This is a genomic window from Paenibacillus sp. FSL R5-0749 (assembly GCF_038595085.1).
Lineage (GTDB): Bacteria > Bacillota > Bacilli > Paenibacillales > Paenibacillaceae > Paenibacillus.
Map to the genome: position 1 here is coordinate 2072884 of NZ_CP152005.1, position 922746 is coordinate 2995629.

The following is a 922746-nucleotide window of genomic DNA, read 5'->3' on the forward strand; positions in this document are numbered from 1 at the left end:
ATTCGTTTTACTCTCATCCCTATACCGCTTTTATCCCAGCCACTTACCCCGCTTCTTACAATCGTTGTTGTCAATTGTTCGCCAGTCGTTGTGATTCCTGATACTGCCAACGTACATTCATTGGGATTGGTCACATAAAATTTCATATAAATGTCTTGATTTGAACGATAGCGAGTAGTACTGGGAACCATCGCTCCATTTGCTAGCGTCGTGGGGGACCAATTATCAAAGGCTGTGCTGTATTGTAAACCTGCATCGATCCCATTTCCGTTAGATCCCCAACCTCCCAGATATACATAAGGAACATCCGTTGAAACATTTCCTTTTACGTATGGGGCACCTGGGATGGTAACATAAGTACTTAACCAGTTGTATCCATTATTTGAGAAAACTCTTCGATAAGGACCGGAACCTCCGCTTGGATTAGGTACTTCGGCAGCGGGCGAAATTTGGGTATCATCTTTAATAGCAGATGCTGAAAAATCATTCGTGGACACTCCGGGACCAACAAGTTCTTTTCCGGATGCACTTTGATAGACATTGTTCTCAACCAGATCATATACTTCTGTCGTTTCTTTGAGTTCCATCTTGTTAGAGTAAATAGCACCATCTTCTGCGACATAGATGACATTTTCTCGATCTTCTTCGTCGAGCCGGGCCATCACGTCAGCAATCACTTCTCGCTCATTTCCTGTGATTGCTGAATCGATGTTGACTTCGATCCTTTTTTTAAGCTCGTTGTTCATGGTGATCGTGTCCATATTACCATCTGCGAATACAAGATTGAATGGAGTTAATAACAAAGCTAAGGATAATAATGAAGTTAGCGATTTTCTTAACTTCAAACTCAAAACTCCCTCTCTCAAATGGAATGTGTGTAGAATAATTACCAATGAATTTTGACTATGTTTAATGCAGCAACTCAGGATAATGGTAGATATAGATCGTGCTTGAACATAAACATCTCCTTTTATGGATTTTAATTACTTCTATATGATAGTTTTTATGTAATAATATGTAAGTGACTATTTTCACAGTAAAAGGTAATAAATCTCAAATGAACGTTATAGGTAAGAAAATGGAGAAACAAAAAAACCATCTCTAGTAGTGGTACCAGAGATGGTTTTATTAAATTTTGAAGTGTATACCTAGTATTCAACCACCATGGCAACATTTTGCCACCCGGCTCCAACGGTCCAGAACAACACTTTGTCACCACGCTGAATCTGCCCGGTTGTAACCGCTCGATGCAATGCAATGAACGGACTGCTGGTTGATGTATATCCGAACTCATCTCCGATATAGACAGCAATATCATCACCGATGCCAACGTTCTCGGATACAGCGCGAATGTTGCTAATGGATAGCTGGGAGAAGCAGGCGGCTCTGATCTCGTCAGGTCCAATCTCGTTGCGTGCCAGCAAGGTACGAATGGACTCTGAAGCGGCATCCACACAGATGGAATCATCAAAAGGGATAAATTTCACATGAAAGGCACCCGCATCTACACCTGTTTTGCCCAGCTTCGCCAAGCCCTCTGCAGGAAAAAGAGAATTGCCATACACACAGGTATCCGTCTGATAGATGGAATCAATGAAACCGACAGCATGTTCATCCCGCTCTATAATTACCGCTGCTGCTGCATCACCGAAATTGGCAAAGTACACGGGATCATCGGGACTGGCGTGAGGAGCTACGTAATCCGAGCCAATGATTAAAGCCCGGCGAATCCGAGGATTGCCCAGCATCTGCCGGCTAACCTGTTCGAAAGCAGCAGTCATGCCTGCACAGTTCGCGTTACTGTCGATACAGATCGTGTGAGAAGCTCCGTTAATCAGGCGATGAATCATCAGGGAATTCGTAGGAAAGATGTATTCTGGCGTTTGGCTTGCATAAGCAATCAGATCAATATCTGCACCGGTTAGTCCGGTTTTTTCCAGTAGATTACTGGCTGCCTCGAAGGCCATGCTTAGCGAATTTTCGTCATCGTTGTCAATTTTATAACGTGTATCACGACCAAGTGCCTTTAACAATCCACGAATATCTACACCTCTTGCATCAAAATGTTCAATATAAAAGTCATTGTGCACCTTGGTTGTTGGGTGATAGATATCGATATCTACAATACGAATTCCGGCCATCTTCATTCTCCTCTTGAGCGGAAGGGTGAATTCACAGCTTGTCCGCCTGGTTTATTAAGTGGTAACGGTAGATATGATTTCGAGATTGTCCAGGCCAACAGACCGACCAAGTCGGGACAATTGCATTTTTAGAATCGCGTTGTTCTCGAGGGTCAACACGACTTTTTTATATCCATCTTTTTTGAACATTTGAAGGCAGCCTTCCAAAAGAGGAACAATCTCCGGAGCAGTAACATTCAACTTTTTGCAATCGATGTTCAGGTCGAACTCCTTGGTGTTAATAGGAGCGATCGTATCCTGATAGGCCGAGATGGAACGCAAACCGTCTTCTTGAGAGAAAGAACCCTCCAGTTCAATGTTTAACACCTTGTTCGGAACGTCAGTCTTAAGAATGAAATTTCCCATGCTTGATCTCTCTCCTTTAAATGAGTTAAGGCTATCCTGCCAATGGATATACAGCTCCAATTGGACCCTGCTGAAAGCTTCTAAGATGAGAGCTGATTTGAAGGATAATTTAACCATATTATAAAGGTAGGAATGTAAAAAGATCAATAAAAAAGTCGAATCATGTATAAAAATGTAGAAAAGTGAATTACTGTATTTCGTCCAAGGTAGCAAGCAAAATATTAAATGCGCTAATAATGCGCGGGGCCCCCACACATGGTGCCAGATGTAGCAATATTCCTTTGATCTGATCTACCGTCATTCCCACACTAAGAGCCATCGTGTAGTGTACTCCCAATTGCTCATACTGCCCTTGGGTAATCAATGAAGAGATAATAGCAACTTCCTTCCATTGATCCGTAATCGTGGTGCGCTGAAAAATATCTCCGTATGCCGTCCCCATAATAAATTCAGACAACTCGGGAAAATGTTCTTTGATGGGGGCAAGGGCTTTTGCACCGTACTCCCCAGAAAGTTTAGCAAAACGGTCGAGTCCCTGAGCCACATGTTCACTCATGATATGCTCCTCCTAATTCAAAGTTACGGTGCGGTGAGCCGTGGGTGGAATTTCATCCCGATCGGTCAAAAGTTCTATAACAGTTACACGATTCAACGTCTGGGCTGTGTTTAATGCAGATGAGAACTCAGCAAGGGTCTCTGCTCGAAACGCAACCGCACCTAGAGATTCGGCAAATTTGGCTGCATCCATAGGAACTTCATATACTGTGCCATCAATTCTGCCCGTTGTTTTTTCCATTCCTTTGAGTGCCATGTCCAGTTGTTTGTTATTAACAACAATGAAAATGACATTCAGATTGTTGCATACCGCGGTATTGATCTCCGTCCCCAGCATCATGAAACATCCATCTCCGGTGATACATACGATAGTCTCTTCAGGGGAGGCGGCCTTTGCGCCTATCGCCATACCAATGGCGTTACCCATGCATGCAAAGTATGCGTCAAACACAAAGCTGCCTGGTTTCTTGACTTTATATCGCTGGACCGCATGAAATCCATGGCTGCCATCATCGACAAACAGTGTATGATCGTACGGCAGCAGATCGCTCATCCCGTCCAGCACAGAAGCCAGAGACAGTTGGGGGAGGTCTGGTAAAGGGATAGTGTAATCCATGGGTGGCGTAGTTCTCACAGGAGTAGGGAGGTCTTCTAGTGTACCCAGTAAATATTGCAGATTGTCCTTCAAATCACCGGTGATATGTAAGGTTTGAGCGCTCAGAATCTTGCCTACAAATGTAGGATCAGCGTCAAATTGTAAGAGGTGTGCCGGGTGGTTATCAGGCTTCAGATTGCAGATGGTCATGTCACTCAGACGTGAACCAAGTACGATATAAAGGTCACTTTGGTTCAGCATGTCGTCTGCATGTGGGAAACCACCGACACCACAAGGTCCATGGTACAGGGGATGGTCCCACGCAATCGCTCCTTTTCCACCAGGAGTAGTAATAACGGGAATGTTGAACGATTCTGCCAGATGAAGCAATTCATCATGGGCTCTGGCGCGATTTACACCTTTACCAGCAATAATTAAGGGACGGTCAGATTGTTGAATGAGAGGAAGAATACGATTCAGATTAGATACACTAAGCAGAGGTTCCGGTTCGGGAATGACAATCCGGCATTGAGGTAACAGCTCGGTCTGTACGTCAAAAGGAAGGCAGAGATGAACAGGGCCTTTATTAGGGCCGAGTGCAATGGAAAGGGCATGATTCAGCAGTGTGCCGAAGTGATCACCACGCTCAACCAGTTTGCTGAAAAGTGTAGCAGGTTTGAACATCTCGGCCAGATCAGCTAAATAGGAAGAGGAGTCCTGACACTGGGGGAGTCCCAGTTCCTGAATGGATTGATGACCCGTAATAAACAGTACGGGCAAATTGTTGGCCTTTGCATGGGCTGCAGCAGTAATCAGATTGGTTCCGCCTGGACCGGATGTGGCAAAGGCAACCCCGAGTTTACCCGTCTGTAATGCATAACCGGATGCGGCAAAACCTGAGCTGGATTCATGACGGCCTGGAATGAATTCTAATCCGTAATCCACCATCTTCAGGACAGCAGGACAGATGGACTTACCAATAATACCAAAGACATGAGTAACGCCTAGATTACGCAGAGTTTCTGCCAAATAGTCCGCAACTGTTCTCACGCGGGACACCTCGCTTCATGAAATAGGTTAATAGAACCATACGCATATTCCATTTGTTGAATGCAAGTCAATGTCTAAGGTTGTAAGAGGAAATATTCATTGTTATTAGGAAGAGTATCTTTTTTTGTGGTTTTTTGTCAACTTGTTTTTATGAGTCTAAATTCCTGATTCTTAAGTTGGTAACGCTTTAAGTGTTGCTGGATAAAGTAAAATTAACTGGTTATATATCCCTGCAACGAATTACCCAATCTATGTATAGTTACAAATAATGTAAAAAGGTGACTAACCATGATGAATTTCAGGTACAACCAGCGACTTGTAAGCTAGCGTTTTATTTCTTTTTCGTATCAACGCATCGCATTCGCAATTCTTTGCTTTCTGCTATACTGGAAAGGAATTTGGAGGGGATAAAATGGCAGTCATCAAGATGGCTCTGATTGGTCTGGGTAAAATGGGATTACATATGGTTCATCTAATCGAGAATACGAAGATGGATACCACGATTGAAATTGTTGCGGTATGTGATGCGAATGAGGAAGGTCTGGCGTCTTTTGCAGCTTCTCATCCCGAGGTTCGAACGTATACGGATTACAAGCAATTGATAAATGAACATCAGATTGACCTGTTGTATATTGCAGTTCCACCGAAATTTCATTATCCGGTTGTCATGGAAGCACTGGAGCGAAAAATTCATGTGTTCTGTGAGAAACCGCTTGCCAATAGTGTGGAAGAAGCCAAAGTGATGTTAGATGCAGCGGAGCAGGCGGGCGTTATTCATGCCATCCATTTCTCAATGCCGCATGAACCTTCCGTGCTGAAGTTGCAAGAGATGATCGAGCAGCGTACGGTAGGGGCGATTCGCAAAATAGATCTCATTCTGCAATTCCCGCAGTGGCCACGATCATGGCAACAGAATGCATGGATTACGAGCCGGGAACAGGGTGGATTTATTCTTGAAGTGGGGATTCACTGGATTCATATGATTCAAAAGGTGTTCGGAGCCATCCGGGTAGTGAGTACTCAGGTTCAATATCCTGAGAATGGAGAATGTGAACTTGAAGTGCAGGCTGCACTGGAACTGGAAGACGGGACTCGAATTCAGCTAAACGGCATGTCTCAATTTGCGGGAGAAGAACGAGTATCCATGGTGGTGTATGGTACGAAGGGCACGATTGCCTTGGAAAATTGGGAAGATTTGAAGACGGGCATAGTGGGCCAGCCACTTTCTCCAGTGGAAGTGCTTGAATCCGCGAGTGAATTGCCTGTACTTAAACATGTCATTGCCCGTATACAAGGACAACCAGCCAAGATATATGATTTTAACGATGGGTATCAGGCGCAGTTGGTACTTGAGGCGTTACGGAACACGGAAATAAAGTGACAAAATTTAATATTATTTGGAATTAAGTCTAATTCAAATGTTTAATTTTTCTTCGTTTGTGGTAATCAAGATATACTACAAAGGAGGTATATTATGGTAAAAGGTAAAAAACTAATAATATCTTTATGTTTATTTTTATGTGCCCCCACTCAGATTTTTGCAGATCAAGACAATCGGAGTGAAAAGGAAAAACATATTGTGCAAAGTTACGGGATTTCAACTGAATTTGCTAGTGATTTAACTGACAATGATTTGGAAAAACTTCTGGCAAAGGAACCAAGAATGAAATCTAATAAAGACGAATATTTTAAACTAGTACACCTGATAAATGAAGATAATCAAATGATGAGGTCTTTTAGCGAGGACAATACTAATACAGTAGTCACCAAAGTGACTAGAGAAGAAGCTTTAAATGAAATAGCTAAAGAAATGCAAAATGAAATTTCAATACAGAGTGTTGGGGACAGTAAAACTACAACAACATCGTGGCTAAGACTTGAAACAAATATGACTTATTACAATACTAATGGTCAGGTTTCGGTTAGATTCCAATGGCTTAAAAATGCTTATTACAATAAAGAGGATATTTTGGCCATTGGCCTTAGTAACAATGTAGCACCTCTAAATAATACAGCTAGTTTCGTTCATAAAACCGATACTTATAATCCACTGAATATGGATTGGCGTGAGTATACAGAGAATAATGCAACATTACGTTACCATCCTGGCGGCGTCACTGCTCAGTTTAATTTGTTTTCACCTGCAATGAATTACAGGGATGAAAGAGGGTATCTTAGTTTTACTGTAAAACCTAGGGAAAGTGGTAAATGGACCTTAAACTCATTTTATGATACTTTAGGATACTATAGGCACCAAGAGAAAGTTTTCTCAATTTCGCCTAGTGTCTCTATTCCAATAGGAGGTTCTTTGTCTTTAAATCAACAAGATAAGTTTTCAGAAGTGGATAGTTTCGCTCAACTACAATATAAATAATATACTTTCAAGGGAGTGAAGCAGATGGGGGCAAAAAAATGGCCTTTCTATATCATCATCCTACTCATTCTCTCAAATTTGGCTGTAGCCTATATGCTCTGGAATTCGAACACTCAGTATGATCGACTTCAGGACAAAATGAATCAATCTTTCACAACGTATGCGGAGAATATTCAGGATCAATTGCGAAAAAATGCTGAACGGGGTTTGGAGGAGGAGATCTACCAGTATCAAGCGGCAGCTTCCAAATTAAATGCAGTAGCTACAGGAACAACTTATTACCATGAGCAGCCATTAATAAGTAATGTTTCTATGAATCTTGAACGATTTTTTAGAGATTACCCACGCTACCAACATAAGTTGACTGTGTCAGAGGTAGAAACTTTACAGGCATTGTTGGCGGAGTGGATTACGAAGCCGGCAGATACAGGCACGAATAACAAGCTTAATGATTTTCTTGTTCTGCAAAAATAAAAAATAACCAGTAGTCTCGTACAAATACACCCTTAGAGTTGAGTAACGTTCACTCTGAGGGTGTTTCTATGTACATCTGAGATAGAATGGAAAAGATGATTTCTGTAAATACAGAAATCATCTTTTCTTTCGACTTAACCTTACTAGAAGAGCTTACGCAAGCTTGAATCGCTTAACCAGCTGATCAAGTGCATCAGACATTTCATTCAACTGCTTGGACGTGTCAGACATCTCCTGCAGAGAAGCAAGTTGTTCCTCCGTCATTGCAGATACTTCTTCCGTGGCTGAAGCCGTGTCTTCCACAACGGCCGATACTTCATTAATGGACTTCATTACGTCCTCACTTCCGGAAGTTAACTCCTCGACAACCGCAGATACCTCCAGAACTTCACCACTGAGGTTATGAATATGCTGAGTAATCGTTGAAAAGGCATTACCTGCATCCTCAATGGTTCGCAACCCTTCATTCACATGTAGAGTACTCTCATCAACGACCTGAGCCGTACTTTGAACACCTGCTACCACGGTTTCCAATATACTTGTAATCTCTTTCGCGGATGTTGCACTTTGATCTGCAAGATTACGGATTTCCGAGGCAACGACAGCGAAGCCACGTCCATTCTCCCCAGCACGGGCTGCTTCAATTCCGGCGTTAAGTGCAAGCAGATTCGTTTGTCTCGCAATACCCGACATGGAGTCTGCAATGTTGATCACCTGATCAGACATCATCGAAATTTCATTAATGGCTTCCTGTACAGAGAGGAAGGATTGTTCAATGGAACTCATTTTGCCTACTGCATTATCAATGCGCTGTTGCCCATCCATGGCAATGGATTCGGTACGCACAGCACGTTCTGCAACGTCACTTGCCGAGGAGGCGACACGATTAAGCCCGGTGAGGGATTGCTGCATCGCGGCTACCATGGTTTGCGTAAGAGCAACCTGTTCATCAGCCCCTTCCGCGACACGTTCCATCGCAGTGGCAACCTCTTTTCCAGCAAGATGGCTATCGGCAACCCCTTTATCCAATCGATCCGAAGCTGTACTCAGAATCATGGCATTGCTCTGAACATCCAACATCATTTGCTGCAAACCAGCGAGCATTGTATTAGCTGCCTCTGCAAGTTCACGAGTTTCGTCTTTCATTGGCGTAGCGATTCTCAGTGTGAGGTCACCATTGGAAGAACCGATGTCATTCAATGCCTGCTTCACCGTACGGATGTTCTTAACAATGGCGCGTGAGAGGACCAATGCAGTGATGAACGAGATGATGGCCACAATGACAAGTGCCCCATATAGTTCCAGGTTCAGGAGTGCATTTTTTTGCTTCAGCGCTTCTGTACGGTTTTCGGTTAACGTATGTTCATTGGTTCGAAACGTATCGAGGGCAGTGCGAATCTGGTCCATGTCTCTTTTACCTGGATCATCTGCGAAGAAATCTCGAATGGCTTGCGTATTATTGGCTTGGCGAAGGGCAATCACGGGTTCTCCAGCGACTTGGACCCAGTTCTCCATATTGGTATGTATGTCTTCCAAAAGTGCAAGTTGATCCGGATTGTCCGAAATCAAAGCAGCAAGTTCGTCTCGGAGTGTAATGAGCTCACCTTTTCCTTGCACGTAGGGATCGAGGTAATTGTCCTGCCCGGTGATGATGTAACCACGTTGACCTGTTTCCATATCCACCATGTTTCTTTCGAGCTCATAGGTCAGGGCGTGTACTCTCATATCGTGATCGACCAGAAAATCCAGTTCCCGTTGAAGCTGACTTGTGCTGTTCTGAATCAGCAGGATGCAACCAGCCAGTACAGCAAGCACGAGTAAATATCCTAATCCAATCTTATAAAAAATCTTGAAGGTCTTACGCTTTTTCATGTTTGTTATTCCTCTCTATGGGGTATATGTAGTTGTCGAAAAAACTGGAAATGTGATGATTATGGGTCTTTAGATTAGGTGTCTAAAGCACTATTTTTTAGTATTATACGTAAAGAAAGTTCTTTTGTATATAGTTTGTTTAACTGTAATATAAGGTTTGGTTATTTGTGTATAAGGTTTGAGGGTGACGATGTTTTACAATCGTTGGTTTACACGTGCAAACGTTATGTTTATCATGGGAAGGGAACGATTCCAATTACATATACATATCCCAATCCGAAAGGAACATTGGACATGACTAAAGAGAAGGTATTGCTCAAACCGGAAGCGATGATTTTTGACATGGATGGTACGCTATTCCAGACGGAGACCCTGTTGTTGCCGGCTTACCAGCAACTATTTGATACATTGCGTGCCGAAGGGCATTTTGAAGGAGAAACTCCACCAGAGGAACGCATGCTGGGAAGCTTGGGCATGTTGCTCGAAGATATATGGAAAGTGGTTATGCCTGAGGCATCGGAAGCGGCACATCGCCGTGCAGACGAACTGCTGCTCCAACTGGAAATTGAGGGGCTTGATCAAGGAAGTTCCCAATTGTATCCGGGTGTAAAAGAAACGCTGCAAGCACTGAAACAACAAGGAGTACGTCTTTTTGTCGCAAGTAATGGGCTAGAGGACTATGTGAAGGGTGTGGCATTTGCACACGAGATTATGCCTTTATTTGAAGGGGTATATAGTGCTGGCCAGTACAAGACTCCCTCCAAAATTAATCTGGTGCAGATCCTGCTTGAGAAACATCGTATTCAGGACGCCTGGATGGTAGGGGATCGTTCTTCTGATGTGGAGGCTGGTAAAATGAACGGTCAGGCGGTCATCGGTTGTGCCTACGCCGGTTTCGGCCGTGATGAGGAGCTTGCGGGCTCAGATGTTCTCATCTCTGATTTTACAGAATTGTTGCGCCTGTATGATGAAGCAGAATAAGCTAATCCTCAATTGAAAATGTCAGTCATCATATGAGAGCGCCCAACCCGAGCTGAATTACGGGTTGGGCGCTCTTGTATTTTTGCTACGGATCATCTCTTTTTGCGTGCTTTCTTCAATGCAGATGGTCTGTTGCTTGCAAGCCGGGTGGTTCTTATCGGTTTGGCTGGGCGACTGGGCTGATTGCGATACACCCACAAGGCGTACTCCAGCGGTTGAGTGATGGCTTTATAATAGATATCCCGCTCACCGATTCGAGCGAATACTTCACGTGCCGGTTTGGGATTCACTTCAAGCAAGTAGATGCGTCCACTCCTGTCGATCGCCAAATCCAATGCCAACTCACAGAGGTCCCCATACGTATCTTCCAGAAATGAAGCAACTTCAATGCCAAACTTCTCTGCAGTTGTGTTAATCTCTGCTCGGAGGTCGTCATCATCGATCCATTGCTTCATGAGTCGGTTCATCGCGATTGCCTGACCGCCGCCATGCAGATTGGAGGTTACACTTTTTTCTGCACCCATGCGTCCGGCACATCCCGTAAGCTCCCATTGCCCTTCACCGTTCTTCTGAACGAGCATGCGGTAATCATGCACACGTCCATTCGGAAGCTGAAGCTGAATGCCTTTTTGTACAAGATACTTGTCTTTCATATTCCAGTGCTGGAGCAACGAGCCTAATCGTGATAAATGAACTTTACGTGGAGTGATGATACGACGTTTCTGATCCCGCCCCTGAACAAGCACTGTATTGGCCTCGCTACTGCCGCGTTCAATGCGCAGAATACCACGTCCGCCTGTTCCATTAATAGGTTTGAGGTAGACCAGAGAAGAAACTTTGAGCATCCGATTTACATCGGACATATCCTGAAATAGAGCGGTTTCCGGCAGGTGCTCTCGAAAGTTGGACTTTTGCAACAGGGTCTGGTGGATGGTCCATTTATTGCGTAGAGGTCTGTTGAGAAAGAGCAGATGGCCATACTTTTCGCGAAAAGCAAGCAGTTGCTGAAACCTGCGGTTACGCTGTATCCGGCATCGATCGAAGATCAGGTCCGGGAATGATCGCCATTCCCTGGACCAGCCTTTTCCCTCATGATAAACCATGGCTTCAATTTGTTTGCCGCCAGGGTGCACGTCGGCTGGTGTGAACACATAGATATCGAGTCCCCGCTTGCGCCCTTCAAGAATCATTCTGCGATAGATGCTTCGTTCTTCAAGAGCGCGATGTTCATTTAAGTACAACGTCATAATGCCCAGAACAGGTGAGGACACAAGCAATCACCTTCTTTTTGCAGTATTCCTGTCGATCATCGTGTGGACTGACGGGCAAGATAAGCGCTGTAGTGAAATATACGTTCCAATGACCTCCGTCTGATCTGTGGTTCATCGAACTTCATGGGTTTGGCATTGGCTTCAAAGAACCAGAGTTCCCCCAGGTCATCAATGCCCAGATCCATGGACATTTCTCCGAGTGTGTAACCCGATCCCCGTTCTACCTGCCTTGCGATCATTAATGAAGTGGATTTCACACGTTTCATCAGGGTTGTTGTCAGTTCTTCCCCAAAAAGCTCGGTCAGCAGCTTCTCAGGGTCTTCTACGGTCCCGCCGCGTGGCACATGCGTTGTAATACTGCGGGAGCCAGCAAGTCTCGCACCTACACCGGTCACACTCCACTGCCCCTTGCTGTTCTTTTGTACCAGAACACGCAGATCGAAGGGGCGTTTACGAGAGGAGGCCAGTTCTATGCCTTGTTGCATGATATAAGGCGTATGTCCGGTTTCTTTGCGAATCCGTGCCCACAACTTGGCGAGTGTAGCTGCTTTATAGGTCATGCTTTTACGTGTGGTTTGTATTTTGAGTCGATAGGGAAGCCGTTCTTTTTCCTGAAATTTAAGCATCATAATCCCTTTGCCCGCTTTGCCGCTCTCAGGCTTAAGGTACAGATAGGGATAGCTCCGTAGAACGGCACCCAGAGAAGAAGCACTTCGCATCCGACGGGTATAAGGGATCAGTTGCTGAGTTGATTTGGACTTCTTAAGCCATTCGAACAGATCCCATTTGTTGAAAAAGAACGGGTTATACAGTTCGATTCCTGATTGCATGCATTCGTCAATTTTGCGCTGAACGGAAGGTTTTCCTTCGTCTTCCCGGTTGGGAATACGATTGTACAGAACATGGGGAAGGGGGAAGGGTTGTGACACCCACTTTCCGCTTCCCTTGTTGTACGTATATCCTTTCACGGTGGGACCACCCACGTTCAGATCCCGCACAGTCACAATGTACACCACGTATCCCATGCTCTCGCCTGTCTGCAGGATATCCTGAAAATTTTGATGGTTCCCCCTGAACATACGCTGATTATCATGCATGGTCAAAACAGCAATGACAGGTTTGAAATCATCATGAAGGCTCATCAAATTTCTTCCTTCTTCCGGAACTTGCTCAAATACAGGCAGTGTTCCAGAATGTGCTCCACCGATGATTTTCCCTCCACTCGGAGTGAAGGGTGACGGAAAATGGAGCGCCCGGGTTTGGCGTTCGCTTCGAACATCCATACATGTTCCTCCTGATCAATGCCCAGATCAAAGCCAATCTCACCAATCAGATGCTGGTGCTGGGTTTCAATCGCCTGGGCCAGTGTAATAGCGACGGATTTGGCATGCTGAAGAACTTCTCCCGCACGATCGCCGAAGTTGCGACTGAGCGCCTGCTCAGGAGTCATTAGGGAGCCGCCATTCTTGATGTGTGTTGTAACACTGCCACGTCCTGCCTTTTTGGCTCCAATCCCGACAACGACCCATTGATTGTTACCGTTTTTGTGCATGTGAAAACGGAAATCAATTGGACATTCATCAATCTCAATTAGACGTATTCCCTGCTGAACAACATATCCGCGAAGCTGTTTACCATGTCTTCCCTGAAGCATGCGCATCAGGCTGTTGAAGGACCCAAACCGAAGGAGTGCATTACCGCCTTTTTTGCGATAACGAGCGAAGTAACCACGTTTGGGCGAATAAGTCAGGCGATAGATCCCGTTCCCCAGACTTCCCGCGGTGGGCTTATAATAGACGAACTGATGGCGTTCCAACATTTCCTTCATCTGTTCAACGGACGGATTCGTAATGGATTCGGGAATATAACGACCTGCCACCGGTTCATTCTCGAGCAATGTATAGATATCCGACTTGTTGAAAAAGCTCCAGTTGAAGAACGGGATTTTCCGACGAACAAATCGTTCTCGTAGTTGGTTAATGGCAGGTGAAAAATCGGAACGACGGCTTGGTAACCGATTGTAGACAACATCGGGCAGAGGTACCGTTTTACGGGTAAAGCTTCCGTTTTCATTCAGAAAAAAACCGGATACCGTCTCATTCTGCCAATTGATATCCCGGGGAGTAAAGGCATAAATATAGGATTTTCGGCTGCCTTCACGGAGTAATTGTTTGATGAAACCCGTACGGGAACCGAATGGATTAGTGCTCGTCGCAGGCCCATCAGAGAGTACGCCGATCAGCGGACCTAACTGAACCTCATCATTTTGCAAATTCCGGAGATAAATACTGCCCCGTTTGGGAACGTTCATCATATTACGGATACCTGAAGCGAGATACAGATGTTTACCTGCTTTTTTGATTGGTTTGATCGTTGCAGGTACCCGGTCACGCCCGAAGCGAAGGTTCACCGTTTTTTTGCCGGACAGATTGAGGCTCTTCATTAAAGCGTTGGATACATAAACCACTTTATCCGGTTGCTTGGTGAAATGCAGATTGCAAAAGGTCAAACTCATGATTTATCCTCCTATCCTGAAAAGATCCTTGGGCTCCATGGCAAGCAGGCACTGCGGGCCTCAGCCGCCGTGAATCGGGATGGGTTTCAGGCCAGCTTTGCTGGATGTATTCGACAATTTCATTGGACGAATGACGTCCGTGAGAACATGTTGTTGCAACAGATAACGGGCATAGGCAAGCGGCCGGGTATAAGTCAGGATATGCATGCGTCGGTCGCCCGCGTCTGCGAATGAGGTGCGGCCTGGTTTGGAGTTGACTTCAATTAGCCAGAGTTGGCCCTCTGCATCTGCTCCGAAATCAAGCCCCAATTCGGCTAACCTGCCGAAACGGCTCTCCAGCAGGGTGGGGATTAGCGTAGCAGTCTGCCGGATGTTCTTTAGCAGAGTTTCTGTACGGGTCGTTCCATATCGCTGGAGCAGATATGCATGGGCCGGATAGGCTCTGCCCCCACCGTGAAGATTGGATGTGAGTGAACCTTCGGGTCCTTCTCGTACCATACATCCGGTAAGCGTCCAGCGACCGTGCCCATTCTTTTGCATTAGTGCCCGTATGTCGAATGCTCTTCCTTGATGGCTAAGCTCCAGATAGGGCTGCACGATCATCTTGCGCTCAGCCTGTTGTAATGCCAGCCAGGAAGATACAGCCTGAGTATGGTTGAATGTAAGGAAAAAGGGTTCATTGTGTTCGTTACGCCCCTCCGCGATCCATGTGGATGGAGTTAATCCCCGAGACAGGCGAAAGGTATTTTTGCCATGAGTCCCGGATATCGGTTTGAAGAATAATCCTTTGGGCCAACGGTCCAGCCACGATTCCCAAGGAATATGCGATCCGATCCGGGTGGTGGGGGCAAGTTGTGACCGCAACTCAGGATTTCGGGACAACAGACGATGTACCTCCCATTTTCCTGGAAGAGAAGCCGACCAATAACGATATTGACCTGAGTCCTTCGTTCGTATCTGTTCCTTAAGCTGTTGTCTGACGTTCCTTGGGAGAGGGCGAAGGCAACGATCCATAATAAGATCAACCGCAGGGGCAGGTACCGAATTCCACTTCCCTTGATGATAGACATATCCCCATTGAAGAGGGGGATGGGCTGCATCAACCGATATTGGAATCACAATAATCTGAAGGGCGTATCGCACACTCCCCAAGCTGAGACGACGGCAGAAAAGTTCATCCGTGAAGGGAGGTGAGCCTTCAGTTGCACGCACCAGAATGGCCATTGTTTTGATCTCAGATGATGGAAACATTTCGCTGCACCTCTCCTTTGTAGAATGACTTTTCAAAAACCCGCCAGATACGTGGAATATTCGAGCATGGCTTTGACGGATGGGCGGATCTTGCTCTCACTCAGTGGTGTATTATCATTCTTGGATGGTTTGGAGTTGACTTCGAGCAGCCATACGCGTCCAGTGGTATCAAGGGCCAGATCAATACCGAGTTCACCAAAATGAGCAGGGATGGCACTCTCAATCCCTTTGGCGATATCCAGTGCTGCGGTGTGCAATCCTGCATATGCGGAAGCTTTGGCTGATCCGGACAACTGCGTTTTGGCAACAGCATCCTTGACGGTGCTGAGGCTTCCACCTCTTGCCAGATTGGATACATAGTGACTCCCGCCCGCAATTCGTGCAACGATGGAGGTTACACTCCATTTACCTGTACGGTTCTTTTGCACGAGTGCACGGAAATCCACGGGCCTGCCACTGTGGTCAATGAGAGTCAGCCCTTGTTGGATCTGATATCGTGTTGTTTTCATTTTCCCAGCCATACTGGCATACAGTTTATCCAGAGAAGCATACGTTTGTTTCCGGGTACCCCCAACGCCAGTCGCCAGAGTCAGGAAACTTCCGTCCGTCTGACGTGAGACCCGAATGATGCCTTTGCCCAAAGAACCGCGTACGGGCTTCAGAAATACAACCGGATGCCGATTGCACATCGTCTTGAGCATGGTGGATGTTTTGAGCAAATGGGACTCGGGAAGAACTCGTTTAAGCGTTGAAATGGACTTGAGTGCGTCAAATACTTCGTTTTTGTCCAGAAACTTTTCATTGAAGGTTTGCGTGCCGTAGAGCGATTTTACTTCTTTCATAAAATGCTGTACGCTAGGTTTGTTCTCAAGCTTGCGGGACGTTAGCCGGTTATTGACGACGTCTGCTACAGGCAGAACAGTCTTTTTCCAGCCGTCATCATACACCCAGCCTTTCATATAACCCGTTACCGCTCCAATATCCTCCGGTGTGAAAAAGGATACATAGGCGCCTTGCTTACGGCAGGCGTTCACCAGTTCTTGACAGAACATCGTGATGGAGCCAAAGGGCCGATCGGGCTGATCGGGATAATCCTGGCTAACCAGTACACTGATGTAGGGCCCAAGGCGAAGGGTACGGCTGGCTGAACGATAGGATACCCTCAGGACCGAACGTGGAACGAGACCGGTCTTGCTGGCAACTGTCTGATTGATGCGCAGTCCATCATACCTTGGAACCGGAATGACAGTGACTTCGCGACGGAAAGAGCCAAATTGCAGCTGAAGCGGCCTTCCTGAAGGGATTTTAAGCGCCTTGAGCACCCCTTCGCCCAGCATGATGACGTCGTCCTGCAGGATGCCCGAGCCGGTAACCTGAATCGTTACTTTTTTAGTGGACATCACGGATCTCCTTCCGGGCGGCAACTTGATGTCTGATCTCGAAGTTGAACGGCATCTGAACATGGCATGTGCTTCATCATATGAGGACATATAACCCTTGGTGATTGACCCATATGGATTAAATGTATTTGATTTCGAGGCAGGATATCGAAGGCCTGTTTCAGACCGCCTTTGTTTGACCGCGGAGAAAAGCGTGTATTAACACGGAAGAACAAACCAATCTGAGGAGGAATAATAGTGAACATTTATGACAAAGCCAATGATTTGGCCAAAGCACTGAGAGAAAGCAGCGAGGTGGAAGAGATTACTTCCGCGATGAAGCTGATTGAAGCTGATCCGGATGCAAAAGCAATGCTGGATAACTTTCGTGATCAACAAATGGAATTGCAACAACGTATGATGAGCGGGGATATGCCAGCTCCGGATGAGATGGAGAAAATGGAGAAACTGTTTGAAGTACTGAGTCTGAATCTGAACATCCGTCGTTTGTTTGATGCGGAGCGTCGTCTCAGTGTCATTATTGAAGACGTGAACAAAATTATTGCAGACAGCCTGGGTCATCTGTACGGTGGCGCTGAAGCGTAAAAAGGTAGTTCAAAAAGTCCACTTTTGATTACGAAGGATGAACACGTACCTAAAGGTTGTCTTGTTTTTTTACCTGAACCTTTCATATTAGCCCCTTACCGTTCATAGACTAGAATATAGAGTCGATCACGAACGAAGGAGCTGTGAATGGTGAAGAGGTTGAAAAAAGCAAAACATGTAATCTATCTGCTTATCGCGTTGTCGATGCTGGTCATTGCACTGCCGCGGATTTCCTTTGCTGGAGGAATGGACTGGGTTAATATTTTTGGCATCGTATGGGTGCTATTCTCCTTATTAATCGTTGGTGCACACCTACATTTTATTCTCGGTGTAGATGAAGAGAAGAAACGTGCACTGGAAGCCGTTCGCCGGGCGAAGCTGCGGCAGTGGGAGATGAAACTGCTGGACAAGCAGGAGCGGAGCGAGTCTGTATAAGGTACAGTAGTAGATACAACATGAGAGACCGGAATCCCTTGACTCAAGGGGTCCGGTCTTTTTTGCTACATACAGGATTAGAGGATAATTAATCGATTAAACTCAGAGGGGGAACCTTGCCTATGAGAATGAGATGGGAGTGGGGTTATTTTCCTGAAGGCGTGTTATAATAGGTACAGAATAGTACAGATGCATCTTCGGGGGTGGTACAGTTGGACGGACAGGAAGAGAACGTCACGAAGCATGAACAGTTACTTCAACATATTGAACAACTGAAGGTTGGCAGCAAAATATCAGTGCGTGGACTTGCACGGGAACTCGGTGTAAGTGAAGGGACAGCTTACCGTGCCGTAAAAGAGGCGGAGAACTTCGGACTGGTCGTGACCAAGGAACGAATTGGAACCGTTCGGATTGAGAAGAGACCTCGGGGCATGTCGGAACAGTTGACCTTTGCTGATGTTGTGACCATTGTAGAGGGCCATGTGCTGGGTGGTAACGAAGGTCTAGCCAAACCACTGCACAAGTATGTGATAGGTGCGATGAAAGAACAGGCGATGGCGCGTTATATTGACGCTGGGAGTCTGTTAATTGTGGGTAACCGTGAGGATGCTCACTCGCTTGCCCTCGAACAGGGAGCGGGCGTGTTGATTACGGGTGGTTTTGGGACAAGCCGTGAAGTAAGAATTATGGCTGACGAGCTTGGGCTACCGATTATTTCATCCCGGCATGATACATTCACGGTGGCTTCCATGATTAACCGCGCGATCTTTGACCGGCTGATTAAGAAAAAAATCATGCTTGTTGAGGATATCATTGGTCAGAAACCTCGCTTGCAGGTATTGAAAGTCACGAGCTCAGCCGCAGATTTTCATATGCTGGTCTCGGAGACGGGTGAACATCGCTTTCCAGTCGTGGATGAATGGAACCGGGTCATTGGCATTGTCAGTCTGAAGGATGTCAGTGAGCTGACGGCGGATCAAAGTATTGAGAAATGTGTCGTTCGCCGCCCGATTACGGCGTCGCTGCAAACCTCTCTTGCTTCCGCTGCGCAAATTATGACCTGGGAGGGCATCGATTTTCTGCCAATCGTGGATCGCAACCGCAAACTGATTGCATCCGTCACACGCAAGGAAGTGCTTCAGGCCATGCGGGATGCACAGAAGCAGCCACAACTGGGAGAGACGTTTGATCATCTGATCTGGAACGGGTTTGCCGAGGAACGCGGTGATCAGAATGAACTGTTATTTCACGGATTCATCATTCCTCAGATGGCAACCGATCTGGGTACGATCTCCGAAGGCGTTCTGTTGAATGTGATGACACAGGCTGGCCGGCGGGCAGCGTGGGATGTTACAGGGAACGACCATGTGGTGGATAATGTCACGACTTATTTTGTTCGACCGGTACAGATTGAGGATCAGATTCTGGTTCGACCTGTAATTCTGGAAACCAGTCGTCGAACGTGCAAAATGGACATTGTGGTTACACGTGAAGGCAGTGTGGTATGCAAAGCTGTAATGACATTGCAGTCCATTGACCACGCCTAGCACGTTGTATTGCCTCAGGTATAGACAAAGAGAGTACTCCCTCATGGAGAAGCTTTGCCGGGTTGCGTTGTAGCGCATTCTGGCTTCGCTTAATGAAGGGAAGTACTCTCTTTTTTACAGACACAATCATAGCACTTCAACAAATCATGCAGATTGTCCGGAAGTTGTACCTGATCCGTTACTGGACCGTTGTTGAATCCGCGCATAATAACTGCGGTTACGTATTCCGGCAAATACATTATACGCACCCATAATTAGAAATAGCGCTTCCACAACCACAGATAAGGTGGAACCCGTGAAGACAAACATCAGGATCAGCGCAAGAACAACAAGCATACCACCCATCCAGATATTCATCCACGAACGGTACAGACCAGCGCTGGTAGCATCCGAGCTTCTGTGTGAACGAATGCTGTTCAACGCTGCCAAAACCATGGCAACAGTAAAGATAGCGATTAGTACATATTTGAGTACATCAATGAACACAAAGACGCAGCTCCTTTTCTGGAAAGCATTTACTGCCCTTATTGTACCATGGAGAGATGCAGACAAGGGCAGTTTTTTGCTGTTACGCAGGAACATGCATGCGAATCTGTACCCAAACTTGCAGTACGCCTTCCATGACCAGCATCGTTTTGACCTGAACGGTGTATTCCTTTTCCCTGACGGAGTACACTTTCTGATTCAGCATGATTCGCGTCATTTTGCTATACTCGTCGATGTTGAATACATCTCTTCCGCGGAGCACCTCAAGTTCGTCTCCGAGCTTCTGTAACATCACTTTCAGAGAAGCCTCGTCTGGCCCCTTATCGGACTCTTCTGCACGGACCTTGATTTCCTTGATCACGGTTTGGCGTTTACTGTATTTTTTCAGCGTTTTGATATCCTCCTCATTCTGATGCAGCTGAAGCTGCAGCTCCTGATTGTTCAGCCACAACGCATTGTAACTCAGGTGAAATACCCCATTGTAGACGACGCATCCAGCGATCATTCCCAGAACAAATACAGCAGTCATTCGCATCAGCGGGCGGTAACGGGAGAATGGCGGAACTCTCATGAACGCTGTTCCTGTCTCATATTAGCTCCGGCCTCCGCCGCACACCCACTTTACCAGTTCTGTTCCCATATGTGCGCCCATAAAAGCAGAGATCAGATACAGAATTTGTTTGACCGCTGGAGACAGGTTACCATCCAGGAAATTGCTCTCGATGACCCGCATGGGATCAATGGTGCCACCCACAGCAGCTGCGAGTGCCCATATCTTTATTTTCCCGGAAATATCGAGCATCGTCTGTGTTGGAGGCTGGAGAGAAATCACCGCTCCAATACCTCCGATCATCGCGCCACCCAGCACGATTCCAAACGCAATAAAGAAATCAAGAATGGCTTTGGACAAAAATGTGCTCACTGGCAACACCCCTTTCAGACCTAGCAGCACACCTCCTGTCTTCGGTCTGTCACAGGGGGAGCGGCTTGTACTTCTATTGTATGGGCGTGCCCCCGAACGTTATGATAAAATAGAATAATAAAGTCTCCTTTTAAGAGGTAGTCACGATTTTTTAAGGTGATTCCGTTTTTTTATTTATTTAATTCATATATAAGAGAAAGATAGAGCGGCAAACGGATCAGAAGATCCGATGCTGTGACTATCTGCGGCGAAAGGAAGAAAAAAACATGAGTTCTTTTGTGCATTTGCACGTTCACAGCGAATACAGTTTGCTGGACGGCGCTGCGCGTATTCCGGATCTCGTGAATAAGGCTGCAGATCTCGGAATGACAACACTGGCGCTAACCGACCATGGCGTAATGTATGGTGCAATTCCTTTTTATAAAGCATGTATAGAACGGGGTATCAAGCCGATTATCGGTTGCGAGGCATACATGACAGCTGGGTCCCGCAAAGAGCGGGGAAGCCGTAAGGATCAGCCGATTCATCATTTGATTTTGCTGGCCAAAAACATGACGGGATACCGTAATCTCATGAAATTGTGCTCGATTGGACATCTCGAAGGTTTTCATTACAAACCACGTATCGATATGGAAAGTCTGGCTGCCCATCATGAGGGAATTATCTGTCTTAGCGCTTGTCTGGGGGGCGAGGTTCCTCAGCACTTATTGCATGGACGAGAGGAAGAAGCGCGGCGTGCGGCGTTGCGTTATAAAAATATCTTTGGTGAAGACTTCTATCTGGAGCTTCAGGATCATGGGCTTTCCGAGCAAAAAAGGGTGAATCCCCAGTTGATCAAACTGGCGGCTGAACTTGAGATTCCGCTTGTAGCGACGAATGATGCCCACTATCTTTCGGAAGAAGATGCGGAGCTTCAGGATGTGCTGATCTGTATCGGAACGGGCAAGACCGTGGATGATGAGAATCGGCTCCGCATTGGAACGAATCAGCTCTATCTGAAAAGTGAAGAAGAGATGGCTCGTTTGTTTCCTCATGTACCGGAAGCTCTGGCGAATACCGTCCGCATTGCGGAATCCTGTGAGTTGAAGCTGGAGTTCGGCAAATCGATTTTGCCGGAATACAGACCCCTTCCAGATGGGCTCAGCCCTTCGGCGTATCTGCGTCAACTGTGCGAAGAAGGCATGGAGGAGCGTTACACGCAGACCACACGCTGGACTGATGCGAAGCTTCGATCCGAACTCGAACAACGCTTGTCGTATGAACTGGGTGTAATCGACAGCATGGGCTTCTCCGATTATTTCCTGATTGTCTGGGATTTTATCGCCTATGCGCATAAACAAGGCATTGTTACTGGCCCAGGCCGGGGCTCCTCGGCAGGAAGTCTGGTAGCCTACACGTTGCACATCACGGATGTTGATCCGATGAAATACAACCTGCTCTTCGAACGTTTTTTGAATCCCGAGCGGATCTCCATGCCGGATATTGATATTGACTTCAGCGATGAACGGCGGGATGAGGTCATTGATTATGTCGCGCATAAATATGGCAAAGCCCATGTCGCCCAGATTATTACCTTTGGAACGATGGCAGCCCGTGCTGCTGTACGTGATGTGGGACGAGCACTGAATGTGCCTTATGGCGAAGTAGACAAGGCTGCGAAGTTGATTCCGGCGCAACTCGGCATTAACATCGAGCGGGCCATGGAAGCGACACCTGAGCTGAAGGCGCTGTATGAAACCAAGCCGAAAACCCGTGAACTGCTGGATATGGCGGTGAAGGTCGAAGGTATGCCACGTCATGCTTCCACGCATGCAGCGGGGGTGGTCATCTCCCGTGATCCGCTGACCGATGCGGTGCCGCTTCAGGAGGGCAGTGAAGGGACGGCGTTGACCCAGTATTCCATGGAAAACCTGGAGTCAATTGGGTTGCTTAAGATGGACTTTCTCGGTCTGCGTACCCTCTCAATCATTGAGCGGTGTGTACGCTGGATTGGGGAACATGGAGAAATTCCGGACTTCCGTCTTATTCCCGATGATGATGCTTTGACTTACGAGATGCTCGGCCGTGGTGACACGATGGGCATATTCCAACTGGAATCTGCCGGTGTACGCCGTGTGCTGAAAGATTTGAAGCCAAGTAGTTTTGAAGATGTGATCTCGGTACTTGCCTTGTATCGTCCGGGTCCGATGGAGTTCATATCCAAATACATTCAGGGTAAGCATGGACAGATCGAAGTGGATTACCCGCACGTGGATCTGGAGCCTATTCTGAAAGATACGTACGGCATCATCGTGTATCAAGAGCAGATCATGCAGATTGCCTCCCGGATGGCGGGTTTCTCGCTGGGTGAAGCAGATTTGCTTCGCAGAGCGGTCTCCAAGAAGAAACGGGAAGTGCTGGATCTGGAGCGTGGTCACTTTGTACAAGGCAGTCTGAAGCAAGGGTATAGCGAAGAAGAAGCTGACCTTGTTTATGACATGATCGTTAAGTTTGCGAACTATGGCTTCCCGCGTGCTCACGCCGCGGCTTATGGTGTGCTTGCATTCCAGACGGCTTATCTAAAGGCGCATTATCCTGTGCACTTTATGGCATCCATGCTGACAGCCGTGATGGGCAGTCATCGGAAAGTGGCAGAGTACGTGGTGGAATGTCGGCGTATGGATATGGAGGTGCTTCCGCCGGATGTGAATGAGAGCGGTATTTTGTTTACGCCTGTATTTATACCATCCGGTAGCGCAGGCACCGGGGATCAGAGCATTGTATCGCAGCAGACTGCGGGAGCCGATGCAGAGAGTGACACCGGAAGCGTGGCCGAAGAACATACCGCGAACGGTAACGGAAGTTCCTTCAGAGAAGAACACGTTCATGAGCATGAGGAGCATTCGGGACAAGCTGAATATGGTGAAGCACCTTTGCCGGATGATCCGGGTCTTGGCTCCGAAGAGGACAGTGGTGGATATGAGTGGCAGGCATCGACAGCCATGCCTGAAGCAACCGACAACCAGAAGGAACCGGAATTGGTAAAGGCTACCTCAAAGGGTGCAATTCGCTTCGGTCTGGCTGCTGTGAAAAATGTCGGTACCCAGGCCATGGAAAGCATTATGATCGTAAGGCAGGAGAGACCGTTCGACAGTCTGCTCGATTTTTGTCGTCGTGTGGATCTGCGTGTATGTAACAAACGTGTGATTGAATCGCTGATCCAGGCCGGAGCTTTTGACACATTACCCGGACACCGGGCCCAATTGCTGGCGATGCTGGATGAGACCGTTGAAGCCGCGTTGAAATGGCGCAAAGAACGTGAGGATCTGCAGATTCAATTGTTCGACTTTGTGGAGACGCCAAACTGGGAGATTGAATACCCGGAAATTCCTCCTTATTCCTCTGGGCAGCAACTGGAGCTAGAGCGTGAGTTGTTAGGCTTGTATCTCTCCGGGCATCCGCTGGATGACTATGAAGATGTGCTTGAATCGAGTGGGGCTGACCGGATCATGGAGCTGACCGAGGCGGCAGACGACACAATGGCCGTCGCCGCGGGTATGGTAGTGTCTGTGAAGTCAATTACGACGAAACAGGGCAAGGCCATGGCGTTCATGGAGCTGGAAGACCAGATCGAACGCTGCGAAGTGGTTCTCTTTCCCGAGGTATGGCGGCGTAGCCAGCAGCATGTCGGGAAAGGTGAATTGCTCGTCGTGCGTGCCAAAGTGCAGCAGCAGGACGAAGGGTTCAAGCTGCTGGCTGAGGAAGTGGTGCCGTTGTCACAGGCGGCACTGGAGCAGCAGCTGCGTAGCCGTGACCGGCGCGGCAAGCCCGGCAGCGGCAGCTCTTCGCGCCCGGCGCCGTCGGCTTCGCCGCGGCGGCCAGCGGGCGCAGGAGCCGAAGCGCAGCGCAGCAGCGCAGGCGGGGATGCTTCCGCTGCGCGTAGCAGCGGGAGCCAAGGCTCGGCAGCGACGCGCAGCGATGCGGCGGGTATGGGCGCAGCCACGGCTGCGGCTTCCCGGCCTGGCGGTGCCGCTGAAGCGGCTGGCAGCCAGGCGCAGAGCCGAGAACCGCGGGCGGTGGAGCAGCGGGTGTTCGTGAAGATTGCCCCGCATGCGGAGAAGCCTGAGCTTCTGGCACGTCTGAAGCAGCTGCTTCAGGAGCACCCTGGACCTGTTGCGACGGTGCTCTTCTATGAGCAGCAACAGAAGCTGCTTGCACTGAGTGATGCCTACCGAATTAAACCATCACCAGCCCTGTTCTCCGACATGGAGAAGATGCTGGGTGAAGGGACGGTCAAAATTAAATAAGCGGTTATCTCGTTAGTGATCGTCTTTATTCCAACAATATGAAACCTGTTTAGCTAAATGCTGAACAGGTTTTTTGTGATCGATGTATCGCGGTCCTGATTTCACCATCCGCACATTTTATGAACATTTTAACAGGTTACTGCATACACTTGAGAACACCGAAGGACCGAGTGGTCCTCGGGGTATTGATGCGGGAGGTCGAGATATGTCATATGAAATCGTAGAAGCCATGCTGGCCCGGCGCGGGGTACAGATTGATGCAATCGCCGCAATTGTATACCGTCTGCAAAAAGGGTACCACCCCGAACTGACCTTGGACGACTGTGTTACCAGCGTGAAATCCGTTCTGCAGAAACGAGAGGTGCAATATACACTTTATACAGGTATTGCTCTCGACGAACTTGCGGAGAAGCGACTCTTGCCCCAACCGTTACAAGCTATTATGGAAGCGGATGAATCCCTGTATGGAGTGGACGAGACTCTGGCCCTCGGCATTACTCATGTGTATGGTATGATTGGTTTAACCAGCTTTGGTTATCTGGATAAAGAAAAAATAGGTGTCATTCATGATTTGAATGAACATGCAACAGCCATTCATGTCTTTTTGGATGACCTGGTTGCAGGGGTGGCCGCTGCAGCTTCTGCCCGGATTGCACACAAAAATATTAAAGCCAAAAAATACCCCTCAGACCTTTAACCCCCTGTATTTCCATGCCTGCATGCCGTGATCAATCTTATGACTTATATGAAGGTCTCCAAGGGCGGCTGACGCTGCCCTGATACGTTTAGGACTGCTTATGGAAGAAGTATCAATAAGAAGATTTCGTCAACCATATGAGTTATTTGTGGGGGACTAATGTCCCTCATGATCCCAAATTCTCCCCCAAGGTCCCGAACCCTTTCTTGCAGAAAAAAAGTGAGGTATGTTATCATTAGTCCAATATACGGGCTCTGAACATTAGCTTAGGGGGCGGACAAGGCATGTGGACGGTGATTTACATTGCGCCGACAGCAAAGGTTGCGGACAAGATTAAGACCAGGCTTTCGGAAGAAGGTTTTCTGGTACAGACCCGTCCCATCAGTTTATCCAAGCAGCAATTTGAGATTCGCGTCCCTTCTGGGGAATTGGAAGAGGTCCAGGAAGTGTTGAATTCCATTCTGCATTCCTGATTCGTTCGACATCGACGTGCCTTGGCAGAGGAAGAAGTACCATCGGTACATAAGGGACTAACCGCGTAAGCGGAGAGAGGAATCGACTTGCATGTATTGTATGCTGCTGTCCTTCCTTCTTTTTTTGTTAGGACTAGGACCGACCTGGTTGCTCCCGGAGACCCTACCTAGATAGATTCAAAACATCGGCGCAACAATCTTTCGGTTATTGCAGGTAATATCAATCGTGCTGACAGAAGCCGCTGATCCTTGCCCTGTACCGGCGGATTTTTTTGTTGTGAATGCTGGACAAGGCCCATGGCAGCGTGTGGGTCGTAAGCGGTTTACCGTAGCACGCGGATGAAGCTGTCACAAGCAGCGCACTGCAGGTTGCGGCCATCAAATCAACGGCTGGAGAGGTGTAGTTGTGTTCAAAGATATATTCCAGAAGAAACGGAAGTACGCTACCATACCTTCCGAGCGTGCACTTCCCGGCGAAGGCCAGGAAGTCCTAGAACGCCCAAAACGTGAAATACCTGAAGGGCTTATGAACAAGTGCAGCAAATGCGGCACCATTCAATATAGCAAGGAATTGGAGAAAAATCTGAAAGTATGTCCTGCCTGTGGTTACCATATGCGTCTTAACGCTATGGAGCGCATTGCTATGGTACTTGATGATCAAGGGTTTGTTGAGTTTGACGCTGATATGATATCAGTTGATCCGCTTGGCTTTCCTGGATATAGCAACAAATTGGAACAACAACGTCTGAAATCGGGCCTGAAGGAAGCGGTAATTACAGGGGAAGGTACCATTGAGGGCCTGCCTGTAGTTGTGGCTGTCATGAGCTTTGATTTCTTCACAGGCAGCATGGGTTCGGTTGTAGGGGAGAAAATTACCCGTGCCATTGAGCATGCAACAGAGAAGCGCTTGCCAATGATCATTTTCTCCACATCAGGTGGTGCCCGGATGCAGGAGAGTATTCTCAGCCTCATGCAAATGGCCAAAACAAGCGCAGCTTTATCCCGTTTGGATGAACAGGGTGGGCTGTACATTTCGGTCATCACGGACCCGACGACAGGTGGAGTCTCGGCAAGTTTTGCGAGTCTGGGCGATATTAATATTGCCGAACCTGGCGCTGTGTTTGGTTTTGCCGGCAGAATCGTTATTGAACAGACCATCCGTCAGAAGTTACCTGATGATTTCCAGACGGCTGAATTTAATATGCAGCACGGTCAGCTGGACATGGTTGTGCACCGGAAAGAACTTCGGGCCACTCTTGGCAAGCTTCTGGATATGCATAGTGAAAAAGGAGGGGTCTAAATGGCGGGTGAGTTGCCATATGAAGCGCCTCTGGTTGAGATGCGCAAAAAGATTGATGAACTCGTACAGTTTGGACAGGAAAAAGGGATCGACTTCACGGACGAGATTGCCCGCCTGGAAGAACGTTACCATAGACTTGAAGAAGAGATTTACACTGGCATAACGGCAGCACAGAAAATGCATCTGGCCCGGCACCAGCAACGCCCAACGGCGCTAGATCTGATTCAATTGATATTTACGGACTTCATTGAGCTGCACGGTGATCGCATGTTCGGAGACGATCTTGCGGTTGTTGGCGGGCTTGCCAAGTTGAATGGAAAGACAGTAACGGTAATCGGACAACAGCGGGGGAAAGATACGAAGGATAACATCGCCCGCTTTTTCGGCAGCGCTCATCCGGAAGGTTTCCGAAAAGGACTTCGTCTGATGAAACAAGCGAACAAATTTGGCCGTCCTATTATTACGTTTATTGATACTAAAGGGGCGTATCCGGGTAATACTGCAGAAGAGAGAGGTCAATCGGAAGCTATTGCTCGCAACCTGATGGAAATGGCGAAGCTTTCGGTTCCTGTTATAGTTGTGGTCATCGGCGAAGGTGGAAGCGGCGGTGCTCTCGCTATGGCTGTGGGTAATCGTGTGTTGATGCTGGAACATGCAATCTATTCTGCGATCTCTCCGAACGGGGCTGCTTCGATTCTCTGGAAGGATGCATCCAAGGCAGATCAAGCGGCTGAAGCGATGAAAATAACAGCCAAGGACCTTCTGGAGATGGAAGTTATTGAAGAGATCGTGCCTGAGCCACGCGGCGGTGCTCATCGGGATTATGAAGCGTCTGCTGCTTTCATCAGTGAAGCTTTGATCCGTCATCTCGACGAGATGAAGGGTTGGAGCGGGGATCAGCTGAAACAGGATCGGTATGAGAAATTCCGTAAAATTGGATCGGTCACGTTTGAACCTCAAGCATCCATTGAAGCTCCTCAAGAGCTTGTAGAAGTAGATGCCGCGAGTAATTTGTCGGGAAATGTTGAATAGTGTGACGAATTTCCTATACAAATGAGCAAAAGTATAGTAAATTTAATAGTTGGAAAAAGAAAAATAGATAAAGAGTAATACCTTTAAAATCGGAGGAAACCCAAAATGCGTAAAACGAAAATTGTATGTACCATTGGTCCATCCAGTGAATCTCTGGAGAACACCAAAAAATTGATTATGGCCGGTATGAATGTGGCCCGTCTGAACTTCTCCCACGGTGATTTCGATGAGCACGGCGGACGGATCATTGCGATTCGCCAAGCATGCGAAGAGTTGAACAAAACAGTAGCGATCTTGCTGGACACCAAAGGACCGGAAATTCGGACAGGTAAACTCGAAGTAGAACCGATCGAATTGGTTCAAGACGAGTACATCACTTTGACAACAGAAGAAATTCTTGGAACCAAAGAACGTCTTTCCATTACGTATACAGATCTTCCGAATGATGTTGAACCGGGATCTACAATTCTGATCGACGACGGTCTGATCGGACTGACTGTGGTGGAAGTGCAAGGCACCGAGATCAAATGCCGTATCGTTAACGGCGGATCGATCAAAAGCAAAAAAGGTGTTAACGTTCCGGGCGTTGCCATTTCTCTGCCGGGTATCACCGAAAAAGACGCTAACGATATCGTATTTGGTATTGAGCAAGGTGTTGATTTCATCGCGGCTTCTTTTGTACGTAAAGCGAGTGACGTACTTGAGATTCGTGAATTGCTTGAAAAACACAATGCTGGACATATCCAAATCATCTCCAAAATTGAAAACCAACAAGGTGTCGATAACCTCGATGAGATCCTTGAAGTATCTGACGGCCTGATGGTTGCTCGTGGAGACCTGGGTGTTGAGATTCCTGCGGAAGAAGTACCATTGGTACAAAAACGCATGATCGAAAAATGTAATGTTGCAGGTAAACCGGTAATCACAGCTACACAAATGTTGGATTCCATGCAGCGTAACCCACGTCCAACACGTGCTGAAGCGAGTGACGTGGCGAATGCGATCTTCGATGGCACGGACGCAATCATGTTGTCCGGTGAGACAGCTGCGGGTAAATACCCGGTTGAATCCGTTCTGACCATGTCCCGTATTGCTGAAAAAGCAGAATCTGCTCTGCCTTACCAAGAGCTGTATCTGAAGCAACGTGTTGCTCAACAAACAACTGTTACGGAAGCAATCAGTCAATCAGTTGCCCTTTCAGCTCAAGATTTGAACGCAAAAGCGATCATCACTTCAACTGAATCAGGACACACTGCACGCATGATTTCCAAGTATCGTCCAGAATCTCCAATCATCGCTGTAACTACGGAAGACAGAACTTCCCGTCGTTTGGCTCTGGCTTGGGGTGTAACTCCTGTCAAAGGAAGACTGGTTGATTCCACGGATGCTTTGTTCGAAAATGCAATTGAAGGCGGCGTAAAATCCGGACTGGTTAAAGAAGGAGACCTGGTTGTGATTACAGCAGGTGTACCTTTGGGTCGTTCCGGTTCTACCAACCTGATTAAAGTAAGCCAAATTCCAAACAACGCTTAATAGCGTATTGGATGGAGAAGCAACAGGAAAGAAGCAATGGGGCGTTATTGTCCCGTTGCTTTTTTTTCCATCTTATTGACACTTTGCAGCGAGGTAACACGTATGAATGTTAGAACGAAGGAGGCCGATCACGTGCGAGAACAGATCAATGGTAGCTGGTATGCGGCACGTCTTCGTGTACGCTATCAAGAAAGTGACCAGATGGGCGTGGTCTACCACGCGAACTATTTAAATTGGTTTGAAATCGGTCGAACTGAGATGATTCGCCAAATGGGGTATACATATCGTAAAATGGAGGAACAGGGGTTACTGCTTCCCGTAACCGGACTGGATGTGAAGTATCACAAGCCTGCCCGATATGATGATGAGATTATCATTTTCACCCGTATTGCTGCATTTAGTGGTCTGCGACTGAACTATGAGTACGACATAAGACGCATGTCTGAAGAACCTGATGAGCATATGGCGATTGGAGAACGGGTATGGTCAGCTGATGAATCACTCCCCGGAGAACGGCTGGTTACAGGTTCTACCCAGCATGTGTGGGTAAATGGAGACTGGAAGCCAGTTCGGCTGGATAAGGCAGCCTCTGAGCTATACAGCGCGCTTGAAAAGGTGTGGCTTTCGGGAAAGGGGTAATACGTCAATGCGAAAATGGATGTGGGCTTTACTCTTAATCATTCCGGTGATTGAATTATTTGGTTTTATTCTGATGAGTGACTGGATCGGAGCCGGAAAGACATTGCTTCTCATGATTCTCACGTCCTTGATTGGTATAGCAATGTTGCAGTTTGAAGGGCGAAAAGTACTTGTAGACGCCAAATCCGAGATGGAGCGTGGCAAGGTACCTGGAAGAAAAATGGTCGATGGACTTTTTATTTTTGTCGGTGGTTTCTTGCTCTTGATTCCAGGTTTTGTAACGGATCTGATCGGGTTTACACTGATATTTCCATTAACACGTCCGGTTTATCGTCTGTTCTTCCTGGGATGGCTGGAGAAAAAAATGAAAAGTGGCAAAATTACGTTTTATCGTCGTCCGAAATGAAACACCAGTTGTTTTGCATAATGGAAAAGGCTCCGCTCAGCAGATGATTTCTGTTGAACGAAGCCTTTTCCGCTTTTCCTGTGTACTCATCGCATAGGATGATGCCTCATCGGACACGTCCGTTGATGATATACGTTCGGAGGTCGCGTAATACGTTAGCCCGATTGAACGCATCGAGAATCACGAGACTGACAGGGCCAATAATTAAGCCCAGAACACCGAACAACTTCAAACCCACGAACATGCCAACCAATGTGGCGAGTGGGTCGAGCCCTACACTACTTGCAAGTACCTTCGGCTCAATAATCTGACGGGCAATCAGTAAAATCAGATAGATAATACTAATGCCAATGCCCAGATACAGATCCCCGTTCATAAACAGGTATGCAGCCCAAGGTACCATGACCAGACCAACACCCAGGTAAGGAAGCAGATCGACCAGACCAATAAACAGAGCGATGGTAAATGCTGACTTCACTTGCAATATAAGCAGTCCAATCATGACAAATAGTGCTGTAATTGAGATCATGATCAATTGTGCTCTTACATACCCAAACAAGGCCTTTTTCAGGTCAGTCCATATATCTGATATGGGCTTGCGAATGGAAGAGGGCACCCAGCCCGAGACGGTGATACTATGCCGGGTCCAACTTTTGCTGATGAAGAATGTAGACAGCAGAACAACAATTAACACCGCGCCCATGTTGGGCAGGGAAGTCAGGAGACTCAGAACCATATTGAAAAATCCGGTGACCAGATCCGTCACGGCTGTACCTACCGTTTCGGTCGTTTTGCTGATATTGCTGTTAATGGTTTCCTGGTAGTTGGGATTCTCTTTGTAAAATTCATTGATCTGCCCAATCAAACTCTGAATGGTGTCATTCTGGGTCCAGCGCACAAATGTGTCCTTGATTTCATCCACATGAAGATCAAAGCTTGTCGTAAGTGAAATGACTTCTTTTACCATGCGGGTAATCGCCGCTGATAGCACCACCGCAATGGCACCAAAATAAACGATCAATGAAAGAGTCACAGCCAGCCAGCGGGGGAACCGTGCTCGATGCTGAAGCAGTTTCACTAATGGATTCATGGCATAAGCGATAATCCAGGCAATCGCAAAAGGATACAGAAGCGGGAACAGCAAGTATATGGCAACAGCGATCAGAATGGTCGCAATGATAACCCATAAGCCGCGGAGCAGACGTTTCAGTATAATTTTATCCAAGCATCAACTCTCCTTATTTCAATTAAGCCGACCTATGTATGATCTATAAAACAGTATTAAGAATAGATGGCTATCTTAATTAATATAGAGCATTTACCACGTTTTGAAACGCCGGAAGGTTACCAGAGCTTGTTTAAGAGCTAACATTTTGAGCAAGCTCCGCCTGGATTCTTTCTTTTGCCTAGAGTATGCCTTAGTATTACAGAATATAGCAATATAAAGTTCTTCATACGACAGAATTGTTTAAAAAACATTAAATGTCAACCTTGTTTTTGTAAAGGCTTTCAAAAATGCTTTATCGGTCCGATAAAGAAGTTTGATGTGCGAATGAACTCTCATCATGTTCACATAAACGACAAAATCCAGTATGATGTTATAAGTAAATACCGATTGACAGATAGGAAAACCGCATTTTGAAATATTTGTTAATTTTAAAATGAAAATGTTTACAAAAAGAGGATAGGTGCACTTTGGCACTTATATGCACTCTGGAATGGTTCCTGATTTCGCTTATTAAAGGAGAGATGTAATATGACAGCTACCAAAGGTCTGGAAGGCATCGTTGCAACAACCTCTTCGATCAGTTCTATTGTAGACGGTGTGCTCACATACCGTGGTTACGATATCGACGATTTGGCTGAACATGCCAGCTTTGAAGAAGTTGCCTATTTGTTGTGGTTTGGTAAATTGCCAACAACGGATGAACTGAAATCCCTTCGTAAAAGCCTGAGCGATTACGCGCCGATTCCGAGCGAGTTGATTGCACAAATCCAATTGTATCCGAAAAACGTCAGTACCATGGCAGCACTTCGTTCCGCTGTCTCTGCACTTGCACTGTACGACGAGCAAGCTGATGAGATGACAACAGAAGCGAATGAGAACAAAGCGGTTAAGTTGCAAGCACAGTTGCCAACGATTGTGGCAGCCATCGCCCGTATCCGTCAGGGAAAAGAACCTGTGGCTCCAAAAGAAGGCGCTTCCATCGCAGAGAACTTTTTATATATGATGACTGGTGAAGAACCATCCGAGATCGCAGTGAAAGCATTGGACCAAGCCCTTGTCCTGCATGCGGATCACGAGTTGAATGCTTCGACATTTGCAGCTCGTGTAACGGTTGCTACGCTGTCGGATATCTATTCCGGTGTAACTTCCGCCATTGGCGCACTGAAGGGACCACTGCATGGTGGTGCTAACGAAGCCGTTATGAAAATGTTGAATGAGATCGGTACGCCTGATCGTCTTGAAGCGGCAATTCAGGAAAAATTGAATAATCGTGAAAAGATCATGGGCTTTGGACATCGGGTGTACAAAAACGGTGATCCACGTGCCAAGCATCTACAGAAGATGTCCAGAGAACTTGGCGAGATGAACAATGATACGCGCCTGTATGATATGTCAGTGAAGATCGAGGAACTGGTTACAGGACAAAAAGGACTGAAGCCTAACGTAGACTTCTATTCTGCTTCTGTATATACCCAACTGGAGATCGAACAGGAATTGTTCACTCCGATCTTTGCCATCAGCCGGGTGTCTGGATGGACTGCGCATATTTTGGAACAGCTTGCGGACAATCGCATCATTCGTCCACGTGCGGAGTACACTGGCCCTACAGAACAGAAATACGTTTCTATTGAACTTCGCTAATAGCCACAAAAACAGTATAATAATATGGACGAGGTGAAGGGTTGGAAAGTAGAGGCGTTACTAGCTTAAGCTCTCAGGACCCTTCTCTCCACAAGACTAGTGGTATGATGAATACTGCATATATGAAACCTAGGAGGAATTTTAACTATGAAATTAGAAAAATTTGCTCACCCAACTGAAGGCGAAAAAATTCAAATTGATAACGGTACACTTCAAGTACCTAGCAACCCAATCATTCCATTTATCGAAGGTGACGGTACAGGCCGTGATATCTGGAAAGCTTCCAAACGTGTATTGGATGCAGCTGTTGAAAAAGCCTATGATGGCAACAAAAAAATCGCATGGTATGAAGTGTTTGCTGGACAAAAAGCATTCGATACATACGGTGAGTGGTTGCCGAATGATACATTGGAAGCCATTCGTGAGTATATCGTAGCGATCAAAGGACCATTGACTACACCAATCGGTGGCGGTATCCGTTCCCTGAACGTAGCCCTGCGTCAAGAGCTTGACCTCTATACTTGCTTGCGTCCTGTTCGTTATTTCGACGGTGTACCTTCTCCGGTTAAACGTCCTGAGCTGGTAGACATGGTTATTTTCCGTGAGAATACGGAAGATATCTATGCAGGAATCGAGTATGCTGAAGGTTCTGAAGAAGTGAAAAAAGTGATCCAGTTCCTGCAACAGGAGATGGGTGCTAACAAAATTCGTTTCCCTGAAACTTCCGGTATTGGTATCAAGCCAGTTTCTTCCGAAGGTTCAAAACGTTTGGTACGTGCAGCAATTCAATACGCAATTGATCATAACCGTAAGAGTGTTACCTTGGTACACAAAGGTAATATCATGAAATTTACCGAAGGTGCCTTCAAAAACTGGGGATACGAAGTGGCTGAAGAAGAGTTCGCTGACAAAGTATTCACTTGGGCACAATATGACATCATCAAAGATAACGAAGGTACAGATGCAGCGAATGCAGCACAAAAAGCCGCTGAAGATGCTGGTAAAATCATCGTAAAAGATGCGATTGCCGATATCGCTCTGCAACAAGTATTGACTCGTCCAGGCGAATTTGATGTTATCGCAACCTTGAACCTGAACGGTGACTATCTGTCCGATGCACTTGCAGCGCAAGTTGGCGGAATTGGTATCGCTCCTGGAGCGAACATCAACTACGTGACAGGACATGCTATCTTCGAAGCAACTCACGGTACTGCACCTAAATACGCGGACAAAGATGTCGTGAACCCTGGTTCCGTTATTCTGTCCGGAGTAATGTTGCTTGAGCACTTGGGATGGCAAGAAGCAGCTAACCTGATCTACAAAGGTATGGAAACATCCATTAACAATAAAACAGTAACGTATGACTTTGCACGTCTGATGGATGGCGCTACTGAAGTGAAATGTTCTGAATTCGCGGATCAAATCATTAAAAACCTGTAAGGGGAGATGTGAATCTTGACTATTCAGCGCAAAAAAATCACAGTAGTCGGCGCCGGTTTTACCGGCGCCACGACCGCATTAATGCTTGCCCAAAAAGAACTCGGGGATGTTGTGCTGGTTGATATTCCTCAGCTGGAGAACCCGACGAAGGGGAAAGCACTCGATATGATGGAGGCAAGTCCTGTTCAAGGATTTGACAGTCATATCGTCGGTACTTCCAACTACGAAGATACTGCAGGTTCTGAGATTGTAATCATCACCGCTGGTATCGCCCGTAAACCGGGTATGAGCCGTGACGATCTGGTCAATACGAATGCGGGTATTGTGAAGTCCGTTTGTGAAAATGTGAAAAAATATTGCCCTGATTCCATCGTCATTATTCTAAGTAACCCGGTAGATGCGATGACTTATGCAGCTTATCAGACCCTTGGTTTTCCTAAAAACCGTGTTATTGGTCAGTCAGGTGTTCTGGATACAGCACGTTATTGTACCTTCATTGCGCAAGAGCTGAACGTATCTGTTGAAGATGTTCGTGGATTCGTTCTTGGTGGTCACGGAGACGATATGGTGCCTCTCGTTCGTTATTCGAGCGTGGGAGGCATTCCAATCGATACCCTGATTCCGGCTGACCGGATCGAATCCATCGTGCAGCGCACCCGTGTTGGCGGTGGTGAGATTGTGAATCTGCTTGGTAACGGCAGTGCGTATTACGCACCGGCGGCTTCACTTGTTCAGATGACCGAAGCGATTTTGAAGGACAAGAAACGTATCATTCCAGTCATCGCTTATCTTGAAGGTGAATATGGCTATCATGATCTGTTCCTCGGTGTACCAACCATTCTGGGTGGTAACGGCATTGAGAAAATATTCGAGCTTGACCTGACAACGGAAGAAAAAGCAGGCTTGGATAAATCTGCTGATTCGGTTCGTAACGTCATTTCAGTAGTAAACCTGTAAGTTTGAGAACTTTTTGAACAGAAGCTAAAAGAAAACCTCCGGTAACCCGGAGGTTTTCTTTTCTTTGGATAAGATCCCCAGTATAATGGGATGTGATGTATAGCACACCGAAAATGTTGAGGAGGATGAAAATTTTGACAATGATTATGTATCTGCTCCATATTATTGGAGCACTGGCGATGGGATTTTATTTGATTCTGCCATTTGTGGTCGGTAAAATCCGTACTTTGAATGCTGCAGCACAAGAGGGAGCATTTGCATCGCTACGTTCTTTGAACAAAGTCGCGCAGTATGGACTTGTAATCCAACTTCTAACAGGCGGTTACCTGATGACAAAAGGTGAGTATTCTCATGTCTGGATGGCTGTTGTTGTTGTCCTTCTCTTGGCCATTGCCGCTATTGGAGGAATTATGGGCAAACCGCTACGACTCGCTGCAGAAGGTGTGAAAAACAAGCGTGATGTAGGTCCTGAGCAAAGCAAGATCCGTATGTTCAGTACACTTCTGGCTGTATTCTTGCTTATCATGGTGTATCTGATGGTGAATAATCAGGTCATCTAAGTGCGTAGCGGACGGTTAATCCATCCTACAACGATGTATTAGTCTCCATTGCTTAAGCGTTTGCAAACGTAATTAGGACAAGCTGAATGGGATGTAAGATAGCGTTACGGGAAACAAATGGAAAATAGACAGCCACATCGGCTGTCTATTTTTGTTATTACCAAGTTGAATCAGCATTCCTTGTTTTATTTGAGTTGGTACTACAGCAGTCTTTACCATACATATCATCGTCCATGCTCCATCAGGTAAGGTCTACATGGGTTAGGTTGCACTCATAGCATATGCACACACAGCATTTCGACCATTCCGCTTGGACTCATAGAGCGCAGTATCAGCATCACGTAACAAGGATTCCAGCGAATCAATGCCTCCATTGTATTGGGAGATACCAAAGCTTGAGGTCAGCGTAATAGGATTTCCCTTAACATCTAAGGGGGAATTCAACAAGGCAACTCTCAGTTGCTCTGCAAGTTCTTTGGCTTCTTGAAGAGAGGTATCCGGAAGGGAGATAACGAATTCTTCTCCTCCATAACGGGCGAACAACATCTCAGGGCTCAAATATCGATTACATACAGAGACTACATGGATAATGGCCTGATCACCTACATCATGTCCATAGGTATCATTGATGCGTTTAAAATAATCGATATCAAATAATATAAATGAAACAGGCTGCTGATTAAGACGAGCCTCGCTTAACATCTCCCGTCCTTTATGCAAAAAATGAGTGCGATTATAGATTTTGGTCAGACCATCGAAATAAGCCAGTTGTTTTAGCTGTTCTTGCAAGAAACGTTGTTCTGTTATATCAATGAGCATAATGAGGCTACCCACGATCTGTGCATCCTTGTTATACACATAAGATGTTCTGACCTGATAACAGACGGTTTCACCTGCTAACTGCCAGTACAGATCCGTTTGCAATCCTTCCTTCTCGTATTGAACGGGAAAAGTCTCACCGGCAAGAGTAAGCCATATCTCATCCAAGGGTTGTCCAATCATGGTGAGGTTAAGCTCTGGCAACATGTCACGAAGTGATCGATTATAATCTACCAGACGATTGGAACTATCCAGTACAATAACTCCTTCGCGCATGCTCTCGAAAATACTGTCTTTAGCAATCGGCACGATGGTCAGGAGACGAGAGGATAGAATGGCCCAGATATACATCGCAGATGTAATACACATGAGAACCGGCACGGGGTCCATCCCACCAGGTGTCAAGCCAAGCAAATACAGAAAAGCTGCGACCATAGGAATAATCTGTGAAGTAATCAGTGTAAGTAATTGTCGACGGTACATCTTCTTGGTGTGTTTCCATTGACCGATCAGAATGAGGCAGGCACACAACAGACATGAGAACGTGAATGCGCCGTGTACAACATACCATTGACCTACTGCGATATCCATCAGAGGTACGGGACTATCTTCTCTCAGCCATACTTTCTTATAAAAAAGATGATGAAAATCATTGGTTGCTACCATACATAGTGTAATGGAAGGGATTACAAACAATGCGGCAGTGGCCTTTTTGGATAACGTTTTTCCTGTATATTTTATCATCAACATGAGGCCAAGAGATGCGGAGAAGGGCATGCCTATATACTCCACGGTGGTCCAAAACTTCATCTGCTCGAGCGTGTTGCTGGCCAGCTCAATTGCATATCCAAACGTGTATATGGAGAGTGCTGCTGTGTAGAGGATGAATATTTTGGAGCTGGGGATCTCGGATCTTCTGAAATAGGTATATAAACACAAAAAGACATTCAGCACGGCTGAAGTGGCTACGAGTGTTATATATGAATTAATATGCGATTCCATTGTCAGGTCTCCATGTTAGATTAGGATGATTAAACCAGTAAAAATGATAGCTAAAGCATATCTGTATACTGTACATTGTACCTCAGCCCAAGGAGCATAGGAATACACTTTGTATCATGAAACAGTCTAATTTCGAATAAATTTCGAATTCTGGCAATACAGGCTTTGAAGCAAATCGATTGTTTGATATCCAAAGAGCGTGGTAAATAACGAATAGAAGGTAGGACGCTGATAGAGACAGCACGCCGAGCCTTGAGTTGCTTTTCATCACAGAAGAATAATCTGGACTGTTCATGCCATCCTACAGAATGAGACTTTTTCAGAGAACGAAAGACAAGGAAGGTTACAGCTAAAGTCCGTGTCTTCTGTAATCCAAACATGTTCACATTTTGAGAGGAGAATGTTAGATGTCAACCACACCACAAAACGAAAAAACAATGCCAGCACAGCATCAGGATCAACGACCTGGAATCGAGTCGGAGATGCATCCTAGACCCGAATTTGAAAAGCCTGAATATAAGGCAGCAGGTAAACTGACGGGAAAGGTAGCGCTCATTACAGGGGGTGACAGTGGGATCGGACGGGCTGTAGCTGTTACATACGCCAAGGAAGGCGCAGATGTCGCCATTGTATATCTGAGCGAGCACGAAGATGCCAAGGAAACGAAGCGCCAAGTGGAACAAGAAGGACGCAAGTGTATCTTGATAGCTGGAGATATTGGTGATGATGCCTTTGCGAAGAAGTCGATTCAGCAGACGGTGGATGAATTGGGCAAACTGGACATTGTCGTGAATAACGCTGCGGAACAGCACCCACAGCAGAATCTGGAGGATATTACACCAGAGCAACTGGAGCGAACATTCCGTACCAATATCTTCGGCATGTTCTATGTGACGCAGGCAGCTCTGCCACATCTGAAGAAAGGCAGTACGATTATTAACACCACATCCATCACAGCTTATCGCGGCAGCCCGACCTTGCTTGATTATTCATCTACCAAAGGAGCAATCACTTCGTTCACTCGTTCTCTGTCGATGAATGTGATTGAGAAGGGAATTCGTGTTAATGCCGTTGCACCAGGGCCGATCTGGACACCGCTCATTCCATCCACCTTTGACGAGAAAAAAGTAAGTGAGTTTGGCGCAACCCAGCCGATGAAACGTCCAGGGCAACCGGATGAACTGGCTCCCGCATATGTGTATCTGGCTTCGGATGATTCATCGTATGTGAGTGGACAGGTAATGCATGTAAATGGCGGTGAAGTGGTAAACGGGTAATGCTTTAAGATGATTCGGAATCCGTATAGGATTGATTATATAGAGAGACGTATCGCATTCAGCATGGCTGAGCGGTGCGTCTTTTTTATATCAGGGAATTGTGCAAGTCTAAGATGCGGTTTAGCAGCTGTTTACAAAAGTCTGCATCTGCGTTGATACATATATGATATGGTACGAATAGCTTTGCTGACTGGAATCTCTCTAATCTGTGATATGATAGATCGAGCAATTATACTTGGAGGGATAAGTCATATGAAAATGAGCAAACAGAATGCAGCGCATTATATATGGGGTGCACAGTGCGATGGCTGGCACCTTGTTCAAAACGATAAATTGAGCATCATTCATGAGCGAATGCCTGCAGGAACGACTGAAACACGACATGTTCATTCGGTAAGCCGTCAGTTTTTTTTCATCCTTAGTGGTGAAGCATATATGGAACTAAACGGAGAAATGTTCGTGCTGGAAACCCATGAAGGAATTGAGATTGCACCCGGAATGCCGCATCAGATGATGAATCGTAGCAACGAAGAAGTGGAGTTTCTCGTTATTTCCAATCCCGGCACCCGTGGTGACCGAATTGAACTGGATTCAATATAGAGCCAATTATTAGATGTTAATCTGATCATAAAGGAAGAGATAGATGAGACCGTTCCGAATTCGCCTTGCCATCATTATGATGGTGCTGATCGGTGTATCCGTCATTGTAGCTGGATATACAATGGGCAGAGTGTTTAAAACTACGCACATAACCGCATTGGAGCAAACCATGGTGCGGGAGATTAATTTGCTCAAAGCCACGTTTCCCTTCCATGATGCAAGTGATCCAACCTCGGAAGCCACACGAAAGTACTATTCAGATCGGGCGCTGGAACTGGATCGCCTCACGGATTCCCGGGTGACCTTCATCAATAAAGACGGCACCGTCATTGGAGATTCCGAGAGTAATCCGGCAGCGATGGATAATCACTTGAACCGGGAAGAAATTCTGGGTGCGGTTGGGGATGGATACGGGCAGTCCATACGGTACAGTGAAACACTGGGACAGGACATGCTGTATGTAGCACTACCTGTCAATTCGGATCAAAGTGACATGATTGAAATGCCCAGCGGCAAATTTGATGGCTACATCCGTCTTTCAATGAGTCTGCATGCGGTTGATCAGGGTCTTCAGCGTGGTTGGATGATTATGTTTGCTGCACTTGGACTGCTGTTCTTAATTGTCGCATTTGTCAGTTATCGGGTTGCACGCGGACTAACCTCCCCGATTGAGCATATTACAAAAGTGGCTCATCGAATCACCAAGCTGGAATACGATGCGAGAGTTGATGTAACGCGTAGAGATGAGATCGGACAGTTGGGGCTTGCGATCAACGGAATGGCAGACAGCTTGCAGTCCCAGCTGAAGACGATTCGTGACAATGAAGCCTTGCTACAGAGCGTCCTCGCGAACATGACCGGAGGCATTGTCATGATCGATGCAGGGCAATCCATTGCATTGGTTAATCGGGAAGCAGAGCGTATGCTTGGTATTCAGGCAGGAAAAGTTACGGGTAAGCCTTATACTGAATTGAAAAGACACTACGAATTAACACGTACCATTGAAGAGAGTGTTGCACTGAAAGATCGGATGCACGAAGAAGTGAGTGTGTTCAACCCGGAGGAAAAACTGATCCGTATTGATGGCGTACCCATGTCGGAAGATGATGGCGGGTATCGAGGCATGTTGTTCCTGTTGCAGGACGTGACGGCGATTCGCCGATTGGAGTCGATGCGCAGTGAGTTTGTCGCGAATGTCTCACATGAGCTTAAAACACCTGTTGCTGCGGTCAAGGGCTTTGCCGAAACGTTGCTCAGTGGCGGGGTACAGGATAAGGAGACGGAGCGTTCATTCCTGAAAATCATCTATGATGAAGGAGATCGACTTAACCGATTGATTGGGGATATTCTGGAGTTATCCAAAATCGAATCCAAACGCGCGCCTTTGCAATGTTCACCGGTTCATGTACACTCTTTCTTCGAAATGGTGCTGGGCACCCTGTCCAAGGTGGCGGAGAAAAAGCAGATTCGTCTGGAAATGCATGTTCCGGAGGAACTGTACATTGAAGCGGATGAGGACAAGATGAAGCAGATCTTCATCAATCTGTTATCCAATGGAATCAACTATACCCCGGATGGCGGACGAGTGAAGTTACAGGTGACAATGGATAACGACGATGAAGTGGTCTTTGCGGTGTCGGATACTGGCATTGGCATACCGAAAAAAGATCTGCCGCGGATCTTCGAACGATTCTATCGCGTTGATAAAGGCAGATCCCGTAATTCAGGGGGCACGGGCCTTGGACTTTCCATCGTGAAACATCTGGTGGAATTGCATCATGGCAAATTGTCTGTTGAGAGTGAGCTGGGCATGGGGACAACGTTCCGTGTGATCCTTCCATTCATTCAGGATGAAGAGATCTAGACATAAAGTAGGAAAATGTAAAAAGGTTGTTTTGTTTTACACCGCGTTAACAATTTAGTGCTATGATAGAAAAAGTGTTGTGGCAACAGACAACCTATGAAGAGAGAAGGGGTATCATGGCACAGCGTTTGCTAGTTATTGAGGATGAACCTACATTATCGAGATTACTCACGTATAACCTGACACAGGAAGGTTATGACGTTACGGCAGAGGATCACGGATCTGCAGGATATGATCGGGCCTTGTCTCAGGAATTTGATCTCATTTTGCTTGATCTGATGCTTCCGGGCATGAATGGTCTGGACATTCTGAATAAGTTAAGAATACAGGGGGTAAGTACACCTGTTATCATTCTAACCGCCAAGAACGGTGAAGCCGAGGTAGTACAGGGACTGAAATCGGGTGCCGATGATTATATTACCAAACCATTTGGTGTATCTGAGTTATTAGCCCGAGTGGATGCCGTATTAAGACGTTATTCCAATGGTGAAGACTTACCACAGCCTGATGACAAGGATGGTTCACGAATTATTCTGGGAGAGCTTGAGATTTATCCTCTGAAATATGAAGTGACACTGGGTGGACAATCCATCAGTCTGCGTCCGAAAGAATTCGAAGTTCTTTTATATTTGGCCAAAAAGCCGGGTGTGGTACTGACAAGGGATGATCTGATGAACGCGGTGTGGGGCTTCGATTATATCGGAGGTCAACGAACAGTGGACGTACACGTCAGCTCATTACGCAAAAAGCTGGAGCTGGACCCAGAATCGGTTCACATTGATTCCATTCGTGGTGTAGGTTATAAATTGGTTGTGAAAAGAAAAACTCCCCATCATTCAAGTTAGCAATGATCGGGGAGTTTTATTTTACATTCGTTTAACATAAAGGAGGATGTTCCTTTACGTAGAGGGAGTAGCATGGACTTATCTGGGTGATACTTTATACCTACATAATCTATCTCAAGACGGAGCTAATACGTAAAGGAGATTGCGCATTTATGCCCATGTTGCTCGAAGTGAAACCTGACCAGCCTCATGTTGTTTTACATAACGAAGAATTAACGACGCCTGAACAACAGTATCATGGAGTAACGGTGGTTGCTGAAGAACCTGTAATCCATCTGCAAGACTATTACCGCCAGGTTCCTGTCGCCGGAGTCCACACAACCTGTGGAGAAGCAGCGACGATGATGAATCAGGGTCAGGAGTACCCTTGCATTGTATTATGTGATGAGCAGATGAAACCTACTGGATTGTTAATGAGAGAGACGTTATATCGGATGTTAAACGGCCGTTTTGCCGCAGATCTATTCTACCGTAAGCCGGTCATACAAGTCGTGAACACATCACCGGTTATTGCAGATATTCATATGGAAGCGACCACAATTATCGATATCGCACTTGGACGGAATGAACAACATTTCTACGATTGTCTACTCGTTACGGATCAGGATCGACTGCTCGGTGTGCTGACGATGCGTGATGTGATGTCGCTCTCCCGCAGATTGCAACAAGCGTCTTCCGAAGAACGTGTTCGTACGGTATCGGAGAGCAGGCAGGAGATAACGAGAATTAATGAAGCAGTTACCAAGCTGGTGCATGCAGCGAATCAGACCGTTCATGAGGCCCGGGAGATCATGGCATTGTCCAAGCGGGGCGAAGAGAGTTTGAAGCATGTCGATGCTTCCTATAACCAGGTACATCAGCACATGGAGAGTCAAGGACAACATGCGGATCACATGCTGAATTCGATCAAAACAGGCTCAGGCATGGCACATTCCATTCGATCCCTGGCAGATCAGAGTGGGCTCCTTGCCCTGAATGCTTCCATCGAAGCAGCACATGCCGGTGAATATGGACGAGGTTTTCAGATTGTTGCAGGCGAGATTCGAGCGCTGGCGAAACAGACCCGTGAAGTTGCAGGCAACATGTCTTCATTGCTGGAGAATATTGGTGGACTGACCCTTCAGACCGTAGAACTGGTTAAGGCAAGCGGAGCGGAGATTGATGACAGTTCGGTACATGTCACTGCAGGGGGAGCCACGTTCCGGCAACTGAACAGTGCGGTGAGAGATCTGTCCCGTATAGCAGAGGAAATTGCCATGGAAGGCGGAAAAGCTGGAGAAGTCGCAGAGCATATTCGTACAAAGCTGGATGAGATGGTTTTGAATAGTGAGTAAAATATAAGGCAATCCATAAGGCTAAGGCAGACATCAGGAATCAGATTGATCCATTACGCAGATCATGAAGGTTAAGGATGTCTTTTTACATTCCGTTAACATGAAAGTGATACGGTTTTTACAATGAGAGGGTAGGATATTAAAGATGGCCGAGTAGCGATGAACGATTATCAGCATCGGTCTCAACGTAAAGGGAGTTTTCGTGTCCCTGCAGCGAAGGAGAAGTGAACATCCATGAAGGACCTCATTCACATTGATAAACTTAATTTATACTATGATACGCATCACGCGCTTAAAAATATATCGATGGATCTGCCGGAAAAAACGGTTACTGCGTTCATCGGGCCGTCAGGTTGTGGTAAATCGACATTGCTTCGCACATTGAACCGGATGAATGACATGATTCCGGGTGTTCGTGTGGAAGGACAGGTTATGTTGAATGGCTCCGATATCTACAGTAATGAGATTGAAGTGGAGACACTGCGCAAACGGGTCGGCATGGTGTTTCAACAACCGAATCCGTTCCCTAAATCTATTTATGATAACGTCGCTTATGGACCACGCTTGCATGGGGTAACCCAGAAGGCTGAACTGGATCGGTTGGTGGAACAGAGTCTTGTCCATGCGGCACTGTGGGATGAAGTGAAGGATGTATTGAAAAAGTCGGCACTGAGTCTGTCTGGCGGACAACAGCAGCGTCTCTGTATTGCACGGGCGCTGGCTGTACAGCCTGACGTTCTGCTGATGGATGAAGCAACGTCGGCACTCGACCCGATCTCCACGTTGAAAATTGAGGAGCTGGTGAAGGAATTGCATCACAAGTACACCATCGTTATGGTTACCCACAATATGCACCAGGCGGCACGGGTATCTGGACGCACGGTATTTTTCCTGAATGGTGAAGTGGTGGAGGCAGCTGATACGGAGACGTTATTCTCCACACCGCAAGATTCCCGAACCGAGGATTATATCTCTGGAAGGTTCGGTTAAGCGAGCTGAGTTGGAATGATCCCGGCATAACCGGAGACGATGGATAAGGAGGACATGAAATCTATGATTCGCAGAAAAGAATTTGATCAGGAGCTTGAAGAGCTGCGTACCTTGCTCAAGCAAATGGGTGAACATGTAGGAGCAGCACTGGATGGGGCTATTGAGAGTTTACAAACGATGAACGCGGAGAAAGCTCAGGTCATCATCAAGAATGATGCGAATCTGAATGCCCTTGAAGACAAAATTATGGAGCTTGGCTCCAAACTGATCATTACACAACAGCCGGTGGCGAAGGACCTCAGACGTATTATCGTGGCTTTCAAAATCTCCAGTGATCTGGAGCGTATGGGAGATCTTGCTCTCGACGTGGCGAAGGTGACACTCCGGATGGATGGACAGAAGCTGATTAAACCTCTGGTGGATATCCCGCAGATGGCAGAAATCGTGAAATCCATGATTGATGAATCCATCGAATCTTTCCTGAAAGAAAACACAGATCTGGCCTACAAAATGGCTCAGACGGATGATCAGGTCGATCAACTGTACAGCCACATGATCAGTGATCTCTACACGTTAATGACAGAGCATCCGAATCAGGCTTCTCAGGCTATGCTGCTGATGATGGTCGGACGTTACATTGAACGTATTGGCGACCATGCAACCAACATTGGTGAGAGCACGGTATACCTGGTCACAGGTAAACGTCCGGATCTGAATCAATAGAAGAGTATTGCTTTGGCTTTGGAATTGGGGAATCAGTGCTGATTAAGTAATGCAATCATATGAATGGAAAAGGACTTTCTCTCAGGTAGGCTGTGTACAGCTGTCTGTGGAGGAGGTTCTTTTTTGCGATTAAATGAAGTGAAAAGAGGCTATTCTTTTTGATGTGACAGGTGGGTATGGTATCATGAGAATAGATGTAATTTGAAGAGGTTGACCATATAATACGCGAGGTGCTGGAATGGACAAGTTTATTCTCATAGATGGAAATAGCATTATTTACAGGGCGTTTTTTGCAATGCCGCCTCTGACCAACTCGAAAGGTCTGCATACCAATGCCGTATATGGCTTCACCACGATGCTGCTGAGACTGCTTGAAGAGCATAAACCTACACATGTGATGGTCGCATTTGATGCAGGCAAAGTTACGTTCCGACACGAAGGATATCAGGAATACAAGGGTGGTCGGGAGAAAACACCACCAGAGTTGTCAGAGCAATTCCCATTGCTCAAAGAACTGCTGAAAGGACTTGGCATTGCCCAGTTTGAGCTGGCAGGATTTGAAGCGGATGACATTATCGGGACGTTGACCAAACGCGCAGATGAAGCGGGCAGACAGGTGCTTGTTGTATCGGGTGACAAAGATATGCTGCAGCTTGCCTCTGAACATGTACATATCGGACTGACACGTAAAGGGGTAACCGATATTGAACTGTATGATCCTGCTCAGATTAAGGAGCGTTATGGTCTGACGCCGCTGCAAATCATTGATCTCAAAGGTCTGATGGGCGATGCGTCTGATAATATTCCGGGTATTCCCGGAGTCGGAGAGAAAACAGCGTTGAAGCTGCTGCACCAGTTCGGATCGGTGGAGGATGTGCTGAATGGTACAAGTGAACTGAAAGGCAAGATGAAGGAAAAGATCGAGGCCCATGCCGAAGATGCCCGGATGAGCAAGCAACTCGCGACAATTCACCGGGAAGTTCCGCTTGAGCAGACGTGGGAGGATATGCAATTCGGCGGTTTAAAAGAAGAACAGGCTGGCCCTGCACTGGCCAAGCTGGAATTCAAATCCTTGCTCGAACGTCTGTCGTTCAGCGGCAGCCTGGCTTCTGAACAGGAAGCGGTCCCTGCTGCCGAGGTAGAGTCCTCCATTGCAACAGAGGACAACATAGGCGAGCTGTTCAGTTCCCTGGGTTCCATTGATGTCCTCCACGTGGAGACACATGGGGATAACCCGCACCAAGCAAAATTGATTGGACTTGCTGTAGGTTCCGCTGGAACCTACACGTTCATATCTCCCGAATTGCTTCATTCCGATGCTGCTGCTTCAGTGCGGGAATGGCTTGGTAATTCAGAACAACCAAAGCGCGGGTATGATCTTCATCGTGTAGACCTGGCTCTACATGCACATGGAATTGAATTCGCTGGCGCATCATTCGATGTACAGCTGGCTGCTTATTTGCTTGATCCAACGGAATCCAACCAGACAATTAGTGGACTCACAACCAAGTATGGTCTGCCATCACTCGTGGAGGATGACACGGTTATGGGCAAAGGGGCCAAGTATAAGGTGCCGGAAGCAGAGATCCTGGGCGATTTCCTTTGCCGGAAAGCTGCTGCTGTGGCAGCGATTATTCCTCTCCAGGAACAGGCGCTGGAGGGCGATGAGATGAACTCACTTTTCCATGAGCTGGAGATGCCGTTGTCGCGTATTCTGGCAGATATGGAGAAGCAGGGTATTAAGGCTAATACAGCCGATTTGCAGGCGCTGGGAAGCGAGTTCGAAGAGCATATCAGCAGACTTATGGCTGAGATTTACAAGTTGTCAGGGACAGAATTCAATCTGAATTCGCCGAAGCAACTGGGGGAGATTTTGTTCGACAGACTGGGCTTGCCGGTCGTGAAGAAAACAAAAACAGGCTACTCCACAGATGCTGAAGTATTGGAGAAATTAGCGCCTTATAATGATGTGGTTAAGCATATCCTGCAATATCGTCAGCTTGCCAAGCTGCAATCTACTTATGTGGAAGGACTGCTCAAAGAGATCTCCGATCGAGATGGCAAGGTGCATACGTATTATCGTCAGACCATTGCTGCAACGGGACGACTTAGCAGTCAATTCCCGAACTTGCAGAACATTCCGATTCGGATGGAAGAAGGTCGCAAAATCCGGAAGGTATTTGTTCCTTCCGAACCCGGTTGGTCCATTTTGGCAGCAGACTATTCCCAGATTGAACTGCGTGTTCTGGCACATATTTCGGACGATGAGCGCTTGAAGGAAGCATTTGTCAATGATATGGATATTCATACGAAGACTGCTTCGGATGTATTTGGCGTGAAGCCTGAGGATGTGGATGGGGATATGCGTCGTTCCGCCAAGGCAGTTAACTTTGGTATCGTATATGGAATAAGTGATTATGGCTTATCACAGAATCTGCACATTACTCGTAAAGAGGCAGCGCAGTTTATTGATCAGTATTTTGAAGTATTCCAGGGTGTGCGCCGATATATGGATGACATTGTGAAAGAAGCTCGCCAGGATGGTTACGTTAAAACGCTGCTTGAGCGACGTCGTTACCTGCCAGAGATTAATGCCAGCAACTTCAATCTGCGCTCCTTCGCAGAGCGTACGGCGATGAACACACCTATTCAGGGAACTGCGGCAGATATCATCAAGCTGGCCATGGTACAGATGGATGAAGCACTGCGGGAACGCAAGTTGAAGAGCCGTATGTTGCTTCAGGTGCACGATGAACTTGTGTTCGAAGTGCCTGCCGATGAATTGGAGCTGATGAAAGAACTCGTGCCTTCGGTCATGGAAAAAGCATTGGAACTGTCAGTTCCGCTGAAAGCTGAAGTCAGCTTTGGGGATAACTGGTACGAAGCGAAATAATCAAGCAGCGCGCGGTTTTTCCGGTATTTTACAATCGGACCTTCCATGTTAGAGATATAAGAAAAGGGTCCCGCTGAGCGCCATCTTCCGTTATAATATAGGGGAGGTGAGAACATCATGCCGGAATTACCGGAAGTCGAAACAGTCAGAAGAACATTGAATCAACTTATTGTGGGCAAAACGATTGATCATGTGACCGTTAGCTTGCCGCGAATTATTCAGCGGCCGGACGACATAGATGCATTTGCAATGGAACTCGCGGGACATACCGTAATTGGCGTGGAGAGACGAGGCAAGTTTTTGCGTATTTTGCTGGACGGGCTGGTGCTTGTCTCCCATCTGCGGATGGAAGGAAGGTACGGCGTGTACGAGCAGCATGAAGATGTGGAGAAGCATACACATGTAATCTTCCATTTTAATGATGGTACGGAATTGCGTTATAAGGATGTACGCCAGTTCGGTACGATGCATCTGTTTAATACAGGTGAGGAACTGATATCGAAACCTTTGCTGAAGCTGGGATTGGAGCCGCTTGATCCGGCCTTTACGGTAACCGCATTCCGTGAGGCGGTGGGCAAGCGAACAACCAAAATTAAAGCTGTGTTGTTAAATCAGGCATATGTGGTGGGTATCGGGAATATTTATGTGGACGAGGCTCTATTTCGCGCCGGCATCCATCCTGAGACCATCGCCAAAACTCTGACCGAGGCGCAGTTAACGGTGCTTCATGAAGCGATTGTGGCTACGTTGCAAGATGCAGTGAATGCAGGGGGTTCATCCATCAAATCCTATGTGAACGGACAGGGTGAGATGGGCATGTTCCAGCATCAACTGAAAATCTATGGACGCAAATCGGAGCCTTGTGCAACATGTGGTACGTTAATTGAAAAAACGGTGGTTGGTGGTCGTGGTACGCATTTTTGTCCGAACTGTCAGCCGCTGAACTTGAACTGAATGAACGAAATGATGAAATCATAGCACCCTTGGATTCCTCCCTCCATATACTGATATGGCAGAAATAAGCGGGCGTATACCCATACTGGCATCTTCAGTTGGCACGAGTACCGCACAGAGGAGGAGTCCGGGGTGCTGCATCATTTTATTTCATTGCTGGCGCTTGCTTTGGCGCTTAGTTTAGATGGTTTTGGAGTCGGGATTACATATGGGTTACGGAGGACGAAGATTCCCCTGTTATCTATCGCTGTTATTTCGATCTGTTCGGGATTGGTTATTGCCTTGTCGATGCAAGTTGGTGTGCTGTTGTCCCATGTCGTGTCACCGGATATCGCTTCCATTGTGGGCGCCGTTATATTGATAGGTATTGGTGCATGGTCACTGTTGCAACTTATTCGAAAGCAAGGAAAAGAACAGCTGGAAACAGGCAACGGAACGGATGAGGGAACAGAAGAAACAAAGGTTAACGCGATGGGAAACGTACAAGCGACGCTGCCGGATTCCAAGGGCAGGAATCAGGTGCTTGCACTGGATCTGGAGCAATCGGCTACGGGTGGTTCTCTCGAACGAATGGTATTTACACTGGAGCTCCGTAAGCTGGGGGTCGTCATTCAGATCCTTCGCAGCCCTTCCAAGGCGGATATGGATAACTCGGGAAGTATATCTGCTCAGGAAGCGATGTGGCTGGGGATTGCCCTGTCTCTGGATGCGTTTGGAGCAGGCCTGGGAGCGGCTCTTTTGGGATTCCCCACGCTCTGGACGGCACTCATTATTGCCCTGTTTAGTGGGGCGTTTCTGTCACTTGGCATGAAGGTTGGACTACGATTCTCAGCCCTGCGCTGGATGCGAAGACTCTCTGTATTGCCGGCACTATTGTTAATGATTATGGGAATAATGAAGCTGTTATGAGGTGAAACGATGAATATAGGCTTAACCGGCGGGATCGCGACAGGCAAAAGCAGTGTTTCCGCCTATCTCGCCAGTAAGGGAGCGTTGCTCATCGATGCAGACGTTATTGCCCGGGAAGTTATGATGCCCGGGCATCCCGTGTTGGCCGCCGCTGTTAAGCGGTTTGGACAAGCCATACTGAACGAAGATGGAACACTGGATCGGAAAAAGCTTGGAAGTCTTGTTTTCCAACAACCAGAGGAACGAAAGGCATTGGAGGCTATCACACATCCGGCGATCCGTAAAGAGATGCGTGAACGGGCTGCTGCATATGCGTTGCAACATCCGGATAAACTTGTGGTATCTGATATTCCATTGCTCTACGAATCGGGTCTGGAAGACGGCTTTGAGGAAGTCATGGTTGTCTATGTACCGAGAGCGGTTCAACGAGATCGCTTGATGAGTCGGGATGGAATGACTGCAGCGCACGCTGAGGCACGGATGGATGTACAGATGGATATTGAGCGCAAAAAGCAGTTGGCTGACATTGTCATCGATAACAGCGGTTTATGGACTGAGACGGAGCAGCAAATTGACTCATATCTACAGCGTAAGGGTTTGTTATGAGAATATTGCGCAAGAAACGAGTACTGCTGTTGATGTTTGTGTCCTTTGTATTGGTGTTATTTCTGAATACAAACTGGATGGCATGGTTCTATCCGATTCATTATAAGGAAGAGATTCGTGCCCAATCTCAGAGCTATGAGGTTGATCCGTTTCTGATTGCTTCCATTATCAAAGTGGAGACCAATTTCAAGACAAGCAAGGAATCCAAACGAGGTGCCATTGGACTCATGCAGCTGATGCCGGACACGGCCAACTGGATATTGGAACAAGCCAAAATTCCCGACACTTCACTGGAGGAATTGAAGCACGAGCCTGAACGAAATATTCAGTTAGGCACATGGTATCTGCGCAATCTGTCCGATCAATTTGGTGGCAATGAAGCGGTTATGATCGCTGCTTATAATGCGGGTCCAGGAAAAGTGAATAGTTGGCTCAGAGATGGTGTATGGGATGGCTCGTTCGATACGGTAAAGGATATTCCGTTTGGTGAGACGCGTCACTATGTACAAAGGGTCATTTATTATTATAATCAGTATGTAAAGATCTATAATACGTTCTAAGTATATAAGTAGAAGCACAGAGCAGGCCGGTTGTTCACCGGCCGCTCCATGCTCCTCTGTGTAGCGTATTACGATGCAGATATTATTGGTATTGACCTGCCAATTGCTGTTCTGCAATTGTTACCAGACGCTTCGTGATGTATCCACCGATCGAACCGTTCTCGTAAGAAGTCATGTTACCTTGGTATCCGTCTTGTGGGATGCTGATTCCGAGTTCTTGAGCAACTTCATATTTCATTTGCTCGAGTGCTGCGGAAGCTTTAGTTACCACCAGGTTGTTGGAGTTACCGTTGCTTTGTGCCATTGCTGTTCACCTCCTCGTGAGTTGGTAAAAGTATTATGTCTCGGCAATGCATTTTTCATTACAAAATCAAGACAGGGAATATGTGGTAAAAAGTAAAACGTGGGAAGTGATCTGATTTGAAGTGTCCTTATTGCGGTTATATGGGTACCAAAGTGCTTGATTCGCGTCCGGCCAACGAAGCGAAATCCATTCGCCGTCGCCGGGAGTGTGAACAGTGTGCCCGAAGATTCACAACGTTTGAGATGATTGAAGAAACTCCATTGATTGTTATCAAGAAAGATGGCAGCCGGGAAGAGTTTAGCCGGGACAAGATTCTTCGCGGGCTTATTCGTGCCTGTGAGAAACGTCCAGTCTCCGTTGAGACGTTGGAGATGATGGTATCTGAAGTCGAGAAATCCCTGCGTAATACAGCTGATGCTGAAGTGGAGAGTCGTCAGATTGGTGAGCTATTGATGGAACAGTTGTTTCCAGTCGATGAAGTGGCGTATGTCCGTTTCGCGTCGGTATATCGTCAGTTCAAAGATATCAATATGTTCATGAAAGAACTGAAATCCCTGTTGTCCAAAGACGATCTGGAGGATTAGTGAAGTGGGAAAGGGAGAAGAGCAGTCTGGAGTTCCAGTCCATGTGTACCAGTGAAATCGGTTGTTCTTCTCCAATCATTTTGGATCTTGAAAAATTGATTGACAGCGAAAGCTGGATTTTATATGATATAGGAGTCGCCTGTGGAACGTTAGCAGTGTTGGACAAGTTATCTATTTCATATCCTGGGGCCTTAGCTCAGCTGGGAGAGCGCATCGCTGGCAGCGATGAGGTCAGGGGTTCGATCCCCCTAGGCTCCATAACGAAGAACGCCATCACATTAGTGTGATGGCGTTTTTTATGTGGTGAAATAAATCAGAACATGATTAATGAAGTAGAAGGAATTGGGGACGTATATTCTAAATACCAAAAATCGAGGGTTTAAAGTCCTGACCGGGGAGTTGTCAAAAAAAGTGCATTTTGAAAACAGGAGACCCATCCGGCTTGATATTGTCCAACCGGGAGGGGTCTCCTTAATTCTGTATACGCTTTCACTTAGCCAGATATTCAACAAACCTTACAAAGATCGTGGCTACTTCGGCGCGGGTGGCGGTGGCTTTGGGAACAAAAAAGTTGCCCGGTTTGCCTAATACAATGCCGTTGCCTTGAAGCGTCTGAACGGCCTCCAACGCCCAGGAGCTGATCTCACTCTGATCCGTGAAGGGTTTAGAGTAGCTTTCAGGTATCTCATAGCCCTTGTAGTTCATGTAGTTGTAAAGTATCACCAGCAGCTGCTCGCGCGTTAACGGCGAATTGGGGTCAAACAGGTCTGCGTTTGTACCGTTGACTATGCCTTTTTCGGCCGCCCACTCGGCTGCCGCGGTGTACCATTGTCCGTCCGTCACGTCATTAAAGCGGGAACTCGTGTAGCTGGAGAGGTTTACGTTCTCAAGATTGGCCAGTACCTGCACGAACATTGCACGCGTCATTGCGCTGCCCGGTGAGAACATTGTGGACGTCGTGCCGTTGAAAAGATCGTATGTGTAGGCGAAATTTATATCGTTGTAGAACCAGTCTTCCATGTTGGCATCCCTGAAAGGGTTGCCCGTTATCACGAGGAAGCCCAGTGGGGTGGCATCATCGAACACCAGCTCCGTACCCTCACGGATGTTCAGTGACATGCCGTTGTTTAAACCGACTCTTGCTCCGTCCGGTCCTACCACAACCGCTCCGCTGCTCCGTATCTTCGATCCACCGTGGAGATGCACCTGGTTGCCGTTTGACAGGTTCACATGCGCGTCTTTACCGCCTACTATGACTGTACCGTCGCTCGCGATCGTTGAGCCACCCGAAATGATCACTGTGCTGATGCCTCCAGGTAGTGTCACTTCGGCGCTTTTGTCTTTCGGAATGGTTACCTCACCGTTTGCGTCTATCGATGTGCCTTCGGGTACCTTAATCTTCGTCCCGCCTTTGGTCGCAATCTCGCCGCCACCGGGGAGGGTGGTGTTGCCATTTTTGTTTGTGACCGCGGGTTTATCCTTCGGTGTATTCACTGTGTAGGTCGACTTCGAGGTTCCGGTTCCAGGGTCTGTCCCGATGCCTGTATTGTCGGTGTTGCTTGAATTATCAACGTTGCTTGTATTACCGGTGTTGCCCGTATTGCCGCCAGAATCAGGTACAGTGGGAGTCGTCGTCTTCATCGGTGTCGCCGTAGCACTGATCTCCGCGCCGTCTCCCTTCGCGTTCACCGCGATGATGGTGAAGTTGTAGCCTTGGCCGTTTGTCAGATTGTTGAAGGTATATTTGGTCTCCGCCGCTTCCAATGCAACCGGTGTTACATTTCCATACCATACCTTGTAGCCCAATATCGCGCTGCCACCATCGTCAGCAGGAGCATTCCAGCTCAATGTGACCTGTCCGTCACCCGCTGTCGCTTTGAAGCCACTCGGTGCATCAGGCACGGACGGTTTTCTCTGCACGAACATCCAATCAAAGACGTCTGTGTAATCGTTGTTCCAAGCCGGCAAGTTAGAGGACTGCGCCGTGGGAGCTATGCTCCAATTCCCCATAGTGATCTGGTTATAAAGCACCGCCGCTTCAACTTCATGTGCTATATAATCAGCCAGAACAGGTGTGTTGGCCGGATTCGGCCTCAGATTCGGCTGATCAAATTGATTGTAGGGCCACGTAAGAGCCTCATTACTCTCAAAGCGCGAAGCCCTCGCGTTGACCATTTTTGGCATATTGTTATTGATGAAGTTATTGAGGTTCGTCTGGTAGCTACCAACATTATGAGCATTTAAAAACATCCAATAGGCCAGGGTGTTGTGAGCGTCATTGTCTTTAGCGTTCGGGGAACCGCTTACCGGGGCCATAGGTGCGGCGGCAGCGAAGAAGCCGGGATAGCTATTAACTAAGTTATTCGTATACTGGCCACCCCATGAGAAGCCTGCAGCGTAAATACGGTTAGGATCTACTTCACCGCTGGCAATCAGGGCGTCTATGACCTTCTTAACATTTTCTGTGGAGGGAACAGATACGCCATTATAGGAAAGATTCAGTATATGGCTGGCGTACTTATCGGGATTTTGCTCCATCTTTTTCATTAAAGCGACGGAGCCGTTGGCGGATTTCATGGCCGCTTTTTGGTCTGTCGCAGCGTTTGTGCCGCCGCGTGACATGCCGTGGGTATATACATACAGCGGCAATCCTTTCATCACGTTACCGTCTTCATCCTTGTGAAGGTAGAGCGAACGATTGACCGAATTGTCCGTGAATGTTGTAAATTTATCGAGGATTGGATTCACCACTTTTTCCTGTTCAAAAACCACATTGTGAAGCGAATTCCCTTCTGTCAGTACGATTTCGCCCTTTTGAACAAGGGTGTAGACCTGCCTAGTCGAGTTACTGCTGCCATCCAGCGTTGTACTGCCGCCGCTCTCTGAATAAAACTCAGACTCAACAACGATGTAACGACCGCTCGTCAGTCCGTCCTGATAATCTGGTGAATGGCTAATCGGCCCGACATAGCCGCGTACCTTTGGCTCGTCATTAGCGTATACCCTTGTGATTTTGCGTGGTCCTTCAAAGGTCACTGCTTCGCCGTTCAGGGTCGTGTTCCTAGCCGATAAGGCAAATAAATCCGGATTAAGCGCGGAGCCTAACGCCGACTTCCCCTCGCCTAAATCAATGATAACAGCCGTTGTGTACTCGCCACTGGCGAAGTTGTCATTCCATACGATAAAGGGAAGTATCCCCGCGTCCGGATCGTTTTTGAATGTCACATGAATGGCATGATCAGCCTCAATATTCGTAAAGGTATAAGTGCCAGCAGATAGAGTCACGGTCTGGCCGTCTACTGTTACGGTATCCACAATTTTGCCGTAATCGGGGGCAAACGTAATTTCTTTGTTAGAGCCCCGATCTACTCTCAGAACATCCCCGGGTGGGTTCGACATGATTGAGCCGCCCGGTCCCGCAGTGGCGGTAATTGATAATCTGGTGTCTAATTCATTGGCTGGGATGAGCTGCAGGCTGTCTGTAAATGAATCAGAGCTGGTGTAAGCTGCGTCTGGAACTCCAAAAGAGGAAACGACTTCATAGCGGTCACCGCCGTTTTCTGTCGAGTTATTAATATAGACCTCAAAGGTAAGCTGTCCCTCCTCAAAGGTCAAATTTCTTTTGGGTATTCTCATTTCCACGATGTATCCGGTTTCCGTAATCTGGGTCCATGCAGCCCTGCCTGGAGCGGCCTGCCCTGAAAACACACCCGTCGAGCTGACTCGCCATTGATTTGAGCCGCTGGTTCCGGTACCAACATAAAACTCCAGGCTGTCATACCGATGATCTGCGCCAGCTCCCTGATATAGATTACTGTCATTCACAACTACGCGGGCATACAGGTAGTCATGATCCCAAAGGATTCTTGCTGTGCCCGTGGCATGGGGTCTCGGGTCGGTGGGTACCGTGCTTTTGTTGATGTGATGCTCCATGGTTTGGTCCCAGAGGGGATCATTTGACCCGAGTTCGGGAGTTCCAAAAATGGCGGTGGGTGTTTCATTCGCTTCTGCGTTCTCGATGTTGTCAGTGGCGGCAGCATAGCTGGTAGGCATTAGCGACGCTACCATGACCAAGCAACAGAGGAATGCGAGCATTCTGCTAAATCGTTTTGGCATAAATGAAAATCCTCCTTATTTTTTTGATCCGGTTCGCCCACGGCTTACCGACATCTTATTCGGACACGTTGTCAATATGACAAGCGTCCAACTATATATATTAAGTCTATCAGGAGTTAAATCCTTTAATTTACACATAAACCATACGTATACATCCAGAACGGCAGAGATGCCGTTTTATTGCTTTGATAATCTTGTACGCATCTGTACATGTAGATTGCTTCATATGAATGGTGTCGCAGTTTGCATTCATTTCAAATTGCAATAAAAAAATCCACCTTATGAACAAGAAACTACATTGAATTGGAAGGGTGGAAGACGTAATATGAGGAGAAATGTAAGCGCATTCATATCAGGGTGTTTCTTTAGCTCCTTGAGCGAGGTGGTCTTGTTTTAAAGGTGAAATAAGGATTGTGTGCTTTTGAATATTAAACGAGGGGAAGAATGCTATGCGAAAGCGGATTTCAATCATAACGTTAGTTTTATTTTTGACCTTCAATAACTGTTTGAGTTTTGTTCTGCCATTTAACAATCAAGCTTCAGCGGACCCCATAACACCAATGATGTTGGCGCATTATCCACTGCTTGAGGATGTACAGGATACATCCGGTAATGGCAAACATGGAACGGCTGTAGGCAACATTACGTATGCCGATGGTCTTACTTTACCTGGAGGAACAGATAGTACTACGAACTACGTGCAGCTTCCTACTGGATTGTTTGATCATCAAGAAAATACAACGATTTCTGTATGGATCAAAAATAACACGGGGAGCGGAAACTACTCCGCATTATTCTACGGTACCCCAGCAGCTGAAAATAAATTACCAACGAACTATTGGCTGTTTAATCCATCGAACCCAAGTGGTGATTTCAAGTCTGTATTTACGGATCGCAATAATGTGGACCAGCCTTGGACAACTGAGATTGGAGTATCAGGCGCTTCTACCTCACAATATCAAGGTCAATGGGTTCACTATACGACGGTCATCACAGAACGCTCTATTACAGGTTACATTAACGGTGTAAGTATAGGCACGGCCGCCAAAGAGAAAACAACAGCCAGCTTTGGTACGGATTTGCAAGCATACATCGGTCGCTCCAATTATTCAGGGGATGCTACTTTTGCGGGCAGCTTTCAAGATTTGAGAATTTACGGAGAGGCACTAAATAATGAAGATATCGCGGCAGTATATGAACAATCATTTAATGAAAAGCAAGTACAACAAGGAAAAATAGAGCTAACGTTAGGTGATATATCTGCCGTGACAGAATCTCTTGAACTTCCTTCTACCAATAAGTATGGCGCATGGATATCGTGGACTTCCAGTGATGAGAGTGCGGTTAGTACAATTGGGGAAGTGACCTTACGAGAAATGGAGCAACAAGTGACGTTAACTGCAACCATTTCTTTAGGTGGAAGCCAGGCAACGAAGGAGTTCGTGGTTACCTTACTACCTAAAGGTGCTACTGTGGAGCAGATTGCCGTTAAGGAGGTTTCGCTTAATGAAGCTGCACTTCGTTTATCCATGGGGGACAGCGAGACATTAGTGGCTACAATCTCACCTTCAAATGCAACCAATAAAAGAGTCGTCTGGACATCTAGTGACTCCAGTGTAGCGCTTGTCAATTCAACGGGTAATGTTACAGCGGTTAGTGAGGGTAATGCCACAATTACGGTACAGACTGAAGATGGAGAGTTTACAGCTACATCAGCCGTTACCGTTAAGGGAAAATCACTTAAAGATGATCTTATTCTTCATTACAACATGAAAATGACCGAAGAAGTAGACGGTCAACTTGTATTAAAGGATGTTGCCAACAAGGCAGTTACGTTTGATGGAATATTTAAAAATCCAAACAATGGACAGTTCATTTCAAATAGTGAAGTTGGTTTTATTTCATTTAATGGTGGAAGCTCTACATCGAACAGTGGATATGTTGAGATTCCGAAGGGCTCTAATCGACAGGATCTATTACAAGGTCTGAATGAGATTACCGTATCTTCCATCGTAAACTGGACGAATGACGGTACGAATCGCTGGATTTTCGGTTTGGGTACGGTGTTAACGCCGGAAACGAACAAATATTTTTTCGTAACCCCGCGTCACGGTAGTGGATCAGGCAATATGATTGCTACAGGCATCTCCAAAAATGGCTGGCCGAACGAAGCCTTAGTTACAGGTGGCGCAAACTCCAACCTGATCGGTGGACAGTGGAAGCATGTAACGGTGTCCTTCTCTGAAGCTAGCAACAAGATCACATTATTCGTTGATGGAGTTAAGGTTGCTTCAGGTAATACGAAGGGACTAAAGTTGTCAGACATTATTAATCCGGATGCTACGTTTTCTGGCTTTATCGGTAAGTCCATCTTCGCGAACGATCCATACCTTCAAGGTAGCGTGGCTGATTTCCAAGTATATGATCGTGCGTTGACAGAGCAGGAAATGGGCGAGTTATATCAACAAGAAGCAGCAACTCACATCTCCAAAATACGTCAGCTTACTGTTGATGATGCAGCGAATCAACTTGACATCGGTCATTACTTAGACGGGGCAGATCAGAGTGCTGACAAGATAACGAAAGACCTTACCTTACCGACGAGTGGTAAAAACGGCGTAAACATCACGTGGAGTTCCAGTCATCCTACGGTCATTTCTAACAGTGGTACTGTACAACGTCCTGCTGTTGAAGCAGGTAATGTTCAAGCAGAGCTTACCGCTACTTTAACGTATCAAGGCGTATCTAGAGCGGCTGTATTCCCGGTTACGATCTTGAAGCAATTCGATGATCAGCAGAAGGTTGATCTGGACGCTGAACAATTAGAGATCTACAACGCGGACAATGTTAAAGGGAACTTACGTCTTGTCACTACAGGTGAACAAGGCTCCGCCATTACATGGACATCCAGCAGGCCGGCGGTCGTTAAAGGAACGGCTGAAGCGGCTGGTAACGCTACACAATTAGGCTGGGTGAGCCGTCAAACTACGGATATACCCGTTACGCTAATCGCTACGATTACGAATGGTACAGCTTCGAAAGAGCTAACGTTTAACGTTACAATTAAAAAAGCAGCTGCGCCAGTAAAGCCTGATGCGTACTTCTTTGCGTACTTTACAGGTGAATATGAGGGTGGTGAAGAGATCTCCTTCGCTACAGCGGAAGATCCATTGTTCTGGAAAGCGCTGAATAATGGAAAGTCGATCCTGCAATCGAATATGGGGGAAAAGGGACTTCGTGATCCATTCGTTATTCGGTCAGCAGAAGGCGATAAGTTCTATATGCTGGCAACGGATTTGAAAATGGGTGAAAGTACAAATTTTGATCAAGCTCAAATGACAGGCAGTCATTACATGATGGTTTGGGAGTCAGAGGATCTCGTGAACTGGAGCGAGCAGCGAATGATCAAGGTTGCTCCCAAGACGGGAGGAAATACGTGGGCGCCAGAAGCGATCTATGATCCGGTAACTGGTGAGTATATCGTATTTTGGGCATCATCAATGAAAAACACAGAGACATATGGTGATTATAACGGAAGACCTGAAGGTCAGTACAATGTGATGTACTACGCAACAACAAGAGACTTTTACACTTTTTCAGAGCCAAAGGTCATGATTGATGAGTCACTTCCGACCATTGATACGACGTTTATTGAGCATAATGATATGTTGTACCGATTCACCAAATCAGAAGTAAATACGAAAGTGTATGTGGAGAAGGCCCCAACGTTCTATTATGACAAAGACGGTATTGCAGCAAATGGCCTTCAATACGACGCAGTTCCGGGTACACGTGATAACAAACTTGGCTTGATCGGAAAAAATGGCAATAACGAAGGACAAACGATTTTTAAAGATATTCATAAAGACAAATGGTATCTGTTCCTTGATTCATGGCCATATCATGTACGATATACAACAGACTTGGACAGTAGCACGCAATATATAAACAATGTGTTAAGTAGTGATCAATATGCACTTCCGCCAGGACCACGACACGGGACGGTAATTCCAATCTCACGTGCAGAGTATAATGCTTTGCAAGAGAAATATGCATGGAAAGGTCCAGCGCCATCAACAGATCCGGTTGTACATTACTCATTCGATGCAGATACAGTGAATGGTACAACGTTGAATGACATTTCTGGTAATGGCTATCACGCAACACTCGTAGGTGGAGCAACGATTAATGAAGAAGATCGGATCGGTAAAACGGGTGGTGCATTAGAGCTTAATGGATCAACAGGATATGTGAAGCTGCCAGATCACTTGATTCAATCCTTGAATCTGGAGAAGGCAACGTTCTCTACATGGGTTCAAATGGATCGAAATCAGACCAATCAAAGAATATTTGATTTTGCTTCCGAAACAGGCAGACAGGTGAACCGCAATACGATGTACTTGAGTACACAAGGGGATACAGGAAGTGTAGAGTTCGCTGTCGTAACCCCTTTTACAGAGAAATTTAGCAATGACAGCACGAAACTCGGATCAGATTATAAATATGCAGTGAGAAATGCTGGACTATTACCAACGAAGACTTGGCAGCATGTTGCCATTACAATGGATGAATTTGATGCCGTATTGTACGTGAATGGTCAAGAGGTTAAACGCAGCTCGACATTTAACGTGGAGCCGAGAATGTTACTGGAAACAACGATGAATTATATTGGTAAATCGAGAAACAGCTCTCATAGTCTATTTGATGGTAAATTGGATGATTTCCGTATCTATAATCGTGCGTTATCCGGTGAAGAGATTGCAACTTTAGCTAATGAAGACGTTACTCCTCCAGTAGAGCAGCCATCTGGGGCAGAACTCATTCTCCACTACAATATGAATGATATCGATCATGAGACGGTTATTGACCAAACAGGAAACTTCAACGGTAAATGGATCAATCCGTCTAAGGCAGAATGGATTCGTACAGAAGATGCGGGTGTGCTGAGCTTTACTGGGGGCACCACAAACTCCTATGTAGAGCTGCCACCAGGAGTTCTCGATGGATTAACGGATATGACCGTTTCATCCATTGTGAACTGGAGCGGTAAAAACGCTGCGGAGTGGTTATATGCTTTAGGAAGACCGAACAATAATACGCACTATACGTATTTCACACCACGTTATAACGCTAACGGTCTGGCCCGTTTAGGTATCGCGACCAATGCCTGGAATAATGAGTCTTCAACTTCGACCACGGGCTTGAAGAACAATGAATGGAAAGTGGTTACGACGGTTGTTTCAGGCACGGATGGTACACTAACGCTTTATATTGATGGAGTTGCTGTTGCATCAGGCTCAACAAATGGTATGACGTTAGAACAAATAAAAAATATCTCAGGCAGTAGTGGAACCATTGGGAAGTCATTTTATCCGGCTGATCCATACTTCGGCGGGTTGATTGCAGACTTCCAAATCTTTGATGGTGCGATGACAGCAGCAGATATTGCATCACTGATGGCTCGTGCAGATCAGAAGATTGCTTCGATGAAGGGCATGTTTGTATCGGCTGCGAAAGAGAAATTAACCATTCATGATCTTCTTGGCTCGAATACATCCAAAGATGCGATCATGAGCAATGTAACCTTGCCAACATCAGGCGCTTATGGCACAACAATAAGCTGGACTTCAGATAAGGGCAATGTGATTTCAACTACAGGTGCTGTAACCAGACCAACTAACGCAACGGGCGATCAAGTTGTAACGTTAACAGCGGTATTTACAGATGGCACAGAGACAGTTAACAAAACCTTTACGTTGATGGTTAAGGCATTGCCAAGCGATGCCGCTTCTGTAAATGAAGCAAAAGCAGCGCTAGTCGTTCATAACATTAGTGATGTAAGAGGTCATCTCTCTTTACCGAAATCTGGACTATATGGAACAACCATTACTTGGGCTTCTGCTCAACCAAACGTCATTTCAGTGACTGGTGAAGTACAACGTCCGGCGCATGGTAGTGGAGATGTAGACGTGAAGCTCACAGCTACGATTACATTAAATTCAGCATCCACTACAAAGGAATTTATGGCGAAGGTGAAGGAACGGCCTGCTGATGAAAAATATGCGGGATACTTCTTCACATATTTCACTGGAGAAGGTACTTCAACAGGTGAGCAAGTTCACTTTGCACTAAGTAACGGTAATGATCCGTTGAACTGGCGAGAATTGAATGAGGGTAAACCTGTATTGACCTCTAGCTTAGGGGAGAAGGGAGTACGTGATCCATTCATTATTCGTTCGCCTGAAGGTGACAAGTTCTACATGATTGCTACTGATCTGAAAATTAACGGCAATGGTGACTGGGGCAAAGCGCAGACATGGGGCAGTCGTTCCATTATGGTGTGGGAATCGAATGATCTGGTCAACTGGACAGATCAACGAATGGTAGAGGTTGCACCGGAGGAAGCGGGTAATACCTGGGCACCAGAAATAATGTACGACAAGACTACAGGTGAATATATCGTATTCTGGGCATCAAGAATGTTTGATGATGCATCCCATACAGGCAGTGCATATCAAAAAATGATGTATAGCAAGACAAGAGATTTCTATACGTTTACTGAACCGCAAGTATATTTGGATTATGGATATTCCATCATTGACACAACGATGATTGAGCATGATGGAAAAGTGTATCGTTTTACGAAGGATGAGCAGGACAACGGAGCTTCTGCTCCATTTGGCAAGATGATCTTCCAAGAGGTTGGTGACTCGATCTTGGATCCAGCCTTCAAGATGATTAATCAAGGTGTGGGTAACATGAAATGGGTTGAGGGTCCAACGATCTTCAAATCAAATACAGATGAAAAATGGTATTTATTCGTAGATGAGTTTGGTGGAAGAGGTTATGTTCCATTCGAGACAACCAATCTTGCATCAGGAGTCTGGACATTATCTTCCAACTACAATTTACCTGCGAGTCCGCGTCACGGAACGGTTATTCCGATTAAACAAAGCGAATATGATGCACTAAGTGGGAAGAACGTACCTGTTAGCGGAATTAGTTTGGACAAAACGACATTGTCCATCGTAGAAGGTCAATCAGGGCAATTGACAGCTACCGTATTACCAGCTAATGCAACGAAAAAAGCAGTAACATGGCGCTCCAGTAATCCAGCTGTAGCCACTGTAACTGCGACAGGTCAAGTAAACGCTGTGGCACCAGGAACAGCAAGCATTACAGTCACCACAGTAGATGGTGGTTTATCATCCAGCGCTACGGTAACGGTAACACCATTGGTTGATGGAACACCACAAGCACCAGGCAGTGGTAATGGAAGTGGTGGCAGTGATATTCCTGCACCTACAGCACCACCAACTCCAGGTGGAAGTGAGCCAGTGGTGATGGACAACGGACAAATAACCTTTAAGCCAGTCGTAAATGAGAGCGGTACTTCTAACGTGAATGTAAGTGCAGATACGGTGAGGCGTGCGCTTGATCAAACGACAGGCGGTAAGCTACGGGTGCGAGTCGAAGATGATCAAAGCTTGAACGGGCTAACGATTGAGCTAGCCGTAGATGCACGCTTAACAAGTGGAACGTCTACCGTAGATCGCATCGAGATCAACACAGGCTCGGCAGTCGTAACCGTGGCAACCGAACTGCTTGGAACAGGAACAAGTGCGGGGAAAACGTTAGGATTGTCGATTAAGAAAATAACAGCTAATCAATTGTCAACTAGTGCACAAGCTCAGCTGAACGGTGAATTCGTATACGATATCGAGTTAACGATTGATGGTAAGAAGCTTACAGCGTTTGATGGCAGAGATGATCTCGTGATTGCATTGCCATACAACCTAACAGCTGCCGAAAATCCAAACAACGTCATCGTATACGATGTGAAGGACAACGGAGAGCTACGCGTGGTGACGAATGGTAAATACAATGCAGTGACAGGAAAAGTAGAGTTCAAGCCAACGTATGCAAGCAAGTATACGGTAGCGTATGTTGCAACGAGCTTTCAGGATGTGACTCAAGCCTGGGCAAAGGATGCGATCTCGGGATTGGGAGCAAGAGGCATAGTGAAGGGTGTAGACGACGGCGAGTTTAATCCGAAGGGTCAAGTGACAAGAGCAGAATTCATCACCATGCTGATGAATATGTTGGCGTTATCGGATGAGCGCGCATCGACAAGTTTTAGTGATGTGAAGCAAGGCGAATGGTACCACGGTAATATCGCAACCGCGCATAAGCTGGGGATTGTGAACGGGAAACCAGGTGGAACATTCGGAGTTCATGAGAACATTACGCGAGAAGATATGGCGGTTATGGTATACAAGGCGATCCAAATAAAGCAACTAGCGTTAGCAAGTGGTGAAGCTACTGCCTTCAAGGATGAAGCAAACATCGCAAACTACGCGAAGCAAGCGGTAGAGGCAATACAGGCAGCAGGCATAATTAGCGGTGTAGGTAACGATGAGTTTGCACCAAAGAAGAATGCCAGCCGTGCAGAAGCAGCAGTAATGATCTATAATGTGTTGGGTTTGATGTAGGCAACGTACTCCGTGCATTAAGGAATAACAAAGCTAAAAACGTTACCACTTCTTGTGGTAGCGTTTTTTTGCATATCTTTACCTAGTGTCAACAATCTCATCACTCTACCCGGATATCGGATGGATTCTTCCCTTAAGATTGTCGGTGTAGGCCAGGTCACCCTCTATTGTAATGACGGCAGCTTCGATATGCTTCATTTGATTTACTTTATGAATAATGGAGATCGCATCTAACCCAAACAATTCTGTCGTATAGATATCGCAGTCCAACGATCTGTCCGCAATAATCGTTAACGAAGCAATATTACTTTCGATGGGATATCCTGTTTTACTACTGAATATATGATGGTAATGCGTTCCTGCCTTCTCTAAAACTCGCTCATATATGCCGGAGGTAACGACGGATTGTTCCCTGATGCTAACGAGTGCGGCTGCATTGCCTCTGGGTAAAAAAGGATTCTGTATTCCCACGTTCCAGTGACTGGAACCGGAGGGGGAATCGCCATGAACAAGCACATTTCCGCCCATATCAACCATAGCGGAGACAGCTCCATTTTTCTTGAAAAATGCCATGACTTGATCGGCAAAATAACCTTTGGCAATAGCTCCAAGGTCGATCTCCATGCCTTTTCTTAATAAATGTACGGTCTGCTGCTCATCATCGAGCTGTATATGTTCAGGGTTCAAGAGCTCCAGAACCTTCTTGATATCCGAATCCTCTGGCACATGTGCCTCTCTGAAACCAATTCTCCATAATTTAATTAAGGGGCCTATCGCAATATTCAGAAAAGAATTTTCGTTCATACTGTGTTCTTTGCCTATTTTGATGAGATCATACAGTTCCTTGTCTACGTTGAGCGGATATGTTGCGGCTTCTCTTTTAAGCACAGCAAGTTGTGAGTGATCACTGTTGGCACTAAAGACTTTCTCATAATGGAACAGCATGTCCGCTGCTTCCTGAACGAGTTTTTCAGCATGTGCACCTTCGATATAGAGGGATATTTTAGTTCCCATGAGAGGGATCGTTTTCGTAAAAGTGTTCATGACAGCCTCCTACACTGCACATTGTTGTCCATGATTCAGAAAAGTATGGATAAGGTCATGATCAACGCTAGTCAGCTTTCTTTCTCCATGATGTGCTATAAAATAATCCAAACTGATCTTATCGATCGGAAGGGGATAGATATTGTATTCCGAGGCATGCTCCTCGATATGCACACTTTCAGGTACAATGGTCACGCCCATATTATGTTGTGCAAGGTTTAGTACCGTGCGGATCTCGTTACTTTCCATGACAATTTGGGGTTGTATCTTGTACACACTAAGTAATTGATCAATCTGTTTTCGGATTGCAGAGCCTTTGGACGTCAGAATGAGTCTTTGATTCAAAATGGTACTGATATCAAAAGTTTCCTCCGGAATCACTGCAACATGCTTCTGATACAATTCACAGCAACGAGGAATAACAGCTCGATACCTGTGCCTACCCCAGCTAACGGCGTTCAAGTTTGGGGATATACTGCTCGAATTTTGACCAATCCAGAAATCCAACTCATTATTTTGGAGGCGCTTCTCGTTTTTCTCCGGCAGATCCTCAACAAGGTTTATTGTACAAGCAGGATGAAGATCCACAAAAGCAGGTAAAAAAAGGGGTGTTAAATAAGAACCAAGGCTGGGAAGAATCCCAATCCGTAACACCTTATTGCCGACATCCGATACATATGAGATTTCCCTAATAAGCTTGGCGTAGCTGTTTTCGAGTGAAGTTAAATACTGATAATATATTTTTCCCTGCTCGGTTAATCGATAGGGAAGCTTATTGCGAGTGATTAGCTCACAGCCCAACTCAATTTCGATTTTCTTGATAACCTTTGTGAGGTAGGGCTGAGATATGTAGAGGGATTGGGCAGCCCGGCTATAGTTACTGTATTTCAAGAGGCTGTCGATGTAACATAAGATATCCTGAGATTCTAATTTAGACATGTTCATCACCCTTTGTGAAAAAAATAACAAACTTTAAATTTGAGCTGATTATAACAAATTGGTTATCAAACTGCAATGAATAACTATTAGATCATTTCATCTTTGATATGTTAGAGTTATGCCGAAAGAACGAGTCTGACATGTACGAATATCATTTCGAATGACAGAAGGGGGATTACGATGAATTATTTAGCTATTGTGGGCACCAATTCGGATGTATCAACGAACCGTATGCTGCTTCAATTTATGCAAAAGCATTTCTCGAGCGAGGCCAAGATTGATTTATATGAAATCAAGGATTTGCCTGCTTTTATTGAAAAAGATGACATAGAGGATGCTGAGGTTGATATCCCTGAAAAGGTAAAAGACCTATCCGATCGAATTGCCGAAGCCCATGGCGTGATTATCGCCACCCCGGAATATGATCATGCCATCCCTGCCGTTCTGAAAAGTGCGTTGGAATGGATCAGTTACACGACGCAATCCTTAATTGATAAACCCGTTCTAATCGTGGGTGCTTCACACGGTTCACTTGGTTCTTCCAGAGCGCAAGCGCATCTTAAACAAATTCTGGATTCGCCTGAGCTGGGTGCGAGAATGATGCCTAGCAGCGAGTTTCTTCTGGGAAAATCCCAGAGTGCATTTGATACCGGCGGTAAACTTATTGATGCTGCGAAAGTTGCGGAGCTGGAAGAAATCTTCAGAGAGTTCGTTTTGTTCACGGAGATCACTACGGAACTGTTGTCCAAAAGGACCTTGAAGAAAAAAACGAAAAAATTTTCCTGGCAAGAGTAGGGGGCTAATTATAATGAAAATCATAGCGATCGTGGGTACAAATGCTAAGAAATCGTACAATCGCAAGCTGCTCCAGTTCATGAAAGGACATTTTGAATCCAGAGCAGCCATTGAAATCCTTGAAATTACAGATGTTCCGATGTTTAATCAATCCGATAACCAAACGAACAGTGAAATCATACAAACGTTTAATGAAAAAATTAGTGCAAGTGATGGTGTCATTATTGCGACTCCCGAATATAACCATTCCATCCCTTCATCGCTTAAAAGCATTCTTGAATGGTTGAGCTTTGAAATTCATCCGCTTGCAGGCAAACCCGTAATGATCATTGGTGCGTCACAGGGAACACAAGGCTCTTCGCGTGCACAGCTACACCTTCGTCAAATCCTGGATGCACCAGGTGTTGAAGCTAATGTGATGCCAGGATATGAGTTTTTACTTGGAAGTGCACATCAAGCATTTGACGAATCAGGTAATCTGAACAGTGAAGGAACGATTGATTTCCTGGAGGTATGTTTCCTGCGGTTCCTGCGCTTCGCCAGAATCTCTAATCAGCTTAATGAAGAAGAGGAGTTCACCTATAAACCGGGTGTATATGAGGTTAATGCCATAGGTCATAGTGGAAATCTTCCGATGAAAGTATCCTTTAGTGAAAATCGAATCGAGAGTATTGATATTGATGCCAAGGGGGAAACCGAAGGGATCGCCGATGTTGTTTTTGTAAGAATTCCGAATAAAATTATCGAGGGACAGACGCTCAATGTGGATGCCCTGTCAGGTGCTTCCGAAACCAGTAACGCTGTCATTAACGGTGTAGCCAAGGCGGTTAAGCTGGCCGGAGTTAACCCGGACATTCTGAAAAGACGTGCAAAACCTGCCAGCAGCCAGATGAAGGACGATGAAGAGTACACTTGCGATGTGGTCGTTGTAGGTGGAGGTGGTGCCGGACTAAGTGCTGCTGCTACCGCTTTACAACATGGAGCAAGTGCAATTGTTCTTGAAAAATACCCTGCCGTTGGAGGGAACACGATCCGTTCAGGTGGTCCTGTCAATGCAGCAGATCCAATATGGCAACAACAGTTTAGTGAGAATCCAGGGGAAAGACAGACGATTGAGAATTTATTACGTACCGATGAGAGCTTGATTCATCCGGAATATATCGAAGATTTCCATGCACTACAAGAAGAGTTCGCAGCGTATCAGGACAAGTTCGGGGCAGACAAAGCGTATCTATTCGACTCCCCACTGCTGCACAGAATGCAAACGTATTTCGGGGGGAAACGTACGGATCTGAATGGCGACATGATCTATGGACAATACGATCTGGTGAAAGTACTTACAGACCGTGCCTTGGAAAGTGTGACGTGGCTGGAGGAGATCGGTGTTGAATACGATAAGAGCATCGTATTTGCTCCGGTTGGTGCCCTATGGCGCCGTGGACATAAGCCTGTCAAAAGTTATGGATCTGCCTTTATCATTGCACTGAGCAAATATGTAGAAGAGAATGGCGGACAAATCATTACAGACACCCCGGTCAAACAACTGATCATCGAAGATGGCAAAATTGCAGGTGTGATTGCAACGGGTGTCAATGGCCAGAAAATCACGGTTCATGCCAGAGCGGTTGTGCTTGCCAGCGGCGGTTTTGGTGCAAATACACAGATGCTCAAAGAATATAACACCTACTGGAGCCATATTGACGATGATATCAAAACAACGAATTCTTACGCGATGACAGGTGATGGAATATCGCTTGGTAAGAGTGCCGGAGCGGCACTGACTGGCATGGGTTTCACTCAAATGATGCCTGTAGCTGATCCGGAAACGGGCGAACTCTTCAGTGGACTGCAAGTCCCTCCTGAAAACTTTGTCATTGTTAACAAAAAGGGAGAACGGTTCGTTAACGAATTCTCTGGTCGAGATGTCTTAACCAAAGCGGCTATTGAGCAAGGAAGTTTATTTTACCTCATCGCTGATGATGAGATTAAGAAAACCGCAGCGAACACCAGCCAGGAAAAGATAGATCGCCAAGTCGAAGCAGGTACCCTGTTTAGAGCAGATACGATCGAAGAACTGGCAGTGAAAATCAAGATGGACCCTGAGACTCTTAGAACAACGATCGATAAGTATAATTCTTATGTGGATGCGGGCTTTGATCCGGAGTTCCATAAGGATACGTTTAGCTTAAAAGTCGAGAAGGCTCCATTCTACGCTACACCTAGAAAACCTGCCGTTCACCATACGATGGGCGGGATTAAGATCGATACCCAAACCCGTGTATTGGATGAAAATGGTCAGCCGATTGCACATCTGTATGCCGCCGGGGAAGTAGCAGGAGGTATTCATGCAGGTAACCGTTTGGGTGGTAATGCTCTGACAGACATCTTTACGTTTGGACGCATCGCTGGTAAAACGGCTGTTGATGAGATGAATGATGTAGAGAATGTAAAATAAGAAATGTAGATGACTCTATGTTTCATATGCAAAGAACCCGCTTAACACAAGGATTTTCGAGTGTTTTGCGGGTTTCTTTCTATGTGAAAATGATCGGCTTATTTGTGGCCCCGCTTCATTCTTAACATACCCAAAACCAAGCCCGGTGTAGGGCATATACTCCTTCTGTAATATCCTTAATACTCAATCCACCAAAACCAATCTGAACCATGCATTGCTCCGCTTGAGCTGGTTGTGCCCAAAAGGAGGATACGGGGTAGACCCGAACTCCTTCCTTCTCAGCAGTACCAATCAGCTTGTGTTCATCCATCCCGTTATGTACACGCAATAAAATATGAAGTCCTGCATCCTGACCAATGATTGTAACCTTAGAGCCCATCAATTTTTGAATTGTTGAGATCAGTATGGATTGCTTTTGTCGGTAAACTTTTCGCATCTTGCGAATGTGAGCTTCCCAATGTCCATTACTCATAAACAACTCTAAGGTGTTCTGCTGAAAATGAGAGACCGTTTGATCATATAATCTGTAGTCTTGTTTACGGTGTAACTCTAACATGGTCTGTGGTAGAACCATATACGCAATACGTAATGAAGGAAGAAGGCACTTTGAAAATGTCCCCAAGTACACGGTTCGCTGTTGGGCATCCAGACTCTGCAGGGAAGGGATCGGTTTGCCGACATATCTGAACTCACTATCGTAATCATCCTCAATAATGATCCCATCCTGGTCTGTTGCCCATTTCAGTAATTGCATTCTCTTGGCGAGCGGCATGACCATGCCATAGGGGAACTGATGTGACGGCGTAATGTAAACGATGCGGGCATTGCTTTCGTATAACTTATGGATATGAAGTCCATCTGCTTCCAACGGGATAGGATGAATGTTTAGACCTTTATGTTGAAAAACCGTCCGAACACCATCATATCCCGGGTCTTCCATCGCGATACCCTGACTAACGTGACCTACTAATCCGGATAACACACCTAGCAGGAACTGAACACCAGCTCCAATTATAATTTGATCGGGTGAACAATTTACTCCTCTGGAGCTGTGCAGGTAATTTGCAATTTCCGATCGAAGTCCCGGTTCTCCAAGAGGATCGCCATAAGAAAATAACTTCCTTTGGTTCTGGAGCAAGCTCTGATTGGATAACTTGCGCCAAGTGGCAAATGGAAAATGTTCAGCATCTACGTCACCATAACGAAAATCGTATCGAATCTCTGGACTAACCTGAATACTTTTATCCAACCACTTCTTACTCACTAGATTGGATAGGGGCAATGCTTCCAGCTTCAAATCCATTATGTATAAGCCACTTCTAGGCCTACTCTGGACATAGCCTTCAGCTAATAACTGTTGATACGCCATATCCACTGTATTACGGCTTATGTGGAGGTGGCTAGATAGAGAGCGAATAGAGGGAAGTCGGGTATCGGCAGGTAATTTTCCGTTCAGAATATTTTTCTTAATATAGAGATAAAGCTGAGAGTATAACGGACCTCCAGACTCTCTGTTCAACAATAATGTCAATTCAATCATACTAATCCTCCTCGTTGCCAAAACTGACCCTATTATTTTATTGAGAGTTGTCACTATTTATGGGGTCAATCGATTGTTACAATTATATCAGTTCAGGTCGAATTAAAAAGATATCCGTATAATGGATTACCATTGTTTCAGGAGGAGAAGAGATGAACAAACTTAGAGATGCTATGGAACGAACCGAAAATCGGTCAACACACGGGGGAGAAAACTTCAATCAACACCCTGGTTTCCGTCGTATGTTTGCCCCAGACCAATTGACGATTGGGCTGTTTTTACCACTTCAATTTTATAAAGGAAACATGGATGTTCTAAAAGGTCAAGCTAACCTTGTGGAAAGCATTGATCAACGAAATTTTGCAGCCGTTTGGGTGCGAGATGTCCCTTTATTTGATCCTGGATTTGGAGACGCCGGACAGGTATTCGATCCATTTGTTTATCTGGCCTACCTTGCTGCAAGAACCCAAAACGTCTCCCTAGTAACAGGAAGTGCGATCTTCACGCTTCGTCATCCGATTGATTTAGCCAAGGCAGCCGCATCCATTGATGTACTTTCGGGCGGACGACTTGTACTAGGCATTGCATCAGGTGATCGTCCTGCTGAGTTTCCGGCGTATGGGATAGATGGAGAGCATCGCGATGTACGATTCCGAGAGACGGTGGAGTTTTTCCGCGAGCTTACACAGGATAGAACTGGCGCTATTCAATCTTCGCTTGGTTATATGAGCGGACTTGAATTGCTCCCGAAGCCCGCAGCAGGTGGCATTCCGCTCGTGGTGACGGGTTCAAGCAGGCAGTCTTTAGATTGGATAGCAGAGCACAGTGATGGCTGGCTTACCTATCCCGAAGCGACGGCTAATGACTCCGGTCCTCGGATGCTAGGACGTAAGATTAATGCCTGGCGTGAGAAAATACCTAATGGCATGTTCAAACCGCATATGACGAACGAATGGATTGATCTGGTGGAAGATGTTAATTATCCACGAACACCGCTTCGAGGCGGATACATATTGCGTACAGGACGGGCAGGTCTGATTCAGCTTTTGGAGGAATGGAGAGCGGTGGGCGTTAATCACGCTGCACTTGGTATTCAATTTTCGAGTCGGCCACCCGTGGAGGTGATTCAGGAATTGGCTGAGGAAGTTCTGCCACTCTTTCCTGCGCATGTGGGTCCTAAGTCGTTGTTTACAGGGTGGTAGAGCATGAGATCATCACCTGATGATACAGCTGACTTTTCTACGCATTTCTACCGCAGTTCTATTAACGAACAGAAGAGAATTGATCCGCTGGCAGCGATAGGTCAGGGGGCTGAATCTCTAGGTAACATAACAAAGAAACGTCATCACATTACGAAATGTGATGGTGTTTTTTTGTATGGAATGTTCATGTAGCGAATGCCTGGCGAAATCCGCGCGTATGGAGCTGTAAATCAATTTGATACAGTAGATCAGGGATGTTTCCAAAGGTAGAAGACACTCTTTTTGTAAGCGCTATAATTATATATAGACAAGGGGGAACGACGGTGTTAATATTGTTTCTATAAGAAACGATATTGTTCTTATTAAACATAATATGTTTATTTTATTCTATTGTGTATTACCAGTACTTCATTCTTAAGTACACTAAATAACGCCCTGTGCTAAAGAATTGCCTGGTGCTTGAGCGTAGAGAGAGGGATGGAAAATAATATGACTAAAATTGAAACAACAATTCAATCCTTTGACGGTACACAGCTTTATTTCAGCAAGGATACAGTGGAAAATGCCAAAGCCGCTGTCGTTATTGTGCACGGATTAGCGGAACATACCGGTCGCTATGATTATGTGACAGAGAAGCTGAGTCAGCGCGGGTTTAACGTATATCGATTCGATCATCGCGGTCATGCCAGATCCGAAGGACAACGTACGTTCTACAGTGATTTCCACCAGATTATAGATGATGTCAACGTTGTAGTGGAACATGCATTGCAGGAGAGCGGCGACCTACCGCTATTTGTTATCGGACATAGTATGGGCGGCTTCGCATCCTCGTCTTTTGGAACGAAATATCCAGGCAAGGTTAAAGGTATCGTGTTATCGGGAGCGCTCACTCGTTACAATACAAAAGTTGCCGGAGAATTGCCCATGGATCTGCCTACAGGCACGTATTTCCCGAATGAGCTGGGTAGCGGCGTATGTAGTGATCCCGCAGTTGTATCCGCTTACGCGAATGACCCGCTGGTTGAAAAACAAATCTCTGTAGATTTGTTTAACAGCCTGGGAAATGGCATAACATGGCTGAAGGAGAACGCCGAGCAGTTTATAGATCCCGTACTTGTTCTGCATGGGGCGAATGACGGGCTGGTCAGCGAAAAGGATTCTCGTGATTTTTACGGTGATATTGCTTCAACCGATAAAACACTCAAAATTTATGCTCATCTGATGCATGAGATATTTAATGAACCAACCCGTGATGACGTTATTGAAGAAGCAATCACATGGATTGAAAAACGAATCTGATTTCAGTAGAGTAAGAGAGAGAATCTGAATGATGAAAGGGATTATCCATGAAATTAGATTGGATGGGCGACCATCGGGAACTGATTGAGAAAATTATCAAATACGGCAACGCGTACTCGAACACCTATAAATTGCAGCGAAGTTATGGTACAGACATGATGTTCTCGGCTTCACAGATTCAGACGCTGGAATACATTCTGGAAGCCGAGGACAAGGAAGAGAAGATGACGGAAATGGCCGCACGCCTGGGCGTAAGCCGCAGTACATTTTCCAAGAATGTGAAGAATCTGACCGAAAAAGGTCTGCTCGAAAAATTTCATTTAAGCGGCAACCGCAAAGATATTTACGTCAAACCTTCGGCAAAAGGGCGCGAGGTATATGCCGAGTATACCGAATTTGTGCGGGAGCTTTGCTTTGATGAAATTTTCAAATATGCAGATCAGATTTCGGATGCGGACAAGCAGAATTTTATTCGCATCATGGATTTGTTTGCCGACGTGCTGGTCTGGTATGGGGAAAAGGAACAGGAAGCCCGTAAATTAATCAAAATTGATTCCGATTTAAGCAGAGACTAGTTCAACAACATTAAAGGGATTTTCCTCAAGGCTGTTCTGTGGCCTGAAAGGGAAATTCCTTTTTGATTTCTCTGAAACACGAATTTTGAAATTAAGGCGTTAGCCCATTCCCTCCGCGAATGCCCTTCATACAGTATAAAGTGCTTGATGCACCAGAGGCTGTAGGACAATTATTCAGCAGGGAGTGGGATGTGTGAAATCATCAACAAAGCTTACCGGACGGGTTATTTACAAAGGTGATCCAGGATATGAAGCGGCGCGCAAGAACTGGGACCCGCATACGGACAGATTTCCTAAAGTATTTGTTTTTGCTCAGAAAACAAAAGATGTCTCCAATGCCATCCGATGGGCTCGTGAGAATGATGTGCCAATCCGGCCGCGGAGCGGTAGACACGCGCTTGAAGTGAACCTTTCACAGGTGAATGGCGGTATCGTGATTGACGTGAGTGATCTGAATTCCATCAAGCTCGATAAAAAAAATGGAACCGTCGTTGTCGGAACAGGCAACCGGGTAGGAAGAATTGCGAATACCCTCGCCAAGCAAGGATTCATCGCTCCTTTTGGTGACAGCCCTACTGTAGGGATTGGTGGAATTACATTAGGTGGGGGTATCGGGCCTCTCCAACGTACCATTGGTCTCATCAGTGATAACCTGCTTGAGGTAGAGATGGTGGACGCCAAGGGAAAAGTGATTCGGGCGAATAAACATCGTAATGCAGATCTTTTTTGGGCCTCCCGGGGAGGGGGCGGTGGTAACTTCGGAGTGTACACCCGCTACAAGTTCAAAGTGCGCCGGGCTCCAGCGAAAGCAACAGTATTTAAAATCACCTGGCCATGGGCTCAATTCGAAAAGGTGCTCAAAGTATGGCAGCGGTGGGCTCCCTCTGTTGATACGAGATTGGGCAGCGAGTTGTCCATCGGACCGAAAAAGGGTGGTAACGTAATGATGGAGGGACTGTTCTTAGGCTCTAAAACAGAGGCCCTCCGATTATTACAGCCGATTACAAGTGTCGGCACACCGACAAGTTCCATCGTTCGTTTGTTGCCTTACACGGAAGTTGTGAAGTTCTTATTGCAGCCTGACCCGATTCAAACGCAAAGGTTCAGTAACCAGTTCTCCTCCGGTTTCGGAAGAAAACCATTTCCTGATAAGGCCATCAAAACGATGCGTGCATTTTTGGAGAACTTGGAAGAGGGACCAGGCGGGTTTTATTTCCTCAACTGGGGTGGAGCAGTAAGTCGCAAATCGCCTAGATCAACCGCGTTTTTCTGGCGGAAAGAGAAGTTCTATGTGGAATGGACCAGTACGTGGATCAAACCATCCCATGCCGCTAAAAATATCGCACTCGCTCGTAATACTCGCACGAAATTGCAACCATACATTGTCGGTTCCTATATCAACGTTCCAGACCAAGGAATCAAAAATTCCGGTCCAGTGTACTATGGAGCCAACTATGCCAGACTGCGGAGAGTCAAAGCCAAGTATGATCCGAAAAATGTGTTTAACAATCCGCAAAGTATCACGCCTGCTCGGAGAGCGTAATCCATATTCACTTCTTCAATGTCTAATTAATGAGTGAAGAAACACGCCTTAATTGGCGTGTTTTTTGTTATGTATGTTCGTATAAATGCCAAGGAAAAGAACAACATATCCACAATGCAATAAATGTCCACTTCAAATTGGACACCTGATAATTGTGGATCTGAAGTGAACACATTTTCAAAAGGAAACTAAAAAACCGCCCTTGGTCATATGACCAAGAACGGTTTCCTTCACATGCTAGATACGCATGGCAGTTAATGAGCTATTAAGCTTTAACTTGTTCTCCAGCAAATACCTCAACGTTCATTGGAGCGGCCATGAATGCTGCTGCTTGTTGAACAAAAGCTTGGAAATGTGAGCTTGTGTTGTGGGAAGCTGTAGCAGCTTCATCTTTCCACAGTTCAATCATGGTGTATTGTTGTTCTTTTTCTGTGCTTTTTGCCAGGTCGTAGCTGATGTTACCTTCTTCTTGACGTGTTGCAGCAATCAGTTCTTTTGCAGCTGCGAGGAATGCTTGCTCTTGGTCCGGTTTAACTTGCAAATGAGCGTGAATGATAATCATAATGTATAACCTCCATATTGTGTTTGTTTGGAATGTGTTAGGAATGTATGCTTATTGACCAGTATAATCGTGACTTACAGGGAAACCGTTCCTGATATTATGCCCAAGTTGTGATTGTTTCTACTGGCAGACGGTAGGAAGGATGACCTTCTTTGGCTGATTTACCGATCGAGATCAACATAACCGGTTGATAACGCTCTTTGTCCATGCCGAATGTTTCTGCAATTTGATCTTTCTCATATCCACCGATTGGGTTGGTGTCATAACCATGAGCACGTGCAGCAAGCATCAATTGCATGGAAGCAAGGCCAGCATCGATCAGGTTAACGTCCCGAAGATCGGAAGCAGGCATATTCTCATAATAAGGTTTAACAAATTGCACTTGTTGATCCTTCACTTCTTGTGGCATATAGCCATGCTCTACAGCTTTGCTGAAGATTTCTTCCAGATGCTCAACATTATTCATATCGATAAATACACCAACGACAGCTGCGGAAGTCAACACTTGGTTTTGATTGAATTTCGCGAGAGGGGCAAGTTTTTCTTTACCTTCAGCTGTATCTACAACTAGGAAACGCCAAGGCTGCATGTTAACAGATGATGGTGCACGAGAAGCTTCTGCAAGAATTTCAGTCATTTCTTCACGGCTGATTTTCACCTCAGGATCGTAAAGCTTAACAGAACGGCGACCGTAGGTAATTTCGTTAAAATCATTTGTTTTTTGGAATTTGCTTTGAATTGTACTCATGGTTAAATCTCTCCTCTATATATGGGTTTAAAAGTTGTTTTGCATACGTTCCAGAAAATCGGCGAGAGCCTGAACTTCATCTTCACTGAAATCCTGCAAAATCTGGTTGATGAAATTGGTCTTCTCTGCTTTGTAACCTTCAATCTGCTTTCGACCGTGGTCCGTGAGACGAACAAAAGTTACCCGATTATCTTCGGGGTTTTTGCGTCTTGTGACCATCAGGTCTGCCTCAAGCTGTTTCAAGTGGCGTGTAATCGCAGCACTATCAATGTTAATGATTTTCTGCAGCATGGACTGGTTGATCTCATCGACCTGATCCAGTTCATGGAGAATTTCAAAGCGTGAGGAACTGATACCTGTGCAGCGTTCGAACTTGGGACTGATTTTGTTGCCCAGCACGTTCAGCAGGTTGATGATCTGTTCTTCTTTGGAAACAATACGTGTCATGACTAGACCTCCCGGGTGAATCTGAATCATGAACAACGGCGTATGTTAACCAATAAATGATGTTCCAGTATACAATGCCATTGCCTAATGATTATTTGGATGCTCTCGATCATTGATGTATCAATAGTTGATGCCTCAATCATTGATGGCTCAATTAATATATCATGCCTTTTATGATTTTGCAACAGGTTCTGAAGAAAAGATAATTATACCTATTTGTCCCGGTGCAGAAGCATTGTAGTCTGTATAGAATGTCCATCTGCATGAGTTTCTATCGATGGGTTGAGTTATTGAGAATTATTATCAATTGATCTATAATAAGAGGAAATGGCAATCGGAGGGTAAGTGCAGAAGATATGAATTTGAATGATCACATCAAGCTGTGGAATCATGTTTTTGTCAAAATACTGGATGTACGCCAAAATGCTTTGCATCCCGGCGAGAAGCTGAAGACTTATCAACTGCCAGCGAGTGCCTATCTATACATCATCGACGGAAGTGCACGGATACGTATGGATCAACACAATTATATCGTAGATGGATTCCACGTTATTCATGGCGGAAAGCAAGCATACTTAAACATGGAGACGGATTCGGGCGTGGCGTATTATATGATTTTGTACAAAGCCATTCTTGCATTGCCCTGTGGTATGGAAATTCATCATCTGATGGATCATGAACGTCCGTTCCATGACCAATACGCACTTGTGCCCACCCATCCGCTGGACATGCATCAATGTATGGAAAAATTGAAACGGGAGTGGGAACAGTCCACCAAACTCGCTAAGCTGCATGCCAAAACTCTATTTCATCAATGGGTATATACTTTGTTGGAAGACTTACATAGACAATCCATTCAACCATGGAAACCGGACACGGTCACACAAGCTATTGATTATATGAATGCTCATCTGCACGAACCCATAGCTCTTGATGTAATGGCAGAAGCATTGGAGTGCAGCGTGGGGCACTTGTCCAGATTGTTCAAACAAAAGTTGAACATCAGTCCCATCCAATATCTTGGACAGATCCGAATGGAGAGGGTTGCACACCTTCTGGTGCATACGAGTGCTACGTTGCAACAGATTGCAGAGCAAGTCGGTTATCCAGATGCACATTCACTAAGTCGCAGTTTCAAAAAAATTAAAGGACTATCACCAATTCGTTACAAAAAAGGTCTAAGCCAACGGTTAAATAACTCGAAAAAGGCATTGGCAATGAAACAAAAGCAAGATTTGCCCAGTGTGATGCAAGAAAATGCCCTTCATCCGCTACATACCTCACTATATAATGATATTGATTATCAATATCAAAAGAATATTGGAGGGGAATTACTGATGCAAGGAAAATTCAGAATGACAGCTGTAAGCATGTTGCTGTGTCTTACTCTATTACTCGCGGCCTGTTCCAGTCCCGCACCGTCTGCAAGTGGTACGCAAACAGAGACTAACGCGGCTACTACACAATCGGGTAACCAGGCAACGGACCTCGGGAAATCGACTGCACAGTTGGAGACGCGGACCGTCTCTACAATGAGGGGAGATGTGGTAATTCCGGCCAATCCGCAGCGTGTTGCTTCAGATCAATATATGGGGTACCTGCTGAAACTGGGCATTGTACCGGTTGGTGTGAGAACGTTCATGCTGAACGAAGGATGGATTGAAAAGTCTGGCATTGCTGCTGATGTTATAGCGGGTATTGAGGATTTGGGAGGAGAGTTCCCAATGAATCTGGAGAAGTTAGTGTCACTTGAGCCGGATCTCATTATCGGTTCCATTGATAAAAATATTGAGGATTACGAAAAAATTGCAACGACTGTCTTTTTACCTTATTGGGAAGGAGATAAAACGTCTGGCCCACTGGAAAAGCTGCGCCGGATTGCTGGTGTTTTTGGAAAAGAGAAGGAAGCAGAGCAATGGATCACGACATATGAAGAGAATATCGAAGAGACTAAGAAGCAGATTGGTGGTGTGATTAAAGAAGGCGAGACCGTATCCATCATACAAATAGGATACAAAGCGTTGTATGTACTTGGTGCAGAAGGCGGGAACTATGGTAGTTCCACGATCTATGAGATGCTGAAACTGCCTCCAACTCAGCAAGCACTCGAAATGAAGGATGGATTCGAGACGATCTCCCTTGAAGTACTGCCCGAGTATATGGGAGATCATATCTTCTTATATGGTTCGGGTAGTGAGGACGCCACAGAGATCCTGAACAGTGAGGTTTGGAAACGTCTGCCTGCTGTGCAGAAAGGACAAGTCTACGCCTATGGTTCCTTGGATGGTACAGAGGATGAGTTCGTCATGGAAGATCCCTATTCACTGGAGTTGCAGTTGGATAGTATAAAGAATTTACTATTGGGAGCTGAAAAATAGAGTGTAATCAGTTCACATAGAATTGGATCAGAACAGGGAGGGGACGTGAGCATGGAGGAAAATGATTGGAACAAACAACTGGAGCAACTACATTTCTCTGCTGTCCACGTCTGCCAGTACTCTAGCAATCCGGGGACTCTCAGCCGCAGGGTCTGGAAGAGATACGCCATTTGCAGGGTTATCGCTGGCAAGGGATCTTTGATTATGGATAACGTTATACATATAGTGTCCCAAGACGATTGGTTTTTGTTGAAACCAGGAATGCATGTGGAGTTTCACACAGATATGGAAGCCCCAGTCCGATATCAGATCATTTTATTTTCCTGTGTGACACTTACCCGGAGCAGGAATACTTGGCATAGCGATGCAGTTGATTTTCCTGTGACGGGCAAACTTAATGTTCCTTCCAATACACGTGATATTCAAGAGATGATGGATAACCTGATGAGTGGAAAACACTCGTTTACGAGTTTGGAAAAGACGCGCAGGAAACATCTTTTGCATCAGTTGTTGATCCAGCTAATGATGCATGTGAATGAAGCAGCTCCCCCTGTAGCGGGGATGGATCGGGCACTTGAATACATGACGCATCAGTATATGAAAGACATTCGAGTCGATCAGATGGCCCGCTTGGCAGGGCTAAGTGTGAATCATTTTATAAGAACGTTCAAACGGCAATTAAATATGACTCCGATCGAATACATCCTGAAACAACGTATGGCGAAGGCCAAGCAGCTGTTGTTTTCTTCAGACAAAATCAAGGAAATTGCGGAGCAGGTGGGCTATAGGGATGAGCACTATTTCAGCAGAGTCTTCAAGAAAAACGAAGGTGTCGCCCCGACATTGTATATGAAAAATAAAGTGAGTCGCATTGCCACATTGTATTACGGGTTGGATGACTACGTAATAACGCTTGGTATGACGCCAGTGTCCGCACTATCTTATGGTCAGAGAGTGGCTCGCCATGTTGCTGTTCCTGAGCTTCAAGCACACAGTCATCAGGGACTTATCCTGGACAGCTTCAACCAGAACTATGACGGGTTGAGGCGAGTCCAACCGGATCTGATCATTACAAGTGATCGTTTGGAGCCGAATGTATCCCTGCATCATATCGCACCCACCGCTATGCTGGAGCATACCAACCATTGTGGTGAAAGACTTCTGTATATGGCGGACATTATGGGACGTACCGAACAGGCTGTACAGTGGATTGAACAGCATGCGAATCTGAGTCAGTTGCTTCGAAGACGAATTCAATCGAGATGGGGGAAACAGCGTGCCATGTTCATCCGGGTGACTTCTCATTTCTACCGAATGTATGGATTGAATAACCAGACAGGAGCCCTGTTGTATGATGATTTAGGTTTCCATTTGCCTAGCCATTTTCCGGAACAACAGTGGGCTGTGGAGACGAAAGTTAGCGATTTGCAGTTATATGACGCGGATCATGTGTTTGTAATGGTCGATCCTACAGAAGAGGCAGGCGCTCAACTGAGGCAATTACAGCAGTCTAGTGAATGGTTGGCATTAAAGGCTGTTCAAGAAGGCCATGTCTATAATGCAGGAGATATTTTCTTCAAGACGCTAGGTCCAACCGGACGCCTGTGGGCTATGCGATATGTAGCAGAGCAGCTTGGTGCTACTGTACGGTGATTTTGTGCAAGTGAAGAGCGTGGAATAATCCATGGCAAGCTTATGCGCTTTTCCCTACTATAATGATAATGATTATTATTATTAAATAGTAGAGGGGATTTACTACAAATGGTAAGACAGAGAGCAGCAACGATGATACTGTTGGCCTTGCTTGTGTTCGTACTGGCGGCATGTGGCAAGACATCGGAAGTAAATGAAGCAATGCCTGAGCAACAGGATACATCTGTGGAAGAGAGTGGTACACAAACGATCGAGCATCTTAAAGGAACCGCGGTTGTACCGCAAAAGATAGAGCGTATGGTTGTGTTGTCCGCCGCTTACATCGATCACATGTTAACGATCGGTGAGAAACCAGCAGGCGTTAATGTAGAAGTTCGTTACGGTGGAGATTATCTGCCTTATCTTGCAGATCAGCTTGCTGGTGTTCCAACGGTAGGGTCGGCAGATAGTCCTAATCTGGAGGCTATTCTTCAGATCAATCCCGATGTCATCGTTGTTGAGAGTCGGACTGCTGAGAGTACATATGAGCAGTTGGAGAAAATCGCTCCGACGATTGTACTTGGTAACGAATGGCTGGATTATGAAGATGACACAACGTATTGGACACAGGATCTGTTGACCATAGCCGGGTTGTTCAACAAGGTAGATCTGGCCAAGGAGAAAATCGCAGAGGTGGAGCAACAGGCGGAACAACTCAAAGCGAAGATCGAACAATTGGATCAGAAAAAGCTGGCTTACTTGCGTGTCAGAGAGAAGACTTTGCAAATTTATGCGGAAAAAGGGCATCCAACCAACATACTGTTGTATCATGATCTTGGATTTGTACCCACTGCTGTGACGCCTGTCGAACAGCGTGAGGACCTGTCTATAGAGAAAATCGCAGATATTGATGCCAATTTCGTCGTTCTTGAGGTTGATCCGAATGCCGAGGATTATTTAGACAACATCAATGCAAGCTCACTCTGGAAGAGAGTGCCGGCTGTTGATGCAGATCAGGTCTATACGACAGACTCGTTCTGGTTGTTTAAGGGCTGGGGAGCGATTGGGCGAAGCGAGATCATTAACGAAGTTGAAGATATGATTCAGTAGATGGGACATTATCCAGGGTATGATTATTCCGAGATGGCGGAAGTATTACAGCAATTTTTTGTGACGACGATCCGAGTGGACTGCGATGATTCCAAGTATCCTTTCCGTGTGAAGGATCTGCTGGATGAAGAGAAACGAGACTTAATATTGCGTGAACAGGCTATGCAACAAGGCCTTCAATTGGATGGAAAAGGGAGTGTAGCTGTCGGTACACTTTTTGCCAAGCGCTATTCGGTGTTGGTAATGGCCGTAATCTCTGCATTCAGTCTATACGACACGACACTTCGCATTGCGGACGATGATGTGTGGTTTGAATTGAATGGAACAGGCGGCATGCGATATAAGACTCTGCTGGAGAGAACCTCTCTGGAGGGTAAAGATCCTGTTCAGCGCAGGTCAGAGAGTCGCTTGCTCAAGAAGAGAATGTTGTTACATCTAGAGCCTGTCCTGCGAGCGGTAGCCATTAGTACAGGGGCGAGTGATAAGGTCATGTGGTCTCTGGTTGCGCATAATGTGCAACAATTGTATGCACGCATGATTAATGATCAAAGAATATGGAAGACGGATCAACGGCTTGCACAGATCAAGGAAGATCAAAGCTTATGGTTGGATCAGCATAACGATAATGGATATACGTTTGCCATTGAGCTACAACAATTCGAACATCCCATATGGCAAGGACCGCCGTTCTTCATACGCCGATATTGTTGTCTGGCTTATCAGGTTAGGAACGGAAGCCATACACACGGTTATTGCAACAGTTGTCCGAAGCTGGATTCGGAATCCCGATTACACAACCTTCTACAGCAATGAATCTGCTGGAAAAACGCGTGAACGAATGGAGAGTGAGCATGTTGGTATGCCAGGGGCAGCATGAGCTTTTACTTTCTTTGCGTTGATTACAGGAATCAGATATACTTCAAGTTATTGATCAATTCATAACTGTATGTTGGAAGGGGAAAATGATGGTTAAAGATTCAGCAGCATCGGTTAACCGGCGAAATGATATTATCTCTGCAGCGATTGACGTCTTCGCGGAGATTGGCTATTATCGTGCGACTACAGCTCAAGTGGCTGAACGTGCACAGATCTCACAGCCGTATATCTTTCGTTTTTTCAAAACAAAAGAAGCTTTATTATTAACTGCAATTGAAGTCTCATGGACACGAGTGATTGAATCGTTCCGAATCGTTGTGGAGACGGCGACGCCGGATCAGTTGGAAAATGACCTGATTGAAGCTTACGATAAGATTCTGGAATCTCACAAGAGCGAAATCTTGCTTCAAATGCAAGCGCAAACGATCCGGGAAGAAGTCATTCGTCAGGCCATGCAAAAGGGCATTAGTGATGTACGAAGCATGGTACTGGAAGCTTTCACAGTTGCCGGAATTGCGGAACCACTCAAAAGAACCATGATTTTCCTGGCGATCGGCATGTTGTGTAATGTATCTACAGCACTGGATATGCCGGAGCTGAAGGAGAGATAGAGAGGGAGGAAAATTCCCTTTTTGAATTTTAGTTATTGATCAATCACTAATTATGGTTTATATTGTTCTCAGGAAGTAATTGATCAATCACTAAATTAATGAAAGAGGTCGGTATATGATGAAAAGAGCTATTGTTATTGGAGCTACGGGTGGAACAGGTGCAGCGATTACGGAGGAATTAATTAGACGGGGCATTTCTACGATTGCATTTGGGCGCTCCCGTCAAAAACTGGAGCAACTTGCGGCAAAGTTGGGATCTCCGGATCACTTGCACATCGCAGTGGGAGATGCATTTCGGTCCGATGATATCATTGCCGCTTCTCAGGAAACGGATGTCATGTTTCATTGTGCGAACGTCCCGTATAACGAGATGGAGAGCAGGCTGATTCCGCTGGGTGAATCCGTCATGACGGCGGCAGAACACTTGGGTCTGAACGTGGTTGTAATAGACGGAATCTATCCTTATGGCAAAAGACAGATGAAAGAGGTAACGGAAGAACATCCAAAACAGCCACATACCCGCAAAGGCAAGACACGACTTGCCTATGAACAGATGTTATTCAGCACAAGATGGAGCAGAGCTCAGGTGATGATCGTTCGCTTGCCAGACTATTATGGCCCAACGGCCAATCAGGCTTCCTATCTGGGTTCGACGCTTGAAGCAATAGCGAAAGGCAAGATGGCTTTTTTTATCGGGAATATGAAGGTAGCCAGAGAATACATCTATTTACCGGATGCTGCGGTCATGGTGGTGGAGTTGGCGAGCAGAGAGACGACGTATGGACAGAACTGGAATATCCCTGGATCGGGGATTATCTCAGGTCATGAGATTGTGCATATGGCACAGAAGGCTTCGGGGAGTAGAAAACCTGTGATCGCGTTAGGAAAAGTGGGACTGTCATTGATTGGACTGGGTGTACCCGTTATGAAAGAAATTGTAGAGATGTTATATCTGACGGTGGACCCGCTGATCTTAAGTAGACAAAAGTATGAGGAACGGATTGGCCCAGTTGTGGCAACGTCTTTTGAAGAAGGAATTACGTTAACGATTAAGGAGTTGCGGGGAGAGTAGAGGGGAATATATTTTTTTGAGAAAAGTAATTGATTGATCACTAACTACGGAGAATTTCATAGGTATATTGAATAGGGGCGCACAAAGCTAGTCCTGGGCATAGAGTGTACTATTGTAAAAAGCGGAGATTTGACGTGGTGTACAAGGAGGTGGGATTTTCTTGTGAGCGATATGTCCAAAAAGAAACGCAAAATCTCCTCAACCAGTACAGTTAGACGGAAAGCCAAAAAATCAAAAAAGCACTCTGGCCTTAAGAAGAATAAGTCTTGTAAGAAAAGCAGACGTAAATGCAAAAAAAAGAAAAGCCACAGAAGCCCTTTCCTTCGAGGCCCACGGGGGTATCGGGGAATGAGAGGATACACTGGAGCAACTGGAGCTACAGGGTTAATCGGAGATCCTGGGTCTCCAGGCAAAAGGGGAGCAATCGGTCTAACAGGACGAACTGGAGTAACTGGAATCACGGGAAGTACCGGAGTAACTGGAACTACAGGAAGCACAGGTACGACCGGTCCAACGGGTGAGGCGGGAACAACAGGATCTACAGGCGCAACTGGCATCGGATCGACTGGAGTCACAGGAACAACCGGCGCAACTGGAATAACTGGATTTGGTATTACAGGCGTGACCGGTGCTACAGGAAATACTGGTATAACTGGCTTTACGGGCAGCAGCGGATTTACAGGAGCAACTGGTCCAACTGGATTTGGTGTGATGGGACTAACTGGACTAACTGGACCAACTGGTGAAACAGGACTAACTGGATTGACCGGTATAACTGGTGTTACGGGTGAAACGGGAGTTACTGGCATAACTGGAGCAACAGGAAGCACCGGTATCACAGGAGCTATTGGTCTAACAGGTGTTACAGGCACCACCGGTGTGCCGGGAGTAACTGGTTTTACGGGCTCAACCGGTCCGACTGGCCCTACTGGGGCATCGGGAAGTACGGGTACCACAGGAGTTACTGGAGCAACTGGAACGACAGGTATTATGGGGGCGACCGGGGCCACTGGAGAGACAGGGGTGACCGGGGTTGCAGGTACGGATGGTGCCACGGGACCCACGGGTGTAACTGGAGCTACTGGAAGTACTGGTGCTTCAGGAATTACAGGCTTTACAGGGACTACTGGCATAACGGGTACAACTGGTATTACGGGTGCGACTGGAGTAACAGGTATCACTGGAGAAACGGGGTTAACTGGGGTCACCGGTCCGACTGGTGTTACAGGTTCAACTGGCATTACCGGAACCACGGGCATCACAGGTGTAACCGGAACTACAGGAATCACGGGCCCGACGGGTGCATCTGGAATAAATGGTGCAACCGGAACGACAGGAGTTACAGGTGTAGCAGGAGTAACGGGTCCCACTGGTGCTATTGGGGTAACTGGATCTACGGGAGATACAGGAACCATAGGAATGACAGGTGCAACTGGACTTACTGGGATCACGGGGATTACCGGAGTAACGGGGGAAACGGGTCTAACGGGAGTCACAGGTGCGACTGGCTTAACTGGCGTTACGGGTACAACTGGTTTGACCGGGGTCACCGGCCAAACAGGCGAGACAGGCGCGACGGGTCCAACAGGAGCAACAGGGATAACCGGTGTCACTGGAGAGATGGGTTTTACAGGAGTCACAGGTACGACGGGTGTGACTGGGCCAACAGGTGCAACTGGAGAAACAGGATCGACTGGGGCTACCGGATCTATAGGCATCACGGGTGCGACAGGTGTAACGGGATTGACTGGAGCAACAGGTACGACGGGTGTGACGGGACCAACAGGTGCGACCGGCCAAACAGGAATTACTGGATTTACGGGTGTCACAGGCTTAACGGGAATCACAGGAGCAACGGGTGTTACAGGGAATACAGGTATCACAGGTGAGACTGGGGTAACTGGTGTTACAGGACCAACAGGTACCACGGGAGTTACTGGCGAGATAGGACCTACAGGCATAACTGGCGTTACGGGAACTACAGGAGTTACAGGTGCGACAGGAACCACTGGAGAAACTGGAATTACTGGAGCAACAGGTAGCACCGGCATCACGGGTACAACGGGTGTGACTGGGTCAATCGGTGCAACTGGCGCCACGGGTATCACAGGGGCGACTGGGGTAACTGGTATCACTGGAGAGACGGGATTTACGGGAGTCACGGGGGGAACTGGCAATACGGGAGCAACAGGTGCTACTGGCACGACTGGCGAACAGGGCACGACAGGCATAACCGGTGTCACAGGTACGACGGGTGTTACCGGGTCAACAGGTGTAACTGGCGAAACAGGAATTACTGGATTTACGGGTGTCACTGGCGTAACGGGAGCAACAGGTAGCACGGGAGTTACTGGCGAGACAGGAACTACAGGCATAACTGGCGTTACGGGAACTACAGGAGTTACAGGTGCGACAGGAACCACTGGAGAAACAGGAATTACTGGAGCAACAGGTAGTGACGGCATCACGGGTACGACGGGTGTGACTGGGTCAACCGGTGCAACTGGTGCCACGGGTATCACAGGTTCGACTGGGGTAACTGGTATCACTGGAGAGACGGGATTTACGGGAGCAACAGGGGGAACTGGGAATACGGGAGCAACAGGTATCACGGGATTTACTGGCGAGACAGGAACTACAGGAGTTACAGGTGCGACAGGAACCGCTGGAGAAACTGGAATTACTGGAGCAACAGGTAGCACCGGCATCACGGGTACGACGGGTGTGACTGGGCCAACAGGTGCAACTGGCGTCACAGGAATCACAGGAGTTACCGGCATAACTGGCGTCACAGGTCCAACTGGTGTTACTGGACCCACTGGTACTACTGGAGAAACGGGATCGACTGGGGCTACCGGATCTACCGGCATCACAGGTGCGACAGGTGTGACTGGGTCAACCGGTGCAACTGGTGCCACGGGTATTACTGGAGAGACGGGGCTTACGGGAGTCACAGGTACAACAGGAGTTACCGGTATAACCGGCGTCACAGGTCCAACTGGTGTTACCGGCCCCACTGGTTCTACTGGCGAAACAGGAATTACTGGATTTACGGGTGTCACAGGCGTAACGGGAATCACAGGAGCTACGGGTGTAACAGGGAATACAGGTATCACAGGTGTGACGGGACTGACTGGGGCAACAGGTGCCACTGGCACGACTGGCGAACAGGGCACGACAGGCATAACCGGTGTCACAGGCTTAACGGGAATCACAGGAGCAACGGGAGCAACAGGTAGCACGGGAGTTACTGGCGAGACAGGAGCTACAGGTGCGACAGGTACTACTGGAGAAACTGGAATTACTGGAGAAACAGGTAGCACGGGCATCACCGGCATCACGGGTGCGACGGGTGTGACTGGGTCAACCGGTGCAACTGGTACCACAGGTATCACAGGGGCGACTGGGGTAACTGGTACCACAGGTATCACAGGGGCGACTGGGGTAACTGGTATCACTGGAGAGACGGGATTTACGGGAGTCACGGGGGAAACTGGCAATACGGGAGCAACAGGTGCCACTGGCACGACTGGCGAACAGGGCACGACAGGGATAACCGGTGTCACAGGTACGACGGGTATTACAGGGCCAACTGGCGAGACAGGAACTACAGGAGTTACAGGTGCGACAGGAACTACTGGAGAAACTGGAATTACTGGAGAAACAGGTAGCACGGGCATCACCGGCATCACGGGTGCGACGGGTGTGACTGGGTCAACCGGTGCAACTGGTGCCACAGGTATCACAGGGGCGACTGGGGTAACTGGTATCACTGGAGAGACGGGATTTACGGGAGCCACGGGGGAAACTGGCAATACGGGAGCAACAGGTGCCACTGGCACGACTGGCGAACAGGGCACGACAGGCATAACCGGTGTCACAGGTCCAACAGGTGCAACTGGCGAAACTGGAATTACTGGATTAACAGGTGTCACAGGAGCAACGGGAGCAACAGGTAGCACGGGAGTTACTGGCGAGACAGGAACTACAGGCATAACTGGTGCCACGGGTATTACAGGAGAGACAGGGATAACTGGTGTCACAGGTACGACGGGTGTGACAGGGCCAACAGGTGCGACCGGCGAAACAGGAATTACTGGATTTACGGGTGCAACTGGCGTAACGGGAATCACAGGAATTACTGGGGCTACCGGCATTACCGGCATCACGGGTGTGACTGGGTCAACCGGTGCAACAGGTGCCACAGGTATCACAGGGGCGACTGGGGTAACTGGTATCACTGGAGAGACGGGATTTACGGGAGTCACGGGGGAAACTGGCAATACGGGAGCAACAGGTGCCACTGGCACGACTGGCGAACAGGGCACGACAGGGATAACCGGTGTCACAGGTACGACGGGTGTGACAGGGCCAACAGGTGCGACCGGCGAAACAGGAATTACTGGATTTACGGGTGTCACAGGCGTAACGGGAATCACAGGAGCAACGGGAGCAACAGGTAGCACGGGAGTTACTGGCGAGACAGGAACTACAGGCATAACTGGTGCCACGGGTATTACAGGAGAGATAGGGGTAACCGGAGTCACAGGTCCAACTGGTGTTACCGGACCCACAGGATCTACTGGAGAAACGGGCTCGACTGGGTCAACCGGATCTACCGGTACGATCGGTATCACGGGTGCGACAGGTGCGACGGGACTGACTGGGTCAACCGGTGCAACTGGTGCCACAGGAGTTACCGGCATAACTGGCGTTACAGGACCCACTGGTACTACTGGAGAAACGGGATCGACTGGGGCTACCGGCATTACCGGCATCACGGGTGCGACAGGTGTGACTGGGTCAACAGGTGCAACAGGGAATACAGGTATCACAGGTGAGACTGGAGTAACTGGTATTACTGGAGCGACGGGGCTTACGGGAGTCACAGGTACGACGGGTGTGACAGGGCCAACAGGTGCCACTGGCGAAACAGGAATTACTGGATTTACGGGAGTCACAGGTACCACAGGAGTTACCGGCATAACTGGCGTCACAGGTCCAACTGGTGTTACCGGACCCACTGGTACTACTGGAGAAACGGGATCGACTGGGGCTACCGGCATTACCGGCATAACCGGAGTCACAGGTACGACGGGTGCGACAGGGCCAACAGGTGCCACTGGCGAAACAGGAATTACTGGATTTACAGGTGTAACTGGATTCACAGGGGTTACCGGAGCAACAGGTATAACGGGAGCCACTGGGGCCACTGGCACAACCGGAGCAACAGGTGTTACTGGAACTACGGGGGTCACCGGCATAACCGGAACGACAGGAAATACGGGAGCCACCGGGGCTACTGGAGAAACAGGGCCAACGGGAGGAACTGGTACTACAGGTGCAACGGGCACCACGGGAATAACGGGAGTTGCAGGGGCCACAGGAAGCACGGGTGCAACCGGAGTTACAGGAGTAACCGGAACAGCAGGTACTACGGGTGCGACTGGTTCTACGGGGGGAACTGGAGCAACCGGCCCGACAGGACCAACTGGGGCTAACGGAATTACGGGTGCAACCGGCGTGACGAGTGCAACAGGAGCAACGGGAGCTACGGGAATAACTGGCACTACAGGAGCAACAGGTATCACAGGGGCTACAGGAGCCACAGGAGCCACAGGAGCCACCGGGCCAACCGGGCCAACCGGGCCTAACTTTGCTACAGAAGGGTTTTCGGCCTTCTTAGCTACACTTTCTACAGCAACGAGCACACAATTAACCAACTGGACGACAACAAGTCCTTATTATGGTAATGCCAACTTCAACGCAACGACAGGAAATTATACGGTGCCAGTGACAGGAAGATATTCCATTGTGGCCACGATCAATTATGCAACGACCGCAGCGATCGCCTTATCACTGGGCGCTGGGGTTAACCCAGCCTTTCTTGTCCAGAGAACATCACCTACGGTAACTACGCTTGTTAGTGGTTTGTTGCCCATCTTGAACGTAGCCGTTACATTGCTTACACTACGGGCAGTCTTGGGGAGCAGTTCTGTTACTTTGGCGGTAGAAGTGGCATTGAATGCTGGAGATGTAATTGGATTGTTCTATGCCGCAAACGGGCTAACGATTACGTTGAACCTGGGCAGCGGCGCTACAAATGGTATTTTTTGGTCTGTGCATGAGATCACCTAATAAGCTGTTTAACGTATTGCGCCTATGGACAAATTCGTAAACTTGTAATAAGTTAGTTTGAAGATATTCGAAATATCTTTTGAAAAGTGGACTAACAAGCGAGGTGGATTTCATGATTCCTATTCTGGGACGCATTAACGAATTAAGTCGAAAACAACGCAGCAGCGTTGGTTTGACCAAAGCAGAACAAAGCGAGCAACACGAGCTTAGAAAACAATATTTGCAGGCTATTCGAGGTCAGGTACTGACAACCATGCTGGCAGTATCCGTTGTAGACCCACTTGGTCATGATGTGACCCCCGAGAAATTAACCAATGAGAAATTGCAGCGCCGTGAACAGGCCGGCCAATAGCATTCCTTTAATAAGACAGACCAAGATTACATCTTGGTCTGTCTTTTTTTTATATTCTGCAAATTTTCCGTCTAAAAGCAAGCCCATCAAAAGAGGAAGGTACCATCCATTAAGAATTTCGTGCAGATTAACAAGCATGTCAGTTATTTTTAGTTTTGATGACAATAAATCTACCACCAACTTCAATTCATCTCCGATAACCCATATAATAACGCTAATATAGTTCAACAACACAAGGTAATAGCACAATTATTCTTATATTAACTAACAACAAACTTACATCAAAAATAATTAAAAAAGACTAGATTATATATGTATCTCGAAAGGGTTGATGAATCATGAGCCTGGAAGCTTTGAATGAACGTGTGAAGAATGATCTGGATTATTTGTCATTTGGTGGCGCGAACTGGGTACGTCCAAGAGAACATGCAGAGGGTCATGTCTATGATGTTGTCATTGTGGGCGGGGGTCAGAGTGGATTAGGGGCGGCCTTTGGACTTCTTCGGGAACGGATCTCCAATATTGTCGTCATTGACGAGAATCCATCAGGGCTTGAAGGGCCTTGGGAAACTTATGCGCGTATGGTAACTTTGCGTACTCCCAAGCATCTGACTTCCATCGATCTGGGTATCCCCTCGTTAACCTTTCGTTCATGGTGGGAAGCACAGGTCGGACGGGAAGGTTGGGAAGAGGTAGACAAGATCCCGCGTGGAGAATGGATGAATTATTTGCGCTGGTATCGGGAAGTGCTGAATCTGCCTGTGCTTAATGAGGTGAAATTGACACTTGTTGAGCCCGTAGAGAACGGAATGCATCGACTTCATGTGAACAAGGCAGAAACTCAGATGGATGTCATACTAGCTCGCAAAGTCGTCTTTGCTACTGGAATACAGGGTGGTGGAGAGTGGCATGTGCCATCCATGATTGCGGATAGATTACCTCGGGAGCTGTATGCCCATACGTCTGAAGCGATTAATTTTGATCGGTTAAAAGGTAAAAGGGTTGCTGTGCTTGGCGGCGGTGCTTCTGCATTTGATAATGCAAGCTATGCTCTTGCCACGGGTGTGGCGGAAGCTCATGTATTTGTACGACGGGAACAACTGCCTAGTGTGAATCCCATTCGTCAGATGGAGCAATCCGGTATGATTGAGCGATTTCACGCTCTTCCGGTTGCCGATAAATATGAAGTGATCTCTCATTTCTTCAAATTCAATCAACCGCCAACCAACGATACGTTTAATCGAGCGGCGGCCTGGCCTGGATTCGAACTGCATCTGAACTCGCCTTGGCTGAGTGTAGAAGCGACGGACCAAGGCGCAATTGTGCATACGGCACAGGGAGAATATACGTTTGATTTTTTAATTATTAGCACAGGTCTGCTCAGTGATCCGGCACTCCGTCCTGAACTGAGACTCGTGGAGCCATACATCGCGCGTTGGGAGGACTGTTACCAGGCTCCGCCAGAGCACCGCAATGTATTGCTGGATGCACATCCATACCTGAGTTCCGGGTTTGCCATGACTAGCAGGAGTGAACAAGGTGAGAAGCAGTTGCATGGACTGTTTGTATTTAATTACTCTGCACTCGCCAGCTGTGGTCTGTCCGCATCTGCCATATCCGGGACCAAGAGTGCGGTGCCCAAACTGGTCACTGCCATCGCGGATCAATTGTTCCTCGATGATCGGGAGGTTATTTTACAACAATTCTATGCGTACGAAGAACGGGAATTTACGGCTACGTGGGTGAAAACGGGTGCCCTTGCTGAGTAAATGCATCCCCATAAGATAGAGAACGTGTGGCACTTGATGCTGCACGTTTTTTTGTTTTTCACATGATCAAGGTTACACTTGCCTTCGATTTGTTGTAAAATGTCGGTTGGAACATGTTAAAGGCAGGGATAATAGATGAATGAAATAAAAATGAATTATGAACAGTTTAGAGCCCATTTGAAAAAAGCGTCGCGCAAACGGAATGTACCTTTGATTAAAATCGTTGCATTTCAAGAGAAATACATGAAGATCGAAGAAGTGCAATATTTTGATGTGGAACAAAATCATATGAGTGTTCAGGCCTGCAATACGTTGTGGTTGCACCTGGAGAATAAATCTTTTCGTAATATGGTGTCCCAACATTTGCAGTTTTATAGAGATATGGAGAACTTGGGTCGGCATTCCTTTGAAAATCTGATCAAAGAACTATATGATACGTCTGTTCCTGTGCTGCTCAATTACAATCCCGCTCATTATTATACCTCGGGGCAGCTCGCTGAGATTCTCGTCATGGACGAGGAGAGGCTGATTGAACAATTGGAGATGGGCCGCTTCAAGGGGGCATTTATTAATGAGGAAGGTAAATGGCTTAAACCCAAACCGGATGCAAGGCTTGTAGAGTCATAAATGTCATGAGATTCCCATGAAAAGAAAAATCCTGCAACGCCGCGCGTATAGCGCTGGAGCTGCAGGATTTTTAATGGAGATACGAAAGGTTAGAGACCCCAACTTTAAAAAGATGAAGTATTAAACATCTTTCGATCATTAAATACTCAAGTGTTGCGGCGAACCGTAAATCCATCTTTACATCGATTAGGGGTGCCGGGGATGGAGACAATACCCCGCCCTTGGATCATGATTCCCTTTTGGCAGGCACGAAAAGCAGGAGATTGTCCGTTCAGGCGACATTTGTTGAAGGTTACAGGGGTAAGCCGCGCCATTGAGCCGATGGATCTTCCAACAGTGGGGGCTTCAACAATCCATTCCGCAGAGGATTGCGGACCCGAATAACACTGAATGGTGCGGAAGGTCCAGCCTAACGTTAGATTAGAGAGCGTAATGCACCAGGTTTTGCGCGTTAATTTGGCGATGACTGCTCGAATGCGATGACCAGGGGAAACGGGCTGTGGAATAATGGTCTCCGCGTCAGGCAGGATCTCCCACCAAGCATAATAGCTGGGCTTGCCTTGAATCCAGTCGTGACCTGTTCCGGTCTGAATCAGACTGCTGTTCTTGAAGCCATCAATCCCAATCCATGCGGATGAATATGAGGAGCGTGTGCTAGGTAGAACATAAGGGACAGTCCATTCCGCTGAGATGCGACGGTATTGGTTCCGTGTTCCTGAACGAGCGTAGCCGCTCCAGTTGGAGGAGATCCACCCAAAGTGAGAAGGGGAATCTTTCTTTTTCTTTTGCAGGGCACAGGGTTTTCGCCGTTTGTAAGGACGGTCTGTCATCAGGTCACCACCTTTGGTAACATAGGGTCTAGATTATCAGATGCGTGTTCAGGAGCTGGGGAAAGGGACAACTGGACAAGAAAATAAGTCGAAAGATGCAACTTTTTGAAGGTTTTTAAATTATTTTGAATGAAAATGGTTGTTTTTTGAGGAGATTATGATACTATAGAAGCAGTTGGAGGAATGAAGATGCTGACTGAAGAACGATATGCTGCAATTATAGAGCGCTTACATGTACAGGGAATTGTGAAATTGCAAGAGCTTGTTGATGTGTTAGGTGCTTCTGAATCAACGATTAGGCGCGACTTGATCGATCTGGAGAGTCGTCAGATGCTCAAACGCATCCACGGCGGTGCCGCACTGGTGAACGAAAAAACGCTGGAACCGGGCATGGAAGAAAAAACGTTCAAAAACATTCAACAAAAAACAACGATTGCCCGTTTGGCTGCACAGGAGATCGAAAATGGCGAATGCATCTATCTGGATGCGGGAACAACAACGTTAGCCATGATCCCATTTATTGAAGCGAAGGACGTAACGGTGGTTACCAATGGGCTTTCACATGTTGAAGCTTTGGTAAGCAAGCGTATTCGCAGTTATTTGCTTGGAGGTATGATGAAAATTCATACAAAAGCAGTCATTGGCAGTATCGCATTACAGAACATGGATAATTTCCGTTTTGATAAATGTTTTCTTGGAAGCAACGGAGTAGACCCTGAGATGGGGTATACAACACCGGATCCGGAGGAAGCCTTGATTAAAAGGCGTGCACATCAATTGTCGGGAAAATCTTATGTGCTGGCTGATTCCAGCAAAATAGGGGAAATTACTTTTGCCAAATTGTTTGATTTGGAGGAGGCTGATTTGATTACCGAGCAGATGCCAGAACACTGGCGGCCTGGAATCGCCCAGAAAACTAAAATAATTGAGGGATAACGATGATATATACAATAACACTTAATCCGTCCATTGATTACATCGTGGAAGTCGATGAGCTGAAGCTTGGTGGATTGAATCGAATGAATCGGGATTTGAAGCTGCCTGGAGGCAAAGGTATTAATGTCTCTCGTATACTGAATCAACTTGGCGCAGATAACACGGCCATTGGTTTCCTTGGTGGATTCACAGGACGTTTCATTAATGACAAGTTGCAAGAAGACAACATCCGGACAGATTTTGTCACAATTGCAGACGATACTCGTATTAACATCAAGCTGAAGCATGGGGAAGAGACAGAGATTAATGGTCTTGGACCTGCGATAAGCGCAGAAGAGGCAGAGAAGTTGCTTCACAAATTGTCTTCATTGCAAAAAGGAGATATCGTCATTCTCTCCGGAAGCGTACCACCTTCTCTTGGAACAGATTTCTATGATCGTCTCATTAAAGTCTGCAAGCAAACGGGTGCGGAATTCGTGATTGATACAACTGGCCCTGCGTTAATGGAAGCTCTTGAACATGCACCATTGCTGGTGAAGCCGAATCATCATGAACTGGCCGAACTGTTCGGTGTAACCATTGAGACTCGCGAGGAACTGATTTTATACGGGCGTAAGTTGCTTGAAGCCGGAGCCAAACATGTACTGATCTCCATGGCAGGCGAGGGTGCACTGTTCATTACTCAAGCGGAAGTTCATCATGCGAGTGTGCCAAAAGGTACTGTGAAAAACTCCGTTGGTGCCGGTGACTCCATGATTGGCGGATTCGTAGGTACCTATGTACAGAGCGGCGATCTGCTGGAAGCTTTCCGTACAGGGGTTGCATCTGGAAGTGCGACGGCTTTCTCGGATGATCTGGCAACACGTGAATTGATTGATGAATTACGCAATCAAGTAACCATTACGACGATCTAGTCTAACGGTCATATAAAGGTTTTCATTGTAAATGTAATTGTAATGTAGTGAGGCCTGCCTATGCAGGCCGACTGAACTTAAGGGAGTGTACCAAGATGAGAATAACAGACTTAATGATCCAGGAAACGATGATCATGGACCTGCAAGCCACAACCAAAGATGAGGCTATTGATGAACTAATTGCAAGCCTGAACCGAAGCGGACGTATTAATGATCCGGTCCTGTTCAAGGAAATGATCTATAAAAGAGAAGCTGAATCCAGCACGGGTATCGGTGGCGGAATTGCGATGCCGCATGCCAAAACAACAGCAGTGAATGAACCAACGGTTGTATTCGCCAAGAGCAAGAATGGACTTGATTTTGAAGCGTTGGATGACCAACCAGCTCACGTGTTCTTCATGATTGCCGCTCCAGAAGGCGCAGGAAATACCCATCTGCGTACGCTTGCAGCTCTTTCCAGGTTGTTGATTGATAGCGATTTCATCTCACAGTTGATGAGTACAGATACACCCGCCGAAGTCAGTGCATTGTTTGATGCCAAACAGGTGGAAGCAGCAGAAAAAGAAGCAGCCAAAGAGAAAGCAAAAGCGGAAAAAGCAGCAAATGCCACATCCGGCTCTGCAAGTGGTCAGCAACAGAATACCTCTGGTGTCATTGTGGGTAATGAAAATTCGGAAGATTTTGTTGTTGCGGTTACAGCTTGTCCGACAGGTATAGCGCATACCTACATGGCTGAAGATGCACTTAAAAAGAAAGCTCAGGAAATGGGCATTAACATTCGCGTTGAGACAAACGGTTCCGAAGGAGCACAGAATGTGTTGACGGCTGATGAGATTGCCCGCGCCAAAGGGGTTATCGTTGCCGCAGACAAAAATGTGGAGATGGCACGTTTCGATGGCAAACCGGTACTACAAAGACCGGTGAGCGATGGAATTCGCAAATCCGAAGAGTTGATTCGCAAGGCTGTTAACGGTGATGCACCGATCTATCACAGTCAAGGCGGAGGTACCAAGGAAGAGGGAGCAAGCACTGGCAAGATCAGTGTAGGTAGCAAAATCTATAAAGATCTGATGAATGGTATTTCTCATATGCTGCCATTTGTTGTTGGTGGCGGTATCCTTCTCGCAATCTCCTTCTTGTTCGAGCAGATTGCTAGTCCTGATAATCCGATTGTGCAACTGCTTCAAACGATCGGTGGCGGAACAGGTGCATTCCACTTCCTGATTCCGGTCCTTGCCGGATTTATCGCGATGAGTATTGGTGATCGTCCAGCCCTGATGCCTGGTATGGTCGGTGGATTGATGGCGGTTAACTCGAACGCTGGTTTCCTTGGTGGTCTGGCTGCCGGTTTCCTGGCGGGTTATGTAGTCATTGGTCTTCGTAAGGCATTGAAAGGTTTGCCAAAAGCAATTGATGGCTTGAAACCAATCTTGCTGTATCCAGTATTCGGTTTGCTGATCGTAGGTGCAATCAGCTTCTACGTCTTCGATCCAATCTTTGGTTCCCTGAACACATGGCTTGTAGATGCACTTGGTAATCTGGGAACAGGAAATAAAGTATTGCTTGGTTTGTTACTTGGTGGCATGATGGCCATCGATATGGGCGGACCGTTCAACAAAGCGGCATATACGTTCGCGATTGGGGTATTCACATCCAGTGGTAACACAGACGGTGCCTGGATGGCAGCAGTTATGGCAGGTGGTATGGCGCCTCCTCTGGCAATTGCCCTGGCAACGACGTTCTTCAAATCCAAATTTACGGAGCAAGAACGCAAATCGGGCTTGACCAACTATGTTCTTGGATTGTCTTTCATTACGGAAGGTGCAATTCCATTTGCAGCAGCTGATCCACTTCGTGTATTGACATCGTGCATCATTGGTTCTGCTGTTGCGGGCGGACTGACACAATTGTGGAGCATTAATGTACCAGCTCCGCACGGCGGCATCTTTGTTGCTGCACTGGCGAACCACGCAATATTGTTCCTGCTTGCCGTTGCCATTGGTGCAGTGATCTCCGGTCTGATTCTGGGCTTGTGGAAGAAATCACCAACGCTTGTGAAGTAAGGAATATTAGAAACATCTCCTGGGTGGATTTCACCTGGGGGATGTTTTTTTTTTGTTTCAACTTTTTCATCAGACAACGGAAAGTTGCCTCTGAATTTGTGTTTGTGTAAAATGCTTATTTAGCATTCATATGAATATATGGTAAAATAAAAATATATAATGAAACAGTGTTTCAACTAATGAAACTTATGCAGGAGGAATTCGAATGTCTGATGTAATCAAGAGTCAGGTGCAGAAACAGTTTGCGAAAAATGCAGGAAAATACGTGACGAGTGCGGGACATGCCAAAGGTGAAGATCTCGAGTTGCTCGTGGCTTCATCTCAAGCTACTCCAGATATGAACGTGTTGGATATCGCCACTGGAGGAGGACATGTCGCCAATGCTTTGGCTCCTCTTGTTCAGCGGGTGACTGCCCTGGATTTAACGAAGGAGATGCTGCAGGCAGCTGAACAGTTTATCCTGGGGAATGGACACGATAATGTAGATTTTGTAGCCGGGGATGCGGAGAAGCTACCATTCGATGATGATGTCTTTGACCTTGTGACCTGCCGAATTGCGGCTCACCATTTCCCGGACGTTTCTTCGTTTGTTCACGAGGCGTTGCGAGTCATGAAGCCTGGTGGAAGGTTGTTATTGATTGACAACGTGGCACCTGAACGTGATGAGAATGACCAGTTTTACAATGAAGTAGAGAAGTGCCGAGATGCAAGCCATGTTCGAGCATGGCGCAAGACGGAATGGATTCATATGCTGGAGTATGCGGGCTTCCGAATGGAAGCGATGGTTTCTTTCCAGAAGCGCTTTAAGTTTGAAGAGTGGTGTGATCGTGCAGCACTGCCGGAACAGGAGAGGGGTGTACTTGAAGCAAGCATGTTAAGCGCACCGTCCATCATCAGGAAATTTTTTGATTTTGAAGTGACAACGAACGGGAAGCTCGACAGCTTCCAAGGAGAAAGTGTATATATTCAAGCGACTAAGCCGACTCATGTCTGATTCGATAGAGCAGACCATTAAGTTAGCAGGTTATGAACGACTAAAAGGGCGGATATTAATCAACAAAAACAAGCAGAGTACCTTGAGGAGGTAGATCTGCTTGTTTTTTTGGCATATTTATAATCATCAAAGCGACAGTTCAGGGTTTTAGTATAACCTTGGTACATTCGTCTTCATGATCGTTGAAAATACGATACGCATCACTTGCATTCTCCAGTGGAATTCGATGGGAGATGATCTCGGTTGGATCAAATTCACCAGCTGTGATTTTACGGAATAACTCAGGCATGTAATGTATAACAGGAGCTTGTCCCATTTTGAGATTGATATTACGTTCAAACAGATTGCCTAATGGAAACATGTTGTAGGAAGAACCATATACACCTGTAAGTTGAAGTGTACCGAATTTGCGAATGGCCTTCATGCCAATCTCGATGGCACTCAGGGAACCGCCATGCAATTTCAGCTTCTGTCCAATTTCCTCCAGCGTGCTTTTTTTGCCATCCATACCTACACAGTCGATGACAACGTCGGTTCCACCTTGTGTAATCTCGCGAATGTGTTCACCCATATCATCGTAATCTTCAAAATTAAAAATCTCTGCATCGTTCAAACGTTTGGCTTTCTCCAGTCGATAGGGCAGGCGATCTACAGCAATAACGCGTTTGGCACCTTTCATCCAGGCGAACTTTTGCGTCATCAGTCCAATGGGGCCACTACCGAGTACGGTAACTGTATCTCCCGGTTTAACTCCCGCATTCTCGACACTCCAGTAAGCGGTTGGAAGAACATCGGACAGGAACAATAAAGCCTCATCTTCCAATTCACAGGATTCCGGGATCACAAACGGTGTGAAGTTCCCATAGGGAACACGCAATAACTCTGCCTGACCTCCAGGGTGGTTGCCGTAGCGCTCAGTAAATCCAAAATAACCGCCTGTATGAATATCCGGATTGCCATTGGAATTATCGCACTGACTCTCCATGTCATGATTGCAATAGAAACATTCGCCACAAGCGATATTAAAAGGCAGGACCACACGGTCCCCCTTCTTCACACGTGTTACTTCCGGACCGACTTCTTCTACAATGCCCATCGGTTCATGACCGATAACATAATCTTTGGCAGCGGGCAGGGCTCCCTGATAAATGTGCAGATCGGATCCACATATGGCTGTGGAAGTAATACGAACGATAATGTCATCCTTCTGTTGCAGTGTGGGATCTTCAACCTCTTTGACTTGAATGTCCTTCATTCCCTGAAACGTAACGGCTCTCATCTTCATATTCCTCCTTGTATAGTGGGATTCTCTGACAATTACCCCTTTTCAGCTCAAATGATAGAGAAGATACTAAATTAAACTACAGGCCACTTTATTTTTCGCAGCGCATCGAGCAACTCAGGGGGCGCATTCAGATTGTCGCGGACCAGATCCCGCGGGGTTAACGCCATCCATTGATTCAGGGACACATCCTCAAATCGATCACTTCGGAATATTTCCAAAAACCATAAAGTGTCTGTACCGGTATTCTGTATATAGTGTCCCATTGCGACAGGAACATATCCGACATCTCCAGCCCGATAATCAAATGTTCGAGCAATGCCATTGCCTCCAAAGACGGTCATTCTTCCTTGTCCTGTCAGATAATATTGCCATTCATCTGCATTAGGATGCCAGTGCAGTTCACGCATGGCGCCAGGACGGATCTCAACAAGTGCAGCTGCAACAGTAGTAGAGATGGGAAAGTTGGTGGAGTCTACAATACGGACGCTTCCGCCAGGTGTAATGAGTGGTTCCTGCGCCAGCAATCGATGTTTGAAAGTGAGCGGAACGGTACCGTATGGCGACTGAACTTCCTGGCTCTCGATGGAGCCCGGGACAGTATCTTGGAAAATGTACACCTGTTCCTTCGGCATCGACTGAAAAGCAGATTCGGGCACGCCGAAATTGACAGACAATACTTCCGGTGGTGTATGGGCAAACCAGTCGGATACGGATAACGTATTCAGATCGGAGAAGGACCCGTCATCAAACACGAGTAGAAATTCACAACCATCCTCCAGTCCTTGAATGGAATGGGGGAGACCCTTTGGGAAAAACCAGAGATCGCCCGGCCCAACATCTGCAATAAAATTACGTCCGTTCTGATCCACCGAGGTGATTCTCGCTGTTCCCCAGATCATATAGGCCCATTCGGATTGCTGGTGCCAATGGAGTTCTCGTACACCGCCGGGTGTCAGGCTCATGTTCACACCAGCCAGTGTCGTGGCAACAGGAAGATCCCGTACGGTAATTTCACGTGACCACCCCCCATGGTTCAATTGCATATGGGTATCGGAAAAAGACATTCTCAGATTGGGCAATAACCCGTTATCGGTAGCTGGAGGTACCAGCATATCGGGGTTTTGTATATCTCTCATGACATCTCTGGGTCCCAGATCAGGTCCTCCAGCGCCATCACTGCGAATGGGTTGCGGGATGATAAGAGGTTTATCATTTGGTTGCTGTCCTTTGGTCATTGAGTGATCCCTCCAGATTCAGTGGCATGTCACACGCGACATGGTATCGTTATGTCTACACCTATGAATCAGGGCCTGGATAATATGAGGGACAAACGACAAAAAAGACGTGACCGCATGCAGTCACATCTTCTGGTTATCGAATCAGATGAAGGCAGAATTCCAGATCGGATTGAAGATGCCCGTTCATTAGGCGCTCAGCGTGTTTTTGTTATATTTCGTCCTCCTGGTACATCACGATTAGGATGGGGTGGAGGCAGGTTTTTCACGCTGCGTTGTACGAAAACGCTGCTCGTAGATTTCGTGTACACGATGGAGAACGGCAGGACCTTGCTCGGTAAAACGAAGCGCTGTCGCTTTATTTTTCACCAAGAAAGTACCGGATTCATGTCTGGTGGGTGATAAAGCCGCACGGTAGAGCAATGAAGCGCCATGACTCGGATGGGGAAAGAACCATTTCATAATGGGTTTGATATAGAAGGGCAGACCGGATGTTTTGTTGCCCCGTAGCGTATTATTTCCACCGGGATCTACGCTTAGCAGTTGTATGCCATCTCCCTTGGCAGATTTGGCAACCTCGCGTGTCCACAGAGATAAGCCGAGCTTAGAAATGGCGTAGGGACCAAACAGCTTTTTGAATTCAGCTGGACGTTCCAGGATGTTTAGATCAAATTGTTTGACCATTTTGAACGCGGTGGTGGAAGTATTAATGACTGTCTTCATCTGTCCTTTGAGCAATAGCTCAGCCAATTCCATGTAAATGATATAAGGGATTACCGTCTGAAGTTCGAAGTGTAGTTCATGCCCCTGATCAGAGAAACGAAGCTCGGAGGCGCTCCCCCCGGCATTGTTAAACAAGACATCAATCGAATCGGTATCAGATTTGATCTGATCCAGTGCAGTTCTCAGGCTATCGTAGTTGGTCAGATTGGCCTGAACCCAACGCAGCTTGCCTGAACGTAAGGCGTTCTGAATATCGGTATCCTCGGCTGGGAAAGCCGACCGGTTGAGACCGATTACCTGCCATCCTTCATCCAATAACTTGCGTGTCAGTTCAAGACCAATTCCTGACGTTGAGCCTGTGATGAGAGCGGTGTGAAGCTGATTTTGGTTATTCATATATACCTCCAGAAGAATGGGATTACAGAGCGAATCTGTATGCTGCGCTCATTCTATAACTTGGAGTCGACTCCAAGTCAAGAGGGGGCTCGAATGGATCATGCTTGACTTGGAGTCAACTCCAAGTTGTAATATGGAGAGAAATGAATGTGGAGGAGGCCCATATGTTGAGCGACCATGTCATGTTCTCCATCAAAGAAACGTCAGAGCAGGCCGGATTATCGGAAGATACCATTCGTTATTATGAGAAGATCGGGCTGATTCCCCGGGCTGAACGCAAGCCTAATCGCCATCGGGTGTACCGCTCGGAGGACATCCATACGATGAAGTTGATCACTTGCCTCAAAAAAACAGGAATGTCTCTGGAGGAAATGAAGCCCTATTTGCATATGTCCATAGACTCGGATCTCGCAGATTTCCCGGAGGAGCGGGAAAGGCTGGTGAATTATCGAAGCAAAGTTGAAGCACAGATTGCTTCGCTACAGCAGGTCGTTGATTTTATCGATGAGAAGTTGGATAAACGAAGTATGTTTCCTGATGAGTGCCCTATTACCGGGGAAAACCAGATGCCTGTTTTTGAGAAAAAGAACATATTCGTTTGACGGACAATTGATATTGAAAAGAGGAAATCTGCCTTGACTCTACAACAATTAAAATATGTAATTGAAGTGGCCACACGCGGCTCGATGAATGAAGCAGCCAAACGCCTGTTTATCTCGCAACCCAGCCTGTCGAATGCCATTCGGGATCTGGAGCAGGAGTTACGAATCACCATTTTTGAACGTACCAATAAGGGGATATCTCTGTCCAAAGAGGGCGTTGAATTTCTAAGTTACGCACGTCAGGTGGTAGAACAGGCTGAACTGTTGGAGAATCGGTATCTGAACGCCAAGCCATCTCCGCAGCATTTCTCCGTATCGACACAACATTATGCTTTTGCGGTGAATGCCTTTGTTCGTCTGGTACAGCAATATGGTCAGGATGAATATGAGTTGGCGCTTCGGGAGACAAAGACCTACGAGATTATTCAGGATGTGAAAAGCCTGCGTAGTGAGATTGGCATCCTGTATTTGAATGAATTCAATGCCAAAGTGATTAACAAATTGTTAAAAGATGCAGGTCTGGTCTTCACAAGCTTGTTCACAGCTAAGCCCCATATCTTTATCAGTGTGAAGAACCCGCTTGCGAAGCAGGATTCGGTTGCGATTGAGCAGCTGCAAGATTATCCGTATCTGTCATTTGACCAGGGAGAGTACAATTCCTTTCATTTTTCCGAAGAAATCCTGAGTACGTTATCTCACCCCAAGAGCATACAGGTCAACGACCGCGCAACATTATTTAACCTGTTGATTGGTTTGAATGGTTATACGATCTCTACCGGTGTGCTTAGCGCTGATCTGAACGGAAACGAGATTATTCCTGTACCGCTGGAATGTGAGGAAACCATTAATGTGGGCTGGATAAGTCATAAGAGTACTTCTCTCTCTAATCTGGGCGTGGAATATGTCCGAGCTTTGCATGAGGCTATAGGGTCTTAATGATGTTGGGAGGTTCGTCAAAAATCCGTTTCCGTACAATCGGGAGCGGTTTTTTTTGTTCTGCTGCGATCACTCAAGTAGAGGGTGGTATGTTGTCATCCCGTGTAATAGAATGAAGGTATATGTCGAATAGGTGTGAGAGCACGAAGGGAGAACGGTTAGTGAGAGTTCTGTATCGAAATAAAAGTGAACAGCATGAGCTGACGGTATATGATACCAAAAAGCTATATGGAGAGAAGGGGCGATTTCGTGTATTGGAGTTCTCCAATGCAGCTGTGCAGGGCGCAATGGATCTGGATGAGCCTGCCCGGATGGTCTTGGAGTATCCAAGAGCGATGGTACATCTTATGGAACTGAATCATCCTGAATTTGAGAAGGTATTTGTGGTCGGACATGGTATTGGCACATTGCCAACCTACTTGTCTGATTGTCAGGTAAAGGTGGCTGAGCTGGACGCAGAGGTCGCTGAGCTGAGCCGAACTTTTTTTGGATATGAAGGAAGTCCTGTACTCATTGGGGATGGTCGTGAATTATTAGGGCAGGAGCCTTCAGGGATATATGATTATATTATTGTTGATGCGTTTACGGCAACGGGTACACCCGAGCATTTGATATCCAGTGATTTTTTTGCCTTGGTCAAGGACAAGCTGGACAAGAAAGGGGCTGTGCTCCTTAATGTGTTCGGTCATGTTGGCAATGACCGGCTTGTGAGTGCGATCTATACGACACTTCAGGCACACTTTGCTTATACACATGCATTTGCATTGCCCACAGAAACAGCGGATGAAGTTCAAAATCGTATTTTAATGGGCAGTCATCATGCGATCGAATTTCAGATTCCCCACATGGCGGGGTTTGTTGAGCAGGAGCCGGAAGAAGGATATATCATCGTTGATCCAGACTGAACCTGAACAGTGATTCTTCCAGGGAAAGTAAATGTCATTAAATCGTCAATCTTACGATGTAATTGTTAAGATTTCTCAAACTCTTTATTTGATCTTAACAACTTTCGTATAAGATAGAGGGAATATGCTTTTTCATGAAAATCCGGGGGAAGTAAATAATGATTGCACAGATCAAAAGATCCAAATTACGAAGAAAAATAAAAAACATCAAGAAAATCAGTCTTACAGCTTTACTCGGTGGGCTGGTCACCATATCCGTCTTAATGACATTGACCCTCATGGTCATCTCATCTTATACATCTCAGAAACAGTCACTCATTGATAACACCCTAACGCTAAACTATGCAAGCGCTGTGCAAATGAGCCAAACCCTGGATTCGCTTTTTAATTCCATGCAGGAGAGCTTGAAATTTGCAGCCCAATATTTCCCTGATATGGATCAAACCAATGCTAAAGAATTGAATTCCACATTGGATTTGGTTCGCAATAGCAGTAATTTTTTTAATTCCGTTGCTTTGGTAGATAAAGCAGGAGTAGTCAGGTCTACCTCACCTTACTCGCAGGCTAGCGTAGGTAACCATGTTAGTTCAGATGCAGCAAAAGAAGCGATTAAATCGAGAGCTTCCTATATCTCCGAAGCGTACCAGACACCCCGAACCAAACGCAGAATTGTATTTGTCAGTGAACCGATCTTTGATTCGGCAGGTGCGTACCAAGGAACGATTGGTGGAAATATCTTTTTGCAGGAAGATAATATTTTGAGTCTGTCTTTTGGCAGTCAGCTCAAGACAAGCAATGGTTCCTACTTTTTTATTGTGGATAAGAAGGGCACGTTGTTATTTCACCCAAACACCAACCGCATTGGGGAAAATGTCAGTAAAAATGAAGTGGTACAGAAGCTGCTCATAAATGAGAACGGTAAAGAACAATACAAGAACCTTGCAGGTGTGGATTCACTTGCCGGTTATTACAAAGTTCCGTCAACAGACTGGGGCGTCGTCATCGTGTCTCCAACCCAAACGGTGTACGATCAATTGAATCATCATATCCGTATGTTGTTACTGTACACTTCTGTGCCTTTCCTGATTCTGACTCTAATTGTACTTCGGGTGGCACGTAAGCTGGCCAGTCCGTTTGTGTTGCTCGCTGATTTGGTGAATCAGGTCGATAAGGGACAAGTGGATCTGCCGGTGATGAAGCCTCATTGGAACAGGGAGGCGGACCTTCTCACACGTACCGTTGTTGGCGCGTTGGCGAACTTTAGGAAGCAGAAGAACCAGCTTGTCTATGATGCCAGAACAGATGTTTTAACAGGTATGAACAATCGCAGAACCTTCGAAGAAGTCATTCAGGAATGGATTCAGGATGAAGCACCATTCTCCATAATTGTTCTGGATATTGACCGCTTCAAGTCCATTAATGATACATTCGGGCATCATGCTGGGGATGAAGTACTGAAACACATTGCCAACATCATTCAATTGTCTGTTCGCACGGAAGATGTCTGTGCTCGTTTTGGTGGAGAGGAATTTGTAGTCTTGTTAAGGAATTCCGAGTCTAACGTGGCTTTTGAGATTGCTGAACGTATCCGAATAACGGTCGAAGAAAGCATATTGCCTATTGATCGTTTCGTAACCATCTCGGCTGGTATTGCTGAATATCCGAAGCACTCCACAACATCCACAGAACTGTTTCACTTGGCCGATAATGCATTGTATCAAGCGAAGGAAGAGGGGCGTAATCGTACGGTTACGATCCAGACGGTTATCAAATAAATAAAGAAGCTGTTCCCTAAGAACAAGGGACAGCTTCTTTTGTTTTCTATACCTCTTGTGAGGATCTGGCCAGCACCTCATTGGTATACGTTTCTCCCCAATCTCGCATGCTGAAGATAATTGGTCGTAGCGTTTCACCAAATGCTGTGAGCGAGTACTCCACTTTTGGTGGGATTTGGGGGTAGATTTCACGATGAACAATTCCGCTGCTTTCCAACTCTCGAAGTTGTAGGGTGAGCATACGCTGGGTGATGTCAGGAAACAATTTGCGAAGCTCATTGAATCTCAGAGGACCAGAGAATAAGTGATACAAAATGGCACCTTTCCATTTGCCTCCAATCACACTAAGAGTAACTTCCACGGAACAGCCGTATGGCGTTGGACATGGCTTGGTTGCATCTTTTTTCATTATTAGTGCACCTCCACTTTACGGTGATAATCTATGGTATCCATTTGGGTGATTACATTACATATCGTACGTATAGTTCATGAAAGAGCATATCACTTATTATGCAGATTATAAACCCTAATCCTAGGCGCAGGCAGATGTGATGATGTCTGTAAGAAAAAAAGAGCCCCCGTTTCGTCTTGCGAAACATGGAGGCTCAATAAATGGGATGAATTTTGTACACTATATCAGGGCATCGAGGGAATATGCACCAGCTCCAGCGAGAGCAACACCAAGTAATGATCCAATCATCACCAGGTTATATTCGAATCCTCCGTTCAGATTCCATAGACCTTTATCTGCGTGAACCTTGGCTATGGCTACAACCATCGGAAGCATGAGTAGAATGGCTCCAACGATAATCCATAGACCGACTCCAAACAGGAATCCACCAATTAATTCAGCAAGTCCTGCGCACACGGCCAACGCTCTAGCGGGTTTCAGGCCAATCGCTCCGAAAAATTCAGCCGTCCCTGATACACCCTCACCCCCAAACCAGCCAAACAGTTTCTTGCAGGCATGTCCGATCATAATAAAACCGATAACGAGACGAATAATGAGTAGACCCGTGTCCAACATGAGATGATTTCCTCTTCTCTGAATGTGTTAAAGTATGATAATGAGTGTGTATATGCTACTTCAGTGATGATAGAATGGAGTCACATAGAGCCATCGTTGCAATATTATCCTTGGCGCTAGAATGTGGGACTGTCTGGTTCTGGCAGCACGTGATGAAGTGCGCCATCTCACCAACGAAACCGCGTAGATAAAGGTCGCGATAAGCTCCTGACATGGGAGATCCGGAAGGGGTATATACGGTATCTTGCTCCTCGAGAGATTTCCAGGGAAGGCTTGTCGAGCTTCGGGATTGATGGACAGTAAGAGTGTTGATCTCTTCAGCTGACGCAAATCCGTGATCAAAGGTGACGAGTACACTTTCACTCTCCCGTGACCAGGCACTCATGCCGGTAAAATAAGCACTGCCTACCACGTTATTTTCGAATACAAGGGAAATGCTTTGATTAATGTGCTCCCCATCCTTCACGGTTGTGCCTGTAACACGTATAGCTTCTCCGAATAAGTAGCGCATCAGATCGATCATATGAATGGCAGCGAGTTTGATGAACTGCTCCTCATTCTTGCAAAACGGGGTGCTGTCTACAGCGAATTTCATCTGAAACGAACGCACTTTACCTAGCGATCCACCATTAATGAGTTCTTTTAACTTCAAGTAGACCGGAGCATAACGCTTCATAAAACCAACCATGACAACGACGCCAGCCTGCTCGGCAGCTTCGGCTAGAGTGGAGGCTTCCGCAGCGTTCCATCCAAGCGGCTTGTCCACGTATACATTTTTGCCAGCCTGAATGCATTCAAGGACAAGAGCAGTCTGATCCATAGGCTGGGCGACCACAACGACTCCATGACAAGTTTCCTGCTGTAACATAAGCTGAGCGTTATCATACGCTTTGCCATTGCTGCCAAATCTCAGCAGAGCTGCTTCAGATCGTTCCATACTGCGAGTGGCAATGGCCTGGATCTGCGCTCCGCATTCAACGACAGAAGGATATATATTCGTGGATGCATGAAACCCGGCACCGATAAAGCACAGATGGGTTGTTTTCAAAATGAGATCTCTCCTTCAATGTATCATTCGTATTGGTGGTTTGTTTGCTTGATAATACGATAGGGTGTTTGACGTTGATAAAAAAGGACATATGTCCTTTTTCTGAATGGATAAAAAGAAGTTGCATTATTATTTTGGAGCATGTATACTCTGAATTACGGTAAAACAAGGAATTGCTTCACCGGAACGCTTTTCATCCATGGATGAGGAGATACATAATATGCGGTCGTGGCGGAATTGGCAGACGCGCACGGTTCAGGTCCGTGTGGGCTAACCCCCCGTGGAGGTTCGAGTCCTCTCGACCGCATCAAACCAAAGAAAGGTTCGCGAGTTGCTTTAGAGCAATTCACGAACCTTTCTTTTATTTTTACAATAACATTGTGAATTCGGTATTTCGCTGTTGGCACTCTAATGCTGACGTTGCCGCAGAATGACTGCCATAATGAGTCCGGTGATAGCTCCAGCTATTCCAAACAGTGTAACACTGGCAATAACCTCAACGGACTGGAGACGAAACAAAAAAGCGATACCGCTGCCAAAGGTGGTTCCAGCGAGAAATCCGAGCGAAATTCCTAATTCGTTGGTTAATTTCATAATTCACCTACTTGGACATGTGAGATATGGATTTGCAAATATGGGGAACAGGAAGTAAAGTGTGATCAGGAAAATCATCACATTTTATTTCCTTTTTTATCTTGCGGTTTTAACCCGTTAATTATGCATGATATCTCATATGGGAGGGTAAGAGCGAATGAATATGAACGAACGAATTGCAGCGTGGAATGAAGAAGCACAGCAGTGCGCTTGTGGTCATCAACACCGAGTGGTAGATATGCTCATTCATCTGGAAGCCGGGGCCATTCAGAGGTTACCTCGTTATTTGTCTGAACAAGGGTACCGCCATGTGACGGTTGTTTATGATCGACATACGTTTCGTGCTGCCGGATCTGATGTGCTGAACAGTATTCGGGAAGCGGGAATGCATGTGGATGAGATCGCTCTGCAGGAGAATCGTACGGGTGATGTTATTGCGGATGAAGCAGCTATTGTGCAGGTCATGTTGGGTGTGAAATTGGAAAGCCAGGCTGTCATTGCGGTGGGCTCAGGTACCATTCATGATCTGGTGCGATTTGTATGTTCCAAAATGAACAAGCCCTTTCTGTCGATACCGACAGCGGCTTCAGTGGATGGGTTTACCTCTGCAGGTGCGCCCTTAATTGTAAGCGGCATCAAACAGACATTTCAGGCTGTTCCGCCCGAGGCCATCTTTGCGGATATGAATATTTTGGAGCAAGCTCCCCAAGAGATGACGGCTGCTGGATTCGGAGATATGCTGGGCAAATATACTTCCCTTGCAGACTGGATTGTTTCTCGTGATCTGGGAGGAGAACCGTTCTGTCCGGTCGCTTATCGGATGACAGAAGAAGCGCTGAATTCCTGCATTAATCAGGTACAAGCTATTGCGGAGGGGCGAGCAGAGGGAGTAGCTGCATTAATGGATGCATTAATTATTTCTGGCATCTCCATGCTGATCATTGACCATTCCCGCCCGGCATCCGGGGGTGAGCATCACCTGTCTCACATCTTGGAGATGGAGCTGATGCAGGCTGGAGAAAGACCGGTTCTGCATGGTGCCAAAGTTGGGGTGGCCTGTGCATTGCTTACGGTGAGATATAAAGAACTTGCACAAACTTCGGGTGAAGCAGTATTTGCGATATATAACCAATTACCAGAGGCTGCTCAGCTCATCGCATGGTTGGAGCAAGTAGGTGGACCTGTGACTACTGAACAACTTGGTGTAACCCCGGAGATGGTGGAACATGCGTTTACCACAGCGCATACGCTTCGTCCTCGATATACCGGATTGAAATATATCAATGAAGTGTTAAAAATGAGGTAAGGGTTATTTCTAAGGAAGTATGGTCTCCGAGATTGCATAGCATTGGCTTCTAGTGCGCTGAAATGGCCTTGGTTTGGATTAGAAAGCCGTGAAGTGGATCACCTGACGGTGTTGGCGTAAGTGCCAGCAAGGCTGCTTCAAGGTCGGGAGAGAAGAGGGGGATGTTTCATTTAAAAAGGCTCTGGCCTCCTGGGAGGAGATCAGAGCCTTTTGGTTGTTCGCTTATTTAGTTGTTGCGACGATCTTTCAAGATGACATCTGCGAACAAAATAGTTTTCGGGATGCGGAAAAATTGCTCCGCTTGTTCCTGAAACGCAGCGGAAGGCAGTGTTCCCTGATGCAGCCATTTGCGGAAAGTGCCGGGATGAACCCCGATCCAGTGGCTGACATCTGTCACCGACAAATCATGGACCATACACAAGCCTGTCAAGATACGGTTACTAACCGGAGAACGGGTCACTGTACGCTTCATGAAGCGAGATGACTCGGGTTGACATATGACAGGGCTATTACGCACAACTTCCTCATTAAAAAGAATGTGGCGGGGATAGCCGAGCAATTGGCAGGTCTTGTCCAAATTGGTACTGCCGGGTATCCGTCCTTCATATACCCACGCACTGACACTGCGTGAAGAGATGGAAAGGTCTTCTGCGAGCTGGGACAATTTGATATCATTGGCCATCAGCACGGCGAGAAGAACACGATTACGGATTTGACAGCGTGTCGGTTTTCGGAATCGTTTAACACGGACGCCTTTTCCCAAGTATTTACGGTTGATCAGAGACCACGCCTGGATGGAATGTTGTTCTGGTTGATTAGGCATATTTCCTCCGATTTTTTTTAACCAAATACTACAATAAACAACGGGGTACTTTCAAGTGCCGGGTTTACCTGTTTCAAATGCGTCAATGCGTCAATTCCTGATAAAGAGGGAACTACGAACTAGACCATACGCAATTCACATCCTAGTATATTCCTAGATTACAATGTTTCACTAAAAATGAAGGGACAAAATGAGCAGGATTAAAGATAATATAGTTCTAATTACTTATTATTAGGTCTGAAGAACTTTTATCTATTTTTTGTTGATATGATGCGGTTTATTTCCCTGAATTCCCCAAAAATTATTGGATGTGCTTCAACGCATCCGGTAGAAGGTGTGCACAAATCTGAAAGATAAATCCGCAAGTTCAGCATGACATGTGACCTGTCAAATCTCTTACTTTTACATATATTGTAGGGTACTCAAGTAAAGGGAGAGGTGAGGAACGTGAATCTGTCTGTGAATACCTTTGCTGCCATCTCGGGAGCGATAGTTACGTTTGCTTTTGGTGGATGGGATCAATTGTTGAGCCTGCTCGCGGTCGCGATGGCTGTGGATTATGTCACAGGTTTGGCAGCTGCGGTGAGAAGTGGTACGGGGTTGAATAGCAACATTGGCTTCTGGGGGCTTGCTCGCAAAGGGCTCATGCTGACCGTTGTCTTGCTTGCTCACCGAATTGACCTGATCATGGGAACCGATATTATCAAGGGAGGAGCTATTTATTTCTACCTCGTCAATGAACTGATCTCGATAACTGAAAACTATGCGAGAATCGGCCTTCCATTGCCCGGAAAGCTCAGACAGGCTATAGCAGTGTTGAAGAAACAGGAAGATCAGGAGTATTTGCCGGATCGGGAATGGTCAATTCCACAAAGCGAGGATAGTCTCCAACAGCAGGCTGAAACAGGACAAACTTCGCAGGATGAATCCGCGAAACAGGTGGAAGATGGTTCCCGAGAAAAATCCGAACCGAAAAGAGATGGTTCGGGTTAGTTTTTCTTTTCAAGAGAACGTTTCCAAGTATCCTTTCGTAATAGAGAACGTTATGATATATTTTGGATACATGAAAATTCATTCATTTCTACTATTATTATATTAAACGAGGTGCTTGCTCAGATGATCAAACATATTGTCCTGTTCAAAATGAAAGATCGCTCAACAGAAAGTATTGAAGCTGCTGCCCAGGTACTCCGTAATCTGGAGGGTAAGATTGATGTTCTGGTTTCACTTGAAATCGGGATTGATGTGCTTCGCTCGGAGAGATCGTTCGACATTTCACTCACGGCGGAGTTTGCGTCACTGGAGGATCTTCAGGCGTATCAGGTACATCCGCTTCATCAGGAAGTTATCAAGTACATGAATGAAGTCAGAGAACAGTCGATTGCAGTGGACTACGAGATCTGATCTGGTATTCAAACTACGTTGAGATAAAGGGGACTCTGCATGAGCGATTTAAGAGACGTTATGGAATTTCTATATATTTTTGTTGTGTTTCTAATCGCTTGTCCTGTGATGATATTCTGGCTTAAGCGAAGAGGGAAACGGAACCGATAACTCACTGAACGGGAAGTGAACGAATGTATTATGTGAACAGAGAACAGATTGCCCGCCGGCTTGCTGCTGTACCGGAAATAGCTGAAGGGCTTCGCCGCGCAGCGCAGGCTTGGGATGGCAGTCTCATGCTGGGGATGGTTCAGGAGCGGTGTCTTCATCTGGCGATCGAGATTGTTACCGATGTGGGAAGTTATCTGATTGATGGCTTCATCATGAGAGATGCGAGCAGCTATGATGATATTATTCAGATTAATTATGAAGAAAAGGTTTTTGACAATTCGACCTATGAGATCTTGCGTCAACTTGTGACGTTACGTAAACCACTGGTGCAGGACTATTACAGTTGGGAGCGATCTGAGCTCCATCCGCTTAGCATAGAGTTGCCGAACATACTTGAACATTTTACTACACAGGTTAGCGCATACGTGGAAACAGAACTTGGTCCTTTCAATGCGGCACAAGCCGAGGGACAGCGCAAGGAATGAGGGAAATCGCATGACAAATGAATCAAAAGAATTCAATGAAGTAAATACTGAAAGTAAAGAACCGAATGAAACGCCTTCCGGATTCCATCCGGTGTATATGGTTGAACTCCTGTTCCGGGAACGTCCGGAGGTAGACCGCCTGCGTTTGCAGGAAGCGATGATTCGTCATACAGGACAAGTTCGACTGGATGTTAAACAAGGAACTGGAGAGCAAGAGCATGAGATGTTAGTCTTCTACCATCTGGACCATAAGGTATCTTTTCAGGAAGGGGCTATCCCTGCTCAGACCTGCATGCTTCCAGTGAATGAAATCGCAGATCGTGCACGTTTTGGCGGAGCTGTGCAACAAGCATGGCATTGGCCGGAAGTGGGACAAGTTGTCAAAGCTTCGCGTTATTCCATCCGGATACATGATATGTTCACGGCTGCCATGCCTCGTAAACAGCGTTTGGAGCTGTTCCAGAAAACTGTACTGGCAATTATGGAGAGTTTGACTTGTGATGCGCTGTATTGGTATGGCAGTGATAAGCTGGTTGAACCGGAAGCTTATACGCAAGCTCAGGAACGTGAGGAACATCTGTATGCAGCTATGAACGTTCGGATGTATCAGGCTGGAGGTACGGAGGAACAGCGCGGGTTGGTCATGGATACCGTAGGATTGTCTGCGCTGGGTGTACCTGATGTACAGTGTCACTTCGTTGGTCTTGATCCAGATACGGTGGCACAGACCTTACTGGGTGCAGCGTATTACATATTTGATCAGGGAGATGTCCTGCAAGATGGACAGACGCTGGGTTCTTCAGGTGGACGTCGCTGGCGTTGTGAACATCAGGCGGCATTAATTGCACCAGGACGATATGTCATTGATTTGGACCCGGGTGATGAGCATGCGGCGGCTGATCTCGAGTCGGCTCGTCAGAATTGAGTTTAAATCCAAGACATTCTGCAGCCATTCAAAAAGGGCGTTCAGATTATTTTTAACATCTGGAGTGTCAAGTCAAGCCTGTGCTGCTTATAATGCATCAACAGAGTAGGCATTCGCCCGGATGGCTGAGCGACAGATCGTTGCTTCTGATCCGGTACTTAAACCATAGTAAAGGGAGAGATGTGACGTGAAGGATTCTAACAAAAGTTTGTTGTGGGGAGCTCTTATTGGCTCCGTGGTAGGTTCTGTAACAGCGTTATTGCTGGCGCCGAAATCGGGTCGTGAACTTCGTCAGGATATTACAGAAGGTGCTCGTCAGGTATCAGAGAAAGGTCAGGAACTGGCTGGAATCGTGGGGGAACAAAGTTCACAGATCGTATCCAAGGTTAAAGAGACCGCAGATGTCGTGATTCAGGATATTCAATCCTGGCGCAATTGCGGCGAAGGAAAAGAAATTCGTATATCGGCAGCCATTGTAGATACCGCCGATATCGATAAAACAGTTGATGAATCTGGCAATGACATCTTAGCGAAGCTTCCTGCGGATGAGTCAAAGGACGACAACTAAGCAAGCTTGAGATAAGCAGGCTTTCCTCTATTTAGAGGAGAGCCTGCTTTGTTGCGTGTCCACACATAGAAGACGTGGCGCGGATTTAATTTGAACGCCGCGATGAAATCGGGTAAGATGTAGGTACCTTTTTGCCGGAATGTTCATACGGTAGGAAGAAAGCTCTGGAAAACAAATGTAATGAGAACCAATTCAATGAAGAAGGAAGCGGTGTGTTCGTGCAGCAAGCAATCGCTATATTAGACTCCGGTGTGGGGGGATTGACCGTCGCCAAGGAAGTGATGCGTCAGCTCCCGCGGGAAAAGATCATTTATTTTGGGGATACTGCCCGGACACCGTACGGACCCCGTTCGTCCGAACAAGTAAAACAATTTACGGAACAAATCGTTGATTTCTTGATCCAGTTCGATCCGAAGGTTATCGTTATCGCCTGTAACACAGCAACAGCGGCCGCGTTGGAGTATATCCGTTCCAAGGTGAATATGCCCGTCATTGGTGTTATACATCCGGGTGCGCGGGCAGCAATCACAGCGACACGTACAGGACGTATTGGTGTGATTGGTACCACGGGTACCATAGGTAGTGGGGCTTATACATCGGCACTTAAACAGTTGTCCCCCTATATTGATGTGGTCAGTCAGGCTTGTCCGGCGCTGGTGCCGTTGGTGGAACAAGGTGAATTTCGTTCCGAGCACACGACACATACGGTGGAGCAATCATTAGGCGAGATCAAACAGCAGCCAATAGATTGTCTTATTCTGGGTTGTACGCATTATCCCTTTCTCATGGACACCATTCAGGAAGTTATGGGACAGGAAGTGAAGTTAATCAGTTCGGCAGATGAAACGGCACGTGAAATCAGTACGATTTTATATGATAAACGAAAGTTGGCCAGTGGGGATGAGACTCCGGTGCATCAGTTTTTCTGCACTGGCGACCCTCGCATGTTCCAGAATATCACCCGTCGATGGTTGGGAGAGCAGATCTCCAAGACTCCTGTTGTTTGGCAGGTTACGCAATTATCCTAGTTATACTCAAAATATGCATGAATCAGGCTTTAAATTAATGTATTTAATAATGAATGATCCCGGAACTGTGAAGTTTCGGGATTTTTTGTCATGATTATGCATCAACAGGTGATGAACATGATTCATGTCACATGACGGACAAACTGACCTGCATACATATGTTACATACACGAAGTTGGTGAGATACCGGACAGGAGACCTGTCTTTTCCTGTGGAAAGGAGAGCAACATGGAACTGCAATGGATTATCGTTCAGCGGGGAGATACACTGCCGCGAATTGCGTCAGCATACCATATGACCAGGGAGTTACTTGCTGCACTGAACCCGGAAGCTGCCTCCCAGCCTTACCTTTTGGCAGGTCAGATGCTGCGTATTGTGCCTGGGACAGGTCGCAGATATGCTGTGCCGCCTGGAGAACGTGTAGGGGAGATTGCAGGGAGATTTGGTCTGGACGAAGAGGACTTGCGCCAGGCCAATCCTGAAATTACCAGCGTAACCGACTGGGTTGGTCGCTGTATTCATATTCCGGCTACGAATGGAAAAACTATTGTGAAGATTCAGGGAGAGTATGGATATCGAGAATTAATCAAGGATATAGACAAACTGGAGCATCAATACCCGTTTATCGAAACGGGGTCCATTGGAACAAGTGTTATGGGGAAGTCGCTGCCTTATTTACGTATCGGGCATGGGTCGAGACATATCCATGTTAACGCTTCTGTTCATGCCAATGAGTGGCTGACATCAGCGGTTCTGATGAAGTTTATCGAAGAGTATGCCGAAGCGTATAGTACACATGGGACATGGCATCAATACCAGACGGAACGCTGGATGCAAGAGACGACACTCTGGGCAGTGCCGATGGTTAATCCGGACGGGGTCGAATTGGTTCAGGAAGGTGTGGTCAATCAGCACCCACATGCACAGCAGTTGTTAGGCTGGAATGCGGGCAGAGCAAATTTCACCCATTGGAAGGCGAACATCAGAGGAGTTGATCTGAATGATCAATTTCCCGCCCATTGGGATGAAGAGGCAGCGAGAAGAGGTGTGACCTCACCTGGGCCTAGAGATTATGCAGGAACGGCTCCATTGACAGAACCGGAGGCACAGGCGCTTGCGCGGTGGACGCAGCAACACACATTCGATGCGGTTGTGTCCCTGCATAGTCAGGGACAGGAAATCTATTGGAACTACCGTGATCTGGAACCCAGAGAGAGTGCTCCGCTGTCGCGTAGACTCGCCAAAGCTTCGGGTTACAAAGCGGTGAAGCTCGGTGGCAGTGATGCCGGATACAAAGACTGGTTTATCCAAGCTTTTGGTAAGCCGGGCTTCACGGTGGAAGTTGGGTTGGGTGTTAATCCGCTTCCCGTTGAACAGTTTGATGATATCTGTATCGAAGTGGGAATGTTGCTGGCTGAACTGTTATCTAATGGACAGTGAGGCAAGACCCTGAATGATGATGGTGTGAAACTTAACGGTAGATCATTCGTATAACAGGAACGGACGCTATGAGCGACGTTCCGTTTTTATTATTTTTTTATTGTGGCTTATTATGACATACGTTCTGGATGGTTTTCGAACGGGTAATGATGGATGTGCCGTTTGGCGATATATATTATTATACGGAGGGATTCGCATGAAGTGGAGAAGACTGCTGTCATTCAAACGATGGACACAAGTTTTCAAAAGGCTCCCCCGGCTGCTCCGGGCTCCGCAGATTCCTTTGGGAGAAAAGCTGTTATTTATTATTCCGGCCCTGTTGTACTGGGTGCTTCCTGACGTAATGCCGTTTATGCCCATCGATGATATCGGGGTTACTTTGATTCTGATGAATTGGTTTGTAAGCCGGGCAGAACGTAAATATCCTGTGCTTCAGGAGGGTGCACCTTCTTAATATGCAGCTCATGAATCATTTTAACATTGAATTCGCATCAATGTTATTGCGAAGAGCGGTAACTTTCTTTACAATAGATGCTGTAGTTTAAGAATGCTGAAATTGTTGAAACCTGCAATTACAATATAGGAGATGAAGAGAATGAACTGCAAAATTACGCGTAATGCTGCTAAAGTATTGAAGCTTGAATTGGACAAGGCGGAGAACGAAGGAAAAAAACTGCGCGTTGTCATCACACATGCACATGGTGACCATGCTCACTACGGGCTTGATCTCGACACACCAAAAGAAAATGATACAGTTGTATCTACCGATAAAGAGATTGATGTTATTCTTGCGAATGACCAGCCTCTGTTGAACGGTGTTAAAATCGACTATCTCTACTTCCCTGAAGAGGGATTCGTTATTACGAATCCGTCCCAAGGCAATCACGGCGACCACTAAGGGCGCGAAGAAGGGGAACTCATGGCTAACGATATCCGCGTATGCGAAAAGTGTAATCATGTTCGATTGAAATCGATTGTGCCCAAGCTGCAAAAAATGGCTCCAGACACGGAGATCAAGATTGGGTGCAAATCCTATTGCGGTCCTTGCGCGAAACGTGCATTTGTTTTTATCAACGGTCGGTATATCAGTGCGCCGACTGAAGAAGAAGTGCTCGTCAAAGTTGCAAAGTTCGTCAAGTAATAGGATGAGATATAACAAGGTGAGTGAATGAAAAGTTCACATATCAGAAAGGAGGGGCTACGAGCCTCTCCTTTTTTTGCGTTTGGGTAGTAGTGAAAGGATAAGTTACTCTATAGCGCCCTTGTTCGTTTCAGTGATTTCGAAGGAATCTTCTCTAATTTCAATGGCGATGACGGTATCATCTTTTTTCAAAAAATGTACATGCCCCAGTCGTTCTTCCTCTAATTCCACCCAGCCTGTATCTGCTAACTTCTGAAAATAATCCATTGGCGGGTATAGTCCTTGCTCACCCCCAATATGCTTTAGTTCATATTTAACACCCTCTTTAAGGGTGGGATGATCGGAATAAGCTTTGCCTTCAATAAGCTTCGCATTGCTTGGAACCGGGATATCGGGGTTAATGGATGATTCTGTATATCCTTCTATCTCGTATGTTGCTGGAGCACAGCCTTGTACCCAGATGAGCAGGGGCAACATACAGAGTGTCAGTACTATTTTCTTCAAATGAATTCCTCCCGACTCAGCATGTTTACCTAATAAACGTAGTGAAAGCAATTAAAGTTACGATAAAATCATAAAAGAAGAATAAGGAAGGCTTGTGCTATCCATCCTAAAGGGGTAACAGGAACATGATAATCCCAAGGAGGAATACTCATGCCGAAGCGTTATGATTCCAGTTTGCAAGCCGATACCACCGTATCTCAGGCGCAAAATGCGGTGAACAAGCTTCATTATGCTGTATCTCAGGCCCTGTCACACCCGACAGCACAAACCATAGTACAGGCGGAACGTCGTCTGGCACATACGGAGCAGGCAATGCGTCAAGCAGAGCTTTCGCTCGGAGGACAAGGCGTTGAGTTAGCAGAAGAGATGTTCATCGAGGAGAAGAGAAGATTGAATTCAATCCAGAGTCAGCACGGTCAAGGGAATTTATAACGTTCCTGTCACATCAGAACCCGCAGGGCAGCAATGCTTTGCGGGTTTTTTATATCTTTTGCAACGACTCTCGATTCATGAGTTTACTCCGACAGTATGTCGAATGGTCGCTTAAAATTCTGTGAGAAGGTTAATAGAACGAGAGCAGGCAAAATTCCATACGGGAGGTACAGAATGACAAAACATATTACAGATTGTACGATTCTGAACAACGGAGTAACGATGCCATGGCTAGGATTTGGAACATATAAAGCAAAAGGTAAGGAAGTACAACAGGCGGTTGAGACCGCTTTGGAGGTTGGATATCGGAGCATTGATACCGCGTCTATCTATGGTAATGAAGAAGAAGTGGGACAAGCTATTGCAAGCAGTGGTGTTGCCCGTAACGAACTGTTTGTGACAACCAAGCTCTGGAACGAGGATCAGGGATTTGATTCGACGTTGAGGGCATTTGAAGCCAGTCAGAAGGCACTTGGACTGAATGTGATTGATCTTTACTTAATTCACTGGCCTGGCAGAGACCAGTATAAGGAGACATGGAGAGCATTCGAACGTCTATATAGCGAAGGAAGCATTCGTGCGATTGGTGTGAGTAATTTCCAAGTACATCATTTGCAAGATATCATAGATGAAGGCGGCACGGTGCCAGCAGTGAATCAGGTGGAGTTGCATCCGGGTCTGATTCAACAGGAATTGCAGGATTTCTGCGGGGCGCAGGGGATTCAACTGGAGGCATGGAGCCCGATCATGAAAGGCAAGCTGAATCAAGAGTCCACCCTCAAAGCACTGGCCCAGAAATATGGGAAAACGCCAGCACAGATCATTCTGCGCTGGGACATTCAGAATCAGATTGTAACGATTCCGAAGTCGGTTACCCCGGAACGTATTCGTGAGAATGCGGACATCTTTGACTTTGAATTGACACCCGATGAGTTGAAACAGATTGATGCGCTGGACTCGGATAAGCGGACGGGTCCACATCCGGATCAACTGTTTTGGGATTGAGTGGGTAGTCGCTAACTGAATATACATGTTTGATGATCTGTTAGTGGAGGTTCCGGTTACGGGATCGTTCTTCGTGAGTTTAAGATGTAAGCATAATCGGTCACGCTAAGACACTACGTGTGCAGAACAATCTTTCGATCGCCGTTATCCCCGGATTTTTTTGAAAGTCCCTTTATCATGGGAGAAATCCGGTGATAAATGCGAGCGCTCCGCTTCTCCAGCTTTGTTCTGCCCACTTCGTTATCGTGAAAATTATAAATCCATCTTTAGTGGATAGGTATATAGTAAGAAATATACAAAAGCAGCAGGATCGGGGAGTGTTCCTTGATCCTGCTGCTTTTTTCGTGTGAATTGGTTTAATTTTTTTTCGGAACTGCGCAGCCGTCATCTGTGCAGACACCGCTGCCGTCGGCTTCGGTTGTGTTGGACTCAACCATGGTGAATGGAGAACGTTCGTCCCATGCTTTCTGAATGGCGTCCAGGAACACCTCATCCGGCTGAGCGCCTGACACGGCGAACTTGCGGTCAAATACGAAGAACGGTACGCCTCGGATGCCCAGTTGCTCGCCTTCCGCTTGGTCAGCGCGGACATTGTCGGTGAATTGATCACCGGACAGCACTGCTGTAGCTGCATCTCGATCCAAGCCAACTTCCTCTGCCAACTGAGCCAACACTTCAGGGTCGCCAGAGTGTTTACCTTCAATAAACACAGCTTGGAATATGCGCTCACTCAGTTCAAGCGCTTTGCCTTGTGTATCCGCCCAGTGTGTCAACCGGTGTGCGGAGAAGGAGTTCGTAGGGATCATGGCATCAATATTGTATTCCAGTCCTGCTGTGCGAGCATTGGCATTCATTTGAGCATTCATGCCTTTGGCCTGTTCCACGCTCATATTATATTTGGAAGCAAGATATTCCGTGTTGGTTTTGCCGGGGTTCAATTCAGCATTTGGATCAAGCTCGAAGCTTTTGAATTGCAGCTTCACTTCATCACGATGTGGAAACTGTTGCAATACATTCTCCAGGCGGCGTTTGCCGATATAACAGAAAGGGCACAGGAAATCTGACCATATCTCAATATTCATGATGTTAAAACCTCCATTATCCTTTTAGTTGAAACTAATATAGTTACAATTATAAAGCCACTTTCTATAATTCGCAAGAAGATTACGATTTATCCCGAAATGCCTTGGTCCAATGATAAGGCTGGATCTCATCCAGTCTTTTGAAGATCAGTTGACCTTCAGGGTCGTATACAGCAGCTTTAACTTCTTCACCCCAATAAAACAATCGTTCCTGACAGACGCCGCAAGGTGTGAGGACCTTGAATTCTGAATGCTCGTCATTACGAGCGATACAGAGGGAGTGGGTGACGCGTTCGTTCAATTTGTGGGCCTCCAGATAAGCTCCTGTTTCCATACACAGATGCGTGGCATCGTTGATGACCTCTGGAGCTACACTAATTAGCAGGGAACCTGCTTCGGTATAGACAGCGCCCGCACCACCCCATCCCTGAGGATAACGTTGCTTCACAAAGTTGGCGGCTGCATCGAATAATTGCTGTTCAATATGGAGTGGTTCAGTATGTGATGTCATGTAATTAGAATTCCCCTTTTTGCAATCCAATTCACTTCATTTTGTGTATTTGTTTAGCTTAACTTGTCATTACGATAAGGCTTATTGCGATGTTACTGCTGAACTGTCTTCCTCTCGAAAGCGCTGAATCAGATCATAGGTAATTACGGTATCAGAGACATGCAATCGCTTGACTGCTTCATCATGAGCGGGACGGCAAGCGTTGATATCTGTTTTGTCACGTGTGGACAGGTCATAACAAGCGCCGTTCTCGTAGATATAATCATCCGATGGAATATAGAATACAGAACCATCCGAGACTGCGCCATTACGCAGCACAACCGTACGTGCAGACCCGTCATATACGTCGTTACCCATATGATAATAGGACTGGTCAGGCACGCCGAGCAGATGCAGCACGGATGGCGTGATGTCCAGTTGTCCCGAAGGTTCGTCGATGGTTCCAACGGCTGCCCCATCCGGTAAATGCACCAGCAGGGGGACCTCGTTCATGATCTGTGCCATATCCAGGTCGTTCAACGAGCGTCCGAGAAACTGCTCGTATTGCGATTGCTCTTTGATTGAGTTGTCATGGTCCCCGTAAAACATAAAAATGGTATTTTCCCATAGTCCTCGACTTTTCAGATCCTCCACCATCTTGCCCAGTGCCGAATCCACGTAATGTACGGATTGCAGATAATCACCAAACATGGTTCCCTGAAACTCGCCTACATCCAGTTGTTGTTTCTCTTTCGACAATGCATACGGATGGTGACTGCTGAGTGTAATGAGGAACGAATAGAACGGTTCGGTAACCTCACTGCTCATTTTCTCAACGGATTGACGGAAAAAGGATTCATCAGACAGGGACCAGCCAAGCGGGTCATCCTGTGCAAAATCATTTTTACTATAAAACTTGTCATACTTCATGTTCTGATACATCGTATACCGATTCCAGAAGCCGCTCTCATAAGCGTGAAATACGTTGGTACTATACCCGTTATCCTTCAGAATAGAAGGGAGGGAATCATACGTATGGTCTGCATATCGTACAAAGGCTGAACCGACCGGAAGTGGATGTAGGGAAATATTTGCCCCAAAATCGGCATCTGATGTTCTGCCCTGACCGGTCTGGTGGTAAAAGTGACTGTAATACTGACTTTCTTTCATCAGTTCATTAAAATGGGGCGTGATCTCCTGTCCGCCAATGCTCTGGCCAATCATGAAGTTCATAAAAGCCTCACCCTGTACAATGATGACATTGCTGTCCTTGTATTTACCGAACAAAGCATCATTTTGCGGAGCGTTTTGCTGCCTTTCAGCGAAGAACGCCTTTGCCTGTTCAACATCAGCGGGTTCAGCCTCTGGCCCGGAACCGATATGGTCTTTGGCATAGTTGTACAGATCATAACCGTGAAAAGCGAGAAGACCGGTCACATTGTACATGGATACATTCCACCAGTTGTTATCGAACAGGCCCTTGGCCCATGTTTTGCTGTAAAAATAAATCGGACCAACGGCAAGTCCCAGCCCTAGCACAAGGGCAATGCTGCCAGCAGTGAGTCGGCGGCGCATCTGCCCCTTGCGATCGTTGAACGAATAACTCCCATAACCTTGAACCGATGCACTGGAGTGCTTTGAACGGTAATGTCTGCTGAACAGAACAATCGCTGCGAAAGGTATGACGACAAGCCAATCGGCAAAAAACCAGAAATCACTTGGGAAGATCAATGTAGCGATGCTGTCCCCCAATGCGTCAACCTGTCTGGCTTGCAACAATACCGGGATGGTCAAGAAATCCTGGAAATAGCGATAATACACCATATCGGCGTAGATTAGTGCGGTAAGCAGCAGGTTAAGCACGACCAGAGATACGATCATGCCTCTGCGAGGCAGCCACCAGGTCCAGAAGGACAGGAGGAGCAATGATCCAATGGCAATAACTTTATCCAGAAGTCCCATCGTAATGTTATAGGCGTGCAGATTGTGATGAAGCCACATGAGTTTGAGCAGCATAAACACAAGAAAAATAAGATATAACGTTAGTGGATGATTCAGAAGCCCGCGTGGCATGGAGCTGCGCGTAGGCCGAGTGACAACCATAATCTATGTCCCCTTTGTTTTTGTTGTTTTGTAATCGGAATGTAAAATAGGGCTCCATTCATTATAGCGTGACCTCATGGGTTTTCAACTACGCCTCTGGTAGAATCCATTCGTGGTCGATTAAAGGTGGATGAAGGAGAATTCATATGACTAGAAAAGCGCACAAAAAAGCGCCCCGGCCATGAGTGGCTAGAGCACTTTATAGTTGGAACAATTATGAAGATTGTGGTGTTTTATTTCTTGGAGGTAGTGGGCCCAAATACTGATAGTACTGGGTTTCAATGCGTCCGTTGAACAATTTGCGACGCTTGTCTGCCTTATGACCGAAATATTCTTCAAAGGCTTTAGTTGACGTAATTGCAAAGAAGGACCATGTTGGCATGTCGAGATAACTGCGCCCTAAAGAGCGGAGTAACTTCTGAACTTCTTTTTCTTCACTTAAACGTTCACCATAAGGAGGGTTGGTGATGATAACACCATATTCGCCTTGTGGTCTTGCGCGATGAGCGGGCAGAACACTGACTTCAATGTCTTTGGCGAAACCTGCGCTTTTGATAGCAGCCTGAGCTACTTCAATCGCTTCCGGATCGATGTCACTACCTGAAATCTGTAACGGGACATCGTCTCGCACAGCATCGAATGCTTCTTCGCGCGCCTGTTCCCACAATTCTTCAGGAATGACAGCCCAGTCCTCAGAGTTGAAGGTCCGACGGAGTCCTGGTGCAATGTTCCAGCCAATCATGGCGGCTTCGATCAGCATTGTGCCTGATCCGCAGCATGGATCATAGAAGGGACGGGATACATTCCAGCGACTGAGCTGAATCAGAGCTGCTGCAAGTGTTTCTTTGAGTGGCGCTTCGGTGACGAGTTTACGATAACCCCGTTTGTGCAAGCCTGGTCCGGTCGTATCCAATGTAAGCAAGGCGCGATCGTTCAGCAAAATAACTTCAATCACATAGCGAGACCCATCTTCGGGGAACCACTCTGTATCATAGGTTAACTTCAGTTTCTCTACGATTGCTTTCTTCACGATCCCTTGTGATGCAGGCACACTGCTTAACTGGGATTTTTGAGAGCGACCTTCTACAGGGAATTCGCCGTCGGCTGGAATCCACTCTTCCCAAGGAAGTGCTTTGGTGCCTTCAAACAATTCGTCAAATGTCGTGGCAGGGAATTCACCCATTTTCACCAATACGCGGTCCGAACTTCTCAGCCACAGATTACAACGGCAAATATCAATATAATCTCCTGTGAAGAAAACCCGGCCGTTGTCGATCGTAACATCTTCATACCCCAGTTGCTTCAGTTCCCGGGCGACAACGGCCTCGAGTCCCATCGCCGAGGTTGCAATCAATTGCAATTGAGCCATGTGATTCATTTCAACTCCATTTCAAGCTGGAGAAGGATATCCTTCTCTCTGCTGTATAGTGACGGTGCGGCCTTGCCGCTTTCCGTGAAAAAACTTACAATGAGAAATGCGGTGAACGTATGCATTCCTCTTTCGAAGTGATGCACCAGTCAACCGCCTGTGTTGATAACAAACATTTATTATAGAACATTGGCATCCATATGGAAAGCAGTCCAAGTGTCCAAGGAGGATTTTAGTGGTGAATCTGACCCCTGATGAATATGTAAATCAATTATTTCAAGAGGATGACCTTTTGCTAAAAGTGAAAGAAGCTATCCGTTCGAACGGTATGCCCGAAGTTTCGGTGGCTGCTGCATATGGACGATTGCTCACGTTTCTAGCCAAGACATCCAAAGCAGAAGCTGCGCTCGAAATCGGTGTGCTGGGCGGTTACAGTGGGATCTGTATTGCACGCGGTTTGCGTGAGAATGGAACCCTGACTTCGCTGGAACTGAAAGAGGAATATGCGGCAATGGCGCGTGGACATCTGGAAGAAGGCGGCTTTGGCGAAAAGGTGGAGTACCGCATTGGACCGGCGGCAGGCAGCCTGGAGCAATTGGAACAGGAGGGTCGCACATTCGATTTCTTCTTTATTGACGCAGATAAGGAGAATTATCCGGTATATCTTGATTATGCCATTAAGCTGGCCCGGCCAGGTGCTGTTATTGTAGGCGATAATTGTTTCCTGCGTGGTCGTACGCTGAATCCGGACAAGCAGGGTCCAGCAGTGCTTGCTGTTCGTCGCTTCAATGAACAGATGGCAAGTGATCCGCGCCTGGTGACGACGATGTTACCGGATTACGATGGGCTGGTACTTGCCTGGGTGAAGTAAAAGTGGATATTTCCTAAAGATAAAACTCCGATGGAACACGATCTCGCGCTTTTATGTTGTGAGGGGGATCGTGATCGGAGTTTTTTAGCCGTTTTTAATATTGGCCGTGTATATTCTGCTCATTGCAATCCTGGTTTTCTTGATTTTTTTGAGCATACACAAAGAAGAGACGACACACCTTGAATCACAGGGAGTATCGTCTCTTTCTTTGCATTTACAGATATTGTTGTAGTAATTCTTTCTTATACTTCAGGTGTTCCGTACGTTTCGAACCATTTTTTGATGGTGTCAAAATCATCACTGAAGGACAAGCCCAGCATCAATAATACACGAGCTTGTTGTGGACTCAGGTTGTCGCCTGCAATAATGCCTTTGCCGCCGCCGTATACACTTCCCGAACCCGTCCGAGTGGTGGTCACGAAAATGACACCTTCTTCGATGGCTTTGGTACGCGCTTGTCCCATCGCTCTGGAGATGCCGCCAGCTCCGGTACCGGAAGTCACGATTCCTTTGGCGCCGCTATTCACGAAACCTTCGATCGCCCCGCCTCCAGCTTCTTGATACGAGATCGCAATTTCAACTTTGGCCAGATCTGCCTTTGTGATTTTACTTAGATCAAATACGGGCTTCGCTGTGCCTTCAGGTTTCAAGGCACGTGCAGGAGCGCGGTAGATTCGAATGTTTTCTTCATCAATATATCCTACAGCGCCGAGCATTGGGGTTTCAAACGTATCTGTCCGATAATCATTGGTCTTGGTTACACCACGAGCAAGCTGGATCGTGTCATTCAACATGAGTACAGTGCCGAATGAAGTGGTACGACCACTGCCTGCAAGCTTGATTGCGTTGTACAGATTGGCTTGAGCGTCAGAACCGATGACAGTCCATGGACGCATGGAGCCTGTGATCACGACCGGTTTGTCACTCTGAACCGTCATATCAAGGAAATAGGCGATTTCCTCCATGGTGTCTGTACCTGTAGTAACGACAACACTGTCATACATTGCAAGAGCTTTATCTACCGTCTGCGACAAGTCATAGAGGTCGGCCATACTATAGGAACCCGAACCTGAGTTTCCAAATTGGAGTGTGCTAACATCAGCAATCTTCTGTTTATCCGGTAAGGCGTCTACCATCTCTCCAATGGGAAGTGTACCTGCCTTATAATTCTGGAAGCTGGTGGCATCTTCGGATTGTCCGGCAATCGTTCCGCCCGTTCCGATTACCAGTACATTCGGAAGTGCAGATTGTTTGGAAGAGTCCGGTATTGCAGGGATGGATGTATTGCGAGCCGGCGTAGTGGTTGCTGTTTGAACAGCGCCTGTTGTGCCTTTCACCTCTACCGTAGCTGCGTGTGCAGCGTAGGTACCAATGGGTGACAACGAGATGGTTAGTGCTGTTAAAGCTGCGGTACTCCATACGGCCCAGGGACGAAGATTGGATGTTTTACTCATGAATAGCACTCTCCTTCAAGTTAGTGTGATGTTAAGTTTGTTAAGAAGAATATGTATACCATTTCAAATCGATTGTATTCCATGTTAAGTAATATGACAAACATAGATATAGGCAGAGTAATCGGTTACATTCATAGATAATGAGAGTAAAGTGATTGTTTATAAGCAATTATGAAATATTATTCATTTTGGTTGAGAGAGAAAATAGCCGATTTTGGTAGTTTTGAAGAAGTTAAACCCCTTTTTATGTTAATTAACATTACATAATGAGTCTTTTGTCCTGATAAAACGGAATATTGCGATAAAAGAATGTCGAATCGGGACGCATATCAGTAGTGGGTAACAGAAGGAGAGGGTGATAGCAGCACATATTAGGTAATGGGGCTCAATTACGGTCTAAAGATTGGTTTCGTTATAGAGTTATGTTTATAATAGGGATGATCAACATATGTAAATAAATATATAATATTGATTGGAGGAGAAACGATGAAACAGGCACCGAGAAAGTATGCGAATTACATTCCGATTCGGGAACTGGAGACTTTGGAAGAGAGGTTATCTCCCTTCAAGGTGTATGCAGAACTTCGTGATAACACTCCAGTCCGATATGATGAGCATCGAGAATGTTGGGATGTTTTCGGTTATGAAGATGTGAAGTACGTATTGAAAAACCCGAAACTGTTCTCTTCTGCTCGTGATCGTGCCAATACGAGCATGTTGACGACAGACCCTCCCAAACACAAACAGCTGCGTGATCTGGTGAACCAGGCGTTTACACCCAAGGCGATTGAAGCGTTGGCTCCGCGTATTCAGGAAATCACGAATGAGTTACTTGCTCCGCACCTGTCAGAAGGATACATGGAACTTATTGATGACCTTGCAACGCCATTACCCGTCATTGTGATTGCAGAATTAATCGGAGTCCCTGCGGCGGATCGTCAAAAGTTCAAAGATTGGTCTGATGTATTGGTGAAAGGTGCACGTGATGATAGTGAACAGGCCTTTCAGGAGTTACTGGAGGAGAAGAAAAGAAATATGCAGGAGCTGCATATCTATTTTACTGGCATTATGGAAGAGCGTCGGTTGCAGCCAGAGGATGATCTGATCTCGTTATTGCTTGCTGCGGAGATTGAGGGTCAGAAGTTGACTGCAGATGAGGTGGTGGGCTTCTGCATTCTCTTGCTTGCGGCCGGTAATGAAACAACCACCAACCTGATTACCAATGCGGTTCGTATATTGTCTGAACAACCCGAGCTACAACAGGAGTTGCGCGAACATCCTGAACGGATTATTTCTGCAATTGAAGAGACACTGCGATATTATCCGCCAATTGTTGCTATTGGGCGGGTCGCGAAGGAAACTGTAGAGTTGAATGGTCAGACGATTCAAGCTGGAGAGCAGGTGATTTCCTGGGTAGGAGCAGCCAATCGGGATGGTGCCCAATTCGAACAACCGGAAGATTTCATCTCTGATCGCAAGCCGAACAGACATATGGGATTTGGATTTGGCATTCATTTTTGTCTGGGTGCACCACTCGCTCGTTTGGAGGCAAGGGTCGTTCTTCATACATTGCTTCATCACATGGAGCACATCCAGCTTGTGCCAGGGACAGCTCTGCAACCGATACAAAGTGCTTTTGTGTTTGGGGTGAAGCATTATCCGATACAATTCAATCTAATAAATAAGAAAATAATGAAAAACACATGAATGAAAAAAAGCCGCTTTCAGGCCAACTAGGCGCTGGAAGCGGCTTTTTTTAGATGGAACGGTGATATGGACTAGTTAAGAAATAGATGGGTAATCAGGATTTCTGAATAGAAGCAGGTTTATTATACAATTTGAATCTGACCCAAACCATATTAAGCAGCAGCAGTCCGCCGGAGACGATAAACAGACCTTCGATTCCGATGAATCCTGCCATGAAACCTCCAATGATCGCTCCAAGCATGTTGCCTAACGCAAGGGTGCTCGTATTAAAACTGAATGCACGGCTAATCATGCTATCTGCTGTATAGGAACGGATCAAGGCATTGACGCTCGGAAGCAGGCCACCCATGAACACACCCATCATGAATCGGACAAGAATGAGCTGCCACACGGTCTGAACAAATGCCTGCGGAATAAGCATGAGTCCTGTTCCGATGAGGGAGAACGTCAGCACCTTGTGAGGACCTATCCGGTCACTCAGCTTCCCGAGAACAGGAGACATGGCCATATTGGATAGTCCCGTAACTGCACCGACAAGTCCCGCCCAGAAGGCCACATTTACATCCGAAGCATGCAATTTTTGCACATACAGCGGCAAGAGTGACATGGGGCTAATCATCGCAAACTGCAGCAGGAACGTCACAGCAAACAGTGCCGGAAGTTGGGGTGACTTGTTTAATTCCTTCAGACCGGACAATACGGATTGTGCCGGCAGTTTGGCTGCTTCTTGACGGTCGAATTTCTCTCTCACCAGGAACATGGCGAGCATGGAAGCAACAAAGATTAGTCCACCTGTAATGTAGAAAATAGGGCGGAAGCCTACTGCATCAGCCAGCAAGCCGCCAATGAGTGGACCCAGGATTGTACCGGCAACTTGCCCGGACTGACTGATTCCCATGGCGAAACCCATGCGGTCTTTCGGAGTGGTACCCGATATCAGCGCAACAGCTGCTGGGTTAAAACCGGAGATTGTACCGTTAAGCAAACGCAATAAGAGAAGCTGCCAGGGGTTCTGTGCCAGACCCATAAGGGCAATTACGATGGCCATCCCGAATCCCGAACGAAGCAGCATAACTTTACGACCATACTTGTCCGACAACTTGCCCCACAGCGGTTGAAACAAAAATGAGGTGAGGAAATTGGCTGCAAAAATAAATCCCGCCCAAATGCCAATTTCATGTTCGCCAACAACGCCAAGATCTCTCGCGAGATACAGGGACAAAAATGGGGTAATCATGGTCATGCCCGAATTGACCAAAAATTGTCCGAACCAAAGCACAATGAGGTTTACTTTCCACGTTTTCAAAGTGCTTTCACTTCCTTTCAAAGATATTTCTGTAATTCTCTAAAAAAATCGATTCTTTCATTATAACACAATTGGCATATGGGGGATGAGTGTAAGGAATGTCATAGTATTGTCACGTAGAACGCATCCGCATGTGGTTGTTACAGCTGTTTAAAAAGGGCATAATGGTAATTATGAGTCCAAAAACTATTGGAGGCTTCTTACATGAGCTATAATGATCGACTGATTCGGGCAAGTTTCAAACAACAGGTAGACCGCGTCCCGGTATGGTACATGCGTCAAGCCGGACGTTACGATCCTGAATATCGCAAGATTAAAGAAAAGTACTCCTTGTTAGAAATCTGCAAACAACCCGAGCTGGCGGCTGAAGTTACACTCATGCCGGTACGCAAACTGGGTGTAGATGCGGCTATTTTGTATTCCGATATTATGAATCCGGTTGCCTCATTGGGCATTGATTTTGACATTGTTAAAAATATTGGACCGGTAATCGATAATCCTATTCGTTCAGCTGCAGATGTGGATCGACTACGTCCCATCGACGTAGAAGGAGATCTCTCACATATTCTGGAGACTATTCGAATTCTGGATAAGGAGCTTGACGTGCCTCTGATTACGTTTGCGGGTGCGCCTTTCACGATTGCGAGTTATCTGATCGAAGGCCGACCTTCGAAAGGTTATATCCGTACCAAAACGATGATGTACAGCGAGCCTGAGGTGTGGCACAAACTGATGCAGAAGCTTGGTGATATGGTTATTACATATGTCCGTGCGCATATTGCGAATGGCGGCAAGGCATTCCAGTTGTTTGACAGTTGGGTTGGAGCACTTTCTCCCAAAGACTTCAGAACATATGTGTTGCCTACGATTACCCGTATCTTTACCGAATTATCGGATTTGAATGTACCGAAGATTTATTTCCCTGGTGTCGCTTCGGGCGAATTGTTGCCAGCGCTGCATAATCTGCAAGCCAATGTAATTGGATTGGACTGGAGAGTATCGATTTCGGAAGGGCGTAAACGACTTGGCGGCAAATTTGCCGTACAAGGCAATCTGGACCCTTATTTGCTGACTGCACCGATGGAATTGATTAAGGAACAAGCCAAATTGATTATCGACGAAGGGATCAAGGAGCCGGGGTATATTTTCAATCTGGGGCACGGACTATTTCCTGAAGCCTCCCTTGATAAGCTCAGAGAATTAACGGCTTATATTCATGAGTATTCTGCCGAAGCATTAAAGACAGGGGTGACGATTACTAATGACTAATACTGTAGGTGTACTGGTGATGTCGTATGGCACACCAGAAAATATGGAAAGTGTTGAAGCGTATTACACACATATCCGCAGGGGGCGTCCGCCTGAACCGGAGCAACTGAAAGAACTGACGGATCGATATGAAGCCATTGTTGGCGGTGTATTCCCGCTTCGGGAGAACACGGACAATCAGGTCAAGGCTCTTCAGGAGACTTTAAACCGCGATGAGCGTGGCGCTGATGTGGAATTCCGTTGTTATCAAGGACTGAAGCATGCCTATCCGTTTATTGAGGACGGCGTGGAACAGATGGCGAAGGATGGAATTCAGACTGCAATTGGTATTGTACTGGCTCCTCATTTCTCCACAATGAGTGTGGGCAGTTATATCAAACGTGCGCGTGAAAAGGCAGAAGAACTGGGCATCCATATGTCCTTTATTGAGAGTTATCATCTGCATCCGAAATTAATTCAGGCGCTGTCCACGCGTGTCAGTGCCAAGTTGGATGCGTTTGAGGAAGCTGGAGCAAAACGTGGGGACGTGAAGGTTTTGTTCAGTGCTCACAGCCTGCCGGCACGTATTGTGGAGATGGGTGATCCGTACCCGCAACAACTGCTGGAGACTTCGGAAGTGATTGCCTCACGTGTAGGAATAACCAATTGGCAATTTACGTGGCAAAGTGCCGGACGAACAGCTGAGCCTTGGCTCGGACCGGACATTCTGGATACGTTACAGGAACTTTCGCGTGAACAGGTAGAGGATGTACTTGTGGCACCAATCGGGTTTGTCTCGGATCATCTCGAAGTACTCTATGATCTCGATATTGAGGCCAAATCGATTGCCAAAGAGATCGATATGCGCCTGATGCGTATTGATTCTCTTAATAGCGATCCTCTATACATGGAGACGTTAAGCGACGTTATTATAAGCCAATGGCAGCAAGGGTCGGATGAGTAATGGGTGATAAGAAACGCCGTGTTGTTGTCGTCGGCGGTGGCCTCACCGGCCTCAGCGCGGCATTTTATATCCGCAAGCATTACCGGGAAGCGGGCGTTGAACCTGTGATTACTCTGGTCGAGAAAAGCTCGTCCATGGGGGGCATGATTGAGACACTGCACCGGGATGGATTTGTGATTGAAAAAGGGCCGGATTCCTTCCTCGCTCGCAAAACAGCAATGATTGATTTGGCTAAAGAATTGGAGATTGATCATGAGCTGGTCAGTCAGAATCCGGAGTCGAAGAAAACGTATATCATGCAGCGTGGCAAGCTTCATCCTATGCCAGCAGGACTCGTTCTCGGTATTCCTACAGAATTAAGACCGTTCCTGAGAAGCGGGCTTGTCTCTCCGGCAGGCAAACTGCGGGCGTTGATGGATTTTGTCATCCCGCCTCGTCGTACAACAGAGGATGAATCGCTCGGTTATATGATTGAACGCCGTCTTGGAGCTGAAGTGCTGGAGAACTTGACCGAACCACTGCTCGCGGGAATCTATGCAGGTGATATGCGGAGATTAAGCCTTCAGGCTACATTCCCGCAGTTCGGCGAAGTAGAGCGGGATTACGGCAGCTTGATCCGGGGCATGATGACAGGTCGCAAACCGGCTGAGACGCATACCGGAACCAAAAGGAGCGCTTTTCTGAACTTTCGTCAGGGACTGCAGAGCCTTGTTCATGCACTTGTCCATGAGTTGCAGGATGTGGATCAACGTCTGAACACCGCGGTGAAGTCATTGCAACGTCTTGATGGAACGCAGACCAGATACCATGTTGAGCTGGAAAATGGTGAAATGCTTGAAGCTGATGATGTAGTGGTTACTGTGCCGACATATGTCGCGTCAGATCTGTTGAAGCCTCACGTGGACACAGCGGCACTGGATGCGATTAATTATGTATCTGTGGCCAATGTAGTGCTCGCTTTTGAGAAAAAAGAGGTGGAGCATGTATTCGACGGATCGGGTTTCCTTGTTCCGCGGAAAGAGGGTCGCAATATTACGGCTTGCACGTGGACATCGACGAAATGGCTGCATACCAGCCCGGACGATAAAGTACTGCTCCGCTGTTATGTCGGTCGCTCGGGTGACGAACAGAACGTAGAGCTTCCAGACGAAGCGTTGACGGATCTGGTTCTCAAAGATTTGAGAGAGACGATGGGTATCGAAGCGGTGCCGATCTTCTCCGAAATTACAAGGCTTCGAAAATCCATGCCTCAGTATCCGGTGGGACACCTCCAACATATTGCCTCCCTGCGTGAGGAACTTGGTAGCAAGTTACCGGGTGTGTACATTGCAGGTGCAGGTTATGAGGGCGTAGGCTTGCCGGATTGCATCAAACAAGCGAAGGAAATGTCTATTTTGGCAACACAGGCGCTTGTAGCAGATTAAGTACAGCAAGAGAGCTGTCTCACCGTAGGATTATCTACTGGAGAGATGGCTTTTTTCATATGAAGATCTGGAAGCTAAGCGAGTTTATCCCCTTTCAATCGATGCAGTTCCAAGGAAAGATGGAAATCCAGAATATGCCTGATATAATGGTATGTATGGCTGTGAAGAAGAGGAGTTGCTTATGTATCCCCCAAGATCAGATCGAAGTGTAGAGAGAAAAAAAAGAAAGCGCACCCGTGATAGAATCATCTGGACAATTAATCTTTTATTGATCATGACAATTGGTCTGGTGGGCATTTTTTATGTGATTAACACACGTCAGCAACAGGCAGACCAGCCGGTGAAGCAGCAAATTGTTGATCAGGATCAGCCTTCCATTGGAGACGATGCCAAAGGTGGGGATCAAGTAAGTTCTCCAGACTCGGAGGAGACTGATGAGGCTCCGGAAGAAGACGCCGAAGCAACGAATGAAGAAACAACAGCAGATGCAGGTGATTCATCCGGCGTAGCGAAACCTGATACTTCAGGCAATACCAATAATGGGAAAGCCGAATCCGGAACGAAAAAACCTGCTACAGATTCGACGCCGTCCGGCACCAAGGGAAATGCAGGTGCGGATACCGAGTCAGGGACATCGCAACCTTCCAATTCAGCGAAGGATGTCACCATTAATTTTGTCGGGGATATTCAATTTTCGGGCAAAGTTGCTGAACTGCTGGATAAGAACGGTTATGATTATCCCTTTGCTAAACTCGGCAGATTATTCAAGGATGATGATCTTACCATCGGCAACTTGGAGACACCGATAACCCTGGGAGGTACGGGGGCAGCAGACAAAACATATGTATACAAATCTTCGCCCAAAGCATTGGCGGCAATGGCCTCTGCGGGTTTTGATGCTGTCAATTTGGCTAACAATCATATTCTGGATCAGGGTGTTGAGGGTTTGGTAGATACGTTAACCTATCTCAAGGAATATGGTATTGCTCACACCGGGGCTGGCATGAACAGGGATGAAGCGTATGCACCAGCGTATCTGGAACGCAAAGGTATGAAGATTGCATTGCTTGGGTTCTCCCGTGTTGTACCGGAAACGAGTTGGAAGGCTGAGGGCAATCGGGCTGGCGTGGCTGAAGCCTATGATTCCACAGGAGCGGTCAAAGCGATCCAGGAGGCCCGTAAGAAGGCTGATCTGGTAATCGTGGTTGCGCACTGGGGCGAGGAACGTGTAAGTACTCCGAACAGTGACCAGACCCGATTGGCTCATGAGTTTGTGGATGCTGGCGCAGATCTGGTCATAGGTGGTCATCCTCATGTGTTGCAAGGGTTGGAGTATTATAAGGGGAAATGGATTGCATACAGTACCGGAAATTTTATTTTCTCCAGATCAACCACCGAAGAGACATGGAAAACAGCGGTATTTCAGGCACGTTGTACTCCTGATGCAGCTTGCAGCATGAAAGTCATCCCTTATGAAGCGGCGCTTGGTCAGGCCATTCCGATGATTGATGAGGCAAACAAACTGCTGCTGCAACAGATGGCAAAGCTTTCGCCAGGCATTCGATATGATGGAAATGGAGTCGCTTCGCCTAATTAATAATCTTTTTGAGGAGGGAATCGAATGAACAACCTTTGTGTAGCGCACCGTGGATTTTCTTCTATTGCACCAGAGAATACGATGGCTGCGTTTCTAATGGCCATGGAACGGCCTGAAGTTCAGTGGATGGAGCTGGATGTGCAGTTGTCGCGTGATGGTGTGCCAGTGATCATTCATGATTTTACAGTGGATCGTACGACGAATGGCAAGGGTCTGGTTCGGGAAACCGATTGGGCTGATCTGCAACGTTTGGATGCTGGAGCATGGAAAAACAAGTCTTACAAGGGCGAACGGATTCCGGCGCTAAGTGAATTGTTAGATCGCTCGTGCGGCAGAGTACGTCTTAACATTGAACTGAAAACGCAGGGAGACATGTACCCGGGTCTGCCTGCGGCTGTTATACATGAAGTGAGAAAAAGACATATGCAAAATGATGTGGTGATCACCTCATTTGAACCAGCCGCTCTGATCGAAGTGAAGAAACTTGCACCGGAGATCCAGACGGGGCTGATTATCGATGCACGACCAGGTGATCTGTTAACTGCCCTGCAGCAGATGAATTGTACATTTCTCTCCATTGGATACACCAATGTAGACAAATCCTTAATGAACGAGATGCGGAGTGCAGGTATTCGGGTGATGGCCTGGACAGTAGATGACAAGACCATTATGAAGAAACTGGCCGCAGTTGATCCAGAGCTCATGTTATGTACGAACCGTCCTGACGTATGGGAGCTGGCATTTCAGGAGACGAGCAGCCGATTCTTCAGACCGTAATTACTCTAAATGCACTATTGAATCCAATAAAGGTGGTAATATACCCATGTTGACTAATATTCGCAATGTATACTGTGTAGGACGCAATTATAAACTTCACGCGGAAGAATTGGGTAACGCGGTTCCGGATGAACCAATGATCTTTATGAAACCTTCTCATGCAGTCGTGCCCCTGAGTGGTGAAACGCTTGAATTGCCTGCTACCAAGGGTGAAGTTCACTATGAAGCTGAGCTGGTCGTGCAGATCGGCCGGGCTTATGAGCCAGGTATGGCGGTAGATGAGCTGGTGGATGCGTATGCGTTTGGTATTGATTTTACGTTACGTGACGTACAGTCCGTGATTAAGAAAAAGGGCCACCCGTGGACAGCGGCCAAAGGATTCAAAAATTCGGCTCCGGTTACTGCATTTCAGGCGTTCCCGGGGGTGGCAACACTGCTGGAGAAAGACTTTACGTTGACTAAAAACGGTGAGGAAGTTCAACGTGGTAACATTCGTAACATGATCTTCAGTTTACAGGATATTGTGGATTATGTAGGTCACCATTACGGCCTGGGGCAGGGAGATGTCATTTTCACAGGAACACCGGAAGGTGTTGGACCAACACAAGCAGGAGATGTGCTCGAACTGGCATGGGACGGCAAATCCTTGGGTGCATGCACGATTGGGGCAGGGCAATAAGGATTACACAGTACAGATCATACCTGCTTGAGAAGTAGAAATGTTATAGGGTACAGGAAAGGGGCGTGCATACGCTCCTTTTTGTTATGTTATTCATGGCATTTTCACATTTTCATCGTACAGGTAGGTTTTTAATTACGTCAGATTATAAGCTGTATTTGCGCTCTGCGTGACCAACTCTTCCAGTTCGGCTTGGTATGCAGCGTGTTGCTTCGAGCTGATACTTCCACTTGCGAGTCGCTCATCAAATTGCTCTCTGAGCTGTCTTACTTGTATAGCAATCACCTCATCCAAATTCCCCCTGTTTTCTTCCGTAATCGTTCTCAGCGACTTACCGTTGTAGAGCTTCTGATACAGATCCTCTTCTGAAGACTGATTAAGAGCGCTGAGCAGTTCGTCACTACTTCCCTCACCAGGATCCAGGTCAACGATGGACCATTTGGCAGTAGGTATGGGGGAGACGGCAGATTGGCCCCATGCTGTTCCGGCGAAGGACATGGTGACAAACATGGTGCCTATAATAATGACTCGTTTCATATTCATATGCATATTCCTCATTTCTGTAGTAGAGTACGAACGAACTGATTCGTAGCTTGTAGTAGATGTATTTGTTGATGTATCGATCTGTGAATAGTGTAAACGGAGAACCTGAAGTGAAACTTAAAACGGAATAAATAATTTAGCCCGACAGAGAACGACCTTAAAAGAAGCATACTAACATAATTCACACTTGACAGGTTGGGTTAGTTGGTTATATGATGATCTCAATTATTTTAATACTCATTAAATGAACAGTGAAATAATTTGAACTGAAAATAAATCGAGCTGATTGGACCACCAAAGGCTCCCGGGACTCCTCCACAATGGAATGTCTACGGGGGCCTTTTTTCGTGTGCTATTGAGGTTTCAGACGATCAAGGAGGTAATGAGATGAGTGATAGAGACTGGGAAGCGTTGGAGCGGACGGATTGGTTATTTCGCAAAATGGTCAGACGATTCGTCAAGGAGCGGGATCGCATATCTGTAGAAGGCATCAGCCTGCCGGGCATGCTTATCCTGCACAAGATCATTCGTGAGGGAGAACAGCGTCTTGGAGATCTGGCAGAACAGTTGGACTTCACATCGGGTGCCATTACAGCTCTGACCGATAAGTTGGAGAAAAAGGGACTCACCATCCGCAGACGAAAGGAAGACGATCGCCGGACGGTTTTACTGGACATCACATCCAGCGGGCGGGAGATGTATGCGAGAAACAGCAACATCGGTGCCCGATGTATCACGCTTCTGTTTGAGGGTTTTACGGCGGAGGAACTGGAGCAGCAAAGTCAATTCTACGAGCGGGTAGTAGCGAATCTGGAGGGATTCTCGGACACAGTGCTGGAATTGGCGGAGAGCAACGGGATACAAGAACATGATAGCTCCTCCACAAGTAACTTTGAGCAGAAGCAACGGAACAATACCGGGAAGAGTAACTATCTCAGTTATTGAGGTTGGATCACAGTAATGACATTTGATATACCACAAACATTCTAGGGGAGAGATGATCAATGGGACACTCAACAATATATCCAACTGGCGCGACGTTATACAAACCGGACAAGGCTTGGGGCGGTTATACCGTGTATCAGGCAGGTGAAGAAGGCGTAGTATTGATTGATATGAATGGCAAGGAGGTTCACCTGTGGAAAGGGTTGTTAGGATTCCCGGCCAAAATATTGCCTGGAGGTTACGTGCTGGGCAGCACAGGTCGTAGAGATCCAAAGTTCGGCATTCAGGATAATGTTGATCTGGTTCAGGTAGATTGGGACGGTAACATTGTATGGAAATACAATAGCTACGAACATATTGAAGATCCGGGGTATGAGCCACTATGGTATGCCCGCCAGCATCATGATTATCAGCGTGAGGGTAATCCGGTAGGGTACTATGCACCTGGGCTTGCACCGAAGACGAAGAGTGGCAACACACTTATCCTGGCTCACAAAAATGTGAGTAACCCGCAAATTTCAGATAAGCCATTGCTTGATGACGCCATTATTGAAGTGGATTGGGAAGGGAAGGTACTTTGGGAATGGCTGCCTAACGAGCACTTTGAAGAATTAGGTTTTGATGAAGCTGCTCGAAATGTTCTGTTCCGTGATCCGAATACACGTTCTTTTGGTCATTTGGGTGGTGGTGTCGGTGATTGGTTACATATTAATTCTGCTTCTTATGTCGGACCCAACCGCTTCTATGAAGACGGAGACGAACGGTTCCACCCTGACAATATTATCTGGGATGCCAGAGAGGCCAATATAATCGCAATTACAGACAGGCAGAGCGGAAAAATCGTATGGAGACTGGGCCCCGACTATACTTCAACTGAAGCGAAGCACATTGGCACAATTATCGGGCAGCATCATGCACATATCATTCCTCAGGGCCTTCCTGGAGAAGGGAACTTGCTTGTATTCGACAATGGCGGCTGGGCAGGTTACGGCCTTCCGAATCCGGCTTCCCCATTTGGATTAAAACATGCGATTCGGGATCACTCTCGTGTGCTGGAGATTAACCCGGTCAGCCTAGAGATTGTCTGGCAGTATACATCGGCAGAAGCTGGATTTTCTGTTCCAACGGATTCCTATAAATTTTATAGTCCATACATCAGTTCCGCTCAGCGTTTACCTAACGGCAACACCCTGATAACCGAAGGTTCCAATGGCAGGTTGTTCGAAGTGACAGCCGAGCATGAGCTGGTCTGGGAATATGTCTCCCCTTACACGGATCGGCGAAATACCAATATGGTCTATCGCTCGTATCGAGTTCCTTATCAGTGGGTTCCACAGTTGGAGAAGCCGCAGGAAGTTCCCATTGAAACCATTGATGTCTCCACCTATAGGGTGCCGGGAGCAGCACCCAAAGGTTCTGCATCCATCGTGAGTGTGGAGACAACTCTTCCATTTGTGGAGGGAGCAGCCTGTGTGGCAACGTCGGATGAAGGCAAGACGGGCGATTAGGCGTCAAGATCATGACTAGATTGAATGGGGTGTATATTGTGAGAAAACCATCCATAATTACCGGCGTGTTAATAGCATTCCTGGCTACGGCACTGCTATTATCCGGATGCAGTTCAAGCGCAGCAGGGTCCGGAACCAAAGACGCTTCGGGTAAACATGCCGAGAATGTAAAAATTCGAATCGCAGATACCAGTACCAACCCAACGTTCAGGGTAGCCATTGCCAAAGGTTTCTTTGAAAAAAGGGGCATTGACGCAGAGAGTATTACGTTTGGCTCACCGGCTGAAGGTGTAAATGCACTATTTATCAAACAGGTGGATATTGCGTATGGGGCAGATTTTCCCGTATTGAATGCATTGGCTAAAGGAGAATATTCAGTCATCGCTTCGGCTGGTCAGGCTACGGATGAAGCGGCAGCCGCCTGGAAGCTGTATGCAAGGAAGGATATTCAGAGCGGAGCGGATTTGAAGGGCAAGAAAGTAAGTTTCATTCGAGGCACATTTATTCCGTATCTATGGGATGAATATCTGAAAGATCAGGGATTAGCGCTGGGTGATGTGACGCAAATTGGTCAGGGGGCTTTTGATGAGTCCTACATCGCACTGAAACAGGGAGACCTTGATGCCGCCTGGGTGATAGGCTCTGCGTTAACTGATAAATTCGATGCACTCGAAGGGGTCCATCAACTGACGGATATGTCCCAGACCCCTATACGCCTTGGTATGGGGCTCGTATCCAGTAATGAATTCATCCAGGCAAACCCCGAAAAGATAAGTGACTTTCTCGCGGCACTTGATGAGGCATCCGCGTATGCCCAAGCGCATCCTGAAGAAGTTGCGGATCTGATGTATCAAGAGACCAAACAGCCTAAAGATGCCACGTTGAAAGACCTTCCGATCAATCCATGGGAAGTTGGATTTACGCAGGCCGCTTATGACAGTTTGGCAGGTCAGAAGCAATATATGGTGGATACCGGAATCATTGAACAAGATTTTGATCTCGACACCAAACTAAATCTGACCTCTCTCCAGCAGGCTCTGCCGAAAAAAGTGACATATAGCAAATAATTCATTCAAATGGGAGGTGTTCGTGATGTCCTTACCTGCAACTCAGCATACCATTCATATCGAACAACTTCGGAAAACGTATCATGCCCCGACTAATGGGGATGTGCATTATATCATCAAGGATGTCGATCTGGTTATTAGGGGAGGAGAGTTTTTCGTCCTGCTTGGTCCCAGTGGGTGTGGGAAGTCAACGTTGCTGAACATGATCGCGGGTTTTATCTCCAAGTCGGGTGGCCAGCTCAAGGTGGATAACAAGGAGATTGACAGACCGGGCAGGGATCGGGCGATGGTATTCCAGCAGGCGGATTCCTCTCTTTTTCCATGGCTAACCGTGAGAGAGAATGTGGAATTTGGGCTCCGAATGTCCAAGGTATCTAAGGCACAACGACGTGAGATCTCTGATCGATACATCCAGCTTGTTGGACTAAGTGCTCATGAGGGGAAATTTCCAAAAGAACTCTCGGGGGGCATGAAGCAGCGGGTTCAATTGGCCCGTGTACTTGCGAATGACTCGGCGATCTTGCTGATGGATGAGCCATTCGGTGCGCTGGACGCGATGACGCGGCGTACGATGCAGAAGGAACTGGTGAATATCTGGAAAGAAACTCATAAGACCGTTATCTTTGTCACCCACGATATTCAGGAAGCGTTATTGCTTGGTGAGCGCATAGGCATTATGTCTGTAGGTCCGTCTTCGAATATTACGGATATTTACCACAACACATTACCTTACCCGAGGAACATCGCCTCATCTGAGTTCAACACCCTGTATGACCAAATTCAAGGCCACTTTGAAGAATAACTGAGGTGATATGTGAGATGAAATGGTTGGAAAAAAAATCGGTGTCTATCCCGCTCCTGTGGGTAACAGTCATCCTGATCTGGCAGCTTGGTGCCCTCATCTATGGGCCTGACGTAATCCCTGGCCCTTGGGATACGATTCTGGGAGCGCGTGAACTGATTGCTGATGGTACGCTGATGCAGTATATCGGAATCAGCTTCACGCGTGTACTTGCAGGCTGGGTACTCGGAAGCATCATTGCTATTCCAGTAGGGCTGATTATTGGCAAAGTTCATCTCATCCGGCTGTTCGCGGAACCCTTCCTTAACTTTATACGCTTTATCCCGCCGATCGCCTTTATTACCTTATTCTTGGTGTGGTTCGGTATTGGTGAGCAATCCAAGATTGCACTCATCATGTACGCAACCTTCTTCATTGTTGTGCTAAACACCTTAACGGGTGTGCTCTCCGTTGAAGAAGACAAAATCCGGTCGGCACGCAGTATGGGAGCCAATGAACGGCAGATTCTGCTGCATGTGATTGTTCCGGCGACAACCCCGTATATTTTCACAGGTGTGCGCCTGGCAATGGGAACTTCCTATATGGCTATCATTGGTGCGGAGATGATTGCTGCAAATGAGGGAGTGGGTTACCTGATCTGGAATTCCAGACTCTTTTTCCGTACGGATTGGATCTTTGTCGGACTGATTTCCCTGGGTTTTATGGGATTCCTGACGGATCGATTGTTCAACTGGTTTGGTCGCAGGATCCTCTACCGATATGGGGTCATTGGCGGAGCAAAACGAGTCTGAATGAGAACATAAGAATACGCAATTCCAGACGTTACTTGAGAAGGGGATTCATCTTGTTGTAACGTTTGGTCAATAACCTGTTTTGGCACTTCTACACGAGGCCGAAACAGGTTTTTTGTGTGCTGGCCTTAGGAGTTTCGGCATTGGCATCAAACCGTGGTATAATTGAATTTCAAAAATACAATTAACGTCATGTGGGCTGTACATATGCTGCATGCAGGAGACATTATGGATTGGATTATTGGCGCCGTATGCGCTTCTATGGTGGCAGGTGCTGCCTATGCGAAAAAGTCGCTAACTCTGTCTGGCTGCTTGGCAGCAATCATGATGGGAACGATATATTACGGAGCGGGTAACCTGTTCTGGTTTGGCACGTTATTGTTATTTTTTATTACTTCAACGTTGCTCTCCAGGTTTCGTAAAGATCGGAAGCAGGAGCTGGAGAAATCCTATGCCAAGTCAGGAAATCGGGACGCCGGGCAAGTAATGGCTAATGGTGGAATGGGCATGTTCCTATGTCTGGGATACTGGATATTTCCACATCCGGCATGGATATATGCGTTCATTGGTGTAATGGCTACCGTGACATCGGACACATGGGCAACTGAACTCGGGAGTCTCAGTCGCAAGCCGCCACGCTCTGTTCTCACATGGAAGGTACTTACACCAGGTGCTTCAGGAGGTGTCTCATTTCTCGGCACCGCGGCTGCAGCCGCAGGCGGGGCTCTGATTGGTGCGGGAGCCTTCATGTTTTCGTGGATCGCCGGGATCGGAGGCCTTGGTCTGTTTAGTTGGACTTTTGTCGGTCTTGTAGGCGGGTTGGCAGGTGCTTTTGCCGATTCCTATCTGGGCGCAACGGTGCAGAAGATGTATCGTTGCACTGTGTGTGGCCGAGAAGTTGAGGTGCATGAACATTGCGGGCATCCAACGGTTCGGGCTCGTGGCTGGGCATGGATGAGCAACGACCTGGTGAACGTACTTAGTTCGGTTATCGGAGGATGCGTGGCGATAGGTTTAGGTAACATTTTGGCGTTGTAAGGGGGAGTACATTTGAGTACGGTACAGGGAGACAAATCGGAGGCTATTTTGGATGCGGCCTATGGTATTTTTGGCTCGAAAGGTTTTTATGAGACCAAAATGTCTGATATAGCAGACGAAGCCGGCATTGCAAAAGGCACCATTTATTTATATTTCAAAAGCAAGGAACAACTATTCATCGCAGTATCCAAGCGGGACTGTAACAGTTTTATCAGTCGTCTTGAATATGCTTTGAACTCACATGACAACACAGGTGATAAACTTGGAGCAATAGCCAAGACCCACCTTACGTATTATTATGAGCGCCGCAATCATACCAAACTCTTTTTTATGGCACCCAATAATGATCCGGATCTAATGAAATTCATGAAGGCATTCATGAACCAATACATGAGCATGGTGCGTGAAGTACTGGAGAGTGCAAGTGTACCTGAGCCTGTATTGCTTGCTGAAGCTTATATTGGAATTCTGGACCGGCTGAAGATGGATATCATGTTGAATCCGGAGTTCAATGAGGAACATCTGAACAAACGAATTGCCTTTGCAGCAGCATTGTTTCTGGACGGATGCCGTTCTTTTTTACAAGTTTAAAGTGAGTGCGTGGATGTGCGTAATATGAATTTTATTTTACAGAGAAGTGGGTACGAGCAATGAACATAATGACGGTAGAGCAGATTGCAAAAAGTTATGGTGAAAAAATATTGTTCAAGGATGCTTCATTTGGCATGGCTGATCAGGATAAGATTGGTGTCGTTGGGGTAAATGGCACCGGTAAATCCACATTTTTGCGTGTGATATCCGGTATGGAACCGGCAGACGCGGGACAGATCTCCATCGGTAATGACGTACGTATTCAATTCCTTGCACAAAATCCGGACTTCAATCCAGACAATACGGTACTGCAACAAGTATTCGAAGGTGACAGCATGGAAATGAAAACCGTGCGTGAATATACGGAAACGATGGAATTATTGGAGCTGAATTCCTCCGTTCCAGCGTTGCAAGAGCGATTATTACGTTTGAATCAGCAAATGGAGCAGCTTCAGCTCTGGCAGATGGAGAGTGAAGCGAAGAGTATCTTGTCCAAACTGGGTATTCGTCAATTCGATGCACTGATGGGCACGTTGTCTGGTGGACAACGCAAAAGGGTAGCACTCGCTGCTGCTCTGATTCACCCGTGCGAACTGCTCATTCTGGATGAGCCGACGAACCATATTGATAATGATTCGGTCGTATGGCTCGAGCAGTACTTGCAGAAGCGTCGCGGCGCACTGCTTATGATTACGCATGATCGGTATTTCCTGGATCGTGTGGCCAATGTCATGCTGGAATTGGATCATGGCCGTTTGTTCCGGTATGAAGCCAACTATACACGCTTTCTGGAACTGAAGGCAGAGCGTGAAGAGCGGGAAGCTTCTTCCGAACAGAAGCGTAAAAACTTGCTTCGGACGGAGCTCGCATGGATTCGTCGTGGTGCCAAGGCACGGACGACGAAACAAAAAGCGAGAATTGATCGTTTCGAACAACTCAAAGACCAACAAGGAGTCCAGCGCACCGGTTCATTGGAAGTATCGGTTGGCTCCACTCGTCTAGGTAAAAAGATTCTGGAGATCGAGCATCTTTCCAAATCCGTCGGTGGCCGCACACTGATTGAAGATCTGAGTTATATTGCCGTACCTGGAGATCGGGTAGGGATTGTCGGACCGAATGGTAGTGGTAAGTCTACGCTGTTACAGATGATATCTGGCAAATTGGAACCCGATGCAGGCGTGGTTGACGTCGGTCCTACGGTCAATCTGGGCTATTTCACCCAGGAGCATCAGGAGATGGATGAATCTCTTCGTGTCATTGAGTACATCAAGGAAGTGGCCGAGAATGTGAAAACAGCCGATGGCTCTCTGATCACAGCATCCCAGATGCTGGAGCGGTTCCTGTTTACCCCGGCATCCCAGTGGACGCCAATCTCCCGCCTGTCTGGTGGAGAGAAACGTCGTCTGTATCTGCTGCGTGTTCTGATGGCTGCGCCGAATGTATTGCTGCTGGATGAGCCGACGAATGACCTGGACATCCAGACACTTGCTGTACTGGAAGACTATCTGGACGATTTTCCAGGTGTTGTCTTTGTGGTATCCCATGATCGCTATTTCCTTGATCGTACGGTGGATAAAGTGCTGTCTTTTGAGGGCAACGGTGCTGTACGTGTACACGTCGGCGACTACAGTGAGTATGCGGAATGGATGCTGAAAAATGCCCCTGGAGCTACGCAAGAGAGTGACACAGGAGCAACGAAGGTGAAGCAGTCATCGGAGAAAACAACTCCCGCTGTGTCAGCAGCTAAACCCAAGTTGAAATTCAGCTTCAAGGAGCAACGTGAATACGATCAGATTGATGAAAATATTGAGAAGGCTGAAGCCAATCTTGTCCGGATTAATAAAGAGATGGAAGAGTCATTTAGTGATTCTGCCCGTCTGCAGGAGTTGATGGCGGAGCAGGTTGAGGCTGAACGTCATCTGGACGAATTGATGGAACGCTGGACCATTCTGAATGAACTTGCAGAGCAGATTGAACAGAGCAAGTCTTAATTTATAGTTAAACATCGCCCTTTCTTCTAGAGTGACTTGATGTCGCTTTGGAGGAGAGGGCTATTTTTTGTTTGTGAATTTCGCATGAAAGTGAAACGTTCAGTATATTCATTACGTTGTATAAGTAAAGAATTCCATAGAAGGGAGAGAACACCATACTTATGTATAAAGAAATCAATGAACAGTTGGCGGTACTCAAGGAAAAGGGGAGAATTTACGAGAAATGGACCAAGCGTTTGGAGAAGCTTCAAACGGAAGAAACTGAATGGGAAGCAAAGGTAAAACGTCGTCAGGAGCACCTCCAGAAGGAGCAGAAAGATGTTGATCGACTGAACAGTATGACATTGGCAGCATTTTTCTATCAGCTGATTGGCAAGAAAACGGAGCGGCTGGAGAAGGAAGAACTCGAACTGATGGAAAGCAAGGCTGCATACGATACCGCTTGTCGCATGTTACAAGACGTACAGGAGCAACGAATTCATGTGGAGCAGGAGTTGGAGGGCGGGCGGCAGTATCAATACTGGCAAAGCGATTACAACGCTCTGTGGGGGAAGAAGGAAGGTCGTCTGCTGGACCAGGATGCTGAGTTGCAACACATGGCTGAAAATCGGGAACATCTGGCGAGTGAACTTCAGGAACTGGACGAAGCTTTCCGGGAAGGGGAATACCTGGTCTATGCCCTTGAACGTGCCGAGAAGGCTTTGGCTTCGGCAGGTAATTGGGGCATATATGACATGATGGGTGGTGGGGTAATCTCCACACATATCAAGCGGGGACGTATGGATGACGCTCAGGTCGCCATTATGGATGCAGGAAAGCGTCTACGACGTTTTCAAAAGGAATTGGAGGATGTAGAGATGGCAGTACATGCGGATCTGCATCTGGGAGGCCTGCTTTCTTTCGCAGACTATTTCTTTGATAACCTCTTTGTAGACTGGATGGTTCAGGACAAAATTCGTAAAGCCGAACGTCAGGTGAAAGATGGACTGAGTGCGGTTCGACAGACCATGCATGTGTTAAGCAATGAAATGCGTAACCATAGGGCAGAGTTAGAGCGTTTGGAGCATAAATATCATGCCTATGTGGAACAGGCAGATTAAGAGATAGGACAGCAAAGGACACTTCTCATCGCACCGAATGGCTGTGCTTGGAAGTGTCCTTTTGCTTAGACGTACATATGGATGTTATTCACGATTTTTTCGTAGATGGATGATTCTGTTTTACTTCGTTGTAATGTAGGCAGCGAGCAAGCGTGCCGTATTCAAGACAGCATCCTTATGTGTGCGCTCCATGGAATGAGATGCGTGAACGCCCGGTCCGATCAGTGCTGCTCGGATATTGTTTCCTCCGCGTAGTGCTGCACTTCCATCTGAGCCATAGTGGGGGTAGATGTCCACAACGTAATCCAACCCATCTTGTTTGGCCAGTTCAATGAGACGACTGGTCATATCGTAGTCATACGGTCCAGAAGAATCTTTGGCACATATGGATACATCGGTTTCTTTACAACTCAGATCATCGCCCATGGCTCCCATGTCTACAGCGATCATTTCACTGATTTCTGCAGGGATATACGAGGCGCCATGTCCGACTTCTTCGTAGTTAGAGATGAGCAGAGAAACATTATGTATTGGTTTCCAGCTTTCGCGATGGGCAGACTCAAGGATGCCGAACAATGCAGCTACACTGGCTTTGTCGTCCAGATGACGTGATTTAATATAACCGCTTGGGGTAATAACTGCACGAGCATCAAAGGAGATAAAGTCACCAACAGCGATCCCGAGTTTTAACACATCATCCTTGGAGGAGACAACTTCATCAATTCGCACTTCCATATGGCTCTCGGTCCGTTCAAAGGTACGTGCATCTGGATATACATGTACAGACGGGTGAAGGGAGAGAATGGTGCCTGTGTATGTCTTTCCGTCCCGAGTATGGATGCTGCAATATTCGTTTTCGATACTTTGCATGGTAAATCCACCGACAGAAGTCAATTTCAAGGTGCCGTGGGATGTAATGGAGCGTACCATGGCACCTAGCGTATCCACATGGGCACTCAGAGCAATCGTCTTGGATGAATCCTGCCCTGGCAAAGTAAGCACGGCACCACCCTTATTATTGAGCTCACAAGTGATGCCCAGTGATTGAGCTTCTTGGCTAATCATCTCGATAATATGATGGGTGTAGCCGCTTGGACTTGGTGTATCCAGCAATTTTTTCAGAAAAGACAGAACGTAAGATTCATCAATGGTATAACTCATTGTGTAATTTCCTCCTTGAAACGTGGGTATGGTATGAAACAAATACAGCCTGTCTGGGGGAGTGAATGTGATACTACCATTCCTGACTCGCCAGCAGGCTGATTCTGTTGGTTACAATGTCCCGGTAGGATTTCCTTTGCGCTGACTTTGGATCGAATCATTCTCCAATAGGCTGTCCGGTTCAGTTGAGTCAAGCGAATCCATCGATTTGAATGAATCGAACGAAGAGTTGCTTGTAGCCGAACTTTCCAATTCAGATACACGCAATTTCAATTGCTTGTTCTCGCGTTGCAGTCGGTATTGGCGATAGATGCCATATGAACCTACAATAATCCCACCGATCAGGGTGCAGCCGAGGATCAGTAAAATCAGCGGGATTTGAACCGTGCTAAATAACAGGTTAACCTGAACAGAATCAACGTTAATAACCGCAAAGATTCCTGTGAGCAGTGCAAAAACAAGACCTGCTATGAGTGCCCATTGCATTTTCATGGTGTTGCCTCCTTGTTGAACAATTGAGAACTAGTATGCATTACCCATATTCGAGTATGTTGCATCTTTCAATGATTGTAAAATCCCTTGCCCAACGGGCAAGGGATGCAGGTCACATGGAACGTTAACCTTACTTGGTTAGTTCCTCCATCTGTTCAATCAATTCCTTGAACACACTCATGGCTTCACGAATTGGCTGTGGTGTAGACATATCCACGCCTGCTTTTTTCAGAATGTTAATGGAGTAGTCACTGCCCCCGCTCTTCAGGAAACCGAGATACCGGTCAACAGCCGGCTGGCCCTCTTCCAGGATTTGCTTGGAGAAGCTGGTCGCTGCGGAGAAGCCAGTAGCATATTTATATACGTAAAAGCTGTTATAGAAGTGGGGAATACGAGCCCATTCCATCTCAATATCTTTGTCAACAACCATGTCCTTACCATGATATTTAACGTTCAGATCATAATAGATCTCGGATAACAATTGTGGTGTTAATGCTTCACCTTGTTCCGCGCGTTCGTGAATGATTTTCTCAAATTCAGCAAACATGGTCTGACGGAATACCGTTGTACGGAATTGGTCTGCGTAATAAGTTAACAGATACAATTTTTCCTTTGGATCTGTTGATTTGTTAAGCAGATAATCCATCAATAACGCTTCGTTGGTTGTGGATGCAACCTCAGCTAGGAAGATGGTGTACTGGGCATCACGATACGGAAGTGCTGTATCCGAGTAATGTGAATGCAGAGCGTGACCCATTTCATGAGCAAGGGTGAACATGCTGTTCAGGTTATCTTTGTGATTCAACAAGACATACGGGTGAGTGCCGTACGCGCCCCAGGCATATGCGCCTGAGCGTTTATTTTCATTCTCGTATATATCGATCCAGCGGTTATCATATCCAGTCTGCAATGCATCTGCATAGTCCTTGCCGAGTGGTTTCAGACCGTCTTTAACGGTTTGTTTCGCTTCGTCATAGGTGATATCCATTTTGTATTCGTCTACGAGTGGAGCGAACAGGTCATACATGTGCAATTGATCCACGCCCAGCAACTTTTTGCGCAGATTCATATAACGATGCAATAACGGAAGGCTTTCGTGAATCGTGTCTACCAGATTCGTATACACATCCGTTGGGATGTTATCTCCATATAAGGACATTTCCATTACGGAAGGGTACTTCCGAACATTAGCATAGAACATATTTTTGGTTACATTTGCATTCAAGGCAGCCGCAATCGTGTTCTTCTGTTTGGCATAGGTTTCATATACCGCCTTGAAGGCACGTTCACGAACTTCACGATTAGGATTCTCAAGGAACTGAATGTAGCTGCCGTGTGTCAGCTCGACTTCTTTACCATGTTCATCCTTGATTCTTGGAAACTTGAGATCGGCGTTATTCAGCATGCTGAAGATGGTCTGTGGTGCTTGCGAAAGGTTGCCTACCTGTGCAAGCAAAGCCTCTTCCGCTTGGCTAAGAACATGCGCTTTTTCCCGTTTCATCTCTTCAAGAGTAAACGTATAAGCAGAGAGTTTTTCGTTGGCGATAAACGCGTCCAACTGATCATCCGGAAGGGAGAGAATCTCTGGAGTGACAAAAGAGAGTGCTTCACCAACCCGTACGCCTAATTTCTGGGCTTTTTGGGACAGGTTTTGATATGTAGGATTAGCTGTGTCTTCATCTTGATGCATACGTGCATATACAAAAAGGCGTTCTATTTTGAGGCTGATCTCATCTTCGAACTCGAAGCAAGATTTGAGTACATCAGGTTGACCCAGTTTACCTTGAAATTCGGAGGCCTTCTTGGTCAAAGACGATACTTCTTCATATTCCTGATCCCAGGCTTTCTGATCGGCAAATAAATCTTCCAGTTTCCAGCTATGCTCAGCCGGCACCTCGGAACGTTTCAATAATTGACTCATGGAAATCCTCCTTTGATAATCTGATGAATGTTTGGACGAAGCTGCCTTCGTCTCGCTTGCCTGTGCGGAGAGAGACGAAGGAATCAGACTAAGTACCAGTATAACAGATAGCGATTTCTGGTATTTCAACGGCCTTCCTCCTTACAATACGAATAATCTCGTATAGTATGACCTTAGGCACGCTGAAATATTTGAGTATCACGGTTCTTTGTGATTAGGTTCCCATGTTATACAGAAAATAAACGATCAGGAAAAAGGCGAAACAAATGAGCAGGGTAGCAATAAGCGCCATTCCACGTCTCAGTCGATCCGGGATAGAATTGCGTCCCAGAATAAGCACAATACCAAGGGAGAAGGCAAGGATAATAAAAATGACGACATTGCTTGAGTCAAGCTGCATGGGTTAGACCCCTTTGAAGGCAGCCATCAATTGACGCCATTCATCCTCACGGTTCTCAAAATCTGCTTTTGGAAAACGGCGTTCAGCCCAGTGCATTAAGGCAGGACGACTGAGGAAAGTGTGGCATTCTTCGCCCCACTCTTCCGAAATTTCTCGCAGTACGAGATATTTGCCTTGAACTTCAACGGTCATCATATTCCACTTGTCTGTTTTGTATATTTCATGTTTTTTTATCATAGGTAGTCTCCAAACTAACGGTTTTGGTAAAATGATACCGTACCCTACGATTCAAAGCAAATTTTTTCGACATTTATGGAAAGTTAAATTGCAAAATGGAAGCCCATACAGTATAATGAGGGTATTCGCCATAGATGGCGATATTTTTAGGAGGTTTTTCATTTGAAAGGTACAGTTAAATGGTTTAACGCAGAAAAAGGCTATGGCTTTATTTCAGTTGAAGGCGGCGAGGACGTATTCGTACATTTCTCCGCAATCCAAGGAGACGGCTTCAAAACATTGGAAGAAGGTCAAGCGGTAGAATTCGAAATTACTGATGGAAACCGTGGTCCTCAAGCAGCTAACGTAAACAAACTGTAAGAATTTATCCGGTCAACGGACTTCTTATACATGATAAATTTGTAGCTGAATATTAAGAACCCAAGCACAGTCCCCCAAGGGAGGCTGTGCTTTTTTTGATTCTCAATTTACGATGTAAATCACGGTTGAAGATGGTGCAGGTGTCTTGTGTGTTCAAGACACACGATTGGTCATGCTGGACCATAACTTTAATCCGAAACCGATCAGTGCAGCCAGAGAGAACGCCATAGCGGTGAGATAGAAGGTTTGTCTGCCCGCGTGTTCCAGCAACAGTCCACCCAACGTTCCACTAAGCAGTCCCGAAGCACTGGACCAGACAATAGTGAACAAAGCCATACCCGTAGCCCTGTAACCGTCCGGAACCAGACGAATGATATAACGGACTGCCGTAACGTAGAAAATACCGAAGGTCACACTGTGCATCGTCTGAATGGCAACGACAGCTGCCGGTGTATCGGATATGGACATCAGAAGCAAACGAACCGTGTACATCAGCGCAGCAAAAGCAATGAGCGGCAGTTCCTTATAACGGTTTCCATACTTGCTGAGCAGCAGAAATATGGGAATCTCACTTACAGAAGAGATCAGCAAAGACCAACCGATCAGCCCTTCACTGGCACCCAGCTCTTTCAGCGTGATGGTAAGAAAAGCTTCGTTCATCCGATGTCCCATGGCAAGCAAAAATACACAGCCAAAAAAGGTGAGTACCTCTCTGCGTTTCAAAATAGCCCATAGCCCCGATAGATCCATTTTGCTACTACTTCCCGAAGGTTGATCCTTCAATTGAAAACTGATTAACAGTGTAGTGGCCGCAAGACCAACGCAAACCCAGATCGTCCAGGCTGGACCAAAAGATCCAAGGAAATACCCGATACTTAATGCAAAGAAGGCATATCCGATCGATCCGAAGACTCGAATGGAAGTGAAATTTCGACCGTACTTGCTGGCCGTTGTAATCGCCATCGTATCAGAGAGTGGATAGACCGGATAATAGAAAAAGTAAAACAGGGTGACAAGTACAAATACCTGACCGAAGGTTGTTGCATTGGCGAGCATGACTCCTGTAATCAATTGACCACCAAGCAGAATGATCATCACTTTGCGTACTGTTTGGTAACGGTCGCTGGCCATGCTCCAGAACATATTGGAGAACACGGAGATGAGAGGACCAATGCCGTAGAGATAACCAATCTCAGCCCGACTGAAGCCAAGATGACTGAAGTAAAGCTGGAAGTAGGAAACCACTAGAACGGTGGAACCGAAAATGGTGAACATGAGAGCCCGCAGCCAGTTCTGATCCGGGCGGGCGTTGTGACCTAATTTCATGATGAGAGACTCCAATCCTGATAACAGTTCAATAATTTTATTACCCTTTTAGGGAGGGTGATTTACCAGTAGGTGGTGTGGACATTGTAGGTTCTTTCTGCGTGCGTCGGATGACAAGCCAAACAATAGTAAGTTCGGCGAGCAGGCCAAGGGATTGCGCTACAGCGCCAATCATGCCGTTCCACGCAGGGAAAATACTAACCAGTATAAGCAGCACGATTACCGTGCAGATTGCATTCGCCGTTTGCGAACGAAACATCGTTTTTGTCTGACCGCGAAGCAGAATGATGCCATTGCTGAAATCCAGAAAAGGGAAGATCAGCGGAAATAACACGAACGCACGCAGTGTCCACAGACTTTGTTTCAACAGTTCGCCCTGAACGCTCATGACATTTTCGAGTACCCATGGTCCCAAGGGGGTATAGGCAATCGACACCATCATGGCAAACGGAATAAATCCGGTGACCAGTGCAAATTTTCGTACCAGTTTGGCGTCCACAAGGTAGAAATTGAGCACGATCTGATGAATGTATGTAAAGAAGCTTAGCATCAACTGCATCAGACTGCTTGCTATGGCAAACGATGAAATGGCCAGTGCAATCCCGGTCGTTTTGCCAAGTACGATGTTAATGACGGGGCCTATAAACAGGGCTACAAAGCTGGATAGCAGCAGCGGTTTATAAAAGCGAAATACGTCTCCCCTGCTCTCAACGGGATGATCCTCAAGTTTGGCTGGCATCTTGCGCTTAATGCTGTTTCCCTCCAAAAAGCTGACCAGCGCTTCAATCATCATGCCCGCAGCAAAAATGATAGCGCCTACACGTCCACTGTCAATGCTGTCTGTGTAGATGAAATACAGGGATAGGCCGTACATGCCGGCTAAACGGAATATCATGCCGATGGTTAACCACTTGGTTCGGTTATTCGTAATGATGATCCCCTGATAGATATTGCGGATCACTGAGAAGATACTCACATACATGAGAATTTCATATACGTCGATGACTTTGTTCAGCAGATCAGGACTTACACCAAACAGATATTTGAACACCCCGGTACCCACGGGAGAATATACGATCAGAAAACCAATAAGAAGTACACAGGCAAGAAATATTTTGGTCACAAACGTGAGGGCCTGAAAGGATAGGCGATCGCGAACCAGTGCGGAACAGGTTTGCCGCAGCAGGGTGGAGGGGCGTTCCGTGAGGGTTAACAAGCTACCGGCGATGGCATAGCTGGCAATCACCGTCTCGGGATGAGCGGAACGTGCTAATGTACTGTTTATAATGACGTGAGAAATGGTGACGAGAGAGGCGGAAATGCCAAGTGGCACAAAAAAAGAAAATAACCGTCTCCACGAAAGTGATTCACTTGACGACATGTCAACGACTCCTTTGATGGATGAAATATGCCTAGTATATCACAAAGCTTTGAGCGCGGATGCGATTTTTTGCGCGGAATATGCGGCAGATCATTTGTACAATTAAGGGGATCATATTATAATAGGAATGGTTAAAAATCGCTCTAATACGTATTCAACCAAGTGGAGGCACATTTATTTTGAGCCAATCAAATCGAAAACGTCATCAATATCCGCGTGGACCGCTGGCATTGATGAGAGGGGTGTACAAATACACCATTCCGGAAACACGGAAGGCATTGAATGGATGGCGTGCTCAGGCTGAGGCAATTCCGAATGAGGAATTGCGTACGCAGGCACTTGCCAGTCTAAAGGATAAACAGTTTCACTGTGAAGGCGGAACCGTCTACGCGTTAGCTGATTTGCCCAACAGACACATTCTGATTCCGCTGATCGTTTCATATCAGACTATTAGTGATTATTTGGACAATCTGTGCGACCGCAGCACATCGATGGACCCGGATGACTTTCGTCTTCTCCATCAATCTATGCTTGATGCGGTAGATCCCGAAGCAATTCCCGTCAATTATTATGCCCTCCGTGAGGAGCAGGATGACGGTGGATATCTGCGGAATCTGGTGACCACATGTCAGGAACTGACCCTTCAGTTACCAGGCTATGCGTCCGCCAAGCCCCAAATTCAGGATCTGGCAGGCCTATACACGGACCTGCAGGTATATAAGCATATCAAGCCGGAACTGAGAGAAACGGCACTGCTCGAATGGTGGTCGAAGCATCGTCATCGTACACCTCAGTTTCGTTGGAACGAATTTGCTGCTGCGACTGGCTCTACACTGGGCGTTTTCATGCTGTTTCTGGCTGCGAGTGACGATCAGTTGACTGAAGAGCAAGCGGCCTCGATCCACACGGCCTATTTCCCACATGTATGCGCATTGCACATTATGCTCGATTATTTAATTGATCAGGATGAGGACCGCATCGGGGGAGATCTCAACTTCTGCAACTATTATGAGAATGTAGAGACCATGCTGGACAGAATTGCTTTTATTGTGGAGATGGCACGCAGCGATGTGCAGAAGATCCCGGGAAGCTCCTTTCACCGGATGATCATCGAAGGACTGATTGCCATTTACCTGTCTGATCCCAAAGTCAGCGAACAGCAGGAAGTTCGCGTCGTATCCAAACGTCTGATGAAGAATAGTCCGATGACGAGAATATTTTTCTTCATTTTCAGTCGCTGGATACGGAAAAATATGTAAGTCAGGTGTAATTGCGGAGCCTGAAGTGAAACTAGAGGAGGAAGAAACATCATGACAGCAGTAAAGAAAATCGCAGTGTTAACGAGCGGTGGTGATTCACAGGGGATGAACGCGGCCGTTCGTGCGGTTGTTCGCAGCGGACTGTTTCACGGTCTCGAAGTATATGGAGTTCAACGTGGATACCAAGGTCTCTTGAATAATGACATTTTCCCAATGGATTTGCGGAGTGTAGGGGATATCATCCAACGTGGGGGAACGGTTCTTCAATCGGCACGTTGCAAGGAGTTCTACACAGCTGAAGGCCAGCAAAAAGGTGCGGACATTCTGCGTGCACGTGGCATTGACGGTCTGGTTGTTATCGGTGGAGACGGTTCCTACAACGGAGCAAACAAACTGAGCAAACTGGGCATTAACACAATGGGTCTGCCAGGAACAATTGATAATGATATTTCATTCACCGACTATACGATCGGATTTGATACAGCTGTAAGCATAGTAGTTGACGCAGTAAACAAATTGCGTGATACGATGTCTTCACACGAACGTTCTTCCATCGTTGAAGTTATGGGTCGTCACTGTGGGGATATTGCTCTGCATGCCGGACTTGCTTCGGGTGCTGAAACCATTCTTGTGCCGGAAGTTCCGTTTGACATGGACGAAGTGGCAGATCGGATGAAAGCTAACTTTGCACATGGTAAACGTCACAGTATTATCATCGTTGCAGAAGGCGTGGGCAAGGGTGAGGATGTGGCGAAAGAACTGATGGAACGTTGCCCGACATATGAGCCGCGTGTAACCGTTCTGGGTCATATTCAGCGTGGGGGTACGCCAACACCTTTCGACCGTAACTTGGCGAGCCGTCTGGGCGACTTCGCTGTTCGTAGTCTGATCGCAGGCGAGACAGACAAAGGTTGTGGCATTATCAAGGGTGAACTTACCCTGACGGATATTGATAAAGTCGTTAACACGAAAAAAGATTTTGATATGGAGACTTACGAGCTTGCACAACGTTTGTCCCAATAATTCGATTCAAAAACAAAGAGCACAATCCCGCATGAACGGATTGTGCTCTTTTTGTTGTTTTACGTTTTTACGGAAGTGAATATTAATGTTACGCCTTGCGCAGTGCAGCATGTTTTTGTATCCGAAAGAGTCTCCAGAGAAGCGCTGTTGCTCCTACAGCAAGGCCGGCAATGAGTCCGATCCAGTATCCAAAGGCACCGAGAGAAGTATATGTAGCCGTTAGATAACCAACAGGCAAGCCAATAATCCAATAAGCTATGAACGTAATGATTAGTGCCGGATTCACATCTTTGTAGCCACGCAATGCTCCCTGGGTCGGTGTAGCAATGGCATCCGAGATCTGAAAGAAAATGGCGTAAATGAGGAAATGCTGCGTAAGTGCAATGACCTCTCGATCGTTTGAGTACACACCTGCAATCTGTTCACCGAACACAATCAACACGATGGCTGTCAGCAGGGAGAGTCCGATGGCTCCACCAATGCCAAGCAGACTGTACTGTTTGGCATCTTTCAGACGCCCTGCACCTGCCTCAAAACCTACAAGGATCGTAAGAGCCATACATATGCTCACAGGCAGCATGTAGAGCGTAGAAGCGAAGTTCAGAGCCGCCTGATGGGCAGCGATCGTTGTGGTATCAAATCGGCTCATCATTAAAGTCACCGCAGCGAAGATGGACGTTTCGAAAAAAGTCGCGAATCCAATCGGAACCCCGATCTTGAGTAACTCTTTCCATTTGGCCAGGGATACGCGGGTCCACTGACGGAAAATACCGTATTGGGCGAAAGGCTCCATCCGATGGACAAAAAAGAGACTAATGAGAAAGATGAGCCAGTACGTACAAGCTGTAGCAACTCCAGCACCAACGCCGCCCAATTGGGGAAAGCCCCAGCGGCCGAATATCAGCAGATAATTCAGCAAGATATTAACGGGCAGCGAGACCAGTGTAATGAACATTGTCGTTCGCGTCTGACCAAGTGCATCCATGAAGCTGCGTAGCACGGTATACCCGAAGAGTGGGATAATGCCAAAAGCGAGTGCACACAGAAAATAAAAGGCCACTTGGGCAACGTGAGGTTCCAAAGGCATTCCGTTTAGTATAGGGCCAAGTAACAAGGCCCCGGCTCCGATAACGACTAGACTGACAGCAATGCCAAGATACAACGCCTGTATGACGTTATATCCGATCTGATCATTACGTTTGGAACCTAACAGATGAGATACAACGGGGGTTATGCCAATTAGAATGCCGCTTAGTCCAGTTTGAACTGGCATCCACAGACTTGTGCCAATCGCAACACCTGCAAGGTCGGCCGGGGAAAACTTGCCTGACATATTCGTATCGAAGAACGACATGGCAGAGAGGGCGATTTGAGTGGTGAAGATGGGCAAAAATATAATCAGGAATTGCTTCACTTTTTGTGAAAAACTTGTTGTGTTCATGTTCACTGGCAGTGCCTCGCTATTCTAAAGTGATGTCATCCAAGTGTCATATCTGGACAGCTATTCATTGTAGTGGATTTTGTCCGATTTGAATAGGGACAGAAGCAGAAGAGAGGCACAATCGAGAAAGGCAAGCATAAAAAAACTCGTTCCGCCTGAAGCGGAGCGAGGTTGGATGAATACAAAGATATGCAAAAGTGCGGATTACTCATATTGTACACCGGATGTATAACGATTGGACGCATTCCAGAGCAGATATTCATGCACATCCATGTCTTTCATCGCTCTAATCTGGTCTTCCACTTGTTTCTTGCCATACTTGATATAATGCCCACTTCCAAGCCAACTTGCCGTGAAGTCCTGAATCCACGGACGAATGACGGGTTTGAGCTCTTTGGTAGGGTCCAGTTTCTTGTGTGTGTCTTCCATGGAGCCCTTGATGGTCGTGTAAGGATCTTTGTCAGGGTCCTTCACTCCATACCATCCCGTTGAATAGTGACTAGGGTATACCATCGGTGAGATGACGTCCACATTTTCGGATATTTTCACAAAATCTTGTCCAATGCCTTCAGCTGCAGGTACAGAAGCGGCATAACCGAAAATATCCACTGAGACACGAACACCTAACGGCGCGAGCTCCTTGCGTGCATATTGCACGAATTCAGCCACAACATCGACCCGTGACTTGTCGGACTTGGTATATTTCAGTACATCGGCCCGAGTTTCGAAACCTTCCGGGAAACGAACGTAGTCGAATTGAATTTCTTTGAATCCAAGTTTGGCTGCTTCCTTTGCAATCTCGATATTATAGTCCCACACTTCCTTGCTGTACGGATTCACGAAGCTGTCGCCTTTGCCATTGGCCCAGACGGATCCATCCTTATTTCGGAAGGAAAGCTCTGGATTCTTCTTGGCAAGAATCGTATCTTTGAATACAACGACACGTGCGATCGGGTAGACATCGTGTTTTTGCAGCCGTTCCATCAAGGCATCGATATCCCGAATAAAGGGTTGGGATTTGCCCATTTTCTGTAGCGCTTTGTTTTCTGTGGGATAAGTTATGTATCCGAGATCGTCTTTGATATCAATGACCATGGCATTTAGTTCGGTACTGTCTGTCAGTTCCAGCAATTCTTTCATACGTGCGCCGCCAGCGCTGTAGGCTGTGACGTAAATACCTTTGACCACAGGTGCGTCAGGTTGAGGATCCATTTTGGCAGGTGGGTTATCAGCATCAATAACGACCTGATCTTTTTGAGATTGGATGATTGCGGTGTTAAAACTGTTGGTTAACGATTGGAACTGGGGGTTTCCCTGATCCGCTGCTGCGGGGGTACTACCAAAGCTTCCAAAGGCCATAGCCAATAAAGCCAAAAACATGTTCATTCATTTCCACTCCCTTATGTGCATTCCATATATGAATTATACATTAAAGCCTCCGGGCTTTTAACCATATTAAGCAAGTAATGAAACACATGGAAAAAATGAAAACCGCTTCCTGCAGAGGAAATCCCCTGCAAAAAGCGGCGTGATCAATCTGAAAAAAATTATTGAATGTAAATCTCATTTTGATGCTCACAAATACTGTACTGAATGATTTCCATTGCGTCTCCCTGTTCCAGGATGCCCAGCCCATCCCGGAGGACAATCAGTGAGTCGAGTTCATTCGGTTTCAAGAAAGGGAGCATTTCCGGGCACCATCTGTTGACAATTTCAAACAGTTTTACCGTTTCCATATCCACATTAATCACCCTTTCCTACTCGAATTCCAAAATGGTAAGTCATTCGGTGCATTCGGGAAAGCATATGGCCTGTGAAATTGAAGGGTTGAACCTGCTATACAACATATTTAGGAGCCGTACACCGTTATTATACCACAATGTTGTGAATTGTTAACCGTACAGGTGTCTTAACTTCTGCGAAATGAGCCCATAACACCAACCGTTTCCACTATGTTAACAAAAGCATTTGGATCGGTATCCTTGATTATACGTTTAATTTCAACCAGCTCGTAGCGGGTGGTAACGGTCATGAGCATGTCCTTTTCAATATCCGTGTATGCTCCCTGAGTCTTAATTTTGGTAACTCCACGAGGCCGAACAAGTAATTTTTTTAACATGGCTTCGGTTTCGTTTGTGATAATATACAGGGTTACCTTGACATGACTGATATGGATCAGATCAAGCACCTTGCCCGTGATGTAAATGGATACCATGGAGGCCAACGCTGTATTCCAATTGTCACTCAGGTATCCTGCAAGCATAATAATCGAACCGTTCATGCCGGCCATCACTGTACCAATCGGAAAGTCTCGTTTACGTGTGAAAATGGACCCAACAATGTCGAGTCCTCCTGTGGAGCCGCCGACGCGGAAGGAAACGCCAGTGCCCATTCCAATGAGTACACCGCCAAATACAGAACTAAGCAAAGGGTCTGTAGCCACAGCAAAAACAGGCAGAAGCGCAATGAACCAAGAAGTGGCTGCTACCGAGAGAATACTTAATGTAATGAAACGACGTCCAAGAATAAACCAACCTGCAATGAGCAGGGGAATGTTAAGAACAAAATACATTATACTAAGATTCAACGTTGTAAAATAACCCAGAAGCATTGAAATACCGGACACCCCGCCGCTTAAAAGCTGATGGGGGACCAAGAACCAGTTAAAGCCGCAAGCAATAGCTGCGGCACCCAAAATGATCACTAAAGAGTGCCAAATTATTTTGGGCAATTTAATCACCTCATTTATATTTAAAACCAGATTGCTGGTAATCTTGAATTGTTTTGTGATATAATGATTTGTGGATATTCTTGAGTAGGAAACTTTTCCCAAATGGAACGATAAAATTTGAAATGTTTCAAACACATGTATGTAGTTTTAGTCTTATGTTGGGGACCCATTCATGGAATTATAATCGTTCGTGAAAATAATTTGCCCAGTTGGGATACCCTATAAATATTAACGCTACTTAAGAATACAGACAACAAAGTGGATTGTCCACCATGTCCACCATATAAAAGGAGTATGAATAATTTTGACAAATTTAAATTTCACAGATTTCAATCTTGAACCGCTGGTGCTGCAAGCCATCACTGAGCTCGGGTTTGAAGAAGCAACACCAATCCAATCCAAATCAATTCCTTTGGCGCTTGAAGGAAGAGACTTGATTGGTCAAGCACAAACGGGTACTGGTAAAACAGCTGCATTCGGTATTCCATTGATCAGCAAAATCACTAAAAGTGACGAAAAAATCCGCGCCCTCATTATGGCACCTACACGTGAACTTGCAATCCAAGTTGCTGAAGAGATCGAAAAACTCACTCGCTTCAAAGGTCTGCGCTCCCTGCCAATCTATGGCGGACAAGATATCGTTCGTCAGATTCGCGCACTGAAAAGAAAACCACAAATTATCATTGGTACACCTGGACGTCTCCTTGACCACATCAACCGCAAAACAATCAAACTTGATGATGTACAAACTGTTGTATTGGATGAAGCAGATGAAATGCTCGATATGGGTTTCATGGAGGATATTCAGTCTATCCTGAAACAAGTACCAGACGAGCGTCAAACGATGCTGTTCTCAGCAACAATGCCTCCTAACATTCAAAAATTGGCTCAACAATTCTTGAACAACCCTGAACACGTATCTGTAATTCCTAAACAAGTAAGTGCACCATTGATCGACCAAGCTTACATTGAAGTTCCTGAGCGTCAAAAATTCGAAGCACTTAGCCGTTTGCTGGATATGGAATCTCCTGAACTGGCGATCGTATTCGGACGTACCAAACGTCGTGTTGATGAATTGGCTGAAGCTCTGCAAAAACGTGGATATTCTGCTGATGGTCTCCATGGTGACCTTTCCCAGAATCAACGTGATACAGTAATGCGTAAGTTCCGTGACGGCAGCATTGATGTACTCGTTGCAACAGACGTAGCTGCACGTGGTCTCGATGTATCCGGCGTAACTCACGTTGTGAACTTTGACCTTCCGCAAGATCCGGAGAGCTATGTTCACCGTATCGGTCGTACAGGTCGTGCGGGTAAAGAGGGTGCTGCTTGGTCCTTCGTTACACCGCGTGAGATTGATCACTTGCACTTCATTGAGCGTGTAACACGTCACCGTATTCCACGTAAACCACTGCCAACAATGGCAGAAGCTGTTGAAGGAAAACAACGTTTGACAGCAGAACGCTTGCTGGAAATCGTACAATCGGGCGAATTGAACGAATACAAAGGTATCGCGATTCAAATGCTTGAGCAATATGATTCTGTTCAACTGTTGTCGGCTGCTCTGAAGCTCCTGACAGGTGACAAAAAAGATGCTCAAGTTGACCTGACTCCTGAAGATCCAATCCGTGCGAAGCGTCGCAAACCGGATGTTCGCTCTGGCGGACGTAAACCATCTGGCTATAGCGGTAACCGCAGCAGCGGTAGTGGTGGTGGCTACAACCGTGATCGCAACAGCAGTGGCGGCGGACGTGGTGGCTACAACCGTGATCGTAACAGCGGCAGCAGCACTGGTGGCGGAAGCAGAGAAGGTGGTTACAACCGTGACCGCAAACCTCGTCCAAGCTCCAACGAAGGACGTCGTCCAGCAAAAGATTCCTCTTTCGAGTAATATAAATGTGTGAACTTGAAATGGAGCAGGCAACTGCTCCATTTTTTTATTTTTAGATGGCTATTTTCTTTTTTGCTGATTATGCAAAGCGCTGGTCAAAGGCGGAGCTGATCTCTTTTCGGGAAGTACTGGCTTTTCCTATCTATAATAAGGTATATTAATATTAGACTTCAGGTAATACGCAAGGCTGCGGAGGAGGAGAAATGTTTGGAATTTAAAGGAGCTATGGGTGGGATCTACCGGCTTACAGAGTGGATTACGAGACTTGCCGCAACCAATCTGTTGTGGGCTATTTGTTCGTCTCCGTTCTTGTTTTTCTTGATTATGAAACTGCTCGTTATGCAGCAGAACCTCGCCAACGAATCATTGCAAATGAACTGGGCTATAGCCATTGTGGCACCGCTTACACTATTCCCGGCGACGTCGGCGCTGTTTACGGTTGTTCGTAAATGGAATATGGGAGATACGGATGTGCCGATCTTCCGTACGTTCTTTGTAGGTTACAAAGAAAACTACAAGCAAAGTTTAATCGGGGGCATTTTTTACACATTGTTGTTCGCGATCATGTATCTGGATTATACGGTGTACATGACCCAGTTCCGCAACATGCAGCTCGTGGGAATCATCATGCTTGTGCTGCTTCTCTTGTTATTTGTATCACTCTTTAACTTTTTCTCAATGGTTGTGCATTATCACATGTCCATTGGACTCATTATCAAAAATGCAGTACTGTTAACGCTGATCAGACCATTCCGTGTATTTTCCACATTGCTGGGAAGCGGACTACTGTTCTACATTGGTTTCCGTTATCCGGTATTGTTCGTCTTCTTCATTATCAGCATCATTGCCTGGTTCGCGTTCTTTAACTTCTACGCAACCTTCAACAAAATGCAGGAGCAGATGGAAAAGATGCAGTTGAAGAAGGAAGAAGAGGAAGCTGCTGCGCTGGCTGAACAATCAGCAGAGAATGGTGAAACATCTGAGCCATCAGACGACAAAAACATTACATTGCAAAAATAAAACATGATGAATCGCCATTTACTTTTTACACAGTTAGGGATATAATAATTGTACATCCTGCGATGTACGTTTCGGTTATTCGTTGTTTTGAACCAATGATGATGTCTTCGGGAGATCAACACAGAATGTTGCTGAAAAGCCCTGTCTATACGACATGGGGACTTCAAAAAGCATTTTTGCGGTCACCCACCTGCCAAGCAGGTTCATAAGACAATGTAGCCGGACGGCATAGGCGGGTTCCTAAATTTTCATGTACAGCACCCTGACTTTCCCTCTTCTGAAGGAATCTCAGGGTGCTTTTAAGTTGTGATGATTGTTTTTGATTGGTTTTGTGATAAATATGATGCTTACCCTTTTGTTACTACTTGAACAATGTTACACTTAGATACATAAATGGAACGGTTACAATCAAAGGAGGAAGGGTCTTGACCTTAAAGAGAACGCTCGTCGGTATCATCCGCAGCATGGAGGGGACCAGCGATCGAGCCAAGGATCCCAAATTAAAAACACGGTATTATAACTTATCTAAAGACAGAGCTTGGGAAGAGGTTTCTTCAACACTCAAAAAAATTCCGGGTTATAAAGTGCTGCACGAAGTGCCTTCTGTTGGAGAAGTTATACTGGAGAAGCGGACTACCTTTGGACGGACGATGGATATTACAGTTTCCATTATCTCGGTAAGTCCTGTTCGTAGTGCGGTGGATATGTATTCAGCTTCACGTGGTTCGCTTGGAGATTTGGGTTCGAATTATCGCACGATTATGAACTTATTCTCCGTACTGGACAAGAAGCTAAGCAAGTATAAAGCGAATGATTGAAATAGATGATAAATAACAAAAAGCGAGTGAAGGTTAACCTTCCTCGCTTTTGTTCTGAACGTGTGGTAACTTCTACAGCAAAGCTTTTACAGCAGCAATGGCTTGTTCGAAGTTAGGGGAGTCTGTCATTTCAGGCAAATACTCCACATATGTAATCCGGTCTTCGGCATCCAAAACAAAAATGGAGCGCATGTCGAGTTGGAATTCTTTGATCAGAACGCCGTAGTCTTCACCGAAAGAACGTGTTTTGTAGTCTGACAATGTAACTACGCGGTCGACACCAGCTGCCCCGCACCAACGGGCTTGAGCGAACGGGAGGTCAACGCTTACTGTCAAGACAACAACATTGTCTCCCAGTTCTCCAGCTTCAACGTTGAAACGACGAGTTTGCGCATCGCATACGCCAGTATCCAGGGAAGGAACAACGCTGATTAATTTGATTTTGCCTGCGTAGTCTTTCAGGGAAGCATCTTCAACCAGGTTTTTGCTCAGTGTAAAATCAGGTGCTTGATCGCCCACTTTCAGTTCGGGTCCGATCAATGTAATAGGGTTGCCTTTGAATGTGGCTGCGCCTGTACGTTCTTGTGTCATAATAATGTTCCTCCTTATAAATTGGTGATCCGTGCCAAAATCCATTATAATCTTTTATGAAAGGCATTGTCCAATTCGGACATGTACCATTACGATGGATCAGAGATTAAGTCCGATCTGAACAGGGTGGAGTGAAAGAAGAAATTTATGATATTTATTCGCTATGAGAACTGGAAAGGTTATCTGAAGTATTTCCCTTTGACGTCGATTTTTTTAATTGCCAATGTTGTGATGTTTATTGTGTTAACGGTGAACGGTGGCTCAACGAACAATATGGTGCTGCTGAAATTCGGGGCACTTACGAATCATGAACTGTTCGCACAGGAGTGGTGGCGTTACATTACATCGATCTTCCTGCATGCGGGCTTCAGTCATTTATTGTTTAACAGCTTTGCGTTAATTGTATTTGCACCACCAATGGAACGTCTGCTCGGGTCGGTAAGGTATGGTGTATTGTATCTGGGTGGTGGTGTATTGGGTAATATCCTTGCTGTTGCATGGTACAACTCGATTGGAAGTATCACCATCTCCGTTGGTGCTTCTGGAGCGATCTATGCCGTCTATGGTGCATTCCTGTATGTAGCGCTGTTCCAACGAACGATGATGGACGAGGCTTCGCGCAAAACGATGTACACGCTGCTTTTGTTCGGGATCGTATTCTCTTTCGCGATGTCGGGCATCAATTGGATGGCGCACCTCGGAGGATTGTTGGGTGGATTCTTTATTTACGGACTGTTGATCAGGTTGTGGAAACCTCGCAGCTTAAAGCGGTAGTCAGAACGTTCTCAAGATGGAATGCAGTCAAGGATAAGTAGGGTATAACAGATTGGAGCGATCAGGACGAGTGGAATTAAGACAGTTGCATTACTTTTTGAAAGTGGCACAGAAGGAACATGTAACACAGGCTGCTGAAGAGCTGCATGTGGCACAGTCGGCGGTGAGTCGTCAGATTCATCAGCTGGAAGAAGAACTGGGCGTGGACCTTTTTATGCAAAAGGGGCGAAACCTGCAGTTGACTGCAGTAGGACAGCTTTTTTGCAAACGAATTGAAGGTATATTAAAAGATTTGGACAAAGCAGTCGGGGAAGTTCATGAGTTTCTTGACCCGGAGCATGGGGAGATCCGCATTGGATTCCCGCATAGCCTGGGGATTCATCTCATTCCTTCCGTTGTAGCTGCTTTTCGTCAGCGCTACCCTAACGTGAAATTCAGATTCAAGCAGGGGATGTTCCCTACATTGATTCGTGACGTGTTATCGGGAGAGGTAGACTTGGCATTCATTTCTCCTTTTCCAGAGAAGCATGATCAAGTGGCTGGTGATATTGTACTCACGGAAGAATTACATGCCATCCTTCCTCCGAATCACCCGTTAGCTGGTGAAGAGACCATTGCGCTTGAACAACTCAAGGATGATAAATTTGTATTGTTTAGCAAAGGTTATTCTCTTCGTCCTATTGTGTGGCATGCCTGTCTGGAAGCTGGTTTTACACCCAAAATTGCTTTTGAAGGGGAAGAGACCGACACGATCCGCGGATTGGTCGCTGCGGGCATGGGGGTCAGCCTCCTGCCTGAGATGGCGCTATTCCAGACAAACCCGTTGCAACCGGCACATGTCGCCATCTCCCATCCAAAAGTAACACGGACCATTGGGTTAATTCACCGTGCAGATGACAAGTTGCCGCTGGTTGCCCAGTCCTTTCGTTCATTTTTGCTTCATTATTTTGGTTTACAACAGAACAATACCCCATCCGATTAACGGTGGGGTATTGTTTTTGTTGTATGAGCTATGCAATTAATCGCGGCTATTGAAGATTCCGATGTAACGAATCAACTCAAGCAGTGAGATCAACGCTGCAGCGACGTAAGTCAAGGCTGCGGCGTTCAGGACTTTTGCAACACCTTTTTCTTCTTCATTACGGATGTACCCTTCAGATACCATAATTTCTCTAGCGCGGTTACTCGCATTGAACTCAACCGGTAACGTGATGAGTTGGAATGCTACAGTTACAGAGAAGAAGATGATACCGATCCCTACAAGGTTCATGGCATTGAAGAGGAATCCTGCAATCAGCAGGAATGGAGCTAATCCGGATGCAAAATTCACAATGGGGAAGATCCGGTGACGCAGTGCCAGCATTGGATAACTTTCTTTATGCTGAATGGCATGACCAACTTCATGGCAGGCTACCGAAACAGCTGAGATTGAGTTTTCATAATATACTGGTTCTGATAACCGTACAACCCGATTGATCGGATCGTAGTGATCTGAGAGCGTGCCGCGTACAGGTTCAATGGGAACATCATGCAGGCCGTTAGCATCCAGCATCTGGCGAGCAGCATCGTAACCCGTCATTCCGTTTTGGTTCGGGACCTCCGACCAACGTCTAAATGTACCTTTAACGCGAAATTGCGCCCATAAAGAGAGCAAAAAGGCGATAATGATCAATACGAACATACCGTTATTAAAACTCATATTCATTCCTCCGCTTTCTGAAATAAGCTACATCATGGTGTTCTCAAGCAAGATTTTAAGTGCCTCCATTGTACCGGCGCTTTTGGTGAGAAGTCCTGCCATCATTTTGCGTGCTTGTACAGGTTTCATCTCTCCAAGTAGCGGTTTGAGTTCATTAACCTCTCGCTCAAGTTGTTGTACGTGAAGTTCCAATGTTGTCAATTTGCTGGCAACTTGTTCTTCTGTACTAACCAGACGCCACTTCTCAAGAGATTGCTTAATCTCGTCGAGACTATACTTCTCTTGTTTCATCTGTACAATACGTTCAAGCCTCGTTAAAGTTTCATTACTATAGAGACGATAATTTTTTTGTGTACGTTCTTCGGGAGCGATCAACCCAAGCTTTGTGTAATAATCAATCGTCCGTTCACTCACACCAGCGGTCTTGGCGAGTTCGCCAATCCGAAAAAGTTTCATATCCCCAATGATATTCACCTCGCTTGCAAGTTCAAATGTAGGGAATTGTAGTTTCCAGTTGCGAATTTCTATACTACGCCCAATTTTTCTTACTAATAAGTATGATACATGATCTTTAACCGTACAGTCAAACGTTATGCTTTGGTGATCAGGATACCGCATTTCTATATCTATGTACTCATAGAATGTGATTATGTACTTAAGTGCAAGAAAAAGACGTATGACTTTATTCCCAGAAATAATTTTCAGTTTTGATGAAAATACTCTTGTCAACTTTCCTCTCTTCTGCTTATAATGACATTAAGAGTTTCACGTTATGTGAAGAAACTTAACATAAGAGGGAGTGGGGTATATGAGAAAGAAATGGTTGGTTTCCATGTTAGTAATGCTTACTTTGTTCGCTTTTCCGGTCAGCGCATTTGCGGCTGCGGAGGGTCCAACTAACATTGAACTTCAAAGCGGTTTGAACTCAGCCTTTACGTTTCTGGCTGTGGTACTCGTATTCTTGATGCAAGGGGGATTTGCTTTACTCGAAGCGGGTTCAACACGGATGAAGAATGCAGGACACATTGCAGGTAAGACCATCCTGACATTGGGAATTTCAGTTATTGCCTTCTGGGGGCTGGGTTTTGGTCTAGGCTTCGGTAATGGTAATGGATTTTTTGGAACTACCGGATTCTTCCTAAGTGGAGACAGTATGGCTGCTTCCTTCGAATCACTGGCTTTCTCCGATGTTCCACTGACTATCAAATTTGTATTCCACCTCGCCTTTGCGGCGGTATCTCTGGCCATTGCCTGCGGTGGTATGGCTGAACGTGCAAAGATGAGCGTATATATCGTGTTTGGTACATTGTATACCATTATTATGTATCCGGTTGTTGCTCACTGGGTATGGGGCGGCGGCTGGTTGGCTGAGCTGGGTATGCAAGACTTTGCAGGATCGACGGTAGTTCACTTAACTGGTGCGACTGCAGCATTGGTAGCTACCATCTTGTTGAAACCACGTATCGGTAAATATAACAAAGACGGCAAACCTAACATCATTCCAGGTCACAACCAAGTGTATTCGGTACTCGGGGTTATTATCCTCTGGATCGGTTGGTTTGGATTCAACCCAGGTAGTACGTTATCTGCCATGGGAGATGGATTCTTCGGTTATGTTGCATTGACTACTAACGTAGCTGCAGCAGCAGGTGGTGTTGCTGCGCTGTTAATCTCGTGGGCAGTACTTGGTAAGTCAGATATTCCTAGCATGTTAAACGGTGTGCTTGCGGCACTCGTTGCGATTACAGGGGCATGTGCATTCGTTGAGCCTTGGGCAGCGCTGGTTATCGGTGCTTTGGCGGGTATCATCACATTCTTCACAGCACAGTACTTCGATCGTAAAGGAATTGACGATCCAATCTACGCTTTCTCCGTACATGGTATTGCGGGTATGTGGGGTGCGATTTCCACAGGTTTGTTCGCTACTCCTGAACTTGCCGAGAATGCTGGTGTAGGTCAAGCGGGTCTGTTCTATGGCGGTGGCTTCCACCAATTGGGCGTACAACTTCTAGGTCTGGCGGGTGCTTTTGCCTTCGTACTGGTGATGTCCTTCATTATTCTGGGCGGAATGAAAGCGATCATGGGCATCCGTGTTACTGAAGAAGAAGAAACAATGGGTCTGGATATCAGTGAGCACGGTACTTACGGATACCCTGAACAAATGAAAAGCGTAGATTCAAAATCCAATGGTGGTACGTTCAGCTCCTGAGTTGGATAATGCTGAAACATGCATCAAGGAGGCTGGACATGATGGAACCCATCTCGTTTACAAACTACTCCTGGTCTTATCAGGGAATCGATGGTGCGGTGTCTGTTCCAGAACTGCGCCAGGCACGTGTGATATTACAGAATGAGCTCCAGGATTTGTTGTCCGCTTCCTTGTCGCCAATCGAGTGGTACCAAACGGTAAATGAACTGCATGACCGGATTGCACGGAAAGCAGTAGAGTTATGCATTCAGGGGATGGTTGAGGAAGGCTTAGGCCAACCTCCCGTCCCCTATGCCTTTATCGTATTTGGCAGTTCTGGCAGGGAAGAAGCAACGTTATGGAGTGATCAGGACAATGGCATGATTATTAGCGATATCCCACATGAGGGTAAAGGGGCATACTTTGCCGAGCTTGGACAGCGAATCACGGATATGTTGGAAGGGCTTGGTTACGCCAAGTGCGAAGGAAAAGTTATGTGCTCAGAGTCACTGTGGAGAAAAACGCTGGCATCATGGAAGCAACAATTGGCAGAGTGGAGTTCAGATCTGAATTGGGAGCCTGTTCGTAATCTGATCATCGCTTCAGACATGCGTTTTGTTGCGGGGCAGCAAAGTTTGGCAGAGGAGTGGATCACAAGTTTTTATGAACAATTCAGACTTGTTCCTGAACTTTCGGATGCCGTTCTTCGCAATACGGTTAAACATAAAGCTACATTAAATGTACTTGGACGTGTGGTCACAGAACGATTTGGTGAACATGCAGGTGGATTTGATGTCAAGTATGGTTTGTACATCCCACTTGTGAACAGTGCCCGTTATTTGGCTTTGCAGCATGGGATCAAGGAGTCATCTACGTTAAAAAGAATGGAGAGACTGACTTCACTTGAAGCTGTTCCGTTTACACTACTGGACGCATGTCAGCGGGCCTTCATAGCCGCTTTGAAGTTTCGCCGAAGTACGCCGGTTATCATCCAAGGGGATTTGCAACATAGCAGCGGGTTCCTGGATGAGAAACAGATGAAACAAAAACAGATTCATTATGAGCTCAGGGATACGCTCGGGTTGGTACGACGAGTGCATCGTGCTTTGCAAAGACAGTTGCGTTTTGCAGAAAGGAGACGTCCATGAGAGAGCCGGCAAGGGGCAATACAGGATTCTGGAATTCGCTGCGTCAGGGAGGGGTTCCTTCCGCCATCGCTTCCATTATGGGAGCCCCTACGGCGCAACACATGGCGTTTATCCGCTCGATGATGAGAGAACAGCGCAGACCTGAGGTTCTGCATACGCCTCTAAACGAGTTAGACGCAGTTGTATTTGATCTGGAAACGACGGGTTTTTCACCCCAGCATGGGGATGAGATTATCTCATTTGGTGCGGTCCGTATACATGGTGGTGTGGTGCTGGAAGGAGAACAGTTCTATACGGTGGTGCAGTCCAAAACTGCGGTCCCGGAACATATTACTGAACTTACAGGTATTACACAGGAGATGACACTGAACGCGCCAACTTTGTTGGAGGGATTGCATGATTTCATGTCTTTTGTAGGCGGAAATGTTCTGATCGCACACGCAAGTGCGCATGATCGCGCCTTTCTCAATGCTGCGCTGTGGCGGACTTCAAAAGTAAGACTGACGCATCGTTTAATTGATACGATGATGTTGGCTCGCTGGCTTGAACCAAGCAGGCCGGGGTATGGTCTGGATGAATTACTGGAATCCAGAGGCATTCCGATCTATGGTCGTCACCATGCACTGGAAGATTCGAAAATGACTGCACAGTTATGGTCCTGTTATCTGGAGGACATGATGCGTAAAAATGTGGAGACCCTGGGTGATTTGTATACCCAGCTAAGTCACGCATAACGGAACGGGAAGCAGATGGTAAGAAGGCGCAACGTGGTGTGCTTGATCCTGGTGTGCTTTATCCGGCAATTTCTTCGAAGATTCAATCTGATAACCGTTCAGATGCATACGCGATCGCAACCCGCTTGTTAGGTCAGGTGAGCCGATGAGGTACATCTGAAGCAAACCGGCGAAGGCGGGAAGAGCTTGCATGTCCTCTAGGGAAGGTACAGGACTAGTCTGCGGATGAGAATGGAAGATGCCGATGAGTTTGGGTTCGGAGAAAACGCACCGAATCCATTCGGCATCGTCCAGAGCAAAATGGTGCAGCGGGTCAGGTGCTACGTTACGAATGGGCTGAAACCGACTGATTCGTATACCGCCCGCTGCGGTTTCACCCAGCATAACCCCGCAGGCTTCTTGCGGCAGCGAAAGGAACATGTGCTTACACATCTCTTGTTCTACGGAAGAAGGGATGTAGAAGGTGTTCTGCTGTCCGTGAAGTGCTGCCATTTGTATTCACCCCTCTCTCTTTGGCTCCTGCTTAGGCAGGAGTCCTTTTTCATTTTATTTTCTGTGATGTGGATTGTAAAATTTTAAAGGAAAAGGGTACAATATTAAAGAGGACATTGGTGGATCATGTTCTGGTGATCTGTAATAGATTGTCGTAAACATTTAACATGCACGAAATAAGGTTTCAGTTTCAATAGGTTAATTATATAAAAGGGTGGCGGGTTATGAAACGAAACATATACATACTCCTCGGTGTTGTCTTGCTAGTTGGTATTGCACTGGCCCAGAATGCGGGTGATGGTATTGCCGCCGTATTTAAGCAGGAGGAACCCATGCCTACTGAGACGGGTCCGCGTGCGGGTCTTCTGGCACCTCCTTTTTCTCTGACAGCAATGGATGGGAAACCGTACAGTGTGGGCGGCGCCAAAGACAAGGCGACTTTCGTCAGTTTCTGGGCATCGTGGTGTGATCCGTGTAAACAGGAAGCTCCCGAGCTGAACAAAATGGCTGAGAAATATAAGGATAAGCTTGATCTCTATGGCGTTAATGTAACATCCTACGATAAACTGAAAGATGCCAAAGCTTTTGTGGATGAATACCAACTGAAGTTCCCCATTCCCTTGGACGAGAAGGGAACCGTGTATGCTCAATACAATGGGGTCGCCTTTCCAACGAATGTTCTAATTGACTCCAGAGGCGTTATACAGGAGATCATTCTGGGCATATTGCCCGAAAAAGAGTTGGAACGTAAGATTAAAGAATTAATTGCAAATTAATTACTGCAAAGAAAGAAGCCTTTGCATCCATGAATCATGGGTACAGAGGCTTCTTTTTATTTTCCGGGAAATACACTTTAATGATTACTCAGCCCGTGAGCAGGAATAGGGAGTGTGCCCGGCTCATCCTGCAATTTTTCTTGAAGAAGCGCATAGCGGAAACTATGCACGAGAGCTTCCCAACTGGCTTCAATTACGTTCTCGGATACACCAACCGTGTTCCACGTGTTTTCCGTATTTTTGGATTCGATCAAAACACGAACTTTGGCAGCAGTGGCATCCTTCTCATCCAGTACACGTACTTTGTAGTCCGAGAGATGCATGTTGGCAAGTGAAGGGAAGTATTGCACCAGTGCTTTCCGAAGCGCATTATCGAGTGCGTTAACCGGACCATTACCTTCAGCAGCGGTATAGACACTTGTCCCAGCTACATTAAGTTTGACAAAAGCTTCAGAGACTACGGATTTGCCCGCCGTTTTCTCCACAAGCATTTTGAATGATTCGAAAGTGAACAATTCTTTCATGTCACCGTTCGCTTCACGAATTAACAATTCGAGCGAGGCGTCAGCGCCTTCGAACTGATAACCCTGATGCTCCAGGTCTTTGATTTTCTCAATAATCTGACGTGAATTGGCACTGCTTGGATCGAATTCAAGCCCCAGTTCCTGCGCTTTGGATACAATATTACTCTGTCCGGCAAGTTCCGATACCAACACACGTTGCTTGTTACCGACAAGTTCAGGCACGATGTGTTCATACGTACGCGAATCCCGCAGGATGGCAGAGACGTGGATCCCACCTTTGTGAGCAAAAGCAGCATTGCCGACATAAGGCTGATTAATCGGCATGTTTACATTGGCAATCTCGCTAACATAACGAGCCACGTTGGTAAGTTGTCGCATGGACTCCTCAGTAACACATTCATAGCCAAGCTTCAGTTGCAGGTTCGGGATAATGGATGCGAGATTGGCGTTACCGCAACGCTCTCCATAACCGTTCATTGTTCCTTGAACCTGACGGGCTCCGGCTTGTACAGCGCTTAGTGTGTTGGCCACAGCCAGTTCACAGTCATTATGTGTATGGATGCCGAGATGTGCATGAGGCAGGCTTCTATGCAGTGTTGATACGATCTCGTGCACCTCGTTTGGCATGGTCCCGCCGTTGGTATCACACATGACGAGCCAGTCCGCTCCAGCCTCGTGAGCCTTGGTCAAGACAGCTTGAGCATACTCTGGGTTATGTTTGAATCCGTCAAAGAAGTGTTCTGCATCAAAGATGACTTCCATACCATTCTGTTTCAGATAGGCGATGGAATCATAGATCATGGACAAGTTCTCTTCCAGGGTGGTTTGCAAAGCAGTATGCACGTGGAAGTCCCATGATTTACCGACTAAGGTTGCAGCTTGGGCACCGGATTCGATCATGCGCTTCAGGTTAGCGTCTTCACTAGCAACGCTGCCTTTACGGCGTGTACTGCCAAAAGCAACGACCTTGGCGTTCAGGTTCAATTCCTTGACTCTTTTGAAAAACTCAATGTCCTTGGTATTGCTGCCTGGAATTCCGCCTTCAATATAATGGACACCCAGGTCATCAAGCTTCTTGGCAATTTTGAGTTTGTCGTCTGCCGATAAGCTGACACCCTCCCCTTGTGTGCCGTCACGTAAAGTCGTATCGAAGATGGAAATGGCCTTTGACATGAAGATCCTCCTTTGAGATAAAGCGCTCTTTAAAAGTTTGGATTATTAGTTGGGAAAATCGGTTAAGGACGTTAGTGGACAAATCCTTCGATTCGGCAACGCTACACTGTGTTAAACTGGAAGCGTTGATTTGTCCTAAAGTCGTCAATTTGTATAATTAATTATTATAGCACCATTATAACCAAATGCTACATAGAATTCGCAGTTTCATGTAACAATTAACGGATTTTAGAGCTAAAAGAAGGATGTTAATCATAATCCGGATGTATGTTATAATTTATTATTGAGTTTTAATTGGAATATATGGAAGAAAAGGAGGGTTGAATTTGAGTTTTGTATGGGAAAATACAGTTATTGCCCTGATCACTTTGATATTTTTTGTGAGTGTAGGCTGGTTGGTTATTCGATCTCTGATCAGATCTCGGAGAAAATAAAAGCCCGCGACTGAATTTACATAACGGGTTTGATATACTATAGAAGAAAGTAATTTAGTTTTCATTAATTAGTGTACATGAAAGGGCGGGGGTCATGATGTCTTCAGACGGCAATCCTCCAGCGAATGTGGATCAATATTACCCTACAGCCGGACGGGTGATTCTGCATGTGGATATGAATGCTTTCTACTGCTCTGTACATGAAGCGGAAGAACCGGATCTATATAGAGGAAAAGCAACGGCAGTTGCGGGTAGTAGTGAACTGCGCAAGGGTGTAATTGTAACCTGCTCATATACCGCTCGTAACCGAGGGATCTCAACAGGTATGGTTGTACACCAAGCCATGAAAAAGTGCCCTGACCTCATTGTAATTCGTCCCGATTTTCATCTATACCGTCAATATTCAAGAGCGTTCATGCAGATTGCGTATAGTTATACGCCTCAACTTGAGGCAACATCCATTGATGAGTGTTATCTTGATATTACAGGCTCAAGGCAATTCGGGAATCCAATGGAGATTGCGGAGAGCATTCAGCGTAGAATCAAGGATGAATTGGGACTGCCTTGTTCCATTGGCATTGCACCCAACAAATTATTGGCGAAAATGGCTTCGGATCTGAAAAAACCGAACGGTATCTCCATTTTGCGCATGAGGGACGTACCCCGGATTCTTTGGCACAGGCCATGTAACGAAATGTTTGGCATTGGCAAAAAAACGGCTGAAAAGTTGAAAAAAATAGGCATTGAAACCATTGGTCAATTGGCCAAGTCGGATGAGAACATGTTGACCGAACTATTTGGAGTCAATGGAGCCTGGCTCAAAAACTCTGCAAATGGCATTAACCATTCCGCGGTTCACGCAGAACGGGAAGCCAATAAGTCCATTGGGCATACGACAACTCTGCCGGCGGATGTATCGGATATGAATGAGATTCATCGGGTATTCCTCAATATAAGTGACCAGGTCGCCAGAAGATTGCGCAAGCACGAAATGTTCAGCCAGGGTATTCAGATTACGATCCGGACACCCGATATGAAGACGATCACCCGATCACGTCTAATGGAAGTTCCTACGGAGGATGCAGCGGTCATTTACCGCGAGGCATGTCAATTATTTGAGAAGCATTGGGGAAGTGGCAAGCCTGTACGTATGCTGGGTGTGACACTTCAAAACCTGATTCCAAGAGAGGAATCCGCTGTGCAGATGGACTTGTTCGAATATGAGCAGAAGCCCAAAAAGGACAATCTGATTCGGATTATGGATCAGTTACGTGATAAATTTGGTGAGAATGCTGTTGTGACTGCAGGCATGCTTGGAGACGATCCTTCCGTACTGCTTCGTAATCATAAAGTGCGGGGGACTTCACTGCAAAAAGATAACTTGCAAAGTCTTGATTAAATAGGGGATAATAGAGACTTATGGTTGCAAAATGATTTGTAATTATTCTTACTTTGGTTTAATATGTTTCTAGATAAAAACACTGTACGTTTCGAATTATAGGAGGAGAGAATGTAAATGAGTAAATATACTTGGGTTGAAAAAGACACATGCATCGCTTGTGGCGCTTGCGGAGCAACGGCTCCAGACATCTACGATTACGATGATGAAGGTTTGGCAGAAGTTATCTTTGACGGCGACGCTAACAAAGGGATCAAAGCGATTCCAGACGACTTGTTTGACGATATGCAGGATGCATGCGACGGCTGCCCTACAGATTCAATCAAAGTAGCGGACGAGCCTTTCAATAAAGAGGGCTAATTTCTTACTTGCTCACAGAGCACTTTCTGTTGTCTTACGACAAGGGAAGGTGCTTTTTTGTTTTCGTCTATCTGTATTTATCTGATCCGTGGATCAAGGACGAACATTGTCGAAATGCCTTTTTCCCACCGGGTACTCAAGTCCTATGGATTCAACGACTGTTTATGCCGATATATAAGGATATACGGAAAAAGGCGAAATAGTGGAGGATCGGATGCAAAATACTCATCTAAGAACATATGTCAAGAAACATCCAGACAATAAAATGGCCTGGTATTTGCTTGGAAAGGAGTACTTGGGCGAAGGACAGGAGGCCAAAGCCAACTATTGCTTTCAGCAAGCGGGCGAGGTCTACGAGGCATTTGAGCGCAGTAAAGCTCCTGCCGACATCTGGGTAGACTATCAGGAGAAACTGGTGGAGATGTCCGAGCAAAAGGAGAAAAAACAACGTAGACGCAAAATGTGGCTTACGTTATTCATGCTGCTTGTGTTGGCTGGTCTGCCACCTGCGGACGCTCCAGGTTTCAGTCGTGAAGCGGCAGACGCACTATCGGCGGCACTGGAATCCACAGATGACATCGCAGAGCCTGTAGAGGCGGATAAACAGGCTGTAAGTACAGCCACGCCACCAAGTAATGTGTTCACCGCTGCGGCGTTTGGCGGGGGCAATCATGGTGAGGCTGCGCTCGCAGCTGCATGGTCCGGATCTGGACCAAAAGTAGAGACTTCGGCTGTATTGGGAATGCAAACCTCGGAGGATTGGTCTTTGTGGAAGCGAAATATGCCTGTGAAATACATTGTGCAGACGAATACAAGCGGGAAACTAACTGCACAGAGTTATGATGCCAAGCAGTGTAACTGTGAACCTCCAGAAGTCACGCCGAAGATCAAAAAGATGGCTACGGCGTGGACCGCGAAGCAGGAAGCCGCTGCATCATTATCAAGTGCAATTGTTGCTTATCGCAAAAAAAATGACGCTTGGCCCAAGAGTGTAACGCAAATGGCTCAGCCATTTCCAAATAATATCCTCGGAGAGACCGCGCCAGGCATGACCGAGATGTTTCCGAAGCTGCTTGCCTTGCATCAAGGAAAGGCACAGCAAGGAAAGAGTGAAGCCGGTGGAGCAGATAACAGTTCGACGACTTCGAATTCGTCTCAAGGACAGAATGCCGCTTTTGCGGATACGCTGGGAGGACAACCTTTTTTGCAGGAACCGCTTGAGATTGTCATTGATAAGGATATACATAAACTTGCATTAATCAGTGGGGATACGATTGTTCGGATGTATGATGTGGGACTTGGGGGTGATCGAACACCGGAAGGTTCATATGTCATTACGGATAAAGTGGTGAATCCGAATGGACGTTCGAATGGTGAGTTTGGTAGCAGGGGGATGCAGCTCTCCAACACGAATTATGCTATCCATGGGACCAACGAGCCAGACAGTATCGGACTGGATGAGTCCCTTGGATGTGTGAGAATGCGTACAGGAGATGTAGAAGAGTTGTTTGCTCTTGCTCCGCAAGGTACTCCGGTACGCATTGGAGAAGATTTACTGCCAGATCTGACACTTGTTCCAGAAGCAAAGCAGCGTTATCAGCATACGCTTGTTCCAAAGCAGGATAACCCGAACAAAACGTATCATTGGCTGAATTGATCTGTTGGATATGTAGAATCAGACGGGTTTAGCCTGAATCATCTACATATTGGCAATAATGATAAGAGCACCAATAATGATGATCAAGCCGCCTACACATGCTGCAGTCCATGCAATGGCTTTGCGATTCACTTCTTCTTTCTTTTGCTGTAATGCAGGTGGTTTACGTTTGGGAGCCATGAGTTATTCCTCCTTATTGGAATAGAACTGGTGTAGAGTAACCATGCTCTCATTGTAAAGAATTCAACTCGTCATTACCAGTGGACGGGTGGATTTCTTGTGAGCATTTTGCATGATTCGATTTGTGGTGTCTATGCGTAAACTACTTTCCTTTTTAATAAGAAACAGATAGACTTGTGTGTAGAGTGTTTTTTTACATATGAAAAGGCGGAAAACGACTTATTGGCGTACCGGACCAGAACGGAGTGAGTGATTTGTTATACAGAAGTCTTGCTAAACCTTTGTTGTTCAAAATGGACCCTGAACAGGCCCATCATCTGATTATTGGCGGCCTTAGTGGCGTGGGTAGTATCCGTCCGGTTCCTTCCGGACTGCGAGTGATGTACGGCGTTCGTGAAACGTCTGATCTGGCTGTTGACATGTTTGGGTGTCATTTCCCTACACCTGTTGGTCTGGCGGCGGGTCTTGACAAAAACGGACAGGCCGTAACGGGCTTTTCTTCCATCGGATTTGGATTCATGGAAGTGGGAACCGTGACACCACTTGCACAACCAGGTAACGACCAACCACGGCTGTTCCGTTTGCCGCCAGATGAGGCTTTGGTGAACCGAATGGGCTTCAACAATCTTGGTGCGGAAGCCATGGCAGGTGAGTTGGCACGTCTACAGGATCGGCGTATTCCAGTGGCTGTTAACATCGGCAAAAATAAGGCAACGTCTAATGAGGAAGCTCACCTGGACTATTCCAAGTGCATACAGGCACTATACGATTATGCTGATCTGTTCGTGGTGAATATCAGTTCACCAAATACACCGGATTTGCGTAATCTGCAACATGGGAATGAATTGAAGGAACTGCTCGCTGCGGTTATGAACGAGATGAATGCGCAGCATGCGCGAGCAGGCGGAGCGACCAAATCCGTTCTGGTGAAGATCGCACCGGATGTGAATGATCAGGAACTTGAATACATGGTTCGCACGATTGCAGACAGTGGTGTTGCTGGCATTATTGCAACGAACACAACCATCAGTCGTACAGGACTTTCTCACCAACATGCGAAGGAAACGGGTGGTCTGAGCGGTAAACCTCTGCGTGAACGTTCAACGGAGATTATTCGCCAGATCTATCGTCAGACCGAAGGCAAACTTCCTATCATCGGTTCAGGTGGCATTTTCACAAGTGAGGATGCATACGAGAAGATTAAAGCCGGAGCAAGCCTGGTCGAAATATATACCGCATTGATCTATGAAGGACCTGAGGTGAATCGGCGCATTCATGCCGGACTGCGTGAGTTACTGCGCAAGGATGGTTATCGTCATATCTCTGAAGCGGTTGGTGCAGAGCATCGTTAAGAAGGATTGTGATTCCCCGGTATGAAAATATAGAAGCATGGAAGAGCGTAATATGGTTCGGGACTCTTCCCCCCACCAAACATCATGTATAATGGAATAGAACAGGGGACGCTATAGAGACAGGAGGCATAAGCATGGACGGTAGAGACTGGGGTACATTTTTACTTCCTTATGAACAAGCGGTAGAGGAATTAAAAGTCAAGTTTAAGACAATGCGGGCGGAGCTGAAAAAACGGGAAGAGTATGCCCCGATTGAATTCGTTACCGGTCGTGTCAAAAAAATATCCAGTATTCTGGAGAAATCCAGACGACTGAATGTGTCGCTTGATGACGTGGAGACAGGCATTGAGGATATTGCAGGTATCCGTATCATGTGCCAATTCGTAGATGATATCCGTCGGGTTGCCGAATACATTCGAGGCCGCAAGGATCTCACGGTGCTCATTGAGAAAGATTATATTACGAATTTCAAAGAGAGTGGCTATCGCAGCTTCCATATGATTATTGAGTATCCCGTTCAGACGGCTCTGGGACAAAAGATCGTATTGGCTGAGATTCAGATCCGTACACTTGCCATGAATTTCTGGGCTACCATTGAACATTCTCTGAGTTACAAATTTCGGGAAAGTTTACCGGATGATATGCGAGCCAGGTTGAAAAAAACAGCGGAGGCCGCTTTTGTACTGGATAATGAGATGTCTGCCATTCGTCTACAGATTTTGGAGGCACAGAAGGCATTTGAGGATGATTCCAATATTGTGTCAAGAACATTGAATATCATTCATCAATTATACTTCTACCACCTTGTCAGTGAAGCGATTGAAGCACAGAAGCGTTTTAACGATTACTGGGAACGACATGATATGGAAGGGCTCAAAGACTTGCTGGATGACGTGAAAACACTTCTGAACAACGCCAGAAAGGGCGAAAACCCGGATGAGCATCTATGAGCCACTGTACATTGATTACTTAATCTACTTCAATCGGGATCAGGATTATTTCGAGTGCCATGAAGTGCTGGAAGAATTGTGGCTTGAACGGAACCGGGATTCTCTCTATAAAGGTTTGTTGCAGATTGCGGTTGGTTTATACCACTTCAGGAATGGCAATCTCCGCGGAGGAACGATGATGTTACAGAGTTCACTTGACCTTCTGGAACCTTATCCTGATACGATTCTGGGCATTGACCTTGGGGCTTTGGTACGGGATGTACAGGAAATCGTGAAGGAACTGTCCCAATCAGATGATCAGTCTGTGTCCTACAGGGATTTGTCCATACGAATTGTTGATGAGGTCTTGGAACAAGAGATATCTAGAAGATCACTTGAGCTAAAACCTAATATTCCGCAACGCCGGAGTCCTACCAGAGGGCGTATATACGAAGAGAAGATGAAGGCGATGAAGCAGGGTGAAAGTTGAGTTGTAATCAGCGTTAGCATTCATACGAGCATCTCATGGATATGAAATTCCATGGTTATGAAACACCCCGATTATTCCTGTGAAGGGAACAATCGGGGTGTTTTTGAATGTTGCATCATATTCAGATAATTGCAGGTGGCACAGCCTGTCCTCTATTAGAACAGTGTATGATGATCGAAGTGCCTGCTCGGCGATACTGTGGAAACGTATCTATCCGTTAGCTTGCCGAAGGAGTGGCATTGCCTTTATATTTTTCGAAAAATTGTTTGTAATCGTCTAACGTGTAGCCTTGATCACTGCCATTCTCTTGCAGTCCGCCAACCATACGGTCTTTCTCGACACCAGCTTCATAATAGACGAGTGTAGGCGTGAACTCGATGTTGTAATCGGTCCATCCTGCTTCGAATTCGCGCAGATTGAACTGCGGAAGCTCAATACCTTCACTGTCAACCAGTGGCATCAACTGAGGTGTTGTGGCACGGCAGTGCGAGCAGTCGGAAGCGAAGAAATAAACAAAGAAGCTGTCTTTGTTATCAATCTTGGCTTTGAGGTCCGCGGGAAGAATGATTTGTTGGTAATTGGGATCGCTAAGTAGCTCCCGTGTCGCTGGATTAAGCTTGGAAGCAGCGATGCCATAAGCATTTTCCACTGAATCCATCTGTTTCTTGGATTGTTGGTCTACAACAACCAATGCAGCAATCATAACGACTAAAATACCCAGGAAAATAAGGATCGCAGCACTTTTCTTTTTCTTCTTGGATTTCATCGGACATCCCCCATCGATCATATCGAAATATAGTTTGGGCAAAAATATAGGTTGGGATAATATGCATAAACACCCGGATTTTTGCTCAGGAATCAATCTACTTGCCATTATACTACATTACACGCTGTAGTGGAATAGATACGATATGATAGGAAAGCAAAGCTTGGATATGATAAAATAAAACGATATTGCAATCTTACCAAGACAGGATGAGTGGGAATATGGGTGTAAAGTTACCTTTGATATTTGCTGAGCGAATGAAAAGTTTGCTGGGTGATGAGTTTGAACAATTTATGAAATCTTATGAACAGTCTCCTCATGCGGGACTGAGAGTCAATACGCTGAAAATATCGATGGAACAGTTCGATGAGATTGCTCCGTTTGATCTAAGACCTATTCCTTGGTGTGAGACAGGATTCTATGTACCTCATGGTGTTAAACCGGGGCTGCACCCTTATTATCATGCTGGTCTGTATTATATACAGGAACCAAGTGCAATGGCTCCAGTTGAATTATTGCAGGTGAAGCCTGGTGATCGTGTGCTTGATCTGTGTGCTGCCCCAGGAGGGAAAACAACACAGATTGCTGCGAAGCTGCAAGGCAAGGGTGTGCTTGTCACGAACGATATCCATGCTGAACGCACCAAAGCGCTGGCCAAGAACGTGGAATTGTACGGGGTGCGGAACGCCGTTGTTTTGAATGAGTCGCCCGAGCGGATCGCGAATGCATTTCCTCATTATTTTGACAAAGTATTAATTGATGCGCCTTGTTCAGGTGAAGGTATGTTCCGCAAGGATGAAGACATGGTGAAATCGTGGGAACATCATTCGGTGGATAAATGTGTACTCATGCAGCGGGATATTTTGGAGACTGCCGCACGATTGCTGGCTCCAGGAGGGACAATTGTATATTCGACATGTACCTTTGCGCCGGAGGAAAATGAAGCAATGATTGCGGAGTTTCTGAATGTGAACCGTGATTTCGTTGTAAAGGACATTCCTGAAGAGACAGGATTCGCTCCAGGGCGTCCGGAATGGGTGCGTCAGATGATGCCTGAGAAGGCTGATGATGCAAAAGAAGTGCTGGATCAAACGCGTGGTACCGCAAGATTGTGGCCTCACCTTTTGGAAGGGGAAGGACATTATGTCGCTGTATTACAGCATCGTGCAGAGCAAGGACTCGAAACAGATCAACCAGGAGTAGTTCAAGAAGGAGCAATGGAGTATGGACAGGTCGAGGATGTGTCCAGGATTGAAGTAGAGGGGAACCAGGATCACTCTATTGCTGCTTCTTCAATTGCTATGACCAAGGCTGATCGTAAAAAGGAACGTTTGCTGCGAATCGAATCCAGAGAGTCCCATGACAGACAAGCTGGTGGAGGCAAGAATACGAGTAGATCGAGCAAAAAAGGTAAAGATTACAGTGGACGTAAATCGGAACGGGGTCAGGGACGCGGAGCTGATCCGGCAAGTATGGACCCGATTGCGATCTATACTTCGTTTATGAAAGAACAATTGGAGATGGATCTAACTGGAGAAACGGTATGTTACGGAGATCGTGTGTATCAATCATCGGTAGGTGCAGCAAGGTTGGAGGGACTGAAAGTCATTCGCCCAGGCTGGTTTATGGGCACAATCAAGAATGGCCGATTTGTTCCTTCCCACCCGCTTGCGTGTGCTCTGAATGCATCTGAGGCACGGCGAAGCGTGAATCTGTCATCGGCTAATGGCGAAGCCGTGAGGTATCTCAAGGGTGAAACGTTGAATATCGAAGAAGAACGAGTGGTGCTCAAGGCGGATACAGTCGCCAAAGGGTATGTTCTTGTGTGTGTAGATGGTTATGCCGCTGGCTGGGGAAAATGGCTGGATGGTGTATTGAAGAATGAATATCCGGCAGGCTGGAGGTGGACATCGGTATGAGTGGAAAAGGCAAACAAACGCTGCGTCTGGACAAAGTGTTAAGTCATATGGGTGTGGGAACACGAAGTGAACTCAAAAAGATGGTGAAGCAAGGCAGAATCCATGTGGACGGCAAGGCGGTGAAAGATAGTGGTGTACAGGTAAATCCCGAGGTCAACGTCATTGAAGCTGACGGAGAGCGGATTGTGTACCGGGAGATGATCTATCTGATGCTGCATAAACCTCCGGGTGTTGTGTCTGCTACGGAAGACAACAGAGATAAGACGGTGCTGGATCTGCTGCGCAAAGAGGATCGGGTGTTCAATCCCTTTCCTGTGGGACGATTGGATAAGGATACGGAGGGACTGCTCATTCTCACGAATGATGGTCCACTTGCCCATGATCTGTTATCTCCACGCAAGCATGTGCCCAAAACCTACGAAGCCCGTGTATTGGGAAATGTGGATGATGCGGATGTGCAACGTTTCAAAGCGGGCATTCAATTGGATGACGGATACGAGACGTTGCCTGCTGAGTTGACTATACTTGGCTGGGAAGAGACCGAAGAAGGCACGATCTCGTCGATCTCGCTTATTATTCACGAGGGGAAATTTCATCAGGTGAAACGTATGTTTCAGGCGGTAGGCAAGCGAGTGATCTATCTGAAACGCGTTGCCATGGGTGAGCTTGAATTAGCTTCCGATCTAGCCATCGGAAGCTATCGTGAACTAACCGCAGACGAGTTAAACCTTCTGCGGAAGTAAAGCTCCCGTCCTGCGCGAAGCGGAGCAGGGAGCCGGGCAGAAAGCGAAGCCCTGCCCGAAATGGTCCCGGTTAAGCTTGGGTGGGATCGCCGCTGAAAAGCGGTGTTCCCGGCAACAAGCGTTCCTACGCCAACCGTTACATAGCAAGACCCGACCTACCACCGATGAGCAAGACGGGAGTCCAGAGGGCAGAGCTCTCTGGGGCCCTCCCTCGGAAGGGAGGGTTTGGGTGGGTGCGACTACTTAATAGATGAGGAATGAAGCCAGAATGACGTATAAACTAATTGCACTAGATGTAGATGGAACACTGCTGAATGACCATCATGAACTAACCGAATGGACTCAGGAGACCTTGATCCAAGCTTCCCGTCAGGGAGCAGAGATCGTTCTGTGTTCAGGTAGAGGTCCTGCCAATACGATTCCTTTCATGGAGCAGATGGGACTGGATGGATATGTGATTACACATAATGGCGCTGTAACGGCGCAAGTGGATACTCGTGAGGTGGTTCATCATTTTGCATTGGATGGACAAGGACTGGAGCCGATCATATCCTACTGTCGAACCAATGAAGTACATTTTGACATCAATACGGCATTTGGTCTGTATGTGGATCAACCAGAAGGTCTGGGATTGCAGGTGCGTGAGATGTATTACAACTTTATGGCAGAGCCACTGAAGTTACCCAAGTGGGTTGACATGACAGAACCGCTGGCCAAGTTCACTGCATTTGGACCGATTGAACAGATGGACGCCGTACTTCAGGAGTGGTCTACCTGGAATCTGCCTTATTATATGACACGGAGTGGTGATTTTTTTATTGACCTGATGCATCCCGAAGCGTCCAAAGGTGCTGCGCTTAAAAGGCTTGCCGAATCCAAAGGAATCATGCCTTCGGAGATCATGGCGATTGGCAACTACTTCAACGATATTACGATGCTGACTTTTGCGGGCAAAGGCATTGCCATGGATAACTCACCTGACGAGGTGAAAGCTGCCGCGGACGAGGTGACCCTCTCTAATAACGAGCAGGGAGTAGCACACGCAATCCAAAAATATGTCTTATCGGTTTAATCCTGCATCTTATACGTAAAATGCACGCTTTCCTCATAATCTACCGCCCTCAGGGGCATCCTAAGAGAATAACGTTAGGAATTGAGGAGGACACGTGATGAAATATGATGTGGAATTGGTTGCAGACCTGCGGACATCAGGTGGAGAAGTGCAGGACGTGATGATCAATGGTCAATATGCAGGCTCACTTTTTCTCGTGTACAGAGAAGGAGACCGTTTATCAGGCAGTCTTCAGATCGAGCAGGAGTCTCTGCCAGATGACACAGAGCAACTTATTGTGGATAAAGTGCATACCTATGTCCGATCTCTTGCAGATGCGTTGGAAGCTGCATATTATGAAGTGCTGGTTAGTTGCGGCTCATTGCACTCAGTTCTGCATAAGCCTGAGTCAGATACGATGTGGCCGTCTGAGGATATGAATCATCACGATGGCAGCTATGACGATATAGACAGCAGTGAAAGTAAGGTAATTCCTGTTTCACAAGCCGAATCGTTTACATATGAAGATCGGGATCAGGTTCTGGAGATGGAAATGGTCAGCGCAGGACGCAGCATATCCACCTATATATTCAATGATGTCGAAGGACAGGAGCTTGCAGAAGCTTCTCTAAAACAATATGGCGCTGATGTCCAAGGTGAAATACACTGGTATGACGAGCCGGAAGAGAACCAATTGGAAGCCGCAGCAGAGTTGCTGGTCAGAGAGCTGGATGAGGACATCATCGATACGATTACGATCCGCATGTGGCATCAGGGGAATGAACTCGAGACGTTAGAGTGGATACATCGCGATTTCTCCGAGGAATTTGAGGATCTGGATGAATCCGATCAGGATGAGCTGGAAGCTGCTGAAGAAGCATGTTATGTCATGCTGAAACGTAAGGACCGGGAGTTCCGGGTGTATGAGCTATTTCTTCAGGAACGAGGTGGGTTGCCTGTCGGAACAGCAACAATAGACACCTCTCAATCCGATCTGACGGGATACATTGATTACGAGGTTCCTGGAACCAGTGTGCAGCGAAAGAGCCTTGTCGAAGTGTTGATGCAGGAGTTGGACAAGGAGATGGAGTTTGATACCCTTCATCTTACGATGTTGTATCGAAATCAGATTATTGATGAAGCCAGAATAGATGGGTAAAAGGCAACTGCCTTTTACCTTTTTTTGTTCTCATTTTGACGAAAAATTCATTTCCCGGTATAGTACCATTAGTTTAATAGAGCTCAGGAAGCGGAGGAGAACAATATGCACTCATTCAGGATCAGTAGCGAATATATTAACGATGGTTTTCAAGCGGTTCAGGCGAAGCCCGAAGATACGGAGGATGTGATGTCGCTGTTGGTGGAGACAGCCGAATGGTTACAGGGCCAAGGTTCTACCCAATGGAACGCTTTGCTTCAAGGTGAAGATTCACATGATACGGCAGCGGCAATTCGGCGCGGGGATGTGTTTGTATTTAAAAAAGGAGCTGACGTAGCGGGAATGGTCATCCTTATGGTTCAGCCAAGCCCGTGGGATATTCATCTCTGGGGTTCAAAAGCTTACGCCGAGGATGGCGCAATCTATCTGCATCGGCTGGCGATCCGAAGAAAATATGCCCAAAGCGGTCTGGGACGAGCAATATTGGAATGGTCCAGCAGCGGCATACACTTTGAAGGCAAACATACGGTTCGTTTGGACTGCGGAGCCGACAACGCAACGTTAAACGCCTTTTACGCGCGGAACGGGTATACTTTTCTGGGAGAGACTGATGGTTACAGTACATATGAGAAGCCGGTGGAGCTCCTGAGCTGAGCATGATGACTGTCCTCTGATTTTAATTATAATTATTATCAAATATATATTGATGACAACAGCAAGTGGTTGATTGCTGGTTTGGTTTAAAGCTTTTGCTTCTGAGCGTCATGTTTCATGAATATGTTGTATATACGAGTGATAACAAAAGCTTATCAAGTGCTGCTTAAATCGCGTGGTTTGAATAGCAAGATTTTGCTGTGTCTATCGTAATATAGATGTTCCGGCTGTCCTATGTCATAATGGATAACAGAGCCGTATCAGAGAAAACAAATGAATGAATATGCATGCAATATAGGATGGGCAATTGAGAGGGATTCTCATTTTGTATCTTTACTGAACATATGTTCTGGTATATCATGAATGAAGATGTATGGAAAGAACGTAATTAGAAAGGGGGAAACTAACAGTGAGATTGCTGCAGGCGCTTTTCTTTCCTCCGGAGCAGCCCGGAGGTGTATCCTCTATGATTCCGTATATGCAAGAGAGATTTACAACCCCAAGGTGGGAAATGGATCTGTTCTCGTTGCCGAAGCGGATTCGCAACAAGGGCAGGGAGGAAGTTCATTTCGAAACGTTTGACTGGACTGAATATCAGGATAGTCCTGTTGTCCAAAAATATATTCAAACCTATCGTGATTATCTATGGTGGACCAAGTTGCGTATTCAGAAGCCCTATGATCTGATTCATGCTCACCATCCCATTGCCGGACTTGCGATGAAAACGGTCTTCCCGGATACACCTCTCATTCAGACGATTCACTCCAGTTATGAACGAGAATTAATCCTTAATGGACGCATTGAAACGGACGGACCGGAGCATCAATTCCTGCTTGCGATATATGGTGAACTGGAACATCAGGCAGAGCGTCTCTTGACGGTGTCAGACTCGTTCCGTCGTTATCTGGCTCCCTACGTGAAGGAACCTGATGTCATCGGTGTGATTCCCAATGGATTTGATGAGAAGCGCTTTAAGCCGATTCCTCATGATAATGCGATACCACAGCTAGTGACGGTATGTCGGCTTGTTCCGGCGAAAGGATTGGATATTCTTTTCAAAGCCTGTGCGGAACTCAAGGGCCGAGGTCATGATTATGTGTTACATATTATTGGAGATGGACCGATTCGTCCTGATCTGGAAGAATTGGCGCAGCGATTAGGGATCTATAATGAGACCATTTTCTATGGTTACACACTGCACCCTGAGGAATTCATGCCATTCTTTGATATTTTTGTACTTCCTTCACGAGCAGAGGCATTTGGTTCCGTTTTCGCTGAAGCGGCGCTGAGTTGTCTTGCCCTTGTGGGTACGGATGTAGGTGGAATACCCGAACAGATCGAGAATGGTAGCAATGGGTTGCTTGTACCGGCCGAAGATCCTTCTGCACTGGCTGAAGCGCTTGAAAAGGTGATGCTTGATCCGGCATATCGTTATGAACTTGCCCGTTCAGCATGTGAAAAAGCCAAAACACATTACTCGCTCGGCAGATCAGTCAATGAGCTGAAGAAGATGTATCTACAGTTTCCCAGCAAGACCTAAAAGAGAGAACAAAAAGTGCGAGCCGCTGTGCTAAACAGCGGCTTTTGCCCATTCAAAAGGTGTGCGCATGAGTGATGAATTGTGGTTATGAAGCAAACGTATGCACATATTCATGAAGTACATAAGCATGTTTATATATTTTTGCGTCCACGAAAAGCGCCCCAGCGGTTTAATACCAATTTGGCTGCCCAGAATAGTGCCATACTTCCGAAGATAGGGTAAAGGATAGATAGCAGAGAACTGAATCCAAACTGACTGAGTGAGTAACAGAGCAGCATAATGGTTAATGTAATGAAACGGGGATGAACGCGTATATGTTGTCTGAGTTGCAAGGTCATGCCATAGATATCGGCAACAAACGTACTGAATATTTCCATAAAAATAAGGGATACATATACAGATTGTACTGCCCATCCAAGTTGAAAGGCGATGCTGCCCATCGGAATTTCGAATTGGATGATGCCGGGCATCTGTGCCGACATGGCAAAATGGGCTGCCATTAGCATGAAACCTACGCCAATTCCACCCAATACTCCGCCCCACTTCAGCACATTCCGACTACGAATCTGGTTCCCTACAGGCACCAGAACAGCTTGAGCTAAAGCCAGATTAAATGAAGTGTACAACAGTGGAGACAGCCATACTTGAATAGGATTTGAGTCTGTCGTCAGTGTGATGAATCGGGAAGCTCCCGGATGATGGATGGTACTTGTGATCATGAGCAGAGATAACAGGAGCATCATAGGCACGACAATGCTATTCATTTGAAGGATAGCTTGGATGCCCCGACCGAGAAGCAGATATGTCCCTACAAGTGTGACGATTAGACCGGTCTGATAATGCAAACCGAGATGTTCGACAAAAACGGAACCTGCTCCGGCAAGCATGACACTGTTCACGCCAATGAGAATGAGAAGGGTCACCCAAGTGATCCATTTGCCCGCCTTGTGGCCGAATAAATGTTTGTTCAGATCCTCATAAGAGCGGGATCCGGTATCGTGGGCGATCAGCATCATTTTGGTACCTAACCAGACAAAGAGCATGGTGGATAAGCCTATGGTGACGGTGGCCCATTTGCCATACTGGGTAAAAAACTGCAAAATTTCCTGCCCTGTAGCGAAGCCGGCTCCGACAACCGTTCCGATGTATGTAAATGCGATCTGCAGCACCCGAAATGCCTGTTTCATGTGTTTCCCCTCTCAGGACCCTGTATAGTTTGGACATGCGGGTACCATGGTACAAGGTATGCTTGACCCACGAAAGTCATGACAATCGATCATGAGCTTTGGCTTGAATCGCGTCTGAAGGACAGCGTCCAGGCAATTTCGCTTGAACTTATAGATAGATATATGATACTTTTACCTCATAGGATAGGCTTGGGAGGTCAAATCATGGAATTATTGAAACAACGAATTTTACAAGAGGGTGTTGTCATCTCGGATCAAGTATTGAAGCTGGATGGTCTGTTGAACCACCAGATTGATCCTGCATTAACGATGGAGATGGGGCGTGAGTTCGCTGCCCGTTTTCGTGAAAGTGGAGTGACCCGTGTAATCACGGTAGAATCCTCGGGGATTCCGGTTGCGTTTGCCGCGGCCTATGAACTTGGGGTGCCACTTGTATTCGCCCGTCGCAAAAAAACACTTCTAGCTGATCCTGATGCTTACTGTGAACGCGTACCGTCCTTTACCAAAGGAATTGTAACTGACATTATGGTATCTCGCGAGTTTATTCATGAGAATGACCGTATTTTGTTCATTGATGATATTATTGCCAATGGAGATGCCGCTCGTGGCGTCATCAAAATCATTGAGCGTTCCGGTGCGGAACTCGTCGGATTCGGTGTTGTGGTAGAGAAATGTTTCCAGGCAGGGGCACGAACGATTCGTGAACAGGGGATTCCGGTGGAAGCCTTGGTACGCATTCGTTCCCTGAACGATGGGACGGTACAATTTGACGATAACGAAATGTGACATTCTAAAGGAATAGGGCCTATTTTTTGAACTATGCCTTTGCATGGCCGCTAATTTCATTTATAATGGGGTTATGTTAGGGAGAGGAGGCAACACCATGGGGAACCAACCGGCAACAGAACAATTCTTTAATGATAAGCTGGCGGAATCGAAAGTTCATTTTGAACGTGCCCTGGATTGTAAACATACGGAATTCGATGACCTTTATCCCTATATGATTGAACATCCTCAATTTTTCTGGTACAAACGCTATGTTGCCTGGTCAGAATTACTGACGATTGTAGGCTTATGCGAAGAGTTGTCCTTCTCTTGGAAAGAACAATTTACACCGCATCAAGTGGAGTACCTTGAAGAACGTGTGATGTCCGCCAAAGTGCTTGATTTTTGGTTCGAGAAGAACGACAGCAAAGAGCACGCGCAGCGGTAACTTTCAGTCGGGACATAATTTCGAATGACATGACAGTCCAATACAGTCACGTGAGACCTAAATGACTTTTCATTTAGGTCTCTTTTTGTAAATAAATTTGGAATATAGGAGCCATGAACATGATTAGTGATACAGAATTGGACGCCCTGCGTCTGTCAGGTGAGAAAGTCAGAGTAGTACGGGACGAGCTGGAATCGAACGATGTAACCGGGATTGTCGTTGCCTGGGATGGCGAGCAGGTACTTATCCGTCGTCAAAATCGACGTGTCGTCAAGTTGGATCGTGGTTACCGCTATCAGTTGTTCAGCGAACCCCGGCAAAGTCCACTTGGTGAGTAACAACGATCATTATGTCAGAAGTATGAGCGTACAAATGTTTGGAATTACCATGATTTCTTGGCATAATTGACTCACTCGGGAGAGAAGATAGGTACAGTGAAGAAATTCTGTAACTATAGCCGAGAGGGTGTGCTGCAAGACATGACATTGATGAATGATAAAGTTCATGCCTACAAGGATCAGATTGGAGCATTAAGTGATGTGCTGCCAGGTGTGGTGAAGTCGTATCATGAGTTTACCGGAGAATGCTTCCAACCTGGGGCGATTGATGCGAAGACCAAACAGCTCATCGCGCTTGGTATTGGCTTGTTCGCCAACAATGAGGTATGTACCTTCTATCATGTAGAAGAAGCACGTGCCAAGGGCGCTACAGATCAGGAGATTATGGAGACCGTTGCTGTGGCCGGAGCTGTAGGAGGCGGACATGCCCTGTCCCAGGGCGCGATGCGAGTGCAGAAGGCGCTGCATTAAGTGTAAGATGGAGGTAGTCCAAGGACTGTCCTCCTAAAGAGGAAATCAAACAAAAGAGGAGGTTCCGGTTGATCCGGAGCCTCCTCTTTGATATTATCCCTACATTTTCCCTAACATTTTATCGTACATAAACTGTCCAGTTACCCGACGTGCTGTTACGTAACGATCATTGAAATAAGGATTGCTCATTTTGGTGATGCTTACCCCTTTGCTGCTGGATGCATGTGCAAATTGTCCGCCGCCGATATAAACACCTGTATGTGAAATGCCTTTGCCTGTTGTGTTAAAGAACACCAGATCACCTGTCCGAACATTGCTCTTGGCTACTGGAGTACCTGCTTTGGCTTGCTGTTGCGAAGTACGTGGCAATTCAATGCTGTATTTATTGAAAATATATCTCATAAACCCGGAACAGTCGAACCCGGCCAGAGTCGTGCCACCCCACTTGTAAGGAATACCTGTCATGTTGTTCACTACGGAGTTAATACTGCTTGCCTCTGTGCTTGTTGCCCCGGATGTAAATAGTACAGCCGCTCCAAAAATGGAGATAATCAGTTTTTTCAAAATCAATGTTCTCCCTTCGATGCCTACGGAGTTAGCTAAGGGTTCGGTAGAAGGTTCCCTATATTTCCTATGTATAAGAATAATTCACCCAAAATGGTTCCCCCGTTTTCAAACCTGAAACTCGGCAATGAATAATTAAGTTTTTGTAACTATTTGAAACTATATTGCATAAATGCGTAATTGTCAAACCCTTTTAAACCCCTTCGTAATACCTCAATGTTAGCGGAATTAACGATTTTATATGAAAGAAGGCGTCAAGTTTGGGTATCATTGATGACAAAAACGTCATTATTGATTCGTTTGAGACGAAATTGGATAAATAAATAAGTTTGTCATGAGTTAAAAGGACTATCCGTTATGTAGAATTTAAGAGATTATATTCATTAAGTTGCATATATTGACAAAAATTGATTTTTTGCATATCATCTGATTATCCAATCCACATATTGGATAAAAATGGATTTTATTATGTTATATATTTAAATTAAGGAGGTTTAAGGACGGGCGTTATAGGTAAGGTAGAATTGTGGATGTTATTACAATGAACATGGGAGAGTGTTACATTTGAAAGCAAAGAAAATAGTTACTTTTGTCCTGGCATGCGCCATGGTGTTCTCAACAGTTGGAATTGCAGTTCTCCCTGTAGGGACGGTATCTGCTGCTGATGCATCGGGTACTACAGCGAGTATTTCAGATATTTTGAAGAACCAACTGCCGGATGGAGGTTGGAGAAAAGATTATAAACAAACAAGTGGAGAGTGGGCGAAGTCCACGATTGACAACAAGGCTACATATTCAGAAATTAGAAGATTGGCGAAGGAATTTAAAAAGACGAATGATCCACGCTACTCCACAGCTGCAATCAAAGGAATCAACTTTTTGATCAATATGCAGTATTCAAACGGCGGATGGCCACAAGTCTACCAAAGCTCTGGATATCACAAGCATATTACCTACAATGATGATGCAATGATTAATGTAATGATCATGCTCGATGAAGTAGCAACACGCAAAGGTGATTTCTCATTTATCGACAGTACACTTGCTAATCGCAGTAAAAATTCAGTTGCCAAAGGTGTGGGGGCGATTCTGAATACTCAGGTCGTCTCAGGCGAGAAGCTTACAGCATGGGGACAACAACATGATTCCAGTTCCCTTAAACCAGCGAGCGCAAGAATCTACGAAGTACCATCGCTGACAGCTGGAGAGAGTGTAACGATTGTTAAATTTCTGAAAACAAGGCCTGCTACCGCTAAAATTACCGCATCCATTAAAGGAGCAGAGGACTGGTTTAACAAGGTGAAAATTACGGGTTACAAGTATGAAAGGGCAAATGGTGATAGCAAGATTATCGCTGATTCCAAAGCAGCACCGATCTGGGCACGCTTCTATGAAATAGGAACGGATAGACCCATTTTCATTGGACGAGACGGGGTAGTTAAATACAAATTGAGTGACATTGATAAAGAAAGAAGAGGCGGTTATGCCTGGTATGGCAATTGGCCTTCCAAGCTGTAGTATGACTCCTTTTTGATGAACCAAATGATTAGTTGAAGGTAAAGCCCGAATGGACAAGCATGTCTGGTTCGGGCTTTCATGTTATTATTTTCAGTGTTGACATGATAGATTGGGCATGATATATTATTTCTTGTCGCCGAGATTAATCACGGAGATACAATATGCGGTCGTGGCGGAATTGGCAGACGCGCACGGTTCAGGTCCGTGTGGGCTAACCCCCCGTGGAGGTTCGAGTCCTCTCGACCGCATCGAATAAAAAGACTCCTCAAGCTAACGCATGAGGAGTCTTTTTTTTGTTTGCATTTTTTGATATTATCCTAACATCAACCATACGGAATGTTTTATTGTGCTGCGGTAACATTAATGCTGTCAATATTCGGTCCTTCCGTTCCCGTTGTAACCACTTTCAGGGTATTGGTCCCGGTGTTCATGGGAACTTGTATTGTTTTTTCAACCCAAGTGGACCAGCTTCCCGTTGCTGGAAAGGGCTCATTGCTGATAACTTTGGTTCCGTTAACAAAAATGTCGAGGTTACGTGTTCCACTTTCCAGCGCATAACGAAACTTTACATTTTTGGTGCCAGTAATCGTATTGTTAATAGCGTTCCATTGAATGGCTGAACCAGTCATTGCATTGAAGTTGACATACCCGGAGCCTGTGTAACCGGGGTAGATCGTTTCAATGGCAGCTTCCGTAAGTGTTGTTCCGGTCTCTGCTTCATAAGTAGTGCCGCTGCCTGTATTTCCGCCGTTATTCCCACCAGTAATGTTGGCAACAAATGTTGTTACGCTCTGAGCGGGAAGTTGTGCCGTGAAGGCTCCATTGGATACGGTAAGCGAGGCCCCGCTTGCCAGGTTGCGACTGCTGTCCGTAACCCATGAAGACACCGTGGAGGCATTACCATTCTGCAGAACGAATTTTTGGCTTGTGGCCGAAGTTCCACGGTTAATTGCCACGACGACTACTTTGTTATCCCCTTTATAGGCTGAGACAAATGTGTTCGTATCCGGATTTTTCGTTGCATCGACTCGCAGGTAGCCAGGACGTACAAATTTGGAGAAATGGGCCATATTATATCCGCGTTTGCTTATGGTACCATCTTCTTTCATCGGACCATACTGTCTGCGGATGTACCACCACACATAGGCCTGGAAATCACCTTCCACCAGGGCATTGTGCATGTGATAGGAAACCTCCAGTGCTTCAGGCCAGCGGTCTGCTGAGTTGTTGTCACTGTTCGGAACATATACCTCAGTCATCCACAGTTCTTTACCGGCTCCTTTTTGCTTAAAGAGAGGATAGGCAAAGTTCGAAATCTGGGTTCCATACGTATGTGCTCCCAGAATGTCCATGTTGGCAAGTGCCTGCGGATCATTCAGGATTGGATCGGATATGTTCTTTAAGTACTGGAAGGATTCAGGTGCCATGACTTTGGTACCTTGAATGGACCCGGCATTTTCTTTCATGAAACGAAGAATTTCTTGTGGAGTCCACCAGGTCCAGTCATGCGCGTAATCCGGTTCATTTTGCACAGAAATGGCATACAGATCTACGCCGTTATTTTTCATATAGGTTACAAAGTCATTCAGATGTTGCGCATATGCGGCATATTTGTCGTATTTCAAACGTTTGGCATTGGTATCTCCATTACGGTTGAACGTTTCCACCATGCTGCTCGGAGGATTCCACGGGGAGGCGAATACGATAGCACCCTTCTCAATAGCCCGTTTCGCTGTGGCAACTTCACGATACCAGTTATTGGAATCTGGATCGACGTAGATCCTCAGAATTGAAAAGCCTAACTGATTCTGGTCATTACCAAAAGCAGTTTCACGTTGAGCGGGAGTCAGATCACCAATCCAGGCGGGAAGGTTAATACCCCCAAAGCCCTTGATCAGTTGTTTTTCCGAGGATAAATTAATGTTGGCATCACTTGCCGCCGAAACTTGTGTCGGGGTTAACATCAGGGGTAGTGCTGTTAAACAGGCCAATAAAACATTGATCGTTTTTTTGAATTTGAATTTCACTACTTTCATCCTCCTCGATAATGGTAAATGGTTACATAGAGAAACCGTGACCAGGGAAATAAAAAGAGCTGATAGTCTGGCATTTATTTTATGTAAACCCTTTCAAAACCCCCTTCCAAAAAGTATAGGAAAGAAATGAAACATATTAACTTCTTTCATTTGTTGATTCTACTAAATAATTGCCAAACTGAAAACCTGACAAATTACAGTATTTTTTCTAATTAATCTCTTTTTTTTAGCACTTCAATGACATTTCTTGTCTGATTGTAAAGGTGAAAACGGGGAGATGGCGTGGTTCCCTGAAGATACAGGTCTCCAGTGGTGGGGATATTGTGATTAAGGAAGGCATTGGCTTACATATTCCTCCCTTCATTATCAAACAATGAAATCACAGAAACTTACGGGGAGGGAGTCATGATGATGGAAAATAGAAAGCATTTTCGATTCATTGCAGGTTGCATGGTATTGTTGATAGTAATTTGCGCAGGGATATCGGCAGGAGGGCCAACAGCGGCAGCTTCAGAGTCCACATCAAATCATAAACGATTAGCGATTATCATCGATGATGTTGGTAACGACATGAAAGGTACCGCAGAGATCTTGGCAATGCCAATTAAACTTACGGTAGCAGTCATGCCTTTTTTGCCAACAACGAAGAAAGATGCGATAGCTGCACATGAAAAGGGGATGGATGTGATTGTGCACATGCCCATGGAACCCAAGAAAGGAAGACCTGAATGGCTGGGCCCGGGTGCAATCACATCCAATCTGACAGACGCGGAAGTCCGCTCACGCGTGGAAAAAGCGATTGATGATGTGCCCTACGCAATTGGCATGAACAATCATATGGGTTCCAAAATTACTTCGGACAAACGCATCATGTCCATTGTGCTCGATGTATGCAAGGAGCGGGGCCTATTCTTTGTAGACAGCCGTACGAACTTTCGCTCCGTGGTGGGGGAACTGGCCATATCCAAAAACATGCCACCTGTAGGTAATGACATTTTCCTGGATGATCAGAACTCCAAGCAACACATTCGCAAGCAAATGGATCTGGCAGCTCGTCGTGCAATCGACAAGGAGACCTGTGTTGTTATTGGTCATGTCGGACATAGCGGGATGAACACATCAGCTGTAGTTCGTGAATCCGTTTCCCGTCTGCAGGGTCAGGTTGAGTTTGTAGGTATTGGCGATCTTGTGCGCGAAGTGTGGAACTGGCACGCTACCCCTACACTACCGACAGATAATAAATAATGCCGCTCGCAATAGACTCTGCGATTCGTTTTTGCTCTGCGGGGTCACTCATTCTGGCCCGGTCTTCGGCGTTGCTCAAAAATCCGGTTTCGACGATGACGGCTGGCTGCTTCACGTAATTCAATAAATAAAAGGGCTTGCCCCACACGACTCCGTGCTCCGTTTTGAATAATTGGTTCATGGCGTCCTGGATGGATTGGGCTAACAGATAGCTTCTGCCTTCCTTCTGGTGCAATACCACGGGGCCGTGTGCAGACGATCGGGGACTCCAGTTCGCATGGATGCTGACCACGATATCCGTACTTACTTCTTCGCTAAGGCTCTTACGTTGGGCAAGATCTCTGGTATGACGCGAGCGGCTGTTCAGCCAGCGGTTGTCGTCACTAAGGGCGTAATCACCAAGTCGATTGATGATAACGGCATAACCTTTGCTGCGAAGCAGGAGATAGACTTTTTGGCTAATGGCGAGGTTGATATCTTTTTCCAGAACACCCTGGGCTGACGTACCGCCGTCAATACCGCCATGGCCTACATCGAGCAGGATAACCGGTGCTGCAAAGGCATGATGACTTGAGCGATAAGCATCTCCATCGGTCACAGGCAGCATGGATGGACTGTTCTGGGACGGGGCTGCTTTTCCATAAGCGACATGGGGCAGCATGGTAAGGCAATAGAAGCTGATTAACAAGGCCACCGAAGCGGTCAGCAGCTTATACATGGGATACACACTCCTTCATGAAATAGGTATCGGATGCAGATTCATGGCTGTCTGGATACCTTTGGCATTAGACTGTGCATTCTGAGGTTTTTCATACCCTTTTCAATAAAAAAATGTTTAACCAGTACACATCTTGCACACAATAGAACTATCGTAAGCTCCGCGAATGTGCAGGAGCGAAGGAGGCAGATGTTATGGCCAAAAGTGATGAATTGGTAAAATACATTACGCAGCGGGTTGTTCATTATATCGATACGCCGAAGGATGAGCGGAAAGACCGTGCCAAAAGGAAAGAGCCGTGGGCGATGAAATGGTTTGGTATGATTCCCTTCGCTGTATCCCTGTGGGTGGGGAAAAAGGAAAAGGAATTGGATACACCGTCTCATAAACGAAGTTCTTCAGGCAAAGGATAACTGTAGCACACCTATTTCACTCAGTGAGCTTAAAGACACGCCTTGTTGAGAAACCAAAAGACGCAATCCCTTTATTACATGGGAAGGCGTCTTATTTGTTGTAGATATTTAATTGTTCTAACGTTATTTGAATGCTCTGTAGAGTTAGCTGACAGTTAAGGCTTCAAGATGTAAAACTGACCGTCTTGTTGTAATGTGCTCAAAGGCACAAAGCGTTGAATGGATGTTTTTCCACCAAGCGCTACATATAGAATGGACTCTGCTTCATGATCTGCATGCCACAGCTGATAACCGCTGACGGGTAGAGGACCACCGTATACGACGTTGCGATCATCTGCTGAGAAAACAATTTCTTGATCCTCCCCGTGTTGTATCACCTCTCGTGCCCGATTGGCAGCAATAGGCTTGGATGTCATCCACAACAGATTGTCAGCCGGATTGAAGACGGGACGCAAATGAATTGGATCGACTGTGCCCGATGGAGCTATGGATAACTTAGTTATGATCGCAGAAACCTGTTTGGAATCAGCCTCCAACAGCTTCAGTAACTCGGAGGGTAATACATCACCATTCGTAGCATCAATATAAAGTGCAGGATGGTTGGGTTGTTCCACTTTCCAATAAGCCAGCAGGGGAAGAGCATAACCACGATGAAGCTCTCCTCCGCCAGCAAGTAACGCCTCAAGATTCACATGTTGTCGATCCAAGGCTTGTCCGAGAAGTTCATTGTTATATGGTGACTGCTCTCCTTGACCATATTCACTAAGCATCAGATGTCCCTGTTCTGTGGCGGTAATAATCATATATCCCATTGGTTTCCCATCCAATGCAGCTTGCACCAGCCAGCTATGTGTACCAGGGCCCAGAGGATAGAAGTCCAGGTCGGCGTTCTTCCAATCAGCTTCCGCGTTAGCCGTACCAAGTGCAGCAGCTTGTTGCTCTGCAAATCGTTGCACAGCAGCGGGAGCTAGTTTGTCATTCTGGGAAGCATGATGTTCGGGACCATATGCTGTAGATGAAGCGAGATATGGTGAAGACGTTTTTTGTTCTTCAGCATTGGCTATCGACCAAAAGGAGAATAGGGCAAGACAACTGAGCAAGCCCAAGGAGATACAGACTGTTTTCCGAGCGTTGTTCCAACACATATGGAAGAATTGTTTCAAATTCACACCTACTTTTCATTTATCCGTTACCTGAGCCGGTCCTAATTTCATTCTAGGGGACGGGCTATGCAAAGGTTGCCGCAACCTGTCGGGCAGCTGATCATGAATAAACACTACTTTTGCCAGCATTTGCAGGAAAAGTAGTGTCTTCGTCTATCTTAAGTGAAACATGCCGCTGCTAATCGCAGTCACTTTCACTTTGGGTTCGTATTGCCAGATCATCTCGGTCCGGCGTGTCTCGTATTGCAGTTTCATGGCTTCGCGATCGATAACCGCCTGTTTGGCTTTCTCTTCTTCAGCGTCTGTCTCGGTTTCGATCGGCACAACGGCCTCTGCGGCCAGTTCCATATCTGTTCCAATGGGTTTAGCGTTAGTGATATCCAGAACTTTTTTCAGAGCTACAGGTGATGTGCGGTTAGAATGGACACTCTCCATGCCTGAGGCTGTGTTACTCGGGGGTTCTACTTCAGGTGTATCTTCCCGGAGTACTGCTTCGTAATAGGTATCCAACACGTCCAGCTCCAGATCAAGTCGCTCTTGGGCTTTCTCAGCCCAGCTATAATCGAGTTCCAGCAAGCGGTTCGTCAAATGAGATTCGAGAGCAGCTCCGGCATCGGATAACGATACTTTGGCTGTCTGTACATGCATGTTCTCCGCGAGCCTTGGACTGAGATCACGTCGATTCAGCTTGGTTCCGAACTTCTCTATAATTTCACCCGATCTAAGGGAGATGCCGAGAAAATGCAATTCTTCCCGTTTCAAATCACAGGCGAACTCTACCTTAAAACAGACACCGAGCCAAGGTTCATATACGGCTGGCGCTGTAGCGCGCAATTGCCGTTTGGCAGCTTGTTCGAACAGATTCACGAAGGCACCCCCTTCACGTGCTGCACCAAAAATCTGTTGGAGTCTGCGACTGCCGTACACCACTTCTTCACGCAATATCCTTCCTGGTCCCAGTAGTGGCATGGATGGAGTAATGCCGAAATAACGGCCCAGAATGGTTTCTTTCGGTGGCTCGCCTTGAGGACTGCCGTTGGTTGCGCCATTCGTTTGAGCAGTGTCAGGTGATGCTTGCGCTGTTTTGGCTTCGGCTGCTTCAATGGCCTGCTGATAACTGTCAGGATCGAATATAAATGTAAAGGACATTGTCTCAGCGGGTGCTCCGGTTCGCTCCACGAACCCCCAATAATAGGGGCGATTGGTCAACGCTTTGTCTGCCTCAGGCGAAAGTTTAACAGTAACATGGGCAGGCGAACGCTCCATAATCTGACAATCGAGTGCTTCCAGATAGGTGAGAACATATGCCTGCACTTCATGGGGAGTCATGGTCATGGGTCAGCTACCTCCTTTGCGAAGATCTAACAGCCCGGAGACGGCAGGGCCTTCATCGGCAACCTCGCGTTGAATGGAGTTCAGTGATTGCCCAAGTGAATCCATTTTACGGCGAATATCTTCATCATTTTGTGATTCCAACATGATTTTGTACAGGCTTTTCTCAATGGACTCCTTCTTCTCCAGCCGTTCCAGAATGACATCCAGCCCGCCAATCACCATCTCAAACATATTGATCTTCTCATGCAGCAGGTTCAGGATATGTTCCTCAATGGTTCCGGACGTGGATAGGTTGAAAATGTTCACATCATTTTGCTGTCCCAGCCGGTGTACCCGACCGATCCGCTGCTCTACCCGCATAGGATTCCAAGGCAGATCAAAGTTGATCATATGGTGGCAAAATTGCAGATTAATGCCCTCGCCACCCGCTTCGGTTGCAATCATGGCCTGCACACGTCCGCGGAAGAGATCCATCATCCAGTCTTTTTTGCCTCGATTCATACCACCCCGATAGGGTACAGCCGTAAGCCCATTGTTACGGAAATAGTTTAGCAGATACTCCTGCGTGGCCCGGTATTCGGTGAAGATAATTACTTTTTCATTCATGTTGCGAATCAGTTCCATCGTTTTCTCCGCTTTGGTATTTTCCTTGATCGCTTTAATATGGGCAACGAGTTCCCAAATCTTGTCCCGAAGGGGAGAGTCCAGCGGAAGTTTCTTCGACAGATTAACCAGTGTTACGAATACCGCATCTCGACTACTACACACTTCACGCTGCAATGTAACAAGGGAGAGCATGCTGCTCAGGTTGCCGCCAGCTTCCTGGTATTGATCCTTAACAAAGGACGTCACCCCATCATAGAGCGCTTGTTCTTCGGGCGATAGTTGCAGATTCACGTTGGAGACGTTCCGTTTGGTAAATTGAACGGGGCCTTCGCCGCGGCGGTTACGAATCATCACTTTGGATAACTCGTTCTTAAGTTGTTCCTGATTTTTCGGAACCCGTTTGTCTACGACAAAGTTGGCCGCAAAGTCACCCTGACGCCCCAACTGACCGGGCTTCAGCAGGTTAATCAGATTAAACAGCTCACTCATATCGTTCTGCACAGGTGTAGCTGTGAGTAGCAAACAGTACTTTTTGCGCAATTTCAGCATGAATTGATAGTTGGTTGTTTTCTTGTTTTTGAGCTTATGTGCTTCATCAATAATGATCATGTCGTAATCAGTGTTCAGCAGCATATCTTTATGGGGGTCACGTTTGGCTGTATCCATGGAAGCAACGACTACTTCATTCTGCCAGGAATAGGCCTTTTTCTGGGCAATGGCAGGAATACCGAATTTCGAATTCAACTCCCGTACCCATTGCAACACAAGAGAAGCCGGTACGAGAATGAGTACCTTGGATACGAGACCCCGAACCATATATTCTTTCAGAATGAGACCGGCTTCAATGGTTTTGCCAAGCCCCACCTCATCGGCGAGAATGGCCCGGCCTGACATTTCAAATAATACTCTGCGTGCAGTGTCCATCTGGTGAGGAAGTGGAGTAAGGCCTTGTAAATGCTTCAAACACTGAATTTCGTCAAAATTGGGAATCAGATTGGTCTCTTCGGCTTGAATGCCCAGTTGAAAGAGTCGGTAATCTCCCCAAGGGCCCCCTTTATCCAGTCGTGATTCCAACTGATTGATCCAGCTTCGATCGAATTCCAGTGGAACGGGCAGCTCGGCTACAGGTTGATTCGTGTGGTGCGGGTTTTTCCGGTTCATGATGCTTCCTCCCCTGCCATACGTGATGACGTTTTATTCGTAGGTAATAGTATGGACGAATGAGAGTGAGTTCATAACTATACAAGTTGAACTACATTTTATTTGCACGAACACTACGATGACAGAACAACCTTCCAATCGCTGTTGTCCCCAGATTTCTTTGATTCCCTTTTCTGAAGGGGAAATCCGGGGATAGCGTATGCTTTCGATGCAGCTTTCTTTCAGAAAGCTATTAGGCGAACGCTTCGCTTTTTCAGGTTTTTTCTGTCCCAAAAAATTCACAGGTTTTGTATGCGTGAGTCTGAGGGTGTGTGAAGAAGCTTGTCCGAGCAGGAGAGTCCAAAAAATAAGGTCTGTGATAAAAGTCATATAGAAAATCAATATATGGTGTAATATACTGGTTTTATATCACTATATGTGGTGTTTCATCATAATTTACTTTTATAGTGAAAATGGAGCGTTAATCGGGGAGGTTGAACGTAGCGATGAAATCAAACCAACGATCGTACCAATTAGAAGGACTTAGCGAAAAAATATTTCTGGACCGATACGCCTGGAAGGATGCTGACTCGAATCATGCCAAGGTCGGAGATGTGGTACTGGTATTAACAAAGGATGATCCCAAGTTCCCAACCAAGGAAGTGGGCGAAATTATAGAACGCCAGGGTCAGCTCGTACAAGTAAGGACTCGAAGCGGAGAGATCATCGAGACCAGCGTGGAGAAACTGACACTCAACATCGAAAAAACACCGGAAGAGCTGTGGAGCCGGCTTGCCAAAGCCATGGCCTCTGTTGAATCTACAGTAGATCAGCGGGCAACGTGGGAGTCCAAGTTCCGCTCCGTGTTGGAGGATTGGAAGTTAGTACCCGGAGGGCGTATTGCTGCAGGAGCGGGGGCAAGCGATGAGCTCACACTCTTTAATTGTTATGTTATTCCGTCTCCGCAGGACAGTCGGGGTGGCATCATGAAGACCTTGACCGAGATGACGGAGATTATGGCACGTGGGGGAGGTGTGGGCATTAATTTGTCTTCTTTGCGTCCTCGCCGAGCGGTGGTGAAAGGTGTCAATGGATCATCCAGCGGTTCCGTATCGTGGGGCGGATTGTTCAGTTATACGACAGGACTGATTGAACAGGGCGGAAGCCGACGGGGTGCGCTCATGCTGATGATGAATGACTGGCATCCAGATGTGCTTGATTTTATTACCGTGAAACAAACGATGGGGCAGGTGACCAATGCTAATCTGTCTGTATGTGTGAGCAACGCCTTTATGGAGGCTGTCAAGCAGGACGGAGATTGGGATTTGGTTTTCCCCGATACGAACGATCCAGACTACGACACCAATTGGAACGGGGATATGCAGCAGTGGAAAGCCGCAGGTCATTCGGTGGTACACTATCGTACGCTGAAGGCGCGCGAAATCTGGCATACCATTATTGAATCAGCCTGGAAATCGGCAGAGCCTGGTGTGGTATTCATGGAGTACTATAACCAGATGTCCAACAGCTGGTACTTTAATCCGATCATCTGTACTAATCCATGCGGGGAACAAGGCCTGCCTGGCTGGGGTGTATGTAATCTGTCAGCGATCAATCTGTCCAAATTCTATGATGAAACGAATCATGATGTGGCATGGGATGAACTGGCGGAAACCACTCGCATCTCGGCTCGATTTTTGGACAATGTCATTGATGCAACACCATATCATTTTGAGGAAAACAGACTGAATCAGCAGCGTGAACGCCGGGTGGGGCTTGGCACGATGGGACTGGCAGAGCTGATGATTAAGCTGCGTATAAGGTACGGCAGTCCTGAATCCCTTGAATTTCTGGATAAACTGTATGGATTCATGGCGAAGGAGGCCTATCTGGCATCGGCAGAGATTGCAGCAGAGAAGGGAGCTTTCCCGGCTTTCGAAGCTGAACCGTATTTACAGAGTGGATTCATGAAAAATATGGTTGCGAGGTACCCTGAAGTGGGAGAGGCTATTCGCAAACAGGGCATTCGAAATGTCACGCTGATCACCCAGGCGCCAACGGGAAGTACCGGTACGATGGTAGGCACATCAACAGGGATTGAGCCGTATTTCGCCTTCAAGTATTTCCGTCAAAGCCGTCTGGGTTATGATGAACAGTTCGTACCGATTGCGCAAGAGTGGCTGGATGAACATCCGGGTGAAGCTTTACCAGACTATTATGTGACGGCGATGGATCTGTCGGCTGAGAATCACATCCGGGTGCAGGCTGCGATTCAGCAATGGGTGGATAGTTCCATCTCGAAGACGGCCAACTGTCCGGCTGATTTTACGGTGGAGGATACGGCTGAACTGTATGAACTGGCCTTCGACCTTGGCTGTAAGGGAGTAACGATATATCGAGACGGCAGTAGGGATGTGCAGGTGTTGTCCACTTCGAAGAAGGAAGAGACCCAGGAGACCGAAGATCAGAACACGGCGGAAGCAAAAGAGAAGACGGACGTATCTACAATAGATAACCCGAATAATGTAGGAGGGCAGGCAGGTGTTGAGCCGGTCAGTAGTAAGGTTGATGATGAAATCCATTCTTCCGATCAAACCTCTTCCTCTGCCACAGTGCTGGATAAACAATATAGAAGCCGCCCTCAGGTACTTCGCGGTGCAACATACAAAATTAATACGCCATTCGGAATGGCTTACATTACAATTAATGATCTGGAGGGAACGCCGGGTGAAATCTTCCTGAACGTGGGCAAAGCGGGATCGGATGTGTTCGCCATGGCTGAGGCCCTCGGTCGGGTATGCTCACTGTTTCTTCGATACGGAGATCACGGGCACAAGGTGGAACTGTTGATCAAACATCTCAAGGGAATTGGTGGTTCGGGTGCGATTGGCTTTGGAGCCAACCGGGTGGAATCGATTGCAGATGCCGTCGCCAAAGCATTGGAAAGTCATGTACAGAGCAATGTGCAGGCGAATGAAACGGGAGCTTCACAAGAACAGAACCAAGTGAAGAGCGCATATCCACAAGTGGAGAATCAAAAAAACTTTATCGAATCAAGAGATTTATGCCCTTCTTGTGGTTCTGCATCCCTGATGAATGTGGAAGGATGCAAAACATGCAGTCAATGTGGGTATAGCAAGTGCAATTAAATAGCATTTGAAAAAAAAGAGAAAAAGAAAAGGCGTTCCATGACTCCACCAAGAGTCAGGAATGCCTTTTCTTCATTTAGCTAACTAACACCATTTATGACTACGATCTGCCAATGACTGCAATTCGTTGAATAGAACCCCAGCGTGATAGCCGTCGCACACGGCATGGTGTAACTGAATAGATAAGGGGAGATAAACTTTATCGTTGGTTTGAACATATTTTCCCATCGTGAAGATAGGCAACAAGAAGGTTCCCTCATTGTAAATATTCAGATTAAATCCCGTAAAGTTCACCCAGGGAATACTGGAAACGGGAAATGTATTTGGTGGTTCATTGGGTTTGGCAACCAATTGTTTATGATCTTTGTAATTCTTCATATCGTCCAGATAACGATTGTGGAACGTCTCAAAATCTTCATGGAATGTCGTCCAGATCGTCGAGAAACGTTTGTCGTCCTCATGAAAAATCGTATAGCTCGGAGACATCTCGTCCCAGTAGCCTAATCTCCCCTCGGCGTCGAAACTAGTTCGAAATTCTTGATGTGTATTGACGACCGTAGAGATCATATGAATAAGAGCTGGGTAGAACTTCATGCCTTTAAGTTTTATTTGAGCAATCAATAGCGTGATATCCAGATTAGCAGTCATGCTGTAGGTACATCTGACCTGATTCAAGTAGTGGTCAAAGTAAGGCTTTCGATCCCACTGATCTAACACGATTGGATTAAACATAAGTTATAACCTCCTAAATTTGAATAATGCCTTCATTTAGGAGGTATATTTGACTGATTTGACCATATTCTATCACATTCCCGGTATCGTATTTTTAGACATTGATCCCTCTCAGTATAACATAATAATGAATGTGTGCTTATAGCGTAATACTCCGCAAAGCGCTTTTTCAACCTGCTGCATTACTTTATAATGAAAGTGTATGTATAACGAAGAAGAGAGGGGATTAGATGCGTCAGCCGATAGAAGAACCCAAATTTTATTCTTATCCTGGAATGGTAGCGGTGGTGACTTCACGTCATGAGGGAGTCCAGAATGTGATGGCGTCCGGATGGCATACATACATCGGATCATATCCAGGCGTATATGGCATCTCCCTTCGTAAGGAAACATACTCCTATGAACTCATTGAGAAGAGTGGTGTATTCGGAGTTCATTTCCTACCAGGTCATCGATCAGAGTGGATTCAAGCTGCAGGAACGTTCAGTGGAAGAGATACAGATAAATTTACAAGATTCGGCATTCCATATGAGGAAGGAATGAAGGTAAGTGTACCTATTTTGACGGACGCTTATTTTGCTTATGAATGCAAAGTTATGGATATTACAACATATGGTGACCATGAATGGATTGCAGGCGAGGTGTTGCAGCGATATCAGGATCCGAAGTACTTTCTGGAGAATGGAATGGTTGATCTGGAGAAGTTGCAAATCCCAATGTACACAGGGCGCTCAACATACCGAATCCTGGATGCAAGGACAGAAGAAAAGAATCACCCGTTCTACCTCTAGGGTCCTAGGCAAGAAGAAGCAATTATGAGCAAAACTTTCAATCCGGTCTGACATAGGTTTATAATGGATAGTGGCTGCTGAGCAAGTCGGCAGCCTTTTGTTATGAATTTAATTGTTTCAATGAACGGTTGCGTGGGTATGCTGGTTTGCGCAAGCGGACAGGTAATTTTAGCCACTCGATGAAAAGTACTATATTTAACGACAAAATTAGAGTATGATTTTACAGCTATATGAGCTGGCAGGAAAGGTTACATCGGTTTAAACGTTTGTAAATATTCTTGTAAAGTATGAGGCTTATTTCGGGCGTATAATGCTAAACGTGAACTTACGAATCCATATAAAGAATATTGTAATGATTAAAACTTAATGGACCGGCAACACGTCTACCTTAAGACTGTAGAATTCACCAAGAATGTAGCATCATCGGAACGTGCTTCAAACAGAGGCTTTTCTTATGTTGTAAATGAAAGATGGAAGGTGCAATACGTATGTTAATGACAACCAGAACGATCAGGAGTTCCATTATGCCCCCAACACCGATGTTGTTGACTCACAGTAACAAGGAGGGGCATGCATGTCACAATTGCCTAATAACAAGCGACATATGAACGGACTGGATGGCTTGCGAGCCATCGCTGTACTTGCGGTAATCGCGTATCATCTCAATTTGGATTTTATTCCGGGTGGATTGCTCGGTGTAGGTATATTCTTTGTTCTCTCTGGATATTTAATTACAGATATCCTCGTGTCACAGTGGCAGGAACATGGACGCATTTCACTCGGTGATTTTTGGGTAAGACGGGTAAGGCGCTTGCTTCCAGGCATGCTGACCATGACAGCTGTGGTAATGATCTGGTTGGCCTGTACAGACCCATCCCGGCTCGCTGCGCTTCGTGGTGATATCGTTTCGGGTGTATTATACATAAGCAATTGGTGGTATATCTTTCACAACGTTTCCTATTTCGAAAGTTTTGGCCCTCCATCACCGTTTGGACATTTCTGGTCACTGGCTGTGGAAGAGCAATTTTATCTCATATGGCCTCTTCTGCTGATCGCAGCAATCGTGGTGTTCAAAAGAAAGGGATGGCTGGTCGTCTTCATTGTCGTCGCAGCTGAGTTGTCTGCTGGCGCAATGGCCATCATGTATAATCCGGATCTGGACCCAAGCCGTGTATATTATGGAACAGACACGCGGGCATTCGCACTGCTTGCTGGTGCTGCTCTTGCCGTGGTGTGGCCTAGTCGCAAGCTCTCGAACTCTCTGCCTGGCATGAATCGGCTTGTGCTCGATGTGTCGGGACTAGCTGCACTCGCTTTATTAATCTACATGATGTTGAACAGCAGTGAATATGATGCGTTTCTGTATCAAGGAGGAATGGTGCTTCAGGCTGTGGCAACAACGTTGCTGGTAGCGGTATTGGCTCACCCATCGTCATTCCTGGCACGGTTCATTGGAGCAAAGCCATTACGCTGGATTGGAGAGCGATCCTACGGATTATATCTATGGCATTATCCAGTTATTATTTTAACCAATCCCGCGGTGGATACGGGAGGAGCGCATCCTGTACGAATCATTTTACAAGTTGCTGTAACGGTTGTACTGGCTTCATTATCTCTTAAATATATTGAAAATCCGATTCGCTACAACGGATTCCGTGATTCCTGGTCCCGATTATGGGGAAGAGGGCGGTCATCGATCGGTATACGTAATGTGTGGTGGAAGCGGACAGGTCTGTTGATGACGATTCTGCTGTTGTCCTATACGGTATCCCAGATGATGGTCTCACATGCAGCGAATTCCGACTCCCATTCCGTATCGATGTCGACCACATTGAATGGAGAGAATTCTGTAGCGGAGGAACAGGGACAGGATGTTTTGCCAGCGAATACAGCGACATCGGGCTCAGGTCAAAAGAACGATGCGCATAGCCATAAACCGGAAGCAGGAACGAAAGATAATCCGGAGAACAATGAAAAACCGACAGGAGAGACGGCGCCAGACTCGAGACCTGGGGACCAGGACAATTCAACGAGTGGTGGCAAAGACGGTCAGTCTGAAGATAAGCCGGCTGATGAATCCGTGGCTAACGAGAATGATGCTCCGGACGGAGCTGAAGCGAACCCATCCGATGGAACGGATGATGTACCTGATTCATCTGAGGAACATGAAGAAACGGCTCCTCCTGCCCAGGATGGCAAGATTCATTATACCGTCATTGGAGATTCCGTGATTTTGGATGCAAAACCATATCTGGAGCAAAGTATAGCGGGAGTGTACGTGGATGGACATGTTGGCCGTCAAATGTGGCAGGCAGGCGATGTATTGGAAGGGCTGAAGCGAAACAACCAAATGGGCGGCAAGGTGGTGCTGGAGCTCGGGACGAATGGTTCCTTTAACTCCAAAAACCTGAATGCGGTGCTTGATTATCTGAAGGATGAGGATCAGGTGTATCTGGTTACTGTGCGTGTACCTCGTCCGTGGGAACGAACGGTAAACAGGGCGTTGAATGAAGCAGCATCCAACTACAGTAATGTCTCACTGATTGACTGGAACAGTGCAAGTGAAGGACACGACGAATATTTTGAAAAAGACGGTGTACATCTCACTACGCAAGGGTCAGAAGCTTTTGCAGAACTGGTGAAGAACAGTATTCAATAATACGCAATCCATATTCAATACGATTTAGCACTTATTCATTACTATAACCTAGGTTTAAGCTGCCGATGGCTGCAACAAGAAAGAGCTCTCATTGTGAGGGCTCTTTCTTGTTGTTATGAGCAATAAGTCAGCAATGTAAGTTCCAAACAGGGGAACCGATATTTTTCACCCCTGCATCCGTGGATCGTCACCTTACGGTATGATAACGTTACCATTTACAATAAGTGTAATCAAATCGCCGAGGGGGAATATAGAGATGTTGAAAAAATGGCTTTCGGGTGTTCTGGCAATAACGTTGTTCTCCATTATTCTAGCTGGCTGTGCTGGCGGAGATACTTCAGAAGGAGGCAGCGGTAATGACAAAGTAACCGTAACACTCTGGCACAACTGGACCGGACAGGATGCGAAGGCGGTGGCAATGCGTCAGATTATTGAAGATTTTCGCACGGCACATCCAGATATTGAAGTCGTGGATGAAGGACTGCCTACAGATGGTCTCAAAACCCGGCTTCGCACGGTGGCAGCTGCCAACGAGATGCCAGACCTGTTCGTAATGTGGCCAGATGCCATGACTAAGGAATTTGTAAAAGGGGATCTGTTACAACCCATTAATACCGAGCTGGATGCGAAGCCGGAGTGGAAAGATAATTTTATCCCGAACGCATTGGACGGATACACCGTGGACGGGAATATCTACTCCGTGCCCATGAATCTGGCGCCGAGTTCCTTCATCTATTACAATGAAGCTCTTTTCAAACAGTACAACGTGAAAGTGCCTGAGACTTGGGCGGAACTGGAACAAGCGATTGCTACGTTTAATCAAAATAAAGTCATTCCCATGGCGCTTGGCAACAAGGCGAACTGGGTAGCACAATCGACCATATTCAGTACCCTGGCTGACCGGATCACCGGCACAGACTGGTTCCTGAAAGCGACAGCACAAGATGGTGCAAGCTTTACCGATCCACCATTTATTGAAGCCCTGAACAAAATGCAGGAGCTCGGCAACAGCAAAGCGTTCCAGGATGGATTCAACAGTATCGATGAGACACAGATGATGCAACTTTATTTCCAAGGTAAGGCAGCGATGGTCATGAACGGCGGATGGGCCTTGGCCAATCTGGTGAACAATGCACCTGAAGAGGTATTGAACAACACGCATATTACGATTCTCCCTCCAGTGGACGGAGGTAAGGGTGAACCAAGAACCACATCCGGTGTTGTAGGAACCGGGTTGGGTGTAAGCAAAAAGCTGAGCGGTGCACAAAAAGAGGCGGCGATGGAGCTGTTCTACGCACTGGCAGGACCAGATGGTCAGAAGGCTACATTGGATAGCAGCACATTGGTGAGTTACAAGATTGATCTGGACAAAACCAAGGCGCATCCTTTGTTCGTTGAATTATATGATCTGATGCAGGAAGTGAAGATTACGCCTGTATACGATTCCAAGTTGGGATCGGCAACGGTTGAAGTTATTAACAATGCTTTGCAAGAGTTGCTCATGGGAGGTAAAGCCGAAGACATTGCGGCTAAAATCCAGGCGGCTCAAGCCAATGCAGTTAGTCAGTAATTATGGGTCAAACTAGATAGCGATTACGATGGTACAGCCAGACGATAAAGATTCAATGAACTCATCACATCGCGTATTAGCTGGTTATTCGACAAAACCCCTTCCCGGCAGGGGAGGGGTCTTTAAGTATGGAAGGGAAGTGAACAGATGAACGCACTGCGCAGTCGGCGTTTTATTATGCTGGGGCTGGCCCCGGCAGTCATCATTTATGCATTGTTTGTATTTGTACCGGTCGTATGGTCGGCGTACTACGGTTTCTTCAACTGGTCCGGCATCGGCGCATCCAAATATATTGGTATGGATAATTACGTAGAGATCTGGCATGATCCTGTATTTTGGCGGGCACTGAAAAATAACGTTATTTTTGTGTTGGCATCCGTATTTGGACAAATTCCGTTAGCACTGATGCTCGCGGTCATATTACACAAAAGCAATCCGTTACAGCGGTTCCTGCGCTCAGCCGTATTTCTGCCGATGGTACTATCGACTGTAGTGATCGGTATGATCTGGCAGTATATCTACCATCCGCAGATCGGGATATTGAACTTTCTGCTGGACGCACTGGGTCTGGAGAGTTGGAAGCTGCAATGGCTTTCCGATGACAAGATTGCGATCTTTTCCTTAGTGCCGCCGCTGCTCTGGAGTTTTGTGGGGTTGTATCTGATTATCTTCATCTCCGCATTGCAGAATATTCCAGGCGAGATTCATGATGCTGCCAAAATAGACGGTGCTTCAGGCATCCGTAAGCTGGTATCCGTCTCTTTGCCCATGATCTGGGGGACGGTTCAGGTTGCGATCATTCTATGTATCTCGGGAAGTCTGAAATCCTTCGATCTGGTCTACATCATGACCAAGGGTGGTCCGGCACATGCAACAGAACTACTTGCAACGTATATGTACAATTCGACCTTTACAACATACCGTTATGGTTTTGGTAGTGCGATCTCAACAACCATCGTACTGATCTCCCTGCTGCTGATCGGAACAAGCCAGTGGGTGACCAGTCGCAAACGAAAAGAGAATCAATAGAGAGGAGGGCTATCATGCGTGCGACACCTGTATCCATGCCATCACCACGAAGCGGCTCGGGCCATCCGATTCGCCGCCTCCGCAGCGGAATTGTTTGGACGCTGCTAACGGTCTATGGTATTTTAACATTGTATCCGTTCTACTGGCTCGTGATTAGTGCGTTCAAAACGAATGAAGATTTCTATAGCAGGCCCTTTGGTCTGCCGGAAAACTGGAATGTTGCCAATTTCAGCAATGCATGGGAAAGCTCCAGGCTGGGGACTGCTTTTGGCAATTCACTCATTGTATCCGTCGGATCACTTATTCTAACGCTGTTTATTGCAGCGCTATCTTCATTCATTCTGGCCCGTTTCCAGTTTCGCTGGAAAGGGTTAATCATGACCTTCTTTGTTGTAGGTATGCTCATACCGATCCATAGTACACTTGTCCCTTTATTTATTTTAATGAAACAGATGTCCTTGCTAAATACGTACTGGGCATTAATATTACCTTATACGGCTTTTGCATTACCTACAGCTATTTTCGTGCTTACTGCTTATCTGACAAGTGTTCCACGTGATATTGAAGAGGCAGCTTTTATTGATGGAACGGGGCTTTGGGGGCTATTTACCCGAATCATGCTGCCCATGTCCGTACCTGCGTTGTCTACGGTTACGATCCTGAGTTTCCTGCATGCGTGGAATGACTTTTCATTTGCGCTTGTATTCATCAACAAGACCGGATTGAAAACGTTACCGCTGGCCATTGCGAACTTTGCGGACGGGTATCAAACCGATTACGGGTTAACACTTGCTGCCATGACCCTATCGGTCATTCCAACCATTATCTTGTATCTCGTATTCCAGGAACAGGTTATGAAAGGCATGACAGCCGGAGCTGTTAAAGGATAAGCGAAAGCGCATCCAGAGGAGGAGAAACGTTTGGCACGCTGGCTCACATCTTCGTTACAAAGGAAGCTATCCGTTGTTGTGACAGCTTCAATGATTGTGCCATTGCTGGCTTTGGGTCTGTTCGCCTTTCTAATCTCTTCCCGCATCACGGAGCAAAAAACAAAACTGTCCGGCATGGATACGCTGAAACAGGTGGAAGCCAATCTTCGTTATATGCTGCAGGATGCCGAGAACCTGTCCATTTTCCTGATTGGAGAAAGGGATATTCAGCATTATCTTAGCCAAAATGAGGATCACGAGATGGACAGAGTGGATATCTTGGGCAGGATGACCAATCTGGCTGCTTCCAAGAAATATATCGCCAACATCGCCATATATCCGGGGCGTTTTGATGCCACATTGTCGACCGCTACCTGGTATGAATCCAGTGAATTCAACTTATCCTATCCCTCTGTTCCTAGTGGTGAAACAGTTAAACAATGGACGGGGGTATACCCGGTCCAGAATTATGCGGGTATTCAAAATGTGATCACTTTGGTTCGGCCGATTCGCAGTATCCATGATTATCGGCCCATCGGCTGGTTAGCCATTAGTCTAGATGAGAAGGCCATATCCAAGGGATGGGCCGCTCTGGGATTAGGCAGAGGGCAAGGCAGATTGGAACTTATCGGCAGTTCTGGAGAGATTCTGTCTTCGATGGACAAATCCCGGCTTGGACTTAAGCTGGATGGTGTCGAGCCTGGGATCACAACGTTAATTCAGGCTGGTGGTAGCGGAACCACTACGTATGGCAGTGGTGAGGATAAACGGACGCTGCTCTATTATCCGGAAGAATTGACGGGGTGGACGTTGGTCGGAACAGTCCCATATGACCAGTACAAGTCCGAGAATCGGTATATCCTTATTCTGACCGGGTGCGCCGTTGCCATGTCTGCTGCGATCAGTGCAGGTTTGGTCTGGTTTACGGTGAGGCGTGTGACGCGGCCGCTTCGCGTGCTTACCAGACATCTGTCCAGAATTGATCCGGAACGTCCTCTTCCACTGTTTCGGTCTGAAAGTGATGACGAGATCGGCAGGCTTGGGGAGAGTTACAATCTGCTCGGTTCACACATTCAGTTATTGAAGGAAGAGGTTATTCGCGGTGAAGCTCGCAAAAAGGAAGCGGATCTTCGGGTGCTCCAGGCGCAGATTAATCCGCACTTCCTATATAACACGCTCTCTTCAATTCACTGGATTGCCTTGATGTCAGAAGAGAAGCGGATCGCGGACATGGTTGAGGGCTTGAGTGATTTTCTGCGCATCAGTTTAAACAATGGTCAGGATTATTATCCTGTGGAACAAGAGATTGCTCATATCCGACATTATGTGCGGGTGCAGTCCATTCGTTTCCCTGATCAATTCGTATTGCATTACATCGTTGATCCAGCGCTTGAGAAGCGAATGATGCTGAAACTGTTGCTGCAACCGCTCGTTGAGAATGCCATGATTCATGGCATTCAGCCCAAAGCAGGCGTGGGTACCATCACTATAATGATTCGCAAGGACCCGGATAATGAACAGATGAATGTACTGGTACTGGATGATGGTGTCGGCATGGAGCCGAACAGGCTGGAGCAATTAAGGATAAGTATAAGGGAATGGAAGGGAAAACAGCCGGAAAAACAGCTAAACCAAGGCGGTTATGGACTCTGCAATGTGAATGAGAGACTGCTTCTCCATTATGGAGCGGATGCACAACTAGAAGTCGACAGCAGGGTTGGGGGAGGTACCCGGATTTCGTTTTCCATTCCAATCTTGGAGGGTTCGCCATGAGACTATTAATTGTGGATGATGAAGTAATTATCCGTACAGGGCTTGCCAGCGTTATCGCTTGGCATGAACTCGGAATTGAACTTCTTCAACCGGCTGCCTCGGCAGAGGAGGCGTTAGCACGCATGGCTGAGGAACGTCCGCATATCCTGATGACGGATATTCGGATGACAGGCAGATCAGGGCTGGAACTGGCAGAAGAGGGACTGCGATTGTTACCTGAGCTGGAGGTCATTATTTTGTCCGGATACGATGACTTTTCTTATGCGCAGCAGGCGATACGCCAAGGGGTTACAGATTATCTGCTCAAAACAAGCAAGCCGGAAGAGATCATCAAGACCGTATTACAGGCCAAACAACGGATCACGGAACGTTGGGCAGAGAAGTCCAGAGAGGGACAGCTTATGCGGGAGAATCGGGAGCGGTTATTTGCTGGTTGGATCATTGACGGTGACACCGCTTCGGGCCAATTTCCTTCGTTTTTGCGTTCTGATGCTGGAATAGAGGCAGCGAATGATGGTCTTGATGATGAACAGATTCGCAGACAAGTCATTGTACTTCGAGCAGAGGGTTGGGATCGATCCTCGGATGCACTATTACGATTCGCGGTGCAGAATACCCTGGAGGATATGCTACCGGGTGCCATTGCGCATATAGAGAAACAGCAAATTATATGTGTAGTTTCATGGCCGCCTGTGGAACAGGAATATCCGTTCAAGCTGGAGAGTGCATTACGTCGGGTGGAGCAATTACTGAAGTGTACTCTGCGTGCAGCAGTAGGTCTGCCTGTGCATGGATATGCAGATCTGCACGAAAGCTACCGAACGGCTTCAACTGCTTTCCGATATCGAGGTTTGATGGATGATAAAGTATGGCATTATGAGCACGTTCAGGAGCGCCAAGGTGGTAAAACTGTACTTACGCATGAAGAAGAGACCACACTTGGTTCAATATTGTTAGATAATGATTCAGTGAGGTTAACGACATGGACGCGTGAACTGGTGGCTAATCTGACTACGGAACCGGAGGTCACGCCAGAATCGTTCAGTGCTTGTCTGCACTCTGCGGTCATTGCAGGTCATCGCTGGCTTACCCGTACAATGCGAGCGACAGGGCGTGAAGAAACCGCAAGGCTTGAACCCTGGTTGCCGGAACTGGATGCCGAAGCTGTAGATCTTGGGGATATGTTGTTCCACCATCTGTATGGTCTGATGCATGTCTATCACAGCCGAATGGGTCAGGGACAGGCTGCCCATGTGCAAAAGGCTATTGGTTATATTGAATCATCACTGGCACAGGACATTAATCTGCAGCAGGTAGCTGGACATGTCCATTTGCATCCGGGTCACCTGAGTGAACTTTTTAAAAAAGAAATGGGTGTGACCTTTGGAGATTTTGTCACCGATATGCGTATCCGAAGAGCGATGGATATGCTCGCCGTGTCTCCAGCGAAGGTCAGTGAAGTCGCTGCCATTAGCGGCTACGAAGACGTGAAATATTTTAGCAGGCTGTTCAAAAAACATACCGGCAAGACCCCGAGTGAATATCGAGAAGAGGCGCTGTCGTTCAAACCTTCGGGAAGTTAGAAATGAGCAGACCAGGCAGCATGTCTTGCATTTCTGCAAACGTTTTCGATAGAGTATTACTCAGGGTTATTGGAGAGTGAGGGTGTATTAATGAAGATCCATAGTTCAAGTCAGGATTTATCGGGACAATGGAAAATACAGCATTTTGAAGTTGGAGAGAAACGGGCAATGGATGTGGCAGCTGCTGCGCTGGATGACCGTTTCTGGATCGGGGCAGAAGTGCCTGGGGATGTACATGCTGCACTGATTGAGCGCAGTATCATTGATCCGCCCTATTACGGTCATAATGATGCCAAAAGTCGCTGGATTGAGCAAAAGGAATGGTGGTACCGTACAACCTTCAATCTGGTGAGAGATGCGGAGACGGAAGAGCACTTTGAACTGGTGTTTGAAGGATTGGATACGTTTGCAACGGTATATGTGAATGGCCATGAAGTTGGAAAAACGGCAAATATGCTTATGTCACATACATTTAATGTAACGTCTCTGGTACGCAGTGGCTGGAATGCGATTGCTGTCAAGTTCGATCCGCTTCACCTGCATCACCGGGACAAAGAAACCTTCGACTGGTCCTCGTATACGAAGGAACGGCCATGGCTGCGCAAAGCAGCGATGAACTTTGGCTGGGACTGGGGACCACGCATGGTGACGGTGGGAATCTGGGGTGCCGTACGGCTGGAAAAAAGAACAATAGCCAAGTTGGAAAGTGTGTATGCTCGAACGGAATCAGTCAGTACAGATCATGCTGTGTTACACGTCACGGCAGATGTGAAGTCCGTCTTGTCTTTCCGCAGCAGACAGAAGCGTGAGCAGGCTGTGGTTGCGTCCTGTAATGTTCGCCTGCTGGACCGCAACGGACACGAGGTAGCAGGTGCCAATGAACTGCCTGTAGAAGGTGGTAAGGCAGATACCACGTTGAACGTCACGTCACCTCAGTTATGGTGGACTCATGATCTGGGTGAGCCGTATCTGTATACGTTAGAGGTTACATTGTGTGCTGACGGCATCGAGGTGGATCGTTACAGCGAACCTTATGGGTTACGAACGATTGAGCTGGCTCTTCACAATGAACAGGGTGAAGATGCATTTACGTTTATTCTGAACGGAGTCAAAGTATATGCCAAGGGTGCCAACTGGATTCCGGCGGATCATCTGATTGGTGCCATCCCGAGCTCCCGGTATCGTGAGCTTATCGAGCTGTCGGTAGAAGGACATATGAACATGCTGCGCGTCTGGGCCGGTGGCATCTATGAGAAGGATGTCTTCTACGATGAGTGTGACCGGCAAGGGGTGTTGGTGTGGCAGGATTTTGCATTTGCGAATGCGTTGTTCCCGGATTTCAATCGTGATTTCATGGATAATGTCCGGCAAGAGGTAGAAAACAATGTCATCCGTCTGCGTAACCGTGCCTCGCTTGCCATCTGGTGTGGCAATAACGAGATTGACTGGCTTTATGACATGAAGTCTGCAAGTGGGGATATTACCAGTCCGTTCTACGGCGAACTTATCTATCATGAACTGATCCCTGAAGTGCTGGATCGCTTGGATCTGTCCCGTCCGTACTGGCCTTCTTCGCCGTTTGGGGATAGCAATGGTCAGGATGCGAATGATCCCGATGTCGGGGATCGTCACAACTGGCAGGTATGGCATGGATCGGTCTATCCAAGGAAGCATGGAGAGCCGCCCCTGCTGGACTATAGTATTGAAGGTGTGACGTTCAAAAATTATAAAAAGGATCATGCGCTTTTCAGCAGTGAATTTGGTATGCATGCCTCGGCCAATCGTTACACGCTGGAGAAAAATATGCCCGCAGGGCAGTTTTATTGGGGCAGTCCGGAGATGGCCTACCGTAACAAGGATACCAACCATCAAAAAGGCATTCTGCTGATGGAAGGTTACACAGGCATTCCGCAAAATATAGAAGAATACATGAACTATTCTATGCTGACTCAAGCAGAAGGATTGCGCTACGGAATTGAACATTTCCGACGGATTAATCACCGTAACAGCGGTGCACTCGTGTGGCAATTAAATGATAGTTGGCCAGGTACAAGCTGGTCCATGATTGATTATGAACTGCTGCCGAAGGCATCTTTTTATTACGGGAAAATATTCTTTCATCCTGTCTTGTTGTCATTGGAGCATGAGCCGAGGGAGCCGCTTGCGTTGTGGGTCGTGAACGATACACGGGACGTGCTGAAAGGCGAGCTTCGGTTCAATGTCTATGAATTGCAAGGAGAGAAGATCTATTCCAGCACACATGCTGTTGAAGTAACATCTCAATCCGCATTGTGTATTGCCGAATTAACTGAAGTAGAGGTGTTACAGGGCAGACGTGCGGAGGAAGTCATGGTTGAGTTGGTATCCGAAGGATTTACGGCGCCGATCAATCGGTACTTCTTGCGTGATCCTAAGGATGTGTCATTGCCGGAATCTCAATTGAGTGTACATGTGAATGAAGAGGAACAGTCTGTAACGGTTACGGCGAGTGGAGCAATTGCACGATTGGTGAAGTTGGAGCTCCCTCTTGGGCGTGTGCGATTCAGTGATAATTATTTTGATCTGCTCCCGGGCGAGAGCCGGACGGTAAGACTTCGTCATCCAGAGCGATCGTCTTTGCCACTGACGGAACTTCGAGTCAGTGCCATGAACGGCAGAGAAGGATAAAATAATAATAATAGACTTCGACTTCGACTTCGACTTCGATTCTAGTTCGAGGTTTTAAGGTGGTAATCCTGATCAGGGATGCCACCTTTTTTGCTTTTGCAGCAAGTGACTTCATGTATTCGTGTCAGGTGATCTTATCGGGTTTTGAAGAAAAGATTCATAGCGCTGCTGAAAAGAAGACTCCATCTCCACTTGTCGTGCAAGTTGCTGTTGAACCTTCGCTCCGCGAATCGTCTGAAGTTCCTGAAGTTGTGCAGTGGAATTGAATTGGTCTGTGGCCATCTGAACAAGTAATTCGGAGAGCACATCCGCATCTTCGAGCGCAGCATTAAGTCCGAACGCACCGGTTGGGGTCATGGTATGAGCAGCATCACCGATGAGTACAACATTGTCTTGTGCCCACGACTGGCAATAGCTGCTTTCGACAGATAACAGAACAAAATCACTCCAGCTCTGAATGTTGGCAGCTACAGAATCAGACAGGCAAGGAAATGCGGAGACAAGTTTGTCTACAAAAGGAGCAATCGGCTGCTCTCGCAGCTTGGAGTATGCTCCTTCGGGGATGTTCCAGCCAATCTGAACATAACCGCCAAACTGTGAGAACAGTGCGAGCTGTTGACCATCCATGCTGGCCATCCGAACAGCCGGTTCCCAACCTATCGGTGCCGGAATACGCGCCCACAGTAGATCATACCCATGCTTGCGAATTTCGGGGGTCAAACCGGAATGTTTGCGTACAGCAGAGTATCTGCCATCAGCACCGACAATAACAGATGCTTCGATGGAGGCGGGCACGCCGTTCTGTCGAATGTTAATACCAACGATATGGCCGTTTTTGTCTCGTAACATACCCGTCATTATCGTATTGAATCGTACTGGTTCGTTTGAACTGTGCTGCTGAGCGTGCGACGTGATGGCTTCCAGGAGATGATCTTGCGGAACATGAATACCCACATGCGATTCTCCGTTACCCGGGGATATTGTATGAACAATCTGACCATTTTCCCAATATTGAATCTGCTCCAAGAGCAGTGCTCCACGTTCCTTGACGAGGGAATAGAGGCCGTGTTTATTTAAAATTGTTTCGCCGTCCACATTGAGCAACTCTCCGCGGAACGATTTGTGCAGGTGGGGTTGCCGCTCTATGAGCATCGTGGATATTCCTTTTTGATTCAGTAAATATGAAAGTAAGGCACCACCTGGCCCAGCGCCGACGATGCAAACATCCGTTTTTAATGGTGATTGTAAGTTCTGATTCATGTGCATAAGTCCCTTGCAGTATAATGGTGACTCTTGTTTACTTTATAACAACAAATTTATTAAAATCATTAAGTAACTAAAAGTAACTTTGAAGATATAGGTTATTATAAACAAACCCGTTGCCATAATGCAATAGGTGCAACCCAAAATAGAACACAAGTCTTACGGTAGAGTATAAGGTGTCCAATACAAGCGTATTTTTCACAAACATCATAGTGTAAATATGTTACAATATAAGGTAGGTTATGATGAAAGGCAGGAGGAACGTTTATGAGCCCGGATACGGAGCGAAACTCTCAATTGGCAAATGTAGATCAATTGTTGGAGGCCTTCTTCAGATATAAAAATAAAGTATTGGATCAGCAGCAGAAGACCGAAACCAACTGTAAACTGAATCCGACAAAAAGTCATATATTGGGCATGATTTTACGTGAACAACGCTGTATGGCGGTTGATGTGGCGAGACAACTCAGCTTGTCTTCCGGTGCAACCACGATTGTACTGAATCAATTGGAAACGGAAGGCTTGATCCAGAGGGTGCGCAGTGAAGAAGATCGTAGAATTGTTTGGCTGTCCTTAACGGATGAAGGGGCGCAGCTTGCGAAGACACTTAATGCGAATCGTGGCCGAATGACGTGGGAATTGTTGCAAGCACTTTCCGAAGAGGAGCAGCAGCAGATGTTCGGCATGTTGAAGAAAATTGAACTGAAACTGCTGGAGAACATGAAGTCGTTTGAGCAGATCCATCGATAATGCATATATGACTTGTTCTTTTGAAGACGTCAGTCCTCATGAGTTCGTCCCTTTTTGCGGGGGGATGAGCCTTGAAGACTGGCGTTTTTGAGTTTGTTCACAAATGAAAGCGAACCACATGATCCGTCAATCCTTCCTGAATCAACACTTCTTTTTGTTTCCTGCCCATCAGGTCAAAGTGGGGAAATGGCTGCCGCTGATGAATATATCGGGGGTCCAACCCGTGATCGTTACACCAACACTCGAGACGTTCCAGATCTGCACAGCCAACTTTGGTGACACTGGTGATGCCGGGGAATCGGTTGTCAATCCAGAAATGAGTGAGGTACGCAATCTCACCACGAGCAACTTGTTCCTTCCACGCAGCCAACTCTTGTCGTTTAATTCCAAATGCCATAGATACAAGTTCCTTTCCAAACGGGTATTGTCCTGAGCATATTGTAACATCTTATATACAGAATCCATCAGAATTCTTCAAAATAGACTAGTCTGAGACGAGTTGGTTGGGTATATGAATATGACAACATTTTTATAACAAAGTCTGGATTATGTTAAAATAAACCTATACAACAAAGGTTTCACACTTCTATAGCGGAAAGGGATTGTCATCATGGAAATATTTATAGCCGTACTTGTTTTACTGGTACTGATCGGTTTATCGAACATTCTCAACCGGTTTGTACCTTTTATTCCCGTTCCGCTCATTCAAATCGTGCTCGGTGTAGCCATAGCTCTGCTTCCTGCCGGGGTACACTTGCAGTTGAATCCGGAATTGTTCTTTGTACTTTTTATCGCACCTTTGTTATACAACGATGGGAAGCGAACACCAAGGAATGAATTATGGAATCTGCGTGCACCTATCCTTCTGCTTGCGTTGGGACTTGTGTTCGTGACGGTGGTTGTGGCGGGATATGCCATTCATTGGCTGATTCCTACGATTCCGTTACCCGCGGCTTTTGCTCTTGCAGCCATATTGTCCCCGACAGATGCAGTGGCCGTTGGTGCTATGGCAGGACGAGTACATTTGCCTAAAAGCATACATAGGCTTCTTGAAGGTGAAGCATTAATGAATGATGCATCCGGCTTGGTCGCCTTCAAATTCGCCATTGCAGCCACGGTCACAGGTGTGTTTTCCCTGGCACAGGCAACCTTCAGTTTTATTCTGATTGCCATTGGCGGACTTCTCGTCGGTGCATTGTTATCTTTTCTGTTAATCCGGCTCGGGATGTGGATTCGCAGACTGGGCATGGAAGATGTAACAATTCACATGCTGTTGCAAATACTGACGCCATTTATCATCTATCTGGTGAGTGAAGAAATTGGGGTATCAGGTATTCTTGCGGTAGTGGCAGGCGGTATTATCCACGCCATTGAGCGTGACCGCGCTGAATCGGTTCAGCTGAAAATGCAGGTGGTATCTGCCAGCACATGGTCAGTCATTTTATTTATACTAAATGGTCTGGTGTTTGTAATTCTGGGTGTACAGGTCCCGGATGTTTTAAGTACCATTTTCGAAAATGTTTCGTTTAATAATCTGCAAGTGCTGGGCTATGTGGGCTTGATCTCGGTGCTACTGCTGGTTCTGCGCTTTCTCTGGATCTATCTGTTCTGGCAAGGGAATGAATGGCTGCGTACCAAATCCTCTATAGGCAGGCCCAAATTCAAGGATATCACGATTATTTCCCTATCTGGGGTACGTGGGGCTGTCACATTGGCGGGTGCCTTCTCCATTCCTTATGTGCTTCAGGATGGTTCACCTTTCCCTGAACGGGATCTCATTATTTTCCTGGCGGCAGGGGTTATCCTTTTCTCCCTGATTGCGGCGAGTGTGTTTCTTCCGGTTTTGGCTAAGAACGCTGGGGGATCCAGCGAAGAAACACCACAGAAGTCCGAGCGAAAAGCACATGACATTATGCTGAATGCCGCAATACGGGCTGTCAAATCCGAAATGAATGATGAAAACAAAGCTGCAGCACTCGCGGTCGTCTCCGATCTGTCCAAATATATCAGGCAGGCCGCAGGTCAGCTTACCGCGGATAAACGCAAATATATCCAGAAACAGGAAACGGCTATTAACCTGATTGCCACCCGAGCGGAGCGAAAAGAAATTGAAGAGATGCTGGATGAAAATGCAATTGCTTCCGATGCTGCTTTCAAATGTGACAGTTGGCTGGATCGCAAGGAAATGATGTTGGCCAATCGCGCAAACACTCAGATGATGACCTCAATCAATGAGATCGGGCGTATGCTGGGTCATCTATTCACCAATCGATCCCAGAAGCCGAGTCAACCCTTCATGCTAGAAAATGCAGAACTTTTCCGTCAGGTGAAGTTACGCACCTCTGAAGCGGCAATTAAGGCCATTCGTGCCCATATGAACGATGGGAATCGAATCGTAGCTTTGTCAGTCATCGCCAAATATGAACGTGTCATTGCCAAACTGCGAACCTGGAACCAAGGGAAAACGGAAGATCCGTTTAATCAGGAGAAGCTTGAGTTGCAGATGGTGGCGATTCAGGAACAGCGCAATACAGTGCAACAATTGTATGAGAACGGTGAGATTAATCGTGATGTGGCTGCCAAGCTGCGCCGGTTTATTAATGATGTGGAAGCAACTGCGTTGAAAAATACCTAATCCGATAAATCCGATATTTTAAATAAGTTAAACGGTCTGATATACTATGGAACAAGAAAATGAATCACTATCCATTATATATCGATCAGTAAGGGAGAGATGACACATGGCAAAACAACAAATACGGTTGGGCAAGACCGATCTGGTCGTAAATCCCATTGGACTGGGTGCAAATGCTGTAGGAGGGCATAATATCTATCCGGATATGCTGAATGATGAGACGGGTAAGGAAGTAGTTCGTACAGCTTTGAAACAAGGGATTAACTTTCTGGATACGGCATATATTTACGGACCTGAGCATTCAGAGCGATTGATCGGCGAAGTATTGAAGGAAACCGGTCAGCGTCAGAATACCATCATTGCGACCAAGGCAGCTCATAAATTGGTGGATGGCAAGATTGTCATGGATAACTCACCTGCTTTTCTGAAGACATCCGTGGATGAGGCGTTGAAACGTCTGCAAACGGATTACATTGATCTGTTCTACATTCACTTTCCGGATGAACATACGCCTAAGGATGAAGCGGTAGATGTGTTAAAACAATTAAAAGACGCTGGTAAAATTCGTGCGATTGGCGTATCTAATTTCTCCATGAATCAGTTACGTGAAGCCAACAAAGACGGGCATGTAGACGTATTACAGTCAGAATATAATCTGTTCAAAAGAGAAGCGGAGAAAGAGCTGTTGCCGTATACGGCTGAGCATAATATTTCTTTTGTGCCTTACTTCCCACTGGCAGCTGGACTGCTCGGTGGTAAATATAATCGTAATACAACCTTTCAGGATGGACGGGCGAAGAATCCGCTGTTCACGGGTGAAGCCTTCATCGAAAATTTGGATAAAGTTGAGCAACTGCGCAGCATAGCACAATCTAAGGATGTTGAGGTTGCTCATCTGGTTCTGGCCTGGTACCTGACGCAGCCATCGATTGATGCACTGATTCCAGGTGCCAAGAGACCAGAGCAGGTCATTAACAATCTGCAAACATTAAATGTGGAATTAACTGCTGAAGAAATTGCCGTCGTGGATCAGATCTTTCGTTCATGAGTTCGGGTGAATCGGGAAATGCTAACAGGGAGTTTACGTTTGAAGACAAAGTGAGGACACAACATGAACCTGAAGGCAGCCCGAGTCATCGGAATGTTCACGCTAATTATTTTGCTGGGTAGCAGTTCTGCTTATGCGAAGCCTGTACAGAAGAACCGTCAGTATTATGAGGAACGAGGAGAGATCGTGTGGGAAGTTCCCACACAGGATAAACTCATCGCTCTGACCTTTGATGATGGACCAGATCCGGTTCAGACTCCGCAGATTCTGGCATTGCTTCAGCAATATCAAGCCAAAGGAACCTTTTTTGTACTAGGCAAATGGGCAGAGAAATTTCCTGAACTGATTAAGCAGGAACAGCTCGAAGGGCATGAGATCGCCAATCATACGTATGCGCACACGTATGCAGTCCGATCAACACGTGCGGACAAGTACATGAAGGATATGAACGCAGCGGAGAGTTCCATCATTGAAGCGGGTGCGGAGCGGCCCTTGTTGTTCAGACCGCCTGGCGGTTATTACAATGATATGGTCATTCAGGCTGCCAAACAAAAAGGGTATACCATCGTACTCTGGTCCTGGCATCAGGATACACGAGACTGGGCTTCCCCAGGTGTGTCGGCTATCGTTAAAAAAGTACTGAATAACGCCCGTAATGGGGATATTGTACTCTTCCATGATAAGGTGGAAGGCAAATCCCATACGGTAGCTGCACTCAAAACGATTTTGCCAAAGTTACAGCAGCAGGGATATCGATTCGTGACGGTGTCTGAGCTGCTTGCTGTGAAGGCACGTGAAGCTGCGAAGGATGGGGCTGCACCTTCTTCTTCGTTGAAGCATGTGAAGCCCTAGATATTGCAATTCAATTAGAAACCGCAGGCCTCGGGATATAGAGACCTGCGGTTTCTTTATATTTGATCTCCATATGAAACATGAATCCAGGAGTGGGAAGTGTTGTCTGTCTCCCTTTTGTTTTGAAACCAAAACGTCTACAATAGATGGAGCTTTGTATGAAGAGCTACTTGAACCATGATATGAATGATGACATAGAGGAGAGTGAACATGATGAATGGACAGCAACGAATAAATATTAAACCGGGTCTTGAAGTGGACATTGTATTGAAGCAGGACCAAGCTACAGGTAAGCTGACACGTGGCATTGTAAAGGATCTGTTAACCAAGTCCCCTACCCATCCACACGGAATCAAAGTACGACTGACGAGTGGCCAAGTTGGACGTGTGAAACAGGTCATTACAGGATCGAACTAACTGTGGCTCAAGGCGTTGAAATGAGCACGACCGCAGAAGTAATGGCACATCTGGCTTCGGGTAATGCACGTCAGCAGGACGCATATCGCGTAATACAGAGCAGTGGTTTGCTCGAACTATTAGCTGCCTACCACCCCTATCCGGCGGGCACAGTACCGATTGATGTTGATGTTCCGGGCAGTGATCTTGATCTGCTGTGTTATGCGGAGGATCTGGATGCCTTTGAAGCTGAGATGTATGAACAGATCGGAGCGATTGGTGAGTTTCAATGTGTTCGTGGTGGGGATCTTCCAGACCAACGTCCTTATGTGACTTGTCATTTGCAAGTGGGACATTGGCCTGTGGAGATTTTTGCCCAATCCGTGCCAGTTAACAGGCAGAATGCATACCTACATATGATTGTGGAGTGGAGATTGTTACAACTGTGGGGAGACGCAGGACATCGTGAGATCCGCAGACTAAAACAAGCAGGGTGGAAGACGGAGCCTGCATTTGCTTCTGTACTTGGATTACAGGGAGATCCATATGTGGAGATGCTGCATCTGGCCGAGATGAAGCGTGAAGAGCTCTGGAGATGGGCGCGTTCACGCACGTTTTTTTAAAATGTCTATTTGAGATGAACTAATCATTTACACGATAACGGAGAGGACAGAAAAAACCTGAAAAAGCGAAGCGTTCGCCTAAAAGCTTTCTGAAAGAAAGCTACATCGGAAGCATATGCTTATTACCGGATTTTCCCTTTATCAAGGGAATCAAAAAATCTGGGAATAACAGCGATTGGAAGGTGCTTCTGTCATCGTAGTGTCAGTGTAAATAACCTTTGCTCAGATCAGAAAGATAGCTACAATCGTCGTTACCGTAAGTCCCAGCAATACAGGCTTCAGGTTGCGTCTTGCAAGTTCAAAAGGACTGACTCCGCAGATTGCAGCAGCAGGAATTAACGCCCATGGAATCAAGGTTCCGCCACCTACCCATATGGCTGCAACCTGACCCAGCGCGGTCAGCACAGGTGCAGAACCTGCCGAACCTGCGAACATGGACGCAATCGAGCCAACCAGGGAAATACCCGAGAACCCCGAACCATCCATTCCGGTCACTGCTCCGGTCACCGTCATTGTAATTGCGCCCACGGTTCCATTCAGTGGTACCAGTCCAGCAAGTGCGACCCCGAGATCATTTACGATCCCGTGAGAACCTTCAGGAAGAGGGTTGCTGAACAACTCCGTAATTGCAGCATCTCCCAGATAAAAAAACGCAGCTATGGGAATAACCGGTCCAAATACCTTGAAACCAAACTGAAATCCTTCTATTAAATAATGGGTCGTTTCCTCAGGTCCGGCATGACGATGTGCGGCAAGGGTGACAGCGATCAGTATGACCACAGCGGTTCCACCAATCAGAGCGGTTGCATCGCCGCCTTGCAACTTCAATACAAACATCAGAATCACATCAACTGCGAATAACAGAGGGATAAGCAGTGCAAAAGCTTTTTGCAGACGGGGTGACATCACTTGACCTTGAACAGGCTGATTAGCAGGTAGGGTGGTGGGCACAGTCTCTGATGAGGAAGAGGGTTCCGTGCTCACGGTACCTGATATGGCATCTGGGGAATGAACAGGTGAGCCTGATCTCATCTCTTTGCGCAGCATCCAGAAGGCTGTAAGGGTAGATACGGTTCCCATGACAATAACCAAAGGGATGCTGGCCGTCATGACGGAAGTAACGGGTAGACCGGCTGCATCAGCCGTGAGTTTGGGAGCCCCCTGAATAATGTAATCTCCTGACAGTGCAATCCCGTGTCCAAACAGGTTCATGGCAATGGCAGCTCCAATGGGAGGAAGACCTACACGCACCGCTACAGGAAGCAGTACTGCACCGACGAGTGCTACGGCCGGCGATGGCCAGAAAAATAGCGATACGACCATCATAATCAATCCGATACCCCAATATGCGACCTGAGGAGAACGGATAAACCGGGTGACGGGTGTCACCATGACCTCATTAATACCGGTTCTGATCAGAACACGGCTCATCGCTACAATAATCGAGATGATAAAGATCGTACTTATCAATTCTTTTGTTGCATAGATAAAACTGCTGAAGATCCCGGCAACTGAGCCGCTTAAGGTTTCGGTTGCCAGAAGTCCAATGGTCATAATACCCGCGACACAGATGATCGTGGTGTCCCTGCGCCGGATCATTACGGCGATGATCAAGACGATAAATGCCAGATAGACATAATGTAATGCAGTGAGTTGAATATTCATTGAACAGGCCTCCCTACATCCTGGTGAATAACCCAAGGAGTGATATATCGTATGCATGTCAAGACCGGGCGTTCGTGGAGTCCGGGGCTTGCTACATCATTTATTTTTAGGGAGAAGCTTCAGAGTAATAATGAAGGATTTTTTTTACAACTGGAGAATTTATTACAACATGAAGCTGATTACTATCGAAATTGGAGCGGATGAAAGTCACCAGAATTGACATATGAAGGTCACGGGAACCCATAGACAATGGCAAGCAGGGGTGATTACAATAAACATGCCATCATAAGGAAGAAAATAGAAAAATGATGTTGAATCAAAAAAAGTGTGTGTTCAAAAGCAGACTTCTTGAACTACCTCCAAAAGGGCGGGAATCCATGAACTTGATCCGTTCACTTCGTTTTAAATTTATCGTGGGTCTTACATTGATCATGCTGCCACTATTCATGCTGCTTTATTACAACAACGTCTACGCCATGAAAGTCGTCCGTGACAAAGTATCCCTCACCAATATGAGTCATCTCGCCAAGAGTGTGGAGCAGAATGAACGTGTATTACAGGAGACGAATCGGTATTTATATAGTCTGGGCGAGAGGGACCCGGATATTATCTCTCTGTTTTTTCTGAAATATGGCAGCGGCGATTATATTATTGCCAAGCAACGAATTATGAACAAATTCATGACAGATATCGGTTTTTATAATCTAATCGATTCTTTTTTTCTATATGATGCCGTGAATGATGATCTGCTGCTCGCCACTTCAGGCAATTATGATGTCAAAAAGTCGGTTGTGCAGGAGAGTATGCCTGTCCAGATGCAGCAATTGGAAGGGGATATCCAGAAGCCGGAATGGAGCATCGTGCGTGGCGGGACGTGGAATGCACTGGTCAAAACGGTGCGAATCAACCAGCAGTTCTATGCAGGTGCACTTGTCGATATGAATGCATTGAATCACACACAACCATTCACTGAATCCGGGGATCGGAGTGGCGCAGTTATTGTTGGAACAGACGGTGGCGCATTATCTGATTCCACTTTGACTACTGCACAGATTCAGCTTGCTGCAGCGCATCTTCCTGGCCTGAAAGATCCGTATCAGGTGATCTCCGAAGTTGTGAACAAGGGAGAAGCACGTCAATATCTGATGTTGGGTATTGCCTCGGCGATGTCCCAGATGAATTATATCGTGCTGCTGCCTGAGGAAGACATGATGCGTAACCTCCCGTTTTTCCAGCAGATCATTCGTCTGCTCCCCATCGGTGCGGCAGTAATTCTGGTTACTGCACTGATCTTTTTGCGGCATCTGTTATTCCGCCCAATGAATGCGTTGATTCGAGGTATGAGAAGGGTGAGCCGTGGAGATCTCGATGTGAAGCTGGACCCGCCATCTTCTTCGGAACTTGAATTTATGACACGAAGTTTCAATCAGATGACGAGTGAGATCAGGCATCTGAAGATTGATGTGTATGAGGAACAACTGCGAACGCGGGAGGCAGAGTTCAAACAATTACAGATGCAAATTAATCCTCACTTTTACCTGAATTCACTTAATATTATTCATAGTCTGGCTTCCTTGCAAAAGCATGAGTTGGTGCAGCAGATGGCGGGTCATCTTGCCGATTATTTTCGATTCAGTCTGCGCGCAGGCAAACGTGTCATTCGTCTGGATGAAGAGCTGGAGCACATTCGTCATTACTTAGAAATTCAAAAGCTGAGGTTTCCAAGCAGATTCGAATTTGAACTGGATGTCGAACCGAATCTGGAGCATTATGTGATTCCTCCATTAACCATTCAGCCCTTTGTGGAGAATGCCATTATTCATGGATTTCAGCGCCGGACGCAAGCCTTCGTCATTCGGATCGTGGCACGTTTCGGTACGAACTCATCCGGTCAGGTCGATGGCACGGTGCTTCAATTGATGATTGCAGATAATGGCGTCGGATTTGATAAGGAGTTATTGGAGCGTCTGCAACATGGACAATACACTGAAGACCCGAGTGGACAGCATATCGGTATATGGAACGTGGCTCATCGGCTTTTAGTGAAGTATGGTGATCAAGCCAGTTTGCAGTTTGGAAATGGGGCGGATCATGGCGCCAAAGTCATCATTGATTTGCCCGCACAGACCGAAGAGGAAGAAGGGGGAGCCCATGCGGAACCTGTTGATCGTGGATGATGAAGTGTATGCATTACAAGCGATGGTGGAAGGCGTTAACTGGCAAGCAGCAGGCGTCGAGCAGGTATTCAGTGCTTGTGATGCCGAAGAGGCAAGAGAAATCTTAAGAGCAAATGCTATTGATATTATGATCTGTGATATCGAGATGCCTGGTGAAACAGGACTTGACCTGCAAAGCTGGGTGTTAAAACATGATCCAGGCATACTGACCATTTTCCTAACAGGGCATGCTTTATTCGATTATGCTCAGACAGCCATCAAGCTAAATAGCTTTGATTATGTGTTGAAGCCGGCTCCAGCGGATCAATTGATTAAGGTAGTAACCCAGGCGGTGGAGAAGATCAAGGATGGAGAGCAGCGTACCCGTACCAACGAAGTTTATGAGACCGTATACAAACGCTGGAAGACCCATAAACCGCTACTAACAGAACGCTTCTGGAAAGATGCCATCTCTCAGCGCATCACGTTAACCAAACAACGGTTGCAAGAGCTCGCAGAATTGTATGGTGCCGAGATTGATCCGCAGGCTCGTGTGTTACCCATTGTGATCTCGGTAGAGGAGTGGCTGCGTGAGTTTGACCTGCGCGACGAGGAGGTGCTGGAATATGCGCTTCGTAATGCAGCCAGGGAGATCCTGCTTGGCAACAAGCCGGGTGAGGTGTTTCAGGATCAAAGTGGATTGAATATTGTACTCGCTTACGAGCAAGACGGCATCATCCCGAGTGCGAGCGAAGTGGCACAACGTTGTCAGGGGTATATCAAGGATTGTGGTACGTATTTCTACTGCCGCTTGTCCTGTTATGTTGGTGTCCCGGTTGCTGTAACTGAACTGCAAGGCATGTTAAATGAACTGATGGATATGGAACGCCGCAATATTAAGGAGCTTGAAGAAGTTTTTGTCTATGATGAGCGGGGAAGAGATCAGGAAGATCGCTTTTTGCCTATTCCATGGTTTTCGGAATTATCCATTCTTTTTGAGACAGGGAAAGTAGGGGATTTGCGAGAACGTGTGGATGAAATTTTTGAATTGCTTGCTGCCCAGGAGGGATTGTCTCCTGAAATGCTGCATCTCTACTACCATGCCATGCTGCATGTGGTCTATCCACTGCTTCATCAGAAGAACGTGTCAATACGCAGTCTGTATCCGGGTGAACGGGAGCCGGAAGAGAGTGTGGTGACAAGATCGCTGCCGCAGTTGAAGCAGTGGACGTCGGATCTAATTGATCGTGTTATCCCGGTGTTGTACCCGGACGATCATAGTCCTATGACCATTGTGGATCAGTTGTGCGTTTATATTGAAACCCATATTGGTGAAGAACTTATGCGAGAGGAACTTGCAGCTTTTGCCGGATTCAATCCCGCTTATCTATCCCGTCTGTTTCGGAAAGAGAAGGGCATGTCCCTATCTGAGTTTATCCTGCAGGGCAGAGTGGCTAAAGCGAAAACGTTGTTGTCCCAGTCCACCGTCAAGGTAACGGACATCGCTGGCAAGGTGGGGTATTATAATTACTCGCATTTCACCAAAATGTTCAAAAAGTGCACGGGGATCACACCACAGGAGTTTCGTAAACAGTCACGTACCGTATAGTCCAGGGCGCAGCATGCTGCGTCTTTTGTTTTTTTTGGTACTAAAGTCATAATTTGATAAGTCAACAGGTCACCACAGCAGATAGAGGTCTTACTTTCCCCGCCGTATACTTGAACCACAGGAGCCGCAACGGAGCTTCATCCTGAGGAAGAATTCAAGAGGAGTGAGGGAGAACAAGTTATGAAGACACAACCCCAGGCGGGTAAGGGAGTACGGATATCGGAAATACCGGGAGAAACAGTCCGAAAGCGCAAGTCTGTGTGGCACAATCTTGGCAAATTCAAGGTGCTGTATCTCATGTTCTTGCCAGGTGTCCTGTTTCTGCTGGTGAACAACTATATGCCGATGTTCGGCGTTCTGATCGCATTCAAAAATGTAAACTATGCTGATGGTATTTGGGGAAGCCCGTGGAGTGGATGGGACAATTTCAAATATTTGTTCTCAACCAGTGATGCATGGGAAATTACCCGAAATACACTCGCGTATAACACCGTGTTTATTGCACTGAATCTTTTTGTAGGTGTCGGGCTTGCTATTCTGCTCAATGAAGTGAAAAACAAGGCAATGTCCAAGTTATATCAATCACTTATGCTATTGCCGTATTTCCTGTCCATGATTGTGGTCAGTTATCTGGTACTGGCTTTCCTGGGCAAGGATTCAGGGTTCATGAACTCCACAATTCTGCAGATGTTCGGCGGTCAGCCGATCGACTGGTATTCCGAGCCGAAGTATTGGCCGTATATTTTGCCACTGGTGAATACTTGGAAGAACATTGGATATTATGCCGTCATCTATCTGGCAGCTGTCGTGGGTATCGATGAAGAATACTATGAAGCAGCTGTGCTCGATGGAGCAACCAAATGGCATCAGATCCGCTTCATCACCATTCCGTTCCTCATACCATTAATCGTCATTATGACGTTATTGCAGATTGGCCGTATATTCTATGCGGACTTCAGCCTGTTTTACCAGGTTCCATTGGAGTCAGGAGCACTGTTCCCTGTAACAAATGTACTGGATACTTATGTATATCGTACGTTCCTTATCGGTGGAGATATCGGAATGTCATCAGCAGCAGGTCTATATCAAGCCATCGTCGGATTTGTGCTGGTTCTTGTATCCAATACCATTGTAAGACGAATAGATAAAGATAATGCATTATTTTGAGAGGAGGCAAGTCAGCTGTGAAATCACATGATCCACTAGCCGTATCGAAGCGTTCCGCATCCGTTATTCATGCGATGTTTCTATTCTATGCCGTTGCCTGTATTGTGCCGATCCTGCTTGTCTTCGCCATCTCATTTTCGGACGAGACAACCGTAATTGCCAATGGATATAAGCTTATTCCAGAGAAGTTCAGCCTGACGGCTTATGAGTTTCTGTTCAGAGATATGGATCAGATCCTTCACTCGTATGGTATATCCTTTATTGTTACCGTTGTAGGTACCATAACAAGTGTTGCGCTGACCGCATTGTATGCGTATCCGCTCTCGCGAAGAGATCTGCCTTACCGGGGCTGGTTCGCCTTTTTCATCTTTTTCACAATGTTGTTCAATGGAGGTCTGGTACCTTGGTATCTGGTCTATGTCAATGTATTGGATCTGAAAAACTCCATATTGGCACTCATACTGCCGCTACTGCTATCCCCATTCTTTGTACTGGTTATGCGTACATTCTTCGCGAACTCCATTCCGGTGTCCATTCTGGAATCCGCTCGGATTGATGGTGCAGGAGAATTGAGAACGTTTGCACGTATCGTACTACCGCTCTCTCTTCCCGTTATGGCAACCGTCGCGTTGTTCAGTACACTGAATTACTGGAATGACTGGTACCTTAGCATGATTTTTATATCAGATAACCGGACGATCAGCCTTCAGTACCTTATGTATCGAACGCTGCTCGATATTCAATATTTAACAACCAACTCCAACGTCTCTTCACAGATTTCGTCGCAGGGTGGCTTGCTGAATCTGCCTAACAAAACGCTGCAAATGGCGATGGCTGTGGTCGGTATTGGTCCAATTGTACTGGCATATCCGTTCTTCCAGCGTTATTTCATCAAAGGTCTTACGGTTGGCGCTGTGAAGGGATAACTCTGAACCGGTTAGCGGAGAGGGCAAGGTAAATGAAGATGGACTGAAAGGGCATATACAGAAGTAGTTACAGGTTTATTTGTGAATTGGGGAAATCGGTTGTATGGTTCAACACATGACAGGAGGGGTTCAATTGGTTAGATCATTAAAGGTATGGTCACGCATGATGGCAACAGTTATGGCGCTGAGCCTGGTGCTGGCTGCTTGCTCAACAGACAAGGGGGGAACAACAACACCTGGCGCAGAAGGCGGAGGAGCAAGTGAAGGTGGGGGCAAACCCTACGAAGTGACACTGTTTTATCCAGGGACACCACAGAAGGATGTCGCTCTGGTGGAAGCCGAGATTAACAAAAAGATGGAGCCGAAGATTGGAGCCACGCTTAAGATCAATGCGATTGACTGGGGGCAATGGGATAACAAGCTGAATCTCATGATCTCCTCGGGTGAAAAATCAGACATTATCTTCACTGCAGCTTGGCAGAACTACACGGTGAATGTAGCGAAAGGTGCATTCTTGCCATTGAATGATCTGCTGGATACCTATGGTCAGGATATCAAGAAAAACCTGGACCCTGCCTTTCTGGAAGGTTCCCAGGTGGACGGCGTGAATTACGGGGTTCCTACGAATAAGGAACTCGCTGCCACACGGGGTGTGTTGGTACGTAAAGATCTGGCTGACAAGTATAAGCTGGACCTGACGGCTGTAAAGACTTGGGCTGATCTGGAGCCACTGCTCAAAACAATCAAGGAAAACGAGCCAGGCATTACACCATTCTATATGTCCAACACCAATGGTAACGGGCTGTTGGAGAATCTAGATTGGGATTATCTCGGTGATGCTTCCGTACCTGGAGTGATCTCCAAAACAGCAGGTGGAACAACGGTTTTGAATGAAGTGGAGACCCCTGAATTCAAAGAAGCGGCTGAACTCGCCCGCAAGTGGTATCAAGCAGGATATATCAACAGTGATGCTGCTACGTCCAATGTGTTCCCGAAAGACCAGGCGAAGGCTGGAAAAGCGTTTCTCTGGACAGACGGCATGAAGCCAGGCAAGGATAAAGAAGAAGAAGGGTATGTAGGTTTCCCACTGACTCAGATTGAGATGACACAGCCGACAATCACGACAGGTGATGCATCTGGAGCAATGCTTGCAATCTCCCGTTCTTCCGAGCAACCGGAGAAAGCGATGCAGGTCATTAACCTGCTGCATTCCGACAAGGAAATTAACAACTTGCTGAACTTCGGAATTGAAGGCACCCACTATGTGAAAAAAGACGGACAGGATAATATCATTACTCTCCCTGAAGGCGTAGATGCCAACAGTCGTACCTACAATCCAGGTGCCCAGTGGCAGCTTGGTAACCAGTTCCTGAACTTCCTCTGGGATAATGAAGACCCGCAAAAGTGGGAAAAGTTCAAAGAATTTAACGCCAAAGGTGTGAAGTCCCCAGCACTGGGCTTTACATTCAACAGTCAATCGGTCAAAAATGAAATTGCTGCAGTCAACAACGTGAACAAACAGTTCAAGCCGGGCATGACATCGGGCGCCGTTGATCCAAATGAAATGATTCCGAAATATCTGGAAAAATTGAAAGCAGCGGGAATTGATAAAATTATTGCAGCCAAACAGGAACAACTCGATGCATTCCTTGCCAAAAGTAAATAAAATGATCATCAGTTATGATAAGAGACTTGTATTCTACAAGCTCTTGTCGGTGACAAATCAAAAGGACGTTTTCGGTGAACAACCGAAGACGTTCTTTTATTGTTATTTTTTGATTTGGATTGTTAATCATAATTAGGAAAAATATGATATAATCAGGTGGTTGATTAGGGGGTGTTTGTGTGTCGAGGACCAGACTTGTGTTCTCTGGGGCTTTATTGCTATTTGCGATCATCTTTACATTTAACCATCATCTTGGTTTTTCTGTTGGAGATACAATACTGTCAGCAATAGGTATATCACCGTATACTACATCTTATTTAAGTGGTGTACATATCACACTTTTCCTCGGATTGGGGATCTTCGCCTGTGGCTTTTATCTTACTCGCAAAGAGATTGGTCGGTCGTTTCCGGGACTTGCGAAAGGGTTGTGGATTGTTGTTCTCGCTCTTGTTCTCAGTTACTCGTATATGACGGATAAATTCATGTATATAGCCAAGTGGGAGGCTAAAGGCATAGATTCGGTATCCTATCTACAGAATGCAAGCTCATGTACCTTTAACGTACTGAAAACGGGGGAGACCCGAGCAACCTGTGACCTGACACTCAAAAATTACGGTAGAGATCCCGTATCCGCTGTGTTATTGCCTGATCTCGCACGCAGTTATAAGTTTAAGGATGATCCACTATTGGAAGCCTTGCGGTCTGTCCAATTGAGGCCAGTACATATTGAGATTGAACCCCATGGAACGTTTACAGGGGAATTGGAGTTTTATGGGAAAGCGGAATCCCCACTGTACGTCAGCGGGAAACTCATGGATATTGTGCTCGATGTAGGCGTGGATGGAGCGAATACGGTGTTTGATTACGATATGCCATAGTTGATATTTTTATAGAAAATAAGAATAATTACATAAACAGATGTGGAATAAGGTCAATCTAGATAGAACGTTCAAAGAGATATACTAAAATCAGATTAAGAGCTGGCTCATGGCTGGCTCTTTTTGTGCGTGGAAGTTGCAATTAGTGCTGAAATATTGGTTTTATCTCCTTCCCCCTTCAATTGGTAACGCTTACGCTAGATAATGAATTGGTTTGTCTCAAAAAAATAGTTTGTCTTTACCGCTTACATCATTACAATTAATGTCACGACAAATTAAGACAAGGTGAGATGAAAAGATGTCATATCGGACAAACCTGTTTTCCAAAATGGTCATTCTTATTCTGATTATGCTGATTCCTGTAGTGCTTCTGTACTGGTACTCCAATCACAAAACCACAGCTGTTCTCAGAGATGAGTTGAATCGATCGAATAGTAACCAGCTTGAATTTTTCCAAAATCAAGTGAACACGCACATCGAGCTGTTATCCTCCTGGCCGAATCTGCTCATACATGATCCTGACATTGCCAGCTTCCGGCGAATCTACGCGGATAGTAACTACTTTGACCTAGATGCGATCAATCTGGTCAAACGTATTCAGAATAAGCTAAGTATTCAGGAAAGCTCGTCCAATTGGGCGACAAAGTTATATCTGTACTCTCCTTCGCTGGGCAGGGTGGTTTCGGAAAGGGATGCACGTTCTTACGATAAACAAGCGCTAAGGGAGAATATCAGTTCCGGCTGGGATGTACGCAAAATTCAGGATGGGGAAGACGATCGGTTTATGTTTAGCTGGATTACCGTATCTCCATACGGTATTAAAGACCCGGCTAATAATGCGGAAACGATTATTAAACTGGAGTTTGATAGTGACAACATTCGGGATATGCTCGATAAATTCAAGGACGATGGCAGGCATGACCCCTTCTATTTCCGTGAAGAATCGGGAGTTATCTATAATCGGACTTCGGATCGTTCGTTAACGAACCAATTGATGAAAGAACTGTCCATCCATGAACTTCAGGATGTGGATAATCGGACTGTGGTGATAGATGGCGAGCCCTACATGGTTAACACCGTGAAATCAAGCACGACAGGCTGGTATCTGGTGGACTATATGCCTTTATCCGATATTCTGAAGCCGATTCATCAATCGAATATGCTCTTCTATTCTTCGATGATTTGTTTGTTGTTGATGAGTTTTGGCGTGGCCTACTTGTTATATGTCCAGGTGCAGGTACCAGTGAAACAACTTATTCGCGGTTTCCAACGGTTGAAGCAGGAAGATTATTCGGTGAGGATTAAGCCGAAGGGTCGCAATGAATTCAGTTTTCTGTCTGAACGGTTCAACTTGATGGTGGAGCAGATCCAGCAGTTATTTGAACACGTTTACCTGGAACAGATTCATGTGCGTGAAGCCCGCTTGAAGCAGCTGCAATCGCAGATTAACCCGCACTTCTTCTATAATTGTTTCTCCTTCATTACGAGTATGGCGAAGCTGAAGCGTATGGATGCGGTTGTCGCGATGTCGCATAACCTCTCCCGATATTATCGTTATACGACAAGGCAGGAGCGGGATGTAGTGCCGTTGACAGAGGAAATTGAATTTGTCAGCTGTTATCTGGAGATCCAACGAATGCGTATGGACCGAATTCATTACAAGCTTGATCTGTCTGATGAGATGTTAAGAGAGGAAGTACCGCCCCTGATTGTACAACCACTGGTGGAGAATGCGGTAATCCACGGTATCGAAGCGGATGCGGAAGCCGGAGAAATAAGGGTTTCTGGGGAAAAACAGGGCGGTGTCATGGTTCTTGTCGTAGAAGATGACGGGCAAGGCATGACTCAGGAGGCACGTGAGGCGCTTCTGAATAAGCTCAGGGGAACGATGGATCAGGAGATGGGCTGTGGCCTATGGAATGTGAATCAGAGACTCCAGCTTCGATATGGGGAGCAGGCAGGGCTTGATATAACGGAATCGGAACTTGGTGGATTACGGGTTACACTATCGTGGCCTGCCGAGAGGGAGCTTCTCCCAGATAGCCAAGATAGTATCGAGAACATGTGAGAGCCTGGTTAGAAATTGAACTTAGTGCATAACGAACGAGATAGGGAGTGACTTGCTTGATAGATATACTGCTAGTAGATGACGAAACGTATGTAACAGAAAGTCTGGAACTTACAATCCCCTGGGGAGAGCTTGGAGTAACGACTGTGTTTCGTGCCGCTTCCGGTAAAGAAGCGCTGGAGATTATGGAGGAAAATGCAGTAGATATTGTGGTAACCGATATTCGCATGCCGGGCATGTCCGGACTGGATCTAATTGCAGAGGTAAGCAAGCGTTGGTCCCATATTCGCTGTATCTTGCTGACTGGTCACAGTGATTTTACTTATGCGAAGAAAGCGATTCAATTGCAGGCAGCGGATTATATTTTGAAACCTGTGAACGATGATGAATTTATGAGTTCCGTGTCGGCAGCCATCACATCTCTTCGTGATGAGTGGGATGAATTCGACAAATATCACCGGCTTTTATACAGTCGGAAGTCTGACTATAAAATTTTACGGGAAAATCTGATGCATGATCTGCTGCTGGGACGTGAGATCACGGGGCGGGCACTTCGGGAACAACTGCAACAATATGAGATTCATATTGACCCGGAACAATCGGCTGTGATGATGCTGATTCGTCTCACAGGACGCTTCTCATCAATGGATCAGCAATCTCTGGATCTGATGGATTTTGCGGTAGGGAATATTGCAGAGGAAGTGCTCGGAGAGCAATTCAACGTGTGGTTTGGTCGCGGACCTCATGAGTGTCTGGTTATGTTTTTGCAGAATCAGGGACAGATCGAAGCTCCGCAGATGGACTTGGAGACGTTGAGAACCTCAGCTGAAACTTTCCGTGAGCATGTCATTCGATATCTACAGGGGGATCTGTCCATGGTCGTTACACCATCATTTCCTTTTAATGAATTGACAGCAGCTTATCGAAAAAGCCTGGGTTCCCTTGTCCTTTCAGGACCGGAAGAACACAAGATTATATATATGGACATGGATCAGGCACTCGGCAAAAGATCGGAGAATGATGCGACCCAGGCGCTCGAAGAGTTGTACAAACCGCCTGTACTTCCGCAATTGCTTGAGACCAAGCAATGGGAAGCGGCAGCGCGTAAGCTGAACACGGTCTTTGACGCGGCAGAACAGGTACGATTGTCCCGAGAACATGTGTATGAGATGTATCTGTCTGTAACCAATGCATTCATGTATATTGCCCATAAACAGGGGCATCTGGTACATGAAATTGATCATGCGGGATTCGATCTGCTCCTTGCTCATCAGTTGATCCAATCCCCCGAGAAGCTGCGGCGCTGGGCAACCGAGATGCTGGCGAAGCTTCAGGAAGAGTTGTCCGATCAAGAAGGTGTGCAGAGCCGCAGACATGTGATCAAGCAGGTTCAGGAGCTGGTGACAAGTGATACGGGACAGGATCTGTCGGTGAAGATGATTGCGGACAAGGTATATTTGCACCCCGTATACCTATCAAAAATCTACAAGGCAGAGACTGGGGAAGGTCTCGGGGATTACATGATTCGGATGCGCATGGAACGCGCGCTATATCTGCTTAAAAATAGCAACAAAAAAATATACGAGATTACGAGTGAACTTGGCTATCAGAATCCGCAATATTTCAGCAAAATGTTCAAAAAGCATTATGGGATGACACCCAATGAATTTCGGGATCAGGCATAATTACAACAACATTCCAGAATATAGGTTGGCAAAGGTGCAGAAATCTTGATTTCGTATCATAGGATCAAAGTCCTGGTCAGCCTATAATGAAAGGGTAACCAAAACGATTTAAGGGGGAACAACATGAGAGCGCAATCAACGAAAAAGAGATTCTTGACGCTTCTCGCTACAACGCTGAGTCTAACTGTCGTTCTTGCAGGATGTTCAGGAGGCAGTGGGGGCGGAGATAGTGCAACACCAAGTACGTCTGGAACCCAAAACGAATACAAAGAAAAGTATGATCCGGAAGTAACCATTACAACAGCATGGGGAATCGATCCTGAGCTGAAGTTTAAAAATGGCGAATCCATGGAAAATAACGTGGCAACCAAGTGGGCCAAGGAAAAATTCGGGATTAATGTCAGCGCGCTCTGGTCAGTAACAGACACAAACAGTGCGTTTGCAACTAAACTTCGTCTGGCTATGTCCTCTGGACAGGAAATGCCAGATATCGTGACGATTGGTAGTGCGGACAATCTCGTTGCTCAAGACTTGATCGACTCTGGCATGTACGAAGAGGTCGGTCCACTGTTCGACAAATATGCTTCTGACACATGGAAAAAAGCGATGGAGCAAGATCCTAACGTCTGGAACCAATATAGTCGTGATGGCAAAAGAATGGGTATCCCTGTTCTGGACTATGCCTACAACAATGATTATTTGTTGTGGATTCGTCAGGATTGGCTGGACAAGTTGAATCTGAAAGCACCAAAAACAATCGATGAGCTGGAAACCGTTATGGAAGCATTCAAAAACAATAACCCGGACGGCTTGGCTCCGGATAAAGTCACTCCGCTCAGCGTTGGTTTCAAAACTTCCATGAATACATGGATGGGAGATGTATCTTGGATATTTGGTGCATATGGCACCTTACCTCAACAATGGAATCTTGCTGCGGATGGCAAGTTGGAGTATGGCTCCATCAATCCGGGTATGAAACAAGGTCTGACCAAATTGAGCGAATGGCTCAAAAAAGGATATATCCCGCAGGAAGCAGCGCTATGGGATGAGAACAAAACAGCAGAGCCAGCCGTTGCAGGAACTGCCGGCATTATTCCAGGACCTTACTGGATGAGTGGGTGGCCACTTCTCGATACAGTGAAAAATGTACCGAGTGCGGTATGGAAACCGATTGAAATTCCTACCGGTCCTGATGGAAAAGCGATGCGTCACGGAACACAGTTCGTGAATGGTGTTACGTTGATCAAAAAGGATATGGCACATCCAGAAGCATTCTTTACGTATCAGAATTACCTCTTCGACAATTATGCAGACCCAGCACCGGGCAGCCCTTATGATAATGGTCTGTTTGCAGGTTATGACTATCAATTGGATGCAAACGGAAAACAATTGCCGATTGACCAGATCGAAGGCGGATACGTGAACGTAGTACGTTATTTGCTTGTTCGTGATGGTGCACGTATTCCAGATGCACAGATGAAAGCTCTGATGAATCTGGCTAATGGCAAAGAGCCTGAAACGAAGCTTGAGAAAGACGTTGCTGTCAATTACGGTAAAGAAACTCCTGCCGCAGCAAAAGTGTTATTGAGCCAGGAAGAAATCTCCTTCAAAAACATGTTCACAGGTCCAACAACACAGACGATGAAATCCAAGCTGGACTATCTGAACAAAATCGAGAACCAGGCATTTAACGAAATTATCTATGGCAAAAATCCGGCTGATGCGTTTGATACCTTTGTACAAACGTGGAAATCGGGTGGCGGTGACCAAATCACGCAAGAGGTTAACGAATGGTATGACAGTGTGAAAAAATAGTTACAAGCAGCGCTCAGACGACTAACGTCTGGGCGCTTTTTTTGGTTTATTCAGCTGCGGCAAAGTGGTTGAATTTGTGCCATTTATATTGCTTTTATGTGCTGTTTGGACCCCGTAAAAGGTTGATATAATCGCATTATAAGCCACTCAGGGAGTACTTGAGTAGGAAGAAATACAGGGGGAGCAATCATGAGAACTTTGAAACGCACTTGGCCATTCCACGTTATGCTGTTGCCAGCCATTATCTTTCTGATTATCTTCAGTTATGTGCCTATGGGCGGGATTATTATGGCATTCCAGAACTACAAGCCATGGCTTGGAATTAGCGGTTCTGAATGGGTCGGGCTGGACAACTTTAGATATTTGTTTGAACGTGAAGACAGCTTACAGGTCATCTGGAACACATTGATTATTGCTGTACTTAAACTGATTTTCAATTTATTTGTTCCATTTGTTTTTGCCATTCTTTTGAATGAGGTTCGTAAGATGGCTATACAGCGTACGATTCAAACGCTTGTCTATTTACCTCACTTCTTGTCCTGGGTCATCCTGGGCGGGATTTTGATAGATCTGTTGTCAACAGGCGGCTTGGTTAACCGGGTTCTGGGAACCTTCGGACTCGGGCCATATTTCTTCCTGGGAGACAACAGCTGGTTCCGATCTACGGTCATTCTGACAGATGTGTGGAAAGAATTTGGCTATAACATGATTGTTTTTCTGGCTGCCCTTGCCGGAATTAATCCAGCATTGTACGAAGCAGCGGAAATTGACGGAGCGGGACGCTGGAAACAGACACTACACATTACAATTCCTTCACTTGTGCCGATGCTGATGGTTGTGGGAACACTGGCACTTGGTAACGTACTGAATGCCGGGTTTGACCAGATTTTCAACTTGTATAACCCGCTCGTATATCAAACGGGTGACATCATTGATACATTCGTATATCGTTCCGCAATGCAAAATGGTGAGATGGGCTTTGCAACGGCGATCGGATTATTCAAATCGGTTATTAGCATGATCTTGATTCTTGTATCGTACAGCTTAGCCAAAAAATACGCCGGATACCGCATATTCTAAACGAATGAACAGAGAAAGAAGGGACCACGATGTATCATAAATCATTGCCTTATCGCGTGTTTAATATAGTCAATACCTGCTTTCTGATTTTGGTCGCCATCATGTGTATTGTACCGATGATTCATGTACTGGCAGTATCCTTTAGTACAAAGGCTGCTGCTGATGCAAATCTGGTCAATCTCTGGCCTGTAGGCTTCTCACTTGAGGCATACAAAAAAACGATGAACAATCCAATTTTCTTGAACTCGCTCTGGATCTCGCTCCTGCGTACAGTGATCGGTACAGCCATTACGTTGCTGATTACGTTCCTGGCGGCGTATCCATTGTCCAAAGAAAATAGTGAGTTCAAAGGCAGAACGATCTACTCCTGGATATTTGTATTCAGCATGATTTTCAACGGGGGACTCGTGCCATTCTATATGGTTATTCAGAAGATTGGGTTGATGGATTCCTTCTGGGTACTGGTGCTCCCGGGGGCAGTTAACACATTCCTGGTCATTCTGATGCTGAACTTCTTCCGCGGTATTCCAAAAGAGCTGGAGGAAGCAGCACTGATGGATGGAGCTAACCATTTCAGAACATTGTTCAGTATCTTCCTTCCCATTTCGATGCCGTCCATTGCAACCATTGCATTGTTCAGTATGGTGTTCCACTGGAATTCCTGGTTTGATGGATTGCTCTATATGAATAACGCCAAGGATTACCCACTTGCTACATTTATGCAAACGGTCATTATTGGACGTGACATGAGTAGCATGAGCATGAATCCAAAAGAAATGGAAGCTCTCTCTCAAACTACGGTAAGGGCAGCTCAGATCTTCATCGGAAGTGCACCGATCTTGATTGTGTATCCTTTCCTGCAACGTTTCTTTGTCAAAGGTATGACGTTGGGCTCAGTTAAAGGCTGAGCCTGTACCCCAAATTAATGGAGGTTGATACAGTGAGCAACTTGACGGAAAAGACATTCGTTCTGGGAATGGATGTGTCTTTTATGGATGAAATCGAACAGCATGGCGGGAGCTACAGTGATGTGGATGGCAAGGAACAAGACTTGCTGTCCATCCTGAAGTTCAATGACACTAACGCGATTCGACTTCGAATCTGGAATGATCCTGTTGGTGGATTCTGCAATCTGGAGCGCACGGTGGAGATAGCCAAACGGATCAAGAAACAGGGATTGAAATTTTTGCTTGATTTCCATTACTCTGATCGTTGGGCTGATCCAGCTAATCAATGGAAGCCGAAAGCATGGGAGAATCTGTCCTATGAAGAGCTTCAACGTGCAGTATGCATGTATACGGCTGATGTTCTGAGAACGTTGAAGGAAAACGATGCGCTTCCGGACATGGTGCAGGTCGGCAACGAGATTACGCCAGGCATGTTATGGAATGAGGGACGTGTTGGTGGAGAAGAGCATGATACGGATGAACAGTGGGAGCGTTTTGCAGGCCTTGTGAAGTACGGAATTGCTGCGGTCAAATCCGTTGACCCGGATATCCAGATTATGATACATATTGATCGTGGTGGAGATAACGCCGAGAGCCGCAAGTTTTACGATCGCTTTGAAGCACTCGGTGTGGAGTTCGATATCATTGGTCTATCGTATTATCCTTGGTGGCACGGCACACTTGATGCGTTACGCGACAATCTTCATGATCTGGCTGAGCGTTATGGCAAACCTGTCAATGTGGTTGAAACGGCTTATCCATGGACACTGGAGCAGCCAGAAGGCATCGAATGGATTTTGAATCAGGAAGAATTGTTGTTGCCAGGATACCCTGCAAGTGTAGAGGGGCAGACCCGATATCTGAAGGATCTGTTGCAGATTATTCGCGAAGTTCCTGGTGGTTTGGGGCACGGATTCTATTATTGGGAACCTGCATGGATACCAAGTAAAGAAGAATGGTCCGTTGGACATCCGAATAACTGGGGCAACCTCACCATGTTTGATTTTAAAGGTCGGAAGTTGGAATCGTTTACAGCACTAGCTACTACGGAAGAATCTGATGTTGTGACATACGTGTAATATCATACAGGTTCACAAGTGGTATCTGATGAAAAGATGAAGTCATGCCAGAAGATAAGCTTGGTAATTTGAGTCGTGAATATCGTTGTATTCAATAAAAATTGTAATTCAAAAGCAAGGGAGTTGTCCTTATGACATACAAATATGCACCTGTAAGTTCCAAAGCCCCGCACATGTTGCATGGCGCAGACTATAACCCGGAGCAATGGCTCCGCTACCCTGAAGTTCTGGAAGAAGATATTCGCTTGATGAAGCTTGCCAAGTGTAACGTGATGTCCATTGGTATCTTCTCATGGGTATCCCTTGAGCCGGAAGAGGGTGTATACACGTTTGAATGGCTGGATCAGGTGTTGGATCGTTTTGCAGCAAACGGCATCTATGCATTCCTAGCTACACCAAGTGGTGCCAGACCTGCCTGGATGTCCGCCAAGTACCCGGAAGTGCTCCGCGTATCCGAGAATCGTGTCCGCAATCTGCATGGTTTCCGTCACAACCATTGTTATACTTCCCCGGTATACCGTGAGAAGGTTACTGCAATCAATACAAGACTGGCAGAACGTTATTCAGATCATCCGGCTGTTATCGGCTGGCACATCTCGAATGAGTTTGGCGGAGACTGTCATTGTGATTATTGTCAGGAAGCATTCCGTGGTTGGGTTCAGAAGAAGTATCAAACACTTGATGAACTGAACCATTCGTGGTGGACTACATTCTGGAGCCATACGGTTACAGACTGGAGTCAAGTGGAATCTCCGGCTCCACACGGTGAGACACAGGTCCATGCAATGAATCTGGATTGGCGCCGTTTCGTTACGGATCAGACAGCTGATTTTATCGTGCATGAAACGAAACCATTGAAAGCTCAGAATCCCGATCTGCCAGTCACAACCAACCTGATGGAATTCTATGGCGGCCTGAACTATTGGAAGTTCGCTGATATTCTGGACTTCCTCTCTTGGGACAGTTATCCCACTTGGCATGATGCAGATGACGACGCGAAACAGGCGTCCCGGATCGCAATGATGCATGACATCGTTCGTTCCATCAAAGGCGGTCAGCCGTTCTTGCTGATGGAGAGTACGCCAAGTTCGACGAATTGGCAAGATGTCAGCAAGCTGAAAAAACCGGGCATGCATCTGCTCTCTTCTCTCCAGGCTGTAGCACACGGTTCCGATAGTGTTCAGTATTTCCAGTGGAGAAAGAGCCGGGGTTCCAGCGAAAAACTTCATGGTGCGGTGGTAGACCACGTAGGAACGGAACATACACGTGTGTTCCAAGATGTCACCGACGTAGGAACGGCGCTTGAAGGCATGGAAGCCATTGTAGGAACAGCGGTTCCATCAGAAGTTGCAATCATATTCGATTGGGAAAACCGCTGGGCTGTTAATGATTCACAGGGTCCGCGCAATATCGGTGTGAAGTATGAGCAGACCGTGGAGGAGCATTACGAAGCGTTTTGGAAAAAAGGAGTCGCTGTAGACGTTATTGATATGGATGCAGACCTGTCCAAGTACAAGTTGTTGATTGCTCCAATGCTCTATCTGGTACGTGAAGGTGTTGGCGAACGCATTGAGAAGTTTGTAGAACAAGGCGGTACGTTTGTAGCCACTTACTGGTCTGGTATTGTAAACGAAAACGATCTGTGTTTCCTGGGTGGATTCCCAGGCCCACTGCGTAAGACACTTGGCATCTGGTCCGAGGAAATTGACGGATTGCATGATCGTGATCTGAACGGAATTATCCCCGAGCAGGGTAACGAGCTTCAGCTCAATACAGCGTACGATGCGATTGAACTGTGTGATCTGATCCATCTGGAAGGCGCGAAGTCTCTGGCTACGTACCGTTCTGACTTCTATGCCGGACGCCCGGCATTGACAGTTAACCAATTGGGCTCAGGGAAAGCGTATTATGTAGCGACACGTCTGAAAGCACCATTCTATGATGATTTCTACGCAAAACTAATCGCTGACCTGAACATTGAGCGTGGACTTCAAACAGAACTGCCTGCCGGAACAACGGCACATACGCGTACAGATGGTACAGCAGATTATGTATTTGTACAGAACTATACACCAGATGAGAAACGGATTGAATTAGATGCACAGTCCTACACGGATCTGCTCAGTGGTGATGCTGTGGAATCCAGTCTTAGCTTGAATCCATATGACATTCGTGTCCTGCGCAGACCGGCTGCCCGGAAATAATAGGTTCATCCTTACTTTATAAAGATTTAAGATACTAAAAATGTGCCCTGAACGCCTGACATTGGTGTTTAGGGCATCTTTTTATTTTAAGTATATGGCTGTTGAACCACTTTTTCTGGACAAGATAAAGGATAAACGTGTCCGCGCAGCGAAGACAAACAGGTAACTTGTAACTCAAGACTTTCAGTCTGGGAGGAATGGAAATGAATCAAAGAAATCTGGATGGTAACAGCATTATTATTCGACTGGAAATGACAACAAAGGATATCAAGTTTGGCGAAGTGGCTTCGGCCATCTCGGAAGCTGGGGGAGACATCATTGCCATCGACGTGATTTCTACCAATCAGGATGTAAGCGTTCGCGACTTGACAGTCGCCGTTACAGATGCACAAGATAACAGTAAAATTATAGAAGGGGTGCGCCAGCTTAAAGGTGTGTCCATTATTAATGTATCAGATCGGACGTTCCTGCTTCATCTGGGCGGTAAGATCGAAGTAACACCAAAGACACCGATTCACAACCGGGAAGATCTGTCACGTGTATACACTCCGGATGTGGCTCGTGTATGTTCAGCCATTTCAGAAGAGCCTGGCAAAGCCTTCTCTTTAACAATTAAACGGAATACCGTGGCCGTTATATCGGATGGCAGTGCCGTGCTTGGACTTGGTAATATTGGTCCTCGTGCAGCGATGCCTGTCATGGAAGGTAAAGCAATGTTATTCAAACAATTTGCAGGTGTGGATGCCTTCCCAATCTGCCTGGACACACAGGACACCGAGGAAATCATACGTACTGTGAAAGCGATATCACCTGGTTTTGGCGGTATTAATCTGGAGGATATCTCATCACCTCGCTGTTTCGAGATTGAACGTCGTCTGAATGAAGAATTGGATATTCCGGTATTTCATGATGACCAGCATGGCACAGCAGTTGTGTTATATGCCGGTCTGATCAATGCGCTCAAACTGGTTGGCAAGTCCATTGAAGATGTGAAAATCGTGGTCTGTGGTATTGGTGCAGCAGGTGTAGCATGCAGTAACATATTATTGTCTGCGGGAGCCAGCCGGCTTATAGGTGTCGATCGTGAGGGGGCAATTGTACGGACACAAACTTATGAGAATGAAGTCTGGAGTGATTATGCAGCTCGTACTAACCCCGAACTGGAGACTGGCTCTTTGCGTGATGTTATTCGCGGAGCCGATGTGTTCATCGGCCTGTCCCGCGGCAATCTGTTGACTCGCGAAGATGTGCAGACCATGGCAGAAGATCCAATCGTGTTTGCAATGGCAAATCCGGTACCTGAGATTATGCCTGCCTTGGTGGAAGACATTGTAGCGGTAATGGCAACGGGACGATCCGATTATCCGAATCAGATCAACAACGTGTTATGTTTCCCGGGCATCTTCAGGGCAGTTCTGGACTGCCGAGCCACCGAAATTAATGAAGAAATGAAGCTGGCAGCCGCTCAAGCGATTGCTTCGGCCATTACGGATGAAGAGCGTACACGTTATTACATTATTCCGAGTGTGTTCAATGATAAAGTGGTCAAATCGATGCGCAGTCGCGTCATTGAAGCAGCTGTTAAGACGGGTGTAGCTCGACGTATTCCACGTGAACAGTCCCGTGAAGGCGGGGAATAATAAGATGTCAGAGTTAGATGAAATAACGGCAGGAGAGTCTGTTCTGCGAGCCGCCCGATCTTTTGTTCAAGGTGATTCATCCAAGCATAGTGATGGTCATGACTGGCCGCACATTGAACGAGTGACTGCACTTGCGGTCGAACTCGCTCACCGCATGGGTGCAGATCCATTTGTCTGCGAACTGGCGGCATTATTACATGATGTACCGGATGAAAAGCTGAATGAGAGCTTGGAAGCTGGAATGGCGAAACTGAATGAATGGCTGGATACCCAGCCTCTTGACCCGGATATACGTAATAAGGTTGTGGGTATTATTAGCACCATCTCATATGCGGGAGGCCAGCGTCCTGCGGTCAATTCGCTTGAAGCACAGGTTGTGCAGGATGCGGATCGTCTGGATGCATTGGGTGCGATTGGGATCGCACGCACCTTTGCCTTTTCAGGAGCGAGAGGACGCGAGATGTACGATCCGTCCCTTCCCCCACGGGAGCAGATGACCCGTGAGGAATATCGCAACGGGCGCAGCACAACGATTAATCATTTTTACGAAAAGCTGTTCAAGCTCAAGGATCTGATGAATACCACTTATGGCAAGGAGCTGGCCAAGCAGCGTCATGATTATATGGTGCAGTTCGTGGACCAGTTCAAAAGAGAGTGGGCGGGTACAGACCGTTAGGCAGGCATCGTAAGCATGAGTATTCCTTAGAGATAATATAAACTTAGGCGAATCTTCGAATTGGTGAAAATCCATTTTGAGGATTTGCTTCTTTTTAGGTTAATAATGTGTATTAACATACATAAATGAATCCATTTCATAGTACCTCTGACTTATGACATGGCAACGGAAGGTCTTCCATGGTACAATAAATCGTTCTCCTGAATGTATTCAGGCAAAAAAAGAAATATGGGGTAATAATGAACATGATTATCAAATGTAAAATTTCAGGTTCGGTAAAGAGGAGGGGTCACCACCATGTCATTTGGTGCTCGTGTACTTAAGACGGGAATTGCGGTCACGCTTGCCTTGTACCTTAGTAGCCTGTTTTTGAACCCGCAATCTCCCGTGCCTGCCGCAATCGCAGCTATATTCGCGATGCAGCCTTCCATCTATCGCTCCTGGAAATACTTTCTGGATCAGCTGCAAACGACCACACTTGGAGCTATTGTGGCCCTGGTTGGCGGCATGGTATTGTCCAATGAGCCAATCGCTGTTGGATTAATTATTGTACTTGTCATCATGATTTGTCTTAAATTGAATATGGGTGAGACGGTTGGATTGACACTGGTCACGGTTGTATCCATTATGGAAGCTTCGGGTGATTGGCATTTTGCACTCAATCGTTTTCTGTTGACACTGGTTGGTATTGTATCGGCGTTTCTCATCAACATTACGGTATTTCCTCCGAAACCGAAGATTCAGTTCGTGAAGCAGATCCAGAGTGTGTTCAGCGGCATGTCGTTGCTTCTGCGAACCTCAATCTCGGATGAAATCAAGGAAGTTGTATTCCGGGAGGAGAAAAGCAACCTGGGCGGTTCCATTAAGTCTTTGTCTGACAAGTATAACTTGTTCGAAGAGGAACAGAAAAAGATGAAACGTTCGAAATTCAGCGAAACTCGGCAGATGGTAGTCTACAAGCAAATGCTGCTGAGTCTGCAAAAAGGCTATGAGGTGCTGGATTCGGTTGAACGTCACTATTTCCAGGCACCACGGTCAACAGCGATGGATCAGTTTTTTGATTCTCATCTGGAACTTGTAATTAAATTCCATGAGCATGCATTGCTCAAGTTCGAGGATAAGCTGAAACCGAATGGAGAAGAGGCCGCACAGTTTGTATTGGACAATGACCGTTTCATGGAGCAGGCGATCACCCAGTTTGATATCGACAAGGAAGGCATGTTACGACTGTCGATCGTGGCTGCTGCGATTTATGATTACGGATATCAGTTGGAACGTCTGAATCGACTTGCCGAGCATGTGCATAGCTCCAGTGAAGACAAAGAATCACAGGACAAAATTTTGAATTGGCTTAAGTGGCCTTAGATGCGAATTGCGTACCTGCTTCATGATCATATACAATGGAATTACAACATTGCCCGGACAATCGTGTCCGGGTTGTTTTGTCGTACATACAGCTGAATGGCATGAATGAATTTTAACGAACTGAGGGATAGACATGATTATAGAGGAATTGGACTCTGAACTAATGAAATGGTTGAGTGGGACAAATCTGGAGCATAAACAACATGAAGCGATGCAACTGCTGACCGTATCCGAGGATCAGTGGCCGCATCAGGCGATGATTAGTATGGGGGAAGTGATTGCGATAAGTCCCCGTCAGCTTAGACTTGCTCTGTGGCAAGGTACACAGACCAGTATGAACATGAGCAAAACAGGCAAGGCTACCTTGATTGCGGTTCAAGGGCAACGTTTGCTGCATATTCGTATGGAAGTAGAGTTGCTGCCTGAGATTAAGGGGGCTGTTCATCCGAGAGATCGTTTTGAAGCACAGGTGCTCCAAGTACGTATGGATCATGCGCCATATGCGGAGATTACTTCAGGAATAACCTTTCAACTAAAAGATGAACTTGGAGCAATTACACGTTGGCAAGAGACGATTGAAGAATTACAAAAGTAGGCATAAACAGTTTGATCAGTTGAGGACCCAGTGATTGGGTAATAATGAAGATGAAAACAACAAAAAACGCCTCCGCTTGCATCGGGACGTTGTCACTGGTACAATAAAAAATGGTTTTCAGAAAATTAGAACTAATTAACATATAATTAAAATGTTTACTTTCTAATAATTATACCATTGCCTTTTCGGGCTTGTCAAATGGGATTTTGAGGACACAATCCGGGGAAAGAGGGGCTATTAACATATGAGTACAGAGCAGCAATGGAGCGAAGAGCAGCAACGGGTCAACATGGTGACCGATCAGATTGAACGCAAGATCACAACGTTAGAAGATGAAGTCGGTTCCTTCCGTGATGAAGTGGTTGGCATGAGAAAAGACTTCTGGGACGAAGTGACAATGAACTTTAGCGAAGCGGACGATGTGGGGGAAACTTCAACCAGCATGCGGCAGCAGTCTCAGGTATTGTCCGATCGGGAGCGCAGTCATCTCAATACAGCGGCGGCGTTGGATAAAATGAAACGACTGCATCATTCACCGTATTTTGGCCGGATCGATTTCAAGGAAGATGGATACCCGAATGCGGAACGCATCTATCTAGGGATTGCATCGTTATTAGACGAGAAAGAGGAATCCTTTCTCGTCTACGACTGGCGTGCACCGATCTCCAACCTCTATTATGACGGAGCACCGGGCCCGATCACATATCGTACACCAAGCGGGGAGATCAGCGGTGATATAGAGATGAAGCGGCAGTTTGTCATTCGGGACGGACGGATTCGTTTTATGTTTGATACAGGCGTAACCATTGGCGATGAATTGTTGCAGGCCGTGCTCAGTCGAACTTCGGATGCACAGATGAAGAGTATTGTTGCGACCATTCAGAAGGAGCAGAACCGGATTATCCGTAATGACCGGACACGCATGCTTATTGTGCAAGGCGCAGCCGGGAGTGGCAAAACATCCGCCGCGCTCCAGCGTGTGGCCTATCTTCTCTATAAATATCGCGAGCATCTGCAAGCGGATCAGATGGTTCTTTTTTCACCAAACCCGATGTTCAACAGTTATGTCTCCACGGTACTGCCTGAGCTTGGGGAGGAAAATATGTTGCAAACGACCTTCCAGGAGTATCTGGAGCGCCGTTTGGGTCGTGAATATCAATTGGAAGATCCGTTTATTCAGCTCGAATATGTACTTACGGGAACAGAAGATCCCGATTATGATGTTCGCATGTCCAGCATTCGGTTCAAATCCTCGGAATCTTTCCTGAAAGTCATTACGCGTTATAAGGAGAGCATGCTGTCAGGTGGCATGAAATTCAAGCCGGTTCGCTTCCAGGGCCGAGCAATTGTTACGTCAGAGGCTATGGCTGAGAAATTCTACAGTTTCGAGTCATCCGTTAAGCTGGTGAGCCGACTGGAGATGTTGCGGGACTGGATGCTGAAAGAACTGTCTGCCTTTGGTAAAGGTGAACTGGATGCGCCTTGGGTCGATCAGCAGCTTGATCTGATGGAGCCGGAGGATCTGCAACGTGCATACCAACGGTTAAAGCGTAAGCAAAAAGGAAAGACCCATACGTTTAATGACTTCGAGCAAGAAAGAGAAATTCTGGCACGTATGGTAGTCAGTGACCGACTCAAACCGTTACGGAAATGGATCAAGTCCTTGCGGTTCGTCGATATAAGACAATTATATGCACATCTGTTCAACGATGAGGGTCAGATGGTGCGATTGCTGGGTGACGAAGCGTTGCCTGCCCAATGGGATGAAATCTGTAGGATGACTTTACGCAGATTGAAGCTCCAGGAGTTGGCATATGAAGATATTACGCCATACTTGTACCTGCGTGAGCTCATGCTTGGTTTCCATATTAACTCCAATATTCGTCATGTCATTATTGATGAAGCCCAGGATTATTCTGCGTTTCAATTGGCATTTATGAAGAGATTGTTCCCTCGGGCGAAAATAACAGCACTCGGTGACTTCAATCAGGCGATCTATGCCCACTCTTCAGTCCTTAGTGGAACAGGACCTTTGACTAATCTGTACGGTCCAGACAATACAGAGGTAATTGAGCTGACCAGGAGCTATCGTTCTACCCGGGAGATCGTGGAGTTTACCCGTGGCATGGTGCCTGGCGGGGAAGAGATCATTCCATTTAACCGTAGCGGCGAGAAGCCTAAAGTTATCGTTTCTTCTGATTCCGATCGTCATATGAACGTCATCACGACAGACCTCAAGCACTTAATTGAGGAAGGGTATGAATCAGTTGCCGTAATTTGCAAGACCGCCGAAGAGAGCAGAGAGGTACATGCTGCATTAAGCAAGATACTGCCCTCAGCACCGAAGTTAATTAAGAAAACGACGCTGGCTTTTGAACAGGGTGTTCATGTCATTCCTGCGTATCTGGCCAAAGGTGTGGAATTTGATGCTGTCCTGATCTATGACGGCTCTGCGGAGCAGTATGCCCATGAGCATGAACGCAAATTGTTCTACACGGCTTGTACGCGAGCGATGCATCTGCTGCACGTTTACTGCATGGGCACACCGAGTCCTTTCATTACCTCGCAGTCGGAAGAATGGTATGATTTTGGCAAGGTGTCTGCTGCGCAAGTGGACTGACATATCACATTCATGTGCATGAAGAAGGCTTCCGTTCAGTGGAACGGGAGTCTTTCTGTATATGATACATATATCGGGAAAAAGCTAACTTCACGAGGGACGTATACATGATGAGATTCCAGCCATATAGGTGATCGTATGGAATGAAAATACCTAACGTGAATTCGTAAGGATTGGGTTCTGTGGATAAATATGACTCCATAATTTGTATTGAGGCACAATGGATGTTATTTTTCTTTACACATGAGGTCTGGACTCATATAATCGTAACAATATATTTTTTTTGGATCGTTTATTAAAGGAGGCAACAATATGAACAAATCATCTTTTGAACGGCCGCTTATGGCCGATTGTGTACCGGATCTGGTCGCTACAGCCCGGGGAGATATGCCAGCGACTTTGGTCATTCGGGGAGGCACGCTCGTAAACGTGATATCAGGTGAGATTTTGCCTGAGATGTCCATAGCTGTACAAGGAGCTCGAATTGCTTATGTTGGTAAAGATGTAAGCCACACGATCGGAGAACATACCCGGATTATTGAAGCGAACGGCAAATATATCGCTCCTGGATTGCTGGATGGACACTGCCATATTGAAAGTACTCAGATGAAAGTAACCGAGTTTGCGAGAGCGGTATTGCCTTCAGGCACAACGGGAGGTTTCTTTGACCCGCATGAGATCTCCAACGTGCTTGGTCTCAAAGGTCTGAGGCTGATGCTGGATGAAGCGCGGACCACACCGATGGCTGCTTATATGCAGGTGGCTTCCTGTGTGCCTTCCACCCATCCGGGACTGGAGACAACAGGTGCTTATATCGGGCCAGAAGAGGTGGCTGAGGCTCTTTCCTGGGGGCCGGACATGATTGGTCTTGGGGAAGTGATGAACTTCCCTGGTGTCGTTTACGGGGACGAGACGATGATTGGTGAGATCCAGGCGACCCTCCGGGCTGGCAAAGTGGCAGATGGTCACTTCACCTGGGCAGCAGATGACTGGCGTTTGCCGGCGTACGCAGCGAGTGGAGTTACGGGGGATCATGAATGTGTAACCAAGGAAGATGTGGTCGAACGTCTGCGACTCGGGATGTATGCGAAGATGCGTCAAGGTTCGGCATGGCATGATGTGGCGGAGACGATCAAAGCCTGTACGGAGCTTGGACTGGATACACGCCGGATGATGCTGGTAACCGATGACCGAAGCTCTGAATCCCTGCTCAAAGAAGGGCATATGGACTTTGTTGTTCGTCTCGCAATCTCCCAAGGTGTGAAGCCGGTTACGGCTTTCCAGATGGCAACCATTAACACAGCTGAGCGCTTCGGCGTTGCGCGCGACATTGGTGCGGTTATTCCGGGCAATATAGCCGATATTATTCTGCTGGACGGCCGGCTGGCGGATGTACGTGTGGGCATGACGATTGCTGCCGGGCAAGTGGTGGCCGAGAACGGGAAAATGACGGCGGTCTGGGACAGCTTCACGTATCCGGAGGAAGCGCTGAACACGGTGAAGTTGGAAGCGAATATTCAGCCAGAAGATCTGGAACTGGCTGCACCGATTCCAGATGGCACGATTGGTGCCAAAATCATTCATGTGACAGAGAACCATGTGGATACAAAGGAGAAACACCTGCCAGTCACCGTAGAGAACGGCAAGGTTGTGGTTTCAACTTCCGGGGAAGTATGCAAAATCGCGGTATTGGAGCGTCACAAACAAACCGGGAATCGGGCGGTTGCTCTTGTTGGAGGCATTGGCTTCACATCACCTGCAGCAATTGCGATGACGGTGGCTCATGATAGTCACAACCTGTTGATTATCGGTAATGATGATGCCCTGATGGCCGAAGCCGGTAACCGGGTCATTCGCATGCAAGGTGGGGTAGCCGTGGTAACGGCAGCAGGGGTGACCGAATTCCCGCTGCGGATTGCAGGTTTAATGTCAACCGAGTCTTTCGAAGTCGTTGCAGCCCAATCGGCAGCAATCAGTGAAGCTTTACAGTCCGCAGGATGTACGTTGAATAATGCGTTCATGACGCTTTCGTTGCTTGCGCTGGTAGTGATTCCGGAATTACGGTTGTCCGACAAGGGGCTTGTGCGGATCTCGGCAGAAGGTATTGAACTGGTCTCCCTTTTCGATGAAGTGGTTGACAGTACACCGGCAGTTCAATCGGGTAATGAATGAATAGATTTATCGACTAGAGCTCAATAAATGGATATACATGAAAAGCCGCCTTAGGGCGGTTTTTTTGTGCGTTTTGGGAGAAAACGCTTTCTAGGTCTTCTGGTTCTTGGTGTACATATGGCAATAATGACTGAAGTCATGCTGAAATAAGGGTGAATTTAGAAAAAAGAGAATATTCGTGACTTTTGAACTATAAATACAGAACTACGAATTCCCGAAATATAATTATATGATTCTTTCGTCGTAAGTCTTAAAGATGATATTGCATATAGAAGCAATTCGATTTCGTCGTACCTAATAAGGCTCCATTAAATGTATATGAAACGACACAATTTCATCCAGATTTGCACGTCAGAGCTGATAACTTCAGAGGGAGTGTACAAATATGAAAAGCAAAAAGGGGTACCGTTTTATCTTGTTACTGTGTTGTTTGATACTGTGCGCGAGTACAGCCTGTTCTTCCAAAGCCATTGCAGATGGTTCAGTCGACAGTTATGCAACGATTCATGGGAAACTTGATGCACCCGTGAGAGCGACATGGGTGTGGGATACTACCCAGATCCGAAGTAATCCTCAAGAGGTGTTAACTTACGCTACAGCCAATAAGATCAATACGATCTATCTACAGATGAACCGGGATATAAAAATTCCTGAGTATAAAAGCTTTATCCGCCAGGCGAGAGCCAAGAATATTGCGGTTGACGTGATGGATGGAAGATCGGCCTGGGGATTGACGGAGAGTCGGGAGCAGATTGCATCTTTCCTGGACTGGATTGAGGCTTATCAAGCGCAGGCATTACCCAATGAGAAATTTGCGGGTATTCATCTGGATATCGAGCCACATGTGCACCCGCAATGGAAAATCAATCAGGCCAGTGTGATTACCCAGTGGCAAGGAAATGTGGAGTACATTGTTGAGCGAGCATCACGGATGAAGATGCCCGTAGCGGCTGATCTGCCATTCTGGCTCGATAACTACAAAATTCCGGGTTCAACGATGGCGGTTAGCAGCTGGATGATTCGAAAGTTTGATTCCATTACGATTATGGCTTACCGTGATACAGCTGCTGCAATCTATAGTGTAGCGAAGGATGAACTTGCAGAAGCGGCTCTGCTTGGCAAAACGATCTCCATAGCTGTGGAAACAAAGCAAAGTAAGGAAGGCGACTTCATTACTTTTTATGAAGAGGGATCTGCTTATATGGAAGCACAATTGAAGTTGGTCGAAAAAATGGCTTCAGTACATGCGTCCTTTAACGGTTTCTCCGTACATGAATACACTTCATGGAAGACATTGAAAAAGTGAGACACCAATGAATAAAGAAGGTGCTTGCAGCCAGAGAGCTGTGAGCACCTTCTTCTATTATACCTGAACCAAGGCAGATTCCATGGCCACATTCTCATAGAACATTTTGCGATACTGTGAAGGCGTTGTGGCTTTATGCCTTTTAAATGTGGTGATAAAGTAGCTTAGATGATCAAAACCGACATCCATGGCGATATCAACAATTTTGTGATCCGTATTCTCAAGCTGGACGCAGGCTTGTTGAACGCGGTAATAATTAATGTAATCAACCGGAGTTTTCTGCACCATCTGTTTGAAAAAACGGCAGAAGTGTCCTTCGCTCATATTGGCTTCATCGGCCAGTTCTTTCAGCTTCAATGGTTCAGGATAACGCTTGTGGATATACCCGAGCACGGATTTCAGGCGCTCTACCTTGTCATGGCTCCCTGTAGCTACGGTGCCTTTGAGCGGAACAGGTTTCATATGTTCGAACATTCGGGCAAATATGAGATACAGGTATGCTTTCGTTGACATTTCACACGTTTCTGTTCGGGCAGCATGGTCGGCAAATATGCGCTTCAGGTGATCCAGAATTTCTTGTCCCCAATCCTCATCTGCTTTGATATGAAAAGGGGGAACTACGGTTTTGCGCACCAGTGGACCGATGAATTTCTCCTGTACCGTATCGAAGGTACGACTGCCGAGCAGCTCGGGATTAAATACAATGGAAGAGAATACACAGGGAACATCACCCTTCAGATAACCTGCATGAATCTCACCTCGATTGATAAAAATGGCTTCTCCAGCTTGAACCTCAATGGTGTTCATATCAATCTGAAAGACCGCACAGCCCTGAGTAACCATGGTGAACTCCATTTCATCATGCCAGTGGCAATCCAGAATGCTATCGCCGTTCAGTTGTTGTATATCCGGGTATACACTGACTGGATACATGGCATTCCCGTGTATTCGGTCTTCCCGTAATCGTTCACGTTCCATATCAGATTCTCCTTTTTGTATCATTATTAATGTAATCGTTTCCATAGATTGGTGCTGATGTTCAAGAATCGGATGGTTATTATCAAAATCGTGATATATTTGGTCAAAATAAGAGAAGAAATTCATCATTAATATCAATATTATTATAGTATAACCAAAGGGGGAAAGAAAACATGAAATTTACTGATGGATTCTGGATGACTCGTGAAGGGTATCAGATTCAAAACCCGACTGACATTCGTGATATTGTACAAAAAGAAAATTCCTTGACCGTATATGCGGCAACTAAATATATTCGTAGCAAAGGCGACACGTTGAATGGTACATTGCTGAAAGCAACGTACAGCTCACCTATGCCTAACGTTATTCGAGTAACGTTGAATCACCATAAAGGCGGAGTGAAAAAAGGCCCTGTATTTGAGCTGAATACGCAAGATGCAAACGTTGACATCTCCAAAAATGAACGAGGGGCTGTTCTGAAAAGCGGCAATCTGGAAGTTCAAATCGATAAAACAAACGGTTGGGACGTCAGCTTCCTGTATGGAGGAAAACGCATTACTGGTAGCGGTCAACGAGCGGCTGGTTATATTACAGGTCCGAGCAAGGAAGCGTACTTCCGCGAGCAGCTTGATCTTGGCATTGGTGAATACGTTTACGGACTCGGTGAGCGCTTCACACCGTTTGTTAAAAACGGTCAAATCGTAGATACCTGGAATGAAGATGGCGGTACAAGCAGTGAACAGTCCTATAAAAACATTCCTTTCTATCTGTCCAATAAAGGATATGGTGTATTTGTAAACCATCCGGAGCGCGTATCGTATGAGATTGCATCTGAGAACGTATCTAAAGTACAGTTCAGTGTAGAAGGGGAGACGTTGGAGTACTTCATTATCGGCGGCGACAATCCGAAGGATGTACTGGATAATTATACGAAATTAACAGGTAAACCAGCGCTTCCACCCGCATGGACATTTGGTCTTTGGCTGACCACATCATTTACAACAGATTATGATGAAGCAACCGTTAACCATTTCGTAGATGGCATGGCTGAACGTGATCTTCCACTGTCTGTATTCCATTTTGACTGCTTCTGGATGAAGGAATACCAATGGTCTGATTTTGTATGGGATGAAGCAATGTTCCCGGATCCGGAAGGCATGCTTGCACGTCTGAAAGAGAAGGGTCTCAAAATCTGTGCTTGGATCAATCCATATATTGCAGAGAAATCCTACTTGTTCGATGAAGGTATGGAGAACGGTTATCTGGTCAAAACAGCCGATGGCAGCGTATGGCAATGGGATATGTGGCAAGCAGGTATGGCTCTAGTTGATTTCACGAATCCGGATGCTGTGAATTGGTATAAGAGCAAGCTGGAAGTTCTGCTGGATCAAGGTGTAGATTCCTTCAAGACAGATTTCGGTGAAAGAATTCCGACAGATGTTGTGTACTTCGATGGTTCTGATCCGGTTAAAATGCACAACTATTACACACAGCTCTATAACAAAGCTGTATTTGAATTGCTCGAAGAGAAGATTGGCAAAAACGAAGCTGCCCTGTTTGCACGCTCTGCAACAGCCGGTGGTCAACAGTTCCCGGTTCACTGGGGCGGTGACTGCTCTTCCACGTATGAATCCATGGCTGAATCGCTTCGCGGTGGTCTCTCACTTGGGCTTTCCGGTTTCGGATTCTGGAGTCATGATATCAGCGGCTTCGAAAGCACAGCGAGCCCTGACGTATACAAACGTTGGGTACAATTCGGACTTTTATCTTCACACAGCCGCCTGCATGGCAGCACTTCGTATCGTGTGCCTTGGTTGTTTGACGAGGAATCCGTGGACGTTGTTCGTGACTTTACCAAACTCAAAATCAGCCTGATGCCGTACCTGTACAATTCTGCGGTGGAGTCAACGGTAAAAGGTATTCCGATGATGCGTGCAATGCTGCTCGATTTCCCGGAGGACCCAACAACATATAACCTGGATACGCAATACATGTTCGGTGATTCAATTCTCGTGGCGCCAATCTTCAACAAGGAAGGCGATGTGCGTTATTACCTGCCTGAAGGAAATTGGACGAACTATCTGACAGGAGCGAAGGTACAAGGTGGACGCTGGATCAGTGAAAACCATGACTTCAAAACACTGCCTATGATGGTTAAACCAAACAGCCTGATCGCTGTTGGTGCTGTAGATCATAAACCGGATTATGACTTTGCGAATGATGTGTCCCTGCATTTGTTCGAACTGGCTGATGGTCAAACGGCTCAAGCGGTTGTTGTGAACCAGGCTGCTGAACAGGAACTGACAGTTAACGTTACACGTAATGGATCAGTGCTGGACGTTCGTGCTGAAGGCGCGGGCAAACCATGGAACTTGGTGCTTCGCGGTATCGAGAGTGTATCCAGCGTTGAAGGTGGTTCCCAAGTGTCAGGTTCAACTGGTGTTGTTATTACAGCAGCAGCAGGCGCAACCTCGCTTACAATTCAACTGTAAAGTGATATAGTAGATAGATGAAAGGACGGTGCCGCAAGGTGCCGTCTGTTTGTCTACAATGATAGGAGATTGAATGAAATGAGTATGATGAATTCAGGTTTACACTGTACGATATCGGCTGAGATGCTGCATCAATTGGTAGAGAATACTTTTGGAAGCGATACCAAAGTGAAGGGGTTTGCACTCCTGCAAGGAGGGCTTTTCAATACAACCTATCGGATTCAACTTGATCATGCATCCCATACGGATGTGATTTTACGTTTGGCTCCAGTGCGGGGAGAGATGGCAGCTGGTTCAGCGAGTGATCCCCTCTTTTCGTTCGAACGTACGATGATGGCAGCTGAACCGATTGTGTATGAATACTACCGTAAGACAGGCATTCCTGCTCCAAACATTATCGCCTGTGATGATAGCGGGTCCATCATTCCAAGAACGTACATGTTTATGACGTTTATTCCCAGTAAGCAATTAGATCACGCATCGATTTCAGGCATGGACAAAGAGCGATTGTATCATCAGCTTGGCGCGTATACCGCCATCATGCATCAGATCGAGGGTGCATCGTTTGGCTGGCCACAAGGAGATGGGACGATTAAAGGTTCGAATCAATGGTCCGAGGTGCTGCACTCTTATGCTGAAGAAACGGCACTTAAAGCGGCACAAGTCGATTATATGCCAGGTGTGGGGGAAGAGATCGCAGCTATATTCATGAAAAATAAAGACTTATTTGATCAGGTAACCCGTCCGGTACTGGTTCATAATGACCTGTGGGAAGCGAATGTGCTTGTTCATGAGGAAAAGGGTGAGCTACACATTGCGGCCATCATTGATGGAGATCGTTCCATGTTTGCCGACAGGGAGTATGAAGCCATATTGTCGACAGAATCGGTGGCTTTTCATGAAGGATATGATCATCCACTGGACCCGTCCCCAGAAGGACAGGCACGGAGACTCGCGTACCGAATACTGTCTTCATATTTTAATGCTTACGTTCATGAACATCAGGTCAATCAACCTGAAGATGGTCAGAAGTATCGCCAGCGTACGCTGGATTTACTTGAGCAATGGAAGCAACTTGCACATCACTAATTCGCAGGGGGAATGAAGGATGAAGGAGTATCATCAATACCCGATGTGGGATGCATCACGTTCACTTGAGGAACGGTTGGATGACCTGATTGCACGATTAACAACGGAAGAGAAGATCAGACTAATACCTACTCGCGAAGCGGCTGTACCAAGACTGGGCATTCCAGCCTACAACGTTGGGGGCGAAGCTGCCCATGGGGTTGCATGGAAAGGAGAGGCAACGGTATTTCCGCAACCGCTCGGTCTATCAAGTACCTGGAATACGAGACTCATGCGAGAGATTGGTTCAGTCATTGGCGATGAGGCGAGGGCATACCATCACCGTAATCCAGAAGTTCACGGGTTAACCTTGTGGGCACCGACGGTTGACCTTGAACGTGACCCACGCTGGGGCAGAACGGAAGAGGGATATGGCGAAGATCCGGTTCTTACGGGTGAAATGTCGGCAGCTCTCGTCAAAGGTATGCAGGGAAATGATCCTTTTTATCTGAAAATGGTCGCGACATTGAAACACTTTTTTGCCAATAATAATGAGAAAGATCGGCTGAATTGTTCATCGAGCATCGATCCGCGGAATCTGCGGGAATATTATTTAAAAGCCTTTGAGACACCATTTGTGGAAGGCGGTGCCTTGTCCATGATGACAGCTTACAATTCCATCAACGGTACACCTGCCATTGAGAGTCCATATGTGAATGATGTGGTTAAGGGTGAGTGGGCGATGCCAGGTTTTATTGTATGTGATGGAGGGGATCTGTCTCAGACAGTTAACTATCATGGTTATCACACCAGTCATGCCGAATCCGCAGCAGGTGCGTTGAAGGCAGGAGTGGATTGTCTTACGGATGAGGTTGATCTAGTCGTATCTGCTCTGGAAGATGCTCTTGAGCAGGAGCTGTTGGAGATAGCTGATTTGGACCGAGCGATTCGTAACATCTTCAGTGTACGGATGCGTCTCGGACAACTGGATCAATCCGGACGCAACCCCTATGCGTCTATACCTGAGTCGGTACTATGTGCACCGGAGCACGCCAAACTCAGTTATCGTGCTGCTGCCGAATCCATTGTTTTACTGCAAAATGATGGATTACTTCCCTTGAAGCCGGAAGCATTACAGAAGATCAGTGTCATTGGACCACTTGCCGATGTGGTCTATACTGATTGGTACAGTGGCACGCTGCCTTATCGTGTATCCGTCCTCGATGGGCTGCGTAATCGATTACCCCAAACAGACGTAACGTATACAGACGGAAATGACCATATTCAGTTGAAGACAGCAGACGGACAGGTTATTTCCTTGGGAGCGGAAGGTATTCTCGTCGCCGTACCGGAGGACAGTGCACCTACAGCCGCCGAGTTTGTACATCAGGATTGGGGATCGGGAAGTCATACGCTGAGAAGTGTGAACAATCATCGATACGTTAGTTTGACCGAGCAAGGCGTCTATCAGGCTAACGAACCAGAGATTGGCGGCTGGTTTGTGAAGGAAGTTGTTCAATTCGAAACCCAGTCGGACGGCAGCAACATCTTGCGGACGTGGAACAGTATTCCCGTTGGAATGAGCGAACATCAGGGACATTCTGCTTTATCGCCAGTGTCACCACAGGCAGAACCAGCGGTTTTTGAGATCGACATTGTGGCACGCGGAATAGAACAAGCCGTAGAAGCAGCACGTGACAGTCAGGCTTCGGTCGTTGTTGTTGGCAACAGCCCGTACATCAATGGCAAAGAAGAAATCGACCGCCCGAGTCTGCTGCTTCCGCCGAATCAGGTCGAACTTGTCAAAGCCGTGTGTGAAACGAATCCCAATACGGTGGTTGTCATTATGGGCAGTTATCCATTTGCCTTGCAGGAGTTGAAAGGTATTGCCCGGGCAATTGTATATATGACACATGCAGGTCAGGAATTGGGTAATGCGCTTGCGGATGTGCTGTTAGGTCATTATGCCCCGGCAGGCAGACTGAACATGACATGGTATGCAGATGAATCCCAGCTTCCTGACATCATGGATTATGACATTATTCAGAGTGGCATGACCTATATGTATCATCAAGGACCGATCCAATATGCATTTGGTCATGGCCTGACCTATTCGGAGTTTGAATACGGGGCGATTCGTGTAAGTCGTAGTGCCCTGGTGGAAGATACCAACACAGATCATTTGAAGATTGAAGTGGAGATACACAATACAGGTGAACGTGACAGTGATGAAGTCGTGCAAATCTATGGATCTTCATATACCTCGCGAGTGAAGCGTGCTCAGAAGCAACTGCTTGCTTTTCGTCGTATCCATGTGAAGGCAGGGACGCGTGTTACAATAGGTTTCGAGGTTCCTGTTCAGAAGCTGGCGCTATGGGATGTTACCCGAGATCGATACTGCCTGGAGACAGCGACCTGGGCCATCCTGGCAGGGCGTTCTTCCGCCGATATACGCCAGTCGGCAGATATTCAGATTGAAGGTGAGACGATTCCTGATCGTCCGCTGCACATGCTTACCTTTGCCGAGAATTACGATGCTTGTAGAGGTGTTCTGTTGGATGAATGTCTGGAGGGACGTTCGGCAGTTCGGGCAATCACTCGGGAAGAACCTTTGTATCGCGATGGTCAGTCATCCTGGATCACTTTCAACCATAACGCTGTTCAGGACATACAAGGATTTGAAGCCAGAGTGGCAGCTTATGGGGAAGAGGGCAGACTGGAGATTCGTTCTGGAGGATTGGAGGGCGAACTGCTCGGTGTGTGTGTGGTTTCTGGACCCGGAGGCAGTGTGAATGGGAAAGATATCAAGTGGACAACGGTCCAGTGTTCGCTTGAGGCGTCACATCAGGTGAATGAGCTGTATATTATTTTCAAAGGTGGAGCAGCGTTACGCCACTTTAGATTGGTGTAGTTCTAGACATTATGAGCCAAATAAGCTGTCATGCACTAATATGTGCAGGCAGCTTATTTGTGTGAACAAGCGGTAACATCCAGCATGTCCTGAATAATCAACCTCCGAAACAAGCACAATAATGCTGTTGTGTGTAGAATCTGTAAAGGTGGTTGTGGTATGAACGATAAAAAGTGGGACCTCGTCGCACTTGCTTCCATCCCTTTAATTATGACCTTGGGTAACTCCATGCTTATACCGATCCTGCCACAGATTGAACGTGAGTTGAAGGTATCTGCATTTAAGGTCAGTATGCTCATTACAGTCTACGCTGTAGTTGCCATCCTGCTTATTCCTCTTGCAGGGTATTTGTCTGATCGTTTTGGCAGAAAAGCAGTCATAATTCCGAGTCTCATCATTGCAGCCGTTGGGGGAGCTGTAGCTGGTGTGGCTGCATGGATGTTAAGCGGAAATATAGCCTACTGGACCATATTAGGTGGCAGGTTATTGCAGGGGGTCGGAGCAGCGGGGGCATTCCCGATTGTGATTCCTTTGGTTGGGGACATGTTCAATGATGAAGATCAGGTATCTAAAAGCCTGGGAATCATTGAAACTTCGAATACATTTGGTAAAGTGTTAAGTCCAATTCTGGGAGCAGCACTGGCTGTTTGGTTATGGTACCTACCTTTTATGGCTATTCCCGTACTCTGTGTTCTGTCGCTGATCCTGGTTATATTCTTGGTGAAAACACCAAAGAAAAAAGAAAAACCGCCCACCTTTACAGAATTTGTGGCTTCCATTAAGGATGTACTAAAAGAAAAAGGACGCTGGTTGTACGCCTTGTTTGCGATCGGTGGAATTTGTATGTTTATTCTTTTTGGTGTGCTTTATTATCTATCCGAGACATTGGAGAGCGAGTTCGCCATGAAGGGCATTGTTAAAGGTCTCGTACTTGCCATTCCGCTAGCGGCACTGTGTCTTTTTTCCTTTTGCGCAGGGAAATGGATTGGAAAGAGCAAACCTCGGATGAAGTGGCTTGGTTTCGCAGGACTTATTCTTGTAACCGTTTCGCTGGGTGTTATTGGTGTTTTCGATAATATCTACGTAGTCGTGGGTCTATTCACATTGGGAAGTGCGGGAATAGGGGCAACCTTACCATGTCTGGATGCTCTAATTACAGAAGGTGTGGACAAGAAGCAGAGAGGTACGATTACGGCTTTGTTCAGTAGTATGCGATTCATCGGTGTATCACTCGGCCCACCTGTTGTTTCTTTGCTCATTGGCAAACAACATTTTTTGCTTTTTGGTGTGCTTGCTGCTTCTGCAGCTGTAGGAGGACTACTTACATTATTCGCAGTTAAGCCGGATAAAGGAGACCAACCTACTTCAGGAAGCGGACAGAAACAGGAACGGCACATCGATCGAATGGAGACAAGTAGTGGTTATGCCCCGATAAGGCGCAAGAAAAGTCCACTTTAAATTGAAGGTCCTGTATGCTACGTTCATTTCCGGGCTGTCTTAAGTCGATTTAATATTCAGATCTGTTCCAATAAAAAAACGCGTTTACGTCTAAGAAAGCGGATGATTTGCTTTCTCGGTGTAAACGCGTTTTTATGTTCAGAATGATTGTAACCAATCAGTCGTGTTTGCTTTTATCTGACTGACTAGTTTCGGTGGGGATGGCTCCAGATGAATCCTTTTGATCTTGAGGTGAATCCGTTGCAGGGATATGAGTATGAGTGAGCAGAGCATGAGCTTCTATGGAGAAGCTGCCGCTTCGTTTTCCCTGAATCAGATATATAAGCAAGAACAGAATCATAAACATCACGGAATATCGGTACATATCGGTATAACTCGTTATGGCCGCAATGGCGCCAAGAAGAAGCGCACCTGTCGCAATACCCAGATCCAGCGAGTTCAAAAACATGCCATTAGCCATGCCACGTTGAGAAGGAGATACGACTTGAATCATCCAGGTCTGCAGAGACGACTGCATGGAACCATAGCCTATCCCGTATAAAAAGGCAGCAATGAACAGGACTGACATGGAGGATGCATATGAGAGTAGAATGAGTCCGGCAGCAATGAAGATTGCTCCTGGAATCAGCAGTGCTTTTGGACCCTTATTGTCATAGATTCGTCCTGCAAAGGGTCTAACCAATAACACGGCGAGTGCATTAAACAAAAAGAACAGCGCAGGATTGGCCAGATTGGCTTCCTTGCCATACAAGACGATGAATCCGACGAGCCCACCATAGGTGATGGATAACAGGCAATTCAGCACACTGGGCAGAATCAGCTTGCGGTTGAACGGTGTCTTTTGTTTTGGGTTGGATCCTGAATCACTTGTAGTAGCTTGTGGAATGATACGTTCACTGTTATTGTTTCTGGCGGCTTTTTTACGGGTCAGCGTGTAACTAAGTGGATAGATTACAGCGAGAACACCAGCAGTACATAACATCAGGGTTACAAATCCGGCACCCTGGAGCAGAGTCACCCCTATGATGGGTCCCATGGACATGGCCAGGCTAGTTGATAGCCCGAAGTAACCCATGCCTTCACCCATTCGTTTGACGGGCACAATGTCCGAGGCCATTGTTGGAAAAGCGGTACTGCTCATACCGAACCCGATACCAAATAACATTCTTAGCAATAAAAGCACGGCTATGCCCGCAGCAAAATAATAGCCGAGCGTTGCCAGCAGGGCTACGGAGAGGCCGATATAGATCATGGCGTTACGAAGACCCTTCTCCAGTGCTTTCGCGGAGTAGAGACGGGCTGCAATGGCACTTAGTGCAAACAGACAGGTGAAGAGGCTGACCTCAAATGCATTAGCGTGAAATCGCTCCTGAACGTAAGACGGAAGTGGTGAGACGATCATGTGCAGTTGTAGAAATAACAAAAAGTTGCATAGCATTAGCAAAATAAAATCGGTGGTCCATAGCCTAACTTGTGTAGATTGTTCTTTCATGATGACGTATTCCCCCTGAGTTGTGATTCTTACAAGTTGCGGTTAATGAGGGAAAGAGTATGTTTAAATGCTTCCATCTGGTCTTCGGATATACCTTCAGCAAGTTCTTTATTCATTTCTCTTTCGATCGGAACGAGGACATCAATTAACGCTTTGCCTTCCTTGGTGAGGTATAACAGATAGGCTCTGCGATCGTGTTCACTGGTCCGGCGTTCTACCAAACCCTTTTTCTCAAGCAGATCAATAATCCGGGCTGTGGTGGGCTGGTCTTTGAAGACACGTGAAGCGAGTTCTTTCTGATTCACACCTTCCCCACGGTCAACATTAAACAGCACAGAAAATTGCTCTGTTGTAATATCATAAGGTTTGAATCGCATTGCGAGTAGGGCTACCGCTTTACGATGCGTGAAACCCAACATGAATCCGACAGACTGTTCAAGTGTGTAGTCCATATAATTAACGAGACCTCGCTTTCCATCATAAAAAGTTCTGAACCAATTAGTTGTTATAACAACTATATGTGAAACAAGTATTTTTGTCAAAATGAAATATTCCATATCAGTCAAGCCGGAGCACTATGCATGGATTAAAAAATACTGTTAGAATGGTAATGAAACCGCTTCGATTCAATGCAAGTTCATCGTGCTTTTGAAGAATGAGAAAACCAATTTCCTCTAACCGCTGTTGGAGAAGACCAAGGAGAGCTGTGTGTGCTGAAGAATATCCCTGCAATAATTCCTCCAGAATTGCTCAAAATTATGTCTGAAATGGGGCATGGGGACGAGCTGGTGCTGGCTGACGGCAATTTCCCGGCAGCGAGTCATGCCAAGCGACTGGTGCGCTGTGATGCACTGGGAGTTGTCGAACTATTGGAAGCCATCCTGCAATTATACCCACTGGATACCTATGCTGAGCGTCCCGCTGCTGTCATGCAGGTTGTAAAGGGGGATCAGGTGGTACCGATCATATGGGAAGACTACCGCCGTTTAATTGAAGAATATGAAGGCATCACGGATGCATTGGATCATGAAGAGCGATTTGATTTTTATAAACGTGCTTCGAATGCCTATGTGATTGTTGCAACGGGTGAGCGTGCACAATATGCCAATCTGATTCTGAAGAAAGGCGTCATTTTTCCTGATGCTGATCCTGGTCAGCAACAACAGAACGCTGAATCGAACTGAATATTTACGGCGACGGAGCACCCGATGCTTTGGTCGCCTTTTTATTTTTGCCAATAACAAGGCAGTATAACAAAATGTTCAGAATTGGCATGGACGAACGAATATTCAGCTTAATGCCCAAGATACTACAAACTTTGATACAGATGATGAATGGGGAAAGAGAAGAGATTATTTTAAAATATAAAGATCACAAAGGATGAGACGTTGGTCTCCAATTAAAGGAGTTGAGTGAAGTGCAGCAACGAATCAGACAAGCGGGTCTTCCAGAATGCAATGAGGTGGGTCGATTGTTCAATGAGTACAGGATGTTCTACAACCAGAATGCTGACATTGATGCAGCACGTCAGTATATTAAAGAACGAATGGAACGCCATGACTCGGTGATTTTGGTAGCAGAAACCGATGTGGAAAGTGATCAAGGGACAGATGTTTGTAATGGTGTGCCAAGTTCGCATGGCTTGAGTTGTACCGGATTCGTTCAGCTGTATCCCGGTTTCAGTTCGGTATCGATGGGGCCGATCTGGGTGCTTAATGATCTATATGTGCATCCTGATTATCGTCAGAAAGGCATTGCAAGGAAACTGTTGCAAGCAGCCAAGCAATTGGCATCTGAGCGTGGAGTTCTTCGTATATCACTTTCTACTGAGTTAACTAACACGCAAGCACAAGCTTTATATGAATCCGAAGGATATGCACAGGATACCAAATTCATGTATTATGAACTTAATGTATAAGAGGGTGCTCAAAAAAGACGCATGATATAAATGAATGGCAGACCCGTAATAGGGAACGAGGGAGGGGAGTCGCAACATGATGCAGTGGATTGCCATGATCACGATGTTAATTGATCATATAGGGGCTGTCTTTTTTCCACATATTATAGAGTTGAGAATTATAGGTCGTATCGCTTTTCCAATCTATGCTTTTGCAGTGTATATCGGTTATAAACATACACGAGATGTACAAAAATACATATGGCGTCTGTTCTGGATTGCGATAATATCACAGGTGCCGTTCATGGCTGCGTTTAATCATTATTCTCTGAACGTGGTATGGACATTGTGGTCTGCCCTGTTGGTTCTATTCGTTATCGATAAACTGCCATCCCGTCTACTGGGTATTCCAATCGTCATTGGGGCAGGTTGGTTCATGGAAATTAGCCAAATGGATTACGGAATGTACGGGTTGTTATTGGTTCTGTTATTCCGTTATTTCCAAGGTCCTGTGCTTGTTATGGCACATGTTGTGTTAAATGCACTATATCTTCTGCTGCATCATAGCTCTGTGCAAATGTATAGCGTGTTGGCCACCGCTGGTATTGCTGTTGCTCAGTATTACCAAGCAGGATTCCGGATGAAGGGGCCACGATGGGTCTGGCGCTATTTCTATCCAGCTCACCTCGCCGTCATTGCAATCATTCGCTGGACATAAAGTAATGCCCAAAATGCGAAGTGAAGAAGCCATCTTACCGTCAGTGAATGACGATAAGATGGCTTTTCTCTGTGTGGCTATATATATTAATCAGGTTGATGCTAGAGTGGACTTACTCCATTGCTGTTGAAGTGCCATACTGGCGCCGAATTGCGGCGGGGAAATACCCAATCTGAACAGCGTAGTCTAACATGACGGAGATGAATCGATCATCTGTTTTCGCACATGAGATTCCGGCAGGTTCCACATAAGCCGTTGTGACAGGGCAAGCATAGACATAAGCTGAATCCTTCGCTCCGTCGCCTTCAAGCTGTGCAATAGCCAACTGAAGAGCTTCCGGCTCCTTGCTGACGCTGGCATCGAACAGCCAACGGGTGTACTCGGCAAAAGGAAGTGTCTCGACATTGTAACCAGCCCGATTCACAGAACGGATCAGCTCATCATAGCGGATCGGCTCCGGATTACAGATGTGGAATACACGGCCGGCTGTATCCTGACGTAAGGCCAGATGAACAATGGCTTCACTTGCATAGTTGATCGGTGTGAAATCAACCATCCAGTCTGCCGCAGGCGCTTTGCCAAGCAATAACATGGCTTTGATCATGCGATAGAAGGCATTACTATCAATATTGGACTGGAAGCGTCCCGTTTCCGAGTGGCAAGTTAGATTACCTGCACGATAAATGCTGACAGGTACACCTTCCTCGGCCGCCATCATGAGTACTTTCTCGGCTTCAAGCTTGCTGTCCGAATACAGGTTGTCCACATGCAAGTCAGCCGGGAACCGATCATATTGCAGGGAGGATTCCCATTGTCCGCTGAGTGCGAGATCTTCCGGAATGCCCATCGTGGATACATGGTGGAAGGAGGCCCCAGGTTTGCTACGAATCAGATCCAGCAAGGCGACCGTTCCTTCCACGTTTGTTTTGGCGAACTGATCGGCATCTCCAAAATGACGTACGTCTGCTGCGCAGTGGATGACACGATCAATTCGTTCATGGACATAAGCCGTTTGTTCAGCTGAAAGACCGAGATTAGGTTGTTCGAGATCCCCTTCAATAATCTCCACGCGGGAAGATAGTTGATCAGTCAGTTGTTTGCCGAAATATCCTTCCAGCACGTTAGTCAAACGTTCCATTGCAGTTATTCCATTGGATGGTCGACGGACCAGCGTGTAGATTCGTGTACTGGAATTCAGAATTAACTGTTGAAGCACATGAGAACCCAGATAACCGGTGGCTCCGGTCAGTAACACATGCTCAGGTTCACGAATGAGCGGATACCCCAACTGGGACGCCAGTTCCACAGGGTGTTCGGATAATTGTGTGATCATGTCATCCGTCACCGTCGAATGCGTTACTTCTGCTGTACTTTGTGACAGTACTTCCACGCGACGAGCAAGAGCACGGACTGTTTTCTCGGCAAAGAAGTCGGCAATTTTCAGCTGCGGGTAATGTGGCTTCAGAATGACGAGTACATGAATGACCCGGAGTGAATCACCACCGATATTGAAGAAGCTATCTTCGACACCGAAGTCGTCGTGTTGAAGAATTTCTTTCCATGCATCCAGGATAATGGATTCCGTCTCTGTCTCCGGCAGAACCCGGTCAGGGCGGTCTTCATGTCGTTCCACATGAGGCAGGGAGACCATCGCTTTGCGATTGATTTTTCCAGTCGGTGCAATCGGCATTTCATCCAACTGACAGATCCACTTCGGTACAAAATAAGAAGGAAGTTTCGCGGTCAGTGCTGCCTTGATGTCGGAAACAGAAAGGGTACTGCCATCTTTTGATGTAAAATACCCAACCAGCATATTCTGTCCATCCGATTCTTTCTTTGGAATGACCGCAACGTTCTGAATCTGATCAAGCCGTGCAAAGTGATCTTCAATCTCGCCGATCTCAATGCGGTGTCCCCGAATTTTTAGCTGTGAGTCACTGCGACCAACATATTCCAGTAACCCGGTATCCAGCAATTTGGCAATATCGCCAGACTTGTAGATTTTTTCACCTATTGCAAAAGGGTTCTCAATGAATGCTTGCTTTGTACGTTCTGGCTGATTCAGATAACCTTTGGCCAGTGCAGGGGTAGCGATATATACTTCACCAGGTACACCAGCAGGACAGAGCTGTTGTTCTTCATTCACAATGTAGACTTTGTAGTTATGAATCGGTTTACCAATGGGGATGTTCACCACATGTTCTGGAACCTGCTCACTGATGCGGTGAGTGGCTGTGGCTACTGTACATTCGGTAGGTCCGTACACATTAACAATATCAATCTGGTTTCCAAATTTACGCTGGAAGGCACGAACCTGTTCACCATAGAGCGCTTCTCCGGCTACAGTAATGATTCTGACTTTGGCCAGCTTGTGGAAACCTTCATCGGATAAATAGGAAGCAAGCTGATTGAAGAAAATCGTAGGCAGGATCGTAATGATCGTTGTTCCTGTCCGTTCAATTGCACTTGCGAATTCTTCAACAGATACACGTTCTTCCGCAGACAACAGATATAATTCTGCTCCATAGAACAAGGCGCCAACGGTATCCCACACGGATGCATCGAAGCTGTATGTAGCAAACTGGGTTAATACATCACCTGGTTGAATGTCACAATCACGTTGAACCACACTGCCAAGGTTGGTTACACCCCGGTGGGCAATCAGTGCCCCTTTAGGCTTACCGGTCGACCCTGACGTGTAGATAATATACGCAAGATCATCTGGCTGAATATCCAGATTGGGGTTGCTTGCTGCAAATCCGGCTAGACGACCATCCACAGAGAGAATCTGACGGACGGTAGCTATACTGGAGAACAAGCTGGTAGCTTGTGCAAAAGAGGTTTCCGTTGTCAGCACGAATGAAGACGCCGTATCTTCCACAATATAACTGTTACGTTCTTTTGGATGCTCAGGGTCAATTGGAACATATGCACCCCCTGCCTTCAGAATACCCAGCAGGGAGATGATGGTCTCCAGACTTCGATCCATAAAGATACTGACGAATTCACCTTTCTGCAATCCATTGGATAACAGAACGCGTGCAACCTGATTCGCTCGTTCATTCAATTCTCTGTACGTATAGCTTTGGGATGGTGATGTTATCGCGGGCGAATCCGGATATGCTGCTGCTGTTGCTTCGAACCATCCATGGACCGTCTGATTCTCTGGTTCAAGCACGGAAGTATCATTCATCTCCCGGTATAACAATCGATCTGAGGCGGAAAGAATATCCACCGTACCGATCGCTTTCTCACCGTCACGAACGAGGGCGAGTAGAAGAGTCTGATAATATTCTGCATATCTCAGCACGGTAGACTCTTTTAACAGTGAACTATCATAGAACAGATCAAGGATGAGCATGTTCCGATCATCATCTCGAACATTCCAATTTAATATTTGTGGTGCTTGAGGCAACTGTACGCTATTCAGCATGAACAACGTTTCAGGGTATCCACCGTTTTGCAACGTGTATTCAATCTTGAGCTGCTCTGAAACCTGATGACATAGTTGGTTGAAGGTCAATTTACCCTGAATCTGTAAAGAAAGATAGGAAGCTGCCTGATCGGGGGCAAGTATACCTATGGCAAGTTCCTGTTCAGCTGACAATCGGTATAACAAGGCTGCATAAGCTGAGAGGAGTACCGGGTACACCATCTGTTCTCCAAACTTCTGTTTAAGATCACGGCTCAGAGAATCATGTAATGTGATTTGAGCAGACTGATAAGAGAATGATTGTTGACGTCGCCCAAAATCCAGTGGAATCTGCAGAACGGGCAAGCTAGATTCCATGGAATGGCTAGAAGATGGTTGGTTTTCAATCACTTCAGTTATTCCTCCTTGGTTCAAACCGAATGTTTGTGGATTTGAATTATTGTTTGCTTACATTGAAATGAGAGATTAGTTCTTGGAGTTCCTCGGACATGCTGTTAAGGCGTGTGGAGGAGTCTACCAGTGTGATCAAAGATGCTTTTTGCTCATCAACAGATGAGGAAATTTGTTCACTGCTGTTTGCAGTCTTGCTTACGCTTGAAGACAAGTCCTCTGCTGTAGCGGTCATTTCTTCAGTACCCGCAGAGATTTCTTCCGTCGCGCTTGATACTTCCTGAATCTGATTAGATACTTTTTTCGCTGCTTCTAAAATGTCTTCGAACAGTTGACCTGTTTGATCGGCTACGCTGAGCCCTGTATCTACTTCTGACGTACCTTGTTCCATAGCACGTACAGCTTGTTTGATTCCAGCTTGAATCTCCTGGATCAATACGCCAACCTGGCTGGTCGCTTGTTCAGACTGCTCGGCAAGTTTGCGTACTTCACCTGCAACAACTGCAAATCCTCTTCCTTCTTCACCAACACGTGCTGCTTCAATGGAGGCATTCAGGGCAAGCAAGTTTGTTTGGCTGGAGATTCCCGAGATAATATTGAGAATATCGCCAATTTCCTGTGAACGACTCTCCAGAACCTCAATGGCAGAAGCAGTATTCTTAACCGATTCGGTAATCAGGTTCATCTGTTCGGATACTTGACGGACAACGCTGTTACCTTGTTGTGAACGACGTTCCATTTCATAGGCTTCATCCGCTACACTAGCGGAGCTGGTGGCAATTGTCTGGATTACAGTAGCCATCTCGGACATGGCACGTGCACTATCTCGGGTTGCCTGTTCCTGTGAACGAATGTTGGAAGTGATTTGAGTTACGTTGTTATTGATAGAATCTGCATTGTCACTGTTGCGTTCGGAAACTTCATATAGCTCTTTGGCAGACTGATTAACTTCTTGTGATGTGATTTGCACTTTAACGATCGTATCGTTGATTTTGCGAACCATGGTGTTGAACTTCTCATTAACGAGTCCCAGATCGTCTTTGCCTGTCGGAATGTTGACATTCAAATTACCCCGACTGACGTCATCAATTCCTTTGATCAAATGACGGATAGGGGAAAGGGTGTTTTTAACCACAAGGTATTGGATAATCAGGAATAACAGCAAGAAAGCCACAAGGATGATAATTCCGTTTTTTAGCAAGGAGTTAAGTCCTGCGGGTACGGCTGATGCATCTGCATCAATGGCAAAATATGAGAAAATCTTACCGTTACTGTCTTTGATCGGATATGCAATGGTTGTCCAAGTTCCGAAATCATCGGAATAGAATGTGGTGAATGTAGGGCGGTCCGTATTAAGCATTTCTTTCAGTGCGTTGGCTACAACGACCGGCTGCTCATACATGTCACCTATATTTACGTTCTCACTTTGAAAAGCCTCTCTTAGGTTGGTCGGCATCGCTACAAGGGAAGTTAATCTCTTGTTATCGCCACCGAGCTCAACACCGAAGATGTAGGCTTGTGCAATGTTAGGATAATATTCTTGCATTTCATCAAAATACGCTCGTAATTTCGTTTGTGCTGCTCCATCATAGCTGCCTTCCGCAATAGCAGCTTGTACCTCGGCGGGATTGATATCTTCAGCCCATTTTTTGGTGATTTGTTCCACCTGTCCATGCAGTTGATCAACAAGAACTGTTTTTTGAAAATAGTAACTGCTTGCGATAAGTGCTACCCCGATGATAATGATATTGGTAAATGAGAGTAACAAATTTTTGGAGAAAAACGACATGCTTTTCCAACTTAATGATTTCACTAAATTCCACTCCTGATCTTCTTTAAATTAAGAAACTTTAGGTTGCTTTGGTACAGTGAACTAGATCATTCCGGGATCCCCTCCAAAGGAAATTTATGCGACCATGGTCTTGGTTTATCAGTCGCTTTCGTAGAGACTTATGTACCGTATGAACCATAGGTGTCTAATTATTAAAACACATCTATAATTAATATGTCGTATAAAATGTCGTTAAATTGAATAGTATCGTTAAATTTTTTTTAATATTTTACGTATTTATGGACATATCAGACGGTTTATAGGTATTTAGAACTGTTTATTTTAAAATTTCCCATTTTTTAGCTTCATTCTGTATTCTATAACATGGTGGGTAAAAAAACATCCTTCAACAAAACAAAAATAAGATGGCAAAGATGCAACAGAAGGCACGGATATACATCGGAAGCGGTTTTATCTATAATAACTACATATGCATTTCTCAAATTATGAGCAGCGGGGGTTTATAGATGAATCTTAAACAGATAGCAGCAGAGCGTGCGGCGGAATATGTTGAAGATGGAATGAAGGTTGGATTGGGTACAGGTTCAACAGCTTATTATGCCATCTGCCGAATCGGTGAGCGTGTACGTGATGGATTGAACATTCAAGCGGTTGCCACTTCAGAGGCTTCGGACAAGCTTGCCCGTGAATGGGGGATTCCTATCATTCCATTTGACCAGATTGGACGTCTGGATCTGACCATTGATGGCGCTGATGAAGTAGATCCCGAATTTAACCTGATCAAAGGGGGAGGAGGGGCTCTTTTGCGTGAGAAAATCGTGGCGGCCAATAGTGACAAATTGATTATTGTGGCGGATGGCAGCAAAGCCGTGCAAAAGTTGGGTAAATTCCCGCTTCCGGTTGAAGTTGTTCCATTTGCTTCGGAGTGGACCTTCCAGGCCCTCGAAAAATTGGGGTGTCAACCACAGTGGCGGATGGATGGACAGCAACGTTATCTGACAGACAACGGAAACCTGATAGCGGATTGTCATATGGAAGCGATTGATCACGCCGCGAGCCTTAATGTTCAATTGAACATGTTACCAGGTGTTGTTGATAACGGACTTTTTGTGGATATGGCGAGCACAGTCATTCTTGCCCAAGCGGACGGCAGTATCGAAGAGCTCCATCGTTCTTAATATGGAAGAGGGTGCGTTACATCTCATGAAAGAACTACCCATCGTGGATGGTGAACTTGTTCTCCGGTGTGTGGAGAAAAAGGATCTGAAAGAACTCTATGAATTGAACTACTGTGATGACGTACCTGAATGGAAGCAATGGGATGCACCTTATTACCCACTTAAACACGAAAGTTATGAAAGTTTCGAACAAGGTATGCTCAAACGATTGGACCTTGATGCAAGTGATTCCAAACCGGTATCGATCCGTATCATTGAATCCGACAGACAAATTGTGGGCACGATCAGCTATTATATAGAAGATGAGTTATCCATGTGGCTGGAAATGGGGATTGTAATATACAGATCTGCCCAGTGGGGACGCGGGGTTGGTACACGTTCACTTGTCATGTGGTCAAGTCATTTGTTCGAACATCTTCCTTTGGTTCGCGTTGGACTGACTACTTGGTCTGGTAATGAACGAATGATGCGTGCGGCTGTAAAAGCCGGATTACAGGTGGAAGGGCGAATGCGGAAGTGTCGTATCGTTCGTGGGGAGTACTATGATTCAATTCGTATGGGAATGCTCCGTGAGGAGTGGGAGCAGAAGCTGGCTCCTCATACGAGCCGAAATGTAAACAACTGATGGAGGATTATTGAAATGCTGAACACGGAGGACAACCGGGAACTGTCTTTACAATTATTCGTGGTTCTTGTTCGGGCCTATAATTCTGTGACCTTACGTTCCAATCGGGACATCCAGAGTCACGGACTGAATACGACAGAATTTGGTGTGCTTGATTTGTTATATCATAAGGGACCGCAGGCATTGCAAAAGATTGGTGAAAAAGTGCTAATGTCCAGTGGTAATATTACGTATGTTGTAGATAAGTTGCAAAATAAAAATCTGCTGTTTCGTCGACCATCCAAGGAAGATCGGCGTGTCATTTACGCTGAGTTAACCGATGAAGGAAGAGAATTGTTCACACAGATATTTCCTCAACACCATCAGGTCATCATCGATGCTTTGGAAGGACTTGATCCTTCCGAGAAAGTGGATGCGATTCGGATGTTGAAGAAGCTGGGACTGGCGGCAGAAGGGAAAACTGACTTGCGTTCATAACGCAGGTCAGTTTTTTTGTGGAACCAAAAGTAAAGGCTTATACTGGCTGACTGGCTTGCAAGGCCCTCCATAATATAGGAAGATTGTTCTATACATGCATGGCGTAAAATACATGATCATCAAAAATTCATGTATAATGGAACAGAACTTTTTAGAGCGGAATGGATGGATTGGTTGGATCAAATAGAAGAACCTATCCCGATTGCAAGTTAGCTAACATTGATCTCATTCTGGATAAGTCACGAATGATGATGGAGATGTGATGCGGGTAGAGGAGGGGTGCATCTATGAGTTATCAAGAAGCAGGAGAACGTTTACTCCAGGAATCGGGAAACTTAGCGGATAAAATAACGGAGAAACAGTATCTTAGACAGCCCGATTTACTTGAGCGATTTGGTGAGAACGGAAAAATGCGAACCAAACAGGATTCTCAGTATAGCTTGAACTATTTGGCAGAAAGTGCGCTCTTACAGAGTCCGGGCCTGTTTACTCATTATATTGCCTGGCTGAAAGTTCTACTTGAAGGTTACAAGGTATCACAAGAAGACCTGGCGATTAATCTCAACCTGATTAAAGAGGCATTGGAAGAAGAATTTGACCATCCGTCAAAGGCACTTCTACTCGATTATCTGGAGATGGGAATATATAGAACAACACAAATGGAGTCACAGGCGGGTTATATTAACGAATCCATGCCATATGGAGATGCTGCGCAATCGTACTTGCAGTGTTTACTTGAGAATAAACGGAAAGAAGCCTTCGAGATCATTGAAGCTCAGTTAGAAGCTGGGGTGACGATTCGTGATATTTATCGATATATTTTTCAGCCTACCCAATATGAAGTCGGACGATTGTGGCAGAATCATCAGATCAGTGTGGGGCAAGAGCACTTTTGTACGGCAGCGACCCAATCATTCATCTCACGTCTCTATTCTCGCTGGTTGACTCATGCGGGTGAGGGTAAAAGGCTGGTTGCCACCTGTGTAGGCAGTGAACAACATGAGATCGGACTGCGTATGCTCACAGATGTGTTCGAGATGGAAGGCTGGGATACGCACTATCTGGGAGCCAATGTTCCTAATGGAAGTGTAGTCGAGGCTATAGAGCGCCATCAGGGTGATGTTGTTGCGATTTCAGTTACGATGACGTATCACCTTCATCTGGCCAAAGAATTGATTCAACTGATTCGTCATCATCCGGCAACGGCACATGTGAAGATTATGGTCGGGGGATATCCTTTTAACATTGATCATGATTTGTGGAAAACGATAGGAGCCGACGGTTATGCTCCGGGAGCCGATGAAGCAGTTGCGGTTGCAGAACAATTATTGGCTCAGCCAGCTACATGCAATCATCTGGATCTGGATATGGTTAGGGATTAGGAGAGGGATGATGTGATGTCTACTGAGAACGGAGAGATACAGAGGCTGCGCAGAACGATTGAGCAGTTATCGGATCAGATGATTCGGAGCAAAGAGCAAGAGGAACGGATACTCGCGGAGTTCTCGGATATGAATAATGAACTGGTAACACTCCAGCGTCTGCTTGCGAAGAACAATAATAGTCTTGAAGCTGCACGTCAGCAAGCAGTAGATGCAGGGGAATCCAAAAACGCATTTATTGCAGGCATCAGTCATGATTTTCGCACGCCATTAAATGGCATATTGGGGATGGCTGAGATGCTTAAGCTGTCCCCCTTGTCTGAAGAACAGGAGACTTCGGTTTCCGTTATACAGGATGCTGCCAAACTGCTACTTAAGTTGATTCAGGATCTTCTGGATCTATCCAAACTTGAGGCGGGTCAGATGCGGCTTGAACGGGGAGAAGTGGATCTGCAAGAGACGATAAATTATATTGTTCGTTTGCTTGAACCCCAAGTCAGAAAGAACGGCAATCGGTTATCAGTAGACTGTGACCCTGGCATCTCCAATCTTCTTGAAGGGGATTCAACGAGGATTACGCAGATATTGATCAATCTCATTCAAAATGCGAACAAATTCACATCAGAAGGCTCTGTACAGATACGAGTCACTCTTAGTAAGGATGATGTGAACAAGCAAATCATTCGATTTGAAGTTGAAGATACAGGGATTGGTATTTCGGAAGAAGATCAGACCCAGTTATTTCAACCCTATGTGCAGACAGAACGAGGACGCTCGAGAGAGTATGAAGGGACAGGACTCGGATTATCCATTTGCAGATCACTCGTTATTCTAATGGAAGGTGAGATTGGAGTAGAGAGTCAGGAGGGTGAAGGATCAACATTCTGGTTCGAACTTGCACTTGGCAAAAAACACGTTAATCAGGCCGTGAATGAGTCTGCTACTTCCACTCCAGAGTATCAGAGGGAGGCTATGCATGATGAAACTGCTTCTGTATCCGTATTACTGGCCGATGATAATGTCATCAACCGGCAGCTTGTTATGCTGCAGCTCAAAAAGCTGGGAATAACCCAAGTGGATTCTGTAGTGAATGGGGAAGAGGCCGTTGCAGCTTTTCACAGCAAAACATACAGTTTGATTCTCATGGATTATATGATGCCATTAATGGATGGTTTGGAAGCAACACGCCAAATCCGCTCCATAGAAATGGATGAAATGCGCCATCCCACACCCATCATTGCAATGACAGGTAATGTTATGCAGGGAGAGAAAGACAAGTGTATGGAAGCCGGGATGAACGACTTTATTGGCAAACCCTTCACGCTGGAAGTGCTGAGTAAGATGATCCAGAAGTGGCAGCAATCCTCCGAAGCGACAGAGGTACTGAATATGAGCATCGTGCATGAGATTGCGGAATTAAACACCGATGGCGATCGCACACTCCTTGGCATGTTGTTGGATATGTATCGTACCGAAACACCTGGCAAAATTGAGGTGCTGCGCAGAAATATTGTGTCTGGCGACCATGTTGCTGCTACTGAAATAGCCCATGATCTGAAATCAGGGAGTCTGAGTCTGGGGATTCGTTATTTATCAACTTTGTTTGCCCAGATAGAGCAGTTCGCGAAGGAAGGTCAATCACGAAAAGCAGAACCTTTGCTGGATGCTTTGTTACCTGCCTACCAAGCTGCCTGTGCGTCACTGCAACGAGTAAGTAAAGATTGATGATATCTCAATAAGGAAAGAGGGTAGGACCCGTTCATGATATTCTACGTACTTGCAGTAATGGTACTGATCCTTCTTGCTCTTCTGTGGACAGGTGGACTTTATTTTTTCAAAACCGCCATTCGTCGTACGCCAAAAACTTTTTTGGTGGATAATCCGAATCTGATGCCTGAGCCGGATAATGAAATCATCAGCAGTGCTTCTGACCTGAAGTGGCTGGATGCTCAGCCTACAGAAGAGGTAATTCTTCAATCGTATGATGGACTACAACTGCATGGTACATGGCTTAGTTCCAATAAGGGGTCAAATCAGACCGTGATTCTGGCACATGGTTATTCGGGGAAAGGCAGAGAAATGGCTGGTTTTGCCCGATTTTATGCGGAAAAGCATGGGTATAATGTGTTAATGCCGGATGATCGGGGTCATGGCCGGAGCGAAGGTGACATCATCGGTTTTGGGTGGTTAGATCGTAAGGATTATGTACAGTGGAGCAACTGGGTGCTTGAAAAATTGGGTACAAAAGGGGAAATCATATTGCACGGTATTTCCATGGGAGGAGCAACCGTACTGATGACAGGTGGTGAAACCCTGCCGGCTCAGGTTAAAGCGATTGTGTCTGATTGTGCATATACATCTGTGGAAGAAGAACTGACGTTCCAGTTAAAGCAACTATACAAGCTGCCTGCATTTCCGTTCATACCTGTCACAAGTCTGATCTCCCGGTGGAAAGCAGGGTATTCCTTCAAAGAGGCTTCTGCGCTCAAGCAACTTGCCAAAGTTAACGTTCCCGTGTTGTTCATTCATGGGGAGGCGGATACGTTTGTACCAACGGAAATGGTGTACAGGTTGTACGAAGCTTGCCCAACCGAAAAGGAATTGCTGACCGTCCCCCGTGCGGGTCATGGCACAGCGTTTCAAGTTGATCGCACCGGATATGAGGCGGCACTGGAATCCTTTATGAAGAACCATCTGTCGCATCCAGCATCGGTAATCCATTGATTTCTTATATTGTATTATGGGTATTCATGGATAGGACAGATGTGGAAGGGGGCGGAAGATGGCACGCACACAAAGGAAATGTTCTTACTGCCATGAAGGAATGGCAGAAGATGAGTTTAAGTGCAAATCTTGCGGTAATCTGGTTGCCACAAAAACGGCAATGCCTGAACAACCTTATATGACTGAATATGAAGAATCGGTATTGGATCGTTATTCCATCGTTTTGCTTGTACTGATTACACTTTTTCTCGCTCCGGTGGCTATTTCCATAGGTGGAGTCATGTTGTTTAACGACAGTTCATACAAGAGAGATACGGGTAAATTACTTGTAACGGCTGGATTGGTCATCATGTTCATTTTTTCAATCCTTTTATTCGCTGGTACCGGGACATTGACGTTTAATTTCTAAACTATGGGGGTGTCTTAATGGGAAATGAACAATTTGAGGCTGCACGAAAAGCAGAGGCAGGTTATCATTCTAACTTCTATGAGAATAATGAATTATTCGCCTCGGGTACTTGGATGTCCAGGCCAATGCCTATGGTTATGGATATGCTGGAACGTATCCTCGCTCACAAGGAGGAACTGCGTGTCCTTGATCTGGGATGCGGAGTAGGAAGGCATACGATACCCATTGCACAGCGTCTTGCACAGACGAACAGTGAAGTCATCGGTGTGGATTTGCTGGACGAGGCTATAGATGGACTTCGCAAGTATGCGAAAGAATATAAGGTGGATCATCTCGTGCAAGCTGTAAAAGCAGACGTTGAGCATTATGCCATCGAGAAGGATCATTTTGACTTTATAGCTGCTTGTTCTTGTCTGGAACATGTATCGAATAAACTAGCATTCAAAGAAGCGCTAGAGCGGTTACAAGCAGGAACTCGAACAGGTGGCATTCATTGTATTACGATGAGTACCAATGTGGAGGAGAAAGAAATGAACTCAGGCCGTGATGTCGAGCCGTTAATTGAATTGAACCTGCCCACAGCCGAGGCTATTGCTATACTTGAGGAGGCTTATAAAGGCTGGAATATTCTGCTTAAAGAACATGTCACACAGACGATTGAAGAGGATAAGTATGATGAACCGACACAATTTCGTTGTGAACTGCTACGTTTCGCTGTGCAAAAGCAATAAATTCTCTGCCGGGACCTGATTAAAGCCCCGGCACTCTTATTGTTCTGTTGGGAGGGAGAAGTTAGGGATGAATACATACGTAATTGGGATGGATGGAGGAGGGAGCCACACCCGTGTGGCTGTCGCCGATCAGAACGGAAGGTTGTTATCCTATGTGCAAAAGGGAGGTTGCAATCGTTATCACGATATCCATGCCGAGCAACATGTGTTGGAAGGTATCGCGAGTATGTGATCCGCTGCCGATAAGGCTGTTGGAGGCGCACTGTTGGATGCATATCATTTGGCGCAGATCAACGTTTCGGATAACATCTCGACTGTGCTTCAATCGGAACTGAATCATTATACGACTTGAACTTTGCGAGGCTAACGACTACAATACGATAACGGAAACAAGCAAGGTATAGGAGGAATAAGGGTGTTAATTAATTTGAAATCACGCATAGAAGAACCGGTAGTACAGGAGCTGTTATCTTACTCAGTCTTTCCTGATCCGGATCATCTGAAACGTGCGTTGAAACAATATGTAGAGAATGACGAACTGTATCTGGCCGGATATGAAGCAGAGGAGCAATTGATCGGTCTGATCGGTTATGAGCATACAGGCTCCAGCGAGATTACCATCCACCATATTGCCGTTCTGCCGGAGAACCGCCTCAAAAATTATGGTCGCGGCATGATTTCACAGCTGCTGGAGAAATACAATCCTGACACTTTGATTGCAGAGACGGATCTGGAGGCCCTGGAGTTTTACCGGAATACGGGATTCATCGTATATAGTCTGGGCGAGCTTTATCCAGGTGTGGAGCGGTTCCGTTGTGTACTTGAAAAAGAGGAAGATACAGACGAAGAATAACGCAGAAGTGTTCTACTACTTTATAAAATAAATAGAGCATACGCATTATAGGATGTTGGATTTGGCAATTAGCTGAGTCGGACGTCCTGTTTTTTTATTGTTCTCATCAAAAAAAGCAGGAGTAAAGTATTGCTTTTCAATATAGTTTCATTATAGAATAGTTTCACAGGAGAATAGTTCGTTAAGTGAACTATATTGCGAAAGGAGAATGATGAATGAACAGACCGGATGCTGGAAGTTTGGTTAATCGCTATTTGGATGCTTCTTTCTTGGTAACCAAACGGTTTGATACCCAGATACGTGAACGTGTAGGGCAGATTTTGACGATGGATCAGTTCTGTTCCCTTCGACTTATTAATGAGAAGCAGACTTGTACGCCCTCTGATCTGGCAGAACTATTATGCATAGGCAAGAGCAGTATTACTGCTCTGGTCAACAAGCTGGTGGATCGTGATCTGGTCGATCGTGCAGGGGATGAACGTGACCGCAGGGTCGTATATTTAACTCTGACGGACAACGGGCGACAGGTGTACAGGGAGACAGAACAGGAAATACAGCAGATTCTGGAGCCGTATCTGGTTCATTTTACACCGGAAGAGGTTCGGATTTTCATTGAATCTTTTGAGAAGCTGGCAGCTTTGCTAACGCATGAAGGAGGACAGGAGAACGAATGAGAGCGATACTGAAAGCAAGATGGTGGTTAATGGGGCTATGGGTGGTTGTAGCTGCCGTATTGATGTTTACCGCCCCTAACATGAGTGAGTTAATCCGGGAGAAGGGACAGTTTTCGGTTCCTGAAGGGTATTCTTCCACCCAGGCTGCAAAGATTCTGAATGAAGCTGCGGCACAAAAAGGAGAACAGCAGGGCAGCCAAATTGCTCTTGTATTTTATAATCCCGATGGTCTGGGTACCACGGGGAAACAAAAGGCAGAGAAGGCTGTTAAACAATTGGAGGCCGACAAAGAGAAGCTGGGCATTCTGTCCATTCTGGAACCTTTCTCTCAGCCTGAATTGTCCGAGAAGATGATCTCGGCTGATGGCAAAACGATATTAACGTCGCTATCTATTGATCAGGGAGATCGTACAGTCAAGGAAATGCGGGAAGACCTGAATGAAACATTGAAGTCCGTCAATGTGGAGCACTACATAACCGGTAAAGGTCTGATTGACGAGGATACCATTGAAAGTTCCCAAGAGGGGCTCAAGAAGTCGGAATATATTACCGTTGTCTTTATTTTACTCATTCTGTTCCTGGTGTTCCGTTCGTTTGTAGCTCCGTTTGTACCGCTGCTGACGGTGGGGATCAGTTACATTGTATCGCAACAGATTGTTGCATTCCTCGTGGATGGGGTCGACTTCCCGATATCAACGTTTACACAGATCTTTATGGTCGCCGTTATGTTCGGGATTGGTACGGATTATTGCATCCTGTTAATCAGTCGGTTCAAGGAAGAACTGGCTCATCATGAAAATACGTGGGACGCCATCATTGCTACCTATCGTACTGCGGGTAAAACGGTACTCTTCTCAGCACTGGCCGTGCTGGTTGGATTCATTGCGATCGGCTTTGCCCAGTTTATGTTGTATCGTTCTGCAGTTGCCGTAGCTGTGGGTATTGCCGTAATGATGCTCGCCTTGGTGACGATCGTTCCCTTCTTCATGGCGGTATTAGGCAAGAAGTTATTCTGGCCGTCGAAGGGTTCGCTTGAACATGCGGAGAGCAAGATCTATGGTGTAGCTGGCCGCTTCTCACTGAAACGTCCATGGGCTGCGCTGCTCATCGTTGCGGCTGTCTGTGTGCCTTTATTGGCAACCTACGATGGCAAACTGTCGTTCAACAGTCTCGATGAGATTGGGGAGAAATATGATTCCGTAAAAGCATTCAACATTATCTCCGACAGCTTCGGTCCGGGTGAATCGCTGCCGGGTCAGATCGTCATTCAGAACGATGAAGCGATGGATAATGCGAAGTATATGGCTGTAGCCGAGAAAATTAGCCGTGAAGTAGAGAAAGTGGCCGGAGTCTCTGGTGTCCGCAGTATGACACGACCTACGGGTGATGAGATCAAAGATTTTGAAGTTACACAGCAAGTGGGAACATTATCGGATGGACTGGGAGAAGGCAAGACGGGTCTGGACAAAATCCGTGATGGTCTGAGTGAAGCCAGCAGTCAGCTAAGTAAAAATGAACCCCAATTAAAAGAAGCTGCTGATGGGGCAGGAAAACTTACCCAAGGGACCTCGCAGTTGCAATCGGGTATCACGCAACTCAGTGAGGGACTTGGGCAGATTGAAAAAGGTATTCGAGATGGTTCCGCAGGTGCCGGTGAATTAAAAGCCGGGCTTCAGCAAGCCAAAACGAGTGCAGATCAACTTGCGCAGGCGAATAATCAGTTACTTGAAGCCTATCGTCAGGCGGGAGCTGGTGTCGCTGCACTGGGGAAAGGAACTCGTGAACTGGAGCAACAACTAAGCGGGGTTTCAACAGCTTTGACCAGTCTCTCCGAATCCTTCACAGCACTTGAAGAGCGATATCCTGAATTACAGCAAGATGCTGATTACCAGCGTATCAAAGGCACGATTGGTGAAACCGGTTCTGGTACAGCTCAGCTCGCTCAAGGTTTGGGTCAGATTCAGACCAAGCTGGGAGAAGCCGCTGCTGGAATTAATCAGGCCAATGAAGGTTTTGCCTCCGCAGCAGCCGGACAGAAGGCTCTTGCTGATGGTCTGGGCCAAATTGTAACGGGAATCAGTCAGTTACAATCCGGTCTTAAACAGGCTGCTGATGGTCAGGGGAAAGTCATTAGTGAGATTCCTTCCATCCAGGATGGACTTGGCCAGCTTCGGGGTGGTCAGGAGAAAATGCAGCAAGGTTTCACGGATCTGAGTGGTCAGCTGACACAACTGACAGATGGACTGAACCAAAGTGTCGATGGCATCAAACAGGTTTCAGGAGGATTGGATTCGGCACAGGATTATCTGACGCAATTGCAAAATTCACCGGATTCGGATCTGGCAGGCTGGTACGTTCCTGAAGAAGCTCTGAACAGCAAAGACTTCAAACAGGTATTTGATACGTATCTTTCCGAAGATCGAAAAACGATGACGATTGATGTTATTTTTGCAGAGAATCCATACGGCACAGAAGCTATTGACCGTGTTCCTGACATTGAAGCGGCAGTACATCGTGCGGTACAAGGCAGTACGCTTGAAAAAGCAGACATAGCTATAGGTGGCGTGACGAGTACATTTGCAGATTTGCAGGAGATCTCGAATAATGACTATACACGTACTGTCATGTTGATGCTGGCGGGTACATTCATTATTCTGGTCGTGCTGCTTCGCTCGGTCATTATGCCATTGTATCTAATCGTTTCCTTATTACTGGCTTATTTCACATCAATGGCGTTAACCGAAGTGGTCTTTGTTAATATCCTTGGATTCGCAGGCATCAGCTGGGTTACTCCGTTCTTCGGATTTGTCATGCTGATTGCACTCGGTGTGGATTATAGCATCTTCCTGATGGATCGTTTCAATGAGAACAAAGGCATGAAAGTACAGGATGCCATATTGTACGCGATGAAAAACATGGGAACCGTTATTCTATCTGCAGCGGTCATTCTGAGCGGAACTTTTGCTGCGATGTATCCATCCGGTGTTCTCTCAATGATGCAGATTGCTACAGTAGTTCTTAGCGGGCTGATCCTGTACTCTCTGCTCTTCCTGCCATTCTTCGTGCCAGTGATGGTGAAGATGTTTGGCCGGGCGAACTGGTGGCCGTTCCCTAACAAGAAACAGGCGAATTCCGTTGAGTCGGATCGGACCATAGGCATGTAATATAATGCATTACAACGAATGGATTAGGCTCTGCCGTGTTATGCGGCAGGGCTTTTTCTTTTTTTACCTCTACAGAAGAACAAGGGTCTTGTACAGCAAAAGAAAGGTGCTTGCCTAAGGACACCATCCCGCGCCTTGTCTTGCCACTCATCATAAGATATAGAGCAGTTCATTATTGTTCAGGAATTCACAGCAGAGAGGGGCGACGGGATGGTATATCGATATGTGGCTATAGGAGATTCATTAACGGTCGGTACAGGAGCGTTGCTGGGCACCGGCTTTGTTCCTTTATATCGGCGAATGGCAGAAATGAATGTTCGTACATTTGTATCCATGGAAAATATGGGCGTAAATGGACTGACGTCTGGGGGGATGTTGCAGATGATCTCTTCGCATCCCCGCGTACGGCAATCGCTGAGTGAGGCGGATATCATTACATTATCCATTGGCGGGAATGATCTGATTCGTACCTTTAAATCAAGTGGCGGCATACCCAATGCCAGTAAAATGACACAGGTGCTTGGAGAAACCCGCAGTAATGTATCCCAGATCATGAGGCACATTCGGCAGTTAAAGGGCAATAGTGAGTATATGGTCCGATCTATCGGATTGTACAACCCGTATCCACAAGCGACGGAAGCAGCCTACTGGGTGCGCCAATATAATTCATTTTTGAATGGAGCGGGATCGGGCAACTATGCGTGTGCTCAGGTTTATGACAAGTTCGAAGGTCGTGAGCGTGAGCTGTTGTTCTGGGACAGAGTGCATCCCAATGCGAGAGGCTATCGTGTTATTGCAGAGCAGCTTAATCGAACTGGATATTATCCGTTCTCATGATCACATTGGAACAGAACTAGACCGAGCGATGGACTTCCTTTAAGATAAATAAAAGACCGTTCCATTTTGAGAGATAAAGGGGTTAATTTTTGGTGCAAAATATCGAATCCGGTTCCCTCCATCATTCAGAGCAGCAACGTATATCCGAAGTGTTGGCCTCCTATGGTTTCACATCGGACTGGATAGGTGAGCGTGGAAAAGGTGGGATGAATAATTCTACCTACATGCTCCATATAGACGGAACGAGTTACGTAATGAGACAATATGAAACACATAATGATCCGATGAAAATCACCTTTGAACACGAGGTGCTGGAAGCCCTCCAACGTTCGAACTTTAAGCTTCATACACCTTCACCTGTAAGGCGGTTATCTGGCGAGGGGGATACCTTTCTTCCTGTAAAAGATACCCTCACAGGTCATACCAAAATTGCGACGCTGTTTCATTATCGGGAAGGTGTCAATCCCATCTGGCATAAGCCAGACCAATTATTTGGACTCGGTAAAGCGGCGGGGGCCCTGTCTTCTGTTATGGCAACGCTGGATATACCACTTGAACCTGTGTATCCACCGTACTATCGAATTCAGGACGCATATCCGCTCTGTTCACCAGAACGATTATTACAACTATGCGCATCGCCGCCAGAGGCATTAATCGCATGTGCGCATGAGCTGAAGCAACTGGGAGATGCGCTGCCAGATCTGTTTGATGCCCTGCGGGGAATGGAACAGTTGCCGCATCAATTGGTCCATGGGGACGTCAATGCCTCGAATGTTTTGTCAGATCAGCAAGATGGTGAAATCTGTGCCATTTTGGATTTTGAATTTGCGACATGGGATTTGCGGGTCATGGAGTTAGCTGTTCCGATGTCTGACCTTCTTACCATGGACAAGAGTGAAGATTGGATGTGGCAGGCACAAGAGGGACTGATCAGGGGATTTCGGGAACAGGTCAGCCTTGAACCGGAAGAGTTGTTAGCCATTCCTCGATTAATTCTGCTGCGCAGTCTGGATGTGGTCATGCATTTCATCAGTCGGATGTTCGAGGGCACAGATGAGCCGGAAGTGGCTGTGGATCAGATTAAGAAGCTCAAACAGCGGATGGACTGGATGCGTCTGAATGAAGAACGCCTGCGTGAGATTTTGGTATATTAATATCATTGTTATGAAAAAAGTGCACTGTTTCTGCTCATACGAGGGCAGAGATCAGTGCACTTTTATTAGTTAGAAGAGTGATATCTGAAGATTACATCGGATAACGGATGACACTACAATCCACGTTTGCGGAACCAACTGCGGACAGCCCAGCGGCGCTCCTGACGTTTCTTGTATTTGGGCAACGAACGATATACGTTCAACGATTGCTCGTAAGCCTGCTTCGCATCTGCATTACGTCCAAGGGAACGATGGACCGTGCCGAGCAGATAATACGCTTCACTGGAAGAGGAATGAATCTCCTGAAATTGATGTACATAATCCAGCGCTTTATCCTCATGTGTATCTTTGAAGGCACCGGCAAGGGTTAAGTACGGGCGTCCGTACTTGACTCTTGGGTTGATCTCAAGGGCTTTTAAAATGTGACGTTCTCCCGTTTCGATGTTGCCCAGGTGAAGCTCAGTGGTTCCCAGTGCCTCCCAATATTCGGCGGATTGTTCGTATGGGCGCTCCAGTTCAAGCAATAAGGCATGTGCCTCAGTGTAACGTTTGCGCTCAATTAACAGGCGAGCCAGTTCCAGCTTGGAAGACACTTCATTGGGACTCATGGCAAGCTGTTGGCGAAGCCGGGAGATGTTACGCAAACGCTTGAGAGGTCTGGTGAAGCTTGGGAACACCCCAACGTATCGACGATCCAGGAAATACAGGATAACGAGTAAAATGAGGATGGCAATGAACGGATTACCTACAATCCGCCATAGAAGGCCAAAGATAAGAAATTTAATAAGCACAGGTTCAACTCCAATTATGATGTAATCGCATTTCGTACACTTAAAATATATTTCGATTGGTCCAACGGATTAACTCCTCTGCGTTTGCGAGCAGTGTTCACATCCGCAGGACAATCCTGGTATCCGGCAAATGAAGTGGTAAGCACTCCGCGGCCGCCAGTCTCGGAACGCAGCTTCACCGGATAATCCATTGACGTTGCAAGAGGCATAAGTCCTTCAATAATACAGCGTCCACTACCGATGACAGGGGCTTCGAAGGTTGCCCGCATATGTACCAGATCGCTGAGGGCCTTACCGCCATATTCCTCCGGGACCGTTAGTCGGAACTGAAGAAGGGGTTCCAGCAACGTGGTACCTGTTCTCGCTAATCCATCCATGATTCCCATAGGCGTGGCTACGACAAAATCCAGCGGATGGGTATGCCAGACATGATGTTCTCCCTCCACCAGCGTGATACGCAGGTCAGTTACTTCCCAACCGAGCATACCTTGAGACAAGGCTTCGGGAATCCGCCGTTCAACTTCATTCTGATAACGTAACAGCAGATCATCGGTCCTTACGGTTGAGGCATAGATCAGACCGCTTCCGCGAGGCAAAGGTTCAATCCTGAAGCGCAGGATGGCCCAGCAGGGCTTGGGCATCGTATAAGCGATGTAACCTTCCCCGGCTGCACGAGGCGTTTCCTTATAGATAACGGATGGTGGATCGAACACAACATCCAAACCGAAACGGCTCCGTAACAGGCTGGATAAAATCTCAAGCTGAATGGTTCCCATGACCTTGAGATGCAGCTCTCGTTCCTCCGGCAACCATTGCAGGTCAAGTAAGGGGTCTTCATCCGTCAACTCTTGCAATGCTGCGACAAGATCGGGGTAACGTGCCGGGTCCTTGCCATGCACTTGTACGGTCAACAAAGGCACAGCCATCTGTGGCAAAGGAGGCACACCCTCGGGACTGCCAATAATGTCCCCCACATGTGTATCACTCAGTCCGAACAGTGCTGCAATCTGCCCTGCGTGAACGCTACCTGTATCGGCCCATTTCCGTCCATCCATACGGCGAATCTGCGTCACTTTCTCTTCAAGTTCCCGCGTCGAATTATGAATGGTATCCCGGTTGTGGAGACTGCCACCATACATGCGAACGTAGGCCGTGCGTCCCATCGTGCGGTCACGTTCAATCTTGAACACAACACCCGATACGGGGGAATCCACAGGTTGTGCAGGTGGAGGCAGAAATGCAAGGACCGTGTCCAGCAATGCCGTGACACCGATTCCTTTGCCGGAGGCACCATAACACACAGGGAACATCTCACCCTGATGCACATACCGCAAGAAGGCTTCATTCAGATCCCTTTGGGATAATGGAGTCTCATGAATGTAGGCTTCCATGACCTCTGGGTCCAGTTCAGCGAGTATCTCGACCAGACCTGGGATGGATGGTGTGAGATCTGACAGCGTATCCTGATTATCATTCCATAGGGAGCTGATGCCATGAAATGTATCTTCATGGAATTGATACGTTTGGATTTCGCATGCGAAAGGGGACAGGGTGGAACGAATCTGTTCCATGACTGCTGGGGCAGATGCGCCAATCCGATCCATTTTATTAATATAAATGATGGTTGGGATGCGGAGTGAACGAAGGGCATGCCAGATGGCCTCACTCTGGGCTTGAATTCCCTCTACTGCGGACAGAATGAGTATAGCGCCGTCCATCACCCGAAGTGCTCGCTCGACTTCCGAGCTGAAATCAATATGTCCAGGTGTATCAATGAGGTCAATGATGGTGTTCTTCCAGATTAGAGAGGTCATGGCTGCCTGAACGGATATGCCACGTTCCTTTTCAATGTCCAGTGAGTCTGTGGCGGTTGTTCCTTCATCTACACGTCCCGGACTGCGGACGACACCACTCTCATATAACATATGCTCAGTGGTTGTTGTTTTCCCCGCATCCACATGGGCGAAGATGCCAATATTCCTGCGATTCAATTCGTTTAACATGGACTGCCAAGCTCCTCTGACAACGGAATGCAATATTTCCGACAAGTAATAATCCAGATTATCATACCACATCTACCATATGGAAGAATATGTGGATATATATGATTAAAGCGGGAGAACTACGTTCAGGACGGTTTTAGTTTAACGTGAGCTGTTCATGGCTCTGCGGTAAGCTGCGGGAGTTGTACCAGTCAATTTTTTGAATTGACGATAAAAGTGGGGCAGACTGTCGAACCCGCAAGCATCAGCAACGGCTGCCATCGTCTCATCGCCCTGCACCAGATGTTCTTTCGCCATAATAACTCTTCGGGCTAATGCGTAATCCGTTAGAGTCATGCCCGTGTATCGTTTGAAGGCACGACTGAAGTGGGCTGGTGATACCGCAGCATACTGAGCCAGTTCATTCAGGGATAGGCCATTTCGAAGGTTATCGTCAATATGAGAGATCGTAGAAGAGAGCCATGAGGGTCCCGCAGCGGATTTCCCCGGGTTCGCAGGTCCCGCAGCTTCTAGACGTTCCAGAAAAATGAGCAACAGTTGTAGCCTCAACAGGGCCGCATGTGCGCTTAGATGATGACCGAGCTGAAGTTCGGTCTGTATATCATCAATAAGGGCTGCTACCTGTGATTGCTCTTGTGTACTCAGATGTCTCTTATACACTCGTTGTCTGCGACAACGTTCAAACAGGCTTAACATAGAAGAAGCAGCGCCTCCAGCGGTCGAGGCCAGCAATCCCGGGCTGAAGAACAATGCGGAAGATGTAACAGGATTTCCAGCATCCGGCAAGGCTCGATGAACTGTGCTGCCCGGAATAATGAACAGATCTCCTTCCTGCATATTTTCAAGTCCTGTATCAATAAAGATGCTTCCCTGACCCCGATATACATAGATAATTTCATGCCAGTCATGAAGATGATCCGGCAATTCATTCTGGGGAGATTTGGTGTCGCTGTACACCAGGCGGAACGGGATACCGGATTCTGCCTGAATAGTTGTACGAACAGGTGAACGTTCCATAAAGACTCCTTTCCAGACGATCGTCTTCAACGAGATGTTATACCTGGTCATGAGAGAGTATATTTACCGCAATATAAGCAATTTAATTTCCTTTTATTGATGATACAATGAATTTAAAGCGTTTACAATAAAAGGGTGCAGAGCCTTCGAACTGCATTCCGACAGTACAAATAATCGATGAGGTGAGTGTCCATGTCGGCAAGCACGAAACGGCCAAGGTTGAAGCTGAGTTTACTGGGGAGCGACGGTCAGCGCAAGTGCAAGGAGATTATGGAGCGCCCCGTGAAGGTTTTGCAGATCGGAGAAGGTAATTTCTTGCGGGGATTTGCGGACTGGATGCTTCATGAGAGTGCCAGACAAGGCAAATTCCATGGAAGTGTAGCTGTTACCCAACCACGACCGGGAGGCAAGGCCAAGCTGGAACAGATTCGCGATCAGGATGGATTATATACGATGATTACGAGAGGTCTGTCTCAAGGGAAGCCGGTTGAGCGGACAGAGTTGATCTCCATTTTTTCACAGTGTATCAATCCGTATGAGGAATGGGATGCCTTTCTGAACTTGGCAGAACTGCCTTCACTTGAGTTCGTTATTTCCAATACAACTGAATCAGGATTGAAATATTCGTATGCGGACTATATCGAGGGTGAACCGGTTCAATCCTTTCCGGGGAAATTAACGGTGTTTCTGCATCGGCGATATTTGAAATTTGATGGTGACCCATCCAGAGGTTTGATTCATCTGCCATGTGAGCTGCTTGAAGGCAATGGGAATGTGCTGCGCAGTTGTGTCCTCCAGCATAGTGAGGATTATGGGTATTCAGATGGTTTTCGTTCATGGATCGAGAATCATAATCATTTCCTGAACAATCTGGTAGATCGAATTGTGACAGGTGCGCCGACCCGGGAGGAAGCTGATTCCTTGACGAATCGCTGGGGGTATGAGGATCAGTTGATTAATACGGCAGAGCCATATCATTTCTGGGCTATTCAGGGAGATGAATCATTGGACAAAAAACTTCCTCTTAAGCAGGCAGGTCTCAATGTACATTGGGTGAAAGATCTGAAGCCTTTCCAGATACGCAAGGTTCGTATTTTGAATGGGGCACATACCTTAATGTCATCCCTCGGCATTCTGCAAGGCAAGCAGCATGTGAGAGAAACGATGGAAGATCCGCATTTTGGCTCATGGATCAGGGAAGCTGTGCATCAGGAGATCGTTCCTGCCCTGGATATGCCCGATCATCAGCTGGACCAGTATGCGGAAGAAGTCTTCGAACGCTTCCTTAACCCGTACATTGATCACAAATTGCAAGATATTGCATTGAATACGATCGGAAAATTCAAGGTTCGTGTGCTGCCTACACTGTTGTCTTACGAGCAAAATCAGGGAAGTTGGCCAGTACGTTTAATTGAAGGATTTGCTGGATTATTATGTCTCTATCGTCCTGTGAATACGCCAGAGGGTTACAAGGCACAACGACTGAATGGGGATGACATTCTGTTGCGGGATGACCCCGATGTGCTGGGTGCTTTGGCCGCACACTGGGACGGTTATGACACGCTCAACAGGGATCAGAAGCAACTGGATCACCGGGTAGCGGCTGTGTTGTCGGATACTCTGATCTGGGGCGAAAATCTAGATGCAAGAGAAGGGCTGCGTGCAGCACTTGTTCGTGAAATCGGTTTGTTGGAAGGTGAAGGGAAATGAACACAACAAGTACAATCAATGATTGGATTGCCATTCAACCACAGGATGACGTCATTATAGCGCTTCGGGATTATGCCAAAGGAGAACAGATTACACTGCCAGACGGAGTTTCTTTTAATTTGCTGGATGACGTACCCAAAGGGCATAAGATTGCTGTTCATACGCTGGCACCGGGTGATGATGTGATGAAGTATGGTTTCTCCATCGGGATTGCGAAAGAGCAGATTAGGCAGGGAAGCTGGATTCATAGTCACAACCTGAAGACGGGTCTGCACGGATTACTTGAATATGAGTACCAACCGGGAGTCCAGATTCAGACGGACATGCCTCCGGAACATCTGTGCTCATTCGATGGATATTTGCGTCCCAATGGTGAAGCAGGTATCCGTAATGAAATCTGGATTGTGAACACGGTTGGATGTATCAATAAAGTGTGTGAAGCTTTGGCACGTATGGGTCAGTCCCAGTTTGGAAGCCGGGTAGATGGTGTATTTCACTTTCCACATCCATTCGGGTGCTCACAGCTTGGCGATGATCTGAAGTATACACAACAGTTGCTGGCCTCTTTGGTGGAGCATCCGAATGCTGGAGGTGTGCTGGTCATCGGGCTGGGCTGTGAGAACAATCAGGTCGATGAATTCCGTGAGTGTATCGCTCCGGAATACAGAGGCAAAGTACGGTTTCTCAAAGCGCAGGAAACGGATGACGAGCTTGAGGAAGGACTTCGACTGATGGAAGAACTTGTGGAGATCGCCGAACATGAACAACGGCAACCGCTTCCGCTCAGTAAACTCAAAATTGGTTTGAAGTGTGGTGGTTCGGATGGTTTATCCGGCATTACAGCCAATCCGCTGGTCGGTGCGGTTGCTGATATGTTGGTTGCAGCCGGTGGGACGGCTATTCTAACGGAAGTTCCGGAGATGTTTGGTGCGGAGACGATCTTGATGAATCGTGCTGCCAATGAGCAGGTATTTCACGATTTGGTGGACCTCGTGAACGGCTTCAAGCAATATTTTGTGAACCATGGCCAGAATATCTATGAGAATCCTTCACCTGGTAATAAGGCAGGTGGCATTACCACACTCGAGGAAAAGTCACTTGGATGTACACAAAAGGGAGGGCGTTCTTCAGTCGTTGACGTTCTGCGCTATGGCAAACGTGTAACTCAAACCGGTCTGAATATTGTAGAAGCACCGGGTAATGATCTGGTGTCTGTCACGGCACTGTCTGCGGCAGGTGCACATATCGTGCTCTTCACAACAGGACGGGGCACTCCATTCGGAGGCCCGGTACCTACCGTCAAGATTGCGACTCAATCCGATCTTGCGAATCGAAAAAAACACTGGATCGACTTCAACGCAGGCCAACTGTTGGAGGGGCAGACGATGGATAAGGTCAAAGTACAGCTGTTCAGCCAACTGATTGACATTGCTTCAGGACGGTCTCATACACTCAGTGAGCAGCATGGATTCCGAGAGATTGCCATATTCAAGGATGGCGTGATTCTCTAAATCCATGCTGGATGGAGAGGACTATCGTCTGAGATGCATTATAAGGTAAACCACACAGCCAATTCCGGTTGAAATTTGCACGACAACCGGGATTGGCTTCATTTAGATTCCACGGATGCCCATTGCTTTGGTAATGCTTGATAATGCGGCGGAAGATGCGTGTTTCTGTAATTGCGCAATCAACAGTTCACGGGCCTCTTCTACGCTGCCTTCAAATGGTTGAATGCCGTGACGTTGCATCCAATGATCCGCAGTCTCATATGCAGAGCTGTTCCATGCGACTTTGCCTTCTGCGAGCCCCTCTTTTTCTTTGGTTCCACTGATCACAATGGCAGCACAGCCCTGAAGGTCCAGTAGCCCGCGGTCAAATGCTTTCTTATCCTCTTTTGCCCCGAAACCGGCTTGTGATCGCAAGGCACGTCCATCGATGCCTTCCTGATCTGCAATTAACGCATGGAGTTTGTACGCTTCACGGGAGAGCAACCCTGCTTCATACTGCTCCTGGGCGGTTCTGGAGTCGGAAAGCAGTCGGTGGACCCAAGGGAAGTATTCACGCGAGATAAGAAGCGCTTTCTTTTTGACGAATTTTCCATATGAAGCGATGCCTTCTTCAGCCAGGCGTGAACGCCATAACCAGGGATCGCGTTCATCATCCTTGTGCCAATGTTCTTTGGGAGTTAGCGACGATAGAGAAGGGTATTCGGCGAATAGTGGTGCCAAAGGCAGCATCCCTATAGACTGGATGCGTTGTACTGCTTCTTCGTATGTTATAACGGGTTCATATGTCATGATATCAGCAGGCTCCTTTGAAAAGTATGATGAAGCGATTATTGGGTTGAAGCAATATATCTTCGGCTCACTTCCTCGGCATGCTGACGAATCTCGCTCCGGAGTTTGAGGGGCTCGATCACTTCAGCCTCACGTCCCAATCGGTAAAAAAACCGTACGGCCCAGTCCCATTCTCCTGGTGGACAGAGAAATGACAATTCCCAGAGATCTGGGGCAATTTCAATCATTTTTTCACCGATATGCTCGTCCTGTTCGGCTTCAACCATACCCCGATAACTCAGTCGTACTCTAACCAGAGTTGGCGGTTGTTCGGGAGGGATCGGCTTGTTGCGCTGTTGCTCTGCCTGTTCGCTTAACGTCTGTTCATCCTGTGGCTCGATCGCCTTGACATCCATTATTCGATCGACCCGGAACAGACGCTGTTCACCATGTTCGATCGAATATGCTTCACAATACCAGAAGCCGGAGGAAGCATATACCCGTGTGGGACAGATATGCAGCCATCGCATACGTGATACGGAGCGGTACAGCACACTTAACCATCCTTGTTCAGGTATACAGGCCAGCAATGGATCGAGGTGATGAAGGATGTAATTGCGATCTGGAATGTGATGATGCAGTTGTTTGAGCATGGGATCAATTCGGGCCATGATATCATCTGGAATAATGGCTTTAACTTTGTTCATCAGAGTCCAGCGTTTCTCATGAAAGGGCGTGTCAGCGTAGCGACTCAGACCCTCAAGAGCGAATATGAGCGTCGCTGCCTCTACCGGGTCCAGTTGTAATGGGGGCAATACATAACCTTCCATTAAACTAAAACCACCTCCCGGACCCGAAATGGCAATAATGGGCACATTCATCTCGGAGAGGGACTGAATATCCCGGAGGATTGTACGACGGGAAACTTCGAATTTCTCACCTAATGAGTGTGCCGTTTCGTGACCATGCTGTAGTGCCATTACGATGGCAGCAAGCCGATTTGTTCTGTTCATGTCAGCCACTCCGTTTCGATCTTTGCGCCGCCGGAAAGTGATGTCGTAGTTATACTTACTATTGTAACAACGAATAAGTGACATCATGAGTGTCACCAATATTTCAGCTGTTCATCATTTTATGATAGATCAGCAACAGGGTTCACAAGCAAGTTCCGGCAGGCATTGTTAAAATGTATGTCTCGTCCAATTCGCTTTGCAATGTGATATTTCCTTCTATTAATTAAACCACAGATCATGCCAAAAACCCGTATCCGGTGTGAACGGATACGGGAAGTAGCAGCTTATAGATTGCAGAAGAGGATAAAGGTATAAAAATTATACCACTATCCTTGCTGAACACAATAACAAGCACAAAAGGAATAAATATGTGACACTTTGTATCACGGGTATTTCTGCCACATGATGTGCTTCCAATGATTCGAATGAAGCGAAATTACTTATTTCATTTCGAGCAATTGCACCCCGCGGGCCTCAATCTCAACATTTCCCGACAGTTCGCGTTGGGTGAGCAGATCATGAGCCTGGGCTGTACCGAGATCATAGGATTGCGTGGTTGCGTTATGGTTCATGACAAACAGGTAAGGTTTGCCGTCTTTGGTACGTGCACTGACTTCAACACCTTCCGGTGTCTCAAGCAAGGACTCTACATTCTTGACTGCTGCAAGCTGCCCCAACAAACTATCCAGGAAGTGTTCATCCGGGTCGGATGCAACGTACCAGGCTTCACCTTGGCCAAAGGTATTCCGTGTCACCACAGGCATGCCCTTATAAAAGTCGTCTCCATACTCCGCGATGACTTCGGCTCCTTCACTGTGCAGCAGGTCACACAGCATGCCGCAGCCATATTCTCCTTTGAGATCGCCGTAGGCTTCTTTGAGAACAATGCGATTCTTTTGCTCCGGCAGCAGGGCATCAATCTCCTCCACCCAGATACCGAGAAGTTTACGGAGTTCTCCCGGATATCCACCTGTGGTTACGAGATCGTTCTCATTCACAATGCCACTGAAGAAGGTCGTCAGGAACGTTCCACCTGCTTCAACATACTTCTCCAGTTTGGCGGCAAATCCTGGTTTAACCATGTAAAGGACAGGGGCAAGGACAATGTCGTATTTGCTAATATCCGTATCCACACTGATGATATCTACTTGTATGTTGCGGCGGAAGAAGGCTGCATAATATTTATGGATCTGATCCACATAGTTCAGGGCAACTGTAGGTCCGCTTGATTTTTCAATGGCCCACCAGTTATCCCAGTCGAACACAATCGCTACTTTGGATTCAACAGATGCATCCAACGTGGTGTCACCAAGGATCTGCAATTCCTTGCCGAGCTCAGCGACTTCGCGGAATACACGTGTATTCTCGTGTCCAGCATGTTCGATAACTGCACCATGATACTTCTCACAGGCACCGATGGAGCGGCGAAGCTGGAAGAACATGATGGTATCGGCCCCGTGCGCAACAGATTGATAACTCCACAGACGCATGACACCTGGACGTTTCAGCGAATTATACGGCTGCCAGTTCTGCTGACTTGGTGTTTGTTCCATAAGCATGAACGGTTGACCATCCTTCAATCCGCGCATAAGGTCATGAGCCATGGCCGTGAAGCTGACAGGTGTTGCGAGACCGGGATAGCTGTCCCACGAGACGATATCCATATGTTTTGCCCATTTGAAATAGTCCAATTGCTTGAAGAAGCCCATCAGATTGGTCGTCACAACGGAGTCCGGAATGTGTTTTTTGATCGCATCGTACTCTAACAGATAACAATCCAGCATGCTGTCGGAGTTAAAGCGAGAGTAGTCCAGCGAGATTCCCTGGAATGTTGAATTGTTGTTCCCCCAATGTTCGCTCAGGTTGCTTGGAAGTACAATCTCGTCCCAATCGTAGAAGGTATGCCCCCAGAAATTCGTGTTCCATGCTTGGTTGACCCGTTCCAGAGTCTGATAACGTTCCTTCAGATACACGCGGAATGCTTTCTCACAGTTATCACAGTAACAATCACCGCCATATTCATTGGAGATGTGCCATACGAGAACTGCGGGGTGATCCTTGTATCGTTCGGCCAGTTTATCTGCAATCTTCTCAGCGTATTTGCGATAGGTTGGGCTGTTGGGACAGGAATTATGTCGCCCGCCGAATTTGCGTTTGCGTCCGTCAGCATCTACACGAAGCACGTCTGGATATTTCTTCGCCATCCAGGCCGGATGGGCAGCCGTACTCGTTGCAAGGCATATATAGACACCATTCTCATAAAGACGATTAATCAGTTGGTCGAGTTCTTCAAAACGGTAAGTAACTTCATCAGGCTGAATCAATGCCCATGAGAATACGTTGATCGTGGCAATATCAATGCCTGCCAATTGGAACATGCGCAGGTCTTCAAGGTGGGTTTCGTGATCCCACTGTTCCGGGTTATAATCGCCGCCGTAGAACATTTTGGGTAGTTTGCTGCTAATCAATGTGTTCACCTCTTGTATAAGAATAATCCTATACTATATGATACATATGACTTTTAAAATATAATAAAAGTAATGACTCATATAAGAATACGGAAGTCTAATTCAGCCTATACCCAAGGAGGCATCCCATGTTTATCTCACCCAGACATCAACGATATTTCATGACATCACGTGATCAGCCGCTGCCTCTTTATATTGAGAGCCTGGGTTATAACGGCAATCAGGAGAAGGTGTCCAGACCTGCGGGGTATCCCTGTTATCACTGGCTTCAGACCGTGAAGGGAGCCGGAGAATTCAAGTTTGCCGGGTCCACGGTCATACTGGGGGAAGCATCCGGTATTTTGCTGCCTCCGAATGAACCGCATGAATATGTGCGCGCTCAGGGGGAGTGGGAGACACTATACATTACATTTGGCGGTTCGCAGTGTCCGGCAATCATGGAGTCACTTGGTCTGGGTGAAGCGGCATTCCATCAGTGGGAGAAGGGCAGCCCATTTAACAATTACGGCCAGGAGGTACTGGAGTCAATCAGCAGTGATCAAGATTTGTCGGGACTCGAAGCGTCAGCGGATATATACCGATTTCTGATTATGCTCAAAAAACATGGTATGACGGGCAATCGTCATTCCATCTCACATGCCGTGGAGAGATTGGCCCCGCTCATTGCATTCATGGAGCAGCATTATGGGAATCCCGAGATTGGGCTTGAACATATGGCTGCCGTTACGGGGATCTCATCCAGGCATTTGAACACCTTGTTCAAACAGTCTTTTGGCATGACAGCCTATAGTTATTTCATTCTGCTGCGTATTCGCAAAGCCAAGGAAATCATGACAGGTGATACAGCCCTGACGATTAAGGAAACTGCAGTTCGGGTGGGCTTTCGGGATTCAAGCCATTTTGTTGCTACTTTTCGCAGGATTGAGGGAGTGACTCCCGAACAGTTCCGTAATTTGTACTAACTTGTACTCTAATGATTAAAAAGTGATGCCAGGAAGGTATTGATGCATGAGGGTCATTGCCGTTATGATGGTATCGATTCCTGAGATTCGAAAACGTTTAAACGGACACTTAGTATCCGTTCTACTTGGAGAGGATGATTGAAGATGACAACCACGATACCCTTATGGGATCATGCTGCACCTTATGCAGCGCAGGGTCATGAAGACGACATGCCACATTTGATTCCATTTATTCAGCCCGGTTCCGAGAGCGCTGTCATTGTATGCCCTGGTGGTGGCTATGGATTTTTGGCTGATCATGAAGGTGCTCCAATAGCCGAATTGCTGAACCGTGCAGGTATCAGTGCATTTGTCCTGAAATATCGGGTGGCACCTCACCAGCATCCAGCACCGATAACAGATGGTCAGCGTGCCATCCGTTATGTTCGTGCGCATGCCGAGCAGTACGGCATCAATCCTGCCAAGATTGCAGTACTTGGTTTCTCCGCAGGAGGACATCTTGCAGCAACACTGGGAACGCTGTATGACGAGGGACAACACGATCATGAGGATCGCATTGAACGCCAGAGTTCACGCCCGGACCGGGTTATTCTCTGTTATCCGGTCATTACGATGGAGTCCTATGGACATGCCGGTTCCCGTGAAAATCTGCTTGGATCTGACGCGTCTGCCGAGCAGATTAAAGCTTTCAGCGCGGAGCAGCAGGTGAGAGCGGATGCTCCTGAAGCGTTCATCTGGCACACCAGTGATGATCAGGCAGTACCTGTAGAGAATAGCTTGCGTTATGCACTGGCATTGGGTGCGCATGGCATTCCTTATGACTTGCATGTTTTTGAAAAGGGCTCACATGGACTTGGATTGGCTGAGGACAACCCCGCCGTTCGGGTATGGTCGGATCTATGCTTGACGTGGCTTAAGAACCAAGGCTGGTAATTATATTAGCGCTTTAGAGCGAAGGAGTAAATGACAATGAAATTGCAGAAAAATGATAAGCTTCTGTTTATCGGAGATTCGATCACGGACTGTAGTCGGGAACATCCTGTAGGCGAAGGAAGTTCAGGTCTGGGCCATGGTTATGTAGCACAAGTCTATGCCCTGTTGCGATCCATCTATCCGGAATTGATGTTGCGTATCCAGAATGTGGGTAATAGTGGGAATACGATTCGTGATCTGAAACAGCGCTGGGATCGTGATGTGCTAGACCTTAAACCGGATTGGCTCACAATCATGATCGGTATTAACGATGTATGGCGTCAGTTTGATAACCCACTCTCAACAGACTCCCATGTGTTTCTTGAAGAATACGAATCCACATTGCGTGAACTGGTGGCTTCGGTTCGTCCCAACCTAAAAGGACTGGTATTGATGACGCCTTATTACCTTGAGGCCAATCCGGAAGATCCGATGCGGGCCACGATGGATATCTACGGAGAAGCGGTACGCAGGGTTGCCAGTGAGTATGATGCGGTGTATGTGGATACACAGGCTGCATTTGCCCCATTTTGGGATCATTTCTATACGTCTGTGCTGACTTATGACCGGGTACATCCGGATGCAACGGGCCATATGGTACTGTCCAAAGCATTTTTGGATGCCATCGGATTCGAATGGTCGGGCGGCGTCAAATCTTAAAAAGGACGTGATGGCATGAGCAATGTAACTATTGCAGTACAAACCCCCGCATTGCTGGGGGAAGGGCCGAGCTGGGATGCGGAGAACAATCGATTATTGTGGGTCGATATTGAAAGTTTCAAGGTGCATGTGTATGATCCGGCTACAGGTCAGGATCAAGCTTATGATGTGGGTGAACATGTCGGCGCGGTTGTTCCGTATCGGGGTGACGAGGTTGTGGTTGCATTACGCAGTGGGTTTCATACGTTTCACCTGATTACGGGTGAGCTGCATGCCATTGAGGACCCCGAACAAGATAAGGATACCAATCGGTTTAATGATGGCAAGTGTGATGCGAAGGGCCGTTTCTGGGCAGGCACGATGAGCATGAATAATGAAAGCAAAGCCGGATCATTGTATTGTTTGGAGGAAGGACAACCTGTTCGCACGATGGTACAAGGTGTATCTACATCCAACGGTCTGGGTTGGAGTCCGGATCGGAAGACCATGTATTATATTGATACTCCTACACGTTCGATTGACCGGTTTGATTTTGATCTGACAGCAGGTACGATACAGAATCGGACAAGTGTCATTCATATACCGGAGGAATTCGGTTTTCCGGATGGCATGACGGTTGATGGTGAGGGCATGCTGTGGGTTGCACATTGGGGCGGAGGAAGAATCACTCGCTGGAACCCGGATACATCAGAACTGTTGCAACAGATTGATATACCGGCAGATCAGGTAACCTCCTGCTGTTTTGGCGGACCCGATCTCGAAGAACTGTACATTACAACAGCACGTATAGGGATTAAGGAAGAACGTCTGAAAGCGACGCCGGATGCGGGTTCACTGTTTGTCGTCAGACCGGGAGTTAAAGGTCAGGAGACTCATGCCTATGGTAGCTCGAAATAAACAGGTGCCAATCATGTAGTGAACTTCTGTCTGATTGGCCAGGTAAGAAATAATTCATTTTGTACTTTTATTATAAAATATAACATGTCGAAAGGTGCTGTTCTAACAGCATCTTTTTTTATTGTATAGACAAGTTTAAACACCAAAAATATTTTACAAAAAACGATTTCGACAGAGGGGTTTTTAAATTTCCATCGAATGTTATTTATTGAAATTATTATCCATATAACCGTGAATTAAGAATAATTATGTAAGCGCTTAACAATAAGACTGGAGGGAGGTGAGGCTTCTTGTATCAAGGGATGCATTGATTCGTCTGGCACGCCATCATCAGCACGATGAGACAGCGGGGATAGACCAAAATGCAGTAACAAAGTTAAAGAGGAGGATAAGTTGATATGAGAACGTTTATGGGGAAATTACGAATCATGAGCCTGACAGTTGCTGTAGTAACTGCTTCGCTGGGAGGACTTGCTGGAACTACATCGGCGGCGCCGAGTGAAGCCTATGAGTGGAAAAATGTGGTGACAGGTGCAGGAGGCGGGTTTGTACCGGGTATTATTTTCAACGAATCTGAAAAGGATCTGATCTATGCCCGTACGGATATCGGGGGAGCCTATCGCTGGAATGCGGCTGACGAGAGCTGGATACCCTTAACGGATTTTGTTGGCTGGGATGACTGGAACAAGAATGGTGTGGACGCACTGGCTACGGACCCGGTTGATCCTGATCGCGTGTATATGGCAGTTGGGACGTATACGAACTCGTGGGACCAAAATAATGGTTCCATCTTGCGTTCTACGGATCGGGGAGATACATGGCAGACTACAACACTTCCGTTCAAAGTGGGCGGTAACATGCCAGGACGTTCGATGGGCGAACGCTTGAGCGTGGATCCGAATGATAACCGTGTCCTGTATTTCGGTGCACGAAGTGGTCATGGATTATGGAAAAGTACTGATTACGGTGTGACCTGGAACGAAGTCACAAGCTTCCCGAATCCGGGGAATTATGTGCAAGACCCTTCGAATGAGTATACCAGTGACATCGTAGGCCTGGCATGGATTACGTTTGACAAAACAACAGGTTCGGCAGGGCAGGCAACCCAGACTATCTATGTGGGTGTTGCGGATAAAGCTCAGAGTGTATATAGAAGCACGAATGGCGGCCTGACCTGGTCAGCTGTTGCGGGTCAACCAACAGGTTATATCCCGCACCATGGTGTGTTTGATTCAGATGGAAGCCTCTATATTACGTACAGCGATGGTGTTGGACCCTATGATGGGACAAAAGGTGACGTTTGGAAACTGAACACGTCAACAGGTGTCTGGACCAACATCAGCCCTGTTCCAAGCAGCAGCACGGATAATTATTTTGGATATGGCGGATTGGCTGTCGATGCCCAGAATCCCGGTACATTGATGGTTGCGACATTGAATTCCTGGTGGCCTGATGCCACGTTGTTCCGCAGTACAGATGGGGGAGCGTCATGGACACGCATATGGGAATTTGATGGATATCCGAACCGGAAGTTACGGTATACACAGGATATTTCGGCAGCGCCATGGCTCACATTTGGCACGAATCCTGCCCCACCCGAAACTACTCCAAAACTGGGCTGGATGATCGGTGATCTGGAGATTGATCCGTTTGATTCGGATCGCATGATGTATGGAACGGGTGCTACGATCTATGGAACAAAGAACCTGACAGACTGGGATGATGACGAAAAAATCAATATTTCAGTGATGGCTAAAGGTGTTGAAGAGATTGCCGTACTGGATCTGATCAGCCCGCCAAGGGGTGCACATTTGGTAAGCGGATTGGGGGATGTCTCCGGATTCCGTCATAACAATCTGGACCAGGCGCCAGCGACCATATTTACGAGTCCGAACTATCCTTCCACAGAAAGTCTGGATTTTGCAGAGTTAAGTCCGAATACGATGGTTCGCGTAGGGAAAGCAGATTATGCTGCCGATCCAAATGCAAGATCCATTGGTTTGTCCAGTGATGGAGGCACGACATGGTATAAAGCAAGTGCAGAACCTGCCGGCACAACCGGAGGGGGGACTGTAGCCATCTCTGCAGATGGTAACCGACTGGTATGGAGCACGTCAGACAAAGGTGTACATTACTCGACTGGTGGCAATTCCTGGACGGCAAGTACGGGGATACCTGCCCAGGCGAAAGTGGTTTCAGATCGTGTCAACCCTAACAAATTCTATGGATTCGCAGCGGGCAAAATCTATGTGAGTGTGAATGGTGGCGCTACCTTCACGGCATCATCTGCGACCGGACTTCCAGTGGAAGGAAATGCCGATCTGGATGCCGTTCCAGGTGTTGAAGGTGAACTATGGTTTGCAGGTGGTAGTGAGGAAGCAGGTCCTTACGGATTGTGGCATTCCACGGATTCAGGAGCGACATTCACGAAGCTTGCCAATGTAGAGGAAGCAGACAGTATCGGATTTGGTAAAGCGGCCCCTGGGCAGAACGTTGTTGCGTTATATACGGTTGCACAGATCGATGGAACACGTGGATTCTTCCGCTCCGATGACGGTGGGGCCAATTGGGTTCGTATCAACGATGATCAGCATCAGTATGCTCGTGTAACCACAATTACAGGTGATCCACGTTTGTATGGCAGAGTATATCTCGGAACGAATGGCCGTGGAATTTTGTATGCTGACCGTGTTGGAGGTAACAATGGCGGAGGAGACGGCGGGGGTACAACACCAGTAACAAACTCTGCGATTACACCAGTTACAGCCGAATTTGATCGCAAAGCCGATAATCAGGTTGATATTCCAGTCACGTTAACGCTGAACGGCAATACACTTGTATCCATTCGTAATGGGAATGCAACGCTGGTTTCGGGTACAGATTACACGTTAACAGGCAATGAGGTCGTATTGAGTAAAAATTATCTGGCTTCCCTGCCAAATGGCGCAGCGGCACTAACCTTTCAATTCAGCGCAGGCGCTCATGCTACCTTGAATCTGCTCATCAAAGACACGACAGCTGCACCAGCTGGAACCATCCGCATTGAAATGTTTAATAGCAACACATCGGCAACGGGCAACTCCATCAGCCCCAAATTCAAACTGACGAATACGGGCACTACAGCATTGGATCTGTCTGATGTGAAAATCAGATACTATTACACGATAAACGGTGAACAGCCTCAGAACTTCTTCGCTGACTGGGCGACAGCCGGCAGTTCGAATGTAACAGGTACATTCAGTGCACTCAATCCAGTACGGACGGGTGCCGATCACGTGCTTGAGATCGGCTTCACAGCTTCAGCTGGAATATTAAATGCAGGACAAAGCACGGAAATCCATACTCGCATCTCCAAGAGCAATTGGACCAACTATACGCAAACGGATGATTATTCTTTTGCAGGCAGTCAGACCGCCTATACGGAGTGGTCCAAAGTCACGGGTTATATCTCGGGAAGTCTCCAGTGGGGAATTGAACCATAAGGGATAGATTTAACATAATATAAGATTGAAAATAGGGGTCCTGATTCGCCAAATGATCGAAAGGCGATTCAGGACTTCTTATTTTGTCGAAATATAGTGTAAACTATAGATAGTTACCATTGAATATACGATCGTTTTAGGATATAAAAAGATGTACAATCAATTTAATTTTAATGTAACCGCTAACACTGGAAAGTGTTTATAACCGATATATAATAAGTTGGTATAGCCTGTACAGATATAGAGGAAAGATTAGACAAGGGGGTCGCGATCATGAACCGGTTGTGCAAGGTGCTGATTGTTGACGATGAGTTTCTGGTAAGGCAGGGCATAAAGCATCATATGAACTGGGAAGCAGAAGGATTTATCATTGTGGGTGAAGCTTCCAACGGTGAAGAAGGTTTACAGCAGGTGAGCCTGTTAAAACCGGATATTGTGATTACCGACATTGTCATGCCTGTCATGGATGGTGAAACGTTTGTCCGTACACTAAAAGCCAATAATCCGCAGATTGAAGTTATTGTACTTAGCAGTTTCAGTGAGTTCGAATATGTACGATCTACGCTTCAGCACGGAGCAGCAGATTATATACTGAAACCGAAGCTGGACACGAATGAATTATTGCAGGTCCTTCAACGCACAGCGGGTAAAATTCCGGAGCTGCAGTTTGAGCCGTCGCACGATGGCTGGAGACTTGGACAGCTGATGGAGAAGATGTTATCCGGATTTACATTGGATGAAGATAGTGAAATGGCGATGATACGAGATACCTTTCCCCACAAATCCTTTCGTTTACTTGTGTATGAACCGATGGATGCTGGAGGGAATCGACTAAAGCTGGATCAGGAACAGATGGAATCCAGGCTCCGCAGTGATCTGCCTGAAGTGGAATGTGCTATGGTTCCGGCAGAGGGTACATTACCTGTGATGCTTCTTAATGTCGATCCCGCGAGAGATGGCTGGTTGGTTGAACGGATTAGACAGTTGGCGAGTGAAAAAGCTACAGGAGAAGGCGGTCCTGGTTGGGTACTTAGTGAAAGCTTTACTTCATTTGAACAGATGGGTGTTGTCTATCGCGAACGCCTGATTAAACTGATGGAATATCGCTTCTATTATAAGGATCGACCCATTCTGGTGTATGGTGAACTGCCTCCACTGCATCCCGCTGGTTATCAGTTTAATGTGAATATGTTCTTACAGCATGTGAAGCGTAACCGGGTCGAAACGGCAAGAGAGTATCTACAGGAACATGCGACAACCCTTGGACGGGATTATATTGCCGATGTGTTTGAGATCAAATCATTTCTCGGTAACTTGATCTTCAATGTGACCATTACCCTCGCGGATATGGATGTTCAGTCTTCCGGGTTGGAAGAGAGCAAATATACGTATTTCAAAAATGTGGACGGGGCTTCGAGTCTGGACGAAGTCATGACTGTACTTGATCAGTTTATGACGGAAGTTCAGGAGTGCACCGCTGGTGCAGGTGGAAAACGAAGTGACCCGAATATGAAGATGCTGCTGGACTATATGCATGAGCATTTTGACCAGCCACTCGGACTTGCTGAAGTAGCCAAGCACTTTCATTTCAATCCATCGTATTTATCCAGTTATTTTTCATCTCACAAAAAAGAAGGATTTAATGAATATCTGAATAAAATTCGGATTGAAAAAGCCGAGGAACTGCTGCGATCCGATGATGTAACGATCTCTGAAATTAGCAGTATGGTAGGCTATTCCGATCATAGTTATTTTTGCAAAGTGTTCAAAAAATTCACCGGACTATCACCAAGCCGATACCGGCGCAAATTCTGGGCATAAAGTCAGAAGGATAAGATCATGAAGAAATGGATGAACAGATTATCTCGTCTCGGTTTATTTCCCAAGTTGTTTCTGGTTATGGTCATCAGTATTGTTCTCGTCTCTGTACTCATCTTATGGACGACCATTCATATGTCTACCAATCTGTTTACCGAGACGTTCAGTATCACAAACTCCAAAGTGCTTAATCAGATCAAGACCAATTTTGAGTCTTTTAATGAATCGATTGCTGCGGTTACCAATAATGTAACTCAAAGTGGTGCCATTCGGGGATTTCTGTCTGAGGGGGATGCAGACTCAGTCTCAACGGCCAAATCTTTCTATAATATGCGTGAAACCATGAACCGGGTTCAAACCATTATCGAGTCATATGAAGTTGGGATTACCATTGTGGGTGTGAACGGACGAAGTTTTTCCACCAATCCGGCTTACATTAAGAAGACAGGAGATGAATTGAAGCAGGAGCCTATTACTAAAGAAGCGCTCGAGTCGCCGAGTCGGCTAATCTTTGACTATTACCGTGGTGATACCAGTGAAGGCGAACTGCAGATGATTTCTGCAACAAAGGCATTGACGGATCGAACAAGAAGTCATATATACGGGACACTTTATGTCACCATGAGAGAAGTGGAGTTCCAACAGTTCTATTCCAGTTTCACGAGTCGGGGTAATGATGTGGTCATTATGAACGAAAAGGGCGAAATCATATCTTCAAACCGTATGGACTGGATCGGAACAATTCAGCCGGAGCTACTCACATATGCTAAGGATTTGAGTGGGGACGCTTCGAAAAGTATTAATGCTCGTGTCATGGGGCAGGAGAGCATTGTTCTATCCGAGTATTTACCCTTTTATCGGTTTTACCTGATTAATGTGGTGGATAAAGATATGGCGATGGGGCAGCTCATTGACATGAAGACGGTTGCGTTGATCTGTACAGCGATCGTTATCGGTGCGCTTGTTCTGGTGTTTCTGATTACCAGCCAAATCACCAAATCACTGCGCAGACTGGTGAAGCAGATGTCTAATATCACGAAAAGTGATCTGGATAACTACATACCGGTTAGTGGCAGTTACGAGAGTCGGCAACTGGGCCATGCGTACAACTACATGCTTGATGAATTGCATGATTATGTGGATCAATTAGTACAGACACAGCATGAACAACGAAACGCAGAGCTTGCGGCATTACAGAGTCAGATTAATCCTCATTTCTTGTACAATACACTTGCATCTGTCAAAGTGCTGGTGCAACAAGGCAACAAGGACAGGGCTGCGGATACCATTAATGCCTTGATTGGATTGCTGCAAAATACGATCAGTGATGTGAGTCAGACGGTTACAGTGGAGCAAGAAGTTGAGAATTTGAAAAATTATGTCTTCATTAATCACGTCAGATACGGTGGCCGAATTAAAGCAGCTTTTTACGTTGCTCCGGATTGCACACACTATCATATACCCAAACTGGTGATCCAGCCGTTTATCGAGAACGCATTTTTCCATGGATTTATCAAGAAAGAGACGGGTACGATTCATGTCATGGTGTCCAGAGCAGGAGAATCACTTATCTGTGAAATTATGGATAATGGCGATGGTATTGAAGGATTTGTCATGGGAGAAACGTTGCCCAATCCGAAAAATAATCGTCAACTTTTCAGCGGAATCGGTATTCGCAATGTACATGACCGTATTGAGTTATTATATGGTTCGCCTTATGGTGTTACCATTATGAGTAAAGTCGGGGAAGGGACGAGAGTCACCGTTACACTGCCTTTAATCACGGGTTGAATTCTAGCCTGTTTCAATTGAATACGATTAAAATCATGATCCCTCGTGGCTGTATTTCTGCAGAAACGGGGGATTTTGGTGTGTCAGAGTTGCAATGAAAACACATATTTGTACGATTTCAAGATCAAGATAATACAAAATCAAAAGAAATTACAAAAAACCAAAATTAATGCAAACGGTTTCTGTAAAGGTTTTCATTGTGGCAATAAGATGACAAATCCGCACAAAATTATTACTAACGAATGGAGATATGGGAATGATAAGATGAATACATCGAAAGCAACCGCTTTCAGAAAACGCAAACAAATTACACACAAAGAGGTCGAAGGGGAGTTGAACGTTTTGAAAAAAATGTGGGTATTGATGCTCGTTACAGTACTGCTGTTGTCCGCATGTTCATCCGGTGGTGGAGGTAATTCTGCCAGTGGTGGAGATGAAAAAACAAACGAAATTACGATCTGGGCTTGGGACAAAGCATTTAATGTCGCTGCTCTTGAACAAGCAAAAGAAATTTATCAAAAAGAAAATCCTGATTTGAAGATCAACATCATTGAGAATGCTCAAGATGCGATTATCCAGAAGCTGAACACAGGATTGAACTCTGGAACAAGCAGCGGTCTTCCAAACATTGTATTGATTGAAGACTATCGTGCACAAAGCTTCCTGAGTGCGTATCCGGATGCGTTTAAAGATTTGTCTTCTACAATTAAAGCTTCCGATTTTGCAGATTACAAAATTGGACCAACTTCTTATGAGGGCAAACAATATGGAGTTCCATTTGACTCCGGCGTAGCAGGTTTGTACTACAGAACGGATTTGTTGGAACAAGCGGGCTACAAGTCTGCTGACCTGCAAGACATCACTTGGGATGATTACATCCAAATCGGTAAAGATGTAAAAGCAAAAACAGGTAAAGAGCTGCTGTCTCTTGACCCGAATGATCTTGGTATCATTCGCATGATGATCCAAACAGCAGGCAAATGGTACACTGCAGAAGATGGCAAGACACCTGACATCAGCAGTAACCCTGCATTGAAAGAAGCTTTCGAAACGTACAAAAAAATGATGGATGCCAACATTGTTAAATTGCACTCTGACTGGAGTCAATTCGTTGCCAACGCCAATAATGGTAGCGTAGCAACAATTCCTACAGGTAACTGGTTCTCACCATCTGTACGTCAAGAAGCATCCCAATCCGGTAAATGGGCTGTAGCTCCAATGCCGAAAATGGCTGGTCAATCTAACTCTGTACATGCATCCAACTTGGGCGGTAGCTCATGGTATGTTATGAACAATGTACCTGGTGCAGATCAAGCAGCTGACTTCATGGCTAAAACATTTGGTTCTGACAAACAATTGTACCAAGACTTGTTGACAAACATTGGTGCGATCGGTACCTACAAACCAGCTACTGATGGTGATGCGTACAACAAGCCAGATGAGTTCTTCAGCGGTCAAAAAATCTTCAGTGATTTCGCAAATTGGACCAAAGAAATTCCAAATGTAAACTATGGTAGCAACACATATGCAATTGAAGACATTCTGGTTGTTGAAATGCAAGCGTACCTGAATGGTAAATCAATTGATGAAGTTTTGGCTGAAGCACAAAAACAAGCTGAAGCACAATTAAACTAGGATACCCAAGGTAACTTATAGAACCCAAGGTAACTCGGAGCCGTCTCCCTTGTCTGGCGCAAGTCGAACCGGATAAGGCGAGAGGCTCTGTGGGTTCTATCCATGTTCCGTGGAGAGAGAGGAGCCATACTGTGAAAGCCATAAATACAGGAGACAGTCTCCAAAAGAAAAGTAATTTGACTGGATGGGCTTTTGTTTTGCTGGCTGTTATCGGAATTGTAGCATTTTACTTCTATCCGATGATTCAAGCGCTGCTCTTATCATTCAAGTCTGGCAAAGGGGCCAATCTTGAATTTTCGGGCCTTGCGAACTACAAAAGATTGTTAGTTGATACCACGTTCCGCACAGCATTATCGAACACATTCATCTACTTGATCATTCAAGTGCCAGTAATGATTATTCTCGGTTTGTTTATTTCCGTATTGCTGAATGACAGCACACTGCGCTTCCGGAGTTTCTTCCGCACAGCCATTTTCTTGCCTTGTGTAACTTCATTGGTAGCCTATTCTGTTGTATTCAAATATTTGTTTGCACCGGATGGAATGGTCAATCAATTCTTGATGGGCTTGCACATTATTGGTGATCCAATTCAATGGATCACAGACCCGTTCTGGGCTAAAATTACGATCATAATCGCCGTTACTTGGCGTTGGACCGGATATAACATGATTTTCTATCTGTCATCTCTGCAGAATATCGATCAATCGATCTATGAAGCAGCCAAAATAGACGGAGCCAATGCATTCACCCAATTTTTCAAAATTACAGTTCCTTTGCTCAAACCCATTATCCTCTTCACGTCGATCACATCAACGATTGGTACTTTGCAAATCTTCGATGAGATTATGAATATTACGAAGGGTGGTCCAGGTAATGCGACCATGTCGATCTCACAGTATATCTACAACCTTTCGTTCAAATATTCACCGGACTTTGGATATGCAGCAACGGTTTCATATTCCATCGTAATTTTGATCATTGTATTGTCCATTATCCAGTTTAAAGTGGCAGGTGATAATAAAAATGGCTAAATTTAAAGCAAAACGAATTTTCACTTATGTGTTCCTGTCCATCGTCGCTTTTGTATCCATTTTTCCATTCTTCTGGATGTTGGTCAGTTCAACGAATGCGTCTGTTGATGTAACCAAAGGAAGATTGTTACCGGGTTCGGCTTTCATTGATAACTTCAACAAACTGCTTGATTCGACAAATCTCGTGCAGGCTCTAGGGAACTCGGCTATTATCTCGATCGTCTCGACTGCTCTGGCGCTATTGATTGGTTCCATGGCAGGTTATGGATTCGAGGTATTCCGTACGAAGTCCCGTGATATCGTGTTTAATATCCTGTTGTTATCCATGATGATCCCGTTTGCAGCAATCATGGTACCCCTGTACCGCATGTTCGCAACAATCTCCGGTGTTGCACCAGTGATCGGTATTAATACAATGGCAGCAGTTATCCTGCCAACCATTGCAACAGCGTTCCTGATCTTCTTCTTCCGTCAGAACACCAAAATGTTCCCGAAAGATTTGCTGGAAGCTGGACGTATTGATGGTTTGAGTGAACTCGGGATCTTCCTGAAGATCTATATGCCAACAATGAAAACAACTTATGCAGCGGCAGCAATTATTACATTCATGAGTAGCTGGAACAACTATCTGTGGCCACTCATTGTATTGCAAACGCCTGACCAACAAACGATTCCGCTATTGATCTCAAATCTTGGTGCTGGTTATGCTCCGGATTACGGAGTAATCATGACAGCGATCGTTATTGCAACACTACCTACAGCAATCGTATTCTTCATCATGCAGAAACATTTTGTTGCAGGTATGGTAGGTTCCGTGAAATAAGCATAACCGCATAATGCGTCCGTATCGGACGAGTGCAGGAAAGAGAAGAGGACGCCTGTCAGGCGTACCTCTGTCTTTTTTGTATTTTGTATGAATGCAAATGGAAATCCACATGAACCTATAAGCCAAACTATACCGTTTTAAAGGGAGAGAGAGCCGATGAAAGCAACAAAGGCAGATATCAACTGGTTGGGAGACGTAAGTGTATTTGAGGTGAACCGTCTTCATGCCTATTCCGATCACCGTTATTACCAAACAATGGACGAGGCAGTGGGTTCAGGCGCCATGTCCATGCGTTATGATCTGAATGGAACGTGGAAATTCAACTATGCGATTCGTCCAGACAGCCGTCCTGAGTTTTTCTATACATCCGATTTTCCCAGTGAGGGCTGGGATGACATTGAAGTTCCGGGACATATCCAGTTACAGGGATACGGACAGATTCAATACGTAAACACACAATACCCTTGGGATGGCCTGAATGAAATTCGTCCACCGGCATTGCCACAGGATAAAAACCCTGTTGGAAGTTATATTCGTACGTTCCACCTGCCAACAGGTTGGGAGTCAAATCCGGTTTATATTTCTTTCCAAGGCGTAGAGTCTGCATTCTATGTATGGCTTAACGGACAATTCGTAGGATACGGGGAGGACAGCTTTACGCCGTCTGACTTTGACCTGACGCCATTCCTTCAGGATGGTGAGAACAAACTGGCAGTCGAAGTGTATCAACGCAGCACAGGCAGCTGGCTGGAAGATCAGGATTTCTGGCGTTTCTCTGGTATTTTCAGAGATGTGTATCTGTATACGGTCCCTGCTGCACACGTACGTGATGTTCATGTTCGCACAGATCTGGACAAGTCCTATACGAACGGTACATTGCAACTCGATTTGAAACTGGAAGGAAAAGCGGTTGCTGGAGCACGTGTAGAGGCTGAACTTCGTGATCGTGAAGGCAATACTGTAAAAACGTTTGAATCCAAGGTTAAGGATGGTCAAGTAAGTCTTCGTGAAGACATTGGTACAGTGAACCTGTGGAGCGCAGAGATTCCATACTTGTATCGCCTCTATATTCGTGTATATGATGCTGCGGGTACACTGGTTGAGGTTGTTCCTCAAGCCGTTGGTTTCCGTACATTTGAAATGATTGACAAAGTCATGCACATTAATGGTAAACGTATTGTATTCAAAGGTGTGAATCGTCATGAGTTCAACCCGCGTCGTGGACGTGCGGTTACGAAGGAAGACATGCTGTGGGATGTTCGTACCATCAAGCAAAACAATATGAATGCCGTACGTACGTCACACTATCCAAACCAAAGTCTGTGGTATGAGCTATGTGATGAATATGGACTCTATGTTATTGACGAGATGAATCTGGAGACACACGGATCTTGGCAGAAGCTTGGCGCCGTTGAGCCTTCTTGGGTTATTCCAGGTGACAAACCGGAATGGCATGATATCGTTATGGATCGCGCTGTATCCATGGTGGAGCGTGACAAAAACCATCCGTCCATTCTGATCTGGTCTTGTGGTAATGAATCCCATGGCGGTGAAGTCATCTATAAAGTATCCCAGTACTTCAAATCAGCTGATCCAACCCGTCTGGTACATTACGAAGGTGTATTCCATGATCGCCGTTTCGATGAGACAAGTGATATGGAGAGCCGCATGTATGCCAAACCGGCGGACATTGAAGAATTCCTGAATGCCAACCCGATCAAACCTTATATCAGCTGTGAGTACATGCACGCTATGGGTAACTCTATTGGTGGCATGCACAAATATACGGAATTGGAAGACAAATACCCGATGTATCAAGGTGGATTCATCTGGGATTACATCGACCAATCCATTTATAAAAAAGATCGTTATGGCAAAGAGTTCCTCGCCTATGGCGGAGATTTCGGTGATCGTCCATCAGACTATTCGTTCTGTGGCAACGGTATCGTTCATGCTGATCGTAAAGTAACTGCGAAAATGCAGGAGGTCAAATTCCTGTATCAGAACATTAAGCTGTTCCCGGATCGTGAAGGCGTTAAGATCGTGAACGGAAACCTGTTCGCAGATACATCTTCGCTGGAACTGGTATACAGCCTGGAACGCGAGGGGCATGAAGTGCTGCGTGGAACAATGGAAGTGAACGTGGATGCGCAAAGCGAGACGGTAGTGAAACTTCCGCTGGGTGCAGAAGCCTTGGTGGGTGGCGAGTACGCTGTGAACACTGCTTTTGTGTTAAAAGAAGCTACACTCTGGGCCGACAAAGGCGAAGAAGTGGCATTTGGTCAGTTTATTTTCACTCAGGATCAGGTAAATGATGCAGCACAGACGGACCTGAACCTTGTAAGTGATGTACAAGTGGTTGAAGGTGACGTTAACATCGGTGTTCGTGCTGGCAAGACGCACGCGCTGTTCTCCAAGCAGTTCGGGACACTGGTTTCCCTGAAATTGTCCGGCCGTGAGACGATTGCTGTACCACCTGCACCGCTCTTCTGGCGTGCAATGACGGATAATGACAAAGGTATGGCCATGGGCTTCGAACTGGGTGCCTGGTATGCAGCGAGCCTGATGCCACGTTCTGTGGAGTGGAAAGCGGAACAGAAACCGGATCAATACCGGATCGAGTTCACGTACAAGCTTAACATTTCGGATGATGTACAAGTGAAAGTGGTGTATACCGTTCATGCAGATGGAAGTGTACGTGTGCATAATACGTATAAAGGTACAGCTGGATTGCCGAACCTGCCCATTCATGCATTGTCCTTCAGAACATCACCTGACTTCGAAAATGTGGAATGGCTCGCGATGGGGCCCGAAGAAAACTATGCAGACCGCGCATTTGGCGCACGTCTAGGCATCCATGGCAGCAAGGTTGCTGATACTGTAGCTCCTTATCTGGTACCACAGGAGTCGGGCAACCGTACTGGCGTACGTTGGGCCAAACTGACAGACAACGCGGGACGTGGCTTCAAAATTGAGGCATCCGGTACACCGGTTGAACTGAATGTTTCACCATATACGGCATTTGAGCTGGAGAACGCACAACATGCGTATGAATTGCCACCGGTGCACTATACGGTCGTGACTGTGGCCGGTAAACAAATGGGTGTCGGCGGTGATGATAGCTGGGGTGCTCCGGTTCATCCGGAATACCTGATCCCTTCGGACGGCGAACTGACATTTGAATTCGTCATTCGTGCACTGTAAGCTCCAGAATCGTACAGAAAAATAATGTATTAAATAAGAACAGAGGTCTTCGTTTGTCGAAGGCCTCTGTTTTGTTATGTCAATGTGCAGCTTGAGAGGCGTATGAAACCGTTCTCGTTCCGATCTCGTAATGTACAAGACAAGAAACATAAGAGGGGGTTCAAGATGAGTAGAAAAGCAAAGACAGGTATATGGGTGACGGTGTTGGTCTTTCTGGGCATCATTGTTGGATGTTTAATATGGTATTTCAATACGGCTTCGGGTGAACGTGCACTCAAAACGATGAGGTCCAACAACTCGGGCGGTCTGGAGAGAGTCGTTAAAGTATACAGCAATAATGGTGAATTGATTCAGACCTATGATGGCAAAATCGACGTGGAAGATACGGAATATGGCAACAAAGTATTATTCGATCTCAATGGGAAACGTGTTGTGATCTACAACGCAACGATTGTTGTAGAAGAGAAGTAAGGCAAAATTAAGGTGATGACTTAGAGGTGTGGTGATTTTTATGATGGATATGTACCTGATAATTCTTGTTGCCCTATTGGGCATGATCTTGTTCTATGGTTTAATCGCTTATTTCTTGATTCGCTTCATTACGAAAAAAGCATTCAAGATTACGTTAACCAAATATGAAATGATGGAGATTATGACCTGGCTTGCGGTGCTGTTTCTAACCTTTATGATGATTAAGACAAGTTCCATGAATCTTCTCTTGCCGGTTGTAGTACTTATCATTCCATTGATTAATTTACGGCGATCCAATCGGAAACAAAGAGAGATGAATTAGTATAGCTTGCTAAGTTAGCTAATGCACAAGAAGGATGAATATGAGCGAAGGGGAGCTTGATCATGATCTTGAGCAAATCAACGGACACGTCAGGATTAACGCAAGTTGCCAATCTTTCGGATGAGTTACAGTCTGTATTTGATAAAGCAGAAAGCAAATATCAAGTCGTTGATATAGAACTCTTCTTTGTTTTCAGGTGCCTTCCTGAAGAATACGACAGAAGATCAACGGTTAGGCATGTGAAGAAGGATAATGTCATCTATTTTGATCTGGTGGTCAGCGAAGATCGTTATAAGACATTAAGTAAGAGCAAGCAACGGTATGTGTTAAGCCATGAGTTCTATGCTTTTTTGAGCGAAAAAATACAGAAGTATAAGATTGAACATCTAAACACAAATGAATTTATCGCAGATATGGGCATGTGGCTAAGGGAGATCGGATGGCTGCAGACCGAAGAGGAAGCAGAAATAAGTGAATTTGAAGAAAAGGTTAACTAACATAACAAATTAAAATAAAAACAACAAAAAGAAGCCCTCTTTCGAGAGCTTCTTTTTCATGGGAGAGGAGAAACCGGACGAAGAGCTTATGGGGAAACGTAAGTCTTCTCCGCGGTTGTCTACGACACTTGTGATGTCGATAATTATAGAATCGCCCGATTGTTTCCTTTTTATACATATGCGTCAGCAATTCGGCAACAATTTTCCAAGGGGAATGAAGACCGCGCATTTTTCAAACGGAACCCGAATGTGGTACGATAGCCTTATCAATAAACTTACATAGAGAAAAGGTGACTCGTCAGTGAGAGTTGTATCTGGGAGTGCGAAAGGCAGGCCGCTGAAGGCTGTTCCTGGCACGGGTACGCGACCGACCACCGACAAGGTGAAGGAAGCGTTATTTAGCATGGTTGGTCCTTATTTTGAGGGCGGCACAGCATTGGATCTGTTTGCAGGCAGTGGGGGTCTCGGTATTGAGGCGCTGAGCCGCGGCATGGACAAGGCTGTTTTTGTTGATTTGGAATCAAAAAGTATTGAAGTCATCCGCATGAACCTGAAGGCGACCAAGCTTGAAGACCAGGCGGCGGTATACCGTAATGATGCAGGTCGTGCATTGAAGGCACTCGCCAAGCGAGGCACAACGTTCGATCTGGTATTTCTCGACCCGCCATATCGCATGAAGAACGGACACGAGTTGATGCTGACCATGCACGAACTGGAACTTCTGGAACCGGAAGCAACCATTGTGCTTGAATATGAATCCAAACATGATTACCCTGAGCAATTCGGCCCGTTTGAACAAACGCGCAAGGCTTTGTATGGGGAGACGGCAGTATCCATCTATTATTATGCGCCTGAAGCATTGGAAGATGGGGAATCCATTACACCGAAAGAGGAGGCTCCTCATGACTGAAATGATACATCGACAGGAACGGATCGCCGTATATCCTGGAAGTTTTGATCCCGTAACGATGGGGCATCTGGATATTATCGCCAGAGCGTCGAAGCAATTTGATCGCGTCATTGTGGCTGTGTTGAACAATATGAGCAAAAATCCGCTGTTTACGGTGGAGGAACGCAAAGAACTAATCACGGAAGTAACCCGCCATCTACCCAATGTGGAGGTGGACAGTTTCCGTGATCTGACAGCCAATTACGTCCGGCAAAAGGAAGCGCAGGTCATCGTTCGTGGTATACGCTCGGTAACTGATTTTGAATATGAATTGCAATTGGCATCGACCAACAGCAAGTTGAATCCGGATGCGGAAACGATATTTATGATGACCAATCCGAAATATTCCTATTTAAGTTCCAGCATCGTCAAAGAAATCGCTCATTATCATGGAGATGTTACAGATCTTGTATCACCTGAGGTGGAAGCAGCGCTCCGTCAGAAAATCAGCGAGAAAACCGGCGGTTAAACCAGAAGGTAAGCCCTGATAGACTAATCATGACTGCAAGAAGTAACGCAAGACCTATGCATGCAGCAGGGAAGACGCTCCAAATGGTGTTGATCGTGTATGTGTTACCTGGACTATGTATGAATAGCCAACCGAATGGTGTCGAGAGGTCCTGCTCCGCATTCGTCTGTAATGTGGTCCAGACTTCTGTGCTGTGACGGCTGAACGGCATCCACAGGAACAGACTGATGAAAAAGGCGATTAATCCATGAGTCAGACGAACTCCAGCAAAGTACAGCATCGCTTTGCTGCTTGGACCCGTTATTTTCAGGACGGCAGAGACTTGCAGGTGGGAGCATAAACCACCCCATCCCAGAACGGCTGCAAGCAGAGACATGAGCAGCGCGGGTGTAAGTGAAGTCTGACTCAAATGATAGGTGCCCAGGTGAAGCTCAAAGAAGGCTGGCCACAGCGCAGCAGAGGACCCGGGAGTCAGATACAGGGAGACCAACCGGATAAACACGGCAAAACCGATCATGTATCCTCCAGTCATCATCAAGGTCTGCACAGCTTGGGATACAGTGTCACCGAGCAGTTTGCCAAACCCTCTTCCATCACGACTATGGGCTTCCCTGGCTGCAATCATCAGTTCAGACCATATACGGCGTCGTTTGTATATAGAGTGGTGGGGTGCAGATGAGCGACTTATGGAATTTGCAGGACTTGCAGGCTGAGAATCAAGAGAGCTGTTATCTGCTTGCGCAGCTGTCAAGCCAGCCCGGTTTGTTTGGTTAGCCGGTGCAGGCAGGAGACGCGTGGCAAGAATAGCAGCGATCCAGCCGCTGATCCAGTGGACTACGAGTAGAAAATATCCGGCCGCTGGCTGGTGAAGAAACGCAGCACCAACGACCAGTATGATCATCATCGGATTGGCAAAATGAGACGCCGCCGCAAGGACAACCGCCTGCTTGGCGGTAATTTGTCTATCCTGAAATAAACGGGACACCGCATCTGCTCCTGCGGGGAATCCGCCGCACATGCCAACGGCAATAGCCAGACCTGCGTTGCCCGGAAGTCTGAACCATCGTTGCATTAACGGTCCGAGCAAGGCGCCGATTGCATGGGTGAAGCCAAACGCAGTAAGCATTTGAGATAACATGAGGAATGGGAGCATGGCAGGGAAGATGATTTTCCACCATATATCCAGACCTTGAATAGAGGCGTCAAACGCTTCTTTGGGTGAGGCAACTACCGCAATGACCAACATTAAAGCGCCGGTACTTAGGATTATCGTTCGTAATGGGCCAGAATCTCTAACCTCGCTCTGTAATGTCATCGTTTCACCTCATATCAGATAACGCTGCTTCGGCATCTGAATCGTTATGGACGGCCGAATGACGCCCAAAGGGCGATTCGGCCTTGACCGGACAGGCTATTGTATACAGCGGCCTATCCGGCCTGTACCATTGTATGCACAGGGACCAGAGTGTTAGACTTGAAAAAAAATGATGAAACAAGATGAGCTGAATATCTGCATTACACAGAGCGAGTATCTACCGGAGAATGGCAGTATTCACAAGGTGGAATTACGATCGCTGATTAGTGTAAAGTTTAGCTTATATAGAGATACAAAGAACGGAGGCTCATGCGATGAATCGGATTCGGAAATCTGGCGGATTCAGAGCTTCGATCTTTGTGATCGTGGTGGCTCTGGTCGTCTATGTTGCCGTGTACATGCCAACGCCGTATATCATATATATGCCTGGCAGTGCAGATGAAGTAAAACCAATGGTAACGGTTAAAGGTGGGGACCAGGAAGAACGCGGTGTGTTCATGATGACGACCGTGTCGGCAACATATGCCAATGTGTTTTTGCTAGGAACCTCTCTGTTCAATCAAAATGCTCAAGTGGATAAAAAGGAGGACCGACTGCGCGGCAAAAGCGAAGCGGAATACTCTGCCGAACAGGTGTGGTTCATGAGTGACTCACAATCCTCTGCAATGGAGGCTGCATACGAACAGGCTGGTGTGGCTTACTCTATTGTACCTGAACATATCTTTGTATTTGGACTGTCGGAAGATCCAAAACCCGATGGAGACATTGCTCCGGGCGATATTATTCTGGGCGTGAACGGAACAGCTACGCCGGATAATACGGTGCTTTCTGCCCAGTTAAAAGATAAAAAGGTTGGAGATACCGTCGAAATGCAACTGGAACGTGGCGGAGAGACCATTAGCCGGGACGTGAAACTGATTCAGGTAAAAGACAATAAAACGGGAGAGACCCGCCCGGGACTCGGCGTAATGATTGGTGCGGTTCAGAAGGTGAAACCTGAAGATCCGGACAAACAGATTTCCTTTACAGATACTCAGGTTGGTGGTCCGTCTGCTGGCTTGATGTTTACGTTGGAGATCTATAACCAGTTAACACCTGGAGATCTGACCAAGGGGCATCGAATTGCGGGTACAGGTACCATTACCAAGGACGGTGTGGTGGGTGCCATTGGTGGTGTAGTGCACAAGATTGTAGCCGCTGACCGGAAAGAAGCGGAGATCTTCTTTGTGCCGAAGGATAACTATAAGGAAGCAGCAGCCAAGGCTGAACAGATCGGCACCAAAATGAAACTTGTGCCTGTGAGCACGGTGGATGATGCGCTGGCGTATCTGAGAACCTTATCCGTGAAATCCTAGAATTATGATCGGGCGTGAATAGATAGAGTCCAGTTGAAACGAATGGGTAAAGTTCGGACGAAATCGGACTGAATGGATTACAGGGAATGAAGTGTGATCATAAGAAATGAGAGTATTAGCAGATTCAAAAGGTTAAATGGGAGAATCCCCTTGTTGCGATGTGCCTGAGCGGCGCGCAGCAAGGGGGTTTTCTAGTTGTATAGTTTAGTTTTCAGTAGTCGACATGAATGATCTGTTTGATGATGGAATGAAAAGGATTAAAACTTATGGTCAAAAGCGGATTACACTCTCACAGGTGACTCATAGTAGTCACTGAACATCCTGCGTGTGTCCTTATGCTCGCAAGCTAGCCCATACGCGACCTGAGCCTGGATGTCCAGTTCCAGTTGATGGTGCGTGAACGTCGAAGGTTTCAGCACTACAGGCAGCAACGCAGTCTTCTTCATTTGTTTAAGCAGGCTCTGCCCTTGAGTATTGAATCCGAGGACTCGGAGATATCCGGGTCCGGCAGCCAATTGCTCTGGTGAACACTCGGCTTTGGTGTGGTTCAGGAGCAGGTGGGCGAGCATACGCTGGAGCTTTGTGCGTGTGTATCGTTTGGTCTTCAGTGCATTCAGGAGTGCTTCGACTGAAGGCTCCGGTAGCTGAGCAAGTGTACGGATCAGCCGATGCTCCAAGCCTTCCGTGACTTCGGCGATGCGTTCCAGCTCGGAGGCACGGCGTGTGGCCGCGAGGTGAAACAGCGGCTGTGCAAAGCGCTCCCAGTGCATGGGAGCGCGGTTTTCCTGCCATTCGCGATGCAGAATGGCAAGAGTGGCCGCCGGCACGTATGGCGCGGCGGCGCTGGGCCCGTCCGCCATCAGCAGGCGGCGGACGGCTGTGGCACTGGCGATCGCCCCCGGGCCGGGCGTCGCCTCATGATACGCGGCACCGGTACGCGCCGCCGTAAAGGGCTGGATCGCGCTGCCGAGTCGTTGCAGCGCGATCAGGTAGTGCATCCCAAGCGAATTGTTGGGCTGCTCCAGCAGTGCAGCGGCGTCGCGAACATCGACGCCGCCGGGCGCCAGTGCCGCCGCCGCGCCTGCGTACGCGGCGGGGTAGCTGGCGCCTTCCCGCAGGCGGCGCGCGATGTCCTCGCGCATCCCTGCGGGCTCCACAGCCAGCACGCGCGCAATGCGCTGCAGGCTGTCCAAGTCGCCGGACTCGCTGCCAAAGCAGAGCGAGTCCACAACGCCGGTGCGGTCCAGCAAGGACACCGCACCGAAGGCAAACCACTCCGCCGGCTGAACAGCATAAGCCACCGGCAGTTCAAGTACCAGATCGGCGCCTGCGTGCAGCGCCATCTCGGTGCGCGCCCTTTTACCCACGATGGCGGGTTCGCCACGCTGGAGGAAAGGGCCGCTCATGACCGCAACAACGGCGTCTGCGCCGCTTAGCCGCCGAGCTTCCTGCAAATGATAGACATGCCCATTGTGCAAGGGGTTATATTCAACAATGACGCCTACGGCTCTCATGATTAGACGTACTCCTTTCGATTGGATAACCGAGTATGTATAACATCCATTCCATCATAGGGGATGTCATGTATTAGATCAAATCATGCACCCATTCAGACAAGAAAAAGCACAAATCCGACATCAATGGATGTCAGACTGTGCCAATCACATCTTCACAATCTCAGAACAGTTAGACATTTTCCGGCGCGGGAATAAGACTTGCTTTCGGCCCAAAAAATTCATAATGAATGTGGTCTGCTGGAACACCAAGCGCCTGCAGCTCCGTATACACTGAACGCATGAACGAAACGGGTCCGCACAGATAATAGGTGGCATCCAGTTCATCAATCACTTGGCGAAGCCAGACTGCATCCATATAACCTTCCTTATGAAAAAACTCATTTTCACGATCAGAAGCAGCGGGTTGAGTGTAACAATAATAGGCTTTAACGCTTTGATAACGTTCGGCCAGACTGTTCACATGATCACGGAACGCATGAGATTGACCATTCGGACTTGCATGCAAAAATGTAATTTTGCGGTTTTTGTCCAAGTTAACCAGTGTATTTAACATGCTGATCATGGGGGTTAGACCAACGCCACCGCTCAAGAGAACAATATGGCGTTTATCGTCTCTATCCAGCGTAAAGTCACCAGCAGGAGCGGATAGCTCCACCAGACTACCTTCTTCAATATGATCGTGGAGATACGTGGATATGACTCCATCAGGACGTTCTAATCCACTCAGCTCGCGTTTAACGGAAATGCGGTAGTAGGGTTTACCCGGTATATCTGAAAGGCTATACTGACGAATCTGGGTAAATGACTGTGCCTCCGGTTTGATCTTGATGCTGATGTATTGTCCTGGTTCATAGCTGGCAATTGGTTTACCATCATCTGGGACGAGGTAAAAGGATGTGATGACTCCACTTTCCTGCACTTTCTTGGCAACCTTGAAGGTACGAAATCCTTCCCAGCCACCTGTCTGGTTCTCTGCTTCCGCATACATGTCCTGTTCGATCCCGATAAAGGCATCTGCAATGACATTGTAGGCTTCGCCCCACGCCGTAATGATCTCATCGGTAGCCGCGTCTCCAAGCACATCTTTGATCGCTTGTAACAGATAGGTGCCCACAATCGCATATTGCTCTGGAACGATACCCAGACTGCGATGTTTATGGGCAACTTGCCGGACGGCAGGCAGGATGGAGGACAGATTATCGATATGCAGGGCGGCGGTGTATACCATATTGGCGAGGGCGGCTTGCTGTCGTCCCTGTTTCTGATTTGCGTGATTGAAAATATTCAGTAGTTCCGGATGAGCTGCGAACATCGTTTCGTAAAAATGGCGTGTGATCGCTTCACCGTGAACTTCAAGTACGGGTACTGTAGATTTAATGACTCTAATAGTGTGTTCACTTAACATACATTATCCCTCCCGATATAATATGAGATAGTTGAATAATAAATTGTTATGGAGCTGATTGTGCTTCGGTTTATAGCAAGTATAGGTAGGTGCCGAGAGGGACTGTGTGACATAGATCACACTAAACGTTAACGAAATGTGACCGCGGTTTGCAAGAAACTACAACTAAAATGACGACTTGTAGTTTATCTTGAAGTGAGTCTATAATAGACCAGATGGAGTAAACGGTTCTGAGCCATTGGTTTTAAAATAGGGTGTAAAGTTAAAAGTGTTGACAAACGTCTTGAAAAATCGGTATAATGATTTTTGTTTGTTAAGTCAATTTCATAATACTTTTAACGATGAATCGTCAGAATACATACAGTCAGGATTTATTGCTTTACAAGAGCAGGCTTGACCTGTATAACTGTCGTGATACGTTTGACATGAATTATGAAATTGGTTTCGTTTGGAGTGATGGAAATGTTAATGCCATTTCGCAAAGTGGCTACCAGTGATGGCCCCCTGAAGTTTAACGAACAGTGGGATATCAAGGAACTGGTTTCTAACCGACAAGATATCACAGCCGTTACCCCCCTGACTGCGGATTTATCTGCAGAATTCAGAGAAGGTGACGTTGTGGATGTTCATGGCAAGCTGACCGTAGGAGTGGACATGTTGTGCTCCCGTTGTCTTAAGCCGATCAATGAACATTTTCATATTGATTTTCATGAGCAATTCAAGCAGGGAAAACAGCCAGAGGAATTACATGAAGACGACGATACGCTCTATGTGGATGGGGATAGCGTTGATCTGAAAGGTTATGCCGAGGAAGCTTTTCTGCTGGATCTTCCGTTTATACCGCTATGCAGCGATACATGCAAAGGGTTATGCCCCAAGTGTGGCCATGAGCTGAACGAAGGTGACTGCGGTTGTGATAACCAGGTTATCGATCCGCGGCTTGCAGGGCTCAAGGATTTTTTTAAATGAGCATGATTGAAAATCGAACGTAACAACTACCTGCAAAGGTTGATTTTGATAAGGAGGTGGGAATAATGGCAGTACCTCAACGGAGAACGTCCAAGACGCGTCGCGACAAACGTCGCACTCACTTTAAATTGGCTGTACCGGGCATGGTGAAATGTGAACAATGTGGCGAACTTAAACTTAGTCACCACGTGTGCAAAGTGTGCGGAACGTACAAAGCAAGAGAGATCATCTCTCAATAATAGTTGGACATTAAGTAGCACTTCATTTCGATGAGGTGCTACTTTTTTTCGATTAGATAGTGTAGGTAGAGGGAGTTAACAAGCATGAAATCTTTGCTCCACAGGGGTGAATTGTTTTTGTTCAGCCAGCCTTTCTTTTTGACACGGGATGAGATATACTATAGTTTAGTACCAGGTTCTAAGATTTGACGTTACATATATGATGAACCATAATCCGTTTGAGAACGACCCTGGTGACCAGGGATGCATCTATAGAAGCAACACGAAAGAATGGTTGAACTGGCCGGATGGGACGGTTCCGTAAACGATACAGCGGGGGGTGTCAGGCATCGAACGTGTACCGAAGAGACAGAGGCAACAGCAGTTAACCAAAATGATAGAAGAGAACCCGTTTGTGACGGATCAGGAACTTACGCGCCAATTGAAGGTGAGTATTCAGACGATTCGTCTTGACAGACTGGAACTTGGAATACCCGAACTTCGGGAGCGGATGAAACTGATGGCAGAGCTCTCGTATGATCAGGTGCGCTCGCTGCCCCTGCATGAGATTATCGGTGATATTGTGGATCTGCAGCTGGACAAAAGCGGGATTTCCCTGTTTGAGATTAAGGAAGAGCATGTGTTTTCCAGAACAGGGATTGCACGTGGGCACTACGTCTTTGCACAGGCCAACTCCTTGGCTGTAGCCATTATTAATGACGAGATCGCGTTGACTGCATCAGCAGACATTCGCTTTGTCCGTTCGGTTCATTTGGGAGAGAAATGTATTGCAAAGGCTTATGTGAGATCGATTCCGGGTCAAAAGGGCAAAGCCAAAGTGGAAGTATTCACTTATGTAGGTGAAGAAATGGTGTTTCAAGGCAACTTTGTAATCTACCATTCAGGTGGAGAAGACAGCGGAGAAGGAGGTCATTTGGAATGAAAATCGTCATTGATGCCATGGGAGGCGACAATGCACCTGCATCAACGGTAGAAGGTGCGATCGCCGCAGCCACGGAATGGGCGGATACACAGATCGTCCTGATCGGCGATGAAGCCAAGCTGGAGCCTCTTTTGAGTCAGTCAGGTGTGAGACCTGCCAATCTTACGGTCCGGCATGCTTCCGAAGTTATTGGTTCGGATGATGAACCCGTAAAAGCAGTACGTCGCAAGAAGGATGCCTCCATGGTAGTTGCAGGCCGTATGCTGAAAGAGGGCGAAGCGGACGCGATGATCTCGGCAGGCAATACCGGAGCGCTGATGACAGCAGGTTTGCTTGTTGTAGGTCGAATGGAAGGCATTGAACGTCCGGCGCTTGCGCCCATGATTCCAACGATTGATGATGTAGGTGTACTTGCGCTGGATCTCGGAGCGAATATGGATGCCAAACCGGAGCATCTTGCGCAATATGGCCTGATGGGCAGCTTGTATCGGCAAAAAGTACAGGGCATAGCGTCCCCACGAGTGGGTTTGCTCAATGTAGGAACAGAGCCAGGCAAGGGAAATGAGTTAACCAAACATGCATATCCTTTACTGGAACAACTCCCCATTCGTTTTGTCGGTAATGTTGAGGCGCGTGATGTGCTGACTGGTGCTTGTGATGTGCTTGTATGCGACGGTTTTGCAGGAAATATACTGCTGAAGTCGCTGGAAGGCACAGCAGGTGCCATTTTCGCCTTGCTTAAGGAGCAATTCTCATCTTCTCTTAAAAGTAAACTGGCTGCAGCTGTATTGATGCCTGAGTTGCGTGGGCTGAAACGAAAGCTGGATTATACGGAGCATGGCGGAGCGCCGCTCCTCGGTTTGAGCAGACTGGTTGTAAAAAGTCATGGATCTGCTGATGGCAATGCCATCAAAAATGCTGTGCGCCAAGCTCGGATTGCAGTGCAGAATCAGCTGGTAGAGAGCATATCTAAGGAAATTAGCGGGAAGTGAGTGACGACATGAATAATTTGCGCCCAGTAGGGGTTATTGGTACAGGGAAATATGTGCCTGAGAAAATTTTGACGAATAGCGATCTGGAGAAAATGGTCGATACCAATGACGAATGGATCGTCAGTCGTACAGGAATCAAAGAGCGTCACATTGCTGCACCCGAGCAGGCAACTTCTGATCTGGCATATGAAGCAGCTCTTAAAGCACTTGAATCTGCTGGCATGACAGGCAGTGATCTGGATCTGATTATTGTTGCAACCATTACCCCGGATTCTTCGTTCCCATCAACAGCCTGCATCTTGCAGGACAAATTGGGTGCAAAAGGTGCGGCGGCATTTGATCTGTCGGCAGCTTGTTCCGGATTTGTATATGGGTTGGCAAGTGCTACCAGCTTCATCCAAAGCGGCATGTACAACAACGCACTTGTTATTGGAGCTGACTGTTTGTCTCGTATTACGGATTATACAGACCGTAACACATGTGTCCTCTTTGGGGACGGGGCAGGCGCGGTAGTCGTTGGTGAAGTTCCAGAAGGTCGCGGATTCAAAGCATTTGATCTCGGTGCCGAAGGTGCTGGCGGTAGTCTTCTTCAGATGGAAGGCGGCGGTTCCCGTCTGCCTGCTTCCGCAGAGACCGTTGAAAATAAAAAGCATTATATCTACATGAATGGTCGTGAAGTGTTCAAGTTTGCAGTCCGTGTCATGGGTACGGCTACCATTGAGGTATTACGCAAGGCTGGTATGGAGCGTACGGATGTGGATCTGTTTGTTCCGCATCAAGCGAATATTCGGATTATCCAATCTGCGATGCAACGACTGGAACTTCCTGAAGAGAAGGTTGTAGTCAACGTGGATAAGTATGCCAATACATCGGCTGCTTCCATTCCGCTTGCTTTGGTAGAAGCCGCAGAGGAAGGTCGCATGAAAGCCGGAGATACCGTTCTGATGGTTGGATTCGGTGGCGGTTTGACATGGGGAGCATCGGTACTCGTTTGGTAAATAGACATCTGGGAGATGAATGAGATGGGTAAAATAGCATTTGTATTTCCCGGACAGGGATCACAGGCTGTAGGCATGGCTAAGGACGCGTATGAGTCCGTGCCTGCGGCAACTGAAATTTTTCGCACAGCAGATGAAACATTGGGTTTCTCGCTGAGCAACCTTGTATTTGAAGGACCAGAGACTGAGTTGAAACAGACATCAAATACACAACCGGCTCTGTTGACAGCAAGTATTGCCTTGCTTGAAGCTTTCAAAGAAAAAGGAATTCAGCCAGACTATATGGCTGGACACAGTCTGGGAGAATACAGTGCACTGGTGGCAGCGGGCGTTCTTTCGTTTGCTGACGCTGTGAGCACTGTGCGGGCGCGTGGTCAGTATATGGAACAGGCAGTACCGGGTGGACAAGGAGCGATGGCTGCTGTGCTTGGTGCGGATCGGGAAGCGCTGGGGGTGCTTTGCCGTGACGTATCTGAAACTGGTCATGCGGTTGAACTTGCCAACATGAATTGTCCGGGACAAATCGTCATCTCTGGTGTGAAGGAAGGCGTAGCTGCTGTCGCGGAACGAGTGAAAGAAGCAGGCGGTAAACGCGCCATTGCTTTGGAAGTAAGCGGACCGTTCCACTCTTCACTGATGAAGGGTGCGGCTGAGAAGCTGGAAGAGAAACTGAAAACCGTTACGTTCTCACCGGCAGCGGTTCCTGTAGTCGCTAATGTGACTGCAAGACCTGCAGAGGATGGACAGGTTCGGGAATTGTTGACAGCTCAGGTCTATTCTCCTGTATTATGGGAAGACAGTGTGACATGGCTGATTGAGCAGGGTGTGGATACGTTCATCGAGATTGGATCTGGCAGTGTATTGACCGGTTTGATTAAAAAAACAGATAAAACCGTAAAACTGTACAATGTGAACAGTCTTGAAACGCTCGAAGCAACGGCAAGTGCGTTGAAGTGATTAGCAGGGATTAGATTTGGGGAAAGGAGGAATGATTATGTCTAAACCATTAGAAGGTAAAAATGCACTCGTTACCGGGGCATCCCGGGGCATTGGACGCAGTATTGCATTGGCACTGGCTGAAGCTGGAGCGAACGTAGCCGTGAATTATGCGGGTAGCCAAGCGGCAGCTGAGGAAGTGGCGGAAGCGATTCGTGCCAAAGGAGTCAAGGCGATTACACTTCAAGCCAATGTGGGCCTGATGGATGAAGCTGAACAAATGGTCAAAGCTACACTTGAAGCTTGGGGCAACGTTGATATTCTGGTGAACAATGCCGGTATTACCCGTGATAATCTGATCATGCGTATGAAAGAGGAAGAATTCGATCAGGTTATTGAAACCAATCTCAAAGGTGTGTTTAACTGCCTTAAGGCGGTTACACGTCCAATGATGAAACAACGGTCGGGAAGAATTATCAATATCTCCTCGGTTGTAGGTGTGCTCGGTAATGCTGGACAAGCGAACTATGTTGCTGCGAAGGCAGGAGTTATTGGCCTGACGAAAGCATCTGCTCGTGAACTGGCTTCTCGTGGAATCACAGTCAACTGTGTTGCACCAGGTTTCATTGAGACGGATATGACAAAAGAGTTGTCCCAGGAGCTGGTGGACGGTATGCTAAGTGGTATTCCGTTGTCCCGTTTGGGTCAGCCGGATGAAATTGCCGGTGTAGTCACTTTCCTGGCTTCACAGGCTTCATCTTATATGACAGGGCAGACGCTGCATGTCGATGGTGGCATGTACATGTAATTCTTCCCGGACTTGAACAATAGTCGGGGAACAGGCGCTGGACGATCCGAAATGCCGGAAAAAGGCCGGGTTCCCCGGCCGGGAGCCGCATATGTCTTCTATGGCATTTTGCCTGCGATTCTCGTATAATACCAAAGAAGGAGGTGAACCGGATGTCCGATGTATTGGAGCGTGTAAAACGCATCGTCGTCGACCGCTTGGGCGCAGACGAAGCTGAAGTTACACTTGAAGCATCTTTCAAAGAAGATTTGGGTGCTGATTCTTTGGATGTAGTGGAATTGGTCATGGAATTGGAAGATGAATTTGATTTGGAAATCTCTGATGAAGATGCAGAAAAAATCACGACCGTAGGTGAAGTTGTAAACTACATACAATCTCATACCTAAAGTCATTTTAGTCCCGCACATGTTTTCGAACAGGCGGGACTTCTCATCATTCATTGGTTTTTCTCATTCCGCAAGCAACTCTACTCAAGCAGGCTTATCTTGGTTGAATAGATGTCTGTTTGCGGATATTCCCACAAAATACTTGCGTAATGCAGTCGATATAGAGGTGACTCGGTTTGAAACAAAGAGTAGTAATTACCGGAATGGGCGTAATGACATCGCTCGGAAAAGATTTGGAAACGTTCTGGGGCAGTTTAATGGCAGGAAAGTCCGGAATCTCTCAGATTGAGGCGTTTGATGTTAGTGAATACACGACACAGATTGCAGCTGAGATCAAGGATTTCAACCCGGAAGAATATATGGATCGCAAGGATGCTCGCAAAATGGACCGTTTTGTACAGTTCGCTGTGGCAGCCGGCTTCAAAGCCGTTGAAGACAGTGGTCTGAAAATTAACGAGAATATTGATGCAGAGCGTTTCGGTGTATCCATCGGATCAGGTATTGGTGGATTGGGTACGTGGGAGGACCAACATAATGCATTGTTGCAAAAAGGTCCAAAACGGGTAAGCCCATTCTTTATTCCCATGATGATCTCCAACATGGCTTCAGGCCAAATGTCCATCTCTCTTGGTGCCAAAGGTCCCAACATTAACGTGGTTACCGCTTGTGCAACAGGTACACACTCCATCGGAGATTCCTTCAAGTTGATTGCCAATGGTGATGCAGATGCCATGATCTGTGGTGGTGCGGAAGCAACAATCAGACCAACGGGTCTTGCAGGGTTCTGTGCTATGCGCGCAATGTCTACACGTAATGATGATCCTGCGAAGTCAAGCCGTCCTTTTGATACAGAACGTGATGGTTTTGTTATGGGCGAAGGCGCTGGTGTTCTGATTCTGGAATCCCTGGAGCATGCTCAAAAACGTGGTGCACGCATCTATGGTGAAGTGATCGGTTACGGTCTGACAGGCGATGCACATCACATGACAGAACCAGATCCGGATGGAGCAGCACGTTGCATGAAGATGGCACTTCGCAATGCGGGTATTGAACCTGAAGAAGTGGATTACATTAATGCACACGGAACCTCAACTCCTGTAGGTGACAGATCTGAAACGCTTGCGATCAAAAAGGCGTTTGGTGATCATGCGTACAAGCTCGCAGTGAGTTCCACGAAATCCATGACGGGCCACATGCTTGGCGCTGCTGGTGGTGTAGAAGCGGTTATCTGCGGATTGTCACTGACACATCAGACATTGGCACCAACGATCAACCTGGAAAATCAGGACCCGGAATGTGATCTGGATTATGTTCCAAATGTTCCACGTCAAACTAAAGTCAATATTGCCATGTCCAATTCATTTGGATTCGGCGGTCACAATGCCACCATTATTCTCAAAAAATTTGAAGCATAAGGGGCTAGTTCGTTTGAGTGAAGATCTGAAGCAGTTACAACATAAACTTCAAATCAAATTTGACAACAGGCAGCTTTTAAAACAAGCGTTTACCCATGCTTCTTATGTAAACGAACACCGGTTCAGTCAGCATCAGGACAACGAGCGTCTGGAGTTTCTGGGCGATGCCGTGCTGGAACTGACTGTATCGGAATACTTGTATCATTTGTATCCTAACCGTCCGGAAGGCGAATTAACTAAGCTGCGGGCATCCATTGTCTGTGAGCCTTCCCTCGTCAAATTTGCTGAAGCGTTGGGTTTTGGTCAGTATGTACTTCTTGGTAAAGGTGAGGAACTAACGGGAGGACGGACACGGCCGGCTCTGCTGGCGGATGTGTTTGAATCTTTCATTGGTGCATTGTATCTGGATCAGGGGCTTGCGCCTGTCCGGGCATTTCTCGACCAGCATGTCTTTCCATTAATCGTGTTGGGCAGCAAGCTGCAAATGAGTGATTACAAAACGGAACTGCAGGAACTGACTCAGCATCACAATATGGGAGCTTTGGAATACCGTATCGTTGAGGAACGGGGACCTGCCCATGAACGTGAGTTTGTCTCGGAGGTCCATATGGGTCAAGAACGGCTTGGCAGAGGTACAGGGCGTTCCAAAAAGGAAGCGGAACAACAGGCTGCATCTGCAGCACTTGATCGACTGAAGCTTCCGGAAGCCGGAGCTTAACCGATAGCGCATAGACAAACGAAGAGCAAAGAGCAGCCCGCGGGTCCGCCCCGGCGGAAGTAATCGGCCGGACTGCTTTTTGCTCTTTTTTTTGTAAAGAGGTTCAGGGGGAGTTAGCCTGATCGTTAACTAATAAGTTAAACCTTATTTTACACAAAACGAAGAGTGCAGAACCAATCTGAAGAAGCGAAGCGTGCGCATTTATCAACGGATTTTTCCCTTGGATAAGGGGATCAAGAAAATCTGGGGATAAGGGCGATCGGAGGATGGTACTGCAATCGAAGTAGTCATGTGTAATAACAATGGTCAATTTATTTTGGCGCTGGAATGCAATACTTGAAATTTGCAAGAGGAGGTGACGAGAAACCCTATGTTTTTAAAACGGATTGAATTGGGTGGATTCAAGTCATTCGCCGACAAAACGGAGATGGAATTCGTTCGTGGCATTACGGCTGTTGTAGGTCCGAACGGAAGTGGCAAGAGTAATATATCGGACGGAATCCGTTGGGTTCTGGGGGAACAAAGTGCCAAATCGCTGCGTGGTGGCAAGATGGAAGATATCATCTTTGCAGGTAGTGATGCACGGAAGGCTGTTAATTTTGGTGAAGTGTCGCTAACACTCGATAACGAGGATCATGCACTTGCACTGGATTTCGGTGAAGTGACGGTGACTCGTCGTGTACATCGCAGCGGAGATAGTGAATATTTTATTAATAAACAATCTTGTCGCTTGAAGGATATTACGGAGTTGTTTATGGATACCGGTATCGGTAAGGAAGCCTACTCGATCATTGGACAGGGACGAATTGAAGAGATTCTGAGTACCCGTTCAGAGGATCGCAGGGGCATCTTTGAAGAGGCATCAGGTATCGTTAAATATAAATCCCGTAAGCGGGATGCTACGCGCAAACTGGATGAGACAGAGCAGAATTTACTGCGTATTCATGATCTGGTGACCGAACTGGAGGATCAGATTGGACCCTTGAAGGAACAATCGGAGAAAGCGATCCATTATAAAGAACTTCGTTCGCAGCTCAAATCACAGGAAATTTCCATGTATGTGTACCAGATCGAACAGATTCATGCATCTTGGAGTAAGGCCAACGAAAGGCTGCAATCGCTAAAACAGGAAGAGGTTGGACTGGCGGCGATTGTCTCTACGCATGATGCCAAGCTGGAAAATGATCGGAATGTGCTGCGTATCCTGGAAACAGAGACAGAGCAACTGCAATCCGCCTTATTGCAATTCAGTGAAGCGACGGAGAAAAGTGAAGGCCTTGGAGAACTGCTCAGGGAGCGCTCGCACCATCTGCAAACGAATCAGGAGCAACTCAAAGTAACGCTTGCCGCCAGTGAAGAGAGACATCGCGAACGGGAAACCGAGCTGATTGCACTGCGTGAGAAGTTTGGCAAGCTTGAGCATGAACTGAATGATGTGAGAAATCAGTTGTCGCAGGAAGAAGCCAAACTCATCGGTGTCACAGGGGGTATTAGCCAGCAGCAAGAGGAAAGCCTCAAAGGCAACTTGCTGGAACTGATGAATCAGATGGCTCAGACACGAAATGAAATTCGTTATGTGGATCAGCAGAAAGAAACGCTGGAGCGCAGAATGAATCGCGCGGCTGAGGAATCAGGCAAGTGGGAAGAACAGAAAGAGACACTGGAAAGTCGCAAAGCGGACATTGAGAAAAAAGTTGTTCGTTTGGGCAAAGAAATCAGTGATCTACGTGGTGGTTATATTACGGAAAGTGAACGACTCCAGTCACTGCAGAAGCTGCTCGAAGAAAGTCGGGGCACGGTCCGTAAATGGGAACAAAAGCGTGAAGCTCAAGTTTCCCGCCGCGATACAATGAAAGAGATGCAGGATGATTTTGACGGATTCATGCTGGGTGTCAAGGAGGTCCTCAAGGCTTCGCGTAAAGGTACGCTGAGCGGTGTTCATGGAGCTGTGGCTGAACTCGTTAAAGTTCCCGAGAAGATCGAACTTGCGGTAGAAACAGCAATGGGAGCGTCCTTGCAGCATGTGGTCATGGAAAATGAATCAGTTTCCAGACAGGCGATTGCTTTCCTGAAGCAGCGCCAGTTGGGACGTGCAACGTTCCTGCCTCTCGATGTCATTCGTCCTCGTGCCATTGGAGCGGCTGAACGTTCCATGATCGAAGGTATGGAAGGTTTTGTGGGGATTGGTGCTGATCTTGTACAATTCGAATCCAAGTATGCTTCGATCATTGGCAGCCTACTGGGTAATGTTATTATTGCCGAAACGCTGGAGGTGGCCAATAAAATTGCGGCTCGCTGCCAGTATCGTTTCCGGGTCGTGACGCTTGAAGGCGACGTGGTTAATGCGGGTGGTTCCATGACAGGTGGTAGCCAGCACAAAAAAAATGTGAGTCTGCTCAGTCGTAAACGGCAGTTAGACCAGCTCGATCAGGATATTTTGGATACCGAAAATCAAATTGTGAAACTGCATCGCAGTGTGGATGATGTAAAAGTTCAACTGGAGCAGTGTCAGGACAAACTGGATGAACTTCGCCAGTCTGGTGACGATACTCGAAATGCAGAACAGCAGGCTTCGATGGAAATGAAGCAAGTAGAGCATGAGCTTCGCCACGTGCTTGAACAGGTTGCCGTTGCCGGGCAGGAGAAGAGCGGGTTCACCGAAGAGATCAAAGAGCTGGATACGGCTCGCATCGTCGCTGTGAAGAAGCTGGAGCAGCTTGAAGAAGAAGAAAAAGCGACTCATCGTGCCATTCATGCAGCCGAGTTTGCTCGGAAAGCCAATGAATCCGCGAAGGAAGAATTGCAGAGCCAACTCACCGAGTTGAAAGTACGGGAAGGCAAGCTCGATCAGGAGCGATTCTCCAATGGGGAACAATTGCGACGTCTGGAGCGGGAAGTGGAGTCGCTGGTCAAAGATCTTCGTCAGAATCGCACCTTGTTAGCTTCGATGGAAGCAGATCTCAAGAAAACACAGACCGAGAGTGTTAAGCAGATTGAAGATCTGAACCAGTACAAGCTGAAAAAAGCGGAAGCTTCTCAAGAACTGGACTTCAAACGTGCTGCCCGAAGTGAGTTGTCGAAAAAGCTTGAGCTTGCCGAGAGTGAAACGAAGGAACAGCGCACGCAGTTGAAAGCTGTGGAAGAGCAGATGCGACAGACCGAAATTTCCGTGAACCGGTTGGATGTTGAGCTGGAAAATATACTTCGAAAGCTGACGGACGAATACGAACTGGGTTATGAACTGGCCAAAGAGCGTTATCCGGTGCCGGAAGATGTAGAGCATACACAGGCAGAGGTACAGAAGCTGAAGCGCAGTATATCCGCCCTGGGTGATGTTAACCTGGGAGCGATTGAAGAGTTCCAGCGCGTCAATGAGCGATACGAGTTCCTGAGTGAACAGAAGAATGACCTGGTGGAAGCCAAAACAACGTTGTATCAGGTTATTCGGGAAATGGAAGACGAGATGGCGAAGCGATTCAAGATCACGTTCGATGCAATCCGCCGTGAGTTCGGTACCGTCTTTACCAAGCTGTTTGGCGGGGGACGAGCTGACCTTGTTCTGATGGACCCGGAGCGCTTGCTTGAAACGGGAATAGATATTGTGGCTCAGCCACCAGGCAAGAAACTGCAAAACCTGCAACTGTTATCCGGTGGGGAGCGGGCTTTGACGGCAATGGCTTTGTTATTCGCCATTCTGCACGTCAAACCTGTACCATTCTGCGTACTGGATGAAGTAGAGGCAGCGCTAGACGAAGCTAACGTGGTCCGTTTTGCCCAGTACTTGCGTGAATTCTCCGAACAGACACAGTTCATCGTTGTTACCCATCGTAAGGGTACGATGGAAGAGGCTGATGTGCTGTATGGTGTCACAATGGAAGAGGGCGGAGTATCCAAGCTCGTTTCGGTTAAACTGGAAGATGAGGAAGCGGTCATTGCCTGATCGATCCAAGGCTGTAGGACCTATGAACTCATTATCATCATTAAATATTAAAATTCATTTAGATTGAGCATTATTGCATAGCGCTAGATTATGTACACGATGGAGGGGCTTTATGAGTTTTTTTAAAAAGCTGAGAGACAGCATTGCAAACAAAACAGAGTCAGTTACCAAACAGTTCAAGGATGGATTGGAAAAGACACGTAAAGGGCTAGTGGAGAAAGTCTCGGATCTCGTGATCCGCCGCAAAAAAATCGATGAAGAGTTCTATGAAGAACTGGAAGAGATTTTGATTGGAGCAGACGTTGGCGTGAATACGGTCATGAATCTGATCGAAGACCTGCGCGCTGAGGTGAAAAAACGCAAAATTGAGGATGCGGCTGAGCTGCAGCCTGTATTGTCTGAGAAACTGACGGATCTTCTTCGTGGTGAACAGAATAACGAGCTGAAAATGAACCCGGACGGCATTACTGTCATTTTGTTTGTTGGTGTTAACGGTGTTGGTAAAACAACGACAATTGGCAAGCTGGCGCATCGATTTAAACAGCAAGGTAAAAAAGTGATCATGGCCGCTGGAGATACGTTCCGTGCCGGAGCCATCGAACAGCTGGAAGTATGGGGACAACGTGCCGGTGTCGATGTGATCAAACAGCAATCCGGTTCTGACCCGGCAGCGGTTATGTATGATGCGGTGCAGGCAGCAAAACAACGGGGTGCCGATGTTCTCCTCTGTGATACAGCAGGTCGTCTGCAGAACAAATCTAACCTGATGGACGAGCTTAACAAAATCTATCGTGTCATCCAACGTGAAATTCCGGATGCTCCGCATGAAGTGCTGATGGTTTTGGATGCGACCACAGGTCAAAATGCTTTGAATCAGGCTAAACTTTTCGGTGAGAAAAGCGGCGTAACCGGCCTCGTACTAACGAAACTGGATGGAACAGCCAAAGGCGGGATCGTTGTAGCAATTCGTCAGGAGCTGGATTTGCCAGTGAAGCTTGTGGGACTGGGTGAAAAGATCGATGATCTGCAACAATTTGATTCAGAGCAGTTCGTTCATGCCTTGTTCGCCGGATTGATCCAAGAGCAACCAGCTGAAAGTGCTGAAGAAGAGGAAACGAACTCGTAGAACCATGTTAATTAAGATAAATTCATAGCGTTAAGCGTAATTGCCAGTGATAGACGTGATAAGTGTCACGTGTAATGTCACTGGCAATACGTGTATAATGGGAATAAAGCAGGCAATGCTAAAGGGCTGGAAAGGACGGTTGAAATGGCCAATACTCATACCTATTCTCGCCGTGAAGAAGTCGCCAATGCGGTGACACATGGAATCGGCGCTGCACTCAGTGTGGCTGCACTGGTGATATTGATTGTATTTTCTAGTATAAAAGGAACGGCTTGGCATGTGGTCAGTTTCACGATCTATGGGATCACCATGTTGCTGCTCTATACAAGTTCTACTCTCGTACATGCATGGAAAGATGGAAAAGTGAAAGATTTATTTGAGATTTTCGACCATTCTTCCATTTATTTGTTTATTGCGGGATCATACACTCCGCTGTTGTTTATTGCTGTTCGCGGTACACTTGGGTGGACCCTGTTCGGCATAATCTGGGGAATCGCATTATTCGGCGTGATCTTTAAGGCGTTTTTCACGAAAAGGTTTCTGTTCATGTCCACGATTTTCTATGTTGCGATGGGCTGGCTCATCGTAATTGCCTGGCAACCGCTGATGGCTGCCATACCTACAGGCGGAATTGTGTTGCTGGTTGCTGGAGGCCTGATGTATACACTGGGTACACTCTTTTATGTGTGGCGTGGATTCCCTTACCATCATGCGATATGGCATCTCTTTGTACTGGCAGGCAGCATTCTTCATTTCTTTATGGTACTGTTGTACCTGACACCACTTCGCTAGAACGCCATAAACGGATGCATCTCCACGGACTGAGACGCGTTCGTTTTTCTTTTACATAGAGGTGATCTCGTACAGGTAAAGATAGGATCTGCTTGTTGTGAAATAAGGTATATATCACCTGTCAAACATCGAAATAACATATCATCAAAGCTGTTTTTATTGTGACAAGTATTTTTGCTTGACAACCTGATTTGTTTTAGGTATTATTAGGAACGTTGCAAGAGTGTAAAGTGTTTTTCCTTGACGAAGGGAGTGCCCCGATGTGAGTCAAGAAAACCGGCTTGAGAAGACAAACCGGATTAACTTGCTGTTTGCTTTTTATGAATTGTTACTTACCGAGAAACAGCAGACTTTTCTAAAGTATTACTTTCATGACGATTTTTCACTTGGTGAAATAGCAGCCGAGTTTGAGATCAGCCGCCAGGCGGTATACGAGCATATCAAGCGTGCCGAACAAGTGCTGGAGAATTACGAAAGCAAGCTGGGCTTGTTGGAAAAGCATGAACGGCGTAATCGCAATCTTGAAGATTTGCAAAATGCATTGGAACGCGCAGGCGTCTCCATTGATGACAACAAACAAATACACGATATCGTTGCTCAGCTCAGCGAATGAGAAGATTATAACGGCTCAGTGGAACGTATCGGTCTTAAAAACAGTAATAAAGCTTAAGGAGGTGGGATCATGGCATTTGAAGGATTAACGACCCGATTACAGAATGTGTTCAGCAAGCTGCGCGGCAAAGGCAAGGTGTCTGATGAAGATGTAGCCGAGGCTATGCGCGAGGTACGTCTGGCATTGCTCGAAGCGGATGTAAACTTCAAAGTGGTCAAGGAATTCATCGCCAAGGTGAAAGAGAAGGCTGTTGGCAAAGAAGTGATGGAGAGCTTCACGCCAGGAATGGTCATCATCGACATCGTTAACAAGGAACTGACGGATTTGATGGGTGGAAGCCAGGCCAAACTGGCTAAAGCGAACAAACCGCCTACGGTGCTGATGATGGTTGGTTTGCAGGGTGCTGGTAAAACAACCACCTCGGGTAAACTGGCTAAAATGCTGCAAAAGCAAAACAGCAGACCATTGCTTGTTGCAGGAGATATTTATCGTCCGGCAGCGATCAAACAGTTGCAAGTACTTGGCGAGCAGATCAAAGCGCCGGTATTCACACTGGGTGATCAGACAAGCCCTGTGGAGATCGCACGTCAAGGTCTTCAACATGCCAAAGATAACGGTAATGACTATGTTATTATCGATACAGCAGGACGTCTGCATGTTGATGAAGAGCTGATGGAAGAACTTCGCCAGATTCACAGCGTAGTGAATCCGGATGAAGTACTGCTTGTGGTGGACAGCATGACAGGTCAGGATGCGGTTAACGTAGCAGAACACTTTAACCAGCAGCTTAATCTGACCGGGGTTGTCCTGACGAAGCTGGATGGCGATACTCGTGGTGGTGCTGCACTTTCTGTCAAAGCCGTTACGGGGTGCCCAATCAAGTTTGCTTCCCTTGGAGAGAAACTTGACGCTTTGGAGCCGTTCCACCCGGAACGTATGGCTTCGCGGATTCTCGGTATGGGAGATATGTTATCTCTGATAGAGAAAGCACAATTAAACATTGATACCGATAAGGCCAAGGAAATGGAACGGAAGATGCGTAATGCAGAATTCACGTTTGAAGATTTCCTGGAGCAGATGGATCAAGTGAAAAAGCTGGGACCAATCGATCAGATCATGGATATGATTCCCGGCATGGGCAAGATGAAACAAGCCAAGGACCTGAAGGTTGATGATAAACAGATGGGCCGGATCGAAGCGATCGTATACTCAATGACGACCGAAGAGAAACGCAACCCGGACTTGATCAACCATAGCCGTCGGAAGCGTATTGCTACCGGAAGCGGAACATCTCTGGCTGAAGTAAATCGTCTGATCAAGCAGTTTGATGAGATGCGCCGCATGATGAAACAGTTCTCGGATATGATGGGACCTAAAGGCGGTAAAAATAAAGCGATGAAGCAGCTTAAAGGTATGGGCAAAGGAATGAAGTTTCCTTTCCGTTGATTTAAGCGAAGCTGGATCATATACAGATTTCATTGAAGGAGGTGAATTTTCAAATGGCAGTTCGTATTCGTCTGAAACGTATGGGTGCTCACAAAGCTCCTTTCTACCGCGTAGTGGTATCGGATTCCCGTTCCCCACGTGACGGTCGTTTTATCGAGGAGATCGGTTACTACAACCCGGTTGAACAACCGGCTGTTGTTAAGATCGATGAAGATAAAGCATTGGCATGGCTTCAAAACGGTGCACAAGCATCTGACACTGTCCGCAACTTGCTTAGCAAAGCGGGCGTGATGAAGAAGTTCCACGAGTCTAAATTATCTAAATAAAGTGCTGATTCGGAGGGTCATCTATGGAAGAATTAGTAAGCATAATTGCTAAGGCTTTAGTCGATCATCCGGAAGATGTGGCGGTTCGGACGGTTGAGAAAGACCGGCTTGTCGTTTATGAGTTAACCGTTCATCCTGACGATGTCGGGAAGGTAATTGGTAAACAGGGACGAATCGCAAAATCACTTCGTACGGTCGTCACATCAGCAGCAGTTAAGATGGATAAACGGGTTACCGTTGATATCATATCTTAAAGATATACGAAAGGGGGTTAGGATGCATGTCCTAGCCCCTTTTCGTGCATGCTGAAACTTAAATAATATGATTGAAGTAGTTCGTCAAGTATGATTATTTGCGGAAGTAGTGAAGGGGACGGAATCGATTCTGAAGAAGCGTCAGCGTTCGCCTTAAAGCTTTCTGAAAGAAAGCTACATCGGAAGCATACGCTATCACCGGATTTTAACATTTAAAAATAATTAAAAAAATCAGGGGATAACAGCGATCCGAGGAACGATCCGCCACCGGAACGGTCGCAGGAAGATCATCAAATATGAGTACCATATGAATGGATTGTAGGAGGAAATATGGCAGAGTTTATGAATGTAGGTAAAATCGTTAATACGCATGGAATTCGCGGTGAGGTGAAAATCATGCCTTTAACCGATTTCCCGGAAGTACGTTTCGCGAAAAATGCGGAGTTGTTTTTCTTTACACCAGATAACCATCCAGTGATGGTTAATGTGGAATCTGCACGTTTGCATAAAAATATGTATATTCTTCGTCTGAAAGAATATGGCAATATTAATGAAGTAGAGAAGTTTAAAGGCGGTATGGCCAAAGTATTAAAAGAGAACCTGGCTGAGTTGGAGGAAGGCGAATATTACTTCCATCAAATCGTTGGCTGTTCTGTCATCACCGAAGAGGGTGAAACGCTCGGAACCATCTCTGAAATCCTGACTCCTGGTGCGAATGATGTATGGGTTGTCAAAACGCCGGCTGGCAAAGAAGTGCTGATTCCTGTTATTGATGATGTCGTGCTTGATGTGGACATCGAACAGAAGCAAGTGAAGATTCACCTGATGGAAGGGCTGCTGTAACATGAAAGTGGATGTATTAACGCTATTCCCTGAGATGTTTGACGGTGTGTTCGGTGCAAGCATTCTGGGCAAAGCTCAAACGAAGGGACTGGTATCCCTCGGTGCAACCAACTTCCGTAATTATGCGACCAATAAACACAATACAGTAGATGATGCTCCTTATGGCGGGGGTGGAGGCATGGTGCTCAAACCAGATCCCATCTTTGCTGCTGTGGAAGATGTTCTGGAGCAACGCGGAGAAGCTGCGGCAACGATGAAACCTCCACGTATCATTCTAATGTGTCCGCAAGGTGAGACGTTTACACAAAAAAAAGCAGAAGAACTTGTTCAGGAAGATCATCTGATTTTTATATGCGGACACTATGAAGGTTACGATGAGCGAATTCGCGAATTTCTCGTGACGGATGAACTATCCATTGGGGATTACGTACTCACGGGTGGGGAGCTACCTGCCATGGTTGCGATTGACAGCATCGTACGTCTGATCCCAGGTGTGCTTGGAAATGAGACAAGCGCCGTAACGGATTCATTCAGTACTGGACTCCTGGAATATCCGCACTACACACGTCCACCCGAGTTCAGGGGCATGAAAGTACCGGATATGTTATTGTCTGGGCACCATCTGAATATTGAGGCGTGGCGCAGGGAACAGTCGTTGCTTCGTACGTTAGAGCGCAGACCGGAAATGTTGGAAACGGCTGATTTGACGGATAAAGAGCGAATTTGGTTGAAAAAGATACGCTCAAACCGTAAAAATAATACAGAGTAAATAGACGTATCATAATCTATATGCACATTAATATAATTTTCGCCATTCCAAAAGGTCGACCTTGATACCAAAGGTTGGCTTTTTTTGTATATAGAAAAGAAGCTGGATTTTGATTGGTTTATTCTATAAAATGGAAGTACACTTATTGAAACTAGGTTTCATTAAGTGAAACTAAAGGTGGTGTATGAATGACGTATAGAATTATTGGTCTAGATCATATTCAGCTCGCAGCACCGGAAAGTTGTGAATCGGAAGCACGTCATTTTTTCAATGAAGTATTGGGATGGACAGAGATTCCTAAACCTGAAATTCTAAGAAAACGGGGTGGTGTATGGTTCGAGTGTGGCAGACATCAAGTACATGTTGGAATACAAAAAGATTTCGTTCCAGCAACAAAAGCTCATCCAGCATTTCAAGTACAGCATTTGGATCAGCTGCGTAATCATTTGATTGATAATCATATTCATATTGTCGATGACGAAGCAAGAGAAGAGGAGGGGGTAAGGCGTTTTTATATCAATGACCCTTTTGGCAATCGTCTTGAGTTCTTGGAATGGGTTTAAATCATTCGTTAAAAAATCGTTCATGTTGACATGTACAGTTTTGCAACTTTGAACTTTTTTGCATAAGCACTAGACAGGGTTGTAAAAGAAAGGAATTTTCTATATGGTGAACTCAGTTGGAGCTGAATCACAACTGAGGAGGAAGGTTATGAATCATCAACCCTATGAAATTGCCAAAATAGATATTAGCCAAGCCGGAGAACGCTGCAAAATGCTCTTGGGAGATCTGAATGGAGATGGCAGACTCGAGATGTTGTTGGTACAGGCAGATGGGGACATAGATGATCGATATGTTCCGCATCAGGTATGCTGTTTGACTGCATTTGATCTGGAAGGAACTTTAATATGGCAGGTAGGAACTGCTGATCCCCATGCAGGTGGGCCGGGCTCAGACTACCCTGCACAGATCGCAGATTGGGATGGTGATGGGCATAATGAAGTACTATGTGTTATGAACAAACAATTTCTCGTGTTAGATGGCCGGACCGGAGAGATCAAAGAAACACGTGATCTGCCAGGTGATGAAGCGCATGACTGCATTATTCTTGCCAACCTGACTGGTAACCAATCCAAAATGGACATTATACTGAAAGACCGCTATAAGACGTTATGGGCACTTGACCATGATTTTAATTTGTTATGGAAGCATGAGGGGAATCCGGGACATTTTCCGTGGGTGTTTGATATTGATGGAGATGGAAAGGATGAAGTGATGGCCGGATATGACATGCTGGACCATGATGGGACGGTATTATGGTCTTGTGAGAACTTGGATGATCATGCCGACTGTATATGGTTTGGAGACGTTGATGGTGATGGGGAAGTTGAGGTTGTTATCGGTGGCAGTGTCACGGTTATGATGGACCGTTATGGCAATGAGAAATGGCGTTATGAAGATTCGATTGAATCACAGCATATTGCGCTGGGCCATTTTATTGCTGAAATGGAAGGTTTACAGATTGCAGGTCTGGACCGGATCGTCCGGGGCGATGAGCGTGGTAAGGATGGAATGTTCATGCTGAACAATGATGGGCAAGAAATATGGAAAGAAAATCGCACAACTCGTGGCTGGTTAACTATTATAGAGCCTGTAAGTAACTGGGATGAGGGTGGACTCGATTATATTTTGGCTTATCGTCGAGGTGGTGATGTCTTGCCTTCTTTGGTCGATGGAAACATGAAAACGGTTACCGAATTTCCGAAAGAGGGATATGCGGTACATGCAGATCTGGTTCAGAGTGGACTGGAACAGATCATCATCTATGACGCACAAGAAGCGTTGGTTTACGCCAGCTCTCCGATGACATTATCACTAACCGATGCCAAAAGAGCCAAGCCACAGCTCAAAAGGCTGTATAGCTCGACTCTGTATCCGGGCGGTGAAGTTAAACTCTAGGTTTTATCGGTCATTCTCCGATGGGGGTAATTCATTCTGCGGACTGGATTCGGGTTGAAGCAAGGTTGCCAAATCAGTACCTGTCGTGACCGTCAAGCGAGGTAGCTTCATGAGATCATCTCCTGGATGCACAAATCCAGACTTTACAGTAAAGGCCATGCGATATCCGTGCTGCTGTAACTTGTAAATCATCTGTGTACTGGTATACCCAAAAGGATAGGCCAGATAAGGTGTGTCTATTCCGGTTTGCTTCATTTGCTGAATATCATCATCCAGAAGACTGGTGTCTAGACCGACAGGTACACTGTTTCCACAGCGCATAAATCCCTTGTGATGCAGGTTATAGGTATGGCTGTTAAATTCAAATACGTCAGTTGCCGCCTGCATTTCTGGCTTGGAGATGAAACTGTCAATTGCGGGGGCAGATTCTGAAGGCTGATCTTGAATTTTACTACCAATGACAAACAGTGAGGCATGAAAATTATATTTTTGAAGCACAGGGTAAGCTAACGTATAATTGTTCTGATATCCATCATCAAAGGTAATTACAATGGACTTCTTTGGCAGGGAGAGCTTCCCGTTTACATACTGTTCAAGCTGATCCAATGTAATCGTGTGGTAGCCTTCGTCGTGCAGGTATTTCATGTTTTGCTTGAAATCTTCCAGACTAATGATGGATTTGTTATCTATCTGGTGATCGTTCAGTTCGGGCTCTATGTAATGATACATGAGTACAGGAACTTCTGTAGCCGTACCTGTTTCTATCTTGAAGGTGGAACGATCCAGTGCATTTTGACGGGTGTAGTCAGTGTGTGACAGCTGGAACGCTTTGCGTTTAACGATGTCCCAGGAGGTACAGGCTTTGTGTGACATGGCATTTGTAGGATGGGTTACGGCATAGGCATACAGTGTAATGGAGCATACGAGCATAGCGAGTAGGGCAAGTGTGATCTTTTTCCAATATTTCATGAGTCTGTGGGTTCTCCTTTTAAAGTGATCAATAAGTTATATCATAGACGATATTTCAATAGGGGAAGTTACAGTATTTTTTCCTATATCAGGTTGACTTGCAGATGAGAGCGTGGAGAAAGAGGAGACGGCATATCTGAACCCCTAGCTAGTTGTAAAAATTAAAATAGTTCAACGTTCTGCTGTCCATGAATATGCTTTAGGGGAATGATAGGGAGTTCCAGTGTTGCTGATGGCTCCATAGACATTTTGTTTAATTTCTCTTGTGTTTTGATATGCTGCGTGATACAATAAGTCTGTTATGTGGAATACGGCGGTCCTCTATGGATAATGAAGGAGACAAGGTGATCTCTGGAAGAAGTATGAACGCCTGTACGGAAGGAGGGAGTCATAGATGAATATCGTTCAAGCGATTACACAAGAACAACTTCGTAAGGATATTCCGAGTTTTCGTCCTGGTGACACTTTGAAAGTGCACGTTAAGGTAATCGAGGGAACTCGTGAGCGTATCCAATTGTTCGAAGGTGTTGTGATTAAACGCCGTGGTGGTGGAATCAGTGAGACTTTTACAGTTCGTAAAATTTCTTACGGTGTAGGTGTGGAAAGAGCTTTCCCGCTTCATTCCCCAAAAATCGATAGAATCGAAGTGGCTCGCCGTGGTAAAGTGCGTCGTGCGAAGCTTTATTATCTTCGTGAACTACGCGGTAAAGCAGCGAGAATTAAAGAAATTCGTTAATATAACGGATACCGGGAAGGGCTTGGAGACAAGCCCTTTTCGTTTTTGTCCGGGAAAAGTTGAACCGGAGGTACACTTCCGAGTAAAATGGTATGGCAACACATGCGTGGGATAGTCCGGGAGGCTTGTAAAATCAGTTATCGAAGTGCGTGTTCGAAAAGACCGGTTTTCAGTACCGACTTTTTGAACAACCTCTGAAGACATTTGAATTGTGGATTAAATGTATTGTAATGCTTGGTGTAAGATTACATAACTGATGTGAATGTTTTGTATCCATCCCTAGAGTTATTGGAACGATACAAAATGCTGGATGTGTGTACTGCTATAATCATGTACTGTGAAGAGAGGAAGATCTTGAATGGAACAAGAAGTTCAACAGGACCAGGGCAATCCTGCCGAAGAGAAAAACAGTCGATCCAAAAAAGCCAAAAATGAAATTGTTGAATGGCTCAAAGCCATTGTTATTGCATTAGTTCTCGTCATTCTGATTCGGTGGTTGCTCTTCAAACCGTTTGTTGTGGATGGACCGTCCATGCAGCCGAACTTCGAAACGGGCGAACGTGTAATCGTCAACGAAATCTTATATGATATCCGAGAACCGAAGCGCGGTGAAGTTATCGTCTTCCACGTACCTTCCGAAGGTCGGGATTTCATCAAACGTGTTATTGCTGTTGAAGGTGATACGGTTGAGGTTCAGGACGATACGGTGATGGTTAACGGCAAAAAGGTTGATGAAACCTATATTCAAGGTGCCATTGATGCAGCTGAAGCGAATGGTGGAACATATAACGTGAAGGATTTCCCGAATGAGCAGTTCCCTGATGGCAAAGTGCCTGCAGGTCATGTGTTTGTCATGGGAGACAACCGTCCAAATAGTACAGACAGCCGTATGATCGGTTACGTTTCGTTAGAAGATATTATTGGTCGTGCAGATGTTATTTTCTGGCCGATCGGGCAGATTAAGTGGATTAACCACTGAAATTGAAGTAAACAATGAGGTGAAGACAAGTTGACGATACAATGGTTTCCAGGTCATATGACTCGAGCCAGACGCCAGATTCAGGATAAGTTAAAGCTCATCGACGTGGTCATCGAACTATTGGATGCCCGTCTGCCTGTCTCCAGCCGTAATCCGATGATTGACGAAATATTGCTGGATAAACCCCGGATGATTTTGTTAAACAAAGCGGATTTGGCAGATGCCAAAGTGACGCAAGAGTGGATTGAATATTTCAAAAAAGAAGGAATTACCGCCTTTCCCGTGGATGCCTCAACAGGCACCAATGTGAAAGACATTCCGGTACAGGCTAAGCTTCTTCTGAAAGAAAAAATTGATCGTCAACTGGCCAAAGGAATTAACCCTCGTGCGGTTCGCGGATTGATTGTGGGTATTCCAAATGTGGGGAAATCAACATTGATTAACCGACTGGCTGGACGGAGTATTGCGTTGACAGGAGATCGTCCTGGTGTGACGAAGGGGCAACAGTGGATTAAGGTAGGCAAAGAAATGGAGTTATTGGATACTCCGGGTATTCTTTGGCCCAAGTTCGAAGATCAGAATGTAGGTTATCGTCTTGCCGTAACGGGTGCAATCAAAGAGGAAATTCTGAATGCAGAGGATATCGCCTTTTTTGGAATCAGTTACCTGATGCGTTATTACTGGGACGCTCTGGAAGAGAGATACGGACTTCAGGAGTTCTCCAAGGATGCAGATGATTCAGACAGTGTTATTGCGATTATGGAACAAGTCGGCCGTATACGTGGTTGTGTTGTAAGCGGTGGACGTATTGACTTGGAAAAGGCATCGCGAGCATTTCTGCGTGAATTGCGAGCGGGTAAAATGGGACGGTTCTCTATGGAAGCCCCCTATTAAAAAAATGGACTCTACACGATGAAGAACATTATCTTGATCTGTTCATTTCATATATCCAAGTGCCGAAAGAAGCGGCCGTGACCGGATTACCGGGAACGGTCTTTTTTTTGTGTATAAAACGCGAAATTGGAGCTGGACTTACGTCCAAAACGATAAAAATGGAAGAGGATTGAAGAAAAGTGCGCTTTCTGGAATTGGCTGACCCATATATCAGGTGCATCTAAATCGTGCTATGATGAATGGTGGTGCAATTTAGATTAGACGAGGTCTGATATATTCAATTTAAACCATCAAATACCGATAAATGAAGACATCACTATCTTTATTATTGTAAACCTCAAGGAAAAGTTTTGCTGAGATGATAGGTTGTACAGAACAAAGACAGAGGATCTACGTCTATATTATAAAAAAGTTGTAAGTGATACGCATGCTGAAGAAGCGTGGGTAGAGGAGATGAGTATTATGGTTGAAAAGAATGAAGAGAGCGGGTTCAATTTACTGGATCCCCCGATTGGAACAAAGAAGAAAAAAGAAGCCAGTGAACCGCGGGATCTGTTGCTCTACGAACGAGAGTATTGGGACAGTGGATTTGAACGGATTGCTGGTATTGATGAGGTAGGTCGGGGATGTTTGTTTGGGGATGTTGTCGCAGCGGCGGTTATTTTACCCAAGGACCTCATTCTGGAAGGTGTGAATGACTCCAAGAAATTGACGGAGAAAAAACGTGATGCACTATATGACGTTATTATGGAAAAGGCACTGGCGGTAGGTATCGGGTACGCGGATGCAGAGACGATTGATCGGCTAAACATCAAGCAGGCTGCGAGACTTGCGATGAAACGGGCTGTTGAAGCGTTGGGAGAAACGCCTGATTATATGCTGGTTGATGCCGAGAAGGTGGATGTGAATGTACCTCAACTGTCCATTATTAAAGGGGATGCCAATAGTCAATCGATTGCAGCGGCATCTATCATCGCCAAGGTAACGCGAGATCGACTCTGTAAGGAAGAATGGGATACGTTATATCCGGAATATGGTCTGTCGATACATAAAGGATACGCAACAAAAGTTCATCGGGAGCAAATTATGGCTTTAGGGGCAACCCCGATGCATCGCCGCAGTTTTCTGGGCAATCTGCTTGGTGAGCAGCAATCGTTGTTTTAATACAGGCTTGAAGGAAGGAGGGGGAGAGATTTGAATATCGGTTCCGTGATCAAGGGATTATTGGGAGACAGCAAGCCAGGGAATGCCAAGCCGCTTGAATTAAAGGAGGGTCAGGTGGTTCGTGGCTCCGTGGTAAGTGTATCCGATGATGGAGGGGATGCGGTTCTACAGATTCAAGGTGTGCAGGTGCGCGCCAAATTGGAGACTCCACTCCGTCCGGGTGAGACCACATTGCTCCAAGTACAGCCTCCAGGTGAAAACGGCATTACGGTCATGAAGCCAATGTCGGGTACACTTGCTGAGCTGCCACAAGCTTCGTTGAACAACCTGCTACAGGATGTAGGGCTACCGGATACAAAAGGGAACCGGGAACTGTTGCTTGCCATGCAGCGTAGCGGTTTGCCGCTCACGAAGGATAATGTGGCTATGGTTCAGAATATGATGAATGCCAAACCCGCACAGGTCCCAGTGGAAGAATGGGTGCAGGCGACGGGAATTGCTTTTCAGCGTGGTCTTCCGGTTACGGCCGAAACGGTAAAAGGATTACACCAGACGGTGTTTGGTCCCCCTCTTCACCAGTTATTAAGCGGGTTGGCTGATCAGTTGGAAACGATGCTGACTCAAGCTACAGGTAAACCGGTACTGACTGGGGAACAATCTGCTACGCTGAAGCCAGCAGCCATGGCTGGTGCACCTGTAATGCCAAATGCAGCGCAGTTGGAAGAAGGGTTGGCTTCATCAGGCAATGGTCGTCAGGTAACAGGGACTGGAACTGGAGCACCTGTTTTGTCGACGAAGCAAGGACAAGCGGCATTGGCAGGAGCAACACCCATGACGGCTGATGGGTCAGAGGTTGCAGGGGCTGCTGTGAAAGGAAACATACAGATGGCTGGAGGCGCAGGAAGTGCTGAAGCTGCGGCGAAGCCAGTTGCCAGCAACGTTGAATTGGCTGGCAAAGGTGGTGCGAGTATTCCGTCTGGAACCGGAATACCTGGAGAGAGCCCGCGCGGGACTGACGCGGGTGAAATGGGTGGTAGCCGCCCGGGTACACCAGGGGCGGCAGCTGAATCTATGGCTGGCCGTGCAAGTGCAGGCCAGCCTGAAGCAGGCGCGGCCGGCCGGACTGATGGCCGCGCTGAAACGCCTGCTGCTGCGGGGACGCCGTCCGCAGCAGGCCAGGCGGCGCCAGCAGCGCCTACGGCAGCGCAGCTGGCGCCCAAGCTGCTGGCGCTGCTGGACGCCTTGCGCAGCGCGTCCACTGCCGCACCGGCACAGCCTGGTGCGGCAGCACAGGCCGCCCCTGCATCGCAGGGCGGCCAGGCGGCTGCGGCTGCCGGAGGCGTGCCGCAGCCAACGCCAGCCGGCGCTGATGCGCCGCCGGCTGGCGGAAGTGCCGCAGCACCTGCGGGAGCTGCGGCAGTGCACGCGCCTGTCACCCACGAGGGGGACCCGTGGGTGGGGCGCGTGCTGAAGCTGCTCGGTGCGGAGCACGAGCAGCAGGCCGTTCACGGCGCGGCAGCGCAGCCGCGCGTGGGGGAAGCGGCGAGTCCGGCGAATGCGGACACGCTGAAGGGTTTGCTGCTGCAGCTTGCCAGCAGCGAAGGTGCACCGGCGGCGCTTAAGGATGCCGCCGGACAGGCCGTGCAATATCTGACAGGTCAGCAGTTATTGCTGACGACAGATCGCAGTGCTACATTTGCACAGATGCACTGGTTTATTCCGATCACTGGACCGGACGGGGAAGAAACGGCATCTGTTCAGATTCAATCACGTCGTGGACCACGTGGAGAGCTGGATGCGTCCAACTGCCGTCTATGGTTCGATCTGGACATGAAAAGTCTTGGGCCAACGCTGGTAGATGTGCATGTGGTTAACAACATTGTCAGTCTACGTGTATTAAATGATCGCGAAGGAATGGGACCGCTTCTGGAGAGCGGACGAGAGGTAATCCATCAGGCGTTGGATAAGCTGGGTTATCAACTGCTGACTTTCAAGTCAGAACCGTGGCCTGTGGGCCAGGAACCGGGTGCAGAACGAAAAATGAAGGCCTCGGACTATAGTCCTGAACGATACAAAGGGGTGGACTTGAAAGTATGAAAGACGAGTCGTCACAACCGGACCTGCTCTCCAAAAAGGCGGTTGCCCTAAAATATGTCCCTGGAGAGAGCGAAGCGCCTGTTGTTGTGGCCAAGGGGCGCGGGAAAGTGGCAGAAGCCATATTAGATAAAGCCAGAGAAAATGGCGTCGCTGTTCAGGAGGATGCAGCACTTGTGGAGGTGCTCTCCAAGTTGGATCTGGATGAACAGATTCCAGCTGAACTGTATCAACTGGTCGCGGAAGTACTAACGTATGTCTACCGTGCAGATCGAATAGCCTCAGGACGTGAGGAAAATGAGTCATGGTAGAACGTAAATTGGGACAGGGGCTGGGTCTGAAGCTCACACGACAGCAGAAGGGCCGATTAGGTGAAGAGGCCGCCCGTCAATGGTTGCGAGAGAATGATTATCGGATCATTAGACAGAACTGGCGTTGCCGTAGCGGTGAGATTGACATCATTGCTTCTTACGAGGGACTGATTGTTTTTGTAGAAGTAAGGAGCAGAAGTGGAGCCGCTCAATATGGTACACCTCAGGAATCGGTTGATATGCGTAAAATGCAGCAGGTGCGCTCAACTGCATCCGTTTATTTGCAAATGACGGGAGAGACGGAACATCAGATTCGTTTCGATGTAATTGCCGTAATGCTTGATCAAGCAGGAGAGACGATATCTGTGAATCATATTGTTAATGCTTTTTAAGCATGACACGTAAATCAATGCTGTAACTTAAGATACGAAATGTATCATTTCGATATGGAAGTTCGTTTATTTCAAAATCCAAGTTTAATTATGTCTTATTATTGCATTCCTTGAAGTCTTGAAATTAGTTATTATACTTAAGCCGCAGTTCCTCATCATGCAGGAACTGTGGCTTTTTTTAATTTTACGATGAAATGATAAAACAGAGGAGACAAACACTGATAATAAAATCAGTGTATTTCCTAAAAATATAGATACAAAATGTATCATTTGTTATAAACTAAAAAAGTTGAAATTTAAAGAGAGGTTGGTGGGATGTATGAAAGAGCTTCAGAATACGTCGAACAACACAGGAAAACGAGTATGGGAGTGTCCTCGGATGGAAGTGCTGGATATCAGCGAGACCATGAACGGTGGGCAAGGCATTTGGCAATATGTTTGGGACGGGGAGTTCTGGAAGCTTGAGCTTTTAGAAAGTTAAAAGAGGTTAGAGGGAAACGTTAGATTCATAAATATATCGTGAGGTGTAGTGAGAAGATGAAGACAAGTATCAAATGGATAATTCGACTAAGTACACTATCTTTATGTTTCATTATGTTTGGAATCATGTATTCTGGCGTTTCTTATGCAGCTGATCCGTCTACACAGGCAAAGGTATCAGGTAAAGTTACGGATCCTGAAGGATTTCCTATCCAGGATGCAACAATTAAGTATTCTCTTAGATACCAAGGGGAAAATACTGAAAAAAGCGTGAAGACAGATGCCACTGGAAGTTATTCCATCCTGGAGTCTGTTCAGGATTATACGGAAATCAGTTTTATAATTGAAGCAGAAGGATATGTGACAGACAGGCATCGTAATACCTACTATTTGTCAGAAGGGGAACAGATTTTGGTTAATTTTGAGCTTTACGAACCTTCTACGATTGTAGGATCTGTAACCGATCAAACAGGCAAGCCGATTCCAGATGCCCTGGTCAAAGTAACAGGGGCGTCGGATCGCCCGGTTAAAACGAATGAGCAAGGCCGGTATGCCGTTACTGGGCTTGATTTCGACTATAATCCGAACATTGCAATCTGGGTAGATTCTGCGGATTATATGCTTTATGAACAGGATCGTTTGAATGTTCAAGCTGGAAAAACCTTAATCGTAGATGTTGTTTTGACAGAAGCAGCACACGTCCGCGGAAAAGTAGTAGATGAGGAGGGCAACCCAGTCACTGGAGCTAAAGTGAATGCTGGAGTCTCGGCAACAACGGATGCTCAAGGCAACTATTTTATAAAACGCGTGCCAACAGGCGCCAGAACAATAACGGGGGAAGCAACAGGATACTTAAAAACTAGCCTTAACGTTACCCTTGTACAAGGGGATCATAATACGTTTAATATCGTACTTAAGAAAGATGCAGATGTTACTCCCCCAGTAACCAAGTACAGATTAGTTCCAATCACAGACACCGTAAATGGGAAGACATACATTAAAGGATTTACCTTTAGACTCCAGGCTACCGACGAAGTCAAAGGATCAGGTGTAAAAACAACGCAATATCGAATCAATGGAGGAGCATGGAAGAACTATGAAGGGCCTGTCCAATTTTTTGCTCCCGAGGTCAAGGTGGTAGAGTATTACAGTACTGATGTTGCTGGTAACCAGGAGAAGTACAACAAAATGGATTTTGTTAAAGGTACTTTTGAAGGAGCAGGTCCATACTGATTCGAGCGTTGACGTGATCGTAATTTCCTGACGATGCAAATTGGCTGGTTCAAATAGACGGCTCTGACTTGATGATCGCCATTAGTGGATCAGGATTCGGAGTCGTCTTTTTCATTCTTGCGCCTGTAGTCATAGTTTTCGGAGCCATCCCTTTGAATCTCCTGAACAGAAGGGTGTATAATCAAGGATGTAATCTGGAGTTATAATCTTTTGATTAGTCATAAACGAGTTATACAAGACCGTAAGTCTTTGTTACGGTTACAAGTGATATTATAATCAGGGAGGTACGGCCGATGAGTAAAGTTACAAAAACAAGTAATGTAGTCAGAGAAGCGATTCAAAATCGTCGCACGGTGAAAAAATTTAAAAAAGAAGCTGTTCCTACACAGCAAATTATAGAATTGCTGGACACTGCAGTCTGGGCCCCTAACCATAAACTGCGTGAACCTTGGAGGTTCCTGTTATTTACCGGGAATGGGCGGAAGAAACTGGCTGAGGCCATTGACGCAGAAATGGGAGAAGACAATAAATTTTCAGCGAATATTATGCAAGTTCCATCCGTTATGCTTGTTGTTCTGGAGGAAGATCCAAGACAGAATATCTGGGACGAAGACTTCGCTGCGGTAAGTGCATTGGTTCAGAACTTTATGCTTGCAGCCTGGAGTGAAGATATTGGTACATTCTGGGTGACCAAGCCATTCCTTTACGCTCCCAAATTCCGCAAACCTCTTGGCATAGAGGCGGGTGAGAAGATTATAGGCATGGTTTACATGGGATACCCCGATGTTATTCCTTCTGCCAAAGAACGTACACCTGCGAAGGACAAACTGACTCTTTTTGAATAATGAAAATTTGACGTACAAGTACCTCTCCTCACATGAGAGACACTTGTACGTTTTTTTGTTGTGAGGACATATTCCTATATTAAAACCTGCATGAAATATTTGTCTTGACCATGCTATTCAGTCTACAGGTTGATGATATCGCGTTGTGATTTTTGGTGAACTTGTTCTTCCTTCGTATACTTCTCAAAATAAATTAAGATCCAATTGACGATACTGTATGGCTTCAGCCACATGAGCTGTCACAATTTCACCATCATGGTCCAGGTCGGCAATGGTCTGTGCCATCTTGATAATCCGATCATGTGCACGCATGCTCAGGTTCAAGGTTTGCAGTGTTTGCTCTAACAGTTGCTCTGCCTCATGGGGGAGATGGATCGTTCGTCGCAAAAGTGTGCCCGAAAGCTGGCTATTCCAGCGAACCAAACTTTGGGCATAACGGGTCGCCTGAATGTGATGAGCATGGATGACTTTTGACTGCATTTCTTCAGAGGAAGGGGAAGCAGCAGACTTGCGCCACTCGCCTGGTGGAGGAACCTCAACCTGAAGATCAATACGGTCCAGCAATGGCCCTGAAATTTTGGCCCGATACGCCGCAACACGAGCGGGACTGCATATACAGCGCTGCTCCTCCGAATGAGCGGACAAATATCCGCAGGGGCAGGGATTCATGGAACATGCGAGCATGAACTGGGCTGGGAAGGTGAATGCTGCCCGCGCCCGGCTAATCGTCACTGTGCGATCCTCTAACGGCTGCCTTAATACCTCCAGCACTTGACGCTGGAACTCAGGTAATTCATCCAGAAAAAGTATGCCCCGGTGGGCAAGGCTAACTTCACCCGGTTTTGGTATACCACCGCCTCCAATCAGACCAGAGGTGGATATCGTGTGGTGAGGGGAGCGAAAAGGTCTGTCTGCAATCAGGCCTTGAGGCGCTTCTTTTAACTTGCCTGCGGCACTTAATACTTTGGTTACTTCTAACGCTTCATCTTCTGACAGTGGTGGAAGGATGGTAGGCAAACGTTTGATTAACATCGTTTTGCCCGTGCCTGGTGGTCCAACGAGCAGTATATTATGCATGCCGGCTGCAGCAATCATAAGCGCGCGTTTGACATGATGCTGTCCCAGAACATCACTATAGTCATCTGCAAATGATGGTATTTGACTCGCATTTCCATCCGCCTTCTTGTAAGTTTTATCTGTTATAGGAGCAACGAGGTGAGCATAGTTTTTCAACACAATGGGTCCTGAATTTGAATGATGTGGTGTTCCCACTGAACTAGTTGATTGATCTGGGTTTACCGGAGCTATATCCTGCAAATGCCGAATGCCATACACCTGGATACCTCGAATCAGTGACGCTTCCTCCACGTTATCATAAGGGAGGAGCATGGACGTAAAGCCTTGTCTTTTGGCCAGATCCACCATGGATAAAATGCCGGGTACGGATCTGATCGAACCGTCCAATGCCAGTTCGCCAACCACGAGTGTCCGTTCCTGGGGAGGAAGTACAAGCTGGCCGCTTGTCATAAGTAAACCAATAGCAATGGCTAGATCAAAGGAAGATCCTTCCTTGCGCAGATCGGCAGGGGCCAGATTGATTGTGATCCGCTGTAAAGGATACTGATATCCGCAGTTTTTAATCGCTGCACGAACACGTTCAACAGCCTCACGAATGGCTGAATCCGGTAAGCCGATGATGGAGGTCTGTGGCAGACCATTGGATAAATCGGTTTCCACCTCAATCAGAACGCCATCGATTCCGTACAAACACGCACTGTGTAATTTTCCGTACATGACAAAGAAACACCTCACTCGATTCTTGACTCCGCATAACACGGGCCAGTCTACGAATTAAGGTGCTTCCTCAGCTTCTATTAAGCATTTTATATAAAAGGAATCATGGAGTCAACCTGTCATTATCATAGCTGTAAACATCATTCCTGATCCCTGAATTTTATTTTTGGAAGGAAATCATTCAATAGCTTTGGCGAAAATGGCCTACGTATAAAATGTCATTAATGGTTATCAAATTGAGCCGGAGAAAGCGTGGATTTATTCCATGGACTTATCTTTTATTTTTATTGAATCATGATGATGTATATTTATTTCTATTTATATTTTACACAATCTAATTTAACATAATTAAATTGAATAGTAAAATCATTTGTGCTCAATTATTCTGTTTTTTTTCTAATTTGTGATAAGATAGATTTATAGTTCCTTTCTATAAGGAATAGAATGCACAATAGGCAGGTGAGAAAGACATATGCAGACTGACAGTTTGAAGCTGGATAACCAATTATGCTTTGCCATATATGCTTGTTCACGTGAGATTACGAAGATGTACCAACCTTATTTGGAGGTACTTGGCGTAACATACTCCCAGTATCTGGTCTTGATGGTATTGTGGGAACGTGAAGAATGTACGGTTAAGGAGATCGGGGAGGCGCTCTATCTCGATTCGGGAACATTGACACCACTTCTCAAACGGTTGCAGTCAGCAGGACTTATTAATCGCGAACGCTCGGCTCAGGATGAACGAAAAGTATTGATTACACTAACAGACTCCGGCCGTGAGTTGCGGAACAAGGCATTGTCCATACCTGCAGCCATTCAGGGAGACGCGTGTTTGAACAGTACAGAGTTTGAAGCTTTATTGGGTCAGTTCAAAGGGTTGCTGGAAAAAGTTCACGAAACCAACACGAACGCAGCCAAAAAATAAAATGTAGTTTTACATCAAGGAAACCTTAGCTTATAGCTGAGGTTTTTTCCATATATACCCAAGCATTCACAATATGGGATCATACTCATATCAAAATACTGTCTATTAACCATTAATTTTTTAAGGAAAGCGTTTTAAAAACGTGTTACAATGAATTGGGTTTAAGTGAAAATAGTCAACATTTGTCTTTTGTTAGTCTACCAACCCGCCTTGTTGCAGTCATGTTGATAGGAGGATTCGAGAATGAATATCCATGAATATCAAGGAAAAGAAGTACTGAAACAGTATGGAGTTACCGTTCCAAACGGAAAGGTTGCTTATACAGTCGATGAAGCGGTTGCGGCCGCAGAGGCACTGGGCAGTCCGGTGACTGTTGTTAAAGCGCAAATTCACGCAGGTGGCCGGGGTAAAGCCGGCGGCGTAAAAGTGGCGAAGAGTACGGATGAAGTTCGTGCCTATGCTTCCGAAATTCTGGGTAAAGTATTGGTAACACACCAAACTGGACCAGAAGGCAAAGAAGTGAAACGTCTTCTGATTGAAGAAGGATGCGATATCCGCAAAGAGTATTATGTGGGTGTTGTTGTGGACCGTGCCACAGGCCGTGTAGTTATGATGGCTTCCGAAGAAGGCGGTACTGAGATTGAAGAAGTAGCTGAAGCTACACCTGAGAAAATTTTCAAAGAAATTATTGACCCTGCCATTGGATTGCAAGTGTTCCAGGCGCGTAAACTGGCTTACAGCATTAAGATTCCGAATGAATTGGTGAACAAAGCCGTTAAGTTCATGCTTGCGCTGTACACTGCATTTGTCGAAAAAGATTGCTCTATTGCTGAGATCAATCCTCTCGTTGTTACCGGAGATGGAAACGTTATCGCTCTAGATGCGAAATTAAACTTTGACTCCAACGCCTTGTTCCGTCACAAAGACATTATGGAACTGCGTGATCTGGATGAAGAGGATGAAAAAGAAATCGAAGCTTCCAAATACGACCTCAGCTACATAGCACTTGATGGCAACATCGGCTGTATGGTCAATGGTGCGGGACTTGCGATGGCAACGATGGACATTATCAAATACTACGGTGGAGACCCGGCCAACTTCCTTGACGTTGGGGGCGGTGCTACAACGGAGAAGGTGACAGAAGCATTCAAAATCATCTTGTCCGATGCCAAAGTAGCTGGGATCTTTGTTAACATTTTCGGTGGTATCATGCGCTGTGATGTTATCGCCAATGGTGTTGTTGAAGCCGCGAAGCAGCTTGGCCTAACCAAACCGCTGGTTGTTCGTCTTGAAGGAACTAACGTGGAGCTTGGCAAACGTATTTTGGGTGAATCTGGCCTGAATATCGTTCCTGCTGATTCCATGGCCGATGGTGCACAGAAAATTGTTGCCCTCGTAAAATAAGTTCATTCCTTAGTACCGGAGCTGTCCGGGAATTGAAAAATAACCGTAAGGATGTGAAGCAACGTGAGTATTTTGATCGATAAAAATACAAAAGTCATTACGCAAGGCATTACGGGTTCAACGGGAATGTTCCACACGAAGGGCGCATTGGACTACGGAACCCAGATGGTAGGCGGAGTTACACCGGGTAAAGGCGGAACTAATGTTGATATCACGCTGGAAGACGGTACAGTAGCCAGTCTGCCGGTGTTCAACACTGTGCAGGAAGCGAAGGAAGCTACAGGCGCAACAGCGAGCGTCATTTACGTTCCTCCTGCATTTGCAGCAGATTCTATTATGGAAGCTGTTGACGCAGAGCTGGACCTCGTAATCTGTATTACAGAAGGTATTCCGGTTCTTGACATGATCAAGGTTGACCGCTTCATGGAAGGTAAAAATACCGTCCTGATCGGACCGAACTGTCCAGGTGTCATTACACCAGGCGAATGTAAAATCGGTATCATGCCTGGTTATATCCATATGGCAGGGCACGTTGGCGTTGTTTCCCGTAGTGGAACACTTACCTATGAAGCCGTTCATCAACTGACGACGCGTGGCATTGGACAATCTTCTGCTGTAGGAATCGGGGGAGACCCTGTAAAAGGCTCCGAGTTCATTGATATCCTCAAACGGTTCAATGAAGATCCACAGACTCATGCAGTCATCATGATTGGTGAGATTGGTGGTACAGCTGAAGAAGATGCTGCTGATTGGGTTCGCGAAAACATGACCAAACCGGTTGTGGGCTTTATTGGTGGCGTAACAGCGCCTCCAGGCAAACGTATGGGCCATGCTGGCGCTATTATCTCTGGCGGTAAAGGTACAGCCAAAGAGAAGATTGCCAAGCTGGAATCGTGCGGTATCAAGGTAGCCCCAACACCTGCTGAGATGGGCTCGACTTTGGTGAGTGTACTTGAAGAGCGCGGTATTTTGAATTTGTGCACGACACATTAATTCCTTTTCGTTATAATAGAAGAAACGGCTCAAAAATGATGTATTTTTGGTAAGCCGACTATTATGGATACGGAAAAGGTAAGCAACCTTTTGTCCTTAAACAGGGCGAAGGGTTGCTTTTTTGCGTTTTTTTACGGGAAAAAGGAAGTGAAGTTACTTCTTATCTGCGTAAACGCTTGCAATCCGTGACCACATCACACACAATATGAGGGAAGATTCTCTTCCCGATCTGGGAGGTTTATGGTATGGAAGAACGATGGATCTTGTTTGGTTTGCATGAGATGGAAGGGATCGGCAAGAAAACAATCTCGAAACTAGTTCAGGGACAACATGAATTGTCCGATCTCTTGAATTATAAAGAAGGGGATTGGGCTGCGGCTGGCTTGCGTAAAGATCAGGCTGCCCGTTTGGCTAGTCAATTTAACCAGAACTGGATTGAGTGTAGAAGAGAACACGTTTACAATCAGGGAATAGAGGTTATTACTTATCTGGATCAGAATTATCCCATATTAATGAAGGAAACCGTTCAGCCTCCTTGGGTAATGTATGGTCGAGGAGATGTTAGTTTGTTACATACCCCTTCGATGGCAATGGTGGGAACTCGTATGCCGACTGTGTATGGGCGCAAAGTTGGTGAGAAGCTGGCAGAACAATTATGCAATGCAGGACTGACGATCGTAAGCGGACTTGCCCGTGGTATTGATAGCGCATGTCATGATGCAGTATTACGTGCTAAGGGCAAAACGATTGCAGTATTCGGAACAGGGATTGATAATATATACCCGCCTGAAAATACAAGCCTTGCCGAGCGAATTGCGGAGACGGGTCTGCTTTTGTCAGAATATCCACCAGGTACTAGAGCACGTCAGGGACTATTTCCGGAACGGAATCGCATCATAGCCGGACTGACCTTGGGAACATTGGTTGTTGAGGCTGACATTCGCAGTGGTTCACTTATCACAGCAGATGCTGCGCTTGAAGCAGGAAGGGATGTATTTGCAGTGCCTGGACCCATCACCTCACCGAAGAGTAGAGGAGCTCATAATCTAATCCGTCAAGGGGCCAAATTGGTTACTTGTGCAGCAGATATATTGGAAGAGTATCGTTTGGGCTTGCCAAATGCAGATCAACTTCCTTACAATAGAGGACGTTCGACTGAAACAACGGAGCCTTCCGGGCAAGGGATATTCACTGAGGTTAAGGTCTCTCCCGATGAACAACGTGTGATTTATCTGTTGGAACAGGAGGAGCAATCCCTTGATCAATTGGTTGAACAGCTAGGTTGGGATTTTGGACATTTGCATTCAGTTCTGTTATCTTTAATCATAAAAAAGCAGATTAGCCAATTACCAGGCACTAAATATGCGAGGGTATGATGATGCTGCAACCTAAGCAGCGTGTGGAAATATATAATTAGCTGAAGTTATTACCTATGCATAAGCATACAGAAACAGTTACATGACAGTTTCATGACTGAGAGGAGGATGAACCTATGGCGGATGCACTCGTAATCGTGGAGTCGCCCTCAAAGGCGAAGACGATAGGCAAATATTTAGGCAGCAAGTTCATCGTGAAAGCTTCGATGGGACATGTTCGCGATTTGCCAAAGAGTCAGATCGGCGTTGAGGTGGAGAATGATTTTAATCCGAAATATATTACGATCCGCGGCAAAGGTTCAATTTTGAAAGAACTGAAGGATGCACGAAAGAAAGTGAAAAAAGTGTATCTCGCAGCTGACCCGGATCGCGAAGGTGAAGCTATTGCATGGCACTTGGCCCATGCTCTCGAATTGGACGATACGGCAGATTGCCGTGTAGTATTTAATGAAATTACTAAACAGGCTGTCAAGGATGCGTTCAAAACGCCGCGGAAAATCAATATGGATTTGGTGAACGCGCAGCAGGCAAGACGTATTCTGGATCGGCTTGTTGGATATAAAATTAGTCCATTGTTATGGAAAAAAGTTAAAAAAGGCTTATCTGCAGGCCGAGTTCAGTCCGTAGCTGTCAAAATCATTTTAGATCGTGAAAATGAAATTGATGATTTTGAACCGGAAGAATACTGGAGCATTACCGCTAAACTGACAGCAGACGGCAATCCGTTTGAAGCTAAGTTTCATAAGCTGAACGGGGCCAAAACAGAACTGGGTAGTGAAGCGGAAGTGCAAGCGATCTTGAAACAGATCGAAGGTGCAGACTTTACGATCAAGGAAGTGAAAGAGAAAGAACGCAGCCGTAACCCTTCCGCTCCGTTTACGACGAGTTCTTTGCAACAGGAAGCAGCTCGTAAATTGAATTTCAGAGCTTCCAAGACGATGTCGGTCGCCCAACAACTATATGAAGGTGTAGACCTTGGAAAAGAAGGCACAGTAGGTCTCATCACTTATATGCGTACCGACTCCACACGAATTGCGGCATCTGCACAAGAAGAAGCCAAAGAATATATCGTTGGGAAGTACGGGGAGTCATTTGCGCCTGAGACACCACGGAATTATTCCAAAAAAGCTACTAATGCTCAAGATGCGCATGAAGCAATACGTCCAACTTCAATTTTGCGTGATCCCGATTCAATCAAGTCATTCATGAGTCGCGATCAGTTCAGACTTTATAAACTAGTTTGGGAACGTTTTGTGGCGAGCCAGATGTCTTCAGCCATTTTGGATACACTTTCTGTAGATATTGCTGCGGGAGACACGATTTTCCGTGCAGCAGGTTCGAAGGTGCGGTTCCAGGGTTTCATGAAGGTATATGTTGAAGGAAACGATGATGGTACAACTGATGAAGATCGTCTGCTGCCACCGCTGAAAAGTGGAGATGTGCTGGAGAAGCAGGAAATTGAGCCAAAACAGCATTTTACACAACCGCCACCCCGATATACGGAGGCAAGGTTGGTTAAAACGCTTGAGGAATTGGGTATAGGGCGTCCGAGTACATATGCGCCAACACTGGAGACCATTCAGAAGCGCGGATATGTTGCGATAGAGGAAAAGAAATTCATGCCGACCGAGCTGGGTGAACTGGTCATTGAGCAGATGGAAGAGTTCTTCCCGGAAATTCTGAATGTTGAATTTACCGCAAACATGGAAGGTGACCTTGACCATGTGGAAGAAGGTTCGGAGGATTGGGTTAAAGTACTCGCAGAATTCTACGAATCTTTTGAGAAACGGCTTGAGTTTGCGGAAGAAGAAATGAAAGAAATCGAGATTGAAGATGAAGTATCGGATGAGATCTGTGAGAAGTGCGGAAAACCGCTCGTTTACAAGCTTGGACGATTTGGCAAGTTTCTCGCGTGCTCTGGGTTCCCTGATTGTCGGAATACCAAACCGATTATTAAGGACATCGGTGTAACTTGTCCGAAATGTAAGGAAGGTCATGTTGTTGAGCGTCGTAGTAAAAAGGGACGTATTTTCTACGGATGTGACAAGTATCCTGAATGTGATTTTGTCTCATGGGACAGACCTTCAGCCAAACCATGTCCAAGTTGTGGATCGTTAATGATTGAAAAGCGGAACAAAAAGGGAGCACGATTGCAGTGTACTTCATGTGATCATCAGGAGCCGGTGGATGAACCGGATGACGAATCAGCGGATTAACATATATGTGAATCAAATCAATTATAGTGAAATATGAAATTGCTTTATGGGGGTAAATGATTTTGACGAATGAACAACAAGTAACCGTTATTGGTGCCGGGCTGGCAGGAACAGAAGCGGCCTGGCAGATTGCAAGTCGCGGCGTACGCGTAAAATTATACGAGATGAGACCTGTTGTGAAAACGCCAGCTCATCATACGGATAAATTTGCAGAACTGGTATGCAGCAATTCGCTGCGTGCGAATGGATTGACCAATGCAGTGGGTGTGTTAAAAGAAGAAATGAGAATGCTCAATTCTCTTGTATTGTCAGCAGCAGACAAACATGCGGTTCCCGCAGGTGGAGCACTTGCTGTGGACCGGGATGGATTTTCAGGCGAGATTACATCCAAGTTGCATCAGCATCCGCTCATCGAAGTGGTGAATGAGGAACTAACATCTCTGCCGGAAGATGGCATCGTTGTTGTTGCAACAGGGCCGCTGACTTCACCTGCATTGTCTGAGCAAATTAAGGCACTAATGGGGGAAGAGTATTTCTACTTCTATGACGCAGCTGCACCGATTATCGAAAAAGATTCAATTGATATGAACAAGGTGTATCTGGCTTCCCGTTATGATAAGGGTGAAGCGGCATATCTGAACTGTCCGATGACAGAAGAAGAGTTTGATGTCTTCTATGAAGCTCTCATCACTGCTGAAGTCGCTCAATTAAAAGAGTTTGAGAAAGAAATCTACTTTGAAGGCTGTATGCCAATCGAAGTGATGATGAAACGCGGAAAACAGACGGCTCTGTTTGGTCCTATGAAACCGGTAGGTCTGGTTAACCCGCATACAGGAGAGTTACCACATGCGGTTGTTCAGCTTAGACAGGACAACGCAGCTGGAACCCTGTATAACCTGGTGGGCTTCCAGACGCATCTGAAATGGGGAGAACAAAAACGTGTCTTCTCGCTTATTCCGGGACTTGAAAATGCAGAGTTTGTCCGTTATGGTGTAATGCACCGTAATACATTTATTAATTCTCCTAAACTTCTTCTTCCGACATACCAGTTTAAAGAGCGTCCAAACCTGTTCTTTGCAGGTCAGATGACCGGTGTAGAAGGATATGTGGAATCTGCTGCATCAGGGCTTATTGCCGGTATGAACGCAGCCAAAGCAGCGCTTGGGCAGGAACTGGTGGTACTGCCGGTAGAAACAACACTTGGCAGTATGGCTCAGTATATTACAACTGCTGACTTCAAGCACTTCCAACCCATGAATGCAAACTTTGGTTTATTGCCGAAGCTTGAAACGAAAATCCGTAACAAAAAGGAAAAAAATGAAGCTCTTGCACAGCGTGCACTGGATGGTATCACTAGTTTTGCTGCGGCAGAAGGTCTAACTGTTCCGGAACGCGTATAAATTATTCGTGGGAGGAGGCTGATATCATGGATATGTCATTTCATGCTACAACGATCTGTGCTGTTCGTCATAATGGTAAGGCAGCAATCGCCGGAGATGGTCAGGTGACCATGGGCCAAAGTGTTGTGATGAAAAATACAGCCAAGAAGGTAAGACGTTTATACCGCGGACAGGTTGTTGCTGGCTTTGCTGGTTCTGTGGCGGATGCGATCACCTTGTTTGAGAAATTCGAAGGTAAGCTGGAGGAGCATCATGGTAACTTGCAGCGTGCTGCTGTGGAGCTTGCCAAGGATTGGCGTCAGGATCGGATCTTGCGTAAGCTTGAGGCATTGTTGATTGTAATGGACAAATCAGGTATGTTGCTCATTTCAGGCGGTGGAGAGATTATTGAACCTGATGATGACGTTATTGCGATCGGATCAGGTGGGAATTTTGCTTTATCTGCTGCACGAGCGTTGAAACGTCACGCTGTGAACCTGGAAGCAAAAGACATTGCGCGTGAATCGCTTCAGATTGCCTCGGAGCTATGTGTATATACTAACAGTAATATTATTGTAGAAGAGTTATAAGCCAAAGAAATCTCCCGTAGTGGAGCATGATTACATAATCTGCTCCAGGACGTCTAGGGGATTCTTTGTCCTTGTTAGGTAAAATTAATTCAACATACTGGTAGGAGGGAAGCAATATGAATACTCAAGCGCTAACACCGAGACAGATTGTTGCAGAGCTTGACAAGTATATTGTAGGTCAAAAGAAAGCTAAAAAATCGGTAGCTGTAGCTCTTCGTAATCGTTATCGGCGGAGCCTTTTGCCTGAGCATACTCAGGACGATATTGTACCTAAAAATATCCTGATGATTGGACCTACCGGTGTGGGTAAAACGGAAATCGCCCGTCGCCTTGCTAAACTGGTAGGTGCACCATTTGTGAAAGTGGAAGCTACCAAGTTCACGGAAGTAGGTTATGTTGGTCGTGACGTTGAGTCCATGGTGCGTGATCTAATTGAGACATCCCTGCGCATGGTGAAACTGGAGCGGACTGAAAAAGTGAAGGACAAAGCTGAAGAAGCTGCAAATGAACGAATTGTACATATTTTGGCTCCTTCACAGTCCAAGTCCAAGAATCAGCGCAATCCTTTTGAGATGATCTTTGGTAATAATGGGAACAACGCTCAGGAACAGGATGATCCAGCACCCGATACTGGGATTGCGGAGCGTCGGCGTAAGATCAAGTTTGATCTGTTATCTGGCAAGTTGGAGGATGACATCATTGAAATTGATGTCGAAGACACTGCACCTAACATGATGGACATGTTTGCTGGTCAAGGTAATGATCAGATGGGCATGAACATGCAGGAAATGTTTGGTAGTTTGTTACCTCGTCGTACAAAAAAACGTAAACTCGCTATTAAAGAAGCACGCAAAGTGTTGACTCAGGAAGAAGCAGGAAAATTGATTGACATGGACGATGTTACCCAGGAATCCATTCGCCGGGCCGAGCAGACAGGCATCATATTCATTGATGAAATTGACAAGGTTGCCAGTCAAGGACGCGGTAGCGGACCTGATGTATCCCGGGAGGGGGTTCAACGGGACATTCTGCCTATTGTGGAAGGTTCTACAGTGATGACGAAATATGGCCCTGTTAAAACGGACTATATTCTGTTTATGGCAGCTGGCGCATTCCATGTGGCCAAACCCTCTGATCTGATTCCCGAGCTTCAGGGACGCTTCCCGATTCGTGTAGAATTGAGCAGTCTTACATTGGAGGAGTTTGTATCCATTCTGACTGAGCCTCAAAATGCACTGACCAAGCAGTATGTTGATCTGCTGCGCACCGAAAATATTGAGATTGAATTCTCGGATGAAGCGATTCGCGAGATTGCCAAATTGGCTGAATCCGTGAATCAAAATACAGAAAATATAGGTGCTCGTCGATTGCATACGATTCTTGAAAAGCTTTTGGAGGATCTGTCCTTTGAGGCACCCGAGCTTACACTGGAACGTATGGTGATCACTCCAGAGTATGTCCGGGAGAAATTGAATGATATTGCGCTTGATCGTGATTTAAGTCAGTATATCCTGTGACAAGGGTTTAACAATGAAATGTTAAAATGATGCTATATATGAACGGTATGCACGAGAGTAGAGTACATTTGCGAGATCGACAAAGGGTAGCAATCCTTTTACGAATCACAAGAGTCTCTTACTGTATGCATATCGTTTATTTTTATTTCCATCTAAAGGATTTGAGTGTTACAACCGATAAAAGAGGTGGGGTTGTTAACGGATCGACAAAACCTAGGACTTGTGCCGCATGTATACGGAATTAAAACCTATCGGAGTGGTCGTTATTCGTCGTATCTGTATCCAATGATTACCATTAAAAGAATTCTACTTATTCCAAGTCTGGTTATCGGTTTAGTCGATAGATTGGTAAATGTTGCGTAAATGCGCAAAATGATGAATTATAGAAAACTGTGAAGTTACAATTTATTTTCTTGAGATTAAAATATATAGACTCTGCTTAATTGTTAAGAAAGTGTTGTGTGGGAAAGTCGAGTTTTCTTAATTGTTGAAACATAACTTGTCAATTGATTAAGATACAGCTTTATATGCATACCTATGATAATGCACGTAAACCCTTAGTATAACGGCAAAAAATTCTAACATTAACAACGATGAAATATTCGGAAATATACATAATAACGAGCGCTATACGCTCTTGTAGGGACTTGAAAGTATTTTTTTATTTTAAGAATGTTTAAGGACAATAAGGAAGAGTATTAACAGACTTTTGTTTTGGGACTGAACATTTACGAAAAAATTCATAATTTGCAGAAAATACACAAAAAGCCCTGTCTTTCAGAAAAGATAGGGCTTTTTTCTTATTGTAATAAATCCCAAACTCGAAGAAACTTATGTTATACGACAACATCAGAGTTAATTCTACTTAAGTCCTAGAAAACCGTGTAAAGACGAATGTTTTTGTCGAAAAAACATAAGAATTTTCAAGGGGAAATATTCAATGTTTTTCCATAACTTCTAAAGAGAGGAGGGGGATTGTGAATCTTTTAAATGATATCAGCTTTAAAAGATTGCAGGGTGCACTCGATGCGTCCAATATCAGACAACGAACGATTGCTGACAACATCGCGAATGCTGATACCCCGTATTTCAAGCGCTCAGACGTTTCTTTTGAAGAAATGTTGCAAGGGCAAATGAATGGAGATATGCCTGTTCTTAAAGGTAAAGTAACTGATGCAAGGCATTTTGTCATAGGTCCTTCCTCTTCCGTACCAACGCCAGTAGTTAATATGGACCAGTCAACATCCATGAATAACAACCAGAATAATGTCGATATCGACAGAGAAATGAGTCTTCTGGCGGAGAATCAGTTGCGTTATAACGCTTATATTCAGCAAGTGAGTGAACAAATCAAAATCATGCGTGTTGGCGTGGAAGGGAGATAACCTAAATTGAACATTAGTAACAGCTTTAGTATTAGCAGCTCAGCATTGACGGCCCAACGGTTGCGAATGGACGTTATATCTTCTAACATTGCCAACGCAGAGACGACGCGCGCGAGCGTATCCAATGGTGAAGCGGTTCCTTACAAACGCAAAATGGTCGTACTTGAGCCGAATAAAACGTCATTCGGTGCGATGCTGCAAAATCAGATGAGAGGTAGCGGCTCAGGAGATGGTGTTAGAGTAACCGAGATTCGTGAGGATCAGTCACCATTGAAGCCTGTGTATGACCCTACTCATCCAGATGCCAACGCTGAAGGATATGTATTTATGCCTAATGTGGATATTGCAAAAGAAATGGTCGACATGATCTCTGCTTCGCGTTCCTATGAAGCAAACGTGACAGCACTGAACTCAACCAAAGCGATGATCTCCAAAGCTTTGGAGATTGGAAGATAATTTACTTCGAAATAAAAATAAGAAAGATACAAACCAGGGATGAAGGGGAGGGACATTAATGATTCAGAACAACATGTTTAGCACACAAGGTATACAACCGCTACAGATGAAGAATGCAACCGAAAGTAAGCCTTCTACACCAGCCGAAACCATTCAGAGCTTCGGTACATACTTACAGAATGCATTAGGGTCCGTCGCCGCACAAGAGACTCAATCGCATGAAATGTCGAATCAATTTTTGGTCGGCAAAGCGAATGTGGATCAGGTGATGATTGCTTCAGAGCAGGCCTTGTTAAGTCTACAACTCACAACTCAAGTCCGAAACAAAGTGGTCGAAGCATACCAGGAAGTTATGCGAACGCAATTATAAGATAACCTACTTGCGCTTCGATAATAGCGCTGATCATTACAACAAAGCAGCTGCGATGCTGCTCCTGATCCTCAACCTGTGGAACGGCTAAGGTTGAGTAAGGACAGACTAAGCAAAGTTTCGGATGGGGTGACAGAGTGAATGAGAGAATTGCCCAGTACAGGGATAAGGCATCCCAGTATTGGAATAGTTTTAGCAAAAAGCAAAAAGTATTATTTATATCCACCTTCCTGTTTCTGATTTTGGCTGCAGTTGTACTCACGATGCAATTGTCCAAGACCGAATATGAAGTTGCTTTTACAGACTTGAATGCAAGTGATTCAGCGGGCGTTATCAGTTATCTCGATTCATCCAGCATTCCATACAAATTAAGTTCAGATGGCAAGACCATATCCGTACCCAGTACAAGTGTTGCAATTGCAAAGGTGAATGTCGGATCTCAAGGGATTATTCAGAATGGTTCATTGGGGTATAAGTCATTCGAGGAGTCATCATCCCCCATTGGGATGACGGATAAAGAGTTTGATGTAAAATACAACAACGCTATAAACGGAGAAGTTGAACAGTTACTTCAGCGGATGCAAGGCATACAGGATGCTAAAGTACTGGTGAATATGCCGAAAGATAACATTTTTGCCGGTTTAGAAGAACAGGACAAAGCATCAGCATCGGTAGCTCTCCAATTTAAACCGGGGTATCACCCAAATCAGGCAGCAGTAGATGGCTACTTTAACTTGGTTAAGACTGCAATTCCTAATCTGCCTATTGAGAACATCACCATTACAAACACAGATGAAGCGGAATTGATTCCAACTGCCCGTGGTGGCAGTGGCGGGTTGTCTTCCGAAGTTCAAGAGAACATGGCTTTACAGAAAAAGTTTGAAAACGATGTCCGCAATAACGTAAAGCAATTTCTTTCCCAGATTGTAGGCGAAGATAAAGTTAATGTTTTGGTAGCCTCCAAGCTTAATTTTGATAAAGAAACACGCAAAGAAAATCTGGTCACACCTGTTGATGTAGAGAATATGAAAGGCATCGAGATCAGTGTGCAGGAGATTCAAAAGAGCTATACCGGGGCAAGCAACCCAACAGGTGGTGTTGCTGGCACAGGACAAGAGGAAGTTCCTGGTTATCCATCATCTGATGCAACAGGTAACTCCACCTCAGAAGAATCATCAAGTACTATTAACTACGATGTTAATCGAATCGCCAAGGATATTATTTCCAGTCCATATACTGTAAAAGATTTAACCATTAACGTTGCAGTTGAACCACCGGATGGAGAAACAGAATTACAGGGACCTGTTCAAGACGCGATTGAGAACATTCTGGTTAACATTGTGCGCGCTTCATTGGCAGACTCAGGCACTGTAATAAGTGACGCTGATCTGACAAAGAAAGTTTCAGTCATGTCACAAGGGTTCCAGGCTGCATCAACAGCAAATACAGGCTTCCAGTTGTCCCCAGCCATGATGTGGGGCGGAGGCGCACTCATAGCGGCATTGATCGCAGCGGTTGTTATTTTGTTAGTACGCCGTCGCCGCAAACAAAACGAAGTCGAAGAAGAAGAGATTCCTCTTCCAATAGCAACAGAGTTCCCGTCCATTACGCTGGACAGTGTAACGAACGAAAGTCAGGTGCGCAAACAATTGGAGAGTTTGGCCAAGAAAAAGCCAGACGAATTCGTCAATCTGCTGCGTACATGGCTGGCTGACGAATAGAGGTGAACGCATTGGCGAAGGCAAGCAGTCAAGGTTTGACTGGAAGACAAAAAGCAGCAATTTTGTTGATTACATTAGGTCCGGAAGTGTCGGCTCAGATCTTCAAACATCTGCGTGACGAGGAGATTGAGCAATTAACGTTGGAGATTGCCAACGTTCGCAAGGTTGATTCTTCCGAAAAGGACATGATTATGGCCGAGTTTCACCAGATCTGTCTGGCGCAGGAATATATCTCTCAGGGCGGTATCAACTATGCGAGAGAAATCTTGGAGAAAGCTCTGGGTTCATCAAAAGCACTTGAAGTCATTAACCGTTTGACAGCTACACTGCAAGTCAGACCGTTTGACTTTGCACGCAAAGCGGATCCGAATCAAATTTTGAACTTTATTCAGAATGAAAGTCCGCAAACGATCGCGCTGGTTCTCTCTTATCTTCAGTTCGAACAGGCTGCAGCGATTCTATCATCTTTGCCACAAGAGAAGCAGGCAGATGTTGCTCGCAGAGTGGCGGTTATGGATAGTACTTCGCCAGAAGTCATCTCTCAAGTGGAGCGAGTTCTGGAACAGAAGTTATCTTCTACCGTAACGCAGGATTACACCAATGCGGGTGGTATTGAATCGATTGTACAGATTCTGAACGGAGTCGATCGTGGTACAGAGCGTACCATTTTGGACTCGCTTGAAATTCAGGATCCGGAGCTTGCTGAGGAAATCAAAAAACGCATGTTTGTATTCGAAGATATCGTCAATGTGGATGATCGTTCTATCCAGCGTATTATTCGGGATATCGACAACGCTGATCTGCAACTCGCACTCAAGGTGGCAAGCGAAGAAGTTCGGGATGCGGTGTTCCGGAACATGTCGAAGCGGATGTCCGAAACATTCAAAGAAGAGATGGAGTTCATGGGTCCTGTGCGATTGCGTGATGTTGAGGAAGCTCAGACACGCATTGTAGGCACGATACGCAGATTGGAAGAAGCCGGTGAGATCATTATCGCACGCGGTGGAGGAGATGATATCATTGTCTAATTTGATTAAATCTTTCCAGTATGTACCCGTTGATGACCACAAAAAACTAGAAAATCATCATCATTATGGTGGTGACGAAGAGTCTGAGACGGAATTATCCGGTGATCGTGCTGAAGGTTCTGAAGCAGAGACGCTTCAAGCACGCGTGGACGAAGAAACACAACGTCTTACCGCAGAAATGCTGGAAGATGCCAAGGAGTTTGCAGAAAAGCAAGTACGTGAAGCTTCAGAAGAGGCAGAGCGCATGCTTCAAGAAGCCCGTGAACAGATCGACAGCTGGTGGCAGGAACAACGACAACAGGATGAACATCTGACCGAAGCGCTTCGTTCACAAGGTTTCCAACAGGGTTTTGAAGAAGGAAAAGTACAAGCTGAAGTAGATCTCCAGGTGCAGATCGATAAGATGATGATTGAAGCTCAGGAAGTACTCAAGGAAGCTTATGTAGCTAAAGATCAGATCATTCAGGAAGCCGAACCGTTCCTTGTGGATCTCGCTTGCGGGATTGCTGAGAAAGTCATTGATAAGCAACTTACCATTGAACCTGATCATACACTGGAATTGATTCGTCAGAGTTTGTCACGTAAACGGGAGCAGGGGTTAATCACACTTTGTGTGGCACCCGATCAGTTTACATTTGTACAGGCAGCTCGTGAAGAATTGTCTCTGTCTATTGACTCTCAGGCAGAACTGCAGATTTTGCCTGATTCAACCGTCAAAGATAAGGGATGTGTCATTCGTTCTTCGTTCGGAAGTGTAGATGCGAGAATTGATACACAGCTTGCTGAGATTAAAAAAGAACTGGTCCGCATAGCACTTGAGGATGAGGAGCGAAGAAATCAACATGAAGGTTCTTAGTTCACAGCGATATATGGAACATTTGAAGCAATTCGATCCTGTTCGTATTAACGGTAAAGTTACTCAGGTTATTGGTCTTATGGTGGAGTCAGAAGGGCCAGATGCAAGTATCGGTGACGTATGTTATATCTATCCAGGTAAATCGGCCAAGCCTCTTCAAGCCGAAGTCGTTGGGTTTCGGGATAACAAAGTGTTGCTTATGCCGCTGGGTGAACTTCAATCCATTGGTCCTGGTTGCGATGTAGTAGGTACGGGCAAGCCACTGGGTGTTCAGGTGGGCTCCGAATTGCTCGGTAAAGTATTGGACGGACTTGGACAACCGCTGGACGGCTCACTCCTTCCATCAAGAATGCCAATGTACTCCACCTCCAATACTCCGGTAAATCCAATGGATCGTCCACGTGTACTTGAAACGATGGGTGTTGGTGTAAGAGCTATCGATGGATTGCTGACTGTAGGTAAGGGACAGCGTGTGGGCATTTTTGCTGGTTCCGGTGTTGGTAAGAGTACATTGATGGGCATGATTGCTCGTAATACAGCAGCGGATGTTAACGTCATCGCGCTTGTGGGTGAGCGTGGACGTGAGGTGCGCGACTTTATTGAACGGGATCTGGGTCCGGAAGGACTGGAACGCTCCGTAGTCATTGTTGCAACTTCAGATCAGCCTGCTCTGATTCGGATCAAGGGAGCAGTGATTGCGACCACGATTGCAGAGTATTTCCGAGATCGTGGAATGAACGTGATGCTCATGATGGATTCGGTCACTCGATATGCGATGGCACAGAGGGAAGTTGGTCTGGCCGTAGGTGAACCTCCGGCAATGAGAGGATATACGCCATCGGTTTTTGCTAGTTTGCCCAAACTGCTTGAACGAGCAGGTACAGGACCTTCAGGCTCGATTACAGCCTTTTATACGGTGCTGGTTGATGGTGATGACATGAATGAACCGATCGCGGATGCGGTAAGGGGTATTCTGGATGGCCACATTGTGTTAAATCGATCCATTGCGAACAAAGGACATTTTCCAGCGATTGATGTGCTAGCCAGCATAAGTCGTGTTATGAAGGATATTGCTCCGGAAGAGCAGTTGGAAGCTGTTAATAATATGAAACGTTTGATGGCTGTGTACAAAGAATCGGAAGATTTGATCAATATTGGGGCTTACCAGCGGGGATCAAATGCAGCCATAGATGAATCGATAGACCAGATTGATAGTATATGGAACTTTACCAAGCAGAAAGTCGACGAGAAAGTCACCTTAAGTGAAGTGCAGGAACGTTTGATTCTTGAATTTGCAAGGAGATGAATGGGTAAACGATGAAATTTCGATATCATTTCCAGAAAGTTGTTGACCTGAAGAGTAATGAAAAAACACAGGCAGAATGGATGTTGTCCACAGCGATCGGTAAACTTCAGACGGAGGAAGAACATCTGATACAACTTCTTAATGACAGAAGTAATCTGGTCGCTATTATCCAATCTGCTACGGAAAATAAAGCGTCTGTAAACAGTCTGCAGGAGATGCAGCGTTATGTTCATCACCTTGACGAGTGCATTTCACGCAAAAACAGTGATGTTAAACATGCTCAGGTCAACGTGCAGCGGAATCAGACATTTCTCAACGGTAAGATGATTGACGAAAAAGTATGGCTTGGAGCGAGAGACAAGGCCAAAATCAAATTTCAGCAGGAGATGCTCCTCCGGGAACAGAACGATCTGGACGAGATGGCTACTGTACGCTTCGCTGCCAAAGCCGGACGCGCGAATTGATGTGAGCCGGACGCGAAGTTGTCTCGTGAAGGAGGAATGAACGATGGCTGTTAAAGATGATAGCGACATGGAAAAAGAGTCGGGAGGCGGTTGGGAAAAGTTTCTCATGATTTCAATCCCGATTGTATTCACCGTAGTATTGCTAGGTGTATTACTTACCCTATTTAATGTAGATATTCGTAATAACTTGTTTGAATTCGCCAACAAAATACCGGTAGTCAAGGAATGGGTACCTGATCCTGTACTGGATCCAGAGAAAGAAAAGCTGGAGAAGAGTGAGCAGCAGGTTGAAAGTGCTGAAGCCACAATCGAAAAGCTGAAGTCCCAGGTGACGGCTAAAGAAACAGAGCTCAAAGCAGCACAGGCAGCGACAACCACCGAAGCGAAGAAAGCAACGGAGCTTCAGAAAAAGTTGGATGATGCGGAAAAAGCGGCTGAAACCGCAACAGCGGCAACGCCTGAAACGGAATCCGATTATCAAAAGCAAATCAAAGATTTGGCAAAGATGTATGCTGATATGAGCCCGAGCAAAGCTGCACCGATCCTGCAAAATATGACGAATGAAGAAATGGTTTTGTTATTGAATGCCATGCAATCATCTGCTCGGACCAAGGTGCTTGAAAAGATGGATCCGAAAACAGCAGCCGATGTGACCATGATGATGAAGGATGCCAAACCGTCCGGCGATCTGGCACTGGATGCACTGCAATCCCGATTGAAGAAGGAAACCGCAGCAACTTCAACTGCATCCACAACGACAAGCAAAAACCTGGATAAAAATCAGCTTAGTCAAACATTTGCTTCGATGTCTGCTTCAAGTGGTGCCAAGTTATTATTGGAAACATACAAGTTAAGTCCTGATAAAACATTGACCATCCTGAATTCGGTAGATGATGCAACACGCTCTCAATTGCTTGAGAACATGTCTTCGGAGGACTCGGTTGAAACTGCAAAAATTTTGAACAGATTAATGGGCAACAAATAGATCTCATTACATTGAACTAACCGAGAGGAGGTGAAAATAAATGTCGATTGTATATCAAATGGCATCCACAGCATCTGCAAAAACAACGGGAACAGGTCAGGCGACTGGAGCACAATCGAAAGGTTCAGCTGCAGGGACTAGCGGTGAATTTCTCCAAACTCTTGCACAATCGTTATCTGGAGGAAACACAGGAGGTGATAGTTCAAGCGCTGCTGGAAGTTTAACTGCTAATCCGCTGATGTTTTCCTTTGCTGCGAGTGAAGAAGGGGAAGCGACATCAATCACGGATATACTGAATTCGTTGTTCACGGACTTGGATTCCCTTGACGAAGCTTTGGAAAATGATCCAGCTCTACTTGCAGGTTTACAAACTCTGATTCAACAGATGTATACACAATTAAGTAGTCCTTCAGGTTCTAATGCGGAAGGCTCCGACGAGTCTTCGAACGGAGCGGAAAGCATAAATACAGTACCTGCAATTGAACTGTCCCAACATCCGGCAGCAGTACGTTTTGTTCTGCAGGATATGCTTACACAATTAGTAGCCGGAATGAATGATCCTGAGAGTAACGTTGCGAAGAACGCTCCGGAATTCAAGCAACTACTACAATCTCTGCAGGGTCAGCTTCAAGAGGCTGGAGTGGATACTAGCCATAACAAAGGATGGACTCAACTGAAATCCATACTGGAAACATTGACTGCAGTTAAGGATCAGACTGCACAAGTCGCTCCAAATACTTCACTTCAAGCACCCAAACAGGATTCGGTCGTACCTCAGGTTCTTGTTGCGGCAGTGGCAAACACTGGAAGCCAGGTGAAAGATGAGACGGAGACGACATCTGCTTCGAATGCAGGTGGAGAAGTCGAACACTCAACGATCATTACTGCGGGAGAACTGTCCTTGCGTTCATCAGGTACAACAGCAGGGAAACCGGCTGAACCTGTAATGCAAACATCACAGTTTGCCAAAGAAATGACACAATTTGTAGTCAACAAGCTGGATATTGTGCAGCAAAAAGGATTTTCTGAGGCGACCATCTCACTGCGGCCTGAGCACCTAGGGAAGTTGGATGTTCAAATCACCTTGCAGAATGGGCAGTTGGTTGCACGGTTTATGACTGAACATACGATGGCCAAAGACATGCTTGAACAGCAAATGACACAGCTGCGTTCTTCACTTCAAGCCCAGGGAATTCAAGTGGAACGACTTGAGGTTACCCAGAACAGTTCAATCGGATCACAGATGTATCAGGACGGAGGCCGTCAGCCGGGAAGTAATTCTCAGCAACAACGCCGTTCGCGTGAGCGTGAAGAACAATCGGATGATGCTATAGCTACAGCAGGAATTCAGGAAGAATTGCGTAACTGGCGTAGCGAACAAGTCGATGGAAATGAATTACAGAGAGATACGTTTAGTGCAGAGGCTTAAACAGAAATGAGGTGAGCAAATGGCTAACGAAATTGTTTCAATGAATAATACCTGGCCGAATTATTCGGCAGCCAATAAAGCAACCACAAGTGCTGCAACAAAAGAATTGGGTAAAGATCAGTTTCTAAAAATCCTGATTACCCAGCTGCAAAATCAAGATCCTATGCAGCCGATGGAGGATAAGGAATTTATCGCTCAAATGGCACAGTTCAGCTCCGTGGAGCAACTGGTCAATATTTCTACACAGCTTAAAACATTGAACCAGTCACTTGGTGCTGTATCTGGCATGATTGGCATGGAGGTAAGTTGGCTTTCTTCTAATAAAGATGACAACGGAACTCTTCGTCAGGGTATTGTGGATTCCATCATTGTAAGAGATGGTGTTCAATACGCAAAAGTGGGCAACGACGAGATTAAGCTGGATGAGATCATTCAGGTGAATTATCCAAAACAGGCAGAAGAGAGTCAAACTCCGGTACAGAACGTTCAAGGCGTAGCCCCTGAAACGATTGAGAGCCAGGAAGTTGAATCATCCGCTGAACCGGGTGATACGGAAGATAGCGGGAAAACGATATGAGTGATCGCATAACGGTTGGACAATTATATGCAGGCCCGATTACACCGAATATGCTTCAAAGACCCAAAACGGGAGAATCTTCGGCTGTCCCGGAAAAACCCTTTGCCAAGGTGCTGGAAGACAATCTTCTGAAATTGAGCAATCATGCTGCCAAACGATTGGAACAGCGAGGTATTGAGCTCAAGACCGAGCAAATGGAACAGATTGGTTCTGCTTTGGACAAAGCTGCTGCCAAAGGAGCCAAAGAGTCATTGATTTTAATGCAGGATATGGCTTTTATCGTAAATGTCAAAAATCGTACTGTGGTTACAGCTATGGATAGTGAAAGCATGAAGGATAATGTGTTCACTCAGATTGATAGTGCTGTAATCATTTCTTGACCGGCTGGCCCTTCTCGGGAGCCGGAATGCCGCTGACCGACTGATGCGGTAACCAAATGAAGACTGGGAGGATTTTTAAAAATGTTGAAATCAATGTACTCAGGCGTTTCCGGGATGCGGGGTTTTCAAACAAAACTCGACGTAATTGGTAACAATATTGCGAACGTAAACACGGTTGGCTTCAAAGGCAGTCGGGTTATGTTCAAAGATATTATGAGCCAAACGACCGCAGGGGTAACTGCCCCGACTGATGCTCCCTCTGGTGGTGTCAATGCAAAACAAATCGGTTTAGGTGTATCCGTAGGATCTATAGATACACTGCATCTCGCAGGAAGCCCAATGACTACAAACAATCCGACAGACTTGCGTATTAACGGAGATGGCTTTTTCCTTGTCTCCTTGGGTGGAGATCAGGAAATTCCTTACTTGACACGTGCAGGGGATTTCCATGTTGATGCTGCTCGAAATCTTGTAACTTCAGATGGTTTGTTCGTCTTAAGTAGTGAGGGAGAGCCTATTACAATTGGGGATGATGTTGTTTCATTCACCATCGGTCAGAACGGTATGATTAACCAGACTATGGCTGATGGAACAATTGAAGGTGATACTCAGATTGGAATAGGGAAGGTAGTTAACCCAGAAGGATTGGAAAAAATAGGCGGAAACCTATATCGTATGACAGCTAACGCTAATCCTGACGGTACTCTTGATCCTTTGACAGCAAACAGTGCTGAGGACGGAACAGGAGCGATCATTGCTGGACAGCTCGAAATGTCAAACGTGGACCTGACTGGTGAATTTACTGAGATGATCGTAGCTCAGCGTGGATTCCAGGCCAACTCCCGGATCATTACAACGTCGGATGAAATACTTCAGGAAGTTGTTAACCTGAAACGTTAATAGCTGATTAATGAATTTTTAAAATGTGGGGGAGCTTGCTCCTCCCACTCTGATCAAGGGGGCTTAGCATGATTTCGGTTACGCGGTTAAATGGTTCTCCCATGTGGTTAAATGCGCTGATGGTTGAAATTGTGGAAGAGACGCCGGATACGTATATTACTCTGGTAACTGGAAAGAGACTGATTGTGCTTGAAAAAGCCGATGACGTTATTTCCAAGATTAAAGATTACAACCGTGAAATCGGGGTTCAGGCAGCCACTATTAAAGTGCAGCAAACGGAGGAATCCTGATGAAAAAAATGATGCCCTGGCTTGCAACCATGTTGCTTGCAATAACACTCATTGTGGTGGTTGTGTTTGTATTTATGCAAGGACAGAACGGGACTAAGGACGACACACATACGGCGGCAGCTGCTGAAGAAAAAAAAATGACTGCGGATGAAATTGTAGAGGTATCGTCAGAGCTTGCACAGATAAAAACGAATCTGGCCGATCCAGATCGTATTATTATGGTTAGTTTCTCTTTCAGATTATCTGACAAAACAGCCAAAGAAGATTTTGAAAAAATTAAAAGCATTACGGTGAAGCCCATTATTATTCAGGCACTTGCAGACACCAAGGCTGAGGAACTGAGTTCGGCCAAGGGTATGAAACAATTCAATGAGAAACTGACAGGTCTAATTAATGAGGCATTACCTGAGCCAAAATTGAAAAGCACTAGTTTTTCAGACATTGTTATAGCACCAATGTAATGAACAGAACACGCTGTAGACCTGTAAGGGGGTGAGAACATGGTGGATGTATTATCACAAAATGAGATTGACGCCCTATTAGCAGCCCTTTCTTCTGGTGAGATGGATGCGGAAGAATTGAAGAAGGAAGAAACTCAGAAGAAAATCAGATCGTACGATTTTAAGCGGGCAGTGCGTTTTTCCAAAGACCATATCAGAAGCTTGACTCGTATTCATGAAAACTTTGCACGCTTTCTCACCACTTATTTTTCAGCCCAACTGCGGACGTTCGTTCAAATCAATGTCGTTCAGGTCGAACAGTTGCCTTATGATGAGTTTATCCGTTCTATTCCTAAGATGACGATATTGAACATTTTTGAAGCGGAGCCACTACAGGGACGAATGGTGATGGAAGTCCATCCGAACGTGGGATATGCGATGTTGGATCGCCTGCTTGGTGGAACCGGGAGCGCTCCGACAAAGATTGCATCGATGACGGAGATTGAAACGACCATCATGGAGCGAATATTCAGCCGTGCATTTGAAAGTTTGCAGGAAGCATGGAAGACCGTGTTGGATATTTCTCCAAGGATGGAAGCGCTCGAGACGAATCCGCAATTTATGCAGATTGTATCTCCCAATGAAACGATTGCTCTGATCTCGCTCAGCACGAAAATTGGTGACACGACAGGCATGATCAATCTATGTATACCGCATGTCGTTCTTGAACCTATTATGTCACGGTTGTCCACTCATCAGTGGTTTGTTTCGGAGAAGAAAACCAGAGCTCCGGAAGAATATGATGCTTTAAGAGAGCGTGTGAACAAAGCCAAATTACCCATCGTTGCGGAATTGGGAGAATCCAGAATTTCAATTGCAGAATTTCTGGGTCTGTCCGTTGGTGATGTCATTACGTTGAACAAACCAGTGGATGAGGGACTTTCCATTAAAGTGGGTGACAAACTGAAATACATGGGCAGTCCGGGGACAATCAAGGACCGTGTGGCTGTGCAAATAGACGAGATTGTCACCGAAGGAGTTGAAGAATTTGACGAGTAAGGATTATTTATCCCAAGAAGAAATCGATGCTTTGCTCAGGCAATCGGAGTCGATAAACAGCTCGGAGCCCGCTGAAAAGACAGTTGATGATTTTTTGACCGAGCTGGAGCAGGATGCCTTGGGGGAGATTGGTAACATTACATTTGGTAGCGCGGCAACAGCCTTATCCACGCTATTGGGCCTCAAAGTAGATATTACAACACCTAAAGTTTCTATTATTAGTCGAACGCAGTTTGAAGAAGCCTTTCCCAAGCCGCATGTTGCCGTTCATGTGAATTACGTGGATGGATTTGAAGGCATTAACTCGCTTGTTATCAAGAAGAGAGATGCTCAAGTCATCGCTGATTTGATGCTGGGTGGCGAAGGAAATCCGGTCGATGAAGAACTGAACGAAATCCATATTAGTGCAGTACAGGAAGCAATGAACCAGATGATGGGTTCATCTGCAACTTCAATGTCCACGATTTTTAATCGTTTTGTGAATATTTCTCCTCCGGGAATCGATATTCTCAATCTGGAGAGTGGAGAAGGTGTAAGTAATCTCCCGGCAGATGAGACTCTTATCCAAGTTTCATTTCGTTTGTTAATCGGGGATCTGATTGATTCCAATCTGATGCAGTTGCTTCCAGTGCATTTTGCCAAAAACATGGTAGATATGTTGATTGGAGGTGCTCAGGAGTCAACTGCCAGCGCACCAGTGGCATCAACCCCTGAACCTGCACCAGCACCCGTACCCGCAACGCCACCACCAGTGGCTGAGCAGCCGCCCGTTCAACACCAGCAGCCCCCACAGGCTCCTCAGCAGCCTGTTCAGGACTATAACGGATATGGACAGACTCCGATGGGGATGCCGCAAGGAATGCCGCCACAGCAGCCGTATGGCATGCCACCGCAGCAACCTTATGGTGCACCTCAACATTATGGTGGAATGCCAAATAGGAATGTTAACGTACAGCCAGTTCAATTCGCCAATTTACAAAATGGGGCGTACGGTCAGGTAGACGAAAACAATTTGAATTTATTGATGGACATTCCCCTTAAAGTCACCGTAGAATTAGGAAGGACCCAGAAGCAAATTAAAGATATTTTGGAACTGTCACAGGGTTCGATTGTCGAACTGGATAAGTTAGCCGGGGAACCTGTCGATATTTTGGTGAATAACAAACTGATCGCCAAGGGAGAAGTTGTCGTTATAGACGAAAACTTTGGTGTTCGTGTTATAGATATCGTTAGCCAATGGGACCGAATTCAGAAATTACAATAAGCACAATTTAGGGAGGACTTGAATCAAGATGGCAAACCGAATTTTAGTCGTAGACGACGCTGCATTTATGAGAATGATGATCCGGGACATTTTGTCCAAAAATGGATATGAGGTTGTTGGTGAGGCACAGGATGGTTCACAAGCCATTGAGAAATTTAAAGAGCTTCGTCCGGATCTGATCACAATGGATATTACGATGCCTGAGATGGATGGCATTGCAGCTTTGAAAGAAATCAAGAAGATTGATGCTAACGCTAAAGTGATTATGTGCTCGGCCATGGGTCAACAAGCAATGGTAATCGATGCTATTCAAGCAGGTGCCAAAGACTTTATCGTTAAACCGTTCCAATCTGATCGGGTTATCGAAGCGATTAGCAAGACACTGGGCGTTTAAGAGACATGATGATGGCTCAGGGTGATATACCAGGAGGAGCTGGCGCGGGAACCAATTATTATTTACAGCTTGTATGGGTGATTGTTGTCCTGGCCGTCATCCTGGCCCTTATTGTCTATCTGATCCGGTTCTTAAACAAACGGAATCAGCAGTGGTTACGTCATGGCACGATTCGTACCCTGGGCGGGGTTGGACTGGGGCAAAACAAGTCGCTGCAAATTATGGAAATTGGTGGAGTTGTATATCTGCTTGGTGTAGGTGAAGACATCCAGTTGATAGATAAGGTTTCGGACCTGGAAGAGGCGCAAAGAATCATTGATTCCTTCGAACGGGATGCTGCTTCACAACAAGGGAATCTCTCACCTCTCATTGCCAAGCTCACAAAACGTTTCCGTAGAGAAGAACCGCCGAGGGAAATGGAACTAGAGGACACAACTTCTTTTCACGAAATGTTTGAATCCAAACTTCGGCAGATGCCTAACCGTAAAGAGAAGATGGAAAAGCTCCTGGATAAAGACAATACTACAGATCGGTCGAGGGATTCATGAAGAAAAAGATTTGGTTAGCGTGTTGTTTATTAGGACTTATCAGTCTGGCATCTGTAACGGTTGCCTTTGCCGAACCTATTCCGAATATTGATATTCAGATTGGGAACGGAGATGGAGGGACACCAAGCACGAGTTCACTGTCCATTATACTGTTAATTACGGTGCTTAGTATTGCTCCGGCCATGCTTGTGCTGATGACCAGTTTTACTCGGATTGTGATTGTACTAGGTTTTGTACGTACATCTTTGGGGACACAACAAATGCCACCCAATCAGGTGCTGGTCGGTTTGGCGCTATTTCTGACACTTTTCATTATGTCGCCAACGTTGTCTTCCATAAATCAGGTAGCGCTTCAGCCCTATCTCCAGGGAGATCTTACGCAAACCGAGGCACTTGAAAAAGCAGCGGATCCGATAAAGAAATTTATGTTTAGTCACACCAGAGAAAAAGATCTTCTGCTGTTTATGAAGTACAATCAGACTGAACAACCCAAGACTTATCAGGATATCCCAATTACTGTTATGGTGCCGGCATATGTAATCAGTGAGTTGAAGACAGCATTCCAGATGGGATTTATGATTTTTATTCCGTTTCTGGTTATAGACATTGTTGTTGCGAGTACACTCATGGCAATGGGCATGATGATGCTTCCGCCGGTCATGATCTCATTACCTTTCAAAATACTGCTCTTTGTCCTTGTGGACGGATGGTATCTGGTTGTCAAGTCACTGTTACTGAGTTTTAACACTTGATCCGGAAAGTTAAAGGAGGACGGTCATGACTTCGGAATTTATTATCGGTCTGGCCGGGAAAGCGGTATACACGTCATTGCTGGCCAGTGCACCCATGCTTATACTAGCTCTGGTTGTAGGACTTGCAATCAGTATTTTTCAAGCGACAACCCAAATTCAGGAACAAACATTAGCTTTCGTCCCAAAGATTGTTGCCGTACTTTTGGCGGTACTTTTGTTTGGACCTTGGATTTTGAATATCTTGGTCGATTTTACGTTTAACATTCTCGATAATCTATACAGATACATAGGGTAGGCTTTAGCAGATGGAGACATTATTGCAAAGTTTCCCTGTCGCTCTGCTTATGTTTTGTCGAATCACATCATTTTTTGTAACTGCGCCGGTTTTTTCGGCTCGAAATGTACCAGCTTCAGTTAAAATTGGTATCTCTGCATTTGTCACTTTGTCTGTCTATCTGATTTACGGCGTAGACCAGACAGTACCTACAGACCTGAGCTATATTTTGCTCATCATCAGAGAGATTCTAATAGGCCTGCTTTTAGGTTTTGTGGCTTATCTGTTAATGACGGCTGTTCAGACTGCAGGGACCTTTATCGATCTACAGATCGGTTTTGGTATGGCAAATGTATACGATCCAATGACAGGTGCTTCTGCGCCACTTACGGGAAACTTGAAGTATGCATTTGCTATGCTTCTGTTTCTGACGATGAATGGACACCATTATTTGCTGGATGCGATCGTTTACAGTTACCGGTGGGTACCATTATCGAATTTGTTTTTCCTGCGGTTGGCAGATGGAAGTATTGCTGAATTTTTGATTCAAACTCTAAGTCAATCATTTATGCTGGCTTTTCAGATGTCGGCTCCGATTGTAGTTGCGTTGTTTTTGACGGATGTTGGATTAGGTTTTTTGGCCAAAACGGCTCCTCAATTTAATGTATTTGCAGTCGGATTGCCGCTTAAGTTACTCGTTGGTCTTGCTATTTTGCTTTTGCTGGTTCCCAGTTTCTCCTTTGTATTTAGTCAATTGTTCGAAGCGATATTCAGATCGATGGAAATATTGCTTGGAACCATTGGACAAAGGCCCAGCTGAGTGAAACGGAGGAAAAGACACGGATGAAACTTCAACTCGACCTCCAGTTGTTTTCAGGGGAGAAGACGGAGAAAGCTACCCCGAAAAAGAGACAGGATACACGAAAAAAAGGACAGGTTGTCAAAAGCGCTGAACTATCTGGCGCATCCATTCTTCTGTTCGCGTTTTTGATCATGATGATATTCAGCAATTTCTATAAAGAACGTATAGTTCGTCTGTTCACAGATATCTTCATTAATCGATTGAGTATGGATATCACCGGAGGGAATGTGATGGCGCTTATGATGCGCTATGGCATTGAAGTTTTGTTATTGATCGCTCCCGTTTTGCTGGGTGCGGTATTGGTTGCTTTGATCGTTAACTACATGCAAGTTGGTTTTCTTCTTGTAGGGGAAGGTTTGAAGCCAAAACTTGAGAAACTGGACCCGATTAAAGGATTCAAAAATATTTTCTCTCTTCGCTCATTAGTGGAATTTGCTAAATCCATTTTAAAAATGTCGATTATCGGTTATCTCGTTTACAGTACAATTAAGGGCTACCAGTCAGATATTGCTTCACTTTCTCATTTTTCATTGGATGCTATTTTGCATTTCGCAGCATCGATCACTTTAAGTCTTGGTATCAAGATTGCAGTGGCATTGATGATACTTGCGATATTTGACTACATGTATCAGAAGTATGATCATGAGAAGAAGATCCGTATGTCCAAGCAGGACATTAAGGATGAGTACAAAAAAATGGAGGGTGACCCGCTGATCAAAGGTAAAATCCGGGAACGTCAGCGTCGTATGGCTATGCAGCGTATGATGCAGGAAGTACCTAATGCGGATGTAATCATTACGAACCCAACTCACTTTGCAGTTGCATTAAAGTATGAAGGTTCCGAGATGGAGGCACCACAGATTATTGCCAAAGGTCAGGATTATGTCGCCTTGCGAATCAAGGAAATTGCCAAAGAAAACGGTGTTATTACGATGGAAAACAAGCCGTTAGCACGGGCGTTGTTCCAGAGAGCCGAGATTGGTGACGCCATACCGGCCGATTTGTTCCAAGCGGTAGCCGAAGTGCTAGCTTATGTATATAAACTAAAGGGCAGAACGAAATAAAAGGGGATCGGAGGCCGTACATTCATTGAAAATTAAAGATATAGCTGTCCTTGCGGGTATCATTGGCATTGTGTTAATGATGATTCTCCCGATCCCGACCTGGCTGTTGGACTTGTTACTGGTCGTCAATATTTCCATTGCTCTGATGATACTCCTTGTTGCCATGAACAGCAAAGAAGCATTGCAGTTTTCTATTTTTCCGGCTTTGCTGCTGATCACTACACTATTCCGACTGGCACTGAACATTTCCACAACCAAGTTGATTCTTGGTAATGGTGATGCCGGAGCCGTAGTTGCTACCTTTGGTAGCTGGATTGCTGGAGGGCAAATTGCAATTGGATTTATCGTGTTTTTGATCCTCGTTGTTGTTCAGTTTATCGTTATTACCAAGGGGTCTGAGCGTGTAGCTGAAGTTGCTGCCCGATTCACTCTCGATGCGATGCCTGGTAAACAAATGAGTATTGATGCGGATCTGAATGCGGGTCTGATCAACGAGCAACAAGCTCGTGAGCGTCGTTCCAAAATTGAACGTGAAGCCGATTTCTATGGAGCGATGGATGGAGCAAGTAAATTTGTAAAAGGTGACGCAATTGCAAGTATTATCATCCTCCTGATCAATCTTATCGGTGGATTTATTATCGGTATGACTGTACATGGGATGGCTTTCGCAGATGCAATGTCAACGTATTCTGTATTGACTATTGGAGATGGATTGGTAAGCCAAATCCCTGCTCTGCTTATTTCCACAGCGGCAGGACTTATTGTCACCAGAGCGTCATCAGAAGGAAACTTGGCAGATGATATTACGGGGCAACTGTTTACATATCCAATACTTATTTATATCGTAGCTTTCGTTATTGCCATGCTCGGTTTCTTTACGCCAATTCATGTTATTACTACGCTTCCGTTGGCAGGTGTGTTGGCATATGCCGCGTGGCGCATGCAGAATAATTTGAACTTGAAACAGGAAGCGGAAGAACAGTTGGAAGAAGAACAGCAGATTGAAGAGGTCAGAAGTCCTGAAAGTGTAATTAACCTGCTACAGGTGGACCCTATTGAGTTTGAATTTGGTTATGGTTTAATCCCACTTGCTGATAATCAGCAGGGTGGGGACTTATTGGATCGAATCATTATGATTCGGAGGCAGTGTGCTCTTGAACTGGGTTTGGTTGTTCCGGTTATACGGATTCGAGATAATATCCAGCTCAGACCCAATGAGTATGTGATCAAAATCAAGGGTAATGTGGTAGGTGGGGGAGAACTATTGTTGAATCACTACCTTGCCATGAGTCCTGGCTATGATGAGGAGTCCGTGACAGGTATCGAAACGACAGAGCCTGCTTTTGGACTTCCGGCACTATGGATTGATGAAGTAACCAAAGACAGAGCGGAACTTGCAGGATATACGGTCGTAGACCCGCCTTCCGTTGTGGCCACACATCTGACGGAATTGATCAAAAAGCATGCGCATGAGTTACTTGGAAGACAAGAGACAAAAGCACTTGTGGATAATCTCAGAGAGAACTATTCTGCACTGGTGGATGAACTGATCCCTTCACTACTTTCCATTGGTGATGTGCAGAAAGTACTTGCCAAGTTATTACGGGAGAAAATATCCATTCGTGATATGGTTACCATCTTCGAGACACTAGCTGACTATGGTACATATACGAAGGACCCTGATGTGTTAACCGAGTACGTCAGACAATCCCTCTCACGTCAGATTACTCAGCAATTCTCACAGAAAGGTGAGACACTTCGGGTGATCACCGTTGGACCTGGTCTTGAGAAGAAAATTGCTGAAAGTGTGCAACAATCGGATCAAGGAAGCTATCTTGCGCTAGACCCTGTTTCTACACAAAGTGTGTATCAGAAGCTGAGTGAACAAGTGAACCGTTTGATTCAATCAGGTCAACAACCTGTTGTATTAACTTCTCCAACCATTCGGATGTATCTGCGTCAGGTTATTGAACGTACCATGCAGGACATTCCTGTACTTTCCTACAGCGAGTTGGAGCCGAATGTTGAAATTCAAAGTATCGGGGTGGTGAACTTATGAGAGTAAAACAATACGTTGTTGAGACCATGCCCGAAGCTATGCTTCAAATTCGCAAAGACCTGGGAAGTGATGCCGTCATTCTGTCCACCAAAGAGATCAAGGTGGGCGGTGTGATGGGAATGTTTCGCAAAAAACGGATCGAAGTTGTAGCTGCAGTGGATAAGGAAGAAAACAAGCAAACGACAAAGCCCGTACAAAATCAATTCACACCTGTACCTCGTGCATTTGTACCTGAAGCTTATCGGCAAACAGCACGTTCGTTTGTTGCGGCTTCTGATGAGTCGGCGACAACGAATACAGCTGATCAAAGTGTACAGGAAAAATCTGCGGCCGCGCCGTCTGTGTTTGAATCGCGTAATATCAGCTCAGACATAGACAGCGGCTCAGGTTCTTCGAGCACGGAGCATAAACCGCGACCGCAAGGGGCGGATTTTTCGGGTTCAACAACTGCCACGAAGCCAATAGGTTCAGATTTGCAGCAGGATAAGTTGATGACTGAATTGCAGGATCTTAAACAGATGGTTACCAGGCTTTCAAAGCAAGGTACTTCCGTGGACCCTCTGACAGAGGAACTGCAACCGATCCGAGAACGTCTGACAGAACAAGATGTTTGGCCTGAAGTTTGGGAAGCCTGGTTCGATTCAATCCAAACAAGATTGTCTGAGGATGAATTGAAGGAACAGAATGTAGAGCAAGTTGTGAAGCTTGAGGTCATGCACTTTTTGGAACAACGTATTGAAGAAGGCATCCTTCCTACCACTCGCATCGTCTATGTTGCTGGACCAACAGGGGTAGGAAAAACAACGACAATCGCAAAATTGGCTGCTGAGCAAATGTTCAAAAAACATCGTAAAGTTGGATTCATTACATCAGATACGTATCGGATCTCGGCGGTAGAACAGCTTAGAACATATGCGTCTATACTGAATGTCCCACTTGAGGTGGTGCAATCTCCCGGGGATACACAACGTGCCATTTCTCGATTAGAGAATTGTGACTTGATCTTTATGGATACTGCGGGTAGAAACTACAGAAATGAATTGCTTGTTTCGGAACTGCAAAGTTTGCTTGCTCCAGTAGAGAATAGCGAAACCTTTCTGGTCATGAGTATGACTTCCAAAAGCGCTGATATGGTTCAGATCATGGAACATTTCAGTAAATATGGCCTGGATAAGGTGATTTTCACCAAAATGGATGAGACTGGGAGCTGCGGTCCGCTGTTTAACTTGTTACATCGTTTTCCACTCAAGCTTGCATATGTGGCTAATGGGCAAAATGTTCCGGACGATTTGTTGAAGCCGGATGCAGATTCATTGTCTAAAGAGTTGCTGGGAGAATGGCCACAATGAAGGATCAGGCAGCTGCACTTCGAAATATGGTCTCCACGCCATTGGAATTGGAAGGTATTGAGCGAGATATTCGATCCTCGAAAATCATTACTGTGGCCAGTGGTAAGGGAGGTGTTGGTAAATCCAATTTCACACTGAACTTTGCATTGGCACTGCAGGCTTTGGGGAAAAAGGTACTTGTGTTTGATGCCGATATTGGAATGGCTAATATTGATGTTCTTATGGGTACGTCTTCTTCCTATAATCTTTATCACCTATTATACCGACAAAAAAACATAAGGGAAATCATACAACTGGGTGCAAATGGCTTGCCTTACATTGCTGGAGGATCAGGCATGAAAGAGTTATTCTCATTGTCTGATCGTGATCTGGAGTTCTTCGCCAGTCAAGTGGAGGATATTGCCCAGGAAATGGATTATGTCATTTTCGACACGGGGGCAGGACTCTCCAGAGAGAATATGAAGTTCATCGGTGCTGCAGATGAATGCCTGATTATAACCACACCTGAACCAACTTCAATAACCGATGCTTATGCTTTAGTCAAAGTTATGCACGGCCAGGAAAATGCTACGCCCTTTCGGATGATCGTTAACCGGGTGGAGGACGAACGAGAAGCGGAACGGGTGGCAGATAAAATAACTGGAGTGGCAAGGCGGTTTTTGCAAACGGATATTCCGCTGCTTGGGTATATTTCGGAAGACGCCCAGGTAGTCAAGGCGGTTAAAAGGCAAATGCCCTATAGTCTGGCTTATCCCAATGCCAAAGCCTCCAAAGATATAGAGAAACTTGCTCTTCGTTATCTGGCTGTACCTGCAACTCCGGGATCCGGAACCTTGACAGGAATCAGGGGATTTATGAATAAGTGGCTTAAACGGACAACATGATTTCTGAAAAAAGGAAACAGGGGTGACACAACATGGCGGTCTATCAAGTATTGGTTGTCGATGATTCCGCTTTTATGCGTAAGATTGTTACGGATCTGATCCAAGCGGATCCGGAATTCAAGGTCACGGCAACGGCATCAAACGGTAGAGAAGCGATTCAAAAATCACTAGAATTGAAACCCGATATTATTACAATGGACGTTGAGATGCCCGAAATGAATGGGTTGGATGCATTAAAATCAATTATGAAGGAATCCTTCGTTCCTGTGATTATGCTCTCAGGTATCAATGAACAAGGCATGAAAGAAACCATTATGGCGCTTGAAGCCGGAGCATTCGACTTCATTCGGAAACCATCTATTTCACATGACCAGGATATTGCTCAAGTCGGTAAGGCCTTGGTTGAGCGCATGCGTGCTGCGATGAATGAGATCAAGCGAAAAGCTGATCGTGAGTTATCGTTGAAAAATAGAGAGATTTCGCGAGCAACAGTTGTCCCTTCAGCTCAGCAGCTACACAAAGAAATGCCAGGCAAGGATCGAGTAGAGTCTGCGAAAAAAATGATTGAACCTGCGAAGACGAGTCAACGCTCTCTTCAAGAGCGGACTGACGTCTTTCAGGCCAAATCCAAGAAACCTATTGAGCCATTATCACCTTCGAAACCAGGCCGCTTGGAGAAAAAAACGGAACCTTTGCCGAAAGCAGAGCGGACTTTGGAGACGAATGTAGAGAGAGTAGTGAAGTCAGCTAATCCAGTGCAGACTCCGAAGGAAGTTCGGCTACCTAATGCAGCTAGACTGGCAGCTGACCAAATAGCAGCAGCCTCTGCAAAAGCCAAGGAAGTAATCAAGCCTAATCCTGTCCCTAAAGGCGCAGGGGGAGTGGAAGGAACATTCAACAAGCTTGTGGCAATAGGTTGTTCTACGGGTGGACCGAGGGCTCTCAAGACATTACTCGAGCAGTTGCCTGCTGATTTGCCTGCACCGGTCATTATTGTGCAGCATATGCCGCCCAATTTCACACGTTCTTTGGCTCAACGATTGAATACATTCAGTCCATTGCATGTGGTTGAAGCTGAAGAAGGCATGGTCCTGAAAAAAGGTACCGCCTATATAGCACCCGGCGGATTCCATGTGAAAGTTAACAAAACAGCAGACGGGAAGTTTATCGTGAAGTTGACTGAAGATCAACCAGTGAATGGACATAGACCTTCAGTGGATACGATGTTTGAGTCACTTCTGCCGTTTACATCTTTACAAAGGCATCTTGTTTTGCTGACAGGAATGGGAAGTGATGGAGCACGTATGATGAAGAGATTATACGAAGCTGGAGTTACATCAACCTTTGCCGAGAATGAAGAAACATGTGTTGTATATGGTATGCCGCGTTCTGCTGTAGAGCTGCAATGCGTTCGTCATCTTTTGCCACTGCAGGAGATTGCGTCTAAACTTGTTCAAGCAGTGAAATAACGGAGTGTAACTCACGGAGGAGGTGCCTCACAATGGACATGAACCAATATTTATCCATGTTTATTGATGAGTCTAATGATCATCTGCAATCGCTTAACGAAAACATGCTTCAACTTGAAGGCAATCCAGAAGATCTGGGTATAGTTCAGGTGATATTCCGCTCTGCTCATACTTTGAAGGGTATGGCAGCAACAATGGGCTTTGAAGATTTGGCATCACTGACACATAAAATGGAAAATGTGTTGGATCTGGTTCGTAATGAGAAGTTAAAAATGCAGGATTACATTTTTGACACCATGTTTAAGAGTCTCGACGCCTTGGAAACGATGGTTCAGGATATTACCGAAGGTGGACAAGGTAAAGCTGATGTTTCGTCAATCGTTGCTTCGCTTCAGGCCATTGAAAACGGTGAAATGACAAACGGAGATACATCTGCTACGGAAACAAAAAAGCCAGCTAACGCTTCAATTGCTTCGGCTGTGGAACTGGATGAATTCCAATATTCGGTGCTGGATCAGTCGATTGCCGAAGGTCATCGTGTGTTCTATGTGGATGTACTCGTTAGCGATCATAGCCAGTTAAAAGGTGTACGGGCTTACATGGTTTTTGATATGCTGGAACGTTCAGGTGAAGTCGTAAAGGCTTACCCTTCCGTTCAGGATATTGAGCAAGAGAAGTTTGAGCGCAGTTTCTCGTTGTATTACATAACAACTAAAGAGGCGCACGAACTGGAAGAAGGCATCATGAGTATCTCTGAGATTGAAAGTGCAAAGCTGATTCAACTGGATCAGGAGACTCTTCAGCAGATGGCTAATCAGGTAGCAGCTACAGTTGAAGCGCCACCCGCATCAACAGCTGTAGCTGAAGTTGCTTCGCCGGATAACAATTCTGCACCTGCAGAAGAATCCAAAACGGCACCAGCCAAAACTGCTGCGCCGAAACAAGCTGCTGCACCTTCACGTACCATTCGTGTGGATATTGAACGTCTCGACGTATTGATGAACCTGTTCAGTGAATTGTTGATTGACCGTTCACGTCTGGAGCAATTGGCCAGTGAGACAGGCAACAATGATTTATCCGATACAGTTGCACATTTAAGTCGAGTTAGCACAGATTTGCAAAATATTGTACTGAAATTGCGGATGGTACCGGTAGATACCGTATTTAACCGATTCCCGCGTATGATCCGTGATCTGGCCAAGACACTAGATAAAAAAATCGATTTGGTTATTACGGGTGCTGAGACGGAATTGGACCGTACGGTAATTGATGAGATTGGTGATCCGCTTGTGCATTTACTGCGTAACGCGGTTGACCATGGTGTGGAATCCATTGCAGAGCGTGTAGCTGCAGGTAAACCAGAGATGGGTACAGTAAACCTGCGTGCCTTCCACAGTGGAAATCACGTGTTTATTGAAATCGAAGATGATGGTAAAGGTATCTATCGCGACAAGCTTTTGAAAACCGCGATCAAACGTGGTGTTGTAACCGAAGAACAAGGTGCCAAGATGAGTGATGATGAAGTGAATCAACTGTTGTTCGCACCTGGTTTCAGTACTGCAGATATTATCTCGGATATCTCTGGCCGGGGCGTTGGCTTGGATGTAGTAAAATCGAAGATCACTTCGCTTGGTGGTAATGTAACGATTCATTCAACTCCAGGCAAAGGTACTAACTTCTCTGTTCAGCTTCCGTTGACTCTATCCATTATCGCGGCGATGCTGGTACGACTTGGTTCAGAGAAATACGCTGTTCCGTTATCCTCCATTGTAGAGACGGCCATTGTACAACGGGAACAAGTTCGTAATATTCACGGCAATAAAATGATTACGTTCCGTGAGTCACTGATTCCGTACTTGTCCTTGAGCGAAGTTTTCTCCGTACCGGACTTCAATGACGCTGATGAGCAGGAAACAGAAATTGTCGTGATTCGCAAAGGTGACCGTCTTGCAGCCGTAGCTGTTGAAGAATTCATTGGACAAAGTGAGATTGTTCTCAAATCAATGGGAACCTATCTTCCTGCTATTGAAGGAATCTCTGGAGCAACTATACTCGGAGATGGACAAGTAGCCCTGATTCTTGATCCTAATGCATTTATTAAATAAGCATAGAGCGAAGTCTTACATTTAATAGGGAGGTTTTTTACATGGAAGAAGAGTTGAAAGTCATCGTCTTTAAATTGGGTTCCGAAGAGTATGGTATTGAGGTAGACAAAGTTCAGACGATTGAGCGCATGATGCCAATTACCCGTGTTCCCAAGACACTTTCCTTTGTAAAAGGAGTTATCAATTTACGCGGCGTTGTTATTCCGGTCATTGATCTGCGCGGTCGTTTCTCCCTTCCGGAATCAGAATACACGGATCAGACTCGTATTGTTATCGTAGGTGTTGACGACATGCAAGTTGGCTTCATCGTAGATTCTGCTAATGATGTTATCGATATCAAGAGCAGTGCGATCGATAGTCCACCAGAAGTGGTTGGCGGCGTTAAAGCGAGATACCTACGAGGTGTTGCTAAATTGGAAGATTCACGCCTGTTGATTATGCTTAACTTGAACGAAGTATTAAATAAAAGCGAGATTGTACAGCTGGAAAGTGTTGAGGGCTAGTACCGTGGAGATGTTCAACCGATTTGAGGTATTCCAGATGGATGTGCTCAAAGAGGTCGGTAACATTGGAGCAGGCAACGCCGCAACGGCGTTGTCTCAACTCCTCAACAGACCGATTGACATGGGTGTACCTAAAGTACAAATGCTCCCTTTTGAAGAAGTTGCCGAAAAAGTGGGCGGAGATGAACGCATCGTTGTTACCGTTTTTCTTCGTGTGGAAGGGGAAGCACCGGGAAATCTTTTCTTTATGATGACACCTGAGGCTGCTAAAATGTTGTTGAATAGACTCGCCGGGTTTGATTTGAAAGAAGGACTTGCTTTTACAGATATGGAGCAATCAGCGCTTTCCGAGATTGGAAATATTTTGGCTGGATCCTATCTTTCTTCTTTGGCAGATTTCACGAAATTGTCCATGTATCCAACCGTTCCTGGACTTGCCATCGACATGGCGGGTGCCATTCTAAGCTATGGTTTGTTGCAGTTTGGCGAGATGGGTGACGCTGCATTGTTGATTGACACATCTTTCTTTGAAGGTGAAGATCAGGTTGAGGGTCAGTTTTTCCTCATTCCGGACCCACCATCCTTTGCAAAGATATTTGAATCGCTAGGGGTGCCACTGAGCCATGATTGAGGACAAAAGCGTCGTTAAAGTCGGTATGGCGGATCTAAACATCGCTCATCTTCCCGGTGTAATCCGCACGACTGGCTTGGGTTCGTGTGTGGGATTAACAATGTATGACCCACATTTGAAGCTGGCTGGAATGGCGCATGTCATGCTTCCTACTTCAGAGATCGCACGCGAAGGGAAACTGAACACTGCGAAATATGCGGATACGGCGTTGCCTGAGCTTTTGGATAAGATGATAAAACTAGGTGCTTCTCACTCACGTATTGTGTCTAAAATGGCCGGAGGCTCTCAGATGTTTGCCTTTGCCGGGGCTGGAGATACCATGCGCATTGGACCACGTAATGCAGATTCTTGTCGAGAGTGGCTTCAAAAACTCAATATCCCTCTTCTTGCAGAAGATACCGGTGGAAATTATGGACGAACAATTGAAATGGATTGTGAAACTGGACTTTTGACTATTCGAAGTGTACAAATGGGTGTAAAGGAATTATAAGACTATGATAGGAAACTACCGCATTAATCTTGGAGCAGGCATCGTTGGGTTTATTATTACTTTTTTTGTAGCATACAGCAGCAATGTGTTGATGACCAGTTTAATTCGCGGATTGATCGGATTCGTAGCCTGGTTTATCCTTGCATACGGTTTACGCTGGGGATTGGGATTGCTGCTGAACCCTCAGGTCGAGGGAAATGGATATGGTTATGATTCACCAAATGCTCAAGATCAAAGAGGTTCACAGGTGGACATTAAAATCGAAGACGATGGACAAGAGCTGAATGATTTGCTCAAGAGTGGACAGAACGCTTCATCTGGGGACGATCTTCCGCCATCTGAGACGAAAGCTCCAACGGGATTCGCTCCTTTGGATCCGCCTAAACTTGTCCGGACCAAGGATCCGGAGGAATTGGCGCAGGCCGTTCGTCACCTGACAGACAAATAAGGAGGGTGAAAGCAATTGAACGAGCGTAAAGCTTCACATTTGAACCATTCTGATCTGTGGGAAAAGTGGAAAGAACATGGAGATCTTGAAGCCAAGAAAGCTTTGATTGAAAAGTATCTTCACATTGTAAATTATGTATCCGGTCGACTGGCTGTTGGTTTGCCCAAAAATGTTCCCAAGGATGACTTGGAGAGTAACGGCGTTATGGGGTTAATTGATGCTTTGGAGAAATTCGACTATGAACGTGGTTTGCAATTTGAGACGTATGCATCATGGAGAGTCCGCGGAGCCATTCTTGACGGTCTCCGTCAAGGTGATTGGGTTCCGCGTTCTGTTCGAGAGAAGGCCAAGCGTATTGAAGACGCCTACCAACAGCTGGAACAAAGCTATCTGAGGTCCGTTAGTGATGAGGAAATGAGTCAGTATCTGGACGTGTCTACCAAAGATTTTCAACATATGCTTCAGGAAGTGGCAGTCATGTCACTTTGCTCGCTGGAAGACCCCATTCGTGAAGAAGAGTCTGAGACTCGTCTGTCTTTGATGGTGGATGAAAAAGCTAAAAATCCGGATTATAAAGTGAATGAATTTTATTTGAAGGAAGCTTTGGTGCAAGGGCTTGACAAATTGACGGTAAAAGAGAGAACGGTTGTATCACTCTTGTATTACGAAGATCTTTCTCTTAGTGAAATTGCGGAAGTCATGTCTCTTTCTCCGTCTCGTATATCTCAGTTACATTCCAAGGCAATATTACGACTACGCGGCACATTGGACAAACAGAAAGATTTGTTGATGCGTAAAGATTAATAGAGATAAGTAATTTAATTGGAGTTTGGGGAGTGGAAAGTCAAAAAGGGGGAAGAACTGCAGTGACACAGCGGACTGCTTTGGAACAATGTTTAGACATTGTTTTATCGGACGACAAATGCATAGCCTACCTTGAATTTTCCAAAGAGGAAGAGGGCTTTGCCTGTACGATTGATGAACTCGAACAATTTGTGGCGAACAAGGGCATCAAACAAGGTGTATTGCGAGAGGCATTACTACTTTTTGTGAGTAACCCTGAAACCTATTTAAAAGATAAATATAAGATTGCCGAAGGGATCGCTCCTATCCAGGGAACAGATGGATTCATCAAAATTCTGGTTGGGATGGACGATACAAACGAACGACGACCGCTTGAATCGGAAGATGGAACCGTTGATTACAAAGAAGTGACCCGGTTAAACAATGTCCGTAGTGGTCAGATCATTGCAGAGCGAATCGCTCCTTGCGAGGGCATACCAGGCAGGGCAGTAACGGGTGAGGAAATTCCTTATCGTCCGGGAAAAGAAGCTCGGTTTAAAGTTGGAAAAAACGTTGTGATTAACCCGGATGGTTCTGCAATGTATGCTGCACTGGATGGGCTGGTTACCAAAACGGACGGTAACAAACTGAATGTGTTTCCGGTCTATGAAGTCAATGGCGACGTTGACTACAATAACGGTAATATCGACTTTGTAGGCACGGTTGTCATACGCGGCAATGTACTTACCGGATTTAAAGTAAAAGCAGCAGGTGATATTCGTGTCGTCGGAGGTGTCGAAGGAGCGGAACTGGAAGCAGGCGGCTCAATCGAAATAACCGGTGGTATTATTGGGTATAACAAAGGACTTGTACAAGCAGGCCATAATGTTAAATGTACGTTTATTCAAGAAGGCAACGTGGATGCTGGTGAAGATGTTCTGGTTTCCCAAAGCATAATGCATTCCAATATTCGTGCTGGCCATGGTGTCATCTGTGCAGGAACTAAAGGTCTAATCGTTGGTGGTTCAATTCAGGCAGGTCAGAATGTATCAGCTCGTGTTGTAGGTAACAGTATGTCGACGGTCACTTCCATTGAAGTGGGTGTTCTGCCAAGGCTGCGTAACGAACTGAATGATCTGCGCAAGGAAGCCAGAGAACAGATGGACTCCTTGGACAAAACGAAGAAAGCTCTGACTTTGTTAGACCAGTTAGCTGCCGCTGGACAATTAAGTCCGGATAAGATGTCGATGCGAATCAAGCTGAATGCTACGCAGAAATCTGCTCTTCGGATTAGCGAAGAAACGAAAATGCGTATCTTTGAAATTGAAAAGGCACTTGAAGATACAAGTAAGGCTCGTGTTGATATTCTGAAGGTGATTTATGGAGGCTCTAAAATAGTTATCGGCAGATACACGAAATTTATTAAAGATCCAGTGAGTCGAATTTCATTTTTTTATCATGATGGCGATATTACGATGGTTCCATACGTTTAAGTACAGCATTCAGGCACAGGAAGAAATCCATTCGAAACCGTGAGGTGAGCGTATGAGTTTCAAAGCAGTGGAGTTGCAGATTGCGGTACCACGAACAAGCGAAGCGGGACGTTATCAAAGTGAAGCCCAGCAGCGACCGATTACGGATCAGAATCTTCTGGCAGAGCAAACGACGAAGGAAGCCAATGAAGCAAGGCAACGAAGTGAAGCAATGGACGAAACTTCACAGACTTCGGTGCGTGATGGTCATACCAATGATGGGAATCAGCAGAGTGGTTCCGATGGACAGCAGTCTGCTGAGGCTCAAGAAACTGTCAAACCTGCAGAGCACCCGTACAAAGGAAAACATATAGATCTGTCTTTATAATAAATGGTTGTTATAGACAATGCAGTCTTGCGCACCGATGGTTGAATCAGAAGGAGAGAACCCAATTTGTCACCATGGATCATTATTGTCATATTAGGGGCCTGCGCCATCGCCTACGCTTATATTATGCCTCGGAAAAATAAGGCGCAAGAGCCAGGGCATCAACTGGTGCAGGAGATGGAATCTACGCTTGAACACTACATGACCGAGATTGAAAATGATAATGATGCCCTTATTCAACGTGTGGCTGAAATGAAGGGAGAAGCGACAGCAGCCGATCAACGTATGCAATTGCAACTTCAGGAATTACAGCAGCGGTTGGATCAGCTGGAACAGAGAAAAAAGAACGAACCTGTCGCATCACCTGTTCTACACTCAGGTAATGTACCCGTACAAGCTTCCGAAGGTTTGCAAGCACAAGCGCTCGTGAAAAGTGTACAAGCAGAGGCGGCCCAGCAGGCGTTAGATTTAGACCCACAGAACGGCAAGGTCGAAACTTTGCCTGGGCGTGAATCAATTAAAGATCGATATGCAGAACTCTTTAATTTACATGCTGAGGGCAAGTCGATGGATGCCATATCCAAGCAGACAGGTATTCAGCGTGGTGAGGTACAGTTAATACTGCAATTGGCAGAACGGGAGGACAGCTAAGTCATGGACAAGCGATCCTTATGGATTGGTCTGGGGAGCGGCATGATTATTGGGGCAGTTTTGCTTCAACTGGCCACAGTTGGACAAAATGCATTAGCAGATAGTAATCTGGCCCCCGAGCAGACTACCAATATGACCAAAGAACAGCTTGAAACAGCGGCAAAAAGCCTGGATATGAAGTTGGTCGGTTCTGAAGAGGAGCTATACACAGAAGCAGAGTGGGTGGCGAAGAAAAAGAAGGAGAGCAGTGAGTTGCAGGGGAATACAGCAACACCGCCTGAGACAGTAACTTCTACGGATACACCTACAGAGCCTGAGAAGCCACAAGAGCCTGCGGCAAATGAAGTTGAAGGACAGAAAGAGATAACTGAGCCGAAGAGATCAGAACCTGTAACGCCGAGCAATCCGAAAGGCGCAACAGTCTCATTTAAGGTACATTCAGGCAATAGTCTGGCGATCGTTGCAGCAAATCTAAAAAACGCGGGAATCGTAGATGATGCTCAAGCGTTTATAAAAGCTGGCAAAGCTGAGCGAATCAACACCAAAATTCAAGTGGGTACTTATGCGCTTGAAAAAGGCGAAAGTTTTAAATCCATTATCGCAAAAATTACGAAAGAACCGTCAAACTGAGCATGCTCGGACAGGACGGTTTTTGCTTATTGAACGGTGCAATTTCAAAACTGAACAATAATTTAGTGTTGAGTTACATATCAAGGTTAAAATGATTCGATACTAGCAAAAAGTAAAAATAGAATTAGCTTCAAATACTGTTGCGTCAGACCTCCAGTTGTGCTATATTAAATAACGGTGTTAAAACACACGCATGTGCTAATTTTGTTGAGGGTGCTTTCCTTATGGAGAGTCTTGGCGAAAAATGATGCCGGCGGAGGACACAATAAAACCATATTAGGAGGTGTGTGAAGATGGCAGTAATCTCCATGAAGCAGCTTCTCGAAGCTGGGGTACACTTCGGTCACCAAACTCGTCGTTGGAACCCAAAAATGGATCGTTATATCTTCACTGAAAGAAACGGAATTTATATCATCGACTTGCAAAAGACGGTGAAAAAAGTCGAAGAGGCTTACAACTTCGTTAAAGGAATCGCAGGAGAGAATGGTACAATTCTTTTCGTGGGTACTAAGAAACAAGCTCAAGATTCTGTTAAAGAAGAAGCTGAACGCGCTGGTCAATTTTACATCAACCAACGTTGGTTGGGCGGTACCCTGACTAACTTCTCAACTATTCAAAAACGTATTGATCGTTTGAAACAGTTGGAAGCTTGGGAAGAAGACGGTACATTCGCTGTATTGCCTAAAAAAGAAGTTATCTTGCTTCGCAAAGAAAAAGATCGTCTGGAGAAATTCTTGGGCGGTATTAAAAATATGAAAGGCCTGCCAAGCGCCCTGTTCATCATCGATCCACGCAAAGAGCGTATCGCTGTTGCGGAAGCTCGCAAATTGGGTATCCCAATTGTAGGTATCGTTGATACTAACTGCGATCCGGATGAGATCGATTATGTTATCCCAGGTAATGACGACGCGATCCGCGCTGTTAAATTGCTGACAGGTAAAATGGCTGATGCTGTAATCGAAGCTAACCAAGGCGAAGAAACTTCCGCTTAATAGATTCGAACATATGTTATAAACTAAATGAAAAGGGTGGTTGGCAGGTGGATAACCTCTCACTGCCCTTTTTTTAGAGTGTACGTACAATACTTAATTTTGGAGGGAATTTATAATGGCAGTTAATGCGAGTGCAGTAAAAGAACTTCGCGAAAGAACGGGCGCAGGTATGCTCGATTGTAAAAAAGCACTGGAAGAAGCAAACGGTGATGTAACGAAAGCAGCTGAATTGTTGCGTGAGAAAGGTCTTTCCGCAGCAGCGAGCAAAGCTGGCCGTGCAGCAACTGAAGGTGTTGTTGAATCTTACATCCACGCTGGTGGACGTATTGGTGTATTGGTTGAAGTTAACTGTGAAACAGACTTCGTTGGTAAAACGGATCAATTTAAGGATTTCGTTAAAGATGTAGCTATGCAAATTGCTGCAGCTAATCCTAAATTTGTTACACGTGAAGAAGTTCCTGCAGATGAGCTGGAAAAAGAAAAAGAAATTCTGAAAGCTCAAGCTCTTAACGAAGGCAAACCAGAGAAAATCATTGAAAAAATGGTTGAAGGTCGTATTGGTAAATACTACGAGGAGTACTGCCTGATGGAACAAACTTTCGTTAAAGATCCAGACAAAACGATCTCCCAATTGTTGAATGAAAAAATCAGCCAAATTGGTGAAAATATCTCCATCCGTCGTTTCGTTCGTTACGAACTGGGTGAAGGTCTTGAGAAAAAAGTAGACAACTTCGTAGAAGAAGTAATGTCCCAAGTAAACAAATAAGACGGTTTTTAAACCGGCGAGCAGGATTGATTTTCGAAGATATAAGAATGAACATACTTCGAAGCGTAAACTCCCTTATATCTCAGGAAAACAGTGCCTTACCGGTTAAACGTTTTTCCTAAAAGAGCGGAACACAACTGTGTTCCTTTCTTTTTAAGCAGGAGGCCATGCGCGAGAAGTTTTGTTGGTTGAACACCAAGCGTGTTCGATTCAAAGTGGAGGGTGAATAATTGGAACAGCCAGTATTTAAACGTGTTGTCTTAAAAGTCAGCGGAGAGTCTCTTTCCGGTCAAAACGGCTACGGTATTGATGCAGATACGATCTCGTCGATTGCCCAACAGGTAAAAGAGGTTGTTGCACTTGGTGTACAGGTTGCTATTGTATGTGGCGGCGGAAACATCTGGCGCGGAATTGCAGGTAGCGAAAATGGCATCGATCGTGCAACTGCCGATTATATGGGAATGCTGGCGACAGTAATGAACTCGCTGGCACTGCAGGATGCTTTGGAACAGATTGAAGTACCTACGCGTGTACAAACATCTATTGCAATGCAACAAATTGCAGAGCCTTATATTCGTCGTAGAGCTATTCGCCATCTGGAGAAAGGCCGGGTCGTTATTTTTGCAGCAGGTACAGGTAACCCGTTCTTTTCCACGGATACAACAGCAGCACTGCGCGCAGCGGAGATTGAAGCAGAAGTTATCTTGATGGCCAAAAATAAAGTTGATGGTGTATACTCAGCAGATCCGTTTAAAGATAGTACAGCTGTGAAGTTTGATCAGTTGACTTACATGGATATTCTTAACAAAGACCTTGGTGTAATGGATTCAACGGCATCCTCGCTTTGTAAGGACAACAACATCCCGTTGATCGTATTTGCCATTACGGAACAAGGTAACATCAAACGTGTTGTTCTGGGCGAACGTATCGGAACAATCGTTAAAGGGAGTGTAGATTAATGCCACAAGCGGTTAAACAACATGCCGAAGAGCGTATGGAAAAAGCAATTCAAGCATTGCGTCGTGACCTGGCTACTTTGCGTGCAGGCCGCGCAACTCCAGCTCTTCTGGACCGAATTCAGGTAGAGTATTATGGAGCGATGACACCACTGAATCAACTCGCTAATATCAGTACTCCGGATTCCCGTACACTGATGATTCAGCCTTGGGACAAATCTTCCATGGGTGAAATCGAGCGTGCCATCATGAAATCCGATCTGGGTCTTACTCCAGCCAACGATGGTAACATGATCCGTTTGTCTATTCCGGCATTGACGGAAGAACGTAGAGCGGAACTTGTGAAGCTGACGAAGAAGTTCGGTGAAGAAGGTAAAGTAGCGATTCGTAACATTCGCCGTGATGCGAATGATGATATCAAGAAAATGGAAAAGTCCGATATTTCCGAGGATGAATCACGGAGACATCAGGAAGATATCCAAAAATCGACCGACAAGTTTATTGCTGAAGTCGATAAGGTACTCGCTGCCAAAGAAAAAGAAATCATGGAAGTGTAAGACAAGCGCAGCCCCTCCATTACGGTGGGGTTTTGTCTCTTTTTCCAAGCTTCAGATGAAGAAACTTCAGGGATTTTGGAGGAACAGGAATGATCAAACGGGTTCGGTCGTGGTGGAATGGGGCTGACAAGCAGGAAACGCTGACTATATCCGAGGACAATATCCCGCAGCACGTCGCCATCATCATGGACGGCAATGGACGATGGGCCAAACGTTTGGGACTCCCGCGTATAGCCGGGCACCAAAATGGCATGAAGGCGGTCAAACGTGCGACCATCGCGGCGGATGAACTGGGCATCAAATATCTGACGATGTACGCTTTTTCGACAGAAAACTGGACGCGTCCAAAAGAAGAAGTGGATTTTCTGATGCGACTTCCGCAAGAATTTCTGGCCATAGAGCTGGATGAACTTATAGAAAAAAATGTGCGCATTCGCATGATGGGCCAAGAGGAACATTTACCTTCTCATACCATCAATGCCTTGCGGGAAGCCATTCGTCTTACGGAACATAATACAGGTCTCGTTTTGAACTTTGCAATGAACTATGGAAGTCGTCGTGAAATGACGGACTGTGTTAAACAGATTGCTCTGCAAGTAAAATCGGGGGAACTATCTGCAGAGGACATAACACCCGAACTCATTGACAGGCATATGCTGACGGTTGATATGCCTGATCCGGATCTGCTGATCCGGACGAGCGGAGAGCTTAGATTAAGCAACTTTATGCTTTGGCAACTTGCATATAGTGAATTATGGTTTACGGATATATACTGGCCCGAATTTGGCAAAAAGCATTTGCTTGAAGCAGTAGCCGAATATCAGCGCAGAACAAGGCGTTACGGCGGTTTGAAATAGATGGAGGATGAAGCCGTTGAAACAGCGATTAACGACAGGAATCATAGCAGGTGTGTTGTTTTTAGGTTTTTGCATGCTGGGCGGACCCTGGTACCATGGTTTGGTATTGCTTATGGCTCTCATCGGTTATTATGAATTTGTTAAAATGACCGGGGTGAAGCCTTTTTCAGGTGTGGCCCTGATTGGATACGCTGGTGTTTTTGCCATTGTGTTTCCTTGGGAAATGCTTTGGGAGGCCAGACCGCTATCCTTATTTCAGGTCATCTGGATTGTAATGCTTGTACTGATGACCGCTTCGGTTGTTACCAAAAATAAGGTGCCCGTAAATACAGTGGCCATGCTTTTCCTTGGCGTGTTGTATATAGGAATCGGTTTCTATTACATTGCAGAATCCAGACATCTGCATCATGGGTTGTTCTGGACGTTTCTGTTGCTGGGCTCCATATGGGCCAGTGATGCAGGAGCTTACTTTGTAGGGAAACTCATTGGTAGAAATAAGCTGTGGCCTTCCATCAGTCCAAACAAAACCGTGGAGGGTGCATTGGGTGGCATCGTAATTGCAATTGTTACGTCTATTATTTTTGCATTAGTGTCAGATGGTTTGCTTTCCTGGCAGAGAGCAATTGTGATTGGGATTGCCTGTGCAGTTGTAGGTCAGATGGGTGACTTGATCCAGTCTGCTTACAAACGTGTATATAATATCAAGGATTCAGGTAATCTTCTCCCAGGGCATGGAGGCATTCTTGATCGGTGCGACAGCTGGATTGTTGTTTTTCCATTCGTACATATACTAATGCTACTGCCCTATTAAAGAAGAACATAAGTCTGAGATAACAGCATTGTTCGCCGTAGGCATTGGATAATTAAAGATGAGGTGCAGCATGAAAAAAATTGCGATTCTCGGCTCGACCGGTTCCATTGGAACCCAGACACTGGATGTAGTTGACATGCATCCTGAACTCTTTCAAGTGGAGGGACTGGCTGCCGGAGGCAATACAGACCTGCTGATTGAACAAGCCAAACGTTACCGACCGAAGAAGATATCGGTTGGGTCCAAGGAATTGGCGGATAAGGTTGCTCCACATTTGCCTGCAGGAACGCAACTGTTTTATGGCACAGAAGGACTTGTAGAAGTGGCGGCAGGAACTGATGCGCATATGGTTGTAACAGCAGTGGTGGGAAGTGTTGGATTGGAGTCGACGCTTGCAGCCATAGATGCGGGTAAACAGATCGGACTGGCCAACAAGGAGACATTGGTTACGGCAGGGCATATTGTTACTACAAGAGCGACTGCCAAAGGAGTCTCTTTACTACCCATCGATAGCGAGCACTCTGCGATTTTCCAATGCTTGAATGGTGAAAACAGAGAACGCTTGACAGGTATCACGCTCACTGCTTCAGGCGGATCATTCCGTGATCTTACCCGTGAACAGTTGAAGAGTGTGACTATAGAGGATGCGCTTAAACATCCGAATTGGTCAATGGGTTCCAAAATTACGATAGACTCGGCAACCATGGTAAACAAGGGACTTGAAGTGATTGAAGCACATTGGTTATTTGGTCTTCAATATGATCAGATTAATGTATTGCTTCATCCAGAGAGTGTGATTCATTCTTATGTGGAATTGGATGACACCAGCATCATCGCCCAACTGGGGAATCCGGATATGCGAGTTCCAATTCAATATGCATTGACTTACCCTGACCGTCTGCCATCGCCAGCACAGCGTCTGTCTCTTGCTCAAGTTGGGAAATTACATTTCCGCGAGATGGATATGGAGCGGTTCCCATGTTTAAGAATGGCATATGAGTGTGGTAAAATGGGAGGAACCGCAACAACGGCGTTTAATGCAGCCAACGAGGTTGCCGTAGCCCGTTTCTTGCGTAAAGAGATATCATTCCTTAAAATAGAAGATATTATTGCTTCTGTGCTGGAAGCACACCACAATGTGGACGGGCCTGATCTGCAGGAAATCGCCCGTTGTGATCAAGAGAGCCGTAAGCTTGCGTCCAGTCTGTAATCTCTTTTTTCATAACAAATTGGAAGAAGTGATTCTCTTGTGCGGCATCAGAGAATAATGATAATCTAGAGGGACAGACTGCGGTATGTGCCGTGAAGGAGGATGGATAGGGATTGGAAACCATACAAGTGGTATTTCTAACGGTGCTCATGTTCTTTGTCATCGTGACGGTTCATGAATGGGGGCATTACTATTTTGCCAAACGCGCCGGTATTCTTGTACGGGAATTTGCGATCGGTTTTGGTCCCAAATTGTTCTCATATAAAAGAAACGAGACCCAGTTTACATTGCGTTTGTTGCCTTTTGGTGGATATGCACGGATGGCAGGGGAAGATCCGGAACTGGTAGAGATCCAAGAAGGACAGACCATTGCGGTAAGATCAGCGGATGACCAGGTGAAGATGATCTATCTGGACCAGCTGGATAACCGTAAAAATGTAATACGTGGTGAAGTCATCTCTATTGACATGGAGAATGCCCTGAAGCTTCAACTTGATGTAGATGGTGAAATTCAGGAATACCGAATACATCCCCAAGCGATGTTGGTAAGTCGGGGTAAACAAACGCAGATTGCACCGAAAGATCGTCAATTCGGAAGCAAAACGGTTGGACAGCGTGCGTTGGCTATTTTTGCTGGCCCGCTGATGAACTTTATTTTGGCCTTTGTGCTGTTCGCTGTATATGCGCAAATGGCAGGAGTTCCGGTGGAGAACCCTAAAAATCTCCAAATTGGCGAAGTGCTTGAAGGTGGGGCAGCTGATCAGGCGAACCTGCAAAAGGGCGATATTATCGAGACGATTAATGGTACTGCTATTGGTACAGATTCACAAAAAATGGTGTCGATGATTGCCGATTCCAAAGACAAGCCAATGGAATGGACGCTGCGCCGGGGGTCGGATACGTTTAATATAACGATTACTCCACGTGCTGTAGAGGGACAAGAAGGCGGTAAAGTGGGGATCGTACCTACGCTACCAACCCGATCTGTTGGATTTGCAGAGACATTTAAAGTCTCAGGTGTGGCCATGGTTGATACAACCAAAGTGATATTTGAAGGTTTTAAACATCTGATCAATCAATTCAACATGGATGATATTGGTGGTCCGGTTCGTACATTTGAAGTAACAGGGCAAATTGCCAAGCAAGGGATTGAGCAGTTAACGAGATGGGCAGCGATTTTGAGTCTGTATCTTGGGATATTCAACCTGCTACCAATACCTGCGCTGGACGGCAGCCGCCTGGTATTTTTGGGAATTGAAGCGCTGCGCGGCAGACCAGTTGATCCCAATCGTGAAGGTATGGTACATTTCATCGGATTTGCGATGTTGTTCGTCTTGATGCTGGCAGTAACGTATAATGATATATTACGTTTAATTAACGGATAATTACGTTTGGACTATGCTCTGAACTTTTCTTTCAGAGTGTAGTCGTTATGGGAGGACGCTGGAGTCTTATGTCAAAGGAAAATGATAAACAGTTCGTGACCGAAATCACACCACAGGGTGAGGATTTCTCACGCTGGTATATTGATGTTATCAAAAAAGCTGATCTCATGGACTATGCACCCGTACGCGGTTGTATTGTGTTCAAACCAGACGGATTTGAAATCTGGGAACATATTAAGGATGAGTTGGATCGTCGTTTCCGGGAAACGGGTCATCGCAATGCGTATTTCCCAATGTTCATTCCTGAGAGCTTCTTTCAAAAGGAAAAAGAACACGTGGAAGGGTTTAACCCTGAATTACCATGGGTTACGGAAGCTGGGGGAGAGAAGCTGGAAGAACGTCTGGCAATCCGCCCTACCTCCGAAACGATTATTGGTCACATGTATTCCAAGTGGATTCAGTCGTATCGGGATCTTCCGGTACTGATCAACCAATGGGCTAACGTAGTTCGTTGGGAAAAAAGAACATTGCCTTTCCTTCGTACAAGTGAGTTCCTGTGGCAGGAAGGTCATACTGCGCATGAGACCGAAGAAGAAGCACGTGAAGAAACGATGAAAATGCTTGAGATTTATCGTGAAGTCGTTGAGGAGTATTTGGCTATTCCTGTAATTGTCGGTCAAAAAACCAAATCCGAGAAGTTTGCGGGTGCGGTAGATACCTACTCAATCGAAGCCATGATGAAGGATGGACGGGCTGTTCAAGCAGGTACATCTCACTACATGGGTACGAACTTTGCAAAAGCATTTGAAATTCAGTATCTTAGCCGGAACAATGTGCTGGAGCTGGCTTACACTACTTCATGGGGAGTAAGCACACGTTTGATCGGTGCTTTAATTATGGTTCACGGAGATGACCGTGGTCTCGTACTTCCTCCTAAAGTTGCACCGACTCAAGTGGTCATGATCCCAATTGGACCTCCGAAAACGCGTGATGCTGTGGTTGGGCGTGCAGATGAGCTGTTCAGTGAGTTGAAAAAAGCTGGAGTCCGTGTGAAAATGGATGATCGCAGCGACGTTCGCCCAGGCTGGAAGTTCAACGAATACGAGATGCGTGGTGTTCCGATTCGTCTGGAGATTGGTCCACGTGATATGGAAAATGGCGTTTGTGTACTCGTATCACGGATTACAGGTGAGAAAAAAGTGGTAGAACAAGCGAACTTGGTAGAAGAAATCCAGTCTATGCTGACACAGATCCAGGTAGATATGTTAGAGCGTGCTCGCACATTTATGTCGGATAACTTCTACTCCGTGTATACACTCGATGAGATGAAAGAACTGATGGAAAATAAACGCGGGTTTACTCTGGCTGGATGGTGCGGTTCAGAATCTTGCGAAGATAAAGTAAGAGAAGTCACTGGTGCAACAAGCCGGAACATTCCGTTCCAGCCTGCGGAAGAAAAGCATACGTGCCTGGCTTGTGGTGAAAAGGCAGAACACACGGTTGTGTTTGCAAGAGCGTATTAAGTCAGGATAACCTGACGAAGAGCACTTTTTCACCAGTTGAGTAATGAATGGGAGCTTCTGTCGGATAAAATGAGTCGGTGCGAGTTCGGATCGGTGACATTTTTGAATGCAGGGGCTTTTCATGCTTTAAGGGGGTACAAGGAGGAACACGATGAGCGGATTTGATGAGAAGAGAAAACGGTTTGAGTTGTTGATGAAACAGGCAGAGCTTCCGTCTGGTCTGTTAGATCCCTATTTTTTGGATGGATGGATTGAACAAGTAGAGACCAATCGAACTAATCGGGAATGGAATATTCTGATTGCGAAGGATACATTGGTACCGGCTCCAATCTATCGCACATTTTGTCTGCATATTCAAGAGAAGATGAATCATATCGCCAAAATTTCATTTGGCTTTAAATATACGGACAAGGTACAGAATGGCGATATCGTTAGTGAATATTGGAATTTGTTTCGGGAGTGGGTTACACGTGAGATTCCATCCGTGAATGGTTGGATGAACCGGACTACGTTTGAATGTGAAGCAGATCTTCTGCAACTGACGATGAGTGATGCAACGTCAATGGAATTGGCTCGTAAGAAACAGATTGATCAGGCCATTAAGACGTTCTATGAAAAATACTTTAATCTACCGCTCCGCATCAAGATGCAAGTAGGCGAAGTGGGAAGCAATAAAGAGGCCATGGAACAGTTCCAGGCCCAAAAGCGTGTTGAGGAACTTGAGGTCATCGAAAAGATGATGAGTGAAGTGGATACAGAAATCCCGGTGGATGAGGAGCAGGGCGATCTGCGTTTGCAGATGGGTTACGATATCAAGGAGCCAGCAGTGCCTATGCAGGAAATCCAGGATGAAGAGAAAAAGGTTACGCTTCAAGGTACGGTGTTTGGTCTGGATCGCAAAGAACTGCGAAACGGCAATACGTTGTTTACCTTCTATCTGACCGACTTCACGGACTCCATGCAAATGAAGATGTTTGCCAAAACAAAAGAGGATGTTAAAATTCTCAGTTTGCTTGCTAATGGTAAATGGGTAAAAGTGCGTGGTCGTGTAGAGTATGACCGGTTTATGCAAATTCCTGAACTCGCAATGATTCCATCGGATCTGATTGAAGTCAAAGCACCTCCGTCTCGCAAAGACAATGCACCAGAGAAGCGGGTGGAGTTCCATCTGCACTCTACGATGAGTACCATGGATGCTGTAACTTCAATTGACAAATACGTGAAAATGGCAGCAGAGTGGGGTCATAAGGCCATTGCTGTCAGTGATCATGGCGGGGTGCAGGTATATCCCGAGGCTTCCAAGGCTGCTAAGAAAAATGGAATTAAAATGATCTACGGTCTTGAGGCTAATGTCGTGAATGACTCTGTCGCAGTTGTAATGGCTCCGCAGCCTTTGGATCTGCAAACCGCGACATACATCGTATTTGATATCGAGACCACAGGTCTTTCGGTTACGCAGAACAAAATTATTGAGATTGCTGCCGTGAAGATGCAAGATGGCAAAGAAATCGACCGGTTTGCGACCTTTGTCAATCCGCATGAGCGTATTCCCTACAACATTCAGCAATTGACGAATATTAATGATGACATGGTAAAAGACGCACCTGAACTTGAGCCTGTTATTCGTGATTTTGTGCAGTTTGCGGGAGATGGTGTACTTGTTGCCCATAATGCACGTTTTGATATGGGCTTTATCCAAGCTTCCCTGAAGCAAATTGGACTGCCGGAGCTCCCTAACCCGGTTCTTGATACGTTGGAACTGGCGCGATTGTTATTTCCGAAAAATAAAAACCACCGTCTGAATACGATGGCGGATAAATATAAGGTTGGACTCGAAAGCCATCACCGTGCCATTGATGATACGGTTGCACTCGCGGGTATCCTGATTGGACTGCTAAATGATGCTGCACAGATGAAAGGTTTGACGAGGCTCGATCGTTTGAATGATTATGTGGGTGTCGATTTGTCGAATACAAGACCTTTTCATTGTGGAATCTATGCACTGAATGATATCGGTAAGAAAAATCTATATAAGCTGGTATCTCTCTCTCATACGGAACATTTCAAGCGTGTACCTTGCATTCCCAAATCAAAACTGATTAATTTGCGTGAAGGCCTTGTTGTGATATCGGGCTGTGAAAAAGGGGAGTTTTTCGAAGCGGTACTTAACAAATCGCTCGAAGAAGCGGAAGAGATCGCCGAGTTCTACGACATACTGGAGATCCAACCACTTACCATGTATATGCATTTGGTGGATAAAGGTCTGGTGGCTACACCCGAAGAGATCAAAACAGCGATCCGTAAAGTCATTGATATAGGTGCAAAGCTTAACAAACCGGTCATAGCCACAGGTAACGTGCACTATCTGGAGCCGCGTGACAAGTTATATCGGGATATCACCATTCACGGAATTACAGGATTTAGTCCACTGAAAGATCAACGTAAACCGGATGCACATTTTAGAACGACAGAGGAAATGCTGGAAGAGTTCCAGTTCCTCGGTCAGGACAAAGCATACGAGGTTGTTGTTACTAATACGGTGGAGTTGTCTGACCGATTTGAGGAAATTAAGTTATTCCCGGACAAACTGTTTACTCCGATTCTGGAGGGTGCGGACGAAGAAATTCGTAATACCTGCTATAACACTGCCAAGTCCATCTATGGCGAAGAATTACCAGAAGTAATCGTGGCACGACTGGAGAAAGAACTCATTCCAATTATTAAATATGGTTTTTCTGCCAACTATCTGATCTCGGAACGCTTGGTTAAAAAATCGAATCAGGATGGTTATCTCGTAGGTTCGCGGGGATCAGTAGGCTCCTCTGTCGTTGCTACATTCCTGGGTATATCCGAGGTTAATCCGCTGCCAGCTCATTATATTTGTGTGAATTCAGATTGCAAATACAGCGAGTGGTTCCTGGACGGCAGTGTTCGTAGTGGATTTGACCTTCCAGAGAAAGAATGTCCGAATTGTGGTGGTACGCTTAAAGGAGAAGGCCAGGATATTCCGTTTGAGACTTTCCTTGGCTTTAAAGGAGATAAAGTTCCCGATATTGACTTGAACTTCTCTGGTGATTATCAGCCTCATGCTCATAACTATACGAAAGTACTGTTTAGTGAGAAGAGTGTTTTCCGTGCCGGGACCATTGGTACGGTGGCTGAGAAAACAGCATTTGGTTTTGCCAAGAAATATGAGGAAGAACATCACAAGAAATGGCGCGGAGCTGAATTGAATCGATTGGCTTCGGGATGTACAGGGGTAAAACGGAGCACTGGACAACACCCCGGCGGTATTGTGGTGGTTCCTGATTACATCGAGGTCGAAGACGTTACACCTGTTCAATTTCCGGCTGATGACGTTAATGCAGAGTGGAAAACGACACACTTTGATTATCATGCTTTTGAAGAAAACTTGCTGAAACTCGATATTCTGGGACACGATGATCCGACGATGATGCGGATGTTGCAGGATTTGACAGGGGTCGATCCAACGACCATTCCGATGAATGATCCCAAAGTCATGAGCATGTTTAACTCCACCGAAGCGCTGGGAGTTACACCGGAACAGCTTCGGTCGCCAGTTGCGACATTTGGTGTGCCGGAGATGGGAACGAAGTTTGTACGTCAGATGCTTGTTGAATCCCAGCCGACATCTTTTGCCGATTTACTGCAAATCTCCGGATTGTCACATGGTACAGGGGTATGGCTTGGAAACGCTCAGGATCTGATTAAGAACGGAACGTGCAACATTAAGACTGTAATCGGTTGTCGGGATGACATCATGTTATTCCTGATCTATAAAACGGGAATGGACGCTAGTCTGGCCTTTAAAATCACGGAGAGCGTTCGTAAGGGACGTGGTTTGCCACAGGAATGGATTGACGAGATGAAGAATTGTAAAGTGCCTCAATGGTACATTGATTCGTGTCTCAAAATCCAGTACATGTTCCCGAAGGCTCATGCGGCCGCTTATGTTATTTCAGCAGTACGTACGGCGTTCTTCAAGCTATATCATCCGATTGAATATTACGCAACCTACTTTACCGTGCGGGCGGATGAGATTGACATCGAACTGATGTGTCAGGGATATGATGCTATCTATCGAAAAATAACGGAAATTGAGCAATTGGGTTTCCAGGCACCTCCAAAAGAGAAAAACATGTTGCCTGTCCTGGAAATGGGTCTGGAAATGACAGCACGCGGATTCTCGCTGAAATCCATTGACTTATACCGTTCGGAAGCAACGAAGTTCATCGTTGACGGAAATTCATTAATCCCTCCATTTTCGGCGCTGGCAGGAATCGGTGATAATGCCGCTCGTAATATTGCTGCAGCTAGAGATCATGGTGAGTTTCTGTCGGTTGAGGACTTCCAGCAGAAGTCGAAAGCAAGTAAGACCATTGTTGAACTGCTGTCGAATATGGGATGTTTCCGGGGCTTGCCAGAGAGCAATCAGCTTTCTCTTTTCTAGGCCTGAATTTGGATCTTAAAATGGTGATTGATGGGGGCAACGTAATTTTTCCTTCATTAGTAAGTAAACCGCCTGAATCATCGCTTACTTGTCACTATTACCAGACTATGTTATAATTTTTGAAGTGAACGAGATAGTACGAATTTCTAAAGAGTGGGGAAACCCACTCTTTAGTCTTTGGTATACAAGAATCTTGGGTATTGAATAATCTGCCAGTGCTTTTTTGCTGGTGTAACCTAAGTTGGAGGTTATTGGTTTTGAGCACAACGAACATTAAATCTACCGTGGAAGAAATGATCCAACCCTACTTGAACGAACAAGGCTTCGAGCTGGTTGACATCGAATACGTCAAAGAAGGCAGCAACTGGTTTTTACGGGTGTATGTCGACAAAGAGGGTGGCATCGACATCGACGATTGCGTCTTGATCAGCGAAAAGCTGAGCGCCAAGCTGGATGAGAACGATCCGATTCCAACCATCTATTTCCTTGAAGTGTCTTCTCCCGGTGCGGAACGTCCACTGAAAAAACCTGAGGACGTTACCAAAGCTGTAGGCAAAAATGTTTTTGTTACAACCTACGAGCCGGTGAACGGATTGAAGGAATTTGAAGGCAAGCTGCTTTCCTTTGATGACGGGGAACTCGTGATTGAAGCAGGCAAAAAACAGCATGCCATTTCTTATGATAAGGTTGCCAGTGCGCGCCTAGCTATTTTGTTTTAAGTGCCTTGTTCACTTTATTAATGAAAAAGACACATCTCACGATAACGGCAAGGTGCTCATGAGTTCAGAGCCTTTCGCCGTTTTACGTATGAGATGCCATGTTTGAAAGGGGGATCAACATTCATGAGTATGGATTTTATTGAAGCAATGAATGAATTGGAACGGGAAAAAGGGATCAGCAAGGATGTGCTGTTTGAAGCGATCGAGGCTGCACTAATTTCCAGCTACAAGCGGAATTTCAACACGGCCCAGAATGTGCGTGTTGACATGAACCGTAATACGGGAGTTATACGGGTGTATGCCCGCAAATTGATCGTGGAAGAAGTCCTGGATTCACGTACCGAAATTTCATTGCCTGCTGCACGAGAAATCAACCCACACTTCCAGCTGGAAGATATTGCGGAGATTGAAGTTACGCCGCGTGATTTCGGACGTATCGCCGCACAGACTGCCAAACAGGTAGTGACCCAGCGGATTCGTGAAGCCGAACGCGGCCTGATCTACAACGCTTTCGTAGATAAGGAAGAAGATATCGTTACGGGAGTGGTGCAGCGTCAGGATTTGCGCAATATCTACATCGATCTGGGCAAAATCGAAGCGGCTTTACCGCTAACCGAATTGATGCCGAACGAGAAGTTTGTTCATGGTGACCGTATTAAGGCGTATATCACCAAGGTCGAGAATACGACCAAAGGGCCGCAAATCATCTTGTCCCGTACCCATCCGGGTCTCTTGAAACGTCTCTTTGAACTGGAAGTGCCTGAGATCTTTGACGGTGTAGTTGAAATTCGCTCCGTCGCTCGCGAAGCAGGGTTCCGCTCCAAGATTGCCGTACATTCCCGCAACGAGGAAGTTGATCCAGTTGGATCTTGTGTAGGTCCTAAGGGAATGCGCGTGCAGACCATTGTGGGTGAGCTGCGCGGTGAAAAAATCGACATCGTTCGTTTCTCCGATCAGGTAGACGAATATGTTGCCAATGCACTGAGTCCTTCCAAAGTGTTGGAAGTTCATGTATTTGAGGAAGAAAAGATGGCTCGGGTTATCGTTCCGGACTATCAACTGTCGCTCGCAATTGGTATCAAAGGCCAAAATGCCAGATTGGCAGCCAAATTAACTGGCTGGAAAATCGACATTAAGAGCGAGAGCCAGGCGGAACAGGAATTCGGCAGAGAAAAAGATTCTTCTTCTGAAATGCATCAGGATTCCGTCTCCGTCGACTAAAGTAAAGTACGGGGGGCGCTGACGTATGAAACCAAAAAAAGTGCCGCTGCGCAAATGTGTGGCATGCCAGGAAATGATGCCCAAAAAGCAGCTGATTCGCATCGTTAAAACGCCAGAGGATGAAGTGCTGATCGATTTGACTGGCAAAAAATCCGGACGTGGTGCCTATTTATGCGGCAAAGAGTCCTGTTTTAAGCTCGCACTCAAAAACCGGGCTTTGGATCGGGCGTTAAAAGGCAAAGTCTCACCTGAAATTTACGAGCAACTAGCAGCTGACTTCATCGCGGTTGAGGATGAATTCATAGCAGCACAGGAGCGTGAAAATGACTAATATTAAAACGCTGTCTTATCTGGGACTCTCTATGCGTGCAGGTAAACTTGTAACAGGTGAAGAAATTGTACTTAAAGCGATCCGTTCTTCCGAAGCTAAAATGGTTATTGTTGCGGGTGACGCCTCAGCCAATACACAAAAGAAATTTCGCGATAAATGCGGAACTTATAAGGTTCCTCTGTTGATCGGATTTGACCGGGATAGTCTGGGTTCAAGTATCGGTAAAGACACGCGTGTTGTTCTTGCAGTAACGGATCGAGGGTTTGCAAAAATGATCTCCAAGCAAGTCGGTATAATGTCGGAGGTGGAGTATATTGAGTAAACAGGAAAACAAGGATAAATTGCGAGTTTATGAATATGCGAAGTCCCTTAATATGAGTAGTAAAGAAATTATAACCATTCTTAAAAAGCTGGAAATTCCCGTAAACAATCATATGAGTGTCATGGAGAATGGTTCAGTCGGTAAGGTGGAACAATTTTTTAAAGATATAAAATCCACTGCTGCTTCCAAAAAAGGCAACGAAGCAAAACCAGTTGCTACTTCGGCAGTACGCAGTGACAAACCAGTGGACAGCAACAAGCCGGCCGGCGGAGTGAACACGCCGAATAGCAGTAACACATCCGGTAGTCCCGTACAAACAAAAATACAACAGGAAAAGCAGGTAGGTATGAACAATAGACCAAATTCCAACAATAACAATGGCACCCAAAGACCCAGCGGCCAAGACAGCCGCAACAGAACGAACTCTTCCCAAGGCTCAAGCCAAGGAGGACAATCAACTAACCGTCCAAGACCGGCTCAAGGTGGACAAAGCAGTACTGCATCCCGTCCGCAAGGAACGGGTCAACGTCCAAATAACAGCGGTGGCGGTCAAGTAAGAACTTCAGGACCTAACAGCGGCGGTAATACAGGTACTGGCGGCAACCGTAGCGGTGGCCAAGGTCAGAGCCAAGGACAAGGCCAACGCAGAAGTGGCCCAGGTGGTACTACTGGCAACAATAACAATAGTGGCAACCGTTCAAACAGCGGTGGCGGTGGACGTCGTTATGATGACAATCGTGGTGGCAACTATCGTGGTAACCGTGGTGGCAAGAACAATCGCAACAGAAATCAACAACAGTACCAGCAACGTGAGAAAATTGATAACACACCTAAGAAAATCATCGTTCGTGGTGATATGACCGTTGGTGAAACAGCGAAGTTGCTCCATAAGGATGCTTCCGAAGTTATCAAAAAACTCATCGCGATGGGTGTTATGGCAACAATCAACCAAGAACTTGATATCGAAACAATTCTGCTGCTTTCTGGAGAGTTCGGTGTCGAAGTTGAAGTGAAGATTGTGCTCGAAGATGACCGTTTCGAAACACTGGAAGAGAATGATGATCCTGCAGATTTGCAGTCTCGTCCTCCAGTAGTAACCATCATGGGACACGTTGACCATGGTAAAACGACATTGCTTGACGCGATTCGTTCTACGAATGTAACAGGCGGCGAAGCAGGCGGAATCACGCAACACATCGGTGCGTATCAAGTTGAAATCAACAACAAGAAAATTACGTTCCTGGATACTCCGGGTCACGAAGCGTTTACAGCGATGCGTGCGCGTGGAGCACAGGTTACGGATATTACAATTATTGTTGTTGCTGCGGATGACGGTGTTATGCCACAAACGGTTGAGGCCATTAACCATGCCAAAGCTGCTGGGCTTCCAATTATCGTAGCTGTCAATAAAATCGATAAACCGGGTGCTGATCCGGATAAAGTAAAACAAGAATTGACTAACTATGAACTCGTTCCGGAAGAATGGGGCGGAGATACCATCTTTGTTAACGTGTCTGCGAAACAAAGAATGGGTCTGGAAGGTCTGCTTGAAATGATTCTGCTCGTTGCAGAAGTGAACGAATACAAAGCTAACCCGGACAAACGTGCCCGTGGTACAGTGATTGAAGCCGAGCTGGATAAAGGACGTGGCCCAGTTGCCCGTATCCTCGTACAGCACGGTACATTGAAAGTCGGAGATGCTTTCGTAGCAGGTAACTGCTTCGGTCGTGTCCGTGCGATGGTCAATGATAAAGGTCGTCGTCTGAAAGAAGCTGGACCTTCAACACCTGTCGAAATCACAGGTCTGACAGAAGTTCCAGGTGCTGGAGATCCATTCATGGTGTTTGAAGATGAGCGCAAGGCGCGTTCCATCGCTGACAAACGTGCGATTACGCAACGTGAATCCGATCTGGGGACACATACTCGCGTAACGTTGGATGATCTGTTCCAACACATTAAAGATGGCGAGATCAAAGATCTGAACGTTATCATCAAAGGTGACGTACAAGGTTCGGTTGAAGCATTGAAAGGTTCCCTTGCGAAGATCGAAGTTGAAGGTGTTCGCGTGAAAATCATTCATAGCGGCGCTGGTGCAATCACTGAGTCCGACATCATTTTGGCTGCAGCATCCAATGCCATCGTGATTGGTTTCAACGTTCGTCCTGATAACCAGGCGAAAGCAACTGCAGATCAAGAGCAAGTAGACATCCGTCTGCATCGCGTAATCTACAGTGTTATCGAAGAAATTGAACAAGCGATGAAAGGAATGCTTGATCCGATCTACAAAGAAAAAGTTATCGGTCATGCTGAGGTTCGTAGCACGTTCTCCATCAGTAAAGTGGGTACCATCGCTGGTTGTATGGTTACCTCAGGTAAAATTACGCGTTCTGCGGAAGCACGCCTGATTCGTGACGGCATCGTCCTTTACGAAGGTAAGCTGGATTCCCTGAAACGTTATAAAGATGATGCCAAAGAAGTAGCCCAAGGCTATGAGTGCGGTATCACACTGGATAAATATAATGATCTCAAAGAGGGCGACGTTATCGAAGCCTTCATTATGGAGACAGTACAACGATAAGCAAGGAAGCATGAGGTGAACAACAATGGCTAAGATTCGTACAGGTAGAGTGGGCGAGCAAATCAAGAAAGAATTGAGTTTGCTCATCCAGTCTGAACTGAAGGACCCACGTATCGGCTTTATTACCGTAACGGGAGTCGAAGTGACAGGAGACTTGTCGCAAGCCAAAGTTTATCTGAGTGTCTTCGGTGAACAGGAACAAAAAGATAACTCGCTCAAAGCACTGGCAAAAGCAAATGGATTTTTGCGTTCCGAGCTGGGCAAACGTATCCGGTTTCGTCATGTTCCCGAGTTGATATTCAAGATTGACGAATCCATCGCTTATGGTAGCCGAATTGAGAAGCTGCTTGGCGATATTGGTTCCGACAAGAACGAATCCCAGTAACAGAATAGAGGAGACGGCAATGCACACTTATGAACAGGCGCTCCAGGCCGGAAAGCAATTTCTGTTGGAGCATGATGATTACCTGGTCGTGTCGCATGTACAGCCGGACGGTGACGCAGTCAGCTCGACGGTAACGGTGGGCTGGCTGCTGTCATGTCTGGGTAAGACATTCACGATGATTAACGAAGGCGATATCCCGCATCGCATGCAATTTTTGTGGGGAGCAGGCAACATTGTGAACATGACCGAACAACCACCGCAGCGAAAATATAAAGCTGTTATCTGTGTGGATTGTGCAGACTTTGCCAGAGTAGGTTTGACGCGTCATTATTTCGAAGAAGATGCTGTTATTTTGAATATCGATCATCACCCTACGAATGACGGTTATGGTACAGTCAACATCATTAAGTCAGATGCTGCTGCAACGGCTGAAATTTTATTCGATTTTCTGAACCTTTTCCAAGTAATATGGGATAAAGATGTTGCGACAGCAGTTTATACAGGATTGCTTACGGATACAGGTGGTTTCCGCTATGCCAATACCAGTCCAAATGTAATGACAACGGCCTCCAGACTGCTTGAACATGGTGTGGATGGACCTTATCTTGCCCAGACCTTGCTGGAGCAGGTGACTCTTCCACAAGTTCGAATTTTGAATCAGGCACTAACAAGCCTACAGATGACAGATGATGGAAAGATAGCCTGGGTTGTTATTACACCTGATGATATGGTAGCTTGCGGAGCGGCTAATGAAGATCTTGAAGGGGTAGTAAACTATCCGCGCAACATTCAAGGCGTGGAAGTGGGTATCTTTTTCAAAGTCATCAACGAGAACGCCGTCAAGGTTTCTCTGCGTTCGGCTGGCAAGATTGATGTTGCTGCATTAGCACAGACCTTTGGCGGAGGCGGGCATGTGCTCGCAGCCGGATGTCGTCTCGAAGGCAGTCTTGATGAAATTGTCGCAAAAGTACTGAAGCAGGTGAATTCACAATGGTAAAGCCATTTGAAGGTGTACTTCCGGTATATAAACCGGCGGGATTTACTTCTCATGATGTTGTAGCCAAGATGCGTCGCATTCTCAAGATGAAGCGCATTGGTCATACGGGCACACTGGACCCACAAGTTACAGGCGTCCTGCCGCTCTGTCTTGGACGGGCGACACGCGTCGTAGAATACATGCAGGAGCTTCCGAAGGAATATCTGGCTACGCTTAGATTGGGACTGTCTACTGACACAGAGGACATGACAGGGGAAGTCATTGAGCGTGCTGAAACACCGGTGGAAGTCACACAGGATCAGGTTCAACAGACGCTTGAGCAGTTTCTGGGCACGATCTCTCAGGTTCCTCCCATGTATTCTGCGGTAAAGGTAGATGGCAAACGTCTTTATGAGCTTGCTCGTGAAGGAAAGACGGTAGAGCGTAAGAGCCGTGAGGTCACAATCTATGAGCTTGAGCTTACAGGGATTGAAACTCAAGGCGATACGACCGATATATCTTTCCGCGCCTTGTGTTCAAAAGGTACCTACATACGTACATTGTGTGTAGACATCGGTCGACAACTCGGATATCCATCGACCATGGTTCGACTGGAGCGTACGATATCGGCAGGTATCACTGCAGATCATTGTCTTCGTATTGAAGAAGTGGAACAACTTATGGCTGAGGGAACTTTGGCGGAGGCGCTGATTCCTGTTGATGAGGCTATTGCTTCGATTCCGGCCCACAAGGTTGGAGATGAACAGGCCAAAGGAGCACTTCAAGGTCAGAAGCTGTCTGCACGTCTTTTGGAACCGCCAGTAGAGCAACCAGGTTTATTACGGTTGTATGCTCAGGATGGTACGTTTCTGGGGATATTTGAACGGGATGAACTAAAACCAACGGTGAGGGCAGTTAAAGTCTTTTTGCCGGAATAAAGAGGTATCGGGCTTGGAGTTGTAGTGGTAATGCTCAAGCCTGGCCTATCTAGTGAAATGCAGGTGAATGATTGTGAAAACCGTAATGCTAACCTATCCGCAGACGTTACATTCGACTGAGCTGGGCGCACTTCCCCAAGTGCTTGCAATTGGTCAATTCGACGGACTGCATCTCGGACATGCAAGTGTCATTTTATCAGCTGTCCGCATTGCGCGGGAAACGGGCATGCAGGCAGCGGTCATGACCTTTCATCCACATCCGAAGGAAGTTATGCGCAAAGGAGATTACGAGGGTTATCTAACTCCCTTGAGAGATAAAGAAGACATCCTGGCAGGAATGGGCGTTGATGTACTTTATGTGGTGGAGTTCAATGAAGAGTTCTCACGGTTGACTCCACAGCAATTTGTACACGACCTGTTGATTCCTCTTCAAACACGAACAGCGGTTGTGGGTTTTGACTTCCGTTTTGGTCATAAGGGGGCAGGGGACGAACAGCTTCTTCGTACGTTGGGAGAAGGAGAGATGACGGTGGAAACCGTTCCTCCTTTCTTGTTAAATGGTGAAAAAGTGAGCAGTTCTCTCATTCGTGGCCTGTTGAAGCGTGGGGAGATGGATGAGGCCAGTCAGTGGCTTGGCAGACCTTACAGCATCAGAGGAACCGTCATTCACGGGGAGAAGCGGGGACGAACGATTGGGTTTCCCACAGCCAACCTTGAACTCACGGATCATTACGTTACTCCATCGAAGGGTGTTTACGCTGTTCGTGTGCAGTATGGCGAACAGGAACTGCATGGCGTAATGAATCTCGGTGTGAAACCTACGTTTCACGAAAGCGGGATGAAACCTACGTTTGAAGTGCACCTGCTTGATTTTGACGGACACTTGTATGACCAGGAACTAAAGGTTGAGCTCGTTCACTATATTCGTGCAGAACGAAAGTTCGACTCTATTGATGCATTGATTAGTCAGATTCGTGAAGATGCATTAACCGCCGGTCGCCTGTTATCTTAAAGGTTCTGGATTAAATGCATGTTTACATTTACTTTGACTAGGCAATTATGATATACTGTACTACGTTGTCGATTGAGACAACATTAACCTTGGCTTGGTTGCTTGCTCTCACCGGCGGTGACGAGGCTAATGGCGATTATATTGAAGGAGGTGAACAGGATGGCATTGACTCAAGAACGTAAACAACAACTGATCGACGAGCACAAAACTCACGAGTCCGATACAGGATCTCCAGAGGTGCAAGTTGCTATCCTTACGGAAAACATCAGAAGTTTGACAGACCACTTGCGTACGCATAAGAAAGACCACCACTCACGTCGTGGACTTTTGAAAATGGTAGGTCAACGTCGTAAGCTTTTGGCTTACGTGAAAAACAAAGATGTTAAACGTTACAGCGCACTGATCGAAAAACTCGGATTGCGTCGTTAATTATCGTACATGTTTTCAAAACCAACCTGGCTGTTATCCGTCATTCTTTTGTCTAAAAGGACAAGCGGAACTTACAGCCGGGTTGTTTTGTAGATGAACATGTTGCCATATATTTGTAGATGGGGCTCCGTGAGGAGCTTTTGTTGTGCAGGTTAGCATGTTGAAAGATCCATACATAGCTAATGAATGCAGGACAAGCAGGAAATACTGTGAATATGCAGAATCCATTGAATTAGGAACGAATAAAAGGAGGGGTTTCATGGAACAGCGTGTTGAAATGCAGCTTGGTGGAAGAAAGCTTACGCTTGAGACTGGGCGTTTGGCCAAGCAGGCTAATGCTGCCGTTAAGGTAACATACGGGGATACCGTTGTATTGTGTACCGTGACAGCATCAAGTGAGCCGAAAGATCTGGACTTTTTCCCATTAACGGTGAACTATGAAGAAAGATTGTACGCCGTAGGTAAAATCCCGGGTGGATTTATTAAACGTGAAGGCAGACCGAGTGAGAAAGCAATTCTTTCAAGCCGTCTGACAGACCGTCCAATTCGTCCATTGTTCCCGGAAGGCTTCCGGAATGATGTACAAGTTCTGAATATTGTTATGAGTGTGGATCAGGATTGCGAACCGCAAATCGCTGCAATGATTGGTACATCAGCAGCATTGAGCATTTCGGATGTTCCATTCAGCGGACCGATTGGTGGCGTAAAAGTTGGACGCATTGATGGCCAGTTCATCATTAACCCAACGATTGCACAGCTTGAAATCAGTGAACTTGAACTGGTGGTTGCAGGAACTAAGGATGCCATCATGATGGTTGAGGCTGAAGCAAACGAATTACCTGAAGAAGTGATGCTCGAAGCAATCATGTTCGGACATGACGAGATCAAAAACATTGTTGCGGTAATCGAACAACTCGTGCAAGTTGCCGGTAAGGAAAAAATGGCTGTTAAGTTGCATGCCGTTAATGCTGAAGTCAACAGCAGTGTGCGGGATTTCGCAAGTGCTCGTCTGGTTGAAGCTGTTAAAATTGCTGAGAAGCATGCTCGTCAAGATGCAATCGATGTAGTGAATGACGAAACGGTTGCTCACTTTGAAGAGAAATATATTGAAAGTCCTGAATTGCTTAAAGACGTGAAGGAAGTTCTGCACGATATCGTTAAAGAAGAAGTGCGCCGTCTGATTACGCATGATAAAGTTCGTCCAGATGGACGTGGACTTGCTGAGATTCGTCCAATCGAATGTGATACTTCCCTGCTGCCACGTACGCATGGTTCAGGTTTGTTCACACGTGGTCAAACGCAAGCACTTAGCATCTGTACACTTGGTGCACTTGGTGATGTTCAGATTTTGGACGGAATTAGCCTTGAAGAAACGAAACGTTTCATGCATCATTATAACTTCCCACCATTCAGCGTAGGTGAAGCTCGTCCATTGCGTGCTCCAGGCCGTCGCGAAATCGGACATGGTGCTCTGGGTGAGCGTGCGCTTTCCAAAGTAATCCCTTCCGAAACAGACTTCCCATACACGATTCGTCTGGTATCAGAAGTTCTGGAATCCAACGGTTCAACTTCCCAGGCAAGTATCTGTGCCAGCACACTAGCTATGATGGATGCAGGTGTACCTATCAAAGCTCCAGTTGCGGGTGTAGCTATGGGTCTGATCAAAGACGGAGATCATGTATCCATTCTGAGTGATATTCAAGGTATGGAAGATCACCTCGGCGACATGGACTTCAAAGTAGCCGGAACACCTGAAGGTGTAACTGCGATTCAAATGGACATCAAAATTGATGGAATTGATCGTCAAATTTTGTCTGAAGCATTGGCTCAAGCCAAAGAAGGTCGTTTGCACATCTTGAGCAAAATGACTGAAGTGATGAATACACCACGTGAGCAGTTATCACAATATGCGCCTAAAATTACAACGATGCATATCAATCCGGACAAAATCCGTGATGTTATTGGTGCAGGTGGTAAAATTATCAATAAAATCATCGAAGAAACCGGTGTTAAAATTGATATTGAACAGGATGGACGTGTCTTTATCGCTTCTTCCAACCAGGAGATGAATGATAAAGCCAAAGCGATTATCGAAGGTATTGTACGCGAAGTATTGGTCGGCGAGATTTATGTCGGTAAAGTAAAACGCGTTGAGAAATTCGGTGCATTCGTTGAAGTACTTCCAAACAAAGAAGGTCTGGTGCACATCTCACAACTGTCAACAGAACGTGTTGCCAAAGTGGAAGATGTTGTAGCCATCGGTGATTCTATTACGGTAAAAGTAACGGAAATTGACCCACAAGGTCGAATCAACTTGTCCCGTAAAGCGGTTTTGACTGCTGAAGCTCCGGCTCAATCCTAGGATACCGAAGCAACAGGTTATAATTGGATAGATTGAATGAAGAGACAGAATGTGAATTTCTGGCTCTTTTTTTAACGTTTAAATACGAAAAACAAGGATGAAACCATGGCTTAGTATTCATATTCCTGCCCTTGTCCTCATATGATGGGGACAAAGACGGCGGGAGGATGGAGCTGTGGGAAACCAATCCAAAAAGCTGGCGGCTGTTCTGGCAGGTGTGACTGCGGTCATGTTGATCGGACAAGTTGGCAGTGTACGTACATACATTACGGAGATCCGTGATGGGCCAGGTACGCAAAATGCTTTTGACATGTTCAAGGAAGCAACGGGAGAAGATGCGCTGTTGTCGGCGATTCGGGATAAAGCGGCTGAGACAAAAATTGCTCCGGTAAATGCCAGGGTAGATCGGGTATGGAAAGCGATTCCTGGCTATAATGGCATGGAGATTGATGTGGAAGCGACATACCGTAAGGCACTGAGTGGAACGTTGAATACCAAAATTGCTTATATTTACCGTCAGATTGAACCGGCGATTCAGCTTAAAGATTTGGGTGCACATCCGATCTATCGGGGAAATGCGAACAAACCGATGGTTTCTTTTATGATTAATGTCGCGTGGGGGAACGAATATATCATACCGATGCTGGATACGCTCGATGCAGAGAAAGTGAAAGCCACTTTTTTTCTGGATGGAAGTTGGTTAAGCAAAAACGTTGAACTGGCCAAGGAAATTCAGAAACGAGGGCATGAGCTGTCCAATCATGCGTATTCTCACCCGAATATGAGTCGATTGAGCGCAGAACGAGCCAAGCTGGAAATTAGTAAAACGCAGGATCTGCTCCATAAAACACTGGGGGTAGAGAATCGCTGGTTTGCTCCGCCTTCAGGTGACTTTAATCAGAAGACCGTTGATATTGCTTCTTCCATGGGATTGCAGACCGTGTTATGGACAGTAGATACTGTAGATTGGCGTAAACCAAGCCCGGATGCCGTTGTTGCCAAAATTGCGAAAAATACCGAGGCAGGCACGTTAATTCTAATGCACCCTACAGCTGCTTCTTCGGGAGCTTTAAAGGGTATGATTCAATCCATTCGGGCCAAAGGTCTCGTGCTCGGAACGGTAAGTGAGACGTTGTCTTCGGAACGTGTAAACACGTCTGCGGTTGAGTGAACGTTGTTTTTTTGTTAATATCAAAAAGTTGGAACCAAATGTCGATTTCAATTTTAAGGTTGAGATCAAGGCAATTATAGAGATGTAGGAGGGCCAACCATGAAAAAAATTCAGCTGGGCAATGGCCTCAGAGTTGTCATGGAACAGATACCGACCTGCCGTTCTGTGTCTTTCGGAATATGGGTCAAGACAGGTTCGCGTAATGAGCAACCTGCAAGTAACGGAGTATCACATTTTATTGAACACATGTTATTTAAGGGAACAGATCGTTATGATGCCAAGGCGATTGCGGAACAGTTCGATGCGATTGGTGGTAACGTGAATGCGTTCACTTCCAAAGAATACACGTGTTATTATGCAAAAGTGTTGGATGAACATTTACCGATTGCCGTTGATGTGTTATCTGATATGTTTTTCCGTTCCAAAATGGATGATGGTGAATTGATCAAGGAGAAAAACGTCATCCTGGAAGAAATCTCAATGTATGAAGATACGCCTGATGATATGGTTCATGATCTGATGGCCTTGGCCGCTTATGGTGAGCATCCGCTCGCATACCCTATCCTGGGTACGGAAGAACGTCTCAAAGCGATGGATTCCAGCCATCTGCGTGCATATATGAAGGAGCACTACACAATTGAGAACACGGTCATTAGTATTGCGGGTAATATTGACGACAGTGTAATTGATCTGATGGAGAAGCATTTTGGTGCTTTTGATGTTAATGGAGTAACAGAAGCAGTGACGATGCCGGCGTTCCAAAGCGGACAGCTCTTCCACAAAAAGAAAACGGAGCAGAATCATATCTGTATCTCGTTCCCAGGCTGTAAAATTGGAGATCCGCTTCAATTCGCTATGGTTGTTCTGAATAACGCTATTGGTGGAGGCATGAGCTCCAGACTGTTCCAGGAAATTCGTGAGAAACGTGGGCTTGCATACTCCGTGTATTCCTATCATAGTTCTCATGCAGACAGTGGACTGTTCACGATATACGCGGGTACAGCACCGAAACAGACAAAAGAAGTGCTCGACCTCACCAAAGAGGTTTTGGGCGACCTGGCTGTAAACGGCTTGTCCGAAGATGAACTCCGCAAAGGAAAAGAACAGCTGAAGGGAAGCCTGATTCTCAGCTTGGAAAGCACAGGCAGTCGCATGAACCGTCTGGGTAAAAACGAGCTAATGCTAGGCAGACACCATACGCTGGATGAGATGATCACCAAAATTGAGCAAGTAACCATGGACGATATTAACGCGGTGCTTGATCTGATGTTTGCTGAGCCTTTTGCACTTGCCATGGTTGGCGCTTCAGATAAGACGATCGCTGGATTGAGAAGGGATGATTTTGTTGCATTACGTTCAAATACAGAAACTGCCGGGCAATGAAGATATTAAACTGCCTCAAAAAATGTCGGAGCTGGCATCCGGCTTTGATGTCGTAGCTGCACTTCAGGAAGATGTTGTATTGCAGCCGGGTCAGCGTACGCTGATTCCAACCGGACTTGCGATGGCAATGCCAGCTGGATTGGAAGCACAGATTCGTCCTCGGAGCGGACTGGCTTTCAAACATGGAATTACCTGCCTCAACACACCGGGTACCATTGATGCGGACTATCGCGGAGAAGTCAAAGTACTGTTGATCAATCTGGGTCAGGAACCCTTCACGATTGTACGGGGAGAGCGCATCGCACAGATCGTCTTCCAGACGGTGCCTGCGGTTGAATTGACGGAAGTGACGGAACTTTCAGAAACGGTACGCGGTGAAGGTGGATTTGGTCATACCGGGAAATAAACAGCGTATATATACCCATTCTTTAGAGTCGTCCCTGACAGGGGCGGCTCTTTTTTACATTTGAGAAACGGACGGTTGAATGCAATTATTGTTTTCACCCCGCTGTGGGCCCCTGCATACGATAAGGCATACATGTGGTGAAAGGAGTGACGTCCCGATGCTGACCGGAGTCCGGATTGTAGTCCTGGGCGGAGATGCGCGGCAGCTTGAAGTCATTCAAAAGTGCGCAGAGCTGGATGCAACGGTAAGTGTGGTGGGTTTCGATAAAATAGAGCGTTCCATTCCGGGGATTGAGCATCAGGAACTGGAGGACGAAGTATTTGCTTCCGCAGATGTACTGGTACTGCCTGTTGTCGGTTGCGATGACCAGGGAAAAGTGAGTACTTCATTTAGTGACACGCCGATCTATTTGAAAAAGGAACATATTGCAGCATTACCGGAGCATTGTATTGTGTTCACAGGTATGGCTAAGCCATTTTTGCGCGAACTTTGTCTTGAAAATGGGCTGCGACTTGTTGAAGTACTTGATCGTGATGATATTGCACTATACAACTCCATTCCAACAGCTGAGGGAGCCATCGCCATAGCAATTCGGGAGACGGACTTCACAATCCATGGTTCGGAATGTATTGTGCTTGGCCTTGGTCGAACAGGATTCACAATGGCCAAAACACTGCAGGGACTTGGAGCAAATGTACGGGTGGGAATCAGGCGGGAAGAGGATGCTGCCCGCGCTACAATAATGGGCTGGAAGCCTTTCATGACAACGGATTTGGCCGCTCAAACCGGGGAAGTTGACTTGCTTTTTAATACGATACCGACTATGATAATCACAGCACAAATCCTGTCCAGAATGCCGCAAAAGGCTGTTATTATCGACCTTGCATCCGCTCCTGGCGGCTGTGATTTCAGGTATGCAGACAAACGCGGTATCAAAGCGCTACTTGCGCCTGGCCTCCCCGGCATTGTTGCTCCCAAAACGGCTGGCGGCATTATTGCCGACGCGTTGATCCGTTTGCTTTTGGAAGAACAGAACGCACGGGAGGTTAAATCATGAACTGGCAGGGAAAAACGGTAGGTTATGCAATTACGGGTTCTCATTGTACGTTTGAAGAGGTTATGCCGGTTATTAGCCGCTTCGTGGCTGAAGGTGCCAACGTCATTCCGATTATTTCGAATTCGGTGCTGACGACCGATACACGCTTCGGTACGGCGCAAAATTGGCAAAAACAGTTGAAAGATATAACAGGTAATGATATCATTTCTACAATTGTTGAAGCGGAGCCATTAGGGCCTTCCAAGCTGCTTGATGTGCTGGTGATTGCTCCATGCACAGGGAATACAACAAGCAAGCTGGCTAATGCGATGACCGACAGTCCCGTGCTGATGGCAGCCAAAGCGCAGATGCGCAATCAGCGTCCACTTGTACTTGCCATTTCCACGAATGACGGTCTGGGCTTGAATGCTGCGAATATCGCCAAATTGCTCGTGGCCAAATACTTGTATTTTGTGCCATTTGGGCAGGACGATCCAGTGAAGAAACCAAACTCGTTAGTCGCCAAAATGGAATTGATTCCAGAGGCTTGCTGGAGTGCCCTTGAGGGCAAACAGTTGCAGCCGATGATTGTGGAGCGTTCTTCACAAGCTTAAGAAATCAATGATTCGGTGACAACGTTTATGCGCTTGGAGAAATGAAGGGTTTGAGAGACAAAGAAAATCATGGGGGACGATATGCTGGATTGAACAGCTACTTGTGTCCACGTTCCTGTCTATAAGGCATTCCTGCTTGCGGGCAGTAAAGGTTAAGCAAGCGGGAGAGGTCTACTGTGAATGTATGCGTCATGATCTCGATAACAACCGCCACCTTTGAGTTGTGATTGTCTAAGACAATTACAAAAAAACAAAGAGTGGCATGGAATGCCGTATAAAATGCTGAAATTATCGCATCAGAACGCTCCCTAGAGTGATCCATTTGTTGATTTGACCCGTGTCCAGTCTTCTTGCGTACACAAATGGAGGAATAAAGATGCGTATCATGGTACAGAAATTCGGAGGCACGTCTCTCTCCACTGTTCAGGCGAGAGAGCATGTGCTCCGTCACGTTAAACGTGAACTTGAGGCAGGATTGAGTCTAGTCATTGTTGTGTCTGCGATGGGACGCCGAGGCGAGCCATATGCGACCGATACGTTGCTGGACTGGGCTGCACAGAACGGAAACGCACTATCCGCACGCGAAAAGGATTTACTGCTGTGCTGTGGTGAAATCATATCGGCGACAACTTTGAGCAGTTTACTCGAACATGAAGGCATTCCAACTACAGTGCTGACCGGTGCACAAGCAGGTTTTGTGACGGACGACAATTTCGGGAATGCCCGGATATTGGATGTCCGTCCTGTTCGTGTGTTGGAGCAGCTGCAGCTCGGGCGTGTCGTTATTGTAACCGGATTCCAGGGGCAGACGGAGAATGGAGACTTCACGACATTGGGTCGTGGGGGAAGTGATACATCTGCGACAGCGCTTGGTGCAGCGTTACGTGCTGAAATGGTGGATATCTACACCGATGTGAACGGGATACTCACAGCCGATCCGCGAATTGTTGAAGATGCGCGTCCGCTGACTGTTGTGAGTTATGCCGAGATCTGTAATATGGCCCACCACGGGGCCAAGGTAATCCATCCACGTGCGGTCGAGATTGCCATGCAATCCCAGATTCCAGTGCGGGTAAGATCTACTTTTGCAGACACGGAAGGAACGCTGGTCACGCATCCGGAAGGATTTCGGGATGTGCAGACAGGCATTGTTGACCGTTATGTAACAGGTATCGCCTACGTGAGCAATGTCACGCAAATTACGGTGGATGTACCTGGTGGTGCAGATCGGCTGCAACTAAAAGTGTTCAAAACCATGGCTGAGAATTCGATCAGCGTTGATTTTATTAATGTTACCCCCTCGGGAGTTGTCTATACGGTTTTTGACAGTGATTCCGAGAAAGCCATACAAGTATTGCAGGAGATAGGTCTCAAGCCACAAAGCCTGTCCGGTTGTGCCAAAGTGTCCGTCATCGGCGGAGGCATTAATGGTGTACCCGGAATTATGGCTCGAATCGTTGAGTCCTTGACACTGGCTGACATTCAGATCCTGCAATCGGCAGATTCGAATACAACGATCTGGGTACTCGTAAAAAAAGAAGATATGGTTCAGGCCCTGAGGGCACTTCACGCCTCATTCGAACTTCATTTGTAAATAACTGAAGTTAGAGGAGCCAAACCTGTTTTGAAGGAGGAATCGAATTGGACTTTGGAAGATTGATTACAGCAATGGTCACTCCGTTCAATGAACAAGGAGAGATTCATTGGGAGGAAACGGCACGTCTAATCGACTATCTGATTGTAGATCAAAAGTCGGAGACGCTCGTAGTTTCCGGAACAACAGGGGAGTCTCCAACACTTAGTGATACTGAGAAAGTTCAATTATTCGAATTTGCAGTGAAACATGCAGCCGGCCGGTGCAAAATTATAGCCGGAACGGGAAGCAATAACACGGCACATTCCATCCATTTGACACAGGAAGCTGAACGTGCCGGAGTGGATGGCATATTGTTGGTTGTTCCGTATTACAACAAACCAAGCCAAGAAGGGTTGTTCAGACATTTTGAAGCGATTGCTGGCTCTACCAAGCTGCCGATTATGCTGTACAACGTGCCTGGGCGTACAGTAACCAGCCTGTCAGCAGCAACAACGCTTCGTCTTGCAGAAATCCCGAATATCGTCGCTACGAAGGAATGTGCCTCTACAGAGCAGGTTACGCTGATTGCAGCAAGTGCTCCAGAACATTTCAGAGTCTATTCCGGTGACGATGCTTCAGGCTTGCCGGCGATTGCGGTTGGAGCACATGGAATTGTCAGCGTGGCGAGTCATGTCGTAGGGGCAGAAATGAAGAAAATGATTGACGCCTTCTATGGCGGTGCACCTCTTCAGGCCGCTCAGATTCATCAACAGCTGTTCCCTGTGTTTAAAGGCCTGTTCGAGTGTCCACAGCCTCTACCGAACCCGGTAGCGGTAAAATATGCACTGACATTGCGTGGTTTGAACGTTGGCTCTGTACGTTTGCCTCTTATTCCGCCAACGGAAGAGGAGCAGGTGTATATCAAAGGTCTGCTTAATTTGTAATCATTTTGGTTGTATATGGAACTATTTTATTAATCATGGGAATATCTTCAGATTAGGAAAAGAACCGCTCCTCTTCATAGAGGCAGCGGTTCTTTTTTTACGAGTAATGTGAGGTTTCTTTTCCATTGCTAAGGGGAAACCTACAGGTTAACGAGAGAGTGACTTGTTTTTTTTGTTTTTAATCATGTATAATGATGTCAAGTGACTGGGTGCGGTATTTTTTTGAAATTGAAAGCGACATCGTTTCGTGGTGTGGCTTTGCGGTGAAAAAGGAAGGAACGGCTAAGAGGGAATTTTCAACTCCAACTTGTTGGTAAAAGGGAATAACTTCGAAGAACTTCTTCCAAATATCGTGAATAAAGGTGTTCTTTTGCATTCATCCCGATAGGTGGGTATGTGATGTATGGACTACTTTTCTTAACTTACAATAAATAATAAGGTACGACGTCCAACTACCATAGGAGGTTTAGATTCATTTGTCTAAGAAAAATAATAACGATAAACTGATGATTTTTGCTTTGGGCGGCGTAGGCGAGATTGGTAAAAACATGTACGTCATCCAATACGCCAACGACATTGTAGTCGTAGATGCTGGTCTGAAATTCCCTGAAGAAGATATGCTTGGTATTGATATTGTCATCCCTGACATTTCTTACCTGACTGAGAACCGTGACAAAGTAAGAGGAATTATCCTTACACACGGACATGAGGATCACATTGGTGGTCTGCCATATGTTCTCAAACATCTGAATGTTCCTGTATACGGAACAAGACTTACGCTTGGACTTGTAGAGAACAAGTTGAAAGAAGCGAATTTGCTAGGTGAAACAAAACGTATTCTGATTGATGCGGATTCCGAGATTCAACTTGGAACTGCATTGAAAGCTTCGTTCTTCGCTACTAATCATAGTATTCCGGATTCTGTTGGTGTATGTGTCGAAACACCGGAAGGTGCAGTTGTTCACACAGGTGACTTCAAATTCGACCACACGCCAGTCAATGGTCAATATGCAGATCTTCAGCGTATGGCACAGATCGGAACAAATGGCGTGCTTGCGCTGTTGTCTGACAGTACGAACGCTGAGAAACCTGGATTCACACCATCGGAGAAAAATGTGGGTATCGTTCTGGAAGATATCTTCCGTAAAGCAAGTCAACGTGTTGTCGTAGCGACATTTGCTTCCAACGTACACCGTATCCAACAGGTGATCAATGCAGCAGAAGTGACTGGACGTAAAGTTGCAGTTATTGGACGCAGCATGGTGAATGTGGTGGGTATTGCTTCTGAACTGGGTTACCTTGAGATTCCGGATGGCATGATCATTGAACCTGAAGAAGTAGGCAAGATGGCTGCAGATCGTGTCGTGATTCTCTGCACAGGAAGTCAAGGAGAGCCAATGTCAGCACTGACACGTATGGCTCGTTCCACGCACCGTAAAGTGGACATCCTGCCAGGCGACACTGTCATTATCGCAGCAACACCGGTTCCAGGTAACGAAAAATATGTAGGCCGTACGATTGATGAACTGTTCCGTCTGGGCGCTAACGTGCATTACAGCGGTGCTAACAGTGGTGTTCACGTATCTGGTCACGGTAGCCAGGAAGAGTTGAAACTGATGCTCAACCTGATGAAACCGAAATTCTTCTTGCCAATTCACGGTGAATTCCGTATGCAGCGTCGCCACGCGGTTCTTGCTGAATCTGTAGGCGTTGAACCGGAAAACATTTTCATCACGGACATCGGTGAAGTGATTGAAATTCAAGGTGGAGCAGCACGTAGAGCAGGTAAAGTCACTGCAGGTAACGTATTGATCGACGGCTTGGGTGTAGGCGATGTGGGTAACATTGTACTGCGTGACCGCAAATTGTTGTCACAAGATGGTATCCTTGTTGTCGTGGTAACACTGAGCAAACAGGATGGAAAAATTGTTTCCGGTCCTGACATCATCTCTCGCGGATTTGTGTATGTACGTGAATCGGAAGGACTTCTTGATGAGGCCAACCGGATCGTTAGCAGCACATTGCAGAAGTTGATGAGTGAGAACGTTAACGAGTGGGCTTCACTCAAAACAAATGTTAAAGATGCTTTGGGACGCTTCCTGTATGAACAAACTCGTCGTAGACCGATGATTTTGCCAATCATTATGGAAGTTTAAAATAGGCTAAACAAAAACATATATTCAGGCACACAGTCGCCCCTTCTCTACGAGTAATATTGGACGGTTCCTCGTAGAGAAGGGGCTTTTTTTGCGTTTTTCAGGAAGATCAGCAATATGGTCAATATGTAAGCAATTTGGATGTAGCGGGTATAAGGCGGCTGGAAAAATCCCCATACTAAGGAATACATTAAATGTTTCTGGAGAAGGGGATTAATGAAATGAATGAACGTATGAATGGCAAGCAGGCGTCAAAATCCAATCAACCGGAAATTGAAGCGCCAGAGATTCCGATTCAAGAGGACAAGAACATCTCGCCCGTGACAGAGACGATTCAGCAATTTGGGCAGACACAGTCGCCGGCAGGTGAATCAAATATTTTCTGTATGACAATTATTGGACAGGTCGAAGGGCATCTGATTTTGCCGCCACAAAATAAAACAACAAAGTATGAGCATATCATTCCACAGCTGGTGGCTGCAGAGCAGAATCAGCGTATTGAAGGTATACTGATCATTTTGAACACGGTAGGTGGAGATGTAGAGGCCGGTCTGGCCATTGCAGAGATGATTGCTTCTCTAAGCAAACCTACGGTCACTGTGGTCATTGGAGGCGGACATAGCATTGGAGTGCCGATTGCTGTAGCTTCAACGTATTCCCTGATTGCCGGAAGTGCAACGATGACAATCCATCCCATACGGATGAACGGCCTTGTCATTGGTGTACCTCAGACGTTTGAGTATATGGAGAAAATGCAGGAGCGGGTTGTACGGTTCGTGACGTCTCATTCGAATATCTCGGAAGAGATGTTCAAAGAACTGATGTTTAAGACCGGTGAGTTGAACCGGGACATCGGCACAGCTGTAGGAAGCGCGGATGCAGTGAAATATGGATTGATGGATGCGGTAGGCGGAATAGGACAAGCTATTGCTCAGCTAAATCAGCTTATAGGAGACAAGAGACAGACGCTGCAAGCGGGAGGTTATACCCAATGACGTTATATACAGTGATGCCCCCTGAACAACTCTGGTCAGGAATGTGGAAAGAGGGCGAAGATACAAGAGAAATCAAGATGAATGGTTTATTAATGCAGGTGAGGCCTGTAAATGACAATGAAGCCGTTATTGTACGTTTGCTGGATTGTCCACTCGAAGCCTATCTTAATCCTGCCAATATGCCCGGTTCGACCATTCCGCTTTCGGGTAACTTGGGATCAGCATAACGCGACGAATTCAGACAAATTGAGCAGAAAAAGAACATATGTACGGATTATATTTGTATGGTATAATATTCTTCTGGGGGTGACCTGATTTTGGCCAGAAGAAAAAAGAGGAAAAAAAAGGGCGCTGGTTTTAGTGGCGTTTTAAAATATGAAATTTACGGAATTGTGCTTATTACCCTTGCTGTCATAGCATTATCGGGTGAAGCCACCGTTGGACGTTCGCTTTCCAAGATGTTCGGACTGATGCTTGGTAAGTTTTATTTTGCGATTCCGCTTGTTGGTATTTATTATGGTCTCATGGTGATGATTCACCGGAAATGGCCGAGTGGCTGGACCACACGCAAAACAGGACTGGTATTGCTGGTCTTTGCCTTAACCCTGATGAGTACCGTCTCCGCAATGCACCAGAAGCTCATTCCGGTTGGTGCGCTTGAGCCTGGTGCTGTGATTACACAGGTACATAATGATATGCAAACCGAGTTGTTAACCCCTGTTGTACCAGGGGAGAGGGACTCCATGCTTAACAAGGATATCAGCGGTGGTTATCTCGGAGCTGGGCAATTCGCTCTTTTCCTGTGGCTGTTCGGCAGTCTGGGTGCGAGACTCATCATGATTGTCATGTTTGTCATCAGTTTTATGTTGATTACGAGTCTATCTTATGTGGATCTGATTCGAATATTCCGAACAAAGGTTTGGGATGCCGGGAGTTCGATGTACAAGAAGATGGAATCGCGGTCTTCTGCACGATCAGCTGTAACTTCTGATGGAAGGAAAAAAGGTAACGCTCGTAAAGTGGTGCCTGTCCCTGTTGAAGATGATGAAGACGAGTACGAGGATGAATTAGAGGAACAGCATTTGCCAAAACGAAAAGCCCCAATATTCTTTCAGCTTTTTGGAAAATGGGGAGCTAATCGAGAGCAAGAGACATCAGGACGTGAAATGGATGAGGTCGATTCAGTTGAAACAGAACAGATTGTATACCGCGCCGAGCAAGATCACAATGTAGAGACGTGGCAGGATGCAACCGAAGACGTAGCGAACAAATCAGCTTCATCACATGTTCCGGTTCAGGCCAAACCTAACTCAGCGCCGATCATTCGAGACTTTTTTGAGCATGTCAGAGCCGAAGATGCAAGCATTGAAGATGATTTGGACGATGCTTATCCTTTCCCTGATGATCTCGCTGATCCAAACGTAGTTCAACAGGGCGAACATGACATTAAAATAACGGATGAACTGGTAGAGACAGAGTGGTCAGCATCCGGTGCAGGTATGGACGAGCTGAATGCTGAGGATGGGCATCAGAGTGGAGAAGAAGTGCCTAATGATGCAATGTTGGGAGCAGATACTCCAACTCCTGAAGGGGAGGACACACAACCAGTGAAACCACCGCCCCCTCCTCCTAAGCCGTACAAGCTGCCATCCTTCCGTCTTCTTGCCAAGCCTAACAATGCGGGTAAGGCAGGCGACCAGAAGGATTATATGCAGACAGCGCGTAAGCTGGAAGCTACACTGGAAAGCTTCGGTGTTCGTGCCAAAGTACTTGAAGTGGTTCGGGGTCCTGCTGTTACAAGATATGAAATTCAGCCTGATATCGGTGTCAAGGTCAGCAGAATTGTCAGTCTGACTGATGACATTGCGTTGGCTCTGGCTGCAAAAGATATTCGGATGGAAGCGCCGATTCCCGGGAAGTCCGCTATAGGTATCGAGGTTCCTAATGGCGAGGTGTCGGTTGTAACGATGCGTGAAGTAATGGAGACGGCAACATTCCAGGATGCAGAATCCAAAGTGACCATTGCATTTGGCCGGGACATCTCCGGACAGACAATCATTGGTAACTTGGCTCGCATGCCCCATTTGCTGGTCGCGGGTGCGACAGGTTCCGGTAAGTCTGTGTGTATTAACGGAATTATTACCAGCATATTGTACAAAGCAAAGCCGGATGAAGTGAAGTTCCTGATGGTCGATCCCAAGATGGTTGAGTTGAACGTATATAACGGCATTCCTCATCTGATGGCGCCAGTTGTAACTGATCCCAAACGAGCGTCACTTGCTCTCAAAAAGATTGTGGTCGAGATGGAGAAACGATATGAACTGTTCTCCAAATCAGGTACACGTAACGTCGAGGGTTACAACAATCTGATGAAAGACAATCCTGCGGCTGTTCTGCCTTATATTGTTGTCATTGTGGATGAGCTTGCAGATCTCATGATGGTTGCAGCCGGAGATGTTGAGGATGCCATTGCGCGACTCGCTCAGATGGCTCGTGCAGCCGGAATCCATCTGATTATTGCCACCCAACGTCCGTCTGTTGACGTTATTACCGGGGTAATCAAGGCTAACATTCCATCTCGAATTGCCTTCGGCGTATCTTCACAAGTGGATTCCCGAACGATTCTGGATATGGGTGGGGCTGAGAAGCTGTTGGGTCGTGGAGACATGTTGTTCATGCCTATGGGTGCATCCAAACCGGTTCGTGTACAAGGTGCCTTTATGAGCGATGAAGAAGTCGAAAATATTGTAAACTACGTACGGGGTCAAGGTGAAGCGCAGTATGATGAGTCCATTGTACCTGAAGTGGATGATTCCATTCAGGCAGCAGATGAAGTACAGGATGAGTTATATGAGCAAGCGGTACAGATTATTTTGGAGGCAAAACAAGCGTCAGTCTCCCTATTGCAACGTCGTATGCGGGTTGGTTACACACGTGCAGCGCGTTTAATTGACTCCATGGAAGCCCGGGGGGTCATCGGTCCATACGAGGGTAGCAAACCACGGGAAGTGCTGGTATCACTTGAACAGTATCAACAGAATAAAATAAGCTCATAGTGACTTGGAGCATCGGTCGTTTAAGCCCTCAACCTATTGGTTGGGGGCTTTTTGTATGCTCTGCAGACTGAAGTTTTGCCATCTACTCCAAAGATCGGATGATTTGGTGCATAGGAAACAAGCAGGCTTGTCATAATAACCTTAGCGATTCTGTTAATCCCACAAGAGAAAGGTAGAGCACAGTCGATGCGAAAAATGAACCTATGGCTTTTCACTGCTATTTTGCTGATATCCGCATTGGGAATCCGTTATTTGCTTCCTGGGAATACAGCAACGGAAAGTTCAGCCGAGCGTACACCGCAGGTAGAAGAAAAGGCCTTGCCTACGTTTAGCAGCAATACAGTGAAATATGGAAGTTACGGTCAGGATGTATATGAGCTTCAGGGACGTCTGAAGTATCTGGGATTTTACAATGGTAAAATCGACAGTAATTTTGGCAGCAGCACATTGAAATCCGTCAAATGGTTTCAATCCGAGTTTGGAATGAAGGCAGATGGTGTGGTTGGAGCTGAAACCAAGCTCAAGCTGTACAATGCGTCAACCAAATGGTCGCCAACAGAACCGCCGCTACACAAGGAATCCTCTGGTGGGGGTGGAGGAAGCAACTACAATACGGCAGATAAAGAGCAAGACAATATGGGATCTGCCAATGCACTCGGTCTCTCCGAGAATGAACTCAAGATTATGGCTAACGCCGTATATGGTGAAGCCCGGGGTGAACCGTTTGAAGGTCAAGTCGCAGTAGCGGCAGTTATTCTGAATCGCGTAAAATCCCCAAGCTTTCCGAGTACACCCTCAGGGGTAATTTTTCAACCCGGTGCATTTACAGCTGTAGCGGACGGACAGATCTATCTAGAACCAAACGCACAAGCCAAGAAGGCAGTTGAGCAGGCCCTGAATGGCTGGGACCCATCCGGTGGTTGTCTCTATTATTTTAATCCCAAGACAGCAACATCCAAATGGATCTGGACCCGTCCACAGGTGAAAACAATCGGGCAGCATATTTTTTGTATGTGATGATGTTGGAAGCAACCAGAAGGCGTGACTTCGGTTGCTTCTTGCCTTTTGAATGGGTTAAAATGGTTGTTACATTTAGCGTAATACGATTGCATGACAAATGACGCCGTAAAGGGGTTTTGACATTTGAATACATCAGGATTCGAACGAGGCAGCAAGAGAGAGTTTCGTATACATGTGCTTCCGACTAAACGTTTCAAAACGTTTGCTATATCGCTATATGCAGGCGTTCCCTTACGAGAAGATACAGTAACCAAAGTAGCGCTGACACCTTTTGTACTACGACGGGGGACGGAGTCCTATCCGGAAACAACGCAATTTCGTGAACAGCTGGAGCATCTGTATGGAGCCGGTTTTGGTTTTGACGTCTATAAACGCGGGGATTATCAGATAGTACAGTTTCGGATGGATACCATTAATGACTCCTTTGTTGGAGGCGATGAGCAGCTGCTGGATCGGTCATTTGCCTTCCTGGGAGAGGTTCTTACCCGACCTGCACAGGAGAATGGACATTTCAGGACGTCGTATGTACAAGCAGAGCGAGAGACGGTTCGGAAAAAGCTGGAGTCCATCGTTAATGATAAAATGCGGTATGCCGCTGAACGCAGTATCGAGGAAATGTGCAAGAACGAGCCGTACCGTCTTCACCCCCTGGGTGAGCGAAAGGATCTGCCCGGGATTGAGCCTGACATACTGACTGCGTCTTATCAGGAGTGGCTGCAACAGGCGAGTATGGATCTGTATGTGGTAGGGGATACGACACTGGAGGAGGTGGAGAACCTTGTTCAGCGTCATTTCAATGTAGATCGAACGTCCTCCTCCGATTACCAGACACAGGCCGCGGTTCGAGGAGATAAGGAAGTAGAGACCGTTGTTGAGCGACTGAATGTGAGTCAGGGAAAACTCAATATGGGACTCCGTACATCGATTACTTATGGAGATCCTCAGTATGCAGCGGCACTCATGTACAACGGGATTCTCGGTGGGTATCCTCATTCCAAACTGTTTGTTAATGTTCGTGAAAAAGAAAGCCTGGCGTATTACGCTTCTTCGCGATATGACGGACATAAGGGCATTGCCACGATTCAATCCGGAATTGAAATCCCTAATTATGAGAAGGCTGTCACCATCATCAAGCAGCAGCTGGAGGAAATGAAAAGCGGTACAATCAGTGATCTGGAAATGTCCCAGACCAAAGCAATGATTCGTAACCTGCTTAAGGAGATGCAGGATTCTGCTTTTGAGATGATCGCTTATGATTTCAATCGACAGTTGTCTGGCAAAGAGAGAACGGCTGAAGAACTGCTAGCTCAGGTAGAACATATTAGCAAGGAAGATGTTCGTGAGGCGGCAGAACAGTTCCGTCTGGATACGATTTATTTCTTGCGGGACGAGAAGGAGGAATAGTCGGTGGAGAGCATTCGGTATGAACATTTGCAGGAGACACTATATTACGAAGTAATGGATAACGGACTGCATGTCTATATTTTGCCTAAACCGGGATTCCAGAAAACGTATGCTACGTTTGCAACCAAGTATGGATCGGTGGATAATCATTTTCAGGTTGAGGGACAGGAAGCAGTCAAGGTTCCGGATGGAATTGCCCATTTTCTGGAACACAAAATGTTTGAAGAACCCACAGGCGATATTTTTGCAACATTTGCGTCTCACGGTGCCTCAGCTAACGCATTTACGAGCTTCGATCAGACGGTTTATTTGTTTTCAGCGACCGAATATGTGAATGAAAATATACAAACATTAGTTGACTTTGTGCAAAATCCTTACTTTACGGATCAAAATGTGGAAAAGGAAAAAGGCATTATTGGGCAGGAAATTGATATGTATGCTGACAATCCGGATTGGCGAGTTTATTTTGGATTGATCGAAGCCATGTATCAGAAACATCCGGTGCATATCGATATTGCAGGAACGGTGGAATCCATTCGTACGATTACCAAAGAGATGTTGTATGAGTGCTATAACACCTTCTATCACCCGAGTAATATGCTCTTAATCGTGGTAGGTGGTGTAGATCCACAGGAAGTGATTGATATGGTTCGTTCGAACCAAGAACAGAAGGATTATAAGCCACAGGGGAGTATCGAACGTTTCTTCGAACCGGAGCCAGAGCAAGTAGGAGAAGCCAGACGGGAAGCCAAACTGGCTGTTTCACTGCCAAAATGTCTCTTTGGATTCAAGGAGACGGACATTGGACTTACTGGAGAAAAATTGTTGCGGCGGGATATGACAACGCAGCTGATGATGGATCTTTTGTTTGGTTCAAGCACACGATTATTTCAGAAGCTCTATGATGAAGATCTGATCTCGGACAGCTTTGGACATGAGTATAACAGTTCGCCGCAATATGCGTTTTCAGCTATTGGTGGTGACACGAAAGATCCGGATCAACTGCTGGCACGTATACGTGAAGAAGTGGATGCCATTGTAGAAAAGGGGTTCGAATCCACGGATTTTGAACGTGCACGCAAAAAGAAAATAGGCGGATATTTGCGTATGCTCAATTCTCCGGAGAACATTGCGCATGAATTTACACGTCAGCAATTCCGTGGCGGTGATTTCTTCAATATGCTTCCGCTCTATGAATCGATTACACTGGAAGATGTAAATTTCAGACTGAGAGAGCATATTCGCTGGGATCAACTGGCTGTATCGCTAGTCGTGAGTCCTTGATATGGAGAGGGGAACAGGACAATTGAAGGCAATTGGGGAAATGACTGTACTGGTGACTGGAGCAAGCGGTGGCATCGGAGCCGCTATCGCAGAACGTTTCGCCAGAGTGGGAATGAATGTTGTTATACACTATATGAAATCGCATGAGGCAGCGAATGAAGCTGCCAGACGGTGCATGGAACAGGGCAGTGGGAGAATCATGACGGTGTCTGCGGATCTTCGCAGCCGGGAACAGATTGAACGTATGCGTGAGAAGCTGGAGTCACACAATCTCATGCCAGATATCCTCGTGAACAATGCAGGAATCTCGCACTATGGGATGTTGTCTGATGTTACAGAGGAGATCTGGGATGAAGTGATGGCCATTAATCTCAAAGGCACCTTTATGTGTACACAGGAAATGATGCCTCACATGATCTCCCAAAGGTATGGTCGAATCATTAATATATCGTCGATCTGGGGGCTGTCTGGTGCCTCTTGCGAGGTGCTGTATTCCACAACCAAGGGCGGGGTGAATGCATTCACCAAGGCACTTGCAAAAGAACTCGCACCTTCCGGAGTAACCGTAAATGCTGTGGCTCCTGGCGCCGTTCAGACATCCATGTTGAACCATCTGGATCAGAGTGAACTGAAGATGCTGGAAGAGGAAATTCCGGCAGGAAGACTTGCTCAACCTGATGAAATCTCATCACTGGTTTATTTTCTGGCCCTCCCTGAATCGGGGTATATCAATGGGCAGATTATCAGTCCAAATGGCGGTTGGTTAACGTAAGCAGCAAGTAAACTTGAGTGGCTATGAACGAAACAAGTGAAGGTTGGCCGAGAAGCATCCGTCTTCCGGATTATTTTCAAAATGCTCGTATATAAAATGCTTCGAAAGCACATATTACAACTGTTGATTTTAAATCTCATGCGTCATCTAAGGAGGATTTATCATGTCAACAGAAAAAACAGTGCTCTCCAGCTTTGACACATGGAAGAAGTTCCTGGGTGACCGCGTACTGCAAGCAGAGAAGATGGGGATGAGTGAAGAAACCATCAACAAACTTGCGTATGAAATCGGCGATTTCCTTGATGAGAAAGTCGATCCGGCGAACCATTCCAACCGGGCATTGAAAGAGTTATGGGATGTCGGCGATGCAGATGAGCGTCGTACGATCGCGTGCCTGATGGTCAAATTGGCCAAACAAAACGCATAAGATTACAGATGAAGAGCTCCCGCAAGGGGGCTTTTCTCTAATGATTACAAACGGATTACAGAGCTGTTCTTGTAATTCATTTTCATTTTATATATCATTAACGTGACCCATTTTTAGAAGATGTCTCAGTTTGCTGTCCAGTGGACACGTTCTGTTGCTGTCGAATAATGTGGAATAATGCATTACGGGGTGTTGAAATGGAATCTAAACAATGGTACATGGAATATAAAATACATAAGAACAGACCCGGTTTGTTAGGCGATATTGCCTCGATGCTGGGGATGCTTGAAGTGAATATATTGACCATTAACGGTGTGGAAGGCAAAACGCGAGGTATGCTGCTTGAATCGGATGATGATGAGAAAATCCGTTTGCTTGGTGAAATGCTTGGCAAAGTCAACAGCATCACCGTATCGGCTTTGCGTCAACCTAAATTGGTGGATATTTTGGCTGTGCGTCATGGCAGATATATTGACCGTGACTCGGATGATCGCAAGACATTTCGTTTCACACGAGATGAACTTGGGTTACTTGTGGACTTTTTGGGTGAAGTATTTAAGAGGGAAGGCAATCAGGTCATCGGTTTGCGCGGAATGCCTCGTGTTGGTAAAACGGAGTCCATTATTGCGGGCAGCGTATGTGCGATGAAGCGATGGACTTTTGTTTCCTCCACACTTCTTCGTCAGACGATAAGAAGTCAAATGTCCGAAGACGAATTGAACCCGAACAATGTTTTCATCATTGATGGAATTGTAAGTACGATTCGTTCCAGTGAGCGGCATTACAATTTGTTGCAGGATATTATGTCGATGCCAAGTACAAAGGTTATCGAACATCCGGATATTTTTGTGCAGGAATCCGAATATGATTTTAATGATTTTGATATTATTATTGAATTGCGCAATATTCCAAATGAAGAAATTATTTATGATACGTTTACGGCAAGCTATACCGACGAACTATAAGGCTCCGTACGGAATCATGGAATAGATTAGCAACAACTCATGAGATAAACATAAGGAGGAGATGGCATGTCTGAACTGGGTCAGCAGTTAAGAGAGGCCCGGCTGCAAAAAGGGATGAGTCTTGACGATGTACAGGAAATGACAAAAATTCGCAAGAGGTATCTGGAGGCCATAGAAGCAGGAGACTATAAAGTGCTGCCGGGTAGCTTCTATGTGCGTGCTTTCATTAAAACCTATGCGGAGACCGTTGGACTGAACCCTGATGAGCTGCTGGAGGGACACAAAAAAGACGTACCGGCAGAAGAGGCGGAAGCAACGATGGAACCGGTAATACAGAAGCGTTCCAGCCGTCCGGTTGAGCGTAGTAATCGATGGATGTCTGTCGCACTGATGTGGACATTCCCTGTTTTGATCGTAGTACTGTTGTATGTATACGTGGTGTATAACAATGGTGATGAAACGGATAATCAAGGACTTGATTCGGTCAAAATTACAGACAGTCAACAACAGCCTGAAGATAAACCGGATCAGCCTGCCGATAACGGACAGGCATCTAATCCGCCTGCAACAGACTCAGGCACTGATGGTAAGGGTGAAGGCGACGCTGGCGGTAACGGTGGCGGAACAGACACGGAAGGACAGACGGATGGTCAAACTGATGGTCAAACTGATGGCCAAACAGACGGTCAGACGGGAGAAAATCAGGAAGAACCGACAGATAATTCATCGTCTGCTGTAACGGTTGCAGAAGATGGGAAGTCAGGCAATATTACGAACTTCAAAGTTAACGGAAGTGCAGGCAAACCTGTAACGGTTACGATCAAAGCCACAGGTCATAGCTGGCTGGAAGTATACAAGGGCGAGAACTCCAGCGGAGAGAAGTTGGAGTATGGTAACACAGCCGAAGGCGACAGCTATACTTTTGAGCTGGATAGTGCAGGCATGTACATTAAGTCCGGTTACGCTGCAGCGACCACGATTGAGGTTGGCGGGCAAGTTGTAACGGATGGTAAGGCAACCAATCGGATCCGTTTGAAGCTTGGTGAAGACACTGGCAATACTGCTACTTCCAAAGGTGCTGAAAATGGTTCAACGGACAGTACAGAGGGTACCACTGGTAGCGAATAACCCGGTCAACTGCAGGAGACAATAACTGTGTCTTAACTTGCAGTTAACTTTTGGTGAAGTGAGGTGGATGGCTGTGACAGTCAGCTGGATCGTAACGGGTTTAGGGATCATTGTCAGCCTCCTGGGTTATTATCTGACTCCAAGTGCTTGGGGTTACGGAATATTGGGGTTTGGACTTGCACATGTGCTTTTGGGTGTGCTCGATATGTTCAGACAGCCCAACCGCAGCCGCTATTAGTTGGAAGCTGGACCAGCAAGCATTTTTGGCAGCCACTTCAGGTGGAAGCCAAAAATGCTTTTTTCTTTGTATAGAACAGCTTGAAATTAGACTTTTGCTTGGGGTATCCTCTATAATGTTACAGAACATATGATTAACTGAAAGGGTGACTGTTTTGAGTTCAGAAAATTCATTTGATATCGTGTCCAAAATGGACTTGCAGGAACTGACAAATGCCGTTACACAAACCGAGAAGGAAATTGGCACTCGTTATGACTTCAAGGGCAGCAAGAGCAGCCTGAAACTGGATAAGGATGCGTTAACAATCGTATCTGATGATGAGACCAAACTTAAGGCTGTCATTGACGTACTTCAATCCAAAATGGCGAAGCGTGGTCTACCATTGAAAAACATTGATTACGCAAAGGTAGAGCCAGCATCTTCTGGTACTGTCCGCCAGCGCTTGAATTTTAAACAGGGGATTGATCAGGACATCGCCAAAAAAATCAATATTCTGATTCGGGATTCCAAGTTGAAAGTGAAGAGTCAGATTCAGGGAGACCAGCTACGGGTAACGGGTAAGAGTAAAAATGATTTGCAAGCAGTCATGCAGCTGTTAAATGGTGCCAACCTGCCTCTGGATTTGCAATATACAAATTTCAAGTAATAAGACCTTCTTGTAGCAGAAGTGTTTTTTGACATGGTATTAGGCGTATATTATACTAAGTGTGCATTGCTGGCAGTCATGCATCAAGTCCAGTCCTCATCGTTTGCTGACTTTGTGAAAAGCAGTACATCTTCTGGAAGTCACCGGAACGTTTAAAGCGGTTTTGCTTTTGAGCGGTTGACTTTATTTTTTGCGTTTCTACATAGTGGGATCATGTTAATATGGATTGACATTGAAACTGTACATTTCATGTTCCGGATGATGATAACGGGATTATGATGATTGTTTGGAGTAATGGAGGATATGAGGGAGGGCGTCTTGTGAATTTACCCAACCGGATTACGCTTGCACGAATTTGCTTAATCCCTTTTTTGATGGTGTTCCTGCTCGTGGATTTTCCATTTTATCCAGAGCCGTTGCAGCTTGGAAGCTTTTCGCTTCCGTATAATCAACTGATTGCTGCTGTTATTTTTATCATCGCCGCAAGCACAGATGGAATCGACGGATACCTTGCGCGGAAAAATAACATGGTTACCAATCTGGGAAAACTGCTTGATCCGCTCGCAGACAAGCTGTTGGTTACTGCAGTTTTGATCTCGCTCGTGGAGATGGGCAAGCTGGATTCTTGGATTGCAGTGGTTATTATTAGTCGTGAATTTGCAGTTACCGGCTTGCGCCAAATCGCATTGCTGGATGGTTCGGTTGTTGCTGCGAGTGCCTGGGGCAAGCTGAAGACGGTAGTGCAGATTGTGGCAATTGTGTTGTTGCTGTTGAACAATTTCCCGTTCTCATACACGGGTATTCACGTCGATATTATCGCAGTATGGGCAGCAGCGCTTATTACCATCTGGTCGGGTATCGATTACTTTATCAAAAACAAAAACCTGCTTCATTTAACAAAAGCATAATAGTTGGTTCTAAAAATGGGTAATCATGAAGGAAGCATTGGGTCAGGGGCAATAGGAAATTATCCTATTGCCCTTTGATCACTCACCACATGTACAGGAGGATGCTCAATGAAGGCAGAAATCATTGCAGTTGGCACAGAGCTACTGCTTGGACAAATCGTCAATACCAATGCCAGATACCTATCCCGTGAATTGGCTGCGATGGGGATCGATGTATATTTCCAAACAGTGGTTGGGGATAACCTGAACCGACTTAGTGAAGCTATTCGCATTGCACAGGGCCGTGCTGACGTTATTTTATTTTCCGGTGGCATCGGACCCACTCAAGATGATCTGACCAAGGATGCGCTCGCAGCTGTTCTTAACCGAAAACTGCATACGGATCGAATGGCGATGGATAAAATTGAGAGCTTTTTCAGAGATCGTAATGTGGACATGACAGAGAATAACCGACGTCAGGCTATTGTTATTGAGGGTGGGACACCTCTGGCCAATGAAACGGGTCTTGCGGCAGGAAATGCGATTTCTGATAATGATAAACATTATGTTGTGATGCCTGGACCACCCAAAGAGCTAATTCCAATGTTTGAACAGGAAGTCAAGCCTTGGCTGTTCCAGCATGTGCTTACAGAAGAAATGCCGATCTATTCCCGAATGCTCAAATTCGCAGGTATCGGTGAATCTGCTCTGGAGGATCGACTGCTGGATCTGATTGACGCGCAGACAGACCCTACAATTGCTCCTTACGCGAGCGAAGGCGAAGTTACGGTACGTGTCTCCACTAAGGCTACGAGTGAAGGAGAGGCGAAGCTGAAGCTGGATGCGATGGAGGTTCAGATTCGGGAGCGTTTGACAGAACATCTCTACGCGAACGAGGATGTGCCTATAGAGTACACAATTGTAACCATGATGTCTGACATGGGGCTGACGCTTAGCGCTGCTGAGAGCTGCACAGGAGGTCTTGTCATGCAAAGTCTGACTTCTGTACCGGGAAGTGCTTCAATGCTCAAAGGTGGAATTGTTTGTTACTCCAATGAGATTAAGGAAAAGCTGCTGAATGTGCCTCATGATTATCTGGAAGGTGAAGATGCACCTGGAGCGGTAAGTCCTGAGGTTGCAAAAGTACTTGCTGAGCAGATCCGCATGATTGGCGATGCTGATTTTGGCTTGGCTGTTACCGGTGTAGCTGGACCGGGATATTCGGAACGCAAGCCACCCGGACTTGTCTTCATCGCTCTGGCTGAACGTGGAAAAGAGACGGAAATTCATGAGCTGCGTATTAATGGTAATCGCGAGACTGTCCGCATTCGTTCAGCCAAAGCGATTCTCTATCGCCTATGGCAAAAACTTGTGGCGATGGATTGATTAGTTAATAGCTTCGATTGCATTTGAAGTTCTAAGGAAGTATAATTAAGGAAGACGGAAGAACCGCAGAATTAGGCTTTACAGCCTTGTTTACGGTTCTTTTTTCTGTTTAATGGAAAGTTTCTTTGAGGAAGAGGCGCCTCGGCCTTTACAAAAAAAACGAATGTATGTTCGAAAAAAAGCTTGGCAAACGTGTTAAAACAAGGTATCATTATCTTATAAACAGTAAAGGGTGTGAGCTTATTGTCAGACCGTCGTGCCGCGCTTGATATGGCGCTCCGTCAAATAGAGAAGCAATTTGGTAAAGGATCCATCATGAAACTGGGTGAGTCCACTCATATGAATGTGGAAATTATTCCCAGCGGTTCCTTGGCTTTGGATATTGCATTAGGAACAGGCGGCTTGCCTAAAGGCCGTATTGTTGAAATATATGGACCTGAATCTTCAGGTAAAACAACTGTCGCATTGCATGCGATTGCTGAAGTACAACGTGTTGGTGGACAAGCAGCCTTTATCGATGCTGAGCATGCTCTTGATCCTCAATATGCAAGTAAATTGGGCGTTAACATTGACGAATTGCTTCTATCTCAGCCAGATACGGGTGAGCAAGGGCTGGAAATTGCAGAAGCTCTTGTACGCAGTGGTGCAGTAGATATCGTCGTTATTGACTCTGTAGCTGCATTGGTTCCAAAAGCAGAGATTGAAGGCGAAATGGGTGATTCACACGTTGGTTTGCAAGCGCGTTTGATGTCTCAGGCGTTGCGTAAATTGTCTGGTGCAATCAGCAAATCCAAAACAATCGCAATCTTCATCAACCAGCTTCGTGAGAAAGTCGGCGTTATGTTTGGTAACCCGGAAACAACACCTGGTGGTCGTGCTCTGAAGTTTTATTCTACGGTACGTCTGGATGTACGTCGTATTGAGAGTATCAAATCAGGCAATGACATGATTGGTAACCGTACTCGTATTAAAGTTGTGAAAAACAAAGTGGCACCTCCGTTTAAACAAGCGGAAGTGGATATCATGTATGGCGAGGGTATTTCGAGAGAAGGCAGTATCATTGATATTGGTACTGAGCTGGACATCGTTAATAAAAGTGGTGCTTGGTACTCTTACGAAGGTGAGCGTTTAGGACAAGGCCGTGAGAACGCGAAGCAGTTCATGAAAGAGCATAAAGATATTGCTGAAATCATTGAACAAAAAATTCGGGTAGCTAGTAACTTGACTACCGCAGTTCCTGCGCCAACGAGTGAAGAGCAACAAAAAGAAGCAGAAGAAGAACAAGAATTGTTTGAAATCAACGAGTAATCTCTCAAAGCCTCCCTTGCTTGGGAGGCCCTGAGGGTGTTTCCCACTGGGCTCCATAAACTTATCTGATTGAGCTTGGATCAATCTGGATAAGTGGATTGTAGTGGGACTGCTCTTGCTGTCCAACAGCCCCTGTCCCAGTGGACAGGGGCTGTTGGCACGCTACTGTGTAGATAAAGGCCGGGCTGAGTTCCCGGCCTTTTGTATTAGCATTCTTTATGTGAAGATGTGCTTGACGTAGTCAGAATGAACATGATGTGAAAGGGGAGACCTGAATGGATCAACATGACGAGGATTTATATGAAGAAGCAGAACAGGATGGCCTATCCCAATTTCCGGACAACGAAGAACTTATAATTACGCGTGTAGAACGGACAAAGCACAGGCAAGCTCGTTATCGAATCTCTTTTGGCATCCACTCCATAACGGTTCTTGAAGATGTAATGATTAAATACAGGATGACTCAAGGCAATACGTTTATGAAGAAGGATCTGGAAGAAATCATTGTAGCTGACGAGCGACAGCGGACGTATACACAGTCTCTACGTTTTTTGGAGCATAAGCCGCGTACACGACATGAATTAAGTCAGAAACTTCGTCAAAAAGAGTTTGCTGCACCTTTAATTGAAGAGACGCTGGATCGACTTGAGCGCGAGAATTTGGTGGATGATGACCTATTTGCGAAGGAATGGACAAGACAGCGTATGGAGGGCAAGCGGAAGGGAAAACTGTGGATAAGGCAAGAGCTCCGTCAAAAGGGCATTGCCAATGATCTTATTGTTGAAGCGCTGGAAGGTGTCAGTGCGGATGCAGAATTTGAGACTGCATTGAGTGCCGGACGAAAAAAATGGAATCAGGTCAAAGGGGACGTCAAAGAGAAGAAAAATAAAACGCTTCCCTTCTTAATGAGACGTGGTTTTTCAATGGATATGGTGCGCCGGGTCGTGAATTGTTTAATTGAAGAAGATGAGACTGAAGACGCCGAAGATGACGAAGCGTTGTTATGGGATTAGCAGACTAGAGTCTCTATACTGCATTCTCTTGACAATTTCTTTCGTCAAATACTAAAATGGACATGAGTCTGTAAGAAATGGACAACCCTTTTTCCTTCCAAAAAAGCGGTTTCGGTTTCTTAAGATTTATACCATTCTTAATTATGGGTTCGCTGGAAACAGTGAATAGTACGTGGAAACATGTACATGTGAAATGAAAATCGGCGGGGGATCGCCGTGAGTATTCGTTATTCCCAAAAATATGTAAGGTTTGAAAACTGCAAATTGACCCAAGGAATGCCTTGGAGGAACCAACGAGGAGGTGAACAGTATGGAAATTGCAATCACGATCGCTCTCGTTGCAGCCGCGCTATTCATTGGGTTCGGAGTAGGATATTTTATTCGCAAATCTCTTGCAGAGGCTAAAATCTCTAGTGCGGAACAAGCTGCCGTACAAATCGTGGAGAACGCGAAGAAAGAGGCAGAAGCACTGAAGAAAGAAACAGTGCTGGAAGCGAAGGATGAAATCCATCGCATTCGCGCTGAAGCTGAAAAAGACACTCGTGAACGTCGGAATGAAATTCAACGACAAGAAAGACGATTGTTGCAAAAAGAAGAGTCGCTGGATAAAAAATTGGAATCACTCGAACGTAAAGAAGAGCAAGTGGCTAACAAAGAGAAACGAATTGATGAGACTCAGCAGCAGATCGAAATGATCTACAAAAACCAGGTGACAGAGTTGGAACGTATATCCAACCTCACCATGGAAGACGCACGCAGTATCATACTGTCCAACGTAGAACAGGAAGTTCGTCATGAGACGGCTCAAATGATCAAGGACATTGAACAACAAGCGAAGGAAGAAGCGGACAAAAAGTCCCGCGAGATTATTACACTCGCCATCCAACGTTGTGCGGCTGACCACGTAGCGGAAACAACGGTATCTGTTGTTACCCTGCCGAATGAAGAAATGAAAGGCCGGATTATCGGTCGTGAAGGACGTAACATCCGTGCGCTTGAAACCCTTACAGGGATTGACCTCATTATCGATGATACGCCAGAAGCTGTTATTCTGTCGGGCTTTGACCCGATTCGCCGTGAGATTGCCCGTACTGCCCTGGAGAAACTGGTGGCTGACGGACGTATTCACCCGGCACGGATTGAAGAAATGGTTGAGAAATCCCGCAAAGAAGTGGATGAGCGCATCCGTGAATACGGTGAGCAAGCTACCTTTGAAGTTGGCGTGCATGGTCTGCATCCGGATCTGATCAAAATTTTGGGCCGGTTGAAGTTCCGTACAAGTTATGGTCAGAACGTCTTGAAACATTCGATGGAAGTCGCTTATCTGGCTGGATTGATGGCTGGCGAACTCGGAGAAGACGTAACTCTGGCAAGACGTGCAGGTCTATTGCATGACATCGGTAAAGCGCTGGATCACGAAGTGGAAGGATCACACGTCGAAATTGGCGTGGAACTGGCGAAGAAATACAAAGAACATCCGGTTGTAATCAACAGTATCGCGTCCCATCACGGAGATTGCGAAGCGACTTCGGTCATTGCCATGTTGGTTGGTGCAGCAGATGCACTCTCCGCAGCAAGACCAGGCGCACGCCGCGAAACGCTGGAAACGTATATCAAACGACTGGAGAAGCTGGAAGAGATTTCGGAATCCTTCGAAGGTGTCGAGAAATCGTACGCCATTCAGGCCGGACGCGAAGTTCGTGTTATGGTACAGCCTGAGAAGATCGATGATGCTGAAGCCTTCCGTCTCGCCCGTGACATCACGAAGATGATTGAGAATGAACTCGACTATCCGGGTCACATCAAAGTCACCGTCATCCGGGAAACCCGTGCGGTTGAATACGCAAAATAGAGCAATACGGAAAAGTGGCCGCGGTAATGGGCCACTTTTCCTTTTGATAGCCTCTTAAAGTGTGTTTTCAAAAAGAGGCTAGGCTTTTTCGACTGAATTCCATATTCAATCAAAGGCTTTTTGTATAAATACAGATCATGGAACAAGAGATAGAGTCCTGCAAAGGTTCAACATTCGAAAAAGAGAACTTTGCAGGAATTGAGGAGGCAGTAATCAGTGAAAGTTTTGTTTATTGGTGACATTGTAGGCAACGTGGGACGTAAGGCATTAAAGGAAAATTTACCGTACCTGAAATCGAAGTATAAGCCACATGTGGTGATTGTGAATGGTGAAAATGCGGCAGCAGGTCGCGGCATTACCGGGGCAATTGCAAATGAGTTTTTCAACTGGGGTGTACATGGTATTACACTTGGTAATCATACTTGGGACAATAAGGATATTTTTGATTTTATAGATGATGAGCCTCGCATGATTCGTCCAGCGAACTTTCCACCAGGCACACCAGGACGAGGATACACGGTTGTCAAAGGCGAAGGGAAAGAGCTGGCGATTGTCAATCTGCAAGGAAGAACGTTCCTGCCTGCTCTGGATTGCCCGTTCCGTGTAGCTGATGAGATTGTTGATGAGCTGCGTCAGGACTATAAATGTATTCTGGTCGATATGCATGCTGAAGCGACGTCAGAGAAAATTGCCATGGGATGGCATCTGGATGGACGTGCGTCTCTCGTTGTAGGTACACATACACATGTACAGAGTAACGATGATCGGATTTTGCCTGGAGGAACGGCATACTTGACGGATGCGGGCATGGTAGGGCCGCGTGACGGCATATTGGGCATGGAGCGTGAGGCCGTGCTGCGCAAGTTCTACACCCAGCTCCCGGTACGTTTCGTTGTGGATGATGGCAAATGGCATTTCCATGGTGTGTTTGTTGAAATTGATGAAGCTACAGGTGCGGCAACACGCATCGAAAAAATTCGTCTGATGGAGGACGAGTGGCGCATGGAATAGGGGTATTGTCCCATTTTGCAGGGAAACCCGTCTAAAAAGAAGGAATTTTTTTGCCTCCCGCGAATAACATCTAGTAAGTGGAAACAAACTTTCAACATTCCCAGGGAGGTACTTACCATGGATGTATTAAAAGTTTCAGCAAAGTCCAATCCTAATTCTGTAGCCGGCGCTCTTGCAGGGGTTCTTCGTGAACGTGGAAATGCTGAACTGCAGGCAATTGGAGCGGGAGCACTGAACCAAGCCATTAAAGCGGTAGCGATAGCCCGGGGATTTGTAGCACCAAGCGGAGTTGACCTGATTTGTATTCCAGCTTTTACAGACATTGTGATCGACGGCGAGGACCGAACGGCCATTAAGCTGATTGTGGAGCCCAGATAATACATGCAGTATGCATTGAACCTGTTTACGATGGATGTAGACAGGTTTTTTTGCGTTTTCTTCGCAATAAAATATTGAGGAGGGTTTGTCCATGTCTGATTGGCGTGTAGCTGATTTTCACTGTGATGCACTGAGCAAAATTTTGATGCAGCCTGCTCTTTCTTTTGAAGATGCTCCAGAACTGGATGTGAATTTGCAACGCTTGAAAGAAGGGAAGGTAGGGTTGCAGGCGTTCGCCATCTATTTACCCGAAGTACTTGGCAGAGGCAAGTTTGAACATGTGATGGGGCAGTTGGAGATTTATCGTAGTCGTGTAGAGAGAAGTCAGGGGCGGCCCAGCGGCACACAGACGTTGTTATGGCGTGAGCAGGTGGCTCAGGTGGAGCAAACAGAGGGTCCGTGGGGATTAATCACACTGGAGGGTGTGGATGGTCTGGAGGGCAACCTGTTCTATCTGGAGTTATGTTATCAGATGGGCGTTCGAATCATTGGACTAACGTGGAATTATGCCAATTGGGCGGCTGACGGAGTCATGGAGAAGCGGGGGGCGGGTCTGACCGAGAAAGGGAAAGAACTGGTGCGCCAGTGTAATGAAATCGGAATGCTGTTGGATGTGTCGCATCTGACGGAGAAAGGGTTCTGGGAACTAGCTGACTTGAGTAAGCGTCCTTTTATCGCCTCCCACTCCAACAGCTATAGCGTATGCCCCCATGTGCGCAATCTGAAAGATGATCAGATCCAGGCCATCATTGCCCGCGAAGGGCGGATCGGACTGACGTTTGTACCCTGGTTTGTTAAACAGGAGGGGGAAGTGCTTATCGAAGACTTGCTGCCTCATATCGAGCAGATCTGTTCTCAGGGCGGACAGAACCATCTGATGATGGGGTCTGATTTTGACGGAATCTCAACGTATATTCAGAGACTTGAACACTCGGGGCATTATCCAAGACTGACGGAACTCCTGCTCAAACATTATGATGAACATTTAGTGCGCGGCTGGTTGTGGGGGAATGCGATGAGTTATCTGAGGGAACACTTGCCAGAGGGAAATCCTAAAATAAAGGGGGCTTCCGTGAAATAGTAAAGTGTTCTGTGGGACAGAATGGGTTGAATAAAGCTTGTTTTCCAAATAAAGGAGGGGAATGATGGTGAAATAAGTGTATTTCATGAATTTTCACCAGTTCGTTTTCATTTCACTCCAAAAAGGGGTATAATACCATTGGATTGTTAAGAGCCTGAGTTCAGGCCATAGATAAACAAGGAGTGAAATTTACAATGAGTAAAACAGTACCTGTGGGCGTATCTGCCCGTCACATTCATGTATCCCAAGAGCACGTTGAAATTTTGTTTGGCAAAGGTTATGAACTGACTGAATTTAAACCTCTGTCCCAGCCTGGCCAATACGCTGCTAACGAAACTGTAGCGGTCATTGGTTCGAAAGGACAGTTTGATAAAGTGCGTATCCTTGGACCTGTTCGCCCTGAAACGCAACTGGAGATCTCCATGACAGATTCATTTGCGATTGGTGTTAAAGCACCTGTTCGTGAATCTGGAAGCATTGAAGGTACACCAGGAATCACGATTAAAGGTCCTGCTGGCGAAGTAACGATCGATAAAGGTGTCATCGTAGCTGCTCGTCACATTCACTTCCATACTTCGGATGCTGCTAAATGGGGTATCGAGGACAAACAAATGCTGAAAGTTCGCCTCGGCGGAGATCGCGGTCTGGTACTGGAAAATGTACTGGCTCGTGTATCTGATTCTTTCGCACTGGACATGCATATTGATACGGATGAGGCTAACGCTGCTGGCGCTCGTAATGGCGACACTGCTGAAATCATCGATTAATACCATGGAATAGCTTCAGCAGCCTACTAGGGCAGTCTGAATAACGTATAAACCTGAGCACAGCCATTAAGGGCCGGTTAATTCCAGCCCTGTTGGCAAAGCTCAGGTTTTTCTGTTTTCTAAGTGTTCATTAGAGCATGGCATGTCTCGGATTATGCGAAGGGACGTGCGGTTTGCATGTGGAACTACAGCCCAATTCATGCTATAATTTGCTGTAATGCTCTTTTAATGTTCCCGGCAAGAAATTCACGTGGAACAGGGATGAATGAACGATTTTTTATTAATTGAGGCTGTAAGGAGTGACCGAAGGAAATGGCTAAAGACTCAAAAAAGGATTACTCCCAATATTTTGATTTCTCCGATGCCAAAGTAATTTCGCAAGATGAATTCAGCAAAAAGATAAGAATCCGGGGTCGTGAGATTAACATCAAATCGGAACCTAATCATCGTCAGGAGAAACAGCGGGGCAAGGAAGACGTCCAGGTGTTATACGAAAATGCCGTTCCCGATGAACTGAAAAACATAGGGAAAGGCAAACACTATATTGTATATACGTATGGATGTCAGATGAACGAGCATGACTCAGAGACCATCAAAGGACTTCTTGAATCAATGGGATATCAGGCTACAGAGGATCGCAAAGAAGCTGATATTATCCTGCTCAATACATGTGCCATACGAGAAAATGCGGAAGATAAAGTATTTGGTGAGCTTGGTCACCTGAAAACGCTAAAACTTGAACGTCCGGGATTGTTACTTGGCGTATGCGGGTGTATGTCCCAAGAAGAAGGCGTCGTCAACCGAATCATGCAGAAGCATGGCTTTGTGGATATGATCTTTGGTACACATAATGTGCATCGACTGCCACATCTAATCCAGGAAGCGCTGTTCAGTAAAGAAATGGTTGTTGAGGTGTGGTCTAAGGAAGGCGACATTATTGAGAACCTGCCGAAGAAACGTGAGGGTATGCGCGGCTGGGTGAACATTATGTATGGTTGCGACAAGTTCTGTACATATTGCATCGTTCCGTTTACGAGGGGCAAAGAACGCAGCCGTCGTCCTGAAGATGTCATTGCCGAAGTTAGGGATTTGGCACGACAAGGCTTTAAGGAGATCACTCTGCTTGGTCAAAATGTGAATGCGTACGGCAAGGACTTCACCGACCTGAAGTACAGCTTTGGGGACTTGATGGATGCCATTCGTCAAATTGATATTCCGCGAGTGCGGTTTACAACCAGTCACCCACGTGACTTCGATGACCATTTAATTGAAGTGCTGGCCAAGGGCGGAAATCTCGTAGAGCACATTCATCTACCAGTGCAATCTGGCAGTTCGGAAGTACTTAAACGCATGAGCCGCAAGTATAGCCGGGAACACTATCTGAAACTGGCTGACAAAATTAAGAAAGCCATCCCGAATGTTGTGTTGACAACGGATATTATTGTTGGTTTTCCGGGGGAAACGGAAGAACAGTTTGAAGATACACTTTCCCTTGTCCGTGAAGTAGGGTATGATTTTGCCTATACCTTTATTTATTCCCCACGGGAAGGTACACCGGCTGCGGTGATGGAAGACAACGTACCGATGGAAGTGAAGAAGGAACGTTTGAAGCGCTTGAACGAAACGATCAACGTATATAGCCATCGAAGCAATGAAGAACAACGTGGCAAAGTTGTTGAAGTGCTCGTTGAAGGTGAGAGCAAGCGGAATTCCGAAGTTCTGGCAGGACGTACGCGCAGCAACAAGCTGGTGCATTTTGAAGGACCCAAAGAGTTGATCGGTACTTTCGTACAAGTGGAAATCACCGATCCGATGACTTTTTATATTCGGGGCAACCTGCTCTCTGAGCCGGTAGCTGCCAATCAGTAATACACACACCAATAAGATGAATGATTTTTGCACTTAGTGGGGTTGCAGCCGAGCGTAGCGAAGGTGACGGAATCGATTCTGTAGAAGCGAAGCTAAAGGCTTTCTGAAGAAAGCCACATCGGAAGCTTATGCTACGCCTTTGTCTCCGGATTTTAACCTTGAATATGTTCAATCGAAAAATTCGGAGACAACAGCGATCAAAAGAACGATCCGACACCGCAGCGGTCACTCAGCAGTCAACTTAGCTTAGTGCAACATCCATTATTCATCTTATATCATCTCATAGAATGGAGCGATTTCAGTGGCGCAGGAAGAAGTGCAGTACAACCATTACGGAATGCCTACCTACGATACGCGCAATCTGGTCATACGCGACGACATTATGGGAAAAGCCAAAGAATTGGCTGATATGCTCGGAACGAGTGAGGAAGTTAGACAGTTCCAACAGGCTGAAACCAAAATTCGTGATCATGAGCGCATCCAGCAGTTGATCGCAACGATCAAGAAGAAACAAAAAGAGATCGTTGCTTTTGAGAGCTTCAAAAATGTGGAGATGGTCAGCAAAATTGAACAGGAAATTGAAGATCTGCAAAGCGAACTGGACAGTATTCCATTGGTTACGGAATTCCAGCAGAGCCAGAGCGACATCAACTACTTGCTTCAGTTAGTGATCTCTGTAATCCGGGATACGGTTTCCGAAAAAGTAAACGTGGAGGCTGGAACGGATTCACCTCCGACAAGTTGCGGTTAAATGACGGAAGGGTGCGGACGCTGTCCGCGCCTTTTTTGACGATTATAGAATTATAAGTTTTCAGCGGAGCTGAAGGATTCGATAATCGCAAGAAAAGCAACTGCCAAACCACGAATGTGGCATCATCGATAAGGCTTCAATCAGAAGCTTTTCTTACATTGCATAACTCTTAACGTGGAGTGGCTGTCGCCAAGTACTCGGAATATCATTCCAAGCAAAGCTCCACGTTGTGGGGTTATTTTGTGTGGCGCGCTGATTTTTTAATGTTAAAGGCACATGACATCAAGAGAGCATGATACGTACAGTGAAAAAGGAGAAATGAATAATGAGCATTTTGGACAAAATGGTAGAAGACGGGGCCGAACGATTCTGGGGATTTCTCGGATGTCGATATATTAAAGGAGATGGCAAAGAAGTACAGATCGCGTTGACAGCAGGGGAACATCATACCAACTCCATGGGGATTGTTCATGGGGGTGTATTAACTTCACTGATGGATCAGGCGATGGGGATGGTTGCAACAGCAGCAATGGAAGTAGATGGCTGTGTGACAACCAATCTGAATGTACATTTTCTCGCACCCATGAAACAAGGGGAATTAACGGTGACGGCTACAGTGTTACATCAGGCTGGACGCAGTGTTACGACTCAATCAGAGGTTCGTGATGCATCAGGCACCTTGGGATGCATGGCTACGGCTACTTTCCGTATAGCACGTCCGAGAACGTAAAGTATGAATCCCGCTGTTGACAAAAGATATTATTATGTCATAATGAAATTATCAAAATGAAAATAGTCGGTGGTGCCCATGAACGAAAACTACGAACACTTCAATTCAGAGAGCGACGAACAAGCAGCACGTGCCTATAGTTCCAAGAAATATCGTACCCCCGATGGAGTTCCTGCGGATATCGTTATGTTCACCTTGACCAAGCGGGAGCGCAAGACGGTGACCAAGACACTTCCCATTCGGGAATTGAAAGTGATGCTGATTAAGCGCAAAGGCTGGCCTTTTGCAGGTAGATGGGCATTACCCGGTGGTTTTTGTCAGGAGAATGAATCCATCTACGGTGCAGCAAAACGTGAGTTGATGGAAGAGACAGGTGTAGACGGTGGACATCTGGAGTACTTGAATGTATACAGTCAGCCGGGTCGTGACCCGAGGGGCTGGATTATATCTCACGCATTTTTCGCGCTTGTGGAGGAATGGATGCTGGATCAACGTCAAGCAGCAGATGATGCTGAGGACGTTGGATTGTTCACGATTCAGGAGGCGTTGCAAGAATTGGAACTCGCCTTTGATCACAGAACAATCATTGAAGATGCATATCGACGCATTCAACAACAGATGCTGGAGACGACGATTGCTCGTCAGTTCCTGCCACGTGATTTTACATTAAGTGAATTATATCAGGTTATTCAAAGTGTAGTACCGGATTTTGAAGAACCAAACTTCATTCGCAAGATTACGTCTACCCGCAGTCGCAAAGGTATTGTGGAAGAAGTACGGGATGAAGAGGGGAACTTGGTGAGTTCCAACCAGTACTCGCAACGTCCGGCGCAGCTATATCGTTTTACAGAACTCGTGCCACGCCTTTCCATCTACACGTAAAAAGGTGCAGATGTGTCAATTGGATTGAATCAGGATCAACCATTTCTGGGCTAAGGGAGTGTTGACGATGAAAGCACTGATTGTGATTGATTTTACGAATGATTTTGTGACAGGTTCTTTACCTGTAGGGCAGCCGGCGGTAGAGATCGAAGAGACGATTGCAGCTGTAACCGAGGCTTATTGTAATAACAAACATGAGGTAATCATGGCCGTGGACCTGCACGAAGAAAATGATCCGTATCACCCGGAGACGGTACTTTTCCCACCTCACAACATCAGAGATACAGCGGGGAGACAGTTATATGGACGTCTTGCCCAAGTGATGGAAGTACGGAAAAACGATATTCGGTGGATGGATAAGACGAGATATAGTGCATTCTGTGGAACCGATCTGGAACTCAGACTGCGTGCACGTGGAATTACGGATATTGCACTCATAGGGGTATGCACGGATATTTGCATATTGCATACCGCAGTGGACGCTTACAGTAAAGGATTTCATATTACGGTGTATGAAGATGCTGTTGCCAGCTTTAATCCGGCAGGACATGAATGGGCGCTAGGACATTTTCGTTCCAGCCTGGGTGCTTCGGTGGTTAAGGCGAGTGAGACAGTCCTTGCGTAATTTAATCGATAATTCTGTTTGGTTCTGCCTGTTAAGAACCGGATGAATGTGGTGAATGGTGTATAGAGTTTTACGGGAGACTTGTTTGTTTAATGCGGATGAACAGAATCATGAAGAATGAGTCTCCATATGTTAACCCGTGTCCTCAATTGAAATCTGGGGGCACGAGCGGAAGTCAGAGAGGATGAGACAAATGCAGACAACTAGCCTGGCTTTACATACGGATAAATATCAGATCAATATGATGTACGCCCATTGGGTGAATGGTACTCACAAGCGGAAGGCGGTATTTGAAGCCTATTTCCGTAAGCTTCCTTTTGGCAACGGATATGCGGTATTTGCCGGATTGGAACGGATTGTGAACTACATCAGCCAGCTTCGGTTTACAATGGACGACATCAAATTTTTATCCAAACAAGAGGAAAATTACGATCCGGTCTTTCTGGAAGAGTTGCTCCAGTTTTCATTTCAGGGCACGATTCATTCCATGAAGGAGGGAGCAATTGTTTTCCCTGACGAACCGCTCATTCGGGTAGAAGGCTCCATTATGGAGACACAATTGGTGGAGACGGCAATACTTAACTTCATGAATTATCAGACGTTGATTGCAACCAAGGCTTCGCGGATCAAACAGGTAGCCCAACAGGATACGTTGCTCGAATTCGGTACACGGCGTGCACAGGAAGCGGATGCGGCCATCTGGGGCGCACGTGCTTCGTATGTAGCAGGCTTCCATGCAACCTCCAACATGCTGGCCGGAGAGCGCTTCGGAATCCCAACAGCAGGTACACACGCCCATTCCTGGGTACAGAGCTTTATGAGTGAACAGGAGGCGTTTGACGTGTATGCCAAGGTCTTGCCTGATCAGGTTACGTTATTGGTTGATACCTTTGACACATTGAACAGTGGAGTACCTCACGCCATCAAGACAGCCAAGAAGCTAGAGAGCCAAGGCAAAAAGATGAATGCGATTCGTCTGGACAGCGGTGACCTTGCGTACTTGTCCATTCAGGCACGTCAGATGCTGGATGAGGCTGGCCTGGATTATGTGAAAATTGTAGCATCCAATGATTTGGATGAAAACACGATTTTCAACCTGAAGGCACAAGGAGCACGGATTGATACATGGGGTGTCGGGACACAGTTGATTACCGCTTCTGACCAGCCATCTTTGGGTGGAGTGTACAAATTGGTAGAACGTGAAGTGGACGGTGCCATGTTGCCTACGATCAAAATTTCTGCCAATCCTGAAAAGGTGTCCACTCCAGGTAAAAAGGAAGTGTTCCGGATCATTGATCCGAAACATGGCAAAGCGATTGCGGATTATATCTGCTATCCAGATGAAGAGCAGCCGCTCCAAGGCGGACCGCTCAAGCTGTTCAACCCGCTACACCCTTACCTGAAAAAAACCGTTACCCGCTACGAAGCGGTCAATATGCTGGAGCCGATCTTTGTGAACGGACGCAAAGTGTATGAGCTGCCTAATCTGGATGAGATTCGGGCGTATCACCGGGAACAGATGAATCTGTTCTGGCCTGAATATCAACGGAAGCTCAACCCGGAGATCTACCGTGTAAACATTAGCCCTGCGGCATGGAATATGAAGCAGAAGCTTATTGCGGAACATGTGAAATCCACAGAGGAATGATCTAAACTTAAGAATGACAATGAGGCATAACCAGGTAAGAATACTGGCTATGCCTTTTTGATGGTCATGGAATGTATACATGTTTAGCGAAGCTTGAACGATTCGATGATCGCAAGCAAAATTTCGGCTAAACGCGGTCTGTCTTCAGAAAGTATGTCGATAGACGTTTTTTATATGATCCGATTAACTCGGACCCGTATGTAAGAAATCTCATGGACAGACTGCCAAGGTAGCAGGCTATACTGGAAATGGTCATGCGCAATTCAATAAGTTATTCTGGAGAACGCAGTAATTATTTCTCGGGAAAGCGCAGGAGACGCCAAATTCTGCATCTATTGATTCAATCCCGCAGCTGTAGGGGATGAAAGTAAGAGGAGGTGCAGACATGAGATGGATATTAGGACTGGTCTGGATCGCTTTTATTGCCTATGCATTGATGTTGGCACCGGGGCAGTCACCTGGAAGTGATCCAATATTCAAAGAACTGATCACCATGCAAAGCAAAGAGCCTTGGTTGCTTACTGTGTTTTCGTGGTTAGGTATTTTCCCGGCAGTTTATGCCTGTATGCTGTTAAGAACATCGGTGAAAGAACGAAGTGGCCGTGTACCGGCTTGGCCTTTTGTTCTGCTTTCTTTTGGGCTAGGCGCTTTTGCCCTGCTTCCCTACTATGTGTGGTCATCATCCGCAAATAGAGCTTCGGGTTATACAAGCTTGCATTTTGGTCGTCAGCGGGAGTCGGGAATTGGAAGAGTGGCAGCTCACAAGTTGACGCATGTAGTCCTTCTGCTGTTGACGCTGGGGACCGCATTCTACGCCTTGACGCAAGGTCATCCGGATGTATATGTGGAGGCGTTCAAGCAATCATCCTTTGTACATATTATGACGATTGATTTTGTACTGTTGACCTTGCTTTCCGTAATTGCAATATACAGGGACGCCAAAGGCAGTCGACGTTCACCAGCTTGGTCCGCGGCAGGCATCATCCCTATTGTGGGTCCGCTAATTTATCTGTTGACGCTCAGGAGAGATAGAGCTTGATGATTACGTTAAGCCTGAATGCGAACAATTCATGTGCTTAATGGAAAAATATATAAAATCCGAAAAAGGAGTGGCTATCGATGAAAAACCATTTTAACGCATATGTTGTTCGTAAAGAAGAGCAGGGCGGAGTGAAAGCGGGTATAGAGCAACTGAAGAAGGAAGATCTTCCGAATGGAGATGTAACGGTACAGGTGCAATATTCCAGTGTCAATTATAAAGACGGACTTGCGACTCTTGAGAAGGGTGGCGTCGTTCGTGAATACCCGATGGTACCGGGAATCGATCTGGCCGGAACGGTAGAAGAGTCCGTGAGTGGACGTTTTGCACCAGGAGATCGGGTAATCAGTACAGGATTCGAACCTGGCGTATCTCATTACGGAGGGTACAGCGAATATGCTCGTCTGCGCAGTGAATGGCTGGTGCCTCTTCCACCGGGTCTCAGTGAGAAAGAAGCCATGGCGATTGGAACCGCAGGATTTACGGCTGCACTTTCGGTAGATGCGCTGTTACAGGCTGGAGTAACCCCGGCGATGGGCAAGATTCTGGTTACGGGTGCAACGGGGGGCGTTGGAAGTATGGCCGTGGCGATTCTGGCGAAACTTGGCTTCCAAGTAACAGCCAGCACAGGCAAGAAGGATCAGGAGGAGTCATTGCTCCGAAACTTGGGAGCTTCGGAGGTTATAACTCGTGAAGAGGCTGATGCTCCAGCTAAAGGAGCCATGGGGAAACAGCTATGGGCGGGAGTTGTTGATCCAACAGGAGGACCTGCACTCGCGGAGCGATTAAAACAGATTCAATACGGAGGAGCGGCAGCGGTCTCCGGGTTAACGGGAGGCACAGCTTTTGAGTCCACGGTACTTCCGTTTATATTGCGTGGTATCCAGCTTATTGGTATAGACTCTGTATATTGTCCGATGGAACGTCGGGAACGGCTGTGGGAACTGCTCGGCGGAGAATGGAAACCGGAGCGTGCGCTGGAACTGGGAATCTGCGAAATTTCTCTAGACCAGTTGCCGCATACACTTGAGACGATACTCCAAGGTGGTGCAGTAGGTCGGACTGTGGTCAATACAATATCAGATATGCCATCCGCATAAGTTTCCAAGTCCTAAGACATGCTAATTCTACCTGATTGGGTCACAGTACATGTGGCTGGAAAGGAAGGATTGGCATGTGTTTTGATAGAAAAAAACGAAGTCTGGTTCGAAGAACAATGAAGTCGATACTTATAAGTGGAGTGTTGATCACAAGTGTCTGGACCCTGGTGGCATGTTCGGCATCAACCATTGAGCAGGAGCGGAAGGTCTACACCCGTGAAGCGACAGATGAAGGGAATGTGCGGGCACAGAGTCAAGGACACGGATTAAACGGTGAATTGGTAAGTGAGATCAGTAAGAGTTTTGAAGCAAAAAGCATTCAGCTGATGAATAATATGTTTGAAGATGATGGCCATGGTGGGATCTCTTATATGTACTTGTTGAATGGAAGTAGTAGACATATCGTGAAAGTCCACATTTTCAGTGATGCAGCAACCCGTGCTGCCGGCATGAAACAAATGTATAGTGAGAATCGTGATGAGGCTGTCTTGGAGAATGTACTTGGCCGGACAACGATTCGCAGCAAAGGATACGTCTCACTGGTTTATACAGCTTCGGGTGGGGAAAAGGACAAGTATGAACAGGATGTTATGCAGGTGTTCCAACATGTGCTGGGGCAACTAAGGTAAGTAGAGTGAGATACCCGTCGTACTATAACGTACAGCTGAAAATAAACCCGAAAACCCGTCTGATCTTTCAGACGGGTTTATATATTTCACGCATGACATGCCGTAGTTCAGGCAAAATGAGTTTTTCCATGGCCAATTTGACGGCACCTCTGGAACCTGGCATGGAGAATACCGCAGTGCGTCCAATCGTACCAGCAACGGCTCTGCTTAGGATGGCAGCTGAACCGATATCTTCGGTGTAACTGAGAAATCGGAAGATCTCACCGAAACCTGGAAGTTCCTTGTCGAGCAATGAGGATACCGCTTCGTATGTCGTATCTCGGGGAGCAATTCCTGTTCCGCCGCTAAGCAGCACGGCTTCAATATCATCACGAACAGCTGCATCCTGCAGGATGCTTCGAATGTTCTCCGTTTCGTCTGGTGTAATGATGTATTCAACAATCTGATACCCTGCTTCATTCAGAAGCTGATGCATGAGCTGGCCACTGGTGTCCGTGTCTTTGGTGCGCGTGTCTGACACTGTAACAATCATGCACGATACCGTGGTCGGAGCTTCCTGGCGATGTTGTTCCACTGAACTAGTCATGAAACTTCCTCCTTCAATCAACATGTCCTCATAGCATAGACCATCCGTTAGCATCAGGCAATGTACTGGGGAAGAATTGAACATGATTGCATAACGAATGCGGGATGGTGTACACTCGCTAGATACAGATAGATCAGGTTACAAGAAGGACAATCAGAGAGGTGTATACGCATGAATGAAACAATTTTAAAAGAACAATCCATACCTGTATATATACTGTCAGGTTTTTTGGGAAGTGGCAAAACAACACTGCTTGTTCAGTTGATCGAACATTGGCAACAGCAGGGTTTGCGTCCCGCAGTGGTTATGAATGAGTTAGGCGAAGTCAATCTGGATGGTCAGATTGTGGATTCCACCGTTCCCATGACAGAGATGTTAGGTGGATGCATCTGTTGTACCGTTCGTGGTGACTTGGGATTGCAACTTGCTGATCTCGTTCAGGAGGAATCACCTGATGTGATCGTTATTGAAGCAACCGGTGCGGCGAATCCAATGGAGATTCTGGATGCGGTAACGGAGACCTCACTCTACATGCGACTGGAACTGAAAAGTCTCATCACGGTTGTGGATGCAGCACATCTATCTGGTCTGTATCAGGAGCAGAAGGGGCAGACCTTTAAACTGATGCAGGAGCAGATTCGCTGCGCGTCTGTGCTTCTTTTGAACAAAACGGATCGGGTGAGTGCGCAGGAGCTGAAGGACCTGGAACAGCTTTTGGCAAAATGGAATGGCTTCGCACCTGTAATTCCTACAGTCAAATGTGAGGTGGAGATGGATCTGTTGCTTCGCAGTGGGGCAGACGTGCATGTGCATGATTCAGCTTCTGAAGCAGATAAGCCGGCTCACCATGAGCATACGGAAACCTGTGGTACACATGGATGCAATCATGGACATGAACATCAGTCGGTTCAAGGCGATGCTACGAATAATGACGCATCCTATAGCCATGTTCATGACCACAGTCACGAGCATTCCGCTCCTCATGCCTCACACGAACATGTCATGGTTTATACGCACTATTTCAGTCATCCGGTGAACAGCGAGGCGTTTGAACGATTTGTATCCGCACTGCCACGGGATGTGTATCGAGCAAAAGGTATTTTATCATTTAGTGACACGGCGAGCCGCTTTTGGTTCCAGTATGCCTACCGTGAATCGGACTACATGAAGATCACACCTCAGGGAAATGTCCCTAATGTTGCTGTGTTTATAGGTGAACATTTTGACCAAACTGTCATTCGTGACCAATTACTGGAATTGGAAGCGATAAAGTAAGTTGGATGATTCAATATTCCTCTCAACTGGGTATTAAGAAGCATAGCAAACTTTGCCTGGGAGGTAACTTTAAATGACACAACAACAATATCAACAATGTATCGATGCTTGCCTGGAGTGCATGAATGCTTGCAACGTATGTTACATATCGAGTCTGAAAGAATATGATCTGGCGATGCTGCGTGATTGTATCCGTTTGAATCGGGAATGTGCGGAGATCTGCAGTTTTGCTGCACAAGCGATGACACGTGGAAGTGATTTCATTGCTGAAATATGCGAATTGTGTGTGAAAGCTTGTGAAGCTTGCGCCGCAGAGTGTGGCAAACACAACCACGATCACTGCCAAGCATGTGCAGAGGCTTGCCGCAGATGTGCAGAAGCTTGCCGGTTGATGGCAGCAGTAGCATAATTACTATTTCACTGGAACATATAATAAAAACCGATAATGACCTTGGTCCCCTAAGGGAAGGTAGTGAAACACAGGCATCTGAGACGATGTGCCTATGTGTATTGCCTTTCTGTAGGGGATTTTTAATGCAGGTTGCCAAGTCTAAACGTGGTATGTATAATGATGGGAATGAATTGAAACGAAGAATATCAATGATCGGGAGAGTAGCCAGATCCATACATGACAGCGAGCCGGGATAGGTGGAAGCCGGTATGACATGACCTGTGTGAACCGCACCCGTGAGATGGTTATCCGAAAAGATGTACGTATCCCCATTGGGGATAGGCCAGATCTGTCTGAGGGTAACTCGGCTTGCGACCGTTATACGCATCGAGCGGAACAGGTTCTGCGGGTATGCATGTTGATGCATATGAAGAGCAACCTGTTCACTTAGAGTGGTACCGCGGGAACTGTTAAGTCAGCTCTCGTCTCTTATGTAGAGACGGGAGCTTTTTTGTGTTTATTTTCAGCCACTAATGAATGGATAAGGAGTGTTTGACATGTTGATGAAGCAGGCTGCGGCCGATATTGCGCCTTTAACGGGATTGACTGAAGAAGAAGTTATGAGATTACTGGAGGTTCCACCACAAGCGGAGATGGGGGATGCAGCATTCCCTTGTTTTGCATTAGCGAAGTCATTAAAAAAAGCACCGGCAGTCATTGCAACTGAGCTCGCAACGGGATTACAGGCATCTGGAATTGAAGCGACTCCGGCCGGGCCGTATGTAAATATCCGCTTTAATCGGGAGGCGCTCGCGCCGAATCTGCTAAAAGAACTGGGAGATGCCGCATTCGGTAAGCTTCAGCTTAGTCAGGGTTCGCGTGTCGTGATTGATATGTCTTCTCCTAACATCGCGAAACCCTTTGGTATCGGACATTTGCGTTCTACTGTCATTGGTGCAGCACTGTATCGGTTGTATAACGAAGCGGGTTATACCTCTGTAAGTGTGAATCATCTGGGGGACTGGGGAACCCAGTTTGGCAAGCAGATTGCAGCATACAAAAGATGGGGCAATGATGAAGCATTGCAGGCAGATCCGATCCGTACGTCCCTGGAACTGTATGTGCGCTTCCACGATGAGGCAGAGAACGATCCTTCCCTGGAGATGGAGGCACGGGAGTGGTTCCGCAAGCTGGAGCAAGGGGATGAAGAAGCACAGCGGTTATGGGCGTTCTTTGTGGAAGTCAGCATGAAGGAATTCAACCGGATGTATGAACGTCTGAATGTACAGTTCGACCATACGTTGGGGGAGAGCTTTTACAATGACAAGATGGGCGCGGTGGTTGAAGAACTCAAGGCGAAAGGTTTACTTGAAGAGAGTGATGGAGCACTCGTGGTACGTCTGGAGGACGAGAACATGCCCCCGTGCCTGATTATCAAAAAAGACGGAACCACCATCTATCCTACACGGGATTTGGCTACGGCGGTGTATCGTCATGAGGTGATGAAGGCAGATCGCTTGTTATACGTGGTCGGAGGCGAGCAGAAGCTGCATTTCCGGCAGGTATTTGCGGTCCTTTCCCGGATGGGGCATGAATGGTCTGCGAAATGTGAACATATCCCGTTTGGATTAATGCGTTTTGAGGGACGGAAAATGTCTACACGTCGCGGTAAAGTCGTCTTCTTGCAGGAAGTGTTGGATGAGGCAGTCGCTCGTGCTTTGCAGATTATTCAAGAGAAAAACCCGAATCTGGAGAACCCTCAGAAGGTAGCTGAGGCTGTTGGTGTAGGTGCTATTATCTTCGGTGATCTGCGCAATAATCGGTTAAACGATGTGGACTTCTCACTGGAAGATGCGGTGAGTTTTGAAGGAGAGACCGGACCTTATGTGCAATATACCCATGCTCGGATTCAAAGTGTGCTTGCCAAGGCAGAAGAGGCGATACGTGTAGAAAATGAAAACCATCTGACTAACGCCAGCCTTGCGGATGGTGAGAATGAAAAAGTGACCACTTCATCCGGTATCGGAGATACCGCTTGGGCGTTGCTGAAACTGCTCGGTGAATATCCCGAGTATCTGGCAAAAGCAATTCATCGGAATGAACCTTCGGTTATTGCCAAATACACAATAGATGTCGCTCAGGCGTTCAACCGCTTCTATCACGCCGAACGGATTGCGGATGCGTCATCTGATGTAAGACCTTTCAGGGTTGCATTAGCTGAACGTACTGCTGAACGACTTGCGTACAGTCTTTATTTACTTGGTGTGCAAGCTCCAGAACGGATGTGATCCCAGTGACATGGAGTACACGTGGTCTTTTCAGGAAGTCGGATCAAGCTTCACCAGACTCATCAGTCCGAGGTATATTGCTTCAACAAGTGAGCAAACGATTAGGTCATGCTCAGGTACTGGATCAAATTAATCTGGAAGTAAAACAGGGCGAATGCGCTGTGATTGTTGGCAGAAATGGCTCGGGCAAAAGCACATTGCTTCGTATATTGGCGGGGATCTTATTGGCTGATACAGGATCGATTCAGCGTACAATAAAAGGTTCTGAGAAATATGCAGTAGATGGCCTGCCACGTGTACCCTTTACATCTAGGGAGTACTTGTGGGAGATGGGACGGATTCGGGGCATTCGCCCCGAAGAACTACGTGGGCGGATAAGAGAACTTAGCGAACTTTTATATCTTGATACCGCGATCGATCAGAAGTTACTCCTATTGTCCAAGGGCACATTGCAAAAAGTAAATTTGATTCAGGCCCTGTTAGCTGGACCGGGTGGTCTTTTGTTGCTGGATGAACCGTTATCAGGCTTGGATATTCCAGCGCAAGAGGCAGTCGTATCCCTATTGGGGGAATGGAAGGATGAAGGGACATGCATTGTTACAGCTTGTCATGAACCCTTGCTTATTGAACTTTTGGCAGACCAGGTGATTGTGTTGAAGAAAGGCAGTGTGCTCCGCTACTGGAATCGTGAGGATATACTGCAAGCTGGCGAACCGGTTGTATGTATTCAAAGTCTGGCTCCTGCTGGAGAGGATCTGGCTAATGATCCATCCATTTCACATCAACCGGGAGTGTTGTCTTTAGATCGTGATACGAGCTTGGGGAACGCAAAATCTTGGTTGTGGGATTGGAAAGTGGTTCAACAATCCACAGATGATGTCCTCCGAATGATTCTGGCTTCCGGAGGTTCGGTAGTGTCTGTACAACAGGAGGAAAGTCAATTACATATGGAAAGTCTGCTTGGAGGACAACATCCAGCTGTACATGCGAGTCGTGGAGGTGTCACAGAATCTGTGGACTTAAGCTCTTCCATGGATGGTGCGGGGGGAGAAGCCGAATGATCTATCTGACCCGATATTTGTTAAGGCATCACATTCGCTCACAAAAATATTTTGCACCGGTTATCTTTTATATCATTGCCATGTTACTGATCTATTCTTACAAGCCCAACCCAATTGCGGACAGTTACAGTGTCACGGCTATGTTGTTATTTCTGGCAGCAGCTTGGCATGGAGTCATGGTGATGAATACCGAACCTGCGAAGCAGTTTCAATTACTGGTCCTTCATGCAGGAAGCAGGCGTAAGGTTGTAACAAGTCAACTCATCTGTGCCTGGATTATGCAATTCATGCTTACCGCAATTACTGTGCTATATCCCGTTTTCGCTGGAATGTTCGAAAGACAACCCACAGGTGAGGAGTGGATGATGACCTGGTTAGGACATCTGGGATTATCGCTGCTGGGATTAGGCATCAGTGTATTCTTTCAAAAATCGTACATTCCCTTGCTTAGTCGCAGTATGCCTGCCCTCATTATTGTATTATTACTATCGTTTATCCAAGGCTCATTGAGTGAACGTTTGCCTGAATCGTTAGAATGGCTTGGTCGCATACTTCCACCAGCCTTTTATCTGGTTCGTGAGATGATGTTATTTGATGAATCAAAGATGGACTCGTTTGTTTCGGTTATGCTTTGGACTGTGCTCTACGCAATGGGGTTACTGATTATCCATGTGTGGCTGTCCGGAAGAAGAGATCTGCGGGGTTAGAAGACGCGCTTCCCGATAACTTGAATGTTGCTCTTGGTTTGGTTAGGATAGAGGGACATGGAATGGATAACATCGTACGGTTGAAGGAGGCGCTCGCATATGCAAAATACAGATATCCAGAATGGTGACATGCTGGACAGCGAACACTCCAGGGAATTGTTTGCCTATTACGGATTGGCCGTGTACTACGGGCAGGCGCTTGAACAGCAGCTGGTCAATCTAATTTTATTAATGAAAATGTCTCAGGGCAAGGCTGTGTCTGAAGAAGACCTGGAAGATCTGTACGAACGAAAGATGAGCAGTTCACTGGGGCAGCTCATTCACGAAGTACGTCATCATTTTACATTCTCTGAGGAAGAGACTTGCCAATTGAATGAATTATGGCAGCAACGTAACCGTATCGTACATCATTATTTCAAGGAACGCATTCATGAGACATTCAGTCCGGAAGGACGATCACGCATGATTAAGGAATTGGAGGATTTCAAAGACCGCGCACAGGAGTTGGAGATCCGTCTTCAGCAATATACGGGTGCCTGGATTGCAGAGCTTGGTCTGGATGCCGAATCTGCAGCAGCTCTGCAAACGCTGGAGCGTATGCATACCGAGAGTATGCAAGCAAGGGCTTTGGAAGAGGATGAATGACAAGCAGACGGATAACGAAACGCTGGATATTAATTATGGCTCTGACTGTAGTATTCGTTGGAATCCTATGGACCGTGGTTACGGCAGTACGAATATTTGCTTATACGGATGAGGATTCATCGAGGGTATCGGATGCAGCAATCATTCTGGGTGCAGCAGTGGAGGGAGATAATCCTTCACCTGTATTTCGTGAACGCATCGAACACGGAATTGAATTATACCATCAGGGTACAGTTCGTAATCTGCTTTTCACAGGCGGGTCGGCTGATGATGGAGAACATACGGAAGCTGAAGTGGGTCAGAAGTATGCCATCGCACATGGAGTAGATCCTGCGGACATTCGTATAGAGACCAAATCCAGAATTACCGAGGAGAATCTGGTCAACTCAATTCCAATTGGTGAACAGGCCGGTTATCACACCTATACAATTGTGAGTGATCCGCTGCATATGAAACGGGCCATGAAGCTGTCTGTCGGGCTGGGCATGGATGCCGTACCCTCTCCGACACGAACAACGGCTTATCGAACCTGGCGCAGCAAGTTTCCTTTTCTCGCAAGGGAGACCGTAATGTACATGGGATATACGATCAAAGGATGGATAGACAATCCGAAGCAGCCGTGAGGTTGCGCGCGGATTGTTTTTTGTCTGGGGAAAATAAGCAGTAGAGGAACATGGCTCCAGATGAAAATACAAAAAAACGATCTACACCGCAAACCCTGAGGTAGCTGTGTAGATCGTTTTTTGTTTTGCTGTCGAGTACATCATTTTTGGTTGGTTACTTAAAGAGCTATCTGTCTTACACTGTTATGCATTTCCTCCTGCAAAGGAGGCTGATGTTCGAACGGTGTCGTCCGATGGATTCTCGAGTGTCGCGAACGCTGCTGCTTGCGCACCTTGCTGAAGCTGGTACATCTTATAATAGCGGCCTTTAAGCTCCATTAGTTCATCATGTGCACCCTGCTCAACGATTCGCCCACGATGCAGAACCAGAATCTGATCTGCGGAACGAATGGTGGAGAGACGGTGAGCAATGATGAATGTGGTACGTCCTCTTTTGAGGACTTCAAGTGCGTTCTGAATGAGTGCTTCCGTTTCCGTATCGATATTGGCAGTCGCTTCATCCAGAATGAGGATGGCCGGATCAAATGCCAGCGCACGAGCGAAGGAGATTAACTGACGCTGACCAGCAGACAATGTGCTTCCTTTCTCGATGACAGGTTCGTCAAAGCCTTGAGGCAAATGAGCCAGTATACGCTCAGCGCCTACGTCACGCAGCGCCTGTTCAATGCGTTCACGGGAGATCTTCTCATCGCCTAGACTGACGTTGGAAGCAATGGTGCCGGTGAACAGATACGGGTCCTGAAGTACAATCCCCATATGCTCACGAATCCACTGTTTAGGCAGATCCTTAACGTTCTGACCATCGATCGTGATCTTGCCTTTTTGCGGATCATAGAACCGGAACAGCAAGTTGATGATGGAGCTTTTACCCGAACCGGTGTGGCCGACCAGAGCCACCGTCTGACCTTGTGATGCTTTGAACGAGATATTGTTGAGCACGAAGTCCTTTTTATAGGCAAAGGATACATCGTCGAAGACAACATTCCCTTTATATCTTGGCATGGAGCCATCGGTTACGGGTTCTCCTTTTTCATCCATCAGCTCAAAGACGCGACCAGCAGATACGAGGGAGGAGTCCAGGTTGGCGAGCTGATTCACCATACCGGTGATCGGCTGGAACAAACGGCCCAGGACATCGACGAAGGCATACAGAACACCCAGGGAAATAATACTTGTGCCATCCAGCACACTGGAACCGAAGTACCACAGGACCACTGCAAAGGCGATATTCCGTAATACGTTAACCAGGTTGTGTGAGGTGAAGGCATTCAGGTTGAGCATTTTGTTCTGGTGTTTCATATAGTCATCATTCAGATCTTCGAATTCCTGCTTGGTTTGTTTCTGATGGCGGAATACGCGGATAATGGACATCCCCTGAATGGACTCGTTAATGATCGCATTGATCTCACTCAGCCTTGACCGAATGATCGTGTTGTAGCGAGTGGCGAATTTACGATAGAGCACAATCCATGTAATGAGCATCGGCACCACGAATAACGAGATCAGACCCAGGCGAACATCGAGCAGGAAGAGTGCGACATACACACCTGTAATCGTGATGATTCCTGAGAAAAAGTTCGAAAGAACGGCAACGAACAGATCCTTGACGGCTTCTGTATCGTTTGTGACCCGAGATACAACTTTACCTGCGGGCAGGTTATCAAAAAAGTGCACCGGCAATCGCTGAATGTGGGCATACACATCGTTGCGCAGTCTTTGAATGACCTTGTTGGCCGAGGACTGCAGCCAGAATGTTTTACCAAACTCCATAATGACCGAGATCACGAGGAAGATCATGTAGTACACAATTAATTGATAGATGCTGGGCATCTCCGGTTTGTAAAAAGCAAATAGTTCACCGGCGGACAGGGGGGCTGCCGCATATTGGCCTGTTACTTCACCTGCGCGTGTAACCGTGAGGATTCCATCCGCATATGTGCGGTCTCCGTCAGGGGCATTGACCGGTTCGTTTACAAAATAAAAACTTTTGCCGGCTTGTAGTACCCGCACTTCGGAACCTTTGTTTTCATTCGGTTCGAACAAGCCTTCGCGTTTGTAGTTCTTACCGTTGTAGACTGCGGCTTCATCTGAAGCTGTGGTCTCATAGAAAGGCTGCTCAATCGCGAGCAAGTGATTGTCGATCATGGATTTGGCGATGAACGGACCGGCAAGCTCGGCCGCAACACCAATGGTAAGCATAATTAATGCAGCGATAAATGTTCCTTTGGCTTTCAAGGCGTAATCAAGCAGCCTTTTGCCTGTATTAGACTTCAATGTATTGACCTCCTACGTGGACAGATTGGACTCGACCTGTTGCCGTTCATACTGTTCACGGTACCAGCCGTTCATGGCTAACAGTTCCTGGTGAGTGCCTTCTTCCGTAATTTTCCCGTGCTCCAGTACGATGATTCGGTCAGCATGTTCAATAGCAGACAGGCGATGAGTCGAGATCAGCGTGGTTTTGCCCGAGCGTTTGTTGCGTATATTTTCAATGATTTTAGCTTCAGTACGTGCATCGACAGCAGATAAAGCATCATCGAGGATCAGAATATCAGGATTAGCAATAAAGGCACGTGCCAGCGATACCCGCTGTTTCTGTCCACCGGACAGAGAGATTCCTTTTTCACCAACGAGTGTATCCAGTCCTTCCGATAAGGTTCCCAGATCCCCGTCAAAAGCGGCGGTACGGATGGCTTCCATGATGACTTCATCACTGGCCCCAGGTTTACCAAATTGAATGTTCTGACGAACGGACTTGGAGAACAGCACTTGTTCCTGTGGTACATAGCCGATCCAGCTATGCAAGTCATCTTTGGCGATATCCTGAATCGGATGACCCGAGATGCTTAATGTACCCGAACCAGCAGGGTATTCATGAAGCAGTTGTTTGAGCAAAGTAGACTTACCGCTACCCGTACGACCCACAACACCCAAGGTTTGACCCCTTCGCAGCGAAAAGCTGATATGACTGAGATTGTCGACAGTGGAGCTAGGATAACGGAATGTAACATCTTGCATCGCAATTTCTTCCGGATTCGTCACGTGAGCAGGTTGCTCCACATCCTGTACAGCAGGTTCTACCGATAATGTCTCGTTGACCCGATCAAGTGAAGCGCTACCGCGCTGCATCAGGTTAATCAATTCGCCGATGGCGAACATAGGCCAGATCATCATCCCCAGGTACATATTGAATGATACGAGATCACCCAGAGTAATTTCATTATGGAATACAAGATATATGCCGTAGGCCAGTGCAATCACATAACTGAGTCCAACGAAGAGCCGGATGGTGGGTTCGAATAGGGCATCCATTCTGGCAACAGCGAGGTTTTTGCGATACACATCTTCGGTCACATCGGCGAACCGTTTTTCGTCCAGACGTTCCTGCACATAGGCACGCACGACACGGATACCGGCAATGGATTCCAGCACCTGGTCATTCATATCTCCGAATGCATCCTGTGCGAGGGTGTAACGTTGATGTACAGCTTTACCATAGATCATCATGGCAATGGCGATAAAAGGTAATGGCAGGATTGCCGCCAGGGTCAGTTTCCAACTAACCAGAAAACCCATAGCGAACAGTACGGTGGCCAGAAAGGCTGTAGAGTCTGTTAAAGTCAGCATGCCGAAGCCTGCTGTAGTGGCAATGGAACGAAGATCATTGGTGGCCCGAGCCATCAGATCGCCAGTTCTGTTTTTCTCAAAAAAGGGAGGAGTCATCCGCAGCAAGTGGTCCATAAAGCGCGAACGAAGAAGCCGTTCCACCAGATTGGCACCACCAAACAGTTTGTGCATCCAAACGTATGTAACCAGATAGATAATGATGACCGTTCCTAGAATAAGCAAGATATAACGCGTAAGTGAGGTGCCGGTAATGGAACCGCGCACAATCTCGTCGATGGCATTGCCAAGAAGACGAGGAGGCAGCAGTTCGGCAATGCCCACCAGAATAAGCAAGATGACACCGGTTAGGTATCGTTTGCGTTCCAGCCGGAAGAACCAGGCCAGGTTTTTAAGTACAGAGAACAAGTGTTATCCCTTCCTTTCGATGTCCGAAAAATGCAGATTCCGTTCATGTATGCCGAAATGTACCCACAAAAAAAGACATACCGCACGCAGGCGGTATGTCTTCATATCATCATACGGCAGCATGGCTCAGAGAACAGAGCCGCCACCATATATAAGTTCGATTGTGAGTAAACATCACAGAGGTTCTAATGAAAGACCGCCTGTAATGCCGACTTATGAACGGAATAATGATTTCGGGTGTGCTCCGGTATTTAATTGTGTGTTGAATTGAACAATCATATGTTTGTTAAACACCGTAATCACCCTTTCTTTTTTGGAAATAAATACAATGTAGACCTCGTATGTTTGCATCTTAACACCGGCTTTTACAATCTGTCAAACATTTTTCACAATTTATTTTGTCTTTATAGGAGCACTCGGGTTTGTATTCAAGTCCCTGTAGAGATATGATGGAACATATATATACAGAAGGAGCTGACACCAAATGAGTACCATACATGTATCCGATCAAGCTGCTCGCTGGTACAAGGAAGAACTGAATTTGAGCGAGGGAGACAGCATTCGATTTTTTGCCCGTTATAGCTCAGGCGGAGGTCTTCACCCTGGATTTTCGCTAGGTATTGCTGTGGAAAAACCAAGACATCCTGCCGATCAAACCGAAGTATCGGGAATTCAATTCTTTATGGAAGATCACGATTATTGGTATCTGAAAGGGCACCAACTGCATGTGGATATCGTTGATGAAGGTCAGGATATCGAATATCGTTACACTGAAATATCTAATCCTTGAAGTATTCTGCTAGGCAATAAATGAATCACAGGTCGCCACCGGCTTCCGAATAGGAGGAGGGGATAAGCAGTGAATCTGCCAGCACGAGATTTGGCCCAGTATATCGCAAAACGCTCTCATATTGTTGTAAAAGCGGCGGTGCGGGCTGAGAACGAACAAGGTGAATTACTGCTGATTCAGCATGCGGAACACGGTCAATGGCGGTTGCCAGCTGGTGAGATGCGCCCTGGGGAAGCCATAGAAGATGCTGCGCATCGGGAGTTATGGGAAGAGACAGGTTGGACCGTTGATACCATGACACTGGAAGGTCTGTATTCAGGGCCTGATCTTCGGTCTCTGCATTCGAGCGGAGATGAAGAGTATTATGTCATTGCCCTGTTCCGGACAGTGATCATTCAGGATGATCTTGTGGAGTCACGTGTCAATAGTGATGCGGGTCTTAAGTTTTACGCACAGGAGTCGTTACCACCTCTGAATGAAATTAGCCGAATTCTGTTAGCTCGGGATAATGTAGAATAAAATAAGTTGACGCAAAAATGACCTTGGCATCCACGTAAAATGGGTGACAAGGTCATTTTTTTGAAAATCGGATTCACGTGCTCTAATCATGAATTACACCTGATCCAGTGATTCATCATCCATCGCAAAATCAAAATCATCGATATCGAATACCTGTACAGGTGATTCAGACTCAATGATGCGTGCGATCAATTCAACCTGATCGGTGAGAATCGGGATACTCAGGCGCTGAGATGTCAGCAGCAATTCTGTCTCAATGGGATCGAAATACTCCCCGTACTGTGCCGTATCTATTGCATTGATAATGGCAATGGATACTTGGTCACCAAATAAAATGGAGGGGCTTTTGGCCCATGGAACAAGTAACGCACGCTCTATTTTTTTCTTATTCAGTGGTTCCTCGAAATAAGAAATCATTTCATTGATTTTGGATTTTACATGCTGATCATCTGCCGGGTTATCCATCATGGGATCAGGACTGGTCTGGAATTCATATAGCTCAAGGATGGTGGTATAAGGAAAAATATATTCAACAGGCGCGGGCGGCGCTAGCAATTGACCGTAAATAGCCACCATCACGGCTTCTGTAATAAACTGACGTGACATGGTTCCTTATTCCTCCTGGGCCATTAATAGTTGCAAAGTGAATCTATATCTTATGCAACAGCATAACCATAATATGGGTTATTCTGCTGTAGACTCGTGTACATAATTTGCATGAATAGAAGTATATCACACAACGGTGGGAAATACAGCCAATCTGCAGAGCATGTCAGGTCACAACGATCACAACCGAATCAGGATTTGCCCAGTAGCAGTGACAGTATTCCTGCAGCAATCAATGGACCCACAGGTACACCCTTGAATAGGGCAACCCCAAGTACCGTTCCGATTAACAGCCCTGCAACGACAGTTGGCTGTGTACTCATCAGCGTAGCGCCACGTCCTCCGAGATATGCCACCAGTAATCCTACACCAATGGCGAGCAGTGATTTCCAGTGCAGGAAAGACTCACCGATCGTCTGCAGACTCATCTTGCCACTGGCAAGAGGTGCCATCACGCCAATGGTCAGAATGATGATGCCCAGTGTAAGTCCGTATTTTTCAAGCCATGGAAATGCCTGATTCAGGTTCAGGACTCGTAGCAACAACAGAAATACCATCGCTACGGTCACAGGTGTGTTGCTGCTGATAATCCCGAGAGCCGCAAAAACAAGTAGCAGCAGGGAAGTCATATCCATGGTTTTCATTTCCCTTCAGTCTGTCCACGTTGTTTGCTAACGATATGTTCCGCAATGTACCGTCCATGCCAGCGCCCGGATTCAATAAAGACTTCATTGGCATTACGCCCCGAAGCGATGACTCCGCCCACATATACACCAGGTACGCTGCTTTCCATCGTTTGTTCATCATATAGAGGTTTATCCATATCATCAGACATCTCCACACCTACCGACGTGAGTAGTTGACGATCTGGACGGAAACCGGTCATTGCCAGTACGAAGTCATTATCCAGTTCCCGAGTGGAACCATCCGTGTGTATCAGACGAATTGAATCATCGAGTATTTCATTCACGCGTGATTCCAGGTGCAGTGTGATATGACCTTTTGTCACCATGCTCTCGAATAGCGGGCGTACCCATGGTTTAATATGCTGGGACAAACCACTGCCGCGATACACCATATCAATATGTGCTCCGACCCGAACCAGTTCCATGGCCGCGTCCACGGCTGAGTTGCTTCCGCCAATAATGGCGACACGTGTACGGGTATAAGGGTGGGCTTCCCGGAAGTAGTGGGTTACCTTATCTTTATCTTCTCCAGGGATGCCCAGATAGTTAGGATGGTCAAAATAACCGGTAGCTACAACGACATTGCGTCCAACATGAACGATGGCTTCCCCGCGGCGATTGAGCGTATGTACCTCAAACGTACCATCATCCTTGCGTTTGATTTCACGGGCTTCTTCATAGTTATGAACACGCAGACCAAAATGTTCGGCTACCCTGCGATAATAGGCAAGTGCTTCATAACGAAACGGCTTATCATTAGGTGTGCTGAACGGAACGTTTCCGATCTCAAGCAGCGGTGCTGTGCTGAAAAACTGCATATGGGTTGGATACAGATAAATAGATTGAACGATATTGTATTTCTCAACGATCACAGCGGACAGTCCCAGCCGTTCACATTCAATGGCAGCAGACAGACCGCATGGGCCTCCGCCGATAATAATGACATCTTCCATGTTCTTAATCCTCCTTATTTCAAGCAATATAATCCTACCGTAAAAAGCGAGCTAATGCCAGTTCAAGAGAGAGTTAAACCCAGACAAGCTTACTTGAATCCAAAGGAGTTGACGTGGAGAGAGGAAAAGACTAATATCAAATTAGATATTTATCTAAATGAAAGTGAGATGAACGATGATGCAGCTGGAGAAAATTGTGGCTTATCATAAAGCGTTGGCTGACCCGACCCGGCTTCGCATGCTGCTGTTGTTGGCACAGGGTGAACTGCACGGACAGGCACTTGCCGAGCGGCTGAATCTGTCACAGCCAACCGTGACACATCATGCATCCAAGCTGAGAGAGGCGGCGCTGATTAAGGAACGACGGGAGAAAAATACAGTGTACTTCACACTGAATCCTTCGTTTATCCGCGAGAATGCGCAGGCTTCGGTTGACTTTATCTTTAAGCGAGAGGAGGTTACGGATATGAGTAATGTGAACGAAACACTGAAAGCGTCGGTCATGAGAAATTTTTTCTCCAAAGATGGACGACTGCGGCAGATTCCCGCTCAATACAAGAAAAAGCTGATTGTACTTGGTCATCTGGTCGAGCAGCTTGAGTTCGGTCGGAAGTATACCGAGAAAGAAATGAATACATTTATACAGAAGTATCATGAAGATTTCGCTACCATTCGGCGGGAATTTATCATGCATCAGTTCATGTATCGGGAAGAGGGGATCTATGAACTGAATCCGAAGGAAATGTGGACGCGCTGGGATCAGGTCAAATAGAGTAGGTTGGAAAAAGTTTGGGCTTGACAAATGCAAAGCCCAGTGTGTAACATAATGGATAATTCTACAAGGGAGGCGATTGTTTATGACAAAGTTAAATGCAGTATACGTTAATTTGAATATGAACAGCGTCTCCGGAACGGATCAAAGCATGTAATTTTGCGTTAGTTGGATAGCAGTATCCATTGTAACGTAAAGTATGTCATGCTCAGATGAAGCCACGGGTGACGCACCCGTGGCTTTTTGGTTTGCCGATAAAAGGGTGTTCCTGAATTGAATATAGCGGATGGTTAAGTAGGATATCCGGTATATCTACGAGAAGGGATGATCTTTAATTCGTCTAACTACTTATTGCCGCGGGTGTATTTCTACTCGTGGTTTTTTGTTTTGATCTGAACCGGAGATAATTGTTCACTGGTCTTGAACAAAAGCAAACAAACTTATTTTGGGAGGAATTTATATTTTAGATAACCATATTGAAAAGTACGGCTGGTCTGCAAAGTGGCAGGAACTGTGGCAAGTGACAGGAATGGAAGAGCAGGATAGAAAGCCAGCCAGAATTATCGCAGATCATGGACACCTGCAACGTTTGATTACAGAAGAGGGCGAACGCTGGGGGAGAATTTCGGGCCGAATGCGTCATGATAGTCTGGAAACGAGTTTGGTACCAGCGGTTGGAGATTGGGTGGCGATTACAGGCCAGGCAGGTGAAGAAGCAATTATTCATCATCTGGTGCCACGTCAGAGCAGGGTATCGAGACAGGCGGCAGGTCCAGTGACCAAAGAACAATTAATCGCCGCAAACGTGGATACACTGTTAATCGTGGCTGCACTTAATCATGATTTCAACCTTAGACGACTCGAAAGATACGTGATGATGGCTTGGAATGGTGGCGTAAGGCCAGTCATTGTCTTGAGCAAAAGTGATCTGTGCAACAATGTGGAAGAACAGATCCGAAATGTAGAAGGAATCGCACCAGGTGTTGAAGTGCTTGCGATATCTGCAGTGGAGGACCAAGGAAAATCTTTACTGGAACGATATTTGCAGCCAGGGTTGACTGTTGCGCTCACAGGATCTTCGGGCAGTGGCAAGTCTACGCTGGTGAACTGGATGATGGGTGAGGATGTGCAACTTACACAGTCTGTTCGTGAGGGCGACAGCCGAGGGAGACATACCACAACACACCGGGAGATGTTTGTACTTCCACAGGGAGCCGTATTGATCGATACTCCAGGAATGCGTGAGCTTAACCTATGGGATGAGGGGAATGATGGGCTGTCGCATGCGTTTGGAGAAATTGAAGAACTTGCGGCAACGTGCAGATTCCTGGACTGCAGTCATACACGGGAAGCAGGATGTGCAGTGAAAGAGGCCATACAGGATGGTTCATTAGATGAAAAAAGACTGAATAATTATCTGAAAATGCAGAAGGAATTGCAATATCAGCAACGTAAGGAAGAAGTGGCATCCAGAAAGCGTACCGCTTCCAGCAAACCGGCCACTAGTCGCAAACCCAAGCACTCCCGCAGTGTGAAAGAGTGGGAGGAAGTCTGAAATCAGGCGGGCATCATCTGTTACCTTGCATAAGATAGGTCAGGAGGGATGTCATTATGCCAGATTACAGGATTATTGTAGATCTGTCTGACCACATGTTATATCTTCTTGATGGCAATCAAGTGATTAAGGGCTATCCCGTAGCCACAGGCAAGATGCTCACGCAGACGCCAAACGGGGAGTTCACGATTATTAACAAGCAATCCAATCCAGGTGGGCCATTTGGCGTGTTGTGGATGGGGCTGTCTGCTCCCCATTATGGGATACACGGAACCAATGAGCCTTGGTCTATTGGCAAATCCGTCTCCCATGGTTGTATACGCATGTACAACTCGGATGTACTGGATCTGTCGTCCAAGGTTTCTGTAGGCACTAGAGTAACGATCCGGCCCTAGGGCCGGATTTCACTTTATGGGAGGTAGTTCAAAAAGTCCGCTTTTGATTACGAATCATGCCTAGCGGCATGATCAGCATCGAATATGAAACTCAACCGAAATAAGCGGGTGGCTTTCGAAGTATGTTTCCTGAGGAAACATTGTGGTTGCTCACGTAGCTCTATCTACGCTCCGCTACTCCATTTCTAGCTTCATTCCATCTTCTTGGTACTTAAAACCAGACTTTTTGAACACGTATTATAAGGTTAAGATAGCCAGTTACCAAATAAGTTCTTACAACCAGAACTGAAGTGGATGAATTTGGAATTGTAGAAAGATGAACATATAATATGGTAAAGCTATGGCAGTTATGAGAGAAAGCGAGTGATAGCGATGTTAATCCGGCCGGCGCGCGAAGGGGATGCGCAAGGAATAGCCCATGTACATACAGAGAGTTGGAAAACAACGTATCGAGGAATTGTGCCCGACGATTTTTTGGATCATTTGACTATAGAATCAAGATTGTCGCAGTGGGAGAGGACCATTCGTTCTGGCGAAAAAGATCAGATCTTGGTGGTAGCTGAACAGGATCATGGGAACATTGTCGGATTTGCTTGTGGGGGTAAGGAGCGTGAAGGCAAATTACCTTATGATGGAGAGTTGTACGCTATATATTTGCTGAAGGAAGTGCAACAACTGGGGATAGGTGGGCAACTGGCAACACATGTCGTTAATCATCTGCAGACCTTCAATATGAAACGTTTGATCATATGGGCTTTGGAACGTAATTCAGCTTGTCGCTTCTATGAGAAGATGGGAGGCACTCCCGTCCACACACAGTCTATCCGTATTGGTGGTCAAGATCTGATTGAGGTTGGCTACGGATGGGAAGAATTGAGCCTCTTTGGAGAGAAGGGCCTGCCCGATTGAGGAAAGAGGTACAGATGGGGACAGAATACTCGGGTTGTATTGTTTCCTTAAACTTAAAGAATGGAATAGCTAATTCAGGTCTGCACGTTTGCGTAATTCTGAACAAGGTTAATGATGTATTACACCGTTGTGCAGGTGTGACATTCAATTTTGATCAGGAGGCGTATTCATATGACTTTAATGGAAACCGAACATACAACATGGACGAAACAATATATTAATGGCAGATGGGTAGATGGCTCCGGTGAGAAAACAATGGAGAATATCAACCCTTATACGGGAGAAGTTATTGCCACATGGCGCTCTTCCAATAAAGAAGACATAGATAAGGCGTATGAGTCTGCTCATAAAAATTCGATTGAGTGGGCGAAGTCATTACCTGCTGTGAAAGAAGAGGTACTACGGAAAGTTTCATCTCTGATGGCAGAGCGAAAAGAGGAGATCATTCAACTGTTGATCACAGAATCCGGGAGTACCCGAATCAAATCGGAGGCGGAGTTTGCAGCGGCTAAACGCATTGTGGATGAGTCAGCATCTTTTCCTTATCGTATGAAGGGTGAGATTATTCCGTCCAATACTCCTGGTAAAGAGAACCGTGTAATTCGGGAGCCGAAGGGTGTGGTCGGTGTGATCGGGCCGTGGAATTTCCCTTTGCATCTATGTCTTCGATCCGTAGCTCCGGCGATTGCTCTCGGCAATGGGGTGGTGATTAAACCGGCATCAGACACTCCGATTACGGCAGGTTGGCTCATTGCTGATTTGTTCGAACAAGCCGGTCTGCCTGGGGGCGTGCTAAATGTCGTTGCCGGAAGTGGCAGTGAGATCGGGGATTACTTTGTGGCTCATCCGATTCCCAAAGTAATTTCATTCACGGGTTCCACAGAAGTTGGGCAGGGAATCGGTAAACTGGCGGGTGAACATTTAAAAGAAACGGCACTGGAGCTAGGCGGCAACAACGCCATGGTTGTGCTGGAAGATGCGGACATTGAACGTGCTGCCGAAGCCGCAGTCTTTGGCAAGTTTCTGCATCAGGGACAGATCTGCATGGCTCTGAATCGTATCATTGTGCATGCTGATATTTACGACAGATTCGTTGATTCATTTGTTGCCAAAACGAAGAATGTGCAGGCAGGTGACCCGGCTAATGCCAAAACACTCGTAGGTCCTCTCATTCGGGAAAAAGAGGTAACACGATTGCAGGATCTTGTGAACAAAGCCAAGGACGAAGGCGCACGTCTATTGCTTGGTGGGACCAACAAAGGCAGTGTGCTGTCTCCTACTGTACTTGCTGATGTTAAACCTGAACAAGATATTGTGCAGCAGGAATTGTTTGGCCCGGTGGCAGTGATCATGAAGGCTCATGATGAGCATGAAGCTGTGCGTTTGGCGAATGATACTCCTTATGGACTTAGTGGTTCCGTATTCACCAAAGATCTGAATCGAGGATATCTGGTTGCCCAGCGCATTGAATCTGGTATGGTGCATGTAAATGATCAGTCCGTGAACGATGAAGCGCATGTGATGTTTGGCGGTGAAAAGGCTTCAGGGATTGGACGTTTCGGTGGTGATTGGGCCATTGAGAAGTTTACACGTACTCGTTGGATCAGCATTCAGCACCAATATCGGGAATATCCAGGAGTGAAATAAGTCGAAAAAGGATGAACTAGCAGGGTCGTTTATGAACGATTAGAGTGAGTTGCAAAAAGATCGACAAATCATGCGAAAGCCCGTCCCAGCTTGGTGAGACGGGCTTTTTGCACAATTTTACACCACAGCAAAATACGACTTAATATAAGAGTGGAAAAGCTGTTTGGCTCTGACGCTATCTGGTTATTTATGGATACACGGAAGAATCGATCCGTAAATCCAATGGCAAAGGGGCTTTAAATTCATGTCCATTGACCGCTTTATTCTGAGGAAACTGAATACCTGTCAGGAAGAACATACACGTGCCAATTTGGTTCGGCTGTTTGTCATTCGTATTCGTAAAGCCGAGATTGCGGAAGAGCATGATGCCGCCTATGTCCTTAGCAAAGTGCACTGAGTGATGGCTGATCATAACTGCAATCCGCTGTTAACGTGTATACACCTCAAAAAGGAAGCTTGTCTATAACGACAGCTTCCTTTTTCATGTCTTGTCATAAATGTGGCTTGGTAGACTCCTTTTAATATAATGATAAAGCAAGGGAGTCGTTTTCACTTCGACTGTGGAGAATCGCTTCTCCATTAACAATCTCAATACTAATTAAAGAATGCAGACATTTTTGAATGGCACGTTTACCGTTGCTAATTTTATGCTCAAGAGCACTGCTAAGCAATCTTAATGTCTTCTGCATAGGCTGTTTGTTTTCTTGATTAAAGTATACAGGGATTGATTTGTTTTGAAAGGTTATTAGGGTTCTCACTTGAAATCACCTCACGGTTGTTATTTCATACAGGTAATATTAAATTCCAATGCTTAAAATTACCTTAAAATCAGCTTATGAAAACATAAAGGTGGGTAATGTTTGAAAAGTGTTCACAATTCAATTGTGAGCGAAGGAATAAAAGTCCCGAAAAACAAAACCTAATTACCATTTAAATGGAATAGAAAATGAAAATTTTCGTATCCTCGCAATATTCAAAAGCATAACTGCCACGAAAGTTCTGAGTCAAATGTACGATATTTTAATATATACGTGGGTCATATGTAACAAAATTACAGGTGGCACATTGCAAACAGGGTGTTTATGTAAGAAAATAGGGTTGATATAACGATTCATTCTCTTTTTTTTGATTTAATCTGACATTAGGACAATTTACATATGAGACCATGGGAGGGATTCGGATGATTCTAACCGTGTATTCCGGCCGCGAGGAAGGAGAATGGTTCGACATCGATGTTCCGGATGAATGCACCATTGAACATTTGAAGACATTACTTGGCGTTCGCATTTTCGGACAGGCACCGGGAGACGGCATTCAGTACATCCTTGAAGCCAAGTTTCCGGAGGGGCTGTGGTTCTCTCCGCAGAACGCACAGCAGTTAATGGAAACAGGGCTGCGGCAAGGCAGTTGCGTACGTGTCCAGCGGGCTTTTTCAACGACTTCGGAAGAAGCGCCTGTATATGGGAGACGTTCATTATTTCAAAAGGACAGCAACGAATAGGGCTTTTGAACGTATACATTCTATTGAACGAACTAAAGGAGGTCTTCTCTTCGTGAATGTGTTATATCAGCGTTCTCCAAGAATGACACCGGTTCTCAAGGAAGAAGGACTCGAAATACTCAGGCCTCCAACAGAACCGAGCAAACCCACGTTTTCCATGATATCCATTATTGTGCCGATCATGATGACCATGGTCAGCATTGGTTTCTACGTATATATCAATATGACCGGCAAAATGGGCAACAGCAATTATATGATGTTTCAGATGATGACGGTCATGATGATGCTTACTTCTTACACCATTCCATTCTTCGTGTATCTGAGCAACAAGAAATCATATCGCAAAAAATTGGAAGAACGAAAAACAATGTATCTTGCCCAACTGGACAAACACCGGGAAGAACTGAAAGAAGCTCAGGCGGAGCAAGTGAAGAGCCTGTATGAAATTCATGGGGATCCGGGTGTGTGCCTTCAAGTGGTGAAGAACCGGAACAGTTCCTTGTGGGAGCGTTCACCAGAGGATGATGATTTCCTTCAGGTGCGCATTGGTACGGGAGAGATTCCATTCCGTATCAAACTTCAGGTTCCACGGATTGATGGTTATGAGAAGGATGAGCTAATTGAAGCCGCCCATGAACTTGCGGGTGAATTCCAGACGGTACCGGATGCTTCCATTACATTGCCTTTGTTCCAATCGAAGGTTATGGGACTGGTCGGTGATCGGGAGGAAGTGCTTGCTTCTCTGCGAGTCATCATCTCACAACTGACGGTACGTCACTCCCCGGATGAACTGAAGCTTGCTGCTTTCTATGAAGAAAAGGACAGCAAGGAATGGGATTGGCTTCGCTGGATGCCCCATATCTGGGATGAAGACCAGGGACAACGCTATATGGCCGACAGGCACAGCGGTGCGCATCAATTGGCGGACAGCTTGTTTTCCGTGTTGAACCGGCGCCGCAACAATAAGGAAGACCGCTACAAGAAAAGCATACAAACGCCGTGTTACGTTGTGATTCTCTCCGATACGCAATTAATTGAAGAGGAACCGTTGCTTCCATTGCTACTGGAATCGGCTCAGGACATCGATGTATGCACCATCATACTGGCTAATCGCAAGGAGTCTCTACCAATGCATTGTCAGTTGATTATGGATGCCTCCGAAGGCAAAGGGGTGTATATCAAAAAAACGGAAGATGCGGATGTTATTCAACAAACGTATAAACCTGATGTGATCTCGAAGGAAATGGCAGAGGCGCTTTCCCGTTATATGTCACCGATCCGGTTAAAACGGTCATCTGCATCAGATATCCCGCAAGTGCTGCCGTTATTCGATATGCTGAGCACATCACGCGTGGAAGATCTGGATGTGGTATCCAGATGGGGGCAGACGAGATATCCGGACACGCTGCCCGTACCAATGGGTGTACGAGCTGGCGGCAAAAAAATAGCGATAAACCTGCATGACAAAATTGAACGTCAGGGTCATGGTCCCCATGGTCTGATTGCAGGTACAACCGGTTCAGGTAAAAGTGAAGTCATCCAGTCCATCGTAGCTTCACTGGCTGCTGAATTCCATCCGCATGATCTGGCCTTCATGCTGATTGACTACAAAGGTGGCGGTATGTCCAATACATTTGTTGATCTACCTCATGTGGTAGGGACAATCACCAATCTGGATGGAAATCTAATCGAGCGGGCGAATATCTCACTTCGTGCCGAACTGGTCAGAAGGCAAAAAATATTAAATGATGCGGGAAATCTCCAGCACATTGATGAATACTATAAAATTCTGCGTTCCAGACATGAGCAGCCGCTCCCGCATCTCGTCATTATCATTGATGAGTTTGCTCAATTGAAACGGGACCAGCCGGAGTTCATGGATGAACTGATTAGTATCGCGGCCATTGGCCGAACACTTGGGGTTCATCTAATTCTGGCAACCCAGAAGCCAGCCGGTGTTGTGGACGATAAAATATGGAGTAATTCGCGCTTTCGGATCTGCCTTCGCGTACAGAGTGAGGGAGATAGCAGGGACATGATCAAGATTCCAAATGCTGCCTGGATTACGAAGCCTGGTCGTGGATATTTTCAGGTGGGTAGTGATGAAGTATTTGAAGAAATGCAATTCGCCTGGAGTGGTGCACCGTATAACCAACAGGAGGATTCAACGACGGTATTGCCTGTCATGGAAGTACGCCTAAACGGTAAGCGGGAGCCCCTGTTAACGGGAGAGCGCAGAGCCGTTCTCAAAGGTGAAGATGTTCCGAAACAGCTTCAAGTATTTATTGATTATGTTGCTCAGTCTGCAGCGGATGCGGGCATCCGTCGGTTGCCAGGACCATGGTTGCCACCTTTACCAGAAACACTGGAATGGGAAGGTCTTCAGGAATGGCAGGAAGAAGAGAATCGGGATCTGCTGCTTGATGGTGGGGCAAGTGGTCTGAAACCCCTGGTTGGTTTGCTGGATGATCTCCCCAATCAGCGCCAACAACCGCTCGCATTGCCTGTGGATCAAGGCCACCTGGTCGTTTACGGCATGCCGGGACTGGGAAAAACAACATTTGTTCAGACCTTGCTTATGTCTCTGGCCCGTTCTCACAGAACTGAGCCTTGGCATGGTTACATTATCGATATGGGCCGCATGATGAAGGACTTTGCAGGACTACCACAGATCGGTGGCGTGATGATGGCGGAGGAGGAAGACCGGATCAAACGGTTATTCCGTTATATCCTCAAGCTGTCAGCACAACGCAAAGATATCATCTCGGAGGCGGGTGTTAAAACGATCTCGGCCTACCGACGGACAGCTCATGCGGCTGTCCCGCAGGTTGTGGTGGTTATCGATGGTTATCTTTCATTCCGCAATGCCTATCCGGAAGAAAATGAACTTCTGGAGACGATCCTGCGTGAAGGCGGAAGTCTGGGGATTACCTTTGTACTTACTGCGAATCGGGTAACAGATGTATTTGAGAAATTCAGAAGCAATATTCCCAATGCGGTTTCATTTGAGTTATCTGATCCAAGTGATTATTATTATGCCGTGGGAAGACCTTCCAAAGCACCAAGCCAACTTCCGCCAGGAAGAGGTCTGGTCAAAGGGCAAGTGCCTCCGTTGATGTTCCAGGCGGCATTACCTTCTTCCGGGGCAGATGAAGGCAAACGTTCATCGGCATTGCGCCGCACGATCGCTGAGATTCGCCAAGGCTGGACAGGGGAAGAAGCACCTCAGATTGCTCCGCTTCCGGAAGAGATCAAACTCAAGGATCTGCTCATTCAGATAGGATCATATGGCCAGGCATGGGATACATCATCTGTAACTGTCCCTGTAGGACTGCTTACGGATGATCTTGAACCATTCCAGCTTAATCTGCGTGAAGGTCCACATTTCATGGTGACGAGTCCGATGGAAGGCGGAAAAACGACATTTTTGTTGACATGGATGTTATCACTGGCTTATCATGCTTCTCCGGAAGATGTACAAATATACACAGTAGATATGCGTTATGGCGCAGGTGGGCTGGGGGAAATCAGCAGTTTGCCCCATGTCCGTGGACATGTATCGCGAGAAGAACAGCTTGCACCTGTGATTCAACAGTTGTACGATGAAGTTCTGAAAAGAGGCGAGATTTCCGGTGGACCGGAACTTGTGCTTGTTATCGATGATGCGGACACCTTGTCCAAACAGCTAAACGATTTTAATGTAAAAGATCAATTGGGAGCGATTGTTCGTCAAGGAAGGGATCGTGGTGTACACGTGATTCTGTCCGGGGTTCCGGCAGACTTCCCGACCTTCGGTTCGGATTGGGTAACGGATGTGAAGGCTTCCCAGAGCGGAATGCTGTTCGGGACTTTAGACCCTAACGATCTCTCGTTCTTCCGTATACCTTATTCGGAATCCGGAGGTAGTTCAGGTGGGCTGAAGGTACTGCCTCCAGGTCAAGGTTATTATGTAAAACGTAAATATTCCAGGGTTAAAGGTGCAGTTCCATGTGATGACAGCTGGAAAATGACCGATTGGATTTCTGAAATTCGTGACCGATGGCATGTTGTAGTTTGAGGGGAGGTGGCTCATAATGTTGACGGTTCATGATTCTAAGCAAAAGGTAGTCACGTTGCAAACAAAAGAACTTTTTTTCCTGGCGGGTATTCTCGGTTCAGACCGACTGCTTGGTGTGGAAGATCCGTTTCGCGGCTATATGGCGGAGGATATCGCGATGGAGTGGGAGCGTGTGAAAACCTCCCTGCTTGACAAAGGATATCTGATTCGGGATCAGGATACCGATGAGCTGATCATGACACCGACCGTTTTCTCCAGGGTAGCCATTGCCGGATTGTCCGACAGAGCTTGTTGGATTCGATACACGATCAACGGCAAGTCGTATGAAAGTTATATACATTGCACGGATGAGCGGGTCGTTGAAGTTTCCCGTGTTGACGACGTACCGGACTCGTTCCGGCTTAGCGATCTGGGAAGTGTTCGTGAAGCCATTGATGTTCTGATAGAGCGGATGAAATGGAGCGGCCATTCTCCTGCGGAGAAACCGGCACTAATGTGCTCCAAGAAAAAATTTTATGATGTCATGAATGAGCTTGAGAACAGCGGGGTACAGACCGTAGCAGATGAACTCGCACAGGAGACAAGTGATCCTGAGGGCTCGCTTGCGCTGGCACGCTGTCTGGTGGGTAAGGAGTCAGATGGGGAGCTTCGTTTGCTTGTATGGAATGAAGACGGGTGGAAGTCGCAGTCTGCAGCATTTGCTGCAAGTGCGGTATCCAATTGGTTGTTCCGGATGAGCACTGCGGCTTCAGATGATTGGCTAGTTGCAGCACTGACGACTAGAGAACAGTTTCACGAGATGCTGCTGGACTGGCTTAAACAGCCTGCAGGGGAAGAGGAAAGGTGATGGTAAATGCGCATTCGTGTGGAACCGGATGTGCTTCGGGCACTGAGCAAGCAGATTCAGTATGCAGCGGAGCAAATACAGCAAAAGATGACAGTGTTGGATCAGGCGATTCATTCGCTGGAGTGGGAGGTTGAATCCCGCGCAGCGGTGATGAGTGAATGGAATCACAGTAAACGACTGGGCGAGGATGCGCTTCGTCGATTAATGGACTTAAGCGTACAGCTGGGACGCAAAGCATTGTTATTCCAGCAGGCAGACATGGAGTATCGTTCCGTGCTGAGTCATGTGAACACAGCCTATGGTAATGCGGTCAATATGCTGAATGTTCTTCAGAACAATCGTACAGGAGAAATCATGCCTGCACATTCTGCAACTGTAGCTGTAGTATCCGATCCCCTTTCCGCAATGGCGGCCGTATATCGTGTACAGGATGCCGCACCGCCTGATGGCTCCCCTGCTACATTGGTTCAGGCCATGCAGCCTGAGCCGGTAGCATGGAGATTCACAGATCCTTCCTTTCGGGGAAGAAGAGGGACCGAACCTGTGGTTTCCTGAATAGGGTAGATAAAAGTAACAGCAGGAAGTGAATTTTTTTGTAAATAGGCTGTTAGGAGAAGTTTCAAGGACTGAAAATGGGGTAAATAGGATTAGGTCCTTCGACTTTTGTTCGATCGATCCTGGTATAGTACAATTTGAACAAGTCAAAATTTAATTGCACAAACCAAGGAGGAATTTACCAATGGCAGGACGTATTTTAGTTACCCCAGAGCAGCTTGATCAGGTTTCCAACCAATTTAAACAAAGCGGTGAGCAAAGTCAGCAAATCGTATCCACATTGACTCAATCTATCACAAGCATGGAAGGACAATGGGAAGGTATGACAAAGCAACGCTTCTTCCAGGAGTTCCAAGAAGCTAGCAAACAAATGCAATCATTCGTTCAAACGCTGAACAGCATCAGCGCTGAACTTACAGCTATTGCTAACAAATTCCGTACAGCTGACCAAGCTCGTTAATCTGCTTTACATAGATCAGGCCGAGTTGAAGTCTGAATTCGCCCTGAATCATTGGCGGGTAGCAAGCTGAAGATGTACAACTACAGCAAAAACCGGGCGTTGTCACAACACCCGGTTTTTGCTGCAACTATGACACTAGGACAGAGAGAGGGATAAGCATGTCTTTTCAACCGAATCCCGGGGATGAAGTGGTGATTAACGACATTGCCTATACGATTGGGCAACATCCGGCTGCGCCGGGTCTAGCTTATGCCCAAGCTGGAAGGCAGGGGATTGTTTATCAGTTGTTACCCCGAAACGGTTCCCTTCATGGGGCCAAAGCACTAAAAGTATTTTTTCCTAAATTCCGTATTCCAGCTATGGTATATCAGTCTGAGCATATGGAGTCTTATAGTGAACTGCCAGGTTTGCAAGTATGCAAGCGTGATGTGCTCACTCCGGAAAGAAACGGAGCGCTCATTGGAAAACATCCCGATCTGTTATATGCGGTGTTGATGCCATGGGTGCAAGGTCAGACCTGGTTCGATGTGATCAGTGATCAGAGACAGTTGACGGCTGAGGAGAGCCTGAAGCTGGCCAGAGCGCTTGCTGGGACGGGTTCGGCCATGGAACAACGTGGACTAGCTCATTGCGATATGTCCGCTCCCAATGTAATGATTCCGTTTTTTTCCGAAGTGGAGAACCTGGGGAAGACGTCTGCGGTAGAACTTGTGGATGTCGAGCAGATGTACGGTTCAAAGATGGATCGTCCGGATGCCCTGCTTGCCGGGTCACCCGGTTATGCAGCCCATCGCACAGTGCACAGCGGTTTGTGGAGTTCATATGCTGACCGATTTGCCGGAGCTGTTATCATTGCTGAAATGTTAAGCTGGTCGGACCCTGTTATTGTAGAGAAAGCGTGGGGCGAAAGTTATTTTGACCAGCATGAAATGCAGACGGTGAGTGAACGGTATTATGCGATGCGGGAGTCCCTTGAGAAGCGTTGGGGCTCAAGACTGTCCGATCTGTTTATTCGAGCTTGGGAAAGTCACGATCTGAGCAGTTGTCCAACGTTTGGTGAGTGGTATGTTGCATTGGCTGCGGTAGACGTGGATCAGGCCAAAGCGGCGGCTGCTGCATCGTCGGAAGAAGAAGCTGGCAATCCGTCCGAAGCGGATGGGAATCTGAAGGAGAGCTCAGAACCGGTAAGTGAACCTGTGAATACCCAAGAGGGGGACATTCCCCAAACGCCGCACTCTCCCGATCAGGAAGCGATTGTGAACCGTCTGTTCTTACAGGCAAGATCCTTGGAGGATGAAGATAAACCAGCTGCTGCGCTGGAAGTGTATCGTTCGCTGTATCATTTCATTCCTCATAACAGCGCGATGCAGATGGAAGTGGAGGCTGCAATCAAGGAACTGGACGCCAAGCTTAATCCAAAAGAAGACACAGATAAGCCTGTACCTGTGCCTTTCTACCGATCCAAGAAGTTCATGATTTCTTCCGCTGTGCTTATTGTATTGCTGGCAGGTGGTGTTCCAACGGTCAAGATACTGGCCGATCAGGCAGAAGTGAAGCAGAAAGAACAGCAGGAAGCTACACGACTGGCAGAGGTCAAGGCTGCGGAAGAGGCTGAAGCTGCAAAGGCAGCTGCGATCAAGCAGCAGGAAGAGCAAGAGAAGCAAAAGGCCGCAGAAGCTGCAAAACTGGATGCTGAGGAAAAGAAAAAGCTTGCTGAAGCCAAACAGAAGGAAGCAGAAGCGAAGAAAAAAGAAGAAGAACGCAAGGCATTACAGGCCAAGTACGACAAACAGGCGAAATATGAGGCCTATCTGGTGAAGCAGGAACAGCAGAAGAAAGAAGCTGCCAAGAGAGCTCAGCAGGAGAAGTACGATAAACAGGCAAAATATGAAGCTTATCTCGTCTGGAAAAAAGAGAATGATGCCAAGCTTGCAAGACAGGAAGCGGAGCGTAAAGCGGCAGCTGAAGCTAAACGTCAACAGGAGATTGCTCAGAAAGCCGCGCTCAAGAAAAAGCGTGCCGAGAATGTGGTCACGTTGATTGCTCATTACAATAAAACGTATAACGCACAAAAAGGCAGAAAAATTGAAAATGCGGAAGCGTATGCCCGTGATTTTAAAAATCTATACAATACCGATGCTGCTTATTTCAAAGGAGTCGGCAAAGTGGCCGCTCGAATGAGTGCCATTAACAAATTCCTGAGCAACACCAGTTATACGTTGCCTAACTTATAAAGTAATTGACGGAGGTGACTCATCCTAGATGAACTACACAATTCAAGCATCACAGCGTACACCTGCACTCATTATCTATTTAATTGATATTAGCGCCTCCATGAACATGGTTCTGGAAAATCGTCGGCGGATTGACGTCGTCTATGATGCCTTATCTCTCGCGATACGCCAAATGGTATTTCGGTCCACCAAGGGAAATCGTCTGACACCTCGCTATCGCATAGCCATATTGGCTTACAGCGATGATGTTTATGACCTGTTGAACGGCATCAAAGGAATCGACGAGATCGCTGCAGTTGGATCTTTGCCTGATCTGACCCCGAAACGGTTCTCGGACTCGGCAAAGGCTTTTCTGCAGGCGGAAAAGATTCTCCAGGCCGAAATTCCGAATATGCAGGATTGTCCTGCTCCACTTGTGTGCCACATGACCGACGGGGTAGCCACAGGTGAAGATCCCGAGCCTATTGCGAAAAGAATCATGGGCATGAGTGTACCAGATGGCAATGTGCTGGTGGAGAATATTTTTATATCCGATCATCTGCTGGAAGGGCCGATTGCTGAACCTAGAAGATGGAAGGGAATCTCTTCTGAAACAAATCTACAGGATGAGCATGGAGAGAAGCTGCGGAATATGTCTTCCGTTCTGCCCGAAAGTTATCGGGAAATGCTTGTTGAAGCTGATTATTTGCTTGCACCCGGTGCACTCATGATGCTGCCAGGTACATGTGCAGAATTGGTATCGATTGGATTCCAGATGTCCGCTGCTACGCCTGTGAGATAGGAGGGGAATCATGAGAGCAATGCGTTTGGCAACATTGTCTGCTGGAGATAAGGGGGGCCATGCCGAGCAGCGGCATGGCAACTTTCGCTATGTGAGTGTACAGACGGGAGAACAGCCACTAACCCGCTATCAGGGCACATTTAAGTGCAGATATGGTTATGGCAGAGCGGCTGAGACGGTACATCAGGGAGATACCGGACAGGACTTTGCTGCGGTGCGTATGAAAGGGAATATATGTAATTTCGTACTGTGTGATGGGGTAGGCATGAGTTATCTGGGAGACTTTGCAGCGCGTTTTCTGGGGAATGCTTTACTGGATTGGTTGGAAGCGACGCAACACCCGACAGAAGAGGGCGTTGAGCGACTGCTTCGGGATCTGACCCTTCCTGCATCTGAGCAGCTGGAGAAATTACAGCCGCTGGAAAGCTCTCCTTTGTTGCTGCGTGAAGTGTTGATGGAAAAGCGAAGTCGAGGCAGCCAGGCCATGTATGTGTGTGGACGGATTGAGCTTACGGGAGGCGGTCGCAAAAGTCGGGTGTGGCTTGCTTGGCAAGGAGATTCCCGTATTCGCCTGTGGCGGAACGGCCAGGAAGATTCTGAATTATTTCAGACTCACTGCAGGACCAATGAGCGCTGGTCTACACTTGAAGGCCCTGTTGGTGGTAAGCCGCACATCTACGAGACCAAAGGGTCCGCCAACGATTCACTGCGTCTTCAATTATATACAGATGGATTAAACGACTTGGATGCGATCCAGGCCTATGTCCCCGATGAACACATTCAGGTACTGCTGGATGCTGCACATACCGGCGGTCTTGAAGATGATGCCGCTTTCATTGAGCTGGAATGGTGAGCGCCGGATATCAAATTGTGCATTGATCCGAGTGATGCTGTGACTTTGTTGAAGTCCAAACGTGAAAAAACTTGTTGGTGTTGATTTAAAAGACACTCTTTTTGGGTAATCTTGTGAAGAATTGGCTAATGATAGCTTCAATGTACATTCTTACATAATTGCTAAAATGAAGGAGTGGAATGGATAATGACACAACATAACGGCAAGTCACGGTTTCAAGGCAAGGTTGCGATTATTACCGGAGCAGGCTCAGGTATTGGGAAGGCGACTGCGGTCAAGCTGGCAAAAGAGGGTGCACATGTTGCATTGTTTGATCTGGTGAATGATCGGATCTCGGAAACGGAAGCAGAGATTAATGCGCAGCACCCGGGTGCGGCAAGAGCATTTGATGTTGACATCTCCGACCCGGCACGTGTGGAAAAGGCTGTGCTGGAAACCGTTGAGTTATTCGGCGGTTTGGATATTGTTTTTGCCAATGCGGGCATTAATGGTGTATCAGCACCTATTGAGGAAATTTCGGTTGAAGATTGGCAGCAAATTATCACAACCAACTTGAACGGCACATTTTTCACCGTAAAATATGCTTTGCCTCACGTGAAGAAACGGGGTGGCGGCAGCATTATCATTACAAGTTCGATTAACGGCAATCAACGCTTCTCAAGCTTTGGCATGTCGGCGTACAGCACATCCAAGGCAGGACAGGTTGCTTTTGCAAAGATGGCTGCGCTTGAGCTGGCGAAGTTCAAGATACGTGTGAACGTGATCTGCCCAGGAGCGATTGCGACGAATATTGATCAAAGTACGGTCAAAACGGATGATCTGCAACAGATCATTATCCCGATGGAGTTCCCGGAAGGACAGCAGCCGCTTGCGGACGGACCGGGTCAGCCGGAACATGTTGCCGATCTGGTAAGTTTCCTCGCATCGTCCGAATCCAGACATATTACCGGAGCAGAGATCGTCATTGATGGTGCAGAGTCATTGCTCAGCTAAGTGAGCATACGGGATAAATTTCATTTATACTAAGGCGTGTCTTATGGTGTGTCTGCGATAGTCGTTCCTCTGGAACGGCTTTTTTTGTTATAATGCTAACATTCGAATAGAGATACTGAAAAGCAGTAGGGTACATTCATTAGGAGCGATTATATGCATATAGAGTTACCGATACAAGAGGTTATTCCGGAGTTAAGACAATTATTTCGGGATCAAGATACAGGGGTGTTAATTGCAGAGCCCGGAGCGGGAAAAACAACTGTTGTACCGCTGGCTTTGCTGGAGGAGCCATGGGTCGCGGGACGGAAAATCATCATGCTGGAACCCCGAAGACTCGCCGCGCGTTCGGCTGCATCGAGACTGGCAGCTACGCTTGGGGAAAAAGCGGGGCAGACCGTAGGATATCGTGTGCGTATGGATACCCGGGTGAGTCAAGGGACACGTATCGAAGTTGTGACGGAAGGGGTATTGACCCGAATGTTGCAGCAGGACCAGGGTCTGGAGGATACGGCCATGATTATATTCGATGAATTCCATGAGCGTCACTTACATGGAGATTTGGGTTTGGCTCTGGCACTGGAATCCCGAGCGATGTTACGTCCGGATCTGAAATTGCTGGTCATGTCGGCTACTTTAGATCCAGATCCTGTCTGTGCATTACTGGGCGAAGGTACAAGATCGATTCATTGTCCGGGACGTACGTTTCCGGTGGATACACGATATGTGCCAAGACCGGTATCTATGCCACTGGAACAGTTCACAGCTCAGACGGTCAAGAGGGCATTAGCCGAACAGGAGGGGGATGTGCTTGTTTTCCTTCCTGGCGCAAAAGAGATACATCGTACAGAACGGGAGCTATCGAATGCTTCTCTGCCTGCACATGTGAACGTCTATTCTCTTTACGGCAGTATGCCCGTGGAACAACAGGATGAGGCCATACGTCCTGCGGCTGAGGGCACGCGCAAAGTTGTACTGTCCACCTCCATTGCGGAATCCAGCCTCACTCTCGCTGGAGTGAAGATTGTGGTGGATGCAGGGCTGAGCAGAGCATCGGCATTCTCGCCGCGCACGGGTATGAGCCGGCTTGTCACCCTGCCGGTGTCCAAGGCGTCAGCCGATCAACGGCGGGGTCGTGCGGGGCGAATTGCCCCGGGGGTGTGTTACCGGCTATGGAGCGAAGAGGTACATGGGGGGCTGCCTGAGGCAGCTCGCCCGGAGATCACCTCCGCGGATCTTGCGCCGCTGGCGCTGGAGCTTGCCGTCTGGGGTGTCCAGTCCCCAGCAGAGCTGCAATGGCTGGACACCCCGCCTGACGCCGCCTACGGCCAGGCACAGGCGCTGCTGCGCCAGCTGGGCGGCCTGGATGACGCAGGCCGCATCACGCCCTTCGGGCGGCGGATGAACACGCTCGGCGTGCATCCGCGACTGGCCAGCATGTTGCTCCGCGCGGCGGAGCTTGGGCTGGCCAGCTACGCCAGCATGCTGGCGGCACTGCTGCAGGAGCCTGCCGGCCTCCGCAGCAGTGGCAGTGCAGGCGCGGGCACGGACCTGCGCCCGCGCGTAGAGGCGCTGCTGACTGCGGACAGCAGCGGCAAGCCGCAAGCGGCAGCGGCTGCCCTAGACGGCGCGGCCGTGCGGCGCATGCTCCAGGAGAGCCGCCAGCTGCGCTCGGCGCTCGGCCCGGCGGCCGATCCGGTACGGCCGGATGAAGACAGCTGCGGATTGCTGCTGTCCTTCGCCTATCCGGACCGGATCGGGCAACGCCGGGAAGACGGCCGATATCTGCTGAGCAGCGGCCGCGGCGTACGGCTCGCAGCGACAGAATCGCTGAGCCGTTCAGCGTATCTGGTCGCAGCCGAGGCAGACGACCAGGGCGCAGATGCGCGCATCCTGCTGGCTGCGCCGTTGCAGGAGCAGAAATTGTTACAGGCAGCTCAGCACCTGCTGCACGATGAAGTGCAAGTGGCCTGGGATTCCAATACCCGCAGCGTGCGAGCCCATAAGAGACTTCGTATTGGAGCCCTTGTAATGAAAGAGAGCAGTATTGCACAGCCACCTGAAGATCAGGTGCTGGAAGCATTGTTGGCCGGAATACGGATGGAAGGGCTGGATTGTCTGCCATGGACTAAAACGTCCAGACAACTTGCGGACAGGCTGCGGTTCCTGCATCTCCATCTACCTCAGTGGCCCGACCTGATCGAAGATGATCTGACCGAAGAGCTGGCTGAGCATCTTACACCTTATCTGACAGGCATGCGATCGGCAGCCGACCTCAAGAGATTGTCGATGCAAGATGTATTGCTTGGTGGTCTGAGCTGGGGGCAACGACAACAACTGGACGATGAAGCTCCGACGCATATACAGGTGCCCAGTGGATCGCGTATTCCCGTGGACTACAGCCGTCCCGAGGCTCCTGCTCTGGCGGTGAGATTACAGGAGATGTTTGGACAACAGGAGACACCGCGTATAGCTGGTGGGCGAGTCCCAGTGACCATTCATTTGTTATCGCCGGCTCAGCGACCTGTACAGGTCACACGAGATTTGGCCAATTTCTGGCGTGAGACCTACTTTGACGTCAAAAAAGATCTGAAAGGACGTTATCCGAAGCATTATTGGCCGGATAATCCACTTGAAGCCGTGGCCACTAATCGGGCCAAACCACGGGGGAAATAGATGAATGATTTCGTTTTTTTAGATATCAACACCGGGTTCCCCGAAGGGTGCATTACATCAGGCTTAGATTCGGATGAACCACAACAATCCGTATTGTAACTCATCGAATCATACTCTACCTTAGCTAAGTAATCACCTTCTAATCAGGATGTGTCTCCAAACTCGCTGAGTGCATATTGTACTGTCTTTGTGCCCAATGCTACGTCACTTTGCCTTTTGTCCTATATTACGTCGCTTTTCCTTTTTGCTACATGCTGCGTTACTTTGCCTTTTAAGCCCATGTTGCGTCACACTCGCTTCGCGTGCCCTCGGTTCGCTTGTGGCAAACTTCCGGCATAGAACGATATTCGGGCAAAATCTGCTTTTTTAGAGGTTAAGGGCACGTCCCAGAGCGTGTCTTCAATCCTAGGGAAAGTCGGAGGGGCACTGGATGGATAGATGTTTTGGAACCGCCATCCTTCAACCTATGATCGATCGACCATGAATCGGAGGCTAACGAACCTGTGACGTCTTATTCAGTGATTTGAAGCGCCCGCAACATTCTAAGGAATCTGAAACACGTTATAGTTGAACAACAAGCCATTTAGAGCGTCTTTTCCAGGTGATTTTGATAAATAACGTGTCTCAAGTTCGTTACAAAATAGAATGTGGACCAAAAGGCCAAATAAGACGCCCTCAGTTCCTTAGAAAATTTCCGTAGAACATCTCTTGGAACATCCCTTTGGAGATCTTCTTAGAAAATCTCCAGAAAAATTGTCTTTAGATTCACCAGAGTTACACAGCCTCTACTTCAATATGATTTGGCCCCGGTCATATTCTGCAATGTATCACCAGAACATGGAGCTGAGCGCTAACGAACCTGTGACGTCTTATTCAGTGATTTGAAATGCCCGCAACATTTTAAGGAATCTGAAACTCGCTATCGTTGACACTCTATAGTTGGTTGAATAACGAGCCGTTCATTGCTATTAACACATACTATATTGCCTTGCAAGCGTTTGAAAGAAAATAAGGCGGGTAATAACATAGCGAACCACTCAATCAGATGAGGAGGGATTCATTATGCAAAAGAAAATCGTAGGTGTGTTTAATACAGAACGTGAAGCATCGCAGGCTATCGAGGGTCTGAAAGCACAAGGATTTACTTCAGACGAAATCTCCGTTGTTACCCAGGATCGGGATGAACTGAAGGCGATTCGGGAAGAGACAGGTACAAAAGCCCCTGAAGGCGTGGCTGCGGGTGCAGCAACAGGTGGTGTACTTGGTGGCGTAGCCGGTCTGCTCGCAGGTATCGGTGCACTGGCTATACCCGGCATAGGACCCATTCTGGCCGCAGGCCCTATCGCAGCAGCATTTACCGGTGCAGCTGTGGGTGCAGGAGCTGGAGGACTGGTTGGTGGCCTGGTAGGTCTTGGTATCCCGGAAGAGGACGCTAAACAGTATGAGGAGTATGTACAGAACGGCAAAATTCTGCTTCTCGTAGACTCCACGGATCGGGACACCGATGTGTACGATGTGTTTAGTAGCAACAGCCAACTTAATCGGGACAGAGCTCAAGTTCATGGTACAGAAGTACCTGCTGAACGTCCAGATCTGGATATGGAAGAACGCAGATTGGATGCCCAGAGCAAGGCCGCTCGATTGGGTAACAATACATTCTTGTAATCTTCCGGCTGAGCTGGTTGATATGAGATCGAACCTAATGACTTAATACCTGCAAAATGGAATGAAATAGATGATCCACAAGATGGTCATTAGCCGGTTTCCTTAAGGGAAGCCGGCTTTTGTCCCTGTGTTGCATGTTTGAGTCAATAATGGCGGTTGGTGTTTTTACCCATTCAAGCAGGGAATAACAATACATATAACAGTACAGCCAAAGCGAGTCCTATGACCAGTAGCATCAATGTGAGAAACCGAATTAAGCCGGTCGAAGCCTCAAACGTCTGCTCATTAATTTGAGTACGCTTCCGATGGTAGGCTGCTGCCGAATAGAGAATGATGGATATACCACCAATCAGAGATGTGATACCTGTAATAATCGCGGCAATATGTGCTAGTCGATCATACGCCGAGGAATTGAAGCCGAATCCAGCTGCAAGAAAGCCGATACCTGCCATGGCAATACCCGTGCGTACCCAGGCCAGAAAAGTTCGCTCGTTAGCCAGGTGCTGTTGGACATATTTGGAATCGATGGTGGTTATGGTTACGTCTGTGTCTGTTCTAGAAATGTGAATCACCCCGCTCATTAAGATATACGGCTTCATTGTACTTTGTTTTTATTGTAAAACCAAGCAAGAAAGGACGGCTGAATGTATGCCTCGCAAAGAACGAATTACAGAAATAGAGAGCTTGCGGGGAATCGCCTTTGGAGCGGTGGTTCTCCAGCACTCCATTGCACATTACTCTTTGGTCCCGGAAACGAGACTGGAGGATGGCGTGTTGCTGGCCATACTGCTGATGCTCTCCAAATTTGCAGTTCCTTTATTCATATTCATAACAGGTATGGTGCTGTTTTATAACACAGGAGACAAGCTGCATTATGGCAAGTTTATGAGAAAAAGAGTAAATGACGTTATCGTGCCTTACCTGATCTGGTCACTCATTTACTTTACACTTGCACCACGAGGCTGGACCGGTTTCGGATGGAATGATATCCCGGATCTAGGGTTGAAGCTGATTACGGGCAAAACGACTTCACACTTCTGGTACATCATTATGCTGATCCAGTTTTATCTGTTATTTCCGCTCTTCTTGCGTGCAATTCGTTATGTATATAACCGATATGAGGCCAAGGGACGCATGATCGCATTATTGATTTCGGGTGTGGTGTATCTTGTGCTTGCGGATCAATTAAGAAACATCGCCAAGTTCATGGAACGACTGAATATCCCGGTACTGACAGATGCTTTTACAACGTATGCAGATCGCAATTTCCTCTATTTCTTTATTTATTTTGTGCTCGGTGCAGCAGCGGGGTTATCCGTTCAGCACTGGAATGAATGGATTTATCGATTGCGCTGGATATACTGGACTGTGTTTATTGTTCTGGGTCTTCGGTTTACTTATTTATTAATGCTGGAGTTTCAAAAGCCGGAGGGCATCAAAATTACGTTTTACACGGTCAGCCTGATCCGCCCTGATATGGCACTCTTTCTGATTGCGTCCATTATGGTCATGTACCAGCTAGCCGGGAAACTGCACAACCTTAGGGCTACACGATTGCTAGGGTGGATTGGTGGTGTATCGTATGGCGGTTATCTGATGCATATGTTGATGCTGCGGTATAGCTATATTCCAGATGAATTGTTCTATGTTGCCATGGGCTGGAACCCTGTCGTTCGCATGATCATTACTTGGTTGCTCGCTCTTGCATTATCCTGTGTACTGACATGGCTCATCTCTCGCGTAAGCTGGGGGAAATGGATTGTGGGAACTGTGCCAAAATCTGTCCACAATAAATGAATCTATCAACATATGAAAAATTCTCAACAGATTCGCACTCAACAGATTTGCAGCAGTACAGGATTGTACAGGGTATATGCCGGTACAGAAATACAGAACTCAGTAATATAGGCAACAGAGAACCCATCAATGCAGGTTACACAGGATTCAATAATAAAGACAACAGAGAAACTCAGTAATACAGGCCACTCAGGATTCATGTATGCAGGATAAAGGATTCAGGAGTAACAATGTAACAGCCTCCGCACAGTCGTATGATTAGGATTCAATCGAACGACTCGCTGAGTTCCTGAAGAAAACAAACTTTTGAGTATAGATTAAAATTTCAATACATGAAAAATTCACAATAGAAAACCTTTTTGCGTGCTCCCACAAGTCATTCCGTATTCACACGATTTCTTGCTCGCCCTCTATGAAGATGGATAAAGGGGAGACCAAGCGGAGAAAGATGGCAGAACCCGAACATAAGTTTTATAATACTAGATATATAGGTTCTGACAGGAGGGGAAATGAACGTGGCTTTTATGATTGCACAGCGGGCATTTATCAAGCTGTATCTGATTACGATGGTTGAACAGCACAGGGGATATGGTTACGAGATGCTGGAGGCGATGAAGCAGGAGTTCAAAGACTACGGTTATGTTCCACCCCAGAGCGAGGTATATCGGGCACTGCATGAATTGGTACAGCAGGGGGTATTTTATCGCACGAAGAAGCTGAAGGGCAATGATCCGAAGGTCGATTTTCAGGAAATCGTTCTATATCATTTCACGGATGATGGTGCGGAGAAAGCTGAGTTATACAAGAAACAGGTCAAAACGGATCTGGATCGTTGTCTCGGCATGTTACACAAGGCAGAAGAGGACAATTACGGTACGAAAGGAAGATGAGCATGAACAGACAGTTACAGTGGGGGGTACTCGGTACGTCAACCATTGCCAAAAATGCAGTCATTCCGGCGATCCAGCAGTCCGAACGCGGTGAGGTGTTAGCGATTGCCAGCCGCAGCAAAGAAAAGGCGGAGTCCCTTGCCGAAGAACTTGACATTGCCAGATCGTATGGCAGTTATGAAGAGCTCATCGCTGATCCGGACATTGAAGCCGTCTACATTCCTTTGCCTAACCATATGCACAAAGAATGGACCATCAAAGCGGCACAGGCTGGCAAACACGTGTTGTGTGAGAAACCAGCTGCCCTGAATGCAGATGAATCGGCAGAAATGATTGAGGCGTGTGAGCAGCATGGCGTTCTTTTTGCAGAAGCCATTATGTATCGATATCATCCCAAGCACAGACGTGTGCAAGAGATTATAGCCAGTGGAGAGATTGGTATCGTCAGAGCCATCCATGGCAACTTTACCTGCAATACCGCTGATGACAAGGAAAATGTAAGGTTCAAAAGAGAGATGGGCGGCGGATCCTTATTCGATCTAGGTGTATATCCGATCTCTGCAGCCCGGATGTATCTGGGACAGGAACCCGAAGCGGTGACGGTGCACGCTCTATTCTCGGACGAACATGATGGCGTCGATATGATGGCGTCGGGACTGGTAGAATTTCCGAATTCGGTCGCTTTAACTTTTGACTGTGGCATGTGGGCTTCAGGACGAGCGGAGATGGAGATTCTCGGGACGGAGGGGCGGATTGAACTGCCCAAAGTATTTGGCTGGGAGAACAGTGATATTCCACCTCAGATTATCATTCATACCGATTCAGTCAGTCGTGAGGAGCGTGTGTCGGTATCGAATTCCTATGTGCTTCAGGTGGAGACGTTTGCAACGGCTGTGCTTGAAGGAGCGGCCCTACCTTTCAGTCCGGAAAATACCATTCAAAACATGCGGGTAATTGATGCGTGCCTGGAATCGGCTCGGACTCGTCAACGTGTTCAACTGATCGATTAGGTCAGGTCCGTTTAAATATATCAGAACGTGCAGACTCCATCTTCAGGGATGAGAGTCTTTTTTATGTCACAAAATGTTATAATTATATTATTTTACAATTTAAACGTTCGAATTTGATATTTCTACCAAATTGATGTGATATAAATAGTCATGAGATGACTTGTTTACTATAATCTAGCAGAACGTGCAACTAGACAGTTACAGTTTGTAGTACGCATATCGAGACAATGTTCATCTACTTTGAAGGATTGGGAGGCCGGATTAATGAAAAAGTTGTTATCGACCGCTTTACTGGCATTCTTGTTAACGTTTGTTTTCTTCACAGGTTCACAGTTCACCCCAGCCCCACAGCAGAAAGCATCTGCTGCAACATGTACCATCATTAATACGTTTACCGGTGTGGCCAACTATTTAAGTGCAAATGGAACGTTGCCATGTAACTTTATTACCAAATCACAGGCCACAGGACTCGGCTGGGTAGCGTCACAAGGGAACTTGGCTGTAGTGGCTCCTGGGAAAAGCATCGGCGGAGACATATTTGGCAATCGGGAGGGGCTTCTGCCTTCGGCCAGCGGACGTACATGGCGCGAAGCGGATATTAACTATACATCCGGCTTCCGTAATTCCGATCGGATTGTGTACTCCAATGATGGACTCATCTACAAAACGACAGATCACTATGTATCATTCACACGCATGAAATAGCGGAAGGAGCAGTCGTGAACACCGTGATTCTGAATTGAGGATGGACCAACTACCGAATCAGCGAGGAACGCATGGAGTATGAAGCAGGACAGGTGCGTGATCTGATGATGGAGGTACAGGCGGAACAGTCTGGATTTATATTGCGTGTTGAGAAGTAGCAGCAAATAAAGGAGTTTCAGATACATTCATTCCAGCAGGCAGACCACATGTGGTCTGTTTTTTTGTGTTGTAGCAGATTGTTCAAAAAGGTTGTTCAAAAAGCCTTTGTGTTGATTACGATTGATCTGAAAGCAGAGTGAGATTTTACTTTGCTCACCTAACGTTAAAATTATTTTCACGGAGGTATTGATTTCTGCATAACTTACGTTAAAATAAAATTAACATGAAAAATATTTTAACGTTGGGGAGTGGAATTCATGAACGATAACACAGCAGTTGGCAAACAAGGTATGGGTGAGCTAATACGAATCAGACCGTATATGCAGTTTATGCTTAGTAAAGTAGTATCCAGATTTGGTGATTCCATTGATTCGATTGCATACAGCTGGATGGTGTATATTCTGACCGGTTCAAAAGTGCTGATGGGGACATTGCTGGCGGTGAATTTTTTGCCGAGTATCTTTCTGGGTCTGTTCGCCGGGGCTTTGGTAGATCGCATGTCTCTCAAAAGAGTAATCGTGATTACGAATAGCGGTCGCGGGTTGTTCGTAGGGATTACAGCGCTGTTGTTTGGATTGGGCCAACTTGAAGTCTGGCATCTGTTTGTAATAACCATTCTTAATTCTTTGCTGGAATGCTTCACTGTTCCTGCAGAAGTGTCCAGTGTCCCCAGATTGCTTCCCAAATCGATGTTGCTCTCGGGTAATGCCATGTCCTCTTCCGCAACCAGAGTGGCTGAACTTGCAGGACTTGCATTGGCTGGTGCGTTAATTGCCACAATAGGTATTGCTTGGACGATCCTGATTGATGCGGGGTTGTTTGCGCTAAGTGCGTTAATAATGAGCCGAGTGGGCTATCCTCAAGGTTCATCATCCGCTAACAATGAAGATAAATTATTATCTGAAAAGGATTCTGTTCCATCCAATAAACGTAGTATATTCTCCGAAATGGCGGAAGCTTTTCATTTTCTCCGTAAACATACCTTATTGTTAATCGTTTCCTTCCTGTTTGCATTCGTTAATTTCTGTCTGATGCCATTCAATGTTCTCCGTACACCCTATGTAATTGAAACGTTGCACGCTGGCGCTTGGGGATTAAGTCTGCTTAGTGGGCTGATGGTGGGAGGCATGCTGTTAAGTGGTGTGTGGTTGACCCAAAAAGGGGCACATTATCGTAAAAGTGTGCTTGTGATCAGCGGTATTGTCATGCTGGGTCTCAGTTATGCCATGACGGCACTACCCGCCTATATGACGTCCTTCCAATTGCCCGTTGCGGCTGCCTTTTGTCTTCTGATGGGGATGGGGATTCCACTGGCTACGACCCCTCTAGGTACCTATCTAATGGAAGTTACTCCTTCGGAGATGCTAGGCAGAGTGTATGCTCTTCAGAGTATGCTCGTCGTGAGTGTCGCACCACTTGGGAGTCTGGTTTCGGGAGCACTTGCAGATTGGATGAGCATGCCTGTTCTGTTTATCGTCTTTGGGATTATGCTTGCCATGTCCGCAGGTATGCTGTTATTTAGCAAAAGCTTTCGGAGTGTGATGTGAAGGATATTTAGAAAGAACCTGATCTGATTATGTGATAACATGTCATCGCCGGCTTGCTTTGACCGAAGTCCTGACGCAGCGGTATAATAGAGATATCGATGGACAATAGGTACCCCGGAAATGAGGATACAGGAATGGAGCACAAGGTTCTTTCAACCATTGAAGAAATTAAGATCTACTCCGATCCGTATCGGATACAGATTATGAATATGTTTAACAGGCAGGGTAGACCATCCACTGTCAAAGAAATTGCCGACCAGATGGGTGAGGTTCCAGCCAAAGTTCATTATCATGTAAAAAAGCTGGAGAAAATTGGTCTGCTGACGATCGTTTCCACGCGTGAGATTAATGGCATTATCGCAAAATACTACGAACCATTCTCCGGAGAAATCCATCTTCGTCATGAAGATGAAGACAATGAGAGCTCACCACTGAAACAGGTGTTTCGGTCTGAAACACTCAAATTATTAAATGAGATGTTCGAACAGAGTCGTCAGCGATTCATGCATCAGGCGGAAAACGAAGATCGGATGTTTCTCTCGGACATGACGCTGTATGCAACTCGTGAGGAAGTAGAGGAGTTATATAACAACATCATAAAACTCTGTCAACCCTATACAACGAAAGAGAATCAACAAGGGGAGCAAGAGGTCTTTCAATTATTTTCTGCCCTCTCTAAACCTATAATGCAGACACCTGCTTCCAAGACAGATACGAAACAGAATAAGAAATCTGCGTCGGGTAAGGGCAAATCAACTTCGAAAACGTCTCGCTCTGTTGCTAAGGGGCAGAAATCTGCATCATCTGATCGTGAGTCAGAAGAATAAACAGACGGTATGCATGAGTTCAGTGTTAGTTATACCTTGAAGACAAGTAAGGCTTATGTGTCAGACATGTTGGAGATAACAAGAAAAAGCCGCCATAGGCGGCTTTTTATCGCATGATACGAGGGAGAAACGGTCGTATGTTGTGTATTGTATTGAATTCATTACAACATTAATTTCATGAAGACGCATAACCGTTTCAGTTCGCTATCATGTTACATGTTCTCATCATAGTCTTTTACATCACGTTTGGCAGCGGTTGCGGGTGAATTGGAAGTACCGTATTCTTCGACCGCTTCCCAAGCATCTGCATTGTCGAACTTGCCGGCGTTCTGCTGTCTTCCTTCGCCAGCACCACTCGGAGGCATGGTCATGACTTCTTCTTCAACGGGCCGATCGTTGCTGATCTCCCGGTTAGGCGTGTCATCAATACAGTAAGCGGTATATGGGATAGCTTCAAGTCGTTCAAAGGGAATATCTTCCCCGCACGTTACACAGGTTCCGTATGTACCTTGTTCCATACGTTCCAATGCATCGTTCACTTGATTGAATTCGTCTGTTAATGTATCGTCGATCGCCAGATCACGGCTGCGTTCAAATGTTTCCGTACCGGCATCTGCCGGGTGATTATCATAGGAGGACAGCTCACCAGTTGAATCTTTCAGTGACTGGGCCGGAGCACCGTCTTCCATGCTGGATTCAAAATGGCGCTGCAAGTTTTCGCGTTGCTCTAAAAGGGCTTTTTTCAATTCTTGACGTTGATCTTGGGTTAATGTACTCATAAAAAAACACGCTCCTTTTCCCGTTGTGGGGTGTAGTGAGTCTTTACCCCAATTGCATGAAAAGCAATCATTTTCGTGAGGAATAGGGCCGTAGCGTTTTATATCTGACGAATAATGTGTTATAAAAAATAGAGAGAGAAAATGCCGCATGTTCTTCACTGGATAAAGGAACCACGGCTTGGCTTATAATGGAGGTTGTCAATATGGATGAACATATGAAACGAAGATTGGATAAACAGAAACAATTGTTCAAACAATTGGGAGTACAGCTTGATGCGTTATCTATTCATGAAAAACAATTTAATTATAAACTTCGTGGTTATGATCCGGATGAGGTAGATGCATATCTCGACTTGGTCATCAAAGATTACGAACGTTTTTATGCCAATATTGCAGATCTGATGGACAAATGGCAAGAACAGCAGTTAACGATTCGAGATCTCAAATCATCCGCGAAGCCGGTGGAAGATCCAACCAAGATTGATCGCAAACAGCTGGATGATATTGTGAAACAACTGGAATACAGTGTGCGGCAGCTCAAGATCAGAGCACGTCCCGAGAAGGATCTGTTCTCTGAATAAGCTCAGCAACTCTAGGATTATATTAAATAAAGGTGGTTAATCATGAGTACTCATTTTTCGGTCAGTGTGCATTGTTTGTTGTTATTGTCACTCAGCGCGCCTGAACGAATCACGTCTGCACATATTGCAGGTAGCGTGAATACCAACCCGGTCGTCGTCAGACGTATTCTGGGCGGGCTGAAAAAGGCGGGATTAGTGAACTCTTCTCCTGGAACAAGAGGTTTCTATCTGGCCAAGCCGGCAAGTGAAATTACGTTAGCCATGATCTACCAGGCTGCCAAGGACGAAGGTCCATTATTTCCGATTCACGGCAACTGTAACCCGGATTGTGAAGTGGGCTTGCATATAGACAGCTTGCTGACCAATCTGTATCAGGTTGCCGAGGAGAAGGTGGAGCAATTCTTTGCATCGATTACACTTGAAGATATGGAACGTTCCAGTTCCCAGATGCAAGCTGTGTCATCGCAGTCAGAGTAGATTGTAATCAGGACTTAAAGTACATGTTCGAAAAGGGCGTTTTCAGTACCGTGAAGATGGGATGAAGCTAGAAATGGAGTAGCGGAGCGTAGGAAACCACGTGAGGAACGGACATTTCGGCTGAATTCCATATTCGATGCTACGATGTTATTAGGCATCCTACGTAATCAAAAGCGGACTTTTTGAACAACCTCTTAAAGGAAGGTGGGTTGTGATATGAAAAAAATTGTTGTCATTTCTGATACGCATTGTTCACGTAAATCACAGAAGTTACCTGCCAGGCTCGTTGATGTACTTGCGAGTGCCGATCTCATTCTTCATGCGGGTGACTGGTCGGATTGGAGCGTATACCCATTGCTTAGCGAGTATGCGCCTGTTGAAGGGGTAGCTGGCAATACGGACCCGTCTGAAATTGCTGAAAAACTGGGGTATTCCCGTATTGTTGAAGTGGAAGGTCTTCGTCTGGGTCTTGTGCATGGGCATCTGGGATCCAAGGGTACGGAGCAGAATGCAATTCATACCTTTGCAGGTCAGCATGTGGATGCTGTGATCTACGGACACTCACACATCCCAGTGATGCATACCGTGGACAACACACTAGTATTTAATCCGGGGTCGCCTACGGATAAACGTTTTCAGAAGCAATACTCATTTGGCATCATGACAATAGATCAGGGTAAAATACAGGCTGAGCACGTTTTTTTTGATCGGGATTAGAGAGAGATGATTTCATCCTATATATAGTTATGGTACAAGGCATCTTTGAACAGAATTGAATTCTGTTTCAGGGATGTCTTTTTGATATGCGATCACATCATTCTCTTGGAAGTTATCTCTGAATGGGGAATGTGCTCTGTTCGTTATCTGTCATTCATCTGTTGCGGTTTTCCCCTATGGTGACGTTCAGTGGAGTGATACAATGCCTTTACGACATAAAATGAATACGTTTACATAAGGAGATGGAGCATGATGAAACTGTCTGTATTCACTGTGGCTACCCCTGATCTGAATGCAGAAGAACTGGCATCTGCTGCGGCAGCAGCGGGGATTGATGGAATAGAGTGGCGTTTCCGCGGAATTCCTGAAGAGGCAATGTCGGAAGAGCCGTCTTATTGGAGAAATAATCGATGTTCGGTAGATCCGAGCCGCTGGCAGGAACAGGTTCCTGTTTTTCGTGAAGCAGCGTCAGGGCAAGGTCGGAAATCCATTGCACTTGTACCGTATCTGAACTGCGGAGATATTTCTGCCACCGAGCAGGCGTTTCAGGCTGCGGCTGGGTTGGGAGCATCCATGATGCGTGTGGGTGTTCCTGGATATGATCGCAAGACCCATTATTCTGAGTTGTATCGCAAAGCCGTTGATTACCTGACTGAAGTACAGGATTTGGCCAAACAGTACAACATCAAGGCAATTGTAGAGACACATCATCAGACGATTGCACCGACGGCATCGCTTGCCTATCGTCTTGTTGAGTCGCTCGACCCGCAGCATGTGGGTGTGCTGTACGATCCAGGCAACATGGTGCATGAAGGCTATGAGAATCATCGGATGGGGCTTGAGTTGCTAGGTCCGTATCTCGCTCATGTGCATGTGAAGAATGCCGGGTGGTTTGAACCCGAAGTTAAGGATACGCAAAAGGATAATGTGACTGAGAAGAATAGCGGATTGGCTCTGAATACAGCATGGAAATGTCAATGGACCCCCCTGACTGAAGGCATGGTCGATTGGGTACAGATGGTGCGGGATCTTCGTGCAGTCGGGTATGACGGATATTACGGAATTGAAGACTTTAGTGGGGCCTTGAAATCCAAGGCGATGTTACAGCATTTTGCAGACGTTTTTGCCGAAATTGAGCGTCGTGTGGACGAGGAGGAGCAGTCATGAGTATCGTACGAGTAGCGGTGATTGGTATAGGCAACATGGGGGCAGCTCATGCCAGAACATTGGTTGCCGGAGAAGTACCGGGTGCAGAATTGGTTGCTGTATGTGATGTAAGAAGAGAAATGGAGAGCTGGGTATCCAGTCATCTTCCGGCTACGGTCACCTATTGGCAGGATGCAGAGCAGATGATGGCTTCGGGTACGATTGATGCGGTCATTATTGCAACGCCGCACTACGATCATCCCGAACAGGCGATTCAGGCTTTCCAGCATGGCTTGCATGTCATGATCGAGAAGCCAGCCGGTGTGTATACGAAACAGGTACGCAAGATGAATGAAGCGGCCGCAGCCAGCGGTAAAGTCTTTTCCATGATGTACAACCAGCGGACCAACCCACTCTACATTAAACTAAGAGATTTGATCGCTTCGGGGGAGCTGGGTGAGGTACGGCGTACCAACTGGATTATTACGAACTGGTACCGATCCCAGAGTTACTATGATTCCGGCGGCTGGCGGGCAACTTGGGCAGGCGAAGGTGGAGGTGTACTGATTAATCAGGACCCGCACCAACTGGATCTGTGGCAGTGGACCATCGGCATGATGCCGGTAAGAATGCGTGCGTTCTGTTCGTTTGGCAAGTATCGGAACATTGAAGTGGAAGATGATGTAACCGCTTATGTGGAGTATGAAAATGGAGCAACAGGTGTCTTCGTAACGACTACGGGCGAAGCACCAGGTACGAACCGATTTGAGGTTAACGGAGACCGGGGTAAAATTGTCATCGAAGATGGAAAGCTTACGTTCTGGCGACTTCGTGAATCTGAGCCGGAATTCAATCAGCGGTTTACCGGAGGTTTTGGACAGCCGGAATGCTGGAAATGCGAGATTCCAATTACAGGTGTGGAAACGGGGCACCCGGGTCTGATTCGTAACTGGGTGGATGCGATTCGTACAGGCGCACCCCTTATTGCTCCCGGTGAGGATGGTATTCACGGATTAACATTATCGAATGCAATGCTGCTGTCTACCTGGACGGATAACTGGGTGGATCTGCCGATCGATGAGGATCTGTTCTACGAGCATCTGCAGGAACGCATTGCTAGTTCAACGACGAAGAAAGACAAAGCAATAAGCGGCAGTCAACCTGCTGATCTGAGTCAGACGTTTAAATGAAGAAGATCTGTTATATAAGTTGAACTAATCATTTACACGTAACGGAGAGGACAGAAAATACCTGAAAAAGCGAAGCGTTCGCCTAAAAGCTTTCTGAAAAAAAGCTACATCGGAAGCATACGCTTATCCCGGGATTTTCCCCTCTGGAAAAGGGAATCGAAAAATCTGGGGATAACAGCGATTGGAAGGTAATTATGTCGTCGTAGTATCAGTGTAGATAATCCTTAGTTCATCTTATATAGGCGAGTTCATTGTAAACAACATTTTATAATAAGGATGGGATGACATGGCTAAAGACGGAATGTTCTATGCACCGAAAAGTGTTACCAAAGAGGTCGTATGTGGTCCGGGTGAGTTCACGATTGCTGCTGTTGCGCTGGATCATGGACACATCTACGGCATGGTTGGGGGATTGTTGGAGGCAGGGGCTACCCTCAAGTGGGTATATGATCCGGACCCGAAGAAGGTAGAGGCATTTCAAAAGCAGTTCCCGCAGGCTCAAGCCGCTGGATCTGAGTCAGAAGTGCTTGCAGATGATGAGGTGTTATTGGTGGCAAGTGCAGCGATCACTTCAGATCGTGCGCCGCTTGGCATGAGAGTGCTGGCCGCAGGCAAGGATTATTTTACAGACAAAGCCCCATTCACCACGCTGGAGCAATTAAAGCTTGCACGAGAAGAAGTGAAGCGAACAGGCAAAAAGTACATGGTGTATTACAGTGAACGACTGCATGTAGAAAGTGCGATCTATGCCGGACAACTCATTGAACAAGGGGCAATCGGCAAAGTCGTGCAAGTTATGGGTACAGGCCCGCATCGACTGAATGCAGGAGGAAGACCTGACTGGTTCTTCAAGCATGAGCAGTACGGCGGCATTCTCTGCGATATAGGAAGTCACCAGATCGAACAATTTCTGACGTTTGCATCATGTACGGACGCTGAGGTAGGGTTCAGCCGGGTGCATAACTTCAATCACCCACAGTTCCCGGAATTGGAAGACTTCGGCGAAGCTTCGCTGATCGGGGATAACGGTGCTTCCGGTTACTTCCGAGTGGACTGGTTCACACCGGATGGTCTGGGCACATGGGGCGATGGACGTACCGTTATTCTGGGAACGGACGGTTATATCGAGCTGCGGAAGTATATCGACATCGCAAGGGAATCTCAGGGGGATCAAGTGTACTTGGTCAATCATGAAGGAGAGTACCGCTACAATGTAAAAGGAAAGGTCGGTTACCCGTTCTTCGGCCAACTCATTCGCGATTGCCTGGATCGCACCGAGACAGCCATGACGCAGGAACATGCCTTCAAAGCGGCAGAACTCTGCCTGATTGCACAACATAAAGCGATGAGCGAGCGCGTGGTGTGGAGTAGCGGAACGAAGTAAAGGTTTTAGGTGAAGGGGAGCAAAAGGAGCAAACTCAGATCACTGAAGAATATCGTTAATTCTTCTATTGTTGAGTGAGGAAAGAGCAGCCCAAATGTTAATCTGCATCCAAAATGTTAGTTATGGCTAACATGTGGGACAGTTTACTCGGGCTGCTTTTTTGAGTACGTTGGTGACTTCGCAGATGGATTATTATGGGTTATATTATATGTAGTTCGGATATTCGTTAAAAAGAGAGGTATTTACGAAGTTCCCAGAATGATGTATCAGAAACCAGTGCAACTTATTATACCAACAATTTATTCGAGTTTTCAGGGGAGGTTAATATTAATGAGAAGTCCAATTGCAAACAGGGTAGATACAATCTTTATTCATGTAAGAAACTTAGAGAAGTCAGTACACTGGTACAGCAAACTTCTTGGAATTGAAGTGAAAAATGAAATCCACGGACCAATTTATACCTTCGATATGGGACCTGGACGTTCGGGGATAACACTTGATAATCATTGTTTTGATGAGATATACGAACTGAAAACGTCGAATCAACCATTATTTACTTTGAGTGCGGTTGATATCAATGCAGCATATCAGTTTGTGAAAGAATTGGACGCAGAGATTGTAACTGAAATTCAAACATACCCTGATTTATCGGATTTCACATTTAAAGATCCCGATGGAAATATATTAATGATTTGTACTTGTTTTAGTTAATGCCGAGATAGATTTGAATTAAGTAATTTTTGGAGAAGGCACTGGGATCTGATAACACGATATTCACGCATTGGGTAAATCACCCCCTCGGTCCGGACCGGAGTTAAAGTGGATTCCATCGGAGAAATTTCGGCTACAAGGAAGCGGAAGCCGTCGGACTGCAGATCTCCCTAAGGATAGGAATCTTAGGGAGATCGATGTCGTGAATATACAAACGTTATATGTAATCGAGGCAAGTGAATATAATAATTTTCAAAACCTTAGCTTTATAAACATGAATGATCGTTCTCATCTTTATTAAGAGGGTGTGTATAATGAATGAAACAGGTGGAAGTTATGTGACATACACAAAACAACACGAAGAAATAGTTAACAGTGGTGCTGTAGCCATTAATGAATTTTTGACTAATGCTAATTCTGTTGAGAAACGGAGCTTGTTGTTTTGTTTAGATAAATATCTAGATCCTTACTTTGGATATAACTTAACTTACTTCGATGAGATTATTATAGTATTGGAGATGCATTTGTTCGTCGATCATAACAAGGAAGTTAAAGAAGATATTTTTCAACTAATTACTGATTATTCGAGGAATTCGTTGGATTATTTAGCAGACAATATAGAACAAATTAATTCTGAATTACTTCCAGATGCGATTTATGCTTTAGGTTTAACCTTTAACAAGAAATATTTATCGTTAGTAAATAATTATGGAAACCACCAAAACGAAAGGATCCGAACAATAGCCAAAGAAGCTATTGAAACAATTAAATCTACAAATAGTGGGAGTATTACGTAGAAGGACCTAAATGTGTATAACAACGTATTTACGCGGCGGACCTAACAGCCCTTGGTCTGCAGATTCTTTTCGAGGAAGTGGATTCAGCAGATAATCCCTTAGAGTTTCGTGAATACAGGAACTTTAGGTGAAAGATCGGCAGTACCTTAAAAACATAAAATGAAAGAGGAAAAAGTATGACATTGATAGGACTTATAAGACATGGAGTAACAAACTGGAATGATGAATACAGGGCACAAGGACAAGTCGATATACCTTTAAATGATGAGGGACGAAGACAAGCTGAATTACTATCTAAGAGAATGGAGAACGAGGAGTGGGATTATATTTATTCAAGTGACTTATCAAGAGCACTCGAAACAGCAGAAATGATAGGAAGGATTAAGAATGTTGAAGTGAGAACTGATCCACGATTAAGAGAAATGAACTGCGGTCTTATTGAGGGAACAACTGAACAAGATAGAGTTAGTAAGTGGGGATACGGATGGTCCAAACTAGATCTTGGTATAGAATCAAACGCTGAGATAATCACAAGAGGAATGGAATGCCTAATGGACATTTCTGAAAGACACCCCGACAAAAAAATATTGATAATAAGTCATGGGGCACTAATTGGACTGACTTTAAAGAAACTAATTCCGCACATCGATACAGAAGAACACCTCCATAATACATCGGTAACAATTTTAAATAAAGACCAATTCAGATGGGATTGTGAACTATATAATTGTATTAGTCACTTAAACGTTGAATATTAGGAATAGTATAAAAACGAAGAAGGCCAATTAATTATCTAACATAATATTCACGCTGCGGACATTCGTCCTTGGCCCGCCATTCGCCGGACTTCTGAATACAGAAACATTACCCCCCCCTTAAAAATGTTAAAACCGTGCAACCAATTAATAACAAATAATAAATATAGGTGAAAGAATACATTTACGACGTAGCAGTTGAAAACCAGGATGAACGGAATATTAGAAGGTGTACCATATAACAATAAATTTCCAAATCGTTAGTTATGCCCCTTGGTCATCAAGAGGAAAACCAGAAAAACGGATTCATAATAAAGTGCAAACTAAAGAATATTTTTGCGAAAGAGAGGATCAAATGAATTATCATTTTGGTTTTTCATGGAAGGGTCTGCTAATCTTTTTATTGCCAATGATGCCAAATATATTTTATTTTTTAATTCCTACGTCAGATATATCAGGAAACCATGCAAATAGTCATTTGATTTTAGATGTTTTGGAGCACGGAAGTCAGGCGATATTTTTCTTTCTTCTGATATTTGTTGTAAGAGAACAAGCATCGGAAATGCGATTTCCATATATAATTGGTATGGCAATAATGTTGATTTTTTATTATGGGCTATGGATATTGTATTTTACAGGCAACGCAAACTCGATTATTTTTTTGGGGATGGCCGTTCTCCCAGTAGTATATTTTATCTTAGCTGAGATTTGGCTTCAAAATTATCTGGCTATTATACCAACAGTACTTTTTGGTATCGTGCATGTCATTAATACATATTTGTCTATTGCGAATTAAAGGGAGGACAACAATCCTCTTAAATTTTCATTGTGCGTTCAGCATGTATTCTATATTAAGGATTAAGTTCCGAATGGTGAGGCGGAAACGGATTTGATAGCAGCAAAAGAGAGAACCAAAAGATAAAACACGTAAAGACATATTAAAGACATAAAACACACAAGACATATAAGGATGTGAAATCGAAGAAGAAGGGGTAACGTTTAACAATGCATTAATGCTTCGTCGCTGAGGCTTCTCGGTCTTCAAAAGGGATTTCGGAGAAGTGGAATCAGGCGACACATCTGTACCATCGCGGCCGTCCCTTGGCGGGACTTAAGTCGGTGGGATGTCATGGATACAGGTCGTTAGGTGAAACCGATGCAAGTGTGATAAAGATAATAAAGGAAGTGAGTCATTTGGAGTATTCTGATTTGTTCAATTTAAAGAATATTTATCTCGATCAAATATATGAACCTGAGGAGAACACCCTTAGATTACTCTTCAGTCGAAGTAGAACTAGTGAAACTCCCGAAACGATAACAATTGAAAAAATTAAAATTAAAGATACGTATTCGATTGATGTAGATGAAACATTGCCTTTATTACAAATGGATTTTGAATGTTACATTGGATATTTAATTCGAAATGAAAGTTACACTTCATGGGATGATTATGAAGAATTTGAGGGTAAGATCTTTAGGATTTACAGTAAATCTAGATACTTAGACTTTATTAAAGTAGGAACATTTGCTTCTGAGGATTACCCAGGTCCCTTTAAGCATTATGGCATCGCATGTCTTAACCATATCGTGGATGTTATATCAGTTTCTGAACCAATTATTAAGGAAGTTCAACGAACTAAATAAAATTAATGAATGTATCTCAAGAAGGCATGGGCCTCAGATAATATTATGTTCACGCTCCTGGCCATTTGGCCCTCGGTCCACCAAGGAGATGTCAAAGAAGAGGAGAGGGTGAAACCATGCTTCAAATAGATCTAGCCAATAACCTTGAAGAGCTTGAAGGTGAATATTGGAGTGAACCGAATTTTGTTTCTTCATTAGTGATTCAAGTGCATAATTTAAGAAAGAAACCTCTTCGTGATTTGAATGATGAAGATTTAAGACTATTGATTGGGCAACGAATGAGTCTAACTTTTCTTTTACCTTTAGCCTTGGAGAGATTAATACAGAACCCATTAAGATCAGGGGAATTGTATACAGGCGATTTATTTTGTTCAGTACTCAAGGTAGGGAAAGAATATTGGAAAGAGCATAAAGAATTAAAGAACGAAGTAGATGAAGTAATTAGAGCATATGAAGAAGCAAGAGAGACATTAGAAGAGCACATAAGTAAGTACAGAAGCGATCATTTTTAAGTAGATTCAAGAAACACGGTACTCCACATAACATAATATTCAAGCAGCGGCTCCGTTGGAGCCTTGGTCTGCGGGAAGAATTCAGAGAGGCAATTCAGCAAAACTCCTGTGGGGTTCATTGAATACATAAACGCTATAAAAATATGGCGCAAGATATTAAGAACAGGGGGATAGCTATGAAGTTCATACTGATCTTTGGCCCACAGGCCGTCGGGAAGATGACGGTTGGTCATGAATTAACGAAAATAACGGAATTGAAATTGTTTCACAATCATATGTCGATCGAGCTGTTTCATCCCTTTTTTGGTTTTGGTAGTGAAACTTGGAGGTTATCAAGTATCGTAAGAAGAGAGCTTTTTGAATCGTTCGCAAGCAGCAACCAGTATGGACTTATTTTTACTTACCTTTGGGGGTTTGATCTTCAGAAGGACTGGGAATTCGTCAAGCAAACATGTAACTTGTTTGAATCGAAAGGGGCAGAAATTTATTTTGTTGAATTAGAGTCAGGTATAGAAGAACGATTAAAACGAAATAAAACGGCGTTTAGACTTGATCAAAAACCAACAAAAAGAAATATTGAATATTCTGAAATGGACTTAATCAAAACGATGGAAGAACATCGACTCAATTCTAAAGAGGGAGAAATTACTAGAGAGAACTATTTGAGAATCAATAATACAAATTTAAGTGCAGATGAAGTCGCAAGATTAATTAAAGATAAATTTAATTTATAGCTCTTGTGAGTAATTCAAGAAGGAGCCAACATTTTATAACAATATATTCAAGTTTCGTCTCCTTCGGAGCCCTGGTCTGGAATGGATTTCGAAGAGGAATTTCAGCAGACAACCTCTTTAGGGTTCACGAATGCAGGAACGTTAACTGATCTCGCCCAGGAGTAATTGTATAATGATATGAGGATCAAGGAAGGGGATAAATTGAATGATATTGAATTTGGAACTAGCAGATAGGTTAGAAAAATCTGAAATTAATTATATGGTTGATCGAATGACTGCAATTAGAGAACGAGAAGGAAATCCTGAGGGAATTGAAATTAAACGATTCGCAGAGAGCACAGCGTTTTATAGTAAAACCATGCCCTGGGGTCTATTTAATAATGTTAAGGGCAGAATTTCTGAAGATGTTATTGAAGATATCTTAGACTTTTATCATGAGCGGGAGCGGAATTTTGAGATTCAAGTCATCCCCGGTAAGATAGATCAAAAAGTAATGAAAACGCTCCATAATAAAGGCTTTTATCAAACAGGATTTCATACAACGCTTTTTTGTGAACCTGGGAATCTAAACTCGTATGATAATCAGAAGCTGGACATTCGTGAACTACACGAAGATGAGTTCGATACATATGCAGAAATTCATTGTTTAGGTACAGGATTGTCTCTTGATGGGAAAGAACACGTAGCTGCAAATAACCGAGTATTGTTTTCCCGTCCGGGATGGCACTATTATCTGGGGTTGGATCAGGGGAAGCCAGTTGCAGTAGCTGTGATGTATATAGATGACAATGTTGCTTCATTAACATTTGCGACAACACTGCCGGAATATAGAAATAAAGGATTTCAAACAAACTTATTGCTTAGACGAATTCATGATACCTACAAGAATTGTAATCTCGTTGTTAGTCAGTGCTCATATGGTTCGCAAAGCCACAGGAATATGGAAAGAGTAGGTATGAGAATCGGATATACCCGGGCAACGTGGACTAGGGATTAATTGTAATAGGGAGATCAGGCCGGCATCGTTCTACTGAGGGCATTCGCCCTTGATTCGCTAAGTAGTAATTCCAATAAGTATATTCAGGCGATACATTCAACCAGCTAAGTCTAACGACACGTTCCCTATGGTCACTTAAATTGAATGTCAGTAATGCCAAACTTTATCAGCAATACCCTAAAGCCAAAACCGAAGAAATTGAAGGACAAGTATAAAGAAGAAAGATAATAAAACTTAATTGAAGGTGATAATTATGAAAGAATGGGACTACAGTAAGCCTTGGTTCCATGGTTCTCCAATGCTCTTAGATGAACTACTAGTCGGAAGCACAATAACTCAGGATCGAGAGTTAGCAAGAATCTTTTCACACAAACCTTCTATTGTTGCTTTGGATGAGCACGGCACAAGACTCCATAATGGTAAGTTATGTGGATACATTTACATACTTGATGAAGAAATTACAAGTGAGGATGTATACCCACATCCAGCAACTACAATGAATCCTGGTGAAGAATGGCTCATCAAAAGAGGATTAAAAGTACGAAAAATAGATGAAACAAAAACAAGAACGGAAGAACAACTTTCAGAGGAAGAGGAGGTAGATTTATTGGATAAGCTAAAAAACAGATAGCGAATAGTTTGTTCGTAGAAGAGGCTGCTGCGTATACTATTATTAAAGGATGGGGATTTCTATGAGTAGATTGTTACTAACCTCTTGTGGTTTTTATACAGATGATATTAAAAATCAATTTCTGGAGCTTATTGATGGAGAAATTTCTCAATTAAAGGTCTCAATCATTACAACAGCATCCCCTTCAAAAGAAACTAATAGATATGCACAAAGAGCATTGCAAGAGTTTAAGGACATGGGATTTCAGCATATCAATTTTGTAGATATTGAATTTGAAGATCCGCAAATCCTCTTACATAGAGATGTTATATATATCAATGGTGGAAATCCATTTACATTATTGTATTACGCTAAGAAAAGTGGTGCTGATGAAATTATCAGAACACTGGCCGCACAGAATGTAATTATCGTTGGAGTAAGTGCAGGAACGTTATTACTGGGGCCGAATATTAACATTGTGGATTTCTTTACTCCACAGATGAACACAATGAATTTAACGGATTTGAAGGCATTAGGTGTAACTGACAAGCTTATTTTTCCTCACTCTGATCGAGATGACATATTTAAAGATAGTACTAATAAAACAATTGAAGAGAGAATAGTAGAATTTGAAGCCAATGAGAACTGTAAGGTGACAAGGCTTAAAGATGAAGAATATATCTCAATCTTAATAAAATAAGAACATTGAAAGTCGTAAATTCAATATAAGTAGCTCGAAGGAGCCCATTGTTTAGGAGGAGTCTATATGATATTAGAAAAAGTTATCAATAGAATTGAAATACAAAGTGAATATAAGGACTTGGTTGATAAGTATGTGGATCATATCCTTAACGAATTCAAAGATAAGATTCATAGCATTTATATGTGTGGCTCGATTCCCAAAGGAACCGCTCAACCTTTTAAGTCAGATGCAGACTTTACTATTGTATGTGCAAATCCCGAAGATATTGATTACGAAAGATTGTCAATGATTAAAGACAGGCTTTTGGAAGAATATCCGTTCGTCACTAAGATGGATACGATCATTTGCTCGATTGATGATGTATTAAGTAGACCAAATGATTGGGGGTTTTGGATTAAGATCATTTGTGTTTGCATACATGGGGAGGACATTGGTGAAAAAGTACCCCCGATCATAATTTCTCCAGAATTCATTGTAGACTTGAATACAGATACCAAGGATGAAGTAGATCGTGTACGTCGTTCACTTTCTAATGTTAGTGATCACTCATTGAAAACTAGATATATTAAAGGTTACTCTAAAAGATTAATTCGTGCATTATACTCTTTGATTTTAGAAGATACCGGGATATGGGAAGATGAAATCTTTAAGATGAAGGATGCCATAATAAACTATTGCTCGATTGACGGCGCTTTAGTTGAGTATCTGTATGCTTGTTACTTGGATAGCGATGTATCTGTTAAAGAGTTTCTGGAAATTGCAGATGAAGTATATAGCTACTTTGAGAACGCCTTAAATACAATGGCTGCTTCCAGGGCTTCCTCGGGTTAACAACATTTTGACGATATTGGTCACTCTGAGAGGCTATTTCGTCGTATAACATAATATTCAAGCAGCGGCTCCTCACGGAGCCTTGGTCTGCTATATATATATTGAAAGCGCTTTATAAAAACCATTCAACTAATGTTGAACGTTATGAATACAGGAACGTTAGGTAAAATAATGGTTAGTGAGAGGAGAATGAAATGCATATTAGAGGAGTAATTCTTGAGGGGTACTCAAATGCCGGGAAGACTTCAGTATTAAAAGCGATTAAACGATATCAATCACAAGAAGAAACCTCAGAACGGAGCGTAGTTATTCTTGGAGAACATTATTCTCAAATTTTGAATAATAAACATGGAGAATATGTGAGTCTAACGCGAGAAGAACACATTGAGTTACTTAAAGAGCGGGTTGAAATGCTAAAGAAACTTAACGATTGGGCAATTCAACTTGGTCCTGCATCTAGAGCATCTAGGGGACTATTTTATGTGCTGGAGAGATTTCACTTAAATCATAGAGCTGCATTTGCAGATTCGGATGTGGATGAGATCAATAAAATAGAAGAACAGCTCGAGTCTTTAAACGCCAAGTGTATTTTGCTTACAATCTCGCCCGAAGTCGTAGAAGAAAGAATTAAAAGCAGACAACCCGAAGAATGGATCTATAAAACAGAAGAAGAAGTAAGATCGTCGGTAAATGAATTATTAAAATTCCAAAATGTATTAAGACATCAAGCTCAAATCTCAAGAGTGCCAACACAAGAAATCAATACAGACGGTAAGGATTGGGATGAGTATGTAAAGATAATTATGGAGGGCAACGACATTGCCTAACTGAATGTTCAAGCATCGCCGCTAGTGCTCCGCACAAAACGTAAAACTATACCAGAAGGAGTGATCATTTGATTATTATGATTAATGGGTCATTTGGATCCGGCAAGACATCTACTTCTCAAAAGCTGCAGCCTCTAATACCTGATAGTATGATTTATGATCCTGAAGAAATTGGATATATGTTGAGGAAAATTATAACAGAAGAGATTTACTATGAAGAAGAACGAACGGATGATTTTCAGGACATAGCTCTATGGAGAATCCTTGTAGTACAGACCGCTCATGAATTGATGAATAGGTATAAGAAACATCTTATTGTTCCAATGACCATTTATAAGTCCGAAAACTTCAACTACATATTAAATGGATTTAGAAGTATCGATCAAGATACTTTTCATTTTTGCCTCTTAGCATCTGAAGAGACGATCAAAAAACGAATTGAAAAACGTGGAGACAAATTTGATTCTTGGTATCAAGAGCAAACAAACGCCGGTGTAACTGCATTCAAAGATATTAAATTTCAAGAACATATTGACACAGATAATAAAGAAACAGAAGAAGTTATAAGCATAATTTTAAGAAAGATTCCAAAGATCAATTTGGAAGTAATTCAACGAAATGACTGATATCAATAAGGGGTGCGTTATGGATCGTAAGATTATTCAAACCGCAAAAGAGATTGCAATAACAATTATTCGCGAAGCAGGTCTAATCTCTAAGGAGAAGTTTGATAACTTTGTTGAACTGAGATCTAAAGATGAATTTGGGGATGTGGTTACTGAAGTTGATCATATCTGTGAAGAAATCATTATCAAACAAATCCAGAACGTATTTCCAAATCATCAGATACACAGTGAAGAGGCAGGGCTTATCGGAACGAAGCACGATTGGTTATGGTTAATCGATCCTCTAGATGGAACTAATAATTTTGCAATAGGTTTACCTGTTTTTTCGATATCCATTACCTTAATGTATAAAAGAGAGCCTGTTCTTGGAGTAGTCTATGAACCTCTAACAGAACGTTTATTTGTATCTGTGATCGGTGAAGGGACAAGCTGTAATAATCGAGGAATAAAAATGAAGAGTAACCCGAATATTCTCAAAGGAAATATAGGTTGGATACAAGGTCACAGAGTACAAAACGACCCGCTAGCAGTAAAACTAAGACAATACATTGATATCAGATTCAAGCGAATGTTAAGATTATGGGCTCCAACGCTTCAATGGTGTATGTTGGCCAAAGGAGATATTGATGGAATTGTTCTGTACAATTCTGAAGGTGATGACTTGTACTCAGGTATCTTAATGGTCAAGGAAGCGGGGGGACTTGTTATAGATTTTGAAGGAAATAAATTTAATGGAATGAAAGAAGAACCTTATTTAATTGCATGTCACCCGAACCATAAAGAGGAATTATTGAAAATTGTAAGAGAAGGATTGAGTTAATGTTACAAACAACTGACTTCATCTAATATTATATCCACGTTTCGGGGCTTACACCCCTTGATCATTCCGATGTATAATTATAGGAGATATTTCTGATGACATCCGAGCCGACCTAAGATAAGAGCTATCTAAGGTCGGCTCGGGTCGTGAATGCAGGAATGTTAGATGAAATCGGTATAAGGCGATACATTCAACGGGCTAAGTCTATCTACCCGTTCCCTTGAGTTTTTTTAAGCCGCTTGAACCTCAGGAAATGCACAAACATTAGATGAAAACCCGATGAATTATGAGGAGGCATTTCATTGAAGTATTCTACAGTTGTTTTAGATTTGGACGGTACATTTTTAAATTCTAAAAACCAAGTCTCTGAAAGAAACTTTGAAGCCGTACTTTCCTGTTATCAGAGGGGGATGAGAATTATCTTTGCAACAGCACGCCCTCCTAGAGCTGTAAAGTTTTTTCTTCCTAAAGAGTTGTTGGATATTGGAGCGTTTGTGTATTATAACGGAGCACAAACAATATGTAATAAATCCATGACCGAAACTTATGAATCAATTCCATCTGATTTAACTTCCGAAATCATCGATTATTGCTTACATCATTATCCGCAACTCGATCTGACAATGGAAGTAAAAGATGAATGGTTTGGCTTACGCCAATATGACTATACTACCACAATGAATGCAAGGTCTAACCCAATAGTTAAATCATTGGGAGATTTAAAACAATATGAAGCTACGAAGATATTGCTCTCAGGCAAACATCAGATTCCAGGACTTATTTCTAAGTTTGGACAGCAAGTAAATATACTGATTACGGATAAAAATCAACTGATTCAAATAATGCCACTTCAAGCATCGAAAGAGTTAGCAATTACTAGACTTTGCAATATATACAATGAAGAACTGGATTCATTGATTGTATTTGGTGATGATCACAATGATGTAGGATTGTTCAAGTCAGCTGCATATTCAATAGCAATGGGGAATGCTGTCGTTGAATTAAAAGATATTGCAGATGAAATAACATAAACTAATGATAACGATGGAGTAGCAATAATCTTAGAAGGATTGTGTGGGAAACAGAAACTCTAGGTTTCATCATCTAACACAACATTCGCACTACAAGTCATTGGCTCTTGATCTGGTAGAAGTATATTGAAGATGAAGGAGATTTATATAACTATCCCCTAAGATAAGAGCTACCTAAGTCGGCTCGGGTCGTGAATATAGGAACGTTAGATGAAATCAGTACAAGAATCAGTGCCAGAATAAAAAAACGTGGTATCTTATAATCAATACATTACATCATATTAAAAAAGGAGAATTGAAAATGAGAAAACTCGTTTTATTTCTGCACGCTTCACTTGATGGGTTTGTAGAAGGGCCGAACGGTGAAATGGACATTGGCTGGGTTTCCTACGATGCTGACTTGGAGAAACACGCGCAAGAAGTTTTGAGTACTGCGGACACTGTCCTATGGGGACGTGGAACTTATCAGATGATGCATAGTTACTGGCCATCTGCGTCTTCAGACCCATCAGCTTCACCGTATGAACGGAATCATGCTGAATGGATCGAAAAGACAGCCAAAATCATATTTTCCACAACGCTGGAGAAAGTGGAATGGAACAATTCCAGACTGGTGAAAGAAGATGTCGAGGAAGAGATTAGGAACCTCAAACAGCAGCCAGGCAAGGATATGGTTATCCTCGGCAGTCCCAGGTTTGCGCATCACGTGATGGGGCTTGATCTAATCGATGAGTACAAAATCACAGTGTCTCCTGTCCTGATCGGTAGCGGGTTGCCATTGTTTCAAGGACTCCAAGAGAAGACCAATCTTAAGCTTATTGAAAATAAAACTTTCAAGTCGGGAGCTATTGGTCTCTGCTACCAGGCGGTTAGATGACTAGCCTCGTGAAGTAGTTTGGATCACCAAATCAGTCGACGGGGCTTACTACAAACCGATAGTTAAAAATGCAGCCTTAAGATAGTGACGTGTGGTGTATGCACGACGTTATGTCAAAGGCAAAGAAACGTATCAACCATGAAAATCAAAGGACGAAAGTAATGAATAAGAAGACATATCTTGTAAATATATCTTATCTAATTGACTTAACTGACGATGAATATAAAGAAATCGATGGGGATTTGACTCCTGTACTAGAGAAAGAAATTACAATAAGGAAAGATCTGAAATTACAATGGGTAAGTAGTTCCTCTGTGTATCTCGATCCAGAAGTAATGAATTGTGGAAGGTGTGCAAAATGTAATTCATGGGCAACGGATAGAGAGAAACCAAATCATATGGATGAACTTAATAATGGAGCAGTTATTGAAGGGCAATTGCTTTGTGATGAGTGTTTGCCAGAGGAGCATCGATGGGCTTTTTAAATCATGGATCAATTTTTATATCCTCATTCGAGGAATGAGACGGAGTCCTTTTTTAGAACAATGGTTGAAGGTAAGTCGAGTAATAGAAGTTTTATTATAGCGTTTAGAGAATCACTCGAATATTTGGGTCAAATAGATCTTTATAGGATAGATTGGAAGAATCGATTTGCATATTTGGCTATCGTTATAGGGAAAAAAGATCAATTGGGGAAAGGTTATGGTAGTGAAGCAATAAAAGTACTACAGAAATTTGTCTTCGAGGAATTAAACTTAAATAGGTTAGAGCTTGAGGTATATGAATATAACGAGAGAGCTTATAAAAGTTATGTTAAATGTGGGTTTAAGGAAGAAGGGAGATCTAGAAATAAGATATATAAGAAAGGTAAATATTGGGATGTTATTTGTATGAGTATTTTAAAAGATGAATTTGATAGGAGAAATTAGAATGAAATTTATCGTGTCTGCTAGTGTAATCGTTCTCAATGAACATAATGAGATTTTACTCATGAAAGGTCGAAGAGGCTGGGAAATGCCTCAAGGTTGTGTTGAATAAGGAGAGACTATTAGGCAGGCAGCAGTTCGCGAAGTGAAAGAGGAGACAGGGATTGAAATTGAATTAATTAAATTTTGTGGGTTGTATCAAAACATAACGCGCGGCGTATGCAACAATATATTTACTGGAAAACCGATTGGTGGAGCTTTAACTACGAGTGATGAAAGTGAAGAGGTGGGTTACTTTACTTTAGAAAAAGCTGGGCAAATGATAACATGGGGAAATTTCTATGACAGAATTCATAATGCATTAGATGAGAAAAGCCATCCATTTTTGATTGAATTTTCAGAATAAGGGCATCCATAAGATCTAATACATTAAACGTATCGGGTTTGCTCCCTCGGTCCGGCAATAGAAAAGGAGAATCATTTTGCTCGGTAATGAAATACTTTCTCAATCAGCTAATTCATTTGGATTTGATACTAATTCGTTAAAGTTCGTAAGCAATTCTTGTAATGAAGTATACAGGTTTAATAGAGGGGATAAGGAATATTTTTTACGTTTATCAGAAAAACCAGTTGAATTTGAACTTAATATTAAGGCAGAAGTCCATTGGGTACGGTATTTAGTTGAAAGAGGCATTCATGCATCATTGCCAATCCAGACTTTTGAAGGTGAATTAACTGCTGTATGTAAGCACTATGAAAAGTGCTATATTGCGACTGTGTTCGAGGGAGCCCCTGGCATTTTTTTCGATAGCAATCCAGAATTATGGGGACCAAGCTTGTTTAAAACATGGGGCGAAACAATGGGGGCAATGCATCGGTTGACCAAATCTTATGATCCTGGCGATTTGAAATACAAAAGGATGGAATGGGATGTAGCGGAAATAAACAATCCACATTTACATTTTGGTAATTATCAAGTACTCCTCAACAAACTCAGAACAATTGAAACAGAAATGAAAAATCTGCCTAAGGGCAAAGAATCATATGGTCTGATTCATTATGATTTTCATCCTTATAATTTTCTTATCGATCAAGGAGAAATAACTGTTTTTGATTTTGATGATTCGTTGTATGGATGGTTTGCACTTGATATTGGAATCGCCGCTACTCACGCTGTTTGGTGGGGTTCTCATTTCAAGGCTTGGAGATCGAAAGATGAATTTGCAAAGCATTTCTTAAATGAGTTTCTAGAAGGTTATATCAAACAGAATAACATAGAGCAAGAATGGATCCAGAGGATCCCTTTGTTTATGGAATATAGAAATATTAGTTCCTTCTTTTGGTGGCTTACCAATTGGGATGGGAATGAAGAGAATCTTAATGATAGTCAAAAGAATGCTATTATTGAAACGGTAAACCGTATTGAAAGTGGCAAACCTCTTGATGGATGTGACATTCAATTATAGGTTGTGAGGGCTGACGTAAAGACTCACCTTAAACTCGCTCCTTTCTTGGTCGGTGATGTTTTAGATAAACACCATTTGACCCAAGATCGGGGCTACTGCGATATAAGATAAGGAGGTAATACATGAATATGAATATCTTCATTATTGAGGATGACCTTCTTCTCCTGGAAGCACTTCGAGAAGCGTTAAGTCAGTGGTCATATGAAGTAAGTTACCCAAGTGATTTTTCTCATGTGATGGATTCCTTTGTTGATCATTCGCCACACTTAGTGATTATTGATATACAGCTTCCCAAGTTTGACGGTTTTCATTGGTGTAGAGAAATACGTGCCGTGTCCAAAGTTCCGATTATCTTTCTTTCATCCAGAGATCATCCGACAGATATGGTGATGGCCATGAACCTAGGGGCGGACGATTACGTTCAGAAGCCTTTTCATATGGATGTACTTCTAGCCAAGGTTCAGGCTATTCTTCGTCGAGCGTATACGTATGAAGAAGTGTCCTCCGATGTAATGGAATGGAACCAAGCAATTATTGATTTGAAAAGTTGTGAAATACATAAGGATGGGAAGACGATTGGCCTGACAAGAAATGAGTTTTTTATTCTTTCGATTCTAGTAAGGTCCAATAATAAGATCATCTCACGTCATGAACTGATGAAAAGGCTCTGGGATGATGATCAATATGTGAATGACAATACACTCACTGCCAACATCACAAGATTACGGCAACAGCTCGCTTCTCTCCATTTAGCCGAAGGGATTGTAACTAAAAAAGGTCTGGGGTATATGGCCGTTACGCTTTAGGAGGTTTCTCATTGTTCATCGCTTATCTTGTTTATAAAAAAAGTTGGATCGGCATAATTGGGTTACTGCTGCTGCTCACCAATGCTTTGATACAATTTGACGCCGGTATAGATGTGGAGCCGCATTCACTTATCTATTTGAATACGTTGTTTCTAACCATCTGTATTGTTTTTTTGATCTGGAGATATAAGAAGGAAACAGCCTACTATAAGTCTTTACATACCCTTACTAACGATGTGGGAGATGACTGGTTTGAAAACATTCCCCAACCCCAAAGTCGTTTTCCTGACGAGGTGATGTATACCTTTCTGCAAAATATTCATGAGCATGATCTGAACAAACGTCGTGCGGATCAGTTAACCCAACGAATGGAACATGATGACCTTTCCTCATGGGTTCATGAAGTGAAAACGCCGCTTACCGCAATGAAGATTATCCTTGATGGCCACCGTTCTAATGAGTTAGCACAAAGGTTAAATTCACCCTGGTTGAGAATGCATTTATTGATCGACCGGCAGCTATATATTTCACGATTAGCTAACTTGGACTCAGACTTGCTCCCGGAGAAGTTGAAAGTGCAAGATTTGATAAGAGAAGAGGTGCGTGAGCTATCCACATGGTGTATGGAAAAAAATATAACCATCGAGGTTATGGGGAATACCGGTGCTGCCGTGTATACGGATAAAAAGTGGTGCGGATTTGTGATGAGGCAGCTTTTAACAAATGCGATTAAATACAGTCCAACCGATGGAAAAGTATCTATCCATATTGATTTCCAAGATAATAAATATGTCACTGTCTCCGTTAAAGATGAAGGGCCCGGCATTCAAGTACATGACCTGCCACGTATATTTGATAAAGGCTTTACTGGAGAAAATGGAAGGGTTCAGCACACAGCCACCGGTATGGGGCTCTATCTTGCCAAAGAAATAAGCAAGAAGTTACGCATTCGACTTGAGGTTGCTACGGCTGTTGGCGAAGGTACGTCGATTGGGATGGTATTCTCTAGTGACAATCCATTCGAACGAATTAGACGATCACCGATTTAATAAGCAATGAAGCAGTTAGGAGATGTAAACCTGACTGCTTTTTATTTTGGCAAAGTGACAAAAATATCACATTAGATCTTATTTTATCACCTAAAGCTTACGACCGAGAGACACAAAAGAATTACACTGTGTATAGAACAACTGGATTGGAGTGTATGAAATGAAAGATCAGATCACACCGAAGACCGTTTTACTTGCTGAGGGACTACGTAAATCATATGGTTCAAAAGGAAATGCTCAACAGGTGTTACAAGGCATCAACCTTCGCGTGACAGAAGGAGAGTTTGTTGGCATTATGGGATCATCTGGCTCAGGCAAAACCACGCTTCTCAATACATTGGCTACTATTGACCGTCCCACGGATGGCGAAATTTTCATACAAGCGTACGAGATTTCCAAAATGAAGGACAGACAGCTTTCAGATATTCGTCGTCAGCATTTAGGTTTTATCTTTCAGGATTACAATTTGCTTGATACGTTAACGGTCAAAGAAAATATATTACTGCCGGTGTCCTTAACCAAAATCAGTAAAATGGAAGCTGAACATGAGTTTAATGAGATTGCAGAGATTTTAGGCATTAAGGAATTAGCGGATAAGTATCCTACTGAAATCTCAGGCGGTCAAAAGCAGCGTACCTCTGCGGCACGAGCGTTGATTCATTCGCCTTCGCTTGTTTTTGCGGATGAGCCTACCGGTGCTCTGGATTCCAAAGCAGCCTCTAATCTATTAGAGATTTTACATGAGATCAACCAGTTACGGCAGGTGACCATTGTTATGGTTACACATGACCCGCTGGCATCAAGCTATTGTAGCCGGGTCGTTTTTCTGAAGGATGGCAAGGTTTTTGCTGAATTGTACCGGGGAGAGAAAACGAGAGAATCTTTCTTCAAAGACATTCTGGATATGCAGGCTGTCCTTGGAGGGGGTAGCCCGAAATGAACATACGGAAACTGGTGATGCGCAGCATGCGGAAAAACATCAAGATGTATTATCTTTATTTTTTTGCGATGATTTTCAGCATCAGCTTGTATTTTATTTTTTCTACTCTGCAAAATGATCAAACCGTTATGGAAACCGTTCAAACCAGTGTAAACTTCTCAACGGCTTTTCAGATCGCAGGCATACTGCTTATCCTCATCACCATTGTTTTTACGATGTATACGACACATATCTTTATCAGAAGGCGAAGTCAAGAAATTGGATTGTATCAGTTCATTGGCTTGTCCAAGGCTTGGGTCGCTCGAGTACTCATCTTGGAGCACACTATACTTGGCCTAGGGGCTCTCTTGATCGGAACATTCGTTGGAACTATGCTCTCACGACTCTTTCTCTTGCTATTAATCAACCTGTTGGGGCTAGATGCCAAGTTTGGCTTAACCTTCTCAGGCCAGGCTCTTATTCAAACGATTGCTGTATTTACCTGCTTGCTGGCGGTTACAACCTTACAAAACATATGGACAGTATATCGCAGTACATTGCTGCAATTGTTTCAGGCTAATCATCAAAATGAAAGTTTTGTCAAACGTCCAAGCAGTGTGTCAGCCATTTTAGGGGGAGCGGGAATAGTTCTGATCGGGTTTGGTTATTATGTGTCCACCTTTATTGGATACAATGCAGATGCGCTAATTTTGATAATGTTAATTGTTCTCGTCAGTACCATACTTGGAACCTATTTGGTCTTCCATACAACCATAAGCTGGATATTCTATGTCTATCGGAAAAGGCAGAAGGGGAACCTGGGCTTAATGAATAGCCTTTCGGTAGCATCTCTAATGCACAGAATGAAAGGTCACGCCAATTCATTAACGTTAATCACAATCTTGTCAGCGATGACCATTACGATGATTTCCCTGTCCTATTCCTTATATTATTCCATGGAAAAGGATGTAAGATTGGCGATGCCTTTTGATTTTGCAATGGAAAATATGCCGGAGGAAGCCGCTGTGATCACAAATAAGTTAGAAGATGCGCAGATTGAATTTGAGTCTCATCAAGTACATGCCATTCGATTTGATGGCGCATGGGTGGATCAGAATCAGAATTCAAAACCGAGCCATCGTAACAGACAATTTTTGCTTTTCTCAGCAGAGCAGATGGCACAGGTTGGATTAGATCTGGAACGTCCCCAAGACGGTGAAGCCATCTATCATAGCAAGCGAGCCATTTTAGAAGGAATGGAGATTTCATCTCCCTGGGAAGTACAGTACGCATCAAATGATGAAACCAATCTGCTACCTGTCTCCAAGTCTGAGCTTAATAATGTGATGAATTACATCCTTCATGGCGACCAATTAGTTGTCTCTGAAGATACCTTCGCGCGAATGAGAGACAGCATTCAGGAGAATGAGTCCAAAGAATTAGTGACATTTGAGGTGTTTAACGTATTGGATACGGAGAAAACAGATATCGCGTCGAATATCTTTCGAACGAGCGTAGACAGTGATCTGTTACTCAGGGACTTTTATTCAACATACGAGGGATCACGTCAAAACTTCGGGCTGCTCATTTTTATTGCTGGATTTTTAGGTTTGGTATTTATCCTTTCAACAGGAAGTATTTTGTACTTTAAACAAATGACCGAGGCCGAGCAAGAGAAACCTCAGTACAGAACATTGCGACAACTCGGTTTTCAAATCGACGACATCATGAAAGGCATCATCCGTAAACAGCTCTTTGTTTATTTGATCCCTCTGGTCATTGGGCTAACTCATGCTGCTTTTGCCTTGAAGGTGGGTACTATACTTATTGCTGCAAGCATGCTTAACCCAATCCTCCTCAGTATGGCAGCGTATATCGTCATCTATTTAGTGTTTATGATTGTTACGATTCGGTATTATAAAAATATGATTATCCATGCTCTATAGAAAGGAAGAGATTGATGAAAAAAAGAATTCTTATTTCATGTTTCGTTGCTATTGTTATGATTACTGGTCTCTATTTCTTCATGCGTGAGCCATTTGATCGTTTTAATCCAATGATGAAAGAGGAATATGTATATGTTAAGGTCCAAGCTGAACCTGTAGATGATGACGGCAGATATAAGTATAAGGAGCAGGGGGTCACCGAAAGTGGTGAGATGAAACGAGTGGTATTCAGCACTAGTACCAGACTCAATCAAGGTACACTTTTAAAAGTGCTCGCCAAAGGTACCTATACAGCAGACTATAAGTTTATCAAAGAGCTTGAAATGCCATCGAATTTGAACTGAGTTTGGAACTCTTCGTATCAGGTGAAATGGTTAAGGGTACAGATATGAGAGAAGTTCAATAGAAGAAGCAGCCTGATAATAAAGGTTGCTTCTTTTTCGCTTTTACACTTCGCAAATGGAACATTGTGGGTTATATTGGATATGATTTGGTTCTATAGTAGGAAATTGGAGGTACTCAACTTTGGATGAAAATATACGCTTTCCGATAGGACACTTTGAGCCAAGTCTTAACTTCTCTAATGAGGACCGAATTCACATCATAGGTCAAATTCCCGGAATTACGAAGACCTTAAAAGAGATTACACAACATCTCAATGATGATCGACTCTGTACTCCTTATCGTGAAGGCGGTTGGACAATCACACAGATTGTGCACCACCTTGCGGACAATGACATGAACGCTTATATCAGGTTCAAGAGAGCATTAACTGAAGAGGAACCGATGGCAAGCTCGTATCGAGAGGATTTATGGGCATCATTACATGATTACAGGAGTACGCCCATCGAAGAATCAATTTTGCTGATGGAGATACTGCACAAGCGATTTCTCGCTCTACTGTATGGTTTACATCGGGATCAGTTTAGACGAAAACTCGGAACAGAAGTGTTAGGTACAATTACACTGGATATCGCGATTCAAAGATTTGTATGGCACGGGCAGCATCATATTGCTCAAATTAAATCTTGTATAACATCGCAAGGGTGGTAGGGTCTTATACATATCTCAAGTGTGGAGGTAATATATGGGGAATGGAAGGATTCTGGGCATAGCATATAATGTAATTCCAGTGAAAGACCTTGATGTATCAGCCGCTTGGTTTGTAAAACATTTTGCATTTAACATTCGCCACCAACGCGAAGGATATTTGAGTTTATTTCGGGGGAGTCGCCCAATATTGGATTTGATCCAAAGCGATCATGAAACACGAGCGACATTTGAAGTGCATCAGAAAAAGAGATGGGTCATTACATTTTTCACTGATGACATCGGTTCTTTACATAACTATCTAACATCAGAGAATGTGAAAGTAGGGGCTATTAGTGATGAGGGACACTATGGGAAGTTTTTTGTGTTAGAAGATCTGGACGGCAACTTATTTGATGTGTGGGAACACCATGATTGTGAATTGAATTTTTAATGAGGAACTTTGGTCAGCTGCTATCATTAACCGAGGGATTTGGGGGATACGAATGTTGATTGAAGACGAGAAAATATATCCTGACTGTTCAGTTGAAATAAGAATAGTAGAAGTTGGCGGCTTAACAAAGCCACAGCTTATTCAGAAACTGGACCAACACTCTATTTTATTGAATAAATATGGAGAACAGTTGTTACATGATGAAAGATTTATAGTCTCCAATACAAAGCAAAGCTTGCAAACGGTTGAGTTGACCGTCAGACAACTTGGATTTTCGGAGGGTGCTACAACTCTCCAGTTATTTCGAATAGCAAATGAACTTGGATTGGAATCTTGTCCGGTTGAGTTAGGACCTTATCTAAGACTGCAATATTTGGATCAGCCCGAGATAGGTTCTACCAACATTTCAGAGGAGAAAAAAGCTCCGTCCGGCTCCCTTACCGTAGCCTCTGAAGCCCTTACGGAGGATATTGATTTTCCAAAAGGTTTTTATCTTAGACGAATAAACGACAAGTTATGGTTACGAGGATATCTTGCGGACCATTTACATATTTGGAGTCCTCATGATTGCTTTATCTTCTGTCGCGCTTAGCTACTGTTGTATGAAGATCGAAAGGTATTTTGGTATTTGAGAAAGGGAAGGAGTTCAACACCAATGGATATTAAAAACAAAAGCGGAGATGTGCTAGGAAAAATTCAAATTGAATCCTTACGCAAAGATCGTGCGATTGACCGGATCGTCATTGACTTAAAGCCTGGTGAGGGGAAGGCGATTTATACCGCAGATGCTTCAGAGAACCAATTCACGCAACAGACCAATTATGCAGCCATTCCATGGGAAGACGGGTTGGAACAATTGCAGAAACTTTATTCTCCATGGCAGCCGAAATTTCCGATTGATTCTGATATCGATGCCATTCATGTATTTTATGGATTTGATAATCTAACTACGCAAGAAATCGAAGAAATGGTTGAGGAAAGTAACAGGTCAGGCAGCAATGTAGTGATACGAGATTTGAAACCCAATAAGAGGGTTGTGGGCATCAGCATCACGTATCAAGAATACGGTGGTTATACACTTAATATTTTCGGGACTACAAAGAGCCGAATCGCATTGCCTGATCATGGTGGTGCTACGGTTAAACAAGCAGCCATACGTGGCGTCCAAGCATTTTTTATTGTCAATAACGAAACTTCCCAATTGATATGGATCGAAGAGGATGTGCAGGGGAAGGCATTACAATACGAAATCAATGGAAGAAATATGTCAGAAGATCTTGTGATGAAGATTGCGAAATCAATGAACGGATAAATTTTACATTAAAGCTGCTCTAAAAGGAGTTTCTATGAATCGGACGATAATGGTTAGCGATATCCATGGCTGCATTGATCCATTTAATCAGTTATTGCATGATATCAATTACAATTCGAAATATGATCAATTGATTCTGCTTGGAGACTACGTAGATCGGGGCCCCAATAGTAAAGAAGTGGTCAAAGAGGTTATCCAATTAGTAAAAGAACATCATGCGATCGCATTAAGAGGCAATCACGATCAACGATTCGTTGATTTTATAATTGAGGGAAGTTCATTAATTAAAGCCAAGTTTATTGAACATGGAGGGCTTCAAACACTTCAGAGCTATTGTAATATTGAAGGCGCAATTTCTGATGAAATGTTGGAACTAGCCAGAGAGACAATAAAAATGGACTATGGTCATCATATTAATTTTTTGAGTGAATTACCTCTATACCATGAGGATGAGACACATATTTACGTTCATGCCGGATTAAACCCTGATTACATAGAATGGAGGAATCAACCAGAGCATGATTTTATGTATATCAAAGATAAATTTATTGATCATACGTTCACAAATCTACACCAAAAGATCATCTTTGGACATACAAGGACAATAGACATTCATGAAACTTCGGATGTTTGGTTTGGTGAAGATAAAATAGGCATTGATGGTGGATGTGCCTATGGAATGCAATTAAATGCTTTAATTCACGAAAATGGTTCTTACACAACTGCTGATTCAAAGTTTAATCTGAATGAGGTGAAGTGATGAGTTACAAAGCTATTCTCATAGACCAAATGAACGCCTGTTATCATGACAAGAGCTGGTTTATTCCGCTTCATGATACATTGACAAACCTCAATGCAGCGCAGGCCGCTTATTCAAAGAATGAGGGAGAGCATTCCATTTGGGCGATCGTCAATCATCTTATTTTCTGGAATGAGAGGTGGCTTGAGAGATATATTGCCGAACAGGTCGACGGGCAGCATTCAGTGAATAATGAGGATACATTTGACATAGATCCGTCTAACCTGAACGATGTGGAGTGGCGCAAGACATTACATAGACTGAAAACCGTCTTTGGTGATTGGAACAGGGCACTCGAAGATAGCGAAGAACATAAACTGACCCGTGAAATCCCTTCCTATTTTAACGCGCCATGGTGGGGAGTTGTATCGAATCTATGTATTCATAATGCCTATCATATTGGCCAGATCATGCTGCTCAAAAAATCAATGAAACACACGTAATACACGCTGTATTACATTTATAAAATTATACTTAAGCAAAGGAAGATGACTATCATGGAAAAAGGCAAAATTATATTTTTGAACGGTGTAACCAGCTCTGGTAAAACTTCAATTGTAGAGGCGATGCAATCATACGATGATCCGTTTTTCTATGTTGTCGCTAATGATCTTTTTGAAAATACGATCGGTGATAAACATCTTCAGACGGATTACTGGAAGTATCTGAGTGAAGCGATTGTAATGATGTATCATACGGCAAAAGTATTCTCAGACCATGGCAAGCATGTTTTGATCGATGGAATACTGGTAGAAAGACCGGAGCTCGCGCCGCATTATGAACAAGTCAAACAGATATTTGAAGGCTATCCACTGGATATTGTGGAGTTATATTGCCCCCTCGACAACTGCCGACAGCGGAACATCGAACGTGGGGATCGCAGAGAAGAGCAATCGGATGAGCAGCATCAGATCATGGCCAAAAACATTAACTACAGGTACTCCATTGATACAAGTATGAACACACCGGAAGAATGTGCAGAGAAGATTATTGCAGCGTTGTTCAAGTCCCATCATGAACCATTGAAAAATATGTAAAGATGCTATTACAAGGCTGGACATTCATGAGCATGGTGTTCCAGCTTTTTGATTATTTGAAGAAGGGGGAAATGTAATCATGACCAAAGAGATTGAACTTTTGCTTCAAACTTTTGAAGAATGGACGCTCTTTGTCAGAACGTTGACTAATCTTGAAGAAAAGATCTGGAATTCCAGCTTGGAAGAAGGGAAGTGGACGATAAAATCAATCGTAAGTCATATCATGTTATGGGATCGATATTTTTACAAGGAAGCGATTGAGAAGATTGCTCTGAGGCAGCCTGTTATGTTGAAACATCTGGATTTTGATGAGTTTAATCGCAAAGCTATTGAGTACGGGAAACGCACAGAGACATCTGAAATCGTAAATAAGGCTATCACGTACCGCTATAAAATTATGAATGACATTCGAGGGTTATCGGAGGAACAGCTTCATCAGACGTATTTGGATGCAGAGGGTAACGTATTTTATATTCCCCAATATCTTAAAGATTTTATATGGCATGACCAGCATCATATGGAACCGTTGAAAAAGTATCTTACCAGCCTTGAAGCGTAAAGGATTTAGCAAGCGGTGGCGGCATGGAATACAGCATGTGGCGTGCTTTGAATATAATATGTATCCCAAACCAGGGAGGGACATGATGACCATTTATAAGATTGAATTAACTCAGGGAAATCTAATCGGTTCATTTACCGATGAGGTAACTCCCATGTTGAGCGTGAAATCTGGGGATTCCATTCGGTTTCAGACACTGGATGCGGGCTGGGGAACGGGTGTGAGTTATGCGGAACGCATGAAACCTTTTGATCGACAAGGTGAAAAAGATGGAGGGCATGCATTAATCGGTCCGATCTATATCGATGATGCCAAGAAAGGACAGACGTTGGAGATTGTTTTCAATGAGATTGTACCCGGTCAATACGGGTTTACTTCCGCCGGCGGATATCCGAACTGGCAGAACCAGAAATTACATCTAACAGAGGTTGAAGAACTGTCGCTAAATTGGACACTTGATCGCCACACGATGAGTGGAACCTGTGAAATAAACGGGAAACCCTTCACGGTATCTCTCTCACCGTTCATGGGAGTCGTGGGCATGCCACCAGAGTCAAAAGGAATTCATACGACTTGGCCGCCTCGTTATTGTGGAGGGAACATCGACTGCAAGGAACTGGTGCAGGGAAGCAAATTATACTTACCTATCCCCGTAGACGGAGGTTATCTCGCGATTGGTGATGGTCATGCACGCCAGGGAGATGGTGAAGTCAGCTGTCAGGCGATTGAATGTCCAATGGAACTTGTGGATATCACCATCAACGTAATTGATAATCTAGCTCTGACCAATCCTCGTGCACATACGCCATCCGGCTGGATTACCTTCGGTTTTCATGAAGATCTGAATGAGGCTACCGTTCAAGCATTAGACGGCATGTTAAATCTGATGGGTGAGTTGTACGGACTAGATCGAGTGGAAGCGATTGCACTTGGAAGCGCGGTAATCGACCTGCGTATCACGCAAATTGTGAATGGCGTGAAGGGTGTGCATGCTGTCCTTTCCCATGATGCTTTTCAATAACTTGAAGTCTGTTATACGTCGTATTAGATGAACTTGGGAGTCGATAAAATGAGAGGCAGACCACAGATCGTTCTAGATATCGCAGGTGTTTTGTTAAGTAATATGTCATTGACGTGCTGGAGAGATATGATTCAGGAAACCAACCTATCCGTAGAATCCCTGAAAGTACATTTTACAGGAATCAAGCGGCAGCTCTGGACAGGAATAATGCGAGAAGAAGAGTTCTGGCAATCGTTGAAGGAGATGTATCCAGAATTATCAATAAGCCGAGTGAAGGAGATCTTGTATAGCTCAATTGTTCCTTTACCAGCGGCTCAATACCTTGAGCGATGGAGTGAGTTTGCCGATATCCATCTGCTTAGCAATCATTGTAAGGAGTGGATTGAGCCGAATCTTAGCCGTTTAAGCTCATTCACCACAAGTGTAACCATCTCTAATCAAGTGGGTTTATGCAAACCTGAGATTGAGATATACCAACGGGTCCAAACCTTCCTGGCAGCTGGAGAAGAGGTTCTATTTGTAGATGATCAAGAGAAAAATTTACATTCGGCTAAGCTACTTGGTTGGAAGACTCTACTGGCTGACGAAGAAGGAGATTGGGTTAATGAAGTTGAGTCATTGCTAATCTAGGAGGAACAGGATGCAATTTTCACTTCTGCATAGGAATTAAGAAGCTTAGCCTTCGATAAAATAGAATTTAATATCCCATCTGGAGCCCTATGCAATAAAATTCAATTTTATAGCATAGGGTTTTAATATTAACCTCCTTTAAATGTTTTAATATCCTTAAGTTGTAATTATATTAACCTTAATAATCAAATTAAACTAAATAATAACATAAATAGTATTGACCATAGGCTTTTCCCAATACTATAATGAAATGGGTTTCATGAAAGCCGTTTCATTATCACTCAGACAACTTAGTAAGCGCTTTCTATTTGAAGCGTGCTTGCAGGTTTTCAAGTTCCCGATTCATCTTTATCTAACTTTAAGGGGGAGTGTGTGTAAGATGAAGTTTATGAGACAGAAGCGGTTTACCTTTTTGGTGATGCTTACCTTGGTGGTAACCGTAATCGCTGGCTGTAGCGGTGGAGCGGGTACACCAGCTGAGGTTGTTAACAAGTCGCCAGCAGAAGAAAACAAGCAAGTCGCAGCTGAGCCTGCTGAAGAGAAGCAGGAGCCGGCCATCGATCTGAAGGGCAGAGCTGTTCGAATATCCAATTGGTGGGATGCGGCCCCCAAAGGAGACTCGGAGGCAGATGAACGTGCCCGTGAACGAATCCAAAATGTAGAGAAGAAATACAACGTCAAAATCTCTTATCTAAATACAGACTATGGAGCAACGTCAGAGAAAATATCTTCATCCGTGATGGCGAATGAGCCTTTCGCTGAAATTGTGCGTGTGCCTGACGGTAATATCTGGGGGTTGATGCAAGGCGGATTTCTGACACCGCTGGATGACTATTTGAAGGATACGAAAATCCAGCCGAATGTCATTGATTCCATGCGGTTTGGCAGTGATAATGTATTTGGTTTGACAGGGTGGTATACCCCGAATGACAACGGCATGTTTTATAACAAACGTCTGTTTAAAGAAGCTGGATTGAAGGACCCGCAACAGCTAATGGAAGAGGATAACTGGAACTGGGATACGATGCTGGAAGCGGCCAAGAAGCTGACCGTAGACAAAAACGGGGATGGCAAGATGGATCAGTATGGTCTGTCAGGTGCGTATTATGTGCTGCATGAAATGCTCATCGGAAGCAATGGCGGCAAGATGTACGATGAGGCAACGCAGAAGGCAGCGTTTGACTCACCTGAATCTTTGGAAGCGCTTAACTTTCTGTACAGCCTGTATAACGATCACAAAGTCGTGAAGGCTAACGCAGGCAATGACTGGGAGGACCCGTCCAAATATTTCTCAGAGGGCAACATTGCGATGTATCCTGGCGGTTTATGGGAAGTGGAAGGGCGCATTCTTGACAAGTTAAAGGATGACTGGGGGTATGTATACATGCCTAAAGGGCCCAAAGCATCTACCTATCTCGATACGGTAAATAGCACAGAGAGCTTTGTAATCCCCAAAGGTGTTAAGGATGCAGACGTCATTGTGAAAATTTGGGAGGAGCTTCAGGACTTCGATAACTGGCAGGAGAATCATCGTCTATGGCTGGAGAACATTTTGCCAGATGAAGCTTCTATTGCTAATGCCATGAATGACAACGGAGAGGTTGAACGGGTTTATGGCGCACGTGCCGGGGGATTGGGTGTGAAGGAAGCTCTTGGCAGTGTAACTGAAAAGTTTGTGAAAGGTGAGGTTACACCATCCACAGGCGTTGCACAGATTATTGGACCTGCACAGGCTGGCATCCAGAAGGTGTTAAAGGGAGAGAAGAGCAAGTAAGGCGTAAGCAAAGCAGGATCATTTACTTGAGGGAGGCAGCCCATGTTGAAAAAAATGATGATCAGCAAAATCATGTTGTTTGTTTTGTTTGCCGCATTCATTACTCTTTTGTCTGCATGCACGGGTACAAGTGAGAAGCCAGCCGAGCCAGTTGCTCAGCCAGCTGAAGTCGAGACGAGCACAACACCAGCGAAGGAAGAAGAAGTGGAGGAGGCTGAGCCAGCCCCGGACCTTAATGGACGTGTCATTCGAATCTCTCACTGGTGGGATGCGACACCAAAAGGTGATTCGGAATCCGATGAGCTTGCGCGGGAACGGATCAAAATGGTGGAAGAAAAGTATAACGTGAAGATCAAATATCTGAACACAGAATACTGGTCCACTTCTGAAAAGCTGTCTTCCTCCGTGCTCGCTAACGAGCCTTTTGCGGAGATTGTCCGAATTCCGGATGGATTCATCTGGGGACTCATGCATGGCGGGTTTCTGACACCGCTGGACGAATATCTCAAGGATACACGGGTAGAGCAGGATGTTATTGATTCGATGCGCTTTGGGGGTGAAAAAATCTATGGCCTGGAGAGCTGGTATTCGCCAAATGATAGCGGCATGTTCTATAACAAACGGATTTTTAAGGAAGCTGGATTGAAGGATCCTCAGCAATTGATGGATGAGGATAACTGGAACTGGAATTCGATGCTGGACGCGGCAAAAAAGCTGACCGTAGACAACAATGGTGACGGCAAAATGGATCAATACGGCCTCGCTGGCGCGCATTATGTGCTGTCCGAGATGCTGATCGCGAGTAATGGTGGCAAGTTATATGATGAGCAGACGGGTAAAGTCACGTTTAATTCACCGGAAGCTATGGAAGCGCTTAACTTTCTGCACAGCTTGTACACGGAGCATAAAGTAGTTAAAGCGAATGGAGGAAACGACTGGGAAGATCCCGCCAAATATTTTGGGGAGGGCACGATTGCGATGTATCCAGGCGGGCTGTGGGAGATTGAAGGCCGCATTCTTGATAAGCTCAAGGATGAGTGGGGTTATGTGTATATGCCAAAAGGTCCACAAGCCCAGTCTTACCATGAACCTTTTGGTCAGACCGCAGCTTATGTCATTCCAAAAGGGGTGAAGGATGCAGATGTCATCGTAAAGATTTGGGAAGATCTGCAGGACTTCGATAACTGGCAGGACAATCGCAGACTTTCCCTAGAAAATATTTTGCCGGATGAAACGTCCATTGCCAATGCCATGAACGATGATGGCAAAGTGCAGCGTTTGTTTGGCGGACGCTTCGGTGGTCTGGGTATCAAGGATCAACTGGATAGCGTGACTGAGAAGTTTGTTAAAGGTGAGATTACGCCTTCCACGGGTGTTGCTCAAGTGATCTCCAAAGCTGAGGCTGCGGTGAAAAAAGTGTTAAGTGGAGAGCAGGAAAAGAAAAAATAACGCTTGGTAGTTAAACAGCAATAGGGCGGCCTGATGATTGTTTTCGAGTGGGGTTAGTCGAAGCACAATATACGGGCCGCACCTCATTGCTTTCACGAAAGTCATCTAAAGGGGGGCATTGGGTGAAGTTCACATTATCCCGAGTGACGATCGTTGTCGTCACACTAATGCTCGTCGTGGTGTATGCGATATCCAGTTCCGGTGCGAGTGGCAATGCCAAGACCGGAAGTCGATCATCAGATCCGAGTCGTGTCATGCCGATATCTGAATCTGCTGCTGAGGATAGCTATGATACGTATCTGAAGCAATTTCAGAACGAGAAGCGGCCTGCGAGGGACATTGTCATCCATGGGGCTGATTACTCAGCTGCCGAAGGCATGAACCCGCAGATGATCACGGAGCTTGGCGGCGAGGTAGGCGAGTTCATAAGGACAGAGGAAAGTGGATCGGTGGAGTGGAAAGTGAATGTTCCTGAATCAGGAATGTATCATATGTCATTACGCTATTACCCAATTCAAGGGAAAAGCTCTGTTATCGAACGGGAATTGTGGATTGATGGAAAGCTGCCGTTCAGCAGTGCTCGTAACATGAGCTTTCACCGGGTATGGGTCAACGAAAAACCGGAAATCGAACAGGACAACAGAGGCAATGACCTACGTCCGCGCCAGGTTGAAGAGCCAATGTGGCAGGAGTCGATCCTGAGAGATAAAGAGGGCTATTATGAAGAGCCTTATCAGTTTTATTTTTCAGAGGGGAATCATTCCATCAAGTTGGTCTCTACACGTGAGCCGGTGGTGATTGATACCATCAAACTGCATCATTACGAAGCTCCGCCATCCTATGCAGAACTCAAGCAGGAGTATGAGACTAAAGGATACAAGGAAACAACCGGGCATTTAATCAAGGTTCAAGGGGAGAAGGCTTCATATAAGTCATCGCCGACACTATATTCCATCACAGATCGCTCCAGTACATCGACAGAGCCGTATGATGTTTCCAAAATCAGAATGAACACGATTGGTGGAAACAACTGGCGGGTGCCAGGACAATGGATTGCATGGGAGATGGATGTACCAGAAGACGGGTTATACAAGATAGCGATCAAGGGCCGACAAGAACTGCTGAGAGGCATATATTCAACTCGCTCATTGCAGATTGATGACAAGGTTCCTTTCCAGGAAATGATGCAAATTCCATTTTTCTATGACGCCGATTGGCAGATGAATGTGTTGGGCAATGAAGAAGAGCCTTATTTGTTTTATTTAACGAAGGGACAACACGAACTGCAGCTTGAGGTCAGTCTCGGGGCCATCGCACCGCTAATTCGTCAGGTTGAAGCCAGTGTGCTCGAGATCAATGCGATGTATCGAAAAATTCTGATGATCACGGGCAATGTACCGGACCCGTATCGTGATTATCAATTAGACAAACAGATTCCGGATATGGTGGATGTGTTTCGGGAACAGAGTGATATTTTAACTGCAGTCTCTGAAGAGTTAATTCGTTTGACAGGGGAGAAAAGCGACAAAACAGCCATTTTAAATAAAACCGCCTATCAGCTTGCTGATCTGGCCGATAAACCCGAAACCGTTCAGAAGCGGCTTGGTCAATTCAAAATCAATGTCGGCAGCGTCGGCTCCTGGCTTCTTGAAGTGCGTGAGCAGCCGCTTGAGATTGACTATCTGCTGCTTGCCTCACCTGGTGAGAAACTGCCCAAAGCGAATGGGTCTGTGTTCAGTAAAACAGGACATGAGGTGTCATCCTTCCTTCATTCCTTTTTCGAAGATTATGACACCATTGGCAGCACCGCCGATGAAGACAAGTCGGTGACCGTCTGGATTGGAACGGGCCGCGACCAGGCACAGGTACTGAAAGCGATGATTGATGATACGTTTACACCGCTGACAGGCATTAGCGTTAATCTCAAGCTGGTTAATGCAGACGTGTTGCTTCGTGCCTCGCTTGCAGGAGAAGGTCCGGATGTAGCCATGCAGGTTGGCAATGATGTGCCGGTGAACTTCGGGATGCGACACGCGGCGGAGGATTTGTCCACATATCCAGGCTATAACGAGTTAATCAAGCAGTTCAGGGACAGTGCAATGGTTCCATATCAGTTTGAAGACCAGGTATTCGCGCTTCCGGAACAGCAGATTTTTAACATGTTGTTTTATCGTAAAGATATTCTGGAGCAGCTTGATCTGGAGCCGCCGCAGACGTGGGATGACGTGTATGCCATGATCCCGGTGCTGCAGAAGCACAACATGGAGATGGCGCTGCCGTTGGCTCAGACAACTGGCGTACCCGTGTTGGAAGTTAATCGGGCGTATGCCATGCTGCTGTATCAGATGGGCGGCTCCTTCTACTTAGACAAGGGTGCCAGAAGTGGTATGGATACGGAGACTGGACTGGAGGCGTTCAAGGAATGGACGGATTTCTATACCAGTTACAAGCTGCCACTGACCTTTGATTTTCCCATGCGCTTCAGAACGGGGGAAATGCCTGTGGGCATCATGGACTATACCTTCTATAACTACTTGTCTGTATCTGCGCCAGAGATTAAAGGTCTGTGGGAATTCATCCCGGTTCCAGGCCTCAAGCAGCCCGATGGAAGCATCAAACGTGATGTGGCAAGCGGTGGTACGGCGACGGTGATGCTCAAGCAGTCGAAACATAAAGATGCGGCATGGGAATTCATGAAGTGGTGGGTAAGCAAGGATGCCCAGGTTCGCTTTGGACGGGAAATGGAAGGTCTGATGGGTGCTGCTGCGCGCTACCCAACGGCGAACATCGAAGCTTTACAGGAGCTGCCTTGGCCGATCCGTGATTATCGCAGTCTGGAAGAACAGTGGAAGTGGGTACAAGGGGTACCTGAGGTTCCCGGAGGTTACTTTACAGGTCGCCATCTGGATAACGCATTACGTGAGGTCGTCAATAACGGTACGAACTCAACCGATGCTTTATATGATTACGTTCAGGAAATTAATTACGAAATTCAGCAAAAACGAAAAGAGTTTAAATTGGACGGAATGCGCTAGGGAGGGACTCTTTTGCATAAGGTAAACATCGTGACCAAACCCGGTTCTCAGCCCAAGCGCACGCCTGCCGGCATGCCGGGAAGATGGGAACTCTTTGTCAGAGATATGAAGCGGGATAAACATCTTTATATTCTTTTATCGCCATATATGCTGTTATTTCTGCTATTCACCGTGTTTCCAGTCATCATTTCGATCTTTTTCAGTTTTACCAACTTCAACATGCTGGAGTTTCCACAATGGGTCGGCTGGGAGAACTATTCCAAGCTGCTCTGGAATGATGATGTGTTCTTGATAGGTCTCAAAAATACGATTATTTTCTCAGTGGTTACTGGCCCGATCAGCTACATAGCCTGCTTTGTATTTGCGTGGCTCATCAATGAGCTGAATCCGAAGGTAAGAGCGTTTATGACACTAATATTTTTTGCGCCTTCGATTTCGGGCAATGTGTTTTTTATTTGGCAGATTATTTTCTCCGGGGACTCCTACGGCATTATGAACGGTTTTCTAATGAAAACGGGCATTCTGTATGAGCCGATCCTGTGGCTTCAGGATCCGAAATATATGCTTGCCATTATCATGCTTGTGCAGCTATGGCTTAGTCTGGGAACGAGCTTCCTTGCATTTATTGCCGGTCTGCAAACGGTGGATCGTACGTTATATGAAGCGGGAGCCATCGATGGGGTGCAGAACCGCTGGCAGGAGCTGTGGTATATTACGCTTCCTTCGATGCGCCCTCAGCTGATGTTTGGCGCCGTTATTCAGATTACTGCATCTCTAGCGGTTGCCGAAGTGGCCACTGCACTCGCCGGTTTCCCGAGTGTGCAGTATGGGGCACATACGATTGTTACGCACTTAATGGATTACGGAACGATTCGTTTTGAAATGGGTTATGCATCGGCCATCGCAACGGTGCTGTTTGGTCTGATGCTGGGCTCCAACCTGCTTGTTCAAAAGCTTTTGAAGAGAGTGGGGGAATAGCCGATGAAGATAGCCCTGCTTATGAAACGAAAAATCAATCGATCCTGGCAGGTCGATATTCTGCTGTTCCTGTTGCTTGGCGGATTTGGCGCATTTATGGCGGTTCCGCTCATCTATGTCATCAATAATGCCTTTAAACCGCTGGATGAACTGTTCATTTTCCCGCCGACCTTGTTTGTACGGAACCCGACGTTTGAAAACTTCTCCGATCTGTTTCAGGTCATGAAAAATTCATGGGTTCCCTTTTCGAGATACATTTTCAACACCGTATTTATTACAGCAGCGGGTACGTTTGGCCATATAATCCTGGCTTCGGCAGCGGCATATCCGCTGGCGAAACACAAGTTTCGCGGTCATAAAGTTTTGTTCACCTTTATTGTGCTGTCGCTGATGTTCTCGCCACATGTAACAGCGATCCCGAACTATATGATTATGTCAACTCTCGGATGGCTCGATTCTTACCAAGCGATCATTATTCCGGCCTTTGCTTATCCGCTTGGCTTGTATCTGATGAAACAGTTTATGGAGCAGATTCCGGATGCGTTGCTGGAGGCGGCAAAAATGGATGGCGCAAGCGAGTATCGGATTTTTTTCCAGGTGGTTATGCCGCTCGTCAAACCGGCCTGGCTTACACTGCTCATTCTGATGATGCAGATGTTGTGGGGTACGGACGGTGGAAGCTTTATCTACAGTGAACAGCTTAAAACGATGCATTACGCCATGGGACAGATTGTGCAAGGCGGAATTGCCCGAGCAGGAGTAGGGGCTGCTGTAGCTGTCATCATGATGACGGTGCCGATTGTTACATTTGTATTGTCACAGAGCAATGTCATTCAAACGATGGCATCATCCGGCATGAAGGATTAAGGGAGAGGGTGTTAGAGATGAGAGTGAAATCATGGCTGATCGTTCTGGCAGCTTCCCTGCTGATTGCCGGACTCGGAACTAACCAGGCTCATGCGGCACCGTATGAGGGATATACCTATAACTACTGGGGGAATGCAGTAAAGTCACCGATTGCTTTTCTCCCTTCCAGAGTCATTACAGGTGAGGAGGCCGGAACTGGGACGTGGCAGTCCCCCCTGGATATATATGCTGCGAAGGATGGCCTGCTCTACGTGCTGGATTCAGGAAATGCGCGAATCGTTGTGTTAAACGATAAATGGGAAACGGTACGAGTCATTCAGCAGTTCGAGCATGGAGGCAAACAGGATAGCTTCCTGAATCCAGAAGGGCTTTTTGTTACGGAGGCGGGCCAAATCTACGTAGCGGATACCGAAAACAAACGAATTGTGGAGCTGAATCAGGACGGTACATTTGTGCGTGCCATCGGTGCACCGGAATCGGATGTGCTCAGCGAGACGTTTGAATATTTCCCGCGAAAAGTCATTGTGGACAAAGCCGGGCGAATCTATGTGGTTGGCCGGGGTGTCTACGAAGGCTTGATTGAGTTTGATAGTGACGGGCGTTTTACCGGATTCATGGGTACAAACCGTGTGCAGTTTGATCCGGTCGATCTATTCTGGAAAACGGTATCCACCAAGGAGCAACGGGAGAAAATGATTCGTTTTATTCCACTGGAATTCAACAACGCCGATGTGGATGATGGCGGTTTTATCTACACAACAACAGCGGATAAAAATACAACGTCTGCGGTCAAAAGGCTGAATCCATCCGGAATCGATGTGCTCCGGGTTAACGGAGAATTTGCGCCGGTTGGGGACTTGAGCATGAATCGTTCCTCTTTCATTGATATCAAAGTGTCGAGCAATGGGGTCTACCGTGCACTGGACTCTACGCGTGGGCGTGTGTTCACGTATAACGAAGACGGCAATTTGCTGTATGTCATTGGTCAACTGGGCAATCAGGTAGGCACGTTCAAAAATCCGGTGGCGGTTGAAAGCCACGGTGATGCCATCTATGTGCTGGATCGTGACCTGGGCCGGATCACCGAGTTCAAGGCTACCACCTTCGGAAGCCTGGTGAACGAGGCGAACCGTCTATACAGTACAGGGAAACATACAGAAGCCGCTAAGCTCTGGGAGGAAGTATTACGTCTGGATGCCAATTATGAAATGGCCTATGTCGGGATCGGCAAGTCGATGTTGCGGGAAGGAAAATACAAGGAAGCGATGACGTATCTGAAGCTCGGTAATGATCGGGAGTATTACTCCAAGGCACTCGCGAAGTATCGCAGGGAATATATGCGAGAATATTTCGGCATGTATATGACAATAGCCATCGGATTGCTGATCGGAGTAATCGCATGGCGCCGCATCACTAGAGCAAAAAATGAGAGGAGGATCGGAGATGTCGCTAATTAAGGAACTCAGGTATTCTCTGCATGTCGCGGTACGCCCTTTTGACGGATACTGGGATTTGAAATATGAAAATAAAGGCAGGCTGCGTGTGGCACTCCTGGTACTGTTTGCAGTCACCGTAACGATGATTGTAAAACGTCAGTACGCGGGGTATGTCGTGAATGACAATTATCCGCTTTCGCTGAACAGTATCAATGAGTTCAAGTATATCGTGCTTCCTTTTTTGCTCTGGTGTATTGCCAATTGGTCGCTGACCACGCTGATGGATGGGGAGGGCAAGTTCAAAGATATTCTGATTGCGACGGGATATGCGATGCTTCCGCTTATTCTGGTCAACATTCCGAATATTTTGCTGAGTAATGTTATTACGCTGCGTGAATCCTCCTTTTATTATTTGCTGGATTCGTTCGGTATGCTCTGGTTTGTGTGGCTGCTGTTTATCGGAACGAAGACGGTACATCAATACTCTGTGTTCAAAACCATTAGTACGATGCTGCTCACACTCGTCGTGATGGGCGTCGTTATATTTCTGGGCCTGCTTTTCTTTAGCTTGATCCAGCAGATCATCAGTTTTGGCTACACCCTCTATCAAGAGATCACGCTGCGCGAATAGAAGAGGAAGGAGGTGCCGGAGATGAAAAGAAGACGTACCGCTATCGTAGCGGTCATGCTCATAAGCAGTCTTTTAATCACACAAAGTGTGAATTATGCGGAGGGCGAAAGACCAGCGACTTCGGAGCAACAAACCACTTCAGAGCAGCAACAAACGGCAGATTCTCAACGTGCTGGAACTGATACACCTGAAAGTACAGATCAGGCAAAGAGCAGCGCATCAGACGTGGCAGCTACGCCAAATGCTCCAGATGCAAAGGCTGCGAACAAGTCCAACCCTAGCGAGATGACGGTCCCTGAGGGCATGGAAATGGTTGCTGAGAACGAGCAGATGATTCTGTATTTGCACCCGGAGACGACTGAAATTGCGGTCAAGGATAAGCAGAACGGGGCAATATGGTTTTCCAATCCGCAGGATCGGGAGCAGGATGCCATTGCGACGGGGTATAACAAGTCTCAGCTGAATGTGCAGTTTGAGCTGACGTATTACGATAATGCGGGCAATGCGCTGAAATACGATAATTTTACACATAGTGTACAGAGTGGTCAGTTTGAGATTGAAAAAGTAGAGCATGGACTCAACATCGTATACACGCTGGGCGAAGTCAAAAGTGATATCGAAGCGATCCCCAAATATATTAGCGAGGAACGCTTTAACACATTGATTCTCGCGAAGCTGGAGGAGAAGGACCAGAAGGAGATCGAGAAGCGCTTTAGTCACGATGAACAGAACAAACGTTATGAGAGACGGGACTCCTCTCTGAAGGGCGTGGGCTTGTCAAAGGTCACCCGCATTTTTGAATCCATCGGCTATGACGAGGCTCAGATTGCCATCGACAAAGCAGCTTACGGAGAGGAAGAAAGCGGGGGCGCCAATGTGGTTGTACCCGTTCACTATCGACTCGAGGATGGGGGCTTGAGGGTTTCCATACCCGAGAACGGCATTGAATATCCGGAAGCGATGAAAATTCAATCCTTGTCCCTGCTGCCGTTCTTCGGAGCAAGCGGGCCTAAGGAGGAAGGCTACAGTCTGGTGCCTGACGGTTCGGGTTCCCTGATTTATTTTAACAACAAAAAGACGTATGCATCACCTTACAGTACAGCGCTGTACGGCAGTGATCATGCGATCAACCAGCTTACACAGATTCAGAAGGAGCAGAAGGCGAGAATGCCCGTGTTTGGTATGAGTTACGGAGACAAAGGATATCTCGCTGTCATTGATAAAGGGGATGCTGTTGCATCCGTGGAGGCGGATATTAGCGGCAGATTGAATCAGTACAACACCGTGTATCCAAGCTTTGCGCTGAGCAGTATGGAGGAAGTTACCCTTACGAATGGCTGGCGTTCCAGCACAGTCAAACGGTTTCAGGCGCAGCCTTTTCACAACGAAATAGCTGTCGTTTATGATTTCCTGGATTCCGACGATGCGAGTTATTCGGGAATGGCTTCCAAGTATCGGGATTATCTCATCGGGCAAAAGAAACTCACACGTCTGGCGGATGATACCACACTGCCTTTCTACGTGGAACTGATCGGTGGCATTCCCAAGAAAAAGTTTTTTCTCGGGATCCCGTACAGTGCCTACGAGCCGCTGACCACATTTGAAGAGGCACAGGAGATTGTAAAAGAGATGCAAGATCTAGGTGTGCAGGATATTCAGCTGCAATACACCGGATGGTTCAACGGAGGGGTGCATCACGATCTGCCCAAATCCATCCAGGTTGACAAGAAACTTGGAGGTGCAAAGGGTTTGCAAAGCCTTCAGGCGTACATGCAAGAAAATGGCTTTGGTTTATACCCGGATGTATCGTTTCTGGAGGTGTTCCCGGAGGCTGACGCTTTCAAGAAATCGTACGCATCACGTCAAATTACGGGCAAACTTGCGCAAGTTTTTCCGTATCGCATGTCCACGTTTATGCGGGATGAAGAGTCTCCTCCGGGCTATGTTATTACTCCCGAGGCCGTACCGGGCATTGTAAACGGATTTATGCAGGACTATGCACCGCTCGGGCTCAATGCCATTTCTCTTCGCGATTTGGGCGATCAGCTTAATTCCGATTACAACCGGGCCAACGTGATCAACCGTGAGCAAGCCAAGCAGGTTGTTGTGCAGCAGCTTGAGCAGGTGAAGGGTTCCTCAGATGTATCCCTTCTCCTGGAAGGAGGCAATGTGTACGCAAGTCCCTATGCCAGACATATTGTGGATACACCGATGAGCAGCAGTGGCTTTAATATCACGGACGAGACGGTTCCCTTTTTCCAGCTGGTCTATCACGGCTACATTCAATACACAGGCCAAGCATGGAATATGGCAGAGGATCAGGATTCTCTCAAGCAGATGCTGCGAGCGATTGAAACCGGCTCAGCGCCGTATTATACGTGGTTCCACGCTGATCCGTCCGCGATCAAGCTGACGGGCTTCGACGAGTTATATTCGGCCGATTATCGACGCTGGATTCAGGAGTCGGCTAAGCGGTATGCCGAGCTGAACGAGGTGCTGCATGACGTGCAGAATCAATCCATTGTTAAACATGAAAAGCTGAGCGATGGTGTCTATCAGACCACTTTTGAAAAAGGAAAAACGGTCATTGTGAATTACAACGATGCTGCTGTGAAGGTGAACGGTGTAAGTGTGGCAGCGAAGAGTTACCAGGTAGGAGGTGACACACCGGAATGAAAATCAAAAAATTATCATTGGAGCAAAAAAACAGATATTACGGTTTGTACTTCATCCTGCCTTGGTTCCTCGGTTTCCTGTTTCTGTTCATGGTGCCGCTGATCTCGTCGTTCCGTTACAGTCTGAGCAATCTGCAGGTGTCTAATGAAGGTTTCAGTCTGGAGTATATTGGTCTGGGCAATTTCCGTGAGGCATTATTCTCACATGAATCCTATGTACGCATGTTGACGGAATCGGTGCTGGATATCGTGGTAAATACACCGTTAATCATCATTTTCAGCCTGTTCTTTGCCGTTATTCTGAATCAGAAGTTCCATGGCAGGGTGCTGGCAAGAGCAATCTTTTTTCTGCCCGTGATTCTGGCTTCGGGCATTATTGCAAGCATCGAAAACGGCGATCTGATGCAGTCTGTCGTACGTAATGCAAACGATATGACTGGCGGTGGTCTATCCGTCATGAAAAATCTGGATCTCACCATTATGCTGCTGGAGTCCGGTATGAGTCCGATTCTTGTTGAATATTTGACAGGTGCAGTAAGCCGGATATACGAAATCGTCAGCCAGTCTGGTGTCCAGATTCTGATCTTCCTTGCAGGCTTGCAGTCGATCTCACCTTCATTGTATGAAGCCGCCAAGATTGAAGGATCAACGGGATATGAAGCCTTCTGGAAAATTACATTTCCCATGCTAAGCCCTCTGATTCTCACGAATCTGGTCTATACCATTGTGGACAGCTTTATCCGTGATCAGACGAGCCGACTTGTGGTGGATACGGCCTTCAAGAGCTTTAATTTTGGACTCAGTGCGGCGATGTCCTGGATCTATTTTGCCGTCATTGCACTGATTCTGTGGGTAACCACCGCAATTGTATCCCGCAAGGTCTTTTATCAGAATTAGCAATGCTGGAAAAAAGGAAAAGGAGGTCTGACATGAAGACAGAAACCGCAACAGGGCAGCCGTCTGTTAAAAAGGAATGGCTACAGCGCTTGGGCTCCGCGGCGTACTGGTTTGAAGCAATCAAAAAGTGGGCATGGATTCTGGTCCGGTTTGTTCTGATCTTTGGCATATCATTTGTCATTCTCTATCCCATTTTATTGAAGATATCCATATCATTCAAAAGCATGTCCGATTTGTACGACCCAATGGTGATCTGGATTCCGCGAACCTTTACGCTAGAGAACTTCAAGCTAGTCTTTACAGCTATGAATTACCCTAGCGTGCTGATGAATACCTTGTGGTTATCGTCAGCGGTGATGCTGCTGCAGACAATAACCTGTGTCCTGGCTGGCTACGGGTTTGCACGAATCAGATTTAAAGGCAGCGGGTTGTTGTTTGCTGCGGTGATTTTTACCATTCTGGTACCGACACAGACGATTATGATCCCGCTGTATCTGAATTTCAAAAACTTTGATGTGATGGGGCTGATTGAGCTGTTTCGAGGCAGTCCTGCCAATCTGATCAATACGTACTGGCCGTTCCTGATCTCGGCTGCCCTGGGTATGGGTGTCAAGACCGGACTGTATGTGTACATTTTCCGCCAATTTTTCAGAGGCATTCCACGGGAGATCGAAGAGGCAGCTTATGTGGATGGAGCAGGATACTTTAGAACGTTTGGCCGAATTATCCTGCCAAATGCGATCCCATCCATGGTTACCGTCATGCTGTTTTCGTTTGTATGGCAGTGGAACGATTCATTTTTCACAAATATGTATCTGAACGAACCTAAGGTGATGTCGTCGATGATGTCATCGTCCGGGTTCACCATTGCAACTTATTTGACGGGTGGCGGTCAGGCTGCTGCCTCATATACGCAAGATCCGTTTTTCATGTCGATGATGATGAACACGAGTGTGCTGATGGCGATTCTACCGCTAATTATTATTTATCTGTTCGTTCAGCGTCATTTCGTAGAGAGTGTGGAACGTTCTGGTCTTGTAGGATAACGGGGAAGTGGGGGCTGCCCGGCTAAACGGGCAGTCTACTATTGGTATTGTTGGCAATACAGTTGGCTGTACAGGTCAGGAAGAGGGGAAGAAGAATGCAGATCAATACAAGAGAAACACAAACGAAACTGGATAAGAGGGTAACGATTGACGGGGAGATACGTTATCAGGGTATAGACAACTTCGGGGCTTCGGATGCGTGGTCGATGGAGCCGCTCGGGAAGTATTGGAGTGAAGAGAACAAAGCCCGGGTAGCCGATCTTTTATTTTCCAGAGAACAAGGAATCGGATTATCTGCATGGCGTTTCAACATTGGTGCAGGCTCGGCGGAAACAGATCAAGATCGGATTCCCGACCCGTGGAGACGAGCGGAAGCTTTCAAAACGTCGGAGGACGGTGAATATGATTGGAGCAAGCAATCAGGTCAACAGTGGTTTCTTGAGGCCGCTCGTGATCGGGGAGTGGAGACACTTATCGCTTTTGTGAACAGTCCTCCGGTATGGATGACCAAGAATGGTCATGCTCAGCCTGATCCTGGAGTTGGTTCGACCAACCTGAGAACAGGGGATGAAGGCAAATTTGCAGCCTATCTTATGGATGTATTAACGCATTTCGAACAGAAAGGACTTCTTTTTAATTATATCAGTCCGATCAACGAGCCGACCTGGGACTGGAATCAGGCTTGGCAGGAGGGCAATCGCTACAATAACGATGATCTAAAACAAGTCATTCTCGAATTATATCGTCAGCTACAGCAGAGCGATCTGCACACGCGAATCAGCGCACCGGACGGTGTGGAGATCACTTCACTGCTGGATGATGAATATTATCGCCAGTTTGCGGGCAGCGGAACCTATTCCAGCGGTGCTAATCAGCTCGGCACGGGCAAGTACCGGGAATACATAAAAGACCTGATTGGCGATCCTCAGATGAAGGAAACGGTGGGCAATAAAATCGCTTCGCATTCCTATTGGTCTGATTACAGTAATCCCGGAGATGATCGTCTGGTGAGACTCAGGCAGCTGCTTCATCACAACCTGAACCATTATGATCCAGACAGCAAATATTGGGTTACTGAATACTGCATACTCGGAGACTACGGACCTGGACGTGATTTAGGCATTGAACCCGCTCTGCATGTAGCGAGAACAATTCATTTTGATCTAGTTGAGGCTCATGCTGCGGCCTGGCAATGGTGGACGGCTGTCTCCAAGGTGGATTATAAGGATGGGCTGATCTATACGGATTATAGTGAAGCTGGCGATGAGCAAAATATTCTGACCTCGAAAATGCTGTGGGTACTCGGCAACTACAGCAGATTTATTCGGCCTGGAGCGAAGCGAATTGAACTCACCGGGCTTGGAGAGGAAGCCGACAGCGGACTACTCGGTTCTGCCTATATTCATGAGGAAGAGCAAACGGTAACGGCTGTTTTTGTAAACCATGGTCAATATGACAAGTGCATTCAAGTGAGTCTTCAGGAACTCGGCTTAAATGGTCCAATTACCACAATGAAGTCTTATGTGACCAGTGCTGAACTGGATTTAGCCTGTCAGGAGACGGTTATAGCCGGAGAAGAGATGCAGTCATTTATCCTTACCATTCCAGGGAAATCAGTTGTGACCTTTACGGGAGGTGTGGAGTAAACAGCGAAAAAATAAATTGTGAGGTTTCACTCAATATCGCCCATGATATAATGAGGTTTGATACATGCAGAAATGTGTTATTAAGCTAAATTCTGTCATGGGCTTTTTTTACAGCCTGCAAATGCACGATAAGAGGAGAAAAAAATGAATATTCGCACGGTCGCGTTGGCCATTTTTACATGTAATGAGGATCAGATCCTTGTGCAAGCATTTCAATCCCCAGGAAGTTCAACCACGTTCTATCGTCCTGTGGGTGGTACAGTTGAATTCGGAGAAAACAGTCAGTACACATTAATGCGAGAAATAAGAGAAGAGTTGCATCAAGAGATTGAACCTCCACAGCTGATTGCTGTAATCGAGAATATTTTTCAGGTAGAAGAGACGGGGCATGAAATTGATTTTATCTATGAAGCAAAATTCAAGAACACTGACATGTACAGTAAGATAGAGCTTCAAGGCATAGAAGGAAAGGAATCCTACCGAGCCGTGTGGAAGTCCATTGGCGATTTTAATGAAGGAAAAGAGGACATCAAGCTGGTACCAGATGGATTATTGGCTCTATTAACCGGGAAAAACAAAGACGCTCAGTCCATAATTCATATCAGGACAAGGTAGCATTCAATATGTATTGTAACCAAATCTCTTCATCTGAAAAAAGAGGGGAATAGTTTAGTCAATGTATATCGGGAGAATGACAATAGAAATCGGAGGATACGACATGGAAAATAAGGAAACATTTAATCTTGTAGTTCAAGAATATGATCGATATAGACCCGTCTATCCAAGTGAAATGTTTGAAGATATTTTTACATATTTACAGATCAACAAAGAAGATCCCGTTCTGGAGATTGGGTGCGGAACAGGACAGGCGACCAGTGGATTGGTGAGCAAGGAATATACCAATATCACGTGTATTGAATTAGGCAGTAATCTGGCTCAGTTCACCGTAGACAAATTCAAGTCCTATCCCTCGATTCAAGTGATCAACACTCCTTTTGAGGACTGGGATGACGAAGGAGAGCGCTATTCCTTAATCGTGTCGGGAACCGCCTTTCATTTTATCAGACCGGAAATCGGTTACCGTCGGGCTTGGGAGCTGTTAGAGGATCGAGGTGGCATCGGCCTTTTTTGGACGATTCATGTTCCGAACTTTGAACCGCTACATACTGAAATTCGTTCCCATTACATCGCATTAGCCCCTCATCTGGATGATTCTCACTATCCTTCCCCAGATGAAGTTATCCAGGAGCGTAAAGAAATAACAGAACAATCCGGCTTGTTCACGGATATTGAGGTGAAGGAGTATAACTGGATCCAGACTTGTTCCAGCGAAGAATATGTCGCGTTGTTAAATACAAATTCCAAGCATCAACAGCTGGCTGAGGATGTGCGGCGTTCACTTCTGGAACGCATCAAACACTCCATTGATGCTGCAGGTGGAACGATAGAAAAACAACATAAGGTTGCTCTTTATCTAGGGAAGAAAAAGGTCTAAGGATATTTGTGTCTAAGGATATATCTTTATCATTCCATTGCAAACAGGAGGAATAAAATATGAGTGACTTGCGTTCAACATATAATATTCAAACGGCGGTGTTAAGTTTTCAAGAGGAGTTGGAGCGGTTAAGGGTTCAGGCGGTCATGGGGTGGAGCAAAGAGTTCCGCAATCTGGAATGGTATGGTTTGAAAAACGGGATGCGTGTATTGGAGGTCGGAAGCGGACCAGGGTACATTACAGAGTAGCTATTGAACAGTCTGCCTGACAGCGAGCTTACCTCGCTTGAGATTGATCGTTCACTGCAAGCACAAGCCAAAGAACGGCTGAAAGACATCCCTTCCATGCGGTTAAAATTTGTGGAATCGTCTATATACGGAATGGATCTGCCGGATGACTCTTTTGATTTTGTCGTGGCAAGATTGATCTTTCTTCATTTGAACAACCTAACGAAGCCGCACAAGAGATATATCGTGTACTGAAGCCTGGCGGCCGCCTTGCCATTATTGATGTAGATGATGGTGTTTTTGGTGCAGTGAATCCTGATGTCCCTGCATTGCATACGGTATTAATGAAAATTTCGGACTATGTGGCACAACACGGCGGTAATCGTTTAATTGGCAGAAGCCTGCCACGTCTCCTTTCTGAGAGCGGATACATCGATGTTGACATTGACTCCGTGCTTCAACATAGTGATCTGTTAGGCATAGAAGGGTTTAAGCAGCAGTTTAATCTCAATCGGTTTGTCCATTTTGCTGAAAAAGGTGTGATCAGTTCGGAGGAGTTTGCCCAACTGCAACAAGCCTCTGATGCGATAAATCATTCGCCGGAAGCCTATGCCATGATGAATTTCATTACAGCTTGCGGCACGAAGCCTCTGTAAGAGCTGTGTACGTTCGAAATAAGGTTTACCTGCTCGGTGCATTAGTACTGTCTATGACAGAATAAGCTTCCTAAGAGACGGAGGATGGGAATGAATATCGCTCAAGCTTTCCAGGAGTTTGTAGTTCAAGATGATCATCAAGGCATGATTGATTTGCTGAAAAAATATGAACAATCCAGAAGATTGTCTGTCCATGAACGAGGCTGGGTCTACTGGAATATTTCTGATGGTTATGCCTTGTTAAGAAAGTCGGAACTGCTTTTTGCGAATCACCGGGAATTCTTCGAATGGGGGAAAGAAAACCTCGCCCCTGAGCAATTACACTGGATCGTTTCGGATTCGACACAAGCGTTATCATTATCCTTGGGAAACTATTTTGATCATTGGATCGAGTGGTACCATTATGCTTGTGATCATGCACCCAAGCTGGATACCAACCGAGGTGTTCGATTCGAGAGCCATCGGGCTTTGGGCGGTTCGCTTTGGGTTTTGGAGAGGTACAGTGAAATGGACAGTGTGCTTGAAAATATGAACGAGCTCATACAAGAAGATGAGACATGGTCCAATACTCTTTTTGCCCGAATTACATACAACAAACAGCGTCTGACTAGGCTTTATCATGCTGGGGATGTTGTCGGAGTTCAAGCTCTTGTGAACGAAACGATGGATTCGATTGATGACATCAATGTTGGAGCACTGCCCATTTCAAGAAAAGACGAAGTGGTCGGTAGCTGGGAGAATATTAATGTCTCCAGAAATTCACAGAGAGATATCAACATTGCGTTGAACAATCTGGCCTGTATTTTAACGGATATTGAAAGGTATGAGGAAAGTATGAAATTGTTCATGCAGATACAGGAACGTGATCATCGCATGAATGCATATGGTTCTTCCAAATGGATATATTCGATCTGGAAAACAAGAGGGACTGAGGCAGTTAAAGATGCATTATCAGCAAATGCATCTTATGAACTAGCTGACCTCGTCAAACATACTCCTGAACTATCAGAGATCAAAGGTTTAGCATGAGGTGATTGAAGTGGTAAGAGGTTTGCATAACAATGTGAAAGGAGTGATGTGATATGAGAAACAATACGAATCTGAGTAGAAGAAACGGAGTTGCCAGAGGTGTTTTTGTCTAGCACAGAGGAATCAAGGAAGCGTTCCGAGGGATTCCTCTGTGTAATTTTCACAAGGAGGAATTTCAAACTATGATTCATTTAAAACGTGTCTCGGTAGATAATTGGTATCCATGTACCCAACTGAATGTAACTGAACAACAGAAAAAAAGTTTCCCCGCGCCGGTTGTATATTGGATTGCTGAATCCAAGGTAGTTGAAGACTTTCAACCCATGGCCATCTATTTTGATTCGGAATTAGTTGGATTTGCGGTGTACTCAGATCGGCCGGATCATGAGGATAACTATTGGCTTCTTGCTCTAATGATAGATACCAAATATCAGGGCAGAGGTTATGGAAGAGAAGCCCTTAGGAAGTTGATTGATCTAATGAAAGAATCGCTGAAATGCAAACGCATCATGATTGGACACAGGCCGGAAAATGATATTGCCGGGAAGCTGTATGAATCATTTGGTTTTCACCGAGTAAGTGAAGGTCTGATTGGTGGCGAAGTTGTTCGTCTTCTAAGATGCAGGTAGTGCCAAAATACATGCGATTCGGATTGTAGAGGAGGTAGGTCTTTGAAGCATTTACAGAGTATTTTCTCATTACTCTTTATCATGTTAGGCATTGTGATTATTACAATCTCGAAAATGATTGAAGAGGTGATTCCGAAGCTAGGGTATGCAGCATTCCAGTCAGCAGCAGCGGGTAGTTATACTCCGAGTGATTATCAAGTGAATTTTGAACTGAATTATTGGATAGGTGCGATATGCATTTTGGGTGGAGTTATCTGTATAGTAGCTAGAATGAATTGGGTTCAGAACTCCATTCGTGAAATGAATGCAAGAAACAAAGAGTTTGATGAAACTCATCATTAGGAAGGATGACACAAGAGAACTGAAATAAGTTATGATATGACATAAAAGAAGAAAGGGCAGATCAACATGATTACATTCCAATACTTTGAACCGGAAGATTTTGATCAACTAATCGAATGGAGTGGAGATGAAGCGTATCTGCTCCAGTGGGCTGGCCCGCAGTTCCATTATCCACTTTCCAAGGAACAGCTAGCAGATTATTTGCATGGTGCGAATGATAAGAACACTTCGAATAAGTTCATTTATAAAGTGATGGATGAAACGACTCAGGAGATTGTGGGCCATATCGCTCTTGGCGGTATCGATCGATATAACCGTTCAGGACGTATCGGTAAGGTGCTTCTTGGCAAGCCCTATCAGGGTAAAGGCTATGGAAAGCAAATGATCGATGAGGCACTTCGAATTGGATTTGAAGAGGAGAAGTTACACCGGATCAGTCTGGGTGTATTTGATTTTAATGTCTCAGCCATCCGATGTTATGAAAAAGCGGGCTTTGTACGAGAAGGACTTATTCGTGATGCGAGAAGACATGAAGATACCTTCTGGAATCTGATCGAGATGAGCATATTAGAGGACGAATGGAAGAAATAGCTTCTCAAAAGGACTCATCGTACTTGAGAGGAGGTTTACCCACCCGTCATGCTGAACATACTGAAAAAGCTGACTTTTTGGTTTGTTATTTTCTCGCTAACCGTATGTTTCATTAATCTATCAGGGAACGATGATAAGAATATTCTGATTTATTTAACGAATCCTATAAATCCGTTGCTGAATGACTGGTTAACCAAAATAAATACAAATCCAGAGACGACTTCATTTTTCAGGCCATTAATATACTTATTCCATTTGATTTTTTGGGGAGGAGCGGGGTTCATCCTCGATCGGGTCATTATGAAGCTTAAGCGTAATAGGTAGATATGAACAACTCTCAGGCAGAGGTCATCTTTCTTGAGGAACACTTGATGAACGGATGTAATAACTACGTGTACGAAAATTTAAATGGGGGATGTTCGCTTGTCATCTGAATGACAGGCAGACATCCCCTTAATTATTTACTTCCTTCCTGATTGATTACAATGATCCCCGTATCAATAAATTCCTGCACGGGCAAACCGTCGCTTGCGAGTAACAAGGTCTCCATCATTTTGGCACCCCAGACTCCCTCATTCTGTGAAATAACGGCAGACAATTGACCGTTGAGCAACCCGTTTTCACTGGTCGGGCTGTCTCCGAACGCGATCAAATGCCGGTTAAGTCCTTTCGCTTTCCAGATCAGGGTAGAGGCAGAGACGGAAACAAAATCGAGTCCGATAATCGCATTGAAGTGAGGATGAGCTTGAATCATGTTCTCCATATCGGACATGGCGCGATCTTCATTCCCTTGATGATAACGAACCTCCAAGATTTCGATGTCTGTTTCACTGCGGATGTAGTCGATGAATCCATTAAGTCGCTGCTGCAAACCTTGCATCTCCTCCAAACCATTCTCGACAAGAATCATGCCTTGATTATGCAGAAGTTCTGTAGTCGTCATCGCGAACTGCTGGCCAGTGCGATAGTTATCAGCGCCCACATAAGCGATTCGATGACTGGATGGGACATCTGACTCGAATGTAATGACAGGAATACCCGCAGCTTGGGCTGCATCAATTACGGGTGTAAGTGCAGCAGCATCCACAGGAGATATAGCTATTCCGTCCACATGCTGTTTGATCATATTCTCCATGATACGGATCTGTTGTTCAGTATTGGCTTCATCAGGTGCGTTTACAATTAATTTGATATTGTGTTTGCCTGCATACTCCGTTGCATCCTTCGTGATCATCTCATAGGTTGGATAGGTCATTGGATAAATAATACCGAAAGTTTTACTCGCGGCAGATTTCTCGACAGGTGAAGTTGCAGGAAGTGATGCGGCCATTTGCTGTGGGCGAATGTGTGCCGAACCGGATGAAATGATCATCGGGAACAGCAGTATGAGTGTAAGTAAAAGTGCAAATTTAATTTTATTCATACATCGGCTCTTTTCTCATATCTGATGGTCTGGCCTGCGATTCCTCGGTCCCTTGCGTTCGGTATTCTCTTGGTGTAAAACCTGTTGTTTTCTTGAATATATTAGAAAAATAGTGAGAATCGTTGTAACCGACTTTGTAAGCAATCTCAAAGGTTTTGTTGCTGGTCGTTTTTAGCAGCTCTTTGGCTTTACCGATTCGAATCCGGGTTAGATACTCCGTTATCGTTTGACCCGTTTCCTGACTGAAAATCTTGCTTAGATGACTTGGACTGATTCTGACGTGTGCAGAGATCAGCTTCAGCGAGACTTGTTCGTTACTGTATTCCCGGGATACATAGGCTTTTACCTGATCGATGACATCACTGTATTTTCCGGAGCAGGCTGCTCTTCTCTGCCATAACAGGTTAAGCAGGGAACATAGATATTGGGTGCAATCCTCCCAGCACGTAATTTTCCGGATCGTCTGCTGCAGGGAAGTGATGTTCTCATCCGAATGGTCACTCATGCGGAACAGCTGATTCGCAAGCCGAAACGACTCGAGCGTAAGATCATTCAACAGATAGAAGCCATACGATGAGGACTTCCAGTCGAAGGACTGTAATGGAGCGGCAAACTCCTGCACAAAAGGGTCACGCAGATTGGGGCTACCGATTTTGAGAAATTCAAGAAACGAATTCCTGTCGAGAAATAGAGTCGTTTGCTCATCCAGGTTAATTTCAGTTAGAGTAGCTCTGTTCTGAAGGGTAAGCCGGGTAATATATTTATCCTCCTCCGCTTCCAGATACGAGACATGAATGCCTTGCAGCCGCTCTTGTTGACTGCCAATACCCAGAATAATATTACATTTGAACATATGCTCTAGCTGCATACGAACCCGCCCACGAAGCTGCTCCAGATATGCGGATATGTTCTCAGCGTCATTATACTTGAGCAGAAGCACGATCTCCGTCCGGCTTCGAATATAAGGAAGAAGTTCTACGTGGGGATCACAAGTTTCCTCCAGTACGGGAATCAGCTTCTTCATCATGGATTCCGAATCCGGGGAATCCTCTGTTAATCGAACGTCGATAATGACAATGGTGTAATACCTGGCTGAGAGAGGAAGTGCGAGTTGTTTGGCTGATTCAATCGCATCGGTTGTACCGATGAGTCCCCCACACAGATCGGCTAGCAGTTTTTCTTTGGTGATCGTTCGGCTTGTCATGCGCTGTTGTTCTTCATCCATTTGTTTGCTGACCTTATGAAGCATCTGAATCAGCTCTGCTGCGCTAATGGGCTTTAGACAGTACTCAGTTACACCGAGTCGGATGGCCTCCTGGGCATAGCTGAATTCATCATGACCGCTCATGATAATGATTTTGATATCAGGTTGCTGATTGCGAACGATGGAGGTCAGTTCCAGTCCGTTCATAAATGGCATTTTAATATCCGTAATCAGAATGTCCGGTGCCCATTCATGAATTAAAGGTAATGCAAGCTCGCCATCGGGTGCATCCCCGCAATAGCGAAAACCTTCCTTTTCCCAATCAATGCAGCTCCGTATATTCTCCCGAATCCCAATTTCGTCATCCACAATCATGACTTTTTTCAACGGTTAACCTCCTTGCTTTTGGGGATACGAATCATAAATGTGCTTCCTTCCATATACGTACTGTCCATTTCAACGCCATAAGCTGGTCCGAAATAGAGTCGAATCCGGTGATGTACATTGAGCAGACCGAATCCGCCTTCCTGCTCGTCATCTTGGGGGGAACGAGAACCCGCCGGTTTCTCCAGCTCTTCACGTAATTGAGCCAATCGATCCGCAGACATGCCGATTCCGTTGTCTTGTACGGTGAGAATGATGCTATTTTCCTCAATATATCCGTGGATGGATATACGCCCTTGACCGCGTTTGTTTTTGATTCCATGGTAGAGCGCGTTTTCAACTAGGGGCTGCAAGGTCATTTTCAGAATGGGATAATCCTGAAGCTCACGGTCAACGCTGATCTCGTAGGTGAGAATATCGTGATACCTCATCTGTTGAATGACCAAGTAACTCCGCGCATGTTCAAGCTCGGTTTGAATCGATACCCAGTCGAATCCTTTGTTTAGACTCAAACGAAAGAACTTCGAGAGGGCCTGCACAAGTTTGATTACATTTTCTTTTTTCTCTGCTTCAGCCATCCATAGAATGGATTCCAACGTGTTATAGAGGAAGTGAGGGTTGATCTGAGCTTGCAGCGTACGTAGTTCAGCTATTTTCACCTGTTCATTCTCTCGAATACTCTTTTCGATTAATGTTTTGAGCTTATCCAGCATCACATTGAAGCTTTTGCCCAGATCAGCAATTTCGTCTGAGCCGTGTGGTGTGACTTTGGCCTCCAAGTAACCGTTTGCAGCTTTACGCATCTTGTTCATCAGAATCCGGATGGGAAGAATCAGTCGATTATTCAGGAAAAAATATAATGATATTGCAAAGAAGGCACTTAATAAAACCGTGATGATGATCAATTGGCGAATGCTATTGGCCTCTGCAATGATTTCCTGATAAGGGGCTACCCCGATCATTTTCCATCCGGTCTGTTTGGAGGTGCTGTATACAACGAATTGCGGCTTGGATCCTGGGGTCAGGATAAAGCTGTCATGTTGCAAATGTAAGGGGATTGATCGGATCTGATCCATCATGCTTATGGATGCCGGGGTGGCATCCGGTCTGAAAAGAGTATTTCCGTGTTGATCACTGATGTAGAAAAAACCTGAATCCTTAATGGGGGTGCTCGTCAAAAAATCATCAATAAACGAATCATTCAAATCAATTACGATAAATCCGATGACCTCATGCGTGATTCGTTCCTTGACGGTGGTTATAATTGAAAGCGCATTCTGTTTAGGGTAAGCAAATCCATCCAGCCTGTTATATTCGGCATGGGCTGCAGAATGAGGGATGCGTAGAATGGCATCCGGATACTGTATCAGATACTTGAAGTACGGGTTACGTAGCGGATTCCGTTCCAGCTTGAACACGCCTTTTCGTTCACTTATGCCTTTTCCATAGAAATTCACAAATGAGATATTAAGTACCTTGTCATACTTGTAAGTTTCCCGATATAGATTGTAGGTCTGAAGGATGGCTTTGGCTTCCGGGTAGGACTCCGATTGAGAATAAAGGTATTGAAGCACTTGTGGATTCTTGCCCAGTTCGAGCAATCGTTCCGTATCCTCAAACAAGATATCAATGTTCCTGGCAAGCTGGTCGGCGACCAATTGTGTCGAGGCCTTGTTATGATTGGATACGACCGTATAGGATTTGTGGTAAGAAATCAATCCAACCACGATCAGTGGTACTGAACTGAGGATGATAAACATGCTGAGTAATTTAAGCCTTAGGCTTGAAGCAATCCACTGAATGAGTTTCAACGTATTCCACTCCATCTGAAGGGATCGAAAATGTACCATTAGTATAACATGATTTTTAGATATTTAAGAGAATCGCTAAATACTACACCATTAAACAAAGAAATTACACATTTTGGATCTCTGTTTTTGAAATTGCTAAATTATTACATTAAAAAAACAAGATACTCCATATAAGCTTGAAATGAAAGCGTTCTATAATGTGATCACACCACAAGGTGAAATGAAAAAGGGAGGATCACAACATGCGAACCAAAAAAAAGTGGGGACTTGCCATAACATTGGCTATGGTGATGCTGGTTAGCACGGCATGCAGCAGTACCAATGGAGGAGCAGGCTCCGATAATGAAACTTCAACAAATGGCAATGGGGGTACACCTGCCAGCGCCAAAACAATTACGCTCGGTTTTTCGCAGGTTGGTGCGGAGAGTGGCTGGCGTTCGGCGAATACCAAGTCGATCCAGGAGTCAGCCAAAGAAGCAGGCTATGATTTGAAGTTTTCGGATGCGCAGCAGAAGCAGGAAAATCAGATTAAAGCCTTGCGATCCTTCATCCAGCAGAAGGTGACGGTGATAGCTTTTTCTCCTGTTGTGGAATCCGGTTGGGATACCGTATTGAAGGAAGCGAAGGATGCAGGCATTCCCGTAATTTTGACGGACCGTGCTGTGGATTCCCCGGATAAAACCCTCTACAAAACCTTTATTGGCTCCGACTTCGTAGAAGAAGGACGCAAAGCAGGTCAGTGGCTTAATGACCAATATAAGGACACACAAGACGAGATCAATATCGTAGAATTGCAGGGCACAACTGGCTCCGCACCAGCGAATGACCGTCAAGAGGGCTTTATGGAATTGATTGCTTCCAATCCAAAGCTTAAAGTGATCGCTTCACAATCGGGAGACTTTACACGTGCCAAAGGCAAAGAAGTCATGCAGGCTTTCCTCAAAGCACATAAAAAAATCGATGTTCTCTACGCACATAATGACGATATGGCACTTGGTGCAATTCAGGCCATTGAAGCGGCAGGACTGAAACCAGGCGTAGATATCACCATTATCTCGGTTGATGCCGTGAAAGATGGGATGCAGGCTGCTGCTGATGGCAAAATCAACTTTATCGTGGAATGTAATCCGTTGTTAGGACCTCAATTAATGGAAGCGGTTCAAGCGGTAGTGGACGGGAAAGACATCGAACCCCGAATCGTGACAGATGAGACAACGTTCACATCGGAGCAAGCCAAAGAAGCATTGCCAACACGCGAATACTAAACGCAGATTCGTATAACACCGAAAAGTCATTTTTCGACCAGGCTGTCGCTAAATGACTTTTTTCCATAACAAAGGAGAGGGTTATATGGCCGAGCAAGCACCCATTTTGCAAATGACAGGTATCACCAAACAATTTCCCGGCGTTAAAGCGCTATCCAGCGTCAGCTTTCGTTTGTTTCCGGGCGAGATTCATGCCTTGATGGGTGAGAACGGAGCGGGAAAGTCGACACTTATTAAAGTTCTGACTGGCGTGTATTCCATTGATGAGGGAACGGTAACGATGGGTCATCGCGAACTTTCCATTTCCGGTCCGCTCGAAGCACAGAAGGCGGGAATCAGTACCGTTTACCAGGAGGTTAATCTCTGCCCGAACTTAACAGTTGCTGAGAATATTTTTATCGGGCGGGAGCCGATGCGATTTGGCAAAATCAATTGGAAGCAAATGAACCAAGATGCGGAGAACCTGCTGCGAGACAGATTACATCTGTCCATCGATGTTAAGGCCCCTTTACAGAATTACTCAGTCGCGATTCAACAACTGATTGCGATTGCAAGAGCACTCAGCATCTCAGCCAAAGTGCTCATACTGGATGAGCCTACATCCAGTTTGGACAAAAACGAAGTTCAGCAACTGTTTCGAATTATGCACAAATTAAAGAGTGAAGGTCTCGCCATTCTTTTTGTTACTCATTTTCTAGATCAGGTATACGAAATGTCGGATCGTCTAACGGTGCTCCGTAATGGGGAATTGGAAGGAGAGTACATAGCCGCAGAACTTCCACGCATGGAACTGGTGCTCAAGATGATCGGCAAGGAGCTTGAAGTGTTAGAGGAGCTTCCGAAGGAAACGGATGCTGCCCAGGCGGAGTCGGGCGAACTGTTAATTACCGCCAAGGGGCTTGGACGGAAAGGCGCAATTGAGCCGTTCGATCTGGATATCCGTAAGGGAGAAGTCCTGGGCTTGGCTGGATTATTGGGGTCTGGTCGGACCGAGATCGCTCGCCTCTTCTTTGGTGCAGATCGATCGGACGAAGGCAAGCTGCTTGTTGTGGATACAGGAAGCATGGTCAAATCGCCACGTCATGCGATTGATCAGAATATTGCCTTTTGCTCCGAGAACCGTAAAACCGAAGGCATCATCGATGATTTGACCATCCGGGAGAACATTATTCTGGCTTTACAGGCGACACGCGGCTGGTCTAAACCGATCTCACGCAAGAAGCAGGATGAGATTGCCGAAAAGTACATCAACCTGTTAAATATCCATCCCAAAAATCCGGAGCATTTAATTAAAAATCTGAGCGGCGGTAATCAGCAAAAGGTGTTGCTTGCCCGGTGGCTGCTGATGAACCCGGATCTGTTGATTCTCGATGAACCTACGCGTGGCATTGATATTGGTGCAAAGACTGAAATACAGAAGCTGGTGCTCTCTCTGTCGAAGCAGGGCATGGCCGTGCTGTTCATTTCTTCTGAGTTGGAAGAAGTGATTCGTGTCAGCCAACGGATTGCCGTACTTCGGGACCGCAAAAAAGTGAAAGAACTTAGCGGGGAACAGATCCATCAGCAGCAAATTATGAAAGCAATGGCAGGAGGTTAAAGAGATGGCGGGCAAGATGCGTAAACATCATTTGTTTTGGCCGTTATGTATGCTTGGTTTACTTTTAATCTTTAATTTGCTGTACTCTCCGGATTTCTTCTCCCTTGTCATGCGTGAAGGAAATCTGTATGGCAGCTTGATTGATATTCTCAACTTTGGAGCGCCTTTGATTCTGGTATCCATCGGCATGACACTGGTCATTGCGACCGGAGGCATCGATTTGTCCGTGGGCTCCATTGTCGCGATCTCCGGTGCCGTGGCTTGTATGAGTATCAGCAGAGGAGTAGACCAGAGTTCCTTGGGGCTTGTACTGGGTGCGCTTGGATTATCAATGGGGCTTTCCCTGATCTTGGGTGTATGGAACGGGGCGCTTGTTTCGGTTGCCCGAATTCAGCCCATTATTGCGACGCTTATTCTAATGGTGGCCGGACGTGGGATTGCACAATTGATTACGAGTGGACAGATTATTACGGTATCCAATGCCAACTACGCCTATATCGGAGCCGGTTCGCTTGCAGCATTGCCTTTTTCCATCTTCATCGTATTAACTGTCCTGATTGTGGCCACTCTGTTGACGAGAAAAACGGCACTGGGACTGTTTATCGAATCGGTCGGAAGTAACGCGAGCGCGAGCCGACTGGCAGGTATTCGTTCCAAAACGGTTATTCTCACAGTTTATGTGTTCTGTGGACTGTGTGCCGGTATTGCCGGGCTTATTCTCAGCTCGAATGTATCCAGTGCGGATGGAAATAACGCGGGTCTGTGGTATGAACTCGATGCCATTCTTGCGGTAGTCATCGGGGGTACTTCGCTCAATGGAGGACGTTTCTATCTCATGGGTACCGTCGTTGGAGCGTTGATTATTCAAACCTTAACAACAACGATCTATATGATTGGCGTTCCGCCAGAAGTTACGTTGGTTGTTAAAGCTTTTGTTGTATTAGCCGTATGTTTGATTCAATCTGATTCATTCCGCAATTCCATGGTGATCCGTTGGAAAAAACGGAAATATCCAGCCGAACAGGGGGTTAACCGCCATGTTTCTTAATCGTAAGTATCTCCCGGTCTTTGTCACTTTCGGCTTGCTGGCCGTGATGTTTGCCATAGGGTCTTTCAGGTACACGGGATTCTTCTCCACACAGGTGCTGCTTAATCTTCTCATTGATAACGCATTTCTGATTATCACGGCAATTGGCATGACCTTTGTCATTGTATCGGGGGGAATCGACTTGTCGGTTGGTTCAGTCATAGCGCTGACAACCATTATTAGCGCAAGTCTGGTGGAGAAGCAGGGCTGGTCACCTGCCATCGTTATACCGTTGGTGCTTGTGATGGGTGCATTGTTTGGCACAGTTATGGGGGCGATCATCCACTATTTTAAAATTCAGCCCTTCATTGTGACGCTGGCCGGCATGTTTTTGGCGCGGGGGCTGTGTTATGTCATCAGTCTCGACACCATTACGATTACGAATCCATTTTATACACAGGTAGCACAGGCGAAAATTTCCCTGCCAGGGGGCAGCTTTGTCTCCATTAATGTGATTATTGCTCTGATCATTCTACTGCTTGCGATCTACCTGGCACATTATACCCGGTTCGGGCGCAACGTTTACGCCCTTGGTGGAAGTGAACAATCTGCGCTGCTCATGGGATTGCCGGTTGCACGTACCAAAATCCTGGTGTACACGTTCAGCGGTTTGTGCTCCGCGCTTGCCGGTGTCGTCTTCACCTTCTATATGTTATCGGGTTATGGATTACACGCCATGGGTCTTGAACTCGATACCATCGCGGCTGTTGTCATCGGAGGTACCTTGTTAACAGGTGGTGTGGGGTACGTGGCGGGAACCTTTATTGGTGTATTGATCCAGGGAGCTATCCAAACTATAATTAGCTTCGAAGGCACGCTCAGCTCGTGGTGGACCAAGATTGTGATTGGCCTAATGCTGTTTGTTTTTATTTTGTTCCAACGACTGCTTAGCGGGCGGCGAGTATCCTCGAAATCACTGCATTAAGTGGATCGAATGAAATGATATGATATTGGACGCAAATACCGAACAATGAAATGACCATATGTGCCCTGCATCGGTGGCTGCGGAAACTAACATGGAGATGGGGGATGCGTGAATGAGAAGACATGTGAACGGGTTGTGCTTGTTCATACTGCTGCTGCTTGTCGGCTGTACAACACCTGAGTCTGAATCTGTGCCTCCGCCCATCTCGTCTAACAACTTGGAAACTCTCCCATCTGTTGAGGAATGGATGGAATCAGCGGTAGCAAGGGATACCTCTACGAAACCAATTGTCTTGGGTTTTTCACAACTGGGGAGAGAGAGTGCCTGGCGTCTGGCCAACTCCATGTCTATTCGTACTGCCGCGGCTGAATCGGGAATTTCCCTTGTGATAAAAAATGCAGAACAGTCTCAGACGAAACAGTTCGAGGCTGTTCGGTCGTTCATCAGGCAAAAGGTGGACGTCATTGCCATTGCACCTGTCGTGGAATCGGGCTGGGAGAGTATTCTTCAGGAGGCCAAGGATGCAGGCATACCCGTGATCATCGTAGACCGGTCAGTCGATGTCCAAGACACTTCACTTTTTGTGACAACGATTGGATCTGACTTTTATGAGGAAGGTGTGAAGGCGGGGAAGTACATTCAGGATCGGATGCGAAATCATCCGGGTACGATACGAATTGCCGAACTGCAAGGCACAAGTGGTTCTACGCCTTCCATCCAGCGTGGCGAGGGATTTAGAAGCATTTTCGACACCAGAACAGACATCATCTTCTCACAAAGTGCTCCTGCCGATTTTACGGAGGCCAATGGGAAACAAGTTATGAAAGGTTTCCTTCAGGTTCCGGAAGAAGAAAGACCGCAGGTTCTTTTTGCCCATAATGACGAAATGGCTTTTGGCGCCATTCAAGCGATCGAAGAAGCTGGGCTGAAGCCGGGAGAGGACATCATCATTGTCTCGGTGGACGGCTCCCGCAAAGCACTTGAAATTCTGGCGAGTGGGAAAATCAACGCCGTCGTGGAATGTAACCCGCTGCTTGGTCCTCAGCTTATGCAGGCTACCAAAGAAATTATCGCAGGACGTACACTTCCGAAGCGCATGGTCCCCCCGGAGGACATTTTTACACAGGAGAGTGCTAAACGGGAGATGTACAATCGGCGATTTTAGAGTACGCAAAAAATAGAACATTTTGGATAAAATAGAATTTACTTTAAATCACCTTATCGTTTATACTAAACTCACCTTGAACTAAAGTCTTATCTATGAGAAAGGAGGCTGTGGTTTACCTTTAATTGAAAGCGCTTTTTTTCGAGGGTTGAACGTTGATAAAGAGAGGGAGTGTAGTAAGGTATTATGCTGTGAATAAATATGAGGAGGTAATATTATGTTCAAAGGAAAGCTGGCAAAAGCGGTAATATCTCTCGCACTCTTCAGTACATTGTTCTCCATTCCTGCAGTGCCTGATGCTCGTGCTGCGGACGCAGCCTGTCCAAATGGTTATGTAGGCTTGACGTTTGATGATGGCCCATCTGGAAATACAACAAACATGCTTAACGCATTGAAGCAGGCTGGTTTACGGGCGACGATGTTCAATGTTGGACAAAATGCGCAAAACAATCAATCTCTGGTTACTGCACAGGTGGCAGCTGGCATGTGGATCGGCAATCATTCCTATACACATCCGAATATGACTACGTTAAACAGTTCTCAGATGTCGTCAGAGATTACACGGACACAGCAAACGATTCAGTCCATTACTGGAAGTTCACCTAAATTGTTCAGACCTCCTTACGGTGCGACAAATGCGACCTTGAAATCTGTTGTGAGCCAGAACGGGCTGACTGAAGTGCTGTGGAACGTAGATTCCCAAGACTGGAATGGCGCCAGTGCAAACCAGATTGTAGCGGCTGTGAACACCATGAAAAGTGGTGATGTCATTCTAATGCATGATCAGTACCAGACAACACTTCAGGCCATTCCGCAGATTGCACAAAATCTGAAGAATCGTGGCCTTTGCTCCGGCATGATCTCACCGGCGACAGGTCGGGCAGTCGCGCCTGATGGAGGCACCACCAATCCTCCAGGTACTTCAACAAAAGTGGAAGCTGAGAATATGACCAAAGGTGGTCAGTACACCGGGAATATAAGCTCTCCTTTCAATGGAGTAGTGCTGTATGCTAACAATGATTTGGTTAAATACACGCAGTATTTTGCAACGGGTACTCATAATTTTTCACTTCGTGGGGCGTCAAACAATGCCAATATGGCTAGAGTGGATTTGAAGATTGGCGGACAGACCAAGGGAACCTTTTACTTCGGGGGAAACAACCCTGCGGTGTATACGCTTAATAATGTTACTCATGGCACAGGAAACCAAGAGATTCAGCTGGTTGTAACTGCCGATGATGGAACATGGGACGTGTACATTGATTACTTGGAAATAAACTAATTATCGCAGGATTAATTGAAAAATGTACAGAGATGAAATCCCATTGGAAGCCCAATGGGATTTCATCGTGTTTTTGGACATTTTGTAATACAAAAGTGGAAGGGAAACATTTATAATGGATGAAATGTGGACAGGGAAAATTTGGTGTGTATTGAAACCATTTGTTTATTAGGAGTGGATTGATCCAATGATCATTATGATTAACGGCGCGTTTGGTTCGGGGAAAACTTCGGCAGCAGAAGCACTTCAACCTTTAATTTCCAACAGTATGATCTATGATCCTGAAGAAATTGGTTATATGCTCAGAAAACTTCTCCCGGAGAATTATAGAGAGGAGAATGAACGGACGGATGATTTTCAAGATATCGAGCTGTGGAGAATACTAACCGTAAAGACAGCAAAAGAGGTTAAACAGAAATATAACAAACACTTGATTATCCCCATGACCATCTATAAAGAGGAAAACTTTCAGTACATCTATAACGGGTTGAGAGAGATTGATCAGGACATTCATCATTTTTGCCTAACGGCTACAGAAGAGACGATATATCATCGTTTGGCGAAACGAGGAGATGAATATGGAGGCTGGCAGTATCAACAAGCGCCCAAGTGTGTTGAAGCTTTCAAGGATGAACAATTTCAAACCTACATTGTTACCGATCATCTGGAGACCAGTGAGATCATAGAACTCATATTGAAGAAGGTCCTAAAATAAAATGCGAAGTTGTATGGGAAGATCTGTATAACGAACAGAAGAGGATGGATGGTAATTGACGACAGTGACTTTTGAAGAGGTAACCGAACAGCATCTTCCTGAAATTAGAGTGATTTATAACTATTATGTAAGGAATACAACAATTTCGTTTCATACGGAGGAATTAGATCTTAATCAGATTAAATCCTCTGTGATGAACCAGGATGCGCGGTATAAAACTTACGTAATTTTTGAAAATAATCAAATGGTGGGCTATGTTCTGATCACCCAATATAAGAGTAAACAGGCTTATGACATCTGCGGAGAAGTCACTATATATTTAAAGCCCGATATTTTGGGAAAAGGCTTGGGCAAACAAGCCCTTCGTTATATTGAGAAGGTTGCAAAAGAACAAGGATTCCATACCTTGATTGCAACAATTTGCATGGAGAATACAAGAAGTAAATCATTATTTGAGAGAAATGGGTATGAACAATGTGCTCTGTTTAAAGAGATCGGATATAAGTTTGATAGAAAACTGGATATTGGAAGTTTCCAAAAGATACTGTAAGGAGATTATTAAATGGTTAACAACCTATATATTATATCTGGCCCCCCTGGAGTAGGGAAATCTACAACTTCCAAGCTGCTGGTGCAGACTTTAGAGAGAAGTGCATACATTTCTGGAGATGCGGTTAGTCACTTGCCGGTCAAAGGACGAGGTAAACCTTGGCTTGATAAAGATACAAATGACTTAACGTGGAAAAATATATCCAGTCTAGTGAAAAATTTATTGGACTATAACTACGATGTAGTTTTGGACTATGTTTCCTTTCCGGAGGACATTAATGGATTAATGACAGAACTGGCAGACTATATTGTTCGCATAACCTATGTTGTATTGATGGTGGATCATCAAACCATTATTCATAGAGACTGTCTAAGAGCAGAAGAATATCAAATGAAAGAAAGAAGTGTGCTTCTGCTGGATGAGTTTGAAAATCATCTGAATTTGAGCGCAGATAACAAACTGTATACTCATCATTTTACAGAAGATCAACTACCTGAAATAATAAATGAAATTATAAATAATGAGAAGTATCGGGTGAGATAACAGCGCTTTTTACTAGGCTGCAAATTGTAAAAGTGATAAGAGGGTGAACCATTGAACAGAGGAATACGTTTTAGAATACCAAATGCCTATGGTTGCTTTCTTGGGGAGATTTTAAAACCAATAGGAGTATCTAATTTCGATTGGTTTATTGGTGGAGAAGAATCCTATTTCATTGAGGACGATACATTAGGGGATGATCTTTTTCCGGATATGATTATGGGTATGAATGGAGAAGAATTACAAAAGATTATTGATAACAACGAGTATTATTTAATATTTGCGAATTTAAAAGCATTTCCAAAAGGTGCAAAAATCACAGATTTAATCACCTATGAAGATTATATGTTGAGTGACTGTCAGCTGGTTCTTCTTGTAGTGGATAGTATCTACGTCACGGTTTATTGTAAAGACACGGAAAAAATCGAGGAAATATATAATCATATAAATAGACAGGGATTTAAATCTCTGGAATATGTAACGGATGAGAATGATATGAGGACAACACTATCGGTCTGGTGAAGGAATAACTGGTTTTGGAGCAACTGTGAAGAGGAGAGGATAATATTATCACTACATACGTTGATATGCATTAACATAGTTACATCATGAATGTGAGCAAGCGCTAATGAACCTGACACGTCTTATTCGGGGATTTGAGAAGCTCTCCGAAATCTAAGGAATCTGAGACACGTTATATCCGTATAAATAGCCTTTTGTAGCATTTTTGTCAGGTGATTTTGGGAAATAAGATGTCTCATGTTCCTTATAATTTTCAAAGAGGACCTGAAGGCTCAATAAGATGTCCTGTGTTCCTTAGAAAATTGCTTGAACTTGAAGACACACTCTAATCATTTTCCTCAATGATATTTGACTGTTTATGAATACGATTACATCTTATGAAGGAGGAATCTCACCTTGTCTGATTACTATTGGGATGACCAAATGGAATATCTGAGAAATACGCGTTGGTTATATTATAACGATGATTATCTCGAATTTTTGGTTCAACGTGTATGGAAGATTGAAAATCCAGTAGATCTTATCGACTATGGGTGTGGTTATGGCTACCTTGGGTTGAAACTGCTTCCTTTATTACCCGAAGGATCAACCTATACCGGAATAGATAAAGGCAAGGAATTGATTAGGCAGGCCAGAGAGATTTTTTCAAAGACTTCATATCAAACGACTTTTATTGTAGATGACATTGAAACAGTAAAAGTGAAACGTCAATACGATGTTGCAATAAGTCATGCCTTCTTATTACATATGACAGAGCCTATCACCGTTCTTCAGAATATGATCGAAAGTCTCGTAGATGAGGGTAGAATGATATGTTTTGAACCCCATTGGATCGCTAATATGTCAAACTATGAATTACATGGACTTGATCAATCCAATATTATCCAGTTAGGTATTCTCCAAAAATTATTCGAGGAGGATAGCAAACGGAATGGTAAAGACGGAAATATCGGTATGAAGCTTCCAATCCTGCTTAGCCAACTTGGTTTGAGAAATGTAGAATGCCGGGTGAGTGACAAGGTTAACTTCTTAGATCAAAACATGCCAGGTTCAGATAAGCAAAAGCTTTTTCACGCATTAAAGGAAGAAGGGCTGGGACAAAAAAACAATGCCAGGCATGAAGTTGTTACTCCATTGGTTGAAAGAGGACTTCATTCAGACGAAGCGAATAGACAATATGAAGCAGAGGATGTGTTTGCTAGGGAGTTTAATGAGAGCTCATGGTTAACCTACGCTCCGAACATGAAAATTACATCGGGAATCGTAACGAGATAAGCCTATAGTTTCTAATACTCATAAGGAGGTACAGAGGATGATATATAGGAGAAAAACCTATGTTATTGCTACTTCTTTTGTAGAAGAGTTTAATGCTCTATTTAATGATATTTTGCTGCCATCCCAATTGAAATACGGATCAAGACTTATTGGAAGATGGCATACACCCATAGATGATGAAACCAGTGAAATTTTTGCGATGTGGGAATACGATACCCTTGAACAATACGAAGAGATTGAGAAAAATATAAAATCAGATACAGAACACGTAAAGCGCGTTCAAGCTCGTTTTGATCAGATCGGAAGACATCGGTATAAAGAAGTATTTCGAGAAGAAATTAGGCAAGCATTTTTCACATCGACAGTAGATCGCGAACAAACGATTTTGAAGTGAAAAAATGAAGAAGGAGATGAGAGAAGATGGAGACAGAAAGACTTATATTTCGGAAATATACCAAAAATGATTTTGATTTACTTTTTGAGATGACACGTGAGCCAAATATGATGAAATTTATAAGACATGGAGGACCCTGGACGAAGGAAGAAACGATGCAAAGCCTGGAAAAGTTCATCAACTGGAATAAAAACGATAAGGGGCTGTTTCTTGCATTCAATAAAGAGGATAACAAGTGTATTGGAACCTCTGGACTGATTCCGCAGCTCATTGAAGGCACGGACGAGCTTGAAGTTGGTTACTGGGTTATGGAGCAATACTGGGGAATGGGTTACGGATATGAACAAGCTAAAGCATGGAAGGAATATGGCATGGGTCACTTGAAACAGAGACGGTTGATATCGTTGATTCAACATGGCAATGTGGGTTCTATGAAAGTCGCGCAAAAGAATGGCATGAAACACGAGAAGGACGTAGACATCATAGGAAAAAAAGTAGCGGTGTACTCGATTGAGGTGAATTGAAAATGACTCCTTTTCCTGAAATGGAAACTAAAAGATTGTTGTTAAGAGAAATTAAACAGAGTGATTCCCAAGACATTTTTCATATTTTTTCTAATGAACGATTCCAAAATGGTCACATCTATGCATTGTTGAAGAAAGAATATGTATGAGAATACGAATTATTGGGTCTTGCGGTAGTGGGAAATCAACATTAGCCAAAGAATTATCGGATATATACGGTATTCCTTCCTATGAATTGGACAATCTCATATGGAACAGAACTCATATGGAACAGAAGCGCCGAAAATCTGAGATATCCTGAACATGTTAGAGATGGTTCGATGAAATCTATTGCCTGTTCAGAGGCTTGGATCATGGAAGGAGCACAGTACAAAGATTGGACTTTACCATCCATACAAGAAGCGGATTTAATTTTTGTATTAAACCCAAATGTGTTCATTAGAGATTATCGGATTATAAAGAGGTTTGTATTGTCGAGAACGGGCTTGCGACCGTGGAATTACAAGCAGTCATTTAAGGACTTATGCAAGATGATTGTGAAGTGGAATCATCAATATAATATAGATGCAGCGATAGATGTAATTAACGAAAATAACAAGACAGCAATGATCACTAAGAATAAAAAACAAGTTATACAGTTGATTGAACATCATTTGGAAGTAGTTAGTGATCTACAGGTTGGCAATAAGGTGAAAAATTCTAATCGTGCAAAGAATACATGTGATGATTTTCTAAATGAGGTGACTTAAACATTGAATAATATCAATCATGAGGGTGAATTACAAATCGTATTTGGTGTTCATGAAGAAGACTATAAAACCGTTTGTAATAACTTATATAACTATAATGTCTCTGAAACAAATGGGTTATTAAACAAGCCTGGACAAACTATAAATCTTTTTTTACGCGACGAGACAGGTAAGGCAGTAGGTGGGATCTTCTGTGCTACATATTGTGAAACATTATATATTGATAATTTTTGGATAGATGTGGAACACAGAAAGAAAGGATACGGAAGATCTTTAATCATGCAAGCAGAAAGCATGGCTTCTGAATTAGGATGTAAGCTTGCACACACAAGCACATTTTCATATCAATCTCCTGAATTCTACAAGACGATGGGATATAAAGTCTTTGGATTAATTGATGAGTATCCTGATGGAATTGTTCAATACTTCCTAAAGAAAAGATTATAAGACGAAAACTTAACGTGGCATTGGACGTAACGCAGGGTGACTTTGTAGAAACAAAAGGATGGCGCTCAGAATGGGGAGTGGAACTCGAAACAACTCATCTCTGCTGACTGGATTGCTAGAAGTGTAAGTCCTTCTCTTACTTTAAACACCTTATATAACTACCACTGGCGCATAATGAAAAGCATCGAGGAAGAAGAAGCTGAAAATAAAACGTTTTATGCTATGGGTATGGGTGTTGGACGAGGGCAGTATATCTTTGTTAACCAACCAAAAGCGAGGATTGGTTGCGGTATTCACATCAATTATATCTGATGATTGTTTGTTACCGCTTCAGTGGTTTAACCAATATATTTTGAGAGTAGTCATGTTGTAATTGGAGGGATACCATGAGTCAATGGTTTGATCTAGATGAACTTGATCCAGAGTTAATCAAATTTGCAGTGATAATCGCTAAATATAACCATAAATTCATCATTATTAAAAATAGGAAAAGAGGAGGTTGGGAGATCCCAGGAGGCAACAAAGAAATTGGGGAAACCATTTTATATACGGCGAGTCGAGAACTCTATGAAGAGACAGGTGCAGTGCATTTTGAATTGACACCTTATGGCGTATATGAATGGAATGGGAGCTTTGGTATGGTCTCTTATGCTGAGGTTAATTGGCTTGATAGCTTACCCGAGTCGGAGATTGATGAAATAAAACTTGTGGACGTATTGCCTGAAGGGATGAACTTCGGAGATATGTTTTATCATTTCTTGGATAGATGGGATGGACTTGATAACCATGAGTTAGAGAAGTACACCATCCAAATAAATCATTTGAATGAATTGCCTGTAATTAAAATAAGCTGATTTAAGCTGTAGGAACTGAAACTAAAGGAGAATGCAACGACCATGATAACATATAGGACTTTGACCCTTGAAGATGTCAACCAGTTGGGGGATATAGACCGTTCGGAACATATTGATCTCATCTATGAAATGAGAGAGAACGAATTGGTAGAGCTAAAACAAAATCATGAGTGCTCCAACTGGGATGAAAAGCTTTTGGAGGAAATTCAAAATCGCTACGTCTCCGAATTAGAACAAGGTGGCATGGCATATGGCGCATTTGCTGAGGAGCGGTTAATTGGATTTGGAGTGCTGGCACATCAACTTAGAGGAAGTGAGCAAAATCAATTACAAGTTGACTTGATGTATGTCTCACGCGACTACAGAAGACAAGGCGTTGGAAAACGTATTCTAAACCAATTAGGTGAAGAGGCTAAGAAACGTGGGGCACAGTATCTGTACATCTCCTCCACAGAAACGAGATCAGCGGTATCCTTTTACAGAAGCCAGGGCAGCCAGATTACTAGTGAAATGGATCAGGAACTTTATGACAAAGAGCCGAAAGATATACACATGATAAAGGAGCTGGGCACATGACAACAACAGTAGGCATACTTGGCACGATTCATAATCCTGAACTCAGGGAGCGATATCATTGTTCGCTTTCTCTTTACAAGAATGTGATAACTGAGTTTAAGCCAGATCTCATTTGTGGTGAAGTTCATCCACAGAGTTGGTTGAGATATCAGAAGGACCAAAATGATAGAGGATACTGGGGAGAACCGGCAAGCGAGTTTTGGGATATGGTATTTCCTTTGTGCGAAGAGCAGGACATTCCATTTGTGCCTATTGATTGGTTTGAATTGGATGTGTGGAATGCATTTGATCCATTTAACGGTTATTCGAGTGAGGAGCGCAAAGAACTCGAACAGCGGGATGATGACTGGTTTGCGGAACAAATGGACACGTATCGGTTTGGGGAAATTCCTTTTAATTCAAAGGAGTTCGATCGTATAACCAAACAAAAATATGCATGGTTAGGGCAGATTAACCCGAAGTCACAGAACTTTCGCTGGGTTGTCCGTAATCAGATTATGGTTCAGAGAGTCAAAAATACAATTGAAGCTCATCCAGGGAAACGAATCCTCTGTATCATAGGAGCCGATCATAATTACATTTTTCAAGAAGAACTGATGAACGAATCTATTGAATTGTTGTATCCGCTACGCTAGAGAAAGCGTCAGTATAAATAGGTTTAAGCGCGTAATTAAGGAGCATTATATGTGCAAAAAAATCCGTAAAACACTTAAGTACAGCTTATCGAGTATCATTTTAATGATTATAGTTGCTTTGATATTTCCCACATGGACACCCCAAATTAAAGGGGAGAACAGCATCAGCATGTTAGAGCAGATCGAAATCAACGGTGCAGGTCACGAGGTCATGATCAGGGGAGTTGACCGGAGTAATCCTATCCTGATTTTTGTGCATGGGGGGCCGGGATGCTCGGAGATTCCTTACGTTAGGAAGTATCAGAAGGAGCTTGAGCAACACTTCACTGTAGTCCATTATGATCAACGTGGGAGCGGAAAGTCCTATCACTTTTTTGAGGATTATTCGAATCTGACAACAGATGTATTAGTAGATGATTTGTTAGCGTTAAGTGATGTTGTATCTAAGGAGTTAAATCAAGAAAAGGTTATATTAATCGGTCATTCATTTGGTACATACATCGGGATGAAAGCTGCGGCTAAGGCGCCAGCTCAGTTTCACGCGTATATTGGCATTGGGCAGATGGCAGATACGCTTCAGAGCGAACTGGAGAGCATGGAGTACACGTTAGAACAAGCGAAACAAGCCGGTAATGAAGCGGATGTTGAAAAACTGGAGCTAGTTCGTGGGTCGATTGAGCAAGGAAATGATCTTACACCTAGAATTCTTTTGCAAAAGTATGGCGGCGCTGCCAGACTTATCAATGAGAATAGAGATTATATCTCAGGATTCCTTTTGAATCCCGAATACAATGGATTGGATATGATTCGCTTTTATTCATGGATGTTCAGTTCGCAAGACATCTTACTAAGGGAAGTATTTGATCAAAATTTACCCGATATTGTGGATCATCTGGATATTCCTATTTATTTTGTGATGGGTAAATATGATTATATGACCACTGCGAATGCAGCACGTGATTATTTCAAAGTACTCGATGCACCGATCAAAGATTTCGTTGTATTTAACGAATCGGCGCATTACCCACAGTTTGAAGAGAAAGATAAATTCTTAAATTGGTTAATTGAGCTATTTTAAGATGCATGGAGAGCAGCAAGATCATATTTTGATGGTTGATTTTGATCAAAAACACATTCAAGCAATTAAATGAAACGGATAGATGGATTATTTTGTAGTAAATCGTCAAAAAAGAGCAATAAAGATATATCTTTATTTTCCATAAATGTGTTATTATGTTGGTGAAAGACGAAAATTTCATTTGTTTGATCGATAGGGAAGGAGGCGCGAATTCTCGAATCATTCAATCTGAATCAATAGATTAACTGCACTGCTTGTTAAAAATAATAGAATAAGCGGAGGTATGGTTATGTTCAAAAAATGGAAGAAATTCAGCATCAGCAGCTTGGCGCTTGTGTTAGTGGCTGCCGTGGCCTTTACCGGATGGAGCCCAAAAGCATCAGCAGCAGACGCTTCGCAAGTGGTGGCTGAGATGGGTGCAGGTTGGAATCTGGGCAATCAGTTGGAAGCAGCGATAAATGGCACACCGAGTGAGACAGCTTGGGGCAATCCTACGGTGACTCCGGCGCTGATCCAAAAAGTGAAAGCTGCGGGCTTCAAGTCGATTCGTATTCCCATCTCCTATTTGAACAACATTGGAAGCGCTCCCAATTATACAATTAATGCGGCATGGTTGAATCGAATTCAGCAAGTTGTAGATTATGCCTACAATGAAGGTCTGTATGTCATCATCAATATTCACGGCGATGGTTACAATTCTGTACAGGGTGGATGGTTGCTCGTGAATAGTGGCAATCAGACGGCCATTAAAGAAAAGTATAAAAAGGTGTGGCAGCAGGTGGCTACCAAGTTCAGCAACTATAATGATCGTCTTATCTTTGAATCAATGAATGAAGTATTCGACGGCAACTATGGCAACCCGAACTCGGCATATTATGCCAATCTGAACGCCTACAATCAAATTTTTGTGGACACGGTAAGGCAGACCGGAGGCAACAATAATGCCAGATGGTTGCTGATTCCAGGCTGGAATACCAATATTGACTTCACCGTTGGTAATTATGGCTTTGTGCTCCCGACAGATAATTTCAGATCCTCGGCCATTCCTAGTTCGCAGAAAAGAATTATGATCTCGGCACACTATTACTCTCCATGGGATTTCGCTGGTGAGGAAAACGGTAATATCACGCAGTGGGGTGCAACGGCTACGAATCCTGCGAAGAAGTCTACTTGGGGACAAGAGGATTACTTGGAATCGCAGTTCAAGTCCGTGTACGATAAATTTGTCACTCAAGGCTATCCTGTAGTGATTGGTGAATTCGGTTCAATTGACAAAACATCGTATGATTCAACCAACAATGTATATCGTGCAGCATATGCCAAAGCAGTTACAGCAAAAGCCAAGAAATACAAAATGGTTCCGGTTTATTGGGACAACGGGCATAACGGTCAACATGGATTCGCCTTGTTTAACCGTCAGAATAATACCGTGACGCAACAAAACATCATTAATGCAATCATGCAAGGTATGCAATAATAGACGAACTAGCTTAATCTATGCAAGCAAACGGCGTGTTCCTGAAAAAGGGACATGCCGTTTTTTTTGTTGCGGGAGGTGATATCCACAATATTCCCCAATGCATTTTACATAAGCCATATACAGAATTCATCAAATCCCACAATTCCTTTTATATACTTAATTTGCTCGATATAGCGAACTCAAAGGACTAGGTGGTAGACAGAATGTTAAAAAAACGTGATTTGCAGGAATGCCATTCATTGTACAGTTTGATGATGGACCCCGCAGTTTCGCCTTACGTTCGTTATCTATGTCAATCGTATGAAGAATATCTATTTCTCACGAAACAATTGATGGCCGAAGAAGAGCAAAAAACAGTGATTTCCCGAACGATCTTGAATGAGACAGGACAGCCGATCGGTACCATTGATCTGTATCATATCGAGCAGCAAACGGGTTTCTTGGCCACATGGATTGGAGCCCCGTATTTTGGTAATGGATACAGCCAAAGAGCGAAATCAGCCTTTTTGGTTGAACTGTTTCTGGAACATGCGATTGAAACGGTATTTATGAAAATTCGAAAGCAAAATATAAGATCCAGAAAAGCGGTAGAAAAACTGCCTTATGTGAAACTAGCCAATGATGTGTATCCCGATGTATACCAATTCATTAATGCCAAGGAACAGATCTATGATCTGTATCATGTGGAACGATCGCCTTTTTTTGAACATCATATGGATCTGCACCATGTAGTGGCAACGTAACATATTCAGAGAGTTTACTACAGCGGCGTCAGTGATGACGGCGCTATTTGCTATGATGAGAGTGAAGTTGGAAAACACTTGAATGTAAAATGCAGGAATATGGAATGGAGAATCGAAAGACATGGAGTAGATCGTGCGGATGTAACATGATGGACGGATCATAAAAGGAGGCATGAAATGAACAATATCAACAAAATTCTGGGTGTAATCCTCATGCTTGGCAGTGTGTTTATTTCGACGATGGAGAGAATTTCAATACGAGTATCTGTTGCTATAGTAGAAGCGGGATACGCTTCAGGAGGGACTGCTGTACCTCCGTTCGCTCAGACGAATGAAAACACAACAGGATTACTCGTATACTTCATGTTTTTGGTTGGTTTTATACTATTAGTCGCGGGATTTCCGGGGAGTTATAAGAAGAGTCGTAATCGCAACCATACCCAAGAAAGATAGTATTAGGAGGGATGAGAGTGGCTGAACAGGAGGAAGTGTTATCGGGAGGTAATGTGAATCAGGTTGTCAGAATCGGAGAGACGGTTCGCAGGAGTTCCAGACCTGATCCTTATGTGCAGGAGCTGCTGGTGCATCTTGAAAAAGAAGGCTTTTATCAGGCTCCACGATATCTTGGTGTTGATGCGGAAGGAAGAGAAATGCTCTCGTATCTTGATGGACACGTTCCTGGCAATGATTATCCCGAGATTGAAGCGTACATGTGGTCAGATGAATCGCTTAAGGGAGTTGCAAGACTTTTGAGAACCTATCATGATGCGACTGTTTCATATCTAACTGCCGCTCAATCCAGCAATGCCTATTCTGATATGGAGCAACATGAGGTCGTGTGTCATAACGATTTTGCATTATATAACGTGGTATTTAAGGATGGCGTGCCACAGGGGATTATCGACTTTGATATGGTCGGTCCGGGTCCACGTCTGTGGGATATTGCCTATACATTATATACTTGCGTTCCGCTGGCGAGTTTTTCACCCCAAACTCAGATGCGTGGTAAGGAGGTTATCCCTTATTGCAGTGAAGTGCACGCAACCGTTCGGAAGGAACGCATTGAATTATTCATGAGCACATACGGAGTGACTGTACCGCCGGATTTGAAGCAATGGGTGTTGTCTCGCATTCGTTTCTTGTGTGAGACATTGGCTAATCGTGCGGCTGACGGAGATGTCGCTTTTCTGAAGATGGTTGAAGAGGGCCATCTGTCCCACTACGAGAAAGAAGTTATTTTTCTGGAAAAACATTGGGATGAATGGATTTGAAAAGTAACGCTAATGGACCGCATGATAGCCTATGGGCTGTCAGCGGTTTTTTGTCGTCTACGTCCGTTCCCTATGAATTCCTTTCTAATCATTTTCAACAATTGTGATCAACAATACAGCAATATTGTTCGGATTAGATTGAAATAACTGTGATACAATTCATTGTAAAGCGCTATCATTGTAAATTATTAAACTATATTGCTATTTATATTCTGGGAAGGGAGATCTTTATTGATGCTAACCATACACACCCCGACGAATATTGCTTTACAGGAAAATGAAGTTTACGTGCGATCAGAAGCAGATAACTTTCAGGATGAATGGCCTGTTCATACGCACAACGGGTATGAGATTCATTATTTTATCCAAGGAGATGCGACCTTTTTAATCGGTGATCGAATATATAAGCCGCTGCCTGGAGATATGTTTATATTCAGAGGGGGTGTGCCCCATCGGATCAATCCTTCAAGAGAAATCGTATACAAGCGAAGTTTCGTCAATTTTACGGAATTATTGTTACTGGACATGCTTGCTGTGAGTCAATTGGAGAATCTGATGTCCATATTCCGTCATCCCAATGGATTGCTGGTGCATTGGTCCCTGGAGGAGCGTGAACACATCACAGGTATATTTAAGGGGATCAAGGAGGAGATGGATGCAGGAAATACAGGACACAAAACAATGATCAAATTAAGTCTTACCCAATTGTTGTTGCGGATTTACCGGAAAACGACAAGTGAGCAATCCGCAGATCCTATTTTATTTTCTTCCCAGAAGCAGACAAGTGTAAGCCGGGTTCTTCATTATTTAAACCAGAACTACACGGAGAATGTTTCACTGGATGATCTGTCCAAAACACTCCATTTGAATAAATACTATATATGTCACTCTTTCAAAGAGACGACGGGATATACCATAAGCAATTATGTAATACGGAAAAGAGTTGCAGAGGCCAAAAAATTATTACTGTCTACAGATGCACCGATTTTGTCCATATCTGAGACGTTAGGCTTTAATACACCTGTATATTTTAGTAGGGCATTTAAACAGTATGTGGGTGTATCGCCACAGTTGTTCCGCAAAAATGAATTGCTCAACGAAGCCAAAATTCATTAAACCCTTCCAAGGAGATGTTGATATGACGAGAAGAACAACGTTTAAGCTCATCACTAGCCTGGTAATGGTCATGTTACTCATCGTGCTGACTGCTTGCGGAAATACAGGTAACAATGCTAATTCGAAACAATCAACGCTGGATTTTCTGTGGTTCTCTGATGGGAAAGAAGGAGAAGTCATTAAGGAAATCATTAAAGAATATGAGCAGACGAATACCAAGGTTAAGATCAATCTGATTGAAGTTGGTTTCAAGGACATGCAAACCAAATTAAAAACAATGTTATCGGGTGGAAAGCCACCTGCCCTAAGCCGGGTCACGGATACCGGATCATTTGCTAATCAGGCGGTTGATCTTACACCCTACGTGGACAGTGCCAGTCAATTCGAGGATCAATTTATCGACTCTCTTAAACCTTATTATGTTATGAATGACAAGCTGGTGGCTGCGCCTATGGACGTCACAGCGAATGGACTTATTTATAACAAAACCTTATTTGATAAAGCGGGCGTCAAGGTACCTACTTCACCCGATCAGGTATGGACGTGGGAAGAATATATCGCTGCATTAAAAGAGGTTATGGACAAAGGTGGAGCACGATATGGCATGGTATGGGATGTCACTCCGCATAGATGGTCCACTCTTTTGTACCAGAATGGTGGAAGTATCTTAACAGAGGATGGCAGTGCGGCGGCCATTAACAGTCAAGCCGGAATCCGTTCGATGGAGATGTTCAAGCAACTTCATCAAGATGGAATTATGCCTGAATCGGTATGGCTCGGAGGGGAGAACCCGAACAACCTGTTCCGTTCCGGGACGGTAGCTACCCACTGGGCTGGCAACTGGATGATTAGCAATTACAAGGATATCACCGATTTTGAATGGGGCGTCACCTATATGCCGAAAGGAACACAACGTTCATCCGTGCCCGGCGGGAAGTTTCTCATGGCTTTCAAAGGCAGTGGTTATGAGCAGGAGGCAGCAGAATTCATTGAATATTTAACCTCCAAAGAAGTGAATTCCAAATATAATCAGGAATCATTGTTTATGAGTCCACGGAAGGACAGCTCCGTATTAAATTATGAATTTGGCAAGGAGATGTTTGAAATTTTCTCGGATGAACTGAAGAACAGTTCACCTCTTGCCGCGAATGACTGGTCTAAGCAAACGCTTATATCCAAAATTTCAACGGATTTGAAAAATAACATTATGGACGTTCTATCAGACAAGGCAACTCCGCAGGAGGCTTTGGATCGAACAGCCCAACTGATTAACGAGGCTATCGGCAGTCAATAAACCTAAATTCATTACGACAATTCGCATAACGGGGGCTTAACGATTCCTGTGAGCCTCCCTTTCGAATGAACACATAAGGAAGGGGCAAGCAGATGAGTGAAGGACAACGATTAAACAGGAATACGCTGGCAAAACAGAACAGGAAGCTCGTTATTGCTCCTTATCTGTTTATACTTCCCAACCTCCTGATCTTTGGAACGTTTATCGTATTTCCCTCTTTATTGGGTCTCTATTATTCTTTCCATGTCTACGATGGATTGAACCCAATGAAGTACAACGGGCTGGAGAATTATATCAAAATCATAGGGGATCGGGAATTTTGGTCGACCATCGGACGAACGGGGATTTATGCAGCAATTGTTGTCCCGCTAATCTATGCAGCAGCATTAGGCATTGCATTACTGCTTGCGCGCGAGATACGAATGCGGGGGTTCTTCAGGGCCGTATTTTACTGGCCGACCATGATTTCTTACATTATCGTAGGTTTGACCTGGAAGTGGATTTTTGGAGATTCATTCGGCATCTTGAATCATCTGTTAACGGTGGTTGGTGTGGAACCTGTAGGCTTTCTGACCTCTCCCTTTTGGGCAAATACGGCTGTGATTATCGCAACGGTTTGGTCTCGTGCAGGCTTTTTCATGGTCATTTTTATCGCAGGCTTGCAGGCCATACCTACGGATTATTATGAAGCTGCCCGCTTGGACGGCGCAACGGGAACAAAGGTATTTCGCTATATTACCCTCCCACTTTTGAAGCCTACCAGCTTACTCGTTGTTATGCTATGTCTGATTGACGCGTTCAAGGCCTTCCCACTTATGTTTGCGCTTACAGGCGGTGGGCCGGGCAAGGAAACCACCTATATTGTTCAATATATCTATGAGATTGGCTTTAACAGGCAGGAGCTTGGGCTAGCCAGCGCCATGTCGGTGATACTGTTTATCCTTATTGGCGGATTCTCAGCTCTGCAATTCCGTCTATCGAAAGGAGGGGCTACGTGATGGTAATGAAACCTATGGTCAAAATTGTCATTTACAGTATATTAAGTGTTGCCGCAGTAGTGTGGCTCCTGCCTGTTCTGTGGGTCGTAATTTCTGCCCTGAAAACGAATAGCGATCTGTACAGCTTTCCTCCAAAGTTGTGGCCCGATCCAGTCACCTTCGAGCATTTCAGGGAGGCATTCAAAAAAGGTAATTTTGGCTTGTATTTTATGAATAGTACAATCGTAACTTTGAGCTCAACGCTGCTGTTGTTGCTGATCAACTCCATGGCAGGCTTTGCACTCGCGAAGTACCGCTTCCGCGGAAGCTCGATCATATTAATCGCTTTTATCTCAACCCTCATGATTCCGATTGAGGTCATTATGATCCCTATCTTCAAGGTACTGAGTGCACTTGGGATGTATAATAGCCTGCTCGCGATTATTATACCACCAGCAGCAACTCCGACAGGTGTGTTCCTTATGCGGCAGTACTTGCTAAGCGTACCGGACGAACTGCTGGAAGCTGCCCGGATGGATGGAGCCGGTGAATGGAAAATTTACTGGAGCATTATTCTTCCCATAGCGAAGCCGATTCTGGCCGTGCTTGCGATCTTCTCCTTCATGTGGAGATGGGATGATTTTGTATGGCCGTTAATTGCTATTAGTGATCCATCGAAATATACGATTCAGCTTGCGCTCTCTAATTTTATTGGTGAATACAACGTAGATTGGGGCAGCCTTCTGGCCATGTCCGTAATCACGATGCTTCCGGTACTGATTGTTTTTATGGTTTTCCAGCGTTATTTTGTCAGCGGTATGATTACTTCAGGAATGAAAGGATGAGTTGAATGTCAGATATTACCCGTGACGGCACGGATACCTTGAATTATAAACCTATGAAATTAGGCCACCATCAGGTCATTAATCATTGGATCATCAGTGGCATATATACGAAGCCTGTTGCCTTTGTTCCAACAACGATGGAGGGAGATATTAATGATTGGCTTATCGATGGCTTTGCCATCCATGAGAATCCATGCAGAAAAGAATTTGTAGAACATAGGAGAACGCAGCCTGTGAACCGATTTTTTGACCAATGGAGCGAGTTTCCTAGCCCGGGAGACAGCTTCGTTGGAGAAGAAAACGGGAAGCCGTGGACACTGTATTCTCCCTGGAATAATCCACGGGTGGAGCAATCCGGATTTTGGTTTGTACCGACACATCTGCGCAGTTACGCCGCGACAAGGTTGATTTCTGCGACTGCTCATACCGCCTCTTTGCGGATCAAGACCTATGGCAGTCTGACATTGTGGGTGAATGGGGAAGTGGTAACGGATTTTGCGCCACTCATGCGTAACAAGGAGCAGGAAATCGTTATCAAAGCTGAACTTGTAGCCGGAATCAATGAGATCTATGTCTGCTGGGAGGATCTCGCTGAGCGGGATACCATGTATGCTTTTGCGGTGGAATACCTGGGAGACGAAGAATTGGAAATTTCCTTGCCTATTGCTCCTCATTTGGCAGAAAATGTGAAATACGCAGAACAAGCCCTTGAACAGGCTTATTTTCCTTCGGATCTCTTTAGAGGGGAGCAGATTAAGCTAAAGCTGCCGCTTCCCTTACCAGACATCGTTAGAGAAGTTGATATCCAGTATGGCAATTTCTTTGATGGCACCGAAAACAAGACAATACACATAGCCGAAAAGGAAACGGATCTGGTTCTGGCACACACCAACGAAATTGGCCATCATTACGTATACTTCACGCTGACGATTTCAGTTTCAAACGTAGCATTGACGAAGAAGTTCGGCTGTCAATCCTACGATACCAGTTATGATGAAGCTGCTCAGCAAGCTACGGATATGGAAGCACGCAAATCTCTGGCTCTGCAATGTATTGCTGAGAAGGGCAGTCGTAACATTCATACGGCTATAGCCATGTTAAAAACAAATGGCAATCTGCAAGAAGCGGAAAATATGTTGCTTGAAGGCGTGGAGGGGATCGAGCAACGAAAGGATTGCAGTGACTTCTATCTGGTGGGGCTGTTTCGTCTCTGGAGAGATGAACGAAATAGCGGTCTGTTCAGTGAATTGTTCTGGGATCGGGTAAAAGCAAGTATTCTGGGCTATCGATATTGGATTGATGAACCTGGTGATGATGTGATGTGGTTCTTCAGTGAGAACCATGCTCTGTTATTCCATACCAATGAGCTGTTAGCCGGACAACTGTTCGGGACTGAAACGTTCAGCAACAGTGGTGAGTCCGGTGAAGTTCACCGTCAAAAAGCGGAGCAGCGGCTTAGCTTATGGTTTGAGCGCTTTTTGGATGAAGGATTGGCAGAATGGAATTCAAGTGCATACATTCCTATTGATGCAGTGGGGCTGCTACATATCTATGAATTTGCCCATAATGAGCAGCTCAGGCAGCAAGCGAAAAAGGCAATGGACCTGCTATTCTATTATATTACCGTTCAGATGCATCAAGGCGTCATGTCCACAACGTTTGGCCGCAGCTATGAGAAGGAACTGCTGGGTAGTTATGCAGCGGGAACGACTTCCATGTGCTGGATCGGTTATGGTATCGGCAATGTTAACAATTATTCAATCAGCAATGTTGCTTTGAGTTTATCGGATTACATTCCACCAGCAGCTTATCAGGAGCATCTGTTGCTTGGGGGAAATCAGCAATTGGTGTTCGCCAATGAGCAGGGCAAGGGAGGTTACGCCAAGCTCTATCATCATCGGACAGAGGAATATGCTCTTTCCTCCATCATTCGCTTTCGTCCAGGCAAGCCAGGTTATCAGGAGCATGTCAACCATCTGTCTCTGTCTCCTGAAGCGCAGATATGGGTGAATCATCCGGCAGAAATATACAAGCATGGAGATGGCCGACCTTGCTTTTGGGCTGGAAACGGGATATTGCCTGACGTTGTTCAGCATGAGGGGATCGCTCTGATAATGTTTGATATTCCGGCAGACCAGACTGCGGATTGGACACATACTTATTTTCCTGTGAGCTTTTTCACAGAATGGGTGCAGCATGAGAACTGGTATTTTGCCCGTCTGAATAAAGGATATGTGGCGCTATATGCAGCCAACGGGACGAGTATGGAGACCAACGGGGTGACAAAAGATCGTGAGCTTATTTCTCCTGGATTGCGTAATGCCTGGATCATCAGAGCAGGAAACGAACTGCAATTTGGATCATTTGGCCATTTTATAAATTCAGTTCGTTCCTCCAGCCCGCACTTCGACAGTACATCCCTGACGCTTAGCCTGACCGACTCGGTATACGGTTCCATTCAGTGGGGCATGAACAAGCCTTTTCTTATTCAAGGAGAGGAAATGGTACATGACGGATATGGCGTAAGGGGACAGTTGCAGTTACAGGACATCAAACGTTGATGCTGAGCAATAAATCTAAGGAGTGAAAACAATCATGCCGAATCAAGAAGTGCTTCTGGAGAAAATAAGCAGGGTATCCGATGCGATGAAATCGATGAAAAATACAAGCATCAACGAACAGTTCCCCATTGGACTAATCGACATCCATCTATGGGAATGGCCACAAGGTGTCGGCCTTTATGGTCTGCTTCAGCTCTATGAAGCAACGAAGGATGCCGAGGTGCTGGAATTTCTCGAATCATGGTACAATGCAAGGCTGCTGGAGGGGTTACCAGAAAAAAATGTGAATACCTGTGCTCCGCTGCTTACGTTGATTTCACTATGCGAACTGACCGGAAACAAGGAATATGAACGTGTCTGTGAAGAATGGAGTAGCTGGATTATGGACGAACTGTTACGAACCGGAGACGGTGCATTCCAGCATATGATCACAGGAGACGCCAACGATGGCCAGATTCTAATCGACACCCTTTTTATGACGGTATTATTTCTGGCCAAAGCTGGGGTGTATTTTAAGAAAACAGCCTATGTGGAAGAAGCCAAGCGGCAATTCCTTGTGCATATTAAATACCTGTACAATAAACAAACCGGGCTGTTCTATCACGGCTGGGATTTCAACGAAAATCATAATTATGGCGCAGTTCACTGGGGAAGAGGCAATGCATGGTATACGGCGGGGGTTATGGATTTTCTGAATATCATCCCCATTGAAGATGGGCTGAAGGCCTATCTGTTGGATACAGCGACCGCTCAAATTAGAGCGCTTAGCAAGCTTCAGAGTGAGAACGGGATGTGGCACACCGTACTGGATGATCCGCACTCTTACCAAGAAACTTCCGCAACGGCTGCGATGGGATACGGGATTCTCAAGGGAATCCGGTACGGATACTTGGACGAGTCCTATCGCGATACCGGCACGAGAGCACTTGAAGCAGTGCTGCGGCAAATTGATGATAACGGAGTTGTACAACAGGTATCCTACGGGACCCCTGTGGGACAGGATGCCCAGTTCTATAAAGATATACCGATTAGTCCGATGGGCTATGGACAAGCTCTTACGTTGTTTATTCTGATTGAGGGGTTGCGGGTTCCAGCCACCGAATAAAATAAGTCGGGCTTGTGTGGAGGATAGGGATACCGTTTCCTGTATCCTCCTTTGCTTGAAAGGGCACTTATTTGTTCTATCATCCTATGAATATTCTCTACTTTAAAGGCATTGGAATAACCCCCTGGAATTCATAAGAATACCAGGGGGTTATTTTAATGTGTTTTGCGTTTAGCTCTTGCCTGTCAACGTTGACTCCCCATATGCCCGAATCTCGATCAACTCCGCATACTTGCTGCCATTGGTGGTATCAATGTTTACCCTAAGCGCTTGTGTATGCACAGCTGTATCCAGACGATGAATGACTTTCCTTTTGCGGTTCTCCGCTGCACTTACGATCTCAATCCACTCCCCAGACCGACTCAATACCTCCACCCGATAATCACGTACAAGTTCAGGCATGACGCGGAATGTTGTCTGATGGTGATGCAGATTAACCAGATCCTCGTTCACATCATCATTAAAGGTCAAGTGCAGTTCAGCCAAGGCTTGAGGCTCTTCCCATGTGAGTTGCACCCATTCCGGCTTGCCAGACTGCATCGGCTGGGACATCCACTGCTGTGGCCCGCCGTAAGGGCGATGGTAACCGTTGACTGTGTTTTCTGGTAAATAGGCCGTCGTCTCAGAAAGGGTACGACAGCAGAATGGCTGACGCGCCAACCCCTGCATGGACCATAATACAACGGGCTGATCCGTGGCATGATCCTCCAGATTTTTGGACACATGGTTCTCTTCTGTTCGGAAGAAAATCAGCACCCCGCTGTGTGCCTCCGTGGAATGGTAGAGGGTGACGTCTTCATTCGCCCGGATAATAATAAATGCATTCTGCGGTTCTTCCGGTTGCCATTCAAGCGGAAGCTTCACCCACTGCTTGGTTCCCGTTGCAACATTAACGGTTGCCGTAACTTGTAACGTATGGGGGACGTAATTCTCCTTACGCCCCGTATCCCACAGCTCTACCGTCAGCACGGTATCGCTGGATGCATCCAGCAGCAGCTCCAGGCCGCTGAGCATTTGCTGCACGGGCAGCAGCAGGGCAACATCCGCACCCAGCGGGTACGTCTCCCCAGGCTGCTCAAGAGCGATGCCCGTCAGCGTGCTGGAGGCTGAAGCCTTGGCACGCCGTGCTAGATCCAGCTCATCGCGGCTGCGCACCCCGATGATGGAAGCGTCCTGCCGCAGCAACGTCTGCTGCAGCGCCGCCAGATGCCTCGCGTACAACTCGCGCGGCGACACCCCCATGGCCGCGCAGAGCGCTGCGCCCGTACCCGCGGCTTCGCCGATGACCGCGCATGTGGCCATGACGCGCGTTGTGCCGAAGGCGACATGTGATGCGCTGATGTCACGTCCGGCCATGAGCATATTCCGCACATTCGCGGAATACAGCGAGCGGAACGGCACGTGATACACGCCATCGGCATGCATATGCTTCGAGCCGCTCGCTTCGGCATACATGCCCTGCGGGGGATGCAGGTCGATGGACCAGCCGCCAAAAGCTACGGCATCCGGGAACTCCTGCTGGCTGATAATATCGTTCTGGGTGAGCACATGGTCACCCGTGAAGCGGCGGTACTCCCTTTTGCCAGGAAGAGAACCGATCCACTCCAGCGTCATATGATCGGCATCGAATTTCCCGGAGTTCTTGATGTAGTCCCAGATCCCATAGATCACGGACCATAGCTCATCACGGATCAGTTCATTATCATGAACAGTGTCATGTTCACCGCCCCATTCAATCCACCAGTAATGACAACCGGAATCCCCGCTGCGAATGACCCGGCGAATTGGAATACTCGTCTGCGTGATATCCTTGGCAAAAGAAGGCGGGATATAACGGACGGGTGCACCGGTATCCTTGGTGTAAAAGAGCAGTGTACTGCCCAGCGTGATCTGGTCGGCCACCTCCGGTGCCCATTCTTCCCCATATTCACTGCGGGCTTCCCGGCCGAGTGCAAACTTGGCACCTGCCAGAAAACCAACCAGTCCATCGCCTGTACAGTCCAGATAGATCTGACTCTCAAATCGGATTTTGCGCTCAGAGCCCATCATCCACCCGGTAACAGAGGTGATCATACGTTCTTCGCCATCCCCTGTGGCCTCAACTTCATGGACATCCGTGTTCAGATACAGGCTGATGTTGGATTCAGCTCGGACGGCTTCCAGAATGACCAAGTCCCAGAGATAAGGATTGCCCTCCGGATTACGATACTGATTCTCTACAAACAGTTCCCCCATGATGCCTGTCTCACGGGCATAACGGTTAATCCCGTGGGCGGTAGCGCCGCAGACCCATACGCGTACTTCACTGCTGGAATTACCGCCGAGTACAGGACGATTTTGTACCAACGCGACTTTTTGGCCGAGTCGTGCCGCAGCTATGGCGGCGCATACGCCAGCAAGCCCGCCCCCGATGACGGTGATATCCGGTTTAACGAGTTCATGCTTCATACGAACACCTCTCTCATTTTATATGGATGAGCTTAGTCAAAATTTCATATCTCATATCTATAATTTCATATTAGTTCTATATATTTACTTTTCAAATACACTATATTATCATCGAGCATATACTTTATTTCATAACAAAGGCAGGTGTGTCATGGAGCTTCTTAATCACATCTACTGGAAGAAGAAAGCTACATTTGCGCTCGCAGAAGATATCTACGATGCTTGGGTGGTTTTTGCCGTTGAAGAGGGAGTATTCCGTTACGAGATTGATGGACTGACAGGAGAGGCGGGGTTTGCTGATCTGGTGTTGTGCCCACCCCACGTTGCTTTTCGCAGAGAGACGGTAACCCCGCTGACGTTTCACTATATGCAGTTCTCTTGTAACACCACAGACGGGGAGAACCTTCTGCCGCCAATTGGAAAATCTCTAATTAATGATACAAAGCGTCTGGCTTCAACATATGCCTACCTTCGTCAGGCGAGTGAGGACAACGATGAGGCTTCAACAGGATGGAAAACCCATTTGATGTTGGATTTGTGGCGGCTATATCAATGGGAGCGCAGACAGAGCAGGCTAATGGAAACGAAGTTCACGGAGGATGCTCTGATGGCTGAAGCAGCAGCATTGTTGGAAGAGTGGGCAGGAGAGGCAGTTAGCCTGCGAACGTTGGCCGAACATCTGGCATTGAGTCCAGTCCAGCTCACCCGAAGGTTCCGGGAGGCCTTTCAAGAGACACCCTCCGATTATCTGAAGGCGATTCGTCTCAAAAAGGCAAAAGCCTTACTGGCAGATAGCCGTCTGACCCTTACGCAGATCGCCGAGAGATGTGGATATGAGAACGGATTTTATCTGAGCCGTGTATTTTCGTCCACCATAGGAATCAGCCCCTCGGAGTACCGGAGACGACATCAAGTGTGAGATGAGGGTTCCAATGAACCAACCAACCAATCAACCATCGATTCATTCGTTCTTTCACCAATAGAACATATCTGTGCATTTCACTTGGATACAAGCAACGAATAACACATATCCATGCAAATCATTCGACTCCGGCTGTAAATGGCAGGCAAGTGCTATAATGGGGTCATTAATTACAGGGGAGCGAGCACATAAGAATGAAGAAGCCAAACTGGAAGCGTTGGTTGCCACAGCGGCTCAGATACCGTCTGTTTGGTGCATTTGTGGTGTTGATTCTCTTGCCGTTCAGTGCATTAAATGTCTACAATTATCAGCAGATTGAATCCCTGGTTGAGCAGAAAATCAGTGAACAGAGCCATGAGCAGCTGGTGCAGATGTACCGCTCTCTGGAGGACCAGATGAGCATTGCGTTCAAAACGCTCATTTTTCTGGAACAGGATTCTGCGGTAAGAAGTGTGCTAACTTCCCCGGACAGTCGTACGCCGCTGGAGAACAAGTCACTGGTGGAAGAAAAGTTCAAGATGATTAACAACAGTTTCTTTCTATATAATCCCTCGGTGTACTTCACTCTGCTAGATTTTTATGATAGCGTTTACACTTCGTATTTGCCAAAAACAGCACTGGATTATGGCCCTTATCTGGAGCAATTCCGCGAACGTCTTGGAGAAATATCCATTCCAAAAGGGGGTAAAGACTCGCACCCGCTTCAACCGGAAGAACTTTTCTATCGCTGGGATGCCCGGGATACCAATCCTGTGCTCCGGGAGTTATCCTCCAGCCCGTATCTGTTGTCGCTGTATGCCTATATGAAAGATAGCGGTGGGAAACGGTACGGATTGGCTCGGATCAGCATTGATTACTCGTACTGGTTCCAAACGATGTTGAAAGATTCACAAACTAATCAGGAGTATTATCTTATTACAGGAAGTGGAGAGACCATAGCCAGATCATCCAAAACAGCGGCGCTGTCCCCGGAAGTTACACGTGAAATAGCTTTGCATCCGGCACAGGCTTATCTGACTGATCCAGCCTCGGATACGCTGATTAACTACGTGTACATTGAATCACTGGACTGGTATATGGTGAATCGCATTCCGCTGTCCATTCTGTTTACAGAGATATCTGAGCTTAAACAGCGTTACTTTTTGACCTTTTTTGGCTTCACAGGCGCATTCGTAGTGATGGCCTTTATGATCTCGGCAACGTTCACGCGCCCCTTGTCGCACTTACAGAATAAGATGAGAGAGGTTGTCCGCAAAAACCTCAAGATTCGTATTCCCGAAGGTCGCAGTCGTGGGGAAGTACTGGAGCTGACGCGTACCTTCAATACGATGCTGGATGATGCCAATCAGATGATTAACAGACTTAAGGCAGAAGAACGCCAGAAGGAAGCGGTACATTTTCACATGCTCCTCGCCCAGATGAATCCGCACTTTCTCCTGAATACATTGAATACAATGAAATGGAGTGCGATACGCAGCGGGAATGAGGAGATCTCCGAGATGTGTGTTTCCTTGGGCAAACTACTGGAGGTCAGCCTGAATTCACAGGTCGAATTGGTATACCTGAAGGACGAGATTGAACTGGTTCAAGCCTACCTTCATATTCAGCGGATTCGTTACCGCGATAGCTTTGAGGTGACTTGTGACTTTGACGACAAGCTGGAGTATGCGCTGGTACCCAAGCTGAGCTTGCAGCCCCTTGTGGAGAATGCCATTCATCATGGTGTGGGACCAATGGAGCAACTTGGACAGATCCGCATCGGGATATATAGGCAAGACACAGGAATGCTGATGCTGGAGGTAGCAGACAACGGAATTGGTATGGAGGAATCCCGGCGTCAGCAGACAACCCGCACGCGTCCGGGGATTGGTCTGTCCAACCTCAGGGAACGATTGCGATTACTGTTCAAAGGCCAAAGTGAACTTGAAGTGATCGATACCAAGCCGGGGACGTTGGTCAGGTTCAGCATTCCTTTTTTATTGTCGACACCTTATGTACAGAAGCGTTCAGACTAGCGCACTGGAGAGGGGAATCTGGCATGTGGAAGGTATTACTTGTAGAGGATGAGGTATTTGTACGAGAGTCGGTGCGAGAGATTATTTTCTGGGAAGAGCTGGGCTTCACGGTCATCGGAGAATCCGGTAATGGAACCGAGGCGCTTGCCATGATCATACAGGAGGCACCTGATCTTGTACTGACCGATATTGTGATGCCGGGTATGGATGGTCTGGAATTACTCAAACAGACGCGTCAGGCCGGGTTAAAAACCAAGTTTGTGATGCTCACCTGTATGGGGGAGTTCGAGTATGTACGCCGTGCAATGGAGTACGGGGCTTCGAATTATATTCTGAAGCTGTCGATGAGTGTGAATTCGTTGCGTGATACACTCCGTAAGGTAAGTGCGGAACTGGGAGCCTCAGCTGAAGCCCGGACAGAGACAACGCATCATGAAGAGCCATCATCCACACCAGTTCTAACATCTACGCCTGCATCGACTGATTCGCTAACCGTCTCTTCCGCGCCGCCGTCTGCAATCGATCTTCCATTTACACCTGTGCGTGAGCCGGTTGTGAAGCATCCGGAGATTAGCAAAATAATTGAGTATATCGGGCAGCATTACGATCAGGACATTACCGTCAAATCCATGTCGCGTTACGTGATGATGGGGGAGAATTATGTGAGTGCTTTGTTCAAAAAGAAAACTGGCCATACCCTGATTCATTATCTGCATGGGGTACGGATGGAGAAAGCGGCGGAATACTTGCGTGAGACAGACCTTCCGGTACAGGAAATTGGTTACCGGGTAGGGTTCGGAAGCGATAATTATTTTATCAAAATATTCAAGCGTTGGACCGGTTGCACGCCCAGTCAGTATCGCCATCGCTCGTGACTCACAGGATGAATAGAAGGAATATGTGTACTCAAGTGTTTAGATAAGGTAGGGTAAATCCGTATTTTTGTTCCATTCGAATCATGGATATGTATCTTATGAACCTAGCAAGGTCCCTGCTACGATGTAACGGAAGGTACACTTTCAATTCAGGGAGGTCATGTGACCAGATGAGAATCAGAAAAGGATTAACCGGGTTAATCGTAGGTGCGCTGATGCTGGGCTTGCTTGCTGGCTGTGTTGGTAAAAATGAGACGAATGGTGGAGATAACGGGGGTGGAGCAGCAGCGGGAAAAGTGAAGCTTACCATGTGGGGCGCAGTGCCGCCGGAGAATGGTCCGCAGGAAGTTGTGGATACCTGGAATGCAGAGCATCCTGACATTCAGGTGGAATATGTGCGGTTTGTGAATGACGACGACGGTAATCTGAAGCTGGATACGGCACTGTCCACCGGTCAGAACGTTGACCTATATGTCAATTACACTCTGACGAATCTCGATAAACGCATTAAGGGCGGGACGGCATTGGATCTCGGTGAGTTCAAGGACTACAACATTGACGAGAAAATGGGAGAAGACGCGGCTTCGTGGAAAGTAGACGGTAAATATTACGGTATGCCAACCAAGAAAAATGCGGCCTTTTTCGCCTTAAATATGAAAGCGCTTGATCAAGCGGGACTGAGCGTACCCACAGCCTGGACTTGGGATGAAGCCCGAGAATATGCACTCAAGCTGAAAAATGTTGGTTTCAAGTACGGTTTGGTACAGCATACCGCTTCCTATGTGGACCCGCTCGATTCTGTACTGGTCAAGAACGGTTATGTTAAGGCAGACGGAACTTCCAATCTCGACGATCCGCTTGTTACCAAATGGCTGGAGACTTTGAATGGAATGATGAAGGAGGATGCAACTACACCTCCACTCGGCGAACAGCTGACTTCCAAAATGCCGGTGGAGAACATGTTCCTTGGTGGTGAGTCCGCCATGATTAACATTGGGGAGTGGCTGATTCGCACGTCGAACAACATGACCGAGTTTCCACGGGATTGGAAAATCGCCTTTGCTCCGGTACCGAGACTGGTTGCACAGGAAGCAGATATGGTGAAGAGTGGAGGACTTGGTGACTTTATCGCGATCAATTCCAAGTCGAAAAATAAAGAAGCCGCATGGGAGTTCCTGAAATGGTACGCCGATGGAGGGATGATGCCGATGGCTGCCGGTGGACGTCTGCCGTCCTCGAATGCGGTTGATCAACAGACGGCTATCGATCATCTGCTCGGTGATTATGCCGATTCTTATGACAAAGAGTCACTGGAGTTTGTGTTGTACGGTGACAAGACCCCTACATTTGTCCGCAGCATTGCGCAAGAGGTAGTCGATCTGCGTGCACAGGAGTATGAAAAGTTCTTCCTTGGTAACCAGACTGCTGAAGTTACGGTACAGAACATGGTCAAACGCCATAATGACTGGCTGAAGCAGAATCAATAGAAGGCAAAAGCAATGAGTCCGAAGGCCGTCCCAATGGGGCGGTTTTTTTCTTTTCTATATAAGTACTGGACCAATAGATGAATAGACCCAAAAGAGCATTAGAGGTATGACATGAGCTAGGGCTAACCCGACTAAAGGAATAGAACAATTCCATGTTATTTTCATCTCGAAGGTCACTGCCAAAATACATAGTTCTGTGATACCAGGAAAGAGGTTATGTTCCTTAAAAGTGAAAGGACATCTTGTTATGCTTAATTTCAGAACAGATGTTAAGGAGTGGGGGAGCATATGCATAAATCCTGGATGAAACGGCAGAGCAGGCTCGGGTATTTGTTTATTGGGCCCAATATGATTGGCGTGCTGTTGTTTTTTATTATACCGGCTGTCTATTCATTCTATCTCATGTTCACCGATTACAAATTCATGAGCCCGGAGACACATTTTGTGGGGCTGGACAATATCCGCCGTATGTTGAATGATGATCTGTTTGGGGTAGCACTGCGAAATACTTTTGTATTTCTGTTAGCGGTTCCAGTATCGATGGGGTTGGCATTTATCGTGGCTGTTGCATTGAACAAGTCGGTGTACTGGCAAAAAACACTGCGTGCCCTCTATTTCATGCCCTATATCACCAGCGGCGTTGCGATCGCCTTTGTCTGGATGCTGCTGTTCCAGCCAACGTCGGGACCGATTAACGGTTTTTTGCGGGGGATCGGTATTACAAATCCACCTGGATGGTTATCGACAACTGAATGGTCCATGTATGCGATTGATATCATCTGGATCTGGTTCATGCTGGGGTACAACATGATTATTTATTTAGCAGCTCTGCAGGAGATCCCGGAGGAATTAGTTGAGGCTGCTAAGATTGATGGAGCCCGCCCTTGGCAGACCATTCGTCAAGTGATCTGGCCGCTTGTGAGCCCAACGACCTTTTTACTGCTGATAACAGGACTGATTATGACGATCAAAAACTTTGGCATTATTCAGGCGATTACTCAGGGTGGGCCGGGAAACAGTACAACAGTGTTGTCGCTTTTTATCTACCAGAATGCCTTCCGCTATTATGAGATGGGATACGCTGCTGCCATTAGCTGGGCGCTCTTTGCCATCATCATGGTCTTCACAGTATTGCAGTGGGTTGGACAGAAACGTTGGGTTCACTATTAAGGAGGGAAGGGATCGTTATGGAGAAATCAATTGCCGCAAACGCGAAGCCCACAGCTCCGCATGCACCTAAAGGTAAATTCCGCATGGAGTCCTTAACCCAGATTCGAAGAATCATACTGACACTTCTGATGTCCGGGTTTGCTTTGCTGATGATTATGCCGTTCATCTGGATGATTAGCACGTCGTTCAAATCTCCTGCGGACGTATTCACCTATCCCATCCAATGGATACCCTCCAGCCTGAACTGGGAGCATCACATTAAGGTCTGGAGCGGAGCGGATACCTTTGCTACGTATTATCTGAACTCGTTGAAAATATCACTAATTAGCACGATCGGAGCTGTATTTCTATCGGCGTTTGCAGCTTATGGCTTCGCAAGAATTCAATTCAAAGGACGGGAGACACTGTTCCTCATCTATCTCTCAATGATGATGGTGCCCCCGCAGGTGCTCTTTGTACCCAAGTTCCTCATGTTCGAATGGGTCGGCATCTATAATACGCATTGGGCCCTGATCCTGCCTGGAATGTTCACGATCTTTGGGGTGTTTATGCTTCGGCAATTCTTCCTGTCGGTGCCATCAGAGATTTCGGAAGCGGCATTCATCGACGGTGCTGGACACTTGCGTATTTTCTTCAGGCTGATTCTGCCCTTGGCGAAGCCAGCGCTGGCTACACTTGCGATCATTGATTTCTCCTGGCACTGGAATGACTATGAGAATGCGCTTGTGTTTCTCATCGACAAAGACCTGTATACCGTGCCGCTTGGTCTGCAGAACTTTATTCTGGAGAACAACGTGGATTACAACGGCATGATGGCCGCTGCCACGGCAGGTATTATACCGATGATTATCGTCTTTTTGGTAGGCCAGCATTACATTATTCAAGGCGTGGCTGGAAGTGCCGTGAAGGGCTGAAGTTGCTACCAATGTTTAATGTTATCCCTTAATATAACCCTTTTGCTGAACGAGTAAATTTTCGCGGCAGAAGGGTTTTCTGTTGAAAAGGAGAATTAATCCATGATCTGAGTTTACCCATTGGAGCTGATTCTTTTGGAAATGAAAATTGTTACTTTGCCTGCTTTTCATGTTGTAGGTTATTCACTGGAAGCGACTGTAGAAGAATTCGAATCGGGGCTGGGCAAGAGCCACTACGATAAGCTAGTGGAGAGAAAGAAGGAAATTCATCATCGAAAAAATGAAAACGTCATGTTGATGCAGATCTATCCGATGAATGAGGATTTTAACGCAAAGGTTGATAAGTTCACACATCTGATAGGTTATGAGGTAACTAGTCTGGATAACTTCCCGTCCGAGATGATAAGTCATGACGTCCCTGTCAGCCAGTATGCGACGTGTACGCATCGAGGGAATGAGTCAGAGATTGGTGATACATATGATTATATATACGGACAGTATCTTGGTGAGACGGGACATGAACCGAAGTGTTATGATTTTGAAATCTGGGATGAGCGCTACCAACCGGAAAGTCCCAATAATGAAATAGATATATATGTAGCTTTGCAGTGATGCTATCGGGATTGATGGGACACATTTAAATGAAGGAAGAGGATGTTGTTGAAGCTGAGTATAATCATATTTATTGTTTTTATATTGTGTGGTATTTCTTCGTTCTTTCTAACCTTTTTTCCTAGTTGGATCTTTTTAAATTTATTTGGAGTAGTAGCGGGAGTATTTACACTTGGTATGGGGTTGTTTCATGGCATGAAGCAAACAAAAAACATCGTAAAACGAATATCTCTCAAGTGTTGTTGCATCATTTTTGGTATCGGCTCGATATTACTTTTTGTTCCTAAGACAGTGTCGGGTATTCAGGATATCGGTCCTTATCTTTCCCAAGATTACGAAACAATAACAGGTAAACCGAACTACATAGGGTCCATGGGCAGGAAATGGAGGGAACAAACCATCGAAATAAATCAAATGGAATTGATTAACACTCGAGATATCGATTGGGAAAATCGAGATAAAACGTTGGAGATAAAGTATCTGCCGAGAACCAAATATGTTATGAGTATTAGAGCAGTTGAGTAATAGATATGTTTTTAGATATTGTTGAGTCTAATCTGAACGATCCATATCTTCCGCAATACAATAGTTCAAACTTCGTATATAATTAACAATGAACTATGATGCTGAATGACTACATAACTATCGCGAGGTGCATTAGACTTATGCCAACCATCTACGACTTTACTGTAACCAGAACCAGTGGAGAGCGTTTCCCACTCTATCAATATGAAGGAAAACCTGTGCTCATCGTAAACACGGCAAGTAAATGTAAATATACGCACCAGTTTGATGACATGCAGAAGCTGTATGATCAGTACAAGGATCAAGGACTTCAGATTATTGGTTTCCCATGCAACCAGTTTGCAGAGCAAGAGCCTGGAAGCAGTTCGGAAGCAGAATCCTTCTGCCAGATTAACTATGGTGTGAAATTTCCGATGTTCTCCAAATTGGACGTGAATGGAGAAGCGGCGCACCCGCTCTACGACTTTTTGAAAAGATCTGGACCTTTTGCTGGCTTTGATGAAAACGATATTCAGGCCAAACTATTGAAATTGATGGTGGCTGATAAAGCGCCAGAATGGTTACATGGAGATGCAATTAAATGGAATTTCACGAAATTCCTGATTGATGCAGAAGGTCGTGTGGTTAGACGCTTCGAACCGATCGACTCCATTGACGAGATTCAAGAGAGTATTAAGCAGCTTCTATAATTTCACTTTGATATCTCATACAGGGGCATGACAAGAATCGTTTCCCTCTTTCGAACAGGAGGTGCATGAATATGCCGAGCATGATGCAATTTAGTGCTTCACTGGAGTATAGTTATCGTTCCACCAGTGTATATAATCCGGGCAAGTCAGATGGATTCCATTCACATCCACATTATGAGATTTATTATTTTCATGATGGAGAATGTACTTACATTATAGGAGACCGGGTATACAACCTGAAGCCAGGTGATCTGGTGTTAATGCACGGCTTGACGCTTCATCGACCACATCCGAAGCCTGGCAGTACTTATGAGCGAAGCACATTGCATTTTGATCCGTCTGCCATACGAAGTAGTCTGCATGCTGACCGCATAGTTGAGGTCCTGAGGCCATTTGAAGAACTCAGAAATTGCCGGGTCAATCTGACGGGGGATAGCCGTTCTGAATTTGAAGCTCTATTGCATGATCTTCATCGTCTGTCTCAGAGTCAGAGCCATTTCAGACAAGAGCGCATGAATGTCAGACTGTGTGATCTGTTATATTTTGTAGCAGAGATCTGCCAGGGTGATGTCGAAGAACAACTTCCCTCATCGGAGAAGGAGCGGCATGTCCAGCATATTATTCGTTATGTCGATACACATTATATGAAGGATATTGGTCTGGATGATTTGGCACTGGAATTACATCTTTCCAAGCCATATCTGGCAGGCATGTTTAAGGAAATGACAGGTTTGACGGTATTCAAATACCTGTATGACCGTCGTATCAATCAGGCCAAGCTTTTGTTTCAGTTCCAACCAGAGATCACGGTGACGGAAGCTAGTCGATTGTCCGGTTTCAAACGACTTTCGCATTTTAGCCGGATGTTCAAACAAAGTGTGGGATGTTCGCCTGATCTGTACCGTACCCAATTGCATCGTCAATCATAGAAGTCTTCTGTAAGCTGACCAGCTTGTCTGGTTGGCTTTTTTTGTTGATTTTCGTTCGCGGAATGCGTATCACTGTGTTTAGAGCACACGCAGAACAGGTAAAGAAAGGTAATGAAACCACAGGAGGCGATTATGAATGAAACAGCGCACACCGGATCAGAATAACAATGATACCCGTCAGGAACAATCCCATGACAATCCTGAACAATATAAGACAGAGCACGAAAGTCTGCTTGACCGTTATGAAGAAGAACAGACTGTAGATCCAATTCCGATGGAGGATCTGAATATGGAGGCTCAGGAAGAGAAGAACAAGGATCAGACAAAAAGCAACTCGTCGACCGAAGAGAAATACCGGGCGGATTATCGCAAAAAAGGCGAGTGAAGCATAACGTTAATAGCTGTTTGAGGAAAAAATGGTGAAGTATTTTCAGTGAATGTATATTTGGTGAAAATAAATTAGTTTGTTGACTAATGTATGTTACTATATTATAGTTACTATGTTGGCAAATGAAAAAAATTTGGGAGGCGAATAAGAATGACTACTTTTTTTGATGCGTTGAAAAACAGAAGATCTTATTACGGAATCAGCAAGGAATCTACAATTTCGGATGCTAAAATCCAAGAAATCGTAGAAGAAGCAGTGAAGTATACACCAACTTCCTTTAACTCACAAACATCCCGTGCGGTTGTACTGCTCGGCGAACAACATGATAAATTGTGGAATCACACAGAAGAAATTTTGCGTGAAGTGGTAGGTAATGAAGAAGCTTTCAAATCCACAGCAGAGAAAATGACTGGATTCCGCAGCGGATATGGTACGGTTCTCTTCTTCGAAGATAACAATGCGATCGCACAGCTTCAACAGAATTTTGCAGCTTATGCAGATAACTTCCCGATCTGGGCGAACCAATCCAACGGTATGTTGCAACTGGTAATCTGGACGGCTCTGGAACAAGAAGGTCTGGGTGCATCTTTGCAGCACTACAATCCGTTGATTGACGAAAAAGTGAAGCAAGAGTGGAACATTCCTGAGAACTGGAGATTGATCGCTCAGATGCCATTTGGTAAACCAACGGCAGCACCGGGTGAGAAACAATTCCAACCGATTGAAGAGCGCGTAAAAGTACACAAGTAAATCAATTTCATAATACCTTTAGCTGCTTCAATCAAGGCTAGATATAGATCAAAACGTTTCAATTTGTCTATATCTAGTTACATAAATTCATTTTAATGAGTTATGAAATTGATTTAAGTAAGCTTCGCATTTCCCAACATTTAACCACATACGGCCTCGCTTCAATTTGATACGATGTTAGTTGATCGTAATCCAATGAAGCGAGGCTTTTTGATGTGAATAATAGATTAAAAGACATGACGAATCAACGTGTGTGGAAGATAGCTGTATGTGGGTTATTAACACTTGGGTCGGTGGCTGGGTACAGTTCTGGCGTTCAGGCTGCAGCCGTGCAGCAACAGTTTCAGGATACCCGTACGAGTTATGCCAAGGATGCCATTACACACCTGGTGAACAAAGGCATTGCTGCCGGTACGTCAGAGACTACATTTGAACCGAAGAAAGCCGTCACTCGTGCAGAATTTGCGACGTTTGCGGTGAGATTGCTAGGTTTGAAGCCCGTTAAAAATAATATCAATCCTTATCAGGATATCAGCATAAATGCCTGGTATTACGGCAACGTTGCTGCCATGACGAATCTTTTCATTCTGGAGGGAAAGGGTCAGGGAACATTCCAGCCTAATGCGTCCATTACGCGCCAAGAAGCGGCTGCTCTTCTTGTTCGGATGTTAAAACAACAGCCCGTAGAGACGTCACTTTTATCTTCAACGTATTTCGACGCAGCGGATATCTCGGACTGGGCACGTCCTTATGTGCAGACGGTGTATCAACTTGGATTGATGCGGGGAAGTGGAGGCATGTTCCGACCGCATGATCAAGTAACGCGCGAAGAAGCTGCGGTCATGCTTGATGCGATCTTACAAAAGAAAACATGGTCTGAACAGTTACAGCGTGGAGATGAACTCGGCGTTCAGTTGGGCTGGCAATATAATTCCACTACCGCTGAATTCAAGAAGCAGGTGGAACAGTCTGAAGTGAATACGCTCGTCCCACGCTGGTTTTTCCTGAATAGCAGTATGAAAGTAACGGATCACACGGACCCTGCATTGATCTCCTGGGCATCCGCCACTGACAGGCAGTTATGGCCATTGCTTGGGAATCGTTCTGATTCGGCACTTACCCATCAGATGTTATCCAGCTCAACGAACCGAGCGGCAGTGATCTCACAGGTAGCTGCTTATGTCAAAACCTATAAATTGGACGGCATTAATGTGGACTTCGAGAATGTTGATCCTGCGGATCGTGAAGGGTTAACGGCATTTGTGACCTCCTTGACGGCTACGTTGCACGCATTGGGTGCAGTGGTGTCTGTGGATGTATCACCGGATCTGGGTACAGATTGGACGGAGGCATTTGATTATGCCAAACTGGGCGCTGTATCGGATTATATGGTGCTAATGGGATACGAGGAACACTGGAACGGTGATCCGATAGCAGGATCTGTGGCGTCTCTTCCATGGGTGGAAAAGGCACTGGATACTATGCTCTCCGAGGTGGTACGTGCCAAAACCATTTTGGCCCTTCCGTTGTACACACGAGACTGGTCTTCATTGAACCCGGCAACCAGTTCTTGGGACATTACATTGTCAGAACAGGGAACGCGCGCGCATGCCACAGGATCTGTAAGACGATGGGATGCAAGTCTGGTTCAATATATGATTGGGTACAACAGCAACGGAATGCCAAGATATATATGGGCAGAGGACAGTCGTTCTTTATCTGCCAAAGTGTTGATGAGTGAACAACGTCAGATTGCCGGTCTGGCTTACTGGTATATGGGCGGCGAAACAGCCGATGTATGGAACGCCATTTCGAATGCTTCGCGATTTGAATCATATAACTTCTGACCATTATGAATTGTATAGACTCAAACGAACCGTGATACAGGCGGATGGTTTGGGTCTGTTTGTTTTGGTATAAGATAAGCAATATGAGGAATCGTTTAAGCTTGGCTGAACGGTTTAATGTATATAAGGACAAAATATAGATATATTGAACTAAACATTTACACAAAACGGAGAGGACAGAACGAAGCTGAAGAAGCGAAGCGTGCGCCTAAAACTTTCTGAAAGAAAGCTGCATCGAAAGCATACGCTTATCACCGGATTTAACCTTTGTAAAAGATAAAAAAAATCTGGGGATAACATCGATCGGAAGGTTGTTCTGTCATCGGAGTGACCAGTGTAAATATTTGTTAGTTCAATATTATAGTTTAGGAGGAGAAGGAGCATGCGAGAGGTTGATTGCATAATTGTAGGTGGAGGGCTCGCAGGGCTTCAGGCAGCTATTCAGCTTGGGCGTTATTCAGCTCATCAGGTGTTGGTCATCGACGCGGGAGAAGGCAGATCAACCCTGTGTCGGACGTACCATAATATCCTGGGTTTCCCCGATGGGATATCCGGTGAAGAGCTCAGAGCCCGAGGCAGGATGCAGGCAGAGCGGACAGGTGTATCTTTTGAGAAAGATCGTATTGTGCAAGCAGGCCGTCATGGAGAGAAGATTCAATTGTTAGGTACATCCGGCGTTGAATATAGGAGCAAAACGGTGTTATTGGCAACGGGGCTATCGGATCGAGTTCCGGATATTCCGGGATTAACCCCGACCCTTGGCCGAACAGTCTATGTCTGCCCCGATTGTGATGGTTATGAGATTCAGGATCAACGTACGGTGCTATTGGGGTCTGGTGAAGCAGGTGCCCATATGGCGATGATCTTAATTCAGCGTACAAATGATCTGTTATATATCAATCATGAGCAGACCGCCATATCTGCAGAGCTTCATCGCAGCATGAAAGAGGCGGGCGTTCGTTATCTGGAAGCGGCTGTTCAGGAAGTGCAACAGATTGAGGATGGTCATATCACTGGTGTTCTGACCGAAGATGGACAGATCTTTGAGTCTGAGCGAGGCTTTATCGCTTTTGGAGGCAATCGGGTACACTATGAACTGGCGGAGCAGCTTGGGGCTGTGATCGCAGATAATAAACATGTAGAAGCTGATCCGCGCAGCTTGCAGGCAGCGACGAATGTGTGGATAGCCGGGGATCTGGGACTGCACGCAGAACAAGCAACCGTTGCGATGGGTGAGGGTTCCATTGCCGCGATCTGGATTCATAAGGCGTTACAGCAGATGGCAAACGATTAAATGTGGATTTCATTATCAAAATAAAATTTCAGTTTGGATAATTAGAATATCATTTTTCCATAACCCAAAAAGACCTCCCAAGCCATGAATAGGCGGGAGGTCTTTTTGGGTTAACTTCATCTGGAAAAAGGACAATCATTTATCCGATGAATCTGTTGACTTGGAAGAAGCCTTCTCGTCCTTCGATTCATGGGAGAAATCCTTCCGAATGTTGTCCACGATATCGCCAACCACACCTTCGATCATGTCTGTTGGTCCGGGATTATGTTTATCTGGATGGATAACGGTATTCACGCCTGGTTCAAGTTCATCGTTTGTTTTCTCAGGTTTGGTTTTATCACGCATGGGAAATCCCTCCTGGTTCGATATTATATAAGGTGTAAGGTGTTCTTTAACATATCCAAACACCGTTACACATATGTAAACGATTAACCGCTGTAGTTCTTTTGAAACGCGTACTTGCTCTTATCATAGAAGATATATACAAAAGTGAACGTGCTGATTAAACTTCTGCAATACGTTTATATTATAGATAACCAGTTGATTATAGAGTCTAAAGGTTAAAACCAATAAACAACTAATATACAGGAGGTTATTCAGATGAATGAACAAAATCATGTAATCCATAAAGATGGTCAGGTTTCAACGGACAAGGTGGACAATGCAATCGAAAAGATTGCACCGGAAGAGAGAGAACAGATTTTACAGAACTTTGATGCATTCAAAGAATATCTGGGTAAACGAATTGCGATGGGCGAGTCTATCGGATTAAGTGAAGAACAGATGGCTAAAATTGCCCAGAAAGTAGCTGACCATCTGGCTGCGAACGAAGAGCCTCGTAACCGTGAAGAAAAGTTGCTTCAGGAACTCTGGAATGTCGGCAAGGAAGATGAACGTCACATGCTGGCTCATATGCTCGTTCGTTTGGCGCAAGACTCCACAACCAATCATTAAGATTAATATACATGCTTCAGCATATTCAAGAATAAACATAAGAATCTTGTACTAGTCAAGAACCCCTGAATGACGAGACTTCAGGGGTTCTTATCTTTTTCGGAAACTGCAGACAGGAGTAATGACGTTCATTGTAACTATTTTTAATCTGGCTGATACTTTTATATTCGCTGTTCCAAGTATGATAGGAAAAGAGAGAATGTTGGAATTAATAGTTCACTTGAGCGTTTGATAAGGAAGACTTCCGGTTAAGGAATAGTAACGTTCATATTAAGGAGAGATGTTACCTATGAAGAACGCGGCAAAACAATGGAAACTACGAATGATCGGTGCAGTTGTTGCTTTACTTGGCATGATTGTGCTGACTACATATTTGCTTACCCCTGCGAATGCTCAAGAAAGTGCAGATGCCCAACAGCCTTCTGACAAAGAAGCACAGGTTGCGAACTCCGAGATGTTTACAGCCTATGTTGAAGGTATGCACATGGAAAACGGCAAATTGTTTATGACAGTGGACAAGATTGGCTGGTATCAGGGTGAAGAAGCTGATGCGATTTTTGCACAGCGCAATCCGGAAGCGGGTATAGATGGTGCTCCAGATGGTTACTATATTGTTAATGATAGCAAAGAGCAGGAACAGGTTGAGGTTAGTGCCAATGCTGAAGTGTTGATGCAGTTGTATGATCGAGACGGCACGATGCAGGGCGCAGACATTCAATGGAATGAACCTGTGACATTATCCAAGTTCGAATCGTTGTATGAGAATACCCGTATTCTTGACCTGTCCGTATTCCCATATCATCTGACGGTGCAGGACGGAAAAGTGACCAAAATTGTACAGCAGTACATCCCATAAAATGAGAAGAAATTCATCATTCAAGCATTCCTCCGGTTCATTGGAACGGTGAGGGATGCTTTTTGGTTATGACAAATTCATGAAAGCGATTGTAATTAATGGTAGGTACATGTATCATTATTGGAATGGCGTTTTTACATAGTTCAGGAGGAGCCTCATGCTTAAAGACATGATTGCATTAACTAAACCCGGACTTCTACGGCTAAATGTGTTTGCGGTGGCGGTAGGGTTCTGGGTAGCTTCAAAATGGGATATCGCATGGTTATCTCTGCTCTTGGTCGTGATTGGATCAACCTTGGTTATTGCTTCAGCTTGTGTAATCAACAATTATTGGGACCGTGAATTGGACCAAAAGATGGAACGCACCAAAAAAAGGATGGATTACATTAACCATCTGAAGCCAGGGTTTGTACTTGGGTATGGCCTTGTCCTTGGTGTTGTTGGACTAGCAGTGCTGTATCTCCTGGTGAATCCGTTATCAGGCTGGATGGCATTGCTTGGATGGTTCGCTTACATCGTGATTTACACGATGTGGTTGAAACGCAGTTCAACGTGGAGCACGTCGCTCGGTGGAATTGCGGGAGCGATGCCACCTGTCATTGGTTATACATCTGTAACCAATGAAATTGATGCGGGAGCCTGGTTACTGTTCGCGCTATTGTTCCTCTGGCAACCACCGCATTTCTGGTCATTGGGTATTCGCCGGGTAGAGGAATATCGTGCTGCGGGGTTCCCCTTGTTGCCTGTCGTTAAAGGGGTGAAACGCACCAAGTTTCAGATGATTCCTTATGTTTTTCTGCTGCTTCCTGCTGTGTTCCTGTTGTATTACTACGACTATGTTGGTCTGGTATTTCTGATTGTATCTCTGCTCGGTGGACTGATCTGGTTCGTGCATACACTTAGCGGACTGAAGACACAGGATGACGAGAAGTGGGCAAAAGTAAACTTTCTGATCTCGGTGAACTATCTCATGCTTGTATTTATTGTGATGGTCGCGAATACGACATGGTCATAATCAAGTGCTGAACAGAACGTTTTGAGAAAAATTTCACCTTAAGCTATATAAATTGAACTGAACCTGGTTGTTCTGTCATCGGAGTGTCCAGCGGAAATATGCTTTAGTTCATTTTATATAACAGCCTGCACCGGATGAAAAAGCACACGATGGAATAGAGTTTGGACAACCTTCAGTTGTTGAAACATATTCTTAAGTGTGCTTTTTTGGTATAATAAAACAATTGAATCATATATGTGGAAATTATAATGCAAGATGGGAAGGGACATCATGAGTGATTTGGAGCAAGCCGTACGATGGAGGCAAGATGGCAAGGTGCAGGAAGCGATTGAGCTTCTGCAAGAGATTACAGGGCAGGAACCCGAGAATGCAAATGTTTGGTATCAGTTGGCTTGGGCACATGATTCACTTGGGTTAGAGCGAGAAGCTGTCCCGCATTATGAGAAGGCACTGAGTCTTGGGCTTTCTGGTGAGGATAGAGCGGGTGCAATACTCGGACTAGGCAGTACATACAGAACGCTTGGACAATACGAGCAGGCAAAGGCTTGGTTTGAAAAAGGGCTGAAAGAATTCCCGGCGTACCGGGAATTTGAGGTGTTCTATGCGATGGTGCTCTACAATCTGGGTGAACATGCAGAAGCGATGCAAAGATTGCTCGTGCAACTTGCAGATACATCTTGTGATAAGAGAATCAATGACTATAACCGAGCAATCCGTTACTACGCAGATCAGCTGGATCGGGTGTGGGAATAGATCGAATACGCAGAGAAGGAGATGGATGAATATGAACTCCAATCAAGATCTGAAACAGGTACATGAAAGGTTAGATCAAATTGAGCAGAAGCTGGATCACCTGGAAGGCAGCCAGCAGAACAAACGCTCACCTGGCGTCCGCTTCCTGAGTGGCTTTGGCATCACGATTGTGGTGATATTTGTACTGCTACTAATCCTCGGTGTTATCCAATTTGTGAGTAATGGATAGGAGCAATTGATTTTAACGAAAAACGTAATGATTTTCTGAATGTACTACTTACATAGTCGTACCGAGCCACATCTGCACCTCTTCAATGAAACGCCGCGTTGCTGGTGATAGATTGCCCAAAGCGGGGCAGGCCATGCCGATCGTGCGGTACGGATCTCCTGCGAGCGGCACGAGTGCGAGCGCATCAGTATGATTTTGTAGTACCATTTCCGGCAGCAAGCTGATGCCGAGACCATTACGGACCATCGCCATGATGGCTTGATCTTCTGCGACTTCATAGACAACATTGAGTTTGGCTGCATGCTGCCGGATCAGTCGTTCAATCTCGTTATCCCCGCCCCACTTGGGCAGAATAAAGGGTTGCTCCAGCAGAACATCAAACGAAACAGACTCCTCTGAGGCGAGAGGATGATCGAGAGGCAGGATGCACATCATCCTGTCTTTTTGTAATGGGATCGTCTCAAAAGGGGAGGAATCGCCAAGGGACAGGAATCCAAGGTCGATGGCACCTCCAGCCAGCCAACCCTCAATCTCAGCATAATCGCCCTCCCACAGCTTGATCTCAATTCCTGGATGACGTAGGCGAAATTGTTTCAGGATGCCCGGCAACCATTGTGTGGAGACACTTGCGAACGTACCAATACGCACCGTACCAATCTCTGCGCCGCGAATGAGGGAGATTTCCTGGTTCATCAGTTCCGTCCAGCGCAGAATCTCACGTGTATATCCCAGAATGCGTTCACCTTCAGCGGTAACCCGTACGCCGGAGCGGCCGCGATGGAGGAGTGAAAAACCACATTCAGTCTCGAGACTTGCGATGGCATGGCTGACTGCGGATTGGGTGACATTCAGCGCTTCTGCTGCTTTGGTGAGACTGCCATATTCCACGACGGTATTCAATATTTCATATTTGATGAGTGACATGAATAGTTCCGTTCCTTCCCATTTTGAATACATGAGTTTATTTCATATAATCTATTATAAATATTCATTTTTATAATGCAAAGAGATCGTATATACTTGCCAAGGCGAGTTAGTTTGACGCACGATCACACAGCTCAGAATACATAGAATGAAGGTTGAAGCAAGATGAATGGTGTACAGGTTAATCAAGGTCAGGCAACGAGAAGAGCGGACATCCAGATGCTGCTCGCAACGGTCATATGGGGATCATCCTATCTGTTTATGAAATCGGGCCTGGAGTCCATGCAAGAACTGAATCTGGTCGCATTCCGTTTTGGAATTGCCTTTATTGCGGCAGGGCTTCTGTTTCATCGGCGGTTGTTTAAGATGGATCGCAGAACACTTGTGGCCGGAGCGATTATGGGGACAGCTTTATTTGCTGCCTTTGTATTTATCACCTATGGTGTGCAACGAACAACGACATCCCAAGCGGGATTCCTCATAAGTTTGGCGGTTATTTTTGTGCCTATTCTGACAACGATCCAGCATCGCCGTATGCCGGACAAACGATTGACGCTCAGCATCCTCGTGGCAGTTACCGGGCTTGGCTTGCTGACGCTTCAACATGAGCTGAGTCTGCACACGGGAGATATTCTGTGTATACTTGCAGCACTGGTGTATGCCATCTATATTATGATTGCTGGCAAGTACACACCGAAGCATGATCCGTTAACGTTGGGAACCGTCCAATTGGGCGTTGCAGCGATGTGGGGAATTGCAGCTACATTCATGCTGGAGACGCCACGTATGCCCGATACGGCTGATTCCTGGGCAGCGATTCTCGGCTTAGGTGTATTATGTAGTGGCTTGGGGTATATTTTGCAGACGCTCGCACAACGTCATGCTTCACCGACAAGAACAAGTCTGATTTTTTCACTCGAACCACTGTTTGCAGCGGCCTTTGCATTTACCTTTCAAGGAGAATCGTTAACGTTGCAAGGATATGCAGGAGCAGCGCTGATGTTGGTCGGTGTTCTGATCACAGAGATCAAACTTCCACAGCCTGTCTTCTGGCGCCGAAAACGCCCGGTTTTACAGTCGGAACTCGGTGATCAGGGAGCACCAGGCATATAATTAAAGGACAAGGTTCTTTCTTCATCTTCTACAGAAGGTGGGGAGAGGGCTTTTTTTGGTTATGTCGTTCACGTTGCGTAAGAGATAATTGACGACCTAACAAAAAACAGAATAACATAACCTTGTTTTGTTGATTTTTGTTTTTTATGCTACACTGAATGAAAATTAGGAAAAACGGGTGAGTAGTATGGCCAAAAGAGTAACGATGCAGCAAATTGCGGATGCTGCGGGGGTGTCCAAATTTGCAGTCTCTCGTGCGCTGACGGGCAAGCCTGGTGTGAGTGAGCATACACGCGAGATGATCGTCAGAACAGCGGGTCAGCTCGGGTATTTCAGAACTGAACCGAAGCGTTATGCGCTGGAGACACAGATGTCATTGGAGATGAAGCCAGAAGTGAAGCGGCAAGGCACTATATTGATTTTGTTTCCTAACATTCGTTCTCAGAATCGATCCTCCTTGTACTGGGGGCCTGTGTTTGACGGTATTTCTGAGAGGTTGAATGAGAAGGGAATGGATATTTTAACACTGACGGAACCCTCTTCAGATCGAATGTTCTCGGTTCTTAATCCCGAAGCAATCAGTGGAGTCATTACCGTGGGCACCATCTCGACATCGGTATTGCTGGAAATTTACAGACTGCGTATTCCACTGGTCATGGTGGATCATGAAGACCCCACCGTATACGCAGACTCGGTTTTTACGGACAATATGAAATGTATGAAAGAACTCGTTCTCATGCTTGTTGGAAAAGGGTACAGAAGGTTCCAGTTTGCCGGGCAACTGCCCGATGCGGCAAGTTTTCGAGAACGCTGGCTTGGATATCGTACGGTGCTGGAAGAGAAGCAGGTGGCAGGGGAACAGCAAGAAGGTTTGCTGGGCGCGGAGTACGAACAGATTCGGGGCTCCATTGCCGAAATGAAGCTGGAGGACATCCCTGAAGTCATTGTGTGTGCGAATGATCATACGGCTGTTATCGTAATTGAGGCACTCCGAAGCCGGGGCATTCAGGTTCCTGAACGCTGTGCCGTGACCGGTTTTGACAATACGCAGACAGATGAACCCATCCTTGCTTCAGTGCATATCAACAAAGAGAATCTGGGCACCAGAGCGGTAGATCAGCTGTTGTGGCGGATTCAGCATCGGGACGAACCTTATGAACGCAAGTTGATCTATTCGGAATTAATTATTCGAGATGAATATAACGCCAGTTTAGAGTGATATGGTAGGACGTATTGAGTCATTGTAAAAACAAGCATCCAGGTAAATAAGTTAAGTGAAGAGACATGGAGCATTAGAGCTTCATGTCTTTTTGTTATGCAGAAACTATTTAACAAATTAAATTACAAAACAGATTGACTATAAGAAGCATATCGTGTTAATTTTGTTTTGTAAGTTATTTGTTTTTATACTAACAAAACCTAACAAAATATTGGTTAACAACTCTAACAACAATGGAGGCTGTCATGAGCACAATACAATCACAGGTTTTTCAGAATTGGACGTTCACGGCTTGCGAAGATCAAGAATGGATGCCGGCTCAGGTGCCCGGCTGTGTGCATACAGATTTGCTGAAGCTGGGCAAGATTCCAGATCCTTTTTATGGAACAAACGAGAAGGAAGTACAGTGGATTGATAAGATAGATTGGGAATATCAGACGGAATTTGACGTGGCCGAAGCGTTGTTCTCCCAGGAACATCTGGAACTGGTGTTTGATGGCCTGGATACATATGCGGATGTGTATGTGAATGAGGTGCATGTGTTATCCGCAGATAATATGTTCCGAGTATGGAAGGCAGATGTAAAAGCTGTATTAAAGGAGAACGGCAATAACCTTCGAATACGCTTTCGGTCGCCGATTCAGGAAGACCTGCCGAAGCTGGAGAAGCTCGGATATGCGTTGCCTGCATCCAATGATCAGTCCGATGTTGGCGGACTTGGCGATAAGAGAGTAAGTATTTTTGCCCGTAAAGCGCCGTATCACTATGGTTGGGACTGGGGTCCGCGTTTTGTAACGAGTGGGATCTGGCGTGAAGCACGCCTTGAAGGTTGGACACAGGTACGAATCAATGATGTGTATATCCAGCAAAACGAAGTAAGCGCTACCTCAGCTTCATTAACGGCTGTTGTGGAAGTCGAGACATCACAAGCGGTAGATACGATTATTCGTATCGGCGCAGATGGACAGAGATGGGAAAGATCCGTATCGCTACAACCCGGAACTCAGACTGTGGAGATTCCAATCTCCATTGATGAACCGAAACTGTGGTGGAGCCGTGGGCTTGGTGATCCGCATCTGTATACTTTCCTTGCTGAAGTGCTTCAAGGTGAACGGGCTGTTGCTGAATCTACAGTGAAGACAGGGCTTCGTTCCATTCGTTTGGTACGTGACAAAGATGAAGCGGGAGCCTCCTTTTACTTTGAATTAAACGGCGTTGCGGTCTTTGCCAAAGGGGCAAACCATATTCCGAATGATAGTTTCATCACCGAAATTACCCGTGAACGTTATCGTCATGAGATCGTATCCGCAGCCGAGTCCAATATGAACATGCTTCGTGTGTGGGGTGGCGGGATCTATGAGCAAGATGACTTCTATGAACTGTGTGATGAATACGGCATTCTGGTATGGCAAGACTTCATGTTTGCATGCAGCATGTACCCGGGAGACGAAGCGTTCCTGAACAGTGTGAGACATGAGGCGATTGATAATGTGAAACGTCTGCGCAACCATCCAAGTATTGCACTCTGGTGTGGGAACAACGAGATTGATTCGGCTTGGGCTCACTATGTTGAGAATGGTGGCTGGGGTTGGAAAAAGGAATTTACTGCCGAGCAGCGTGAGAGCATTTGGGCCGATTACGAAGCCATCTTCCATGATCTGCTGCCAGAAGTCGTTGAAGCGTATGCTCCAGGTGTGGATTACTGGCCTTCTTCACCACTTGTATCCCTGTCAGGGGATGAGAAGCAACATGCTCACCCGTCCACAGCCGAAGGTGATATTCACTATTGGGGTGTATGGCACAATGTAGAACCGTTCGAAAACTACAACGTGCATGTGGGTCGTTTCATGAGCGAATACGGATTTCAGTCGTTCCCGGAGTACAAATCAGTCCGCACGTACGCGGAAGAAGAGGATCTGGCGCTGGAATCAGAAGTCATGCTCGCCCATCAGAAGAATGGGGCAGGCAATCGTCTGATCAAACAATACATGGATATGTACATGCATGAATCGAAGGATTTTCCATCGTTCCTGTATATGAGTCAGGTACTTCAAGCGGAAGCGATGAAGACCGCGATTGAGGCGCATCGTCGCCGTAAACCATTCTGTATGGGCACACTTTACTGGCAAATGAATGACTGTTGGCCTGTGGCTTCATGGGCAGGAATGGACTATCTTGGTCGTTGGAAAGCATTGCAATATTATGCGAAACGCAGCTTCAGCGATGTGTTGGTATCCGTAGATGGAACCAAGGAAGATACGACAGATATATATATCATCTCGGATCTACTTGAGCCAGTGAAGGGTCAATTGCAGGTTAGACTGATTGGATTCGATGGCACGGTGTATCGTGAAGAAAATCATGAAGTAACAGTGGCTTCGAACTCGGGTCAGCAGGTGTTATCCCTAAGCCAGGCTGAATGGCTGGAAGGACATGATGCAGCAACAACGTTGCTGCGGATTGATCTGAAGCAGAATGACGCAGCGGACATTGTGCAGGAGCATTACTTTGCACCATCCAAAGATCTTGCGTTGAATCCTGCACACATTAAAGTAACTGAAGTTTCGGATGAGGCTGGTGCCCATCTGGTGCTGGAAAGTGATGTGCTTGCCAAACAGGTATGGATCGCTTCAGAAGCGGAAGGTGTATTCTCGGACAACTTCTTCGATCTCATTCCTGGCATCCCGGTGAAGGTGCAGTTTACTTCCAGAGAAGGGCTGCAATCTGCCGATGCGGCTTCCAATACAGGACTCATTCAGGTTCGTTCCATGGCTGACTTTATCAAACGATAATCGGGCTTAACATCAGGACGGTTGAGATCTCTCATAAGAGGGATTTCGACCGTTTTTATTTTTGCGGCATCCAGCAAAAACGGAGGTAGGCTTCAAAGATGATGCCATCATTGCTATAATTGATAATCATTATCAATTGATAAGTGGGTTTGTAGTCACAATGCTATGAATTGTACATGATTGGCACTTAGGAAAGGGAGTCTATATGGGAATTCAGAATGACATCAAGCTGTGGGATCAGGTACAGGTTCGTGTGCTTGATGTGCGTCTTATATCACTGGAAACCAACGAGTTCATACGTAATTATGTGTTACCGACCAGTGCATTTGTGTATGTTCAAGGCAGGGGGCAGGTGTGGCTGGATGAAGAGGTATGGACCACAAGCCAGTTCTTGCTGCTGCACGGAGGAAAAGGAAGGCGTCTGACCCTTGAAGCGACCGGGGTGACAGAGGTGCATCTGATTTTATACAAATCCACGCTGCCATCCAACGTGCTGTTGGAGTACCGAATGATGCTGAACCAGCGCAATCCGTTTGAAGAGTCCTGGGCGACAGCCCCGGATCATGCACTTGAGCTGCGCGAGCTTGTTCGGAATATACATGAATGCTGGTCAGAGCAGGAGCAAATGGGCAAAATTCAGGTCAAAGTGTACTTCTTTCAACTGGTACAGATTGCATTGTTACAGCGGAGTCGCATGCTTAACGAAGTTCAGCAACCTTCGCTTACCGATCAGGTTTTGCGATATATCAAAGCTCATTATCGGGAATCGATCTCGCTTGATTCGCTTGCCCAGTCCTTGAGTTACAGTCCGCAATATGTATCACGCAAATTCAAGGAGCAGACGGGATGTACACCGACAGAATATGTGATTCGGTTACGAATGGGTGAGGCAAGGAGTTTGCTTGCATCCTCGCAAGCTTCATTACAGGAGATTGCTGCGTACGTGGGTTATATGGACCCGTTCTATTTCAATCGCATATTTAAAAAAGAGACCGGCATTACACCGGGACAATATCGGTTGAAGCAACAGGAGCATTCGAAACCAGTTTCAAAAAGTGCATTATATGCAACAAATGAATCCATTGTAACAGGCCGGGAGGAACGTTATCCTTTAATTGATGATGATAATCATTATCAATATATTGGAGATGAGGAAATCCATATGTTTAACCATTTCAAATCAGCGATTATGTCGCTTGCGCTTGTGCTCACATTGAGTGCTTGTGGAACAGCCCAGCAGGGGGCAGAAACATCCGAGGTCGCGGCTGAACCCGAACAACCGGCAGTAGTAGAAACCAAAATGGTCAAAACGACCTTTGGTGAGGTGGAGATCCCTGCACATCCAGAGCGAGTGGCGGCTATCGATTATCTGGGAACTGTGCTTGCTCTTGGTGTCAAACCGATCGGTGGGGGGCAATTTCTGATGAACAGTCCCTATCTGGAAGGTCACATGGATGGTCTTGCAACGATAGGGGATTCCGTTGAACAATTGATGGAGCTGGAACCGGATCTCATTATTACATTGAATCCCGACAAGGCCGCGTATGAGAAATACAGCAAGATTGCACCAACGGTTTCGATTGCATCAATCACTTTCCCCACACTGAAGGACGAAGTGAACTATTTCGGTGAAGTCCTGGGCAAAGAAGCGGAAGCAGAGAAATGGCTGGCTGATTTCGGTGAGGAGATTGCCAAAATCAAGCAGAAGGTTCAGAGCGTTGTCCCAGCTGGCGTTACATTCTCCGTGATGCAGGAATATGATCGCCAAGTTTTCATTTTTGGCAATCAGTCAGGCCGGGGAGGACGTAATATCTATGAATTGCTTGGTTTGCAGGCACCAAAGAACATTCCATCCGAGTTGATGCAGGGCGCTTATCATGAATTTTCGATAGAATTGCTCTCCAAATACGCGGGAGATTACATTGTTCTGACCAGCAATTCTCAACTGAAAGACCTTCAGGCAGATCCAGTCTGGGGTTCATTACCTGCTGTCAAAAATGGAAGAGTGTACATATGGACAGAAGAACAATCCTGGTTCCGTGACCCCATCGCCTTGCTGAAACAGACACAGGATCTGGCTGAATGGATTATTGGACTTCATACACCGTCTAAGTAAGGAACGGTCGTCTTGCCCACAGTTAAAGGCCCGAGTGCAACGGCAAATGCACAGCGGGCCTTTTTCGTTTCATGAAACCATGTATTTTTAATTCATGATGCTTATTGTTTGGAATCATGAAATCATGGAATCTTTGAATTATTGAATTTCCAGGATCTCGATCGCATAACCATCCAGGTCGAGATGAGGTCCTTTCGGTTTCCCGTCCAGTGCACTGGTATATGAAGCATGGAGTTCAATGGAGGCAGGTTCGGGGCTCAGATTCAGAATAAAACGGAACGTTCCATTCGGACCCGAGCGGGTGGTCACCTGTATGCCATGTGACAAAGTCTGAATTCCGGCAAGGTCACAACCTTCTGCGATGCTTCGCAATAACTGGCTCAAGTACGCTTCTTCCGGCTGGGTTGCCACATAATAGACTTCACCTTTACCCCAGTGATTCCGGGTGACAGCGGCACTTTCGGCATAAAATTGATCGGCATACACAGCGACCGGCTGTGCAGTGTCCAGTTCCAGTACATCCACCCATTGGGAAGCGTTATATAGACGGCCTTGTTCGTCACGAATCTGAACGGTATCCCCGCCAACAGGATCATACTCCGTAACCCGCACACCACTACAGTCAGATAACAGACCTGGGAGCGGTGCCATGACACAGACGTTATTGTCGTTCTTGACACCCGTGCGATGGGTTAACACCAAGATGCCTCCGGTTGCTGCAAAGGATTGCAGATATTCTGCTGTAGTCTCATCCAGCAGGTACAGATGCGGAGCAATGATGATTTTATAGCCATCCAGTGGCTCCGAAGGGTGTATAACATCCGTACTGATGCCCAATTTGGTCAACGCGCGATGCCAGACCTTCATATTTTCGTAGTATTCCAGTCCTTCGGCTTGTGGCTGAATTCGAAGGGCGTTCAATTGATCATGCGAATGCAGAATCGCAACTTCATTATGCAATGTTGAACCCTGTAGTCGCTCACTGAGTCTGTTCACTTCGGTACATAGCTGTTGAAACTCCTTGAAACGTCGGCCCGGAACATTGCTGTGATCAATCAGCCCATGCCAGAACTGCTCCGCTCCCACAGGTGCACTCCGCCAGCGGAAATGCACAACCGCATCGGCTCCACGAGCAATCGTCTGCCAAGCGTAAGCACGCAGGAAGCCGGGCTGCGGTGTACGCCACATCGGGAACCAGCATCCCGGAGGGCCGCTCAGCTGCTCCATGATCCAGAAGTTGCGGCGTTTAATGCCGCGTGTCAGATCCAAAGAGAGCGCGCCGCTGTATGGTGCGGTATCTGTTTTGTTCGGTGAAGGGTTCGGATAATAATCAAAAGAAGCGAAGTCCAGCTCCTGACCGATTTTATACTGATCCGCCTTTTGCGGATAACTGTGAAAATTATGGGTGACCAAATGCGCAGGACAATTGCGACGAATAATCTCGACCTGAATATGTTGAAATTCCACAATGGAATCCGATTGAAAACGGGAGTAGTCCAGCAGGAATGAAGGGTTCTGGAACGAGGAGCCTCCATACGGCGGCGTAACCTGTTCCCAATCGCTATATTCACCACTCCAGACGACAGTCCCCCAAGCTTGGTTTAGCTGATCCAGACTGTGGTAGCGAACACGAACCCATTCACGAAAAGCTTCGGCACAAGCGGCGCACTGACAATCCGTGAAGCTGAATTCGTTATCGGTCTGCCAGCCGATGATTGCCGCATGTTCAGCATAGCGCTCAGTCAGTTTTTGCACAATTCTTGCACTGTATGTTCGCATACTGGGACTGTTATAACAGCGATGACCCCGAATGCCTTCGTGATATGGTTGACCATTTGGAAGCAAAGGCAGGACATCAGGACATTTTTCCGTAAGCCAGCGTGGGGGTGTCATGGTTGGTGTACCAATTACAATTTGCAGCCCATGACGATGTAAGGTATCAATCGCTTGATCAAGCCATGCCCATTCAAATTGTCCATCAGTGGGTTCCATTCGGCTCCAGGCGAACTCACCCACACGCACAATGCGCACTCCGCTGTCAGCCATTAAACGGGCATCCTGTTCCCACAGGGAAGGGTCCCAATGTTCTGGATAATAATCCACGCCCATTTGTACGGGAAGGTATGTATTCATATCGTTGTTCTCCTTTAGTATAAGCATCATGATCTTGTGAATTTTGCACGAGTCTATTTCATTGTATACTGGATAATAACAAGGGAATATAACAACATGTTGCGACAGGATATCATGATCTTGCTATTTAGTATCTCCATATCCTATACGTAACCAGGGGGTTGAACATATGCGAACACATTGGTTTATGCCTGAGCCGGGATTCGCCGGGTACACCTGTTATCCGCTGGCCTATGGAAGATATCTCGATCCAGAGCATGAGGAGCATCGTCCAGACGGGATACGGGAATACAATCTGCATCTGATTTTCAGTGGACAGGGATATGTCAGAACAGAACAGGGAAACGTGCGGTTGGTGGCTGGACAAGGTTTTCTATATGCACCAGGACAAGCTCAACATTATTATGCTGATCCCTCGGATCCTTGGGATGTCAGATGGATTCATTTGCAAGCCTATGATCTGGAGCGATTGCTGGACCTCCGCAGTCCAGACAAGGTTTGGCTGTTTTCATTTTCAGGATTCGAACGCTTCGAGGCGCTGCATGAACAATTATGTCAGCTTGGTAGACATTATGAGAGTGTGCATGAACCCAGATTATCTGCCGTGCTGTATGAGTTACTGGTGGAACTTACAAGAAATTCGGAGTCGCTGGCGGGGACTTCTATACTGAGTCATCAGGATACGATTCGTTCAACGGCCGATTACATCCGTCGTCATTGTACGCAACCGCTCAGTCTTGCCGACATGGCAAATACCGCGGGATACAGTGTGTATTATTTTAATCGCATGTTCAAAAGCATCATGGGGGTTCCCCCGGGCCGATATCTGCTGGATTGCCGTATGCTGGCGGCGAAGAAAAGTCTGGCCGATTCAGATCTGACAGTGAAGCAGATTGCTTCCCAATGCGGATTCACGCACAGCAGTTACTTTATTCGTATGTTTCGTACTTACATTGGAATGACGCCGCAGCAATTCAGGCTGCTCTATAGATCAGGTAGTGGAGAGGCAGACGCCATATCAGCAGAGGACTGAATCCACATTAAACTCAAAAACCGTGCTGCCCAGTATGCTGAGCGGCACGGTTCTCTTATGCTTATGTATGACTGAACAGTAGAGGGGATTAGCTGCCTGACGCAGATGAAATAGCGTTGTGTTTGCCGTATAAGAGTTATTGGTTCTTTTGTTCATTCTGAATTTCTTGCAGATCCGTAAGTTGTAGTGAAAGGTCATTCTCTGGGTTTGCGCTCACAATGACTTCTGACTGAGATTGTTGCTGGCCGGGTTGATTCGACTTGCCGGCAGGTTTGATCACGTAGAGACTCTGAACGGAGTTGAGCAGGCTGGCGGGGGTGTCTTCATACGTTTCTAAGAAAAGTACATAGTCTTTGGCAGGGATCAGCTTGAGGTTGTCATCATTAATAATTTCGGTGTTGCCCAATTGTCCGCCAAGTTGCTTCACTTCAATGTTCTCCCCGGCCTTGTAAATGCCCTTATAGGATTCGACAATCTGAATGGTATGGATCGTATAGATTTTGTCAAAAGAAGACGGCTCTCCACCCGGATCGGACGCGGGGGTCAACTCGTTTTCATTCACAGCATCGGTAACGTGTACGATATCGTTCATAGCCTCTACACGAGTCTCAATAACACTACCCTTAACAATGGTGTTTGCTCTCTCGGACAGGTCGCCAATGCTGGCATAACTCGGGTAATCTTCAGAAGCAATAATGGTCATGGGTGCATTCGACGAGGAAGCAGTAGGTGTAACAGAAGAACATCCAACAGCAGACAGAATGAAAATGGAAGAGAGAAGCAGTATTAATACTCGATTTTTGTTCATGGACAGGTATCCTCCTTGGATTTTGGGATGAGATCGTAATGGATTAGTACTTGGATCTTACGTTATTGATATCAAAAGTCTGAGGTTTGGTCATGGAATTGCGGTTGCGGGAGTATGACATAATGGAAGGGCTTGTTGTTGTTGGGTTGTCACCGAGCCAGATGGAGTGACCGAGTTCGTGGACGAATACGCTTTGAATGAAGTTGGATAAGTTGGTCGCGTCAGGGGTGATGGTGGATGCATTGAGTTCGATGCGGAAGCTTACGACTTGACTGCCGGATACAGAGGCGTAGTTGACACCATACGCTGTGTTATTGAAGTTTCCTACGGTGATGGTATTAGGGGAATTACTTGTTTTGGTGAATTGAACTTTGGCACCAGCATTGTTCCAGTTCGCGAGGGAAGCGTCCATAGGGGCCTGCCATGCGGAGGTGTAGTTATACGTGCGAATGGGGATGGTGGTGCTGGGATAACCGTAGGTCAGAAAGGTCGCTGCATAGATGGTACTGCCGAACATCGCAATTGCCGAGAACAACATGATGCTCATCAATAACTTCCTTTTCATACTAAAAACCTCCAATAAATGTATTTTAATCTCTATTATAGTAACAAGGAATAGTTAGATTGAAATGAGTCCGAGGTCATTGTTTTTGTCGTGAAAAACATGAAATAACGCTTGTTCAGACCCTAATGGTGTCAAAATAAGTCATTTTCTGTTCAATATGCATGCATAATTTCCCTGAAGTTACAAACAATACATCCAACTTCTCACAGGGAAAGGTAGTGCTTGAATATGTGCAACCGTTTTTCATTGGCAGCCGATTTGGACGAAGTCAGAGATCATTTCAAGATTCAGCGAGTGATGTATTATTACAAAAACCGATACAATATCAGCCCAACCCAGCATACGCCGATTATTTTACATCAGGATGGCGAGCGTGTATTGGATGAGTTTCGGTGGGGGTTCATACCATTTTGGGGTCGTGATGCCGTTAACGCGAATCTCATGACGGTGCATGAGAATCCTTCCTATTACAAACTGGTAGAGACCAAGCGCTGCGTTATTCCCTGCAATGGACTATATTACTGGCGGCAAGAGGGCAAGAAAAGTTATGCAGTTCGTGTTGTCATGCCAGATCGCGGTCTGTTCGGCATTGCTGGGTTATACGAGGTGTGGAGAGATACACGTAAAGAGCCGCTTCGTACCTGCACGATGCTTATGACAGGCGCGAACATGGTTACACGCGAGTTTGGCAGTAAAATGCCGGCGATCCTCTCCGAAGAAGAGATCAATACTTGGCTTGACCCGGCGAATACACGGGTGACTCAATTGTTACCGCTATTGAAATCGTATAATAGTACAGAGATGAATCTGTATCCAGTCACCCCAATGGTCGCCAACGATGAACACGACTGTTACGAGTGCGTAGAAGAGATGGATCAGAAGCTGGCTTACGTTCGGAGTTTCTGAACATCCATTGGATAGCGTGAAGGACTTGGGATAGAATGAAGAAGATGAAGGGGCCGAGAGTCTGGAGACACTCTGCTCTTTTTTCTTTCTGAAAATGAAAAGTTGCAATTGCAGTCAAACGTAACTATAATCATTACAGTAAGTGAACGCATATATTCATATATCTATTAAAAGAGATATTTATAATCAGGAGGGAACCACGAATGAATCCAAAGTTTAACCAGATGTTTGAACAAGTTTCACTGCCGACTGGTATTACACTGAAAAACCGTATCGTGCTCGCTCCCATGACTCATATGTCCTCGAATGCGGATGGTACCATATCCGACGCTGAACTCGCCTATTATGCACGACGCACCGGTGGGGCTGGCATGTCGATTACGGCTGTAGGGCATGTAACCGAGTATGGCATTGGTTTCCCCGCTCAATTTGGTGTCTATGATGATCGCTTCATTCCTGGTCTGAAAAAATTGGCTGAAACCATGAAACAACAGGGCTCCGTTGCCGTATTGCAAATTTTCCATGCGGGCCGTCTGACGCCTGAACAAGCTGTACCTGCGGGTCAAGTAGTTGCTCCTAGTGCGGTTGCGAGTGAGCGTCCAGGTTCGCCTGAACCAAGAGAATTGACGGATGCCGAGATTACTTCCATTATCAAAGACTTTGGTGAAGCGACACGTCGTGCAATTGAAGCCGGATTTGATGGTGTTGAGATTCACGGTGCGAACGGTTATCTGATCCAGCAATTTTTCTCCCCGCATTCCAACCGACGTGAAGACCGCTTTGGCGGAAGTGTGGAGAAACGTCTTACTTTCCCGCTTGCTGTCGTGGATGAGATTCAGAAAGTAGTTGCCGAACATACCAAACTGCCGTTCATCATTGGTTACCGTTTCTCCCCGGAAGAACCGGAAACACCGGGACTTACAATGGAAGATACGTATGCACTGGTGGATGCATTAAAAGATAAAAATCTCGACTACCTGCACGTTTCCCTGAACGAATTCTGGTCCAAGCCAAGACGCGGCGAAGCCGATACACGTTCAAGAATGGAATTCATCCTGGATCGAGTGAACGGCAAATTGCCTGTGATTGGCGTAGGTGCGATTCATACGGCTGATGAGGCCGCTGAGGCCCTTCAAACGGGAGTACCTTTGCTTGCCATTGGACGTGAACTGATTATTGAACCGGATTGGGTCGAGAAAATCGAGAGCGGACGTGAAGAAGATATTGCAACGATTCTGACGAAATCGGATCAGGAACGTCTGGTTATCCCTGACGGGTTGTGGAATGCAATCATCCACACACCGGGTTGGTTCCCTATGGCAGAAGATAAATAATATACACTTCAGAACTAAAATGGAGGGGGCGAAAGCTCCCTCCTTTTGCACATGATCCAAATTCTCCTTGTCATCGCTCTGTGGTATGATGGATGAACAGGATCAACTGGATAATCAACGGTTTGGAGTGAAGGAAGATGCTCGTAGCTGAACGGTATGAGAAAATAGTGGAATGGGTGGATACGCAAGGCAGTATGCGTGTAACCGAACTTAGTGAGCGCTGCGGGGTGACAGAAGAGACGATACGTCGTGATCTGGACAAGCTCGAACAGGCGGGCAGGCTCAGAAGATCCCATGGCGGGGCGGTCAGCGTAAAATACAAGGAAGAGTTACAGTCGGAGATTCCGTACCCGGAACGGGCTATAGCCCATGCAGAAGAGAAGCGCAGAATTGCAAGCGAAGCGGTGAACATGGTGGAATCCGGCGACCGGATCGCCCTGGATGCAAGTACAACGGCGTGGTATATGGCGGCAGGATTGCCGAATATTCCACTGACGGTATTAACTAATTCGATTAAAGTGGCCGCAGAGCTGAGTAACAAGGAGCAGATTCGTGTGATTGCCACAGGTGGGCAGTTGGCTTCGAAGTCACTGTCTTTTGTAGGACCGCTGGCGGAACGTTCGCTTGATGCGTATCATGTCGATAAAGTGTTTTTGTCTTGTAAAGGGGTGCATCTGACTAAAGGCATCAGTGAATCGAATGAATTACAGGCCTTGGTGAAGCAGAAAATGATCCAGATTGCGGATGAAGTCATATTACTTGCCGATTCCAGCAAATTTAATATACAGGCATTTACCAGAGTCGCTGAGATAAGCAGTGTGGCGAAAGTGATTACAGATCAGGCTGTAGATGAAGAGCAAGTTAACGCATTAATCGAGCAAAATATTACGTGTATACGTGTGTAAATCAGAAAGGAATGAAGTGTCATGAAACATCCTTTTCATCTGAAAGCAGTATGGAATGGTGGACGTAACAGTGAGGGAACAATCGATGCGGGTGGATTAAAAACGGTCATATCGATTCCGCAGGAGATGGGCGGACCCGGTACGGGAACCAACCCGGACGAGATGCTGCTGGGTGCAGCCTCCACCTGTTACCTGATCACACTGGCTGCAATGCTGGAGCGTTCGGATATTACGCCGGATGAATTGACGCTTGAATCGGAAGCAACGGTAGATGTTACGAATAACGTATTTACGTACGAACGGATCGTACATAGACCCCGGATTGTACTCAGCCAGGATGCTTCAGAGGCGGATATAACCAAGGCTGAGCGCTTAGCGCACAAGGCTGAATCATCCTGCATGATCTCCCGAGCAGTGGCAGGTAATGTCCAGATGGAGACACAACCGGTCATTATTACTACAGGAGCTAACGCGGTGTGATATACTGAAGAATAGACGATTCAAGTTGTCATTTGTGTAAAATAAGGAGTCATTCGGTATGAACACACAGAAGCGCAAGACTAACCGCTGGGTACGTTTAACACGTGCTATGAAGCTGAATTTTCTCAAATTGTTACGTGCTCCCGGAGGTGCCCATAAAGTATCCACCGGATTTGCCATAGGGTTCGGATTGGAATTGATCGTGATCTCGACCGCTTCCCTGATCTATCTCATATTTTATCCCATTGTACGACTGTCTGGCGGTTCGATGCCCGCAGCGATTGTTGGTAATGTGATTGGTAAACTTACGTTTTTACCTATTATACTGATGCCGCTCGCCAAACAAATTGGTTCATGGATTTTGCCTGCTCACAGCATGGGACAGGGACTGGTACATGAGAGTGCATTCATGGAGCTGTTTCGTGGAAACTGGTCGGCCGTGAGCGAATTGTTGCTTGGTGGGCTGGATATTCTGGCAGGTATGTCCGTGTTCGGTGTCATTTTGGGCGTGATTTCGTATTTTGTCGTAAAATTCTTCTACGTCAGAGCGCTTAACCGGCGTTATGAACGCCGGCTGGAGAAACGCCGACAAGCGGATATCGCTTCGGTATCCCCTCCAGTGTTAATCAGGAAGCCATCACAATCATAATGGGCAGCATGAACATGGATGCAGCAGTTGTCCACAGAATACAGCGGGATACAAACTGCGGGGAAGCATTGAACTGTTCAGCCAAAATAACGGCGTTCACTGCGGTAGGCATGGATGCGAGGATCAGCAGCACACTGAACAACGTACCCTCGACCTGAAGCACGGTAAGAATCAGCCAGGAGAGGATCGGCGCAGCTGCGAGACGCACCACAAGTCCGGTCCAGAAGGCTCGGCGTACATTGGGCAACCAAGGTACCGTTGCCCCTTTGGGTCTGAGCATCTGTGCCCCAAGAATGGCGAGAACGACAGGAGAATAGCCCGCAGCCAGCATGGCAATCCCTCCATCCAGTGCTTCAGGCAGGCTCAGATTGGACGTACGCAGCGCAATGGCGATGCCAGCAGCATAGATGGAAGGCATGCGGAAAACGGACAGAATCGCATTTTTTACCGTGAATTCGGATCTTGCGGCAAAAAAGATACCTACCGTATTAACAATGATCATCTGTCCAATAACGTAGACGGAAGCCTTGTCCAGTCCGAGCTGACCAAAGGCCAGCAGTACCAGCGGGAGCCCGTAATTCACGCAGTTCGTAAATGTGGAGACAAGGGTGAGACCCGCTTTTTCGCTTGCACCCAGACGGAAAATCCGGCTTAACAGCTCGGCGAGTGCCCACAGGGCAATCAGATTGATGAGAGAGAACCAGAACGTGCTGGTTACGTCCGTCCAGGTGATCTCTGCATGCAGCAATGTATTGAAGATGAGCGCAGGGCTCAAAATATAAAGGGAAAAGGTCGAGAGCGACCGGGTATCCCAATTCTTGAAGCGTTTTAACAGAATACCTCCGATCACGGGAAGTGATATCGGCAAGAATACATGGTATAACGTGAGTATGAATGAGTGAAGCAATGCAGTTCAGTCCCTTCCGGATGAAAAACCTATTTTATCATAGCAGAAGATGAACCTCATATACATTGATTTCAGGATGATCATGTTGTAGTAATCGCCGTGCTTAACTGAGGATTTCCCTGATGTGCAGCGTCAGCGGATTGCTATTTTGATATGGCAGATTTATTATAGAAGAGGTGCAACAAGATTACATACACATAGAGGAGGAAACTGTAATGAGTGAATCAAAACGCTTGCTCGTACTTGCTGGCTCTTATGCCGAAGCGGAAAATGAGGGCATTTACGCATATGAATTGAATGAGGATACAGGCAGCTTGTCCAAGCTTGATGGCATCGCTGGCGTGAAAAACCCAACGTTTGTCAACGTGGATGCTGAAACAAACAAACTGTACGCGATTGGTGAAACTGCGTCAGCTGAAGGCAACAAAATGTCTGAAGCTGTAGCTCTGAGCATTGATCCTTCTACAGGAAAATTAACATTGCTGAACCGGAATGACTCCATTTCAGCTCCACCATGTCATATCCAGCGTGATCCTTCCGGCAAATACTTGATTCTTTCCAGCTACCACGGTGGCCTGGTAGGTCTGCAAGCCTTGACGGATAACGGTGAAGTTGGAGCGCTTCTGGATGAGAAGAAACATGAAGGCCAGGGTGCGCATCCTGAGCGTCAGGACAAGCCACACGTACACTCCGCATTCTTCAGCCCGGATGGCAAATACATGATGGTACAGGATCTGGGTGCGGACAAAATCGCGATCTATTCCATCGACGCAGACAAGAATGAACTTGTGCTGCACAGTGAAACCAAAACACATGCGGGAGCAGGTCCACGTCACTTGGCGTTCCACCCGAATGGTCAATTCGCTTATGTGATCAACGAAGTGGATTCTTCGATTACGTCGTTCCAATATGATGCAGCAGCGGGTACGTTGACTGAATTGTCTACTGTATCCACATTACCTGATGGATATGATGGCAAAGAGAATACAACAGCAGAAATCACCGTTTCCAATGATGGACGTTATGTATATGGTTCTAACCGTGGACATGACAGCATCGTTGTATTTGCAGTAGATGCAGACAAAGGTCATCTGACACTGGTTGAGCATGTATCTGCTGAAGGAGAGCATCCGCGTCATTTCGCTCTGACACCTAACGGCAAATTGCTGATCGCAGCCAACCGCGATACCAACAACATCGTGTCTTTCACAGTGGATCAGGAGAGCGGACGTCTGAAATACACAGGTCACAGCACAGGTGTATCCAAGCCGGTATGTGTGAAACCAGTATACTTGTAAAAAATAAATTTCTAATACCAGCCTTGGCTGGATTGAGATGATAATGACCCTGCCATGTGGCGGGGTCTTTTATATTGAACATCAAACGTGATAATTAGGTTGCTGTTCTGCTATAAACAGTGCTGTAAAAGGATCTGAACAAAGGATTTATCTTGTTATATAATTCGTTTAACAACGAATAATTATCAATAGTATCGCCCAAGTAACTACCCCACTTCAAAGTGCGTACTTCCTGAATGGATAGTCAGGGTCTACAATGAGTGAGTAGCCAAAACAAACCCTGCATGCATCTGAATAGACGAATTGGTGCAGGCTAAATATCTGATTATTATTTTATAGGAAAGACTCATACTTGAACAACAAAGGAGAAATAAATGATGAAATTGCAATTGGCGCTCGACTTGGTAAATATTCCTGAAGGAATCGCATTGGTTAAAGAGGTTGAACAATATATTGATATCGTTGAGATTGGTACACCAATCGTTATTAATGAAGGTTTGCACGCGGTAAAAGCGATGAAAGAAGCATTCCCTAATCTGCAAGTTCTTGCAGACCTTAAAATCATGGACGCTGGCGGTTATGAAATCATGAAAGCAGCTGAGGCGGGTGCGGATCTGATCACTGTGCTTGGAGCAACCAATGACAGTACGATCAAAGGTGCAGTAGCAGAAGCGAAGAAACAAAACAAACAAGTTCTTGTGGACATGATCAACGTGCCTAACCTTGAACAACGTGCTCGTGAAATTGATGCGCTTGGCGTAGATTACATCTGTGTACACACAGGTTATGACCTGCAAGCTGAAGGACAAAGCCCGTTCGAAGATCTGCAAACGATCAAAGCAGCTGTGAAAAATGCTAAAACTGCTGTTGCTGGTGGAATTAAGTTGGAAACATTGCCAGAAGTAATCAAAGCACAACCGGATCTGGTTATTGTAGGCGGCGGTATCACAGGACAAGCAGACAAAGCGGCAGTTGCAGCTGAAATGCAACGTCTCGTTAAACAAGGGTAAGCAGATGAGCAAAACACAGTACGCAGCAGACATCTTGAAGGAGCTGGAACGCACGTTAAGCCAGATCGATGATGCAGAAATGCAAGCGATGGCTGAACATATTCTGGCTGCAGAACAGATTTTTGTAGCAGGAGCAGGCCGGTCAGGATTAATGGGAAAGGCTTTTGCCATGAGACTGATGCAGATGGGGCTTCGTGTATATGTGGTGGGCGAGACCGTTACACCCGGGATCAGCTCGAAGGACTTCCTCTTGCTGTGCTCTGGCTCAGGAGAGACAGGCAGTCTCGTAGCTATGGCTAAGAAGGCTAATCAAGCAGGAGCACCTGTCGGCCTGATTACGATCAAGCCAGAGTCTACGATCGGTCAATTGGCAACTACGGTAGTGCGCCTTCCGGCTTCAGCCAAAGAGGACACAGCGACTTCCGGAGCGGAAGTAACCATCCAGCCAATGGGCTCGCTGTTTGAACAAGGACTGTTAATCGGCATGGATGCTCTCATCCTTACGATGATGGAAATGAAGGGTATGACCGGAGCGGATATGTTTGGCCGCCACGCCAACCTGGAATAGTAAATAGATGGAAGACCGGAATCCTTTGATTATGAAGGGTTCTGGTCTTTTCTGCGATGCATAGGCATTCATTTGCTTAGATTTATCCGTAATTTTCACTTAAACTTTGCATCCCGACCAGGCTGTAGTAGAATTAATAGATAGCTGTATCGAATGAATGTACTTATTACATCATGCATGGAGCGGAAAGCTTACCTTATGTGAAGTATTCCCGTGATATGCGTAATATACGCGATATAAGATTGAAGATGAGGGGGCTCGGAGCCATGGCAGCCGAAGTCAAGGAACGGATTAATCTGAAAGAAATCAACTGTGAGAAGGAATTAACCCTTGCGGTGATCGGTGGCAAATGGAAATTGATTATATTGTGGCATTTGGGTCTGGAAGGCACCAAACGTTTCAGTGAACTGAAACGCCTAATCCCTCATATTACCCAGAAGATGCTGACCAACCAGCTGCGTGAGCTGGAGGAAGATAAATTGATTGAGCGTAAGGTCTATGCAGAAGTCCCGCCTCGGGTGGAATATACGTTGACAGATCACGGTCAGAGCCTGATGCCTGTGCTGCACGCAATGTATAACTGGGGTAAAAATTACGGTGAAAATGTAATCTGGAAAGAAAGCTAAATAAGTAATATTTACAATGGACCGCCGGAAAATGGATACTTCCATCACCGGGGGTTTTTTAGTTACTTTCAAATTTTGGTCAGTGGATCAATAGTTTACTCCAAACGCAATGGGCAGAAATAGCTTGAAGAAGCGGAGCTAAAAGCTTTCTGAAAGAAAGCTACATCGCAAGCATATACTGGCTTTTATCCTAGATACCCCTTTTATATAGATGGAACTAAACATTCACATGAGAACGTAGAGGACAGAAAGAACCTGAAGAAGCGGAGCGTTCGCCTTTATCACTGGATTTTCACCTTTGAAAAAGGGAATCAAAAAAATCTGGGGATAACAGCGATCGGAAGGTTGTTCTGTCATCGGAGTGGTAAGTGTGAATATTCTTTAGTCCAATCTATATTCCCCTGAACCAAAAGTCTCATTATTTGCAGATGTCATGTATACATAAACCGATTATGATACGATGAGAGATATTGGAAAATGCAAGGAGGATGACAACTAAAGATGGAAAAAATACGTACACGTGCTGAGGTAGATCAGGAAACCACATGGGATCTGAGAGATTTGTTTGTAACCGATGTAGAGTGGGAGCAGGAACTTCGATCACTTCCTGAGGCTGCTGCCCAGATCGAAACGTTCAAAGGACGTCTGGGCGAAGGCGCTGAACAATTGCTGGCTTGTCTGGATGCTCGTGAAGCTTTGCAGGAGCGAATCGGCAAGACGGCTTCTTATGCCCGCTTGAAGCAGTCAGAGGACAGCACCAATCCGGTAAACATAGAGAATTCAGCTAAAGCAGGAGATATCCTATCGAATCTGTCGTCATCCTTGTCTTTTGTTAATTCGGAGATCGTTGAACTTCCGGATGGAACGGTAGAGCGTTATATCCAAGAACTTCCGGGATTGGAGCCATATGCGCGCAGTTTGGAGCGTTTGATTCGGGAAAAAGCACATCGGCTTACGCCAGAGACCGAGAAGGTACTCGCTTCACTCGGAGAGGTACTGGATTCGCCATACCGTATCTATCTGCGCGGTAAACTGGCAGACATGACGTTTGACGATGCTCTCGATGGAGAGGACAATAATCGTCCACTGTCCTGGTCATTCTATGAAAATAATTATGAGATGTCGTCCGATACCAAGCTGCGCCGTTCTGCTTATGCTGCATTCAGCTCGACATTAAATGATTACAAAAATACGTTCGCAGAAGGTTATGCAACCGAAGTGAAGAAACAAGTTGTGTTATCCAGGCTGCGAGGTTATGACGATGTTACAGATATGCTTCTTAGCCCACAGCAAGTGAGCAAAGAGATGTACAATAATATTCTGGATATTATCCAGCAGGAACTCGCACCACATATGCGCAGACTGGCGTCTCTCAAGAAACGTGAGCTGGGTCTGGACAAGCTGATGTTCTGTGATCTGAAGGCCCCGCTTGATCCTGAATTTAGCCCTGCCATTACATATGATGAGGCGTGCACACTCATTCGAGAAGCGCTTGATGTGCTTGGGCCGGAGTATGGCGAGATCGTTGAGCGCGCATTTCGCGATCGCTGGGTGGATTACGCAGATAATGCAGGCAAATCCACAGGGGCATTTTGCTCTTCTATATATGGTTCGCACTCCTATATCTTAATTTCTTGGGCGAACAATATGCGCGGAGCATTTACACTTGCCCATGAAGTGGGCCATGCAGGCCACTTCATGCTTGCGGGACGTTACCAACGGCTCACGAATACAAGGCCATCACTGTATTTCATTGAGGCACCATCGACCATGAATGAAATGCTGCTGGCAGATCATCTATTGAAACGTTCCGATAATCCGAGAATGCGTCGTTGGGTCATTTTGCAACTGTTGAATACGTATTACCATAACTTCGTTACACATCTGCTGGAAGGTGAATTGCAGCGCAGGGTATATGCACGCGCAACCAATGATGAGCCGATTACGGCGAAGACGTTAAGTCAGCTCAAAGGAGACATCCTTTCCGAATTCTGGGGACCTGATCTGGTAATTGATGAAGGGGCCAAGCTCACGTGGATGAGACAACCTCATTATTATATGGGTCTATATCCATATACCTATGCGGCAGGTTTGACCGCTTCCACAGCGGCAGCACAACAGATTAGGGAAGAAGGGCAGCCTGCGGTAGATCGCTGGCTCGAAGCACTCAAAGCCGGTGGAAGTCTCACTCCGCAGGAGTTAATGAAGCTTGCAGGTGTCGATATGTCCGGACCCGAGCCGATTCGCTCTGCAGTTGCTTATGTCGGCAGTCTGGTCGACGAACTTGAACGTCTGTATTCCTGATCTGGTTCATATAGTATACGGACAAGGCAGAACGGGTTGTCTGCATGCACCGCCCTCCTTGCGTGGGGGCGGTGCATCTTATTTTGCAAGGGGAAAGGAACGATGATGAATGGCGTTAACGAGCGTGTCCTCATCGATGGGCCGATTAAGCGTGGACGGCTTTGGTGTGTTTGACGACATGAATGGAGTACCGGGGTTTGAAGGCAATCAGGGTGGTTTCTTTTCGGGATTGAATGAGTTTGGTGCCATGGGTGCGTTTGTTTCCATTTTTATTGGTGCCGTATTTCTTATTGTTGCGGGTGTGATTGTATATGCCATCATTTCAGGGGTACGCACGTGGTCCTCGAATAACGCTGCGGCCTTGTTAACCCTGCATTCAGCGGTGGTGGCGAAACGAACGGAAGTCTCAGGTGGTAGCGGGGATAGCAGTGCGACGACCCGATATTATGTTACATTTGAATTCGACAATGGCGAGCGCATTGAACTGATTGTTGGTGGAAACCATTATGGCATGTTGGCTGAACATGATCGAGGGATGCTGACGTATCAGGGGACACGATTCAAGCATTTTGAGAGAGATGTGCAGCCCCAGTCGGGCGTTAACAAAGGCCAATTTTATACGTGAAAATAGAAATACGGCTCCTCCTACTTGGGAGAGAGTCGTTTTTGGTGTGCCCAAAAGAAAGAAAAATCGAAGGGTATTCAAACGCTTACAATGGTGATATACTCGTAAAATAAAGTAAAACAGTATTAAACAAAAACAAACAAACAATAAATACAGAATAAAGTACAGAGTGCGGACTGAATCAAGAGATATCGTATGGAAATAGAATTGGCTCGAAAGGTTGGTGAAGCGCGGTGAGTGTTCTGGCTTATGATTTGGGGGCTGGTAGCGGGAGAGCGCTACTGGGGCATCTGAATGATCATGGGATCGAAACAAGCGAAATTCATCGGTTCAAGAATGAACCCGTGAAGGTTGGCGAGCGGATGCACTGGGATATTCTGCGATTGCATCATGAATTGTTGCAAGGGCTTACTCTTGTGAAACAGCAGGGAGAAAAGCCGGAGAGCCTGGGGATCGATTCCTGGGGCGTTGATTTTGGTTTGCTTGGCAGTCATGGTGAGCTACTGGGTAACCCGTATCATTACCGTGATACACAGTTTAACGGCATGATGGATCAGGTACGCCAAGAGTTGAGCTCTCAGCGAATCTTTGAACGTACAGGGATTCAGTTTCTTAGCTTTAATACCCTGTATCAGTTGGCAACCCTTCAACGTAGCGGTTCTCCGCTTCTTCATGAAGCAGAGCGGTTTCTCATGATTCCGGATTTGCTTCGATACTTTCTGACGGGAGAAGCCGTGAATGAGTTCACCAATGCTACGACAACACAATTGTATAATCCCTCACAGGGTCAATGGGACGGTGAGTTGCTGAAGCATATTCGCATTTCGGAGAAACTCTTCGGTGAAGCGGTGATGCCAGGCACCCGTGTTGGACAGTTGCGCAGCAGCATCTGTAACGACCTTGGTCTTTCTTCTATCCCTGTGATCGCCGTTGCGGAGCATGATACGGGTTCAGCCGTTGTGGCTGTTCCTGCAACGGAACGTTCATTTGCTTACCTGAGCTGTGGAACCTGGTCCCTGATGGGTACCGAGATAGATCATCCTGCGATTAGTACCGAGAGTCTGGCATTGAACTTCACGAATGAAGGCGGGGCAGGCGGAACATTCCGTCTGCTCAAGAACATTATGGGTCTGTGGATTTTGCAGGAAAGCATGCGGGAGTGGGAGCGTCAGGGGCAGGAAATTAGCTACAGTGCGTTATTGGCAAAGGCGGAGCAGGCACCTCCATTTGCCAGTTTGTTTGATCCGGATGATGAACTGTTCATGCCAGCAGGAGATATGACAACCCGAATACGCCAGTATTGCCGTGATACAGGACAAGTGATACCAGAGGATCAGGGAGCGATTGCCCGGGCAATTCTGGAGAGTCTTGCATTGAAGTATAGAAGAGTTCTGGGATGGACGGAACAATTATCGGGACAGTCGTTCAACGGATTGCATATGGTCGGTGGAGGTATCCAAAACCGCCTGTTATGTCAGTGGACTGCGAATTCCATTGGCAAGCCGGTATGGGCGGGTCCGGCAGAGGGAAGTGCTATCGGGAATATGGTTGTGCAATGGATGGCGAGCGGAGCGTTTAAGGATATCTGGGAAGCTCGGAAGGCCATTCGTGATTCATTTCCTGTAATTGCGTATGAGCCGCAGGACGGATCAATCTGGGAAGAGGCTTACGGCAGATTTTTGCGTGTGACGGCTTCATCCACTTCACAAGCGGGGAGTGAGATGTAAACATGTTGGCAGCCGAGCGGTATGACCGGATTGTAGAGATGGTGAATGTTAAGGGCAGTATGCGTGTATCCGAGCTTAGTGAACGCTGCCGGGTGACGGAGGAAACCATCCGGCGAGATCTGGATCGTTTGGAACAGGCAGGACGACTGCGTCGCTCTCACGGTGGTGCCGTGAGTGTGAAGGAAGATCAGCCCGAGATCCCTTATCGGATCAGGGAGACAACCCATGCGGAAGAGAAAAAACGGATTGCACAAGCGGCTCTGGCGATGATTAATCCGGGTGATCGCATTCTGTTGGATGCCAGCACAACGGCAGGTTATATGGCAGCGAACATGCCTGATTTTCCGCTGACCGTCTTGACTAATTCCATTCAGGTAGCGACTGAACTTAGCAGTCGTGACAAGGTTGAGGTCATCTCAACGGGAGGCCAGTTGGCATCTCGCTCGTTGTCTTTTGTAGGGCCACTCGCGGAGCGTTCTCTGGAGACGTATCATGTGGACAAATTGTTTTTGTCCTGCAAAGGCGTACATCTTGAAGGTGGCGGAATCAGTGAATCCAATGAACTTCAGGCAAGGCTGAAGCAAAAGATGGTTGGCATATCCGATCAGGTCATCTTACTTGCCGATGCCAGTAAATTTGGTGTCCGTGCTTTTGCTCGGGTATCCGGATTAGATGCAGTCCATACGATCGTTACCGATCAGCCATTGGAGGCTGAACAGACAGAACGTTTGAGCGGATACGATATCGAGATTATTACGGTTTAAGCTTTGAATTTATTAATATAAATTGAACTAAACATTTACACGAAACGGAGAGGACAGAAATAACTTGAAGAAGCGAAGCGTGCGCCTTTATCCCCGGATTTTATCCTTTAAAAAGTAAATTAAAAAATCTGGGGATAACAGCGATCGGAAGGTTATTCTGTCATCGGAGTGTTCATTGTAAATATTCTTATTCAATATTTTTAGTCAATTCATCTACTAATCAGTTAATAGGAGCGTGTACTTATGAAGGTCTCCTTATTCATTACCTGCCTCAGCGATGCCATCTATCCCCGAGTGGGGGAGGCCATGGTCAGATTGCTCGCCGCTCATGGCGTTCGGTTGGATTTTCCGCCGGTTCAGACCTGCTGCGGTCAGCCATCCTACAATAGCGGGTACTGGGATGAGACTCGGGTAGCGGCCAAGACGATTCTTGAAGCGTTTGACGACAGTGATTTTGTAGTCTGTCCTTCGGGATCGTGTACGTATATGATTCATCATTATCCCGAACTGTTCGCGGATGAACCGGTGTGGTTGGAGAAGGCAAAACGATTGGAAGCCAAAGCCTATGAATTCACTCAATTCCTCGTTCAGGTACTCGGGATAACCGATCTGGGCGCACATTTTCCACACAAAGTAACCTATCATCCATCCTGCCACGGTAGTCGTCTGCTGGGTGTAAAGGATGAGCCGATGGCATTACTATCCCAAGTAAAGGGACTGGAATTGGTTCCCCTGCCGTTTGCTGAGGATTGCTGCGGGTTTGGAGGTACCTTTGCCATCAAAATGTCCGATATTTCAGGAGCGATGGTGACGGAGAAGGTTGATCATGTCAAAGAGACCCAAGCCGAAGTACTGGTGGGGCTAGACATGGCTTGTCTGATGAATATCGCAGGTAATCTGCGTTATCGGAATGAACCGGTGCGTGTGATGCATCTGGCGGAACTATTATATGAGGGGGTGCGAACTGGATGAGCCAACCGGGAGTTATGGATACGACGGTCAAAGAACGTGCCGGACTGGCCTTGAATGATGATTTTCTGCGTAAGGCGGTCAAATTCACAACAGAACGATTGCGTAACGGTAAGAAGTCGGCCTCAGAAGAACATGGAAACTGGGATGAATGGCGGGAACGTGGACGTCAGATTCGTCTGCATACCATTGCGCACCTGGATTATTATCTGAATGAATTTGTAAATAACGCCCGTGCGAACGGGGTTCATATTCATTTTGCAGATACATCGGTGGAAGCAGCGGCGATTGCACTCGATATTGCGGCTCACAAGCAGGCGTCTACGGTGGTGAAGTCCAAATCGATGGTGTCGGAGGAAGTACATCTGAATCATGTGCTGGAGTCAGCGGGCATTGAAGCGATCGAGACCGACCTGGGTGAATACATCATACAGTTGGCAGGCGAGGCCCCCTCTCATATTGTCATTCCAGCCATCCATAAGAACCGCTATCAGATTGCAGAGTTGTTATCGAAGGAAGCGGGTGAAATTCTGGAGCCGGATACGACGGTACTTGCCGGGTTTGTTCGCAAAAAGCTGCGCGAGAAATTCCTTGAGGCGGATATCGGCATGACGGGCTGTAATTTTGCGATTGCAGAGACAGGTTCCATGGTTTTGTTCGAAAATGAAGGTAATGCCCGTATGGTATCCACTGTTCCCAAAACGCAGATTACACTGATGGGCATGGAGCGGATCATCCCGTCGTGGACGGATCTGGAGGTCATGGCAACCTTGTTGCCACGCTCTGCAACAGGTCAGAAACTGACGATGTATATGTCAGGCATCACAGGTCCTCGCCGTACAGCAGATGCGGATGGACCGGATGAAATGCACATCATTATCGTGGATAACGGTCGATCCCTTCAACTCGGTGATCCCGAGTTTCAAGAACTGCTGAATTGTATTCGCTGTGGTGCTTGTTTGAATGCTTGCCCGGTATATCGTCATATTGGGGGCCATGCCTATGGTGGCACCTATAGCGGACCGATTGGAGCGGTATTGACACCTGCACTCAATGGCAACATTGATGAATGGAATGATATTGCGGGTGCTTCGAGTCTGTGTGGAGCCTGTTATGAAGCATGTCCAGTTAAAATTCCACTACATGATATGCTTGTTTATCTACGCAGGCGTAAAGTGGAAGACGGTCATGGCAACAAAATGGAGAGCATGGGCATGAAGGGCTTTGCTGCCGTTGTTTCCAATTCCAAACGCTTCAGTGCGGCCATACGTCTGGGACAGATCGGGCAGAAGGCAGTTGTGCGCAACAACGGCATTTCTCTCAAGCTGGGTCCACTTAAAGGCTGGAACAATTATCGGGTTGCGCCAAGTCTCGCCAAGAAATCCTTCCGGCAACAATGGAACAAGCTGGATCAGGAACTGAACGAGAAGCAACAAGCTATGGATTCTTCCGTTCGTAGCCGTATGGAGCAGATTATTCGTGAACGAGAAGAAGGGGAGGGGAAGAAGCATGGTCACTGAACATGAGCAATGGCTTGCACAATTGGAGAAGAAGTCCATTGAGAAACAGGAGCAGTTCATGAATGACATTGCTTCGAAATTGAGAAGACCAAGGCAACGCCAAGCGCCGACCCAACCCTTTCGGGGAGCACCCGACTTTTGGACGGAATTGGAATGGGATGAAGAGAAGCGTATTCAAGCATTTACGGATAACTTTGTAAGTGTAGGCGCACACATTGCACGGGTTCAGAACATGGAAGAAGTATCTCAATTCATTGCTAACAAATCGCATGAACTGAGTGCCAGATATATCATTCGTCAGAATGAACAGGCGCTAAAAGATCTCGGATTGGAAGAACAGTTACCGGAGGTACAGATCTCCGTCTGGAATAGTCAAGCGGATGAGAACTGGAAGGCTCGGGCAGCTGAGGCTGATATCGGTGTGGTCATAGCGGATTATGCGACTGCATATACAGGTTCGGTTACTGTACTTTCTTCACCCGAAAAAGGTCGTTCCGTCAGTCTGCTGCCTACGGTACTTATCATCATTATTCCAGTAGATCGGCTGTACACCAGACTGGGTGAAACGCTTGATCGATTTGACGAGGTGGGAAGAGAGAATCTCCCTGCAGGTATCCACTTTATTTCAGGCCCAAGCCGATCGTCCGATATTGAAAATGATCTGACCATTGGGGTACACGGACCAGGTATTGTATATGGTTTGATTATGGGTTAACGGTGAGTTGAGCGTGATGGCGCAATATGATTTGGAAGACTGTCCAAGAGGTAGCACGTAGCTGCTGAGGACAGTTTTTTTGTTGAGTTTTTATAGTCAAAATCTATTAAACATATACTTATTATATATTTCACCTATTAATAGGGTGGGTGTATAATTCTTCTCAAGAGAGAATTGATGTGAGATATGAGAGAGAAAGAGGAGGCGTTGTGAATGAGTATATTTTCTTACCAGGTTCCGTTTATGGATGGCCACGCGGGTGATTTGTCTGCTTTTAAAGGGAAAGTACTGCTTATTGTGAATACAGCAAGTCGGTGTAGCTACTCCCGGCAATTCAATGAACTTCAGCAGATGTACGAGAAATATCGTGAACAGGGGCTGGAGATTCTGGCTTTCCCATGTAACCAGTTTAACGAGAAAGAACCTGGTAGTAGCGCTGAGGTTGCAGAATATTGCAGAAGTCAGTTTCAGATTTCCTTTCCGATCTTGGAGAAAGTTGAAGTCGCAGGGCAATCGATGCATCCGTTGTTCCTTTACCTGACAGAAAAAGCGCCGTTTCAAGGCTATGATCTGGATACCCAAGAAGGAAAGTGGATGGACACTTTTGTGAAAGAGAAGCATCCCGAATTGTATCAAGGGAACGGGATCAAATGGAATTTCACTAAATTCCTGATCGACCGCAGTGGCAATGTTCATGGCCGGTATGAAACGACAGTTGCCCCATTGGAGATGGAGTCTGCTATTCAGATTCTGTTGAAGAATTCCTAGTTATAATGTAATCCCTGTCCTGAGGTCCTATGACTTTGGGACGGTTGAAGATTGGAACTGGAAATGTTAGGGTAAAAGGAGATAACGAGTTCTCCATTTTTTTTAATCAAAAATGACCAATATACCATTTCGGTCAGTCAGTTCTTTTTTGGGTTTAACAGTTATCTGGATGAAATATGAAATTGTGCAAAAAATAACTTAAGTCTGTTGAATTGAAGGTTAAGTGCGATCCGAAGGTAAAGTGCAATTCCTCATGGAATCAAGTCATTATTTTTTAGTTGTCAAAACTCTTAACTTGGAAAGAAGGAGTGAGCGTCATGCCACCAATTTCAGTGCCTCAACCGAAAACATTTGGCCCACTGGGCAATTTGCCGCAATTGAACTTTGAAGAGCCGGTGCAATCGCTGGTGAAACTGGCTGAAGAATATGGACCGATCTTTCGTATGGAGTATCCCGGACGAAGTGAATTGTATATTTCAGGTCACGAACTGGTCGCCGAGGTAACGGATGAATCCAAGTTTGACAAACGTGTGTGGGCACCCCTTGCCAAGGTTCGTGCTTTTGCAGGAGATGGACTATTCACGAGTTGGACCGAGGAACCGAATTGGAAAAAAGCTCATAACGTACTGCTGCCAAGTTTCAGTCAACGTGCCATGCAGGGATATCACAACAAAATGATTGATCTGGCGGTACAGCTGGTTCAGAAATGGTCACGATTAAATCCGGATGAAACGGTTAACGTTCCGGATGATATGACACGTCTTACACTCGATACGATTGGACTCTGTGGGTTCAACTATCGGTTTAACAGCTTCTACCGGGAAGAACCACATCCATTCATTACAAGCATGGTTCGTGCACTGGACGAATCCATGAGTTCATTGCAGCGACTGCGTCTGCAAGACAAGTTGATGATCACCAAAAAGAAACAGTTTGAACAGGATATCCGTTCCATGTTCTCTTTGGTGGATCACATTATTGCCGAGCGCAAAGAGAAACCACAGGAAGGCGCGGATGATCTATTGTCCCACATGCTCAGCGGCAAGGACCCGGAAACGGGAGAAACACTGGATGATGAGAACATCCGTTATCAGATTATTACATTCCTGATTGCTGGACATGAGACCACAAGTGGACTGTTATCCTTCGCTGTTTATTATCTGATGAAGAACCCGGATACACTGGCTAAGGCCCAAGCAGAAGTGGATCAGATTCTGAAAGATCCGGTTCCAACGTACAACCAGGTTCGCAATCTGAAGTACGTTCGCATGGTTTTGAACGAAGCCTTGCGGTTATGGCCGACGGCCCCGGCATTTTCTCTGTATGCCAAAGAGGATACGGTACTTGCGGGTCAATATCCTTTGCAAAAAGGCGACAGCGTCAGTGTACTTATTCCCAAGCTGCATCGCGACCGCGAAGCATGGGGAGATGACGTAGAGGACTTCCGCCCGGAACGGTTCGAAGATCCGAGCAAAGTGCCGCATGATGCCTACAAACCTTTCGGTAATGGTCAACGGGCCTGCATTGGTCAGCAGTTTGCACTTCAGGAAGCAACGCTGGTGCTGGGCATGGTGCTCAAGCATTTTGACTTCATCGATCATTCCGATTATCAATTAAAGGTGAAAGAAACGCTGACGCTCAAACCGGATAACTTCACCATTCGGGTACGTGCGCGTGGAGGACAGCCCGTCATGGCCGTGCCAGGTGTAGCGGTCGAAGAACCGAAGCCAGTTGCCAAAAGAACAGAACCGGATGCTGCGAATGCTCACCACACACCGATGCTTGTTCTATACGGTTCCAATCTGGGAACGGCGGAAGGCATAGCACGTGAGATTGCGGATACTGCCAGATATCAAGGTTTCCGGAGCGAGGTTGCTGCGCTTGATGATCGTGTTGGCCAACTGCCGAAGGATGGCGCCGTTATTATTGTCAGTGCATCCTATAACGGTCAGCCGCCTAGCAATGCGAAGATGTTTGTCGAGTGGATCGAACACGCGGATGCCAATGAATTCAATGGGGTGCGTTTCGCCGTTCTGGGATGCGGTGACCACAACTGGGCCAGCACCTATCAGCGTATTCCGCGTCTAATCGATGAACAGTTATCTTCTAGAGGAGCAGAGCGGTTATCGCCCTTGGGTGAGTCCGATGCAAGCGGAGATTTTGAGAAACAGGTGGGAGATTGGACAGAGCAATTATGGCCGGATCTCGCACGAACAATGGGACTGAAGCTAAACACAAGTTCCAATAGCGAACGCAGCTCACTATCAGTACAGTTTGTCAGTGGGCTCGCCGTAACACCGCTTGCGGATACGTATGATGCTCATGTGGCAGAAGTACTCGAGAACAGAGAGCTTCACGACGCGGGTAGTGAACGGAGTACACGTCACCTCGAGATCAAATTGCCTGAAGGCATCACCTACATGGAAGGGGATCATCTTGGCATTCTGCCACAAAACCCACCGGAGTTGGTGGAACGTGTACTCCGTCGGTATGGATTCACGGGAACGGAGCATCTGGTTCTCGATGCATCGGGTAGAAGTGCCGCACATCTGCCGCTGCATCAACCGGTTAACCTGTATGACCTGCTTAGTCACAGCGTTGAGCTTCAAGAAGCCGCAACTCGTGCTCAGCTCAGAGAAATGGCAGCATACACGGTATGTCCACCGCATAAGAAGGAGCTTGAAGCGCTGCTTGATGAATCTGTGTATATGGATGAAGTTCGGAATAAACGGATCTCCATGCTGGATTATCTGGTGAAATATGAGGCATGTGAACTGCCGTTTGAGCGCTTCCTTGAATTACTGCCTTCACTGAAAGCCAGATATTATTCGATCTCCAGTTCACCGCGTGTTCAGCCCGATCAAGCGAGTATTACGGTGAGTGTGGTGCGTGCTCCGGCATGGAGTGGACAGGGAGAATACAAAGGCATTGCGTCCAACTATCTGGCTAACCTGAAACCGGGTGACGAGATCGTCATGTTCACGCGGACACCGGAATCCGGTTTCCAACTGCCGGAAGATACACAGGTTCCCGTCATCATGGTAGGGCCGGGTACAGGCGTTGCCCCATTCCGTGGTTTTATACAAGCAAGACATGTGTTGAAGGAACAAGGTCAAGAGCTTGGCGAAGCACATCTATACTTTGGATGTCGGAATCCCGAGCATGATTATCTATACAAAAATGAATTGGAAGCAGCCCAGCAAGAAGGGCTTGTCGAGCTTCATACGGCGTTCTCCCGAGTGGACGGAGAAGAGAAATGTTATGTACAGCATCTGATGAGAGACGATGCCCGGCATCTGATTCCTTTACTTGAAAAGGGTGCGCATCTGTATATCTGCGGTGATGGCAGCAAGATGGCACCTGATGTGGAAGCTACACTCCAGCAGGCATACGCTGAACTTCATGGCAAATCCGCGCAGGAAGCAGCAGATTGGCTTGATCACCTTCAGCAGGAAGGTCGTTATGCCAAGGATGTATGGACAGGCATCTGATGTACACATGTGAAGGATCAGTTTGATCCGTAACTGGCTGAGCGGTGAGATACAGAAGCAGTTCTGTGCTCACCGCTTTTTGACATAAAATGATTCTTCAGCAGAGAAGTGGTTGCATGGGTTATAATGAAATATTGGAAGGGAGCACCCGTATGGTAGGCGTTCGGGAACCATTGTATGGTTTGCGAAAAGAACCAGCTTTATTTCCGTCTACAAGGTCGTCTGAGTTTTTTTCTTCCAGTGGTTGGTCGATAGATCGACTCGACGCTGGAGAGAGGGAATAGAATACGGGAAGGGACTCTGCCTTTTCCCTGGAGTTCAAGATAATCCAGTCCCACGCCTACCAGTCTGATATTGTTAAATGCATTCCAGGAAGGGAACGTCGTGCGGATTCCCACTCTGACGCCTCGCCGTGTTCGAGGAATATCAAATACCCGAATGGAATTCAGACTGAGCGGAATGAATAACTGACGGTTTACTTTGATAAACTGCCTTGGATAGACACGACGAATACGTCCCGGTTCCAACCCGGAGAGTGGAGTATTCAGTTCTGCAAGGTGCCCCTGGAGTTCTGCCAGACGCTGTTGAAGTGTTTTGCCAGTATGGAGATGCTGCCAGCTCATAAGAATTCCTCCGTTCGCCATTTGTACCTAGTATATGAAGGCAAGGGGTAGGAAGGTGTACGTTTGATAGCCCATGTTCGTTACGGCTAACGGGGTTTCATTTTATAATAGAGGAGTGATTCAAGTGATCGTTGAGATGTATAAAGACCTCATTCAGGATGAGCGTGGCAATTATTATTTGGCAGTACAGATGGATGGCAATGAGCTTACGCTTGTTAATGCATTCGTCGAAGCAGCATTCACGCCTGAAATGATCTACAATGAAGAGTTTCGTACCAAGCATAAGGAGATGGAAGGCGGGTTTGTAGGCAAAATTGCGATGGACCTGTTAAGACACGATGTGGTCATGGGGATGAAGCAAATCGACCGCAAACTGTTGAACCTGTCGGATGTAGAACAGCATTTCACGGTAAATTATATTGATACGATAGAATTTTATCGTCACCCGGCGTGGAACCGGAAAGTGTAGAAATAAAGAAATACAAGAGCGCAAGTGCAGGGCAGTAAGCCTCCGCAACTTGCGCTTTTTGCATAACAACAATTAACGATACGCAGGATGGATGATGCCAATATCGCGCTCGGTTCTGAACCCTCCGTCAACGTAACGCTGCATTTCATTTCCTTTGATCCGAATTGGGATGCATTCTCCTTGGTAGAAAAGCTCTCCCTCGACGGTGCGAACGGTCATTCCGATGACGGCTTCCAGATGTCCACTACAGTCGGTTACAAGGCGAATTCCTGACGGGCCGTCCAGATGAACATTGCCCTCCTTATATACGGTCATGCGATCCGGGGTGTTCACCAATTCATATCCTATTCCACAGACCTTACGGCTATAAGCCGTGTTGCCAGATACGACCTCACCATGATCCATATCGATGGGGAGCAGTCCGGTAAACCAGAGCTGATTCGATCCAACAGGCATAATTCCGCATAATCGCTCGACATAATCAAGGAGACAGAGGATGGAAGGTGAGTATGTCTCGGTAAAACCTTGTTCTCCGGTCCACGGGCTGAGTACCTGACCAAAACGCTTATCTTTGGACAGAGCAGACAAGATAGGCTGCATAACCCAGGTTAGCTCAACATATCGATGATGATACTCAAATGCGTGTGGTGCCCGGATTAGACTCAGAAAATTGGATGCGCCTCCCCAGCTGTTATAGGAGGAAAACGGATCGAATCGGGGATCATCCATTGAGATCGATGTAAATGGGTATTTAGCGAAAAACTTGCTTGTATTCAACAGGTACCGCCGTAGTAGGTTATCGAACAATTCACGGTTGCCCACCTCGCAGGCCAACACGCGGAGCAGCACATCGGATTGCACTCTGACGAATTCGTCATTGCGATCCCGATCATAGAAGAACATATCCTGTTCGTCGTAACAATAGCGAAAGAGACTTTCCAGGCTGGACTCGGCTTTGGCTTTCCAATCCGTTCCGGACTCCCCCAGCTCCTCAGCTATGCGGGATAGATACATGCGCTGACAATAAATATTAGCAGTCAGATCCGGTGCCAGAAAGGGCAGAATCGGAGAATCCGGGTGGTAGGCAGAAGCTTCATTCATATAAGGTGTATCCGGAACATGCCAGAATCGGGGGGATAAGTCATGTCCAGTGTCAAACGTACTGAAGGCCTCTACACAGCCGGTTCCTCGTGTATTACGGTTTCGTGCAATCCATTCATCGTAACGAACCATAGCCTTGTACATGGTGCTCAGGAAAGGTGACTGCTTGCCATCATTATCATGAAGCTGATAGTGGTTCCACACACTGCGTGCCAGTGGAGTGACCAACTGAATTTGCCGGAAAGAAGGCCCGGTAGCCGTGAGTTTATACGGAAGCAATCCATCATCTCTTTGCTGCTCGGCTAATGCGAGGTACGTTGTTTCGGATACGGAAGGCAGCAGGCGAGACAGCAGCTCCGCATTGATGGTACCTGTGCTCTCTAACCAACACCCCAGATAGATGCCACCTTCTTGTAAAATGGGATCGCTGTCTCCCATGGGCAGGATGCAAGCAATCAATTTCTCCACAGCTGCATAATAGGCAGCTTCCATTCGTCCGCCCGATGCTGCAAACCGGACACCCGACGCATGCCATTCCTGTAATAACTGCTGATCTTCCGGTTTAACAGGCTGAACTTGATCCATGATCGACATGTTGCGTAGACGATTCAGTATCTCTTCTGTCATATGTTCCTCCTCACAGCTCCTGCTTATTGATTCGACTCAAAGATGCGAACGGTCCCGTTATAGAAGTCGGAGACAGCCTGTTCCACACTTTTTCGTCCAAATCCGATCTCCTGATTCGTCGTCTGAGCTAATTTGGAGAATTCTGCAAATCCCGGCGGGTTGTAGCTTACGTCAAAAGGTTCAGTCTTCGTAGCTTCGGAGACAAGATTTGTATAGTTATAGACAATCTCCTCCACAGGGCCTGCACCTTCCTGAAGAAGAGTACGATTGGCTTCCGTAACAGGCACGCCGCGGTCATTACCAAGAATTTTGGCTGCTTCCGGATCATGAATCCAGAAGTCCATTAACATTGCCACTTCCTTCGGATGTTTGGTATTCGCGTAACCTGATAATCCCTGACTGGATTCAAATACAACTCCCGTTCCCTTAGGACCTCGTGGTACAGGGAGAAGAACCAAAGGATCTTCCGTCAAGCTCTGGAATGCAGCGAGCTGGTTGGAAGGCAGGAGAGTCATGGCTGCTTTGCCTGTGATCAACAGGGATTTACTAGTATCATCATGCGGGTTGGAAACCTGCAATTCCGGTGTGACTACACCGCCGGATGCCGAAGTCTTCTCCCAATATTGGAACCATTCTAGAATGTCTTCCTTGGCGAATCCGAGTGTACCGTTTTTCATGTCATATAGTTGTTTACCCCTTTGTTTGAGAAAAATATCCATCCCGTCGACGGTGAAATTATAGGTTCCATAGAAGCCGTCCCCGAGTTTGTCGGATAACGCCTTACTGATGGCGGCATAGTCCGCCCAGTCCCAATCCGCAGCTGGCAAAGGCATGCCGGCTTTCTCAAAGAGTGCCTTGTTAACAACAATTCCCCGTGCGTTCGCACCGGCAGAGATATGTTGCAACTTCCCGTCGAGACGTCCGTATTCGATCATCGTTTCATCCATACCATCGAGATTCAGTTCGTTGCCAACATAGGGGTCCAGGTTAAGCAGGACATCTTTTTGGGCATAATCAACGACATTTCCACCGAGGAAAAAGATATCCGGTGCTGTGCCTGATGCCAACTGGGTATTTAGCTTGTCGAAATATCCAGAGGAGGGTGCAAATTCACCTGAAATTTTAATATCCGGATGTTTCGCCTGAAAGATCTTCAGGGCTTCATTCGTAATATCTGCCCGTTTCTGGTCACCCCACCACATGATGCGAAGTTCGACCTGTCCGCCCTCGGTAGTTTCATTGTTATTACCATCGCCTGTATTATTAGTAGCACCTGTATGGTCTGTTCCAGAGCAAGCTGTTACGAATAACAAAAGTGAAGTGATTATACCGATCATGAAACGTTTGAACATGGTGAATCCCCCTGACTATGGATAATGAGAAACGTGTTGTTACTTCAGACCTGTTGTCGCAATGCCTTCAAGGAAATATCGTTGAAACAGTAAAAAGATGATGGTCACGGGAAGCAGTGACAGGGTAGACATGGCGAGCAATGCGCCCCAATCGGATTGTCCTGAGGGATCAAAGAGAGACCGGATGCCCAGCTGCACGGTGAACAGATCAATTTTGCTCAGATAGATCATCTGGCTGAAAAAGTCATCCCAGCTCCACAGGAAGGTGAAAATCGCTGTTGTAATCAGTGCCGGAATGAGCAGAGGCACTACGATTCTGAAAAAGATCTGTGATTGTCCGCAACCGTCAATGGTTGCACTCTCGTCCAGTTCCCGCGGTATACCGCGTATGAATTGAACCATGAGCAAGATGAAGAAGGAATCCTGCGCGAGCCACTTGGGCAGAATCAGCGGGAAATACGTATTAATCCATTGAAGCTCATTATAGAGAATGTACTGGGGCACCAGAGTAACATGGTAAGGCAACATAATTGTGATCAACATCATGCTGAACCACAGGCCTTTGAATCTAAACTTCAATCTGGAGAAAGCAAAGGCTGCAAGGGAACAGGAGATCACATTACCTAGCACACTCATGACCGAGATCAGCACGGAGTTGCCGAAGAAACGGCCAAAGGAGATGCCCTGCAGACCTTTCCAGCCATTAATATAGTGCTCCAGCGTGAAGCTGGTTGGGAAAAGACTGCCACTGGTGAAAATGAGATGGTTCGGTTTAAACGAACTGAGAATTAACCATAGTACAGGATATAACATCAGCAGACCGAAAAGTATAATGGCCGCATGCCTCCCGGCCTGAACCAGTTGTCGTTTGATTGGCATATGCATTACCTCCCTTCCTGATTATCCCCGTAGAACACCCAAAATCGGGATGTAACAAAGACGATTGCGGTGAATACGCCGATAATGACCAACATGATCCAAGCCAGAGCCGAAGCATAACCCATATCAAAGAACGAGAAACCTTTCAGATACAGGTACAAGGTATAGAACATTGTTGCGTCGAGTGGACCCCCGCGGCCATCTCCGATCACGTAAGCGGGTGTAAACGCCTGGAATGAATTGATCATGCTCATGATCAGGTTAAAAAAGATAACGGGGGAGAGCATGGGCAGGGTGATTCCGAAAAATTGACGTATCTTTCCCGCTCCATCGACATCGGAAGCTTCATACAAGTCTGCCGGGATCTGTTTCAGACCCGCAAGAAAGATGACCATGGCAGACCCAAATTGCCACACAGATAGCGTGATGATGGTATAAACCACATAATCCGGATGCGCAATCCAGGACGGACCAGAGATGCCAAACCAGCTTAGAAACTGGTTGACTAGTCCGTTCCCCTCAAAAAGTTGACGCCAGACGATTGCGATTGCGACGCTGCCGCCCAAGAGGGAAGGGATGTAATATACGGTCCGGTAGATGCCGAGGGCTCGAATTCCTTTGTTCAACGCCATTGCCACCAGTAGAGCAAAGGCAAGCCTTAGAGGAACGGATAAAAAGACATAATAAAATGTCAGTCCCAGGGACCTGCGAAAGGTATCATCCTCGGTAAAGATGTGAACATAGTTGCTAAGTCCAGTCCAAGTCGGTGATGACAGCAGATTGAATTTGGTCATGGATAAGTATAGGGACGCAATCATCGGTCCCAGTGTCAGACAGAAGAGTCCGATCAGCCATGGTAGAAGAAACAAGTAGGCTGTGGTATTCTGCTGACCGTATAAGGGCTTGGTCTGTTTTTTCATCATGTGCCTCCCTTCTGAATCGATAAAATTCATGGTTACCCACTGTGAATCCGCTTACAACATGCGTCGTTCTCTGGGTAACCACATCATACCGGGGAAGGGGAGAAGCTTGAATCTTATTTCTTCGGATCATGGCTATCGATTTTTTCGGAATGCTGCAAGCGATAGTCTGAAGGACTCATGTTGAACATTCTTTTGAATTTCGAACTGAAATAACTTGGCGAACTGAAACCTGTCAGCTCAGTAATATCCCATACCGTTAATTGAGTATCCTTCAGCAGTTGCAAGGCATGTTTCATCCGAACGCCCGTCACATATTGAACGAAAGAGGTACCTGCCCCTTCCTTAAACAATTCGGAGAAATAGGTAGGGTAATAGTTGAATCGTTCAGCGAGTAACGTCAACGTGAGCTCCTGCATGTAGTTCTCTTCGATATATCGCTTGGCTAACTCTATAACCGTCCCATCCCCATTTTCCGAAGGAAGTTGTTGACCCAGGAAGTCTTGAGCCCATTGCATTAATAAGCGTTCTGCTTGATCTGGCGTCTTAAGCCACAGTATCCATTCCGGGGCCATTGGAAAATCCATCAACAGTGAAATTTGAAAAATAGTTCTTGTCATTCGGGAAGGAGAGAGCTGAAATGCCTCGTGAATTTCCTTATGGATGATGCTGCGGAAGAAGTCCAGTTCCCCACGAATGAGGCAACGATACAGCGTGCGTGTCGTTTCCTCCGGCAGTAATGGACTATAGTCTGTTCCTGCCTGAGGGTTCAGCCCGCTGACAGCCCGTTCAGCTGAATTCCATGCCAAAAGGGAATGGATATAACCTTCTTTCCAGTGCTCAAGTCCGGATACAGAAAGTCCCATCCCAATCTTGAGTTCCATGGAAAAAACCGATGCCGTATGTTCCCTGAGCTGTAGGATGAATTCATGCTGCATACCATCTTGTACCATGAAATGCATGATGCCTGGGTGTGCCGAATCATGAAATACCTGGACATTGTCTGAATCAGACCGGGCGATTTCATAACATAGCATCTCGAAAGGAAGATGCATCTGCTCGGGTAATTGATCTTTTCGAATCTCCGGCTTGTCCGAGTGACTTATACTCGCGGTGATGAAACAGACCTTCTGATCCTGCCAAGATTCGAGATGGAACAATCGGAGTCGTTCTGGCATAGAGGAAGGCGGTAGGCGATTACCTTTGACGAGATCAAGAAGGAAACGTTCCTTCATCTCCCGGTAATACTGAGAGAGTCGCCAATGCAGCAATTCAGAGTCGCCTCGAATTTTACGTTGTTCATCCAGATCCGCTTTGATTTTGCCTAATGTGGCTTTCAATTCATCCCGGGTTACTGGCTTCAGTAAATAATCCATCACCTGGCTGCGGACCCCCGCTCTGGCATATTGAAAATCTTCATAACCCGTGATAATGATAATCTGAATGGAAGGGTTATAACTGCGGCAGGCATCCAATAGTCTGATGCCATCCATGACAGGCATATTCATATCGGTAATCAGCAAGTCAAAATGTTCAGTTTGTAAAAGTTCATCCGCTTCGATCCCGTTAGACGCTTCCCCTGTTATGACAAAGCCCATGCCGTGCCAATCGACTTTCAATTTTAATCCTTCGCGAACTTCGATCTCGTCATCTGCGATTAATACGTTGTACATCATATTCCTCCTGTACGGGTAGAGTCAGTTCAATACATGCACCACTGCTCTCATCGTTCTTCATATGAACCGTGAACAAGGCACCGTAATGCAGGCGGCAACGAGCAATCACATTACCCAGTCCAATATGCCAGCCTTCATTAAGCAAAATGGATTCCAATGAGGGGGAAGCATCAGGGTGATGCATGTTATGGATTATCTCTGCTGGAATACCCGGTCCGTTGTCGGAAACGCGGATATGCAGACGATCATCTAGCCGATTGATTCGAATCTGAATCTGAGCTGTTGTCTGATGCTGGAAGCTGTATTTCACTGCATTTTCAATAAGTGGCTGTAGTATAAACTTGATGATGACCAAGGCGTTCAGTGTGCCTTCCTTTGTTATCGAAATGTTGAGCTTATGACCGAAACGAGTCTGTAAGATGGAGATATAACGCTGCACATAATCCAGTTCTTCGGTTAGGGGAACAAGATCGTCATTGGTGTTAATGGAGAAGCGCATCATTTTACCCAAATCCTCAATGACCTGAACCGTATCTTCCGTTCTACGCTGAATGGCAAGACTGCTTACCAGCTCCAAGGTATTGAACATAAAATGTGGATTAATCTGTATGAGAAGTGCTTTATACTCTGCTTGTTGGCGAAGCAGCTTCAGCTCGAATTCATTCTGGATATGCTGCCGCAGCTGACTGATCATATAACGGAAGGTAAAGATGACATAACTGATCTCACTCTTTACATTTTTATCTGGAGGCAGAAGTGAATCCGCTTGGTCAAAAGCACCTCGTTGCACCTGTCTCATCGCCAGCACCAGTCTGGTCAAAGGTTTGGTTACGCCGTGGGATAACCATGCGGCCGCCAAGAGGGAGACCAGAATCAGGACAATTGTCACCACCACAATCGTGCTTTGGAGCTTATGGAGAGAGAGATACATTTCCTTTTCAGGTGCCAGACCTGCCAACATCCAGCCGGTACGGCCCAGCTTCTTGAATACAAGGATGTCTCGCTGTCCTTCCTGGTTAGTGAGATATGCCACACCAGATTTGAGCGGGCTGTTTCGAAATCGATCGATCTCTGCGGTAGCTACAGCACCTAACGTGTCTACCTGCTGTGACAGAATGGGATTTCCTTGCTCGCCCAGTAGAAAAATAGTGCTATTCTCCGCCAGGTGGATACGCCGGAGCGGCTCCAGAAAGTAGGATTCACTGACATTCACCTTCATGACATTCTGCGCTGTAGCATGATGAAAGGTGCCAATAGGCATCAGCAGACTGACCACCGGATTGCCATGATCTCTGACACGTTCATGCTGATCGGTGTGTGCAGGTAACCAGCGTTCCCCCAATGTATAGAAATTCGTGTACCAGGATTCTTGTACAAAGGCAGGGTCATATGTTACCTGATTCTCGCTGCCAATTCGCAGTCCATTCCGTCGATAGATGGATACATCCGAGATACTGGTGTAACTGTTGGTTGCCTGAGTGAGGAAACGGCTCATCGTGAGGTTGGCCAGCATCTTTTCTCCTTCCGGAAGGTTAGGATCACTGATCGCGTTATCCCAGTTCTTGCCCATATCACTATTGAAAACAAGTGAGGCAACATCATAGATCTGCATCTGTACCATGTCTACGTATGAACCGTATTCCTCCATTTTCTCAAGAGCAGAGGATTCGATATAAGAGCGAATGACCGTGCGTGATTCCTTGAAGAGCAGGTAGGAGAGTGTGCCAAAAGCGAGGACAAACAGGACAACGATAAAGGCAATCAGGCGGTTTTTTAAAGAGAAGAACATGGATTTCCTCCTTCTACCGAGTCGACTTGAGCGCAGAGTAATTATAAAAATATAAAAAAGACTGCGTGATATGCGCAGCCTTTAAAAAAATTAATAATGTAGTGAAGACCTGGGAGACTTAGAAACGAACCAGATTGTTGACGTTGACAGGCAAACCCGTGGCGATGGCGCGATTGGCCGCAATGCCCGTCAGAATGGATCTGGCACCGTCCACATGATTAGCTGCACGATGGAACGGATCTTCTACAGGCTCTCCGAACAGATCATTCAGCAGCACCGGGTCACCACCGCCGTGTCCACCTGCTTTTTCCTCCACTTCAACCTCATATGGCGCACCAAACATCGGAAGGACCCGCAACGTTTTACCGATCAGAGCACCTTCCTTACTTTTGTCACCTAATGAATTGACATAGGATTGCTCCACAATGTTCATCTCAATCCGGCCTTTGGTGCCGTTAATGGCAATGCGGTAACCTTCCCATGGCTGATAGGCAACGAGGGAGTACGTCAGAATGGCTTTGCTCCGATACTTCACAAGCACACCCATCGTATCCTCAATGTTAATGCCATCCCCAAATACGCTTTGATCCCGCTGATAACCATCTTCCGATTCGGCATCCAGATACATGGACTTCATATGAGCATCCGAATCCAAATGCAGTGCAAAAGGATCTTCCTTCGCGATTGGGTTACCGGTTGCTCGATTGTAGAACTGTGTTACACCGCGTTCTTCTGCGTTTTCTCTGCCGTAAAACATCAGATCACCGAATGCAAACACGGTCTCTGGCTGCGAGCCGATCCAGAAATTCACCAAATCGAAGTGATGGGTGGATTTGTGCACGAGCAGTCCGCCGCTGTTACGCTTGTCCCGATGCCAACGACGGAAATAATCTGCCCCGTGTCGGGTATTCAGCAGCCATTCAAAGTGAACGGACGTGACTTTTCCGATGGTATCATTCAGAATAAGTTCCCGAATCTTCGTATGGTGCGGCGCATAACGGTAGTTAAAGGTAACTCTGACGTTCTGGCCAGTGCGCTTGACTGCATCCAGGATGTCCTGGCATTTCTCCTCATCGATCGTCATTGGTTTCTCGGTGACAACGTCACAACCCAGTTCCATCGCGCGAATGATGTACTTGTGATGGGTACGGTCAACGCTGGTTACGATGACATAGTCAGGCTTCTCGTTCTCAATCATCTGATCAAACTGATCCGCAGGATAGGTGGGTACCTCTGGATAATCGTACTTTTCCTTCAACAGTTGATTCGCGTAGTTCATGCGGACTTGATTTATATCACAAAAGCCGACAAGCTCGGAAGTATCCCTGTAATCCCGGGTTAATGCACCATAAAAGAATTCCGCACGGCCGCCGGTTCCGACTAATACATAACGTTTCTTGCTACTCATGTCTATCGCCTCCTTGAATATAGCTCTAGACTATAACAAGGGAGTACTTCTTTCGCCGCATTTTATGCGTAACCGCTTTCAAATGCCGCATATTTTGCTATAATTTATGGAAAGGAGAGAGGCCGACATGACAGAACCTTTCAGTGCAGATTTTTATGATCCCACAGATTTACTACATATTGAATATGATCGTCGCATTGGATACTTCTCGATGACGGATGACCACCTGCATGATCATTATGAGTTGTATTACCTGTTGTCTGGCGAGCGTATCTATTTCATCAAGGATCGGACCTACCGGGTAAAGGCTGGTGACTTGGTGTTTGTTGACCGCAATACGGTTCATAAAACCTTGGAGAGTGGCATGCCCGACCATGAACGCATGGTGCTGTATTTGAAGCCTGAGCTTTTTGCAGCTATGGCTATTTCAGCGGAGTTAGTCGAAGCCTTGAAGGAGCCCTTCTGCTGGGAGATCCCTATTGTAAGGTTTCCTTCACAGGTCACGGAGGTTTTGGAGCGCATGGTGAGCGAAATGGTCGATGAGATGCTTCGTCCTCAACCGGGAAGCAATCTGTTACTTCGTCACCGGGCTATTGAATTGTTGCTTCATGCCCATCGTAATCAGCATCTGGGCAGGTTATGCTCCGATGATCGTGAGCCGGTTCTTCATCCCAAGACACAGGCCGTTGTTCGTTACCTGAATGAGAATTATCAGAAGCCACTGACACTACCGGAGGTGGCGGGGATGTTTCGCATTAGTCCGCATTATCTGAGTCGATTGTTCAAACAAACAACGGGCTTTACCTTCAGTGATTATCTGAATCTGTTACGGGTGAAGGAAGCACAGCGTTTGCTGCGGGAAAGTGAGGCATCCATTACGGATGTTGCTTGGCTTGCCGGCTTCAGTAACTTCTCTCATTTTGGCAAGATGTTTAAGCGAACCGTACAGGTATCACCAAGAGTTTACAGGCAGGAAAACAAGGAATTGGGTTCCGTGAGGACCTTATGAGAGGGAGCGAGTATACGATGATTGAAGCGAGATTAAATGAACTGGGGATCACTTTGCCACAGGCCAGTGCCCCTGCGGCGAAATATGCCAATGCTGTTATTGTTAATGGCATCATGTATGTATCCGGGAAAGGACCTGATACCTCGGAACGTGGCAAACTGGGATCAGACTTCACAACTGAGCAGGGATATGATTTTGCCCGGAATGCCGGACTGGAAGTGCTCGCTGTCGTTCGAGATGTGCTGGGTTCACTGGATCAGGTGAAGAGAGTGGTTAAAGTGCAGGGCTTTATCAATGCGTCCGCTTCATACCAGGAACATCATAAAGTCCTGAATGGATTCTCAGATCTGATGATGGAGGTATTCGGGGATCAGGGTGTACATGCTCGTTCGGTATTTGGTGCCGTATCTGTTAGGGATAATTTGCCCTTGATCATTGATTCCATATTTCAAGTAGAGGAGTAGATCTAACCATGACAGAATCGACTTCATTTAATCCAATTATGTTAACGATTCCCGAGAGCTTCCAAACGGAACGCCTTACGATTCGTGCCCCGCAGTGGGGGGACGGTGCGGCAGTCAATGAAGCGGTCCGTGAAAGTGCGGAGCAGCTGCGATTGTGGCTACCTTTTGCGGAGAAGATCCCGTCATTGGAAGAGTCCGAGATGACTGTTCGCAGAGCAAGACTGAAATATCTGGAACGTACCGACCTGATGCTTCATCTGCGAGACAGACACACGGATGAATTGGTAGGCAGCAGCGGGTTACATCGCATCGACTGGAATGCACGTTGTTTCGAGATTGGTTACTGGATTCGAACTTCACGAGCTGGTGAGGGGTTGATGACGGAAGCGGTGAAAGGCATTGAGCAATTTGCCATTACGCATCTGGAGGCGAACCGTCTGGAGATACGCTGTGATGCGCGTAATGTGCGAAGTGCCAAAGTAGCTGAAAGGGCGGGTTATACACTGGAAGGCACACTACGCAAGATGCGGCGGAATAGTACAGGTACTTTGGTCGATTATATGGTTTTCTCTAAAGTCAGAGGAATTGAGTTCGAGTAAAAGGGAGGGTAGATATGGAGCGAATTGGTCAGGGAAGAACTGCGGAAATCTATGCGTATTCGAACGAGCACATTATGAAGTTATATCGAATGGATTTTCCACTCGAAGCGGTCCAAAATGAATTTAGAATAAGTGAGTTGGCGTACAAGAAAGGACTGCCCGTCCCACAAGCAATATCCTTAATAGAACATACTACGCCGCGTGCGGGCATTGTCTTTGAACGACTTCAGGGGAATACCCTGTTATCCCTTATTATTCAGCAACCTGAATTACTGGAGCAGTTGGCGTTCATGATGGCTGACTGTCATTACAGACTTCATTGCGAACGAGATGATGAAGGAGCACTGCCCTCCCAAAAGCAGATTCTATCCGGAGCAATTCGCAATGTTCGATTATTATCAGAGGGTGATCAAGCGCGAATCCTCTCATACTTAACAATATTGCCTGATCAACAGCAAATCTGTCATGGCGATTTTCACCCCGATAATGTTATGCTCAGTGATGCTGGCGATCAATACTGGGTTATCGATTGGATGACTGGTATGTCAGGAGATCCTGCGGGTGATGCGGCTCGAAGCTGGGTAATATTAATGAGCAGCACTTTGCCGGAGAATACAGAGCCTGCTGTACGAATGGGGTTTGAAACGGCTCGTGAGTCGCTGATTGAATATTACATGCATCATTATATGCAACTGTCCGGGATTACACGTGAATCAATCGAATCCTGGATACTTCCCGTTGCTGCCGCGCGTCTTGACGAGGATCTGCCTGCTCAAGAGGTGGAACAGCTGCTCAAGTTGGTTCAGGAACGACTTCGTCTGTTATAAAAGTTAACTTTAAGATTATTTACACAGACACTACGATGACAGGTAGGGTAGAGAACGAGAGGGGACGAATTCATGCTGCAATCATTAATGGCCATACAATCATACAAATCAGGTAACACGCCGGAAGCCCAGCAGCCATGGCTGCAACTGCTGGCAGCAGCAGAGAAACCCCATATTAACCTCGAACGCATTCATTCCATCGCGGAACTTGAGGGAACGAATCCGGTGCTGGATTACACCGAGCGTACACTGCGTGTGCTGGAGAAGCTTCAGGTTTCTTTTTGGGTGCGAGAAATTCTGGAGGAGGTTCTAATCTGGTCAGAGACAGCAAAGGCCGGATCACGTGAGCAGCGGCGTGTATGGCAGAAGCAGGGCGTTAATCTGTTTGTGCACAATGTGGGGTCCGCCCAGTTATATGATCTATACGAAGGGCCAGAGCACCTGGATAATGACATCAGTAAGAGCGGGGGAACGAGTATAAATCAACCTGGTTCTCTGAGCGATGCCTTAAGTAAGAACGCGGATATAAGCAAGCATGCTGTGTTGACTTCACACACACCAAGGCATGAGGTTATTCGTACTCTAATTGCTACGCATGGACTTATTGGTCAATACATACGCGGCGAGATTCCATTTGCCGAGAATGCTCCGCTGCACGACTTGATCGCCAAAGGATGGCTTACTACAGAAGAACTGCACACCATACTGTTGGCATTAAATGAGTGCATTATTGCAGGCGTTGATCCAGCGTTATGGGTTCAGGTTCAGGCTGAGGTACAGCGAATTGTAGGCTGGATTATTGCTGGACCGGATCATGAGGACTGGAGCGTGAAGGAACGGTTATCCCGATTAAGAAGTTCATCCATCCGGCAGGGAGAAGCTATGGATACGGCTTATGCCAAACTTCAGACGGAACTGGATGTGGAACAGATACTGGCTCCGCTGGCCCATCGTACCCTGTGGTATGTAGAGTCGGCCATGCAGGATTTCTCGTTGCAGGAGATGGTGAAAGTGTTCCTGTTGACGCTACGTAGCGAGAGTATGACTCCAACATCCATCGAGAAACAGTCTGATATAGTCCGCCATATCAGCTTCGAACCATTGATGAATACGATGTATTACGACTACAAAGGGGTCAAGAAGCTCAATATTTATAAGAAACGAATGATTGAAAAATATTTGGAACAATACACGTGGGAACAGATTGCGGCAGGGGAGCAGATCGTCTATCCCCACCTAACCCATCGCATGGAGCGTCATGTGGATCTGCCGGATACATTATTCGTGACCTTCGAATTTTCCCCCGCTGCCGAGAAGCTCATCGCATTCTGTATTGAAGCGGAAAAGTCACCATTATATGAGAAGGCTGTGCTGCTGTTATTTGACCTGTTTGGATTGCGGCGGGATGCCTATGACCGGTTCCACAACGAAGAAACGTATTTGTCCGATATGAACAGCTCCGGTGATTATAAAAAAGTACTGCTCGACTATATCGTCGGTAAACGGGTACTTGATATTGGTCCAGGTGGAGGGATTCTGCTGGATCTGATTGAGGAGGAAAAACCGGAAGTGGAGCCGATCGGTATCGATATCTCAGCCAATGTCATTGAAGCGCTGGAGCGCAAAAAGCAGCGCGAGGGACATCGCTGGCAAGTGATGAAGGGCGATGCCCTGCAACTGGAGCAATATGTGCAGCCAGGCACCGTGGATACAGTTATTTTTTCATCCATTCTGCATGAATTATATTCATATATTGAACTGGACGGACGAAGATTTAATTCCGATACGGTTGTAGCAGCGCTGAGAAGTTCATTTCGTGTACTGTCACCTGGAGGAAGAATTTTGATTCGGGATGGCATCATGAGTGAACCCGAGGCGCAAAAGCGCCGGATTCGTTTCCTGGAACCGGAGGGTATGCGCTGGCTGGAGCGGTATGCAGAGGATTTTCAGGGACGAGCGATAAAATATGAACGAATATCAGACAACGAGGTCGTCATGCCAATCAACGATGCGATGGAATTTCTCTACACCTATACGTGGGGGGAAGAGGCATATGTGCATGAGATACAGGAACAGTTCGGTATCTTTACGCCGACCGACTATAAGAACTGTATTCTAGAAGCGCTGGGCGAACAAGCCGAAATGATCACCTTCGAACATTTCCTTCAGGAGGGTTATACGGAAGCACTTGGAGAACGAATGATCTTCATGAAGGAAGATGGTTCCCCTGCATCTTTGCCAGACAGTACCTGCCTGATTGTTATTGAGAAGAAGGGGTTGGCGGACGGATGATGAGCGAGGCCAGTACGTTTTTGTATTTTGTTAGACATGCGGAGTCGCGGTATGTTGCAGGACAAGAGCGCGAGCGTGGGCTGACAGAACAAGGTCATCAAGATGCAGGAACGGTTGCCAGTCTGCTCCAAGGGGAGCAGATTCAACTGTTCTATTCCAGCCCTTACAGGCGAGCGGTGGATACAATTCAGATTCTGGCAGATCGGTCAGGTGGAATTGTGGTGACAGAGGAAGATCTGCGTGAACGCCAGTTGTCGAGTTCGGATGTAACGCACGATAATTTTCGTGAAGCCAAGCAGCGATTGTACCGCGACCCTACGTATGCGTATCCTGGTGGAGAGTCTGGTGAACAGGCTCGCTCTAGGGCAGTAGCGGTGATCGATAGAATTCTGGATAAACATGCGGGTCACAAGGTAGTCATCGGAACCCATGGAGACGTGATGACACTTATTTTTCAACACTATGATGCTTCCTACGGTTATGATTTCTGGGAGAAGACTACGATGCCGGATATCTATAAGTTGCAGTTTGATGGAACGCACAAGTTGGTCCAGGTAACAAGATTGTGGGAGTGACAGGTAATATATGAGAAATGCATTAAGCGTGATGAGAGTAGAGAGGTGTGAGTTGAACGGATGAAAATGACGCTGTTACCTGATACATACTTTATTGAAAATCTAAGCGTATCCCCATTACAGGATAGAATGTACTGCATATTTGATCTCGAAGGTACGGGCATTAATCCTGTGGTGGAGAGTGTGACACAATTTGGTGCGATGCATTACCAAAGAGGTCAACAATGTAATACAACATTTTCTTCACTTACACGGGCGGACAAACCTATACCAGAAGCTGTGGCCAAATTAACAGGCATTTCGAATGAGGATATGGTAGAGGCTCCGTCGTTTGTAGAAGCATTTCAGTCCTTTCAGGAATTCATTGGTGATAGCGTTCTTGTGACCCAAGCCGGATATGAATATGATCTGCCCATCTTGAAGCGACATTGTGATGAGTATGGTCTCCCGATGTTCACTAATCTGGTATTGGATACAAAAGCGATGTTCACGTACATTCATCCTGAGATTAACGAGGTCGTCTCTACGGATTTTCTGATTCGGTATTACGATCTGAATACAGATGGAGTTCACAGGCACAATGCTCTGGCAGACTGTGGTGTGATCGCTGGTATCTTTGAATGTATCCTTAGTGAATACGAGGAACTTCAATTGAATCATTTTACAGCTGATCCCAAGCGCATGATGAAGCGTTTTGTTATACCTGAGATGTATCTGACATAATGAAGAACTGGAGGGGAGATCGATGAGCAGAACAGATGTGGAGAAGCTGCTGTCGGAACTTAACGAAGGACGGATTCTGACTCAGCAGACATTCGAAGGATTGGATGTAGAGGTTTATCTGGATGACAGGGATGCCTCAACGTTTGCTGACGAGTGGATGCAATCCTTTGAACGATGGGCTCAAGCTACTGCTGTGGCTGAAGAAGAGGTGCTGCGCGCATGCAGGGAACAGGCGTTCAAACAAACGTTAGCACTCACTGGCGAACCTGAGTTAGCGGGGTATGTGAGTGATGATCTGGGTTTAATTGGCGCTGCACTGTTACAGGATATGGTGAATGATATCTTTGTGAACAAGCTGCTGGAAAGTTATCGTCAAGGTAGGTTGCCCCTGCGATAAGCGGGGGTGAGCCATGTTGGCTCTTCTCGTTTGTATAAAAAAATAGCATTAAATGTACATTGTGAGTCGGTTGAAGCATGAGTTACAATTCACCTAAGCAATAGATGAGAATGATAATCATTATACGTTATGTGTATATCATTCTCACGATTATATCAACAGATCATATAGGGGTGAAGGGTATCATGGTAGGTTTTATTAAAGGTATAAAAGGGTGGACGATCACATTACTGCTCATGGGTCTGGTGATTTCGGGATGTAGTACAAACACCGCTACCAATGCGGAACAGACTCCTGCAACTGAAAATGCAGCTTCGGGAGAAAATACATCCGTAACCGAGACAGAGCCTGCGACACGAGTTGTACAGGATGAATTTGGAGATGTAACGATTCCGGTTCAGCCACAACGAATTGCTGGAATCTATGTAGAAGATTATCTGAAGGCGCTCGATATTACACCTGTCGTGCAGTGGTATAATCCGATGTGGGGTGTGCAGGAGTATTTAGGACTGGATGTGCCGCAATTTGATACTACAGGCAGCATTGAGGCCTTGTTGCAATATGATCCGGATCTCATCATTGTGGATGGGGGAGCGGACATGGAGAAATATGAGATGTATTCCAAGGTGGCACCAACATATCGTTTGCCTGAGGAAGTACTGCAGGACGCCGATCAAATGTTAAAAACCATTGCCGATGTTGTAGGTAAATCAGACAAGGGTGAAGAAGTTGCTGCGGCATTTGAGGCCAAGATTGCAGATGCCAAATCGAAACTGAAGGAAGCGGTCGGGGACGAGAGCGTCGCAGTGGTCCGGCTGAATGTTAACGATGACTCACTGGCACTGTTCGGTGTGAAAAATCGATTGACCGGATTTATTTATTCAGAGCTCGGTCTAACACCGCATCCTCTGGTTAGCAAGATGGAGGAATATCAGGAAATTCTGTCTGAGGAAGCCATCCCGCAGCTTGATGCGGATCATCTTATCATTTTCCCTTCCAATGGAGAATGGTCATCTCCCGAGAACAAGGAAGCTTTGAAGGTGCTTGACAGCAAGTTGTGGCAATCCCTTCCAGCGGTTAAAAACAATCAGGTGTACATCATGGAAAGATCACATTGGCAATCAGGTGCAATTACAGCGAATTCCATGAAAATTGATGATCTCTTGGAAAAGATGACTCCATAGTATAATCCTATAAGAAAGAAAGTTCTTCAGCGAGGGTTGAAGAGCTTTCTTTTTTCGTATACACTATTTCAAATGATAATAATTCTCAGTTAAGGACGATGAACATGTACCCCACGATAATACAATGGATTCCCAAGCCCTGGCTGTGCACGATTCAGCAGATGGAATATATAAACCACGGTAAATCTGAGATCGATAAACGTTTGCTACATAAAAAATCGTCTTCACACTCCATATTTGTTGTTACGTCTGGAAAGGGTTCGATAGTTTACTCCGATCGGGAATTTCATTTGGAAAAAGGAATGATTATGTTTGTTCCAGCGGGAACACCGATTAAGATAGAAGGCTCTCCTTGGACAGAAAATAATTTGCAATATTATAAGCTTGATCTGGTGGTGGCTGAGGTGAAAGAAGATATTTCAGACCATTCGCCTACGATAATCACGACTGAGCGGCAAGAGTTTCTTAAAGGGATTGAAGCTCAAGAAGCACTTCCTTTTATTCAGCTGAGTTACAGTCCGTGGAGTTCCTGTCTGGAAGCGTTGGAACAAATGCTGCGTCAACAGGTCACTGGCGATTGGCTGAAGCAATGGGAGGTACAGCTTCGTTTCCAAGAGTGGTTCCGTGCCTTGCTTCGCCAGAGTGATCCCGAAACCGATGCACCAGATGACCGTGCCCGTCTTCAAAGTTCAATTCGTTATATTGACGACCACTATGATCAGACGATAACCGTGGACGAGCTCGCGGCAGATATTGGTCTAACCAGAGCCAGCTACACTCGGCAATTCAAAAGGATGACAGGCAAGCTTCCGCTTGATTATGTGAATACGGTTCGGCTGGAGCGCTCGAAGCAACTATTGCAGCTAACGGATGATCGCATCCATGAGATTGCACAGAATGTGGGATTCAGCAGCGAGTATTATTTTGGTCGTCGTTTCAAACAGTATGCTGGTATTTCACCTGGGTTGTATCGTCGTCATCACCGTCAAGAGGTTCGTGTCTTTGCTCCGTATCTGGAAGACTTTGTGTTGGCCCTGGGCGTAAAGCCTGTGCTGCAATATTCGCATCACTCCTGGGGTAGACAGCATTATTTGGGATTGGATGATGTGCCCGAATTCGATGTAAGCCAGCAGGATGCTCAATTCAGTGCGGGTATTGTACCTGACTTTATCATGCTGAACAAGGGATATGATCGATGGAATCTGGACCGCTTTGAGCAAGTAGCACCTACGTTTTACGTAGATCATCTGGGAGAGGATTGGCGTTCCATTCTTAGATCAACAGCCGATGTGTTGGGAAAGGTGAATCGGGTTCAAGATGTAATTGGTGCGTATGAGGACAAGGCATTGGAAGCTAAAGGACGTTTAACACGTTATATGCGTGGTCAAACGGTGGCGTTTTTGCGTATATCTGCGTCGGATATTACTCTCTATGGGAATCAGCAAGGTTACGTGGGCCCTGTAATGTATCAGGATCTTGGACTAACTCCGCATTCCCGTGTGCAGCAATGGACAAGACATGAGCGCAGGATTTCCATTGGATTGGAGCAGTTAAGCCAACTTGATGCGGATCACTTGTTGATTACTTTTGATACTGGGGATTCTGCTGAACCAGGAGTTGAGCGCGAACTGCTCGACCGGGATGAATGGAAACGTCTGCCTGCGGTGAGGAACGGTAATGTGTATGAAGTGGATTTCCTGTCATGGATGAACTACGGTGTGATCTCTCATGGGAAGAAAATAGAGGATGTATTGCGGTTTATGGCTTGAGGGATGGAAGTTAAAACTACAAACAAGCTGGTTTCAATAATTAAATTAAACTCGAAGAAAAATGAATAGGAGAATAGACATCACATGCAGAAAAATATCTGGGCATCGCTTTTAGTAGTAGCTGTTATTGGAATGGTTCCTGTTACAGAGGTACCAAGGACTACGGTTGCCGAATCGCATGAAATCTTGCCTGAAGATCTTCCGGAAAGCTTAAGATATGATTCCGAGCATCCAGATGTAATTTATGTGAGGGATTGTGGGGTCTACGAGAAAGTTGATTCCAGTTTAGTAGACTACGGTAAAGAAGAGGTTGTAGTCGATGATTTACAAAAGGTAACAGATAAAACAAATGTAATTGTTGCTTATGAAGCAACTTACGTCAAAAAAGGTGAATGGGAATAAAACATATGACGTTTGAAGTAAGTGAATACTAAAAAATATGAAGTTCCATCAGCATAGCTGAAGGGGCTTCTTTTTGTTCGCTTTGATAAATGAACCAATACAACGACTCAAAAGGCTTGATTCATCTCATTTTAGTGTAGCGTTTACAAAAAAACTGGATAACGAGCACAAAATGCAAAAGCGGATGTCCTTGACTGAAAGATTACGACATACCATTAGAGTGAAGGCTGATCTGTAAGGCAGGATGAAGTCTTCAAGCATAGCCATGAATGGCGGATGGGAGAGCTGTAATGACAAAACGGGTAATTCTGTTGGAAGAAGGTACGGCAGAGATGAAGGGGCTAATGGGCAGTATAGGGGCTGATCTTGCGGAGCTAAAGCATGCAGGTTGGTCTGTCCCGGCCGGATTTGTAGTCACAACGGAATGCTGTCGCGAGTTCTGTACCCGTCTTGGACATCTTTCCGGTGAAGGAGAGGAAGAGATTGTGAACGCGATCCGGCACCTGGAACAGCAAACCGGGAAAATCTTCGGACATTCGGAGAATCCGCTTCTGCTCGCGGTACGTACTGATCGTGATCAATCATCAGATGCTGCCATACATCCATTGTTAAGTGTGGGTCTAAACGATGTCACTGTGGAAGGACTCGCACGTCATACCGGTAATCGGTTGTATGCACTCCAATGTTACCTTCATTACTTAAAGGAATATGGACAGTTGATACATGGAATTCCGTCTGAATTTTTCACAGAAATATCGAGCAACGTCAAGGATGGGGATGAAGCGGAGCTTGAATTAAACATTACCGAATTTAAATATTTAATTGAGGCGAAGGGTCGCAGCCCTTTTCCACAGGATGTCCAACTTCAATTCAATAAAGCTGTACGTGCGGTATATCATTCACAGCGTGTTCAAGCATCCAGATCTCAGAATGAGATCATGCGTAAACCAACTTACTTTTCTTCGGAGCCAGGCGCTCCTGTTCTTATACAGACCATGATGCATGGGAAATGTGGAGACTCAAGCGGGACCGGAACAATATATACGCGTAACCCACTTACAGGAGAGAAGGGAATTATTGGACAGTACGTTTCAACGGGAAACACCGATCAAACGGATCACGGTCTGGAGCGGCTAAGAGATGACCAATCTGAGCTTTATACACGTTTGTTGGAGATAGGCAGCCAGTTGGAGAGACGTGAGGGAGAAGTGCAGGAGATTACCTTTGTAGTTGATTCCGGCGCGTTGTATGTTGTGTACACCCAGCCCGCTCGATTATCTTCTACAGCCTTACTGAGAAGTGCTGTGGATTTTGTCCATAAAGGACTCATTACCAGGGAGGAAGCACTGTTGCGTATTCAACCTGGGCATATCACGGAAGTGCTGAAGCATTATACAGATTCGGGCAGAGAAGAGAGCATTGGAAATCTTCCCACACAGATCCAGCTAGGAACGAATGACGAGCATGCAGCCTCTGAGAATAACTCAGCTTCACCTTCTTCATCCGATCTGCAACTGCTGCTCGAATGGGCTAATGAAGTGAAAGAGTTGACGATACTTTCCAATGCGGATCGACCGCAGGATGCCATAACAGCACGGAAGCTGGGGGCGGAGGGAATTGGGTTGTGCAGGACGGAGCACATGCTGTTGTCACCTGCGCGGCTACCTTTTGTACAGAAAATGATTCTGGCTGATAGTGAATCCGAGCGCAGGAGAGGGTTGGAGCGTCTGTTACCGATGCAACAGTCTGATTTTGAACAGCTGTTCGAAGCGATGGATGGATTCCCGGTAACTATACGTTTGCTCGATTCGCCGCTGCATGAATTGCTACCGGATCTGGGCGTGTTGGAGAAACGACGTGAATGGTTACAAGCCGAGGAGCCGCAGAAGCAAGAAGACCCCCAGAGTGAACTGGAGGAACTGGAGCGCGTCATTCGCAGAGTCAGTGAATTGCACGAACACAATCCGGCACTTGGGCAACAGTCTTGTCGTCTGAGTACCGTGTTCCCTGAAATTATGGATATGCAACTTGAAGCAATATTCCGTGCAGCAGTGAAAGGCATCCGTCAAGGCTGGTGGGTACGCCCCGAGATTATGATCCCCCAGATCGGTCATATGCATGAACTTCAGGTGATGAGAGATCTGGTGGATCATGTGGCTGACCAAGTGCTAGGTGATGAGAGACGGCATTGTCACTATAGAGTTGGGGCGATGATCGTTGCTCCGAGAACGGCGCTGACGGCGACTCACATCGCTCGCCATGCAGACTTTTTCACATTTGGCACGGATGAGCTGACAGAGATGACGTTTGGATATAGTCGCCATGAAGCCGAGAAGCGATTCCTTCAACGTGATACGGATTCTCGTATAGTAACGAATAATCCTTTCGATGTGCTCGATATTGAAGGAGTCGGGCAACTGATAGAGATGGCGGTAGTCCAAGGTCGAATTCGAAAACCTCATCTGAAAACAGGGATCTGCGGAGAAAATATGGCTGATCTGGAATCGATTACGTTCTGCCACCGTATTGGAATGGATTACGTAAGCTGTCTACCTGAACAGATCCCATATGCACGAATTGCAGCTGCACAAGCAGCCATTAAGGGACAGAGAGAGGTTACGAACACACAGAATGCAGATATATCCACCATTGCGTAAACACGCAGCCTGTCTTGCACGGAACTTCCATGGAATAGCAAACAGAAAACTGTTATACTGAAATATGCGTTTTGTAAAGGGAACGTAAAATTTCAGGGTAAGGGTTGAAAGCGACCATGTATAATTCCAAAAATGAACGAACTTCATCACGGACTTTATTCGCCGTGTTATTCATTCTTATGTTGTTGAAGCTGTCACTGTTGAGGTATTTCTTTTTCCAGGGTCTGTCCGGCATTGGTCTGGTGACTGACGCATTAGGTGCATTAACGTTGGTATGCATACTGGATCTGATTGTGCCCAAAGGCTGGAAGCGGACCGTTTATGGGGGATTCAATATTTTGTTCACTCTGCTTCTGTTCGCGGCAACGCTGTATAACGTTCATTTCAGTTCGGTACCCACATATACCGTGCTAAGTGAGTTAGGTCAGGTTGCGCAAGTACGGGGCAGTATCGGACCTCTGGTACGACCGGAGCACTTTCTGTTTTTTGCAGACATCGTATTGGCACTGCCAATATGGTTGATTGTGCGCAGACGTGCAGGTGGGCGTAACCGCAGCAGTTACCGCGATAGCGGTCTGACGTTCGGCAGAGTTCGCAGACGTTACTGGGGAAAACTCGGTGTTGCGCTTACCGCTGCATTCTGCATCGTGTTGTCTGGCAGTTTTATTGTCAAAGGTGAAACGATTGATAACGAACTGGTTCGCGCCGAGAATCTCGGTTTTCTGAACTACCAGGTCTCATCTGCTATTATGACAAGCAAAGAGAATGAGGCCATTGCGAATGGCAACATTAACGAAACGATTGCCAAGATCAATGACCTGGTTAGCAAGTATCCGTATCAGGATAAACCGAGTGACGGCTCAGCCGTGAAGGCCAAATATTTTGGTCAGGCCAAAGGCAGTAATCTGATTGTACTGCAACTGGAGTCCTTTCAGAATTTTCCGATTAATGCCTCATTGGACGGTCAGGAATTAACGCCGGTATTGAATGATCTGGCAAAAGAAAGCTATTATTTCTCTCATTTTTTCCAACAGATTGGACAGGGAAACACATCAGACGCTGAGTTTATGTCGAACACGTCCATCTATCCAACCGGCGTTGTCCCCATGTCGGCAGGGTATAGTGACCGCGAATTGCCAAGTCTTCCAAAATTACTTGGCAAAGAGGGATATGAGTCCGAGACGTACCACGTCAATGACGTTACCTTCTGGAACCGGAACAAGATGTATCCGGCCCTCGGATTCACTCGTTACTTCGACAAGCCGAGCTTTGAGAATGACAAGTTTAATGATTTTGGACCATCAGATGAAGAGTTGTACCGTGTAGGTGTGGAAAAAATGACTGCGCATCAGGCTGCAAATCAGCCGTTCTATGCTCAGTTCATCACGGCATCAAGCCACTCGCCGTTTACGGTTCCTGCCGATCGTGCACGAATTACGATTCCCGCGACGATCACAAACAAACTGCTTCACGATTATCTGCAGTCGATCAACTATACGGACTATGCCATTGGTCAACTCATTAATGAGTTGAAGGCCAACGGATTGTGGGATAACACAACCCTAGTGCTCTACGGAGACCACTTCGGTCTGCCTGCTGACGAAGAGATTACACAACAGATTCAGGCTAATCTCGGTGTTCCTTATGACGGTAAAGTAAGTCGATTCAACATTCCGTTAATGATTCACACACCGAAACAGAGCAAAGGGCAAGTCATTGAGCAGCCAGGCGGTCAGCTGGATATGTTGCCAACAATCATGAATCTGATGGGCGTTTCGCTCCAGGACGAGAAGTTCACTGCCTTCGGACATGATCTGCTCAACATGGATCATAATGCCTTCGGTATCCGGTATTACTTGCCGACGGGGTCATTTGTCAACAATGACATCATGTTTATTCCGGGTGCAGGGTTTGATGATGGAACAGCTTACTCACTCAAAACGTATGAGCCTGTAACGGATTTGGAACCCTATCGTGCGGACTATGAACATGTGCTCAGCCTGATGAAACTGTCTGACGAGTATGTGAAGTTGTTACCGAAACGTGCGCCATAACTGAGTTTTTCTGAAAGAGATTAGATCTCAACGCTACATTCAAACGTCACCAGTTCATAACTGGTGGCGTTTTTTGCATGTTTCTTGCACAAGTGTGGTAATAAAAGAGGATAACTAAAGTTTGAAACTGTAATTATTAATGTTACAATGGAACAAGCAAGAATGAAGTGAGCAATAGCGTGCAACATCCGCAAGAACTCATATTCACAGAAATCAAGAACCTAACAGATGAGAGGATTGAATATATATGAAACTGAGTGTACTCGAACACGGACATATCAATGAAGGACGAAGTGTGCAAGATACGCTGCAGGAAACGGTGAAACTCGCGCAACATGCGGATCAATTGGGATACTCCCGCTTCTGGATGTCGGAGCATCACGGTAGTGGTGCGCTGTCTTTCTCCAGTCCTGAAGTGATGATTGCACATGTGGCTGCACATACGGATCACATTCGGGTAGGTTCCGGTGGAGTCATGTTACCTCATTATAGTGCCTATAAGGTTGCGGAGAATTTCCGTCTGCTGGAAGCGTTGCATCCGGGGCGGATTGACCTTGGAATTGGCAGAGCACCAGGCGGAATGCCGATTGCCAGCAGAGCGCTGAACGAAGGCAAATCATCGAATGTACAATTCTTCCCACAGCAGATTGCGGATCTGGGAGGATACTTCCACGAGCAATTGCCTGAGGATCATCGGTTTGCGTCTCTGGTAGCCGGACCATCGGTTCCAACGGTACCCGAAGTGTGGTTGCTGGGTTCCAGCTCCGAAGGTGCGAGAATTGCAGCTGCGCAAGGGACGTCGTATGCGTTTGCCCAATTCTTCGGGACACCAGGCGGCGAAGAAGCAATGAAACATTACCGTAGACATTTCAAGCCGTCCATCCTGAATGACAAACCCCATTCCATGATTGCTGTCTCGGCGTTCTGTGCAGAGACAGAGGAAGAAGCGGCTGAACTGGCGCGCAGCAATGAACTATTCTTCCTGCGACTCGGACGGGGACTTGAACAGAGTTCCTTCCCATCCCTGGAGACGGTGAACAACTATCCATTCACAGCGATGGAGATGGAACAGATCCGTCAACGTCGTTCTTTTTCCATCGTGGGTACACCGGATCAGGTGAGAGACAAAATTACCGCTATGGCTGAACGTCATGAAGCGGATGAAGTCATTATCGCGTCAGCGATCCATTCGTTCGAAGCACGTCTACGCTCATTCGGCTTGATTGCAGAAGCCTTTGGACTCAAGCAGGACTAATAATCAGCAAGCTGGAATAACTATTCTGAACAGACCGGAATTTTGCTCTTGTAAGGTTCCGGTTATACTCTTGCTTGATCAGGGAGAGGAGAGAGGTTCATATGCGCAGATGTGTCATTAGTGATATTCATGGCTGTTACGATGAAATGAATGCATTGCTTAAGCTTGCAGATTATAATCCTTTGCAAGATGAGTTGATTTTGCTGGGTGATTATGTGGATCGCGGTCCAAACAGCAGGCAGGTCATCGAACAGATTATGCAGCTTCAGCAACGGCACAATATTATAGTGATTAAAGGCAATCACGATGCCATGATGGTCAAGGCGCTGACCCAGGATGTTGAGCAATATGATCAGCATTGGATTCGTAATGGTGGATTAAACACGATGGCAAGTTATCTGGATCTGGAGCTTACATATGATGAGCAACAGATCGATTGGGAAGCTTATGCTGAAGCCAAACAGTGGATACGTACACATTATGAACATCATCTTCGGTTTCTGGATCAGCTTCCGCTGGTTTACGAGATACCGGGTTATATTTTTGTGCATGCCGGGATCAACCCGGATATCGAAGATTGGAGAAACCAGTCCGAGCGGGACTTCATTTGGATTCGGGAATCATTCTATTCCAGACCAACGACGATTAGAGAGACGGTCGTATTTGGACACACACCCGTGAAGCATTTGCATGATGAGTCAGGCATTTGGTTTGACCCGAGCGGAGACAAAATTGGCATTGATGGTGGCTGTGCCTATGGAGCACAATTGAACCTGCTGGAGATTAGCGAGGATGGCAGTCTAAAGACCTTTTTTGTACGGCAAGGGCAGAGCGTGGAAGAGCCCGAGATTTAATATTTTCGTTGCGTATCAGGAATTCATATGCTAATTTATAAGGTTGTACGAGGGAATAAATAGGATACATATCATATCGACTTGAGGGGAATGAACCAAGTTTGGCTATCTATAATCTGGATCAACTGCAACATCACATTTTACTCTGTAATGGTGGAACATGCATGCGTAACGATGGGGAAGAAGTAACTCAGGCGGTACGGGACGAGATTGTTAAACAGCAGGCGGGAGGATTCATCCATACGACTCGTACCAAATGTAATGGTCAGTGTGACAACGCATGCGTGTCGATTGTGTATCCACAGGGTGACTGGTATGGCCAGATGACACCGGATTCAGGCAGAGCACTCGTACAGGCCTTGTGCGAAGGCGAGAAACTGGAGAAACACTTGATTGCGAATGTGGCCAAGACCTCTGTGAAATAGAATTACAGAGAGGATATTATTTTTTTCTAAGATGACTTACCTGAGAATGATTTGCAATTAATTCGCTGTAACGGGATTGGAATTAAGCCTTATAAGCGCTATAATCAGTAGGGTATGATTAAAATATGACATGTATTATTCTATATAAGTTCAACTAAACGTTTTACACGAGAACGGAGAGGACAGAAAAAAGCTGGAGAAGCGGAGCGCTCGCCTAAAAGCTTTCTGAAAGAAAGCTGCATCGGAAGCGTATGCTTATCACCGGATTTTACCTTTAAAAAGGGAATCAAAAAATCTGGGGATAACAGCGATCGGAAGGTTATTCTGTCATCGGAGTGGCAAGTGTAAACATTCTTTGGTTAAACTTATATAAATGAGAATTGACGGAGGGCTATAAATATGGAAAAAGCGTTAATCTTCGGTCACAAAAATCCCGACACGGATACGATCTGTTCGGCAATCGCCTATGCGGATCTCAAAACAAAATTGGGTCAGGACGTTGAAGCTGTTCGTCTCGGCGAAGTCAATGGTGAAACCCAGTTTGCACTGGATCATTTCAAAATTGAGGCACCGCGCCTGATTAAAACAGCTTCAAATGAAGTAAACAAGGTTATTCTGGTTGACCACAACGAGCGTCAGCAAAGCGTAAGCGATATTGAGGAAGTGACTGTCGTGGAAGTTATCGACCACCACCGTATTGCTAACTTTGAGACAAGCGGACCTCTGTATTTCCGTGCAGAGCCTGTAGGTTGTACTGCAACCATTTTGAATAAAATGTACAAAGAAAACGGCATCGAAGTGAGTGCGCCGATTGCTGGTCTGATGCTGTCTGCAATTATTTCTGATTCCTTGTTGTTCAAATCCCCGACTTGCACAGAGCAGGATGTAGCCGCTGCACGTGAACTGGCTGCCATTGCTGGCGTAGATGCAGACAGCTATGGTCTGGACATGCTGAAAGCCGGCGCGGATCTGAGCCAAAAAACAATTGCTGAGCTGATTTCCCTGGATGCCAAAGAATTCGTAATGGGTCAAGCCAAAGTGGAAATTGCACAGGTTAACGCTGTAGATGTGAACGATGTTCTCGTGAAGCAACCTGAGCTAGAAGCAGCCATTGAAGCGATCATTTCCAGCAAAGGTCTCGACCTGTTCGTATTTGTCGTAACAGACATTCTGAACAACGATTCTGTGGCTCTGGCATATGGCGCATCCACCAAAGCTGTGGAGAAAGCCTACAATGTGACACTGTCTGATAGCAAAGCGCTCTTGAAAGGCGTAGTATCACGCAAATCACAGATTGTACCGGTTCTGACGGAAGCATTCAACACGTTATAAATCGGACAGATTGGCGTATTCATACGCTGATAGGTATTACAAATAATAGCAACGACATCCTAGCCTGCTCTGATCGGTACATGATCAGGACAGGCTTTTGATGTGGAGGAGGAAGAATCATGATCAAAAATGAAAAAATCAAAGCAGCCGAAGTACAGCTTACCGGATTGAATGGTGAAGATCTGGGCGTGATGCCCACAAAGGAAGCCCTTCTACTTGCGAAGCAGCATAAAGTAGATCTGGTGTGCTTGTCCTTGATGACCAGTCCGCCGCCATGCAAGCTGATCGGTGCAGGAGCAGCCAAAGCGGAAGCGCAGCAGGCAAAGAAAAAAGCGAGTAAATCCCCTGATAAACGGAAAGTAAAAGAAATTCGTTTGAACCTTGCAATGGAGGATCATGACCGGGATACCAAGCAATCTCAGGCGGAACGCATCCTGAAGAAAGGTGATTCGGTAAAACTCGTCATCCAGGTGCATGGAGCCAAAGAGGGAGCTGCTGGCAAGGAATGGGCAGAGCAACTGAGCAAATCGCTGGCTGAGTTCGGTAGTAAAACGACGGGTATCCAGGTAAGTGGTAAACAGGTTGTCGTGCAACTGGACCCCCATGCGTAGATTGCCAAACGATAATTGAGATAACACCTAGGTAAGGCCACTGTGGATGTAATAATGATTATTCGAATGTGAGAAAAGCCCAATGAATGGCAGGGTAACTGCTGTACCATTGGGCTTGTTAATCGTCACTTGGATTGATATATCAGGGATGCAACTCAAGGCGAAATCCGTTTCTGTATCATTAATTCAGCTGCGTAAATAACGACTGCCCCCAAGACGTACGTATAACTGTCCGGGTAATACAGGTGTAGAAGCAGCGGCAACATTATTCGGGTTGTTCTTGGCGAATCGAGATAAATAAAAGAAGTCCGGATAAATAACCATATCCATTAAGTAAGCAGAGACCCGGCTACCTGGAACGCGGAACTGATTCAGGGTACGTATTATTTCTCCGCCGCTTGCAATGCCAATCCCGTGTCCATAATACCAGTCCTCGCGCAGCATAATCGTATTCTCTCCTTGCCATTCGGGGGTTTCGGGAGAAACATCCGGATTTTTGAAATACAGTACATCTCCTGGAAGCGCGGTTTCACTACCATTTTTTTCGATCAATCGCAGGTCGCTGTCATAATGCCAGTCAAAGAGCAGCAGATTTCGAAACAGCGAATTAAAAGCATCTTCACGAATGCTTCCCAGCACGCCACCATACAGCACAATGACAGTAGCTGTTGCACATTCAAAGGCATACAAGTGCCCATTCCTCCAAATATCCCGGATGCCGTCAGCGGGTGTTACGTTCGGTTTAAGCTCGAATCCACCCTCTGCATTCCGATTCCAGAAGGCAGGATTACATCTGGATTTTTCAAAGGATGCAAAATTCACCCCGCTTCGATCCAGTCCTTCTGCTGCATTCACGAGCGAGCCTCTCAAGTCCCATTCAAATCGAAGATGATCCATGGATTGGTAAACATATCTCGTTGGACGATCCTGAAGTTGCTGTAACCAGTACCATTCAAAATCAGACCATTCCGAGCGGTTCAGCAGGGCGGGTTGATTTGCGACAATGATCATCATTCATAACCTCCATTCCTGTTTGAATATTCAACATTGTATTATCAGTAGAGCACGGGTATTGTGTAGTATATGACGCGATGTGTTCGAATTGGTATGTACATATTGAATGTCCCCGGCATCCAAGCTTAGAAATGTCGTTTTCCTGTGAACATTTTGTGTGACCTCGTTTATAAATCATGGCATTTGGGGTAGTACTCTATAGATGAAGTTATGTTCAAGCGGGTCTATTCATACGGAATACAATCAGATTCTCATAAAGGAGGACACGTGATGTCGAAATCCATTACAGAGAGCCGATCTCTGTTCGAACAATTGTATACACACGCACCAATCGGCATTGCTGTCGCATCGCATGTAAATGGAAAGTGGTTGCAGCTTAATCCTGCATTTTGCGAGATGCTTGCATATAGTGAAGAAGAACTGCTCGATACTTCGGTCGTACATATGATCTGCGAAGAAGATCTGCACATGGAGGAATTCCGCAGCAAGTTCTGGGAAATGACCCATAAAACAAGGGAGATGTACGAGACGGAGGTTCGCCTGAAACGCAAGGACGGTTCGTTATTATGGGCAACCATTAGAGCTTGCATCGTACGGGATGAAACGAGTGGTGAACCTTTGTATCTGCTCGTACAAGCTGCTGATATTACGAAACAAAAAGATGCAGAGGAAATCCTTATTGTGCAACGTAAGCAATTGGAGGAGAGCAGTCGCATCTCGAGGCTGCTGGCAGAGTCTTCACTGGACCTGATTGCAATACATGATGTCGATTCCAGTCGTACATTTAAATATGTTTCGAATGCATGCAAGAGCATGCTCGGCTATGAGTTGGAAGAAGTGATAGGTAAGCCTGGAACATTCGTTATCTGTCCGGAGGATGTGCCCTTGGTTGAAGCGTATATGGAAGAGCAGAGAAGGGGTCTGGCTCCCAAACGGCTCAGTTATCGCCTGCAACATAAGGACGGATCTACGGTGTGGGCAGATACCATTACACATTATGTCTATGACAGTGCAGGTGAATTGTTAGAACTCGTCGCTGTAACCCGGGATATCACAGCCAGCCAGCAACAACAGTTAAGCATGCAGGAGTACAGATCATTATTTGACTGTAATCCCCTGGGCGTGGCTTCTCTTGATCTGGAAGGCAATCTGCTGAAAGCCAATGTGGGTCAGGAACAGTTGACGGGACACAGCAAGGAGGAGCTGCTGAGCCGACCTTTTGATCACCTCATTGATCCTGTGGATCTGGAGAAGACACGATATCATTTTGAGGAAACGGTGAAGGGCACGGCACAGAGCTATGAGATAGGCTTGATTCACAAAAATGGACAGCGAATTGAAACCAATGTGATTAATGTTCCTATTATACTGGAGGATAAAGTTGTAGGTGTCTATGGGATTACCAGTGACATTACGGAGTCCAAACGTTATGTCGAGGAAATCGAGAATCTTAGTTATGAACGGGCATTGATTTTGAATGGCATGTCTGAGGGTGTTATTGGACTGGACCTGGAAGGGAATCTGAACTTTGCTAATCCGGCCGCTGCGGAGATCATGAACTTCTGTCCAAGTGAAATGAACGGCAAACCTCTTGAACAGATGATGATTCAGATGCAGAGCGAAGGAATCCCTTACCCATCCAAGGATACACCAATTCTACAGGCTGTTCGTGAGGGACGAGGTCTGCCGCGTACCGAATCCGTTTTTTGGAGACAGGATGGGTCCAGTTTCCTGGCGGAGTTCCAATTGAAGCCGATTATGGATCAGGGTAGAACCCGTGGAGCCGTTTTGGTTTTCCGTGATATGACATCTGTGAAGGACATCATACGTGCCAAGGAAGCAGCAGAGCATGCAGACCGAGCGAAGTCCGAGTTTCTGGCTATCATGAGTCATGAGCTTCGAACACCATTGAATGGCATCATGGGCATGGCCCACCTATTAATGGAAACCGAGCTGGATGATGAACAGAAAGGCTTTGCAGAAATCATGATTGATAGCGGCGAATCTCTTTTGTACATTTTGAATGAAATCCTGGATTTCAGCAAAATCGAAGCAGGCAAAATGGATCTTGAGCGCGCACCTGTAGATATTAAGGCGATGCTGGGTGGAGTGATTGAACTGTTTGCGCTGAAGGCCTCAGAGAAAAATATTGAACTCTTTTGTGAAGTGTCGGATCACATTCCTGAGCGAATTCGGGGGGATGAGACACGAATCCGGCAGGTTCTGATTAATCTGGTGGGTAATGCTGTTAAATTCACAGAGCAGGGTCGTATTCAGGTGAGCGTTGGTGCTGATTTTACAGATGAGCATGGTCGGGACAATCTGATGTTGACCTTTAAAGTAAGAGATACAGGAATCGGTATTCCAACAGAAAAGCAGCATCAGTTGTTCCAATCCTTCTCACAGCTTGATCCGGCCATCAATCGCAAGTTTGGCGGGACAGGACTGGGGCTTGCGATCAGCAAGAAACTGGTGGAATTAATGGGTGGAGCGATTGGCGTACAGAGTGAGATTGGTGAGGGAGCAGAGTTCCAGTTCACCCTCGTAGTGGAGCGCTGGCAAGAAGAAAGTAGTGACCCGATCGAAATTACTGAGAATGATGAACTGCAATTGGATCGAGCCAGTCTTGCCCATGACCTCAAAATATTGATTGCTGAAGATCAAGCGGTCAACAGCCACCTGTTGGAGGAGATGCTGCGCAAGTTTGGCGGAGTATGTGATATCGTTGAGAACGGTGCACAGGCCGTTGATTCATTGAACAAGGTTCAATATGACCTGGTGTTCATGGATATTCAAATGCCCGTTATGGATGGGATTGAAGCGACCTGTCGAATCAGACAGAGCCATCCAGAGATACCGGTTATTGCAGCGATAACTGCTTTTGCAGGTGCGAGTGACCGCGAGGAGTGCTTGAAATGCGGGATGCAGGACTTTATTAGCAAACCGTTCCATTCCGCGGAGATCAGCCGTGTATTAAATACATGGGTTCCATATATTCGCTCTCAAAGGGTAACGTAACAGAAAAATAACCTGTGCCTTGAATTCAAGGTACAGGTTATTCTGTCATTTACGACCAGCCTCCGATTAACCCGGAGAGGGTTACGCATTCGTCATCTTCCAAATCTGCAATCAGAGTGAGTTCTTCGTTGTCTTGTGGATCAACGGAGAATAATTCACGGCGTCCGTCCTCATGCACAATAATGACTAACTGCTGGCCGCCCTTTGTATCAAACTGGTACTTAACTCCAATACCAGGTAGTGGGCATTCGCGGATATTCATGAAACCTGTCACCTCTTTAGCTTTGCTGAATAAAAAATTAACCGTTCACACAGTACGGATGTATTCTACTATCCACAACACCGTTTGGCAAGTCACAAATAAAATTGGTGTGAAGGAATTAATTTTTTCCGCGATGTGATCCTGCACTATGTCTCTGTCTGGCCCGTTTGCGACGAACCAAAAACCAAATGAGCAGAGCAACGATGAATAATAGGCCAATGACTGCAACGATGATGATGTTCCGAATGTTGGGGACCTGTACAGTCAGATCCAGTTTATTCATCTGGAGGGGGGAAACGTGCCAAATGAGCGTTTTTCCGCCATCCTCTACCTGATCCGCATTGGAATCAGCTGCCTTGATAGGCAAAGACAACTTAAAATCAAAGTTAACATCTTTTAACAAGAGGTTCTTAAGAAAGCTAGGCACCTTGTTGATCTGATTTTTGATCTCACCATCCGGCATGGATTCCATGAGGTCGGCTTCTGCTGTAATGTGCATCTTGGAAGTGAAGAAGCCGGGAGAAGTTGATTGTTCAACTTTGATCCCTTGTGGTAACTTGGACGTATCAAAGTTGGTTGTATTGCTTTTTTCATAATGGGTGGTCGCTGTGAGTTGCTTCTGATCTCCCTGTTCCGAAACCTCTGCCTGGAAGTTATTTCGATTCAATGCATCTGCGATCAGAGGCATGAGATTGTCTTGTCCAATCTTTCCAAGAGCGGAGTTCTTTACGTTGAGATTGAGATCCAGATCCGTTGATCCGTCCATATTCACCGTTAGATGGGCTTCTCCATCCGCACAGGCGGATAAAATAGATAACATAAGGACTAGTAGAACAGTAAGCATTAGCTGACGTAAGGGGATGCGAGTCGACATGTCTTTCAACCTTTCTGCGTAAAAATCCAAATTCCATTTCATAGAAGTATAGTATACACCGTAAACATGGCGGATGAAACTTTGAACCCTGCAGTGAGGTACGTATGATATAGTGCCCTGTGGGAAATAATCAATATGTTAAAATTGAAGATTTCGTATTTTTGTCAATGTTCGGTCAATTCAAACGGTGTTTCACCGTGTACACTAGTAGTAGTGTGATGAATATACGGAAGCAGGGAGGTTACATTCATGACATATATCATTATTATGGCCGTTATTATGGTCGTGGGCATGGTCGGAATGGGCTGGTTCTATCAGATTATGGATAAAGACCAAAGCTAGTATTTTTTAAATGTGAAAAGAAGAGAGACAACCTATAAGCTGGCTTCGCTAATGCGAGGCGGGCTTATTTGTGTTTGAAAGTTTTTTTAAGAAATGACCTTACATTAGCACGTAATATATGTAGCCAACAATGTTGTACAAATTTGACCGATGGACAAATATTTTTCGTAAAGATGGGATTTTTTAGCTGCTCTTTTGTATAATAGGGGTTAGTTTAACTCGGGATACTCTCGAGATTCTGCCAAACAGGAAAGGGTGTACATAAATGAAATTTAGTGAGTATACGTATACACGTCCGAATCTGGAACACATCAAGACATCTTTCCGTGAGCTGTTGAGCGGTTTTGAAGCTGCGACAACGGTTGAGGAACAGAGTGGGTTCATGGATCAGATTAATGCGCTGCGCAGTGATTTTGAGACGCAAGCCCAATTGGTCTACATCCGTCATTCCATTGACACCAATGATGAATTTTACAAAGCGGAGAACGAATTTCTGGATGAAAATGCACCCATTGTGCAGGAATATATTACGGATTTTTACCGTGCACTGGTTAACTCGAAATTCCGCAATGAATTGGAGCAAAAATGGGGTTCACAGCTGTTCCAACTGGCGGATCTTTCACTGAAAACATTCAGCCCGGAAATCATTGAAGAACTCCAGAAGGAGAACAAACTTTCCACAGAATACAATCAGCTGATCGCTTCGGCCAAAATTCCGTTCGAAGGTGAAGAGCGCACGTTGCCACAGCTTCATCCATTTGAACTGTCCACGGATCGCTCCATGCGTGAGCGGGCTTCGGAAGCCAGATACACGTTCATGGCTGAGCATGAGGCTGAATTCGATCGTATTTACGATGAACTGGTTAAAGTGCGTACACAGATTGCGAAAAAACTGGGATATCCAAGCTATGTGGAACTCGGCTATGATCGCATGAACCGTACGGATTATAACGCAGAGATGGTAGCCAACTTCCGGGCCCAAGTTCGCGATTATATTGTACCTGTAGCGACCAAGCTCAGAGAGCGCCAGCGTAATCGGATTGATGTGGATACACTGTATTATTACGATCAGGGCTTCAGCTTCAAGACAGGTAACCCGACACCTAAGGGTGATGCGGAATGGATTATTGAGAATGGTAAAAAAATGTACGCTGAATTATCGCCAGAGACGGATGCATTTTTCCAGATGATGACCGACAACGAGCTTATGGATCTGGTCAGCAAAAAAGGTAAACAAGGCGGCGGATATTGTACGTTCCTGAACGATTACAAAGTGCCATTTATCTTCTCCAACTTCAATGGTACATCCGGTGATATCGATGTATTGACACATGAAGCAGGTCATGCTTTCCAGGTGTATGAGAGCCGTGATTTTGCAGTGCCTGAATACAACTGGCCGACATATGAATCGGCTGAGATTCATTCCATGAGTATGGAGTTCTTCACATGGCCTTGGATGCAATTGTTCTTCAAGGAAGATACGGACAAATACAAGTTTGACCACCTGTCTTCCGGTTTGTTGTTCATTCCGTATGGTGTAGCTGTGGATGAATTCCAGCATTTTGTATATGCGAACCCGGATGCGACACCAACGGAGCGTAAGCAGGCATGGCGTAACATTGAGAAGACCTATCTGCCACACATCAATTACAAAGATAATGCTTATCTGGAGCAGGGTGGTTTCTGGCATAAGCAGGGTCACATTTTCTCATCGCCGTTCTATTACATTGACTATACGTTGGCACAGATCTGTGCATTCCAGTTCTGGAAACGCAGCAACGAAGATTTGAAGTCCGCATGGGCCGATTACCTGACATTGTGCAAAGCGGGAGGAAGTTTGTCCTTCACAGGATTGGTTGAACTGGCTGGATTGAACTCACCATTTGAGGACGGTTGTGTTTCCTCCGTAATTGGAGATATTGAGGCATGGCTTGACGGTGTGAACGATAAGGCGCTTTAAGCCTTCGTAAGGATAAGGATGTTTCTATGAAAGTTCCTTCGTAAGGTATAAGTAGTGGATAAAGCTTTAAGATTGATAGGCAAGACGGCTTGGATACCTTCGGGTGTCCGGGTCGTCTTTTTTCATTACGGGTAAAAATAAACCTTAATGTAACATTTATCGTGTCCATTGTGATTTATTTCACTATATCTGAAAACGGATTCAGTTACAATGTAGATAGTAAATCAGGGGTTACAGGAGGCTGGTTCAGATGGCAACACATGCATATTATGTTCCGCCCGTGAACTTGATGGGTAGAGGTTGTTTACAGGAAGCAAGCCAGATGATTGGACAGATGGGTATCTGCAAAGCACTGGTCGTGAGTGATCGTCAATTGATAACTTCAGGCGTTGCAGAGCAGGTACTGTCTATATTAAGAAAATCAGGGTTAGACTATGTCGTATATGATGAGGTTCAGCCTAATCCAACATGTCAGAATGTACATGACGGACATCGATTATTCCAAGATCATGGCTGTGACGCCATTATATCGATAGGCGGAGGTTCACCACAGGATGCTGCCAAAGGTATTGGCATTGTGGCTACCAACGGTGGGCATATCCGTGAATATGAAGGATTGCATCAATCGAAACATAAGTCCGTGCCACTTGTAGCTTTTAACACAACGGCTGGCACATCGAGTGAGGTGACAATGAACTACGTGATTACAGATGAGGAACGTAAAGTAAAGATGGTAATGGTGGACCGTAATAGTCTGGTCTCCCTGTCGGTTAATGATCCGGAGTTGATGCTCAGCAAGCCAGCAAGTCTCACAGCGGCTACGGGAATGGATGCCTTAACCCATGCCGTGGAAGCGATGGTGACGCCTGGTGGATTTACAGTGACAAGTGCGACAGCTGCAGCAGCTGTTGAATTGATCTTTGAATATTTGCCAAGAGCCGTGAGGGACGGCAGTGATCTGGAAGCGCGGGAACATATGACGTACGCATGTTTCCTTGGCGGGATTGCTTTTAATAATGCGGGTCTAGGTTATGTCCACGCGATGGCGCATCAACTGGGTGGCGTATATGATCTGCCGCATGGGGTATGCAACGCCATGTTACTCCCTTATGTGGAGGAGCTGAATGCCAAGCATGTACCGGGCAAATTCCGTCACATTGCCAAAGCGATTGGTATGGATGTGAAGGGTAGAAGTGATGAGGAGTGTTCCGATTACGTTATTGGGGCCATCCGTCAGCTATCGAAGGAAGTTGGCATCCCTGAGAAACTGTCTGAGCTGGGTGTGAAAGATCCGGATGTGGAACTGCTTGCCGATAACGCGATGAAAGATGCCTGTGCACCAGGCAATCCCTATCAACCGTCCAAGGACGAAGTGATGGAGCTATTCCGCAAAATTATATAGACTTTTTCAGAAACGGATATGTCAAAGTACGATCCTATTGATGTTGAGGATCACGGATTATCCAATTCAAAAATAATAGACAAAATGAGCCGAGATCGAAAGTCGGCTTTTTTGTCGTGTAAACTCGATATTTTTACTTATTTTTCCACTTAATAATTGCACAAAAACTAAAGGATTTTGCTTCTCTATTATCGAATACAATATGAATAACAGCGGCTAGAGAAAGGGTAATCTTACCCGAAACTTGATGTCGATGTTTTCCAGTAAGATTCCCCAGTCCGTTTCGTGTTTAATGTTAAATAGGAGTATTCTATTTCATTGCTCACGAGCTACATCTTAAGTTCTTCATTTAACATTCACCTCTGTAAGTCAGTCAAGGCAATTCTACACCGCATCATCTCTATCTCAGGCTTCACAATCAAACAAGTTCAACTGCAATAAGACTCATCTGGTTACACATCTGTACAGCATGCTCCTAATCATGACAACAGTGTCCACACAACAGAATATCGATTATGGGCTCTGAAATGAATCAGAACGAATGCACGTGGAGGAGGCTGTAATGATGGCGAAAAAAGAAGTTGTAGCGATGCTACTTGCCGGAGGGCAAGGGAAGAGGTTAAAAGGATTAACGAAATCACTGGCTAAGCCGGCAGTATATTTTGGCGGTACGTACCGAATTATTGATTTTCCGCTAAGTAACTGCTCTAACTCGGGTATTGATACAGTGGGCGTATTAACTCAATATGAACCACTTGTCCTGCACTCCTATATTGGTATCGGCAGTGACTGGGATCTGGACCGTAAAAATGGCGGAGTATACGTACTTCCTCCCCATGAACGTGAAGACGGAAGCAGTTGGTACCGTGGTACAGCAGATGCCATTTTCCGTAACCTGAACTTTATTGAACAATTCGATCCTGAGCACGTGCTCATTCTGTCAGGGGATCATATCTATAAGATGGACTACGAAAAAATGCTCCAGTATCACAAAGATAAAGATGCGGATTGCACCATATCGGTCATTGATGTCTCATTGGAAGAAGCCAGCCGATTCGGGGTGCTGAACACCAACGATGACTATAGCATCTATGAATTTGAAGAAAAACCTCCTGAACCCAAGAGCACACTCGCTTCCATGGGTATCTATCTCTTCAAGTGGGATGTACTGAAACGTTTCCTGATCCAGGATGAACAACAGGCATCCACCTCCTATGACTTTGGTAAAGATATTATTCCTTTATTGCTTGAAAACGAAAAATCCTTATATGCATACCCATTTGAAGGTTACTGGAAAGACGTAGGTACCATTCGCAGTCTGTGGGAATCCAATATGGACCTGTTGGACGAAGACACACCGTTTAATCTGAATGATCCGGACTGGCGTATCTTTACACGTAATCCGAACCAACCTGCACAATACATCTCACCTTCGGCGAAGGTTCGCAATTGTATTATTAGTGAAGGCAGTATTGTGCACGGCGAGGTCAACCATTCCGTCCTCTTCTACGGGGTAGACGTTGGGGAGAACAGCGCTGTTATCGATTCGGTCATCATGCCAAGAGTGAAAATCGGGCAAAATGTGCGCATTTACCGAGCTATTATCGCAGAAGGATTGGTTATTCCCGATGGAACACAGATTTCGCCTGCACCGGAAGATGAGAGTGATATATTGCTCGTGGATCAGGAAGAACTGGAACGTCAGCTTCGCCAAGGAATAACCAGCAAGGCCTAATTGAAGTCAAAAGGACGGTGCATGCGATGAAACAATTGATTGGAGTTATTAACCTTGACCATGAACTTGAGGAATTGAAGGAATTGACGTACTTTCGCTGCGGAGCCGCGGTGCCTTATGCCGGGCGTTACCGTCTGATCGATTTTGTTCTATCCAATATGATGAATGCAGGGATTGAGAGTATAGGTGTATTTGTACGGCGAAAATATCGCTCGTTGATGGACCATCTTGGTGATGGGAAGCCCTGGGATCTGGATCGTAAGCATGGGGGCATGTTTATTTTGCCACCAGACTGGAACGATCCAACAGACACATCACAGGGGGATTTGCAGCATTTTCATAATAATTTGGACTTTTTCCACAGAGGTGCAGGACAGTATGTTGTGCATGCAGGTAGTCGCCATGTGACCAAAGCAGACCTCCAGGATGTCTACAGGTATCACATCAGCAAAGGAGCGGACGTTACACTGGTCTGCAAAAAAGTGGATCAACTGCTGCCTGAGCATGACGCCTGTGTCAAAGTTGACCATGACGGTGACGGTAACGTGGTGGACATTCACCAAAGCGCTAATCACCCGAATATATATACAGAAATTTTCATCATGGAAAAAGAATTGTTCCTGCGCCAGGTACAACGATGCATTGATCATGGCGAGAGCCATTTCTTCCGGGATGTGATTCAAAAAAATCCGGATGGATTGAATATCGCTGCGTATGCATATGATGGCTATCACGCAGTCATCAATTCCATTGACAGTTATTATCGCAACAGTATGGATCTGCTGAACACAGGGCAATATGAACAACTGTTCAAGGAAGATCCGATCCAAACCAAAATCAAATATGAAGCGCCTGCCAAATACCTGGATACCGCGAATGTTAAACATTCCCTCCTTGCCAACGGTTGCATTGTGGGTGGAGAGGTGGAGGACAGTATTCTGTTCCGTGGTGTACAGGTGGCCAAAGGTGCCAAAATCAAAGGTTCCATCATCATGCAGAAATGTTACATTGGTGAAGGGACAGTGCTTGAAAACGTCATTTTGGATAAAGACGTGAAGCTGACCGGAGGGCAGACGCTGATCGGTGACCGGTCGAATCCATACATTTTAGCGAAAAGCACTATTATCTAAAGCCCACACGTAACCGATATCTTCTATAAATATATATAAAATAAAAATTCTGTAGGATGGATTTAAGGTTCGTAGACGTAAGTTGTTTGGTAAAGAGCCTAGCAGTAAGTAAAGGGGACGAAATCGATTCTGAAGAAGCGTATATTGTCTCCAAATTTCAACCTTTTACTATATAAATTAAACTTAAACATTTACACAAAACGGAGAGGACAGAAAGAACCTGAAGAAGCGGAGCGTTCGCCTTTATCCCCGGATTTTTCCTTTTAAAAAAAGGAATCAAAAAAATCTGGGGATAACAGTGATCGGAAGGTTATTCTGTCATCGGAGTGGCCAGTGTGAATATTATTAGTTCAATGTATATAGGTAATCGAGAAAATTTGGAGACAACAGCGATCATAAGAACGATTCGTCACCGTAACGGCCACTTTGCACAATGTTGAGCAACGGAGTGTATGAACCGCCATCATCCTGCAGGGTTTCCCCGGGAGGAACCTACTTTTGTTTGACAACAAAGAAACGTTCAAGAGTATTTTTACACGGAATCTGGTCAGCAAATTGGGCAAACCGATTGAAGAAGCCACACAGGAAGACGTGTACCATGTACTGGGAAGCATGATTCGTGAATATGCAGGACAGGATTGGGCAGCGTCGAATCAGGGGTTCAAGCAGCGCCAGGATAAACAGGTCTATTACTTCTCGCTGGAATTCCTGATTGGACGTCTGCTCGGCAACAATCTGCTGAATGTAAACGAGTTGGAACTCGTCCGTGATAGTCTGGCGGAGCTGGGTTTTTCCTTGGAAGAGGTAGAAGAACAGGAGGCGGATGCAGGACTCGGTAACGGAGGTCTGGGACGACTCGCTGCCTGTTTCCTGGATTCACTCGCATCACTCGGATATGCAGGACATGGTTGTGGCATTCGGTACAAATACGGTTTGTTTGAGCAAAAAATCATCAATGGCAATCAGGTAGAGTTACCCGACAATTGGCTGGATAAAGGCAATGAATGGGAAGTCCGCCGTCCAGACAAAAAAGTGGAAGTGCAGTTCTGGGGCCGTGTAGAAGCTCACGAGCAAGATGGGGAATATCAATTTGTTACCAAAGATGCCGAAGCGGTTGTAGCCATTCCCTATGACGTGCCTGTCATCGGTTATGGTCAAACGCATGTGAACACATTGCGGCTATGGAGTGCTGAACCGAAGCGTGAAACTTCACTTGACACCCCATCGAACTACTACGGTTATCTGGATTATAGCCGTTCCGTTGAATCGATCTCCGAATTCCTGTATCCGGATGATTCCCAGTACGAGGGAAAGCTGCTGCGGTTGAAGCAGCAATACTTCATGTGTTCAGCAGGTGTACAGAGTGCCTTGCGTACGTTTAACAAGCTGGAGCTACCGTATGATCGTTTGCCAGATAAAGTGGCCTTCCACATTAATGACACACATCCAACTTTGGTTATACCGGAACTGATGCGCATCCTGATTGATGTGAAGGGTTATGGCTGGGATGAAGCATGGGACATCACAACGCGTACTGTATCGTATACCAATCATACAACACTGAGTGAGGCGCTTGAGAAATGGCCTGTAGCCATGATCAGCAAGCTGCTGCCGCGAATCTACATGATCATTGAAGAGATCAATAAACGCTTCTGTGGCATGCTGCTGGATCGGTATCCGGGTGATCAGGATCGTATAGGGCATCTGGCGATTGTTGCGAATGATCAGGTTCGGATGGCGCATCTGGCCATTGTAGGCAGTCATAGCGTGAATGGTGTTGCTGCATTGCACACCGAGATTTTGAAAGAGCGCGAGATGGCTCCGTTCTATGCACTGTATCCAGAGCGTTTCAATAACAAAACCAATGGGATTACCCATCGCCGCTGGCTGATGCATGCCAATCCTAAACTGTCGGATCTGATTACGGATACCATCGGTAACGAATGGATTACAGAGCCGGGCAAGCTGGACCAGTTGGCTGGCTTTGCGGATAGTGCATCATTCCAGGAGCAGTTCCGTTTGATTAAGCGGGATAACAAAGAGCGGCTTGCTGCGTATATTCTGGACCATACCGGGACATCAGTGAACCCCGATTCCATTTTTGATGTACAGGTGAAGAGACTGCATGGGTACAAAAGGCAGCTGTTAAACATTCTGCATGTCATGCATCTGTATAATCGACTTAAGAATGATGCTTCATTTGATATGGTACCGCGTACGTTCATCTTTGGTGCCAAGGCAGCGCCGAGTTATTATTTTGCCAAGAAAATTATCAAGCTGATCAACACCGTCGCTGATACGGTGAATCGGGATGCGGCCGTGAATGATCGCTTGAAGGTATTTTTCCTCGAGAACTATTCCGTCTCTCTTGCAGAGAAAATCATTCCTGCTGCGGATGTTAGTGAACAGATCTCAACCGCAGGTAAGGAAGCGTCCGGTACGGGCAACATGAAGTTTATGATGAACGGTGCTTTGACGATTGGCACGATGGATGGAGCCAACGTGGAGATGGCAGAGCAAGTTGGAGAGGAAAATATGTTCATCTATGGTCTGCGTGCAGACGAAGTGCTTGAGTATTATCGTTCCGGCAGCTATCGTCCAAATGAGATTGTGCAGCATGATGAACGTATTCGCGAGGTAGTGGAGCAATTGGTGCATCCAGGTGCATTCTGTTATCGTGACGGGGAGTTCTGGGATATTTATGACTCCTTGTTAGCTCATGGTGACGAATACTTTGTATTGCGTGATTTTGCTGCTTATGCAGATGCGCATGCTGCCATTGACCAGGCGTATCGGGATATTCCGGGCTGGACTCGAAAAGCGATATTAAATACGGCGCATTCCGGTATATTCTCCAGTGACCGTACCATTAGTGAGTATGCCACAGATATCTGGGGTATTCATCCCGTGTCGGGGAACTGGAAAGGTTGAGCATAGATTTCTAGACAAATAGGTCCCCTTGTTCACAAGAGTGATCTCTACTGGTTAATCAATCAGCAGAGTTAAACATCTCCTTGTGGAGCAAGGGGATTTTGGCATACAGTGTTTCATAGTATCATCAACTTGAAGAGAACCGCAACTCGCGTATCTTTCATCGAACAAGTTCGCACTCAAAATCAAAAAAAAGATCTGATTCTCAGTCATACTACATAAGAAATCGTTTGATATTTCGAATGAGATAGGGGACACGATGTTATGGATCATTACACACGAATTCAGCTTGCGATTGAGTATCTGGAGCAGCATTTGCAGGATGATTTTAATATCAGAGAGACGTCTGCTGCTGCGAGCTTTTCGGCGTTTCATTTTCAACGTTTATTTCAGGCGATCACCGGATTCACTGTACTGGAATATGTGCGCAGACGAAGATTAACGGAAGCTGCCGGGATGCTGCGGGGCTCGTCGGAAGGCATATTGGATATTGCGATGAACTTTGGCTATCGATCTCAGGAGGCGTTTACCCGTGCATTTTCAGCCTACTTTGGAATGACACCCGCGAAGCTGCGCAAGTTGGAAGCGGATCAGTTGTCTCTTTTGAAGATGCAACAGAGCATTGATTTCAATGATTATCGAACTTCGCTTAATGGAACATTCCATATGAACACACCCCGTCTGGTCACACGGGAACCGAACTGGATTGCCGGCTATGAATATAAGACCAACCTGAATGACAATCAGCATTATGCTGAAATACCTGGATTTTATCACGATTTTGGTGTGGAACAGAGATTCATGGGGATCCCGGAGAGGACACGCCCTGATATGGCTTATGGTGTGGCTTGTCATTTCGAAGAGGATGGAGCATTTTCTTTTATTGTGGGTGAAGAGAGCGGTGGAGCATCTCAGGTGCTTGAACCCGGTTTTACCTCGATTGAAATTCCGGGAGGATTGTATGCAGAGTTCACCGTGGAAGGCTCAGGGCAGGATATCAGGAAAATGATCTATGGCAGTTGGCTGCCACAGTCGAACTATGAACGGAGGGAAGGACCAGACTTTGAAGTGACGGATGTCTGGAAATCGACCCCTGAGCAATTGGACATGAAGATCTATATCCCGTTAAAATAGACCTACCGCTTCGCGGAAAACAAGGTCGGAGGATAGAGGGAATGAACGAAAAGTCGTGGCTCCACTCCAAGTGGATACTTGCAACGGTTGGTTTCATGGCAGTGTTATACGTATTGATCATGGGCAATTTACTGTTTGTCAGTGGACGAACGCAAGGCTTGTATTATCAATATAATCTCGTCCCCTTTGAGACCATTCGGCCACTTCTATTGGAGAGGGAGAGGTACCATACAGATGCCTGGGTCAAGAATTTGTTCGGCAATATCGTATTGTTCATTCCACTGGGCATCTGGATTCCCTGGTTGTTTCGGAGGTGTCGTTCGTTCCTGATCTTCACATCCACAGTTGTTTTGCTTCTGCTTGGTGTTGAAGTCATCCAATTGATTACAAGTGTAGGTTCGTTCGATGTGGATGACATTATTCTGAACACAGTCGGTGCCTGGATTGGTTACGCCGGATTTAAGCTATTCTTATTATCACCAGGAAAGACTCGGAATTGAGCCGCAGATCGCGGTCCATGACCGAGTCTTTTTGCATAAGAACCCTTTCATATGTTTACAAGGGAATCATTTCGGATAAAACATATTAACGGCTTATTTATATCGTATACAGAGATTATATATATAAATTGAACTACATTTACACGAAACGGAGAGGACAGAAATAACCTGAAGAAGCGAACGCGTTCGCCTAAAAGCTTTCTGAAAGAAAGCTGCATCGGAAGCATAGGCTATACCTGGATTTTCCCCTTATTGGGGTAATTCATAAAATCTGGGGATAACAGCGATTGGAAGGTTGTTCTCTCATCGGAGTGTCCAGTGTAAATATCCTTTAGTTCAATTTATATATAGTACAAAGATGAAAGCGAGGTGGGCGATATCGTTTGGTGGAAAGAGAGTGTGGTATACCAGATTTACCCGAACAGCTTCAAGGATTCGGACGGAGACGGATATGGCGACTTGCAGGGGATATGTGAGAAGCTCGATTATTTAGAGAATTTGGGCGTGGATGTGATCTGGCTCTGTCCCATCTATGATTCACCAGGACATGATAACGGATACGACATACGTGATTATTACGCCATTCTGCGCAAGTATGGCACGATGGAGGATTTTGATCGACTCTTGGCAGAGGCACATAAGCGTGGTCTCAAGATCATGATGGATCTGGTGTTGAATCATACGTCGGATGAACATGCCTGGTTTGCCGAATCGCGGTCGACAAAGATGAATCCGAAGCGGGATTATTATATTTGGCGTTCAGGCAAAAATGGCCAGGTGCCGAATAATTGGGAATCCTATTTTGGAGGTTCAGTGTGGAAGCATGATGCCGAAACGAATGAGTATTATCTTCATCTATACTCGGAACAGCAACCCGACCTCAACTGGAACAATGAACAGATGGCGGAAGAGATGTATGAGATGGTTCATTGGTGGCTGGAAAAAGGGGTAGACGGATTCCGTTTCGATGCAGTGGCGCATATCGCCAAGGCAGAGGGGCTGCCAAGTGCCCACAATCCGGACAATCTGCCAGTGGTTCCGGCATATCAGCTCTTTTCCAACCTGGAACAAGTCCATTCGATTCTGAAAAAGCTGAATAACATGATCCTGAAACCATACGGACCTATGACGGTTGGCGAGACTTCGGGACTTGGGCCTGAGCAAGCGCTGGCTTATGTGGGGACTGATCGTGATGAACTTAATATGGTATTCCAGTTTGAGCATATGTTTATCGATGCCAAATCTTCCGGAATTGGTAAGTGGAACTACAAGGAATGGAAATTGACTGATCTCAAAGAAATCATGAGCCGGTGGCAAACGGTTTTGCATGGTAGAGGCTGGAACGCCAATTATATGGGCAATCATGATCAGCCACGCCCGGTCTCCCGTTTTGGTGATGACGGTAAATATCGAGTGCGTTCTGCTCAGATGCTGGCCACGTGGATGCTTACACTTGAAGGAACACCTTATATCTACCAGGGAGAAGAGATCGGCATGACCAATGTCGCTTTTCCGAATATCGAGCAATACCGGGATATTGAGACGAAAAATTATTATAATCATTACATTGGTCAAGGTAAGTCGAAGCATGAAGTCATGCAGGCGATTTGGCTGAAGAGTCGCGATAATGCCCGTACGCCAATGCAATGGGATGATACGGAACACGCTGGATTTACCCAAGGTCAGCCCTGGATACAGGTGAATGATAATTATCCTGAGATTAACGTAGCTGATGCCGAAAGTGATCCACAATCCATTTTGCATTATTACAGAAAGCTGATTGCACTTCGCAAACAACATAAAGTGCTGATCTATGGCGCGTATGAACTACTACTGCCGGATGATCCGGATATCTATGCCTATACACGAACGCTGGATGATGAGCAGATGTTGGTCATTCTGAATTTCCGTGGGCATGAACCTGAGATGGAGTGGCCTGAAGGGTGGGGTGCTGAGAAAGCAAAACTGATCATCAGCAATGTCAGCAGACGTTATTCTACCGATGAAGGTGCCATTCAGCTTCAACCATATGAAGCAAGGCTATATCGTAGGAAGCAGTGAGACGGAAGTTATCCATTTTTGCGTTGGTGAAGAGCTATGATTTATAATCAATAGTGGTTTCAAAATAATCAAAACATATGTCGGGAGGAATCCGAGTTGTTGAATATTACGTTCCATGGTCACTCCAGTGTACAGCTGGGCACAGAAGAAAAGTCACTGATCATTGATCCCTTCCTGCGTGGCAACGAGCTTGCCGTCACGAAGCCTGAAGATATCAAGACCGATGTTGTATTGTTGACACATGCACATATGGATCACATCCTCGATGCTGAACCTATCGCCAAAGCGAATAACGCCAAAGTTGTGGCTATTGTGGAATTGGCTACATATATGTCCTGGAAAGGTCTGGATACACTCGGCATGAATATGGGCGGAACGGTGGATCTTGGCTTTGCTCAAGCCAAAATGATTCAGGCGTTCCATACTTCCGGGATTGTGCTGGAAGAAGAACAACGGATTATGTATGCAGGTTTGCCTGCTGGATATATCATTACTATTGGTGGTAAAACGATTTTGCATGCAGGAGACACGAGTCTCTTCGGGGATATGAAAATGATTGGTGATCGTCATGACATTGATGTAGCTTTCTTGCCGATCGGTGGACATTTCACCATGGGACCTGAGGATGCACTGCAAGCGGCCGAATGGTTCAATGCCAAACTGACGATTCCGGTTCATTATGATACATTCCCGGTGATTCGTCAGGATGCGGAACACTTCGTGCAACAGCTGGCTGCAAAAGGGTTGGAAGGGCGTGTGTTGGCCCCGGGAGATTCTCTTACCCTGTAAACCACATTTAACCCCTGTTCAATAATAATTGTATTTTTGGATAAAGACGAATATCACGTCAAGATAACTGACGCGATATTCGTCTTTTTTCGGTTTCAGGTTCAATTTTCACCGATAGAGTTGGTACAAATGACAAAAACATTAAAATTCCATTGTTGAACTCTGGTGTGGAATGATATAAAAAGTTACACGGAAACCAAACGGAAATCCGAATTGACCGCAAACAGGGGGAGCGTTCATGTCATTTGTGAAATCACTTTTCTTTCAAATTATTGTCGCGGTAATCATCGGGATTGGGGTAGGCATCCTGTGGCCGGATCTGGGCAGCTTGCTGCAACCGCTCGGAACAGGGTTCATCAAATTGATCAAAATGATCATCGCACCATTGATATTCATGGTGATTGTCACAGGCATTGCCAAGATTGGTGATCTGAAGTCGGTTGGTCGTATCGGACTGAAAGCCATCGTGTGGTTCGAGATTGCAACTACAGTGGCGTTGGTGCTTGGATTGGGGACAGCCAATCTGCTTCGCCCAGGGGCTGGAATGAACGTAGACCCTTCAACCATAGACGCAAGTGGCATTGAAGCGAAAACGAATGGTTCCGAGTTACCGCACACGGTCGACTTTATTATGAATATTATTCCGACAAGTGTTGTGGATGCCTTCGCACAGAATGCACTTATGCAAGTACTGCTCGTAGCCTGCCTGTTCGGGGTTGCGCTGGCAGCAACGGAGAGTAAGGCAAAAGAAAATGTACTGACGCTGATTGAGAACTTGCTCGGCATTGTGTTCCGCATCATCGGTTATATCATGAAACTTGCACCGATTGGTGCATTTGGAGCCATGGCCTACACGGTAGGAGCCTATGGGGCTTCCACATTGTCGTCCTTTGGTCTGTTGATTCTGGCCTGTTACGGTGCAGCACTGTTGTTTCTCATCATGTTGGCACTCGCTGCCTGGTGGATCACCGGGCTGAATTTCCTGCAATTTGTGAAGTATACCCGTGCTGAAGTTATGCTGGCGATTGGAACAGGATCATCGGAAGTGGTGATGCCACGCATGATGGACAAACTAACCAAGGCGGGATGCGATCGTGCGGTTGTGGGTCTTGTGGTGCCGACGGGGTACTCGTTCAATCTGGATGGCGCTTCAATCTATTTATCATTGGCAACGGTATTTGTTGCTCAAGCCGTAGGGATTGAATTGACATTGATGCAGCAGATTACGATTCTGCTGGTGTTAATGTTAAGTTCCAAAGGTATGGCAGGAGTACCTGGCTCCGCATTTCTGGCCCTGTCCGCAACGGCAGTAGCCGTCAATGCTTTTCCGGTAGCAGCGGTTGCTCTGCTGCTTGGTGCAGACCGTTTTATGGATACAATGCGTGTTTTCACAAACCTGATGGGCAACTGTGTTGCAGCATTCGTGGTTGCAAAATGGGAAGGTTTGTTGGATCAAAAGCGAATGCGTGCCGTGCTGTCTGGGGAGATCAGTGCTGCTGAATTGGAAAGAGAAGAACAAGCTGCGCTCTCCTTACTGAAGTTGAATCTGCAGGACAAACAAGGGAAAGCTTCCGTTTCACCAGAGATGTCATAAGAGGCGTGGCTCCGCTGTGGTGATGAAGTCAAGTGACAGCAACCCTATGATAACAATCCATTACAAAAGTAAAAAACAGCAGAGTACATTTAAAAAGTTCAACCAAGTTCAACCAAGATATACCGTCTGTTGCCCACACCACATGTAGGGAGAACAGACGGTTTTTTGTTGTACCAATACAGATATCATGGAGTTCACGAACGCTGATTCCAAAATAAATGTTACAGAGGAAAGGTTTATGGGGAATGTGTAGAAGAGGCGAAGAATAACCATATTATAGTTTCAACTTGTATATACATGTTTAGTTATGTAATATAGATATGAAGTTAACCGAGAACATCACATGAGAGCATTACAATTTATTGGAGGCGTTAACATGAGTTCTAACAATACAACTCCGTCATCTTGGTGGAAGACATCAACGGTGTATCAGGTATATCCGAAGAGTTTTAATGATACAACCGGATCGGGTACCGGAGATATTCGTGGATTAACCGAGAAGCTTGATTATTTGCAGCATCTGGGTATCGATATTGTGTGGTTGCAGCCGGTATATGTATCCCCGCAACATGATAATGGATATGACGTAGCGGACTATTACCGGATTAATCCGGATTATGGGACGATGGAGGATTTTGACGAGCTGTTGAAAGGTCTGAAGGCTCGCGATATGAAACTGATGATTGATATCGTGGTGAATCACTCTTCGACCGATCATGAGTGGTTCCAGCAATCCCGCTCTTCCAAGGATAATCCGTATCGGGATTATTATATTTGGAAAGATCCTGCCCCGGATGGCGGTGTGCCGAACAACTGGCAATCCAAGTTCGGTGGACCTGCTTGGCAGTATGATGAACAGACGGGACAATATTTCCTGACTTTATTTGATAAAACGCAGGCAGATCTGAATTGGGAGAATGAGGAAGTACGCAAAGCAGTACGGGATATGATTAAGTTTTGGGCTGAAAAGGGTGTAGACGGTTTCCGTATGGACGTGATCAACCTAATCTCCAAAGATCAGCGTTTCCCGGATGACGATGGCAGCGTATCACCTGGTGATGGACGCAAGTACTACACGGATGGACCGCGTGTACATGAATATATCACCGAGATGTACGACGAAGTATTCGGACCGTACAACATGGTGACCGTAGGAGAAATGTCCTCCACAACACTGGAACATTGTATCCGATATTCGAACCCGGCTTCCCGGGAGTTTTCAATGACGTTCAACTTCCATCACCTGAAAGTGGATTATCCGAATGGTCAGAAGTGGGAACTGATGCCGTATGATTTTGAAGCGATGAAGCAGCTCTTCAGTGAGTGGCAGACAGGCATGCAGGCGGGTGGAGGATGGAACGCGCTGTTCCTGAATAACCATGATCAGCCGCGAGCACTGTCCCGATTCGCTGATGATGGTGACTATCGTGCCGAGAGTGCCAAGATGCTCGCGACAACGATACACGGAATGCAAGGTACGCCTTATGTATACCAGGGTGAAGAGATCGGAATGCCGAATCCAGTCTGGAATGACGTTAGCGAGTTCCGCGATATCGAATCGACGAACATGTACCGCTTGCTTCAGGAAGAACGAGGGAAATCAGCGGAGGAAGCGTTCGAGATCGTGAAGGAGCGTTCCCGGGACAACTCCCGCACACCGATGCAATGGAATGGAAGTCAGAACGCTGGCTTTACTACGGGAACACCTTGGCTGAAGGTGGATGAGCGGTATCCTTCCATTCACGTGGAACAGCAGCTTGCTGACCCGGATTCCATCTACTACCATTACCGCAGATTGATTGCCCTGCGTAAACAGGTAAACGTGCTGATCGACGGTCTCTATGAACGTTTGGACGATGCACACCCGGATGTATTCGCATACGCACGGACCAATGGAAGTGAAACCCTGATTGTGGTATCCAACTTCAGTAAACGGGACGTCACATTCTCGCTTCCGGAAGTGGTCTGGAATGATCACATTGCAGGCAAATCAGCTGAATTACTCATTGGTAATACAGAGGCGGCTCCTGCTCTGACGCAGGAAATCTTGCTCAGTCCGTATGCATCCTATATGTGGCTTGTACCACAACAGGACTAATCATATTTTATAAATAGGAAGTGACACTATGGCAATTGATAAAAAACAGGTTGAGGAGATCGTCCGGGCAGTCGGCGGCAAAGAGAATATTGAAGCTGCAACACACTGTGTTACACGACTCCGGTTTGCCTTGTATGATGAGAGTAAAGTAGATACCGAAAGCCTGGATCAGAATGATCTGGTTAAAGGACAATTCTCTTCCCAGGGACAATTCCAGGTCGTTATTGGGCCTGGTCTGGTGGATAAGGTCTATGATGAGATGATTCAGATTACCGGTGGAGATCGTTCTTCCAAGGATGATGTGAAGGCGGTTGCTGGTAAAAAGCAAAATCCAATTCAGCGAGCGATTAAAACACTCTCGGATATTTTCATTCCAATCTTGCCAGCGATCATCACGGCAGGTCTTTTGCTCGGGATTAATAACATTCTGACAGGTCCAGGCATTTTCTTTGATGGAAAATCACTGGTGGATGTCTACCCAGCCTGGAAGGATCTTGCGTCCATTATTAATACGATTGCAAGTACAGCCTTCACGTTCCTGCCGGCTCTCATTGGTTGGGCAGCTGTAAAAAGGTTCGGCGGCAGTCCGCTGCTCGGGATCGTGCTTGGTCTCATTCTGGTACATCCCGATCTGCTGAGTGCATACGGTTATGCTGATGCCGTGAATAATGGCACAGTACCAACATGGAATTTGTTTGGTTGGGAGATTGAGAAGATCGGTTACCAAGGGCAGGTTCTGCCGGTACTGGTATCGGCCTATCTGCTTGCGAAGATGGAAATTTTCCTGAACAAAAGAGTTCATGATTCCATTAAACTGCTGGTCGTTGCACCAGTTACATTGCTGATTACCGGATTCCTGGCATTTACGATTATTGGACCGGTTACATTCGCCATTGCGAATGCAATTACGTCCGGCTTGATCTATGTATACGATTCATACGCGGCGCTGGGTGGTCTGATCTACGGTGGTCTATACGCTCTGCTCGTCATCACCGGTATGCATCACACATTCCTCGCGGTGGATGTTCAGCTCATTGGTAGTCAGGGCGGTACGTTCCTGTGGCCGATGCTGGCATTGTCTAATATCGCACAAGGTTCAGCGGCACTTGCGATGATGCTTGTCCTGCGTGAGAAGAAAATGAGAGGACTTGCGGCAACATCCTCGGTGTCGGCCTTCCTCGGGGTTACTGAGCCGGCGATCTTCGGAGTAAATATCCGTTACCGTTATCCGTTTATCTTCGGTATGGTCGGTTCCGCAATTGGTGGTGTGCTGCTGACGATCAATAATGTTCAGGCAACTTCCATCGGTGTAGGTGGTGTACCGGGCTTCCTGTCGATTTTCCCTAACAAGTGGGGCGTATTCTTCATCGGAATGGCAATCGTCTTGGTGGTACCGTTTGTACTGACGGTCCTTTTTGGCAGAGCCAAACTGAGAAAAGAAGATCGTAATGCAAGCAACGGAACGGATGCTGAGCCTACAGCGGCTACATCGCAATCTGCTTCGGCGGTTACCTCTTCCACTGCCAAAACTGAACCAAACCAGCGCACAAGTAGTGCAGCTCAAGTAGGGGACGAAGCAGTAAATACGCTTGAAATTATGGCACCATTAACAGGCCAGGCCGTGTCACTGGAGCAAGTACCTGATCCGGCTTTTGCCGAGAAACAGATGGGTGAAGGTGTAGCCATTGAGCCTTCCGGCAACCTGGTCGTAGCTCCGTTCGATGCTCAAGTCGCTCATGTGATCAAGAGTAAACATGCCGTGATTCTTGAACACGCGAGTGGACTACAAGTTCTGATCCATATCGGGATTAATACGGTATCCCTCAAGGGTGAAGGTTTCAATATGCATGTCGAAGCTGGCGAGCATGTAAAAGCTGGGCAAAAGCTGTTGGAGTTTGATCGTAAGGTCATTGAAGATGCGGGATACCCGCTGATTACACCGATTATCATTCCAGATGGCCAAGATATGGTTGAACGGGTGGAAGTCACGACAGGTGATGTTACCTCTAATCAAAATGGTGTGTTGAAGGTCCATCTGAAAGGTTAATTAAATATAACAACATGAAGGGGCTGCGTGATGTGCAGCTCCTTTTTGCTGTATGATCGTTATTTCCATGGTTATCATGGTAAACTGTATATAAAATGGAAGAATCACATTTTTGAAATACAGGTTCCTATATAGATTGAACTAAACATTTACACAAAACGGAGAGGACAGAAAGGACCTGAAGAAGAGGAGCTAAAAGCTTTCTGCAAGAAAGCTACATCGGAAGCATATGCTATCCCCAGATTTACCCTTTATAAAAGGAATAAAAAAATCTGGGGATAACAGTGATCGGAAGGTTGTTCTGTCATCGGAGTGTGCAGTGTAAATATTCTTTAGCTCATTTTATATAGTATGTTTTCTAATAAAACATGCTTCAGGCATGTTCGAGTGGTGGCGTTCATATGGTGGAGTAAGAGATCCTAGCGATCGATGAGGAGGAGAGCCATGACACGTATTGCGGTGATGGTCATTCATGGGCTGGGTATGCGGAAGGATGGGTACGCGGACAAGCTGATTACTTCTTTGCATAAGGAATTGGACAAGGTGATGGTCTTGCCTGGAGCCTCCAAACAGATGCTGGATATTGAGCCCGTATATTGGGCGGATGTATTTGAGGAGCGGGAAGAGATGTTGTTTCAACAGCTCGTCAGCTCTCCGGGATTGAATTACCAGTCGCTGCGACGATTTGTCATCCATTACCTGGCTGACGCGGTTGCATATCAACCTGTGGAAAATCAAGGCCATAACTATGATGCCGTACATCGAACGTTGAATCAGGCGATGCATACCCTTGCACAGCGTAACGGACCCGAAGCTCCGCTCTGTGTAGTTGCCCATAGTTTGGGTGCCGTAATCGCGAGTAACTTCTTCTATGATCTGCAATATCCGTCCAGTCGTATTCCTGAGGTTGTGGATGTGAGCTCGGCGTTGGAGCGGGGGGATACGCTTACTAATTTTTACTCGTTTGGTACAACCCTGCCTTTATGGAGTTTGCGTTACCATGACTTTAGTTGCCCAATTCAGGTGCCCTCTGCCCAGGTGAATCAGTATTATGCCGGACTGGAAGGGGAGTGGGTGAACTTCTACGATCGGGATGATATTCTGGGTTATCCATTACGCAACATTGATCCGGCTTATGAGAAAGCGGTCAAAGAAGACATTGAAGTGAACTCCGGCGGCGTAGCTATGAGTTGGAATCCGCTAAGCCATGGAGGGTATTTTTCCAATCGAAGCATGAATCGGAGAATCGCGCAGGGGTTGGCTAGAACATGGACCTGGATAAATCGTTCAATATAAGAGGTAGTTCAAAAAGTCCACTTTTGATTACGAAGGATGCCTAATGGCATCATCAGCATCGAATATGGAATTCAGCCGAAATGTCCGTTGCTCACGTAGCTCTATCTACGCTCCGCTACTCCATTTCTAGCTTCATCCCATCTTCTTGGTACTGAAAACTGATCTTTTTGAACATGTATTGTAAGTGTATTGAAATTAGGAGGGAATACGTATGGAATGCAGGACAGGCTGTGCCGCATGTTGTATCGCGATTTCCATATCATCACCGATACCGGGCATGGCTCATGGCAAGCCGGCAGGTGTACGTTGTGTGCAGCTTACAGATGATAATCGCTGCGGAATTTTTGGCCAAAAAGAGCGACCTGCCGTATGCAGTGGATTGCAGGCTGAGGAAGAGATGTGCGGTAGCACCGATCAGGAAGCATTTGATATTCTAACCTGGTTGGAGCAAGAAACTGCACCGACTGTCATTGCACCGAAAGTCGTTTGATTGACTTGTTTTAATTAAATAGGATAATTATACTTAATATGGAAGAAGGTAGATCTGGAGAGGAGATGCGAATACAATGGGGCTTGTTAAACGTTTTGTATTGGTTGTTGTGAATATGATCGGAGAGTTATGGATGGGCTTTTACCGACGTAACTCGGATTATTATGACCATCAGACTTCGGGGTCCAAGAGCAAGATGGGGTATTATGCATTTATTATTGGGGCAACGGTAGTTACGGTAGGCATTGTGGGCTGGATGTACAATCGAATTTATTCATAGGTCGTCATTTTGCTTATGATCGAACATGCCTAATGTCGCTGAAGTGAAGTCTGTACAAATAAAAGAGAGTATCCGCAGGATGTGATATCAAGAGGGTACTCTCTTTGGCATGGGAACAATCAGGCTGTTATTGTCCAGTTCATGCTTCTCTTGCGAGAGAGGCAGCCGAAGGCTTGGGTTCTCTGAACATTACGTAGTACATCAATGATGAAATGACATATAAACTGCCTGTGATGCTGAATGTGATCGCGTAACCCCAGTACGTTCCGTATGTGGTGACCAGATGGGATTGAACAGGGCCCATGGTAGCCCATCCAATCATAAAAGCAGTCTGCATCAGTGAATTGGCGATCCCGCGGCGCTTGTCCGAGATGCGATCCACCAGGATGGCTGAATGAATGGGATTGGCTGCATTCATCAACGCTTGTCTGAATAAGAAACTCAATGAAGCGATGAACAGCAGGTTGGTGAAACCTGTTAATAGAAGGAAGGGCAGCGACATAACCTGGAAAATGACTACGGCTCGTACACTCCCGACCCTTGCGGCCAGGGTAGGACCAATTAGCATGGATACTATCGTCATAATCTGACCAAGTGCAATCAGCAGACTCATGCCACTCAGAGATACCGAGAAGCGATTGGTGAAATACAGATTTAGGTATGGGACAACCAGTCCTGAACCTAATCCGATTAATAACTGGGTTACTACAAACTGACCAATCAGTCGGGAATCTTTTTTCTTGGTGACTGAATCATTTGTGCTTACGGTATTTGTCAAACGTTCTTTAAGATCTGCATTGGGTTGAGGATCAGATTGCGCCGAAGTGGTTGTCTGCGGGACGGCCTTGTCCTCGGTTACAAATAACAGTGGAATGAATGCAGCGAGTGTTGCTGCACCACCAACAAATAATACCGTCTGAAGTCCCGTCACTTTGGCGAGTCCTGCCGTATGTAACAAATCTGCGAATACACCGCCACCTAGGCTACCAAGCACCTGGGAAGCAAGCACAAGGGATGAATAATAACTGAACATCTTCAGCCGCTGGCTTTTCTTGACGTTTTCCGCTAGATAAGGAATGGCCAGTACTTGGAATACACCAGCGAAAAGGCCGGAAAATACCGCGAACCAGATCAGTCCTGTAGCTGAATAATCGAAGGAGCGTCCGATCAGGAAGATTCCGCTGAATAGCGCCCCGGTAATGAGTAGCCGCTTGCGACTGAACAGATCACCACATAGACCGATAGGAACAAACATAATGGCTGTTGCGAGTGATTGAATACTTACGATCTGGCCGTTCATTGTATCATTATAACCCAGCCCCTGAATGTACAGATTGTACAAGACAGAGAACATGCCATTTCCGATCTGATACAGAATGCTTGCCAGGAAAAAAAGTTGAATATTGCGGGACCAGCCGCGAATTTCAGCATGAATCTGTTGTAAAACTCTCAAGTGGTTCCCTCCAGTCTGCCTGTGCAGTCATTCCAGTTTAACAGGAAAGGGGAATTTGCGGAAGAATTGACCACTGTTTATTTTGGTTCAGGGTTATCCAACACACGAGCAATGACGAATCCATCGTAACCTTTGCTTCCCACCGTTTGCAGTGCTGTAGCTTCAAGCCGGGGGTGATCCGCGATTAACTGCAGGAATGATCGAACGCCTTGAACTCTGGGGTCCGTGCTGTCCGTGCGAATCACTTCACCGTCTCTGACGATATTGTCACCAATAATAAGACTTCCCGGTCGAGTCAGTCTCAGGGCCCATCTCAGATAATCGGGATTACTCGGTTTGTCAGCATCGATGAAGATCATATCAAACGGTTCCCTGTATTCTTCCTGAACATCGGGAAGGGTGGTCAGGGCAGGACCAACTCTCAGATCAACTTTGTGCATAAGTCCTGCACGTGTGATATTGGTTCGCGCCAAGTCCGCATGGCGTGATTCCGATTCCAGGGAGACGATACGTCCGTGTTCCGGCAGCGCTCTTGCCATCCAGATGGTACTATAGCCCCCTAATGTGCCGATTTCAAGTACACGGGATGCGCCTTGGATTTGCAGCAGAAGCTGGAGTAACTTTCCTTGATTGGGTGTTACGTCATGAGCGGGCAGTCCAGCTTCGGCATTGGTTTGCAATGTTTGCTCCAGCAGGGAATCGGAGGGGATCAGCAGATCGTTCATGTAGTCATCGACTTGGGTCCAGGTATGCTGGAGATCGGTTGTATTTGTATTTTTCATCTTCAATGTTCCTTCCTTGGTTCTTGTATTGGATTTCATAATTCAACTATAGCTGGAGTAATTGTATAAATAAAATATATATTATGTATGTTAGTATAAATTTAAGTTATGTATTTGATATGGAAGAGGTGTAACACATGAATCTGCATGGATTACGATTATTTCATGCCATCGTGAGATATGGCGGGGTCACTCGTGCCGCAGAGGAACTGAATATTAGTCAGCCTGCTGTATCTTCCCAGGTGAAAAAGTTTGAACGTGAATTGGGAATTCAGCTTTTTGTTTCGGAGGGGAGAAGACTGGTGCTTACGGATGCAGGGATACAGTTAACTGGTTATGCGGAACGGCTGTTCATGCTGGAGCAGGATGTCGAGAATTTTGTGCAGGATTTTCGGGAGGGCAAAAAAGGACTGATCCGTCTTACAGCAACCTATTTGCCTTCGAATTTTCTGTTGCCGGCCTGGATTGCGCGGTTCAAGCAAATGCACGAGGATGTGGAGATTGTTGTGAGCACAACCAACACCCGGATGGCGTTTGACCAGTTACTTCGCTATGAGGCAGAGATTGCAGTGTATGGTGGGAGTGGTATTACACATGTGGGTGTCCAATGGGACGAATTGTTTGACGATGAGATGTGGTTTGTTGTGCACCCAGACCATCCGTATGCGGGCAAAGAAATCAAGCTGCAAGAGATGATGGCAGAACCGTTTATCATGCGCGAAGAAGGCAGTGCTACACGTGAGCGACTCGTGTCCCTATGTACAACCAATAACCTGGCCGCTCCCCGCATTGCGCTTCAGTTCAACGGGCTGAATGAAACGATCAGTGCGGTGAAGGCAGGTTATGGGGCCAACTTCATATCTTCTTTGGTTGTGAAGGAAGATGTGCGGCAAGGTAAGCTCGCACGTGTGTTTGTTCGAGAAGTACAGCTGAGAAATACGGTTGCCGTATGTACACGAGCAGGGGAAGTGTTGTCACCTGCTGCACAGCATCTGGTCAAGTTTATTCGGCAAGAAGCTGCATTGATGAAATAAATAGTGCGATTGCACTTAAAGGATTAAGAGGGTTGCTTATTCGGTATTTAACCTTCACTTTGTTGTGAAGTTCCCCATGCGTGTAATCGGGCGTACAGGGTTACACCGCCAATGATCAGGACGGGAATCCAGACTGCGATCATGGGCACACGGTGGAATAGCAGTGCGGCTGCAATGACACCGACCAAATAGATGACAACAGCACCTGCACGAAGGTAGGCGTCTGTAGACAGGGCTGTGACTAACGATCGAATATTAGCATGTCGCAGTCTTTTAAGGATGCTTACGGTGTCCTCAACCACAGCGGCCAAATTATTGGTTAGCACGGTTGTTGAGATGCCAGCAATGCCGATTCGACGTGCCGCAGTTGTTTGCATTCCCATGGCAACGGCCAGGATGACAATTAACAGGTAGGACAGTTGTTCTGAAAATGGGCTAATCATGGCGATTGCAAACAGAAGGAGCAATATGCTTTCAACTGTAAATACGGCGGTAACCTTAGTAGACCAGCCATTTTTGGTCTGCACAGGTCCAACCATATGTGCTGCAATGGCATTGCCCGCAATAAAACCAATGAGAGCGAGCAGTGACCGGAGCACAACAAATTCCTGAGCTCGGGCAATGGCAATACCCAATAAAACAATATTTCCTGTCATGTTGGCTGTCAGCACATGCCCCAGTCCCAGATATCCGATCAGATCCACCATTCCGGCAGACATACAGAGAAGCAGCATGGCGTATTTTTGGAGGGTACTTTGATTCATTCTATCCGTCCTTTCAAAAGAAACGTAGCCCATCCAGTATACAGCCATAACCCATGCTTCTTCAAAATGAAATTCATAGCGCTGGCTAAGGTGCAGCGAGCCAATCAAACATATTGTTTACCGCAGATTCATGTATTTTCTCGTGAAAATGATGATCCTGCCCGCCATAAGCGTGGAATGTGACGTTTGCACCTCGGCGCTTAAGCCAGTGATACATTCGGGTTCCATGGCTATAATTCACCTGTGTATCCGATGTACCATGCATGATCAGCACCGGACAAGATAGTTTGTTCGCTTTGGATAAGGGAGAACGGGCGAGGTACGCTTCCGGAGCTGCGCGGGGGGAACCACCTAATACCCGCTTCAATGTGCGCCTCAGATCGGTTCGCTCATGGTAAGTGCGTTCCACATCGGAAACACCGCTCCAAAGAACTAATTTATGTACTTTATCCGGTCCCTCATTGTAGGCAGTTGCCGTATGTACAGCATTAATGGCCCCACGCGAGAACCCCATTAATGATATCCGTTTCGGGTCGACAAAAGGTAAACGCTGTATCAACCGATAAGCAGCATGCACATCTTCGGCATCTTTTCCGCCGTACTCGTCACGGCCTTCACCACCTTCGTTGCCACGATAGGATGGGGCGAACACGATATAACCTTGTTGTACAAACTGCTCAAGCCAAACGGTATTTACCCCGCCATAGCTGCCAAGTCCGCCGCGACAATAGATCAGCGCTGGCCACTGTTCCCGTGGGTGTGCGATATCAGGTATGTTTGCAGCAGGGTAGTCGCTGGCGAGTGGTTGCAGATGTAGAGAATTAAGTGTGGAAGTGAAGTCCGGAAAGGCAGTTGAGGCAGAGCGGGGATAAGAAGATTCATATGTCGTAGTATCAGGTAATGAACAACCTCGTGGCAAGAATAAATAAGCTTTAACCCGAAGTGTATCGGATGAATACGTCACTTGATAGAGCAGGGTGATTCACCTCTTTTATTAGTCATGAACGGCAAATGAACGGCCCTTTGACAGGGATGCTTCTATATGATGCTCGTTTAATAATTTCCCATACCTTCTAAGCTAAATCGCCATCCCGAAGGTGAGAAATTCGTTTATTGGCTTCAGATGATTTATAATGGTTCAGGAGACATGTGGATTGACCGCTTGTCCTCATATTCATAAAACTAACTTTAGTGTGCAGAAAGAAAGGAAGAAAGCCATGATGAATGCTCCACATCCAATCGATCAATTCAAGAAATTTAAATATGAAATTACGAGATTTATGATGATCTATAAATTTGCTCTGGATCAAATGGAGACCAAAATTGAAGTATTGAAGGAAGAATTCCAGTCTCTGCATGATTACAGTCCAATTGAGCATACAAAGTCCAGACTGAAATCACCTGAGAGCATTATGAACAAGATGTTCCGCAAAAATCATGAGTTAACGTTTGAGAGCATCAAGCAAAATATCAAGGATATCGCCGGGGTACGGATTACATGTTCCTTTATCTCGGACATCTATCGCATTAAGGATATGCTGTGCAACCAGAGCGATCTGCGTGTACTGGAGGTCAAAGACTACATCGAGAATCCGAAGCCAAATGGCTACCAAAGCCTTCACCTCCTGGTGGAAGTGCCTGTGTACATGTCCAATGGCGAGGAACGAGCATGTGTGGAGATTCAGATTCGTACGATTGCGATGGATTTCTGGGCGAGTCTAGAGCATAAGATTTTTTATAAATACAATAAGGATGTTCCCGAGCATTTGACGAGAGAGCTAAAGAGTGCGGCAGACTCCGCCAATGCACTGGATCAACAGATGGAACGACTTCACCGGGAAATTCAGGAGATTAAGGACGCCGAGAACGAGCGGGATGAAGAAGAACTGCGCCGTATCATTATTAACAACCAACAGTTCACACTGCCGTCCAACTTGCTCAAACTGCTGGGTAGCGGGGAGTAGTACTCGATGAAAAGTACAATAGCTTCATTGAACACGAATCCCACATCCCGTGTACGGATGGCTTTAATTCTGGGGACGCTGTCGGCCTTCGGGCCGTTGTCCCTGGATATGTATTTACCCGCATTACCTACACTGGCTGATGAGTTTGGTTCATCAACTTCGTATGCCCAACTCAGTTTGACAGCTTGTATGATTGGACTTGCGGTTGGGCAGTTGCTTGCCGGACCTCTAAGTGATGTACGTGGTCGACGAACACCGCTCATTGCAGGACTTGTGCTCTATACCATTGCTTCCATACTCTGTCTGGTCAGCCCTACGATGGGCTCTTTTGTTGTGCTGCGATTCATTCAGGGTGTAGCCGGAGCGGCAGGGATCGTCATCTCGCGGGCAATCGTCAGAGACGTATATTCGGGCCCGGAACTGACACGGTTTTTCTCCCTGTTAATGTTGATCAACGGCGTAGCCCCGATTGCTGCACCGATTATTGGTGGACAATTGTTGACGTATACGTCTTGGCGCGGCGTATTTATTTTACTTAGCCTCATCGGTATACTGACGCTGTTGGCTGTTATTTTCGGCCTTGGAGAGACATTGCCTTCCAACCGCAGATCAAGCGGGGGATTGAAACAGACGTTGATTACGTTTCGTCAAATCGCAGGCGATCGTCAGTTTATGGGGTATGCGTTGACCCAGGGTTTCGTGGCGGCTGGCATGTTTGCCTACATATCCGGTTCACCGTTTGTGCTTCAGAAAATATATGGGGTATCCCCGCAAATGTTTAGTATCTGCTTTGCCATCAACGGGCTTGGCATTATTCTGGCCAGTCAGGTTGCCGGCAGACTTGCAGGTAAGGTATCTGAAACCCGGCTGTTAATCGCGGGGCTGCTAACCGCGGCCCTGGGAGGCACATCACTGCTCATCGCCATTCTGGCGGGAGGTAATCTAATCTCTGTACTGATTCCGTTATTTTTGGTGGTATCCAGTGTTGGACTGGTCAATACTGCGTCCTTCGCTCTGGCGATGGCCAATCAGGAGAAGTCGGCAGGAAGTGCGTCTGCGCTTATTGGTGTGATGACGTTCCTGTTCGGTGGCATTGTCGCTCCGCTAGTTGGTCTCGGAGGAGAAGGTACAGCTGTGCCAATGGGAATCGTTATCGCGTGTGCGGATCTCGGTGCCTTGCTGATTTATTTCCTAATGGTCAGTCGGGGCAGGAAGCGTCAGATGGATCAGGCGTTGAGTTAACGATACGGATTCTTTGATTAAAAGAACGAACAAGAGCCTCACTTGGAAGGAATCATACTTCCAAATGAGGCTTTTGCTGTCGCTAAGGACAAGTTTAGCAGAGCGCAAACAAAATCTGTGTATTGGACAGTATGCCTGGCGTGAGAAATGGATAGAAGTACCCCACTACAAAACCGAACAGATTGATGGCAGGCCACATCAGGTACACATCATTGTATGTGAAGACAAGGGACCATCGGTTATAGCAAAAGTTGGGCAGTGCACGTTCTTCGTTTTCTCGCGGTGCCGCTGCACCCGTCTGTGCAAATTGTACAGCTTGAGTGAGACTTTGCGGCTGTTGCTGGAGGAAGAGTGGAAGCAGACCCGGGCTGCTTTTGATCAGGTTATACAGAAAAAGCATCTCTGCGGGAGGCTGACCTACCGGACGCGGATAGGCGCTAAGCAGCGTTGGCAGATTGCCTTGTGCCAGTTGCGCAGGTACGCCCGGTGCTGTACCCGGAATGCCTCCAGGAATATATGGACCTGGTCCTCCGCCTGGAATGAATGGAGGATAGGAGCCTTGACCTCCAGGGGTACCCGGATACGTCTGACCACCTGGGATGCCGCCACCGCCACCTCCTGGGAATAGTGGAGGCAATTGAAAGGAGCGGTCTTCTCCATAACTTAGATAAGGACTATATTCGTAATACATGTATAGAACATCCTTCCTGTCGTCGTATTCTGCATTCAGCATATGGCGGCATCCGCCTATACGTGAATGCCGCCAAGAAGATTTTATATGCTTCGCTCGGACATAATCGAATTGACAATTGAACTGATAACAATTATCATTGTCAATGGAATTGGACAAATGTACATACGGGTATTATATGTATCAATAATAATATCATTGTTTTTGAACGTAGATATCTGTCCCAATACAGCCAATAGGTTTCCATATTGAAAGGGGATAATAAAGTGTTTAAGAGAAATAAAAAGATGATCACACTTTTGATTACGGTGATGGTTATGTCCATCTGGTTAGCAGCATGTGGAGCGAAGCCGGCAGAGAACGGAGCAGCAGGAGAGAACGATACAACAACCGAGACAGAGACGCAAACAGAAGCCGCTACAGAGCGAACCATGACAGATGCAATGGGACACGAAGTGAAAATCCCGGCGAATCCGGAGCGTATTATCGCATCTTATCTAGAAGACAATCTGGTAACACTAGGTGTTAAGCCAGCAGCACAGTGGTCAGTAGCAAACGGCATTCAGGAATATTTGCAAAAAGATCTGAACGGTATTCCAACGATTGCCTTCGATCTTCCTTTTGAAGCGGTAGCAAGTTTCAACCCGGATCTGATTATTATTGGTTCTCAAAGTATGGTTGAAGGAGAAAAATACGAACAGTACAGTAAGATTGCACCTACCTATGTCCTTGGCGATGAGATCAATAGCGACTGGCGTAAAACATTGCTGAAAATCGGTGAGATATTGAATAAGAGTGATGAAGCACAAAAAGCGCTGGATGATTACGAAGTTAAAGCTACAGAAATTAAGGAAAAGATCAACAACGTTACAGGTGGAACGAAATCGGCAGCGGCCATTTGGTTGGTTAGTGGCAAGTTCTTTATTGTAAGTGACAATGTATCAAGTGGAGAAGTAATGTATAAAGAACTTGGCCTTCAAGAGCCTGAAGTTGTAAAAGAAATCTCTGCCAATGCAACAGGTAACTGGTCTTCCATCTCTTTGGAGAAGCTGGCGGAAATGGATGTAGACTACTTGTTCTTTGTGAATAGTGATGAAGGTACTGGGGCGGAAGCACTGAAAGATCCAGTGTGGCAAAGCATTCCGGCTGTGAAAAATGGTAATTTGTTTGAATTCACCCGGTCCAGCAGCTGGTTGTATAGTGGAGTTCAAGCGAACCTTCAAATTATGGAAGACATTCAGAACAGCATTGTTAAATAAGAATTAGTCGATATGAAAAAGCATATTCCTACTCTCTGGTGCAATGGGCCCAGGGAGTTTTTTTGTTAATTCGGCATTTTACGTTATATAATAAATATGAGTGTGTTAACGTGTTTTGAAGTGAAAAGGACACTTATTACACGAGCAGGGAAGGGGATATTACATATGTATACATTGGATCCACGCGAAATAACGGGAAGAGACAACTATAAACTGATGAGTGGTTCGGTGGTACCACGTCCTATTGCTTTTGTGACGACACGTTCAGATGAGAATGATGTGATCAATGCAGCGCCTTTCAGTTTTTTCAATGTGGTTAGTTCGGACCCACCGCTGTTATCCATATCCGTTGCACGTAAAGACGGCAGGATGAAAGATACTGCACGTAATGTGCTTGCTCATAAAGAGTTGGTCGTGCATATATGTGATGAAGCAATCATAGCAGAAGTAAATGAGACAGCAGCTATCCTTGAACCTCATGAAAGTGAGCTTGAGCGGACGAAACTGACTACAGTACCAAGTACAAAGGTCACCGTGCCGGGAATAAAGGAAGCCCTTATTCGAATGGAGTGTGAGCTGTATCAGCACATTCCCATTACCAACGATGATGGCAAACCGATGAGTGATTTGCTACTGGTACGCATAGTACAGTATCATTTCAGCGAACAAGTCTATAATCCGGACAAGGGGTATATCCTGATGGATCATTTAAAACCAGTCAGCCGACTTGCGGGTAATGATTATGCCAAGCTCGGAGAGAGATTTACCATAATACGCCCTGAATAGGTATGAAAGATCTTATATGTAATTTGTGAAAGGGTTTAATTTTGTAGATAAAGGCGGACAACCTATGCGAAACTCGCATAGGTTGTCCGCCTTTCGTTGTGATATGAACATAAATGGGACAGGGATTGAATAGACTTGTACTATAACCTGCACATTTTTATATGAACCTATTTGATATATAGGTCGTTTAACAAGCCCACTTTTGATGAGAAAGACAAGATTATATAGGGGGTTAAGCTGATGAACCAGCTTGAGGAAACTACAGGGGCAAGTATTATGGGAATAGGAACGGCTTGGCCAGCCCACCGTATTGAACAAAAGGATGTGTCTGCCCGTCTCGCACAGGCACTGGAACATGAGCCGGATGCGAGACGATGGGCGAAACGGATCTTTAATCAGTGCGGTGTGGAGACTCGTTATACGTGTGAACCGAATCTGCTTGAGCCTGTTGATTCTTGCCGATACTTACCTTTCACGAGTAGGGAGGAAGTTCCGACTACATCCGAGCGCATGGGCAAATACAAAGCTGCTGCTGTTCCCCTTGGTCTGGAGGCGGCCGTACAAGCGCTTCAGGATGCGGACGTATCCTCCTCGAAAATTACACATCTCATTACAGTGAGTTGCACGGGCCAATTCCTGCCCGGACTTGATGTTCGGCTGATCCAGCAGCTTGAACTGTCACCGCAGATTAACCGGATTCCGCTGGTGTTTCAAGGATGTGCAGCGGGTCTGAAGGCGATACAACTGGCGAATTCCATTGTAACGACCGATCAGAAGGCCATGGTTCTCATCGTGTGTGTGGAGCTGTGCACGCTTCATTTTCAGCCATCTTCCAAACGGGACGACCTGTATGCTGCATCGTTCTTCGGTGATGGTGCATCTGCCTGTGTTATTGGTGCGTCCGGAACAGACCGTAATGAATGTTTTCGACTAGGGCGTGGGTACTCAACGCTGCTCCCGGATTGTGCAGAAGAAATGATCTGGGAAGTGGGCAATACAGGCTTTGACCTCTATCTGTCACCACAGATTCCAAAGCTGCTTGGTCTGCATCTTGGGCCAGAGGTTGAGCGACTTCTCGAGGGGGGGAGTTTACCTGAAATATGGGCGATCCATCCGGGAGGCAGAGGCATCGTGGATGCCGTTCAGAAGCTGTATCAGTTGACAGATGAGCAGGTCTCATACAGTCGTAACATCCTGCGGGATTATGGCAACCTGTCGTCTGTGACAATTCTCTTTGTACTTCAAGCCATCCGCGAGGATTACAGACAAAAAGAAGATTACTCGAGTGGAATAGCGCTTGCCTTTGGACCCGGACTGACCGCAGAATTACTCCCTTTTACATACATTCCTGTGCCCATGGCGAACAGAACACCTGTGAAGCAAGGCATCCATTAGTTCGCGAATCCGAGTGAAGGAGACATGCACCGCAAGTGGCTGGATGTGCGTACGATCTTACCGATGAACGCAATCGAATGACTAATCTGATCGCAGAGGAGCTTAGGTATGGCTTATCGCAGACTTGCTGCCTTCATCAGCCGATATCCACGGTTCATTATTCTCTGCTGGGTATTTATCATCGGGATGTCAGCGGTCTGGGCGTGGAGGTTGCCTGACATTGTCCAGGATCACGGATTGAGACGGGTTCACGGGGATGCGCAAGCCGTAGAGCTTGTTCTGGAGGACGAATTCGCTTCTCCTGCGAATCCGGTTATTCTGGTTTTTGAGAAAAAGGATAATACCTCGCCGTTAGCGTTCCGACAGTGGATCAGGGAGCGTCTGACACAGGTTCAAGTGTTGCCTGCGGTAAGCTCTGTCACGTTCCCGCTGGATGCTGGCGAAAGGGTGACGCTGCAAAATCACAGGGCATATGCCCTTGTGAAGATGGATGTGCCCCCACATCAGATGGGTCCTCCAATTGAGCAGTTGCGCGCCTTGCTGGCAACAGACGGTCCAGGTACGGTCCAATTGACCGGCAAGACCGTCGTACAACAGGATGTGAATCATCTGAGTTTTCGTGACCTGGAACGGGCAGAGATGGTGGGGCTGCCGATTGCCCTAATCGTTCTGTGCTGCGCTTTCAGGGGGTTATATGCCGCATTGATTGCTGTCATGATGGGCATCAGTGCTGTGATTACAGCGATGGGAGCCACAACGCTCCTTGGTTATCATCTGGAATTGTCCAACTTTATCATTAACGTTATTCCCATGGTGGGCATGGCACTCAGTATAGATTTTGCCCTGATCATCCTGAGCAGGTACAGGGAAGAAGTTCAGCGGGCCTATAAAGATGAAGGTGCAGCTAATATTCCGGGAAGAAGCCTGGTTATGCAGAGCGAGATTCTTCAAAGAACATTACGTACAGCAGGCAGAGCAGTGTTGTTCTCGGCAGCTTGCGTACTCCTCGGGCTGCTGGGTCTGCTCTGGATCAGGCTGCCAATGTTTCTGAGTGTCTCCTTGGGGGCCGTCACTGTTCTGCTTCTATCACTATTGTTAAATCTTACACTGCTGCCAGCTCTACTGTCACTGTTCGCGGATCGCGTCTTCAGGCAAAATTCAATTCATTCGTTACCTAGAGGTTCAGTGTGGCACAGATGGTCAGCGATGGTCATGAAACGTCCAGTCAGCATGGCAATTGGAGGTACGATCGTGCTGCTCCTGTGTGTCTATCCAGTGACCCGGCTGGAACTGTCTGTCCCGGATGCCTCTTCACTGCCAGCCAGAATGGAGTCCCGCCAGGCAGCAGAGCTGTTGCAGCATGATTATGGGCAAAAGAATACCTCCACCATCGAGATCGTGATTGGTGCACAGCAGGAACGGTTAACTACCTCACACTGGCAGACGGCCCACAACAAAGCATGTCAATTACTTCAGGACTCGGACGTATTGAGCATTGTTTCACCATGGGGCCTATTACAGCCTAATCAGAATGGCTCACCAAACCTGTTTACAATTCCATCGTTGTCGCCTTCCATAGAAGGCAAGGAGTCAACAAGGACGGCATGGCTGCGTTCAACGGTCTCTGATTATTCCATACGATTGGTAGCCACCGTGCATGGGGAGCCTGGATCGGAGCAGGTCGCAGATTGGCTGAAACGGATGAGGAATAGCGATCATGCACTAGGTTCCAACAATGTAAAACTGCGTTATGGTGGGGAAGCTGCCAAGCAGGATGAAATCATGCAGGAAGTTACACATCAACTGCCTAAAGTGCTGGTATTTGTAGTCGTCACCAATTATCTTGTGTTACTGGCGGCATTCCGATCTCTACTCATTCCAATCAAAGCGATTGTGATGAATCTGCTCAGCTTAGCCGCTTCATTTGGCATTTTGGTATGGGTGTTTAATGAAGGACATCTGGGCATGGAGCAATCAGACATTGCCATTATGATCCCTGTATTCATTGCAGGATTGGTGTTTGGCATATCCATGGATTATGGGGTATTTATGTTAAGTCGTATTCAGGAGGTGTACAGACGAACAGGAGACAGTGATGGAGCTGTCCAACAAGGACTGGCTTCTACCGGTCGTCTGGTCACTTCCGCAGCGGCAATTCTACTTGCGGTGACTGTGCCGTTTGCTTTTGCTGAAGTTGCAGGTGTGAGGCAATTAGGGATTGGAATCACGGCAGCGGTATTGATTGACGTTACATTGATCCGCCTAATATTGGTACCTGCGTTGATGAGATTAATGGGCAGGTGGAACTGGTGGCTGCCAGGTCAGATCAAATGAAGGGTATTTCCGTAACCTGTCTTCAGGTTGGAGATATCCTTTTTGGCTAGAAATCGTATGATTCTATTCAAAACAGGCAAACATGTTCAATTCATGGGAGACATCAATGTTCTATAATGGATGGGATTCATTCCATATGACAGTCTTCTATCTACGTTATCTTTACGAAAAACAGGAGGGACACAGGCCCATGTCGGATATTGAAGCCTATTTACAACAACAAACGAATCTCCGTGGACGTTCCGCATATCAGGCAGATCAACCCCTGGAGTTATGGCGCAGTCAGTTATGTACCCGCGTGAAAGAGCGGCTGGGCGGTTTTCCAACCAGGGACGCAGCATTGAATCCTGTCTTACTGGAGCGCATCCCATGTGACGGGTATATCCGGGAGCGGGTTGAGATCACGACCTATGCCGGGCTCCGTATGCCTGTGTATGTATTGATTCCAGGGGATGGAAGCACTACCGAGGTGAGAAGACCTGCTATCGTTGCTTGTCATGGGCATGGCTATGGTAGCCGAGAGATCTCTGGTATGGAACCGGATGGTTCACCACGGACTGGAGAGCCCGGATTACACAAGGACTTTGCAGTAGCGCTTGTGAAGCGTGGATATGTGGTTGCGGCTCCAGAGCTGCTCGGGTTCGGTGATCGAAGACTGGCAGAGGACCGCGATACGCCACCAGGGGTAAGCTCCTGTACGAAGATTGCGGCGCATCTGCTCATGGTGGGGAAGACTCTCGCCGGGCACAGGGTATATGAAACAACTAGAGTACTGGATTATCTATTGACCCGACCAGAAGTGGATACGGAGCGAATTGGAAGCATGGGTATCTCGGGTGGTGGTCTGGTTACGGCATTTTCAGCCGCATTGGATGAACGCTTCCATGCAGCTGTAGTAAGTGGCTATGCAAGTACATTCCAGGGCAGCATACTGGATCGCAACCATTGTCTGGACAATTATGTGCCAGGTATCCTGCGTGAAGCGGAGTTGCCCGATCTCATCGGCTTGATTGTACCTAGACCACTCTTTATTGAAGCTGGAAGTGATGATCAGGTATTTCCGCTCGATGCAGCAAGAGAGGCCTATAAGCGATTGACATACATCTATGAACAAGCGGGGGCATCAGAAGCACTGGATGCGGATTTCTTTACAGGTGGACATGAGATTAGCGGAGCGAAGGCCTATGACTGGCTTGATCGAGTTCTGTAAAGTTGTGGATCATGCACCAACCTAATATGGATTCGAGAGGAGAATTCAGTGATGAAATGGTCAACATTGGTAAAGTTTCTGCTCTGTTTTATTCTGTTTGCAAGTACGTTGAGCATCGGTCTGGGAAGCAGTGGAGGGCAAGTTGCCAAGGCAGCAACGGACAATTACAGATTTGATTTTGGTTCGGGTCCGGTTGAGAGCGGTTACACAGGCGTGTCCGCAGGAGATGCCTACACGGCTACCAAAGGGTATGGGTTCAATACACCAGCCAATATGCGAAATGTGTCTGCTTCTGGAAGCGGAGTAATGAGTGACGCCGTACAGTTTCTGACGTTTGGCACGAAGAGCAACAACACCTTCAATGTGAACCTGTCCAATGGCCTATATGAGGTCAAAGTGGTTCTGGGCAATACAGCCAGAGCAAGTGTGGCGGCAGAAGGGGTGTACCAGATCATCAACATGACGGGCAACGGGGCGACGGATCAATTTCAAATTCCGATAACTGATGGGCAACTCAATCTGCTCATTACGGAAGGAAAAGCAGGTACTGCATTTACACTCAGCGCACTCGAGATTCGGAAGATATCCAATCAGACCGTAACCAACCGCACGATCTATATCGGTGGTGACTCAACAGTTTGTAATTACTATCCGCTTGGCAGCAGTGTTCAAGGAGGGTGGGGACAGCTGTTACCGTCTTATGTGAACAACGCTACGTTCCAGGTTCGTAATATGGCATCAAGTGGTCAGTTTGCGAGAGGATTCCGCGACGATGGTCAGATGGAGGCGATTCTGAAGTATATCAAGCCGGGAGATTATTTTATTTTGCAATTCGGGATTAACGATACCAATGCCAAGAACAATACAACGGAGGCGCAGTTTAAAGAGATTATGCGGGATATGGTGCGTCAGGCGAAGAACAAAGGAGCAACGGTTATCCTCTCCACGCCACAAGGCCGGGCAACAGACTTTAATACAGCCAATGTACATCAAGCGGAGAACCGCTGGTATAATCAATCGACTCGTGCACTGGCTCAGGAAGAGGGGGTCACACTGGTTGAACTGAATAAGTTGAGTTCTGCTTATTTCACGTCCGTTGGTCCGGCGGCAACACTCGCTCTGTATATGACGGGGGATAGTCTGCATCCGAATCGTCAAGGTGCTGCCCAGCTTGCACGCATTGTGGCTGCGGATCTGAAAAGACAGGGATTGAGTGGATTCTAACGATGAATATTATCTGCCTGCATGATCCGGATATGATATGAACTGCGTATGATAAATTAAAAAATACCCCCGGGAACAGCCCGCGAAAAGGGCGGGTGATCCTTGGGGGTATTCGCTATGTCTGAGATGGAGGATCACTCCATCATGTCTTTGGCTTCATGGTTCACCTTTTTACCTTTTAACAAGGGTTCCAGTTCATCTTGTACACTCTGCTCCCACAGTGGTACATCTGTGCGATAGGCGGCCCGTCCGTTCAGATGTCCGGCGACCGGAGCCGTGATGAATACAAACAGGATACCTAACAACAAACGGGCACTGATATAGTTATCGAAGTACCAGAAGTAGAAAAACGTAGCGCTTAGTACACAGAACACGCCAAGCGTCATACTTTTGGTTGCGGCATGGGCTCGTAGATATACATCGGGCAGACGAATAAGTCCGAACGCACTGAGGGCGCTAAGCAATGCACCAAGCAGTACGAGTAAACCTATGGCTGTTTCAGCGGTTACCTTAACGATCTCCATCATTTTTGAATACCGCCCCCCGTTCAATATAACGTGCAAATGCCACTGTACTTAGGAAAGCCAGAATACCAATGAGCAAGATGATATCTAGATAGGCCTGGGTTTGCAGCATCATCGACAGAACGGCAACGATAGCAATCACATTGATACCGATGGTGTCCAATGCTGTGATCCGATCAGCCATGGATGGTCCCCGAAGCACCCTATACAAGCACCCTAGTATGGCTAAGGAGAGAATGAGCAGTGAGATGAACAACAGTGAGGATAACATTAACGCGTCACCTCCATAATTGCTTTTTCGAATGTGTTTTGAATATTATCTCTCATTTTCTGTTCATCCTTGATATCTAGCGCGTGGATAAACAGTTTGCGTTGGTTACCCGAGATCTCAAGTGGCAGAGAACCCGGTGTTAATGAAATAAGTAGGCAGAGCAGGGTGACCTCCCAATCCGAGGACAATTGAGTTTTATACGTAAAAATACCGGGCCTTATGTCGAGCTTGGGCTTGATAATCTGGCGTATAACCTCAATGCTGGCTCGCACGAGTTCCTTGAACAGTAATGTAATCAGTTTACAGATGGCCCAGACTCGAACAATATAGAAGCGCTGGGGGAAGAATCTCCGCATCCCCCCGATGAGAAGTAGTCCGAGCAGGTAACCTATGAGAAAACCAACACCATTCCAGGCGTTGTTCAAAAACATCCATACAAAGGCAATGATAAGATTAAGTACAATCTGAAAGGCCATGGACATCTACTCCTTCAATACGGCATCAATATAAATATTGGGATGCAGTAGAATATCGCCTGCGCGGGAGGTCAATTGGAACATGCCTTCAGCCCCCACACCCATTACGATGATGAATACAAACAGAATTCCGGCAGGAATCAGCAGGCCGTTCACCGCGTAAGGCCGTCTTGCAACACCGGCAGGCGGTTCGCCCCAGAATGCTTGTATGAAGATGCGCAGTACCGAATATAACATTAACAAGCTGGAGAGCACCGCAATGCCGGTCAGACCATACAAGCCTGCCTGCAAGCCACCTTCGAAGAGAAGCAACTTCCCCGGAAAACCACTGAATGGAGGCAAGCCCGCCAAGGCAAGTGCGCTAATGAAGAACATCCAGCCGAGCAGCGGATAGCGATGGATCAACCCGCCCATGTTGTCCAGTTTGGATGTTCCGGCAACTGCGATCAAGGCACCCCCGAGCAGGAAGAGCAATGTTTTGATTAACATGTCATGAAGCATGTAGAAGAGCAGACCTTCCAGCGCTGGACGACTGGCTGAAGCCATACCAAAAGCGACAAAACCTACACCTGCAACCACGTTGTAGATGAGAATTTTGTTCACATCGCGGTACGAGATTGCACCGATAACACCAAGAACCATCGTAGCACCAGCCATCCATCCGATCAGGGCATGGAAGAAATCAGGATCATGATAGAAGATCAGTGTGAATGTTCGCACAATGGCGTATAAGCCAACCTTGGTAAGCAATCCTGCGAACAATGCAGTGACGACAGCAGGTGGTGCCGCATAAGAGCCCGACAGCCAGAAGAACAGGAACAGTCCGGCCTTGATGCTGAATACAATCAGGAAGAGAACAGCAATTAAGGTAATGACACCGCTCTGTCCCACTTCAGCAATTTTTACGGACAAGTCTGCCATGTTCAGTGTGCCTGTAATGGAGTAAAGGAAACCAATGGAAGCGACAAACAGGGCTGAAGAAACGATGTTAATCAAGACATATTTGATCGTTTCACGAAGCTGCCTTTCCGTACTACCCAATACAATCAGTGCATAGGAAGAGATCAGCATCAGCTCAAAGCAAACAAACAAATTGAACAAATCTCCGGTTAGGAATGAACCGTTAACTCCCGCGATCAGAAAATGAAAGAACGGATAGAAGTGATGTTCTTCTCTCTCCTTGTTTACACTGCGGAATGCATACAGCAGACAAGCCAGCGCAATGATGGAAGCAGCAACCACAAGCAACGCAGACACCATGTCAGCAACTAGCACAATACCATAGGGAGGTGCCCATCCGCCCATATTAAGCGTGAGCACTCCAGTTTGAGTTACACGAGTAATAAGTATCGTTGAGACCGCTGCTGTAAACAAAAGCCCGATGACACTAATGATCCGCTGGATATTTGTTTTTCGGAAAAAGAGCAAAGCCAGAACACCTGTGATTAAAGGCAACAGAATCGGCAGAACGACGAGATTATTCATATGGGCGCCCCCTTACTTCTTCCATATCGTCTGTTTTTAATTTCAGATAAGAACGATAAGAGAGAACAAAGAAGAACGCAGTGAGTCCAAAATTAATTACAATAGAAGTTAGTATTAACGCCTGAGGAAGAGGATCGACATAGCGCTCGGCCATCTCCCCAAGCAGGGGTGGTGCCCCGGTTTTGAGACGTGACATGGTGATCAAGAGCAGATGTACACCATGGGTTAGTATGGACATGCCAAGTACGATACGGAGCAGGCTCCGCGACAAGATTAAAAATACGGCAACCGCAAACAGAATGCCAACGGCTACACACATCAATATTTCCATATCAGCGATCCTCCCCGATCTGTAGAATGATGGTCATGGTGACACCCAGGACAGCGAGATACACGCCAAGATCAAACAGCATGGCCGTGGCGAGTTCTGTCTCTCCCAGCAAAGGAAGTTCGAAATAACCGAAGGTTTGGCTTAGGAACGGAACTCCGAATATAAATGAACCTGCACCTGTCAGTAACGCGATACCCAATCCGATTCCTGTTAGAACACGGAAGTCAACGGGTAACGCTTTGCGTATCGTATCCGTACTGAATGCCAGGGCAATCAATACGAGCGCTGCCGCTGTAACCAAGCCACCGATAAAACCTCCGCCCGGATTGTGATGTCCTGCGAAGAACAGGTGCATGGCAAACGTCAGAATGATGAACACAACGACCTTGGTGGTCGTTTGCAGCAATACATCATTACTCTGCAAAGGTACAGTATCCCACGAGGATGAGCTCCGTTCACGGTTACCATACTTTTTCGTATTATCCGCTTCATCATCCAGAGCAGGTTCAGACTCCTGACTTTCGTCCTTCTTACGGAACTTCAAGCGGGCTCCGAGATCTTTGGCTTCGAGGTTCAGATTAATCATGGAGTAGATGGATAATGAAGCAACGCCGAGCACCATAATCTCCAATAACGTATCGAATCCACGGAAATCAACCAATAACACGTTCACGACATTTTTACCACCAGCAGAGTCATACGCTTCTTGCAGGAAGAAGGTAGAAATGCTGTCCAGTGATGCTGTTCCGCTTGCAGCTAGAGCAACAAAGGTCATCACAACGCCGACTGCAATCGCTACGATCATATTTACCGTGAGATAACTACGGCTTGATTTGCCACGTTGCAATTCAGGCAGATGGTAGAAGCAGAGCAGGAACAATGCAACGGATACCGTCTCGACAATCATTTGTGTCAAGGCCAGATCCGGCGCCCGAAAGAGCACAAACAGCAGGGTTACGATGTAACCAACCGCACCGGTCATAATGACTGCCGACAGTCTGTTTTTGGCAAAAGGAATCGAAACCGCCGCACCGATGAGCGTGACCAGCAGAACGACCTCATAAAATGAGAAAGGTGCATTGCCCTGCAGATTCCAGGTAATATTTTCACCTGAACGGAAGAAGGCATAAACCAACAAGGCAACCGTGAATGAGAAAATGTAAACCAAATAATTACGAACCGAGCCATTCATATAGGCTTCCGTCCATTTGCGTGCATAATGCTGAAGATTATCCAGTACAACATGGTACATATTGTTAATGGTTAATCCTTGCGGATAATGCTCATAAATATTCCTCCATCGTGGCAACAGCTTGAAGAGAGTGATTCCGAGAATCACAACTCCGATCGTCATAATCAGTTCCGGAGTCCATCCATGCCACAGGGAAAAATGTACATCGAAGCGTTCAGTTCCATCTAAGAGGGATGGAAGTACGGCTGCCATGGCCGGTTCAATCAGTGATCCGGCCAGCAGATTCGGGAAGAGTCCGAATACAACGACAAGAACACCTAGAACAACGGGCGGAATGAGCATACCAACGGGCGCTTCGTGCAGCTTCTCGGCAGGGATCTCGCTTTGGCTACGACCGAGGAATGTTTTGAACACGATAATCAGCGCATAGATCAGGGTAAACACACTTGCAAGCCAAGCCAATACCGGCAAAAGAACACTCCAGGAACCAAGTCCAAAGATTCGCAGATGCGTGACTTCGACCATCGCCTGGAAGAATAACTCCTTGCTCAGGAATCCGTTGAATGGCGGTATACCCGCCATAGCAAGTGATCCGATCAATGCTACGGTGAATGTAATTGGCATGAATGAAGCAAGTCCACCGAGCTTTCGGATGTCACGTGTACCCGTTTCATGATCAACAATGCCTACGACCATGAACAGAGCGGCCTTGAAGGTCGCGTGATTAAAAAGGTGAAGCAGCGCAGCGGTTATTGCCACGGTATACATCGCAGAGGATTTGCCATATCCGAAGAAGAGAGCAGCAGATCCCACCCCTAAGAGGGACATGATCAGACCAAGTTGAGAGATGGTCGAATAGGCGAGAATCGCTTTGAGATCGTTTTTTTTCACCGCCAGGAATGATCCATAACACAAAGTCAGGAGACCAACGCCGGTAACAAGCCAGAACCAGAGCCCCTGTCCACCGAAGATCGGTGTAAACCGGGCCACAACATACAGTCCTGCCTTGACCATCGTGGCGGAATGCAGATAGGCGCTGACAGGTGTCGGAGCTTCCATGGCATCCGGCAACCAGATATGGAACGGGAATTGGGCTGACTTGGTGAAAGCACCAATTAAGATCAAGACAAGTGCGGGCAGGAATAGTGCGCTTTCCTGAAACTGTCCCAAACCTGCAATAGTCGCACGAATACTGAATGTTCCGGTAATGAGATACATCATCATGAATCCGGTGAGCATGGCGAAACCGCCAAAAACCGTAATCAGGAAAGATTTTTGTGCTCCTGAAGTGGAAGCTTTGCGTTTGTAATGAAATGCAATCAACAGGAAAGACGTAATACTGGTCAATTCCCAGAACCCGTAGAGCACGATCATATTATCAGACAGCACCACGCCCAACATGGCTCCCATGAACATCAACAGATAAAGGTAGAAGCGGTTTAGCGCCTCTTTCATATCCATGTAGAAGATGGAGTAGAGAACAACGAGGACACCGATTCCGGTGATTAGCAGTGTCAGCATGAGGCTCAGACCGTCCAGATAGAGGTTAAATCCAATGTCCAGTGAAGGAATCCATGGAATATTTCCGGATACGGTATCCCGCTGTGACACAGCGGGTATGAGACTCGCAAAGTATACAAATAATAGTGCCGGGACGATGAGAACCGGCCATCCCAAATGAATTTTACGGAAGAAACGATGCAGCATGGCAAGGAGAATGCCAGCGGCAAAAGGCAGAATAACAGCAACATGAAGCAGGCTCAACATTACACCCCCAATGTTTAGTATTTCGACTACTCTCTCTGTGACATACAGGCGCATAATCCTCAAAGGGATATGCTTGCTCTCTATATTCATAACCCAAGTATGTATATACAGAATCGTGTCTATTCTTTGAATGGAAGAAACACGGTGAAGATTTCCGTAATTATTGTATGGGCTTGTATAATAAAAAAACACACAAGTTCCGATAAATATGAAAACGATTAGGTGACATCCCGTGTACCCTTTGCAGCATACTAATGTTGAAAAGCAAGATGGTTTCACCGTGTAATGGAGGAAATGATGTCATTCAAGATTAGAACTGTGCTTACTGTCATCTTCGCTGTGTTATCCCTGCTGGTTACCTTGACGATTGGATCTGTTTTTAGCAAAAAATCATTCGTTGCTGTAGAGACCGAGATTGGTCATTCACTTACAGGTACGGCCTCACAAGCTTCGGACAAACTGGATCGGTTTATGTCCGCGCGCGCCGGTGAACTGGATCTTCTGGGCAAAATGGCTTCGCTAGAAGATGGGTTTCAGCCTGATGAGATTCAGATGTTGCTGGATCAGCTACAAGATAGCTTTCCCTCATTCTCATGGGTTGGATTCATGAACCCGAAGGGAAAAGTGCTAGCCGCGACAGATGGTATATTGCTTGGAGAAAATTTATCAGAGCGACCTGTGTATCAGGAGGGGATCAAGGGTAAATTCATTGGAGATGTGCATAACGCAGTACTTCTTGCCAAGCTGTTACCAAATCCAACGGGAGAGCCGTTGCAATTTGTCGATATCAGTTTTCCACTGAGGGATAACAAAGGACATATTAGGGGTGTGCTCGCTGCACATTTAAGCTGGGCATGGGCGAAGGAAGTCGAAGAATCCGTGCTTTCCCCATTGAAAAGAGAAGAAAAGGACATTGAGTTCTTTATCGTAAGCAAAAAGGAACATACAGTGTTGCTGGGGCCAAAGGAATGGATTGGTAAACCTTTGGCATTGCCTGGCATCGAAGAGGCCCAGCGCAACCAAAGCAGTTGGTCCATTGAAGAGTGGCCTGATGGTAAGGAATATGTAACAGGGTTTGCCTACAGCCAGGGTCATCTGGATTATCCCGGATTAGGCTGGACTGTGGTTATTCGTCAAGTCAAGTCGACAGCGTTTGCATCTGTTTTTGACCTGATGCGGTTTAATGTGTGGGCTGGTCTTGCGGTTACTGCGCTGTTTGCACTGATTGGCTGGTTTGTCTCACGTCTGATCTCTGCCCCGCTTGTACGTCTCACTAGAGTGGCCAATCGACTCCGGGCAGGTGAAGAGATTGAGATTCCTGAAAATAAGGGGATTAAGGAGATTGAAGTGTTGTCCCGCTCGCTTCGCGATATGCTGACCTCTCTGATGAATAAAGACTCAGAGCTGGTTGTAATGCAGAATCTGGCACATTTTGATCAGTTAACAAGTCTGCCGAATCGTACTGCCCTTGAAGTGTATCTGGAGGAGTCTCTGGAGACCGAAAGTGAAAATCACACGCTGACTTTTCTCTATCTGGATCTGGATGGATTCAAACGAGTCAACGATACACTTGGACATCAGGTTGGAGATGTTCTTTTACAAAAAGTGGCCCAACGTCTGTCCTCTCTTGGTCAGGAGAAGGGCATAACGGTTCGATTGGGCGGAGATGAATTCCTCATTGTACTTCAGTCGGTCGGAAGTCATCCGAGGGAAGAAGCCTGCGCTTATGCAGAAGCCATCATTCAAAGTCTGAACAAGCCGTTTATTATTGAATACGAGCGAATTCGAATTGGATGTAGCATCGGAGGGGCTGAATATCCAACCAACAGCAACAACCCATCTGAGATTATCCGAATGGCGGATGAAGCATTGTATGAGTCCAAACGTGCAGGCAAGAACAGAATGACATTTTATTCCGAGTTGAAGCAGAATCAATAGCGTATAATAACAGGAGCTGGGTTATCCCAATCACCTTACTGCGGATCATCATATAGACAAGGAGGGGTGAAATGTCTGGTAAATATACATCGGTACCTTACGGTTATGAGCCACCTGCGGCCAGCCATAAAGGGACACTGACTTTTTATGACTCGTTTGAACGTGTGACTGATGAGCAACTCGAACGTGCCGTTGCAACGATGGATACTCGTTCATTCTTACAGCTCGTGCTGTATCCTTTACACGAGAGTACATTTAAGCGAATGAGCAAGGATACAATCCAGGCATATTACAAAAGAGAAGACCGTCTGCATGATTGGCGGCGGGAGCATCCCAATTCACGTATACGTGTGGAGGGGCTTGAGGGCAAGAGAAAGAAATATACGCCTGTGGATAGTGCACTGCGACATATCACTGCGGAATATCCCGCTCCTCATTTTTTGTATATGACAACTGAGATGGCAAATATGTTTGCTTCGTTTGACTCTTTCAAGGATTGGATCAAAGAGCTGCGTCTCATCATTGATGGGTCATCCGGTGATCTTCATCCCAGGCTGGAGCAAAATCGTCACCGCTGGGAATGGGCGGAATGAGCACATTAAACGTATGAAGAGAATCAGCCTGCTGATGTTATGCAAACCCAAAAAAAAGTTGTGTTGTACAAACCGGGATTCCGGAGTACAGCACAACTTTTTTTATTTATATTTTCTCTACGAATGCGAAGTCAGTTCAAGTGATGTTACGGTTTTATTTTTACCTGTTCGTTTGGCGGCATACAAACAGGCATCCACTTCTTCAAACAATTTGTCTTTGCTTAGATTAGGACTGTAGCTTTTGAGACCGATACTCACCGTGATGGGAGCACCTTCAAGTTCCAGATGGCCCATCAGGGCAATCTTCTGACGAATCTGTTCCACCAAGGCATAGGCCTGCTTGAAAGATTGCTCAAACATCAATAAGGCGAACTCTTCGCCCCCGTACCGTGCGGCAATATCACTGGAGGTAATGGTTTCCTGAATGATCAGGGACACCTTCTCCAGAATGATGTCTCCAACCCGATGACCATAAGTATCATTAATGGATTTGAAGTCATCAATATCAATCAAAGCCAGATGCAGACTCATGCCGCTGTTGGCATACTCGAATGCCTTTTCGTAATAATCCTTGAATGAGCTTTGATTATAAAGGTTGGTTAAACCATCTGTTTTGGACTGTTTGGTCATAATGGCATTTCGCACAATAAGGTCCTGCTTGGCAAGCATACTGGCCTGAAGATCGTCCAAAACTTCAACCCCGCTAGTCACGATAACCTGTGCTACATATGTACCTAAGATTAGAAAAGCAGGAATGGATACCATATCAAATGAAGACAGGTACAACCGGTAGGCCGGATCGAACAACACCAGAAGGTAACCAGTCATCTGCATCAGAAAGACAATCCAGACTCTTTTTTTATTGAAGAACAGCACTGAAGCGAAGATGGGCAACAGGCAGATGGCTAATATAATCCGAATATCATAATTGACATGAATAATCGTCCAGGCAATAACGGTGCTGGCGATAGACATGGTATAGAAGGAATAGGAACTGAAGCGTCGATCAACCCAGCTTGCGAACAAAATGCAAGAACTGCTGATGGCCGTAGGCCAGAACAGGACATTCATCATGAAATCTCGAGGTGTGCGATCATACTCCAGAAACAGGAAACAGCCAACCTGAATGGCAAAATGTGCAATGATGACAACCCAGTAGGCATGAAGCATTTTCTGAATCCATTTGGAATGCTTGAACTCGTATTCGGTTGGAATGTGGCTGCTATTGTATGTATGGAACCTTTTCATATATCACCGCTGACTGCATCATAATGGTACGACAGAATGACTCTCGTATATGATGATTATAAATCACAATGGACAAAACGCAAATCATTATATTCTAAGCATGAGAACTAAGCTTACATTATATCAAATAGAAAGGCAGAAACTTTCCGAAAAAGGGACATACAAATTTCGGTGAGAGCATCATAGACTGTTAAAAGGCTCCGAATCACAGGATTGTTATTTTGCTGAAGGGGAGGTGAAATCCATTCCTCTTGTCGTTCGTTCTACCGTCAACGCTACGGGAGCGATTACGTTTACAGGTAATACGCTTGGACTGAGTCGTTCGGAAACAGCAGGGGTACCCGGAACACAGGACAGTATTGGAGCTTTTACCACAACCAACACCAGCGTCCAGTACGGCACATATCCACTGGGAACCACAAGCTCGTACCAGAGTAACAGTTCCGCTGCCATCCTTGTTCTTCCTGCGGGTAGTACCGTCCTGTATGCAGAATTAATCTGGGGCGGAAGTTATATCAACGGAACGGTCAATCTGAGCTCAGCGATCAACAATCCGGTAACGTTCATCACCCCCGCAGGTTCATTCAGTGTTACACCTGACCCGGTGACTTACAACCAGTTTGACCTGGGTAACAATGCCGCGGGTTATGTACGTTCAGCCAACGTGACGACACTTGTGCAAAATGGGGGAGCAGGTACATATATCACCGGAGCAGTCGTGGGAACGATTGTGATTACGAATGATGCTACAGCCAATCATGCCGGATGGACGCTTGGCGTTATTTATCAGAATCCCAATCTCCCTTTTCGCAACATGTCTTTGCGTGCAGGCGGCGTACTTGTGCAATCCACTTCACCACCAGTAGTAACAACACTGACAGGATTCGCAACCCCTCTCTCCGGTGTGCTCGGGGGAAGGGCGCTGTTTAGTGCCCAGGAAGGTGATGCGAATCGAACAGGTGATCAGGCCTTATTCGGGCCGACCTCTGCGACTTCAGTGGCCTTATCCGGGCCGAACAATCTGGCTGCGAATTTTTTTGCATCCCAAATCAACGGTGACACGGGAGCACTTAACACAACGGGCACTTTCGGAACTCGAAATCAGACGAATGGTGCTCCGGGTTCCAACATTGTCGGTGGTCGTCAAGGCTGGGATATCACCAATGTGGATGTGTCTGCCAGACTGATTAACAATCAATCCTCGGCAGTGCTTACGCTAACGACTTCAGGCGATGCGTACATTGTGAACGCCAATGCAATACAAGTTGATATCAACGCACCCAAAATTACGGTGGCCAAGGCATCGACTGCCTCCGGAGCAGTAGCGGGAGATAGTGTTCTTTATACCGTTACCGTCAGCAATGCAGGCACAGCTAGTGCGGCCAGTGTTGTGTTATCCGATTCACTGCCTGCAGGGCTTACTTTCATTCCAGGTAGCGTCACGGTTGCCGGGATACCCCGTCCAACACTTGATGTAACAGCTGGTATTCCTCTGGGTTCGTTAAATCTGTCCAGTAGTGTCGTTATAACCTATCGTGCACTAATCGCTCAGGACGCAAGCATCTTGCAATTGGTAAATTCGGCAAATGCAGCTTTTACTTTTCAAAGCGTTGCAGGCGGTGCAGTTATCACAGGAGTCATTCCGTCAAATAATTCTACTTTACCTGTGTATTCACCGAACCTGTCCATTGTGAAATCAGCAAGCACAACGAACGCTACGGTTGGAGATCAGGTGACGTACACGCTACAGGTAACGAATGGGGGAAACGTAGGCGCCAACGTGACGATTACCGATAATATTCCAAGTGGCAGTACCTATGTTCCGGGCAGTTTCCGCGTGAACGGAACTGTCATCGCAGGTGCCAATCCGGTTACTGGTGTTAATTTGGGCAGTCTTGCAGCGGGAAGCTTAACCACGATAACCTTTCAAGTGTCGGTCACGAATCTTCCTACACCGCCTACGTTGGTGGATCAGGCTACGGCTTCCTATTCATTCCTTTCCCCTGACGGGCGAACCATAACGGGTTCGCTAGCATCAAACACACTGACGATTCCGGTTACCTTACCGAACGTATCCGTTGTGAAGAATGCAACGGTTACAGACGTTGCTGTTGGAGAGACGTTTACCTATTCTGTGGTTACGACAAATGGCGGGATCCAAACGATAAATAACGCCGTCCTAACCGATAGTCTTCCGGCAGGTCTGACTTTTGTCCCCGGAAGTGTTGTAGTCAGGGGGGCTAATGTAACGGCAGCCAATCCGGCCAGTGGTATAGCGCTGGGTACCTTAACAGCAGGAAGCTCGGCAACTGTCACATTTCAGGTCAATGTGCAGTCTTTGCCTACTGCGGGTTCGTTCATCAATCGGGCGGTCGTATCATATAGTTCAGGCGCGTTCACTGGAATCTCTAACTCCAATTCCATCACAACACCTGTATACCAGCCTGTGATTACGATCAATAAATCGGCGAATGAGACCAATGCGACGTTGGGTGATCAGCTTGTGTATACACTGCTCGTGTCCAATAGCGGGAACATTGCAGCACAAGTAAGCGTGACTGATACGATTCCATCAGGGCTCACGTTCATTCCTGATTCGGTAACCGTGAATGGTTCCGCGCGTCCAGGGCTCAGTCCTTTAACCGGAATCACGCTGGGGAGTCTTCTGCCTGGAGGGAGCGCCACAGTGGTGTTTCGTACGTCACTTACGACACTCCCGACACCGCCAACATTGGAGAATCAGGGAACGGGAAATTACACCTACCAGCTCCCGAGTGGGCGTAATCTGGCAGGAAGCGCACTTTCCAATATCGTTCGTATTCCCGCTTCCGCACCCAACATATCCATTGCCAAAACAGTCAATACAACAGATGCCACTGTAGGAGATGTACTTACCTATACAGTTGTAACCACGAATTCCGGCAGTGGGGCAGTTCAGAACCTGATTCTATCAGATATGCCTTCTACCGGTTCTGAATTTGTATCTGGTAGTGTCACGATTAATGGGGCGGCTGCAAGAAATGCAAACCCGGTTTCGGGCATTGCTTTGGGAACGTTGAACAGCTCCAGTAATGTAACTGTGACCTATCAGACAAGAGTGACCTCTGTTCCTGCCTCGGGTTCGGTCAGCAACCGGGCAAGTACAGCTTTTACGTCCGGCAGTTTTAATGGTGTTTCCTCATCTGTGACCGTAAATACTCCAGTATTTCAACCTGTTGTTCAAGTCTTGAAATCGGCTAGCACAACGAGCCTGACTGTAGGAGACACCTTTAATTACACCCTCCAGATTACGAATTCTGGCAATATTGCGGCAACGGTTACTTTAACAGATCCGGTTCCTGCCGGAGCAATATTCAATACGAACAGTGTCATCATTAATGGTTCTCCAGCACCCGGCATCAGTCCGAACTCCGGCATCAGTCTTGGAGTACTGGCATCGGGGGCAAGCGCGACAGTCACTTTCCTTGCAACAGTCACAAGTCTGCCAGATGCAAGGCAGCTAATCAATCAAGCCCTCGCATCCTATAGCTATGCTCTTCCTAGCGGGAGGAATATTTCAGGTTTTGCATCATCAAACACAATCACCATTCCTGTATCCCTGCCGAATGTAAGCATTGTAAACAGTGACAATGTGGATTACGCCGTATCTGGAGATGTCATCAGGTATACTTCAGTCATTCGTAACAACGGAACGGTGGCAGTGAACAACGTGGTATACACAAACCCTCTACCTTCGAACACCCCATTTATACCCGGAAGTGTCATTGTGAACGGGACTTCATTCCCGCTCTCCAATCCGACCGCCGGCATTCCAATCGGTACATTGGCCCCAGGGGCTGAAGTAACCGTAACTTTTGAGGTGAGGATAACTATGCCGATCCCTTCACAGATTAACAATCAGTCGACGGTCAGTTTCACATCCGGTTCATTTTCGGGTTCATCATCGTCCAATACCACACAGACTCCGGTCATACAGCCACAGATTTCCCTTGTCAAAACAGCGAATACAGTCAATGCAACTGTAGGTGATACGGTAGTATATACTGTGACGGTGAGCAATACAGGTAATCTTCAAGCAAATGTAACGCTGACGGATACCATTCCGGCAGCGACAACTATTGTTCCCAACAGTGTGGTGGTTTCTGGAGTGCCACAGCCGGGAGCAACACCTGGAGCAGGTATCCCGGTTGGTATTGTTGCAGCGGGAGCAACAGCTGTGGTTACGTTTGCCGTGGTGGTGAATTCACTTCCATCGCCTCAGCAGCTCAGCAATTTTGCAACGTCATCCTTTACATTTACACCCCCTGACGGGAGAACGTTGACGGGTACAGCCACTTCCAATACATTGACTTTCCCAGTATCATCGCCTAATGTCGCTGTGGTCAAAAGTACTACATCGACTGCTGCTGCCGTGGGCGATACTGTTAGCTATTCCATCCTGGTTACGAATAGCGGGATAGCTCCGGTAAGCAATATCCAGTTTTCAGATCCAATTCCGGCTGGGGCGACATTCAACACAGGCAGTGTTACCGTGAATGGGGGAGTCCTACCTAATGCTGATCCGGCAGGTGGGATATCACTTGCTACACTGGGACCTGGGACATCCGCGACAGTGACGTTCAGTGTCAGGGTCAACGAGATTCCGCCAGGAGGACAGTTGAGTAATCGTTCGACGGTCAGTTTTACTTCTGGAGCTTTCTCAAGTACGACATTTTCGAATACAGTGGTTACTCCGGTTTTCCAGCCAATTCTTTCGGCACAGAAGACAGCAAGTACTCAGAATGCTACCGTCGGTGATACCGTCAGCTATACGATTACCGTGAGTAATCAGGGGAACTACGGTGCCCAGATCAATCTGTCGGATAACCTTCCGGCCGGTACCATTCTTGTTCCGAATAGTGTCATTGTGAACGGTCAACCTCTACCTGCTGCAAATCCGGCAGCGGGTATTCCCGTAGGAACTGTAGCTGCCGGAGCTACAACTACAATTACGTTTTCCGTAGTTATTGATACACTGCCAACTCCACAGCAACTCGTGAATCAGGCTTCGGTTGCGTTATCCTTTACACTGCCGGACGGACGGAACATTACAGGCAACGTGTTATCCAATGTGCTTACCATCTCCGTTTCCGCGCCGGATGTGGAAGTGGTCAAATCCACCACATCCACAGCTGTTTCCGTCGGTGATACCGTCACTTACAGCATCGCTGTAACCAATAACGGAATTGCAAGTGTAAGCAATGTGATTTTTACAGATGCCGTGCCAGCAAGCACCCTTCTTACTGCAGGAAGTGTATCTGTTGACGGTGTTCTACGCCCGGGTGCGAACCCTTCAACCGGAATAACGCTGGGCTCCATTGCACCGGGCGTGACGGTGACGGTTGTATTCAGCGTGCAGGTGACATCACTTCCGGCAAGTGCCGTTTTGAACAACCAGTCAACGGTGAGTTTTACATCCGGTGCATTCTCTGCCACCACATTCTCCAATACCATTGCAACGCCGGTGTACCAACCTATTTTGGCTGCTGTCAAAACAGGAGATCAAGCTGTAGCAACTGTCGGGGATACGGTGGTTTATAGCATTACCATTACCAATACCGGAAACTACGGAGCATCCGTCACGTTAACGGATACCATTCCGGCTGGAACCGAACTTGTACCGAATAGTGTCATTATTAATGGAGCTTCAGCACCAGGTGCTGATCCGGCTTCAGGTATTCCTCTGGGGGTTGTTGCCACAACAACCACGATTATATTCTCTGTTGTGATTGTGACATTACCTTTAAGTCAATCCATTACCAATCAGGCTTCTGCGACATTTGCGTATACATTACCTGATGGAAGGACACTTGGAGGCACAATTACGTCCAACGCACTCAACATTCAAGTATCTGCTCCAAATGTCAGCGTTGTGAAGACTACCGCGGTCATTGACGCTGTGGTAGGCGATACGATTGTATACGAGATGGTTGTAAGCAATAACGGGATTGACCCGGTTAACAACATTGTGATCACAGATCCGATTAGCCCGGCTACCACATTTGTGACAGGCAGTGTTCTGGTGGATGGTGTCCCACGTGCCTTGGCCAACCCTGCACTTGGAATTGCTCTGGGGACACTGGCACCGGGCGCAACTATAGCCGTTTCATACGCGGTTCGGGTCAATTCACTTCCAACACCACCACAAGTGAGCAGTCAATCTTCTGTAAGTTTCACATCCGGTGTTTTCTCTGGAGCTACGTATTCGAATACAGTTGTAACACCTATTTATCAGCCGATAGTGTCTTTAAGCAAAACAGCGAGTACCTCAAATGCAACGATTGGTGACACCATCATCTATTCTTTCACCATCAACAATAGTGGGAATCTTGCAGCCAACTTGACCTTGACGGACAACATACCTGCTGGAGCTGTACTGCTTCCCAACAGTGTTCTGATTGACGGTGTTCCGCAGCCAGGAGCCGACCCGGAATCAGGAATTGTGGTTGGTACGATACCCCCAGGTGGATCGGTGAACGTAACGGTTACACTTGAAATTACGGTAGATTCATTGCCTCAGAATCAGCAGTTGATCAATCAAGCCACTGCCAGCTATACCTTTAGTCCTCCGGATGGCCGTGTGTTGACGGGAACTGTATCTTCCAACGTGCTGGTGATCCCTGTATCTGCACCAAATGTTGTTGTTGCCAAAAGCACAAGTGCCATTGATGCAGTTGTTGGCGATGTAATCACATATACGGTTGTTGTAACCAATAGCGGCATTGAAGTGGTGAATAATGTTGTCATGGTTGACCCTGTACCGGCAGGAACGGTATTTGTGACGGGGAGTGTGACCGTGGATGGTGTAGCGAGACCTACCGGAAATCCGAATACAGGAATTACACTTGGTTCCATTGCTGCCGGTGCTTCCGTTACTGTTACATTCCGAGTAGAGGTCGTTGTGATATGAGTCCTAACTCAGGTCCGTTGTCCCACTGGCTTCAGAATCAGTCGCTGGTTCGATTCAGCTCGGGTACGACTGAACTGGAACAGGTGGCTTATTCCAATACAGTTACTACTCCATGGGTCGGGCCTAGGTTGGAAGTGAAAAAGCAATGCAATGTAGCTATCGCTACACTGGGCCAGTCCCTGACTTATATGATCGAGATTGTTAACACAGGCAATTGTACGGCTACAGTTCATGTTGTGGATTCATTGTCTGCTGAAACATCCCTTCTTCCTAATAGTGTATTACGAGATGCAATTCCACTACCGGGGGCATCACCAGAGAACGGGCTGCCTGCAGCAGAGATCGCACCGGGAGCAACGCTGAGATATCATTTTCAAGTCGTGATTTTGCGGATACCGGCTGGCTTAAAGCTGCTCAATCAAGCTGAGGTTAACTATGCATTTGTGGCATCTGAAGGCAGAACAGTCAGAGGTGTGGAGAGATCCAACACGGTGGAGGTGAATATGGTCTCGTCCAGGCTTGAAGTCAGCCTGCAAGCCGAGCGGGACCAAACCTTCTCAGGGGATATTATCATGTACACCGTCATCGTAAGCAATCCGGGTTTTGTTGCAGCGACGGGTGCGCAGGTAACGATCGCTTTGCCGCAAGGTATTGTTTTTATACCTGCCAGTGTCATAGTAGATGAGATGTTTGCGCCACAAGTAACGCCTGATACGGGTGTAGAACTTGGAGAGATTTTGCCCGGAAGCTCCGTTAGGATACAATATCGGGTTCAGGTTGTGGGGGGAAGCGATGAGAACGGAATATCAAGTGTGGCTGTACTGACTTATATCTCCGCAGGGCAGCGCGAGACGGTTTACTCCAATCAGGTTACTTTGGAAGTGATACAGCCCCGAATTTCTGTGGTGAAAACGGTGCTTCCGGTAACGGCCACATGGGGTGATACCGTGCAATATAATATTACCGTCTCCAACGCAAGCAGCTACGCGGTAGACGGAACCCTCATGGATATATTGCCAACAGGTATGACATTTGTCGAAGGAAGTCTGGGCTGGAATGGAGTTAAACGTCCCGGAACTAATCTGGCTAAAGGTCTCAATCTGGGGACATTGACTGCCCGGTCTAATCTGAATATTCAGTTCGAAGCGAAACTTGCAGAACGAGGTGAATCGATACCTGATGACTATAAGTATGTGAATCATGCCAGCCTGATATATACCTTTCGCTTGCCGGATTCACGATCAGTGCAGCGGATGATTACATCCAATGAAGCTGTGATTGAATTAAAAGCACCGTTCATTCAGGCTTATGTTCAAGTAAAACCCACGTTGGTCGAGCAGGGAGATACAGTGACTTTTGAGGTACGTGTGATGAATACGGGTAATGTGCCGGCACGCGTGCAGTTGGGAGGCATTTTGCCTGAGGGCTCCAAATGGCTTGGGCAAGCTGAGGGTCAGATCCAGTGGGACATTCCGGAATACTCCACGCCTAGAGTTCTCCATGTGGGTGAGATTAAGCCTGGAGAGGAGAAGAACAACTCCTATGTAGTGCAGCTGGCATCCGACAAGACGGGTACGCTGCAAGGAGACTTGATCGCTAGGTATACGTATGAATGGAATGGACAAAAAAGGACAGGCGAATCCCGATCGAATGAGTACAGTATCATTGTGGAGTATGGAGAAGAATAAGGAGAATGTGGTTAAAGTTAAAATGCCTGAGGATTTTGCTGATTCTTGGATGCCATGACATTACACGAACGTAAATGAATGGTATACTAATTGAATATGAACTCGGCAATCAACCCGTGGAATCGGGACGTCGGAGTAGAGGAGGCAGCCACATTGGCAAAAGCAAAAGTAGCAAAAAGACCTACACGGGATGAATTTGAACTTGAAGAGTTGGGAAATCAACTGGTTGAAGCCTTTCGTGAACGTTCGGAAGTACTGTTGACCGTATGGGGCAAAGAAGACCAGGTGCAAGGCGTCATTGTCAAAATGGACTCGCGTACAAGACTCGTGCATGTAGAGTATACCGAAGAAGAGTTCACGGCGAAGGTGCCTTTCATGGATATCATGCGGGTGCAGTCTCCCAGATACTGAACGAAAAAAACAGCAATCTGAATAATTAGGGCATCCGCCCTGTCAAAGTCGTACTTCCTGCATAAGATAACCCATACCTGTTGCAGAGGAGGTACGGTCAATGAGCGAAGTATTAGGTGGAGAAACAAGAGGCTACGGATACGGAGGTTTCACTTCTGTAGGTGCCATTCTGGTTCTGTTCATCCTGTTGGTTATCATCTCCAAAGCGTTCTTGGTATAATTGCATATTTCTAAAGAATGAAAGAAGCTCTGCCATCACGGCAGAGCTTTTTTTTCGTTCAGATCTTGGATGGTTGTTTGCGGCTGAACAAGCCATAGAGAATTACAATAAGAACCGGGTACAGTACAGCCCATCCGGTAAAAGGGAATACGATCGCTGTGGCTACAAAGGAAATCCAGCTGATGGTCACGCCGGTGCGACTTCCTTTCAATAATCGGATTCCTGCTGCACAGCCTCCAAGATATGTGAGGATAAAGGTTGCATTGGGAAGCTGAATCAGTGTTGTAAGTGATACGATGCCGCTGGCATAGACACTTAGCACCAGAATGAAGCAGATCCCGAGGAATCCAATTGCTGCTACGGGTGTGTGGAATCGCTTGGACAGATGAGCCATCCAACGCGGTGCAGCACCTTGTCTCGCGAGTGCATAACCAACTCTTGAAGCTGCCCCGGCATAGGCAATGACGGTTGCTGTACAGATAAATATGCCAGTCAGTCCAGCGATCCAGGCACCCCAGATACCAAGGGGTTGACTAATGATCCATACGAGGGACACATCGGCCCCGCCATGCAGATAACTTTGCGTGCCTACGGTAGCCAGGGCTGTCAGGAAGTAGAGTACACCTACGATAATTGCAGCGATAGTCACACCTTTAATGGCTGCTTTTCGAGGATCAGTGAATTCTTCGGAAAGATGGGATACCGCTTCCCAGCCAATAAAACACCAGAACAGAATCGCTCCGGCTTGACCGATGCTGACCCAGCCATGCGGCATGAATGGGGTGTAATGGATGGAGTCCATGTTGGGAAGAGCCAGTACAAAGGCCATCACCAGCACGGTAACAATAGCGATGACGACACCAATCTGTACTTTACCAGCAACTTGCATACCAACGATATTAATGATCAATCCAATCGCCAGCATTATGGCGGCAATAAGGATTCTGATATGTTCACCTAACCCCAATGCTGCCGTCATATATCCTGCACCCGTCAGAGCTGCTACAGGAGCTCCTATGGGTACCGACATCAAAAAGAACCAGCCAATGATTGTTCCGGCACGTTGTCCGAAAGCAAGGGTGACAAAATGGGATACACCACCTGCATCGGGATATCGGGCAGATAATAGTCCCATGGATAATGCGAGTGGCAGAATTAGCAGGACCATGCCGCCCCAAGCCAATAGTGAAGCTGGACCGGCCAGTTCAGCGGCCAGTCCGGGTACAATCAGGACACCTGAACCGAGTACTGCACTTACATAGAGCGCAACGGCTTGCGGCATGCCGATTGTTTTTTTGAGCTGTGAAGAGGTGTTCATGTTCTTGTATTAGCCTACCTTCCAGATTGGAATTATTCTGATAATGACTATGTAATTATATAGGAGGACAACCATTCAGTCATTGGCGAATTTTGTAGAAAATCGGTGTAAGTCCTGCTGGCGTTATGTTAGAATATAACCATCCCTAGAGAAAGAAAGAGGTGTTTGGATAATGAGCCAAGAGTTAACAGCATCTTTAAATGAACAGATGAATTTCGAGTTTTATTCCGCTCATGTATATCTGGCTATGGCAGCCTATTGTTCCAGCAAGAGTCTGGATGGATTTGCGAACTTCTTCATCGTGCAAGCCGAAGAGGAGCGATTCCATGGTATGAAAATATACAAATTCCTGAATGATCGTGGACACCGTGCTACATTAGCCGCTTTGCCAGAACCGAAGAATGAATATGCTTCGATGCTGGATGTCTTTGAGCATGGTTATGCTCATGAACAGCAGAACACGAAAAAATTCTACAATCTGGCTGACATCGCCTTGAACGAACGTGAACATGCGACAATGTATTTCCTGAAATGGTTCATTGATGAGCAAGTGGAAGAGGAAGCCTTGTTCGACAACATTATTCAGAAGCTGCGTCGCATTGAAAAAGACAGCAATGCCTTCTATATGCTGGATGCCGAATTTGGCAAACGTTCATTCACTGCTCCCGCTGAATAAATGCACGTAGGGAGTCGAGAAGATTCCAAGAACAAAAGACTTTTACATACGGCGTAAGGAAATCACCCTCAAAGCATTAGGAGTTAGGTCTCCATGCAAAGGATGACCGGTTGATGCCATATGCTGAAGAAGACGAAAGAAGCTTGCACTTGTGCAGGCTTTTTTTGCATGTATAGTTATTTTATTTTTGTATTGATTTGCTTGAATTGGAGCAAAAGTCTATCAAAATCTTGAATGTGGGTAATAAAGGATATGTCATAATTGATCTATCCTGACGGGATCTTTATTTTGCTCAAATCTATCAAATTCGTATTAAATTTTAGGTTTATCTGACAAAAGTGTAACTCTACCGTAGCCTTTGAAGCGAGAACAGGAGTCTATTCCTTTGATAGTATTAAGATTATCGCCAAGGGATGAAGGTAGAACAACATGGACACCCGGGGAAATATAACACACAAGGGAGATTTTTTAATGATGTTACATATTCGCAAATCTATCATGGTCACACTTGCTATTTTACTAATCATTCCACTTTTATTGCCGCAGTCGGTATCTGCCCAATCCGCTTCATCGAAGGATCGTGCAAGCAAAGCAAATGCCAAAATCATATATCTGACTTTTGATGATGGCCCAACCGCTCATACGGGTCAGTTACTGGATATTCTGGATCAGTATAATGCGAAGGCTACGTTTTTCATGCTGGGTCCTCAGATGGAAAAATTTCAGAAGGCTACCAAACGAATTGTAGCTGACGGGCATGGATTGGGTCTGCATGGTGTGAGTCATGTTCCAAGCAAATTCTATAAATCCGCATATAGCGGTTTGAAAGAGATGCAACAAGCCAATGTAAGTCTGAACAAGGTTGCTGGAGTTAAAACAAGTCTCGTTCGGACGCCATATGGTAGTAAACCATATCTCAAACCGGCATTCCGTAACGTGCTGCTGGGTCAGGGTGGATTCCATCTATGGGATTGGAATGTGGATTCGGAAGACTGGAAGTACAAGCAAGATCACCAGAAAGTCTATAACAGTGTAATGAAGCAGATCCACACCGTACAAAAGAGTGGAACAACGCCGGTTGTGCTGATGCACGACCAGGAAGCAACGCTGAAAGTATTACCGCAAGTATTAAAAACATTGAAGGCAGAAGGGTATCGTTTTGAAGTATTAAGCAAGAAGGTGCAGCCGGTTAACTTCTGGAACGACAAACGTTAATATTTTCAATTTTCCGATTCGATCGGACGATAGATAGAGCCTGATAACAGATTGGTTAAAACGAAGGAGGTACACATCATGAAGAAACAATCATTATGGATGACCATTCCGGTAACGACAGCCGTTTTACTTGCACTGGCAGGATGTGGCGGACCGGACTCGAATGCAACATCAGAGAGTAGTACTTCACCAACGACAACAGTGGGTGAGCAAACCGAGACCGGCAGCGGTGGTGCTGATTTCTCTAATGAAAATGAAACAGGAACCAAAGAGAACACGGGTACAGTGAATAGTGTAGAACCATCAGGAGCGCAGTCGGGCGGAAACCATACTGCCACAGGTCAATCCGGTGTGAATGATGTGATCAAGCAAGTTCGCAACCAGTTGAAGATGGAGGATGCAGCGTTACCCACTTCGTTCCCCTTGGATAAAGGCGCATATTTGGGTGCGGCAATACCGTCCAATACGGCTGATGCATTCAAAGTGAACTTCTACGCGTCCACGCAATCCGTTGCCGTTAATGATCCATCTTTAACGGCTTCCGACAGTAAGGTACCTTTACTGGCTTCCTATGAAGTGAAAACGTATAAGGACCCTGAGCAGGAAAGTATTTTCCCAGAGACAGACCTGAAAGATATTCCAGCAGATATGGCTGTGGATCTGGGACATGGCATCAAAGGCATGGCTGAAGGTGCCGCAGGCAGTCAATATCTGACTTGGCAAGAAGGCAGATGGACGCTGCAAATTCGTTCCGTCTCCGAAGATGAAATGAATAACCCCGGCATAGCGAAGAAAATGGTGGAGTACCTGGAATCACATACATTGCCTGTACCCAAAGATAAAGGGTATATCAAGGTTGAATATCCAAGTGGTGGAAAGTCTGTTCATGTAACGGTCTCATGGCAGGACGGTCATAAAATTCATCAGCTTAAGACTGATCAAGTACCACTGGAAGCTCTTGGCATGACTGTATCTGTGAAATCTTGAGGATTTAATGGATATTCTGAGTTGTAGAAGAGACGCGTATTGGATGGTTGTAATAAACTAAAAAGAGCTTGGTCCAGATTGGTTTCTGGGCCAAGCTCTTTTAGTTGTAGCATGTTATGGCAACGTGTGAAAAATTATTGCGGCTTATGCAGTCGGGGTACATACTTATTTTTGTTTCAATGGGTTAAAGCGGTACTTTCATTTGAACCACCCTTTTTCCTTAGAGCGAGTGATGGCCTCAATGCGGTTACTGGCATTTAACTTGTTGAGAATAATGGAAATATAGTTACGCACCGTCCCCGTTGTGATGAATAGATGCCCGGCGATTTCCTTGGTGTTTTTGCCATCGGCCATGAGGCCTAGTACGGCATTTTCGCGCTCTGTCAGAGGATTTTCTTCTACATAAGCTTCGTCTACCAAGTCGGGAGCGAAGATACGTCTGCCATTCATAACTTGGCGGATCGCCTCAGCAAGTTCTTCAATTGGACTGTCCTTAAGCAGGTAACCACGGACACCACCCTTTAAGGCGCGTTCGAAATATCCGGTCCGGGCAAAAGTGGTTAGGATAATGACCTTACAGCTCATTCCTTTGAGTTCTTCTGCGGCTTCGAGGCCGCTTTTCACGGGCATTTCTATATCCATCAGACAGATGTCTGGTGCAAGCTCCTGTACAAGGGTAAGGGCTTCCTGGCCGTTGCTGGCACGTCCGACGACTTCCATATCTTCCTCCAGATTGAGAAGGGAAGACAAGGCACCGAGCATCATGCGCTGATCTTCCGCGATTACAATTCTAATCATGATTCTGCCTCCTTTATCGGTTTGCGGACGAGTTTGGGAACATGAATAATTATCTCTGTACCCTGAATGTCTGCATCAGATCGAATATCCAAACAGCCATTTACAAATTCAAGTCGTTCTTTCATGCCCAAAATTCCTGTTCCGCGCCGCTCTTGTCTGTGTGATCGTTCTATTCCGACGCCGTTGTCTTGTACTGTGAGTACATTATTGGCGGGTGTTTCCTCAATGACGATGGTACATGCTGTTGCCTGACTATGTTTGACCACGTTGGTGACCGCTTCTTTCAAGCACATGCCAAGCACATTTTCATTCAATTGAGACGTGTCTTGTAGCTTCGGATTGCCATCCAGTATAAATTCAATTGAAGCGGCCTTCAGAATCTGCTCCGCCCGGAACAGTTCATCGACCAATTGTGTACCACGCATGGTGGTGACCATTTCCCGGACTTCCTTCAAAGCTGTACTTGCAGTTTGCCTGAGGTCGTTCAATTCAATCTCGGCCTGATCGGGATTATTACGGAGCAGCCGCTTCGCCAGATCGGTTTTTAGACCGATCAGAGAGAGCTTCTGTCCAAGGGTATCGTGCAGGTCACGAGCGATACGCTGACGTTCTTCCATTTTCACGAGATCGTCAAGTCGCTTGTTCGCATTCTCCAATTGGCCTTCCAATTGTTCAGTCTTATTTTTATTATACGTACTGATTGGAAGCAGGATGGAGGCCATTAAACTGATGAATACAAACGGGAACTGACTCACGAGCAATGAACTCTGATTGATAAAACCATAATTAATGGTTAGGAAACTGGCTCCCAGATTCACCGAATAGAGGGTGAAGAAACCAGCTTTATTTTTAATATTCCCAATAAAAAAAGCAAGAAACAATGAAAAGTAGGCATAATCATAGGCGATTGTCATCGTAATGGATATGGCAATGAGCAATCCAATCCACATGTATACCTGCCAGCCCTTAGTGATGAAGGCGAGCAGATAACATACGAAGAAAACGAGAATGATTACAATGCCGGTTACCATCGTCCATAATTTGGAATATTGTGAAATGTAATAGAAGGGCAGGATGAAAAAGACAAGCCATACATAAGGATTTAACCCTGTATTTTTATAAAAAATCTGCATCCACTTCTGAATATGATTCTCCTCCTTGCACTTGTACTCAACCGTAGCATGACTGTAGCATGACTATGGCTTGAACACAAGAAAACGAATCCGACAGAGTTAAGGCTTCTCTGTCAGACCCGCTGGATTCGTTACACGGATAGTTGGTTGAACATAAGGTTTGCGGGATAGATGTTTGAGCTGTCTAAAGCTAATGAACTGTTTAGAATCTTCATCCCACAGACGGAAGCGCAGGGCAACCAAACTTGAACGCAGTGTAATGGTAGTTGCCTTTTGCAAGGGTGGTGTTGCATTATGTGCTTCTTCCAAGAAATAGTTAGGTACACGCGGGCTCAAGTGATGCACATGGTGAAACCCAATATTGCCACTGATCCATTGCAATAATTTTGGCAATTTGTAATAAGAACTACCTTCGACAGCGGCTTTTACGTAACTCCATTCATCTTCGTGTTCAAAATAAGTCTCTTCAAACTGATGCTGCACGTAGAACAGCCAGATCCCAAAGAAACCGGAGAAGAAGAATATAGGTGCCTGCACCATTACAAAAGCCTGCCATCCGACTAACCAGCACATGAATGCATAGAGGGCTACGATTAATACTGTAGTCAGATGTGTATTGATGCGTTCTTTACGTCTTGCACCTTTACGGTTGAAACGGTAAGCCAACAGAAACACGTAGATAGGTCCGATACAGAACAATACGAACGGATTACGATAAATCCGATAGAAGAGGCGTCCCCAAGGAGAAGCTTCTTTGTATTCGTCAACCGTCATAACCCAGATATCACCAACGCCGCGTTTGTCAAGATTACTGCTTGTCGCGTGATGGATAGAGTGCTCATTTTTCCACTGTTGATAGGGTGTCACTGTTAATACACCAGTAATGGTACCGAGAATATCATTGGCACGTTTGCTCTTGAAGAATGAACCATGACAGCAGTCATGGAAGATAATGAATGTCCGTAGTACAAATCCGGATGCCACCAAGGCAATCGGGAAGGTCAGCCAGTAGGATACTGATAAGCTAAAGTAAGCCGCAGCCCATAGCAGGAAGAGCGGAAGCAATGTATTGATTAACTGTCGGATACTTAATCTGAGATCATTTTTTTCGTAAGGGGTGACTTCTTTTTTTAGCGCCATTTCTTTATTTCTACTCATTGACGTGTGTCCTCCTTCAATCGTTATAACTGTATCAGCTACAACTTGACGTTTCCCGGTAAGACTTTCCTCTAGGAAGCGTTTTTATCATTGTAAAACAATCGGATCATGACAGTAAGTCATAAACGTCAGCCCTCTGTAATGATGAATATCAATGATGGCCCATGACATTTGTCATGGGTGTATGATGCTGAAAGGCTTGGCGGAAGTCTAAAAGAGTACGTTTTACAAATTCCTTTGCACAAATCACGCAACAATTTGTATTATGTATACAATTTTTGTTGTGAGCATGGTAAAATCTATCTTTGAGTGATTATGACAACTTATGAGACGGGTCGATTAGGTTGATTTCTGATGGATTGGATGGAATGCTTAATGAAGAAACGAATTACGGATATTCTATTTATTATGGCAGGTGCATTTCTGTTTGCGCTGGCGGTGAACCTGTTCGTCATCCCGAACGATTTGGCTGAAGGCGGGGTAACGGGTATAACGATTATTTTGTATTACCTGTTTGAATGGTCACCAGGACTGATGAACCTGATCCTGAACGGTATTTTGTTAATTGTGGGATACCGGTTTCTAGATAAAACGACTACGGTGTATACGATTATTGCGGTTGTGTTCAATTCATTGTTCCTGCATCTGACAGAGAGCTGGACCATTGACTCGCATGAGCTGTGGATTAATACGATATTTGGTGGATTGTTTGCCGGTCTTGGGATCGGCTTGATTGTTAGAGTAGGGGGAACAACAGCCGGAACCGTTATCTTGGCACGGCTTGCCAATAAATATTTGGATTGGAACATCAGTTATGGATTATTATTTTTTGATCTGATTGTGGCATTCTCATCTTTCTTCATTATAGGGCCGCAAGGTCTGATGTGTACGATTGTCTTGCTGTTCGTGGGGACCAAAACGATGGAGTTCATTATTGAAGGACTCAATCCGAAAAAGGCGGTTATGATTATCTCTTCCAAACAGGATGAGATTGCGAAGCAAGTGATTGAGAAGATGGACCGTGGTGTAACCGTGTTATCCGGACATGGGTATTACACGAAAAATAAGAAAGAGATCCTCTACATTGTCATTAGCAAGCAGGAAGTTTCCATGCTGAAGAAGATTGTACGAGCGGAAGATGAGATTGCTTTTATCACCATTCATGACGTGCGTGATGTATTCGGGGAAGGATTTATCGAACTTTCCAAAACTTAAGTAATAGGTATATATGCATTAGGTATATATGAAAGAAGGGAGTTGCGGTGAAATATCACCGCAACTTTTTTGATAGGATTGAACCGGGTATTAATCTAGTTCAAAAAGAAAGAACCCTTCTCATAGAGAAGGGCAAAAGAATATTAATAATGTCTTCTTTTTTTGACTCCACAGTATTCAACAGTGACATGACAGTGTTTTTTACATTTTGTAGGGACATATTTAATTTTAGTAACACAAGTTTTCGTGATTTTTTTGTAAAAACACTTTGGTTTTGGGTGACATCCTTTATGCTTTCTGTACATATTGAACCCTCCCTGATTGTGATAAGGTATTGTATGAACAGGGCAATGTATCGGTAATGTATAAACGTCTATTATTGTATAATAATTCCTTTATTAGGCTTTTGTGTTACTAGTGAAGGCGTGGTTCTTTCTATTAAAAGAATACAATGACAAAAAGCTGTACACCTATCAATCACGATGATATATTAAATTTAATTAATTTGTTAATAAACTTAACTAACTATTAAAGGAGGCGATTGCATGGCTGGCACACCGCAATATATCCGTAATCTGAATGAAAACCTCATTATGGATGCCCTGATAACTCAGGGAACCATGTCTAGAGCGGATATCAGCCGTCAGACCGGACTTAGTAAACCAACGGTGTCGTTGGCTGTAGAACATCTGATTGACCGTAATCTGGTGAAGGAAATGGGGAGAGCTGACAATGCTCAGGGTCGCAAAGCAACCCTCATCCGTTTCAATGAAACGGCTTATTATGTCTGTGGTATAGATATCGGCGCAACACGTATTCGGATCGCATTATCCGATCTGACTGGAGAAATCATTGCCTATCGAACACATCCCATGGTTGTCCAAGAAGGTCAGGAGCGAGCGGAAGCGACGATGCTGGAGCTTCTTCGAGGCCATCTGAATGAATCGCTTGATGAGAATCATCTGAACTGGGATCAGATTCAGTGCATCGGGTTCGGTATACCGGGCGTAGTCTTGCCTGATTCGGGACGTATCCATCGTATTGTGGACCCGTTAGTTGGTCTGGAACAAGCATTCTCTCTAGAGTCGTTGTCAGGCGCTTTTCCCTGTGAAGTGATTCTGGAAAATGATGTGAATCTTGCGGCGCTTGGGGAGTATCGAAGTGGTGCAGCAGCAGGTTGTAACTTGTTTGTTTTTTTCTCCATCGGTACAGGGACGGGCGCTGGCATTATGGTACATGGCCAACTGCTACGAGGTCTTGGTGGGTTAACCGGAGAGATCGCAGAGATGTTGATGGAGGATGGCCGTCGTCTGGAGGAAGTGCTGTCAGCCGATGGTCTGATGCAGTTGGCGAAACGTCACCTTAATCCGCATGATGAACTATTGCAAGTTGCTGATTCGGGTGCGGATGTAAATGTAGTTGCAGTTGCAGATGATCTTCACAGACACTTGACTCCCGAGAAGTTATTTGAAGCCGCACGCAATGGAGAAATAGATGCCTTGGATATTTTACAACAATACAGCCAGATGATTGCTTCAGCTCTGCGTCATATTAGCGTTGTGCTTGCTCCAGATCTTATTGTGCTTGGCGGGGGCGTAGGAGGAAATGGCGATGTATTATTGCCTTTACTGAGACAGGTCATATCTGAGCAATTCCCAGTGCAACCACAGCTAATCTGCTCCAAGCTTGGTGAGCAGGCTGTTGTCACTGGCGCAGTGCAGGTGGCCATAAAACAAACGATGCTGAACCTTCAGCAGGAAGCGTTGGAATAAAAGATTGGATACACAATATCTGAGGAGGGAAACGGGATGACAGAATTCTTGAAAAACGTAAGTAATGATTATTCGTCTAATCAGGATGGTACGGTTGGAGGTGATCTATCCGGTTGGATTGCAGGTATTGATATTGGAGGCACCAAAACATTGATGCTTTTGTCATCACGACAGGCTGGAAGCAAAGTTCATGAACGTATCTTGCCTACGCGTGTCAGTGATCAGCCGGATGAGTTCTTCCGATGGTTATTCGCTGAACTGGACACCTTCTGCCGCGAGGTTGGATGCCGTCTGGATCAACTTTCTGGTGCAGGCTTGGGATTCCCTGGTGTCATTCTGCAAGATGAGGGAGTACTGCGAAGTGCTCCGGCTTTTCAGTGGCCTGAGCAAGATATTCGCCCTGTGATTGCGAAGTATTACAGCGGAAACATCATGTTGGATAATGATGTGAATATGGCTGCAATGGGAGAATATGATCAAGGGGCAGCACAGGGACATCAACATTGTGTAATGGTCACGGTTGGAACAGGTATTGGAGCTGCTCTTATCCTGAATGGGCAACTCTACAGCGGACAAAATGGAGCAGCAGGTGAGATTGGGCATTTCATTGCAGGAGATGAAGGACTTCATACGGGTTATGTTGCGGATGCGGATTCCTTTGGTGTATTTGAGCAAGCGACTTCAGGTACGGGAATTACTGAACAAGCAAGACGTTATTTTAAAGAGGGTAAGGGAAGTGCCTTATCTCTGGTCATGAGTCTGGCAGGAGGTGAAGTGCAGCAGATTGAAGCCAGACATGTATTCAAGGCAGCCGAATCAGATGATGTTGCTGCACTTGAGATTCTTGAACTGCCTATGCGTTATATGGCTAGAGGTCTGGCGAATATTACGGCTTTACTTAATCCTTCCATGATTGTAATCGGTGGAGGTGTGGCAGCATCCAACCCATCCTATTATCTAAATGAAGTGCGTACACGTCTCGAGCGTTATACCGTTCTGCCTGCACGTTTAGCTGTAGCTGAACTTGGTAATAGAGCAGGAGCAATCGGGGCATTGGCTGTAATCAGGTCGAGTCTGGCACGGACATACCATTAGAGATAGGTGAAGCTACTATAGAATTAAAGGATGGAGATCCGGATGAGAAATAGACATATGAAGGCTTACACAGAGAAAATAAAAGCCGATTCTACTGATGCAAGACGTGTTTTGCTCAAATTACAGGGCCTGTATCTGTTTATGGGACTTGCCGGGGGGATGTTTAACCCGTACATCAATCCCATTTTGGTTGCACAAGGTTTTTCCAGTAAAGAAACCGGATTTATCATGGCGTTTGGCACACTTGTATCTATTATTCTTCAACCTATATGGGGAATTCTGGTAGATAAATTCAAAAAGACACGGTTCGTACTGATAATTAGCCTGCTCGTTCCTGCATCGTTAGCGTACTTCTACAATATTCAAGTGTACATTATATTAATATTGATTTATACTTTATGCACTATATTCCAAGTGACACAAATACCTGTGGCTGACTCCTATGCGGTTACCGCCGCGAGAGCAGCCAACACCTCATATGGCATGATCCGACTCTTCGGGAGCATAGGAACCGGAGTTGGAGGATTTGCAGCAGGGATGTATCTCTCTCAGTTTTCCATTCACATGTTATGGCTGCCGTTTCTGATGTTTAACGTTCTAAGCGCCATACTGGCAAGCACACTCCCCCGGCAGACGAGCATATCCTCGTCCTCGGTAACCTTCTCCGTAGGTTTGGCAAGATTGCTCCGAAACCGGACATTCCTTCTATTTCTAACAGGTTGTTTCCTGGTTAACCAAACGCTCACTGCGTTTAACTCCTTTTTTGTTATTTCATTTCAGATGGCTGGCGGTTCTGTGAAGATGACAGGTACAGCGCTATTGCTTGCATCAATCACCAATGTTCCATCCATGTTGGCAGCGGCATTCGTACTCCGAAAATGGGGGCATGAACGCACGATGTTGCTTGCAGCCGGTGCGTATATGTTACGTTGGGGAATACAATGGCTATGGCCAACGCCTGAGGTAATGATTGGCGTTCAGGTACTGCATGGGTTGTCCTTCGGATTCTTCTATATCGCAGCAGTGGAATATGTGGCTTCGGTTACGGGACGGGAAATGCAGGCCACGGGACAAAGTTTATTTAACATGGTGTTTGCCGGCCTGGGCGGAATTGTTGGTAATATGCTTAATGGATATTTGCTCGATTCCGGCGGTCCATCACTGATGTATCTGGCTTGTACGATTAGTGCAGCATTAGGATCGGTGATTCTGTATATCGTCAGCAGGCAGGCCAAAGATGAAAGAAGATCATACTCATTAGAATAGCGATGGAAGGAGTTGGAGCCTATGAGAGTAAATCTGAAGCGGAATTGGCACACCAAGTTGCTGTATTCCTATTTTCCTATTTTTCTGCTTACGATTTCCATTCTGATCTTTCTCTCCTTCCTGATTGTCAACGAACTCTCACGTAACGAAACGCAAAAAGCAGACATGATCTCCACCCGTTATATCGTGGATACACTGGAACGCTCGCTAAGCGATATCGAACTCCGGTTGCTTGAAGACATTGGTGCGAACAAGACATACAGTCGTTTTTTGGAGGCCGGACAGGGACAATTGTCGAGTCAGTTCATCTATGATGCGGCAAGTGGACTGGGACGTATGTTGGATCAGCAGGATATGATTCAATCCATTTATCTCTATCGCATGTCAGATTCCCAGATCCTTACGCCGAGAGGCATGATGCGCTTGGAAGATTTCGAAGATCGTGCCTATATTGAACAAGCTTTGAAAGATCGGGAGAACCTCGGTTGGAACCTGCCACGTGAATACAAGGAACGTTCTTTTGACGTACCTTCACAGGTGATTAGCATGAATAAGTGGCTTCCTTTACCGTGGGGCGGAGAAGGTCTGCTCGTCATAACAATCCGCATGTATGCAGTCGAACGGCAGATTGATAACATGACGAATGAAAAGTTATCCGTTCTTCAGGTACGGGACAAGAGCGACAATCTGATCTATACAGCGCATCAAATGGACCCTTCAGCAGGTGAAATCCTTAATCATGTGTCTTCCGACAAGCTTGGTCTCGTCTTCGAGAGCGGCATTCAATCCGGACAACTGTATTCATGGGTATCGCTTGTCTCTTATGTGTGGATTGGCATTGGATTATTAACGATTGTTGGCGCGGTGGCGGGACTGATCTACATTACGCGTAGAAATACGCGGCCAATCCAGCTCATCATGAATCGAATTCAGGCGTTACAGCCACGTGCCGAGGAGGATGAAGCAGCTCCATCCGTCAAGGATGAATTGGCTCTCATCGACCGTGCGCTGGAACATCTGATTGCTCAGACGGTTGATTATGAGAAACAGCATCATGAAAACTTGCTGATTCATCGCAGACAATTACTTGTTGATCTGATGGAAGGGGAACGCATGGATTCGTTCCGTCAGCGACTTCGCCATCTGCAACCGCTAGAGGAACGTTTCATGGAACCGAAGAGTGTGGCTGTCCTGATTGCGGAGATGAATGGTGACGACCTCTCGACCAATCAGAATATTCTGAAGATTGCGCTTATGAATGTGGTGGAAGAACTTGTGCAGAACGAGACCCAATTCGGCGGTTGGGCTGAATGGTTTGGGAACCGAAGGCTTATTGTGGTGATTGCATCGGATGAGCAGGAAGGACTGGATCGTGAATTGCTTATGGATCTGGCTAAGCAGATGCATATGTGGATTGCGGAAAACTTCCGCCTCCGGTTTACCTTCGGGATTGGACGAACCGTATCGGGCTGGGAGGAGATTACTCGATCCTATGCGAGTGCCGATGCGGGGTTGCAGCATAGACTTACCCTTGGTAAAGATGCGATCGTTCTCAGTGAGCAACTGCCGGATCGTATTGAGCTGCAATCGTATAAGTACTTGCAGATGCTCGCGGACTTTGTCCGTGAATTCAGGCTTACTGGTGATGGCTGGCGGACACAACTGGATCAGATGTTTGTTGCGTTCAGCGAAGATCAGATTACGGATAACGATATTCGCATGTTACTGCAGGCGTTAATTCAGATGTTGTCCCGTGAATTCGGAGAGCTGTCTGAGCGGTTACAGAGCCAATTTGCCGAGGAAATTCTGACACGTCTTCGCAGTGATATCCAACAGGTAGAGACACTGGAGGGAATTCAGGACATTTTGCAGGAATGGTTGAAAGAGGTCTATCGCAATTATGTGTCTGTGAATGAAACGAAAAGTCATCGCGCAATGATTAACGAGCTGCGGATTTATATTGAAGAACATTTTGATGATCCGGATCTGTCCCTAAAACATCTAAGCGATCGGTTCCAGATTTCGGGCAAATATGCGAGTTATTTGTTCAAGGAAGAGTTTGAGATGAAGTTTGTTGATTTTCTGGTGAAACTGAGGGTCGAAAAGGCCTGCCGTTTGTTGTCTGCATCCGATATGGCAGTTCAGGATATTGCGCTGCAAGTAGGTTATGCTAACGCCATCTCTTTCGGCCGAGTATTTAAACGGATTATGGGTGTGACACCGGGGGACTACCGCAAGCAGAGTGGAAAACAAGGGGATCAATAATGATATTGGTCGTGTTAGAACACACGTTAGCGGGTGAAATCGATTAATCTTAGAAATATCTATGAAATCTCCTGTATGAGGGAATAGGGTTCGTACCTTATCGCCCTCTGCAGGAGATTTTTTGGATGCTCAACCACGATCTTGGGCCAGTGTAGCTGGTGCGTTAAGGAATTTTACGAGTGTCCTATACTAAGCAATATGACAATTCATTAATTTATAGGGCAGGAGTTGCATAGATGTACAAATACGGACAGCAAGTGTGGGGATCGGTAGATATCAGTAAACGGGTTACCATCACAGCAAGCAATAACACATTTACATTTAATGTAGATAACTCGTCATACACGATAACGCTGCCTGTTGGTACCTACACAACAAGTCAACAAAGGCATGAATCCGAACTTATTCAGGCCATTTCGAAGGCAGGGGCGGCTCAGAACATTCCAGTACGATTTATTTTGGGCGGAATGCATTATGATGAGAAGTATAATGTATTGATATTGGAACATACGGACACGAGCAACGAACATGTTATTGATCAATTTGTGGGAAATGCCATCGATACGTTGTTTGGTCAAGTGAAGTTTAATCTTCCGCCGAGGAATTAGTGAGTTCAATCGTTCTACAAGTGTTGTTAAACAAGGAGATCACATAAGATGTGGTCTCTTTTTCTTTCTTTTGAAGAAAGATTCATTGGAAAAAGGATTATTGCAAGCTGGGCGATGCCAGATAGCGTATGAGAATCCAATGAAATGCAACATATTGTGTTATCATAGTTTACATATAAGGCGTGAAAATTGTATATTGTCAGGAAATATGTTTATATATCGCGGTTTTTAACTAAAAAAACGTCATTTTTGCATTTTGAAAATAGTTTATTGTCTAATGTCGAAATCGTATGTAATGATTAGTGACATTCACAGGTGCAACGAAATGCACGAACCAAGTGGAGTGGCAATCATGTGAATCCATATCAGAGTGTGTGCGAAAGGGGAAAGGTCAAATGAGATTATTTCAAAGACGTAAGGCAGGCAAGGCAAGTTCAATCCTCGCAGTGGTAACAGCATTCACTCTATTATTATCCGCATGTTCATCAGGAAGCGAATCTGCATCTTCATCCGGAGAATCAGGTTCGGGGGAAAAAACGACTTTGAAAGTAGAAATCTTCGACCGGGGAAATACGCCGGCGGGCTACACCATTTCAGACAGTTATCTGACTCGCTTCATTCAAGAGAAGTTTGGTGATCCAAACAACATCGATGTTCAGTTTGTTCCGGTACCTCGCTCGGAGGAAGTACAGAAGCTTAACGTTCTGATGGCGAGTGGCTCTGAAGTACCTGATATCGTATTTACCTACGACTCAGGAACATTCAACCGATATGCAGAGCAAGGAGGTCTGACTGAACTTACCGATCTGCTCAATCAAAGCGGCCCTAACCTGAAGAAGTTCCTGGGTGATGAAACGCTGGCCTACGGTCAATACGATGGGCAACAGTTCGCGGTTCCGGGTAAACGTCTTGTACTTGGCAAATACGCATCCTATGTTCGTCAGGATTGGCTGGACGCACTCGGATTGCCTTCACCTGAGACAGCTGAGGAGCTGCATACCACATTGAAGGCCTTTAAGGAAAAAGATCCGGGTAAGGTGGGCACAGGACTTATCCCAATGGGGATGTCCATTGCTTCGGCTCAATATGAACCTCTGATCTGGTCATTCATTGAACCGCTGACGGAAGAACAAAAATATACATTAACACAACAACTGGGTTCCAATGACTATCCAACGTTGTTGCCGGGTTTCAAGGACGCCTTGAAATATATGAACACACTTTATAATGAAGGTTTGATGAGCAAGGACTTTGGACTCGACAAAGATAAGAAAAAGCTGTGGGAAGATGTATCCAACGGCAAAGTTGGATTTTACACCGAGGATGCAGGGGAGATTTACATCTCCGGTACGTACAAAAACCTGCAAACCAATCAACCAGGTGCAGTGATCACACCGATTGATGCATTCAAAAACTCCGAAGGCAAATTCGCCAAACCAGCATATGCTCCCAATGCGATGTATGTCATGATTCCAAAATCAAGCAAAAATGCGGAAGCAGCGATGAAGTACCTGGATTGGATGGCTTCAGACAACAACTTGTTCGACCTGCAATTTGGTGTTGAAAATGAGAACTATGAGCTTGTGGACGGTGTGCCACTGATCAAAGATGATGCTTCTCCTGAAATCGCAGGTCGTATCTATAATTCCGGTGACATTGCCATTATCGTCAATGGTAAATACGTTGGGGATGACAAGAAAAATGAAGAGGCTTATGTCGTACAGGTAGAATCGAAGTATCGGGATGATATGCGCAAGTCGGTAGCCATTTCCAACACGGACACGATTCAACCGGTACGCTTCTCCAAACCGATTGATGCAGAAGCGCGCTACGGTAACGGCCTGAAAGACAAGTTTATGGAGTTCTTCGTGAAAACAACCATTTCCAAACCGGCTGACTTTGAAGCGACGTATGACAGCATGATGAAGGATTACATGGCGAGCGGTGGTCAAGCAATCCTGGATGAACGTACAGAAGCTTACAAAGCGATGAAATAAGCAGAGTAGAGAACACATCTAATGTGAACGACAACAAAGAACAGGGATTTCATTAGGGCGATGGCTACATCGCCTTGATGAAGAATCCTGAATGACATGGGGGGAAGGTTTATGAAAACAAGCATCTATTTCCGCAGAAACTGGCAACTATATGCGTTGCTCCTACTGCCCATGATCTACTTCATTATTTTCAAGTATGGGCCAATGTATGGTGTGCAGATTGCGTTCAAGGATTTTAACTTCTTCCAAGGGATCTCTGGTAGTGAGTGGATTGGCTTGGATGCATTCAGAGAAGTGTTTCAAAATCAGGGGTTCTACACGGCATTACGCAACACGTTGGTACTAAACATGCTGGATTTATTGGTGTCCTTCCCGGCGCCGCTTATACTGGCTATCTTATTATTCGAGCTGAAAAAGGCTTGGTTCAAAAAGATGGCACAGACATTGCTCTACATTCCACACTTTATCTCATGGGTTATTATTGGAGGGATCGTGCTTCAGGTTTTCGGAACGCAGTCCGGTTTCATCAACAATATCTTGATGAGCATGGGGTTTGATCCATTGCCATTCCTTTCAGACAAAAACTATTGGCTCTTCACGTATCTTGCGGTAGGCGTGTGGCAGAGTGCAGGGTGGGGAACGATTCTGTATCTGGCATCCCTGACAGGCATTAACCGGGAACTGTATGAAGCGGCAGAAGTGGATGGAGCAAGTCGGCTGCGCAGAATCTGGCACATATCCTTGCCCGGCATCAAAACGACGATTGTTACCTTATTGATCATCAATGTCGGCAACATGATCTCCATCGGCTTCGACCGACCGTTTATTATCGGAAATGTGGCTGTACGTGAATACTCGGATGTGCTCAGCACGTTTGTCTATCGTGTCGGTTTACAATCTGGTCAGGTCACGCTCGCAACAGCTGTAGGTTTGTTCCAGGCCTTAGTTGGACTTGTCTTCATACTCGGAGCAAACTATACGTCCAAGAAATTAACCGATGAGAGCATTATGTAGTGGATTTGATTCACATATGATCTGTAAGGAGTGAGTGGGATGTCTGAAAACACGGCGAATCGAATATTCAACACGGTAAACGTCATTCTTATTATCATTACGATGGTGCTGTGTCTTGCACCATTCATTCATATTATTGCGATCTCGCTCAGCTCGAACCGGGCGATCGGTTCAGGAGAAGTTTCCTTTTTCCCCAAAGAGTTGTCCTTTGAGGCGTATAGCAAAGTATTTGCAGATGGATCGATGATTCGCTCTCTTATCTATACCGTTTGGCTGACCGTCCTGAGTACGGTGCTAAGCATGGCGATGACCATTGCAGCGGCATACCCACTGGCGAAGAGTAACCTGAAGGGACGCAAGTGGTTCATGCTTGTCATTGTGGTGACGATGTTCTTTAGTGGGGGGATTATTCCCGAGTACATTCTGATCAAAAATCTTCATCTGCTCGACAGCACATGGGGGCTTATTCTGCCTGGATTAATTAGTCCGTTCTATATGATCATTCTCATTACTTTCTTCCGAGGGATTCCTGAGAGTCTGGAAGAAGCAGCGGGCATTGATGGAAGCAGTCATTTCGGAACACTTATACGCATTATTTTGCCACTATCTCTTCCGGTTATGGCAACATTGAGCCTATTCTACGCGGTAGGACGCTGGAATGGTTTCCAGGATGCACTCATGTATATTACCAAGCCTGAGTTATACCCATTACAATTGAAATTGTATCAGATGATTCAGCAAAACCAGATTACAGAACTGATGCAGAACGAAGGCATTGGTGCCGTTCAGGTCTTGCCTGAGAGTCTGAAAGCAGCCAGCGTTATATTCTCAACATTACCGATCCTGCTGGTGTATCCATGGTTGCAGCGGTACTTTATCAGTGGCGTAATGGTAGGTGCTGTAAAAGGTTAATAGAGGTTGTTCAAAAAGTTCACTTTTGATTACGAATGATGCCTTAGTGGCATCATCAGCATCGAATATGAAATTCAGCCGAAATAAGCGGGAGGCTTACGAAGTATGTTTCCTTCGGAAACATTGTAGTTGCTCACGTAGTTGTCCTACGCTCCGCTACTCCATTTCTAGCTTAATTCCATCTTCTTGGTACTGAAAACTGTTCTTTTTGAACACGCACCTATAGTCTCGGGAGGTCCATGACATGACACAACGAATGGTAGAGAAGATGTCAAAAGAACAGCAGTATCTAGTGAATCAGTCCATGTTGATGATGGATAGCTTCTATGACAAGGAATTGGATCTGCTTCGCAGTTTCGAAGAGGAGGATTCATCGCAGCACAGCACACGAGCCAGTGCACATTATGCGCTAGGGTTGTTGATTCGAAATGAACCTGGTGATGTGGAACGCGCGATACGAGTGTTCCACAAGGTGCTCGATGTTCAATATGACGCTCCGGATGAGATCTATCACGGAACCTTCGCGACCCGACCTAATGATGTGCATCCACCAGCGGGTCACTATGCTTGGAAATCTTTTGCGCCAGGCACAGCCTATTTCCTGGAACGCACCTTTGAGAAGGTGTCTGCGCAGTTTATCCATAAACTACGGGAAGATGGCTCTCTACTCACAGAGACGGCAGATCCCAAACAACTGAAACGTCTGTTTCATTCGGCAGTAAATCAGGTACTGCCACCGGTCTGGATCAGTTATGATCCCAATTGGCGCGAGTTTATCGCTTGTGTCTGTGTGGTCGTAACTGCCGAATTCTCCGAACTTCTGCCAGATACACTCATGAAACGAATGGATCATGCCATGGAATTGGCTGTTCAAGGGTCCATAGAACGAAGGTTATCCGACGTAATCCCCATGAACACCAATATTGAGTTAATGCATATTTTCATCACCCACTACTACGGCCATCGCTTGAACCGAACAGAATGGATTCAGCATTCGGATGAACAGGCAGAGGGATTCATGAAGGAGTTTGAGCAGTTCGACGGTACATTCGCTGAATTCAATACGACAACGTATTACGGGGTGGATCTCTCCGTGCTTGGCATGTATCGAAAGTATGGACTCACTCAACGTTTAGTTGAAATCGGACACCGGATTGAACACGGGCTGTGGAATAACATTGCGCTATATTACAATGCGAACCTGGAGAATCTCTCCGGCCCATTCTCTCGGGCGTACGACATGGAGATGCGAGAGCATAGTTCGATCGGTGTATTTATCTATCTTTTGCTCGGTGAAGGCTATGAATATCTGGCAGGAATCAACTGTGAGTCAGGTCATGATCCACTGATTGCACTCCTTGGGGTGGATGTGCCCGCGGAAGCCGTGCCTTATTTCAAGGCTCATCAAGCGGATCGGCTTGTGCAGAAACAGTTCATGGAACTGTGTGAGCGCAATGATCCAACGTCCAATCGGAATCTATGTACGGCCAAAGCATGGATTGGTGAGGACCGGATGATCGGAGCCATGTCGGGAAGTGTGAATACCAATGGCCAGATGCATCCCGCCACAATTCACTGGCAGACGGAGACGGGGGAGCGTTATTATCTCCGCTTGATCCGCCGTGAGGTAGGCGAGGGGTGGAACAGTCATCTGCGCGGAGTGACGTTTGATGCGGATCTCACGCCAGATTCGTTAACCATTGATGTCGCATTGAATACAGAGGAAGAAATCGACGTTTATTTTGAAATCAGAGGGCCTTCCCTTCGTCAGCAGGATATTACGCCAGCCTTATGGCAGTTCCCTGGACTTACGTGTACCGTGAAGGCTGAAGCGCCTAACCCATCCGTATTAATGTACGTGAATCACGCCGAGATCATCTATCGATATGTACCTGGAAGGACTGCGAACAAGATGAGATTTGAATTGACCCTCCGTGAAGACAATGGACAGAGGAATGAATAGATAGAGATCAAAGGAATATGAATAGGCGATAGAATGAGAGGCAGGAGGAATAATCATGTACACGGACAAGCAGGAATATTCGTTTTCAACATGTTGGAACATCAAACGTCATACGACCGGACAAGGCATGATTGAAGAGATCAAATCTCTTGGATTCAGACAGGTTGAACTGAACTACAACGTCACGGAAGAGATGCTGAAGACGATAGAGCCGATGATTGAACGAGGAGAAATCGGTGTATCCAGTGTGCATAACACATTTCCGCATGTGGCTGATCCAGATTATGGGACGGATTCCGTCCTGCTCGGATTTGATGACGAGCCGCGCCGCAAACGAGCGATTGAACTGTTACTTCGCTCTGCCGAGTATGCACATCGTTATGGCGCCAAGGCTGTTGTTGTGCATCCGGGTGAGGTGCCGTTTGAATACAATATAGATGAAGCGTTGAAAAAGATATACCACGATCAGGGGCCGGACTCTCCGGCGTATCAATCTTTATGGCAAGAGATGCTGGAGAAGCGGGAATATGGCAGCGCACATTACCTGAGCCGGATTCAGGAGAGTCTGGAAGAGGTATGTGACTTGTCGGAGCAGCGGGGATATGGAGTGAATTTTGGTATTGAGACTCGTTCACGCTGTTATCAGATGCCGACTTTGCACGAAGCGGGAACGATTATTGGACGCGTGAAAGGCGCGCCGCTTGGTCTATGGTACGATATTGGTCACGGCATGATGATGGATCGAATGGGACTGTACGATAATGTACGTGAGGCTAACGCGTTGATTGATCACGTGGTTGGCGTGCATATTCATGAAACCGTAGGGTTGGCAGATCATTGGTGTCCGTACATTCATAGTAAAGACATGACTTTCTTTGATTCATTTTTGGATATCATCGACCGTTCACCAGTGAAAGTATATGAGCTGAAGGCCGCTTGTACACCGGAAGAGATTGATGAAAGTCATGGAATGATTACGTCTCGCATTGCTGAACGTCATGCGGCGCGTCAGCGCGGATAAAGGGAACAAGTATATTTTATGCTCAGCACATATGTTGGGAAATGTTCATCTTACGGATGGACTGGGTTATGAGAGGCTATTAAATGAAAAAGGGATCAGTTTCATCGGCCTGTGAGGCTTGGTGAGACAGATCCTTTTTTTATATTTGGAGAGCTAACGAACCTGACACACCCTATTTCAAGTATATGAGCCATATTAAAATCGTAACGAATCTGAGACAACTTATCTCTTTATTTTTAGCGCATTGATGCCGATTTGTACTCATATTCGGCCGCTTAATGTTGCTGAGGTTCGTTAGAATTTTAATATTAGTCTAAACAAGGCAATAAGGTGGCTCAGATTCGTTAGAGTTCAAGAAGTAAGTCACAACTTGGCGAAAGTTGCGTTTATTCTACCTAATTATCAAAGCAAGATGAGGGAGTTATTTCTTTTTACTCGTACATCCGTCGTTCAAGTTCGGCATAGGCAATCGCAGGATCATCACTGGAATTGTCAATATAAGCGACGGATGAAGCAGGGAGCGGCCAGGCTACTTCTTTACGGACGAGAGAAGCTGTGAAGGCATCCCAGTTTGCGAGTTTCCAGTCATCCAATGGAGATTGTCTCGCTGTAATCCGCTCGTGATACAACGATTCATTCTCCAGATAAATATAAGCCACCCGCACATCCGTGTCTTCCAGAGAACGCTCAATTCTTGCAAGTTCCTGAGCAATCCAATCCGGGGTTCCGATTTCTTTGGTAAATGGCCCGACAACGATCGTGTCGATACCCAACTGAACGTTATCCAGAGCTGCGTCCATCGTAATGCGGTACCCAAGATCACGGCACAGCCGCTTGTATTCAGGCGAATCCCGGTCGGATGGATCGAGTCCCTGAAGGGTCATAATTGCCTCAGCCGCGGGACGAAGCAGGATATCCATATCGAAGAAAGCCGCTTTATGTTTACGGGAAAGGGCTTTGGCAAGGGTGGTCTTGCCACTTCCGGCCCCGCCGAGAAAGAAAATTAGTTTGCTCATGAATGTAATGCCTCCTTAACTAGATTCAAAAAATAAGATATGTATTGAGTTATACGAATAGATAGATTCTAGAGTACGTGAATGAAAGGACTTGTTCATTTTAACATAAATAAAGAAGCATGTTAGCTAGACAGAAAAGGAAGGATAAGGTAATATCATACCTAGTTGTTCTATGCATAGGTTTCCGATGTATATGATCAGAAGAGATTTAAAAGTATGAAAAGGAAGGAGTGAGCGCGTTGCAGGTTAACAAACAAATGATTAAGGGTAGTACCGAGACACTAATCCTAACTTTATTGAAGGAACGACCGTTGTACGGTTACGAATTAATTAAGGAATTACATCGTCAATCTGAGGGTGTGTTTAATCTGAAAGAGGGCACGTTATATCCTATTTTGCATGCCATGGAGATTGAAGGATGGGTAGAGTCGTACTGGATGGAGGTTGAAGGCCGTAAACGTAAATATTATTCGATTCGTGACAAGGGCATGGAGGCCTTAGAAAGTAAAAAAGCGGAGTGGAATTTGTTCCGTAGAGCTGTGGATCGGGTGCTTGGGGAAGGAGGCCTGACATGACGAATCGAGATGAACGAATTCAGCATTATCTTGATCACATGTGTGTTGAGGTTAAAGCTCGCGAGGTACATAACGACTTGCGTGATGAGTTGGGAAACCACATGGAAGAGATGATTTTGGACAAAGAACAAGAAGGTTATTCAGAAGAAGAAGCAATTGCATACGCCATTGAACAGATGGGCGATCCAGCTGTTGTAGGCAAGAGTATGCACCGACTGCATCGCCATCGTATGCATTGGGGGCTGTTAACGGGACTTTCCAGTTTGCTAATCATAAGTCTGCTGTTGACGTGGATTTATACGACAAATATCTCTGTTGAAACCTTTCAGTTCTTGTATAAAAGTCATTTGATCTACACTATTTTTGGTTTAGTACTGATGGTGTTTTTGATGTATTTTGATTATCAGAAATGGAAAAAAGCTGCTTGGTGGATCTATATTTTGTTAAGTGGTATGTTGTGGATTAATCCGCTGGTATCACCGATTGATTATGGTGTACAACGGTTCTGGAGCATATTTGGGTTAACCATTGATCTCACGACGATATCCATGTGGGTATTGCCCCTCGCCATAGGTGCGATTATGCTGGATAAGCTGCGTACCAAGTGTGACGTACAATCCGTCTCAACTTATATTCTTCTTGTAGCTTTGCCGTCTTTTAGCCTGTTACAAGCTTCAGATTGGGTGCGATTGTTTCCATTCGGAACGGCAACTATTATCTTGTTTGCCTGGATTACACGAAAATGGCTGTATACATTTGTAGGGGCTGCAATTGCGGGACTTATCACTATGATGCAATTGTTATTGAGTGGTGAGTACAGGCGGTTTGAGAGACTCACTGCCGTGTTTAATCTCCAAAATGACCCGCTAGGACATGGTAGCTATAACCAATCAATTATGAGTATTCTTCATTCCGCCGGATGGTGGGGAAACGGTTCTGCGACTTCTTTTGACCATCACTTTAAAGGGTATTATATGGACTACCCTGGTGTAATGTTTATTGATGTATTTGGTTGGTTAGCAGGCATCTTGTTGTTGTTTGGTATCGTATGGTTTCTTGCTAGTATGCTGAAAATGCTACCTCATGTACTCGATGAATTTGGTCGCATGATCGTGTTTAGTATTACAATGATGTTCGCATTGCAAATGTTTTACTCACTGGCGATGACTACGGGAAAGGTTCCAGTTGTTAGCGTTACTTTCCCTTTTATTGGTTTCGGTTCTCATCTGATCTTAGAATACGCCATGATGGGTTTACTTCTTGGAGTATATCGACGCAAAGACACTATTTCGTTGAGAAAGAAGCCTCGACAGCCGATCACGACAATGTCAAAATAATTTTAAAAGACGCTCGATCGGATGGTACCACTATATAAAATAATATAATACGATGTTTAATGAGCATTCACGGAAACCAGATATGACGCAGGTTCACCCAGCCCTGGCTGTTGAAAGATAGGCCACGCACGGAAGGCAGATAAGCCGTCTCTACCGGTTTTTCAGATAAATGGAACAGTAAGTTCTGGTTGACCAAGAATTGCTCAATTCGGTCTAATGCAGAAGTTCGATCTGCTGCCAATGGTGAGGCGGCAATGGTTTGCAACATCTCATGAATCGTCATTCGACCCGAATCTTCAAGATGCTCGGATAAGGTGGAGTAGAGATCATACCTGCGCAGTTCTTCGTCTCTATCCCGAATCAGAGAAAAGAGAATCAGATCGGACTCTAGCCGCAAATCTCCTTTGAACTGCTCCATCGTGCCTGTGCGGACGGTACAGGAGTAACCGCACTGCTCCAATGTAGATGCCAGTTGTTGGGCATCCCTGCGATATTGTGGAATGGTTGCAATGTGCAGGGATACGGGACGAGTGGCAGTGAGTCGTTGAGATATATGGCTACATCCCTCCGAATGTACCTGGACCATTTGGGTACTCGCTTTACTAAAATGAGGTACCACAACCTCAGAGTCATCTGCATGTCCGTCATCTCTATACATTCCAGCAAGACATGACTGGACGTGTGCTCTTACTACCGGATCGTTTAACGGTCCGTTTTTTTGCGTATTACACGTGAGTAATTTATGAACCATCACACCTGCGCTAATCTGAGTCCAGTCTGCACCTTCGGACGAAGATGGATTATGAACAAGATGGAAGAACGGAGTTTCGATCTCTTGACTATCGTCCATTTTGGCCGAGGCACTCCACGGAATTTGCAGGATGTCTACCCGGTCCATATGTGCTCTACCCTGAAAATACGATGAAAAGGCTTCAAGTCTGCACAAGTGATCATCCCAGGCAGTAACCTTGAACGGCCCTGTCCCGACAGGTTTTTGCATTCCATCCACATCACCCGTATGCCTCATCCTCTGTTCGTGTGTTCCGGGTGAAGGTACAATCGCCGCACGACTTGTTGTCAGGAAAGACAAAAACAATTCATGAGGATCTTTAAGCTGGAAACACACGGTTAAAGGACCTATCGCTTCAATAGATAAAATCTGTTTACTCACATCACGGTACAGTGTTCGGCGGTCTGTAGATTGCAACCGTTCAAACGTATGCACAATATCATGGGACGTCAGCATCTGACCATTGTGAAATGTAATGCCTTTTCGTAAATAAAACGTCCAGGTCTGTCGGTCTGCACTGACATCCCAAGTATGAGCGAGACAGGGGAGAATCTCCCCTTTTTCACCACGTTGAACCAACCCGTCAAAGACATGGCTGGTCACAAAGGATTCAGCCAACAGATTAATGTACAGCGGATCAAGCGCATGAAGCTGTTGGTGCAGGGGTAGCCGTAGTGTATCAATCTGCTCATTATTGGTGCCGGCTTCTGTATGATGTCCCGAATACCCGAGCAACCACTGGTTTAGATGATCCTGCATGGGTGTTGAACTGGAGAATGCACTCACCTGCTCGGCAGCTTCCTGCAATTCCCGTCGATTCATGGCTTGCATCATGTATTCAGCCGCGATTTGATCGGCCGGAACAAGCAAAGTCAGTGATGAACGACGACCGCGGCCACGTTGGGAAACCCAACTAATCCAGTCATGAGCAACCATCTTTTTGACAATCGTTAATGTATTACGATGCGTGCATTCGAGCAATTCAGCGAGGTCGGCAAGCGTAAGTTCATGTTCTGTATGATGACCGTATTGGCGATGTAACAGCAGATATTGCTGATGTAATTTCAAAGTGATGATTCCCTCCTGGAGGTGAACTCTGACGTATTCCTCTGAAATAAGAAGTTTTATCGTTTTTAATTTCTATTTATATTCCTATTTTATCATCTAGAATATAGCATAGAAAGGTTAATGGAGGTTTTTCCCATGATTGATAAAATAATGGCTTCACCGCATCGTGCTCTAATCACGCTACTGTCTGCATGGATACTTGCTATCATTCACCAGTATTTATTCTATGGTAATGATTTGGGCGTATCGTATCCGATCTTTGTCATTCTCTTATACGTGTTTATGTATCTGTTTGCACGGGACCGTATAAGGTCCTTCAAGTTGATTGATGCATTTGTGGCGGGTGTTGTGCTGTTGTTATCGCTAACGTTTTTCTTATACGACAACGAACTGCTGCGTGTACTTAATTTCCTGGTTGTACCGGGCTTAATTATCTTACATATGACGTATCTAATGGGTAGAAAACAGAAGCAGTGGTGGGAGATCGGGTTGATTGGTACGGCGATTGACCATTTACTGCCTCAAGCCATACGTCATTGGGGGACTGTTGGGGCCCTTGCTGTGAGAGCAGGGGGGCGTGGCATAGGCAAATCACAGAAAACAGTTGTTTTTAAAGTGCTCATCGGTCTTGTGGCATCTTTGCCTATTCTTATTGTTGTGATCACGTTATTGTCATCCGCTGACGGGGTCTTCGATCAATATTTATCCGGTTTCCCGGAGTGGTTAAATCAACTGACCCTTACACCAGGACTGCCAAGAATCATCTGGATGTTCATCGGAGGTATATTGTTATTCGGTTATGTATGGGGATTTGTCCAGCCGATGCAATATGAGGCAGAGAAGAGAGAGAATGCACATTGGAAAAGTGGAGCAGCAACCACGCTTGATAAGCGTGATCACACTTATATATACTCTCCTGTGGATCCACTCCCTAAGGGTCAGGTTACGAATAAAATTACACCCGAGCCCGAACGCACTCCGGTTCTTCGAGGACCATTCAGATTGGACCCCATCATTGTGGGCACCATGCTGATCGTCATCAACTGTGTGTACGTTATGTTCGTACTTGTGCAGTTTTCGTATCTGTTTGGTGCCGGAGAGGGACATCTTCCGGTAGATCTGTCATACGCTGAGTATACGAGAAGTGGATTCGCAGAGTTGATTCTCGTTACGGGTATTAATTTCTTTATTCTTATTGTTGCATTGCAATTCACACGTCCGAGTGGAAAAGTAGGCATGATCGTGCATCAGGCACTTCTCCTGATTCTGGTCAGCTGTTCAGCAATTATGTTATATTCCGCGTTTATGCGCCTAAATCTGTATGAACAGGCATATGGATATACGTACATCCGGTTCCTGGTACACGCATTTATGATCTTTCTCGCACTTCTGTTGCTGATTGCCGGCCTTCGTATACGTTATACGTCGATTCCGTTGATCCGTTGGTATATTGTGCTCGCACTGACTGCATATGTTGCCGTCAATTATGTGGGCATGGATCGCAGGATTGCCGAATTGAACATAGAACGTTACCGTCAAACTGGCAATATTGATGCATCCTACCTGGCAGGTCTATCGGCAGATGCGACTCCGTTACTTCGAGAGTTTGCTCTGAAGGAGTACCCGGATCTCAAGAGAGAAATGCTGGAACGTCAAGCCTATCTGGAGAGGGATACATCCAATCGTTCCTGGCCTTCCTATAACGTTGCAATACACAGAGCTGAGCTAGAAATGTCCAAATTGAGAACGGAATAGTTGAATACTGGCTATTTTCACGAACGGATTTATGCAAAAACAATATGTAAGTGTTATAATATAAAAACTAACCTATAAAGGGGGTGAATCCCTTGTTTGAACTGCACGAGTTATTACCATATTTATTCTCGATTGGACTCATCTTCACCGTCAGTTATGCCTATATTGCCCATCTTCATTGTGGCATGACGGAGTACTGGGTGGAAGGTGGCGTCGGTGGTGGACTTGAACCTGTACTTCCCGCCCTGTGTTTGGACAGACAGCACAGACAGGAAGACTGGAGCCGCATGATTAGACGAAGAGAAGCGCCCGATGAAGATGAACCAGATTGTCATTCCTCGTTGAACGATTGGTCAACAAATCAACGAGGAGGATATATATGGAACATAAGACGAACAAGGGATTCACGTTTACATCGGGCAAGGGACGGATCTATGGCCTGATTGCTATTTTGTTTGCAGTCATGCTGCTTGCCGGATGCAGCAACAACGTGTCGGAGATTACCTCATCGACACCGGGATTTTTTAACCATTACATTGTATTTCCACTGTCGTATCTGATTCAGCATATTGCCACCATATTTAATGGAAGCTATGGGGTGGCGATTATTGTGATCACGCTGGTCATTCGTCTAGCACTGTTGCCATTGATGATGCGTCAAGCGAAGTCCCAGCAGGGAACACGAGTCATCATGAACGCCATGAAACCCGAGATGGATGCCCTCAAGAAAAAATATGAAGGCAAAAATGACCCTGCTGATAAGCAAAAGCTGTCTCAGGAAACGATGGAGCTATACAAGAAACATAAGTTCAATCCGCTGAATATTGGTTGCTTGCCGATGCTCATTCAGTTGCCTATACTTTCAGGTATTTACACGGCTATCCGACTTACACCGGAGTTGTCCTCACATTCGTTCCTGTGGTTCAAACTGGGTGCACCGGATTACGTGCTCGCTGTGGTGGTCGCGGTCATTTATCTGATTCAAGCGAAGGTATCCCAAGCTAATATGGCGCCTGAACAGCGAAAACAGTTTGCCATTATGGGATATCTCTCCCCATTAATGATGGCATTCTTTTCTCTAACAGCCCCTGCAGCCATGCCGCTCTATTGGACGGTTGGGGGTTCGTTCCTGGTACTACAGACGTTATTATTCCGCAAGATGTACCCGGTAGAACACCCGCAGGAGCCTGTAATTGTGGAAGTGAGTCAGAAAAAGAATAAAAAATCTGGTTCCTCCAAATCTACTCGGAAACCTGCAAAGTCGTAGGGTAACATATGGACGTTAATTACGGCCGCTTTATGAATGTATGTAGTAATGAACGTGTGATATGTAGCAAAAGGTTAAGAAAGAAGCCGATCCTTCAGGTTCGGCTTCTTTTTTTGCTGTATTCAAGAAACGAAGTAGATTAAATGTACTTACATTCTATTGAGCAGCTATTCATCTGTTCCGTCACGTCATATCGCCGGTTCATCCGACAGCTGGAAACGGGAAACGAAATACCAGATGAGCTCTCGACGTGAGGATACCTTGGTTTTGGCGAAAATCGATTTCAAATGATCCTGAACGGTGTAGACAGAAATATGCATCGCTGCAGCAATCTCTTTGGACGAATAGCTGCGAAGCACATAACCCAGCAGTTCCCGTTCTCGACTGGATAATCCATGGCTCTCGGCGAGCAAGGGCAGCAAATCTTGTGGCATCGCCTGCTCCAAACGAATAGCGATCTGATCTGGTCCTGTAATCTGTTGCATAAGACTGGCATGAAGTATGAGGTAACGGCCATCCGGAAGCTGGATACAGACTTTGGAGGGCGATTTGGGAGTGAGTTGAGTATCGTCAGCCTGTTCTACCCGATTCTTGCGCTGCAAGTGCGAACTCACTGCACGTACCGGGCGGGGCAGAACATCCGGCCCTATATGTTCCAGCATACGCAATTGGGACAGCCAATACTCTGCCGGGGCGTTCAGGGATAAGAGCTGGAACGTATCCGAGGTGATCATAATCCCGGGTTCCTCAGGACTTCCACTCGTGATTTCCTCCACAAGGGTCAGACTTGTGGACCGCAGCATCGATGCAATCGAAGCAGTCCAGGTCTGAATCAGCAACCGTTCTTCTTCTGTAAAAAAAGAATTCTCAGTCTTGCGATACAGCGTCAGATATCCCCAACAAGCGTCTCCACTGACGAATACGGTGCGCAGTTCATCACCGAACCCCGCTGGCTGAAGAATGTTGATATAACGTGGGCTTTGTTCAGGCTGCGCGTTCATGGCCGTATGAAGTGTAGCTGTATGTTCACCGCTGCGAATTAACTCAGCGTACTTATGTATATCTTCTTCCATGTATTCATTCATGAATAACCGATCATGAATGGCTTCAATGCCTTCTTCTGTCACGGCTCCAGTGGAGAGAAGAGTCAAAGGATCAACGGTGGTGAAACAGTATGCGTCGTACGGTACAACCGATTGGATCTGTTTGAGAACAGCTTCCCGGTAGGTACGTGAGGTCCAGGTTCCTTTTTCAAGAGAAGTGATAAGTCTGTGGCTCCGGTCAATAGGTGATGTCAACAAGGTTTCTCCTCTCTCTATGTGAATATCCCAATGTTCTGGGATTGTAGGCTCAGCGTATCCTTCTATAATGAAATTAGACGAACAACGAGTCAAGTCTAACTTCAATTCAAGAGGAGCGCGGTGCCCATGAATCACAATCCATCACCGATGAGCTGGGAAACAGCAGATGTTCATCGTTACGAACAATCGATAGCCTTGAAAATTCCGGGTTATTCTCATATGCATGATCTAATGGAACGGCTGCTTGCAGCATATCTTGCGGATAAAAACGAAATTCATATACTTGTTGCTGGAGCTGGAGGGGGAAAAGAATTAGCTCTGATGGGTTCACTCCATTCCAACTGGATGTTCACGGGAGTAGATCCTTCGCTGCCGATGCTGCAACTTGCTGAGAAACGAGTCGCGGAAGCGGGTATTGGCTCCAGAGTGACGCTGCAACCTGTCACGGTTGAAGCATTGCCGGAGGCTGTTTTATATGATGGGGCGACAAGCATGCTCATGTTGCATTTTCTTCAAGGGATGGAGGCCAAACGAGCATTCCTGACAAGTCTGGCAGCGAGACTTAAACCGGGTGCACCACTGATCATTGCGGCTGTAAATGCCGATCTTCGTTCTCCGGCACATTCAATCATGATGCAAGCTTGGCAGGATCACATGCTGAGTGTGGGTGTACTTCCTGAAGAGTGGGAGCGCTTTGCTGCTTCCTTGGGCCGTGAATCCGATCCAATATGCTCTGAAGAGATGACTCAGCTACTGACCGAATGCGGTTTCTCACATATTACACGTTACTTCGGGGCGTTCTGGGTGGAGGGATATTATGCAATTCGAAACTAATGTGAAGCTTGTGAAAGATCAGATCTGGGTCGTTGGCGGTTATGGTCAAGTAGGGCAGATGATATGTACTCAACTGGGACGTTTGTTCCCGGGGAAAGTATGGGCTGCGGGTACACGCATGAACCGTGCGGAAGAATTCAGCAGGTCTACAGGTGGTGCGGTACTGCCGCTACAACTGGATGTGACCAAACCTGTGGAGCCGTCCATGTTACGGTCTGTGAAGCTGGTCATCATGTGTGTCGATCAGAGTGATACCCGGTTTGTTGAATCCTGTGCACAAGCCGGAACCGATTATATTGATATTTCTGCAAAGTATGAATTTCTCGCTCAGGTTGAACAGCTGCACACCACAATGCAACATTCCAAATCGACCGCAATACTCAGCGTTGGACTATCACCGGGAGTAACAAACTTGCTTGTACGCGAAGCGACCATGCATATGGATCAGGTGGAGGAAGCAGACATTACCGTGATGCTGGGACTTGGAGAGAAACACGGAAAAGCAGCCGTGGAGTGGACGGTTGATCAGATGAATGCCACCTACCAGGTGATGCAAAAGGGCAAGCCTACGGAGGTGCAAAGTTTCGGAGATGGCAAAAGGATCGATTTTGGAGCGGAATTGGGTAACCGGAAGGCGTATCGATTTAACTTTTCGGACCAACACGTGGTTGCTCGGACCTTACGTATTCCAACCGTATCGACCAGACTATGCCTGGATTCCCGCTGGATCACAACATCCATGGCAATCTCCAAACGTATAGGGCTGTTTTCCCTGCTGCGTATCCCGTCTATTCGGAATGGAACAGTGAAGGCCTTTGGTCTTATTCCTGGAGGAGAGCCGATGTATGCGGTCAAGGTCGATGCCATTGGGTGGGAAAATGGGGAACGAATCCGCGTCGAACAATTGCTTGTTGGCGATAAGGAAGCAGATGCAACAGCAGCCGTAGCAGCAGCTGTGGCCGAACATGTATATAAAATAGAGTCAGCTTTGCCGCATGGTGTGTTTCATATCGAACAGGTTCTCTCGTTGCAGGACATTCAGGATGCACTTCATACGCCACTAAAGGTGACGACCAGGATCACCTAGTTTCATATTCTTTTGCTGGCACCCTCCGATCTGCTATGATGTAAGAATAATCATGGCATGAATGGAGGGAGATCATGAACTGCGTTGCTGTATTACCTTATTACAAAGTACAGAGAGAAGTGACTGGTCTCGCCCAAGAGATTGAAGTGAATGCCCGTTCGATGATTCTGTATTCAGATAAAATCGTGACCAAATACCGTGAGTTCAACATCACGGAAGTGTTTGATATGTCATTTCGCCGTATGGGTAATGAAGGTGGATTTTTCTATCTGCACACGAGCACTGGAGTATATCCATATATGGTCGAAATTGATCCCAAACCTTTTATACAAAGTTTCAGAAAGATGACGATTCAAAAATTAAAATGACTTGACCTTGCCGTTACGTGAAGGCTTAACCTCGGATATGGAAGGAACGATAACCAATTCAGAGGAGCTGTGAATGTAATGAGTATACTGATTCAGCAAGCTACGATTCTAACGATGAAAGATGCCGATGCCCCCTTTACGGGGGATATTCGTGTTGAAGGAGATCGCATTACGCAGATTGCTGACCACATTTTGCCTCAACCGCAAGATGAGATTATTGATGGCCGCCATAAGATTGCCATGCCGGGTCTCATTAATGCCCACCAACATACACCAATGAGCCTGCTCCGGGGATTCTCGGATGATCTGAAGCTGATGGACTGGCTCGAACGCAAAATGCTGCCTGCTGAAGCGCGGATGAACCCGGAAGATATCTATTGGGGAGCTAAGTTATCCATCGCCGAGATGATCCGTTCGGGTACCACTGCCTTTGCCGATATGTACATTCATATGAACGAGATTGCCGAAGTGGTCAAGCGAACAGGTATCCGGGCATCGCTGACACGCGGAATGGTATTCATGGAGGACGATGGGGGACGCAGGTTGCAGGAAGCGATTGATCTTGTAGAGCGCTGGTCTGGAGCCGCCGATGGGCGGATTACAACCATGTATGGACCCCACTCTCCTTACACATGTCCCGTAGAGCTACTCCGTGAAGTCATTGCTATGGCTGTCAAGGAGGATATCCCGCTGCATATTCATCTGGCTGAGACGAAAGAGGAAGTCGTGAAGATTCGTGAACGTTATGGCATGACCCCGACGGAGTATTTGGAAGAGGCGGGGATGTTCGAACAGGCACATGTGTTGCTTGCGCATGGTGTGCACCTCAATCGAAGAGATATCAGCAGATTGAAGGGTATGCGTGGTGGTGTAGCACACAATCCGGTCAGCAATCTGAAGCTGGGGTGTGGAATCGCTCCGATTACCGAGATGTTGGCCCAGGGGATTAACGTGGGGATCGGAACCGATGGAGCGGGAAGTGCCACAACCGTGGATATGTTCGAGGAGATCAAAGCGGCGACCTGGCTGCAAAAGCTAGACTATGGCGATCCCACACGCTTGCCAGCCAAGGACGTTCTACGCATGGCTACACGCGGAAGTGCTATTCTGCTTGGTTTACAGGATGAAGTTGGTGTACTTGAGGTGGGGCGCAAGGCGGATCTGATCCTGATCGATCTGGCGAAACCACATCTTCAACCGGTACATGAAGTAGAATCGTTACTGGCTTATAGTGTAAACGGTGCGGATGTGGATACCACGATTGTGAACGGTCAGATCCTCATGCAAGGCAGGAAGTTGTTAACGATTGATGAGGATGAACTCTACCGTGAGGTGAAGGTTAGAGCCAAAAGGATTGTTGAGGGAATTTAATTTTTAGTGAATTTAATCCAAACTGGAAAAATATTTGTGCTCAAAACGCTATGGAGGCTTACTCCATGGCGTTTTTTGTCGAATTACAACTGGGAATAGTTCCATGGTCCTGTTCAGAATTGGTTCAGAATGACTCGTTATACTGAGCGTGTAGTTGTTCAAATTAGAAATGTACACGAGGAGGAACATGAATTGAAGGGGAAACAAAACAAAAAACGGCTTAAGCCAATATTGAAAAAAAGCATGTTGACTGCGCTCGGATTGGGCATTGCATTGCCTATAGGTGGAACGCTTCCACAGGCTAACGCAGGTGCAATTGGTCCGGAGATTAAGATTTCACAACCTGTACTGAGCGAGTACATTCGATGGCTGAGTCGTTCATCGGAAGATTCAAATCAGCATTCTCTCGTGTCGTATACGCCAATCGAGGCACTTGATGAGACAGTTGAAATTGATTTAAACAACCATTTTTCACTCACCACATACGATTCGGTCAAGGCCAGTTCAGACAATCCTAGTGTGGCGTACGTATATGTGAACAATGAAAATAATCTGGTAGTTATTCCCTATAGAGACGGTAAAATCAACATTGAGTTGAAAGCCAATTATACTTTATCTGGAGAAACTGTTACGGATAATTTCGAACTATATATTAGTAAACAAGGCGATGTGAATAATGATGGCCAAGTGAATTCTGCGGATGCAGTAGCACTATTGAAACATCTTCGTAATGAATTTAACCGTCGCTCCTATTCTGCTGTTGAGATGAATCGGATGGATGTTGACCGTGATGGTGAAGTTAATTGGTCAGATGCAAATGCTTTATTATATGGTTATGCCGAGAACAAGCTCGGCAAGAAGGACAACCGTTATGTGCTAACTTTTAAAGAAGTACAGGATGCACCATTTGCATTGAATGCTAAAATAACGGGTGAGATGAAAGTGGGAAGCACGATCACTGGTACATACGATCAGTTGGATGTCGATGAAGATATGTCGAATGAACCTCTGTACCAATGGTATAGAACTTCAGATTCATGGGGAAATGAAAAGCAAATTATCACGGGAGAAACGTCAAAAAATTATAATATTACAGCCGATGACCTAGGGAAATATCTTTTCCTTGAAGTCACACCTCGATCTATTTCGGATGAGCCATTCCTTGGTAGATCCTTAATGTTTTCTGGAAGAGAGGTCGTTACTTCAGCGGAAAATGCTCAAGGAGCAATCCAGAGTTTGTCTCCGTCTAATGGTTCTACAGATGTTAAGGTAAACGAACCGTTGGTTATTCATTTTAATCAACCGATTAAAATGAATACAGAAATGGGCTATAGCATTATCATTAGGAATCTTACGAGCAATAGTATCGAAGCTACCTACTTTACTATGTTCCAAATTGGATTTTTTGTAAACGAAAGTACAGTCACAATTAATAATCCAACCCTACAATATAACTCGAATTACTCTATTGAAATCTCGGAAGGTGCTTTTATGGCGACCTCTGATAATGCTTTGATGCCAGGGACAATAGTGGAACAAAATGGGGAACAATGGACATTCACTACCAAAGAAGGACCACCACCACCACCTTGATCGTTGTCTGTAATATAGAGTAACAAATTTTCTCTATCGTACCATCTATTAAAGAATATAGACACGGAGGTTATCACATGTTTCAACCGAAAAAGAAACGTCCAAGAATCAGAAAAACAATGTCAGGTCTTATCGCACTGACGTTACTCTCATCACTCGTATTACCGAATATAGTGGAGGCTAGACCAACGGAACCATCGCAAGTGAAGTTTGCGGATGTGAGCGTACAGGCTGGTCAGAGCGTCCATGTTCCTGTGACGTTAAAACAACCCGATTACAGTGCAATTACCGCGTATAGCATGCAGATTGATTATGATTCGTCTGCACTGGAGATCGTACGTATCACCCCTAAATATGTCGGGAACAATTTTCCAACTATAGTGGAAAACAATGAAGTAAACTTCCATTATAAGATTGATAATGAAGCTGGCTGGGTGCGGATCATCTGGGCCGATTTCACTGCAGGTCATTATCCAATTCCTGTGGAACAGCAGCTGTTTGATATTGAGGTGAAAGCCAAAAGTAACACGTCTCCAGGAACGAAAAAACTAACGGTAAATCGTGAAGATCCAGAACGCTGGAATTTCACGAACTTAGATTATGAAAATTACACTGAATTGTCCGGTGGAACCATCACAATTACAGCAGCAAACTCGGGCGGTGGTAATTCTACACCTAATCCAGGTTCCTCCTCGGGAGGGAGCGTATCGCCAACTTCACCCGTCGTTACTCCTGTTCCATCCACTCCAGCGGCAACCAAAGGTGTAGACATCTATGTGAACGGACAAAAACAGGAACAATCTGCAACTGCTACTACAGCAACCGTAAACAATCTGGTTACCACCACTGTTCACGTGGATAATGACAAAGTCATCAATCAGATTGGAAGTGGACTAAGAACACTTCTGCTGCCGATTACAGGTACTGGCAAGGATGCGGTCGTTGGTGAACTGAACGGCAAACTGGTTAAAACGATGGAAGGAAGTAATGCCGAAGTTGTCATTCAGACAGACAGTGGTACGTACACCCTCCCGGCAAACCAGATTCAGATTGATCAGGTTCTGAACCAATTCGGAAGCACTGTTCCACTCGAAGATATTACCATTCAAATCGCTATTGCACCTAGTGCTGCATCCAAGCAATCAGCCATTCAGGCCGCAGCGGACAAGATGCAGAATACTACGGTGGTTGCAGCTCCAGTTGATTTTGAAGTAAAAGCCATCTGGAATGGACAACAAGTCAATGTGGATCGTTTCAACTCTTATGTAGAACGCTCCATCACATTGCCTGAGGGAGTAGATGGTTCAAAGATTACGACTGGTGTTGTGCTTCAGCCAGATGGCAGTCTTCTGCATGTGCCGACGAAGGTTATCAAAGGTAACGTGCAAGATTCTGCTATTATTAACAGCTTGACGAACAGTACTTACACCCTGATCTATCACCCGACAACATTCAGCGATATATCAAGTCACTGGAGTCGGGATGACGTACAAGATCTGGCATCCCGTCTGATCGTACAAGGTACTGGTGAGAACGTGTTTGCGCCAGACCGGAGTATTACGCGGGCAGAGTTTACGGCTGTTCTGTTAAGAGGTTTGGGACTGCACGCACCGCGTAGTACAGAAGCGGCATCGTTCACAGATGTGAAAACTGGCAGCTGGTATGAGGATGAGGTTCAGACGGCCGTGTCCTACGGACTGATCTCAGGTTATGCTGACGACAGCTTCCGTCCGAACAGCGAAATTTCTCGTGCTGAAGCGTTGACGATTGTGTCACGTGCGATGAAACTGGTCGGTCTGGCACAGGCCGACGCGTCAGAGACAACAAGTCTGCTTAGCACATATAGTGATAGTGCTAAAGTACAGGCTTGGGCTGCAGAGCCGGTTGCTTCGGCAATTAAACAAGAACTGGTACAAGGTGCTGATGGCAAATTGATGTCAGAAGCTGATATTAGTCGTGCGCAATCGGCGGCGATTGTGAAAAGGTTGCTGGCAAAAGCCGGATTAATCTAAACGATATAAGTTGAACTAAAGATTATTTACACAGACACTACGATGACAGAATAGTAACGAAATAAGACAACCCGAGTCCTTATATCTAAGGATTCGGGTTGTCTTGCACCTACACTTACTTGAAATGATTTATTTCAAGCAAAGCTGTAGGTGTTTTTTACATATCGTTCTTTTGAACCACTCCTACAGGCCAATGGCCCAGTTCATTATCAGTTCATACAGATTTGGTACGATATGAACATCAAATAGATAGATATTGTGCTTGATCAGGAGAGGAAGAGATCCATATGAAAATACTAGAAGTCAAAAATGTGAAGAAGTCATACACCTTATATGGAAAAGAAAGAGTTCCGGTCCTCCACGGTTTGAACCTGAGTTTTGAGACGGGGGAATTTGTCTCTATCCTTGGTGAATCTGGCTGCGGTAAGTCGACACTGATGAATATCATTGGTGGGATGGATTCCGATTATGAAGGGGACGTCGTTGTTCGTGGCAAGAACCTAAGTGCCATGACAGAGAAGGAAATGGACGATTACCGAAAGAATAATATCGGCTTTGTCTTTCAAAATTTCAATCTGATCCCGCATCTGTCTGTCCTCGAAAATGTGATGATTGCGATGCAAATGACGGATACCAATGAAAAAGAGCGAAATCAACGTGCCGTTGATATATTAACAGAGGTTGGACTGAAGGATCATCTGAACAAACGTCCCAACCAGTTATCCGGAGGTCAGAAGCAACGGGTTTCCATTGCACGGGCTTTATCCAACAATCCGGACATTATTCTCGCAGATGAACCGACAGGCGCGCTGGATCGAGAAAACGGAAATCAAATCCTGGCCCTGCTCGACAGCATAGCCCAAAAGGGAATGCTGGTGATCGCCGTAACTCATTCGCAGAAAGTCGCTGACTCCGGTACACGTATTGTGAAGGTAGAGGAGGGGCGCATCAGTGATGATATTCATCTCAAAGATCCTTCTACGACTGTCTACGAAAGTGGTCAAGGTTCTTCCCGGAGCCTGGGCTTGCTTGCTTCCTTCAAGATGGCACTCAAAAATATGAAACTCAACGCCAAGCGTAATGTCCTGGTCGCTTTGGGTGGATCTATAGGTATATTAAGTGTACTCCTGATGCTTTCCTTGGGGAATGGGATAACGACGTATATGAACGACGAAATCAATTCAAGTATGGACCCTTTGCTTGTGGATATAACCAAGCCGAGTGAAGAAGCCAAGGACATGCAAGGTCCCGAAGCCTTGATGGCAACAGGTGAACCGTTCACCGAAGCTGATATCGAGAGGATTCGCAATTTTCCTAATGTGGATCATGTAGAGACAATTACGACCATTACAGGCCAATCAACGATGGTGAATGAAAAACAAAGTGTGGGACTTACGCAGTTAACGACATTAACGGATGCTTTTGATCCCGCACTGATGACAACGGGAGTTCTCCCGGCAGAAAATGAGATCTTGTTACCCCTTGATACGGCGAATAAATTAAGCGGAAATGACCAAGCTGATTCCATGATCGGCAAGTCCGTGCTTCTATATATCAATGAGATGGATAGCAATAATAAACCAGTGACTTTGGAGAAAGAAGTAACCATCTCAGGGATCTACGAAGCGGCAGATCAACGATCTCCAATGCAACAATCCCCGGGATACATCTCATCAGGGACGTTAGAGCAGATGTTCTCGGACAAAGGAATATCAATTGGACCGATTCAGGTTAATGCCTATGCCACCGATATGAAATATGTAAATGATATCAATGAAGCTGCTGTTGACGCTGGCTTCGCAGGCTCCCAGATGGCCAAGGTCATGGAGAATATTACGACTTACGTAAGTATGGCTTCCATTGTACTCGCGGGTATTGCAGGCATTTCGTTGATCGTATCCGGTATTATGATACTGGTTGTACTCTATATTAGTGTCGTGGAACGCACGAAAGAGATCGGAATACTGCGGGCAATTGGAGCGAGAAAGAAGGATATCAAGCGAATATTCTTCTCGGAATCTGCTTTATTAGGCGTATTTAGTGGTATTATTGCGGTAATCTTTGCAGTGATCATAAGTTATGTGTTAAATATACTTCTGGACAATGCGTTTGGAGCAAAACTGATTCATCTCTCGGGATATTACATCTTGTTTGGTCTCGTGGTAAGTACAGCGATTAGTATCGTGGCTGGTTTGATGCCATCATCAAAAGCGGCGAAATTGGACCCGATGGAATCCTTGCGATACGAATAAAACGAATGGCGGAAAGGATAATGGCTACATGAACACGATTCTGGTGGTGGACGACGATTCCCATATCCGCAAATTAATCCGAATCTATCTTGAAAAGAATCAATTTTCCGTGCTGGAAGCAGCAGACGGTCAAGAGGCGTTAGATCTTCTCTCTCATACGAAAGTTGATCTGGCGATTGTGGATGTAATGATGCCTCGAATCGACGGCATTGAATTGACAGAAGATATCCGATCCTATCTGGATATTCCGATCCTGATGGTCACCGCCAAGGGAGAATCCAAGGACAAGGTCAGAGGATTTAATGCCGGGTCAGACGATTACCTGGTTAAACCTTTTGATCCTGTGGAGTTAATCCTGCGTGTAAAATCGTTATTGAAACGATATAACAAAAGTTCATCGAATATCATTCAGATCAGCGGTGTAACGATTGATTTGGGCAATCTGATGGTCGTTGCGGACGGACAAACGATTGAATTGAAAAAGAAGGAATGTGAATTGTTATTTTCTCTGGCGAGTTCGCCAGGGAAAATATTCACACGTACACAGCTTATCGATGATCTATGGGGTATCGATTATGAAGGCGATGAGCGTACAGTCGACGTGCACATCAAGCGGTTAAGGGAACGGCTTGAACCTGTACCTGAACTGGTAATCTCAACGATAAGAGGACTTGGATATCGACTGGAGCGGGCATGAAGATGCTGAGGAAGAGCCTGCGACTTCGAATTGTAGCTACCTTTATCGGGATTGTTCTGGTGAGTTTGATTCTCTCCTTTATGATCAATAACGGGTCCCGCGAAAAAGCGCCGAATCGTTTTATGGTTACCTTTGCTGAAGACATCGCTACAATGATTAACCTGATCGATGATCCGGAAAAAGTGAAATCAAGCTTCGATATCTTTGCCCGCTATGGCTTAAATATCACGCCCGTGAATGAACAAAGTGACGTGTTGTCTTCCTTGCCAGAGGATAAAGTTCATTCGTTATTTGAGGCGGGGACAACCGATGCCATGTTTATATCCAGTAAAGATGGCATTGCGACCATAGGTGTTCCCGGAACAAACGAGGGGATCGGCACATTTCTGATACAAAGCGATTTCTCTTCTCTTTTTCACACACTGCGCAACACGCTCTTAACCTCACTATTAACAGTACTGGTCATTGGTAGCCTGTTAATCCTGTTCATGTCCGGGTACATTGTGAAACCGATTAAGAGGTTAACGGTTGCGGCGAAGGAGATGTCATCAGGTGACCTGTCTGTTCGCTTGAAACATAATAATCAGGATGAGTTCGGGGAACTGATGGAGAGCTTTAATCATATGGCCAGTGAGTTGCAAAAAATCGATTCGGTTCGTGATGACTTTGTCAGCAACGTCTCTCATGAAATGCAGTCTCCGCTCACTTCGATCAGGGGATTTACCAGAGCACTACAGGATGGTGTTATTCCTTTGGAAGAGCAGAAAGAGCATCTGGATATTATCTATGAGGAAACGCTGCGCTTATCGAGGCTCAGTGATAATCTGCTTCGGCTAGCCTCGCTGGATTCGGAGCATCATCCGGTTCATTTCACCACGTTCCAGGTCGATGAACAATTAAGAAGGGCGATCTTATTGGCGGAGCCGCAGTGGTCGCAGAAGGATATACAGATCGAATTGGACTTGTTGCCCTGCGAGATCACCGTGGACAAAGATTTGTTTGATCAAGTCTGGCAGAATTTAATAAACAATGCGATCAAATACACCGGTCCTGAGGGTACCATTCATGTCGAGATTGAGACGTCATCTTCATTCGTGAAGGTATTGATTAGAGATTCTGGACAAGGAATACCTGCGGAAGCCCTCCCGTATATCTTTGATCGATTTTATATGGTAGACAAAGCGCGAAGCAGCTCACTTCGAGGCAATGGGTTAGGGTTGTCCATTGTGATTAAAATTTTGAAATTGCATCAATGTACCATTGATGTAGAGAGCGAAGTTGGAAAAGGTACGCAGTTTATAGTCACGATTCCCAGATCGGTTATCACATCTTAGGCAACCCAGAATTGAAAGCAGCAATATGAATACAATCGGCTCCTGTACGTTCAGGATTCAGATTGCTTCATATTGCTTTTTTTGATATTAGGATACTCAACAAAATTTCATATATAGTTTTGTTTAGCAGTGAATCATTTGATAAAATAGAAGAGACGTTATGTGAATCTATGAACTTAATCAATTTATCATACACAGAATGGAGCCATTCAATGAACTATCGCAATATGGAAGATTGTATTAACGATCTGGAGCAGCACGGTCATTTGATTCGGGTCAAAGAAGAGGTTGATCCTCATCTGGAAATGGCAGCCATCCATATGAAAGTGCACGAGGCTAAAGGCCCGGCATTGTTATTCGAAAATGTAAAAGGCTCGAAGTTCCAGGCTGTATCGAATCTGTTCGGCACAGTGGAACGAAGCAAATTCATGTTCCGCGGTACGCTCGAAGGCGTACAACGGGTCATGGCTGTTCGTGACGATCCGATGAAGGCGCTTAAGACGCCGTTTCAGCATGTCCGCACTGGTCTTGCCGCATGGCAGGCGCTGCCGAAACAGAAGTCTATTAGCCTACCCGTGTCGGCACAAGAGATTCAAATCTCGGATCTGCCCCTAATCAAACACTGGCCCATGGACGGCGGGGCATTTGTGACACTGCCGCAAGTGTATTCCGAAGATCCAGATAAACCCGGCATCATGAATTCGAACTTGGGAATGTACCGGGTTCAACTGAATGGCAATGATTTTGAATTAAACCAAGAAATTGGATTACACTATCAGATTCATCGCGGAATTGGGATACATCAAGCCAAAGCGGTCAAAAAAGGAGAACCACTGAAAGTCAGCATTTTCATTGGGGGTCCACCAGCACATACACTTTCAGCCGTTATGCCTCTGCCAGAAGGACTTAGTGAGATGACATTTGCCGGTTTGCTCGCCGGACGTCGCTTCCGGTACAGTTACAAGGACGGGTATTGCATCAGCAATGATGCTGATTTTGTCATCACGGGTGATATCTACCCAGGCGAGACGAAGCCGGAAGGACCGTTTGGGGATCACCTGGGTTATTACAGTCTGACACATGAATTCCCGTTAATGCGTGTGCACAAAGTCTATGCCAAACCTAATGCCATCTGGCCTTTTACGGTTGTGGGTCGTCCGCCTCAAGAGGATACGGCATTTGGTGATTTGATACATGAGATTACAGGGGATGCCATTAAACAGGAGATTCCGGGCGTCAAAGAAGTACATGCAGTCGATGCGGCAGGGGTCCATCCATTACTGTTCGCCATCGGCAGTGAACGGTATACGCCGTATCAGGCGGTGAAACAGCCAACAGAGCTGCTTACGATTGCCAACCGTATTTTGGGTACAGGTCAGCTCAGTCTGGCGAAGTACCTGTTTATAACTGCTGAGGATCAGCAGCCTCTGGATACCCATAAGGAAGTTGAATTCCTGACCTATATTTTGGAGCGTATCGACCTGCAACGGGATATTCATTTCCACACGCATACAACGATTGATACGCTGGATTACTCCGGTACAGGACTGAACAGCGGAAGCAAGGTTGTGTTTGCCGCATATGGGGACAAGGTTCGGGATCTGTGTACGGAAGTTCCGGAGTCTTTGAAAAACATACGCGGATATGAAAATCCACAGCTCATCATGCCGGGCATCGTCGCAATCCAGACATCAGCCTTCACAAGTTATGCGGATACAGCGCAGGAGATGCAAGCATTCACTTCTCTATTGAAAGAACAGGGAGGTCTGGACTCTTGCCCGATGATTATCCTCTGTGATGACAGTTCGTTCCTGAGTGCTAATCTCAGTAACTTCTTGTGGGCCACGTTTACCCGGAGTAACCCTTCACATGATATGTATGGAGTTAATAGCGGATATGACCACAAGCATTGGGGTTGTGATCAGGTGATTATTGATGCGCGGACCAAACCTCACCAGGCGCCGCCATTGATTCCCGATGCTTCGGTTGAGAAGAGCATTGAACGTTTATTTGTTAAAGGGGCAAGTCTGGGTTCAATCAAAATCTAATATGAGTTGTCTTAAAGAAGTTCAAACGGAGCGTTTGAACTTCTTTGGCTTGCTCTGATCCAGCGATAAGACACAAAGGTGTGTAAAAGTTTAAAACCGGGACTAATTTGGATATTGGAGTGAGGATAAAGTCTTACATGTTCGTATTTACCTTTGTGATTAAGGTCGTTTGAACTATGTATGAAATGAAGAATTATAACGATATAAAGAAGTATAGGTATTTTTGTGGCCCCGTTCCATTGGGTGCTGTTACTATAATGAATTGTTCAGGGGGAATACCGATTTGAGAATCCATATTATGAACCTGCAAGACGGAGACCGTCTGACTGCGGATACATTCAGCGATGCAGGATTACACGTTCTCGGGAAGGGGACCGTAATCAGAAGTGAGGATATTTCCTTGCTTATGCAGCACCGTGTAGATTATGTAGATATTGAATCACGCGAAGAGGAAATCACTGAGGCAGAATTTTTTGCTGCAGCCGCCAAGCATGCTTCCGGGTTAAGTACAAGTACGAAGGAAGAGCCGCCAGAAGAAGAGATGAAGTCCCAATTTATTCAGACTGTACATAATTATCAAAATGCTTTTCTTGAAGCCCTGACTGTTGGCAAGTTCAACGCTACCATGGTGGATGATGCACTGCAACCGATGGTTGAAGGACTGGATGAGCAGAAAGATGTCGTTCATCTCCTGATGATGCTGGAGCGGGATGATGTCAATAACTATACACATTCAATTCAAGTCGGATTGTTGTCCTTCTACCTCGCGAACTGGCTTGGATATTCTCAAAAAGAGAGTTATCAGATTAGTCGCGGTGGTTATCTGCATGACATTGGAAAGTGCAAAGTCTCCCACCGGATTCGGAACAAAACAGAACCGTTGACAGCGGACGAGCAGCTTGAAATGCAGCGTCACACGATATATGGACATGAAATCATCAAAAATTCCATGACGGATGAAGCGACAGCACTGGTTGCTCTGCAACATCACGAGCGGGAAGATGGGTCGGGTTATCCAATGCAACTTGAGAAAAGTGAAATTCACCCCTATACCCAGATCGTATCTGTAGCTGATATCTATATCGGCATGAGATCCGGGAGTCACGGGGGAAGCAATCCAAACCTCATCAACAACCTAAGAGATATTTATGGAATGGGATTTGGTAAATTGAATGAAAAGCCGGTTCAGGCATTGATGCAACATTTACTTCCTAATTTTATCGGAAAACAAGTCCTGCTCAGCAATGGAGAAAAAGGTGTTATTGTCATGAACAATACGTCTGATATTTTCAAACCGCTTATCAAAGTGGAGTCGGAAGAATATCGCGATCTTTCCAAAGAGCGTACGCTTGCCATTGATGAATTGCTTATTTAATATCGGCAGCCTTTGCCATTCTGCCAATGCATGAAAGACGGGCCTCCTGTACTAAGACAGGGGGCCCTTTTTTTGTTATATCCCCCTTTGCTGTGTTGTTCGATCAACGAAGCAAGGTTATACTTTGCAAAGACCTTATTTTTCCTGCCAAGGAGCGATCGTCATGATTGAAGTGACAACAGAGATTACGATACTTGCCTCGATTGAACGGTGCTTTGACTATGCCCGGGATATTGACCTACATACACAGACTGTCTGGAAACATACGAGAGAACGAGCGGTCGCTGGAGTAACCACAGGAAAAATTGGAGCCGGGGATACCGTTACCTTTCAGGCTACCCACCTGGGTGTCAGACAGAAGTTGAAGTCCCGAATTGTGCAGTTTGAACAACCGTTTTTATTTGTGGATCAGATGGAGAAGGGGGCTTTCAAGAGCATGCGACATGAACATCATTTCAGCGCAATTGCAGAACAGATGACATGCATGAGAGACACGCTGCGGTTTGAAGCACCACTTGGATTGCTAGGGTGGGCAACGGAGCGACTTGTGCTGAAGAGATATATGCTGGCATTTCTGGAGAGTCGTAACCGTAAACTCAAAGTGATCCTTGAGCAGTATCCGGAATTGAAGGAATAAAGGAGAGAAGACGTTTGATGGATAATGAATATTATGTAGGTTGGGGCACCCTTGCCTTGATTAATGCCGGACTTGCACAGGGAAAAACAGAAGTGGTCGGAACTGGTTTCTGATTTCCCTGTTGTTGGGTCCTTTGGCAACCCTCTTTATTGTGGTGTGGAATAAACTGGACTAATTCAACGATCGAGATTCCGATGCATATGACGATCAATCATCCAGAACAGAAGTGCTGCTGCACTAACACCCGCACCTAACCAGCAAACCGCTGTCCAACCCGCCCATGCATACACCTGGGTAGAAACGATGGAGCCGGTTGCACTGCCGATGGAGTAAAAGATCATATACGCTGCCGTCAGGCGGCTCTGTGCTTCGGGACGAACTTCGTAGATCAGGCTCTGGTTGGTAACATGTACGGCTTGCACGGCGAGATCGAGCAGGATAACGCCGAGGATCAGGAACCACAACGAGTGATGGACATAGCCGATGGGCAGCCAGGACAAGAGCAGAATGACAAGAGAGATACCGGTTGTTTTTTGCCCAAGGCCCCGATCGGCGAGTTTACCTGCACGGGCAGCGGCCATTGCTCCGGCCGCTCCTGCGAGACCGAATGCACCTATAAGCGTATGAGACAGGGACAGTGGGGGGCTACTTAGTGGCAGAACCATGGAAGTCCACAAGATGCTGAAGGCTGTAAAAATCAGCATCGCCAGTACACCTCGTACTCGTAATACACCCAACTCACGATACAGTTGCAAGACAGAGCTGAGTAATTGGACATAGCTTTGTTTTACTTGTGGGGACTGTTGCCTTGGGAGAACAAGATATAAGGCGACAATTCCGAGTAAAGTAAAGCTGGCAGAGAAGAGATACACCGATCTCCACCCGAGCCAATCGTTAAGCGTACCTGCAACCGTTCGTGCAAGTAATATGCCAATGACGATTCCACTGGTGACCTGCCCGACAATGCGACCACGTTCGGTAGGGGCTGCCAAGTGTGCAGCAAAGGCAACCAATGTCTGTGTAATGACCGCGAGTAGACCTACGACGGCCATACCCGTGAATAAAAGTGAGCTGGACTTTGCGGTTCCTACCAGAACCAGTGCAAGTACGGATAAGAGCATTTGGATAATTATCAACTTGCGGCGGTTTAAGAGATCCCCGAGCGGAACGAGAAGGAACAGCCCCAGGGCATAACATATTTGAGTCACTGTGATGACGATCCCTATGGATGATGGAGAGAGGTTGAACTCTTGAGCAATGGAGTCCAGCAAAGGCTGAGCATAATAAATATTGGCGACCGCAAGTCCGCTGCACACGGCAAAGAGAAGAGCAACTAACCTTGACATGGCAGGACGATCCTTATTGGATAATTGTGCATCTGGAGAAGAAGTTTGCATGAATGGTTGTCACCTTTCTATTTTGTACTGATTGGTATGATATGTTTCGGGATAACCTTACTTTATTAACGTGGATTCTGTCAATAGAGGATTAGCTAAGACTTTTTATTTGGTGAAAAATACTTTTAAGCTAGGTTTATCCAATGCTAAAATATATTATGTTTGACCTGTTCATTGTTTTGAGATTACAATATAAATATACTGAACGATACATAAAGAGGTGAAATGTATGGTTAGACAACGGGAATTTGATACGGACAAAGCACTCGATGCAGCAATGCATACGTTTTGGGACAAGGGGTTCGAAGCGTCATCTTTGAGTGATTTGACGACTGCAATGGGCATTCAACGTCCCAGTCTGTACGCGGCTTTTGGCGATAAAAAGGAATTGTTCGAAACCGCACTTCGCAGGTATACCACGCAGCATGCGGCTCAAGTCAGAGCCAGACTTCAACAGGGCTCCACGGTGCGAGAAGCCTTCCGTGGGCTGTTTGAACATATTGGAGCTGAAGGGAGTGTAACCGAGCCTAGTCATGGCTGTTTTTGCATTAATACGATGGTTGAGCTGGCTCCACATGACCCCAAATTCGCTGTCCTCACACGGGAGCATCAGATGTATCTGGGTGTTCTTTTCAAGGAAACGATTGAAAAAGGCCAACAGAGCGGGGAATTGTCCGCTGACTTGAATGCGAGTGCGGTAGCACAGTCTTTGGTTGTATCCATGATTGGACTGACTGTACTGATGAAATCAGGACCGGACCGCTTGTTTGTAGAGCAGAGCATCCAGGTTACGCTGTCTTTGCTGCAGTAATAGGGATTTCTTCTGTTTAAAGTGATGCGGAGTTGCTACAATATGTTTAAGAAGTGAGCAGATATAGGAGGAGATCAGGGATGGATACGAAGTTGCGCTGTGCAATTTTGGATGATTATCAAAACGTTGCGCTGACGTCGGCAGACTGGGGTTCGTTGATGGATCGGGTGGAGATTCAGACATTCAACAACTATATGGGCTCGGAAGAAAAAGTCATTCAAGAATTGCAGGAATTCGATATTGTGGTCCTGATGCGGGAACGTACACCATTTCCGGAGAGGGTTATTTCGCAGCTCCCTAAGCTAAAACTTCTGATTACAAGTGGCATGCGTAATGCGTCCATAGACCTTAAGGCTGCGGAGCAAAAAGGGATCATTGTGTGTGGAACCGAGGGAAGCTCTAATCCACCAACGGAACTGACGTGGGCGCTAATACTGGGACTGTCCAGACAGCTGGTTACGGAGAATAATGCACTTCGCTCCAATCGAAACTGGCAGAGCACTGTAGGATTGGATCTGAATGGGAGAACACTTGGATTGCTCGGTTTGGGCAAGATAGGCACTCGCATGGCTGAGATCGCACAAGCATTTGGCATGAATGTGATGGCCTGGAGCGAGAATCTGACACGAGAGAAAGCCGAAAAACATGGTGTCATTTGGTCCGAGACCAAGGAGCAACTGCTTGCACAGAGCGATATCATATCCGTTCATCTGGTATTAAGTGATCGTACGCGCAATCTGATTGGACAAGCCGAATTTCAACAAATGAAATCGAGTGCGCTATTCATTAATACGTCGCGAGCGGGTATTGTTGATCAGGAAGCTATGGTAAATGCATTACAGCGTGGTTTGATTGCTGGCGCAGGTCTGGATGTATATGAGCAGGAACCGCTGCCGGTTAACCATATTATGCGAACATTGCCCAATGTCCTGGCTACACCGCATCTGGGTTATGTGACTCGTGGCAATTATGAGATCTATTATAGTCACACCGTAGAAAACATAGCGATGTTCCTGAACGGAACACCGATCAGGCAAATGCTTCCTTAGAAAAAAAACGGTGCTGAATAAAGACGTAGTTTTAGATATAAGGGATTACAGACAAATAAGGTGCTGCCAGGAAAGAGTTAGACCTGAGCAACACCTTTTTAGAGTATCTGTGTAGCAAAACAAATCTAACTGTGTCGTCCTCGCTGGGAAGAATGAATCATGGCGACGCTTGATTCACGAACGATTAAGCGCGGTTCGAATTGAATGTGTTCGTAATCGGTCGTGTTCATCTCCCGAATCCGCTTTAACAACAGTTCGGTAGCAAGTCTGGCAACCTCCTCACCCATAATGGACACAGAACTAATCTGCGGAGACGAGACCGTGGTCCACTGATTGTTATCTACACCCACTACAGCCACATCTTCAGGTACACGAACCCCCAACTCCTTGAACCGATTAACCAATCCGATGGCAACCATATCATTAATGGCATAGACTGCATCTGGCATATGCGTGAGTCCATAGAAATAATCTGCAGCATTGGCACCTGTATTCAATGAAAAGTCCTCACCAAAGTAGACGAGAGAAATGTCCACATGGCCTACAGCTTGCTCATAAGCACGGAAGCGCTCTTCAATAATGTCTTTGGGTGCACCGGCATATGCGATTCGCGTCCGCCCAATTTTGAACAGATGCTCCATGACCAGTTTGCCTTCGGGTTGAGACAGAGAGACGATATCTGCCCTCATTCCCGGTTCCAGTTTCTTGCCGTAGTTAATCATAGAGATGGGGAGCGGGGCTTTATCAATCAGTCCGGGTAACGTTTTGGGATAGGCTAGAGGCATGAAGATCAATCCATCTACATGCAATTTTTTCACATTACGTATTGTCTCCAACTCGGTACGGGCATTGCCTGCCGTATTGATCTGCACGACATGGTAACCATGCTGCTTCGCCGTTTGCTCAACAGACCATGAAATCTCCGGAATAATGGCGTTACGTATGTCGGGTACAACGAGCGCGATCTGGTGCGTTTGCCGGATTTTCAGACTCTGTGCGGAGGTGTTGGGTACAAAACCCAGTTCTTCAATGGCCTTCATCACCTTATCTCGTGTTTTACTGCTTATGCCTTCTGAATTGTTGATTGCCCGGGATACGGTAGCGATGCCCACGCCGGCACGCTCAGCCACGTCCTTGATCGTCAGTTTCTGTTCTTTCCTCAATGTACGTTTACCTCACTTTATCGGAAACGATTCCGAATATTTAGGGATATGTATGCACTTCGCGATAAGTATATAACTTAATTATAACATTTGAGCTATGAAGTATCCCGTGATTGGACCACATTTATGCCGAAGTATGATTATATTTCATTCCGTCTGCAGTATTATTTGCCAGGATATATCTTAATAACTTAGATTAGAGCGGTTACACAATACCGCTAAAATAACTTTAATAAAAGTGTAAGCGTTCTTAATTAAAACTCGATATGATCACGAAATAGACATATTAGTGTAGAAATATGTTTGACAGCGTATCTAAAATGTGACATATTTAATTTACGGAAACGTTTCCGATTATACTATAAATTATGATCTGGGAGATGAAATGAATGAAAGCATTACGTTGGCACGGAGTCAAAGATTTACGTCTCGAAAATATTAACGAACCTCATCCTGAAGAAGGTAAGGTCAAAATAAAAGTGGAATGGTGCGGCATCTGCGGCAGTGACTTGCACGAGTACACAGCGGGTCCGATTTTTATTCCGGCTCAAGCACCACATCCCCTAACAGGGGAACAAGCGCCTGTAGTCATGGGACATGAATTCTCAGGACAGGTGGTTGAGGTAGGGGAAGGAGTTACACGCTTCAAGGCGGGCGATCGTGTAGTTGTAGAACCGATCTACGCATGTGGACACTGCGAAGCTTGTAAACAAGGTAAATACAATCTGTGCGATAAAATGGGTTTCCTTGGACTCGCTGGAGGCGGAGGCGGATTCTCCGAATATGTAACTGCTGAAGAATACATGGTCCATGCCATACCGGATTCAATCTCGTATGAGCAAGGTGCACTGGTTGAACCTTCGGCTGTAGCACTTCACGCTGTGCGCCAAAGCAAGCTGAAAGTGGGCGATACGGCAGCCGTGTTTGGTGCTGGCCCGATTGGATTATTGGTCATTGAAGCACTTAAGGCCTCGGGAGCTTCTGATATTTATGTTGTGGAATTATCGGACGAACGGAAAGCCAAAGCGGAAGAACTGGGTGCGATTGTGATTGACCCAACACAGTTCAATGTCGTAGAAGAAATCCATCAGCGTACACAAGGTGGCGTTAACGTAGCTTATGAAGTAACCGGTGTACCACGTGTGCTGCAACAAGCCATCGATTCCACACGTATTGGTGGAGAGTTGATGATCGTAAGTATTTTTGAACAGGAAGCACCGATTCATCCGAACTCTATTGTTATGAAAGAGCGTACGGTCAACGGCATTATCGGTTATCGCGATGTGTTCCCGGCAGTCATCAGTCTGATGGATAAAGGTTTCTTCCCCGCAGACAAGCTGGTAACCAAACGAATCTCGTTGGATGAAGTGGTGGAACATGGATTTGAAGCACTACTAAAAGAGAAAAATCAGGTTAAGATTCTGGTTAAAGCAGAATAGAATCCACAGATAGTAAGAACGAGTAGACAACACATCAATAGATGTGGTTGTCTACTTTTTTTGTCCAGATCGGGCGAAATTTGTTGCATGTACAGATGGTTTTACATAGTATGAAAAGATACAAAATGTATCATCTTGGTATGAAGGGAATCATTCTGAAAATATGAAGGAGGAAGCGGACATGCAGAGACACAAGAAATGGACAGCCGTAATTTTGACCATCGTTGCGGGAATGAGCTGGATGCTCATGGGCAATTCCAAACCGAAAAATAACACGTCAACTAGTCAACCACCTGCTACTGAACGTCAGCTTGCCAAGGTGTCGAATGCACCGATCATTTCAGCGGATGTAACATCCAAGATAGAACTGCTGGGAAGGCCTTTTACCAAAACACCATATGCCAATAACGTCTGGGATATGCAACTGTACAACGGCAAAATATATTTGGGTCACGGGAACAGCAGTAATCTGGGTGTAGCGCCGAATTCAGGCCCTATTCCAGTCATTTATTATGATACAGCGAACGCGAAATTCAAGACCCAGTCGGTGACCAACAGCAACCCTGGCATTTTGCCATCGACGAAGATGTATGTGGATGAGGAACAGATTGACATTTACAGAGTGCTTAACGACAAGTTATATATTCCTGGTAATGATTCGGATAGTGAGAAGTGGGAACTCGGCAATTTCTATCGTTTGGATGGAGAGGTTTGGACTAAATATCGTAATCTTCCACTCGGAGTACACGTATACGATTTGGCTTCCTATCAGGGCAAGATGTTTGCCGCGCTAGGTACAGAGTCCAAACCAACGATATTAATCTCTCATAATGAAGGTGAAACTTGGCAGAAATATGCAACAATCAATACGTTTGGCTTCCGGGCTTATACCATGTTCCATCTTAATGGCAAATTATATGCATCTGGCATGATGTATCCGGCCAATAAAATATGGAATGACAAAACCAATATCCTGGAGATCAATGAAAAGCTTGAAAAACGGGACGTTGTCATCTATGGAAATAAAATGCTGCCAGGACTGACTTATCAAACGGGCACCATTCCCTATAATAAAATAGGCAAAAATATTAACTTTAATAATAAGTTGCTCTATATAGCGGGAGGGGTGTTCAATGATGGACAACTGCTGCCCAAATCCTTGAATGTTATGACAGATATTAACCAGGCCAAACGAGTTAATCTACCAGATGCCAAGGCGCTTCCTACGGATGTGCTGTTGCGTGATGGTAAGGTATATGTGCTTACGTATACGCGTCAAAGTGCCAATCTATATATCAATCGGGTCTACCAATCCACGGATCTGACAACATGGAATGAGATTTTACGGTTTAGTCAGGACACGTATGCCAAGTCATTTGAAGAGAACGAGGGCGACTTCTACTTTGGTCTGGGTACCGATCCCGATGTGTTATCGACTTCATCGGGGAAATTGCTTCGAGTGAATCGCAATGATATCCCCGTAAATGCTAATTAAATTGGAAGGAAGATTATGGATTATATACTATGCGACATCCACATTATTGGTGACCGGGAAAATCCGTTATGATGCATTAGAATGCAAGTCAGACCGCTTCGGTAGTGTGATCAAATAGAGGCTGCCGTTAAGGTAGCTTTCTTTTTTTATCTAGAAGATTAGTTCGAACGACTCACTTCGAAAATTTGAAAATAAAATTAAGAAACTATAAAATGGATAGAGAAATAATCCTAAACCAGTCAACGGAGTTACTAATGTTATGATATACAAAAGCATGTCGCATTTCACATGAATGCGAAAGTTCCATACTTCCAATTGCAAAGGAGCAGTATACGATGAACGTACCTTCAGCATTATTTAAACCTTTTAACTCGGACAAGCTAACCTTGTCTAATCGAATCGTTATGGCCCCTATGACTCGCGGATTCTCACCAGAGGGCGTACCTGGACCGGAAGTTGCTGAATACTACCGTCGAAGAGCAGCAGGCGGAGTAGGACTTATCATTACGGAAGGTACAGGCATCAATCATCCTTCTTCGGTCAGCGGAGCGAGTATACCATTGTTCCATGGTGAAGATTCGTTGCAAGGATGGGCTAATGTAGTGAAAGCAGTGCATGAAGCGGGTGGCAAAATCATGCCACAATTGTGGCATGTGGGTACAGCACGTCGTTCCGGTGACTTGCCTAACGCAGAAGCTGAGCCTGTAAGTCCGTCAGGGGTTAGCATGGCAGGTGAGCCATCACGTGAACCATTAACAGAAGAGGAGATCCAAGGTCTTGTGAAGGCATATGCCCAAGCGGCAGCGGATGCACAGCGAATCGGGTTTGACGGCATTGAATTGCACGGAGCACATGGATATCTGATTGACCAGTTCTTCTGGGCGCAGACGAATCGAAGAACCGACAAGTATGGTGGTGATTTGGAACGAAGAACTCAATTTGCGGTTGAAGTGATTGAAGCTTGTCGTGCTGCGGTTGGTCCTGATTTCCCAATTGTGCTCCGGTTCTCCCAATGGAAGATGGGGAATTATGAAGCACGTCTGGTGGAAACGCCGGAACAATTGGAGCAATTCCTGGCACCACTCAGTGCTGCTGGCGTGGATATATTCCATTGCTCTACACGGCGGTTCTGGTTACCTGAATTCGAAGGATCCGAGCTGAATCTCGCGGGTTGGACACAGAAAATCACAGGCAAACCAGCCATTTCGGTTGGATCGGTAGGGCTTGAAGCTGAATTTGTGGACAGAGCGACCGAGAACCAGGGAACAGGGGATGCCCATTTGGATTTACTAAATGAGAAGCTGGAGAATCATGAGTTTGACCTGATCGCCTTGGGTCGCGTTCTGCTTAGTGATCCAGAATGGCCTGCCAAAGTTCGGGAAGGTCGCATATCCGAAATCATTCCATTTACAACGGAAGTGTTGCAAACCCTTCATTAATTGAAGGCTAAACGTTTGCAAAAAGAAGTGAACCAACGCCGAATGGTGACGATTTACAACGAAAAACGAAACGAAAACAAAACATAAACGAAACAAAAACGAACAAATAGGCCGCCTTTGGGCGGCTTTTTCACCTACCTATACTTATAATTTCAACATATGAAAAATTCACAATAGAAAAACATTTTCCGCACCGCTGCACCTCTTTATTACTACCATACTTCACACACGCGCATGGTCACAACACCATTGAAGTTCCACATCTCAGGTTCTATAGCAACCAATTTTTTCGCTGCATATTATGTCAGCACAATGATTCAATCCTCAGAAGCGCTCATTTTGAAAATCATTCACCTTGTGATAAGGTTACTCCTGAACCTTTGAATTACCAAGACGACATTACATAAGGAGGATGAATATCCTTGTACAACTATAGTTACACCTCGAACAAAAAATGGAGAAAACCACTGCATATGATATGTCTTCTGATGGGGATCATTCTGCTTTTATCGGCATGTGGCCAAGCACAGAAACCTTCCTCCACAACGGACTCGAATACCGGCTCCAATGCTGGCTCTAACTCAGGGCAATCTTCCTCATCGCCGGAGCAGAATACCGCTCCACCGCAGGAAGAAGTACCAGAAGAAGTCGATCCGGTGCTGGAGCAGCTCAGTTCATTAACGTTAGAAGAGAAGATTGGACAGATGATACTCGCTGGTGTTCAGGGTACAACGCTGGATAATCAGGCCAAACAGATGATTGCGGATCAGAAGGTAGGAGGCATTATTTTCTACGCCAACAATGTAACGACGCTTGAGGGAACAGCCAAGTTTGTACAATCCATCAAGGAAACGAATCAGTCCAATCCGGTACCCATCTTCATGAGTGTGGATCAGGAGGGCGGCAAAGTCAGCCGCATGCCGGAGAACGTGGAATCCATTCCATCCAACCAAAAAGTAGGCCAGACAAAAGATAGCGCGCTCGCTGAAACGATGGGAGAATTGCTGGCCAGACAAGTGCAGCTTGCAGGTTTTAATGTGGATTTCGCACCTGTGTTGGATGTGAATAGTAACCCGAAGAACCCGGTGATCGGTGATCGTTCATTCGGCAGTTCGGCAGACCTGGTATCGCGTATGGGGATTGCGGAGATGAAAGGTCTGCGTAATGAAGGCATTATTCCCGTAGTGAAGCATTTTCCGGGTCATGGCGATACGTCCGTGGACTCCCATCTGGATCTGCCTGTTGTGAACAAAACGGAAAAACAACTGGCTGAGCTTGAATGGATTCCGTTCCAGGCCGCAGTGAAGGAGCAAGTGGAAGCAGTCATGGTGGCACATATTCTGTTTCCGAAGCTTGATCCCGATCATCCGGCTTCCTTATCTGATGTCATCATTGGTGAACATCTGCGCGGAAAATTCAAGTATAACGGTGTCGTCATCACAGATGACCTGAGTATGGGAGCAATCGCGAAGAACTTTAAGTTGAATGAAGCTGCACTAGCAACTGTTAAGGCAGGTAGTGACATTCTTTTGGTAGCTCATAGTTATGAGAGTGCCAAGACGATTTTTGATACATTAGTAAGTGCAGTGAAGTCAGGGGACATCTCCGAATCCCGAATCGATGAAAGTGTATATCGTATCCTGGCATTGAAGCAGCAGTATAAATTAACGGACAAACAGCAACCCAATGGAGACTTGAAGCAGCTGAACGCAGATATTGTGGACTGGCGTAATCAAGTCGATGCTCGATAATACAACCTGTGTTATGATTTTGACAGAGGTGAGATCCAACCATGTATACCATTATGATTGTAGAGGACGATCCCAAGATTGCGGGATTATTGAAGTCACATATTGAGCGTTATGGAGATAAGGCCGTTTTGGCCGAGGATTTTGAGATGATTGTGCAGCAGTTTGAACAGGTACAACCGCATGTTGTGCTACTGGATATCAATTTGCCCAGCTATGATGGTTTCTACTGGTGCCGCCAGATTCGTACATTATCTACCTGCCCAATTCTGTTTATCTCCGCCCGGAGCGGAAAGATGGATCAGGTCATGGCACTGGAGAACGGAGCGGATGATTATATCACCAAGCCATTCGAACACGAGATTGTTATGGCCAAAATTCGGAGTCAGTTACGCCGGGTGTATGGGGACTATGCCGCACGTGATGAAGAACGCAAGGTGGAACTGGACGGCTTGGTCGTTTACTTGGAAAGACTGGAGATTCAACTGGGCGATCGCAAAGTGCAGCTGACGAAGAAAGAAACCATTCTGCTGGAAACGTTACTGCGTCGCAGTCCCAAGCTGGTAAGCAGGGAAACGATCCTGGAGAAGCTGTGGGATGACTCTTTTGTAGATGACAATACACTCAGCGTTAACGTTACCCGGGTTCGTAAGCGATTAGCCGAGCTTGGCATTACGGATGCACTGGAAACGGTCAGAGGTTCAGGTTACCGATTGAACAACAACTGGAAGGCTTCCTCTCCATCATGAGATTGTTTATTCGTGAACATCTCGCTTTAACTTGCTGGGTGGTTGCTATCTTGTTCACCGTGGTGGCGGTGTTCTGGTATGACGGTTATACTGATTGGATTACGGCTGCTTATGCTGTAGCGTTGGGATTATTTTTGTATGTTGGCTATTTGGTCTATCGTTATTATTCACATCGCTCGTTTTATGCCCGAATATCCAGATCGATGGATTCGTTGAAGGAATTTGTACCCTTGAACGAAACAAGTCCATTATCACAGGCATTGGAGAAGCTACTTGATTCACAATACGGACAGTATCATGCTCACCTGCATCGACTGGAACAGCGACAGCAAGAATATCTGACGTTTATGAATCAGTGGGTACACCAGATGAAGACACCATTGTCGGTCATTGAGTTGACCTTGGAAGATCAGGAGGATGACGATCCTCGGCTCATAAGCATTCGGGAGGAAGCGGACCAAATGAGACGTGGATTGGAGACTGTGCTGTATGTGGCCCGTTTGGATACCTTCGAACAGGATTTCACTGTTGAACCCGTAGCACTGAAAACTTCGGGTGAGGAGGCAATTCACGAGCTGAAGCGATTTTTCATTCGCAATCATGTCTATCCAGAGATGCATATCGATTCCTCACTGGTTGTGCAATCCGATGCCAAGTGGATTCGTTTTGTCTTGGTACAGCTACTATCTAATGCGATCAAGTATTCTGCGGGCAGCGGGCAAAAAATTCATATGCGGGCATATGAATCAGAACGCTCCATCCTACTGGAAGTGCAGGATCAAGGCATCGGGATTCCAAAGTCCGATCTGAACCGGGTATTTCAGCCTTTCTTCACTGGGGAGAACGGACGGCATTTCAAAGAGTCCACTGGCATGGGGCTGTATATTGCGAAAGAAGTACTGACCCGAATGAATCATCGGATCGATCTTGAATCCGTGTACGGTGAAGGAACAACTGTCCGAATTACATTCAGCTCCTGAAGTGGCAGGTGGAAGACGAGAGTGGAACGTGTGAATTTGGGCTGAAGCATGATGAGTATTAACATAATGATGTGTCAAATGGATATGAAGACGTCTATTGCCTGGTTGAGGCGAAGGCGTCTTTTTGGATTTTTACCATGCAACCTTACAACATTGTCATGTTGATGAAAGGTTAAACCATAGGAGAATGACCGAAACTTCGATAGACTGTAGTCATGAAGATCACAAGAAAGGCCGCACTTATTATGCAGACACACAGCATCAGCGTATCTTAATTTTCGAATTCACTTTCATTAGAGGAGTTGTAACTATGGAGATTTGTTCTGTCAATCAGATCAGTAAAATCTATAAAGGTATCGTGTCCTATGAAGCATTATCCGGCATCGATCTCAGTATTCAGAAAGGTGAGTTTGTCGGCATTATGGGACCATCCGGCAGTGGTAAAACAACGCTGCTGAACATGATCTCCACAATCGATCATCCGACATCAGGAGAACTGCGGATTGCAGGGGAGAATCCGTTTGAATTGAACCAAGACGAACTCGCGCTCTTTCGGCGCAAAGAGCTGGGATTTGTTTTTCAATCGTTTAATCTGTTAAATACCCTGACAGTCAAGGAAAATATCGTGCTGCCACTGACGCTTGACGGCGTTCCCTTAGCAGAGATGAACACACGTGTAGAACAGCTGGCAAGCAAGCTGGGAATTGAAAGTATTCTGAACAAACGAACCTATGAGATATCGGGTGGACAGGCACAACGTACAGCCATTGCCAGAGCACTCATACATTCTCCGAAACTGATTTTGGCGGATGAGCCAACAGGTAATCTGGATTCGAAGGCGGCCAGAGATGTGATGGAGATCCTCGAAACCCGCAATCAGGAGGATCAGGCGACGATGCTGTTGGTCACTCATGATGCAGTAGCTGCAAGTTATTGCAGTAGAGTCGTCTTTATCAAAGATGGCAAGCTATACAATGAGATTCACTACGGCGATAATCGGGCAGCCTTTTACCAGAAGATTATTAATGTATTATCCCTAATGGGAGGGTCAGGACATGAATTTTCGCCAGTTCGCCATTAATAACGTTGTTCGCAATAAACGAATTTATCTGGCTCATTTTCTGAGCAGTACATTCTCTGTCATGATCTTTTTCACCTACGCATTGCTATTGTTCCATCCCGATCTAAAAGAAGGCTTAAAGGGTTCCAATGGAACGGTTACTTTACTTGCCAACCAGGGGTTTATGATTGCGGAGATCATTATATTCATCTTTTCATTCCTGTTCCTGCTCTACTCGGTAGGTTCATTTCTGAAGACACGCAAGAAGGAATTTGGCATTTTCCTGATCATCGGCATGACACGCAAACAGATGAACCGGCTCTTATTTATGGAGAATATGTGTATCGGATTAGCTTCGATTATTACCGGTATTGGACTGGGAATTGTTTTTGGCAAATTGATTCTGCTGATCTGTGGCTCTATGCTGGCTGTTGAGAACAGCCTTCGATTCTATTTTCCGCTGAAAGGCATTGCCTTGACGGCTGGCGCATTTTTGCTGCTGTTTGTAGTGATTGCCATGTCATCATCCTTACTCATACGGAAAGGAACACTTATTGACCTTGTGAAATCAGAGGAAAAGCCAAAACCGGAACCGAAGGCATCACGTCTGCTCGCCTTGTTATCCGTATTGTTCATTGGCGGAGGTTATGCTGGGGTATTCACCTTTGTCTGGGTAAGCTTCTCGTTTCCGCTATTAATGGCGAGTGTTATGGTCGTTATTGCAGGTACATACTTACTGTTCACACAGCTCAGTGTGTACGTTATCCGAGCCCTCAAAGGCAACTCACGGTTATTTTTCCGTAAAACCAATTTGCTCTTTCTTTCAGAACTTACGTATCGAATGAAAGATAACGCGATTATGTTTTTCATGGTAAGTATCATTTCGGCTTCTTCATTTACGGGAATTGGCACCATGCTTGCGATTGCTGACCCGGGTCTGTCATCCATGTCGAATCCGTACGCATTCAGTTATATGAATATGTGGGATACTCCCAACTCCGAGCGACATATTCGGCAGATTGAAGAGACGTTGATTGATCATCAAGTTCCCTACGTGAAGGGCAGTTATGCTCCTATATCTGAAAATAATAATGGAGAGATTATCAAATTAAGTGATTATAACCGTTTGGCGAAGGCACTTGGGTATGAAGAACGTGCGTTGAAACAGGTCGATGAGTCATTTATGACACCAAGCAATTTGGCGGTTCGCAAGAAGTACCGTGAACAGGCTGAACAAGGATTCTCCGGAGCGGAGGTCAATCTGGAGGTGGATAGTCAGCGCGTACCTGTTCAGCTATCGACACCTGGTACCGAGATTGTGATTCCTTATCAAGGTGAAATTAATCTCTACATCGTAACTGACGAATTGTTTAATCAGATGAGGCCTGCGTACAACGAGGAAGTTGGCATGCCTGAAGGTTTCTATTCGAGGCGAACGGTCCAATTTATCGTGAAAGATTGGATGGGTACACGGAGCTTTGCTCCTGAATTAATCGAATCTATTCAACAGAATCATTCCAATAGAGGTTACTTCCAGGTGAGTGCACTAGTGGTGGATTGGCTCAATTCGAAACAAACGAACGGAATTATCCTGATCCTGAGCGGACTGATTGGCATTGTTTTCTTCACCTTTGCAGCAAGTTTCACCTATTTCAGACTCTATGCAGATCTCGAACGGGATGAAGCGCAGTATCGCATGATTGGCAAAATGGGACTCAGCCGCCCCGAACTTCGTAAGATTGTGACAAGGCAGCTATTGCTTATGTTCTTCCTGCCGATTCTGATTGCCGTTATCCACAGCTCGGTTGCCTTCGTAGCATTGCAGCAGTTGGTTGATTTCTCAGTCTTCGGATACAGTCTGCGCATCTTCATGGTGTTTGCTTCCATGCAGATCCTGTATTTTGCACTCGTACGCTGGCGGTATCTGCGTCATATGTATGCCAAGTTAGTCTAAAAATGAATGTCCCAACAGACACCGAACTCATGGCTCGGTGTCTGTTGACTTTTCCATCCAAGGCACAGTACTATTTCATTAGATACAGAATGTATCATTACATAAATTCTAAGCAGTTGATTAGTTGTGAAAAGAAGAATCACAGTTGAATAGCAGGCTGGTGCCTGAGAGGGAGGACATATCATGAGCATCACGTTGTCTCGTGGACAGGCTTACATTCAACGATTGAATGATGAGCGGAATGTATGGCTGGATGGTGAGCGTATCCGGGTAACCCGCCATCAGGCCTTTCAGGGAACACTTCAGACCATAGAAGGATTATTCAATCTGGTGGATGACCCGGAGACAAGGGAAACTGTGGCCTATTGGGACGAACAAACGGGAAGTTACGTTCATCGCTCCTTCCATGTGCCCCGTTCACTTCTCGACGTGAACAGCAGAGCGGGGGCTTTTCGGCTTTGGTCTGAGCGGACGTATGGGGTAATGAGCAGACTGTCTGATTATGCTCGCTCCCGCCTGACCGGTTGGTATGCAACACGACATGAGATGACAGCATATGATCCCGCATTTGCAGGTAAAATATCGACTTATTATGAACAAGCCAAACGAAAAGATGCCTTCCTGACGATTGTCCAGCGGGACCCTCAGATTAATCGTTCCTTGCCTGTTGGGGAAGATGAGGATGCCATGCTGCGAATTGTGCAAAGCAATGCGGAGGGCGTGGTGATCCGCGGAGCCAAAATGGTTGCAACGGCTGCGCCGTATGCCGATGATATCATTGCGTATCCCGTTCAACGAATTCCAGGCCACCTGCCAGAGCTGGCCCATATGGTAATTGTAGCCGCGGACAGTCCGGGCTTGCACATGATGTGTCGAGAAACATTCGCGGCAAAAGATTCGGATAGATCACATCCACTAAGTGCCCAGTATGATGAGATGGATGCTGTGTTATTTTTTGACGATGTATTTGTGCCCTGGGAACATGTATTGCTGCACAATAACCCTAAAGCTGTATGGCAGATTCGCTGTAATACAGCTTCGTCCAGTCTGGCTTATCATCAGAGCGTTATCCGATTACACTCGAAACTGGAGTTCATTACAGCCGTGACCTCCGCCATTGCCAAGGAGATCGGGGTGGACTCCTTCCTGAATGTGCAGGAACAACTCGGTGAGATGATCAGTCAGATGCAGACTATTGAGGGACTGATTATTGCCGCTGAGGCACAGTCCAAGCCGGACACATACGGCAACTGGCTGCCGGAATTCAAATATATTGAAACCGCACGTAATCTGGGCAATCGTTATTATCCGCGCGCAGTGGAGATTTTGAAGACGATTGCTGCGGGTGGTCTGATGCAGATCCCTTCAGGTATGTTTGAGGGCAATGAAAGGATAGGCTCCATGATGAACAAATATCTTGGTGGAGTAACGTTGCAAGCCCCGGAGAAGATTCGTCTTTTTCAATTGGCATGGGAACTGACCGGAAGTCCACTCGGAGCAAGGCATGATCTGTATGAACGTTTCTACGCCGGTGATCCTGTGCGCAACCGGGCGAGTCAATATGTGCAATATGACAAGGAACGTTTATTGGCCAGAGTTGAACCGTGGCTTCGTTCGGGTAAGGCATGATCTGTTAATCTAATACGGACAGTCTGCAAGAAGAATGAACAGCTAGAATACAGAAATGAGAACCGTCTTATTTTTAGTTAACCTGCTCCTAGAGCCTTGGCAAGTGTCAGGGCTTTATTTCTATTTATTTAGATTATCTTTAGAAATGATTTAGGTTGAATTAAGAGACGTAGTATATAGTAATAATGTAGAGATAGGCATAGAGTATAGGAAATGAGAGGAATAACATGAGATACACCGTATTAATTGCAGATGACGAACCAGAGATTGTTGAACTGCTTCAGCTCTATCTGGAGAAGGATTATACCATTAAGACTGCCGTGAATGGGGCCGAGGCGCTACAATGTATACGTTCAACACAGATTGATCTGGTCATACTGGACATCATGATGCCTGTAATGGACGGATTGCAGTTAATTAAGCAGATCAGGGCTACGCATCACATGCCTGTGCTATTCCTGTCCGCCAAAAGTCAGGATCACGATAAAATCCTTGGACTCGGACTTGGGGCAGATGATTATATAGCGAAGCCGTTCAATCCGCTCGAGATTGTCGCCAGAGTAGAGGCGCTGCTCAGAAGAGTTAATCAATTTGATGCAGCGGAGATCCCCGCTGCCAAAGAAGAGAATCTGGTATTGGGTGATCTGACACTGGATCGATCCCAATGTATTCTTTTTCGTTCAGGAACAGCTGTAACATTAACCTCTACAGAGTATAAAATTATGGAATTGTTGCTTGATCAACCTGGCCGAGTGTTCACCCGTAAAAAAATATACGAAGCGGTCTGGGGCGATTATTATGCGCACGAGGACAGCACCATCATGGTACATATCAGCAACATTCGGGAGAAGATCGAGCGTGATTCCAGACAACCGGAATATCTCAAAACGATAAGGGGACTGGGATACAAAATTGAAGCGCCCATGGAAAGCTAGAGAAAAGCGACTGTTGCAGACATCCCTGACACTGGATTTCTTGCTGTTCAACTTCTTTTTGCTGTTACTGGTATTGATTGTATACCTTATAGTGTCACTGGATGTCGTGGATTTCCGCATTTCGGATCAGGTCGTTGATCCAGAGCTGAATGTTGAAGCCCACGTGTATGTGGCAGAGCTGGAAAACGAGTTTTACTCCGGTGGAGGTTCGGTGTCGAGAGGGAAGGATACAGAGATTCAACGTCTCAAGGACAGCGGGGGTTGGATTGAGATTCTGGATGCGAATCGTAACGTCATTCATCATGTGGGAGACAAGCAGGATTCGTTCACCCAATACAGTGAAGCCGAGCTGTATGCAGGACTGGAGAACCGAAGCGACCAACCGTACTATTACTCCATCACTTCGTTTTCGGCAGAAGGACCGCCAACGTATGTGTTGCTCAAGATCCCGCGTGATCTGGTCAGCGTAAGGATTAATGATAATCAGTTGATTACCAATCTGAAGCACCCGTTATCCTTTTACATTATGATTGGTATTGGTTTAGTTTTGTTGTTGATCTTTGTATATAGCTATTGGGTCGCACGGAGAATCAAAAAGCCACTGGGTATTCTCTCCTCGGGTCTTACGCAGATGATTCAGGGAAATTATAGTACACGGATGTCGATCTCTGCCGAGAGGGAGTTTGTCCAGATTGGTGAGACCTTTAACTACATGGCGGACGTTATTGAGAACACCTCTGCGGAGAAACGTTATGCGGAAGAGAGCAAGCAGCGACTGATTGTAGACTTATCCCATGATCTAAAGACACCGATAACATCTATACAGGGATATGCTCAGGCTTTGGTGGAAGGACGTGGAGAGGACAAGGACAGGCAGCAAAGATATTTGGGATACATCTATAACAAATCTGTTCAAGTTGCACGCATGATACAGAATATGCTGGAGCTGCTCAAGGTGGATTCGCCTGATTTCCACATGCAGATTGAGAGAAGAGAAATTGGAGAGTTCGTGCGCGAGATTATGGCAGATACGTATGGGGAGATTGAGCAGAAACAGTTTGTCCTTCATGTGCTTGTTCCTGATGAGGAGATCTACGCAAGGTATGATCCGGAGCTGCTATCCAGAGTCATTCAGAATCTAATCACCAATGCCTTATCGTATAATCCGCTCGGGACAGAACTGCGTGTGGAACTCATTCCGCTGGATACCCATGTGGTGATTGAAGTGGCAGATACCGGGGTGGGCATACCCCAAGAACTGTGGTCAACGATCTTTGACCCGTTTGTACGAGGGGATGAGGCGCGCACAGCGACAGGAGGCACCGGACTGGGGTTGTCCATCGCACGGCGTAATACAGAGAAAATGGGTGGACGGCTGATCCTTTCCGGGCGTGGTCGAGAGACCACCGTGTTTACCATCCAGATTCCAAATTAAATTAGAGAAGAAATGTCCATGTGGAGGGGAAAATTTTGTTCAAAGGAAATACGTTTGTCCGGTTCAGTATCGCACTGGCGCTGATATTGGTTAATATCTATTTATTATCACGTGTGAGCTTCATCTTTCAGCCGCTTGTCACCATGATCACGGTCATTACCGTACCGATGATGTTGTCCGTGTTCTTTTATTATCTGCTAAGACCGCTAGTGAATTATATGGAGAAAAAGAAAATCAATCGCACACTAAGTATTTTGCTAATCTACCTGGTTATTGCTATTCTGGGTGTATTCTTCATCATTGGCTTATGGCCATCATTACGTGAGCAATTGGTGAATCTGGTCGATAACGCACCGAATCTAATCAATTCATTAAGTGAACAGCTGAGAGAGCTGGAGCAGAATGGTGCCATTCAAGCCTTGTTCCCCGAGGGCTCAACACCTTTCTCTCAGATTACGGAGTATATCAACAAAGGATTTAACTTTGTGACCAACTATGTAAGTGGATTTTTCTCACTCGTTTCCAGTTTTGCGATCATCTTGTTTACATTACCGATCCTTTTGTTCTACATGCTGTTACAAGGTGAGAAATTTGGCCGTAAACTGGCCCATATCGCTCCAAAACGTTTCCAAAATGACAGCCGTGAAGTTGTACTTGAGATTGATCAGGCCCTGAGTGGTTTTATTGTGGGTAGAGTCTTGGTAAATCTGGCGCTGGGTGTACTGATGTATATCGGTTTCCTGATTATTGGACTGCCGTACGCATTACTGCTCACAGTAATCGCGGTCATCATGAACTTTGTTCCGTTTATCGGAGCGATTGTGTCGTCTGTACCTATTGTGATCATGGGTCTCGTCGTATCGCCATCCGTTGCCATCTGGTCTCTGATTATTATTCTTGTCGCTCAGCAGATTCAGGACAACCTGGTTGCACCGTACGTATTTGGCAAAAAGCTCGATATTCACCCGCTTACGACGATTATTTTGGTTTTGGGTGCAGGGGACCTGGGTGGAATTATAGCTATCCTGATTATTATCCCGGTGTATATGATCGTTAAAATTCTTTTGGTTCGAATCTATACTATGTTCTTCAAGGACAAATGGCAGAATGCCTAGCATGTAAATTATTCGAAGGAGTGGAGCACATGTCTGAAATTATCGAAAAACCATATAACGAACCTGAATATATCGCACCTCAATCTGTTCAAATGGGTACCATTCACATCTCGAACGATGTGCTGTCCAAGATTGTGGGGATGGCCGCGCAGAGCACGAATGGCGTATCTTCCATGTCTGTGGGGCTGACTGAAGGGATTGCCAAGAGCATCAGCGGCAAGAGTCTGCAAAAAGGGATTGATGTGCACGTCAAAGACGATCAGGCGACCATCCAGCTGCGCATTAACATTCAATATGGCAACAAGATGCATGAGGTATGCCGTGAACTTCAACATAACGTTCAACAGGCCGTGGAGCAATTAGCGGGTGTTATGGTTAATGAAATTAAAGTGCAAGTCGTGGGCATATCCATGCAGGAGACGGTATAAACAAACGTAAGGATTAAACGAATGTTAGTATTGAACAAATGCAAGTGATATCGATTGGCAAAAAACAGCACCTTCCCAAGTTAGCAACTTAACTGGGAGGGTGCTGTTTTATGTTTGCGGTAGTAGGTGGGCGCTTCGCCCATCACTTTTTTGAACATTTTGGAGAAAAGCAATGCATCAGTGTAGCCCACCGAGCGGGCAATATCACCAATGGTCAGACCGGGATCAAGGGTCAATTCGGCTGCCCTGCGCATCCGGTAATGGACCAGATACGACTGGATACTGCTCCCCATCTGATCCTTGAAGAGAGAGCACAGGTAACTGCGCTGCAAGCCCACATGGGCCGCGATGGACTGAACGGTAATAGCATTGGCGTAGTTCATTTCAATAAAGTCCATGACCTGCGTTACGTATGTTTCCTTCGAATAATCCTGCATGGGTTGAAGATGCTCTGAGTTGGCCTGATCAATCAAAATGGAGAAAAATTGGTAAAGCAAACCAGTCATACTGATCTCCCAGCCTTTGTGGGTGTGTCGCGAATTAATCATTCGATGCAGACAGGATCGCATCTCGTCACCCTCATTGCCCAGCTCAAAAATCGGGTGATGCTCAGACAGACAAGCCTGCTGTAAAAAGGTTTGGCTATTGCTACCTTGAAAAGCAACCCAGCTGTATTCCCAAGGGTCATCCTGATCTGCTTCGTAATGAACAACAGAATGCGGAACGATCAGAAAACCTTGACCTTTGTGCAGGGTGTATGTTCTGCCTCCTACTTCGAAGGTGCCTTTGCCATTCAAAATATAATGAATTTTGTAATAGTCTCTCATGGCAGGGCCAAAGTGATGACCTGGTGTACAGGCTTCCGTACCATAATGAAGGAGCTGAAGCTCCTGAAAATGATTGCTTTTAAACATATATGTAATCAAGGGTATTCACTCCTGTACGATTTCATCTCATCTTGCATTTTAACATATTAATTAGATTAAAAGATCAATGATTTAACATTCGTTGGTAGAGATAACAGTCATTTTTCCATATGGTTATAGTGAAATGCCATATCGTTTTGCCCGAGAAATGACTAAGATTAGAAGCAGCAAGGCAAACCTTACAGGAAAGTGAGAATAACGATGCCCTATACTGCGAGTGAACAACGATATGAAGAGATGAAATATGTACGTTCCGGTAAATCCGGAATCAGACTGCCGCAAATTGCGCTGGGTCTATGGCAGAACTTCGGTGGTAACCGTACGTTGGATATTCAGGAAGAGATGATTTTGCGTGCCTTTGACCTCGGAATTAACCATTTCGATTTGGCGAATAACTATGGTCCACCTCCAGGATCAGCGGAAGAGAACTTTGGTGTGATCTATAAAAAACATCTGCGTCCTTATCGGGATGAGCTGCTCATCTCGACAAAAGCTGGCTATCACATGTGGAATGGACCTTATGGCGAATGGGGTTCCCGCAAAAACCTCATTGCGAGCCTGGATCAAAGCCTTGGCCGGATGGGACTGGATTATGTAGACATCTTCTATCATCACCGTCCAGATCCGGATACACCTTTGGAAGAGACCATGACAGCGCTGGATCATATCGTACGGCAAGGTAAAGCACTGTATGTGGGGTTATCCAATTATAATGCAGAACAGACGCAAGAAGCGGTGACCATTCTCCGTCGTCTGGGTACGCCGTGTCTGGTTCATCAGCCGAATTACTCCATGTTGAACCGCTGGATCGAAGACGGTTTGCAGGACGTACTGGATGAGCAGGGCGTAGGTTCAATAGCATTCTGTCCACTCGGCCGCGGCCAGTTGACGAATAAATATGTCGACAAGATTAAGGAAGAACGAGCCAATCCAACAGGCAATTTGAAAAAAGAAGCTTATACGGACGAACGGATTGCCAAGTTCGATGCGCTTCAGGCGGTTGCAGAAAGAAGAGGTCAGACGATCTCTCAACTGGCTCTGAACTGGATCTTGCGCGGTAACCGTGTAACCTCCGCACTGATTGGTGCAAGCCGTGTGTCCCAGATCGAAGAAAACGTAGCTGCGCTCAAGGCACCGGACCTGACAACGGAAGAGTTGAATGAGATCGAAATCATTCTTGACGGAGTGGGTAATTATCCGTGGTAACCGAAAAATTATAGTTAGACAAAGATTATGGTAATAGCAAATTAATATGAAATGGTGCCGTCCTGATAACCAGGAAGGTGCCATTTTTTTTATATGTCATTTTCTTTATAGGATAAGATCTATTATAATAGTTCATTAATTGACCTATGTTTATTTTTTTCGGAATGAGCCTAGTTCATAGCACCTGGTCCTAGGATTTAGGGTATAATATATAGAAGCTTTACATTTGAACTACGAAGGAGAGGCTCCATTTGAACTTTGAACAGTGGATTTCGCCTGAAAGCTATAACCTGACATCCGAGATGGAGAATCATCCATCAGACCGGATTGCACTTAGATGGCTCAGCGATCAACGAGAATTGGAAGAGATCACGTATGGTGATTTGTTCAAGCAGGCGAATCGTCTTGCTGGAGGTTTGCGTGAACTAGGACTGGTGAAGGGTGATCGGGTGCTGGTCATGGTACCACGCCGTATCATTGCCTATGTCATTTACATTGCTTGTCTTAAATTGGGGATTGCCGTTATTCCGTCCTCCGAGATGTTACGGGCTAAAGATCTGGAATATCGTCTGCGTCACTCTGAGGCGCGGGCTGTTATTGTATGGTCTGAGACAACCTCGGAAGTGGAAAAGATGGACGCGGATCTGCCGTCACTGGCACATCGTATCGTAGCATCTCCTAATGGTGAAGTTGGCGTACCTGCCGAAGGTTGGGTCAATGTGCATGAGTTAATGCAAAATCAACCTGAAGAGATGGCTGCGGTGGAAACTCACCGTGATGATACAGCTATTCTTGCCTATACTTCGGGCACAACAGGTAATCCCAAAGGAGTTGTACATAGCCACGGTTGGGGATATGCCCACCTGCGGATCGCTTCTTCACTATGGCTGGATATTCAGCCTTCAGATACCGTATGGGCAACAGCGGCACCTGGCTGGCAAAAATGGATCTGGAGTCCGTTCCTGTCGGTACTCGGAAGAGGCGCGACCGGACTGGTCTACAATGGATCATTCCAACCCAAGCGTTACCTGGAATTGATGCAGGAACATCAAATTAATGTTCTATGCTGTACACCAACCGAGTATCGGTTAATGGCCAAAGCCGATGATCTTGGACATTATGATCTGTCCCATCTGCGCAGTGCTGTTTCAGCGGGTGAACCGCTCAATCAGGAAGTCATTGAAATCTTCCAACGTCACTTTGACCTCACTATTCGAGACGGATATGGACAGACCGAGAGCACGTTGTTGATTGGCAGTCTCAAAGATGCGCCTGTACGTATTGGCTCGATGGGTCAGTCGATTACACCTGGGTTGATTGAAATCATCGATGAAGAGGGACAACCTGTACCTGCGGGTGAAGTTGGAGATATCGCGGTACACAAAGAGATGCCGGCTTTGTTCCGATCCTATTATCAGGATGAGGGACGGAAGGAAGCTAGTCAGCGTGGCGATTTTTTTGTAACAGGGGACCGTGCACGTAAAGACGAAGAAGGTTACTTCTGGTTTGAAGGTCGCAGTGACGATATCATCATCAGTTCGGGTTACACCATCGGACCATTTGAAGTGGAAGAAGCACTTATGAAACACGCCAGTGTGAAGGAATGCGCGGTGGTTGCAAGTCCGGATGAGATCCGTGGCAATGTGGTGAAAGCTTTTGTTGTACTGCGAGATGATTCACTGGCTTCACCAGAACTGATGCGTGAATTGCAGCACCATGTCAAAGAAATTACAGCACCTTACAAGTATCCACGCAAGATTGAATTTGTTACGGATCTGCCGAAAACCAACTCTGGTAAAATCCGCCGGATTGAGTTACGTGAACAAGAGAAACGAAATGTTTAGATCATTTTGTATAGATGAAATTTTGCAAATTGATCATGCGCAGTGAAAGAGAAGGAATCGATTCTGCAGAAGCAAAAGCGGTCGTATTTGTCTCCGAATTTTAACCTTTAAAAAATATGATGAAGAAAATTTGGAGACAACGACGATCTAAAGAACGATCCTTCGCTGTAACGGTCACTCAACAGGTCCCAAGTTTGCAAACCATGCCATAATATATGAAACAGGAGTGAACACAACTATGAGTCAATTTGAACAAACCTTTGAAAAGTCATTGGAACAATACGCAGAACTGGTTGTCAAAGTCGGTGTAAATATTCAAAAAGGACAGGACTTGCTCGTCACTGCCCCCATCGAAACGCTTGAATTCACACGTTTGATTGTTCAAAAAGCGTATGCAGCCGGAGCGAAGTACGTGCAAGTGGAATTCGATGATGATAACATTACCCGCAGTCGTTTCGAACATGGCTCGGATGACAGCTTTGACTACTATCCGGCCTGGAAAGGCGATATGATGGAGAAGTTCGCTGAAGCCGGCGGAGCAACATTGACGATCAAAGTACCTGACCCGGATCTGTACAATGGGATTAATTCGGACAACGTCTCCCGTGCGACTAAGGCTGCTGCTCAAGCACGTAAAGGATATTCCAAATATACACGTAATCATGAAATTAGCTGGTGTTTGATCAAAGCACCGACCAAGGCTTGGGCGAACAAAGTGTTTGCCGACATCCCGGAAGAAGACCGAATCAACGTGATGTGGGAAACCATCTTCAAAATGAACCGTGTGGATGGCGGAGACGCCGTACAAAATTGGAGAGAGCATCTGGATACTCTGAATACCATGAGTGATCTTCTGAACCAAAAGAACTATAAGAGCTTGCATTACCGTGCGCCAGGTACAGACCTGAAAATCGAATTGGTTAACAATCATATCTGGGGCGGTGGTGGCAGCGAAAATAAACAAGGCGTATACACGGTTGCCAATATGCCGACTGAAGAAGTATTCACCATGCCTAAGCGCAGTGGGGTGAACGGTTATGTTAGCAGCACCATGCCTCTGAACCTGAACGGGCAACTGGTTGACCAGATGAGAATCACCTTCAAGGACGGACAAGTTGTTGCCTTTACGGCAGCATCAGGCGAAGAGCATCTGAAGAACCTCTTTGCCACGGATGAAGGAGCACGTTATCTGGGTGAAGTGGCACTCGTGCCTCATGACTCCCCGATCTCCAACTTGAATCGTATTTTCTATAATACGGGCATTGATGAAAATGCATCTTGCCATTTGGCTGTGGGAAGTGCGTATCCATTCAACATGAAAGATGGCACAACGATGTCTAACGATGAATTGTTGAAGCATGAGTGCAATGTGAGTCTGACCCACGTCGATTTCATGATCGGTTCCGCAGAGCTGGATATCGATGGTGAGTTACAGGATGGCACAATCGAGCCGGTATTCCGTAAAGGCAACTGGGCATTTTAATTTCTAATCTGGCTATATAACTTGAACTAAAGATTATTTACACTGACACTACGATGACAGAATAACCTTCCAATCGCTGTTATCCCGGATTTTTTTTGATTCCCTTTTTCGAAGGGGAAATTCCGGTGATAACAGCGACCGCTTCGCTTTTTCAGTTTTTTCTGTCCTCTCCGTTATCGTGTAAATGATTAGTTCAACTTATATAGTATTAATAGTATTTAATCGAGAAAGTGACTTCAACTTGAAGTCACTTTTTTCGTTTTTTCATAACATGGATTACACAGGTCTCACAGGTACACAGATTTCGCACCAATGCTGATGGAGCAGTTCCCATCGATACCGTTCAATAACTGGTTTGTTGTCCATCCGATAACCACTTGTTTGTAAATGAGGAATGATCACATTCCAAGCCTGCTGAATATCTTCTGCCGTATGTCTCACCTTACAGATGAGATAGTCTCCGCCTGATAACTCGCCAATCTCAACTATGTCATCTTCCAGACGTTTAGATTCCGTGATAACAATACAGGCATCATATCTACATTCTTCGGGTGGTGTGGTAGTCGGGTCATCTTGGGGGATGCCCAGTAATGTTGCTGATTCATGAAGCAATTGGTTTTTGACTGCCCATTGTTTGAGTGTATTCATCGCTTGGGCATTGGCCGGACCGTAAGGCCCCACTTGTCGAACATAGGCAAGGCGACACGACGGGAGGTTTTCGATATACATTTGCATGGAAATCTTCCTTTCAATATGGTTTTCTCTTACATATTGGATGCTAACATGGTATAAAAAATATTGCATAATGAATTGATTCCCCGTACCAAAACTCGTAGAATAGGAAGGATATGTTAAAGGATGTTTTAAGAGAACAGGAGGGGAAGAGTGAGATATGGATATCACCTATGCCTTCACGGATGAACGGTTCAGGCAAGTTGTGTTGGATCGTTTTTGTAATGAGAGGGGATTTATTCAGGAGAATGATGTTCGTGAGGTTGAGACATTGCAGCTTTCAAATCACGATATTAGTAATCTGGACGGGATTGAGTATTTCAAAGGTCTTCAAGAGTTGGATTGTGCCTATAACCAATTGACGGGTCTGGATCTTGCTCAGAATCACATGCTCAGGACGTTACGTTGCAGAGAGAATCAGCTTCTTACTCTGGACCTCCACTCCAATTCAGAATTGCAGGTACTCGATTGCAGCTTTAATCGACTTCGCCAATTGGATCTTTCTCATAATTCCAAACTTGTCACGCTGGAGTGCCATTGGAATATGTTGTCGGAGCTGGCTTTGGAGCGCCTTAAGCAGTTGGAGGAACTGAGCTGCAGTTATAATGCTTTTTTCACGCTTGAGCTTGAACACAATATACACCTGCGGCAACTGGATTGCGCTAACAATTACATGTTGGATCTCGATGTATCCGGCTGTCCAAACTTGCTTGAACTTCGATGTAATCACAACCATATCAAACAGCTGGATCTTACTTCAAATCTGGCTCTGGAGAGTATCCGTTGTTTTAACAATCATATTAGCAAGCTGGATCTTCGTCATAACGTGCAATTAAGAGAGCTTTATTGTTCCGAGAACAAATTAACCGAGTTGGATTATAGCGTTAATCCCAAGCTGGAGAGACTGCAATATGCAGACAATCTGATTTTTGAATCCAATCATGAAGTTCAGGGGATGGGTGTGTTTCAGTATGACGCATCAATGTCCAACTATCAGATGCGCTTACATATTCAGGATAAAGAACTGATAGTCACTGCACAGGTTTCAACCAAGGCTGAGATGGAGGAATTGTCTCCATATATGGAAGCGACGTGGGATCGATGGGACATGCTTCAGGAGCAGGCCCTTAAAACCATTGCCGAGGCCCATCCGGACGAGGATATCAGTGAATTGGTTTTGGCTGACGCAGAGTTCCAGGGAGATCGGTATTTCCGATTGGGATATGATGCGGGGGATACACCTGCTGGTCGATTGTACATATACGCGGAGTTTGACGATGAATTTCATATGTTGGACACATTAATCTATGAAACGTATTAAAGCCACGAAACCGTGGCTTTTTGCTTTGTTAGTTTGCAGGTTATCTGTTTATTCAGCGTGCATTTTATTGAAGCTAACATATTCATTGATTGGTTTACGGTAACCGCGCGGACGTTGTTTGGCTTCCGACTTTTTGCCGATGGTAATCAACATAACCGGTACGTAATGATTAGGGATATCCAAGCTTTGTTGTAATTCTTCTGCGTCAAAACCAATCATTGGACAGGTGTCCCAACCGCGATCTTGAGCGATCAGCATCAACTGCATGGCAGACAGGCTGGCATTGCGAATCGCATCCTCACGTTGGAAGAACCTGCCGCGAGATTCGTAAAATTCGGTTACACTTTGGGATTCTTGCTCATATTGGAACGGAGTGAGGGCGCCCAGATTCAGCAAACCTTCGTTAATGGTGCGGATATGATGGTGTGCGTTGACATCGCCCAGAACCACGATGACCGCAGAAGCTGTTTTTACTTTATATTGCTGGGAAGCTTCATAAACTTTCTCTTTCTCTTCCTCGTCTTTGATCACAAGATAGTGGGTGTGTTGCAGGTTAAAGGCAGATGGTGCAAATTTGTTCAGGGCAAACATCTCTTGCAGTTCAGACTCCGAAATCTCAATTCCTTCTTCAAAAATAACAGCCGACCTGCGGTTTTTAACCAGGTTCTCGAACTCACTCATGATGGTTTCCCTCGCTTATGTATGATTTATAAAATTACTATAACACACTTAGTTACTTTATGTAAGTATTATTTTTGAATAAGACAAGGATTGCCTGCCATACGCTAAAATAAAACACTAGAGGTGATTCATGAAAGCTCTCATCACAAGATTTAAGGGAGGGCATAACCCGCATGAATTTCGGGTATATGTGATCCAATCTTCGACGTTAAAACGTTTTGTCGTTATGGAGATTATTTTGGGTTCAATCGTGTACAATGTCGCACTGTATTTGTGTCATAATGCACTCCTTGCTGGCGCAGGCTCTTGGGCAGGAACTGAAAGTCTGAAGAGATTGCCACTGGTCTTTAGGAGAATCGTTGGGACGTGATGATGTGTTCAAAATGAAAAAGATTGAAACAGAAGAGGGCCACTATCGGCCCCATCTTCAATTTCAGCCTTGATATCTATATTCATCCTTCTTTTATCTAATCGAATAGCTGACTAGAGATAAGGTAGATATCTACCTTATTTGGCTCGTTCCAAATATTGCTCCAGTGTAAGTTTCTGATTGGTAATTTCACCAGCAATATAGACTCCGACATAACGTACATGCCATGGCTCATAGGAATAACCCGTTAATTTCTCTTGATCTTTGCCATAACGAATGATGAATCCGTATTTGTGGGCATTGGCTTTTAGCCATTTGCCTTCTTTGGTGTTGCCGAAGCTTTGCTGAAGATCATAACCGGCGGATGCGCTGGAGATATCCATTGCAAGACCCGTTTGATGTTCGCTTTGTCCTGGACGAGCACTTGTTTTATTGGCAACAGCTTCACCTTTGATGCTGGCATTCCGGTCAAAGATTGATTTCTGAGTCGCATAAGAGCGATAACCAGACACGGCTTTGATATCAATGCCGTCTTTTTTGGCAGCAGCAAATAATTTTTCAATAGCGGTTGCAGCCACTTTACGCATCTGTTTCTTCGGACTTGAGCCTGAGAAGCTAAAAGGAATATTAGGTACAACCAAATCTTGTGGTGCGTAAGTCGAAGGCAGATTTCTCTTTTTATTGACAAGCACAACTGTACTGGACACATTGGTCACGGTTGCCACATTTTTGATGGTTTTGATCGTACGACCAGGTGCATTATCATGCAGAAATTGAGTGAAGCTGGAGCTAGCAGCAGACGCGACGGGATTCAGGTTTGAAGTGATGGGAAACGTAGTAAAAGCAGAACCTGCGACAACAGAGCCTATGAGAATTGTAGATATGATGGATTTACGAGTAAAAGGTTTCATGATGTGTGTTCCTCCTCGGAATATATGAATCTATATACCGAGTATACTAGAGGATTATATCCATAGGTTCTCCAATTGTTTCCGAGTTGTAAACAAAGTTTGCTATAAAATCTAACTAGAGGGTATTTACCCTGCCACTTTGATGACAGAACAACCTTCCGATCGCTGTTATCCCCTGATTGTTTGATCAATTTATAATGGTGAAAATCCGGGGATAAAGGCGAGCGCTACGCTTCTTCAGGTTTTTTCTGTCCTCTCCGTTTCGTGTAAATGTTTAGTTTATCTATCTTTTATAGAGTCTTTTTTGCAACTCTGATAAGAGGTATATAAAGAAAAGAACATTAAAAGCCGTTGCATTAGTAGATGCAACGGCTTTTGTTGTGAAGAGATAATCTAGATTACTGCAATTATGCTGGCGAGTGGGTTACAACATGCAAGCGTCAGATCCACCGGAGCTTCCCACAGTTACGGCACGGGTATCGCGCACACGAACATTACCGCTGAGCACGCCGGAGTCACTGCTTAATTTGAAGGAAGGATAATTTTCTTCTGTATCCAGCTTCATGTGTTGTTCCAGGTTCAGTTGCTGTTTCGGATCAACATAGAACGGAACCAGATTGGTTTCAATCTGAGCATCAAGAGCCGCGAGTTCATCGACAATGATAATCGCGATAACTCCGTTACATCCGCAACCTTCCAGATCATAGATTACTTTGAAGTATCCAGGTTGATCATTCAAGCTTTCTGTCAATCGTTTTGCAGCCAGGTCTGTAATTTCAATATACATATGGGTACACTCCTTTATATGTGGTCGTGGTTATAAGTGGTAAAAGAGCTCATTCAGCTTCTATTCTCATTATACCACTTTGTGAAAAATCAAAGCATTTATTTTCTTGACTGATCAGTCTGGAAAAGGTATTCTTTATTTAATGAACAGGGAGGTGAGGTCTGAAATTGGGAAGAGCCAAGGAATTTGACACGGAAACTGTTCTAAGAAAAGCAACGTCCGTATTTGGAGCGTATGGTTATGAAGGTACATCTTTGAGCTTACTGCTGAGTGAACTTGGCATTGCGCGGCAAAGCCTGTATGACACATATGGAACGAAACATGATTTATTTGTCTCTGCGCTTAAATTCTATATTCAGCAGAAGACAGAAGCGGGCATCAGACTATTAAACGAGTGCACAAGTGTGAGGCAAGGCATGGCAGAGTTGTTCAACGAAGTGATTAACGTGCTCACAGACGATGAACGTCGTAATGAATGTTTTATCATTAATAGCGCGGTGGAACAGGCACCACAAAATCACGAAATCGCAGCCTTTATTCAAACCACTAATCAACAAATGGAAGATGTTTTTCATACTGCGCTGTTACGAGGCCAGAGGAATGGTGAATTTAAGCACGCAGAGGAAGAATTGCCTGGGCTTGCCCGTTATCTGAATTATTCCCGACTCTCATTGACCTTTACGGCGAAGAGCGGTGCAAGTGTAGAAGCGCTGCGAGATTTTGTACAAATGACTCTAAGGGCTATGGATTAACGATTCACATGATTTGAGCATGAACCTTCATAAATTTTTTTTTTGAAAATGAACGCGTAAGGCGTTTATTTTTTAACTTTTATAGACTGATTGGTCTGGAAAAAGTTCGCCAAACAAAACTGAAGGAGGAAGTAAGGATGACACAATTTCAGCAGTTGGAAGCAGATAGTATACCGCATCAGATCATGCACGGATTTACTCAATTGTTACTGGAAGGAAAACTGGAACAGTGGTTGAACCTATATACATCTGAGGCTATCTTCGAATTCCCATATGCACCAGCAGGATATCCTCAGAAACTGGAAGGCAAAGCCGAACTTGCGAATCATGTTCATAATCTGTTGGGGATGATCGAAATCCAGCAGTTTTCTGAACCGGTAATCTTGGCCGATTCCACGAAACAACAGTTTGTGGCTGAATTTACTTGTACAGGGCGCTCATTAGTTACAGGCAAGCCATACAACCAAACCTACATTTCTGTGGTGAGCCACAAGAATGGAAAAATTACACATTATAAAGACTATTGGAATCCGATGATCGTAATTGAATCGGACTTAGGAGGAAGTAAACATGAATAATGATAAACCGGTGACACTGATTACAGGGGCTAATGGAAAAACAGGAAGCCGTGTTGCGGCTATACTTCAAAAGCAACAATATCCGGTGCGCTTGGCAGGAAGAACTAAAGCATCTCTTTCTGGTTCTGGTGATAACTATGTCTATTTCGATTGGTACGATTCCGATACGTATGCTCAGGCATTGAAAAATGTGAACCAGGTGTACCTTGTCGTGCCAGTCATGGACATGAATCCAGAAGACGTCATGATTACGTTCATCAAGGAAGCATTGTGGAGCGGCGTTAAGCGATTTGTCTTGCTCGGCAGTGCTTCGATCGACGAGAATGGTCCCATATTTGGCAAAGTACATCAGTATTTAAAAGCGCATGCTCCCGAGTGGGCTGTTCTCCAACCATCTTATTTTATGGAGAATTTTACGGAGGGACCGCATCGGGAGACGATGAAGCAACTCGGTAAAATCTACAGTGCTACGGGTGACGGGAAAATCGGTTTTGTCAGCGCAGATGATATTGCAACTGTTGCCTTCCGAGCACTTACAGATGTTATTCCTCATAATACAGAGCATATGATTACAGGGCCGGAGACGTTGTCCTATGGGCAGGTTTCCAACATCATTAGTCGTTTACTGGGTCAGTCCATCCAGCATGAATCTTTGTCCGACGATGAACTGAGGAACAGCATGATTCAAGCCGGGATGCCTGAAGACTATGCAACAGCTCTGGCAGGGTTGGATATTGCCATCCGTGAAGAAGGCCGCGAAGATCAAGTAACGGATACCGTGCTGAGATTGACGGGGAATGGCCCAATCTCAATGGAGCAATTTGTTCAAAATCATATGGCAGTATGGAATTAATGGAAGAAACATATTGTAATTAAAGAGAAGACGGTGCCTAGTGCCCGTCTTTTTGCCTGTCTACCAGCATGTTGACATCGTTGATTGAAATATGGATCTATGCATAACCACAGGCACGACGGACAGCAGTGATTATACGAACACACTTTTGGGGAAATAGATGAGAATGAATGTTTGATAAAGGTTTGATAAAGGGGCGAAGAGAGCGGATGATTCAGTTCGAAAATGTATCAAAACAATATCCTGATGGAACTACGGCTTTGCGTCAGGTTAACCTCAACATTAACAAGGGAGAATTGTTTGTCATGATTGGTCCGAGTGGATGTGGCAAAACCACCATGCTCAAAATGATCAATCGCCTGATTGAGCGAACAGATGGAGCAGTGCTCATTAATGAACGCTCAATTGATGAATACAACATTCACGAATTGCGCTGGAATATCGGATATGTGCTGCAACAGATTGCACTATTCCCGCATATGACGATTGCCGAAAATATTGCGGTTGTTCCTGAGCTGCGAAAATGGAAGTCAGATCAGATCAAGCAGCGCGTACATACGCTACTGGACATGGTTGGATTGCATGGAGATACGTACAGTGAGCGCAAACCTGCCGAACTATCTGGTGGACAGCAGCAGCGAATTGGAGTGTTGCGTGCACTCGCTGCCGATCCCGAGATTGTATTGATGGATGAACCATTCAGTGCACTCGATCCGATGAGCCGTGAGAAATTGCAGGACGATATTCTGGATATCCAGCGCCAGATGAAAAAAACAATTGTGTTTGTCACCCATGATATTCAGGAAGCGATGAAGCTGGGTGATCGCATCTGCATTATGAAGGATGGAGAAGTGTTGCAGGTAGGTACCCCGGAAGAGCTCATCCAGCAGCCAGCTGATGACTTCGTGCGTGAGTTTGTCGGAAGTCCTGATGCGGACACGAGTCCACCATTCGTATTTGATCTTGAATCCATCATGTCACCACTCTCACCGGGTCATGTGCCAAAGTCAGCTAAAACTGCCGTTCCCGTATCAACTACCTTACCGGAGTTGGTTGAGATTATGAGTTCTCACGACCATTTGCTAGTGGAACGCAACCGACAGATTATTGGCGAGATCAATCGGGCAGTTCTGATGAAATACTGGTCTGAACAGTTACAGGAACGAGGTGAGGGACATGAGTAGATTCACGGAGGTGTTCAGCGAGCGTAAAGGCCAATTATTGTCTGCTCTTCTGGAACATATTCAGATCTCTTTTATCGCATTGTTCTTCGCTGTCCTTATCGCTATTCCGCTTGGTATATACCTTACACGCAAACCAAGAGTCGCTGAACCCATTATTGGGATTACGGCTGTGTTGCAGACTATACCATCCCTGGCGCTTCTCGGATTACTCATCCCATTGTTTGGTATAGGAACACTTCCTGCAATTATCGCATTGGTGGTGTATGCGCTGCTTCCTGTACTCCGCAATACGTACACAGGCATATCCGAAGTTGATCCTTCCATGGTCGAAGCGGCGAATGCAATGGGCATGAATAGTCGGCAACGTCTAATCAAAGTGGAACTGCCACTGGCGATGCCTGTCATTATGGCCGGAATTCGGACGGCTATGGTCCTGATTGTAGGAACGGCGACACTTGCAGCCTTGATCGGCGCAGGAGGCTTGGGTGCATTAATCTTGCTGGGTATTGATCGGAATGATACCGCACTGATCATCCTTGGAGCTATTCCGGCAGCATTGCTAGCTATTTTGTTTGATGTACTACTGCGTCAGTTCCAGCGGTTATCCTTCAAGAAAACGCTGGTTACCCTTGGTTCGCTGGCTCTAATCGCAATACTTGTGATTACCATTCCCTTCGTGGCACGTGGAGGGCAGAAGGATCTCGTAATTGCTGGCAAACTGGGAGCTGAACCGGAGATTCTGATTAACATGTATAAATTGCTGATCGAAAAAGAAACGGATCTGACCGTTGAACTTAAGCCCGGATTAGGTAAAACACCATTCCTTTTCAACGCACTCAAGTCGGGTGATATTGACATCTATCCCGAATTTACCGGGACAGCGATCTCCGAATTCATGAAGGAAACAGCAGTCAGCACCGATCGGACAGAGGTGTACGAACAGGCAAGAGATGGAATGCTGAGCCAGTTCAACATGGTGCTGCTGAACCCTATGGATTACAACAATACGTATACGTTGGCTGTTCCAAAGAGCATCGCAGATCAATACAATCTCAAGACCATTTCGGATCTCAAACCGGTAGAACAGCAGATGAAGGCAGGTTTCACGCTGGAATTCTCGGATCGGGAAGACGGTTACCTTGGTATTCAGAAGAAATATGGAATTGAATTCCCGAACGTTGCAACCATGGAACCGAAGCTTCGCTATGGAGCTGTTCAACGAGGCGATATCAATCTCGTAGATGCTTACTCCACCGATAGTGAGTTGAGACAATATGAACTCGTCGTGCTGGAGGATGATCAGGAGTTATTCCCACCGTATCAAGGTGCGCCGATGCTTCGTCAAGAAACGGCAGATCAATATCCACAACTGGTTGAGGTGCTGAATCAGCTTGCTGGAAAGATTACGGATGACGAGATGCGTCAGATGAACTATGACGTGAACGTGGATGGAGCGAATCCCGAGCAGGTGGCAACGGAGTACCTGAAACAGGCTGGATTGCTCTAACGTTGTGTATCCCAACAATAGACGTAACAAAAGGATGAGGAGGAACCATGATGACACAAGAAACTTATGACTTGATTGCAATTGGAACAGGAAGCGCGGCAAGTTCTGTTATTACCCGTTGCGCTGAAGCTGGCTGGAAAATCGCTGTAATTGATGAACGTGAGTTCGGCGGAACCTGTGCACTGCGCGGCTGTGATCCCAAGAAAGTGCTGGCCGGAGCGGCGGAGCTGATTGACTGGAATGAGCGGATGCAAGGGAAAGGAATTCAGGGACGGGCGACTATCAACTGGTCTGAGCTTATGGCCTTTAAACGTACCTTTACCGAGAGCATACCTAGAGCAAGTGAGGATAAATTCAAACAAGAAGGAATGGATACGTTCCATGGTAAAGCTTCATTCGTCGATGAAGACCATATTCAAGTGGGAGAAGAAGTGCTTCATGGCAAACACATTCTGATTGCTACTGGTGCAAGACCTGCACCACTTGAAATCGAGGGATCAGAGCATCTGATATATAGTGATGACTTTCTGGATCTGGAACAGTTGCCTGATCGATTAGTGCTGATAGGCGGTGGATATATTGCATTTGAGTTTGCGCATATTGTGGCTAGAGCCGGGACGGAAGTCCATATCCTGCATCGGAGTGAACAGCCGCTGAAATCATTTGATGCGGAACTGGTTGAATCTTTAATGCAAAAATCGAAAGAGATCGGCATTCATGTTCATTTGAACGCAGAGGTGAAGTCCGTACGGCAAGAGGGGAACGCCTATATCGTTCATGGCACACGCAATGGTGCAGATCACCAGTGGCAGTGCGGACTTGTCGTTCATGGAGCCGGGCGTATACCCAATGTGGATGGGCTGGAATTGGAGAAAGGCAACGTTAGCTACAGCAAAAAGGGTATTACGGTGAACGAGTATTTGCAAAGCGAAAGTAATCCGAGAGTGTATGCTGCTGGCGATGTAACCGATACGAAAGGGTTGCCTTTGACCCCGTTAGCAGGTCAGGAATCCCGGGCAGTATCGTTCAATTTGTTGGAGGGAAATCAACATAAACCCAATTATAAAGTGATGCCTTCCATTGTGTTTACTGTCCCTGCACTTGGAGCTGTTGGTATGAGCACGGAACAAGCCAAAAAAGAGGGCTACGAGGTGCAGGTAAATGATATGTCGAAATGGTATACTTACAAAAGAACTCATGAAAAATTTGCCATGGCCAAAGTGGTGATCGACAAATCAACCGGTTGCATTCTGGGTGCGCATGTGCTCGGGGGCAAGACAGAAGAATTGATCAACCTTTTTGCAATGGCGATTCAGTTCGATCTGACTATCGATCAGTTAAACACCATGAATTTTGCATATCCTACTGCTGCATCGGACCTGGGTTCTCTAGTGTAGAAATGATGATAAAAGCCCCTTGGGACGGAAGGATGAAAATAACGATGTCATCGGATTTTGTAGGACTTCTTGAAGGCAAGTGGACGAAGGAACCCGTTGCCGCACGGATGGATGGGGATCGTTTCGTTGTGGAAGCTCGGGAAGGCAGTGACTTCTGGGAGGAAACATTCTATGGGTTCTGTCATCGGGATGGACACGCCATACTTGCTCCATGGGACGGAACGGAAGCGATTGAGGTATCTTTTGATCTAAGTTCATTCACCGAATTATATGATCAGGCGGGGTTGATGTTATGGCACGGAGAAGATCAATGGATCAAGGCCGGAGTTGAGGTTAATGACGGTGTTGCTCATGTTGGAGCTGTCGTGACGGATACATATTCGGATTGGTCCCTATCTCCTGTACCTGAGTGGGGTGGACGAATTGTGACGATCAGAGCCTCGTACAGTAATGAGGCTGTTGTCATTCGGGCTCGTACAGATGAGCATCCTTGGCGTACGATTCGCGTTGCACGGTTCGCCTATCCGACGAATAAACACGCAGGCCCATTTCTGTGTTCACCGAAGCGTGCAGGGTTCGAGGTAGCCTTTACCAAATGGAGATCCACGCCACCCGATGCTGATCTGCACACAGATCCTCCGATTACGGATTAAAACAAGTTAAGATGCACGCTAAACAATGATATTTGAGCAAGTATATCTCGCTTACCAAGAAATACAACACAAATAAGCAAGTCTTCCGTTCACGGAGGGCTTGCTTATTTTCGTGCTTAAACTTTGCACCCTGAAGAGTATTCCAGGTGTTCATTTTACAATTCACCGGGGGCGCAAGTTTTTTCGCATTTACAACGACAGAACTTTTGAGTTTAACGTTTATTTAATCGTATCCGTATCCTGGGATTGGGGGTTGGTCTCTTTTTCACCCTCATCATCATTGGACTTATTGAACTCCAGCATACGCTCCTCGTAATCGTCCAGGAACCATAACGGGTCCATGCTGTCTTCCTCACCGTTGTAATTGATGACGATTTCTTCGCCAGCCTTGATGTCTGTATACGCGTAGAAGTCAAAGGTGTGGTTATCAAAATTGATATCATAGGTAGCGTTAGGTTCATAGGAGTGGTTGATCAGACTGCCGTAGCCGAGCAGAATGGCGGTATGATTCGCCCCATATTCGAATACGTAATCTTCCAAAATCGTTTTTTCGACATGCTCATGATCTTCATTCGGGTAAGGCACGACGGGTGCCTGATGGATCAGCGTTCCTTTCGCAATATCAACGGTAGCAAAGACCCCGCGGTTAAACTCACCACCATCACCCAACTTGGATTGTTTCACTTCAATCATATTGTTCACCTGATGCTCTTTGAAGAGCTCCGTTCTATATAGTAATAATTCGTTAAGGCAAAATTTTAACCCATACTTTCATATAAGGCAAATTTCAGACAAAAAGGTGCAATATTTTTGAATAGGGCGTTGAGTTGTGCAGGATATAACGCTTATAATATACAAAGAATTAAGTCTATATAGAAAAGGTGTCATGAATGAGCATATTAAATGTAGAAAAATTAAGTCACGGTTTTGGTGACCGTGCTATCTTTAACGACGTTTCATTCCGCCTGTTGAAGGGCGAACATATTGGTCTGATCGGGGCTAATGGTGAAGGTAAATCCACCTTCATGAACATTATTACAGGAAAGCTTCAGCCAGATGAAGGCAAAGTGGAGTGGTCCAAACGGATGCGTGTTGGTTATTTGGACCAGCATGCTGTATTGAACAAAGGCCAATCCATCCGTGACGTGCTTCGCGGCGCGTTCCAGTATTTGTTCGACATGGAACAGGAAATGAATGATATGTATGGCAAAATGGGCGATGTAACTCCCGAGGAGCTTGAACAACTTCTTGAAGACGTGGGCACGATCCAGGATACACTGACTAACCAGGATTTCTACATGATCGATGCCAAGGTGGATGAAACCGCACGTGGTCTGGGTCTGACGGATATCGGTCTGGATAAAGACGTCAACGACCTGAGTGGTGGACAGCGTACCAAAGTACTGCTTGCCAAGCTGCTGCTGGAAAAACCGGATATTCTGCTCCTTGATGAGCCTACGAACTATCTGGATGAATTGCATATTGAATGGCTGAAACGCTATTTGCAGGAATATGAGAATGCTTTTATTCTGATCTCACACGATATTCCGTTCCTGAACAGTGTTATCAACTTGATCTACCACATGGAGAATCAGGATCTGACCCGTTATGTGGGCGATTATGATCACTTCCAGGAAGTGCATGAGATGAGAAAACAGCAGCTGGAGTCGGCTTACAAGCGCCAACAACAAGAAATTGCTGACCTCAAGGACTTTGTAGCCCGGAACAAAGCAAGTGTGGCAACCCGTAACATGGCAATGTCCAGACAGAAGAAACTCGACAAGATGGAAGTTATCGAGATTGCCAAGGAAAAACCGAAACCACAGTTTAACTTCCGTGACGCAAGAACGTCTGGCAAGCTCATTTTCGAAACCAAAGGTCTTGTGATTGGTTATAACGAACCGTTGTCCAGACCACTGGATCTGCGTATGGAACGGGGACAGAAGATTGCCCTCGTTGGTGCAAACGGAATCGGTAAAACAACCCTGATGCGCAGTATTCTGGGTGAAATTCAGGCTCTGGAAGGAACCGTTCAACGCGGTGAACATCTGGAGATTGGTTACTTCCAACAAGAGATGAAGGATGCCAACTACAATACGTGTATTGAAGAGATATGGCAGGAGTTCCCTTCATATACCCAATTCGAAGTGCGTGCTGCACTTGCAAAATGTGGTTTGACAACAAAACACATTGAGAGCAAGGTAGCTGTACTCAGTGGTGGCGAGAAAGCCAAAGTGCGTCTCTGTAAGCTGATCAATAACGAAACCAACCTGCTTGTACTCGATGAGCCGACGAACCATCTGGACGTTGATGCCAAGGAAGAGTTGAAACGTGCGCTCAAGGCTTACAAAGGCAGTATTCTTCTGATTTCCCACGAACCGGAATTCTACCGTGATGTAGTTACAGAGACGTGGAACTGTGAGTCATGGACAACGAAAGTTTTCTAAATAAAGGTTGTTCAAAAGTCACGCACTAATAATACGAGAGAGCTTGCGAACAAGCTCGAGCGGTGAGAAAAGGCGCGAATTTTGCTTGCAAAACAGGCAGAACTCGCGCTTTTTTTGCTTGGTTTTAACGAAAAATGTTGGTGCCCAATTCACAGTTGACAGCTTGAATAAGGCAATCATATAATTCAAGAAAGCGATTACATTTATATGTTAGTAACCTGTTTCACTGCATAGGGGCGAAGAAGACACGGTATTCCGTATGGGTACCATTTTGCACTTAGAAGGGAAGACGGGTCTTTTTTTACTCTTCAATGAAACCGGTTTCATTAAAATAAGGAGGTGGACCCCGCTTTTGTACTGACCGCCGGTTCCAGAGGATAGGCTGAGCAACAACATCGCGTCTTTAAGAACCATGCTTTCATCTTTCACGCCAAAGGAGAGAATGAACATTGGATAAACTCAGGAAACCCATGATATTCTTGTTATCTGCAACACTTGCGCTGTCTTCCGGACCGTTGATGCTACCAAGTAAAGCGTATGCCGATCTGGGGAGTATACCCGCCACGTTGCTGCAGGACGATTTTTCGGATGGGGATTACACGGAATCACCTGCTTGGAACGTAAGTTCAGGCAACTGGGAAGTGATCACGGACCCGACAGATGAGTCGAACTTCACACTTTTCCAGAGCGATACCAATGAAGGCATCATCTCTACTGGAGAATCCATGTCGGACATGACCGTGTCCATGCGCTTTTACACGGGGAACGGTCAAGGATATCCGGGAATATTGCCGCGGTTTCAGGATAAGAGCAACTTTTACTATTTTCAAATGCAGGTTCCCAATAATAAGCTCGTTTTCTCAAAAAGGGTGAATGGATCAGATACCACTTTGAAAACGGTGGACTATGCATTTGCCAAGAATACATGGTATACCCTCAAAGTGGTGTTATCAGGTACAACCATTCGAGGGTATATCGCCGAAAACGGCTCCGATCGGTTGATATTCGATCTGGTCGATCCTACATACGGTTCAGGTACCGTGGGCATTCGGAATAAGTGGCAATCAGTACATGCAGATGACGTGATCATTGCCGATCGACCGCCGGAGAACGATATTCAGCTCTCTATTGCCGAGCAGACGGCGTCTTCGGTTTCCCTGCAATGGTCTGAACTCGTGGGTGCATCAGGCTATCGCCTGTATCGTTCCAACACGCCTGAAGGGGGCTATTCCCTGGTAACCAACACCGGAACTTTGGGACACACAGATGAAGGATTAAGCGGGGATACGGTCTACTATTACAAACTCGCCTATGAATACGGAGGTCTGACTGAGTCCTTGTGGTCCTCGCCGTTGGAAGTACGAACTTCAGCGACCGCCCCTCAGGCTCCGAGCGAATTGAAGGCCGAAGCACTCAACGCAACAAGCGTGAAGTTATCATGGTCGGCCGTGGACAAGTCAACGGGTTACCGCGTGGTTCGAGCCGAAGCTGGCAGTGAGCAATACGAGCAGATCTACGAAGGGAAGGGGCTTACTTATACAGATCAGGAACTTGAGCCGGGCACCAGCTACAGCTATCGCGTAATAGCCTTCAATGCGGCTGGTGAGTCAGCTGCCACTGTTGCAGAAGCCACTACGTACTCCATTGATTCTCCCACAGCGTTCGCTGTCACAGCTGTGACGGATACATCCATCTCTCTGGGGTGGAATGCCCTTACTGGATCTGATGTAACGTATACGCTCTCCAGGTCTACCAGTGCTGCGGGTACGTATCAGCAGGTCTATAGTGGGAATGAAAGTACGTTTAACGATAGTGGTCTGACGATGGGCACAGGATATTTTTACATCATCCAGGCGACCGTGGACGGCGTAACTTCTCCAGCATCCGCACCGTTGGGTGTTGCCACAGTTCGCACAAGCATTACACCAGGGCAATTGTGGCCAGGTCTGGACGGTCAACCGATTGATGCGCATGGGGCTGGGTTTTTCTACGATGAACAGACGGAGACCTATTATTGGTATGGTGAATATCATAAGGGCGGCTGGCCAGCTGTTGGGGTGCGTGTGTATTCCTCCAAGGATCTGATGAACTGGACAGATGAGGGCATGGCTCTATCGACACTTCAATCCATGGATGATTTTGACCATGACCCGTTAATTTCCAAATTGTATGCGGGGCGTGAGGACCGCGTGGATATCTGGGCAGATATTCGCAAAGGACGGATCATTGAACGACCGAAGGTCATCTACAACGACAAAACAAAGAAATACGTGATGTGGGCTCACATGGACGGTGACAAGGACCCGTATAACGATAATGCGAACTACGGTAAGGCGCGGGCCGGTTATGCGATCAGTGACTCTCCAACAGGGCCTTTTGTGTATCAGAAGAGTTACCGGATGGACAGAGCTCCGGAAGGGGAGAAAGATTACTTCCCAAGCGATAAGGGCATGGCACGTGACATGACGTTGTTCAAGGATGATGATGGTACCGGTTATCTGATCTACTCGAGCGAAGAAAACCTGACACTCTATATCTCCAAACTGAATGAAGACTACAGTGACGTAACTGGGTGGCATAAGGAAGGACGAACGGATGACAAAGGTAATCCGGTTCGTGACTCGACCTATCAGGCTGAATATGGCGTAGATTACGTGCGTGTGTTCCCTGGAGGGCAACGCGAAGCACCAGCGATGTTTAAGTATCAGGGGAAATATTATATTTTGACTTCCGGAGCTTCCGGATGGGCCCCTAACGAAAACAAAGTGACGGTGGCGGATAACATTTTTGGCCCGTGGTCAACGCAGACCAATCCGTTCGTGCGCACGTTGCCGAGTGATCCCGATCCAGGCAAGGCTTTCGGCACACAGACCACATCCGTCATTCCGGTAGATCCGGAAAAAGGCAAATTCATTTACGTTGGGGATACGTGGAATGGTGGCAATTTCTCGAATGATGCTGCAAAATACGTGTTCTTGCCCATTGAGTTTGGAATAGGCTCCGACATTGCGATCAAGTGGTATAACAGTTGGACACCGGATCTGCTGAATTCGATGGGCAAGGTGGATATCGCTGATCCGTTGCCGGAAGCCGTGGCGCTTGGCAAAGTACCATCTCTTCCAACGACATTGAACGTTCGCGACGGTGGTGAACTGGTGTCAACGCCAGCAGTGTGGACGATTGATAACCGGGCCATGACGGCAGAAGATTTTGCTAAGCCAGGACCCCTCACGTTACAGGTAACGACACCGGAATATAACAACAAAAAGCAGGCGGTTCGTGTAAACGTCATTCCAGAGAATGCCAAATATTTTGTGAACAGCGGAGGGTACGAAACGACTGATTACAATCTTATTGGTGCGTATATGAAAGGAACACTGGCCAACCCGGGAACGGCAGACCAGATGTACGCTCCGGCAGAGGGTCGCAATTGGGGATACACCAGCGCAGACGCACTGTCATCCGGCTCTAATGGCGGAGATATTTTCTCGACCGTACGTTATCTAAACGGGGGCAATGTCAGCAATTCTCCAAAAGGCACAGACTTAACCTACAGATTTGATGTACCGAATGGAACATATGATGTGTACGCGGGATTCAACGATCCGTGGACGAATGCATCGCGCAGAGCCAATTTCATCATCAATGGCACGAATACCGGGGCTGTTACGTTTACGCCTGCCAGTGTTAGAGCACACAAAGGCATCATTGTGTCGGACAACAAACTGGAGTTAACCGTGCGCAATACGGCATCACAGGACCCGATGATTAGTTGGATAATGATCGTTCAGCCAGATGCTATGCCACCTGTTAATGACAGTGCTGGTCTCAATGCGGATGCGGTGGATTCAACGAGTGCAACGCTTCATTGGGATGCTCATCTTGGAGCAGCAAGCTACAAGCTCTACCGCTCAGATCGTGAGCAAGGTGAGTACAAGGTGGTCTATAGCGGCAATGGACGGGAGTACACGGACAGTGAACTGAACCCTGGCACGGAGTATTATTACAAAGTGGAAGCTTTGGATGCGACAGGGCAATCCGTGAGAGGTGTATCTTCCATATACCAGGTGCATACGGCTCAGCAGACTGCTGCCGATGTAGCTACAGGCATTACAGCACTGGAACAACCTTCAGTAGGTGCGAAAAAAATGAAGTTGCCATCCGTGCCGCAAGGTTTCACAGTGAAGATCGCTTCCAGTTCGTTACCGTCCGTCATTCAGACGGATGGAACGATTGTCCCACCTTCTAAGGAAACAACAGTAATACTGGAGTTGGAAATCACTCGAATTTCTGACGACACAAGAGCCCTGACTGTACCTTTGACGGTGAAGGTGCCTGCATCTGTTTCTTCCCCAGGAGGATCGGACCCTGGTTCGGGTAGCAACCCGGGCGGCAATTCCGGTGGAAATTCAGGGAGTAGTTCAGGTTTAAGCAACAATGGCGGACAATCAGAAGGTGTTAGCCCAGGTGCAGGAAATGCTGCACCACAACCTAAACCGGAGAAAGACCGTTCTGTTCTGGAGTTGCAGGCACAGCCTGACCAGAAAGGTGTAGTGCAGTCCAACGTGGATGCTTCAACGATCAAAGATGCTTTCGAAGTTGCCCCTGTAACAGATGCGGGTAAGCGCTTGGTCGAACTTCGGTTGAAGCCGGTTTCGGGAGCAACAGCATATGAAGTATCTCTGCCTGCCTCTGCGTTGATAGATCAGGGTGAGTCCCACGTGTTCAACATGGTTACAGAGCTGGGCATGTTGGAACTTCCCGCGTCACTGTTAACGAAGGACATCGTTGGTGATGGAATGGCATCCATCCGATTGGTCAGAACAGAGTTACCAAAAACAGTGGCAGATCAGCTTGGCACGCAATATGGAGTCCAGCTTGAGCTTCAACTGGATGGTCAACCATGGCCATTGCAAAGCGGATTCAAACTTCATCTGCCTTTCCCATCTTCTCAAAATGTTCAGCAGGATCGGATTGTTGCATTTGTCATTGGCGCGAACGGTGTGGCAAGTCCATTGCCGCAAAGTTACTACGATCCAAACAGCGGGCAGCTTGTATTTTCCGTAACGTCACTCACAGGAAATTATGCTGTTGTGTCTGTGGAGCAGGCATTCGCAGATCTTGCAGAAGTGCAGTGGGCCAAGAAAGCGATGGAGGCATTGGCAGTCCGAGGTGTGATTGATGCCGAAGCAAGTGGGGATTCCACCCGGTTGCATCCAAAACAGGAGATGACTCGCGGTCAATACATGCAATGGTTGATGACTGCGCTCGGCTTGAATGCTTCTTCCGGGAATGCGTTTACGGATGTAAACGAAAAGGCTCCATATTACGAAGCGGTTACAGCTGCGCGTTCACTAGGTATCACCAGTGGTACTGGTGACGGGCGCTTCCTGCCAGAGTCCACGATCACTCGTCAGGAGATGATGACGTTGACAGTTAGAGCACTTGCAGCCGCTGGTCTGGTTGACGCCGAGACAGCTGCAACGGATAAACTGACTCGTTTCCGCGATGCTTCCGAGATTCGCTCTTATGCCCGGGATAGTGTGGCCTTACTTGTGGATCTGGGCATCGCTCATGGGTACAACGGTGAGGTGAAACCACTTGGTGAAGCGACACGAGCTGAATCGGCTACGCTGCTATATGCGATGATGAGCAAATTGGTATGGAATAACTAATGTTACACCAGAATCGTAGTGTATGAAAAAGAAGGCTTACTTTGACCTGGGACCCAGGTTGGAGTAAGCCTTCTTGATTATGCGCCTGCCATGGGGAGAGTTGTTTACTCAACGAACGAGTTACTTCCTATCTTTTTGCAGTTGTTAGTTGTACTATCAGTGAAGAGCTATTAATTGTAGTGTTTACCAATTTGATAGGCTTGTTCTAGCAAACCTTCGATATGTTCTTTGGATTCTGAAATCGTTTCATAGAGAAATTCGACTCGGGATTCCTGCATTCTTGCATAACCCGCGATCCCGTTATTCAGATAATTGGAAATCATGTTGTAATAGTCGTATTTATGGAATGAAGCCTCCGTTCCCCCGGCTAGTGCAATCCACAGTGCTTTTTTGGAGTTTGCCTTGTTGAGCAGCCCCATATTCCATACCTTGTCCAGATAAGCTTTGAGCATGGAGGGAACGTTATACCACCAGATCGGGAAAACAAATACAATGGCATCAGCCGCAAGCACACGATCCAGCTCTTTGCGAATTACAGGGGCATGCTGTTTATCGGGATTTTGCCAGTCTCGCTCATCTTCTACACCATATAATGGATCGAATCCGTCATGATAGAGATCGAGGATATCAATTTCATGGGAATTCTCCTGCATACCTTCTATAAAACGATTCATTACGGCAAATGTTAGGGAATCCTGTCTTGGGTGAGTAACGACCAGTTTAACTTTCATGTAGGAGTAACCATCCTTTTTTCTTTTTTTTGGTTAAACATTCTGACCAATGTTATTATAAGTTTCATGACATCTTATTGAGAAGTACGCACCTTCGAGTGCTGTAGAAACCTTGAGGTTCTTCGGTTACTTTTAATAATGGATATACATATATGTGAATTATGGGGGAGTACAAGTGGAACAAGAAATGAAAAAATATGAGAGTGGTGTGCAGGCGATGCTGGAACTGGTCGGTGGAAAATGGAGGATTCTTATCCTGCATCAACTGATATCAGGTAAAAAACGAACCAGTGAACTTCGCAGGGCCATTCCTGGCATTACCCAGAAGGTCCTTACCCAGCAGCTTCGTGATTTGGAAAAGAATGAAATCATCCATCGAATTATTCATCCTGAGATTCCGCCCAAGGTAGAGTATGAGCTGACCGAATATGGCCTGACACTACAGGACATCATTGATCGCATATGTCTGTGGGGAGAAAATCATTTGGACAGAGTATACGGAGATAAAAGCAGCGTGCTGGGAGATCATTTTAGGGACTATATTCCACTTTCAACTTCAACTTGAGCTGACCGTCCCATGAAAAATAAATCAAAACCTTCCTTGATCTCAAAAGGAGGGTATTTGTTGTTTTTTGTCATTTATCAGTGAAACTGATAAATGCTATAAAATCATTGAAATTGACCCTCAACACCCGGTGTGTTAGGTTTTAAAGAGAAGAAATTAAATTAATATGATAATTTTAGTCGGAATTAAAATCGAAGCAATGCGCGAGGTGGCAAACAGTGGAACTTCAAGTGACAAATAGCCCTTTTAATCAAGAACAAGTTGAACTGCTTAATCGTCTTATTCCTACATTGACCGATGGACAACGGACTTGGTTGAGCGGATATATTGCAGCAATTCAGGCAAGCGCAACAATAGCGGTTCCAGCGAACCTGGTACAGGCTGCACCAACTACAGGTGTCGCACCTGAAAGTGCTACGCCAGTATCCCGCGAAGTTACCGTGCTCTTCGGTTCACAAACCGGGAATTCCAGCGGCCTATCGAAGAAGCTGGCCAAGAAACTTGAAGAGCAAGGTCTTCAGGTAACGTTGTCATCGATGGGAGATTTCAAACCGAACGGACTCAAGAAAATTGAAAATCTCCTCATCATCGTCAGTACGCATGGCGAGGGAGAACCGCCGGATAATGCGATTCCCCTGCATGAATTCCTGAACAGCAAACGGGCTCCGAAGCTCGAAGGGCTTCGCTACTCGGTGTTGGCTCTTGGAGATACCTCTTATGAGTTCTTTTGTCAGACAGGTAAGGACTTCGATACACGATTGCAGGAGTTGGGTGGTACAGCACTTGTACCGCGTGTAGACTGTGATGTTGATTTTGATGAACCGGCTGCGGAGTGGATGAATGAAGTGCTGGCTTCCTTAAGTAGCACATCTGCTGCTGCGAGCACGGTAACTACTGAGGCTGTTACAGCTGCATTGAGCGGCGGGCAATCCGAATATGATCGCACGAATCCGTTCAAGGCTGAAGTATTGGAGAATCTCAATCTGAATGGCAGAGGATCAGACCGTGAAACACGCCATATTGAATTGTCCTTGGAAGGCTCCAGCCTAGATTACGAGCCTGGTGACAGCCTTGGGGTATTCCCTGAGAATCACCCGCGCCTTGTCGATGAATTAATTGCAGCTATGGGATGGAATGCCGATGAGCGCGTGACCGTGAATAAAAACGGGGATCAGGCATCTGTGTACGAAGCGTTGCTGCGTTATTTTGAGATTACAGCGGTAACGAAACCGGTCGTGGAACAACTTGCGAAACTGAATCCGGGGAGTGGCTTGACTGCGTTACTCGCAGATGATTCCGAATTCCGTACAGTCATGAATAGCTGTGATCTGTTGGATCTGGTTCATGATTATGATCTGAAAGGTATTCCTGCTGCAGAATTTGTAGCTGTACTTCGCAAAATTCCGGCACGTCTGTATTCGATAGCGAGTAGTTCGAAATCTTTCCCGGATGAAGTTCATCTTACTGTTCGTACGGTTCGTTATGAAGCGCGTGGCAGAGAACGTTACGGTGTATGCTCGGTACATCTGGCTGAACGAATCGAAGCTGGCGACACCCTGCCTGTATATATACAGCATAACCCGAATTTCAAGCTTCCTGAGAACCCGGATACGCCGATCATTATGGTTGGCCCAGGTACAGGCGTAGCACCGTTCAGATCCTTCCTTGGTGAGCGTGAAGAAACAGGCGCAGAAGGCAAGACATGGCTGTTCTACGGAGATCAACATTTCTCCACCGACTTCTTGTACCAGACGGAATGGCAGCGTTGGCTCAAAGATGGTGTGCTCACGAAGATGGATGTAGCCTTCTCACGTGATACGGAACAGAAGGTGTATGTACAACATCGTATGTTGGAACACAGCAAAGAATTGTACCAGTGGCTTCAGGAAGGTGCGAGTGTATATATCTGTGGTGATGAGAAAAAAATGGCACATGATGTGCATGCTGCGCTCACCACGATTCTTGAACAAGAAGGTGGATTATCACCTGAGCAGGCATCGGAATATCTGACACGGTTGCAGCAGGAGAAACGTTATCAGCGGGACGTCTATTAATTATTACCGGCTTAGCCGGATTGCACCATCCCGCAGAGACGAGAGGAGAAAGCAGCATGGTTTATAATAACTTACTTAACCCACAGCGCACGAATAGCGATGTGGAAGATATAAAGATCAAAAGTGATTACTTGCGTGGAAGCCTGACCGAAACGTTGGCTGATCGCATCACGGGTGCAATTCCAGAGGACGACAATCGTCTGATGAAACACCACGGCAGTTATATGCAGGATGATCGTGACCTGCGTAACGAGCGTCACAAATCCAAGCTGGAGCCAGCATATCAATTCATGCTGCGTGTACGTGCTTCCGGTGGAATTGTAACCCCGGAGCAGTGGTTGATGATGGACAGAGTGGCACATAAATATGCGAATCAGACCATTCGTCTGACCACACGTCAGTCTTTCCAACTGCATGGTGTACTGAAGTGGGATCTTAAGAACACCATTCGTGAAGTGAACGATTCGTTGCTAAGCACACTGGCTGCATGTGGGGACGTAAACCGTAACGTGATGTGTAACCCGAATCCGAATCAATCCGATGTGCACGCTGAAGTGTATGAGTGGGCATGTCAAGTAAGTAATCATTTGGACCCTCGCACGCGGGCTTATCATGAGCTGTGGCTGGACGGCGAGAAAGTGATTGATTCGCAGGACTCTGACGAAGAAGTTGAACCAATCTATGGCAAAGTGTATTTGCCTCGTAAGTTCAAGATCGGTATTGCTGTACCACCATCCAATGATGTGGATGTTTATTCACAGGATCTTGGCTTTATTGCTATTGTGGAGAACGGGAAGCTGCAAGGATTCAACGTTTCCGTTGGCGGCGGGATGGGCATGTCTCATGGTGATGCTAAAACCTATCCTCAGGTGTCCAAAGTCATTGGTTTCTGTACTCCGGAGCAAATGATTGATGTTGCAGAGAAAACAGTTATGATTCAGCGTGATTATGGAGATCGTGCAGTTCGTAAACATGCTCGTTTCAAATATACGCTGGATGATCGTGGTGTGGAGTGGTTTGTCGAAGAGCTGACTAGCCGTCTGGGATGGAAATTGGATGCGGCACGTCCATATCATTTTGAGACAAACGGAGATCGATATGGTTGGGTAAAAGGCAATAATGGTAGATGGCACTACACGTTGTTCATTCAGAATGGTCGTGTCAAGGATGTGGATGGATATCCTCTCATGACGGGTTTACGTGAGATTGCCAAAGTGCATACGGGTGATTTCCGTCTGACTGCCAATCAAAATCTGATCATCGGTAACATTAGCAGCCAGAAGAAGAAAAAGATTGAAGCGCTGATTCAGCAATACAATCTGACGGATGGGGCACATTACTCTGCGCTGCGCAGAAGTTCGATGGCTTGTGTTGCACTTCCAACCTGCGGCCTTGCTATGGCTGAGTCCGAACGTTACCTGCCCTCTCTGATCGACAAACTGGAGCCAGTACTGGACGAAGCCGGGCTGAGAGACGAAGAGATTGTCATTCGCATGACGGGCTGCCCGAACGGATGTGCAAGACCGATGCTGGCGGAGATTTCATTTATCGGTAAAGCACCTGGGAAATACAACATGTATCTCGGTGGCAGCTTCACTGGACATCGCCTGAATAAACTTTACAAAGAAAACATTGGCGAAACCGAGATTCTGGACACGTTGACACCAATGGTGAACCAATATGCCAGAGAGCGCAATGAAGGTGAACATTTCGGTGACTTTGTCATTCGTGCAGGCTATGTTCCTGAAGTCTTGGATGGTCGACAATTTCACGCTTAATGGACCGGGTAAGATGAACTGAAATTAGGACTGACTTAGGGCGGAAGCATTCCTTTATGGGGTGCTTCTTGTCTGTTATATATGGAGATAATAGAGGTAACGTTAGTTACTGCTGAGAGATTTATGAGAGAAAAAACTGTGGCCAAACTTCAAGCGGAGATGGATAATCACCGCAGTTATTCCCATTATTTCGTGTGTATTAACTTGTTGAAGTACGCTCAACAAGATATAATGGCATAGTAGAAAGCAGATTACATGTTGAAAGTGAGCGGAAATGATATGGGTCGTAAGTGGAATAATATCAAGGAAAAAAAAGCTTCAAAAGATGCAAATACGAGCCGGGTCTACGCTAAATTCGGCGTTGAGATCTATGTAGCTGCCAAGAAGGGCGAACCGGACCCGGAAGCGAACCGTGCACTGAAAGTCGTGCTGGAACGTGCCAAAACGTATAATGTACCCAAAGCCATTATTGATCGTGCGATGGAAAAAGCAAAAGGCAGCGGGGATGAGAACTATGAAGAGTTGCGTTATGAAGGCTTCGGACCGAATGGTGCGATGGTCATCGTGGATGCACTTACCAACAACGTAAATCGTACAGCGCCGGAAGTACGCTCTGCGTTTAACAAAAACGCCGGAAACATGGGTGTCAGCGGTTCTGTTGCTTACATGTTTGATCCTACAGCGGTTATCGGTATAGAAGGCAAAAACTCCGAGGAAGTACTTGAACTTCTGCTTGAAGCAGACGTAGATGTACGTGATATCGTGGACGAAGATGATGCTGTCATCGTATATGCAGAACCGGATCAATTCCACGCTGTACAAGAAGCGTTCAAAGCAGCTGGTATTACGGAGTTCACCGTAGCCGAGCTGACGATGCTTGCACAGAACCATATTGAACTTCCAGAGGATGCACAAGCTCAGTTCGAGAAACTGATCGATGCGCTCGAAGACCTTGAAGATGTTCAACAGGTGTACCACAACGTAGAGTTCGCAGAGTAAGCAAGCTGCACGATACGTGGTTTGATTGCATAAAAAGAGTGTCTGACCAATCTCCGGGATTGGACGGACACTCTTTTTAGTTATTTAAAGAGTTGGATTGCAGGGAGCCGGGCGACTTGTCAGATGTATCTGACGGATCTGATTTTTCCGAGTTCCCCCCACCGAATTTAAACAACACAATTCCGCCGACAATGACAAGCACACCGAGCAGTTGATTCCATGAGAAAGGAATTTGCTCCAGACCGAGCCACCCCATGGAGTCAAACAAAAGGGCGAAGCTAAGTTGGGACGTCAGCACGATCGAGATGGCATACGTGGGGCCAAGCAGCTTCATACCTTGTACGAGACAGAAGACGACACCAACGCCGATGGCTCCACTGAGCCAATACCACGGTTGCATATGCTGAAAGCTGAATGTATTCTTGCCCTCCACGAGCAGAGAGATGAGGAACGAGGCAATGAATCCGGTGAAAAGCACCAACGTTGTTGTGGACCATGAACCGGTGCGTTCATTGACTTTGCTATTAAATATGGTTTGCAGACTGACAAGTGCTCCTGCCAAGAGCGCAAGCGAAATCCCTGTAATTAACATGGTTGTCGAACTCCTTACTCATAAATATTGTGACCTGCTATTTCGCGCAGACCCGCACGGTTTTTAATCATAATCAATCCCTGATGTCGTTCAATCAATCCGTCTGCACAGAGCTTTTGGATGACCCTGTTCAGGTGTCGGTAACTGGTGCCGATCAGATTCGCAATGTCGGTCAGATTGAACGCGTCCAGATCTTCATGAACGACGCTACCAGCTTCTTCCGTCGAGATGGAGAGAAGGTAGCTGGCTAGCCGAACCTCAACGGGATACATCAGGTTGAAGTTGGAGAAGTTCGAATCAATATAGAACTTGTGTGAGATGATTTTGAGCAAAAATTTAAGTAAAGGTGCATAATCGCCGGCAAGCTCAGCGAGCCATTGATAATGAATCCGAAGCATCACCACAGGTGACACGGCCTGAACTGTGTTGACAATATCACTTTCACGGACATATTCAATGTCACCGACGACTTCAAGCGGTGTCTTGAAGCAAAGCACGAGTGTTTTGTCCTGAGCGGAGGTGGTGAAGATCTTGATTTTACCCTCGACCAACACGTATAAATATTCGGAGGCTTCCCCTTCACGACAGATCAATTCACACTTCTCGAAGTGACATAATGTCATATGGGGACGCAGGGGCTCGTGAAATACCTTTTCGAGTTGATATTGCTTCAGATAATGTATTAATTGTTGCTCATCATGAATCTCTTCCACGCTCTTGTTCACCCCTGACTATATTCTAGAAAAACTACAGTTTCATAATGATGACACCTGTGATCATCAAGGCAATGCCAAGAAATTGCGGCAGTTTCATCTTTTGTTTCACTACACCAAACCATCCGTTACTATCCACGAGAAAAGTCAGGAACAGCTGAGCAATGAGCAGGGCCGAGATCGTGAATGTCACCCCAATTTGCTGAATGGCCGTTACTTCGCTGAAAATAATGACAGCGCCAAACGCTCCCCCCGCCAGGTACATGGGTTTAACTTGTTTGAGTCCTTGAAGGTTAATGTCTCTAACGAACATTAGGATCAGCGCCGCTAAGATGAATCCTGTCAGTTGTGTAATCGTAGCGGCCTGCCATGTGCCCATGTCGGTACTAATCCGAGCATTGGCAACACCTTGGAGCGTGATACACGCGCCACCCAGTAATGCAAAAATAATTCCTTTCATATGTACGCTCCTTATTCAATTACTTCGACTTCTATTTAATGACAAACTCACCCCAAACGCCAAGGACAAATGTCCTGAGCTTTGAAGTCACAGCATCTAGAGTACAATAAAGAACCAGGGAAATCCAGTTGGAGCATGAAGAGATGCGCGGTATATGTGCGGGAATACTCATTTTTAATGAGCATGATCTCTAACGAACCAGCGACACCTTATTGTATTGATTCGATTGAATTAAGAAATCTAAGGAACCTCAGCCATCTTAATCGGGCTAAGGCAGGTAGGAAAGGATGGATAATGAGTTGAAACGGAGGAATAACGTGTCTACAATTCGTTAGTTTTGAAAATCGGCAAATATTCACTAAATAGAGTGTGTCAGGTTCGTTACTAACTATCTAAGAATTTGTCCTAAGAGCCAGCCAAGATGAAAGAGAGTTTGCCGACTCGACCCTAGAACACACAACAGATGTACAGCTCCAGGGTAGCGGGCAATGAGATTTGAACAATTCAGCTAAACACCTCTCCAAAAAAATCCATACCAAACTAATCCAATCAATCGCATGATCAGATCACAGTGTACACAGGCCGTTCACCTACATAATGAACGGACAGTTCTGTGAATTGTTCTGCCAACCTGTCTGCCAATAGATTCATTCCCGGAGCCTCGCTCTCGGCATGCCCCAACATGATGAGTGCTTTGGACTTGCCTTGTTGCACAGCATCACGGATATATTCCGGTGTCTCCCATTCGAATCCTTCTCCAGCGATGATCAGATCCAATTGTTTGTTCTGAATCAAGGGAATCGTCACAGGGCCGTTGCCACGAAAACCAACCAATACCGCTGCGTGTCTACAGACTATGTCGGGATTGCCTGCAACGCGGACATAATCGATCCCAAGGCAACGTTTCACATGGTGAGCAATAGCTTGGGCAGTGCTTGCTTCCGGAAAAGTAAGGATGTCTGCTTCCGGTACTCGTTGCTCCACATAAGAGGACCATCCCAAGGCCTGAATCAGTCCTTCGGTAATGCCATCCGGTTGGAAGCGGTGGATGATATCATGACATCGATAGATGGAGATGCCTGCTTCGTCAATTAACTTTCTTTTGTCCGTATACACCGAATCAGTTGCAAGCCAATCCGTCTGACTGTGATGGTTATAGAACGGAGATTCATGCGCAATGATTAAGTTAGCGCCTTGCTGTATGGCTTGTTCAATCACATATTGTGTGGGCATAAAAGCGATGACAATACCTGTGACCTTACAGTCAAGTGAACCGGTAATAAGCTGATCCACCGTGTTTTCCGGCAGTTCAATGTTATCTAAAAGATGAAGGACAACGTCTTGAACAGTGAGATCCATAGATTGCATTCCTCCAATGACAGGATATAAAAATAGTGTAACATGTTTACATTTGAAATCTACTGCTTTCCAGATTGTGGGGGTCAATTTTATTATTTTCGGTTAATACTAAATCATGCAGATTACAGTGGGTTAAGATAACAACGAAGAAGAGTGTTCACTGTGTACGGATGTTGGATTCGTGTAGTTTTCTCAAACAAGAATAAGTATACTTACATAGAGTCTTTATTGCATTAAATGAGCTGTTTGCAACAGCAGAGCAGATTGTGAAAGGGGATAACTACGATGACAGCAACAACTATTATGGAACGTCTGAAGAGCGAGACAGCTCATTACCACAGACAAGTAGAACAGAACCCTTATGCAAAAGCCATTATGAATCAAACTGTGACTATAGAAGAATATAGAACATATCTAGAAAAGTTTTATGGATTCCTCAAACCGCTGGAAGATCAAGCTGTACAGCAGCCTTTCTGGGGAAGTACGGGATTGGATATCGAGATTAGAGGCAAGGCTGGACTACTGGAGAAAGATCTGCACAATCTTGGTGCAAGTGAAGAGGAAATTAGCCAACTTCCGCTCTGCAAAGAACTTCCGGATATTTCGACACCAGCCCGTTTGTTTGGATACATGTATGTCATTGAGGGGTCCACGAACGGTGGACAGATCATGACCAAACGTTTGTCGCAGTTCCTGCCCATTGAAGCTGATCGTGGATTGGAATATTTCAACGCCTATGGCTCAGAGACAAGAACAAGATGGAGCGAGTTTATGATTTTGCTGCAGCAGTCCATCACCAGTCCAGAAGATCATGACAACATGGTGCACAGTGCATCAGAGACATTCCGACTGCTGGATCAATGGATTAATACGTAGGGCAGACTTTATTTCATATTTTAAAGGTATCTATATAAGTTGAATTAATCATTTACACCTAACGAAGAGGACAGAAAAAACCTGGAAAAGCGAAGCATTCGCTAAAAGCTTTCTGAAAGAAAGCTACATCGTAAGCATACGCTTATAACCGGATTTTTCCCTTAGAAAAGGGAATCGATAAAATCTGGGGATAACAGCGATTAGAAGGTTATTCTGTCATCGTAGTGCAATGTAAATAATCATTATTTCAACTTATATAACATCATGAGAGGGGATTTTCCTGGCCATGGCCGAACCGAAGTCCAAGAAAGAACAAAATTTGTTGAACCGCACATTGCTTCATCAGGGAACATACACAACTGATCCGATAGATCTGAATAACTGTGATAAAGAACCAATTCATATCCCCGGCTTTATTCAACCTCATGGTGTTCTTTTGGCCATCAATACCAGTCTTACGCCAACTATTGTTCAGTGTAGCCAAAATACGGAGGAACATCTGGGTATTGCCTATGAGGCTGTTCTGGGCATGCCTTTGGAGAACCTGATTGGCGAGCAAGAAGTAAGCAAATTGTTGGGCAGCAGCTTCAATGCGAATGTTACCTCTGACCTGCATTACATGGATCTTACCATTAAGGTATCCGGTGAGGAACGGGTCTTCTCTTCTGTGCTTCATGAAAGTGAAGGTTTGCTCATTCTGGAGATCGAGCCTTATGACGAAAAAGAGGACGTGGGGACTACTGACTTCGAGTGGATATCCCGATTCTTCGGTCGGATGAAAAGCACAGATAGCCGCGTGGAGGCAAGTCAGATTGCAGCTGAACAGGTCAAGGAAATGCTCGGTTACGATCGGGTGATGATCTATGAATTTGACGAGCAATGGAATGGTAAAGTTATTGCTGAAGCGCGTGAACAAGAACTCGAACCATTCCTGGGACATCACTATCCAGCATCGGATATACCAAAACAAGCTCGGGAGTTGTATCTTCGCAATTGGCTGCGGACTATCGTGAATGTAAATTATAAACCGGTCGAAATTGTACCTATGCTACAACCACTGACTGGCAAACCACTGAATTTGAGTCTTTCGGTCCTGCGTAGCGTATCGCCACTTCACATCGAATATCTGCATAATATGGGTGTAGGTGCGACCGTAACGATCTCGCTCATTCATAACAATGAGCTATGGGGACTCATCACATGCCATCATTATTCGGCCAGATATGTCCCCCATCGTGTGCGGAATCTGTGCAATTTCCTGGGGGCGTTCTTCTCCAATGAATTGTTCCAGCGTCAGCAGTTAGATGATTACCAATCCGAGATTCAATCTCGTGAAGCTGCTTCACGAATTGCCAACATTTTTATTGGAAACACAAGTCCTGCCCGAGTACTTGAGGAATTACAGGGAGAAGAAGAGACGGTATTGAACCTGATGGATGCTGCCGGAGCAGCGATCTGTTACCAGGACAAGTTATTGTTATATGGTAAAACGCCTAACAGCGGCCAGATTCGTGAACTGGCAGGTTGGCTTGCAGGAAAGTCTGAGGATTACAGTTACTACACTTCGAAACTGAGTTCAGAGTATGAAACAGCCAAAGCTTATCCGGATAAGGCTTCCGGGGTTATTTATGTTGCCATTTCGCCTGGACAGCATAACTACATGATCTGGTTCCGACCTGAGGTTGAGCAGGTTGTCGAGTGGGCGGGTGACCCGGCCAAAGCGGTACTCAAGACGGATGACGGCATGCGATTGTCACCTCGTAAATCATTCGAGAAATGGCGTGAGGTTGTAAAGTCAACTTCGTATCCGTGGACTACGAAAGAACTAAGTGTGTTACCTTTACTCAAATCCATTGTACGTCGGCAGACGGAGAATCAGTTGGTTCAGGCTGAGGAACAGGCACTTCAGAACGCTCGTATTTTGCGACAAAATGAACAGCGTTATTTGCAGTTAATGGATTATTCGCCCGTGGCATTCTTTACTCTGACGGACGGTAAGATTATCTATTGTAATACAAAGGCAGCTGAACTGCTCGGGTTCGAGAGTTCCCAAAACCTGATGGGTAAGGATTTTAGAGAATTTGTACCTGACAATACGAGAGTTACCTTGCAACAGAATTTTGAGGAATTAAAGCACAAAAACACAAGTTTGATTACAAGTCAGTCCTATTTCACTACAGCAGTTGGTACCTCACTGTTGCTTGAAGTTACACTCGCTGCTGTTACGCATGCAGGAAAACCTTCTGTGATGGTGCTTCTGCACAGTGGGGCGTCTCACCATGAACATGACCATTACACCGAAACGACAAGCCAGTTGCAAAATTATCTGAACACAGATCCGTTAACAGATATGCCAATTCAAACGGTGTTCAAGTCTCAGCTTCAGGATGACTGGGATGATTGTTTGGAGGAGAAATGTAGTCTGGGGTTGCTCATTATAGATATCGATGATTTCCGTTCATATAATGCGGCATACGGACTTCAGGGAGGCGATCTGTGTCTGCAATGGATCGGTGAGGTACTCACCGTGGTCAGTGAGCAGCACAACGCACTAATATCCCGTCTTCGCGGAGGTACCTTCATGTTGAAAATGAAGAGCACAACTTCTGAACATTCAGCACAGCTTGCGGAAGAGATTAGACAACATGTTCTGGCTCTGCAGATCCAGCGAGAATTATCGGGTCCGAGTGGGATCGTCACGGTTAGTGTCGGGGGTGCAGTGCTGGTACCTGATGAGCAGTCAAGTGCATCCGATCTGATTGAAAAAGCTACTCAAGCGCTGGCCCAAGCGAAGAGTGAAGGGAAGAATCGAGCAATTGTAGTCTGATTTAGGGCATGTAACCTTACTTTTTAACGAATACACCTGGATCAATATCATATCCATATGAACTAAATGAGAGAGCAGAAATGCTCTCTTTTTTTGGTTTTAATAATGAGTTAATTTCATCACCGCAGACACAGCACTAGTGTTATAATGATCCCTATGGATACACTTGTTCGTATTCTGTCTCGGAGGAGGGTGAGATAACGTTCTATGAAAGACAACTCTAGACAATTGGAATTTATGGAGATAGATCTGAGCGAAGAACCCGTAACAGCAGCGGTTCCGGTTCCTGATCGTTCAACCATTGTGCAGCAACCTGCACATCATGCGATGCAGCATCGTGGAGGCATATTGTCTTCGGAGAAACGTTTTGTAGAGGAAGCAAAGCAGTGGTCAGAGATGGAGGGAGATGTGTCCCCCTGGGTTCCCTTTATGAGCTACTGGCCCACATATGGCGTAATGAACGAAGCCCAACGCAAGTGGTATTTGTATTGGAGGAAGGAAGTTCGTCAGGGGAGATATCCAGATACCGATCTGTCCTATCTATTTGTTCATATCTATGAGTTGATTAACGGCATTGGCTGGCAGAATGCTCAGGATGGTTATAATCAATTAAAGCAGCTATGGTTGAACTACCGTGAAAGGCTCCCTCAATTAAATATATATATGCAAGAGTGGGTGGTCGATTACGTACTGGTCCATCAGATGGAGACGTCTTTATCCGAAGTTATGGACCTTTCGGGCGGGTATCTGCCAGCAGAGATGCTGGACAAGGAACTGCAACGTGTTTTACAGGACAAGATGTCGGATATTTCGCTAAGTATGCTGCAAAGGTACTACGATTACGATATTACGCTCAGTAAGTTCTATAGAGATGGCGGCAAAGAAGTGATGGAGCAGTACATCCCACGGGTCATGGCATTGGTTCATTCATATCTGGAGCGTACGCGAGAAGTCGGACTGTTGCCAGTGTTTCAACCCAACGAAGAACGCACGGTGGAGCGCATACTGTTTCGCAAAGCGGTCTATGACGACTCGATCTATGGAAGATCGGTATCATTCAGATATATGCCCATTGGAGAACAGGCTGAATTTGTACAGATGGTTACGCGGATCTATCGATGTACTGAAAATAAACTTCGTGAACTGCTCGGATTCAGAGGCCGATTGCGTGGACAAACATTAGAGCCCGAACTTGCGAATCTGATTGAACGTTACCTGGACAAAGCATATGCGATTGATCAGGCCGAGACGGTGGAACAACCGGTGATTCGTATTGATACGGAAAAATTGGCATCGTTACAGCAAGAAAGTGAATACGTACGAATGGCACTTACAATTGAGGATGATCACCCTTCTGAAGTGAAGGATGATGAGGTTCATAACGCAAATGTTACAAGTAATCCAGTCGATGCACTGGAAGCAAGGCATGAGATCATACCAACAGAAGATTCCATGCAGCCGGACCCATCGGTAAGAGAGACTGCAATAGAAGGGTCAACAGCATCAATTGGGTTGCAATGGGACGTGAGTGCAGAGGTTGATTTAGATGAACAATGGCTGCTATTTGCCAAGGGACTATCCCCTCAGCAGGTGCAAGTGATTCATGCTCTTCTTGGCGCTAACCCTGATACGGAGCTGATACGTCTGGCTGAGCAATATGGAACGATGCCTGCGCTTCTGCTCGATGAAATTAATGATGTGGCTATGGATACGATCGGTGATCTTCTGATTGATGGTGATCGGATTGTTCCGGATTATATAGATGTGTTCGAACATGTGAAGAGGTGATACGTAAGTGACAGAACTTAAAATACCAAAGCGGCTGACCACCGCACTTGTCAATTCGTTAACGGCGGGTGTTGTCCCGCGCATAGGACTGGAGCAGATTGCTGTTGGCCGAAAACCGGAAGTGGAAGCCATCTTGAGAGATATGGACAATATCGCCGAGGGTGGCGCCGCGTTCAAACTCATTACCGGGCGTTATGGTAGTGGTAAAAGCTTTCTTTTGCAGATGATTCGTAATTATGCCATGGATCGCGACTTTGTTGTAGCAGATGCCGATCTGTCACCAGAGCGACGATTGGTGGGCACCAAAGGGCAGGGACTTGCGACATATCGCGAACTAATGACTCGTCTGTCTACACGTACACGTCCGGATGGGGGAGCGTTGGAGCCGATTTTGCAAAAATGGATCGCAGGCCTGCAACAATCCACGATGCAAAGTCAGAACCTGCGCCCGGATGATCCCGCTCTGCCGCTGGAAGTAGAGAAGCAGATCTATGCGGTGACAGGGGAGATGCAGAATCTGGTTCACGGCTTTGATTTTGCCAAGGTACTGGCTTCCTACTGGAATGGGTACAAGCTCGCTGATGATGATCGCAAACAGGCGGCACTGCGCTGGCTTCGAGGAGAATTTGCAACCAAAACGGAGGCAAAAAAAGAACTCTCTGTAGGTGTTATCATTGACGATGACAACTGGTATGACTACTTCAAATTGTGGTCTGAATTCACAGCGCGCATTGGTTACAAAGGATTGCTTTTGTTCATTGATGAAGCGGTGAATCTGTACAAAATTACAAACAGCGTCTCTCGTCAAAGCAATTATGAGAAATTGCTGACCATGTTCAATGATACAATGCAGGGCAAGGCGGAGCACCTGGGCATATTTGTAGGCGGTACGCCGCAATTTGTGGAGGATGAACGGCGCGGACTATATAGCTATGAAGCGCTTCGCTCCAGGCTTATTGATGGTCGTTATGCAGCCAAAGCGTATGCAAATTATACAGGCCCGATTCTGAAGCTTGCAATGTTATCACATGAAGAGATTCTGATTTTGCTCCAGAAGCTGCGGCAGATTCATGCGTTGCATTTTGGATACAGTGCAAGTCTGACGGATGAACAATTGGTTGATTTTATGCAAACGGCGGTGAATCGACTGGGGGCGGATGAATTGCTGACCACGCGTGAAGTGGTACGGGACTTTATGGATGTACTGCATACGCTCCATCAGAATCCCGAAGTGACTTATACGCAATTACTTGGTGAACGGGCTGCCAAACCCCAGGAACCGGGTAAAGGAGCGGATGCTTCCGCAAATTCGGATGATCTGGACGACTTTCTGGCGGAGTTTGAATTATGAGTGATAATCCATTCTATCGGCTGGCGCCATTCGTGCAGGAATTTATATATAAAAAAAGATGGGAATCGCTTCGGCCTGCTCAGATCGAGGCCTGCAATATCTGTTTTCATACCCCGCATCATATGCTGATTGCGGCAGGCACGGCCTCCGGCAAAACGGAGGCGGCTTTTTTTCCTGCATTGACCGAGCTGCATGAACGGCCTTCCAAATCAGTTGGCATTCTGTACATTGGACCTTTGAAAGCCCTGATTAATGACCAATTCGAACGTCTTAAGGATCTGTTAACCGAAGGAAATATTCCAGTTTGGCATTGGCATGGGGATGTGCCTCAGGCGGAGAAAACAAAACTGATGAAAAATCCGTCCGGTGTGCTTCAGATTACGCCAGAATCGCTGGAAGGTCTGCTTATGAATCGACCGAATGCGATCCCGGCGCTGTTTCATGATCTGCGCTATGTCATCATTGATGAGGTACATGCCTTCATGGGAGCAGATCGGGGGATTCAAGTGCTCAGCGAGCTTGCTAGAATTGAGCGTATGGCTGGCTGTGCACCGCGAAGAGTTGGATTGTCGGCTACACTTAGTGACTATGATGCGGCTACATCTTGGCTTGCTGCCGGAACACAGCAGGGAGTGGATGTGGTCTCTTCTCCAGGTGGTCGCAAGCTGCGGCTGCGGGTGGAACATTTCTCTTTTCCAGATGCACAGGACGAGGAGCAGGCGGAGCAGCTTCATAACGCACGCAAAGCTTACTACGACTTCATCTATGAGAGCACACATCGTAAAAAAGCATTGATCTTCACCAACAGTCGTACGGACGCTGAGGTGACTATTCTTGAGATGCGGCGGGTTGCGGCTCGCAGGCAAGAGCGTGATGTGTTCCATGTGCATCATGGAAGTATCTCCGCCATGCTCAGGGAGGAAACGGAAGCTGCTCTGCGCACCGGATCGGGGCCTGCGGTTGCTGCGGCAACGGTCACGCTCGAACTGGGTATCGATCTGGGCGAACTGGAACGTGTGGTTCAGCTTGGTGCACCGTATAGTGCGTCCAGCTTTGTACAGCGTCTGGGACGTTCGGGGAGACGAGAGGACATGGCATCAGAGATGCTTTTTGTATGTCCGGAGGAAGAGGATGAGGAAGCGCAATTACCAGCACGTATGCCGTGGACGTTAATGCGTGCAATTGCTGTTATCGAACTATATGTAAAAACAAAGTGGGTCGAGCCGCTTGAAGCCCGCAAAATGCCCATAGGGGTGCTCTACCATCAGACGATGAGCATGCTGAAAAGTATGGGGGAGGCGGAGCCGAGAGATCTTGCAGAAGCCATCCTTTCGCTGGCCCCCTTTGCGTTGATTAGACCAGATCAATATCAGGCTTTCCTGAATTACCTCATTGAGACGGATCATCTGCAATGGACAGAGGACCGGACATTGATTATCGGACTGACAGGTGAGAAAATCGTAAACAATTATCGCTTCTATGCGGTGTTTAAGGACGATGAGGAACATAAAGTACTGAACGGCTCGGAAGAGATTGGTTCCATTACAACCGTGCCCCCGCCAGGCTATTGCTTCTCGCTCGCAGGCAAACTGTGGAAAGTGGAAGAAGTTGATCACAAGCACAAGGCTGTGTATGTGAAGTCTGCCAAAGGTAAAGTGGATACGTTATGGCTTGGAGCGGGCGGAGACATCCACACAACGGTGGTACAGAAAATGCGTGAAGTGTTGTCCGACTCAGTGATCTATCCCTACCTGTCACCCCAAGCCGTCAATCGACTTGAACGGGCACGCCGTCTAGCTCGTGAAAGCGGACTGTTGAAGCAGGTTGTTATTCCGGCTGGGGGAGATTCGATGTATGTACTTCCTTGGGTAGGGAGTAAATCGTTCCGTACATTGGAGCGCCTGATGAAGCATAATCTGTCGGGCAAACTGGCTTTGCGTTCGGTAGTGCCCATGGAACCATATTATTTTGTAGTATCCGGCAAGGTCGATGAACGGACATTGTTAGCCGAGATTATGAGTGAATGTCGGATGGCTGAAGATGCATCTGCGCTACTGGCTGAAGATGAAGCACCCTATCTGGGCAAGTATGATGAATTTGTCGCGCCACCTTTGATCCGTGAGGCTTTTGCCGTGGATGGGCTGGATCTGGATGGATTGAAGGCAGGTTTACAGCAAACATTGGAGTGGGATTCCTCAGCCTCTAATCGAACCTGACGTTTTTTTATACGGAATAGGGTTGACACCACCTCACCTCCCATGTAATATATGAAAAGTCGTCACACACGAATTACATCAAATTGCATATATCATTTCGTATAACCTCGCAGGCCGAAAGTGTACACAGGGCGAGGGTCTCTACGGGAAGCCTATACTTCCTAACTACGATGCCAAGGAATCAATATATTCCTTGCTCGTAGTTAGGATTTTTTGCATTTGTATGTGTCTGTGACCTTGGCATGAACCAATCATGCAGGCGTATTTTCTTATCATCAGGAGGTTTATTCACAAATGAAATATTATCTGTCCGTTCTCGCGGGAGCGATGAGCTATGGCATATTATCCACGATTGTGGTTCTGGCGTATGGCGAAGGATATAAACTTGGTGAAGTTGTGGGAACACAGCTGATTACGGGTTTTCTTCTTTCCTGGATGCTGGCGCTATACACAAAATTTAGAACAAAACGCAAATCACAGGCAGATGGCCAATCATCAGGAGCTGTGGCACAGGTATTCAAGCGGTTGACGTGGAAACAACGTCTGCTATTGATGGCTGCCGGAACACCAACGGTAATTACGGGTCTTGTGTATTATCAGTCTTTGCGTTACATCCCGGCTTCACTTGCCATTATCCTGCTGTTCCAGTTCACCTGGATTAGTGTATTGATTCAGGCGATAAGCAAACGTCAACGTCCAGACAAAGTCACATTCCTGACGTTGATCGTGCTGTTTGGCGGAACTTTGCTGGCAGCGGGTTTCCTGGAACAGGGACTGGGTGAGTTCAACGGTCTGGGTATTGCTCTTGGACTAATGGCAGCGGTAAGTTACTCCCTGTTCGTATTGTTCAGCGGCAAAGCGGTTCCTTCAGCGCATCCTGCCTTTCGTAGTGCGTGGATGGTAACAGGGGGATTGATCCTGCTGTGCATTTTGTTCCCGCCGACATTCCTCTTCAATGGATTGATCTGGAGCCAGTTGCTGGTGTTTGGACTGCTGCTCGGATTCTTCGGAGCATTTATTCCACCGGTATTATTCGCTATCGGCGTTCCGCATATTGGAGGCGACATGGCCGGAATTCTGGGTGCGGTGGAGCTTCCAATTGCAGTACTGTTATCCTCTATCGTGCTCCATGAGCATGTCAGCGGATTGCAATGGTTCGGGGTTATCATTGTACTCATTGGAGTTGCCCTGCCAGAGTTGTATAAATTACGCATGAGAAGAAGTCGTAGTCGTAGTAAACCAATCTACTCCTGATCCAGACGAAAAGGGATATTGCGGAGCATGAACGGGAATAACCGTAGATAAGCCTGAGAAATCAGGCTTTTTTATTTAAATATTCTATATAAATTGAACTAAACATTTACACGAAACGGAGAGGACAGAAAGGACCTGAAGAAGCGGAGCGTTCGCCTAAAAGCTTTCTGAAAGAAAGATGCATCGGAAGCATAAGCTATCCCCGGACTTCCCCTTTATAAAAGGAATCAAAAAATCTGGGAATAACAGCGATCGGAAGGTTGTGCTGTCATCGGAGTGTGCAGTGTAAATGTTCTTTAGTTCAATTTATATGGCTCAACCACAATAGCCCAGAGGGGTCATTTTCAATGTCATGCGAATCAGGTATGCTTATAAAATACATCCGTCTGTGGATTGATTATTGATGGAACCATCGAATGAGGAGTGTTTATATGAAAAGCTGGTTTGGAAAAACCTGGCCTTGGATCACGCTGGGTCTGACTGTTGTTGTACTGCTTGGATCATTTTTGGTTTATTTTATGGGCAAAGACGTATCCCCAGGATCAGGAAGTGCTGTCACTGCACAAGCCGAGACACCGGAGGATTTGAAGGGATATGAAGTCATTGATGTGGACGTGAGCAACGATGGTTTTGGACCAGACGTTATTGAGGTGAAAGCTGGTGTACCGACCAAAATAAACTTTATTCTGACTCGGTCGGTGACACATGTGAAATCAGTCGGATCACAACAGCTTGGCATGGATCTGTATATGCAAAAGGGGCCCAATTATTATACGGTCGACAAAGATCTGCCAAAGGGCGAATACGAAATTCACTGTGGTATGTACATGATATACGCAACGATTAAGGTCGTCTAAGCAGAAGGAGCATGGTTTCGGGTCACCGAGCTTTGCTCCTTTTTTTGGTGCGTGATATCATGGGAAAGTGGGTAAAATTGATCAGGAGGTGCGAGAATGAAAGCGCTATTTATTGGAGGGACAGGCACCATCAGCTCGGCCATTACGGAGATGCTTGCACAGCAAGGCTGTGAACTGTATTTGATTAATCGAGGCAATCATAACCATGACTTACCTAAGGAAATCAACGTACTTCAAGCGGACATTAATGACGAGACACGTGTAGCAGAACTGATCGCTGATCTGGAATTTGATGTTGTGGCAGACTTTATTGCCTTTGTACCATCTCAATTGGAGAGAGATTACCGTTTATTTAAGGATAAAACAAAGCAGTTTATTTTTATAAGCTCAGCATCTGCGTATCAGACGCCTTTGGCTGATTACCGGATCACGGAAGGGACACCTTTATCGAATCCGTACTGGGAGTATTCTCGCAACAAGATTGCCTGTGAAGACTATCTGATGAAACAATACCGCGAGCATGGATTCCCTGTGACTATTGTGCGTCCAAGCCATACGTATGGCGACAAATCTGTACCTCTTGGTGTTCATGGTGCTCAAGGCAGCTGGCAGGTTCTCAAGCGCATACGTGAAGGCAAACCTGTTATCATCCATGGAGATGGTACCTCACTATGGACCATTACGCACAACACCGATTTTGCCAAAGGGTTTATCGGGCTTATGGGAAATATCCATGCAATTGGTGAATCGGTACATATCACCTCGGACGAATCCGTCACCTGGAATCAGATTCATGAGATTATTGCCGGCGTCTTGGGAGTTAAGCTTCACGCGGTACATGTACCATCCGAATTCTTGGCAGCATGCAGTGACCAGGATCTTCGCGGCGGTTTGCTGGGAGACAAAGCCAATACCGTTGTGTTTGACAACAGTAAGCTGAAACGGCTTGTTCCGGAATTTGTAGCAACGACAAGAGCGGACCAAGGCATACGAAGTACGATTGAATACATTCTGGCCCATCCTGAATTACAGACCGAAGATCCGGAATTTGATGGCTGGTGTGACAAGGTCGTTGCTGGGTTGGATGAAGCGTTATTGAAAATCAGAGATGAGAAATGAGAAATAAGGTGTTCATGATCAACTGTTTACATTCATGAGTTGAATCGTTATAATCAAGAAAAAATGACACTTGTTAGGGGAGGCACCCCAACTTAGGACATCGTTCCTTTGTTGGGGTGCCTCCCTTTTTTTGTGTGCCAAAAAGGAGAGTAGACGTTGAAGAAATCAGGAAAACGTGTGAAGAAACAAGCGGAACAGCTAACCAAGGTGGTGCTGGCATTTGCTTTATTATCACCTCAAGCCCTGTTGCTTGAATGGGGAGCAGCCACGGTAATGGCTGAAACGGTTGAAACGATCGGGATTGTATCCGATACGTCCAGCATGAAGGCGGTTCAGTCCTCCAAGGTGAAAGTGGAGATGAACAGTGACGGAAAATACAGAATTGTATTACTGCCAAACACAAATGTATTTTACGGTGGTGATACCGGGAATGTGTCCACCATTATCGACCACAACGGATCTCCCGTGAACTTCAAATCATTGCCACTGAATTATTACCGCATTAACAATAATGTGATTGAAATGTCGCGGCAAAAGGACAATGTGGAATACATTTTGCGTGTATCTATCGTTAATGCCACCTCACAAGGTGGATACATGAAGGTTGAACTTGAAGCTATTAATCGAAGTGGAACGGCACTGAATTTGGGTGGAACATTTTATTGGGATACGATGGTGAATGGCAATGATGCTTCTCCATTTGAAGTTATTGAGAATGGATGGCGTAATTACAGCGGGGGTGTTCAGGTCACGGCTTTTTATGCCAATACGTATAATGTTGTAAATGCAGATCGCATATATATGGGCCAGTACAGCAGCCCAGATAGCGCACAGCTCACGGGAGGGTCTTCACCTTCAGCGTTCACTCCAGGCCAGACCGTAACGGCGAGTGATACAGCCGCACAATTTTGGTGGGACGCCAAGGCTACAGCGAATCAGGCTTCACGCAAATTTTCAACCATTGTGGGGATCGGCCCCAAAAATGCCCCACCTTCGTTTACCTTAACAGCACCTTCTTCAGGTCAAACCTATTACAAAGGCGAGCAACTTCAGATCTCCGGTACAACGAGAGATACGGATATAGGTGACCTGTTGACTGTGAAATGGTCCATTGATGGCGGGGCCGAGAATATGCTGACCCAGATGACCGCAACGGGTTCTAATCAGTCTTTTAACACCAATTACACATTGCCTGATACCCTGCCAGATGGCACACACACATTACAAGTATGGGTTATGGATGACAAGGGTGGGGTGTCCTCAGCAGGGACCGTTAACTTTACGGTAAGAAGTTTTGTAGTGCCAGGAACGCCGACATATACATTGGTTAATTCCAATAACTTGACGGTGAACTGGGATAAGAAGGCGAATGATGCATCCGTTACGTATGAACTGAAAAATATGACGACGAATCAGATTGTGGATACAGGTACAACAAACAGTCGGCAGGTGACAGGGCTCACTCCGAATACCAGTTATTCTTTTGCCGTCCGAGCCAAAAATTCAAGCGGTTCCTATACGGGTTACTCCAGTCCAGCTTCCAAGTATACACTGGCCAATCCACCCGTTGCTGCGGCTGTGACACAATCAGGTAACTCTGTTACAGCGAGCTGGAGTAATAATAGCAACCCTGACGGCACTCAGTACAAAACTGAAATACGCAGTCCAGGTGGGCAAGTTCTCGCAACGGGAACAACAACTTCCACTCGTACAGCGTTTGCCCTGACTGGACTCGCGGATGGAAAATACGAAGTATTTGTTGCGGCAATGAATGGAGAAGGGATACAGACCCCATTTATATCCGCTGGAGAGATGATGAAAGATACGATGGGCCCAACTGCTCCTTCTGTTACACTCACGCCATCCTTATGGACCAAGGAAGATGTTCTCGTCACAGTTGAAGAGGGAAAAGATGCCTTGAGCGGAACCCAAAAGACTGAAGTTAAAGTCGGTCTGGCAGGAGAATGGCGTGAATACAGTGCTCCGTTTGCCGTAAGCAGTGAAGGTAGCACAACAGTTATGGCGCGCAGTATGGATGCATTTGGTAATACAGGACAGGAAACGACTGTGACTGCCAAGGTAGATCGGACGGCACCAACGCCACCTGTCATCTCGTTGAATCCACCCGAATGGACAAAAGCGTCCGTAATTGTGACATTAACGGAGGGTACGGACGCAGCAAGCGGTATTGGTCTGACACAGTACAAGCTGGGAAGCGAGGGGGAATGGATCGACTACAGGACTCCTTTTACACTCAGTGAAGAAGGGATAACCGAGATTTATGCACGAAGTGTCGATCGGGCTGCCAATGTCAGTGCTTCCACTTCGGCAACAGCCAGAATCGACAAGACTGGGCCTGAGCAACCGACGATAACGTTAAGTGAAGAGGATTGGACGAATCAGGATGTAACTTTTGCAATAACCAGTGGTGAAGATTCAGGCAGTGGGCTTGCCAAAAGCCAATATCGACTGAGCGAAGAAGGTCCCTGGATCGATTACACGGGCGAAGTGACGGTTACCGATGAGGAAGAAACGATCGTATATGCACGCTCACTTGATCATGTAGGCAATATAAGCACGTATGCTCAGGCAACGGTTCGAATCGACACGACAGCTCCAACCGAGCCGGTAATTCGTTTAAGTTCTGCTGGATGGAGTAAAGAACATGTGCAATTCTCGATCGATGGTAGTGTGGATGAACGAGCGATATCCTATGAGTACAGCATGAATGATGGTCCGTATATGGCAGGAAATACGGGTACAGTAAGTATGAACGGGATTACCACCATTCGCGCCAGAGCAAGGGATGCCGTTGGCAATGTGAGCAAGGAAGTCAGTCGAATCGCCTATGTGGATCAGATGGCTCCAACGATTACTTTTGCACCGAACGGACATGTCTGGACGGACTTGGACATATCCACTACCATTCAGTATGCAGATGCCCACTCAGGTATTCAGGAACTGGAACGATTCTATCAAATTACAAACAGTGCAGAATTACCGGATCATTGGCTTGAAGCTCGCTCTGACGAGCATAAAATATCCATCGAATCGGAAGGCATATGGTACATCCATGCCAAAACCATGGACTCAGCAGGCAATACATATGAGACAACATCATCACCTTACCATGTTCAACGCAAGCCCGAGCAGCCGAAACATGTGAGAATGACACAGATCGCGGAGACATCAGCAGAACTTACAGTGGATTTGCCAACGGGGGAAAGATACACCGATGGATATCAGTATGAGATAACAAATAAAACAACAGGACAGTCGTGGACACTGGATTATCCCAACCACAGTATAATCGATCAGTCCCTAAGCGGTGGTCAGGTCTATGAATACGAAGTTAGAGTAAGAAACCATACCGGAGTAAGTGATGCAGTAAGCGCTCAAGTATTAACGATCCCGGCAGCTCCCGGAACGTTGCACGTTCGAAAAGTAGATTCCCAGCCCAATTTGGCCGAAATTCAATTTGATTCAGTAAAGGGAGCAGATGCTTACCGCATCATTGCTGCTACTTCGGACGGGTCCACCGTGTATGATCAGACGGTATCTGATCCTTCCAACCTACCCTATATCAGTAACCTCGTCCCAGGGACCATGCATAACATTTCGGTCACGGCAATGAATGAGAGTGGAGCAGGCGGTAGCAGCAGGACCGGATTTCTCACACTGCCGGCAGTGCCCGGTGAATTCCTGGCTGTTCAAATTCGGGAGCATGATATCTCATTAACATGGGAGACGGTGACCTCTGCAACGTATTATGGTCTTTCACGTGATGGAGCAGCCATATACGAAGGGGAGCAGACAGCGTATTTGGATTCAGGTCTGGATAGCGGAACCAATTACAGCTATGCGTTAATTGCTGGCAACGAGACAGGGCCCGGGCCTTTGGCGGAATTACCTTTGCTCAAGACGTTACCAGGGCAGGTGTCCGGTTTACAGGTATCAGATGCTTCCACAGCGAGCCTTCGCCTGAATTGGGAGGCAATACGAGGAGCCGATCACTATGAGTTATGGTTGAATGGAGAGAAGTCGGGAACGGTTGCTGCCGGAAACGAGGAATGGGTATTTGCGGGATTGAGTTCGGGAACATCTTATCGACTGGATGTACAAGCAGTGAACGAAAGTGGACAAGGTATGCGAAGTTCGGTGTCAGGAACAACGTTACCCGAGAGCCCGTCGGGACTTCATGTTGTTCAAGTAACTGAACAGGGAGCGATCTTGAGCTGGGAGCCTGTAGTTGGGGCAACGAAATATCGGGTGGTCATCAATGGACAGGGCCATGAGATATCAGATACACAACTGTCAGTTCACCATCTGTCAAGCAGTCGTGAGTATACCTATGAAGTACAGGCGGGCAATGTTGCCGGGTACGGTGCATCCACCCGTAGTATGATTCTTACGCTACCTAGCAGGCCGGAAGGACTGAATGTCACATGGACTGGTGAAACAAATATGGGACTTGCATGGCAAGCTGTAGATACGGCGAATCTCTATATTGTGAAAATCAATGGCATAGAAGTGGGCAGAACAACAGAACTGACCTACACGGCTGATGAATTGTTGCCAGGTACAGAATACACGTTGGAAGTTCAGGCTGTGAATACTTCGGGTTCGGGTGAGACAACGCAGCTCATCCGATTGTCCAAACCTGTGTCGCCTGACGAGATAATTGCAGACCCAGCAGTACATCGGGCAAAAGTTTCCTGGTCGGTCGTGGAAGGCGCCGCTGAATATGTGATCGAGCAGGATGGCAAAGAGATCTATAGGGGAATTGAGAATGAAGCCACGATTACAGGGCTCCAGGATGGAACGTGGCATCACTATCAACTATGGGCGGTCAACAGACAGGGGACTCGTTCTGAAGCGACAGATGTATCGCTGCTGACTTTGCCTGAGAAACCCGCTAAGGTTGCCGTATATGATGTGGCCAAAAATAGCCTTGGTCTGGATTTCAGCAACACAGGTGTCCAAGGGGCAGATCAATACATCATTGAGCGGGATGGGAGAAAGATTGCTCAAATGGATTCAACTGAAACCCAATTCGTGGACAAGGATCTGTCGCCAGGAACGAAATACACTTACGTGATTCGGGCAGTCAATGCGAGTGGAACCAGTGCGCCATTTACTTTCAGTATAATGACTCAAACTTTGCCATTGGTTGCAGAAGGGATCACAGTGAACGCTGGAACACATTCGGTGGATATGGCTTGGGAAGTTGTTAAGGGAGCGGCTGCATATGAGATTCGCAATCGGGTAACGGGAGATGTGCAGAGCGTGTCTGAACCGTCTGTACACCTCAGTAGTATGCTGGATGGTACAGCGTATGAATTCGAACTCATCGCGATTAATGAAGAGGGTCATCGGTCAGAGTCTATTCAGATTCAGGTTTTAACGAAACCTATATCCCCTCAGACGGCAGGCATAACACACATCACAGATCAGACTGCGGTGCTGGATCTGACTGGAAGCTCTACACGAGGAGCAGAGCAATTCATCATTATGCGGGATGGCGTTGAAGTTGCTAAGGTTCCGGCAGATCAAAATTCATTTGAAGATCATGGTCTGACACCAGGAGAGCGTTACCTGTACACCATCAAAACATCGAATGCAACGGGTGAGAGTGATTCTGGTTTCGAAGTTCACGTGCGAACGTTGCCTGCGACCATTACTGAACCTTTACATGCAAGTATGATTGGGGAAAAAGAGGGATTAATTTCTTGGCCAAAGGTACAAGGTGCAGAGGGATATACCATACGGATCGGAGATCAGATGTTCACCACGATTGACGATGGTAATATCACCGAGGTGATATTAACTCATCTGGAGAGTGCAACCCGATATGATCAGGTACAGATTATTCCTTATAATACGGCTGGTTCAGGAAGCCCAGTGACTGTGACTCCTTTTTACACCTTGCCTCATGTTGATTCACTCGAAATGCAGATATACCCGGAGACAGACCATGCCAAATTGGAATGGGACTTCCCTTATCGGAACGAAACATTCGTTGTATTGCTGGATGGTGCAGAAGTATACCGTGGCGAGCAAAAAGAGTTTATCGTTGATCAACTGGATGCAGGTAAGCAGTACCTGATCGAAATCTACACAGAGAATGAGCAGGGAGATACATCCGGGATGAAGGCGTATTCTGTCCTGACCAAGCCAGCAGCGCCTGCCAAAGTAGAGTATCATTCGGCGAAGGACCACATTCGTCTTCTATTGGAACAGAGCCGGGTTGAAGGTGCCGAGCAGTTCATCATTGAGCGTGACGGTGTAGAGGTTGCTCGTGTTCCTGCTGAAGAAATGTTCTATGACGACAAGGAACTTGAACCGGGCGTGAACTACAGCTATACAGTCAAGACCATGAATGCTTCGGGCAGTAGTGATGGTGGTTATTACCTTCATGCCATGACCTTGCCTGGTAGTGCTGCTTCACCTCCTATAGTAGAGGGGCGTGCAATGCATGGTGCAGACATTGTGTGGGAACTGATTCCTGGTGCTGCGGGTTATCGAGTCTATCGAAATGAAGAGCTTGTAGGGACGACCGCGGAGACATCGATACATGTGTCTGAATTAAACAGTGCAGAGCGTTATACTGACTTTGCCATCATTCCATATAATGAAGCAGGGGAGGGAGAGGCGCTCCAAGTTCCGGAATTCGAGACGTTGCCTTCCGAAGATCTGACAGTAGCAGCCGTAGCGCAAGGCACAAGTACGATTAAGCTAACTTGGGGACTGGATTCAATGAATGAAGTAATTGTGATCACCCATAAAGATCGTGAGATATATCGTGGAACACAGCGCAGTTATGTATGGACAGGACTAAATGCTGAGCAGCATTATGAGGTGGTCGCATGGACAGAGAATTCAGCAGGTGAACAAAGTGAGAGCAAACGGGCAGTAGCCATGACTTTTCCGTATCCACCATCCGCCTGGAGTGGTGGCGGTGCAACCCCAAGTTCAAATGGTACATCGGAACAATCCGATGAGTTGAGTTCACAATCTGAACACGCTAAACAACCTGATTTGCCTGCGAAAAAGAATATCAAATTTATTGATATTAACCAAACCTTTAATAAGGACCAGATTACCTGGCTGGCGGAACAAAATATTATTCAAGGTGTCAGTGAAACTCGCTTCGAACCGCGCCGTCCGATTACGCGTGCAGAGTTTACCGCATTAATCGTGCGACTGATGGGTGTGGACACAACGGTAAATGAACAGCATGGATTTCAAGATGTGAATGATGAGGATTGGTTCGCTCCTGAGATTGGGGCAGCCGTTCACCATGAGATGGTTCAAGGTATGGGGAACGGCAAGTTCGCTCCGTATGCGCTGGTAACACGTGAACAGGCATCCAAGATCATAGCCAATGTGGTTCGAAAGATCAGACCGGAACCGCTGACTTCCCCAAGAGCATTTACCGATCAGATTGATGTATCCGATTGGGCCAAAGAAGAAGTGCAGGAGCTTGCAGGTTTGTACATGATTAACGGATATGAAGACGGCAGCTTCCGTCCCATGCAGCACTTAAGCAGATCCGAAGCTGCAGCACTGATCTTCCGCTTAAACAAGCTGATTCAAGTCATGAATGAGAAGCATACAGATCAAGTGGAGAAAGCGTCAGCGTTGGATCGTCATATCTAGGTGGAATCATCGCCAGTAATGACATTACCGCTTGATTGGTTTTTAATGCTATAATAGGTTGCCAATATGATAAAAAAGGGTAATGAACAATGGTGATGAATAATGAATAATAAATTTATCCGAATATATGAGGATATTGCAGATCGTATTCGGACCGGAGAGATTGAGGCAGGCACACTGCTTCAATCGGAACTGGATCTATCGGAAAGTTATCGAACATCTCGAGAGACCATTCGCAAAGCGCTGAAAATGTTGTACGAAGAAGGTTATATTCAGAAGATTCAAGGCAAGGGCTCGATTGTACTGGACATACGCAAGATCGATTTTCCCATCTCTGGTCTGGTTAGCTTCAAGGAACTGGCCAAAAAAATGGGGCATCGCGCTCAAACGTATGTGAAGGTTTTTGAAGAGCAACAGGTCGATCAGGCGTTGCACAAGAAAATTAACTTTGGTCTGAATGAACAGGTCTGGGAGATCAGACGTGTGCGCAAAGTGGATGGAGAGCATGTCATACTGGACAAAGATTACATCAGCCAGCGGCTTGTTCCTGGGCTCAGCAAAGAGATCTGTAATGATTCCATCTATGAGTACATTGAGCAAGAGCTGGGGCTTTCCATTTCGTTTGCCAAAAAAGAGATTTTAGTGGAAGAACCCACCGCAGAAGACAGGGAATTACTTGACCTTGAAGGTTTCCACAATGTGGTTGTGGTGAGGAGCCAGGTGTACCTCGAGGATGCCAGTCAATTTCAGTATACGGAGTCGAGGCATCGACCGGACAAGTTCAGATTTGTGGATTTTGCACGCCGCAGATAAGTGAATCAAGATCAATCAGAGAGTACCTTTCACTGCTTAATTGGGTGGATAGGTACTCTCTTTGATTATGAGGGAATCCGAAGATCGTCCATCAAGAACCGCTTAATGTTAATGTTCTTCCTGCATGTCGGAGCGTATGATCATAATATATACGAGTCCGAGGAGTGAGGGAATTGAATCACGTGACAGCAACATCAACTGTTCGCATATGGGAAGAAACCAGGGATATTCCAACCTATGGTACAGGTAAACCGGACAAAAATCCGATGTTTCTTGAGAAGAGAATCTACCAGGGAAGTTCGGGTAAGGTGTACCCGCATCCTGTGATCGACAGCATTGAAGATGAGGCCAAAATGAAGTCGTATCGCTTAATTATTCTCGAAAATGAATATGTACGTATCGAGATGATGCCCGAACTGGGTGGACGAATCTATCGTGCGCTGGATCGGACCAATGACTACGATTTTGTATATTATAACCGGGTCATTAAACCTGCACTTGTGGGTCTGGCAGGGCCATGGATTTCCGGGGGAATCGAATTCAACTGGCCACAGCATCATCGGCCCAACACATTTGGTCCAGTCGATTATACATTTGGGAGTAATGAAGATGGAAGCGCTACCGTATGGGTGGGTGAGATTGACCGCATGTATGGTACCAAAATGACCGCTGGCTTCACATTACATCCCGGCAAAGCCTATCTTGAAATCCATGCCGAGGTATACAATCGCACCTGCGCTCCTCAAACTTTTCTATGGTGGGCCAACCCGGCTGTAGCCGTCAACGATGATACGCAATCCGTGTTTCCACCGGATGTAACGGCTGTGCTGGACCATGGAAAACGGGACGTATCCCGCTTTCCCATCGCAACGGGCACCTATTACAAGATGGACTATTCCGAAGGTGTGGATATCTCGCGATACAAAAACATACCGGTTCCAACATCCTATATGGCGTATAAGTCGGATTATAATTTTGTAGGGGGTTATGACCACGGGGTACAGGCAGGCTTGCTGCATGTAGCCAATCATCATATTTCTCCGGGCAAGAAGCAATGGACATGGGGGAATGGGGAGTTCGGGCAAGCCTGGGATCGCCAGTTAACGGACGAAGATGGACCTTATATTGAATTAATGACCGGGATCTATACTGATAATCAGCCTGATTTTACGTGGTTGCAGCCCTGTGAAGCCAAATCATTTTCGCAGTATTTTATGCCTTATAAAGGAATCGGCATGGTCAAAAATGCAACCATTGATGCCGCAGTTAATCTGGAAATGGACGAAACGAACGGAGCGGTAACCGTGATGGTATATGCGACGTCGGTTTTTGAACAAGTGACCATTGAAGTGATTGGACTAACTACGGTATATCTCCATGAGAGATGCAATATCTCACCTACGCAACTATATCAGTCTTCATTCCCGTGGAGCGGGCAAGATGAATGGCATCAACTGAAGTTAAGTGTTCGAACTGCGGAAGGAAAAGTACTTGTGGCCTATCAGCCTGAACGTTCTGAGATTCAGGAAGTCCCAGACCCGGCCACACCACTCCCGCTACCATCCGAGATTCGTACGAATGAACAACTATATCTGGCTGGTCTTCATTTGGAGCAATATCGGCATGCCACGTATGAACCAGAACCTTATTATTTGGAAGGCTTGAAGCGTGATGCAACGGATATTCGTCTAAACATTGCGTATGGCACATTGCTGCTGCGGAGAGGTCTGTTACAAGATGCAGAGAAGCATTTCAGACAGGCTGTACAATCGTTGACGTGGAAAAATACGAATCCATATGATAGTGAAGCTTTTTACCAACTCGGTCTGAGTTTGAAACTACAGGGGAAACAGGAAGAAGCCTACACAGCACTGTATAAAGCCGTATGGTCCGCACAGTTCCAGGATACGGGTTATTACATGCTTGCTCAGATCGATATGGCGCAACATCGGGATGTCGAAGCACTGGATCACATCGAACGTTCACTGATCCGTAACACTAGAAACTACAAGGCTCGGCATCTGAAGTTGGCTCTGCTGCGCAGATTGGGTCAGGATAAACGGGCCGTCCAATATGCGTATGAAACGTTGGAGCTGGACCCGGTTGAGTTTGGAGCCGCACATGAATTAGCCCTGATCTACAGCGGAGCGACTGCACCTTCAGAGAGAGAGCAAGCGGAGCAAGCACGTGAACATTTTCATCGTTTGATGCGGGGAGACGTTCATAATTATCTAAACCTAGCCGCAGATTACGCGGATTGTGGGTTGTGGGAAGAAGCACGGACGGTACTATCGTATGTTGAATCCGAAAATTTACAGCCGTATCCTATGGTTGGTTATGCTCAAGCCTACGTGCATCGTCAACTGGGGGATATGGAACAGGCCCGGGAATGTCAAAAACAGGGGAAAGCTGCTCCAACGGATTATTGCTTTCCTAACACGTTATTTGAATTCATGGTGCTTCAGGATGTGGTGGCCATTGATTCGAATGATTCGCATGCTCACTATTACCTGGGAAATTGGTTATATGATCATAAACGCTATGAGGAAGCAATTGCCCATTGGGAAGCTTCTCGTGAGGAGAATGCTGCATTTTCGACTGTACATCGGAATCTGGGACTGGCTTATTATAACAAGCTGAGTCGCCCCGATCTTGCACTGGCTTCATTAGAGGAAGCATTCCGATTGGATTCACGGGATACCCGAATCTTCTACGAGTTGGATCAATTGCACAAGAAGATAGGGTATTCTTGCGGGCGTCGAATCAAATTGCTTGAACAGCATATGGAGTTGGTTCGCCACCGTGATGATCTGTATATTGAGTGGGTAACTTTATTGAACATGCAGGGTAGCCATCAGGAAGCATGGGATGCTCTTCAGGCACGGCGGTTTCATCCCTGGGAGGGTGGAGAAGGCAAGGTTACTGGACAGTATGTTACGGCACTGACGGAACTGGCGAAGCAAAATCTGGAGAAACAACAACCGGAACTGGCATTGGAGCTGCTGCAAAAGGCTTTGGTTTACCCAGAGAACTTAGGTGAAGGTAAGCTAGCGGGAGCCGCAGATAATTCCGTTTACTTTTATCTTGGCTGTGCCTACCAGCTACTGAAGAATAATCAGGCTGCAGAAGAGAGTTTCAATAGAGCATCCATCGGTCTTAATGAACCTTCAAGCGCGATGTTTTATAATGATCAACCGCCGGAATCCATCTATTATCAGGGTCTGGCCTGGCAGAAGCTTGGCAATGTGAAGGAAGCCAACAGGCGGTTTAACAAATTAATTGACTATGCCGAAAGACGTATGCATGATCACATCCGAATGGATTATTTTGCGGTATCTCTGCCCGATTTCCTGGTATTTGACGACGATCTCAATCAGCGTAATGAAGAACATTGCCAATACATGCGGGCATTAGGGCTTCTTGGCCTTGGTCGGACAAGTGAAGCCGAACTTGAATTGGATCGGGTTCTGGAGAAGAACCCCAATCATCAAGGAGCAGTCATCCATCGATAGTTGCTAATCGATTCAACCTTATCTCATCTATACCGAAGGAGTTATATAACCCATGAACGATAGTATAGCAGGAAGCCAGATTCGTTTTGTACTGGATGCAAAAGATAAAGAGATTCGTGCGGGTCGCATGACGGGTAGTGGAGGCAAGAATCCACGAGGGGAGACTTATGATTTTACCAACTATTATATGATCCGTAATGGTAAAGCTCATATTCCCGTGGTAGGTGAATTTCATTTCTCCCGATTCGCTTACTTGCAGTGGGAAGAAGAATTGCTGAAGATGAAGGCAGGCGGGGTGAACATCGTTGCTTCTTATGTGTTCTGGAATTTTCACGAGGAGCAGGAAGGCGAGTTTAATTGGTCAGGAAACCTGAACTTGCGGCACTTCGTGGATCTGTGTGGCAAACATCAGCTGCCACTGATCGTGCGGATTGGTCCATTCTGTCATGGGGAAGTTCGTAATGGAGGCATGCCAGAGTGGTTATTCAGTTATCCATTTGAAGTGAGATCGAATGATGAAGGGTATCTGTATTATGCCAAGCGATTATATCGTGAGATTGCCCGTCAACTCAACGGATGTTTTTATCAGGAGGGTGGCCCTGTAATAGCCGTACAGTTGGAAAATGAGTATATGCACGCTGGGGCACCCATGGATGCCTGGGGTTACACACGTGACAAATACATTTCCTCTGGCCGGGACGGTCGTGAACATCTGAAGGTGCTTCGCGGTATTGCCGAAGAAGTCGGTATGCATCCCATGTTTTATACTGCCACGGCCTGGGGTAATGCTGCGGTGCCTGAAGAAGGAACGTTACCCATGCTCGCGGGATATGCGTACACACCATGGATTCCCAATCAACCTCCAAGCCGGGAGTATTTATTCCGGGATCTGCATATGAATCCTGTTGAAGAAGTGGATTATGCCAGTCTGGAGTATCCTGCGGCGTATTGCGAACTTGCTGGCGGCATGCAGGTCAGTTATCACGCTCGGCCGATTGTAGATGCGGATAGTGTTGAGGCAATGACCATTGTGAAGCTGGCAAATGGCAGTAATCTGGTTGGATATTATATGTATCACGGTGGAACCAATCCGGTAGGGCAAAAATCATATATGAACGAACAGGCATTGCCGAAAATGACTTATGATTACCAAGCCCCGCTCGGGGAATTCGGACGTATCGGTGAGTCGTATGACCGCATTCGAACCTTGTCCATGTTCCTGGAAGCTTACGGTGAGCTGCTTGCACCTATGGGTAGTGTTATACCGGAAGATCAACATGCGATAACACCAGAGAACACGATGGATCTGCGCTGGTCTGTTCGTCAACAAGAAGGTTCAGGATTTCTGTTCATGAACAATTATCAGGATCATATGGTTTTGCCTGATCGAGATATACAATTGCAGCTGCATACTGGCAAAGGGGCTGCGTTTTATCCAAGAGAAGGCACGATGCAGCTGAAATCGGGCATGGCAGCCATTCTGCCTTTCCATATGAATCTGGATGGAATGAAGATCATTAGTGCTACCGTTCAGCCACTGACCCGATTTACGGTCAATAATGAACTTACGGCTGTTTTTTATGCTCATGAAGGCATGAAGCCGGAGTATGTGATGGATATATCGTCTGTTACGAACGTGGATATGCCTGAAGGTACCATATCTGAGCAGGGGAATGAAATTGTTATTCACCCGATGGCTGGCAAGGATCATCATCTGCAAATCACAACATCAGACGGTATGGTCATACGTATCATTACATTGACCCGTGAAGAGGCATTGCATACCTACCGTTTCCATGTGGGCGGAGAAGAGAGACTTGTGATTAGCAGCAGTCATCTGTATGTGCAGAATGAGATGCTCATATGCAACTCCCTGGAGCATCCAGAGTTTGAGGTATCCTTCTATCCGGCTCCAGAGCATGTTTTACCTTCTAAATATGCTGTGTCATCCCAGTCAAAGCGGGGAATATTCAGTACCTACACATTCCAGGTTTCGCCTTACGAGCCTACTGTAGAGGTTGATTACCCGAAGGAGTATGCTGCAACATTGAGATTGGATACAGCGTGGCCGGAACAAGTAGATGACGTATGGGTTGAGATTGATTATGAAGGAGACGTTGCAGCAGCACATATTCATCATCAGATGTTAACAGATCATATTCACTATGGGCATAGCTGGATGCTTGGTTTGAAGCAATCCCGTCATTTGCTGGCCGATCATGCGCTTCGTCTGTCCATAACTCCAATTCGAAGAGGAACGACTGAGAGTTATGTGAATCAGGCTTATGTAGAGCGGTTTGAGGGTGTTGAGATCGGGAAGTTTAATGAGATTCGGGTAAGACCACATTACCGGGTTGGGTTGATTATAGCAGGTAGGGAAGACACTTTTTCAAAATCAAAGAGTACAATAGTTAACTGACATTTATAATACAGAGGGTTCTTTCTCCGAACGGGTGTGAGGGGAAAGAGCCTTTTTGATGTGGTGTTTAAAAAGAAAAGATTGCTATTCAATGGTAAAAAACACTTGATTAGTAAGCGTTTTCATTTTATTATGAATTCATAACCTTATCGATAAGGTTTATTTTAGGAAAATAAATTAACCTTAGTAAGGTTAGTCTTTATTTGTTTGTTACCCGTTAAAACGTCTATTACCAGCGATTTTAGTTAACTTATTGCCTAGAGCAGGGTTAATTGAAATAAAAAATCCAATTCAGGAGGTTGCAAACAAATGGTTAATCTGAAAAAGTGTACAATCTTCACGGTTATTGCTGCGCTCATGTTCATGGCATTGGGGAGTGCAGCCCCCAAAGCATCTGCTGCCACAGGATTTTATGTAAGTGGTAACAAGTTGTATGATTCCACAGGTAAACCTTTTGTCATGAGAGGTGTTAATCACGGACATTCCTGGTTCAAGAATGATCTGAATACCGCTATCCCTGCAATCGCCAAAACAGGTGCCAATACAGTACGTATTGTTCTATCGAATGGCAGCCTGTACACCAAAGATGATCTGAACGCTGTTAAAAATATTATTAATGTGGTTAACCAAAATAAAATGATTGCTGTACTCGAAGTGCATGACGCCACAGGAAAGGATGATTATAATTCTTTGGACGCGGCGGTGAACTACTGGATTAGCATTAAGGAAGCTTTGATTGGCAAAGAAGATCGGGTAATCGTTAACATCGCTAATGAATGGTATGGAACGTGGAATGGAAGTGCGTGGGCGGATGGTTACAAACAAGCCATTCCCAAACTAAGAAATGCCGGAATCAAAAATACGCTAATTGTGGATGCAGCCGGATGGGGACAGTTCCCTCAATCCATCGTGGATTATGGACAAAGTGTATTTGCTGCCGATTCTCAGAAAAATACGGTCTTCTCCATTCATATGTATGAGTATGCTGGCAAAGATGCTGCAACGGTCAAAGCCAATATGGAGAATGTGCTGAACAAAGGATTGGCACTGATCATTGGTGAATTCGGAGGCTATCACACTAACGGCGATGTGGACGAGTATGCCATCATGAGATATGGTCAGGAAAAAGGGGTAGGCTGGCTTGCTTGGTCTTGGTACGGAAACAGTTCAGGTCTGAACTATCTCGACATGGCCACAGGTCCGAATGGAAGCTTAACGAGCTTTGGCAACACTGTAGTTAATGATACCTACGGTATTAAAAACACCTCCCAAAAAGCGGGGATTTTCTAATGCCCCGATGAAACAGAACACTCTGACGTTCACGTCAGGGTGTTTTTTTTAATAAAATGGCTCAATCATTGATGGTTTTTGAATATTTCCGTTTTGTTTAAAATTATTTTGTTTTCAAAATAAAACAAAGATGTTAAACTCGTATCAGGAATAAAACAAACATTATCGGAGGGAAACAAATGGTACAGAGTTTATGGAATGCGTCGCAGGCATCTGAGAAAACAACAGGACTTGAACAGCTGGTTTATAGATCCAATCTCATTGGTTCTGATCGCAGTGTATGTAACATATACGGTGGTAATACGTCTACCAAAACGACAGTGAAGGACTTTCGTGGTCGTGATGTAGAAGTAATTTATGTGAAAGGCAGCGGCTCAGATCTGGGTTCGATGGAAGCGAAGCATTTTACCGGACTTGGGCTTGAAGATATCAGACCATTAATTGGACGTGAATCCATGTCGGATGAAGAGATGGTTGAATATCTGGGACATTGCATGATCGATGCCAAGCACCCGCGCGCCTCCATTGAGACTCTTCTGCATGCGTTCCTTCCATATAAACATGTGGATCATACTCATCCAGATGCGATTATTAGCCTGTGTTGTGCGGATAATGGCAAGGAGTTGGCGAAAGAGATCTACGGTGATCGTTTTGTGTGGGTGCCCTACGTACGTCCAGGGTTTACATTATCTAAAATGATTGCTGAAAGCGTATTCTCGAATCCCCATGCCGAACTCGTACTGATGGAAAAACACGGACTTGTGACTTGGGGAGAAACATCCGAGGAATGTTACGCTCAAACGATCAAGATTATCAATGAAGCAGAAGCTTTCATCGAAGCACGGGTGAACGAAGAAAGTCTGTTTGGTGGTGTGAAGCACCCGGCACTTGCCGCTGATGTTCGTCGTCAGATCGTATCACGTGTGATGCCAACGATTCGTGGAGCGGTATCAGATAGCAAAAAAATGATTCTGTCCTTTGATGATCAAGAGGACGTACTTGCTTTTGTAGGCGGATCAGATTCCCCGGAATTGTCTCAGGTAGGTGCAGCTTGTCCGGATCATCTGGTACATACCAAAGTGGTACCTCTGTTCATCGATTGGACACCGGATGCGGAAGATATCGAAGGTTTAAAAGCCAAGCTGGTAGAAGGTGTAGCTGCCTACAAAGAGCAATATCAGCAGTATTTTGAGAGCAACAAAAACGAAGGTGATGTCATGTTCGAGGCGGCACCACGCGTTATCCTCATTCCTGGTGTGGGCATGATCAACACAGGCAAGAGTTGGGCGCTTTCCCAAGTAAGCGGAGCGTTGTACCACAGAGCGATTGCCGTTATGCGTGGAGCGACTAGCTTGGGTCAATTCGTATCGCTCAGTGCAAACGAGTCTTACAATGTGGAGTACTGGCCGTTGGAATTGTACAAATTGTCTCTCGCTCCGGCAGAAACCGAATTCTCCCGCAAAGTGGCGTTTATTACAGGCGGCGCAGGTGGTATCGGAAGTGAAACAGCGCGCAGATTGGTATCCGAAGGCGCTCATGTGGTGCTCGCTGATCTTAATCTGGAAGGTGCACAGAAGGTAGCACAGGAGATTAATGATCAGTACGGAGCGAATCGTGCTTATGCGCTGAAAATGGACGTGACCGATGAGGAAGCCGTTCAATCGGCTTATGCGGATGTTGCGGTGCAATATGGCGGAGTAGATATTATCGTGAACAATGCAGGATTGGCCACATCCAGCCCGTTTGACGAAACATCCTTGAAAGAATGGAACCTGAACATGAATGTACTGGGCACAGGGTATTTCCTCGTCGCTCGTGAAGCGTTCAAGCTGATGAAACAACAGGGTATTGGGGGAAGCATGGTATTTATCGGGTCCAAGAATTCGGTGTATGCAGGTAAAAGTGCCTCTGCTTACAGTTCAGCGAAAGCACTGGAAGCGCATCTGGCACGCTGCATTGCAGCAGAAGGTGGAGAGTATGGCATTCGTGTCAACACGATTCTCCCGGATGCCATTCTACAGGGTTCAGCCATCTGGAACGGTTCCTGGAGAAACGAACGGGCAGCGGCATACGGAATCGAACCGGATCAATTGGAGGAGTATTACCGCAAACGGACGACATTGCTCGTGAATATCTATCCTAGAGATATTGCAGAAGGAATTGCATTCTTTGCCTCTTCAAAATCCGAAAAAACAACCGGTTGCATGATGACCATTGATGGCGGTGTACCAGCAGCATTTACACGTTAAAATAGGAGGGTTCTTGCGGATGGATAACCAAGTCAAGCAAGCGTATGAAGCAGCCAAGGCATTGTATGCTCAGCACGGAATTGATACAGAAGAGGTGCTGAACAGACTCGCGGAGATCAAAGTATCCGTACACTGTTGGCAAGGCGATGATGTTAAAGGTTTTCTGAATAAAGATGGCGAGTTAACAGGGGGTATTTCCGTTACAGGTCAATACCCGGGGGCTGCGAGCACACCAGCAGAACTTCGTAACGATCTGGAGCAAGCTTTTGCTCTGATTCCTGGTAAACATAAGGTCAATCTGCATGCGATATACACGGACACAGACGAGCAGGTTGAACTGGATCAGATTGAGCCAAAGCATTATGAGAACTGGGTGAAATGGGCCAAAGAACAAGGACTCGGCCTGGACTTCAACCCAACATGTTTTTCTCATGAAAAATCAAGTGACGGGTTTACACTCAGTCATCCAGACCCTGAGATTCGCAAGTTCTGGATTGATCACTGCAAGGCATCCCGCCGGATTGGTGCTTACTTCGGGGAACAGCTCGGTCAGACATGTGTAACCAATGTGTGGGTACCGGACGGGTTCAAGGATAATCCGGTTGACCGGTTGACTCCACGCAAACGTCTCAAAGAATCACTGGATGAAGTATTCGGCGAGCGCCTTAACCCAGAGCACAACCTGGATGCGGTAGAGAGTAAGCTGTTTGGTCTGGGTTCGGAAGCCTATGTGGTGGGTTCTCATGAATTTTATATGGGTTACGGTTTGCAAAATGATACGTTGATCTGTCTTGATGCGGGTCATTTCCATCCAACAGAGGTTATTTCCAATAAACTGTCGTCCTTGTCATTGTTTACAAGTGGCATTCTGCTGCACGTAAGCCGCCCGATGCGCTGGGACAGTGATCACGTGGTAATCATGGACGATGAGTTGCTGGAAATTGCCCGTGAACTGGTTCGACATGATCTGCTTGCGACCACACATATTGGACTGGATTTCTTCGATGCAAGCATTAACCGTGTAGCTGCATGGGTTGTGGGTACTCGCAACACAATCAAAGCCCTTCTTCGTGCGATGCTGGAACCGGTGGATGCCTTGAAACAAGCCGAACTTGATGGAGATTACACCCTGCGTCTCGCGTTAACGGAAGAGTTCAAATCCTATCCGTTTGGCGCAATCTGGGACTACTATTGTGCTAGGCAGGGAGTGCCTGTTCGTGAAAAGTGGATCACCGATATCAAAACCTATGAACAAGACGTATTGCTACAGCGTGATAAATCGTTGGTGTAAGTCTAACCACTGCGGAATGAAAGTTCCGTGGTGGTTTTTTTCTTTTTTGACATTAATCACAAGGAAATGCATAAGTGAGGAGATTGCTTCCATACTAGGAATATAGATCCGTATCGCATACGTTTGCCACGCAGAGGAGGAGTAATAGCGTTGAATCTAGCCCACAACAAACTGTATATCGCTGCACTTGGCGGCGTGAATGAAATAGGAAAGAATATGTATTTGATCCAGTACAATCAGGACATCATCGTGATTGACTGTGGTTCGAAGTTTCCCGATGAGACATTGCCTGGGATTGATCTGATCATTCCGGATGTTGCGTATCTGCTGGAGAATCTGGATAAAGTAAGGGGTCTTGTGGTTACCCACGGACATGAAGATCACATCGGTGGCATTCCCTATTTGTTAAAACAAATGAACATCCCCGTGTATGCATCCAGGCTCACTCGAGGGTTGATCGAGCTTAAACTGAAAGAGCATGGACTTCTGCGCAAGGCGGACCTGCATACGATCGATGCTCACTCCAGCATTACGCTGGGAGGAATCGAGGTTTCCTTTTTCGCAACCAGTCATAGTATACCGGATTGTCTTGGTATCTTCTTTAAGACCCCCGTGGGTAATGTCGTGCATACCGGAGATTTCAAATTTGATATGTCGCCTGTACATGGACCTTTCCCAGATCTGCACCGCATGGCCGAGATTGGCAAACAGGGTGTCCATATTTTGCTCTCCGAGAGTACCAATGCAGAAAGACCGGGATTTACACCTTCCGAGCGTGTAGTGGGAGACCACATTCTGGATGCCTTTATCCGTGCAAAACAAAAAGTATTTATCTCTACTTTTGCGTCAAATGTCAGCAGAGTACAGCAGATTGTAAATGCAGCATTCGAGACGGGACGCAAACTGGCACTGTTGGGCAGAAGTATGGTGAATGTGGTATCGGTGGCGAGTGAATTGGGGTATCTGCAAGTTCCTGACGGATTGTTGATTGAAGCCATCGACTCGGATCAGTTTCCACCTGAACAGGTTGTTGTCTTATGTACAGGTAGCCAGGGAGAAGCGATGGCAGCATTATCACGTCTGGCATCCGGTAAGCATCCACATGTAAGAATTAACGCTGGGGACACGGTCATTATTGCGGCCGGAGCCATCCCGGGCAATGAACGGAATCTTGCACATGTCATTGATAACCTGTATGTTCTCGGAGCACGTGTGATATATGGTTCAAGTGGTGCAGCAGGAATGCATGTATCGGGACACGGCAGTCAGGAAGAGCTCAAATTGATGTTGACCCTGATGAAACCGGATTATCTGATTCCGATCCACGGTGAGTTCCGTATGTTGTATCAGCACAGGCTGCTTGCCGAGTCTGTAGGTATAGAGCGTGATCATGTGTTTATCGTGAATAATGGGGATATGGTCCAGTACAAAGACGGCACTGCTTCTCTGGGTCCCAAAATTGCATCAGGAAACAGTCTCGTAGACGGTCTGATCATGGGTGATGTCGGCAATATTGTCCTGCGTGATCGCAGGCAACTGTCATCCGATGGTATGTTGGTGATTGTAACTACCTTAAGCAAAACGGAAAAGCAGATGGTCACGTCACCGGAAATTATCTCCAGAGGGTTCATATTCGTCAAGGACTCGGAAGAATTCATGCATGAAATTCATGAGCTGGTTCTAAACCGGATGGGTGAGCTGACCGCGTCTGGCGTGAATCAGTGGAATGTGATCAAAAGAAAGCTGAAAGACGAGATCGGTCACTATATTTACGCTCAAACCAAGAGAAGACCTATGATCTTGCCTATTATTATTGAAGTTTGAGATGTAGAATGTAGCGAGTATTCTTGTGTTAATGATCTGAGCAAACGTGCAGATGAAAGTTTAACAGCCTGATGAATGTGGGATCATACTTTCTGTATGAACGTCACAGTGATATCGGGCTTTTGCTATTACATAGGAAAGTATATTGGACACGATAAACGGAGGTGAATCTAATTCGCCATGGCTTTGCGATTCGAAGTATAATAAAAGGTAAACTAGTTAAAGAAACAAGAGGGGTCTTTATGAATAAAACGATTTCTGATATCGCTCAGATGGCAGGTGTGGCAAAAAGCACGATCTCTCGCTACCTGAATGGCGGATCGGTTAGTGAGGATACACGCCAGAAGATTGAGCGTATTATCAAACAATACAATTATGTTCCTAACACATTTGCACAGAGTCTGAAGGCGAAGAAGACCAGTATCATTGGTACGGTTGTGCCACGTCTCGATTCTTTTGCGACCTCCCAGACACTGATCGGAATTGATGAAGAGCTGCGAAGTAATCAATATCAGATGTTGATCGCAAATACGAGTCAGGACATGCAGCGTGAGATTGATGCCATTTATGATTTTGCACGACAGAAGGTGTCGGGTATTATTCTCTTGGCTGCTGAAGTGACCGAAGCACATCTGAAGGCTGTTGAGGATATACGGATTCCGGTGTTATTGGTGGGGCAGCAACATGAGCAACTGCACAGTCTGGTTCATAATGATGACCAGGCAGGTTATGAGATGGGCAGATATGTCGTCGAACAGGGTCACCGCAAGATCGTCTATATGGGGGTTAGCGAGAAGGATCGGGCGGTAGGGATCTATCGTAAACAAGGGTTCCAGCGAGCAATCGCCGAGTGTGGTGGAAGTGAAGTGAAGTATTATGAGACGAGCTTCAAGATGTCTGAAGCCATCGTGACCGCTGAAGCCATCCTGAAAGAAATCACACCAACAATCATTGTAGGGGCCACGGATAATATCGCACTGGGTGTGATGAAGATCGCGTTCTCCAATAAAATTCGCATACCGCAAGATTTGTCTGTTACCGGATTTGGCGGATATGAGATTACGGAGATGATCCATCCCATGCTGACGACTGTGAAATATGATTATTTGCGGGCAGGGAAAGTAGCGGCGAATCACATTATTCGTCTGGTCAAAGGCGAGTCGGTGGAGGCACGAACAACACTGGACGTAGAACTGATTCCTCGAGAAAGCGTTGACAAATTATAAAAACATCCTTTATGATAATTCCATCGAACCGGTTCCATAGTGGATATCCAATATGGATATGCGAACACGGGAAGGCATTAATGCCAAATGGAATTATTTTTTTGTATCCGTTGGAACCGGTTCCTATAATTTGATTTTCGTATAAGTTAAATAAGAAATAAACATGACGGAGAGGGCAGAAAAAATCTGAAGAAACGGAGTGCTCGCCTTTATCACCGGATTTCACCCTTTAGATAAGGGATCAGGAAATCTGGGGATAACAGCGATCGGAGGATTGTTCTGCCATCGTAGTCCCAGTGTGAAGTTTCTTGGTCTAACTTATATAAGCGAGAATGGAGAACAGCTATGAAAATGACTAGAGAGCAGCGCTATAGACGAATTGAACAAGCTGAGCCTGAAGAGATTGCGAAGCTTGAAGCACAGATATCCGAGTGTCCATGGAGACAGAGTTACCACATCCAGCCCATAACGGGTCTGCTTAATGACCCTAACGGCTTTGCATATTATCAAGGCTATTATCATCTCTTCTATCAGTGGTTTCCACTTGGAACAGAACACGGCATGAAATACTGGTATCATACCCGCTCGAAGAATTTGGTGAACTGGGAAAATGTCGGGATTGGAATCGAACCGGATAGCTGGTATGACTCACACGGAGCTTATTCCGGAAGTGCGATTGAAAAAGATCGCAAGCTGCACTTGCTGTACACGGGCAATACGAGGAATGAGGCTTGGGTCAGACATCCATATCAATGCTTGGCTGTCATGGATGAAAGCGGTTCAGTAACCAAACGGAATGATCCCATAATCTCGTCTGTTCCAGCCGGATACACGGAACACTTCAGAGATCCCAAGGTGTGGCAACAAGGAGGTACATATTATTGTGTCATTGGTGCGCAGAGAACAAACGAGACGGGATGTACGGTGCTGTATCGCTCAATTGATCTGAACAACTGGGAGTTTCTTGGTGAAATTCGCACGCAATTCACTTCCTTTGGTTACATGTGGGAGTGCCCGGATTATATGGAGATAGACGGGAAAGGCGTGCTTGTCTTTTCACCACAAGGCTTAGATGCTGCAGGAGATCATTATCAGAATATTTTTCAGTCCGGTTATCTGATCGGTGAGCCGCTCAATCTTCAGACGAGAGAGTTCAATCATGGTGAGTTTCAGGAGTTGGATCGTGGATTCGACTTCTATGCTCCACAAACCATGCAGGGCCCGGATGGAAGACGTATTCTGGTTGGTTGGATGGGGCTTCCTGATCTGGCATATCCGACAGATGATAACGGTTGGGCTCATTGCCTGACCATTCCTCGGCAGTTGACACTGCGAGGCGGGAAGTTAATTCAACAACCGGTTGTTGAGATGAACCAATTGCGTCAACAGGAGGAAGGCATGCATATTCGTGTAACGATTGACCATGAGAGTCGATCTTTCACTGGTTTGAATGGAATTTCCTATGAGCTGATATGTGAGATAAGCCAAGCAGATGCAGAGATGGTCGGCATCGAATTCCGTGCAAGTGGAACGGAGAAAACGGTTCTTCTGTATGATCGGATTCAGCAGAAAGTTATTCTGGATCGGACGATGTCTGGTGCCGAGCTGGCAGAGCAAAATGGCGCTGTACGGCGGTGCGCGCTTACTGCGGACGTAATTAAATTCCATCTGTTCGTAGACGCATCTTCAGTTGAGATCTTTGTGAACGACGGGGAAGAGGTCTTTACCAGCCGCATTTTCCCAAGTCGGGACAGCGTGGATATTCGTTTCTTTGCACACGGAGGCAAAGCTGATTTCGAAGCAACACAATGGATTTATTAAGTATTACGTGAGAGGAATGAGATAACATGTCGGAGAATCAACGGATTGCCCAGGAAGTCATTCATGCCATCGGGGGCAAAGAGAATATCGCATCATTTGCACACTGTGCAACACGTCTTCGCATCATGGTGAAGGATAAAGAGAAGATTGATCAGAAAACGGTCGAGAACATCGAAAAGGTGAAAGGGGCTTTTTTCAACTCGGGTCAATATCAGATTATCTTTGGTACGGGAACGGTGAATCGAATCTTTGAAGAGGTTGAGAAGCTGGGAATCGAAGGATCGTCTAAGGATGATGTGAAGAGTCAGGGAAAAAAGGAAGGAAACGCTTTTCAACGGGCAATCCGCACTTTTGGTGACGTATTTGTACCCATCATCCCCGTACTGGTAGCTACAGGGTTGTTCATGGGCTTGCGCGGATTACTTACCCAGAATGAAATTTTGGCATTGTTTGGTGCAACACCTGATGATATCTCTTCCAATTTCCTGTTGTTTACTCAGATTCTGACGGATACGGCATTTGCATTTCTGCCTGCACTTGTAGCGTGGTCTGCATTCCGCGTATTCGGCGGAAGTCCGGTACTTGGTATCGTACTGGGGCTAATGCTGGTTAATCCGGCATTACCCAATGCTTACGCGGTGGCGGATGGATCAGCCCAGCCGCTGCATATGTTCGGTTTTATCCCTGTCGTGGGTTATCAGGGGTCGGTCCTGCCTGCGTTCTTCGTAGGTTTGATTGGAGCCAAGTTCGAGAAGGTACTAAGAAGACGGGTGCCTGAGGCACTGGACTTGATTCTGACTCCTTTTATAACGTTAACGGTTATGATTACACTTGGACTGTTCGCGATTGGTCCCGTGTTCCATTCCCTGGAAGAGTGGGTACTGCATGGAACAACGGCTGTATTGGATCTTCCGTTTGGCATCGCAGGTATTATCATTGGATTCTTCCATCAGATTATTGTTGTTACCGGTGTGCATCACATCTTTAACTTCCTGGAGATTCAGCTATTGGAGAAAACAGGATTCAATCCGTTCAACGCGATTATCACCTGTGCCATGGCTGCACAAGGAGCCGCTTGTCTTGCGGTTGGTCTGAAAACCAAAAATATGAAACTCAAAGCACTCGCATTACCTTCGTCATTGTCTGCTTTTCTGGGCATTACCGAGCCTGCCATCTTCGGTGTTAACCTGCGTTATATGAAACCATTTATTATGGGGCTGGTTGGTGGTGGTGTGGGTGGTTTCATCGCTTCCCTGTTCCATCTGCAAGGTACAGGCATGGCAGTAACGGTTATCCCTGGAACATTGCTCTATCTCAACAGCCAACTGCCGTTGTACATCTTGTCCAACGTGGTTGCCATGGCGATTGCTTTTGCACTTACCTGGTTCTTCGGATATAAGGATCAACCGATTGCAGAGGAACCGGTGAGCCATGACCACAGTGGAGTAACATCAGTTGACGTTCATGCAGCGGATTCTAATCCGCGCACCAATTCAGTTACCGATGCTGTTATAAGCAATCGTCCTAAGGTAGAATTGCTCGAAATCGCTTCGCCGATGAATGGTACTGTCGTTGATTTGGAGCAGGTACCTGATCCGGCTTTCTCGGAAAAACATATGGGTGAGGGCATTGCCATTGAACCATCAGAAGGTAAAGTGTATGCACCGTTTGATGGTGTCATTGCACATGTCATGAACAAAAGTAAACATGCGGTGATTCTGGAACATGAGACAGGTGTACAGCTGCTGGTTCATATCGGAATTAATACGGTTGGACTCAAAGGAAATGGTTTTACCGCGCATGTGAATAGCGGAGATCGTGTAACTGCAGGGCAATTATTGATCGAATTCGACATGGATGTCATTCAGGCTGCGGGTCTGCCGTTGATAACACCTGTGCTGATTCCAAGCGGGAATGAAGCGATAGCAACGGTTACAGGAACCTCAACCGGTCCTGTACATGCCAATGGGGATGCAATGCTTGTGGTGAGATTCAATGAACCTCAATAAGTGAACGTATGAAATTATTTTCGCTAAATTTCTATGCAATTTTTATAACAAAACAGAAACGTTCTGTCCGAGCCCATTGCTCTGGACAGAACGTTTTGTAATTCCGATGGGAACTAAGAATTTAGAAACCCTTAAAACCGTTATGAAGCTACGCCAACAACACTGGTTCCATTTTTTGTGATTTTATACGTCAGCACATCGCCGTTCCAGAAGTGGAACTTGAGGGTGACTTCGCCATCATTGGTTTCATTAAAGAAGTTAGGTTTTAGCTCGATCACCTGACGATCGTAATCTGGGCTGAACGTGTAAGAGAACTCTTTGAACGAAGTCCAGTTCTGTGGACCGGCGTTCTCCCCGTTGGCATATGTCGCTTCCATCGTTGCCAGTTGGTTGCCGTTAAACGTAGTTGGAATGGCAAATGCACTGGTTGTACCAGTCGTATCGTTTAACGTAGGTGTGTCATATTTAATGATATTAAAATTCCAGTCCGCACCTTGGTTGAATCCTGCTGTGAGTGTGGCATTTACGCCCAAATCACCAGAGGCTGTCAATGTGGTTAACAGATTGGATTTTAACGTAAGCACATCTTTTTTGATCGTATAGTCTTTACCTCTGACAAGAGGAGTAGTTCCATTCTTCAACGAATTAAATTTGTTGCCATTCAGATTGAGTTTTACTTTTTTATCTTGAATGCTTTCATTTTGTTTAAGGTACACGAGGTCCGTTTCAGCTGTGGATGAGCGACCTGTCCAGCTTGCTTTCATCGTATCAAACAGTTCCTGATCAGACCAAGTAAAGCTTGTGCGTCCGAAGTGTTGTCCGTTATCCCACAACATCGTTGTCATCTGTTTTTGACGCAGATATTGCCCAACAAATTCGAAGAATTTCAGCTTTTCGCCTTGTTCAATGACACCTGTATGCTGGTCAAAACCAAGCAAGCCATACTCACCGACGATAACCGGAATGCCTTTGGCTGTAAAAGCATTGTATACCCGATCGAAGGTATCGGTAATGTCTTTCTGGACTTCCTCGTTATACTTGGTGTAACCTGCAATATTCACACTGAATGGCCAGAACCCGTAATAGTGAACGGTTGCAATAATGTTGGGGTCACTCAATTTTTGAATGGTCTTATTCAGTTCATCCAGATCAGGTTGAGCGGAAGAAGTATGCATCGTTGGAAGCACAAGTGGACGTGTATCGTTGTTTCCTCCCGAAGTTCTTACAATCTTATGAAAAGAAGTATTCAACTCGTCCAGCATGCGATATCCAATAGCCGCATCTGTTGTACCTCCTTCGGAGAAGCGGGGTTCGTTAACACTTTCGAACATGAGTTTGTCGGATGCATCTTTGAACTTGTCAGCGATCTGAGTCCAAGCAGCATTGTAACGGGCAAGTACGTTGTCATGGTCTTTCTCCATGTAACTGATCCAGCGCCAGGAGTCATGGTGAAGATTGATCATGACGTAGAGATCGGCATCGAGGGCCCAGTTCACTACTTCTTGAACCCGATTCATGTAAGCGGAATCAATTGTATAGTCGGGTGCGTCACCGATGTGAGCTTCCCAGGTCACAGGAATACGGATACTGTTGTAGCCCTCAGCTGCGATCGATTGAATTAGTTCCTTCGTAATGCGCGGATTGCCCCAGGCTGTCTCATCCTCACCAACGGCATCCAGAGAGTTACCCAGATTCCAGCCAGGCTCCATGGCGTTCACGTATGCCTGCATTTTGCTTGGCGCGGTTGAGGTACTGGCCTGTTCACTGTTGTCTGTTGCAGCGGAAGCGACAGCCGAAGAGAACAGAGACAGAATCATGGCAGTTACAAGTGTAAGAGAGAGGACCGATTTACGATTTTTTTTCATCAACATAATCTCCTTCAGTTAGAATGGTTGAACTTGAATAGAAGTTAAGCAACTGTGAAAATGGAGCTCAACTCAAACCAAATCATGACTTGTTCAAAAATGGGATCACCACCGAATTATGTATTGAAAGCGTTTTCGGAATTTAATATATCATGATTATATATAGGGGGATACCCGCATAATTGCAATAAAACTCATGTGATAATTAGTGATCTGGTTTAGCTAGTAGATTGTGTGAAGATAATGATTTTATTTGGAATTGAGATGATATAATTGATTTTAACAATAATTAGATTCATATACTCTTGGAGGAATGTAAAATGAAGCTGGATGCACATCAACATTTCTGGGAATACAGTATTGCCGAGTATGGATGGATTGGGGAAGAGATGAAAGCCATTCGTCAGTCTTTTCTCCCACATGATCTGGAACCTATATTAACACAATCGGGGATGGACGGATGCATTGCAGTGCAAGCGAGACAATCACTGACAGAAACTGAGTGGCTTCTGCAACTGGCAGACCAATACGAGTTTATCAAAGGTGTGGTCGGATGGGTGGATCTTTGTTCGGATGATGTTCGAAATCAGCTTGAACTGCTCGCGTCCAATCCGGTTCTGAAGGGTGTGCGTCATGTCATACAGGATGAGCCTGATCTTCAGTATGTTTTGAGAGAAGATTTTCAGCGCGGGATTTCATTGCTTAAAGAGTATGATTTGGCCTATGATCTGTTGGTATCCAAGGAGCAACTGCCTTATGCCGTTGACCTGGTTAAGGCGTTTCCTGAACAGCGATTTGTACTTGATCATCTAGCCAAACCCGACATAAAATCAGGAATACTCTCACCATGGCAAGAAGCACTGGAGTCATTGGCTGCCCAACCAAACACATATTGTAAACTTTCAGGAATAGTGACTGAAGCAGATTGGGCAAGTTGGACTCCGAGTGACTTTACATCCTATCTGAATATCGCCATAGAAGCCTTTGGTGCGGAACGGTTAATGTTTGGGTCCGATTGGCCAGTGAGTAACCTTGCGGCTTCGTATTCTGAAGTATACGGTCTCATTAAGACCCACATTCAATCCCTATCAGAGTCTGAGCAACAGATGATTCTTGGTGGGACATGTGCTGCCTTTTATCAAATATCATAATGGGCATTTCTTCGTTAAACCGGTTTCGGGAAGTTGACAACGGTTCTGATTCTTGCTAAAGTTTTATCCAATCCGCATAATTGATCTGGGAATGTTACCGATATGGGCATAACCTGAGCTGGCTTGTTTACACGTAATCGTGTAACCAGGCTGGTTCGGGTTTTTTCTATTTAAGCTGAACAACCGATTTTACACGAGACGACTACGCGGCCAGAACAATCTTCCAATCGCTGTTATCCCCAGATTTTTTCTGTCCTCTCCGTTTATGTGTAATTGTGTAGTTCAACTTAAATATTTTGTCTTTTTAATATTCTAATGATTTGAGCGGATAGCTGAATTACATATTTGGAAGGAGAAATGATGATGACGAATTTTGAGTTTCCTAAAGATTTTCTATGGGGTGGAGCCATTGCTGCCAATCAGGCGGAGGGCGCGTATCTGGAAAATGGCAAAGGACTGAGCATCGTTGATTTGCTGCCAACAGGAGAGAGCCGCAGAAGCATTATGAAAGGTCATGTTCCAGCTTTTACGCCGCTCGCTACCGAATTCTATCCTTCACATGAAGCAATCGATTTTTATCACCGTTACCCTGAAGATATTGCTCTGTTTGCCGAAATGGGATTCAAGGCACTGCGTGTCTCCATTGCCTGGGCACGGATTTTCCCAACAGGAGAAGATGCACAGCCAAATGAAGCAGGATTGCAATTTTACGATAACCTGTTCGATGAATTGTTGAAGCATGGTATTGAACCTGTCGTTACATTAGCTCACTTCGATGTGCCTGTGCACCTGATAGAGAAGTATGGTAGCTGGAGAAGTCGTGAACTGGTAACCTTATTCGAGAAGTACGCTAAAACAGTATTCACACGGTACCAAGACAAGGTGAAATACTGGATGACATTTAATGAGATCAACATGCTGCTTCATCTTCCATTCCTTGGCGCGGGGCTGGCGTTCAATGAAGGCGATAATATCAAGGAAATTCAATATCAGGCTGCTCACCATCAACTGGTTGCAAGTGCACTGGCAGTCAAAGCATGTCATGAGATTATCCCTGGTGCCATGATTGGCTGTATGCTAGCGGCAGGAAGCTTCTATCCGTATACCTGTAATCCGGAAGATGTGTTCCAAGGTATGGAAAAAGATAGAGAATCCTATTTCTTCATTGATGTGCAATCACGTGGGGAATATCCGGGTTACGCCAAACGTTTCTTCAAGGATCACGGGTTGAACATTGTTATGCAGCCGGGTGATGCGGAAATCTTGAAGAATCATACCGTAGATTATATCGGATTCAGCTACTATTCAAGTCGTACTACGAGTACCGATCCTGAAGTTGTCAAAAATATGACCAGTGGCAATGTATTTGGCTCGGTAGCCAATCCATATCTGGCGAAGTCCGAATGGGGATGGACGATTGATCCAAAAGGATTCCGTATTACTGCCAATCAGCTTCATGACCGTTATCAGAAACCGTTGTTTGTCGTTGAAAATGGATTTGGTGCCAATGACGTGGTTACACCTGAAGGTGAAGTGGATGATGCATACCGGATTGATTACTTGAAACGCCATGTAGCTGAAATGGGTGAGGCCATTCAGGATGGGGTCAACATCATCGGTTACACCAGCTGGGGACCTATTGATATTGTAAGTGCATCCTCAGGAGAGATGAGAAAACGTTATGGCTACATTTACGTGGACCGTGATAATGAAGGTCAAGGAGAGCTAACACGACTGAAGAAGAAGAGTTTTGACTGGTACAAAAATGTGATTGCATCTAACGGAACAAACCTAGGTGACGAGTAGTTTATACTTTTCTGAATTAAAATGGTCTTGAACGGCAATAAAACATCGGAAGTTTCATCTATATCAATTGAACTAAACATTTACACAAAACGGAGAGGACAGAAAAAAGCTGGAGAAGCGAAGCGTTCGCCTACAAGCTTTCTGCAAGAAAGCTACATCGGAAGCATACGCTATCACCGGATTTACCCTTTTAAAAAGGGAATCGAAAAATCTGGGGATAACAGCGATCGGAAGGTTGTTCTGTCATCGAAGTAGCTAGTGTGAATATTCTCTAGTTCAATTGATATAACCATGGAACTTCCGCTTGTTCCCGCATTGAAAGCGTTGACATATAGTCAGGTTCGCGCTATACTTGACGCAATTATATCGTTTCTGGGATTGTTACTACGCGAAGTAGGCAAAACCTAAGCACCAAAAAAGCAGACCACCATGTCTTGTTTATTTTGTGATGCTTCAGGTTTTTTTTGTATGCCCAAAAGACGATGTATAACTGCCAAGAGAGTGGAACGTGACGGGGGGATTGAAGTGAAAATAGCAAAGGTTATCAACAATAACGTCATTAGCATCTATCAGGCGGATGGAGCAGAGCTTGTGGTGATGGGACGTGGGATTGCCTTTAAGAAAAAGCCGGGGGATAAAGTAGACGAGACCCGCATCCAAAAAGTATTTGCATTGAAAAACAAACAGACATCCGATAATTTCAAAATGCTGCTGCGTGAAGTTCCGATGGAACTGATTGAAATTGTGGAAGAGATCATCACGTATGCGCGTGAGAATCTCGGCCGAAAGCTCAATGAGAACATCTATGTGTCCCTTACGGACCATATTAACTTCGCCATCGAACGTTATCGGGAAGGCGTGGAGATCAAGAACGCATTAATGTGGGAGATCAAGCAGTTGTACAAGCCTGAATTCGAGCTGGGTCTGAAGACACTGGAACAGATCAACACTCGCATGAATATTGAGCTTCCACCAGATGAAGCCGCGTTTATCGCCCTTCATATTGTCAACGCAGAGATGAACGAAGAAGTCATTACAACGATGAACATTACGAAGTTTATTCAGCAAATTATTAATATAGCGAAATATCATTTCAAAATGGAATTTGATGAGGATTCTCTCAGTTATTTTCGCTTCATTACACATTTGAAGTTTTTCTCTCAGCGAGTGCTCAGTGGTACGCATTACGACAACAACTATGATCATTTCTATGACATGATTAAGGAGAAGCATCCTGATGCCGCAGCGTGTGCGGAGAAGATTGAGTTGTTTGTCAAAAAAGAGTACAACCATGAGCTGACCAATGAAGAAAAGTTGTATCTGACAGTTCATATCGAACGAGTGGTTAATCGATAATATTTAAATGTTGACAAAAATGGTTTAATTATAATAATATGTGATTAACAGGAATTGAATACGATTTAACTGGGATTGTTACTGGTTATGCAGGCAAAACCTAAGTCATGAGAAGGTCAGGACCATTGTGTCAGTGTCCCCTTACTCAAGGCTTAGGTTTTTTGCGTGCAAAAAAATCGGTAAAGGGCCTGTTTGAGAAAAAGTGGGGGTGCAGATTATGAATCAAGAGAAACTGGCCAAAGAGATCGTAGAACTCGTCGGCGGTGAGAAAAATGTGGAGTCGCTTGTTCATTGTGCAACACGGTTACGGTTTGTATTGAAGGACGACGCCAAGGCAGACAAGGCCAAGCTGGAGAAAACAGAAGGTATCATCGCAGTCAAAGAAAATGGAGGACAGTTTCAGGTTGTTGTTGGTAACAAGGTGCCTGAAGTCTATAATGCCATTGGACAGATCAGCAACATTCTGGATGATTCGTCGAACAAAGAAAAACCGGGCAAAAAAGCCAAGGGGATTGGCGGTATCATTGATATCATTTCCAGCATCTTTGCTCCACTTCTGGGAGTTATGGCGGGAGCCGGTATTCTAAAAGGGTTATTGTTGATTGCAAGTAATATCGGATGGCTGGAAACGACAGAAACAACTTATACGATCCTGTATGCAGCAGCAGATAGTCTCTTCTACTTCCTGCCTCTGTTGTTAGCGGTTACAACAGCGCGTAAATTCCAGGGTAATATGTTTGTAGCGATGACGATTGCGGGAGCACTGATCTATCCATCCATCGTCACGTTGAAAGCAGAGGGAACACCAACGGATTTCTTCGGTATCCCTGTCATTCTGATGAACTATTCATCTACGGTTATTCCTATCATTTTAGCTGTCATTGTCATGAGCAAGTTGGAGAAGTTCTTTAATAAGACACTTCACGATAGTGTGAAAAACTTTGTTACACCGTTATTTTTGCTAGTGATTATGGTACCTCTGACACTGTTGGTATTCGGACCATTTGGTGTATACGTTGGTAATGCAATTGCAGCCGGACTCGTTGCTGCATTTGGATTCAGTCCATTGCTTGCGGGAGCCGTTATGGGTGCAAGCTGGCAGTTGCTCGTTATCTTCGGAATACACTGGGGTCTTATTCCGGTATTTATCAACAACGTTGCAGTGTATGGACAGGATGGCGTTAAACCGGCTGCGACAGCTTCGATCTTTGCTCAAACGGGCGCGGCTTTTGGGGTTATGCTGAAAACCAAGAACAAAAAACTGAAAACGCTGGCTGGATCATCCACATTGACCGCATTATTCGGTATCACTGAACCGGCTATCTATGGGGTAACATTACCACTGAAACGTCCGTTCATTGCTGGAGTAATCGGTGGTGCAGTTGGTGGAGCGATCATTGGTCAAGCGGGCACTTTGGCATTCGCGTCTGGTGCACCGGGATTGCTGACTTTGCCAATCTTCTACGGACCAGGTGGGCAAGGCTTCCCAGGATTGATTTTGGGTATCGTAGTATCCTTTGTCGTTTCAGCTGTACTGACGTACATCATGGGCTTCAAAGATCCGGTTGAAGAAGAAACAAAGTCCGATTCTACGTCATCTGCTCAGCAACCTGCCCGTACAATGAATGCTTCAGACGAAGAAGTATTTAGCCCAATTCAGGGCACGATTGTGGAATTGTCGGAAGTTCCAGATCCGGCATTTGCATCGGGAGCAATGGGTAAAGGGATTGCGATTGAGCCAGCTGTGGGCAGAGTGGTAGCGCCTTTTGACGGTACAGTTACCGTTGCATTCAAGAAAAAACATGCCTTGGCTGTAGTATCAGACACTGGTGCTGAAATATTGGTTCACGTTGGAGTTGATACTGTTAAATTGGATGGGCAGCATTTTGTCTCTCATATCAAAGAAGGGGACAGGGTCAAAGCGGGAGATCTGCTGCTAGAATTCGATATTGCGCAGATTAAAGCGGCTGGTTATCATACGGTGACACCTATTATCGTAACGAATTCCGCCAACTATGAGGAAGTCATTCCGCAGGCAACAGGTCAGGTTGATACCCGGGATCTTCTATTGAAGTTGAACAGTGGAAAGGGAGAGGAATAAAGTAGAATCAATATAAATTCAATGAATTAGAGTTTTGCTGGTTCCGTTGACATGGTGGAATTGGAAAATTATAATTAGAAATGTACTTCTATTACATGATAATGAAAGGTGGACTATTGAACATGACACATGCGATGAGACTGCGTTTCCTTCCTTTGAATCGGTAATTGAATACGTTCAAAGGCTCTGACGGTTCGTTCAGAGTAAACGGGATCAGTCTGTCATTTTCAATTTTCCTGACCTTATATACATGGTTTAACTTGTATTCCCGTTTACATTGGATCACAGGCCTTTGGCCTGTGATTTTTTGGTTTACTTATCACGAGTCTGAGCAGATACGATGCTCAATAGAGACGACAGGAGGTACACCGCTATGATGACATTACTGTTCTATTGATACGAGCTGGCGCGATAAGCTCGTATCGATAGAAGTGTGCTTCGCTATCGATACGAAATAAATCTTATTTCGGAGGTAGCGAATATGGAAAAGATATGTTTTGAATTAGTGCAGGTTGAGATGACCTTTATGGATAAAGCAGTTCTGAACATTGAGCGACTGGCCGTGCATCAACTGGATCGCATCGGTATAGTAGGTGGTAATGGTCAGGGTAAAAGTACATTGTTGAAACTCATGGCGGGACAGATCCAGCCGACAACCGGAAAGGTAAACCGTTACGCAGAGTTTGGTTATTTGGAACAAGTGGAACCTCCCCAACCTAACGAAAATCTGGAAGTTGACGCCGCTTTACTCAGCAAATTAGCGATTCCACAACATGATAAAACATGGAGTGGCGGTGAACAGACCCGTCTAAAACTGGCTCAGATGTTCACTCATTACCACGAAGTATTGTTGCTGGATGAACCCACAACCCATCTGGACCACGAGGGTATTACATTTTTGCTGGATGAATTGCGGTATTACTATGGGGCAATCGTGCTGATCAGTCATGACCGTGCGCTTCTGGATGAACTGGTGACCACCATCTGGGAAATTCATCAGGGAGAAGTCCACGTATATACCGGTAACTATAGTGATTATCAGGAACAGAAGAGGTTGGAGCGTGAACAGCAGAACCTGGCCCATGAACAATTCTCCAAAGAGAAAAGAAGATTGGAGCTGGCCGCCCAGGAAAAGATGAAGAAAGCCGAGAAAATAACGCAGGCTGGAAACATGTCCAAAAAAGAATCCAAGGCAAAAGCAAACCGCATGTTTGAGACCAAATCCAAAGGTACCAGTCAAAAAGCAGTGCATCGTGCTGCTAAAGCGATTGAACAACGCATGCAACAACTTCAAGAGGTGAATGCTGTGCAGGAGGATCGACCGATTATCTTCCGTCAGCCGAAGACATTGGAGTTACACAACCGATTTCCAATTATGGCAGCTCGCCTTACGCTTGAAGTGGGTGGAAACATATTATTGGAGGATGCAAGTTTTCAAATTCCGTTAAAACAAAAAATAGCGATAACCGGAACCAATGGCAGCGGGAAAAGCACATTGCTTAACCATGTTTTCCGTGCTGGAGATGGAATCACGATGTCTCCAAAAGCAAAGATCGGTTATTTTCAGCAAATGAGCTATCGTTTCACGATGAAAGATACTGTATTACAATTTCTGAAAAATCGTTCGGAATATGAGGAATCAGAGCTTAGAAGTGCGTTGCACGCGATGCAGTTTACAGGGAATGACTTGCTCAAGAATGTGGGAACATTAAGTGGAGGAGAAGCGATTCGTCTTCAATTATGTTATTTGTTTCTTGGGCAATATAACATTCTATTGTTGGATGAGCCGACGAATTTTCTTGATATGCATGCCTTGGAAGCGTTGGAGCGTTTTATCAAGGCGTATGAAGGAACGATTCTCTATGTATCTCATGACCAGAGGTTCGTTGAAAATACAGCGGATCAACAATTTCAGATTGCGGAGCGTCAATTAATTCGGGTGAATATATAAGTTGAACTAAAAATATTTACACTGGACACTTCCATGACAGAACAACCAACAAAAACAGCCAAAGAGATTTTGGCTGTTTTTGTTTTAGAATATGGATGCTCGTGATCCAATAGGATATGTAGATTCATTAAGAATCGATTTTTACAACCGTTGAATGCATGTTACCTGTAAGACGTTGAGGTGGAAATACCATGCGCACGGGTGCGATGATGATCGTGGCAAATACCGCTTTGATCAGATCACCAATAATGTAAGGATAGAATCCTTGAATCATGGCCTCGGGCAAGGACATTTTGTATGCATAAGCCAGCCAGGGAACGCCTGAGACATAATTTAATAGTGAACCAAATAATTCAATGATGATAAACGCAAAAATAAAACCTTTAAACCCTTGGATTCTCACTTTGGAGAGGAACAAACCGATCAGGAGTGCGGAAAAGGGCCAGATTACAACATATCCCCCGGTCGGACCTAAGAGAACAGCAAGACCACCAGTTCCATGTAGAAGTGGGAAGCCTAGTGCTGTCAGCACAACAACGAGAGCAATACTTAAGAACCCATACAACGGACCAAGTAACCCTCCGGCCAGCATAACAGCCAAGGTTTGTAATGTTATGGGTACTGGGGAAAAGCCAATAGGAATGCTTATGTAACCAAAAAGTACTAATATTGCGGCCATAAGGGCGCTGAATACAATGCCTCGCAAAGATAATTTCATGTTTGAACAATCCTCTCCATTTTGGTAATATGATTGTTAACCAATTATATAAATGTGGTTGACGATTAGGATCGTACCACATAAAAATAGAAAGGGAAAGGACTAATTTACGATGCAAGGCAACCTGCCCATAATTACATTAGAAGATATCCGAGTGCATTATGCTTCCGAGGATGGTCAAGTAAGGAAAGCGCTGGACGGTATCTCGCTTACGCTGCATCAAGGAGAATGGATTAGTATTGTAGGGGCGAATGGCAGTGGGAAAAGTACGCTCGCCGGGCTACTCATTGGATTCATTCCATTATCGGGAGGGGTACGGATTATCCCGGAGGCACTAACCGTCCGAGGTGTATTGCAGCAACCGGATACCCAGGTGTTGGGGGACACGATTGAAGAGGAATTCCATTATGCATTGTCTCCATTAATGATTACTGTAGAAGAACAATTGGAGCTCAGGCAGGACGTATTACATACCGTAGGACTTCAATATGCACCGGATATGGCCATCTCACAGTTATCGGGTGGACAGAAACAACTGCTCAACATTGCTGTAGCGCTCGTGTCCAGACCCGATGTATTGATTCTGGATGAACCAACAGCCATGCTTGATCCCGGAGCAAGAGACCGTATTGAGACCATAGCTCAGAAGATCACCCAGCGGGGGACAACGGTAATCTGGATTACGCATCATCTGGAAGAAGCGACCTTGTGTGATCGGATTATTGCTATGGACCGAGGGCGTTGTGTGTACGACGGAAAGCCCGAGTCCTTTTTCTATGAAAAAGAGATGACTGAGAAGGCTATTTTGAATAAAGAGCAGCTATCTCCCTGTGAAAGATTAGGGTTGGATCCTCCGTTCACTGTGAAGACTGCGTTATTGCTCAAGCACAAAAAAGGCATCAGGCCAGAAGCCATGCCACTGAGGCCCGAACAATTGGCTAAGGAGGTCGCACGTTGGAGATCGAATTAACCAATATACGTATAGAAGCATCGGAATCGAGCAAGCGTGCACTGCTTGAAGATATAAACATTCAGTTGAACAGTGGGGAAATCACGTTGCTGTTGGGCTGTACGGGTTCAGGAAAAACGACTTTACTACAGACGTTGGCTGGTCTGAGACCTCCCGATGCAGGCAGTATCACATTGGATGGTACACCTTTCTGGAAAGAAGGAAAAGTGCCGAAGTCCATTTTATTGCAAATGGGACTATTGTTTCAATTTCCGGAACAACAACTGTTTGCCAGAAGTATTCAGCGTGAATTCGCATATTCTCTGCGTTCCTATCGATATTCAGAGAAACAACAACAAGAGCAGATCACAAAAGCTCTGAATCAGTGGGATCCGCCGGTATCCCCGGAGTTGGAACGACGTTTTCATCTGGACAGGTCGCCATTTGCCCTAAGTGGGGGAGAGAAGCGCAGACTAGGTCTTGCTCTCGGAATGGTGACCAACCCACATTGGCTTCTGCTGGATGAGCCGAGCGCTGGTTTGGAAGCGCAAAGTGTCGTGCTTTTGCTGGATGCATTGGAGCAACATCGTCAGGCAGGTGGTGGGGGCGTGGTAGCAACACATGATTTGGATACATTCTTGCCTTGTGCGGATCGGGTATTTTTATTGCAGGAAGGCCGCCTAATCGCCGATCTTACGCCGCGAGAACTTCACGATAGGCCTGAATTGCTGGAGCAGACAGGGATCGGACTGCCACCTTCGATGCGACTAGCACAGCAGATGAGGGCTGCGGGTCTTGATCTGCCTTCTATCGCGATGACGCCAGAAGAGATGGCTGAAACTATTATTCAGTCTACGTTCGTTGAGGTGGGCGTTCAGAACGAAGGGAAAGTGGCATCCGGACCAGCGATTAACCTGGCAGAGAGAGAGACAATGGAGAACATGGAAGTGCACGATCCGAAGCTTCTTCCGAACACATGGACTCCTTCAGGCGGTTTATATGGTGTTATGGACCCGCGTTTGAAATGGATTTTATATATTTTGCTGGTCACCGCCGCGATGCTTCAACATCGATGGCTGGGATTGACATTAACACTGGTGCCGGTAGTGACAGCACTTGCCGGGCTCCCGCGTCAGACTTTGGCTGGATGTATGAAGTTAATGAAGCCACTGTTATTCTTTTTCATCATATCGACAGCGCTATCGGGGACAACCCTTTCAACAGAGGGAGGAGGTCTGCACTTTGGCTTTTCCCTGATGCAGGCAGAGGGCACTTTGCTGAATGTGTATCGTTTGTTTATCGTCACGTTGGCAAGTTTATGGTTTTCACTGACGACACCATATGGGCGAATGGTAGAAGGACTGAATTGGGTACTCGGTATCGGTAAAAAGATCAGACTGCCCGTAGCTTCGTTTGCTCTGGCTGTATCGTTAATCTTTCGATTTATCCCGATGATCTGGAGTGAATGGCAGCGATTCTCACTGATTGTACGGGCACGTGGAAAGGTCGCTTTAAGACCAAATACCGTACGGATTCGTGATTTGGGTCCGATGGTAATTCCCTTGTTAATGGCACTGTTCCAACGTGCAGAGGATATGACTATTGCGATGGAAATGCGTAAAATTAGAGAGCACTCAATGCTTGGAACGCGCTCTTCGTTATTGGTGTGGTCCAAGCGTGATACCTGGATTAGCATGGCAGGCCTCATTGGTTTTGTACTATTAGTATGGATTGGCCAATTGTGATGAATTAGAATTATAAACGCAGTGTTTTCCAAAGTTCATGCATAAGTACGGTCGACCTTGCTCACAATAAGTGTGCGTGAATCATCTGGAAGTGGATCAGGAGGGATAAACGATGAAAGATAAGTTTTTGCGTGAAGAACGACAAGAATATACCGATGTGTCTACGGTGGAGTCGCAGCGAAACGATATCACACTCGAAGAATTCCCGGAGGGTCCTTACGGTTCATCTCTGTTATCCGAGTCTCTCGGGAAAAGTTCTCCGTGGCGGGTGGATCAGAGGTCTGCACATCGTTTTGATTATGAGAATCATGAGCTTCACGAGGGAGAAGTACGGGATTATCCGGGTCAGGATGTTTTTGACGAAACGGTTCCGGATAATGTGTCCAAACCTCAATACACGGAAGAATCGTAATGTGATATGGATATAAAATAGAGCGCAGCCTCCGACAGGTTTTATCTTGTTCGGGGGCTATTTCGTTTGTCCTCAATAAAAACAAATCTCCTCCAATTCCACATTATGGGTTATTATATTTGTAGCTCGGAGTAAAAATTTGGTTGAATAGGCGGAGGATTCGGAATGGGCGGTTATTGGAGTGTGCAGTAGAATTACCTCCAACTCATGGTGAGGCTAAGAATTTCACGGAAAACTTCTCTGATTTTTCTTTAACCAAAGGACGGATCATGTTTACCATTGTAAATATGGATGGTGAGAATGTCGTAGGTGTAAACCTGAACAGCATTGATGAGAGAAACGGTACCTTTAGCATTGGCATTCAAATTGACAGGGATCATCGAGGAAAAGGATACGGAACCAGAGCTGTTCGCATTTTGCTGAAGTATGCCTTCTTCGAGCGTAGGCTCAACAAATTCAATGACTCTGTACTCGAAGGAAATGAACCTTCTGCAGCCATGATGAGAAAACTTGGATGTATTCAGGAAGGTGTGCGTCGCCAGGTGATCTATACGGATGGAAAATACCAAGATCTAATTCTCTTTGGATTAACCAAAGACGAGTTTGTGGAAAAAGAGGGGCTTGTTTGATTGTTTGATTCCAGCATATATAAGATCACTAGGTGCTTAAAGTCTGCCAATGATCATTGAATAAATGGTATGTACATTACGCTAAAGGTGAGAGTATATTCTAATGATATCAAAATCTGAGGTGATCGTGTGGATAGAGCAATACCCGATCCGACATGGAAAAGGTTAGGTTTTGCTGAACAGCCTGATTTTCATACTTCTGGTCTGGGTGTGGGGATTGTAATTATCGATTCAATTAAACCGCATCATCTCGTACATCACTTAAATACACGAATTAAATGTGTTACCGTACATGAAAATATGACTGTCACTATGCGAGACATTTCATCTATGAACAGGGAGGAGGATAATCGGAAAGGCGAGCATGGCCTTATGAGTGTATTAGCTTTGGCTCATGAACCGATTCTATTAGAGGGACAGATTCATGTCGGGATTGCACCAGCAGCAACATTTATCGTTTTAGATCGGGCATTTACAACTGGAGAAGGAGAACGTCTGAAAAAAGGAATGGAATGGATTCTTGAACATGGGCTCGAATGGAATATAAAAATTATTTTAAGCACTGGTTGGCAGGCATTAGATAATGAAGTTTATCTTAAAAATACGAGTGAAAACTCAACGGTTAAAGCATTGGCGACAGCTGTGCAACAGGGCATTTTGGTTATTTGTTCGAATGGGAATACACGTTTAAATAACATCATGCCTCCAATACAGTATTTAGCAGTAGGGGGCTACGTGGATCGTGGAAAGGCTGATCGTTCATTACACGTTCCTTTCCCTGATGAACCTTATGGCAGAAATGGAGATGGTCATTTTAGACCAGATATATTAGCACCCAGACTAGACCTTACGATCCCCTTTTGTGAAATTGAAGAATCTACTCGGCGTGTATCTTTTTATGGGGGCACATCTGGAGCGGCTGCCCTTGTTGCTGGTGTTGCGGCTCATCTATTCTCCCGATTTCCGACTTTAAGTTCTGAGATGCTAAGACACTTATTAGTCGAGCATGGAGAACCACTGGAGGGTGATGATAACCTGGCTCCTCGAATTAACGTTGAGAATACAATTCGTTATATGGACAGGGCAGATAAGCCAAGGTACATAACAAAAACGCTACCCATGGTAAGTATAAAAAATCAAAATCCCTATAACACAATTCATTCAATGGATGATATCGAAAGAGCGCTCTCTTTAACAGTTTTAGTGGAGAGGGGAGGATTATCACGAGAAGAGTTGTGGAGCTTCACTAAGAATTCATCCGCTATTGTTCGTAAAATTGCAGTAGCGACCCTTGGTGAACCGATTAACGAATTAGAGCGAAAGTTGTATTGGTTGTCCTTAATGCATGAAACAGAAGGGGGAGTGCGTGGATGGTATATGCATGGATTATTGCAAAATGCTCCAAAGGAGGAAATACATAAATGGATAAATTGGTCAACAGATATTAACTGGTCGGTTCGATGGTGTGTTAGCGAATATTTGGCTCAATATCCAGAGTGTTTTCCCCAACTGGAAAAAACCCAAGATCCTGACGCTATACATATCAAGGCATTGCCTTTAAGGCAATGGTTCACGACTCTATTTCTATAATGAAGTAACGTAAATCAGTATGTGGAGGGAACCTTATGAAACAAACCATTTCAAGTGATGAATTAATCATTGATTGCAAGGATATTTATTTGCGCGAGTATCGACTTGAGGACTTAGAGAAACTGCAAGAAATTACGTGGCAACCTGAGGTGTATGAATTGTTACCGGGATGGAACGCTACAATGGAAGAGAGAACCCTGTGGCTCACCGAATATGAAATTCCTGAGAATCAGCGTTTTAAACAAGCAGTGATGGCGGGAGGCAATATCGGAGAGTTATATTTACGTATGGCTATCGTACTGAAAGAGAATGATGAGTTCATAGGATGGTGCTGCTCAGGGACCAAGGACGAACTGCCAGCACCCAATCGGGAGATTATGTACGGTATTTCGAAACACTTCAGGAATCGTGGCTATACAACGCAGGCAGTAAAAGGGATGACACAGTATTTGTTTGAACATACCAACGTTGAAATATTAAATGCCATCGCTTTGATTACCAATCAAGCATCCAATAAGGTGATACAGAAATGTAATTTTGAACGGTTAAATTTGATCGAGATCGAGAATGAACCTTATCACCATTATCAACTGTGTAAGCATGAAGGTCATTTTTGATAGAACATAGTCCCATGTAGAATCGTTATAAAATAACATTTCGGATCAGGCTAGACAGTTATTGCTGGCTGCCTGATCTTTTTCTTTCATTTAATTTATAGGACAAGGCTTATTTTAAAAATTTTCTCCGCGATAATAGCGTTCCAGTTTGTGATCCAAATGAACAAGCTGCGCTTTTTTTTCCTCGATATCATTCAGCAACTTTTGCTTTTGATCCTCAATTAGCCTGGTTCTTTCTTTCAACGTGGAGGTTCCTTCATTGACCTGATCATAATACTTTTTGATGTCTTCCACACTCATCCCCGTTTCACGAAGGCATTTGATAAAAACCAGCCAGTTCAGATCATCCTCCAAATAAAGGCGGTTATTCTGCTGATTTCGTGCAGCAGGTTTCAGCAGTCCCTTTCTTTCATAAAAGCGGATCGCTCCTATCGAGATATCAACTTTTTTGGCTACTTCTCCAATCGTTAACATGTGAATCCACCTTTTTATAAAAAAAATTTGACCTGCACTAAGTGTAGCATAGTAACTTATACCTTGTTAAATAAAAATCTAATGACGGAAAGAAGGATTCACATGAAAAAAACTGTTTTTGTAACCGGAGCAAATAAAGGAATTGGATATGAAATTGTAAAACAGTTGGGTGAAGCTGGTTGGAAAGTTATCCTTGGCGCAAGGAGTGTCGAACGGGGGGAAGCAGCTGTTTCGGAGTTAACTTCCAGGGGATTGGATGTAGAATTTGTGCAGATCGACATGATTGACATGAAGAGTATCGAACTGGCAGCTGATACGATCTATAAGAAGTATCCCTCAATAAACCTTCTGATCAATAATGCAGGTATGCCTGGTGCATTCTCTCATTCCTTCACGGATACGAAAGAGGAAGACCTGCGGAACGCCTTCGAAGTGAACTTTTTCGGCACGTTCCGTTTGAATCAGCGTTTGTTCCCGTTAATTAAAGATAATGAAGGCACAATCATTAATGTTTCGACCGACATGGCATCTCTGGACCATATGCAAAATGCGGAATTCACTTTAAATGCCTTCGACTATAACTCATCCAAAACGGCCAACAGTGCCATGACTCTTTCCATGGCCTATGAAGTCAAAAACAGCAAGGCTCAAGTCTTTGCAGTCACGCCCGGATTCACTTCAACAGATCTTAACGGCAATGCCGAAGGCGGTAAATCAAAAGAAGCCGGCGCTGCGATTATCGTGCGTTATGCGACAGATGGTAAACGCCATAATGGGGAGTTCCTTGATGAGAATGGCGTATACCCTTGGTAATCCATAAGATAATGGGTATGAGGGGCTAAAAAATTTTGAGTTCATTCTGACTGATTTTGTCTCTTGGATAGCAAGGAATATGAGAATATAACGTCGAATAAGAAAAATGTGTTTGTTAGTTCTAATTTATTAGTTGTATATGAAACAAACATAAACGTAGACGAACATCTTTCTTGTACCAGTTTAAGAGAGCATGTACTGAAAAATCATATTTCTAACAAGTGTATCAATCGGAGGTATATATTTAATGGGGGTTTCATTAGATAAAGCATGTTTAACAGATGCAGTGACTATTCATGAGATGAAAGTTAAATCATTTATGCCTTTGTTGGAAAAATATCAGGATTTTGAAACAAGCCCTGCTAATGAAACCGTAGAAAGAGTTATTACTCAAATCAATCAATCTTTTACAGATTATTTCATAATTCGTCATCTTGAAATTGCTGTTGGTGGAATAAGAGTCGTGAAAAAAGAAAATCAAGTCTACAGTGTTAGCCCAATTTTTATACTGCCAGAACATCAAGGAAAAGGAATTGCTCAAAAAGTCTTTACAATAGTTGAGCAGATATATGATGATGCAAAATCATGGAAACTAGGTACCATCTTGCAAGAGAAGGGAAACTGTTATTTGTATGAAAAGATAGGCTATAAAAAAACAGGTGCAACAAAAGCAATTAACGACAAAATGACAATGGTATTTTATGAGAAGCATTTATAGGCCGTAAATCCTTGAATAAGAGGCTTCAGATTCCTAAGCTTGTAAGCCCGGAAGCCTCAAACCAATTGGACTACTACTCTTCACTCTATTAAACAGATACAAAAAAGAATCCCCCATTCGTTTCTTAATTGAAATGATGGGGGATTCTTCATGGCAATGAAAAGCCGGAGTCTACCTCAATTCAGACATCAGTCTTATATAGCGGCATCAAAATCATAAATTCAGTTCCCACGCCTACCTGACTTCGTACTGTAATTTTCCCACCATACGACTCCACAATTGAGCGGGTAATGGCTAGACCGAGACCTGCACCACCTTGTTTGCGCGAACGAGAACTGCTTGTGCGGTAAAATCGCTCAAAGATATGGGGTAGATGTGCAGGTTCAATACCTGTACCGTTATCCTTTACTGACAATTCAGCCTTATGGTGCGTGGCATACAACGTAATGGAGATGGCTCCATGCTCTGGATCGGTGTGCTGCACCGCATTATGGAACAGATTCAGCACAACCTGCTTCAGCTTATAAGGGTCAGCCAGTATATGGACCGCAGCCGTCAAGTCCAGATGAATGGACCTCAGCTGAGCCATCATCGCAAGTTGGGGTTGCATTTCGAGCAACAGACTGTCCAACTGAATGACCTCACGCTCCTGCTTCGGAGCCTGGTCCAACTTGGTCAGGAGCAGTAAATCTTCAACGAGCTTGTTAATTCGTACCGATTCGCCGTGCATGCTGTCCAGTGCTTTATACAATTGATCCTGATTGGTCGCTGCTCCCCGCTGTAGAACTTCAATGAAGCCGTGAATGGAGGTAAGCGGGGTACGAAGCTCATGGGAAGCATCGGACAAGAAACGCTGCATCTGCTCTTTCGATTCCCGCTCCGCTTCAAACGAGTTCTCCAACCTTTCAAGCATCCCATTAAATGAAACGGCGAGCTGATCCACTTCCTCTTGTCCCTGAACGACGGGAAGGCGTTCTGCAAGGCTGCCTGCATCGATCTGCTGAACTTTATTAACCATGTTGGACAGGGGAATCAATGTCCGGCGTAATACCTTAGTGTATAGAATAAGACCGGCTACCATGGCCAACAGTGATAACATCAGAAAGATCAGAAGCTGTTTAATAATCAAGTCTTTCAGTGGCTTTGTAGCTGTGCCCATCTGGACCATGGGTAAGCCCCGATTGCGTGGACCTGGTGAGGCGAATACAATCAATTGCTCATTCCCTTGACTATCCGTTACGATCCGGTAGGGAATATGTTTTTGTTCTTTCAACTCCGCTGTAATGTCTTGATATTCAACGCTTGATAGATGAGGAGCTTTCAGACCGTCTTCCCCAAAAACATCCTCAAATGTACCTTGATTATCAAACAACGCCAGTGACCGGTCCGGAATAAATAGCACCCGATTGCCAGATCCGTTACCTGCCTGTCCTCCAAAAGGATTGTTGGAAGAGCCACTACGTGACTGGATTCCAAGCCAAACCGGGGGCATGGACATGAGCTGTTCTTGCATGGTTTTTGCCTGATTTCGATACAGAAAACTTTCCATGATCCAGAATTGCAGGATACCGATTAACAATAGCAACCCAGCAAGCACGAACAGAGAACGTGAGAGCAATTGAGAACGCAGTGAACGGGGCCAGATCCATTGGTGAAGACGTCTTAAACGAAGTTTATTTTTCTTAGGCAGTGAGTTCATTAGAGGTCCACCCTATACCCGACACCCCGAAGCGTGCGTATGAGTTTATGCTCTTTGTCCCCGAGTTTGTCACGCAAGGAGCGAACATATACCTCCACAATATTTTCTTCTCCGCCAAAATCATACCCCCATACCCGGCTCAAAATGGTTGCTTTGCTAAGTACGATCCCATGATTAAGCACAATAAATTTTAACAGTTCGTATTCGGTAGGAGATAGCTCCAGGACCTGATTCTGATAGGTGATTTCTTTGCGCTGATCATCAATTCGGAATGGGCCGTGGGTGACGGCTCCTATTAATAAAGGAAATTGATTGCGCAGTCTGGCCTGAATTCGAGCGAGCAGCTCGTCGAAGGCAAAGGGTTTAATCATATAATCATCAGCCCCCAGCCAAAGGCCCTTAACCCGATTCTCGACTTCGTCCTTCGCTGTCAGCATAATAACACCAATCTGAGCTCCGGTCTTACGAAGACGCTCGACCACTTCGAATCCATCCATCTCTGGCATCATGACATCCAGAATAGCCATATGTGGCCTGAATTCAAGTGCCAACTCAAGCGCAGCCGCTCCATCCGGTGCCGTACGCACATCGAAGCCTTCATTGCTTAATCCAAGCTCCAGAAATTGCAAAATATGTGGTTCATCATCAGCCAATAGTATTTTAATTCCGCTGCTAAGCTTCATAATGCGGGGTTCCTCCTTGCTTGCTTCCATCTTAATTCTCCCTCAAGTGAGAGGGACTATATGTTGTATTATCGCTTGCCAAACTGAAATTTAGCTGAAAGGATTATGAATTATCCTCAGACAACATTCAGCGGACACTCATCCCAGTTTTATTTTGACATGTCAGAATAGTAGACATGAAGAACTTTGAAGGAGTGATTAACATTGAATAACACCAAAAGAAGGATGGATTTTGTCCTTCTGCCAATTGTATTACTGGCGGCGTTTTTGAATGGATACGGTATCTGGAACGATCAATATGCCAATTCCTACTATACGACTGCCGTTGGTAGTATGCTCAGCAACTTCCATAACTTTTTCTATGCTTCACTAGACTCTGCAGGCTCCGTCACTGTAGATAAACCACCTGTGGTCTTCTGGATTCAGACGGCTTTTGCCTATGTCTTCGGATTGCACGGATGGAGTGTTATTTTGCCACAGGTATTAGCGGGAATCGGTTCGGTGCTCCTGATCTATTTCATGGTGAAACCTACATACGGTCTTGCAGCAGCACGGATCTCGGCGCTTGCAATGGCGACTGTGCCTGTCGTGGCGGCAGTCAGCCGGACCAACAATATTGACAGCATGCTGGTGTTTACACTACTGCTGGGTTCATGGTTTTTGTTCAAAGGCAGCAAACAAAACAGTGCTTGGCGCATACTGGTTGCCTTTGGGTTAATCGGCTTAGCCTTTAATATGAAAATGCTTCAAGCCTACATGATTCTCCCGGCTTTTTATTTGTTCTATTTGCTCGCATTTCAGGCGAAATGGAGAAGGAAGATCATCCTGATGATCGGCAGTACAGCGGTTCTGGCGGTCGTTTCCTTATCCTGGGCCGTCACTGTGGATTCCATACCCGAAGACGAGCGTCCTTATATCGGGAGCAGTGAAACGAACTCGGTCATGGAACTGGCATTTGGATACAACGGCCTGGCTCGTCTAACGGGTCAGCAGAATACTTCAGGTAACGCTGGTATGCCAAATGGGATCGGACAGGGAAATAATCGTGGCAGTCGTGGGGATTCGACCTCTGCGCCTAATCAGACGGATAGTGGTGTTCCTGGCGCGGGTAGAGATGTCAATGCACCGGATACCGATAATCCAAATGCTTCTGGCACAAACACCATGGGCGGCATGAATGGGCTGAATGGCAATTTCCCGAACGGACAGATGCCAAATGATATGGAAATGCCAAACGGAAGAAATTTTGGCGGTAATGGTGGCGGAGGCATGGGAGGAATGTTTGGAACGGGGGAGAAAGGTCCTTTGCGTCTGTTCCAGACTGAACTGTCAGGTCAAGCTAGCTGGCTTATGCCAGTTGTGCTGCTTGGGTGCATTGCCATATTTGCAGGGTTAAGACGGAGAAATATAACCAACAAGCACAAGGAGGCCTTGTTCTGGTTGGCCTGGCTGCTTCCGGTTGCTGCCTTTTTCAGTGTGGCAGGGTTCTTCCATCAATATTATCTGATTATGCTTGCACCTCCACTTGCTGCGCTGACTGGCGCAGGATTTGTAGCGATGTGGAAATTATATCGTGATCGCACCGGATGGCAGGCCTGGTTGCTTCCGGTGTCCGTACTGCTTACGACGCTGTTCGGCTGGTATATCATGCAGGTGTATGACGATACGATTGGTGCAGGATGGTCGGTTAGTGAATTAATCGCAGGCATTCTGGTTACGGTCATTCTGGTCGTTATGCTTCATCGCACACATCGATGGAAACAGGGCTTCATTATCGCGGGATTCATGGTGATGCTGATTGGTCCAATCTATTGGGCATTCACCCCAATTACTTATGGTGGCAACAGCATGATTCCGGCAGCAGGACCTACGGGTTCCAATAGCATGTTTGGTCGAGCCGGAATGGGCATGCCGATGGGTAACGGTGCAGGAGATACAGAAATGCCTGCAACGGGTGGCCGAGGTGGAATGGGTAACCGTAACGAAGAAGTGGATACAGCCACATTGAATTATCTGAAAGAGCACAATACGGGCGAAACGTATCTCTTCGCCACTACGGACTATAATCAGGCAGCGCCTTATATCATCGATGAGAAGGCAGCAGTGATTACGCTTGGCGGTTTCTCCGGATCAGACCCGGTGTACACCACAGAGGAACTTGAGGAACTCGTCAAGAGCGGGCAAGTGAAATATTTCATGGTTGGTGGCATGGGTGGCCGTGGAGGAAACTCGGAAATTACCGATTGGATCAAAGAACATGGAACCGAGATTCCAACGTCAGAATGGAAGACAGGCACCGACAGCGGATCTATGGATAACGGAGACACCGGAAACAGAGCTGGCTTTGGATTCGGCGGACAGACGACCTTGTACGAAGTGAAATTATAAACTGTAATGAAAATCTCGAACGAAGTCCATTGGAAAAGGGAGGGGACGAACATGGCTCACGCGTACCGATACAGCATTATTATTCCCATGTATAACGAGGAAGCGGTGATCGAAGAGACTTATCGGCGTCTGAAGAAGGTCATGGGCAGCACAGGAGAGAGTTATGAACTGCTGTTTGTCAATGATGGCAGCGTGGATGGAAGTGCACAGATGATTCGTGATTACGCCCGTTGGGACGAGAGTGTGAAGCTGATTGATTTTGCTCGTAACTTCGGACATCAGATTGCGATAACAGCAGGTATGGATTATGCAGCGGGGGATGCCGTGGTTATTATTGATGCGGATCTGCAGGACCCTCCCGAACTGATACTGGATATGATCGCCAAATGGGAAGAGGGTTATGAAGTCGTATATGCCCGTCGCACCAGACGAAGCGGGGAAACTCGTTTCAAGAAATGGTCGGCAAGTCTATTCTATCGTCTACTTCGTGCCTCCACGGATACGGATATCCCGGTAGACACCGGAGACTTCCGCCTCATTGACCGCAAAGTATGTGATGAAATGAAACGTCTTCCGGAGAAAAACCGATTTGTGCGCGGGTTGGTCAGTTGGGTTGGATTTCGTCAGACGGCTATTGAATATGAACGGGATGAACGTCTGGCAGGTGAAACGAAATATCCGCTGAAACGCATGCTGAAGCTGAGCCTGGATGGCATTACGTCATTTTCGCATAAACCGCTCAAGCTGGCAGGATATGTAGGTGCGATCCTGTCGGTAGGTGGATTCATCTACATGTTAACGGTTATTGGTTCAGCCATCTTTACGGATTCTACGATTAAAGGGTGGCCATCTATTGTGAGTATCATGCTGATGTTTAACGGATTCATCCTGATTATGCTGGGCATTCTGGGCGAGTATGTTGGCCGAATCTATGATGAGACCAAGGCACGTCCACTATACATTGTAAGAGACGTGGTTCAGGCCGAGAGTCAGCAAGTGCAATCCCGATTGACAGCCCGAGTCGCTCATCATGACTAAGCGTCTGGTAACAATCTTCAAGTTTGGTATTGTGGGTGTTGCGAATACCGCAGTGGATGCGGCGGTGTTTGCTATACTCGCACTGGTCGGTATGCCGATTCTGATTGCTCAAGGAGTCTCGTACAGCTGCGGTGTTGCGAACAGCTATTGGCTGAACGGCAGGTGGACTTTTCGAGATGCGATGCGAGGGGGTAACGATAGAGCGAAACTTATTCGTTTTCTAATCACCAATCTCATCGTTCTTGCATTATCCGCCCTCATTCTGATGACATTGCACGATGTGTTGGGTTGGAGTCTCGTGATGAGCAAGATCCTGGCGACATTAATGGGAATGGTCCTGAACTATATGGCTAGTAGATATTGGGTGTTTCGTATAGCAGCTTAGCTGCGTGTAGTATGAAATATTAGTTATATGAAGCAAATGAAAGGAGTGTATGATGAAATGCGCATTAAAAAAGCAGTTATTCCGGCAGCGGGTCTCGGAACCCGTTTCCTGCCAGCAACGAAGGCACAGCCTAAAGAGATGTTACCCATCGTGGATAAACCGGCTATCCAATACATTGTTGAAGAAGCAGTGCAGTCAGGCATTGAGAATATCCTCATTGTGACTGGACGTAACAAAAAATCCATAGAAGACCATTTTGATAAATCGGTTGAACTTGAACATTCTTTATATGCCAAGGGCAAACAGTCTTTACTGGAAGAGGTGCAAGCGATCAGCGAGATGGCCAATATTCATTTTATTCGTCAAAAGGAACCGCTGGGTCTGGGGCATGCCATTGGATGTGCACGGCAGTTTGTAGGAGATGATGCCTTCGCAGTACTGCTCGGCGATGACATTATGGTGTCTGATCCGCCTGCACTTGCCCAGATGGTTCATCTCTATGAAAAGACAGGCAGCCAGATCATCGGTGTCCGTCAGGTAGACGCGGCAAATGTGAGCAAATATGGCATTATTGATTCGGCTGGTGCAGAGGACCGGGTTCACCGAGTCACCAATTTGGTCGAAAAACCTTCCCTTGCAGAAGCACCATCCCGAACAGCTGTAATGGGAAGATACATTCTGAAACCTTCCATCTTTCCCATCCTGGATCAGATCGAGAGAGGGGCCGGAGGGGAATATCAGTTAACGGATGCCTTGAAAGAAATAAGTCAGGTGGAGGAGTTGTTAGCTCTTGAACTGAAGGGACGTCGCTACGATATTGGCGATCAATTCGGATATATTCAGGCGATCTTGGAGATCGGATTGATGCGCAAGGAATTACAGCCCATGCTGACATCCTATCTTCAAAAGCTTGCAACCCAGTGGGTATAGGCATTGATATGAAGCAGAGGCCCACATCTGCTGCAACAAGAGAGCCTTTCCTTCGTACATGGTCCTTTCATCGAATCCAGCATTGTACAATGTTTCCAGTAACGCTACAATGAGCAAGAAGTTCAAGTTGCTCTTGGAGGAGTGAGGAATCATGAATGAGACTATCATCAGGGACCTTATTAAGTATATGGACGTCGAGGACAACGCCGCCATTCAGTCCATTCAGACCGAGCATCGGATGAAACTGGGACACTTTTGGGGAATACAGAAAGGTAACCGTGTACTGGAAATCGGGTGTGGTCAGGGAGATACAACAGCCGTGCTTGCACACCTGGTGGGGGAGCATGGGTACGTTCATGGTGTAGATATTGCACCAGAGGATTATGGTACACCGTTGACCGTAGGTGAAGCGGCAGCCAAGCTGCGGAGATCTCCGCTGGGTGACCGAATTCGAATGGATTATGAGTTCGACATTCTAAGTGATCAGGTTAAATTTGCCGAGAATGAGTTTGATGTGATTGTACTATCCCATTGTTCCTGGTACTTGAAATCGTTTGACGAACTCGCCCGGATTCTTAGCAAGGTTAGGACGTGGGGACATCAGTTATGTTTTGCCGAATGGGATGCACGAGTAACAGATGTGAGCCAGCTCTCGCATTGGTTATCCGTTCTCATTCAGTCCCAGGTTGAATGTTACAAGGAGAACAGCTTCTCCAATGTGCGTACGCTTTTTACACCGGAGGATATTCAGGAGCTTGTCACTGCGTCAGGCTGGATGATGAAGGAAGAGATTTCGATCCATTCTTCCGAACTGCAGGACGGTCGCTGGGAAACTGAAATGACACTGACAGAAGCGCCTGAGGAACTAAAACGGCTTCCGATCCCTGACAAAGTAAAAACACTTCTTCTTTCCGAACTGAAATTACTCAGAACACATCATGCGTTGGGCCCTGGGAGTCCACTGGGGACGTATGCCATTATTGCCAACAAACAGTAAGGAAATCACGAATAAATTTCATTAGCCAAAAAAATATGTTTACTTCATCACGGTAATTTTGATATTATAATCGCAATATCAAATGCGACGAAGAGACGAGTAGATAAAAACCATTCTTTCAAAGAGAGCTCCGGCAGCTGAAAAGGAGTAAAGAACTTTTTATTGAATAAAGACTCAGAGCAGCACATCGGAACTTAGCATTAAGGGATGGTGTGACAGGCGCTCCTGTTACAGAGCTAGAGTAGGAAGGTATACAACAGCAACATGGTTGTGTAACCTTTACTTGAAGAGGCGGATATGGTGACATATCAGCGAATCTGGGTGGTACCACGAGAGTTCAATCTCGTCCCTGAGACTATTGTCTTGGGGATGGGATTTTTTGGTTTTTTCGGGGCTGTGACTACACGCTTTGGAATTGCCTGAATAGTGTTTAATAAGAGGAAACTCACACCGAAAGGAAATGATGATTGAATGTCAGCAAAATTGAAAGTTGGTATCGTCGGTGGAACGGGAATGGTAGGTCAGCGTTTTGTAGACCTGCTCGATCAACATCCATGGTTTGAAGTAACAGCTATTTCTGCAAGCGCCAATTCGGCAGGTAAAACATATGAAGAATCCGTACAGGGCAGATGGAAACTCGCAGTTCCTATTCCGGAAGCGGTGAAGAAAATCGTGGTTCAAGATGCTTCGCAGGTCGAAGCTTTTGCCAGCCAGGTTGATTTTATTTTCTGCGCGGTTGATATGAAAAAGAATGAGATCCAAGCGCTCGAAGAGGCTTATGCCAAAACAGGAACACCTGTCGTGTCCAACAACTCGGCTCATCGCTGGACAGCAGATGTACCTATGGTAATCCCTGAGATTAACCCGGGACATCTGGACGTGATTGAAGCTCAACGCAAACGTCTGGGTACCAAAACCGGATTCATTGCCGTAAAACCAAACTGCTCCATTCAGAGTTATGTGCCAGCATTGCACGCCTTGCGTGAGTTCAACCCGACTCAAGTCGTTGCTTCCACGTATCAAGCCATCTCGGGAGCAGGTAAAAACTTTACGGACTGGCCGGATATGCTCGATAATGTCATTCCATACATCGGTGGCGAGGAAGAGAAGAGTGAACAGGAACCTCTCCGGATCTGGGGTAGCATCGAGAACAATCAGATCGTCAAAGCTTCTGCTCCATTGATTACCACACAATGTATTCGTGTACCGGTAACGGATGGGCATCTGGCTACCGTGTTTGTAAACTTCGAGAAAAAACCAAGCAAAGACGAAATTCTGGAGCGTTGGTTGCAGTTCAAAGGTCGTCCGCAGGAACTGGCTCTGCCAAGTGCACCAAAACAATTCATTACGTATTTTGAAGAAGAGAACAGACCACAGACAAAACTGGATCGTGACATCGAACGCGGAATGGGTGTATCGACAGGCCGACTGCGCGAAGATTCACTCTATGATTACAAATTCGTTGGATTGTCCCACAACACGCTCCGCGGAGCGGCAGGTGGTGCGGTTCTGATCGCTGAATTGCTCAAAGCCGAAGGATACATTCAACCGAAATAAGCATCAAAGAATCATGAACAGCAACAGATTTCTGCAAAGAATGATTAGATGAAAACCATCACTTGTTGATGGTTTTTTTTGTGGGCTATATCCGGAAAACGGAGTGGAGTCATGGAGTGGTATGAAATATGTAAAGTGAAACACGCCGACAGGATTGTCAGCGTTATTTACTGCGCAGCTGCCGGGCACGGACTCGAAGCTTCGGATTCAGGAAGAATACGACTCTTTAGCCGAGAAGCCGGACAGCTGCCTTCTTCGTCGCGTTTGGTTTCCCAATGAATAGGATTGGTCATATCCGGGATGCGTTGCTCCAAAATGGCTTGATATTGACGTGCTTTCTCTTCCAAATGAGCAACCCGGCTCTTGGCTTCTTCAAGCTGAATCAGCGCTGCTTCCTTGTATTCCATCATAAGTGCGAATCGCTGTGCAACGGTTGAATCCCCTTCAAGACAGAGATCGACGTATGTTTTAATGTTCTCAATCGGTAAGCCAGTCTGTTTGAGGCATTTGACACCATGCAGCCAGTTGATGGATTCCTCATCAAACACCCGAATGTTATTTTTATTGCGTTGAATGCTTGGAACCAAACCTTTATCCGTGTAAAAGCGTACCGCGTGCTCTGTGAGTCCTGTAAGATGGGCAGCATCCTGAACCGTATACATATGTAATCCTCCTCGTAAAAAATATAATGGAGACCGCTTGACTTCGTGTAACACGAAGGAGCTAGGGTTATTGTAACGCAAGTCGGACGGAAGTGGAACAACTGCTTTTTTTGCTGAATTTCAGCAATACGTGAAGACTTGCGATTCACAATAGAAGCTTAGGAGGCGTTAATATGCAAACTGTAACTTTAAATAATGGAGTGAAAATGCCGATCATCGGCTTTGGTGTCTACCAGGTTCCTGATGCCGATGAATGCGAGAACACGGTATATGAAGCATTGAAGGCAGGTTACCGCTTAATTGATACGGCCGCCGGATACCTGAACGAAGAAGCAGTTGGACGCGCGATCAAGCGCAGTGGCATACCGCGGGAAGAACTGTTTATCACGACCAAGCTATGGATTCAGGATGCCGGATATGAAAGTACCAAGCTGGCGTTTGCCAAATCGCTCAGTAAGCTGCAGCTCGATTATCTGGATATGTACCTCATTCATATGCCTTTTGGTGACTACTACGGGTCTTGGCGTGCGATGGAAGAACTGTACCGCGAGGGCAAGATCAAGGCAATAGGCGTCAGTAACTTCCTGCCAGACCGTCTGATGGATCTTATTGTTCATAACGAAATTGTGCCTGCCATCAATCAGATCGAAACACATCCGTTTCAACAGCAGGTCGATAGTGCTGCTTTTATGAAAGAACAGGGCATACAACACCAGTCATGGTCACCGTTTGCGGAAGGTCGCAACAATTTATTTAGCAACGAAGTGCTGGCTTCGATTGCTGGGAGACATAACAAATCTATCGCCCAGGTTGTACTCCGCTGGCTTGTGCAACAAGACATCGTGATTATTCCAAAATCGGTACGCAAAGAGCGGCTTATCGAGAACTTTGATATTTTCAATTTTGTACTGAGTCCGGAAGAGATCGCAACCATTTCCACGCTGGATACCAAGGAAAGTCTATTCATGAAGATTGACGACCCTGAAGTTGCCCAGATGCTAGGTAAGATGAAAGTGGATTTGTAAAGACAGAAACGAATGACTAGATTTACGAAGCCGAGTAGTATCGTAGCGATATTAGTAATAAAAGCAATCCAATGTAAAACGCCGACGATCATGTCGGCGTTTTTTACATTCCAGTATGTTGTTAGGCGGCAGATGTCTTATCCGACTTATGCAGAAGCTGAGAGCGACGACCGAGCAGATAACCTGTCAGGGAAGCAAGCATCTGTTGGAATACCATGCCGAGCACGACCGGGACAGCAACAGGTGGCGGAAAATACGAAACAGCGAGTACTGCACCTGCGCTGATATTACGCATGCCTCCATTAAACACGAGAGCTACCTGGTCGGCCTCATTCCATCCCAACAATCGAGCAATAAAATAACTTAGTGCATACCCGAGAGATGCCAGGAAAATAATGATGACCGCAAGACCAGCCAATTTCCAGTTGAAATCGGCCAAGTAGGGGGCAACAACAGATCCATTTATTGCAACGACGGATGCCATAAACAATTTGGATAATGGATTCAATCTCGGTCCCCAGACCGGGACAATGGCGCCTTTGGTCCACTCATTCAAAAGCATACCGAGCAGGGATGGCACTACAATCATCCAGAACAGACTGCTCATCATGGCAGCTGTATCCAGTGTGACACTGGTGCCAATCAACAGAGATAATACGCCGGGAACGACGAAAGGTGCAAGCATCGTATCAATCAGGATGATGGAAAGCGTAAGTGCGATATTGCCCCGATAGATGCTGACCCAGATGAAGCTGCTTATTCCAGTTGGTATAACGGCTGCCAGAACCAGACCCGTTATGGTGTACGCATCTGTAGGGAACACCAGATGACCCATACCGAGAGCAATTAGAGGCATCGCCAAATGCAAAATAAACAGACATACAAACAAGGGGAATGGCTTCTTCAGTACATTGACAAAATCCCGTATCCCAAGACTGATACTTCCAGCGAACGTCATGAACGCAAAGAGCCAAGGAGATAAAAAGGTATAAGAAGAAAGGAAACTCCCGCATAACACGCCAATAATAATGCTGATTGGGGTAATCAGTGGCATGATGCGGTTCAAGCGTTGGTTCAAGGCTTGAAGCATTATCATGACATCCCTTTACCGTGTGATTTTACTATT

Annotated in this window: 800 protein-coding genes, 3 tRNA genes, 1 other RNA gene, 2 pseudogenes, 2 riboswitches and 2 other annotated features (1 of these 810 only partly in view); of the genes and pseudogenes, 651 read left to right on the forward strand and 155 right to left on the reverse strand. The window is 46.0% G+C overall.

All coding sequences use genetic code 11. The annotated features are described in order from the left end of the window. From MKY85_RS09370 to MKY85_RS09390, 5 genes are all read right to left on the reverse strand, one after another. Nucleotides 1-845: the 5' portion of a hypothetical protein gene (locus MKY85_RS09370; RefSeq protein WP_342572440.1), read on the reverse strand. The gene continues 217 nt to the left of window position 1, outside the view; 845 of the gene's 1062 nt are visible here — the first part of the coding sequence; the start codon lies at nt 843-845; its stop codon lies beyond the left edge, outside the window. A gap of 303 nt (nt 846-1148) precedes the next feature. Beyond that, nucleotides 1149-2141 carry a 3-oxoacyl-[acyl-carrier-protein] synthase III C-terminal domain-containing protein gene (locus MKY85_RS09375; RefSeq protein ID WP_339240968.1) on the reverse strand — a complete coding sequence of 331 codons (993 nt, stop codon included), beginning with the start codon at nt 2139-2141 and terminating at the stop codon, nt 1149-1151. Nucleotides 2142-2195: 54 nt separating this feature from the next. Beyond that, a complete protein-coding gene (locus MKY85_RS09380) occupies nt 2196-2546 on the reverse strand; it encodes a hypothetical protein (protein WP_339240969.1) in 351 nt (116 codons plus the stop codon). A 187-nt stretch (nt 2547-2733) separates the two neighbouring features. Next, nucleotides 2734-3102 carry a carboxymuconolactone decarboxylase family protein gene (locus MKY85_RS09385; RefSeq protein WP_342572441.1) on the reverse strand — a complete coding sequence of 123 codons (369 nt, stop codon included), beginning with the start codon at nt 3100-3102 and terminating at the stop codon, nt 2734-2736. Between the two features lie 12 nt (nt 3103-3114). Then, nucleotides 3115-4746 carry a thiamine pyrophosphate-binding protein gene (locus tag MKY85_RS09390; RefSeq protein ID WP_342572442.1) on the reverse strand — a complete coding sequence of 544 codons (1632 nt, stop codon included), beginning with the start codon at nt 4744-4746 and terminating at the stop codon, nt 3115-3117. 412 nt (nt 4747-5158) lie between these two features. Between MKY85_RS09390 and MKY85_RS09395 the strand changes: the two genes are divergently transcribed. The 3 genes from MKY85_RS09395 (at nt 5159) to MKY85_RS09405 (ending at nt 7594) form a co-directional block, all read left to right on the forward strand. Further along, nucleotides 5159-6127 carry a Gfo/Idh/MocA family oxidoreductase gene (locus MKY85_RS09395; RefSeq protein ID WP_342572443.1) on the forward strand — a complete coding sequence of 323 codons (969 nt, stop codon included), beginning with the start codon at nt 5159-5161 and terminating at the stop codon, nt 6125-6127. A gap of 93 nt (nt 6128-6220) precedes the next feature. Then, a complete protein-coding gene (locus MKY85_RS09400) occupies nt 6221-7120 on the forward strand; it encodes a hypothetical protein (protein ID WP_342572444.1) in 900 nt (299 codons plus the stop codon). A 24-nt stretch (nt 7121-7144) separates the two neighbouring features. After that, on the forward strand, nt 7145-7594 hold the full coding sequence (locus MKY85_RS09405) for a hypothetical protein (protein WP_342572445.1): 450 nt from the start codon (nt 7145-7147) through the stop codon (nt 7592-7594). Nucleotides 7595-7747: 153 nt separating this feature from the next. Here the strand turns inward: MKY85_RS09405 and MKY85_RS09410 are convergent, their stop codons facing one another. Further along, nucleotides 7748-9466, reverse strand: coding sequence for a methyl-accepting chemotaxis protein (locus MKY85_RS09410; protein WP_342572446.1), 1719 nt, complete (start codon nt 9464-9466; stop codon nt 7748-7750). Nucleotides 9467-9760: 294 nt separating this feature from the next. Between MKY85_RS09410 and MKY85_RS09415 the strand changes: the two genes are divergently transcribed. Then, nucleotides 9761-10447, forward strand: coding sequence for an HAD hydrolase-like protein (locus MKY85_RS09415; RefSeq protein WP_339260119.1), 687 nt, complete (start codon nt 9761-9763; stop codon nt 10445-10447). Between the two features lie 92 nt (nt 10448-10539). Here the strand turns inward: MKY85_RS09415 and MKY85_RS09420 are convergent, their stop codons facing one another. Genes MKY85_RS09420 through MKY85_RS09440 form a run of 5 tightly spaced genes read right to left on the reverse strand, consistent with a single transcriptional unit; the run spans nt 10540 to nt 16884 of the window. Next, a complete protein-coding gene (locus MKY85_RS09420; RefSeq protein ID WP_339240980.1) occupies nt 10540-11718 on the reverse strand; it encodes a YheC/YheD family protein in 1179 nt (392 codons plus the stop codon). Nucleotides 11719-11753: 35 nt separating this feature from the next. Then, the gene (locus MKY85_RS09425; RefSeq protein WP_339240982.1) at nt 11754-12860 is read right to left on the reverse strand and encodes a YheC/YheD family protein; all 1107 of its coding nucleotides are present in this window, start codon (nt 12858-12860) and stop codon (nt 11754-11756) included. Beyond that, on the reverse strand, nt 12860-14233 hold the full coding sequence (locus MKY85_RS09430) for a YheC/YheD family protein (RefSeq protein ID WP_339240983.1): 1374 nt from the start codon (nt 14231-14233) through the stop codon (nt 12860-12862). Before MKY85_RS09430 ends, MKY85_RS09425 begins: the two co-directional genes overlap by 1 nt. Before the next feature lie 60 nt (nt 14234-14293). Next, the gene (locus MKY85_RS09435; RefSeq protein ID WP_342572447.1) at nt 14294-15484 is read right to left on the reverse strand and encodes a YheC/YheD family protein; all 1191 of its coding nucleotides are present in this window, start codon (nt 15482-15484) and stop codon (nt 14294-14296) included. 32 nt (nt 15485-15516) lie between these two features. Beyond that, nucleotides 15517-16884, reverse strand: a complete 1368-nt coding sequence (locus tag MKY85_RS09440) for a YheC/YheD family protein (RefSeq protein WP_342572448.1) — start codon at nt 16882-16884, stop codon at nt 15517-15519. A gap of 237 nt (nt 16885-17121) precedes the next feature. Between MKY85_RS09440 and MKY85_RS09445 the strand changes: the two genes are divergently transcribed. The 3 genes from MKY85_RS09445 to MKY85_RS09455 all read left to right on the forward strand — a co-directional run bounded on the left by MKY85_RS09445 (nt 17122) and on the right by MKY85_RS09455 (nt 19451). Next, a complete protein-coding gene (locus MKY85_RS09445) occupies nt 17122-17469 on the forward strand; it encodes a YlbF family regulator (RefSeq protein ID WP_036609862.1) in 348 nt (115 codons plus the stop codon). A 150-nt stretch (nt 17470-17619) separates the two neighbouring features. Continuing rightward, nucleotides 17620-17904 carry a hypothetical protein gene (locus MKY85_RS09450; protein ID WP_085981456.1) on the forward strand — a complete coding sequence of 95 codons (285 nt, stop codon included), beginning with the start codon at nt 17620-17622 and terminating at the stop codon, nt 17902-17904. Between the two features lie 212 nt (nt 17905-18116). Beyond that, entirely contained in the window at nt 18117-19451 is a 1335-nt protein-coding gene (locus MKY85_RS09455) for a DRTGG domain-containing protein (RefSeq protein WP_253433039.1), read from the forward strand. Between the two features lie 144 nt (nt 19452-19595). On the opposite strand, the gene MKY85_RS09460 is transcribed toward MKY85_RS09455, so the two are convergent. The 3 genes from MKY85_RS09460 to MKY85_RS09470 all read right to left on the reverse strand — a co-directional run bounded on the left by MKY85_RS09460 (nt 19596) and on the right by MKY85_RS09470 (nt 20859). Next, on the reverse strand, nt 19596-19937 hold the full coding sequence (locus MKY85_RS09460; RefSeq protein ID WP_342572449.1) for a YtpI family protein: 342 nt from the start codon (nt 19935-19937) through the stop codon (nt 19596-19598). 82 nt (nt 19938-20019) lie between these two features. After that, complete coding sequence (locus MKY85_RS09465; RefSeq protein WP_036609856.1) at nt 20020-20508, reverse strand: hypothetical protein; 489 nt, start codon at nt 20506-20508, stop codon at nt 20020-20022. A gap of 21 nt (nt 20509-20529) precedes the next feature. Then, complete coding sequence (locus MKY85_RS09470; RefSeq protein ID WP_026081169.1) at nt 20530-20859, reverse strand: YtrH family sporulation protein; 330 nt, start codon at nt 20857-20859, stop codon at nt 20530-20532. Between the two features lie 266 nt (nt 20860-21125). Between MKY85_RS09470 and MKY85_RS09475 the strand changes: the two genes are divergently transcribed. The 8 genes from MKY85_RS09475 (at nt 21126) to MKY85_RS09510 (ending at nt 31225) form a co-directional block, all read left to right on the forward strand. Then, nucleotides 21126-25145 carry a DNA polymerase III subunit alpha gene (locus MKY85_RS09475; protein WP_342572450.1) on the forward strand — a complete coding sequence of 1340 codons (4020 nt, stop codon included), beginning with the start codon at nt 21126-21128 and terminating at the stop codon, nt 25143-25145. 205 nt (nt 25146-25350) lie between these two features. Continuing rightward, nucleotides 25351-25842 (forward strand): phosphatidylglycerophosphatase A, encoded by a 492-nt coding sequence (locus tag MKY85_RS09480; protein WP_339240994.1) that lies wholly within the window; start codon nt 25351-25353, stop codon nt 25840-25842. A gap of 284 nt (nt 25843-26126) precedes the next feature. Continuing rightward, nucleotides 26127-26315, forward strand: coding sequence for a glutamate decarboxylase (locus MKY85_RS09485; RefSeq protein ID WP_339240996.1), 189 nt, complete (start codon nt 26127-26129; stop codon nt 26313-26315). Between the two features lie 406 nt (nt 26316-26721). Then, nucleotides 26722-27615, forward strand: a complete 894-nt coding sequence (accD, locus tag MKY85_RS09490) for an acetyl-CoA carboxylase, carboxyltransferase subunit beta (protein ID WP_339240998.1) — start codon at nt 26722-26724, stop codon at nt 27613-27615. Continuing rightward, entirely contained in the window at nt 27616-28647 is a 1032-nt protein-coding gene (locus tag MKY85_RS09495; protein ID WP_339241000.1) for an acetyl-CoA carboxylase carboxyltransferase subunit alpha, read from the forward strand. A 105-nt stretch (nt 28648-28752) separates the two neighbouring features. After that, nucleotides 28753-30180, forward strand: coding sequence for a pyruvate kinase (gene pyk / locus MKY85_RS09500; RefSeq protein WP_062833547.1), 1428 nt, complete (start codon nt 28753-28755; stop codon nt 30178-30180). Nucleotides 30181-30282: 102 nt separating this feature from the next. After that, nucleotides 30283-30819 (forward strand): thioesterase family protein, encoded by a 537-nt coding sequence (locus tag MKY85_RS09505; protein ID WP_342572451.1) that lies wholly within the window; start codon nt 30283-30285, stop codon nt 30817-30819. Nucleotides 30820-30826: 7 nt separating this feature from the next. Continuing rightward, complete coding sequence (locus MKY85_RS09510; RefSeq protein WP_076209101.1) at nt 30827-31225, forward strand: FxsA family protein; 399 nt, start codon at nt 30827-30829, stop codon at nt 31223-31225. A 106-nt stretch (nt 31226-31331) separates the two neighbouring features. On the opposite strand, the gene ytvI is transcribed toward MKY85_RS09510, so the two are convergent. Continuing rightward, nucleotides 31332-32450, reverse strand: coding sequence for a sporulation integral membrane protein YtvI (ytvI, locus tag MKY85_RS09515; RefSeq protein WP_339303181.1), 1119 nt, complete (start codon nt 32448-32450; stop codon nt 31332-31334). A gap of 531 nt (nt 32451-32981) precedes the next feature. Here ytvI and citZ point away from each other — a divergent pair. The 4 genes from citZ (at nt 32982) to MKY85_RS09535 (ending at nt 37051) form a co-directional block, all read left to right on the forward strand. Then, complete coding sequence (gene citZ / locus MKY85_RS09520) at nt 32982-34094, forward strand: citrate synthase (protein WP_342572452.1); 1113 nt, start codon at nt 32982-32984, stop codon at nt 34092-34094. Nucleotides 34095-34241: 147 nt separating this feature from the next. Next, nucleotides 34242-35534: an NADP-dependent isocitrate dehydrogenase gene (icd, locus tag MKY85_RS09525; RefSeq protein ID WP_076330335.1), complete on the forward strand. Its 1293-nt coding sequence runs from the start codon at nt 34242-34244 to the stop codon at nt 35532-35534. Nucleotides 35535-35549: 15 nt separating this feature from the next. Next, on the forward strand, nt 35550-36491 hold the full coding sequence (gene mdh, locus MKY85_RS09530; RefSeq protein ID WP_150365727.1) for a malate dehydrogenase: 942 nt from the start codon (nt 35550-35552) through the stop codon (nt 36489-36491). Nucleotides 36492-36625: 134 nt separating this feature from the next. After that, complete coding sequence (locus MKY85_RS09535) at nt 36626-37051, forward strand: hypothetical protein (protein ID WP_124113831.1); 426 nt, start codon at nt 36626-36628, stop codon at nt 37049-37051. 261 nt (nt 37052-37312) lie between these two features. Here MKY85_RS09535 and MKY85_RS09540 read toward each other — a convergent pair whose 3' ends face one another. Next, a complete protein-coding gene (locus MKY85_RS09540) occupies nt 37313-38872 on the reverse strand; it encodes a histidine kinase N-terminal 7TM domain-containing protein (RefSeq protein ID WP_339241012.1) in 1560 nt (519 codons plus the stop codon). A gap of 407 nt (nt 38873-39279) precedes the next feature. On the opposite strand from MKY85_RS09540, the gene MKY85_RS09545 reads away from it, so the two are divergent. The 12 genes from MKY85_RS09545 to MKY85_RS09600 all read left to right on the forward strand — a co-directional run bounded on the left by MKY85_RS09545 (nt 39280) and on the right by MKY85_RS09600 (nt 52427). Continuing rightward, nucleotides 39280-40149, forward strand: a complete 870-nt coding sequence (locus tag MKY85_RS09545; RefSeq protein WP_342572453.1) for an SDR family oxidoreductase — start codon at nt 39280-39282, stop codon at nt 40147-40149. 252 nt (nt 40150-40401) lie between these two features. After that, nucleotides 40402-40749 (forward strand): cupin domain-containing protein, encoded by a 348-nt coding sequence (locus MKY85_RS09550; RefSeq protein WP_339241017.1) that lies wholly within the window; start codon nt 40402-40404, stop codon nt 40747-40749. Nucleotides 40750-40792: 43 nt separating this feature from the next. Next, nucleotides 40793-42613, forward strand: a complete 1821-nt coding sequence (locus tag MKY85_RS09555; RefSeq protein ID WP_339260130.1) for an ATP-binding protein — start codon at nt 40793-40795, stop codon at nt 42611-42613. A gap of 116 nt (nt 42614-42729) precedes the next feature. After that, nucleotides 42730-43458: a response regulator transcription factor gene (locus MKY85_RS09560; RefSeq protein WP_339241021.1), complete on the forward strand. Its 729-nt coding sequence runs from the start codon at nt 42730-42732 to the stop codon at nt 43456-43458. Nucleotides 43459-43610: 152 nt separating this feature from the next. Then, a complete protein-coding gene (locus MKY85_RS09565) occupies nt 43611-44792 on the forward strand; it encodes a methyl-accepting chemotaxis protein (protein ID WP_342572454.1) in 1182 nt (393 codons plus the stop codon). A 234-nt stretch (nt 44793-45026) separates the two neighbouring features. Further along, the gene (pstB, locus tag MKY85_RS09570; RefSeq protein WP_339260134.1) at nt 45027-45782 is read left to right on the forward strand and encodes a phosphate ABC transporter ATP-binding protein PstB; all 756 of its coding nucleotides are present in this window, start codon (nt 45027-45029) and stop codon (nt 45780-45782) included. A 63-nt stretch (nt 45783-45845) separates the two neighbouring features. Further along, nucleotides 45846-46505, forward strand: coding sequence for a phosphate signaling complex protein PhoU (phoU, locus tag MKY85_RS09575; protein ID WP_017689478.1), 660 nt, complete (start codon nt 45846-45848; stop codon nt 46503-46505). 238 nt (nt 46506-46743) lie between these two features. Then, a complete protein-coding gene (gene polA, locus MKY85_RS09580) occupies nt 46744-49398 on the forward strand; it encodes a DNA polymerase I (protein WP_339303172.1) in 2655 nt (884 codons plus the stop codon). Nucleotides 49399-49515: 117 nt separating this feature from the next. After that, nucleotides 49516-50352, forward strand: coding sequence for a DNA-formamidopyrimidine glycosylase (mutM, locus tag MKY85_RS09585; protein ID WP_339303171.1), 837 nt, complete (start codon nt 49516-49518; stop codon nt 50350-50352). Between the two features lie 90 nt (nt 50353-50442). Further along, entirely contained in the window at nt 50443-51261 is an 819-nt protein-coding gene (locus tag MKY85_RS09590) for an MntP/YtaF family protein (RefSeq protein WP_342573322.1), read from the forward strand. Nucleotides 51262-51270: 9 nt separating this feature from the next. Then, nucleotides 51271-51867 carry a dephospho-CoA kinase gene (gene coaE, locus MKY85_RS09595; protein WP_342572455.1) on the forward strand — a complete coding sequence of 199 codons (597 nt, stop codon included), beginning with the start codon at nt 51271-51273 and terminating at the stop codon, nt 51865-51867. Beyond that, nucleotides 51864-52427, forward strand: coding sequence for a lytic transglycosylase domain-containing protein (locus MKY85_RS09600; protein WP_315936545.1), 564 nt, complete (start codon nt 51864-51866; stop codon nt 52425-52427). Before coaE ends, MKY85_RS09600 begins: the two co-directional genes overlap by 4 nt. An 82-nt stretch (nt 52428-52509) precedes the next feature. On the opposite strand, the gene MKY85_RS09605 is transcribed toward MKY85_RS09600, so the two are convergent. Then, complete coding sequence (locus MKY85_RS09605) at nt 52510-52731, reverse strand: alpha/beta-type small acid-soluble spore protein (protein ID WP_017689472.1); 222 nt, start codon at nt 52729-52731, stop codon at nt 52510-52512. Nucleotides 52732-52847: 116 nt separating this feature from the next. Between MKY85_RS09605 and nrdR the strand changes: the two genes are divergently transcribed. Both nrdR and MKY85_RS09615 read left to right on the forward strand, forming a co-directional pair. Next, complete coding sequence (gene nrdR / locus MKY85_RS09610) at nt 52848-53315, forward strand: transcriptional regulator NrdR (protein ID WP_036609807.1); 468 nt, start codon at nt 52848-52850, stop codon at nt 53313-53315. Between the two features lie 185 nt (nt 53316-53500). Beyond that, nucleotides 53501-53573: transfer RNA gene (locus MKY85_RS09615), tRNA-Ala, on the forward strand. Nucleotides 53574-53804: 231 nt separating this feature from the next. Here the strand turns inward: MKY85_RS09615 and MKY85_RS09620 are convergent. Next, nucleotides 53805-57431, reverse strand: a complete 3627-nt coding sequence (locus MKY85_RS09620; protein ID WP_342572456.1) for an S-layer homology domain-containing protein — start codon at nt 57429-57431, stop codon at nt 53805-53807. A 449-nt stretch (nt 57432-57880) separates the two neighbouring features. On the opposite strand from MKY85_RS09620, the gene MKY85_RS09625 reads away from it, so the two are divergent. After that, nucleotides 57881-65923, forward strand: coding sequence for an immunoglobulin-like domain-containing protein (locus MKY85_RS09625; RefSeq protein WP_342572457.1), 8043 nt, complete (start codon nt 57881-57883; stop codon nt 65921-65923). A 105-nt stretch (nt 65924-66028) separates the two neighbouring features. Here the strand turns inward: MKY85_RS09625 and MKY85_RS09630 are convergent, their stop codons facing one another. Together MKY85_RS09630 and MKY85_RS09635 are read right to left on the reverse strand one after the other, a co-directional pair. After that, the gene (locus MKY85_RS09630; protein WP_342572458.1) at nt 66029-66967 is read right to left on the reverse strand and encodes an FAD:protein FMN transferase; all 939 of its coding nucleotides are present in this window, start codon (nt 66965-66967) and stop codon (nt 66029-66031) included. A gap of 9 nt (nt 66968-66976) precedes the next feature. Continuing rightward, nucleotides 66977-67906, reverse strand: a complete 930-nt coding sequence (locus MKY85_RS09635; RefSeq protein WP_342572459.1) for a LysR family transcriptional regulator — start codon at nt 67904-67906, stop codon at nt 66977-66979. Between the two features lie 180 nt (nt 67907-68086). Between MKY85_RS09635 and MKY85_RS09640 the strand changes: the two genes are divergently transcribed. Continuing rightward, nucleotides 68087-68701 carry an NADPH-dependent FMN reductase gene (locus MKY85_RS09640; protein WP_342572460.1) on the forward strand — a complete coding sequence of 205 codons (615 nt, stop codon included), beginning with the start codon at nt 68087-68089 and terminating at the stop codon, nt 68699-68701. A gap of 13 nt (nt 68702-68714) precedes the next feature. Continuing rightward, nucleotides 68715-71156, forward strand: a complete 2442-nt coding sequence (locus MKY85_RS09645) for a flavocytochrome c (RefSeq protein WP_342572461.1) — start codon at nt 68715-68717, stop codon at nt 71154-71156. Nucleotides 71157-71277: 121 nt separating this feature from the next. On the opposite strand, the gene MKY85_RS09650 is transcribed toward MKY85_RS09645, so the two are convergent. Continuing rightward, nucleotides 71278-72696, reverse strand: a complete 1419-nt coding sequence (locus MKY85_RS09650) for a PLP-dependent aminotransferase family protein (RefSeq protein ID WP_342572462.1) — start codon at nt 72694-72696, stop codon at nt 71278-71280. A gap of 152 nt (nt 72697-72848) precedes the next feature. On the opposite strand from MKY85_RS09650, the gene MKY85_RS09655 reads away from it, so the two are divergent. The 5 genes from MKY85_RS09655 (at nt 72849) to MKY85_RS09675 (ending at nt 77315) form a co-directional block, all read left to right on the forward strand. Further along, the gene (locus MKY85_RS09655) at nt 72849-73898 is read left to right on the forward strand and encodes an LLM class oxidoreductase (RefSeq protein ID WP_342572463.1); all 1050 of its coding nucleotides are present in this window, start codon (nt 72849-72851) and stop codon (nt 73896-73898) included. Nucleotides 73899-73901: 3 nt separating this feature from the next. Then, the gene (locus MKY85_RS09660) at nt 73902-74090 is read left to right on the forward strand and encodes a hypothetical protein (protein ID WP_342572464.1); all 189 of its coding nucleotides are present in this window, start codon (nt 73902-73904) and stop codon (nt 74088-74090) included. A 297-nt stretch (nt 74091-74387) separates the two neighbouring features. Then, nucleotides 74388-75197, forward strand: a complete 810-nt coding sequence (locus MKY85_RS09665) for a lysophospholipase (protein WP_342572465.1) — start codon at nt 74388-74390, stop codon at nt 75195-75197. 47 nt (nt 75198-75244) lie between these two features. Then, entirely contained in the window at nt 75245-75772 is a 528-nt protein-coding gene (locus MKY85_RS09670) for a MarR family winged helix-turn-helix transcriptional regulator (protein ID WP_342572466.1), read from the forward strand. A gap of 193 nt (nt 75773-75965) precedes the next feature. After that, the gene (locus tag MKY85_RS09675; RefSeq protein ID WP_342572467.1) at nt 75966-77315 is read left to right on the forward strand and encodes an FAD-binding oxidoreductase; all 1350 of its coding nucleotides are present in this window, start codon (nt 75966-75968) and stop codon (nt 77313-77315) included. A 265-nt stretch (nt 77316-77580) separates the two neighbouring features. On the opposite strand, the gene MKY85_RS09680 is transcribed toward MKY85_RS09675, so the two are convergent. The 3 genes from MKY85_RS09680 to MKY85_RS09690 all read right to left on the reverse strand — a co-directional run bounded on the left by MKY85_RS09680 (nt 77581) and on the right by MKY85_RS09690 (nt 79072). Continuing rightward, nucleotides 77581-77877 (reverse strand): putative quinol monooxygenase, encoded by a 297-nt coding sequence (locus MKY85_RS09680; protein ID WP_342572468.1) that lies wholly within the window; start codon nt 77875-77877, stop codon nt 77581-77583. A gap of 97 nt (nt 77878-77974) precedes the next feature. Continuing rightward, entirely contained in the window at nt 77975-78625 is a 651-nt protein-coding gene (locus MKY85_RS09685) for a nitroreductase family protein (RefSeq protein ID WP_342572469.1), read from the reverse strand. A gap of 27 nt (nt 78626-78652) precedes the next feature. Continuing rightward, nucleotides 78653-79072 carry a MarR family transcriptional regulator gene (locus MKY85_RS09690; protein ID WP_253433129.1) on the reverse strand — a complete coding sequence of 140 codons (420 nt, stop codon included), beginning with the start codon at nt 79070-79072 and terminating at the stop codon, nt 78653-78655. A gap of 356 nt (nt 79073-79428) precedes the next feature. Between MKY85_RS09690 and MKY85_RS09695 the strand changes: the two genes are divergently transcribed. The 10 genes from MKY85_RS09695 (at nt 79429) to MKY85_RS09740 (ending at nt 95637) form a co-directional block, all read left to right on the forward strand. Next, entirely contained in the window at nt 79429-81450 is a 2022-nt protein-coding gene (locus MKY85_RS09695; RefSeq protein WP_342572470.1) for an AraC family transcriptional regulator, read from the forward strand. 51 nt (nt 81451-81501) lie between these two features. Next, nucleotides 81502-83103 carry an AraC family transcriptional regulator gene (locus MKY85_RS09700; RefSeq protein ID WP_342572471.1) on the forward strand — a complete coding sequence of 534 codons (1602 nt, stop codon included), beginning with the start codon at nt 81502-81504 and terminating at the stop codon, nt 83101-83103. A gap of 108 nt (nt 83104-83211) precedes the next feature. Then, nucleotides 83212-84192, forward strand: coding sequence for an ABC transporter substrate-binding protein (locus MKY85_RS09705; RefSeq protein ID WP_342572472.1), 981 nt, complete (start codon nt 83212-83214; stop codon nt 84190-84192). Continuing rightward, complete coding sequence (locus MKY85_RS09710) at nt 84193-85005, forward strand: (2Fe-2S)-binding protein (protein ID WP_342572473.1); 813 nt, start codon at nt 84193-84195, stop codon at nt 85003-85005. It abuts the gene before it with no gap. A 152-nt stretch (nt 85006-85157) separates the two neighbouring features. Further along, nucleotides 85158-85679, forward strand: coding sequence for a TetR/AcrR family transcriptional regulator (locus MKY85_RS09715; RefSeq protein WP_342573323.1), 522 nt, complete (start codon nt 85158-85160; stop codon nt 85677-85679). Nucleotides 85680-85797: 118 nt separating this feature from the next. Continuing rightward, complete coding sequence (locus MKY85_RS09720) at nt 85798-86751, forward strand: SDR family NAD(P)-dependent oxidoreductase (protein WP_342573324.1); 954 nt, start codon at nt 85798-85800, stop codon at nt 86749-86751. Between the two features lie 348 nt (nt 86752-87099). Beyond that, a complete protein-coding gene (locus MKY85_RS09725) occupies nt 87100-92889 on the forward strand; it encodes a hypothetical protein (protein ID WP_342572474.1) in 5790 nt (1929 codons plus the stop codon). 112 nt (nt 92890-93001) lie between these two features. Beyond that, a complete protein-coding gene (locus tag MKY85_RS09730) occupies nt 93002-93241 on the forward strand; it encodes a DUF896 domain-containing protein (RefSeq protein WP_036670038.1) in 240 nt (79 codons plus the stop codon). A gap of 338 nt (nt 93242-93579) precedes the next feature. Then, on the forward strand, nt 93580-95010 hold the full coding sequence (locus MKY85_RS09735; protein ID WP_342572475.1) for an NAD(P)-binding domain-containing protein: 1431 nt from the start codon (nt 93580-93582) through the stop codon (nt 95008-95010). Nucleotides 95011-95145: 135 nt separating this feature from the next. Next, a complete protein-coding gene (locus tag MKY85_RS09740) occupies nt 95146-95637 on the forward strand; it encodes a hypothetical protein (RefSeq protein WP_342572476.1) in 492 nt (163 codons plus the stop codon). A gap of 146 nt (nt 95638-95783) precedes the next feature. Here MKY85_RS09740 and MKY85_RS09745 read toward each other — a convergent pair whose 3' ends face one another. Next, entirely contained in the window at nt 95784-96467 is a 684-nt protein-coding gene (locus MKY85_RS09745) for a G1 family glutamic endopeptidase (RefSeq protein ID WP_342572477.1), read from the reverse strand. Nucleotides 96468-96656: 189 nt separating this feature from the next. On the opposite strand from MKY85_RS09745, the gene MKY85_RS09750 reads away from it, so the two are divergent. The 4 genes from MKY85_RS09750 to MKY85_RS09765 all read left to right on the forward strand — a co-directional run bounded on the left by MKY85_RS09750 (nt 96657) and on the right by MKY85_RS09765 (nt 101374). After that, nucleotides 96657-97403, forward strand: a complete 747-nt coding sequence (locus tag MKY85_RS09750) for a DeoR/GlpR family DNA-binding transcription regulator (protein ID WP_342572478.1) — start codon at nt 96657-96659, stop codon at nt 97401-97403. Between the two features lie 2 nt (nt 97404-97405). After that, complete coding sequence (pfkB, locus tag MKY85_RS09755; protein ID WP_342572479.1) at nt 97406-98317, forward strand: 1-phosphofructokinase; 912 nt, start codon at nt 97406-97408, stop codon at nt 98315-98317. A gap of 95 nt (nt 98318-98412) precedes the next feature. After that, entirely contained in the window at nt 98413-100380 is a 1968-nt protein-coding gene (locus tag MKY85_RS09760) for a fructose-specific PTS transporter subunit EIIC (RefSeq protein WP_342572480.1), read from the forward strand. Between the two features lie 205 nt (nt 100381-100585). Then, a complete protein-coding gene (locus MKY85_RS09765) occupies nt 100586-101374 on the forward strand; it encodes a class I SAM-dependent methyltransferase (RefSeq protein ID WP_342572481.1) in 789 nt (262 codons plus the stop codon). Nucleotides 101375-101513: 139 nt separating this feature from the next. Here the strand turns inward: MKY85_RS09765 and MKY85_RS09770 are convergent, their stop codons facing one another. The 3 genes from MKY85_RS09770 to MKY85_RS09780 all read right to left on the reverse strand — a co-directional run bounded on the left by MKY85_RS09770 (nt 101514) and on the right by MKY85_RS09780 (nt 105013). Further along, complete coding sequence (locus MKY85_RS09770; RefSeq protein ID WP_339241074.1) at nt 101514-102653, reverse strand: zinc-dependent alcohol dehydrogenase; 1140 nt, start codon at nt 102651-102653, stop codon at nt 101514-101516. 77 nt (nt 102654-102730) lie between these two features. Next, a complete protein-coding gene (locus tag MKY85_RS09775) occupies nt 102731-103894 on the reverse strand; it encodes an oxalate decarboxylase family bicupin (RefSeq protein ID WP_342572482.1) in 1164 nt (387 codons plus the stop codon). Nucleotides 103895-104134: 240 nt separating this feature from the next. Beyond that, nucleotides 104135-105013: an SDR family NAD(P)-dependent oxidoreductase gene (locus MKY85_RS09780; protein WP_342572483.1), complete on the reverse strand. Its 879-nt coding sequence runs from the start codon at nt 105011-105013 to the stop codon at nt 104135-104137. A gap of 164 nt (nt 105014-105177) precedes the next feature. On the opposite strand from MKY85_RS09780, the gene MKY85_RS09785 reads away from it, so the two are divergent. From MKY85_RS09785 to MKY85_RS09800, 4 genes are all read left to right on the forward strand, one after another. Then, entirely contained in the window at nt 105178-105615 is a 438-nt protein-coding gene (locus MKY85_RS09785; RefSeq protein ID WP_342572484.1) for a MerR family transcriptional regulator, read from the forward strand. 33 nt (nt 105616-105648) lie between these two features. Further along, nucleotides 105649-106551 (forward strand): LysR family transcriptional regulator, encoded by a 903-nt coding sequence (locus tag MKY85_RS09790; RefSeq protein ID WP_339241083.1) that lies wholly within the window; start codon nt 105649-105651, stop codon nt 106549-106551. A gap of 161 nt (nt 106552-106712) precedes the next feature. Further along, nucleotides 106713-107456: a fused MFS/spermidine synthase gene (locus MKY85_RS09795; protein WP_342572485.1), complete on the forward strand. Its 744-nt coding sequence runs from the start codon at nt 106713-106715 to the stop codon at nt 107454-107456. A 158-nt stretch (nt 107457-107614) separates the two neighbouring features. Then, the gene (locus MKY85_RS09800; RefSeq protein WP_342572486.1) at nt 107615-109231 is read left to right on the forward strand and encodes a sensor domain-containing diguanylate cyclase; all 1617 of its coding nucleotides are present in this window, start codon (nt 107615-107617) and stop codon (nt 109229-109231) included. Nucleotides 109232-109277: 46 nt separating this feature from the next. Here the strand turns inward: MKY85_RS09800 and MKY85_RS09805 are convergent, their stop codons facing one another. From MKY85_RS09805 to MKY85_RS09815, 3 genes are all read right to left on the reverse strand, one after another. Beyond that, nucleotides 109278-109640 (reverse strand): helix-turn-helix domain-containing protein, encoded by a 363-nt coding sequence (locus MKY85_RS09805; protein WP_339241087.1) that lies wholly within the window; start codon nt 109638-109640, stop codon nt 109278-109280. A gap of 222 nt (nt 109641-109862) precedes the next feature. Beyond that, nucleotides 109863-110258, reverse strand: coding sequence for a DoxX family protein (locus tag MKY85_RS09810; protein WP_339260230.1), 396 nt, complete (start codon nt 110256-110258; stop codon nt 109863-109865). Between the two features lie 55 nt (nt 110259-110313). After that, nucleotides 110314-111306, reverse strand: coding sequence for a Gfo/Idh/MocA family oxidoreductase (locus MKY85_RS09815; RefSeq protein ID WP_342572487.1), 993 nt, complete (start codon nt 111304-111306; stop codon nt 110314-110316). A gap of 222 nt (nt 111307-111528) precedes the next feature. On the opposite strand from MKY85_RS09815, the gene MKY85_RS09820 reads away from it, so the two are divergent. Next, nucleotides 111529-111613: transfer RNA gene (locus MKY85_RS09820), tRNA-Leu, on the forward strand. 101 nt (nt 111614-111714) lie between these two features. On the opposite strand, the gene MKY85_RS09825 is transcribed toward MKY85_RS09820, so the two are convergent. Further along, entirely contained in the window at nt 111715-111900 is a 186-nt protein-coding gene (locus tag MKY85_RS09825) for a hypothetical protein (protein ID WP_339241093.1), read from the reverse strand. Between the two features lie 157 nt (nt 111901-112057). Here MKY85_RS09825 and MKY85_RS09830 point away from each other — a divergent pair, with 157 nt between their 5' ends. Then, a complete protein-coding gene (locus MKY85_RS09830; protein WP_342572488.1) occupies nt 112058-113206 on the forward strand; it encodes a sn-glycerol-1-phosphate dehydrogenase in 1149 nt (382 codons plus the stop codon). A gap of 226 nt (nt 113207-113432) precedes the next feature. Here MKY85_RS09830 and MKY85_RS09835 read toward each other — a convergent pair whose 3' ends face one another. Further along, nucleotides 113433-114029 (reverse strand): helix-turn-helix transcriptional regulator, encoded by a 597-nt coding sequence (locus tag MKY85_RS09835; RefSeq protein ID WP_017689431.1) that lies wholly within the window; start codon nt 114027-114029, stop codon nt 113433-113435. A 447-nt stretch (nt 114030-114476) separates the two neighbouring features. Between MKY85_RS09835 and MKY85_RS09840 the strand changes: the two are divergent. The 10 genes and pseudogenes from MKY85_RS09840 to MKY85_RS09885 form a co-directional block, all read left to right on the forward strand. Continuing rightward, a pseudogene (locus tag MKY85_RS09840) lies at nt 114477-114860 on the forward strand (phage holin family protein); the annotation flags it as partial. Nucleotides 114861-115145: 285 nt separating this feature from the next. Further along, a complete protein-coding gene (locus MKY85_RS09845) occupies nt 115146-115433 on the forward strand; it encodes a Dabb family protein (protein ID WP_339241097.1) in 288 nt (95 codons plus the stop codon). A gap of 173 nt (nt 115434-115606) precedes the next feature. Next, entirely contained in the window at nt 115607-116068 is a 462-nt protein-coding gene (locus tag MKY85_RS09850) for a HepT-like ribonuclease domain-containing protein (RefSeq protein ID WP_342572489.1), read from the forward strand. 10 nt (nt 116069-116078) lie between these two features. Further along, nucleotides 116079-116993: a DUF4261 domain-containing protein gene (locus tag MKY85_RS09855; protein ID WP_342572490.1), complete on the forward strand. Its 915-nt coding sequence runs from the start codon at nt 116079-116081 to the stop codon at nt 116991-116993. A gap of 187 nt (nt 116994-117180) precedes the next feature. Then, complete coding sequence (locus tag MKY85_RS09860) at nt 117181-117561, forward strand: YtxH domain-containing protein (RefSeq protein WP_342572491.1); 381 nt, start codon at nt 117181-117183, stop codon at nt 117559-117561. Nucleotides 117562-117779: 218 nt separating this feature from the next. Beyond that, complete coding sequence (gene racE / locus MKY85_RS09865) at nt 117780-118589, forward strand: glutamate racemase (RefSeq protein WP_026081161.1); 810 nt, start codon at nt 117780-117782, stop codon at nt 118587-118589. A gap of 234 nt (nt 118590-118823) precedes the next feature. Further along, nucleotides 118824-120029, forward strand: coding sequence for a M14 family metallopeptidase (locus MKY85_RS09870; protein ID WP_342573325.1), 1206 nt, complete (start codon nt 118824-118826; stop codon nt 120027-120029). A 196-nt stretch (nt 120030-120225) separates the two neighbouring features. Then, complete coding sequence (locus MKY85_RS09875; RefSeq protein ID WP_017689423.1) at nt 120226-120483, forward strand: hypothetical protein; 258 nt, start codon at nt 120226-120228, stop codon at nt 120481-120483. Nucleotides 120484-120624: 141 nt separating this feature from the next. Beyond that, nucleotides 120625-120927: an iron-sulfur cluster assembly accessory protein gene (locus tag MKY85_RS09880; protein ID WP_342572492.1), complete on the forward strand. Its 303-nt coding sequence runs from the start codon at nt 120625-120627 to the stop codon at nt 120925-120927. Between the two features lie 21 nt (nt 120928-120948). Continuing rightward, on the forward strand, nt 120949-121170 hold the full coding sequence (locus MKY85_RS09885) for a DUF1450 domain-containing protein (protein WP_091032287.1): 222 nt from the start codon (nt 120949-120951) through the stop codon (nt 121168-121170). 105 nt (nt 121171-121275) lie between these two features. On the opposite strand, the gene MKY85_RS09890 is transcribed toward MKY85_RS09885, so the two are convergent. Then, nucleotides 121276-121674 (reverse strand): hypothetical protein, encoded by a 399-nt coding sequence (locus tag MKY85_RS09890; RefSeq protein WP_342572493.1) that lies wholly within the window; start codon nt 121672-121674, stop codon nt 121276-121278. 150 nt (nt 121675-121824) lie between these two features. Between MKY85_RS09890 and MKY85_RS09895 the strand changes: the two genes are divergently transcribed. Both MKY85_RS09895 and MKY85_RS09900 read left to right on the forward strand, forming a co-directional pair. Next, complete coding sequence (locus MKY85_RS09895) at nt 121825-122106, forward strand: hypothetical protein (RefSeq protein WP_091017568.1); 282 nt, start codon at nt 121825-121827, stop codon at nt 122104-122106. A gap of 174 nt (nt 122107-122280) precedes the next feature. Continuing rightward, nucleotides 122281-123111 (forward strand): aldo/keto reductase, encoded by an 831-nt coding sequence (locus MKY85_RS09900; RefSeq protein WP_076249922.1) that lies wholly within the window; start codon nt 122281-122283, stop codon nt 123109-123111. Nucleotides 123112-123467: 356 nt separating this feature from the next. Here MKY85_RS09900 and MKY85_RS09905 read toward each other — a convergent pair whose 3' ends face one another. The 4 genes from MKY85_RS09905 to MKY85_RS09920 form a co-directional block, all read right to left on the reverse strand. Next, nucleotides 123468-124193 (reverse strand): DsbA family oxidoreductase, encoded by a 726-nt coding sequence (locus MKY85_RS09905; RefSeq protein WP_342572494.1) that lies wholly within the window; start codon nt 124191-124193, stop codon nt 123468-123470. An 82-nt stretch (nt 124194-124275) separates the two neighbouring features. Beyond that, the gene (locus MKY85_RS09910; RefSeq protein ID WP_339241116.1) at nt 124276-124704 is read right to left on the reverse strand and encodes a cytidine deaminase; all 429 of its coding nucleotides are present in this window, start codon (nt 124702-124704) and stop codon (nt 124276-124278) included. An 81-nt stretch (nt 124705-124785) separates the two neighbouring features. Next, nucleotides 124786-126786, reverse strand: a complete 2001-nt coding sequence (locus tag MKY85_RS09915; protein WP_342572495.1) for an LTA synthase family protein — start codon at nt 126784-126786, stop codon at nt 124786-124788. 214 nt (nt 126787-127000) lie between these two features. Continuing rightward, entirely contained in the window at nt 127001-128155 is a 1155-nt protein-coding gene (locus tag MKY85_RS09920; protein WP_310336624.1) for a class I SAM-dependent RNA methyltransferase, read from the reverse strand. A gap of 238 nt (nt 128156-128393) precedes the next feature. On the opposite strand from MKY85_RS09920, the gene MKY85_RS09925 reads away from it, so the two are divergent. Beyond that, nucleotides 128394-129026, forward strand: coding sequence for an O-methyltransferase (locus MKY85_RS09925; protein ID WP_339241119.1), 633 nt, complete (start codon nt 128394-128396; stop codon nt 129024-129026). A gap of 242 nt (nt 129027-129268) precedes the next feature. Here the strand turns inward: MKY85_RS09925 and MKY85_RS09930 are convergent, their stop codons facing one another. Beyond that, on the reverse strand, nt 129269-130480 hold the full coding sequence (locus MKY85_RS09930; protein ID WP_339241122.1) for an asparaginase: 1212 nt from the start codon (nt 130478-130480) through the stop codon (nt 129269-129271). Nucleotides 130481-130966: 486 nt separating this feature from the next. On the opposite strand from MKY85_RS09930, the gene MKY85_RS09935 reads away from it, so the two are divergent. Beyond that, complete coding sequence (locus MKY85_RS09935) at nt 130967-132187, forward strand: cytochrome P450 (protein ID WP_339241123.1); 1221 nt, start codon at nt 130967-130969, stop codon at nt 132185-132187. A gap of 94 nt (nt 132188-132281) precedes the next feature. Here the strand turns inward: MKY85_RS09935 and MKY85_RS09940 are convergent, their stop codons facing one another. Beyond that, nucleotides 132282-133493, reverse strand: coding sequence for an MFS transporter (locus tag MKY85_RS09940; RefSeq protein WP_339260246.1), 1212 nt, complete (start codon nt 133491-133493; stop codon nt 132282-132284). 204 nt (nt 133494-133697) lie between these two features. Between MKY85_RS09940 and hemE the strand changes: the two genes are divergently transcribed. The 6 genes from hemE to MKY85_RS09970 all read left to right on the forward strand — a co-directional run bounded on the left by hemE (nt 133698) and on the right by MKY85_RS09970 (nt 140182). After that, nucleotides 133698-134762 carry a uroporphyrinogen decarboxylase gene (gene hemE, locus MKY85_RS09945; protein WP_342572496.1) on the forward strand — a complete coding sequence of 355 codons (1065 nt, stop codon included), beginning with the start codon at nt 133698-133700 and terminating at the stop codon, nt 134760-134762. After that, a complete protein-coding gene (gene hemH, locus MKY85_RS09950) occupies nt 134755-135705 on the forward strand; it encodes a ferrochelatase (RefSeq protein ID WP_339241128.1) in 951 nt (316 codons plus the stop codon). The genes hemE and hemH overlap by 8 nt, the downstream gene beginning before the upstream one ends. Beyond that, nucleotides 135705-137129, forward strand: coding sequence for a protoporphyrinogen oxidase (hemY, locus tag MKY85_RS09955; RefSeq protein WP_091017551.1), 1425 nt, complete (start codon nt 135705-135707; stop codon nt 137127-137129). Before hemH ends, hemY begins: the two co-directional genes overlap by 1 nt. A gap of 304 nt (nt 137130-137433) precedes the next feature. Next, nucleotides 137434-138726 carry a CapA family protein gene (locus MKY85_RS09960; protein ID WP_339241130.1) on the forward strand — a complete coding sequence of 431 codons (1293 nt, stop codon included), beginning with the start codon at nt 137434-137436 and terminating at the stop codon, nt 138724-138726. Between the two features lie 24 nt (nt 138727-138750). Beyond that, nucleotides 138751-139503 (forward strand): glycerophosphodiester phosphodiesterase family protein, encoded by a 753-nt coding sequence (locus MKY85_RS09965; RefSeq protein WP_253433275.1) that lies wholly within the window; start codon nt 138751-138753, stop codon nt 139501-139503. Nucleotides 139504-139549: 46 nt separating this feature from the next. Further along, nucleotides 139550-140182, forward strand: coding sequence for a fumarylacetoacetate hydrolase family protein (locus tag MKY85_RS09970; RefSeq protein ID WP_339260250.1), 633 nt, complete (start codon nt 139550-139552; stop codon nt 140180-140182). Between the two features lie 135 nt (nt 140183-140317). On the opposite strand, the gene MKY85_RS09975 is transcribed toward MKY85_RS09970, so the two are convergent. After that, on the reverse strand, nt 140318-140725 hold the full coding sequence (locus MKY85_RS09975; RefSeq protein WP_342572497.1) for a hypothetical protein: 408 nt from the start codon (nt 140723-140725) through the stop codon (nt 140318-140320). A gap of 387 nt (nt 140726-141112) precedes the next feature. Between MKY85_RS09975 and MKY85_RS09980 the strand changes: the two genes are divergently transcribed. The 9 genes from MKY85_RS09980 (at nt 141113) to MKY85_RS10020 (ending at nt 150558) form a co-directional block, all read left to right on the forward strand. Continuing rightward, a complete protein-coding gene (locus MKY85_RS09980; protein ID WP_339260255.1) occupies nt 141113-141670 on the forward strand; it encodes a MarR family transcriptional regulator in 558 nt (185 codons plus the stop codon). Nucleotides 141671-141729: 59 nt separating this feature from the next. Then, nucleotides 141730-143178, forward strand: a complete 1449-nt coding sequence (locus MKY85_RS09985; RefSeq protein ID WP_342572498.1) for an aryl-sulfate sulfotransferase — start codon at nt 141730-141732, stop codon at nt 143176-143178. Nucleotides 143179-143189: 11 nt separating this feature from the next. Then, the gene (locus MKY85_RS09990) at nt 143190-144245 is read left to right on the forward strand and encodes an ABC transporter substrate-binding protein (RefSeq protein WP_342572499.1); all 1056 of its coding nucleotides are present in this window, start codon (nt 143190-143192) and stop codon (nt 144243-144245) included. 25 nt (nt 144246-144270) lie between these two features. Next, nucleotides 144271-145047 (forward strand): ABC transporter ATP-binding protein, encoded by a 777-nt coding sequence (locus MKY85_RS09995; RefSeq protein ID WP_342572500.1) that lies wholly within the window; start codon nt 144271-144273, stop codon nt 145045-145047. Between the two features lie 17 nt (nt 145048-145064). Continuing rightward, nucleotides 145065-145838: an ABC transporter permease gene (locus MKY85_RS10000; RefSeq protein ID WP_342572501.1), complete on the forward strand. Its 774-nt coding sequence runs from the start codon at nt 145065-145067 to the stop codon at nt 145836-145838. Between the two features lie 228 nt (nt 145839-146066). Further along, a complete protein-coding gene (locus tag MKY85_RS10005; RefSeq protein WP_342572502.1) occupies nt 146067-146876 on the forward strand; it encodes a DUF92 domain-containing protein in 810 nt (269 codons plus the stop codon). Between the two features lie 12 nt (nt 146877-146888). After that, nucleotides 146889-147467: a TetR/AcrR family transcriptional regulator gene (locus MKY85_RS10010; RefSeq protein ID WP_339260263.1), complete on the forward strand. Its 579-nt coding sequence runs from the start codon at nt 146889-146891 to the stop codon at nt 147465-147467. Nucleotides 147468-147526: 59 nt separating this feature from the next. Beyond that, the gene (locus MKY85_RS10015; RefSeq protein ID WP_342572503.1) at nt 147527-149458 is read left to right on the forward strand and encodes an ABC-F family ATP-binding cassette domain-containing protein; all 1932 of its coding nucleotides are present in this window, start codon (nt 147527-147529) and stop codon (nt 149456-149458) included. 161 nt (nt 149459-149619) lie between these two features. Then, entirely contained in the window at nt 149620-150558 is a 939-nt protein-coding gene (locus MKY85_RS10020) for a hypothetical protein (protein ID WP_342572504.1), read from the forward strand. 120 nt (nt 150559-150678) lie between these two features. Here the strand turns inward: MKY85_RS10020 and MKY85_RS10025 are convergent, their stop codons facing one another. The 5 genes from MKY85_RS10025 to MKY85_RS10045 all read right to left on the reverse strand — a co-directional run bounded on the left by MKY85_RS10025 (nt 150679) and on the right by MKY85_RS10045 (nt 154769). Further along, the gene (locus MKY85_RS10025; RefSeq protein WP_339260269.1) at nt 150679-151719 is read right to left on the reverse strand and encodes a M42 family metallopeptidase; all 1041 of its coding nucleotides are present in this window, start codon (nt 151717-151719) and stop codon (nt 150679-150681) included. Nucleotides 151720-151830: 111 nt separating this feature from the next. After that, a complete protein-coding gene (locus MKY85_RS10030; RefSeq protein WP_339241162.1) occupies nt 151831-152211 on the reverse strand; it encodes a lipopolysaccharide assembly protein LapA domain-containing protein in 381 nt (126 codons plus the stop codon). A gap of 130 nt (nt 152212-152341) precedes the next feature. Continuing rightward, nucleotides 152342-154132 carry an oligoendopeptidase F gene (gene pepF / locus MKY85_RS10035; protein ID WP_339241165.1) on the reverse strand — a complete coding sequence of 597 codons (1791 nt, stop codon included), beginning with the start codon at nt 154130-154132 and terminating at the stop codon, nt 152342-152344. Between the two features lie 214 nt (nt 154133-154346). Further along, nucleotides 154347-154532: a hypothetical protein gene (locus MKY85_RS10040; protein ID WP_047842378.1), complete on the reverse strand. Its 186-nt coding sequence runs from the start codon at nt 154530-154532 to the stop codon at nt 154347-154349. Between the two features lie 3 nt (nt 154533-154535). Further along, nucleotides 154536-154769: a hypothetical protein gene (locus tag MKY85_RS10045; protein ID WP_017689395.1), complete on the reverse strand. Its 234-nt coding sequence runs from the start codon at nt 154767-154769 to the stop codon at nt 154536-154538. A gap of 162 nt (nt 154770-154931) precedes the next feature. On the opposite strand from MKY85_RS10045, the gene MKY85_RS10050 reads away from it, so the two are divergent. Further along, nucleotides 154932-155129 carry a cold shock domain-containing protein gene (locus tag MKY85_RS10050; protein WP_017689394.1) on the forward strand — a complete coding sequence of 66 codons (198 nt, stop codon included), beginning with the start codon at nt 154932-154934 and terminating at the stop codon, nt 155127-155129. Between the two features lie 153 nt (nt 155130-155282). Here MKY85_RS10050 and MKY85_RS10055 read toward each other — a convergent pair whose 3' ends face one another. Next, nucleotides 155283-156455 (reverse strand): MFS transporter, encoded by a 1173-nt coding sequence (locus MKY85_RS10055; protein ID WP_339241166.1) that lies wholly within the window; start codon nt 156453-156455, stop codon nt 155283-155285. A gap of 40 nt (nt 156456-156495) precedes the next feature. Further along, a complete protein-coding gene (locus MKY85_RS10060; protein WP_342572505.1) occupies nt 156496-157836 on the reverse strand; it encodes a multi antimicrobial extrusion protein MatE in 1341 nt (446 codons plus the stop codon). Between the two features lie 179 nt (nt 157837-158015). Between MKY85_RS10060 and MKY85_RS10065 the strand changes: the two genes are divergently transcribed. Further along, nucleotides 158016-159095, forward strand: a complete 1080-nt coding sequence (locus tag MKY85_RS10065; protein WP_342572506.1) for a tetraprenyl-beta-curcumene synthase family protein — start codon at nt 158016-158018, stop codon at nt 159093-159095. A gap of 51 nt (nt 159096-159146) precedes the next feature. Further along, on the forward strand, nt 159147-160118 hold the full coding sequence (gene pfkA, locus MKY85_RS10070) for a 6-phosphofructokinase (RefSeq protein ID WP_253433325.1): 972 nt from the start codon (nt 159147-159149) through the stop codon (nt 160116-160118). Between the two features lie 88 nt (nt 160119-160206). Here pfkA and MKY85_RS10075 read toward each other — a convergent pair whose 3' ends face one another. The 4 genes from MKY85_RS10075 to MKY85_RS10090 all read right to left on the reverse strand — a co-directional run bounded on the left by MKY85_RS10075 (nt 160207) and on the right by MKY85_RS10090 (nt 164290). After that, nucleotides 160207-161559 (reverse strand): MATE family efflux transporter, encoded by a 1353-nt coding sequence (locus MKY85_RS10075; RefSeq protein WP_339243000.1) that lies wholly within the window; start codon nt 161557-161559, stop codon nt 160207-160209. Nucleotides 161560-161763: 204 nt separating this feature from the next. Continuing rightward, nucleotides 161764-162945, reverse strand: coding sequence for a putative glycoside hydrolase (locus MKY85_RS10080; RefSeq protein WP_342572507.1), 1182 nt, complete (start codon nt 162943-162945; stop codon nt 161764-161766). A gap of 161 nt (nt 162946-163106) precedes the next feature. After that, complete coding sequence (locus MKY85_RS10085) at nt 163107-163295, reverse strand: hypothetical protein (RefSeq protein ID WP_029880762.1); 189 nt, start codon at nt 163293-163295, stop codon at nt 163107-163109. 173 nt (nt 163296-163468) lie between these two features. Further along, nucleotides 163469-164290: a YitT family protein gene (locus tag MKY85_RS10090; RefSeq protein WP_091017520.1), complete on the reverse strand. Its 822-nt coding sequence runs from the start codon at nt 164288-164290 to the stop codon at nt 163469-163471. Between the two features lie 304 nt (nt 164291-164594). Here MKY85_RS10090 and MKY85_RS10095 point away from each other — a divergent pair, with 304 nt between their 5' ends. The 4 genes from MKY85_RS10095 to MKY85_RS10110 all read left to right on the forward strand — a co-directional run bounded on the left by MKY85_RS10095 (nt 164595) and on the right by MKY85_RS10110 (nt 168019). Next, nucleotides 164595-166181 carry a DEAD/DEAH box helicase gene (locus MKY85_RS10095; protein WP_339303112.1) on the forward strand — a complete coding sequence of 529 codons (1587 nt, stop codon included), beginning with the start codon at nt 164595-164597 and terminating at the stop codon, nt 166179-166181. A 207-nt stretch (nt 166182-166388) separates the two neighbouring features. Beyond that, nucleotides 166389-167201 (forward strand): DUF624 domain-containing protein, encoded by an 813-nt coding sequence (locus tag MKY85_RS10100; RefSeq protein WP_017689383.1) that lies wholly within the window; start codon nt 166389-166391, stop codon nt 167199-167201. Between the two features lie 51 nt (nt 167202-167252). Next, a non-coding RNA gene (gene ssrS / locus MKY85_RS10105) (6S RNA) lies at nt 167253-167444 on the forward strand. Nucleotides 167445-167626: 182 nt separating this feature from the next. Then, nucleotides 167627-168019 carry a DUF1499 domain-containing protein gene (locus MKY85_RS10110; protein ID WP_017689382.1) on the forward strand — a complete coding sequence of 131 codons (393 nt, stop codon included), beginning with the start codon at nt 167627-167629 and terminating at the stop codon, nt 168017-168019. Nucleotides 168020-168091: 72 nt separating this feature from the next. Here the strand turns inward: MKY85_RS10110 and tpx are convergent, their stop codons facing one another. Further along, complete coding sequence (gene tpx, locus MKY85_RS10115) at nt 168092-168610, reverse strand: thiol peroxidase (protein WP_339241177.1); 519 nt, start codon at nt 168608-168610, stop codon at nt 168092-168094. Between the two features lie 147 nt (nt 168611-168757). Here tpx and MKY85_RS10120 point away from each other — a divergent pair, with 147 nt between their 5' ends. Together MKY85_RS10120 and MKY85_RS10125 are read left to right on the forward strand one after the other, a co-directional pair. After that, a complete protein-coding gene (locus MKY85_RS10120) occupies nt 168758-169384 on the forward strand; it encodes a rhomboid family intramembrane serine protease (protein ID WP_342572508.1) in 627 nt (208 codons plus the stop codon). Nucleotides 169385-169454: 70 nt separating this feature from the next. After that, entirely contained in the window at nt 169455-170366 is a 912-nt protein-coding gene (locus tag MKY85_RS10125; RefSeq protein WP_339241179.1) for a LysR family transcriptional regulator, read from the forward strand. A 36-nt stretch (nt 170367-170402) separates the two neighbouring features. On the opposite strand, the gene MKY85_RS10130 is transcribed toward MKY85_RS10125, so the two are convergent. Together MKY85_RS10130 and MKY85_RS10135 are read right to left on the reverse strand one after the other, a co-directional pair. Next, complete coding sequence (locus tag MKY85_RS10130) at nt 170403-171083, reverse strand: zinc metallopeptidase (protein ID WP_338593613.1); 681 nt, start codon at nt 171081-171083, stop codon at nt 170403-170405. 27 nt (nt 171084-171110) lie between these two features. Beyond that, entirely contained in the window at nt 171111-171539 is a 429-nt protein-coding gene (locus MKY85_RS10135; RefSeq protein ID WP_017689377.1) for a MerR family transcriptional regulator, read from the reverse strand. Nucleotides 171540-171891: 352 nt separating this feature from the next. Between MKY85_RS10135 and MKY85_RS10140 the strand changes: the two genes are divergently transcribed. Genes MKY85_RS10140 through MKY85_RS10150 form a run of 3 tightly spaced genes read left to right on the forward strand, consistent with a single transcriptional unit; the run spans nt 171892 to nt 175153 of the window. Beyond that, the gene (locus MKY85_RS10140; RefSeq protein ID WP_339260276.1) at nt 171892-173292 is read left to right on the forward strand and encodes an ammonium transporter; all 1401 of its coding nucleotides are present in this window, start codon (nt 171892-171894) and stop codon (nt 173290-173292) included. 38 nt (nt 173293-173330) lie between these two features. Further along, nucleotides 173331-174419: a DUF294 nucleotidyltransferase-like domain-containing protein gene (locus MKY85_RS10145; RefSeq protein WP_339260279.1), complete on the forward strand. Its 1089-nt coding sequence runs from the start codon at nt 173331-173333 to the stop codon at nt 174417-174419. Beyond that, nucleotides 174416-175153, forward strand: a complete 738-nt coding sequence (locus MKY85_RS10150; protein WP_339241186.1) for an exonuclease domain-containing protein — start codon at nt 174416-174418, stop codon at nt 175151-175153. The genes MKY85_RS10145 and MKY85_RS10150 overlap by 4 nt, the downstream gene beginning before the upstream one ends. On the opposite strand, the gene MKY85_RS10155 is transcribed toward MKY85_RS10150, so the two are convergent. Continuing rightward, complete coding sequence (locus tag MKY85_RS10155) at nt 175139-175645, reverse strand: Mov34/MPN/PAD-1 family protein (RefSeq protein WP_342572509.1); 507 nt, start codon at nt 175643-175645, stop codon at nt 175139-175141. The genes MKY85_RS10150 and MKY85_RS10155 overlap by 15 nt on opposite strands. A 224-nt stretch (nt 175646-175869) precedes the next feature. Between MKY85_RS10155 and MKY85_RS10160 the strand changes: the two genes are divergently transcribed. Next, nucleotides 175870-176421, forward strand: a complete 552-nt coding sequence (locus tag MKY85_RS10160; RefSeq protein ID WP_342572510.1) for a TlpA disulfide reductase family protein — start codon at nt 175870-175872, stop codon at nt 176419-176421. Between the two features lie 77 nt (nt 176422-176498). Here the strand turns inward: MKY85_RS10160 and cimA are convergent, their stop codons facing one another. Continuing rightward, complete coding sequence (gene cimA, locus MKY85_RS10165) at nt 176499-178118, reverse strand: citramalate synthase (RefSeq protein ID WP_342572511.1); 1620 nt, start codon at nt 178116-178118, stop codon at nt 176499-176501. A 531-nt stretch (nt 178119-178649) separates the two neighbouring features. Between cimA and MKY85_RS10170 the strand changes: the two genes are divergently transcribed. From MKY85_RS10170 to MKY85_RS10180, 3 genes are all read left to right on the forward strand, one after another. After that, nucleotides 178650-179951: a DNA polymerase IV gene (locus MKY85_RS10170; RefSeq protein ID WP_253442473.1), complete on the forward strand. Its 1302-nt coding sequence runs from the start codon at nt 178650-178652 to the stop codon at nt 179949-179951. A gap of 117 nt (nt 179952-180068) precedes the next feature. Next, nucleotides 180069-180311 carry a ferredoxin gene (locus MKY85_RS10175; protein ID WP_090924741.1) on the forward strand — a complete coding sequence of 81 codons (243 nt, stop codon included), beginning with the start codon at nt 180069-180071 and terminating at the stop codon, nt 180309-180311. 214 nt (nt 180312-180525) lie between these two features. Next, nucleotides 180526-181968 (forward strand): L,D-transpeptidase, encoded by a 1443-nt coding sequence (locus MKY85_RS10180; protein WP_342572512.1) that lies wholly within the window; start codon nt 180526-180528, stop codon nt 181966-181968. A 42-nt stretch (nt 181969-182010) separates the two neighbouring features. On the opposite strand, the gene MKY85_RS10185 is transcribed toward MKY85_RS10180, so the two are convergent. Continuing rightward, nucleotides 182011-182148 carry a hypothetical protein gene (locus MKY85_RS10185; RefSeq protein WP_339241200.1) on the reverse strand — a complete coding sequence of 46 codons (138 nt, stop codon included), beginning with the start codon at nt 182146-182148 and terminating at the stop codon, nt 182011-182013. Nucleotides 182149-182402: 254 nt separating this feature from the next. On the opposite strand from MKY85_RS10185, the gene MKY85_RS10190 reads away from it, so the two are divergent. From MKY85_RS10190 to MKY85_RS10200, 3 genes are all read left to right on the forward strand, one after another. Further along, nucleotides 182403-183500: a quinone-dependent dihydroorotate dehydrogenase gene (locus tag MKY85_RS10190; RefSeq protein WP_339241202.1), complete on the forward strand. Its 1098-nt coding sequence runs from the start codon at nt 182403-182405 to the stop codon at nt 183498-183500. Between the two features lie 134 nt (nt 183501-183634). Then, complete coding sequence (locus MKY85_RS10195) at nt 183635-184450, forward strand: GTP pyrophosphokinase family protein (protein WP_124113953.1); 816 nt, start codon at nt 183635-183637, stop codon at nt 184448-184450. Beyond that, nucleotides 184437-184919 (forward strand): DUF309 domain-containing protein, encoded by a 483-nt coding sequence (locus tag MKY85_RS10200; protein WP_339241206.1) that lies wholly within the window; start codon nt 184437-184439, stop codon nt 184917-184919. The genes MKY85_RS10195 and MKY85_RS10200 overlap by 14 nt, the downstream gene beginning before the upstream one ends. 217 nt (nt 184920-185136) lie before the next feature. On the opposite strand, the gene MKY85_RS10205 is transcribed toward MKY85_RS10200, so the two are convergent. After that, nucleotides 185137-185685: a thioredoxin family protein gene (locus MKY85_RS10205; protein ID WP_339241208.1), complete on the reverse strand. Its 549-nt coding sequence runs from the start codon at nt 185683-185685 to the stop codon at nt 185137-185139. A 221-nt stretch (nt 185686-185906) separates the two neighbouring features. Between MKY85_RS10205 and MKY85_RS10210 the strand changes: the two genes are divergently transcribed. The 6 genes from MKY85_RS10210 (at nt 185907) to MKY85_RS10235 (ending at nt 192751) form a co-directional block, all read left to right on the forward strand. Then, nucleotides 185907-187604 (forward strand): RsmB/NOP family class I SAM-dependent RNA methyltransferase, encoded by a 1698-nt coding sequence (locus MKY85_RS10210; RefSeq protein ID WP_342572513.1) that lies wholly within the window; start codon nt 185907-185909, stop codon nt 187602-187604. Continuing rightward, the gene (locus tag MKY85_RS10215; protein WP_342572514.1) at nt 187601-188347 is read left to right on the forward strand and encodes a pseudouridine synthase; all 747 of its coding nucleotides are present in this window, start codon (nt 187601-187603) and stop codon (nt 188345-188347) included. The genes MKY85_RS10210 and MKY85_RS10215 overlap by 4 nt, the downstream gene beginning before the upstream one ends. A 268-nt stretch (nt 188348-188615) precedes the next feature. Then, nucleotides 188616-189419 carry a Cof-type HAD-IIB family hydrolase gene (locus tag MKY85_RS10220; RefSeq protein ID WP_342572515.1) on the forward strand — a complete coding sequence of 268 codons (804 nt, stop codon included), beginning with the start codon at nt 188616-188618 and terminating at the stop codon, nt 189417-189419. A gap of 97 nt (nt 189420-189516) precedes the next feature. Next, a complete protein-coding gene (locus MKY85_RS10225) occupies nt 189517-190557 on the forward strand; it encodes a hypothetical protein (RefSeq protein WP_339241214.1) in 1041 nt (346 codons plus the stop codon). Between the two features lie 105 nt (nt 190558-190662). After that, complete coding sequence (locus tag MKY85_RS10230; RefSeq protein ID WP_342572516.1) at nt 190663-191211, forward strand: GNAT family N-acetyltransferase; 549 nt, start codon at nt 190663-190665, stop codon at nt 191209-191211. Nucleotides 191212-191620: 409 nt separating this feature from the next. Further along, complete coding sequence (locus MKY85_RS10235; protein ID WP_342572517.1) at nt 191621-192751, forward strand: glycosyltransferase family 4 protein; 1131 nt, start codon at nt 191621-191623, stop codon at nt 192749-192751. Nucleotides 192752-192882: 131 nt separating this feature from the next. Here the strand turns inward: MKY85_RS10235 and MKY85_RS10240 are convergent, their stop codons facing one another. Next, complete coding sequence (locus tag MKY85_RS10240) at nt 192883-193938, reverse strand: hypothetical protein (protein ID WP_339303095.1); 1056 nt, start codon at nt 193936-193938, stop codon at nt 192883-192885. 204 nt (nt 193939-194142) lie between these two features. Here MKY85_RS10240 and MKY85_RS10245 point away from each other — a divergent pair, with 204 nt between their 5' ends. From MKY85_RS10245 to MKY85_RS10260, 4 genes are all read left to right on the forward strand, one after another. Further along, nucleotides 194143-194724 carry a xanthine phosphoribosyltransferase gene (locus tag MKY85_RS10245; RefSeq protein ID WP_124113961.1) on the forward strand — a complete coding sequence of 194 codons (582 nt, stop codon included), beginning with the start codon at nt 194143-194145 and terminating at the stop codon, nt 194722-194724. Nucleotides 194725-194821: 97 nt separating this feature from the next. Further along, nucleotides 194822-195151: a hypothetical protein gene (locus MKY85_RS10250; RefSeq protein WP_036609615.1), complete on the forward strand. Its 330-nt coding sequence runs from the start codon at nt 194822-194824 to the stop codon at nt 195149-195151. 119 nt (nt 195152-195270) lie between these two features. Continuing rightward, nucleotides 195271-195489 (forward strand): hypothetical protein, encoded by a 219-nt coding sequence (locus tag MKY85_RS10255; protein ID WP_278295843.1) that lies wholly within the window; start codon nt 195271-195273, stop codon nt 195487-195489. 141 nt (nt 195490-195630) lie between these two features. Beyond that, nucleotides 195631-195960, forward strand: coding sequence for a carboxymuconolactone decarboxylase family protein (locus MKY85_RS10260; RefSeq protein WP_339243003.1), 330 nt, complete (start codon nt 195631-195633; stop codon nt 195958-195960). A gap of 99 nt (nt 195961-196059) precedes the next feature. Here MKY85_RS10260 and MKY85_RS10265 read toward each other — a convergent pair whose 3' ends face one another. Next, nucleotides 196060-196524, reverse strand: a complete 465-nt coding sequence (locus MKY85_RS10265) for a C40 family peptidase (RefSeq protein WP_339241221.1) — start codon at nt 196522-196524, stop codon at nt 196060-196062. A gap of 5 nt (nt 196525-196529) precedes the next feature. Then, nucleotides 196530-196661: riboswitch (cyclic di-AMP (ydaO/yuaA leader) on the reverse strand. 418 nt (nt 196662-197079) lie between these two features. Between MKY85_RS10265 and pelA the strand changes: the two genes are divergently transcribed. Together pelA and MKY85_RS10275 are read left to right on the forward strand one after the other, a co-directional pair. Beyond that, nucleotides 197080-198042, forward strand: coding sequence for a pectate lyase (gene pelA / locus MKY85_RS10270; protein WP_342572518.1), 963 nt, complete (start codon nt 197080-197082; stop codon nt 198040-198042). 163 nt (nt 198043-198205) lie between these two features. Further along, nucleotides 198206-198290, forward strand: a tRNA-Leu gene (locus MKY85_RS10275). Nucleotides 198291-198383: 93 nt separating this feature from the next. Here the strand turns inward: MKY85_RS10275 and MKY85_RS10280 are convergent. Further along, nucleotides 198384-200069, reverse strand: coding sequence for a carbohydrate-binding protein (locus tag MKY85_RS10280; RefSeq protein WP_342572519.1), 1686 nt, complete (start codon nt 200067-200069; stop codon nt 198384-198386). A gap of 414 nt (nt 200070-200483) precedes the next feature. On the opposite strand from MKY85_RS10280, the gene MKY85_RS10285 reads away from it, so the two are divergent. Next, a complete protein-coding gene (locus MKY85_RS10285; RefSeq protein WP_339241230.1) occupies nt 200484-201323 on the forward strand; it encodes a divergent polysaccharide deacetylase family protein in 840 nt (279 codons plus the stop codon). On the opposite strand, the gene MKY85_RS10290 is transcribed toward MKY85_RS10285, so the two are convergent. Then, nucleotides 201298-202041: an N-acetylmuramoyl-L-alanine amidase gene (locus tag MKY85_RS10290; protein WP_342572520.1), complete on the reverse strand. Its 744-nt coding sequence runs from the start codon at nt 202039-202041 to the stop codon at nt 201298-201300. The two genes, MKY85_RS10285 and MKY85_RS10290, sit on opposite strands and share 26 nt — an antisense overlap. A gap of 194 nt (nt 202042-202235) precedes the next feature. Between MKY85_RS10290 and MKY85_RS10295 the strand changes: the two genes are divergently transcribed. Then, nucleotides 202236-202454, forward strand: a complete 219-nt coding sequence (locus tag MKY85_RS10295) for a YqzE family protein (RefSeq protein WP_339303090.1) — start codon at nt 202236-202238, stop codon at nt 202452-202454. A gap of 155 nt (nt 202455-202609) precedes the next feature. Here MKY85_RS10295 and MKY85_RS10300 read toward each other — a convergent pair whose 3' ends face one another. The 3 genes from MKY85_RS10300 to MKY85_RS10310 form a co-directional block, all read right to left on the reverse strand. Continuing rightward, the gene (locus MKY85_RS10300) at nt 202610-203623 is read right to left on the reverse strand and encodes a hypothetical protein (RefSeq protein ID WP_342572521.1); all 1014 of its coding nucleotides are present in this window, start codon (nt 203621-203623) and stop codon (nt 202610-202612) included. A 147-nt stretch (nt 203624-203770) separates the two neighbouring features. Then, entirely contained in the window at nt 203771-204952 is a 1182-nt protein-coding gene (locus tag MKY85_RS10305) for a YqhG family protein (RefSeq protein ID WP_339260302.1), read from the reverse strand. Nucleotides 204953-204955: 3 nt separating this feature from the next. After that, nucleotides 204956-206719 carry an SNF2-related protein gene (locus tag MKY85_RS10310; protein ID WP_339241238.1) on the reverse strand — a complete coding sequence of 588 codons (1764 nt, stop codon included), beginning with the start codon at nt 206717-206719 and terminating at the stop codon, nt 204956-204958. 485 nt (nt 206720-207204) lie between these two features. Between MKY85_RS10310 and MKY85_RS10315 the strand changes: the two genes are divergently transcribed. Further along, entirely contained in the window at nt 207205-209847 is a 2643-nt protein-coding gene (locus MKY85_RS10315) for an adenosylcobalamin-dependent ribonucleoside-diphosphate reductase (RefSeq protein ID WP_342572522.1), read from the forward strand. A gap of 84 nt (nt 209848-209931) precedes the next feature. On the opposite strand, the gene catA is transcribed toward MKY85_RS10315, so the two are convergent. Then, nucleotides 209932-210579: a type A chloramphenicol O-acetyltransferase gene (gene catA, locus MKY85_RS10320; protein ID WP_339241243.1), complete on the reverse strand. Its 648-nt coding sequence runs from the start codon at nt 210577-210579 to the stop codon at nt 209932-209934. Nucleotides 210580-210809: 230 nt separating this feature from the next. Here catA and MKY85_RS10325 point away from each other — a divergent pair, with 230 nt between their 5' ends. From MKY85_RS10325 to MKY85_RS10360, 8 genes are all read left to right on the forward strand, one after another. After that, a complete protein-coding gene (locus MKY85_RS10325; protein ID WP_339241246.1) occupies nt 210810-211370 on the forward strand; it encodes a flavin reductase family protein in 561 nt (186 codons plus the stop codon). 574 nt (nt 211371-211944) lie between these two features. Then, entirely contained in the window at nt 211945-214029 is a 2085-nt protein-coding gene (locus MKY85_RS10330) for an acyltransferase family protein (RefSeq protein WP_342572523.1), read from the forward strand. Between the two features lie 256 nt (nt 214030-214285). Then, nucleotides 214286-215599: an extracellular solute-binding protein gene (locus tag MKY85_RS10335; protein WP_339241251.1), complete on the forward strand. Its 1314-nt coding sequence runs from the start codon at nt 214286-214288 to the stop codon at nt 215597-215599. A 147-nt stretch (nt 215600-215746) separates the two neighbouring features. After that, nucleotides 215747-216628 carry a sugar ABC transporter permease gene (locus tag MKY85_RS10340; protein WP_253433433.1) on the forward strand — a complete coding sequence of 294 codons (882 nt, stop codon included), beginning with the start codon at nt 215747-215749 and terminating at the stop codon, nt 216626-216628. Between the two features lie 35 nt (nt 216629-216663). After that, a complete protein-coding gene (locus MKY85_RS10345; RefSeq protein ID WP_253442477.1) occupies nt 216664-217518 on the forward strand; it encodes a carbohydrate ABC transporter permease in 855 nt (284 codons plus the stop codon). Between the two features lie 30 nt (nt 217519-217548). Beyond that, complete coding sequence (locus tag MKY85_RS10350) at nt 217549-219330, forward strand: sensor histidine kinase (protein ID WP_342572524.1); 1782 nt, start codon at nt 217549-217551, stop codon at nt 219328-219330. Further along, a complete protein-coding gene (locus MKY85_RS10355) occupies nt 219327-220913 on the forward strand; it encodes a helix-turn-helix domain-containing protein (RefSeq protein ID WP_342572525.1) in 1587 nt (528 codons plus the stop codon). Before MKY85_RS10350 ends, MKY85_RS10355 begins: the two co-directional genes overlap by 4 nt. A 90-nt stretch (nt 220914-221003) precedes the next feature. Next, the gene (locus MKY85_RS10360; protein WP_342572526.1) at nt 221004-223580 is read left to right on the forward strand and encodes a glycoside hydrolase family 2 protein; all 2577 of its coding nucleotides are present in this window, start codon (nt 221004-221006) and stop codon (nt 223578-223580) included. 111 nt (nt 223581-223691) lie between these two features. On the opposite strand, the gene MKY85_RS10365 is transcribed toward MKY85_RS10360, so the two are convergent. Then, nucleotides 223692-224840, reverse strand: a complete 1149-nt coding sequence (locus MKY85_RS10365; protein ID WP_339260316.1) for an FAD-dependent monooxygenase — start codon at nt 224838-224840, stop codon at nt 223692-223694. 270 nt (nt 224841-225110) lie between these two features. On the opposite strand from MKY85_RS10365, the gene MKY85_RS10370 reads away from it, so the two are divergent. Next, entirely contained in the window at nt 225111-225593 is a 483-nt protein-coding gene (locus MKY85_RS10370) for a MarR family transcriptional regulator (RefSeq protein WP_339241265.1), read from the forward strand. 97 nt (nt 225594-225690) lie between these two features. On the opposite strand, the gene MKY85_RS10375 is transcribed toward MKY85_RS10370, so the two are convergent. Continuing rightward, nucleotides 225691-225990: a hypothetical protein gene (locus MKY85_RS10375; RefSeq protein ID WP_339260318.1), complete on the reverse strand. Its 300-nt coding sequence runs from the start codon at nt 225988-225990 to the stop codon at nt 225691-225693. Nucleotides 225991-226203: 213 nt separating this feature from the next. Between MKY85_RS10375 and MKY85_RS10380 the strand changes: the two genes are divergently transcribed. The 5 genes from MKY85_RS10380 (at nt 226204) to MKY85_RS10400 (ending at nt 231147) form a co-directional block, all read left to right on the forward strand. Continuing rightward, nucleotides 226204-228228, forward strand: a complete 2025-nt coding sequence (locus tag MKY85_RS10380; RefSeq protein ID WP_342572527.1) for a Na+/H+ antiporter — start codon at nt 226204-226206, stop codon at nt 228226-228228. 106 nt (nt 228229-228334) lie between these two features. Then, nucleotides 228335-229276: an aldo/keto reductase gene (locus MKY85_RS10385; RefSeq protein WP_342572528.1), complete on the forward strand. Its 942-nt coding sequence runs from the start codon at nt 228335-228337 to the stop codon at nt 229274-229276. A gap of 63 nt (nt 229277-229339) precedes the next feature. Continuing rightward, nucleotides 229340-230128: a polysaccharide deacetylase family protein gene (locus MKY85_RS10390; protein WP_253433462.1), complete on the forward strand. Its 789-nt coding sequence runs from the start codon at nt 229340-229342 to the stop codon at nt 230126-230128. Between the two features lie 213 nt (nt 230129-230341). After that, nucleotides 230342-230545 carry a YwbE family protein gene (locus MKY85_RS10395; protein WP_339243006.1) on the forward strand — a complete coding sequence of 68 codons (204 nt, stop codon included), beginning with the start codon at nt 230342-230344 and terminating at the stop codon, nt 230543-230545. Between the two features lie 2 nt (nt 230546-230547). After that, nucleotides 230548-231147 (forward strand): DUF4269 domain-containing protein, encoded by a 600-nt coding sequence (locus MKY85_RS10400; protein WP_339241278.1) that lies wholly within the window; start codon nt 230548-230550, stop codon nt 231145-231147. Nucleotides 231148-231369: 222 nt separating this feature from the next. Here MKY85_RS10400 and MKY85_RS10405 read toward each other — a convergent pair whose 3' ends face one another. After that, nucleotides 231370-232812 (reverse strand): hypothetical protein, encoded by a 1443-nt coding sequence (locus MKY85_RS10405; RefSeq protein ID WP_339241280.1) that lies wholly within the window; start codon nt 232810-232812, stop codon nt 231370-231372. Nucleotides 232813-233189: 377 nt separating this feature from the next. Here MKY85_RS10405 and MKY85_RS10410 point away from each other — a divergent pair, with 377 nt between their 5' ends. The 20 genes from MKY85_RS10410 (at nt 233190) to MKY85_RS10505 (ending at nt 262466) form a co-directional block, all read left to right on the forward strand. After that, nucleotides 233190-234989: a sensor histidine kinase gene (locus MKY85_RS10410; protein WP_342572529.1), complete on the forward strand. Its 1800-nt coding sequence runs from the start codon at nt 233190-233192 to the stop codon at nt 234987-234989. Next, nucleotides 234964-236577, forward strand: coding sequence for a helix-turn-helix domain-containing protein (locus MKY85_RS10415; protein WP_342572530.1), 1614 nt, complete (start codon nt 234964-234966; stop codon nt 236575-236577). The genes MKY85_RS10410 and MKY85_RS10415 overlap by 26 nt, the downstream gene beginning before the upstream one ends. Before the next feature lie 180 nt (nt 236578-236757). After that, nucleotides 236758-237744 (forward strand): ABC transporter permease subunit, encoded by a 987-nt coding sequence (locus MKY85_RS10420; RefSeq protein WP_339241286.1) that lies wholly within the window; start codon nt 236758-236760, stop codon nt 237742-237744. Nucleotides 237745-237761: 17 nt separating this feature from the next. Continuing rightward, nucleotides 237762-238670 (forward strand): carbohydrate ABC transporter permease, encoded by a 909-nt coding sequence (locus MKY85_RS10425; RefSeq protein ID WP_339241288.1) that lies wholly within the window; start codon nt 237762-237764, stop codon nt 238668-238670. Nucleotides 238671-238803: 133 nt separating this feature from the next. Beyond that, nucleotides 238804-240336, forward strand: a complete 1533-nt coding sequence (locus tag MKY85_RS10430) for an ABC transporter substrate-binding protein (protein WP_339241290.1) — start codon at nt 238804-238806, stop codon at nt 240334-240336. Between the two features lie 179 nt (nt 240337-240515). Continuing rightward, a complete protein-coding gene (locus tag MKY85_RS10435; protein WP_339241292.1) occupies nt 240516-241214 on the forward strand; it encodes a hypothetical protein in 699 nt (232 codons plus the stop codon). 298 nt (nt 241215-241512) lie between these two features. Continuing rightward, on the forward strand, nt 241513-243282 hold the full coding sequence (locus tag MKY85_RS10440) for a sensor histidine kinase (protein ID WP_339241294.1): 1770 nt from the start codon (nt 241513-241515) through the stop codon (nt 243280-243282). Nucleotides 243283-243338: 56 nt separating this feature from the next. After that, complete coding sequence (locus tag MKY85_RS10445) at nt 243339-244967, forward strand: response regulator (protein ID WP_339241297.1); 1629 nt, start codon at nt 243339-243341, stop codon at nt 244965-244967. Between the two features lie 123 nt (nt 244968-245090). Beyond that, nucleotides 245091-246782: a sugar ABC transporter gene (locus MKY85_RS10450; RefSeq protein ID WP_342572531.1), complete on the forward strand. Its 1692-nt coding sequence runs from the start codon at nt 245091-245093 to the stop codon at nt 246780-246782. Between the two features lie 189 nt (nt 246783-246971). Beyond that, the gene (locus MKY85_RS10455; RefSeq protein WP_074094500.1) at nt 246972-247862 is read left to right on the forward strand and encodes an ABC transporter permease subunit; all 891 of its coding nucleotides are present in this window, start codon (nt 246972-246974) and stop codon (nt 247860-247862) included. Between the two features lie 29 nt (nt 247863-247891). Next, the gene (locus MKY85_RS10460; protein WP_076326910.1) at nt 247892-248770 is read left to right on the forward strand and encodes a carbohydrate ABC transporter permease; all 879 of its coding nucleotides are present in this window, start codon (nt 247892-247894) and stop codon (nt 248768-248770) included. A gap of 32 nt (nt 248771-248802) precedes the next feature. Beyond that, nucleotides 248803-249888 carry an arabinogalactan endo-1,4-beta-galactosidase gene (locus tag MKY85_RS10465; RefSeq protein ID WP_339241302.1) on the forward strand — a complete coding sequence of 362 codons (1086 nt, stop codon included), beginning with the start codon at nt 248803-248805 and terminating at the stop codon, nt 249886-249888. A gap of 131 nt (nt 249889-250019) precedes the next feature. Next, nucleotides 250020-252092 carry a beta-galactosidase gene (locus MKY85_RS10470; RefSeq protein ID WP_342572532.1) on the forward strand — a complete coding sequence of 691 codons (2073 nt, stop codon included), beginning with the start codon at nt 250020-250022 and terminating at the stop codon, nt 252090-252092. Between the two features lie 203 nt (nt 252093-252295). After that, on the forward strand, nt 252296-253732 hold the full coding sequence (locus MKY85_RS10475; protein WP_339241306.1) for an NAD-dependent malic enzyme: 1437 nt from the start codon (nt 252296-252298) through the stop codon (nt 253730-253732). Nucleotides 253733-253736: 4 nt separating this feature from the next. Continuing rightward, complete coding sequence (locus tag MKY85_RS10480) at nt 253737-254408, forward strand: HD domain-containing protein (protein ID WP_342572533.1); 672 nt, start codon at nt 253737-253739, stop codon at nt 254406-254408. Between the two features lie 297 nt (nt 254409-254705). Beyond that, entirely contained in the window at nt 254706-255773 is a 1068-nt protein-coding gene (locus tag MKY85_RS10485; protein ID WP_339241310.1) for an aromatic acid exporter family protein, read from the forward strand. Between the two features lie 133 nt (nt 255774-255906). Further along, on the forward strand, nt 255907-256368 hold the full coding sequence (locus MKY85_RS10490; protein ID WP_342572534.1) for a pyridoxamine 5'-phosphate oxidase family protein: 462 nt from the start codon (nt 255907-255909) through the stop codon (nt 256366-256368). Between the two features lie 244 nt (nt 256369-256612). Further along, nucleotides 256613-258988 (forward strand): RNA polymerase recycling motor HelD, encoded by a 2376-nt coding sequence (gene helD / locus MKY85_RS10495; protein ID WP_342572535.1) that lies wholly within the window; start codon nt 256613-256615, stop codon nt 258986-258988. Nucleotides 258989-259300: 312 nt separating this feature from the next. Further along, complete coding sequence (locus tag MKY85_RS10500) at nt 259301-261160, forward strand: adenine deaminase C-terminal domain-containing protein (RefSeq protein ID WP_342572536.1); 1860 nt, start codon at nt 259301-259303, stop codon at nt 261158-261160. A gap of 385 nt (nt 261161-261545) precedes the next feature. Next, nucleotides 261546-262466, forward strand: coding sequence for a hypothetical protein (locus MKY85_RS10505; protein ID WP_339260340.1), 921 nt, complete (start codon nt 261546-261548; stop codon nt 262464-262466). 57 nt (nt 262467-262523) lie between these two features. On the opposite strand, the gene MKY85_RS10510 is transcribed toward MKY85_RS10505, so the two are convergent. Further along, nucleotides 262524-263444, reverse strand: coding sequence for an AraC family transcriptional regulator (locus tag MKY85_RS10510; protein WP_339241318.1), 921 nt, complete (start codon nt 263442-263444; stop codon nt 262524-262526). A gap of 173 nt (nt 263445-263617) precedes the next feature. On the opposite strand from MKY85_RS10510, the gene yicI reads away from it, so the two are divergent. The 4 genes from yicI to MKY85_RS10530 all read left to right on the forward strand — a co-directional run bounded on the left by yicI (nt 263618) and on the right by MKY85_RS10530 (nt 271373). Then, the gene (gene yicI / locus MKY85_RS10515; RefSeq protein ID WP_342572537.1) at nt 263618-265936 is read left to right on the forward strand and encodes an alpha-xylosidase; all 2319 of its coding nucleotides are present in this window, start codon (nt 263618-263620) and stop codon (nt 265934-265936) included. A gap of 78 nt (nt 265937-266014) precedes the next feature. Further along, nucleotides 266015-267025 carry an aminoglycoside phosphotransferase family protein gene (locus tag MKY85_RS10520; protein ID WP_342572538.1) on the forward strand — a complete coding sequence of 337 codons (1011 nt, stop codon included), beginning with the start codon at nt 266015-266017 and terminating at the stop codon, nt 267023-267025. 19 nt (nt 267026-267044) lie between these two features. Further along, nucleotides 267045-269915 (forward strand): glycoside hydrolase family 3 C-terminal domain-containing protein, encoded by a 2871-nt coding sequence (locus tag MKY85_RS10525; RefSeq protein WP_342572539.1) that lies wholly within the window; start codon nt 267045-267047, stop codon nt 269913-269915. Nucleotides 269916-270074: 159 nt separating this feature from the next. Further along, nucleotides 270075-271373, forward strand: coding sequence for an MFS transporter (locus MKY85_RS10530; RefSeq protein WP_339260346.1), 1299 nt, complete (start codon nt 270075-270077; stop codon nt 271371-271373). A 157-nt stretch (nt 271374-271530) separates the two neighbouring features. Here MKY85_RS10530 and MKY85_RS10535 read toward each other — a convergent pair whose 3' ends face one another. Both MKY85_RS10535 and MKY85_RS10540 read right to left on the reverse strand, forming a co-directional pair. Beyond that, a complete protein-coding gene (locus MKY85_RS10535) occupies nt 271531-272865 on the reverse strand; it encodes an MFS transporter (RefSeq protein ID WP_339260348.1) in 1335 nt (444 codons plus the stop codon). A gap of 29 nt (nt 272866-272894) precedes the next feature. Next, nucleotides 272895-273317 (reverse strand): MarR family transcriptional regulator, encoded by a 423-nt coding sequence (locus MKY85_RS10540; protein ID WP_339260350.1) that lies wholly within the window; start codon nt 273315-273317, stop codon nt 272895-272897. A 258-nt stretch (nt 273318-273575) separates the two neighbouring features. Here MKY85_RS10540 and MKY85_RS10545 point away from each other — a divergent pair, with 258 nt between their 5' ends. The 3 genes from MKY85_RS10545 to MKY85_RS10555 all read left to right on the forward strand — a co-directional run bounded on the left by MKY85_RS10545 (nt 273576) and on the right by MKY85_RS10555 (nt 275480). Continuing rightward, complete coding sequence (locus tag MKY85_RS10545) at nt 273576-274049, forward strand: RbsD/FucU domain-containing protein (protein WP_339241332.1); 474 nt, start codon at nt 273576-273578, stop codon at nt 274047-274049. 233 nt (nt 274050-274282) lie between these two features. After that, nucleotides 274283-274783 (forward strand): GNAT family N-acetyltransferase, encoded by a 501-nt coding sequence (locus tag MKY85_RS10550; protein ID WP_339260352.1) that lies wholly within the window; start codon nt 274283-274285, stop codon nt 274781-274783. Between the two features lie 76 nt (nt 274784-274859). Next, entirely contained in the window at nt 274860-275480 is a 621-nt protein-coding gene (locus MKY85_RS10555) for a TraX family protein (protein ID WP_339241336.1), read from the forward strand. 112 nt (nt 275481-275592) lie between these two features. Here the strand turns inward: MKY85_RS10555 and MKY85_RS10560 are convergent, their stop codons facing one another. Then, on the reverse strand, nt 275593-279303 hold the full coding sequence (locus MKY85_RS10560; RefSeq protein ID WP_342572540.1) for an amino acid adenylation domain-containing protein: 3711 nt from the start codon (nt 279301-279303) through the stop codon (nt 275593-275595). 46 nt (nt 279304-279349) lie between these two features. After that, nucleotides 279350-281092 carry a methyl-accepting chemotaxis protein gene (locus tag MKY85_RS10565; protein ID WP_339243008.1) on the reverse strand — a complete coding sequence of 581 codons (1743 nt, stop codon included), beginning with the start codon at nt 281090-281092 and terminating at the stop codon, nt 279350-279352. Nucleotides 281093-281601: 509 nt separating this feature from the next. Between MKY85_RS10565 and rpiA the strand changes: the two genes are divergently transcribed. The 14 genes from rpiA to MKY85_RS10635 all read left to right on the forward strand — a co-directional run bounded on the left by rpiA (nt 281602) and on the right by MKY85_RS10635 (nt 295303). Beyond that, a complete protein-coding gene (gene rpiA / locus MKY85_RS10570; RefSeq protein WP_339241340.1) occupies nt 281602-282273 on the forward strand; it encodes a ribose-5-phosphate isomerase RpiA in 672 nt (223 codons plus the stop codon). Between the two features lie 25 nt (nt 282274-282298). Next, nucleotides 282299-282898, forward strand: a complete 600-nt coding sequence (locus MKY85_RS10575) for a GNAT family protein (protein ID WP_342572541.1) — start codon at nt 282299-282301, stop codon at nt 282896-282898. Nucleotides 282899-282913: 15 nt separating this feature from the next. Next, nucleotides 282914-283375 carry a MarR family transcriptional regulator gene (locus tag MKY85_RS10580; RefSeq protein ID WP_342572542.1) on the forward strand — a complete coding sequence of 154 codons (462 nt, stop codon included), beginning with the start codon at nt 282914-282916 and terminating at the stop codon, nt 283373-283375. Between the two features lie 287 nt (nt 283376-283662). Beyond that, nucleotides 283663-284757, forward strand: a complete 1095-nt coding sequence (locus MKY85_RS10585; protein WP_342572543.1) for a cobalamin-dependent protein — start codon at nt 283663-283665, stop codon at nt 284755-284757. Nucleotides 284758-284772: 15 nt separating this feature from the next. Then, nucleotides 284773-286482 (forward strand): ATP-binding protein, encoded by a 1710-nt coding sequence (locus tag MKY85_RS10590; protein ID WP_342573329.1) that lies wholly within the window; start codon nt 284773-284775, stop codon nt 286480-286482. A gap of 36 nt (nt 286483-286518) precedes the next feature. Continuing rightward, complete coding sequence (locus MKY85_RS10595) at nt 286519-287481, forward strand: alpha/beta fold hydrolase (RefSeq protein WP_342572544.1); 963 nt, start codon at nt 286519-286521, stop codon at nt 287479-287481. Between the two features lie 58 nt (nt 287482-287539). Next, a complete protein-coding gene (locus MKY85_RS10600) occupies nt 287540-287890 on the forward strand; it encodes a hypothetical protein (RefSeq protein WP_339241450.1) in 351 nt (116 codons plus the stop codon). 17 nt (nt 287891-287907) lie between these two features. After that, nucleotides 287908-288621 (forward strand): class I SAM-dependent methyltransferase, encoded by a 714-nt coding sequence (locus tag MKY85_RS10605; protein ID WP_342572545.1) that lies wholly within the window; start codon nt 287908-287910, stop codon nt 288619-288621. 67 nt (nt 288622-288688) lie between these two features. Continuing rightward, complete coding sequence (locus MKY85_RS10610; RefSeq protein ID WP_339241455.1) at nt 288689-288853, forward strand: hypothetical protein; 165 nt, start codon at nt 288689-288691, stop codon at nt 288851-288853. Between the two features lie 183 nt (nt 288854-289036). Next, a complete protein-coding gene (locus MKY85_RS10615) occupies nt 289037-289474 on the forward strand; it encodes a GNAT family N-acetyltransferase (RefSeq protein ID WP_339241456.1) in 438 nt (145 codons plus the stop codon). 215 nt (nt 289475-289689) lie between these two features. Further along, nucleotides 289690-290148 (forward strand): MarR family transcriptional regulator, encoded by a 459-nt coding sequence (locus MKY85_RS10620; protein WP_339241458.1) that lies wholly within the window; start codon nt 289690-289692, stop codon nt 290146-290148. Continuing rightward, the gene (locus MKY85_RS10625) at nt 290145-293312 is read left to right on the forward strand and encodes an MMPL family transporter (protein WP_342572546.1); all 3168 of its coding nucleotides are present in this window, start codon (nt 290145-290147) and stop codon (nt 293310-293312) included. Before MKY85_RS10620 ends, MKY85_RS10625 begins: the two co-directional genes overlap by 4 nt. A gap of 210 nt (nt 293313-293522) precedes the next feature. Further along, on the forward strand, nt 293523-294149 hold the full coding sequence (locus MKY85_RS10630; RefSeq protein WP_339241461.1) for a GDSL-type esterase/lipase family protein: 627 nt from the start codon (nt 293523-293525) through the stop codon (nt 294147-294149). A gap of 92 nt (nt 294150-294241) precedes the next feature. After that, entirely contained in the window at nt 294242-295303 is a 1062-nt protein-coding gene (locus MKY85_RS10635; RefSeq protein WP_339241462.1) for a phosphotransferase, read from the forward strand. A 113-nt stretch (nt 295304-295416) separates the two neighbouring features. Here the strand turns inward: MKY85_RS10635 and MKY85_RS10640 are convergent, their stop codons facing one another. The 3 genes from MKY85_RS10640 to MKY85_RS10650 all read right to left on the reverse strand — a co-directional run bounded on the left by MKY85_RS10640 (nt 295417) and on the right by MKY85_RS10650 (nt 299114). Continuing rightward, entirely contained in the window at nt 295417-296094 is a 678-nt protein-coding gene (locus tag MKY85_RS10640; protein WP_342572547.1) for a tetratricopeptide repeat protein, read from the reverse strand. A gap of 14 nt (nt 296095-296108) precedes the next feature. Next, entirely contained in the window at nt 296109-298097 is a 1989-nt protein-coding gene (locus MKY85_RS10645) for a translation factor GTPase family protein (protein ID WP_342572548.1), read from the reverse strand. Between the two features lie 141 nt (nt 298098-298238). Continuing rightward, nucleotides 298239-299114, reverse strand: a complete 876-nt coding sequence (locus MKY85_RS10650; RefSeq protein ID WP_339260367.1) for an AraC family transcriptional regulator — start codon at nt 299112-299114, stop codon at nt 298239-298241. A gap of 192 nt (nt 299115-299306) precedes the next feature. On the opposite strand from MKY85_RS10650, the gene MKY85_RS10655 reads away from it, so the two are divergent. Together MKY85_RS10655 and MKY85_RS10660 are read left to right on the forward strand one after the other, a co-directional pair. Next, complete coding sequence (locus MKY85_RS10655) at nt 299307-300824, forward strand: tagaturonate reductase (protein ID WP_342572549.1); 1518 nt, start codon at nt 299307-299309, stop codon at nt 300822-300824. Further along, entirely contained in the window at nt 300821-302335 is a 1515-nt protein-coding gene (locus MKY85_RS10660; protein WP_342572550.1) for an altronate dehydratase family protein, read from the forward strand. The genes MKY85_RS10655 and MKY85_RS10660 overlap by 4 nt, the downstream gene beginning before the upstream one ends. Nucleotides 302336-302437: 102 nt before the next feature. Here the strand turns inward: MKY85_RS10660 and MKY85_RS10665 are convergent, their stop codons facing one another. From MKY85_RS10665 to MKY85_RS10675, 3 genes are all read right to left on the reverse strand, one after another. Continuing rightward, nucleotides 302438-303124, reverse strand: coding sequence for a hypothetical protein (locus MKY85_RS10665; protein ID WP_342572551.1), 687 nt, complete (start codon nt 303122-303124; stop codon nt 302438-302440). A 38-nt stretch (nt 303125-303162) separates the two neighbouring features. After that, nucleotides 303163-304116: a WYL domain-containing protein gene (locus MKY85_RS10670; RefSeq protein WP_342572552.1), complete on the reverse strand. Its 954-nt coding sequence runs from the start codon at nt 304114-304116 to the stop codon at nt 303163-303165. 440 nt (nt 304117-304556) lie between these two features. Further along, nucleotides 304557-306584: a beta-galactosidase gene (locus MKY85_RS10675; protein ID WP_342572553.1), complete on the reverse strand. Its 2028-nt coding sequence runs from the start codon at nt 306582-306584 to the stop codon at nt 304557-304559. Nucleotides 306585-306712: 128 nt separating this feature from the next. Here MKY85_RS10675 and MKY85_RS10680 point away from each other — a divergent pair, with 128 nt between their 5' ends. From MKY85_RS10680 to coaD, 16 genes are all read left to right on the forward strand, one after another. After that, a complete protein-coding gene (locus tag MKY85_RS10680; RefSeq protein WP_342572554.1) occupies nt 306713-307546 on the forward strand; it encodes an AraC family transcriptional regulator in 834 nt (277 codons plus the stop codon). A gap of 144 nt (nt 307547-307690) precedes the next feature. Then, nucleotides 307691-308479, forward strand: coding sequence for an alpha/beta hydrolase (locus tag MKY85_RS10685; protein ID WP_339241484.1), 789 nt, complete (start codon nt 307691-307693; stop codon nt 308477-308479). Nucleotides 308480-308515: 36 nt separating this feature from the next. After that, complete coding sequence (locus MKY85_RS10690) at nt 308516-309178, forward strand: SGNH/GDSL hydrolase family protein (protein WP_342572555.1); 663 nt, start codon at nt 308516-308518, stop codon at nt 309176-309178. A gap of 15 nt (nt 309179-309193) precedes the next feature. After that, nucleotides 309194-310075, forward strand: a complete 882-nt coding sequence (locus tag MKY85_RS10695) for an SMP-30/gluconolactonase/LRE family protein (protein ID WP_339260380.1) — start codon at nt 309194-309196, stop codon at nt 310073-310075. A 428-nt stretch (nt 310076-310503) separates the two neighbouring features. Then, nucleotides 310504-313557 carry a X2-like carbohydrate binding domain-containing protein gene (locus MKY85_RS10700; protein ID WP_342573331.1) on the forward strand — a complete coding sequence of 1018 codons (3054 nt, stop codon included), beginning with the start codon at nt 310504-310506 and terminating at the stop codon, nt 313555-313557. 273 nt (nt 313558-313830) lie between these two features. Next, the gene (locus MKY85_RS10705; RefSeq protein WP_342572556.1) at nt 313831-315378 is read left to right on the forward strand and encodes a response regulator transcription factor; all 1548 of its coding nucleotides are present in this window, start codon (nt 313831-313833) and stop codon (nt 315376-315378) included. An 18-nt stretch (nt 315379-315396) separates the two neighbouring features. Further along, nucleotides 315397-317166 (forward strand): sensor histidine kinase, encoded by a 1770-nt coding sequence (locus MKY85_RS10710; RefSeq protein ID WP_342572557.1) that lies wholly within the window; start codon nt 315397-315399, stop codon nt 317164-317166. A 351-nt stretch (nt 317167-317517) separates the two neighbouring features. Next, nucleotides 317518-318801, forward strand: coding sequence for an extracellular solute-binding protein (locus MKY85_RS10715; RefSeq protein WP_339261376.1), 1284 nt, complete (start codon nt 317518-317520; stop codon nt 318799-318801). 131 nt (nt 318802-318932) lie between these two features. Beyond that, nucleotides 318933-319832 carry a sugar ABC transporter permease gene (locus MKY85_RS10720; protein WP_253433650.1) on the forward strand — a complete coding sequence of 300 codons (900 nt, stop codon included), beginning with the start codon at nt 318933-318935 and terminating at the stop codon, nt 319830-319832. Further along, nucleotides 319825-320655, forward strand: coding sequence for a carbohydrate ABC transporter permease (locus MKY85_RS10725; RefSeq protein WP_339241495.1), 831 nt, complete (start codon nt 319825-319827; stop codon nt 320653-320655). The genes MKY85_RS10720 and MKY85_RS10725 overlap by 8 nt, the downstream gene beginning before the upstream one ends. Before the next feature lie 159 nt (nt 320656-320814). Then, complete coding sequence (locus MKY85_RS10730; protein WP_342572558.1) at nt 320815-323862, forward strand: glycoside hydrolase family 2 TIM barrel-domain containing protein; 3048 nt, start codon at nt 320815-320817, stop codon at nt 323860-323862. A 165-nt stretch (nt 323863-324027) separates the two neighbouring features. After that, a complete protein-coding gene (locus MKY85_RS10735) occupies nt 324028-324333 on the forward strand; it encodes a hypothetical protein (protein ID WP_339241499.1) in 306 nt (101 codons plus the stop codon). A 40-nt stretch (nt 324334-324373) separates the two neighbouring features. After that, complete coding sequence (locus MKY85_RS10740; protein ID WP_342572559.1) at nt 324374-324655, forward strand: hypothetical protein; 282 nt, start codon at nt 324374-324376, stop codon at nt 324653-324655. A gap of 62 nt (nt 324656-324717) precedes the next feature. After that, nucleotides 324718-325152: a hypothetical protein gene (locus tag MKY85_RS10745; RefSeq protein WP_342572560.1), complete on the forward strand. Its 435-nt coding sequence runs from the start codon at nt 324718-324720 to the stop codon at nt 325150-325152. A gap of 301 nt (nt 325153-325453) precedes the next feature. After that, the gene (rsmD, locus tag MKY85_RS10750; RefSeq protein ID WP_253433670.1) at nt 325454-326062 is read left to right on the forward strand and encodes a 16S rRNA (guanine(966)-N(2))-methyltransferase RsmD; all 609 of its coding nucleotides are present in this window, start codon (nt 325454-325456) and stop codon (nt 326060-326062) included. A gap of 1 nt (nt 326063) precedes the next feature. Then, nucleotides 326064-326570 carry a pantetheine-phosphate adenylyltransferase gene (coaD, locus tag MKY85_RS10755; protein WP_085981453.1) on the forward strand — a complete coding sequence of 169 codons (507 nt, stop codon included), beginning with the start codon at nt 326064-326066 and terminating at the stop codon, nt 326568-326570. Here the strand turns inward: coaD and MKY85_RS10760 are convergent. Then, nucleotides 326548-327885 carry a nucleoside recognition domain-containing protein gene (locus tag MKY85_RS10760; RefSeq protein WP_342572561.1) on the reverse strand — a complete coding sequence of 446 codons (1338 nt, stop codon included), beginning with the start codon at nt 327883-327885 and terminating at the stop codon, nt 326548-326550. The genes coaD and MKY85_RS10760 overlap by 23 nt on opposite strands. Nucleotides 327886-328199: 314 nt before the next feature. Between MKY85_RS10760 and MKY85_RS10765 the strand changes: the two genes are divergently transcribed. Then, nucleotides 328200-329240 carry a SepM family pheromone-processing serine protease gene (locus tag MKY85_RS10765; RefSeq protein ID WP_342572562.1) on the forward strand — a complete coding sequence of 347 codons (1041 nt, stop codon included), beginning with the start codon at nt 328200-328202 and terminating at the stop codon, nt 329238-329240. A gap of 281 nt (nt 329241-329521) precedes the next feature. Here the strand turns inward: MKY85_RS10765 and MKY85_RS10770 are convergent, their stop codons facing one another. Together MKY85_RS10770 and hmpA are read right to left on the reverse strand one after the other, a co-directional pair. Beyond that, nucleotides 329522-330754 (reverse strand): nucleotidyltransferase, encoded by a 1233-nt coding sequence (locus MKY85_RS10770; protein WP_342572563.1) that lies wholly within the window; start codon nt 330752-330754, stop codon nt 329522-329524. A gap of 172 nt (nt 330755-330926) precedes the next feature. After that, a complete protein-coding gene (gene hmpA / locus MKY85_RS10775) occupies nt 330927-332162 on the reverse strand; it encodes an NO-inducible flavohemoprotein (RefSeq protein WP_342572564.1) in 1236 nt (411 codons plus the stop codon). A gap of 462 nt (nt 332163-332624) precedes the next feature. On the opposite strand from hmpA, the gene MKY85_RS10780 reads away from it, so the two are divergent. From MKY85_RS10780 to MKY85_RS10880, 21 genes are all read left to right on the forward strand, one after another. Beyond that, complete coding sequence (locus tag MKY85_RS10780) at nt 332625-333131, forward strand: DUF177 domain-containing protein (RefSeq protein WP_253433686.1); 507 nt, start codon at nt 332625-332627, stop codon at nt 333129-333131. A gap of 65 nt (nt 333132-333196) precedes the next feature. Beyond that, nucleotides 333197-333370, forward strand: coding sequence for a 50S ribosomal protein L32 (rpmF, locus tag MKY85_RS10785; protein ID WP_017689233.1), 174 nt, complete (start codon nt 333197-333199; stop codon nt 333368-333370). A 373-nt stretch (nt 333371-333743) separates the two neighbouring features. Beyond that, complete coding sequence (fapR, locus tag MKY85_RS10790) at nt 333744-334292, forward strand: transcription factor FapR (RefSeq protein ID WP_047842457.1); 549 nt, start codon at nt 333744-333746, stop codon at nt 334290-334292. Then, entirely contained in the window at nt 334289-335284 is a 996-nt protein-coding gene (gene plsX, locus MKY85_RS10795) for a phosphate acyltransferase PlsX (RefSeq protein WP_339241517.1), read from the forward strand. Before fapR ends, plsX begins: the two co-directional genes overlap by 4 nt. A gap of 8 nt (nt 335285-335292) precedes the next feature. Then, on the forward strand, nt 335293-336282 hold the full coding sequence (locus tag MKY85_RS10800) for a beta-ketoacyl-ACP synthase III (RefSeq protein WP_339241519.1): 990 nt from the start codon (nt 335293-335295) through the stop codon (nt 336280-336282). Between the two features lie 24 nt (nt 336283-336306). Next, nucleotides 336307-337239 carry an ACP S-malonyltransferase gene (fabD, locus tag MKY85_RS10805; protein WP_342572565.1) on the forward strand — a complete coding sequence of 311 codons (933 nt, stop codon included), beginning with the start codon at nt 336307-336309 and terminating at the stop codon, nt 337237-337239. Between the two features lie 37 nt (nt 337240-337276). Next, entirely contained in the window at nt 337277-338026 is a 750-nt protein-coding gene (gene fabG / locus MKY85_RS10810; protein ID WP_017689228.1) for a 3-oxoacyl-[acyl-carrier-protein] reductase, read from the forward strand. Between the two features lie 152 nt (nt 338027-338178). After that, a complete protein-coding gene (gene acpP / locus MKY85_RS10815; protein ID WP_024630176.1) occupies nt 338179-338412 on the forward strand; it encodes an acyl carrier protein in 234 nt (77 codons plus the stop codon). 176 nt (nt 338413-338588) lie between these two features. Then, nucleotides 338589-339827: a beta-ketoacyl-ACP synthase II gene (gene fabF, locus MKY85_RS10820; RefSeq protein WP_062833763.1), complete on the forward strand. Its 1239-nt coding sequence runs from the start codon at nt 338589-338591 to the stop codon at nt 339825-339827. A 13-nt stretch (nt 339828-339840) separates the two neighbouring features. Beyond that, nucleotides 339841-340545 carry a ribonuclease III gene (gene rnc, locus MKY85_RS10825; RefSeq protein ID WP_091031948.1) on the forward strand — a complete coding sequence of 235 codons (705 nt, stop codon included), beginning with the start codon at nt 339841-339843 and terminating at the stop codon, nt 340543-340545. Nucleotides 340546-340915: 370 nt separating this feature from the next. Then, nucleotides 340916-344485 (forward strand): chromosome segregation protein SMC, encoded by a 3570-nt coding sequence (smc, locus tag MKY85_RS10830; protein ID WP_342572566.1) that lies wholly within the window; start codon nt 340916-340918, stop codon nt 344483-344485. A gap of 112 nt (nt 344486-344597) precedes the next feature. Further along, nucleotides 344598-345611 (forward strand): signal recognition particle-docking protein FtsY, encoded by a 1014-nt coding sequence (gene ftsY, locus MKY85_RS10835; protein WP_339260408.1) that lies wholly within the window; start codon nt 344598-344600, stop codon nt 345609-345611. A gap of 144 nt (nt 345612-345755) precedes the next feature. Then, nucleotides 345756-346403, forward strand: a complete 648-nt coding sequence (locus MKY85_RS10840) for a hemolysin III family protein (protein WP_253433701.1) — start codon at nt 345756-345758, stop codon at nt 346401-346403. A 262-nt stretch (nt 346404-346665) separates the two neighbouring features. Then, nucleotides 346666-347016, forward strand: a complete 351-nt coding sequence (ylxM, locus tag MKY85_RS10845) for a YlxM family DNA-binding protein (RefSeq protein WP_339241527.1) — start codon at nt 346666-346668, stop codon at nt 347014-347016. Between the two features lie 69 nt (nt 347017-347085). Next, nucleotides 347086-348462 carry a signal recognition particle protein gene (gene ffh, locus MKY85_RS10850; RefSeq protein ID WP_253433704.1) on the forward strand — a complete coding sequence of 459 codons (1377 nt, stop codon included), beginning with the start codon at nt 347086-347088 and terminating at the stop codon, nt 348460-348462. A gap of 53 nt (nt 348463-348515) precedes the next feature. Further along, entirely contained in the window at nt 348516-348788 is a 273-nt protein-coding gene (gene rpsP, locus MKY85_RS10855) for a 30S ribosomal protein S16 (protein ID WP_017689219.1), read from the forward strand. Nucleotides 348789-348811: 23 nt separating this feature from the next. Continuing rightward, complete coding sequence (locus MKY85_RS10860; RefSeq protein ID WP_024630185.1) at nt 348812-349042, forward strand: KH domain-containing protein; 231 nt, start codon at nt 348812-348814, stop codon at nt 349040-349042. 330 nt (nt 349043-349372) lie between these two features. Next, entirely contained in the window at nt 349373-349885 is a 513-nt protein-coding gene (gene rimM / locus MKY85_RS10865) for a ribosome maturation factor RimM (RefSeq protein ID WP_339241531.1), read from the forward strand. 1 nt (nt 349886) lies between these two features. After that, nucleotides 349887-350654 (forward strand): tRNA (guanosine(37)-N1)-methyltransferase TrmD, encoded by a 768-nt coding sequence (gene trmD, locus MKY85_RS10870; protein WP_339241534.1) that lies wholly within the window; start codon nt 349887-349889, stop codon nt 350652-350654. Nucleotides 350655-350842: 188 nt separating this feature from the next. Next, complete coding sequence (locus MKY85_RS10875) at nt 350843-351217, forward strand: VOC family protein (RefSeq protein ID WP_342572567.1); 375 nt, start codon at nt 350843-350845, stop codon at nt 351215-351217. Nucleotides 351218-351365: 148 nt separating this feature from the next. Then, on the forward strand, nt 351366-352613 hold the full coding sequence (locus tag MKY85_RS10880; protein WP_342572568.1) for a hypothetical protein: 1248 nt from the start codon (nt 351366-351368) through the stop codon (nt 352611-352613). A 3-nt stretch (nt 352614-352616) separates the two neighbouring features. Here MKY85_RS10880 and MKY85_RS10885 read toward each other — a convergent pair whose 3' ends face one another. Then, on the reverse strand, nt 352617-353582 hold the full coding sequence (locus MKY85_RS10885) for a polysaccharide deacetylase family protein (protein ID WP_342572569.1): 966 nt from the start codon (nt 353580-353582) through the stop codon (nt 352617-352619). 394 nt (nt 353583-353976) lie between these two features. Between MKY85_RS10885 and rplS the strand changes: the two genes are divergently transcribed. From rplS to MKY85_RS10935, 10 genes are all read left to right on the forward strand, one after another. Then, nucleotides 353977-354318 (forward strand): 50S ribosomal protein L19, encoded by a 342-nt coding sequence (rplS, locus tag MKY85_RS10890; protein ID WP_024630190.1) that lies wholly within the window; start codon nt 353977-353979, stop codon nt 354316-354318. 358 nt (nt 354319-354676) lie between these two features. Further along, entirely contained in the window at nt 354677-355297 is a 621-nt protein-coding gene (gene lepB, locus MKY85_RS10895) for a signal peptidase I (protein ID WP_339241544.1), read from the forward strand. Between the two features lie 30 nt (nt 355298-355327). Next, complete coding sequence (gene ylqF / locus MKY85_RS10900) at nt 355328-356191, forward strand: ribosome biogenesis GTPase YlqF (protein WP_339241545.1); 864 nt, start codon at nt 355328-355330, stop codon at nt 356189-356191. Nucleotides 356192-356653: 462 nt separating this feature from the next. Beyond that, the gene (locus tag MKY85_RS10905; RefSeq protein WP_342572570.1) at nt 356654-357355 is read left to right on the forward strand and encodes a ribonuclease HII; all 702 of its coding nucleotides are present in this window, start codon (nt 356654-356656) and stop codon (nt 357353-357355) included. 30 nt (nt 357356-357385) lie between these two features. Continuing rightward, the gene (locus tag MKY85_RS10910; RefSeq protein WP_342572571.1) at nt 357386-359452 is read left to right on the forward strand and encodes a DNA ligase; all 2067 of its coding nucleotides are present in this window, start codon (nt 357386-357388) and stop codon (nt 359450-359452) included. Next, a complete protein-coding gene (locus MKY85_RS10915) occupies nt 359449-359760 on the forward strand; it encodes an EscU/YscU/HrcU family type III secretion system export apparatus switch protein (RefSeq protein ID WP_253433732.1) in 312 nt (103 codons plus the stop codon). The genes MKY85_RS10910 and MKY85_RS10915 overlap by 4 nt, the downstream gene beginning before the upstream one ends. Continuing rightward, on the forward strand, nt 359754-360152 hold the full coding sequence (locus tag MKY85_RS10920) for a YraN family protein (RefSeq protein ID WP_342572572.1): 399 nt from the start codon (nt 359754-359756) through the stop codon (nt 360150-360152). Before MKY85_RS10915 ends, MKY85_RS10920 begins: the two co-directional genes overlap by 7 nt. 319 nt (nt 360153-360471) lie before the next feature. Then, on the forward strand, nt 360472-360633 hold the full coding sequence (locus MKY85_RS10925) for a paeninodin family lasso peptide (protein WP_339241556.1): 162 nt from the start codon (nt 360472-360474) through the stop codon (nt 360631-360633). A 56-nt stretch (nt 360634-360689) separates the two neighbouring features. After that, on the forward strand, nt 360690-361865 hold the full coding sequence (locus tag MKY85_RS10930) for a carboxypeptidase-like regulatory domain-containing protein (protein WP_342572573.1): 1176 nt from the start codon (nt 360690-360692) through the stop codon (nt 361863-361865). Between the two features lie 293 nt (nt 361866-362158). Next, on the forward strand, nt 362159-362710 hold the full coding sequence (locus MKY85_RS10935; protein WP_339241560.1) for a nitroreductase: 552 nt from the start codon (nt 362159-362161) through the stop codon (nt 362708-362710). A 183-nt stretch (nt 362711-362893) separates the two neighbouring features. Here the strand turns inward: MKY85_RS10935 and MKY85_RS10940 are convergent, their stop codons facing one another. Beyond that, complete coding sequence (locus tag MKY85_RS10940; RefSeq protein ID WP_339260426.1) at nt 362894-364504, reverse strand: YifB family Mg chelatase-like AAA ATPase; 1611 nt, start codon at nt 364502-364504, stop codon at nt 362894-362896. A 472-nt stretch (nt 364505-364976) separates the two neighbouring features. On the opposite strand from MKY85_RS10940, the gene MKY85_RS10945 reads away from it, so the two are divergent. The 104 genes from MKY85_RS10945 to MKY85_RS11460 all read left to right on the forward strand — a co-directional run bounded on the left by MKY85_RS10945 (nt 364977) and on the right by MKY85_RS11460 (nt 472551). After that, the gene (locus MKY85_RS10945) at nt 364977-365432 is read left to right on the forward strand and encodes a MarR family transcriptional regulator (RefSeq protein WP_339260428.1); all 456 of its coding nucleotides are present in this window, start codon (nt 364977-364979) and stop codon (nt 365430-365432) included. Nucleotides 365433-365675: 243 nt separating this feature from the next. Continuing rightward, complete coding sequence (gene sucC / locus MKY85_RS10950) at nt 365676-366836, forward strand: ADP-forming succinate--CoA ligase subunit beta (RefSeq protein ID WP_339241565.1); 1161 nt, start codon at nt 365676-365678, stop codon at nt 366834-366836. A 63-nt stretch (nt 366837-366899) separates the two neighbouring features. Next, nucleotides 366900-367829 (forward strand): succinate--CoA ligase subunit alpha, encoded by a 930-nt coding sequence (sucD, locus tag MKY85_RS10955; protein WP_036609382.1) that lies wholly within the window; start codon nt 366900-366902, stop codon nt 367827-367829. Between the two features lie 245 nt (nt 367830-368074). Continuing rightward, nucleotides 368075-369205: a DNA-processing protein DprA gene (dprA, locus tag MKY85_RS10960; protein WP_342572574.1), complete on the forward strand. Its 1131-nt coding sequence runs from the start codon at nt 368075-368077 to the stop codon at nt 369203-369205. A gap of 116 nt (nt 369206-369321) precedes the next feature. Next, entirely contained in the window at nt 369322-371421 is a 2100-nt protein-coding gene (gene topA / locus MKY85_RS10965) for a type I DNA topoisomerase (RefSeq protein WP_339241569.1), read from the forward strand. 62 nt (nt 371422-371483) lie between these two features. Then, nucleotides 371484-372821 (forward strand): FADH(2)-oxidizing methylenetetrahydrofolate--tRNA-(uracil(54)-C(5))-methyltransferase TrmFO, encoded by a 1338-nt coding sequence (gene trmFO, locus MKY85_RS10970; protein WP_339260433.1) that lies wholly within the window; start codon nt 371484-371486, stop codon nt 372819-372821. A 26-nt stretch (nt 372822-372847) separates the two neighbouring features. Further along, a complete protein-coding gene (hslV, locus tag MKY85_RS10975) occupies nt 372848-373390 on the forward strand; it encodes an ATP-dependent protease subunit HslV (protein ID WP_076208907.1) in 543 nt (180 codons plus the stop codon). Nucleotides 373391-373506: 116 nt separating this feature from the next. Further along, nucleotides 373507-374907, forward strand: coding sequence for an ATP-dependent protease ATPase subunit HslU (gene hslU, locus MKY85_RS10980; protein WP_339260435.1), 1401 nt, complete (start codon nt 373507-373509; stop codon nt 374905-374907). A gap of 977 nt (nt 374908-375884) precedes the next feature. Next, nucleotides 375885-376292, forward strand: coding sequence for a flagellar basal body rod protein FlgB (gene flgB, locus MKY85_RS10985; RefSeq protein ID WP_339302988.1), 408 nt, complete (start codon nt 375885-375887; stop codon nt 376290-376292). 6 nt (nt 376293-376298) lie between these two features. Then, nucleotides 376299-376748: a flagellar basal body rod protein FlgC gene (gene flgC / locus MKY85_RS10990; RefSeq protein WP_339302987.1), complete on the forward strand. Its 450-nt coding sequence runs from the start codon at nt 376299-376301 to the stop codon at nt 376746-376748. Between the two features lie 58 nt (nt 376749-376806). Continuing rightward, nucleotides 376807-377118, forward strand: a complete 312-nt coding sequence (fliE, locus tag MKY85_RS10995) for a flagellar hook-basal body complex protein FliE (protein WP_253433762.1) — start codon at nt 376807-376809, stop codon at nt 377116-377118. Nucleotides 377119-377255: 137 nt separating this feature from the next. Beyond that, nucleotides 377256-378839, forward strand: coding sequence for a flagellar basal-body MS-ring/collar protein FliF (gene fliF, locus MKY85_RS11000; RefSeq protein WP_339241576.1), 1584 nt, complete (start codon nt 377256-377258; stop codon nt 378837-378839). An 11-nt stretch (nt 378840-378850) separates the two neighbouring features. Further along, nucleotides 378851-379867: a flagellar motor switch protein FliG gene (gene fliG / locus MKY85_RS11005; protein ID WP_047842476.1), complete on the forward strand. Its 1017-nt coding sequence runs from the start codon at nt 378851-378853 to the stop codon at nt 379865-379867. Further along, nucleotides 379860-380723 (forward strand): FliH/SctL family protein, encoded by an 864-nt coding sequence (locus tag MKY85_RS11010; RefSeq protein WP_253433768.1) that lies wholly within the window; start codon nt 379860-379862, stop codon nt 380721-380723. The genes fliG and MKY85_RS11010 overlap by 8 nt, the downstream gene beginning before the upstream one ends. Further along, nucleotides 380710-382029, forward strand: a complete 1320-nt coding sequence (gene fliI / locus MKY85_RS11015; RefSeq protein WP_342572575.1) for a flagellar protein export ATPase FliI — start codon at nt 380710-380712, stop codon at nt 382027-382029. The genes MKY85_RS11010 and fliI overlap by 14 nt, the downstream gene beginning before the upstream one ends. Before the next feature lie 11 nt (nt 382030-382040). Continuing rightward, nucleotides 382041-382493, forward strand: a complete 453-nt coding sequence (gene fliJ / locus MKY85_RS11020) for a flagellar export protein FliJ (protein WP_339241582.1) — start codon at nt 382041-382043, stop codon at nt 382491-382493. A gap of 43 nt (nt 382494-382536) precedes the next feature. Continuing rightward, nucleotides 382537-383478 (forward strand): kinesin, encoded by a 942-nt coding sequence (locus tag MKY85_RS11025; protein WP_339260436.1) that lies wholly within the window; start codon nt 382537-382539, stop codon nt 383476-383478. A gap of 40 nt (nt 383479-383518) precedes the next feature. Continuing rightward, a complete protein-coding gene (locus MKY85_RS11030) occupies nt 383519-384907 on the forward strand; it encodes a flagellar hook-length control protein FliK (RefSeq protein ID WP_342572576.1) in 1389 nt (462 codons plus the stop codon). A 19-nt stretch (nt 384908-384926) separates the two neighbouring features. After that, the gene (locus tag MKY85_RS11035) at nt 384927-385484 is read left to right on the forward strand and encodes a flagellar hook capping FlgD N-terminal domain-containing protein (protein ID WP_342572577.1); all 558 of its coding nucleotides are present in this window, start codon (nt 384927-384929) and stop codon (nt 385482-385484) included. After that, a complete protein-coding gene (locus MKY85_RS11040; RefSeq protein ID WP_339260441.1) occupies nt 385481-385864 on the forward strand; it encodes a TIGR02530 family flagellar biosynthesis protein in 384 nt (127 codons plus the stop codon). Before MKY85_RS11035 ends, MKY85_RS11040 begins: the two co-directional genes overlap by 4 nt. Before the next feature lie 81 nt (nt 385865-385945). After that, nucleotides 385946-386764, forward strand: coding sequence for a flagellar basal body rod protein FlgG (gene flgG, locus MKY85_RS11045; RefSeq protein ID WP_036609361.1), 819 nt, complete (start codon nt 385946-385948; stop codon nt 386762-386764). A 68-nt stretch (nt 386765-386832) separates the two neighbouring features. After that, on the forward strand, nt 386833-387054 hold the full coding sequence (locus MKY85_RS11050; protein ID WP_076208897.1) for a flagellar FlbD family protein: 222 nt from the start codon (nt 386833-386835) through the stop codon (nt 387052-387054). Continuing rightward, nucleotides 387054-387515 carry a flagellar basal body-associated FliL family protein gene (locus MKY85_RS11055; protein ID WP_342572578.1) on the forward strand — a complete coding sequence of 154 codons (462 nt, stop codon included), beginning with the start codon at nt 387054-387056 and terminating at the stop codon, nt 387513-387515. The genes MKY85_RS11050 and MKY85_RS11055 overlap by 1 nt, the downstream gene beginning before the upstream one ends. 39 nt (nt 387516-387554) lie before the next feature. Beyond that, entirely contained in the window at nt 387555-388553 is a 999-nt protein-coding gene (gene fliM / locus MKY85_RS11060; protein ID WP_253433786.1) for a flagellar motor switch protein FliM, read from the forward strand. Beyond that, the gene (gene fliY / locus MKY85_RS11065) at nt 388543-389817 is read left to right on the forward strand and encodes a flagellar motor switch phosphatase FliY (protein ID WP_339241591.1); all 1275 of its coding nucleotides are present in this window, start codon (nt 388543-388545) and stop codon (nt 389815-389817) included. The genes fliM and fliY overlap by 11 nt, the downstream gene beginning before the upstream one ends. 28 nt (nt 389818-389845) lie before the next feature. Further along, nucleotides 389846-390211, forward strand: coding sequence for a response regulator (locus MKY85_RS11070; RefSeq protein WP_017689175.1), 366 nt, complete (start codon nt 389846-389848; stop codon nt 390209-390211). Between the two features lie 11 nt (nt 390212-390222). After that, a complete protein-coding gene (locus MKY85_RS11075; protein ID WP_339243021.1) occupies nt 390223-390759 on the forward strand; it encodes a flagellar biosynthetic protein FliO in 537 nt (178 codons plus the stop codon). After that, the gene (gene fliP, locus MKY85_RS11080; protein ID WP_315936325.1) at nt 390756-391511 is read left to right on the forward strand and encodes a flagellar type III secretion system pore protein FliP; all 756 of its coding nucleotides are present in this window, start codon (nt 390756-390758) and stop codon (nt 391509-391511) included. Before MKY85_RS11075 ends, fliP begins: the two co-directional genes overlap by 4 nt. Nucleotides 391512-391536: 25 nt before the next feature. Beyond that, nucleotides 391537-391806, forward strand: coding sequence for a flagellar biosynthesis protein FliQ (gene fliQ / locus MKY85_RS11085; protein WP_047842485.1), 270 nt, complete (start codon nt 391537-391539; stop codon nt 391804-391806). A gap of 10 nt (nt 391807-391816) precedes the next feature. Further along, nucleotides 391817-392605, forward strand: a complete 789-nt coding sequence (gene fliR, locus MKY85_RS11090; protein ID WP_342572579.1) for a flagellar biosynthetic protein FliR — start codon at nt 391817-391819, stop codon at nt 392603-392605. A 23-nt stretch (nt 392606-392628) separates the two neighbouring features. Then, entirely contained in the window at nt 392629-393711 is a 1083-nt protein-coding gene (gene flhB, locus MKY85_RS11095; protein ID WP_342572580.1) for a flagellar biosynthesis protein FlhB, read from the forward strand. Nucleotides 393712-393736: 25 nt separating this feature from the next. Beyond that, nucleotides 393737-395770 (forward strand): flagellar biosynthesis protein FlhA, encoded by a 2034-nt coding sequence (flhA, locus tag MKY85_RS11100; RefSeq protein ID WP_339241599.1) that lies wholly within the window; start codon nt 393737-393739, stop codon nt 395768-395770. Beyond that, nucleotides 395767-397119: a flagellar biosynthesis protein FlhF gene (gene flhF, locus MKY85_RS11105; RefSeq protein ID WP_342572581.1), complete on the forward strand. Its 1353-nt coding sequence runs from the start codon at nt 395767-395769 to the stop codon at nt 397117-397119. Before flhA ends, flhF begins: the two co-directional genes overlap by 4 nt. Beyond that, nucleotides 397116-398003 carry a MinD/ParA family protein gene (locus MKY85_RS11110; RefSeq protein WP_342572582.1) on the forward strand — a complete coding sequence of 296 codons (888 nt, stop codon included), beginning with the start codon at nt 397116-397118 and terminating at the stop codon, nt 398001-398003. Before flhF ends, MKY85_RS11110 begins: the two co-directional genes overlap by 4 nt. 32 nt (nt 398004-398035) lie before the next feature. After that, entirely contained in the window at nt 398036-399472 is a 1437-nt protein-coding gene (cheB, locus tag MKY85_RS11115) for a chemotaxis-specific protein-glutamate methyltransferase CheB (protein WP_339260446.1), read from the forward strand. Between the two features lie 32 nt (nt 399473-399504). Next, nucleotides 399505-401577 carry a chemotaxis protein CheA gene (locus tag MKY85_RS11120; RefSeq protein WP_342572583.1) on the forward strand — a complete coding sequence of 691 codons (2073 nt, stop codon included), beginning with the start codon at nt 399505-399507 and terminating at the stop codon, nt 401575-401577. 41 nt (nt 401578-401618) lie between these two features. Then, nucleotides 401619-402080, forward strand: a complete 462-nt coding sequence (locus MKY85_RS11125) for a chemotaxis protein CheW (RefSeq protein WP_145318865.1) — start codon at nt 401619-401621, stop codon at nt 402078-402080. A 10-nt stretch (nt 402081-402090) separates the two neighbouring features. Further along, complete coding sequence (locus MKY85_RS11130; protein WP_338594906.1) at nt 402091-402711, forward strand: chemotaxis protein CheC; 621 nt, start codon at nt 402091-402093, stop codon at nt 402709-402711. Then, the gene (locus MKY85_RS11135) at nt 402704-403201 is read left to right on the forward strand and encodes a chemotaxis protein CheD (RefSeq protein WP_342572584.1); all 498 of its coding nucleotides are present in this window, start codon (nt 402704-402706) and stop codon (nt 403199-403201) included. The genes MKY85_RS11130 and MKY85_RS11135 overlap by 8 nt, the downstream gene beginning before the upstream one ends. Before the next feature lie 4 nt (nt 403202-403205). Further along, nucleotides 403206-403649: a hypothetical protein gene (locus tag MKY85_RS11140; RefSeq protein WP_339302977.1), complete on the forward strand. Its 444-nt coding sequence runs from the start codon at nt 403206-403208 to the stop codon at nt 403647-403649. A 15-nt stretch (nt 403650-403664) separates the two neighbouring features. Further along, nucleotides 403665-404453 carry a FliA/WhiG family RNA polymerase sigma factor gene (locus MKY85_RS11145; protein ID WP_339241613.1) on the forward strand — a complete coding sequence of 263 codons (789 nt, stop codon included), beginning with the start codon at nt 403665-403667 and terminating at the stop codon, nt 404451-404453. Nucleotides 404454-404515: 62 nt separating this feature from the next. Beyond that, nucleotides 404516-405925: a FapA family protein gene (locus MKY85_RS11150; RefSeq protein ID WP_342572585.1), complete on the forward strand. Its 1410-nt coding sequence runs from the start codon at nt 404516-404518 to the stop codon at nt 405923-405925. A 52-nt stretch (nt 405926-405977) separates the two neighbouring features. Beyond that, nucleotides 405978-406292: a hypothetical protein gene (locus MKY85_RS11155; protein WP_339260449.1), complete on the forward strand. Its 315-nt coding sequence runs from the start codon at nt 405978-405980 to the stop codon at nt 406290-406292. A 66-nt stretch (nt 406293-406358) separates the two neighbouring features. After that, nucleotides 406359-406943, forward strand: a complete 585-nt coding sequence (locus MKY85_RS11160; RefSeq protein WP_342572586.1) for a hypothetical protein — start codon at nt 406359-406361, stop codon at nt 406941-406943. Between the two features lie 3 nt (nt 406944-406946). After that, a complete protein-coding gene (locus MKY85_RS11165; protein WP_342572587.1) occupies nt 406947-407573 on the forward strand; it encodes a hypothetical protein in 627 nt (208 codons plus the stop codon). A 293-nt stretch (nt 407574-407866) separates the two neighbouring features. Beyond that, nucleotides 407867-408565 carry a 30S ribosomal protein S2 gene (rpsB, locus tag MKY85_RS11170; protein ID WP_024630243.1) on the forward strand — a complete coding sequence of 233 codons (699 nt, stop codon included), beginning with the start codon at nt 407867-407869 and terminating at the stop codon, nt 408563-408565. 115 nt (nt 408566-408680) lie between these two features. Next, nucleotides 408681-409331: a translation elongation factor Ts gene (tsf, locus tag MKY85_RS11175; RefSeq protein ID WP_124114084.1), complete on the forward strand. Its 651-nt coding sequence runs from the start codon at nt 408681-408683 to the stop codon at nt 409329-409331. Between the two features lie 230 nt (nt 409332-409561). Next, on the forward strand, nt 409562-410290 hold the full coding sequence (pyrH, locus tag MKY85_RS11180) for a UMP kinase (RefSeq protein ID WP_017689153.1): 729 nt from the start codon (nt 409562-409564) through the stop codon (nt 410288-410290). Then, nucleotides 410290-410844, forward strand: a complete 555-nt coding sequence (gene frr / locus MKY85_RS11185) for a ribosome recycling factor (protein WP_253433837.1) — start codon at nt 410290-410292, stop codon at nt 410842-410844. The genes pyrH and frr overlap by 1 nt, the downstream gene beginning before the upstream one ends. An 89-nt stretch (nt 410845-410933) precedes the next feature. Continuing rightward, complete coding sequence (locus MKY85_RS11190) at nt 410934-411701, forward strand: isoprenyl transferase (protein WP_017689151.1); 768 nt, start codon at nt 410934-410936, stop codon at nt 411699-411701. Between the two features lie 16 nt (nt 411702-411717). Further along, on the forward strand, nt 411718-412512 hold the full coding sequence (locus MKY85_RS11195) for a phosphatidate cytidylyltransferase (protein WP_339241625.1): 795 nt from the start codon (nt 411718-411720) through the stop codon (nt 412510-412512). Nucleotides 412513-412582: 70 nt separating this feature from the next. Further along, nucleotides 412583-413722 carry a 1-deoxy-D-xylulose-5-phosphate reductoisomerase gene (locus tag MKY85_RS11200; RefSeq protein ID WP_342572588.1) on the forward strand — a complete coding sequence of 380 codons (1140 nt, stop codon included), beginning with the start codon at nt 412583-412585 and terminating at the stop codon, nt 413720-413722. A gap of 113 nt (nt 413723-413835) precedes the next feature. Continuing rightward, nucleotides 413836-415107, forward strand: coding sequence for an RIP metalloprotease RseP (gene rseP, locus MKY85_RS11205; RefSeq protein ID WP_339302971.1), 1272 nt, complete (start codon nt 413836-413838; stop codon nt 415105-415107). A gap of 68 nt (nt 415108-415175) precedes the next feature. Then, entirely contained in the window at nt 415176-416630 is a 1455-nt protein-coding gene (gene proS / locus MKY85_RS11210; protein WP_342572589.1) for a proline--tRNA ligase, read from the forward strand. 151 nt (nt 416631-416781) lie between these two features. Further along, nucleotides 416782-421101 carry a PolC-type DNA polymerase III gene (locus tag MKY85_RS11215; RefSeq protein WP_342572590.1) on the forward strand — a complete coding sequence of 1440 codons (4320 nt, stop codon included), beginning with the start codon at nt 416782-416784 and terminating at the stop codon, nt 421099-421101. Nucleotides 421102-421358: 257 nt separating this feature from the next. Then, on the forward strand, nt 421359-421820 hold the full coding sequence (gene rimP, locus MKY85_RS11220; protein ID WP_062833826.1) for a ribosome maturation factor RimP: 462 nt from the start codon (nt 421359-421361) through the stop codon (nt 421818-421820). 123 nt (nt 421821-421943) lie between these two features. Next, entirely contained in the window at nt 421944-423041 is a 1098-nt protein-coding gene (gene nusA / locus MKY85_RS11225; protein WP_062833827.1) for a transcription termination factor NusA, read from the forward strand. Between the two features lie 25 nt (nt 423042-423066). Continuing rightward, entirely contained in the window at nt 423067-423372 is a 306-nt protein-coding gene (locus tag MKY85_RS11230) for a YlxR family protein (protein WP_339260457.1), read from the forward strand. Then, entirely contained in the window at nt 423365-423694 is a 330-nt protein-coding gene (locus tag MKY85_RS11235; protein WP_017689142.1) for a ribosomal L7Ae/L30e/S12e/Gadd45 family protein, read from the forward strand. The genes MKY85_RS11230 and MKY85_RS11235 overlap by 8 nt, the downstream gene beginning before the upstream one ends. Beyond that, entirely contained in the window at nt 423687-426272 is a 2586-nt protein-coding gene (infB, locus tag MKY85_RS11240; RefSeq protein WP_339241635.1) for a translation initiation factor IF-2, read from the forward strand. The genes MKY85_RS11235 and infB overlap by 8 nt, the downstream gene beginning before the upstream one ends. Before the next feature lie 25 nt (nt 426273-426297). Beyond that, nucleotides 426298-426657 carry a 30S ribosome-binding factor RbfA gene (rbfA, locus tag MKY85_RS11245; RefSeq protein WP_062833829.1) on the forward strand — a complete coding sequence of 120 codons (360 nt, stop codon included), beginning with the start codon at nt 426298-426300 and terminating at the stop codon, nt 426655-426657. A 19-nt stretch (nt 426658-426676) separates the two neighbouring features. Beyond that, complete coding sequence (locus tag MKY85_RS11250) at nt 426677-427654, forward strand: bifunctional oligoribonuclease/PAP phosphatase NrnA (protein ID WP_342572591.1); 978 nt, start codon at nt 426677-426679, stop codon at nt 427652-427654. Continuing rightward, nucleotides 427648-428571: a tRNA pseudouridine(55) synthase TruB gene (truB, locus tag MKY85_RS11255; RefSeq protein ID WP_342572592.1), complete on the forward strand. Its 924-nt coding sequence runs from the start codon at nt 427648-427650 to the stop codon at nt 428569-428571. The genes MKY85_RS11250 and truB overlap by 7 nt, the downstream gene beginning before the upstream one ends. Nucleotides 428572-428656: 85 nt before the next feature. Then, entirely contained in the window at nt 428657-429583 is a 927-nt protein-coding gene (locus MKY85_RS11260) for a bifunctional riboflavin kinase/FAD synthetase (protein WP_339243024.1), read from the forward strand. 159 nt (nt 429584-429742) lie between these two features. After that, complete coding sequence (gene rpsO / locus MKY85_RS11265; RefSeq protein ID WP_056700672.1) at nt 429743-430012, forward strand: 30S ribosomal protein S15; 270 nt, start codon at nt 429743-429745, stop codon at nt 430010-430012. 259 nt (nt 430013-430271) lie between these two features. Next, the gene (pnp, locus tag MKY85_RS11270) at nt 430272-432374 is read left to right on the forward strand and encodes a polyribonucleotide nucleotidyltransferase (protein WP_339241644.1); all 2103 of its coding nucleotides are present in this window, start codon (nt 430272-430274) and stop codon (nt 432372-432374) included. A gap of 175 nt (nt 432375-432549) precedes the next feature. After that, complete coding sequence (locus MKY85_RS11275; protein WP_339260463.1) at nt 432550-433545, forward strand: polysaccharide deacetylase family protein; 996 nt, start codon at nt 432550-432552, stop codon at nt 433543-433545. 99 nt (nt 433546-433644) lie between these two features. Beyond that, on the forward strand, nt 433645-434928 hold the full coding sequence (locus tag MKY85_RS11280; protein WP_076326816.1) for a pitrilysin family protein: 1284 nt from the start codon (nt 433645-433647) through the stop codon (nt 434926-434928). Continuing rightward, nucleotides 434888-435334 carry a dUTP diphosphatase gene (gene dut, locus MKY85_RS11285; protein WP_339241652.1) on the forward strand — a complete coding sequence of 149 codons (447 nt, stop codon included), beginning with the start codon at nt 434888-434890 and terminating at the stop codon, nt 435332-435334. Before MKY85_RS11280 ends, dut begins: the two co-directional genes overlap by 41 nt. A 157-nt stretch (nt 435335-435491) precedes the next feature. Next, the gene (gene dpsA, locus MKY85_RS11290; RefSeq protein ID WP_339302964.1) at nt 435492-436391 is read left to right on the forward strand and encodes a dipicolinate synthase subunit DpsA; all 900 of its coding nucleotides are present in this window, start codon (nt 435492-435494) and stop codon (nt 436389-436391) included. After that, the gene (locus MKY85_RS11295) at nt 436388-436984 is read left to right on the forward strand and encodes a dipicolinate synthase subunit B (protein ID WP_062833836.1); all 597 of its coding nucleotides are present in this window, start codon (nt 436388-436390) and stop codon (nt 436982-436984) included. The genes dpsA and MKY85_RS11295 overlap by 4 nt, the downstream gene beginning before the upstream one ends. A 376-nt stretch (nt 436985-437360) precedes the next feature. Then, nucleotides 437361-438578: an aspartate kinase gene (dapG, locus tag MKY85_RS11300; protein WP_253433880.1), complete on the forward strand. Its 1218-nt coding sequence runs from the start codon at nt 437361-437363 to the stop codon at nt 438576-438578. Between the two features lie 47 nt (nt 438579-438625). Next, nucleotides 438626-439504 (forward strand): 4-hydroxy-tetrahydrodipicolinate synthase, encoded by an 879-nt coding sequence (dapA, locus tag MKY85_RS11305; protein WP_339241657.1) that lies wholly within the window; start codon nt 438626-438628, stop codon nt 439502-439504. A gap of 476 nt (nt 439505-439980) precedes the next feature. Then, nucleotides 439981-441660, forward strand: a complete 1680-nt coding sequence (locus MKY85_RS11310) for a ribonuclease J (protein ID WP_062833839.1) — start codon at nt 439981-439983, stop codon at nt 441658-441660. Between the two features lie 221 nt (nt 441661-441881). Beyond that, nucleotides 441882-442655: an ATP-dependent Clp protease proteolytic subunit gene (locus MKY85_RS11315; protein ID WP_342572593.1), complete on the forward strand. Its 774-nt coding sequence runs from the start codon at nt 441882-441884 to the stop codon at nt 442653-442655. Beyond that, a complete protein-coding gene (locus tag MKY85_RS11320; RefSeq protein WP_036609282.1) occupies nt 442652-442882 on the forward strand; it encodes a YlzJ-like family protein in 231 nt (76 codons plus the stop codon). Before MKY85_RS11315 ends, MKY85_RS11320 begins: the two co-directional genes overlap by 4 nt. 90 nt (nt 442883-442972) lie before the next feature. Continuing rightward, entirely contained in the window at nt 442973-445711 is a 2739-nt protein-coding gene (locus MKY85_RS11325; protein WP_342572594.1) for a DNA translocase FtsK 4TM domain-containing protein, read from the forward strand. Between the two features lie 186 nt (nt 445712-445897). After that, nucleotides 445898-446728, forward strand: coding sequence for a spore cortex-lytic enzyme (sleB, locus tag MKY85_RS11330; RefSeq protein ID WP_342572595.1), 831 nt, complete (start codon nt 445898-445900; stop codon nt 446726-446728). Nucleotides 446729-446854: 126 nt separating this feature from the next. Beyond that, nucleotides 446855-448135, forward strand: a complete 1281-nt coding sequence (locus tag MKY85_RS11335; protein WP_342572596.1) for a pitrilysin family protein — start codon at nt 446855-446857, stop codon at nt 448133-448135. 3 nt (nt 448136-448138) lie between these two features. Beyond that, the gene (locus MKY85_RS11340) at nt 448139-449419 is read left to right on the forward strand and encodes a pitrilysin family protein (protein WP_342572597.1); all 1281 of its coding nucleotides are present in this window, start codon (nt 448139-448141) and stop codon (nt 449417-449419) included. A 1-nt stretch (nt 449420) separates the two neighbouring features. Next, complete coding sequence (gene fabG / locus MKY85_RS11345) at nt 449421-450191, forward strand: 3-oxoacyl-ACP reductase FabG (protein WP_342572598.1); 771 nt, start codon at nt 449421-449423, stop codon at nt 450189-450191. Nucleotides 450192-450354: 163 nt separating this feature from the next. Next, nucleotides 450355-450618, forward strand: coding sequence for a DUF3243 domain-containing protein (locus tag MKY85_RS11350; RefSeq protein ID WP_017689119.1), 264 nt, complete (start codon nt 450355-450357; stop codon nt 450616-450618). Between the two features lie 197 nt (nt 450619-450815). Continuing rightward, entirely contained in the window at nt 450816-451583 is a 768-nt protein-coding gene (locus MKY85_RS11355; protein WP_036609270.1) for a DUF3388 domain-containing protein, read from the forward strand. A 66-nt stretch (nt 451584-451649) separates the two neighbouring features. Continuing rightward, complete coding sequence (locus tag MKY85_RS11360; protein WP_342572599.1) at nt 451650-452711, forward strand: RodZ domain-containing protein; 1062 nt, start codon at nt 451650-451652, stop codon at nt 452709-452711. Between the two features lie 67 nt (nt 452712-452778). Beyond that, nucleotides 452779-452949, forward strand: a complete 171-nt coding sequence (locus MKY85_RS11365) for a hypothetical protein (protein WP_017689116.1) — start codon at nt 452779-452781, stop codon at nt 452947-452949. Between the two features lie 154 nt (nt 452950-453103). Continuing rightward, nucleotides 453104-453595 (forward strand): YajQ family cyclic di-GMP-binding protein, encoded by a 492-nt coding sequence (locus tag MKY85_RS11370; protein ID WP_253433904.1) that lies wholly within the window; start codon nt 453104-453106, stop codon nt 453593-453595. A 320-nt stretch (nt 453596-453915) separates the two neighbouring features. Continuing rightward, nucleotides 453916-454503 (forward strand): CDP-diacylglycerol--glycerol-3-phosphate 3-phosphatidyltransferase, encoded by a 588-nt coding sequence (gene pgsA, locus MKY85_RS11375; RefSeq protein WP_062833849.1) that lies wholly within the window; start codon nt 453916-453918, stop codon nt 454501-454503. A gap of 108 nt (nt 454504-454611) precedes the next feature. Further along, nucleotides 454612-455868 (forward strand): competence/damage-inducible protein A, encoded by a 1257-nt coding sequence (locus MKY85_RS11380; protein ID WP_339241671.1) that lies wholly within the window; start codon nt 454612-454614, stop codon nt 455866-455868. Nucleotides 455869-456111: 243 nt separating this feature from the next. After that, nucleotides 456112-457176, forward strand: coding sequence for a recombinase RecA (recA, locus tag MKY85_RS11385; RefSeq protein WP_062833851.1), 1065 nt, complete (start codon nt 456112-456114; stop codon nt 457174-457176). A 275-nt stretch (nt 457177-457451) separates the two neighbouring features. Beyond that, nucleotides 457452-458189 (forward strand): regulatory protein RecX, encoded by a 738-nt coding sequence (locus MKY85_RS11390; RefSeq protein ID WP_342572600.1) that lies wholly within the window; start codon nt 457452-457454, stop codon nt 458187-458189. 310 nt (nt 458190-458499) lie between these two features. Then, nucleotides 458500-460041 (forward strand): ribonuclease Y, encoded by a 1542-nt coding sequence (gene rny / locus MKY85_RS11395; protein WP_036670418.1) that lies wholly within the window; start codon nt 458500-458502, stop codon nt 460039-460041. Between the two features lie 216 nt (nt 460042-460257). Further along, on the forward strand, nt 460258-461052 hold the full coding sequence (locus tag MKY85_RS11400) for a TIGR00282 family metallophosphoesterase (RefSeq protein ID WP_145146946.1): 795 nt from the start codon (nt 460258-460260) through the stop codon (nt 461050-461052). 117 nt (nt 461053-461169) lie between these two features. Next, nucleotides 461170-461430: a stage V sporulation protein S gene (locus MKY85_RS11405; RefSeq protein WP_007430104.1), complete on the forward strand. Its 261-nt coding sequence runs from the start codon at nt 461170-461172 to the stop codon at nt 461428-461430. A 91-nt stretch (nt 461431-461521) separates the two neighbouring features. Continuing rightward, entirely contained in the window at nt 461522-462511 is a 990-nt protein-coding gene (locus MKY85_RS11410; RefSeq protein ID WP_342572601.1) for a dipeptidase, read from the forward strand. A gap of 194 nt (nt 462512-462705) precedes the next feature. Further along, entirely contained in the window at nt 462706-463278 is a 573-nt protein-coding gene (locus tag MKY85_RS11415; RefSeq protein ID WP_017689107.1) for a phosphate propanoyltransferase, read from the forward strand. Between the two features lie 312 nt (nt 463279-463590). Further along, nucleotides 463591-465147 (forward strand): tRNA (N6-isopentenyl adenosine(37)-C2)-methylthiotransferase MiaB, encoded by a 1557-nt coding sequence (gene miaB / locus MKY85_RS11420; RefSeq protein WP_339241679.1) that lies wholly within the window; start codon nt 463591-463593, stop codon nt 465145-465147. A gap of 301 nt (nt 465148-465448) precedes the next feature. Continuing rightward, complete coding sequence (locus MKY85_RS11425) at nt 465449-465898, forward strand: YlbF family regulator (protein ID WP_036609251.1); 450 nt, start codon at nt 465449-465451, stop codon at nt 465896-465898. A gap of 325 nt (nt 465899-466223) precedes the next feature. Beyond that, nucleotides 466224-466628 (forward strand): PaaI family thioesterase, encoded by a 405-nt coding sequence (locus MKY85_RS11430; RefSeq protein ID WP_342572602.1) that lies wholly within the window; start codon nt 466224-466226, stop codon nt 466626-466628. 78 nt (nt 466629-466706) lie between these two features. After that, nucleotides 466707-467510, forward strand: coding sequence for an NUDIX domain-containing protein (locus MKY85_RS11435; RefSeq protein WP_339241682.1), 804 nt, complete (start codon nt 466707-466709; stop codon nt 467508-467510). Between the two features lie 67 nt (nt 467511-467577). Further along, complete coding sequence (locus tag MKY85_RS11440; protein ID WP_339260482.1) at nt 467578-468135, forward strand: isochorismatase family cysteine hydrolase; 558 nt, start codon at nt 467578-467580, stop codon at nt 468133-468135. A 193-nt stretch (nt 468136-468328) separates the two neighbouring features. After that, entirely contained in the window at nt 468329-469783 is a 1455-nt protein-coding gene (locus tag MKY85_RS11445) for a nicotinate phosphoribosyltransferase (protein ID WP_091017227.1), read from the forward strand. A 385-nt stretch (nt 469784-470168) separates the two neighbouring features. Next, nucleotides 470169-470822 (forward strand): hypothetical protein, encoded by a 654-nt coding sequence (locus MKY85_RS11450; RefSeq protein WP_342572603.1) that lies wholly within the window; start codon nt 470169-470171, stop codon nt 470820-470822. A gap of 80 nt (nt 470823-470902) precedes the next feature. Then, the gene (locus MKY85_RS11455; protein ID WP_342572604.1) at nt 470903-471922 is read left to right on the forward strand and encodes an oxidoreductase; all 1020 of its coding nucleotides are present in this window, start codon (nt 470903-470905) and stop codon (nt 471920-471922) included. A gap of 74 nt (nt 471923-471996) precedes the next feature. Next, on the forward strand, nt 471997-472551 hold the full coding sequence (locus tag MKY85_RS11460) for a hypothetical protein (RefSeq protein ID WP_342572605.1): 555 nt from the start codon (nt 471997-471999) through the stop codon (nt 472549-472551). Nucleotides 472552-472618: 67 nt separating this feature from the next. Here MKY85_RS11460 and MKY85_RS11465 read toward each other — a convergent pair whose 3' ends face one another. Continuing rightward, on the reverse strand, nt 472619-473137 hold the full coding sequence (locus tag MKY85_RS11465) for a molybdenum cofactor biosynthesis protein B (protein ID WP_339241689.1): 519 nt from the start codon (nt 473135-473137) through the stop codon (nt 472619-472621). Nucleotides 473138-473308: 171 nt separating this feature from the next. Between MKY85_RS11465 and MKY85_RS11470 the strand changes: the two genes are divergently transcribed. From MKY85_RS11470 to MKY85_RS11500, 7 genes are all read left to right on the forward strand, one after another. Beyond that, complete coding sequence (locus MKY85_RS11470) at nt 473309-474412, forward strand: GTP-binding protein (RefSeq protein WP_342572606.1); 1104 nt, start codon at nt 473309-473311, stop codon at nt 474410-474412. Nucleotides 474413-474485: 73 nt separating this feature from the next. Then, complete coding sequence (locus MKY85_RS11475) at nt 474486-474821, forward strand: four-helix bundle copper-binding protein (protein ID WP_253433942.1); 336 nt, start codon at nt 474486-474488, stop codon at nt 474819-474821. A 182-nt stretch (nt 474822-475003) separates the two neighbouring features. Then, nucleotides 475004-475296, forward strand: a binding site (T-box leader). 64 nt (nt 475297-475360) lie between these two features. Beyond that, nucleotides 475361-477091, forward strand: a complete 1731-nt coding sequence (gene argS, locus MKY85_RS11480) for an arginine--tRNA ligase (protein ID WP_342572607.1) — start codon at nt 475361-475363, stop codon at nt 477089-477091. Between the two features lie 5 nt (nt 477092-477096). Beyond that, nucleotides 477097-478152, forward strand: a complete 1056-nt coding sequence (locus MKY85_RS11485) for an ATP-binding cassette domain-containing protein (RefSeq protein WP_342572608.1) — start codon at nt 477097-477099, stop codon at nt 478150-478152. Continuing rightward, nucleotides 478149-478859, forward strand: a complete 711-nt coding sequence (locus MKY85_RS11490; protein WP_339241694.1) for a hypothetical protein — start codon at nt 478149-478151, stop codon at nt 478857-478859. The genes MKY85_RS11485 and MKY85_RS11490 overlap by 4 nt, the downstream gene beginning before the upstream one ends. 99 nt (nt 478860-478958) lie before the next feature. Continuing rightward, complete coding sequence (locus MKY85_RS11495) at nt 478959-479504, forward strand: hypothetical protein (protein WP_342572609.1); 546 nt, start codon at nt 478959-478961, stop codon at nt 479502-479504. Further along, nucleotides 479501-480127, forward strand: a complete 627-nt coding sequence (locus tag MKY85_RS11500; protein WP_342572610.1) for a YdcF family protein — start codon at nt 479501-479503, stop codon at nt 480125-480127. Before MKY85_RS11495 ends, MKY85_RS11500 begins: the two co-directional genes overlap by 4 nt. A 183-nt stretch (nt 480128-480310) precedes the next feature. Here MKY85_RS11500 and MKY85_RS11505 read toward each other — a convergent pair whose 3' ends face one another. Both MKY85_RS11505 and MKY85_RS11510 read right to left on the reverse strand, forming a co-directional pair. After that, nucleotides 480311-482401, reverse strand: coding sequence for an ABC transporter ATP-binding protein (locus MKY85_RS11505; protein WP_342572611.1), 2091 nt, complete (start codon nt 482399-482401; stop codon nt 480311-480313). A 12-nt stretch (nt 482402-482413) separates the two neighbouring features. Beyond that, the gene (locus tag MKY85_RS11510) at nt 482414-484159 is read right to left on the reverse strand and encodes an ABC transporter transmembrane domain-containing protein (protein WP_342572612.1); all 1746 of its coding nucleotides are present in this window, start codon (nt 484157-484159) and stop codon (nt 482414-482416) included. A 484-nt stretch (nt 484160-484643) separates the two neighbouring features. On the opposite strand from MKY85_RS11510, the gene MKY85_RS11515 reads away from it, so the two are divergent. Both MKY85_RS11515 and MKY85_RS11520 read left to right on the forward strand, forming a co-directional pair. Then, on the forward strand, nt 484644-484949 hold the full coding sequence (locus tag MKY85_RS11515) for a HesB/YadR/YfhF family protein (RefSeq protein WP_339241697.1): 306 nt from the start codon (nt 484644-484646) through the stop codon (nt 484947-484949). A 69-nt stretch (nt 484950-485018) separates the two neighbouring features. After that, nucleotides 485019-485468 carry an NUDIX domain-containing protein gene (locus MKY85_RS11520; RefSeq protein WP_339241699.1) on the forward strand — a complete coding sequence of 150 codons (450 nt, stop codon included), beginning with the start codon at nt 485019-485021 and terminating at the stop codon, nt 485466-485468. Between the two features lie 93 nt (nt 485469-485561). Here the strand turns inward: MKY85_RS11520 and MKY85_RS11525 are convergent, their stop codons facing one another. The 3 genes from MKY85_RS11525 to MKY85_RS11535 all read right to left on the reverse strand — a co-directional run bounded on the left by MKY85_RS11525 (nt 485562) and on the right by MKY85_RS11535 (nt 487713). Continuing rightward, the gene (locus MKY85_RS11525) at nt 485562-486074 is read right to left on the reverse strand and encodes an ADP-heptose synthase (protein ID WP_339260504.1); all 513 of its coding nucleotides are present in this window, start codon (nt 486072-486074) and stop codon (nt 485562-485564) included. Nucleotides 486075-486265: 191 nt separating this feature from the next. Beyond that, on the reverse strand, nt 486266-486709 hold the full coding sequence (locus MKY85_RS11530) for a DUF441 domain-containing protein (RefSeq protein WP_339241702.1): 444 nt from the start codon (nt 486707-486709) through the stop codon (nt 486266-486268). 5 nt (nt 486710-486714) lie between these two features. Beyond that, complete coding sequence (locus tag MKY85_RS11535) at nt 486715-487713, reverse strand: YpdA family putative bacillithiol disulfide reductase (protein ID WP_339241703.1); 999 nt, start codon at nt 487711-487713, stop codon at nt 486715-486717. Nucleotides 487714-487891: 178 nt separating this feature from the next. Between MKY85_RS11535 and MKY85_RS11540 the strand changes: the two genes are divergently transcribed. The 6 genes from MKY85_RS11540 (at nt 487892) to MKY85_RS11565 (ending at nt 493388) form a co-directional block, all read left to right on the forward strand. Next, entirely contained in the window at nt 487892-488485 is a 594-nt protein-coding gene (locus MKY85_RS11540; protein ID WP_342573334.1) for a metalloregulator ArsR/SmtB family transcription factor, read from the forward strand. Between the two features lie 529 nt (nt 488486-489014). Further along, the gene (rsgA, locus tag MKY85_RS11545) at nt 489015-490040 is read left to right on the forward strand and encodes a ribosome small subunit-dependent GTPase A (protein ID WP_339243027.1); all 1026 of its coding nucleotides are present in this window, start codon (nt 489015-489017) and stop codon (nt 490038-490040) included. Between the two features lie 56 nt (nt 490041-490096). Further along, complete coding sequence (locus tag MKY85_RS11550) at nt 490097-490435, forward strand: L,D-transpeptidase (protein ID WP_076318547.1); 339 nt, start codon at nt 490097-490099, stop codon at nt 490433-490435. A gap of 372 nt (nt 490436-490807) precedes the next feature. Beyond that, complete coding sequence (locus MKY85_RS11555) at nt 490808-491344, forward strand: GNAT family N-acetyltransferase (RefSeq protein ID WP_339241705.1); 537 nt, start codon at nt 490808-490810, stop codon at nt 491342-491344. A gap of 171 nt (nt 491345-491515) precedes the next feature. Continuing rightward, entirely contained in the window at nt 491516-492991 is a 1476-nt protein-coding gene (locus MKY85_RS11560) for an aldehyde dehydrogenase family protein (RefSeq protein WP_342572613.1), read from the forward strand. 244 nt (nt 492992-493235) lie between these two features. Then, complete coding sequence (locus MKY85_RS11565) at nt 493236-493388, forward strand: hypothetical protein (RefSeq protein WP_339241709.1); 153 nt, start codon at nt 493236-493238, stop codon at nt 493386-493388. A gap of 121 nt (nt 493389-493509) precedes the next feature. Here the strand turns inward: MKY85_RS11565 and MKY85_RS11570 are convergent, their stop codons facing one another. Further along, nucleotides 493510-493749 carry a hypothetical protein gene (locus MKY85_RS11570; RefSeq protein WP_074094612.1) on the reverse strand — a complete coding sequence of 80 codons (240 nt, stop codon included), beginning with the start codon at nt 493747-493749 and terminating at the stop codon, nt 493510-493512. A 422-nt stretch (nt 493750-494171) separates the two neighbouring features. Between MKY85_RS11570 and MKY85_RS11575 the strand changes: the two genes are divergently transcribed. From MKY85_RS11575 to MKY85_RS11625, 11 genes are all read left to right on the forward strand, one after another. Further along, nucleotides 494172-494492 carry a hypothetical protein gene (locus MKY85_RS11575; RefSeq protein WP_339241711.1) on the forward strand — a complete coding sequence of 107 codons (321 nt, stop codon included), beginning with the start codon at nt 494172-494174 and terminating at the stop codon, nt 494490-494492. Nucleotides 494493-494544: 52 nt separating this feature from the next. Beyond that, nucleotides 494545-498549 (forward strand): type VII secretion protein EssC, encoded by a 4005-nt coding sequence (essC, locus tag MKY85_RS11580; protein WP_342572614.1) that lies wholly within the window; start codon nt 494545-494547, stop codon nt 498547-498549. Between the two features lie 16 nt (nt 498550-498565). Further along, entirely contained in the window at nt 498566-499396 is an 831-nt protein-coding gene (locus MKY85_RS11585) for a hypothetical protein (RefSeq protein WP_339241715.1), read from the forward strand. A 6-nt stretch (nt 499397-499402) separates the two neighbouring features. Beyond that, nucleotides 499403-499951, forward strand: a complete 549-nt coding sequence (locus MKY85_RS11590; protein WP_339241716.1) for a WXG100 family type VII secretion target — start codon at nt 499403-499405, stop codon at nt 499949-499951. A 184-nt stretch (nt 499952-500135) separates the two neighbouring features. Then, nucleotides 500136-500411 carry a WXG100 family type VII secretion target gene (locus tag MKY85_RS11595; protein ID WP_017689071.1) on the forward strand — a complete coding sequence of 92 codons (276 nt, stop codon included), beginning with the start codon at nt 500136-500138 and terminating at the stop codon, nt 500409-500411. 158 nt (nt 500412-500569) lie between these two features. Continuing rightward, nucleotides 500570-502645: a hypothetical protein gene (locus MKY85_RS11600; protein WP_342572615.1), complete on the forward strand. Its 2076-nt coding sequence runs from the start codon at nt 500570-500572 to the stop codon at nt 502643-502645. A gap of 28 nt (nt 502646-502673) precedes the next feature. After that, nucleotides 502674-503426, forward strand: coding sequence for a vWA domain-containing protein (locus MKY85_RS11605; RefSeq protein ID WP_076330724.1), 753 nt, complete (start codon nt 502674-502676; stop codon nt 503424-503426). 10 nt (nt 503427-503436) lie between these two features. Beyond that, the gene (locus MKY85_RS11610) at nt 503437-504279 is read left to right on the forward strand and encodes a protein phosphatase 2C domain-containing protein (protein WP_342572616.1); all 843 of its coding nucleotides are present in this window, start codon (nt 503437-503439) and stop codon (nt 504277-504279) included. Between the two features lie 186 nt (nt 504280-504465). After that, nucleotides 504466-505272 carry an SDR family NAD(P)-dependent oxidoreductase gene (locus MKY85_RS11615; RefSeq protein WP_339241720.1) on the forward strand — a complete coding sequence of 269 codons (807 nt, stop codon included), beginning with the start codon at nt 504466-504468 and terminating at the stop codon, nt 505270-505272. A gap of 153 nt (nt 505273-505425) precedes the next feature. After that, on the forward strand, nt 505426-507945 hold the full coding sequence (hrpB, locus tag MKY85_RS11620; RefSeq protein ID WP_342572617.1) for an ATP-dependent helicase HrpB: 2520 nt from the start codon (nt 505426-505428) through the stop codon (nt 507943-507945). Nucleotides 507946-509007: 1062 nt separating this feature from the next. Further along, a complete protein-coding gene (locus MKY85_RS11625) occupies nt 509008-509610 on the forward strand; it encodes a general stress protein (RefSeq protein ID WP_339241724.1) in 603 nt (200 codons plus the stop codon). Between the two features lie 173 nt (nt 509611-509783). Here MKY85_RS11625 and MKY85_RS11630 read toward each other — a convergent pair whose 3' ends face one another. After that, nucleotides 509784-510191: a DUF202 domain-containing protein gene (locus MKY85_RS11630; RefSeq protein WP_342572618.1), complete on the reverse strand. Its 408-nt coding sequence runs from the start codon at nt 510189-510191 to the stop codon at nt 509784-509786. Nucleotides 510192-510258: 67 nt separating this feature from the next. On the opposite strand from MKY85_RS11630, the gene MKY85_RS11635 reads away from it, so the two are divergent. From MKY85_RS11635 to MKY85_RS11660, 6 genes are all read left to right on the forward strand, one after another. Beyond that, a complete protein-coding gene (locus tag MKY85_RS11635) occupies nt 510259-511407 on the forward strand; it encodes an acyltransferase (RefSeq protein WP_342572619.1) in 1149 nt (382 codons plus the stop codon). Nucleotides 511408-511922: 515 nt separating this feature from the next. Continuing rightward, nucleotides 511923-512297, forward strand: a complete 375-nt coding sequence (locus MKY85_RS11640) for a helix-turn-helix transcriptional regulator (protein ID WP_036609188.1) — start codon at nt 511923-511925, stop codon at nt 512295-512297. Between the two features lie 2 nt (nt 512298-512299). Further along, nucleotides 512300-513307, forward strand: a complete 1008-nt coding sequence (locus MKY85_RS11645) for a Gfo/Idh/MocA family oxidoreductase (RefSeq protein WP_339302928.1) — start codon at nt 512300-512302, stop codon at nt 513305-513307. 264 nt (nt 513308-513571) lie between these two features. Next, nucleotides 513572-514012 (forward strand): ribonuclease, encoded by a 441-nt coding sequence (locus MKY85_RS11650; protein ID WP_342572620.1) that lies wholly within the window; start codon nt 513572-513574, stop codon nt 514010-514012. A gap of 416 nt (nt 514013-514428) precedes the next feature. Continuing rightward, the gene (locus MKY85_RS11655; protein ID WP_342572621.1) at nt 514429-515718 is read left to right on the forward strand and encodes an MFS transporter; all 1290 of its coding nucleotides are present in this window, start codon (nt 514429-514431) and stop codon (nt 515716-515718) included. A gap of 134 nt (nt 515719-515852) precedes the next feature. Continuing rightward, nucleotides 515853-516545, forward strand: coding sequence for a helix-turn-helix domain-containing protein (locus MKY85_RS11660; RefSeq protein ID WP_342572622.1), 693 nt, complete (start codon nt 515853-515855; stop codon nt 516543-516545). Between the two features lie 212 nt (nt 516546-516757). Here MKY85_RS11660 and MKY85_RS11665 read toward each other — a convergent pair whose 3' ends face one another. Beyond that, entirely contained in the window at nt 516758-517324 is a 567-nt protein-coding gene (locus tag MKY85_RS11665) for a TraR/DksA C4-type zinc finger protein (protein WP_339241734.1), read from the reverse strand. Nucleotides 517325-517527: 203 nt separating this feature from the next. On the opposite strand from MKY85_RS11665, the gene MKY85_RS11670 reads away from it, so the two are divergent. The 61 genes and pseudogenes from MKY85_RS11670 (at nt 517528) to MKY85_RS11970 (ending at nt 570650) form a co-directional block, all read left to right on the forward strand. Continuing rightward, a complete protein-coding gene (locus MKY85_RS11670; protein WP_253434023.1) occupies nt 517528-517905 on the forward strand; it encodes a DivIVA domain-containing protein in 378 nt (125 codons plus the stop codon). Nucleotides 517906-517947: 42 nt separating this feature from the next. Beyond that, on the forward strand, nt 517948-518382 hold the full coding sequence (locus tag MKY85_RS11675; RefSeq protein ID WP_342572623.1) for an Rrf2 family transcriptional regulator: 435 nt from the start codon (nt 517948-517950) through the stop codon (nt 518380-518382). A gap of 216 nt (nt 518383-518598) precedes the next feature. Next, on the forward strand, nt 518599-519099 hold the full coding sequence (locus MKY85_RS11680) for a metallophosphoesterase (RefSeq protein ID WP_342572624.1): 501 nt from the start codon (nt 518599-518601) through the stop codon (nt 519097-519099). Between the two features lie 252 nt (nt 519100-519351). Continuing rightward, nucleotides 519352-520266: a sugar phosphate isomerase/epimerase family protein gene (locus MKY85_RS11685; protein ID WP_342573336.1), complete on the forward strand. Its 915-nt coding sequence runs from the start codon at nt 519352-519354 to the stop codon at nt 520264-520266. Beyond that, complete coding sequence (locus MKY85_RS11690; protein ID WP_342572625.1) at nt 520263-521435, forward strand: Gfo/Idh/MocA family oxidoreductase; 1173 nt, start codon at nt 520263-520265, stop codon at nt 521433-521435. The genes MKY85_RS11685 and MKY85_RS11690 overlap by 4 nt, the downstream gene beginning before the upstream one ends. A gap of 286 nt (nt 521436-521721) precedes the next feature. Further along, nucleotides 521722-522819 carry a Gfo/Idh/MocA family oxidoreductase gene (locus tag MKY85_RS11695; protein ID WP_342572626.1) on the forward strand — a complete coding sequence of 366 codons (1098 nt, stop codon included), beginning with the start codon at nt 521722-521724 and terminating at the stop codon, nt 522817-522819. A gap of 330 nt (nt 522820-523149) precedes the next feature. Next, entirely contained in the window at nt 523150-523530 is a 381-nt protein-coding gene (locus tag MKY85_RS11700) for a VOC family protein (protein ID WP_342572627.1), read from the forward strand. Between the two features lie 314 nt (nt 523531-523844). After that, the gene (locus MKY85_RS11705) at nt 523845-524327 is read left to right on the forward strand and encodes a hypothetical protein (protein WP_342572628.1); all 483 of its coding nucleotides are present in this window, start codon (nt 523845-523847) and stop codon (nt 524325-524327) included. Nucleotides 524328-524503: 176 nt separating this feature from the next. After that, complete coding sequence (locus MKY85_RS11710; RefSeq protein ID WP_339260539.1) at nt 524504-525085, forward strand: histidine phosphatase family protein; 582 nt, start codon at nt 524504-524506, stop codon at nt 525083-525085. A 226-nt stretch (nt 525086-525311) separates the two neighbouring features. Next, nucleotides 525312-525878: a hypothetical protein gene (locus tag MKY85_RS11715; protein ID WP_342572629.1), complete on the forward strand. Its 567-nt coding sequence runs from the start codon at nt 525312-525314 to the stop codon at nt 525876-525878. Between the two features lie 398 nt (nt 525879-526276). Beyond that, the gene (locus MKY85_RS11720; RefSeq protein WP_342572630.1) at nt 526277-526726 is read left to right on the forward strand and encodes a hypothetical protein; all 450 of its coding nucleotides are present in this window, start codon (nt 526277-526279) and stop codon (nt 526724-526726) included. Nucleotides 526727-526842: 116 nt separating this feature from the next. Then, the gene (locus MKY85_RS11725) at nt 526843-527238 is read left to right on the forward strand and encodes a contact-dependent growth inhibition system immunity protein (protein ID WP_342572631.1); all 396 of its coding nucleotides are present in this window, start codon (nt 526843-526845) and stop codon (nt 527236-527238) included. A gap of 176 nt (nt 527239-527414) precedes the next feature. Then, nucleotides 527415-527972, forward strand: a complete 558-nt coding sequence (locus MKY85_RS11730) for a shikimate kinase (protein ID WP_342572632.1) — start codon at nt 527415-527417, stop codon at nt 527970-527972. Nucleotides 527973-528177: 205 nt separating this feature from the next. After that, nucleotides 528178-528969, forward strand: a complete 792-nt coding sequence (locus tag MKY85_RS11735; protein ID WP_339260547.1) for a GNAT family N-acetyltransferase — start codon at nt 528178-528180, stop codon at nt 528967-528969. Nucleotides 528970-529222: 253 nt separating this feature from the next. Further along, a complete protein-coding gene (locus tag MKY85_RS11740; protein ID WP_339260549.1) occupies nt 529223-529600 on the forward strand; it encodes a hypothetical protein in 378 nt (125 codons plus the stop codon). Nucleotides 529601-529661: 61 nt separating this feature from the next. Next, nucleotides 529662-530279, forward strand: a complete 618-nt coding sequence (locus tag MKY85_RS11745) for a Type 1 glutamine amidotransferase-like domain-containing protein (protein ID WP_342572633.1) — start codon at nt 529662-529664, stop codon at nt 530277-530279. 66 nt (nt 530280-530345) lie between these two features. Further along, nucleotides 530346-531113, forward strand: coding sequence for a nucleotidyltransferase domain-containing protein (locus MKY85_RS11750; protein ID WP_342572634.1), 768 nt, complete (start codon nt 530346-530348; stop codon nt 531111-531113). Nucleotides 531114-531307: 194 nt separating this feature from the next. Further along, nucleotides 531308-531940, forward strand: a complete 633-nt coding sequence (locus MKY85_RS11755) for a hypothetical protein (protein ID WP_342572635.1) — start codon at nt 531308-531310, stop codon at nt 531938-531940. A gap of 77 nt (nt 531941-532017) precedes the next feature. Continuing rightward, on the forward strand, nt 532018-532566 hold the full coding sequence (locus tag MKY85_RS11760) for an AAA family ATPase (protein WP_342573338.1): 549 nt from the start codon (nt 532018-532020) through the stop codon (nt 532564-532566). A 19-nt stretch (nt 532567-532585) separates the two neighbouring features. Continuing rightward, complete coding sequence (locus tag MKY85_RS11765; RefSeq protein ID WP_342572636.1) at nt 532586-533386, forward strand: inositol monophosphatase; 801 nt, start codon at nt 532586-532588, stop codon at nt 533384-533386. 302 nt (nt 533387-533688) lie between these two features. Further along, a complete protein-coding gene (locus MKY85_RS11770; RefSeq protein WP_342572637.1) occupies nt 533689-534417 on the forward strand; it encodes an HAD family hydrolase in 729 nt (242 codons plus the stop codon). A 301-nt stretch (nt 534418-534718) separates the two neighbouring features. Next, nucleotides 534719-535294, forward strand: a complete 576-nt coding sequence (locus tag MKY85_RS11775; protein WP_342572638.1) for a dihydrofolate reductase family protein — start codon at nt 534719-534721, stop codon at nt 535292-535294. A gap of 161 nt (nt 535295-535455) precedes the next feature. Continuing rightward, nucleotides 535456-535779 carry a hypothetical protein gene (locus MKY85_RS11780; protein ID WP_342572639.1) on the forward strand — a complete coding sequence of 108 codons (324 nt, stop codon included), beginning with the start codon at nt 535456-535458 and terminating at the stop codon, nt 535777-535779. A gap of 3 nt (nt 535780-535782) precedes the next feature. Further along, nucleotides 535783-536223 (forward strand): GNAT family protein, encoded by a 441-nt coding sequence (locus tag MKY85_RS11785; protein WP_342572640.1) that lies wholly within the window; start codon nt 535783-535785, stop codon nt 536221-536223. Between the two features lies 1 nt (nt 536224). Further along, nucleotides 536225-536626, forward strand: a pseudogene (locus MKY85_RS11790) (NUDIX hydrolase). A gap of 76 nt (nt 536627-536702) precedes the next feature. Beyond that, nucleotides 536703-537686: a phosphotransferase gene (locus tag MKY85_RS11795; protein WP_339260561.1), complete on the forward strand. Its 984-nt coding sequence runs from the start codon at nt 536703-536705 to the stop codon at nt 537684-537686. A 122-nt stretch (nt 537687-537808) separates the two neighbouring features. Beyond that, nucleotides 537809-538492, forward strand: a complete 684-nt coding sequence (locus MKY85_RS11800) for a response regulator transcription factor (protein WP_339260563.1) — start codon at nt 537809-537811, stop codon at nt 538490-538492. A gap of 11 nt (nt 538493-538503) precedes the next feature. Further along, entirely contained in the window at nt 538504-539541 is a 1038-nt protein-coding gene (locus MKY85_RS11805; protein ID WP_342572641.1) for a sensor histidine kinase, read from the forward strand. A 160-nt stretch (nt 539542-539701) separates the two neighbouring features. Then, nucleotides 539702-540481, forward strand: coding sequence for an ABC transporter ATP-binding protein (locus tag MKY85_RS11810; RefSeq protein ID WP_342572642.1), 780 nt, complete (start codon nt 539702-539704; stop codon nt 540479-540481). Beyond that, nucleotides 540478-542406 (forward strand): ABC transporter permease, encoded by a 1929-nt coding sequence (locus MKY85_RS11815; RefSeq protein WP_342572643.1) that lies wholly within the window; start codon nt 540478-540480, stop codon nt 542404-542406. Before MKY85_RS11810 ends, MKY85_RS11815 begins: the two co-directional genes overlap by 4 nt. A gap of 14 nt (nt 542407-542420) precedes the next feature. After that, entirely contained in the window at nt 542421-542750 is a 330-nt protein-coding gene (locus MKY85_RS11820) for a YxeA family protein (RefSeq protein ID WP_342572644.1), read from the forward strand. A 181-nt stretch (nt 542751-542931) separates the two neighbouring features. Next, nucleotides 542932-543459: a YfiT family bacillithiol transferase gene (locus MKY85_RS11825; RefSeq protein WP_342572645.1), complete on the forward strand. Its 528-nt coding sequence runs from the start codon at nt 542932-542934 to the stop codon at nt 543457-543459. Between the two features lie 34 nt (nt 543460-543493). Further along, nucleotides 543494-543889, forward strand: a complete 396-nt coding sequence (locus MKY85_RS11830) for a VOC family protein (RefSeq protein WP_339260573.1) — start codon at nt 543494-543496, stop codon at nt 543887-543889. A 52-nt stretch (nt 543890-543941) separates the two neighbouring features. Further along, nucleotides 543942-544481, forward strand: a complete 540-nt coding sequence (locus MKY85_RS11835; protein WP_342572646.1) for a helicase — start codon at nt 543942-543944, stop codon at nt 544479-544481. Nucleotides 544482-544544: 63 nt separating this feature from the next. After that, on the forward strand, nt 544545-545201 hold the full coding sequence (locus MKY85_RS11840; protein ID WP_342572647.1) for a DUF4367 domain-containing protein: 657 nt from the start codon (nt 544545-544547) through the stop codon (nt 545199-545201). 34 nt (nt 545202-545235) lie between these two features. Then, on the forward strand, nt 545236-545961 hold the full coding sequence (locus MKY85_RS11845; protein ID WP_342572648.1) for a metallophosphoesterase family protein: 726 nt from the start codon (nt 545236-545238) through the stop codon (nt 545959-545961). Then, nucleotides 545961-546443 (forward strand): DinB family protein, encoded by a 483-nt coding sequence (locus tag MKY85_RS11850; RefSeq protein ID WP_342572649.1) that lies wholly within the window; start codon nt 545961-545963, stop codon nt 546441-546443. Before MKY85_RS11845 ends, MKY85_RS11850 begins: the two co-directional genes overlap by 1 nt. 54 nt (nt 546444-546497) lie before the next feature. Continuing rightward, nucleotides 546498-547037, forward strand: coding sequence for an AAA family ATPase (locus MKY85_RS11855; RefSeq protein ID WP_342572650.1), 540 nt, complete (start codon nt 546498-546500; stop codon nt 547035-547037). Between the two features lie 79 nt (nt 547038-547116). After that, on the forward strand, nt 547117-547596 hold the full coding sequence (locus tag MKY85_RS11860) for a DinB family protein (protein WP_342572651.1): 480 nt from the start codon (nt 547117-547119) through the stop codon (nt 547594-547596). Nucleotides 547597-547678: 82 nt separating this feature from the next. Then, nucleotides 547679-548617, forward strand: a complete 939-nt coding sequence (locus MKY85_RS11865; RefSeq protein WP_342572652.1) for an acetamidase/formamidase family protein — start codon at nt 547679-547681, stop codon at nt 548615-548617. 48 nt (nt 548618-548665) lie between these two features. Continuing rightward, nucleotides 548666-549247: an HAD-IA family hydrolase gene (locus MKY85_RS11870; protein ID WP_342572653.1), complete on the forward strand. Its 582-nt coding sequence runs from the start codon at nt 548666-548668 to the stop codon at nt 549245-549247. Between the two features lie 379 nt (nt 549248-549626). Further along, nucleotides 549627-551021 (forward strand): extracellular solute-binding protein, encoded by a 1395-nt coding sequence (locus tag MKY85_RS11875; protein WP_342572654.1) that lies wholly within the window; start codon nt 549627-549629, stop codon nt 551019-551021. Between the two features lie 42 nt (nt 551022-551063). Beyond that, complete coding sequence (locus MKY85_RS11880) at nt 551064-552470, forward strand: extracellular solute-binding protein (protein ID WP_342572655.1); 1407 nt, start codon at nt 551064-551066, stop codon at nt 552468-552470. A gap of 122 nt (nt 552471-552592) precedes the next feature. Then, on the forward strand, nt 552593-555505 hold the full coding sequence (locus tag MKY85_RS11885) for an extracellular solute-binding protein (RefSeq protein WP_342572656.1): 2913 nt from the start codon (nt 552593-552595) through the stop codon (nt 555503-555505). Nucleotides 555506-555577: 72 nt separating this feature from the next. Then, nucleotides 555578-556483 carry a sugar ABC transporter permease gene (locus tag MKY85_RS11890; protein ID WP_110896201.1) on the forward strand — a complete coding sequence of 302 codons (906 nt, stop codon included), beginning with the start codon at nt 555578-555580 and terminating at the stop codon, nt 556481-556483. A 3-nt stretch (nt 556484-556486) separates the two neighbouring features. Continuing rightward, nucleotides 556487-557350 (forward strand): carbohydrate ABC transporter permease, encoded by an 864-nt coding sequence (locus tag MKY85_RS11895; RefSeq protein ID WP_342572657.1) that lies wholly within the window; start codon nt 556487-556489, stop codon nt 557348-557350. 17 nt (nt 557351-557367) lie between these two features. Next, nucleotides 557368-558807: a gluconolactonase gene (locus MKY85_RS11900; protein ID WP_342572658.1), complete on the forward strand. Its 1440-nt coding sequence runs from the start codon at nt 557368-557370 to the stop codon at nt 558805-558807. Then, nucleotides 558794-559417 (forward strand): Yip1 family protein, encoded by a 624-nt coding sequence (locus MKY85_RS11905; protein ID WP_339241810.1) that lies wholly within the window; start codon nt 558794-558796, stop codon nt 559415-559417. Before MKY85_RS11900 ends, MKY85_RS11905 begins: the two co-directional genes overlap by 14 nt. 21 nt (nt 559418-559438) lie before the next feature. Continuing rightward, on the forward strand, nt 559439-562093 hold the full coding sequence (locus MKY85_RS11910) for a DUF5696 domain-containing protein (RefSeq protein ID WP_342572659.1): 2655 nt from the start codon (nt 559439-559441) through the stop codon (nt 562091-562093). After that, on the forward strand, nt 562090-562989 hold the full coding sequence (locus MKY85_RS11915; protein ID WP_339241813.1) for a sugar ABC transporter permease: 900 nt from the start codon (nt 562090-562092) through the stop codon (nt 562987-562989). The genes MKY85_RS11910 and MKY85_RS11915 overlap by 4 nt, the downstream gene beginning before the upstream one ends. Nucleotides 562990-563021: 32 nt before the next feature. Next, on the forward strand, nt 563022-564035 hold the full coding sequence (locus MKY85_RS11920; RefSeq protein WP_339241815.1) for a carbohydrate ABC transporter permease: 1014 nt from the start codon (nt 563022-563024) through the stop codon (nt 564033-564035). A 95-nt stretch (nt 564036-564130) separates the two neighbouring features. Then, a complete protein-coding gene (locus MKY85_RS11925) occupies nt 564131-565681 on the forward strand; it encodes a glycoside hydrolase (RefSeq protein WP_342572660.1) in 1551 nt (516 codons plus the stop codon). Nucleotides 565682-565825: 144 nt separating this feature from the next. Further along, entirely contained in the window at nt 565826-566296 is a 471-nt protein-coding gene (locus MKY85_RS11930) for an NUDIX domain-containing protein (protein WP_339260591.1), read from the forward strand. A gap of 103 nt (nt 566297-566399) precedes the next feature. Next, nucleotides 566400-567176 (forward strand): class I SAM-dependent methyltransferase, encoded by a 777-nt coding sequence (locus MKY85_RS11935; RefSeq protein ID WP_339260592.1) that lies wholly within the window; start codon nt 566400-566402, stop codon nt 567174-567176. Between the two features lie 59 nt (nt 567177-567235). Beyond that, the gene (locus MKY85_RS11940) at nt 567236-567424 is read left to right on the forward strand and encodes a hypothetical protein (protein WP_339260593.1); all 189 of its coding nucleotides are present in this window, start codon (nt 567236-567238) and stop codon (nt 567422-567424) included. A gap of 3 nt (nt 567425-567427) precedes the next feature. Further along, on the forward strand, nt 567428-567658 hold the full coding sequence (locus tag MKY85_RS11945) for a class I SAM-dependent methyltransferase (protein WP_342572661.1): 231 nt from the start codon (nt 567428-567430) through the stop codon (nt 567656-567658). Between the two features lie 53 nt (nt 567659-567711). Further along, nucleotides 567712-568059, forward strand: a complete 348-nt coding sequence (locus MKY85_RS11950) for a hypothetical protein (protein ID WP_342572662.1) — start codon at nt 567712-567714, stop codon at nt 568057-568059. Nucleotides 568060-568149: 90 nt separating this feature from the next. After that, nucleotides 568150-569088, forward strand: coding sequence for a hypothetical protein (locus tag MKY85_RS11955; RefSeq protein WP_342572663.1), 939 nt, complete (start codon nt 568150-568152; stop codon nt 569086-569088). A 182-nt stretch (nt 569089-569270) separates the two neighbouring features. Beyond that, nucleotides 569271-569717, forward strand: coding sequence for a GNAT family N-acetyltransferase (locus MKY85_RS11960; protein ID WP_342572664.1), 447 nt, complete (start codon nt 569271-569273; stop codon nt 569715-569717). A gap of 42 nt (nt 569718-569759) precedes the next feature. Then, nucleotides 569760-570059, forward strand: a complete 300-nt coding sequence (locus MKY85_RS11965) for a hypothetical protein (RefSeq protein ID WP_339260597.1) — start codon at nt 569760-569762, stop codon at nt 570057-570059. Nucleotides 570060-570125: 66 nt separating this feature from the next. Beyond that, nucleotides 570126-570650 carry a GNAT family protein gene (locus MKY85_RS11970; RefSeq protein ID WP_339241832.1) on the forward strand — a complete coding sequence of 175 codons (525 nt, stop codon included), beginning with the start codon at nt 570126-570128 and terminating at the stop codon, nt 570648-570650. A 457-nt stretch (nt 570651-571107) separates the two neighbouring features. Here the strand turns inward: MKY85_RS11970 and MKY85_RS11975 are convergent, their stop codons facing one another. Genes MKY85_RS11975 through MKY85_RS11985 form a run of 3 tightly spaced genes read right to left on the reverse strand, consistent with a single transcriptional unit; the run spans nt 571108 to nt 575472 of the window. After that, complete coding sequence (locus MKY85_RS11975; RefSeq protein ID WP_339241833.1) at nt 571108-572073, reverse strand: substrate-binding domain-containing protein; 966 nt, start codon at nt 572071-572073, stop codon at nt 571108-571110. Then, nucleotides 572066-573664, reverse strand: a complete 1599-nt coding sequence (locus tag MKY85_RS11980; protein ID WP_339241835.1) for a response regulator — start codon at nt 573662-573664, stop codon at nt 572066-572068. Before MKY85_RS11980 ends, MKY85_RS11975 begins: the two co-directional genes overlap by 8 nt. After that, nucleotides 573661-575472 (reverse strand): sensor histidine kinase, encoded by a 1812-nt coding sequence (locus tag MKY85_RS11985; protein ID WP_342572665.1) that lies wholly within the window; start codon nt 575470-575472, stop codon nt 573661-573663. Before MKY85_RS11985 ends, MKY85_RS11980 begins: the two co-directional genes overlap by 4 nt. A gap of 242 nt (nt 575473-575714) precedes the next feature. Here MKY85_RS11985 and MKY85_RS11990 point away from each other — a divergent pair, with 242 nt between their 5' ends. The 30 genes from MKY85_RS11990 (at nt 575715) to MKY85_RS12135 (ending at nt 603044) form a co-directional block, all read left to right on the forward strand. Next, complete coding sequence (locus MKY85_RS11990; RefSeq protein ID WP_339241839.1) at nt 575715-576737, forward strand: ABC transporter substrate-binding protein; 1023 nt, start codon at nt 575715-575717, stop codon at nt 576735-576737. 85 nt (nt 576738-576822) lie between these two features. Continuing rightward, nucleotides 576823-578334: a sugar ABC transporter ATP-binding protein gene (locus MKY85_RS11995; RefSeq protein ID WP_339241841.1), complete on the forward strand. Its 1512-nt coding sequence runs from the start codon at nt 576823-576825 to the stop codon at nt 578332-578334. A 4-nt stretch (nt 578335-578338) separates the two neighbouring features. Next, nucleotides 578339-579382 (forward strand): ABC transporter permease, encoded by a 1044-nt coding sequence (locus MKY85_RS12000; protein ID WP_339241842.1) that lies wholly within the window; start codon nt 578339-578341, stop codon nt 579380-579382. After that, on the forward strand, nt 579372-580346 hold the full coding sequence (yjfF, locus tag MKY85_RS12005) for a galactofuranose ABC transporter, permease protein YjfF (RefSeq protein WP_339241843.1): 975 nt from the start codon (nt 579372-579374) through the stop codon (nt 580344-580346). The genes MKY85_RS12000 and yjfF overlap by 11 nt, the downstream gene beginning before the upstream one ends. A 112-nt stretch (nt 580347-580458) precedes the next feature. Beyond that, complete coding sequence (locus tag MKY85_RS12010; protein ID WP_339241845.1) at nt 580459-581511, forward strand: ABC transporter substrate-binding protein; 1053 nt, start codon at nt 580459-580461, stop codon at nt 581509-581511. A gap of 217 nt (nt 581512-581728) precedes the next feature. After that, nucleotides 581729-582793: a polysaccharide deacetylase family protein gene (locus MKY85_RS12015; protein ID WP_342572666.1), complete on the forward strand. Its 1065-nt coding sequence runs from the start codon at nt 581729-581731 to the stop codon at nt 582791-582793. 187 nt (nt 582794-582980) lie between these two features. After that, nucleotides 582981-583508 carry an AAA family ATPase gene (locus MKY85_RS12020; RefSeq protein WP_342572667.1) on the forward strand — a complete coding sequence of 176 codons (528 nt, stop codon included), beginning with the start codon at nt 582981-582983 and terminating at the stop codon, nt 583506-583508. A 64-nt stretch (nt 583509-583572) separates the two neighbouring features. Further along, nucleotides 583573-584058, forward strand: a complete 486-nt coding sequence (locus MKY85_RS12025) for an N-acetyltransferase family protein (RefSeq protein WP_339261389.1) — start codon at nt 583573-583575, stop codon at nt 584056-584058. A gap of 12 nt (nt 584059-584070) precedes the next feature. Further along, a complete protein-coding gene (locus tag MKY85_RS12030) occupies nt 584071-584601 on the forward strand; it encodes an ATP-binding protein (RefSeq protein ID WP_342572668.1) in 531 nt (176 codons plus the stop codon). Between the two features lie 51 nt (nt 584602-584652). Continuing rightward, nucleotides 584653-585120: a DUF2691 family protein gene (locus MKY85_RS12035; RefSeq protein ID WP_342572669.1), complete on the forward strand. Its 468-nt coding sequence runs from the start codon at nt 584653-584655 to the stop codon at nt 585118-585120. Nucleotides 585121-585516: 396 nt separating this feature from the next. Beyond that, entirely contained in the window at nt 585517-586395 is an 879-nt protein-coding gene (locus tag MKY85_RS12040; protein ID WP_342572670.1) for a class I SAM-dependent methyltransferase, read from the forward strand. A 37-nt stretch (nt 586396-586432) separates the two neighbouring features. Next, the gene (locus tag MKY85_RS12045) at nt 586433-586789 is read left to right on the forward strand and encodes an NIPSNAP family protein (RefSeq protein ID WP_342572671.1); all 357 of its coding nucleotides are present in this window, start codon (nt 586433-586435) and stop codon (nt 586787-586789) included. Between the two features lie 26 nt (nt 586790-586815). Further along, entirely contained in the window at nt 586816-587313 is a 498-nt protein-coding gene (locus tag MKY85_RS12050) for a GNAT family N-acetyltransferase (RefSeq protein WP_342572672.1), read from the forward strand. A gap of 145 nt (nt 587314-587458) precedes the next feature. After that, nucleotides 587459-587614 (forward strand): shikimate kinase, encoded by a 156-nt coding sequence (locus tag MKY85_RS12055; protein WP_342572673.1) that lies wholly within the window; start codon nt 587459-587461, stop codon nt 587612-587614. A gap of 19 nt (nt 587615-587633) precedes the next feature. Continuing rightward, entirely contained in the window at nt 587634-588062 is a 429-nt protein-coding gene (locus MKY85_RS12060) for a hypothetical protein (RefSeq protein WP_342572674.1), read from the forward strand. Between the two features lie 3 nt (nt 588063-588065). Continuing rightward, a complete protein-coding gene (locus MKY85_RS12065) occupies nt 588066-588509 on the forward strand; it encodes a GNAT family N-acetyltransferase (RefSeq protein WP_342572675.1) in 444 nt (147 codons plus the stop codon). A 386-nt stretch (nt 588510-588895) separates the two neighbouring features. Beyond that, nucleotides 588896-589363: an NUDIX domain-containing protein gene (locus tag MKY85_RS12070; RefSeq protein WP_342572676.1), complete on the forward strand. Its 468-nt coding sequence runs from the start codon at nt 588896-588898 to the stop codon at nt 589361-589363. 42 nt (nt 589364-589405) lie between these two features. Beyond that, a complete protein-coding gene (locus MKY85_RS12075; RefSeq protein WP_339302864.1) occupies nt 589406-589939 on the forward strand; it encodes a GNAT family N-acetyltransferase in 534 nt (177 codons plus the stop codon). Beyond that, nucleotides 589936-590574 carry a hypothetical protein gene (locus MKY85_RS12080; protein ID WP_342572677.1) on the forward strand — a complete coding sequence of 213 codons (639 nt, stop codon included), beginning with the start codon at nt 589936-589938 and terminating at the stop codon, nt 590572-590574. Before MKY85_RS12075 ends, MKY85_RS12080 begins: the two co-directional genes overlap by 4 nt. 49 nt (nt 590575-590623) lie before the next feature. Further along, a complete protein-coding gene (locus tag MKY85_RS12085) occupies nt 590624-591652 on the forward strand; it encodes an alpha/beta hydrolase (RefSeq protein WP_342572678.1) in 1029 nt (342 codons plus the stop codon). A 289-nt stretch (nt 591653-591941) separates the two neighbouring features. Continuing rightward, nucleotides 591942-593129, forward strand: a complete 1188-nt coding sequence (locus MKY85_RS12090; protein ID WP_342572679.1) for a glycoside hydrolase family 5 protein — start codon at nt 591942-591944, stop codon at nt 593127-593129. A 206-nt stretch (nt 593130-593335) separates the two neighbouring features. Then, the gene (locus MKY85_RS12095) at nt 593336-593875 is read left to right on the forward strand and encodes a GNAT family protein (RefSeq protein WP_342572680.1); all 540 of its coding nucleotides are present in this window, start codon (nt 593336-593338) and stop codon (nt 593873-593875) included. 177 nt (nt 593876-594052) lie between these two features. Continuing rightward, nucleotides 594053-594328 (forward strand): hypothetical protein, encoded by a 276-nt coding sequence (locus MKY85_RS12100; protein ID WP_342572681.1) that lies wholly within the window; start codon nt 594053-594055, stop codon nt 594326-594328. Nucleotides 594329-594339: 11 nt separating this feature from the next. Further along, nucleotides 594340-595146: an aminoglycoside phosphotransferase family protein gene (locus MKY85_RS12105; RefSeq protein WP_342572682.1), complete on the forward strand. Its 807-nt coding sequence runs from the start codon at nt 594340-594342 to the stop codon at nt 595144-595146. A 234-nt stretch (nt 595147-595380) separates the two neighbouring features. Further along, nucleotides 595381-596262: an AraC family transcriptional regulator gene (locus MKY85_RS12110; protein ID WP_339241878.1), complete on the forward strand. Its 882-nt coding sequence runs from the start codon at nt 595381-595383 to the stop codon at nt 596260-596262. A gap of 22 nt (nt 596263-596284) precedes the next feature. Continuing rightward, nucleotides 596285-597556: a sugar ABC transporter substrate-binding protein gene (locus tag MKY85_RS12115; protein ID WP_342572683.1), complete on the forward strand. Its 1272-nt coding sequence runs from the start codon at nt 596285-596287 to the stop codon at nt 597554-597556. A gap of 92 nt (nt 597557-597648) precedes the next feature. After that, on the forward strand, nt 597649-598554 hold the full coding sequence (locus tag MKY85_RS12120; RefSeq protein ID WP_339241882.1) for a sugar ABC transporter permease: 906 nt from the start codon (nt 597649-597651) through the stop codon (nt 598552-598554). After that, nucleotides 598554-599378: a carbohydrate ABC transporter permease gene (locus MKY85_RS12125; RefSeq protein ID WP_339241884.1), complete on the forward strand. Its 825-nt coding sequence runs from the start codon at nt 598554-598556 to the stop codon at nt 599376-599378. Before MKY85_RS12120 ends, MKY85_RS12125 begins: the two co-directional genes overlap by 1 nt. Before the next feature lie 5 nt (nt 599379-599383). Next, nucleotides 599384-601939, forward strand: a complete 2556-nt coding sequence (locus MKY85_RS12130; RefSeq protein ID WP_342572684.1) for a hypothetical protein — start codon at nt 599384-599386, stop codon at nt 601937-601939. A gap of 34 nt (nt 601940-601973) precedes the next feature. Beyond that, nucleotides 601974-603044: a glycoside hydrolase family 88 protein gene (locus tag MKY85_RS12135; RefSeq protein ID WP_339241888.1), complete on the forward strand. Its 1071-nt coding sequence runs from the start codon at nt 601974-601976 to the stop codon at nt 603042-603044. A gap of 171 nt (nt 603045-603215) precedes the next feature. On the opposite strand, the gene MKY85_RS12140 is transcribed toward MKY85_RS12135, so the two are convergent. Next, on the reverse strand, nt 603216-605492 hold the full coding sequence (locus MKY85_RS12140; RefSeq protein WP_342572685.1) for an FAD-dependent oxidoreductase: 2277 nt from the start codon (nt 605490-605492) through the stop codon (nt 603216-603218). A 151-nt stretch (nt 605493-605643) separates the two neighbouring features. On the opposite strand from MKY85_RS12140, the gene MKY85_RS12145 reads away from it, so the two are divergent. The 14 genes from MKY85_RS12145 (at nt 605644) to MKY85_RS12210 (ending at nt 619909) form a co-directional block, all read left to right on the forward strand. Further along, entirely contained in the window at nt 605644-606411 is a 768-nt protein-coding gene (locus tag MKY85_RS12145; protein ID WP_342572686.1) for a helix-turn-helix transcriptional regulator, read from the forward strand. A gap of 197 nt (nt 606412-606608) precedes the next feature. Then, complete coding sequence (locus MKY85_RS12150; protein ID WP_342572687.1) at nt 606609-608429, forward strand: histidine kinase; 1821 nt, start codon at nt 606609-606611, stop codon at nt 608427-608429. Nucleotides 608430-608452: 23 nt separating this feature from the next. Continuing rightward, nucleotides 608453-609304: a helix-turn-helix domain-containing protein gene (locus MKY85_RS12155; protein ID WP_342572688.1), complete on the forward strand. Its 852-nt coding sequence runs from the start codon at nt 608453-608455 to the stop codon at nt 609302-609304. A 170-nt stretch (nt 609305-609474) separates the two neighbouring features. Further along, complete coding sequence (locus tag MKY85_RS12160; protein WP_339241897.1) at nt 609475-610791, forward strand: ABC transporter substrate-binding protein; 1317 nt, start codon at nt 609475-609477, stop codon at nt 610789-610791. 288 nt (nt 610792-611079) lie between these two features. After that, nucleotides 611080-611961 carry a sugar ABC transporter permease gene (locus MKY85_RS12165; RefSeq protein WP_339260640.1) on the forward strand — a complete coding sequence of 294 codons (882 nt, stop codon included), beginning with the start codon at nt 611080-611082 and terminating at the stop codon, nt 611959-611961. A 17-nt stretch (nt 611962-611978) separates the two neighbouring features. Beyond that, entirely contained in the window at nt 611979-612875 is an 897-nt protein-coding gene (locus tag MKY85_RS12170) for a carbohydrate ABC transporter permease (protein ID WP_339241901.1), read from the forward strand. 141 nt (nt 612876-613016) lie between these two features. Further along, nucleotides 613017-613487: a GyrI-like domain-containing protein gene (locus MKY85_RS12175; RefSeq protein WP_342573344.1), complete on the forward strand. Its 471-nt coding sequence runs from the start codon at nt 613017-613019 to the stop codon at nt 613485-613487. 48 nt (nt 613488-613535) lie between these two features. Then, on the forward strand, nt 613536-614012 hold the full coding sequence (locus MKY85_RS12180) for a hypothetical protein (protein WP_342572689.1): 477 nt from the start codon (nt 613536-613538) through the stop codon (nt 614010-614012). A gap of 140 nt (nt 614013-614152) precedes the next feature. Then, entirely contained in the window at nt 614153-614701 is a 549-nt protein-coding gene (locus MKY85_RS12185) for a glutathione peroxidase (protein WP_342572690.1), read from the forward strand. 71 nt (nt 614702-614772) lie between these two features. Next, a complete protein-coding gene (locus MKY85_RS12190; RefSeq protein ID WP_339241903.1) occupies nt 614773-615630 on the forward strand; it encodes an AraC family transcriptional regulator in 858 nt (285 codons plus the stop codon). A gap of 136 nt (nt 615631-615766) precedes the next feature. Further along, on the forward strand, nt 615767-616015 hold the full coding sequence (locus MKY85_RS12195) for a hypothetical protein (RefSeq protein ID WP_339260642.1): 249 nt from the start codon (nt 615767-615769) through the stop codon (nt 616013-616015). Between the two features lie 153 nt (nt 616016-616168). Then, nucleotides 616169-616768 carry a nitroreductase family protein gene (locus MKY85_RS12200; protein WP_339241906.1) on the forward strand — a complete coding sequence of 200 codons (600 nt, stop codon included), beginning with the start codon at nt 616169-616171 and terminating at the stop codon, nt 616766-616768. A 215-nt stretch (nt 616769-616983) separates the two neighbouring features. Beyond that, nucleotides 616984-618615 (forward strand): S-layer homology domain-containing protein, encoded by a 1632-nt coding sequence (locus tag MKY85_RS12205; RefSeq protein ID WP_342572691.1) that lies wholly within the window; start codon nt 616984-616986, stop codon nt 618613-618615. A 382-nt stretch (nt 618616-618997) separates the two neighbouring features. Beyond that, complete coding sequence (locus MKY85_RS12210; RefSeq protein ID WP_339241910.1) at nt 618998-619909, forward strand: NAD(P)/FAD-dependent oxidoreductase; 912 nt, start codon at nt 618998-619000, stop codon at nt 619907-619909. Nucleotides 619910-620044: 135 nt separating this feature from the next. Here the strand turns inward: MKY85_RS12210 and MKY85_RS12215 are convergent, their stop codons facing one another. After that, nucleotides 620045-620254 (reverse strand): hypothetical protein, encoded by a 210-nt coding sequence (locus MKY85_RS12215; RefSeq protein WP_339241912.1) that lies wholly within the window; start codon nt 620252-620254, stop codon nt 620045-620047. A gap of 255 nt (nt 620255-620509) precedes the next feature. Between MKY85_RS12215 and MKY85_RS12220 the strand changes: the two genes are divergently transcribed. From MKY85_RS12220 to MKY85_RS12240, 5 genes are all read left to right on the forward strand, one after another. Then, nucleotides 620510-620863 (forward strand): DUF3243 domain-containing protein, encoded by a 354-nt coding sequence (locus MKY85_RS12220; RefSeq protein WP_310334611.1) that lies wholly within the window; start codon nt 620510-620512, stop codon nt 620861-620863. Nucleotides 620864-621152: 289 nt separating this feature from the next. Further along, a complete protein-coding gene (locus MKY85_RS12225; protein ID WP_339260649.1) occupies nt 621153-621719 on the forward strand; it encodes a hypothetical protein in 567 nt (188 codons plus the stop codon). 157 nt (nt 621720-621876) lie between these two features. After that, nucleotides 621877-622734, forward strand: coding sequence for a heme o synthase (cyoE, locus tag MKY85_RS12230; RefSeq protein ID WP_339260651.1), 858 nt, complete (start codon nt 621877-621879; stop codon nt 622732-622734). Between the two features lie 270 nt (nt 622735-623004). Next, entirely contained in the window at nt 623005-623487 is a 483-nt protein-coding gene (locus tag MKY85_RS12235; protein ID WP_342572692.1) for a tetratricopeptide repeat protein, read from the forward strand. A gap of 31 nt (nt 623488-623518) precedes the next feature. Next, nucleotides 623519-623716 carry a hypothetical protein gene (locus MKY85_RS12240; RefSeq protein ID WP_339241922.1) on the forward strand — a complete coding sequence of 66 codons (198 nt, stop codon included), beginning with the start codon at nt 623519-623521 and terminating at the stop codon, nt 623714-623716. Nucleotides 623717-623764: 48 nt separating this feature from the next. Here MKY85_RS12240 and MKY85_RS12245 read toward each other — a convergent pair whose 3' ends face one another. Then, nucleotides 623765-624640 (reverse strand): LysR family transcriptional regulator, encoded by an 876-nt coding sequence (locus MKY85_RS12245; RefSeq protein WP_342572693.1) that lies wholly within the window; start codon nt 624638-624640, stop codon nt 623765-623767. Nucleotides 624641-624805: 165 nt separating this feature from the next. Here MKY85_RS12245 and MKY85_RS12250 point away from each other — a divergent pair, with 165 nt between their 5' ends. The 4 genes from MKY85_RS12250 to MKY85_RS12265 all read left to right on the forward strand — a co-directional run bounded on the left by MKY85_RS12250 (nt 624806) and on the right by MKY85_RS12265 (nt 631880). Next, the gene (locus MKY85_RS12250; RefSeq protein WP_342572694.1) at nt 624806-625753 is read left to right on the forward strand and encodes a DMT family transporter; all 948 of its coding nucleotides are present in this window, start codon (nt 624806-624808) and stop codon (nt 625751-625753) included. Between the two features lie 187 nt (nt 625754-625940). Further along, nucleotides 625941-626972, forward strand: a complete 1032-nt coding sequence (locus MKY85_RS12255) for a LacI family DNA-binding transcriptional regulator (protein WP_342572695.1) — start codon at nt 625941-625943, stop codon at nt 626970-626972. 245 nt (nt 626973-627217) lie between these two features. Beyond that, a complete protein-coding gene (locus MKY85_RS12260) occupies nt 627218-629764 on the forward strand; it encodes a glycoside hydrolase family 2 protein (RefSeq protein WP_342572696.1) in 2547 nt (848 codons plus the stop codon). A gap of 205 nt (nt 629765-629969) precedes the next feature. After that, entirely contained in the window at nt 629970-631880 is a 1911-nt protein-coding gene (locus tag MKY85_RS12265) for an AraC family transcriptional regulator (RefSeq protein WP_342572697.1), read from the forward strand. Nucleotides 631881-632018: 138 nt separating this feature from the next. Here the strand turns inward: MKY85_RS12265 and MKY85_RS12270 are convergent, their stop codons facing one another. After that, on the reverse strand, nt 632019-634013 hold the full coding sequence (locus tag MKY85_RS12270) for a beta-galactosidase (RefSeq protein ID WP_342572698.1): 1995 nt from the start codon (nt 634011-634013) through the stop codon (nt 632019-632021). A 169-nt stretch (nt 634014-634182) separates the two neighbouring features. Here MKY85_RS12270 and MKY85_RS12275 point away from each other — a divergent pair, with 169 nt between their 5' ends. Next, nucleotides 634183-635046, forward strand: a complete 864-nt coding sequence (locus MKY85_RS12275) for an AraC family transcriptional regulator (RefSeq protein ID WP_339260666.1) — start codon at nt 634183-634185, stop codon at nt 635044-635046. Nucleotides 635047-635182: 136 nt separating this feature from the next. Here the strand turns inward: MKY85_RS12275 and MKY85_RS12280 are convergent, their stop codons facing one another. Both MKY85_RS12280 and MKY85_RS12285 read right to left on the reverse strand, forming a co-directional pair. Then, on the reverse strand, nt 635183-635854 hold the full coding sequence (locus MKY85_RS12280) for a hypothetical protein (RefSeq protein ID WP_342572699.1): 672 nt from the start codon (nt 635852-635854) through the stop codon (nt 635183-635185). 43 nt (nt 635855-635897) lie between these two features. Next, complete coding sequence (locus tag MKY85_RS12285) at nt 635898-636419, reverse strand: hypothetical protein (protein ID WP_342572700.1); 522 nt, start codon at nt 636417-636419, stop codon at nt 635898-635900. 228 nt (nt 636420-636647) lie between these two features. Here MKY85_RS12285 and MKY85_RS12290 point away from each other — a divergent pair, with 228 nt between their 5' ends. The 5 genes from MKY85_RS12290 to MKY85_RS12310 all read left to right on the forward strand — a co-directional run bounded on the left by MKY85_RS12290 (nt 636648) and on the right by MKY85_RS12310 (nt 640693). Further along, entirely contained in the window at nt 636648-637325 is a 678-nt protein-coding gene (locus MKY85_RS12290; RefSeq protein WP_091016984.1) for an SOS response-associated peptidase, read from the forward strand. A 203-nt stretch (nt 637326-637528) separates the two neighbouring features. Beyond that, on the forward strand, nt 637529-638659 hold the full coding sequence (locus MKY85_RS12295) for an NADH-dependent flavin oxidoreductase (RefSeq protein WP_339241941.1): 1131 nt from the start codon (nt 637529-637531) through the stop codon (nt 638657-638659). Between the two features lie 137 nt (nt 638660-638796). After that, nucleotides 638797-639564, forward strand: a complete 768-nt coding sequence (locus tag MKY85_RS12300; RefSeq protein WP_342572701.1) for a DeoR/GlpR family DNA-binding transcription regulator — start codon at nt 638797-638799, stop codon at nt 639562-639564. Between the two features lie 21 nt (nt 639565-639585). After that, the gene (locus MKY85_RS12305; RefSeq protein WP_342572702.1) at nt 639586-640044 is read left to right on the forward strand and encodes an OsmC family protein; all 459 of its coding nucleotides are present in this window, start codon (nt 639586-639588) and stop codon (nt 640042-640044) included. Nucleotides 640045-640102: 58 nt separating this feature from the next. Continuing rightward, complete coding sequence (locus MKY85_RS12310) at nt 640103-640693, forward strand: DUF2062 domain-containing protein (protein WP_339241946.1); 591 nt, start codon at nt 640103-640105, stop codon at nt 640691-640693. Here the strand turns inward: MKY85_RS12310 and MKY85_RS12315 are convergent. Then, complete coding sequence (locus MKY85_RS12315) at nt 640671-641600, reverse strand: AEC family transporter (RefSeq protein ID WP_342572703.1); 930 nt, start codon at nt 641598-641600, stop codon at nt 640671-640673. The genes MKY85_RS12310 and MKY85_RS12315 overlap by 23 nt on opposite strands. A gap of 215 nt (nt 641601-641815) precedes the next feature. On the opposite strand from MKY85_RS12315, the gene MKY85_RS12320 reads away from it, so the two are divergent. The 13 genes from MKY85_RS12320 (at nt 641816) to MKY85_RS12380 (ending at nt 657985) form a co-directional block, all read left to right on the forward strand. Next, complete coding sequence (locus tag MKY85_RS12320) at nt 641816-642898, forward strand: lactonase family protein (protein WP_342572704.1); 1083 nt, start codon at nt 641816-641818, stop codon at nt 642896-642898. Nucleotides 642899-643275: 377 nt separating this feature from the next. Beyond that, the gene (gene hxlA, locus MKY85_RS12325; RefSeq protein ID WP_036670570.1) at nt 643276-643908 is read left to right on the forward strand and encodes a 3-hexulose-6-phosphate synthase; all 633 of its coding nucleotides are present in this window, start codon (nt 643276-643278) and stop codon (nt 643906-643908) included. Nucleotides 643909-643912: 4 nt separating this feature from the next. Continuing rightward, nucleotides 643913-644476: a 6-phospho-3-hexuloisomerase gene (gene hxlB, locus MKY85_RS12330; RefSeq protein WP_339260678.1), complete on the forward strand. Its 564-nt coding sequence runs from the start codon at nt 643913-643915 to the stop codon at nt 644474-644476. Nucleotides 644477-644742: 266 nt separating this feature from the next. Next, on the forward strand, nt 644743-645102 hold the full coding sequence (locus tag MKY85_RS12335; RefSeq protein ID WP_062833989.1) for a helix-turn-helix domain-containing protein: 360 nt from the start codon (nt 644743-644745) through the stop codon (nt 645100-645102). Nucleotides 645103-645603: 501 nt separating this feature from the next. Then, nucleotides 645604-647406, forward strand: coding sequence for an oligoendopeptidase F (pepF, locus tag MKY85_RS12340; RefSeq protein WP_342572705.1), 1803 nt, complete (start codon nt 645604-645606; stop codon nt 647404-647406). 109 nt (nt 647407-647515) lie between these two features. Further along, on the forward strand, nt 647516-648031 hold the full coding sequence (locus MKY85_RS12345) for a DUF2500 domain-containing protein (protein WP_339241954.1): 516 nt from the start codon (nt 647516-647518) through the stop codon (nt 648029-648031). Between the two features lie 233 nt (nt 648032-648264). Beyond that, nucleotides 648265-649758 (forward strand): rhamnulokinase family protein, encoded by a 1494-nt coding sequence (locus MKY85_RS12350; protein WP_342572706.1) that lies wholly within the window; start codon nt 648265-648267, stop codon nt 649756-649758. 2 nt (nt 649759-649760) lie between these two features. After that, entirely contained in the window at nt 649761-650522 is a 762-nt protein-coding gene (locus tag MKY85_RS12355) for a DeoR/GlpR family DNA-binding transcription regulator (RefSeq protein WP_342572707.1), read from the forward strand. Between the two features lie 243 nt (nt 650523-650765). Next, a complete protein-coding gene (locus MKY85_RS12360; RefSeq protein WP_017688927.1) occupies nt 650766-651494 on the forward strand; it encodes a (Fe-S)-binding protein in 729 nt (242 codons plus the stop codon). Then, nucleotides 651491-653011, forward strand: coding sequence for a LutB/LldF family L-lactate oxidation iron-sulfur protein (locus MKY85_RS12365; protein WP_339260688.1), 1521 nt, complete (start codon nt 651491-651493; stop codon nt 653009-653011). The genes MKY85_RS12360 and MKY85_RS12365 overlap by 4 nt, the downstream gene beginning before the upstream one ends. Then, nucleotides 653001-653726, forward strand: coding sequence for an LUD domain-containing protein (locus MKY85_RS12370; protein WP_339241962.1), 726 nt, complete (start codon nt 653001-653003; stop codon nt 653724-653726). Before MKY85_RS12365 ends, MKY85_RS12370 begins: the two co-directional genes overlap by 11 nt. Before the next feature lie 213 nt (nt 653727-653939). Further along, on the forward strand, nt 653940-654494 hold the full coding sequence (locus tag MKY85_RS12375; RefSeq protein ID WP_342572708.1) for a glutathione peroxidase: 555 nt from the start codon (nt 653940-653942) through the stop codon (nt 654492-654494). Nucleotides 654495-654811: 317 nt separating this feature from the next. Beyond that, nucleotides 654812-657985, forward strand: a complete 3174-nt coding sequence (locus MKY85_RS12380) for a bifunctional cytochrome P450/NADPH--P450 reductase (protein ID WP_339241964.1) — start codon at nt 654812-654814, stop codon at nt 657983-657985. A gap of 200 nt (nt 657986-658185) precedes the next feature. Here MKY85_RS12380 and MKY85_RS12385 read toward each other — a convergent pair whose 3' ends face one another. Continuing rightward, entirely contained in the window at nt 658186-658608 is a 423-nt protein-coding gene (locus tag MKY85_RS12385; RefSeq protein ID WP_339241965.1) for a hypothetical protein, read from the reverse strand. A 124-nt stretch (nt 658609-658732) separates the two neighbouring features. Between MKY85_RS12385 and MKY85_RS12390 the strand changes: the two genes are divergently transcribed. Next, nucleotides 658733-659077: a hypothetical protein gene (locus tag MKY85_RS12390; protein WP_339241967.1), complete on the forward strand. Its 345-nt coding sequence runs from the start codon at nt 658733-658735 to the stop codon at nt 659075-659077. Nucleotides 659078-659149: 72 nt separating this feature from the next. On the opposite strand, the gene MKY85_RS12395 is transcribed toward MKY85_RS12390, so the two are convergent. The 7 genes from MKY85_RS12395 to MKY85_RS12425 all read right to left on the reverse strand — a co-directional run bounded on the left by MKY85_RS12395 (nt 659150) and on the right by MKY85_RS12425 (nt 668829). Then, nucleotides 659150-660805, reverse strand: coding sequence for a hypothetical protein (locus tag MKY85_RS12395; RefSeq protein ID WP_342572709.1), 1656 nt, complete (start codon nt 660803-660805; stop codon nt 659150-659152). A 23-nt stretch (nt 660806-660828) separates the two neighbouring features. Further along, entirely contained in the window at nt 660829-662157 is a 1329-nt protein-coding gene (locus MKY85_RS12400) for an extracellular solute-binding protein (RefSeq protein ID WP_342572710.1), read from the reverse strand. A 39-nt stretch (nt 662158-662196) separates the two neighbouring features. Beyond that, on the reverse strand, nt 662197-663036 hold the full coding sequence (locus tag MKY85_RS12405) for a carbohydrate ABC transporter permease (RefSeq protein WP_339260701.1): 840 nt from the start codon (nt 663034-663036) through the stop codon (nt 662197-662199). A 5-nt stretch (nt 663037-663041) separates the two neighbouring features. Next, the gene (locus MKY85_RS12410) at nt 663042-663956 is read right to left on the reverse strand and encodes a sugar ABC transporter permease (RefSeq protein ID WP_091016954.1); all 915 of its coding nucleotides are present in this window, start codon (nt 663954-663956) and stop codon (nt 663042-663044) included. A 116-nt stretch (nt 663957-664072) separates the two neighbouring features. Next, entirely contained in the window at nt 664073-665632 is a 1560-nt protein-coding gene (locus MKY85_RS12415) for a response regulator (RefSeq protein WP_342572711.1), read from the reverse strand. Continuing rightward, nucleotides 665604-667421: a histidine kinase gene (locus tag MKY85_RS12420; RefSeq protein ID WP_342572712.1), complete on the reverse strand. Its 1818-nt coding sequence runs from the start codon at nt 667419-667421 to the stop codon at nt 665604-665606. Before MKY85_RS12420 ends, MKY85_RS12415 begins: the two co-directional genes overlap by 29 nt. Before the next feature lie 118 nt (nt 667422-667539). Then, entirely contained in the window at nt 667540-668829 is a 1290-nt protein-coding gene (locus MKY85_RS12425) for a Gfo/Idh/MocA family oxidoreductase (protein ID WP_105598348.1), read from the reverse strand. A gap of 127 nt (nt 668830-668956) precedes the next feature. On the opposite strand from MKY85_RS12425, the gene MKY85_RS12430 reads away from it, so the two are divergent. From MKY85_RS12430 to infC, 18 genes are all read left to right on the forward strand, one after another. Then, the gene (locus MKY85_RS12430; RefSeq protein WP_342572713.1) at nt 668957-669838 is read left to right on the forward strand and encodes an AraC family transcriptional regulator; all 882 of its coding nucleotides are present in this window, start codon (nt 668957-668959) and stop codon (nt 669836-669838) included. A 17-nt stretch (nt 669839-669855) separates the two neighbouring features. Further along, nucleotides 669856-670302, forward strand: coding sequence for a RidA family protein (locus tag MKY85_RS12435; protein ID WP_339241983.1), 447 nt, complete (start codon nt 669856-669858; stop codon nt 670300-670302). Between the two features lie 8 nt (nt 670303-670310). After that, nucleotides 670311-670901 (forward strand): GNAT family N-acetyltransferase, encoded by a 591-nt coding sequence (locus tag MKY85_RS12440; RefSeq protein WP_339241985.1) that lies wholly within the window; start codon nt 670311-670313, stop codon nt 670899-670901. A gap of 14 nt (nt 670902-670915) precedes the next feature. Next, nucleotides 670916-671728 carry an aminoglycoside phosphotransferase family protein gene (locus MKY85_RS12445; RefSeq protein ID WP_342572714.1) on the forward strand — a complete coding sequence of 271 codons (813 nt, stop codon included), beginning with the start codon at nt 670916-670918 and terminating at the stop codon, nt 671726-671728. Nucleotides 671729-671800: 72 nt separating this feature from the next. Then, complete coding sequence (locus MKY85_RS12450; RefSeq protein ID WP_342572715.1) at nt 671801-674020, forward strand: class I SAM-dependent methyltransferase; 2220 nt, start codon at nt 671801-671803, stop codon at nt 674018-674020. After that, nucleotides 674017-674595, forward strand: coding sequence for a histidine phosphatase family protein (locus MKY85_RS12455; RefSeq protein ID WP_342572716.1), 579 nt, complete (start codon nt 674017-674019; stop codon nt 674593-674595). The genes MKY85_RS12450 and MKY85_RS12455 overlap by 4 nt, the downstream gene beginning before the upstream one ends. A 60-nt stretch (nt 674596-674655) precedes the next feature. Beyond that, nucleotides 674656-675318, forward strand: coding sequence for a 3'-5' exonuclease (locus tag MKY85_RS12460; RefSeq protein WP_339241992.1), 663 nt, complete (start codon nt 674656-674658; stop codon nt 675316-675318). A 22-nt stretch (nt 675319-675340) separates the two neighbouring features. Further along, the gene (locus MKY85_RS12465) at nt 675341-675715 is read left to right on the forward strand and encodes a hypothetical protein (protein ID WP_339241994.1); all 375 of its coding nucleotides are present in this window, start codon (nt 675341-675343) and stop codon (nt 675713-675715) included. A gap of 185 nt (nt 675716-675900) precedes the next feature. Then, nucleotides 675901-676899, forward strand: coding sequence for an ABC transporter substrate-binding protein (locus MKY85_RS12470; protein WP_342572717.1), 999 nt, complete (start codon nt 675901-675903; stop codon nt 676897-676899). Nucleotides 676900-677060: 161 nt separating this feature from the next. Further along, nucleotides 677061-678668: a helix-turn-helix domain-containing protein gene (locus tag MKY85_RS12475; RefSeq protein WP_342573348.1), complete on the forward strand. Its 1608-nt coding sequence runs from the start codon at nt 677061-677063 to the stop codon at nt 678666-678668. 84 nt (nt 678669-678752) lie between these two features. Continuing rightward, nucleotides 678753-679070 (forward strand): hypothetical protein, encoded by a 318-nt coding sequence (locus tag MKY85_RS12480; RefSeq protein ID WP_342572718.1) that lies wholly within the window; start codon nt 678753-678755, stop codon nt 679068-679070. A 290-nt stretch (nt 679071-679360) separates the two neighbouring features. After that, nucleotides 679361-681727, forward strand: a complete 2367-nt coding sequence (locus tag MKY85_RS12485; RefSeq protein WP_342572719.1) for a putative PEP-binding protein — start codon at nt 679361-679363, stop codon at nt 681725-681727. A gap of 116 nt (nt 681728-681843) precedes the next feature. Further along, on the forward strand, nt 681844-683781 hold the full coding sequence (locus MKY85_RS12490; RefSeq protein WP_342572720.1) for an LTA synthase family protein: 1938 nt from the start codon (nt 681844-681846) through the stop codon (nt 683779-683781). Nucleotides 683782-684028: 247 nt separating this feature from the next. Next, the gene (locus MKY85_RS12495) at nt 684029-685036 is read left to right on the forward strand and encodes an LLM class flavin-dependent oxidoreductase (protein WP_339242002.1); all 1008 of its coding nucleotides are present in this window, start codon (nt 684029-684031) and stop codon (nt 685034-685036) included. A 101-nt stretch (nt 685037-685137) separates the two neighbouring features. Beyond that, nucleotides 685138-685890 carry a metallophosphoesterase family protein gene (locus MKY85_RS12500; RefSeq protein WP_342572721.1) on the forward strand — a complete coding sequence of 251 codons (753 nt, stop codon included), beginning with the start codon at nt 685138-685140 and terminating at the stop codon, nt 685888-685890. 101 nt (nt 685891-685991) lie between these two features. Further along, complete coding sequence (locus MKY85_RS12505) at nt 685992-686315, forward strand: (2Fe-2S) ferredoxin domain-containing protein (RefSeq protein ID WP_339242005.1); 324 nt, start codon at nt 685992-685994, stop codon at nt 686313-686315. A 399-nt stretch (nt 686316-686714) separates the two neighbouring features. After that, nucleotides 686715-687647 (forward strand): manganese-dependent inorganic pyrophosphatase, encoded by a 933-nt coding sequence (locus tag MKY85_RS12510; RefSeq protein WP_339242006.1) that lies wholly within the window; start codon nt 686715-686717, stop codon nt 687645-687647. A 119-nt stretch (nt 687648-687766) separates the two neighbouring features. Next, complete coding sequence (gene infC / locus MKY85_RS12515) at nt 687767-688258, forward strand: translation initiation factor IF-3 (RefSeq protein WP_342572722.1); 492 nt, start codon at nt 687767-687769, stop codon at nt 688256-688258. A gap of 186 nt (nt 688259-688444) precedes the next feature. Here the strand turns inward: infC and MKY85_RS12520 are convergent, their stop codons facing one another. Further along, nucleotides 688445-689269, reverse strand: coding sequence for a protein-glutamine gamma-glutamyltransferase (locus MKY85_RS12520; protein ID WP_339243037.1), 825 nt, complete (start codon nt 689267-689269; stop codon nt 688445-688447). A 273-nt stretch (nt 689270-689542) separates the two neighbouring features. Between MKY85_RS12520 and MKY85_RS12525 the strand changes: the two genes are divergently transcribed. Continuing rightward, a complete protein-coding gene (locus tag MKY85_RS12525) occupies nt 689543-692290 on the forward strand; it encodes a PAS domain S-box protein (protein WP_342572723.1) in 2748 nt (915 codons plus the stop codon). A 49-nt stretch (nt 692291-692339) separates the two neighbouring features. Here MKY85_RS12525 and MKY85_RS12530 read toward each other — a convergent pair whose 3' ends face one another. Continuing rightward, nucleotides 692340-692552 (reverse strand): hypothetical protein, encoded by a 213-nt coding sequence (locus tag MKY85_RS12530; protein ID WP_076249592.1) that lies wholly within the window; start codon nt 692550-692552, stop codon nt 692340-692342. Between the two features lie 118 nt (nt 692553-692670). Continuing rightward, nucleotides 692671-693426 (reverse strand): hypothetical protein, encoded by a 756-nt coding sequence (locus tag MKY85_RS12535; protein WP_339242012.1) that lies wholly within the window; start codon nt 693424-693426, stop codon nt 692671-692673. Nucleotides 693427-694033: 607 nt separating this feature from the next. Between MKY85_RS12535 and MKY85_RS12540 the strand changes: the two genes are divergently transcribed. The 15 genes from MKY85_RS12540 to MKY85_RS12610 all read left to right on the forward strand — a co-directional run bounded on the left by MKY85_RS12540 (nt 694034) and on the right by MKY85_RS12610 (nt 715215). After that, the gene (locus MKY85_RS12540) at nt 694034-695728 is read left to right on the forward strand and encodes a M3 family oligoendopeptidase (RefSeq protein WP_342572724.1); all 1695 of its coding nucleotides are present in this window, start codon (nt 694034-694036) and stop codon (nt 695726-695728) included. 250 nt (nt 695729-695978) lie between these two features. Then, nucleotides 695979-697130, forward strand: coding sequence for an iron-containing alcohol dehydrogenase (locus MKY85_RS12545; RefSeq protein WP_342572725.1), 1152 nt, complete (start codon nt 695979-695981; stop codon nt 697128-697130). A gap of 565 nt (nt 697131-697695) precedes the next feature. Beyond that, a complete protein-coding gene (locus MKY85_RS12550) occupies nt 697696-698865 on the forward strand; it encodes a glucose-1-phosphate adenylyltransferase (protein ID WP_339243038.1) in 1170 nt (389 codons plus the stop codon). Nucleotides 698866-698891: 26 nt separating this feature from the next. Beyond that, entirely contained in the window at nt 698892-699995 is a 1104-nt protein-coding gene (gene glgD / locus MKY85_RS12555; RefSeq protein ID WP_339242018.1) for a glucose-1-phosphate adenylyltransferase subunit GlgD, read from the forward strand. A gap of 498 nt (nt 699996-700493) precedes the next feature. Then, nucleotides 700494-702926, forward strand: a complete 2433-nt coding sequence (locus MKY85_RS12560; RefSeq protein ID WP_342572726.1) for a glycogen/starch/alpha-glucan phosphorylase — start codon at nt 700494-700496, stop codon at nt 702924-702926. A 264-nt stretch (nt 702927-703190) separates the two neighbouring features. After that, complete coding sequence (locus MKY85_RS12565) at nt 703191-704060, forward strand: AraC family transcriptional regulator (RefSeq protein ID WP_342572727.1); 870 nt, start codon at nt 703191-703193, stop codon at nt 704058-704060. Nucleotides 704061-704101: 41 nt separating this feature from the next. Continuing rightward, nucleotides 704102-704560 (forward strand): VanZ family protein, encoded by a 459-nt coding sequence (locus MKY85_RS12570; protein ID WP_342572728.1) that lies wholly within the window; start codon nt 704102-704104, stop codon nt 704558-704560. Nucleotides 704561-704929: 369 nt separating this feature from the next. Beyond that, nucleotides 704930-706621, forward strand: coding sequence for an alpha-glucosidase (locus MKY85_RS12575; protein WP_342572729.1), 1692 nt, complete (start codon nt 704930-704932; stop codon nt 706619-706621). Nucleotides 706622-706717: 96 nt separating this feature from the next. Beyond that, nucleotides 706718-707410 (forward strand): metal-dependent hydrolase, encoded by a 693-nt coding sequence (locus tag MKY85_RS12580; RefSeq protein ID WP_339242027.1) that lies wholly within the window; start codon nt 706718-706720, stop codon nt 707408-707410. Nucleotides 707411-707648: 238 nt separating this feature from the next. After that, nucleotides 707649-709004 carry a C4-dicarboxylate transporter DctA gene (gene dctA / locus MKY85_RS12585; protein WP_342572730.1) on the forward strand — a complete coding sequence of 452 codons (1356 nt, stop codon included), beginning with the start codon at nt 707649-707651 and terminating at the stop codon, nt 709002-709004. A 376-nt stretch (nt 709005-709380) separates the two neighbouring features. Then, the gene (gene treC / locus MKY85_RS12590) at nt 709381-711102 is read left to right on the forward strand and encodes an alpha,alpha-phosphotrehalase (RefSeq protein WP_342572731.1); all 1722 of its coding nucleotides are present in this window, start codon (nt 709381-709383) and stop codon (nt 711100-711102) included. 28 nt (nt 711103-711130) lie between these two features. Further along, nucleotides 711131-713149: a PTS system trehalose-specific EIIBC component gene (treP, locus tag MKY85_RS12595; protein ID WP_342572732.1), complete on the forward strand. Its 2019-nt coding sequence runs from the start codon at nt 711131-711133 to the stop codon at nt 713147-713149. 444 nt (nt 713150-713593) lie between these two features. Continuing rightward, complete coding sequence (locus MKY85_RS12600) at nt 713594-714445, forward strand: chemotaxis protein (RefSeq protein ID WP_342572733.1); 852 nt, start codon at nt 713594-713596, stop codon at nt 714443-714445. A gap of 211 nt (nt 714446-714656) precedes the next feature. Beyond that, nucleotides 714657-714935 carry a YkgJ family cysteine cluster protein gene (locus tag MKY85_RS12605; RefSeq protein WP_339242037.1) on the forward strand — a complete coding sequence of 93 codons (279 nt, stop codon included), beginning with the start codon at nt 714657-714659 and terminating at the stop codon, nt 714933-714935. A 76-nt stretch (nt 714936-715011) separates the two neighbouring features. Then, nucleotides 715012-715215 carry a hypothetical protein gene (locus MKY85_RS12610; RefSeq protein WP_339242039.1) on the forward strand — a complete coding sequence of 68 codons (204 nt, stop codon included), beginning with the start codon at nt 715012-715014 and terminating at the stop codon, nt 715213-715215. A 139-nt stretch (nt 715216-715354) separates the two neighbouring features. Here MKY85_RS12610 and MKY85_RS12615 read toward each other — a convergent pair whose 3' ends face one another. Further along, on the reverse strand, nt 715355-716668 hold the full coding sequence (locus MKY85_RS12615; RefSeq protein ID WP_339242041.1) for an MFS transporter: 1314 nt from the start codon (nt 716666-716668) through the stop codon (nt 715355-715357). Between the two features lie 77 nt (nt 716669-716745). Continuing rightward, on the reverse strand, nt 716746-717450 hold the full coding sequence (locus MKY85_RS12620; protein ID WP_342572734.1) for an O-methyltransferase: 705 nt from the start codon (nt 717448-717450) through the stop codon (nt 716746-716748). 137 nt (nt 717451-717587) lie between these two features. Between MKY85_RS12620 and MKY85_RS12625 the strand changes: the two genes are divergently transcribed. After that, entirely contained in the window at nt 717588-718484 is an 897-nt protein-coding gene (locus tag MKY85_RS12625; protein ID WP_342572735.1) for a LysR family transcriptional regulator, read from the forward strand. A gap of 47 nt (nt 718485-718531) precedes the next feature. On the opposite strand, the gene MKY85_RS12630 is transcribed toward MKY85_RS12625, so the two are convergent. Then, on the reverse strand, nt 718532-719248 hold the full coding sequence (locus MKY85_RS12630) for a YoaK family protein (protein WP_339242047.1): 717 nt from the start codon (nt 719246-719248) through the stop codon (nt 718532-718534). 85 nt (nt 719249-719333) lie between these two features. After that, on the reverse strand, nt 719334-720167 hold the full coding sequence (locus MKY85_RS12635) for a prolyl oligopeptidase family serine peptidase (RefSeq protein WP_342572736.1): 834 nt from the start codon (nt 720165-720167) through the stop codon (nt 719334-719336). A 301-nt stretch (nt 720168-720468) separates the two neighbouring features. Between MKY85_RS12635 and MKY85_RS12640 the strand changes: the two genes are divergently transcribed. Beyond that, on the forward strand, nt 720469-721212 hold the full coding sequence (locus tag MKY85_RS12640) for a GTP pyrophosphokinase family protein (protein ID WP_062834047.1): 744 nt from the start codon (nt 720469-720471) through the stop codon (nt 721210-721212). Nucleotides 721213-721218: 6 nt separating this feature from the next. Beyond that, nucleotides 721219-722454, forward strand: coding sequence for a multidrug effflux MFS transporter (locus MKY85_RS12645; protein WP_342572737.1), 1236 nt, complete (start codon nt 721219-721221; stop codon nt 722452-722454). Nucleotides 722455-722548: 94 nt separating this feature from the next. Here MKY85_RS12645 and MKY85_RS12650 read toward each other — a convergent pair whose 3' ends face one another. Continuing rightward, the gene (locus tag MKY85_RS12650) at nt 722549-723187 is read right to left on the reverse strand and encodes a hypothetical protein (RefSeq protein WP_342572738.1); all 639 of its coding nucleotides are present in this window, start codon (nt 723185-723187) and stop codon (nt 722549-722551) included. Between the two features lie 224 nt (nt 723188-723411). Here MKY85_RS12650 and MKY85_RS12655 point away from each other — a divergent pair, with 224 nt between their 5' ends. The 6 genes from MKY85_RS12655 (at nt 723412) to MKY85_RS12680 (ending at nt 731353) form a co-directional block, all read left to right on the forward strand. Further along, nucleotides 723412-724404: an iron-hydroxamate ABC transporter substrate-binding protein gene (locus tag MKY85_RS12655; protein ID WP_339242056.1), complete on the forward strand. Its 993-nt coding sequence runs from the start codon at nt 723412-723414 to the stop codon at nt 724402-724404. Between the two features lie 165 nt (nt 724405-724569). Beyond that, nucleotides 724570-725190 (forward strand): flavin reductase family protein, encoded by a 621-nt coding sequence (locus MKY85_RS12660; protein WP_339242058.1) that lies wholly within the window; start codon nt 724570-724572, stop codon nt 725188-725190. 240 nt (nt 725191-725430) lie between these two features. Continuing rightward, entirely contained in the window at nt 725431-726585 is a 1155-nt protein-coding gene (locus MKY85_RS12665; protein WP_342572739.1) for a type III polyketide synthase, read from the forward strand. Between the two features lie 108 nt (nt 726586-726693). Further along, the gene (locus MKY85_RS12670) at nt 726694-728919 is read left to right on the forward strand and encodes an MMPL family transporter (protein ID WP_342572740.1); all 2226 of its coding nucleotides are present in this window, start codon (nt 726694-726696) and stop codon (nt 728917-728919) included. Nucleotides 728920-729109: 190 nt separating this feature from the next. After that, nucleotides 729110-730129 carry an alpha/beta hydrolase family protein gene (locus tag MKY85_RS12675; RefSeq protein WP_339260751.1) on the forward strand — a complete coding sequence of 340 codons (1020 nt, stop codon included), beginning with the start codon at nt 729110-729112 and terminating at the stop codon, nt 730127-730129. A 51-nt stretch (nt 730130-730180) separates the two neighbouring features. Further along, on the forward strand, nt 730181-731353 hold the full coding sequence (locus MKY85_RS12680) for a GDSL-type esterase/lipase family protein (protein ID WP_342572741.1): 1173 nt from the start codon (nt 730181-730183) through the stop codon (nt 731351-731353). A 134-nt stretch (nt 731354-731487) separates the two neighbouring features. Here the strand turns inward: MKY85_RS12680 and mnhG are convergent, their stop codons facing one another. The 6 genes from mnhG to MKY85_RS12710 are packed head-to-tail and all read right to left on the reverse strand — an operon-like array spanning nt 731488 to nt 737396. After that, the gene (gene mnhG / locus MKY85_RS12685) at nt 731488-731880 is read right to left on the reverse strand and encodes a monovalent cation/H(+) antiporter subunit G (RefSeq protein WP_076249568.1); all 393 of its coding nucleotides are present in this window, start codon (nt 731878-731880) and stop codon (nt 731488-731490) included. Beyond that, entirely contained in the window at nt 731864-732148 is a 285-nt protein-coding gene (locus MKY85_RS12690) for a Na(+)/H(+) antiporter subunit F1 (RefSeq protein ID WP_017688855.1), read from the reverse strand. The genes mnhG and MKY85_RS12690 overlap by 17 nt, the downstream gene beginning before the upstream one ends. After that, nucleotides 732148-732624 carry a Na+/H+ antiporter subunit E gene (locus MKY85_RS12695; protein WP_339242068.1) on the reverse strand — a complete coding sequence of 159 codons (477 nt, stop codon included), beginning with the start codon at nt 732622-732624 and terminating at the stop codon, nt 732148-732150. The genes MKY85_RS12690 and MKY85_RS12695 overlap by 1 nt, the downstream gene beginning before the upstream one ends. A gap of 6 nt (nt 732625-732630) precedes the next feature. After that, nucleotides 732631-734109: a Na+/H+ antiporter subunit D gene (locus MKY85_RS12700; RefSeq protein ID WP_339242070.1), complete on the reverse strand. Its 1479-nt coding sequence runs from the start codon at nt 734107-734109 to the stop codon at nt 732631-732633. Then, nucleotides 734102-734440: a Na(+)/H(+) antiporter subunit C gene (locus tag MKY85_RS12705; RefSeq protein ID WP_036670645.1), complete on the reverse strand. Its 339-nt coding sequence runs from the start codon at nt 734438-734440 to the stop codon at nt 734102-734104. The genes MKY85_RS12700 and MKY85_RS12705 overlap by 8 nt, the downstream gene beginning before the upstream one ends. A 1-nt stretch (nt 734441) precedes the next feature. Then, entirely contained in the window at nt 734442-737396 is a 2955-nt protein-coding gene (locus MKY85_RS12710; protein ID WP_342573352.1) for a Na+/H+ antiporter subunit A, read from the reverse strand. Between the two features lie 297 nt (nt 737397-737693). Between MKY85_RS12710 and MKY85_RS12715 the strand changes: the two genes are divergently transcribed. Together MKY85_RS12715 and MKY85_RS12720 are read left to right on the forward strand one after the other, a co-directional pair. Then, nucleotides 737694-739337: a diguanylate cyclase gene (locus MKY85_RS12715; protein WP_342572742.1), complete on the forward strand. Its 1644-nt coding sequence runs from the start codon at nt 737694-737696 to the stop codon at nt 739335-739337. A gap of 71 nt (nt 739338-739408) precedes the next feature. Beyond that, nucleotides 739409-739930 (forward strand): hypothetical protein, encoded by a 522-nt coding sequence (locus MKY85_RS12720; RefSeq protein WP_339242074.1) that lies wholly within the window; start codon nt 739409-739411, stop codon nt 739928-739930. Between the two features lie 117 nt (nt 739931-740047). Here the strand turns inward: MKY85_RS12720 and MKY85_RS12725 are convergent, their stop codons facing one another. After that, complete coding sequence (locus tag MKY85_RS12725) at nt 740048-741178, reverse strand: GGDEF domain-containing protein (RefSeq protein WP_342572743.1); 1131 nt, start codon at nt 741176-741178, stop codon at nt 740048-740050. 235 nt (nt 741179-741413) lie between these two features. On the opposite strand from MKY85_RS12725, the gene MKY85_RS12730 reads away from it, so the two are divergent. From MKY85_RS12730 to MKY85_RS12745, 4 genes are all read left to right on the forward strand, one after another. Continuing rightward, nucleotides 741414-748127 carry a hypothetical protein gene (locus MKY85_RS12730; protein ID WP_342572744.1) on the forward strand — a complete coding sequence of 2238 codons (6714 nt, stop codon included), beginning with the start codon at nt 741414-741416 and terminating at the stop codon, nt 748125-748127. Further along, nucleotides 748124-749815, forward strand: coding sequence for a DUF11 domain-containing protein (locus tag MKY85_RS12735; RefSeq protein WP_342572745.1), 1692 nt, complete (start codon nt 748124-748126; stop codon nt 749813-749815). The genes MKY85_RS12730 and MKY85_RS12735 overlap by 4 nt, the downstream gene beginning before the upstream one ends. Nucleotides 749816-749968: 153 nt before the next feature. Continuing rightward, on the forward strand, nt 749969-750226 hold the full coding sequence (locus MKY85_RS12740; RefSeq protein ID WP_339242081.1) for a YolD-like family protein: 258 nt from the start codon (nt 749969-749971) through the stop codon (nt 750224-750226). Nucleotides 750227-750326: 100 nt separating this feature from the next. Next, complete coding sequence (locus MKY85_RS12745) at nt 750327-750446, forward strand: hypothetical protein (protein WP_017688846.1); 120 nt, start codon at nt 750327-750329, stop codon at nt 750444-750446. Between the two features lie 58 nt (nt 750447-750504). On the opposite strand, the gene MKY85_RS12750 is transcribed toward MKY85_RS12745, so the two are convergent. After that, nucleotides 750505-751764 (reverse strand): amino acid permease, encoded by a 1260-nt coding sequence (locus MKY85_RS12750; RefSeq protein ID WP_342572746.1) that lies wholly within the window; start codon nt 751762-751764, stop codon nt 750505-750507. Nucleotides 751765-751936: 172 nt separating this feature from the next. Between MKY85_RS12750 and MKY85_RS12755 the strand changes: the two genes are divergently transcribed. The 3 genes from MKY85_RS12755 (at nt 751937) to MKY85_RS12765 (ending at nt 754642) form a co-directional block, all read left to right on the forward strand. Beyond that, on the forward strand, nt 751937-752440 hold the full coding sequence (locus tag MKY85_RS12755) for a ferritin (protein WP_339242083.1): 504 nt from the start codon (nt 751937-751939) through the stop codon (nt 752438-752440). A gap of 471 nt (nt 752441-752911) precedes the next feature. Continuing rightward, on the forward strand, nt 752912-753655 hold the full coding sequence (locus MKY85_RS12760) for a polysaccharide deacetylase family protein (RefSeq protein ID WP_339242085.1): 744 nt from the start codon (nt 752912-752914) through the stop codon (nt 753653-753655). 78 nt (nt 753656-753733) lie between these two features. After that, a complete protein-coding gene (locus MKY85_RS12765) occupies nt 753734-754642 on the forward strand; it encodes a hypothetical protein (protein WP_342572747.1) in 909 nt (302 codons plus the stop codon). 198 nt (nt 754643-754840) lie between these two features. Here MKY85_RS12765 and MKY85_RS12770 read toward each other — a convergent pair whose 3' ends face one another. The 3 genes from MKY85_RS12770 to MKY85_RS12780 all read right to left on the reverse strand — a co-directional run bounded on the left by MKY85_RS12770 (nt 754841) and on the right by MKY85_RS12780 (nt 757731). Next, on the reverse strand, nt 754841-755440 hold the full coding sequence (locus tag MKY85_RS12770; protein ID WP_307537205.1) for a response regulator transcription factor: 600 nt from the start codon (nt 755438-755440) through the stop codon (nt 754841-754843). Continuing rightward, nucleotides 755437-756585 carry a sensor histidine kinase gene (locus MKY85_RS12775; RefSeq protein ID WP_339243042.1) on the reverse strand — a complete coding sequence of 383 codons (1149 nt, stop codon included), beginning with the start codon at nt 756583-756585 and terminating at the stop codon, nt 755437-755439. Before MKY85_RS12775 ends, MKY85_RS12770 begins: the two co-directional genes overlap by 4 nt. 87 nt (nt 756586-756672) lie before the next feature. Beyond that, nucleotides 756673-757731, reverse strand: a complete 1059-nt coding sequence (locus MKY85_RS12780) for a fatty acid desaturase (protein ID WP_339242089.1) — start codon at nt 757729-757731, stop codon at nt 756673-756675. Nucleotides 757732-758106: 375 nt separating this feature from the next. On the opposite strand from MKY85_RS12780, the gene MKY85_RS12785 reads away from it, so the two are divergent. From MKY85_RS12785 to MKY85_RS12835, 11 genes are all read left to right on the forward strand, one after another. Next, a complete protein-coding gene (locus tag MKY85_RS12785; protein ID WP_339242091.1) occupies nt 758107-758946 on the forward strand; it encodes a YitT family protein in 840 nt (279 codons plus the stop codon). Between the two features lie 545 nt (nt 758947-759491). Further along, the gene (locus MKY85_RS12790; RefSeq protein WP_342572748.1) at nt 759492-760718 is read left to right on the forward strand and encodes an ROK family protein; all 1227 of its coding nucleotides are present in this window, start codon (nt 759492-759494) and stop codon (nt 760716-760718) included. 36 nt (nt 760719-760754) lie between these two features. Then, nucleotides 760755-761813, forward strand: a complete 1059-nt coding sequence (locus MKY85_RS12795) for an ROK family protein (RefSeq protein WP_339260761.1) — start codon at nt 760755-760757, stop codon at nt 761811-761813. Between the two features lie 42 nt (nt 761814-761855). Further along, nucleotides 761856-763079: an MFS transporter gene (locus tag MKY85_RS12800; RefSeq protein WP_339242094.1), complete on the forward strand. Its 1224-nt coding sequence runs from the start codon at nt 761856-761858 to the stop codon at nt 763077-763079. Nucleotides 763080-763100: 21 nt separating this feature from the next. Beyond that, nucleotides 763101-765344: a helix-turn-helix domain-containing protein gene (locus MKY85_RS12805; RefSeq protein WP_339242096.1), complete on the forward strand. Its 2244-nt coding sequence runs from the start codon at nt 763101-763103 to the stop codon at nt 765342-765344. Between the two features lie 236 nt (nt 765345-765580). Continuing rightward, nucleotides 765581-765952: a hypothetical protein gene (locus MKY85_RS12810; protein ID WP_339242097.1), complete on the forward strand. Its 372-nt coding sequence runs from the start codon at nt 765581-765583 to the stop codon at nt 765950-765952. Nucleotides 765953-766347: 395 nt separating this feature from the next. Continuing rightward, a complete protein-coding gene (locus MKY85_RS12815) occupies nt 766348-767949 on the forward strand; it encodes an extracellular solute-binding protein (RefSeq protein WP_339242098.1) in 1602 nt (533 codons plus the stop codon). Nucleotides 767950-768060: 111 nt separating this feature from the next. Then, nucleotides 768061-768963 (forward strand): ABC transporter permease subunit, encoded by a 903-nt coding sequence (locus MKY85_RS12820; RefSeq protein ID WP_339242099.1) that lies wholly within the window; start codon nt 768061-768063, stop codon nt 768961-768963. A gap of 39 nt (nt 768964-769002) precedes the next feature. Continuing rightward, complete coding sequence (locus MKY85_RS12825) at nt 769003-769875, forward strand: carbohydrate ABC transporter permease (protein ID WP_342572749.1); 873 nt, start codon at nt 769003-769005, stop codon at nt 769873-769875. 244 nt (nt 769876-770119) lie between these two features. Continuing rightward, a complete protein-coding gene (locus tag MKY85_RS12830; RefSeq protein WP_342572751.1) occupies nt 770120-771838 on the forward strand; it encodes a hypothetical protein in 1719 nt (572 codons plus the stop codon). Nucleotides 771839-771893: 55 nt separating this feature from the next. Next, nucleotides 771894-772859, forward strand: coding sequence for a TIM barrel protein (locus MKY85_RS12835; protein ID WP_342572752.1), 966 nt, complete (start codon nt 771894-771896; stop codon nt 772857-772859). Nucleotides 772860-773290: 431 nt separating this feature from the next. Here MKY85_RS12835 and MKY85_RS12840 read toward each other — a convergent pair whose 3' ends face one another. Then, on the reverse strand, nt 773291-773875 hold the full coding sequence (locus tag MKY85_RS12840; protein WP_342572753.1) for an AAA family ATPase: 585 nt from the start codon (nt 773873-773875) through the stop codon (nt 773291-773293). A 239-nt stretch (nt 773876-774114) separates the two neighbouring features. On the opposite strand from MKY85_RS12840, the gene MKY85_RS12845 reads away from it, so the two are divergent. Both MKY85_RS12845 and MKY85_RS12850 read left to right on the forward strand, forming a co-directional pair. Next, nucleotides 774115-774450, forward strand: a complete 336-nt coding sequence (locus tag MKY85_RS12845; RefSeq protein ID WP_167483549.1) for a helix-turn-helix transcriptional regulator — start codon at nt 774115-774117, stop codon at nt 774448-774450. After that, the gene (locus MKY85_RS12850; protein ID WP_342572754.1) at nt 774447-775787 is read left to right on the forward strand and encodes an FtsW/RodA/SpoVE family cell cycle protein; all 1341 of its coding nucleotides are present in this window, start codon (nt 774447-774449) and stop codon (nt 775785-775787) included. The genes MKY85_RS12845 and MKY85_RS12850 overlap by 4 nt, the downstream gene beginning before the upstream one ends. A gap of 67 nt (nt 775788-775854) precedes the next feature. On the opposite strand, the gene MKY85_RS12855 is transcribed toward MKY85_RS12850, so the two are convergent. Continuing rightward, nucleotides 775855-777645 (reverse strand): ABC transporter substrate-binding protein, encoded by a 1791-nt coding sequence (locus MKY85_RS12855; protein WP_342572755.1) that lies wholly within the window; start codon nt 777643-777645, stop codon nt 775855-775857. A 135-nt stretch (nt 777646-777780) separates the two neighbouring features. Between MKY85_RS12855 and MKY85_RS12860 the strand changes: the two genes are divergently transcribed. The 3 genes from MKY85_RS12860 to yidC all read left to right on the forward strand — a co-directional run bounded on the left by MKY85_RS12860 (nt 777781) and on the right by yidC (nt 780667). Beyond that, nucleotides 777781-779400, forward strand: a complete 1620-nt coding sequence (locus tag MKY85_RS12860; protein WP_342572756.1) for a DUF4173 domain-containing protein — start codon at nt 777781-777783, stop codon at nt 779398-779400. Nucleotides 779401-779492: 92 nt separating this feature from the next. Then, complete coding sequence (locus MKY85_RS12865) at nt 779493-779843, forward strand: hypothetical protein (RefSeq protein WP_342572757.1); 351 nt, start codon at nt 779493-779495, stop codon at nt 779841-779843. Further along, entirely contained in the window at nt 779780-780667 is an 888-nt protein-coding gene (yidC, locus tag MKY85_RS12870) for a membrane protein insertase YidC (RefSeq protein WP_339260772.1), read from the forward strand. Before MKY85_RS12865 ends, yidC begins: the two co-directional genes overlap by 64 nt. A 188-nt stretch (nt 780668-780855) precedes the next feature. On the opposite strand, the gene MKY85_RS12875 is transcribed toward yidC, so the two are convergent. Then, nucleotides 780856-781965, reverse strand: coding sequence for a helix-turn-helix transcriptional regulator (locus tag MKY85_RS12875; RefSeq protein WP_342572758.1), 1110 nt, complete (start codon nt 781963-781965; stop codon nt 780856-780858). Between the two features lie 129 nt (nt 781966-782094). On the opposite strand from MKY85_RS12875, the gene MKY85_RS12880 reads away from it, so the two are divergent. The 12 genes from MKY85_RS12880 (at nt 782095) to MKY85_RS12935 (ending at nt 797576) form a co-directional block, all read left to right on the forward strand. After that, nucleotides 782095-782802 carry a class I SAM-dependent methyltransferase gene (locus MKY85_RS12880; RefSeq protein ID WP_342572759.1) on the forward strand — a complete coding sequence of 236 codons (708 nt, stop codon included), beginning with the start codon at nt 782095-782097 and terminating at the stop codon, nt 782800-782802. Then, nucleotides 782786-783889, forward strand: coding sequence for a saccharopine dehydrogenase NADP-binding domain-containing protein (locus MKY85_RS12885; RefSeq protein ID WP_342572761.1), 1104 nt, complete (start codon nt 782786-782788; stop codon nt 783887-783889). The genes MKY85_RS12880 and MKY85_RS12885 overlap by 17 nt, the downstream gene beginning before the upstream one ends. Nucleotides 783890-783963: 74 nt before the next feature. After that, the gene (locus MKY85_RS12890) at nt 783964-784257 is read left to right on the forward strand and encodes a hypothetical protein (protein WP_339242124.1); all 294 of its coding nucleotides are present in this window, start codon (nt 783964-783966) and stop codon (nt 784255-784257) included. 78 nt (nt 784258-784335) lie between these two features. Beyond that, nucleotides 784336-785628: an amidohydrolase gene (locus MKY85_RS12895; RefSeq protein WP_342572762.1), complete on the forward strand. Its 1293-nt coding sequence runs from the start codon at nt 784336-784338 to the stop codon at nt 785626-785628. A gap of 192 nt (nt 785629-785820) precedes the next feature. After that, nucleotides 785821-787221: a dockerin type I domain-containing protein gene (locus MKY85_RS12900; RefSeq protein ID WP_339260780.1), complete on the forward strand. Its 1401-nt coding sequence runs from the start codon at nt 785821-785823 to the stop codon at nt 787219-787221. 77 nt (nt 787222-787298) lie between these two features. After that, nucleotides 787299-789233: an S-layer homology domain-containing protein gene (locus MKY85_RS12905; RefSeq protein WP_342572764.1), complete on the forward strand. Its 1935-nt coding sequence runs from the start codon at nt 787299-787301 to the stop codon at nt 789231-789233. 287 nt (nt 789234-789520) lie between these two features. Continuing rightward, nucleotides 789521-791485, forward strand: coding sequence for an ATP-binding cassette domain-containing protein (locus MKY85_RS12910; RefSeq protein WP_342572767.1), 1965 nt, complete (start codon nt 789521-789523; stop codon nt 791483-791485). A gap of 28 nt (nt 791486-791513) precedes the next feature. Continuing rightward, the gene (locus MKY85_RS12915; protein ID WP_339260783.1) at nt 791514-792182 is read left to right on the forward strand and encodes a response regulator transcription factor; all 669 of its coding nucleotides are present in this window, start codon (nt 791514-791516) and stop codon (nt 792180-792182) included. A 2-nt stretch (nt 792183-792184) separates the two neighbouring features. Beyond that, complete coding sequence (locus tag MKY85_RS12920) at nt 792185-793516, forward strand: HAMP domain-containing sensor histidine kinase (protein WP_342572770.1); 1332 nt, start codon at nt 792185-792187, stop codon at nt 793514-793516. 212 nt (nt 793517-793728) lie between these two features. Continuing rightward, nucleotides 793729-795564: a UbiD family decarboxylase gene (locus MKY85_RS12925; protein ID WP_342572771.1), complete on the forward strand. Its 1836-nt coding sequence runs from the start codon at nt 793729-793731 to the stop codon at nt 795562-795564. 283 nt (nt 795565-795847) lie between these two features. Continuing rightward, nucleotides 795848-796939, forward strand: a complete 1092-nt coding sequence (locus MKY85_RS12930; RefSeq protein ID WP_339260786.1) for an HD domain-containing phosphohydrolase — start codon at nt 795848-795850, stop codon at nt 796937-796939. A gap of 163 nt (nt 796940-797102) precedes the next feature. Next, nucleotides 797103-797576: an SRPBCC family protein gene (locus MKY85_RS12935; protein WP_342572772.1), complete on the forward strand. Its 474-nt coding sequence runs from the start codon at nt 797103-797105 to the stop codon at nt 797574-797576. A gap of 176 nt (nt 797577-797752) precedes the next feature. Here MKY85_RS12935 and MKY85_RS12940 read toward each other — a convergent pair whose 3' ends face one another. Further along, entirely contained in the window at nt 797753-798973 is a 1221-nt protein-coding gene (locus tag MKY85_RS12940) for an MFS transporter (protein ID WP_342572775.1), read from the reverse strand. A 229-nt stretch (nt 798974-799202) separates the two neighbouring features. Between MKY85_RS12940 and MKY85_RS12945 the strand changes: the two genes are divergently transcribed. Both MKY85_RS12945 and MKY85_RS12950 read left to right on the forward strand, forming a co-directional pair. Next, the gene (locus MKY85_RS12945; protein ID WP_339242142.1) at nt 799203-799784 is read left to right on the forward strand and encodes a TetR/AcrR family transcriptional regulator; all 582 of its coding nucleotides are present in this window, start codon (nt 799203-799205) and stop codon (nt 799782-799784) included. Nucleotides 799785-799864: 80 nt separating this feature from the next. Continuing rightward, a complete protein-coding gene (locus MKY85_RS12950) occupies nt 799865-800833 on the forward strand; it encodes a D-2-hydroxyacid dehydrogenase family protein (RefSeq protein WP_342572776.1) in 969 nt (322 codons plus the stop codon). Between the two features lie 125 nt (nt 800834-800958). On the opposite strand, the gene MKY85_RS12955 is transcribed toward MKY85_RS12950, so the two are convergent. Next, nucleotides 800959-801996: a LacI family DNA-binding transcriptional regulator gene (locus MKY85_RS12955; RefSeq protein ID WP_339242145.1), complete on the reverse strand. Its 1038-nt coding sequence runs from the start codon at nt 801994-801996 to the stop codon at nt 800959-800961. 389 nt (nt 801997-802385) lie between these two features. Here MKY85_RS12955 and MKY85_RS12960 point away from each other — a divergent pair, with 389 nt between their 5' ends. The 13 genes from MKY85_RS12960 to MKY85_RS13020 all read left to right on the forward strand — a co-directional run bounded on the left by MKY85_RS12960 (nt 802386) and on the right by MKY85_RS13020 (nt 818402). Continuing rightward, nucleotides 802386-803435: a 2,3-butanediol dehydrogenase gene (locus MKY85_RS12960; RefSeq protein ID WP_339242147.1), complete on the forward strand. Its 1050-nt coding sequence runs from the start codon at nt 802386-802388 to the stop codon at nt 803433-803435. A gap of 181 nt (nt 803436-803616) precedes the next feature. Further along, entirely contained in the window at nt 803617-804930 is a 1314-nt protein-coding gene (locus MKY85_RS12965; RefSeq protein WP_342572777.1) for a hypothetical protein, read from the forward strand. Nucleotides 804931-805265: 335 nt separating this feature from the next. Next, entirely contained in the window at nt 805266-806369 is a 1104-nt protein-coding gene (locus MKY85_RS12970) for an NADH:flavin oxidoreductase (protein WP_342572778.1), read from the forward strand. Nucleotides 806370-806791: 422 nt separating this feature from the next. Further along, nucleotides 806792-808120 carry a beta-N-acetylhexosaminidase gene (gene nagZ / locus MKY85_RS12975; protein WP_342572780.1) on the forward strand — a complete coding sequence of 443 codons (1329 nt, stop codon included), beginning with the start codon at nt 806792-806794 and terminating at the stop codon, nt 808118-808120. Between the two features lie 41 nt (nt 808121-808161). Next, entirely contained in the window at nt 808162-808866 is a 705-nt protein-coding gene (locus tag MKY85_RS12980) for a response regulator transcription factor (protein ID WP_339242153.1), read from the forward strand. Beyond that, entirely contained in the window at nt 808863-809846 is a 984-nt protein-coding gene (locus MKY85_RS12985; protein ID WP_342572783.1) for a sensor histidine kinase, read from the forward strand. The genes MKY85_RS12980 and MKY85_RS12985 overlap by 4 nt, the downstream gene beginning before the upstream one ends. Nucleotides 809847-810156: 310 nt before the next feature. Then, nucleotides 810157-810927, forward strand: coding sequence for an ABC transporter ATP-binding protein (locus MKY85_RS12990; RefSeq protein ID WP_342572785.1), 771 nt, complete (start codon nt 810157-810159; stop codon nt 810925-810927). Then, the gene (locus tag MKY85_RS12995; protein WP_339242157.1) at nt 810902-812860 is read left to right on the forward strand and encodes an ABC transporter permease; all 1959 of its coding nucleotides are present in this window, start codon (nt 810902-810904) and stop codon (nt 812858-812860) included. Before MKY85_RS12990 ends, MKY85_RS12995 begins: the two co-directional genes overlap by 26 nt. Before the next feature lie 183 nt (nt 812861-813043). After that, entirely contained in the window at nt 813044-814489 is a 1446-nt protein-coding gene (locus MKY85_RS13000) for a 4-hydroxyphenylacetate 3-hydroxylase N-terminal domain-containing protein (RefSeq protein ID WP_342572786.1), read from the forward strand. 227 nt (nt 814490-814716) lie between these two features. Next, complete coding sequence (locus tag MKY85_RS13005; RefSeq protein WP_339260804.1) at nt 814717-815424, forward strand: response regulator transcription factor; 708 nt, start codon at nt 814717-814719, stop codon at nt 815422-815424. Further along, nucleotides 815402-816859: a HAMP domain-containing sensor histidine kinase gene (locus tag MKY85_RS13010; protein WP_339242164.1), complete on the forward strand. Its 1458-nt coding sequence runs from the start codon at nt 815402-815404 to the stop codon at nt 816857-816859. Before MKY85_RS13005 ends, MKY85_RS13010 begins: the two co-directional genes overlap by 23 nt. 35 nt (nt 816860-816894) lie before the next feature. Next, nucleotides 816895-817974, forward strand: a complete 1080-nt coding sequence (locus MKY85_RS13015) for an AI-2E family transporter (protein ID WP_339242165.1) — start codon at nt 816895-816897, stop codon at nt 817972-817974. A 29-nt stretch (nt 817975-818003) separates the two neighbouring features. Then, the gene (locus MKY85_RS13020) at nt 818004-818402 is read left to right on the forward strand and encodes an Asp23/Gls24 family envelope stress response protein (RefSeq protein WP_339242167.1); all 399 of its coding nucleotides are present in this window, start codon (nt 818004-818006) and stop codon (nt 818400-818402) included. Nucleotides 818403-818482: 80 nt separating this feature from the next. Here MKY85_RS13020 and MKY85_RS13025 read toward each other — a convergent pair whose 3' ends face one another. Then, nucleotides 818483-819328, reverse strand: a complete 846-nt coding sequence (locus MKY85_RS13025) for an AraC family transcriptional regulator (protein ID WP_342572791.1) — start codon at nt 819326-819328, stop codon at nt 818483-818485. Between the two features lie 201 nt (nt 819329-819529). Between MKY85_RS13025 and MKY85_RS13030 the strand changes: the two genes are divergently transcribed. The 3 genes from MKY85_RS13030 (at nt 819530) to MKY85_RS13040 (ending at nt 823861) form a co-directional block, all read left to right on the forward strand. Next, nucleotides 819530-820534, forward strand: coding sequence for an aldo/keto reductase (locus MKY85_RS13030; RefSeq protein WP_342572792.1), 1005 nt, complete (start codon nt 819530-819532; stop codon nt 820532-820534). Nucleotides 820535-820836: 302 nt separating this feature from the next. Further along, nucleotides 820837-822378 (forward strand): acyl--CoA ligase, encoded by a 1542-nt coding sequence (locus MKY85_RS13035; RefSeq protein ID WP_342573353.1) that lies wholly within the window; start codon nt 820837-820839, stop codon nt 822376-822378. A 238-nt stretch (nt 822379-822616) separates the two neighbouring features. Then, nucleotides 822617-823861: an aminopeptidase gene (locus tag MKY85_RS13040; RefSeq protein WP_150367448.1), complete on the forward strand. Its 1245-nt coding sequence runs from the start codon at nt 822617-822619 to the stop codon at nt 823859-823861. A 276-nt stretch (nt 823862-824137) separates the two neighbouring features. On the opposite strand, the gene MKY85_RS13045 is transcribed toward MKY85_RS13040, so the two are convergent. After that, on the reverse strand, nt 824138-824596 hold the full coding sequence (locus MKY85_RS13045; protein WP_342572793.1) for a GyrI-like domain-containing protein: 459 nt from the start codon (nt 824594-824596) through the stop codon (nt 824138-824140). 157 nt (nt 824597-824753) lie between these two features. On the opposite strand from MKY85_RS13045, the gene MKY85_RS13050 reads away from it, so the two are divergent. Continuing rightward, nucleotides 824754-825914 carry a leucine-rich repeat domain-containing protein gene (locus MKY85_RS13050; RefSeq protein WP_342572795.1) on the forward strand — a complete coding sequence of 387 codons (1161 nt, stop codon included), beginning with the start codon at nt 824754-824756 and terminating at the stop codon, nt 825912-825914. 48 nt (nt 825915-825962) lie between these two features. On the opposite strand, the gene MKY85_RS13055 is transcribed toward MKY85_RS13050, so the two are convergent. After that, nucleotides 825963-826595, reverse strand: coding sequence for a nitroreductase family protein (locus tag MKY85_RS13055; protein WP_342572796.1), 633 nt, complete (start codon nt 826593-826595; stop codon nt 825963-825965). Nucleotides 826596-826725: 130 nt separating this feature from the next. Between MKY85_RS13055 and MKY85_RS13060 the strand changes: the two genes are divergently transcribed. Beyond that, nucleotides 826726-826965, forward strand: a complete 240-nt coding sequence (locus MKY85_RS13060; protein WP_342572797.1) for a hypothetical protein — start codon at nt 826726-826728, stop codon at nt 826963-826965. Nucleotides 826966-827102: 137 nt separating this feature from the next. Here the strand turns inward: MKY85_RS13060 and MKY85_RS13065 are convergent, their stop codons facing one another. Together MKY85_RS13065 and MKY85_RS13070 are read right to left on the reverse strand one after the other, a co-directional pair. Then, nucleotides 827103-827876, reverse strand: a complete 774-nt coding sequence (locus MKY85_RS13065) for a M15 family metallopeptidase (protein ID WP_339242180.1) — start codon at nt 827874-827876, stop codon at nt 827103-827105. 424 nt (nt 827877-828300) lie between these two features. Further along, nucleotides 828301-828663 (reverse strand): iron-sulfur cluster biosynthesis family protein, encoded by a 363-nt coding sequence (locus MKY85_RS13070; protein ID WP_339242182.1) that lies wholly within the window; start codon nt 828661-828663, stop codon nt 828301-828303. Between the two features lie 167 nt (nt 828664-828830). Here MKY85_RS13070 and MKY85_RS13075 point away from each other — a divergent pair, with 167 nt between their 5' ends. From MKY85_RS13075 to MKY85_RS13105, 7 genes are all read left to right on the forward strand, one after another. After that, entirely contained in the window at nt 828831-829415 is a 585-nt protein-coding gene (locus tag MKY85_RS13075; protein ID WP_339260816.1) for a TetR/AcrR family transcriptional regulator, read from the forward strand. Nucleotides 829416-829552: 137 nt separating this feature from the next. Further along, on the forward strand, nt 829553-829993 hold the full coding sequence (locus tag MKY85_RS13080; protein WP_339260817.1) for a nuclear transport factor 2 family protein: 441 nt from the start codon (nt 829553-829555) through the stop codon (nt 829991-829993). Continuing rightward, nucleotides 829986-830846, forward strand: a complete 861-nt coding sequence (locus tag MKY85_RS13085; RefSeq protein WP_342572798.1) for an ergot alkaloid biosynthesis protein — start codon at nt 829986-829988, stop codon at nt 830844-830846. Before MKY85_RS13080 ends, MKY85_RS13085 begins: the two co-directional genes overlap by 8 nt. 209 nt (nt 830847-831055) lie before the next feature. Continuing rightward, on the forward strand, nt 831056-832030 hold the full coding sequence (locus MKY85_RS13090) for an ABC transporter ATP-binding protein (RefSeq protein ID WP_342572800.1): 975 nt from the start codon (nt 831056-831058) through the stop codon (nt 832028-832030). Continuing rightward, nucleotides 832023-833537: an osmoprotectant update ABC transporter permease/substrate-binding subunit OpuFB gene (gene opuFB, locus MKY85_RS13095; protein WP_342572801.1), complete on the forward strand. Its 1515-nt coding sequence runs from the start codon at nt 832023-832025 to the stop codon at nt 833535-833537. The genes MKY85_RS13090 and opuFB overlap by 8 nt, the downstream gene beginning before the upstream one ends. A gap of 50 nt (nt 833538-833587) precedes the next feature. Further along, nucleotides 833588-834934: an NAD(P)/FAD-dependent oxidoreductase gene (locus MKY85_RS13100; protein ID WP_342573354.1), complete on the forward strand. Its 1347-nt coding sequence runs from the start codon at nt 833588-833590 to the stop codon at nt 834932-834934. Between the two features lie 44 nt (nt 834935-834978). Continuing rightward, nucleotides 834979-835587, forward strand: coding sequence for a DUF1349 domain-containing protein (locus tag MKY85_RS13105; protein ID WP_342572803.1), 609 nt, complete (start codon nt 834979-834981; stop codon nt 835585-835587). Nucleotides 835588-835806: 219 nt separating this feature from the next. On the opposite strand, the gene MKY85_RS13110 is transcribed toward MKY85_RS13105, so the two are convergent. Next, entirely contained in the window at nt 835807-836280 is a 474-nt protein-coding gene (locus MKY85_RS13110) for an SET domain-containing protein (protein ID WP_342572804.1), read from the reverse strand. A gap of 197 nt (nt 836281-836477) precedes the next feature. On the opposite strand from MKY85_RS13110, the gene MKY85_RS13115 reads away from it, so the two are divergent. Together MKY85_RS13115 and MKY85_RS13120 are read left to right on the forward strand one after the other, a co-directional pair. Next, complete coding sequence (locus MKY85_RS13115) at nt 836478-838034, forward strand: ABC-F family ATP-binding cassette domain-containing protein (protein WP_253434780.1); 1557 nt, start codon at nt 836478-836480, stop codon at nt 838032-838034. Nucleotides 838035-838483: 449 nt separating this feature from the next. Beyond that, nucleotides 838484-843709, forward strand: coding sequence for a fibronectin type III domain-containing protein (locus MKY85_RS13120; protein ID WP_342572808.1), 5226 nt, complete (start codon nt 838484-838486; stop codon nt 843707-843709). A gap of 170 nt (nt 843710-843879) precedes the next feature. On the opposite strand, the gene MKY85_RS13125 is transcribed toward MKY85_RS13120, so the two are convergent. Continuing rightward, a complete protein-coding gene (locus MKY85_RS13125; protein ID WP_342572809.1) occupies nt 843880-844440 on the reverse strand; it encodes an NAD(P)H oxidoreductase in 561 nt (186 codons plus the stop codon). Nucleotides 844441-844615: 175 nt separating this feature from the next. Here MKY85_RS13125 and MKY85_RS13130 point away from each other — a divergent pair, with 175 nt between their 5' ends. The 4 genes from MKY85_RS13130 to MKY85_RS13145 all read left to right on the forward strand — a co-directional run bounded on the left by MKY85_RS13130 (nt 844616) and on the right by MKY85_RS13145 (nt 849836). Further along, entirely contained in the window at nt 844616-845005 is a 390-nt protein-coding gene (locus tag MKY85_RS13130; RefSeq protein ID WP_342572811.1) for a winged helix-turn-helix transcriptional regulator, read from the forward strand. 218 nt (nt 845006-845223) lie between these two features. Then, nucleotides 845224-847059, forward strand: coding sequence for an assimilatory sulfite reductase (NADPH) flavoprotein subunit (locus tag MKY85_RS13135; protein WP_339260824.1), 1836 nt, complete (start codon nt 845224-845226; stop codon nt 847057-847059). A gap of 56 nt (nt 847060-847115) precedes the next feature. Further along, complete coding sequence (cysI, locus tag MKY85_RS13140; protein ID WP_342572812.1) at nt 847116-848837, forward strand: assimilatory sulfite reductase (NADPH) hemoprotein subunit; 1722 nt, start codon at nt 847116-847118, stop codon at nt 848835-848837. Between the two features lie 279 nt (nt 848838-849116). Then, on the forward strand, nt 849117-849836 hold the full coding sequence (locus MKY85_RS13145) for a YebC/PmpR family DNA-binding transcriptional regulator (protein ID WP_249911804.1): 720 nt from the start codon (nt 849117-849119) through the stop codon (nt 849834-849836). Nucleotides 849837-849912: 76 nt separating this feature from the next. Here MKY85_RS13145 and MKY85_RS13150 read toward each other — a convergent pair whose 3' ends face one another. From MKY85_RS13150 to MKY85_RS13165, 4 genes are all read right to left on the reverse strand, one after another. Continuing rightward, nucleotides 849913-850428: a DMT family transporter gene (locus MKY85_RS13150; RefSeq protein ID WP_342572813.1), complete on the reverse strand. Its 516-nt coding sequence runs from the start codon at nt 850426-850428 to the stop codon at nt 849913-849915. A 14-nt stretch (nt 850429-850442) separates the two neighbouring features. Beyond that, nucleotides 850443-851141, reverse strand: coding sequence for a helix-turn-helix domain-containing protein (locus MKY85_RS13155; RefSeq protein WP_339242209.1), 699 nt, complete (start codon nt 851139-851141; stop codon nt 850443-850445). A gap of 34 nt (nt 851142-851175) precedes the next feature. After that, on the reverse strand, nt 851176-851601 hold the full coding sequence (locus tag MKY85_RS13160) for a DMT family transporter (protein ID WP_342572814.1): 426 nt from the start codon (nt 851599-851601) through the stop codon (nt 851176-851178). Between the two features lie 561 nt (nt 851602-852162). Then, a complete protein-coding gene (locus tag MKY85_RS13165; protein WP_342572815.1) occupies nt 852163-852960 on the reverse strand; it encodes a Nif3-like dinuclear metal center hexameric protein in 798 nt (265 codons plus the stop codon). 285 nt (nt 852961-853245) lie between these two features. On the opposite strand from MKY85_RS13165, the gene MKY85_RS13170 reads away from it, so the two are divergent. The 19 genes from MKY85_RS13170 (at nt 853246) to MKY85_RS13260 (ending at nt 891361) form a co-directional block, all read left to right on the forward strand. After that, nucleotides 853246-853836, forward strand: a complete 591-nt coding sequence (locus tag MKY85_RS13170) for a biliverdin-producing heme oxygenase (RefSeq protein WP_339260832.1) — start codon at nt 853246-853248, stop codon at nt 853834-853836. Between the two features lie 286 nt (nt 853837-854122). Further along, the gene (locus MKY85_RS13175) at nt 854123-856663 is read left to right on the forward strand and encodes a diguanylate cyclase (RefSeq protein WP_342572816.1); all 2541 of its coding nucleotides are present in this window, start codon (nt 854123-854125) and stop codon (nt 856661-856663) included. A gap of 207 nt (nt 856664-856870) precedes the next feature. Next, entirely contained in the window at nt 856871-858451 is a 1581-nt protein-coding gene (locus MKY85_RS13180) for a TerB N-terminal domain-containing protein (RefSeq protein WP_342572818.1), read from the forward strand. A gap of 7 nt (nt 858452-858458) precedes the next feature. Continuing rightward, nucleotides 858459-859802 (forward strand): ATP-binding protein, encoded by a 1344-nt coding sequence (locus tag MKY85_RS13185; protein ID WP_339260836.1) that lies wholly within the window; start codon nt 858459-858461, stop codon nt 859800-859802. Further along, nucleotides 859799-862018, forward strand: coding sequence for a DEAD/DEAH box helicase (locus tag MKY85_RS13190; RefSeq protein WP_339260837.1), 2220 nt, complete (start codon nt 859799-859801; stop codon nt 862016-862018). Before MKY85_RS13185 ends, MKY85_RS13190 begins: the two co-directional genes overlap by 4 nt. 77 nt (nt 862019-862095) lie before the next feature. Next, a riboswitch (purine riboswitch) is annotated at nt 862096-862206 on the forward strand. Between the two features lie 106 nt (nt 862207-862312). Continuing rightward, nucleotides 862313-863272, forward strand: a complete 960-nt coding sequence (locus MKY85_RS13195) for a DMT family transporter (protein ID WP_339260838.1) — start codon at nt 862313-862315, stop codon at nt 863270-863272. Between the two features lie 431 nt (nt 863273-863703). Beyond that, the gene (locus MKY85_RS13200; protein WP_339260839.1) at nt 863704-864129 is read left to right on the forward strand and encodes a cupredoxin domain-containing protein; all 426 of its coding nucleotides are present in this window, start codon (nt 863704-863706) and stop codon (nt 864127-864129) included. Between the two features lie 96 nt (nt 864130-864225). Further along, nucleotides 864226-865248, forward strand: coding sequence for an SDR family oxidoreductase (locus MKY85_RS13205; protein WP_342572821.1), 1023 nt, complete (start codon nt 864226-864228; stop codon nt 865246-865248). A 156-nt stretch (nt 865249-865404) separates the two neighbouring features. After that, nucleotides 865405-872907 carry a fibronectin type III domain-containing protein gene (locus MKY85_RS13210; protein WP_342572823.1) on the forward strand — a complete coding sequence of 2501 codons (7503 nt, stop codon included), beginning with the start codon at nt 865405-865407 and terminating at the stop codon, nt 872905-872907. A gap of 102 nt (nt 872908-873009) precedes the next feature. After that, entirely contained in the window at nt 873010-873720 is a 711-nt protein-coding gene (gene treR, locus MKY85_RS13215) for a trehalose operon repressor (RefSeq protein WP_339260842.1), read from the forward strand. 173 nt (nt 873721-873893) lie between these two features. Continuing rightward, a complete protein-coding gene (locus tag MKY85_RS13220; RefSeq protein ID WP_342572825.1) occupies nt 873894-877232 on the forward strand; it encodes a DUF5107 domain-containing protein in 3339 nt (1112 codons plus the stop codon). A gap of 52 nt (nt 877233-877284) precedes the next feature. Continuing rightward, nucleotides 877285-879651: a beta-galactosidase gene (locus tag MKY85_RS13225; RefSeq protein WP_342572826.1), complete on the forward strand. Its 2367-nt coding sequence runs from the start codon at nt 877285-877287 to the stop codon at nt 879649-879651. A 309-nt stretch (nt 879652-879960) separates the two neighbouring features. Then, nucleotides 879961-880941, forward strand: a complete 981-nt coding sequence (locus MKY85_RS13230) for a glycoside hydrolase family 5 protein (RefSeq protein WP_342572827.1) — start codon at nt 879961-879963, stop codon at nt 880939-880941. A gap of 179 nt (nt 880942-881120) precedes the next feature. Beyond that, the gene (locus MKY85_RS13235; RefSeq protein ID WP_342572829.1) at nt 881121-883190 is read left to right on the forward strand and encodes a bifunctional aldolase/short-chain dehydrogenase; all 2070 of its coding nucleotides are present in this window, start codon (nt 881121-881123) and stop codon (nt 883188-883190) included. A gap of 19 nt (nt 883191-883209) precedes the next feature. After that, nucleotides 883210-884481, forward strand: a complete 1272-nt coding sequence (gene rhaA / locus MKY85_RS13240) for an L-rhamnose isomerase (protein WP_342572831.1) — start codon at nt 883210-883212, stop codon at nt 884479-884481. Nucleotides 884482-884631: 150 nt separating this feature from the next. Then, the gene (locus MKY85_RS13245; protein WP_342572833.1) at nt 884632-886305 is read left to right on the forward strand and encodes a ribonuclease J; all 1674 of its coding nucleotides are present in this window, start codon (nt 884632-884634) and stop codon (nt 886303-886305) included. 242 nt (nt 886306-886547) lie between these two features. Continuing rightward, entirely contained in the window at nt 886548-887531 is a 984-nt protein-coding gene (locus MKY85_RS13250; RefSeq protein WP_342572835.1) for a LacI family DNA-binding transcriptional regulator, read from the forward strand. 345 nt (nt 887532-887876) lie between these two features. Beyond that, nucleotides 887877-889352: a sucrose-6-phosphate hydrolase gene (locus tag MKY85_RS13255; protein ID WP_342572837.1), complete on the forward strand. Its 1476-nt coding sequence runs from the start codon at nt 887877-887879 to the stop codon at nt 889350-889352. 26 nt (nt 889353-889378) lie between these two features. Beyond that, nucleotides 889379-891361: a sucrose-specific PTS transporter subunit IIBC gene (locus tag MKY85_RS13260; protein WP_342572838.1), complete on the forward strand. Its 1983-nt coding sequence runs from the start codon at nt 889379-889381 to the stop codon at nt 891359-891361. Nucleotides 891362-891501: 140 nt separating this feature from the next. On the opposite strand, the gene MKY85_RS13265 is transcribed toward MKY85_RS13260, so the two are convergent. Next, a complete protein-coding gene (locus MKY85_RS13265; RefSeq protein WP_342573356.1) occupies nt 891502-893229 on the reverse strand; it encodes a cellulase family glycosylhydrolase in 1728 nt (575 codons plus the stop codon). Nucleotides 893230-893546: 317 nt separating this feature from the next. Here MKY85_RS13265 and MKY85_RS13270 point away from each other — a divergent pair, with 317 nt between their 5' ends. From MKY85_RS13270 to MKY85_RS13290, 5 genes are all read left to right on the forward strand, one after another. Further along, the gene (locus MKY85_RS13270; RefSeq protein ID WP_342572840.1) at nt 893547-894377 is read left to right on the forward strand and encodes an amidohydrolase family protein; all 831 of its coding nucleotides are present in this window, start codon (nt 893547-893549) and stop codon (nt 894375-894377) included. A 363-nt stretch (nt 894378-894740) separates the two neighbouring features. Continuing rightward, entirely contained in the window at nt 894741-896183 is a 1443-nt protein-coding gene (locus tag MKY85_RS13275; RefSeq protein ID WP_342573357.1) for a 6-phospho-beta-glucosidase, read from the forward strand. Nucleotides 896184-896708: 525 nt separating this feature from the next. Then, nucleotides 896709-897539 carry a PRD domain-containing protein gene (locus tag MKY85_RS13280; protein ID WP_339242256.1) on the forward strand — a complete coding sequence of 277 codons (831 nt, stop codon included), beginning with the start codon at nt 896709-896711 and terminating at the stop codon, nt 897537-897539. Between the two features lie 217 nt (nt 897540-897756). Further along, complete coding sequence (locus MKY85_RS13285) at nt 897757-899640, forward strand: beta-glucoside-specific PTS transporter subunit IIABC (RefSeq protein ID WP_342572844.1); 1884 nt, start codon at nt 897757-897759, stop codon at nt 899638-899640. Between the two features lie 481 nt (nt 899641-900121). Further along, entirely contained in the window at nt 900122-901591 is a 1470-nt protein-coding gene (locus tag MKY85_RS13290) for an Msr family ABC-F type ribosomal protection protein (protein ID WP_342572846.1), read from the forward strand. 127 nt (nt 901592-901718) lie between these two features. Here MKY85_RS13290 and MKY85_RS13295 read toward each other — a convergent pair whose 3' ends face one another. Further along, complete coding sequence (locus MKY85_RS13295; RefSeq protein WP_339242262.1) at nt 901719-902309, reverse strand: biotin transporter BioY; 591 nt, start codon at nt 902307-902309, stop codon at nt 901719-901721. Nucleotides 902310-902421: 112 nt separating this feature from the next. Here MKY85_RS13295 and MKY85_RS13300 point away from each other — a divergent pair, with 112 nt between their 5' ends. From MKY85_RS13300 to MKY85_RS13325, 6 genes are all read left to right on the forward strand, one after another. Next, nucleotides 902422-903279, forward strand: coding sequence for an ATP-binding cassette domain-containing protein (locus tag MKY85_RS13300; RefSeq protein WP_339242264.1), 858 nt, complete (start codon nt 902422-902424; stop codon nt 903277-903279). Next, complete coding sequence (locus MKY85_RS13305; protein ID WP_342572849.1) at nt 903264-905003, forward strand: ATP-binding cassette domain-containing protein; 1740 nt, start codon at nt 903264-903266, stop codon at nt 905001-905003. Before MKY85_RS13300 ends, MKY85_RS13305 begins: the two co-directional genes overlap by 16 nt. 112 nt (nt 905004-905115) lie before the next feature. Beyond that, nucleotides 905116-905415, forward strand: a complete 300-nt coding sequence (locus tag MKY85_RS13310; protein WP_017688728.1) for a hypothetical protein — start codon at nt 905116-905118, stop codon at nt 905413-905415. A 176-nt stretch (nt 905416-905591) separates the two neighbouring features. After that, a complete protein-coding gene (locus MKY85_RS13315) occupies nt 905592-906044 on the forward strand; it encodes a GNAT family protein (RefSeq protein WP_342573358.1) in 453 nt (150 codons plus the stop codon). Nucleotides 906045-906173: 129 nt separating this feature from the next. Then, entirely contained in the window at nt 906174-907634 is a 1461-nt protein-coding gene (locus MKY85_RS13320) for a S8 family serine peptidase (protein WP_342572851.1), read from the forward strand. Nucleotides 907635-907669: 35 nt separating this feature from the next. Beyond that, nucleotides 907670-908251, forward strand: coding sequence for a GNAT family N-acetyltransferase (locus MKY85_RS13325; protein ID WP_342572852.1), 582 nt, complete (start codon nt 907670-907672; stop codon nt 908249-908251). Between the two features lie 114 nt (nt 908252-908365). Here the strand turns inward: MKY85_RS13325 and MKY85_RS13330 are convergent, their stop codons facing one another. Further along, the gene (locus tag MKY85_RS13330; RefSeq protein WP_342572853.1) at nt 908366-908725 is read right to left on the reverse strand and encodes a MerR family transcriptional regulator; all 360 of its coding nucleotides are present in this window, start codon (nt 908723-908725) and stop codon (nt 908366-908368) included. A gap of 102 nt (nt 908726-908827) precedes the next feature. Here MKY85_RS13330 and MKY85_RS13335 point away from each other — a divergent pair, with 102 nt between their 5' ends. Both MKY85_RS13335 and MKY85_RS13340 read left to right on the forward strand, forming a co-directional pair. Beyond that, nucleotides 908828-909538 (forward strand): SDR family NAD(P)-dependent oxidoreductase, encoded by a 711-nt coding sequence (locus MKY85_RS13335; protein ID WP_342572854.1) that lies wholly within the window; start codon nt 908828-908830, stop codon nt 909536-909538. Nucleotides 909539-909785: 247 nt separating this feature from the next. Then, nucleotides 909786-910256, forward strand: coding sequence for a GNAT family N-acetyltransferase (locus MKY85_RS13340; protein WP_339242277.1), 471 nt, complete (start codon nt 909786-909788; stop codon nt 910254-910256). A gap of 181 nt (nt 910257-910437) precedes the next feature. Here the strand turns inward: MKY85_RS13340 and MKY85_RS13345 are convergent, their stop codons facing one another. Both MKY85_RS13345 and MKY85_RS13350 read right to left on the reverse strand, forming a co-directional pair. Then, entirely contained in the window at nt 910438-911955 is a 1518-nt protein-coding gene (locus MKY85_RS13345) for an ATP-binding protein (protein ID WP_339260872.1), read from the reverse strand. Then, a complete protein-coding gene (locus tag MKY85_RS13350; RefSeq protein WP_342573360.1) occupies nt 911955-912638 on the reverse strand; it encodes a response regulator transcription factor in 684 nt (227 codons plus the stop codon). The genes MKY85_RS13345 and MKY85_RS13350 overlap by 1 nt, the downstream gene beginning before the upstream one ends. 225 nt (nt 912639-912863) lie before the next feature. On the opposite strand from MKY85_RS13350, the gene MKY85_RS13355 reads away from it, so the two are divergent. The 6 genes from MKY85_RS13355 (at nt 912864) to asd (ending at nt 919933) form a co-directional block, all read left to right on the forward strand. Continuing rightward, nucleotides 912864-915026: a glycosyltransferase family 39 protein gene (locus MKY85_RS13355; RefSeq protein WP_342573361.1), complete on the forward strand. Its 2163-nt coding sequence runs from the start codon at nt 912864-912866 to the stop codon at nt 915024-915026. Nucleotides 915027-915077: 51 nt separating this feature from the next. Then, complete coding sequence (locus MKY85_RS13360; protein ID WP_339242280.1) at nt 915078-916064, forward strand: glycosyltransferase family 2 protein; 987 nt, start codon at nt 915078-915080, stop codon at nt 916062-916064. Further along, entirely contained in the window at nt 916057-916449 is a 393-nt protein-coding gene (locus MKY85_RS13365) for a GtrA family protein (RefSeq protein ID WP_339242282.1), read from the forward strand. The genes MKY85_RS13360 and MKY85_RS13365 overlap by 8 nt, the downstream gene beginning before the upstream one ends. Before the next feature lie 57 nt (nt 916450-916506). After that, a complete protein-coding gene (gene galU / locus MKY85_RS13370; RefSeq protein WP_342572857.1) occupies nt 916507-917379 on the forward strand; it encodes a UTP--glucose-1-phosphate uridylyltransferase GalU in 873 nt (290 codons plus the stop codon). 151 nt (nt 917380-917530) lie between these two features. Next, nucleotides 917531-918376: a class I SAM-dependent methyltransferase gene (locus MKY85_RS13375; protein WP_342572858.1), complete on the forward strand. Its 846-nt coding sequence runs from the start codon at nt 917531-917533 to the stop codon at nt 918374-918376. 78 nt (nt 918377-918454) lie between these two features. Further along, nucleotides 918455-918730 (forward strand) — a binding site (T-box leader). 117 nt (nt 918731-918847) lie between these two features. Further along, nucleotides 918848-919933, forward strand: a complete 1086-nt coding sequence (asd, locus tag MKY85_RS13380) for an aspartate-semialdehyde dehydrogenase (protein ID WP_074094892.1) — start codon at nt 918848-918850, stop codon at nt 919931-919933. 167 nt (nt 919934-920100) lie between these two features. Here asd and MKY85_RS13385 read toward each other — a convergent pair whose 3' ends face one another. After that, nucleotides 920101-920595, reverse strand: a complete 495-nt coding sequence (locus tag MKY85_RS13385) for a MerR family transcriptional regulator (RefSeq protein ID WP_339242288.1) — start codon at nt 920593-920595, stop codon at nt 920101-920103. 173 nt (nt 920596-920768) lie between these two features. On the opposite strand from MKY85_RS13385, the gene MKY85_RS13390 reads away from it, so the two are divergent. Beyond that, a complete protein-coding gene (locus tag MKY85_RS13390; RefSeq protein WP_339242291.1) occupies nt 920769-921620 on the forward strand; it encodes an aldo/keto reductase in 852 nt (283 codons plus the stop codon). A gap of 121 nt (nt 921621-921741) precedes the next feature. On the opposite strand, the gene MKY85_RS13395 is transcribed toward MKY85_RS13390, so the two are convergent. Beyond that, nucleotides 921742-922710 carry a bile acid:sodium symporter family protein gene (locus MKY85_RS13395; protein WP_339242293.1) on the reverse strand — a complete coding sequence of 323 codons (969 nt, stop codon included), beginning with the start codon at nt 922708-922710 and terminating at the stop codon, nt 921742-921744. Nucleotides 922711-922746: the final 36 nt, after the last annotated feature.

Excerpts from the sequence above, each read along its gene's own strand:
- MKY85_RS11200 (WP_342572588.1), top strand. The coding sequence starts at position 412,583 with ATGAAAAAAATTGCGATTCTCGGCTCGACCGGTTCCATTGGAACCCAG.
- MKY85_RS11695 (WP_342572626.1), top strand. The coding sequence starts at position 521,722 with ATGGCTAAAGACGGAATGTTCTATGCACCGAAAAGTGTTACCAAAGAG.
- frr (WP_253433837.1), top strand. The coding sequence starts at position 410,290 with ATGCCACAAGCGGTTAAACAACATGCCGAAGAGCGTATGGAAAAAGCA.
- cyoE (WP_339260651.1), top strand. The coding sequence starts at position 621,877 with ATGCTTAAAGACATGATTGCATTAACTAAACCCGGACTTCTACGGCTA.
- MKY85_RS13195 (WP_339260838.1), top strand. The coding sequence starts at position 862,313 with ATGAAATATTATCTGTCCGTTCTCGCGGGAGCGATGAGCTATGGCATA.
- MKY85_RS13310 (WP_017688728.1), top strand. The coding sequence starts at position 905,116 with ATGAAAGATAAGTTTTTGCGTGAAGAACGACAAGAATATACCGATGTG.
- rpsP (WP_017689219.1), top strand. The coding sequence starts at position 348,516 with ATGGCAGTTCGTATTCGTCTGAAACGTATGGGTGCTCACAAAGCTCCT.
- MKY85_RS11475 (WP_253433942.1), top strand. The coding sequence starts at position 474,486 with ATGACACAACAACAATATCAACAATGTATCGATGCTTGCCTGGAGTGC.
- MKY85_RS10660 (WP_342572550.1), top strand. The coding sequence starts at position 300,821 with ATGAACACAACAAGTACAATCAATGATTGGATTGCCATTCAACCACAG.
- mnhG (WP_076249568.1), bottom strand. The coding sequence starts at position 731,880 with ATGATGGAGATCGTTAAGGTAACCGCTGAAACAGCCATAGGTTTACTC.
- MKY85_RS13050 (WP_342572795.1), top strand. The coding sequence starts at position 824,754 with ATGGATATCACCTATGCCTTCACGGATGAACGGTTCAGGCAAGTTGTG.
- MKY85_RS11800 (WP_339260563.1), top strand. The coding sequence starts at position 537,809 with ATGAATATGAATATCTTCATTATTGAGGATGACCTTCTTCTCCTGGAA.
- MKY85_RS12385 (WP_339241965.1), bottom strand. The coding sequence starts at position 658,608 with ATGAGCTGGCAGCATCTCCATACTGGCAAAACACTTCAACAGCGTCTG.
- MKY85_RS09415 (WP_339260119.1), top strand. The coding sequence starts at position 9,761 with ATGACTAAAGAGAAGGTATTGCTCAAACCGGAAGCGATGATTTTTGAC.
- MKY85_RS10710 (WP_342572557.1), top strand. The coding sequence starts at position 315,397 with ATGAAGAAATGGATGAACAGATTATCTCGTCTCGGTTTATTTCCCAAG.
- MKY85_RS10305 (WP_339260302.1), bottom strand. The coding sequence starts at position 204,952 with ATGACCATGACTCCCCATGAAGTGCAGGCATATGTTCTCACCTATCTG.
- MKY85_RS13145 (WP_249911804.1), top strand. The coding sequence starts at position 849,117 with ATGGGTCGTAAGTGGAATAATATCAAGGAAAAAAAAGCTTCAAAAGAT.
- MKY85_RS10735 (WP_339241499.1), top strand. The coding sequence starts at position 324,028 with ATGAGTAGAAAAGCAAAGACAGGTATATGGGTGACGGTGTTGGTCTTT.
- MKY85_RS12305 (WP_342572702.1), top strand. The coding sequence starts at position 639,586 with ATGAAACATCCTTTTCATCTGAAAGCAGTATGGAATGGTGGACGTAAC.
- MKY85_RS12470 (WP_342572717.1), top strand. The coding sequence starts at position 675,901 with ATGGTAGGTTTTATTAAAGGTATAAAAGGGTGGACGATCACATTACTG.
- MKY85_RS09400 (WP_342572444.1), top strand. The coding sequence starts at position 6,221 with ATGGTAAAAGGTAAAAAACTAATAATATCTTTATGTTTATTTTTATGT.
- MKY85_RS10885 (WP_342572569.1), bottom strand. The coding sequence starts at position 353,582 with ATGAAATATTGGAAAAAGATCACACTTGCCCTACTCGCTATGCTCGTA.
- MKY85_RS09720 (WP_342573324.1), top strand. The coding sequence starts at position 85,798 with ATGAAAAGAGCTATTGTTATTGGAGCTACGGGTGGAACAGGTGCAGCG.
- MKY85_RS12485 (WP_342572719.1), top strand. The coding sequence starts at position 679,361 with ATGACAAAACGGGTAATTCTGTTGGAAGAAGGTACGGCAGAGATGAAG.
- MKY85_RS10510 (WP_339241318.1), bottom strand. The coding sequence starts at position 263,444 with ATGGAACGTGAACGATTACGGGAAGACCGAATACACGGGAATGCCATG.
- MKY85_RS09830 (WP_342572488.1), top strand. The coding sequence starts at position 112,058 with ATGAATATGAACGAACGAATTGCAGCGTGGAATGAAGAAGCACAGCAG.
- MKY85_RS12545 (WP_342572725.1), top strand. The coding sequence starts at position 695,979 with ATGGCAACACATGCATATTATGTTCCGCCCGTGAACTTGATGGGTAGA.
- MKY85_RS12530 (WP_076249592.1), bottom strand. The coding sequence starts at position 692,552 with ATGAATATCCGCGAATGCCCACTACCTGGTATTGGAGTTAAGTACCAG.
- MKY85_RS11530 (WP_339241702.1), bottom strand. The coding sequence starts at position 486,709 with ATGGATATGACTTCCCTGCTGCTACTTGTTTTTGCGGCTCTCGGGATT.
- MKY85_RS12045 (WP_342572671.1), top strand. The coding sequence starts at position 586,433 with ATGATATATAGGAGAAAAACCTATGTTATTGCTACTTCTTTTGTAGAA.
- hemE (WP_342572496.1), top strand. The coding sequence starts at position 133,698 with ATGAGCTATAATGATCGACTGATTCGGGCAAGTTTCAAACAACAGGTA.
- MKY85_RS11600 (WP_342572615.1), top strand. The coding sequence starts at position 500,570 with ATGTCTTTTCAACCGAATCCCGGGGATGAAGTGGTGATTAACGACATT.
- MKY85_RS12660 (WP_339242058.1), top strand. The coding sequence starts at position 724,570 with ATGTATACATTGGATCCACGCGAAATAACGGGAAGAGACAACTATAAA.
- MKY85_RS10655 (WP_342572549.1), top strand. The coding sequence starts at position 299,307 with ATGTCGGCAAGCACGAAACGGCCAAGGTTGAAGCTGAGTTTACTGGGG.
- fliE (WP_253433762.1), top strand. The coding sequence starts at position 376,807 with ATGATTCAGAACAACATGTTTAGCACACAAGGTATACAACCGCTACAG.
- MKY85_RS11295 (WP_062833836.1), top strand. The coding sequence starts at position 436,388 with ATGAACTGGCAGGGAAAAACGGTAGGTTATGCAATTACGGGTTCTCAT.
- MKY85_RS10205 (WP_339241208.1), bottom strand. The coding sequence starts at position 185,685 with ATGAAATCCAAGAAGAAAAAGAAAAGTGCTGCGATCCTTATTTTCCTG.
- MKY85_RS12270 (WP_342572698.1), bottom strand. The coding sequence starts at position 634,013 with ATGAATACATACCTTCCCGTACAAATGGGCGTGGATTATTATCCAGAA.
- MKY85_RS12680 (WP_342572741.1), top strand. The coding sequence starts at position 730,181 with ATGAAATGGTCAACATTGGTAAAGTTTCTGCTCTGTTTTATTCTGTTT.
- MKY85_RS10475 (WP_339241306.1), top strand. The coding sequence starts at position 252,296 with ATGAATCAAAGAAATCTGGATGGTAACAGCATTATTATTCGACTGGAA.
- MKY85_RS10670 (WP_342572552.1), bottom strand. The coding sequence starts at position 304,116 with ATGAACAGAACAAATCGGCTTGCTGCCATCGTAATGGCACTACAGCAT.
- MKY85_RS11740 (WP_339260549.1), top strand. The coding sequence starts at position 529,223 with ATGAAAGAATGGGACTACAGTAAGCCTTGGTTCCATGGTTCTCCAATG.
- rny (WP_036670418.1), top strand. The coding sequence starts at position 458,500 with ATGGAAATTGCAATCACGATCGCTCTCGTTGCAGCCGCGCTATTCATT.
- phoU (WP_017689478.1), top strand. The coding sequence starts at position 45,846 with ATGATTCGCAGAAAAGAATTTGATCAGGAGCTTGAAGAGCTGCGTACC.
- MKY85_RS11500 (WP_342572610.1), top strand. The coding sequence starts at position 479,501 with ATGACAAGCAGACGGATAACGAAACGCTGGATATTAATTATGGCTCTG.
- MKY85_RS13005 (WP_339260804.1), top strand. The coding sequence starts at position 814,717 with ATGAGATACACCGTATTAATTGCAGATGACGAACCAGAGATTGTTGAA.
- MKY85_RS11785 (WP_342572640.1), top strand. The coding sequence starts at position 535,783 with ATGGATCAATTTTTATATCCTCATTCGAGGAATGAGACGGAGTCCTTT.
- MKY85_RS11845 (WP_342572648.1), top strand. The coding sequence starts at position 545,236 with ATGAATCGGACGATAATGGTTAGCGATATCCATGGCTGCATTGATCCA.
- pnp (WP_339241644.1), top strand. The coding sequence starts at position 430,272 with ATGGAACAGCGTGTTGAAATGCAGCTTGGTGGAAGAAAGCTTACGCTT.
- MKY85_RS11315 (WP_342572593.1), top strand. The coding sequence starts at position 441,882 with ATGAATGAACGTATGAATGGCAAGCAGGCGTCAAAATCCAATCAACCG.
- MKY85_RS11705 (WP_342572628.1), top strand. The coding sequence starts at position 523,845 with ATGAATGAAACAGGTGGAAGTTATGTGACATACACAAAACAACACGAA.
- miaB (WP_339241679.1), top strand. The coding sequence starts at position 463,591 with ATGGCTAAAGACTCAAAAAAGGATTACTCCCAATATTTTGATTTCTCC.
- MKY85_RS11430 (WP_342572602.1), top strand. The coding sequence starts at position 466,224 with ATGAGCATTTTGGACAAAATGGTAGAAGACGGGGCCGAACGATTCTGG.
- MKY85_RS13275 (WP_342573357.1), top strand. The coding sequence starts at position 894,741 with ATGACGAATTTTGAGTTTCCTAAAGATTTTCTATGGGGTGGAGCCATT.
- MKY85_RS12690 (WP_017688855.1), bottom strand. The coding sequence starts at position 732,148 with ATGTTATCCTCACTGTTGTTCATCTCACTGCTCATTCTCTCCTTAGCC.
- MKY85_RS10440 (WP_339241294.1), top strand. The coding sequence starts at position 241,513 with ATGTCATATCGGACAAACCTGTTTTCCAAAATGGTCATTCTTATTCTG.
- MKY85_RS11355 (WP_036609270.1), top strand. The coding sequence starts at position 450,816 with ATGGAATCTAAACAATGGTACATGGAATATAAAATACATAAGAACAGA.
- MKY85_RS12670 (WP_342572740.1), top strand. The coding sequence starts at position 726,694 with ATGGCTTATCGCAGACTTGCTGCCTTCATCAGCCGATATCCACGGTTC.
- MKY85_RS11450 (WP_342572603.1), top strand. The coding sequence starts at position 470,169 with ATGAGATGGATATTAGGACTGGTCTGGATCGCTTTTATTGCCTATGCA.
- MKY85_RS12835 (WP_342572752.1), top strand. The coding sequence starts at position 771,894 with ATGTACACGGACAAGCAGGAATATTCGTTTTCAACATGTTGGAACATC.
- MKY85_RS10310 (WP_339241238.1), bottom strand. The coding sequence starts at position 206,719 with ATGAACCGGAAAAACCCGCACCACACGAATCAACCTGTAGCCGAGCTG.
- MKY85_RS11230 (WP_339260457.1), top strand. The coding sequence starts at position 423,067 with ATGAAACCAAAAAAAGTGCCGCTGCGCAAATGTGTGGCATGCCAGGAA.
- flhF (WP_342572581.1), top strand. The coding sequence starts at position 395,767 with ATGAGAGTAAAACAATACGTTGTTGAGACCATGCCCGAAGCTATGCTT.
- rplS (WP_024630190.1), top strand. The coding sequence starts at position 353,977 with ATGAATATCGTTCAAGCGATTACACAAGAACAACTTCGTAAGGATATT.
- MKY85_RS11110 (WP_342572582.1), top strand. The coding sequence starts at position 397,116 with ATGAAGGATCAGGCAGCTGCACTTCGAAATATGGTCTCCACGCCATTG.
- MKY85_RS11260 (WP_339243024.1), top strand. The coding sequence starts at position 428,657 with ATGCTAACCTATCCGCAGACGTTACATTCGACTGAGCTGGGCGCACTT.
- MKY85_RS09635 (WP_342572459.1), bottom strand. The coding sequence starts at position 67,906 with ATGTCTAAATTAGAATCTCAGGATATCTTATGTTACATCGACAGCCTC.
- MKY85_RS10500 (WP_342572536.1), top strand. The coding sequence starts at position 259,301 with ATGAACAAATCATCTTTTGAACGGCCGCTTATGGCCGATTGTGTACCG.
- MKY85_RS09705 (WP_342572472.1), top strand. The coding sequence starts at position 83,212 with ATGGTAAGACAGAGAGCAGCAACGATGATACTGTTGGCCTTGCTTGTG.
- MKY85_RS11835 (WP_342572646.1), top strand. The coding sequence starts at position 543,942 with ATGTTGATTGAAGACGAGAAAATATATCCTGACTGTTCAGTTGAAATA.
- MKY85_RS11350 (WP_017689119.1), top strand. The coding sequence starts at position 450,355 with ATGTCAACAGAAAAAACAGTGCTCTCCAGCTTTGACACATGGAAGAAG.
- MKY85_RS12260 (WP_342572696.1), top strand. The coding sequence starts at position 627,218 with ATGAGCACAATACAATCACAGGTTTTTCAGAATTGGACGTTCACGGCT.
- MKY85_RS12990 (WP_342572785.1), top strand. The coding sequence starts at position 810,157 with ATGGAGATTTGTTCTGTCAATCAGATCAGTAAAATCTATAAAGGTATC.
- MKY85_RS10580 (WP_342572542.1), top strand. The coding sequence starts at position 282,914 with ATGCTGAACACGGAGGACAACCGGGAACTGTCTTTACAATTATTCGTG.
- galU (WP_342572857.1), top strand. The coding sequence starts at position 916,507 with ATGCGCATTAAAAAAGCAGTTATTCCGGCAGCGGGTCTCGGAACCCGT.
- MKY85_RS10145 (WP_339260279.1), top strand. The coding sequence starts at position 173,331 with ATGATGGAACCCATCTCGTTTACAAACTACTCCTGGTCTTATCAGGGA.
- yjfF (WP_339241843.1), top strand. The coding sequence starts at position 579,372 with ATGTTTCTTAATCGTAAGTATCTCCCGGTCTTTGTCACTTTCGGCTTG.
- MKY85_RS13170 (WP_339260832.1), top strand. The coding sequence starts at position 853,246 with ATGACAGCAACAACTATTATGGAACGTCTGAAGAGCGAGACAGCTCAT.
- MKY85_RS09800 (WP_342572486.1), top strand. The coding sequence starts at position 107,615 with ATGATTGCACAGATCAAAAGATCCAAATTACGAAGAAAAATAAAAAAC.
- MKY85_RS13030 (WP_342572792.1), top strand. The coding sequence starts at position 819,530 with ATGCCCTATACTGCGAGTGAACAACGATATGAAGAGATGAAATATGTA.
- MKY85_RS10255 (WP_278295843.1), top strand. The coding sequence starts at position 195,271 with ATGATTAGTGATACAGAATTGGACGCCCTGCGTCTGTCAGGTGAGAAA.
- MKY85_RS10630 (WP_339241461.1), top strand. The coding sequence starts at position 293,523 with ATGGTATATCGATATGTGGCTATAGGAGATTCATTAACGGTCGGTACA.
- hxlB (WP_339260678.1), top strand. The coding sequence starts at position 643,913 with ATGAGCAAAACACAGTACGCAGCAGACATCTTGAAGGAGCTGGAACGC.
- MKY85_RS10455 (WP_074094500.1), top strand. The coding sequence starts at position 246,972 with ATGAGAACTTTGAAACGCACTTGGCCATTCCACGTTATGCTGTTGCCA.
- MKY85_RS10935 (WP_339241560.1), top strand. The coding sequence starts at position 362,159 with ATGAGTAAAGTTACAAAAACAAGTAATGTAGTCAGAGAAGCGATTCAA.
- MKY85_RS10150 (WP_339241186.1), top strand. The coding sequence starts at position 174,416 with ATGAGAGAGCCGGCAAGGGGCAATACAGGATTCTGGAATTCGCTGCGT.
- MKY85_RS11035 (WP_342572577.1), top strand. The coding sequence starts at position 384,927 with ATGGCTAACGAAATTGTTTCAATGAATAATACCTGGCCGAATTATTCG.
- MKY85_RS10540 (WP_339260350.1), bottom strand. The coding sequence starts at position 273,317 with ATGGACTACACACTTGAACAGTCTGTCGGATTCATGTTGGGTTTCACG.
- MKY85_RS12985 (WP_342572783.1), top strand. The coding sequence starts at position 808,863 with ATGAGATTGTTTATTCGTGAACATCTCGCTTTAACTTGCTGGGTGGTT.
- MKY85_RS09935 (WP_339241123.1), top strand. The coding sequence starts at position 130,967 with ATGAAACAGGCACCGAGAAAGTATGCGAATTACATTCCGATTCGGGAA.
- MKY85_RS10485 (WP_339241310.1), top strand. The coding sequence starts at position 254,706 with ATGTCATTTGGTGCTCGTGTACTTAAGACGGGAATTGCGGTCACGCTT.
- MKY85_RS10765 (WP_342572562.1), top strand. The coding sequence starts at position 328,200 with ATGAATCGGATTCGGAAATCTGGCGGATTCAGAGCTTCGATCTTTGTG.
- MKY85_RS09740 (WP_342572476.1), top strand. The coding sequence starts at position 95,146 with ATGAATGAAATAAAAATGAATTATGAACAGTTTAGAGCCCATTTGAAA.
- MKY85_RS12285 (WP_342572700.1), bottom strand. The coding sequence starts at position 636,419 with ATGAAAAGGAAGTTATTGATGAGCATCATGTTGTTCTCGGCAATTGCG.
- MKY85_RS09885 (WP_091032287.1), top strand. The coding sequence starts at position 120,949 with ATGGCTAACGATATCCGCGTATGCGAAAAGTGTAATCATGTTCGATTG.
- MKY85_RS12295 (WP_339241941.1), top strand. The coding sequence starts at position 637,529 with ATGAATCCAAAGTTTAACCAGATGTTTGAACAAGTTTCACTGCCGACT.
- MKY85_RS10680 (WP_342572554.1), top strand. The coding sequence starts at position 306,713 with ATGTTTATCTCACCCAGACATCAACGATATTTCATGACATCACGTGAT.
- MKY85_RS10250 (WP_036609615.1), top strand. The coding sequence starts at position 194,822 with ATGGGGAACCAACCGGCAACAGAACAATTCTTTAATGATAAGCTGGCG.
- MKY85_RS12945 (WP_339242142.1), top strand. The coding sequence starts at position 799,203 with ATGGTTAGACAACGGGAATTTGATACGGACAAAGCACTCGATGCAGCA.
- MKY85_RS09565 (WP_342572454.1), top strand. The coding sequence starts at position 43,611 with ATGCCCATGTTGCTCGAAGTGAAACCTGACCAGCCTCATGTTGTTTTA.
- MKY85_RS10315 (WP_342572522.1), top strand. The coding sequence starts at position 207,205 with ATGAAATCAAACCAACGATCGTACCAATTAGAAGGACTTAGCGAAAAA.
- MKY85_RS10565 (WP_339243008.1), bottom strand. The coding sequence starts at position 281,092 with ATGTCGTTTTTCTCCAAAAATTTGTTACTCTCATTTACCAATATCATT.
- MKY85_RS09770 (WP_339241074.1), bottom strand. The coding sequence starts at position 102,653 with ATGAGAGCCGTTACGTTTCAGGGAATGAAGGACATTCAAGTCAAAGAG.
- MKY85_RS13115 (WP_253434780.1), top strand. The coding sequence starts at position 836,478 with ATGAGCATATTAAATGTAGAAAAATTAAGTCACGGTTTTGGTGACCGT.
- MKY85_RS10480 (WP_342572533.1), top strand. The coding sequence starts at position 253,737 with ATGTCAGAGTTAGATGAAATAACGGCAGGAGAGTCTGTTCTGCGAGCC.
- MKY85_RS10330 (WP_342572523.1), top strand. The coding sequence starts at position 211,945 with ATGTCACAATTGCCTAATAACAAGCGACATATGAACGGACTGGATGGC.
- MKY85_RS11880 (WP_342572655.1), top strand. The coding sequence starts at position 551,064 with ATGTTGAAAAAAATGATGATCAGCAAAATCATGTTGTTTGTTTTGTTT.
- MKY85_RS11930 (WP_339260591.1), top strand. The coding sequence starts at position 565,826 with ATGAATATTCGCACGGTCGCGTTGGCCATTTTTACATGTAATGAGGAT.
- MKY85_RS13125 (WP_342572809.1), bottom strand. The coding sequence starts at position 844,440 with ATGAAAGTTAAACTGGTCGTTACTCACCCAAGACAGGATTCCCTAACA.
- MKY85_RS12445 (WP_342572714.1), top strand. The coding sequence starts at position 670,916 with ATGGAGCGAATTGGTCAGGGAAGAACTGCGGAAATCTATGCGTATTCG.
- catA (WP_339241243.1), bottom strand. The coding sequence starts at position 210,579 with ATGTTTAATCCAATCGTGTTAGATCAGTGGGATCGAAAGCCTTACTTT.
- MKY85_RS12185 (WP_342572690.1), top strand. The coding sequence starts at position 614,153 with ATGCCAACCATCTACGACTTTACTGTAACCAGAACCAGTGGAGAGCGT.
- MKY85_RS10470 (WP_342572532.1), top strand. The coding sequence starts at position 250,020 with ATGACATACAAATATGCACCTGTAAGTTCCAAAGCCCCGCACATGTTG.
- MKY85_RS10370 (WP_339241265.1), top strand. The coding sequence starts at position 225,111 with ATGAGCCCGGATACGGAGCGAAACTCTCAATTGGCAAATGTAGATCAA.
- MKY85_RS10725 (WP_339241495.1), top strand. The coding sequence starts at position 319,825 with ATGGCTAAATTTAAAGCAAAACGAATTTTCACTTATGTGTTCCTGTCC.
- MKY85_RS12050 (WP_342572672.1), top strand. The coding sequence starts at position 586,816 with ATGGAGACAGAAAGACTTATATTTCGGAAATATACCAAAAATGATTTT.
- MKY85_RS10915 (WP_253433732.1), top strand. The coding sequence starts at position 359,449 with ATGAAAGACGAGTCGTCACAACCGGACCTGCTCTCCAAAAAGGCGGTT.
- MKY85_RS10375 (WP_339260318.1), bottom strand. The coding sequence starts at position 225,990 with ATGGCATTTGGAATTAAACGACAAGAGTTGGCTGCGTGGAAGGAACAA.
- MKY85_RS11725 (WP_342572631.1), top strand. The coding sequence starts at position 526,843 with ATGCTTCAAATAGATCTAGCCAATAACCTTGAAGAGCTTGAAGGTGAA.
- MKY85_RS11535 (WP_339241703.1), bottom strand. The coding sequence starts at position 487,713 with ATGGAAGATGTCATTATTATCGGCGGAGGCCCATGCGGTCTGTCTGCT.
- MKY85_RS12605 (WP_339242037.1), top strand. The coding sequence starts at position 714,657 with ATGGAATGCAGGACAGGCTGTGCCGCATGTTGTATCGCGATTTCCATA.
- MKY85_RS10715 (WP_339261376.1), top strand. The coding sequence starts at position 317,518 with ATGTGGGTATTGATGCTCGTTACAGTACTGCTGTTGTCCGCATGTTCA.
- rpiA (WP_339241340.1), top strand. The coding sequence starts at position 281,602 with ATGAATCTTAAACAGATAGCAGCAGAGCGTGCGGCGGAATATGTTGAA.
- MKY85_RS12995 (WP_339242157.1), top strand. The coding sequence starts at position 810,902 with ATGAATTTTCGCCAGTTCGCCATTAATAACGTTGTTCGCAATAAACGA.
- MKY85_RS11890 (WP_110896201.1), top strand. The coding sequence starts at position 555,578 with ATGCCGGGAAGATGGGAACTCTTTGTCAGAGATATGAAGCGGGATAAA.
- MKY85_RS10040 (WP_047842378.1), bottom strand. The coding sequence starts at position 154,532 with ATGCAGCTTGACTCAAGCAATGTCGTCATTTTTATTATCCTTGCCTTC.
- MKY85_RS09900 (WP_076249922.1), top strand. The coding sequence starts at position 122,281 with ATGACAAAACATATTACAGATTGTACGATTCTGAACAACGGAGTAACG.
- rhaA (WP_342572831.1), top strand. The coding sequence starts at position 883,210 with ATGGATAACCAAGTCAAGCAAGCGTATGAAGCAGCCAAGGCATTGTAT.
- fliI (WP_342572575.1), top strand. The coding sequence starts at position 380,710 with ATGAAGGTTCTTAGTTCACAGCGATATATGGAACATTTGAAGCAATTC.
- MKY85_RS10365 (WP_339260316.1), bottom strand. The coding sequence starts at position 224,840 with ATGAATCAGAACTTACAATCACCATTAAAAACGGATGTTTGCATCGTC.
- MKY85_RS12055 (WP_342572673.1), top strand. The coding sequence starts at position 587,459 with ATGAGAATACGAATTATTGGGTCTTGCGGTAGTGGGAAATCAACATTA.
- hmpA (WP_342572564.1), bottom strand. The coding sequence starts at position 332,162 with ATGTTAAGTGAACACACTATTAGAGTCATTAAATCTACAGTACCCGTA.
- MKY85_RS13200 (WP_339260839.1), top strand. The coding sequence starts at position 863,704 with ATGAAAAGCTGGTTTGGAAAAACCTGGCCTTGGATCACGCTGGGTCTG.
- MKY85_RS12075 (WP_339302864.1), top strand. The coding sequence starts at position 589,406 with ATGATAACATATAGGACTTTGACCCTTGAAGATGTCAACCAGTTGGGG.
- rsgA (WP_339243027.1), top strand. The coding sequence starts at position 489,015 with ATGGAAGAGCAGGATAGAAAGCCAGCCAGAATTATCGCAGATCATGGA.
- MKY85_RS12815 (WP_339242098.1), top strand. The coding sequence starts at position 766,348 with ATGAGATTATTTCAAAGACGTAAGGCAGGCAAGGCAAGTTCAATCCTC.
- infC (WP_342572722.1), top strand. The coding sequence starts at position 687,767 with ATGATCAAAAATGAAAAAATCAAAGCAGCCGAAGTACAGCTTACCGGA.
- MKY85_RS09410 (WP_342572446.1), bottom strand. The coding sequence starts at position 9,466 with ATGAAAAAGCGTAAGACCTTCAAGATTTTTTATAAGATTGGATTAGGA.
- MKY85_RS11850 (WP_342572649.1), top strand. The coding sequence starts at position 545,961 with ATGAGTTACAAAGCTATTCTCATAGACCAAATGAACGCCTGTTATCAT.
- MKY85_RS10410 (WP_342572529.1), top strand. The coding sequence starts at position 233,190 with ATGAACTTGATCCGTTCACTTCGTTTTAAATTTATCGTGGGTCTTACA.
- MKY85_RS09540 (WP_339241012.1), bottom strand. The coding sequence starts at position 38,872 with ATGGAATCGCATATTAATTCATATATAACACTCGTAGCCACTTCAGCC.
- MKY85_RS11925 (WP_342572660.1), top strand. The coding sequence starts at position 564,131 with ATGCAGATCAATACAAGAGAAACACAAACGAAACTGGATAAGAGGGTA.
- MKY85_RS11470 (WP_342572606.1), top strand. The coding sequence starts at position 473,309 with ATGAATGAAACAATTTTAAAAGAACAATCCATACCTGTATATATACTG.
- cheB (WP_339260446.1), top strand. The coding sequence starts at position 398,036 with ATGGCGGTCTATCAAGTATTGGTTGTCGATGATTCCGCTTTTATGCGT.
- MKY85_RS13020 (WP_339242167.1), top strand. The coding sequence starts at position 818,004 with ATGTCTGAAATTATCGAAAAACCATATAACGAACCTGAATATATCGCA.
- MKY85_RS09550 (WP_339241017.1), top strand. The coding sequence starts at position 40,402 with ATGAAAATGAGCAAACAGAATGCAGCGCATTATATATGGGGTGCACAG.
- MKY85_RS11680 (WP_342572624.1), top strand. The coding sequence starts at position 518,599 with ATGAAAAAAATTGTTGTCATTTCTGATACGCATTGTTCACGTAAATCA.
- MKY85_RS11515 (WP_339241697.1), top strand. The coding sequence starts at position 484,644 with ATGAGTACCATACATGTATCCGATCAAGCTGCTCGCTGGTACAAGGAA.
- MKY85_RS09655 (WP_342572463.1), top strand. The coding sequence starts at position 72,849 with ATGAACAAACTTAGAGATGCTATGGAACGAACCGAAAATCGGTCAACA.
- smc (WP_342572566.1), top strand. The coding sequence starts at position 340,916 with ATGTTTTTAAAACGGATTGAATTGGGTGGATTCAAGTCATTCGCCGAC.
- MKY85_RS12245 (WP_342572693.1), bottom strand. The coding sequence starts at position 624,640 with ATGTCACTCATCAAATATGAAATATTGAATACCGTCGTGGAATATGGC.
- MKY85_RS13225 (WP_342572826.1), top strand. The coding sequence starts at position 877,285 with ATGAACGATAGTATAGCAGGAAGCCAGATTCGTTTTGTACTGGATGCA.
- opuFB (WP_342572801.1), top strand. The coding sequence starts at position 832,023 with ATGAGTAGATTCACGGAGGTGTTCAGCGAGCGTAAAGGCCAATTATTG.
- truB (WP_342572592.1), top strand. The coding sequence starts at position 427,648 with ATGGTAAAGCCATTTGAAGGTGTACTTCCGGTATATAAACCGGCGGGA.
- mutM (WP_339303171.1), top strand. The coding sequence starts at position 49,516 with ATGCCGGAATTACCGGAAGTCGAAACAGTCAGAAGAACATTGAATCAA.
- MKY85_RS10930 (WP_342572573.1), top strand. The coding sequence starts at position 360,690 with ATGAAGACAAGTATCAAATGGATAATTCGACTAAGTACACTATCTTTA.
- MKY85_RS09905 (WP_342572494.1), bottom strand. The coding sequence starts at position 124,193 with ATGAATATTGAGATATGGTCAGATTTCCTGTGCCCTTTCTGTTATATC.
- MKY85_RS13285 (WP_342572844.1), top strand. The coding sequence starts at position 897,757 with ATGAATCAAGAGAAACTGGCCAAAGAGATCGTAGAACTCGTCGGCGGT.
- MKY85_RS09730 (WP_036670038.1), top strand. The coding sequence starts at position 93,002 with ATGATTCCTATTCTGGGACGCATTAACGAATTAAGTCGAAAACAACGC.
- MKY85_RS12940 (WP_342572775.1), bottom strand. The coding sequence starts at position 798,973 with ATGCAAACTTCTTCTCCAGATGCACAATTATCCAATAAGGATCGTCCT.
- MKY85_RS12070 (WP_342572676.1), top strand. The coding sequence starts at position 588,896 with ATGAGTCAATGGTTTGATCTAGATGAACTTGATCCAGAGTTAATCAAA.
- helD (WP_342572535.1), top strand. The coding sequence starts at position 256,613 with ATGAGTACAGAGCAGCAATGGAGCGAAGAGCAGCAACGGGTCAACATG.
- MKY85_RS10780 (WP_253433686.1), top strand. The coding sequence starts at position 332,625 with ATGTTAATGCCATTTCGCAAAGTGGCTACCAGTGATGGCCCCCTGAAG.
- MKY85_RS10395 (WP_339243006.1), top strand. The coding sequence starts at position 230,342 with ATGAATGGACAGCAACGAATAAATATTAAACCGGGTCTTGAAGTGGAC.
- hemY (WP_091017551.1), top strand. The coding sequence starts at position 135,705 with ATGGGTGATAAGAAACGCCGTGTTGTTGTCGTCGGCGGTGGCCTCACC.
- MKY85_RS10135 (WP_017689377.1), bottom strand. The coding sequence starts at position 171,539 with ATGAAACTTTTTCGGATTGGCGAACTCGCCAAGACCGCTGGTGTGAGT.
- MKY85_RS10600 (WP_339241450.1), top strand. The coding sequence starts at position 287,540 with ATGGCACGCACACAAAGGAAATGTTCTTACTGCCATGAAGGAATGGCA.
- MKY85_RS09735 (WP_342572475.1), top strand. The coding sequence starts at position 93,580 with ATGAGCCTGGAAGCTTTGAATGAACGTGTGAAGAATGATCTGGATTAT.
- MKY85_RS09745 (WP_342572477.1), bottom strand. The coding sequence starts at position 96,467 with ATGACAGACCGTCCTTACAAACGGCGAAAACCCTGTGCCCTGCAAAAG.
- MKY85_RS12700 (WP_339242070.1), bottom strand. The coding sequence starts at position 734,109 with ATGAATAATCTCGTCGTTCTGCCGATTCTGTTGCCTTTAATCACAGGT.
- MKY85_RS10450 (WP_342572531.1), top strand. The coding sequence starts at position 245,091 with ATGAGAGCGCAATCAACGAAAAAGAGATTCTTGACGCTTCTCGCTACA.
- pstB (WP_339260134.1), top strand. The coding sequence starts at position 45,027 with ATGAAGGACCTCATTCACATTGATAAACTTAATTTATACTATGATACG.
- MKY85_RS10800 (WP_339241519.1), top strand. The coding sequence starts at position 335,293 with ATGAATAATTTGCGCCCAGTAGGGGTTATTGGTACAGGGAAATATGTG.
- treP (WP_342572732.1), top strand. The coding sequence starts at position 711,131 with ATGGCAATTGATAAAAAACAGGTTGAGGAGATCGTCCGGGCAGTCGGC.
- MKY85_RS09780 (WP_342572483.1), bottom strand. The coding sequence starts at position 105,013 with ATGAATAACCAAAATCAGCTTCACACCGCTCTCATCACAGGCTCAACG.
- MKY85_RS12060 (WP_342572674.1), top strand. The coding sequence starts at position 587,634 with ATGAAATCTATTGCCTGTTCAGAGGCTTGGATCATGGAAGGAGCACAG.
- MKY85_RS10245 (WP_124113961.1), top strand. The coding sequence starts at position 194,143 with ATGGAATTATTGAAACAACGAATTTTACAAGAGGGTGTTGTCATCTCG.
- MKY85_RS12210 (WP_339241910.1), top strand. The coding sequence starts at position 618,998 with ATGCGAGAGGTTGATTGCATAATTGTAGGTGGAGGGCTCGCAGGGCTT.
- MKY85_RS11595 (WP_017689071.1), top strand. The coding sequence starts at position 500,136 with ATGGCAGGACGTATTTTAGTTACCCCAGAGCAGCTTGATCAGGTTTCC.
- MKY85_RS12160 (WP_339241897.1), top strand. The coding sequence starts at position 609,475 with ATGAGAATCAGAAAAGGATTAACCGGGTTAATCGTAGGTGCGCTGATG.
- MKY85_RS11250 (WP_342572591.1), top strand. The coding sequence starts at position 426,677 with ATGCACACTTATGAACAGGCGCTCCAGGCCGGAAAGCAATTTCTGTTG.
- MKY85_RS13360 (WP_339242280.1), top strand. The coding sequence starts at position 915,078 with ATGGCTCACGCGTACCGATACAGCATTATTATTCCCATGTATAACGAG.
- MKY85_RS13350 (WP_342573360.1), bottom strand. The coding sequence starts at position 912,638 with ATGAAGCTTAGCAGCGGAATTAAAATACTATTGGCTGATGATGAACCA.
- MKY85_RS12135 (WP_339241888.1), top strand. The coding sequence starts at position 601,974 with ATGCCGAATCAAGAAGTGCTTCTGGAGAAAATAAGCAGGGTATCCGAT.
- MKY85_RS11050 (WP_076208897.1), top strand. The coding sequence starts at position 386,833 with ATGATTTCGGTTACGCGGTTAAATGGTTCTCCCATGTGGTTAAATGCG.
- MKY85_RS13250 (WP_342572835.1), top strand. The coding sequence starts at position 886,548 with ATGAATAAAACGATTTCTGATATCGCTCAGATGGCAGGTGTGGCAAAA.
- MKY85_RS11135 (WP_342572584.1), top strand. The coding sequence starts at position 402,704 with ATGATTGAGGACAAAAGCGTCGTTAAAGTCGGTATGGCGGATCTAAAC.
- treC (WP_342572731.1), top strand. The coding sequence starts at position 709,381 with ATGAGTTCTAACAATACAACTCCGTCATCTTGGTGGAAGACATCAACG.
- MKY85_RS09640 (WP_342572460.1), top strand. The coding sequence starts at position 68,087 with ATGAATTATTTAGCTATTGTGGGCACCAATTCGGATGTATCAACGAAC.
- MKY85_RS10840 (WP_253433701.1), top strand. The coding sequence starts at position 345,756 with ATGGCCAATACTCATACCTATTCTCGCCGTGAAGAAGTCGCCAATGCG.
- rpsO (WP_056700672.1), top strand. The coding sequence starts at position 429,743 with ATGGCATTGACTCAAGAACGTAAACAACAACTGATCGACGAGCACAAA.
- MKY85_RS11410 (WP_342572601.1), top strand. The coding sequence starts at position 461,522 with ATGTCTGATTGGCGTGTAGCTGATTTTCACTGTGATGCACTGAGCAAA.
- MKY85_RS12770 (WP_307537205.1), bottom strand. The coding sequence starts at position 755,440 with ATGATTAGAATTGTAATCGCGGAAGATCAGCGCATGATGCTCGGTGCC.
- rbfA (WP_062833829.1), top strand. The coding sequence starts at position 426,298 with ATGGCTAAGATTCGTACAGGTAGAGTGGGCGAGCAAATCAAGAAAGAA.
- MKY85_RS09475 (WP_342572450.1), top strand. The coding sequence starts at position 21,126 with ATGAGTTCTTTTGTGCATTTGCACGTTCACAGCGAATACAGTTTGCTG.
- MKY85_RS12010 (WP_339241845.1), top strand. The coding sequence starts at position 580,459 with ATGAGAAGACATGTGAACGGGTTGTGCTTGTTCATACTGCTGCTGCTT.
- MKY85_RS10170 (WP_253442473.1), top strand. The coding sequence starts at position 178,650 with ATGTCTTCAGACGGCAATCCTCCAGCGAATGTGGATCAATATTACCCT.
- MKY85_RS10030 (WP_339241162.1), bottom strand. The coding sequence starts at position 152,211 with ATGAAAATGCAATGGGCACTCATAGCAGGTCTTGTTTTTGCACTGCTC.
- MKY85_RS12015 (WP_342572666.1), top strand. The coding sequence starts at position 581,729 with ATGTTCAAAGGAAAGCTGGCAAAAGCGGTAATATCTCTCGCACTCTTC.
- MKY85_RS11630 (WP_342572618.1), bottom strand. The coding sequence starts at position 510,191 with ATGAGCGGGGTGATTCACATTTCTAGAACAGACACAGACGTAACCATA.
- MKY85_RS10650 (WP_339260367.1), bottom strand. The coding sequence starts at position 299,114 with ATGGAACGTTCACCTGTTCGTACAACTATTCAGGCAGAATCCGGTATC.
- MKY85_RS13290 (WP_342572846.1), top strand. The coding sequence starts at position 900,122 with ATGGAAAAGATATGTTTTGAATTAGTGCAGGTTGAGATGACCTTTATG.
- MKY85_RS12750 (WP_342572746.1), bottom strand. The coding sequence starts at position 751,764 with ATGAACACCTCTTCACAGCTCAAAAAAACAATCGGCATGCCGCAAGCC.
- MKY85_RS10405 (WP_339241280.1), bottom strand. The coding sequence starts at position 232,812 with ATGAATATTCAACTCACTGCATTACATTATGTCTATCTGGCATTTATC.
- MKY85_RS13060 (WP_342572797.1), top strand. The coding sequence starts at position 826,726 with ATGAAAGCTCTCATCACAAGATTTAAGGGAGGGCATAACCCGCATGAA.
- MKY85_RS10705 (WP_342572556.1), top strand. The coding sequence starts at position 313,831 with ATGAACCGGTTGTGCAAGGTGCTGATTGTTGACGATGAGTTTCTGGTA.
- dctA (WP_342572730.1), top strand. The coding sequence starts at position 707,649 with ATGTCATTTGTGAAATCACTTTTCTTTCAAATTATTGTCGCGGTAATC.
- MKY85_RS12420 (WP_342572712.1), bottom strand. The coding sequence starts at position 667,421 with ATGTTCTTCTCTTTAAAAAACCGCCTGATTGCCTTTATCGTTGTCCTG.
- MKY85_RS13110 (WP_342572804.1), bottom strand. The coding sequence starts at position 836,280 with ATGATTGAAGTGAAACAATCCAAGTTGGGTGATGGTGGTGAGTTTAAC.
- MKY85_RS11810 (WP_342572642.1), top strand. The coding sequence starts at position 539,702 with ATGAAAGATCAGATCACACCGAAGACCGTTTTACTTGCTGAGGGACTA.
- MKY85_RS11215 (WP_342572590.1), top strand. The coding sequence starts at position 416,782 with ATGAGCGGATTTGATGAGAAGAGAAAACGGTTTGAGTTGTTGATGAAA.
- MKY85_RS10695 (WP_339260380.1), top strand. The coding sequence starts at position 309,194 with ATGAGCAATGTAACTATTGCAGTACAAACCCCCGCATTGCTGGGGGAA.
- MKY85_RS09435 (WP_342572447.1), bottom strand. The coding sequence starts at position 15,484 with ATGTTTCCATCATCTGAGATCAAAACAATGGCCATTCTGGTGCGTGCA.
- MKY85_RS12125 (WP_339241884.1), top strand. The coding sequence starts at position 598,554 with ATGGTAATGAAACCTATGGTCAAAATTGTCATTTACAGTATATTAAGT.
- MKY85_RS11525 (WP_339260504.1), bottom strand. The coding sequence starts at position 486,074 with ATGTCACGTCAGTTTATTACAGAAGCCGTGATGGTGGCTATTTACGGT.
- MKY85_RS10000 (WP_342572501.1), top strand. The coding sequence starts at position 145,065 with ATGAAATGGTTGGAAAAAAAATCGGTGTCTATCCCGCTCCTGTGGGTA.
- hxlA (WP_036670570.1), top strand. The coding sequence starts at position 643,276 with ATGAAATTGCAATTGGCGCTCGACTTGGTAAATATTCCTGAAGGAATC.
- MKY85_RS12665 (WP_342572739.1), top strand. The coding sequence starts at position 725,431 with ATGAACCAGCTTGAGGAAACTACAGGGGCAAGTATTATGGGAATAGGA.
- MKY85_RS12725 (WP_342572743.1), bottom strand. The coding sequence starts at position 741,178 with ATGAAAAGGTTCCATACATACAATAGCAGCCACATTCCAACCGAATAC.
- MKY85_RS12095 (WP_342572680.1), top strand. The coding sequence starts at position 593,336 with ATGTTAAAAAAACGTGATTTGCAGGAATGCCATTCATTGTACAGTTTG.
- MKY85_RS11775 (WP_342572638.1), top strand. The coding sequence starts at position 534,719 with ATGAGAAAACTCGTTTTATTTCTGCACGCTTCACTTGATGGGTTTGTA.
- MKY85_RS11575 (WP_339241711.1), top strand. The coding sequence starts at position 494,172 with ATGATTCTAACCGTGTATTCCGGCCGCGAGGAAGGAGAATGGTTCGAC.
- fabG (WP_017689228.1), top strand. The coding sequence starts at position 337,277 with ATGTCTAAACCATTAGAAGGTAAAAATGCACTCGTTACCGGGGCATCC.
- MKY85_RS11445 (WP_091017227.1), top strand. The coding sequence starts at position 468,329 with ATGCAGACAACTAGCCTGGCTTTACATACGGATAAATATCAGATCAAT.
- MKY85_RS12375 (WP_342572708.1), top strand. The coding sequence starts at position 653,940 with ATGAGTATATTTTCTTACCAGGTTCCGTTTATGGATGGCCACGCGGGT.
- MKY85_RS12090 (WP_342572679.1), top strand. The coding sequence starts at position 591,942 with ATGTTCAAAAAATGGAAGAAATTCAGCATCAGCAGCTTGGCGCTTGTG.
- MKY85_RS10060 (WP_342572505.1), bottom strand. The coding sequence starts at position 157,836 with ATGTCGTCAAGTGAATCACTTTCGTGGAGACGGTTATTTTCTTTTTTT.
- MKY85_RS10925 (WP_339241556.1), top strand. The coding sequence starts at position 360,472 with ATGAAAGAGCTTCAGAATACGTCGAACAACACAGGAAAACGAGTATGG.
- MKY85_RS12825 (WP_342572749.1), top strand. The coding sequence starts at position 769,003 with ATGTCTGAAAACACGGCGAATCGAATATTCAACACGGTAAACGTCATT.
- MKY85_RS12425 (WP_105598348.1), bottom strand. The coding sequence starts at position 668,829 with ATGAGTAGCAAGAAACGTTATGTATTAGTCGGAACCGGCGGCCGTGCG.
- MKY85_RS10130 (WP_338593613.1), bottom strand. The coding sequence starts at position 171,083 with ATGAGTTTTAATAACGGTATGTTCGTATTGATCATTATCGCCTTTTTG.
- MKY85_RS12640 (WP_062834047.1), top strand. The coding sequence starts at position 720,469 with ATGAATGCTCCACATCCAATCGATCAATTCAAGAAATTTAAATATGAA.
- argS (WP_342572607.1), top strand. The coding sequence starts at position 475,361 with ATGTTGATGAAGCAGGCTGCGGCCGATATTGCGCCTTTAACGGGATTG.
- MKY85_RS09920 (WP_310336624.1), bottom strand. The coding sequence starts at position 128,155 with ATGGCTCAATTGCAATTGATTGCAACCTCGGCGATGGGACTCGAGGCC.
- MKY85_RS09680 (WP_342572468.1), bottom strand. The coding sequence starts at position 77,877 with ATGATTATCATTCACGCTCATTTGCAAGTTAAACCGGACCAAGAGCAA.
- MKY85_RS12080 (WP_342572677.1), top strand. The coding sequence starts at position 589,936 with ATGACAACAACAGTAGGCATACTTGGCACGATTCATAATCCTGAACTC.
- MKY85_RS10620 (WP_339241458.1), top strand. The coding sequence starts at position 289,690 with ATGAACAGACCGGATGCTGGAAGTTTGGTTAATCGCTATTTGGATGCT.
- MKY85_RS09605 (WP_017689472.1), bottom strand. The coding sequence starts at position 52,731 with ATGGCACAAAGCAACGGTAACTCCAACAACCTGGTGGTAACTAAAGCT.
- MKY85_RS11320 (WP_036609282.1), top strand. The coding sequence starts at position 442,652 with ATGACGTTATATACAGTGATGCCCCCTGAACAACTCTGGTCAGGAATG.
- MKY85_RS11940 (WP_339260593.1), top strand. The coding sequence starts at position 567,236 with ATGAGTGACTTGCGTTCAACATATAATATTCAAACGGCGGTGTTAAGT.
- MKY85_RS11565 (WP_339241709.1), top strand. The coding sequence starts at position 493,236 with ATGTCCATTGACCGCTTTATTCTGAGGAAACTGAATACCTGTCAGGAA.
- MKY85_RS12920 (WP_342572770.1), top strand. The coding sequence starts at position 792,185 with ATGCTGAGGAAGAGCCTGCGACTTCGAATTGTAGCTACCTTTATCGGG.
- MKY85_RS11360 (WP_342572599.1), top strand. The coding sequence starts at position 451,650 with ATGTCTGAACTGGGTCAGCAGTTAAGAGAGGCCCGGCTGCAAAAAGGG.
- rimM (WP_339241531.1), top strand. The coding sequence starts at position 349,373 with ATGGCAGAGTTTATGAATGTAGGTAAAATCGTTAATACGCATGGAATT.
- MKY85_RS10045 (WP_017689395.1), bottom strand. The coding sequence starts at position 154,769 with ATGATAAAAAAACATGAAATATACAAAACAGACAAGTGGAATATGATG.
- MKY85_RS09430 (WP_339240983.1), bottom strand. The coding sequence starts at position 14,233 with ATGAGTTTGACCTTTTGCAATCTGCATTTCACCAAGCAACCGGATAAA.
- MKY85_RS11910 (WP_342572659.1), top strand. The coding sequence starts at position 559,439 with ATGAAAAGAAGACGTACCGCTATCGTAGCGGTCATGCTCATAAGCAGT.
- MKY85_RS11650 (WP_342572620.1), top strand. The coding sequence starts at position 513,572 with ATGAAAAAGTTGTTATCGACCGCTTTACTGGCATTCTTGTTAACGTTT.
- ffh (WP_253433704.1), top strand. The coding sequence starts at position 347,086 with ATGGCATTTGAAGGATTAACGACCCGATTACAGAATGTGTTCAGCAAG.
- MKY85_RS12780 (WP_339242089.1), bottom strand. The coding sequence starts at position 757,731 with ATGAGTAGAAATAAAGAAATGGCGCTAAAAAAAGAAGTCACCCCTTAC.
- MKY85_RS09385 (WP_342572441.1), bottom strand. The coding sequence starts at position 3,102 with ATGAGTGAACATGTGGCTCAGGGACTCGACCGTTTTGCTAAACTTTCT.
- MKY85_RS09375 (WP_339240968.1), bottom strand. The coding sequence starts at position 2,141 with ATGGCCGGAATTCGTATTGTAGATATCGATATCTATCACCCAACAACC.
- MKY85_RS12030 (WP_342572668.1), top strand. The coding sequence starts at position 584,071 with ATGGTTAACAACCTATATATTATATCTGGCCCCCCTGGAGTAGGGAAA.
- MKY85_RS12500 (WP_342572721.1), top strand. The coding sequence starts at position 685,138 with ATGCGCAGATGTGTCATTAGTGATATTCATGGCTGTTACGATGAAATG.
- MKY85_RS10025 (WP_339260269.1), bottom strand. The coding sequence starts at position 151,719 with ATGAGTTATACCATTGATGAATCTTACGTTCTGTCTTTTCTGAAAAAA.
- MKY85_RS09560 (WP_339241021.1), top strand. The coding sequence starts at position 42,730 with ATGGCACAGCGTTTGCTAGTTATTGAGGATGAACCTACATTATCGAGA.
- MKY85_RS10055 (WP_339241166.1), bottom strand. The coding sequence starts at position 156,455 with ATGAAATTAGGTCACAACGCCCGCCCGGATCAGAACTGGCTGCGGGCT.
- MKY85_RS09670 (WP_342572466.1), top strand. The coding sequence starts at position 75,245 with ATGAAATTAGATTGGATGGGCGACCATCGGGAACTGATTGAGAAAATT.
- MKY85_RS12360 (WP_017688927.1), top strand. The coding sequence starts at position 650,766 with ATGAAGGTCTCCTTATTCATTACCTGCCTCAGCGATGCCATCTATCCC.
- MKY85_RS09850 (WP_342572489.1), top strand. The coding sequence starts at position 115,607 with ATGTATTATGTGAACAGAGAACAGATTGCCCGCCGGCTTGCTGCTGTA.
- MKY85_RS12810 (WP_339242097.1), top strand. The coding sequence starts at position 765,581 with ATGTACAAATACGGACAGCAAGTGTGGGGATCGGTAGATATCAGTAAA.
- MKY85_RS10260 (WP_339243003.1), top strand. The coding sequence starts at position 195,631 with ATGACATTGATGAATGATAAAGTTCATGCCTACAAGGATCAGATTGGA.
- MKY85_RS10745 (WP_342572560.1), top strand. The coding sequence starts at position 324,718 with ATGATCTTGAGCAAATCAACGGACACGTCAGGATTAACGCAAGTTGCC.
- MKY85_RS11905 (WP_339241810.1), top strand. The coding sequence starts at position 558,794 with ATGTCGCTAATTAAGGAACTCAGGTATTCTCTGCATGTCGCGGTACGC.
- MKY85_RS09875 (WP_017689423.1), top strand. The coding sequence starts at position 120,226 with ATGAAGTGGAGAAGACTGCTGTCATTCAAACGATGGACACAAGTTTTC.
- MKY85_RS12165 (WP_339260640.1), top strand. The coding sequence starts at position 611,080 with ATGCATAAATCCTGGATGAAACGGCAGAGCAGGCTCGGGTATTTGTTT.
- tsf (WP_124114084.1), top strand. The coding sequence starts at position 408,681 with ATGGCAGTTAATGCGAGTGCAGTAAAAGAACTTCGCGAAAGAACGGGC.
- MKY85_RS09510 (WP_076209101.1), top strand. The coding sequence starts at position 30,827 with ATGCGAAAATGGATGTGGGCTTTACTCTTAATCATTCCGGTGATTGAA.
- MKY85_RS11555 (WP_339241705.1), top strand. The coding sequence starts at position 490,808 with ATGTTAATCCGGCCGGCGCGCGAAGGGGATGCGCAAGGAATAGCCCAT.
- MKY85_RS13035 (WP_342573353.1), top strand. The coding sequence starts at position 820,837 with ATGGAGAATCATCCATCAGACCGGATTGCACTTAGATGGCTCAGCGAT.
- MKY85_RS12290 (WP_091016984.1), top strand. The coding sequence starts at position 636,648 with ATGTGCAACCGTTTTTCATTGGCAGCCGATTTGGACGAAGTCAGAGAT.
- MKY85_RS12910 (WP_342572767.1), top strand. The coding sequence starts at position 789,521 with ATGAAAATACTAGAAGTCAAAAATGTGAAGAAGTCATACACCTTATAT.
- MKY85_RS10240 (WP_339303095.1), bottom strand. The coding sequence starts at position 193,938 with ATGAAACAGGCATTTCGGGTGCTGCAGATCGCATTTACATACATCGGA.
- MKY85_RS12520 (WP_339243037.1), bottom strand. The coding sequence starts at position 689,269 with ATGATCATTGTCGCAAATCAACCCGCCCTGCTGAACCGCTCGGAATGG.
- flgG (WP_036609361.1), top strand. The coding sequence starts at position 385,946 with ATGTTGAAATCAATGTACTCAGGCGTTTCCGGGATGCGGGGTTTTCAA.
- MKY85_RS12415 (WP_342572711.1), bottom strand. The coding sequence starts at position 665,632 with ATGATGTACAACGTATTAATCGCAGATGACGAGATCGAAGTTCGCGAA.
- MKY85_RS10230 (WP_342572516.1), top strand. The coding sequence starts at position 190,663 with ATGCACTCATTCAGGATCAGTAGCGAATATATTAACGATGGTTTTCAA.
- MKY85_RS12140 (WP_342572685.1), bottom strand. The coding sequence starts at position 605,492 with ATGAAGCATGAACTCGTTAAACCGGATATCACCGTCATCGGGGGCGGG.
- MKY85_RS11585 (WP_339241715.1), top strand. The coding sequence starts at position 498,566 with ATGTTGACGGTTCATGATTCTAAGCAAAAGGTAGTCACGTTGCAAACA.
- MKY85_RS09425 (WP_339240982.1), bottom strand. The coding sequence starts at position 12,860 with ATGAGCCTTCATGATGATTTCAAACCTGTCATTGCTGTTTTGACCATG.
- MKY85_RS09980 (WP_339260255.1), top strand. The coding sequence starts at position 141,113 with ATGAGTGATAGAGACTGGGAAGCGTTGGAGCGGACGGATTGGTTATTT.
- MKY85_RS09725 (WP_342572474.1), top strand. The coding sequence starts at position 87,100 with ATGAGAGGATACACTGGAGCAACTGGAGCTACAGGGTTAATCGGAGAT.
- MKY85_RS12275 (WP_339260666.1), top strand. The coding sequence starts at position 634,183 with ATGCGAACACATTGGTTTATGCCTGAGCCGGGATTCGCCGGGTACACC.
- MKY85_RS11605 (WP_076330724.1), top strand. The coding sequence starts at position 502,674 with ATGAACTACACAATTCAAGCATCACAGCGTACACCTGCACTCATTATC.
- MKY85_RS13235 (WP_342572829.1), top strand. The coding sequence starts at position 881,121 with ATGGTACAGAGTTTATGGAATGCGTCGCAGGCATCTGAGAAAACAACA.
- MKY85_RS11610 (WP_342572616.1), top strand. The coding sequence starts at position 503,437 with ATGAGAGCAATGCGTTTGGCAACATTGTCTGCTGGAGATAAGGGGGGC.
- MKY85_RS10690 (WP_342572555.1), top strand. The coding sequence starts at position 308,516 with ATGAAATTGCAGAAAAATGATAAGCTTCTGTTTATCGGAGATTCGATC.
- pepF (WP_339241165.1), bottom strand. The coding sequence starts at position 154,132 with ATGAGTCAATTATTGAAACGTTCCGAGGTGCCGGCTGAGCATAGCTGG.
- MKY85_RS12365 (WP_339260688.1), top strand. The coding sequence starts at position 651,491 with ATGAGCCAACCGGGAGTTATGGATACGACGGTCAAAGAACGTGCCGGA.
- MKY85_RS10685 (WP_339241484.1), top strand. The coding sequence starts at position 307,691 with ATGACAACCACGATACCCTTATGGGATCATGCTGCACCTTATGCAGCG.
- MKY85_RS12570 (WP_342572728.1), top strand. The coding sequence starts at position 704,102 with ATGAACGAAAAGTCGTGGCTCCACTCCAAGTGGATACTTGCAACGGTT.
- MKY85_RS13395 (WP_339242293.1), bottom strand. The coding sequence starts at position 922,710 with ATGCTTCAAGCCTTGAACCAACGCTTGAACCGCATCATGCCACTGATT.
- dprA (WP_342572574.1), top strand. The coding sequence starts at position 368,075 with ATGGAAGAACGATGGATCTTGTTTGGTTTGCATGAGATGGAAGGGATC.
- MKY85_RS10555 (WP_339241336.1), top strand. The coding sequence starts at position 274,860 with ATGATGCAGTGGATTGCCATGATCACGATGTTAATTGATCATATAGGG.
- MKY85_RS10585 (WP_342572543.1), top strand. The coding sequence starts at position 283,663 with ATGAGTTATCAAGAAGCAGGAGAACGTTTACTCCAGGAATCGGGAAAC.
- MKY85_RS11405 (WP_007430104.1), top strand. The coding sequence starts at position 461,170 with ATGGATGTATTAAAAGTTTCAGCAAAGTCCAATCCTAATTCTGTAGCC.
- MKY85_RS12175 (WP_342573344.1), top strand. The coding sequence starts at position 613,017 with ATGAAAATTGTTACTTTGCCTGCTTTTCATGTTGTAGGTTATTCACTG.
- MKY85_RS11165 (WP_342572587.1), top strand. The coding sequence starts at position 406,947 with ATGGACAAGCGATCCTTATGGATTGGTCTGGGGAGCGGCATGATTATT.
- MKY85_RS12450 (WP_342572715.1), top strand. The coding sequence starts at position 671,801 with ATGCTGCAATCATTAATGGCCATACAATCATACAAATCAGGTAACACG.
- MKY85_RS13270 (WP_342572840.1), top strand. The coding sequence starts at position 893,547 with ATGAAGCTGGATGCACATCAACATTTCTGGGAATACAGTATTGCCGAG.
- MKY85_RS10285 (WP_339241230.1), top strand. The coding sequence starts at position 200,484 with ATGATGATGGAAAATAGAAAGCATTTTCGATTCATTGCAGGTTGCATG.
- fapR (WP_047842457.1), top strand. The coding sequence starts at position 333,744 with ATGATAGAAGAGAACCCGTTTGTGACGGATCAGGAACTTACGCGCCAA.
- MKY85_RS12020 (WP_342572667.1), top strand. The coding sequence starts at position 582,981 with ATGATCATTATGATTAACGGCGCGTTTGGTTCGGGGAAAACTTCGGCA.
- MKY85_RS12240 (WP_339241922.1), top strand. The coding sequence starts at position 623,519 with ATGAACTCCAATCAAGATCTGAAACAGGTACATGAAAGGTTAGATCAA.
- MKY85_RS13335 (WP_342572854.1), top strand. The coding sequence starts at position 908,828 with ATGAAAAAAACTGTTTTTGTAACCGGAGCAAATAAAGGAATTGGATAT.
- acpP (WP_024630176.1), top strand. The coding sequence starts at position 338,179 with ATGTCCGATGTATTGGAGCGTGTAAAACGCATCGTCGTCGACCGCTTG.
- MKY85_RS12200 (WP_339241906.1), top strand. The coding sequence starts at position 616,169 with ATGACTACTTTTTTTGATGCGTTGAAAAACAGAAGATCTTATTACGGA.
- MKY85_RS11685 (WP_342573336.1), top strand. The coding sequence starts at position 519,352 with ATGAAACTGTCTGTATTCACTGTGGCTACCCCTGATCTGAATGCAGAA.
- MKY85_RS10210 (WP_342572513.1), top strand. The coding sequence starts at position 185,907 with ATGGGTGTAAAGTTACCTTTGATATTTGCTGAGCGAATGAAAAGTTTG.
- MKY85_RS12620 (WP_342572734.1), bottom strand. The coding sequence starts at position 717,450 with ATGAAAAATACAAATACAACCGATCTCCAGCATACCTGGACCCAAGTC.
- MKY85_RS12000 (WP_339241842.1), top strand. The coding sequence starts at position 578,339 with ATGGCGGGCAAGATGCGTAAACATCATTTGTTTTGGCCGTTATGTATG.
- MKY85_RS10945 (WP_339260428.1), top strand. The coding sequence starts at position 364,977 with ATGCAGACTGACAGTTTGAAGCTGGATAACCAATTATGCTTTGCCATA.
- MKY85_RS10335 (WP_339241251.1), top strand. The coding sequence starts at position 214,286 with ATGTTGAAAAAATGGCTTTCGGGTGTTCTGGCAATAACGTTGTTCTCC.
- polA (WP_339303172.1), top strand. The coding sequence starts at position 46,744 with ATGGACAAGTTTATTCTCATAGATGGAAATAGCATTATTTACAGGGCG.
- MKY85_RS11040 (WP_339260441.1), top strand. The coding sequence starts at position 385,481 with ATGAGTGATCGCATAACGGTTGGACAATTATATGCAGGCCCGATTACA.
- MKY85_RS10530 (WP_339260346.1), top strand. The coding sequence starts at position 270,075 with ATGAACGATAAAAAGTGGGACCTCGTCGCACTTGCTTCCATCCCTTTA.
- MKY85_RS11960 (WP_342572664.1), top strand. The coding sequence starts at position 569,271 with ATGATTCATTTAAAACGTGTCTCGGTAGATAATTGGTATCCATGTACC.
- MKY85_RS12720 (WP_339242074.1), top strand. The coding sequence starts at position 739,409 with ATGTCTGGTAAATATACATCGGTACCTTACGGTTATGAGCCACCTGCG.
- MKY85_RS12380 (WP_339241964.1), top strand. The coding sequence starts at position 654,812 with ATGCCACCAATTTCAGTGCCTCAACCGAAAACATTTGGCCCACTGGGC.
- MKY85_RS12105 (WP_342572682.1), top strand. The coding sequence starts at position 594,340 with ATGAGAGTGGCTGAACAGGAGGAAGTGTTATCGGGAGGTAATGTGAAT.
- MKY85_RS09405 (WP_342572445.1), top strand. The coding sequence starts at position 7,145 with ATGGGGGCAAAAAAATGGCCTTTCTATATCATCATCCTACTCATTCTC.
- MKY85_RS12150 (WP_342572687.1), top strand. The coding sequence starts at position 606,609 with ATGAAGAAGCCAAACTGGAAGCGTTGGTTGCCACAGCGGCTCAGATAC.
- MKY85_RS11380 (WP_339241671.1), top strand. The coding sequence starts at position 454,612 with ATGAAGGCAGAAATCATTGCAGTTGGCACAGAGCTACTGCTTGGACAA.
- MKY85_RS10140 (WP_339260276.1), top strand. The coding sequence starts at position 171,892 with ATGAGAAAGAAATGGTTGGTTTCCATGTTAGTAATGCTTACTTTGTTC.
- yicI (WP_342572537.1), top strand. The coding sequence starts at position 263,618 with ATGAAATTTACTGATGGATTCTGGATGACTCGTGAAGGGTATCAGATT.
- MKY85_RS09600 (WP_315936545.1), top strand. The coding sequence starts at position 51,864 with ATGAGAATATTGCGCAAGAAACGAGTACTGCTGTTGATGTTTGTGTCC.
- MKY85_RS11700 (WP_342572627.1), top strand. The coding sequence starts at position 523,150 with ATGAGAAGTCCAATTGCAAACAGGGTAGATACAATCTTTATTCATGTA.
- MKY85_RS10185 (WP_339241200.1), bottom strand. The coding sequence starts at position 182,148 with ATGGCTCCCAAACGTAAACCACCTGCATTACAGCAAAAGAAAGAAGAA.
- MKY85_RS12970 (WP_342572778.1), top strand. The coding sequence starts at position 805,266 with ATGAACGTACCTTCAGCATTATTTAAACCTTTTAACTCGGACAAGCTA.
- MKY85_RS10490 (WP_342572534.1), top strand. The coding sequence starts at position 255,907 with ATGATTATAGAGGAATTGGACTCTGAACTAATGAAATGGTTGAGTGGG.
- MKY85_RS12490 (WP_342572720.1), top strand. The coding sequence starts at position 681,844 with ATGTATAATTCCAAAAATGAACGAACTTCATCACGGACTTTATTCGCC.
- plsX (WP_339241517.1), top strand. The coding sequence starts at position 334,289 with ATGAAAATCGTCATTGATGCCATGGGAGGCGACAATGCACCTGCATCA.
- MKY85_RS13355 (WP_342573361.1), top strand. The coding sequence starts at position 912,864 with ATGGATTTTGTCCTTCTGCCAATTGTATTACTGGCGGCGTTTTTGAAT.
- MKY85_RS12345 (WP_339241954.1), top strand. The coding sequence starts at position 647,516 with ATGGCGTTAACGAGCGTGTCCTCATCGATGGGCCGATTAAGCGTGGAC.
- MKY85_RS13180 (WP_342572818.1), top strand. The coding sequence starts at position 856,871 with ATGAAAGACAACTCTAGACAATTGGAATTTATGGAGATAGATCTGAGC.
- MKY85_RS13390 (WP_339242291.1), top strand. The coding sequence starts at position 920,769 with ATGCAAACTGTAACTTTAAATAATGGAGTGAAAATGCCGATCATCGGC.
- MKY85_RS10505 (WP_339260340.1), top strand. The coding sequence starts at position 261,546 with ATGAAAAGCAAAAAGGGGTACCGTTTTATCTTGTTACTGTGTTGTTTG.
- MKY85_RS13190 (WP_339260837.1), top strand. The coding sequence starts at position 859,799 with ATGAGTGATAATCCATTCTATCGGCTGGCGCCATTCGTGCAGGAATTT.
- fliR (WP_342572579.1), top strand. The coding sequence starts at position 391,817 with ATGGAGACATTATTGCAAAGTTTCCCTGTCGCTCTGCTTATGTTTTGT.
- MKY85_RS13175 (WP_342572816.1), top strand. The coding sequence starts at position 854,123 with ATGGCCGAACCGAAGTCCAAGAAAGAACAAAATTTGTTGAACCGCACA.
- MKY85_RS12355 (WP_342572707.1), top strand. The coding sequence starts at position 649,761 with ATGTTGGCAGCCGAGCGGTATGACCGGATTGTAGAGATGGTGAATGTT.
- rpmF (WP_017689233.1), top strand. The coding sequence starts at position 333,197 with ATGGCAGTACCTCAACGGAGAACGTCCAAGACGCGTCGCGACAAACGT.
- MKY85_RS11140 (WP_339302977.1), top strand. The coding sequence starts at position 403,206 with ATGATAGGAAACTACCGCATTAATCTTGGAGCAGGCATCGTTGGGTTT.
- MKY85_RS09760 (WP_342572480.1), top strand. The coding sequence starts at position 98,413 with ATGAGAATAACAGACTTAATGATCCAGGAAACGATGATCATGGACCTG.
- MKY85_RS13345 (WP_339260872.1), bottom strand. The coding sequence starts at position 911,955 with ATGAACTCACTGCCTAAGAAAAATAAACTTCGTTTAAGACGTCTTCAC.
- MKY85_RS12465 (WP_339241994.1), top strand. The coding sequence starts at position 675,341 with ATGAGCAGAACAGATGTGGAGAAGCTGCTGTCGGAACTTAACGAAGGA.
- MKY85_RS12310 (WP_339241946.1), top strand. The coding sequence starts at position 640,103 with ATGAACACACAGAAGCGCAAGACTAACCGCTGGGTACGTTTAACACGT.
- MKY85_RS11055 (WP_342572578.1), top strand. The coding sequence starts at position 387,054 with ATGAAAAAAATGATGCCCTGGCTTGCAACCATGTTGCTTGCAATAACA.
- MKY85_RS11955 (WP_342572663.1), top strand. The coding sequence starts at position 568,150 with ATGAATATCGCTCAAGCTTTCCAGGAGTTTGTAGTTCAAGATGATCAT.
- MKY85_RS10380 (WP_342572527.1), top strand. The coding sequence starts at position 226,204 with ATGGAAATATTTATAGCCGTACTTGTTTTACTGGTACTGATCGGTTTA.
- MKY85_RS12195 (WP_339260642.1), top strand. The coding sequence starts at position 615,767 with ATGAAACAGCGCACACCGGATCAGAATAACAATGATACCCGTCAGGAA.
- MKY85_RS12430 (WP_342572713.1), top strand. The coding sequence starts at position 668,957 with ATGACAGAACCTTTCAGTGCAGATTTTTATGATCCCACAGATTTACTA.
- MKY85_RS13150 (WP_342572813.1), bottom strand. The coding sequence starts at position 850,428 with ATGTTAATTACAGGGATTTCGCTTGCGCTCTTGGCAGGAGCACTTGTC.
- MKY85_RS10215 (WP_342572514.1), top strand. The coding sequence starts at position 187,601 with ATGAGTGGAAAAGGCAAACAAACGCTGCGTCTGGACAAAGTGTTAAGT.
- citZ (WP_342572452.1), top strand. The coding sequence starts at position 32,982 with ATGACAGCTACCAAAGGTCTGGAAGGCATCGTTGCAACAACCTCTTCG.
- MKY85_RS09440 (WP_342572448.1), bottom strand. The coding sequence starts at position 16,884 with ATGTCCACTAAAAAAGTAACGATTCAGGTTACCGGCTCGGGCATCCTG.
- MKY85_RS12100 (WP_342572681.1), top strand. The coding sequence starts at position 594,053 with ATGAACAATATCAACAAAATTCTGGGTGTAATCCTCATGCTTGGCAGT.
- pepF (WP_342572705.1), top strand. The coding sequence starts at position 645,604 with ATGGAAAAAATACGTACACGTGCTGAGGTAGATCAGGAAACCACATGG.
- MKY85_RS13300 (WP_339242264.1), top strand. The coding sequence starts at position 902,422 with ATGCAAGGCAACCTGCCCATAATTACATTAGAAGATATCCGAGTGCAT.
- MKY85_RS10290 (WP_342572520.1), bottom strand. The coding sequence starts at position 202,041 with ATGTATAAGCTGCTGACCGCTTCGGTGGCCTTGTTAATCAGCTTCTAT.
- MKY85_RS10160 (WP_342572510.1), top strand. The coding sequence starts at position 175,870 with ATGAAACGAAACATATACATACTCCTCGGTGTTGTCTTGCTAGTTGGT.
- MKY85_RS11750 (WP_342572634.1), top strand. The coding sequence starts at position 530,346 with ATGATATTAGAAAAAGTTATCAATAGAATTGAAATACAAAGTGAATAT.
- pfkB (WP_342572479.1), top strand. The coding sequence starts at position 97,406 with ATGATATATACAATAACACTTAATCCGTCCATTGATTACATCGTGGAA.
- MKY85_RS12820 (WP_339242099.1), top strand. The coding sequence starts at position 768,061 with ATGAAAACAAGCATCTATTTCCGCAGAAACTGGCAACTATATGCGTTG.
- MKY85_RS11615 (WP_339241720.1), top strand. The coding sequence starts at position 504,466 with ATGACACAACATAACGGCAAGTCACGGTTTCAAGGCAAGGTTGCGATT.
- MKY85_RS09485 (WP_339240996.1), top strand. The coding sequence starts at position 26,127 with ATGTGGACGGTGATTTACATTGCGCCGACAGCAAAGGTTGCGGACAAG.
- MKY85_RS12220 (WP_310334611.1), top strand. The coding sequence starts at position 620,510 with ATGAATGAACAAAATCATGTAATCCATAAAGATGGTCAGGTTTCAACG.
- MKY85_RS12800 (WP_339242094.1), top strand. The coding sequence starts at position 761,856 with ATGAGAAATAGACATATGAAGGCTTACACAGAGAAAATAAAAGCCGAT.
- dpsA (WP_339302964.1), top strand. The coding sequence starts at position 435,492 with ATGCTGACCGGAGTCCGGATTGTAGTCCTGGGCGGAGATGCGCGGCAG.
- MKY85_RS09970 (WP_339260250.1), top strand. The coding sequence starts at position 139,550 with ATGTTGACTAATATTCGCAATGTATACTGTGTAGGACGCAATTATAAA.
- MKY85_RS10700 (WP_342573331.1), top strand. The coding sequence starts at position 310,504 with ATGAGCCTGACAGTTGCTGTAGTAACTGCTTCGCTGGGAGGACTTGCT.
- MKY85_RS12250 (WP_342572694.1), top strand. The coding sequence starts at position 624,806 with ATGAATGGTGTACAGGTTAATCAAGGTCAGGCAACGAGAAGAGCGGAC.
- MKY85_RS13325 (WP_342572852.1), top strand. The coding sequence starts at position 907,670 with ATGAAACAAACCATTTCAAGTGATGAATTAATCATTGATTGCAAGGAT.
- MKY85_RS11820 (WP_342572644.1), top strand. The coding sequence starts at position 542,421 with ATGAAAAAAAGAATTCTTATTTCATGTTTCGTTGCTATTGTTATGATT.
- MKY85_RS09495 (WP_339241000.1), top strand. The coding sequence starts at position 27,616 with ATGGCGGGTGAGTTGCCATATGAAGCGCCTCTGGTTGAGATGCGCAAA.
- MKY85_RS13100 (WP_342573354.1), top strand. The coding sequence starts at position 833,588 with ATGACACAAGAAACTTATGACTTGATTGCAATTGGAACAGGAAGCGCG.
- MKY85_RS11855 (WP_342572650.1), top strand. The coding sequence starts at position 546,498 with ATGGAAAAAGGCAAAATTATATTTTTGAACGGTGTAACCAGCTCTGGT.
- MKY85_RS09700 (WP_342572471.1), top strand. The coding sequence starts at position 81,502 with ATGGAGGAAAATGATTGGAACAAACAACTGGAGCAACTACATTTCTCT.
- MKY85_RS10360 (WP_342572526.1), top strand. The coding sequence starts at position 221,004 with ATGAAGATCCATAGTTCAAGTCAGGATTTATCGGGACAATGGAAAATA.
- MKY85_RS11920 (WP_339241815.1), top strand. The coding sequence starts at position 563,022 with ATGAAGACAGAAACCGCAACAGGGCAGCCGTCTGTTAAAAAGGAATGG.
- MKY85_RS11830 (WP_339260573.1), top strand. The coding sequence starts at position 543,494 with ATGGGGAATGGAAGGATTCTGGGCATAGCATATAATGTAATTCCAGTG.
- MKY85_RS09835 (WP_017689431.1), bottom strand. The coding sequence starts at position 114,029 with ATGCCTAATCAACCAGAACAACATTCCATCCAGGCGTGGTCTCTGATC.
- MKY85_RS12805 (WP_339242096.1), top strand. The coding sequence starts at position 763,101 with ATGAGAGTAAATCTGAAGCGGAATTGGCACACCAAGTTGCTGTATTCC.
- MKY85_RS12760 (WP_339242085.1), top strand. The coding sequence starts at position 752,912 with ATGATGTTACATATTCGCAAATCTATCATGGTCACACTTGCTATTTTA.
- MKY85_RS10905 (WP_342572570.1), top strand. The coding sequence starts at position 356,654 with ATGGTTGAAAAGAATGAAGAGAGCGGGTTCAATTTACTGGATCCCCCG.
- MKY85_RS13085 (WP_342572798.1), top strand. The coding sequence starts at position 829,986 with ATGAATAATGATAAACCGGTGACACTGATTACAGGGGCTAATGGAAAA.
- MKY85_RS10740 (WP_342572559.1), top strand. The coding sequence starts at position 324,374 with ATGATGGATATGTACCTGATAATTCTTGTTGCCCTATTGGGCATGATC.
- MKY85_RS12120 (WP_339241882.1), top strand. The coding sequence starts at position 597,649 with ATGAGTGAAGGACAACGATTAAACAGGAATACGCTGGCAAAACAGAAC.
- MKY85_RS13160 (WP_342572814.1), bottom strand. The coding sequence starts at position 851,601 with ATGAAAGGAATTATTTTTGCATTACTGGGTGGCGCGTGTATCACGCTC.
- MKY85_RS12110 (WP_339241878.1), top strand. The coding sequence starts at position 595,381 with ATGCTAACCATACACACCCCGACGAATATTGCTTTACAGGAAAATGAA.
- MKY85_RS12790 (WP_342572748.1), top strand. The coding sequence starts at position 759,492 with ATGGCTGGCACACCGCAATATATCCGTAATCTGAATGAAAACCTCATT.
- MKY85_RS10665 (WP_342572551.1), bottom strand. The coding sequence starts at position 303,124 with ATGACATATGAACCCGTTATAACATACGAAGAAGCAGTACAACGCATC.
- MKY85_RS10015 (WP_342572503.1), top strand. The coding sequence starts at position 147,527 with ATGAACATAATGACGGTAGAGCAGATTGCAAAAAGTTATGGTGAAAAA.
- MKY85_RS12935 (WP_342572772.1), top strand. The coding sequence starts at position 797,103 with ATGATTGAAGTGACAACAGAGATTACGATACTTGCCTCGATTGAACGG.
- MKY85_RS12880 (WP_342572759.1), top strand. The coding sequence starts at position 782,095 with ATGAATCACAATCCATCACCGATGAGCTGGGAAACAGCAGATGTTCAT.
- MKY85_RS09775 (WP_342572482.1), bottom strand. The coding sequence starts at position 103,894 with ATGACCAAAGGACAGCAACCAAATGATAAACCTCTTATCATCCCGCAA.
- MKY85_RS09395 (WP_342572443.1), top strand. The coding sequence starts at position 5,159 with ATGGCAGTCATCAAGATGGCTCTGATTGGTCTGGGTAAAATGGGATTA.
- MKY85_RS09630 (WP_342572458.1), bottom strand. The coding sequence starts at position 66,967 with ATGAACACTTTTACGAAAACGATCCCTCTCATGGGAACTAAAATATCC.
- MKY85_RS10020 (WP_342572504.1), top strand. The coding sequence starts at position 149,620 with ATGTATAAAGAAATCAATGAACAGTTGGCGGTACTCAAGGAAAAGGGG.
- MKY85_RS12130 (WP_342572684.1), top strand. The coding sequence starts at position 599,384 with ATGTCAGATATTACCCGTGACGGCACGGATACCTTGAATTATAAACCT.
- fliM (WP_253433786.1), top strand. The coding sequence starts at position 387,555 with ATGGTGGATGTATTATCACAAAATGAGATTGACGCCCTATTAGCAGCC.
- MKY85_RS12320 (WP_342572704.1), top strand. The coding sequence starts at position 641,816 with ATGAGTGAATCAAAACGCTTGCTCGTACTTGCTGGCTCTTATGCCGAA.
- MKY85_RS11130 (WP_338594906.1), top strand. The coding sequence starts at position 402,091 with ATGTTCAACCGATTTGAGGTATTCCAGATGGATGTGCTCAAAGAGGTC.
- cimA (WP_342572511.1), bottom strand. The coding sequence starts at position 178,118 with ATGTCAAAGGCCATTTCCATCTTCGATACGACTTTACGTGACGGCACA.
- MKY85_RS12115 (WP_342572683.1), top strand. The coding sequence starts at position 596,285 with ATGACGAGAAGAACAACGTTTAAGCTCATCACTAGCCTGGTAATGGTC.
- MKY85_RS11465 (WP_339241689.1), bottom strand. The coding sequence starts at position 473,137 with ATGACTAGTTCAGTGGAACAACATCGCCAGGAAGCTCCGACCACGGTA.
- MKY85_RS10200 (WP_339241206.1), top strand. The coding sequence starts at position 184,437 with ATGAGCATCTATGAGCCACTGTACATTGATTACTTAATCTACTTCAAT.
- MKY85_RS10770 (WP_342572563.1), bottom strand. The coding sequence starts at position 330,754 with ATGAGAGCCGTAGGCGTCATTGTTGAATATAACCCCTTGCACAATGGG.
- MKY85_RS12525 (WP_342572723.1), top strand. The coding sequence starts at position 689,543 with ATGTCGAAATCCATTACAGAGAGCCGATCTCTGTTCGAACAATTGTAT.
- MKY85_RS12225 (WP_339260649.1), top strand. The coding sequence starts at position 621,153 with ATGAAGAACGCGGCAAAACAATGGAAACTACGAATGATCGGTGCAGTT.
- MKY85_RS09505 (WP_342572451.1), top strand. The coding sequence starts at position 30,283 with ATGAATGTTAGAACGAAGGAGGCCGATCACGTGCGAGAACAGATCAAT.
- MKY85_RS10155 (WP_342572509.1), bottom strand. The coding sequence starts at position 175,645 with ATGGCAGCACTTCACGGACAGCAGAACACCTTCTACATCCCTTCTTCC.
- MKY85_RS09665 (WP_342572465.1), top strand. The coding sequence starts at position 74,388 with ATGACTAAAATTGAAACAACAATTCAATCCTTTGACGGTACACAGCTT.
- MKY85_RS11735 (WP_339260547.1), top strand. The coding sequence starts at position 528,178 with ATGATATTGAATTTGGAACTAGCAGATAGGTTAGAAAAATCTGAAATT.
- MKY85_RS10645 (WP_342572548.1), bottom strand. The coding sequence starts at position 298,097 with ATGTTAAACGAATTGAATCGCAGGAATATTGGCATCTTCGCCCATGTG.
- yidC (WP_339260772.1), top strand. The coding sequence starts at position 779,780 with ATGGAACATAAGACGAACAAGGGATTCACGTTTACATCGGGCAAGGGA.
- MKY85_RS09555 (WP_339260130.1), top strand. The coding sequence starts at position 40,793 with ATGAGACCGTTCCGAATTCGCCTTGCCATCATTATGATGGTGCTGATC.
- MKY85_RS12235 (WP_342572692.1), top strand. The coding sequence starts at position 623,005 with ATGAGTGATTTGGAGCAAGCCGTACGATGGAGGCAAGATGGCAAGGTG.
- MKY85_RS11935 (WP_339260592.1), top strand. The coding sequence starts at position 566,400 with ATGGAAAATAAGGAAACATTTAATCTTGTAGTTCAAGAATATGATCGA.
- MKY85_RS10760 (WP_342572561.1), bottom strand. The coding sequence starts at position 327,885 with ATGACATTACAGAGCGAGGTTAGAGATTCTGGCCCATTACGAACGATA.
- MKY85_RS12795 (WP_339260761.1), top strand. The coding sequence starts at position 760,755 with ATGACAGAATTCTTGAAAAACGTAAGTAATGATTATTCGTCTAATCAG.
- MKY85_RS12335 (WP_062833989.1), top strand. The coding sequence starts at position 644,743 with ATGGCAGCCGAAGTCAAGGAACGGATTAATCTGAAAGAAATCAACTGT.
- fliQ (WP_047842485.1), top strand. The coding sequence starts at position 391,537 with ATGACTTCGGAATTTATTATCGGTCTGGCCGGGAAAGCGGTATACACG.
- MKY85_RS10610 (WP_339241455.1), top strand. The coding sequence starts at position 288,689 with ATGAATACATACGTAATTGGGATGGATGGAGGAGGGAGCCACACCCGT.
- MKY85_RS09785 (WP_342572484.1), top strand. The coding sequence starts at position 105,178 with ATGTTGAGCGACCATGTCATGTTCTCCATCAAAGAAACGTCAGAGCAG.
- MKY85_RS11365 (WP_017689116.1), top strand. The coding sequence starts at position 452,779 with ATGGCTGTGACAGTCAGCTGGATCGTAACGGGTTTAGGGATCATTGTC.
- MKY85_RS13295 (WP_339242262.1), bottom strand. The coding sequence starts at position 902,309 with ATGAAATTATCTTTGCGAGGCATTGTATTCAGCGCCCTTATGGCCGCA.
- MKY85_RS10120 (WP_342572508.1), top strand. The coding sequence starts at position 168,758 with ATGATATTTATTCGCTATGAGAACTGGAAAGGTTATCTGAAGTATTTC.
- MKY85_RS12735 (WP_342572745.1), top strand. The coding sequence starts at position 748,124 with ATGAGTCCTAACTCAGGTCCGTTGTCCCACTGGCTTCAGAATCAGTCG.
- MKY85_RS12550 (WP_339243038.1), top strand. The coding sequence starts at position 697,696 with ATGGCGAAAAAAGAAGTTGTAGCGATGCTACTTGCCGGAGGGCAAGGG.
- MKY85_RS13385 (WP_339242288.1), bottom strand. The coding sequence starts at position 920,595 with ATGTATACGGTTCAGGATGCTGCCCATCTTACAGGACTCACAGAGCAC.
- MKY85_RS10225 (WP_339241214.1), top strand. The coding sequence starts at position 189,517 with ATGAAATATGATGTGGAATTGGTTGCAGACCTGCGGACATCAGGTGGA.
- MKY85_RS11660 (WP_342572622.1), top strand. The coding sequence starts at position 515,853 with ATGGAGCACAAGGTTCTTTCAACCATTGAAGAAATTAAGATCTACTCC.
- flhB (WP_342572580.1), top strand. The coding sequence starts at position 392,629 with ATGAAACTTCAACTCGACCTCCAGTTGTTTTCAGGGGAGAAGACGGAG.
- MKY85_RS09650 (WP_342572462.1), bottom strand. The coding sequence starts at position 72,696 with ATGATTGAATTGACATTATTGTTGAACAGAGAGTCTGGAGGTCCGTTA.
- MKY85_RS09690 (WP_253433129.1), bottom strand. The coding sequence starts at position 79,072 with ATGACACGTATTGTTTCCAAAGAAGAACAGATCATCAACCTGCTGAAC.
- MKY85_RS11665 (WP_339241734.1), bottom strand. The coding sequence starts at position 517,324 with ATGAGTACATTAACCCAAGATCAACGTCAAGAATTGAAAAAAGCCCTT.
- MKY85_RS09910 (WP_339241116.1), bottom strand. The coding sequence starts at position 124,704 with ATGACATCACATACTGAACCACTCCATATTGAACAGCAATTATTCGAT.
- MKY85_RS12960 (WP_339242147.1), top strand. The coding sequence starts at position 802,386 with ATGAAAGCATTACGTTGGCACGGAGTCAAAGATTTACGTCTCGAAAAT.
- hslV (WP_076208907.1), top strand. The coding sequence starts at position 372,848 with ATGGATATGTCATTTCATGCTACAACGATCTGTGCTGTTCGTCATAAT.
- MKY85_RS10520 (WP_342572538.1), top strand. The coding sequence starts at position 266,015 with ATGAGTATGATGAATTCAGGTTTACACTGTACGATATCGGCTGAGATG.
- MKY85_RS12155 (WP_342572688.1), top strand. The coding sequence starts at position 608,453 with ATGTGGAAGGTATTACTTGTAGAGGATGAGGTATTTGTACGAGAGTCG.
- MKY85_RS12435 (WP_339241983.1), top strand. The coding sequence starts at position 669,856 with ATGATTGAAGCGAGATTAAATGAACTGGGGATCACTTTGCCACAGGCC.
- MKY85_RS09480 (WP_339240994.1), top strand. The coding sequence starts at position 25,351 with ATGTCATATGAAATCGTAGAAGCCATGCTGGCCCGGCGCGGGGTACAG.
- MKY85_RS10295 (WP_339303090.1), top strand. The coding sequence starts at position 202,236 with ATGGCCAAAAGTGATGAATTGGTAAAATACATTACGCAGCGGGTTGTT.
- tpx (WP_339241177.1), bottom strand. The coding sequence starts at position 168,610 with ATGACACAAGAACGTACAGGCGCAGCCACATTCAAAGGCAACCCTATT.
- MKY85_RS12280 (WP_342572699.1), bottom strand. The coding sequence starts at position 635,854 with ATGAACAAAAATCGAGTATTAATACTGCTTCTCTCTTCCATTTTCATT.
- MKY85_RS11435 (WP_339241682.1), top strand. The coding sequence starts at position 466,707 with ATGAACGAAAACTACGAACACTTCAATTCAGAGAGCGACGAACAAGCA.
- hslU (WP_339260435.1), top strand. The coding sequence starts at position 373,507 with ATGAATACTCAAGCGCTAACACCGAGACAGATTGTTGCAGAGCTTGAC.
- MKY85_RS11670 (WP_253434023.1), top strand. The coding sequence starts at position 517,528 with ATGGATGAACATATGAAACGAAGATTGGATAAACAGAAACAATTGTTC.
- MKY85_RS09845 (WP_339241097.1), top strand. The coding sequence starts at position 115,146 with ATGATCAAACATATTGTCCTGTTCAAAATGAAAGATCGCTCAACAGAA.
- lepB (WP_339241544.1), top strand. The coding sequence starts at position 354,677 with ATGGAACAAGAAGTTCAACAGGACCAGGGCAATCCTGCCGAAGAGAAA.
- MKY85_RS11895 (WP_342572657.1), top strand. The coding sequence starts at position 556,487 with ATGAAGATAGCCCTGCTTATGAAACGAAAAATCAATCGATCCTGGCAG.
- MKY85_RS13055 (WP_342572796.1), bottom strand. The coding sequence starts at position 826,595 with ATGAGTGAGTTCGAGAACCTGGTTAAAAACCGCAGGTCGGCTGTTATT.
- MKY85_RS10385 (WP_342572528.1), top strand. The coding sequence starts at position 228,335 with ATGGCAAAACAACAAATACGGTTGGGCAAGACCGATCTGGTCGTAAAT.
- MKY85_RS11635 (WP_342572619.1), top strand. The coding sequence starts at position 510,259 with ATGCCTCGCAAAGAACGAATTACAGAAATAGAGAGCTTGCGGGGAATC.
- MKY85_RS11645 (WP_339302928.1), top strand. The coding sequence starts at position 512,300 with ATGAACAGACAGTTACAGTGGGGGGTACTCGGTACGTCAACCATTGCC.
- MKY85_RS11865 (WP_342572652.1), top strand. The coding sequence starts at position 547,679 with ATGATGACCATTTATAAGATTGAATTAACTCAGGGAAATCTAATCGGT.
- MKY85_RS10575 (WP_342572541.1), top strand. The coding sequence starts at position 282,299 with ATGAAAGAACTACCCATCGTGGATGGTGAACTTGTTCTCCGGTGTGTG.
- MKY85_RS13365 (WP_339242282.1), top strand. The coding sequence starts at position 916,057 with ATGACTAAGCGTCTGGTAACAATCTTCAAGTTTGGTATTGTGGGTGTT.
- MKY85_RS10860 (WP_024630185.1), top strand. The coding sequence starts at position 348,812 with ATGGAAGAATTAGTAAGCATAATTGCTAAGGCTTTAGTCGATCATCCG.
- MKY85_RS13080 (WP_339260817.1), top strand. The coding sequence starts at position 829,553 with ATGACACAATTTCAGCAGTTGGAAGCAGATAGTATACCGCATCAGATC.
- coaD (WP_085981453.1), top strand. The coding sequence starts at position 326,064 with ATGATACATCGACAGGAACGGATCGCCGTATATCCTGGAAGTTTTGAT.
- rpsB (WP_024630243.1), top strand. The coding sequence starts at position 407,867 with ATGGCAGTAATCTCCATGAAGCAGCTTCTCGAAGCTGGGGTACACTTC.
- MKY85_RS12170 (WP_339241901.1), top strand. The coding sequence starts at position 611,979 with ATGGAGAAATCAATTGCCGCAAACGCGAAGCCCACAGCTCCGCATGCA.
- MKY85_RS12370 (WP_339241962.1), top strand. The coding sequence starts at position 653,001 with ATGGTCACTGAACATGAGCAATGGCTTGCACAATTGGAGAAGAAGTCC.
- MKY85_RS11390 (WP_342572600.1), top strand. The coding sequence starts at position 457,452 with ATGGATCAACATGACGAGGATTTATATGAAGAAGCAGAACAGGATGGC.
- MKY85_RS10940 (WP_339260426.1), bottom strand. The coding sequence starts at position 364,504 with ATGTACGGAAAATTACACAGTGCGTGTTTGTACGGAATCGATGGCGTT.
- MKY85_RS12840 (WP_342572753.1), bottom strand. The coding sequence starts at position 773,875 with ATGAGCAAACTAATTTTCTTTCTCGGCGGGGCCGGAAGTGGCAAGACC.
- MKY85_RS12980 (WP_339242153.1), top strand. The coding sequence starts at position 808,162 with ATGTATACCATTATGATTGTAGAGGACGATCCCAAGATTGCGGGATTA.
- MKY85_RS13165 (WP_342572815.1), bottom strand. The coding sequence starts at position 852,960 with ATGGATCTCACTGTTCAAGACGTTGTCCTTCATCTTTTAGATAACATT.
- MKY85_RS10420 (WP_339241286.1), top strand. The coding sequence starts at position 236,758 with ATGAAGACACAACCCCAGGCGGGTAAGGGAGTACGGATATCGGAAATA.
- sleB (WP_342572595.1), top strand. The coding sequence starts at position 445,898 with ATGCGAAAAATGAACCTATGGCTTTTCACTGCTATTTTGCTGATATCC.
- MKY85_RS12565 (WP_342572727.1), top strand. The coding sequence starts at position 703,191 with ATGGATCATTACACACGAATTCAGCTTGCGATTGAGTATCTGGAGCAG.
- asd (WP_074094892.1), top strand. The coding sequence starts at position 918,848 with ATGTCAGCAAAATTGAAAGTTGGTATCGTCGGTGGAACGGGAATGGTA.
- MKY85_RS11190 (WP_017689151.1), top strand. The coding sequence starts at position 410,934 with ATGATCAAACGGGTTCGGTCGTGGTGGAATGGGGCTGACAAGCAGGAA.
- pyk (WP_062833547.1), top strand. The coding sequence starts at position 28,753 with ATGCGTAAAACGAAAATTGTATGTACCATTGGTCCATCCAGTGAATCT.
- MKY85_RS11590 (WP_339241716.1), top strand. The coding sequence starts at position 499,403 with ATGCGCATTCGTGTGGAACCGGATGTGCTTCGGGCACTGAGCAAGCAG.
- MKY85_RS11915 (WP_339241813.1), top strand. The coding sequence starts at position 562,090 with ATGAAAATCAAAAAATTATCATTGGAGCAAAAAAACAGATATTACGGT.
- fliJ (WP_339241582.1), top strand. The coding sequence starts at position 382,041 with ATGAAATTTCGATATCATTTCCAGAAAGTTGTTGACCTGAAGAGTAAT.
- MKY85_RS10920 (WP_342572572.1), top strand. The coding sequence starts at position 359,754 with ATGGTAGAACGTAAATTGGGACAGGGGCTGGGTCTGAAGCTCACACGA.
- MKY85_RS13330 (WP_342572853.1), bottom strand. The coding sequence starts at position 908,725 with ATGTTAACGATTGGAGAAGTAGCCAAAAAAGTTGATATCTCGATAGGA.
- hrpB (WP_342572617.1), top strand. The coding sequence starts at position 505,426 with ATGCATATAGAGTTACCGATACAAGAGGTTATTCCGGAGTTAAGACAA.
- MKY85_RS09620 (WP_342572456.1), bottom strand. The coding sequence starts at position 57,431 with ATGCCAAAACGATTTAGCAGAATGCTCGCATTCCTCTGTTGCTTGGTC.
- MKY85_RS09715 (WP_342573323.1), top strand. The coding sequence starts at position 85,158 with ATGGTTAAAGATTCAGCAGCATCGGTTAACCGGCGAAATGATATTATC.
- MKY85_RS10525 (WP_342572539.1), top strand. The coding sequence starts at position 267,045 with ATGAAGGAGTATCATCAATACCCGATGTGGGATGCATCACGTTCACTT.
- MKY85_RS12695 (WP_339242068.1), bottom strand. The coding sequence starts at position 732,624 with ATGGCCTTTCAGATTGTACTTAATCTTATCATTGCCTTTGTATGGATG.
- MKY85_RS11415 (WP_017689107.1), top strand. The coding sequence starts at position 462,706 with ATGAGTAAAACAGTACCTGTGGGCGTATCTGCCCGTCACATTCATGTA.
- MKY85_RS10590 (WP_342573329.1), top strand. The coding sequence starts at position 284,773 with ATGTCTACTGAGAACGGAGAGATACAGAGGCTGCGCAGAACGATTGAG.
- MKY85_RS12410 (WP_091016954.1), bottom strand. The coding sequence starts at position 663,956 with ATGAAAAAACAGACCAAGCCCTTATACGGTCAGCAGAATACCACAGCC.
- MKY85_RS11120 (WP_342572583.1), top strand. The coding sequence starts at position 399,505 with ATGGACATGAACCAATATTTATCCATGTTTATTGATGAGTCTAATGAT.
- MKY85_RS10085 (WP_029880762.1), bottom strand. The coding sequence starts at position 163,295 with ATGGAAACGGTAAAACTGTTTGAAATTGTCAACAGATGGTGCCCGGAA.
- MKY85_RS11675 (WP_342572623.1), top strand. The coding sequence starts at position 517,948 with ATGAGTACTCATTTTTCGGTCAGTGTGCATTGTTTGTTGTTATTGTCA.
- MKY85_RS11815 (WP_342572643.1), top strand. The coding sequence starts at position 540,478 with ATGAACATACGGAAACTGGTGATGCGCAGCATGCGGAAAAACATCAAG.
- MKY85_RS12600 (WP_342572733.1), top strand. The coding sequence starts at position 713,594 with ATGACACGTATTGCGGTGATGGTCATTCATGGGCTGGGTATGCGGAAG.
- MKY85_RS10175 (WP_090924741.1), top strand. The coding sequence starts at position 180,069 with ATGAGTAAATATACTTGGGTTGAAAAAGACACATGCATCGCTTGTGGC.
- MKY85_RS12085 (WP_342572678.1), top strand. The coding sequence starts at position 590,624 with ATGTGCAAAAAAATCCGTAAAACACTTAAGTACAGCTTATCGAGTATC.
- MKY85_RS12495 (WP_339242002.1), top strand. The coding sequence starts at position 684,029 with ATGAAACTGAGTGTACTCGAACACGGACATATCAATGAAGGACGAAGT.
- fabG (WP_342572598.1), top strand. The coding sequence starts at position 449,421 with ATGGAGAGGGGAACAGGACAATTGAAGGCAATTGGGGAAATGACTGTA.
- MKY85_RS11730 (WP_342572632.1), top strand. The coding sequence starts at position 527,415 with ATGAAGTTCATACTGATCTTTGGCCCACAGGCCGTCGGGAAGATGACG.
- MKY85_RS12190 (WP_339241903.1), top strand. The coding sequence starts at position 614,773 with ATGCCGAGCATGATGCAATTTAGTGCTTCACTGGAGTATAGTTATCGT.
- MKY85_RS13090 (WP_342572800.1), top strand. The coding sequence starts at position 831,056 with ATGATTCAGTTCGAAAATGTATCAAAACAATATCCTGATGGAACTACG.
- MKY85_RS13045 (WP_342572793.1), bottom strand. The coding sequence starts at position 824,596 with ATGCAAATGTATATCGAAAACCTCCCGTCGTGTCGCCTTGCCTATGTT.
- MKY85_RS10005 (WP_342572502.1), top strand. The coding sequence starts at position 146,067 with ATGGATTGGATTATTGGCGCCGTATGCGCTTCTATGGTGGCAGGTGCT.
- MKY85_RS11075 (WP_339243021.1), top strand. The coding sequence starts at position 390,223 with ATGGCTCAGGGTGATATACCAGGAGGAGCTGGCGCGGGAACCAATTAT.
- MKY85_RS12610 (WP_339242039.1), top strand. The coding sequence starts at position 715,012 with ATGGGGCTTGTTAAACGTTTTGTATTGGTTGTTGTGAATATGATCGGA.
- MKY85_RS09750 (WP_342572478.1), top strand. The coding sequence starts at position 96,657 with ATGCTGACTGAAGAACGATATGCTGCAATTATAGAGCGCTTACATGTA.
- MKY85_RS11860 (WP_342572651.1), top strand. The coding sequence starts at position 547,117 with ATGACCAAAGAGATTGAACTTTTGCTTCAAACTTTTGAAGAATGGACG.
- MKY85_RS12755 (WP_339242083.1), top strand. The coding sequence starts at position 751,937 with ATGAGCCAAGAGTTAACAGCATCTTTAAATGAACAGATGAATTTCGAG.
- MKY85_RS13375 (WP_342572858.1), top strand. The coding sequence starts at position 917,531 with ATGAATGAGACTATCATCAGGGACCTTATTAAGTATATGGACGTCGAG.
- MKY85_RS12540 (WP_342572724.1), top strand. The coding sequence starts at position 694,034 with ATGAAATTTAGTGAGTATACGTATACACGTCCGAATCTGGAACACATC.
- MKY85_RS13000 (WP_342572786.1), top strand. The coding sequence starts at position 813,044 with ATGAGCATCACGTTGTCTCGTGGACAGGCTTACATTCAACGATTGAAT.
- MKY85_RS11765 (WP_342572636.1), top strand. The coding sequence starts at position 532,586 with ATGGATCGTAAGATTATTCAAACCGCAAAAGAGATTGCAATAACAATT.
- icd (WP_076330335.1), top strand. The coding sequence starts at position 34,242 with ATGAAATTAGAAAAATTTGCTCACCCAACTGAAGGCGAAAAAATTCAA.
- MKY85_RS10625 (WP_342572546.1), top strand. The coding sequence starts at position 290,145 with ATGAGAGCGATACTGAAAGCAAGATGGTGGTTAATGGGGCTATGGGTG.
- MKY85_RS11990 (WP_339241839.1), top strand. The coding sequence starts at position 575,715 with ATGCGAACCAAAAAAAAGTGGGGACTTGCCATAACATTGGCTATGGTG.
- MKY85_RS11900 (WP_342572658.1), top strand. The coding sequence starts at position 557,368 with ATGAGAGTGAAATCATGGCTGATCGTTCTGGCAGCTTCCCTGCTGATT.
- MKY85_RS12890 (WP_339242124.1), top strand. The coding sequence starts at position 783,964 with ATGAACTGCGTTGCTGTATTACCTTATTACAAAGTACAGAGAGAAGTG.
- MKY85_RS10605 (WP_342572545.1), top strand. The coding sequence starts at position 287,908 with ATGGGAAATGAACAATTTGAGGCTGCACGAAAAGCAGAGGCAGGTTAT.
- MKY85_RS13255 (WP_342572837.1), top strand. The coding sequence starts at position 887,877 with ATGAAAATGACTAGAGAGCAGCGCTATAGACGAATTGAACAAGCTGAG.
- MKY85_RS11155 (WP_339260449.1), top strand. The coding sequence starts at position 405,978 with ATGAGTTTCAAAGCAGTGGAGTTGCAGATTGCGGTACCACGAACAAGC.
- MKY85_RS12895 (WP_342572762.1), top strand. The coding sequence starts at position 784,336 with ATGAGTATACTGATTCAGCAAGCTACGATTCTAACGATGAAAGATGCC.
- MKY85_RS09625 (WP_342572457.1), top strand. The coding sequence starts at position 57,881 with ATGCGAAAGCGGATTTCAATCATAACGTTAGTTTTATTTTTGACCTTC.
- MKY85_RS12705 (WP_036670645.1), bottom strand. The coding sequence starts at position 734,440 with ATGGAAATATTGATGTGTGTAGCCGTTGGCATTCTGTTTGCGGTTGCC.
- MKY85_RS10355 (WP_342572525.1), top strand. The coding sequence starts at position 219,327 with ATGAGACTATTAATTGTGGATGATGAAGTAATTATCCGTACAGGGCTT.
- MKY85_RS12905 (WP_342572764.1), top strand. The coding sequence starts at position 787,299 with ATGTTTCAACCGAAAAAGAAACGTCCAAGAATCAGAAAAACAATGTCA.
- MKY85_RS11975 (WP_339241833.1), bottom strand. The coding sequence starts at position 572,073 with ATGAATAAAATTAAATTTGCACTTTTACTTACACTCATACTGCTGTTC.
- MKY85_RS12675 (WP_339260751.1), top strand. The coding sequence starts at position 729,110 with ATGTCGGATATTGAAGCCTATTTACAACAACAAACGAATCTCCGTGGA.
- MKY85_RS11030 (WP_342572576.1), top strand. The coding sequence starts at position 383,519 with ATGTCGATTGTATATCAAATGGCATCCACAGCATCTGCAAAAACAACG.
- MKY85_RS11125 (WP_145318865.1), top strand. The coding sequence starts at position 401,619 with ATGGAAGAAGAGTTGAAAGTCATCGTCTTTAAATTGGGTTCCGAAGAG.
- MKY85_RS12715 (WP_342572742.1), top strand. The coding sequence starts at position 737,694 with ATGATGTCATTCAAGATTAGAACTGTGCTTACTGTCATCTTCGCTGTG.
- MKY85_RS11455 (WP_342572604.1), top strand. The coding sequence starts at position 470,903 with ATGAAAAACCATTTTAACGCATATGTTGTTCGTAAAGAAGAGCAGGGC.
- MKY85_RS11460 (WP_342572605.1), top strand. The coding sequence starts at position 471,997 with ATGTGTTTTGATAGAAAAAAACGAAGTCTGGTTCGAAGAACAATGAAG.
- MKY85_RS12145 (WP_342572686.1), top strand. The coding sequence starts at position 605,644 with ATGGAGCTTCTTAATCACATCTACTGGAAGAAGAAAGCTACATTTGCG.
- MKY85_RS10730 (WP_342572558.1), top strand. The coding sequence starts at position 320,815 with ATGAAAGCAACAAAGGCAGATATCAACTGGTTGGGAGACGTAAGTGTA.
- MKY85_RS10390 (WP_253433462.1), top strand. The coding sequence starts at position 229,340 with ATGAACCTGAAGGCAGCCCGAGTCATCGGAATGTTCACGCTAATTATT.
- MKY85_RS09380 (WP_339240969.1), bottom strand. The coding sequence starts at position 2,546 with ATGGGAAATTTCATTCTTAAGACTGACGTTCCGAACAAGGTGTTAAAC.
- ftsY (WP_339260408.1), top strand. The coding sequence starts at position 344,598 with ATGAGTTTTTTTAAAAAGCTGAGAGACAGCATTGCAAACAAAACAGAG.
- MKY85_RS11780 (WP_342572639.1), top strand. The coding sequence starts at position 535,456 with ATGAATAAGAAGACATATCTTGTAAATATATCTTATCTAATTGACTTA.
- MKY85_RS10180 (WP_342572512.1), top strand. The coding sequence starts at position 180,526 with ATGCAAAATACTCATCTAAGAACATATGTCAAGAAACATCCAGACAAT.
- MKY85_RS13260 (WP_342572838.1), top strand. The coding sequence starts at position 889,379 with ATGTCGGAGAATCAACGGATTGCCCAGGAAGTCATTCATGCCATCGGG.
- fabD (WP_342572565.1), top strand. The coding sequence starts at position 336,307 with ATGGGTAAAATAGCATTTGTATTTCCCGGACAGGGATCACAGGCTGTA.
- MKY85_RS09660 (WP_342572464.1), top strand. The coding sequence starts at position 73,902 with ATGAGATCATCACCTGATGATACAGCTGACTTTTCTACGCATTTCTAC.
- MKY85_RS10595 (WP_342572544.1), top strand. The coding sequence starts at position 286,519 with ATGATATTCTACGTACTTGCAGTAATGGTACTGATCCTTCTTGCTCTT.
- MKY85_RS09995 (WP_342572500.1), top strand. The coding sequence starts at position 144,271 with ATGTCCTTACCTGCAACTCAGCATACCATTCATATCGAACAACTTCGG.
- MKY85_RS12650 (WP_342572738.1), bottom strand. The coding sequence starts at position 723,187 with ATGCTGAATGCAGAATACGACGACAGGAAGGATGTTCTATACATGTAT.
- MKY85_RS13230 (WP_342572827.1), top strand. The coding sequence starts at position 879,961 with ATGGTTAATCTGAAAAAGTGTACAATCTTCACGGTTATTGCTGCGCTC.
- MKY85_RS13205 (WP_342572821.1), top strand. The coding sequence starts at position 864,226 with ATGAAAGCGCTATTTATTGGAGGGACAGGCACCATCAGCTCGGCCATT.
- MKY85_RS12395 (WP_342572709.1), bottom strand. The coding sequence starts at position 660,805 with ATGACAGAAGAGATACTGAATCGTCTACGCAACATGTCGATCATGGAT.
- MKY85_RS12860 (WP_342572756.1), top strand. The coding sequence starts at position 777,781 with ATGATTGATAAAATAATGGCTTCACCGCATCGTGCTCTAATCACGCTA.
- MKY85_RS12400 (WP_342572710.1), bottom strand. The coding sequence starts at position 662,157 with ATGTTCAAACGTTTCATGATCGGTATAATCACTTCACTTTTGTTATTC.
- MKY85_RS09695 (WP_342572470.1), top strand. The coding sequence starts at position 79,429 with ATGAATTTGAATGATCACATCAAGCTGTGGAATCATGTTTTTGTCAAA.
- MKY85_RS09710 (WP_342572473.1), top strand. The coding sequence starts at position 84,193 with ATGGGACATTATCCAGGGTATGATTATTCCGAGATGGCGGAAGTATTA.
- MKY85_RS12645 (WP_342572737.1), top strand. The coding sequence starts at position 721,219 with ATGAAAAGTACAATAGCTTCATTGAACACGAATCCCACATCCCGTGTA.
- topA (WP_339241569.1), top strand. The coding sequence starts at position 369,322 with ATGGCGGATGCACTCGTAATCGTGGAGTCGCCCTCAAAGGCGAAGACG.
- MKY85_RS09895 (WP_091017568.1), top strand. The coding sequence starts at position 121,825 with ATGCCGAAGCGTTATGATTCCAGTTTGCAAGCCGATACCACCGTATCT.
- MKY85_RS09465 (WP_036609856.1), bottom strand. The coding sequence starts at position 20,508 with ATGAGAGTTCCGCCATTCTCCCGTTACCGCCCGCTGATGCGAATGACT.
- MKY85_RS11690 (WP_342572625.1), top strand. The coding sequence starts at position 520,263 with ATGAGTATCGTACGAGTAGCGGTGATTGGTATAGGCAACATGGGGGCA.
- MKY85_RS09975 (WP_342572497.1), bottom strand. The coding sequence starts at position 140,725 with ATGAATATGAAACGAGTCATTATTATAGGCACCATGTTTGTCACCATG.
- dapG (WP_253433880.1), top strand. The coding sequence starts at position 437,361 with ATGCGTATCATGGTACAGAAATTCGGAGGCACGTCTCTCTCCACTGTT.
- MKY85_RS12625 (WP_342572735.1), top strand. The coding sequence starts at position 717,588 with ATGAATCTGCATGGATTACGATTATTTCATGCCATCGTGAGATATGGC.
- cysI (WP_342572812.1), top strand. The coding sequence starts at position 847,116 with ATGGTTTATAATAACTTACTTAACCCACAGCGCACGAATAGCGATGTG.
- MKY85_RS11540 (WP_342573334.1), top strand. The coding sequence starts at position 487,892 with ATGCAGCTGGAGAAAATTGTGGCTTATCATAAAGCGTTGGCTGACCCG.
- MKY85_RS11560 (WP_342572613.1), top strand. The coding sequence starts at position 491,516 with ATGACTTTAATGGAAACCGAACATACAACATGGACGAAACAATATATT.
- MKY85_RS09930 (WP_339241122.1), bottom strand. The coding sequence starts at position 130,480 with ATGAGTAAAACATCCAATCTTCGTCCCTGGGCCGTATGGAGTACCGCA.
- MKY85_RS09810 (WP_339260230.1), bottom strand. The coding sequence starts at position 110,258 with ATGTTGGACACGGGTCTACTCATTATTCGTCTCGTTATCGGTTTTATT.
- MKY85_RS12830 (WP_342572751.1), top strand. The coding sequence starts at position 770,120 with ATGACACAACGAATGGTAGAGAAGATGTCAAAAGAACAGCAGTATCTA.
- MKY85_RS12255 (WP_342572695.1), top strand. The coding sequence starts at position 625,941 with ATGGCCAAAAGAGTAACGATGCAGCAAATTGCGGATGCTGCGGGGGTG.
- MKY85_RS12745 (WP_017688846.1), top strand. The coding sequence starts at position 750,327 with ATGAGCGAAGTATTAGGTGGAGAAACAAGAGGCTACGGATACGGAGGT.
- MKY85_RS10535 (WP_339260348.1), bottom strand. The coding sequence starts at position 272,865 with ATGAAAGAACAATCTACACAAGTTAGGCTATGGACCACCGATTTTATT.
- trmD (WP_339241534.1), top strand. The coding sequence starts at position 349,887 with ATGAAAGTGGATGTATTAACGCTATTCCCTGAGATGTTTGACGGTGTG.
- MKY85_RS11745 (WP_342572633.1), top strand. The coding sequence starts at position 529,662 with ATGAGTAGATTGTTACTAACCTCTTGTGGTTTTTATACAGATGATATT.
- coaE (WP_342572455.1), top strand. The coding sequence starts at position 51,271 with ATGAATATAGGCTTAACCGGCGGGATCGCGACAGGCAAAAGCAGTGTT.
- MKY85_RS12630 (WP_339242047.1), bottom strand. The coding sequence starts at position 719,248 with ATGAATCAAAGTACCCTCCAAAAATACGCCATGCTGCTTCTCTGTATG.
- MKY85_RS12460 (WP_339241992.1), top strand. The coding sequence starts at position 674,656 with ATGAAAATGACGCTGTTACCTGATACATACTTTATTGAAAATCTAAGC.
- MKY85_RS11495 (WP_342572609.1), top strand. The coding sequence starts at position 478,959 with ATGCAAAATACAGATATCCAGAATGGTGACATGCTGGACAGCGAACAC.
- MKY85_RS11235 (WP_017689142.1), top strand. The coding sequence starts at position 423,365 with ATGACTAATATTAAAACGCTGTCTTATCTGGGACTCTCTATGCGTGCA.
- MKY85_RS11280 (WP_076326816.1), top strand. The coding sequence starts at position 433,645 with ATGAAAAAAATTCAGCTGGGCAATGGCCTCAGAGTTGTCATGGAACAG.
- MKY85_RS10080 (WP_342572507.1), bottom strand. The coding sequence starts at position 162,945 with ATGAACATGTTTTTGGCTTTATTGGCTATGGCCTTTGGAAGCTTTGGT.
- MKY85_RS12455 (WP_342572716.1), top strand. The coding sequence starts at position 674,017 with ATGATGAGCGAGGCCAGTACGTTTTTGTATTTTGTTAGACATGCGGAG.
- MKY85_RS12440 (WP_339241985.1), top strand. The coding sequence starts at position 670,311 with ATGACAGAATCGACTTCATTTAATCCAATTATGTTAACGATTCCCGAG.
- MKY85_RS10880 (WP_342572568.1), top strand. The coding sequence starts at position 351,366 with ATGAATCATCAACCCTATGAAATTGCCAAAATAGATATTAGCCAAGCC.
- MKY85_RS09985 (WP_342572498.1), top strand. The coding sequence starts at position 141,730 with ATGGGACACTCAACAATATATCCAACTGGCGCGACGTTATACAAACCG.
- MKY85_RS11070 (WP_017689175.1), top strand. The coding sequence starts at position 389,846 with ATGGCAAACCGAATTTTAGTCGTAGACGACGCTGCATTTATGAGAATG.
- MKY85_RS12965 (WP_342572777.1), top strand. The coding sequence starts at position 803,617 with ATGCAGAGACACAAGAAATGGACAGCCGTAATTTTGACCATCGTTGCG.
- MKY85_RS11970 (WP_339241832.1), top strand. The coding sequence starts at position 570,126 with ATGATTACATTCCAATACTTTGAACCGGAAGATTTTGATCAACTAATC.
- MKY85_RS12300 (WP_342572701.1), top strand. The coding sequence starts at position 638,797 with ATGCTCGTAGCTGAACGGTATGAGAAAATAGTGGAATGGGTGGATACG.
- MKY85_RS12405 (WP_339260701.1), bottom strand. The coding sequence starts at position 663,036 with ATGCCAATCAAACGACAACTGGTTCAGGCCGGGAGGCATGCGGCCATT.
- MKY85_RS11870 (WP_342572653.1), top strand. The coding sequence starts at position 548,666 with ATGAGAGGCAGACCACAGATCGTTCTAGATATCGCAGGTGTTTTGTTA.
- MKY85_RS12265 (WP_342572697.1), top strand. The coding sequence starts at position 629,970 with ATGGGAATTCAGAATGACATCAAGCTGTGGGATCAGGTACAGGTTCGT.
- MKY85_RS12765 (WP_342572747.1), top strand. The coding sequence starts at position 753,734 with ATGAAGAAACAATCATTATGGATGACCATTCCGGTAACGACAGCCGTT.
- pfkA (WP_253433325.1), top strand. The coding sequence starts at position 159,147 with ATGACAGCAGTAAAGAAAATCGCAGTGTTAACGAGCGGTGGTGATTCA.
- MKY85_RS09825 (WP_339241093.1), bottom strand. The coding sequence starts at position 111,900 with ATGAAATTAACCAACGAATTAGGAATTTCGCTCGGATTTCTCGCTGGA.
- MKY85_RS10325 (WP_339241246.1), top strand. The coding sequence starts at position 210,810 with ATGCGTCAGCCGATAGAAGAACCCAAATTTTATTCTTATCCTGGAATG.
- MKY85_RS12785 (WP_339242091.1), top strand. The coding sequence starts at position 758,107 with ATGAAGAAACGAATTACGGATATTCTATTTATTATGGCAGGTGCATTT.
- MKY85_RS11625 (WP_339241724.1), top strand. The coding sequence starts at position 509,008 with ATGCAAAAGAAAATCGTAGGTGTGTTTAATACAGAACGTGAAGCATCG.
- hemH (WP_339241128.1), top strand. The coding sequence starts at position 134,755 with ATGACTAATACTGTAGGTGTACTGGTGATGTCGTATGGCACACCAGAA.
- MKY85_RS12925 (WP_342572771.1), top strand. The coding sequence starts at position 793,729 with ATGAACTATCGCAATATGGAAGATTGTATTAACGATCTGGAGCAGCAC.
- glgD (WP_339242018.1), top strand. The coding sequence starts at position 698,892 with ATGAAACAATTGATTGGAGTTATTAACCTTGACCATGAACTTGAGGAA.
- MKY85_RS12950 (WP_342572776.1), top strand. The coding sequence starts at position 799,865 with ATGGATACGAAGTTGCGCTGTGCAATTTTGGATGATTATCAAAACGTT.
- MKY85_RS11655 (WP_342572621.1), top strand. The coding sequence starts at position 514,429 with ATGAACGATAACACAGCAGTTGGCAAACAAGGTATGGGTGAGCTAATA.
- MKY85_RS11755 (WP_342572635.1), top strand. The coding sequence starts at position 531,308 with ATGCATATTAGAGGAGTAATTCTTGAGGGGTACTCAAATGCCGGGAAG.
- MKY85_RS11490 (WP_339241694.1), top strand. The coding sequence starts at position 478,149 with ATGATCTATCTGACCCGATATTTGTTAAGGCATCACATTCGCTCACAA.
- MKY85_RS09765 (WP_342572481.1), top strand. The coding sequence starts at position 100,586 with ATGTCTGATGTAATCAAGAGTCAGGTGCAGAAACAGTTTGCGAAAAAT.
- MKY85_RS09855 (WP_342572490.1), top strand. The coding sequence starts at position 116,079 with ATGACAAATGAATCAAAAGAATTCAATGAAGTAAATACTGAAAGTAAA.
- MKY85_RS11710 (WP_339260539.1), top strand. The coding sequence starts at position 524,504 with ATGACATTGATAGGACTTATAAGACATGGAGTAACAAACTGGAATGAT.
- fliP (WP_315936325.1), top strand. The coding sequence starts at position 390,756 with ATGAAGAAAAAGATTTGGTTAGCGTGTTGTTTATTAGGACTTATCAGT.
- MKY85_RS12885 (WP_342572761.1), top strand. The coding sequence starts at position 782,786 with ATGCAATTCGAAACTAATGTGAAGCTTGTGAAAGATCAGATCTGGGTC.
- nusA (WP_062833827.1), top strand. The coding sequence starts at position 421,944 with ATGAGTATGGATTTTATTGAAGCAATGAATGAATTGGAACGGGAAAAA.
- proS (WP_342572589.1), top strand. The coding sequence starts at position 415,176 with ATGTCAAAGGAAAATGATAAACAGTTCGTGACCGAAATCACACCACAG.
- MKY85_RS09545 (WP_342572453.1), top strand. The coding sequence starts at position 39,280 with ATGTCAACCACACCACAAAACGAAAAAACAATGCCAGCACAGCATCAG.
- MKY85_RS10340 (WP_253433433.1), top strand. The coding sequence starts at position 215,747 with ATGAACGCACTGCGCAGTCGGCGTTTTATTATGCTGGGGCTGGCCCCG.
- MKY85_RS10195 (WP_124113953.1), top strand. The coding sequence starts at position 183,635 with ATGGACGGTAGAGACTGGGGTACATTTTTACTTCCTTATGAACAAGCG.
- MKY85_RS13040 (WP_150367448.1), top strand. The coding sequence starts at position 822,617 with ATGAGTCAATTTGAACAAACCTTTGAAAAGTCATTGGAACAATACGCA.
- MKY85_RS12510 (WP_339242006.1), top strand. The coding sequence starts at position 686,715 with ATGGAAAAAGCGTTAATCTTCGGTCACAAAAATCCCGACACGGATACG.
- MKY85_RS13105 (WP_342572803.1), top strand. The coding sequence starts at position 834,979 with ATGTCATCGGATTTTGTAGGACTTCTTGAAGGCAAGTGGACGAAGGAA.
- MKY85_RS13340 (WP_339242277.1), top strand. The coding sequence starts at position 909,786 with ATGGGGGTTTCATTAGATAAAGCATGTTTAACAGATGCAGTGACTATT.
- MKY85_RS11025 (WP_339260436.1), top strand. The coding sequence starts at position 382,537 with ATGGCTGTTAAAGATGATAGCGACATGGAAAAAGAGTCGGGAGGCGGT.
- MKY85_RS12915 (WP_339260783.1), top strand. The coding sequence starts at position 791,514 with ATGAACACGATTCTGGTGGTGGACGACGATTCCCATATCCGCAAATTA.
- MKY85_RS11840 (WP_342572647.1), top strand. The coding sequence starts at position 544,545 with ATGGATATTAAAAACAAAAGCGGAGATGTGCTAGGAAAAATTCAAATT.
- MKY85_RS10415 (WP_342572530.1), top strand. The coding sequence starts at position 234,964 with ATGCGGAACCTGTTGATCGTGGATGATGAAGTGTATGCATTACAAGCG.
- MKY85_RS10075 (WP_339243000.1), bottom strand. The coding sequence starts at position 161,559 with ATGAACACAACAAGTTTTTCACAAAAAGTGAAGCAATTCCTGATTATA.
- MKY85_RS09880 (WP_342572492.1), top strand. The coding sequence starts at position 120,625 with ATGAACTGCAAAATTACGCGTAATGCTGCTAAAGTATTGAAGCTTGAA.
- MKY85_RS13070 (WP_339242182.1), bottom strand. The coding sequence starts at position 828,663 with ATGTATATTGAAATTACAGACCTGGCTGCAAAACGATTGACAGAAAGC.
- MKY85_RS09965 (WP_253433275.1), top strand. The coding sequence starts at position 138,751 with ATGAACAACCTTTGTGTAGCGCACCGTGGATTTTCTTCTATTGCACCA.
- MKY85_RS11995 (WP_339241841.1), top strand. The coding sequence starts at position 576,823 with ATGGCCGAGCAAGCACCCATTTTGCAAATGACAGGTATCACCAAACAA.
- sucC (WP_339241565.1), top strand. The coding sequence starts at position 365,676 with ATGAATATCCATGAATATCAAGGAAAAGAAGTACTGAAACAGTATGGA.
- MKY85_RS13065 (WP_339242180.1), bottom strand. The coding sequence starts at position 827,876 with ATGAAACCTTTTACTCGTAAATCCATCATATCTACAATTCTCATAGGC.
- MKY85_RS10460 (WP_076326910.1), top strand. The coding sequence starts at position 247,892 with ATGTATCATAAATCATTGCCTTATCGCGTGTTTAATATAGTCAATACC.
- MKY85_RS12535 (WP_339242012.1), bottom strand. The coding sequence starts at position 693,426 with ATGTCGACTCGCATCCCCTTACGTCAGCTAATGCTTACTGTTCTACTA.
- MKY85_RS12475 (WP_342573348.1), top strand. The coding sequence starts at position 677,061 with ATGGAATATATAAACCACGGTAAATCTGAGATCGATAAACGTTTGCTA.
- MKY85_RS11760 (WP_342573338.1), top strand. The coding sequence starts at position 532,018 with ATGATTAATGGGTCATTTGGATCCGGCAAGACATCTACTTCTCAAAAG.
- MKY85_RS09805 (WP_339241087.1), bottom strand. The coding sequence starts at position 109,640 with ATGAAAAAAGATGCAACCAAGCCATGTCCAACGCCATACGGCTGTTCC.
- MKY85_RS09645 (WP_342572461.1), top strand. The coding sequence starts at position 68,715 with ATGAAAATCATAGCGATCGTGGGTACAAATGCTAAGAAATCGTACAAT.
- MKY85_RS11550 (WP_076318547.1), top strand. The coding sequence starts at position 490,097 with ATGCCAGATTACAGGATTATTGTAGATCTGTCTGACCACATGTTATAT.
- MKY85_RS12215 (WP_339241912.1), bottom strand. The coding sequence starts at position 620,254 with ATGCGTGATAAAACCAAACCTGAGAAAACAAACGATGAACTTGAACCA.
- MKY85_RS10875 (WP_342572567.1), top strand. The coding sequence starts at position 350,843 with ATGACGTATAGAATTATTGGTCTAGATCATATTCAGCTCGCAGCACCG.
- MKY85_RS12850 (WP_342572754.1), top strand. The coding sequence starts at position 774,447 with ATGACGAATCGAGATGAACGAATTCAGCATTATCTTGATCACATGTGT.
- MKY85_RS09915 (WP_342572495.1), bottom strand. The coding sequence starts at position 126,786 with ATGGTTGTCACTCGGCCTACGCGCAGCTCCATGCCACGCGGGCTTCTG.
- MKY85_RS12480 (WP_342572718.1), top strand. The coding sequence starts at position 678,753 with ATGCAGAAAAATATCTGGGCATCGCTTTTAGTAGTAGCTGTTATTGGA.
- MKY85_RS09990 (WP_342572499.1), top strand. The coding sequence starts at position 143,190 with ATGACTAGATTGAATGGGGTGTATATTGTGAGAAAACCATCCATAATT.
- MKY85_RS10345 (WP_253442477.1), top strand. The coding sequence starts at position 216,664 with ATGCCATCACCACGAAGCGGCTCGGGCCATCCGATTCGCCGCCTCCGC.
- treR (WP_339260842.1), top strand. The coding sequence starts at position 873,010 with ATGAATAATAAATTTATCCGAATATATGAGGATATTGCAGATCGTATT.
- MKY85_RS11440 (WP_339260482.1), top strand. The coding sequence starts at position 467,578 with ATGAAAGCACTGATTGTGATTGATTTTACGAATGATTTTGTGACAGGT.
- MKY85_RS11875 (WP_342572654.1), top strand. The coding sequence starts at position 549,627 with ATGAAGTTTATGAGACAGAAGCGGTTTACCTTTTTGGTGATGCTTACC.
- MKY85_RS10220 (WP_342572515.1), top strand. The coding sequence starts at position 188,616 with ATGACGTATAAACTAATTGCACTAGATGTAGATGGAACACTGCTGAAT.
- MKY85_RS09685 (WP_342572469.1), bottom strand. The coding sequence starts at position 78,625 with ATGAGTACAATTCAAAGCAAATTCCAAAAAACAAATGATTTTAACGAA.